Source organism: Bacteroidota bacterium (assembly GCA_016706255.1).
Taxonomy (GTDB): Bacteria; Bacteroidota; Bacteroidia; order Chitinophagales; family BACL12; genus UBA7236.
On the sequence record JADJJZ010000029.1, the window covers coordinates 346,030 to 1,082,966 of the forward strand.

Annotated in this window: 618 protein-coding genes, 3 tRNA genes, 9 pseudogenes and 1 riboswitch (1 of these 631 running past the window's edge); of the genes and pseudogenes, 292 read left to right on the forward strand and 338 right to left on the reverse strand. The window is 36.4% G+C overall.

Translation table 11 applies throughout. The annotated features are described in order from the left end of the window. Together IPI65_19440 and IPI65_19445 are read left to right on the forward strand one after the other, a co-directional pair. Window positions 1-253: the end of a hypothetical protein gene (locus tag IPI65_19440; protein ID MBK7443602.1), read on the forward strand. It extends 335 nt beyond the left edge of the window; the window shows 253 of its 588 coding nt (coding positions 336-588); its start codon lies beyond the left edge, outside the window; the stop codon is at window positions 251-253. Between the two features lie 120 nt (window positions 254-373). Continuing rightward, window positions 374-661, forward strand: a complete 288-nt coding sequence (locus IPI65_19445; protein MBK7443603.1) for a hypothetical protein — start codon at window positions 374-376, stop codon at window positions 659-661. 1 nt (window position 662) lies between these two features. On the opposite strand, the gene IPI65_19450 is transcribed toward IPI65_19445, so the two are convergent. From IPI65_19450 to vsr, 14 genes are all read right to left on the reverse strand, one after another. Next, complete coding sequence (locus IPI65_19450; GenBank protein ID MBK7443604.1) at window positions 663-1,163, reverse strand: hypothetical protein; 501 nt, start codon at window positions 1,161-1,163, stop codon at window positions 663-665. A 68-nt stretch (window positions 1,164-1,231) separates the two neighbouring features. Then, window positions 1,232-3,484, reverse strand: coding sequence for a right-handed parallel beta-helix repeat-containing protein (locus IPI65_19455; protein ID MBK7443605.1), 2,253 nt, complete (start codon window positions 3,482-3,484; stop codon window positions 1,232-1,234). Between the two features lie 101 nt (window positions 3,485-3,585). After that, complete coding sequence (locus IPI65_19460) at window positions 3,586-4,338, reverse strand: DUF4476 domain-containing protein (protein ID MBK7443606.1); 753 nt, start codon at window positions 4,336-4,338, stop codon at window positions 3,586-3,588. A 1,166-nt stretch (window positions 4,339-5,504) separates the two neighbouring features. Continuing rightward, on the reverse strand, window positions 5,505-5,834 hold the full coding sequence (locus tag IPI65_19465; GenBank protein MBK7443607.1) for a DUF86 domain-containing protein: 330 nt from the start codon (window positions 5,832-5,834) through the stop codon (window positions 5,505-5,507). Continuing rightward, window positions 5,827-6,117 (reverse strand): nucleotidyltransferase family protein, encoded by a 291-nt coding sequence (locus IPI65_19470; GenBank protein MBK7443608.1) that lies wholly within the window; start codon window positions 6,115-6,117, stop codon window positions 5,827-5,829. Before IPI65_19470 ends, IPI65_19465 begins: the two co-directional genes overlap by 8 nt. A gap of 282 nt (window positions 6,118-6,399) precedes the next feature. Beyond that, entirely contained in the window at window positions 6,400-6,693 is a 294-nt protein-coding gene (locus tag IPI65_19475; GenBank protein ID MBK7443609.1) for a hypothetical protein, read from the reverse strand. Window positions 6,694-6,759: 66 nt separating this feature from the next. Beyond that, window positions 6,760-7,293 (reverse strand): hypothetical protein, encoded by a 534-nt coding sequence (locus IPI65_19480; protein ID MBK7443610.1) that lies wholly within the window; start codon window positions 7,291-7,293, stop codon window positions 6,760-6,762. Window positions 7,294-7,557: 264 nt separating this feature from the next. After that, entirely contained in the window at window positions 7,558-8,427 is an 870-nt protein-coding gene (locus tag IPI65_19485; protein ID MBK7443611.1) for a hypothetical protein, read from the reverse strand. A gap of 73 nt (window positions 8,428-8,500) precedes the next feature. Then, window positions 8,501-9,376: a hypothetical protein gene (locus IPI65_19490; GenBank protein MBK7443612.1), complete on the reverse strand. Its 876-nt coding sequence runs from the start codon at window positions 9,374-9,376 to the stop codon at window positions 8,501-8,503. A gap of 55 nt (window positions 9,377-9,431) precedes the next feature. Beyond that, window positions 9,432-9,896: a hypothetical protein gene (locus IPI65_19495; protein ID MBK7443613.1), complete on the reverse strand. Its 465-nt coding sequence runs from the start codon at window positions 9,894-9,896 to the stop codon at window positions 9,432-9,434. Window positions 9,897-9,980: 84 nt separating this feature from the next. Then, window positions 9,981-11,057 carry an HpaII family restriction endonuclease gene (locus IPI65_19500; protein MBK7443614.1) on the reverse strand — a complete coding sequence of 359 codons (1,077 nt, stop codon included), beginning with the start codon at window positions 11,055-11,057 and terminating at the stop codon, window positions 9,981-9,983. Beyond that, complete coding sequence (locus IPI65_19505) at window positions 11,054-12,112, reverse strand: hypothetical protein (GenBank protein MBK7443615.1); 1,059 nt, start codon at window positions 12,110-12,112, stop codon at window positions 11,054-11,056. Before IPI65_19505 ends, IPI65_19500 begins: the two co-directional genes overlap by 4 nt. A gap of 7 nt (window positions 12,113-12,119) precedes the next feature. Next, window positions 12,120-13,385 (reverse strand): DNA cytosine methyltransferase, encoded by a 1,266-nt coding sequence (locus tag IPI65_19510; GenBank protein ID MBK7443616.1) that lies wholly within the window; start codon window positions 13,383-13,385, stop codon window positions 12,120-12,122. After that, window positions 13,357-13,788 carry a DNA mismatch endonuclease Vsr gene (vsr, locus tag IPI65_19515; protein ID MBK7443617.1) on the reverse strand — a complete coding sequence of 144 codons (432 nt, stop codon included), beginning with the start codon at window positions 13,786-13,788 and terminating at the stop codon, window positions 13,357-13,359. The genes IPI65_19510 and vsr overlap by 29 nt, the downstream gene beginning before the upstream one ends. Before the next feature lie 1,039 nt (window positions 13,789-14,827). On the opposite strand from vsr, the gene IPI65_19520 reads away from it, so the two are divergent. Then, on the forward strand, window positions 14,828-16,723 hold the full coding sequence (locus tag IPI65_19520; GenBank protein ID MBK7443618.1) for a DNA primase: 1,896 nt from the start codon (window positions 14,828-14,830) through the stop codon (window positions 16,721-16,723). Between the two features lie 221 nt (window positions 16,724-16,944). On the opposite strand, the gene IPI65_19525 is transcribed toward IPI65_19520, so the two are convergent. Further along, the gene (locus IPI65_19525) at window positions 16,945-17,724 is read right to left on the reverse strand and encodes a queuosine precursor transporter (protein ID MBK7443619.1); all 780 of its coding nucleotides are present in this window, start codon (window positions 17,722-17,724) and stop codon (window positions 16,945-16,947) included. A gap of 778 nt (window positions 17,725-18,502) precedes the next feature. On the opposite strand from IPI65_19525, the gene IPI65_19530 reads away from it, so the two are divergent. Both IPI65_19530 and IPI65_19535 read left to right on the forward strand, forming a co-directional pair. Further along, complete coding sequence (locus IPI65_19530; protein MBK7443620.1) at window positions 18,503-20,101, forward strand: peptide chain release factor 3; 1,599 nt, start codon at window positions 18,503-18,505, stop codon at window positions 20,099-20,101. Between the two features lie 44 nt (window positions 20,102-20,145). Continuing rightward, the gene (locus IPI65_19535) at window positions 20,146-20,871 is read left to right on the forward strand and encodes an alpha/beta hydrolase (protein ID MBK7443621.1); all 726 of its coding nucleotides are present in this window, start codon (window positions 20,146-20,148) and stop codon (window positions 20,869-20,871) included. On the opposite strand, the gene arfB is transcribed toward IPI65_19535, so the two are convergent. From arfB to IPI65_19570, 7 genes are all read right to left on the reverse strand, one after another. Next, entirely contained in the window at window positions 20,872-21,288 is a 417-nt protein-coding gene (gene arfB / locus IPI65_19540; protein ID MBK7443622.1) for an aminoacyl-tRNA hydrolase, read from the reverse strand. Next, window positions 21,288-21,737 (reverse strand): MarR family transcriptional regulator, encoded by a 450-nt coding sequence (locus IPI65_19545; protein MBK7443623.1) that lies wholly within the window; start codon window positions 21,735-21,737, stop codon window positions 21,288-21,290. The genes arfB and IPI65_19545 overlap by 1 nt, the downstream gene beginning before the upstream one ends. Window positions 21,738-21,828: 91 nt before the next feature. After that, the gene (locus IPI65_19550; protein MBK7443624.1) at window positions 21,829-23,757 is read right to left on the reverse strand and encodes an FG-GAP repeat protein; all 1,929 of its coding nucleotides are present in this window, start codon (window positions 23,755-23,757) and stop codon (window positions 21,829-21,831) included. 80 nt (window positions 23,758-23,837) lie between these two features. Then, a complete protein-coding gene (locus tag IPI65_19555; protein ID MBK7443625.1) occupies window positions 23,838-26,267 on the reverse strand; it encodes a TonB-dependent receptor in 2,430 nt (809 codons plus the stop codon). A gap of 46 nt (window positions 26,268-26,313) precedes the next feature. Continuing rightward, window positions 26,314-26,414: riboswitch (TPP riboswitch) on the reverse strand. Between the two features lie 19 nt (window positions 26,415-26,433). Further along, on the reverse strand, window positions 26,434-26,958 hold the full coding sequence (locus IPI65_19560; protein ID MBK7443626.1) for an ATP-binding protein: 525 nt from the start codon (window positions 26,956-26,958) through the stop codon (window positions 26,434-26,436). Next, the gene (locus tag IPI65_19565; protein MBK7443627.1) at window positions 26,955-27,644 is read right to left on the reverse strand and encodes a nicotinamide mononucleotide transporter; all 690 of its coding nucleotides are present in this window, start codon (window positions 27,642-27,644) and stop codon (window positions 26,955-26,957) included. The genes IPI65_19560 and IPI65_19565 overlap by 4 nt, the downstream gene beginning before the upstream one ends. A gap of 59 nt (window positions 27,645-27,703) precedes the next feature. Continuing rightward, window positions 27,704-28,396 (reverse strand): DUF4197 domain-containing protein, encoded by a 693-nt coding sequence (locus IPI65_19570; protein MBK7443628.1) that lies wholly within the window; start codon window positions 28,394-28,396, stop codon window positions 27,704-27,706. Between the two features lie 184 nt (window positions 28,397-28,580). On the opposite strand from IPI65_19570, the gene IPI65_19575 reads away from it, so the two are divergent. The 8 genes from IPI65_19575 to IPI65_19610 all read left to right on the forward strand — a co-directional run bounded on the left by IPI65_19575 (window position 28,581) and on the right by IPI65_19610 (window position 36,027). Beyond that, a complete protein-coding gene (locus IPI65_19575; GenBank protein MBK7443629.1) occupies window positions 28,581-29,333 on the forward strand; it encodes a hypothetical protein in 753 nt (250 codons plus the stop codon). Window positions 29,334-29,417: 84 nt separating this feature from the next. Next, window positions 29,418-30,116 (forward strand): hypothetical protein, encoded by a 699-nt coding sequence (locus IPI65_19580; protein ID MBK7443630.1) that lies wholly within the window; start codon window positions 29,418-29,420, stop codon window positions 30,114-30,116. Beyond that, window positions 30,109-30,513 (forward strand): hypothetical protein, encoded by a 405-nt coding sequence (locus IPI65_19585; protein ID MBK7443631.1) that lies wholly within the window; start codon window positions 30,109-30,111, stop codon window positions 30,511-30,513. Before IPI65_19580 ends, IPI65_19585 begins: the two co-directional genes overlap by 8 nt. A gap of 14 nt (window positions 30,514-30,527) precedes the next feature. Next, window positions 30,528-31,415: a hypothetical protein gene (locus IPI65_19590; protein ID MBK7443632.1), complete on the forward strand. Its 888-nt coding sequence runs from the start codon at window positions 30,528-30,530 to the stop codon at window positions 31,413-31,415. Between the two features lie 327 nt (window positions 31,416-31,742). Continuing rightward, complete coding sequence (locus IPI65_19595) at window positions 31,743-32,222, forward strand: hypothetical protein (GenBank protein ID MBK7443633.1); 480 nt, start codon at window positions 31,743-31,745, stop codon at window positions 32,220-32,222. 139 nt (window positions 32,223-32,361) lie between these two features. Next, window positions 32,362-34,713 carry a transglycosylase domain-containing protein gene (locus IPI65_19600; GenBank protein MBK7443634.1) on the forward strand — a complete coding sequence of 784 codons (2,352 nt, stop codon included), beginning with the start codon at window positions 32,362-32,364 and terminating at the stop codon, window positions 34,711-34,713. Window positions 34,714-34,717: 4 nt separating this feature from the next. Continuing rightward, window positions 34,718-35,143 (forward strand): hotdog fold thioesterase, encoded by a 426-nt coding sequence (locus tag IPI65_19605; GenBank protein ID MBK7443635.1) that lies wholly within the window; start codon window positions 34,718-34,720, stop codon window positions 35,141-35,143. An 8-nt stretch (window positions 35,144-35,151) separates the two neighbouring features. Next, window positions 35,152-36,027, forward strand: a complete 876-nt coding sequence (locus tag IPI65_19610) for a hypothetical protein (GenBank protein ID MBK7443636.1) — start codon at window positions 35,152-35,154, stop codon at window positions 36,025-36,027. Between the two features lie 4 nt (window positions 36,028-36,031). Here IPI65_19610 and IPI65_19615 read toward each other — a convergent pair whose 3' ends face one another. Further along, the gene (locus IPI65_19615; GenBank protein MBK7443637.1) at window positions 36,032-36,253 is read right to left on the reverse strand and encodes a hypothetical protein; all 222 of its coding nucleotides are present in this window, start codon (window positions 36,251-36,253) and stop codon (window positions 36,032-36,034) included. Between the two features lie 125 nt (window positions 36,254-36,378). Between IPI65_19615 and IPI65_19620 the strand changes: the two genes are divergently transcribed. Beyond that, window positions 36,379-36,693 (forward strand): YbjQ family protein, encoded by a 315-nt coding sequence (locus IPI65_19620; GenBank protein MBK7443638.1) that lies wholly within the window; start codon window positions 36,379-36,381, stop codon window positions 36,691-36,693. Between the two features lie 4 nt (window positions 36,694-36,697). On the opposite strand, the gene IPI65_19625 is transcribed toward IPI65_19620, so the two are convergent. Then, window positions 36,698-37,087 carry an acyl-CoA thioesterase gene (locus IPI65_19625; protein MBK7443639.1) on the reverse strand — a complete coding sequence of 130 codons (390 nt, stop codon included), beginning with the start codon at window positions 37,085-37,087 and terminating at the stop codon, window positions 36,698-36,700. An 84-nt stretch (window positions 37,088-37,171) separates the two neighbouring features. Here IPI65_19625 and IPI65_19630 point away from each other — a divergent pair, with 84 nt between their 5' ends. Then, window positions 37,172-37,933, forward strand: a complete 762-nt coding sequence (locus IPI65_19630; GenBank protein ID MBK7443640.1) for a DUF547 domain-containing protein — start codon at window positions 37,172-37,174, stop codon at window positions 37,931-37,933. 122 nt (window positions 37,934-38,055) lie between these two features. Here the strand turns inward: IPI65_19630 and IPI65_19635 are convergent, their stop codons facing one another. After that, the gene (locus IPI65_19635; GenBank protein ID MBK7443641.1) at window positions 38,056-38,202 is read right to left on the reverse strand and encodes a hypothetical protein; all 147 of its coding nucleotides are present in this window, start codon (window positions 38,200-38,202) and stop codon (window positions 38,056-38,058) included. A gap of 439 nt (window positions 38,203-38,641) precedes the next feature. Between IPI65_19635 and IPI65_19640 the strand changes: the two genes are divergently transcribed. Beyond that, window positions 38,642-39,259: a T9SS type A sorting domain-containing protein gene (locus IPI65_19640; protein MBK7443642.1), complete on the forward strand. Its 618-nt coding sequence runs from the start codon at window positions 38,642-38,644 to the stop codon at window positions 39,257-39,259. Window positions 39,260-39,310: 51 nt separating this feature from the next. Here IPI65_19640 and IPI65_19645 read toward each other — a convergent pair whose 3' ends face one another. The 4 genes from IPI65_19645 to IPI65_19660 form a co-directional block, all read right to left on the reverse strand. Beyond that, a complete protein-coding gene (locus IPI65_19645) occupies window positions 39,311-39,838 on the reverse strand; it encodes a hypothetical protein (GenBank protein MBK7443643.1) in 528 nt (175 codons plus the stop codon). Window positions 39,839-40,444: 606 nt separating this feature from the next. Beyond that, window positions 40,445-41,356 (reverse strand): VCBS repeat-containing protein, encoded by a 912-nt coding sequence (locus IPI65_19650; GenBank protein ID MBK7443644.1) that lies wholly within the window; start codon window positions 41,354-41,356, stop codon window positions 40,445-40,447. Next, window positions 41,329-41,538, reverse strand: coding sequence for a VCBS repeat-containing protein (locus tag IPI65_19655; protein MBK7443645.1), 210 nt, complete (start codon window positions 41,536-41,538; stop codon window positions 41,329-41,331). The genes IPI65_19650 and IPI65_19655 overlap by 28 nt, the downstream gene beginning before the upstream one ends. Before the next feature lie 62 nt (window positions 41,539-41,600). Continuing rightward, window positions 41,601-42,185 (reverse strand): VCBS repeat-containing protein, encoded by a 585-nt coding sequence (locus tag IPI65_19660; GenBank protein MBK7443646.1) that lies wholly within the window; start codon window positions 42,183-42,185, stop codon window positions 41,601-41,603. A gap of 134 nt (window positions 42,186-42,319) precedes the next feature. On the opposite strand from IPI65_19660, the gene IPI65_19665 reads away from it, so the two are divergent. After that, a complete protein-coding gene (locus IPI65_19665; protein MBK7443647.1) occupies window positions 42,320-43,861 on the forward strand; it encodes a hypothetical protein in 1,542 nt (513 codons plus the stop codon). Window positions 43,862-43,899: 38 nt separating this feature from the next. Continuing rightward, window positions 43,900-44,172 carry a hypothetical protein gene (locus tag IPI65_19670; GenBank protein ID MBK7443648.1) on the forward strand — a complete coding sequence of 91 codons (273 nt, stop codon included), beginning with the start codon at window positions 43,900-43,902 and terminating at the stop codon, window positions 44,170-44,172. Here the strand turns inward: IPI65_19670 and IPI65_19675 are convergent. Then, window positions 44,167-44,505 (reverse strand): hypothetical protein, encoded by a 339-nt coding sequence (locus IPI65_19675; GenBank protein ID MBK7443649.1) that lies wholly within the window; start codon window positions 44,503-44,505, stop codon window positions 44,167-44,169. The two genes, IPI65_19670 and IPI65_19675, sit on opposite strands and share 6 nt — an antisense overlap. A 20-nt stretch (window positions 44,506-44,525) precedes the next feature. Then, the gene (locus IPI65_19680) at window positions 44,526-45,335 is read right to left on the reverse strand and encodes an esterase family protein (protein MBK7443650.1); all 810 of its coding nucleotides are present in this window, start codon (window positions 45,333-45,335) and stop codon (window positions 44,526-44,528) included. 190 nt (window positions 45,336-45,525) lie between these two features. Here IPI65_19680 and IPI65_19685 point away from each other — a divergent pair, with 190 nt between their 5' ends. From IPI65_19685 to IPI65_19695, 3 genes are read left to right on the forward strand one after another with little or no spacing between them, the layout of a single operon-like run. Further along, a complete protein-coding gene (locus IPI65_19685) occupies window positions 45,526-46,203 on the forward strand; it encodes an esterase (GenBank protein MBK7443651.1) in 678 nt (225 codons plus the stop codon). Window positions 46,204-46,224: 21 nt separating this feature from the next. After that, on the forward strand, window positions 46,225-47,220 hold the full coding sequence (locus tag IPI65_19690; protein ID MBK7443652.1) for a hypothetical protein: 996 nt from the start codon (window positions 46,225-46,227) through the stop codon (window positions 47,218-47,220). A gap of 16 nt (window positions 47,221-47,236) precedes the next feature. Next, the gene (locus tag IPI65_19695) at window positions 47,237-48,343 is read left to right on the forward strand and encodes a carboxylate-amine ligase (protein ID MBK7443653.1); all 1,107 of its coding nucleotides are present in this window, start codon (window positions 47,237-47,239) and stop codon (window positions 48,341-48,343) included. A 68-nt stretch (window positions 48,344-48,411) separates the two neighbouring features. Here the strand turns inward: IPI65_19695 and IPI65_19700 are convergent, their stop codons facing one another. After that, complete coding sequence (locus IPI65_19700; protein MBK7443654.1) at window positions 48,412-51,504, reverse strand: sulfatase-like hydrolase/transferase; 3,093 nt, start codon at window positions 51,502-51,504, stop codon at window positions 48,412-48,414. Window positions 51,505-51,667: 163 nt separating this feature from the next. On the opposite strand from IPI65_19700, the gene IPI65_19705 reads away from it, so the two are divergent. From IPI65_19705 to IPI65_19730, 6 genes are all read left to right on the forward strand, one after another. Beyond that, window positions 51,668-52,486 carry a GMP synthase gene (locus tag IPI65_19705; GenBank protein MBK7443655.1) on the forward strand — a complete coding sequence of 273 codons (819 nt, stop codon included), beginning with the start codon at window positions 51,668-51,670 and terminating at the stop codon, window positions 52,484-52,486. A 64-nt stretch (window positions 52,487-52,550) separates the two neighbouring features. Further along, a complete protein-coding gene (locus tag IPI65_19710) occupies window positions 52,551-53,744 on the forward strand; it encodes a hypothetical protein (protein MBK7443656.1) in 1,194 nt (397 codons plus the stop codon). Between the two features lie 17 nt (window positions 53,745-53,761). Then, window positions 53,762-54,397, forward strand: a complete 636-nt coding sequence (locus tag IPI65_19715) for a hypothetical protein (GenBank protein MBK7443657.1) — start codon at window positions 53,762-53,764, stop codon at window positions 54,395-54,397. Between the two features lie 64 nt (window positions 54,398-54,461). After that, the gene (locus IPI65_19720) at window positions 54,462-55,001 is read left to right on the forward strand and encodes a hypothetical protein (protein MBK7443658.1); all 540 of its coding nucleotides are present in this window, start codon (window positions 54,462-54,464) and stop codon (window positions 54,999-55,001) included. Between the two features lie 18 nt (window positions 55,002-55,019). Then, entirely contained in the window at window positions 55,020-55,469 is a 450-nt protein-coding gene (locus tag IPI65_19725) for a DUF1569 domain-containing protein (protein MBK7443659.1), read from the forward strand. A 20-nt stretch (window positions 55,470-55,489) separates the two neighbouring features. Next, window positions 55,490-56,050 carry a hypothetical protein gene (locus IPI65_19730; GenBank protein ID MBK7443660.1) on the forward strand — a complete coding sequence of 187 codons (561 nt, stop codon included), beginning with the start codon at window positions 55,490-55,492 and terminating at the stop codon, window positions 56,048-56,050. On the opposite strand, the gene IPI65_19735 is transcribed toward IPI65_19730, so the two are convergent. The 4 genes from IPI65_19735 to IPI65_19750 all read right to left on the reverse strand — a co-directional run bounded on the left by IPI65_19735 (window position 56,038) and on the right by IPI65_19750 (window position 61,008). After that, on the reverse strand, window positions 56,038-57,021 hold the full coding sequence (locus IPI65_19735) for a hypothetical protein (protein ID MBK7443661.1): 984 nt from the start codon (window positions 57,019-57,021) through the stop codon (window positions 56,038-56,040). The two genes, IPI65_19730 and IPI65_19735, sit on opposite strands and share 13 nt — an antisense overlap. 124 nt (window positions 57,022-57,145) lie before the next feature. Then, complete coding sequence (locus IPI65_19740; protein ID MBK7443662.1) at window positions 57,146-58,240, reverse strand: acyl-CoA desaturase; 1,095 nt, start codon at window positions 58,238-58,240, stop codon at window positions 57,146-57,148. Window positions 58,241-58,378: 138 nt separating this feature from the next. Beyond that, a complete protein-coding gene (gene typA, locus IPI65_19745; GenBank protein ID MBK7443663.1) occupies window positions 58,379-60,184 on the reverse strand; it encodes a translational GTPase TypA in 1,806 nt (601 codons plus the stop codon). Between the two features lie 98 nt (window positions 60,185-60,282). Then, the gene (locus tag IPI65_19750; protein ID MBK7443664.1) at window positions 60,283-61,008 is read right to left on the reverse strand and encodes an RDD family protein; all 726 of its coding nucleotides are present in this window, start codon (window positions 61,006-61,008) and stop codon (window positions 60,283-60,285) included. 205 nt (window positions 61,009-61,213) lie between these two features. Between IPI65_19750 and IPI65_19755 the strand changes: the two genes are divergently transcribed. From IPI65_19755 to IPI65_19790, 8 genes are all read left to right on the forward strand, one after another. Continuing rightward, window positions 61,214-63,124, forward strand: coding sequence for a stage II sporulation protein M (locus tag IPI65_19755; GenBank protein MBK7443665.1), 1,911 nt, complete (start codon window positions 61,214-61,216; stop codon window positions 63,122-63,124). Further along, window positions 63,121-63,786, forward strand: a complete 666-nt coding sequence (locus IPI65_19760) for a hypothetical protein (GenBank protein MBK7443666.1) — start codon at window positions 63,121-63,123, stop codon at window positions 63,784-63,786. The genes IPI65_19755 and IPI65_19760 overlap by 4 nt, the downstream gene beginning before the upstream one ends. Beyond that, window positions 63,783-65,105 (forward strand): hypothetical protein, encoded by a 1,323-nt coding sequence (locus tag IPI65_19765; protein ID MBK7443667.1) that lies wholly within the window; start codon window positions 63,783-63,785, stop codon window positions 65,103-65,105. The genes IPI65_19760 and IPI65_19765 overlap by 4 nt, the downstream gene beginning before the upstream one ends. Before the next feature lie 6 nt (window positions 65,106-65,111). Next, window positions 65,112-66,095, forward strand: a complete 984-nt coding sequence (locus IPI65_19770) for a MoxR family ATPase (protein MBK7443668.1) — start codon at window positions 65,112-65,114, stop codon at window positions 66,093-66,095. Next, window positions 66,092-67,426, forward strand: a complete 1,335-nt coding sequence (locus tag IPI65_19775; GenBank protein MBK7443669.1) for a DUF58 domain-containing protein — start codon at window positions 66,092-66,094, stop codon at window positions 67,424-67,426. The genes IPI65_19770 and IPI65_19775 overlap by 4 nt, the downstream gene beginning before the upstream one ends. A gap of 266 nt (window positions 67,427-67,692) precedes the next feature. Next, window positions 67,693-68,412, forward strand: a complete 720-nt coding sequence (locus IPI65_19780; protein ID MBK7443670.1) for an FKBP-type peptidyl-prolyl cis-trans isomerase — start codon at window positions 67,693-67,695, stop codon at window positions 68,410-68,412. 168 nt (window positions 68,413-68,580) lie between these two features. Then, window positions 68,581-69,948, forward strand: a complete 1,368-nt coding sequence (locus IPI65_19785; GenBank protein MBK7443671.1) for a lamin tail domain-containing protein — start codon at window positions 68,581-68,583, stop codon at window positions 69,946-69,948. Between the two features lie 209 nt (window positions 69,949-70,157). Next, entirely contained in the window at window positions 70,158-72,665 is a 2,508-nt protein-coding gene (locus IPI65_19790; GenBank protein ID MBK7443672.1) for a sulfatase-like hydrolase/transferase, read from the forward strand. 9 nt (window positions 72,666-72,674) lie between these two features. Here IPI65_19790 and IPI65_19795 read toward each other — a convergent pair whose 3' ends face one another. The 4 genes from IPI65_19795 to IPI65_19810 all read right to left on the reverse strand — a co-directional run bounded on the left by IPI65_19795 (window position 72,675) and on the right by IPI65_19810 (window position 76,765). After that, window positions 72,675-73,958 (reverse strand): hypothetical protein, encoded by a 1,284-nt coding sequence (locus IPI65_19795; protein MBK7443673.1) that lies wholly within the window; start codon window positions 73,956-73,958, stop codon window positions 72,675-72,677. Between the two features lie 24 nt (window positions 73,959-73,982). Further along, window positions 73,983-74,462, reverse strand: coding sequence for an ABC transporter ATPase (locus IPI65_19800; protein ID MBK7443674.1), 480 nt, complete (start codon window positions 74,460-74,462; stop codon window positions 73,983-73,985). 63 nt (window positions 74,463-74,525) lie between these two features. Further along, window positions 74,526-75,326, reverse strand: coding sequence for a (Fe-S)-binding protein (locus IPI65_19805; protein ID MBK7443675.1), 801 nt, complete (start codon window positions 75,324-75,326; stop codon window positions 74,526-74,528). Window positions 75,327-75,451: 125 nt separating this feature from the next. Then, a complete protein-coding gene (locus IPI65_19810) occupies window positions 75,452-76,765 on the reverse strand; it encodes a (Fe-S)-binding protein (protein ID MBK7443676.1) in 1,314 nt (437 codons plus the stop codon). A gap of 67 nt (window positions 76,766-76,832) precedes the next feature. On the opposite strand from IPI65_19810, the gene IPI65_19815 reads away from it, so the two are divergent. Both IPI65_19815 and IPI65_19820 read left to right on the forward strand, forming a co-directional pair. Then, window positions 76,833-79,268, forward strand: a complete 2,436-nt coding sequence (locus IPI65_19815; GenBank protein ID MBK7443677.1) for a S8 family serine peptidase — start codon at window positions 76,833-76,835, stop codon at window positions 79,266-79,268. Between the two features lie 2 nt (window positions 79,269-79,270). Beyond that, entirely contained in the window at window positions 79,271-79,786 is a 516-nt protein-coding gene (locus IPI65_19820) for a phosphoribosyltransferase (GenBank protein ID MBK7443678.1), read from the forward strand. A 3-nt stretch (window positions 79,787-79,789) separates the two neighbouring features. Here the strand turns inward: IPI65_19820 and IPI65_19825 are convergent, their stop codons facing one another. Genes IPI65_19825 through IPI65_19840 form a run of 4 tightly spaced genes read right to left on the reverse strand, consistent with a single transcriptional unit; the run spans window position 79,790 to window position 83,598 of the window. Further along, the gene (locus IPI65_19825) at window positions 79,790-80,296 is read right to left on the reverse strand and encodes a shikimate kinase (GenBank protein MBK7443679.1); all 507 of its coding nucleotides are present in this window, start codon (window positions 80,294-80,296) and stop codon (window positions 79,790-79,792) included. A gap of 1 nt (window position 80,297) precedes the next feature. Next, window positions 80,298-81,374, reverse strand: coding sequence for an ABC transporter permease (locus tag IPI65_19830; protein MBK7443680.1), 1,077 nt, complete (start codon window positions 81,372-81,374; stop codon window positions 80,298-80,300). A 9-nt stretch (window positions 81,375-81,383) separates the two neighbouring features. Then, entirely contained in the window at window positions 81,384-83,063 is a 1,680-nt protein-coding gene (locus IPI65_19835) for a DoxX family membrane protein (GenBank protein ID MBK7443681.1), read from the reverse strand. Continuing rightward, a complete protein-coding gene (locus tag IPI65_19840; GenBank protein MBK7443682.1) occupies window positions 83,053-83,598 on the reverse strand; it encodes a DUF1599 domain-containing protein in 546 nt (181 codons plus the stop codon). Before IPI65_19840 ends, IPI65_19835 begins: the two co-directional genes overlap by 11 nt. Before the next feature lie 30 nt (window positions 83,599-83,628). Here IPI65_19840 and folP point away from each other — a divergent pair, with 30 nt between their 5' ends. Further along, window positions 83,629-84,489, forward strand: coding sequence for a dihydropteroate synthase (folP, locus tag IPI65_19845; protein MBK7443683.1), 861 nt, complete (start codon window positions 83,629-83,631; stop codon window positions 84,487-84,489). Window positions 84,490-84,723: 234 nt separating this feature from the next. Here the strand turns inward: folP and IPI65_19850 are convergent, their stop codons facing one another. Then, window positions 84,724-84,981: a hypothetical protein gene (locus tag IPI65_19850; GenBank protein MBK7443684.1), complete on the reverse strand. Its 258-nt coding sequence runs from the start codon at window positions 84,979-84,981 to the stop codon at window positions 84,724-84,726. On the opposite strand from IPI65_19850, the gene IPI65_19855 reads away from it, so the two are divergent. From IPI65_19855 to IPI65_19875, 5 genes are all read left to right on the forward strand, one after another. After that, complete coding sequence (locus tag IPI65_19855) at window positions 84,975-86,222, forward strand: Fic family protein (protein ID MBK7443685.1); 1,248 nt, start codon at window positions 84,975-84,977, stop codon at window positions 86,220-86,222. The genes IPI65_19850 and IPI65_19855 overlap by 7 nt on opposite strands. Before the next feature lie 55 nt (window positions 86,223-86,277). Continuing rightward, window positions 86,278-86,679, forward strand: coding sequence for a hypothetical protein (locus tag IPI65_19860; protein ID MBK7443686.1), 402 nt, complete (start codon window positions 86,278-86,280; stop codon window positions 86,677-86,679). A 54-nt stretch (window positions 86,680-86,733) separates the two neighbouring features. Beyond that, window positions 86,734-87,192 carry a DUF1569 domain-containing protein gene (locus IPI65_19865; protein ID MBK7443687.1) on the forward strand — a complete coding sequence of 153 codons (459 nt, stop codon included), beginning with the start codon at window positions 86,734-86,736 and terminating at the stop codon, window positions 87,190-87,192. Between the two features lie 50 nt (window positions 87,193-87,242). Then, window positions 87,243-88,106 (forward strand): hypothetical protein, encoded by an 864-nt coding sequence (locus tag IPI65_19870; protein ID MBK7443688.1) that lies wholly within the window; start codon window positions 87,243-87,245, stop codon window positions 88,104-88,106. 147 nt (window positions 88,107-88,253) lie between these two features. Next, window positions 88,254-89,057: a TIGR00159 family protein gene (locus tag IPI65_19875; GenBank protein ID MBK7443689.1), complete on the forward strand. Its 804-nt coding sequence runs from the start codon at window positions 88,254-88,256 to the stop codon at window positions 89,055-89,057. Here IPI65_19875 and IPI65_19880 read toward each other — a convergent pair. Further along, window positions 89,034-89,612 (reverse strand): tetratricopeptide repeat protein, encoded by a 579-nt coding sequence (locus tag IPI65_19880; GenBank protein ID MBK7443690.1) that lies wholly within the window; start codon window positions 89,610-89,612, stop codon window positions 89,034-89,036. The two genes, IPI65_19875 and IPI65_19880, sit on opposite strands and share 24 nt — an antisense overlap. Before the next feature lie 48 nt (window positions 89,613-89,660). Here IPI65_19880 and IPI65_19885 point away from each other — a divergent pair, with 48 nt between their 5' ends. From IPI65_19885 to IPI65_19895, 3 genes are read left to right on the forward strand one after another with little or no spacing between them, the layout of a single operon-like run. After that, window positions 89,661-90,956 carry a hypothetical protein gene (locus IPI65_19885; GenBank protein MBK7443691.1) on the forward strand — a complete coding sequence of 432 codons (1,296 nt, stop codon included), beginning with the start codon at window positions 89,661-89,663 and terminating at the stop codon, window positions 90,954-90,956. 27 nt (window positions 90,957-90,983) lie between these two features. Beyond that, a complete protein-coding gene (locus IPI65_19890; GenBank protein MBK7443692.1) occupies window positions 90,984-91,388 on the forward strand; it encodes a hypothetical protein in 405 nt (134 codons plus the stop codon). A 26-nt stretch (window positions 91,389-91,414) separates the two neighbouring features. After that, window positions 91,415-91,555, forward strand: coding sequence for a hypothetical protein (locus tag IPI65_19895; protein ID MBK7443693.1), 141 nt, complete (start codon window positions 91,415-91,417; stop codon window positions 91,553-91,555). A gap of 83 nt (window positions 91,556-91,638) precedes the next feature. Here IPI65_19895 and IPI65_19900 read toward each other — a convergent pair whose 3' ends face one another. Genes IPI65_19900 through IPI65_19910 form a run of 3 tightly spaced genes read right to left on the reverse strand, consistent with a single transcriptional unit; the run spans window position 91,639 to window position 94,173 of the window. Then, on the reverse strand, window positions 91,639-92,784 hold the full coding sequence (locus tag IPI65_19900; GenBank protein ID MBK7443694.1) for an outer membrane beta-barrel protein: 1,146 nt from the start codon (window positions 92,782-92,784) through the stop codon (window positions 91,639-91,641). Between the two features lie 19 nt (window positions 92,785-92,803). After that, on the reverse strand, window positions 92,804-93,688 hold the full coding sequence (locus tag IPI65_19905; GenBank protein ID MBK7443695.1) for a hypothetical protein: 885 nt from the start codon (window positions 93,686-93,688) through the stop codon (window positions 92,804-92,806). After that, entirely contained in the window at window positions 93,685-94,173 is a 489-nt protein-coding gene (locus IPI65_19910; protein ID MBK7443696.1) for an RNA polymerase sigma factor, read from the reverse strand. Before IPI65_19910 ends, IPI65_19905 begins: the two co-directional genes overlap by 4 nt. Before the next feature lie 122 nt (window positions 94,174-94,295). On the opposite strand from IPI65_19910, the gene IPI65_19915 reads away from it, so the two are divergent. Then, window positions 94,296-95,144, forward strand: coding sequence for a universal stress protein (locus tag IPI65_19915; protein ID MBK7443697.1), 849 nt, complete (start codon window positions 94,296-94,298; stop codon window positions 95,142-95,144). 43 nt (window positions 95,145-95,187) lie between these two features. Beyond that, a complete protein-coding gene (locus IPI65_19920; protein ID MBK7443698.1) occupies window positions 95,188-95,511 on the forward strand; it encodes a hypothetical protein in 324 nt (107 codons plus the stop codon). A gap of 66 nt (window positions 95,512-95,577) precedes the next feature. Here the strand turns inward: IPI65_19920 and IPI65_19925 are convergent, their stop codons facing one another. Genes IPI65_19925 through aroC form a run of 4 tightly spaced genes read right to left on the reverse strand, consistent with a single transcriptional unit; the run spans window position 95,578 to window position 99,580 of the window. Next, window positions 95,578-96,099, reverse strand: a complete 522-nt coding sequence (locus tag IPI65_19925) for a YcxB family protein (protein ID MBK7443699.1) — start codon at window positions 96,097-96,099, stop codon at window positions 95,578-95,580. Window positions 96,100-96,118: 19 nt separating this feature from the next. Further along, window positions 96,119-97,738, reverse strand: coding sequence for an amidohydrolase (locus IPI65_19930; GenBank protein MBK7443700.1), 1,620 nt, complete (start codon window positions 97,736-97,738; stop codon window positions 96,119-96,121). After that, window positions 97,735-98,478 (reverse strand): SDR family NAD(P)-dependent oxidoreductase, encoded by a 744-nt coding sequence (locus IPI65_19935; GenBank protein MBK7443701.1) that lies wholly within the window; start codon window positions 98,476-98,478, stop codon window positions 97,735-97,737. Before IPI65_19935 ends, IPI65_19930 begins: the two co-directional genes overlap by 4 nt. A gap of 19 nt (window positions 98,479-98,497) precedes the next feature. Further along, entirely contained in the window at window positions 98,498-99,580 is a 1,083-nt protein-coding gene (gene aroC, locus IPI65_19940) for a chorismate synthase (GenBank protein ID MBK7443702.1), read from the reverse strand. 68 nt (window positions 99,581-99,648) lie between these two features. On the opposite strand from aroC, the gene IPI65_19945 reads away from it, so the two are divergent. From IPI65_19945 to IPI65_19955, 3 genes are all read left to right on the forward strand, one after another. Continuing rightward, window positions 99,649-100,869: an imidazolonepropionase gene (locus tag IPI65_19945; protein MBK7443703.1), complete on the forward strand. Its 1,221-nt coding sequence runs from the start codon at window positions 99,649-99,651 to the stop codon at window positions 100,867-100,869. 1,261 nt (window positions 100,870-102,130) lie between these two features. Then, window positions 102,131-103,309: an acetyl-CoA C-acyltransferase gene (locus IPI65_19950; GenBank protein MBK7443704.1), complete on the forward strand. Its 1,179-nt coding sequence runs from the start codon at window positions 102,131-102,133 to the stop codon at window positions 103,307-103,309. A gap of 117 nt (window positions 103,310-103,426) precedes the next feature. After that, on the forward strand, window positions 103,427-104,350 hold the full coding sequence (locus IPI65_19955) for a hypothetical protein (GenBank protein MBK7443705.1): 924 nt from the start codon (window positions 103,427-103,429) through the stop codon (window positions 104,348-104,350). A gap of 1 nt (window position 104,351) precedes the next feature. Here the strand turns inward: IPI65_19955 and IPI65_19960 are convergent, their stop codons facing one another. Beyond that, entirely contained in the window at window positions 104,352-105,092 is a 741-nt protein-coding gene (locus IPI65_19960) for an RNA methyltransferase (protein ID MBK7443706.1), read from the reverse strand. A gap of 27 nt (window positions 105,093-105,119) precedes the next feature. Between IPI65_19960 and IPI65_19965 the strand changes: the two genes are divergently transcribed. From IPI65_19965 to IPI65_19995, 7 genes are all read left to right on the forward strand, one after another. Beyond that, entirely contained in the window at window positions 105,120-107,528 is a 2,409-nt protein-coding gene (locus IPI65_19965) for a BamA/TamA family outer membrane protein (GenBank protein MBK7443707.1), read from the forward strand. Next, window positions 107,510-107,716 (forward strand): hypothetical protein, encoded by a 207-nt coding sequence (locus IPI65_19970; GenBank protein ID MBK7443708.1) that lies wholly within the window; start codon window positions 107,510-107,512, stop codon window positions 107,714-107,716. The genes IPI65_19965 and IPI65_19970 overlap by 19 nt, the downstream gene beginning before the upstream one ends. A gap of 500 nt (window positions 107,717-108,216) precedes the next feature. Continuing rightward, window positions 108,217-110,394: a T9SS type A sorting domain-containing protein gene (locus tag IPI65_19975; GenBank protein ID MBK7443709.1), complete on the forward strand. Its 2,178-nt coding sequence runs from the start codon at window positions 108,217-108,219 to the stop codon at window positions 110,392-110,394. Window positions 110,395-110,397: 3 nt separating this feature from the next. Further along, a complete protein-coding gene (locus IPI65_19980; protein ID MBK7443710.1) occupies window positions 110,398-112,563 on the forward strand; it encodes a T9SS type A sorting domain-containing protein in 2,166 nt (721 codons plus the stop codon). Further along, on the forward strand, window positions 112,563-113,003 hold the full coding sequence (locus IPI65_19985; GenBank protein MBK7443711.1) for a PaaI family thioesterase: 441 nt from the start codon (window positions 112,563-112,565) through the stop codon (window positions 113,001-113,003). The genes IPI65_19980 and IPI65_19985 overlap by 1 nt, the downstream gene beginning before the upstream one ends. A 63-nt stretch (window positions 113,004-113,066) precedes the next feature. Further along, the gene (locus IPI65_19990; protein MBK7443712.1) at window positions 113,067-113,450 is read left to right on the forward strand and encodes a hypothetical protein; all 384 of its coding nucleotides are present in this window, start codon (window positions 113,067-113,069) and stop codon (window positions 113,448-113,450) included. 24 nt (window positions 113,451-113,474) lie between these two features. Further along, on the forward strand, window positions 113,475-115,997 hold the full coding sequence (locus IPI65_19995) for a PKD domain-containing protein (protein MBK7443713.1): 2,523 nt from the start codon (window positions 113,475-113,477) through the stop codon (window positions 115,995-115,997). On the opposite strand, the gene IPI65_20000 is transcribed toward IPI65_19995, so the two are convergent. The 5 genes from IPI65_20000 to IPI65_20020 all read right to left on the reverse strand — a co-directional run bounded on the left by IPI65_20000 (window position 115,994) and on the right by IPI65_20020 (window position 121,085). Next, on the reverse strand, window positions 115,994-117,451 hold the full coding sequence (locus IPI65_20000; GenBank protein ID MBK7443714.1) for a nicotinate phosphoribosyltransferase: 1,458 nt from the start codon (window positions 117,449-117,451) through the stop codon (window positions 115,994-115,996). The genes IPI65_19995 and IPI65_20000 overlap by 4 nt on opposite strands. A 50-nt stretch (window positions 117,452-117,501) precedes the next feature. After that, complete coding sequence (locus IPI65_20005; protein ID MBK7443715.1) at window positions 117,502-118,335, reverse strand: ribose-phosphate pyrophosphokinase; 834 nt, start codon at window positions 118,333-118,335, stop codon at window positions 117,502-117,504. A gap of 63 nt (window positions 118,336-118,398) precedes the next feature. After that, on the reverse strand, window positions 118,399-119,097 hold the full coding sequence (locus IPI65_20010) for an NUDIX hydrolase (GenBank protein MBK7443716.1): 699 nt from the start codon (window positions 119,095-119,097) through the stop codon (window positions 118,399-118,401). Window positions 119,098-119,943: 846 nt separating this feature from the next. Then, window positions 119,944-120,456, reverse strand: a complete 513-nt coding sequence (locus tag IPI65_20015) for a hypothetical protein (protein MBK7443717.1) — start codon at window positions 120,454-120,456, stop codon at window positions 119,944-119,946. Continuing rightward, window positions 120,444-121,085 (reverse strand): orotate phosphoribosyltransferase, encoded by a 642-nt coding sequence (locus tag IPI65_20020; GenBank protein ID MBK7443718.1) that lies wholly within the window; start codon window positions 121,083-121,085, stop codon window positions 120,444-120,446. Before IPI65_20020 ends, IPI65_20015 begins: the two co-directional genes overlap by 13 nt. Between IPI65_20020 and IPI65_20025 the strand changes: the two genes are divergently transcribed. After that, window positions 121,084-121,731 carry an NUDIX domain-containing protein gene (locus IPI65_20025; protein ID MBK7443719.1) on the forward strand — a complete coding sequence of 216 codons (648 nt, stop codon included), beginning with the start codon at window positions 121,084-121,086 and terminating at the stop codon, window positions 121,729-121,731. The two genes, IPI65_20020 and IPI65_20025, sit on opposite strands and share 2 nt — an antisense overlap. Here IPI65_20025 and coaD read toward each other — a convergent pair. The 3 genes from coaD to IPI65_20040 form a co-directional block, all read right to left on the reverse strand. Then, window positions 121,715-122,179 (reverse strand): pantetheine-phosphate adenylyltransferase, encoded by a 465-nt coding sequence (gene coaD, locus IPI65_20030; protein ID MBK7443720.1) that lies wholly within the window; start codon window positions 122,177-122,179, stop codon window positions 121,715-121,717. The two genes, IPI65_20025 and coaD, sit on opposite strands and share 17 nt — an antisense overlap. Before the next feature lie 65 nt (window positions 122,180-122,244). After that, window positions 122,245-122,790 (reverse strand): RsmD family RNA methyltransferase, encoded by a 546-nt coding sequence (locus tag IPI65_20035; protein ID MBK7443721.1) that lies wholly within the window; start codon window positions 122,788-122,790, stop codon window positions 122,245-122,247. Then, window positions 122,781-123,623 carry a DUF3822 family protein gene (locus tag IPI65_20040; GenBank protein ID MBK7443722.1) on the reverse strand — a complete coding sequence of 281 codons (843 nt, stop codon included), beginning with the start codon at window positions 123,621-123,623 and terminating at the stop codon, window positions 122,781-122,783. Before IPI65_20040 ends, IPI65_20035 begins: the two co-directional genes overlap by 10 nt. An 83-nt stretch (window positions 123,624-123,706) precedes the next feature. Here IPI65_20040 and hemB point away from each other — a divergent pair, with 83 nt between their 5' ends. From hemB to IPI65_20060, 4 genes are all read left to right on the forward strand, one after another. Next, complete coding sequence (hemB, locus tag IPI65_20045) at window positions 123,707-124,675, forward strand: porphobilinogen synthase (protein ID MBK7443723.1); 969 nt, start codon at window positions 123,707-123,709, stop codon at window positions 124,673-124,675. 110 nt (window positions 124,676-124,785) lie between these two features. Beyond that, window positions 124,786-126,114 (forward strand): MATE family efflux transporter, encoded by a 1,329-nt coding sequence (locus IPI65_20050; protein ID MBK7443724.1) that lies wholly within the window; start codon window positions 124,786-124,788, stop codon window positions 126,112-126,114. A 268-nt stretch (window positions 126,115-126,382) separates the two neighbouring features. Further along, window positions 126,383-126,796: a hypothetical protein gene (locus IPI65_20055; protein MBK7443725.1), complete on the forward strand. Its 414-nt coding sequence runs from the start codon at window positions 126,383-126,385 to the stop codon at window positions 126,794-126,796. Between the two features lie 44 nt (window positions 126,797-126,840). Then, window positions 126,841-128,403, forward strand: a complete 1,563-nt coding sequence (locus tag IPI65_20060) for a T9SS type A sorting domain-containing protein (protein ID MBK7443726.1) — start codon at window positions 126,841-126,843, stop codon at window positions 128,401-128,403. A 67-nt stretch (window positions 128,404-128,470) separates the two neighbouring features. Here IPI65_20060 and IPI65_20065 read toward each other — a convergent pair whose 3' ends face one another. Further along, window positions 128,471-128,932, reverse strand: a complete 462-nt coding sequence (locus IPI65_20065; GenBank protein ID MBK7443727.1) for a DUF3276 family protein — start codon at window positions 128,930-128,932, stop codon at window positions 128,471-128,473. 82 nt (window positions 128,933-129,014) lie between these two features. Further along, window positions 129,015-130,802: an ABC transporter ATP-binding protein gene (locus IPI65_20070; protein MBK7443728.1), complete on the reverse strand. Its 1,788-nt coding sequence runs from the start codon at window positions 130,800-130,802 to the stop codon at window positions 129,015-129,017. 89 nt (window positions 130,803-130,891) lie between these two features. On the opposite strand from IPI65_20070, the gene IPI65_20075 reads away from it, so the two are divergent. The 6 genes from IPI65_20075 to IPI65_20100 all read left to right on the forward strand — a co-directional run bounded on the left by IPI65_20075 (window position 130,892) and on the right by IPI65_20100 (window position 135,462). Next, window positions 130,892-131,989, forward strand: a complete 1,098-nt coding sequence (locus tag IPI65_20075) for a Glu/Leu/Phe/Val dehydrogenase (GenBank protein ID MBK7443729.1) — start codon at window positions 130,892-130,894, stop codon at window positions 131,987-131,989. Between the two features lie 124 nt (window positions 131,990-132,113). Then, complete coding sequence (gene nusB, locus IPI65_20080) at window positions 132,114-133,055, forward strand: transcription antitermination factor NusB (protein MBK7443730.1); 942 nt, start codon at window positions 132,114-132,116, stop codon at window positions 133,053-133,055. Window positions 133,056-133,074: 19 nt separating this feature from the next. Then, window positions 133,075-133,557 carry a DUF1573 domain-containing protein gene (locus IPI65_20085; protein ID MBK7443731.1) on the forward strand — a complete coding sequence of 161 codons (483 nt, stop codon included), beginning with the start codon at window positions 133,075-133,077 and terminating at the stop codon, window positions 133,555-133,557. Window positions 133,558-133,591: 34 nt separating this feature from the next. Further along, window positions 133,592-133,927, forward strand: coding sequence for a preprotein translocase subunit YajC (yajC, locus tag IPI65_20090; GenBank protein MBK7443732.1), 336 nt, complete (start codon window positions 133,592-133,594; stop codon window positions 133,925-133,927). A 111-nt stretch (window positions 133,928-134,038) separates the two neighbouring features. Beyond that, complete coding sequence (locus IPI65_20095) at window positions 134,039-134,869, forward strand: hypothetical protein (protein MBK7443733.1); 831 nt, start codon at window positions 134,039-134,041, stop codon at window positions 134,867-134,869. Beyond that, entirely contained in the window at window positions 134,866-135,462 is a 597-nt protein-coding gene (locus IPI65_20100; GenBank protein ID MBK7443734.1) for a dephospho-CoA kinase, read from the forward strand. Before IPI65_20095 ends, IPI65_20100 begins: the two co-directional genes overlap by 4 nt. Here the strand turns inward: IPI65_20100 and IPI65_20105 are convergent. Next, window positions 135,457-136,314 carry a hypothetical protein gene (locus IPI65_20105; protein ID MBK7443735.1) on the reverse strand — a complete coding sequence of 286 codons (858 nt, stop codon included), beginning with the start codon at window positions 136,312-136,314 and terminating at the stop codon, window positions 135,457-135,459. The genes IPI65_20100 and IPI65_20105 overlap by 6 nt on opposite strands. Window positions 136,315-136,365: 51 nt before the next feature. Between IPI65_20105 and IPI65_20110 the strand changes: the two genes are divergently transcribed. Further along, window positions 136,366-136,584, forward strand: a complete 219-nt coding sequence (locus IPI65_20110; GenBank protein ID MBK7443736.1) for a hypothetical protein — start codon at window positions 136,366-136,368, stop codon at window positions 136,582-136,584. On the opposite strand, the gene IPI65_20115 is transcribed toward IPI65_20110, so the two are convergent. Continuing rightward, window positions 136,577-137,683 carry an SPASM domain-containing protein gene (locus tag IPI65_20115; GenBank protein MBK7443737.1) on the reverse strand — a complete coding sequence of 369 codons (1,107 nt, stop codon included), beginning with the start codon at window positions 137,681-137,683 and terminating at the stop codon, window positions 136,577-136,579. The two genes, IPI65_20110 and IPI65_20115, sit on opposite strands and share 8 nt — an antisense overlap. Window positions 137,684-137,776: 93 nt before the next feature. On the opposite strand from IPI65_20115, the gene IPI65_20120 reads away from it, so the two are divergent. Next, window positions 137,777-138,748 (forward strand): DUF1028 domain-containing protein, encoded by a 972-nt coding sequence (locus IPI65_20120; protein MBK7443738.1) that lies wholly within the window; start codon window positions 137,777-137,779, stop codon window positions 138,746-138,748. Here IPI65_20120 and hemC read toward each other — a convergent pair. The 18 genes from hemC to IPI65_20210 form a co-directional block, all read right to left on the reverse strand. After that, window positions 138,745-140,301 (reverse strand): hydroxymethylbilane synthase, encoded by a 1,557-nt coding sequence (gene hemC, locus IPI65_20125; GenBank protein ID MBK7443739.1) that lies wholly within the window; start codon window positions 140,299-140,301, stop codon window positions 138,745-138,747. The two genes, IPI65_20120 and hemC, sit on opposite strands and share 4 nt — an antisense overlap. Window positions 140,302-140,309: 8 nt before the next feature. Further along, complete coding sequence (gene hemA, locus IPI65_20130) at window positions 140,310-141,536, reverse strand: glutamyl-tRNA reductase (protein ID MBK7443740.1); 1,227 nt, start codon at window positions 141,534-141,536, stop codon at window positions 140,310-140,312. Window positions 141,537-141,698: 162 nt separating this feature from the next. After that, the gene (locus IPI65_20135) at window positions 141,699-142,157 is read right to left on the reverse strand and encodes a hypothetical protein (GenBank protein ID MBK7443741.1); all 459 of its coding nucleotides are present in this window, start codon (window positions 142,155-142,157) and stop codon (window positions 141,699-141,701) included. Next, window positions 142,154-143,131: a hypothetical protein gene (locus tag IPI65_20140; protein MBK7443742.1), complete on the reverse strand. Its 978-nt coding sequence runs from the start codon at window positions 143,129-143,131 to the stop codon at window positions 142,154-142,156. The genes IPI65_20135 and IPI65_20140 overlap by 4 nt, the downstream gene beginning before the upstream one ends. Window position 143,132: 1 nt before the next feature. Further along, entirely contained in the window at window positions 143,133-144,461 is a 1,329-nt protein-coding gene (locus IPI65_20145; protein ID MBK7443743.1) for a hypothetical protein, read from the reverse strand. A 36-nt stretch (window positions 144,462-144,497) separates the two neighbouring features. Beyond that, the gene (locus IPI65_20150) at window positions 144,498-145,037 is read right to left on the reverse strand and encodes a hypothetical protein (protein ID MBK7443744.1); all 540 of its coding nucleotides are present in this window, start codon (window positions 145,035-145,037) and stop codon (window positions 144,498-144,500) included. Between the two features lie 151 nt (window positions 145,038-145,188). Then, window positions 145,189-145,890, reverse strand: coding sequence for a hypothetical protein (locus IPI65_20155; protein ID MBK7443745.1), 702 nt, complete (start codon window positions 145,888-145,890; stop codon window positions 145,189-145,191). Window positions 145,891-146,350: 460 nt separating this feature from the next. After that, a complete protein-coding gene (locus tag IPI65_20160) occupies window positions 146,351-146,773 on the reverse strand; it encodes a DoxX family protein (protein MBK7443746.1) in 423 nt (140 codons plus the stop codon). 23 nt (window positions 146,774-146,796) lie between these two features. Further along, a complete protein-coding gene (locus IPI65_20165; protein ID MBK7443747.1) occupies window positions 146,797-147,525 on the reverse strand; it encodes a PorT family protein in 729 nt (242 codons plus the stop codon). Window positions 147,526-147,671: 146 nt separating this feature from the next. Further along, the gene (locus tag IPI65_20170; protein ID MBK7443748.1) at window positions 147,672-148,628 is read right to left on the reverse strand and encodes a DUF4249 domain-containing protein; all 957 of its coding nucleotides are present in this window, start codon (window positions 148,626-148,628) and stop codon (window positions 147,672-147,674) included. A 15-nt stretch (window positions 148,629-148,643) separates the two neighbouring features. Next, the gene (locus IPI65_20175) at window positions 148,644-150,998 is read right to left on the reverse strand and encodes a TonB-dependent receptor (GenBank protein MBK7443749.1); all 2,355 of its coding nucleotides are present in this window, start codon (window positions 150,996-150,998) and stop codon (window positions 148,644-148,646) included. Between the two features lie 135 nt (window positions 150,999-151,133). Continuing rightward, the gene (locus IPI65_20180) at window positions 151,134-151,463 is read right to left on the reverse strand and encodes an MmcQ/YjbR family DNA-binding protein (protein MBK7443750.1); all 330 of its coding nucleotides are present in this window, start codon (window positions 151,461-151,463) and stop codon (window positions 151,134-151,136) included. After that, entirely contained in the window at window positions 151,463-152,026 is a 564-nt protein-coding gene (locus tag IPI65_20185; GenBank protein ID MBK7443751.1) for a GNAT family N-acetyltransferase, read from the reverse strand. The genes IPI65_20180 and IPI65_20185 overlap by 1 nt, the downstream gene beginning before the upstream one ends. Window positions 152,027-152,092: 66 nt before the next feature. Beyond that, window positions 152,093-153,739, reverse strand: a complete 1,647-nt coding sequence (locus IPI65_20190; protein ID MBK7443752.1) for a S8 family peptidase — start codon at window positions 153,737-153,739, stop codon at window positions 152,093-152,095. Between the two features lie 15 nt (window positions 153,740-153,754). Further along, window positions 153,755-155,497, reverse strand: a complete 1,743-nt coding sequence (locus IPI65_20195; GenBank protein MBK7443753.1) for a S8 family peptidase — start codon at window positions 155,495-155,497, stop codon at window positions 153,755-153,757. A gap of 18 nt (window positions 155,498-155,515) precedes the next feature. Then, on the reverse strand, window positions 155,516-156,262 hold the full coding sequence (locus IPI65_20200) for a hypothetical protein (protein MBK7443754.1): 747 nt from the start codon (window positions 156,260-156,262) through the stop codon (window positions 155,516-155,518). A gap of 36 nt (window positions 156,263-156,298) precedes the next feature. Then, entirely contained in the window at window positions 156,299-157,408 is a 1,110-nt protein-coding gene (gene mnmA / locus IPI65_20205) for a tRNA 2-thiouridine(34) synthase MnmA (GenBank protein MBK7443755.1), read from the reverse strand. Window positions 157,409-157,514: 106 nt separating this feature from the next. Next, on the reverse strand, window positions 157,515-158,558 hold the full coding sequence (locus tag IPI65_20210; GenBank protein MBK7443756.1) for a quinone-dependent dihydroorotate dehydrogenase: 1,044 nt from the start codon (window positions 158,556-158,558) through the stop codon (window positions 157,515-157,517). A 152-nt stretch (window positions 158,559-158,710) separates the two neighbouring features. Between IPI65_20210 and hscA the strand changes: the two genes are divergently transcribed. Beyond that, entirely contained in the window at window positions 158,711-160,567 is a 1,857-nt protein-coding gene (gene hscA, locus IPI65_20215; protein ID MBK7443757.1) for a Fe-S protein assembly chaperone HscA, read from the forward strand. On the opposite strand, the gene IPI65_20220 is transcribed toward hscA, so the two are convergent. From IPI65_20220 to IPI65_20230, 3 genes are all read right to left on the reverse strand, one after another. Next, window positions 160,568-161,149, reverse strand: a complete 582-nt coding sequence (locus IPI65_20220) for a riboflavin synthase (protein MBK7443758.1) — start codon at window positions 161,147-161,149, stop codon at window positions 160,568-160,570. Between the two features lie 23 nt (window positions 161,150-161,172). Then, entirely contained in the window at window positions 161,173-163,905 is a 2,733-nt protein-coding gene (locus IPI65_20225) for a gliding motility-associated C-terminal domain-containing protein (protein MBK7443759.1), read from the reverse strand. Between the two features lie 132 nt (window positions 163,906-164,037). After that, window positions 164,038-165,489, reverse strand: a complete 1,452-nt coding sequence (locus IPI65_20230) for a hypothetical protein (protein MBK7443760.1) — start codon at window positions 165,487-165,489, stop codon at window positions 164,038-164,040. Window positions 165,490-165,683: 194 nt separating this feature from the next. Here IPI65_20230 and IPI65_20235 point away from each other — a divergent pair, with 194 nt between their 5' ends. The 4 genes from IPI65_20235 (at window position 165,684) to IPI65_20250 (ending at window position 174,031) form a co-directional block, all read left to right on the forward strand. Further along, entirely contained in the window at window positions 165,684-167,798 is a 2,115-nt protein-coding gene (locus IPI65_20235; GenBank protein ID MBK7443761.1) for a T9SS type A sorting domain-containing protein, read from the forward strand. A gap of 19 nt (window positions 167,799-167,817) precedes the next feature. Further along, a complete protein-coding gene (locus tag IPI65_20240) occupies window positions 167,818-170,319 on the forward strand; it encodes a T9SS type A sorting domain-containing protein (GenBank protein MBK7443762.1) in 2,502 nt (833 codons plus the stop codon). Between the two features lie 256 nt (window positions 170,320-170,575). Next, window positions 170,576-173,080 carry a T9SS type A sorting domain-containing protein gene (locus IPI65_20245; GenBank protein MBK7443763.1) on the forward strand — a complete coding sequence of 835 codons (2,505 nt, stop codon included), beginning with the start codon at window positions 170,576-170,578 and terminating at the stop codon, window positions 173,078-173,080. A 21-nt stretch (window positions 173,081-173,101) separates the two neighbouring features. Next, window positions 173,102-174,031: a hypothetical protein gene (locus IPI65_20250; GenBank protein MBK7443764.1), complete on the forward strand. Its 930-nt coding sequence runs from the start codon at window positions 173,102-173,104 to the stop codon at window positions 174,029-174,031. An 89-nt stretch (window positions 174,032-174,120) separates the two neighbouring features. Here the strand turns inward: IPI65_20250 and IPI65_20255 are convergent, their stop codons facing one another. From IPI65_20255 to IPI65_20265, 3 genes are read right to left on the reverse strand one after another with little or no spacing between them, the layout of a single operon-like run. Next, a complete protein-coding gene (locus IPI65_20255) occupies window positions 174,121-174,879 on the reverse strand; it encodes a succinate dehydrogenase/fumarate reductase iron-sulfur subunit (GenBank protein ID MBK7443765.1) in 759 nt (252 codons plus the stop codon). A gap of 36 nt (window positions 174,880-174,915) precedes the next feature. Further along, window positions 174,916-176,850 carry a fumarate reductase/succinate dehydrogenase flavoprotein subunit gene (locus tag IPI65_20260; GenBank protein ID MBK7443766.1) on the reverse strand — a complete coding sequence of 645 codons (1,935 nt, stop codon included), beginning with the start codon at window positions 176,848-176,850 and terminating at the stop codon, window positions 174,916-174,918. 40 nt (window positions 176,851-176,890) lie between these two features. Continuing rightward, window positions 176,891-177,595 (reverse strand): succinate dehydrogenase cytochrome b subunit, encoded by a 705-nt coding sequence (locus IPI65_20265; GenBank protein ID MBK7443767.1) that lies wholly within the window; start codon window positions 177,593-177,595, stop codon window positions 176,891-176,893. A gap of 209 nt (window positions 177,596-177,804) precedes the next feature. Here IPI65_20265 and IPI65_20270 point away from each other — a divergent pair, with 209 nt between their 5' ends. Further along, a complete protein-coding gene (locus IPI65_20270; GenBank protein ID MBK7443768.1) occupies window positions 177,805-178,983 on the forward strand; it encodes a T9SS type A sorting domain-containing protein in 1,179 nt (392 codons plus the stop codon). Between the two features lie 33 nt (window positions 178,984-179,016). Here the strand turns inward: IPI65_20270 and IPI65_20275 are convergent, their stop codons facing one another. Then, on the reverse strand, window positions 179,017-179,574 hold the full coding sequence (locus tag IPI65_20275; protein MBK7443769.1) for a hypothetical protein: 558 nt from the start codon (window positions 179,572-179,574) through the stop codon (window positions 179,017-179,019). A gap of 52 nt (window positions 179,575-179,626) precedes the next feature. Here IPI65_20275 and IPI65_20280 point away from each other — a divergent pair, with 52 nt between their 5' ends. Both IPI65_20280 and IPI65_20285 read left to right on the forward strand, forming a co-directional pair. Then, window positions 179,627-180,631, forward strand: a complete 1,005-nt coding sequence (locus IPI65_20280) for a T9SS type A sorting domain-containing protein (protein ID MBK7443770.1) — start codon at window positions 179,627-179,629, stop codon at window positions 180,629-180,631. A 55-nt stretch (window positions 180,632-180,686) separates the two neighbouring features. Further along, window positions 180,687-181,952, forward strand: coding sequence for an asparagine synthetase B (locus tag IPI65_20285; protein MBK7443771.1), 1,266 nt, complete (start codon window positions 180,687-180,689; stop codon window positions 181,950-181,952). 326 nt (window positions 181,953-182,278) lie between these two features. Here the strand turns inward: IPI65_20285 and IPI65_20290 are convergent, their stop codons facing one another. From IPI65_20290 to lpxK, 3 genes are all read right to left on the reverse strand, one after another. Beyond that, window positions 182,279-184,153: a hypothetical protein gene (locus tag IPI65_20290; GenBank protein ID MBK7443772.1), complete on the reverse strand. Its 1,875-nt coding sequence runs from the start codon at window positions 184,151-184,153 to the stop codon at window positions 182,279-182,281. Between the two features lie 110 nt (window positions 184,154-184,263). Next, entirely contained in the window at window positions 184,264-185,088 is an 825-nt protein-coding gene (locus tag IPI65_20295; protein MBK7443773.1) for a purine-nucleoside phosphorylase, read from the reverse strand. Between the two features lie 45 nt (window positions 185,089-185,133). After that, the gene (gene lpxK, locus IPI65_20300) at window positions 185,134-186,192 is read right to left on the reverse strand and encodes a tetraacyldisaccharide 4'-kinase (GenBank protein ID MBK7443774.1); all 1,059 of its coding nucleotides are present in this window, start codon (window positions 186,190-186,192) and stop codon (window positions 185,134-185,136) included. Between the two features lie 225 nt (window positions 186,193-186,417). On the opposite strand from lpxK, the gene IPI65_20305 reads away from it, so the two are divergent. The 4 genes from IPI65_20305 (at window position 186,418) to IPI65_20320 (ending at window position 189,697) form a co-directional block, all read left to right on the forward strand. Continuing rightward, entirely contained in the window at window positions 186,418-186,753 is a 336-nt protein-coding gene (locus IPI65_20305) for a hypothetical protein (GenBank protein MBK7443775.1), read from the forward strand. Beyond that, the gene (locus tag IPI65_20310; protein ID MBK7443776.1) at window positions 186,701-187,039 is read left to right on the forward strand and encodes a hypothetical protein; all 339 of its coding nucleotides are present in this window, start codon (window positions 186,701-186,703) and stop codon (window positions 187,037-187,039) included. The genes IPI65_20305 and IPI65_20310 overlap by 53 nt, the downstream gene beginning before the upstream one ends. 3 nt (window positions 187,040-187,042) lie before the next feature. Then, complete coding sequence (locus tag IPI65_20315; protein ID MBK7443777.1) at window positions 187,043-187,459, forward strand: hypothetical protein; 417 nt, start codon at window positions 187,043-187,045, stop codon at window positions 187,457-187,459. 90 nt (window positions 187,460-187,549) lie between these two features. Further along, a complete protein-coding gene (locus tag IPI65_20320) occupies window positions 187,550-189,697 on the forward strand; it encodes a cation:proton antiporter (protein MBK7443778.1) in 2,148 nt (715 codons plus the stop codon). A 19-nt stretch (window positions 189,698-189,716) separates the two neighbouring features. On the opposite strand, the gene IPI65_20325 is transcribed toward IPI65_20320, so the two are convergent. Together IPI65_20325 and IPI65_20330 are read right to left on the reverse strand one after the other, a co-directional pair. Beyond that, window positions 189,717-189,794, reverse strand: a tRNA-His gene (locus tag IPI65_20325). A gap of 119 nt (window positions 189,795-189,913) precedes the next feature. Beyond that, window positions 189,914-190,684, reverse strand: a complete 771-nt coding sequence (locus IPI65_20330) for a superoxide dismutase (GenBank protein MBK7443779.1) — start codon at window positions 190,682-190,684, stop codon at window positions 189,914-189,916. Between the two features lie 205 nt (window positions 190,685-190,889). Between IPI65_20330 and cadA the strand changes: the two genes are divergently transcribed. The 9 genes from cadA (at window position 190,890) to IPI65_20375 (ending at window position 200,017) form a co-directional block, all read left to right on the forward strand. Continuing rightward, complete coding sequence (gene cadA, locus IPI65_20335; protein MBK7443780.1) at window positions 190,890-193,004, forward strand: cadmium-translocating P-type ATPase; 2,115 nt, start codon at window positions 190,890-190,892, stop codon at window positions 193,002-193,004. 3 nt (window positions 193,005-193,007) lie between these two features. Continuing rightward, entirely contained in the window at window positions 193,008-194,303 is a 1,296-nt protein-coding gene (locus IPI65_20340) for a polysaccharide biosynthesis C-terminal domain-containing protein (GenBank protein MBK7443781.1), read from the forward strand. A gap of 2 nt (window positions 194,304-194,305) precedes the next feature. Continuing rightward, window positions 194,306-195,844, forward strand: coding sequence for a hypothetical protein (locus IPI65_20345; GenBank protein ID MBK7443782.1), 1,539 nt, complete (start codon window positions 194,306-194,308; stop codon window positions 195,842-195,844). A 22-nt stretch (window positions 195,845-195,866) separates the two neighbouring features. Beyond that, window positions 195,867-196,643, forward strand: a complete 777-nt coding sequence (locus IPI65_20350) for a C40 family peptidase (protein ID MBK7443783.1) — start codon at window positions 195,867-195,869, stop codon at window positions 196,641-196,643. Further along, complete coding sequence (locus IPI65_20355) at window positions 196,640-197,794, forward strand: NAD(P)H-hydrate epimerase (protein MBK7443784.1); 1,155 nt, start codon at window positions 196,640-196,642, stop codon at window positions 197,792-197,794. The genes IPI65_20350 and IPI65_20355 overlap by 4 nt, the downstream gene beginning before the upstream one ends. Further along, window positions 197,794-198,111 carry an NAD(P)H-hydrate dehydratase gene (locus IPI65_20360; protein MBK7443785.1) on the forward strand — a complete coding sequence of 106 codons (318 nt, stop codon included), beginning with the start codon at window positions 197,794-197,796 and terminating at the stop codon, window positions 198,109-198,111. The genes IPI65_20355 and IPI65_20360 overlap by 1 nt, the downstream gene beginning before the upstream one ends. A gap of 87 nt (window positions 198,112-198,198) precedes the next feature. Next, window positions 198,199-198,879 (forward strand): NAD-dependent deacylase, encoded by a 681-nt coding sequence (locus IPI65_20365; GenBank protein ID MBK7443786.1) that lies wholly within the window; start codon window positions 198,199-198,201, stop codon window positions 198,877-198,879. Window positions 198,880-198,883: 4 nt separating this feature from the next. Beyond that, window positions 198,884-199,432, forward strand: coding sequence for an NUDIX hydrolase (locus IPI65_20370; GenBank protein ID MBK7443787.1), 549 nt, complete (start codon window positions 198,884-198,886; stop codon window positions 199,430-199,432). A 33-nt stretch (window positions 199,433-199,465) separates the two neighbouring features. Beyond that, a complete protein-coding gene (locus IPI65_20375; protein MBK7443788.1) occupies window positions 199,466-200,017 on the forward strand; it encodes an RDD family protein in 552 nt (183 codons plus the stop codon). Between the two features lie 106 nt (window positions 200,018-200,123). On the opposite strand, the gene IPI65_20380 is transcribed toward IPI65_20375, so the two are convergent. Continuing rightward, window positions 200,124-201,473: a saccharopine dehydrogenase NADP-binding domain-containing protein gene (locus tag IPI65_20380; protein MBK7443789.1), complete on the reverse strand. Its 1,350-nt coding sequence runs from the start codon at window positions 201,471-201,473 to the stop codon at window positions 200,124-200,126. Window positions 201,474-201,525: 52 nt separating this feature from the next. Here IPI65_20380 and cdd point away from each other — a divergent pair, with 52 nt between their 5' ends. Beyond that, entirely contained in the window at window positions 201,526-202,005 is a 480-nt protein-coding gene (gene cdd / locus IPI65_20385; GenBank protein MBK7443790.1) for a cytidine deaminase, read from the forward strand. A 317-nt stretch (window positions 202,006-202,322) separates the two neighbouring features. On the opposite strand, the gene IPI65_20390 is transcribed toward cdd, so the two are convergent. Beyond that, window positions 202,323-203,183, reverse strand: a complete 861-nt coding sequence (locus IPI65_20390; GenBank protein ID MBK7443791.1) for a hypothetical protein — start codon at window positions 203,181-203,183, stop codon at window positions 202,323-202,325. Then, complete coding sequence (locus IPI65_20395) at window positions 203,173-206,595, reverse strand: T9SS type A sorting domain-containing protein (GenBank protein ID MBK7443792.1); 3,423 nt, start codon at window positions 206,593-206,595, stop codon at window positions 203,173-203,175. Before IPI65_20395 ends, IPI65_20390 begins: the two co-directional genes overlap by 11 nt. A gap of 86 nt (window positions 206,596-206,681) precedes the next feature. On the opposite strand from IPI65_20395, the gene IPI65_20400 reads away from it, so the two are divergent. Next, window positions 206,682-207,338, forward strand: a complete 657-nt coding sequence (locus IPI65_20400) for an ABC transporter ATP-binding protein (protein ID MBK7443793.1) — start codon at window positions 206,682-206,684, stop codon at window positions 207,336-207,338. A 2-nt stretch (window positions 207,339-207,340) separates the two neighbouring features. Here IPI65_20400 and IPI65_20405 read toward each other — a convergent pair whose 3' ends face one another. Together IPI65_20405 and IPI65_20410 are read right to left on the reverse strand one after the other, a co-directional pair. Further along, the gene (locus IPI65_20405) at window positions 207,341-208,285 is read right to left on the reverse strand and encodes a site-specific DNA-methyltransferase (protein MBK7443794.1); all 945 of its coding nucleotides are present in this window, start codon (window positions 208,283-208,285) and stop codon (window positions 207,341-207,343) included. Between the two features lie 8 nt (window positions 208,286-208,293). Continuing rightward, window positions 208,294-208,518, reverse strand: a complete 225-nt coding sequence (locus tag IPI65_20410) for a hypothetical protein (GenBank protein ID MBK7443795.1) — start codon at window positions 208,516-208,518, stop codon at window positions 208,294-208,296. 124 nt (window positions 208,519-208,642) lie between these two features. Between IPI65_20410 and IPI65_20415 the strand changes: the two genes are divergently transcribed. Further along, window positions 208,643-209,200 carry a hypothetical protein gene (locus IPI65_20415; GenBank protein MBK7443796.1) on the forward strand — a complete coding sequence of 186 codons (558 nt, stop codon included), beginning with the start codon at window positions 208,643-208,645 and terminating at the stop codon, window positions 209,198-209,200. A 290-nt stretch (window positions 209,201-209,490) separates the two neighbouring features. Here the strand turns inward: IPI65_20415 and IPI65_20420 are convergent, their stop codons facing one another. Further along, window positions 209,491-211,011, reverse strand: coding sequence for a hypothetical protein (locus IPI65_20420; GenBank protein ID MBK7443797.1), 1,521 nt, complete (start codon window positions 211,009-211,011; stop codon window positions 209,491-209,493). A 238-nt stretch (window positions 211,012-211,249) separates the two neighbouring features. On the opposite strand from IPI65_20420, the gene IPI65_20425 reads away from it, so the two are divergent. From IPI65_20425 to IPI65_20440, 4 genes are all read left to right on the forward strand, one after another. Further along, a complete protein-coding gene (locus tag IPI65_20425) occupies window positions 211,250-211,510 on the forward strand; it encodes a helix-turn-helix transcriptional regulator (GenBank protein ID MBK7443798.1) in 261 nt (86 codons plus the stop codon). A gap of 124 nt (window positions 211,511-211,634) precedes the next feature. Then, entirely contained in the window at window positions 211,635-212,294 is a 660-nt protein-coding gene (locus tag IPI65_20430) for a hypothetical protein (GenBank protein MBK7443799.1), read from the forward strand. A 38-nt stretch (window positions 212,295-212,332) separates the two neighbouring features. Further along, window positions 212,333-214,540 carry an OmpA family protein gene (locus IPI65_20435; GenBank protein MBK7443800.1) on the forward strand — a complete coding sequence of 736 codons (2,208 nt, stop codon included), beginning with the start codon at window positions 212,333-212,335 and terminating at the stop codon, window positions 214,538-214,540. Between the two features lie 41 nt (window positions 214,541-214,581). Next, window positions 214,582-216,309 carry a M61 family metallopeptidase gene (locus IPI65_20440; protein ID MBK7443801.1) on the forward strand — a complete coding sequence of 576 codons (1,728 nt, stop codon included), beginning with the start codon at window positions 214,582-214,584 and terminating at the stop codon, window positions 216,307-216,309. Here the strand turns inward: IPI65_20440 and IPI65_20445 are convergent. After that, the gene (locus tag IPI65_20445; GenBank protein MBK7443802.1) at window positions 216,299-217,054 is read right to left on the reverse strand and encodes an SDR family NAD(P)-dependent oxidoreductase; all 756 of its coding nucleotides are present in this window, start codon (window positions 217,052-217,054) and stop codon (window positions 216,299-216,301) included. The genes IPI65_20440 and IPI65_20445 overlap by 11 nt on opposite strands. 257 nt (window positions 217,055-217,311) lie before the next feature. On the opposite strand from IPI65_20445, the gene IPI65_20450 reads away from it, so the two are divergent. Next, window positions 217,312-219,489 carry a TonB-dependent receptor gene (locus IPI65_20450; protein MBK7443803.1) on the forward strand — a complete coding sequence of 726 codons (2,178 nt, stop codon included), beginning with the start codon at window positions 217,312-217,314 and terminating at the stop codon, window positions 219,487-219,489. 79 nt (window positions 219,490-219,568) lie between these two features. Then, window positions 219,569-220,240: a hypothetical protein gene (locus tag IPI65_20455; protein MBK7443804.1), complete on the forward strand. Its 672-nt coding sequence runs from the start codon at window positions 219,569-219,571 to the stop codon at window positions 220,238-220,240. A 121-nt stretch (window positions 220,241-220,361) separates the two neighbouring features. Here IPI65_20455 and IPI65_20460 read toward each other — a convergent pair whose 3' ends face one another. Together IPI65_20460 and IPI65_20465 are read right to left on the reverse strand one after the other, a co-directional pair. Continuing rightward, window positions 220,362-221,450: a T9SS type A sorting domain-containing protein gene (locus IPI65_20460; GenBank protein ID MBK7443805.1), complete on the reverse strand. Its 1,089-nt coding sequence runs from the start codon at window positions 221,448-221,450 to the stop codon at window positions 220,362-220,364. 366 nt (window positions 221,451-221,816) lie between these two features. Then, on the reverse strand, window positions 221,817-223,706 hold the full coding sequence (locus IPI65_20465) for an Omp28-related outer membrane protein (GenBank protein ID MBK7443806.1): 1,890 nt from the start codon (window positions 223,704-223,706) through the stop codon (window positions 221,817-221,819). 320 nt (window positions 223,707-224,026) lie between these two features. Between IPI65_20465 and IPI65_20470 the strand changes: the two genes are divergently transcribed. Then, on the forward strand, window positions 224,027-225,490 hold the full coding sequence (locus tag IPI65_20470; GenBank protein ID MBK7443807.1) for a T9SS type A sorting domain-containing protein: 1,464 nt from the start codon (window positions 224,027-224,029) through the stop codon (window positions 225,488-225,490). Between the two features lie 105 nt (window positions 225,491-225,595). Here IPI65_20470 and IPI65_20475 read toward each other — a convergent pair whose 3' ends face one another. Further along, window positions 225,596-229,561: a lamin tail domain-containing protein gene (locus IPI65_20475; GenBank protein ID MBK7443808.1), complete on the reverse strand. Its 3,966-nt coding sequence runs from the start codon at window positions 229,559-229,561 to the stop codon at window positions 225,596-225,598. Window positions 229,562-229,698: 137 nt separating this feature from the next. Further along, window positions 229,699-231,180 (reverse strand): SLC13/DASS family transporter, encoded by a 1,482-nt coding sequence (locus tag IPI65_20480; protein MBK7443809.1) that lies wholly within the window; start codon window positions 231,178-231,180, stop codon window positions 229,699-229,701. Between the two features lie 47 nt (window positions 231,181-231,227). Here IPI65_20480 and IPI65_20485 point away from each other — a divergent pair, with 47 nt between their 5' ends. From IPI65_20485 to IPI65_20505, 5 genes are all read left to right on the forward strand, one after another. Further along, the gene (locus IPI65_20485; GenBank protein ID MBK7443810.1) at window positions 231,228-232,034 is read left to right on the forward strand and encodes a 2,3,4,5-tetrahydropyridine-2,6-dicarboxylate N-succinyltransferase; all 807 of its coding nucleotides are present in this window, start codon (window positions 231,228-231,230) and stop codon (window positions 232,032-232,034) included. A gap of 257 nt (window positions 232,035-232,291) precedes the next feature. Next, entirely contained in the window at window positions 232,292-233,734 is a 1,443-nt protein-coding gene (locus IPI65_20490; GenBank protein MBK7443811.1) for an HD domain-containing protein, read from the forward strand. A 1-nt stretch (window position 233,735) separates the two neighbouring features. Beyond that, window positions 233,736-234,629, forward strand: a complete 894-nt coding sequence (miaA, locus tag IPI65_20495) for a tRNA (adenosine(37)-N6)-dimethylallyltransferase MiaA (protein ID MBK7443812.1) — start codon at window positions 233,736-233,738, stop codon at window positions 234,627-234,629. 11 nt (window positions 234,630-234,640) lie between these two features. Next, window positions 234,641-235,141, forward strand: a complete 501-nt coding sequence (locus IPI65_20500; GenBank protein ID MBK7443813.1) for a metallophosphoesterase family protein — start codon at window positions 234,641-234,643, stop codon at window positions 235,139-235,141. A gap of 355 nt (window positions 235,142-235,496) precedes the next feature. Beyond that, window positions 235,497-235,934: an Hsp20/alpha crystallin family protein gene (locus IPI65_20505; GenBank protein MBK7443814.1), complete on the forward strand. Its 438-nt coding sequence runs from the start codon at window positions 235,497-235,499 to the stop codon at window positions 235,932-235,934. Between the two features lie 81 nt (window positions 235,935-236,015). Here IPI65_20505 and IPI65_20510 read toward each other — a convergent pair whose 3' ends face one another. Continuing rightward, a complete protein-coding gene (locus IPI65_20510; GenBank protein ID MBK7443815.1) occupies window positions 236,016-236,930 on the reverse strand; it encodes a T9SS type A sorting domain-containing protein in 915 nt (304 codons plus the stop codon). A 91-nt stretch (window positions 236,931-237,021) separates the two neighbouring features. After that, complete coding sequence (locus IPI65_20515; GenBank protein ID MBK7443816.1) at window positions 237,022-237,621, reverse strand: aquaporin; 600 nt, start codon at window positions 237,619-237,621, stop codon at window positions 237,022-237,024. Window positions 237,622-237,753: 132 nt separating this feature from the next. On the opposite strand from IPI65_20515, the gene IPI65_20520 reads away from it, so the two are divergent. Then, the gene (locus tag IPI65_20520; protein MBK7443817.1) at window positions 237,754-238,224 is read left to right on the forward strand and encodes a redoxin domain-containing protein; all 471 of its coding nucleotides are present in this window, start codon (window positions 237,754-237,756) and stop codon (window positions 238,222-238,224) included. A 3-nt stretch (window positions 238,225-238,227) separates the two neighbouring features. Next, window positions 238,228-238,638 carry an NUDIX domain-containing protein gene (locus IPI65_20525; protein ID MBK7443818.1) on the forward strand — a complete coding sequence of 137 codons (411 nt, stop codon included), beginning with the start codon at window positions 238,228-238,230 and terminating at the stop codon, window positions 238,636-238,638. A gap of 7 nt (window positions 238,639-238,645) precedes the next feature. Here IPI65_20525 and IPI65_20530 read toward each other — a convergent pair whose 3' ends face one another. Both IPI65_20530 and IPI65_20535 read right to left on the reverse strand, forming a co-directional pair. After that, window positions 238,646-240,277 (reverse strand): ABC transporter substrate-binding protein, encoded by a 1,632-nt coding sequence (locus IPI65_20530; GenBank protein ID MBK7443819.1) that lies wholly within the window; start codon window positions 240,275-240,277, stop codon window positions 238,646-238,648. A gap of 169 nt (window positions 240,278-240,446) precedes the next feature. Continuing rightward, the gene (locus IPI65_20535; GenBank protein MBK7443820.1) at window positions 240,447-241,574 is read right to left on the reverse strand and encodes an OmpA family protein; all 1,128 of its coding nucleotides are present in this window, start codon (window positions 241,572-241,574) and stop codon (window positions 240,447-240,449) included. Window positions 241,575-243,014: 1,440 nt separating this feature from the next. On the opposite strand from IPI65_20535, the gene IPI65_20540 reads away from it, so the two are divergent. The 14 genes and pseudogenes from IPI65_20540 to IPI65_20605 all read left to right on the forward strand — a co-directional run bounded on the left by IPI65_20540 (window position 243,015) and on the right by IPI65_20605 (window position 262,523). Then, window positions 243,015-244,712 (forward strand): putative metal-binding motif-containing protein, encoded by a 1,698-nt coding sequence (locus tag IPI65_20540; GenBank protein MBK7443821.1) that lies wholly within the window; start codon window positions 243,015-243,017, stop codon window positions 244,710-244,712. Further along, complete coding sequence (locus IPI65_20545) at window positions 244,640-244,948, forward strand: T9SS type A sorting domain-containing protein (protein MBK7443822.1); 309 nt, start codon at window positions 244,640-244,642, stop codon at window positions 244,946-244,948. The genes IPI65_20540 and IPI65_20545 overlap by 73 nt, the downstream gene beginning before the upstream one ends. A 498-nt stretch (window positions 244,949-245,446) precedes the next feature. Next, the gene (locus IPI65_20550) at window positions 245,447-247,381 is read left to right on the forward strand and encodes a putative metal-binding motif-containing protein (GenBank protein MBK7443823.1); all 1,935 of its coding nucleotides are present in this window, start codon (window positions 245,447-245,449) and stop codon (window positions 247,379-247,381) included. Next, the gene (locus IPI65_20555) at window positions 247,378-247,587 is read left to right on the forward strand and encodes a T9SS type A sorting domain-containing protein (protein MBK7443824.1); all 210 of its coding nucleotides are present in this window, start codon (window positions 247,378-247,380) and stop codon (window positions 247,585-247,587) included. Before IPI65_20550 ends, IPI65_20555 begins: the two co-directional genes overlap by 4 nt. A 26-nt stretch (window positions 247,588-247,613) precedes the next feature. Then, a complete protein-coding gene (locus IPI65_20560; GenBank protein ID MBK7443825.1) occupies window positions 247,614-249,233 on the forward strand; it encodes a putative metal-binding motif-containing protein in 1,620 nt (539 codons plus the stop codon). Next, window positions 249,209-249,403: pseudogene (locus IPI65_20565) on the forward strand (hypothetical protein). Before IPI65_20560 ends, IPI65_20565 begins: the two are co-directional and overlap by 25 nt. Before the next feature lie 135 nt (window positions 249,404-249,538). Next, window positions 249,539-249,847 carry a T9SS type A sorting domain-containing protein gene (locus IPI65_20570; protein MBK7443826.1) on the forward strand — a complete coding sequence of 103 codons (309 nt, stop codon included), beginning with the start codon at window positions 249,539-249,541 and terminating at the stop codon, window positions 249,845-249,847. Window positions 249,848-249,873: 26 nt separating this feature from the next. Next, window positions 249,874-252,108 carry a T9SS type A sorting domain-containing protein gene (locus IPI65_20575; protein MBK7443827.1) on the forward strand — a complete coding sequence of 745 codons (2,235 nt, stop codon included), beginning with the start codon at window positions 249,874-249,876 and terminating at the stop codon, window positions 252,106-252,108. A gap of 121 nt (window positions 252,109-252,229) precedes the next feature. Continuing rightward, a complete protein-coding gene (locus IPI65_20580) occupies window positions 252,230-253,609 on the forward strand; it encodes a hypothetical protein (GenBank protein ID MBK7443828.1) in 1,380 nt (459 codons plus the stop codon). Beyond that, window positions 253,582-254,553, forward strand: coding sequence for a T9SS type A sorting domain-containing protein (locus tag IPI65_20585; protein MBK7443829.1), 972 nt, complete (start codon window positions 253,582-253,584; stop codon window positions 254,551-254,553). Before IPI65_20580 ends, IPI65_20585 begins: the two co-directional genes overlap by 28 nt. A 659-nt stretch (window positions 254,554-255,212) precedes the next feature. Next, window positions 255,213-257,705, forward strand: a complete 2,493-nt coding sequence (locus IPI65_20590) for a T9SS type A sorting domain-containing protein (GenBank protein MBK7443830.1) — start codon at window positions 255,213-255,215, stop codon at window positions 257,703-257,705. A 625-nt stretch (window positions 257,706-258,330) separates the two neighbouring features. Continuing rightward, window positions 258,331-259,137 (forward strand): hypothetical protein, encoded by an 807-nt coding sequence (locus IPI65_20595; protein MBK7443831.1) that lies wholly within the window; start codon window positions 258,331-258,333, stop codon window positions 259,135-259,137. Then, on the forward strand, window positions 259,124-260,263 hold the full coding sequence (locus tag IPI65_20600) for a T9SS type A sorting domain-containing protein (GenBank protein ID MBK7443832.1): 1,140 nt from the start codon (window positions 259,124-259,126) through the stop codon (window positions 260,261-260,263). Before IPI65_20595 ends, IPI65_20600 begins: the two co-directional genes overlap by 14 nt. A gap of 85 nt (window positions 260,264-260,348) precedes the next feature. Further along, window positions 260,349-262,523 (forward strand): T9SS type A sorting domain-containing protein, encoded by a 2,175-nt coding sequence (locus IPI65_20605; protein MBK7443833.1) that lies wholly within the window; start codon window positions 260,349-260,351, stop codon window positions 262,521-262,523. A 262-nt stretch (window positions 262,524-262,785) separates the two neighbouring features. Here IPI65_20605 and IPI65_20610 read toward each other — a convergent pair whose 3' ends face one another. The 3 genes from IPI65_20610 to IPI65_20620 all read right to left on the reverse strand — a co-directional run bounded on the left by IPI65_20610 (window position 262,786) and on the right by IPI65_20620 (window position 266,878). After that, window positions 262,786-264,534 carry a T9SS type A sorting domain-containing protein gene (locus IPI65_20610; GenBank protein ID MBK7443834.1) on the reverse strand — a complete coding sequence of 583 codons (1,749 nt, stop codon included), beginning with the start codon at window positions 264,532-264,534 and terminating at the stop codon, window positions 262,786-262,788. 64 nt (window positions 264,535-264,598) lie between these two features. Next, on the reverse strand, window positions 264,599-265,486 hold the full coding sequence (locus IPI65_20615; protein ID MBK7443835.1) for a T9SS type A sorting domain-containing protein: 888 nt from the start codon (window positions 265,484-265,486) through the stop codon (window positions 264,599-264,601). A gap of 498 nt (window positions 265,487-265,984) precedes the next feature. Then, on the reverse strand, window positions 265,985-266,878 hold the full coding sequence (locus tag IPI65_20620; protein MBK7443836.1) for a T9SS type A sorting domain-containing protein: 894 nt from the start codon (window positions 266,876-266,878) through the stop codon (window positions 265,985-265,987). 241 nt (window positions 266,879-267,119) lie between these two features. On the opposite strand from IPI65_20620, the gene IPI65_20625 reads away from it, so the two are divergent. From IPI65_20625 to IPI65_20660, 8 genes are all read left to right on the forward strand, one after another. Beyond that, window positions 267,120-267,299 carry a hypothetical protein gene (locus tag IPI65_20625; protein MBK7443837.1) on the forward strand — a complete coding sequence of 60 codons (180 nt, stop codon included), beginning with the start codon at window positions 267,120-267,122 and terminating at the stop codon, window positions 267,297-267,299. A gap of 286 nt (window positions 267,300-267,585) precedes the next feature. After that, window positions 267,586-267,915: a hypothetical protein gene (locus tag IPI65_20630; GenBank protein MBK7443838.1), complete on the forward strand. Its 330-nt coding sequence runs from the start codon at window positions 267,586-267,588 to the stop codon at window positions 267,913-267,915. Between the two features lie 151 nt (window positions 267,916-268,066). Continuing rightward, window positions 268,067-268,348 carry a hypothetical protein gene (locus tag IPI65_20635; GenBank protein ID MBK7443839.1) on the forward strand — a complete coding sequence of 94 codons (282 nt, stop codon included), beginning with the start codon at window positions 268,067-268,069 and terminating at the stop codon, window positions 268,346-268,348. Then, the gene (locus tag IPI65_20640) at window positions 268,345-268,890 is read left to right on the forward strand and encodes a hypothetical protein (GenBank protein MBK7443840.1); all 546 of its coding nucleotides are present in this window, start codon (window positions 268,345-268,347) and stop codon (window positions 268,888-268,890) included. The genes IPI65_20635 and IPI65_20640 overlap by 4 nt, the downstream gene beginning before the upstream one ends. A gap of 5 nt (window positions 268,891-268,895) precedes the next feature. Next, window positions 268,896-268,979, forward strand: a complete 84-nt coding sequence (locus IPI65_20645) for a hypothetical protein (protein MBK7443841.1) — start codon at window positions 268,896-268,898, stop codon at window positions 268,977-268,979. Between the two features lie 69 nt (window positions 268,980-269,048). Beyond that, on the forward strand, window positions 269,049-269,963 hold the full coding sequence (locus IPI65_20650; protein ID MBK7443842.1) for a T9SS type A sorting domain-containing protein: 915 nt from the start codon (window positions 269,049-269,051) through the stop codon (window positions 269,961-269,963). Between the two features lie 53 nt (window positions 269,964-270,016). Further along, window positions 270,017-270,166: a hypothetical protein gene (locus tag IPI65_20655; protein ID MBK7443843.1), complete on the forward strand. Its 150-nt coding sequence runs from the start codon at window positions 270,017-270,019 to the stop codon at window positions 270,164-270,166. Window positions 270,167-270,208: 42 nt separating this feature from the next. Continuing rightward, the gene (locus tag IPI65_20660) at window positions 270,209-271,672 is read left to right on the forward strand and encodes a T9SS type A sorting domain-containing protein (GenBank protein MBK7443844.1); all 1,464 of its coding nucleotides are present in this window, start codon (window positions 270,209-270,211) and stop codon (window positions 271,670-271,672) included. Window positions 271,673-272,127: 455 nt separating this feature from the next. On the opposite strand, the gene IPI65_20665 is transcribed toward IPI65_20660, so the two are convergent. The 5 genes from IPI65_20665 to IPI65_20685 form a co-directional block, all read right to left on the reverse strand. Further along, the gene (locus IPI65_20665; protein ID MBK7443845.1) at window positions 272,128-276,489 is read right to left on the reverse strand and encodes an FG-GAP repeat protein; all 4,362 of its coding nucleotides are present in this window, start codon (window positions 276,487-276,489) and stop codon (window positions 272,128-272,130) included. A gap of 614 nt (window positions 276,490-277,103) precedes the next feature. Beyond that, a tRNA-Arg gene (locus IPI65_20670) sits at window positions 277,104-277,177 on the reverse strand. 195 nt (window positions 277,178-277,372) lie between these two features. Further along, window positions 277,373-278,362, reverse strand: a complete 990-nt coding sequence (gene floA / locus IPI65_20675; GenBank protein ID MBK7443846.1) for a flotillin-like protein FloA — start codon at window positions 278,360-278,362, stop codon at window positions 277,373-277,375. Between the two features lie 2 nt (window positions 278,363-278,364). Then, entirely contained in the window at window positions 278,365-278,838 is a 474-nt protein-coding gene (locus IPI65_20680) for an NfeD family protein (protein ID MBK7443847.1), read from the reverse strand. 56 nt (window positions 278,839-278,894) lie between these two features. Further along, entirely contained in the window at window positions 278,895-281,159 is a 2,265-nt protein-coding gene (locus tag IPI65_20685) for a tetratricopeptide repeat protein (GenBank protein MBK7443848.1), read from the reverse strand. A gap of 66 nt (window positions 281,160-281,225) precedes the next feature. Here IPI65_20685 and IPI65_20690 point away from each other — a divergent pair, with 66 nt between their 5' ends. Then, entirely contained in the window at window positions 281,226-281,600 is a 375-nt protein-coding gene (locus IPI65_20690; protein ID MBK7443849.1) for a DUF983 domain-containing protein, read from the forward strand. A gap of 1 nt (window position 281,601) precedes the next feature. On the opposite strand, the gene IPI65_20695 is transcribed toward IPI65_20690, so the two are convergent. The 9 genes from IPI65_20695 to IPI65_20735 all read right to left on the reverse strand — a co-directional run bounded on the left by IPI65_20695 (window position 281,602) and on the right by IPI65_20735 (window position 288,525). Then, entirely contained in the window at window positions 281,602-282,243 is a 642-nt protein-coding gene (locus tag IPI65_20695) for a hypothetical protein (GenBank protein ID MBK7443850.1), read from the reverse strand. 35 nt (window positions 282,244-282,278) lie between these two features. Next, the gene (dacB, locus tag IPI65_20700) at window positions 282,279-282,890 is read right to left on the reverse strand and encodes a D-alanyl-D-alanine carboxypeptidase/D-alanyl-D-alanine-endopeptidase (GenBank protein ID MBK7443851.1); all 612 of its coding nucleotides are present in this window, start codon (window positions 282,888-282,890) and stop codon (window positions 282,279-282,281) included. A 7-nt stretch (window positions 282,891-282,897) separates the two neighbouring features. Next, window positions 282,898-283,749, reverse strand: coding sequence for a D-alanyl-D-alanine carboxypeptidase (locus IPI65_20705; GenBank protein MBK7443852.1), 852 nt, complete (start codon window positions 283,747-283,749; stop codon window positions 282,898-282,900). 30 nt (window positions 283,750-283,779) lie between these two features. After that, window positions 283,780-284,511, reverse strand: a complete 732-nt coding sequence (gene dapB / locus IPI65_20710; GenBank protein MBK7443853.1) for a 4-hydroxy-tetrahydrodipicolinate reductase — start codon at window positions 284,509-284,511, stop codon at window positions 283,780-283,782. Beyond that, window positions 284,508-285,146: a hypothetical protein gene (locus IPI65_20715; GenBank protein MBK7443854.1), complete on the reverse strand. Its 639-nt coding sequence runs from the start codon at window positions 285,144-285,146 to the stop codon at window positions 284,508-284,510. The genes dapB and IPI65_20715 overlap by 4 nt, the downstream gene beginning before the upstream one ends. Window positions 285,147-285,150: 4 nt before the next feature. Further along, the gene (locus IPI65_20720) at window positions 285,151-286,062 is read right to left on the reverse strand and encodes a ParB/RepB/Spo0J family partition protein (protein MBK7443855.1); all 912 of its coding nucleotides are present in this window, start codon (window positions 286,060-286,062) and stop codon (window positions 285,151-285,153) included. Between the two features lie 88 nt (window positions 286,063-286,150). Further along, a complete protein-coding gene (locus IPI65_20725; GenBank protein MBK7443856.1) occupies window positions 286,151-286,963 on the reverse strand; it encodes a ParA family protein in 813 nt (270 codons plus the stop codon). 43 nt (window positions 286,964-287,006) lie between these two features. Next, window positions 287,007-287,693 (reverse strand): metal-dependent hydrolase, encoded by a 687-nt coding sequence (locus tag IPI65_20730; GenBank protein ID MBK7443857.1) that lies wholly within the window; start codon window positions 287,691-287,693, stop codon window positions 287,007-287,009. Between the two features lie 400 nt (window positions 287,694-288,093). Further along, a complete protein-coding gene (locus IPI65_20735; GenBank protein ID MBK7443858.1) occupies window positions 288,094-288,525 on the reverse strand; it encodes a hypothetical protein in 432 nt (143 codons plus the stop codon). A gap of 485 nt (window positions 288,526-289,010) precedes the next feature. Between IPI65_20735 and IPI65_20740 the strand changes: the two genes are divergently transcribed. From IPI65_20740 to IPI65_20755, 4 genes are all read left to right on the forward strand, one after another. Continuing rightward, entirely contained in the window at window positions 289,011-291,140 is a 2,130-nt protein-coding gene (locus IPI65_20740; GenBank protein MBK7443859.1) for an elongation factor G, read from the forward strand. A 266-nt stretch (window positions 291,141-291,406) separates the two neighbouring features. Further along, complete coding sequence (locus tag IPI65_20745) at window positions 291,407-291,619, forward strand: hypothetical protein (GenBank protein ID MBK7443860.1); 213 nt, start codon at window positions 291,407-291,409, stop codon at window positions 291,617-291,619. Window positions 291,620-291,788: 169 nt separating this feature from the next. Beyond that, a complete protein-coding gene (locus IPI65_20750) occupies window positions 291,789-292,256 on the forward strand; it encodes a hypothetical protein (GenBank protein ID MBK7443861.1) in 468 nt (155 codons plus the stop codon). 13 nt (window positions 292,257-292,269) lie between these two features. Further along, a complete protein-coding gene (locus IPI65_20755) occupies window positions 292,270-292,965 on the forward strand; it encodes a DUF4349 domain-containing protein (GenBank protein ID MBK7443862.1) in 696 nt (231 codons plus the stop codon). A 71-nt stretch (window positions 292,966-293,036) separates the two neighbouring features. Here IPI65_20755 and IPI65_20760 read toward each other — a convergent pair whose 3' ends face one another. Further along, the gene (locus IPI65_20760; protein MBK7443863.1) at window positions 293,037-294,071 is read right to left on the reverse strand and encodes a cytochrome c; all 1,035 of its coding nucleotides are present in this window, start codon (window positions 294,069-294,071) and stop codon (window positions 293,037-293,039) included. 2,372 nt (window positions 294,072-296,443) lie between these two features. On the opposite strand from IPI65_20760, the gene guaA reads away from it, so the two are divergent. The 3 genes from guaA to IPI65_20775 all read left to right on the forward strand — a co-directional run bounded on the left by guaA (window position 296,444) and on the right by IPI65_20775 (window position 300,222). Next, on the forward strand, window positions 296,444-297,985 hold the full coding sequence (gene guaA / locus IPI65_20765) for a glutamine-hydrolyzing GMP synthase (GenBank protein ID MBK7443864.1): 1,542 nt from the start codon (window positions 296,444-296,446) through the stop codon (window positions 297,983-297,985). A 7-nt stretch (window positions 297,986-297,992) separates the two neighbouring features. Next, on the forward strand, window positions 297,993-299,273 hold the full coding sequence (locus tag IPI65_20770; GenBank protein MBK7443865.1) for an ABC transporter substrate-binding protein: 1,281 nt from the start codon (window positions 297,993-297,995) through the stop codon (window positions 299,271-299,273). 451 nt (window positions 299,274-299,724) lie between these two features. Continuing rightward, window positions 299,725-300,222 carry a transposase gene (locus tag IPI65_20775; GenBank protein ID MBK7443866.1) on the forward strand — a complete coding sequence of 166 codons (498 nt, stop codon included), beginning with the start codon at window positions 299,725-299,727 and terminating at the stop codon, window positions 300,220-300,222. Window positions 300,223-300,271: 49 nt separating this feature from the next. Here the strand turns inward: IPI65_20775 and IPI65_20780 are convergent, their stop codons facing one another. After that, window positions 300,272-301,678, reverse strand: coding sequence for an arginine decarboxylase (locus tag IPI65_20780; protein ID MBK7443867.1), 1,407 nt, complete (start codon window positions 301,676-301,678; stop codon window positions 300,272-300,274). A gap of 71 nt (window positions 301,679-301,749) precedes the next feature. Between IPI65_20780 and IPI65_20785 the strand changes: the two genes are divergently transcribed. Both IPI65_20785 and IPI65_20790 read left to right on the forward strand, forming a co-directional pair. After that, entirely contained in the window at window positions 301,750-302,703 is a 954-nt protein-coding gene (locus IPI65_20785) for an arginase (protein ID MBK7443868.1), read from the forward strand. Beyond that, window positions 302,703-304,485 (forward strand): annotated as a pseudogene (locus IPI65_20790) (arginine--tRNA ligase). Before IPI65_20785 ends, IPI65_20790 begins: the two are co-directional and overlap by 1 nt. Window positions 304,486-304,556: 71 nt before the next feature. On the opposite strand, the gene IPI65_20795 reads toward IPI65_20790, so the two are convergent. The 3 genes from IPI65_20795 to IPI65_20805 are packed head-to-tail and all read right to left on the reverse strand — an operon-like array spanning window position 304,557 to window position 307,082. Next, complete coding sequence (locus IPI65_20795) at window positions 304,557-306,116, reverse strand: phosphatase PAP2 family protein (GenBank protein ID MBK7443869.1); 1,560 nt, start codon at window positions 306,114-306,116, stop codon at window positions 304,557-304,559. A gap of 1 nt (window position 306,117) precedes the next feature. After that, window positions 306,118-306,816, reverse strand: coding sequence for a hypothetical protein (locus IPI65_20800; GenBank protein MBK7443870.1), 699 nt, complete (start codon window positions 306,814-306,816; stop codon window positions 306,118-306,120). Window positions 306,817-306,818: 2 nt separating this feature from the next. After that, the gene (locus IPI65_20805) at window positions 306,819-307,082 is read right to left on the reverse strand and encodes a hypothetical protein (GenBank protein ID MBK7443871.1); all 264 of its coding nucleotides are present in this window, start codon (window positions 307,080-307,082) and stop codon (window positions 306,819-306,821) included. A gap of 243 nt (window positions 307,083-307,325) precedes the next feature. Between IPI65_20805 and IPI65_20810 the strand changes: the two genes are divergently transcribed. Next, the gene (locus IPI65_20810; GenBank protein ID MBK7443872.1) at window positions 307,326-310,136 is read left to right on the forward strand and encodes a pyruvate, phosphate dikinase; all 2,811 of its coding nucleotides are present in this window, start codon (window positions 307,326-307,328) and stop codon (window positions 310,134-310,136) included. A gap of 543 nt (window positions 310,137-310,679) precedes the next feature. Here IPI65_20810 and IPI65_20815 read toward each other — a convergent pair. The 3 genes from IPI65_20815 to IPI65_20825 all read right to left on the reverse strand — a co-directional run bounded on the left by IPI65_20815 (window position 310,680) and on the right by IPI65_20825 (window position 317,649). Beyond that, window positions 310,680-311,510: a hypothetical protein gene (locus IPI65_20815; protein ID MBK7443873.1), complete on the reverse strand. Its 831-nt coding sequence runs from the start codon at window positions 311,508-311,510 to the stop codon at window positions 310,680-310,682. A 96-nt stretch (window positions 311,511-311,606) separates the two neighbouring features. Further along, window positions 311,607-315,452: a T9SS type A sorting domain-containing protein gene (locus IPI65_20820; GenBank protein ID MBK7443874.1), complete on the reverse strand. Its 3,846-nt coding sequence runs from the start codon at window positions 315,450-315,452 to the stop codon at window positions 311,607-311,609. Between the two features lie 154 nt (window positions 315,453-315,606). Next, window positions 315,607-317,649: a M13 family metallopeptidase gene (locus IPI65_20825; GenBank protein ID MBK7443875.1), complete on the reverse strand. Its 2,043-nt coding sequence runs from the start codon at window positions 317,647-317,649 to the stop codon at window positions 315,607-315,609. Between the two features lie 169 nt (window positions 317,650-317,818). Here IPI65_20825 and IPI65_20830 point away from each other — a divergent pair, with 169 nt between their 5' ends. The 3 genes from IPI65_20830 (at window position 317,819) to IPI65_20840 (ending at window position 321,129) form a co-directional block, all read left to right on the forward strand. Further along, window positions 317,819-318,175, forward strand: coding sequence for a hypothetical protein (locus tag IPI65_20830; GenBank protein ID MBK7443876.1), 357 nt, complete (start codon window positions 317,819-317,821; stop codon window positions 318,173-318,175). 70 nt (window positions 318,176-318,245) lie between these two features. Next, window positions 318,246-320,561: a TonB-dependent receptor gene (locus tag IPI65_20835; GenBank protein ID MBK7443877.1), complete on the forward strand. Its 2,316-nt coding sequence runs from the start codon at window positions 318,246-318,248 to the stop codon at window positions 320,559-320,561. Between the two features lie 10 nt (window positions 320,562-320,571). Next, window positions 320,572-321,129 carry a hypothetical protein gene (locus tag IPI65_20840; GenBank protein MBK7443878.1) on the forward strand — a complete coding sequence of 186 codons (558 nt, stop codon included), beginning with the start codon at window positions 320,572-320,574 and terminating at the stop codon, window positions 321,127-321,129. Window positions 321,130-321,207: 78 nt separating this feature from the next. Here the strand turns inward: IPI65_20840 and IPI65_20845 are convergent, their stop codons facing one another. The 5 genes from IPI65_20845 to IPI65_20865 form a co-directional block, all read right to left on the reverse strand. Continuing rightward, the gene (locus IPI65_20845; protein ID MBK7443879.1) at window positions 321,208-321,603 is read right to left on the reverse strand and encodes a VOC family protein; all 396 of its coding nucleotides are present in this window, start codon (window positions 321,601-321,603) and stop codon (window positions 321,208-321,210) included. A gap of 15 nt (window positions 321,604-321,618) precedes the next feature. Then, window positions 321,619-323,013 carry an MBL fold metallo-hydrolase gene (locus tag IPI65_20850; protein ID MBK7443880.1) on the reverse strand — a complete coding sequence of 465 codons (1,395 nt, stop codon included), beginning with the start codon at window positions 323,011-323,013 and terminating at the stop codon, window positions 321,619-321,621. A 127-nt stretch (window positions 323,014-323,140) separates the two neighbouring features. After that, complete coding sequence (locus tag IPI65_20855) at window positions 323,141-324,946, reverse strand: VCBS repeat-containing protein (protein ID MBK7443881.1); 1,806 nt, start codon at window positions 324,944-324,946, stop codon at window positions 323,141-323,143. A gap of 73 nt (window positions 324,947-325,019) precedes the next feature. Continuing rightward, entirely contained in the window at window positions 325,020-326,246 is a 1,227-nt protein-coding gene (locus tag IPI65_20860; protein MBK7443882.1) for a helix-turn-helix transcriptional regulator, read from the reverse strand. A 111-nt stretch (window positions 326,247-326,357) separates the two neighbouring features. After that, window positions 326,358-327,110: a 1-acyl-sn-glycerol-3-phosphate acyltransferase gene (locus IPI65_20865; protein MBK7443883.1), complete on the reverse strand. Its 753-nt coding sequence runs from the start codon at window positions 327,108-327,110 to the stop codon at window positions 326,358-326,360. A gap of 144 nt (window positions 327,111-327,254) precedes the next feature. On the opposite strand from IPI65_20865, the gene IPI65_20870 reads away from it, so the two are divergent. Beyond that, on the forward strand, window positions 327,255-328,637 hold the full coding sequence (locus tag IPI65_20870) for a DNA polymerase III subunit epsilon (GenBank protein MBK7443884.1): 1,383 nt from the start codon (window positions 327,255-327,257) through the stop codon (window positions 328,635-328,637). 101 nt (window positions 328,638-328,738) lie between these two features. After that, the gene (locus tag IPI65_20875; protein MBK7443885.1) at window positions 328,739-330,187 is read left to right on the forward strand and encodes a peptidase M17; all 1,449 of its coding nucleotides are present in this window, start codon (window positions 328,739-328,741) and stop codon (window positions 330,185-330,187) included. Between the two features lie 7 nt (window positions 330,188-330,194). On the opposite strand, the gene IPI65_20880 is transcribed toward IPI65_20875, so the two are convergent. The 3 genes from IPI65_20880 to IPI65_20890 are packed head-to-tail and all read right to left on the reverse strand — an operon-like array spanning window position 330,195 to window position 332,490. Then, entirely contained in the window at window positions 330,195-330,788 is a 594-nt protein-coding gene (locus tag IPI65_20880) for an outer membrane beta-barrel protein (protein MBK7443886.1), read from the reverse strand. A 30-nt stretch (window positions 330,789-330,818) separates the two neighbouring features. Further along, the gene (gene udk, locus IPI65_20885) at window positions 330,819-331,436 is read right to left on the reverse strand and encodes a uridine kinase (GenBank protein ID MBK7443887.1); all 618 of its coding nucleotides are present in this window, start codon (window positions 331,434-331,436) and stop codon (window positions 330,819-330,821) included. A gap of 4 nt (window positions 331,437-331,440) precedes the next feature. Then, window positions 331,441-332,490, reverse strand: coding sequence for an alkane 1-monooxygenase (locus IPI65_20890; GenBank protein MBK7443888.1), 1,050 nt, complete (start codon window positions 332,488-332,490; stop codon window positions 331,441-331,443). Window positions 332,491-332,633: 143 nt separating this feature from the next. Here IPI65_20890 and IPI65_20895 point away from each other — a divergent pair, with 143 nt between their 5' ends. The 6 genes from IPI65_20895 (at window position 332,634) to IPI65_20920 (ending at window position 339,554) form a co-directional block, all read left to right on the forward strand. Then, the gene (locus IPI65_20895; protein MBK7443889.1) at window positions 332,634-333,254 is read left to right on the forward strand and encodes a thioredoxin family protein; all 621 of its coding nucleotides are present in this window, start codon (window positions 332,634-332,636) and stop codon (window positions 333,252-333,254) included. Beyond that, window positions 333,254-333,997, forward strand: a complete 744-nt coding sequence (locus tag IPI65_20900) for a rhomboid family intramembrane serine protease (protein MBK7443890.1) — start codon at window positions 333,254-333,256, stop codon at window positions 333,995-333,997. The genes IPI65_20895 and IPI65_20900 overlap by 1 nt, the downstream gene beginning before the upstream one ends. Further along, window positions 333,994-334,677: a tRNA (5-methylaminomethyl-2-thiouridine)(34)-methyltransferase MnmD gene (mnmD, locus tag IPI65_20905; GenBank protein ID MBK7443891.1), complete on the forward strand. Its 684-nt coding sequence runs from the start codon at window positions 333,994-333,996 to the stop codon at window positions 334,675-334,677. Before IPI65_20900 ends, mnmD begins: the two co-directional genes overlap by 4 nt. Next, on the forward strand, window positions 334,674-335,708 hold the full coding sequence (locus IPI65_20910; protein MBK7443892.1) for an FAD-binding oxidoreductase: 1,035 nt from the start codon (window positions 334,674-334,676) through the stop codon (window positions 335,706-335,708). Before mnmD ends, IPI65_20910 begins: the two co-directional genes overlap by 4 nt. Window positions 335,709-335,778: 70 nt before the next feature. Next, window positions 335,779-338,202 carry a hypothetical protein gene (locus IPI65_20915; protein ID MBK7443893.1) on the forward strand — a complete coding sequence of 808 codons (2,424 nt, stop codon included), beginning with the start codon at window positions 335,779-335,781 and terminating at the stop codon, window positions 338,200-338,202. A 365-nt stretch (window positions 338,203-338,567) separates the two neighbouring features. Continuing rightward, entirely contained in the window at window positions 338,568-339,554 is a 987-nt protein-coding gene (locus IPI65_20920) for a hypothetical protein (protein ID MBK7443894.1), read from the forward strand. Window positions 339,555-339,650: 96 nt separating this feature from the next. Here IPI65_20920 and IPI65_20925 read toward each other — a convergent pair whose 3' ends face one another. From IPI65_20925 to IPI65_20935, 3 genes are all read right to left on the reverse strand, one after another. Next, a complete protein-coding gene (locus IPI65_20925) occupies window positions 339,651-340,811 on the reverse strand; it encodes a hypothetical protein (protein ID MBK7443895.1) in 1,161 nt (386 codons plus the stop codon). Window positions 340,812-340,892: 81 nt separating this feature from the next. Then, on the reverse strand, window positions 340,893-341,429 hold the full coding sequence (locus IPI65_20930) for a hypothetical protein (GenBank protein ID MBK7443896.1): 537 nt from the start codon (window positions 341,427-341,429) through the stop codon (window positions 340,893-340,895). Window positions 341,430-341,452: 23 nt separating this feature from the next. Further along, a complete protein-coding gene (locus IPI65_20935; GenBank protein MBK7443897.1) occupies window positions 341,453-342,844 on the reverse strand; it encodes a vanadium-dependent haloperoxidase in 1,392 nt (463 codons plus the stop codon). Window positions 342,845-343,002: 158 nt separating this feature from the next. Here IPI65_20935 and IPI65_20940 point away from each other — a divergent pair, with 158 nt between their 5' ends. Together IPI65_20940 and IPI65_20945 are read left to right on the forward strand one after the other, a co-directional pair. Further along, window positions 343,003-346,611, forward strand: coding sequence for a VCBS repeat-containing protein (locus tag IPI65_20940; protein MBK7443898.1), 3,609 nt, complete (start codon window positions 343,003-343,005; stop codon window positions 346,609-346,611). Window positions 346,612-346,620: 9 nt separating this feature from the next. Beyond that, a complete protein-coding gene (locus IPI65_20945; GenBank protein ID MBK7443899.1) occupies window positions 346,621-350,253 on the forward strand; it encodes a VCBS repeat-containing protein in 3,633 nt (1,210 codons plus the stop codon). A gap of 126 nt (window positions 350,254-350,379) precedes the next feature. Here IPI65_20945 and IPI65_20950 read toward each other — a convergent pair whose 3' ends face one another. Both IPI65_20950 and IPI65_20955 read right to left on the reverse strand, forming a co-directional pair. Further along, a complete protein-coding gene (locus tag IPI65_20950) occupies window positions 350,380-351,024 on the reverse strand; it encodes an LON peptidase substrate-binding domain-containing protein (protein MBK7443900.1) in 645 nt (214 codons plus the stop codon). 44 nt (window positions 351,025-351,068) lie between these two features. After that, complete coding sequence (locus tag IPI65_20955; GenBank protein ID MBK7443901.1) at window positions 351,069-351,716, reverse strand: DUF1684 domain-containing protein; 648 nt, start codon at window positions 351,714-351,716, stop codon at window positions 351,069-351,071. Window positions 351,717-351,781: 65 nt separating this feature from the next. On the opposite strand from IPI65_20955, the gene IPI65_20960 reads away from it, so the two are divergent. Together IPI65_20960 and IPI65_20965 are read left to right on the forward strand one after the other, a co-directional pair. After that, window positions 351,782-352,141 (forward strand): MmcQ/YjbR family DNA-binding protein, encoded by a 360-nt coding sequence (locus tag IPI65_20960; protein MBK7443902.1) that lies wholly within the window; start codon window positions 351,782-351,784, stop codon window positions 352,139-352,141. 10 nt (window positions 352,142-352,151) lie between these two features. Next, a complete protein-coding gene (locus tag IPI65_20965) occupies window positions 352,152-352,850 on the forward strand; it encodes an RNA pseudouridine synthase (GenBank protein ID MBK7443903.1) in 699 nt (232 codons plus the stop codon). A gap of 47 nt (window positions 352,851-352,897) precedes the next feature. On the opposite strand, the gene IPI65_20970 is transcribed toward IPI65_20965, so the two are convergent. Next, a complete protein-coding gene (locus IPI65_20970; GenBank protein ID MBK7443904.1) occupies window positions 352,898-353,725 on the reverse strand; it encodes a PorT family protein in 828 nt (275 codons plus the stop codon). A 501-nt stretch (window positions 353,726-354,226) separates the two neighbouring features. Here IPI65_20970 and IPI65_20975 point away from each other — a divergent pair. The 3 genes from IPI65_20975 to IPI65_20985 all read left to right on the forward strand — a co-directional run bounded on the left by IPI65_20975 (window position 354,227) and on the right by IPI65_20985 (window position 357,740). Continuing rightward, window positions 354,227-354,925, forward strand: coding sequence for a class I SAM-dependent methyltransferase (locus IPI65_20975; protein MBK7443905.1), 699 nt, complete (start codon window positions 354,227-354,229; stop codon window positions 354,923-354,925). An 86-nt stretch (window positions 354,926-355,011) separates the two neighbouring features. After that, the gene (locus IPI65_20980; GenBank protein ID MBK7443906.1) at window positions 355,012-356,385 is read left to right on the forward strand and encodes an insulinase family protein; all 1,374 of its coding nucleotides are present in this window, start codon (window positions 355,012-355,014) and stop codon (window positions 356,383-356,385) included. A 26-nt stretch (window positions 356,386-356,411) separates the two neighbouring features. Continuing rightward, window positions 356,412-357,740, forward strand: coding sequence for an insulinase family protein (locus IPI65_20985; GenBank protein MBK7443907.1), 1,329 nt, complete (start codon window positions 356,412-356,414; stop codon window positions 357,738-357,740). A gap of 662 nt (window positions 357,741-358,402) precedes the next feature. On the opposite strand, the gene IPI65_20990 is transcribed toward IPI65_20985, so the two are convergent. Both IPI65_20990 and IPI65_20995 read right to left on the reverse strand, forming a co-directional pair. Next, the gene (locus IPI65_20990) at window positions 358,403-359,080 is read right to left on the reverse strand and encodes a hypothetical protein (protein MBK7443908.1); all 678 of its coding nucleotides are present in this window, start codon (window positions 359,078-359,080) and stop codon (window positions 358,403-358,405) included. A gap of 28 nt (window positions 359,081-359,108) precedes the next feature. Then, window positions 359,109-359,621, reverse strand: coding sequence for an acyl-CoA thioesterase (locus IPI65_20995; protein MBK7443909.1), 513 nt, complete (start codon window positions 359,619-359,621; stop codon window positions 359,109-359,111). 185 nt (window positions 359,622-359,806) lie between these two features. Between IPI65_20995 and ygiD the strand changes: the two genes are divergently transcribed. Both ygiD and IPI65_21005 read left to right on the forward strand, forming a co-directional pair. Next, window positions 359,807-360,682 (forward strand): 4,5-DOPA dioxygenase extradiol, encoded by an 876-nt coding sequence (ygiD, locus tag IPI65_21000; GenBank protein MBK7443910.1) that lies wholly within the window; start codon window positions 359,807-359,809, stop codon window positions 360,680-360,682. Between the two features lie 111 nt (window positions 360,683-360,793). Further along, window positions 360,794-361,594, forward strand: a complete 801-nt coding sequence (locus IPI65_21005; protein ID MBK7443911.1) for a 4-hydroxy-tetrahydrodipicolinate reductase — start codon at window positions 360,794-360,796, stop codon at window positions 361,592-361,594. A gap of 7 nt (window positions 361,595-361,601) precedes the next feature. Here IPI65_21005 and IPI65_21010 read toward each other — a convergent pair whose 3' ends face one another. Next, entirely contained in the window at window positions 361,602-361,970 is a 369-nt protein-coding gene (locus IPI65_21010) for a hypothetical protein (protein MBK7443912.1), read from the reverse strand. Between the two features lie 248 nt (window positions 361,971-362,218). Here IPI65_21010 and sucC point away from each other — a divergent pair, with 248 nt between their 5' ends. Next, entirely contained in the window at window positions 362,219-363,409 is a 1,191-nt protein-coding gene (sucC, locus tag IPI65_21015; protein ID MBK7443913.1) for an ADP-forming succinate--CoA ligase subunit beta, read from the forward strand. Between the two features lie 239 nt (window positions 363,410-363,648). Here sucC and IPI65_21020 read toward each other — a convergent pair whose 3' ends face one another. Continuing rightward, window positions 363,649-363,915, reverse strand: coding sequence for a DNA-binding protein (locus IPI65_21020; GenBank protein MBK7443914.1), 267 nt, complete (start codon window positions 363,913-363,915; stop codon window positions 363,649-363,651). 258 nt (window positions 363,916-364,173) lie between these two features. Here IPI65_21020 and IPI65_21025 point away from each other — a divergent pair, with 258 nt between their 5' ends. Next, window positions 364,174-369,567, forward strand: coding sequence for an alpha-2-macroglobulin family protein (locus IPI65_21025; protein MBK7443915.1), 5,394 nt, complete (start codon window positions 364,174-364,176; stop codon window positions 369,565-369,567). 18 nt (window positions 369,568-369,585) lie between these two features. Beyond that, window positions 369,586-371,379: a glycosyltransferase family 39 protein gene (locus tag IPI65_21030; GenBank protein ID MBK7443916.1), complete on the forward strand. Its 1,794-nt coding sequence runs from the start codon at window positions 369,586-369,588 to the stop codon at window positions 371,377-371,379. A 52-nt stretch (window positions 371,380-371,431) separates the two neighbouring features. On the opposite strand, the gene IPI65_21035 is transcribed toward IPI65_21030, so the two are convergent. Next, window positions 371,432-372,985, reverse strand: coding sequence for an SGNH/GDSL hydrolase family protein (locus IPI65_21035; protein MBK7443917.1), 1,554 nt, complete (start codon window positions 372,983-372,985; stop codon window positions 371,432-371,434). A gap of 84 nt (window positions 372,986-373,069) precedes the next feature. Here IPI65_21035 and IPI65_21040 point away from each other — a divergent pair, with 84 nt between their 5' ends. Both IPI65_21040 and pbpC read left to right on the forward strand, forming a co-directional pair. Next, on the forward strand, window positions 373,070-374,233 hold the full coding sequence (locus tag IPI65_21040) for a hypothetical protein (GenBank protein MBK7443918.1): 1,164 nt from the start codon (window positions 373,070-373,072) through the stop codon (window positions 374,231-374,233). A gap of 2 nt (window positions 374,234-374,235) precedes the next feature. Next, window positions 374,236-376,596: a penicillin-binding protein 1C gene (gene pbpC, locus IPI65_21045; protein ID MBK7443919.1), complete on the forward strand. Its 2,361-nt coding sequence runs from the start codon at window positions 374,236-374,238 to the stop codon at window positions 376,594-376,596. A gap of 190 nt (window positions 376,597-376,786) precedes the next feature. Here pbpC and IPI65_21050 read toward each other — a convergent pair whose 3' ends face one another. From IPI65_21050 to IPI65_21065, 4 genes are all read right to left on the reverse strand, one after another. Beyond that, entirely contained in the window at window positions 376,787-378,175 is a 1,389-nt protein-coding gene (locus tag IPI65_21050; GenBank protein MBK7443920.1) for a SusD/RagB family nutrient-binding outer membrane lipoprotein, read from the reverse strand. Between the two features lie 19 nt (window positions 378,176-378,194). Beyond that, on the reverse strand, window positions 378,195-379,781 hold the full coding sequence (locus tag IPI65_21055) for a TonB-dependent receptor (GenBank protein ID MBK7443921.1): 1,587 nt from the start codon (window positions 379,779-379,781) through the stop codon (window positions 378,195-378,197). Next, complete coding sequence (locus tag IPI65_21060; GenBank protein ID MBK7443922.1) at window positions 379,736-381,367, reverse strand: carboxypeptidase-like regulatory domain-containing protein; 1,632 nt, start codon at window positions 381,365-381,367, stop codon at window positions 379,736-379,738. Before IPI65_21060 ends, IPI65_21055 begins: the two co-directional genes overlap by 46 nt. Before the next feature lie 176 nt (window positions 381,368-381,543). After that, the gene (locus tag IPI65_21065; protein MBK7443923.1) at window positions 381,544-382,197 is read right to left on the reverse strand and encodes a DUF4197 domain-containing protein; all 654 of its coding nucleotides are present in this window, start codon (window positions 382,195-382,197) and stop codon (window positions 381,544-381,546) included. A 427-nt stretch (window positions 382,198-382,624) separates the two neighbouring features. On the opposite strand from IPI65_21065, the gene IPI65_21070 reads away from it, so the two are divergent. From IPI65_21070 to IPI65_21085, 4 genes are all read left to right on the forward strand, one after another. Beyond that, window positions 382,625-383,878 carry a CinA family nicotinamide mononucleotide deamidase-related protein gene (locus IPI65_21070; protein MBK7443924.1) on the forward strand — a complete coding sequence of 418 codons (1,254 nt, stop codon included), beginning with the start codon at window positions 382,625-382,627 and terminating at the stop codon, window positions 383,876-383,878. A 102-nt stretch (window positions 383,879-383,980) separates the two neighbouring features. After that, a complete protein-coding gene (locus IPI65_21075) occupies window positions 383,981-385,282 on the forward strand; it encodes a 2-oxo acid dehydrogenase subunit E2 (protein MBK7443925.1) in 1,302 nt (433 codons plus the stop codon). A 24-nt stretch (window positions 385,283-385,306) separates the two neighbouring features. Beyond that, window positions 385,307-386,698, forward strand: coding sequence for an MBL fold metallo-hydrolase (locus IPI65_21080; GenBank protein ID MBK7443926.1), 1,392 nt, complete (start codon window positions 385,307-385,309; stop codon window positions 386,696-386,698). 16 nt (window positions 386,699-386,714) lie between these two features. Continuing rightward, on the forward strand, window positions 386,715-387,113 hold the full coding sequence (locus IPI65_21085; protein ID MBK7443927.1) for a lipocalin family protein: 399 nt from the start codon (window positions 386,715-386,717) through the stop codon (window positions 387,111-387,113). Window positions 387,114-387,150: 37 nt separating this feature from the next. Here IPI65_21085 and IPI65_21090 read toward each other — a convergent pair whose 3' ends face one another. Both IPI65_21090 and IPI65_21095 read right to left on the reverse strand, forming a co-directional pair. Next, on the reverse strand, window positions 387,151-387,792 hold the full coding sequence (locus IPI65_21090; GenBank protein ID MBK7443928.1) for a peptidylprolyl isomerase: 642 nt from the start codon (window positions 387,790-387,792) through the stop codon (window positions 387,151-387,153). 20 nt (window positions 387,793-387,812) lie between these two features. Then, complete coding sequence (locus tag IPI65_21095; protein ID MBK7443929.1) at window positions 387,813-388,826, reverse strand: bifunctional oligoribonuclease/PAP phosphatase NrnA; 1,014 nt, start codon at window positions 388,824-388,826, stop codon at window positions 387,813-387,815. A 90-nt stretch (window positions 388,827-388,916) separates the two neighbouring features. On the opposite strand from IPI65_21095, the gene IPI65_21100 reads away from it, so the two are divergent. Further along, a complete protein-coding gene (locus tag IPI65_21100) occupies window positions 388,917-389,336 on the forward strand; it encodes a nucleoside-diphosphate kinase (GenBank protein ID MBK7443930.1) in 420 nt (139 codons plus the stop codon). A 189-nt stretch (window positions 389,337-389,525) separates the two neighbouring features. On the opposite strand, the gene IPI65_21105 is transcribed toward IPI65_21100, so the two are convergent. From IPI65_21105 to IPI65_21115, 3 genes are all read right to left on the reverse strand, one after another. Beyond that, window positions 389,526-391,922 carry a T9SS type A sorting domain-containing protein gene (locus IPI65_21105; GenBank protein ID MBK7443931.1) on the reverse strand — a complete coding sequence of 799 codons (2,397 nt, stop codon included), beginning with the start codon at window positions 391,920-391,922 and terminating at the stop codon, window positions 389,526-389,528. A gap of 69 nt (window positions 391,923-391,991) precedes the next feature. After that, a complete protein-coding gene (locus IPI65_21110; GenBank protein MBK7443932.1) occupies window positions 391,992-392,630 on the reverse strand; it encodes a hypothetical protein in 639 nt (212 codons plus the stop codon). Between the two features lie 270 nt (window positions 392,631-392,900). After that, window positions 392,901-394,562 (reverse strand): DUF4139 domain-containing protein, encoded by a 1,662-nt coding sequence (locus IPI65_21115; GenBank protein MBK7443933.1) that lies wholly within the window; start codon window positions 394,560-394,562, stop codon window positions 392,901-392,903. Between the two features lie 99 nt (window positions 394,563-394,661). On the opposite strand from IPI65_21115, the gene IPI65_21120 reads away from it, so the two are divergent. Beyond that, window positions 394,662-395,447, forward strand: coding sequence for a hypothetical protein (locus IPI65_21120; GenBank protein ID MBK7443934.1), 786 nt, complete (start codon window positions 394,662-394,664; stop codon window positions 395,445-395,447). 10 nt (window positions 395,448-395,457) lie between these two features. On the opposite strand, the gene IPI65_21125 is transcribed toward IPI65_21120, so the two are convergent. Together IPI65_21125 and IPI65_21130 are read right to left on the reverse strand one after the other, a co-directional pair. Next, window positions 395,458-396,690: a hypothetical protein gene (locus IPI65_21125; protein ID MBK7443935.1), complete on the reverse strand. Its 1,233-nt coding sequence runs from the start codon at window positions 396,688-396,690 to the stop codon at window positions 395,458-395,460. 434 nt (window positions 396,691-397,124) lie between these two features. Continuing rightward, complete coding sequence (locus IPI65_21130) at window positions 397,125-397,268, reverse strand: YqaE/Pmp3 family membrane protein (GenBank protein ID MBK7443936.1); 144 nt, start codon at window positions 397,266-397,268, stop codon at window positions 397,125-397,127. Between the two features lie 334 nt (window positions 397,269-397,602). Here IPI65_21130 and IPI65_21135 point away from each other — a divergent pair, with 334 nt between their 5' ends. Next, window positions 397,603-397,887 carry a hypothetical protein gene (locus IPI65_21135; protein ID MBK7443937.1) on the forward strand — a complete coding sequence of 95 codons (285 nt, stop codon included), beginning with the start codon at window positions 397,603-397,605 and terminating at the stop codon, window positions 397,885-397,887. Between the two features lie 133 nt (window positions 397,888-398,020). Then, window positions 398,021-398,377, forward strand: a complete 357-nt coding sequence (locus IPI65_21140) for a hypothetical protein (GenBank protein ID MBK7443938.1) — start codon at window positions 398,021-398,023, stop codon at window positions 398,375-398,377. A gap of 2 nt (window positions 398,378-398,379) precedes the next feature. Here the strand turns inward: IPI65_21140 and IPI65_21145 are convergent, their stop codons facing one another. The 5 genes from IPI65_21145 to IPI65_21165 are packed head-to-tail and all read right to left on the reverse strand — an operon-like array spanning window position 398,380 to window position 402,361. Further along, window positions 398,380-399,684, reverse strand: a complete 1,305-nt coding sequence (locus IPI65_21145) for a deoxyribodipyrimidine photo-lyase (protein MBK7443939.1) — start codon at window positions 399,682-399,684, stop codon at window positions 398,380-398,382. A 50-nt stretch (window positions 399,685-399,734) separates the two neighbouring features. Continuing rightward, entirely contained in the window at window positions 399,735-400,571 is an 837-nt protein-coding gene (locus IPI65_21150; protein MBK7443940.1) for an aminotransferase class IV, read from the reverse strand. A gap of 28 nt (window positions 400,572-400,599) precedes the next feature. After that, window positions 400,600-401,253 carry a CoA transferase subunit B gene (locus IPI65_21155; protein ID MBK7443941.1) on the reverse strand — a complete coding sequence of 218 codons (654 nt, stop codon included), beginning with the start codon at window positions 401,251-401,253 and terminating at the stop codon, window positions 400,600-400,602. Window positions 401,254-401,277: 24 nt separating this feature from the next. Next, a complete protein-coding gene (locus tag IPI65_21160) occupies window positions 401,278-401,970 on the reverse strand; it encodes a CoA transferase subunit A (protein ID MBK7443942.1) in 693 nt (230 codons plus the stop codon). Window position 401,971: 1 nt separating this feature from the next. Then, window positions 401,972-402,361: a DUF4296 domain-containing protein gene (locus tag IPI65_21165; protein ID MBK7443943.1), complete on the reverse strand. Its 390-nt coding sequence runs from the start codon at window positions 402,359-402,361 to the stop codon at window positions 401,972-401,974. A gap of 40 nt (window positions 402,362-402,401) precedes the next feature. Between IPI65_21165 and IPI65_21170 the strand changes: the two genes are divergently transcribed. Both IPI65_21170 and IPI65_21175 read left to right on the forward strand, forming a co-directional pair. Then, window positions 402,402-403,067, forward strand: coding sequence for a YggS family pyridoxal phosphate-dependent enzyme (locus IPI65_21170; protein MBK7443944.1), 666 nt, complete (start codon window positions 402,402-402,404; stop codon window positions 403,065-403,067). Window positions 403,068-403,112: 45 nt separating this feature from the next. After that, window positions 403,113-404,141 carry a DUF3089 domain-containing protein gene (locus IPI65_21175; protein MBK7443945.1) on the forward strand — a complete coding sequence of 343 codons (1,029 nt, stop codon included), beginning with the start codon at window positions 403,113-403,115 and terminating at the stop codon, window positions 404,139-404,141. Here the strand turns inward: IPI65_21175 and IPI65_21180 are convergent. Then, window positions 404,138-405,073, reverse strand: coding sequence for a diacylglycerol kinase family lipid kinase (locus IPI65_21180; protein ID MBK7443946.1), 936 nt, complete (start codon window positions 405,071-405,073; stop codon window positions 404,138-404,140). The genes IPI65_21175 and IPI65_21180 overlap by 4 nt on opposite strands. Between IPI65_21180 and IPI65_21185 the strand changes: the two genes are divergently transcribed. After that, a complete protein-coding gene (locus IPI65_21185; protein MBK7443947.1) occupies window positions 405,064-406,467 on the forward strand; it encodes an aspartate aminotransferase family protein in 1,404 nt (467 codons plus the stop codon). The two genes, IPI65_21180 and IPI65_21185, sit on opposite strands and share 10 nt — an antisense overlap. A gap of 9 nt (window positions 406,468-406,476) precedes the next feature. Here the strand turns inward: IPI65_21185 and IPI65_21190 are convergent, their stop codons facing one another. Then, window positions 406,477-407,868 carry a 1-acyl-sn-glycerol-3-phosphate acyltransferase gene (locus tag IPI65_21190; GenBank protein ID MBK7443948.1) on the reverse strand — a complete coding sequence of 464 codons (1,392 nt, stop codon included), beginning with the start codon at window positions 407,866-407,868 and terminating at the stop codon, window positions 406,477-406,479. Between the two features lie 24 nt (window positions 407,869-407,892). Next, entirely contained in the window at window positions 407,893-408,810 is a 918-nt protein-coding gene (locus IPI65_21195; GenBank protein MBK7443949.1) for a bile acid:sodium symporter family protein, read from the reverse strand. A gap of 13 nt (window positions 408,811-408,823) precedes the next feature. Between IPI65_21195 and IPI65_21200 the strand changes: the two genes are divergently transcribed. The 3 genes from IPI65_21200 to IPI65_21210 all read left to right on the forward strand — a co-directional run bounded on the left by IPI65_21200 (window position 408,824) and on the right by IPI65_21210 (window position 412,881). Then, the gene (locus tag IPI65_21200) at window positions 408,824-411,289 is read left to right on the forward strand and encodes a Smr/MutS family protein (GenBank protein ID MBK7443950.1); all 2,466 of its coding nucleotides are present in this window, start codon (window positions 408,824-408,826) and stop codon (window positions 411,287-411,289) included. A gap of 15 nt (window positions 411,290-411,304) precedes the next feature. Continuing rightward, window positions 411,305-412,255, forward strand: a complete 951-nt coding sequence (locus tag IPI65_21205; GenBank protein ID MBK7443951.1) for a DNA alkylation repair protein — start codon at window positions 411,305-411,307, stop codon at window positions 412,253-412,255. Window positions 412,256-412,665: 410 nt separating this feature from the next. Continuing rightward, complete coding sequence (locus IPI65_21210) at window positions 412,666-412,881, forward strand: hypothetical protein (protein MBK7443952.1); 216 nt, start codon at window positions 412,666-412,668, stop codon at window positions 412,879-412,881. A 73-nt stretch (window positions 412,882-412,954) separates the two neighbouring features. Here the strand turns inward: IPI65_21210 and IPI65_21215 are convergent, their stop codons facing one another. The 3 genes from IPI65_21215 to IPI65_21225 form a co-directional block, all read right to left on the reverse strand. Beyond that, window positions 412,955-414,442 (reverse strand): hypothetical protein, encoded by a 1,488-nt coding sequence (locus tag IPI65_21215; GenBank protein ID MBK7443953.1) that lies wholly within the window; start codon window positions 414,440-414,442, stop codon window positions 412,955-412,957. A 437-nt stretch (window positions 414,443-414,879) separates the two neighbouring features. Next, window positions 414,880-415,353, reverse strand: coding sequence for a DUF1905 domain-containing protein (locus IPI65_21220; protein MBK7443954.1), 474 nt, complete (start codon window positions 415,351-415,353; stop codon window positions 414,880-414,882). A 234-nt stretch (window positions 415,354-415,587) separates the two neighbouring features. Next, entirely contained in the window at window positions 415,588-416,658 is a 1,071-nt protein-coding gene (locus IPI65_21225) for a Rieske 2Fe-2S domain-containing protein (GenBank protein ID MBK7443955.1), read from the reverse strand. A 190-nt stretch (window positions 416,659-416,848) separates the two neighbouring features. Here IPI65_21225 and IPI65_21230 point away from each other — a divergent pair, with 190 nt between their 5' ends. The 3 genes from IPI65_21230 (at window position 416,849) to IPI65_21240 (ending at window position 420,631) form a co-directional block, all read left to right on the forward strand. After that, entirely contained in the window at window positions 416,849-418,630 is a 1,782-nt protein-coding gene (locus IPI65_21230; GenBank protein MBK7443956.1) for an SLC13 family permease, read from the forward strand. Between the two features lie 10 nt (window positions 418,631-418,640). Beyond that, the gene (locus IPI65_21235) at window positions 418,641-419,447 is read left to right on the forward strand and encodes a hypothetical protein (GenBank protein MBK7443957.1); all 807 of its coding nucleotides are present in this window, start codon (window positions 418,641-418,643) and stop codon (window positions 419,445-419,447) included. Window positions 419,448-419,518: 71 nt separating this feature from the next. Then, window positions 419,519-420,631: a bifunctional 3-deoxy-7-phosphoheptulonate synthase/chorismate mutase type II gene (locus IPI65_21240; protein ID MBK7443958.1), complete on the forward strand. Its 1,113-nt coding sequence runs from the start codon at window positions 419,519-419,521 to the stop codon at window positions 420,629-420,631. A gap of 80 nt (window positions 420,632-420,711) precedes the next feature. Here the strand turns inward: IPI65_21240 and IPI65_21245 are convergent, their stop codons facing one another. Together IPI65_21245 and IPI65_21250 are read right to left on the reverse strand one after the other, a co-directional pair. Then, window positions 420,712-422,388, reverse strand: a complete 1,677-nt coding sequence (locus IPI65_21245) for a hypothetical protein (protein MBK7443959.1) — start codon at window positions 422,386-422,388, stop codon at window positions 420,712-420,714. Window positions 422,389-422,416: 28 nt separating this feature from the next. Then, window positions 422,417-422,764 carry an SCP2 sterol-binding domain-containing protein gene (locus tag IPI65_21250; GenBank protein MBK7443960.1) on the reverse strand — a complete coding sequence of 116 codons (348 nt, stop codon included), beginning with the start codon at window positions 422,762-422,764 and terminating at the stop codon, window positions 422,417-422,419. A gap of 69 nt (window positions 422,765-422,833) precedes the next feature. Between IPI65_21250 and IPI65_21255 the strand changes: the two genes are divergently transcribed. Together IPI65_21255 and IPI65_21260 are read left to right on the forward strand one after the other, a co-directional pair. After that, a complete protein-coding gene (locus tag IPI65_21255) occupies window positions 422,834-423,223 on the forward strand; it encodes an RNA-binding S4 domain-containing protein (GenBank protein ID MBK7443961.1) in 390 nt (129 codons plus the stop codon). 29 nt (window positions 423,224-423,252) lie between these two features. Continuing rightward, the gene (locus IPI65_21260; protein MBK7443962.1) at window positions 423,253-423,906 is read left to right on the forward strand and encodes a hypothetical protein; all 654 of its coding nucleotides are present in this window, start codon (window positions 423,253-423,255) and stop codon (window positions 423,904-423,906) included. Window positions 423,907-423,996: 90 nt separating this feature from the next. On the opposite strand, the gene msrA is transcribed toward IPI65_21260, so the two are convergent. Further along, window positions 423,997-424,710, reverse strand: a complete 714-nt coding sequence (msrA, locus tag IPI65_21265) for a peptide-methionine (S)-S-oxide reductase MsrA (GenBank protein MBK7443963.1) — start codon at window positions 424,708-424,710, stop codon at window positions 423,997-423,999. A gap of 179 nt (window positions 424,711-424,889) precedes the next feature. Here msrA and IPI65_21270 point away from each other — a divergent pair, with 179 nt between their 5' ends. Next, window positions 424,890-425,810 (forward strand): isoaspartyl peptidase/L-asparaginase, encoded by a 921-nt coding sequence (locus IPI65_21270; protein ID MBK7443964.1) that lies wholly within the window; start codon window positions 424,890-424,892, stop codon window positions 425,808-425,810. Window positions 425,811-425,816: 6 nt separating this feature from the next. On the opposite strand, the gene IPI65_21275 is transcribed toward IPI65_21270, so the two are convergent. Beyond that, complete coding sequence (locus IPI65_21275) at window positions 425,817-426,641, reverse strand: cyanophycinase (protein ID MBK7443965.1); 825 nt, start codon at window positions 426,639-426,641, stop codon at window positions 425,817-425,819. 1,256 nt (window positions 426,642-427,897) lie between these two features. Here IPI65_21275 and cphA point away from each other — a divergent pair. The 4 genes and pseudogenes from cphA to xseB all read left to right on the forward strand — a co-directional run bounded on the left by cphA (window position 427,898) and on the right by xseB (window position 433,580). After that, window positions 427,898-430,544, forward strand: a pseudogene (cphA, locus tag IPI65_21280) (cyanophycin synthetase). 762 nt (window positions 430,545-431,306) lie between these two features. Then, entirely contained in the window at window positions 431,307-431,894 is a 588-nt protein-coding gene (locus IPI65_21285) for a hypothetical protein (protein MBK7443966.1), read from the forward strand. Between the two features lie 53 nt (window positions 431,895-431,947). Beyond that, window positions 431,948-433,390 carry an exodeoxyribonuclease VII large subunit gene (gene xseA, locus IPI65_21290; GenBank protein MBK7443967.1) on the forward strand — a complete coding sequence of 481 codons (1,443 nt, stop codon included), beginning with the start codon at window positions 431,948-431,950 and terminating at the stop codon, window positions 433,388-433,390. Then, complete coding sequence (xseB, locus tag IPI65_21295) at window positions 433,371-433,580, forward strand: exodeoxyribonuclease VII small subunit (protein MBK7443968.1); 210 nt, start codon at window positions 433,371-433,373, stop codon at window positions 433,578-433,580. The genes xseA and xseB overlap by 20 nt, the downstream gene beginning before the upstream one ends. A 113-nt stretch (window positions 433,581-433,693) precedes the next feature. On the opposite strand, the gene IPI65_21300 is transcribed toward xseB, so the two are convergent. Next, on the reverse strand, window positions 433,694-434,827 hold the full coding sequence (locus IPI65_21300) for a T9SS type A sorting domain-containing protein (GenBank protein ID MBK7443969.1): 1,134 nt from the start codon (window positions 434,825-434,827) through the stop codon (window positions 433,694-433,696). A gap of 480 nt (window positions 434,828-435,307) precedes the next feature. Here IPI65_21300 and IPI65_21305 point away from each other — a divergent pair, with 480 nt between their 5' ends. Then, window positions 435,308-436,660, forward strand: coding sequence for an OmpA family protein (locus IPI65_21305; protein ID MBK7443970.1), 1,353 nt, complete (start codon window positions 435,308-435,310; stop codon window positions 436,658-436,660). 7 nt (window positions 436,661-436,667) lie between these two features. Here the strand turns inward: IPI65_21305 and IPI65_21310 are convergent, their stop codons facing one another. Next, window positions 436,668-437,993 carry an alpha-amylase gene (locus IPI65_21310; GenBank protein MBK7443971.1) on the reverse strand — a complete coding sequence of 442 codons (1,326 nt, stop codon included), beginning with the start codon at window positions 437,991-437,993 and terminating at the stop codon, window positions 436,668-436,670. A gap of 328 nt (window positions 437,994-438,321) precedes the next feature. Here IPI65_21310 and IPI65_21315 point away from each other — a divergent pair, with 328 nt between their 5' ends. The 8 genes from IPI65_21315 to IPI65_21350 all read left to right on the forward strand — a co-directional run bounded on the left by IPI65_21315 (window position 438,322) and on the right by IPI65_21350 (window position 445,958). Then, entirely contained in the window at window positions 438,322-438,705 is a 384-nt protein-coding gene (locus IPI65_21315) for a hypothetical protein (GenBank protein MBK7443972.1), read from the forward strand. Next, window positions 438,669-439,199 (forward strand): hypothetical protein, encoded by a 531-nt coding sequence (locus IPI65_21320; protein ID MBK7443973.1) that lies wholly within the window; start codon window positions 438,669-438,671, stop codon window positions 439,197-439,199. Before IPI65_21315 ends, IPI65_21320 begins: the two co-directional genes overlap by 37 nt. Window positions 439,200-439,723: 524 nt before the next feature. Continuing rightward, window positions 439,724-440,359: a putative metal-binding motif-containing protein gene (locus tag IPI65_21325; GenBank protein MBK7443974.1), complete on the forward strand. Its 636-nt coding sequence runs from the start codon at window positions 439,724-439,726 to the stop codon at window positions 440,357-440,359. 26 nt (window positions 440,360-440,385) lie between these two features. Next, window positions 440,386-440,757, forward strand: coding sequence for a hypothetical protein (locus tag IPI65_21330; protein ID MBK7443975.1), 372 nt, complete (start codon window positions 440,386-440,388; stop codon window positions 440,755-440,757). A 208-nt stretch (window positions 440,758-440,965) separates the two neighbouring features. Beyond that, complete coding sequence (locus IPI65_21335) at window positions 440,966-443,377, forward strand: hypothetical protein (GenBank protein MBK7443976.1); 2,412 nt, start codon at window positions 440,966-440,968, stop codon at window positions 443,375-443,377. Between the two features lie 54 nt (window positions 443,378-443,431). Then, entirely contained in the window at window positions 443,432-444,229 is a 798-nt protein-coding gene (locus IPI65_21340) for an ABC transporter permease (GenBank protein ID MBK7443977.1), read from the forward strand. A gap of 12 nt (window positions 444,230-444,241) precedes the next feature. Beyond that, window positions 444,242-444,991: an ATP-binding cassette domain-containing protein gene (locus tag IPI65_21345; protein MBK7443978.1), complete on the forward strand. Its 750-nt coding sequence runs from the start codon at window positions 444,242-444,244 to the stop codon at window positions 444,989-444,991. Between the two features lies 1 nt (window position 444,992). Further along, window positions 444,993-445,958 carry an MCE family protein gene (locus IPI65_21350; protein ID MBK7443979.1) on the forward strand — a complete coding sequence of 322 codons (966 nt, stop codon included), beginning with the start codon at window positions 444,993-444,995 and terminating at the stop codon, window positions 445,956-445,958. An 80-nt stretch (window positions 445,959-446,038) separates the two neighbouring features. Here the strand turns inward: IPI65_21350 and IPI65_21355 are convergent, their stop codons facing one another. From IPI65_21355 to IPI65_21380, 6 genes are all read right to left on the reverse strand, one after another. After that, the gene (locus IPI65_21355; protein MBK7443980.1) at window positions 446,039-447,496 is read right to left on the reverse strand and encodes a hypothetical protein; all 1,458 of its coding nucleotides are present in this window, start codon (window positions 447,494-447,496) and stop codon (window positions 446,039-446,041) included. Window positions 447,497-447,500: 4 nt separating this feature from the next. Next, window positions 447,501-448,787, reverse strand: a complete 1,287-nt coding sequence (locus tag IPI65_21360) for a hypothetical protein (GenBank protein MBK7443981.1) — start codon at window positions 448,785-448,787, stop codon at window positions 447,501-447,503. 254 nt (window positions 448,788-449,041) lie between these two features. Then, window positions 449,042-450,136, reverse strand: coding sequence for a T9SS type A sorting domain-containing protein (locus IPI65_21365; protein ID MBK7443982.1), 1,095 nt, complete (start codon window positions 450,134-450,136; stop codon window positions 449,042-449,044). Between the two features lie 273 nt (window positions 450,137-450,409). Then, window positions 450,410-450,667 (reverse strand): zf-TFIIB domain-containing protein, encoded by a 258-nt coding sequence (locus tag IPI65_21370; protein ID MBK7443983.1) that lies wholly within the window; start codon window positions 450,665-450,667, stop codon window positions 450,410-450,412. Between the two features lie 128 nt (window positions 450,668-450,795). Then, window positions 450,796-451,890, reverse strand: coding sequence for a T9SS type A sorting domain-containing protein (locus tag IPI65_21375; protein MBK7443984.1), 1,095 nt, complete (start codon window positions 451,888-451,890; stop codon window positions 450,796-450,798). Window positions 451,891-452,087: 197 nt separating this feature from the next. Next, entirely contained in the window at window positions 452,088-453,110 is a 1,023-nt protein-coding gene (locus IPI65_21380) for a hypothetical protein (GenBank protein MBK7443985.1), read from the reverse strand. A gap of 220 nt (window positions 453,111-453,330) precedes the next feature. On the opposite strand from IPI65_21380, the gene IPI65_21385 reads away from it, so the two are divergent. Then, on the forward strand, window positions 453,331-454,065 hold the full coding sequence (locus IPI65_21385) for a hypothetical protein (protein MBK7443986.1): 735 nt from the start codon (window positions 453,331-453,333) through the stop codon (window positions 454,063-454,065). A 53-nt stretch (window positions 454,066-454,118) separates the two neighbouring features. On the opposite strand, the gene IPI65_21390 is transcribed toward IPI65_21385, so the two are convergent. The 6 genes from IPI65_21390 to IPI65_21415 form a co-directional block, all read right to left on the reverse strand. After that, window positions 454,119-455,147 (reverse strand): cyanophycinase, encoded by a 1,029-nt coding sequence (locus tag IPI65_21390; protein ID MBK7443987.1) that lies wholly within the window; start codon window positions 455,145-455,147, stop codon window positions 454,119-454,121. A 112-nt stretch (window positions 455,148-455,259) separates the two neighbouring features. Then, the gene (locus IPI65_21395) at window positions 455,260-456,459 is read right to left on the reverse strand and encodes a T9SS type A sorting domain-containing protein (protein MBK7443988.1); all 1,200 of its coding nucleotides are present in this window, start codon (window positions 456,457-456,459) and stop codon (window positions 455,260-455,262) included. 192 nt (window positions 456,460-456,651) lie between these two features. Then, window positions 456,652-456,984 carry a hypothetical protein gene (locus tag IPI65_21400; protein ID MBK7443989.1) on the reverse strand — a complete coding sequence of 111 codons (333 nt, stop codon included), beginning with the start codon at window positions 456,982-456,984 and terminating at the stop codon, window positions 456,652-456,654. Between the two features lie 174 nt (window positions 456,985-457,158). After that, complete coding sequence (locus IPI65_21405) at window positions 457,159-457,461, reverse strand: hypothetical protein (protein MBK7443990.1); 303 nt, start codon at window positions 457,459-457,461, stop codon at window positions 457,159-457,161. Window positions 457,462-457,849: 388 nt separating this feature from the next. Then, the gene (locus tag IPI65_21410; protein ID MBK7443991.1) at window positions 457,850-458,158 is read right to left on the reverse strand and encodes a T9SS type A sorting domain-containing protein; all 309 of its coding nucleotides are present in this window, start codon (window positions 458,156-458,158) and stop codon (window positions 457,850-457,852) included. 23 nt (window positions 458,159-458,181) lie between these two features. Then, window positions 458,182-459,837: a hypothetical protein gene (locus tag IPI65_21415; GenBank protein ID MBK7443992.1), complete on the reverse strand. Its 1,656-nt coding sequence runs from the start codon at window positions 459,835-459,837 to the stop codon at window positions 458,182-458,184. 163 nt (window positions 459,838-460,000) lie between these two features. Between IPI65_21415 and IPI65_21420 the strand changes: the two genes are divergently transcribed. The 3 genes from IPI65_21420 to IPI65_21430 all read left to right on the forward strand — a co-directional run bounded on the left by IPI65_21420 (window position 460,001) and on the right by IPI65_21430 (window position 465,429). Continuing rightward, on the forward strand, window positions 460,001-461,908 hold the full coding sequence (locus tag IPI65_21420) for a CotH kinase family protein (GenBank protein ID MBK7443993.1): 1,908 nt from the start codon (window positions 460,001-460,003) through the stop codon (window positions 461,906-461,908). A gap of 228 nt (window positions 461,909-462,136) precedes the next feature. Next, window positions 462,137-462,703, forward strand: a complete 567-nt coding sequence (locus tag IPI65_21425) for a transposase (protein MBK7443994.1) — start codon at window positions 462,137-462,139, stop codon at window positions 462,701-462,703. Window positions 462,704-463,167: 464 nt separating this feature from the next. Further along, a complete protein-coding gene (locus IPI65_21430; protein ID MBK7443995.1) occupies window positions 463,168-465,429 on the forward strand; it encodes a carbohydrate binding family 9 domain-containing protein in 2,262 nt (753 codons plus the stop codon). A gap of 16 nt (window positions 465,430-465,445) precedes the next feature. Here IPI65_21430 and IPI65_21435 read toward each other — a convergent pair. Further along, window positions 465,446-466,557: pseudogene (locus IPI65_21435) on the reverse strand (acyl-CoA desaturase). A gap of 191 nt (window positions 466,558-466,748) precedes the next feature. Here IPI65_21435 and IPI65_21440 point away from each other — a divergent pair. Further along, entirely contained in the window at window positions 466,749-467,417 is a 669-nt protein-coding gene (locus IPI65_21440) for a hypothetical protein (protein ID MBK7443996.1), read from the forward strand. A gap of 7 nt (window positions 467,418-467,424) precedes the next feature. Here the strand turns inward: IPI65_21440 and IPI65_21445 are convergent, their stop codons facing one another. Next, the gene (locus tag IPI65_21445; protein ID MBK7443997.1) at window positions 467,425-468,453 is read right to left on the reverse strand and encodes an MBL fold metallo-hydrolase; all 1,029 of its coding nucleotides are present in this window, start codon (window positions 468,451-468,453) and stop codon (window positions 467,425-467,427) included. Between the two features lie 229 nt (window positions 468,454-468,682). After that, entirely contained in the window at window positions 468,683-468,991 is a 309-nt protein-coding gene (locus IPI65_21450) for a hypothetical protein (GenBank protein ID MBK7443998.1), read from the reverse strand. An 85-nt stretch (window positions 468,992-469,076) separates the two neighbouring features. On the opposite strand from IPI65_21450, the gene IPI65_21455 reads away from it, so the two are divergent. Then, on the forward strand, window positions 469,077-469,415 hold the full coding sequence (locus IPI65_21455; protein ID MBK7443999.1) for a DUF4188 domain-containing protein: 339 nt from the start codon (window positions 469,077-469,079) through the stop codon (window positions 469,413-469,415). A gap of 8 nt (window positions 469,416-469,423) precedes the next feature. Here IPI65_21455 and IPI65_21460 read toward each other — a convergent pair whose 3' ends face one another. From IPI65_21460 to IPI65_21480, 5 genes are all read right to left on the reverse strand, one after another. After that, window positions 469,424-471,703, reverse strand: coding sequence for a TonB-dependent receptor (locus IPI65_21460; GenBank protein MBK7444000.1), 2,280 nt, complete (start codon window positions 471,701-471,703; stop codon window positions 469,424-469,426). Window positions 471,704-471,811: 108 nt separating this feature from the next. Beyond that, window positions 471,812-472,237, reverse strand: coding sequence for a hypothetical protein (locus IPI65_21465; GenBank protein ID MBK7444001.1), 426 nt, complete (start codon window positions 472,235-472,237; stop codon window positions 471,812-471,814). Window positions 472,238-472,269: 32 nt separating this feature from the next. Beyond that, window positions 472,270-472,926 (reverse strand): HupE/UreJ family protein, encoded by a 657-nt coding sequence (locus IPI65_21470; GenBank protein ID MBK7444002.1) that lies wholly within the window; start codon window positions 472,924-472,926, stop codon window positions 472,270-472,272. Between the two features lie 52 nt (window positions 472,927-472,978). Continuing rightward, the gene (locus IPI65_21475; protein MBK7444003.1) at window positions 472,979-474,328 is read right to left on the reverse strand and encodes a tetratricopeptide repeat protein; all 1,350 of its coding nucleotides are present in this window, start codon (window positions 474,326-474,328) and stop codon (window positions 472,979-472,981) included. Between the two features lie 245 nt (window positions 474,329-474,573). Beyond that, the gene (locus tag IPI65_21480) at window positions 474,574-474,969 is read right to left on the reverse strand and encodes an Hsp20/alpha crystallin family protein (protein ID MBK7444004.1); all 396 of its coding nucleotides are present in this window, start codon (window positions 474,967-474,969) and stop codon (window positions 474,574-474,576) included. 228 nt (window positions 474,970-475,197) lie between these two features. Here IPI65_21480 and IPI65_21485 point away from each other — a divergent pair, with 228 nt between their 5' ends. From IPI65_21485 to IPI65_21495, 3 genes are all read left to right on the forward strand, one after another. Next, a complete protein-coding gene (locus tag IPI65_21485) occupies window positions 475,198-475,437 on the forward strand; it encodes a hypothetical protein (protein ID MBK7444005.1) in 240 nt (79 codons plus the stop codon). 131 nt (window positions 475,438-475,568) lie between these two features. Then, a complete protein-coding gene (locus IPI65_21490) occupies window positions 475,569-475,796 on the forward strand; it encodes a hypothetical protein (protein MBK7444006.1) in 228 nt (75 codons plus the stop codon). A 27-nt stretch (window positions 475,797-475,823) separates the two neighbouring features. Then, the gene (locus IPI65_21495; GenBank protein MBK7444007.1) at window positions 475,824-476,591 is read left to right on the forward strand and encodes a T9SS type A sorting domain-containing protein; all 768 of its coding nucleotides are present in this window, start codon (window positions 475,824-475,826) and stop codon (window positions 476,589-476,591) included. A 1,197-nt stretch (window positions 476,592-477,788) separates the two neighbouring features. Here the strand turns inward: IPI65_21495 and IPI65_21500 are convergent. The 3 genes and pseudogenes from IPI65_21500 to IPI65_21510 all read right to left on the reverse strand — a co-directional run bounded on the left by IPI65_21500 (window position 477,789) and on the right by IPI65_21510 (window position 481,823). Further along, window positions 477,789-478,037 carry a T9SS type A sorting domain-containing protein gene (locus tag IPI65_21500; protein MBK7444008.1) on the reverse strand — a complete coding sequence of 83 codons (249 nt, stop codon included), beginning with the start codon at window positions 478,035-478,037 and terminating at the stop codon, window positions 477,789-477,791. Beyond that, window positions 478,030-480,056 (reverse strand): annotated as a pseudogene (locus IPI65_21505) (DUF4331 family protein). Before IPI65_21505 ends, IPI65_21500 begins: the two are co-directional and overlap by 8 nt. Window positions 480,057-480,119: 63 nt before the next feature. After that, entirely contained in the window at window positions 480,120-481,823 is a 1,704-nt protein-coding gene (locus IPI65_21510; protein MBK7444009.1) for a DUF4331 domain-containing protein, read from the reverse strand. 487 nt (window positions 481,824-482,310) lie between these two features. Between IPI65_21510 and IPI65_21515 the strand changes: the two genes are divergently transcribed. Further along, on the forward strand, window positions 482,311-482,610 hold the full coding sequence (locus IPI65_21515; protein ID MBK7444010.1) for a HigA family addiction module antidote protein: 300 nt from the start codon (window positions 482,311-482,313) through the stop codon (window positions 482,608-482,610). Between the two features lie 430 nt (window positions 482,611-483,040). Here IPI65_21515 and IPI65_21520 read toward each other — a convergent pair whose 3' ends face one another. The 4 genes from IPI65_21520 to IPI65_21535 form a co-directional block, all read right to left on the reverse strand. Beyond that, entirely contained in the window at window positions 483,041-483,892 is an 852-nt protein-coding gene (locus tag IPI65_21520; GenBank protein ID MBK7444011.1) for a T9SS type A sorting domain-containing protein, read from the reverse strand. 98 nt (window positions 483,893-483,990) lie between these two features. Next, window positions 483,991-484,152 (reverse strand): hypothetical protein, encoded by a 162-nt coding sequence (locus IPI65_21525; protein ID MBK7444012.1) that lies wholly within the window; start codon window positions 484,150-484,152, stop codon window positions 483,991-483,993. 32 nt (window positions 484,153-484,184) lie between these two features. Continuing rightward, window positions 484,185-484,568 carry a T9SS type A sorting domain-containing protein gene (locus IPI65_21530; protein MBK7444013.1) on the reverse strand — a complete coding sequence of 128 codons (384 nt, stop codon included), beginning with the start codon at window positions 484,566-484,568 and terminating at the stop codon, window positions 484,185-484,187. A gap of 197 nt (window positions 484,569-484,765) precedes the next feature. Beyond that, entirely contained in the window at window positions 484,766-485,062 is a 297-nt protein-coding gene (locus IPI65_21535) for a hypothetical protein (GenBank protein MBK7444014.1), read from the reverse strand. Window positions 485,063-485,633: 571 nt separating this feature from the next. Between IPI65_21535 and IPI65_21540 the strand changes: the two are divergent. The 3 genes and pseudogenes from IPI65_21540 to IPI65_21550 all read left to right on the forward strand — a co-directional run bounded on the left by IPI65_21540 (window position 485,634) and on the right by IPI65_21550 (window position 487,040). After that, window positions 485,634-486,030: pseudogene (locus IPI65_21540) on the forward strand (DUF3024 domain-containing protein). A 198-nt stretch (window positions 486,031-486,228) separates the two neighbouring features. Then, on the forward strand, window positions 486,229-486,849 hold the full coding sequence (locus tag IPI65_21545; GenBank protein ID MBK7444015.1) for a hypothetical protein: 621 nt from the start codon (window positions 486,229-486,231) through the stop codon (window positions 486,847-486,849). Then, window positions 486,846-487,040, forward strand: coding sequence for a T9SS type A sorting domain-containing protein (locus tag IPI65_21550; GenBank protein ID MBK7444016.1), 195 nt, complete (start codon window positions 486,846-486,848; stop codon window positions 487,038-487,040). The genes IPI65_21545 and IPI65_21550 overlap by 4 nt, the downstream gene beginning before the upstream one ends. A 219-nt stretch (window positions 487,041-487,259) precedes the next feature. Here IPI65_21550 and IPI65_21555 read toward each other — a convergent pair whose 3' ends face one another. From IPI65_21555 to IPI65_21605, 11 genes are all read right to left on the reverse strand, one after another. Continuing rightward, a complete protein-coding gene (locus IPI65_21555; GenBank protein MBK7444017.1) occupies window positions 487,260-488,390 on the reverse strand; it encodes a hypothetical protein in 1,131 nt (376 codons plus the stop codon). 280 nt (window positions 488,391-488,670) lie between these two features. Beyond that, on the reverse strand, window positions 488,671-489,633 hold the full coding sequence (locus IPI65_21560) for an IS3 family transposase (GenBank protein ID MBK7444018.1): 963 nt from the start codon (window positions 489,631-489,633) through the stop codon (window positions 488,671-488,673). A 5-nt stretch (window positions 489,634-489,638) separates the two neighbouring features. Further along, window positions 489,639-490,070, reverse strand: coding sequence for a hypothetical protein (locus IPI65_21565; GenBank protein MBK7444019.1), 432 nt, complete (start codon window positions 490,068-490,070; stop codon window positions 489,639-489,641). Window positions 490,071-490,159: 89 nt separating this feature from the next. After that, window positions 490,160-490,594 carry a hypothetical protein gene (locus IPI65_21570; GenBank protein ID MBK7444020.1) on the reverse strand — a complete coding sequence of 145 codons (435 nt, stop codon included), beginning with the start codon at window positions 490,592-490,594 and terminating at the stop codon, window positions 490,160-490,162. Continuing rightward, entirely contained in the window at window positions 490,576-491,346 is a 771-nt protein-coding gene (locus IPI65_21575; GenBank protein MBK7444021.1) for a metallophosphoesterase, read from the reverse strand. The genes IPI65_21570 and IPI65_21575 overlap by 19 nt, the downstream gene beginning before the upstream one ends. 114 nt (window positions 491,347-491,460) lie before the next feature. Continuing rightward, window positions 491,461-492,039: a hypothetical protein gene (locus IPI65_21580; protein MBK7444022.1), complete on the reverse strand. Its 579-nt coding sequence runs from the start codon at window positions 492,037-492,039 to the stop codon at window positions 491,461-491,463. A gap of 169 nt (window positions 492,040-492,208) precedes the next feature. Beyond that, window positions 492,209-492,484: a hypothetical protein gene (locus tag IPI65_21585; GenBank protein MBK7444023.1), complete on the reverse strand. Its 276-nt coding sequence runs from the start codon at window positions 492,482-492,484 to the stop codon at window positions 492,209-492,211. 6 nt (window positions 492,485-492,490) lie between these two features. After that, window positions 492,491-492,973, reverse strand: a complete 483-nt coding sequence (locus IPI65_21590; protein MBK7444024.1) for a hypothetical protein — start codon at window positions 492,971-492,973, stop codon at window positions 492,491-492,493. Between the two features lie 143 nt (window positions 492,974-493,116). Beyond that, window positions 493,117-493,611, reverse strand: a complete 495-nt coding sequence (locus IPI65_21595) for an HBL/NHE enterotoxin family protein (protein ID MBK7444025.1) — start codon at window positions 493,609-493,611, stop codon at window positions 493,117-493,119. Window positions 493,612-493,676: 65 nt separating this feature from the next. Further along, window positions 493,677-494,363 carry a hypothetical protein gene (locus tag IPI65_21600; GenBank protein ID MBK7444026.1) on the reverse strand — a complete coding sequence of 229 codons (687 nt, stop codon included), beginning with the start codon at window positions 494,361-494,363 and terminating at the stop codon, window positions 493,677-493,679. 80 nt (window positions 494,364-494,443) lie between these two features. Continuing rightward, window positions 494,444-494,821, reverse strand: a complete 378-nt coding sequence (locus IPI65_21605; GenBank protein ID MBK7444027.1) for a hypothetical protein — start codon at window positions 494,819-494,821, stop codon at window positions 494,444-494,446. Window positions 494,822-495,514: 693 nt separating this feature from the next. On the opposite strand from IPI65_21605, the gene IPI65_21610 reads away from it, so the two are divergent. The 20 genes from IPI65_21610 to IPI65_21705 all read left to right on the forward strand — a co-directional run bounded on the left by IPI65_21610 (window position 495,515) and on the right by IPI65_21705 (window position 515,421). Further along, the gene (locus IPI65_21610) at window positions 495,515-496,309 is read left to right on the forward strand and encodes an outer membrane beta-barrel protein (protein ID MBK7444028.1); all 795 of its coding nucleotides are present in this window, start codon (window positions 495,515-495,517) and stop codon (window positions 496,307-496,309) included. Between the two features lie 113 nt (window positions 496,310-496,422). Beyond that, entirely contained in the window at window positions 496,423-497,646 is a 1,224-nt protein-coding gene (locus IPI65_21615; protein ID MBK7444029.1) for an S-adenosylmethionine:tRNA ribosyltransferase-isomerase, read from the forward strand. Between the two features lie 905 nt (window positions 497,647-498,551). After that, window positions 498,552-499,379: an HAD family hydrolase gene (locus IPI65_21620; GenBank protein ID MBK7444030.1), complete on the forward strand. Its 828-nt coding sequence runs from the start codon at window positions 498,552-498,554 to the stop codon at window positions 499,377-499,379. A gap of 470 nt (window positions 499,380-499,849) precedes the next feature. Beyond that, on the forward strand, window positions 499,850-500,278 hold the full coding sequence (locus IPI65_21625; GenBank protein ID MBK7444031.1) for a response regulator: 429 nt from the start codon (window positions 499,850-499,852) through the stop codon (window positions 500,276-500,278). A 19-nt stretch (window positions 500,279-500,297) separates the two neighbouring features. Continuing rightward, window positions 500,298-502,661 carry a PAS domain S-box protein gene (locus IPI65_21630; protein ID MBK7444032.1) on the forward strand — a complete coding sequence of 788 codons (2,364 nt, stop codon included), beginning with the start codon at window positions 500,298-500,300 and terminating at the stop codon, window positions 502,659-502,661. After that, complete coding sequence (locus IPI65_21635; GenBank protein ID MBK7444033.1) at window positions 502,643-503,041, forward strand: hypothetical protein; 399 nt, start codon at window positions 502,643-502,645, stop codon at window positions 503,039-503,041. The genes IPI65_21630 and IPI65_21635 overlap by 19 nt, the downstream gene beginning before the upstream one ends. 12 nt (window positions 503,042-503,053) lie before the next feature. Beyond that, the gene (locus IPI65_21640) at window positions 503,054-503,608 is read left to right on the forward strand and encodes a helix-turn-helix transcriptional regulator (protein ID MBK7444034.1); all 555 of its coding nucleotides are present in this window, start codon (window positions 503,054-503,056) and stop codon (window positions 503,606-503,608) included. Window positions 503,609-503,662: 54 nt separating this feature from the next. After that, window positions 503,663-504,109, forward strand: coding sequence for a response regulator (locus IPI65_21645; GenBank protein MBK7444035.1), 447 nt, complete (start codon window positions 503,663-503,665; stop codon window positions 504,107-504,109). Window positions 504,110-504,504: 395 nt separating this feature from the next. Next, window positions 504,505-505,086 carry a Crp/Fnr family transcriptional regulator gene (locus IPI65_21650; GenBank protein MBK7444036.1) on the forward strand — a complete coding sequence of 194 codons (582 nt, stop codon included), beginning with the start codon at window positions 504,505-504,507 and terminating at the stop codon, window positions 505,084-505,086. A 508-nt stretch (window positions 505,087-505,594) separates the two neighbouring features. Beyond that, a complete protein-coding gene (locus IPI65_21655) occupies window positions 505,595-505,900 on the forward strand; it encodes a hypothetical protein (GenBank protein ID MBK7444037.1) in 306 nt (101 codons plus the stop codon). Between the two features lie 223 nt (window positions 505,901-506,123). Next, window positions 506,124-506,732, forward strand: coding sequence for a DUF1211 domain-containing protein (locus IPI65_21660; GenBank protein MBK7444038.1), 609 nt, complete (start codon window positions 506,124-506,126; stop codon window positions 506,730-506,732). 49 nt (window positions 506,733-506,781) lie between these two features. Continuing rightward, window positions 506,782-507,255 (forward strand): hypothetical protein, encoded by a 474-nt coding sequence (locus IPI65_21665; GenBank protein MBK7444039.1) that lies wholly within the window; start codon window positions 506,782-506,784, stop codon window positions 507,253-507,255. A gap of 73 nt (window positions 507,256-507,328) precedes the next feature. Beyond that, entirely contained in the window at window positions 507,329-509,164 is a 1,836-nt protein-coding gene (locus IPI65_21670) for a hypothetical protein (protein ID MBK7444040.1), read from the forward strand. Between the two features lie 791 nt (window positions 509,165-509,955). Then, entirely contained in the window at window positions 509,956-510,435 is a 480-nt protein-coding gene (locus IPI65_21675; protein MBK7444041.1) for a DinB family protein, read from the forward strand. 178 nt (window positions 510,436-510,613) lie between these two features. Next, a complete protein-coding gene (locus IPI65_21680; GenBank protein MBK7444042.1) occupies window positions 510,614-512,194 on the forward strand; it encodes a Na+/H+ antiporter in 1,581 nt (526 codons plus the stop codon). Between the two features lie 320 nt (window positions 512,195-512,514). After that, window positions 512,515-512,736: a hypothetical protein gene (locus tag IPI65_21685; GenBank protein ID MBK7444043.1), complete on the forward strand. Its 222-nt coding sequence runs from the start codon at window positions 512,515-512,517 to the stop codon at window positions 512,734-512,736. 20 nt (window positions 512,737-512,756) lie between these two features. Then, window positions 512,757-513,452, forward strand: a complete 696-nt coding sequence (locus IPI65_21690; protein ID MBK7444044.1) for a hypothetical protein — start codon at window positions 512,757-512,759, stop codon at window positions 513,450-513,452. Window positions 513,453-513,535: 83 nt separating this feature from the next. Further along, entirely contained in the window at window positions 513,536-513,907 is a 372-nt protein-coding gene (locus tag IPI65_21695; GenBank protein MBK7444045.1) for a hypothetical protein, read from the forward strand. 162 nt (window positions 513,908-514,069) lie between these two features. Next, entirely contained in the window at window positions 514,070-514,573 is a 504-nt protein-coding gene (locus IPI65_21700; protein ID MBK7444046.1) for a hypothetical protein, read from the forward strand. 140 nt (window positions 514,574-514,713) lie between these two features. Next, entirely contained in the window at window positions 514,714-515,421 is a 708-nt protein-coding gene (locus IPI65_21705) for a DNA alkylation repair protein (protein MBK7444047.1), read from the forward strand. A gap of 26 nt (window positions 515,422-515,447) precedes the next feature. On the opposite strand, the gene IPI65_21710 is transcribed toward IPI65_21705, so the two are convergent. Together IPI65_21710 and IPI65_21715 are read right to left on the reverse strand one after the other, a co-directional pair. Next, window positions 515,448-516,710 carry a T9SS type A sorting domain-containing protein gene (locus IPI65_21710; protein ID MBK7444048.1) on the reverse strand — a complete coding sequence of 421 codons (1,263 nt, stop codon included), beginning with the start codon at window positions 516,708-516,710 and terminating at the stop codon, window positions 515,448-515,450. 6 nt (window positions 516,711-516,716) lie between these two features. Further along, window positions 516,717-519,320: a tail fiber domain-containing protein gene (locus tag IPI65_21715; GenBank protein MBK7444049.1), complete on the reverse strand. Its 2,604-nt coding sequence runs from the start codon at window positions 519,318-519,320 to the stop codon at window positions 516,717-516,719. A gap of 379 nt (window positions 519,321-519,699) precedes the next feature. Between IPI65_21715 and IPI65_21720 the strand changes: the two genes are divergently transcribed. Continuing rightward, window positions 519,700-521,190 (forward strand): hypothetical protein, encoded by a 1,491-nt coding sequence (locus IPI65_21720; protein ID MBK7444050.1) that lies wholly within the window; start codon window positions 519,700-519,702, stop codon window positions 521,188-521,190. A gap of 187 nt (window positions 521,191-521,377) precedes the next feature. Here IPI65_21720 and IPI65_21725 read toward each other — a convergent pair whose 3' ends face one another. After that, window positions 521,378-523,549: a tail fiber domain-containing protein gene (locus IPI65_21725; GenBank protein ID MBK7444051.1), complete on the reverse strand. Its 2,172-nt coding sequence runs from the start codon at window positions 523,547-523,549 to the stop codon at window positions 521,378-521,380. 307 nt (window positions 523,550-523,856) lie between these two features. Between IPI65_21725 and IPI65_21730 the strand changes: the two genes are divergently transcribed. The 3 genes from IPI65_21730 to IPI65_21740 all read left to right on the forward strand — a co-directional run bounded on the left by IPI65_21730 (window position 523,857) and on the right by IPI65_21740 (window position 527,913). Further along, window positions 523,857-525,353, forward strand: a complete 1,497-nt coding sequence (locus tag IPI65_21730; GenBank protein MBK7444052.1) for a hypothetical protein — start codon at window positions 523,857-523,859, stop codon at window positions 525,351-525,353. A gap of 274 nt (window positions 525,354-525,627) precedes the next feature. Continuing rightward, window positions 525,628-527,331: a DUF4397 domain-containing protein gene (locus IPI65_21735; protein ID MBK7444053.1), complete on the forward strand. Its 1,704-nt coding sequence runs from the start codon at window positions 525,628-525,630 to the stop codon at window positions 527,329-527,331. Window positions 527,332-527,499: 168 nt separating this feature from the next. Beyond that, on the forward strand, window positions 527,500-527,913 hold the full coding sequence (locus IPI65_21740; protein MBK7444054.1) for a hypothetical protein: 414 nt from the start codon (window positions 527,500-527,502) through the stop codon (window positions 527,911-527,913). Window positions 527,914-527,986: 73 nt separating this feature from the next. Here the strand turns inward: IPI65_21740 and IPI65_21745 are convergent, their stop codons facing one another. Further along, window positions 527,987-528,841 carry a hypothetical protein gene (locus IPI65_21745; GenBank protein MBK7444055.1) on the reverse strand — a complete coding sequence of 285 codons (855 nt, stop codon included), beginning with the start codon at window positions 528,839-528,841 and terminating at the stop codon, window positions 527,987-527,989. A 185-nt stretch (window positions 528,842-529,026) separates the two neighbouring features. Between IPI65_21745 and IPI65_21750 the strand changes: the two genes are divergently transcribed. Then, complete coding sequence (locus IPI65_21750; GenBank protein ID MBK7444056.1) at window positions 529,027-529,389, forward strand: SET domain-containing protein; 363 nt, start codon at window positions 529,027-529,029, stop codon at window positions 529,387-529,389. A gap of 128 nt (window positions 529,390-529,517) precedes the next feature. Further along, entirely contained in the window at window positions 529,518-530,981 is a 1,464-nt protein-coding gene (locus IPI65_21755; protein ID MBK7444057.1) for a hypothetical protein, read from the forward strand. Between the two features lie 106 nt (window positions 530,982-531,087). On the opposite strand, the gene IPI65_21760 is transcribed toward IPI65_21755, so the two are convergent. Then, window positions 531,088-532,314, reverse strand: a complete 1,227-nt coding sequence (locus tag IPI65_21760) for a DEAD/DEAH box helicase (GenBank protein MBK7444058.1) — start codon at window positions 532,312-532,314, stop codon at window positions 531,088-531,090. Between the two features lie 102 nt (window positions 532,315-532,416). On the opposite strand from IPI65_21760, the gene IPI65_21765 reads away from it, so the two are divergent. Further along, entirely contained in the window at window positions 532,417-533,922 is a 1,506-nt protein-coding gene (locus tag IPI65_21765) for a hypothetical protein (protein ID MBK7444059.1), read from the forward strand. Window positions 533,923-533,976: 54 nt separating this feature from the next. Here the strand turns inward: IPI65_21765 and IPI65_21770 are convergent, their stop codons facing one another. Beyond that, entirely contained in the window at window positions 533,977-534,624 is a 648-nt protein-coding gene (locus IPI65_21770; GenBank protein ID MBK7444060.1) for a Crp/Fnr family transcriptional regulator, read from the reverse strand. A gap of 115 nt (window positions 534,625-534,739) precedes the next feature. After that, a complete protein-coding gene (locus tag IPI65_21775) occupies window positions 534,740-536,845 on the reverse strand; it encodes a T9SS type A sorting domain-containing protein (GenBank protein MBK7444061.1) in 2,106 nt (701 codons plus the stop codon). A gap of 147 nt (window positions 536,846-536,992) precedes the next feature. Here IPI65_21775 and IPI65_21780 point away from each other — a divergent pair, with 147 nt between their 5' ends. Next, window positions 536,993-538,489 carry a hypothetical protein gene (locus IPI65_21780; GenBank protein MBK7444062.1) on the forward strand — a complete coding sequence of 499 codons (1,497 nt, stop codon included), beginning with the start codon at window positions 536,993-536,995 and terminating at the stop codon, window positions 538,487-538,489. Between the two features lie 55 nt (window positions 538,490-538,544). Here IPI65_21780 and IPI65_21785 read toward each other — a convergent pair whose 3' ends face one another. Continuing rightward, window positions 538,545-538,940, reverse strand: a complete 396-nt coding sequence (locus tag IPI65_21785) for a lipocalin family protein (GenBank protein ID MBK7444063.1) — start codon at window positions 538,938-538,940, stop codon at window positions 538,545-538,547. 165 nt (window positions 538,941-539,105) lie between these two features. Here IPI65_21785 and IPI65_21790 point away from each other — a divergent pair, with 165 nt between their 5' ends. After that, the gene (locus IPI65_21790; protein ID MBK7444064.1) at window positions 539,106-542,849 is read left to right on the forward strand and encodes a T9SS type A sorting domain-containing protein; all 3,744 of its coding nucleotides are present in this window, start codon (window positions 539,106-539,108) and stop codon (window positions 542,847-542,849) included. Window positions 542,850-542,933: 84 nt separating this feature from the next. Here the strand turns inward: IPI65_21790 and IPI65_21795 are convergent, their stop codons facing one another. From IPI65_21795 to IPI65_21805, 3 genes are read right to left on the reverse strand one after another with little or no spacing between them, the layout of a single operon-like run. Next, window positions 542,934-544,901 (reverse strand): DUF3857 domain-containing protein, encoded by a 1,968-nt coding sequence (locus IPI65_21795; GenBank protein ID MBK7444065.1) that lies wholly within the window; start codon window positions 544,899-544,901, stop codon window positions 542,934-542,936. A gap of 1 nt (window position 544,902) precedes the next feature. After that, window positions 544,903-546,822 carry a DUF3857 domain-containing protein gene (locus IPI65_21800; GenBank protein ID MBK7444066.1) on the reverse strand — a complete coding sequence of 640 codons (1,920 nt, stop codon included), beginning with the start codon at window positions 546,820-546,822 and terminating at the stop codon, window positions 544,903-544,905. Between the two features lie 7 nt (window positions 546,823-546,829). Continuing rightward, a complete protein-coding gene (locus tag IPI65_21805) occupies window positions 546,830-550,132 on the reverse strand; it encodes a hypothetical protein (GenBank protein ID MBK7444067.1) in 3,303 nt (1,100 codons plus the stop codon). A gap of 195 nt (window positions 550,133-550,327) precedes the next feature. Here IPI65_21805 and IPI65_21810 point away from each other — a divergent pair, with 195 nt between their 5' ends. Then, window positions 550,328-550,834: a DUF1905 domain-containing protein gene (locus IPI65_21810; GenBank protein ID MBK7444068.1), complete on the forward strand. Its 507-nt coding sequence runs from the start codon at window positions 550,328-550,330 to the stop codon at window positions 550,832-550,834. A 125-nt stretch (window positions 550,835-550,959) separates the two neighbouring features. Beyond that, window positions 550,960-551,229, forward strand: a complete 270-nt coding sequence (locus IPI65_21815) for a hypothetical protein (protein MBK7444069.1) — start codon at window positions 550,960-550,962, stop codon at window positions 551,227-551,229. Window positions 551,230-551,243: 14 nt separating this feature from the next. On the opposite strand, the gene IPI65_21820 is transcribed toward IPI65_21815, so the two are convergent. Beyond that, window positions 551,244-552,062: a hypothetical protein gene (locus IPI65_21820; GenBank protein ID MBK7444070.1), complete on the reverse strand. Its 819-nt coding sequence runs from the start codon at window positions 552,060-552,062 to the stop codon at window positions 551,244-551,246. A 136-nt stretch (window positions 552,063-552,198) separates the two neighbouring features. Here IPI65_21820 and IPI65_21825 point away from each other — a divergent pair, with 136 nt between their 5' ends. Continuing rightward, a complete protein-coding gene (locus IPI65_21825; GenBank protein ID MBK7444071.1) occupies window positions 552,199-554,487 on the forward strand; it encodes a carboxypeptidase-like regulatory domain-containing protein in 2,289 nt (762 codons plus the stop codon). 529 nt (window positions 554,488-555,016) lie between these two features. Here the strand turns inward: IPI65_21825 and IPI65_21830 are convergent. From IPI65_21830 to IPI65_21875, 10 genes are all read right to left on the reverse strand, one after another. Next, window positions 555,017-555,098: transfer RNA gene (locus tag IPI65_21830), tRNA-Leu, on the reverse strand. Window positions 555,099-555,151: 53 nt separating this feature from the next. Next, the gene (locus IPI65_21835; GenBank protein MBK7444072.1) at window positions 555,152-558,724 is read right to left on the reverse strand and encodes a PAS domain S-box protein; all 3,573 of its coding nucleotides are present in this window, start codon (window positions 558,722-558,724) and stop codon (window positions 555,152-555,154) included. 80 nt (window positions 558,725-558,804) lie between these two features. Next, on the reverse strand, window positions 558,805-560,397 hold the full coding sequence (bshC, locus tag IPI65_21840; GenBank protein ID MBK7444073.1) for a bacillithiol biosynthesis cysteine-adding enzyme BshC: 1,593 nt from the start codon (window positions 560,395-560,397) through the stop codon (window positions 558,805-558,807). A gap of 23 nt (window positions 560,398-560,420) precedes the next feature. Continuing rightward, window positions 560,421-561,731: a 30S ribosomal protein S12 methylthiotransferase RimO gene (rimO, locus tag IPI65_21845; protein MBK7444074.1), complete on the reverse strand. Its 1,311-nt coding sequence runs from the start codon at window positions 561,729-561,731 to the stop codon at window positions 560,421-560,423. 23 nt (window positions 561,732-561,754) lie between these two features. Further along, window positions 561,755-562,705, reverse strand: coding sequence for a signal recognition particle-docking protein FtsY (ftsY, locus tag IPI65_21850; GenBank protein MBK7444075.1), 951 nt, complete (start codon window positions 562,703-562,705; stop codon window positions 561,755-561,757). A gap of 132 nt (window positions 562,706-562,837) precedes the next feature. Then, a complete protein-coding gene (locus tag IPI65_21855) occupies window positions 562,838-563,020 on the reverse strand; it encodes a DUF4295 domain-containing protein (protein ID MBK7444076.1) in 183 nt (60 codons plus the stop codon). Window positions 563,021-563,037: 17 nt separating this feature from the next. Next, window positions 563,038-563,226 carry a 50S ribosomal protein L33 gene (gene rpmG, locus IPI65_21860; protein ID MBK7444077.1) on the reverse strand — a complete coding sequence of 63 codons (189 nt, stop codon included), beginning with the start codon at window positions 563,224-563,226 and terminating at the stop codon, window positions 563,038-563,040. Window positions 563,227-563,237: 11 nt separating this feature from the next. Continuing rightward, window positions 563,238-563,480 carry a 50S ribosomal protein L28 gene (locus IPI65_21865; GenBank protein MBK7444078.1) on the reverse strand — a complete coding sequence of 81 codons (243 nt, stop codon included), beginning with the start codon at window positions 563,478-563,480 and terminating at the stop codon, window positions 563,238-563,240. 139 nt (window positions 563,481-563,619) lie between these two features. Beyond that, window positions 563,620-565,176, reverse strand: a complete 1,557-nt coding sequence (locus IPI65_21870) for a TonB family protein (protein MBK7444079.1) — start codon at window positions 565,174-565,176, stop codon at window positions 563,620-563,622. A 104-nt stretch (window positions 565,177-565,280) separates the two neighbouring features. After that, on the reverse strand, window positions 565,281-568,265 hold the full coding sequence (locus IPI65_21875) for a glycosyl hydrolase (GenBank protein MBK7444080.1): 2,985 nt from the start codon (window positions 568,263-568,265) through the stop codon (window positions 565,281-565,283). A gap of 197 nt (window positions 568,266-568,462) precedes the next feature. Here IPI65_21875 and IPI65_21880 point away from each other — a divergent pair, with 197 nt between their 5' ends. Beyond that, entirely contained in the window at window positions 568,463-572,047 is a 3,585-nt protein-coding gene (locus IPI65_21880; GenBank protein MBK7444081.1) for a VCBS repeat-containing protein, read from the forward strand. Here the strand turns inward: IPI65_21880 and cysQ are convergent. From cysQ to IPI65_21910, 6 genes are read right to left on the reverse strand one after another with little or no spacing between them, the layout of a single operon-like run. Next, a complete protein-coding gene (gene cysQ / locus IPI65_21885; protein ID MBK7444082.1) occupies window positions 572,025-573,668 on the reverse strand; it encodes a 3'(2'),5'-bisphosphate nucleotidase CysQ in 1,644 nt (547 codons plus the stop codon). The genes IPI65_21880 and cysQ overlap by 23 nt on opposite strands. 4 nt (window positions 573,669-573,672) lie before the next feature. Continuing rightward, complete coding sequence (gene rfbC / locus IPI65_21890) at window positions 573,673-574,236, reverse strand: dTDP-4-dehydrorhamnose 3,5-epimerase (protein ID MBK7444083.1); 564 nt, start codon at window positions 574,234-574,236, stop codon at window positions 573,673-573,675. A gap of 19 nt (window positions 574,237-574,255) precedes the next feature. Next, window positions 574,256-574,993, reverse strand: coding sequence for a hypothetical protein (locus IPI65_21895; GenBank protein MBK7444084.1), 738 nt, complete (start codon window positions 574,991-574,993; stop codon window positions 574,256-574,258). A 2-nt stretch (window positions 574,994-574,995) separates the two neighbouring features. Next, window positions 574,996-576,051, reverse strand: a complete 1,056-nt coding sequence (rfbB, locus tag IPI65_21900) for a dTDP-glucose 4,6-dehydratase (GenBank protein MBK7444085.1) — start codon at window positions 576,049-576,051, stop codon at window positions 574,996-574,998. 2 nt (window positions 576,052-576,053) lie between these two features. Continuing rightward, complete coding sequence (locus IPI65_21905) at window positions 576,054-577,343, reverse strand: nucleotide sugar dehydrogenase (GenBank protein MBK7444086.1); 1,290 nt, start codon at window positions 577,341-577,343, stop codon at window positions 576,054-576,056. 19 nt (window positions 577,344-577,362) lie between these two features. Then, complete coding sequence (locus IPI65_21910; GenBank protein MBK7444087.1) at window positions 577,363-578,496, reverse strand: DegT/DnrJ/EryC1/StrS family aminotransferase; 1,134 nt, start codon at window positions 578,494-578,496, stop codon at window positions 577,363-577,365. Window positions 578,497-578,587: 91 nt separating this feature from the next. Here IPI65_21910 and IPI65_21915 point away from each other — a divergent pair, with 91 nt between their 5' ends. Then, window positions 578,588-579,340 carry a hypothetical protein gene (locus tag IPI65_21915; protein ID MBK7444088.1) on the forward strand — a complete coding sequence of 251 codons (753 nt, stop codon included), beginning with the start codon at window positions 578,588-578,590 and terminating at the stop codon, window positions 579,338-579,340. Window positions 579,341-579,342: 2 nt separating this feature from the next. Then, window positions 579,343-580,659 (forward strand): 3-deoxy-D-manno-octulosonic acid transferase, encoded by a 1,317-nt coding sequence (locus IPI65_21920; protein MBK7444089.1) that lies wholly within the window; start codon window positions 579,343-579,345, stop codon window positions 580,657-580,659. Window positions 580,660-580,664: 5 nt separating this feature from the next. Here the strand turns inward: IPI65_21920 and IPI65_21925 are convergent, their stop codons facing one another. Then, the gene (locus IPI65_21925) at window positions 580,665-581,504 is read right to left on the reverse strand and encodes a hypothetical protein (protein ID MBK7444090.1); all 840 of its coding nucleotides are present in this window, start codon (window positions 581,502-581,504) and stop codon (window positions 580,665-580,667) included. Window positions 581,505-581,573: 69 nt separating this feature from the next. Here IPI65_21925 and IPI65_21930 point away from each other — a divergent pair, with 69 nt between their 5' ends. Next, window positions 581,574-582,143: a thymidine kinase gene (locus tag IPI65_21930; protein ID MBK7444091.1), complete on the forward strand. Its 570-nt coding sequence runs from the start codon at window positions 581,574-581,576 to the stop codon at window positions 582,141-582,143. 99 nt (window positions 582,144-582,242) lie between these two features. Next, on the forward strand, window positions 582,243-583,835 hold the full coding sequence (locus IPI65_21935; GenBank protein ID MBK7444092.1) for a T9SS type A sorting domain-containing protein: 1,593 nt from the start codon (window positions 582,243-582,245) through the stop codon (window positions 583,833-583,835). 1,441 nt (window positions 583,836-585,276) lie between these two features. On the opposite strand, the gene IPI65_21940 is transcribed toward IPI65_21935, so the two are convergent. The 3 genes from IPI65_21940 to IPI65_21950 all read right to left on the reverse strand — a co-directional run bounded on the left by IPI65_21940 (window position 585,277) and on the right by IPI65_21950 (window position 590,066). Then, window positions 585,277-588,267, reverse strand: coding sequence for a T9SS type A sorting domain-containing protein (locus IPI65_21940; protein MBK7444093.1), 2,991 nt, complete (start codon window positions 588,265-588,267; stop codon window positions 585,277-585,279). A gap of 98 nt (window positions 588,268-588,365) precedes the next feature. After that, window positions 588,366-589,238 (reverse strand): lipoyl synthase, encoded by an 873-nt coding sequence (gene lipA, locus IPI65_21945; GenBank protein ID MBK7444094.1) that lies wholly within the window; start codon window positions 589,236-589,238, stop codon window positions 588,366-588,368. Window positions 589,239-589,253: 15 nt separating this feature from the next. Further along, window positions 589,254-590,066 carry a hypothetical protein gene (locus tag IPI65_21950; GenBank protein ID MBK7444095.1) on the reverse strand — a complete coding sequence of 271 codons (813 nt, stop codon included), beginning with the start codon at window positions 590,064-590,066 and terminating at the stop codon, window positions 589,254-589,256. Between the two features lie 57 nt (window positions 590,067-590,123). Between IPI65_21950 and IPI65_21955 the strand changes: the two genes are divergently transcribed. Continuing rightward, window positions 590,124-590,531: an OsmC family protein gene (locus tag IPI65_21955; protein ID MBK7444096.1), complete on the forward strand. Its 408-nt coding sequence runs from the start codon at window positions 590,124-590,126 to the stop codon at window positions 590,529-590,531. Between the two features lie 72 nt (window positions 590,532-590,603). Here the strand turns inward: IPI65_21955 and IPI65_21960 are convergent, their stop codons facing one another. Beyond that, on the reverse strand, window positions 590,604-590,753 hold the full coding sequence (locus IPI65_21960; GenBank protein ID MBK7444097.1) for a hypothetical protein: 150 nt from the start codon (window positions 590,751-590,753) through the stop codon (window positions 590,604-590,606). A gap of 155 nt (window positions 590,754-590,908) precedes the next feature. On the opposite strand from IPI65_21960, the gene IPI65_21965 reads away from it, so the two are divergent. From IPI65_21965 to IPI65_21995, 7 genes and pseudogenes are all read left to right on the forward strand, one after another. Continuing rightward, complete coding sequence (locus tag IPI65_21965; GenBank protein ID MBK7444098.1) at window positions 590,909-592,249, forward strand: peptidoglycan synthetase; 1,341 nt, start codon at window positions 590,909-590,911, stop codon at window positions 592,247-592,249. Between the two features lie 14 nt (window positions 592,250-592,263). Next, window positions 592,264-593,030: pseudogene (locus IPI65_21970) on the forward strand (3'-5' exonuclease). A gap of 5 nt (window positions 593,031-593,035) precedes the next feature. Continuing rightward, window positions 593,036-593,770 carry a polyprenol monophosphomannose synthase gene (locus IPI65_21975; GenBank protein ID MBK7444099.1) on the forward strand — a complete coding sequence of 245 codons (735 nt, stop codon included), beginning with the start codon at window positions 593,036-593,038 and terminating at the stop codon, window positions 593,768-593,770. Next, window positions 593,754-594,221: a hypothetical protein gene (locus IPI65_21980; GenBank protein ID MBK7444100.1), complete on the forward strand. Its 468-nt coding sequence runs from the start codon at window positions 593,754-593,756 to the stop codon at window positions 594,219-594,221. The genes IPI65_21975 and IPI65_21980 overlap by 17 nt, the downstream gene beginning before the upstream one ends. Further along, window positions 594,208-594,864: a magnesium/cobalt transporter CorA gene (corA, locus tag IPI65_21985; GenBank protein MBK7444101.1), complete on the forward strand. Its 657-nt coding sequence runs from the start codon at window positions 594,208-594,210 to the stop codon at window positions 594,862-594,864. The genes IPI65_21980 and corA overlap by 14 nt, the downstream gene beginning before the upstream one ends. A 32-nt stretch (window positions 594,865-594,896) precedes the next feature. Next, the gene (locus tag IPI65_21990) at window positions 594,897-595,691 is read left to right on the forward strand and encodes a hypothetical protein (GenBank protein ID MBK7444102.1); all 795 of its coding nucleotides are present in this window, start codon (window positions 594,897-594,899) and stop codon (window positions 595,689-595,691) included. 110 nt (window positions 595,692-595,801) lie between these two features. Continuing rightward, the gene (locus tag IPI65_21995) at window positions 595,802-596,425 is read left to right on the forward strand and encodes a CHAP domain-containing protein (GenBank protein MBK7444103.1); all 624 of its coding nucleotides are present in this window, start codon (window positions 595,802-595,804) and stop codon (window positions 596,423-596,425) included. Window positions 596,426-596,491: 66 nt separating this feature from the next. On the opposite strand, the gene IPI65_22000 is transcribed toward IPI65_21995, so the two are convergent. The 6 genes from IPI65_22000 to IPI65_22025 form a co-directional block, all read right to left on the reverse strand. Further along, on the reverse strand, window positions 596,492-597,010 hold the full coding sequence (locus IPI65_22000; GenBank protein MBK7444104.1) for a DUF4252 domain-containing protein: 519 nt from the start codon (window positions 597,008-597,010) through the stop codon (window positions 596,492-596,494). Between the two features lie 36 nt (window positions 597,011-597,046). After that, window positions 597,047-597,568 (reverse strand): DUF4252 domain-containing protein, encoded by a 522-nt coding sequence (locus IPI65_22005; protein MBK7444105.1) that lies wholly within the window; start codon window positions 597,566-597,568, stop codon window positions 597,047-597,049. A gap of 132 nt (window positions 597,569-597,700) precedes the next feature. After that, a complete protein-coding gene (locus tag IPI65_22010) occupies window positions 597,701-598,174 on the reverse strand; it encodes a hypothetical protein (protein MBK7444106.1) in 474 nt (157 codons plus the stop codon). A gap of 37 nt (window positions 598,175-598,211) precedes the next feature. After that, a complete protein-coding gene (locus IPI65_22015) occupies window positions 598,212-598,748 on the reverse strand; it encodes a C40 family peptidase (GenBank protein ID MBK7444107.1) in 537 nt (178 codons plus the stop codon). Between the two features lies 1 nt (window position 598,749). Next, window positions 598,750-599,133 (reverse strand): SET domain-containing protein-lysine N-methyltransferase, encoded by a 384-nt coding sequence (locus IPI65_22020; protein ID MBK7444108.1) that lies wholly within the window; start codon window positions 599,131-599,133, stop codon window positions 598,750-598,752. Window positions 599,134-599,222: 89 nt separating this feature from the next. Beyond that, complete coding sequence (locus IPI65_22025) at window positions 599,223-599,477, reverse strand: hypothetical protein (protein MBK7444109.1); 255 nt, start codon at window positions 599,475-599,477, stop codon at window positions 599,223-599,225. 87 nt (window positions 599,478-599,564) lie between these two features. On the opposite strand from IPI65_22025, the gene IPI65_22030 reads away from it, so the two are divergent. Then, complete coding sequence (locus tag IPI65_22030) at window positions 599,565-599,849, forward strand: YbaB/EbfC family nucleoid-associated protein (protein MBK7444110.1); 285 nt, start codon at window positions 599,565-599,567, stop codon at window positions 599,847-599,849. Between the two features lie 9 nt (window positions 599,850-599,858). On the opposite strand, the gene IPI65_22035 is transcribed toward IPI65_22030, so the two are convergent. After that, window positions 599,859-600,926, reverse strand: coding sequence for a CoA transferase (locus IPI65_22035; GenBank protein ID MBK7444111.1), 1,068 nt, complete (start codon window positions 600,924-600,926; stop codon window positions 599,859-599,861). Between the two features lie 199 nt (window positions 600,927-601,125). On the opposite strand from IPI65_22035, the gene IPI65_22040 reads away from it, so the two are divergent. The 5 genes from IPI65_22040 to IPI65_22060 all read left to right on the forward strand — a co-directional run bounded on the left by IPI65_22040 (window position 601,126) and on the right by IPI65_22060 (window position 608,742). Next, window positions 601,126-602,364, forward strand: a complete 1,239-nt coding sequence (locus IPI65_22040) for a metallophosphoesterase (protein ID MBK7444112.1) — start codon at window positions 601,126-601,128, stop codon at window positions 602,362-602,364. After that, a complete protein-coding gene (locus IPI65_22045) occupies window positions 602,361-602,906 on the forward strand; it encodes a DinB family protein (protein MBK7444113.1) in 546 nt (181 codons plus the stop codon). The genes IPI65_22040 and IPI65_22045 overlap by 4 nt, the downstream gene beginning before the upstream one ends. A 63-nt stretch (window positions 602,907-602,969) precedes the next feature. After that, on the forward strand, window positions 602,970-603,707 hold the full coding sequence (locus tag IPI65_22050) for an acyl-CoA desaturase (protein ID MBK7444114.1): 738 nt from the start codon (window positions 602,970-602,972) through the stop codon (window positions 603,705-603,707). A gap of 1,130 nt (window positions 603,708-604,837) precedes the next feature. Further along, window positions 604,838-608,266, forward strand: a complete 3,429-nt coding sequence (locus IPI65_22055; GenBank protein ID MBK7444115.1) for a hypothetical protein — start codon at window positions 604,838-604,840, stop codon at window positions 608,264-608,266. Window positions 608,267-608,301: 35 nt separating this feature from the next. Beyond that, complete coding sequence (locus IPI65_22060) at window positions 608,302-608,742, forward strand: DUF2721 domain-containing protein (protein ID MBK7444116.1); 441 nt, start codon at window positions 608,302-608,304, stop codon at window positions 608,740-608,742. A 33-nt stretch (window positions 608,743-608,775) separates the two neighbouring features. Here IPI65_22060 and IPI65_22065 read toward each other — a convergent pair whose 3' ends face one another. The 3 genes from IPI65_22065 to IPI65_22075 all read right to left on the reverse strand — a co-directional run bounded on the left by IPI65_22065 (window position 608,776) and on the right by IPI65_22075 (window position 610,826). Next, complete coding sequence (locus IPI65_22065) at window positions 608,776-609,321, reverse strand: DUF2807 domain-containing protein (protein ID MBK7444117.1); 546 nt, start codon at window positions 609,319-609,321, stop codon at window positions 608,776-608,778. A 231-nt stretch (window positions 609,322-609,552) separates the two neighbouring features. Then, a complete protein-coding gene (locus tag IPI65_22070; protein MBK7444118.1) occupies window positions 609,553-609,948 on the reverse strand; it encodes a hypothetical protein in 396 nt (131 codons plus the stop codon). Window positions 609,949-610,025: 77 nt separating this feature from the next. Continuing rightward, a complete protein-coding gene (locus tag IPI65_22075) occupies window positions 610,026-610,826 on the reverse strand; it encodes a hypothetical protein (protein MBK7444119.1) in 801 nt (266 codons plus the stop codon). A gap of 183 nt (window positions 610,827-611,009) precedes the next feature. Here IPI65_22075 and IPI65_22080 point away from each other — a divergent pair, with 183 nt between their 5' ends. Next, a complete protein-coding gene (locus IPI65_22080; GenBank protein ID MBK7444120.1) occupies window positions 611,010-611,612 on the forward strand; it encodes a GNAT family N-acetyltransferase in 603 nt (200 codons plus the stop codon). 364 nt (window positions 611,613-611,976) lie between these two features. Then, window positions 611,977-613,089 (forward strand): hypothetical protein, encoded by a 1,113-nt coding sequence (locus tag IPI65_22085; GenBank protein ID MBK7444121.1) that lies wholly within the window; start codon window positions 611,977-611,979, stop codon window positions 613,087-613,089. A gap of 257 nt (window positions 613,090-613,346) precedes the next feature. Here IPI65_22085 and IPI65_22090 read toward each other — a convergent pair whose 3' ends face one another. Further along, window positions 613,347-615,056, reverse strand: a complete 1,710-nt coding sequence (locus IPI65_22090; GenBank protein MBK7444122.1) for a VCBS repeat-containing protein — start codon at window positions 615,054-615,056, stop codon at window positions 613,347-613,349. 323 nt (window positions 615,057-615,379) lie between these two features. Here IPI65_22090 and IPI65_22095 point away from each other — a divergent pair. The 3 genes and pseudogenes from IPI65_22095 to IPI65_22105 all read left to right on the forward strand — a co-directional run bounded on the left by IPI65_22095 (window position 615,380) and on the right by IPI65_22105 (window position 620,036). Then, window positions 615,380-617,894: pseudogene (locus IPI65_22095) on the forward strand (serine hydrolase). A gap of 14 nt (window positions 617,895-617,908) precedes the next feature. Continuing rightward, window positions 617,909-618,961, forward strand: coding sequence for a DUF1611 domain-containing protein (locus IPI65_22100; protein ID MBK7444123.1), 1,053 nt, complete (start codon window positions 617,909-617,911; stop codon window positions 618,959-618,961). Between the two features lies 1 nt (window position 618,962). Further along, window positions 618,963-620,036 carry a dipeptide epimerase gene (locus IPI65_22105; protein ID MBK7444124.1) on the forward strand — a complete coding sequence of 358 codons (1,074 nt, stop codon included), beginning with the start codon at window positions 618,963-618,965 and terminating at the stop codon, window positions 620,034-620,036. 123 nt (window positions 620,037-620,159) lie between these two features. Here the strand turns inward: IPI65_22105 and IPI65_22110 are convergent, their stop codons facing one another. Both IPI65_22110 and IPI65_22115 read right to left on the reverse strand, forming a co-directional pair. Next, a complete protein-coding gene (locus IPI65_22110) occupies window positions 620,160-621,590 on the reverse strand; it encodes a DUF4097 family beta strand repeat protein (GenBank protein ID MBK7444125.1) in 1,431 nt (476 codons plus the stop codon). Beyond that, window positions 621,587-622,144, reverse strand: coding sequence for a sigma-70 family RNA polymerase sigma factor (locus IPI65_22115; protein MBK7444126.1), 558 nt, complete (start codon window positions 622,142-622,144; stop codon window positions 621,587-621,589). The genes IPI65_22110 and IPI65_22115 overlap by 4 nt, the downstream gene beginning before the upstream one ends. Window positions 622,145-622,420: 276 nt before the next feature. On the opposite strand from IPI65_22115, the gene cynS reads away from it, so the two are divergent. Next, complete coding sequence (gene cynS / locus IPI65_22120) at window positions 622,421-623,029, forward strand: cyanase (protein MBK7444127.1); 609 nt, start codon at window positions 622,421-622,423, stop codon at window positions 623,027-623,029. Between the two features lie 544 nt (window positions 623,030-623,573). On the opposite strand, the gene IPI65_22125 is transcribed toward cynS, so the two are convergent. The 28 genes from IPI65_22125 to IPI65_22260 all read right to left on the reverse strand — a co-directional run bounded on the left by IPI65_22125 (window position 623,574) and on the right by IPI65_22260 (window position 648,159). Beyond that, the gene (locus IPI65_22125; GenBank protein MBK7444128.1) at window positions 623,574-623,999 is read right to left on the reverse strand and encodes a hypothetical protein; all 426 of its coding nucleotides are present in this window, start codon (window positions 623,997-623,999) and stop codon (window positions 623,574-623,576) included. A 15-nt stretch (window positions 624,000-624,014) separates the two neighbouring features. Next, on the reverse strand, window positions 624,015-625,016 hold the full coding sequence (locus IPI65_22130) for a hypothetical protein (GenBank protein MBK7444129.1): 1,002 nt from the start codon (window positions 625,014-625,016) through the stop codon (window positions 624,015-624,017). Between the two features lie 333 nt (window positions 625,017-625,349). After that, the gene (locus IPI65_22135) at window positions 625,350-626,009 is read right to left on the reverse strand and encodes a hypothetical protein (GenBank protein MBK7444130.1); all 660 of its coding nucleotides are present in this window, start codon (window positions 626,007-626,009) and stop codon (window positions 625,350-625,352) included. Between the two features lie 7 nt (window positions 626,010-626,016). Next, window positions 626,017-627,036 carry a hypothetical protein gene (locus tag IPI65_22140; protein MBK7444131.1) on the reverse strand — a complete coding sequence of 340 codons (1,020 nt, stop codon included), beginning with the start codon at window positions 627,034-627,036 and terminating at the stop codon, window positions 626,017-626,019. Between the two features lie 152 nt (window positions 627,037-627,188). After that, complete coding sequence (locus IPI65_22145) at window positions 627,189-627,614, reverse strand: hypothetical protein (protein ID MBK7444132.1); 426 nt, start codon at window positions 627,612-627,614, stop codon at window positions 627,189-627,191. A 27-nt stretch (window positions 627,615-627,641) separates the two neighbouring features. Further along, a complete protein-coding gene (locus tag IPI65_22150) occupies window positions 627,642-628,613 on the reverse strand; it encodes a hypothetical protein (protein ID MBK7444133.1) in 972 nt (323 codons plus the stop codon). Between the two features lie 389 nt (window positions 628,614-629,002). Beyond that, entirely contained in the window at window positions 629,003-629,449 is a 447-nt protein-coding gene (locus IPI65_22155) for a hypothetical protein (GenBank protein MBK7444134.1), read from the reverse strand. A 5-nt stretch (window positions 629,450-629,454) separates the two neighbouring features. Further along, window positions 629,455-630,438 (reverse strand): hypothetical protein, encoded by a 984-nt coding sequence (locus tag IPI65_22160; GenBank protein ID MBK7444135.1) that lies wholly within the window; start codon window positions 630,436-630,438, stop codon window positions 629,455-629,457. Between the two features lie 213 nt (window positions 630,439-630,651). Then, window positions 630,652-631,314 (reverse strand): hypothetical protein, encoded by a 663-nt coding sequence (locus IPI65_22165; GenBank protein MBK7444136.1) that lies wholly within the window; start codon window positions 631,312-631,314, stop codon window positions 630,652-630,654. 3 nt (window positions 631,315-631,317) lie between these two features. Further along, window positions 631,318-632,316, reverse strand: coding sequence for a hypothetical protein (locus IPI65_22170; protein MBK7444137.1), 999 nt, complete (start codon window positions 632,314-632,316; stop codon window positions 631,318-631,320). A 266-nt stretch (window positions 632,317-632,582) separates the two neighbouring features. Continuing rightward, the gene (locus IPI65_22175) at window positions 632,583-633,044 is read right to left on the reverse strand and encodes a hypothetical protein (GenBank protein MBK7444138.1); all 462 of its coding nucleotides are present in this window, start codon (window positions 633,042-633,044) and stop codon (window positions 632,583-632,585) included. Between the two features lie 4 nt (window positions 633,045-633,048). Continuing rightward, a complete protein-coding gene (locus IPI65_22180; protein ID MBK7444139.1) occupies window positions 633,049-633,501 on the reverse strand; it encodes a hypothetical protein in 453 nt (150 codons plus the stop codon). Beyond that, window positions 633,498-634,601 (reverse strand): hypothetical protein, encoded by a 1,104-nt coding sequence (locus IPI65_22185; GenBank protein MBK7444140.1) that lies wholly within the window; start codon window positions 634,599-634,601, stop codon window positions 633,498-633,500. The genes IPI65_22180 and IPI65_22185 overlap by 4 nt, the downstream gene beginning before the upstream one ends. Before the next feature lie 152 nt (window positions 634,602-634,753). Then, the gene (locus tag IPI65_22190; protein ID MBK7444141.1) at window positions 634,754-635,059 is read right to left on the reverse strand and encodes a hypothetical protein; all 306 of its coding nucleotides are present in this window, start codon (window positions 635,057-635,059) and stop codon (window positions 634,754-634,756) included. 402 nt (window positions 635,060-635,461) lie between these two features. After that, complete coding sequence (locus tag IPI65_22195) at window positions 635,462-636,394, reverse strand: hypothetical protein (GenBank protein ID MBK7444142.1); 933 nt, start codon at window positions 636,392-636,394, stop codon at window positions 635,462-635,464. Window positions 636,395-636,602: 208 nt separating this feature from the next. Beyond that, on the reverse strand, window positions 636,603-637,082 hold the full coding sequence (locus IPI65_22200) for a hypothetical protein (GenBank protein MBK7444143.1): 480 nt from the start codon (window positions 637,080-637,082) through the stop codon (window positions 636,603-636,605). Then, the gene (locus IPI65_22205) at window positions 637,063-638,022 is read right to left on the reverse strand and encodes a hypothetical protein (GenBank protein ID MBK7444144.1); all 960 of its coding nucleotides are present in this window, start codon (window positions 638,020-638,022) and stop codon (window positions 637,063-637,065) included. Before IPI65_22205 ends, IPI65_22200 begins: the two co-directional genes overlap by 20 nt. A 175-nt stretch (window positions 638,023-638,197) precedes the next feature. Continuing rightward, on the reverse strand, window positions 638,198-638,767 hold the full coding sequence (locus IPI65_22210; GenBank protein ID MBK7444145.1) for a hypothetical protein: 570 nt from the start codon (window positions 638,765-638,767) through the stop codon (window positions 638,198-638,200). A 1,379-nt stretch (window positions 638,768-640,146) separates the two neighbouring features. Beyond that, a complete protein-coding gene (locus IPI65_22215) occupies window positions 640,147-640,437 on the reverse strand; it encodes a hypothetical protein (protein MBK7444146.1) in 291 nt (96 codons plus the stop codon). A 68-nt stretch (window positions 640,438-640,505) separates the two neighbouring features. Then, entirely contained in the window at window positions 640,506-641,024 is a 519-nt protein-coding gene (locus IPI65_22220; GenBank protein ID MBK7444147.1) for a hypothetical protein, read from the reverse strand. A gap of 273 nt (window positions 641,025-641,297) precedes the next feature. After that, the gene (locus IPI65_22225) at window positions 641,298-641,840 is read right to left on the reverse strand and encodes a hypothetical protein (protein MBK7444148.1); all 543 of its coding nucleotides are present in this window, start codon (window positions 641,838-641,840) and stop codon (window positions 641,298-641,300) included. Window positions 641,841-641,994: 154 nt separating this feature from the next. After that, window positions 641,995-642,483 (reverse strand): hypothetical protein, encoded by a 489-nt coding sequence (locus IPI65_22230; GenBank protein MBK7444149.1) that lies wholly within the window; start codon window positions 642,481-642,483, stop codon window positions 641,995-641,997. A 139-nt stretch (window positions 642,484-642,622) separates the two neighbouring features. Next, window positions 642,623-643,144, reverse strand: coding sequence for a hypothetical protein (locus IPI65_22235; GenBank protein MBK7444150.1), 522 nt, complete (start codon window positions 643,142-643,144; stop codon window positions 642,623-642,625). A gap of 74 nt (window positions 643,145-643,218) precedes the next feature. Beyond that, entirely contained in the window at window positions 643,219-643,854 is a 636-nt protein-coding gene (locus IPI65_22240; protein ID MBK7444151.1) for a hypothetical protein, read from the reverse strand. A 14-nt stretch (window positions 643,855-643,868) separates the two neighbouring features. After that, the gene (locus IPI65_22245; protein MBK7444152.1) at window positions 643,869-644,219 is read right to left on the reverse strand and encodes a hypothetical protein; all 351 of its coding nucleotides are present in this window, start codon (window positions 644,217-644,219) and stop codon (window positions 643,869-643,871) included. A gap of 75 nt (window positions 644,220-644,294) precedes the next feature. Beyond that, window positions 644,295-644,864, reverse strand: coding sequence for a hypothetical protein (locus IPI65_22250; GenBank protein MBK7444153.1), 570 nt, complete (start codon window positions 644,862-644,864; stop codon window positions 644,295-644,297). Window positions 644,865-645,447: 583 nt separating this feature from the next. Then, window positions 645,448-646,425 carry a pyruvate dehydrogenase complex E1 component subunit beta gene (locus IPI65_22255; protein MBK7444154.1) on the reverse strand — a complete coding sequence of 326 codons (978 nt, stop codon included), beginning with the start codon at window positions 646,423-646,425 and terminating at the stop codon, window positions 645,448-645,450. A gap of 294 nt (window positions 646,426-646,719) precedes the next feature. Then, a complete protein-coding gene (locus IPI65_22260; protein MBK7444155.1) occupies window positions 646,720-648,159 on the reverse strand; it encodes a trypsin-like peptidase domain-containing protein in 1,440 nt (479 codons plus the stop codon). A gap of 118 nt (window positions 648,160-648,277) precedes the next feature. Here IPI65_22260 and IPI65_22265 point away from each other — a divergent pair, with 118 nt between their 5' ends. The 3 genes from IPI65_22265 (at window position 648,278) to IPI65_22275 (ending at window position 650,756) form a co-directional block, all read left to right on the forward strand. After that, the gene (locus tag IPI65_22265; protein MBK7444156.1) at window positions 648,278-649,054 is read left to right on the forward strand and encodes a diaminopimelate epimerase; all 777 of its coding nucleotides are present in this window, start codon (window positions 648,278-648,280) and stop codon (window positions 649,052-649,054) included. A gap of 45 nt (window positions 649,055-649,099) precedes the next feature. Further along, window positions 649,100-649,591: a hypothetical protein gene (locus IPI65_22270; protein ID MBK7444157.1), complete on the forward strand. Its 492-nt coding sequence runs from the start codon at window positions 649,100-649,102 to the stop codon at window positions 649,589-649,591. Window positions 649,592-649,799: 208 nt separating this feature from the next. Further along, a complete protein-coding gene (locus IPI65_22275; protein MBK7444158.1) occupies window positions 649,800-650,756 on the forward strand; it encodes a magnesium transporter CorA family protein in 957 nt (318 codons plus the stop codon). Window positions 650,757-650,829: 73 nt separating this feature from the next. On the opposite strand, the gene IPI65_22280 is transcribed toward IPI65_22275, so the two are convergent. The 5 genes from IPI65_22280 to IPI65_22300 all read right to left on the reverse strand — a co-directional run bounded on the left by IPI65_22280 (window position 650,830) and on the right by IPI65_22300 (window position 658,044). Beyond that, complete coding sequence (locus IPI65_22280; protein MBK7444159.1) at window positions 650,830-654,918, reverse strand: T9SS type A sorting domain-containing protein; 4,089 nt, start codon at window positions 654,916-654,918, stop codon at window positions 650,830-650,832. Window positions 654,919-655,198: 280 nt separating this feature from the next. Continuing rightward, window positions 655,199-655,372, reverse strand: a complete 174-nt coding sequence (locus IPI65_22285; protein MBK7444160.1) for a hypothetical protein — start codon at window positions 655,370-655,372, stop codon at window positions 655,199-655,201. Between the two features lie 6 nt (window positions 655,373-655,378). Next, the gene (locus tag IPI65_22290) at window positions 655,379-655,948 is read right to left on the reverse strand and encodes a T9SS type A sorting domain-containing protein (GenBank protein ID MBK7444161.1); all 570 of its coding nucleotides are present in this window, start codon (window positions 655,946-655,948) and stop codon (window positions 655,379-655,381) included. 6 nt (window positions 655,949-655,954) lie between these two features. Then, on the reverse strand, window positions 655,955-656,776 hold the full coding sequence (locus IPI65_22295; protein MBK7444162.1) for a hypothetical protein: 822 nt from the start codon (window positions 656,774-656,776) through the stop codon (window positions 655,955-655,957). Further along, window positions 656,770-658,044, reverse strand: a complete 1,275-nt coding sequence (locus tag IPI65_22300; GenBank protein MBK7444163.1) for a hypothetical protein — start codon at window positions 658,042-658,044, stop codon at window positions 656,770-656,772. Before IPI65_22300 ends, IPI65_22295 begins: the two co-directional genes overlap by 7 nt. Window positions 658,045-658,272: 228 nt before the next feature. On the opposite strand from IPI65_22300, the gene gatB reads away from it, so the two are divergent. Then, complete coding sequence (gatB, locus tag IPI65_22305) at window positions 658,273-659,721, forward strand: Asp-tRNA(Asn)/Glu-tRNA(Gln) amidotransferase subunit GatB (GenBank protein ID MBK7444164.1); 1,449 nt, start codon at window positions 658,273-658,275, stop codon at window positions 659,719-659,721. 28 nt (window positions 659,722-659,749) lie between these two features. Then, window positions 659,750-660,883, forward strand: a complete 1,134-nt coding sequence (locus tag IPI65_22310) for an AhpC/TSA family protein (GenBank protein ID MBK7444165.1) — start codon at window positions 659,750-659,752, stop codon at window positions 660,881-660,883. A gap of 1 nt (window position 660,884) precedes the next feature. Here IPI65_22310 and IPI65_22315 read toward each other — a convergent pair whose 3' ends face one another. The 3 genes from IPI65_22315 to IPI65_22325 are packed head-to-tail and all read right to left on the reverse strand — an operon-like array spanning window position 660,885 to window position 663,743. Next, window positions 660,885-661,070, reverse strand: a complete 186-nt coding sequence (locus tag IPI65_22315; protein MBK7444166.1) for a hypothetical protein — start codon at window positions 661,068-661,070, stop codon at window positions 660,885-660,887. Window position 661,071: 1 nt separating this feature from the next. Further along, a complete protein-coding gene (locus IPI65_22320; protein ID MBK7444167.1) occupies window positions 661,072-662,163 on the reverse strand; it encodes a M42 family metallopeptidase in 1,092 nt (363 codons plus the stop codon). Window positions 662,164-662,201: 38 nt separating this feature from the next. Further along, window positions 662,202-663,743, reverse strand: coding sequence for an acyl-CoA carboxylase subunit beta (locus IPI65_22325; protein ID MBK7444168.1), 1,542 nt, complete (start codon window positions 663,741-663,743; stop codon window positions 662,202-662,204). Window positions 663,744-663,992: 249 nt separating this feature from the next. Here IPI65_22325 and IPI65_22330 point away from each other — a divergent pair, with 249 nt between their 5' ends. Further along, window positions 663,993-666,428, forward strand: a complete 2,436-nt coding sequence (locus IPI65_22330) for a TonB-dependent receptor (GenBank protein MBK7444169.1) — start codon at window positions 663,993-663,995, stop codon at window positions 666,426-666,428. A 49-nt stretch (window positions 666,429-666,477) separates the two neighbouring features. Here IPI65_22330 and hemH read toward each other — a convergent pair whose 3' ends face one another. The 6 genes from hemH to IPI65_22360 all read right to left on the reverse strand — a co-directional run bounded on the left by hemH (window position 666,478) and on the right by IPI65_22360 (window position 678,482). Continuing rightward, window positions 666,478-667,488, reverse strand: coding sequence for a ferrochelatase (hemH, locus tag IPI65_22335; protein MBK7444170.1), 1,011 nt, complete (start codon window positions 667,486-667,488; stop codon window positions 666,478-666,480). Between the two features lie 76 nt (window positions 667,489-667,564). Further along, entirely contained in the window at window positions 667,565-671,593 is a 4,029-nt protein-coding gene (locus IPI65_22340; GenBank protein ID MBK7444171.1) for a lamin tail domain-containing protein, read from the reverse strand. Between the two features lie 101 nt (window positions 671,594-671,694). Beyond that, window positions 671,695-672,387, reverse strand: coding sequence for a response regulator transcription factor (locus IPI65_22345; protein ID MBK7444172.1), 693 nt, complete (start codon window positions 672,385-672,387; stop codon window positions 671,695-671,697). Between the two features lie 80 nt (window positions 672,388-672,467). Continuing rightward, the gene (locus IPI65_22350) at window positions 672,468-673,469 is read right to left on the reverse strand and encodes a GHKL domain-containing protein (GenBank protein ID MBK7444173.1); all 1,002 of its coding nucleotides are present in this window, start codon (window positions 673,467-673,469) and stop codon (window positions 672,468-672,470) included. Further along, on the reverse strand, window positions 673,462-674,775 hold the full coding sequence (hemL, locus tag IPI65_22355) for a glutamate-1-semialdehyde 2,1-aminomutase (GenBank protein ID MBK7444174.1): 1,314 nt from the start codon (window positions 674,773-674,775) through the stop codon (window positions 673,462-673,464). The genes IPI65_22350 and hemL overlap by 8 nt, the downstream gene beginning before the upstream one ends. A 2-nt stretch (window positions 674,776-674,777) precedes the next feature. Next, a complete protein-coding gene (locus IPI65_22360; GenBank protein MBK7444175.1) occupies window positions 674,778-678,482 on the reverse strand; it encodes a GHKL domain-containing protein in 3,705 nt (1,234 codons plus the stop codon). A gap of 205 nt (window positions 678,483-678,687) precedes the next feature. Between IPI65_22360 and IPI65_22365 the strand changes: the two genes are divergently transcribed. Both IPI65_22365 and IPI65_22370 read left to right on the forward strand, forming a co-directional pair. After that, complete coding sequence (locus tag IPI65_22365) at window positions 678,688-681,618, forward strand: TonB-dependent receptor (protein ID MBK7444176.1); 2,931 nt, start codon at window positions 678,688-678,690, stop codon at window positions 681,616-681,618. 87 nt (window positions 681,619-681,705) lie between these two features. Beyond that, window positions 681,706-682,416, forward strand: coding sequence for a sulfotransferase domain-containing protein (locus IPI65_22370; protein ID MBK7444177.1), 711 nt, complete (start codon window positions 681,706-681,708; stop codon window positions 682,414-682,416). Window positions 682,417-682,420: 4 nt separating this feature from the next. Here IPI65_22370 and mazG read toward each other — a convergent pair whose 3' ends face one another. Next, the gene (gene mazG / locus IPI65_22375) at window positions 682,421-683,206 is read right to left on the reverse strand and encodes a nucleoside triphosphate pyrophosphohydrolase (GenBank protein MBK7444178.1); all 786 of its coding nucleotides are present in this window, start codon (window positions 683,204-683,206) and stop codon (window positions 682,421-682,423) included. Between the two features lie 147 nt (window positions 683,207-683,353). Between mazG and IPI65_22380 the strand changes: the two genes are divergently transcribed. The 5 genes from IPI65_22380 to IPI65_22400 all read left to right on the forward strand — a co-directional run bounded on the left by IPI65_22380 (window position 683,354) and on the right by IPI65_22400 (window position 690,916). Continuing rightward, a complete protein-coding gene (locus tag IPI65_22380; protein MBK7444179.1) occupies window positions 683,354-684,604 on the forward strand; it encodes a DUF5103 domain-containing protein in 1,251 nt (416 codons plus the stop codon). 92 nt (window positions 684,605-684,696) lie between these two features. Then, on the forward strand, window positions 684,697-685,209 hold the full coding sequence (locus tag IPI65_22385; GenBank protein ID MBK7444180.1) for a DinB family protein: 513 nt from the start codon (window positions 684,697-684,699) through the stop codon (window positions 685,207-685,209). A 363-nt stretch (window positions 685,210-685,572) separates the two neighbouring features. Then, complete coding sequence (locus IPI65_22390) at window positions 685,573-685,929, forward strand: hypothetical protein (protein MBK7444181.1); 357 nt, start codon at window positions 685,573-685,575, stop codon at window positions 685,927-685,929. A 666-nt stretch (window positions 685,930-686,595) separates the two neighbouring features. After that, window positions 686,596-688,680 carry a T9SS type A sorting domain-containing protein gene (locus tag IPI65_22395; GenBank protein ID MBK7444182.1) on the forward strand — a complete coding sequence of 695 codons (2,085 nt, stop codon included), beginning with the start codon at window positions 686,596-686,598 and terminating at the stop codon, window positions 688,678-688,680. A gap of 148 nt (window positions 688,681-688,828) precedes the next feature. Further along, window positions 688,829-690,916 (forward strand): T9SS type A sorting domain-containing protein, encoded by a 2,088-nt coding sequence (locus IPI65_22400; protein MBK7444183.1) that lies wholly within the window; start codon window positions 688,829-688,831, stop codon window positions 690,914-690,916. 251 nt (window positions 690,917-691,167) lie between these two features. Here the strand turns inward: IPI65_22400 and IPI65_22405 are convergent, their stop codons facing one another. Further along, complete coding sequence (locus IPI65_22405; GenBank protein MBK7444184.1) at window positions 691,168-693,423, reverse strand: sodium-translocating pyrophosphatase; 2,256 nt, start codon at window positions 693,421-693,423, stop codon at window positions 691,168-691,170. Between the two features lie 124 nt (window positions 693,424-693,547). Between IPI65_22405 and IPI65_22410 the strand changes: the two genes are divergently transcribed. Then, window positions 693,548-694,366: a hypothetical protein gene (locus tag IPI65_22410; GenBank protein MBK7444185.1), complete on the forward strand. Its 819-nt coding sequence runs from the start codon at window positions 693,548-693,550 to the stop codon at window positions 694,364-694,366. Between the two features lie 45 nt (window positions 694,367-694,411). Continuing rightward, window positions 694,412-696,493, forward strand: a complete 2,082-nt coding sequence (locus tag IPI65_22415; GenBank protein MBK7444186.1) for a hypothetical protein — start codon at window positions 694,412-694,414, stop codon at window positions 696,491-696,493. Between the two features lie 20 nt (window positions 696,494-696,513). Here the strand turns inward: IPI65_22415 and IPI65_22420 are convergent, their stop codons facing one another. Next, window positions 696,514-697,053, reverse strand: coding sequence for an RDD family protein (locus IPI65_22420; protein MBK7444187.1), 540 nt, complete (start codon window positions 697,051-697,053; stop codon window positions 696,514-696,516). 204 nt (window positions 697,054-697,257) lie between these two features. On the opposite strand from IPI65_22420, the gene lepA reads away from it, so the two are divergent. Genes lepA through IPI65_22435 form a run of 3 tightly spaced genes read left to right on the forward strand, consistent with a single transcriptional unit; the run spans window position 697,258 to window position 700,566 of the window. After that, window positions 697,258-699,051, forward strand: a complete 1,794-nt coding sequence (lepA, locus tag IPI65_22425) for an elongation factor 4 (protein MBK7444188.1) — start codon at window positions 697,258-697,260, stop codon at window positions 699,049-699,051. 8 nt (window positions 699,052-699,059) lie between these two features. Continuing rightward, the gene (locus IPI65_22430; GenBank protein ID MBK7444189.1) at window positions 699,060-699,929 is read left to right on the forward strand and encodes a bifunctional 5,10-methylene-tetrahydrofolate dehydrogenase/5,10-methylene-tetrahydrofolate cyclohydrolase; all 870 of its coding nucleotides are present in this window, start codon (window positions 699,060-699,062) and stop codon (window positions 699,927-699,929) included. 37 nt (window positions 699,930-699,966) lie between these two features. Continuing rightward, complete coding sequence (locus IPI65_22435; GenBank protein MBK7444190.1) at window positions 699,967-700,566, forward strand: 7-carboxy-7-deazaguanine synthase QueE; 600 nt, start codon at window positions 699,967-699,969, stop codon at window positions 700,564-700,566. A gap of 55 nt (window positions 700,567-700,621) precedes the next feature. Here IPI65_22435 and IPI65_22440 read toward each other — a convergent pair whose 3' ends face one another. From IPI65_22440 to IPI65_22515, 16 genes are all read right to left on the reverse strand, one after another. Continuing rightward, on the reverse strand, window positions 700,622-702,682 hold the full coding sequence (locus IPI65_22440; protein ID MBK7444191.1) for a fibronectin type III domain-containing protein: 2,061 nt from the start codon (window positions 702,680-702,682) through the stop codon (window positions 700,622-700,624). Window positions 702,683-702,880: 198 nt separating this feature from the next. Beyond that, on the reverse strand, window positions 702,881-704,809 hold the full coding sequence (locus IPI65_22445; protein ID MBK7444192.1) for a T9SS type A sorting domain-containing protein: 1,929 nt from the start codon (window positions 704,807-704,809) through the stop codon (window positions 702,881-702,883). A 201-nt stretch (window positions 704,810-705,010) separates the two neighbouring features. Then, window positions 705,011-705,871 carry a T9SS type A sorting domain-containing protein gene (locus tag IPI65_22450; protein ID MBK7444193.1) on the reverse strand — a complete coding sequence of 287 codons (861 nt, stop codon included), beginning with the start codon at window positions 705,869-705,871 and terminating at the stop codon, window positions 705,011-705,013. After that, window positions 705,864-707,039, reverse strand: coding sequence for a hypothetical protein (locus IPI65_22455; GenBank protein ID MBK7444194.1), 1,176 nt, complete (start codon window positions 707,037-707,039; stop codon window positions 705,864-705,866). Before IPI65_22455 ends, IPI65_22450 begins: the two co-directional genes overlap by 8 nt. 459 nt (window positions 707,040-707,498) lie before the next feature. After that, window positions 707,499-709,055, reverse strand: a complete 1,557-nt coding sequence (locus tag IPI65_22460) for an amidohydrolase (GenBank protein ID MBK7444195.1) — start codon at window positions 709,053-709,055, stop codon at window positions 707,499-707,501. A gap of 6 nt (window positions 709,056-709,061) precedes the next feature. Then, the gene (locus IPI65_22465) at window positions 709,062-710,408 is read right to left on the reverse strand and encodes an aspartate aminotransferase family protein (protein ID MBK7444196.1); all 1,347 of its coding nucleotides are present in this window, start codon (window positions 710,406-710,408) and stop codon (window positions 709,062-709,064) included. A 34-nt stretch (window positions 710,409-710,442) separates the two neighbouring features. Continuing rightward, complete coding sequence (locus IPI65_22470; protein ID MBK7444197.1) at window positions 710,443-711,081, reverse strand: GNAT family N-acetyltransferase; 639 nt, start codon at window positions 711,079-711,081, stop codon at window positions 710,443-710,445. A gap of 14 nt (window positions 711,082-711,095) precedes the next feature. Then, entirely contained in the window at window positions 711,096-711,788 is a 693-nt protein-coding gene (locus tag IPI65_22475; GenBank protein MBK7444198.1) for a hypothetical protein, read from the reverse strand. Further along, window positions 711,757-712,494 carry a hypothetical protein gene (locus tag IPI65_22480; protein MBK7444199.1) on the reverse strand — a complete coding sequence of 246 codons (738 nt, stop codon included), beginning with the start codon at window positions 712,492-712,494 and terminating at the stop codon, window positions 711,757-711,759. The genes IPI65_22475 and IPI65_22480 overlap by 32 nt, the downstream gene beginning before the upstream one ends. 20 nt (window positions 712,495-712,514) lie before the next feature. Beyond that, window positions 712,515-713,936, reverse strand: a complete 1,422-nt coding sequence (locus tag IPI65_22485) for an NAD-dependent succinate-semialdehyde dehydrogenase (GenBank protein MBK7444200.1) — start codon at window positions 713,934-713,936, stop codon at window positions 712,515-712,517. Between the two features lie 11 nt (window positions 713,937-713,947). Next, window positions 713,948-715,267 carry an aminotransferase class III-fold pyridoxal phosphate-dependent enzyme gene (locus IPI65_22490; GenBank protein ID MBK7444201.1) on the reverse strand — a complete coding sequence of 440 codons (1,320 nt, stop codon included), beginning with the start codon at window positions 715,265-715,267 and terminating at the stop codon, window positions 713,948-713,950. A 25-nt stretch (window positions 715,268-715,292) separates the two neighbouring features. Next, a complete protein-coding gene (locus IPI65_22495; protein MBK7444202.1) occupies window positions 715,293-716,654 on the reverse strand; it encodes an NAD-dependent succinate-semialdehyde dehydrogenase in 1,362 nt (453 codons plus the stop codon). Window positions 716,655-716,686: 32 nt separating this feature from the next. Next, a complete protein-coding gene (locus tag IPI65_22500; protein MBK7444203.1) occupies window positions 716,687-718,126 on the reverse strand; it encodes a RagB/SusD family nutrient uptake outer membrane protein in 1,440 nt (479 codons plus the stop codon). Between the two features lie 27 nt (window positions 718,127-718,153). After that, entirely contained in the window at window positions 718,154-719,692 is a 1,539-nt protein-coding gene (locus IPI65_22505) for a SusC/RagA family TonB-linked outer membrane protein (protein ID MBK7444204.1), read from the reverse strand. Beyond that, window positions 719,693-721,258, reverse strand: a complete 1,566-nt coding sequence (locus IPI65_22510) for a SusC/RagA family TonB-linked outer membrane protein (protein MBK7444205.1) — start codon at window positions 721,256-721,258, stop codon at window positions 719,693-719,695. A gap of 42 nt (window positions 721,259-721,300) precedes the next feature. After that, a complete protein-coding gene (locus IPI65_22515) occupies window positions 721,301-721,768 on the reverse strand; it encodes an Lrp/AsnC family transcriptional regulator (GenBank protein ID MBK7444206.1) in 468 nt (155 codons plus the stop codon). A 230-nt stretch (window positions 721,769-721,998) separates the two neighbouring features. On the opposite strand from IPI65_22515, the gene IPI65_22520 reads away from it, so the two are divergent. Beyond that, on the forward strand, window positions 721,999-723,885 hold the full coding sequence (locus IPI65_22520) for a mucoidy inhibitor MuiA family protein (protein MBK7444207.1): 1,887 nt from the start codon (window positions 721,999-722,001) through the stop codon (window positions 723,883-723,885). Between the two features lie 103 nt (window positions 723,886-723,988). Here the strand turns inward: IPI65_22520 and IPI65_22525 are convergent, their stop codons facing one another. The 6 genes from IPI65_22525 to IPI65_22550 form a co-directional block, all read right to left on the reverse strand. Next, window positions 723,989-726,514 carry a CotH kinase family protein gene (locus tag IPI65_22525; protein MBK7444208.1) on the reverse strand — a complete coding sequence of 842 codons (2,526 nt, stop codon included), beginning with the start codon at window positions 726,512-726,514 and terminating at the stop codon, window positions 723,989-723,991. 162 nt (window positions 726,515-726,676) lie between these two features. Further along, window positions 726,677-727,381, reverse strand: coding sequence for a response regulator transcription factor (locus tag IPI65_22530; GenBank protein ID MBK7444209.1), 705 nt, complete (start codon window positions 727,379-727,381; stop codon window positions 726,677-726,679). 7 nt (window positions 727,382-727,388) lie between these two features. Continuing rightward, complete coding sequence (locus tag IPI65_22535) at window positions 727,389-728,654, reverse strand: HAMP domain-containing histidine kinase (protein MBK7444210.1); 1,266 nt, start codon at window positions 728,652-728,654, stop codon at window positions 727,389-727,391. 61 nt (window positions 728,655-728,715) lie between these two features. Next, window positions 728,716-729,381: a response regulator transcription factor gene (locus IPI65_22540; protein ID MBK7444211.1), complete on the reverse strand. Its 666-nt coding sequence runs from the start codon at window positions 729,379-729,381 to the stop codon at window positions 728,716-728,718. 274 nt (window positions 729,382-729,655) lie between these two features. Beyond that, window positions 729,656-731,026, reverse strand: coding sequence for a carboxylesterase family protein (locus IPI65_22545; GenBank protein MBK7444212.1), 1,371 nt, complete (start codon window positions 731,024-731,026; stop codon window positions 729,656-729,658). Between the two features lie 138 nt (window positions 731,027-731,164). Further along, a complete protein-coding gene (locus IPI65_22550; GenBank protein ID MBK7444213.1) occupies window positions 731,165-732,079 on the reverse strand; it encodes an alpha/beta hydrolase in 915 nt (304 codons plus the stop codon). A 175-nt stretch (window positions 732,080-732,254) separates the two neighbouring features. Between IPI65_22550 and IPI65_22555 the strand changes: the two genes are divergently transcribed. Further along, window positions 732,255-732,500 (forward strand): DUF1456 family protein, encoded by a 246-nt coding sequence (locus tag IPI65_22555; protein MBK7444214.1) that lies wholly within the window; start codon window positions 732,255-732,257, stop codon window positions 732,498-732,500. 348 nt (window positions 732,501-732,848) lie between these two features. Here the strand turns inward: IPI65_22555 and IPI65_22560 are convergent, their stop codons facing one another. Genes IPI65_22560 through IPI65_22570 form a run of 3 tightly spaced genes read right to left on the reverse strand, consistent with a single transcriptional unit; the run spans window position 732,849 to window position 734,320 of the window. Then, window positions 732,849-733,796 carry a HipA domain-containing protein gene (locus IPI65_22560; GenBank protein ID MBK7444215.1) on the reverse strand — a complete coding sequence of 316 codons (948 nt, stop codon included), beginning with the start codon at window positions 733,794-733,796 and terminating at the stop codon, window positions 732,849-732,851. Continuing rightward, entirely contained in the window at window positions 733,789-734,124 is a 336-nt protein-coding gene (locus IPI65_22565; GenBank protein MBK7444216.1) for a HipA N-terminal domain-containing protein, read from the reverse strand. The genes IPI65_22560 and IPI65_22565 overlap by 8 nt, the downstream gene beginning before the upstream one ends. Further along, window positions 734,105-734,320, reverse strand: a complete 216-nt coding sequence (locus IPI65_22570; GenBank protein ID MBK7444217.1) for a helix-turn-helix transcriptional regulator — start codon at window positions 734,318-734,320, stop codon at window positions 734,105-734,107. Before IPI65_22570 ends, IPI65_22565 begins: the two co-directional genes overlap by 20 nt. A gap of 172 nt (window positions 734,321-734,492) precedes the next feature. Here IPI65_22570 and IPI65_22575 point away from each other — a divergent pair. Continuing rightward, window positions 734,493-734,668 (forward strand): annotated as a pseudogene (locus IPI65_22575) (DUF1456 family protein). 250 nt (window positions 734,669-734,918) lie between these two features. Here IPI65_22575 and IPI65_22580 read toward each other — a convergent pair. After that, window positions 734,919-735,272 (reverse strand): nuclear transport factor 2 family protein, encoded by a 354-nt coding sequence (locus IPI65_22580; GenBank protein ID MBK7444218.1) that lies wholly within the window; start codon window positions 735,270-735,272, stop codon window positions 734,919-734,921. A gap of 1,523 nt (window positions 735,273-736,795) precedes the next feature. On the opposite strand from IPI65_22580, the gene IPI65_22585 reads away from it, so the two are divergent. Further along, the coding region (locus IPI65_22585; protein MBK7444219.1) for a virulence factor SrfB at window positions 736,796-736,937 on the forward strand (142 nt) is incomplete at its 3' end.

Here is a 736,937-nt window from a genome sequence, read left to right on the forward strand (position 1 = left end):
TTATGCAGCTATTGATGCTCCCTTGTTTCAGCATTTTGCATTCGAAAAACTCGCTGCTTTTAAAATGCATTTTTGGATGCATGTAATTGATGGTGTTGAAGGATTTAAACCGTATTATGACATCAACGATATTGACCGTGAATTTTTAGCACTCGCAAAAAAGATTCATGAAACTTATATGGTAATTCCGAGCGATGAAATATGGCCGGAAGATATTATGATGACCACCTTAAAACAAATTGAATATTATTGAGATTCAGAATATTTTAAGAAAAAAGATGATGCGCTTGAAATACTTGCAGCATTAGATGAATTGGTGGACCACGCTGAAGATATGGCCACATTGAGCTGCAAATTAAAACCGGGCGATAAAATGAAACAACAATATGCCGAATTTAATTTGTATCAAACCGATGTGTTATTAGGAAACAATACCGTATTAACAAAAGCCGACGATAAAATAACAACTTATGTAAGTCACATGACGTTCAGCATACTCGCAACAAACAGCGAACGTTATGCGCAACAAACGGAAGCATGGCTGAAAAGTATATTAAGTAAATCGAATTTAATTAGTGGTATATCCGAAAAAAACCGCGGTCGCTATTTTAAAAATTTAAGAAAATTTATTGCTGTTACACGCGAACAAATTGAGCGGTAAATTAAATCATAAACAACCAGTATAACAAATAAAACGAAGCCGCAATTCCTACCAAACCAATTATGAGATAATTGGCGATGGCAATTTTTTCTCCCTTAAATTTTTTCGGGTCAGTCTTTATTTTTTTCCAACCTTTAGCGGTTAAAAATGCACCTAATCCAAGCAACAAAGCGGCAACAACAAACAATATCGGCGCACCAAATATGGCAGCTACGCCTACCCCAACACCTGCAGCAACTGCACCCGAACCCGACAATACCAAAGGCTCCAGTTTAGGCTCCACTTCGGTGCTGTCTTTTTCATCTTTTATAGGTAATACGCTTAATTCCGGTAATTGCGTTTCTTCAACATTACTTTCTACATAAAAATCATTTCCTTGTTGCACAACAGTAGTATCAGCAAGCAGTCCCGATGGCTGATTACCATTTATATCAACATTTTCAGCAAATATTACTGCAGAAAAACAAAACAAACCAATAAGCAATAAGGGCAATTTTTTCACAAACACAATTTTATGGATAACGGTCAAAATTAGGAATTATTATGCATATCACCATTTAGGCATACCTGTCAGTTTTTAACAAACTGTTGAACAGCGTAACCATCAACGGCAATAAAATATAATCCGGCAGCTAAATTTTCTATCGGCAACTGCATTGTCACATCCGAAATTGATTGTGTAAACAACAGTTCACCAACCGCATTATAACAACGCAAATTATTACCGATAGCGGATTCAGATAAATATATAGTCACTTGATCATCTGCAGGATTTGGCAATAAAGTAAATTCTTCCAATTCCCCTGCTCTTCCGCCAACACCAACAACAGCAACAACTTCATCTATACAATCATGTGCATCTTTAACTAATATTGTATACGTTCCTGCACTCAGTCCGTTAAATTTTTTCGCTGTTTGCCACGTTATACCACCATTTTTCGAATACATTTTCGAACCGAATCCACCCGTAGCATTCACGGTAATTTTCCCATTTGCAGCTCCTGCAACCGTTTCGTTTGTGATGCTGGAAACGGAAATATTTAAAACCGGATCCTGCGATATTACCACATTACCCATTACGACCGAACCGCATGCATCGGTAATTCTTATTTTATAAGTGCCGGCACAAACGCCTGCAACAGGCATGGTATATGGAATCCATGAACCACCACCGGGATTTTTATAGTCAAACGTATATGGCACACAACCATTATTTCCGGTAAACGATAAAACACCGTTACAACTGCCATAGCAGGTAACATTTGTGCTGTTCACCAACCAACTCAATGGCAAGGTTAAAAATTCATCTGCTCCCATATCAATGCCTGAACCTGAAACACGTGTTGTGGCATCCATATCCACATCAGTTATGTCAATACCTAAATCATCATAAGTAGGGTTACCTGTATTTACACATGGTGAACCATTTAATAAGTGAAAATCATACACAGGAGCAACAATATCGGTCAACATAGGGTTTGATGTAATCGAATTAATATCTTGTCCCGTTGCAATTTTATAATTATCATAACCAACAATATAATCAAAATCAAAAAAGAATTTTGCATTATTTAATCCGGACGGGTAATAATAATCGTTGTAATTTAGAATATTATTGTATCCTGAATTAACAGTTTCAGCGTTCACCATCCAGGCATTGGTAGAAGTATAAAAAATATTATTTTCAACCACACAATTTAATGCATACTGAATCCACAATTGTCCGAAGCCGGTATTTAATATATCATTATCAAAAACAGTATTTCCTGTAAATGTACAGTTCTGCACCTGACCTGTTGCCGGAAAATCATATCCGCCAAAACCCAAACCTGCTTTTTCATTTTTGTAGATGATATTATTTCTAACAGTAATATTTTCAGCAATAAATCCCGCATTTTCGCAACCAATTTCAAGCCCTACATCGCTGCCGGTTATGGTATTATTTTCTACGATAATATCTTTACCACCATCCACATAAACACCACCCGCAAACCCGCCGCCGTATATCGATTTAGCAGCCGTTACACTATTATTTTTACATACACCGTTGCGTGCAAAATTCACAGCATCATTCGTGTTCACCCAATCTTCACCTCCAATCATAACGATGCCGATATTATTTATATCATTTAAAACATTGTTACTTATTTCAAAACCATCAACATTACCATTTACTGCAATCCCCTCACTTGGTGCCGGGTCTAAATTGGTTAAGGTATTTCCACTGATTAATATATTCGTAAATGCAGTGGTTGTGTTCGAGCCGACAAACAAAACACCAACAGCATTATCGCCAATAAGGTCATGCATATTGTTGTTTAAAATTTTAATATCATCTCCCCTGCCCTCACATAAAATTGCGTAACTCTCGTTGCAGTCAGTATTATAAAATTCGCAGTTTGAAATTTCGATATGATTATTATTGCCATATAAATTAATTATTGGTTGATAATTACCATTGTGATTTGTAAATTTTAATCCGTCTATTTTAATGTAATCTTTATTTTCGATATACATCAAAGCCTGACTGTTGCCAATTGTAGCACCGTCTAAAATCACGATATCATCATTATAATTTTGCAGCGTAATATAAATACCTGCCGCTCCCCCGTCGTTCCAGGTAATTTTACCGGTATAGGTTCCGGCCATCACATTAATTACATCGCCATCGTTAGCCATGTTTATGGCAAATTGGATAGTTTTCCATGCTGTTGCGGTTGAAGTGCCTGCTGCAGCGTTATTTCCGGTTGGGGACACATAATAGGTAGCAGCAAAATTTTGTAAAGCCACAAACATTAAGGCGATGGTAAAAAAACGTTTCATGCCCTAAAAATAATAAAAAGCAAGAGGCAATTCAGTTGAATCAAAAAAAAATCCACCCTTGTGAGGTGGACTCTTTTCATACTGGTTGTTATTCCTAACAGTTAATGAATATAATTTATCAGTTCATCAACGCTGCTGCTAAACCAAAACTCATCGTAAACAACAAAATAATTTGGTTTATCGACTACATGCGCGTAGGCATATTTCGCTAATTCCAATTTTGATGATTCGAAACTAAATTCCCGCATTAATCGCGCAACCTGCTCAGCAGTAAACCAATTATTCGCCATTGCCTGTTTCGCAACATTTAATCTGGTATCATCAAACCACTGATTTTTTAATGTTTGCAACAGCTGATCAAAAACCGGCTGCGGCATGGCAGTAGTAACTGCACACACAGGAGTCACCGGCTGATTATATTGCTGATAATCGGGATAATAAGGTTCATAATATTGGTTATCATATATTGCAATATCCTGAACCGATTTTATAAAAAATCTACCGAAATTATCAATAACACCATGCACTAACGAGGCGGGTTTAATATATACATAACCACTGTAAATACGCACCTTTTGAGTAGTTGTATAATAACCGCTGTGTTGCATGCGGTCAGTATAAATTTCAACAAAGTGATTTCCCGGAGACATATTACTTACAGCAAATTTTTTAACCGGTTCATTAAAAAAATCGCCATCAATCGACACCGTTATATAATTAGCGCCTTGCGATTTAATTTCAAAAGTTGAATTGCCGTAATTAGGATAAACATTTTGATAATGCGGTGGTGCTGCAAAAACATTTTGCATTTGCAATAACAGCACAAACATTGTTTTTAGTAAACCATTTTTCATATATCCTCCTTTTTATACCAGAGATTCCATTTTCGTGCCAAAGTCAAAATCTTATAAAAAGGAAATTCTAAAACAATGTTTTGGAGCAACACCTTTTATACACACCAGCACACTCCCAACCGGTCATCCACTGCAACTCCGCTCCCGCCATCGGTTTAATGTATTTGGGCGGGATGCGGGGTTTTCGTTTCTGCCCGGGCTAGATTTTACGTATTCGTTTCTATCAAATTTTATTTACGATTAAACAGCGAATTAAATGGTTATGTATTTAATGTGCATGTTGTCGCGCAAACAAATAAATGTTATTTATTAAAATAAATACTATTAATACTTTGAAAATGTTTGACTTAGACTGTCTACATTTGGGAGTAGCACTCAATTGCCCTTGGACTGTCTGCATTTGTTTGTTGCACCCAAATCCCCCCTCCAGGGACTGTCTACAATTGGTTGTAGCACCCAAATCCCTCCAGAGACTGTCTACATTTGGGTGTAGCACCCAAATGAAAAATTGTTATCGATAGCATAAATTCCAATAATTAGAAAAAGTATAAAGCAAGCTCAGTCCGCATTTGGGTGAGGCACCCAAATGAAAAAATGATATCGATAGAATAAATTCCAATCCTACAATTAAAATAACTCCTTGCATTGTCTACATTTGGTTATAGCACCAAAATCCCCCTCCAGGGACTGTCTACATTTGGTTGTAGCACCCAAATCCCCTCCAGAGACTGTCTACATTTGGGTGTAGCACCCAAATGAAAAAATGATATCGATAGCATAAATTCCAATAATTAGAAAAACTATAAAGCAAGCTCAGTCCGCATTTGGGTGAGGCACCCAAATGAAAAAATGTTATCGATGGAATAAATTCCAATGATCTATGAAACCTTATAGACCAGCACTTTCCAATTTAAAACAATCACCATTTTTTCACGCGGGTGCGAGCACCCGAAAGTCATTTGGGTGCCCCACCCAAATGGGACAGTCGTTGGGGCACAATTGCGGCGATGGTTTCAACAGAGGAGTTTACAAGCGATTTTTGGGAGTAACGTGGTTCATTGGAATAATATAATTAAAATATCACGCCAAGTATGCTATTATTAGGTCATTAACTATGAAGTATTAAATAAAATTTCGGTAAAAAAATTACCTTATGATTGTTTATCCTAAATAGTTTTAATCTTATCAATCACATTAGGTAAAAAATCTTGTATGATGTTCCATACAATTGATAAATCCACACCAGCATAATCATGGACTATTCTATTACGAAAACCCCGTATTTTGTGCCAATCTATTGAACTATTGGCATCCTTGAGATCATCAGATAGTCGATTTGCTGCTTCTCCAATAATTTCAAAGTTTCTTATTACCGCATCTACAGTTTTTTCGTCAATGTAGAATTCTTCGAATGTCATACCAAAAGTGTAGCGAAAAATTTTATCACCACTTTCGATAATGTCTTTAAGTAATACAGCATCTTCTCGTTTAGACATATTGTATTTCCTTCTCTATGCTCAAATAAAAATATTCCCTTAATGCTTTTTTAGATATTAAATCAACCCTTCTGTGCAGTTGGCTTTCAATAAAATCTGCTAAATCGATAAATTCAATCCCGATGGGTTTGTTGAAATCTACAATTATATCTACATCACTATTGGCGGTGAAATCATCTCGAGTAATTGATCCGAACAACCCAATTTCGCTTACGAAAAATCTTTCCAACAGTTCTGGTTTCATTTTTTCCAGTTCGTTTTTTATATGCGTAAGATGATTCATATACCAAAGATAAGCATTATTTGTTTTCAAAATTAAAGAGCGAATCCACCTAAGAAAATAATCAAACTTTAATAAAACTCTGCATTCACGCGGGTGCGAGCACCCGAAAGTCATTTGGGTGCCCCACCCAAATGGGACAGTCGTTGGGATGCAATTGCGGCGATGGTTTCAACGGAGGAGTTTACAAGCGATTTTTTGATGCTGTAATTTGATTCAATAGTAACTAAGGAACGTAGTGCATTCGAGCAAAGACCTTAAACAAAGACACAATTCACAAATAACCTATTCAAATGCTTCTTTATCATCCATATAATGGCCGATTTCACCGGATTCAATGGATTGGATTTCCAAATCGAATTTCCGTTTGTTAACCTGTTTTATTACTGCAGCAGGTATATCTTGTTTATAAATTGTATCACCCTTTATTGCATAAATTCCTGTCGAATCAAATCTGATATAATCACTAATTCTGTATCCTGAATCGTAAGTCCAACCGGTGGATTTAATATAGTTAACATCTATTGAACCAGGACAGCCAATCATGAAGAGCATTACTATGATAACAATTTTATGCATGATTTATCTAAATAATGTTTTGGAATTATTTTATGTTGCTAGTTAAGGTAATGTCTTTTTAATTTATCACCAATGATTTATTAAACCGATTTTACTACTATCAGCAATTGTCAATTTAGGGAACAAGTCATCATCTGTTTTGGGTACACAATCTACACCGGAAGAAAAAACCAGATATTTGTTACCAATTTTTTCATAGTTATAGTAGATATTTTTAGCATTAAAACCTTGCATTGGGTCATAAATAGGTGCCATTTTATCGTCGATTAGAAGTTGCATTAAACTATCCGGATATTGTCCATGTGATAAATTGTAATATTCTAAATTTTGGACAAGTCTGTTCAACTGCATTTGCGAACTTTCTTTAAAACTGTTTTGAAATCCTGAAGTACGAGTCCCCACAAGATAAATTGCCGTGTATGCAATTATTGTCCACAAGATACCTGCAGATCCAATTACAATAAGTCGTTTGTCTTTATATTTATAAATACCATAAAGTAAAAGTGCTAACCCAATTAATGCACCTATTAAGGGTATCACACAAAAAAGCCCTAATAAATATGGTGGTTTGTTTTTTGGTGGAATTGCGTTTTTTTCCATTTTTGGGGTGCTTGGTAATTTAAATTGTGTTCAATCTTTAGAATAGACAGTTTTCTATTATTTACCCTTCAAAAATATCATTTAATCCTAACAAAAATATCATTTTCAAAGCGGTGCGGAACACTGGCGATTGATTTGGGTGCCCCACCCAAATGGGACAGTCGTTGGGATGCAATTGCGGCGATGGATTCAAAAGAGGAGTAAACATCCACTTTTTTGAAACTGTTGCTGCATCTAATGGCAACCAAGAAACGTTGAATTCGATTATTCGCGCTTTTTGGGCTTGGGATATGCATCATAGGGGAAATTCCGATATTGCAATTTTTGTTGGATTGTTGAATCTTCTGTCAATTCAACACTTTTATACAATTCCATCAAAGTATGAAATAATATTCTTAACTCCACCGGCTCTTCATCGAAACCATATGCTCTACTTTTGTAAATGGCATCATTTGTCTGTATTAAAACACCACAAGTTTGGTCGTCGGTCCAATGGGCTTCATAAAATTCTTGCAAACTATCAAGTTCAATGCTATTGATTTCTGTGACAACACGATCAAAAATTTCAGGTGATAATTTACCGGAAAAATTGCCTTTTTTTTCTGTGTGGTTTGCACCTATAAAATACATATTTCCTATACTATCAATTTCCAAAAACATAGCAGGACATGTGCCGTAACACACAGTACTATAGAAAGCTATACGTTCCGGTTTGAAGTTAAATTGATTTTCAATCTTATGTAATTCGACAATTCCGGACTCAAGGCCTTCACGTCTGTCAAAAAGCAAATTGGTTTCCTTTGACGCTGGTTTAAGCAACATGTCCGTAGAGCTTATACTATCAATAAGAAATTTAAATATTTGATGCTCTTCCTTTATTTCATTTATTACGTAGTCAATTACTATGGTGTCGCCATTAATCAAATATTTTGAAAATGCACCATAGGGCCATAAGAAGCTGCAGGTGCTATCCTGAAAAGTAAAAATATACGCCGTTTTGCTCCATGTATCACCGTAATAATTAGTTTTCCAATTGCCTAAAAGTTGCTCGTGCGTTTTCATTTCAGCATTTGTTTGACTTTTAGTAAAACCAATAAAACCGAATAACAGGAATACGAGAATTGATGTTTTCATGTTATATTTTAATTAAATGTTCCAATATTTTTTGACATTTTAAAAATAAGCAAAACGAATTTGTCTCATTTTATTATTCCCGTTTCGGAGGTATCGGATACCCATCAATAGTAAAATCCCGGTAACGTAATTTATTTTCTACGGTTGTATCCTCTGTCAAGTCAACATTTTTATAAAGTTCCATTAGGGTATGAAACAAAATTCTTAACTCCACCGGTTCTTTAGAGAAACCATAGGCACTACTTTCATAAATTTTAGTATTTGTTTTTATTAAAACCCCACAGGTTTGGTCGTCGGTCCAATTGGCTGCATACCATGGTTTTAAGGTATCCAGGTTAATACTGTTGATTTCTGACAGTATTCGGTTATATAATTGTAATGGCACTTTACCTGAATAACTCCCTTTTTTTTCGGTATCCATTATTCCAATAAAATAAATATTTCGTGCACTGTCGATTTCTAAATACATAACCGGGCATGGTCCTCCACAATCTGTACTATAATAAGCAATGTATTCCGGTTTCCAATTATACTGAGTTTTCACTTTAGTCAATTGGATATTATCAGTATCAAATTTAATACTACTGTCAAATAGCTCTTTGGTTTCGGCAGTTATAGGTTTGAGTGTCATGTGAACAGCAGTCAAACTATCAATCAGAAATTTATATGTTAACTTCCCTTCAACCAACTGCCGTCTACCACGATGTGTTCTTTCCTTAATCAGCAATGTATCACCGCTAATCCAATATTTTGAGAATTCACCATATGGCAGCAGATAACTGCAAGTATTATCCCGAAATGAAAATATGAATGCCGTTTCTTTTGTATAGGTTTTAAAATAGTCGGTTTTCCAATTACCGATAAGTTGCTCGTGGAGTTCATTTTCATGATTGTTTTTGGAGCAACCGATAAACCCAAATATAATTAGAAGAAGGAATAAATTTTTCATAATATTATTTAACAACATGGAAAAACCATTAGGAATCTAAGTTAATCCTAAATTTTTAATGGGTTAATTCATAACTTTCAATAACGTCAAAACCCAATTCTCCTTTTTTTACGTACAATATCAAACTGTCTGCATTATCAACTTTTTCAGTATCGTTAAAACGAAAAAACATTTTTTTCTCAATATTAAAGTAGTTGATTACCACTACGGGTCGTCTTTCATGTCTGTGTCTTTTAGGACCACGTAAAGAATATTTATCTTTAATTTCGAATTGATATTCAGCTGCAGGTTTGCTTGCAGCATAATAATTTATAGCCATAAAAATATAACAAGAAATAAATCCCCAGGAAATAAAATTTTGCATTAATGGAAAAAAGTTACTTTTTACCGAATAGGTACGTTTATAATGACCTCTATTAAAATAAAAGGTTGCTAAACCGGTAATAACAACTACAGAGCCGGGTATATATATATGTATAATAGTATTATGGTAGATATTGATTTCAAAGATGAACAACACAATTCCAATGAAAAATGTGATTAAATAAAATAACTTCCAAAAATCGAAATTCATTACAAAATAGCGTTACTAAAAATGTTGGTTCTAGTTAAACCGCACTTGCAAGTTTAATTTAATAAATATCCTACCACCTTCACGATATAAGTTTCCAAAATTGTAACGGCTAGTGCTTGCTTGTTCTAGACGAGTGTTGTTTAGTAAGTATTTCTGAAACTCATTACGATTATAAATATGGTAACAAACTAGTTCACCAGTTTCTTTTACTATTATAATTCCACCAGTAGCATCATATTGACCAGTCCACATTGTCGAAGGTGTCATTCCTAATGCACTGTCAGTTAAGAAGTTTTTTATTTTGTACTCATAAAAAGGATGACCTTCGGATAAGTCAAAACATAAAGGGTTATTTATTGTCAAACGTTTAAGTGCAGGGGCAAGTAAAGTAAGACCTGGCGTTGAATATTTTAGCAATAAAAGTTCGGCTAATATTTGAGGTAAGTCACTATCAATAAGTTGTAAATTCAATTGTAAGGTTGCAGATTGAATTTTTTTAAATTCCAACATAAAACCATGTGCTCTTATTAGCGAAATTCTATTCGCAATTTTTGGGGAGCTTTCGACTGCATTGATTTCTTCTATATTTAATTCACCTTCACCGATAACTTCATAAATGAAATTAGTTGTATTACCAGGATTAAACAAAGTTGAGTTTCCTCCAAGCATTGATTTAATGCTGAAACCAAGTTGCGGCTGCATTCCTGTATTTAAATCATGAACTACAACTTTTATGTCAGCTTTGTCGGTTTTTAAGGCAGTTAATGAGTGAATATCAATGCTATGTAAAAAAGCTTCAATATCATTAAATGCAAAACTTCTTCCTTCAGCGTTTCGTAATTCATTAAACAATTGTTGTGAACGATTGAGGAAATCAATTATTGGTAAATTTAAAAGCTCAGTATTATTACCATCAAAAATTTTAACGTTCCCATTAATTCTGTACTCTCTATTGACTGTGTTTTCCTGCCTAAGGATTTTAATTATTGGATAATAAATATTTGGAATAGCATTAAGATTTGCATCCGCCGCATTTAATCTTCCATCTGCTAGTAATTTGAGGAAAACATATATTTCACTCCATTCGCCTTTATTTCCTGTAATCATATTTTTTTGTCTAAAGTTACATAACCTTTTTTGTCAACAGAATATATAAAAAGGCTGATAATGTTTTCTTTCTCAACTATTTTTCTTTTAGTTAAGTAATCAATTAATTCAGAGCTAAAATTTGTAGAAATATAAACCCCTTCATAGCTGTTTACGGGCAATGATTTACTTGCTGCAAAAGATTTTAAATAGCCTATAAGTTGAGAAATTTCTTCAATCCCAATTTTTGTATTTTTCTTTAATTCAAAAAATGAATAGTAGTACACCCTGCCTTCTTGCTTGAATGTCGCTAAAATGTCACTCCTAAATTGCATTGATTTGAAAACAGGAGCTTCTAAAATTAATTCATTGAAATTGACTAATCCAAGTTTATCTCGAACACTATTTGAGTTGTGTAATACATTATATACAATGTATGCATGTAAAACATCCTCTAAAATAGCACAACCATTTTCAGAAGGTATTTGATTAAAAATCAATTCAGTTGGAGTTGAATAATTTTCAATATCTTCAGCTTTAAAAAGTCTTGATTCAATTTTTTCTAGTTTCAATTTTGGACTTGGAATCTGAATAAAGTCTGTGGGGTTGGTTTTAGGATTATATTTATAAAATTGATGCAAAATCTCTTGAAATTCCGATTCAAATAGTTGACGAATACCTCTGTATGAAGAATTTACATCTCTTGACAAACTAATTAGTGAATCAATTTTATTTGACTCAATTAAACTATAAAATTCAAAAGCTGGTACCGTATTTGGAAAATAAAATTTGATTTTAAAATTAAACCTAAATGGATAACATTCTGTGTCATCTTTAAAAACAGTATCGTAACATATGTATGGAAGAGTTGTTACTTCATACACACCATAAAATTGAGATAATGGATGTTTTGCATAAAGTAAAATTAAATCACCTGGTTTTACAGCATATAAGTCTTTAATTTTACCCCATAAAGTACTCCTGTTTTCATTACCATTGCCAACATTGCCATAAATTCCTTTTTTAATGGAAATTGGCAATGCCTTTTCATTGGTAATGCAAATATGAAATCCCATACTAATGTTACAAGTTTAATAATTTTAAAAGTGCTTTCGCTGTTGCTTGAATAGCTGGCACGGCAACGGAATTACCGAATTGTTTGTAAGCTGATGCGTCAGCAACAGGAATTACATATTTGTCTGGGAAGCCTTGTAATCTTGCCCATTCTCTTGGTGTCATTTTACGAATGCCTTCTCTGTTTACAGTACCTTTGATATGAGTTGTAGGAGTAAAATCGGTGATTCTGTGGTCGTAAACTAAATTTCTTTCACGACCCATACCACCAACTACTATAGCATTTGCAATTCCTTCATCAGGAATTATTGCAAAGCCAAATCCATTACCCTTGCTTTCATGTCTTTCCTTATGATTAATTAACGTTTGAACATACTGAGTTGAAAGAAAGTATTTTGTTGCAGGAACTTTTTTCTCTTTTACATCTGCAAATTTTATTTTTTTCTTTAATGGCTTGGGATATTCAAAAGTTGATACACCTTGGTCCTTTCTGAAACCAACAATGTATATTCTTTCTCTTTGTTGTGGAACACCAAAATGTTTTGCATTTACAATTTGCGGTTCGGGAACAAAATAATCAAGGTCATTACGCAAAACATTAAGGATAGTATCAAGTGTTTTACCCCCATTGTGATTTTTTAAACCCTTTACATTTTCAAGAAAAATAGCTTTCGGTTTTTTACGTTTTATTATTTCAGCAACATCAAAAAACAAAGTTCCTCTTGTATCCTCAAATCCACCACGTTTGCCTGCAATTGAAAATGCTTGACAAGGAAACCCAGCGCATAAAACATCAAACTCGTCTGGAATAAATTTTTTGGTTTCCTCTTTGGTTATATCTCCAAATGGAACTTCGCCGAAATTTGCTCTGTATGTTTTTTGTGCATCTTTGTCCCATTCACTTGTGAAGACACATTTCCCACCCAAATTTTGCATTGCAATTCTGAAACCTCCAATGCCGGCAAATAAGTCAATAAATTTAAAAGTGTATTTTTCAGGAGTAGGGAATGGCACTTCAATCATTTCTTTTAATAGTAGTTGCATAGCATCATCCATGACCATAGAGACGTTGTTCTCCTCTTCTTGAAATTGAATATACTCCTTAATATAATTTATTGCATCCTTCTTAAAATGTTTTGCAATACCATTATCGATATTGTGCAAATAATGGGTAATAACAGCCTTCTTGTGGTTCGAAGTTACGCCTTCAACAAATTTGATTTGAAACTTTTTCCCGTCAAACTCCTCAATTGTCAATTTTTCTTTCAGTTTCATTTATAGTTTTTTTAATTTTAACAATGCATTGGTCTAGATTTTGAGTAATTTCCTTACCCCAAAATCTTAATACTTGCCATCCGTTTTCAGACAATGTTTCATTAACTTCTTTGTCTCTTTCGATGTTTCGTTCAATTTTAGTATGCCAAAATTTTTGATTGCTTTTGTGGTCAAACTTACGAATTTCCCAATTCTTTCCGTGCCAAAACTCGCCGTCAACAAATATAGCAAGTTTATATTTTTTAAAAGTTATATCAGGTTTTCCGTAAACTGTTTTATCATTTTTCCTGTATCTGAAACCTTGAGCAAACAATGCCTTTGCCAAAACCGTTTCAATTGCAGACCCTGTAGCCCTAACAGCTTGCATATTCCTTCTTCTCTGTTCTGAAGTTAATTTGTTCATCAATTAGTTTTCTGCATACTAATGAAAAATACATGCCTGTGAGATCGAACGCAACTTGCCCAAATCTCACTTTTCTTTTCCATGAATAATTTGTCACCATCAAATATAGAGCCCCTGAGTTTATTAGGGACATAATCTGGTCCAATAGAAGATTTTCCAGCGCCATTTGACCCTGTTATTATTATTAAAATGGGCATTAGAAAGAGAGGTTGAGCCGTTTCCTCAAGCTATTAGCCTCCGAAGGATTAAGCTCTTTTAGAACATTCATCTCTCTTGACGAAGAAACAACTGAAACAAGTTTAATTACCCCGTCCGGATACTCTAAATAGCATTGATTTGATGAAAGTTCTTTCAAATTAATCATAAAAGGTAGGCCATCATGAAGTTTTTGATCTCTTAATTTTCTCACCACGATACTATTTCCACTCGCAGAAATTCGTTTAACTTTCATATACCAAAGGTACAAAATAAATTCAAATATTTAAGGTCTTTTGGCATATGTTTATATGATTTCAACTACAGTTTATTTACAAAATCCAATTGAACAAATCCCCCTGACATCGTGGTATAGGCATGAAATAATTTGGTATTAAAAGTTGACCTCAAAAATGTGAATATTATGTAGTTTTTTCACACCAAAACAAATTCAACTTTGGGGTTTTCCATTAACCCTCACCTGTCACATTTTAACAAAATTCAAATATACAAGCACATATTTCACAGCACCCCCAAACCACAAACCCGCACTTCTACCCCAATTTACCCTGTCACAACAAAACCTCAACTATACGAAAAACTAATGTCAATGGTTTCACTAAAATGCCATTTTAGCCCGGATCGCAACGGAAACCCCGCAGCGAGGCACGAGCGAGGAGTTGGAGTGGAGAGCCGGCACGGATGCTCAATCGGAGCGGGATGTTTATGCTCCAAAAAATCATACTCGGCTACCACAAAAGTTCATTTTGGGCGATGAGGTGGTGCAATGGGGTAAATCTGTTAACTTTGGGGGGTGATTTCGAAGGAAACGATTGGGCGGATTATGGATGCTTCCAGGATTGAGGAGGTGGTGGGGGATTTTGTGAATTTGAAGCGTAGGGGGGTGAATTTGATTGGGAAATGTCCTTTCCATAATGAGAAGACGCCTTCGTTTACTGTCTCTGTGCCCAAGGGCATTTATAAGTGTTTTGGATGCGGGAAAAGTGGTAATTCTGTCGGGTTTGTGATGGAACATGAGCAGCTGAGTTATCGGGAGGCGCTGATTTACCTGGCGAACAAATATCATATTGAGGTTGAGGAAAAGCAACGCACAAATGAGGAGATTCAGGAGGAAAATCGCAGGGAAAGTTTATTTATAATTAACGGCTTCGCGCAAACGTATTTTAATGAATATCTGCACAACGATGAGGAAGGCAAAAGTATCGGCCTGAGCTATTTTACGGAACGGGGTTTGCGCAGCGATACCATCGAAAAATTTAAATTGGGTTTTTGTCCGGGCGATGGTGAAACGTTTACGCGCATAGCTACCAACACGGGCTATAAATTAGAATTGCTGCAACAACTTGGGCTGACTTCGCAATACGGAAAAGATTTTTTCCGCGGCAGGGTGATGTTTCCTATCCATAGCATCACGGGAAAGGTGCTGGGTTTTGGTGGGAGGACGTTGAGTGCGGACAAAAAAATTCCGAAATATATCAATTCGCCGGAGACGGATATTTATTTAAAAAGTAAAATTGTTTTCGGCATTTTTCAGGCGCGCAAAGCGATAACACAACGCGAGGAATGTTACCTCGTGGAGGGTTATATGGATGTGATTTCGTTATCGCAAAGCGGGATTGAAAATGTGGTTGCATCATCGGGAACTTCGTTGACGCAGGATCAGGTGCGGTTGATTAAACGATACACACCGAATTTAACGATTTTATATGATGGTGATAGCGCGGGTGTAAAAGCTGCACTACGGGGATTGGAAATTGCTCTTGAAGAGGGCATGAATGTAAAGGTGGTTTTATTGCCCGCTGAAGATGACCCGGATACTTACGTGCAAAAATTAGGCGCCGACGGTTTTAGAAAATATATTGAGGATAATAAAAAAGATCTTATCCATTTAAAAACGGATTTATATCTTGAAGATGCAAAAGGTGATCCGGTAAAAGTTGCGGGAATTATTAAAGATATTGTTCAGAGTATAGCAAAAATTCCTGACGGCATTACACGCAGTCTTTATTTAAAACAAACTGCACGCAATTTAAATGTTGAGGAACAATTATTAATTTCTGAAACAAATAAAATTTTACGCAAAGGGGCTTTTGATAAATTATCAAACAACGATAAAGCTTCTGTTGAACATACCGAAATTACACCTGTTGCGAAGGAACAACCTTCGTTTACCTTCCACCTCGACGAAGCGCAGGAACGTGATATCATAAGGCTTCTGCTGGAAAACAGCAATTTTGAAGTGGATGGTGAAAATGCAGTCGGCCGTATTTTGCGCAACCTTGCTGATGTGGAAATTGAAAATGAATTATACCGAAAAGTAATTGATGAATATCGTACGTATTACGAACACAATGAATTTTTACCGCAGGTATATTTTATTAATCACGATGATGATGCAATAAAAAATTTATGTATCGATTTATTACAATCGCCATACGAAATTAGCGACAACTGGATTAAAATGCACGATGTGCCAATTACGGAAAAACAATTTTTAGTAAAAAAAGATATTGTTAAATCTATTTCATTGTTGAAGTTGAAAAAAATTATCAAAATGAAACATGATGTAGATTTGCGTATTCAGGAATTATCTACAAGCACTGATGAATTGGCAACGGATGAAATTAGAATGTGTATGAAAGAGAGTATGCAGTTGCAGGTGATTATTCATAAACTTGCGAAGGATACGGGGACTACTGTGTTGCCGGTTGTAAATTAATGTGCGAATGTACCTATGTACCGATGTACCAATGGAACAGCCGGATTTGAGTAGGATTTTTATTTGGAGTTGGTTGGAGTGGATTTTGTGTATATATCACAAGTTGTTAATTAAACAGCCGAATTTTAGTGTAATTTGTTCTGTGCCATTTGCGTGTATTTTTTTGTGAACTTTGTGTTACCAAAAAAATAAAGCGAAGGATTTATTGCAAAAAAAATTAATTAATTATTCATTGCTTCGGAACGCATTTTTTCGCTGAGTTCTTTGCCTAGGAATTTGTCGATGATGTTGTGGACCCAATATAGTACGGGCGTGAGAACGATGGCTGCACCCATTTTGTAAACGTAATTAACTGTTGCCACTGCAAGCCATAAACTAATTGGCCAATGTGCAGGTCCGATAACAAATGCGACATATAATACCACCACGCTATCAATTATTTGTGATATTGCAGTTGAGCCTGTTGCACGTAACCAAATTTTTCCTTCGCCGGTTGCGCGTTTTATTCTATGAAAAACAAATACGTCAATTAATTGTCCGAGTAAAAATGCAATGATGCTTCCAGCTATAATCCACATGCCTTGTCCGAAAATTACTGCATACGCATTTTGCATATCGGGCACACCTTTGTCGGTATACGATGCAGGCCAAAATCCGGCGGGAGCTAAATTAATGGCGATGTAAATAATTCCGAAGGCGTATAAAATAAATACGACTGCGAGATAACTTAATCGTCGCACGCCACGCACGCCAAAATATTCGTTGATGATATCGGTCATGATAAAAACAAATGGCCATAAAATAACACCTACGGTGAAATTGAGGGAGCCTTGCTCGCCGAATAAATTCCAGTTGAATGGTTTCCAGCCAAAGCTGTCTTCGAGCGCGAATATTTTCACGCCGATGAGTTCGGCTAATAAGGCGTTGGTGACTAAAAACACGCCCAGGATAAGGAGGAGGCGTGCGGCTTTGCTCGCGAATGGATTGTGATGTTGTTCCATGTTGTAATATTAGGGAAAAAATAAGTGAGGTGCGTTGCTCGCGGGGTGGTTGTTGCTCGCGGGTGTTGTTTCTCGCGGGGTGTTGTTTCTCGCTAAGCGCGCTAAGGGCAAAGGGCGCGGAGGGATGGTGTGGGTGGTTGATGTGGAAGATTGGAACCTGCCACAGCAGGCAGGCGCGGAACCCGACGGGGCGGGTCGCTGTCCCGATAGCTATCGGGATGGGCGGATTTAAACTGATTTTTTTAGGATGGTGTGTGATGGATGCCCGCTAGCGGGACGCTGATTTTTTGGATGGTGTGATATATAACGATTTTGATGGAGAGGGTATAGTTCATATTTACTGATAAATTTGAGTAAATCCGTTATGTAGGGGCGAATTGCATCCGCCCTTACATAACGGATTTACGAATTGTTACGATTAATTAAATCCCCGGCAAGTGAGATGCTGATTTTTGGGATGATGTGTTTTGAAAGGAACACAGATTGAACGGGTTAAACGGATAAGGACGGATTGATATTGAGCTGAATTAAAATTTTAAGACCATTTAGGAAATGTGGTATGTAACGGCGTATTGCATGCGCCCTTACATAACGGGTTTGCGGGATTTGAAAGATTAATTTTCAATTTTATCATCAAAATAATAACCTTAGGTTACATCTTCAGCCTACTCGAAACCACTCATTGCTCATTACTCAGCACTCATCCACGACCACTCATTACTCATCGCTCATCCCTCATCGCTGAATTCAGTATCTTTGCGGCCGAATTGAGTTTGAAATGAGCGTACAATCAGAGATACAAATAAGAAGAACATTTGCGATTATTAGTCACCCGGATGCCGGAAAAACGACCCTTACGGAGAAGTTTTTGCTTTATGGTGGTGCAATTCAGGTTGCGGGAGCGGTGAAGAGTAATAAAATCAAAAAATCTGCTACCAGCGACTTTATGGAAATTGAACGTCAGCGTGGTATCTCTGTGGCTACCTCGGTGATGTCGTTTGAGTATGAAGGTGTTAAAGTGAATTTATTGGATACTCCCGGTCACAAGGATTTTGCGGAGGATACTTATCGCACATTAACTGCAGTGGATAGTGTTATTTTGGTTATCGATTGCGTGAAGGGTGTTGAGGAGCAAACCATGCGTTTGATGGAAGTTTGTCGCATGCGCAAAACACCGGTTATCATTTTCATCAATAAAATGGACCGCGATGGAAAAGATCCATTTGATTTGTTGGATGAATTGGAAGAAAAATTAAAAATTCGTGTTCGTCCGCTCAGTTGGCCGATTAATATGGGGACACATTTTAAAGGTGTGTATTCTTTATATCATAAAAAACTCAATTTATTTCGTCCGGGTTCGCAGCGTGTTGAAGATGATGTATTGATTATTGAAGATTTAAAAGATGGTTTATTAGATAAACAAGTTGGTGAACGTGATGCAAAACAGTTGCGTGAAGATGTTGAATTAATTGAAGGCGTTTATCACGAATTTGATCGCAAACCATATTTGGATGCAGATATTGCGCCGGTATTTTTTGGTTCTGCGATTAACAATTTTGGTGTGCAGGAATTATTGGAGACATTTATTCAAATTGCTCCAGTTCCTCAGGGACGCGAAACAGATGCACGTTTTGTAAGTGCAGATGAAAATAAATTCAGTGGTTTTATTTTTAAAATCCACGCGAATATCGACCCGCGTCATAGAGACCGGATTGCCTTCTTACGTGTATGTTCCGGGCATTTTGAGCGCAATAGTTTTTACCATCATGTGCGATTGGATAAAAACTTACGGTTTAATAATCCCTATGCATTTTTAGCATCGAGTAAAGATGTAATTGATGAGGCTTTTCCAGGTGATGTGATTGGTTTGTATGATACCGGCAATTTTAAAATTGGAGATACTTTAACGGAAGGTGAAGATTTAATGTTTAGAGGGATTCCGAGTTTTTCGCCTGAGATATTTAAGGAATTGGTGAATATGGATCCGATGAAAACCAAACAATTAGACAAGGGTATTCAGCAGTTAACGGATGAAGGTGTTGCACAGTTATTTATTCATAATAATGGTTATAAAAAAGTTGTTGGTGCAGTTGGCGAATTACAGTTTGAAGTAATACAATATCGCCTTGAAAATGAATACGGTGCAAAATGTCGTTTTGTCCCAATTCAAATGAATAAGGCCTGCTGGTTAACCACCACCGATAAAAAACAATTGGATGAATTTATTCGTTTAAAAATAGATTTTATTTATTACGATAAAGATCAAAATCCGGTTTACATGGCGGAGACTGGTTGGGCATTAAATGTGGCAATTGAAAATCATCCAAAAATTACTTTCCACACCACAAGCGAATTTAAAACTGCAACATTGGTTTAATAGCCTTGACAAAATTTTAAGCTTCGATTGATTAACTTTATCAGGTGAAACGAAACATCCTGTATACTATTTTAAGTTGTTTACTCAGCCTGAGTATACATGCACAGGATAAAATGAAGGTGTATTTAATTCCGGGTCAGGGCTCCGATTGCAGGATTTATAAAAACCTACAATTTGATGCACGTTTTGATACGGTGCATATTAATTACATCACTCCCCTGCCGCTGGAATCGATGACGGCCTATGCGCACAGGTTAAGTGTACAAATTGATACGACTGAAACATTTTGTATTATCGGAGTATCCTTAGGTGGCATGCTTGCGACAGAAATGACGGATTTTATGCACCCCAAAAAAGTAATTGTAATTTCCAGCGCAACGGATTCAACTGAAATTCCTGCGTTATATCAGTTTTTTAATAAACATCCTATTCATCGTTATATTCCTTCCAGCGTATTTAAATACTCCACGTTTATCATGCAGCCTTTGTATGAACCTGACCGCAAATTGGAACGTGCAACTTGTAATGCGATGATTGCAGAAAAGGAAGATGTATTTATTAAATATGCAACGGAAATGATTGTATCGTGGAAACGTACACCTGAACAAAATGAAAATAAAACCATCATTCACATTCATGGCAGTGCGGATAATACTTTACCAATTGAATCTATAAAAGCAGATTATATCATTCCGGGAGGCTCGCATATGATGGCACTTACACAGGCAGATACGATTTCTGTGATTATCAATAAAGAATTACTAAAATAATTAATCGAGGTCCGGTTTTTTGCGCAGTTGTTTTTTCTCGCCTGCTATTTTTTTATCATTAATTCTTTTCGCAACAACCGATTTTGGTGTTTTTGTTTTTACGCGTTTTTTTACCGGTATTAAAGCCTTGGCAAATAATTCGTATAATTTTTCGGTAACCAGTTGTTTGTTTTTTAATTGAGAACGGGCTTCTTCACAAACCAAACGTAATTCACCTTCACTGTTTAGCAGGTGACTACATTTTTGCAATAGAATTTGTTTTTGATCTTCAGATAAAAATGTTGAAGTAGAAATAGTAAAATACAATTCTACTTTAGTAGAAACTTTATTTACATTTTGTCCGCCCTTACCACTGCTGCGAACTGCTTTAAAAGTAAATTCTGATGATAAATCAGGGATATGTTGAATAGCAGACATTAAGTACGCATTTTATCCAGCAGGTCGCAGACTTTTTTTGCTTCTGCGGGGGTTAAATTACTCATGATGCTATCGAGGTTATCGATATCCTCATCAATTTGTTCGAGCAGATTTACACCTTTAGCAGAAAGCACAACATCAACCTGGCGTTTATCTTCTTTACATTTTTTTCTTTTCACCAAACCTTTGGCATCTAATTTATCTACTAAACGTGAAGCATTACTTTGTTTATCGAGCATACGTTCAATCAATAAATTTACGCTTGCGGGATTAGGGTATTGACCTCTTAAAATGCGCAATAGGTTATATTGTTGTGGAGAGATATCAAACTTTTTAAAAAAGTGAATTTGACGGATATTGAGCCAACTCGTGGTAAACATTAAGTTCACGAGAAGTTTATGATATTCATCTTTAAACTTAGATTGTTTTATTTCGTCCTCAAGTTTCATAATTGCGTGTTTAACGTGAATGTTGTTATAAAAGTATAAAAAAAAACGGCAAAGCACCAAAGCGCTTACCGTTTATATCTTGAACAATATTTTATTGTTTTATAAATTGACGTGTGATTTTACCGGAATTAGATTCAACCAGAACAAAATAATTTCCTGCAGCTAAATCTTTAACTTCATTTACTACTACAACGGTTTGCGGTTCATCAACCTGGTATTTTTTGCTAATGACCATTTCACCACTCAGCGAAAAAATGCGCACTTGAACCGGTCCTGTCGACTGGCCGAGGGCAATGTTGATTTTATCGGAAGTTGGTGAAGGGAATACCTGCATTTCGTTCATTTCACCTTCTTTATGTGTTGGGGTATAAAAGTCGAGAATTGCAGATTTGCCTGTCCAACCCCCATCACATTTTGCAGCAACAAATGCGGTATAATGTGCACCGGGTACCAAACCACCCATAATTAAAACAGAATCTTCTGTTAGAATTCTATACTCTGTTCCGGGGCCGTCTAAACGTTTCATGTAAAATTTATATTTCTGTGCACCATACAACCAATCCCAACCAATGGTAACAGAGTTTGGTGTAATAAAATAAATTGCAGGATGCTGAGGCGGGTCACATTGTTGCGGCTGACCGTAGAATGCATATACTGCACCTTCACGTGTTTGGTCATTGGAATATTCATCGCCGGAAACAATGATATCATCATATCCATCGCCATTAATATCTCCACCATTCGTGAGATTTGTGCCAACTACATCAGCGCTGTCCATTCCTTTGAAAGTCCATGTAGGATTACGTTGTGGCCCTTTTGGACCACCCAGATATAATTCAGCCTTACCGGCGTTCATTAAATCGCCATTATCGTAATATTTAGACCCAACCAATAAATCGTCGTAACCATCGTGATTCAAATCGCCGGCTTCGTTTACGTTAAATGCAAATCGTTCATCGTATTGAGTGCCGTTTGCCACCCATCCGATTTCTGGTTGCAATCCGCCTTCGCTGCCATAATGTACATGTAATTTACCTGCCTGATAAACACCTAAAGCATCAAATCTTGGAGCACCAACAACCACATCATCAAAACCATCTCCATTTAAATCGCCTGCGCTGGATAAGTTGATTGCAAAAAAGGAAGTATCCATAGCGCCGCCGGCAACCATAAAATCAGGAATACCATCCGGTCCGGTTGCACTGCCTTCGAAGGTGCACAACATGCCATCTCCAATTAAAAAGATATATCCGCCAATATGTAAGTCGTTATAACCATCGCCGTTCACATCCCCTGCTCTATCCATTGATACGCCAAGGTTTGCGTCTTCAACAATACCAACGCACGACATAAAAGGAGTAGTATTTATGCCATCTTCAGCACCATTAAAAATCCAGAATTTGCCGGCTTTATTACCGGAGTCACCCAGCACTTCATCATCATCCCACCCGTGCGCGCCAACACAAATTTCGTCATATCCATCGTCATTTAAATCGCCTGCAATTACAACAGCCTCACCCAACTTTGCACCTTTTCGGTTACCACGCATGGTCCAAAATGGCGTTGTTGATGGTCCGTCAGGTCCGCCTAAGTATAGATAAACCTTGCCTTCATTAACTTTAAATTCAGAATATTCATGTGAACCAATCAATACATCAGCATAACCATCATTATTAACATCCCCCTTAATTGAAACACAACGACCATAACCACTGCTGTCATGTTCACCGTAAAGCACCCAATCCGGTTCAATGGATAATCCTTCAGGAGAACCGTAATAAATAAATACTGCGCCTTCGCCAACAAATGCATGCTCATAACTTGGAGCGCCTACAATTACATCATCATATCCATCACCATTCACATCGCCACCGCCATCGATCCAGAAACCAAATTCACAGTCGGTGTCGTTCCCTTCTACCTTCCAGTCAAACTCAGGCGCCACAGGAGGTACCACCAATGCGGTAAACAGCACAGTGGTGCAGGTTAAAAGCAGCGAATTAATTAGTAGTTTATTCATTATTTTAAAGTCTCAATAAAGGTAAAACCTTTTACCTGCCTATCCAAAATGATTTTCGTCAATTAGAGCAGGATAACAAATTAAAAAGAAAGCGTTAAACCCGCATTCCAGTTGATTCCTGCCTGCGGATAAAAGCCCATTAATTGTGACGGTGTATCTTCATAGATGTAACGGTACACCCATGCGTTGCTCTCATATAATTGATTTGTAACGTTTTGTAAGTTAAAATTAAATGCGAGCGATGAACCCTGCTTGCGGGTAAAAACATATCGCAAACCGGCATCATGTAATAAATAGGCATCGAGTTTTCTTTCTTCACTGTTGCTGTTATCAGCATATTGTTTACCCACATATTTGGAAGTAAATGATAATGTGATACGATTGGAATATTTTACGCCGGTAATATCCAAAATATTGTATGCGAGTTTATTAAAAACGATTGTTGAAGGAGAAAATGCTATACTAGAATTATTATAGGTGATAGGTGTTTGTTCTCCTGTGTCCCAGTTATCTAAATATTCGGTGTATTCAACAATGGTATTTTTACTTAAGGTAAAATTTGCTTCCCAGGTTAATTTATCTGTAAAAAACATTTTTGCCCAAGCAGCTTCAATTCCGGTTCTGTAACTGGATGGAATATTTGTTCTGGTATATGCACCAACATCATTAATTTCTCCTGTTAATACCAATTGATTTTTGTAATACATCATGTAATAATTTAACGAGAATTGCCATCCTTTAAATTGAATGCGCTCTCCTATTTCTGTATTATATAAATGTTCAGGTGATGGTCTGCTTTGGGAAGATGATTCCACATAGTCGTCACGGTTGGGCTCTTTGCCTGAAACACCAGCAAATACGTAAGTTTCAAAGGAATTGCTGTGTAAAAATGTTATGCCGGCTTTAGGATTAAAAAATAATAAATTCACTGTTTGCTCCAGCGGAATTCCTTCATCATCATAACCCAAAAAACGATAGTTTACATCGCGCAACTGCAGGTCTGTTAATACATTTATTTTTCGTGTTTTATATATCCATTGTCCGAACACATTTGCATCGTGTTTTAATGCATCATTTTGATACCATTCATAATTATGTGGTAAAGATGAAGCGTATTCACTCCAAATAACATTTCCAAAATGATCGCCTGCATGTAAATACCAGGCACCACCAAAGTTCAAGGTATTATTATCATCAACTTGATTTTCATATTGCATAAAAACACCACCGAAATCACTGTCCAGCCATTTTTGTGTAATTAAATCTGTTGATGTAATGGTATCACTTCCAACAATTACATCCTCAACCCCATAATCACTAAATAACTGCTCGCTTTCATATTGTTCATAGTAGCCTTTCCCTTTTGTGTAATTAAACGTGATGCGCAATACATCAGATGTGTTTAAATTAAAAATATTATGCCACTGATAATGCGTTTGGATATAATTATCTGTTTGATTTTCATACGTATACGGATTGTAGGTACGGTTGGTATCCAGTATTTCAGCCGGTACACCAGCCCATGACTGGTAAGTTATTTCGTTACCGGAAAATACATTGATGATAGCTTTATATTTAATTGTTTGATAAGCAGCCGTAATAAAATAAGAATTTAAATCAGCGTAAGCACGGTCAACATATCCCTCAGAATAAACATCCGAATAACGGCCTTCCAGTTGCCAGTGATCATTAATTAATCCTGTTCCAAATTGAATCATTTTTTTTGAAAGGTTAAATGAGCCGGTATGATATCCTAATTTAACGAAAGGTTTGCGACTTAAAACATTGGTATTAATATTTACTGCAGCACCAAAAGAGCTGATACCATTTGTTGAAGTTCCAACACCGCGTTGAATCTGTATTTCATCAACACTCGACGCAAAATCGGGTAAATCGACCCAATAGGTTTGTTGTGATTCTGCATCATTATATGGAACACCATTTACTGTAATATTCACTCTTGTGGCATCACTTCCGCGTATACGCAAACCCGTATAACCCACGCCATTGCCCGCATCGGAGGTAACAACTGTTGAAGGTGTTGACTCCAGCAGAAAAGGCATATCCTCCCCAAAATTATTTTCATTTAATTGTTTACCCATTATAGTAGTATAAGTAACAGGTGCATTTGATACTATTGTATTTGCACTTATTCGAACCGGGAAAAAAATATGATTTGCAGGTGTTAAATAAATTAATATTTTTCGTTCATTACCATTTATTAGAATTTCATTTCCTTGTGCATCGTACTCTTTGGTTATCACAAATCTTATTAATCCTTCCGAAAAAGAAATATGCTTAACAGCCGGACTTTCAAATTCGGGAATTACAACTGAAAAATACCCTGCTGAATCAGTAAAAGTTGAAACATTTGCTTTTTTAAAATATACAAGCGCATCGGAAATGGGTTTATCAACTTCTTCAATTAAAACGTTACCACTTACTGTAATTTGGGTAAAAGAAAATGTGCTTGAGAGCAGTATAGATATACAAAAAATAAATTTTTTCATGACAAAGGTTTACAGTTTGAAACCTGCAAATGGAGCCTTTGCCGGAAGAAAAAAAATTCCTCAATCCCTACCCGGAATTACCCGGCCAGGTTCGATGGGTTTAATCTCAGTCTTTAGCTTACGCTATCAACACCCCATGAGATAATACAAAGGTATAACAAAAATATTAGTATAACTGTTGTGGCTCATTATCAAGGTATTGCATAACAGTTTGCATCCGCTGTTCTACAGTTCCTTTTAATTCGACAAAACGCACTTTATATTTTATCATATGCTCTTTGTAAACGTTATATAAATGTTCGCGACGATGTGGATCTTCCCGTTGTGGATCAGGTTGCCATGGGAAGTCGGGTGCACATAAAAAATATACTGCCGGAACACGATCAATTGTTGCATGACTTAACCAAGGTTCACAACGCTGGTATTTATCATCGCACCAAATTTTTATGGTAAGTAAATCGGTATCACAAATTAATAATGGCGGATTGAGCGATTTAATTCGTTCTTCCTCACTCATTTGCAACATGGCAATACTTAGTAAATCGTCGTATTCGTATTTTCTATTTAGGGAGCTGATAAACGGGCGTGCCATTTCGGGAACATACGGCAGGCTAAGCTTTTGGGATAAGTAATTTACCAAAGTAGTTTTTCCGCATGATTCGGGACCGGTAAAAACAATTTTATGTATCATTTTGCCGCTTTTAAGGTGTTATATTTTTTTATCCATGCAATTAATCCTGCAATGGCTATAACTGTAAAAATAAGGTACTGTATTGAACTTAGGCATAATCCTTTCGAAAAAAATAAAGGAATACAAACCATATCTCCTGCAATCCAATAAATCCAGTTTTCAATTTTTTTTCTGGCCATCAACAACATGGCAATAAAAAATACTGCTGTTGTAGCACCATCCCAATAAGCAACAACCGAATCGGTATGTTCATTCAGAATATATCCAAATAACAAAGCCAAAAAAGTAGTTCCGGCTAAATAATACACATTTTCTGCTTTGCGGTTCCAACTGATTTTTGATTCTTTAGAAATAGGGTCTGCTGTTTCAAAAACGTATGGTGCATCGAGTTCCTGAGCCACCGGTTTATTATCCTGTCTTGAAACTTTTCCGCCAAACTTCCAGTAATACCATCCATAAACACTTACAACAAAATAATAGGCATTTATTAAACCGTCGGCATATAGTTTTACTTCAAAACAAATATATACATATAACAAAACGGAGATGATGCCTACAGGATAAACCAGGATACTTTCTTTTCGGGCAAACCACACACTCAATATTCCGGTAACCACTGCAATTATTTCAGGAATGGTCATCAATAAAAAAGAATCATGCAGGCAGTCGCTCAGTTGAAAGTCCATAAAAAAACAAAGCTGCAACAATTGTTACAGCTTTGACAAAATTAGTTGATATGAACCGATTAGTTACCAAAAACCTGTTGTAATAAATCAGTTACCTGATGTTCAACATCGGTTCTGATATTTATTTCTTCCTGACCAAGCAGGATAAATAAGCCATCAAGACCTTTGTTTGTAGCATAATCAGCTAAATCGGTATTTACATCTTCCACTAAAGGAATGGTATTATATAAGTCAATAACATCTTCCCATGCTTGTTGTGCGCCAACACCTTCCAGTGAATTTTGAATATCGGGTTTAAAAGCGCTGTATAAATCGGTAAATGTTTGAATACGCAAATAATTTGTAGCAGCAGTATCAACGCCGTTAAGGATAGAAAGTGCATCATCGAAAGTAATATTGGTGATGGCATCTTTTAAAATTGGTTTTGCTTCATCAGCAGCATCTTCAGCGGCATGGTTGAGTGAGGTAACAAATCCATCAATCAATAAATCACCACCGGGAATAGCGCCAACAACGGTTTGTACGATACCTGCTTCTTCAGGGAAAAGTATTTTAATATCAGCATTATTTAAATAACCATCAAGTGCCGAACCATGTGTAATGGCAGTATCTGTTCCAACTGAAAGCGCTTCGCGTAATGCAGAAGCTACGTCGCCATCGGATAATAAATCGCCGAGGTTAATGTCTTCACACGACATAAAAACGGTTGAAGCGGCAAAAGGAACTAAAAATAAATAGTGGATTTTTTTCATAGCTGTCGATTTCAGGCACTAAAATAAAATATCGTGCCATCTTTATCAAGTTCTCAATCAACAATTGTAATAAACTACTGTAAGGATACGTTAAATGTCGTCGGTTTTTAGCGGAAATAAGCTAAAAATGTCTTGAATATCCTGAAACACACGCCGTAACTTTGTATTAAAGAAAATTAAATATATGCAGCGTAGTGTTTTTGTTTCCCTTGTTGTTCTTGTATTAATCGGAGCAGCATCTCTCCAAGCTTGTAAACACACACCATTAGACTTTATACCGGAAGATCCGATTTTAATTGTTGACACAACAGGTGGTGGACCGGATACGCTTTTAACTTCAAATTGTGACCCGGATACGGTTTATTTTGAAAATGACGTATTTCCGATATTATTATCGAATTGTGCTATGAGTGGTTGTCACGACAATGTTACGCATGAAGAAGGAATTAACCTTACTACGTATGCAAAAGTGATTTCAAGCCATATTATGGATGCCGGTGATCCTTTTGACAGTGAATTTTATGATGTAATAACCGAAAGTGGAGATGACAAAATGCCACCTTGGCCAAACCCACCTTTAACTGCTGAGGAAATCGACTTAGTAATGACTTGGATGGAACAGGGTGCATTAAATAATTCATGCACCGACTGCGATACAACAGCTGTAACTTTCAGCGGAACCATACTTCCTATAATGCAGGCTTATTGCACCGGTTGTCACAGCACCGGCTCGCCTGATGGCTCTATATCCTTAACTGCTTACAATGGTGCAGGTTCAAACGATGGCATTGCAGATGTTGCTGCAGATGGTCGTTTACTTGGTGCTATTCAACACGAAGTTGGCTTTGTTTCAATGCCTCCGGGCGGAAGTACATTACCTGACTGTTTAATTGACCAAATTCGTATATGGGTTGAGGCCGGTTATCCGGAAGATTAATAATAATCACCATTTATTCTCTAACGCTACAGCACTAATAATCAATTAGTTGTGTTGTATGTATTGAGAATCAAATTAAAAACAATGAAAACTTTCAGGATTATTGGTGTGGTGTTAGGTGCTATTGCATTTGCGGGTGTTGGATGTAAACATAATTCGCTGATTGACCTTACTGACCCAACAGTTACAATTGACTGTGACCCGGATACGGTGTATTTTCAAAATGATGTTTTACCATTATTGGTATCTAATTGTGCTAAAAGTGGATGTCACGAAAGTGGTGGCGGTCATGAAGAGGAAGCTAATCCGCTGAGCAGTTATAATGAGGTGATGGCAAGTGATTATGTTGACCCATTTAATGCCAATCATTCAAAATTAATTGAAGTTTTAACTGAAAGTGGTGAAGATAAAATGCCACCACCACCAAATGAACCATTAACCAGTGCACAACGTAGTTTATTGGAAAAATGGATAAATCAGGGTGCACGAAATAATGCATGCGAAGGCGGAGATTGTGATACCACCATTGTAAATTATTCAAATCAAATAGTTCGAACCGTAAATACCTATTGTAAAGGTTGCCATAGCGGAGCATCACCTTCAGGAGGAATTGACTTATCTTCGTACTCCGGTGTAGCGGCAATTGCAGCAAACGGCAGTTTTCTGGGATCTGTACAATTTGATGGTGGTTACGTATCAATGCCTTACAATGGCATGATGTTATCGGACTGTAAAATTGCTGAAATTAGAATCTGGATAGAAAATGGATACCCAAATGATTAAGAAAAATTTTAAATTACAGTTAATTGCTGTAGGTTTGATAGCAGGAAGTTTTTTACCTTCATGTTATTACGATAGTAAAGAAGAGCTTTTAGGAACAAATTCATGTGATACTGTGGATGTAACTTATGCTGTAACCATTGTTCCTATTTTAGAAAGTCAGTGTTATAGCTGCCATAATACTGCAAATGCAGATATTTTAGGTGGCGGAACTAATTTAGATGGATATGATAATCTGATGGGTTATGTAACTGCTTCAGATCCTGATAATAGTTCATTTTATAACACAGTAGCTTGGGTTTCCGGTTATTCGTTTATGCCAAAATCGGGAAGTCAGCTAGGGGAATGTAATATTTTAAAAATTCGCGCCTGGATTAATGCAGGAGCTGTAAATAATTAAACCAAAAACCACTAATGTTAAAATATTTTACCCTTTCGATGTTGTTGGCAGTTTCAGGCATGCTGACGGCACAAAATAATAATGTTTACGCAACCGAAACTTTTCGAGATACCCGTATCATAAGCGGCCAAAGTGTTGAAACCAGTGTTCAGGGACAAGCCAAGTTTATTATTTCGCACCGTTTCGGCGATATTTATCAGGAAAATCCATTTAGTTTATTGTATAACTTTTTCGGCTTCAGTGGTGGTACAAATATGCGTATTGGTTTAGATTACGGAATTACCAATTGGCTTACCGTTGGTGCCGGTCGGAGTAACCTCGACAAAACCTATGATGGTTTTTTGAAAGTGAAGTTATTAAAACAAAGCACCGGTGATTTTAATTGCCCGGTAACCTTATCGTTTTACAGCGATATTAGTGTAATTACAGACACTGTAAATGAAATACTTAAGCCATATTTTACAAGTGGCATCGGCTATGCCAACCAATTATTAATTGGCCGAAAGTTTACAGATGGGTTTTCTTTACAATTGATGCCCACACATGTTCACCGCAACTTAGTGGATTTAAACAGTGACCCGAATGATATTTTTGCCATCGGCATCGCAACAAAAATTCGTGTCGCAAAAAGTATTGATTTAACCGGAGAATATTATTATACCCTGCCCAATCAATTACCTGCAGGTTATGATAACTGCCTTGCAATTGGTGCCGACTTTATTACAAAAGGGCACGTTTTTCAACTACAACTTTCTAATTCACAATACCTGATTCCTGAACATTATATTGGCAGAACCGAGGGTAGTATTTTTGAGATGGTAAATGGCAAGCCCGATATTAATATACGTTTTGGATTTAATATTACCCGCACATTTAAAGTAAACGGCAGACCTTACGAATAAAAATTTGCTGAAATTTTTTTGAGAACAGAATAATTTTTATATTTGCACCACAATGATTAATTCATTAAACAAAATCGACAACAAGGAATCATAGTTCACAGGAACGATAAATCATATTTATTGAACCCGGGCTATGGTCCGGGTTTTATTAACTAAATTTTTTTATATGAGAAAAGTAGAATTTTTAAACATCGCTAACGTAAGCGAAACAGACGAATAGCCGCTCTTGCAACATAATTGTAACAAGCAGCCCGGCTCCTATTTGTCCGGGCATTTTTATGCCCTGTAGTAACCATTTTATAAATGCCACAGGCAAAATTTACAATTATGAAAAACATTAAAATTTACATTTTAATGATCATTACTATTATTAAACGAAGCAATTATTTGATTGCCTGGATTGTTGATTTAGTTGAAACCATAAATACAATTATTCAAACTACTAAAATCAGAACAACCAAACGTTTAATCAATACGTTATTAGTTTTAATTTTTTCAAAAATTATTGAAAACAAATTAAATAACTTAACGGTAACAGCAATTGATATTATTAAAATTTTATATAAATATGAAATATTAATTGCCTTAGTTAATACCCAAATTATCATTTCTATTATTTATTTAATCGAAATTTTAAATGGTGTAACTATTATAATTAACGTTGAGATTATTACATTGATTTTAACGATTTATGTATTGGTAATTGGTCAATTGACTGTAGCTGCGAAAATTAAAAAAGAAGTTCATACAAGTCATACATTTCCCGAAGCCGCTTCAGGGGTTTGTTGGGATAAAATACGACTATGACTGCATGTTGAACAGGGAATTTTAGCATTATGCACAAAAGTTCTCTGTTACAGCATGCCTAAAAAAACAAAATTGCATCATACATTTGTGTATGCATTCAGGCGAAAAAAGACCATTTTTTTCAAGGTTGTTACAACCTGTGCTCAAACCTTTTCAGCCGATTTACCATAAACTTATTGGCAAACATGTCCATACCCTGGAAACGGTTTACCCCTACCCTGTTAAACTCATTCGAATTGCCTTACGCTCAGCAGGTGCTGTGGCTTTGGGGTTGTTTGTATTATACATTTCAATATTATTGGGTGCCTTTGGTCTTGTTCCGGGTAAAAGTGAATTAAAGGCTATTAATAATTATACGGCTTCTGAGGTTTATAGTCAGGACAGTGTTTTATTAGGTAAATATTTTATTCAAAACCGCACCAATGCAGAGTTCGAAGATTTACCCGATCACTTGATTAATGCACTGGTTTCAACTGAAGACGCACGTTTTTATGAGCATAAGGGCGTAGATTTCGTGAGTTTTATCCGGGTATTGATATTGTCGATTATTTTGAATGATGATTCAGGTGGAGGAAGTACCATCACCCAGCAATTAGCCAAAAACCTTTACCAACGTAAAGATTATGGACCTTTAACCATGCCTGTAAACAAATTCCGCGAAATGATTTTAGCAGGTCGTTTGGAAGATGTTTATACCAAAAATGAAATTCTGACCTTATATTTTAATACAGTTCCCTTTGGGGAAGATTGTTACGGTATTGAAGCCGGAACACTTCGTTTTTTTAATTGCAAACCGGCTCAACTCACTATTGAACAAAGTGCGGTTTTAGTGGGATTATTAAAAGCAAATACCACTTATAATCCGCGTTTACATCCTGATGAATCGATGATTCGGAGAAATACGGTTTTGAATTTAATGGTTGCGCATGAAAATCAATACCTCACGCAAGCTTCAGCAGATAGCCTCAAAAAACTACCGCTAGAATTAAATTACCGTCGTGAAAGTGCAAGTGAAGGATTGGCGCCGTATTTCAGAGAGTTTTTAAAAGGCGAATTAGAAAAATGGGCGGAAGCTAATCCAAAAGAAGATGGCAGTAAATGGGATATTTATAAAGACGGATTAAAAATTTATACTTCCATTAACGGCAAGCTGCAGCAATATGCCGAAGAAGGTATGCAGGAGCATATGACTTACCTGCAAAAACAATTTGATAAAAGCTGGGGCAAAACCGAACCATGGAAAAACAGTAAAGCTGATGTAGTTGCGGCCGCGAGAAAAAGAAGTTCCCGCTATCAGGGCTTAAAAGATCAAGGCTACAGCGATAAGGGAATAACCAAAATTTTTGATGAGCCTGTTGAAACCAGTGTATTTACCTGGGCCGGCCAAACAGACACAACGATGACGCCAAATGATTCGTTGAAACATCATCTTATGTTTATGCAAACCGGATTTATGGCAATGGAACCAAAAACCGGATATGTTTTAGTTTGGGTTGGCGGAATTGATCATCATTTTTTTAAATATGACCATGTAACTTCAAAACGACAGGTAGGCAGCACATTTAAACCTATTGTTTATGCAACTGCAATTGAACAAGGAATTAGCCCTTGCGAATATTTCCCTAACAAAAAAATAACTTACGAGCAGTACAAATGGACACCGGGAAATTCGGATGGTGAATATGGCGGATATTATTCGATGATGGGTGGATTGACACATTCTGTAAACACCATTGCTGCAGGAATTATTATGAAAACAGGTGTTGGTCCTGTTGTAGATGAAGCCCGAAAAATGGGTATTACCAGCGATTTACCAAAAGTGCCTTCCATTGCTTTGGGAACACCGAGTATATCGCTGCAGGAAATGGTAACTGCTTATGGATGTTTTGCCAATAGAGGTTTACGTGCCGACCCACAATATTTAGTGCGCATTGAAACTGCACAAGGTGAAATATTATTTGAACATGAAGACATTAAAAAAACCAGAGCTTTGAGTCAGGAAACGGCTGATTTAATGATTCAGATCATGAAAAGTGTTGTAAATAACGGAACAGCTAGTCGTTTGAGAGGAACCTACGGTCTTGGTATGGATCTGGCCGGTAAAACCGGAACTACACAAAATAATACGGATGGCTGGTTTATCGGCTATAATTCGCGTATTGTTGCCGGTGCCTGGGTTGGTGCTGAAGATCCTGGTATAAGATGGCGTTCAACAGCTATGGGACAAGGTGCTGCAACTGCTTTACCTATTTTCGGTAAGTTCATGTATAAGAGCAGTCACGACCCTAAAACACGAAAATATGTAACAGGAGGATTTACGGCAGCACCGGATTCGGTAATGGCGAATTTAAATTGTGCCATGTGGATTCCGGATTCCATAAATACAGATTCACTGGGATTTTTCCCTAAAATAATCGGAAATATTAAAGAGTTTCTCAATAAAACCGGTCAGGATAGTTTGATTGAAAAATATCCCGGCGCAGAAGAGTAAAACGATGTCGATTTGGTTTAATAAAAATCTGCAATTAAACGATTTTGCCCATTGGAGCAAAAATACACTTGGTGATCATATTGGTATTGAATTTATAGAAATTGGCGATGATTATTTGATCGCAAAAATGCCTGTTGACCACAGAACACATCAGCCTTACGGATTATTACATGGTGGGGCTTCAGTTGCTCTTGCTGAAACAATTGGTAGTGTTGCCGCTGCATTGGTAGTTGATGATTCAAAATTTATTACCCTGGGTATAGAAATAAATGCCAATCATATTAAAAGTGTTCGCTCCGGTTTTGTTTATGGTAAAGCCAGCCCCTTACATCTTGGTGGAAGTATACATGTTTGGGAAATAAAAATTGAAGATGCCGAACATAATTTAATTTGTATCAGCCGACTAACGGTTGCTATCAGAAGAAAATAAGTTGCCTTATGCCAAATAAAAACTCCACTCCCGCTTTAATTGCTCCTCAGCTTGCAGATGGATTGGAAATAGCAGAATCCATCAGAAAAAAAATTGTATTAAATTATTCGGTAATTGGATTTGTGTTATTTGCCGGACTCATTATTGAAGCAGTTACCTGGATGTCGATTGCTGTAGTGATAATTATTTTATTCGTATTGGTTTATACCAAATGGTATGGCATTCCGGTTTCCTTGTTTGAAAAAAAGTTTATTGAAAGAATTACCAATAATACGATACAGTTAATTGATCCCGGATTAAAAGTTGATTTTCAAAGTCACCTCAAACTTAGTGAAATCAATACTTTCGGACTGATGCCGGACAATCCTGATTATTTTTCCGGTAAAAATTTAATTTACGGTACCATTGGTGAAGTGCCTTTACAAATTTCAGAAATTTATGCTGAATGGAAAGAAGACAATCGCAAAATACCGGCTAAAAGTGGAATATTTAATGCATTAGAAGTAATTGCATCTAATCATTTAACAGATGAGGGAATTATTTATCTTTCTACACATATTGAACATCTTGAAAATAAAAAATTAAACCTGTCAGATACTACAATTAAAAATAATGACAGCGGTATCTATTACCTATCTACAAATAAAAATATCGAAATAAGTAACCGTTTGAATACATTTTTCAATTATATACAGCAATATCATCTTGCAAGCGGTAAACAGGTAATTTGTACGCTCAAACCTAATTTTATCGAACTGGCCATTTTAAATGAAAAATCATTTAATTACTTCGAGCCGTCGGTATTTAAAACAGTATATAACAACAAGGCGGCAAACACCTATTACAGTGATTTATCCTTTTTGTGTAAAGCAGTAAGTCTGTAAAATATTAGTCGTTAGGGCCGCGCTGACAATAAGCACCCTGATCGAGTCCGCCAACGCTGTCGATGAAGAAGTCTTCAAAATCACGAACATCGAGTTCATTTCCGCAGTATTCTTCAACGTTGTCGCCATCCAGTGCAGTAGCTGTGCATACTGTACATTTTTCGCAAGAAGAAAAGCCTGCTGCGATACCTGTTAAAACGGTGATGAGGAGAAATAACCTTTTCATGCCTATGATTTAGAATACAAATATACGAATTCACTTTTAACGAAAATAAAACCGGGCTTATTTCGTCATAAGGTATTATCAACAGTTATATTTGTTATTCATACAAAAACCTACAAAACAAAAATATGATCGTTACAACCACAAACAACATTGAAGGACACAACATTTCAAGCTATTTGGGCATTATAACGGGTGAAACCATAATTGGCGCCAACCTGTTCAGGGACATTTTTGCCAGCGTACGCGATGTAGTTGGGGGCCGTTCAGGAGCATATGAGGAGGTGCTGCGCGAAGCAAAAGACACTGCATTGCGTGAAATGACTCAAAAAGCCACAGAAATGGGTGCTGATGCGGTTGTAGGCGTAGATTTAGACTACGAAACCATTCGCAATGGTATGTTGATGGTAACTGCCAGTGGAACTGCTGTAAAACTGGGGTAATTAATTAATATTTGATTTTTACCGGCTGTTTATTATCATCGATGGCAACGAAGGTGAAAGTGCCTTCCATGGCCTTTTCACGCTCATCGGCATACATTTGTTCGAGGTAGACTTCTACTTTTATGAGCAGACTTGTAGTGCCAACGTGGCTTACACGGGCTATAAGTTCAGCTATGGTGCCGGCGGGAACCGGTTTTTTAAAGTCAACCCTGTCGCTGGAAACGGTTACCATTTTCTGGCGGCTGAAGCGGGTTGCGGTAATAAATGCAACTTCATCCATCCACATTAATGCTGTTCCACCAAATAATGTATCATAATGATTGGTTGTGTTGGGGAAAATTGCTTTAACGGTATGCGTAATTGATTTATCAATTCTATTCTGTAAAGTATCCATGGCAAAGTTTTTGTAATGAAGTGCAAAAATAAGGTGAACTTTGTTCAAACCCTTACCGTTATTTAATTGAATAAGTATAAAACAATGAAAAAAGTATTTCTGATTATCCTTTGTACTGTTGGTACATTTATTTTTACTGCTTCCGGTGAAAATCCCGATTCAAATGAAAATGCTCAAATTACTGCTGTTGCTCCTGCGGGTTTAGATGATTTTTTTGCTGCAACGAACACGTTTTTAGGCAAATATGTTGCTGAAGGTAAAGTAGATTATGCCGCAATTAAAGCTGAAGGCACAACAATTTCAAAATTATATGAAACGATTGGTTCAGCAGATTTAAGTGCTGCGGATAAAAACACCAAAACCGCATTTTATTTGAATGCTTATAATATTATTGTAATTCAGTCTGTAATTAAAAATATGCCTGTTGCAAAACCAACGGATATTAAAGGATTTTTTGACGCAACGAAACATAATGTTGCCGGCAGTTATATGACTTTAAACGATATTGAAAACAATAAATTACGACCTGACGCGCGCGTGCATTTTTCATTAGTTTGTGCTGCCAAAGGTTGCCCTAAAATTGCTTCCGAAGCATTTATGCCAGAAACAGTGGATGCACAGTTAACTGCACTTACAAAAAAAGCAATGAATGATGCTTCATTTATTAAAGTAGATAACACAAACAAAGTAGTTAAAATTTCGCAGATATTTGAATGGTATAATCCGGATTTTGTAAAAGCTTCGGGCAGTCCGTTAGCATTTATAAATACCTACCGTGATTCAAAAATACCTGAAGGTTATAAAGTAGAATATTATACTTACGACTGGAGTTTGAATAGTAAATAAATTACAACGATACACCTGTAAATGTAATCCAGTCGGCTATTGCTGATTCATTTAATATTACGGGCATTTTATTTTGATTTCCTTCTTTACCTCTTTTAGTAAGCCATTGTTGCATGCTTCGTTTAGAAATAATATACAACAGGTTTAGATAAATTTGCAGACCTTGCAACTTCATAATCGGTATTGAGTTGCGCTAGTTTTTTATCTAATTTATTAGCTATGGCTAGTTGGGTCAGTGTTTTATTTCCGGCAATGAACCAGTGATGCACACCCTTTCCATTTTGATAGTTACTAGATGTTCGCGACTATTCGGGCTTTGCAGAGGCTTCAAGAATAAATAGTATTTTATTAGATACAATAGTTTTTCCAGACTCACTGGATTTAAAAAATGATGATAAATTAGGTCGCTTAAATATTACCAAAACATTAGGTGATACAGACAATGATGGTGATTATGATGCACTTTATTCATTTGGCGCAAGATCTTTTTCAATTAGAAACACTAATGGTGATTTAGTTTACGATAGTGGAAATTTATTAGAAACAATAACGAATAACCTTTTACCTGCTAATTTCAACTGTAGTAATACGAGCAATACCAAGAAAGGCAGAAGTGACGACAAAGGTCCTGAACCGGAAGGTTTAACAACTGCAAAAATATTAGACAGCACCTATTTATTTTTAGGGTTAGAAAGAATTGGCGGTGTTATGGTATTTAACATTACCAATCCAAACAGTCCTTATTTTGTGCAATATATTACCGACCGCGATTTTGCTTTTACACCTGCTGCAGGCGTTGGTGGCGGTCAGGGACCGGAAGGTATTTTATTTATTAATGCAAAGAACAGCCCTAATGGGAAAAATTTATTAGTTGTTTCAAATGAAGTTAGTGGATCAATCAGCATTTTTGAAACAGATAATACATGTGGGTCAAGCAAGGTGCTTATTTGTTATTCAGGAACTACTTATTGTGTTAAACCAGCAACTGCAAGCACACTTATCGCTTTAGGCGGAACTTATGGTTCATGTGAAGGCGGCAGATTTGCAGAAGAAGAAATTGCTTTAGATTTAACAGGTTCACCTATTCAAATTTATCCTAACCCTGCACAAGATGTAATTCATTTGGTGACCAACGATTCTGATGATAATATTAAACAAATTACCATAGTAGATATAACAGGTAAGGTTGTATTACAGGAAGAAATCACACTGCAATCAAACAACCCCATCGTTGATATTAATATTTCAAAATTACCATCCGGTATTTATTTGGTGAATATTCAGCACGATGGCGGAAATAGTACAAACAAAATTATAGTAGAGTAAGATTTCGGTTTTATCAGTTCCAAACAAATCCGCAGCAGTTGCGGATTTGTTTTAATCTTTACTCGAATCCCCTACAAAATAATCGGCTTTCAATTTAAATAACACATTAAAGGTGGTTAAGCTGCCATAAATGCGGGTGATATATTGTTGCATTTCCACTTTGTCGGCATCGGTCATTTTATTGTTTGCATTTATTTTTTGTTCCATTACACGCAAACGGTCGCGCAGCATTACAATTTTATGGAAAAATGTTTCAATTGGAATTTCTTTGCCTTGTAAACTTTTATCGGCAGGTTGCAACAACATAGTTCCTCCCTCCCATTTATCGGCAATGTGAATTATTTCTGTTACATCGCTCCATTCGCGCAGAATTTTGATCAAAGCATCTTCAGCTTCAGAAAAACTAACGCTGTATTCACTTTCCAGAGCTTCAATTATTTCCAGGTGTGCGTCTTTTAACACAGCTTTTATACCTTTTTCAATAAAACAAATATCGTAAGCCCGTTTATGAACGGCAACAACAACGCCCGCACCATGGTCGGGATGTTTTACTCTTGAACCTACACCTAGTATTGACATAAATAAAATTTATGCAAGTATACTAAAACCTTTGTAATGTGCTGATGTGCTAATGTGTTGATGTGCTGATTAACAGCCGGTTTTGATTGGGATTGTACTTTTTGAGTATTGATAGCACTGCAGTATATTCTAGTAACAATTGGAGCATTAATTAATGTGCGAATGTACCGATGTACCAATGTACCAATGGAACAGCCGGTTTTGAGTGGGATTGTACTTTTTGAGTATTGATAGCACTGCAGTATATTCTAGTAACAATTGGAGCATTAATTAATGTGAGCGAATGTACCGATGTACCAATGTACCAATGGAACAGCCGGTTTTGAGTGGGATTGTACTTTTTGAGTATTGATAGCACTGCAGTATAAACTAGCCCCGATAGGAACGGAAACACCTTTGTCCGCCTCGGAAAAGGGGTTGGAGTGGATAGCGGGTAACGATGTTGTTGGGGAGGAAAATGTACTTGCTCCAATTTATTTTAATTTTTTTTATAGCAATGGATTTTTTTGAATACGCCAATTTTTTATTTGGCGTTTTTGGCAATAAAAAAACCCGCTCACAAACGTGAACGGGTATAGGCGCTGAACACGACTTCAGCACCACACACTACAATTTTTCAAAGCGACAAACTTTAGGCGCAAGGTTGCCAAATCTGACAGCCAAAAGATAGGAACCTTTAGCAAGTTGGTCTATATCGAGTGTATAAGTTCTTGTGCCGGGTGTAATGGTTTCTGATTTTTCCATTACCGGTTGCATTTTGTCATCCATTATTTCAAAGTGTAAATCCATAGCCGCTTTAACGCTAAATTGAAAATTCATTAATTTTTCAACGGGGTTTGGAAATACACAAACAAAATCGGTAACTGCATTGTCGCACGGTTCAATTAAATATAATTCGGAATATTCAGTTACAGTATTGGAACTAACAAGTTTGATTCTGTATCCTGTTGCAGTTGGAATATTTTCATTTACGGTATAATTATATTGTTTGTTTGGGTTATTGGTATTCGATTGAATTGATGTAACCCGGACAAAATCTGTACCATTATCTGTTCTTTCAATAACATATTCTGCATTTGCAGGTTCTGCGTTCATTTTCCATTCCAGCGTTGTATAACCATCTTCACCACAAAAAACATCTGTCTGCTGAAAATATTTACTTGTTGCATTTGTATTATAAGCAATGGCAATTTTATTGTTACGCGGATTTACGGCTGCAATATCGTCGCTTCCATTATTATCAAAATCGCTTATTTCAAAATGGCTACCTGAAACGGCTACTGCCTGCGGAGCACTAAATACATAACGACCCTGAGCTGTAGTTTTATTTTTAAATATTTGTGCGATATTCCAACCCATTCCGTTTGCAAGGGTCATGATATCAAATAAGCCATCCTGATTATAATCACATAACGCAATGTCGCTAACACCTGCGCAAGTAATTGGATTTTCAATATTAAATCCGGTGTTGCCTGAATAAGAAATATTTCTCAGGATACTAAAACTATTTTCCGGCAATGACTGAGTACAATTTCAGGAAGATAATCGCCATCCAAATCACCGATATCCATTCCTCCAACAGCAACATATTTACTACCGGTATAGGATACAGTAAATTCGAAACCATTTCCTTTTCCTGAATACACAATAACTCCTGTTGCAGTGGCGGCGATAATATCAATATTGCCATCACCATCCATATCGGCACATTTAATGGAATTGATATAATCGTCCGATTTAAGTACCTGAATGCTCGATAATGCTATTGCTCCACCTTTGCAGTGGTATTATTTTTTAAAATTTCAAGCTGATTACCTGTGGCAGCGATAATATCCTGGTAACCATCCATATTCATATCACAGGCAAAAAACAATTGAGCCGGCAGTTTGAGGTTAAACGGATTGCCTTCAGCAAAAGCTGCTTTGCCGGAAGTTGATTTATTAAACTGCACCAACATAGAGGCCGATGAATTTTCTGAGCTGATTAATTCCGGTAAACGATCACGGTTTAAATCGGCAAAATACATGTTGGAATATGGTGTGGATAAGTTAACTGTGCTGGAGGTTCCCGGATCACTGCTTGCACCTGTTGCCGCGACTGTGGAATTGAGGAAAATTTGCACACTGTTGTTGCCATTAACACCCGAAACCAGGTCAAGCATTCCGTCGCCATCAATATCTGCACTTTGCAAAAATCCTGCGGTTTCAGTTGTTGCCACTATTGCGTCAGATGCAGCGCTAGTCTGCCCTTCAGCAGCTCCCGGCATAGCACTTACTAAAGTGGTGCAGGTAGCAAAAACCAGTGTGGCATGTAGGTTTTTCATTATTGGTGTCAGGGTTCTCTTCATACTTACGTCAAAATTCATACTAAGGCATTTAGGCTCCAAACAATATGGGTGTAACTTATTAAGTACCTATTTTAACATTTGACCAATAAAACCAACACTTTAATGGTTTTTATACTACTTTTGACTAAGTTTCTATGAAAATTTCGGAAAACCTGTATCAGTTGATAAATGTGCTTACCAAAGCAGAAAAACGATACTTCCGGTTACAAGCAGAATTCCATAGAACGGACAGTCATTTGTTACAACTTTTCGATGCCATCTCCCAAAAGGCTGTTCACTCAGATGCGGAACTAAAGGATTATTTCAAATCGGCAGGATTTATTGGTCAGTTGGACGTGCTAAAAGTGCATCTGTACCAGCTAATACTCAATAGCATGCGGCAGTTTCATGGTTCCCGCAACAAGCAGCGTATGGTAAGAGCTATGGTTGATGATTTACATTTTTTGTTTGACAAGGCGCTTTATAGCCAATGCAGCAAACTGCTGAAAAAGGCTAAAGCAGCTGCAGCTGAAATTGGTTACCAGTCGGCACTAATCGATTTGTTGGATATAGAACGCAATTTATTGGGGGTAGGTGTTCATATGGCGTATACAACGCAATCGATTGCTGCTATTGACCTTGCGGAAAACGGGGTCATTAAGAACCTGCAAACGGAGGCGCGGTTTAAACATTTTGGTGCCATGACCGGATATTTGAATAAACAGCAGGGATTAGCCCGAACAGCCGACGCACTTGAGCAGATTCAACAAATGGCTGCTGACCCGTTATTACAGCCTGAAGTTGCTACCACTTTACGATCGAAACGTTTGCTTTATTACAGTTTAATGGCTGCTGAATTGGCCTCAGGAAATTATGAACAGGCCGGAATTTACAATCAGGAAATTTTAGCTACTTATGGTGACAACCGGGTATTAATTCGAGAAAATCCAATCGGATTATTAAGTGCAATTGGCAATCAGATTGTAATTAATATCCGGTTAAAAAAATACGCAACGGCAATTGATCTCATAAATGCGTTAATTGAACTGCCAACATTATTAAATAAAGCGCAACGGCGATCAAAAACTTTAAATAAAAGAATTGAACTGCATGTATTAAATTATTCGATGGGTATTTATCTTGAATGTGGTAACATACCTGAGGCTATTCAGCTTGAACCTAAAATACTTGAATTTATCCGAATGAATAAAACAATAATTCCGGTGCACCGTTTGTTGGAATTACATTTTTCGTTATTGTATTTATATTTTATTCTTGGTGACTACGACAAGGCGTTAAAACAATTAAAACTTTTGGAGCAATTTAATTTGCGCCAGCTTAAACAAGATTTATTCGCGAGTGTGCAATTAATTAAACTGCTAATTCATTATGAATTAGACAACCGGAATTTACTGCCTTATTTAATTCGTTCGGTATACCGCAGTTTAAGCCAGTCGGCGCGTTTGTTTGAGTTTGAATATGTGTTAATTCAATTTATGCGTAACGAGTTACCAAAAGTTACGGGTGGAATTGCAACTGCACGGGCCTTCAATAAACTGTTACTTCAACTCACTAAAATTCAACACGACAAATATGAACAAGCTGCATTTATTATGTTTGATATTGTTGCCTGGCTTAGGAGCAAAATTGAACACAAACCCTTACTAGCAGTGCTTTCTGAAATAAAATCGGAATAAAAATATTGAAATGATTATCTTTACAGTCAAATTGAACAATGAGTACCACGCTTGATCAGATTTCCACTAACGACTTTGCCCAGCAATGTATTAATTCGCTGGCAGATATTAAGCGCTCATTACCTAAAACATGGAAATCGGCCTTGCAACCTTATAAAGATGAAATTTCGGCATTAGCAGCAGCAAATAAAACAAATACTACCCGTGCATTGCTTACCATAATTTCCAATATAAATGATGATGTTGACGGGCAACATGTTTTAAAAGTTAAACATGTTTATTATCTCGCAGCATATTGCGACATGTTATAAATATTTTAACCAGCTCCAGAATTTTCTGTTCACCAGATAATTAATATTACTTTCATTTCGATACGCTTCCCGTTCAAAACAGATATTGCGATAAGCCTTATCGTGATTTTTGTATTTAATGAGGTTGATACAGTAATGCATTAAATACAATAAATAAAATGGGATTACCAATAATTCGATTTGCTGTCGCAGGTGGATATGTTCGTGATTAACAAATGTTTTGTTGTTTAGCAAATTTGGATGTTGAATTACAATAAAAGGAAATAGGGTAATACCATAAACGTGTAGTTTATTGTAAGTAATAAATTGCCATTGTTTAATTTTAGAAGGCATTATGTTGAAGTAAAGGGACGCTAAACGCCAAAAGCCCAGGTTAAGAAAAACGGCATAATTTCGCTCCAGGTTTGCTGATTGTGTTCGCCATTTTTTACAATTACAAACTGAATATCATGTTGTTCGTTATATCCTTTTTGTTTCAATTCCTGAATAAAATCGATGGTATCGTCGATGGAATCAATTAAACCGTTTTTATTGCGGTCGGCGTTTTCATCATTCGTGCCGCATTCAAACCAGAAACGCAATCCTTCGCGCTTAGGTGTATTTCGAATTAATTGGTGGATGATTCGGTGTTTATCGTCTTTATATCCTCTGTTATAAGCCTTTAAACGCCACCATAAACTACCACTAAACACACCAACTTTGCCAAAACTGGTATTAAAATGCCATGCAATGTCGATGGCACTAAGTCCGCCCATACTCCACCCTGCTATCACATTTTTGCGTTTATCGCGGGAAACACTGTAGTTGTTTCTGATGTATGGCATGAGTTCGCTAACCAGAAACTCAGCGTATAATCCTGCTTTGGCGCCGCGGTTTTTAAAGTCGGGGGTAGCGCTGCTGCCGTATTCCTGCAGTCGGTCTTCATTGGCGTGAATACCAACTACCAGCATGTGTTTAATAACCTGTTGCTGATATAAATCGTCGAGAATATTGGTGAGTTGCATGGAAGCAATATCCTGCCCATCGTTAAGCCACAGAACCGGATAAGGTTTTTGTTCGTAAAACGGTGGCAGCAGTATAGAAAGTGTCACATCACGGTTCAGGAAGGATGACCTGATGCTTGTTGATACTGTTTTTACGTGTTCGGCAGACTGCAACTTCATTTCGCGTACAAATGTACATCAATCCACTAAAATAATTTTTTGTAAATATGTGTGTTCTGTCTATATTGCGTTGGCAGATGAACACATTTAAACTACCTTTGCAGCGAATTTTTAACCCATACAATATCATATAGTTTTGGAACTTAACGAACAAAAGCACAAGTGGCATTCCAAGATACTTGGAATAGATATGGAAATGTTAACCTTTGGTACGAAAGGATTTCCAATCATCATTTTCCCGACTTCAATGGGCATGCACAATGAAAACAACGATTTTAAATTGATTGAATCCATTGGTTGGTTTATAGAAACCGGAATGATTAAAGTGTATTGCCCTGACAGTATCGACAAACATAGTTGGTATAATAAGCAGGCTTCTGCACCGGATCGTGTGTTAAATCACATGTTGTACGACAGGATGCTTGTGGAGGAATTGGTTCCTGTAATGCAAAATGAAACCGGTTATACAAAAGTTGGTGCTGCGGGTTGCAGTTTTGGCGGTTATCATGCGCTGAATTTTGCATTTCGTCATCCTGATTTGGTGTCAGTTATGATTTCCTTACATGCAAAATTTGATATAACCGGCCAATTGGATAAACATTATGATGATAATGTTTACTTTAATAATCCGCCTGATTATTTACCGGGATTAACAGATGAAAACATGTGGAAGATGCAGATATTCTTAGGTTCTGCGGAATTCGACATGTGTTTGGATGCCAACTATCAGATGGCACATTTGCTGGGTGTAAAAAATATTCCGCATACTTTAGAAGTAGTGCCGGGTGAAAAACACGATTGGCCTTGCTGGCGTCAACAATTACCAAGATTTTTATCTTTGATAAATTACGATACCCTTAACCTTTAACCACTAAACAAAATTGTTTTTATGAAAAAAATTGGCATTATACACGGCATGGAAGATTCATTTCCAACTGCATTTATCGACAGAATTAACAGTAAAAATATTCCCGGTATTGTTGCAGAGCGTGTTACCATCGACAAAGTAATGCAGGGTGAAGCTTGTGGCTTTGATGTATTGTTGGATCGCATTTCGCATGATGCGCCATTTTATCGCAGTTATTTAAAGAATGCTGCAATTAGTGGAACAGCAGTTATGAATAATCCTTTTTGGTGGAGTGCTGATGAGAAATTTTTTAATAATGCTTTAGCAGTTAAAATTGGTGTTCCGGTTCCAAATACTGTTTTATTGCCATCGCATGATTTACCAAAAAATACCAAATCAACTTCGTTCCGCAATTTAAAATATCCTTTAGACTGGGAAAGTATTTTCAGTTATATCGGATTTCCGGCATATATGAAACCACATGATGGTGGTGGATGGAGAGGTGTTTTTAAAGTTGAAACCATGGAAGAATTTTTTGCGAAATATGCTGAAACTGCTGATGATGTAAATATTTTACAAAGTGAAGTAACTTTTGAATACTACTTTAGATGTTATTGTTTAGGTGGCAAGTACGTGCACATTATGTATTACGAGCCACGCAATCCGCATCACCTGCGTTACACATGGAATGGTCCTGAAGCGCCTGCTGAATTAATTGAAAAAGTACGCGTATTAACCTTAGCATTAAATCAGGCATTGGGTTATGATTTTAATACAGTTGAATGGGCTGTTAAAGATGGTATTCCTTATGCAATTGATTTTTGTAATCCTGCTCCGGATGCAGAATTAACTTCTGTTGGTGAAGCCAATTTTGAATGGGTTGTAGAACATGCTGCATTAATGGCTATAGAAAGAGCAATGGAACATAAAGATGGTCAGGACAATTTAACCTGGGGTTCATATGTGCGCAATTCGGTAAACGGTGTTGCACATAAGCCTGAAACACAAGCCATTTTTAACCCTGCCGTTGCAAAATAAATAATCAGTACGAGATATGAGTTTATACAAAGATTTTACGCTTGGCATAGAAGAAGAATTTCAGATAATAGATCCTGAAACCAGAGATTTATCACATCGCAAACATCATATAATTGAAAATGGTGCGAAATACGATGTTGATATAAAGGCAGAGATGCATCAAAGTGTTGTAGAAGTTGCAACCAGCATTTGCAAGGACATGAAGGATGCAAGAAATCAGGTTGTTAAGCTGCGCAAAATAATTGCTGATCTTGCAGATAAGGATAATTTAAAAATTGCTGCTGCAGGAACACATCCATTTGCATCGTGGGAAGAACAATTAATTACGAATCATCCGCGCTATCAGGAAATTGTAAATGAAATGCAAGAAGCTGCGCGTAGTAATTTAATTTTTGGATTACACGTGCACATTGGTATGCCTTCGCGTGATGTTGCAGTATTTATGATGAATTCGTTACGTTATTTTTTACCGCATATTTTCGCATTAAGCACCAACTCTCCTTTTTGGGAAGGCAGAGATACCGGATTTAAATCGTTCAGGACAAAAGTGTTTGATAAATTTCCAAGAACGGGTATTCCGGATGTGTTTAATGATGCCAGTCACTTCGATAATTTTGTAGCCTTATTGGTAAAAACAAATTGTATTGATAATGGCAAAAAAATATGGTGGGATTTACGCGTGCATCCATATTTTAACACGATTGAATTCAGAATGTGTGATATACCGCTGCGTGTAGATGAAACATTGGCGCTGGCAGCTTTAATGCAAGCAATTACTGCTAAATTATTTAAGCTGATGAAAAGTAATATCGGTTGGAGAAATTATGACCGTGCTTTAATTCAGGAAAATAAATGGCGCGCGGCGAGATATGGTATCAGTGGAAAATTAATCGATTTCGGTAAACAGGAAGAAGTTGACACTACTGCATTACTACTTGAATTCCTCGATTTTGTAGATGATGTTGTTGATGAATTAGGCAGCCGTCAGGAATTGGAGAATATTAAATGGATGCTTCAAAATGGCACCGGTGCTGACCGTCAGCTTGCACATTATTATGCAAACGACCGCAATTTTAATTCGTTGGTTGATTTTATGATTCAGGAAAGTTATGTTGGATTATAACATTTAATTAAACATTATACAAAAGGCTGTTCAGTTGAACAGCCTTTTTTTTATACGTTATTTTTTCTTTATTCAATTACGAGTTGTCTGAACCATTGTGTTTGATTAATATTAATTACGACAATATAAATGCCTGATGCTAAACCGGAAGTAATATTAATTTCTTTTTCGATGGCACCATCTGTTAATTGCGTTTCATCTTCATAAATTAGTTCACCAATTATATTTGTGATTCGAATTTGCGCAGTTGCTGCTTGCACAATATCGGTAGATACACTTAAAGTAAATACACCATTATTCGGATTTGGGTATAAATTAATTACTGTTTCAGCATGGGAAAAATCAAGCAAATCGCCTTCCCTGCATGTGTTAACTACAGCAAACACTTTTGAGGTTCCAATACAACCGCTAGCATCAATTTGCTGACATTTATAATTACCTGTTGTTGTTGCATTGTATTTATTTGTAATTGCACCTGCCAGCGGCGTTGCACCTTTATACCACTGGAATGTGCTGCCCACTTTGTTTTTTACACTTAGTTTAACCGGATTATTTACACACAAATCGTTTGAGGCACATGAATTTGAAACCACCGGTTTTGGATTTGCATTAACTGAAACAGTTTTAATTAATGATTCAGTGATACATCCTGCGGGAGCAGTATAGGTAATTTTATAATTTCCTGTAGCGGTGGCATTATAGGTAAGTCCATTTGCGCCGGGAATTACAACGCCATTTTTAAACCATTGTAAATTATAACCGGAAATAATTGGTGTTGCCGAAAGTATAACCATGCCACCCTGACAAAAAGTTGTTGGCCCTGAAGCTGTAACATCAGGTATAATGATATCTTCATCAATTAAAATATCACAGTCATTATCTAATCCATCACAAATGTCGGTTAACAGCGGATGAATAGCAGCATTAGCATCATTACAATCGCCAAAAAGTGTTGCATATCCGGCCGGTAAAAAACAACTTATAGTAGTTGAATCTAATATACCATACCCATCGGCATCGGCATCAGCATACCAAATTGAAGTACCTGTAACTGCAGGATCTGCATCATCGGTTAACCCATTACAGTTATCATCAAAAAGATTACAAATTTCGATTCCTGTTATATTGATAAGCAAATTTGCATCGTCACAATCGGTAGTATCAGTAGTATAACCCATCGGAACTTCGCATGCTGCAATGGTATTATTTACATCGCCAAACAAATCGCCATCTACATCAGCGTAATACAAGGTTAATCCTGTAATAGTTGGGTCTGCAGCATCAAATAAACCGTCGCAATTATCATCTAACCCATTACAAATTTCAATTCCGCCAACTGTAATAGTTGAATCTGCATCATTACAATCGCCAAATATATTAATATACCCGTCAGGACTATAACATGAAGTTGTTGCAGTGGCAATATCACCAAATCCATCTGCATCAATATCAGCATACCAGGTAGTTAATCCAAAAATATCAGGATCTAAATCATCAATTAAGCCATCACAATCATTATCAATACTATCACAAATTTCAATGGCAACAGGGTTTATCAAATTATTATTATCATCACAATCGAGGTGATTATTTACGAAGCCGGGAATTTCGCCAAAAACAATTGTAGTACTATCTAAAGTACCAAAACCATCGTTATCAAAATCATAATATCTGATAAATGCTTCCAGAGAATCATCTGTAATGCCATCACAATCATTATCAATGCCATCAGGAATTTCGTAAGCGCCCACCAGTTTGCAGTGATTTATCTGATAAGGCAATGTATCGTGTTTTTCCAGTTTCATTGCCGCCAGAATTGCCCGATATTGTTGCACTTCATCATAATAATCGGGATTCAGGATTAAATTTTGATTTTGTTCAGGGTCAAGATTAAAGTCGTAAAATTCTTCTGAAAAACAATTACAATTTGAATAAAAATATGCTTTATCAAAACCGCGAATACCACGTAAATCGGGCACATCAAAAACATCACCGGGATTACTGCCTTCGTATTCGTAGTATGCGAAATGGCGCATGGTATCGGGTTCAACCAATTGTTTGAGTGAATAGCCCTGGAAATTAAATGTATCGTTAACACCGGCAACATCCAATAATGTTTTTGGGATATCAATGAGTTCTATAATTTCATTATCCACTATTCCGGGATCGGGGAACCATGTTGGATAACGCACAAATAAAGGAACATGTATCGATTCGTCGATGGGTACGGCTTTAGCACGCATTTGATGTTCGCCACTGATATAACCGTTATCGCTTGTAAATAAAATGAACGTACTATCGGTAATGCCTGCAGAGTCAAGTCTGTTCATAATTTTACTCACATTATCATCTACCCCAATTAAACAAGCAAACCTGTCTTCAATAAAATTTTTAGTTGCTGCCGAATCTTTAACCCAAACGGTGCCGCCTTCTTTATAATATTCTGGATAAAGTGAAGGGTAAGCGTAAAAATTACCCGGAAAAGGCATTTCTTCTCCGATATATAAACCGGCATCGGTTGAACGCGGTGTATTAGGTGTATGTGGCGCAAGCGGGAAAAAGAATAGTGCAAATGGTTTATCGCTATGCAGAGCGGCAGAATCCATAAAATGATTAATGTAATCATTAAAATAATTCGTAATGTGACCACTTACGTAAACGTTTGAGCCATTTACTTTAATCCAGAAGTTTTTATAGATCTCATCATCACCAATATCTACCCAGTAATCAAACTCCATTGGAGGTGGAAATCCATTACCATATTTACCGATAAAGCCGGTATAATATCCCTGGTCTTTAAGTATCTGTTGAATAGTGGTAAATGAATCTACCAGAATATCACCATTGTTCGCCGTGTGGTGTTGATGACTATATAAACCGGTATAAATTGAAGCCCGACTTGGTCCGCAAATGGGTGTTGGAGCGTAAGTTCTTGAAAAATTTAGTCCTTCATTGGCTATACGTTCAATATTTGGAGCAACAAACCAGTCGGGAGCACCGGTAACCCGATATTCATCATATCGCCCGTCGTCGACCATTATAAATACGATATTAGGTTTGACAGAATCTGCAACTACCTGAGTGTCAGCAGATTTTGAGAAGGTTATAGCTATAAGTAAAAAGAAAAAAAGTTTGAAACCCTGAGTGTGTATATTGTTCATTGCCTGCCATTCTAAAGAATTTTACCCAAAAATATGATTGTCAAAAATAAAGTAAAAATTGTATATAAAAACTGAAATTATTCACCCTTAACAAGTGTTTACCTTACAAGGTGGAAAACCTTTGTTGGGCGGGATTTAAAAATAAATAACTTCGCATCGCTTTATGCCTGAAAGTAAAAAAATTAAACTAGCCATATTAGACATGTATGAAGGTGCAGCTAATGAGGGTATGCGTTGTATCAAGGCAATAGCGCAGGCACAGGCTGGTTTTGTCGATTACAAGGTTTTTGACGTTAGGGCAAAAGATGAAATTCCAGATAAAAGTTATGACATCTTCATTTCCTCAGGAGGTCCGGGGAGTCCGTTTGATGGTGAAGGAAAGCAGTGGGAGTCGAATTATTTTAAACTAATAGATCAGTTGTGGGCGCATAATAGCAATGGACATGATCGTAAAAAGTACTTTTTTGGTATTTGCCATTCATTTCAAATGTTGAGCAGGCATTTTGAGTTGGGTAATGTTTGTAAGCGGAAATCCACTGCTTTTGGCGTTTTCCCCATACATAAAACTGAGGCCTCAAAACACGATAAATTTTTTAGAAATTTACCTGATCCTTACTATGTAGTTGACAGTCGCGACTGGCAGATGATTGAGCCTGATTTAGCGCGGTTAGCACAGTTAAAGGCAAATATTCTGGCAGTAGAGAAAAAAAGAGAACATGTTCCGCTACCACGTGCGGTTATGGCTATGAGTTTAGGACAGTATTTTTATTTAACACAATTTCATCCTGAGGCTGACGCTGAAGGTATGTTGCGCTTATTTGCAAGGCCGGAAAAACGGGACCATATCATTAACAGCCACGGTGACTGGAAACTGGAAGATATGATTCGCAACCTTAGCGATGCTGATAAATTACCATTAACCCACAAAGAAGTTTTACCCTCATATTTACGCACTGCCATTAATGCGTTGCGCATGAATTAAATAAACCAATAATTAAGGTTCTTATTTTTTTGAGGGTGCTATTTATTCATTAAGTTTGCAATACATGATACCTTCAATCAGAGACCATTTTAACGCCACATTTACTGAGGCAGCCCACCAGGATTTTGTGCATGCATGTCAGGATCGTTTTAATAAAATTATTGAATTTAAAATTTGTGAAACGCCCATTTTTATACCTGCAGATTTTAGTGCAAAAGTATTAGCGGCCGGTGAAGCAATTTTGGATGTTGTTTGTGCCGATGATTTTAAATTAAAAAGTGATAAAGCCATTCCAAATGGTTGTTTTGTGCCGGGTGCTGAAGGCCGGCCAACCTTTATTGCATTGGATTTTGGTATTTGTATTGATGACAATGGCGAATTAATTCCTCAATTAATTGAAATGCAGGGATTCGCCTCTTTATATGCCTGGCAACATGAGTTGGGGAAACAATATCGCAACCACTTCCCTATTCCTGATTCGGTGAGTCATTTGTTTAATGGACTGGATGAAAAAAGTTACATCGCATTATTAAAACAAATAATTATCGGACACCACAATCCTGAAAATGTAATTATTCTGGAAATTGAACCAGATAAACAAAAAACCTGGATTGATTTTTATTTAACCAGAGAATTGTTGGGAATTGAACCTGTTTGTATTTCAAAATTAATTCTGGAAAACAATCAATTATTTTATTACAAAGGAGATAAAAAAATTCGTGTAGAACGTATTTATAACCGGTTAATTTTTGATGAATTACAATCACGTGCCGATTTATTGAGACAATGGAATTTAACGGAAGCCGTAGATGTAGATTGGGTTTGTCACCCGAACTGGTTTTTCCGCATTAGCAAATACACCCTGCCCTTTATTAAAAGTAAATATGTTCCTGAAACCTTATTTTTAAATGAAATTAAAAGTATCCCTGAAGATTTAGAAAACTGGGTATTAAAGCCACTATTTTCATTTGCAGGACATGGTGTAATTTTTAATGTTACAAAGGAAGATGTAGAAAAGGTATTGCCACATGCCGAGGCATTTATTTTACAGAAAAAAGTAAAATACAAACCGGTAATTAAAACGCTTGATGAACCAGCCAAAGCTGAGTTGCGCTTAATGTATTTATGGGAAGCTGAAAAGCCCCGACCAACACTGGTAATTAATTTAGCGCGTTTAAGTAAAGGTGTTATGATTGGTGTTGACTACAATAAAAATAAAACTTGGGTTGGCGGAACTGTTGCCTACTACGAGCAATAAATCGATTTGTTTTCAGTATGAACGAAAAAATATACCGATTACAAAAAAAAGAAGTAGACAGGCGGAATGCAGAAGCTGCAGCCTTGAAGAATGCGATAAACGATGTGTTTTATAAAAACAATTTCGTTAAGCACGAATATGATTCAGATGAAATTTTTGAACAGGCAGTTTTATTCGGAGAAAATCTGACCATTTTTGCAAGAGACTGCATGCGATTAAATTCGGATGAGATTTTAGTTGAACGTAATTTCGTTCAGAAACAAATTCTCATGAATTCAGTGCGCAGTGGAAGTTTTACCATTGAAGATTATTATATAGTAGGTTTTGCAAAAATACGCAGCGGTTATCCGCGCATACTTATAACACCAACAACGTTAGCCGATAAGTTTATTTATTTAATTGGTAACAAAGCAAATCCGGTTACCCGTAATAAAAAATGTTTGTTCCATTTTAATATACATCATGAACAAAACAAACCAGTTATTAAACCCTTACCCGATCAATTTTTTGAATCATTAATTCGATTTAAAGAACTTCACCTTGAAATTAGCGGCGAATATTGTTTTTATGTAGCCTCTACAAAAGGCGTTACAGTAGCTGAAGCTGAGCGTTTTATCGACCTTACGGGCGTTATTATGAAATGTTTGATATAGGTTAGGCACTATAACAACAGTTGCCACAAATTCGTTATATTTGCTATAACACAAAAAGTGGCTTATGAAGTTTTGGACAATTAATTTATGTTTTGCAGCCCTAATCGTGATTGCATCCGGGTGTAAGGATGAAGTTTTGCCACCGGAAGGAAACTTGATTACCAATTATTCATTTGAAGAAAACGGTGTTTACAGCACGTCAGGCTGGACGGTAAATAATACCGAATATACCACGCTAGTGCCGGAGAACGGCGGTGATTTCGCGATAAAAGTTTTTCAGGATACGTTACCGGATGAAGGTTATGTGGAATATGAGGTAACCGGATTAATTGGTGATAAATCGATTGTATTTGATTGTGAAGCAAATGCCTTTGGCGGTTGTGTTGGCACTGTAAGTATAATTGTTGAATCTACCGGAGAAACAAAAACGGTTATCGCTACTGCTAATGTGGACCAAAATACCTGGACACCAAAAAATTTATCTGCAAATGCAACTTTTGTTGATGGTGACAGGTTATTTGTTAGAATGAGTGCAGGAGGCGTATTAAGTCCTGTAGAAACACAGTTTGTTGTTTTTGACCTGGCCACTCTGGAAATCAATTAACCTATAAAACTTTAAACAGTGAGCAGCATTTTTAATTTAGATGATGCGAATGCATACATCGCACGCATAGAAAAATTAACGCCTATTACACAACATATTTGGGGCAGCATGACTGTTTCACAAATGCTTGCCCATATTCAGGAGCCTATAAAAGTTGCATTGGGACAAACACAGCCAAAGCGCAATATCATCGGGTTAATTTTTGGGCGGTTGGTTAAAAAATCGATTGTTAATGAAAAACCTTTTAAACAAGGTTTACCTACTGACCCCAGTTTTGTTGTTTCCTCTGAACGGAATTTTGAACAGGAAAAACAACAGGCGATTGTTTTAATACGCGCTTTACAAGCCGGTGGTCCTTCAGGCATTACGAATAATAAACATCCTTTATTTGGAAAAATGTCGCCTGAAGAATGGGATACCCTTACCAATAAACATCTTGACCACCATTTGCGACAATTTGGTGTATAGATTTTTCGTTATTCTTTTTTATGCAAACCCAAAAGGCTAAAAATTATTACCCGGCATCTACCGTTCGTCTGATTCTTATCATTATAGGTATTTCCGGAATATTGCTGCGTAATTCACTTGCATTAAATGATATGATCACCAACGTATTGTTTATCATTCAGCTCGTGGCATTGGATGTAATATTAAGAGAGAGTAATTTCTTCACAACAAATTATTACCGAATTGTAATGGTTTGTTTAAGCATTTATATTGTAGGAACATTATTTAAAATAATGCACTGGTTTGGTGCCGACCAAATGCTTATAATTGCAACAGCCGGTGTAGTAATTACCTACATTATCAGGACAATAAATAAATCGAAAATAAATATTTTAGACATTGTAAAATGCGGATGGGTGGTAAGTGTTTGTTTTACCAGTATTGCACGTTTAATGCATTTGCCATTTGCCATTTGGGGCAGTTACATTAATTTAAGTTTATTTGCTTTAATGTTATTATTATTTTTTCTTGCGCCTGTAAAAGAGCAGTTAGCTGCTGAAAAAGAAGTACCCGAGGAATTGCCGTTTGATCAGGTAGACTGAACTTCCTGTGTTGCAATCGCAATTGGTGCTGATTCGAATTCGTCAATTTTATCCAATTCAAAAACTGTTATGCCATCTTCTCTGAAATAATACGGAATTTTAAATTTAGTACCCCAGTTTAGTTCTTCATGCGTATAACTATATCTTGCATGAACATCTTGCCCTGAAGTTTCATTATAACCCTTTATCATTACAAGAATTTCTGCTTCGCTTGCAGTAAAATCATCTTTTGTAAAACCATTTAATGGACTTTTTTCATCTATTGGATGCACCATTGTCCAGTTGAGTGGAAAATAAATAATTTTATTATTATCGATATTGAGCGGATAATATTTACGTGATTGTTTTCCATTTTCATTAACAACTAAAGCTAGTGTAACACGTACCTCCAGTTCAGTTAAATTATGATTGCGTTCATTTGCAGCACGAAACATTAATCCCGACCCATTTTTATATGGGCTGATTAAAGCATGTTTACTGAACCGAATACTATGTGGTGTTTTAGAAAACCGACCATACATTAAACCGGTGAAAATAGCAAAACCCATTAAACCAACAAGTGCTTCACTTGCAGCAACACCGCTAACGGTTGGCGATAATGGATAAAGTGACCCATACCCTACCGTTGTTAATGTTTGTGCACTAAAAAATAAGGCAACCAAAAACATATTATGCACCTGAAAATCGCTGGTCATGCCGATTCCATCAAAATCGACCAATATGTAAATGGTAGCAAAAACGAGGTTAACCACACTATAGAATCCTACAATAAATAAAAAGAATTTGAACCAGCTCATGGTAAGTAACTCATGGTATAATAATTTGCGTTCTCCAATTCTGAGCACGTTAAAATTGCCATCTTGCGTAATTACACGTTTCGAACCTTTCTGATAACGGTTGGTATATCCCAGTTCATCACCTTTTTCAGGTGCATTTTTCAAGTTGTGTGATAAGCGGTCCTTGAGTGCCATAAAATTGATTTCCTACAAATTTGAACATCTTTGCTTTAATAGCAAAATCATTTAAGACCTGTGCTTTACAAATCTTACGAATTATGAAAACAAAAAATCCGGAAGTAAGTTCCGGATTTATAAATTAGTTGGTTGCGTAGTTATTTCCTATTTTTTTGAGCACCCTGATATGTGAGCCCAATGAATCCCAAAAAGTTGCTTTCTCGTAGTATGGAATTCCAAACTCCTGTGCTGTTTTTTTAACGATAGGCGCAATTTTCTTATAGTGGATATGACAAATATTATAAAATAAGTGATGTTCAACCTGATAATTTAATCCCCCAACAAACCAGCTTAAGATTCTGTTTTTCTTTGCAAAATTTGCTGTTGTTTCTAATTGGTGAATTGCCCATGCATTTTCTATTTCACCATTATCTGTAGGCACCGGATGATCAGTGTCTTCAACTACGTGTGCCAATTGAAAAATAGTAGTAACAAACAATCCTGTAGTTACCTGCAATATTAGAAAGCCTAATAAAATATAGCCGAAGTTATAATCAGTAAATAACAATGGTAAGCCGAAAATAAATGCGAAATAAAATATTTTACTGAAAATAAGTTTAATCATTTCAGTTGTTGGATTGCCACCTGTACCTTTTGTAAGTCCGTTTTTGTTATAACGAATTAATTGTTTGAAGTCTTTATTTAAAGTCCAACCTAATGTTGCAAGGCTATAAATAAAAGGCGCATAAATATGCTGATAACGATGTATGAAACTCAATTTACCGTGTGGTGATAATCTTAGAATCGGTTTATCATCAATATCTTCATCCATACCATAAATATTGGTATATGTATGATGTAATACATTGTGTTGAACAATCCAGGTAAACTTGCTGCCACCTACCAGATAGATGGATCGGCCCAGCATACGGTTCACAAATTTATTTTTAGAATAAGCACCATGGTTTGCATCGTGCATAACTGCCATACCCATTCCGGATGCACCAATACCCATAATCATCCACATGATAAAAAATACCCAAAGTGGTAATATATTGGTAAGAATCAGGACAAATGGACCTAAATACAGGGTAAGCATCACCAACGTTTTGATAAACATGCGCCAATCGCCTGTTTTTTCAATCTTGTTGTCTTCAAAATATTGGTTAACCCTACCACGCAGCGTGGCGAAAAACTCAGTTCTGGGTCTTTCGACAAATTTGATTTTTCCTTTCATTTATGAATTTCCCGTGGCAAAAGTAGTGCTTAACTAATAAATTAACCAAAAACTAACCGGTGATTAATATCACAAATACGTAAAACACCCTTAACACAGAAGTTACAGTGATACAAACCCCTGTTCATAAGTTTTAGTTCAATCCATTTCTACCATAGAGCCGGCTTTTTTGCGTTCATGCTCCAATAAATGGATTTTACGCAGCCTGATATTTAAAGGTGTAACCTCTACTAATTCATCTTCATCGATATATTCCATTGCTTCTTCAAGCGTCATGCGGTGTGGCGGTGCTAACGATACTTTATCGTCGCTACCACTGGCGCGCATATTGGTAAGTTTTTTAGTTTTTGTAATATTTACAACAAGGTCGTTATCACGGCTATGTTCACCAATTACCTGTCCCTGGTATACATCTTCACCGGTTCCAATAAAGAAGAACCCGCGGTCCTGCAGCTTATCCATGGCATAAGCAATAGAAGAACCTGTTTCATGAACAATTAATACACCATTAATACGAGATGGGATATCACCTTTCCAAGGTTCATATGCTTTAAAGCGGTGACTCATAATTGCTTCACCTTGTGTGATGTTTAATACGTTGGTTCTTAAACCGATGATACCACGTGACGGTATGTTAAACTCCAGGTGTGTGCGATCGCCTTTTGCATGCATGGTAATCATTTCACCTTTGCGTTTACTTACTGCTTCGATAACCTTTCCGGCAGTTTCTTCAGTAGTTTCAACAGCCAGGATCTCGATTGGCTCACATTTTTGACCATCGATCATTTTGATGATTACCTTTGGTTGACCAAGTTGGAGCTCATAACCTTCGCGGCGCATGGTTTCCACTAAAATACCCAAATGGAGAATACCACGACCAAACACCATAAATGAATCGGCACTATTGGTCGGTTCAATACGGAGAGCAAGATTTTTCTCAATTTCTTTATGTAAACGGTCGCGCAGGTGGCGGCTTGTAACAAATTTACCTTCTTTACCAAAAAACGGCGAGTCGTTGCTTTTAAACAACATGCTCATAGTAGGTTCATCGATTGGAATTCCAGGTAAGGCTTCCGGATTTTCAAAATCGCAGATGGTATCGGCAATTTCAAAACCTTCAATTCCGGTTACGGCACAAATATCACCACACGTTACTTCGTCAGTTTTGGCTTTACCTAAACCTTCGAATATAAAGAGGTCTTTAATACGTGATTTAACAATACTACCATCGCGTTTTACAAGTGAAACCGGCTGTCCGGCCTTAACCGAACCGCGTGCTACTCTTCCTACAGCAATTCTTCCGATATAGCTGGAGAAATCGATACTGGTAACCTGTAACTGTGTTGTTCCGTGTACAATTTTAGGTGTAGGCACGTGTTTGATAACCATTTCGAGTAATGCGCTAACATCAGTAGTTTGCACTTTGTAGTCATCACTCATCCAGCCAAACTTAGCAGAACCGTAAACGGTTGGGAAATCCAACTGGTCTTCGGTTGCGCCGAGGTTAAACATGAGGTCGAACATTGATTCATGCACCTCATCAGGCTTACAATTATCTTTATCTACCTTATTAATAACCACACAAGGTTTTAAACCAAGTGCAATTGCTTTACTTAATACGTAACGCGTTTGTGGCATAGGGCCTTCAAAGGCATCTACCAGCACCAAAGCGCCATCGGCCATGTTTAACACACGTTCAACCTCACCGCCAAAGTCGGCGTGGCCCGGTGTATCTATAATGTTGATTTTGAATCCTTTATAGTTAACAGAAACGTTTTTAGAAACGATAGTAATACCGCGTTCACGTTCCAGTTCATTATTATCCAAAATGAGTTCACTATGTTCTTTTGAGAACAGTTGACAATGGTGTAAAATTTTGTCGACCAATGTTGTTTTACCGTGGTCAACGTGCGCAATAATCGCAATATTTCTTATTTCCTGCATAAAATGGGTGCAAAGGTATGGCTTTTATTCCCGAAAATCAAGCCTTTTCAATGATTTGACGTTGATTTAAGAATAATTCAAACACCTAATACACAGGACTAACGGCTTAATGCCACATAATCTTTTATCAGCGTGCGGATAAAGGTAGCACGGTCGGCGGGTATTTTTTCGAGATGTAACCGTTGTTTTACCAACTGGCAAGCTTGTTCCAGGGCTTCTTCGTGGCTATCATTTCGGTATTTGAGGCTTTTGTCCATAACCTCTTTCAACAGTAACATTTCAGGTTCAGTAAAATTGCGCACCTGCGGATACGTTGGTTCGTGGTTGGTGGTGGTTCTGATTTTAAGCAGGTCATTCAACTGTAAACGTTGTGTGGGATTGAGTTTGATGACTGTTGTATTAGCTATAATATCGCCGAGCCGTTGTGCCTTATCGGAAGAGCTAACCATCAAAATGCCTATTGATCCGAGTGAAAACAAAACATCAACCGGACGAAGCGCCCAACGCATGAGGTAATCGTTAATAGAAGGCTGCTCCCCCGTGAGTTTCACAACTTTAATAGACAATATCTTTTTCCCGATGGTTTGTCCGTCCATTACCACTTCACTGACAAAAAAGTAAAAAAATATGATGGGTAAAGAAAAAACGTATTGAAAATAATCGTCGTGCATGCCAAACCCCTGTATAAAAATAAGTGAAAGGATAAAAATGGCTAACCATTCAATGATATAATCGATTATAGTAGCAAATATTCTATCCTTGGCATCAGCCAGTTCGTAGTTGATAGTAACGTTTTGGGTGGTTAGAATATCAATTGTGCGCATGCAAGAGCTCTCTATTTAGCAGTTCAAATGTATTAAAAATTATTTGTGCAACAACAATTCAACGCAAAGTGCCTCAAAAAATTGTAAGTGAGCAAGTATAGAAGTTTGTCAAAACGCACGAAGTAAACGGATTTAAACAGTCGGTTAATTGAAATTTTAAAATCTTTATAAGAAACCTATATATTTACTGCGTTAATGGGGAATCATGCGGGAAACACATTTCATTCAACAAAATAAGGGTAAGTGGGACGAGTTTGAGGAGAAGTTCGAAAACGAAACTGATCCTGAAAAAGCCAGTAATCTGTTTATTCAGATAACCGACGACCTGAGTTATGCCCGTACTTATTATCCAAACCGTTCGGTAAAAATATATCTGAACAATATTGCACAAAAGGTTTTCCAATCCATTTATAAAAATAAAGTAAGGCGCAGACAAAAGTTCAAGTTATTTTGGTCGGATGAACTTCCACAAAAAATGTATGAATCGCGCAAGCAATTATTATTTACTACAGTTTTGTTTACGGTTGCTTTTTTTATCGGTGTTTTCTCTAGTATGCACGACCCGAATTTTGCAAAATTTATTATGGGAGAAGATTATATTGAGATGACTGAAACAAACATAGAAAAAAATGACCCTATGGCTGTATATAAAGGAAGCAGTCAAACGGATATGGTTTTAGGAATCACATTTAACAACTTACGTGTTGCATTTTTCACTTTAGTTTTCGGAATATTTTTCGGTGTGGGTACAGCCTATTTTATTTTATACAATGGCATTATGGTAGGCACCTTTCAATACTTTTTTATTCAAAGAGGTTTATTCCAGGAATCTTTTTTAGCCATTTGGGTGCATGGTGCTTTAGAAATATCTGCTATTGTAATTGCAGGAACAGCCGGCATAACGTTAGGGCGCGGGTTATTATTTCCGGGCACCTTTACACGATTACAGTCGTTCAGGATTAACGGATTACGCGCCGTGCAAATATTTTTAGGCATCACACCGATTATTATTCTTGCCGGCATTAACGAAAGTTACCTGACACGTTATACGGAAACACCGGATATTGTGCGTGCTATTTTAATTTTTCTGGAGTTTGGTTTTATGTTATTTTATTTTGTTATTTATCCTGCGCGAAAAGCTAAAAAAGGATTTAATGTGAGCCGTAAATCAGATGAAATTCCGGTGAGTAAAATTCCGGAAGTTCAATTTTCAAAAATCAAAACCAATGGTGAAATTTTTGCAGATAGTTTTTCCGTCTTTAGAAAATTTTTTACCCCAATATTTACCATTATCTTTTTTATTGCGCTGGCCTATACCGGTATATTAATTTGGAAAGTAATTCCCATTTCAGAAATATACCATCAAACCGGTATGATTGATATAACCATGTTTACAGAAGCGTTTTCAGATATTCAGGGCTTGCTCAATTATACTAATGTTATGCGGTATAACGAAAGCATGGGAATATATACAACCGGTAATGGTTTTCCGTTATTTGCGCTCAATGTAATTGCATTAACATTAATATTGTCACTGGCTTTAAGCATAATACAGCAGACCAGAGCAAAAGCCACCGCATTCAGTTATAAGGAATATGGAAAATTTATTTTAAAGCGCGGGTTACCGGTACTTGTGCTAAGCGCATTGCTGCATGTGATATTATTTTTAGATTCTGATTTTTTCCTGCTCGTGTTTTTTGTTGCAGTGCCTGTTGTTATTATCATGCTTACTGATATGATTAAACAGGGTCGTGTTCAGGGCAGCATGTTGAATAAAACTAGATATTTTTTCAAACAGTTTCTGCCCGTTCAATTATTATATCTTCCTTTATTATTATTTAGTTTAATGATGGCATTAATCAGCCATACTGTTATTACCTATTTTAATGTGGAACTGATAAAATGGAATATACCATTTGACCCATTTATTTACGAATTAATACAAGACTTTACCATCACCTTTTTCCTGATACTAACAGTATTTTTCCAGATAGCCATGGTGGCTGTAAATATGTCGCTGATGTATTTTAGTTATAATGAAATTGAAACCGCTGATGATTTACAGGAGCGTTTACAACAATTGTCTACACCTAAAGCCAGTAACGTTTTACAATGAAGAAACTGATCGTATTATATAGTTTATTTTTTGTCTTGCAATCGTTATTTGGTCAGGAAACAGCACCGGTTTACCACCCTATTGATAAATCAAAATGGGAAAAAACAGTTGATGGATTAGATTACCGGGAAACAGAAAAAAAAGAAGAAACACCTACGCCTGTAGATTATAATTTTCGTACTCCCCGTGAACCATTTAGTTTATCTCTTCCCTTGCAAATTGTTGGATATGTTTTAATAGGTGCTTTATTAATAGGCATTCTCATTTATTTTTTCGGGAAAGGTATTTTCAAAAATCCAAAAGTGATTCCGGCCACCGACCATATCATTACAGATTTAGATGAGCGACCAATGGAAAGCGATTTGGAGCGTTATTTAAGAGAAGCACTGGAAAATAAAGATTTTCGTTTGGCAGTCAGAATTTATTATTTAATGTTGTTAAAATTATTGAACGACAAAGAATTAATTATCTGGAAGAAAAATAAAACCAACATGGATTATCTGATTGAAATGCGCAATCATCCGAATTACAATCAGCTTAGTCAGCAAACCCTTATTTATGAATATGTTTGGTATGGTGAACAATCCATAGCCGAACCGCAGTACAAAACGGTTAGCCAAACATTTATTCAATTACTCCAAAACATGAAAAACCAAGGGTGAATCGCACTACCATAATAGGCATTGTTTTAGGAGCAATAGGTTTAGGCTTATTGGTACTGTTGTTTGCTATGCGCGGGCGTGATACAGATAAAAAATATTATTGGGGAGAAGATTATAATCCGGTATCGGACCAACCATACGGAACCAGCGTAATGACCGAATTACTTGATGATTATTTTCCCAACCATGACCTTACCATTGTAAGTACCGATATCAATGCTGCCCTTCAGGACACCAAACCGGGGCATCGCACCTATTTATATATTGGTGATTACCCCTATTACACAGACAGCACATTTGCTTTAATTAAAGATTTTGTTTCAAGAGGAAACGATGCCTTTTTAGCTTTAAACAGTATACCTGAAAATTTATCAAATGATATTTTACTGAAAGGCCAATTATCGACATACTCGTACGACACTATTTATTACACAGATTCTTATGGCGATAGTACTTATACCTTACAGGAAAATTATGCTGATGATCCATCGGTGCTTTCAGAATTTCAATATTCTAAAGTTGCCATGAATTTTTTCAATAATGATTTCCGGGTCGGCGATGGATTTCAGTTTACGTTTTTAATTGAAAGTAAACCTGCCAATTACTCCTGGAACTATTTTTACCCTGAATATTTGAAAAGGATGCCTGCATACAAAAAAATAGGAAGTATTTACAGCAGAAATTTCACCAATTATATACAGGTGCCTTACGGAGACGGATTTTTTTATATTCATGTGAATCCCATCGTATTTACAAACCTTTTTCAGATTGAAGAAAACAAACTGGATTACACTTCTAAATTGTTTTCGTATTTAAAACCCGGCGACATATTATGGGATATTGCTACCCCACCGCAATACAAGCCTGAGGAGCAGGAAGGTCCACTTAAATATATTTTATCGCAACGGTCGTTACGTTGGGCTTGGTATGTATTATTAGTTGGCCTTGGCATATTTTTAATATTCAAATCAAAACGTGTACAGCAACCGATTACCGTGTTAGAGCCTAATGAAAATAAATCGCTCGACTTTATTCAAACCATTGGACGGATGTATTTCCTGAAAAGAAATAATCATCAATTGGTGCAGCAAAAAATGAAACTCTTTTTGAATTTCATTAATGAGCGTTATCGGATTCCGACACAAAATGTAGATGATGAATTCATTGAAAAAGTGCATTTAAAATCGGAAGTAACCGCGGATGCTATTCAAACAATATTTAAATATTATAATGAAATAATTACCCATCATACTGTTAGCGATAAAAATTTACTGAAGCTGCATCAATTGATGGATGAATTTTATAAACAATGTAAATAACCGATTATGGAAGAAAATTTATTTGAAACACAACAATCACCCGAATTTATGCAGGTTGCTGCTACGGTTCAGAGTATACGTGCTGAATTAAGCAAGGTGATTATCGGTCAGCATAAAATGATTGACCTGTTAATTGCAGGTTTGTTTGCAGGGGGCCATATCCTGATAGAGGGTGTTCCGGGCATTGCAAAAACGCTGACTGCCAAGCTGCTGGCAAAAACGATTGCGGCTGATTTTTCGCGTATACAATTTACGCCCGATTTGATGCCAACAGATGTTTTAGGAACACTGGTTTTTAATCAGAAAACATCTGAATTTAATTTCAAAAAAGGTCCGATTTTCAGCAATATTGTTTTGATAGATGAAATAAATCGTTCGCCCGCTAAAACTCAGGCTGCATTATTAGAAGTAATGGAAGAGCAAAAAGTTTCTATGGATGGTGAAACCCACGCCATGACCTTTCCATTTTTTGTAATTGCAACTCAAAACCCGATTGAACAGGAAGGAACTTACAAATTACCTGAAGCACAACTCGACAGGTTTATATTCCGGATAAAAATTAATTATCCTGATTTGGAGGAAGAAAAACAAATTCTTTATCGCTTTAAAGAAGATTTCAATAATAATCAGAAAGAAACAGTGCGCGCAGTTGTAACATCTCAACAACTAAAAATTTGCCGTGACCTGGTGGAAAAAGTGACTATTAAAAACGAATTATTGGATTATATCGCAACAATAGTAATCAGAACCAGAAATCATGGTGATTTATTTTTAGGTGCTTCACCACGGGCATCATTAAATATTATGAAGGCATCGAAAGCAATTGCTGCTATGCAAGGTCGAAATTTCGTGACACCTGATGATATCCATTTTGTTACTTATCCTGTATTAAATCACCGTATTATTTTAACACCGGATAAAGAACTGGAAGGTTATGATAGTGCATCGGTTATTAAATCTATTATAGAAAGTATTGATGTGCCAAGATGAGGAATCCGTTTCGCAATATTTTTATCACTAACAGGATATTCTGGCTAATCGGAATCATCTTTACACTATTTGCACTGAGCTTTAGTGTTAAGATATTATTTTATGTAGCTCAGGCAGTTATTGTGGTTACCATTTTATTAGTATTGGTAGATTATTTTATTTTGTTTAATCGCAGAATTAAATTGTCAGCTGAGCGAAAAATGAGTAATGCATTATCGTTAAGTGATGAAAATAACGTGCATATTATTATTTCCAGTAAGGCACCCATCAGTTTGAGTCTCAAAATAATAGACGAACTCCCCTATCAATTACAAAAACGGGATTTCGAATTAAACATGGAAATTAATCCCGGTAAAACATTACAAATCGATTATACGGTTCGTCCGGTAATGCGGGGTGCATATACGTTTAACAATATCAATGTGTATGCAACAAGTAAAATGGGCATCTTAAGCAGACGTTTTGTTTTCCCGCTCACTGCAGTGGTACCTGTGTATCCTTCACTCATTCAAATGAAAGAATTTGAATTAAAAACATTATCTCGCATCAGTTTTTTTGAAGGTGTAAAAAAAATGCGCCGTGTAGGTCATAGTTATGAATTTGAGCAAATAAAAAAATATGTACGTGGAGATGATATCAGAAGTATAAACTGGAAGGCAACGAGTCGTGTTGGTGATATCATGGTTAATCATTATGAAGATGAAAAATCGCAGCAAATTTTTTGTATCATCGACAAGAGTCGGACGATGAAAATGCCGTTCAAAAATTTGAGTTTATTGGATTATGCGATAAACACAACACTTACCATCTCGAATATTGCATTAAAGAAAGAGGATAAGGTAGGATTAATGACATTTTCTGACCGTATTGGATCTACCCTTGCACCTGATAAACACAATGCGCAATTGCGCAAATTATTGGATACCTTATACAATGAAAAGGAACGTTTTACTGAAGCGAATTATGAATTATTATATTTGAAAATCAGGAATTTTGTCCGTGTTAGAAGCCTGATATTTTTATTTACCAATTTTGAAAGTTTATATGCCATTGAGCGTGCAGTGAGTATTTTGCGTAAACTCAATAAATTACATTTACTGGTTGTTATCTTTTTTGAAAACTCAGAAATTACTTCCTATGCAAAAAGTGATGCAGGGAATCTGGAGGAAGTATATTTAACTACAGTTGCGCAAAAGTTTTCAGTTGAAAAAAATCTTATCCGTCAGGAATTAACAAAATATGGTATTCAAACCATTATTTCCAAACCGGAAGATTTATCAATTAATACCATCAACAAATATCTCGAAATCAAATCCAGGGGTTTGATATAAACACAACTGTATTGCTCCAATCTTATTCTTTTTGATCAGTTTTGCATTGCGTAGCCATTTGGCTACATATACAATATTTAATTACATTTTTAATAAACGAAGCACTTTAACAGGCGGGTTATAAAGCCTAAAATAGCCCTTTGAAGGCTGTATAAGTGTTAATTTCACTCAGTTTCAGCTAAAAAAGTGAACTTTTAGCTCAGCTTGTTGGGTTTCAGCTTTGCAATCAAACATTTCCATTATCTTTGCACGCTCAAATAAACAATATGAAAAAATCGGTTATGTTATTGGTTGTTGCAGGTGTTGCAATGATCTTCACCTCATGTAAAGAGACTAAAATACAAAATGTTAAAATGGAAAATGCATCTGACTCGTTGAGTTATGCAATTGGCGTTAACATTGGACAAAGCTTTAAAGAACAGGAAATTCTTGATGTTAATACTGAAGTAATGGCTGCGGTTATCAAAGCTATTTTAAATGGTGATACCACTGCTTTAAAAATGAATGATTCATCATCATTAGCATTTTTGAACAATTACATGCGTAAAAAACAAGAATTGAAAATTGAAACTGACAAACAAGCCGGTTTGAAATTTTTGGAAGAAAATGCTAAAAAACCGGGCGTAGTTGTTACACCTTCAGGTTTACAGTATAATGTAATTTCTTCAGGAACAGGTATTTCTCCTGTTGACGGCGACATGGTTTCAATTTATTACTCAGGTAAATTTATCAATGGCGAAGAATTTGATGGCAATATCGGAAGCGGTCAGCCGGCTACACTTGGTGTAAACGACTGGATTACCGGTTTATCTGAAGCCTTAAAAATGATGAAAGAAGGCGACAAATGGCATTTAGTAGTTCCATCTGAACTGGCATATGGCCCGGGTGGATATCAGGGATTTATTCCGCCATATTCAACCTTAGTGTTTGAAGTTGAGATGTTGAAAGTTACCAAAGGCGGCGACAAACCAGCCGGTGGCAAATAATACCATCCATTAAAATATTTACAAAACCACGTTAATAGCGTGGTTTTGTTGTTTACACCCAGATTGTAGCCCTGAAGTCAAATTTCGGAAGTCCACCAAAATTGTCGTAACAACTATTTTAATATACGCTTAACATTGCCTTAATTTACACTGAAAAGTAAAACATCTATGAATAAACAGCTCCTCACCATTTTTTTAACCGGCACAACCCTGTTTGCAAATGCACAAATCAATCCGGTAATTTCTGAGGTAAAAACCGATTTCATTCAAGTTGAGGCAGACATTGCAGGTGGTTCAACAGTGGCAATTACAGAGATAAATTATAATAGTGATCCTTATAACGAGTCCAACGACTGGGTTGAATTACATAATTACGGAAATACACCAATCGACATTTCGAACTGGAAGCTGAAAGATGAAACCCCGTTTAACGCATTTAATATTCCTGCAGGAACTATACTCGACGCTAATGAATATTTAGTGTTGGTAGAAGATATCGATACCTTTTTGATGATTCACAGCACGGTAACGAATTATATCGGAGCCTTCGGTTTTGGATTTGATAACACCTTTGGAACGGTAAAACTGGAAGACAATGGTGGCGCTATTATTCGTCAGGTAAATTATATCGATTCCATTCCATGGCCAAAAGGCGCTGATGGTTACGGTCCGCCACTGCAGATAATAGACGAAACAGGTGATGCAAATAATGCTGCAAACTGGCGCGCAGGTTGTGTTTTAGGCACTCCGGGCACCGGCTACTCCCCTTGCGATTATGATATTGTGGTTAGTGAAATAAATTACAACTCACTTTTGGGATATAATCCCGGCGACTGGGTTGAAATATTAAACCGTGGCAGCAGCGAGAAAGATATCAGCGGTTGGATTATGCGCGACGGTAAAACAAATAACATTTTTGTGCTACCAGCAGGTTCATCACTGAGTCCGGGCGAACGTTTGGTTGTTGCAGATAGTCTTGAATCGTTTACGGTAAAATTTCCTTCAGTAACCAATGTAGTTGGTGAACCACCATTTAGTTTTTCAAACGGTGGTGATGCAGTGCGTTTATATTTATCGACCGGAAAAATTCAATACAGTGTTCGATACAAAGATGCTCTACCCTGGCCTATTGACCCTGATGGAACCGGTTTTACATTAGAATTAGTAGATGAACCGGGTAATCCAAATGATGCAGCTTCATGGGTGGCAGGTTGTTTATATGGTTCACCGGGAAATCCGTTTGTGTTGCCTTGTCCGAATGCAATCGACAATGTTATTCCAACCACCTTAACAGTTGGCCCGAATCCGTTTAGTAATTACATTACAGTTGTTATTGATGAAACCGTACATGCTAAAAATGTTACAATTATGAATACGCTTGGCGAAACAATCATGCAATTACAACCGATAAATAATGCAGTTACCTGGAACAGTTTAGATGCAAGCGGAAACAAAGTTGCTGACGGCATTTATTTTATTGTGGTTACTGATGCACAAGGCCTGCAAACAACAGTCAAAGTATTGAAAGCGAATTAATTTTTTTTATACCATATTTCAAACAGGGCAATTCATTTTGAGTTGCCCTGTTTTTTTTGGTATATATGAAATTTGGTGCTGATTATCAGCTTGTTATTATCGGTTCACTAACTCATAACCACATTTCGCCCTGAAATAATACCATTTCAATAAGTACCGCTTGCAGCATGTTTGGTGACTTGTATTTTTACATCACACAACCCACACACATGCGTAAATTAATTACTTTAAGCAGCTTATTATTAACCCAGATTATTTGTTTTGCGCAGCAGCCGAATTTTATTTTTATTGTTGCTGATGATTTAAATGATTATATCGGTGTATTAGGCGGACACCCGCAAGTGGAAACGCCAAATATTGACAGCCTTGCTGCTAAAGGTGTTACCTTTTTGAATGCATATTGTAATTCTCCCGGTTGTGCTCCCTCTCGCACAAGCATGTTAAGCGGTCGCGATGCGGGATATACACAAGTTTACAATAATGAAGATTACGAAAATGTTTTCAGAAATAATTTTACTGCTGCTGAAAATAATGAAGAAGTTTATACCCTTCCACAAATATTAAAAGATTCAGCAGGATATTTTACTTATGCAATAGATAAAGTTTTTCATAGTCCTGCAGAAAATGATTTTGATAAATTTAGTCCCACATGTGAACGCGATAAATCGTGGAATAAAATGGTAAATATTAATCCGGAAGAAGCCGATGTTGCTGAAATGAATACTTATAAATTTGGCGGCACTTTTGATTTTGGCATGATACCGGATTCCATGGAACAATATATGGAAGATTATATGGCATCTGATTCCGCTGCTGCCTTTATTCACGATTATGCAAACGGCACAATAAATACATGCGATAAACCATTTTTCCTTGCGTTAGGATTACATAAACCTCATTCCGATAAATTAATTCCGGCACATTATTTTCCGGAATATTATTTACAAAACATTGAAGATGCAGGTGCTCAAACAATATACAACAATCCTGTTGGCGCATATCCATATAATGGTTTAGTAATGCCCCCGCAACCGGATCCGATGTTTAACGATTTTTATCAGTTACCTGAAGGTGGTCTGGCGCAAAGTTGTGCAAATATGGGCGAGGTTTACAATCAAATTATGGATTATGTAAATGGACTTGCTGAATTACCTATAATTGACCCTGCACTTACCGAAGCAGAACGCAAAGCAATAGTTGAAGAAACTGTTCGCGCAAATTATGTTGCATCTTATATTGCTGCAGTTCAATTTATGGATGCTATGGTTGGAAAAGTTATGACTGCATTAAATGAACATCCTGAAATAGCAGAAAATACCATTATCATTTTCACCAGCGACAATGGATTTTCATTAGGGGAAAAAAGACATTGGACAAAATGGACCTTATGGGAAACAGATGTTCGTGTTCCACTTATAGTAGTATATCCTGAACATGCAGAAAATCAAATTAGTAAACGTGTAGTTTCATTGCTGGATATTTATCCTACTGTTTGTGATATGGCTGCAATTAATTATCCTATAAAAGCTGATGGTAGTGCATATTTAGACGGAAATAGTTTTATCAATCTGCTCGATAATCCTGATGGCTTCAGTGCAAATGTTGCTGTGTCAACCTATCGAAAAAATGCAGGCTTTGGCTCATGTTATCCGCATTATTCGGTGCGTTCTGAAAGATTTCATTATATCCGATATCAATACAATAACAATACCGGAACCGGTGCTTGTGATGATATGTCGTTTAATATTGACGAAGAATTATACGATATTGGAATTGACAGACAAACCGACCCTTACGAATGGAAAAATCTCGCTTATGACCCTGATTATTTACCTATGAAAACTTATTTAAGTCAGTTTATTCCGGGCGGCACTTTATATAAAACTGAGCCTTATACCGTAAATATTTATTACAATGAATTGCCTTGTTTATTAGATGGCACATTACCGATACAAATGCGTACTGTTTTAATTAACACAGCATCAGAGCAGGTTGGAGCAGATGAAATCAGTAATTACACTTTTAAATGGACCAATAATTTAACAGATGAAATTCATTACGGTATAGATTATAGTTTTGATTTATCTGCAATTCCACATGAAATTTTTGAAAGTGCATCACAAGTATTTTTTTACCTGCAGGTAATTGAAAATGCCAGTGGAAATACCATAGCATTTAAATTGAAACAATTTTATTTACATCCTGAAGCTGAACCAACTGTTGCATTTCACACAATGGTTATTGACCATACAGTAACCATTACCGATGTTGAAACAACAGGCCTTTACAATACCGTTATCTGGAATTTTGGCGATGGATATACAACAAACGATGCCAATCCCGGGCCACATACTTACAATACCGCAGGCACATTTTACATTACAGCAGAATTAGAATATGGTAACAAATGTTCAACATTTTCTACTGCTCCGGCTATTATCGATTCCATTATTTTTAAATCAGGTATACAGGAAGCTGAATTACAATTATTTCCAAATCCAGCATCCACCCAAATAAATATTTATAGTAATGTTTTGGATGTAGCAACAAGTATTGCCATTTTAAATGCGCTTGGTGAAACTGTTTACAATAGCAATGTTTCAGCAAATAACAATAGTATGGTAATACCGGTAAATCAGTTCATTTCGGGCATGTATGTATTAAAAATACATTACCAGGGTTACACTAAAAATAAAGTGTTTGAAGTAATTCGGTAAAACTTATTCCTAAAAATAGAACGAATAATTACCACCTTCGAACCTTGGGTTTACAACATTATTGTAGATACTACCGAATGTGTAGCTTAATCCGAAAAAGGTGTAAAAATTATAATCGGTTTGGCGTTCGGTTAATTGTAATAAAATTTCTTCGTCGGTAAGTTCCCCTTTAGGTAAATTGATTTGATCGTTTACGAGGTCATAGGTGAAAAATCCATTTAATGTTAATCCTTCAATGATACTCCAGTTAATTGAAGCGAAACAGCCTGCACTGTTTTTAGATAAATCGTGAAAGTAATTGGAACCATTTATCCCCAATGCAATTGAGCCCCATTTTTGTTTTAAAGATAAACTTACATCCAGGCGGTTACGCAATAACAAATCAGTTGTTTTATCATAGATGGTTGAATCGGTATAATCACTATATTCAGGACCTATTTTGTAAAAAAATGTCAATAATTTAGTCGTTGAACTCGAATAAGGAAACACATTATACTCTACTGCCGGAGAAACATTAATAGATGCATCATAGTTACTATATGTACTGGCATCATAATTTATCTCTCCACCAATCGACCAGTGTTCATTAAGACTGTTAACTATTGAAAATGATGCATAAGAACCATCATTGTTGCTTTTATAGATATCTCCATCACCAAAATCAAAAGTTTCATCATTGCCATATGCGCCTAATGATGCACCTATTTTCCATTCTTCAGTTACTTTATTTGCACTGAGTGAACCTGATAAATTATAAAATTGGTAGTTAGAAGTTAGGTTAATATTTCCATAAGCACTTATTCCATAAACCCAACCATTCCATTTATCATCAGTTTGTTTTTCGGCACTGGTAGCCGCTACATTTGAGGTTATGGTAACGGGAATTTCTGTAGACTTTTTTGCAACATAAGGCATTAAACCCATTTTCATATACAACACCAACCCTGACCTGCGTTCGTCTTCAGTATTGTTGGTATTATCAAAAAAATGTAAGGTGTCATTTTTACCGGCAAATTCATTCTGCCCCAAAAAAAACAATGTAAAATCGTTACCACCGCTGCCGGTAGTCTGACTCGTCATCATTAAATGAACATCTGCAGCAAAACGATCGCGAACATAATTCACATATGGAATTTCTGTTTTGATATATTCACTGTAAAATCCCAAGCCATCTAAATAGAGGTTCAGGTAATTTTTGTTAATAGTGTCTGTTGGTGTTGAAAGTGTATCTGTTGTTTGTGCTTTAAGAGAAACAGAAAAAATAAGAAGGAGGCTAATCAGGTAATATTTCATATGTAAATTTTGGTCTTGCTGTTTTTATATAAAGTTTTGCATCCAGGTTTCAGCCAATTTTGTTTTGAAACCGGAATCAAATGTTTGTTTAGTTTGTACTAAAGGGTCGTAAACAATAGTATCGGGTGTAATTGTGCCATTCTGTAATTGTTCCTGTAATTCTGATAAGCTAATTGTGGAAATTCCTTGTGGCGACTGATAATTAATAATAGTGCGGTTAAATAATTCAATATTAAATTCTTTTTCCAGTGATTTAATAAAATGTACAGAGGTATCAATAGAACATCCGGAAGCAGAAGTATGGGTTTCATCTACCATCAACATAATAAAACGGTCCTCCACTACCCTGCCTGCTGCAAGTAATTGTTTGTTATGAGCAGTCCATTGAACGGCAAAGGCGTTTAATTTATTATTTAATATGTCAACTTCCTCATGAGTAAATGGGCGAGTTGACTGATAAATCCAAACTTTAGATATTGCCGAAAAAGATGCTAATTGTTGCATAAAAGATAAATTGATAGACACGTGAAAGTACTATAGGTTACAAAAAGGCTATAAAAAATATCATTATTCGAATAAATGATTTGCCATGGCAATTAGTTCCGCCACGTCAAACACTTTTACTTCGTCTTCTTTGTTCTTATTTTTTACACCATCGGTCATCATGGTATTACAAAACGGACATGCACTGGCAATAATGTCGGGTTTAACCTCAAGTGCTTGTTCAGTGCGCTCCACATTAATTTCTTTACTGCCATGTTCCGCTTCTTTCCACATTTGTGCACCACCGGCACCACAACATAAGCCGCGTGATTTGCAGGATTTCATTTCGGTGAGTTCACTATCCAGTTTTTCTAAAACGACACGTGGAGCTTCATAAATATTATTGGCGCGACCTAAATAACAGGAGTCGTGGTAAGTAATTCTTTTCCCTTTAAAAGCCCCGCCCTCAACTTTTAGTTTACCTTCATCGATAAGTTGCTGCAGAAATGAAGTATGATGCATTACTTCATAGGAACCGCCTAATTCAGGGTATTCATTTTTTAATATATTAAAACAATGGGGACAAGTAGTCACAATTTTTTTAATGCCATAACCATTCAAAACAGCGATATTATTTGCCGCAAGCATTTGAAATAAAAATTCGTTACCTGCTCTGCGTGCAGGGTCGCCGGTGCAGCCTTCTTCAGTTCCCAAAACGGCAAATTTTACACCTGTGCTGTTTAATATACGAACAAATGCACCTGTAATTTTTTTTGCCCTGTCGTCGAAACTACCTGCACATCCAACCCAAAACAACACTTCCGGTGATTCACCATTGGCAAACATTTCTGCAACTGTGGTTACTGATTTTATATTTTCTACCATATCACGAATTCCTTTTTACTAATTTGCAGGTAATTATATTTTTTTATCGTTTTATTATTTTACCCGCAGGTATAAATTGATTTTATTCAAGTGTTATTTTTTAGTTTAACACCATATCATGTTTTTTAAACTTCACTTTTCCAATTTAATCTGTCTGCCGGATTAAACTGCCAAGGTGCCTGATTATTTTCCATATTATTAAACATCATATTCCATTCCTGAGGCGCATTACTTTGTTCCATAATGGTATAACGTCGCAATTCGAGAATAATACTTAACGGGTTAATATTCACAGGACATTCTTCAACACATGCATTACAAGTTGTGCATGCACGAATTTCTTCAACGCTGATATAATCGCCCAATAAACTTTTATTGTCTTTAAAATCAGGTCCGTTTACTTTTAAATTATTTCCAACCTCTTCCAATCGGTCGCGTGTATCCATCATTATTTTACGCGGTGATAATAATTTACCGGTAATGTTGGCCGGACAAGCTGCAGTACATCTTCCACATTCTGTGCACGAATAAGCGTCCATTAAATGTTTCCAGGTTAAATCGGTTACATCTTTAGCACCAAAAGCAGCAGGAGGATTTTCAATAGCCGTTACCTGAGCAGCAGGGTCAAGCATTGTTTTAACCTCATTCATAATTACAGGCATATTTTCCATTTTACCTTTATCCATAAAACGTACATAATACGAATTTGGAAAAGCTAGAATAATATGCAGGTGTTTTGAATAAGGAATATAATTCAGGAAAAATAAAATGCCCACAATATGTATCCACCAAGCGGTACGTTCAATGGCAATTAAGGTATCAGTACCCATTCCTAAAAACAGGTTAGAAGTATATTGTGCAACTAATAAATTTCCGGTGCTGTGATAATGTGCTGCACCTAATTGTTGTAAACGAAAATCGGTGGCATTCATGGTTAAAATTGCTGTCACCAAAATAATTTCCATCAACAAAATAAAATTCGCATCCTTAAATGGCCAACCTTTTAATTCAGGTTGATTTAATCGTTTCAGTTTCATTACATTTCTTCTCCATAAAAATGCAAAAGTGGCAATCAAAGCAAGTAATGATAATAATTCGATTACACTAATCATGAACGTATAAAAACCACCGAGATAAGGCGCAAAAAAACGATGTGAACCGCTGATACCATCCACAATTATCTCTAAAACTTCAATATTTACAATTACAAAACTTACATAAATAAACAGGTGTAAAACGGCAGGTAAAGGCTTTTTGAACATTTTTTTCTGGCCCAAGGCAAATAAGGCCATATGTTTCCATCTGCGGCCGGGCTGGTCAGTTAAATCTTCTTTTCTACCCAAAAAAATATTTTTCCTGATAGCGAGAAATTTCCGGGTTGCCAGCCAGGCTGAAACTCCGAATATTAAAGCAAAAACAACCTGCAAAACGATCTCCATTACCTCTTTTTTAATGGTTGCTAAATTAAGTGTAATTTTATCACTGTAAAAATTAACAATCAACATCATGCGTTTCAGGCTGCTAATTTTATTGACGTTGTTTGGAAGCTTAACGCTCCATGCACAAAACCGCACACAAAACCGACTCACGTTATCTGCAAAACATGCTGTAGACCAGGCCCTGCCAAGCCAGTTACTACCTGTTTTAATTCAGGGAAATGTGGGAGAAATTCGCAATTTTCTCGGCTCCACCAACGGGCATTATAAATTTAGTGCAGGCAATATTGTTTCAGCAGAACTCAGTGTCGCTGATATTTTATTACTAAACAGAAGCGGAATTGCCCAATTAATCGATATTCCAACGGAAAATCTGCAATTGCTGAATGATGTGATGCTGATTCATAATAATGTCGATTCTGCCTATCAGGGCATCTGGCCATTGGCTCAAGGATACGATGGCACGGGCGTTGTAGTCGGTATTATTGATGCACCTTTCGACATAGCACATGGCGATTTTAATGATGCAGATGGCCATTCCCGCATCAAATACGTTTGGGACCAAAACCTGACCGGAACGCCACCTGCACCTTATACTTACGGTATTGAATGCGACAGTGCAATGATTGCCAACGGAACCTGCCCTAGCACAGATCCTGATGAGCAAAATTACAGTCATGGCTCAGGTGTAACCGGTGTTGCTGCCTCTAGTGGAATGGCAAGCGGTCACTACCGTGGTGTGGCACCAAATGCAGACCTGGTGCTGGTTTCCATGAATTTTGCGACTGATTTTAATACAACAATAACTGATGCAATTGCCTACATTTATGAAAAAGCTAACGACCTCGGAAAACCGTGTGTAATCAACACTTCACTGGGTTTATATGCCGGCTCACACGATGGCAGCGACTTAACGGCCCAGCTTATTGATGCCATGATAACCGAACAAAACGGCCGTGCACTAGTTGCTGCAGCCGGAAATGCCGGAAATTTTGCCTTCCATTTGGGTTATGATGTTACCGCTACCGAGCAATTTACCTGGTTTAAAAAACTGAGTTATGCCACCCTAGCTTATTTTCAATTATGGGCAGATGAGGCCGAGTTTAACACAGTTAATTTCCGCATAAGTGCTGATGATCCTGCAACTTGGGCCGATAAAGGCAGCACACCTATATACAACATGTTAAGCGATTTCAATTTTGATGATGATATTCTCGATTCTGTCTCCTACACCATTCCGGGTGCCGGCGATGTGAAAATTTATGCCCAAAAAATTGATGGATTATACCAATTGGAATTTGTAATTACACCAACAGTTACTTCCTACTACTGGCGATTCAGCACTTCCGGAAGCGGACATTTTGATATTTGGAGTGCAGAAGCAACTACAGGATATTCCAATTATGTTACAACCGGCTTACCTGATGCAGGTGTTTTACCGGAAATTGTAAATTATAAAAGTCCGAATACCGACCAATCCATTGTAAGTAGCTGGCAATGTTTAGATAATGTAATTACCGTTGGTAGTTATGTTAATCGTGATACCATGACAAATTATTATGGTGACAATCCGCCGCTGGTTGATGTGGTTGGTGCTTTATATGTTTCATCTAGTCACGGACCAACACGCGATAATCGCATTAAACCTGATATCTGTGCTCCGGGAGCAAGAGTATTATCAACGGCAGCTTCTATTTTAACCAATTGGTTAATTGAAGAAGGTGCAGCAAATTATATGGCGCAGGACGGTCAACATTATTTATATAATGGCACTTCATTTTCATCACCTGCCGTAGCAGGAATTGTTGCCTTGTATTTACAAAAAAATCCAAATGCAACTGCTGCAGAAATACGAGATGCCATGATTACGCAAGCAAGAAGTGATGCATTTACCGGAACAGAATTACCGGATAATTTATGGGGTTACGGAAAAGCAGATGCGTTCAGAATGTTAACCGGTAGTTGGGGTTGCGGACCTGATGATTATTTGAATGCACCTGAAAATGTTGTTGCAACAATGTTCACGGCAACTAAAATTAAACTGGACTGGGATTTAATTCCCAATGCTGCCGGTTATCAGATTTATTATAAACCAACAGGTGGCGCTGCTTTAAAAAGTAAAGCATTATCTAATACCAAAACATTAAGCGGATTAACACCAAACACAACTTATACCATTAAAGTAAGAGCATTTTGTGAAGGTATGGGATTCAGCAACTGGAGTGAAACGATTACAGTAACAACAGCACCGTTTAAATCGGCTGAAACGGAAGAAAAATTAATAACCGTTTACCCTAACCCTGCAGGAAATGTTTTACATATAGATGGATTAAAAGCCGGTTCACAAATTTCTTTAATTAACGCATTAGGCGAATTAATGAGTACAATAACAATTGCAGATGCTACTGTTTCAATAAACACCGGTAACTTTGCCAATGGCATTTACCAGTTAGTTATTTTGGAAGATGGCATTATTTCTACACAAAAAATTATGGTAGTACATTAAATATGGAACAAACACTCACCAGAATAGTAAGCGCAGAAAAAGTATATCAGAAAATAAAACGTATTGCTTTTGAAATTGCGGAGGATAATTATGATGAAACCGAAATTGTTTTGGCAGGCATCTGCAAAGCAACAGAAGGTTATGTATTTGCAGAATTATTATATCAGGAATTAAAAAAAATCACATCTGCACATATCCTCTTAACCCATATTGAATTAGATAAAAAAGATCCCGGAAACAGTATGGTTGAATTAAATTTAACCGAAGAGGAAATAGATAATAAAACAATTATTTTGGTAGATGACGTCGCGAATACCGGTCGCACCATTTTGTATGCCATGAAGCCTTTGCTCAGCTATTCACCAAAAAAAATACGGAATGCTGTGTTGGTAGAACGGAAACATAAATTATTCCCTATAAGTCCCGATTACGTTGGCTTATCATTATCTACAACCATGCATGAGCATATTAAAGTGGTGTTAAGCGATAAAGATAATGTGGGTATTTTTTTAATGTAGTTATCACTTTTTTACTTTCAGCAATTCAATAATATCCTTGGGTTTCCCTGATGCAGGATCTATTTTAATATCTGCCTGTAAATAAAAAGCTTCACGCTCAGAAAGTTTCTGAAAAATAAAATCACGTAATTGATTGTCATCAAAATTTGCTATCAATGGTCGTTTTTCTTTACGCGTGCGCAAACGCCCAAATAAATTTTCTGGAGAAAGATTTAAGTAAACCGTTTTACCACGATTGCGCATCCATTCCATATTGTCATAATAACAGGGTGTTCCTCCCCCACAACTGATTACTGCATTTTTTTCCAGCACAGTGGAATGTAAAACATCAGCTTCCAGCTTTCGGAAATAATCTTCACCCTTTATTTTAAATACTTCTGCAACAGTACCACCTTCAATCGATTCAATACGTTTATCCAAATCGATAAAATTGTAATCGAGTTTTTCTGCGAGTTTTTTTCCCCAGGTGGACTTCCCACATCCCATAAAACCAATTAAATAAATGCGCATATTATGAAATTCGGATTCGTGGATCAATTACAGAATATAAAATATCTACTAAGATACTGATTACAACAAAAATAACTGCCGTATACAAAATAGCACCCATTGCAACCGGATAATCAAACATTTTTAGTGCATTCACCGTTTCATAACCAATGCCGTTATAGTTGAAAATGGCTTCGATAAAAAATGCACCGGTAAGCAAACTGGCCAACCAACCCGATACCGATGTTACAACAGGATTTAATGCATTTTTTAACGCGTGTTTAAATAAAATAACTCTTTCGCTTAATCCTTTTGCCCTTGCTGTTCGGATATAATCGTTGTGCATTACTTCAATCATGGCACTGCGCGTTAGTTGTGTAATAACTGCAATTGGTCGAATACCTAATGCTATAGCCGGTAAAATTAAATTGCGCAACTCCAAGTATTTTTCACCGGTGTAACCATCAGTTACATACAAATCGCCGGTCATATTAAATCCGGTTACCGAAGCAAGCAAATATGCAAATACTAACTGCAAAATAATTCCGACAAAAAAGGAAGGAAACGATATACCTAAAACTGAACCTGCAGTGCAAGCACGGTCGAGCATTGAATTTGGTTTAATTGCTGCCGTAACACCTAATCCAATGCCAACAATTGTTGCAAAAAGCATGGCGGTTAATGCCAAAATTAATGTGTTGGGAATACGTTCTGATAATATGGCACTTACACTGCGTTTACTTACATAGGAGCGACTTAAATACGGTGTTTTTAAAACCAACGCATGGTTGCCTAGATTAACAAGTCGGAAATAATTATATTTTTCTGCACTCAAAAAATACCGTGAAGTAGAATCCATTCTGTTGTGCACACTAATCGGAGAAATATCATTTAAATACAGACCAAGCTGCTGACCAACACTTAAATCTAAACCTAATTCCCGTTTAATATTTTCAATGGTTTCTTTATCTGCTTTATCGCCGGCAATCTGTCGCTCCGGATTAATTCGCGTAAGCTGAAAAAGAAAAAACACTACGATTACAACGCCGAGTAAAACGAAGAAGCCGTAAACCAGACGTTGTAAAATGTATTTTAGCAAAGCAGCAGTTTAATTATTTAAAAATGATGCATCAGCAGGCAAGGCAGTATCCTGAAATTTATTTGCAACCACACCTTGTTTAATTTGAATTACACCGGTATTTGTCTCCATCATTTTATATAAAACATCTTTGTCGCTGATATAATAATTAAACGATAAACCCGAAGCTTTTTTCATTAATGCCAACACCTGGAATGAACCACTGCTCACCACAAAAAAGTCGCCACCTGCTGAGTCAATTGCTTTCATAACCGGTAATATCGCTTTCCATTTTTCAGCAGTCAGTTTATCTGATGATAATTCATTTAAAATAATCATAACGCTATTGGTGGTATCATTAATTACAACAGTTGTTACATCATTTGAAAGACTATCCTGTAAAAAGAACTCATTGTATGGTTCAGCACTTGCAGCTAATTTTTCAGCCACCGGAACGCCAACTGCAAACATTTCGTTGGTAATTGGTTTTAATATTGTTGGCTTGCGGTCTGCGAAATATGCTTTTTTTATTGTTTCATAATCAGGTAAATCGCGCCAGGCCCATTTTGCTAAAATGGTTCCTTCTTTTAATAATACCACATTCGGGTTCGTGCGCGCAATGGTCAGACAAACTTTGTAATCGCCGGTATAAAATGGAAACGCTGTCTGATTATTATGTCTGAATTTTTCAATTTCATCTCGCCCCTCACCTACTAAAGCAAATGTAAACACACCTTCTTTTTCGGCAGCCTGTTGCATGGCATTAATTTTTTCCCATCCTGTTTTATTCGAATGATCAAAATTTGCTGAAACAACCATCAAGGTATAATCTGTATTGCTGAGTAATTGATCCGTAATAAATTCTCCTGTTTCATTTGAAACTGCAAAATCCGAAATTTTAGCTCTGTCGCCTTTTACTTTTACCTTAGTAAATGAAGTATCTAAATTCCAGTTTTCTTTATCTGCAGAATATTTGGTGAGCTCCGCCAATTTATTTTTGTCCTCTAAATCAGTATTTAAAAAAGCAAGCTTCACTTTTTCGCCCGTTTTTTTGTTCGAATAAGTATAATTTAATTCCACAATATCCTTTTTCGGATTTGGTGGTAATTGCATATTTGTTGTGATATTATCACCAACAGCATAAGGACGCCAATCAAGAAACACATCGTGTTTGAGCACATGCATATTTACCCAAACTGCAAAACCGGTAACCAAAGTTGCTATAATTACACTTGCACCCTGCGGTAAAAACGGTTTTATATTTTTGCGTAAAACAAAAATGATGACAATAAGCACCAACAATACCAAATCTTTATAAAATGATTGAATCGGTGTAAGCGGAATAAAATCGCCAAAACAACCACAATCAGTAACAGAACCGGTAACTGCAGAATAACCGGTAAGCCAGGTGAAAAATAATATTAATAATAAAAGTAACCATGTAGTGAGGTTTTTCCAGATACCGAGAATTAATAAAATACCCAGCGCAACTTCCAGCGAAGTTAAAAACGCTGCCTGCTGATTTACCGATTCAATTAACCAATCTGCTTTAAATAAAAATGAAGTCCAGCCCCAGCGCTCAGCAAATACATCGTAATATTCTTCAAGTTTAATACCAAATCCAACCGGATCATTTGCTTTCACCAATCCTGAAAAAATAAATAATGCGCCGGTAAATAATCGGCAAAACCATAAAATGCTATTTTTCATTTTCTCTTAATTTAATTAAGGCAAAAACTGAATAATTTATCATGTCCATATAATGCGATGCAACACCTTCAGAAATCAGTGTTTTCCCATCGTTTTCTTCAATTTGTTTAACGCGCAATAATTTCATCAAAATTAAATCCGTAAATGAACTTACACGCATATCGCGCCAGGCTTCACCGTAATCGTGATTTTTATCAAGCATTAATTTCTTTACACCATCAATTTTAGTGTTGTACAATTTTAATGCCAGGTCCTCATCCAAGTTGAGCGGATCAGATTCCTGCATATCAATTTGTATCAGTGCAATTACAGCATAATTAATTATACCTCTAAACTCATCTTCCACACCTTCATTCACCTTGCTGGAACCATTTTGTTCAATGGTGCGAATGCGTTGCGCTTTGATAAAAATTTGGTCTGTAAGCGACTCCAGACGAAGAATTCGCCATGAAGTGCCGTAGTCCTTCACCTTTTTAATAAATATGTTCCGGCAGCCGGCAACTGCCTCATCGTATTGTATATTCGTTTTCGACACTTTTGTTTGTATTAATTTCGTGTTTTAATCATGGACAAAACTACTTATTTCTACCCGAACAAAACCCTGAGAACCGGTAATGGTTTACTTGATTTATCCACACCGGCAATTATGGGCATTTTAAATGTTACTCCGGATTCGTTTTTTGATGGTGGTAAGTTTTTGGGGGAAGAAAGTGCTTTACGTCAGGCAGAACATTTAATCCTCCAAGGGGCAGATATCGTAGACATTGGCGGTATGAGCACCAGGCCCGGCGCTGTAGGGATTGGTGCAGAGGAAGAAATGCAAAGAGTACTACCGGTTGTTACTGCTATTCATACACAATTTCCTGATGTCCACATCAGCATCGATACCGTTTACGCAACTACCGCCAAAGCTGCCATCGAAGCAGGTGCAGGCATTATCAACGATATTTCAGCAGGTAAAATGGATTCGGAAATAATTGACGTGGCAAAAGCATATAAAGTGCCTTATATCCTCATGCATATGCAAGGCCAACCCGACAATATGCAGGTTGATCCAGTTTACGCGGATGTTGTAAAACAAGTATTCGACTTTTTACTGCAGCAGACCATTGAATTAGATAAATCCGGTTTGCAAGATATCATTATCGACCCCGGATTCGGCTTCGGAAAAACCCTGGAACAAAATTATGCCCTGGCAGCAAAGCTCGAACAGTTTAAACTGATTGGGAAACCTGTTTTGGTGGGCATTTCCCGTAAAAGTATGATTTGCAAACTGCTGAAAGTGAACCCGGATATGGCTTTGAACGGAAGTACAGCGCTCCATTCCATCTTACTGTTAAAAGGAGCCGACATTCTACGTGTACACGACGTAAAAGAAGCCGTTGAGCTGAGAAAGATTGTACAAGCGCTTAAAAACGCGGTATAAATCTGCTTAATCCGGACTAAAATCCTTTATCTGTAAGCCTTTCAGCTCCTGAATTCTATGCTCACTATTGCAGCAAAATTTTGAGCTTTTGCACACCTTTTTGAGCCGGACAACAGAACCAAAACGCTCTTCATTTCCTCCCTAAAATGCGCTCCCAACAAGGCTTTTAGCTTCTTGGAAATATTCTTTCCAGTAGTCACCGGAAAACATGCCGGACAATTTTCTTAATCTACCTCATAACACATTGATATCCAATCCATTACAACCGGAATACCTATCGGAATAACCATCGGAATTACTACCGGAGTTATTATCGGAATTAGCTTCGGAATTACAATCGGATAAATAGCCGGAATATCTATCGGAAATAGCAGCGAATATACCATCGGAAAAAGAAATCCACATTTGCTCCAAAACGGTTGATAACATTGATTTTGCCGCTATTTTACTATTCGGAATTACCAGCGGAAACATATCTTTGCCGCATGTCAAAACAAATGGATTTGTATATCGCCCCCGAAGCAATGGAGCCTTTTTTTCCGGATGATGCTGCGGGAACAATTGAAACCCTGGCAACAGAATTACTCGAAAAAATTGCTGCCTTAAATGCCATTGGCAACCCGATTACACGTGATGCAATCAGACAATTTTTAGTGCCGGTGGAAGGATATTACAAAGGTGTTTTACACGATGAAAATTTGCTGCCGGAGGAAGTGCAGGATTTTTTTGATGGCAAATTATCGGCAGAAGCCCCTACCCGTTTAAGGCAATTAAAACTGGAAGCTGAACATCAGGTGCGCACAAATTTGCGGTTGATTTTAGACAATCCAGAAAATGACGACATACCTGCTTCAGCGGGATTTTTGAAAAAATTACATAAAGATTATCTCAATACATTCAAAACAATTGGGGAACAACACGAACTGAAAACCGAAATAATTACAGAAAAAATTGCAGGCCATTATCGCGAAACGGATGTTGCGTTTGGACAAGGCATGTCGCCTTATTTTGGGAGTTTGCCGTTTTTTATGAGTGAGTTTGAAAATGCTTATGATCCCGGCGCCAAAGCAAATAAATCTAAAATCCGCCGCATCGTAAACATTGCCGTGGCACATCAGCGGCTGCTTTGGATTCAACCTTTTGCTAGTGAGAACGATCGTATTGCGCGTTTGTATGCAGAAGCTTGTATTCACTTCGAAAATTTAAACAACGCAGGATTGTGGAGCTTAAGTCGCGGTTTGGCAAGGAACAAGTCTACCTTCATCGAAAAACTCCACAATGCCGGCTTAAAACGTATCAATGCAATGGATGGCAGAGGCAATTTATCCAACAAATACCTCATCGAATTTTGCATTTTTTATCTGAACACAGCCCTCGGTCAGGTTAAGTTTATGCTCCGAACCCTGGAAACAGAAAATATGGTGAAGCGCATCGGCAATTTTGTGGACCTGATGGTTTCAAGAGAAAAAATGCGGACTGAAGCAAAATATTTATTGACAGATGTTTTTCTGAAAGGCAAAATCAGTAAACCGGATGCCATGCGCATTACAGCAACCTCCGACAAAACATTGAAATTGATAACGGATGATTTGATTGGGAAAAAGTTATTAATCGCTAAAAAAGAAGGTATATTAATGCAATATTATGTCAACTACCCGATGGTGGTGGCGCCTTTGTTATTCCCTGGATTATTTCCTGCAGATATGGAAATTGAGATGATGGACAAAATTTAGTGCCCGGCATTTACACAATGAAACGAATTTGCAGTAGCTTTATAAAAAAAGAAAAATGGAACCTGTTAACCCTTTAAATACCAATCCCACCAAAGCGGAATTGACCACAGTCTACAATTCGCTCAACCAGCACATGCTTACCTTTTATTCGAAAAGGGTATTGCGTTTAACTATTGAATTTACATGCTATTTTCTGTTCGGACTTGCCATATTTGTTGCGTTATTTAGAATTAATCTGGCAGTAAGCGGCAGTAGCTTAATAGATGGAGAAATTATTTTTTATAAAATAACTTCCTCTACAGCACAAAAAGTAGCCAATGTTATGAAAGTAATAACCATACTGGCCGGATTACTCTTTTTAGTATTGGGTTTATATATTCGCAATGTGCGCCGTCATCACGAAAAGGTGCATCAGGCTGCCAACAAATTAAACGAATTGATAAAACGAATGAACTGATTTATTTCATGTCGGTTTTATTTGATTTGCTTACATTTGCGCAAAATCAAATTTATGGCTTTACCCAATATTTTTACAAAAGAAGTTGCTGATCAAATAGTTAATCGCATCAATCAATTAACCCCTGAAACCCAACCACAATGGGGAAAAATGCATGTTGCTCAAATGCTGGCACATTGCAATGTTACTTATGAAATGGTATATACGGATAAACATCCAAAACCAAATTTTTTTACAGGGTTAGTGCTAAAAGCCTTTGTAAAAAATATTGTAACAAATGAAAAACCTTACAAACAAAACTCGCCAACTGCACCAGCATTTTTAATTAAAGATGAGCGTGTTTTTAATATTGAAAAAGAACGCCTGATTAATCATATCCAACAAACCCAACAATTAGGTGCTGCAGAATTTGATGGAAAAATTTCCAATTCATTCGGAAAATTAAATGCTACTGAGTGGAATAATATGATGTATAAACATTTAAATCATCACCTTTCGCAATTTGGCGTATAATTGCTGAATTACTCATTCGCAAATTAATGAATATATCGAAACTCAATTTTGTGAAACAGTTATGCACGATGATTTGCATGACTGTTTTCTTTTTACCGCTTCAGGCACAAAATGACAGTAGCTCGCATAAAATTAATTCGCTGAAAGATGATGCCTATCTGCATCCTGTTGATTGTGTTACTCCTTATACTTTACAAAAAGGCGAATGGATTTATGGCCAATCGTGGCAAACACTGCCGTTTCCAAGTTGGGCATTTTATGGTTTAACAGACCATCTAACCATGCAAATTGATTTATTGCCATGGCTGTATGGCTCATTTACAGAGTTGAAAAAACCAATTCCAAGTTTAAATTTCAGGTATCGTTTTAATGAACAGGAAAATAAAATTCCAACCATTGGCGTTGAAGCAATGTTCATTTATTTCTGGGATACCTTGCAACGGTTTGAAACACCAAACATAACTGTAACTGAAAGTGGAGCCTATTTTCATTTGAAACCGGCTATCAGTTATCAAATAAACGACGACTGGTTTTTAAACTTGTCGGTAGGGTTCGACTACATGAAAGGTTTAACCATGCTAAACAACGATACTTCAAATTATATTTATCAGGATTTTACCAACGCCTTCAATATTAATTATGCAGGTGGTATTGATTATCGCCCTTCAGATTGGATAAGTTATCACATTGCCTATCAGTATGGTGCAACATTAACCTATCTCGAAAATGTTCCAAGAAAAACCATGTTTACTTACGGTGCCCGGTTTGCACCGTTTTATCAAAATCGATTTGGTATTTTACGCAATTTGCGCATCGAGCTCACTTCCATAAATGCCTACTTCGCAGATGTAGATGCCTGGCAAGCTACCGTATTTCCGATATATCCTTATATTTATTGGCAGTGGAAGAAATAATCATGTACATGAAAAACATAATCAGATCAGTAGTTATATTCATAACTTTTAGAACTAATTATTAAAATATTAATTTAAACTAACCAAAAATGTATCTGATATTCATTTTTGAATATCACCTGCTTAGTTTAAATTTACCCCATGCAAATGTTGTTGAGCCTTGGATTCCTGGACCTGACTTTGGTGGATATTATCGATATTCTGCTGGTTGCATTTATATTATTTCAGCTTTACCGTTTGGTAAGAGGTAGTTTAGCGTTCACCATTTTTATAGGGTTGCTGGTTATTTACGTATTGAGTTTGGTGGCAAAAGCCCTTGAATTAAAGCTGATGAGCGAAATCCTGGGTTCTTTTATCAGCGTAGGTGTAATTGCGGTGCTGATCGTATTTCAACCTGAAATAAGGCGCTTTCTTTTATACGTGGGACGAAGTAGCGATTTCAGAAAAGCGAACTTCTGGAGCGCACTCAGCCTCAAAAAAATACGTACCGGCGATTATAACCAAAAGGAAGTAAAAGAACTCACCGAAGGAATTATGTCGCTGAGCCAGTCCAAAACCGGAGCCCTTATTGTTATCCCCCAAACATCACAATTGCGATTTTATCAAAATACAGGGATTACCATTAATGCCGCTATTACCAAGGATATCATCGAAAGTATCTTCTTTAAAAACAGTCCTTTGCACGATGGTGCGCTTATAATTGCTGACCATAAAGTGGCTTCCGCTAAATGTGTATTGCCGCTCTCCGATAACCCCGATATTCCGGTAAAACTGGGTTTGCGTCATCGTAGTGGTGTTGGCATCACCGAACAAAGCGATGCTACCTGCATTATCGTTTCAGAAGAAAACGGTGAAATCAGTTACGCCCGTGAAGGACGATTATATCAGAATATTAGAAAAGAGGAATTGCAAAAATTAATTGGCCGGTCACTTTTTCACAGCATCAATTGAATCTTTTGGTGCAAAAACAGTATCCGCTTTAACACCGGTGCGCTCCATAATGGCTTCCAGCAAACCCTCAGCATCACCAACGTATTCAACTTGCAAATCAATATTCACCGAATAAGGACTCTCAGGATACTTCTCCTGAATTTGCTTCAGGTAAACTCTTGCCTGCTCATAATTACGCAAATTATCTTCACTAACACGTGCCCCAATTGCAAGAGCCTGTGGCGCTGCAGGTGACTCCGGATATTGTGCTACCAGACGTTCTAACACAGCCAGTTCTTTGCCATAATCGGGCATTACATGATATAACATGGCCGATTTCATCAAAAATTCAATACTTAAACTATCGTTAGGATATTGATTTACGAATTCTAAATACTCATCAATTAACTGCTCCGCTTCCACTTTTTGCTCCACACCCAATACCGGATTAGCCTTTAAAACGCTGTCCATTTGAGTTGCCATCTCATCAATTTCTTTAAGTTCCTTGCCTTTTTTATCACAGGCAGTTGTTAAAACCATTACCATCACTGTTAATACAGCAAAATATTTTTTCATAATTAATCTTGTATTTTAGAGGCACAAATTTACGTTAAAAACAAGGCAGTGAAGCACCTTTTTGTCATTTTAGTAGTATTTATTCTAAGTTCATGCAATAGAATTATCATTCGATATGCATCGGAAACTGATATCCAAACACAGGAAATTCCGCCCCACGACCCTTTGTGTAAGAAGTCCATTAGTTATGTTGCAGACCTTAATCATCTAAATGCAACACCCATTCGGTACGTTCGTGTTAATTTTCATATCATGCAAAGAAGTGATGGTACCGGCAGTTTTTCGGAATCACAAGGTCGCGATTTTATCAGAGAACTCGTACGTCAAAGTAATATTCGATGGGGAGGAAATCAGAAAATGAATTTGCCTGAACAAAATGAAACAGCGGTAATTCCGATTCCTGTGCGCATCGTTTTACAAAAAGATGCAACTACAGGTGAAGATGCCATTTATTTCCATAAAGATGATTCATTAGCATTTTGGAATCGCAGTGCGAAAAAAGGACCGAATTCATTAAGCGATAAAACAGTAATCGATAAATATAAAATTGGCGGTGATTCAATTATCAATATTTTTTTAATTGAACATGTTCCGGACAGTATCGATAGCCCTACATATGGTGGTGCAACGTTATCGGGAATTTCATTTATAGGTAGTATTAAATTGTTTAGTATGTATAATCAATTTACTACCGTAAAATATCGCAACGATGGTAGTCCTTTTACACATGATGTATTTTTCCTCTCTAAATTATTAAATCACGAATTAGGTCATAGTTTTGGATTAAATCATACCTGGAATTGGGATGATGGTTGTGAAGATACACCACGAAATCCGGGTTGCTGGAGTGAAACCGGTAAAGCACCCTGCGATGGTGTTATCAGCAACAACATGATGGATTATAATTGGAATCAATTGGCTGTAACCCCTTGCCAGATTGGCCGTATGGAATATACTTTTTTCAGAGAAAAAGATGGCGCAAGGCAATACACACTCCCATTGTGGTGCGAATATCACCCGTTTGAAAAAGTGGTGGTATATAAATACGAACAATTAATTTGGGATGGCGGAAAAGATTTATGGGGAGATATAGAAATTCGCGAAGGGGCAACTTTAACGATACGATGTGATGTATCGTTGCCGGAAAAAGCCAAAGTAATAATTAAACCCGGAGGGAAATTAATTTTAGATGGCGGGAAATTATACAATCGCTGCGGTGATAAATTTGACGGAATTGAAATTTGGGAAAATAAACGTACCAAAGAAATAGGTCAAATTGTGCTAACCAACAATGGAATTATTCAGGATGTTGAGCACTACGAAACAATAAAACAAGTAGAATAAATAACATATTTACGGAAAAATCATTTTATGCAATATAAAACTTTTAGCTTCCTCTCTCCTGTTACTTTTATTCTTGCATTTGCAGGATTTTTTCTCACGTTTACAGAAGTAAATTGTAATGGTCAGCAATTGGATACTATTAAGGGAATTGAGTTGGTGACAGGTTATGAGCAAGATTTAAATATTGTAAATAATGACTCTACTGAAAATAAAGAAGAAAAAAAAGCAGAACGTTACGACCCGAACATTTTTGCATTAAATGCATTTATTGCCGCTATTATCGGATTAATTTTAATGGCAGTAAAAAAATTGCGCACCAATTATAAATTAGTGAGCATAATTGCCACTATTGGGTTTATTTGTTTGATTGCCATGATGCTAGATTTAAAATCAAAATTGCAGAAGCTCAAAATGATTCAGGCAGTAAATTAAATATTGACCTGAATATTGATTTTAAGATGAAGTTTGGATATTGGCTGGTAACTGCCAGTTTTTTTGTTGCAGCATTGTGGAATGCCATGATGGGATTTGGAAATAGAAAAACGAAAGAGGATTTTGAATTTGAATCACATGATCATCTTCCGGCTGAGCCTTCCTAAATTTTTACGAATTGAGCACAAATTAAAAAGGCAGGATATTGCTACCCTGCCTTTAAGTTGACCAAACCTATATAGAAGAATTTTTAAAACCCGCGTCGTATAACCAGACCTACTGAAAACGGATGCAAATCAGGTCCTTCACCTTCTGCAAACATACTGGTTAAGTCGTATGAGGCATAGAGGTTGAAATCACCATATCCAATGATATAATTTACTTCGTGACGGAATTGAGCAAGATTAAAATCATCTTTTTCAATATCTTTTTCACCGTCGTATTTCAATTTTGTTTTACCGCGTAACATTAATGCCGGGCTATAACCAAATTGCATACGGAAGCTGTTTTCAGTATCCCATGGTTTTGTTTCGAAACCAATTAACAGCGGCACTGCTAAGTGTGTGGTATTAAATTTATTTTTTTCGTATTCTAAAGTTTCGGTATTGATAGTGAAGGTGTCCACATCCGGTAATATTGAAAAGTTATTATCGAAACGGAAGTGGTGCCATTCAAAGCTCAATCCATAATTAAAATTTAAATATCCTTTAGCCATATTTACTCTTGAACGGAACACGTGCAGGTTAACATCAAAACTTCCCCAGCCATGTAAGTCTTCCATTTCAGCATATGGTTCATCTACCTGAACTTTATAATCGCTGTTTAAGAAAGTATTGTAACCCATATCAAATAACCACCATTCGGTATCAAACACATCTACATAGTGATCATCAATTTCTTCCACTTCTGGCACTTTACCAAAACTAACGTCAACATCTTCATCATCTTCACCTTCTTCGTGTACAATTAATCGCCAGTTACCGATTGTGATTGAAGTTGAATCACCTGGTAAAGTATCTATCTGAGTCATACTTGAACCTAGAAATCCTAATTCACCTTCTAACTCTTGAAGATCTTCCAACAACTCAGCATACTCTTCGCTGTCCATTTTGAGTGTGATATTTTCTGCACGAATATTAGCTAATTCATCCTGAATATCTTCCATTTCTTCACGCAAATCAGTTGATTCCGGGTCGAGTACTACACCGTTTTTTGTGATACTTTCATCATAGATTATATATACATTCCCTTCAGGTGTAACAATCGTAACTTTATCCTCTTCAATTTTAATTGTTGGATTTGCCGGAGGCGGTGGAGGTGGTGGTGGAGGCGGAACCTGAGCCTTTGCAATAATTGCTCCCATCAAAATTGCTGCCATTAACATAAACTTTTTCATAACGTTGTATTTAATTGTGTTAATTATTTGATTTTTTTCTACTGTAATAATTGAATCCTAATATGTTGATATTTTTTGTTTTTACTTTTTCTGCAGCTTTATCATCTTTCAAAAATGGTTTAATTGGATTTAAATCATAATCTTTAACATCTTCAATAACTGCACCAACTTCATCACCAATAGCAACTGCATCAATCCACCAGTCAACCACTGTTTTATTATCGTTCAATGAAATATCAGTAACATTAGTAACCTTAACCGGTTGATTTATCTGAGCATTATTTGCATAAATAGGTTCAACAGTTTCCGGTATTAATTCCTGATTATTATTTTTATTTTGTTCTAACTTTAATTGAATTGCTTTAGCGTAATCAATTTTTTGTATCGGGTTGATTTCGCGTTTAATTTGTTTTTCGGGATTGTTGTTTTTTTCTATCGGGGTATTATCCTGTTCCTGATTAGCAAATTGTTTATCATTATTTTTTGGCTGTTCATTTACAGCAGGTAATTCATTTATGCTATCTACATTTCTATCAAATGCATATTGACCAGTTGTATTTTCGTAGTTATATTTTTTTATAGCCATTTGTTGTTCACTATTATTTCCGTTATACAAACGCACACCAACAAACACCATAATTGCGGCTGCAACGGCTGCTGAATATTTCACCCAGCTAAACATGGTAATTACGCGACCGGCCGTTTCTTTTTTCAGACTGTTTTTATCTGCAAAAACAACATGCATATCAGGCTGTAATTTTGTTGCACTGAATAATTCGAGTTCAGCCTTCAACTCAGGATGAAAAACTAAAAACTCGTTTAGTTCTTTTTCCTGTGCAGCAGAAAGATTACCTTCAATGTAATCGATCATCCATTCTTCGTAATTATTGATATTAATGTTCATATTAAATGATGTATACTTATTAAATATTCTTTGAGGCTTTGACGCGCTCTGAAAATGTAAACTTTAACCTGACTCTCGCTCAAATTGAGCATCTCTCCTATTTCTTCATAACTGTATCCCTCATAATCTCTCAGCAACACACAGTTTTTTTGCACATCGGGTAACTTTTGCAGTGCTTTTTCTATCGCTTCTTTAACATCTACCTGCACTTCTGCTGTTCCCCCTTTGGCTGCTTCATCAATTTCTTCAACGTAATCCATCCTTTTATGTTTGCGGATATGGTCGATCATATTGTGATAAGCCGTGCTGAATAAATAACTTTTCGCCTTGTCAAACTGAACATTTTCATGATTCTTCCACAAAATCTCGAAAGCATTCTGAACGATATCCCGGGCATCGTCATCGCTTTTTAAACTCTTGCGGATGAATCGGTAAACACCATCAGCCCACGTATCAACGGTCTCGTTATATTCTTTTGGTGTCATCCGACTATATGGCGAATTAGGTGGGTAAAAAGTTACAGGTTTATTAAAAATATTTTAAAATAGCAGTAAAAATCACTGTTTTAAAGGCTTTTAAGCAGTAAATTTACTTCAAAATACAGGTTATGAGCATACTCTTTCCAACAGATTTCAGTGAACATTCAGCCAAAACCTTTGGTTTTGCGCTCGATTTGGCCAAAAAACTCAACGAAACCATCACTTTGGTGCATATTTACCCGGTTCCACTAAACTATGCAACTGCCGATGAAACCCGCATGGGCGATTTGTCGGAAGAACTGATAAATATTACAGAATCCGCAGTTGAGGACAGGTTGCGACAGTTTAAAACCGACCTCCAGGATCAATACGGAAGCAATTACCCTGAATTAGTTCGGGTTAACGGCATATTACGCATGGGTTTTGTTGGGGATGAAATAGCCCGTGCTGCAGATGAAATTAATGCGAGTTACATTGTAATTGGTGCCAAAAAGCCTACCGGCATTAAACGTTTTTTAGGTGGAAGTGATGTAGGAGCAATTATTAAAAAAAGCAAGGTGCCCGTTTTTACTGTTCCTGAAGATTATAATTTCCGTTCAATCGATAAAATTGGTTTTGCTACCGACCTTACTTATAACGATAATGAAGTAATTGCGCGTTTACTTAGTTTATCAGAACAATTGAGTTCTGTTATAAAATGTTTCCATGTGCATAATAGTAATGTAGAGGTTGAAAATGCTATCATCAGCGATTTTATTGAACGCTACAAAACCGAAGCAAATAACCGTTCCATCACCTTTGAATTAGTAGATAATGTAAATGTAACAGATGGTATTGATTACTATGTTAAAAACCACGACATTGATTTATTAGTTGTAATAAAACAAAAAACTTATTGGCTGGATATTTTTGAAAGCAGCGTTACCAAAAAACTGGTATTTCATGAAAATGTACCGATGTTGATTTATCATGATTAATGAAGTAACAATCTAATTGCTGTAGTGACGATATTTAGTAAGTATGGCAACTAAACTATCTTCATTTCTGAAGGAGCTAAGTAATCAGGAATTGCATCTGTTTTATTTCTACAGATATAATGAATTTCTGCCTGGTTCTCAAGCTCAAATTGATGCAGAATTACGAAAAAGAAACCTTCAACTTAATATTACGGCAAAACCCGTTAAGCTTGAAATTGTTGAAGGAAACGCTACCGCACAATGTAAAAAATGCGGATCAACCAGGTTTATAGCTCAATTAAAAACAGAAATTAAAATTGGAAAATTCGCACGAGATGAAAGCGTTTATAAGGAGTATAAATGCAGTTTGTGTAATAAAATATATTAGTATTTATTTGTTAAACATTTGGTTTCAAATGCGGGATATAAATGTAATAATTTAAATACTTACTCATCATTTTACATGCGTAACTTCTAATGATGCTTTTATATAATTTTTTACTTCTAAACCACACTGCACAAATTCCGGTTCTGAATCGAAAGCGCGCTTTGGGATTAGGAATACTTTTATATCAGTATGATACAGTAAAATAAATTTCGGAGTTAATTCGATTCTGTTTATGGCATTCCAGTCTACAGAAACTTCATTATTGCCGCTAAGGAATTTAATTCCGGAAGGTGAAATGAACATTGTTTTTGTTTCGAAATAATCAGGATTTTGTCTGAGGGCACTATTAAGTTTACGCATTGCCAACCAAACAGGGAATAGATAATAAATGAGTAATAATAAAACAATAGGTAACCCGGCATAAACAAAATACAACCATGAGGTTGAATTTAGTTGGTAACCTAAACAGTAACCAAAAATCAGCGACAAAACAATCAAATACACAAGTCTGGACTTGATTCTGGCCCAAAAATGCGATTTGTAAAAATCATAATAATCTGCTTGCTGCAATGTAAATCTTAATTCCATCAAAGCCTTTTAGGAGTCATTATTTGCCACTATACACAAGAACCCCACCAATATAGGTATACAACACCTTCACACCAAACAATTCAGCTTCCGGCACGGTCATAATATCTTTATCTAAAACAACAAAATCGGCGAATTTACCTGCTTCCAGACTGCCTTTGTCATTTTCTTCGAATGCTCCGTATGCGGCCCAAATGGTCATTGCTTTTAATGCTTCTTGTCGCGTTAAAGCGTTTTCTTTTTGAAATCCTTCTTTGGGAAATAATTTTTGATCCTTTCTTGCCACTGCAGCGTAAAATCCAAATAAAGGGTTAATACCTTCAACCGGAAAATCACTTCCATCTAAAATAAATCCGTTTTGTTTTAATAAGTCTTTATACACATAAGCAGCGGTAATTCTCGCGCCTAAACGTTCATCTGCCCAATACATATCACTTGTTGCGTGTGTTGGCTGAACGGAAGGAATGATATTATACATGCCGAATTTTTTGATGTCATTTTTATTTACCACCTGACAGTGTTCTACGCGCCAGCGTAAATCATTTTTTCCCTGGAGCACTGTTCCGTATACATCTAACACCATTCTGTTGGCAGAATCACCAATTGCATGTGTACACATTTGAAAGCCCATATTATACACTTTTTGTGCTCCTGCAAGCAACGAATCATAACTGTAATAATAAATGCCATAATTACCCGGATCATCGCTGTACGGTTGCAATAAACCTGCTCCTCTGCTGCCTAATGCGCCGTCGGCATAAAATTTAAATGCATTAACGTGAAAATGTTCTGTATAAATACTTCCGGAAGCACTGAAATAGTCAAATGTTTTTTGATTCGGGTTTGCCATTACATATAAGCGCATTTGCAATTTGCCGTTTTCATCCATCATCTTCAGGTTTTGGATTTCCCATAAATCTAACCCTGCATCCTGCACAGAAGTTAAACCTACAGCCATACAATTATCCTGTGCCAGCATGGCAGCATTTTGCAAAAATGTTTTACTTTTTGTCGGCATTTTTTTCGTTACTAACTCCAAAGCATTATCTAACAAAATACCGGTGCAAACACCTTGTTTTACTTCAACAATACCACCTGTAATAACGGTTGTAGGCGTTACACCGGTTAATTCAAGTGCTTTTGAATTTACCAATGCTGCGTGCCCGTCTACACGCATTAAATACACCGGTGTATTTGGAAATAATTTATCGAGTGCTTCTTTTGTTGGAAATTCTTTTATTTCCCAATCATTTTGATCCCAACCTCTGCCAATTACCCAACCACCTGTTTTACTAATATCATGTTTTTTAATTTTTTCGGTTACTTCAAGAAACGAAGTTGTTCCTGTTAAATCAGTATACGATTGTTCGATACCATATTGTAAAAAGTGACAATGTGCATCAATAAATCCGGGATATACAACTTTACCTTCTAAATCGACAACGTTGAGCGACCAATATGTTTCCGCTATTGTTTCGTTTTTACCAATAGCTAATATTCTTCCATCATCAATAGCCATACTTTGCGCCATTGAAAAAGTAGAATCAACTGTATAAATTTTTGCGTTGGTAATAATTAAATCAGCCTCAATTTGTTCGGGCGGAAATAAAAATAAAAATGAGCATACAAAGGGTATCATAGTGTGACGCGTTGAATGGGTTCCTGCGTGCTATCGATGTTTAAGGCAAGGTGAACATACCTTATGGCTACATCGTGCACATTATAAAGTTGCTGATTTTTATGCAGTTCAACAAATTTATTTTTTGCAGTGAATCCCGATTCATCGGCATTGCGGATTTGCGCTTGCATTGCGGTATCGATAACACCCGGTGCAAGCGCAAAAATTCGGGTGGATTGTGATTTCGGTAATTGAGCCTGTTCCTGCACTAGACAAAGGGTCATCATGTCAATTGCAGCCTTGGTTGAGCAATAAATGCTCCATCCGGCATACGGTGTTTTGGCTGCCCCGGAACTTACATTAATTATACATTTATTTATATCAGTTATTTCACCGTATTGATTCAAAAATTGATTCGATAAAATATGTGGTGTTACAATATTGAGCGTATAAGTTGAATTAATAATATGATTTTCGAGCTTGCCTGCAAATAACATCTCCCCTAAACCACCTGCATTATTTATTAAAACAAGATGTTTAACTGTAGCAGGAATTTCAGGCAACTGAATAGAATTTACCAAATTAAAATCTGATAAATCAATTTGCTGATGAAAATAATTTTTGTGTGTAATTGTATTTTTTCGCGCAAATCCGTAAACTAAAGCACCTGTTCTTTGCAACACATTTAATGCAATGGCATTTCCTAAACCGGAAGAGGTTCCTGTTATTATCCAGATTTCGGAAATTGCTTGCTCAGGCATAAATAATTAATTAAGAAAATTATTTTTGATATGTGCGATGTAATAACATAAAATCAGCAATTACCAAAGCTGCCATTGCTTCAACAATAGGTACAGCGCGGGGTAATACACATGGGTCGTGACGGCCTTTACCTTCAACAATTACCGTTTCACCCAAATTATTTACACTTTGTTGTGGTTGCAAAATGGTTGCTACCGGTTTAAATGCAACTTTAAAATAAATATCCATTCCGTTGCTGATGCCGCCCTGAATACCACCACTGTGATTTGTTTTTGTAACTATTTTTCTTTCCGCATTTTTTTCAAAAATATCGTTGTGTTCGGAACCTAACATTTTTGTTCCTTCAAACCCACTTCCGTATTCAAATCCTTTTGCAGCATTTATCGACAACATGGCCTGACCTAAAGCTGCATGTAATTTATCAAAAACAGGTTCACCTAATCCTGCAGGAACGTTTTTAATCACACAATTAATTGTCCCGCCAATTGTATCACCTTGCTTTTTTACTTCAGCAATACGCTCAATCATTTTTTGTGCTGTTGCTTCATCGGGGCAGCGAACAATATTATCTTCTGTTTTTTCAAGATGTAAATCCTGATAATTTTTGTCCAGCACAATATCACCCACTGCACTTACATATGCCTGAGCAGTAATTCCATACTGTTGAAGCAATTGTTTAGCGATGCTGCCTGCCACCACGCGTGCGGCAGTTTCCCTTGCTGAACTTCTACCCCCACCCCTATGGTCGCGAAAACCATATTTTTGGTCATAGGTAAAATCGGCATGACTTGGACGATAATTCTCTGTTAAATGGGCGTAATCTTTTGATTTCTGGTCCTCATTACGAATTATAATTCCGATAGGCGTTCCGGTAGTTTTGCCATCGTAAACACCACTTAAAATCTCAAATGCATCAGCTTCCTGCCGTTGTGTAACAATTTTCGACTGCCCCGGCTTGCGTCTTGCCATTTCATTATACATGAAATCGAGGTCAAGCTGAATACCCGGAGGGCAGCCATCAATAACAACACCAAGGGCCACACCGTGCGATTCACCGAAAGTGCTGATTCGAAATAAAGTTCCAAAAGAGTTCCCCGCCATAAGTGCGAAATTACGCAGAACAGGTTATTTTTTTCTGTTTACAGCGATTTCACGGATATTTGCAACTGATGGCAGCTACCCTGATTAGTAATATTAAAACGCTTTGGCAGACAGACGACGGAACACGTGTGGTTTTGCGTGGTAAAGCAATGGCAACGATTCCGCATCTCAATAACGCGTGGCTATTGATTGAAAACGGTTTGATTGCTGATTTTGGCACAATGGATACCATACCTGAAATGAATTGCACACAAATTGATGCATCAGGAAAAATGGTGTTACCCGCATGGGTAGATAGTCACACACATCTTGTTTTTGCCGGCAACCGCGCTGAAGAATTTGCCATGCGGATTAAAGGCAAAACTTACGAAGACATTGCTGCTGCCGGTGGCGGCATTATAAAATCAGCGGCTAAAATGCGGGGAATGGATGAAAGCGAATTATTTGATAAAGCGCAGGAACGTTTAGAACATCTAATTCAGCTTGGCACGGGAACAATTGAAATAAAAAGTGGTTATGGATTATCTACTGCAGCAGAATTAAAAATGTTGCGTGTAATCAGGAAATTAAAAGAGAAAAATCAAATCGAGATAAAAGCTACCTTTTTAGGTGCACATGCAATACCAACAGAATATAAAAATAATCGCTCCGGGTATATTGATTTAATTATTGATGAAATGTTGCCAAAAATTGCTGATGAACAATTAGCAAATTATTGTGATGTATTTTGTGAAGAAGGCTATTTTACCAATGAAGAAACCGATCGAATTTTAGCTGCTGCATCGGAATTTGATATCAAACCAAAAATTCATGTAAATCAGTTTACCAATACCGGAGGCATACAAACCGGAATTAAAAATAATGCCATTAGTGTTGATCATTTGGAACATTTGGGAGAAGCCGAAATAAATGCCTTATTACAAAGCAATACATTACCTGTTGCTTTACCCGGATGTTCGTTTTTTATTCAGATACCATACACACCCGGAAGAAAATTAATTGATGCAGGATTACCTATCGTGTTAGCAAGTGATTTTAATCCCGGTTCATGCCCGTCAGGCAATATGGCATTTGTTGTAGCACTTGCTTGCATACAAATGAAATTAACACCTGAAGAGGCCATTAATGCAGCAACTTTAAACGGTGCTGCAGCGCTTGAACTCAGCAATAAAGTGGGCTCCATCGCAAAAGGAAAACAAGCGCGTTTAATCATAACAAAACCCATTGAAAGTTTAGCTGAAATACCTTATCGCTTTGGTGCAAATTTAATTGACCGGGTAATTATTTAATCCTCGCTTTACAATATTTTGCGCACGAAACTGTCTATAGTTATAGCTGACAGTTGTATTGTCATTTTACAGTCTTTTTACACTTATTAACAATTCATTAAGCAACAATTTTAGCATGGTTGCGTTAATACATGAAATTCAAGGCCATGCCTAACCGAAGAAATCAAAGTCCGGCAAACAAGGACGAACAATTTGTAATTTGGTTCAAACTCTTATGGGGAGGAATATTATCTGTTGCATTGATTCTACTGATGATATAATCGGGGATGATGCGGGAGATAATATTCCGAGAGTTATTTTGAATGCATAAAATGTTATGTAAACATTTTTACCACTGTCTTATTTAAATAAATTATATTAGTTTGCTTGTAGCGTATTAGGCAACGTAGCAGACATTTATTACGCCAAAAGGAATAATGTTATATTTGGCATTACAAATTATACATTTTATTCCTATACAATTGATTATTAATATCTTCCACGCTGTCTATTTTACAACCTTTGGGCATTATTTAATAAACCTGAATATAATTGCATGCCTGGTATTTTTATTGTTAAGTTTCAAACGACCTCAATTTATTGGTTCAGATGTCTTAAAAAAATCGGCTATATTTAACATCCGATTATTCATTTTAGCTGCAATATTAGCTTTACTTGGAGAATTATTTTCCACTTATCAAATGTATTATTTAAATAACTCAGCTAATGAATATGAAAATCAGGCTTTTCTAAAAAATGACAGACTGTTTGGGAAATATTGGTATGGCTATTGGGGGTATAGTTTGTTTTATTTACTCGCAATAATATTAATGTTTATTAAACCGATCAGGCAAAACTATTTTTTTTCGTTTATCGTAATGCTTTTGAGTCAGGCCGTTTTGATGTTCAACCGTTTTATAATTATTGTAACTTCCAGCCATCGGGATTATATTCCATCGTCATGGACAATGTATTTTAACTGGAAAGCATATTTATTATGCACAGTTTTACCCGGTTTAATGTTTTCTTGTCTACTTATTTTATTTTTTAAAAGGAAGAATCCAATTTCAAAGGATAAAACCTGAATTCGAACCAATATAATTGGTTTGTACAAAGGATTTTTAGGAAGGAATATCTACACTACTCAACAAAGTAAGCTGCGATAATTGAATAAAATAAGCAGTGGTTGCCCAATTTAATTAACATCGAACTAATTGAATATCACTACTGTTCTTAACCATATTACTATCTTTGCGGCGAAATTTAAATAACCTTACTAAATATGAAAGAAGTTTATATCGTATCAGTTGCCCGCACACCGATTGGAAGTTTTGGTGGTGGATTAGCAACTTTAACCGCACCACAACTTGGGGCTCATGTTATTAAAGCCGCAGTTGAACGTGCCGGAATCAAGAGTTCAGATGTTCAGGAAGTGTATATGGGTAATGTGTTACCGGCCAATATTGGTCAGGCACCGGTTACTCAGGCGATGCTAGCAGCGGGATTGCCAGATACGGTTAATTCTACAACTATAAACAAAGTTTGTGCTTCAGGTATGAAAGCCATTATGATTGGTGCTCAGCAAATTATGCTTGGCATGAGTGATATCGTGGTTGCCGGAGGAATGGAAAGTATGAGCAATACGCCATATTACCTCACCAAAGAGCGCTGGGGAGCCAAAATGGGCAATAGTGAAGTGGTGGATGGTATTATAAAAGATGGTCTCTGGGACCCTTATGGCAACAAACACATGGGTTCATGCGGCGAAACCTGTGCCCGCGAATACAATTTCAGTCGCGAAGACCAGGATAATTACGCTATCGAAAGCTACAAACGTGCTGCTGCAGCGTGGAAAAACGGCGATTTTAAAAATGAAGTTGTTCCTGTAGTTATACCTCAGAAAAAAGGTGACCCGATAGTGGTTAGTGAAGATGAAGATTTTACGAAAGTGAAATTCGACAAAGTACCTTCACTTGCACCTGCTTTTGAAAAAACCGGAACCATTACTGCTGCAAATGCTTCAAATATCAACGATGGTGCTTCGGCAGTGGTATTAATGAGCAAAGAACGTGCGGAAGCAATGGGTATTAAACCTTTAGCTAAAATTTTGGCTTTCGCTGATGCGCAGCAAGCACCTGAATGGTTTACCACAACACCGGCTAAAGCAATGCCAAAAGCTATTGCTGATGCAGGTTTGACCATTGGTGATATTGATTATTTTGAAATTAATGAGGCTTTTGCTGTTGTAGCATTAGCAAATATGAAAGAATTGGGTATTAGTCACGACAAAACCAATATTTACGGTGGTGGCGTATCCATTGGTCACCCGATTGGTAGCTCAGGAGCACGTATTACCATTACGCTGTTAAGTGCGTTACAAAATAACAATGCACGTTATGGTTGTGCCGGTATTTGTAACGGTGGCGGTGGTGCAAGTGCTATTGTGATTGAAAGAATGTAAACTGAAAAATTTACAGAAATGTAGATTATAAACAGTTCTGACACAATAAATTCGCTAAAAAAGTCATTTATATGCCTGAGTTTTACACTCGGGCATTTTTATTGCAACCAAATCAATATGCGTCAACTACGAATAATAATATTCAGCCTTTTTATTTTTATAAGCGGTTACGCTCAGGCTCAACAGCCCGAGATCAAGGGCATTACACCTGAAAATTTGCTCAAATTGCAGCAATATGAAGATACCCTGCAATTTCTGGGAGATTCAATGGTGCAAAGCTTAAGCTGGGAAATAAGAGAAGCCGCATGTATTCAGTTTCTCAAAAAAATGAAGCAGGCCTTACTCATTGAAAATTCGTACCTCTACCCTTTCGATTCCATTAAAACGGCTTCATTTGTAAAACCCAATGATAATTCCTTCAGGATAATAACCTGGCAATTAGCCATGAAAGACATGTCGCATCGCTATTTTGGCACGATTCAAATGAACAGTGCCCAAATTAAAATGTATCCCCTAATTGACATGAGTTTGTTTGTTAAAAACCCCGAGGATACCCTGCTTTCGAATAATAGCTGGTACGGATGTTTATATTATAACATTGTAAAAAAGACCTATAAAAACAATACTTACTACATGTTGTTTGGCTGGGATGCCAATGATATGTTTAGTAACAAAAAACTGGTAGACGTACTCACTTTTGATAAAATGGGTCAGCCGATGTTTGGCTATCCGATGTTTTTATATAAAGATGACCCCGACCCTAAAACCCGCGTCATTATTGAATATAAGGAGGATGCATCGCCAACTGTCAACTATGATGATAAGGAAGAAATGATTATCATTTCCTACCTGCGGCCGGAAAACCCAATGTCGGAAGGCATTTACTTTACATATATTCCTGATGGCACTTATGTGGGATTTTACTTCAAAAAAGGCATGTGGCATTTTAAGGAAAAAGTGTTCGACAGGGAAATGAAACAGGCTCCCGATAATACGCCGAAACAAAAAGGTGAAGACCCGAATATGTATATCAAGGAGTAATTTATCGGCCTTTTATCACACTTAGGGCAATTCCGGTGGCAACTGCTGCATTTAACGATTCTGCTTTACCTATTGCCGGTATTTTAACTTCCATTGAGCATAACTTCAATACATTATCGCCAATGCCGTGCGATTCGCTGCCAATTACCAGAAATCCGGATTTTTTAAAATTGCAGGAATAAATGTTTTGACCTTTGAGCGTGGTCGCTATTGCCAGATTCGGATATTGAGATAAAAATGCAGGTAAATCGGTATAATATACCTTTGTTCGAAACAGGCTGCCCATCGAACTTTGCACCACTTTGGGATTGTATAATTCAACTGTATCCACGCTGCATATAATCGTTTCAATACCAAACCATTCAGCAGTGCGGATAATTGTTCCGAAGTTCCCGGGATCGCTTATGCCGTCTAAAATTAAAGCCCAATTATTTTCCGGTGTAAATGATTGAATATCAAACTGCATTTTCTTCATAACGCCTAAAACATCAGGAGATGTTGATAGGGATGAAATTTGCTGCATTTCTTTTTCAGTAACTGTTTCAACCACCAAATGTTGTGGTAATTGGATTTTATTTGACGCTAACCATTGGTTTGTCGCAACTAAACGCCTCAATTCAACGTTTCCCAACAGTGCCTCTGTGATTAATTTATCGCCTTCTATGATAAATTCATCATAATTTTGGCGATACTTTTTAAGTTTCAGGCTTTTTAGATGGTTAATTTGAGCTTTCGTCAACATATTAAAACTATACTTCAGGTAATTACTGTGCTGGCAGTTCTCGTGCCGGTAATTTCAGGATGTAATGCTACTAAATATCTTAGAGATAACGAATATCTCTACAAAGAAAGCAAGGTTAACTTCCGCACAACATTACCTGCCGATGTTGATTCTGCTGCATTAACAGACGACCTGATCGACCTCAGTAAACTCGAGGCAAATGAAAAAACACTTGGGGTATTTCCGTTAAAAACCTGGTTATATGTTTTGGGTGATACAGCAATTGACCATTATATTAAATATCAGGAAGTATATGATACCCGTTTTTTATTTTTATTTGATTACGATACGCTATTGAAAAATATTAAACCGCTGGCATCAGACACCTCTCGATTCAGGCAATGGTTAATGTATAAAGCCGGTGAAAAACCGCAGCTTATAGATGACACAAAAATGGAAGAAACCGAGGTTCGTATGAGTAATTTCCTTTACAACCGTGGTTATTTTTATAATTCTGTAACATCAACGGTTCGATATGACAGTATAAAACAAAATGGTACCGTAGTTTATGAAGTTGCTCCAGGCACTTTATATCGGATGAAAAATGTTTATTATGAAATTTACGACAAGGGATTATTAAATAAAATTAATCAAATACCGGTTAAAAGCGAATTGGCAAAAGGTAAGCCTATTGATGTAGATTTATTGAAAGCAGAACGCAACCGTTTGAGCACCAATTTGCGTAACGTTGGTTATTACCGATTCCAGAAAGAATATATTTATTTTGATGTAGACACCGCATCAGGCGTGGATTCGCTTGATATTTATGTAAAAATAAGTAACCCTGTGCGTGATACTGTGCATCATATTTTTGCTATCAAAAATATTTATGTTTATCCCAATGCTTCACTGGATTATAATGAAGGTATTGTGCCTGATTACGCCATACATTTTGTAGATAGTGCGGTTATAAAACGAGTAAGTAAAAAAGACCAACTTACCAAGTATATTCGTACTGATACCAGTGCCGAGGCCAAAACTAAAGTTGCCGCCTATAAAAATAACGATTTATCCAAAAAGGAATTATTGATTTACTTTTTAGAAAAAGATACCGTTTATAGCCCTCAATTAATTGTAACTCAGGGTGGTGACATCAAACGCATAAAGCGAAAGAAATTACGCACCGATTATTATTTAATTAACTCGCCCGATAATTATAATCCTCAGGCCATTGCCAATAATATTTTTATCAATCCTGAAAATTATTATTCCGATTCACTCATTCAAAAAACGGTGGCTTCATTTTCCACGCTTGGTGCATTTAAATATGTTACTATTCAGGCTGATGAAATGTGGGATTCAACATCTTATCTCCAATTTCTTAATTTACAAATCCGCCTCGACCCTTTACCGGTAAGGACTGTAGCTTATGAAATAAACGCCAGCACCACATCCGATTATCTTTTGGGTAACTCATTAAATTTATCTTACTCCCAAAAAAATCTGTTCCACAGTCTCGACATCTTAAAATTTAATATCAAAGGTGGTATCGAAACACAATTAGGCGGAGAACAAACATTTATCAATACCTCCGAACTGGCAACAGGATTATCATTATCATTACCCCGATTTTTTTGGCCTGCTCCGGTTAATGTTCCAAAACGATATTTCCCTAAAACAGATTTTAAATTAAATTTTAATTATATCAATCAAATTACAGATTTTACGCTATATAATACATCTTTCGAATATGCAGTTTCTATTTTCGAAAATACCAGAAAAGACAAAGCACAAAAACAGCACATCATTAAATTCCCGATACCTACAATTAATATTGTTAAAGTACCACAAATTTCCGATGCATTTCAGGAAGAACTCAATCAAAATCCTTTATTAAAACAAAGTTTTGAAGAGCAGGTGATTATGGGTGGCGGTTATACTTTCATCCTAAATACGCAGCCAACAGGCTATCATAAGTTCGACCATTATTTGCGTTCTTCAATTGAGCTTAATTTGCCGTTTTCCGACTTTATGCGCCTGGATGCCGATTATCGCTCCTATATCAACTTCAATCCTAAAAATGTACTAGTATCAAGAGCTGCATTTGGTATTGCGTCACCATATACATTTGTAAAAGATACCGCCTCCCCATTTTACACAGAAGTAATTCCCTACGTAAAACAATTTTTTACCGGTGGTGCCTATAGTGTTCGTGCATTTACCGTTCGTAAAATTGGTCCGGGTGGTTACGTAAATTATGACACCACAACTTTCCTCCGTGTAGATCAGGTGGCCGATTTAAAACTCGAGTTTAATCTGGAATACCGTTTTGATATTATTTCCATTTTAGAAGGCGCCGTTTTTGTGATTTCGGAAATACCTTCACACTTAAAGTTGACCCGTTCCGACCTCATTCCAGGTTTCGATTCGACAATTTTATGCAGTTACTTGCTGTAGGTCCCGGTGCGGGTTTAAGGCTCAACTTCGGCTACTTTATTTTACGTGTAGACGCTGCTTACCCCTTATATGACCCGGCACTGGATGGACCATACAAACAAGAAATTCGCGATTATTACGATTCGATAGGATTTGATATTCCTGCCAAAAAAGTGGCTATCAACCTCGCAATCGGTTATCCTTTCTAAAACTCATCTCAAAAATACCTTTGCCGTCTTTTCTGCGTCAACGCTCTTTTTCCTTCGTTGCTTGAATTGCCCGTAATTCCTTAGGTATGGGCTGCTTCAAGCGCCTCGGCTAAATTTCGAATACTTGAAAACACTAACGCAAACCTATTTTTAAGATGCGTTCTAATTAAATTTCGTTTTGGAATTTCGGACTGCCGGAGCAGGTTTTTGAATAGTAATTAATTCCCTTTGTCTGCCTATTTGAGCAGGTACAGGATTACTTGCGATGCGTCCGGGCCCTAAGTTTTGCGAGCCCTCTGCGCATACAATCAGTTGCACATTTTTCGCTTTCATAGCTCGCTTGATTTATTGGTTTATTAATATGATGTATCATTAATATGCATTCCATAAATACAATACCGTGCCAATTTTAAATTCACCTGTTCATTTTTCCGTCAGTTTAACACTGTACACGCTTTTTAAACCGTTTTGATTCGTATCTTTAAGGGGAATTATATACTATGAAAAAAATTGTTTTTGGTGCCGTTTTTATTTTAATGATTTCGTGTTCTACTACGTTGCAGGCACAACAATATATTTACAATTACAATATTCCGTTTATTGAAGAAGGAAGAACTTTATTATATCCCTTAGCAGGTGGATTAAACAATCCGCAATTTTCTGCAATAGATGTAAATCAAGATGGAAAATCAGATATTTATATGTTTGACCGCGCCGGTAATAAATCGTTAGTATTATTAAACGAAGGTGAAACAGGTGAAATTAATTACCGCTACTGGCAACAATACCAAAATATATTTCCGGAAATGTTCGACTGGGCGATTTTATTAGATTACAACTGTGATGGTTTGGAAGATATTATTACCGGTTTCGATAACGGTATTCGCACTTACATCGCAAGTTATGATGGATATCAAATCAATTACACAATTGATATCGATAAATTACAATTTAAAGAAGCCGGTTTTTATTTCGATTTAGCAGTCGGCGTAATTGATGTTCCGGGATTTGCAGATTTAGATTTTGATGGTGATATAGATGTATTATCCTTTAATATAGCCGGCGGGATTGTTGACCATTACATTAATAAACAAGTTGAGGAAGGATTGGCATGTGGCGTAATGCAACTGGAACATATCAATTCCTGCTGGGGTAATTTTTATGAAAGCGGATTAACTTATTCTGTTCAACTGGATTACGAATGCAAAGGTGTAACTTCCGGTACCAATAATGCACATGCGGGTTCTTCATTTATGATTTTTGATGAAGATGGCGACAATGATATGGATGTAGTTTTAGGCGATCTGGCTTTTAATAAATTAAATAAATTGGTTAACGGCGGTGATAATTCGTTTGCAAATATTGTATCACAGGATACTACATTTCCTGAATATGATAATCCCTATGATGATCCTATTTTCCCTGCAGCTTTTTTGATTGATGTAAATAATGACGGAAAAAAAGATATGCTGGTTTCGCCAAATAATGTTAATCAGAACGAAAATTTTAAAAATGTATGGTATTATAAAAATATTTCTACTGATGACACCTATGTTTTTGACTATCAGCAGGACTCCCTTTTTGTAAGTGAAATGGTTGATTTAGGTGAAGGCGCTTATCCCATATATTTTGATTACAATTATGATGGTTTACTTGATATTGTAATTGGCAACAACGGTTATTTTCAAAGTGGCGATTATAAAGGGATGCTGGCATTATTCGAAAATACCGGAACACCCACACAAGCTGAATTTACTTTAATTACACGCGACTGGGGCGGTTTATCTGCATTTGATTTTAACCTGCTGGTGCCAACTTTTGGCGATTTAGACGGCGATGGCGATATGGATATGCTTGTTGGTGAAGAAGAAGGCTATTTGCATTACTTCAAAAATATCGGACCGCCTGATGGCCCTGCAAGTTTTGTTTTACAGGCTGCACAATATCAGGGTATTGATTTAGGTAAAAACGCAGCACCACAATTAATTGATTTAAATGGTGATGGTTTAGATGATTTAATTTTAGGAGAAAAAAATGGTAATCTCAATTACCTTGAAAATACCGGTACGGCTGCAGCTCCCCTTTTTACAGTTGTAAATGAATTTTGGGGGAATGTGGATGTGCGCGCTCCACTTGCCATAACAGGTTCTTCAATTCCATTTATGTATAAAAATGCAGCAGGAAATTATGAATTATATGTTGGTAGCGAAAATGGAACAATTTATTTTTACCAGCCTACTGCTGATTTTAGCGGTGCTTTTACCGAAGTAACTGATAAATTCAACAATATTGATGAAGGTAATTACAGTGCTGTAAGTGTAGCTGATATTGACAATGATAATTTGCCTGATTTTATCACCGGAAACCAACGCGGCGGTATTACCATTTACAGAGATGAAAGTGCAACCGGCATCGTTGACAATATTAATTCCGATAACCATATTTTAGTTTATCCAAATCCTACTAGTCAGCAAATTATGCTTGAATCATTAAGTGGAAAAGAAATTGCAAAAGCAGTTGTTTATGGTTTAGATGGCAGAACTTATTTGACTGTAAACTTATCTCCTCAAACAAAACAAATACTGAATGTTAATTCAATTCCACAGGGAATTTATTATATCTATTTAGTTGATTCACATAATAATTCCATAGCAACAGTCAATTTTATTAAAAACTGATACATGAAAAATAGTTTACTCCTCTTCTGTTTATTTGTCAGTTTACAAGTGTATGGTCAATACATGCCAAACACCAACATTGTTGCACGTCAATACGGCACCGATCTCAAATTACCATTTACAGGAGGATTAACAGCAGCTCAATTTTCTGATATAGATATTAACCTTGACGGCATTAACGATTTATTTATTTTCGACCGTGGTGGGAAATCAATTACCATTTTAATTAAAGATGTTGCCGGCAATTATAGCTATGCACCTGAATTTAATCACATATTTCCTGTGTTGGAAGATTGGGCATTAATACGCGATTATAATTGTGATGGATTGCCGGATATATTTACTTACTATATCGGAACTACTCAGGTGTATAAAGGTGTAGAAATAGATGGCAAATTACAATTTGAATTAGCAAAGGTGCAATTGGAATACACCGATGGTACCGGCAGCACACCGCTGTATACCAGCCGCACAGATATTTCAGCAATTGATGATATCGACAGCGATGGCGACATTGATATATTAGCATTTTCTGTTTCTAACGCAACCATTCGGTTCTATCAAAATAATGCGGTAGAAAAAGGTTATAGCTGTGACAGTTTAACTTATGAATTAAATGAATTGTGCTGGGGTAGTTTATATGAAGGATTTTCATGTTACGGCGGCGATTTACATGTTGCCTGTAAAGGAGGTGATGAAGTTACACCCGAAAACGAAGGTTCACGTGCACATATCGGTTCAACAATTGTAACATTTGATAAAGATGGCGACAATGATGTTGATGCAATTTTAGGAGATAATTCTTGTAATAATCTCGTGTATTACCATAATGGTGGCACAGTAGCTTCTGCCGAAATGGATTATAAAGATACCTTATGGCAATCGAATGGTGTTGAATATGATATGACAGTTTTTCCTGCAGGATATTTAATTGACTACGACAACGATAATGATCAAGATTTTATAGCAACAACCAATGATTATTTATTAGGGTTAAATACAGAACATATCTGGATGTACGAAAATTTAAATACGAACGATACTTTCGATTTAGTATTTCAAACTGATACTTTTTTAATCAGCGATATGATTGACATTGGTGCTTATTCTAAACCAATATTTTTTAATTACAATAATGATAATCTACTCGATATTGTAGCAGGCGTAAGTTCAACTTTTGGTAAATCAGAAACATTTCATTACGGATTATGGCTGTTTAAAAATATCGGAACTGCAGCTACACCAAAATTTGAATTAGTGACTAAAAATTTTGGTAATATTGATGGCATTGGATTAACACATCTTGCTCCCGCTGCGGCCGATGCTGATAATGATGGTGATGAGGATTTATTTCTTGGAGATATAAATGGCAACATCACTTATCTGGAAAATTTATCCGCTGGAGTTGGCGATGCGGTTATGGCTGCACCTGTGCCAATGTATCAGGGAATAGATGTTGGTCAGTATTCAACACCATGTTTTATCGATATTCAACAGGATGGTAAATTAGATATGGTAGTGGGAGAAGTAAATGGCAACTTAAATTATTATCATAATACCGGTACCACCAGCAGTCCTGTTTTTACACTCGAAAGTGAAATTTGGGGCGGTGTAGATGTGCGTGCAGATTTAGCCGTAACCGGTTATAGCACACCATTTATGTATCGCAATGAACATGATTCTTTATACCTGGTTTCGGGTTCGCAAAGTGGTAATATTTATTTATATAATGAAATTGAAGATGCGTTATTAGGCGAATTTTATGAAAGCAATACTAATTATTACCAATATCATCCCGGTACTTACAGTTCAATTAATGGAGCTGATATAAATAATGATGGTGAAATGGATTTTATTACCGGAAGTATTCGCGGTGGTTTCCAGATTTTTGAAAAGAGTTTTGGCACCGGTATTTCAGAACCTGAAATTCCAGAATTAAAAATTTATCCAAATCCAGCGCAGCAATTTTTAACTGTTTCACTTAATAACCCGGTTGGTGATAATACGATATTACAGATGTACAATTTAACCGGTGAATTAATTTACACACAACAGGTAATTGAAAATAAAACTACGATCACATTAAATGATGGCATGTTGCCGGGATTATATATTATTTCAGTTGCAGATAATGACACATTTATTACCGGAACATTTATAAAACTGTAATGCAGAAACATTTTCGTAAACTGGAAAATTTATATCAAACTGCACCGGTGCAAAAATTATATCAGGGAATTAGCATTGTTGTAAGTGAAGGAAAATCTAAAATCACTTATCCTGTTGATGCTCTACATTTTCACGGAGGAGGTTCGCTGCATGGCGCAGTTTTTTTCAAATTGTTGGATGATGCAGCCTACTTTGCTGCAGCTTCAATAATTACTGATGTTTTTATCGTAACAGCCAGTTTCCAAATAAAAATGAAAAAGCCGGTTACCGGAGGTTTACTGACTGCAATAGGAACATTGTTGCAACACTCGGGTGATAAACTCACCGCCGAGGCCGAGATTCGCGATGCAGACGGAGCGCTGGTTGCAACCGGAAACGGCCTGTTTATCAAAACCTCCAACCCGCTTGAATCCATTGCCGATTATCGCCTTAGCCTTTAAACAAAACCCACTTCAGGTGTTTTGATAATTTTTTTTACCTTTATAACAACAAAAGCAATACAAATGAAAAAACTAGCTACTTCCCTGCTCCTGCTCACAATTGGATTTTTTAGTTTGACCTCGGCAGTTCCCGGTAAACCCGTTGTTGCCTTAATTAGCAGTGATATGGTTATCACCCTCCCAACCGATCAGGCAGTAGCAGAAAAATATGTGGTAGATATCAGCGCACTTAACATAAAATCGGCTGAAACACTGGAAAATTTTTGCACCAATTTCAGCGAACAAAATGTGACCTTAAATGCTGATTTTAATTCAAAACAAATTGGCATTGTAATCGAACCATTTACCGATAGCGCCGGAGTAACTTGGGATGCTGCAAAATGGAATACTTATTTTGCATCCAGAGCTCCAAAAATGGCCATGTACATTTCCACTTTTAATAAATAATTATCCGTTAAAATTTTACCCTTTTTGCGCCCACTTTTATTAACCCTGCTTGTTGGGCTAAGTATACAATGTGTATCTGCTCAATTTTGTATTCCGGAATATACCGCCGGCACAACCGATTTTGATTATATTGATGGTGTTGCCATTAATACGATAAATAATCTCGATAATGGTGCAGGTGATGGAACAGGTTATAGCGATTATACCGATTTAAATACATCATTATTTCAAGGCAATACGTACGAATTAACGCTTGTTAATACGCCTGCTTATGCCGAAGGTTATCGCGGATGGATTGATTATAATCAGGACGGATTATTTACCGATGATGAAGAAATTTTTACACCAATTTTATTACCTGCTAGCGCGGAAACCATACAATCAATTTTAATTCCTGCAGATGCACCGGAAGGAACTACTATCATGCGCATCAGATGCGTTTACAATAGTATTGATTTCGACGCATGTGCTGTTGAAACTTATGGTGAGGCTGAAGATTATACCGTAAATATCATTGGAGTTGATGCAGATATTACTATTAATTCAATTGACCCGATTGCTGATGCCTGTGAATTACCGACAAATCAACTCATTACTATCGAATTAAACAATATTGGCATAACAGATGCTTCCGGTTTTAATGTTGCATACCAGGTTGATGGCGCAGCTACCGTAACCGAAATATTTCCGGGTGTTTTGGGGGTAGATGAAATTGCATCCTACACTTTTACTGCTACCGCTGATTTATCCCTTGATGGTGAACATGAAATTGTTGCCTGGATTGAATGGGTAGATGATACCTATCCTTTTAATGATACAACTCAGTTAAATGTGATGAATACGGAAACACTTATTACGGCAGGATTTCCGGATAATATTTGTTACGATGGCAGCACCATATTTCCAACCGACGCTCCTCCGGGCGGTGTTTGGTCAGGCGAAACAATTATTAATGCAACAACGGGTGAAATGGACCCTGCATTAGCGGGTGGTGTTGGATCAACTACAACTGTTACTTATGCTTATGAACCTGTTGCCGATTATGCCGTATTTGAAATTCCTTTTTATCCAAAACCACTGGGCATTTATGATGATATTGGATTGGGAGATGATGATTCTGAAGACGATATTAACATCGGGTTTGATTTTACTTTTTTTGATCATGTTTACAACAAAATATTTATTTCATCTAATGGATTAATTGGATTTGGTGCACCAAATGATTCGTATTTATTACAACATTTACCAAAACCCTCCGAGCCTAATAATTTAATCGCATTTTGCTGGACCGATTTAGACCCAAGTTCCGGTGGAGATATTTATTATGAATTACAAGGTGTTGCTCCGAATAGAAAATTTATTATTGAATATAAAAATGTACGTCATTATTTATCAGCAGCAACTGTTTCGGGTCAAATTGTATTGTATGAAACAACAAATGCGATTGATATTATCAATATCGATTTACAAAGTGATGGTGGAGAAATGACTCAGGGTATAGAAAACATTACAGGAACACAAGCTTATGTGGGTAGTGAAGATTTTAATAAATCGGTGTTTACCATTTTTAACAGGTCATGGCGTTATATTCCCACACCATGTGCCGTTACGGTAACAGATACGATATCCTTTATTTCAGCTCCTGATGTTGCCATTGATGATGCATCAGCATGTGAAGGCACATCAATAACTTTAGATGCCGGTGATGGTGCTGAATTATATGTATGGAATACAGGTGCTACAACCCAAGATATTACCGTTTATGAAAGCGGAATGTATACAGTTACCTATTACGCAAATGAAACTTGTTTTGTCAGCGACTCAGCTTTAATTACCATATACCCAAATCCTGTAATCGATTTAGGTGATGATGGTATTTATTGTGAAGGCACTTATTTAGATGCAGAAAATTTCGGCAGTAATTATATCTGGAATACAGGCGCAACCACACAAACTATTTATGTTGGCACTTCAGGAACATATTATGTGGATGTAACCATTCCTGCATCAGGATGTTTTGCATCCGATACGGTTAATCTTGAAATAACACCATTACCGGTTGCCGATTTTGATGTAGTAACAGATGTGGGATTAACTGCACAATTTACCAGCTTGGCTACAGGCGCTACTACATGGTTTTGGGATTTTGGTGATGGCACTACTTCAACCGAAGAAAATCCAACTCATATTTATCCGGAAGCAGGAAGCTACACCGTAACACTCGTAATTACCAATGATTGTGGTGCTGATATTTTTACGCAAACGATACAGGCAACTACCAGTGTAAATACAATTGCCAATGATGCTATGTTTTCGGTTTATCCGAATCCGGTTACTTCAAATCTATATGTTGATTTTAATGTTCCGGCTGATATCACAGAAATCAATATTCAACTAATTGATATTACAGGACGTATATTAATAAATCAAACAGTTAATAATATGAATATCGTTGAACTGAATTTGCAGGAATTACCTTCAGGTACCTACATGTTGAATATCCATGCCGGTTTACTAACAACAATAAAAAGTATAATTAAGAACTAATTATTTTTTATTCTATCCCGGATTGCCTGGAGTGTATCATCAATTAATAATTTTCCATCCCTGAACACTTCTTTCAGTGCTCCGGTTTTTTCTTCTTCCCAGGTACAATTATCATGTAACAAATAATCGTTGTTATTGTCCAAAGTAAGCTGTAATAAGCCTCTTGCTGATTTTTTTACCCCGTCATCTGTAACAGGATCTTTATATATTACGCGTTGTTCATTATTCACAATACCGTAAGTAGCTTTCATGGCAAATCCAAACGTATCGCGCGTATTATATTGATAGGTATAAGAGCCGATACCTAAAACCACATTAGTTGATGCGAACCCTTTTGCTTTTAATCTTTCACAAATATTTTTTGCACGCTCCATTGTAATACTGTCACCATAAATGGTCCCGATGTAAGGCGCTAATTCTTTATACCCTTTAGCGTTTATTTTACCGCCAAAAACATCCCATAAAAGTTCCACGACACCTTTGCGCTCATATTCCTTATCGCTTGTTACATCGCCACAAATAATATCAACAGGATCGCCTGAATCGGGGCGAATTACCACCTTGCCATTTCTATTTACAATTTCTTCTTTTAATTGTGGTAAATATTCCAATAATACTGTCCATAAATTCCAGGTATCTGATACAATTGAAACAATTCCGCCGGGATAAATTTCTGTAATCAATCTTCTGAATGTATCTAATTCCCTTTCATTGGTGCCCATGCTCATCACTGAATGTTCAGTAGCTGCAACTGAGCCGCCTATTAATTCCGTATCGGAATTTGCGTTATAGTATTTTTCTAAAAAATCAATAGCCGGAATCGTATCTGAGCCTGTAAAACTTAACAAATGGCCTGCACCTGATATCATTGCTGCTTCCAAACCTGCCATGCCACGCATTGAAAAATCATGTCCCTGCCATTGCACGAAAGCAGTATCATCGCTTGTTTCTGATGCATATGCAGATAATATTTTGTGGTACGCTTTTGCAATTGTTGCCGATGTACAAGGCATCCAGACAATTACAGAAAATAGTGTTTCGAAATAATTAGTTAGCCAGAAAAAATCAGGAAGTGTATTATACATCGTGCACATCGGTATGCGCGCATGCGTGCCCGTTCCTTCAGGAATAGCTTTAATTACCATTGGAATATAGCCAAGGTCATGTAATGCAGCAATATGTTCAATTCCAATATTGTTTGGTCCAAGATAATTATTTACACGACGGGTGTATTCGTTTAATACTTGTTGTTTCGGTTTTTTGAAAAAATTTATTTCAAAATCTTCCAGCAAATATTTTTTAATGAAATATTGTAACCCAAAAAAGGTGATTTTATCAATTTCTTCATATCTGCTTCTGCGTGGCGCCCAATTTGAATAAACAAGGGATGTTCCGCTAGGGTATTGACGTCTGTGGTCTAATTTATAACCATCAGTTAATAAGAGTGGTAACATATAGGTAGGTTTAGTGCGTTTAAAATGCAGGGTGTGAAAAGAAGTAATATTTAATTTGTCATCGCTAAGTTAAATGTAGATACAAACGAATTTTCTTTTTGCGGAAAAGAATTTGTTGTAAAGATGTTTTTGAAATGCGCTTGTAATTCATTTAACCCTTTGCTGAAAATGCCATGGCTGACAGCCAAATATAAATCACCGGCATTTTTTTCTTTTAGCGTTTTGGCAATTCCGATAAACGTAGCGCCGCCATCACAAATATCATCTACAATTAAACAAGGTTGCCGGTTTAAATCATCTGTAAAGGCAGTAAATCCGTCTATTTTGCCGGTTTCAGTGTTACGGTGTTTCCTGCATTCAACTACCGAATATTTGTTTAAAAATGCGCTTAATCCGTAAATCTTTTTTAGCGAACCACCGTCAGGTGCTACTAACAACGTTGAAGCCGGTATTTGCTCATAAACCCAATTAATAAATTCATAATTATTCATAACAACACAATTGTTCAACAATGCAGGAACAACTTCCGAATGGGGATCAAAAATTACAACTTGTTTAAAATGTAACTGATTGATTAAGTCAGCATAAACTTTTGCAGTTAATGGTTCACCTGAAACCATAACTCTGTCTTGGCGGGCACCGGGGAAGTAAGGTAAAAACAAATTAAGCGATTGTATTCCTGCTCTGCGCAATGCGTCGCAAGCAACAAAGAGTAAGCCCAAATCATTAAATGTTGTAATGCGGTGCGTCACCCAGGCTGTTTCACCTTCAATTGAATTGGTATTTAATTTCACATGTGGCTCTCCGCCAGAAAAGGTGAAAGTTTCAAATTCTATTTCCTGCAGCAAAAGCGGTTTAAAGGAGGAATCGAGATTTAATACCATTTGCGTATTTTTTACGCAAATATACACTGCCTTTTTAACTTACCAAATAATTAACCTAAAAAGTTATAAAAATTTCAAGTCCAACTGCCAACCTGATTTAGTTAATTCATAGTATCTGCTTTTATCAAACTGGTACAATTTACCCGGACGGCCAACAGCATTTGATGCAAATTCATTTGTTTCAATTAATATTTCACTGGCCAGCACTTTTTTGCGGAAATTACGTCTGTCAATCTGCTTTCCTAAAATGGTAATATATAAATTCTCCAGGTCTGAGAATGGGAATTTATCGGCTAATAATTCGAAACCTATGGGTTGATATTGAATTTTGTCAGACAATCGTGTCGAAGCATATTGAATCATTTTATTGTGGTCGTAGCCTGTTTTAGGCACTTTCAGCAGTGGAAACCACTTAGCATCCTTAGCATCGCTACCTGCAGTTATATTAAATTGTGAAGGATCAACCAAGGCATAATAGGCAACACTCACAACTCTGCCACGCGGGTCACGATGTACATTATCGCCGTAGGTATACAATTGTTCAAGGTAGTCAACCCTGATTCCAGCTTCCTCATTTAATTCGCTAATAACAGCATCTTTAAGTAGTTCATCGTTATTGATAAAGCCACCGGGTAAAACCCATTTATTTGCCATTTCGCCAAACTTTTGTTTTACCAGTAACACCTGTAATTCATTTTGGTTATACCCAAAAACAATTGCATCAACTGCGAGTTTAATGTCCTGATTTTTTGCGATTGCCATATGCGTATTTTTTACGCAAATATACCAAAAAGAATTAAACTCAATGTACCAATGTACCGATGTACCAATGTACCAATGGAACAGCCGATTTTGAGTTAGTATTTTATTCGGAGTTCTCGATAATGTTTACGCCGCGGCGGATGGTGATTAATGTGCTGATTAACAGCCGGTTCACAGTGCGATTTGAATTAGAACTTCGACGGGTAATTCTCGCCATGATTGATGTACCAATGTACCGATGTACCAATGTACCAATGGAACAGCCGATTTTGAGTGGGAATTTCATTCGGAGCTGTCGTTGGGGCTAATCAATATTAGCCGACTCATAATTAAATTATTAATCATTTTTTGAAAATTTGAATAGGAGTAAGATTGTCATTCCAACGACTAACCCATTAGCTAATTTGCTAATTGCTAATTAACAGCCGATTTTGAGTGGGAATTTCATTCGGAGCTGCCGTTGGGGCTAATCAATATTAGCCCGACTCATAATTAAATTATTAATCATTTAATGAATATTTGAATAGGAGTATGATTGTCATTCTAACGACTAACCCATTAGCTAATTTGCTAATCGGCAATTTGCTAATTATCGACTGTTTTTAGAACTTCGAAAGTGAATTCTAGCCCTGATTGAAGCGGAAACAAACTAATGTACCAATTTGGTGATGTACCGATGTACCAATGGTACAGCCGGTTTTGAGTATGATTGTAATTATATAGTTTGTTGCAGCGAAAAGCAGGTTGCGAATTTTATTAGAAGGGGGATGTTGCTGCTCCAAAAAAAATACTATTTTCTTTTACTCGAAAATGATTAGTTATAGCACTTATGTGTGCATTATTTGATTAAACGCAAGCGCTCCAAATAGCGCCAATTGTTGCGCCGGCTAATGTGCCGAAAAAAAGAAATAACAATGCAGGGCCTTGCATTTTTCGGCGCATTATTTTTGTGATGGAATTTTGTAATTGATTGCTTCCCTCCTGTTTACCGGTATTTGAGAATCCGGATTGTAATAATTGTGGTAATGAGGCCGACATTTCATCGTGAAAAATTACGCGTATTTCATCAATTAATTTATCATCAATAAACATACTTAATACGGGCATTTTTACGGTGAGTTTATTCGCCATAAAATCATCAAAAAGTCCGAGAATTTTTGTTTCAATTTCCTGAATTCCTGTGGTGCCGGATGCATTAGATTCGGTAACTGCCTGCTGAATAATATTATTTAAACCTTCATGTAAACGAATGCCAAATAAATGGGTATGATTAAACGCATAAAACCACAACAAGAGATTTACAATGCCGGCAATTAAACCGACAACGGCACCAAATAAAATAAATCCTATTGCATCCATCCGGAAGGATTTTGGCGCCAGTCGTTGAGCAATGATTCGGTGTCGCGTGCAATTATTTCTTTGGTTAAAGCATATTGAATTAAACTCGGATAATCGGATAAGGTGTATAAATTACAATCGGCCTGTTTAAATGCTTCATCGGCAATATCAAATGCATAAGTAAATAATGCAGTCATGCCCATAACATTTGCACCTGCATTACGCAACGCCTGCACAGCAGTTAAACTACTACCGCCGGTGGAAACCAAATCTTCAATCACCACAACTTTTGCACCTTCGGGTAGCTTCCCTTCGATTTGATTACTTAGTCCGTGTTTTTTAGCTTCGGAGCGCACGTAAATAAATGGGAGATTAAGGGCATCAGCAACCAATGCACCGTGCGGAATTCCGGCAGTAGCCACACCGGCGATGATTTCCACACCGGGAAACTTTTGACTAATACCATTGGCTAGCGTATTTTTGAGCCAGGTTCTGATTTCCGGGAATGACAGGGTGAGCCGATTATCGCAATAAATCGGGGACCGCCAGCCACTAGCCCAGGTAAATGGTTCATTCGGGCGCAGTTTAATGGCACCGATGGTTAATAATTTTTCAGCGAAAAGAGTTGCGTCACTAGAATTAAAGAGCATGGCCCAAAGCTATAAAATTTTCATCAACGAGACACCGGTTTACCTGTTTGAAGGTGGTTTACCGGCAACAGTTAATACAAATGATATTAATAATCCGGTTTTTACCTCTGACCAAAAAAAAGATATCGATAAAGCCTTTTATCTGATTGAAAACAACGCCGGTGTTAAGAGCCTGACTGTTTATGAACATGATATAAAAGCATTTAAAAAAACACTTTTTGCCGAATATAAAACCATTCGTGCAGCAGGCGGATTGGTATTTAATAATAAAGATGAGGTGTTATTAATTTTTCGCAGAGCGATGTGGGATTTACCAAAAGGTAAAATTGATTTAGGTGAAAAGAAAAAGGCTGCAGCCTTGCGCGAAGTGCGAGAAGAAACCGGATTGCTTAAACTTTCCATCGTAAAAAAGCTGCAAAAAACGTATCATACCTACCGACTTGAAAATGCCACTAAAGTGTTAAAGGTTACGTATTGGTATTTAATGATGTGCAGCGATGATGCTCAGCCTGTACCGCAGCAAGAAGAAGATATTGAGATTGCTACATGGATTGCCAGCACTCAGGTTGATGAAAAATTAAATCGCGCTTATGCTACTGTGCGCGAGGTAGTTACCAAAGGTATTTTGGTTATGCACCACGGCTAACCACCAATGGCACCATATTGCTGATATCACCACCGTGTCGCAATATTTCTTTTACGATTGTGGAGCTTACATGCCCGAATTCCGGTTTGCTGAGAAAAAATACGGTTTCTATTTCCTGATTTAATCCGCGATTTGCCAAGGCAATTACTTTTTCATATTCATAATCGGTTACGCTGCGCAAACCGCGTAAAATGTACTGCGCATTTTTTTGTTTGCAATATTCGGTAGTCAGGCCTTCGTAGCTGTCGATTTCAATTTTCGATTCGTTCAAAAAAATTTCCTGCAGCCAGTTAATGCGTTGTTCAAGCGTAAAATAGCCTTGCTTTTGCGAATTTTTTCCGATGGCAATAATTACCTTATCAAACAATGGCAGTGCACGTTCAATAATATCAATATGCCCAAGTGTTACAGGGTCGAAAGAGCCGGGAAAGATTGCAATACGCGTCATGATACAAATTTAGCAGATTTAATGATGCCTTTTTGGGAGATGGGCTTTCGGATCAACCTCTACACTCATTTTTTTGTTGGTTCAGCACCAAAAACATGAAAATGTGTGGTGCCGTAATTGCGCATTCTGATAAAATGCGGATGGTCATCGAATTTATATTTTTGATTGGTTTCGAGCACAAACCATCCCTCCGGCTTCAACAATTGCATTTCAAAAATTTCTTCCGGTAAAGCAGGAATATTTTCGAGCGGATATGGTGGCCCGGCGAAAATGATGTCGAATTTCTTTTTTGTAGTCCGAATATATTCGAACACATCCATCTTCATCACATTAATATTGCCCTGCAGTTCATCGCTCGTTTTACGGATAAAATCGATGCTGCGTTTGTCGAGCTCAACGCAAACAATATCTTCACAACCCCTTGAAACCATCTCGTAACAAAGGCTTCCGGTTCCTGAAAATAAGTCGAGGAAACTCACCATTTCGAAATCGAAGTTGTTGGTCAGGATATTAAAAAGCCCTTCTTTGGCGAAATCGGTTGTAGGACGCGCCGGTAAATTGGTAGGCGGATTAAATCTCCTCCCCTTAAATTTTCCTGCATTTATTCGCATAAATCTAAACTCAATAAGGTATTGTAAATGTAAAGTGGTGTTTCCTTTAATGCATCCGGCAGCACAATGTTTTCATTCATTTGCAGGAAGGATATTTCTTTGAAAAATTTCCATAACTCGCCGAATAACATCGAATCGGGAACAATTTCACCCGATAGTTTTAAATCACACACATTGCGGTCAACCATAAACTGTTCCGCAACGAGTAAAACGTAATACAAAAAGTCTTCTTTGTTTACATAGCGGTACTGATTCATAAATTTGAATTCCCGCTTTTCGAAATACAGAATATGAATTACACCGGGTTTGATGTCAAGAATTAATTGCTGGTCGGTAAACTGGTCCTTCATGCGTGATGCCAGTTCTAACAGTCCCGAACCGATATGATAAAACTTGGGGTGATCAAATACTTCTTTCAAATACCGTTCTTCGTTTGCCGGCAAAGCAAAAATGTTTCGGGCGTACACTGCTTTCACGTTGTTTGAAAGCACGGTGTCGGTTTTGGCAATTTCGGCGCTCAACGACAAATAACGTTCAGCTTTATCTTCTTCAAACAAAACCCGCGGAACCAGTGTAAACGGTGCGTAGCTGATGCCGATTTTAATTTCATGATAGGGCGATTGCAACATATCTTCACTGGTAACCGAAATGCGCAATTTGGTTAACATATCTCCTGGAGCAGCATTATTGAGTTGAACAGTTTTAAGCACTTGTAATTTGCCGGTGCGTTTTTCATAAACTGCATAACTGTATTGTTGTTCCTCCAATTGAAACAGCAATGAATAATGCCTTGTAAAATCTTTGTTGAAGTCTTTATCTAAATATTGCAACATATCCGGGGTAAAAATACTTGTTATTTTTTTACGGAATTAATTTTACCCGTTTGCGGTAGTAACTTTGTCACAAAATTACAGCAATGCAAATACGCCCGAGAAGATTGCGCAACAGTGGATTGATGCGTGAAATGGTTGCAGAAACCCGTTTAAGTAAAGAAATGTTTGTTTACCCCGTTTTCGTTATGAAAGGCGAAAACATTCGTCACGAAATTGGCGCTATGCCCGGGGTTTATCATTTTTCACCGGATACATTAAGTACTGAAGTGGCTGAATGCCTCGATTTAGGTATTAATAAGTTTTTGATTTTTGGGGTTGGGGAAGAAAAAAATCCCGCTGGTAGCGCATGTTACGACCATGCAAATGCAGTTGCTACTGCTGTTCGGCGTTTGAGGGCTGATTTTGGGAATAAGGTGATGCTGATAACGGATGTTTGTATGTGCGCATACACTGATCACGGGCATTGTGGCATTTTGCACGGACATGAGGTAGATAATGATGACAGCTTGGTTGCTTTAGCAAAAATGGCTTTAATGCATGCTGAAGCAGGTGCCGATATTGTTGCTCCAAGCGATATGATGGATGGCAGAGTTGATGCCATCAGGACTAAATTAGATGAAAATGGATTTTCGAACACGGCCATTATGAGTTATTCTGTAAAATTTGCTTCCGGGTATTATGGTCCATTTAGGGAGGCTGCCGATAGTGCACCAAGTTTTGGGGACAGGAAAACGTATCAGATGGACTTCAGAAACGGTCGTGAAGCGCTTAAAGAGGCTTTAACTGATGTTGATGAAGGAGCGGATATATTGATGGTGAAGCCTGCGCTGGCTTATTTAGATGTAATTAAAACTGTAAAGGAACATACTTTGCTTCCCTTAGCCTGTTACAATGTTTCCGGCGAATATTCCATGGTAAAAGCCGGTGCCAAAATGGGTTGGATAGATGAACAACGCATTGTGATGGAAAATATGTATGCCTTTACACGAGCAGGTGCCGACATTATTATAACCTATCATGCGAAGGATATTTTACAAAAAGGCTGGTTGTAAAATTAACCTGCTGTTTAGAATAAATTGACCATCAGTACTTTACAATCTATTTCCATAGTATCGAACTTTAGAGCATCTTTACGGTTCAATAATTCAGTACCCGCAAATTCGTGCAAACCAATATCACATATCGGGAAATAATACGCCTGAGCACACCGCTTATGATTAGCAGTTTGTTCAACAATCTGATTAGTCTGATTGGTGTTGCGTTTATGGGCCGTGTTGGCGAAGTGGAGTTGGCAGCTTGTGGTGTAGCTGCGCTTATTTATATCACCATGACCATGATTCCTTATGGTTTGTCGGTAGGTTTTCAGATTATTATTGCCCGTCGCGCCGGTGAAAACAACCCGGAATCGATAGGCAGGATATTTAATGCGAACCTGATTTTTTTGATGGGGGTAGCGGTTTTATTGTATGCATTTCTGGAATTTGTGGTCCCCATTATTCTGGTTGGGCGGTTTAGTCCCGAAGTATATGAAGCTGTTATGGAATACCTGAAATATCGGAATTTCGAGATCTTTTTTGCCGTTTTTGCTTTCACGATATTAGGGTTTTACACCAGTATTGGCAACAATGCCATTATTACCTGGAGCGCAGTATTGATGCTGGTTGTGAATGTGTTTTTCAACTATAATCTTGTTTTTGGGGAGATGGGATTTCCGAAAATGGGCATCGCCGGAGCAGGTTTGGCATCGCTCATTTCGTCGACTGCAGCTTGCGGACTCAACTTTTTTTACCTCTTATTTTCAAAATACCGGCATCAGTTCGGGTTGTTTAAGTTTGATAAGTTTGAATGGGATTTGGTTAAAAGCGGACTGGTAATTAGTGGTCCTGTTGTATTGCAGCATTTGCTTTCAACGGGAACCTGGGTGGTGTTTTTTCTGATGATCAGTAAAATGGGTGAAGCATCACTGGCGGCTTCGAATGTGGCCAAGGAGGTTTATATGGCTTTGGGCGTTACCACCTGGGGAATAGCCAATGCAACGAATAGTCTGGTGAGTAACCTTTTGGGTCAAGGGAGGCATTCAGAGATATTCGTATTACTAAAAAGGGTGATTATTGTAGCGCTTGGGTTTTCGCTTTCCTTTTTTGTGTTCATCATGATATGGCCTGAGGTTTTCATCCGCATATTTACGAATGATGAGTCCATTATTGCACTTTCGCTTAATCCGGTGCGTATTGTTGGTATTTGTTTGATGATGATGGCCGTTTCCAGCGTATTGTTCAGAGCGGTAACCGGAACCGGAGCAACACGTTATTCATTGCTGCTTGAACTTATTACACTTGTGGTATATATGGTTTATGTAGTTATCCTAATTGAGGTATTAAAAGTCAACCTAACCATTGCCTGGACCAGCGAATTTGTCTACTGGCTGGTATTAGCATGGCTTTGCTGGAAGTATTTGAAGAGCGGAAAATGGCGACAGTATAAGGTCTGAACATCTGCTTTGCTTCTCAATTTTAATATTATTTAATATATTAGATAATCAGTCGTAATTTATTGTAAATCAGTTACTTACAATCTATTTTTTTTGCATTAATGACTTTTTGTCAGTCTCACGAAAATGACTATTTTGGTTATTTAAAACTGCCTGAGAATCACTGCCAGGGATATACAAACGTCATTTCGTATTAACAGGAAAATTCCGTATTTTAGGCTTGGAAAAACTTGGGCCCTAAAGTTTTCCTACAAACACGACATAATTTATGCAACTCACACACTTCTTTAAACCGGGTGAAATACAGCCTGATGAAGGCGCTTGGGTGTTTCTTTTAAAAGCCCCCCTTTCGCCTGACCTGTCTCCGGCGGAGTTAATCAGCACCTTTTATGAAACGGCATATATGGCTGTCTGCAACCACGCACTTGCAAAAATGTATGGTTTCGAAAACACAGAGGAAATGTTGGGATTACCGGTTTCTGCATTTATGCCCCCTTCCAATTCAATACTGGAACTACTGGAAGCCACAATAAAAAATGGTTTTAAACTTGAAAATGCCGTCAGCAAGGAAAATGATCGCGTTGGTAAGCCGGTGTATTTTTTAAATAAGATGGAAGCATTATTTGAAAACGGGTTAATTATCGGTGGCAAAGGCACACAAATTCCTGTAGAAAAACCCTGAACCGAGTTAAACTTAACCGGTATTTTTACGTCTTATCGTTTAAGATGAAACCATACCTGCTTATCTCATTGCTATGTTTAGTGCACAGTTTATTTGCACAAATTACTGATATTTCAGATGGAGAAATATTTGATGGTGAGCCATTTATGGTTGTTAACTCAACCAATACACAACATATAGCTATTATGTGGATGGGGTTTAATGGGTTAGATTTAGTTACCATGAAACTGAAAATAAGTGAGGATGGCGGGACAAGCTGGAGTGATGAAATTGTGCTTCCGCATACCAATCCCGGTTACACAACTGCTGATCCATCGATGGGTTACGACAGTGATGGTAATCTGTTTATTTGTTACATCGATTACAATCCGCTTGGTACGGCAGGTAAAGTGATTACCCGTAAGTCTGCGGATGGTGGTTATACCTGGAGTGACCCGGTTCCGGTTATTGATGTTGCGGCAGATGGTAGCGAAACACCTGTTGATCGCCCGTGGATGGTGATAGACCGCTCAGCAACAGCCTCGGATGGAAACATTTACGTAACCACCAAACCGGCGCCATGGATTCCATTTCCGAACAGAAACTACTTCATCGCTTCCACCGATTATGGGGCAAGTTTTGGAGATTGGCGATACATCGATACGATTGGATGGCAGATTGGTGACTTTATTGCTGCACCGATGGCGAGTCCTGCAGTGGGAATTGATGGCACGGTTTATTGCATCTACCCTGCCTGGGAGCCTTCCGAAAACCTGCTACCGCGATTTATTTTGGCTCAAAGCACAAATGCCGGCAACCATTTTACCTATAGCGAAGTGTTTGAGTCGTATGGGGATGATACCAATGTGGACACTTCTGCAAAGGTGGCTTATCTGCTTAAAACCAATCCGACTGATGCTAATAAGCTGGTTTTTGCCTATGTCCTGAGTTCATTTGGTGATATGGATATTTTTATCAGAACAACTAACAACAAGGGTGTAAGCTGGTCGGCACCTATTCGGGTGAATGATGATGCCGTTGGTTCAGGTGCTATGCAGGAGCTCGTTTGGGCTGATTATGACAGTGATGGCGATTTGGTGGTGAGTTGGCGCGACAGGCGTAATAGTGTTGACACCGGATATGCAACGGAAACTGAGATTTATGGGGCTGTTTGGTGGAAAGACAGTATCGGTTTTGGGACAAATTTTAAAATATCGGAACTGCCGGCCGGGTTTGACAGCGTTTTGTATGGTAATGGCAACGATTTTATGTGTGTGGAGATGGAACAAGATACCATTTACGCAACCTGGGGTGATACTAAAAACGGTTATCTTAATATCTGGTTTAACAAACTTGCTGCAAACAATACCGGTAATACAAGCATACATTTAATCGATTCGGAATCAGTTGAACAAGTAACCTTATTTCCCAATCCGGCGACTAATTTTATCTCCCCAAAAGAAAACAAATTTAATACTTACACGATTTATGACGGGCAGGGCAAAGTAGTACAATCCGGGAAAATAACAGATGGTAAAATTGATATAAGTCATTTATTATCAGGTATTTATACCATTGAACTACAAAATTATAGTAGTAACGCCGTTGAACAGTTTACAAAGCTTTAATCCGGTAAACGGCAAAAAAAAGAGGCTGCCCTTTTCAGAACAACCTCTTAAGCTTAATTGTGTGTTATCATAACTTCAGATCATCGTCGTCCATCATATTGGTATTATGATTGGCAGCGCTGTCGTTATTATCTTCGTTAGTTTCTTCAATGTCGTGATTGCCTTCGTTATCGGACTCATGTGATTCTTCGCGATAGTTTTCTTGATGACCATCGTAACCACCTTCCGGATTGCCATTTTCGTCGTATTTATGTGCAAAGGCATCAAAATCGAAATCAGGCATCAAACCTTTAATGTGGTCAACCACTTCTGTTAATTCGCTTAAAAACTTGTTAAAATCTTCTTTGTAGATGAACAGTTTGTGACGTTCATAACCATTGCCATCAAAACGTTTTTTGCTTTCGGTGATGGTCAGGTAATAATCGTTTGCCCTGGTTGTTCTTACATCAAAAAAATAGGTTCTGCGTCTTCCTGCCCGTATTTTCCTTGAAAATACACTATCATTACGCTTGCTGTTTTCGTGCTCCACTGTGTTCGATTTTAGAATTTTAGCTTGTTGGGTGTATCAAATTTTCCGAAATATATAAATATTTTAAAATTCAAGCTAATTTTTAGATTTTTTTATTTCTGTCGATTGCCTCAGCCAGTCGCTGCGATTCATACATTTGATAGTATAAACCTTTAGCATCCATTAATTCATCATGCGTTCCCTGTTCGGCAACAACGTTTTTATCGAGCACAATAATTTTATCGAAAGCAAGTAGTGAAAAGATGCGGTGGGTAATGATTACAGCCGTTTTTTGTTCGAGGTAATTCCGCATGTTACCGAGTATCCGGTTTTCAGTATTTGCATCAACCGCGCTCAGGCAATCGTCGAGAATAATAACGGGCGCATCCTTTAAAAAAGCACGAGCTATTGAAATCCGCTGTTTTTGTCCGCCGCTCAGCGTAACCCCTCTTTCGCCCACCATGGTTTGATAACCTTCCTTAAAATCCATAATCTCCTCATGAATGGACGCAAAACCGGCATATTGCTGAACGGTTTCCAAAGAAGCATCAGGCTGACCGAATGCGATGTTATTTTTAATGGAATCTGAAAACAAAAAAACATCCTGTGGAACAGCGGCAATTCCTTTTCTCAAATCGCTGAGATTGAACTGTTTAATTGGAATCCAGTCTATTTCGATGCTACCTGAATCAACATCGTATAACCGATACATCAAATCGGCAATGGTACTTTTTCCGCTTCCGGTTTTGCCTACAATGGCTACTTTTTCGCCCGGTTGTATTGTAAAACTCACGCCCTGCAAGGCTTTCACACCAGTGTCGGGATAGGTAAAATGAACATCTTTAAACACAATACTGCCTTTGATATTTCTCGCCGGCATGTTGCTTTCCTGCACATCGGGAACGGTATTCAGGAATTCATCAATCCGTTTTTGTGAAACGCCTGCTCGCTGGATGATAGAAACCACCCATCCCAGGGAAGTAACCGGCCAGGTCATCATATTCACATAAAACAGAAATTCCGCTAAATCGCCTTTACTGAGCGCACCTTCCATTACCTGCCATCCCCCAACAAAAATGGTAAGCAGCACACTCATACCGATTAGTCCCACCATTAAAGGCTGAAACAAGGCATCAACTCTTGCCAGTCCCAGCGATTGTTGCTTATATTCTTCACATTCCGCTTCAAAATAATTCGAAATACTTTTTTCGCGGGCATAAGCCTGAATCACCCTGATGCCTGAAAATGATTCCTGCGCAATACTGGTAAGGTTGCTCAGCTGCGCCTGAATGCGCTCGCTTCTGCGACTAATAATATTATTGACAAAATAGATGGAAAACGAGAGGATAGGCAATGGCAGCAGCACATACAGGGTTAACGTTGGGTTAATGCTTACCATCATCCAAATACCAAAACCGAAGTTGAACAGGAGGTTCATAAAATACATGAGCGCCGGACCAACATACTGTCGCACACGGCCAACATCTTCTGCTACCCTGCTCATTAAATCGCCCGTGTTATTTTTTTTGAAAAAAGCCGGAGTCAGCGTTTCATAATGTTTAAAAAGGTCGTTTTTTTGGTCATACTCAACATTTCGGCTCATTACGATGATGGTTTGACGCATAAAAAACATAAAAACGCCGCGTAATAAAGTTAAAGCAAGGAAAAAAAGTCCGCAGATGAGGACGCTATGATATACATCATTAGCCAACTCAGCATCATTTCCACCAATAATTGCGTCACTGTTGCGGTCAACAATATCGATCATTTCACCAATATAACGCGGAGCAATAACCTGAAAAGCGTTGGCCAGTCCCACAAACAGGGTTCCTGACAAGAGCAGCCACTTATATTTCCACAAATATTTATTAATCGATCGTAGTGCGCGCATAAAATGCAAAGCTATAAATCAATTGAAAAGTTTCTTGTCTTTATAACTTCTTCTATCTTTGCGCTGTTTAAAAAAAACAACGTTCATTTATGTCAAATACTTCTCTGCAACTGACCAATGGTGAAATTTTTTCCACGATGATGGAAATGCAACACGAACAAATGGTTTTTTGCACCGACAAAACTACCGGCCTGAAGGCGATTATAGCTATTCATAACACCACACTGGGGCCAGCTTTGGGTGGAACCCGTTTCTGGAATTATACGAATGAAGATGATGCAATTATTGATGTATTGCGTTTATCGCGTGGTATGACCTATAAAGCTGCAATCAGCGGATTAAATCTCGGTGGTGGTAAAGCGGTGATTATTGGTGATTCCAAAGCGCTTACCAATCGTGAGCCCCTGTTTAGAAGGTATGGTAAATTTGTTAACTCGTTAAACGGAAAATATATCACTGCAGAAGATGTTGGAACATCAACAGGCGATATGGAATTCATTAATATGGAAACCGAATCGGTAGCCGGCAAACCTGAGCAATTAGGTGGCGGTGGCGACCCTTCGCCGGTAACTGCTTATGGTGTTTATTTGGGGATGAAAGCTGCTGCAAAATATGCAAATGGCACAGACAACCTGAGCGGAAAACGTGTATTAGTGCAGGGTGTGGGAAATGTGGGTTATCATTTGGTAGAGCGTTTGGTTAAAGAAGGCGCTGTGGTAATGATTTCAGATATTAGTGAAGACAGGATAAAAAAAGTAACCAACGAATTTTCAGTTGAAGTGGTAGATAAAGATGCTGTTTTTGATACAAAAATGGATATTTATGCTCCATGTGCCCTTGGCGCGACGATTAATGATGATACTGTGGGCAAACTTACCTGCAACATTGTTGCCGGAGCAGCCAATAACCAGTTGAAAGACGAGCAAAAACACGGTATGGCGTTGATTGACAGAGGTATTTTATATGCACCTGACTATTTGATTAATGCGGGTGGTTTGATCAACTGTTATTCAGAACTTGAAGGTTACAACCGCGAAAGAGCCATGCAAAAAACAGAAATTATTTATCCGCGTGCGATAGAAATTTTTGAAATTGCCGCTAAAGAAAAAATTACCACACAGGCAGCCGCAAACCGCATAGCGGAAGAGCGCATACGTTTGGTAGCACATATTAACAGTAGATTATAATTTTATTTTAAAATATAAAGCGACATCAGTCGTTCAAACCACTGATGTCGTTTTTGTTTAAACCTAACCAATTTCGAAAAAGCCTGATAGGGCGACAAAAAACATCATTTAACTGTTAATTGACATGCTGAGTAGAAGAGGATTACGTATTAAGGCAATGCAGACATTATACATCGTTGCCAGTACAGAGCAAATGGATAGCAAAGCGGCTGTCAGGCAATTGCATAAGAGTATTTACAACTCGCATCAGGCCTACCTTTATTGTTTACATTTTATTACGGAACTCGCGCACCAGGTGGATTTAGAGGCGCATATCAAAAAAAATAAATACCTGCCATCAGAAGCAGATTTAACGTTTCCGGTTACTTTTTTTAACAATACGCTCATCAGAACACTGATGGACAATCAGTATTTCCAAAACAGGTTAAAAAAGGAAAAGTTATTGGATTGGGCAGATGAAGAGTATGCCAAAATTATTTACACGCAATTAAAAGATTTCCCGCCTTATATTGCTTATGCGCAATCGCAGCCCGATGTTGCGAAGGATAAGCGCATTGTAAAGGACATTTTTGAGGGCTTTTTACTCAAGAATGAGTACTTTGATGAGCACATGGAAAATGTGATCGGCACCTGGGCTGATGATGAGTTTATCGTTAAAGGCTTAATGGATGATTTTTTTAATGCCAAACAAATAGGAACTGAAAATGAACGCAACCTGTTTGATTTTTATATCACAGCAGAAGAGGAAGATTTTTCGGAAACCCTGCTTACAAAAACAATTTCGGAGGATAGTCATTACGACGAAATGATAAAACCCAAGTTGCAGAACTGGGAATTAGACCGTGTGAGTTTGATAGATAAGATTTTGATGAAGATGGCACTAACGGAGTTTTTGCATATTCCGACGGTACCAACCAAGGTTACGATTAATGAATATCTGGATATCAGTAAATTATACAGCACTCCGCGCAGCAGAGAGTTTATTAATGGTATTCTGGATAAGCTGATGAATGAGATGAAAACCAGCGGAATGATTGTGAAATCGGGTCGCGGATTGATAGAATAATAACAATTAACTTTGCAATATGAAAGCTTTATTTTTAAAATCAACCTTCATTGCTTTTGCAGTAGCATCAATGAGTTTAGTATCCTGTAAGGAACAAACTACTGATAATACTGTTGAAACCACAGCAGAAAATGCACGTGGTCTAGACAAAATTTCAACGAAAATTGTAGAAAATCCTACAGAAATAACTTTTGATCGTGATTTAAATGATTTTGGTGAAATTATTCAGGGTGAAAAAGTGCATACTGAATTTAAATTTACCAACACCGGTAAAAACGCTTTAATTATTACTGATGCACACGGATCATGCGGATGTACTGTTCCAGAATGGCCAAAAGAACCGATAGCACCGGGTGAGAGTGGTGTAATTAAAGTTCAGTTTAACAGTGCAAACAGAAGCGGACAGTTTAATAAAACAGTTACAGTAACTGCCAATACATTACCAAGCAGCAATACCATATTAAAAATTAAAGGAACCATTATTGTTCCACAAGACAAATAAAAAAATATTTAAAAACCAATAAAATCAAGTTTACATGTTAAATCGAATATTATTATTATCACCACCGGCGGAAGGGCAGGAAGCAGCAGGCAATTCAAGTATGATGAGTATCATCTTTTTTGCAGCTTTTTTTCTGATTTTATATTTTTTCATGATTCGCCCGCAATCAAAAAAAGCGAAAGAACAAAAATTATTTTTAACTGAAATTAAAGCAGGCGATAAAGTTGTTACCATTGGCGGTGTACATGGTAAAATAATTTCTGTAGAAGAATTTACTTATTTAGTTGAAGTAGATTCAAACACAAAAATTCGTTTGGAAAAATCAGCTATTTCGCTTGATTCTACCAAGGCCCTAATGGCGCGTAAATAATAACTAAACAGTTATCAATAATTGACATTTGGCAATCAAAATGCGCATGCAAAAAGTAATAAACGGGGCAGGATTGTAATTAGATTCTTTTCCTGCCTCGTTATTGCCTCTATGCTCTGGCTATTTAATGCACTTTCAGATGAGCATGAGGATGAAATTTATGTAAATTTGACCTACGAGCTTGCGCCTAATAAAACGAATGTAAATCGTTTACCTTCAAGGGCTGTATTGCAGGTAGCTTCAACAGGCTGGCAGCTTTTACGCGAGCAATTTAATACCCGTTCACTTACTATCGATTTAGCTGATTATAAAGAGGACAAAACTTTATTAACCAATCAGCATACAAAATTATTTAGCGATGCACTGCCGGAAGATATTCGGGTAAATCATATTTTTCCGGATACGCTCGACATGCATATTGCTACCAAATTAAATAAAAAAATTCCGGTAAAAGTTAGCTTCAGAGGCATTGCAGAAAACAACTGGTTAATTGATTCAGTGTATTATTATCCTGATTCAATTATTATTAGTGGTGCAGATAATATTGTAAATAAAATTAAATACTGGCCGACAGAAACCATTACGATTTATGATATTGATTCTATATTAAAAGGAGTGGCAATATTAAAACCTGCGCCGGAATCGAATATCAATATATCGGCAATTGCAGTAGCTTATGGTATTCGCGTTTACAAAATAACCAGTCAGGTATATGCACTCAATATCACTAATCCCAAAAACAGCGAAAAACAAATTGCGGTGCAAATTGAATGCGAAATTCCTTCGTTACACGTAGAAGAAACATCTGTTACTGACTTCGAAGTAACCTTGCTACCGATAGCACCTAAAGGCACTTACGCGATAAAATGCACAAAATTTCCGGACTGGGCACAAAATATTAATGTTCAGCCCGCGTTTATTTCAGTAACTTCAGCACAATGATGAAAATTGGCATAACGGGCGGTATTGGCAGTGGAAAAACTACTGTTTGTAAAATATTTGAGGTATTAGGTATTCCAATATATTATGCTGATGACCGTGCGAAAGAATTAATTCAAACAGAACCCGGTTTAATAAAATCTATCAAAAAATTGTTTGGTGATGATGTTTATGATGCCGAGGGTTTATTAGACAAAAAACGTGTTGCGTCTGTTGTATTTAATTTTCCGGAGATACTTGAGCAATACAATAAGATTGTACATCCCGCTGTTTTTAAAGATGCCGAAAAATGGATGTCACGTCACACACAATATGAATATGTAATTAAAGAAGCGGCATTGTTATTTGAATCGGGCAGTTATAAAAATCTGGATAAAATAATTTGTGTTACTGCTCCAATAGATGTTCGTATAGAGCGCGTAAAACTACGTGACCATGTAACTGAAGAACAGGTAAGGGCGCGCATGCAAAATCAGTGGTCGGAGGAAGAAAAAATTGTTTTAAGCGATTTTGTAATACACAATGATGGCGCTACTCCCCTTATACGACAGGTGTTAGCGATACATGAAAAAATCATGTTGTTTTCTGAATTATAATTTCCCTTTGTATTGTAAGCTTATAGAAGGCACTAATTGTGCAGGTGCATTTTCGGCATATAAAGCAGTATTAATTCCGGCGTTGATACCGATATTTTTTATCATAAATCCACCTTTTAATGCCAATCCGAAATATTTTAAATTGCTGTTATACATAGCAGTATAATTTGTGGTGCAATCGCAATCTGTTTCACTTTGAATCGGGTTTCTTAAATATCCTTCTACTGCAACATATAATATATCTTCAAATTTAAATCCGTATTCTATATCAGAAACTACTGCTGTTGCGTAATTATTATTTCTGATATCAGCACCTAAATAATATTGCAGCCACGACTTTGGAAACGACCACCCCGCTCCTATTCCGGGGCGAATGGAAAAACTATTGAATCCTGTTTGTAATCCATAAATATAATTGCGATCGGTTGAATTTAAACTCGTAATTAATGAAAAAGATAGCATCGGCTTTTCATCGTATATTTTATAAATGCCACCTAATTCGATATTACCGAAATAATTTAATTTTCCCGGTTGAAAACTTAACTGAGGTTGCATGGTTTCAAACGAGGCTCCGGTATATGCACTTTTTCCAACCATTTTATATGGAACAGTTGCCTGTAACGTTAATTTGTCAGTAATACCATATTGAGCAAACAATTGCACAGTTCTATCTGTAATATCAAACATTATCGGTGAAATTTCACCTTCTGCATTAAATGTATTTCTATAAGTATATGCCGACCAACCTACATTTGCATAAATGCCTTTTGCAGGTTGAGTCCATACTTGTGCAGAACCGATTTGAAAGCAGAATAACACGAAACAAAGCGCAACTATCCGTTGTATTAGCATATTTTTGCAGTTGTATCGTCAAAAATACATAACTAATTTTAAACCAAAACTATGACTGCTGCTACATTTGATTTACTGAAAGACCTTTTCTTTCTGCTTTTTTTCTATTTTGGGGCAGCATGGATGTGGGGTAAAATCAAATTAAAAGCTGCCGATCAGGCAAATCTGGAACGTATATTTGCCAGAAGTCGTAACCGATTTAAATGGTTATTTCTTTTAGGTGCGCTGCTGCTAACCGGACTGTTTATTTACCAGTATGCTTTTAATTAACCGGTAATTCAAATGGTAAATCAATTGGTTTGAGATCAACCATGTGACATTTTTCACAAAACTGAGGTGTTTTGTTTTCATACCATAACTGACGGAACTGACGGTAGCCGGGGCTGTTTAAGCAAGACATGATGCCATCATCAAAAACGTTTCCGAAATTGAGTTCTTTAGGAAATGGTTTGGCACAACAAGGTGTAGCATAACCATCCCAACTAATATAAAAATGTCCCCAAGGTAAATGACATTTTTTAAATTCATTTTTTGATTTAATATCCCAGATGGTCAGCTCAACATTTTTCACTTCATCTGCTTTTTCTTTTGCGCGTTTTAATTCGTTTTTAAAAGCATCGGTATGAAAAAAATCATAATAGCTGATATCATGAGCGGTAACTGCTGCAACATTAAATGGTGTTACATTAATGTAAGCTACCCCTAATTCACTTGCAATTTCTACAACTTCGGCCATGGTGAAATAATTTTCCTTAATGGCAACAAAATTGAACATTACATCTGCCCTTTTACCTTTACAGTATTCTACAATTTTTTTAACGTTATCGTAAAATAAAGGATATTCGCCACGTAAACGGACATTTTCGTAAACCTCACCTACGCCATCCATTGAAATTTGCAATGTATCCAAATGATCGGCAATATCTTTTACCAGTTCAACACTATTTGGCAGATGTGCATTTATGGAAATGGTAGTAATTATGCCTTTATTTTTTGAACGGATATATTTTAATGCTTCCGGTAACTGTTTGTATAATAAAGTTTCACCCAAACCGGTTAATCCAACTGAATCGATGTAAGGATATGTTTTGTCAATTATTTTTTTCAACTGCGTAATATCCATAAATCCCTTTTCCATTTCCTCACCGTATTGATATTCGCGCGGGCAGGTGATACATTTCAGGTTACAGTGATTGGTAACCTCCAGCATAATGGATGAAGGATGTGCAATTTTAGTACTGTTTATTTTGCGTAAATACCAGGCATAAATTTTATTGGAACTGTATAAAAAGAAGTTCATCCCGCCGGGTAAACTTTTCAGTCTGCGTAGTGCTTTTTTAATTCTTCGTTTGTTGATACCAAATGCCATGCGTCACAAAATTACGAATTCGAAGGCAGGTTATCACCTTAAAGCATGAACATCGGCGTCAATTGTTTAACTTTACCCATTATTTTAACGACTATGAACAAACTATATACCGCAATTATTTTAACGCTGCTCAGCGGCTCCCTTAGTGCGCAGCATACGTTTTCTATATGTGCAGTTGATCCGCTTACGGGTGAGGTTGGCAGTGCAGGTGCTTCCTGTATCGAAAATTCAAGAATTATTTCAGATGTTCATCCCGGTGTTGGTGTAGTGCACACACAGGCATATTACGTTGCTGGAAACCAGAATTATGCTGAAGATTTAATGAATGAAGGTGTTGCACCGGCTGCAATGATAGATTCACTGGTTGCCAACGATATTTTGGGAGATGCCAGTTATCGTCAGTACGGCATTGTTGATCTTGTTGACGGTGGTCGTGCGGCAGGTTTTACGGGTGAAAACTGTTTAGATTGGAAAGGAAATATTACAGGAGCAACTTATGCCATTCAGGGTAATATTTTGTTAGGCCCCGAGATTCTGGATAATATGGAAGCCAATTTTTTAGCGACAGAAGGAAATTTAGCCTGTAAGTTAATGGCTGCTCTGCAGGGAGCAAAAGTTCCGGGTGCAGATACAAGATGTACGGAATACAATATTTCTGCGCTTTCTTCTTTTTTAAAGGTAGCAAGACCAACGGATGAAATCGGCAATTTTATGTTAGATATTCGTGTAACGGATGTTTTTGGAGATAGTATCGACCCGATTGATTCCTTACAAACAATTTATGATGCTTTAGGCGGATGTGCTTTTAACGGTATTCCGGAAGCAAGTATAATTGCTCCAACAATTTACCCGCAACCATCAACTGCTGCAATTATTTTTCAGTTGAATAATTATTATAATTCGATATCAGTTTACGACCTTAATGGGGCTCTTGTATATACTGAAAATATAAGTGGTAAAAATTCGATTACTATTAATTGTATCGACTGGGTGAGTGGTATGTATTTTTACCAATTAAGTTACGCGAATGGTAAAAGCAGTGGGAAAATATTAGTAGAAAATTAAACTAATCCGCAAATTAATTCTGCAACACTTAACAAATGATGTTGTGCAGGAATAATTACATTTTCAATACCCTTATTTTTTAGGTAAGCTGCTGTTGTTGCACCTATGGCAATAACCATTTGGTTTTGCGTGATGGTATTTTGCAGTAAATAACCGTCTACATTTAACGGGCTGGTAAATACCAATATATCTGCTGCTACCGGTGAAATTGCATACGGATGATTGTCGTAAACCGGTACAAATTGTGTATGTGCAAACAAATTAATTTTATCCTGTAATGCAGTCTGGCGATAGGCTGCAGCCGGAAATACCACCCTTGTATGTTTTGCAATATGTTCAAATTGCGTAGCCATATTTTCAATTGAACCCTCGCCAACAAAATCAACAACATAACCAAGGTCATTTAATGCTGCAGCAGTTGCTTCGCCAATGGCGGCAAATTTAACAGCAGGTGAAACAGATTTAACCTGATTGAAAAAATGAAATACGGCATTTTTACTGGTAAAAAATAACCAGTCCGGTTCAATTTTAAATTCAAATGGCATTGGCCTTAATTCAACACATGGCAATCCTAAAACACTTAATCCTTTTTGATGTAAAACTGAATATGTAGTACTTCCCTCAGGTATTTCCGTTGAAATAAAAACGGTTTTATTATTTTTTTGTGGTAATCGTTTAAATATTTGTTGCGCAATTTCTTCACCGTTGGTACCGCGCATAAACATACGGTTTACCGGTAAATTTTTGTCGGTGGTTTGAGATGCCCATACTTGGAAAACAGCACCCTCTTTTTTACAAAAAACACCTAATGGCATATGACAGCCGCCATTAAATAAATTCATAACGCGACGTTCAATATAAATACGTTCCGCAACATCAGGATGGTTAATTTTAGATAAAATCGGCAATATAATATCATCATTTTCACGACACTGAAAAGCAAGAACCCCTTGAGCCGGAGCCGGAATTAATTTTTCCGGATTCAGCTGAACAGCATATAAATCGGAAATATCTAAATTTAATCGGTGTACACCGGCATATGCCAGCAAAATGGCATCAAAATCGCCATTGCGCAGTTTATTGATGCGGGTTGGTACATTTCCTCTGATATCGGCACAGGTAATATCCGGTCTGAAAAACTTTAACTGTACATTTCTGCGTGAAGATGATGTTCCAACAACAGCATTTTCTTTGAGATGAAATTCTTTGAGTAAATCAACTTTTTCTTTTCTGATTAACAATAACTCAGCCGGTGATTCACGATAAGAAACGGCTCCAATGCATAATCCCGGAGTGGATTCAGTAGGTAAATCTTTGTGAGAATGTACGGCAACATCAATATCGCCGCTTAATAATGCATCTTCAATTTCTTTCGTAAAAAAACCTTTGCCTTCTAATTTTTCGAGACTAAGATGTTGAATTTTATCGCCTTGGGTTTTAATTATATTGATTTCAGATGCAAATCCCTGTTCCAATAATTGACGTTGCAAAAAATGGGCTTGCCATAATGCCAAATCACTTCCTCTGGAACCAATAATAATTTTTTGCTGCATAAATGAACTCAATGTTTATGGCGGGATGCTTCTTTGCTGGATGCCATTGTGAGTGCAAGGTATTTCTTTTCCATGTAATCGAGCAATTTATCCACTACTTCTTTCGCGTGATTATCGAGTGTTGCCATTTCCTTTGCATATACCTCATCCACTGCCTTACGTCTGATTTCATTGAGTTTTAACGGAATAATACTATGGGCTTTTTCAACCATACGTTCTACATAAGCAGCCTGAAACTCTTTAACAAATTCATGCACTAGATGTTTTGCTTTAATTACCTCTGCTTTTCTGGAAGAGAGATTTTTTTGAGCAATAGAACGCAGATTATCGATTTTTATATACTCAACATTAAAATTGGTAATTATTTCCTCTTCAGTATCTAAAGGGATAGCCAAATCAATAATTACTTTTTTACTATTATCGTTACCAATTAAATTTTTATAAATAGCAGTGGTAATTTCTTTTTTTGCTGAACCGGTTGAAGTAATAATTACATCAAAACCGCCTGTATAATTGGGTAATTCAGATAAACTATAAGGAGTACCTTTAATATTCGATGCCAATTTTTCTGCATTAGCCAGCGTGCGGTTAAACACAGTAAAATTATGGAAGCCCATATCAATAAGATAGGCTGACATATTGGTAATGGTTTCACCGGCGCCAATTAAAATAAATTTTGCATGAGCAGGTAAGGCAAACTTTTTTAGTTGTAAAGCGGCAAGAGAAACAACGGAAACCGGCTTTTCAGCAATTTTTGTTTCCGAATATATTTTTTTAGCTGCAGGTATCAACATTTTCATGGCGAGGCGAATGTCATCACCGGTTAAATGCATTTCATTCGACTCTTCATAAGCCACACGCAACTGACGAATAATTTCCCGCTCTCCTACTACCATTGAATCTAAAGAAGCACTTACCTCACATAAATGTTCAAGTGCTTGAGGACCCTCAAATAAATTGGTATTTACTGCATTACAGGCTTCAAATCCGGGATTTACATTTTTAAAAAAATTGGCTGTAAAACTGTTATTTATGGTCTGATTGGTAGTAAAAAAATAAGTAACACGATTGCACGTATTCAAATACATCAACTCATCGAGCTGCATATTTTGTTTTATAAACCGCAATTTTTCCGCTAAAACCGGAGAAGATTTATCCGAGTCTATGATATAATGCTTTAACTGTTCAACCGGAACATGTTTATGCGTTACTGTTAATACTTTATATTGATTCACCGTAGTTCTGAGTCTAAAAACGTAACCTAAAATGGCGCCACAAAATTCCCCAAGTATGTCTTCAAAATTGTCATAAAATTGTCATAAGGACATTTCTGTGACAGATATCTTTCCACTTTAGGGTGTGGACTATTGTATATACGAAATCATTGGGAATGCGGTTTATTCGTGGAGTACCGTTATTGCGGGTGCGATGGCAACATTACTATAATTGCCGCTTCTGTCGCGGAGTTGAATTTCGAATAAAACAGTTTCTGAATCGGCATCCGGGTTTACGAGGATGGTATTGTTTAAAGTAACCTCCAACTCACCCTGAATAGCAATATCAGCACCTTCCGGGGCTAAAAGCGGGACGAAAAACGATTCAGTAAGTGGAATTCGGGGGTCGGTTACATAAAGTGACACTGAATCGGGGTAATTAAACCCTAAATCGCCATTACCATCTTCATAATGCACAATAAATACAATAGAATCAGCAAGCGCTGTAACAGTGGCAGGTGTTGCAGAAATTATCTCAATATAAGGGATGTCGCTCATTGGCGGGTTGATAACATCATCATCCTTTTTGCATCCGAGAAAGGCAATTGCAACAAGAAAAAATATGCTTGTTTGTTTTATCATTGAATAACAAATGAAAAGTAACCTATGATATATAATTGCGAATTGTCCGGAATTTCAGTCATAAAATCATGTGCATTATCCTGAATATAAGCACGCATGAAATATAATTTACCCGGTTCAAAGTCATCAGCATTAATTGTAAAATGATGCCAGTAAGTAACCTCTACCGTTTCATCATAAAATACCGGTCCGTAAAACGGAGCAAAATTCGGTTCCAGTTCAAATTCAAGTTCTGTGTAGCCGGTATTCATAAACATATCCTGACTAATTCTTACTTTATTTTGCACTAAGGTAGAAGGCATTTGATAGACACCATTTTCATCTGTATCATAAATGCCATACCAAAATTCAACTGTAGCACCTAATGGAATTTCTACAGGCGAAGAAAAATCATTTCTGGTAGTATCTATTCGCATTCCGGTGGTGTCATTTAAATAGGCAATATAACCGAAGGTTGTTGGTTGAAAATCGGCGAGCGTTGGAGACTGGCCGAATACATCGGGTGCACCATTTAAAATCCATTGTGTGATAGCTGCACGTTCTTCAGGATAAAGCGTGTCATATAATGGCATACGACCCAGAATTTCGTCCTCAGTGGTAATACGTTCATGCAACCACGACATAGCAGTATCACCCGGAATAACACGGTAGGTAAAAGTACCTTCATCATTATTTTTAATCACCGGTGCATAGAGTAAAGTATTATATGCGCTTTGCACCGTTCTGAAATCCGGTTCAAAAGTACCGTCATGGCAACCGGGAACAGCGCAAGTTTTACTAAAAATGTAAGTATGTAAACCTAAAAAACTTGTTGAGTCAATTGGAATATCATCCAATACACCATCGCTATAATCAATTGTATCAAACGGATTAAACGGAATGTCCGGTTCAATGCGAATAATTTCTTTTTTACAGGATATAATTATCACTATAAAAAAAGCAAGCGTAGGAATTATGAAATTGAGTTTTTTCATATTATGCAAATGCGGCTTCTAAAACATTACCTGATAAATATCCACCCGGAATACTGTCTTTAAATCCTAAAATGTGTGCAATGGTTGGAACAATATCAATTGTTTCACCAACAGGAACCTCTTCAGTACCCACAACCAATCCCTGATTTACAACAGATGGCGGACCAACAATTAAACTGAAAATAGACCTAGAATTTTCATCGCCGGTATGATCGTAAGCAAATAATCCGTTTGCATCAGCAATTGCATTAGGTGATGCATTTCTGCCATGTTCAGGAATACAAATCATGATGGTATCATTAGCAAGTATCGGGTCGCTTTGAATTTTATCCCATAACCAACCCACACCATAATCTGCACGATGCAAATAAGATGCATATTCGCTAAAATTAGTATGACAGATATCGAGATTAGTTGTATTGATTACCATTAATTCAGGATGGAATTGTTGCATTACTTTCCAGGATACCGCAATATTGGATAAATCGCCTGTAATTTGATCTAATCCAACACCTGCAGGTAATGGCCACTCAATTGGAATTACACCCTTAATCACTTTTAAAATAAAATCCTGAATTGCCTGTTTATCATCTGCTGAATTATAAATACCCGGAATATCGGTTACACTGCGATTAAAATTGCTGTTTAAAAATGATTTAATCGAATTTAATCGCGCGAGTTCTTCAGGGTGCATGGTATTTAATGTAGAAAAATAATCCATACCTAAATAGCCGAACGTAGTTTGCGGACTTAAATAATTTGCTCCGTATTGGGCACCATAAAGTGGGTCGAGACTATAATTTAAATTTACATAAGGACCTAAATCCAGTGACATCCACCAGGCATTTAATGCAGTTTGTTGCGGGTCGTTATGTTTTCTGTAATATTCGAATAAAGTTGGCGTAGCAGGATTCGCATACAAGTTTAAACTATCCGGCGTATAATTACCGGTAATTACAGCAGTATGCCCGTTAAAGTGACCTGTTGGCCCACTGGCGTAGCGCATGTGTTTAAATAACGTTCCTTTAGTAACTAATGGAGCCGGAACCACCGGATCCCAAACATCATACACTAGGTTATAAGCGGGTGATGCACCATTCAGCATATTACGCATAATATTACCTGAAGGTCCTGCAGCCTGATTTACTAAATACTGTTGTTCCACAGATTCCTGGTTTCTTATGCCACCGCCAAATACAACTAACACAACATGATTTGCGAGTCGCATGCCGGAGCTGCGAAATAGTGTTCCTGCAGGCAGTATATAAGGTGATGCAATCATTCCTGCTGCTGCAAGTGACGTATTGCGTAAAAATTTTCTTCTGTTCATTTAATTTATTATTCAGGTTATGCTGAAAAAAATATTTTAATAAAACATATATTCATTACTTAATAAAAAGGAACGATACACATCAATCACAGTTATATCCGGGTCTGATTCAATTAAATTTGCCAGTCCGTATTTTTCATATTCTGTTGGATTACGTAAATAAAATCGTAAATAACAATCTAATATAAATTGATCAACATCATCGCGCATTTCTGCATTATTTGGAATATTGGCAACAACTACCGGATCTTTTAACATTGCGTTAAGAATCATCTCATTAACCAGTGTTTTATCACCAATCGATAACCTATAAATAACAAGATTATCTAGCATATTAGAAGGTATGCTGGAATAATAGAGATTGCTGTACAAACTGGAAATATATTGTAATGGTGTTTTTAATCGGTCTTTTTCAGAGTTCGACTGATACACCGGTACTGTATCAATTTGATAGATGATATTATCATATACCACCTCTTCCACTATTTCGCGTTTACATGCAACAAGTGTAGAGCTGATAATCAGCAGTGCAAGTATTAATTTGCTGAACTGATATGAATGTTTAAAATCCTGCATATTCTTCAGAAGTTAATAATTCAAGTTTAACATTTTCAAAATCGTCTTCCGCCTGAATTTGTAAGGCTGCGGTATTCATTTCTTCACTATTTGGCAAACGTGCTAAATATGTGCTGTAGGCCTCAATGGCCTGACCCTGATAAAATTCAAGTTAATGAATTAGGATATCTATAAAATCACCTTTACTACTACCCTCTTGTAAAAACAAAGTTCCGGTTCCGCCGTCAACAATATTAACGCCTTGCAATTTTTCATCATCTGTAGGATATCGATGCAGCAAATTAGTAAAACAGGAAATAACAAAGTTTTCACTGCCCATATTTACCTGGTCATAAAAGTAATTATCAATATATCTTCTGAAATATTCTGTTACACCAATCGTGCCACTGTAAAAATCGGTATGGGCAGTAGACAATAATATTAATCGGTTATTTTCAAATGTATAATATAAAACTTCTGTTTCGAGGCCTGTGTCGTTCAAAAGATCAATAATATAAACCCAGTAATCGATTTGTGATTGCAATGAAAATGTGTCAAGATTTACTAACAGTCGTTGAGATGTAAGCAGATTAAAATTTTTGTAATAATCCCATTGACTTAACATTTCTGAAACAATTACTTCTCTTGATTCAACCGAATAGGCATTAGATTTCAGGTATTCTACATTATCAGTTATTTCTGACTCTGTTGCAGCCCTGCCAAATAAGTCGATGTATAAGTTATTGATGTAATTATTAAGGGTAATCTCAGCAACACCATCAATGGGTGGCGCAACATTGCCGTCAACAATAAGGTCCTCATGAACAATGGCATCCTTAGAGCAGGATACAACCAAAGCAGATACTATAAGCAAAAACAGGTAATTCGTCCGGTGCATGTATAGTTGTTTATAATAATTCTAAACAAAATCTTGTGTGGGTTTCCGGAACGGTATCAAATATAGCGAAAAAACGTAAACTCCAAATAAGTTAGTATGCTGAGAATGAAATTTTTATAAAATAAAAAAACGGCTCACCGGGAGCCGTTCTCTTTTCATACTTGTGCTGGTTCTTGAACCGAAATTCAGCAAAAGCATCGTTGTATATCGTGTAGTTACTTTTACGTTTATTAATAATTGCTTAACGTAAAGTTGTTTTGTTTTATTTGATAGTTCAAAAGTATAATGAATCGGTACGTTGTACAAGTGTACTCATCCACAACTTTGTACACAGCGTACAATTTTGTACTCAGCGGCCTGAAACGTACGTCGCATAAGGTTTTTACAAATGTAATTTTAATGTGTACTAATAAGTTGTACACGCTTATAAATAAAATTATTTTTTAAACCCTGAAATCTGGGCATCGATACTAAATTTACCGGGTCCGATAATCATGATAGTAATAAATACAATCATCATTTCAAATGGATACGCATTAAAATCAGAAGCGCTGTGACCGGCTATAAATGCAACTAACATTGTAAAGGCTAGCATAAAGGCAGAAATTCTGGTAAACAAACCAAGCATTAAAAATACGGAGCCGAAAAATTCAGCAAAAGCGGCCATAAAGCCCCAGAATACCGGTGCAAAATGGATATGCATGATTTCCATTTGTGCCCCTAGCTTACTCCATCGTGAAGGATCCGCAATTTTATCAAATCCGTGATTATATATAAATGATGCCCCTAAAACTATTCTTAAAAATAAAATTCCAAAGTTAAAATAGGTGGCATTCGCATTAAATAAAAACTTCTTCATAAGTAAACAAAAATAAACATACATTAAAAATGATAAGCCAAACCAAACCCAAAGGAATTAGCAAACGTGACACCAAAGGTGTTGCCAACATAATCATAAGAACCATCTTCCCGTTTTAATTTAACGGTGGAATATCCTATTGAACCATAATAAATTTCTAGCGCAATTGCCGGTGTAAGCATAATAGATGCTCCGGGACCTATTCCAATATCCAGTGTTGTCAATTTATCGGTAATAACGTCTTCGTACCCATTATTATTTTCATCGTATGCATAATAATGATCCTCATAAGTGCCAAAACCCATTCTTATACCCAATCCGCTCCATAGTTTTATCAGTTCGCCATCCAGAAAATAATAACGCAATAATATTTCAGGATTAATTGTTGAATTAATATCTGTTAACTCAATGGGGGCATAATTATTAGTACTGGCAGCCCTGGAATAACCTAATCCTAAACCTACAACAAACCTGTCTGCAATAAAATATCCGCCAAATACACTAATGGAAAAATTCGTGGAAGCTGTTTGGTTGGTATCAGTTGATGATATGCCTTCAGCATTACTCATCGAAAAATAAAGGGCACCTCCCGCTAAAATATCACCTTTAGCTGTTTGTGCAGATAATGCACTGTGGTTCATACACAACCAAAGTGTAATGGTAAAGCTTACCAATTTTAAGGGATACTCCAACTTATGTGTTAATAATTTATTTTGAGAATAGTCGTTAAGATTTACACTGATTGCATGCATGATAACAAAAGTTAAATAGTAATAAATAGTTGTCGTTGTATTACAAATATAATGGACAAAAATTAAATACTACTACATTACTGTTTATCAATATATTAGAAAAGGCATAAATGGTGAATTGACCCTGAGCATTAATACCATCAGCGTTACTGCACTATCAGTGTATCATAAACAGAACCATAAGCGCACCATATTCCGAGACCACCATTAATGTTTGTTTGCACAATTGTAGCCGATGAAAACGGACCATCAGAACCACTGTCAAATTCAAGTGTACGGTAGAAATCATATGTTGGGAAATCGATACTGCACCATTTCAAAATAATGGTATCACCCACTTTAAAAACGCCATATGGATTTATTGAAAAATCTTCTGTTGGATTATAACCGCGGTCCACAGTAAAATTAAACGATTGCCCGTTAATTAAATTGTCATCAAAAACAGAAGAAAATCCCGGATAAAAAGCTTCTTCATTTTGTTTGGTGAAATAGCGATAAAAATTACCCTGAGGTTCCGGCTCAGTAAGTGCAATGTATAAACGAACAAGTGAATCAACATCAGGATTCATATCCGGAACATAATAAATAGAATCAGGTGGAACAGGCGGATAAAGTGTTGTGCTTGAAGTAAGCACCTTATCTTCATAACTGATATTTAAGGTATATGTTTTACCAACTTCACCTACAAAGGCAGGCGTTCCTGCAAATATATCGGGCACGGTATATAAACAAAAATTGACTGCAAACGAACCTGTAGAATCCAACTCAAACCCTAAAAAGGCCGCCACCAAAGGCATTAGTTCTTCAGGTATTTCATCGAGACAAAATTCAACCAGCTCAACACTATTAACACCGTCGCTTACCGTAACTGTTGCATCATGTACATAAAATGCATCCAACTCATTAAAATTAACTTCACCATAAAATGGTACAGTTGATGTTAATGAAATAATAGGTGGTAAACCCGGCTCAATTGTACCTTCTACAACAATTTTTGGTTCAGGAGCAGGTAGGTCTAAAGTAATATCAGTTGTGCAGGCACTGAATAAACTGATCACTACAGTAAGTCCGAAAATATATTGATATCTGTTAATTAATTGCATAAAATTTTTTGCTGATTAAAATTTAAAATTCCATGTTACACTCGGAATAATTGGAAAAATGGAAACTTGTTTTGCTTGAACATCAACTGAACCATAAGCAAAATCACCTTCCCATGTGGTATAAATAAAGTATGGATTTTTTCTCGAATACACATTATATACTGAAAAATTCCAACTGCTTTCAAATTTTTTACCCGGTTTATTATTCAGGGTTGCTGATATGTCCCAACGGTGATAAGCCGGCATTCGGTAACCGTTTCGCGGACCGTAATCTGTTTGTAATTCACCACCAATTACATAAAAACTTTCAACAATTGTGGTTGCCTGGCCGGTTGCATAAACAAAAGTGGAAGAAAAATCCCATCTGTCGCTGAAATTATAAATCGCCACAATTTCTAAATCATGTGTTCTGTCATATTTAGTCGGAAACCAGCTTTTACCGGTTTGCAAATCATCAAACTGACGTTCTGTTTTCGATAATGTATATCCGATCCAACCATTAAATTTACCTTTTGCCTTTTTAATAAAAAATTCAGCTCCGTAAGAACGTCCGCGTCCAAAAACAAAATTATCTTCAATATCGGTGCCTAATTCAGGCACATAACCATCGGCATATTCAATTTGATTTTGTAAATCTTTATAATAAACTTCAATGCTGGTTTCAAATTTATTATCAGCAAAATTCCTGAAATAACCCACAGAATATTGGATACCAATTTGTGGTTTAACCTTTTCGGAACTTGGAATCCATAAATCGGTGGGTAAAGTTGATGTGGCACTGCTAACTAAATGGATATATTGATTGGTATAGGTAATTCCCACTTTAACAGAGCTTTGCGGGTCAAGTATGAAACGTGCATTAAATCTGGGTTCCAGGCCATAATAGTCGGCAATTATATCACCCGGGCCATAATAAACCGTATCTAAAATTGTTTGATTATCAGCAGCGTAAATAATATCATTATAAGGACCAACTTGTGCAAAATAATTTCCACGCAAACCAATATTTACTTTTAACCGGTCGGTAATATCAAATTCATCCTGAATATAAATACCTGATTCGTGTGCATATTTATTGCTCAATGTATCGGTACTAAATTCCACATCATCAAAACTTCCTTGCGCAGAATAAGGTGTGAAATTGTGAAAAATATAATTTGCACCAAATTTAATTGCATGATTAGAGCCTGGATAATAATCAAAATCTACTTTACCATTCCAATCGCGCACACCTGAAAATAAATTAAAATTAAAATCCTGAAACTGGCTTTCAACTGAAAAATCAAAACTGTTATAAATGGCACTTACATTCATAAACAACTGGTCGCTGAATAAGTGATTCCATCTTGCAGTACCTGTTGCATTACCCCAGGGAACAGTTACATTCAGTGAATTATCCGGCGCTGAGTAATTAAAAATGTCCTGACCAAAATAACCACTTAAAAATATCCTGTTTTTATCGTTGAATTTATAATTCATTTTGGTATTCAAATCATAGAAATAATAACCATTACCCTCAAAATCTGTTCCTTTTAAAAATGGAGTAACCAATGCATCGATATATGTTCTTCTTGCTGAAATAATAAAACTGGATTTATCTTTTACAATTGGCCCCTGCAAGGTTAAACGCGAAGCAATTAAACCAATACCACCTTCAGCCTGATATTCTTTATTGTTACCTTCTTTCATCTGCACATCAACCACACTGCTCAATCTGCCACCATATTGTGCAGGCATCCCTCCTTTTATGAGCGTAACATTTTTAATAGCATCCGAATTAAATACACTAAAAAAACCGAACAAATGCCCGGTATTATAAACAACTGCTTCATCTAAAAGAATTAGGTTTTGATCGGGACCACCTCCGCGCACATAAAAACCGGTGTTCCCCTCGCCTGCCCCGCCTACGCCCGGTAACAATTGAATTGTTTTTAAAATATCTACCTCTCCGAATAATACAGGTATTGTTTTTATCTGCTCAATATTTAATTCAACAGTTCCCATATCTGTGCTTTGCACATTGGCATCTGAACGTTCATCCTCAATCACTACTTCCTGTAATACTTCCCCCTGTTTTAAAGAAATATTGATCCGCTGGTCCGAATTTAGAGCAACAGTTTGAACCTGATTTTCATACCCAATATAGGAAAACACCACTTCATAAGTGCCTTCAGGCAGGGTCATGGAGAAGAATCCATACACATTTGTGGCCGTTCCTACAATAACATCTGCTTTCACATAAACATTGGCTCCAATCAGGTCTTCACCCGTTGCTGCATCTTTAATGTAACCGCTTAATGTATATTTATTTTGAGCAAAAATCAGGATGGGGCCTATTAGCATCCACAGTAAAATAATTGTCTTTTTCATTTGTTAGTGTAATAACGTTGCAAAGTAAGAATGAGTTTACCGAATCACGAAATAATTTCGATGAAAGGAATATAAACACGTATGAACGGTAAATATTTTCAGCATTATTCATACAACGCCCGCAACGTCAAAAAGTTACATCTTGCCGGGCTTATAATTTTTCATGGTCGTATGGGCTACATTCAGCACATCACTAAGTGTAGAGGGCAATACCTTTTGTAAATTTACAGTAGTCCAACCCTGTAAACCCCATTTATTCGGGACAGGGAATATAACAGTATCATCAAAGGCACAAAAAACAGACTGGTCCACCTTGGTTAATTTAACATTAAGTGACAGGCCATCCGCAGCCATTGTGGCAAATATGCGTTTATTGGTTTTAAAAGCAGTACGGTCAAAATGTGGGGCGGAGGTCACATCCGCCAAGGCTAATATTATTTTTGAACATGCAGCAGCCGATACCATTATTTTTGTATGAAGTTTTTTTCAAGTAAAGAATAAACAGCTGAATCGAGGAACTTTCCTTCAAAATAATAATCTTCAACATAATAAGCTTCCCTAATAAATCCGTTTTTTTCAAGAATTTTTATAGAAGCATTATTTTCTGGATTCACTACCGCTTCAATAGAATGAATGTTTAATTGTTTAAATCCGAATTCCACCACTAATTGTATTGCTTCAAACATGATTCCTTTACCATGAAATTCAGGCAATAATAAATAACCGATTTCTGCGCGATAATGTTCTTTTTTGAATCTATAAAACCCTATGGTACCTATCATACGCATATCGTCGGCCAGACAAATTGCCCAGGTTATACCTTCGTTATAGGTTAAATTGTCCATTATTTTTTCAATCAACTCTACTGCATCGTGCACAGTTTTAGCAAGTGGTTTATCGATATAACGCATTACCACTTCACTTGAGCGTAATTCATATAACGCATTTGCATCTTTAATGGTGATTTGACGCAATATCAGCCGCTTACCGGTTAATATAGGGAATGGATTAAAATTAAGTTCTAGCATAAATTCAAATAGCCGTTAAAAATACGGATAATCGTTTCAAACGGGATTATTATTTTGTGAGATGAACTATTTGACTAAAAATTTTTGAGATTCGGTATAAACATCACCAACCAATTTAATTATATACATACCTGTAGCGAGAATATTTAAATTGTTAAAAAATACAGGAATCACTTTTCCATCGGTCATACTAATTTCCTGTGTATATAAAATTTGTCCGGCTATATCATAAATATATACATGCGCATCACCGGTTTCTTTTGCCGTTATAAAAATAGAAACAACATCAGCTGCCGGATTTGGCATTATCGAAATCATTTGATCTTCAGGTAAATCTATACCTTTAACAGTGAGATAAGCCTTCGCGAAATTCGGAATGCCATAACCCATATTATTATCTGGATTATCGGCTTGTGAGGCAGTACTTTGAATGATTTCCAATACCTGCATATTTGTTAATTCAGGAAATGCCGACATAAAACTGGCACATGCTCCGGCTATCAGGGGACTGGAATACGAGGTTCCATTTCCATAATACACCACACCGGTTTGATCCATCACGGCAGTTCCTGCACCCTGACCGGCAACGTTGGGTTTTATTCTTCCGTCGGCGGTTGGCCCCTGTGAACTAAAACTCACATAATTTCCATTTAAATCAACTGCACCAATAGTCATAATACTATCGGCATCTGCCGGAGCACCAATAAAATTCCAATCTTCGTCACCACTGTTTCCTGCGCTGTTGCAAACCAAAATACCGGCCGCTGCCGCTCTATCTGCAGCAATTGTAGCAACGGTAGTATTGCCATCCATATCAGCATAGGTATGGTCTTCTGTTATGGTATCAAATGTGGTATATCCTAATGATGAATTAATAATATCAGCGCCAATAAAATCAGCGTATTCTGCTGCCTGCATCCAATAATCTTCTTCCACTACCCTTTCGCTATCAACAACCTCAGTTCTGAATAAATAATATTCTGCATCCGGTGCACTGCCAATATATTTTCCGGGCTCATCAACAGCCATTATACTTAAAACATTGCTGCCATGTGTACTTGAAATATATACCTGATCATTATCATCCGGAAAATTAATTGTTTCAACTATTTGATTTTTATCACGTAAACTTTGAAATCCAATTCCAAAATCAACACCATAAAATCCACCATCTAAAACGGCAATTTTTATGCCCTGACCCCTGTATCCAAGATTATGCAAAAAATCAACATCAATCATGTGATTCTGATTAAAAGCGCCGCCATAAGAAACAGCATCATCTAAAGTTGTGCGGTAAAAAACGGTATTGTCGACAGGAATTCCCGTATCATCAATTAATTGATAGCGTTTAACTTTTTCGATTTTACTTACAAATGGCAATAAAGCAATTGTAGCAAGTAATGTTTCATCGTGCACTGATATACTCACTGCATTTAACCATCTGCTTTCAACGGTAACAGTAGCGCCAGCATCCTGCAATTGTTTCACGTAATCAACATTCACAGGTAAATCACTTGTGTTTATGGCGATATGCATTTTTGCTCTGCGCTGAATTGCAGCATCACTTAAATACACTTCAGGGTGTTCAACGGAATAAACAGAATTATTTTTATCAGTAAAATAAACCCAATATTTTTCTGCACTCGATTGAGCATGAACTAAAACTGAAAAAGTAATAATTGATATAAAGAGGAGACTGATTTTTTTTATCATAATACATCAATTAAGCTATTCAACAAAAACAATTCTACTTTGTTTAAAATTATTCCCCGTGAGCGAAAACAGATACACACCGGGCGCAAAGTTTTTGCGGGTATCGATGGTAAATGAATTATTCATTGCAGCGTTCAGATAAATTTTTTCTTCATACATCAAGGCGCCATCAATATTAAAAAATTGCATTAAAGCCGGCTGATTTATATTACTTTGAATCAACACATTAAAAAATGCACTTGCAGGATTTGGTAAAATATTAAAAATATCTACTGTTGTGGTATCAATAATTGTTGTATCACCGGTTGTATCAACTACTGTAGTATCAGTTTCTGACAATAAAATATCATAAGCCAAACCAAAATTCGGAATGCCGTAACCCATTGAATCATTAGGCGTTAGATATAAATGTGCACTACGCTGAACGGCATCTATAATTTCCATATTGTTTTTAGCAGGAAACGCTTGCCATAAACTCGCACATGCGCCGGCAATTAATGGCGAAGAAAAACTAGTGCCTCCTAAATAATTTACATATCCTGCCGGATCCAATACAGCAGAACCTGACGCCAACGCCACCACATTTGGTTTTAAACGTCCATCAAATGTTGGTCCGTATCCACTGAACGCAACGTGTATTCCCGCCGTGTCAACACCACCAATTGTAAATACACTATCACCATCTGCAGGCATCGAAACATAATGCCATGATGCAGCACCTTCATTACCTGCACTATTACAAACTAAAATACCTTTTGATGCAGCCAAATCACCCGCTTTGGTAACAATTGTAGTATTACCATCTAAATCTTCATAAGTATGATTTTGACCCGGATCATCGAAAGTTGTATATCCTAATGAGGAGTTAATGATATCTGCACCCACACTATCTGCTTTTTCTGATGCAGCTAACCAATAATCTTCTTCTACAACATATTCACTATCGGCAATTTCAGTCCGGAATAAATAAAAATTTGCATCAGGTGCTGAACCTGAAAATGTATCAGCAACATCTCCGCCAATTACACTCATTACCCAACTGCCATGTACGCCGGAATAAATATTAAACACTTCATTATTGTGGTCAGGGAAATTACGCACACCAAGAATTTGACCTTTATCCCAAAAACTTTGAAATAACGTTGCTGTATCAACACCAAAAAAACCGGCATCAATTACTGCAATTACCATATCGCCACCTGTAAATCCTAAATCGAGAACGGTATCCAGATTTATTTGCTCAATTTGTTTAGTTGCATAGCCGAAAATTCCGGTTACATCAGTAGTTGATGCCGTTCTGTAAAATACATTATTATTATATGGCAGATTATTTTCATCTTCCCTAATCATTTTTTTAACCGGTGTTATGCTTTGCACAAAATCCAATTGACTAACCACCGCAACCTGCTCCTGCGTTAAATTTGCGCTAATTGCATTTAACCATCTTGATACAACAATTGGTTGAATATTTTGCGTCTGCAAGGTCTGAATATAATTTTCATTTACAGGAAAATCGGTAAATGAAATAGCAATATCATAACGTGTTCTTCTTTCGATAGCGCGTTGTGATAAATATTGTTCGGGTGCATTTTTAAATGTTGAAGTATTGCCTTTATCGGTAAAATAAATCCAGTATTTTGATGTAATTACAGTTTGTTCCGGTAATAAAACTGCTTTCCCTTCAGCAACATTTATCTGCGCATAAAATAATTGAAATGAAAAAATACTAATAATAAAAAGGAGTAATTTTTGCTTCATCGTTGTATAAATAACTTATTAATTAAAATCTATTATTCTGAGTTTGACACTATACCCGCATTCCACCCGCTCTGTCCAGGGACAGCTTGGGCAGGTTAAATCCTGTGTATAATAATGATAAAAATCCTGTTGAATTAATCCGACATTTTCTGCATAAATTTCTTCAGCATAATCAAACCAAATTAAATTGGAATCACCTTCCTGAATTACTTTAATGGTATTATCAAAATTAAATCCGTTTAATGAATAGGGCAATCCTACATTTTTATAAGTGTATTCCCAATCTTCATAAAAATCCAACTGATTACAATCTTCCGCAACGGGAATATCTTCTAACCCACCTAAATATACATTACCTGCCCAGTTGGTTTGTTCTTTTACAGGGGTAATCAGTTTTATAAAACGCAAATTATTTTCTACTTTCTGAATTTGCCCGTCAATTGCCAAAACACTCCAAACATTCGTAATATTCCAGTTTACACTATCCGGCTCACGACGATACCGTTCAATGGTATAATTTAAATGTTGATTTAAATCGTAAAAAGTATCAACCAATATTTCTTTAATTTCCCATGCAACAGTATCGTTTGGAATTGTTTCATGGTAATTAATACTATCTACTGTGTACACAACAAATTTCCCAATCGATAACGGATAATATTCGAAGGGCGTATCCATTTCCGAATTATCCGTAGTTTCTTCACACGAATAAATGCCGGTTAACAGCAGTGCAAACAATAAAATTAAAATTGATTGATTACGCATAATGTCAATTTTGAAATACACCATGCGAGCGAGCATTTATTTCATAAACGAACTTAAAATATGTCCTCCGCCAATTACATCATTGCCTTCATAAAACACTGCACTTTGGCCCGGTGTAATGGCACTGACATTTTCGTCGAACTCTACCCGCAAAAGGTCATTCCCTTCCAAAGATAACATACTTTCCGTACCTGCGTTTTTATATCTGATTTTTGTTACAGAACGATGACCCGGCTCAACAGCGGCATACTTTTGCATGTTAAGATGGTGCACAAACATGCCATTGCGCAACAAAGCATCTTCTTTACCCAAAACAACCACATTTTCATCAGGTTTTATAGATGTAACAAAGTATGGTTCACCTAATGCAATGCCTAAACCTTTGCGTTGGCCGATGGTATAAAAAGGATATCCTTTATGTTTTCCTAAAATATTGCCTTCCTCATCCACAAACAAACCACCGTCTACTTTTTCTTCCAGGCCTGCTACTTTACGTTTCAAAAATCCACGGTAATCGTTATCAGGCACAAAACAAATTTCATAACTCTCCGCTTTATTGGCCAATTCAAAATAGCCCATTTGGCGCGCCATTTCACGAATTTCTGTTTTGCGGATATTCCCCACCGGAAATTTTGTTCTTGCCATACATGCCTGACTGAGCCCCCAAAGCACATAACTTTGGTCCTTATGCTCATCTAAACCTTTAGAAATATAAAAACGACCATTATCGGCATGTTGATTCATTTGCGCATAATGACCGGTTGCTATAAACTCACAGTCCATTTGGTCGGCACGTTTTAATAAAGCTTCCCATTTAATATGCGTATTGCACAACACACAAGGGTTTGGCGTGCGGCCGGATAAATATTCATCAACAAAATTGTCAATTACATAATCACCAAATTCTTCGCGAATGTCAATAATAAAATGGTGAAATTGTTTTTCAACGGCAATGGTTCTGGCGTCGTTTATGGAGTCGAGACTGCAACAACCTGTCTCCTTTTTGGAGCCTCCACTGGATGCATAATCCCATGTTTTCATGGTAATACCCACCACTTCGTAACCTTGTTCATGTAACAAAATTGCCGTAACGGTGCTGTCTATACCACCACTCATTGCCACCAGTATTTTTCCGTGCTTGCTCATCGTTTGCTTTGCAAAGTTACAAACTTAGGGTGCAGAAAGTTCAATTTAGTGCGGAGGATTGGCCTGTAAGCCTGTTTGATTTGCCAAAAAAGGATAACATTTGCCTTTATAATTGCTTCAAAATATTGCGCACCATTCCCTGGCCTTCGTAAACCATTCCGGAATAAATCTGCACCAAATTGGCGCCACGGTTGGTTTTTTCAATCACATCCATGTGGTTCATAATGCCGCCAACGCCAATCAAAGGCATGTCGTTGCCCAGCTCGCGACGTAAATACCAAAGCACCTCATTCGAAATTTTTGTCACCGGTTTTCCGCTTAATCCCCCTGCTCCAATTGTTTCGAGTGTTTTTTGTGATGTACTAAGCATAGTACGGTCTAAAGTGGTGTTCGTAGCAATAATTCCCGACAATCCTGTTTCCTTTGCAATTGCCACAATATCAAGCAGTTGTGTCGTATTTAGGTCCGGTGCAATTTTTAATAACAACGGTTTTGGCGCGGGTTTTGTGCGATTAATCGCCTGCAGCTTATTTATGATATTGGTGAGGGGCTCTTTTTCCTGTAATTCACGCAAACCCGGCGTGTTTGGAGAAGATACATTGATTACAAAATAATCCACCAAATCAAACAACTTTTCGAAGCAAATCACATAATCTTTCCAGGCATCTTCGTTTGGTGTAACCTTGTTTTTGCCAATATTTCCGCCAATTACTACACCGTATTTTTTCCGTGCAGCAACAACTGAACTGCGTTTCAGATTTTCCACCATCACATCTACTCCATCGTTATTAAATCCCATCCTGTTAATCAGGGCTTCATCTTTTGGCAAACGAAATAAACGTGGTTTATCATTTCCCGGCTGCGCCAATGGTGTAACGGTTCCAACTTCAATATGCCCAAACCCTAAACGCGCCATTAGCGGAATATAGGCTGCATTTTTATCAAACCCGGCTGCCAGTCCAACAGGATTTTTAAACGTGAGGCCGAATACTTTTTTTTCGAGATGCGGATATCGCTTGTTGTATTTTTTATCAAAAAAATAACCGAATCCGGGAATCAACAAAGCGGTTTTAAACAAGGAAAGCGCAAGGTGATGTGCAGTTTCCGGTTGAAATTTAAAAAAAAGAGGTTTGAGCAGGGTTTTGTACATCGGGCTGTAAAGTTAGGTTGAAGTTTTGACGTTTCGAAGCAGATATACACAGGCTTTTATCCTGAACTTATTCTTTCAAATGAAACTTAAATAGGTAGTTCAAACATTTTTTGCTCAATTTTGCAACCTGTTCAGATGATACTCGAAAAACTATGGCTCAAATTTCAATAAATATAAAAGAAGGCACTATCAGTAAACCCGATATTATTGTTGGTATCGATTTAGGTACTACAAATAGTCTGGTTGCCATTATAAATAAAAACGGCATGCCTGAAGCACTTCGTGATGAAGCAGCTACAGCCATTGTACCATCAATAATACATTTTGGTAAAGATGGTATTACAGTTGGTAACAGCGCACGTCAGCATGTAATTGATGACCCTGAAAATACCATTTATTCCGTTAAACGATTAATGGGGAAATCGTATAAAGATATTGCCGCTTTTCAACAACATTTAGGTTATAAAATTATTGATGATAATTCCGAAAGTTTGGTGAAAGTTAAAGTGGGAGATAAATTTTATTCGCCCATTGAATTATCATCTTTTATTTTAAAAGAATTAAAATTAAGGGCAGAAAAAGTTTTACATCAAAATATTACAAAAGCAGTTATTACTGTTCCTGCTTATTTTAATGATGCACAACGTCAGGCTACGCGTGATGCGGGAAAATTGGCCGGACTGGATGTATTGCGCATTATAAATGAACCAACCGCTGCAAGTTTGGCGTATGGTTTGGGTAGAATTACTGAAGAACAAACCATTGCCGTTTACGACCTTGGTGGAGGCACTTTCGATATTTCTATTTTAAAACTCACGCCGGCAGAAAATGAAGGTGGTTATTTTGAAGTTTTATCTACAAATGGTAATACTTTTTTGGGGGGAGATGATTTTGATCGTTTAATTGTAGAACATTGGTTACAAGCAAATCAGGTGCAGGCTGAACAGCTCGACAGGCAGACGACACAGGCGATTCGATTAAAGGCTGAAGCAGCAAAAAAACATTTATCCACTAACGATAATTTTGAAGGCAGTGTAAATGAATTAATTTGTAATTTAGATAAAGCAACTTTCGAAAAATTAATTACACGATTGGTTGATGAAACAATTCAGTGTTGTAAAAATGCTTTAAAAGATGCCAAATTATCTATTCGCGATATTAATACAGTAGTAATGGTTGGCGGAAGCACAAGAACACCATTTGTGAAAAATTCTATTTCCACTTTCTTTAATATAACCGTAAACGACAGTCTTGATCCAGATGAAGTAGTTGCCTTAGGCGCCGCAATTCAGGCAGATATTTTAGCGGGTAATCAAAAAGATATGTTACTGCTGGATATTACCCCATTAAGTTTAGGTATTGAAACCATGGGCGGATTAATGGATGTAATTATTCCGCGTAACACAAAAATTCCAACAGGTGCCGGAAGGCAATATACAACCAGTGTTGACGGACAAAGTAAATTATTAATTTCCGTTTATCAGGGTGAACGCGATTTGGTGAGTCATAATCGCAAGTTGGCAGAATTTACACTTTCCAATATTCCGGGAATGCCTGCAGGATTACCAAAAATTGAAATTGTTTTTCAGTTAAATGCAGATGGCATTTTGCAGGTAAAAGCAAAAGAATTACGCAGTGGTGTTGAACAATCAATTGAAGTAAAACCACAGTACGGATTAACTGAAGAAGAAATGGGTGGCATGTTGCTCGAGTCGATTAAAAATGCGAAAGCTGATATGGCAGAACGTGCTATTATTGAAGCGCGTGTTGAAGCCCGCAATATGATTGATACCTGTGATCGATTTATCGTAAAAAATGCAGCTCATTTAACCGAGGAAGAAATTTCAGGCACCAGAAAATTAATGGAGGAATTACAAAGAAAACTGGAATCAAGTGATAAAGATGAAATTCATCATCATATTGAAACCTTAAATGAATTTACCAAACCTTTTGCTGAGCGATTAATGGATATGGCAATTGGCATGGCGATGAAAGGCAAAGTGTTGTAATTAACCCTGCATGCGGTTTACGTATTTACCAATTATATCAAACTCAACATTTACTGTTTGATTTACAGTAAGCCATTTTAAATTGGTATGTTCCCAGGTATAAGGAATTATTGCAACAGAAAAAGTATTTTCTCCAACCTGCAACAGTGTTAAACTTATTCCGTTTAAACAAATACTCCCTTTTTCTACAATTAAATTTCTGAACTGAATATCGGTTTCAAACTGTAAAATAAAACTGCCATCCTGTTCAATAATATTTTTTAATGTGGCCTTTCCATCAACATGACCTTGCACCATGTGGCCGTCTAAACGGTCGCCTATTTTCAGACAACGTTCCAGATTTATTTTATCGCCGGTTTGTAAATTTCCTAAATTCGATTTTTGTAAAGTTTCATCAATTGCGGTAACGGTATGTCTGTTGCCTTCAACTTTTACAACCGTTAAACAAACACCATTATGCGCAACACTCTGGTCAATTTTCAATTCGCTGCCAATTGCAGATTCCACAACAACATGCAAATTACCGCCCTCCTGCTGCAATGCAACAACGGTTCCTAATGTTTCAATAATTCCGGTAAACATGATGCAAAATTACACAGATAATATCATTCCGATTTATCCTGTCTGATCAGGTGAATATATCCCTCCTGAGGTGCCGCAAATGGTGCAATTCCGGTCACGGTAATTTCAAATACGGTGCAGGTATAATAGTATACACCTTCACTTAAATCTACACCTGTATTACCTTCCTTACCATTCCAGTTAATATAAGGGTCAGATGTCGTGAACACCAAATTTCCCCAGCTATCGAATATTTTCATATCCACATGATCAATAAAACGTATTGGTAAACGCGGCGTATAAATATCATTAAAGCCATCACCGTTTGGTGTAAACGCATTTGGTAAATTGTAATCTGAACAATTATCTACACAAACAACATTACTTAATGCACTTTCATTGCCGAATGAATCAACGGCAATAATTGCATAACAACCGGCCAGTGATGTTAAACCTTCATGTGTATACATTGTATCATTGGCATCAGTAACCTGATTTAATACAACTAAATCCTGACCCTCCTGCGAGGCATAATAAATTATATATTTAATTACATCGTCTGCACAACTGTGATTCGGGTTGGTCCAGATTAAATCATTTTTTAAATCGGAATCATCTACTACCAAGTTTTCGCTGTTCTGACAAATATTATTAACGGCTAAAACCGGCGGACAAGGTGCTTCGTTATCTACAGGTACACCGCATTGGATTTGTGAAAAATTAATCAGCGTATCAGGCAGTGTTTCAACTGTGTAAACACCGTATGCTTTAACCCGGTAACAATATTCCTCGCCATTAACAAGATTTGAATCTACCAGATTAGTTTCTGTTGTAGTTGCTAATAATTCAAAATTATCAGAACCTGTTGGTGTTTCTTTAAACACATCATATTTCACATTCAACCACGGCACATCAAAATTCCATGATAAATTTAATTTATTATCGCCGGGACCAGCAGTTAAATAAACTGTCGAAGCAGGATCTGTTTTTCCTAATAATTCGAAAACACCGCCATCAGTAAAATAAAATTTCACTGCATAATTGTAGGCATTATCTGCAGTATTTAAAAAAGTATCAATGTATGATGTATCCGTTAACGATGAAAAATTAGGTGCTGTAAATGTTGCAATTAATGTAGGTGTTCCTGCAGGTGTAAATCCGTCGTAACGTTCTACTTCATATTTGTATGGCGGTAAAAAAATAGTAGTATCTAAATCGGTGCCGAGTGGTGGATACCAGCCTACATATACTGAACCATTTGTTGTAGAAGTAGTGCGCACACTTGCGTGATTTATAATAGGTAAATCGCGTTTTAATTCAGCACAAACAGCATCTGATGGTGCACTGGAAACTTCATTATAAATAAAATCGGGAGCGAGTTCGCTGCGTTCTCCGAATTCAGCTAAAACACGGTAAGCATATTCCTGACCATAATCAACTGCTAAATCAACAAATGAATAAGCATCTTCAACAAATCCGATTTTTACATAACCGGTGCCTTCTAAACCCTGCTGACAAATATCAAATTCAGTACTATCACATCCAATTTTTCTCCATATTGAAAATACTAAAAAATTATCTGCTGAAGCACATGTATATGTTTCCTGCCATGTAATGGTAATTTCGTTTGCGGTTGGTACTGCATCTAAAATAATTGGTGGTGGCGCAACAACAGTAATTAGCCATGTTTCAAGATCAACCAACGGAATTTCTTCAAAGCCAAGTTGAAAATCATCTTCTGCCTTAAACACAACAGAATAAACTTCAGAGCGAATATGATTACACACGGTTTCCCAGGTAAATGTTCCTGTTACCAATCCTTCATTCGGTGTGCTAAAAAATTCGGCAGGACTTTCATCTATATACAATGGACCACCTGTTGCACTTAACGTAATTGTTTGTGTAACATCAGGATCGGTTGCTGTAACTAAAATATTTAATTCTTCACCCGCAAAAATACAGGTATCATTAAGTTCAGCAATTTCAGGTGCATGATTATTCGTTTTTTCGACAAATATTTCCATATCGCGTAAAATACTGCTGAGCTGAATACCATCGCGATATTCTTTAATGAGAATGGCAATATTATAAATACCTTCTTGGCAAGATGGAACATCCCAAATAACATCGCCATTAAAAACATTAATTGTAAATGCATCGGTATCTGTACATCCGGTTCTGTCATCCGGATACTGATAACCGGGAACAACCAAACCGGGATATTGAAAAGGCACAACTAATTCATAAGAAAGTGAATCGCCATCAGGATCATAGGCACCCGGATTATGGATAAACCATTCCCCAAGATTTGCGTAATCGATTGGCGGATATAATAATATCGGAGAACTGTTAAATCCGAAAGTAAGCGGGTCAAAAATGGTGATGGTGTCAACAAGACAAAACGGAACATTCACTGAACCATCAATATTGAGAATATTCTCCACCCGGTTCGGGTCTACCATGCTCACTTCATAACTACCGGCGCCACCATAGGTATGTCTGCCGATGTATTGATTTTTTTGAATAACACCCGGCACCAGTGTTTCGATAGAATTTCTAGTCAACACCTCAGTAATTCCATCACCCCAAGCAATCGTCAATTCATCACGGTCAGCCAGCGATGTAGGGTCTGTATAAGTTGTAATGGTAAATTCATAGGTCAGGTCTTCAATATGCTGATAGGTAATTTCGCCTGCACGGTTATGTGTAGCAAAAGCGCTAACCGAGAGGAGTAAAAATGTAAAAAATAGAATACCTGATTTAAAAATTCCCTGCATTTCTTTATTTTCAGACCTAAATTTACGATAAAAATGGCCGTTATATTGTAATAGACGGGTAAAAGTTTTGTAACATTTAGGTTTTATTTGGTCATTTATCGCCCCAACCTTGTAATTACGCTATTTTAAATGTTAATTCACCAAAGCGGAAGCAATAGATTGCAACCAACCTTTATTTGCGACATCTGTTGTATCAATTTTTTGCATGAGTTTATGTAATTCAGGCTGGAGACTGCTCATAGGTTCTACCCTGCTACGTAGTTTAATTCTGGATAATTTATAGGTGTGTAAAAATAAAAATTTATATAAATCGGATTGTTTTTTGGGCATTTGTTTTAATCGTAACAAATAAACCCGTACTGAATCATACAGCGATGCTAATGCTTCAAAGTCGTTTTCGTGGTAATAAATTTTCAATAAAATACATCGCGAATCCAGGTAATAAACCGGGTCAGTAATTTGAATAGCGTTCAACATTTTCATGGCATCGGCATAATGATTTTCTTCAAAATAAACAGCAGCCAGATTATAATGATAAGCATTAAATTGTTGTGCCGGATGTAAGCGGTTCTGATAATTAACAACAAATTGTTCTGCCTCATCAAATGCTTTTAAACGGAGCGCTACAGTTACATAATTTTTAAACGTATATTGTGTCATATATGCACCTTCATACAAAATGTTATTTTCGAGCATCAAATTATACAAATCGAATAATTCCTTTAAATAAAATGCATTGTTTTTGTTGATATGCCGAATACATTGGTTTTGCCCGTAAAGGCACAATTCACGGGCAGTTTGTGGATGCGCCATTGAAATTCCTGATTGCAGTTTTTGTTTGTAAATACCATATGCTGCTTCATCGTTCGGGAATCGTAAAAATGTTAAAACACTGTAATATAACGCGAGCAGTAAATTTGTATTTTCGGTATTATTTTCATTAAAATAAAATTGTAAAAATTGCTCCATTTTTAAATGATCAAAATCCTGGTTTCTTAAATTTTTTCGATTCACCAGTTCACAATACATACGTACTTTTTCCAGAAGAAAATAAGTAGTGAAATCATCAATCACCGGCTCGAGCAAATCGTAACGACGTTTTTTAATTTGTGTCGCCTGATATTCATCCACTAATTGTTTGGTTTTAATTTGATAATAGAAAGTATCAGCACTTAATAATTCATTTCCGGATTGAGTTTTTTCTGATTCATTTTCAAATTGTTCCAATAAACCCATTTTCAAATAAGCCTCCGCCAAAACAAAATGTTGCACATCTGTTTTCTGATTTATCCAGTTTAGTTGAATATAAGATGTTAGCAATTGTTTTAAATCCGATAAATAATTATTCATCATTTGACGGTGATACGACTTTTTTTGAAAGGCCTGCTGGTAAACCGACAGTTTGGTTGCTTTTTCACCGGATTGTTTTAATTCGTAACACAAAACAGCGAGTTTTTTCACCTGTTTGTTTGTCCCCAAAATGCCTGAACCCGAAAAGCCAATGAAATCCAGAGCCTCCTTATCATCTAAGCGACTATAAATTTCCCAAAATGAGGTGCTATGAATAAAGTTATTTTCGTTCATAATATTAAATTATAATTTGTTGATTGTCAATATATTGTATATCTAATGTCACAATACTTGCACTTACTATCAAGCAAATATATTCTTGTTTGCACTAATATTGTGTATCATCTTTGGTAAAAGTTTAATACAAAATGTCTGCAAACGTTTTAAAATTGTTCGTCATCATTGGTCTGTTCGCTGTCTGCAACCCCATGCAGACAGCTGCGCAGACCTCCTGGGCAGTTACCGGAGGAACGGAGTTATTCGACAAAGCCACTGACCTGATTCAGACGTCAGATGGCAACTTTGTAATCACCGTTAATGGTAACGATACCGATGATTTTTCATTTACAACGGTTAAGTTTGATACCGACGGCAATAAATTATGGGTAAGTGCACCTTATTATCCCGGTGATTTTGAAGTGCCAACTAACATTACTAGCAGTTTAGACGGCTCTGTTTTATATATCACAGGTTATGTTGGTGTTGATCAGATTTTAAGGGTTATTGCTTTGGATAATTTAACCGGGAGCACATTAAACGTATCTGATAGTTGGTCAAATTCCACAGACTTAAACACAGGACTGAGTGCACAAAGTATGGTAGATGTTACTGACAGTTTACTTGTTTTTGCAGCTTCCGGAAATCAATTGATCAGGTATACAATGGAAAACGTGAATGCTCTTGCTGCAACGCAAATTTTAGATTTCCCTGATACACCATTAAATCCTCAAAAGGCAATTACAGCAAGTACAAACATGGTTTCCAATATTCATTGTATTGCCGGAACTACACAGTTGGGTTTACGGCCGTATGTTTGGGCATTTGTGGGAAGCACAACATATTATTACGAACAATTACCCACTGATTCCGTTTTAATAAATTGCGCCGCATCACAGTCTGATGGTTATTTTCAGCTTTGTGGTAATACATATGACTCCACCGGATTATATATTGCATTATATGATACAACTGGAGGATTTTTCCATTTTGTGATGGATACTGTTTTTCCGGCACCGGGATACAAAATAGTTGGCGGTACAATTACACGGCTTGCTTCCGGTGGATATATGGCTAATGTTGTAAAAAACGCCGGAACACTAATTGCCAGCACTTCAAGATTTTACTTCGAAGTTGATGGTAGTATAATGTTTGAAATACCATTGCTCGAGGATGAAGTGGGTGTTGAATTAAATTACTTTATTACGAACGATATAAGTTTGCCAGTAATTAATGCCGGTAATATTTACACCCCTGCTGATTATGGTTACGAATATATAATCACCTACTCTCCTGAAGGTGATTTTTTACCGGTTTGTGCCTTAGATTGTGTTTGGCCGGGTGATGCTGATAATAATGGATTTGTAGACATGACCGATTTGTTTCCGATTGGAATTACATATGGACAAAGTGGTTTTGGAAGAGATTCTACCAGTCCGTATTGGCTAGGATATAAAGTTGATAATTGGGCGACTGAAATAATTCCGGAGTTAAATACGCATTATGCTGATACCCGGGGCGATGGGCTTATAAACGATCAGGATACAATTGGAATTATGTATAATTACTCTGATACACATGTTTTAAATACTTATCGTCTTGGTGGTGCCGGTTTCCCGCTTTGGTTAAATACAGCAGGTATAACATTAACCCCCGGTTATAATGAAATACCAATTATGCTGGGAGATGAAATTACGAGTGTAGATGCTATTTATGCGTTAGCATTTAGCATCAGTTATGAAGGACCACCTGTAATTGATTCCACAACAGTTGCAATTTATTTTGATGATTCCTGGATGGGAACAATTGATGATATGTTACAATTGGATTATAATTTTCCGGAACAATATGCCATTGATGCAGGTACAACTAATTTAGATTTAAATAATCGTTCAGGGTTTGGACAAATAGGTCGCCTGGCTTTTATTGTAGAAGATAATATTGCCGGCATTTTAGTAGGCTCCGGTGACAGCACCATTATTTTTAATATTAACAGTGCTTCAGCAATTAAAAATGATTATTCACCGGTTGATTTATCAACTTCAACTTATGAAGTAGTTGTTGGTATTAATCAAAACAATTTATCACATTTTGAACAAACAATTTTCCCTAATCCTTATCACAACGGAAACATTTATATTAAATCATCTGATATTCGTTTTAATACTTATCAAATTATAGATATGCAGGGCAATATTATTGAGGGTGGGGATATAAATAATGCTAACCTGATTAAACCCGGCAAACCATTAAACAGCGGCACTTATCTGTTAAAACTTATTGCAACGGATGCCATTTATTACTCAAAATTAATTATCATTAAATAACAATTTAAACTCCTTAACTATGAAACATTTAAAATTGGTCATTTGCAGCATTGTAGTATTATACTGTTCCAATTTACTCGCCCAGGAGGGTGGTATATTATTGCTGGATAATACATATTATATGACCAACACAATAAAATTATCGGATGGCAACTTTGCCGGAATTGGTTATGTAAATGACGGTGGCACCGTTAAAGCAGCTGTCGTTAAATTTGAGCCGGATAATGATATCATTTGGCAAACAATATTAGGTGCTGGCCTTGCTTACAACTGTAAATACATTTACAGTATTACACCGGATGAAATTATTGCATTAAATGGCAAAACTTTTTATAAACTAAATAGTTCTGGTACAATTATTTCAGAAATTGCTTATGCATTTGATGACCTGGGTTATGCACCTATAGTTGGGGATCTCGGTGTAATTGAATTTATTGATGCCGATACAAATTCAACCGGTATGTGTATTGTGGGACAAGGCTCAACCGGTGCACCTACGTTTGATGATATTTTTTCTGTAACTCAAATTTCAAATGACGGTGAAGTTTTATGGAGTTATGGTTATTTAATGACCGGGTATACAGATGCAAGGGCAATTACAGCAACCGATTTAACTTCAACTATTATTTATGCAGCTTATTCTCCTACCCAAACAAATCAGATAATAATTGAAAATGCAACCGGCGACTTAGTAGATAATGAACTACCCACACCAACGTATTATCCGCAATTATGCGAAACCAATAACGGAACAATTCATTACGGTGTAAATTTTGAATTAATTGATATTTATGACGTAATTACAAGGTTAGATGACGATGGTGCTATTATTTACAATAAATCTTTTTTGCATCCTTTAAACGATTCTACAGCTGCCATAGTTGGCGTAACACAACTACCGGATAATACCATTGTGAGTTGTAATTTAGCTTTAAATATTCCATTAGAAAGTTATGATTATGTAATCAAGCATTATAATGAAGCGGGAGATATCACTTATGTAAGTCCGCAAATTTTATCTTATGGATCATTCAAGGTAATCTATTTTGCCAGCATTGACGACCAACTTGTATTTAGTGGTCTTTACTGGGATGGTGTAGATTTAAATATAGGATTTACATTATTAACTGACGCCCTTGGGAACTTTAATAAACTGATGATAGCCGGTGAAATTTACTATGATGAAAATGATAATGGTTTACTCGACATCGATGAAATTCCATTGCCGAATGTACTGTTGCAAACTGCACCTGCTACCTACAATCAATACAGTGATATAGCAGGTTTGTATCAGCATGATTATTATTTTTATGACACGTATATTCATGCTCCTGTATTACCTGAATATTGGGACGAAGTAAATCCGGAAAATTACACCGTTACACATGATGACATTACAACTGGAACAACAATTTCAGATTTAAATTTTGGATTACAATATTTCTCTTCGGTTACAGAATTAATTACCAGCATAGACCTCTTAAATGGTGTTCGCCCGGGAACTGTCAGCAGTTTTATGTTATCCGTAAACAATAAAGGCAACCAGACAATCCCTGCAGGTAATGTGGAATTTCATTTTAGTAATTTGCTCGAATATCTGGAGGGTTCACCGTATGAAACTTTGGTTGATACAACAATTACATTCGCTTATCCGGAGTTAAATCCAATGGCAAATCAAATCTATTTTGTATATTTAAATGGTCCCATAGACCTTGAATTAGGAACTCCGGTTTCATTTTCAGCAAATGCAGATATACTTCCTGAAGATATTATTCCGACAAACAATATAGATTCTATTAATACAATAGTTTCAAATTCATATGATCCTAACGATAAAAAAGTTGACCCACAAGGTTCAGGACCATTGGGTATAATTGATCCGGCTACGCAGTATCTTGAATACACAATTACTTTCCAAAATATAGGAACAGCACCTGCAATTAATGTATTAGTTTCCGATACGCTTGATGCTGTAATTGATCCTTACAGTATTCAAATGCTTGCAGCTACGCATCCTTATCGTATGGAATTAGTCGGTAACAATATCATCAACTGGCATTTCGATAATATTAATTTACCGGACAGCATCAGCAATCCTTTAGGAAGCATCGGCAGTGTAGTAATGCGTGTAAAATTAGTCCCTGATTTGCCGCTCGAAACACAAATCACCAATACCGCAAATATTTATTTTGATTATAATAGCCCTATTATTACCAACACAACAATCAATACACTTAGTGAAGATTTGCTTTCAGTAAATAATCAGCTTGTGGAATCCTTATTTAATGTGTTTCCTAATCCTGTCGGAGATGTTATAAATGTATCAACAACAGTTACCGATGCTATTATAAATTGCACACTGTATAACATTACCGGCGTAAATGTTGGAGATTTTAATGTTTCTGTAAATAATGGTATATTTACTATCCCGACTCAACATCTCCCGGCAGGAACGTACACAATTGGATTTAAAGACACATCATTCCAAAACATGGGAAATGTGTTATTTATTAAATTATAATTAAACCCAAATCTAAACAATATTAAAAAAGTTAATTATTAATGTTCGCCTTTGAACATTATTAAATATTCATAGTTGCAAAAAAGAAGTAAATAAAGAGCCATAGGCTGATGCTTATATTTGTATTTTATTATCAGAATTAAATATATTTAACTACCAATATGTCATTACCTTAAAGCAATCTATTAAGCTATCCTTTTTTATTAAAATTGATATCAATTAATTATGATTAAATAACAAATTAAACTCCTTCACTATGAAACATTTAAAGTGGCTCGTTTGTAGCATTGTTGTATTATACTGTTCAACTTTATATGCCCAGGATGGTGGTGTATTAAACCTCGATAATACCTATAGCATGTATACAACGATTCAGCTATCGGATGGGAATTATGCAGGGTTGGGTTCAATTTATGTCGATGGCACAGTTAAAACAGCTGTAATTGAGTTTGAGCCGGACGGTGATATCATTTGGCAAACGGTATTAGGTTCTGGTATAAACTATTATTGTAATTTTATTTATAGTATAACACCTGGAGAAATTATTGTATTAAATGGCAACAACTTCTACAAATTAAATTTTAGCGGAACAATTATTTCTGAAATCACATATGAATTTGAAGATCTTGGTTATGAACCAATTGATGGAGATGACGGCATAGTTAATTTTTTGGATGTTGATACAAATTCAACCGGTATGTGTTTTGTTGCAAGTGGCTCAACCGGATTACTTGGATTTAATGATATTATGTCCGTTACACAAATTTCTAATGATGGTGTTGTATTATGGAGTTATGGTTATGAATTAACTGAACCAACAGGTCATTGGTCAATTAGCTGCACTGATGAAACTTCAAATGTTATTTATAATAAATATGACCCAATGCAGGTAAAACAACTAAAAATTGAAAATGCAACCGGTGTTATAACTGCTGATATCGTTTTACCCGAAGTATCCACTTTAACGTATTTATATGAAACAAACAACGGAACAATTCATTATGGTCCAAACTATGATGTAATTGATATTTACGATGTATTAACAAGATTAGACAACGAGGGTGATATCATTTATAATAAAACATTTGTACATCCTGAATTTGATTCAATTGCCGGTATAGCAGGAATAACACAATTACCGGACAATACAATTATTAGTTGCAACCTTGTTTTCGATGTAATTATGGAAGATTATAATTATGTAATCAGACATTACGACGATGAAGGTAATATCACATTTGAGAGTGCTGAAATATTATCTTTAGGCACCTTTAATGTGAAATATTTTTCAAATTTTGGTGACCAGCTTGTTTTTAGTGGGATGTATTGGGAACCAGGAGCTGATATGCAAGGGCTTACCTTAATAACCGATGTGTTTGGTCATTTTAATAAATTGGTAGTTGCCGGCGAAATTTATAATGATGAAAACGGCAATGAGGTACTTGATCCGGACGAGTTGCCATTACCAAATGTATTGTTACACACTGAACCTTATACCTATTCCGAGTATAGTGATGTTGCAGGAATGTATAATCACGATTACTACTTTTTTGGAACCTATGATCAAAGTATTATATTACCTGAATATTGGGATGAAGTAAATCCTGAAAATTATACCATTACGCATGATGAAATTACAACAGGAACAACAATTTCAGATTTAAATTTTGGATTACAATATACCACATCTGTTACAGAATTAATAACTAGCATCGACCTTTTAAATGGAGTTCGGCCTGGTACTTTCTGTACCTTTTTATTATCTGTAAACAATAAAGGTAACCAGACAATTCCGGCAGGTAATTTGGAATTCCATTTTAGTAATTATTTAGAATATGCAGACGGGCCTACATATATAGATTTAACTGATACTGTAATCACGTATGCATATCCTGAATTAACTCCACTTGCGAGCCAATTATATTTTGTTTATTTGAATGTTCCGGTTGAAGCGGAATTAGGCACACCGGTTTCATTTTCAGCAAATGCAGATATACTTCCTGAAGATATTTTACCAACAAACAATATCGATTCTATAAATACATCTGTTTCAAATTCGTATGACCCTAACGATAAAAAAGTTGACCCTCAAGGTTCAGGTCCATTGGGTATAATTGATCCGGCTACGCAGTATCTGGAATACACCATTACCTTTCAAAATATTGGAACAGCGCCAGCAATTAATGTATTAGTTTCCGATACGCTTGATGCAGCAATTGACCCTTATAGTATTCAAATGCTTGCAGCTACGCATCCTTATCGTATGGAATTAGTCGGTAACAATATCATCAACTGGCATTTCGATAATATTAATTTACCGGACAGCATCAGCGATCCTTTAGGAAGCATCGGCAGTATAGTAATGCGCGTAAAATTAGTCTCTGATTTGCCGCTCGAAACACAAATTACCAATACCGCAAATATTTATTTCGATTATAATAGCCCTATTATTACCAACACTACAATCAATACACTTAGTGAAGATTTGCTTTCAGTAAATAATCAGCTTGCGGAATCCTTATTTAATGTGTTTCCTAACCCAGTCGGAGACGTTATCAATGTATCAACAACAATAAACAACGATATTTTACATTGCACACTGTATACCATTACCGGCGTTAATGTTGGCGATTTTAATGTTTCTGTAAATAATGGTATATTTACTATCCCGACTCAACATCTCCCTGCAGGAACATACACGATTGGTTTCAAAGACACAACATACCAAAACCTGGGAAATGTGTTATTTATTAAATTATAAGTTAACCCAAATCTAAACAATATGAAAAATCTTAATTATTTATTGTTCGCATTTGCAGCAGTTATATTTATAAGTTCCTGCAAAGAAGATGAAATTACCGAACCACCGGTAGGTGAATTCAGTAGTATTTTTAATTACCTGGATGAAAAACAATCTGACCCGCAGGCATTTACAATTGCAGCCGGAAGTGAATCCATAATTACAGGTGAAAAAGGCACGGAAATTACATTTAATGCGAATTCATTTGTTTATTTAGACGGTACACCTGTAACAGGATTTATTGATATTCAATTACTTGAAATTCAAACGAATGCCGATATGATTTTTAATAATGTATTTCCATTATCTGATGGCAATTTTTTGAATTCAGGTGGTATGTATCGATTAACAGCAAGTCAGTTGGGAAACCCGTTAAAATTAGCACCGGGTGCTTATTATGAAGCCGTATTACCCGCACAGGCTTATGATCCCGGAATGGGATTTTATTCGGGTGCAGATGATGGTACAGGTGTAAACTGGACATTTATAAGCCCTTATTCTGATTCCGTGCGCACTTACGATTTCTTTAATTACGATGCCATTGAATCATCTTATTCTATATTATGCGATAGCATCGGATGGTGTAATTGCGATTATTTTGGTGGCGACCCTGTAGTGAGTTGCACATTTAATTTATCAGGACCTGCCACACTTTCCGCATTAAATACTGTTGCTTACGCTGTGTTAGATGGAGAAAATGCCGTTTTCCCACTTAACTCACCATTGGCAAGTGTAATTTCACAAAGTGGAATCGGAATCGTTCCCATGCATGTATTAATTATTTCAGTAATTACAGGAACATTATATTATGGATTATTGCCTGTAACACCAGAAGAAGGTGGCATCTATAATATTACCATGACAGAAACAACAGATGCAGAATTAACTGCAATTATTTTAAGTCTGCCCTGATTTATAATACTTTCTACTCCTCAAAATAATAAAGCCTTGCAGCGTAACCTGCAAGGCTTTTATTTAAACTCAAATCAAAATCAAATTATTTATTTAGGCATCTCTTCACTTAAAAGTGATGCATTTAAAAACTCACGATTTAATCGTGCAATATTTGCTACAGAAATTCCTTTTGGACATTCTGCTTCGCAAGCATAAGTATTTGTGCATGAGCCAAATCCCTCCGCATCCATTTGAGCAACCATTGAGAGTGCACGTTTTTTGCGTTCCGGATGTCCCTGTGGTAATAATGCAAGATGCGAAACTTTTGCAGAAACAAACAACATGGCTGAAGCGTTTTTACATGCTGCAACACAGGCACCACAGCCAATACAGGCCGCTGCATCCATAGCCGAATCCGCTGCTGCTTTTTCTACCGGTAATGCATTTGCATCTTGCGCCTGACCTGTTGATGCAGAAATAAATCCGCCGGCAGCAATAATTCTGTCAAATGCAGAACGATCAACACATAAATCTTTTAATATCGGAAATCCTTTTGCACGAAATGGTTCAATGGTAATAGTTTCACCATCCGTGAAATTGCGCATATATAACTGACACGTTGTAGATAATTTTTGAGGGCCATGTGCGCGACCGTTAATATACATACTGCATGTTCCACAAATACCTTCACGGCAATCGTGGTCGAATGCAACCGGTGCTTCCCCTTTTGAAATGAGTTGCTCATTTAATACATCCATCATTTCTAAAAACGACATATTTGCACTAACATCATTTAACTGATATTCTACAAGTTTACCTTCTGCCTGTGCATTTGCCTGTCTCCAGATTCTGAGTTTAATATTCATAGTTTTTTTCTTTTACTATCAACAAATTAATGCTGCTTATTTATATGAACGTGTTGCCAGTTTTACTTCTTCAAATTGTAATTCTTCTTTGTGAACTACAGGATTATTATCAATGCCTTTAAATTCCCATGCCGCAACGTATGCATATTGATCATCATTACGTTTTGCTTCACCTTCTTCCTGATATTCAACGCGGAAATGTCCGCCACAAGATTCATTGCGTTCCAATGCATCAACAATCATCAATTCACCTAATTCCATGAAATCTGCAACACGTTGAGCTTTTTCCAAATCCTGGTTTAATTCGTCGGCTTTACCGGTTACACGAACATTTTGCCAGAATTCAGCACGCAATTTTTTAACCATATCTCTTGCTTTGGTAAGGCCTTCTGCTGTGCGCGCCATACCGCAATAATCCCACATAATTTTACCCAATTCTTTATGATACTGATCAACCGATTTTGTACCCTGAATAGATAATAAATTATTTAATGTAGTCTGCACATGTTTTTCAGCTTCTTCAAATGCAGGATGATCGGTAGGAATTGCCTTTGTAAATATTTCTCCTGATAAATAAGAACCTATCGTATATGGAATCACAAAATAACCATCAGCCAACCCTTGCATTAATGCACTGGCGCCTAATCTATTCGCACCATGGTCGCTGAAGTTTGCCTCACCTAATGCATATAAACCGGGAACGGTGGTCATCAATTCATAATCTACCCATAAGCCACCCATTGTATAGTGTACGGCAGGATAAATGCGCATTGGAACTTCATATGGATTTTCTGCAGTAATATGTGAATACATATCAAACAAATTACCATAACGTTCTTCGATAACGTGTTTGCCCAAACGTTTTATGGCATCAGCAAAATCGAGATAAACCGCTAATCCACTTTCACCAACACCTCTTCCGTCATCACATGCTTCTTTAGCAGCACGGCTCGAAATATCGCGTGGTGCAAGATTTCCATAGGAAGGATATTTTCTTTCCAGATAATAATCGCGCGCATCTTCAGCAATATCCGTTGGTTTTTTTCTGCCTTCGCGAATTGCTTTTGCATCCTCTTGCGATTTAGGCACCCAAACGCGACCATCATTGCGCAAACTTTCACTCATTAGGGTAAGTTTGCTCTGATATTCACCCGAAACCGGTATACAAGTAGGGTGAATTTGCGTATAACATGGATTTCCAAAATAAGCACCACGTTTATAAGCTTTCCACGCAGCAGTTACATTACATCCCATTGCGTTAGTGGATAAGAAAAATACGTTACCGTAACCACCGGTGCATAATAATACAGCGTGACCAAAATGGCGTTCCAGTTTTCCGGTAACGAGGTCGCGTGCTATAATTCCACGAGCTTTTCCTTCAATTGTAACAACATCCAACATTTCATGACGTGAAAACATTTGAACATTGCCCAAACCGATTTGACGTTCGAGCGCCTGATAAGCACCAATCAGTAATTGTTGTCCGGTTTGACCGCGTGCATAAAATGTTCTCGACACCTGAGCGCCACCAAATGAACGATTGTCTAATAATCCGCCGTATTCACGGGCAAAAGGCACACCTTGAGCAACACATTGGTCAATAATATTTACACTTACTTCCGCCAAACGATAAACATTGGCTTCGCGTGCACGGAAGTCGCCACCTTTAATGGTATCATAAAACAAACGGAACACAGAGTCACCGTCGTTTTTGTAATTTTTAGCTGCATTAATCCCTCCCTGAGCCGCAATTGAATGCGCGCGGCGAGGTGAATCCTGGTAACAAAAAGCTTTTACTTTATAGCCTAATTCAGCTAAAGTAGCAGCCGCAGAAGCGCCGGCTAAACCGGTTCCCACCACAATTATCTCCAGTTTTCGTTTATTGGAAGGGTTTACCAGTTTCACATGGTTTTTATAATCTTCCCATTTCTGGTGAAGATTACCTTCGGGTATTTTAGAATCTAGTGCCATTGAAAAAATTGCTGTTTTAGATTTTATTAAGGGTAACAATTTAAACGATCCAACCTGCGTAAATGGAGATTGGCATCAAAGCAAAAACAATACAAATCAGAATTGAAAAGCCAATACCGATATTTTTTATAACCGGTGAGTATTTTTTATGATTTACACCCAAGGTTTGAAATGCGCTCTGAAAACCATGAATCAAGTGCCAGCATAACGAAAACACACCTAAAATGTAGACAATTAATACTAACGGGCTTTGAAAGGTAACCAGCATATCCTGATATAAATTTAATACTTCCTTGTCGCCAATTTGCACTTCTTCCAGCGGAGCTATTCCCATCATACCACCTAAACGACTGTTTGACCAAAAGTGACTGATATGCAAAACAAGGAACAACAAAATGAGTGTTCCGAGTAAGGTCATACTGCGGCTATACCATTTGCTGTTTGCGCCCGGATTGCTCACGGCGTATCCCTGAGGACGGGCTTGCTTATTTTTGGCAGTTAGCATATAGGCCTGAATAATGTGCACGATAAGCCCGGCAAACAACACAATTTCCATAGTGCGGATAATGATATTTGTTCCCATAAAATGGGCGGCTTTATTGAATGCAGCACCTCCGTCGTTAAAAAATATCATCGCGTTTATGGTGCAATGAACGATTAGAAAGGTGATTAAAAACAAACCGGTTACCGACATCACCAGCTTTCGGCCAATGGAAGAGGTTAAAAACGTATTAATCCAACTCATGCATTAAAAATTTTCACAATTGCAAATGTAAAACACTACAATCGAATTATTGGTTTACGGATATACACATTTCCATAAATTATTTATTTCTGCTTATTTTGAATCATTCTAAATAACAATACAATCCATTAACAAATATTGTTTTTTATAACTTTATAAAGATTATTAACCTTTCAAATAAGTATTCCTTTAATCTAAACACCTGATTTATGTTTACTAAAACATTTAACGCAAAAAAGTACGCCGGACTTGCAACATTAATGATGGCCGGTTTCATTCAAAACGCTGAGGGGCAAATCATTTATACCGATGTTGACCCCGACATAATGCTTGATCCGGATGGAACAGGCACCTTACCAACTTTTATTTTTATGAATGATGGAATTGATTTGGATGAGGATTTTATAAGTGATTTTTCATTTAATGCGAATTATGCCTATTACATTCCCTCCTATTATTCCTATCTGGTAAAAAGAAATATTATCAATATTAAACCGATTGGTCAAAATGAGATTGCGATTTTAACCGGAACACCTGATGTATTCCGACCTGCAGAAAAATTTAATATGGGAGATGAAATTACTGCGGATAATATCTGGAATAAATCGGTACCGTTTGTTTTAAACGGCTGGCTTGCTGATGTTGATTTAATTGATAATAATGAATTGGTGGATGACTGGATTGGGGTTGATTTTACATTTGCGGCATTGCGGATTAAATCAGGTCCTAATTATAAATATGGCTGGGCACGTTTATCGGTTGGTGAAAATGCAGATTATGTTATTTTACATGACTTCGCATTAGAAAACACGGTAAACACTCCCATAATTGCAGGTAATACGGGTGATTGTACACCACCTTCAACCAGCCTGACAACCAACATTACCAGTGCCGCTGCAAAAATTCATTGGGCACCTGTTTTTGGTGCAACAAAATACCAAATTCGCTACCGCAAAATTGGGGACCCACTTTGGCTTACAGTTACAGCAGGCGCGGGAGCTACAGCAAAAAATATTTCCGGATTAGATTGTAATTCAACTTATGAATGGAAAATAAAATCGAAGTGTGGTGCTGAATTTTCTGATTTCAGTAATACACATACATTTACGACTGCTTCCTGCAGGGTTGATTTTAATACTATTGCAGATGATGCAGATGTGTTAATTTATCCAAACCCGGGCAACGGAATGGTAACAATTGATTTAGAAGGATTAAATAATGTAAGCACTCAAATCCAGTTAATTGATTTATCAGGAAAATTGATTCAAAGCACAACCGTGTTTGACAGTCAGGTTCAATTAGACTACAGTAATTTAGCTAAAGGATTTTATATCCTTCAAATTACAAATGGTGAAAAAGTAATCACGAAAAAATTAATAATTGAATAAAAAAAAGAGGCAAATAATTTTGCCTCTTTTTATTTAATTTACTTTTTGTTTTCGACTGAAATAATAGCCTAACCATAGACCCAATATTAGTGAAATAATTATTTGATCCAGAATATCACCTGTCATATTATGCATTGGTGTACTAAACCAATTCCATTCCATAATAGTTGTTGTAAAAATGGTAATAAAACCGATTAATAAGGTTGTCCGCAAGATATTATTTTTACCGGTTATATTTCCACTTTGAATGAGATATACAACCAACCATGCAATGATGATGTTGATAAGCAGTCCGAGTCCCACACTTTTCGCCATATTCATCTCCATAGTTTCATGGTAAGATAAAATAGCCCATGGTTTGCCAATGCTAGCCTCCCTTTTCGCCATAATTTCTTCTTTAGATGAACCAGGTTCCTCGCCCGGTAAAAAGTAAACACCCGTCTCTAATCCGCTCATACTTTGAATTAGCGAGTCTTCCATTGGGGTGTATTTGTGTGATGATGCATGAATAGGCAACATCATCCAGGATAGGGTCTGATAAGCCATTATTAAAATAGCTCCAATCAGAATGGCAATAATTGATTTTTTCATTTGAGTGGTAATTTGGTTTAATTTGTTATAAATTTATAAAAAAATTTCATCCATGAAAAATTTTAACAGTTTTATTCATGCCGGTTATTATCGCCTTTTACTTTTATTGATGGTATTTTTTTACATTAATCAAACAAATGGTCAAAGGCTTATTGGCGGAGAATTCACTTATTCAAATTCAGATGAAATAATTACTTTTTATGTCACCACCTATTCATTATATCTTCCAAACATCAATGCAAGTTTAAATTATGGTGATGGTGGCATTAGTTTTTTAGATTTTACATCGGAAATGATAAACGATACGGTGTATAAAAATACGGCCTCTGCAATGCATATCTTTTTATCTTTCGGAATATACCGTGTTACTTGTGACGCTGATTTATTAATTGATTCCGTAAGGAATATCGAAAATTCAGGAACAAGATCATTGTTCATGGAGGTGACTTTTTATAGTGAAGTTGTGTTTACAAATACTACTCCAATTTATACAAATTCAATTATTGATTTTACTGTCAGCGATTTGTGTGCTGTCTCCCATCAGGAATCAGCATATGATGCAGATGGTGATTCTTTGGTGTATATGCATAATTTATTTACAGTTGACAATGGAACAGAAATATATAGCAGCTTTCCTGAGACAACTGATACAATCGGCATAAACACAGAAACAGGTGATTTTAACTGGCATAATGCAGTATATCGCGCTTTATATGGAATTCAATTTGTAACCAGCGAATATCGAGATGGCGAATTAGTTGGTTCATCGATGCGCAAAATAATTACACCGGTTAATTGTGGTATTGTTTCAACACATGATTTTTTTCCGGAAGCAATTTCTGTGTTTCCAAATCCAGTAATTAATGAAATCAGTTTCGGCGGCGAACCTATCGGAATTACATATTATTCCATTTTGGACATTACAGGTACGGTGTTATTGCAAGATGTCATTTCAGGTAATAACATAGTTGGTTTAAATAATTTACCACCAAGTATTTATTTGCTGGTAATTGAGCAAAATGGCCAAAAACACTTCGCAAAATTTGTCAAGGCTTAAAACTTAACATTTTTTAATCAATTTAAGGTGCGGTTTTTGCGTTATATTTGTTACGATGAAAATGTTGCAAAGGCTGACAATCACATTAATGCTGCTGGTAACCGGTTTACAGGCACGTGCTTCCTATATTTTATTGCCTATGGATGATGGTCAGGCCGACCATTTGAAATGTTACGGAATCGCCTATTGGCTGCTGGAAAATGGGGGTAAACTGGATTGGATGTTAAATTATCGCGGTGGTAGTTTCTGTTTTCAGTATTTGGATGCCTATGAAAAGGAATGTTTGATTCGTGGTGTCAGTTATGAAGTAATACCGGATGCTTCTTACAATAAAATAGTGGCAGATATCTCCAATCCGGAAGCGAATATGGATGTTATGAAACTGGAAAAGGCACCAAAAGTGGCTGTTTATTCACCAAAATCAAAACAGCCCTGGGATGATGCCGTTACATTAGTTTTAACCTATTCGGAAATTCCGTATACGCTGGTTTATGATGAGGAAGTGATGAATGGCGAGTTACCTAAATACGACTGGCTGCATTTACACCATGAAGATTTTACGGGGCAATACGGTAAATTTTGGAGCGCCTATCATACACAGGCCTGGTATCAACAACAGGTTGAAGAAAATGAAACGATTGCACATGAGTTCGGATTTACAAAAGTGTCCCAACTCAAATTAGGAGTTGCACAAAAAATTCGTGATTTTGTTAGCGGGGGCGGATTTTTATTTGCGATGTGCAGCGCAGCAGACAGTTATGATATTGCCTTAAGTGCTGAAGGGGTAGACATTTGTGAAAGTATGTTTGATGGTGATCCTGCCGACCCGAATGCGCAGGCGAAATTAGATTATAGTAAAACGTTTGCGTTCGAAAATTATAAAATCAGTCGAAATCCATATGAATATGCGATTTCCAATATCGATGTTTCGCATTCACGCACAGTTCCAAAAGATTTAGATTTTTTCACCCTTTTTGATTTTTCTGCAAAATGGGATCCGGTTCCAACCATGTTGACCCAGTGTCATACCAAAACAATTCCCGGATTTTACGGACAAACTACAGCTTTTAATAAAAGTTTAATTAAAAGTAGTGTCCTAATTATGGGTGAAAATAAAGCAGCCAACGAAGCCCGTTATATTCACGGCGAATACGGTTACGGCACCTGGTCATTCTACGGTGGTCACGACCCCGAAGATTACAAACATTTTGTAGGTGATCCCCCAACAGAATTAGAATTACATCCCAATTCACCGGGTTATCGGTTAATCCTCAACAACGTACTCTTCCCTGCAGCCAAAAAACAAAAACAAAAAACCTAAATCAAATTAATTGATTATAGGAAAATAGGATTTTTGTTGGTGGGATATTGATTGCGCGTGATAAAACATGCTGCGATTTGAATAGAAAAATTTATTGCATAAATTATTCAGTTCCATAGGAGCGAAAGATTGGTATCTAAAAATCCCATTATAGAATCAATCAGCTCTGTAAGCGCGGCAGAATGGCAACAACACGATTCCCATGAATCAATCAGCTCTGTAAGAGCGACAGGTTTGTTATGATGATGTTTAATGTTGAGCTACCAATGTGATATAATTGATTTACTCATGAAATTTAGATTGAAACGCTCATCCCCCCCCAACAATCAATAAAACAAAAACCAATTTAAACCTAAACGAAACGCGCGGGGTTGCATGGGGTAATTGGGGGCTTGATAATAGCCGTTTGAAAACAAACCTTGCGCGATATTATCCATTTTTACAAAGAAGCGGAGCGTTTCTACGTCGAAATTGAGAAATACATCTATTACCGGATATTGTTTTGGGGTGGCTTTAATATTGCCGTTTACCCACATACCATTTGTGATATCGTAACCATATTCTTTATACTCCGAATTATACCAGGCGTCAAATCCTGCCTGAAAAAATAATGCACTTTTAAATAAATGGTTCTGGTAATACCAACTGATATTGCCTAAATACTGCGGATAATGCAAATTGCCATCCATTAATTGTAATCCGACAGCATTATTTAAATGAAAATTACCCAATAGGAAATTTTTTACCAGCAACACCTGAGTAATATTTTCATCTACCGGATAAATCATATTGTTTACACCAAATATTTTTCCGTATTCATAATAATTTTTTAATTGAATTCTGCTCGCTATTAATTCCAGCTTTAATTTTTCATTTTTTAATCGCAATCCGTAACGCAGGTAACTCGTGTTTTCTAATAACAAATCCCACCTGCTATCAAACCCGTAATAATGTTCTTGAATAACCGTTGCATTGACATCTCTGTATTCAATTAACAATTCCGGATTAAATGGAATTTTCGGAAAACGCAAGCGGCCTGAACCCTGCATTGCTGCATTATCCCAATCGTATGCAGCTGCAACTTTTATGGTAATTAATGAATCAAACAAAAAGCGTGCATTGGCATTTATACCGGTAATGAGATTGGTATAATCGTATTTCCCTTTTCCATCAGATAATTCATGCCATTCCTGTAATCCATATAATTCCCAGTTATAAGTATTCCTGACAGTACTATCTTTTGTTACAACCTTATTATTCAAATTACCTATCGCTACTTTATTATAAAATCCGAATACCTCTGCCCTGTCTCGCAGCGTATCCTGTCCATCATCATAAAAATCACCGTAATATGTTCTGTCGATTGCAGCATCTTCAAACTGATAATAATAATCGTGTATACCGATGGTATGTGCTATTTTAAATTTCGGGACAAAATAATATCCTGTTGTGGTATCATCAATTGCATAGGCTATTTTTTTTCCAAACGATAATTGCTGCTGTATCTGACCCTGCCAATTTTTCCAGTCTGTTTGAGCATCGTCGCGATACGCAAGCACACTTGCGGGATCCTGCAGGTCAAAAACAGAATCATTTTGAACGCCACCGTTTTCATCAGCAGTTACATTCCCGTGAATACCGGCAAAATAAATTTGATATTTTTCATTTTTAGTTCTATACCACGCACTTAAGTTTACATCACTATAATCGTTGTGCATATTCGGAAAATATCCATCAGATACGATTTTATTAAAATCGATGGCCACATTAAAATCTTTCCCCACATTTCTGGTATGTGTTACATGAAATAATTGTTCACCCTGAGAACCGGCAACATAATATAAATTGGTAAATGGAACATTACAACGGTAATATTTCACTTCATCAATATCGGTTAAATAAATATCGCGTTCATGTCTGCCATAATCAAAACCAACGGTCCTGTTAAATTCAAAAAAACGGTTATAAGCAGGTGCACCAAAATTGCCGAGGTATGCATATTCAAAAATACCATCACGTGCCGGGTTAAAGCGTTGGAATAAATTCAGAGTGGTATCCAACGGATTAAAATTATCAATATCATCGCCCACAAAATATTCCACTCTTGCTGTATGATAATCGAATAAGGTTTTCGTTTTTGCCGAATCGAGCGTTAAACTATCTGTTGTTTGACTAAATGTGCTTTGTAAACAAAATAACATCCCCCCACAAAAAAAAGGAAAAGTTTTAAAGCATGTAGATGGCCGGGTTTAAAATGCACAATTATGTTTTTTATGTAACGTAGTTCAGTCAGCAAAAATGTTGCCTGTTATTATAAACCTGCAATTAAATTTTGCAAAATCAGCGTCATTTTTGGTTCAGCTTCTTTGGCAACAGCAATTACATCTTCTACTGTTACAGCTTCAATTTCATGTGCTGGATAACCTTTATCTGTAATCACAGAAATGGCAAACACCGGTAAACTCATATGCACCGCTGCAAGTACTTCAGGCACAGTGCTCATACCAACTGCATCTCCACCAATAATGTGTAAATAATTATATTCTGCCGGTGTTTCCAGATTTGGGCCGGGAACTGAAATATAAACTCCTTTATGACAAGAAATATTATTTGCTTTCGCGATTTCCATGCCTTTTTGAATTAATGTTTCATCGTAACATTTAAATAAATCGGGGAAACGAGGACCTAATTCATATTCATTTGGACCAATAAGCGGATTGCTTGGTTGTAAATTGATATGATCGCGGATAATCATTAAATCACCTTTATTTATATTGGCATTTAAACTGCCTGCTGCATTGGAAATAAATAATTTTTGAATACCCAACACCTTCATGGTGCGCACCGGAAATACCACTTCTTCCATGGTATAACCCTCATAATAGTGAAAGCGACCTTGCATGGCCACAACTTTTTTATTACCAATTGTTCCGAAAATCAATTTTCCGCTGTGACTCTCAACTGTGGAAACCTGAAAATGCGGAATGAGCGAATAATTAATTTCATAGGCAATTTTGATATGCGAAACCAGATTACCTAAACCGGTACCCAATATAATTCCATACTCCGGTTGAAAATCAGTTCTTTGTCTGATGAAGTGCACTGCCTCATTTAATCTGTCCATTAATGGTTCCATTGTTTTACTTTTTATGCTGTAAAGATAGGGTTTGTATGAATTGTATTAGGTGTTTTCAATTGAAGTTCCCGTCGGGGTGTATTGATTGATATAATCGATAATTTTAGAATTAAAGGTATCAGCATCTCCAATAAAACGTACATCAACAGGCAACACAAATACCGATAATCCGGCGGCTAATAATTCCTCCTTCTGTTCCATTAAACGCATGGCATCTTTTTCGGTAGTGATTATCTGTTTCGTAGCCGGGAATGCCGTTGTAACCCGTTTAAAATCTTTTGGCGTAAAATAGTGATGGTCAGCAAATGCAGCGATATGCAATTTCTTAAATCTGTTACTCAGATAATTTTTAAGCTGCTGGTTTGCTGCTATGCCCGTCATTAAAACCACTTCCCTGTCTGCATTTAACTGCACTTCCGGTTGATCGATAAATAAGGGGTAAACATTGCCGTATTCCAGCGTTGTAAAAAAAACAGATTGGCCTTGTGATAACTTAAGCTTGGATTGATACACCAATTTTTGATCTTCGGTAATATCCGCAGGACATTTGGTAACAATAATAATTTGCGCACGCGATTTACCTTTTCGTGGTTCCCTGAGGTTACCTGCAGGCAACATATGATCGTTATAAAAAGGTTTTTGCCAGGTGGTGAGCACAATATTTAGTCCCGGTTTAATACGGCGGTGCTGAAACCCATCATCCATTACAATAACCCGAACATCCGGTTCATCATTCAGGACATAATAAACACCTGTTACGCGGTTTTCACTCACTGCTACTTCGGTTGCAGGGTATTTTTGTTTATAGAGTTTCGGTTCATCGCCAATATCCTCAACCAAACTCAAATCGGTTGCCAGTCCGTAACCTTTCATGATTCTACGGTAACCGCGACTAAGGGTAGCTACTTTAAATTGTGTTTGCAGTAACTTGATGAGATATTCAACATGCGGTGTTTTACCGGTTCCTCCTGCGGCGAGGTTGCCTACCAGAATAATCGGGAAGTCGAATTCAAAGCTGCGTAACCAGCCTTTATTGTATAAAAAATTCCTGATGCTAATCACAAAACCGTAAATCCAGGCCAATGGCAACAATAACAATCGCATGGGGCGAAATTACTAAAACTAGGCAAAGTAGCTTTAAACTCAATATTGGCAAGCCTTTTGCGGAGGCTCGCAACCAAATCTCGTGCCCATTTCGGCGGGTTTAGCCGGATTGTCCGCCCCTGCTGCTTTTCAATTCATAAAAAAAAGTTGAAAAAAAATTTGGTGGAATTGAAAAATCAAGTAACTTTGTATCTCAAAGTAATTTGATATTAAAACTTATTTGTCATGACATGGTTTAAGAAAAAGGGTTGGATTTACATTCCGGTTCATGCGGCAGGGTGGTTCATCACCATTTTGCATACAGTTGTTGCGGTGGTGTTTTTCAAAGCGATCGACAGGCATTCACACTCAGCGAGTGATACATTGACCAATTTCATCCCCTATTTTATCAGTGTGGCGGTCATTTATTTTTTTATAGCAGTTAATACATCTAATCAAAAAAACAAAAACAATGAAAGAAATAACAATAAAACCAACAACATTCGCAACCAAGGCGGGATTGATACTTATGGCGGTACCCTCTTTTTTCTGGCTGGGTATTGTATTAGCTGTATTTTTTGAAAAGCCGGTTATTGTGCACGAAATTATGTTGCCCATTGATCAGGTATCTTCATTATTTACTTTAATGATTATGGTGGGTTTACCGCTCATCACTTTTCTGGTAAATTTAAAGTCGTTGATGTTGATAGAATTGAATCCGTACGGAGAAAGTTTATTTATTGATTTTAGTTATAAAAACAATAAATCTACATGGTGGTTAATGGCTTATGCGATAATCAGCATCGTAATTACTATCACTTATGCTTTTTTCGAAAATTTTAATTTTTATTCTGCCCTCCTTTCGTAAAATATGACCCGTGAAATCGCATTTGTGTTAAGAGTGTGGACATGTGCAGTAGTTGCTGGCGGAGCAATTGCTGCACTCTTTTCTTCTTTTGGCAATAACGTGGAAGATGCATTAATAATATTGCTGGTAATCACTTTTTTTGCTGCAACACGCGGCATTTTTGCCTTAATTATTTTTTACATCATCACCCATTATATTAACCAGCATTTATTTACAAATAAATATAAAATATTACTACTAATTCTATTCGCTAATATTATTTGTTTTTTGAATTTTTATTTATTTCTTTATAGGAAAAAGTCCGAAACTTTTTTTGAATTTGGGCCACATTTATTTATTATTTCAAGTTATTTACTTGCCGTTACTTTTGCTGTTTATTTTTTTAGAAACCATTTATCAAAACAGGAAACAACTGACTGAATACTGCTCAAACCTGCTCTGTCTGCCGTGTATTAACGGTTTTTTTACATATTGCATAACGAACTTCCGTATCTTTGCGGCAAAATGGAAATGATGCTGCCGCTACTGCTTGATTTGAGCACTCCTTTTAAGGAGCCGGTAATTATTTTTTCCATAGTGTTGTTCATCATCCTCATCTCCCCTATTCTGTTGAACAAATTACGTATTCCGTCGATTGTTGTGATGATAATTGCCGGTGTTACCATTGGTCCGCACGGGTTTCACCTCTTGGAAAGGGATGGTGCCATTGTGTTATTTGGCACCGTAGGTTTGTTATACATCATGTTTCTTGCAGGTTTGGAGATAGAATTAAACGGATTCAAAAAAACAGCCAAATCGAGCATAACCTTTGGTTTACTCACTTTTGCCATTCCATTTGTAATTGGGTTTGCCGTTTGTAAATACATATTACATTTGGATTTTATCCCTTCCATGATTACCGCAAGTATGTTTTCTACCCAAACACTGGTAGCTTATCCGATAGTTAACCGATTGGGAATTACCCGTAAGCGTCCGGTTGCTATTACAGTTGGTGGCACAATTATTACCGATACCTTAGTATTATTATTGTTTTCGGTAATTACCAATTTTTCGATGGATAAAACCGATACCCTGTTTTGGGTACGATTGGGTATATCGATTGTTGTATTTGCTTTTATTGTATTGTATCTCTTCCCTATTGTGGCAAAATGGTTTTTCCGAAAATTGGAAAATGAAGGTGGTTCACAATTTATTTTCGTACTTACACTTGTGTTTTTAGCGGCGTTCTTATCGCAACTTGCAGGACTTGAACATATTATTGGTGCATTTTTAGCAGGTATTAGTCTCAACCGTTTAATTCCGTTACAGTCTACACTTAAAAACAGAATCGTATTTGTCGGCAATAATATTTTTATTCCTTTTTTCCTGATAAATGTCGGTATGATTATCGATTTGCAGGTATTATTTTCAGGTGCAAATGCCTTATATATTGCCGGTGTTTTGGTAGTGATAGCATTAACTACAAAATATTTAGCTGCGTGGTTAACGCAAAAAATATTTCGTTACTCTGTTAATGAACGCCATTTAATTTTCGGATTAAGTACGGCACATGCTGCTGCAACATTGGCCATTATTTTAGTGGGATTTGATTTAGGATTATTGGACGAAACAATTTTAAACGGAACTATTATTGTAATTCTGGTGAGTTGCTTGGTTAGTTCATTTGTTACCGAATCGGCGGGGCGAAAATATGTGGTTCGTGAAAGTGGTAAAATAGATACAGAACCTGAAGTGCTGGAACGTATACTTGTTCCGGTGGGTAATCCGGAATCCGCTACAGTATTACTGGATTTGGCTTTAATGATTAGAAATCCCAATTCAAAAGAACCGATTTATCCGCTTGCCGTAATTGAGGATAATGATAATGCCCGCATTAAATTAAATGAAAGTAAACGCAATTTAGCGTTGGCTGCTGAGCATATTTCTTCTGCAGATACAAGTGTGCAAATATTAACCCGCGTTGATATTAGTGTTGCAGCAGGTATTTCAAGTGCAATAAAAGAATTAGGGATAACAGAAGTAGTTATGGGCTGGCACGAAAAAATGAGTACCAGTGATAAAATATTTGGTTCGGTTTTACATAAAATTATCCAGACGACAGAGCAGATGTTATGGGTAAGTAAAATAAATCAGCCGATAAATAATTTCAACAGACTGGCAATATTAATGCCGCCAAATGCAGAATTTGAAAGTGGATTTTTCAGATGGCTGGAAGGTATTAAACAATTATCGCATCATATAGGTGCACGGTGTGTTTTTTGGGGAGAACGAAAAACATTGGAATTAATTGATGCCATTAATGAAAAAAATCTAAAACTGCATGCTGAATACAGTGAATTTACCGATTGGGATGATTTCAAAAGTATATCCGGCAATTTAAAGCAGAACGATTTGTTTATTGTGATCAGCGCACGTCAAAAAAGTGTATCCTATTTTTCTTCTTTAGAGCAGGTACCAGTTCGATTAAATAAATATTTTGATGCACATAGTTTTATTTTGCTTTATCCGTATCAGGCCGATTCAGGTTCAAATGATATGAATTTTCAATATAGTGTTTTATCACCATCGCCCTTCAAAGAAAATTTTGAACGGATTAACACCATTGGTAAAATTGTTTATAAAGCATTTTCTTCCGGCAGTTCAAAAAAGGAGAAATAAAAAAATCCGCCGAGGCGGATGGGGTGACTGATGGGGCTCGAACCCACGACCCTCGGAACCACAAACCGATGCTCTAACCAAACTGAGCTACAGTCACCATTTACTGTACAGTGGCGCAAAGTTAACGCAAATCTTTATTACTTAAAAATGAAAAGTTTGCCGTTCATGAAAAAAATCAAACTTTCATAAGCGGCAAACCAGTTATATCAATGGAAATTATAATTCAGAATACCATTTACTCACCTGATTCCAATCGATAACATTCCAAAAATCGGCAATATAATCTGCACGTTTATTTTGGTGTTTCAGATAATATGCATGTTCCCAAACATCAATACCCATAATTGGTTTACCGCGTTGAGCAGCAATGTCCATAACGGGGCTATCCTGGTTAGGAGTAGTAATTAACATCAGGTTGTTTTCTTTATCCTTAGCCAACCACGCCCATCCTGAGCCAAACACACCGGTAGCTGATTTCGCGAATTCCGCTTTAAAATTATCCATGCTGATCCATTTTGCCTCAATTGCCGTTTTTAATGCTGCAGAAGGCATAGTGTCTTTGGCAGTAGGCGACATCAATTTCCAGAAAAAGCTATGGTTAAAATGGCCACCACCGTGATTTCTGATAGCATTACGAACACCTTCAGGCATCGAATTAATATTGGAAACCAACTCCATTAGTGATTTTCCTTTTAATTCAGGTGCTTTTTCAATAGCCTCGTTTAATTTGGTAACGTAAGTTTGATGGTGTTTGCTATAATGAATTTCCATGGTTTGTGCATCAATAAAGGGTTCCAGCGCATTGTAGGCATAGTCAAGCTTAGGCAGTTCAAAAGCTCCGTCAACCGGAGGCATCTCAAAATTAAATGCCGAAGAACCTGTGTAAAGTTCATTTGCTTTCAGGTTGTTTAAAACGCCAACACCTATGGCTGCTAAAGCTCCCTGTTTCAGAAAGCTGCGACGAGATTGTGAATTTGAATTTTTCATATAAAACTATTGTTATTCTTGTTAATGATTTTATTAGGAATAAAGTTTAAAGCTAAGGATATTAGTTTGAACGCGAATTAAATTTTTTTCAAATATTTGGACGCAGTGTAGGTCAGGAAAGAAATTCGGTCGGGAAGTCCACATCAGGTCAATTTCTGCTAATTTTTATGCTGGGTTCTTATAATTACCTTTACAAACCGTTTCTATGCAAAAAGCGTACGAGAAAATAGCATTACAGGTTGAAGGCATGACATGTTCGAATTGTGCCCTTGGAATTTCCAGGTTCTTGGAGCAAAAAGGCCTCGAAGATGTATATGTAAATTTTGCCACCGGTGAAGTGCAGTTTGGCAAATCGGAGCAACAACAATTAGCTGAATTAGTAGCAGGCATTCAAAGTTTGGGTTATAAAGTAGTAAGTGAAACACATGCTGCTAATCAAATTAAACCAAAACGGACTCCAACTGAGCAAAAATTATTGCTTACCATTCCATTTACTGCAGTATTGCTGTTAAGTATGATCCCGGGGTTATCATTTTTACATGATGCAAGGGTTCAGTTTATACTTTGTTTACCGGTTTACCTCATCGGATTTTTTCACTTTGGAAAAAGTGCTTTAGGCTCCATCAGAACCGGAATTATGAATATGGATGTGCTCATATTTACCGGAAGCACTGCCGCATTTGGTTATAGTGTTTATGGTTTACTTGCTGATGCAGGCATGCAATTTTTGTTTTTTGAGACTGCCGCAACCATTATTACTTTGGTATTATTAGGCAATGTAATTGAACATCGCAGTGTTAAACAAACTACTACCGCAATTGCTGCATTAAAAAAATTACAACCTGAAACTGCTAAACGTGTGCATTTCGATTTAATAGCCGGTAGCGATCATGTTGATGAAATTCCTGCTAGTCAGTTATTAAAAAATGATGTTATTCTTGTTAACACCGGCGATAGAATTCCTGCAGATGGAATTGTGTTGCAGGGAACTGCATATATTGACGAATCTATGCTTACCGGCGAAAGTGTTGCCGTTTTTAAACAAAAAGGTGATGTTGTTTCAGGTGGTACTATTAATACGGATGGCATTATTAAATGTAAAGTGACAGCAATTCCAGGTCACACAACTTTAGATGCTATTATCGAATTAGTAAAACAGGCACAAACAGAAAAACCTCCGGTTCAACGTTTGGCAGATAAAATCAGTGCAATTTTTGTTCCGGTGGTATTAAGTTTAGCAGCGCTTACTTTTTTACTTTCTTATTTTGTTTTTGATATTGCTTTAGATAAATCATTTTTAAATAGTATTGCAGTTTTAGTTATTGCATGTCCTTGTGCTATGGGTCTTGCAACACCAACCGCAATTATGGTTGGGCTAGGTCGCTCTGCTGCAAATGGCATTTTAATTAAAGGCGCAACTACTGCTGAACAATTTGCCAAAACAAAAATTGTAGTGTTCGATAAAACAGGAACATTAACTACCGGTGAATTTACCGTGGATAATTTTACAGCAATTAATATGTTGGAAGAAGAAGCGAAAGCAATCATTTTTACTTTAGAATCACATTCATCGCATCCAATTGCTGTTTCACTGGTGAAAATATTTGCAGGGAATAAAAATGTTACACTCAACAATATTACTGAGGTTAAGGGTAAAGGTATGTTTGGAGAAGATAGTGCAGCTAATAAATATAGTTTAGTTAATGCAGCAAATTTGCAGAATGCAGAAGGTTTTGATTTGGTGCTGACAAAAAACGAAAAGATAGTTGCCGGATTTAACATTCAGGATGAAATTAAACCCGGTGCTCAGGCTGTTATTAATTATTTCAAAAGCAAAAACATTAAAACAATTGTTTTAAGTGGCGATAAAGTACAAAAAGTGCAATCGCTGGCAACTGCTTTAAACATGGATAATTATTATGCGAATTATAACCCTGAAAAAAAATTAAAATTAATTGATGAATTAAAATCTCAGGGCATTGTAACTATGGTTGGTGATGGTATTAATGATTCACCTGCTTTAGAGCATGCAGATGTTGGAATATCAATGAGTAATGCAACACAAATTGCTATTAATTCTGCTCAGATAATTTTATTGAATGGTCAGTTTGATAAATTAATTACTGCCCATCAACTCAGCATAAAAACATTGAAAACGATTAAACAAAATTTATTCTGGGCATTTTTTTATAACATAATCGCAATTCCAATTGCAGCAGTCGGTTTGCTTAGTCCAATGATTGCTGCACTTTCTATGGCCTTTTCTGATGTATTTGTAATTGGCAACTCCATTCTGCTTAAAACAAAAAAATTACAATAATCAGTGATCGGAAAACGCAACAACATATCTACTACCACAGCAATTCAGTTTTTTCAGATTGCTCGATATGGTGCATTGCTGTTGTGTTCAGTTTTATTAACCAAAAGCGGAATCGGAACAGATGGCATTGGTCATTACGAAACGTTTATTTTAGTTTCAGGCACATTGAGTTTTTTTTGGGTAAATGGTTTAACGCATACCTTCTTATCAGTCTACAACCACAACACCGACAAACGTAAAGTAATTGGTCAAACGGCATTTATCATTATTGGCTTATCTATATTACTTGCTTTAATAGTTTTGGTGTTACGTGCACCAATCACACAATTATTTGCATTTGATGATACAGGCAATATGTTTTATCTGCTTTTATTGTATTTCTTGTTTAACAACACAGCCTTTCTGGTAGATTATATTTTTTTAGCTCGGGATAATGCAAAGGGCTTAATTTGGCTAAGTGTTTATCATCTCGTATTTCAAACCGCAATGATTGCGCTCCCTGCTTTTTATTACGGGAATTTCGAGTCGGTTATTAATGGGTTGATGGTGTTTATCGGGTTAAAATTTTTGTTTACGCTATACCTGTTATTCCGGAATAATATTATTAAACCGGATTGGGATTTTATAAAAATGTATTTACAAAAATCGGCTCCACTCATCATTTCCTTTTTTTTGGGTGGGATGTCAATTTACGTGGATGGCATTATAGTTAACAATTATTACGACAAAGCTACATTTGCTATTTATCAATATGGTGCAAGAGAATTTCCACTATCCTTGCTGCTTGCAAATGCATTATCAGCAGCTATGATACTGAAAATCGGCAGCTCAATAGAAAATCTACAAGTGGTTAAAACATCTTCCTTAAAACTCATACAGCGATTATTTCCTGTATGTATTTTACTGCTAATTGGCAGTAGATGGTTATATCCCATAGTTTTCAACGATACGTTCAGCACCAGTTTTATTTATTTTAATATTTACATGCTGCTGTTGGTGCCACGATTATTATTTCCGCACTCCATTTTATTAGGCTTAAACCGGTCGAAAGAAATAATGGTCGCTTCTGTTGTGGAATTTGTTTTAAATATCGTATTAAGTTTAACTTTATTACAACTCATAGGATTACAGGGAATTGCATACGGCACTGTGATTGCTTTTTTGGTGAATAAAAGTATTTTGATTTACCGGCTTCATAAATCTGGCATAACACCTAAACAATATATCCCGGTTCAACAACTGGTAACCTATAGTCTCATTTTGGTAGTTACATTTATTACTTTTACCTATTGGATTTAAACATGAAAAATCAACAAACTTTCAGGCAGTTATTCTGGTTAAGTATTATTTCGGTTATGCTGATGGTAGTTTGGGGATATTCATTCGGCAGGGGCAATAGCATTCAGCTTATCCCCTATTTACAGCATACACACGACCACAGTTTGTTTTCCAATGATTTTTTTGTGCAGTATGCCACACAAAATTTACCAAATGAACGTTCTCTGTTTTTGCTTTTATTGCAACCCTTTGGAGTAAATTTAGAATGGCCGGCATTTATTTTTCATGTTTTATGTACCCTCGCAATGTTATATGCCATGTTGCAGATTGCATTTTATTTTTTGAAAAATTATGCATTAAGCTACGCCGCAATCATTATTACATTTTTCCCATTGCTGTATCATACCTTAGGATTAAATGAGATTTATGGAGGTGAATTTAATTCGAGTCTTATTTCGGATGTATTTTCCTTATGGGCCATTTTGTTTATGTTGCGCAACAGGATAGGATGGTGTTATGCTGCATTAATATTAGCAACTTGTATGCATCCATTATCAGGTATGCAAACATTTTTATTAATAAGTGGAGCCTTATTGTTCACGGCATTGGCTAATAAAAATTATGTTATTATTAAAAAACAATATTTATTACCCGTATTAATTTATGTATTTACAGCCGGTACTTTTATCGTTTTATTGCAGCTCCGTTTGCACGATGTTGAATGGAATGAGGCTGATTTTTTCAGAGCATTTTTTGTTTTCAGAAACGGACATCATTACCTCCCAACAGAATACAAACACCTCGACTGGCTGATATTAGGCCCGCTTTACCTCATAACCCCTTTAATTTATTTTAAAAGAAATAAGCAGGTTTTTGTTTTTAGTTTACTGATTCTAATTGGATGTATTTTATTCAGCATTGGGGTGTTAATTTTAGAATCAACTACTATTGCAACTGCACAGTGGTTTAAAACTACCATGTGGATTGAATGGTTTGCTGTAATCGGATTATTGTTATTAAGTCAAAAAGTTTTGCTACGCCTGAACAAACCTTTATTGCAGCGCTTAATTTTACCTGCTGTTATTATAGTTTCCGGTTTGTATGCATTTTTAGTGTTCCCGAAAATTCCGCTAAAAAATGATATCTCTTATGAGTTCCCTTTTTATAAAAAAATAACACCGGAAATAGATATCGCCAAACAGGCAAAACAAGTTACACCTAAAAATGCGTTATTTATCGAGCCATGCTCATTTGACCAGTTAAAATATTATGGTCAGCGGAGTAGTTTTGTTGATTATAAGGCATTAACGCATTCAAAAAGTTTTATTAAGGAATGGACTTCACGGTTTAAGGCAGTTTATCAGATTGACCCTTTAACATCTGAAACCATAAGTTTTACTGCCATGCGCGAAGCTGATGAACGCTACCGTAAATTAACTACGGAACAACTAACTGCATTAAAAACGCAATATGGCATAACGCATATTATAATGTACGCCGACAACCCACTCCCCTTCAAAAAGTTAGCATCTAATGACCGATTTGCCATTTACGAGCTATAAATTTGCCTAATTAACTGATTACATGCAGCACGGAATCGCTTTTCAAAGCCTTATACCCATTCGTTCTAAGCCCGATCATGCGGCGGAACAAACAACTCAACTTTTGTTTGGAGAGATGTATCATGTGTATGAGCAAAAGGGCAGCTGGATGCGTATAAAAAATATATACGACGGTTATGAAGGGTGGATGCATGAAAAACAACACTATCATTTAAGTGCAGTTGAAGCAGAAAAAATGTCGAAATCGCCAAAATCAGTAGCGGCAGAATTAGTTCAAACTGTAACCAATAATGATAAAAGTTTTCCAATTGTAATGGGAAGTACCTTATACGATTTTGATGGAATGAATTTCCGAATTGGAAAAGAAAAATTTGTTTACAGCGGTCAGGCTACAAATGAAAATACCGGATTACTCAATACTGAACATATTCGAAAATTTGCGCTCAAATATTTACATGCACCTTATCAGTGGGGCGGCAGAAGTCCCTTCGGAATTGATTGTTCAGGTTTAACACAAATTGTATTTAAATTATATGGAGTTGATTTGCCTCGCGACGCTTATCAGCAGGCAGAGTATGGCAAAACATTAAATTTTATTAATGAAGCAAGAGAAGGTGACCTTGCATTTTTTGATAATGAAGAAGAAAAAATTACGCATACCGGAATTATTTTAAGTAATGACCAGATTATTCATGCCTCAGGTGAAGTAAGGCTGGATATGCTTGACCATTATGGTATTTATAATAAGCCGCTTAAAAAATATACGCATAAATTACGCATTATTAAACGTGTAATATGATTATCCCTTCTGCTGCAGATATAAAGGTTTTAGATAGCACAACTATACAGAATCAACATATTGAAGCAGCAGATTTAATGGAACGTGCAGCAAAAACAGTCTCCAATTATCTTATTCAGTTTAATCCACATTTTAGGTCCTATGCAGTTTTTTGTGGGACAGGAAATAATGGCGGAGATGGCCTTTGTATTTCAAGACATTTATTACAACATGGATATCAGGTGCAGGTATTTATTTGTAATTTAATTGAAACTTCAGGTAAATCATTTCTAATAAACTACAACCGTTTAAAAAGTCAATTTCCTGAAAGTTTAAATCTGGTTACAGATAAACAATTATTACCGGAAACTGAGTGTGATTGTATTATTGATGCGCTGCTTGGAACAGGATTAAATAAACCTGTCAGCGGATTATATGCTGATATTATAAATTATATAAATGTTCAGGATGCCATAATTTTATCGGTGGATATCCCTTCGGGACTTGCTGCAGATAATTATGTTGAAGGACCTATTGTTAAAGCAGATATTACTATTTCATTTGAATTTCCCAAGCTGTCGTTTTTATTTCCTGAAAACAAACAATATGTTGGCGAATGGATGGTTTTTCCGATTGATTTAGTTGATTATTCAGAAATAGAATTGAACACGAAAAACCATTTTATCACAGAAAAAGAAATACATGCCATATTACATCCTCGCCCACAATTTGGACATAAAGGCACCTTTGGCCATGCATTAATAATCGGTGGAAGTGAAGGAATGGAGGGCGCTGCAGCATTAAGTGGCCTTGCGTGTTTGCGAGCAGGAGCCGGACTCACCACTATTACAGGAGCAGAAAAAATAATTGATTTTCCCGAGTTAATGCAAATTAGTTTTGAAGATGTTACAGCATTCCTGCAATCGAAAAAAATAAATGCAATTGGAATTGGGCCGGGATTAGGGAAAAGTGAAAAGGCTAAACAACTATTACAGGAAATTTTGAAAACTGCTAAAACACCTGTAGTTATTGATGCTGATGCATTAAATATTATAGCTGAAGATAATAATTTGTTAAAATTAATTCCTGCAAACAGCATCCTCACACCCCATCCAAAAGAATTTGAACGCTTGTTTGGAAAATTTATTCATTGGGATGAATTGCGGAATTAATGCGTAATAAATCGCAAGAACATAAAATTTTTATTATTTACAAGAGAGCCTATACAATAATTGCTACACCGGATGGCAAATTGTATTTTAATTCAACCGGTAATGCAGGAATGGCAACCGGAGGCAGCGGTGATGTGCTTACAGGGATAATTACAGCTTTATGTGCACAGGAATATGCGCCATTGGATGCCTGTTTAGCCGGTGTTTATTTACACGGACTGGCAGGAGATATTGCAATGGATGCATCCGGAGGAACAAATTTAATTGCAACAGATATCATACAGGCTATCCCTGAAGCGATATCAACAGTGCTTTAATATTCCTGATTTATATTGAGATGGTTTAATAACATCGTTTAAATTCCACATTATTATTTTATAAAAATATTTTAATACCTTCATCTTATGCGAATAGTTGTATTAACAGGTGCAGGCATTAGTGCGGAAAGTGGAATACCTACATTTCGGGGTGCCGGCGGATTATGGGAAGGTCATCGAATAGAAGATGTGGCTTCACCGGATGGCTGGAATAGAAATGCAGCCTTAGTGTTGGAATTTTATAATTTAAGGCGACGTGCAGTTTTATCTGCCCAACCTAATAAGGCACATATCGATTTAGCAGCATTAGATGCACAACATGATGTTTTTATTATCACACAAAACATTGACGACTTGCATGAGCGAGCCGGAAGTAAAAATATTTTGCACTTACATGGAGAAATATTAAAAGCGCGCAGCATCAGAAATCCCAATTTAATTTTACCAATTAATGGTGATATTCATTTAGGTGACACTGCACCCGACGGCGCCCAATTGCGACCACATATCGTTTGGTTTGGTGAAGAAGTTCCAGTGCTGGAAAAAGCGATTCCATTGGTTGAATCCGCAGATGTATTAGTGATAATCGGAACCAGTATGGTGGTTTATCCTGCTGCAGGATTATTATACTATGCCGGTCCACATATTCCGGTTTATGTAATCAACCCGGAAATTCCTGAAATAAGTGGAAATAAAAATATCAGCTATATTCAACAAAATGCAAGTGCCGGTGTTGAGGAGTTTATTCGGCAATTTAATTTAAATTAAAAGTATGAGTATTATAAAACAACCCTGGCAAACGTTAAATAAAAAAATAATTTATGATAACCCATGGATACATGTTGAAGAACACAATGTAATTAATCCGGGAGGTGTTCCTGCAATATATGGTGTGGTTCAATTTAAAAATTATGCCTTAGGTGTTGTGCCTATAGATACAGATGGAAATATTTATTTAATTGGTCAGCATCGTTATCCTTTTAATGAATACACATGGGAAATACCTGAAGGTGGCGGAAATAAGCAACAGGACCCTTTAATAAATATTCAGCGTGAATTGCGTGAAGAGGCCGGTTTACTTGCAAACAAATGGACTTTATTGCAGGAAATTCAGGTTTCTAACTCTGTTACAGATGAAATTGGTTATATCTATCTTGCACAGGAATTAACACCATGTGCTCCTGAACCCGATGTGGATGAAGATTTGAAAATTTTAAAAATCCCTTTTCAGGATGCGTATCAAATGTTACTGGATGGAAAAATTAAGGATTCTTTAACAGTAATTGGAATACTTAAAACAAAAATTTATTTGGGTTTATAAATAATTATTTAAATTTACTTAAAATTAAAACATATGGAAAACAATATTCTCGACCAGGAACAATCACAACCAACAACCATTCAATATGCGGGTTTTTGGGAACGCGTTGGCGCAAGTTTAATCGACTTTCTGATTTTTATTCCGCTATTTGTGCTGACTTATTACAATTTGATGAATCTAAAAAACCTTGTGCTTGCTTTGGTTTTAAGTTTTGTGTGGATTATTTACAAAATTTATATGGAAGGTACAAAAGGTGCAACTATAGGCAAACGTGTTATGAAAATTGTTGTGGTAAATGAAAATAATGAAATCATTAATATGAATCAATCCATTGCCCGTAATTCATTGTATATCATAAACACATTACTCGGTTTAATAACAACCGTTATGGTTTTTAATGCAATAGGGTTTGAAGATAATACTTCATTTATGGAAGTAAGTAAATTTCAACAAGAAAATGGTTTCACAGCAGGTGGCTATTTTGGGTTTTTAATCTTAATTTCCATTATCTGGGTTGCATTTGATAAACAAAAACAAGCTCTACACGATAAAATCGGTAAAACATATTGCGCGATTCGCTCGTAAATATTTTTTGAACCAAACTTTTGGGCAGGATTGTAGGGAATACAATCCTGCTTTTTTTTGCGCAGGATTAATCCATTTAATTCACCGAATTATTATGATACTTTAATTATTCATTTACCATTATAGTCTCGGTAAATCGAATTTGATGATGGTTGGCTAATTCATCTAGCACAGGATTGTAAATATCAGGTGTAACCGGAATTACAACACCGATTTTATTAATTTCACCACTGAGTATCATTTTGGTTGCAATAGCTGCAGGCAAACCTACCGTTTTTGCCATAGCGGTATAAATTTCATCCTGCCCAATGGCGACCATATTGGAGTGTAAGGTATAGGCTTTGCCGTTTTGTGTATAATCCATCACATGTTTCATCACACACATATCTTTGTCACCTGCATCGAGCGACCATTTTTGTTCCAGTATGTATTGTAAAATTTGAGCAGGTGTATATTGTTTAGCGGTATCTTTTTCAGAAAAAATAGGTGTTTCCTCAAAGAGTCCCAACCAAGCTAATTTATTTACGATATCAGGGTCAGTAATTTTCAGATAATTACTTAATCCGGATTGCACATCGTTACCAATTCCCGGAATAAATGCTTTGGTAAACATACTTTTTGTAAAATGTTGCGCATTTTCCATGATATAGGAATCATCAGTCATACCTAATTGGACAAATACATTCCATGCATCACAAAAACCGCGTTTGCGCAATGTTCCGCGAACAATGGTAGCTGTATTTTCAAGGCCGTAAATTTTTCTGTAAGCCAGTGAATCACGGTTTGGATAACCTTCAAATTGACCATAGCCGGGAATATCTAAAATATCGTATCGTTCGTACAATTTTTGGTAGGGAATATATTTATAATCATGATTTTGCAGAAATTTTGCAGTGCCTTGTCCCGCTAAAACCACATTGCGTGGGTTCCAGGTAAATTTATAATTCCAGGGATTATTATCACTTTCCGGCGCAATCAATCCTCCTGTATATGATTCAAATCCGGTAATTTCACCGCCAGCAGCAACAACTTCATCAATCATTTTTTTCGCACTCATATGATCGATACCCGGATCCAAACCAATTTCATTCAATAAAATGATACCGGCATCTACAGCAGCCTGATGCAGGCTTTGCATTGCATCTCCAACATAAGAAGCAGAAACAAAATGTTTTTTAAATTTTACGCAGTCGGTCGCAACAACAGGATGCAAAAAAGCCGGTAATAAAGAAACTACAATATCTGATTGCTGAATACAATTTTCCCGAATTACAGCATCTTCCGAATTAAAATAAACTACTTTACCTGCCGGGTGATTGTGTAATTTTTGTTGTGCCAGATTTACATCCAAATCGCCCAGCGTTACGGTTGCATTTAATGCTGCTGCATGATCTAATAAATAATCAATTAAAACCGTTGCCGATTTACCTGCGCCGAGTATTAGGATGTTTTTCATAACTGAGCTGCAAAATTAGTATTTTCGTATCATAAACAACTCAAATTCAGGTATGGAGAAAATAGTTATCAGTTGTATCCTCGAGGTGTATGAAGATAAATCTGCGCTCACGCAACAGCAACAGGATTTATTAACAGCCGCAATACAAGCATTGGAAACTGCCTATGCGCCATATTCCAATTTTAAGGTTGGCGCGGCTTTATTACTTGAAGATGATACAATAGTAACCGGCAGTAATCAGGAAAACGCAGCCTACCCGTCAGGTTTATGTGCAGAACGTGTCGCATTTTTTAATGCCGGCAGTCAGTTTCCCGGCAAACGCATCATAGCAGCAGCCGTTACTACCTCCTATCCGCTCCCACAACCGATAGCACCCTGCGGAGCATGCCGCCAGGTAATGGCCGAATATGAATTGAAACAAAATAGTCCAATTGAGCTCATTCTCCATGCAGCCCAAAAAACCGTTTACACCATCAACAATTGTCAAAATATGCTACCGCTCTATTTTTCGGGCGAATGGCTAAAAAAATAAATAATAATAACCCCGCTCTGCGCAGTCTCCGACTGCGCAGCAGATTCCGGGTCTTCGACCCATGGTTACGTTTTCAAATATTATAAATTGGAATTGGATTAATTCATCAAACAATTTTTCATTCCGTCCAAAATTGTTTCACCCCTAACGGGGTTTAACGTGGGGTGGGGGGACATTTTTTTTTCTAAAAATATGTTACCCCTAAAGGGGTAATTAAATGCTCTGCGCAGTCTCCGACTGCGCAGTTGATTCCGGGTCTCCGACCCATCGGAAAATTATTTTATAAAAATATGAATGAAAAAAATCAAACCAATTAATTATAACCCCACCTCCAACGCCTTTTCACAAAACAGCATCTCATTTTCAAAATGATATTGCTGATAAAAATTTAACGTCCGCTCAAAATAACCATTATTTGCATTCGGTAAAATAAATGCTAATTTTTCGAGACATGCAGGGCAAATAATCAGCGTTTTATTATCGGATTCGGGAAGTGAATTACTGCCATTTAATACACAGACATAACCAATACAATGTTGCATACCCAATGCATGTAAAATTTCATGCGTGGTGGTTTTTAGCAATCGGCTTAGAACCAATTTATCTATTGAATCATTTAATCCATAATCACCGTATCTGGCAAATGAGCTTACCCCTACCCTGTTTTGAATATCTGCTTCTCCAAAAACAAAATTCCAGTTTTCATCCGGATATAAATCTGATACGGTGATAGCCATTAATGAAATTGCATCCGCGGGAATAATTGGTTGCAATATATTTTGCAAAATATATGTTGTTTTAATTTGACCATTTCTTGTAACGCTATCCGGGATTTTTAAAATATCATATTCCTGTAATAAGATTACATCCAGATTAAAAACAGCATGTAAATAATCCTGCAAAGCGGTAATTAAATCGCTATTTACAGCACCTAACGGCAATAAATAAAATTTACCATTTGCAATAGCAGCAGAAATTGGAGTTTGTTGTTTAAACTCAGCTAAGGTTTGTCCTTGTTCATTGTGTTCATACAACCACGCGCCTGGTTGAGGCTGGCCAAGTTTGGGATATAAATCAGATAAATCGGAAGGTTGTTTATTTTCAGTAGTATACTGATTATTGCAACCTGTCACCAGTATGATGACAGGCAGCAATACATACATAATTTTATTTTTCAACCACAAATTGTTTGGTCATTATTTTACCGTTGGTATTTGCTACAACAGTATATATTCCGGTAGCATAATTTTCAAGATTTAAATGTAAAGTTGCATCCTGCACACGACTTAAATGTTCGGTGTAAACTATTTTGCCGGTTATATCTAAAACAGTAACATCAACATTATTCAGTTGCGCAAGATCGATATCAATAAATATATCTGTTGAAGCAGGATTTGGATACACATTTAAAACATCTGCAGGAGGCACAAAAGCCGCTACCGGTGTGTAGTTACCTACAGTAAACTGGAAATAAATTAGTCCACCAAAATCAGGCTCAAAATTTTTAATGTAAGCACCATCAATTTCTCTCGTTTTAAAACTTCCATTACCATCACTATTTGCCCACCAGCTTAATCCGTCTTCACCATAATCCCATAAATATAATTCATAACAACCATCAGGTAAATTCAATGTGTCTTTGTAAGTAGTGTTGTCAGCAAATGTTGTTCTTTCCAAAATGGTATTTCCATTTTCATCATAAACAAATAAATCGTTTTCGTGTGAAGCAGTATTTGTTCTTGTTTCAATAATAAATTCGTTCGGATAAGTTACCGGAATCGCTAACGGTGTAGTAATACTATTATTATAACTATATTCATCTGTTCCGCCATTTGGATTACTTACCGTTGCAATAAATGCAGTGCCGCCATTTGTCCAGCCGAAATTTGGTAAAGTAACTTCTTCACTTTCCATAAATGCAAGATTACCTGTCCAGGTATAAGTATCCTGATCATAATCTTTAATTCCGAAAGTAATATCCAAACTCGTTAAAGGTGTAGCACCGGTATTGGTAATTCTTACTATTGGGTTATTACATATCGGATTTTTACGTTGTTGCATATCATCATCACTTGGTGCAATGATGGCATCTAAACGCGCATCCAAATTAAAATTAGGGTCACCATAAGTAATTAATTGCACAGAGGTAACATAGGTAGGAACGGAACCTGCTCCATTCCAAGTATAATCTTCTGCAGTATAATCAAATGTATAGGTACTACCCGGCACAACATCAGGTGTTAATTCAAAATCGTAAGTGGTAACTTCTGCACCCGGACACCAGTTTGCACGATCGTAAACCCAGGTACCTCCCTGCGGATAAACCGGATTTAAATCACAATTATCTCTCCACACTTCTTTACTCCAAACAGTGCTGCCATTTAATTTCAAATAATGTTCGCGTGCACAAAATTCAGAACAATTTGATGTGCCTCCGAAACCATGTCCCGTTGCGCGAATTTTTACTCTAGAATTTTTCGCATCAGCAGGAATTGTAACTGTTTGTGGAGGAGTTAATTCATCAAATGAAGGTGTTAATCCATAACCATAAAAGCCATACCACAAATTGGTAACTGCAATTGGATCACGAGGTGGTGTACCTTCAATAAATAATAATTCCATATCCAGTAATTCCTGCCAGTTTCCTGCATTTAAATGTACTGAATCATGTAATAAAGGGCGGTAATCACTTAAATCGAATGTCCACGTAAATCCATCACCTAAATCTAATCCGATACCGTAAGGTGTAATATATCTTGCTAATTCATGCGTATTAACTACTTCAAACGGTTCTCCATAATATTCGAGGTCGTAATTAGATATTGTATTAGTTGCGGTAACCAGAGTTGAATCGGCAATAGTGCCATCTGCATTATAAGTATAAGTATAAAATTCAGCAGGATAAACTAATATAGAATCTGTTGCAGTTAATGGATCTGCAGGATCATAAATAATTAATGCAATTGGGTCGGTAATTACATCTTCAACAATTAAAACAGAATCAATATGACTAACAAACTCACCTTGTTCAAATTTAACTACCGGTCTCACAGCAGTGGAACTAATATTTCTAAAAATATCTTCCGATTTAATAAAACGTTCAACAGCACCAACTAATGCAAGGTCATTATCATTTACAATATCCGGTTCTGTTAATCCATTACCATCATTAAAATTATAATACAACAATAAATTAGCCGCGTACGGATGCGCTCCATCTAAATCTTTATACATATAACTTGCAATTGTTGCAGCATCTAATTCTACATTCCAAATTGCAAATTCATCCATATTGCCGGCATAACTTTCACTTCCACCCCAATTGCCTTTACCTAAACGCAATTTTTCAATGCCTTCCATTAATTTAGTTTTACCAGTTCCACTATGCCACAACACACCATTTTTATAAACCTTCATTGAACCCGTAGTCGTATTTTTTGTAAACGTCCAATAAGTCCAGTTGCCTTCATAATCTGCAGCCGGTGCAACCTGATTTATTCTGTCGTAACCACCAGCATTACCCGCATCCCAATAAACATTTGCATCGCTCCATGGTGTATGACTGTTTAATACACGTGCATCACTTCCGGTAACAGCTTCGAAAGTAGTTCCGTTTTGTGGCTGAAAATCAGGGTCACCCTGCGACCAAAATGCAACTGTTACCTGATCACTTAATCCTGCTAAAGGATTACCTAAAACATCTGCATAATCGGGATTGTAAAATTCAACGTATTTATCGTTGGTACATCCGGTAAGCAAAGAGTGGTAAGGTGTTGTTTCCATACCGGTCATGTACGATAAACCGGTTGGATTAGTATTATCATAAGTAATTTCAACAATAATATTCGAAACGCCATCCCAATAAAATGGTGTTGTAAAATCTATGCCATCCCAACCCGTATTAAAGGAGGTATTTTGGCGATATACTTCTGTAAATCCTGACTCAAATACGGTTGTTGTAAATTCAGTTAATAACGTCGACTTTAAACGAATACTGAAATTTTTCATTTCATCACCCGGTGTATAAATATCGAAATTCATTCCACTGATATTTCCTGCTGTTAAACCCGCTGCAGTTAATTCGGATGCACTCCAAAGGATTTGAGTACGTCCAACCGGATAAGCAGTATAAAGCGGATAAAATGCAAAGTCGGTGGTAGTGCCTGTTTGATATTCGTTATAAGAAATGGTATCGTCATAAACCACAGTATATTGCCAAGACGGCACTGTTGTGTAGGTTGGTGTTGTTGAATAATTTAATTCATCAGGACTGGCACCATTGGCCGTAAAATATGGGTGGGTTAATAATGTGGAGTCCAGATTTCCGGTATGTTCATACAGGTAAGTATAGGTCAAATAATCCCATTCACCGCATGCAGGGCTTTGGGCGGGATTACATTTCAAGGTATACTTCATGAGCACTTTTTCAACATTCACATCAAGTCCGGGGAGGTCAAACCAAGCGTCCTGCGGCGATCCAAAAGTGAATGTTTGCACTTTAATTGTATCACCGGGCCCTGCTAATAAGGCAGTTGTGGTGATAAAAAAAATGGTAATGGTGGTAAAAATTTTAGTAATGTATGACAACATGGTTGTAAGTTTGACACAAATATAACCATATGCTGTTTTTTCCGGTTACACCTGATGTGAACAGTGATAAATAAATGACAATTAACGTGATAAAAGCAACTCAGATACAAAAATCGTATGGTCCGCTGCATGTGTTAAAAGGTGTCGACCTGATTGTAGAAAAAGGTGAACTGGTGAGCATCGTTGGAGCATCGGGAGCAGGCAAAAGCACATTATTGCACATTGTTGGAACCCTCGATAAACCCGACAGTGGTGAAGTAATTATGAACGATACCCGTTTAAGCACTTTGAGTGAAAAAGAGCTGGCCCATTTCAGAAACAAACATATTGGTTTTGTATTTCAATTTCACCATTTATTGCCTGAATTTACGGCTTTAGAAAATGTATGTGTTCCCGGATATATTGCGCGAAAAAAAGAAAGTGACGTAATTCAGCGCGCCAAAGAATTACTCGATTTTTTAGGTCTTCATGAAAGGTTGGATCATAAACCCAGTCAGCTTTCGGGTGGTGAGCAACAGCGTGTGGCAGTTGCACGTGCTTTAATCAATAAACCGGATGTAATATTGGCTGATGAACCATCAGGAAATCTCGATACGCATAATGCAAAAGAACTGCATAATTTATTTTTCAGATTGCGTAACGAGTTTAAACAAACGTTTATAATTGTAACGCACAATGAGGAATTAGCGAATATGGCGGATAGAAAATTAGTGATGCAGGATGGCCTTATGGTGAACGGTTAACATCAGTGTTTTTTAAATACCACTATTCTGTTGCTGTTGGTGCCTTTCACATTATTTTTTACACCCCAGATATTTGCCGTTTTAGTAAATTGTTGTTCGTTTATAATTATATGCTCACATTTGAAACCTGCTCTGGTGCCCATTTCCAGGACATGATGTTCAAGTTGGGTTTTGCCAAGATGTACTTCTCCCGTTTCAAAAGCAACATAACCATTTTTTTTGGTAATGCGATATAATTCCTGAAAAACGGTATACATTTTAATCATCCATTCGTCAATAGTTTTCGACATGGTGATATTTTTTTCTATTTTTTTAATGTCAATTCCATTAAACCAGCAGCGCATCCAGTTATCTTTAGCGTATTGCACAACATCTAAAAACGGCGGAGAAGTTACCGTTAATTGAACGGTATTATTTTTAATCACTTTTGTATTGGCCGCATCACCCAAAATAAAAATTGCATTTTTAGAAGCCGATTCAACATGGACTCTATCAGTAGGATTTAAGTCTTTTATCAGACTTTTTGTCTTTTTTACAATAAGTGCCTTAACGTTGCGGTAAACGGGTTTCTGATTTCGTTTTGAGTTAATTAAAATTTGTCGTTCTCTGGATACAGCCTGATTTGGTGGCAAGGTATACACAGAAAAAAATCCTGGTGAATGTCCGGTTAAGCGATTGGTAGCCACCATGCGGATCCATTTGTCGAGTGCATCGAGTTTGTTATTTTTTTCTCTTTGAATGATCCATGCACGTAAAATGAGTAATTCACGATAAGTGTCTTTATGATAAAACATATGCAACCGGTGTTTTTCCGGAACATAGGGTTGTGCAAAAATGTTATCGAGTCGTGCTTCCAGGTCCAGAACAGAAGGAATAAACAAACGGCCTTCAGCTAATATTGCGCTTATGGGATTAACATCGTTGGCAATAATATTTCTGCCATGCAAAGCTGCTTCTATAACAGTGTACCCCTGCCACTAAAAGGGTCGTAAACATAATCGCCGGGTGCTGTATAACGTGATATAAAATACTGTGGCAAGGCCGGCTTAAAACATGCCCGGTAAGCAATTTCGTGGAGGTTATGCCCTTGTCGCTGACGGCTTGTCCAAAACTCACCGGTGAATACGGTAACCTTTGATTTATTAAATTTGAAAGATGTTTTTTTTAACCCTTTTTCCATAAATCGCGCTGAGAGCAATCAATTACGCGTCAAAAATGGTGATTTTTATCAGAACATTCACAATTAACGATGTGGATTTGGAAATTGTTGGGAATTAAATAAGATTTGCAATAAATTATCGACCATGCCATTCTCAAACACATTAACATTCAACAATTCATCAGATATTGTTTTTCAACCTGCAGGAAACGAATTAAGGGTTTATGTAAAAGGTGCTTTATTAGGTGCCATTAATGCTGCTTATCCGGTTACGATGTATACCACTGTGTCAAACGGGGTTAAATCGATAACCATGACACAAATTACCAATTCAGTGTATTGTTCGGGAAATACAAATAATCCGAATTTAGATACGGTATATTATAATTTTAATCAACCGGGACATTTGCCATCGGTAAGTTGTTGTGGTTCAAATAATTCCCTTTACAAAACTATTGGATGGGATAATGATGGTACAAGCCAAACTTGTGTAGGCACAACGGGTTATACCAATGTATTTGATATATCTGCCAATTTAAGTTTCAAATCAAAAGTTGAACAGGTTATGATTAATAATCAGCCGCAAATAAGAATGGTTGTTCGTTATAGCGGTGGTGTTTTTTTAAATGTAAATGCGTCAATAGCTATTTGTTATGCAACACCATATTGTTATTATTGCGACCCGACAAATAATGCGTCTTGATGTAAATATTTAAAAAAGCACTGCTCTGGGCAGTTTCCAACTGCGCAGCAAATTCCCGGTCTCTGACCGCGATAAATAATAAATTAAATCATTATTAAATACTTCGTGCGTCTTTACGTACTTGGTTGCATTTTGGTACCTTTTGTTTTTACCGCTAAGGCACTAAGGCCTCGAAGGGGCGCTAAGGATGTTGTGGTAAAATTGAATTACATTCATTTAATAAGTTCTCCATACATCTTCGCGGCCTTTTTTTCGTGGTTCCGGTTGTTAAGCAGTTTTGCTGAATCTGATTATTTGTATTTATAAAATACCGTTTCCGTGAGTGGCTTTTGATTTATTTTGCTACTGGTCCACGCAAGTACTTCTTCAATTAAAACTAAACGGCGGTGATTGTTTTGCAAATGCATATCTTTAAAATAGGTAAACATTATCTTAAATACATCTAATTGTTCGCGTGCAGGCGTTTTAATTAATTTTTTGAGATATGTAGTAAAAGCTTTTTCAAATTCATTAAATCGATTTTTATTCTGCATACTTCTTATGGCATTCCTTATTGCTGAATCCAGATATACTGTATCGCCCAATTCAAAATGCAGTAGCAAATGCATCATTAATGCACCGTGTTGTAAATCCTGCTTTGATTCCGATTTAAAATTTAATACCTCTTGACAATAATGCAATGCTTTATCATTATTTCCGGTAATGAATAAAAACAAACACAAGTTGTAAGTATCAGCGATATAGCTGGCATCATTATATTGTTTGTTATACTTATTTACAACAAATTCATATTCGGCCATTAACTCCTCACTCCTGTCGAATTTTGCCGTATTAATAAAATATAAAATTTTATACTGCAGAATATTTATGGCGATAGTGGCTTCATCTTTAAATTTATCTTTCTGCAGATTATTCAATTTATTCAATAAATCATCATATTCCTCATAACGGCCGATATTGTGGGCTGCAGCAAGCACCGATGACAGGGCATCCATATAATTTCCCATTACATTAAAATGGTGTTGCGGATACTGCTCCATGAGCGTAAGCATCTGGAGATTATTTTTATACAACCCGTCGTAATCGTTCGAAAAACGCAAAATATGACTATGACATTTAATGAATAAAAATTTACCCATATAAGTATCAATCGCATCAATATCCTTTAGTAAAGGATGATTTTTATACCCAATAAATCGATCGAGTTGTTCCGGGTCACTTAATTTAGAATCAATTAAAAACTGTGCCCATAAAATGAAATAAATTTTCCCCAGTTCTGATTCCGCATTTAAACTGTTGAATACTTTTATTTCTTCCTCATGTATCTGATTGATTTTCGAAACCGGATCTCCTCCTGAATATTTAATTGCAAAAACCCGTTCCCGCTGTAAAATGGCAACCAATAAATAAGTTAAATCAAATTTATAAGCCAGTTCTTTCGCACGTTTTAATGCCTTCACCCTTAAATCAGTCAGCCCCTTTTCTGTATAAAACAATTCATCCTGAATCAAATCAAACACCTCCGTTGCCGCATTTTTATCAGAACGATATAAGCGCATACTTTTAACAATCAGGTCGAAGAGGTAAACCTTGATCTGAGGCAACATTTTAATATCACCTTTCGATTTGAGCTTTTTCTTTAACAATTCCTCATCATACAAATCTTCCTGCTCATCTATTAAATCGAATACACGCATATACACCTTCTGCTTATCGTCGCCCTGCCGCTGGGCAAACAACTTGAAGTAGCGTTTTTCGCTGGGTGTAAGCGATTGAATCAATAAAAAGAGGTCATCTCCGGGTAGCGACATATTTAAACTTATAGTTAAGCAAATATAAACAGATAAGGCAAATTGCATTCACGGTATACCGTTAACAAGCATGCAGACCCGCTTGTAAGCCTTTAAATACAGCACTTTCCGACCTTTTACATATTATATTTTTTAAAATATGTTCGCCAGACGTTGAATAATGACCCTAAAATTGGTTTGCCGGGGGTATGGGGTAGAAATACCTTTGAAACATCAAACAAAGCAAAAATTTAAAACTATGACTAACGCACTTGAATCAGGACTTATCAGACCAATCGCTTTTACGGAGCGGGAAACCCAAATCCTCAATTTAATCGCAAAAGGCAAAACCACCCGTGCAATTGCCGATGAATTGTGGCTTTCGGTAAATACGGTGGAAAGTCACCGCAAGCGCATGATCAGAAGAGTTAACGCAAAAAATATATTCGGTGTATTCAATTACACCATTACGAATGGAATTATCAACCCTTTGGTATTTAGTGAACCTTGTTTCGTTTAAACACAATTAAAACTCTGCTATCCCAAGCATTTTTTATTTCTCACCATAGGCTGTTGAATCTGCCGCCCTGTCGTTGGGGCGGCTTTTTTTTTGTTCAGGTACGGTATATTTGCACCGTCAACACATGGAGATTTTTTCATATATCTTTTATTTAGGCGTTATTAATATCGTTTTTTCAACGGTCTGGAAAATTCTTGCAACCGTAACTTCTTCGTTATTAAATGATATGGGTATAAATAAAGATGCCTCCTTTTTATTTTTTAAGGCTTTGGGATATTATATCCTCGTGAGTTTGGCAGCCTTAGTTACTTTTTCACATATGGAAGCCACCTATTCACTTGCTGCAATTGCTTACGCCATAGTTGGAACATTTGTAATTTATGCAACCATAGCCAGCAATCTGGAACGCAACCGTTGGCGGGCAGTTATGAATTTTGAAAGGAAACGAGTGGGCGTTATGCGTTTTGATGGTTATTTGCTGATGGCAAGTATCGTATTATTTATCATCACCATTTTAAAACCCGAAATTGCCAATCTGCCGCCCCATCGCTGGCTGCTCACTACCATTGATAAAATTTATCAAACCCCTATAATTAAATATATCATTGGATTTTTTGCGTTTCTGTATATGCTCAACATTATTTTCAGAGGAATTAAAGCCTCCGATGAAGTATTTTCCATTTTATTTAACCGCAAACGTAAAACACAACAAACACCGGAATCAGATACTTATTTCACTGATTATGAGGAAGTTCAGGACGACAATTCCCAACTTCCAAAATAAAGCATAACCGATTTCCGTTTAACTTTAAACTTGTATCGTTGCGAACTTTTCTTATCTGTTTATTTTCATTTACGGCAATCACCTTATCCGCTCAACAGGTACAATGGGCATCAGAAGTTGTCCGTTTTTCAACTGAATATACGCGTAAACAATTTGCTGCCCGACAGGTTTTGGGCAAACCGGATAAACTGCCTGCATTTGGCGAAAGCGCCGTAGCATGGGCTCCTTCAACCCCCGATAACCCTGCAGGAGAATTTATCCATGTTCGTTTTGCGCAACCACAACAAATTCAACAAGTAGGCATTGGCGAAAGTAATTGCCCCGGCTCAGTAAAAGAAGTAATTCTGTATTCAACTACCGGAAAAAAATATACCGTTTATGAAAATCTGACCATCAAACCTGAATTTACTACCGGTGGTCGCATTTTCCGTGTTTTTTTTCCATTAACAGATTATGAAGTTAGTGAGGTACGCGTTGTATTAAATACAAAAGCAATTCCGGGTATGAATCAAATTGATTGCATCGGAATTTCAAATTCTGATGTGCCAATTAAAGCAACTGTAAATGAAGCGGTTTACGCAAACCCTATTGCCGACCCCGAAAATTTGGGGCCAAATGTAAATACAGATGCAGATGACATGTTTGCATTTATTTCTCCAGATGGTAAAACATTATATTTTGCAAGAAAAAATTATTACGAAAATACAGGCGGTGCACTGCGCGATGATATTTATGTTTCTAAAAATGCAAATGGTGCGTGGACTAAAGCTGTTAATATCGGCACACCTTTAAATAACGACCAGCATAATTATGTTTCATGGATTAGTTCTGATGGCAGTTCTTTATTGCTCGCTAATAATTATGAAAAAGTAAAACAGGATATTTCAATATCTAAACGCACTCCCGATGGATGGGCGTTTCCCAAAGCATTAAAAATTAATGATTTTTATAATGATAACGAATTTTCCTGTTATCATATGAATACAGAAGGCAATGTAATTCTGATGGCTATAGAGCGACCTGATTCGTATGGTGATATGGATATTTATGTCAGTTTTTTACAGGCTAATAAAGTATGGACGGAGCCTAAAAATTTGGGCATGACCATTAATTCTGCCGCAACGGAAGGCAGTATTTTTATTGCTGCAGATAACAGAACGATTTATTTCGCCACAAATGGCAAAAGCGGATATGGTGGTTATGATATGTTTATGAGCAAACGTCTGGATGATACCTGGCTCAATTGGAGTGAACCTGTAAATCTGGGTAACAAAATTAACAGTGAGGGTCACGATTATTATTATACCATTCCCGCAAGTGGCGATTACGCTTATTTTTCATCTACCAAAAATTCATATGGCAAAGCCGATTTATTTCGTATACCATTACCTGTTGAAATTCAACCTGAGGCTGTTACTTTATTAAAGGGAAAAGTTATAGATGCCAATACCAAAGAACCGATTAATGCGGATGTTCAATTTGGCGGTTTAGTAAGCGAAGAACCCAAAGGCATTACCACTACAACAAACGGTAATTATCAGGTTATTATTCCGGAAGAAAATTATAATGTTACCATAAAAAAGGAAGGTTATTATCCGGTAACAACAACAATTGACGAAGACCTTGAATTTGATGAAATTGATTATAATGTAGAAGATCCGGTGGCCATTATTAAACATGATATTAAGACTGATATTAAAACAGAATTAAAACAAAACAAGTGGACAAAAACGGAATTAATTGAAGAATTAAATAAACGAATAGAAACAGAATTTGCCGATACTGCGGAAGTTTCAAAAGAAGAAATTGTAAAGGAAATTGCAGATGAAATTACTACTGCAAAAGACAGTGTTTATGCTGAAGTAACGGCAGATGTGGAATTAATTCCAATTCGTGCAGGAACCGTTATTCAATTGGATAATATTTTCTTCGAAGCAAATAAATCGGACCTGAAACCGGAAAGTTCTGCTTCATTGGATGAACTGGCTGAATTTTTATTGAGCAATCCGAATATTTATGTAGAAATTGGCGGCCATACCAACGGTTTACCAAACGATGCCTTTTGTCAGAAATTATCGGACGAACGTGCTAAAAACGTAGTCGCATATCTTATGGCTAAAGGTGTACCTGCCACACACTTAACCTCCAGAGGTTACGGTAAAACCCAACCTATTGCCGACAATGCAACTGCAGCCGGCAGGAAAAAAAATCAGCGTGTAGAGCTTAAAATCATTAAAGTGGAATAATCACAATTTCTTTTCCTTATTTTGCCAAATAATTACATCAAATGGCAACTATAATTTATTCGGTGGAGATGCCTTTTCCGGCAAATCATGTGTTCACGGTAAAAATGGAAGTGAAGGGAATTGCAGATGAACAACTTGTTGTTGAATTACCCGTTTGGACACCCGGCTCCTATCTGGTGAGAGAATACGCAAAAAATATCAATGCATTTAAGGCAAGTGATATAGCAGGAAATAGTTTACCTTTTCAAAAATCATCAAAAAATACATGGTTAATTTATAGCGGTGGTGCAGATGTAATTATTCAGTATGAAATTTATGCCTACGAAGAAAGTGTGCGCACCAATTGGTTAGATGCCACACATGCTTCGATAATTCCTGCAGCATTTTTTATGTGGGTTAATGGATATAGTGGTGGTGCAGAAATTCATATTACGCCACATAGTTCTTTCAAAAAAATAGCTACTGCTTTGCCAAATGCAGACAATAATAACTGGCAATTATTTGCATCATCTAAAGATGAATTATACGATAGTCCAATTGAAATAGGCAATCACAGCAGCACCGATTTTTTAACTGAAGGGGTAATACATACCCTTGCCATTTATGGTGAAGGCAATCATGATGAAAAAATTATTATTGCAGATTTAATTAAAATTATTCAGACTGAAGTTGCCATATTCGGACAACATCCCTGTAAGAAATATTTATTCATATTATTAAATTCAAATACACAACGCGGAGGTCTTGAACATTTACATTCCACCAGTTTAATATTTAAAAGATTTGGTTACGCTGATCATAACAGCTACCTGGAATTTATCAGCTTATGTGCGCATGAATATTTTCATTTATGGAATGTGAAACGTTTGCGCCCTGCAGCTTTGGGGCCATTTAATTACGGAGAGGAAAATTACACTACCGGTCTTTGGGTAGCTGAAGGTTTTACCAGTTATTACGATGATTTAATTGTTTATCGCGCTGCTATTTATAAACAAGAAGAATATCTCGCCATCGTTGAAAAAAATATTAACGAAGCGGAAAACGCACCCGGAAAAAATATTCAAAGTGTTGCCGAAGCCAGTTTTGACGCCTGGATAAAATATTATCGTCAAAATGAAAACAGCAACAATTCGCAGGTAAATTATTATGTGCGTGGTGGTGTTTTAGCGTTATTATTGGATATCATTATTATTTCAAATACCAATGGTGAAAATTGCCTCGACGATGTTATGCGTGAAGCTTACAATACTTTTTATATGCAACAAAACAGAGGTTTTACGGAAGAAGAATTAAAAAGTATTATCGAAAAATACGCGAAAACCAATCTCGATGATTTTTACCGCGACCATATATTCGGAACTACTCAAATTAATTATCAGCCGTATTTCGAAAAGTTAGGACTACAATTAATTGATAAAAATGCTGGGAGTTTAGATAAAGAATTCGGCTTAACAATTAATGATAAAAATATCATTACTTCCGTTCGCAAAAACAGCTCCGGTGAGCTTGCCGGATTAAATGTTAATGATGAAATAATTGCGATAAACGAATTTCGCTACACACCGGGCTTTATAAATATTATTACCAACAACAGTGTTGAATATGATACTTTTTGGTTTTTAGTTAACCATAATGGTATCGTAAAAACATTCATACCATCATTAGCAATAACCGACAAGGTAAATTACAAACTGGAAGCGCTGCCAAATCCTACGCCGTCGCAACAATTGTGTTATAAAAAATGGTTACAGCAACATATTAACCCTTAAATACGGTTCGTGAATCGCTTTGTGCCGTTGGTAAAATGGTAATTTCTTCCAGATTTACATGAGCTGGTCGGGTTGCTGCAAAAAATATCACATCAGCAATATCTTCTGGTTTCAAGGCTTCAAAACCTTCGTAAACTTTTGCTGCTTTTTCAGTGTCGCCTTTAAATCTGACGATGCTGAATTCCGTTTCCGCTAAGCCCGGAGAAACATTCGTCACTTTGATACCATATGGCAGTAAATCCATGCGCATGCCTTTGCTCAATGCAGTAACCGCATGTTTGCTGGCACAATATAAATTCCCCTGAGGATAAACCTCCTGCCCTGCCACGCTTGAAACATTGATAATATGTCCGGCCTTGCGCGGTATCATCCCCTTCACTACTATCTTGCTTACATACATCAAACCTTTTAAATTCGTATCAATCATGGTTTCCCAATCCGCTAAATCACCATCCTGAAAGGCATCTCTTCCCGCCGCTAAACCTGCATTATTAATCAAAATATCAATTTGTTGCCATTTTTCAGGCAAAGCACTAAAAGCAGCTTCCACAGCCGCATTATCGCGCACATCAAAAGGAATGGTATACACTTTAATCGGATAATTAGATTCCAGCTCGGTTTTCAGCGCCTCGAGACGGTCCGCGCGACGGGCATTAATCAACAAGTCGTATCCTGCAGCAGCAAATTGTTTTGCACAGGCTTTTCCAAATCCGGAACTGGCTCCGGTTATCATTACTATCGACATATCTTCGTTTTACCGCAATTTTAACTAAAAAGCGGGATATCCTGCGTTATTGCCCCGGTTTAACGCGCCAATTTTTTAAATTTGTGTGCTTGTATTTCGAAATCGGAAGTGCAAAAGAATCTTGTCTTCAAAATTCACACTTTCATCGGCAAAATTGCTGAAATCGTCCAAAGCATTTTGACATAATACAATTATCTGCCTTACTTTGCGTCAGTAAATTGGAATAAACTGTTAATGGTCATCATCAATCAAAAAAAATGAAACAAATTTTTACCCTTTTCTTTACGCTTAGCTTGCTTTCCAATGTTTTTGCGCAAACAACCATCTCAGGGAGTATTCGCGACAATAAAAAAAATGCGCTGCCGGGAGCAAATATCTTTTTAAAAGATACTTATGATGGCACCACGAGCGATGTTGATGGAAATTATACATTCACTACAACGGAAACCGGTAAACAAATTTTTACGGTGAGTTTTGTTGGTTACGAAAATTATGCGGACACGATTACCATTACCTCCGGTACGATGACCATTAATGTTGAGTTGAAAGAATTATTTAACGAATTAAATGCAGTTGTAATTACAGCCGGTGCATTTGAGGCAAGTGATGAAAGAAAAAACACCATTTTAAAACCGCTGGATATTGTTACCACAGCCGGAGCTGAAGGTGATATTTATGGTGCATTGGAAACCCTTCCGGGAGCAAGTAAAGTTGGTAACGATGACGGTTTATATGTGCGCGGCGGTAGCGATTACGAAACAAAAACCATTATTGATGGGATGTCGGTTAATAACCCTTATTTTTCAACTGTTCCGGATGTGCCGTCACGCGGGCGTTTCCAGCCATTTATGTTTAAGGGAACCGTGTTTAGCACCGGTGGTTATTCTGCCGAATACGGTCAGGCTTTATCCAGTGCGGTTATTCTGAATACGGAAGATATGCCTGAATTTAGTGCCTCCGGATTAAGTGTTGCCCCAATTTTTATCGGCGGATTTCATACTCAAAAATTTAAAAATGAAAAAACAGCTTTGGGTGGTGGAATTAATTATACTAACCTTGCTTTATTCGATAATGTTTATGAGCCGACAACTTTCGACTGGATCGAAAGTGTGGAATCTTTTGACGGAAGTTTATTTTTCCGACAAAAAACATCTAAAACAGGTATCATCAAATTATATGCACAAAAAGAAAGCAGCAATTTTGCATTAAGAGCAAACGATATCGACAGTCTGCCATTAACCGATGATATTGAACTGGGTAATGATTATAATTATGTAAACGCATCTTATCGCGAATTATTGACAGACAAATGGGGCATGCAGCTTGGTGTTAGTTATAGCAGTAATTCAGATAAAATTCTTGCAGATGGTTTCGACATCAGTCGTTTTGATGAAAATGCACAAACAAAACTTACATTTAATAATCAGATAACAGAAAAAATTAATATTCATTACGGCGCTGAATATCAGCATTTAATTTATAATCAAAATGCAGGTGATTTAGAATTTGATCTAACCGAAAATTATGCAGCAGCTTATGTTGAATCGGATATTTTTATCACCAACGACCTTGCAGGAAGAATTGGTTTGCGCGCAGAAAATTCTGAAATTTTGGGAGAAGTAAATCTTGCCCCACGCGTTTCACTGGCATATAAAACCGGTAAAAACGGTCAGGTTTCATTTGCTTACGGCGATTTTTACCAAACGCCACAACCAACCTATTTATACAATATTTCAGCCTACCCCCTCACTTATGAAAAAGCAACACATTTTATTGGTAATTACCAATATGTTACCAACGACCGCACCTTCAGAATAGAAGGATATTATAAAAAATATGATGACCTTGTTACACAAGAAGCTACTGATATTCCATTTGTAAATAATTATGATAATGCAGGGTTTGGTTATGCAAGAGGAATAGATTTATTTTTCAGAGATAAAAAAAGTATTAAATATGCTGACTATTGGATTTCTTATTCGTTTTTAGATACGAAACGTAAATTTTTAGATTACCCTGAAGAAGTAACACCAACTTTTGCCGCACAACATATTTTAAGTTTGGTATATAAACATTATATCCCCGGTATCAATACACAAATCAGCGGAACCTATCGTTTTATTTCAGGTTGGCCGTATTACAATCCGAATAATCCACAGTTTTTGGGAGATGTTTCTCCACAGTTACACAATTTATCGCTGAGTGCAAGTTACCTGACCAGCCTATGGGGTAATTTTACGGTGATATTTTTATCGTGGGATAATGCGCCGCAATTTGACCAGATTTATGGTTATCAATATTCGGCAGATGGCACGGTTCGTGTTGAAAATCAGGCACCTATAAAAAGTACCGTTTTCTTTGGCATATTTATTTCATTCCTATATGGAGATGATCGCCGTGTAAATGATATCGATATTGATAAATCAGCCGAATAAATTACGACAGTATTTGGCCTGAAATTTGAAATATGTCGTGCGCAATATTTAACCTGTTACAAACAAAAAAATCACAATTATGAAAAATCTGTTTACAATTATTTGTTTCATGAGCATCACCGTTGCATCGCAGGCTCAGAGTGCGAAGTTTAACGATGCTATGACCAAAGCCTTAGCTGAAATGGACACGCTCAAAACGGGCGACCAGTTTATGGCGATGTCGAATAAATTTGAAAGAATAGCCTTAGCTGAAAAAAATCAATGGTTGCCATATTATTATGCAGCCTTATCAAGAGTTACTGCTACCTACATATATAACGAACCCGCTAAAAATGATGTAATATTAGATGTTGCTGAAAAATATATTAATGTTGCCGATTCATTAATGCCAAATAACTCAGAAATTTATGTTGTAAAAAGTATGATTTTAGGCGGAAGAATAATGGTTGACCCAATGACACGTGGTCAGATGTACGGTATGCAAAGTATGATGCATTTAAGCAAAGCAATGACACTTGATCCTGAAAATCCACGTTCTTATTATGTAATGGGTTTGAGTTTATTTTATACACCACCACAATTTGGAGGCGGACAAGATAAAGGTTGCGAGATGTTAAATACAGCAAAAGCTAAATATGCAACATTTAAACCTGCTTCTGACCTGCATCCTTCATGGGGAGAAAATCAGGTTGATGAAACACTGAAACAATGTACGCCACCTGCAACACCTGCCGGCAGTGGCAACAATTAATTAAGATATACATGAATTAAAAAAACCGGAATTATCCGGTTTTTTTTATGTACCTAATTGCTAAAATATAATAGTGAAAAAAAACAGGCTGCCTTTTACAACAACCCGTTACAACCCAGTCTTATTTTTTTATGAAAGAATAACTTGTGCCATCTAACGTTAAAAAATACATGCCACTTTCCAGTTGATGCACATCTACCTTCCCTCCTGCCGGTAAAGTACCCGAAGCAACAATTTGTTTCGACGCATTCATGATGGTATACTTCCTTTCAACAATTGGATTATTAATTACCAGATAAGTTGTTGCCGGATTTGGATATAATGCTATTGAATTATTTGAATTTTTTGCTTCAATACATATAATTTCCGATAAATAAGGTTCTTGTAAATCATCGGAACATTGAATGCGGTAATAATTAGTTATACTGGATGGATTTTTATGTTCATACACATACATGCCGCTGCCTGAATCATAACCCTGCACACTGCCAATCAGGTTAAAATGCACGCCATCTGTACTGTGTAATACATTAAAAATTTCAATAGGCGAATCACTAATTGCTTCCCATGATAACGTGTTTTGAGTTGGCTCGGCAATACCCGATAAAATAATATCGTCAATGGCTAAAACAGGTAAATCAAAAATCTGATAGCTATACCATTTATTATCTGTTGTGTTAAATAACCACAGTAAATTATTAGCATAACTAAATTGATGACTAACGGCAGTAACTGCAGCAGCCGGTAGTGCTGATTCACCTGCGTATGCACATGTAGCTCTGTTTAATAGAATTACTTTTTTTGCAGTATAATCCAAAATACCATATTCATAACCAGTAACCCCGGTATAAATTACTGCGGTAGTGTTTATTGATCCAAATGTAACGCCGGTTATTGCTGTAGTGCTTATCAGTGCACCTGTTGTGCGATTATATTTTGATATGCTGCTTGCATTATAAAAAACCACTTCATTATTAACAGGATCATAGGCACCTTCACATTGTGCGTTTGGACTTAGCGCCCCGGCAAATATTACATTGAATGCGCTAGTAGCATTATTAGCACCATCTAAAACAATTTGCGCCCAACCTATTGCAGAAAAACAATTGCGCTCCAACTGATTCGTGTTCGGATTCCACCAAATGCCTCTGGTATCCTGACCGGCAACATCCTGAAACAATAAAGTACCATCATGTTTAAAGGTTAACAAAGGGTAAGTCGAATTACCAACTCTGGAAGTATAATACAATCCCGTAACCGGATTAAATGCTACTGAGCCGCAGCTGGAAACATCAAGCGGGAATGCCAGTATTAACGGATTGGTAATAGCTGTAGGGTAAGGAGTTAATTGCGCAAAAATGCTTTTTGTAAAAAGACAATAAGTAGTAATAATGTTAACTTTTTCATGCTGACTGAGGTTTGTTGGTTTTTTAAAAAGTTGAAATCGGACATCATTTCCGACGCAACAAAACTCAGTATATCAGCGGGTGCGGACAATCACCAATTCTGGTGATGGGTACAAAAAAAAGAGGCCGCCCAAAAGGACGACCTCGATATTTACTTGTTGCTTGATTTTTTATTTATTTACAACGAGGCTTTCGAATGCAACGTTTTTACCGCCTGCACTGATAACCACATTATACATACCAGCTGCAAAATCAGCAGTTTCGATGATTACGGTGTTTTCACCTGAAATCATATTACCTGCATTAATTGTGCTGATTAATTTTCCTGTAATATCATAAACTGAAATTGTAACATCAGCAGCTTCAGTTAAATTAAATGAAGCAACTGCATTATCAGTTGTAGGATTAGGATATAATTCAAATTGATTTAATGTATGGATATCAAAAATACCATTGGTAGTAGCAAGACGAATATTATCTAAATATAAGTCGTTACCGAAACCACTGATTGCATTAAATTTAACCAATACATCGTTCATACCAACATAAGCTGACATATTAACTTCGTCAGTTTCCCACTCATCATCATCCGGTTTGAATAAAGATGTAGTATTTGGAGCAGTTGCTAAATCCGCAGCGTCTTTATTATAAACTTCATCCCATGTAGCACCGCAATCACCTGATACCTGAATTTTCAGGATATCGTTATAAGATGCATTGTAACGGGCATAAGCACGATCGAATACCAAATTTAAATCGCCTGTAAAATTGGTGAAATCCATTTTAGGCATATATAAATCGAAAGTACCTACAGCGATATTAAAGAAATCTGCTTTTGTAGAAGTTGTAGTTTCACCGTATCCACCTGCACCGGTAGCACGACTCCAACCTGTTCCATCATTAAGATTATCTACAGCCCAGTCTGTTGGAGGATATGTTGTAGCAACGAAACCTTCAGTAACAACTTCGTAAGGTACATCTAACACACTGATACCACCACCAACAACATCATTCACCATATTAATATCGATATCACCAACAGAAACAATTTCAACGTTGATGTCATGATCACCTGCACCACCTAAAGTTGCAGTAGGTAAAGTAATATTAGCAGAAGCACCGGCAGCAATTGAACCTGTCCAGTTATAAGTTGAAGCAGCACCACCATCGATGCTATAAACAACATCTAATGCAGTTAAAGTAGCAGCAGAATTATTTGTAACATTTACAACAGGTGTATAATCAGATGTACAAGAAATAGAGCTTACTGAATTTGCTGCATAGTCAACAGTTGGTAAACCACCTATTGGTGAAGAAACACCCGCTTGCATAACAGCTTTAGAAGCATCATCCTGCATAAATGCAATGATTTCAATATTGTTGAGGTTGTAGATATTTGTCATATCCCAAACAAAATCATACGATTTAGTTTCACCTGCATAAAAAGCACCGGTAGATGTTCCTGAAGCTGATGGTAACATTTTTTTCATTACACCAAAAAATTCAGTTTCACCGTTTGAACCCGGAGGGGTATCAAATAAAATTTCTTTTTCTGCAACGGCAATTTGTAATTTCAAAGAACCCGTAACATCAGGACCTGCAGTAACTTCAACGTGAACGTTTACTGTTGTATAATCAGGGCTGAATGAATGTGTAGCCGTAATTAAGAAAGGTGAAGTAATAGCATAAGCACCATCAATATCATCCTGACTAACACAAGCAGGAGCACCTGCATAGTAAGCACAGTCGTTAATGATATGTACACCATCCATAGTTGCATCAGGCACACCTGAAACAGAATAATAACCTACACGCGCATCAACATCCGGTTCGTTTTGTAAATACATTGGGTCGAAACCGGGCCACCAAACCTGATACTTGATAGCAATAGTTTTATCGGAATTGTCCTGCAACAATGCATTAAATCCCGGGTTTTGAGAAGCACACGGACCACAACTGGCCTGCGTGAATTCTTCGAACAGTACCAAACGCTGATACTGAGCAAAGCTTACCTGTAACAATCCAATTGTTACGAGACTGAAGAGTAAAACTTTTTTCATTTTAGTAAGAATTAAGAGGTTTTAATTACAAATTTAAGACTTTAACCCAATTGCTTATTGTAAGATTAATGTCATATATAAATATCAATTCAACTTCAAATATAATAAATTTTGAGATGCCGGTAGTATATATGTATAGACAGTTATTTTTTAACAAAAATTAAGCAAAACCGCATTTGTAAGGCACTTTTAGCCGGTTTTAACGGATGTGAATTAGTTGGGGATTGTATAAAAAAACCACCCTTTTTGTAAGTAATTGATTATCAGTAGTGCAATGCGGAACATTTAATTTGTTTACTTTTGAATACAATTTGTTTAAAATGAGAAAAATTTACTTCGGAATGTTGCTCTGCCTGGCTGTTGTCGGGATGGTGCAAACCCCTGCCAATGCACAATTAAAGGAAGGTGATATCGCGCCTGACTGGACTTTAACCGACATCAATGGTGTTGAATGGAACCTATATACTTTGCTGAATGAAGGCAAAAGTGTATTCCTCGACTTCTCTGCTGTTTGGTGTGGACCTTGCTGGAGCTACCATACCGGTGGTAACCTGGAAACGTTATACGAAACCTATGGCCCTGACGGAAGTGATGAAGTAATGGTATTTTATATTGAAGGTGATGGTGGATCCACTATTGACCAAATGAATGGTATTGGCGGCGGAACTCAGGGTAACTGGGTTGCAGGAACTCCATATCCAATGATTTTAACACATGTGGGTGACGAAAGCTACAATGTTGTAAGCGATTATGAAATTGGCTACTTCCCTACTATTTACCGAGTATGTCCAAACCGTATCATTAAAGAGGTTGGTCAGGCACCGGTTGCTACTTTATACAACAGTATTAATAGCTGTGAGGTTGCCTTTACAAACAATGACCCGGGCATTTTTGAATATACAGGCCCAACTTCAGGTTGCAGTACTGCAGAATTAACCGTTACCATCCAGAATTTGGGTTTTAACGATTTAACAGCATTTACCATTGCAGCTTATGATGGCGCAACTGAATTAGTATCTTACGACTGGTCAGGTGATTTAGCATTATACGAATTTGCTGATATTAATCTCGGCGATATTACACTTGCTGATGATGATAATGATATTGAAATAAAAATTATTTCTGCAGATGAAAATGATGATAACAATTCAGTAACTGCCAATATTTCTTATGAAAATAACGTAAGTATGATTGTTCATCTTGAAATAAAAACAGATAATTATCCAACACAAATGCGTTGGGATATTATTGATGAAGAAACAGGTGATGAATTATACGATGGCGGACCATACAGCACAGCCGACAAAAATGAAATTGTTTTTGATGAAGATATTACTTTACCTGGATTAGGCTGTTACGGCTTTAATTTTTACGATAATGCCGGTGATGGTATTACCGGAAGCGGATATTACGAACTGACTGACGCTGCAGGAAATATGCTTTCTGATGGTGATGAAAATGTAGGTTTTAAAAAATCTGCTTCATTAAAAGTTACCGGTTTAACTGCAGTTGATGATGTAACGGTTATCAATGCTGATAAGGCTTTCCCTAACCCTGCTGATGCTAATGTTACTTACACGTTGTCTTTAAATAATAATGCAGATGTAAATATTAATGTTGTTGACATTTTTGGTCGCACTATTGATGTTTTAACAAATAGTTCCATGCTTACAGGTGAACATAACTTTACTGTTGATGTAACAGATTATGCTAACGGCATTTATTTTATACAATCAACAATAAACGGAAAAACTGAAAGCACTAAAATTGTAGTGTTGCATTAATTCAAAAAAATAAAAGAATGGAACAGGATGAATTTATTCATCTGAAACCTGAACAAATAAAAAAATCCCGTTGTAGTTTACAACGGGATTTTTTTTATGCAGTAGTTATTCTTTTACAAAAGCACCACTATAAGTAATATTATTATTTGAAACTAACAAATAATACATCCCCTGCGATAATTGGGCAACAGACAACATGGTATTAAGTGATGCATCATATTGTTTGCTCATTATAATTTTTCCGGTTATGTCTATTATTTGCACTTCGGTAATTCCGGAAATTGTAGCGGGTAATATTAATGTAATTTGATTGGTAGCTGGGTTCGGATAAACTGCAATTGCTTCTACATTACTATCATGTATATCAATTCCGCATGGTGTCAGGTAAGCTGCTCCGGGTGAACCTTCCGGACAACTTTCGGTCCAGTTGGAAGCGAAGTTGATATTGGCTTCCACATCTACAATTTGCAATGCCGTTCCACCACCATCAGGTGTAAGCGGATATGGAGATGCATCGTCAAAGCCCACACTTTGGAAAATTTTTCCTGCAGCATCATAAATTAAAATTACGTCGCCATTGCCATCATAACTAAAATAAATTGGCCCAACTTTATTGCTCACATCAGGAAATGCGGTATTAAATTTTGTGGCATCAGAATAAAATACCAGATAGCTACTTCCATCTAATACAGTGCCTTCAGGAATTTTGAATGTATTGCCGGTTTTATCTTTTAAAGTCCATCCACTTAAATCAACTGCTGCATTATCATAATTATATAATTCAAACCAATCGCCGGCATCGGCAAAAGGTGCTGAATTATAATTAATTTCATCTACCAGCGGATTTTCCATACACAAACTATATGCAGCACCCGGTGAACCTCCGATACAACCTTCAAACCATGAGCCCGGTAATGCCGGATTTGCTGCAGCATCTTTTAATTCCATAGTTCTGCCATAACCATCTGCTGTAAATGGCCATGGGCGGTTATCCTGGTATGTGAATATGGAAACAGTATCATTCAAAAAATCGGTTAGTAAAATCATATCACTATCGTTCTTCAACGAAAAGTTATAATCGCCAACCACATTTGTTATAGAAGGATATTTTTCATTAAACTGTGCTTTATTTTCTGCCAACACTAAAAACCCATGTGCCGGAATTACGGTGTTATTCGGTAACTCAAAATCTGAATAAAAATATTTTTCAATTAAATGATAACTGCTCACATCAACTGCAACATCCGAATTATTCATAATTTCAATCCAGTCGCCACCATTAAATGTTGAATCAGGATTATAATTTACTTCTGAAATTACTATCGGGTTTGGAATTGCACTACCCGTAAAATTGGCGGTAAAAGTTGTTGCGGTTGTGATATTATTGTTAAAGGAAATATCTGTAGGTGAAACAATAAACGGATTCGTGCTCCAGTTGGCAAACGTATATCCCGGATTAGGGATTGCAGTTACCGTAACCGGATTACCATTAAAATAAACACCTGTCCAAGGTAAATTTTCAGGAACAATGGTAGAAATTTTTACATAACCTGCTTCAGGCGGATTTGCCGCGAGTGTAATATCAACCAGTCCCGCTAAACCGAAATACGATTTAATATGATTGCGTTGATTCGCATTGCGGTTATCGTAAAACGTGTACAAACTATTTACCTGACTATTCCAGAAACCAAGCGCACCGGTGCTCCAGCGAATATTTTGGGGTGTTACCTCAGCTTCCATTTCTGCTTTTAATTCGTCAATAATGGCATCATTACTTTCTTCCGTAAAATAATAATTAATTAAATCGGCAAAACGATTAATAAAATAATTTCGATATTCATCATTTTCAAGTAAGGCAGAAAACATATCACCATATACACTGTTATTCGGATTGTTCAGACTGCTTTGTAAAGTATTTGCATTGGATGAAAACTGACTATTTGTGCAATCCCACAAAATATATCGCCATTTGATATCCGGCGAATAACTGCGGAATAAACGAATATTATTTTCCAGAATATACAACCATTCTTCCTGGTCGGTAAATACTTCTGTTGCAATATAATCTACCCAGTTTTCTACATCAATTTCATTTTTCACCTGCTCATAAATTGCAGGATCTGTCATATCGTTATCGAGAATTAAATCTATTAATGCATAATAAGCAGTGTCACTACCCACTTCAGCAATTGTTTTTTCTTCACCACCCCAACCGGTTTTAATCATATCAACTGCATCTGGATTCACACCAAAATTGTCGCGCAAAAAATATTCATCCATTTCTTCTCTTGCGCCATACATGCCCCAGTATTCACCATTTATAAATACCACACAATTTTGATAACCTGTTGAAATACTATTTGTCGGCAAACCGATACGATTAATCGTAATATCTTTCATTCGCGTTCCGGAATAATCCTGGTCTGCATTTCTTACGCGAAAACCATGTACAAATTCCATTCCCGGTTTATCGTGTTCAAATACATTGTAGGCAATATCACTTTTAGTTCCATAATCTTCATCGCCAACAAAACGCATACTTTTTTGTGGCAGACTGATGGAATAATTACCTACACATTCAAATTTATAATTATCACCAAATTGTTTTACGTGGTCCTGATCATAATATTCAACTGCAACCGATACTTTAGGATTTCTGTTAAACCAGCCTTCAGCATTATCGTAAGCAGCAATACATCCCGGACCATCATTAAATAAATCGCAAGGATTTGCAATAACACTTACAACAGGTAAAGTAGTTGGTTCATCAATAAAATAGGTTCCTGTAACTACCGGGCTTGGTAATTTTCCTGCTTCTGTTTGCATGGCTTTTACTACACCGGTATTGGTATAAGTAATTGGTGCGGTATATACCGATGCACCAACATCCGGATTACTGCCATCGGTAGTATAATAAATTGTTGAACCCGTAATTGCCACATCCACACTACCGGCATAAAAGCCCGGAGCAGTAGTAATTACGGGTGCTTCAGCGTATCCGTTGTAACAAGTTACATCATTTGCAGCAAGTGGCGTTGGCTCATCGGAATAGCACCAGGCACCACCATCAGGAATACGTGCGCGCACATGATTTACCTGTAACATGTCGGTATAAATACTATCCGTTTGATTTCCCACAGGGTCAAATAAATAAATATTTTCACCATTGGCTATTTTAAAATCGGTGTGTAATTCGGTAGCAGTTCCCGGATTACTAAACCAATCGGGATTATCAAAAAAATACGTATCGGGTGTAGAAATACCAAAATGTAACCATGTTCTTCCCGTTGCATCATCAGCACCATACTGATGAATTTCAACAGCTAAAACATTGGTACCATCAACTAATAAAGAAGCAATTAATGCAGAATCTAATTCAATTGTTTTTGGATTTAATCCCATATACATTAATGCTTCGTGCCAATAATTTGCATAGGTGCTATGTGTAGGAACACCCTGAATATTGATTCTTGCAACTTCAACATCATTGATATACGCTACAAATCCATCATCATAATCCATACTTAGAATGGTTTTTATGATTTTCGATTTATCAACTATTTCAAATTCTTTTCTATAATATAAGCAGGAGCTAAATCCGGCGATTATAGTATTATCATCACCATCACCTGTGCCAAATCCACCCTGCCCTGTAGCCCAAACTGTTGCGAACGAAACATCATTCCAGTTAGCAGGTGGTTCGGTGGTGCCGTTTTTATATTCCCAAATATCATCATCAAAAATGGCTGTTTCCCAGTGGTCAACAGGCGATACCGGACAACTCGCACAGTTGCGGTTTTTTCCGGATGCATAAACTAACACACGACCGTTTGGCGGCACGATGGAATCAGAAAAATACCATTTACCATCAATGGCTTTACTATCAGCAAGCGCATATCCTGCCAGGTTTACAGATGTTGCTCCGGCATTATACAATTCTATCCAATCGGAATAGTCGCCGTCTTCATCGGTATAAATATTAAAATTGGTGCTCGACACTTCATTGATAACTAACTGTGCCGGTAATTGAAGGGTGAACAGAAAAAAAATAACAGTACAAACTTTATTCATTGTTTAATATTGAGGAGTGAATAAAATAATCAAGTTAGCAAATAATACAGATGCCCGTAAGGGAAGGCCCTATTTTCTGCTTACTCAAAGTTAACAAAAAATTAATATTTCCTAAAAACGAGCGCCTCAACCCGAGGTCAGATTCCGAATATCAGCTTGCCCAATGTCATGGTAAATGTTGTAATAACAATAGCTCCAATAATATCAAGCCATAAGCCTACGCGTAACATGGTTTTCACTTTCACCATTTCTGTTCCGAAGACTATAGTATTTGGCGGTGTGCCAACGGGCAGCATAAATGAATAACTGGCAGCAATTGTTACAGGCATCATAACCAGTAATGGCGGAATGCCCAATTCGGGAATAATCGGCAATAAAATCGCCATAAATAAACTCACGGTTGCGGTGTTGCTGGCGAATTCTGAAAAAATGGTGGTAATAACACAAAGTGCAAAAATCATCACCCATTGGTTCAGCGATTTAAGGCCGACACAATTATTGGCAATCCATTCACTTAATCCGGAAACCTCTACACCTTTTGCCAAAGCAAAGCCACCACCAAATAAAAATAATATACCCAGCGGCAATCGTTTTACATCTTCCCAATTAATTAAGGCTTCACCTTTTTTATTTTTTGATGGAAAGAAAAATAAACTCAGTCCCATTAAAATGGCAACAAAACTTTCATTCACAAATTTTTCATCCGGGATAATATGTGCATTTAACAACATGGTTCTCCAACCTGTAATATTTAATCCCCAAATTTCTTTATCATCTAATGTAAACCACAATAAAATAGCTGCTGAAAAAATCCATGCAATGGCTTTTTCCTCAAACGACATTTTTCCTAATTTGCGATATTCTTCTTTACAATAATTACTGTCCGGTAATACGTGATCACTTTTGGGCAGTAACAAATATTTAAATACTAAAAAACACACCAGTAAAAAAACCACACTCAGTGGAAATGCAAATAAAAACCAGTTCGAAAAATTTAATGGTGCTGCTGTGGCAAAATTTTCATCATAAAACTTCTTCATCACCATATTCGGCAAAGTGCCCACCAACGTTGCGGTTCCGCCGATTGTTGAAGCATAGGAAATGGCGAGTAAAATTGCCGTTGCCAGTCCGCTGCGTTTGGTAGCATCACCTCCATGTAATTGTTTTATTACAGCCAATGCAACGGGCAACATCATTAAAGTAGTAGAAGTATTATTCAGCCACATCGAAATAAAAAATGTTGCCAGCATAAAACCAAACAATAATTTTTCGGGTGAAGAACCAAATTTTATTAAAATGCGCAACGAAAAACGTTTATGTAAATCCCATCGTTCAATAGCAAATGTGAGCATAAAACCACCGATGTATAAAAAAATTACATCTTTCATATATTGTGGTGCAACAGCATCTATACCCATAATTCCCAAAATGGGAAATAATACAACCGGCATCAAACTGGTGACATAAATATTTACTGTTTCTGTCATCCACCAGTAAGCCATTAAAATTAAAACCGCGGCTGTTTTACTTACCTCAGGTGTGTTACCTGTTTCGTAAAAAATAAAACCAACCAATGTTCCTAAAATGGGTCCTAAGAGTACTTTAAAATGTTTATTCACAGCAGCGAAGATAAAAAAAATGCCCACGGGAACATTAACTTTGCGTTATGAAGGAAATTATTGAACAGGCATGGAATGACAGGTCGCTACTGACCGATTCGGGTGTGCAGGAGACCATACGTGAGGTTGTAGCACAATTGGATTCCGGCAAATTGCGCGTTGCCGAAAAGGTGGATGGCAATTGGATGGTGAATGAATGGATAAAAAAGGCTGTCATCTTATATTTCCCGATTCAACCGATGGAAACGATTGAGGTTGGACCATTTGAATTTCACGATAAAATCCCCTTAAAAAAGAACCTGAAAGCAGCAGGTATACGCGTAGTTCCGCACGGATTAATTCGTCATGGTGCATTTGTTGCCAAAAATGTGATTGTAATGCCCGGTTACGTAAATATTGGTGCTTATGTGGATGAGGGCACTATGGTGGATACCTGGGCTACCGTGGGCAGTTGTGCGCAAATCGGCAAAAACGTGCATCTGAGCGGTGGCGTGGGCATTGGAGGGGTTTTAGAGCCCGTTCAGGCGAGCCCGGTAATTATTGAGGACAATTGTTTTATTGGTTCCAGATGTATTGTGGTTGAAGGTGTGGTTGTGGAAGAAGAGGCTGTGCTCGGAGCAAATGTTGTGCTTACGCAATCAACAAAAATAATTGATGTTACCGGTGACACACCAATTGAATATAAAGGTCGCGTGCCAAAACGCAGCGTTGTAATTCCAGGCTCCTACACCAAAAAATTCCCGGCAGGTGAATATCAGGTTCCTTGTGCATTAATTATCGGGACGAGGAAGGAGAGCACGGATAAAAAGACGAGTTTGAATGATGCTTTGCGCGACAATAGCGTTGCCGTGTAGCAATTAGCTGATTAGCTGATTAGCAAATTAGCTAATGGGGGGTTGGAGTAAAATGAAATTGAATCCCAATAGATATCATTTAAACGAAAAAAGTTAAAATGGAATTAATGCACTCATTTGCTGAAAGCAAATGAGAACGATAAAGTAATTAAACAAAAAATATTTATTAAAAATCAAAATTTTCAATCACACTCAAAATCCAATTAGCTAATTTGCTAATCAGCTAATTTGCTAATAAAATCACCATTAAATCAAAAATGAATCCGCAAACTTCACCCCTCTCCTTTTCATCAGAAGAAAATTTTCTGTTTGAAAAAATTGCTGCCTGTGCTGAGCAGTTGGGGTTTCCGTGTTATGTGGTGGGGGGATTTGTTAGGGATAAATTGTTGGGCAGAAATTATAAAAAGGATATTGATTTTGTTTGTTTGGGCAGTGGAATTTTGTTGGCGCGATTGGTTGCGGAAAATTTGCCGGGACAACCTTTTGTTGCGGAATTTAAAAATTTTGGGACAGCACATTTTAAGTTTAATGATATTGATGTAGAATTTGTTGGGGCGAGAAAAGAATCCTATCATCGTGAATCGCGGAAGCCGGTTGTGGAAGATGGTACTTTGGAAGATGACCAGTTGCGTCGCGATTTTACGATTAATGCATTGGCTATTTCGCTGAATAAAAATGATTACGGCAAATTAATTGACCCGTTTAATGGTGTTGCTGATCTTGAAGACAGAATTATAAGAACACCTCGGGAGCCGCATATTACCTTTAGTGATGACCCGCTGCGTATGATGCGCGCGATTCGTTTTGCCGCACAATTAAATTTTGATATTGAATCGGAAACATACGCCGGAATAAAAGCTGCTAAAGAACGAATAAATATTATTTCGCAGGAAAGGATTAGCGATGAATTAAATAAAATATTATTGTCACCAAAACCTTCAATCGGATTGTATTATTTATCGGATTCTGGATTGCTGGAATACATTTTTCCTGAGCTGGAAAGCATGCATGGAACCGATATGATTGACGGCAACGGACATAAAGATAATTTTTATCATACACTGGAAGTTGTGGATAATATCAGTGCTACAACCGAAAATTTATGGTTACGATGGGCTGCTTTGTTACATGATATTGCCAAGCCGGTTACTAAAAAATATGTACCACCAACCGGATGGACATTTCATGGGCACGAAATTGTTGGTGCTAAAATGGCCAGACGAATTTTTACGCGATTAAAATTACCATTGCAACAGGAATTACGTCAGGTGCAAAATTTGGTGGCTTTACACATGCGACCAATTTCTTTAACGAAAGAAAATGTTACCGACTCCGCCATTCGCCGTTTATTGTTTGAAGCAGGTGAAGATTTAGAAGGGCTGATGTTGTTATGTCAGGCCGATATCACCACCAAAAATCGTTTGAAAGTAAAACGGTATAAAGAAAATTTTGAAATGGTACGTGAGAAATTACGCGATGTGGAAGAACGCGACCATATTCGTAATTTTCAACCACCCATTACCGGTGAATTAATTATGGAAATATTTAATATTAAACCGGGCAAAGAAGTTGGAATTATTAAAGATTATGTTCGGGAATCTATTTTAGACGGATTAATTCCGAATGATTACGATAAGGCTTATCAGCTCATGATAGAAAAAGGAAGAGAACTCGGTTTACAAATTGTTGCGAATAAATAAATTGACAAACAAGAAAAAATTAATCGTAATTGCCGGACCAACAGCTTCCGGAAAAACGGCTTTGGCAATTGAATTGGCTAAGGCGTTACAAACGGTTATTTTATCTGCAGACGCAAGACAATTTTACCGCGAAATGCAAATTGGCACCGCCAAACCAACCGAAGCAGAATTAAATGCCGTGCAACATTATTTTATCAATAATTTATCTATTCACGATGATTATGATGCGGGAAAATATGAGGCGGAAGTAATTCAGTTATTGGATAAATTATTTCTGCAACATGATTCTGTTATTTTATGCGGGGGCAGTGGTTTATTTATTAAAGCAGTGACGGATGGTTTTGATGAAATTCCGGAAACAACACCGGAAGTGCGCGAACAGGTGCAACAGTTGTATGCACAAAACGGATTAAGCTGGTTGCAGGAAACCATTTTGCAAAAAGATCCTGTTTATTATCAAAATTCAGACATTCAAAATCCAAAACGATTATTGCGTGCACTGGAAGTAATTACCCAAACGGGAAATCCATTTTCATCGTACCATAAACAACATCAGCAGCAACGAAATTTTGATGTGATTAAAATTTGCCTTTCTATTGACCGCGATTTGTTATATGAACGTATTAATCAGCGTGTAATAAATATGTTTGATGCGGGATTGGAGGATGAAGTGAAAGCATTAATTCCGTATAAAAATCTCAATGCATTACAAACTGTCGGTTATACAGAGTTATTTGAATTTTTTGAGGGCAAAATAAGCAAAAAACGTGCGCTGGAATTAATTCAGCAGCATACCAGAAATTATGCAAAACGACAATTAACCTGGTTCAGAAAAGACAGTGGTTTTATTTGGTGCAAACCTGATTTAAATGAAATTTTACCATTGTGTAAATAACGAAATGCAAGATGAAAATTTTATTATTATCTGATACACATGGTTATTTGGATGAAGGCATTTTAAAACATGCTGCAGCAGCTGATGAAATTTGGCATGCCGGCGATTTTGGTACTATTGAAGTAGTTGATCAGTTACAAAAAATTAAACCCTTGCGCGGGGTTTGGGGAAATATTGATGGCAAAGATGTTCGTATTGTTTATCCGCTCGATAATCGGTTTACGATTGATGGTTTAGATGTTTGGATGACACATATTGGTGGGTATCCCGGACATTATGAGCAACGCGTTAGAAATATACTTACTGCCTATCCGCCACAATTATTTATTTGCGGACATTCACATATTTTGAAGGTGATGCGTGATGCCAAATACAATATGTTGTGTATGAATCCCGGAGCTGCGGGTGTGCATGGTTTTCATAAAGTAAGAACTATGATTCGCTTTGAAATCAATAAAGGCAAAATTGAAAAGCCTGAAGTTATTGAGTTGGGGTTAAGAGGAAAACTGTAACAGTAGCACCACTGAAGGTTCTAATCAAATCATTATTCATTTTCATTCAAAGCTCCAAACTTGTTCTAGCCCGGGGTGTAGCGAAAAGCCCGCAGGAGCAGGAACGCAGTGGAGGCGACGAGGACTTGCAGCGGAACACCGGCAACGATTTTGATACGAAGTGCGATGTTTATGCTCCAATTAATCTACATAATGCCATTTTGTCCGTTTATTAGCTTTCAAACTGCCAATTTGTCCTATTAAACATGTAATTTTTGCAACCTTTGTCGTGGTTTTACGTAAAAATGCCGTCTGGTATTTAGTTTGAATAGGGTCTGTCGTCAAACAAATTTTCAAACTAAAAACAAAAAACGATATGTTAACTGTAAGACGCAGACCAAACGGAGTTCCAACATTTGTAAATGTATTTGAGGACTTCTTCAACCAGGCATTTCCTGAAAAATTTATTAATGTGAAGGGTGAATTTACACCTTCGGTAAACGTGATTGAGAACGACAAATTATTTCATTTAGAATTTGCTGTTCCCGGTTTCGACAAAGCTGATTTTGATGTGAACATTGAAAAAGAATTTATTACCGTGAGTGGTAAAAAAGAAGTGAAAACTGATGTAGCGGAAAAAAATTACACCCGTAAAGAATTTGTTTACAGCAGTTTCAAACGCACATTTAACTTACCTGAAAACGTGGCTACAGAAGCAATTACGGCAAGTTATGAAAACGGAATTTTACATCTTGAATTACCTAAAAAAGAAGTGAAACCCGTAACCGAAGTGAAAAAAATTGAAATAAAATAAGTGGGTAATAGTGGTTGATTAAAAGAAAACCCCGGCGATAACTCGTCGGGGTTCTTTTATTGTGCCGGTTAAGCAGCAAAATTATTTTCTAACAACAAATTTATTGCTATAAACAACAGTACCGTTGTCGATTAAACGGAAAGTATAAATACCGCTTGCATAAGCAGCAAGATTTACGCTGTTCATTTCAGGTGAAAGTGTTACCACATCAACCTTTTGACCGTTCATATTGTAAACTTCCAAAGTAACATCGTTGTTTGCAGGGTTGTTGATGTTAATGTATTCGCTTGCAGGATTTGGATAAATGTTACGAGCAATACCATAACCTTCAAAATCTTCAACGTTGATACCACCAGTTACTTCTAAATCATCAACATACAATACTGAACCGGGAACTAATGAAGTAAATCCACCGGAAGAAGTAATGATAATTTGCATTTGATCAGGAACTGCAGGAACAAAGTAAGTGATAGGGCAGTTAAATGACTGATAAGAACCGGAAGTTGCAGGGTCGCGATATTGGCCCATACCGATTGTATCTTCACCTAACAACATTAACACAACCACGTTCATTGTATCTGAACCTGATGGAGCATATTGATAGTAACCACCTAATGCATCGTAAGCAGCAGTAATAGGAGCGCCACCAACAACAGCAGGTGTAAAGGTTACGAAATCGAAGCTGATAACACCAGTAGTAATTGTTCCGGGAACATCTAAAGGTGTTCCTAATACGTTTAATGTTTTAGTTTCTAAACGTGCTGCAGCAGAACCACCATGCACATTTGATGTTTCTTTGGTACAGTTACGGTCAGCAATACCAAGATCGGCAGCAATTTTATCCGGAACATCCCAACCTGATGGAACATCAGCTGAAATGCCCGATGCAAGTGACGTGTAAACTGTCCAGGCCTCAAGGTTGCCATTAGGCACCTGTCCGTAGGCAGCTGATAAAAGGGTAATAAATGTTAAAGAAAGTAGTAGACGAATTTTCATACTCTTGTTTTTATTAGTTATTTAATGAATTTGACTATTTTGAAAGGTAAATATATAGTAATTCTGCGAATTATTAAATTATTGTGAAGTATTAACGGTTGGTATACTTATACACCAAAGCCCCCAAACCCGCTCCTGCTAAGGCTGTTAAGGCATGTATACAACTATCGAAACCATATGCCTGCAGATTAAAAATATTAAATCCCAATGACACAGCAGGGTTAAAAGCAGCACCACTTACCGGCCGCGCAGCCATTATTCCGGCAAACACGACACTGCTGATTGCCAGTCCGTAATACTGATTACCTTTGGCAGCAGGTGCAATGGCCACATTTAAAATAACCAGCATCAGCGCAAATGTGAAGGCTATTTCAAGCAATATGGCTTCGGGCAACAGGCCATCTGCAATTACAAGATTTACCTGATTTTCGTTTAATAATAAACATAAACCCGCAGCTAAAATTGCCCCTGCAAACTGGGCAATCCAATAACGAATAGCATCGTATAATCTAATAGCACCACACATCATAAAACCCACTGTTACGGCAGGATTATAATGTGCCCCGCTGATATGTCCACCCATATATATCAACGCCATTAAAACCCCTGCAATGGCAAATACATCGCCGGAAATGCCGATTGTAAATACTAAAAAGAAAGTGCCGATAAATTCGACTAAATATTTTTTCATTTCAATTATGCGCCCAAAGATTATTAAAAAAATGCAATTATTTGCTCAACTTATGAACGCAATTCAAATTGTGGTGTTCATATGCTACCAATCACAAACGGTATATTAATTTTACATCAAATTTATTTAAACATGAAACTTGACATTGGCCAGCAGGCACCTGATTTTTTAATGTATGATACTGATAAACAGGCAGTACGCCTGAGTGAACAAAACGGTAAAAATGTGTTATTGTTATTTTTTCCATTTGCTTTTACATCAACCTGCACTGCTGAATTATGTGCAACCAGAGATGATATTGCGTTTTATCAAAATGTAAATGCAGAAGTATATGGTATTAGTGTTGATGCACCATACTCGTTAAAAGTATTTAAAGAAGAACAAAAATTAAATTTCCCTTTATTAAGCGATTTTAATAAAACGGTTTCTGAAACCTATGGTTGTATTTATGACCGTTGGGGAATGGAATTAAAAGGTGTATCAAAACGCAGCGCTTTTGTAATTGATAAAGATGGTATTATTCGTTATGCAGAAATTTTAGAAAATGCAGGCGCAATTCCCGATTTTGATGCCATTAAAAAAGTTTTGGAAACTTTAAATTAATTTCTGCCGATGTTTAATGTACGTGTGTATGGCTTATTAATACATAATAATGCCATTTTAGTAGTGCAGGAGCCTGTAAAAAATAATCGTATTATTAAATTTCCGGGAGGCGGATTAGAATTTGGTGAAGGCACAGTAGACGGGCTGAAACGCGAGTTTAAGGAGGAATTACAGGCTACAATTTTTAATGTGCGGCATTTTTATACCACCGATTTTTTTGTGCAGAGTTTCATTAATCCTGAACATCAGGTAATCAGTATTTATTATCTGGTGGATGCTGCAATTGAAGAACTCAATTTTAATAATGATGAAGGATTAGTTTTTCAATGGATTCCGATGCACGATTTACATACTGAATTATTTCCTTTGCCCATTGATAAACATGTGGTGCAATTATTAAAAGGCAACGCTTAAAAAAATATTACGCTGCTTTTTTCACACGTTTTAAATCCAGCATATTTAATGGATTGGGATCCATACCGCTGACATCTTTTTGCACAAAACGATATACTTCATCATAAAATAACGGAATTACCGGTGCATCCTGCATCATTAAACTATCCATGGTGTAGTATAAATTTTTTCGGATGGTTTCATCACTTTCGGCAACGGCAACCATATATAAACTATCAAATACGGGATTATGGTAACGGGTATAATTTGGTGGTGCTTCACTCCCGCCGTAAAATACGGTTAGATAATTTTCTGCATCGGCATAATCGGCAATCCAACTGCTACGAAACATTACAGTTGTTGCATTTAATCGCATCTCCCGCAATAAACGTGAATCTACCGTTTCAATTTTTACGGCAATACCGATATCTTCTAATTTATCTTTAATATAAACTGCGATATCCTGATATTGTTCTACGGTATGAAAAGTAATTTCGGGTAAACCCACACCATTCTCAAAGCCGGCAGCAGCAAGCAATTGCAGGGCAGTATCCGGATTATATACATAACCATAAGGTTGCACCGAATCAGCGCGTTGTGGTAATAAACTGGGTGGAATAATACCTCCCGTTGCCGCAATACCACGATTATTTTTTAAAAATAATAACATTTCATTTTTATCGAAACCGTAATTAATTGCTTTGCGTACTTCAACAAATGAGAGCGGACTTTCTTTTACAATTTGTAGTGAAGTATCCATTAAAATAGCAATGTATTCAACATTTAAATAAGGGCCTTTCAGCAATTTTATTTTATCGCTATATTTTGGTTGCAGATTGCCATCTTTAGTTAGAATATTATCTTTTAGCGCTGCATCAATATCACTCACAAAATCTAATTCTCCACTTAAAAATTTTAAAAATTCTGTTGATTTATTCGTATTAAACTGAATATTTACAGCATCGAGATATGGTAGTTGAACACCTTGTGCATCTTTTTCAAAATAGTGTTCGAATTTATGTAAAATGAGCAGTTCACCTTCCTCCCATTGCACAAATTTAAACGGGCCTGTTCCAACAGGATGACTTCTGAAATCTTTACCGTATTTTTCAATGGCTTCTTTAGGAACGATGGAACAATATTGAATACTCAATCGCTGTAAAAATGGTGCAAATGGTTCTTGTAATTTAACTTCTACCGTACTATCGTTTAGTGCATAAAATGCATTTACACTATCCACAATATGCTGAAAAACCCAATTACCACGGGCAGCAGTTGCAGGGTCGATTAATCGGTAAAAAGAATACACAACATCATCAGCAATTAATTTTCGTCCTTTCCCGTTTGGAAAACACGCATCATCGTGAAAATACACATCGTTGCGCAAATGAAAAGTATATGTTTTTCTGTCGTCGGAAATTTCCCATTTTTCAGCAATGCAGGGCACCACATTGAGGCCGGAATCCAATTGCACCAAGCCATTGAACAATTGATTTACACTCCAGGTATTGGACTGGTCGCTTGCAAAAGCCGGGTCGAGCGAGGTTAAGGGGATAGATAAATTTAAACGGAAAATGGATTTATCATTATTTGGTTTTTCCTTATTACAGGAAACAAATAACAGGATAATAAGCAGTGCAGCTACAGAAAAATGTTTCAATTGCATCAGCACAAAACTAAGAAATTTGTTCGCGCTTTTAAGCAGGGATATGCACATGTTGTAGGATATCTTTTAATTTAAAATACAGCATAAAACCGGGCAATATTAAAAATGAAATGGCATTCTATCCTTTCGGATACAATGCCATTTATGAAAATCAATATGTATATTATCTGAGTATCAATTCCAGTTCCACTCTTCTGTTTTGTGAACGGCCAACTTCGGTATCGTTTGTTGAAATTGGTTTTGTTTCACCATAACCGGTTGCAGTAAGTCGTCCGGTTGAAACACCTTTGCTTAATAAATACGCTTTAACGGCATCAACTCTTTCTTGCGATAAAGTCATGTTCATATCATCGCCACCAACATTATCGGTATGACCTGATATAACAAGATTGTAATCAGTATATTCGTTTAATATGCTCACCACTTCATCCAATAAAGGATTAGATGTTGCTTTTAATGTTGCTTTTCCTGATTCAAACTGAATACCGCGAGCAGCAAAGTTTAATCGTTTTTTCACATCTTCTTTAATAACGGGACAACCATTTGGGCTACCTTCACCTTTTGTAGTTGGACATTTATCGTTAGTATCAATAATACCATCACCATCTGTATCGGCAGGGCAACCTTTCATATCAACTTTAACTCCTTTAGGTGTATCGGGACATTTATCATCAGAATCAATAATACCATCATTATCGGCATCAGAACTACAACCGGTTGCGTCAACTTTTATACCTTTTTCTGTATTTGGACATTTATCATTTGCATCATCAACACCATCATTATCGGTATCGGGACAACCCTTAAACATATCTAAACCTTTCATGTTCGGACATTTATCCATGGCATCCTGAATACCATCACCATCGCTGTCGGGGCAACCCTGAAACCTTGCTAAACCGGGCACTTCGGGGCATGCGTCATCTTTATCGGCAATATCATCTTTATCCTGATCGGGGCAACCATTTAATTTTGCCAAACCCGGAACCATTGCACATTTATCTAAGTAATCGGCAATTTTATCGTTGTCGGCATCAACCGGACAACCATGTTCATCAACAATAACACCTTCAGGTGTATCGGGACAATCATCGCGTTTATCTTTTACACCATCACCATCGGCGTCTTTGCTTAATTCATATATATCAGTTCCGGCATCTGCAATAAATAATTCATAATTGCCGCTCACAATTATATCATTTACCAGTGCACCATTTACCTGATTAAAAGCAGTTGCGGGCAACAATAAAGTCGCCACACCCATTATTATTTTGGATATTTCAAATTTCATAAAATAGAATTTAATAATTAAAACATTTTCACCTTCCAAAGATGACCATTATTCAATACGAGGTGTTACACAAATATTTTTTTGTTTTGTATAATTCACTGATGTGATAAAGTAATATGGTGTGTTGGTAGGGTTTGCAAGAGTCAAAGACCGGAGTGTTCGAGTGGGCTCTTGGCTCAATATTAAATTATTATTCCGGCATAACCTTGCGATAAATTGGAAGAAGAAATGAACATGTTTACATCAAATTTTCTTGCCTTAGCGGGTTGAAGGGTTTTATGTTTTTTTGGGGTGCATTAAACTCCTCGGACTAAATTATAATAAAATTTATCCTACCCAATCGCAATTTGCCTACGGTTGTAGGGACGCATGCAAATCGTCCCTACAGCCATAGGCCAATTGCTCAATTTATTTCCTGAACCACATTTTTCCTTTATAGTTTTACGGGTTGTGTATTTTTTTTCGGGTTTAAGCGTCATGCTCGGACATCAATGGGTCACCGGAAATTAATTTTGGATTAATTTGACCTATATAGGATTTATGTTACCCGATCGCAAATGGCATTGGTTTGTAGGGGCGGATTCAATTCGCCCCTACAAACCAATGCCATTTGCTCAATTTTGTGTTTAGAAGCATAATTACACTTCAAAACACAATGTTATAAATTTCAATTTTTCTCAAAACTGTCAGCATTTATATTTTGTAGGGGCGAATTGCATCCGCCCATATAAAATATAAATGATGACAAATACGGAGTGATAAATGAAAATGAATGAAATAACCCAAGCTAGGTCAAAGTTGGGTTCGTGCATCACTCATAAATTATTTTTCCAACATGAGCCTGCAATAATTTGAAAGTTGAAATAAAAATATTTGCTGCTAATTAATTAAATTTAAATCGTTGTATGGTCGCAGGGTTTTACTGATTGTTTATTTTTTTGGGGTGTATGAACCCGGCTCGGACAACAGTATAATAGGATTTATCTTACCCAATCGCAATTGGCCTGTGGATGTAGGACGCATGCAATTCGTCCCTACATCCACAGACCAATTGCTCAATTAGGTTGCAAAAGCACAATTTGAAAAAAGGGCATTTCGCAAATTGACTTTCCACTCAAAATTGTCCTGCATGTTATTTTGTAGGGACGTATTGCATGCGTCCTTACAAAATAATTTGCAGGACGCTTACGGAGCTGTTGATGACAATGATTGAAAAAATATAAATGTTTGTCCGGGATGGGGTTGCGTTTCTAAAAAAAGATTATTCTTAAAAAAGCCTGCAAAAAATTAGAACGATGATGCACCTATCTACTGCAAATAAATTCATCATATTTCCGTGTCCCAAAGGCTTGTTTTTTTATGAGAATTTATTACAAATGGTTAAAATGTTGCTTTCACAGTTACCTCAAAAAACATTATCTTAGCTTTAATATTATCTCCATGAAGATTATAGTATTCATACTGGTGTTCACAGTTGGCTTTAATACGCTAGCACAAATACCGGAAATCGATTGGCAAAACACTTATGGTGGGTCAAGTTGGGATATTCCCTGGGCTATTATGCAAACACCTTCAGACAGTGGATATATAGTTGCAGGAGTTACCGAATCTACAGACGGTGATATTTTAGAAAATGCAGGTATTTATGATTATTGGGTAGTTAAATTAGATAGTCTTGGTGAAATAATATGGCAAAAAACCTACGGTGGTTCTAGTATAGATGAATGTGAAGAAATTATTTCAACTGGGGATGGCGGCTATTTATTAGTTGGTTATACCTATTCAGACGATGGTGATATTTCATATTCGCACGGAAGTGTTGATTATTGGATTATTAAAATTAATAGTAGTGGTGAATTGGAATGGGAAAAAACTTACGGTGGGTCTAAAGGAGATTTTGGACAAAAAGCTATCATGCTGCCTTCAGGTAATTTTGTTATAATTGGCAACTCACAATCTAGCGATGGTGATATTTCAATGCACCACGAGGGTTTTGATACACCAGAAGACATTTGGATTATCGAAATTAATTCTTTTGGTGATTTGATTTGGGAGCATAGCTATGGTTCATCAAATGTTGAAAATGCACGTGATATTATTTTAGATATGGATGCTATGGTAGTAACTGGTTATACATATGGGGGTTCAGACGGAGATATTGAGTCCTCTGATGGTGCATCCGATTATTGGGTATTTAAAATAAATTTATTTGGGGACATTATTTGGGAGAGCACTTTTGGTGGTGATGATTATGACTATGGTGCATCAATTGGTCAATTGCAGAATGGCGAATATATTGTTTGCGGAACAACCTCATCTACAGATGGTGATATAATTGATTTTCATGGAGGATATTCGGATGCATTTATAGTAATTATTGACAGTCTTGGAAATTTAAAAAACTCTTTTTGCTATGGTGGAAGTAATTATGACTCAAGTTATGATTTAAAGATAGTTGACGATAATAGCATTTTAATTTCTGGAACTTCCTCTTCAATTGATGGGGACTTAACTGAAAATAATGGTGACGCTGACTTTTGGATAATTATGGTTGATAGCTCAGGTCTTATCAAATGGCAAAAATCTTTAGGTGGTACATTAGACGAATATGCTATTTGTTTATCACTCACCCAACAACTTAATTCTTATGCTGTGGCTGGTCGCACCCACTCTTCAGATGTAGATTTAGACTTTAATCATGGTAATTATGATTTCTGGGTAGTTAAATTAGATATCTGTGAAAATAAATATTTCCTTGATAACGACGGCGATGGTTTTGGTGATATTACTAATGATTCAAGTGCATGTGATATACCTTTGGGATATGTGATTGATTCAACCGATTGTAATGATTCATTAAATTTTATAAATCCTTCAGTTAAAGAAATTTGCAATTACATTGATGATAATTGTAACAGTGAAATTGATGAAGGTCTAACATTAATACTTTCATTTGAAGATTTAGACAGTGATAGTTATGGCAATGAATTAATTGATTCTATCGCATGTGAAATTCCTCCGGTTACGTTTTATCCAACACCGACTGCAACGACACCAATCCCGACATCAACCCCGGCGCACCGGAACTCCTCAACGGCCTCGACGACGATTGCGACCAAATTGCTGATGAAGGTTTAGCAATAACAGATATTGTAAAAAATACAATAAGTATTTTCCCGAATCCGGTAAATAATACATTATTTATTCAATCGGATGCAACACAACAAATAACAATTGTAAATCAATTAGGAGAAGAAATATTATACACAAATTTATTTATAGGTTTAAATACAATTTCGGTAGCAGATTTTGCGAGTGGTGTGTATTGGGTGAAAGTGGAAAATGGGGAGATGGTGGTTTGGGTGAAGGAGTGAGTGAGGGGCTAGATTGAAACAGCCATTGAACATCCATTGAATCAAAATTGAACAAAATTGAACGAGCCCGATAGCCGTCGGGAGAATCAAAATTGAGATTGGTTATTCGCATTAAAATTTTGATTCAATTTTAAAATTTATAAAATTTGAAATGATGTAAACAATATTTACTCAAAATTGTCCTGCATGTTATTTTGTAGGGACGTATTGCATGCGTCCTTACAAAATAAGAGGCAGGACGCTTACGGAGCGATAATTGAAAATGATTGAAAAAACCAACCTGTCCGAGCGGGGTTCTTGCCTCAATAAAAAATTATTAATCCGGCACAACCCTGCTATAAATTGGAAGTAGAAATGAACTTGTATGCTGCGAATTAGTTTATCAAAATACTATATTTAAAAAGTGGTAAGGCCTTCAGAGTTGTATATGCTTTCGAGTGAATAATTGTAAATTTCATTTACATAAAAAAACATTACCTTAGTAGTAATATAAATTCCATGAAAATTTATTTATTTATCCTCTTTGCTGTTTTAAACCTAACTGCACAGGCACAAGAACCTGAAATACAATGGCAAAAGGCATTTGGAGGGGCAGGGTACGATGATGCATATTCAATTTTCGAAACTTTAGACAATGGGTTTATTGTTAGCGGTGATACTTGGTCAAATGATGGGGATGTAACCGATTATAATGGATCAGGTGACTTTTGGATTTTAAAGTTAAGTAGCGATGGAGAAGCTGAATGGAAGGAAACATATGGTGGTAGTGGTTGGGAGGAATCCTACAAAATTATCCAAACTAGTGACTTAGGATTTTTAGCGGTAGGATTTTCCACTTCAAGCGATGGAGATTTAACACTAAACCAAGGAGATCAAGATTTTTGGATTCTAAAACTTGATGAATCAGGGGCTATTCAATGGCAAAAAACTTTAGGAGGCTCAGGTTCTGATAGGGCATACTCTGTTCAACAAACAACTGATGGAGGCTATGTGGTTGCGGGACTTTCTTCGTCATCTGATGGCGATGTTACAGGAAATCATGGCGCTGCTGATTTTTGGGTAATCAAGTTAAATATTTTTGGTGATTTGATTTGGCAAAAGTCTCTAGGAGGTACACAAAACGATTATGCTAAATCCATTATTGAAATTCCGGGCGAGGGGTTTGTCGTAACTGGATATGTTGAGTCTAATACAGGTGATGTAACTGGAAATAATGGTGAGAGTGATTATTGGGTTGTGAAGTTATCAGAAGCTGGAGATATTATATGGCAAAAATGTTTTGGGGGTACAAATTTCGAATTTGCAAATTCATTAGCTCGAACAAGCAACAACGGATTTCTTATTCTTGGTTATACATTATCTGACAATGGTGATGTATCAGGTTTCCATGGTGGTTATTCAGATTATTGGCTAATTAATATAGATAGTTCTGGAGCGTTACTTTGGCAAAAATGTTTTGGGGGAACCGCAACAGATCAAGGATTTTCTATTTGCTCAACCAATGATAGTTCATATATACTTACCGGGTATTCTGGTTCAAATAATGGTGATGTCACAGGGCATCACGGTGGAGCGTTATACCCTGATTATTGGGTAATAAAAATTGATACAATAGGAAATATTGTTTGGCAAAAATCATTAGGTGGCAATTCAAGTGATGAGTCTTTTTCTGTTGTCCAAACTTCAGATACAGGTATTGCTATAGCGGGATGGGCTTTTTCTACTGATGGTGATGTTACGGGACATCATGGTGTGGCACTAAATAGAGATTTGTGGATTGTAAAATTAGGCATGCCTTGTATTGAAAATATGTTTTATGCAGATTTAGATGGTGATGGTTTTGGCAATATTTCATTAGATACATTAGCATGCGAAGCGCCCATTGGTTTTGTAAATGATTCCACCGATTGCAACGATTTAAATCCCGAAATCCATCCCACATTAACAGATATTTGTAATGCCATCGATGATAATTGCAACGGATTAACCGATGAAGATGCAACATTTGTTACCTATTTCGCAGATATTGATGGAGATACTTTTGGTGATATATTAAATGATTCAACTGCATGTAATGAATTAATCGGTTATGTGTTAGATAATAGTGATTGTAATGATTCTAATAATGCAATCTACCCCGGCGCCACTGAAATCTGCAACTACCTCGATGATGATTGTGACGGTATTACAGATGATAATGTTACCTTCATTCAAAGTTTTATCGATGCTGATAACGACAATTTCGGCAACGCTGATTTTGATTCCATCGCATGCGAAATTCCTCCCGGTTACGTTTTATCCAACACCGACTGCAACGACACCAATCCCGACATCTACCCCGGCGCACCGGAACTCCTCAACGGCCTCGACGACGATTGCGACCAAATTGCTGATGAAGGTTTAGCAATAACAGTTATTGTAAAAATACAATAAGTATTTTCCCGAATCCGGTAAATAATATATTATTTATTCAATCAGATGCAACACAACAAATTACAATTGTAAATCAATTAGGAGAAGAAATATTACACACAAATTTATTTATTGGATTAAATACCATTTCGGTAGCAGATTTTGCGAGTGGTGTGTATTGGGTGAAAGCGGAGGATGGGGAGATGGTGGTTTGGGTGAAGGAGTGAGTGTGCGAAATTAAAATGAAAAAATTATGTTTAAAATTCGCTCTATAAAAATATTAATGGCATTGAAAATTAATGCTCGTTTTATTTGCATATTATTTTTTGGTTTTTCTTGTCTTTATAATAAAGCAAATGCACAAGCTACAAGTATAGAATGGTCAAATGCACTTGGCGGTCCGGGTTATGAAGATGCAACGGATGTTATTTATTCTAATGACGGAGGGTATCTGGTGGTTGCTAACTCAGGAGAAATAGGTGGTGATGTGACAGGTTTTTATGGTGGAGCAGTAGACATTTGGTTAACTAAATTAGATAGTGCGGGAAATCTTGTTTGGCAGAAAAATTATGGGGGGTCAAATATTGAAAAATCCCGTGCAGGTATTGCGACGATAGATGGTGGATATATTATCGTAGGCTATACTGGCTCTGAAGATCATGATGTAAGTTTTAACCATGGACTCACCGATGCATGGGTTTTTAAAGTAGATTCAATAGGAAATATAGTATGGGAAAGGTCATATGGTGGTACAAAAAGTGAGCAAGGATGGGCGATTTGTGGAACAGATGATGGGAATTTCGTATTCGTAGGATATAGCCATTCAAATAATGGTGATTTGACATCTCATTACGTTACCACGGCTACTTCAGACTTTTGGATTGTAAAAATCGACAATACAGGTAACATCATTTGGCAAAAATCATACGGCAGTACGGAAGATGACTATGCATATGGTGTTGTGGAGCTATTCAATGGTGATATTACAGTCGGTGGAGTAACACAATGGGGAGATGGTGATGTAATAGGATTTCATGGCGGTATTGGGGTTGAAGATGGATGGGTAATTGATTTAGATTCTAATGGCGCATTGAAATGGAGTAAAGCTTATGGTGGTACAGACTATGACGTTATATGGGATATCACTAAGGCGTCTGATTCCACAATTCACTGTGTTGGACAAGCAAAATCATTTGATGGAGATATAACAGACCATAAAGGAACTCCGGATGATTATTATTTAGATGATTGCATGTATCTAAGGCTTGATTCTTCTGGGAATTTACTTATAGAAAAGTGCTTTGGAGGGTCAGGCAGTGATGTTGGGTTCTCATTAAGTACAACAATGGATGGGACTGTTATATTAGGAGCTAATTCATCAAGTAATGATGGAGATGTATCAGGACATCACGGGGGTGAATATACTAGTGATTTTTGGATAGTGAAGCTGGACTCTTTTGCTAATATCGAATGGTCTGTATCGCTTGGTGGTGATACCGCAGATGCCAGTTATTCCATCATTCAAGCACCTGATTCTGGGTATGTTACTGTTGGAATTTGTGTATCAGAAAATGGTGATGTAGTTGACCACTATCCAGGCACATTACACTGGGATTCCTGGGTGGTTAAACTCAATAAAACCTGTCCTGGAATTTTATATTATGCTGATAAGGATGGTGATGGTTACGGTGATCCAACTGATATACAAATGTTTTGCTCAGATATGGTTGGATATGTATTAAATAATTTAGACTGTAATGATAATGATGCAGAAATTAATCCTACAATAGCTGAAATATGTAACACGTTAGACGATAATTGTAATGGTATTGTTGATGAAGGCCTAGCATTGTTTACCCTTTTCGAGATTTAGATGGTGATACTTTTGGGAATGATACTGATTTTATAACATCGTGTCTTGAATATATTTCAGGTTTTGTTTTAGACTCAACCGATTGTAATGATACTAACGAATTTATTTTTCCGGGTGCTGAAGAACTCTGCAACTACCTCGATGATGATTGTGATGGTATTACCGATGATAATGTCACCTTCATACAAAGTTTTATTGATGCTGATAACGACAATTTCGGAAACCCTGATTTTGATTCTATCGCATGCGAAATTCCTCCCGGTTACGTTTTATCCAACACCGACTGCAACGACACGAATCCCGACATCTACCCCGGCGCACCCGAACTCCTCAACGGTCTCGACGACGATTGTGATCAAATTGCTGATGAAGGTTTAGCAATAACAGATATTGTAAAACATACAATAAGTATTTTCCCGAATCCGGTAAATAATATATTATTTATTCAATCGGATGCAACACAACAAATTACAATTGTAAATCAATTAGGAGAAGAAATATTACAAACAAATTTATTTATTGGTTTAAATACCATTTCTGTAGCAGATTTTGCGAGTGGTGTGTATTGGGTGAAAGCGGAGGATGGGGAGATGGTGGTTTGGGTGAAGGAGTGAGTGTGCGAAATTAAAATGAAAAAATTATGTTTAAAATTCGCTCTATAAAAATATTAATGGCATTGAAAATTAATGCTCGTTTTATTTGCATATTATTTTTTGGTTTTTCTTGTCTTTATAATCAAGCAAATGCACAAGCTACAAGCATAGAATGGTCAAATGCACTAGGCGGCCCGGGTTATGAAGATGCAACGGATGTTATTCAATCTAATGACGGTGGCTATCTCGTTGTTGCTAACTCAAGAGAAGTAGGTGGTGATGTGACAGGTTTTTATGGTGGAGCAGTAGACATTTGGTTAACTAAATTAGATAGTTCCGGAAATCTTGTTTGGCAAAAAAATTATGGAGGTTCAAATTTTGAACAATCATGTTCCGGTATTGCGACTATAGATGGTGGATATATTATAACCGGTTATTCTTCTTCTATGGATTTTGATGTCAGTTTTAATCATGGGCTTTTTGATGCATGGCTTTTCAAAATTGATTCAATTGGTAATTTACAGTGGGAAAAGTCATATGGAGGTTCCAAGACTGAAATAGCATGGGCAATATGTCCAACTCAAGATGGAAATTTTGTATTCGCAGGATATAGCTATTCAAATGATGGTGATTTGACATCTCATTACGGTACCACGGCTACTTCAGACTTTTGGATTGTAAAAATCGACAATACAGGTAACATCATTTGGCAAAAATCATACGGCAGTACGGAAGATGACTATGCATATGGTGTTGTGGAGCTATTCAATGGTGATATTACAGTCGGTGGAGTAACACAATGGGGAGATGGTGATGTAATAGGATTTCATGGCGGTATTGGGGTTGAAGATGGATGGGTAATTGATTTAGATTCTAATGGCGCATTGAAATGGAGTAAAGCTTATGGTGGTACAGACTATGACGTTATATGGGATATCACTAAGGCGTCTGATTCCACAATTCACTGTGTTGGACAAGCAAAATCATTTGATGGAGATATAACAGACCATAAAGGAACTCCGGATGATTATTATTTAGATGATTGCATGTATCTAAGGCTTGATTCTTCTGGGAATTTACTTACAGAAAAGTGCTTTGGAGGGTCAGGCAGTGATGTTGGGTTCTCATTAAATGCAACAATGGATGGGACTGTTATATTAGGAGCTAATTCATCAAGTAATGATGGAGATGTATCAGGACATCACGGGGGTGAATATACTAGTGATTTTTGGATAGTGAAGCTGGACTCTTTTGCTAATATCGAATGGTCTGTATCGCTTGGTGGTGATACCGCAGATGCCAGTTATTCCATCATTCAAGCACCTGATTCTGGGTATGTTACTGTTGGAATTTGTGTATCAGAAAATGGTGATGTAGTTGACCACTATCCAGGCACATTACACTGGGATTCCTGGGTGGTTAAACTCAATAAAACCTGTCCTGGAATTTTATATTATGCTGATAAGGATGGTGATGGTTACGGTGATCCAACTGATATACAAATGTTTTGCTCAGATATGGTTGGATATGTATTAAATAATTTAGACTGTAATGATAATGATGCAGAAATTAATCCTACAATAGCTGAAATATGTAACACGTTAGACGATAATTGTAATGGTATTGTTGATGAAGGCCTAGCATTGTTTACCCTTTTTCGAGATTTAGATGGTGATACTTTTGGGAATGATACTGATTTTATAACATCGTGTCTTGAATATATTTCAGGTTTTGTTTTAGACTCAACCGATTGTAATGATACTAACGAATTTATTTTTCCGGGTGCTGAAGAACTTTGCAACTACCTCGATGATGATTGTGATGGTATTACCGATGATAATGTCACCTTCATACAAAGTTTTATTGATGCTGATAATGACAATTTCGGAAACCCTGATTTTGATTCCATCGCCTGCGAAATTCCATCCGGTTACGTTTTATCCAACACCGACTGCGACGACACCAATCCCGACATCTACCCCGGCGCACCCGAACTCCTCAACGGCCTCGATGATGATTGCGACCAAATTGCTGATGAAGGTTTAGCAATAACAGTTATTGTAAAAAATACAATAAGTATTTTCCCGAATCCGGTAAATAATATATTATTTATTCAATCGGATGCAACACAACAAATAACAATTGTAAATCAATTAGGAGAAGAAATATTACAGACAAATTTATTTATTGGATTAAATACGATTTCGGTAGCCGATTTTGCGAGTGGTGTGTATTGGGTGAAAGTGGAGGATGGGGAGATGGTGGTTTGGGTTAAGGAGTGAGTTGGGAAAATACCCCAATTGTGAATACCAAGCCCTGTGTGAACGGCGTCTCGCCTGTCATTAGTTTTTATTAAATTTTATCACAAGTATTTACTACCTTAGTAGTCCCGACGAAAAATACATGAAATCACTAATTTTTATCTACATGTTTATTTTTATAGTGCAAGCAAGATTTGCTCAAGCACCGGATATTATTTGGCAAAAATCTTTTGGTGGAAGTGATTACGACCAACCTGCTAAAATTATAACTGCTCCAGATTCTAGTTTTTTATTATTTGGTGACACGCGATCGGTGGATTTTGATATTGAGAATAATCATGGTTCACGAGATATTTGGTTATTAAACATTGATGTCAGTGGAAATTTACTTTGGGAAAATACTTATGGCGGTTCGAGCATTGATTATGGTAGATCGTTAACGATTGGTAATGATAATCAAGTATTAATGACAGGTTATACAAATTCGATAGACGGAGATGTCTCTGAATTTTATGGTATTTATGATTATTGGACTGTCGCCTCTGATTTATTGGGTACAATTGTGTGGGGAAAAAATTTTGGTGGTAGTGAATACGATGGATCCAGAGGGATAAGTGAACTTTTAGATGGATATTTGATAATAGGTGACTCTAAATCATCCGATGGTGATGTATTAGGGTTACATGGAATTACTAATTCAGATTTTTGGGTGATCAAAATATCTAATGAAGGCGACCTTATTTGGCAAAAATGCTATGGTTCCAATAACACAGAGCAACCAAACTCAATAGTTAAAACATTAGAAAATGAGTATATAATTGCTGGGACCACCTTAGGAGAAGGGGGCGACGTGACAGGTAATCATGGATCTACTGATATCTGGGTAATAAAAATTGATTCAGTAGGGAATTTAATTTGGCAAAAATGTTATGGTGGATCTGACGTTGATGGTATAAGTAAGATTTTAAATACACCTGATGGCGGATTTATACTCAGTGGTGAAACATATTCAAATAATGGTGATGTTTCAGGTTTTCATGGTGGAATAAATGATGGATGGATAATAAAAATTGACAGCATTGGAAATATAGAATGGCAAAAGTGTTATGGCGGCTCTGGTAGTGATGAAATTTATTCTATTATTTTACTTGATGACGGTAATTTTTTATTCGGAGGTCGGTCTACTTCTGCAGACGGAGACTTAACTGAAAATAAGGATGGAAATGATTGTTGGTTAGTTAAAATTAACCCAGAAGGCGATATAATTTGGCAAAAATCGTTTGGAGGATATGATGAAGATGTAATTTATGATATTGTTGAAGCTGAAAATGGGGATATTATTTTTTTAGCCGAAAGTCTTTCTTCTGATGGTGATTTAACTTTAAATATGGGAAATTGGGATTTTTGGGTTGTGCGATTAGGTTATTGTACAACCAAATATTTTGAGGACACCGATGGCGATGGTTACGGAGATATTTCTTCAGATACATTATCTTGCGAATTACCCACGGTTATGTTTTAGACTCCACCGATTGCAACGATTTAAATCCCGAAATCCATCCAACATTAACAGATATTTGTAATGTGATTGATGATAATTGTAACGGATTAACAGATGAAGATGCAACATTTGTTACCTATTTCGCAGATATTGATGGTGATACTTTTGGTGATGTATTAAATGATTCAACTGCTTGTAATGAATTAATTGGTTATGTGTTAGATAATACCGATTGCAACGATTTAAATCCCGAAATTCATCCAACATTAACAGATATTTGTAATGCCATTGATGATAATTGTAACGGATTAACAGATGAAGATGCAACATTTGTTACTTATTTTGCAGATATTGATGGAGATACTTTTGGTGATATATTAAATGATTCAACTGCATGTAATGAATTAATCGGTTATGTGTTGGATAATACTGATTGCAACGATACCAATAATGCAATCTTCCCCGGCGTCACCGAACTCTGCAACTACCTCGATGATGATTGTGACGGAATAACAGATGATAATGTCACCTTCATTCAAAGTTTTATTGATGCCGACAACGACAATTTCGGAAACCCTGATTTTGATTCCATCGCATGCGAAATTCCACCCGGCTACGTTTTATCCAACACCGACTGCAATGACACCAATCCCGACATCTACCCCGGCGCACCGGAACTCCTCAACGGCCTCGACGACGATTGCGACCAAATTGCTGATGAAGGTTTAGCAATAACAGATATTGTAAAACATACAATAAGTATTTTCCCGAATCCGGTAAATGCGATTTTATTTATTCAATCGGATGCGATACATAAAATTACTATTGTAAATCAATTAGGAGAAGAAATATTATACACCAATTTATTTATCGGTATAAATACCATTTCTGTAGCAGATTTTGCGAGTGGTGTGTATTGGGTGAAAGCGGAGGATCTGGAGATGGTGGTTTGGGTGAAGGAGTGAGTTGGGGGGTAAGATTGAAACAGCCATTGAGCATCCATTGAATCAAAATTGAACAAGATTGCACAAAATTGAACAAAATTGAACCATTCAGATTGCTATCAGGAGAATTAAAATTGAGGTTGGATTTTCGCATTAAAATTTTGATTCAATTTTAAAATTTGAAATGATGTAAACAATATTTTCCTCAAAAATGTCATGCATGTTATTTTGTAGGGACGTATTGCATGCGTCCTTACAAAATAATTTGAAGGACGTTTACGAAGTGATAAATTAAAGATTTAATCTTTTACAAATACAGTTGTAGTATACAAATTCCCTGTATACAAGTAAATTAAATATAAACCAGCGCTTAATTCAGAAGCATCAAAATTAAATGGTGATTGAATTTTATTGATTAATTCCAATTTAACGAATATTGACTTCTTTAAAAAAATTACTTTTCTGATTTATAACTCTTACTATATCAATTCAGCAGTTGACGTAACCATATTAATTACTGTGAAATTGGAAAGTTCTTACTTGAAAAACAAACTTTTTCACATTAAATTTGAGTGAATTTGCTAGATTCTTTTTAAATGAGTAACCAAAAACACCCCTTTTTGATACTATTGATGACTTTTGTTGTCTTTTGTAATTCTGGATATAGCCAAACACCAGACATGCGAATAGTCTATCTAAGTTCAGAGTCAGGAGAACCACTTGGCTATAATGGTAACATAGAACTTCTAAATAGTGTTTTTACCCCCAGTGGATGGGAGCATTTATACTATGAATCAATTGATACATCAGGGTTGTTTTCTAATGAAACTTGTCTTCTGTTTTTGGAGGGTAGCTATTCCACTTTTTCTGATTTGACGGATTTCTATATAGATTATTATTATGAAATCGAGCAGTATGTTTTTAACGGCGGTCACCTTTTTGTTAATATGTATTCTGCCGGTAATATATTTCTTGGATTTGATAGTATCAATAAAATTGATAATGGATTCGGTTCGATTTACGGCTATCATGATGATGATTCTTTGAATTCATTATTTTTTGGTCCACTTTATCCAATAACAAATCCCCTTGTTGGTATATACGGTGGATTTGGTCCACAAGCAGGTTATGGTACATTTTCCGGAGGTGACTATGATGTATATTTGTTTGATTTAACAGAACAATCTTTCGGAGGAGATACCTCTGCATATAGAGAAATTGCTATTGGGAAAATATTTGGTTCAGGAGAATTAATATTTGCAAATTTGACAATTGGTAATTGGGTGGACTATACTGCCACTTATAAAAATTTGCGTACAAATATTCTCTGGAAACTTTCACCATGTTTACATGCTGAAAATGACATAGGCGTTCAAGCATTAATAACTCCTGCGAATTCTTGCAATTTAACTGCTGAAGAATCTTTAAATATTTTGGTTCATAATTTTGGCTTCGCAGACCAAGATACATTTGATCTGAGTTTTCAGATTGATGGCGGTGCAATTATCACGGAATCCTTCTCAGAAAATTTATCAGCATATTTATCTGATACAATTTCCTTTGTTGCAACTGCCGATTTTTCTGAATGTGGAGCGCATGAAATAAAAGTATGGACTAATTTATTGAGCGATACGATATATCAAAACGATACTTTAATATATACAGTCGCGAATATATGCGCTTCTGAATCTACTATTGGTTTACCTAATGAAATTTGCTATTTAAGTGATCTTATCATTGCCAACCCTGAGGTTGGAGGAGGTTATTGGGAAGGGCTTGGAATTATTGATGGAGATTTGGGAGTTTTAGACCCTGAAATTATAGGTGCAGGAAATGATGCTGTTATTTCTTACACATACCAAACAGCAATAGATTATACTCGCCAAATAATTCCATTTGAACCACCCGCATTTACTGACTCAACTATTGTTTCATTAATATTAAATGATGATGTGGATACACTCTTATTACCTTTTGATTTTGTATTCTTTTCTAATTCCTACGATGTTTGTTATCCTGCAAGTAATGGATATATTGCATTTGGGGAACCACATGACACTTGGTATATAAGCATCCCAGATGTTGGTGGCATAAACAATTTATTAGCTCTTGCAGGATATGACCTGAACCCAACAACCGGAGGAAGTATTTACTATTCGATTACCGGGTCGTTCCCTTATCGTCAATTACAATTACGATATTATGATGTACCTCTTTCAATCTCACCAGATCATTTTATTGATGTAACAACGGTATTATATGAGACCACTAATATTATTGATATATTCGTTGATAAATTGCCAGATGTTGGTGTATTAGGTTTTGTACAAGGAATCTCAAATATTGACGGAACTCAATATTATTATACAAAAACAACGGGAACTCCAGTTTGGTTTATAGGGGCAAATGATACAGCCTTCCGATTTATTCCAACTTTATGCCCTCGTACCATTTTTGATACAATTCATATTGTTGGAAATGATACAGAAGACCTTTTAGGCCCGGATACTTTATTTTGTTTCGGAGATAGCGTTGAACTACTGTCAAATACCAGTAGTAGTTATTATTTATGGAATACAGGGGATACAACACAATCAATTTTCGTTGACGAGACAGGATTATATACCATTGAATTAGAATACATTTTGGGATGCAATATTATAGATACAATTAATGTTATAGAGCTAGACAGCATTATTTTAAATATTTCTTCGACACCTACAGATACAGACGTAAATACAGGTACCGCAACTGTAGAGGTGATTTCAGGTGGAGTAGCTCCATATACATATCTTTGGGACACAGGTGAAATAGCTTCAACAATTGAAAATCTTACCGCAGGTATCTATGTGGTCGAGGTTACAGACTCCTTCGGGTGCAAAACCACTGCATCTGTTGCAGTTGATAAAAATGTTTCGATTGGAGATTTTGAGACCTATAATTTATTAACTATTTTCCCTAACCCATCGACTAATTCATTTAGTGTTAAATTAAATTCAAACGTATATGAAGCAAATTGTGAATTGACTAATCTTGATGGAAAAGCAATTTTTAAAAGTAAAATTAATTCAGCTAACTTTGAAATAAACACCTCGCAATTTGTTAGAGGAGTTTATTTTTTAATAATTAGAACAAACTCAGGAAACTACTTTTCAAAAGTAGTGCTGCAATAAAAGTGGTTATTTATGAAAATATTTAATTACGACTCAAACATGTGTTTAACTTATCCAACAGATAGAGTTCCGTATGTGATATTTTTTTGCAATGGGGAGACCACATAAATACAAATTAGCGAAATTAATACCATTTGTAAGACGTAATTAACTTGTATGCTGCGAATTAATTTATCAAAATTCCATATCTAGCAAGACTGCTGGACGCATGCAATTCGTCCCTACAGCCATAGGCCAATTGCTCAATTAGGTTGCAAAAGCACAATTTGAAAAAAGGGCATTTCGCAATTTGACTTTTCACTCAAAATTGTCCTGCCTGTTATTTTGTAGGGACGTATTGCATGCGTCCTTACAAAATAAGAGGCAGGACAGTTTAAAGTTGAGGATGACAATGATTTTAAAAATGTAAATGCTTGTCCGAGATGCGTTGCGTTTCTAAAAAAAGATTATTCTTAAACAAGCCTGCAAAAAATTAGAACGATGATGCACCTATCTACTGCAAATAAATTCATCATACTTCCGTGTCCCAAATGCTTATTTTTTTATGAGAATTTATTACAAATGGTTAAAATGTGGCTTTCACAGTTACCTCAAAAAACATTATCTTAGCTTTAATATTATCTCCATGAAGATTATAGTATTCATCTTGGTGTTTACACTTAGCTTTAGTGCGGATGCTCAGGTGCCTGAAATCGAGTGGCAGCGGAACTATGGCGGTTCTGGTTGGGACATTCCTTTTAAAATTTTATTTACTCCATCAGATAGTGGTTATATAGTTGCAGGCGTTTCAGGGTCTGATGATGGTGATCTTACAGAAAGCAATGGCTATGATGATTATTGGGTGGTTAAACTGGATAGCGTAGGAAACATTTTGTGGCAAAACACTTATGGAGGCTCAAGTTTTGATCAATGCAATGATATAGTGTTAACATCGGACGGAGGTTATTTATTGGCCGGATATATTTATTCAAATGATGGCGATATTACATTAAATCATGGAGACGTAGATTATTGGGTGGTTAAAATCAGTGTAACAGGTGTAATCGAGTGGCAAAAATCATTTGGTGGTGTTGAAACCGATTTTGCGAACCATATACTTACATTACCATCTGGTAATTTTATGATTATTGGCGGGTCAAGTTCTAACGACGGGGATGTTTTAGAACACCACAATACTCCTACGCTGACAAACGATATTTGGGTAATTGAAATTGACCCTATTGGCAATTTACTTTCGAGTAAATGTTATGGTTCCTATTTTGATGAAAGAGCCGGGGATTTAATTTTATTAGATGATGGCATTGCGATAGTAGGAACCACATTTGGTTCAGGTGGTGATGTTACCTCTCATGATGGTGCCACAGATTTTTGGTTATTTAAAATTGACTTCGATGGCAATATAATCTGGGATCGTTCATTTGGGAGGAGATGATTATGATTGGGGATATTCAATAGGTAAAAAAACAAACGGAGATTTAGTTATTTGTGGTATTACTTCTTCAGTCGATGGTGATATTATTGATTATAATGGAGGGACAGCTGATGCTTTGGTAGTTATAGTAGATAGTATAGGTAATTTAGAAAGTTCGCATTGTTTCGGTGGTAGTTTGTATGATGAAAGCGATGATCTAATTGTAATTGATAATAATCAAATTCTAATATGTGGTTCAACAGCCTCAATTGATGGTGATATGACAGAAAATAATGGGAGTAATGATTTTTGGATAGCCATGATTGATACAATAGGAAATGTTCATTGGCAAAAATCACTCGGCGGTTCAATAGATGAAGCAGCTTATGCAATTGCTACAACTCCAGATGAAAATTCGTATATAACCGCAGGGCGTAGTCACTCATCTGATGTTGACGTCGAAGCAAACTTTGGGAGTTATGATTTTTGGGTAGTAAAATTAAATATTTGTGAAACGCTGTATTTTTTGGATGCAGACGGTGATGGATTTGGTGATATTACTAATGATTCAAGTGCATGTGATATACCTTTGGGATATGTTATTGATTCAACCGATTGTAATGATTCATTAAATTTTATAAATCCTTCAGTAAAAGAAATTTGCAATTACATTGATGATAATTGCAATGGTGAAATTGATGAAGGTCTAACATTAATACTTACATTTGAAGATTTAGACAGTGATAGTTATGGCAATGAATTAATTGATTCTATCGCATGCGAAATTCCACCCGGTTACGTTTTATCCAACACCGACTGCAACGACACCAATCCCGACATCTACCCCGGCGCCCCCGAACTCCTCAACGGCCTCGACGACGATTGCGACCAAATAGCTGATGAAGGTTTACCTACAACAGATATTGTAAAAAATACAATAAGTATTTTCCCGAATCCGGTAAATAATATATTATTTATTCAATCAGATGCAACACAACAAATAACAATTGTAAATCAATTAGGAGAAGAAATATTACACACAAATTTATTTATTGGATTAAATACCATTTCGGTAGCAGATTTTGCGAGTGGTGTGTATTGGGTGAAAGTGGAAAATGGGGAGATGGTGGTTTGGGTGAAGGAGTGATTGTGCGAAATTAAAATGAAAAAATTATGTTTAAAATTCGCTCTATAAAAATATTAATGGCATTGAAAATTAATGCTCGTTTTATTTGCATATTATTTTTGGTTTTTCTTGTCTTTATAATAAAGCAAATGCACAAGCTACAAGTATAGAATGGTCAAATGCACTAGGCGGTCCGGATTATGAAGATGCAACAGATGTTATTCAATCTAATGACGGAGGCTATCTTGTGGTTGCTAACTCAGGAGAAGTAGGTGGTGATGTGACTGATTTTTATGGTGGAGCAGTAGATATATGGTTGACTAAATTAGATAGTTCAGGAAACCTTATTTGGCAGAAAAATTATGGGGGGTCAAGTATTGAAAAATCCCGTGCAGGAATTGCGACGATAGATGGTGGATATATTATCGTAGGCTATACTGGCTCTGAAGATCATGATGTTAGTTTTAACCATGGACTCACCGATGCATGGGTTTTTAAAGTGGATTCAATAGGAAATATAGTATGGGAAAGGTCATATGGTGGTACAAAAAGTGAGCAAGGATCGGCGATTTGTGGAACAGATGATGGGAATTTCGTGTTCGTAGGATATAGCCATTCAAATAATGGTGATTTGACATCTCATTATGGTACTGCAGAGACTTCCGATTATTGGATTGTAAAAATCGACAATACGGGTAATATCATTTGGCAAAAATCATACGGCAAGTCGGAGGATGACTATGCATATGGTGTTGTGGAGCTATTCAATGGTGATATTACAGTCGGTGGCGTAACACAATGGGGAGATGGTGATGTAATAGGATTTCATGGCGGTATAGGGATTGAAGATGGATGGGTAATTGATTTAGATTCTAATGGAGCATTGAAATGGAGCAAAGCATTTGGTGGTACAGACTATGATGTTATATGGGATATCACTAAGGCGTCTGACTCTACAATTCACTGTGTTGGACAAGCAAAATCATTTGATGGAGATATTACCGACCATAAAGGAACTCCGGATGATTATTATTTAGATGATTGCATGTATTTGCAGCTTGATACAATGGGAAATTTACTAATGGAGAAATGTTTTGGTGGCACAAGCGGCGATGCTGGATTTTCAATTTGTAAGACATTTGATAGTGGAGAAGTGATAGCCTGTAATTCTGCGAGCGATGATGTGGATGTGGCAGGCCATCATGGTGGGACAGACCTTTACGATTATTGGATTATAAAATTAGATTCTTTAGCAAACATTGAGTGGAATATTAATATTGGAGGAATTTCATCTGATGAAAGTTATTCGATTATTCAACTTACAGATTCTGGATTCTTAGCAGTTGGTCTAAGTAATTCAATAGATGGAGATGTCTTAGACCACTACCCCGGACCTTCCAACTGGGATTCCTGGGTGGTTAAACTCAATAAAACCTGTCCGGGTATTTTATATTATGCAGATAAAGATGGTGATGGTTTTGGTGATCCAACTGATATACAAATGTTTTGCTCAGATATGGTTGGATATGTATTAAATAATTTAGACTGTAATGATAATGATGCTGAAATTAATCCTACAATAGCTGAAATATGCAACACGATAGATGATAATTGTAATGGTATTGTTGACGAAGGTCTTGCGTTGTTTACGCTCTATCGAGATTTAGATGGAGATACTTTTGGGAATGATACTGATTTTATAACATCGTGTCTTGAATATATTTCAGGTTTTGTTTTAGACTCAACAGATTGTAATGATACCAATGCGTTAATTTTTCCGGGTGCTGAAGAACTCTGCAACTACCTCGATGATGATTGTGATGGTATTACAGATGATAATATCACTTTCATACAAAGTTTTATTGATGCTGACAACGACAATTTCGGCAACGCTGATTTTGATTCCATCGCATGCGAAATTCCACCCGGTTACGTTTTATCCAACACCGACTGCAACGACACCAATCCCGACATCTACCCCGGCGCCCCCGAACTCCTCAACGGCCTCGACGACGATTGCGACCAAATTGCTGATGAAGGTTTAGCAATAAGAGATATTGTAAAAAATACAATAAGAATTTTCCCGAATCCGGTAAATGCGATTTTATTTATTCAATCGGATGCAACACATCAAATTACAATTGTAAATCAATTAGGAGAAGAAATATTGCACATAAATTTATTTATAGGATTAAATACAATTTCGGTAGCAGATTTTGCGAGTGGTGTGTATTGGGTGAAAGCGGAAAATGGGGAGATGGTGGTTTGGGTGAAGGAGTGAGTTGGGGGTAAGATTGAAACAGCCATTGAACAGAATTGAACAAAATTGAACAAAAATTGAACCATTCAGATTGCTATCAGGAGAATTAAAATTGAGGTTGGATTTTCGCATTAAAATTTTGATTCAAATTTAAAATTTGAAATGATGTAAACAATATTTCCTCAAAATTGTCCTGCATGTTATTTTGTAGGGACGTATTGCATGCGTCCTTACAAATAATAGGCAGGACGGTTACGAAGCGATAAATTAATGATTTAATCTTTTACAAATACAGTTGTAGTATACAAATTCCTGCATACAGGTAAATTAAATATAAACCTGCGCTTAATTCAGAAGCATCAAAATTAAATGGTGTTTGAATTTTATTTTGTTGAAAAATTAAATCCCCATTTATATTATAAATAGTAAGTAAAGGCGTATTTATATTTTCGAATTGAATAGTCAGCTCATTGGTGGCCGGGTTTGGAAAAACTGATAAACCTATCAATTCTGTTTCTATGATTTCCAGGCCATCATCTGCAATTTGATTGCAGTCATCATCAATGCCATTTAAAATTTCGGTTGCTCCTGGGTTAATAAACGGGTTGTTATCATCACAATCACCACCTACTAAAACAAATCCATCATTAAGTGTGCATGAATAACTATAATTATCGCTATCGCCATAAGTATCATCATCTTGGTCAGGATATACAAGCATTTGGTCACATTCTTTATCCAACTTAAATATCCAAACATCAGGATATTCAGAGTCGCCGTAATGGGATGCAATATCTCCATCAGTTGATCTACAAACACCTTGCACAACATAGCCATTACCCAATTGTTGAATGTTGTAAAAGTTTTCATTGTTATAGCCACCAAAACAATTTGACCACTTAATAATACCTGCTGTGTCCATTTCAACAATCCATATATCAACGGGCTTTGCAGAATAATGGTTACCAAAAACATCGCCATTATGTGGGGAAGCAGTAAAGCCAGATACGATAAACGAGGAATCATTGATAGGTAATAATTGTTGCCCTTCATCACCACTGGTTCCACCGTAACATTTTGACCATAATAAATTACCAATCGAATCAATTTTACCTACCCACATATCCTGCCATAATGGTGCAGAGTGATTTCCAGATATATCTCCATCATCTGAATAAGTATAACCGGAAAAGTAGTATTCATTTTCACCAATTTCAGCTATTGAATAAATTAAGTCGTAGTCAGAGCCCCCATAAAGTTTCACCCAAACCAGTTCACCTGCTTCTGATAGCTCAATAATATATCCGTCCCAAGATGGTAATTCAGGTGATTTTGTGTATCCTGTTAACAAATAATTACCATCAACATTTTGCATTACTGAAAAGCTTTCGTCATCATTTTCAGTCCCTAAAACTTTAATGAATAAGAGCTCTCCTTCTTGTGAAATTTTTCCAAAAACAATATCAACATAATCAGCTACTCCGAAATGTGTTCCTATCAATCCATCATCTGATGTACTTAAGCCAGCAAAATAAATTTCGTTTTCATTATTTATTCCAATATCTATTATGGCGTCATCATAAGAACCCCCAACTGATAATTCCCATTCGAGTAATCCATTTGAGTCAACTTTGATTACCCACATATCTGAAAATCCATAATTAATTGAAATATCGCCACCTTCTGAAACTGTGTACCCGGCAATAACAAAACCACCATCACTAGTTTGTACCATATCTTTAGGAATATCTGAGGATTCCCCTCCATAAGTATAATCCCATAGTAGTTCACCATTTTTGTCAATTTTATAAATCCAATAATCAGTTTGTTCTGGCTCACTACTCACATCATAATCGTTAGAATTAGTTTGTGCTGCAATTACCATCGAAGAATCTTCCAAAATTACAAACCCTGCGGGCCAGTCATAAAAACTACCACCATAATTTTTCTCAAATGAAAGATTATAAGGCTGGGCATTTGATATTAAAACCGCAATCAGAGTAAAAACTATAAGTAAAAGTAACGGCTTCAATTTAGTTTAGTTTAATGTATTAACGTTAAGCATTATAAATTATTAGAATTTCGGTATTTTAGGTTTAATGTATATTTATTTCTTTGGTGTAAATACTTGTTTGATTCATAAGAACGACAACGTAAATTCCGGGTGGGATTGTTTCCATATCAATCAAAGTAAATTTTTCTTTCAAATCCGTTTCCAAAAGTTTTTGTCCTTGTAGATTATTAATTGCAAGCGAACATCCAGCGTAATTCTCAGTTTTAACATATAGTCTGTTATTAAAAGTATATACTAACGCATCGAGGACTTTTTTTTCATTTATTGGAACTGTGGTATCACCAATCATATCACCGGCAATGATACCCATGTCACACTTATTTTCATAAGCGTAATCCTTAATTGTTAATTTCTCACCATTTTCATTTATTGTACATCTTATCCAGCCATAATGTGTACACTCTAAACTATCTTTAAATTTAATGCCTACAAATTTGTCAACTGCTTCAGGGTACCAGTCGCCTCCTTCAAATAAATAATATATTGACCATTCAGGTATCAATTTATAGGCCATTTTTGCATCATAATGATTAAAAAGCAATTCATCATTAATGATTGTTCCAACATCTAAAGCTGCAACAAGGTAAGTGTTTGTCGAGAATAAATATGTAGAAAAAACAGCCTTATTCTCAAATCCAGTTAAATCTATTTCGCTCCTGTAAACATCACAACCGCACCAATCAGTATAAATTGTATTCGCGAATTTTTGAAATGTAAAATCATTTACACCGTCATTATCAATATCTAGTAGGAAGGCTTCGCTAGGGGCTATTGAAAGTATTGTATCGGGATCAATATCTACATAAACTGCTTGAGCACCAGTTTCCCAAGGAATACCAAGAAAACTACCAGCTAAAGCCGCATAACCTGCGAGGTTAAATGCTTTTGAATTTATTTGTCTGTTTTTCAATTTGTTTTAATGTTTGGACTTACTTACCAAAAATTCAAGAAAGTCTAATTAGGATAGTTTAAAAATAGGGTTTTATTCGGGTTTACAATATGCTAATTTGTAGGGTATAAAAATTCTGCTTCGGCTGGAATTTATTTAATGTTTAATCACCGAATTTAATTGGATTTATCACCCAATCGCAATTTGCCTGTGGCTGCAGGGACGCATGCAATTCGTCCCTACATCCACTGGCCATTTGCTCAATTAGGTTTAAAAGCACAATTTGAAAAAGGTCATTTTACAAATTAATATTTCACTCAAAATTGTCATGCATGTTATTTTGTAGGCACGTATTGCATGCGTCCTTACAAAATAATGTGCAGGACGTTTACGAAGCTGAGCATGCCAATGTTTAAAAAAACCAACCAGGTCCGAGCAAGGTTCATCCAGCCAAAAAAAATTATTTTCCCGGCACAATTTTGTGATTATAACATTTTATCCTAATTATTTGAAGATTTATTATTTGTCCAATAACAATGTTTTAGCGAAATATTCTATTCCACATCGCACTTCAACTAAATAAATGCCGGTGGTTAAAGAAGTTAATATTGAGTTTCTAGATTCATGTAAATTTTTCTGATAAACACAACGTCCGCTCATATCATAAATGTTTAAAGTAAAATCTAATTCCGGTCTGCTTGATATGTTTACATAAATAACGTTTCCGTAAGCGTAAATATTTCCAGCTAGAATATTTGAATTAATATTTTGATAAGTTTCTTTGCTACCTGTTAAAATTGGTTGATTTGTCTCAGATTCATAAGCAAAATCTTTTATTATTAACGCATGACCATCATCCTTTACATCACATCTTATCCAACCATAATGAATATTATTATCGCTATCCACAAACTTTGCTCCTAAGTAATGGTCTAATAGCTCTGGTAAGCTTTCGGAATTCCAATAACATAGGTCACAATGGTCGTCATAACCACCAGCCCAAGTTTTCCATGCAATGAATTGAATTCCAAAATTTTGCCAGTTAAGTAAAGGTTCAATTAGATTACTTTCAGAGAATGCATATGGGAAATATCGATTCCCACCACTATAAAAATAATAATGGGAGATACCAGCAAGAGCATTTGATGATATGAATGGACCTGCTAGCAATGACTGAAAGGTAACATAACCTAATGTAAAGTCATAGGTTGTAGCAGAGTTATTTAAAAACCCAAAATCAAACGTACCATTATTATCAATGTCTATCGCAAAAAAATCTTCTGTTTCATTTAATATAGTATCTGGGTCAATATCTGTATAAATTACTTCTCCATTGGTAGTATTAAATATCATGAAATTTGCGCAAGCAAATACTGAATATGCTTTCAATTTAATTTTAGATTCTTTTTTCATTCTATATATCTTTCATTTGTGCCTAATGAAATTTTCTTCAAAAGATTTTACAAATTAAATCCTACAATGTCCTGCCGGAAGAGGTTTATAAGTGGTCATCCTGACATAGATTGTCTAAGTTAAACCAAACAAGATACAAATTAAACCAAAAAAAAATACAAACATCAGTCCAAGATTGGTGCTTACTTCGCCCAATTTCCCCCATTTTCACTAAATTTACCCTACCATTCATGAAATTACAATGCGTTTAAAAGCTTTACACAATAAACTCGCAGATTATTCTCTCCTATCCGGAGCATTTATTTTGATGTATCAAGGTGCTGCAGGACAGGTGGTTTATACGGATATTGATCCGACATTGAAATTGAATTTGATGGACAAAGAAGTGCATATTTTGATATTGATAATAATGGGCAATTGATTTTGCATTTTAAATTCCTCATGGTCTTATGATTTTAGAATGTATAGTTTTATTCAGCAAGATTACGCCGTAAAATCTGGGCAGGTCCACTTGAAACAATCAGATAGCCGGTAATTCTTTTCACGATGCGGGATTTGGCGGGTTGATATCATCCTTATGCTCTTAATAATGATGCATTAATTACAGAAGACTTAGAGTTTTCAAAATTGGAGACTTCAAACAATGGCAGGCGCTCACATAAAACTTAGAAACATTTGATGATTGGTTTTAATGGGGCATTGGATATTTGATGAGAATACAATTTTTAGGCTTAAATTTATTGGTCGGACGAGTATATACATTATGGCTGGATGCGATGTGGCGTAATAGATACAGCAGAATTTTAATTATATTTGATTATGCGTATGAATCTAAATGTGAAACTGGCATTCTTGCCGGTGATACAATCGGAGACACAAGTGGAGTTTCAATTTCAGAATTAAATATATTTAAAATTTACAGTTTCAACAATAATATTTATGTCAATATTCCCAATTATCAAAACACACAAATAACTGTTTACGATATTACCGGTAATAAAATTTATAATAAATCCTTGAAGGAAATTCTTCAGTAATCAACATGGAAAGTTTCGCTGCCGGAATTTATGTTGTGTCGGTTAAACTAGGGGAAAATGTGGTTACGAAAAAAGTGAATGTGGAGTGAACCTTATCAAAAAAATCTTATTAAATAATTATTAAACAATACAGTTCCAATTTTTAAATAAAATGAAAAAACCATTAGACCAAATATTAAGCAATTATAGTCGAATGGCAGGTATTTTTATTTTATTAAATAACAAGGCTAGTGCAACCGTTGTGGTAACAGATATTGACCCTGACACTACCATTAATTTGGATGGAGAATTCTATCTTCTTGATATGGATAATAACGCTGTCAGTGATTTTATAATTTTTAAAGATTCAGGATACTATTATTATGAGGGTTATTCCTCTACAACTCTTCGATTTAGGCAATTAGTTGCAATGGGGCCTCAATACACACTTTGAATAAAATTTTAGGAGCACATTATTATAATTCATGGACTGGTGCTGATTTTTATTTCCCCATACCACTTATTCAAGGTGAAGAAATTGGATTTAGTCAAACTTTTTACAATTTTCCTGTACAGATTATATGTGCCGGTCACCTTGAAAACATTGGTTCAGTTTCAGGGTTTCATTTAGGACCCGGTTATTGGTTGGCTCCTGGTAACCACGGTGTTGAAAATCGATACTTAGGAGTTTCCTTTGTTGATGAAGATGAAAACAGATATTACGGCTGGGTTCGATGTTCCACAGCAGACTCGATGAAGGCGATTACTATTCATGAATATGCTTTTGAAAATGAACCTAATAAACCTATTATAGCTGGCGATACAATTAGTTATGTAGATATTAATACCCTACCAAATACCGAAGCTATCAGCATTTATAGTTTTGAAAATCAAATTCATATTCAATTGATGAATAATCAAGATGCAACGGTAAATATTTACGATATTAAGGTAATAAAATATTTTTCGAACAAATTAACAGAAATTCTGAAATAATCAATATGGAAAATTTTGCTGCTGGAATTTATGTGGTGTCGGTTAAACTAGGGGAAAATGTGGTTACGAAAAAAGTGATTGTGGAATGAAATTGTGAAAATAAAATTATCATAATTGAAAATAAGATGTTAAATTAAAATTTAATAAAACGAAATCATTTGAAACATCATGTTAGTCAGATATTGAACAGATACAGTCGGATGGCCGGTATTTTCTTATTATTACATAAAGAAGCGTCTTCTACTGTTGTGGTTACTGATGTGGATCCGGATACAGTAATTAATTTGGATGGTGAATTCTACTTACTGGATATGGATAATAATTTGATTAATGATTTTATTATATTTAAGGACTCCGGTGTATATTACTATGAAGATTATTCTTCAACTAGCGTTAGATTTCGTGAATTTATTGGCGCAGGGCCTCAGGCGACCATTCAAAATAAGTTACTTGGTGGTCATTATTATAACTCTTGGAATGGTGCGGAATATTATCAACCATATGATTTATCTGCAGGTGAGTTAATTAGCCCTGAAGGGCAATTTTATAATGCAGAAGTTCAAGTAATTTGTGCAGGACATTTTATAAATTTTTACAGTGCACCCGCATTTGACTTTGGGCCCGGATATTGGAAGGATTTTGATTTTGAAGGCGTGGATGACAGATACTTAGGTGTATCATTTGTTGATGAAGATAACAATAGATATTACGGCTGGGTTCGATGTTCCACAGCGGACTCAATGAAGGCGATTACAATTCATGAATATGCTTTTGAAAATGAACCTAATAAACCTATTTTAGCTGGCGATACAATTAGTTATGTAGATATTAATACCCTACCAAATACCGAAGCTATCAGCATTTATAGTTTTGAAAATCAAATTCATATTCAATTGATGAATAATCAAGATGCAACGGTAAATATTTACGATATTAAAGGTAATAAAATATTTTTCGAACAAATTAACAGAAATTCTGAAATAATCAATATGGATAATTTTGCTGCAGGAATTTATGTGGTATCGGTTAAACAAGGGGAAAATGTGGTTACGAAAAAAGTGATTGTGGAGTGAAATTAAGTGAAATAATAATACCTTCAACAAAAGAACAAACAGACAACTAACCCTTGAATCACAAAAAAAACATATTATGGTATTCTGCAATGGCTGTATCGTATTTGTTGGTGCATAGTGACGTGAAAGCAGATGCAATATATGTTGATATTGAACCGGATATTACGTTGGATAATGGCGGAGAATCTACTGTAATATGTTAGATAATACTTCTTATGTTAATAAGTTTTAAATTCAACAATAGAATGATAAAAAAGTTTGTTTCAATATATATAGCAACGCTTTTGAGCTGCAGTGCTTTTACCCAATCTTACGATAACAACTGGGTATTTGGAGATAGCGCTGGTTTAAATTTTTCAGGCGGTGAGCCGAGTTTTTTTTATACAGGTATTAATTCACATGAATCATGTGCCTCAATCTCAGATAGTAATGGTAATTTATTATTCTATACAAATGGAGAGAAAATATGGAATAGAAATAATGCTGTTATGCCCAATGGTGATAGCATTCACATCGGATTATTAGTGCCAGGCTATTACCCTTCAAGCATAACTCAAGGGGTTCTTATTTTACCTATTCCTGAAAGCGATAGTGAATATTATCTTTTTCAAATTCAGGGAGATAGTGAAAATCAAGGAATTGAATATTCAATCGTGGATATGGAATTAGATGGAGGATTAGGGGATGTAACGCATAAGAATCTAGATCTAAACACAGATACTATTTGTGAAAAAATGCAAGCTGTGAAACATGCAAACGGTCGCGATTGGTGGTTACTCACTTGTAAAAGTGCTAATGATTCTACGATTAGTTTTATAAAATACCTTATAACACCAAATGCAATCATTGGACCTTATTTACAAAGTTTTACTGATCTCACAAATTTAGGCACTAATAGTTCTTTTTCAGCTGGACAAATGAAGTTCTCAAGAAATGGCGCTTTGTTGGCATTCACTCGATCTTACTATATTGAAATTTGGGATTTTGATAGGTGCACCGGCGAATTATCAAGTCAACAAACTATTCACAATAATGTGGGTTCTTACGGTTGTGAATTTTCATCTGATAGTCGACGATTATTTATTACCAAGACTTCTACAACATCCTATAATGGGTGGCTATATCAATACTGTCTCGATTGCGCTTTACCGATTGAAGAAACTGAAGTAATTATTTATGAATGCGAATATGACTACTATTCGCTTGGATCACTTCAAATTGGGCCCGATGACAAAATTTATGCATCCATCGCTCATTTAAATTATAAAGACCATGTCTACTCAGTTGTGAATAATAATTTATGTATAATAAATAATCCGAATGAAGGAGGTTTAGCCTGTGACTTTGATACGCTTGTAATTTCTTTAGAGGATACTAGAGTTACATTTGGTTTACCCAACATGCCCAATTACAAGCTCGGCGCATTAGAAGGCAGTCCTTGTGATACATTATTGTCAATCACCAACTCTAATTCGATTAATATTGGAATACAAATTTATCCAAATCCAACAAGTGAAACAATAAAAATTGTATTGTCGCAAGCTGTTAAAATAATTTCAATAAAAACTTTTAATTATCTTGGTGAAGAGATAGCAATTTCATTTGATGAAAATTTAAATGCCCTAGTAAAAAATATTGCTAATGGTTTTTACATCACTGAAATATTAACAGAGAAGGGCAAGTTGAGCTTAAGTTGGGAAAAATTGTAACTTAAAAAAAATCAACTTAAACAAAATGAAACAATTTTTAAGTTACTCAAAAATGATGTTTAACAATCAAATTATTTTGCCGCAAATAAATAGCGGAGTATATCAAATAGTAATTAAGAACGAGGATGCAATTATTAAATCGGAGAAATTTGTTATTGTGCATTCAGGTAGCCTATATTAAATTCTACTATAATTTCTTTATATAGCTAAACAAAAAAAACTGCCTAGGGGTTCAGTGATCTTTAAGTGATTCAAACCTATCTGCTACACGGTATGCAGTGCCATACCTTCCCGTCGATAGCGGGATGCGCTATTCAACTATTTCTCCTTACTATTTTAACATAAAAAAACAGATGTAACATTCACTCACCAATTTCTTTCAAATAAATTGTGTATTATTTTAGAAAACAGACTTCGTCTAATCTCCTCAAATAACTACAATTTTACAAGCCTTTTTATTGAACAACCAATTTTGATTTAGCTTCAAAATTATTTCCGTTCAAATGAATTATGTATACCCCTTGCATTAATTTATCCGTTTTCAATGTTGCATTTAATTCACCCGTTTCTGTAATCACAATATTTTCTATATAAATAGTTTCTCCAAAAAGATTAACAATACCTAATGCGTAGATACCGGGTTCTAATCCCGCAGCGGAAATGGTGACATTTCCATGTGTTGGATTTGGATATACGTAAAATTCAGACTCTGATATTCCGCTTTTCAAAGGTAGCGTTGTAAAAGTGTTTATGGGACTATAAGCACTGGAGTATATGCCGCAAACAGTTTGAACTGCATATTCATAGGTGGTATTCGGCAGCAGGCTCTTTAGTTTTAAAGAGGTAGTAAAACATAATTTGGTTTTCCAGGCGGCAGTTCCAAGTTTACGATATTTAACACGATAACTCGATGCACCGGCAACTGCATTCCAAATAATCTTAGCACCGCTATTTGTAATATTGGTTGCATTTACAGCGGTGGGTATGAAGAAACACGGAGGACAATTAACTACGATAGTACCAACTGAGGTAAAAGCAGAAGTGTCACCTGTGCACAAAACTGCAACTTCACAAGTGTAAGACTGGCATGTATCAAATGTAGTTAACGAAATGGAATTGATGCTACTGGATTGGTATGTCCATGTTGGTGATGCTAATAATTTATATCGAATAAGATAAGTAACATCCAAATAAATCGGATCCCAATTCAGCGTAAAGTCATAATTGTCGGCAGTATTAACAGTGACACCTGTTATACTCAAATCATCACAATCAAAAGTTGAGAGTGTGGAAAATAAAACGGATGTCCAGTTTGAAGCACCATCTGAACAAAAATATTGTAGTTGAAATTCATAATCAGTTGAAAGCGTAAGTGAATTAAATGCAACATGCAGTGAATCGGTATCACCATAACTCCAAACAGTATCCGTTACTTTTTTCATTCTGTAAATGTATTTCATTGCAGATGCTTCTGCCGGCCATGATAAAAATACTTCATAGGCATTTACACTGTCAACAGCAATTGAAATTGGTGCATCGCAGCCACCTGCAAATCCATAATATGCAAAAAGCCCTCCTTCTGCTGTATCGATGTTTGAAAAACTTGGACAAGAAATAACGAGGTCGTCTATTCCATCAATATTAATATCACCGCCTCGACTTATATCCCAACCAAAAGAATTGTTATCTATAAATGGATTAAAATAAAGTTCATTATATGTATTAATCAGCCCGATTCCATTTCCATAGAATAAATAAACATTTCCACTTTGAGAGATTGCAACATCATTGTAATTATCATCATTCACATCTCCCACAATTTCCACTGCAGTGCCAAAAAAACCACCGAATATTTCCCCTAAATAAGTCCAATCCGGGGTAGCTGCAATACCTGTTGGTTTTCCGTAATAAATATCAGCACGGCCATGGTTTGAATCGTAATATTTTGAGCCGACCAGCAGGTCGCTATATCCATCCATATTTATATCTCCACCGTTTGAAATTTGCGCTCCGAATTGAGCATAGGAAGTGTTTATTTCCAGCATTTTATCAGGAGTAGAATGGAGTCCGGTAGGTGACCCTAAATAAATAAATACAGCACCTTCATCAACGGACCCATTATCATAGTTTATGGCAGCAATCGCAATATCATCGTACCCATCCCCGTTCAGGTCGCCTGCACCCGAGGTGGCTGTACCAAATCCTGCATTGCTTTGATTTCCCTCAAGTATAATATTCGGTGATGCGGGTAGGCCTGTTGACGAACCATAAAAACAGTAAACAGCACCTTCACCGGCCTCTCCATTGCTATAACCGTAAGCAGAAACTAAGATGTCATCATATCCGTCGCCATTTACATCACCGGCGCATGATGCAGGTGTTCCAAGATAGAGCGAAGCTGCATTGCCATCGTACGTCCATTTATTCGCCAACGAAACGCCCGAAATACTTCCATAATAAACTATAATTTGGCCTCCACCGGCATATCCACCATCGCTATAATTATAAGCCGGAACCAATACTTCATCAAATCCATCTCCATTTACGTCACCTCCAATATTTGAATTAACACCAAGATTTTCATTTGAAACACCTGAGGTTTGGAAATTGGGCGCAGCCGGCAAACCAGCAGAAGTTCCATAGAAAATATTAGCACTGCCATTGGACCCTAATATTCCATCATTGAGACCGCCTGCAATCAAATCGCTTTTACCATCACCATTAATATCCCCGGTAGCGAGTCCATACCCAATATGGGAATCATTTAAGTTGCTTTCATAATGCCAATTTCCAGGAATAGATGTGAACGCACCGGATCTACCATATACAACGTTTACAAACCCTTGGTCTATATAGGTAAGATCGAATCTTGGGGACGAACAAATCACATCGGCAAAGCCATCATTATTAATATCACAATTACCGGAAACATATTGTCCCAGTTGCCCGGAAGTTTGTGTACCTATTTTACTATAAATAATTGTATTTGAAATACCTGTTGCCGAACCTGCATAAATAAAAAATGCCCCTTCCTCATTGGAATAAATATTATCGTACTCCGGAACACCATAAATAATATCATCAAATCCATCTCCATTTACATCACCCGCATCCGAAACCGATTTGCCAAGATAGGAAGATGAAGTACCGGTAAATGTTTTGTTTGCAGTTGTTGAGAGACCTGTGGGTGATCCCAAAAAAACATATGCTCTTCCTTTATAACCTGTTGGAACATCTGTGCGGTAATTTGGTGCGCCGCAAATAACATCATCAAATCCATCGTTATTTACATCACCTGCATTGCTGACAGAAGTTCCGAGGTGAGAATATTTCTGCGAATCATTATAACTCTTTGTCCAAGCCGCCGTGGTGGTTATTCCGGCTGCACTACCATGATATACCAATACGCGGCCAACGGCAGTATATGAACCACTATTATAGTCAGCTTGCCCTACAATTATATCGTCATATGAGTCATTATTTACATCACCGGCACCGGAAACTGATTCTCCATATTTTAAACCTGTACTGTAAAGATGTGTAAAATTACCATTGGAAACTCCGGTAGCTGAACCATAATAAACCCACGCTGCGCCACGGTTGGTTCCATTATTATAATTAATCGACCCGATCACTACGTCATCATAATTATCATTGTTAATATCACCGGCAGCACTAACAGAATGTGCAAAATTACCTGCAACTTGATTCCGCTCAAGAACATAATCGGGAGTTGCCGATAAGCCTGATGCTGAACCATAATAAATAAATGCCCCCCCTTCAACACTTTGTCCATAAGATAAATTTTCGCATCCAATAATAACATCATCAAAACCATCCCCATTTAAATCACCGGCATTTGAAACCGAGTTTCCAATTTGCTCAAAAACCGAATCTCCTTCCATGGTCCAAGCCGGCGTTCCACTTATACCATTTTCATTTCCGTAAAACAACTCAGCTTTACCTGCATTTTCAAATGCATTATCGAATTTTGGAGAGCCAATCAAAATATCATCAAAGCCATCACCATTTACATCACCTGCATTTGATACACAATCTCCATAATAATTGTAAATTTGAGAACCATTTAATACGGTGTCAATCTCCAATAACGTTGTAAAAACCGGATCTATTAAAACAGGATATTCTGCATTTGCATCATTGATTACAAGTACTATGTATTGTTCATCATTGTGATAAGCAATTTGCATTTCTGATGGCAATACTTCATTATTTGCATCAATAACATGTAGCCCACTGTAATTAAATCCGGGATTATTTATTTCCGCTGATTGAATGTTAATATTATCCTCTTTTTTCGACAAACAATACTCATCATCTACCTGCATATATACTGTTAAATTTCCATTCCCCTCAGGTCTTTTTTTGACCAAAAAATTTTGCCGAAATCCATTTTCTTCATCCAAATATTCAATATTAAAATTGTTATAATAAAATGTGATTTTATTATTTAGAGAATCCATATTTAAGAATTCACTGGAATTAAAAATTTTATTGTCGCCTCTGTAAATTCCTTCACAATAAAGTTTTAGTGCTTTAGTGTTTTGCTCAGATGCAAGTGTAAGGTTAGTAGGGCTTAGCGTTACTGTAAGGTCATTCCATTTTTTATTAATAATTTCTGATTTTGTTTCCGAAATAATGGCATTATTTCCGGATTTTACCAAAATGGATTCCTTATTAATTTGATTAGCACTTTTACTAACTATATCTGATTGATTAAGGCTTTGATTCAAAATGAAGGCAAAAGAGATCAAAACAATAGCTGTTAAGAGGAGGTAATTTCTTACAAGATTCATGGCTATATTGATTGTAGGTCAAATTTAAATAAGATTAACAAGAATTTTGATAGCAGCTTTATAATGCGCCCCTCCTTGGGAAAGGTTCTTAGGTAAAAATGTGACAAGCTATTTCAGGACGAGTCATAAACATAAAAAAACCACGCTTTGCGCGGGTTCAGTGACCCTGCGAAAAGCTGGCAGGCTCGAAGCGATTCAAACCCCTACCTACTTCGTGACGGTAGGCAAGCCTAACCTTCCCGCTTAGGCGGGATGCTCTATTCAGTTGTATCGTACATAAAAAAAGTCTTGCAAGAATTGCAAGACCCTAGTGACCTCGAAGGGATTCAAACCCCTACCTCCCGCCTGGGGGGGGGGCCCCCTTCCGGGGGGGTGTGGAAAAAAGAGTTTGGAGGGGGGGGAACCTAGTGACCTGGAAGGGTTCAAAGCCTAACCTTCCCGCTTAGGCGGGATGCTCTATTCAGTTGCATTGTACATAAAAAAAGTCTTGCAAGAATTGCAAGACCCTAGTGACCTCGAAGGGATTCAAACCCCTAACCTTCCCGCTTAGGCGGGATGCTCTATTCAGTTGCATTGTACATAAAAAAAGTCTTGCAAGAATTGCAAGACCCTAGTGACCTCGAAGGGATTCAAACCCCTAACCTTCTGATCCGTAGTCAGATGCTCTATTCAGTTGAGCTACGAGGCCGTTTTTGTGTTCAAAACGGAGTGCAAAGGTACAATTTATCTCAATAATTTCAAAATAATTATCTAATTCATTCATTATCAACTAATTACAAGTCAAACCTATTGAGCTTTAAAACTATGCTTTCGCTCCCGCCTCAAAACCGGCTGTTTAATTTGCACATCGGTACATAGGTACATTCGCACATTAAACAGCACATTACTTCGAATCATCCTTCTTCCCCTGCCCTTTACCCAATGCATCACGCATTTCGGTATCAGCCTGGAGGTTGCGGAGTTTGTAGTAGTCCATTACACCTAAATTGCCGGTGCGGAAGGCTTCTGCAATTGCCATTGGAATCAGGGCTTCTGCTTCTATTACTTTGGCACGTGCTTCCTGGGCTTTGGCTTTCATTTCCTGCTCGCTGGCTACGGCCATGGCGCGACGTTCTTCTGCTTTTGCCTGGGCAATATTTTTATCGGCATTCGCCTGGTCCATTTGTAATTCGGCACCAATGTTTTTTCCAATGTCGATATCAGCAATATCAATCGATAAAATTTCAAATGCTGTTCCGCTGTCCAATCCTTTTGCCAATACTGTTTTGGAAATGGTATCCGGATTTTCAAGAACCGCTCTGTGGTTTTCTGATGAACCAATGGTGGTTACAATACCCTCACCAACACGGGCAAGAATAGTTTCCTCTCCTGCTCCCCCAACTAATTTTTGAATATTTGCACGAACGGTAACACGAACTTTCGCAATTAACTGAATACCATTTTTTGCAACAGCAGTTACCGGAGGTGATTCAATTACTTTCGGATTTACACTTAACTGCACTGCTTCAAATACATCACGACCGGCTAAATCAATTGCTGTAGCAGCTTTAAAATCGAGCGGAATATTTGCTTTATCAGCAGATACTAATGCATTTACCACACGTTTAATATTACCACCTGCTAAAAAGTGCGCTTCCAACTGATCACGTGTTAATGGAATTCCCGCTTTGTGTGCAGTTACCATATTATCTACAATTGCACGCGGGTCAACACGACGCCAGCGCATTAAAATTAATTGTAATAAGCTGATGCGCACACCGGCAAGTTGGGCCGATAACCATAAACCGAATAAGCGCATAAAAATCAAAAAGAAGATTAAAATCGCAAACCCGACTACAATTACCAGAATTAAAACAATTTGATTGTTTTCCATAATTATTTATTTATTGTTGTTACAAAAATTTTATTGTGCTCTATTTTAATGATTTCAATATGTGCATTTTTATCGATAAACTCACCAATGGAATACACTGTTGTTCTTCCATCTTCTCCAAATAACGCCTTGCCTTCAGGACGCAGATTGGTTAAGGTAATACCTTTATCGCCAATTTTATAGCTGCTCAAATCATCAATATTTACTTTGCCGTCGCTATTGGTTTTAAGTGCCCATTTTTTGGACTGCATTCTTTTATATCCCCAATAAAAAATGGCTCCCGTTGCAATGAGCGAACAAATGAGCAACCAGTTACCGGCAGTTTGTCCGTACTGACTGTAACCCATATACACACCAATACCTGCCACAACAGCACCTAATATTGAAAATACAGAAAAACCGGGAACAAAAAAGAATTCCACGAAGATAAAAATGACGCCTACGGCAATAATGGTGATAATCAGGACTAAACTCATGTGCTTAAATTCACGGCTAAATTAAACAAAAATCAGTGGCAGCAGGACATTTTTTATCAAAATACCATTGTAGTATAATAAGTGAAGGTTTTATAGTCGTAAACATACTCCTGCGTTTCGAGGTCCCACCTGCCAATGCCCACATTTTTTACCACTATTTTATAGCTGTTATCCTGGTCGTATTTATAAAATGAACCTTGTGGCTCCCACACTACAGTGCTTAATCCGTAACCGGGAGAAAATTCCAGCACCTTTACTTCAATTTTATTATTGCCGGAATACATTTCAATTTCCGCTTTCGAAAAATCTGCCCCTCGCAACGAAAACGACCATCTTGCCGTATTCAAAACGGAAGGGAAATAAAATTCCGGCGGCCAGCATACATATTGCGTTTCAAATTCTTTTACGATTGCAGGATCATAATCCGAATTTTCACCACCCAATGCCCACAAAGCCATGGCATAACTCGTTGAGCCATGTCCGAACACTTTGCGTGCAGGATTTAATATCCAGCGTCTGTGGCCGACAAAATAATTATTATCACCACTGTCATCCAATTGCCCCATCAGTGCATCCACACAACTATACCCTAAAGATAAATTGGAATTATTTGCACCAATTGCGCCTTCTTTGGTATAACAATTCCAGGTAGTTGGCGGAAAATGGGATAAATCGCCATTTGCTGACATTAATAATGCTGTTGCCTGACAATATTGATTCCAACTGTCGCGCAACACACAATTATCCGGAACACCTGCAACACGGCGCACATAATTTAAGCGTTGCAAAAATTGTTTTTGTATTTCGGGCGATAACTTTCCGGGTGTGCAACTTTCTTCACTTCCACCCCATTCATCTCTGCCAATATAAAATGCAGAACCAACATAATTTTCCTGATAATCGCGAATTACCCATAAGCGATATAAATCATTTAATGTTTTGTCTTTGGGACTTACACGAATTTGTTTGCGCAATATTTTACCCGCAGCACTAAATTGTTTTGAATCAATTAAACGAATTATTTCAGCATACGCACCTTTATCCTGTAATGCCTTAAAATTTTTATTTTGCGGAAAAAACGTGGTTAATTCATACAAATCCATAAACGAAAATTGTGATGTATCAGCATCTTTTATCAGCGCATAATATTTGTTTTCATATTCCGTGATTTTTTTCGCATCTACTTTTTGTATTTTCATATTATACAACCACTCATAAGCCGGAATATATTTTTTTTCAGCAAGCAGTTTATCCATTTCACCATATAAAGCCGTTGTAATATCCCGATTATTTAAACAGGTTTGCAGATTCAGCCAACTTCGCATAAATCTTCTGCCATCTGAAGGTAGCAGGCCATCAATAGTAGTTTCAACCAATGTGGCATCAAATATTTTATCGTAAAAAAATAATAAGGTGGAGTCATTTTTTTCTCTGCAACTGTAATCTTCCAAAACACTTGCTGTGCCGTAATAATCGCCGGGGCTGTGACTTCCGTAATAGGCATACAACATTTTCCATTTTAAATTGGCAATTATTTTAGGCTCATCTAAAAAAGCAACAATCGTATCCAGATTTTTAATAAAACCCATTTGTTTTGCAGAATCGTTGTATCCAAACGTTCCGTCTGCGATATAACTTAAGAAATTTACATATGCTTCATCAATATCTTTGTCTTCAAATAATATTAACGCACGATTGTAAATAGTGTAAGCACTGTTATAATCACCTTTTCCTGCAATATTTTCTGCTAACACCTGAAATATTTCAAATAAATAGGGTTCAGGTTGTATACCTGCTTTGTTATCGAGATAAATTTTTGCAGCAGCATCATTAAACATTGCTATTGCCTTAAAATCATTTCCCTCATTTAGCCACATTTGTCCGACCAAAAAATAATAAGCAGGTTTTGGTTGGATGGCAATTAAATCGTTTATAATTTTTTCCGCCTTATCCAATTTATTATTATCAATACTGGCCTCAGCAATTTTGTAATTGGCATAAATAATACTATCCACCTCCGGCTGATGCATTTTTATAAATTCACCGGTTTTATCTTTTTTAATGATCAACTTGAGACTTGAAAATGCCGATTCCACACCAAAACTATGCTCCGATTTTGTGAGTGAATCAGTGCCAAGATGTAAATTACACATTGCCTTGGTTAGATAGGCTTCCAAATCTTTACTATTGGCATCAATTGCTTTTTCAGCATATTTTATTGCCTTTTCGTAATTACCTGCCTGGTAAGCCTGTTTGTATTTTTGGCTGAAAACAGGGGTACAGCAAATACTAAGAAATAATATCAGGAGTGTGGTTTTCAAATCAGCAAATGAACGTAAATGTAAATTTATTTAGTATATAATTCATTTTAAAGGGTAACTTTGTACATGGCTTTTTCAGATTCTGCATTTGGGGCCGCTGTTGCCTGTAAATGTCCGCGTTGCCGCAAAGGCAATTTATTCGTTAATAAAAATCCTTATGTGTTTAGTGAGATGGCAAAAATGCCTAAATATTGCCCAAGCTGCGGCTTACGTTTAGAGCCGGAAACGGGTTTTTATTACGGAGCCATGTATTTGAGTTATGCAATGGGCGTATTTTCCAGTTTGATATTTTTTTCCCTGCTGAATTTCGGATTCGGTATTCCTACTACGTACGCATTTTTAATTGTAGCCGGATTGTGGTTATTTGGTTCACCTTACCTGTTCCGCTTTTCCCGCTCGTTATGGCTGAGTTTATACGTAACCCGACACCGCGATATTTAATTTAATCAAATTGAATGGTAGCCAACGATTGTTGTATAATAACACGTTGTTTTTTATCCATCCAACTTCCCACTAAAGCCAATCCGAAGCCATTAATTACTGTAGCATAAAAATCCTGATGTATCGGTACACCCTGCACTAAATTTATTACCTCCATTGTGTAAAATTCTTTTCCGTCAATATTAAACTGATGGATATCACCAACAAATTCAAAATTCACACCGCTGCCCTGCATAAATTTTTTGGCTTCTTCCAAATAATCTTTACCATTTTTTATTTGAATATTTAGTGCTAGATTTTCAGCAATCATGGAAATATTCGGACTATACATTTGCACCTCAACGGTGTCGACATGTATGATAGATAATAAATTTGCAGTTTTAATATCAGCAGCAGTTATGGTTTTTTCCAGTTGTTCATTATCACCAACCATATCTTTTAAGCCTTCTGCGCGCAGACTGTCCACATAGCCTCTGTCAAGCGATTCCCAGCCGTCATTAATTGGCCAGTGCATCCCGAAAAATTCATTTTGGTAAACGTTTTTTTCTATTTTTCCGTAATCGAAATTATCAGGAATTCCAATTATTTTTTTGCAGGAAACAAATATGCATAAGAAAGACAAACACGTAATAAATAACTTCATTTTTTTTGGTGGTTAGATGATAAATATACAAAAAATCACAAACCAGCCATTAAAATCATCATTTTTTCCAATTTTGCTTTTATCTCCGCAGTGCCACAAGTGTAATTATTTACTACAATACAAAAGCTGAGTAATTCACCACTTTTTGTCTGCACATAACCTGAATAAGAGCGCACTTTATACATAGAACCACTTTTCGCAAACACCTTACCTGCAGCCGCTGTGCCGTCGCCAATTGTTTTTAAAGTGCCTGTTTTTCCTGCAATGGGTAACGATGTTTTAAAATCTGTAAATGTTGGTTGTTTCATTTCCATCATCAGAATACTACACATCTGATTGGTTGTAAAAACGTTCATTCTCGACAAACCACTGCCATCTTCAACATTCATTCCATCCAGATTAATTCCTTTATTGGCATAAAATGTATTTACCGCTTTTGTTCCGGATTCGCGGCTGCCATCATTAAGTTGTGTTCTTCCAATCGTTTTTAATATCGCTTCAGCATATAAATTGATACTTTTTTGGTTGGTGTGATATATAATATCACTTAATGCCGGCGAATAATGTGTATATAAAATTTTTCTTTCTTTATTAACTGCAATATTTTCTCTTCCCATTGCATAAACCGTGGTTACCGGTTGCTCCACTTTTATATTATTTTTTAGCAATGCCTTTTTTAAATTCAAGGGCAAGAAATAATGGTGGATCAGGCATGGAACCATCAACAGTAAATGCTTTTCTGTTTGCCGGAATCGTGCCGGTTACGTAACGATAATAATTATCAGGTGCTCCATAAATATAGGCTTCATCTCCCCCACCGCCAACAGTAACATCATTCCAAACCGTCATGCCATCAATAACAGGATAAATACTATCTATTCGACATTTTGAAGCTGTTGAAGAAAAATAAACGGTATATGTATTTTCGAAAACATTTAACCCATAAGGACCTGCACCATAATATTGACCAATATCATCCCAATTCCAGCTACCCGGAGTGGCATAATCTTCAAAATAAGATGCATCGCTGATTATTTTCCCTGTTATTTTATTGATGCCTTTCGATTTAATTATTCCCGCCCAAATCGTCATTAAAGAATCAAATCGTAAAGCACTGTCTAACCGCTCACTGCCAAGTGTTGGATCACCGGTTCCGCGAATATATAAATTGCCTGTTAACACAGAATCTTTACCAATAACCCCATCGTATTCCAAATACGTTTTATAACGATAATCAGCACCTAATAAATTAATACCTGCAATAGTTGTAATCACCTTCTGACTGGAAGCCGGCATTAAACTTTTTTCAGGTTCATGTGAGGCAAGAATTTTACCTGTTTTGGGATCCATAATACAAAAACCCCAGTTAGCATGAATTAAATCGGCATCCGCTTCAAGTGCTTTAATGCCACCATTTAATTTATTAATACCGATACTATCAATTTTTGTTTGGGCAACAACCGACAAACTTATAACAACCAATAATATCGCAAGTGTATTTTTCATGTATCGTAAAACGAAATAATTAAAATAAAATTATAATCCCAGCACATCCTGCATAGTAAAAAATCCCTTTTTACCGATTATCCATTTTGCAGCAGTAACTGCACCTTCGGCAAATCCATCGCGTGAGTGTGCAGTATGTATTAATTGTAATCCATCAACAGCACTTTCATAATTTACCACATGTGTTCCGGGAACATGTTCAATGCGATGTGCAATAATGGGAATAGCGTTGGAATCCTGCGTAGGCGCCAGCTTCCAGCCTGTTTTGTGTGACCAGTTCTGTAAAATTAATTGAGCCGTTTTTATCGCAGTTCCACTCGGTGCATCCAATTTTTGTGTGTGATGTGTTTCTTCAATACTTAAAGTATATTGCGGCTGATTTTGCATAATCTGCGCCAGCAACGTATTTATTTTGAAAAATATATTTACACCAATACTGAAATTCGCCGCATACAAAACACTGCCACTTTTTTCTTTGCAATATTGTTCAACTTCCTCCAATTGCTCATACCATCCTGTAGAACCAACAATTACGGGTACACCTGCGTCTAAACACAATTTAATATTATCAACTGCCGATAAAGGTGTTGTAAATTCAATAGCAACATCTACATCTTTTAATTGCTCAACTGTTAATCGAGTTCCGGAATTTGAAAATTTATGTACAACATGAATATGATTACTATGCGCCGCATTATGATTGCGAATTATGCCCTCAATGGCCTTACCCATTTTTCCGTATCCGATAAGTGCTACATTCATTTTAAATATAATTTTAATGTTACACCATAAGCAGGTTGCATCGAATTTAATCTCAAACTGCTAACAGGAAAATAAGGTTGCAGATTTAAACTGAGGTCATCACTCACATTAAAATCGTATAAATGTGCATCTACCACAGCATCAACAATATTTAATAAATATGCTGCAGCAGTTAATACCACCATTAAATCGGTATATTGTTTGGCCTGACTTACTTTTTGTAAAAGGTATTCGTCGGTTGCAATATAATCGTATAAATAATCAATGGTAAGCGGGTCTTCATCTGTACGATATATATACGCTGTTTTTAATTCATCGTAGAAATCGTACCAGTAATAAATAAAATAACCTGCCGTTCCGATTGCGCCGTATACAATAGGAATTTTCCAGTATTTGCCGTTATAGGCCTGACCTAAGCCGGGAATAATTGCACTATATAAAGCTGCGCGACCAACACTATGCGGGTCGTGACTCCATAAATTTTTGTAAAAAGGTGTTTTAAGTGAATCGGCAGTTAATGCTGTATCAATTACTGCGGTGGAAATGGTATCGGTTTCAAATGTAGTAATGGTATCGGTTTGCGCGAATAGTGCTGAAGCAAAAAACAAGCCGGTTACAACAAATAAAACCTTCATGACATTAATCTTCAATGATATCTTTTATACGGAATAAATCATCATCAGAAAAAAACGAAATTACAATTTCACCCTTGCCCTGTTTATCTTTTTTAATCTGAACCCTGGTTGCGAGATGCGATGCCATTTCATCCTGAATTTTTTTCAATTCAAATGATAATCCCGTGCCTTTTTTTGTTGTAGCAGAAGTTGATGATTGTTTTTTTCCGCGATAATCACGAGCAAGTAATTCCACATCACGAACAGATAAATTTCTGGTGATGGTTTCTTTATAAATATCAATTTGTGCAATTGGATCTTCCAAAGCTAAAATTGCGCGAGCATGACCCATCGATATTTTTTTCTCCTTTAATCCGCGTTGCACTTCAGGAGGTAATTTCAATAAACGTAAAAAATTGGTAACTGTTGAACGGTCTTTACCAACGCGCTCAGCAAGTGACTCGTGTGTTAAATTACATTCGTCAAGTAATCGTCTGAAATGAATAGCAACTTCTATCGCATTTAAATCTTCACGCTGAATATTTTCAATTAACGCAATTTCGAGCATTTCCTGATCATTCGCTGCACGCAGGTAAGCAGGAATTTCTTTTAAACCGGCCAATTTCGCAGCTCTCGTGCGACGTTCACCGGAAATCAACTGATATTTATTCGTGCCAACCTTACGAACCGTAATGGGTTGAACAACACCATGCATTTTAATTGAATCAGAAAGTTCTTTCAGTGCAGTTTCATCAAAATCTGCCCTTGGCTGAAACGGATTTACCTCAATAGAGTCAAGCGAAATATGACTAACCGCAGCATTATTAGAATCCTGCTGCGCCGTTTTTTTATCATTTATTTCAACCGAGGTTTCAGATTCCATGCTTTGCAGCAATGCTCTGATGCCTTTACCGAGGTCTGGTTTCTTCTGACTCATGTTTATAACGATTTATCACCTGTATTCAAAAAGTATACCCTTAGCATGTTAATGCCAGGGTAAATATGTTTTATTGATATAAATTTAATCAATTCTGATTAACCTTCAGCAATTCGCCGGTATGTTGCGGATTGATGCCACCGTTTTTCTGAAGAATTTCTCTTGCAAGGTTAAGGTAATTTACTGCGCCTGTGCTGTCTGCATCATACATAATTACCGGTTTTCCGAAACTTGGCGCTTCACCCAGTTTAGTATTGCGGTGTACAATTACATCAAATACCATTTCCGAAAAATGGCGTTTCACTTCCGTAACAATCTGATTGCTCAAACGCAAACGTGCATCATACATGGTGAGTAAAATTCCTTCAATTTGCAATGGATTATTTAAACGATTTTGTACAATTTTTATTGTATTTAATAATTTACCTAAACCTTCCAAAGCAAAATATTCGCATTGCACAGGAACCAATACTGAATCGGCTGCAGTTAATGCATTAACGGTAATTAAACCGAGCGATGGTGAACAGTCGATAAAAATGTAATCGTAATTATTTTTTACCTCTTCCAAAATCGTTTTCATAATGCGTTCACGATTCGGATGATTAATTAATTCTATTTCAGCACCAACTAAATCGAGGTGCGATGGTAATAAGTGTAAATTAGGTGTTTCTGTTTCAACAATAGCGTCTTTTGCCAGTTTGTCGTTCATTAAACAATCATAAATATTTACCCTGTTTTCTTTTGGGTCGAAACCAACACCACTGGTTGAATTAGCCTGCGGGTCTGCATCTACCAGCAACGTTTTAAATTCGAGCACAGCCAAAGAAGCTGCAAGGTTAATCGCCGTTGTTGTTTTTCCTACTCCACCTTTCTGGTTTGCAATCGCAATAATTTTTCCCATCGTTTTGGTTGTTATTAATTGTTGTTAAGCTGAATATTGTTTCTTAAAATGTAAATTCTTTGGTTGTTCCAATTTCCATCAGAATAAGTTCTTTATCCTGGTCGGTAAATTTCTTTTTGGCAAGCGCATGATCAATTTTAATATATCCAAACGTATCATAATGCATACCTATTATTTTATCGCACTTAATATATTTTGATGCTATCATCGCATCATCAATCCCCATCGTAAAATTGCTGCCAATAGGTAAAAAAGCGATATCAATATCAAAATGTTTGCCCAGCAATTTCATATCATAATGTAATGCCGTATCTCCTGCGTAATAAAAATTGCCCTCTTCCGACTCAATATAAAACCCTGCTGCCTGTCCACCATAACTGCCATCATCAAACGAACTCGAATGAACGGCATTCACCATTTTTACCATCCCGAATTCAAAATCGAATGTGCCACCTATATTCATAGGATGCGTTTTTTTGATACCGTTGCGTTGCGCCCAGGCATGTATTTCCCAAACACCAACTATTGCTGCATCGGTTTGTTTGGCCAGCATCAGGGCATCGGCTGTATGGTCGTTATGTGCATGCGATAAAAAGATGTAATCGGCTGAAATCTGCTCCGGCTTTACATTTGCTGCCAGGGGATTTGGCGTAATGAACGGATCGAAGAGGATTTTTTTCCCCTTCAACTCCACCAAAAAACACGAATGTCCGTAATATGTTACACGCATTGCTCCCCTTATTTTAACGAGCGTAAAATTATAACCTTAAAAACGGGCATCACTACAAATGGCAACAAACTTTTAAACAGCAAAAAAAGTCGATGTGGATAAGTTTGACCCCATTTTGAATAGTGGTTTTTATTGTTAAACAAACTCAAAAAACAGCTTGAGTCACTTGATTCAACATCCATCAAAACAGCCGTAACCACAGTGCAAATACAAAAGAAACCCACGCAGAGCGCACAGAGAATTTATACTAACTTGATAATTACAAGTCAACAACAAATAAAACCAAACAATCACATTCACCAAAAACAGCCGTAACCACAGAGAAAATACAAAAGAAACCCACACAGAGTGCACTGAGGATTTATACTAATCTAACAAATATCGGTAATCAAAAAATTATTCAAACCACACCACAAAAAACAAAAAAACCTTCGCGCCCTTTGCCCTTCGCGTTCTTAGCGAGAAACCACACAAACCCAAAACAATCCCCTTTGCGCAAAAAAAACAAACCATCCAAAAACACATCATACAAAAAAACATCCCCCTTCGCGTTCTTTGCGAGAAACACACACATCAAACGTCCCCTTTGCGAAAAAAACACACCATCCAAAAAACACACATCCTTTGCGCAAAAAAAAACAAACCATCCAAAAACACATCCTACAAAAAAACATCCCCCTTCGCGCCCTTTGCCCTTCGCGTTCTTAGCGAGAAACCACACAAACCCAAAACAATAGCGCAAAAAAAACACACCATCCAAAAACACATCATACAAAAAACATCCCCCTTCGCGCCCTTTGCCCTTCGCGTTCTTTGCGAGAAACACACACATCCAAAACAATCCCCTTTGCGCAAAAAAAACACACCATCCAAAAACACATCATACAAAAAACATCCCCCTTCGCGCCCTTTGCCCTTCGCGTTCTTTGCGAGAAACCACACAAACCCAAAACAATCCCCCTTTGCGCAAAAAAAACAAACCATCCAAAAACACATCCTACAAAAAAACATCCCCCTTCGCGCCCTTTGCCCTTCGCGTTCTTTGCGAGAAACACACACATCCAAAACAATCCCCTTTGCGCAAAAAAAACACACCATCCAAAAACACATCAAACAAAAAACATCCCCCCTTCGCGCCCTTTGCCCTTCGCGTTCTTAGCGAGAAACCACACAAACCCAAAACAATCCCCCGCGAGAAACCACACACAATTTCCCGGAATAATCCCCTTGCAAATATCCCCCCGCAAGGCAACAAATATCATTTTTCCTTGCAGAGAAATTTTTTTATATTGCACTTCTAAAACAAAGGAGGACATGATGAAAACTTTTAGTAGCGAAAACATTAAAAATGTTGTTCTGGTGGGCCATTCCGGCTCCGGCAAAACAACGCTTGCTGAATGCATGTTGTTTGAAGCCGGAGCTTTAAACCGCCGTGGTACCATTGCCGACAATAATACCACTTCCGATTACAATGAATTAGAACACGAACGAGGGAACAGCGTATTCAGCACACTCATGCACGCTGAATGGAAAGACACCAAAATAAATATCATCGACACACCCGGTATGGACGATTTTGTTGGTGAAGTAATAGCAGCTTTTAAAGTTGCCGACACCGGTTTATTAGTGCTTAATGCAGCACATGGCGTTGAAGTAGGCACCGAATTAATATGGGAATACGCCGATCATCTCAAAAAACCCATGATCCTGATTTGCAACCACGTTGATGAAGAAAAATCCGATTTCGATAGTACGATAGAACAAGCCAAAGAACGTTTTGGCCGCAAAGTAACCGTTGTGCAATATCCTTACAATCAGGGTGTTGATTTTAATGCCATTATCGATGTCCACGCAATGGTCATGTATCAATTTAAACCCGATGGCGGAAAACCCGAAAAAATGCCTATTCCCGAATCGGAAATGCCAAAGGCGCAACAATTACACAATGAATTAATCGAAGCCATTGCCGAAAACGACGAAGGATTAATGGAAAAATTCTTCGAAAAAGGAACACTCGAGGAAGAAGAAATGGTGAAAGGTATGATGCTGTCAATCCGCAACCACGAGCTATTTCCGGTGTTTGTAGTTTCTGCCAAACACAATATGGGCAGCGGTCGCATCATGGGTTTCATCGATAAATGTTGCCCTTCCGCAGCACATATGCATCCTGAAAAACTCACCAATGGTCAGGATTTGCCTTGTAATACTTCGAACCCAACAATCGCTTTCGTATTTAAAACTGTAAGCGAACCACATTTGGGCGACATGAGTTTTTTTAAAGTTTGTAGCGGAAAAGTAAGCGCGGGTATGGATTTAAATAATACCAACACCAACAGCGGTGAACGTATCACCCAACTTTTTGTATTGCAAGGCAAAAAACGCGAAAATGTAAATGAATTAAATGCCGGCGATATTGGTGCAACCGTAAAACTGAAAAAAACGCATACCAACGACACACTTGCTGCAAAAGGTCAGGATGTTGCCGTTGAGCCTATCCATTTTCCTGAGCCTAAAGTGCAGGCAGCAATTGAAGTGCATAATAAAGGTGATGAAGAAAAAATGGGTATCGCGCTCAATCATATTCATGAGGAAGACCCAACAGTGAGTATCGACCATAATATGGAGTTGAAACAAACACTGGTAAATGCCCAGGGTGAGCTGCATCTGCAGGTTTTGAAATGGAAAATTGAACATTTATACGGTATTAAATTCGACTTTATTAAACCGCGCATTCCGTATCGCGAAACCATTCAAAAATCAGTGCGCACCGACTACCGTCATAAAAAACAAAGTGGTGGTGCCGGACAATTTGCCGAAGTGCACATGATTGTTGAACCATGGTACGATGGCATGCCCGACCCTAAAGACGTTACCATTCGCGGTCGCGAGGAACATGATTTAAAATGGGGTGGCAAACTCGTATTTTATAATTGTATTGTTGGTGGCGCCATCGATGCACGTTTTTTACCTTCCATTTTAAAAGGTGTGATGGAAAAAATGCACAACGGCCCTTTAACCGGCAGCTACGTGCGCGATGTGCGCGTAAGCGTTTACGATGGCAAAATGCATGCAGTTGACAGCAATGATATGGCATTCAAATTGGCTGGTATGATGGCCTTTAGAAATGCCTTCCGCGAAGCCGACCCACGCATTCTTGAACCGATTTACGACTTGGAAGTGCTGGTTCCCGACGATTATATGGGCGATGTGATCGGCGATTTGCAAACCCGTCGCGGCATTGTAATGGGCATGGATTCCGAAGGTCACTATCAAAAAGTAATGGCCAGAGTGCCTTTAAGCGAATTATATGATTATTCCTCCGCCCTCCGCTCGCTAACTCAGGGCCGTGGCAAGTTTACCCGCTCGTTTGCCGAGTACGCCCCGGTTCCGTTTGAATTGCAGAATGAGTTGATGCATGCGCATAAGGACGAACATGCAGAGGCATAGTTTTTTTTGGGGAGAAAGGTACATGAAGGGCAACGGAGCACATTCGTTGCCTTTTTTTGTACAACCCGCTGTGTAGTTACCTTATCCCGCAAGCCTACCCATTGTATCGGCCTTAGAACTTAAGAGCTTAGTGCAACTGCATCTACCTATGCTGATGGTGGTGCGGCAGGCATACAACTGCTTAAATTTCAACCTTTTAACAATAAATTGAACTATCTTGGCTCACAGTTTGTTAAAGTTTTCGTATCTTACCAAAAATTGATTAAATGAATACCAAAGGAAAAGGGCGACCATCCACAAGAAGTGCAAAGCTGATAGACGGATTTTATATTGAAGTATTGAACAAGGGACAAAAGGACAAAGGCATCAAAATCAGAAGTAAAACAAAGGCTGAAATGGAAGATGCTGCAAGGCGTTACGCTGGAAGTAAAGATGTTGTAATTCTCGGCGAATACCGCAACGAAGAATGGGTAAAATAATGTAATTGTAATCCCTTAATTACCGGCATAGTTTCTGACTTTGCCCTACACTTGCCAAAAGATGATCTGAGGTCAGATTTACCGAATTTGACTTCTTCACGGACAATTTATGCACAGCAAATTTCTTATTCTTGAGTTCTGCTCTATATATTAGTGGAAATTTTCTTCCATGGATGCATATGAACAGGCCTATCTTGAAAATAAGGCCAACGAAGACCCCAGAGAAAAACTCCTCAAAAAGGCCGAAAAAAAAATCAGAGATGCCCGCATCATTCTCATAATCATTGGCGCCTTGATGATAATTACAAGTTTGGCTTTATACTTTCTCAATAAATTTCCCGTCGGTGATACCTTATTTAATGCAATTTATGGCAGCTTGTTTTTTGTGCTTGCACTACTCGTAAAAAAATATCCAAAACCCATCACCGCAATCGGCATTGCCATGTATGCCATTAAAATAGGTATGGCAATTTTAATGGACCCCGCTACTGCTTTTCAAGGCATATTTATTCGCATTATATTTTTTGCAGCATTAATCGCAGCCTATAAAGCAGCAGATGAAGTTGCCCGTTTGCGCAATGAATTAGGTTTATTAAATGAAAAAGAATTAATTGACCAACCAATTGACAGAATTTAAAAATTAAATTACTATGAAAAATATTTTTCCAATTTTTGTTATCTTAATTATTACACTAACCGGATGTGTAACTGCAAAAGAGCCACAAGAAAGTCCGATGTGGGAAGTAAATCCCCTCAATTACTTAAATGATAAACAAACTATAAATGGATCTAGAACTATAGCTGAAGCCGACCAACCAAAAACACGACTAATTACCTATGATGCCAATATAGATTTAACCATCAAAGAATCAACTGATTCAATTAAAACCGTATTAAATGAAATTGCAAAAAAATACGATGGTTATATGTCTAAAAGTAATAATTATTCAACTACAATAGAAGTAAAATCAACCATGTTAGATACAGCGATTGCAGAAATTTCTGCATTAGGTGAAATTACATCTAAAAATATTATCGGCAACGATGTTACAGACCAGTATACAGACCTAGAAATACGCTTAGAAAATGCACAATCTGCCCGTAAACGTTATCTCGAATTATTAGCACAGGCAGAAAATGTTTCTGCAGCGCTGATGGTAGAAAAAGAACTGGAACGTTTGAATACACAAATTGATTTGCTAGAAGGTCAAATGCGTTCAATTACACAAAATGTGCAATACAGTTCCATCACAGTTTATCTGAACGAAAAAGTAAAACCCGGAATATTGGGTTATATCGGCATAGGTATTTATGAAGGTGTTAAATGGTTATTTGTACGCGGTTAAAACTTTACAAAACAGCCAAAGCAATAGTATACTCCGTAGCTGGCGCTGACTTTTTTCTGTTCTTTCAAATATTAACTAGCCTGTTGCTGGAAATACGCTTTTAAATCCATTACCTGTTTATCGCTCATACGTTCAGCGGTGTAATGCGGCATATATGGTTCGTGACCGGGATAGCCATAAAACCCGTGACGCACAGCTTTAAATAACCACCAATAATCTTTATCGAAATCGCGATTAAATTTTTTGAAAGTAAATGATGAATTATCAAAAACATTATCGCTGCAACCGTATGCTTTATGACAGTTTTGACAACTTAATTCATAAATAGCTTTTCCGCGTGCTGGATCACCCACAGGTAAATTATTTCCCTGATCATAAGGTGGTTCAACAAAAGCTGCTGGTGATTTTAATGCATATTTACTTTTTATCCAGGTTACTAATGCAGGATGTTGAGCAGCATTTGATTTTTTACTGTTGAGTTCTTCAATTTCACTTGTAGAAAAAATATCACTTAAACGATAGCTGTTGGCCAGATAATAAGATAAAATCGCACTTTCTTCCCATTTTTCGAGGTAACGTCCTTTAGAACATTCTTTAGCACACAATTGAATTGATTCACGTAAATCTACTTTAGCAGCTTTTACCAAATCGCCATATTTTTTATAGTAATCATCATTATACCATGACTCACGATTGCTGATACCATAAAAAGTGGTGCCTTGTAAAAAAGGTAGTTTATGTTCAATCGCATAATCCAATCTTGCCTCCGGATCAGAGTTCACAGATAAAACAGATTCTTCAATTACGGTATTGTGGCAATTGGTGCACACGTAGTATAAACTGATATATTGCGATTTTCCGCCTTTAGGATCGGTTGTTCTACCCTGAAACACCAACTCTCTTCCCTTTTCAACCTCTTCCGGTGAAATCGTTTCCGGGTAATAAGAAGGTAAAACAGCACCAAGATCACGCAAAACATCGTGCACATATGCGTCAGGTTTGTAGTCGTTTTCGGGAGCAGCGTTTTTAAAATTAAGCAGGGTCAAACTAAGCAGAGATACCAGCAAAGCCGATACAATGGCTGATTTACGATTTAGGATATTCATTACACCCCAAAGTTACACAATCCGTACCAAGGATACTAAAGACAAATTTTTCATTTTTTCGAAAAAAATTTGGAAAATTTGTACGGGCTTTTATACATTTGTAACGCATTTACAGCAGTTCTTTTTTAGTATTGAAAATTTGGTATCGGCTTAGCCGTTCTCATATAAATTTTTGTGTTTTCATGGGGATAGCAGAGGAATCGGAGTCCTTCCGTGCACTCTGCTTTTTTTATTTATACACGCCTCAAATCCATTCCAAAATCCGCAAATCAATGTATAGACAGGCATCTACAATTGTTGCGAATTCTTTTTGTGCTAAAATGCATTCAATTTCATTTTAAGGGCTGCTTTTTTAACCTCAAAATTCCTCAAACCCTTTATCAGCAACACTTTTTGCACATTTTACATTAAGTACACATTGCCAAATTGCAATAATTTCAACCGTATTTGCAGTTTTAAAGCAAGAATACCTGAGTAATCTGCAAACTTTTCATTCTTCACCATGTATTTCTACATAATTTTGAATTGGCACACCATTTGCATATATCTCTATCGTGTGTGTTTTCATGGGGATAGCAGAGGTAACCTGAATGGTTGTCTCTGCTTTTTTTTTGTAATTAAATTAATAAAATCCACAAATCCCTTACATTCAGGCATTTCCAGCCAAAACTCCGAATAACATCCCAACCATAAAACCCCAAATCCCCAAATCTTCAATCTTCAATTAAAAAATCCTTTGTACGCAAAGCTTCCAGCCAAAACTCAAATTAACATCACCATCACAAAATCCAAATCCCCTAATCTTCAATCCAAAAATTTGCCCTAACACCTCGAAACTCCCATCAATCAACCCCTCACACCGATTGGCACGCCATTTGCATATACTCCCACGTGTGTGTTTTCATGGGGATAGCAGAGTTAACCTAATTGGTTGTCTCTGCTTTTTTTTTACATTTAAATTCTACAATCCCCCAAACCCCTTAAATTCAGTGCTTTCCAGCTTAATGTGAACGTAACTACTTTAACTCAAATCCCAAATTTCCATATTTCTCAATCTTCAATTTAAAAATTTGCGCTTACACCTCGAATCTCGCGTCTACCAAAGGTTCCGATAACCTGCACTTTATCTGCTTTTACTCCCTTCCGTCTCTGCTTTTTTTTGTACTTATTTTCTTCAATTCCCCAAATCCCTTGAATTCAGTGCTTTCTAGCATAATATGAGCGTAACTACTCACAACAAATCTCAATTTCCTCAATTTCCAAATCTTCAATCCAAAAATTTGCCCTTACCCCTCGAAACTCCCGTCAATCAACCCCTCCCACCGGTTGGCACGCCATTTGCATATACTCCAACGTGTGTGTTTTCATGGGGATAGCAGAGTTAACCTAATCGGTTGTCTCTGCTTTTTTTTTGCATTTAAATTCTACAATCCCCCAAACCCCTTAAATTCAGTGCTTTCCAGCTTAATGTGAGCGTAACTACTTTAACTCAAATCCCAAATTTCCAAATTTCTCAATCTTCAATTTAAAAATTTGCGCTTACACCTCGAAACTCGCGTCTACCAAAGGTTCCGATAACCTGCACTTTATCTGCTTTTACTCCCTTCCGTCTCTGCTTTTTTTTTGTACTTATTTTTTTAATTCCCCAAATCCCTTGAATTCATTGCTTTCCAGCCACAACTCCGAATAACATCCCAACCATAAAACCCAAATCCCCAAATCTTCAATCTTCAATTAAAAAATCCCACCACCACTAACTTTCCAGCCAAAACTCCAAATACCATCCCCACCCCAAAACCCAAATTCCTCAATCTTCAATCTACAATTATAAAATCCTCTCAACTCCCCGCTATCCAACCATTCCATCGACTGGCACACCATTTGCACCTACTCCTACGTGTGTGTTTTCATGGGGATAGCAGAGGGAACCTTAACGGTGATCTCTGCTTTTTTTATGTAATAAAGTTGCTGCTTGTTCCCTTTTCCCTTTTTTCTTCCCTAATTTCCTTAAAATCAATTAGTTATATTTTAGTTTGCATGCTGCCATTTACCTGGAATAGGCTAATAATCAGGCATTGTATTAAGCTCCTCCAATACAGAATTCAATTCAACCAATAACCCAACAGGTATTTTGTGATATCTAATATTTGGGGAATTTCCACAACTGGGGAATATGGTGGGGAAAGTTTGCTCAGCATGTGGGGAAAAATTCCACACTTTGTTGATTGACATTCCACAACCCAATAATTATTGATAATTGTCGCGGATATAATTTCAAAAAATGATTGCCGTTTCTTTTTCTTGCGACAAGATTTCCCACACAATCAACATAATAAGATTATCATGCTAACACCAAATTCGTAACTTTGCGCATGACTGAAAAAATTCTGATTCTTGACTTTGGATCGCAGTATACTCAATTAATTGCCCGCAGAATCAGGGAATTGAACGTTTACAGTGAAATCGTTCCCTGCACTAAAATTCCCGAAATAACCGACGATATAAAAGGTATTATTTTATCCGGAAGTCCGTTTTCCGTTTCTCAAGCCGATAAACCTGCTTTTGAAATTGAGAAAGTATTAAACAGACGTCCGCTTTTAGGGGTTTGTTACGGCGCTCAGTTCATAGCACAACATTTTGGAGGTAATGTGCAGCCATCTTCAAAAAGAGAATACGGCCGCGCATTTTTGCACCTGTTGGACCGTCAGAACGATTTATTTTATGGTGTAGATGATGAAAGTCAGGTGTGGATGAGCCATAGCGATACAGTTACCAGATTACCTGAAGGTTTTCATATCACAGCAAAAACAGCGAGCATCGACGTAGCTGCCTACGCTTCAGACAATGGAACATTTGAATACCCCGTTTATTGCATTCAGTTTCATCCTGAAGTAACCCACTCTGATCAAGGTAAAAAAATATTAGAAAATTTTGTGGTGAAAATTTGTGGTTGCAAACAATCATGGACACCGGAATCATTTGTTGAAGAAACAATCGCATCAATAAAAAATACCGTTCAGCAAGATAAAGTTGTTTTAGGTTTATCAGGCGGTGTTGATTCCAGCGTTGCCGCAATCTTATTAAATAAAGCAATTGGCAGCAACCTCATCAGCATATTTGTAAATAATGGTTTACTGCGTAAAGGTGAATTTGATTCCGTATTGCACAGCTATAAGGATATGGGGTTAAATGTTGTGGGTGTAGATGCTGCTGAAGAGTTTATCACAGCACTTGCAAATGTTAGCGACCCTGAAAAAAAGCGAAAAATTATCGGCAAGGTATTTATCGATGTATTTGAACGCGAATCAAAAAAACTGGAAGGTGTAAAATGGCTTGCTCAAGGCACAATTTATCCCGATGTAATTGAATCAGTTTCTGTTCACGGTCCGTCAGCAACCATTAAATCGCATCATAACGTGGGTGGCCTACCCGAAAAATTACATTTGAAAGTAATTGAACCATTGCGTTATTTATTTAAAGATGAAGTGCGCAGAGTTGGTGATACCTTACAGTTAAAACATGAAATTTTACACCGTCATCCATTTCCGGGTCCCGGTTTGGCTATTCGGATTATCAGTGATATTACTGCTGAAAAGGTGCGCATTACCCAGGAAGCAGATGCCATTTTTATCAACCACCTCAAAAATTCCGGTTGGTATGATAAGGTTTGGCAGGCAGGTGCAATTTTATTACCGGTGCAAACAGTTGGTGTAATGGGTGATGAAAGAACATATGAAAATGTTGTTGCTTTACGTTGTGTTAATTCATCAGACGGTATGACGGCCGATTGGAGTCATTTGCCACATACATTATTGGCACAAATTTCGTCAGATATCATCAATCATGTTAAAGGCATTAACCGCGTTGTTTACGACATCAGTTCAAAACCCCCTGCAACAATTGAGTGGGAATAAAATAAATATGACAATTTTTATTGCGCTGATTTTGTTTTCAGCATGTACGGTAATTAATCCACCGCACAAAACACCTATTCCTCCAACTGAAGTAAAAACAGAAACAACAACAACAACAGAAACAAAAACACCTGCAGAAAAAGAAAAAGCAAAAGACAGCATCGCAACTGCAGCCACAGGAAAATCATGGTCAAAAAAAGAACGTTATACTATTTCTTTTGTATTACCATTTTCCACCGACGAAGTGGAATTATTAAAATTAATGGGTGAAGATAAAATAACAGGCTATCAACCACTCGCTTCACTTGAATTTTACGAAGGTGCACTATTAGCATTAGATACTTTAGATCGATTAGGATATAAATTAAACATCAACGTTTATAACAGTTTAAAAGACAGCTTAAGTTCTGCTCTATTATTACAAAAAGAAGAATTTAAAAAAACAGATTTAATAATAGGTCCAATATTTAATGACGGATTAAAAGCCGCAGCACCCATAATTAAAAAAAATGAGGTGTATTTAGTTTCACCACTCTCTCCTACTAATACATTTGCCGACAGCAATAAATTTTTTATTATGGCAAATCCCCCAATTGATGCACAACTTGCTGCAACAATTAATTTCGCGTTAAAACAAAGTCCGACAGCAAATTTTATTGTAGTATATCGCAACGACAAACCCAATGAAGCAAAAATTGCCGCAGAATTTAAAGCAGCATTCGATGCACAAAAAGGAAAAAACATTGCCACATTAAAAGAAGTATCCAATTTTTCCGGCATTTCCGATAATATCGGTTATGGAAATAATTATGTGTTTATTGCAGGCAACGATGAATTATATATCAACGGATTAATTCGCGATTTATCAAAAATTTCGCGCAGCAATGATATCACATTAATCGGATTACAAAATATTTTAACCCTCGAATCCGTATCACTTGATTATTATGAAAATTTGCGTTTTCATTATGCAACAGGATATTGGGTAGATCAAAATTTACCACAGGTAAAAGAATTTAACGAAGCCTTTGAAAATCGTTATTCAACACGTCCCTCAGAATTTGCATACCGCGGTTACGACATCATGATGTATTTCGGCACCATGCTCGCCACCTACGGCCCCGACCTTTCCGGCTCATGCGGCAAAGTAAATCCAACCTTGCGCTATTTAATGTATCCAATCGAATTCACGCCAATAAAACAAACCGATGGAACAATTAATTTCATCGAAAACTCCAAAATCACCATTCTCAAATACGAAGGCTTCAAATTCCAAAAGGCGAATTAAAATCCAACAGTAAGTCCCCATTGGGTGGCGCACCCAATGCATCAGGTGCTCGCACCTGCGTGAAAAATGTAATTATTTATTGCATATGAAAAATCAACACTCAAAATTACCTGCCCACCGGTAAGTCCCCATTGGGGTCGCACCCAATGCATCAGGTGCTCGCACCTGCGTGAAAAAATATGCCTCTATATTCCAATTCAAAAAAAATAAAAAAAAATAAAAAAAAATCCAACTTCATTTAATTCCCCACCCCTCTAACCCCTACCCGCTTAACCCCCACCTACAGTTAAAAAAATGATTAACCCAATTCAAATTTTATTTTTCAAAAATAAAATTATTACAATACATTAGCACCAAGTTTAATCCTTAAAACTATCACATGCCCATTCATTATCGCAGGTCCCGGCTGGACTTTAAATGCACGTTTGTAACTACTTCATGTCACAAACACTTGCCACTACTTGCTTATCCAAATTGTTATCAGCACCTGGCTACATCTATAAACAGATATGCCGCAATTTATGACACAGATATTTTATCCTACGTTTTAATGCCAAATCATTTTCACTTTCTCGCTTATTTTAAAAAAGAAAATAAACTCAGCGATTTAATGCGTGATATTAAAAAACAATCATCCATTGTAATTCGAACAGAATTACAAAATTGCGATCATTTCAATGTCCGCAAAATAAAATACCGCAGTCGCGAGCAATTTTTTAAAATTTGGCAAGATGGTTTTTATGATTATCCGATTTACACTTCAGAGATATTATTACAAAAACTAAATTACATTCATAACAATCCCTTACAGGATAAATGGAAATTAGCAAACGATGCCGCGTCGTATAAATATTCAAGCGCAGCATTTTACGAATATCTCGAACCGGGATTAGTAAACACCGAGTTTTTTACAAAGTATTTTAGTGTCCCAATCGCCAAGAAAATTTGAATGAATGCAAGAACCAGTCGAATTATTCAGGTGTTAAACCTGGATGCAATTAATCCTCATCCAGTTTATCATAACCCAAAATAGACATCATACTATCAACCTGTTGTTCTTCAGCAAAAACTTCGTAGGTAAGATTGCCGGCAGCATCTTTCTGGACCAAAATATGTTTTGGAGATGGAATTAAACAGTGTTTAGTTCCGCCATAACCCGAAATACTTTCCTGATATGCTCCCGTGTGAAAGAAACCGATATAAAGCGGTTCACCGCCATTGATTAATGGTAAATATAATTCGTTGGTATGAGATTCGGAATTGTAATAATCCATTTGATCGCAAGTTAAACCGCCGATATTGATACGTTGCACTTCATTGCCCCATTTATTAATCGGCAGCAAAATAAATTTTGAATTTATTCCCCATGAATCAGGCATGGTAGTCATGAGTGAATTATCAATCATATACCAGCGTTCACTATCGTTCTGATGTTTTTCTGCAAGCACCGAAAAAATAAATGCGCCGCTTTCAGCTACGGTAAAGCTGCCGAATTCTGTGAATATATTCGGACAACTTACATTTTCTTCTTCACAGGTTTGTTTTATTTTATTCAGAATTTCTTCTGCCATATATGGATAATCGTATTCAAAACCCAATGAGTTACGGAACGGCCATCCACCACCAATATTCAGCGAATCCAATTCAGGACAAACACGTTTTAATTCAACGTAAACTTTCAATAATTTCGATAATTCATTCCAGTAATAAATATTATCCTTGATGCCGCTGTTGATGAAAAAGTGCAGCATCTTTAATTTAAATTTCGGATTGGGTTTTATTTTCGATAAATAAAAATCTTTTATCTCTTTATATCGAATACCTAATCGAGAAGTATACAACTGAAATTCCGGTTGTTCTTCCGAAGCAATACGAATACCCAAATCACAATCGTAAATGATGGTATTTTCATAAGCATCCAACTCTTCCATATTATCCAAAACCGGCATAATATTGAAATCGAGGTTGGCTAATTTGCTGATACGTTGTGTATAAATTTTCGTTTTAAACCCGTTACATACAATTAATGTGTCCTTATTGAGCATTTTATTGAGGTATAATCGCTCAATAATATCAATATCGAAGGCGGATGAGGTTTCGAGATATATGTCGTTTTTCAGTGCTTCCACCAGCACATGGGCAAAATGTGAGCTCTTAGTGCAGTAACAATAGTTATAAGTTCCGGGATAATTTAACTTGCGAATCGCATCATTAAAGTACTTCTTAGCCCGTTGTATATTTTCCGATATTTTTGGCAAATACGTAATCCGCATAGGGGTTTCGTACTCTTCAATTAATTGTTTTAAAGGGATTCCGTTGAAGTATAAATAGTTATTTTTCACTTCGAAACCATCCTGCGGAAAGTAGAATGTCTGCTGGATGAGGTCAAGGTAGGTATTTTTCAATTTTCAGTAGTTCGTTTATTTGGTACAACCATAAATTTTTCTTGCAGTGCAAAAATAATAACTTTGCATATATGAAACGTGTAAAAGTAATATCAGTTAACAGCGAACTGGGTGCAGGCACCCGCGGAGCAGGTTTGGGCTTTGATGCCATTCGTGTAGCCGCATGGACCAAAGGCAGCAGATACTTTAAAGAACACCCTCCGGTGATTCTGCAAAGTAACAACGACGAGGTGTTAGACGATATAGAAACTGCGTATTCCGTTAAAATTCAGTTCATTGTGGAGATGTACAACAAAATTGCCGAAATGGTAATGGATTGTATGAAAAAGAAAGAGTTCCCGGTTATTATCTCCGGCGACCACAGTAATGCCGGTGGAACCATTGCCGGATTAAAAATGGCTTTCCCTAAAGATACCTTGGGCGTTATCTGGATAGATGCCCATGCCGATCTACACTCTCCCTACACTACCCCATCCGGTAACCTCCACGGTATGCCATTAGCAGCTTCAACAGCTTTGGATAATAAGGTTTGTCAAATCAATCAGCCTGAGAAAAAAACCATTGAAGCTTGGGAGAAATTGAAAAAAATTGGTGGTATATCACCTAAAATCACGTTTAAAGACCTGATTTATATTGCTACACGTGATATGGAAAAACCGGAAAAATTTATTTTGAAGAAAAATAATGTCCGCATTTATTCTGTTCAAAAAATGCGTGAAACCGGAATTCAGTTTGTAATTGAAGACGCAATGAAACGTTTGAGTCACTGCGACCGCATATATGTTTCATTTGATGTGGACAGTATGGATGCCAACGTTTCAAGAGGAACAGGCACACCGGTTAAAAGCGGATTATATGAAAGTGAAGCTTTCCAATTAGTAAGCGGTTTAGCAAAAGAACCAAAGGTTTGCTGTATGGAAATTACAGAAGTAAATCCAACCCTCGATAATAAAAAGAATATGATGGCCGAAATTGCTTTGGAAATTTTAGAGCAATTTACAGGAGAAATAGAAAAAAGACTATGATGGAATTAATTGCGCAACTCAAAAGTGAAGTAGTTGCCGTTGTAAATAATTTATACAATCAACAAGTTGAATCATCAATTGTAAAAATTGATAAAACACCGCAGGAATTTACAGGAGAACTTACTGTTGTAATTTTTCCATTCGTGAAATTAAGCAAAAAAAATCCTGAAATAACCGCACAGGAAATTGGTGCTGCATTAAAAAATGGCAGTAAAAATATCGCCGATTTTAATGTTGTAAAAGGTTTTTTAAATATCAGTTTTACAGATACTTACTGGATTGGTGTATTACAAAATATTCAGCGGTCAGTTAATTATGGTTTACTGCCAAAAACAGGCAAAAAAGTAGCCTTAGAATATTGTGGCCCCAACACAAATAAACCATTACATCTTGGCCATATCAGAAATGTATTACTTGGTTATGCTACTGCCAATATTTTAGCTGCTGCGGGACATACTGTTCATAAGGTAAATATCCTTAACGACAGAGGTATTGCCATTTGTAAAAGTATGGTTGCTTATTTACGCAATGGCAACAATTCGACACCAACCTCCACGGGTATAAAAGGTGATCATTTTGTAGGGAAATATTATATCGAATTTGCAAAAATTCACGCTGCAGAAGTTGCAGATTTGATGTCAGCCGGTATGTCAAAAGACGAAGCTGAAAAACGCACATCCATTTATCTTGAAGCACAGGAAATGCTACGCCAGTGGGAAGCCGGGGATGATACAGTTATTGCATTATGGAATAAAATGAACGATTGGGTGTATGCCGGATTTGCCATTACTTATCAAAAAATAGGCATCGATTTTGAAAAAGAATATAAGGAAAGTGAATTTTATTTAGATGGTAAAAAAATGGTGCAGGAAGGTTTAGCTTCAGGTGCATTTTTTTCTAAAGAAGATGGTAGCATCTGGGTCGATTTAACGGATGATGGTTTAGACCAGAAAGTATTACTTCGTGCAGATGGAACCAGTGTATATATTACACAGGACATGGGTGTAGCAGAAGCACGCTACAACGATTTTAAAATGGATACTTCCGTATATGTTGTTGCTAACGAACAGGATTATCATTTTAAAGTATTAAAACTCGTTTTACAAAAACTGGGCAGACCATATGGTGATGGAATTTATCATTTAAGTTATGGTATGGTGGACTTACCGGAAGGTAAAATGAAAAGTCGCGAAAGGTACTGTTGTAGACGCCGATGATTTAATTACCGAAATGACCGATGAAGCAAAAGCATTTTTAGCTGCTTCCGAAAAATCGGTGACATTTACAGATGAAGAAAAAAATGAGCTCGCCGATCAGATTGGCCTTGCTGCATTAAAATATTTTATATTAAAAGTTGATCCCAAAAAACGTATTTTATTTAATCCGAAAGAATCAATTGATTTACAGGGCAACACCGGACCATTTATTCAGTATAGTTACGCCAGGATTCAATCTATTTTCAGAAAAATGGCTACCTTGGGTATTCCGTTTAATGAAATACAATCCACATCATTATTACCGGATGAAAAATCGCTGATTGTATTAATAAATCAATATCCCGGAGTTGTTCAGACTGCTGCAGATAATTATTCTCCTGCTGAAATTGCAAACTACATTTATAATCTTGCAAAAACATTTAATTCATTTTATGCTGACCACTCCATTCTCAAAGCAGATAATGAGGAGCAGCAGCAATTGAGAGCTGCAATAGCAAAATTAACTGCACATATTTTAAATTCCGGCTTACAATTACTCGGCATTCAAAGCCCGGAAAGAATGTAAATCTTCAAATAATTTCCATAAAAAAAGCCCGGATTTTACAATTCCGGGCTTTTGTTTATTTATCTAAAAAATCAATCAGCACCATCAGCGGAGGCTACTTCAATGGCAATTTCACCAATTGTGCGCCCTGTAGTTAAACCTGCATCACTGTCAAAACGCCAGTGAATACGGGAATAAACTCTCGAATCAGCCGCATCCTGAGCATAAGAACTGAACAATGAAGCTTCTGAAGGGAAAATATATCCTAAAACTGTTCCCGCAGTTGAAGAAAATGTTGCATGCCCCGATGTATAAGAAGGGAAATTTGGCAACCCGAATAAGGTTAAAATATCAGTATTACCTTGTGGAGGACGAGGATACATGTAAAAATATTTTGTATCCCAGCAACTGATACCCGCATCCATCATTGCCGTATTTAAATAGGCAAATGTTCTTGCTGTACGCAATGGATTTTGACGGTATTGGATAATATAGTCAGCAGCAATGCGGTCCCAATGTCCGGCAGGTGTATAAGTGCCAAAACCATCTGACCAGAAATACGCCATTTCCTGTTGTTCACGACTGCATTCATTAGTAAAATCTTCCATTTCTTTTTTAGCAGTTTCATATTCCGCTGAACCAACTGCAGGAGGCGGACCCGGGCGAACAGATTCAGGGTTGCCTATCCACCAAGTTTTTACTTTTCCATAAGCAGGTGTAATACCCACTTTACGTTGCGGTACTTCTAAATTTTCCCAATGCGGCCATTGACTTCCCCACATTGCATCAGCTGCAGATTCGTAACCAGCATAAGTTGCAGCATCTACCTGGGCAAATTTCATACTATCGTTGGCAGCACGTGCTTTATATTGACGGAAAACATATCCGCCAATATCATCTCCTGCAAGTAAATCACTTTCAACATTCATTCCTGCCCACTTGCGTGATTCACGACATTCAGCAGCTAATTCGTTGATATAATCCACTTCCAAAGGAAATAAAAACTTCAGCATTTCTGATGAAACTTCAGCAATAGCAGCATCTTCAGACGGATAAGAAGGTAAATTATTATCTGGATATTCAGGTGAAATACCTGCGTCAACTTTATAAGGAGCCTGACGGTTATAAGTGTATTTATAATTCCATGTTGTAATCATGGCATCGTATTGTGCTGCTGCCAAATACGCATAGGCACGAACCGCATAAGGTGGATGTGCGAATGGGAAATATGGATAAACACTTGGATTAGCAGAACTTGGTGCACTGTATGTGTCATCAGCATTTGGCGATGGCGCAAGGTTATATTTTGCCACTAATTCCTGAGCAATTTCCTGCCAGCGGATTACAGTATTATTACCCCAATAATCAACAGCTTCCTGTTCGTCGGCAGATAATGAACCGTTATATGATTTTACTTCATCTAATTCAGCAAGATATTCAGCGGAAGTAACATCAGCAGGTGCAGCAATTGCTGTATCAGCACCTGAAACTAATAAAATCGGATCCCATGTTCCACCATCTTCATCTAATGAAGCGTATTCATAAGATTCGAAACCATTATAACGCGGAACATCTGTTTCGCACGATTGTGTGAGCAACAACCCTGTAGCTGCTGCAACACTAAATATTATTTTATAAGATAATTTTTTCATTTTAGTTTGCTTGTGGGGTTGGGTTAGTAACATTTTCTTTTGTTTTCCATAAACCAAACTGGTAGGAAATACCACCGCCCAACATCATTGATTTACCAACGTTGCGGCCTGTAAGTGTATAATTTGAGTTAAAGTGTAACGCTAAACCTTCAATAAATAAATTATAATAATCAAGGTTTAACCCAACACGCATGGCTTCCATATCGTTTGATGGAAATCCACCATCCTGACGGCGAATATCAAAACCTCCGAAAGTGGTTAAAGAGCTTAATACACCTTCAAATTTGAAATTTTTACTTGGGAAGATATAACCTAATGTTACATTATAATCCATTGCATCCGGCATATCTATCTCATCTGAATAATAACCTTGTGTAGTATAGTAATAACTGCGATCGAGAAATGCATTTCCACGTAAATGGTAAGCACCGTCTACACGACCATAAATACCATTGTCGGCATCGTAATGAACAATACCCCTGAAAATTCCATCAGGACAGCCTAAACCGATAGCAAATGGATTTTCCGGAACATAATCTGAAGCCGGAAGTGCTATACCTGCGCTGGCCAATAATTTAATATTGCCAGGACCAACTTTGTGTTCTAAGATTAAACCTTTAACAAAAAAACCGGCATCCTGAAATCCCTTATCACCGGCAACTACACCACCAGAAGGATTAGTAGTCATATAAGGTAACATAGCTAAAAGTTAACTCTGTCTATTATGCCAAGCATAAAACCTGCGGTAACCGATTGTGTAGTGAGTGTTCCAATATTACCATTTTCACGAAGGGAATCCCCTTCCCAATATTCGCTCCATGCAGAATTGGTATAGTGCACGTCGAAGCAAATTTCACCGGGTTTCATCATCACAGCGTCAGAGGTCGTCTGCGCCTGAGTTTGAAGCACGGCTGCCGATAAAAATACCAGCGTTAGTGTTGTTTTGAGTTGTCTTTTAAAATACATAAATAGCGGATTTTAGGCAAAAGTAGGTTTGGCAGTTCAGAGCGCGAATTGCTTTACATAAGTTTTAAAAACCGATGCCGATATTTAAAAAACTTTAGCACTTACTGATAAACCTTTTTGTGAAATGGGTTTTTCGCTAAAACGGTGACATGGGTTTCATTATACTATAACCGTTGTCATTTCTTCCCAACCCATATCCGATTACCTTCGAAACCAACTAAATACTATTGTATGAACACTGATATGCCTATTACTGTAAACGGTGTTAAACCGGTTTTGCAGTCCGAAAAATATGTTTTCTCTTTTTATGAAGGAGATGGTAAAAACAAACAGTTATTAGGAGGAAAAGGGGCCAATTTATGCGAGATGACACAAATTGGTTTGAATGTACCACCCGGCTTTGTAATTAGCACTGCCGCTTGCCTGCAATACCTCGAAAACCCTGATACCGGTTTGCCTGCGGGAATTATGGAAGAAGTAAAACAGCAAATGGCTGAAGTTGAACAAAAAACCGGTAAAGGTTTTGGTGATGCCACACTTCCATTACTTGTTTCTGTCCGCTCGGGTTCTGCAATGTCGATGCCCGGAATGATGGATACGATTTTAAATCTTGGCTTAAACCATGCGACCCTGCAAGGATTAATCGCACAAACCAACAACGAGCGTTTTGGTTATGATGCCTACAGGCGATTTATTCAACTTTTTGGTAAAGTTGCCCTTGGTGTGCCGGATGAAAAGTTTGACCTGCATTTTGAAGAAATTAAACACAGAGCCGGCGTTAAAGCAGATATTGGCTTACAAACCGACGACCTTAAAGAGATTTGTAACCGCTTTCTCAGTGTTGTAAAGGAACATACCGGCAAACCGTTCCCTTCTGATGTATATGAACAACTGGAAATTGCCATTAAGGCTGTATTCCATTCCTGGATGGGTAAACGGGCTATTGATTATAGAAGAGAATTTAAAATTACGCCTCAAATGGCCAATGGAACTGCAGTTAATATTGTAACCATGGTATTTGGGAATATGGGTAACGACAGCGCTACCGGCGTTGGTTTTACCCGAGATCCCGGAACCGGTGAAAACAAAATGTACGGCGAGTATCTGATTAACGCACAAGGAGAAGATGTTGTTGCAGGTATTAGAACACCTAAAGCTGTCGCTCTGCTTGAAAAGGAAATGCCAGTTCAGTATAAACAACTTGAAGAATTGCGGCAAAAATTAGAAAACCACTACCATGAAGTTCAGGATTTCGAATACACCATAGAAAAAGGAATTCTCTATTGTCTGCAAACCCGCAATGGTAAAATGAATACCACTGCAATGGTTCGTACCTCAGTGGAAATGGCAAAAGAAGGACTAATAAATAGAGAAACTGCTTTGTTACGTATTAAACCGGAAATGCTTGAACAACTGCTGCACCCACGGTTAGACAGTCTGCACAAACAAGCCCCACTTGCTCAGGGTTTACCTGCAAGTCCGGGAGCAGCCTCAGGACATGTTGTTTTTGATGCCGACAGGGCTGAATTGTTAGGTCATGCCGGTGAAAAAGTGATTTTGGTTCGGGAAGAAACCAAACCGGAAGATATTCACGGATTTTTTGCTGCACAGGGCATTCTTACCAGTCGCGGCGGAAAAACCTCCCATGCGGCAGTTGTTGCTAGAGGAATGGGCAAACCATGTGTTGCCGGCGCTGAAGGAATACAGGTAGATGTAAAATTGCGTCAGGCGGTTATTGGTGAGAAGGTATTACACGAAGGTGATTACATTACAATTGATGGAGGAACCGGATTCGTATATCAAGGCATTATCCCAACGGTGGAACCAACCTTCAGCGATGAGTTAAAATTGCTGTTAAGTTGGGCTGATGAGGCTGCCGGAATGAAAGTATTTGCGAATGCCGATACGCCGGATGCTGCTAAAAAAGCATTGTCATACGGTGCAATGGGAATCGGTCTTTGCCGGACTGAGCGCATGTTTAACGGCGTTGACCGTTTGCCGATTGTTGTAGAAATGATTTTGGCCGAGAATACAGAAGAGCGCGAAAAGGCCCTTGATCGCCTCCTGGCCATTCAAAAACAGGATTTTAAGGAAATCTTAATCACTATGGCTCCCCGCCCGGTGACAATTCGACTGCTTGACCCGCCAATTCACGAATTTTTGCCTACTGAGGAAGTGCTGAAAGAAGAGATTGTTAATCTCCATCACTTGAAAGAAACCGCCGGTGGAGTGAGCAACTTATTTAACAGTCTGCGCTTATTGAACGCCGACCCTGATCTTGCAAAAGCATCAGCCTATCCATTCACCGATAAGGGACTGGAATTGATAGATCAGGCGATTGCCAAAAAAGAGCAGATGCTCAAAAAAGTGCATGAGTTATATGAAGTGAACCCAATGCTCGGACATAGGGGCGTTCGGTTAGGATTAACCTATCCTGAAATTTACAAGATGCAAATCAGAGCAATTTTGGAAGCCGCCGGCGAATGTCAAAAGGTTGGTATTGATGTACGACCAGAAATTATGGTGCCTCAGGTTTGTAATGAGAAGGAGTTGCAACATGTAAAAGTGTTTGTAGATAACATTAAACAAAGTATTGATAATGAATACAATATAAATTTATCATTCAAGTTTGGAACTATGATTGAAGTTGTTCGAGCCTGTATGGAAGCAGGTAATATTGCTAAGGAAGTTGAGTTCTTTTCGTTTGGAACAAATGACCTTACACAGGCAACTTTTTCATTTTCAAGGGAAGATGCGGAGAACAAGTTTCTCCCATTTTATACCCAAAATGGCATTTTAAAAGACAATCCTTTCGAGGTATTAGATATAGCAGGAGTGGGTAAATTGATGGAATTTGCAGTTACCTCTGGCCGGAAATCACATCCCGGATTGAAAATAGGTATCTGTGGTGAACATGGCGGTCAGCCCGATTCTATCGCCTTCTGTAATTATTTAGGATTGAATTATGTATCCTGCTCAGGCCCGAGAGTGCCGGTGGCCAGACTGGCAGCAGCGCAGGCAAAGCTGGGTGCTTCTTCCTATTCGGCTAACTAAAAAACTTGTCAGCCAACCAATTATGAAAGATGGAGCGGGTCGTTTGACCGCTCCATTTTTAGTTTTTTAAAACCAGCGTATAAGCGCGCTTTTGTCAACTTGTCAGCCCCGTGGAACATACCTTTTTTATTAAAAACAGCATGTCAGTTAATTTGACATGCTGATTTTGGGTTAAATTTTTAAATCAATATTAATGTATATAAATAACTGATTTTCAATTAATTACATAGATTATATAATCTATATTTTAAGATAAGTAATTTTTCAATTTAATTAAATTAAGCCGAGCATAACCATTGTATAGAAATGGGTATTACTTCCCTTTAATATTCACCTTGTGTTAGCCGTTTTTGTAAGTTAACCTGGTATAATTTCCATTTTACTTCAGGGGTTTTCCGATTAAAGCACCACCCTACTCCATCTTGATATTAAGATTTACGGTTGCCCTTTAATCGTATAATTACATCTCCAAAACAAAAAACCCTTCGTTTTCGGCGGACCGATACGAAGGGTTTTAGTTATGAGTTATGGTTAAGGTATGGTTTAAAACACCTTATACCCTGTCCAGGTTCTATTGTCAATATCGTAAAAAAATGCGCGGCCATTGGTGAAAGAAAAACAGAACATCTCATTTATGGGTGCGTCAGAAGGAATTGCAACTTTAGCTTTTTGGTTGCCCTTTCTGTCGAAAAAAATGAGGTTGGTATTCACCCAGTCGTAACAAACATATTCATACCCGCTTACACCTGTAAAGCCAAAAGCAAATGGATTGATATTACCTGTGGGTATTCCATCCCATTTAAGTGCAATGGTTTTGGTTTTAGACGGTTTTTTATGAGAATAGGTGATGATGCTATTCATATCTGCACTTAAAAAAACTACCTGCTTTTTAGAATAATCATAAGCACCTACGGATTGGAAATCGGGTTGATATTGGCCTGTCATAATTGATTCGGGTTTGCCAGCTGTTTGCCCAACCAACGGAATACTATACCAACCTGCTTCACCTGCGCCGTTACCTTCCAGGTTTTTTGTTGCCGGATTATACCACAATCCTCTCCCGTCGAATCCTAAAGTTGTGGCAAACAGGTTCGTTCCTGTGCTTGTAAATCCTTCAATAGGATAATCTGTATTACCGGCAATTGTGGTTACATACATCGATTTTTCCGGTACCCAGACAACTGCACTTGCATTAGTGCCTTCATAACTGAGAAAGGTATAGGATACATCCTTGATTGGCGTAGATAAGGGTTGGGAAAAAAGTGTTGTCGCAATAATTGCTACAACAACTGTTAATGTAGATTTAATAAAATTTGGCTGATAAGTCATTGGTGTGATTTTGAGTTTAAAAATACATACCAATAACGATTCCATGTACTTTTGTGGTATATAACTAACTCATACCCTTTTAATTATGCGATTTGTTGCCTATAAACGCACAATGACACCAAACAGTTAATACGACTTTTGTTATTGAACAACAAATTGGTGTTCAAGCGCCTCACCATCTCCAATAAATCTAATTTTATATATACCTGCAGGAAATGTGCTTACATCAACCTGTATATTTTCGCCTTTGAGGAACATATTTATAGAACTGTTGTAAACGATTTGCCCTATTGCATTCGTAATTTGCAAACTTACATTTGTACTCAAAACTCCATCAAACCTTATGTTAACTATATCTGTTGCCGGATTAGGGTATACACTTAAACTTCCATTCACCATCTCCCCTGCCTCGCTGGCAGGCAAGCCTTCTTTACAAGGTACCGTTACAGTAATTCCATTCGACATTTTGAAACAACCTGACGCGGTCTTAATGACTTTGCATTTATAAATTCCGGCAATAGTGGCAGTATAGGAAATACTTGTTGCGCCAGGTATTTCGACTGCATTTTTAAACCATTGATAACTTAATCCTGCGCCGGCATTGGCATTTAATACAACACTTCCACCAACACAAAAAGTAGTTGCACCGGCGGCTGTGATGTTGGCATTCGGATTTTTGGTAACATTAATAAAAATTGGCGTAGATTCGCTAGTTCCACAATCGCTGCCGGTAACACATGAATAATTGCCCTTTGTTGTCACTGTATAAGTTTCACCTGTTGCCCCGGGAATAGTTGCTCCATTTTTTTTCCATTGTAAAGAAGTACCGGTATGCGTTGCTGTTACAGAAGCGCTTCCGCCTTGACAAAAGGTAGTTGGGTCAACTGTGTTTATGGTAATGGTTTCTATAACACCATCATCAGTTAAGCCGTTACAGTTATCATCCAGATCATTACAAACTTCGGTTAAAACAGCACAATCTTCGGCATTTAATAAAACCACCCACATATCGATGTCAGCATATTCAACCGGTTCAAAAAACCAGTAATCAGGGAATGAAATAATTACCTCTCCTAGTGCCCCAATTTGGTTTTGTTGTTTATCGGCACTTATAAATGAAGATGATGTTCCAACTAAAGCTACTTTACCATCTGCTAATAAAACAACATCTGTCAGGTTATCATCCATATTACCACCAATTGTATTTTGCCAATTGATGTTACCATCCGGTGAAAGGTTTAGCACCCAAAAATCATTACCGGAACCTTGTGCGAAATCATCATACAACATTTCTACATTCGATTGGTTTTGAGTAGGTTCATTTTTATCATAACCAATGTCTGCATTAGACAAAGCGCCAATTATTATTTCGCCTACGGCATTTATTGCCAATCCGGTACTTAGTTCATCGGCGGAGGCTTGAATTGTATTCTCCCAAACTATAGCTCCCAACTCATTCATTTTAACCACCCATAAATCCTGGAGGTAAGAGGTTTCTGATTTTTGAATCGATGGTGTTGAAGTGGAATACCCTAAGGCAACAAATCCACTATCCGTTGTTTGAACAATGTTCGTCATTACATCTGCACCTGTCCCACCACGTGTCTTTTGCCAATCTATTTCTCCAACTGAATCTAATTTTACCATCCAATAATCCCCAAGACCATAATGCAATGCTGTTTTTTCTCCGGAAATCTCCGAATTAGAATACCCACCCAAAACAACTCCACCATCGTAAGTTGTTGCTAAACTGTGCAAGTAATCATTTGCGCCACCTCCGACAGTATTTTGCCATATAATATTTCCATCAGCATCAATTTTAATAATCCAAAAATCGTAGTAGCCAAATGTATTTTCAGTTTTATTTCCTGTAATACCGGAATTAGAATGGGCACCGATAATATAACAGCTATCATCAGTCGCTACAATTTGAACCCCAACATCAGCGAGGGATCCTCCATACTCTTTTTGCCACTCAATATCACCAATATCATTTGTTTTAACTACCCATAAATCCTGACTACCAAAAGATGGTGCAGTTTTATTTCCGGATATATTAGAATATGAATTAATCAAATGGATATAACCGCCATCAACACCTTGTATTGAGTTTACACCAAAATCATTCGAAGTTCCTCCAAAAATTTTTGTCCAGATTACTTCACCGGTTGCTGATAATTTTGTCACCGTAGCATCCGGCACTCCGTAATATCCAACCAAATCTTCATTAAAATCAACACTACCTGCTAACAACATATTTCCATCTGCAAGTGCAGTTCCCATGTTTACTTCATCGATTGCAGTTGTTCCAATAGTGTTGGAATTAAAAATTGAAGGACCACTATTACAATCTACCAATCCTTCATCAATTGACCCGTCACAGTTATTATCTATCCCATCGCAAATTTCAGTGGCAGCGAGATAAACATTGGAATTTAAATCATCACAATCGCCTGTATTTGTTACAAAATCATTACCTGTTAATTCACATCCAGAAACAAATATATCACCACCATTGCCATCTGAATCATAGTCCATATAATAAAGTGTTTCAGTGCAGGTATCAGGAGCTAATTTTACTACCCAATAATCATCATCATCTTCACCACCAATTGCATCTTCTGATTTATCTTCTCCAATTCCTGCATCTGAATATCCTCCAATTAAAAAACCTCCATCCAAAGTATTAACACCATTACTGATATTGCTAAAGCCATTTAACGGGTATGGATCGCCATACATATCGTACACAACATCACCGTTTAATAAATCAGACCAAATAATTAATCCATTAGAATCAATTGCATAGGTGGAGTAGGCAAATCCGGAAGTGTAAGAACCGCTTCCTGCTTCTCCAATTATCCAAAATCTATTGTCATTTGCCTGCACAATATTTCCAAGCTGTTCCTCTTTATATGAGCCATATGTTTTATCCCAAATTACATTCCCTACTGAATCCAATTTAATAACCCACATATCATTTGTTTCTTCCACTTCATATCCGTCATAAACTTCGGAATACCGAATATTATTAAAACTCAAAGCAGTTTTATCGCCGCCAATATTTGATGAAGATGTACCTCCTATTAAATATCCACCGTTTTCTATAACACAAATAGATTCAAAAACATCATACCCGGGGCCACCAATAGTATTTTGCCAGATTATATTGCCATCAATATCTATTTCTACCAGCCAATAATCTTCAGTTCCAATTTGTGCTTCTGTTTTATTTCCTGAAATTCCGGACACAGATTGTCCTGCCAAAACATAATTACCTGAATTTGATTTTACTGTTTGTAATAATTTATCATTATTATCTCCACCAATTGTGTGTTGCCATTGAATTGTTCCGAATGGATTTATTTTAACAATCCAATAATCATACAATCCGATATTTGCATCTGTTTTATCACCTGAAATTCCGGAAGATGAATATCCGGATAATAAAAATCCACCGGAAGGCACCGGTTCAATATCTGTTAGATTATCATTACCTGTTCCACCAATAGTATTTTGCCACATAATTACTCCTGATGCATTTAGTTTAATTATCCAAAAATCACTTAGACCGATAGCGGCTTCTGTTTTATCTCCGGAAATCCCTGCACTTGATGTACATCCCAATAAAAAACCACCGTCAACAGTTTGAACAATATCCACTAAATTATCATAAGCGGATGTACCTATTGAATTTTGCCATTGAATATTGCCCAGTGCATCGAGTTTAACTACCCACATATCTGTTCCACCCATGTTGGCTTCCGTTTTATCGCCTGAAATACCACCGGAAGTGTAACCTCCAAGAATAAATCCACCATCACTTGTCAAGTTTACTTGTACCAAGTTATCGTTACTTGTTGTTCCAATAGTTTGATCCCATTGCACTACCGGATCTTGTGCCGACACTTTTGCAGTAAAGGTGCTTATTACAATAGTTACCACAATTGCAATAGTGAAATGTATTTTTGGTGTGAAGTGATTCATAATTCAAACCTAAATAAAATGCCGCACCCAACACTCACTTAGTGAAGTATGGGATTTGGTATGCGAAATACCCATTTCATTTATTGAAGCAAACTGTAACCCAAAAAAAAGAGCCCCGAATTGGAGCTCTTTTTAAATATCTTAAATACAAATATTACCAGATTTTAGCTCTATCAGCTTCCGGTATATACATTTTATCACCTTCTTTGATACCAAATGCTTCGTACCACTGTGGGATATTAATAACTGTTCCGTTTACGCGGTATTTACCGGGTGAATGCGGGTTGGTTAATAACTGAGTGCGCATTGCATTATCGCGGTATGAACCTGCCCAGATACGACCGAATCCAATAAAGAAACGTTGTTGCGGTGTAAATCCTGCAATTGATTTTCCTGCTTTGTATTCTTCAGTCATGGTATATGCCTGATAAGCAATAGTAATTCCACCGAAATCGGCAATATTTTCACCTAAAGTAAGTTTACCGTTTACACATAAACTATCAAAAGGACAATAATTGTTAAATTGTTCAACAACACGGTTAGCGCGGTCAACAAATTTAGTATTGTCATCTTCTTTCCACCACATGCTTAAGTTTCCTTTCGCATCATACATGCGTCCCTGATCGTCGAAACCATGTGTGATTTCGTGTCCAATTACAGCACCGATTCCACCATAATTTACAGCATCATCTGCTTTAGGATCAAAAAATGGCGGTTGTAAAATTGCTGCAGGGAATACAATCTCATTGTTAGAAGGATTGTAATATGCATTTACTGTTTGTGGAGTCATACCCCATTCGGTTTTATCAACCGGCTGACCAATTTTAGCAAAATTGCGGTTTGCTTCAAATTCTGCAGCACGAATTACATTTAATACATAAGCTTCGCGGTCAATAGTTAAATTACTATAGTCTCTCCATTTATCAGGATAACCAATTTTAACTGTAAAAGATGCTAATTTATTTAAAGCTTGTTCTTTAGTACTGTCAGTCATCCATTCCAAAGTTTTTATACGTTCACCGAAGGCTGCTTTAATATTATCAACCATAGCTAACATTCTTTCTTTACTTTCAGGACTAAAAGCAGTTTTTACATATTCTTCACCTAAAGCTTCGCCTAAACAAAAATCACCGGTTTCAACTACACGTTTCCATCTTGGTTTAATTTGTTCAATACCGTTTAATTTTTTACTGTGGAAGTCAAAATTTTCGTTTACAAATGCACTGCTTAAATAAGGTGAAACACCATCAACCCAGTGATAAGTTAAATAAGTTTTCCAGTCGTCCATTTTCACTGATTTTATCATACCGTTAAGGGCTTTATAAAAATCAGGTTGTGCAACGTTAACACCTGTTTTAAATTCAGGCGTTTTTAATTCAGTGTAATATAAATTCCAATTAATGTTTGGTGTCATTTTAGCTAAATCGGCAACACTCATTTTATGATAGATTGCATTTGGATCGCGCATAGTAACCTGATCCATACTTGCTTTTGCCAATGCTGTTTCAATTGTCATAATGGCATTTGCATTTGCAGTAGCTTTTGCTTCATCAGCACCAATTAACATGAATACATTTTTCACGTGAGTAAGATAATCTGCTCTTACCTGTTTGCTTTGATTGTCTTGTGAAATGTAATATTCACGTTCAGGTAAGCCTAAACCACCCTGCCACATATTCATAATTACATCAGCAGAATTTTTATCATCCTGTCCAACCCAGTTGGTAAACATCGCAAATGTGTAAGTACGATGCATTTGTGCAATCGTTTTAACCAAATCGTCGGTTGTGCTAATTGCATTAATTTTATCTAACCAAGGTTTAACCGGCTCGATACCAGCTTTTTCAATTGCAACAGTATCCATACCGCTGAACCAAAAATCACCAACTTTTTGAGTGTTAGTTCCTTTTGCTGCGTTTGCAGTGGCTGCTTTTTCCATTGAAACACGCAATGTTTTCAAACTATTGTCGTCCAAAATGTGAAAACTACCATAGCTGGCTTTGTCGGCAGGAATCGGATTCGACTCGAGCCATTTGTTGTTCACCCAGGCAAAAAAGTCATCCCCAGGACGAACCGTACTGTCGAGCGAAGTGCTGTCGAAAGGGCTGTATGCCTCATCGTCAGACGTTTTAGTGCTTTTACACGCTGCAATCACCACAGCGGCAGTCACAAATAATAAAATCAGATTTTTTTTCATTGTAAGGTTTGGTTTACGGCGCAAAGATAGGCATTTGGGCTCCGTAATGCCATTTTGAGGGGTTAAAACAGGTTAAAGGATGTTAAGAACGGGCGTTGAAATAAGGATTTATAGGAAAACGGGGCGATTTTTGCGCTGAATTTAACAAATCTTGTAATTTTACATCTGCATGTTAAGTTTTTTCAGAAAAGCAAAATTATTGCCTGTAATCATGTTGCTGCTGGTAGTTGGTACCATGAGCAGCAAAGATTTGATGCATAGTTTTGTGCAACATCATTCTGTAAGTTGCTTGGAACATGCTGATGATAATGCAACTTCGTTAAAATTACCCCACGAAAAAATTGAAAAAAGTCGATTCTGTGCATTTTGCCACCTCGATAATTTCACTTACACCACTTCTGAACAAATTCAACCTGAAGAAAATACCTTTTCTTACTACGCTCCTGCCAGTATTCAATATGAGGAGCCGGTACTCAGCAATTCGAATACTGTTCAACTACTTCGCGGGCCTCCTGTAACAGCTTGATATTGATTGTTACATGATTAATTTATTCCATTGTTTACAAATGGGATAATTCACTTTTACTTATGGTCTGATGAAATTTAATTTATTTATAATTATAATAGTTTGTTTTGCCGTTAACCTTTCCGCACAACAATCTACCTGCAGTTTAACACTTGCGGGACGAATAACAGATATTCAACACGAAGAGCCGCTCGGTTTTGCTACCATTTTTATTGCTGAGTCGCATACCGCAACACAAAGTGATGAAAATGGTAAGTTTGAAATCAACAACTTATGCCAGGGAAATTACACGTTAATCATTTCTCATATTGGTTGTGCGCAGGATACGTTTACCGTAAATCTTTTTCAAAATCAGTTTAATGAATACAGATTGGATCACAAAGATGAAAATCTGGAAACAATTACGATAAAAGAGCAGGTAAACAATTATAAAAGTACACTCACCACTGAATATATTGATGGTAAAGCACTTGAAACATTATCCGGAAAAACTTTAGGCGCTGCATTAAAAGAAATTACCGGTGTAAATAGTATTCAAACAGGAAACAGTATTTCTAAACCGGTAATTCATGGTTTACATAGTAACAGAGTTTTAATTGTAAATAATGGTGTGCGTCAGGAAGGTCAACAATGGGGAAATGAACACGGGCCGGAAATTGACCCCTTTATTGCAAATAAATTTACGGTAATTAAGGGTGCAGCAGGTGTAAAATATGGCAGCGACGCAATGGGTGGTGTTATATTAGTTGATGCTGCCGATATGCCTGATTCAGTGGGTGCTACAGGAAGTATTCAATTGGTTGGGTTATCGAATACTTTAGGTGGTGCAGCTTCTGCTATGCTGCAAAGTAATTTAAAAAAACATCCTGCTTTAAGCTGGCGTTTACAGGGAACTGTAAAACGTGAAGGATCAGTAAAAACACCGAATTATTATCTCGTAAATACTGCATATGCTGAAAGTAATTATTCTGCTACAGCGTCATATAAGAAACAAGATTTCACCACTGAAATATATTACAGTTATTTTCATACCAAAACAGGCATTTTTGCAGCATCACATATTGGTAATTTAACCGACCTCGAAAATGCATTTGTTTCAGAGACACCTTTAATTACGGGAGATTTTTCTTACGCTATTGCAAGACCTTATCAATTAATTAGTCATCACCTGATTAAATCAAAAACGTTTTATCACAGCGATAAACTTGGTCATTTTACTTTTACTGCAGCTTACCAAAATAATATCAGAAGTGAATATGATAGTCATGTTTCATTAGACGACAGCATTGCAGCATTAAATTTACCATCCTTATATTTTGAAATTGGCACCATTACATCCAACCTCGACTGGGAGCATCATAAATGGCATAATTTCACAGGCACTTTTGGAGTTAGCGGAATGAATCAGCAAAATATAACTCAATATAGTACTTTTATTCCAAATTTTAAAAATTACGCCGGTGGTGTTTATGGCATGGAAAAATATCAGTACGCAAATTGGATTTTCGAAGCCGGTTTACGTTATGATTATAAGTGGATGAAAATATTTATGTATGATGATGGTAATTTTGTTACGCCTGAACATCAATATCAAAATGTAAGCTGGAATTTAGGCACAACCTGGTTCGATAAAAAACCTACTTCTGTTAATTTCAATTTCAGTTCCGCATGGCGGGCACCTGCAGTTAGTGAATTATACAGTGATGGTTTGCACCATGGCGCAGCTGCATTAGAATACGGCGACCCAAATTTAAAAACTGAACGTTCACTACAAACAATATTAGGCGTTGAACGACAAACAGATAAATTATTTTTAGAAGCCGGTATCTATTATAATTACATGCGCAATTTCATTTATTTGCAACCTTCCCTCCCACCTGAACTTACCATTCGTGGTGCATTTCCTGTTTTTTATTATCAGCAAACCGATGCCGCTATTTATGGTTTAGATGCCAGTGTTCATTATCAATTAAATATCCCGTTATTATTGACAGGCAAACTATCATTACTACGTGCCCGCGATTTAATAAATGATAAATGGGTGGTGATGATGCCTGCAGATAAAGTTTCAGGAAAAGTTGCTTATCAATTTGGCGACAATGGTAAATGGCAAAACATGTATGCTGATGTAGCGGTTGAGCATGTATTTAAACAAACGCGTACCTACGCAGATGAAGATTATGTTGATGCACCAGATGCTTACACATTAACAAATATCAGTATTGGCAGCGATTTGCTATTTAATTCCACAAAATTAACCTGGAGTATTGAAGCAGATAATTTATTTAATGTTGCATATCGCGATTACCTTAACCGCTTCCGTTATTTTGCTGATGACATGGGACGGAATATTACCTTAAGAATTAAAATTCCTTTCACGATTTAAATTTATGTTTATGAAAAATTCAAAAATTAACATTACAACAATTATTATACTTTTTTCAATGCTGTTTATTTTTAATGCATGCAAAGATGAAGAAACTCCGTTGCCACCAAATGAAGAAGAATTAATTACCACAGTAAGCTTAGCATTTGAAAATCTGACATCAGGTGCAATCGATACTTTTATTTTTCGAGATGCAGATGGTCCCGGAGGTAATGCACCAACACAGTTTGATACCATTCAACTGGACGCTGCAACAACCTATCATCTAACAACAACCTTATTAAATGAAAGTGTTTCACCTTCGGAAGATATTACCGTTGAAGTGCAGGATGAAGGGGTTGATCATCAGTTTTTTTACACCGTTGATGGCGGACTGGATTTAATTATTGAATATGATGACACAGATGCTAATGGTAATCCAATTGGCATTCATAACATTGTTACTACAGGTGTTGGCGGAGCAGGCGCTTTTACTGTTATTTTAAAACATCAACCGGGTATAAAAGATGGAAATATAACAACAGGTGATACAGACGTAGAGGTGGATTTTGAGACAAAGGTTAATTAAAATAAATTACTTATTGTATTTTTTACAATAAGTTAAACACATGATAAAAGCCGCAACGTTTTTACGCTTCGGCTTTTATCATTTATAACTTCCTTTATGCAAAACAATATGCCATCCATCCGGGTCACAAAAGGTGAAACTATTATTTTCCCAATACGGATTTGCCGGTTTAACTGGTACATGTCCCAATTCGATAAGTTGGTTATAAATTGCTATGCGATTAATTTCATCTGAAAAATAAAAAACCATTAAATGTTCAGGGTTAGAAGCAGTTCCTGCTGTACCGTGCACATCTTGCGTAAACTCCAAGTGATAATCTGCATCAGGCAGTCCTAGCATAACACCATCATAACCAGCATGATTTTTAAATGAACCAATTACCTGTAAACCTAAACCTTTGGTATAAAAGTTTACTATATTATCCAACTGCTGTGTTGGCCGGGCAAATCGGAATTGTGATGCCTGTAATTGAATCGCCACAATATTAAATTATAAATCTATGGTATCACCCAATTTAGGAATATCAACATTGTTATATCCGGCTTCCTGTAAATGTGATTGGAAACCTGATAATGCATTTTTATCGCCATGCACCAACATCAATCGGCGCAATTTATTTTTTTCCTGTGTATGCAGATAATCAATCATTTCACGGTAATCGCCATGTGCAGAAAATGAGCTCATAATTTCTACTTTGGCATTTACCTGTTTGTATTCACCAAATAAGCGGATGGTTTCAGCACCGTTACGCAGTTGCCCGCCCGGTGTATTATCAGCACAATAACCAACAATTAAAATGGTATTCGCAGGATTTTCAATTGCATTATATACATGGTGCTTGACACGTCCTGCATTAATCATACCCGAAGCGCTGATTACAATACAACCTTTTTTCGCATTAATACTTTTTGATTCATCAACAGAACGGGTGTAACGTAAATTATCAAACCCAAATGGGTTGGAATCATGTTGCATATAATTCAGAATATCCTGGTCAAAACATTCAGGATGCATTTCAAATACCCGTGTTGCATTAACTGCAAGTGGTGAGTCCACATAAACAGGTACATTTGGTAATACATTTTGTTTTACTAATTGATCGAGCATATAAACTATTTCCTGTGTACGCCCCACACTAAAAGCAGGTATTATTAATTTACCTTTTTGTTCAACACAAGTGCGTTTAATAATATTCAGAAAATGGTTTTTTTCTTCCGGCGCATCTTCGTGTAATCGATCACCATACGTAGCTTCACTAATTAAAAAATCACATGCAGGCATCGGGTCAGGATCGCGTAATATCGGGCGGTTTGGCCTTCCGATATCTGCTGTAAATCCAAACATAAATTCCTTTTGTCCTTGTCTGCGAATTTTCATGGTTACACTCGCACTACCTAATATATGTCCTGAATCTTTAAATACTAAATCTACATCCGGATGAATGCCAAACCAGTGGTTATATCCAACGGTGCGAAATAAATCCATTGTAACTGCAACATCTTGCGGTGTATATAATGGCTCCTCTTCCTTATCATCTTTTCTTCTCCTGTTTGTAAAACTGCTTTCCCTTTCCTGAATATGTGCACTGTCAAGTAATAATATTGCAGTTAAATCGCGGGTGGCATGTGTTGCATAAATTCTTCCACGGAAACCATCTTTCACTAATTTTGGCAACCGACCGCAATGGTCGATATGTGCATGCGATAAAATAACAATATCTATTTCTGCAGGATTAAATAAAAACCGTTCATTAAAATTTTCATATTGTGGTTCAGCACCCTGATACAAACCGCAATCCAATAATATTTTTGTATTATCGTCAAGTATCAATAAATGAGAACTTCCTGTTACCGTGCCGGCTGCGCCGCAAAATTTTACCTTCATGCCATTTCATTTTTGGATGAACAGCTAAGGTAATATTATTTTGGTAACAGCAAAATGTTTGTCCACAATACAAAAAATGAAGGCCCGCCTTCTCAAGAACGGGCCCTCTGCTTACAATCCTTCCGGATCAGTATTTTGTGAATGTTGCTGAAATCGTTTGACCATCCAATATAATTGAGCAGGTATAAATACCTTGTGGTAATAAATTTATTTTTACGAATACGGATTGTTGTCCCGAAGCTAAATTCCCTGTGTTTTGTTCTAAAACAGTTTTGCCTGCAGTATCTGTAACACGTATAACTCCGTTTCCGGCATGAATAACATTTAAGTCAACTTGAATTACATCTTGAGCCGGATTTGGAATAATCATCAAATTTTGAACTATCATTTCCGGCTGATTTATTTTAACAGCCTCCGGACAATTTCCTTCAGTAATCGTATAAAACTGATTTACCGGTAATGCAGTACAGGAATCAACAATTCCTGATGGCCATGTAATTATGATGGAATCAATTATTGAAGCATCACCCAAACCAAATTCAGCATCCAATGAATTCATACTGTTAAATGAATTTTGTGCACTAATTTCACGCATTTGCCAAACTACATTTCCATCAATAATTGCCTTTACCCGAACTATTGCACCAATTGCAGAACGATTTGAACCATTTAAAATTAAACTTCCTGTTCCGGTTAATTTTATTTGCATCCAGTTATTGCCATTAGTTGCAGAATTATTATTGTATAATGCCTTACCTCCTGCTGTTCCAACAACAAATAAATCTACATCACCATCCCTATCGTAATCGCCTGCTGCTGCACCATAAAATGCAGCAGTAATATCTGTAACCGGCTCCGAATTAATATCCGTAAATACGCCATTATTATTTTCGTAATATTTGCATTCAGTAATTCCGTCGTTGGTTACAAAACAATCTAAATCGCCGTCGTTATCAAAATCTTCCCAAACAGAAGCCAGTGAAGCATCATTATCGGACACAATTGGACCAACTTCCGCGGATGTCATCTTTACAAATAAACCATCATCATTTCTATATAAGTTATTAGGCATGCCAGTACCGGATGTTCCAATATAATTCGTTACATAAGCATCAAGATCACCATCATTATCATAATCTATCCAATTCCATATTTGCCCATCGAGTAAATCAGTACCAATTGGTGCTGTTGTTATTTTGGTAAAATAATTCGGAATACCTGTTTCTTTTAATTGATTTTTAAATAAATAATCTTTTGCAACTGTTCCATTCGCAGGACCACTCCCAATAAAACAATCTATATCACCATCATTATCATAATCGCTCCAAGTTGGTATTGTATATGGTGCAGTGCCCTGACAAATAATACTGGTATCTAAACGATAAAAAGTACCATCTGCATTATTTACCAGTAATTTATTCCCATCTGTAACACCTGCAAATCCAAATGGTGCTGCAATAATAAAATCAACAAATGCATTATTGTCGAAATCGCCAAATGCTGCACCCCAACCGCGTAATGCCAGCGAATCGTTTAACACGGTTGTTGTAACTTTAGTAAAAGTTCCATCTCCGTTATTCATGTGCAGTGATGAGCCTCGTGAATTTCCGCCGGTAACTAAACCATCTATAAATCCATCATTATTAAAATCGGCCCAAGTGGTTCCGAATCCGGCATCCGTGCGCATGTGGCTGTTCGTAATTAATTCAAATTTACCTGCGCCGTTATTGTGGTATAATCCACTACGCACCCAAAACAAATCAAGATTACCATCATTATCATAATCTATCCAGGCACAACCCGAATATGCATTTTCCGGTGCATTTCCTGCCGCAACCAGGTCGTCGGTTGCATCTTCATTTTTTGTAAATATCTGACCGTTAGCAACCATGAGTTGCACAGTAAAAAAGCTGAGTAAAAGAATTGATTTCATAACATTTTTTTTGCAAAAATGCCGTGCAAAAAATCAAAAAGGGTGCTGTCCGATAGGATTGAACCCGATTTATTTAACCCGTTTTCCGTGTGAGCTGTTGCTGACGGAATGTAGATGGTGTTTGGCCTGTAGCCTTTTTAAAGGCTGTATTAAAAGTAGATTTGTTAGAAAAACCACAATCAAAACCCACGGCAATGATTTTTCCATTGAAGTTAGGATCGCTGAGCAGCGTTTTTGCAAATTCAATCCTGTAGGTTGTAATAAAATCGGCCCATGTTTGCCCACAAAGTTCATTTAATATTTGCGACAAATGATGCGTAGATATTCCAATTGTTTCCGCTACTTGTTGAATTTTTAATCCATCATCTTTCCATACTTGTTTTGTTTCCATTAATTCAAGTAGGCTGTTTTTATACAGTATCGCATCTTCAATTTTAAGTGCCGAGTTACGATACTTTTTAGGTGAGGGCTGAACCTCGTTAACAACCACATTTAGTGGTATGGTTGGCACACTTATTTGGGGTTCAGATATGGGTGGCTGCTGAATTACAATTATTTCGTTGACAATCACAGGTTGTTTAAATCCTTTATATCCCACCCAATAAATAAAAATGGTCATTATAACCGATATACCATAATCGTAACTAATATTGAGTAATCCGGTAAAAACTAAAATCCAATACGTGATATTGGCTACGGAAAATATGCAGTAAAAAATTCCCATCCGGTTAAGCCAGCGTTGTTTGGCAATTTCTTCTTTCAAAACAAACCGATTTTGTTTAGCCCGTTCTTTTATCAGATAAATAATAATAAAGATGCCATATAAACATAAACTTAAACATTGTAAAACAATAAATGTGTAAATTATTGGCTCAAAGTAATCTTTAAGCGGCATGAAAAAATAATTTCTTAACCATAACGGTTTATCAAAAATATCTCTTATTAGAAAAGGGATATTGAATAAGCTAAAAACATAAAAAGGAATTAAGTGTTTATGTAAATTAAATTTAGGTTTTTCCTCATTAAAATGCAATAAATACTTATACATCAATGGCCCATATAAAAACGTAACTGCATCTGTCCAATGATTTAACCACGGATATTTTTGTGCATAACCCGTCCAGTACGTAACATAATATATCATACTAACGGCAAACAGCAGAATAATCCACCCGAGGGTTTTATTTGCAGAAAGTACACCATTTTTATTAATAAACAATAAACCCGCTATTGCAATTCCGTGCAGTGCTGCTAATAAAAATATTATCGTCCAGGTATCAAACGAAGGTTGTACAGGCATAGTAGAAAATGAGTCAAATTATATCTGACCGGGAAATGTAAGCATTACAAATATACTAAAAGCAATTTGTAAGTGGCCTGAAACAAGAATTTTTACACAGTAATTACAAACCTATTTTTTACGCAATTGCTCATATTGTGTGTACATAAAATCTCTAATCTTCGTTTTGAGCATTGGTACATCAGCTTCGGTTAAGCCGGTAACTTCGAAAGGGGCAAACTGGTATATATCAATAATTCCCGGACGCATCAATGGTAATTTGTTTGGCATGAGCACATCGGTATTGATGTAAATCATAGGGAGAATTGGTGTTTGTGTTTGAATAGCAATATTAAATGCGCCATCTTTAAAATCGATGAGCGCCTGATCATCAGTTTTGTTACGTGTGCCTTCAGGAAAAATGAAAATATTATCGCCTTCATTTAAATACCTTTTTAAGCGGTCGACACTTTTGCGACGATCTTCGCGGCTGCTGCGGTCAACATTAACTGTAGTTACAGAAAATATTGCGGATAACAACGGAATTTTAAGTAACTCTTTTTTTGCAAGATAACGCACTTTTCCCGGCCAGCAATAAGCCGCAACCGGCGCATCCAGGTTAGAGCGATGGTTGGCAATTAATACATATGTGCGCTTACGATCTATTGACTTATCGCGGTGAAAACGATAAATAATTCCACAAAATGCCATCAACCCAAAAGAAATAATTCGACACAAGGTCATTACGTAAATCAATGACTTATCTTTAAACAATGAAGAAAAAATGAAAAAAAATGGCAGCGTAATGAGCACTAATGCAACAAAAACTATTGCCGTATAAATAGTATACAGGAGTTTAAAAAAATTGATAACCGGCTTAAACATGCTGCAAGTTAATGATACCTGCCAAAAGTTCAAAACAGTGCATATCTTTTAGGTTCAGCCTTTTATCAGGCAAACAAATTAATGTGAATAAATTTCATTTGCAAAAAAAGGAAATGTCTAAAACATTATGAATAATTTTGAAACATGTATGCCATTGTAGATATAGAAACAACCGGAACCAACGCCGGATACAATTGTATTACAGAAGTCGCCATTTATGTCCATAATGGCGAAAAGGTTGTGGATGAATGGCATTCACTTATTAACCCAAATACCGAAATCCCGCCTTTTATTACGCAAATGACCGGTATTACCAACGAAATGGTAGCTGATGCACCGGAATTTAAAGATGTAGCCGATGAAATTTTCAGTATGCTGCATGATAAAATTTTTGTAGCTCATAACGCAGGATTTGATTATGGTTTTTTAAAATCACATTTAATGGATTCGGGGTATGATTTAAAAAGTAAAAAAATATGCACCGTTCGTTTAAGCAGGAAAATTTTTCCGGGCTTTAAAAGTTATAGTTTGGGGAGATTAAGTGAGTCGCTGGGGGTGTCAATAAAAAATAGGCATCGTGCGCAGGGTGATGCACTGGCAACTGCCGAAATATTTACGATGCTGCTTAAAAACGATAACGGCAACCATATCAATACTGCATTAAAACGCAATTCAAAAGAGCAACATTTACCGCCGAATATGGACAAGGCTGTGTTGGAGCAATTGCCTGAAGCCTGCGGTGTATATTATTTCCACGATAAAGCCGGAAAAATAATTTATGTAGGAAAAGCAATAAATATCCGCAGTCGCATTTTTGGCCATTTTACGTATGCTGACTATCATGGTAAAGAAAATGATTTGCGTAATTCTGTATTTGATATTACTTATGAACTTACCGGAAATGAATTAATTGCCTTATTGCTGGAAAGTGAAGAAATTAAACGAAAGTTTCCTAAATTTAATAATGCACAAAAGCAATGGGACCGCAATTATTGTATTTTTAAATACACTGACCAAAAGGGTTATATTCACCTTGCGATAGAGCGATATAATGTAAAAAAAGAAGTGCTTAAAGTTTTTTCTGATTTTTTATCGGCCAGAAATTATCTGAACGAAAAAATGCATGCTTATCAGTTATGCGCAAAATATTGCCATCTGCAAAAAGTAACTAAAGCATGTTATAATTATGAACTCGGAATTTGTTTAGGTGCCTGTGTTCATCAGGAGGCTGTTGAAAGTTATAATTCCCGAATAGCGGATGCCATACAATCATTTAGTGATGATGGACATTCCTATTTTTTAATTGGAAAGGGACGCATGGAAAACGAACAGAGCGTGATTTATGTAAACAAAGGGCATTATCTTGGTTTCGGCTTTTTTGAAGCTTCCTGGTATAATGGCGAACCGGATTCATTGATAGATACCATAAAATGGAGGCCGGATACACCTGATGTGCAACGAATTCTCTCAGGGTTTATTACACGACATGCTGTAAATCAAGGTTTTACAATGATTCAAAAGCCATAAAACCTACTTTTACCTTGTCACATTATCCCAAATAAATTACAGATTTCAGGGCCAAATGGCGTAAATTTGCCTTTTTTACACAACTATACTCCAGGTAAGAGATGACAATAACATTAGCGGTGACAGAGGTAAGCAAGGCTTCATTTATCACAATTTTGGTGAAAAATCAAAATGACCTTGGGCACGAATTACTTGTTCCTTATCAAAAAATTCTATCTCAAAAAATTGGCGATAAAGACAATGGCGTAACGGTATTTTATGAATCCGGACGTGTTATTACTGTTGTTGTTTTGCGTGAAAATACAACCGGAGACTTAGGTGTTATGATGGAAGAAGCCCGCATTAAGGGTGGACATATCTGCAAACGTATTAACTACGAAAAAAGTAGTCAGGTTGTTATTTTACGTTCAGGTGATTCGGTAAGTAAAGAAGAGATGTTGTCGTTCACAGAAGGCGTTGCTTTAGCAAATTATCAGTTCATTAAATATAAGAGCGATAAAAAGTTTAACGCGCTTACCAATATTACGGTTTTAGATAAAGAAATTACTGCAAATGAAATTGCAGAATTAGAAATTGTAGTTGAAGCAAATAAAATAGCACGTGATTTAGGTAATGAACCGGTTGTATCGCTTAATTCTGTTCAATTAGGTGAGGCCGTATTGGAAATGAGTCACAATATTGGGTTTAAAGCCGAAATTTTAAACAAAACACAAATTGAAGCATTGCGCATGGGCGGATTACTTGGTGTAAATGCCGGTAGTTCTGTACCTCCTACTTTTTCAATTTTGGAATATAAACCTGAAGGTGCTAAAAATTTAAAACCGCTCGTTTTCATTGGAAAAGGTGTTACTTACGATACAGGTGGTTATAGTATTAAAACAGGACCGGGCATGCCGGGCATGAAAATGGATATGTGCGGAGCGGCTGCTGTTATCGGTGCTTTTTATGCTATCGTAAAAAATAAATTACCTATTTATTGTGTCGGATTAATTCCATCAACTGACAATCGGATTAATTCTGATGCACTGGTACCTGATGATATCATTACCATGCATAGTGGAGCAACTGTTGAAGTATTAAATACCGATGCTGAAGGTCGTTTAATTTTGGGTGATGCATTAAGTTATGCTAAAAAATATCAGCCCGAATTAGTAATTGATTTAGCCACATTAACAGGGGCTGCTGCAGCAATTACGGGCGCATTAGGCTCAGCAATGATGGGCACAGATACAAAATATCGCAGCGAATTAATTAATTGCGGTGCAATTACATTCGAACGGTTATGGGAAATTCCATATTGGAAAGAATATGCTGATATGCTGAAAAGTGATATTGCCGATTTAAAAAATATAGGTGGTGCCATTGGCGGAAGTGCAACAGCAGGTAAATTTCTTGAACATTTTACGGATTACCCGTGGTTACATCTCGACATAGCAGGGCCTGCCATCTTAAAAGATGATGAACCTTATAAATTAAAAGGAGCCAGTGGTGTTGGTGTACGATTATTGTATGCTTTTGCAAAACAATTCGGCGGTATGCATGCCAATTAATAGTTAATTAATCGTCATCGTTTTCATCATATTTAACACCTTTAGATTTACGCAATAATTTATCGCGTTCAGCTTTATTTAATAAATTAAATACAACCCCGCCTTCTGCTAAAAACCGGTTGGTATAACTATCATCAGGGTTGATATAAGCCTGATACATAAAGTTTACCTCAAAGCCGATTCTTCTTGTAAAAAAATAAGATACACCCGGGCCAAACGATACACTTGAATGATCGGTAATTGTTTTTGGGTCTGCAAAAACTGTTGTGCGATCAACTCCAAATTCCACATTACCAATTAAAAACCAATGCGGATTTAAGGTATAAAAATATTTAAACTGTGGTGTGAATTTCATTGCAGAAGTAAAATTGGTATCCAGTGTCATGATGTAGTTCATTTGGAACCCCAACATTATTTCATCCGTTAAAAAATAACCCAAACGCGGTGTAACTTGTAATTTGTAAACCGTGTATTCGCCTTTGTCAGATTGACTGTAATTACCACCTCCCCCTGTTCGGAAAGTGCCCTTACCTGTCGGATACCTTTGTGCAAATAAACTCAGCGGGAAGATGAGTGCAAAAATGAGACTTGTTTTTTTCATGGTATTATGTGTTATATTAAAATATAAAAATTAGTCGGAATAAATTAATTGTTTTGCAATGTACTGACTCAGTAAATCTATGGCAACATGATTATCACCTCCCACCGGAACAATGATATCAGCAAATTTTTTTGAAGGTTCAATAAATTGTTCATGCATGGGGCGAACCGTATTTAAATATCGCGTCATTACCTGCTCCACATCCCGGCCACGTTCTTCCATGTCGCGTTTTACCACGCGCATTAAACGGTGATCGGCATCAGCATCAATAAATATTTTAATAGACATTAAATCACGTATCTCAGGTTGCGTCAAAATAAGAATTCCTTCTACAATCAACACCTTATTTGGTGCAATTTTTTTTGTTTCTGATGACCTTAAACAATTCAGCATACTGTAAACAGGTTGCTGAACAGGCGTTCCACTTTGAAGTGTTATAATATGATTACATAATAATTCCCATTCAATAGCATCAGGATGATCGTAATTCATCAATTTGCGCTCAGCTTCAGGTATGTTTGGATTATGTTTGTAGTAGGCATCCTGAGATATCAGCGCAACCGAGTCGGGTGACAAGCTATTTACCAACCGGTTGACAAATGTTGTTTTTCCGGAACCTGAACCACCACCTATGCCTATTACAATCATTGGATTATTGTTGTTGAATTTTAGAAATCATTGGATTCATAATTTTGAAATATACCGGCGGAATTAATGCTAATAAAATCATTGCAGGATAACCGGCCGGCAACTGAGGTGCTTCATCACTGTGTCGCAAAATTTGATATTTACGAGATGCCGAATAATGATGGTCAGAGTGCCGCGTTAATTCATATAATACCACCCTTCCAATTACATGATCAGAGTTCCAACTATGCCAGGGTTGCACACGCTCATACATATTGTTGGCGGTTTTATTTCTTCGCAATCCGTAGTGTTCAATGTAATTTACAGCTTCCAATAATAAAATACCAACAAACGCTGCAGGAATAAAACAAATTAACGCCTTTAAATTAAAAATGAAAAATATAAGTATTAAAAATAAAATTTGTACAAATTGAAAAATCAGCATTTCATTTTGCAAACTAAAAAAAGATTTTTTATCCTGATGTAATTCCTTTAGCTGTATTTCCCATGCAGAACGCATTGTACCGAATATGGTGCGGAAATAAAATAAATAAAGAGGTTCGTTTAACCTAGCTGAAGAAGGATCCGCTTCGGTAGAAACATTTTTATGATGACCTTTATTATGCTCAATAATAAAATGCATATATAGCGAGGTAAGTAATAACATTTTAGCTAAAAATTGCGCAGATTTCGCCTTGCGGTGTCCAAGTTCGTGTGCAACATTAATACCTATAACACCACAGCAAGTGCCCATACTTAAAATTAATCCTGCAATTTCATATCCTGCAAGCTGAACATTAGTAATTGTATATAGAAAGTAACTTAAAATACCATATTGCACAGGCACGTGTAAGTATAAAATCCAGTCATATATTTTATCATTTTTTGCCAACTCCTCTTCAACAACACTTAAGTTCTTTTTATTTACCGGAATTATTAATTCAATAAAAGGTAAAAATCCAAATGCAAATACCGGTGTCAAAAATGAATATGGTCCATGTAGATAAATCGACAAAAAAGCCGTTAAGGGAATACTATAACCCGCAAGGTATTTAAAGACTTTAGACGGCTGCATCTCCCAAAAATAAGGAGTTTTTTGATTTAGTTAAGTACTTAATCCCCTGCCCGGTAATTTTTATCAGATTGGGTGATAATTATCACTGTGTAATAACAGAACTATTGCAACCTTTGACATGTTAATTCACTAATACTATTGATATGACCATTAATCATTTGCTTACAGATGCTGTTTTACAGCACGCGGAGGAACATGCATTGAGTTTTACAGCTTTTTACAATCTTACAGCCGAAATGGTTGCAGATAACAATACTACTGGTCCGGTAAAAAGTGAGGAAAGGATTCAGGCAACTAAACTCAATTTACAACGCCTAAACCGATTAAACAAAACGGTTCAGTTACTGCCAATATGGAATGATGTAGATACTAGCCTGATTGCTAATTTTGAGTGGATGCTGATTACAGAAACCTGGTGTGGCGACGGCGCCCAAATAGCACCTGTAATTCATAAAATTGCCGAAAAACTGCAAATACCCCTAAAACTGGTATTACGCGATGAAAATATCGAATTAATTGACAGATACTTGTTCAGAGGTACACGGTCAATTCCCAAATTAATATGTCTGGACGCCAATACAGGCGAAGAATTAGGCAGTTGGGGTCCTCGTCCGGCTGAAGCACAAAAAATTGTAGACGATGCCAAATTGAATAATATACCACACGACGACTATGTACTTGCCCTTCAAAATTGGTATAACCAGAATAAAACAGTTAGTTTGCAAAACGAACTATTTTCGTTTGTAAACGATTGTTTGAGGTAATGGCACTTTTTTCGTACGTAAACATCAATTCGAGAAACAATCAGCCCCGACTGGAGCCTGATGAGGAAAAACGATTACTTTTTGTAAGCATTTTTGTTCCTGCTGTTTTAGTAGCCCTAATGTGGATAGTAAAATTGTTTGAAGTTGTTACTGAAATCGACTTGGCGACCTACGGTGTTTTGCCTAAACATATTTCCGGATTAAAAGGTATTTTATTTTCACCTTTTATTCACGGCGACTGGCAACATTTATTATCCAATACTTTTCCGTTTATGATTTTAGGATTTTTAATGTTGTTTAATTATCGTAAAGTCGCTTACAAAGCATTTTTATTTATTTATTTAGGTGGCGGATTATTATTATGGGCTACAGGTCGTGAAAATTATCATATCGGTGCAAGCGGAATAGTTTACGGTATGGCATTTTTTTTATTTTTTAGTGGTGTATTTCGAAAAAATATTCAGGCAATTGCCCTTTCGTTATTTATTGTTTTTTTATATGGCAGTATTGTTTGGGGTGTTTTACCGATGGACCTCACCATCTCCTGGGAAGGCCACCTAATGGGGGCTTTATGCGGAAGTATCAGCGCATTTTATTTTAGAAAAGTAGATTTGCCCGAACCGATTATTTTGGAAGATGATGAAGATGATGACGACAATGAAGATGCTGAAACTGCGTTTAATGCATTAGCCGGACCGGAATTTAAATATGATTATATTACCAATCGCGATCAATTAAAATGAAACGCGAAATAATAATAACCGGTGATGGTTCACCCACCATTTTTGTTCCCGAACTGGATGAACATTATCATTCCATACATGGCGCTTTTAATGAATCAATGCATGTATTTATTCATGCGGGATTAGCTTATCGCCTGGAACAAAAAAAATCAATACATGTGTTGGAAATTGGTTTGGGAACCGGAAGTAATTTCTTACTGACGCTGGATTTTATTCAGTCACTTCCTGTTCAGGTAACCTACGATGCGCTTGAACCATTTCCCATCACCAATGAAATAATAACCACATTAGGTGGCAGTATAACAGCGTTTAAATGTTCGAAGGAAACCTTTGAACAAATACACAAGGCGGAAGCCGGTAAACCGGTAACCTTAAGCACCAAATTAAGTTTTACCAGATTACAGGAAACCCTGCAAAACGTTCAACTCAATAAACATTACGACCTTATCTATTTCGACGCTTTTGGACCACGTGCACAGCCGGAAATGTGGGAGGCAGCTAATTTTGACAAGCTCTTTCAATATATGGAACCCGGTGGCGTTTTAGTAACTTATTGTGCTAAAGGCTCAGTGCGAAGAACCTTACAGGAAATTGGCTTTATGGTCGAAAAATTGCCCGGCCCGCCCGGAAAACGTGAAATGTTACGCGCTACGAAACTTCCTGTTAATTTTGTGTTGTGATTGATTTTCTAATTGTTGGCGGCGGAATTGCCGGAATAAATTTTGCCTGGCAGGCAGAAAAGCAGCAACATTCCTATCATTTAATAGACCCGTTTTTATTTAACAGTTCAACTGCTGTCGCAGCCGGTTTAATTAATCCGGTAACAGGTAGAAAATTTGCCACGCAATGGAATATGGAAACATTAATTCCCCTCGCTGAACAAACATATGCTGAATTGGAAAATTTTACCGGTACGAAATTCTTTTACCGACATCCAATTATTAAAATTCATAAAAATGAATCCATAGTTGAAGAATGGATTAAAATTCAATCATCAACCAGCATTTCACCTTATATTAATGTTTCACCTAACCTGTCAAAATACGCACGGTATCTGGATTTCCGCTATGGTGCCATTGGCGTTTCACCGGGATTTCGTTTGAATACCGCCGAATTAATTACGGCATTTAAAAACCGCGTTGCAGAAAAAATAATTAATGGAAATTTTGATTATAATGCATTAAAAATAAGTGCAAACAATTTTATTTATAATAACCAGTTATATAAAAATATCGTTTTTTGTGAAGGTGTTGCTACACAACAAAATCCATGGTTTAATTTTATTGCATTTAAACCTGCAAAAGGTGAATGTTTAATAATTGAAATTCCCAATTTTGAAACAAATGAAATCATAATTAAAGGAATAATTTTAATCCCTTTAGGTAACAATAAATTTTGGGTCGGTGCTACTAATACCTGGAACGATTTATCGAATACACCAACTGAAGCAGGAAGAACTGAATTAGAAACCGGCCTTCAACAATTACTTAAATTGCCCTATACCCTTTTAGCACACAAAGCTGCAGTCCGCCCCTCAATTCGCGACAGAACGCCTGTTGTTGGGCAACATCCTGAAATAGCGAATATGTATGTCCTGAACGGCCTGGGAACCAAGGGCACTTCGCTTGCGCCATATTATGCCAAACAGTTGTTTGAGCACATTATTAATGGTTCTGCCATAAACAAAGAAGTAGCCGTTAACAGATTTTAGTAAGACTTTAATCAATTACATTTTGAGTATAGGCAGCAGAGGTCTATTTTTACTGCTTAAAATTTTAAGGATGACAAAATTTGCGCTTAGTTTTCTACTCTTAGTATGTGTTACTTTTTCCTACAGTCAAACAAACGAACTAAATTGTTATCAGGCAGATAAAGATGCTGCCATACGTGAGCATAATGTTGATTTTATACGACTCGATTTAAATGTGCAGTTTACGCCCGAAGAGGGCAAACTTTCCGGTACTGCAAAATACCTTTTTCAGCCTATACAACCAAAAGTTGATTCTATTTTTTTAGATGGCCCCGGAATTGTTATTCAACAAATTCAGCTAGATAATAACAACACGCGTTTTAAAACCGATAGCGCAGGTACAACAGTATTTTTCAATCCTCCTTTATTACGCAATACACAACATCAATTAACTGTTGTTTATGATGCACAACCCAAAAAAGGAATTTATTTTGTGGGATGGAATTCATCGGTAACAGATAGTGAAACGGATCCTACCATCATCAGAAAACAAATTTGGACACAGGGCCAAGGCGTTGATAATCGTTTTTGGATTCCTTCGTATGATGGATTAAATGATAAACTGATAACCGCATTACATATTACATTTAACAATGCTTATACCGTAATTTCAAATGGTGAATTAAAAAATGTTACTGCAAATAATGATGGCACCAAAACATGGAATTATGAAATGCAACATCCGCATGCATTATACTTAACAATGATTGCCATCGGGAAATATGACTACCTGGATTACACATCTAAAAACGGAATTATTTCACGACAGTATTATTATCCGGGAACAAAAAAGATAGCTGAAGAAACATATCGTTATTCTGCTGAAATGATGGATTTTTTAGTTGAAGAAACCGGAACACCTTATCCATGGACGACCTATTCAAATGTACCTGTTCAGGAATTTTTATATGGTGCAATGGAAAATACAACCGCAACAATTTATTCCGATTTCTTTTATCAGGATGCCAGAACATTTCCTGATAAAAATTATGTAGATATTAATACGCACGAATTAACGCATCAGTGGTTTGGCGATTACGTTACTGCTTGGAGCGGTGCAAGCCACTGGTTGCAGGAAAGTTTTGCTACTTACTACAGTAAAAAATTCAGACAACGAATTAGCGGAGATGACTATTACAACTGGAAGCGCCGCGAAGAAATGAACACAGCATTTGATGCCGACTCAAAAAACGAATTGCCTGTAGGCCACAGCGGCTCAGGCTCTCCGCGGGTTTACCAAAAAGGAAGTATTGTATTGGATATGTTGCGTTATGTTGTAGGTGATGAAGCGTTTAAAATTGCAATACACGATTATCTTGCCCGCTACCCTTATCAAAATGTAGAGTCCAACGATTTCGAAATGCAATTTATGCGTTCACTGGGAATTAATGTGGAATGGTTTTTTGATGAATGGATTTACCGTGCAGGTTTTCCCATATTTGATGTGCGTTATAATAAATCAACAACCGCTACGATTATCACCATAAAACAAATTCAAAAAACTTCACAAACTGTTCATTTATTTAAAATGCCCGTACATATTCAGGTGCATTATTTAGATGGCAGTTTTGAAGATAAATTAGTTTGGATTAGCGAAGCAAATACCACTATTACATTTGAAAATCCGGATAAAAAGGAAGTAACATTTGTATTATTTGACCCTAATTCAATGGTGTATGCTAAAGTTGATTTTATTAAAGAATATACTGAATTAAAATACCAGGCATTTAATGCGCCGAATATGCTTGACCGTTATGATGCAATAGTTTTAATGCGCGACATTCCGATTGATAAAAAACGGGACGATTTAATTGCCTTATATAACAAAGAAAAATTTTATGGTATTAAAACAGAAATTATCACGCAATTATCAAATGACGATAACAAAGCAAGTATAGCAGTTTTAAAAACTGCACTTCACGATAACGATGCATTAGTGCGTAGATCAGTAATCTCTAATTTGCAAACACTTCCTAAAGCAATCGAAAAAGATGTTCCCGCAATGTTTGCAGATAGTAACTACACCAATGTTGAAATAGCATTAGTTAAACTCAGTAAAATAAATCCTGAAAAAACTAAAAAATATCTTGAATTAACTGCAAATCAAATTGGCAGCACAAATAATATTCTTATTGCATGGTTAGAGTTAGCAAACCGGGAAAATAAAAATCAGGAAATAAGCCCTCTAGTTGCCTTTGCCGGAAATGGATATGAATTCCGCACCAGAAATGCTGCATTTAATGCGCTGGTGAGTTTAAATTATTGCGATGAAACGGTAGTAGCTAACTTATTTAATGCATTAATTTCAGGTAATCACCGTTTATCAAATCCGGCGAGAAATGCACTAACTAAACTAAAAGAAACACCTGCTTATGCCGATATGATTCGGAAGTATTATAAGGCGCATTCCTGGACCGAATGGGAACAAAAACGGATTGGCACGATAAAGGACTAAATCCGTCCCCTCATCCAAATTTTATTGCCACCACCCTTTTACGGTGGGCTTTTTGCGATTTATTCACACTATGTCCACACGTTATCAACAGCTGCCAATAAAAATGTACACAACAAGTGGAAAACCAATGTACCCATTGCTTACTATTGGCTGAAACCCAATAAAATCAAGGGTTGACTTTTCTTGCCCCGCCTTGTACATGTATGTGGATACAAGAGTTGTACAACATAATTCATTAAGAATCAGTGAGTAGTGTGCATTAGATGATTTTTGTACGCTATAGATAAAAACGAAGTTTGTATAGGTCAGGTTTTAGTGTGAGGTAGTATGACACACTGAAAGTCAAAAACTGACCCGGTTCACGTATGAATGAAGAAAAGAAGTCTGAAAACAGAGGGAGAGGTCTGTACCTAATCCTCATCTTTCTGCTGCTTGGCTTAAATGGGTGGTTGTTTTTTAATGCCTTTAAAAACAAGGAAGCTCAGGAGCTGAGTGCTACGCAGATTGAAGAAGCAAAAATTCTTTACAGCAAGCTGGAAGTGCAGTATGCACAGGCAAAGCAACAATTAGATGACCAAATGGGTGATTTCACTCAAAAGGATAGTCTCATTGCAGTTTACCAGGCAGAGCTTGATTCGAAACGTAATGAAATTGCTACTTTACTTAAAACCTGTAATTTCTTTAACGGTGGCGTTACCACTAATCAGAAAAAACTGGATGAGGTAAAGGAAGAAGTTGTTTCGATGGAAGTGGATTGCTCCAGTTACAAAGCGCAGCTGGATGAATTAAATGCCAAATATCTTGCATTGCAGGAAGATTATGAAGAACTGCAAATCATGTATGAAAAAGAAGTTGCAAGATCAGAAGATTTAACCTTTTCAAAAGATTCTATTTTAGAAATCGGCGGATTTATTTCGAGTAAAGATATTTCCATAACCGGTGTGCGCAAAAAAGGCAATGGAAATGATTCTGAAGGACAAAATGCAAAACATACCGACCGATTAAAAATATGTTTCGACTTATTACCAAATAAATTATCGGCAGGAAAAAGCCAGACATTTTTTGTAAAAATTATTGGCCCAACCGGAAAAACATTATTTAATGATGATGAAGGTTCCGGCGAATTTGTAAATAAAGAAAAACCGGAAGATAATCTGTTTTCAAAAGCTGTTACCGTTAACTATGATGGTGGTGATGTTGAAAGCCATTGTTTATACTGGGAACAGGAAGAAGAATTTAAAGCCGGCACTTATACCGTAAAAGTATATCATAACGGGTATATGTCGTCACGCAGTACATTCACATTGAAAAAACCGGTAATGGAAGATTTAATGTCGCGCATTAAAGATTAATACTGCTAAACCCATACTACATTCATACACCACACAATTAATTTCTTTAGCCGTTAGATAATAATTAAACCGCGTTAACAAACGCGGTTTTTTTATTTATTGGTTTTCCTGGAAAGGATTTTTCACAAACTTCCCATCCCGTATTTCGAATTTTAGAAACAAACAATCGAGCGGACCGTTTTTCAATTTTATTTTAGCAGAAGGTTTTAATCCGATAAATTTTGCCGCTTCAGCATTGCTGCTAAATACCCAAGCTGTAAAGCCGGCGTATTTGCGCTTTAATACGTTGCCGATGGTTTGATAAAATTCAATGATATGCTCAGGCTGCAATCGTTCACCATAAGGTGGATTAATTATTAATGTGCCTTTTTCACGTGGTGGCTCCGCATCTTCAAACGCTCTGGTAAAAAATTTAATTGTATTTTCATCCATCGCATTATTAGCGTGTTTAATCGCCATTACAATATTGCGGGAAATAATATCTGAACCAATAATAGCTAATTTGTTATTTTGCACCTCCCCTGCTGCAGCAACCATTAACTGACGAAAAATGGATGCATCATAATCTTTCCATTTTTGAAATCCGTATGTTTTTCTTATTAATCCGGGAGCAATATGATTAGCAATTAATGCAGCTTCTATCGGAATAGTTCCGCTTCCACACATTGGATCATACAAAGTAGTTTTGGGATCCCAGCCACTTAATAAAATTAATCCCGCAGCTTGTACTTCACTCATTGGTGCAGCATGCGTTTCTGTTCTATAGCCCCGTTTATGCAACGATTCGCCGGAGCTGTCTAAAGCAATGCTTACTTCGTTTTCTTTAATCCGGATATTAAAACGATATGTTGGATTTAATTTATCTACGCTTGGTCGTTTGTCAAATTTATTTCTGAAATGATCCACCAATGCATCTTTCATTTTTAATGCGGCATAATTGCTATGCGTAAAGGTGGTTGAAAATACGGTGTTATCAATTGTAAATGTATCATCAACATCCATTACTTCACTCCAGTTAAATGCAAGTATTTTATCATACAGTTCCTGCACATCATCTGCCCTGAATTCAGTTAATGGCTTCAAAATTTTAATCGCAGTACGCAAATAAATATTAGCTGCATACAACATTGCAGTGTCGCCCGTAAATGAAACTGCACGTTTTAAAACTTCTACATCACCTGCCCCTAAATTTCGTAATTCGTCGGCCAGTACATCTTCTAAACCCTGTAGTGTTTTGGCAATATAAGTTTGACGCATAAAAATAAATTGAATACAAAGTAAAATAAAAGAGGCGTTGTTTTTATGACAACGCCTCTGTAAATATTGAAACGGGTTTAATTATTTTGCCGGAGCATAACAATTAAAGTCAACGTTTTTATCGAGCTGAGCAATAAAATTATTTAATAAACCTGCAAACAATACTTCAGCAGATTCAGTTTCAGCACCAATAGTATAACGTTCATACACAGGCGGGTCCATTCTTAAACAGCCCGGATGCGGTGAATATTTTACACGGCTCCAACGTAAATCTTTTTTGAAAATCATGGCTGCAACTTTGTCTGCACCGTCTTTCGACATTGTGATATCTACATAATAAGTCCAGTTCAGATTACGCATCAATACATCAAAACTCATCCAAGGTGTTTTCATTGCCTTGTCTTTGTATAAATGTAATTTATAGTTGATACGAGCACCTTCTGTGCTTACATATTCGAATTTATAGTATAAACCATTTCCGAGGTTGTTCACTGATTTTTCTACAACACCCTCATGGTTTGCCACTAAGTAGTCCTTCATAACTACCTGGCTGTTACCGTTAACATTTAATAATGTTACAAAGGCAACAAAAAATGCTATTTGATATATTTTTTTCATAGTATTCTTGTTAGGATATTAGGTTATTCAGGTTTTTTAGCTTCGCCTTTCGACTTTTTATCGCCGGCAGTTGTTTTAATATTTTCCAGGTAGTAGTTACCTACACATTTACCTTGCTCTAAACCATCGTTAATATCGCAATCGAAGTGGATACCACCATACATACGGCTATATGCAGCTTCTTGTGCAGCATCGTTGAATGATTTAAAACTTCTTGGTAAAAGACCAATCTCAACGTTTGAACTATCGATAAACGCAAGGTTATCGCCAATTCTTGATGTTAAAATGGTAGCAGCAGCGCCGCTGAATCCTGAGTGACCTGATGTATAACCTGCAAATGGAGGTGTTTCAACATAAGGCTCCCATTGAGGGTCGAAGTTTTCCTGAATAATTGTTTTAGGGCGAACCAGGTTAACACGATATTTAGTGTGCCAAACGGTAATACAAGCATCATTCATAGAAGTTGTAACCAATGCATATAATTCACATGCACGGTCAAGTTTCATGTTTTCAGACTGTACGAAGTTGCCTAAAATTTCCATCCAGTGGCCCGGAGGAGTTGAAGTTTCACTTGGATCATCAGCCCAATATTGAGCAATTGTTCTTTGTTCTTCAGTTAAAGTTTTATCTACATTCCAAACTTTTTTAGCTTGAATATATAATTCACTGGTACTATCACCTATGCCATTGTAAGCCGGAGCTTTATCAATATCACATTGTGCACCGTCTTTTACGAAAAATGTTTTGTGTGTTCCCCAAAATGGTTCAAGCGGAGTCTGGTTAAAATCAGTTGGTGTCCAGTAACCAGGATGACCTTCACGTGCAGGTGATTTATACTGCATGTATCGGGTATTTACATAATTGTCAGTTTCGCTCCATTCAAGAATAGCATCAGCTAATTCTTCACCGAAAGCTTTTGAGCGTTCCAACACTTCATCAGGAATACCGGCAGCTTTACGAGATTCAATTTGTTTGTCGTACAATTTGTTTAATGTACTTACCCCTGCAGGGAAATAACGCGCCAACATACCATCCTGAACCAAATACATGGTTTCAGTTACGCATGTTTGCCAGTCGTATACCTGACCCTTTTCAGGACGAGGTAAACCTTTTAAGTCAGCTAACTGACCTTCAAGCGTTAAATAATCAGGTGTTCCGGCAATTTGCGCTTCGTACATCCCTACGGCTATGTAAGAATACATACGTGCTGCATCAGGCGGTGATAAACGTTCGCTGCTAACAAAAGCAAAAAGGGCATCCCACCATTCAAGTAGGAATTTGGCATCAATTTCGCTTGATGGGGTTGAAGCATCACTGTATAAAGGGTTTGCTCCGCCTTTGGATGAGCCTCCGCATCCTGACGCAAAGAGAATAACGCCTGTAAGTAATACAACAGATAAGTGTTTGAATCTCATGACTCTAGTGATTTAAGTTAAGATTTTTTGGTTTAAAATAAACTTCGCAAAATTAATCAAATTCCCACAGGTTTAATTCGTTAACAAAACATTTACAGATGATGTGCTTTCATGCCTTTATAAGTCGGTTAACTTTGCCGCTTAAACCGTAATAAGGCATGAAATCTATCAAAACACCAATTGTAATTATTGGTATGCTTGTTCTTGTTTACAGCTGTAGCTCAAACAAACAAGGAAAAGAATACCTAAATGACTGGAAATTTACTGAGAACATTGACAAGGCGAAAATCGTTAAAACCGATGTGGAAACCGGCAAAATGTTCGATATCCTCACCAGTAAAACTACAGGCATTACTTTTAATAACGAGTTAATCGAAACCTTCGACCTCAACTACTACCGCTACGGATACTCCTATAATGGAGCCGGTGTTGGTGTTGGCGACTTCAATAATGATGGTTTACAGGACTTATATTTCTCCGGTAACGTTGTTCCGGACCGTATTTACATTAATAAAGGAAATATGCAGTTTGAAGATATCACCGCTAAAAGTGGTATCAATCAAAAACCGGGTTGGAGCACAGGCGTAACTGTGGTTGACGTTAACGAAGATGGCTTTAAAGACATCTATGTTTGCCGTGCCCGTTTCGAAGATCCTGTAAAACGCCGTAACCTGTTATATATTAACAACGGCGATTTAACATTTACAGAAAAAGGTGAAGAATTTGGTCTGGCTGATGACAGCTACTCTACACAAGCAAACTTTTTTGACGCAGATAACGATGGTGACCTCGATGTATACATTGTAACCCACCCTACCGACTTCAAAGACAAAAACAAACAAAAGAACTTCCAAAAAATTGAGGATGGTTCAAATATGAGTAACCGTTTCTATCGCAACGAAGGAAATGGAAAATTCACTGAATGTCACAAAGAAGTTGGTATTAATAACCACGGTTTCGGTTTATCCGTAACTACAGGTGATATTAATAACGATGGCTGGATGGATGTATTTGTTGGTAACGACTATATCATGCACGATTACACCTATATCAATCAGGGTGACGGAACATTTAAAGAAATGAGCCGCGAAGTTTTGAATAAAACTGCCTACTATGGTATGGGAACTGATATTGCCGATTATAATAATGATGGTTTATTAGACATGTTTACCGTTGATATGGATATTGAAGGTAACTATGGTACTAAAACCTTCATGCAATCAAATAAACAAACGTTTTTACGCACACTTGTAAACGGTGGTTATTTACAACAATATGGCCGCAACGCATTGCAGTTAAATAATGGTGTCGGTAAATTCAGTGAGGTTGCAAACTTTGCAGGTGTAAGTACCACCGGCTGGAGCTGGAGCCCTTTATTTGCTGATTATGATAATGACGGTAATAAAGATTTATACGTATCAAACGGATTTTTGAAAGACAGCCACATGGATATCATGGAGGTGTATATCAAATTAACACGCGCAAACCGTTTGAGTGATTCATCAGAATATTACGAATTAAGAAAACAAATACCTGAAAATTCAGTACTCGAATGGCCAAATGCTATGTTCCATAACAATGGTGACTTAACATTTGAAGATGTTCGTGAGGACTGGGGTTTATATTTCCCTTCAACTTCTTACGGTGCTGCATATGCCGATCTTGATAATGATGGCGACGTTGATATCGTGGTAAATAATGCCAACCTCGAATCATATATTGCAAGAAATAATTCTTCTAAATTAACAACCAATAAATATTTACGCGTTGACTTACAGGGTGAAAAATCGAACCCTGATGGTTTAGGTACTAAAATTTATGTTACCACCGGAAATAAAACACAATTGGTGCAAATGGAAACTGTAAAAGGTTATCAAAGCTGCAGTGAACCAGTTGCTCATTTCGGTTTAGGTACTGCAGAAAAAGTAGATAAAGTTGTGGTTGTTTGGTTAGATGGTAAAGAAAATGTTGCAACAGAGGTTACAACAAATCAAACTTTAGTGTTTGCACATAAAGACGCAATTAAACCCGCTAAAACAAATGTGCCAATGCAGGATAAATTATTTGTAGATGCAACAAAAGATTTACAAATTGATTTCGTACATAAAGAAAATGAATTTGATGATTTTGATCGCGAATTTTTAATTCCACACGAATTAAGCAATTTAGGACCCGGCCTGGCTGTTGGTGATATCAACGGTGATGGTATGGAAGATTTTTTTGTAGGTGGTGCTAAAAATCAAAGTGGTGCTGTTTATTTACAAGCAGCTAACGGCACATTTACAAAAGGCACATTTGCTGCAGGTGTTGAGGACATTCAAAGTGAAGATCAGGGAGCTATTTTCTTTGACGCAGATGGTGATAGCGATCTTGATTTATATGTTGTAAGTGGTGGTAGCGATTTCCCCAAAGATGATGGTCATTTAATGGATCGTTTATATATCAATGATGGCAAAGGTAATTTCAATATTGCTTCTGGCGCTTTACCACAAATGATTTCAAGTGGTTCAATTGCTGCTGCTCAGGATTATGATAAAGATGGCGATATGGATTTATTTATCGGTGGCAGAATGATACCGGGTAATTATCCTTATCCAACAGGAAGTTATATTCTTCAAAATAACAAAGGAAAATTCACCGATGTTACAAAAGCTGTTGCACCTGACTTAATGGAAATTGGTATGGTATCAGCAGGTTTGTGGACCGATTATAATAATGATGGTGATTACGATTTAATTATTACAGGCGAATGGATGCCAATAACCGTGTTTGAAAACAATGGTGGTAAATTTAAAAACATAACCAGTTCAACAGGATTAAGTGAATCAACAGGTTGGTGGAATAGTTTAACTGCCGGCGATTTTGATAACGATGGTGATATGGATTATGTTGCAGGTAACTTTGGTATCAATTTAAAATATCGTCCGAAAGAAAAACCAATCGAATTATTTTACGATGATTATGATGATAACGGAACACATGATATCATTATGGGTTACTGGCAGCACGATAAACTTTATCCTCAAAAAACCAGGGAACGTATGATTGAACAAATGAAAGGTGTGGAAGAAATTTTCCCGGATTGGGATAGTTACGGCCGCGCTGAAGTTTGGGATTTTTATGGTAAAAAACGTATGGAAAATTCCAAATTACATTATAAAGCAAATTCATTCTATACTTCGTATATCGAAAACCTTGGCAATAATAAATTCCAGGTGAAAAAATTACCTAACGAAGCTCAAATTTCTACCACATTTGGTATTGTAGCAATGGATGTAAATAATGATGGTTTCCTCGATATCGTATCACATGGTAACTTCTATGAAACTGAAATTGAAACAAATACACAGGATGCCGGTATTGGTAATGTGTTATTAGGAAATGGCGATGGTTCATTTACACCACTTCCTGCACGTAATTCAGGATTTTATTCTTGTATGAACGCAAAAGCACTTGCATTAATTTGTGTAGGTACAAATAAAACGCCGGTTTTAATTACTTCTAATAACAACAATAAAATGGAAGCATTTAAATTAGTAAGTAACGAAAAATCAATTGCATTAAACAATAACGACGCGTATGTAATTATCACTTATACTGATGGAAAAAAACGCCGTCAGGAATTATATACAGGTTCCGGTTATTTAAGCCAGAACTCAAAATCAGTGATTATTAACAGCCAGGTTGCAGAAGTAACTGTTTACGATAACAAAGGAACTGCTCGTTCAGTATATGGCGGCGTAACTGCATTATCAGCAAAACATTAATTCCTCAACATGAAATATTTAGGCATTATGAACTTAAAAAACATTATTTTATCTGCAGGAGCGGCAACATTATTGTTCGCTTCTTCATGCAAACTTTTTTCCAATGGTGATGGTGACCCGCGTGGCACGGCAATTATTGACCCGAAACGTGAAGTAACTTTAGATGGTAACTCCGGAAAATTGTTCGACATACTTACAGGAAAATCAACAGGTATTACTTTTGTTAACGACTTACGTGAAACTTATGAAGTAAACTGGTGGAGATATTCTTATATCTACAACGGTGGTGCAGTTTCGATCGGTGACGTAAATAATGATAACCTGCCGGATTTATTTTTTACAGGTAACCTTGTAGAAAGTAAATTGTTTCTGAATAAAGGCAATTTGAAATTTGAAGATATTACCGCAAAATCAGGTATCACTACCTCAAAAGAAAAATGGCCTTATGGCTCTTCTATGGTAGATGTTGACGGTGATGGCGATCTTGATATTTATGTTGCTATGAGCCGTTGGGATAAACCTGAACGCAGAACCGATGAGTTTTGGGTAAACAATGGTGATGGCACTTTTACCGAACAAGCGAAAGCTTTTGGTATTGCCGACCAGTCGTACAGCACACATGCTAACTTCTTCGACTATGATAACGATGGCGACTTAGACATGTATCTTGCTACACACCCGGTTGATTTTATTGATAAAAACAAAACCAAATATTTTCAAAAAATTGAACAGGGCAAAAACTTAAGTAACATGTTTTATATCAACAATGGCGATAATACTTTTACAGAGTCGCATTTAAAAGTTGGTATCAATAATCATGGTTACGGATTAAGTGCAACAGTTGGAGATATTAATGATGACGGATTCCAGGATGTATTCGTTTCAAACGACTATGCCATGTATGATTACGTTTATATAAATAATGGTGATGGTACGTTCAGAGATGAATCATTAAAAGCAATTAAAAAAACATCCATCAACTCGATGGGAACCGATATTTCGGATTTCAATAATGATGGTTTCCTCGACATGTTTGTAGTGGATATGGATATGGAAGACAACTATACTTATAAAACATTTATGTTGTCGAGCCAGGTAGAAGTAATGCGCATTTTAATTAATGCAGGTTACGGATATCAAAATCGTTCTAACTCATTACAATTAAATAATGGTGATGGTACTTTCTCTGAAATTTCAAGAACAGCAAATGTATCAACAACCGATTGGAGCTGGACAACCTTCTTTACCGATTTCGATAACGATGGCTGGAAAGATTTATACATTGCAAATGGCTTCTTACGCGATTTCCACGTGGATGAATCTGAAACATATCACAAACTGAGAAGAGCAGTTCGTATTGAAGACTCTACCGTTTATTATGAAGTGAAAAAAGAATTACCTACTTATGTGCTCGATCACCCGAATTTTATTTTCAAAAATAATGGTGACCTTACATTCAAAGATATGCGCGATGAATGGGGAATTTATTATCCTTCCATTACTTACGGTGGTGGTTATGTAGATTTAGATAATGATGGTGATATGGATATCGTTACTTCAAACGTAAATGAAACACCTTGGGTTTATCGCAATAACAGCGAAAAAATGAATACCGGTAACAACTGGATTCAGTTTAAGTTTAAAGGTTATGCTAAAAACTCCGGTGGTTTAGGAACTAAAGTAAAAATTTATTGTGGTGACCAGATGCAATATATTCAACACACTGCTTCTCGTGGTTATATTACTACTATACAGGATGATTGTCATTTCGGTTTAGGTAAATCACAAAAAGTAGATTTAGTTGAAATTGAATGGTTAGATGGCTCAAAACAAATTATGACCGACGTACCTGTAAATCAGGTAGTATTATTAGATCATGCAAATGCATCTAAAAGCGTAAAATTTGCTGAACATCCAAAAGGTGCAAAAATATTTGTTCGCAAAACTGAAGAATTAAAAACTGACTTCGCACACGAAGAAGCAGAATATGATGATTACCTGCGCGAATATATGTTACCTCATAAAATGAGCACATTAGGTTCAGGTATTGCTGTGGGTGATGTAAATGGTGATGGCACTGAAGATTTTTATATCGGTGGTGGAGCAGGACAGTCAGGTGCATTGTATACGCAAAATGCAAACGGCACATTTACAAAAACTGCTTGGCAACAAGCCGCAAACGAAGCAGCTTCTGAAGATGCCGGTGCATTATTTTTTGATGCCGATGGCGATGGCGACAACGATTTATATGTTGCAACAGGTAGTAATGAATTTGCTGCAAATGATGCAAAATATGCTGACCATTTATATATAAATGATGGCAAAGGTGGTTTCACAATTGCAAATGGTGCATTGCCCGGAATTAATTCCAGCAGCTCATCTGTAGTTGGTGCCGATTATGATAAAGATGGTGATATCGATTTATTTATTGGTGGTCGTCAAATCCCTGGTCGTTACCTTGCACCTGCGTCAAGTTATATTTTACAAAACAACGGTGGTAAATTCAGCGATGTTACTGAACAGGCTGCTCCAATGCTGAAAGATATCGGTATGATAACTTCAGGATTATGGACCGATTTTGATAATGATAATTCACTCGATCTGATTTTAACCGGCGACTGGATGGCTGTTACCTTCCTTAAAAATAAAGGCGGAAAATTTGTTGATGTTACCCAAAATACAGGATTAACAAATGCAACAGGCTGGTGGCAAAGTATTACCGGTGCCGATTTTGATAATGATGGTGATATGGATTACGTAGTTGGTAACTTCGGAACAAACAGAAGGTATAAAAATACCACAGCTGTTTCTGACGGACATCCACTTCCGCTTGAAGCATATTTATACGATTTCGATAAAGCAAATAACGAAGACTTTATTTTATGTTATTATCAGCACGATAAATTGTTCCCGGTAAAAACACGTGAACGTATGTTGGAACAAATACCAACTATGGCTGAAAAATACCCTACGTGGGGTTCTTATGGCGATGCAACCGTTCAGGATATGTTTGGTGATGATTTGAAAAAAGCAATTCACCGCACTGCATATATTTTCCATACTTCGGTATTAATGAATGAAGGCAACGGTAAATTCACCATGAAGTTTCTACCTAACGAAGCTCAGATATCTTCTACATTCGGTATTGTAACCGACGACTTTAATGAAGATGGTATCATGGATATTTTATTACATGGTAACTTCTACAATACAGAAATCGAAATTACACGTCACGATGCCGGTACAGGATTGTTATTGTATGGTAAAGGTGATGGCACATTTGCACCACAACGTGGATTTATCAGCGGCTTTAAAAGTGATGGCGATGCAAAAGCGCTAGCAACCATTTTAGACAGCAAAACAAAACAACCTGTTTACCTTATTGGTAATTCAAATGGTAAAATGGAAAGTTATGGTTTGATAAAAACTGCACAAATAATCGAATTAAATGCAAATGATGCTTATGCGATTGTAACCATGAAAGATGGTAAAAAAGCTAAAGTAGAATTTTATGCCGGTTCAGGTTATTTAAGTCAGAGTGTAAAAATGATACGCATTACTGCATTAACTGCACAAGTTGATGTATATGATTATAAAGGTTCAATGCGCACGGTATTTCCTGCTGCATTAAGTGCCAAGTAAAATACTTTTTTACGGTTTAAAGAAGGACCCGTCGGAAACGATGGGTTCTTTTTTTTATGTAGTATTGGTCGGATTAATATTTATAAATACAGTACTATATCGGGCAAGCATCCTCCTGCCCTGCCCTTAGTCCTTTAACCCATCAGGTGGATTCAACATTCTGAAATGTCCGTTTAGTTTTGCCTTTTCTTTTATTTCTGCAATTTGCTGAACCGAAGGCAATATTTTTTTTATGTGTTCCACAATTAATTTCTGCCGACTGGTTTCTCTGGGATGACGCAATAGTTCATATTCTTCCAAAAAATCAAACCCTACATAATGCCCCAACTTAAATGAGTTGAGTACAAAATCGGGTTTATATATATCATCTTTAATATCCAGCAAACTAAATAATAGCTGTGTGAGTTCTTCCAGCTCCGCGAATAATCTGCTATGGCGGTCTTCGATATTTTGTTGAACCGAAACAATAGCACCGGAATATAATTTTTCGGGCACCTCTTTTACAATTTCCAGAATATGAATCACATGCATCCCTTTCACCTTAATATCCATTTCACCATTCGGATATTTTTTGTGAATTTTGATTAATTCCATTTCAGTTCCGTAATCCAACATACGGTTATCGTTTACCACCGGAATAGCAAAAGGTTTACCCTCTGTATTACATTCATTTATTAATTGCTGATAACGTGGTTCGAAAATATGCAGGTTTATCTGCTCACCCGGAAAGGCGACAATGTTTAACGGAAATATTGGAATAAATTTCTGCATAATAGATTCTGAAAATTCATAAACGCTAAAACAAATAAAAAAGTTTATAAGCGTTCACCTGCCATTACCGCTACCTCAATTTTATTTTTTAAAGGCGGAATCGGGCACGAAAAATCGTGATTATAAACACAAAACGGCTGATAGGCCATATTAAAATCGATAATGGTTTGATTACCGGTAATTACCGGAATATCAAGAAACCGACCCCCACCATAAGTTGTTACGCTGTTGGTAAGGTCATAAAAAGGAATAAAATAAGTCGGCTTAGAATCTACCGGCGCATCTTCATTTAAATACACTTCTAAAACACAATTTTTATTTTTTAGCGTAAAATGTATTTTACCCATCAAACGATATTTATCGGCGATATCACCGGTTGTAGGAAATGAAAATGTGGTTGCACTGGTTATTTTTTCAAAATTGGCAATCACCTTATAATTTGTATCTACCGGAAAATAATTTATACCCTCAAAATGTGGTTTTAATGAATCAGCCAATGGTGAATTTGCACTGTAAAACAATACGTTCGTGCTTACACGGAATTGTTTCACACTTTCAAAATATGCCGCATCATTTACAATTGAAATTGTTGTTTCATCTTTTTTGGAAGTATTACATCCCACCCCCAAAAAAAATGCAGCTGATACAACCAACATTCCAAAAGCTTTAGCACGCATTAAATTTATTCCCATAATCCCAAAATTATAAAAATCCCGCGCAAATAAATTAAGTTTACGGTAATAGAAGAGCTACCAATATGTTTGACGTAGAAAAATTTCGTGCCTATTGCCTCAAAATGAAAGGGGTAACTGAAGAATTTCCATTTGGTGAAGACACCCTGGTTTACAAAGTAATGGGTAAAATGTTTGCCCTGACCGGACTTGAAAGTGAGCAGTTTACGATTAACCTGAAATGTGAACGTGAGTTAATGGAAACCTTACGCGCCAAATATCCCGCTGTTCAGCCCGGATACCATATGAATAAACAACATTGGAATACGGTTGTGGTAGATGGCAGTATTGCGCAAAAGGAAATTTTGGCCATGATTGATCATAGTTACAATGAGGTTGTGAAGGGACTTACCAAAAAAATGCAGCAAGCGTTAGAAAACCTGTAATTTTGCGCGTATGCAACTAGCACCACAAGTAATTTTTGAAGACAATCATTTAATCGCCATCAACAAGCGGCCGGGTGAAATTTCACAGGGTGATAAAACAAATGATATTCCGTTAGTTGAAAGTATTAAAGATTATCTCAAACAAAAATATAATAAACCCGGTAATGTATATGCCGGTTTAATTCACCGTATCGACAGGCCGGTGAGTGGTGTATTAATTTTTGCAAAAACAAGTAAGGCAGGTGAACGTATGTCGCAAATTATTCGCGACAGGCAATTTAAAAAAACATATTGGGCAATAGTAAAAAATAAACCGCAGCAGGAAACTGCTATTCTGAAACATCATTTATTAAAAAATGAAAAGATGAATAAAAGTTTTGCTTATGCGGAAAAAAAGGGTGACAGTAAAGAAGCTATTTTACAATACAATTTAATTGCTGCAAGTGAACGATATTTTTTACTGGAAGTAGACCCTCAAACAGGGCGCCACCACCAGATCAGAGCGCAGCTTGCTGCAATAGGCTGCCCTATTAAAGGCGATTTAAAATATGGATTTGATCGTTCCAATAAAGATGGCAGTGTTAGTTTACATGCACGCAAACTGGAATTTATTCATCCGATAAAAAATGAGCCGGTAATAATAACAGCCGATCCACCGGAAGACCCGGTATGGAATGCTTTTATGGAACTAACAGGGGCAAAAAAATAACCCGAAATTACTTCCGGGTTATTAATCTATATTTTTAATTCAATTATTTATTCATCATCGCTGCCACCTAATTTTGCATCTGCAAACATAAAGTTAATGCCTAATGAAAAACCAACAAATGCATTGTGTGATGCCAGATAAATGTTTTCACCCTGAGCAGGTTGTAATTCACGCGTTTCTTTTGCATTAATATCGAAGAAACCATAATAACCTCTGAAAGCAGGTGAAAAATATAATTTGTCATTTACATAAATATCAGCGCCTACATCTAACATTAATCCGATATCCAGCATTTGGAAATAATCGTTTCCTGAAACGCCATTATTACCTGCAAAATCGGGAACACCAATTTGTGGTGCATTTTTCACCGGAACCTGAACATCAGGGTCAGTATTGGTTACGTCGGCAGTATATAATTGTTCTGCACTGATTAAATATCCAAACTGTAAACCACCAAGTAACTGGTATTTAATCGCATCTTTATTATCACCTTCCATGTATTTAAATAATACCGGAACCTGTAAATAATTTAAATCAACATAACGGTAAGTAAGTACTTTGGTTTGTAAATCCGGTTTGTTTGGATCTTCAGTTGGTCCAAAATCTTTCATGATATCAGAATAATCCTGACCCATTTGTGCGTAGTTAAATTCTACCTGAATACCGAAATTATCTTCCCAGTTATATCCAAGCGTAAGTCCAAGTGTCGGACCAAATTTGTATTCATAATCCATTTCCGAAAACTCATAATTATTCTGGTTCAATATCCAGATACTGTTCATTTGTCCGTGAAATCCGAAATGGATACCCTGTTGCGCCTGTGCTGCTGCACCAACCAACACGATAAACATAAGTGTGAGTAGCGATTTTTTCATACCTTTCATTTAATTGAATCACGAATATACAACCTTTTCACAATTACACAACTTACTATCAACATTTCTGATGGTAAATACGGAAAATTAATCAAAAATTAAGCTTGCTTCTGCTAACACAAAATGGGCTTTATTTAACAAAGCCATGCCCTAAACTGCCCTGTTTTCAATACATAGCGGCAAAAAGTAAGGTTTACCTTTTTTACCTAACCTTACTTTTTAGCAGAAGTGCTATCTGTTTGTAAAACAAGGCATTTGGTACCGGAACAGGTTATTTTCTTGGCGATTTGCATGTAACAAAACCGGCAAAAATCTGTCACATTTACCCAAAATGTCACAAAATACCCGCTTATCTGTCCGGTCACAAATTGGCGAATTCCGAAATGTATTACATATACTATCTTCGCAGCCGTGAGTAAGATAAAAACCGCACTCCGATATGGGAAGTACCTGCTTACAGCCAAAAGCAGGTATGAAATACACTCGCCATTTGTATTCAATTTGATACAGGATGTACTGCGCGACAAGCGGCATTATTATGCTTTTGACGAGATAGAATCGAGGCGCGACGGGCTTTTGGCGGACGAATCGGTAATTGTGGTTGAGGATTTTGGGGCAGGTAGTAAAATTAACAAAACCCCGGAGCGCAAAATCAACGCCATTGCCAAAAACACCCTCATTTCACCAAAATTTGGTCAAATGTTGTTCAGGCTTACGAATTATTTGCAGCCGGCTCAGGTGCTTGAAATTGGCACTTCGCTGGGAATCAGCACATTATATCTGGCAAAAGCCTGTCCAAAGGCAAAAATAACCACCTTAGAAGGAAGTGGAAATGTGGCAAAAAAGGCCACAGAACAATTTAATGCCCTGGAAGCAGGCAATATTAGAATTGTTACCGGTGAATTCAGCGCAACGCTGCCGGCGGTTTTGGCTGGTATTAAGCAACTGGATATGGCTTTTATAGATGGTAACCACCGTTTTGCCCCTACCCTGGCTTACTTTGAATTAATGTTACCTTACCTGAACGAAAACAGTGTGCTGATATTTGACGATATACACTGGAGCGATGAGATGGAAAAAGCCTGGGAAGCAGTAAAATCAAACCCTCAGGTAACACTAAGCCTCGATTTGTTTTTTAAGGGGATTGTATTTTTTCGCAAAGATTTTAAGCAGAAAAGTCACCTCGTTTTGCAGTTTTAAAGTCATTTAACATAGTTTAACCGCAACCATTTAGGCGCCTATAAATCAAACAATTACCTTTACAACTATAATATTAACAAGTGTTTATGAAAAAACTAATCATTGGATTTACCCTTGCGCTGTTTGTTACTGTGTCAGTAACTGCGCAAAACAGCTTGCCATCCAATTTCTTTATGAAGAAGTTGCCGAATGGTATGGAAGTGCTCGTTATTGAAGATAAAACCGTTCCGCTGGCTACAATCGAAATTGTTGTGCGCAATGGTTCTTATACTGAGGACAGTGTGTTTAACGGATTGTCGCATATGTACGAACATATGTTTTTTAAAGCCAACAAAGATTTACCAAGTCAGGAAGCATTTTTAAAACGTATCAACGAATTAGGTATTGTATTTAACGGTACAACCGGCGATGAACGTGTAAATTATTTTATCACATTAACCAACAACAAAATTGATGAAGGTATTGCATTTATGAATTCTGCAATTCGTTATCCATTGTTTTTGGAAGATGAAATGAAACGTGAAAATCCTGTTGTAGATGGTGAATTTCAACGTGCGGAATCTAATCCAACCTTCTTCCTGTTTGACCAGTACAACCGCTACATGTGGAAAGAAAATTATTACCGCAAAAATGCAATTGGCGTACATGATGTTATTTTAACTTGTACACCTGAAAAAATGCGTATTATTCAAAACAAATATTATTATCCGAACAACAGTATGATTGTGGTTGCAGGTGATGTAAAACACGATGAAATTTTCGGAAAAGTAGAAGGCGTTTTCGGCGATTGGAAACCTGCTGATTTTGATCCGTTTCAAAAATGGCCGATACCGGAATTTGAACCATTAAAAGGCGTTACGAATTTTGTTACCATAAATGAAAATGCTCAGGTGCCGATTTTTTTAACCGGTTACCATGGTCCTGATACACGCAACGATTTAAAAGCAACTTATGCTGCCGATGTATTTTCGTACATCTTGTCACAGGCATCAAGTAAATTACAAAAAGACTTAGTGGAAAGTGGTTTAGCTTATCAGGTAAATGTTGGTTATCAAACTTGCAAATACACCGGACCAATCAACATTATTCTTGTTCCGAATCCGGAGAAAGTAAATGAAGCCTGGAAAGTGTTATGGGAAAATGTTGCTATGTGGGCAGACCCAAATTATTATACCGATGAACAATTGGAAACCGCTAAAAATTTACTGGCTATTCAGGATGCTTATGGCAAAGAAAGCACAAGTGAATTTACACACCTGGTAACCTACTGGTGGTGTTCTGCTTCAATTGATTATTACACCAATTACGTAGCTAATTTGCAAAAAGTTACCAAAGAAGATATTGCAAATTATGTAAAAAAATACATCATTGATCAGCCGCATGTTAACGGATTATTATTAAGTCCTGCCATGAAAGAAATGATCGATGTTAAATCAATTGGTTTCGAAATAAAAGAATAATTACCCATTACGTAAAATAAAATATTATGAAAAAAATTAAAATAGTATCGCTGCTTTTCGTTACACTGCTCACGGCAGGTTCAACGTTTGCACAGGCTACAAAAGAATTCACCGTTGATGGTATTAAAGTAATTCACAAATATGTGCCTAAAGATGTTATCAGCGTGCGTTTATTTGTTGAAGGCGGAACTGCCAACTACAGTAAAGAAAAACAAGGTATCGAAAGTTTTGCCTTAAACCTGATGGTAGATGGCGGAACAACTAACATGTCTAAAATTGAATTTAAAACAGCTACTGAAAAAATCGGAACTTCACTGGGTGCCAGCACAGGTTTAGATTATGGTTCAATCAGTATGACTTGTATTAAAACATTTTGGGACCAGAGCTGGAATTTATATACAGATGCAATTTTAAATCCTGCCTTTTCTGAAAATGAATATAATTTAATGAAAGAGCAATTAATTGCCAATGCACAACAAACCATGGCCGATCCTGATGCATATTTGGATTTAATGGCGCGTCAAATTGCATTTGAAAAAAAGGATTATGCTAAATCATACGATGGCACACCTGAAAGTTTAGAAGGTATTACTTTAGAGGATATTAAAAATTACTACAAAAAAACAATTGGTAAAAAACGTACATTCCTTGTTGTTGTAGGTAATATTACTGAAGAGGATTTAACTGCGAAAATTAAAGCTACCTTGTCTAAAATGGCAAATGGCACGCCGGTTTCATCAGAATCGCGTACATTAATTACACAATCAAAAATTCACGTTGAAGACCGCGACATAGCTACCAATTACATTATGGGTATTATGAGTGCACCATTTGCAAATACTGCAGAAGGAATTAACTACCGCATTGGTATGTCGATTTTAGGTGATCGTTATTTTACTGAATTACGTACTAAACGCAGTTTAAGTTATGCACCTGCAGCATTTTACAATCGCGCCGCAATTTCAAATCCTTACGGTGCTATTTATATTACCACCATCGATCCAAAACAAAGTATGCAGGTAATGGTTGAAGAATTAGATAAAGTAAAAAAAGATGGTTTTTCGGAAGAAGAATTTACTGATAAAAAACAGGAATTTTTAACCGGTTACTATTTAACATTAGAAACCACCGCAAACCAGGCTGATGCCTTAGGCCGTGCCGAAATTAACGGCGGCTGGGAATCATTAGACCAATTAACCGAAAACGTAAATAAAGCAAAACTGGCTGATATAAATGCCACCTTCGACAAATACAGCAACGTGATTGTTTGGATTTACTTAGGTAAAAAAGATGCCGTTAAAGACGAAGACTTTAAACAAACAACTCCAAAAGAGAAAAAAGGCAAACCTTATTGATTTTGTTTTTTAAATGATTATAGCCGCATCGAAAGATGCGGTTTTTTTTTGCAAAAAAAAATTAAATCACAATCAACATTTATTTCGACACACCAACTCCGTAGGAGTGTAACGTTTGTAGCAACCATTCCATTTTTAGATCCATAAACTCAGTAGGAGTGAAACCTTTGTAGCAACAATGCAATTTTCAATTCACCATACTCCGTAGGAGTTACATATTTTTAGCAAAAACAAATGCCCAGCAAAAACAAATGCCCATTTAGATCCACCAACTCCGTAGGAGTGAAATATTGGTTTAGTTGATAGATTCGACTAATTAACTCTTGCACCGGATTGTAGTGGAAACAAACAACCCAATGTGCTAATGTGTTAATGTGCTGATGTGCTGATTAACAGCCGGATTCGGAGTAAGCATTACATTTTTACCTTTTAATTTATAATCAACGCTCAATTACAACTTGGAAAAATGTAGCTTAAGAGGTTTGTTGCAACGAAAAGCCGGTTGGGCATTTCTTCGTGTGAAAAATTGCGCTGCCCAAAATTGGCTGTTAAATTATATATACATTAATTGGGTTAATCTGTGCATCAACAAATTGGTAATTGGGTTAATTGGTACATCCGCACATTGGTACATTCGCACATTAGCACCTTCGCACATCAACTCACTCTTCGCCGAGACAAATTGCACCAACATTAACCTGTGTAAATTTGAGTTGCTTTAACTGGCTTGCATCTAAAAATGAAATCTCCTGCAATACATCCAACACATAAAAATTATTCCACCCTTTTAAACTTGTTGGAAAACATTTACTTTTTGGATAATTCGGATCATTTGCAACGCGACCTAATTGTTCAACAAAAAATATTCCATCGGTGTAACGAATTACTTTGGCGGTAATATTAAACGCAACAAAAACACTTCCTGCTGTTGCACCTTCGCGCGTGTAAACAGCCTTTGAATTATAACAACTTGTTTTTTGAATGGTGAATGATTCCCATATTGCATTATTATCGAACGGAATGCCCGTCGGGTCAGGGTTTAAATAAGATTCTGCTGCAAGCACATTTGTTTTAATTATGGTGGTATCATACGCCAGACAATCGTAATTAACGCGTGCAACCGGAATAAATACAAACGATTTATCGCCCATTTTTCTTGAGCTGTCGTAATTCGGAATTATTTGTGGTGTTAAACTGCAATAATCGTTTCCAATTTTTACAAATTCTATAATTACCGTTGCTTTTACCAGTTCCCCTTTTGCGTATGATTGTGGTTTAACCTGTGCATGTGTGAGCGTAATTTGCAAACAACAAAACAATAACAAAACACGTGATTTCATGTTATCAGAAATTTATTTTTTACTACAATTATTGTAAAAATATTTGTTTAAGTTCCTTAGCTTCTTCGGGTTTCATTCTTCCTGCTAAAACAAGGCGCAACTCTCTTCTGCGCAATGCAGAAACAAAACGGCGGTGTTCATCTTCTGTTTCCGGTAATACTTCAGGAATGGCAACCGGGCGACCATCATCATCTAATGCAACAAAGGTTAAAAATGCTTCATTACATTTTACTTTTTCTGATGAGCGATAATTTTCTTTAAACACTTCCACAAAAATTTCCATGCTGGTATTAAACGCACGTGTAACTTGTGCAGTAATGGTAACAATATCGCCGATTTTAATTGGGCGACTAAACGACACATTATCTACCGCAGCGGTAACCACAATTTTATTCGCGTGTTTTCCGCCACAAATTCCACAGGCAATATCCATCCATTTTAATAAATTGCCTCCCATTAAATTATGCATCGGATTGGTATCGTTGGGCATAACGATTTCTGTAAATGTGGTAAACGATTGCGCTACTGCTTTCCCGCTCATTGTTTTATTTTGTTTGCAAAGGTAGGGTTTTATCGCTGTAAAATGAGCAGTTTTATGTCACGTTCAGGTTGAAACGGTGTGCGCATAAGGTTTGTGCGCTTTGGAACTTTTATTTTTCGCCTATGGTTTAAATTATATGTATATACATACATATTGAATAATAATTTATTAATTTTATCCATTCAATGAACCGAAGGAAATTTATACAAGCCGGAGCCCTTGGTTTTGGGGGATTAGGACTACTTACATCTATGCAACTCAATCAGTTTAAAAATCAGTTTTCAGAAGAAACCGACGTAAAAATGCCGGTTTTATTTATTGGTCATGGCAACCCGATGAACGCCATTGAAGATAATGAGTTTAGTCGCGGCTGGGCTGATGCCGGTAAACTACTTACCGTGCCAAAAGCCATCCTCTGTGTGTCTGCCCACTGGCTTACCCGTGGCACCAGAGTTTGTGCTGTAGCTCAACCTGAAACGATTCACGATTTTGGTGGTTTTCCGCAGGCATTGTTTGATGTGCAATACAACGCACCCGGTTCGCCTGAATTTGCGCTCGAAACACAACAATTAATTACCAAAACAAAAGTTGAACTCGATAACGAATGGGGGCTCGACCATGGTTGCTGGAGTGTGCTGAATAAAATGTTTCCTGCAGCAAATATTCCGGTGTTTCAATTAAGTATCGATTATTACCAAACACCGCAATACCACTATGAATTAGCGCAGCAGTTAAAAGATTTGCGTAAAAAAGGTGTGCTCATTATTGGCAGCGGAAATATTGTGCACAATCTGCGTTTATTTACCATGCAGGATATCGCCTTCGATTGGGCGATTGAGTTTGATACAAAAATTAAGGAATTACTCGAAAAAGGTGATCACGACCCGATAATTAATTACAAAACCCTGGGCAAAGCCGCAGAACTTTCGGTGCCTACTAACGACCACTACCTGCCACTGTTGTATTCCATAGCCCTGCAGGAAAAAAATGAAAGTCTGCAGTTTTTTAACGATAAAACCACAGCAGGTTCCATTTCCATGCGTTCGCTTAAAATCGGATAATCATTTTTTTGTTCCTGTTATTTGTGTTTGCGATTTTTATAAGTGCATGGTTTAACATAAATCATACTTTTATTAAAAATGTATGCTTACTTTTAACCTAAATCATAAGCAATGAAAACGCGTATTTGTGTAGCAGGAGCAACCGGAAAAATGGGTGCCCATTTATCAAAAGCAATTGCCGAATCATCCGATTTACAAATTGTAAGTGCATTGGCAAAAAATTATAATGATCAAAATTTAGGTGAGGTATTAAATAATAAAAATATTGATGCCTGCATTTATGATGATATTATTTTCGCGTTACAAAAAAATCCGGATATCGTTATTGATTTTTCACATGCATCGGTTGTAAAACGTAATGTAATTTGTGCCATTCAGGAAAAAGTAAATGTGGTTGTTGGCACAAGCGGATTAACGGATAAAGATTTTGAAGAAATAAATGCATTAGCGATTGCCAATCAGGTTGGTGTAATTGCTGCGGGTAATTTTTCATTATCTGCTGTTTTAATGATGCAGTTTGCCGAACTTGCAGCAAAACATTTTCCGAGTCGTGAAATTATTGAATACAGCTACGACGGAAAGCCCGATGCACCAAGCGGTACAGCCAATGAACTGGCATCGCGTTTAGCGAAAATAAAATCGGCCGACCAAAAAATCCCGGTTGAAAATGTTGTTGGTAAAAAAGAAAGTCGCGGAGCAAATGTTGAAGGCACACAAATTCATTCTATTCGTTTACCCGGCTTTAATAATTCATGCGAAATAATTTTCGGCACAGGTGCTGAGCGATTAAAAATAAGGCACGATGCCATTGATCCGACCAAACCATATATTGACGGCGCATTATATGCCATCAGAAAAGTGATAGGATTAAAAGGATTATACCGCGGTTTAGATGCGGTAATGAAATTGTAATCCGAATTTATTTTTTATCGAAGAAATGGGAAATCCATTCTTTTATTTTATTGAATGAAGTATCGAATTTATCATTCAATAAACCTTCACCCGAAGCAATTCGTCCTGCAACAAGTTCTTCTTGCACAACTACATTGCTGGTGCTTTCCACAACACCTGTTGTTGCCGGAGTTCCGGTATAACCATCTGTAGTTGAACCTACTGTTGAGCCGGTAGCCGGTAATGTTGTTGTAATAAAACTGCCAGAAGTGCTGGTATTTTGCTCTGTTACCAGAGTTTGTGTAAATGCTGCAAATGTTTGAGCACTCATTCTTGCCTGTTGTCCGTAAACCTGTGCGGAAACTACTAAAGCGATAATTATTATTCCGTATTTCATACTCTATAAACGCTGATACAATTACAAAATTATAGCGGAATGTTATACAAGATTCGCGCCAGTACCATTTTTACAGAATTATGATATTTCAACACGGCGGCAAAAGTGTTAAATTCGCTCAAAACCCCTGCAGATAAAGCCTTTGAGTTAATTTATCATTAAAATGTTTTTTATTTCCCCAACTTCAAGCCTGTAAATACAATAACTCCGCCTGCTTTATAATATATTTGCGCAAAATATATACGAAAATGAATCTGCACGAATATCAGGGTAAAGAACTCGTAAAACGTTATGGTGTTAAAATTCAGGAGGGAATTCCTGTTGACACACCCGAACAAGCCGTTGAAGCTGCGCGTCAATTGCAGGGAATGACCGGAACAACCATTTGGGTGGTAAAAGCGCAAATACATGCGGGTGGCCGTGGTAAGGCAGGTGGTGTAAAAGTGGCAAAAAGCCTTGATGAAGTGTATGAAAAAGCCCAGGCTATTCTTGGTGCAACCCTGATTACCCCGCAAACAGGACCAAAAGGTAAAAGAGTAAATAAAGTGCTTATTGCAACCGATGTTTACTATCCCGGACCAAGCGATACCAAAGAGTTTTACATGAGTGTATTACTTGATCGTGAAAAAGGAAAAAACGTAATTGTATATTCTACCGAAGGTGGTATGGACATTGAAGAAGTGGCCGAACATACCCCTGAAAAATTACATAAAGAGTGGATCGACAGTTCTGTGGGCATTATGCCGTTTCAGGCGCGCCGTGTTGCTTTCAATCTGGGTTTAACAGGCGATTCGTTTAAAGATATGGTGAAATTTACCACCAGCCTTTACAATGCCTATGTTGGCAACGATTGCTCACTGCTCGAAATCAACCCTGTTTTAAAAACATCCGATAACAAAATTATTGCCGTTGATACCAAATGTGTGATTGACGGAAACGCGTTATATCGCCATCCGGATATTTTGGTGATGCGCGATAAAACGGAAGAAGATCCAACCGAAGTTGAAGCCGGCGAAGCAGGTCTTAATTTCGTGAAATTGGACGGTAACGTGGGTTGTATGGTAAATGGTGCCGGTTTAGCAATGGCAACCATGGATATTATTAAATCAAGCGGTGGTAGTCCGGCAAACTTCCTCGATGTAGGCGGTACTGCTGATGCTAAACGTGTAGAAACCGCTTTTAATATCATTTTAAAAGACCCGAACGTAAAAGCCATTTTAGTGAATATATTTGGTGGTATTGTGCGTTGCGACCGTGTTGCTCAGGGTATTATCGATGCATATAAATCGATTGGTAATATTAATGTGCCAATTATTGTGCGTTTACAAGGCACCAATGCAACAGAAGCTAAAAAAATGATCGACGACAGCGGATTACAAGTGCGATCTGCAATTTTATTGCGTGAAGCAGCCGATTTGGTTAAAGAAGCCGTGGGTTAAGCAAATAATCCGTTTTTATAATAACATTTTAAGCATCCTTAGGGGTGCTTTTTTTTTGGGGGGAGATGTAATTTGCCGGTTACTTCATATTTAAGCTTTCATAGCCACTTATTTCGTAGCCTGTTCAGTCGGGTCAGGGGCAGACATCGACTCAACGCCGGTCACAGCAGGTTACTTTCCACAAAAAAGCCCATTTAGTCCGAAAACCAAATGGGCGAATTATTCAAGTATGAAAAGAATCAGTTTAATGTTTGCACATGTTTGCTTTCCTCCAATATGCGCATGGCACATTGAAGTATGGCCGTGTCTTCCAGCCTGACCACTCCCCCGCCTAAACCTTTTTCAAAATGCACATCCGCAATTTTCCCCGGCGCCTCAAAATGTTCTGCTCCGAAGTAATTTCTAACTGCATCTACTTCAATGTGAAGCTCTTGTGCGATACGCTCCATGCTGCCGTGCGGGAGCGTGTCTTTAATGTGTCGTAGCTCGTCGAATGTAATGACCATAGTCGATATATTTTAGTTAAACAATATAGTGGTAAGACGCTACGATTTTAGGTATGTTTTATTACATTTCCAAATAATTAAACAAATATTTTTTTTCTATAAGCTTAAATCCTTTGTGCACTTATCAATAAGGAGCATGCAGTTATTAAACCAATTGCAGGGTTTGAAAAATAATTACTATAATTACATACAATTCTGTGTTATAATTAACGTTTTAATACTAATTCAATTCACCAACACTCAAAACCTCCCAACGCTATGCGGGCCCCTGCTATTTGGCTGAGTATACTTATACTCGGTTTAACCTCTTGTAATTCAGACAGAAACCTTATTGCTATTGATTCTACAAATTTTGAGGACGAAATCAGCGTTACTCAAAATCTGGAATTTACCCTCAACCAGCATCTGTTTAACGATACCTTATTCGACAAATGGGTTGATGCCGAATTACTTACCATAGAACCTAAAGTAGCGGGAAAATTTAAAATTGTTTCCAGCGATAAAATTACCTTCTCTCCCACTTCCGGTTTTGCGGAAAGTGAAAAATATAGTGTTTCGGTGAGCGAATCGGTTTATGATTATACCGATATCCGATTGGCGGTGAAAAAATCGCCCATGTATTTTAATACAGCATTATTAGATTTAAAAACAGCAAATTTATACTGGACTAAAGATGATGCCAGCGGCGAAATATTATTAAATGCCGATTTATTATTTAATGCCACCGTTGACGCAGCAAAACTTTCAAAATTACTAACTGTAAAAAGTAATGGCGAAACAAAATCAGTCCGCGTTAATACGACGCAAACTGCAAAAACAATATCGGTTGCTATTCATAATATCGACCCAAAAACAGACGACCGCAAATTAGTATTTGGTGTTGCAAAAGGAATTGGTTCACCGGGAAGTGTTTATGTAACCGATAATGTTATACGTTTAGAAGTAGAAATTCCTGAAATTGAAAATTTAGAAATAAAAGATGTTACTGCCGAACACAATGGTATTTTAGGAACGATACATGTAATTACCAATCAGCAAATTGGAAATGCCAATGTTGAAAATCTGGTAACTACACAGCCACCTGTTAGCCTCAACATCGAAAAATCGATGAACGGATTAATTATCAGCAGCGAATCATTTCTTGCTGATCAAACATATACCATTATATTATCTGAACAATTATTTGGAGTCGCCGGTGGTAAAATGGTTGACAAATATGAGCAATCTATTACGTTCGGTGAACTGGAACCTTCCATCAGCTTTACCAACACCAAAGGCCGCTATATGGGCTCAAAAGGCAGCCGCAATTTAGGTGTGCGTATCGTAAACATTCCGAAAGTAAAAGTTGAAGTCATAAAAATTTATGAAAATAATATCCTCGCATTTATGCGCAACGGATTTAGTTATGAATGGTACGAAGAATACGATGAGGAATCTGATTACTGGGATTATTTCGATTACCAGGATGTAAATACCGAATTATACGGCAATGTTGTTTATGAAAAAGAATATGAAACGGCAAAACTGGAAAAATATAATGCAGCCAGCGTGTTGCATCTCGATTTTGTAGATAAATTAGAAAAGTTTAATGGTATATATGTTGTTAAAGTATCATCACTTGAAAAACAGTGGCTTACCGATGCACAGGTTGTTTCTTTATCTGATATCGGATTAATTGCTAAAGCAACTGAAGATGAGTTGGTAGTTTTTGCCAATGCCATTCAAACTGCAGAACCAATGAGCGGTGTTAAAGTGAATTTTATCAGTAGTAATAATCAAAAATTATATACCGCAACTACCGATAAAAATGGTGTAGCAAGATTCACCGGATTAAAAACAAATATGCCTGATTTTAGTGTTAATTTAATTACTGCTGAAAACGGGTCAGATTATAACTTTCTGCCATTTAATCAAACTATCGTTTCCACCTCGCGATTCGATGTTGGCGGTAAACGATTGAATGATAGTAATATGGATGGATTTTTGTATCCGGAACGCGATTTATATCGTCCCGGCGAAACCATGCATATTGCGGGTATTATCAGAACCTACGACTGGCAGATTTTACCGCGTATTCCGGTGAAAATAAAAATATTGTCTCCTTCGGGAAAAGAATTTAAATCGGTTAAAAAAACTTTGACAGAGCAAGGTGGTTTTGAAACAGCAATTGAATTGCCAAGAACTGCAATTACCGGTACTTATACTGTTGAATTATATACTTCAAACGATGTATTACTTACTACCGATTACATTAGTGTTGAAGAATTTATGCCTGACCGCATCAAAGTAAAATCTGCACTTAAGAAAAAAGAATATTATCCCGGTGATGAATTAAAAGCAGACATACGCGCAGATAATTTATATGGCACTCCGGCTTCTGAACGAAACTGGGAAGCTGAATTAAGTTTGAACAGATATTATTTTTCATCAAAAAAATTCCCTTCATATAACTTTGCTATTTATGGGGGTGAAAGTTATTTACCTGCAAAAACAACTGAAGGCACTACCGACGATAATGGTGAAGCGACCGCAGTATTTGATGTTCCATCTGAATATGTAAATCTTGGTATATTAAATGGCCGCATTTTGACAACGGTATTTGATGAATCAGGCAGACCGGTTTATGATGTACAGGATTTTAAAGTAATTACACAAAATGTATTACTTGGTATTGGGGATTTTGATTATTACATAAAAACAAAACAGGCAATTAAAATTCCGTTAGCTGCAGTTGATAAAGATGACAAATCAGTAAACACGGAAGCTGTTGTTGAAATAATTAAACATGAATACGAAACCATTATCGAAAAGAGTGGTCCGTATTATACTTACCGCTCCAATCAGGTAGAAAAATTGCAGAGCACACAAAATCTCACTATTAAAGGAGATGCAACTGCTGTGTGGTTTACACCGCAATTATCCGGTCAGTACGAAGTACGTGTAAAATTCCCAAATGCAACTACTTATGTAAGTCAGCACTTTTATGCTTACGGCTGGGGCAACACGCAAAGTAATTCATTTGAAGTTGACAATGAAGGCAATATTAATATCGTAGCAGATAAAGAAACTTACAAAACAGGTGAAGAAGCAAACATTTTATTTACTGCACCATTTAATGGTAAGTTATTGGTAACGGTTGAAAGAAATAAAGTGTATGAATATTATTATCTGGATACCGATAAAAAATCGGCGAGTTTAAAATTAAAAATGGATAATTTATATGTGCCGAATGTGTACATCACAGCAACTTTATTCCGACCTGCTGATGATAGTCAGATGCCACTTACCGTTGCACATGGTATTACCAATTTAAAAGTGGATAATCCGGTTAAAAAACTGGATGTAGTGGTTACACACGAACAAAATACACGCAGTAATAAAAAACAATCCATACAAATAAAAACGGCTCCAAATGCAGAGGTTACGGTAGCTGTGGTTGATGAGGGTATTTTGCAGATTAAAAACTTCAAAACCCCTGATCCATACGATTATTTTTATATGCAACATGCATTGGGTGTAATGAGTTACGATTTATATGCATATTTATATCCTGAAATTTATTTAAAGAAATTATTAAGTGGTGGTGATGGTGGAGACGCCGCAGCAAGGTTAAATCCGATGACAGCCAATCGTGTTAAATTAGTTTCATATTGGAGCGGCACCTTAAAAACAGATGCCTCCGGCAAAGCAAAATTTGATATTGATATTCCACAATTCAGTGGCGATTTACGTGTAATGGTTGTAGCCTATAAAAACGACATGTTTGGCAGCAGCGAAACCCACATGAAAGTTGCCGACCCAATTGTGGTAACAACCAGTCTCCCACGCTTTTTAAGTCCCGGCGACACAATTACAGTTCCGGTTACCTTAGCTAATACAACAGGTAAAAATGCATCCGGAAAAGTAACTATCAGCGCAGAGGGTCCGCTAAAAGTTGCGGGCAGTAACAACATATCATTCAGTGCATCCGCAAATAAAGAAGCGCGTGTTGAATTTAAAATGGTTGCTACCAATCAAACAGGAAATGCGAAAGTAAAAGTTAGTGTAAATGCGCTGAATGAAACATTTAGCGATAATATTGAAATTGGTGTGCGTCCACCGGCATCATTACAAAAATATACCGGCTCCGGTGCAATTGATGGAAATAAATCGCAAACACTTTCACTTACCAATAATTTTGTGAACGATGGTGCCAAAGCAAAATTAATTGTCAGTCGCTCCCCTATTGTTCAATTCGCAGATGATTTGGATTATTTAGTAACCTATCCGCATGGTTGTGTTGAACAAATTACTTCATCTGTATTCCCGCAAATTTATTACGGCGATTTAGTGAAGGATATTTATGGCAAAGAAAACAAGGACATTAATCCGTCATATAATGTTCAGGAAGGTATCAGAATACTGGAAAGTATGCAGATGTATAATGGCGCATTAATGTATTGGCCGGGACAAGGTTATGAAAGCTGGTGGGGAACCATTTATGCGACACATTTTATGTTGGAAGCTAAAAAAGCAGGATTTGATGTGGATGATAAAGTGGTGAATAAATCGCTCGGTTATTTGAAAAACATGTTGAAGCAAAAGAAAACTTTTGTGTATTACTACAATGGCAATTTGAGTAAAGAAATGGCTTCGAAAGAAGTATTTTATTCCATGTATGTATTGGCACTGGCAGGCAAAGCGGAAGTTTCAACCATGAACTATTATAAAGCGAATTTAAGTGTGGTACCGCTTGATGGTAAATATTTATTGGCCATGAGTTATTTATTGGCAGGTGATAAAAAAAGTTTTGAAAAATTATTGCCATCTGAATTTACCGGCGAAGAGTCGAAGCAGGTGTTTGGTGGTAGTTTCTACTCGCCTATCCGCGACCGTGCAATTGCATTAAACTGTTTGCTGGAAACTGATCCGGATAATCAGCAGGTTGGCAGACTTGCACAACAATTATCCGAAATGATGAAAAATCAGTATTATTTAAATACACAGGAACGTTCATTTGCGTTTCTGGCATTTGGAAAACTGGCAAGGCAAACAAAAGATGCCACTGTAACTGCATCTATTACTGCAAACGGAAAAGAAATTGGAAAATTCTCAGGTAAAAATTTAGTGTTGGATGATAAATCAATGATTAATGCTAAAGTTGATATCACCACAAGCGGAACAGGAAAATTATACTATTTCTGGGTTACAAAAGGCGTTACAGCTGATGGTTCGTTTAAGCAGGAAGATAATTATTTACGTGTCCGCAAAACATTTTACGACCGTTGGGGCCGACAAATTGATTTGAAAAATGTAAAACAAAACGATTTGATTGTTGTAAAAATTTCGCTTGTAAGTGCTACCGGAACCTATGTGGAAAATGTGGTAATCACCGATATTTTACCTGCCGGTTTTGAAATTGAAAACGACCGTTTGCGAGCAACTTCCAGTTTAAATTGGATAACCGATCAATCATCGGCTCAATACGAGGATATTCGCGACGACCGCATTAATTTATACACCTATGCGAGTGCAAACAGTGCGAATTATTATTATACGGTAAGGGCTGTGTCACCGGGCGTTTACAAAATGGGACCTGTAATGGCAGATGCAATGTATAATGAGGAATACCACAGTTATAATGGCGCAGGTATTGTGAAAATTTCACGATAAGTTTTTAACTTAGCAGTAATGAAACGATTTTCCCTAATCGCATTACTGCTAAGTTATATCCTCATTCTTGCTTTTTTAACCTATTACCCAAAATTTACCAAGCAAGGGTCAGAAGCTACTATTTCTTACGATGTGGCAGGTTATTATTTATATCTGCCAGCAATATTTATATATCACGATGTGCATCATCTTGCTTTTCAGGAAGCGATGAATGAAAAATATAAATATACACCCGGTGCCTATCAAGGTGTTTTATTGCCTAATGGAAACTATACCATGAAATATCCTATAGGTGCATCCATTTTGTACGCACCCTGGTTTTTTATAGCACATACCTGGGCCAATGTTGCCGGTTTAAATGCGGATGGATTTTCCAAACCCTATCAAATCATGTTAAGCCTTGGTTGCTTGTTTTATGCATTTTTAGGCTTATGGGTATTGCGAAAAATATTACTGCGCTATTTTTCTGAAACTGCAACAGGCCTTACAATATTAGCATTGGTTTTCGCAACGAATTATCTTAATTACAGCGCCATCGATAATGCGATGACGCATAATTTAGTTTTTACCGTATTTACCTGTGTCATCTGGTTTACGATTAAATATTATGAAAATCCCAAAATAAAATTTGCAATCATTCTTGGCATATTATGTGGTTTGGCAGCACTTATTCGCCCAACGGATATTCTCATAATACTTATTCCGCTTTTATGGGGTGTTAAACAAACCGGAGATATAAAATCGAGAATTTTATTTTTGCTCCGTCAACGTAAACAAACCATTATGTTTATTTTAATGGTAGCACTTGTCGGTTCTATTCAATTACTCTATTGGAAAATAACCACCGGGCATTTTTTATTTTATAGTTATGAAGAGCAGGGTTTCGACTGGTCAACACCGCATTTTAAAGATGGACTTTTTTCTTATAAAAAGGGATGGTGGTTATATACACCGTTTATGGCTTTTATAGTTCCGGGTTTTGTTTTTTTATATAAACAACATAAACAGTTTTTTTGGGGCATTTTATTGTTCACCCTAATGAATATCTATATTGTATTCAGTTGGTCTATCTGGTGGTATGGTGGTAGCCTTGGACAACGCAGTATGGTTGAATCGTATGCGTTATTGTGTTTCCCGATTGCTGCGTTTTTCAGCGCATTAATTAAATCTAAAAAAATAATTGTTATTCCCGTTAGCTTAATTTTGTTATTTACCGCCTACTATAATATTGTACTCACCATTCAGGCACATAATAAACAAAGTATTCTGGACGCAGAAAATACCAATAGAACTTATTTCTGGTTAACGTTTTGCAGATTATCGATAGATAAAGACATCAAACGTTTTTTAGACACTAATGAAAAATATCGGGGTAATGCAACAAATCCAAAACCACTTTATTTTAATGATATAGAAAATGATACGTTACATATTGATACAACAGCAAAATTAGGTGGTAAAAAAAGTTTATTTGTAAACAAAACAAATCAAGATACTCAACCATACGCAGTACCATTACCACCTGAAGGAACAAAATGGCTCAGGGTGTCGGGTGACTTTATTACACCCGGTATTACATGGGATTTTTGGAAAATGCCACAATACATGATTACATTTAAACAAGATGATATTATAATAAAATCAAAATTCGTCCGCATTCACCGCATCATGGAATCAAATATTAAAAAACACATCATATATGATGTAAAAATACCTTCAAAGGCATTTAATCATATTGAAGTATCGATGTGGAATGCAGGTGGCACTTCAACCACGTATATGGATAATCTGCAAGTGGATATATTAGAATAAAAAAAGAGATGTCCGGTTAGAACATCTCTTTAAATATTGTTTATTACTAAGTTTAATATTTTATACGCACGGAAGAATTAAATTCTTCAGGTAATGGAATTTCTGTTCCATCAGCATCATAAAATTTCATTGCGTATTCTCCGCGTTCCAGTAATTCATTTAAATCGGTATGTTTGTTCAACACATCCTCAATTTCAAGTAATACTTTACCTGAACCATCTAAAACAACCGCTTTCACGGTATCATGACCGCGCATAATACGTTCCAGTTTTGGTAATTTATTTGTTCCGTTTACCACCCAAGCAGGTGCATTCGGGTCAATTACTTTTCCGGGTTTAACTTCTGTTGATGCTGATTCGGTTGTTTCTGCAGGAACTTTAACATCCATATCTTCATCAATAATAAATTTGCCCGCTATTGCATGGTCTGCTTCATCATTTATTACAAATTTGTATTCGCCGGGTTCTTTTATTTCGACATTAAAATTTTCAGAACGTTTCGCTTTATCATCTTTAAATACCACGACTGAATCTTTTACCACTGCAATGCGGAATCTTTCGCCAATGTTGGAATACATTATATTTTCAACCACGGTTTTATTAATCATTACATGCATATAATCTTCTTCTGCAACCGGTTTCGCGCCGGCAGGATTTTCTAAAAACCATAATTGAGAAACCGGGTCAGTACTCCAGAAATCCACTAAGTCTTTTGAAACACGCTGAATACCTGCATCTGTTGGATGAACCCCATCGTTGCTCACTAATTGTTTATTCCAAGTATAACCATCAGCACGCGGTTTATCTCCTTGCGTCCAAAAATAAGGTCCCCATAATAATAATGGCGCAACTGCATTTTCTCCTTTATAGGCTAAATCTTTATCACCGTTTATTTGTTTTTCAATGAGCCACTTACATGCCCATCCATTGATATAAGCTTTTGGTTCACGGTGTTTATCTTTTCCTTCCGGTGGCATAAATTCAGTGGTATGTCGGCCGGTTACATAAAACAATTTCAGGTTCGGATAATGTTTTTTGCAAAAACGCACCATATAAGCGAAGTCATCAACTAATTGCTTTCCTCTGGCTTCAACACCATTTTCACGGTTACGTAAATTATCTTCCTGAAACCAGATCACCTGTACCTGATCAAAACTTAACCCTGATTCTTTTAAGCGGGCATCTATTACCTTCCAGTAATTAGCCGTAGGTTCCATAATATCACTCAAATCTTGTCCGCCGATACCACAGTTCACAAAAGTCAGCTCCCTGTTCACACCTTTGTATTGCGGAACCATATCTTCTAACCCTTTGCTGAACATAGCAACTGTGGATGCACCAATTGTGACCAAACCAATTTTACCATTTGGATCCGGTTTGCCTTCCGCATTTAAAGGTTGTATCGAATTCGCCATTGCCACGGCATCATCATAAAAGGCTTTTGGCATGCTATTGCTGCCATTCGGGTATAAACCACCCTGCTTTCCCTCGAAAGTACCGGTGCCCAGCTCATCCAGAGGAGGTAAAGTTTTTACATCAACCCCTTGCCCACGTAGGAAGAAGCCGCTTATAACCGAAAAAATGGATAACATAAAAATTCGTTTCATCGTTTGGGATTTTATTTAATTCAATTTTTTACAAATATCATACCTTTATTGGGAATACGAACGTTTTTTATGCGCATAAATCAAATGAAATTCTTACCGGTAACAATAATTTGTCTCCTCAGCCTATTATTTAGCAGCTTTTCGCTGCATGCACAGGCCATGTTGGGGTATACAGATGCTCAGGGCGACTATTATGTGAACGATGGGGGAAAGCTGATACATCTTGAAGCACAACGTATAATTTCGGCTCAGCCTGCAGCAAATAGCATTGCTTACATTTCCAATACCGGCATCCTGACTTATTACGCCAATCACGAACAAAAAAGATTGGAGATTTCAAATCCAAATTTTTATAAAAACACCGACTATTATCTCTACTATGCAACCGGTGGCAGCTTTTCCGTTTTTAATGGCAGCACACGTAAATATCTGGGTAATATTCAGCAAAATCCATTTGCATTTGGTGATAGTATTGCTGCTATGCATGATTATTCAGAATATTTTTATGTGTACGAAAACGAAAAATTTGTAGAACTCGAGCAACATCCCGCAAAAAAAATTCTGGCCGGTGATAATATTATTGCTTATGTAAATCACCTCGATCAATTTAAAGTGTATTTCCATGGTGATAAAACTGATTTAGATGATTACATGCCATTAAAAGTGGATGCCGGTGCAAATATTGTTGCATATATCGATAGTTATAATTATTTGAAAATATTTTACGACGGACAGATACATGAAATTTACAATGTGACTCAAAGTACTTGTCTCGAAATTCCCGGCAGCATTGAAGATGATGGTTTACCAAATTATTGTAATGCGCAACTGGTATACGACATGCAGAATGCATTACCACTATTTGCTGCAGGCGATGACATGGTGGCTTATATTGATGATATGGGTAAATTTTTAGTGTTTGATAAAGGCATTATTGTAGAATTGGAATCACAAATGCCTTTGTTTTATAAGGTAGTTGATAATGTATTGTATTATGTAGATAACAATAATTATTTTAAAGTTTATACGAATGCGGAATTAACTACTGTAGAAACCTTTTACCCGGAAAAAATAAAAGCTGATAAGAATGTGGTTGTTTACACCGATTTAGATAAACGTTTACATGCATTTTACGCAGGCAAACAAATTAAAATATCCGATAATATTATTCTGGATTTTGAGTTAAATAATACTACAATTATGTATTCGGAAATTCCCAATAAATACAAATTTTATTTCCTGCAATAAGTATGTGGACTGAGGAAAAAATCCGGTCGAAAATTTTGGTTGTGCATAAGGCAATTAAAACCCATCGTGTGCTTAGATGGGCGCGTGTTGTTTTATTGACATTTGCATGTATACTGGGTTTATTTTTTTTGCTCAATATCATTTTTCCGATGCGGGTGCAAATTGAATATTCGCAAATCGTAACAGCACGTGACGGCACCGTATTAAATGCATTTTTAACCTCCGATGAAAAATGGCGCATGATGACCGAGCTGGAGGAGATTACACCTGAAATGCAAACTGCAATTATTTACAAAGAGGATAAATATTTCTACCGACATCCCGGTGTAAATCCTGCTGCAATTTTGCGTGCGTTATATAATAATATTACCAGCGGAAACCGCACTTCAGGGGCTTCAACCATCACCATGCAGGTTGCACGATTATTGTCGCCTAAAGACCGAACCTATGGCAATAAACTCATAGAAATGTTCCGCGCCTTACAGATTGATATGCTGTATAGTAAGCCGGAAATTTTACAAATGTATTTAAATCTGGTTCCTTATGGTGGCAATATCGAAGGAGTAAAAGCGGCTTCTGTTTTATATCTTGAAAAAACACCTGAGGTATTAAGTTTGGCGGAATTAACAGCGCTTTCCATTATTCCCAATAGACCAACATCATTACGTCCCGGAATAAATAATGATATTATTGTTCGGGAAAGAAATAAATGGTTGGAACGATTTAAATCTGCGCATTTATTTGAGGAAGATATAATTAATGATGCCATACAGGAACCTTTTACTGCATTTAGAACAGAAGGTCCAAAACTGGCACGCCATTTTTCAACAAGACTAAAATATCGTTATCCGGAGCAGCCAATTATTAAATCAAATTTAGTTGCAGAAACTCAAATGCAATCTGAAAAATTGGTTGGAGATTATGTAAAACAATTATGGGGTTTAGATATTCATAATGGCGCCGCAATTGTAATTGATAATCACACACATCAAATAGTTGCCTATGTAGGTTCAGGCGATTTTTTTAATACTGCTGATGGCGGACAGGTGGATGGTGTGCAGGCAATTCGTTCGCCGGGAAGTACATTAAAACCATTGTTATATGCGCTATCCTTTGATGAAGGATTACAAACACCTCAAAGTATAATTGCTGATGTTCCTGTAAATTATTCAGGCTATAGCCCGGAAAACTATGATGAAGATTATAATGGTAATGTAACAATAGAATATGCCTTATCGCATTCATTAAATGTTCCGGCTGTAAAAACATTAAGTGAAATGGGCATGGATAATTTTTTAAATACATTAATCAATTGTGATTTTACCACAATAGATGAAAAACGAAACGACCTTGGCCTTTCTGTGGCTTTAGGTGGTTGTGGTGTTACCCTAGAACAATTAACGCGTTTATACAGTGCTTTTGCTAATCAGGGCCGCTACAGTCATATCAGATGGTTGCAGTCGGATGAGGATACTGCTTTTATTCAGGCATTTAGTCCGGGCGCCGCGTTTATGATTACCGAAATTCTGACCCAATTAACCAGACCTGATTTACCGAATTTTTATCAGAGCGCTAAAAATGTGCCGCTCATAGCATGGAAAACAGGTACGAGTTATGGTCGCAAAGATGCGTGGAGCATTGGTTATAATAATAATTATACCATTGGTGTGTGGGTAGGTAATTTCTCGGGAAAAGGTGTTCCTGAATTATCAGGGGCAAATGTTGCCACTCCCCTGTTGTTTAATTTATTTAATGCAATAGAAAACGAAAATAATAAGGAATGGAACACGATGCCTGAATCAGTCAATTTCAGATATGTATGTGCTGTTACCGGAAAAAACCCTGCAGATTTTTGTCAGAATGTGGTGCTGGATTATTATTTACCCGGCATCTCAAAAAATATTACTTGCGATCATCTAATTGAAGTGAAGGTTGATGAAAAGGAAAAAATAAGTTACTGCACAACTTGTTTACCTGAAAATGGATACAAAGTAAAAATGTATGAACATTACAGTCCGGAAATTATCAGTTGGATGCAGTCGAAAAACATTCCGGTAAATTTAATTCCCGTTCATAATCCTGATTGTGAAAGAGTTTTCTCAGATGGCGCACCTGTAATTACCTCTCCTGTAAATCAGCTGGATTATTATATCGACAAACTGGATAAACAAAAAATGATGCTGAATGCTAATGTAGGTTCAGATGTGAAAAAAGTTTTTTGGTATATTAATGATAAATTATTGACTGAGTCTGATGCAAAAACACCTGTTTTTTTTGAACCAGAAGAAGGCAAAACCAAAATCAGCTGCAGCGATGATAAAGGCAGAAATACCGATATTGAAATTACAGTAGATTATTTTTAATTGCTTTTGTTTTAATATATAGTTAAAGAATAGCATATAACTATTACTGCTCAGTAATTCGCACGTTATTTTCTTTTCATTGTTACACAGATAGTTGTTAAGTATCAATCGTTTTAATTGTTATTGAAATAGTATTATAAATAAAAAAGGCGACCCGAGAGCCGCCTTTTTCTATTTAAAAAGTCAATTATTAATTATCCCACCAAACCGGTGCTAAGATGTCGCCGATAACAACTGCATTGCTGTTGTATAAACGTTCATCGATACAAGTTGGGAAACGAACCGGAATGCCGTCAACAATTCCATCAGGATTAGGAGTTAAAGCCGGTAAACCGGTTCTTCTCCAATCAGCCCAAGTTTCGCACTGTGTAAACATTGCGATATACTTCTGGGTCATGATTTTTTCCATAGTAATTGTGCCTGCAGTTTCGCTTGCGTTAGCTGCTTCATAAGTTGGATCAGGAGCGCCTACTGTAGCTAAAATGTTTGCTTTAACAGCATCATTGTAAGCAGTTGCAGCTGCGCCGGTATTACCTAAACGCATTTGAGCTTCAGCTTCAATAAATTTCATTTCATAATAAGTAAGCAGTGGTAATGGATTAGCATCTGAAGAATATAATGGGCCTGTATTTGAAGCCGTAGGATCTTCTGAATTTGTTGCTACTCCTGAAAAACCACCATCATCATCTAAAGTTGCATATAATGGTAAACGTGGGTCATTAGTACTAGACAATAAATTGATGAAAAATTCACCCATTTTAATGTAGTTCGCACGAGTTGTATTAAATGAAGCCCAAGGGTTTAATTCATTACCATTAATACCAAATATTGCATTAGTATTATCAGCATTTGAACTTAAACCTGCAGAAGCTAAAAATGCAAGTGCATCGTTAGCAGAACCTGTAGCATCACGTTCACTTAAACGATTTGCATAACGGGCTTTCAACATGAAAGCAGCTTTAATCCACATAGAAACATCGCCATTATGAATAAAATCATCAGCTCCGGGTAATAATGCATTTGAAGTTGCAGGTGCTGATAAATCAGTGATAGCACCGTTTAATTCATTTTGAATAGCAGCAATTATACTTTCCTGAGAATCATAAGCAGGGTTTAATGCTTCTGTTGTTGCATCTAAACCATTTAATGCTTGTGAATAAGGAATATCACCATAAAAGTCTGTTGCCAAACCAATGGTCATACATTTTAATACCGTTGCAATTCCTCTGTAATAAGGATTTTCTGCGCCGGCAACATTAATTAATTCCTGTTGGTTAATTAATGCATCTGCATAAAATGTTTTCCATTCGTTGGTATTACTTTGTTCAGTGATTTTATAATCACGAATATCAATCATCTGGAAATCGTTTCCTGCAGAATGTTGCATTAATATAGATGAGGTTCTTGCTAATTGTCCGGTATATAAAGATTGCATAGCAACTTCTGATACCGTAAGTAACAATGCCGGAGTAACCTCTGTTGGTGAGTTAGGTGATGTAGATACATCATCAACCCAGCCACTACATCCTGAACCAAAGAGGATGATAGGTGCGGCAATTATTAAAAATATCTTTTTCATATTAATAATTTTTTATGTTTTAGAATGATGCACTTACTGTGAACAAATATGATTTTGTTCCAGGGTTGTTAAACCAGTCGAAACCGGAAATATTAGAACCTGCACCGGTTAAGCTGTTTTCAGGGTCAACACCTGTGTAATCTGTTTTTAACCAAAGGTTACGTCCTGTTGCTGAAATATTTAATGCTTTCACAACATTTTTTGGATCGAGGTTAAACTGGTAAGCCAATTTAACTTCACGTAAACGTACCCAGCCACCATCTTGAATTGCTTGTGATGATGCACCAAAGTCACCAAGGTAATCACCCCAATAATCTTCAGGAGCAATTTCGATATTGTTTGGTGTATAAGAACCATCAGGTTGTTCAATAACACCTTCAATTACAAAAGTGTGATCGCGTTCGCCTGATGCTTCAGAAATACCGATACGGTTCATACGTGCATTAGTACCATTCCAGATGTCACCACCTTTTCTGATATCTAATAATCCGCTTAATGTTAAACCTTTCCAGGTTAAAGCAGTATTGATGTTCATTAACCAATCCGGATATGGATCACCAATTACACCTGAAATAGTATCAAAAATTGGTAAGCCTGTTGAACCGTCGATTAATAAATCACCATTATCATTATAAGCCCATTGTGAACCGTATAATAAACCGTAAGGCTGACCAACGATTACATAAGCACCAGGGTCACCGAAACCGGCTTCAATTTCAATTTCATCAACACCATCAGCTAATTGTGTTACTTCATTTTCGTTTTTGCTGAAGTTACCACCGATGTTCCATGTTAAATCTTTTTTCTTAACGATGTCAGCATTTAATGTTAACTCAATTCCTTTGTTAACCATTGCACCTGCGTTATCGTAAACATAACTAAATCCTGAAGTTGAGGCAATTGGTTTAACTAATAAGATATCAGATGATTCTTGTTTGTAAACAGTCATATCGAAATCGATACGGCCTTTCCAGAATTTTAATTCTAAACCTGCTTCAGTACCTGTTAAACGTTCAGGTTTTAAATCAGGGTTACCAAGTGTATTTAACTGGCTGTAACCAAAACCTGATTGTCCGAGGTAAGGGAAGCTATAACCATCTGTAAAACCATCAGTATACAGTGGTGGTATAAAATATGTATTAGCACTATAAGGTTGTGGTTCAATACCTGCCTGCGCATAAGCAGCACGAATTTTACCAAATGAGAAAATATTATTTGTGTTCATTAATTCGCTGAATACAAATGCACCGCTCACTGAAGGGAAGAATGCAGAACCCTGGTTAGGACCATAAGTTGATGACCATTCATTTCTTCCTGAAACTGATAAGAAAATTAAGCTTTTGAAATCTAATCCAAGTTCACCAAAAAACGCAGCGCTGCGCTGTTTAGTTGTTGATTGACTAGCATATAAATCAGAAGCATTTGATAAATTGTAATAATCAGGAATAGTTAAATCACGACCACGAGCATATAAATAATTAATGTCGATATCAGTGAGGTTATTACCTAAAGTTACATTTAAAGAAAAGTTTTCATTTAAATCTTTTGAACCAGAAATAATTAAATCGCTATATACCTGATTGTAACGAATTGAATTTTCTTCAATTTGTCCGCCGGTGCATTTGCAGGGTCGTTTGAACCAATTGCGAAAATTTGTTTGCGTTCGTCAGTATATGAATCTGTTCCAATGCGATAAGTTACTGTTGCCCAATCCCAAGGTGTATAAATAGCTGAGAAATTACCTAATAAACGATTTACATTATCAGTAAACGGGTTATTGTTAATTGTCCAGTAAGGATTATCATAAGCAGAAAAATAATTTCTGTTTGCACCTGTAGGATATTCATAACCTGAAGATAAATCGTAGCTTACCGGTGTGCGCAATAATGATAACATAACACCTGAAAGGTTGCTACCATTTTGTGATCTTGTTCCACCTGAATTTATGTAGTTACCGTCAGCAGCAATTCTGAATTTATCCCAGATGCGCATATCTGAATTTACACGAACTGAAGTTCTGTCGTAATTCGAATTTGGAATAACACCATTGTCTTGAGTATTACCAATAGACAAACGCAATGAACCTCTGTCGGTACCACCGCTAATTGCCAGGTTATTATTATAAGTTAAACCGGTTTCAAAAAAGTCGCCCGGATTATCTGTTGCAGTTAAACCAATATTTGAAAGCAGTGGTCCCCAGCTACTTGCAGTACCTGCAGATCCATCATCATCAGTATCCCATAATTGGTCAGGACCCGGGTCAGCTTCAATAAAGTTACCTTCAGGTTCAACAACACCATCGTTATTGATTTTACCACCGCCGGTTCCTTGTGCGTATAACTGTTGTTGTGCAGGAATATTGCTTACTTGATTTACTTCTAACGTAGAAGAAAAATTAATATGCACCGCTTTATCACCAGCTTTGTTACCGCGTTTTGTTGTAATAATGATTGCACCTGAACCCGCACGTGAGCCATAAAGAGCTGCAGCAGCAGGGCCTTTCAGGATGTTGATACTTTCAATATCATCAGGGTTAACGTCGATTGCACGGTTTGAGTTATTTACACCATTTAAGTTTGCGTTAAACGGATAGTCACCCGCAACAGTGCTATTGGTAGAGTTATCAATTGGCACACCGTCAATAACTACTAAAGGTTGATTTTCGTTAGTAAATGTTGATGGTCCACGAATAATAATTTTACTGGATGCACCAGGGCTACCTGAAGATCCAACTACCTGAACACCCGCTGCTTTCGCAGAAAGACCTTCAATCAAGTTAGTTTCTCCGGAACTGGCAACACGGTCACCACCTACTTCCTGAGTGGAAACACCCAAGGAAAGTTTTTCTTTAGGAATACCTAAAGCGGTAACAACCACAGTTTCCAAGCCTAAAACGTCTTCTTCCAAAGAAACATTGATAACATTTCTGGCACCAATGGTTTCTTCATGCATTTTAAAGCCTAAGAATGTGAATACTAAAACATCTTTGTCCTGAGGCACAACCAACACATACTTACCATCCAGGTCAGTAATAGTTCCCGTTGTAGTCCCCTTCACCAGTACTGTTGCCCCCGGTAAGGGCTCATTGTCTGTGGCTGACGTGATTGTTCCTGTTATGGTTCTGCTTTGCGCAAAGGCAACAGATACCAAACAAAAAGGAATCAGCAGCATCAAAGCGGCTAATTTTTTCATAGATTTGGTTTTGAATGAATAGAATTGACTTTTTATTATTTAACTCAACTTTGTAAAAGTTATGTTAAACCTTCTAAAGAACAAACTTAATGTTCTTTTTAAATATTTATTAAGGTTATTGTATATTTTTTGTCACTTTTAACACAAACACCAACTTTGTCAACACTTTTTGCAGATTACTTGTGTGTATCGTAGTAGCCGAACACCTTTTGAACGATTTCAGCAGCGCGTGCACCGGGGTCCTGACGAATCTTTAATTCTTCCTGTTCAATCATGTAAAATAAACCGTCCAATGCTTTGCCGGTTACATAACTCTTAAGGTCAGGATTTAAATCTTCGGTCAAAGGAATTTTGTTGTAATAATTTACCGCATCTGTCCAATATTTTGTAGCGCCAACTTTGTTAAGTGAACTTTCAATTATAGGTGTAAATTTTGCAGTTAATGCAGCAGTAGTTGTTTTTTTGAGATATTCAGTTGCAGCATCATTGGCACCAAATAATATATCCATTGCATCGGTTATAGTCATGGTACGTATGCTGTTGATCAAAATAGGTTTTGCTTCGATAGCAGCAGTTTCGGCAGCATGATTAATTGAATTAATTACATCATCACACATTTTATTTAAGCCTACCTCCCTTAAGGCATTTTCTATTTTTTGAGCTTCAGGCGGAAATGGAATTTTAATGGTTGGATTCCCTAAATAACCATTTACCTGCGATAAAATATCGGTACCATTTGTAGCTCCTTGCACTAACGCTTCCATTAATCCGTTGGCTGCTTCCTGCTCGGTAATTGTAGTTTCTAATACGGTATTTAATACATCCTGCATTACCTGTGGGTCGCAAGTTGAGCCCGTAAACAAACCAACAGCGATAACTGCCAAAATGAAATTTCTTAACATAAAATCGAATTTTGCCGAAAGTTAAATAATTCCACAATTCTATTGGTAGGCAAAAAAATTAAATATTACTTCAAGATATTAAAAGAACGATACAACTCACATTCCTAACGGGATAAGGTTCAATGTTTACGGGCATTACCGGCTATAGCAGCAATGAACCTTTACGAAAAAATGTACCTTCTCCCCCAAAAAAATAACCCTTTACTGTAAGCAAAATGGACAACAGGATGCAACAAATGAATGGGCCGGCAACAAATCAAAAAAAATTGTGTTCGGTGATTTTAATGGAAATGCAACCCAAAAATGCGGTCGGTTTACCATTGTAAGATTGTATTTTTACAAAAAAAATTTAGTGATGCAGGCAGTTATTATTTCTATTGGAGATGAAATTTTGAATGGCACTACAATTAATACCAATGCCAGTTGGATGTCGACCCAGATTCAGCCGTATGGAATTGATATTTATGAAGTATTGAGTATTTCAGATAACAGTGAACACATTATTAATACTTTAAATAAATATTGCGGAGTTATTGATATCGTTTTAATTACGGGAGGTTTAGGGCCGACTAAAGATGATATTACTAAAAAAACCTTATGCACTTTTTTCGGGTCATCACTCGTGTTTCATGAATCAATTTATTTACGATTAAAAGCAGCTTTTGAAAAAAGGGGTATTCCTTTTACGGAAAATAACCGCGACCAGGCGATGTATCCGGATAATTGTACCATTTTAGATAATCCGCTGGGAACTGCTCAGGGAATGTGGTTTCAATCGGGTAAAACCGCCGTAATCAGCATGCCGGGTGTGCCTTTTGAAATGAAGGGTTTAATGACTGAGCAGGTGATTCCGAAAATTTTAAAAACATTCAGCTTTCCTGCAATTGTGAACCGCTATTTTATGACCAGTGGCATCAGTGAAAGTTTTTTGGCCAAACAACTTGAGCCACTGGAGGCAAACCTGCCCGATCATATTGCGCTAGCATATTTGCCAACGCCTGGGGTTGTAAAATTACGTTTGACAGCCCGTGGGGAGGATGAAGCAGGCATAATTGACGATTTAGCACCCCTTGAGGGGCAAATGCGACAAATTTTAGGGGAAGGAATTTATGCTGAGGAGCCCTTAATGTTAGAAGCTTTTATAGGAAAGCAGTTGATGTCTTTAAATGCTACCCTTTCTACCGCTGAAAGTATAACCGGAGGCAAAATTGCGCACAAACTCACCCTCATTCCGGGCAGTTCGGCATACTTTAAGGGCGGGATTGTTGCCTATTCAAAAGAAATTAAACAATCGGTACTAAAAGTGCCTGCCGAAATAATTGAACAGTTTACTACTGTTAGTGAACAAACAGCGCTGGCAATGCTGGAAGGGCTACTTGAGGTAACAGGCACCGATTTTGGTATTGCAGTTACAGGGAATGCAGGCCCCACTAAGGATACAGCAGGTGAACCGGTTGGAACGGTGTTTATTGCCGTTGGTTCAAAATCGAAAAAAACAGTTAAAAAATATTTTTTCAACAAGAACCGTGACATCAATATCGAATACGCCACTATGTTTTCGCTACATGAAATGCGTATACTGTTGACCGAATACCTTGTTAAAGCATAATAAAGACAGTATTTTTGCGAAAATCAAAATTGGAGGGATTTTTAGCTTTTGCTGAAGAAGTACCACCCAATTAGTTAGCTAACAACAGCAAGAAGATTTAATATGTCGCAAAAAGAACTGATTATGCCCAAATTGGGCGAAAGTATTATGGAGGCCACTATCCTGAAATGGCTGAAGAAGGAAGGAGATAAAGTTGAACTGGACGAAGCTGTGCTTGAAATTGCTACTGATAAGGTAGACAGTGAAGTGCCAACTCCTTTTGCCGGTACTATTACAAAAATATTATTTAAAGAAGGTGATGTTGTGCAAATCGGCAAAGCCATAGCAATTATTGATGGTGAAGGTGGTGGCACAGTGCAGCCGGTAGTTGAAAAAGTTGTGCCGCAAGAGGTAAAAACTGAGGCTCCAAAACAGGTAGTTGTAGAGAAAGCCCCGGAAACCACATTTGTAGCAGGTGGCGATCGTTTTTATTCACCGTTGGTATTAAATATTGCTCGTGAAGAAGGTATTTCGATGTCGGAACTTGAGCGTATACCGGGAACCGGAAAAGATGACCGTGTTACAAAATCTGACATCTTAAATTATTTACAAAATCGCGGTGCTGTTACTACACAGGCAAAAGTTGAAACACCTCAGGTTCAAGCACCTGTTGCTGAAAAAGTAACGCCTGTTGTAAAAACTGCATCGGTGAGTGGTGGAAATGAAATAGTTGAGATGGACCGTATGCGCAGACTCATTGCTGACCACATGGTAATGAGTAAAAAAACATCGCCACACGTAACATCTTATGTTGAAGTGGATATGACGCCAATTGTTGAATGGCGCAATCGGATTAAACCTAAATTCGAAAAACGTGAAGGTCAGAAAATTACATTCACACCAATTTTTATTGAAGCAATTGCAAAAGCAATAAAAGATTTTCCGGGAATAAATATTTCAGTTGACGGATATAATATCATCAATAAAAAAGATATTAATATTGGTATGGCTGCTGCATTACCTACAGGTAATTTAATTGTGCCTGTAATTAAAAATGCGGACAGAATGAATTTAGTTGGTTTAACTGCAGCGGTGAATGATTTTGCCAATCGCGCAAGAAATAATAAATTGAAACCGGATGAAATTCAGGATGGTACGTTTACGTTAACCAATGTTGGTTCATTTGGCAGCTTAATGGGCACACCAATTATTAATCAACCGCAAGTGGCTATATTAGCAGTTGGTGCAATTAAGAAAAAACCGGTTGTATTGGAAACTGAATTTGGTGATGTAATTGCTATTCGTCACATGATGTTTATGAGCATGAGTTATGATCACCGTGTGGTTGATGGTATGCTGGGTGGTAGTTTCCTAAAACGTGTTGCCGATTATCTTGAAGGATTTGATACTGAAAGAGAAATTTAATTTTTTATAAAATTAATTACACAGATGTACATAGAACAACTATATACAAATTGTCTTGCAGAAGCAGCTTACTATATTGAAAGTGAGGGTGAGGTTGCAATAATTGACCCATTACGAGAATCGTTACCTTATATTGAAATGGCTGCATCACGTAATGCCAAAATTAAATATGTATTTGAAACACATTTTCATGCTGATTTTGTTTCAGGACATATTGATCTTGCAAAAAAAACCGGCGCACAAATAATTTACGGCCCGGAAGCAAATACAAATTACAGTGTAATTAATGCAAAAGATGGTGAAGAATTCAGCATCGGAAAAATTAAAATTCGTGCATTACATACACCCGGTCACACATTGGAATCTACTTGTTATTTGTTGATAGATGAAACCGGTAAAAACCATTGCATTTTTACCGGTGATACATTATTTGTTGGTGATGTTGGTCGCCCCGATTTATTGGATGGTGTTATGACAAAAGAGGAACTTGCATCAAAAATGTATGATTCACTGAATACGAAAATAAAAACGCTTGCTGATGATGTAATTGTTTATCCTGCGCATGGCCCGGGCAGTGCCTGCGGAAAAAGTATGGGTAAAGAAACATTTTCAACAATAGGCATTCAGAAACAAACTAATTATGCATTACAGGAAATGTCGAGAGCAGCTTTTATTGAAGCAGTAACTGATGGTTTATCTGTTCCACCGCAATACTTTTTTGAAGATGCCAGAATAAATAAAACTGGATATACTGAAATTGATGAAGTAATTACCAATAATACAAAAGCACTAACCGTTCAGGAAGTTACAGATGCAATGGAAAGTGGCGTATTGGTTTTAGATACGCGTGTTGCCGATGTTTTTGAAAAAGGATTTATTCCGGGTTCTTTGAATATCGGTTTGAATGGCATGTTTGCTGTTTGGGTTGGCACTTTGATAGATATCAATCAACCGCTTGTTTTAGTTACTGATATTGGTAAAGAAGCAGAAACAGTTTTGCGTTTGGCAAGAGTTGGTTACGAAAATGTTATTGGTTATTTAGACGGTGGAATGCAATCATGGATAAGTGCAGGTAAAAAAACAGATGCTGTTACTACGATTCAGGCTGAAGATATAAAACAGTATTATGATAATGCTGATTATGTAATTCTGGATGTGCGCAAACCAAGTGAGTTTGAAAATGAGCATATAAAAAATGCAATAAATATTCAGTTAAGTGAAATAGATTTGCGTGCAGGAGAATTGGATGCAGATAAAAAATATATCATTCATTGTGCGGCAGGTTATCGCAGCATGATGGCAGCATCTATTTTAAAAGAAAAAGGATTTAATAATTTTGTGAATGTAGCAGGTGGCTGGGGAAGTATTAAAAAAACTTCGTTACCCTTAGAAGCGAATCTGCCTGAATTAATTTGATACGAGGACAAGAATAATGCGGAAACTAGTATTGATATTTTGTTTAATTGCCTTTTCAACTTCCTGTGAAGATATCAGGATTGATCAGGCTGTTGAACATATATCCAGAACCTGGTCCGTATATAAATTTGAAATTGACGGTTATGATCAAACACCGTTGTTTACTTCTACCTATTCAAGTTATAATATCACCTTTACCGATACATTGGATTACACTGAAAATTACACCTTTCTAGGTTCGCCATTATCTATAACCGGTATTTATATCTTTAGTGATAAAGCGGGTATCCTTACTTTATCTGATGAGTTTCAGTCACGCGTGTTTAATGTGTTAACGTTAACCAATAATGAAATGACTTTAGAAGACAGAAATTCTGATACCAATCAGGTTTATTATTTCGAAGTGGTTTTATAAAGCAATAAAAAAAGGGCCGAAGCCCTTTAGTAATTTTTTATTTAGAAGAACGTTTAACATCTCCCTTTGCTTCAAATTCTTTAAATATTGCAGCCGGGTCATATTTTTTAACTGCCTTTCCTTTTCTGATAATTTTAATATGTAATATGCGGTCGCCTTGCTGAATAGCATTTACAACATCCATACCTTCAACCACATGTCCGAAAATTGCATGCTTATTATCAAGCCATGGTGTTTCTTTATGGGTAATAAAAAACTGACTGCCGTTGGTGAATTTTCCTGAGTTGGCCATAGATAAAATTCCTGGGGTATTATGTCTTAAATCGCTGTGAAATTCATCTTTAAAAGCATAACCCGGACCACCCATTCCATTTCCGAGCGGATCACCACCTTGAATTACGAAATCAGGCACCACGCGATGGAAGGTTAAACTGTCGAAAAAAGGTTTTCCGATTGGTTTCGCTGTGTTTTCAATTTTACCTTCAGCCAATCCAACAAAGTTAGCAACGGTTAAAGGTGCTTTTTGAAATTCGAGGAATACCAGAATATTACCTTTTGTAGTTTGAATTTCTGCATACAAACCATCAGGTAAATGTTTGTACTTCTTCTTGTCGCTTTGTCCAAATGCAAAAGCATGCACCATAAGGGCAAGCACTAATAATAAACTCGTTTTTTTCATTTTGAATATCTGTTGTTTAATTAATTATGTTGTTTTTCCTGGAATTCGGGTAATACTGCAATGAATCGTTGTATGGTTTCCTCTAATGGTAAACGTGATGAACCACCCGAAGCATTGCGATGCCCTCCACCATTAAAGAAATTTCGTGCCAAAAATTCCACATTCACATCAGCTTTTGAGCGGAATGAGATTTTTATTTTGTCTTTATCCTCTGTAAATAATACGGCCATATCAACATCGCGCATTGCGAGGGGTAAATTTACAATACCTTCTTTATCACCATTATTTAATTTATATTTTTCTGCTTCCTGCATGGTAATGCTCATATAGGCTGCTTTATATTCGGGAACGATGACCATTTTTTCAGATAATAAAAACCCTACAAAGCGCATTCTGTTTTCACCATATTGATTGTATACAGCATTGTGAATTTGCTCAACATTAATTCCGGTTAACATCAGTTGAGCAGCAATTTCATGTACCCTTGCTGTTGTATTGCTAAATTGAAAAATTCCGGTATCTAATGCCATACCTGCATAAATACAAGCGGCCATGTCTTTATTTATCAAATTACTATCACCTGCCTGATGAATAAAATCGTAAACTAATTCCGCAGTTGAACTTGCTTTATCATTCCACAATTCATAATCGGTAAAATGGTCAGGCTCGCGATGATGGTCAATCATAACACTCACAAACGGGCGGTTTAGTTTTTTAACGTCCTCACCCAATGCTTCTATTCTTTTTAATGCATTGAAGTCGAGAAAGAAAATGATATCCGCGCGTGTAAGCACAGCAAAACAAGTTTTGGGATTTTTCTGATGATTAAACGCTTTTTCGCTTTGGGGCATCCAGTTTAAAAAATCAGGGAAATCATCCGGTACGATAACATCTGCAATATGTCCTTTTTGTTCAAAGTATAATTTTAAGGCTAAAGCCGAACCAACCGCGTCGCCATCAGGGCGCACATGAGTCAACAATACGATTCGTCGCGGTTGTTGAAGATAAGTAAAGAGGAGCCCTAAGTCTTTCATGTTAAATTTGCTGCTAAGGTCACCATTTTTTTAAATTTTTAAAAATGGCGGCAGTTAATTCCTATCTTTGCGCCCGAAAAAAACATTATTATGGCAAGTAATAGAACATTAACAATGATTAAACCCGATGCAGTTAGAAAAAATTCAATCGGGGGTATCTTAAAAATGATTAATGAAGCAGGCTTCAGAATCGTTGCAATGAAATATACCAAACTGAGCAAAGAAAAAGCCGGTGAATTTTATGAAGTGCACAAAGAACGTCCGTTTTATGGTGAATTGGTAGACTTCATGAGTTCAGGTCCGATAGTTGCTGCAATTTTAGAAAAGGAAAATGCAGTTGAAGATTTCAGAAAATTAATTGGCGCTACTGATCCTTCAAAAGCAGAAGAAGGAACTATTCGCAAGATGTATGCAAGCAGCATTGGTGAAAATGCAGTTCATGGAAGCGATAGCGATGAGAATGCAGATATTGAAAGTAATTTTCACTTCAGCAAATTGGAGCGATTCTAATATTTAAATAATTTTTTTACATCCGGTTCAATTGAGCCGGATTTTTTTTTGCCTGCATCTAAAAAATTGATTTAATAGAAATAATTGTTGCATAATTAATCGGAATTATGCATTCAAAAAAATAAAAAAACCCGTTTGGGATTTTATTCCGAAACGGGTTAACCAAAACAGGTTTCCAATGGCAAAATGTTATTTGGAAACCTCTATCTTAAGTATCCTTGTTTTTTCCTTATCACTTATCTGAAGCAAATATAATCCGTTTGGAACTGCCCTCAAATCAAATGCAAAAATATTTTTTCCCACATGACATAACTCGTTGATAATCATTATGTTACGTCCTTCAAGGTCTTTTATTTCGATAGAAACCTGCATCTCTGTAGGCACCCCGATTTCAACAGTCAAATCGTCAGATGTTGGGTTAGGATAAACCTGTATTTCTGACAGGTTGAGTGTATTAATTGCCACGGCTTCGGTAACGGTTACGAGGTAGGTTTTTGCCTCAAAAGTAACCGGTGCATAGGCGGTATATGTGACAGGAGCACTAAAGTTTTGTGCAATGCCGGAAGCTGGGTCAACGTACTGTCCGGTGATGTCGATTGAAGGCACTAAAGCGGTCAAATCGGTACCCATTGGAACAGAAATGTTAATGGTTCCTGCAACCTGATCGATAGTACCTGCAGCTGCCGGAGTGGTAAAGTTAAAAGCCACGATGCTGTTCGGGTAGGTTGTAGTATACCCTTCTATATCGTTTTTATCTCTTGGTAATAACTTCCAGTTGCTGAAGCTATAATACATCAAACCTTGGATGTACGTAAGGTTTTCGCCCATAGTAAGCGTATCAACACCAAACTCAAAATTAATTTCGTAGCTATAATCGTCGCAACGCATACCTATTTCCGGGGTATTGCTGCTGTTTACACGCCATTCGCCAAAAGCCCCGCCGGTTGCGGCATCTGCATTATTTGAGGTAACAAATGCATTGTCAAATTTAACCATCATTCCTTCCCAAGGCTCAGTTGCAGCGTAAACTTTAGCATCAACATCTAACGGATTGATACCGTTAACATAGGTTGGAAGGTCATTCATTTGTGAAATCAGTGTATAGGTAATGTTGCTGAGTTTTGTAACCCCGAACTCTTCTATCACTTTAGCAGCAGTAATATGAATTTTATCGCCACGGAATAAGGCATCGGTGCCATCTCCGGGAACAGATTTGATGAAAATGCCTTCATAAGCACCACTTCCCTCCTGCACAGCAACCAATCCAAGGTCGTAAGTGCGGGTTGTTGCGGTAACTATTGCTTCAATGTCCATTTCAGCAATACTATCGTTAGCCCAAATTGAAGAACCAGAAGGGAAAGGTGTATTTTGAATCTGAACTATTGAATTTATTCCGCCATCATATACCACATACGTATTAGGTGAGGCTGCAGTTGGGTTTGAGATGTTATTACCATCATCATCAAAAGCTTCTATATAATAATTAACATAAGTGCTGTCAATGCCCGGGCCGGGAATATCTGCAGACCAAATTGCACCACCAACATTACTCATTACTGATAAATTCCAGTCTGTAGAACCTATTCCATAACTATAATATAAGTCAGCAGAGGCAACGGTTCCGTCGATATCTGTAATATTAGCAGAAACGGTAACTGTTTCAGACGAAGTTGCTGAAACCGGAGTTCTTGTAATATCAGTAATTACCGGTGGCGATGCCAATGATGGTCCGATATCGGTTAATAATAATGGAGCAATAGCATACTGAGTTTCAGCAGTAAATTCGAGAATTACCCCGCGCACATATGCGAGGTTGGTTCCTATTGCCGGTGGTGTGTAAGCCAATGGTGTATTGGTTTCACCTGCCGCGCCGCCAGCCCAAATATTACATTCATCATCATAAGTATCATTACGGAAATGACCACTCATATCGCGAATTTGGATTTTGTTTCCGGCATCATCCTGCAAGTACCAAAACCAACGCAATCCTGAAGGTACCACATCGGTAACGTACACATTGGTAAATTCTACATATTTACCTTCGTATTTTTCCCCGTCGAGGGTATTAATCACTTGTCCACCTGCGCCATCGCTCACCATAAACTCAGCAATTTCATGTTCATCGGGCAACGGCATAGAAGAAAACCCGATAATTTCAGTTTCAATCGGGAGCAACAGGAACTGGGTGTTGCCTTCGAATGAGTTAACAATACCGGTACATTCCACAATGTTTCCCACCTGGAAATTATCTACGAAAAGGGTTGCATCATTTAAACTCTCTAAGTCTGTCCAACCAATTGCAGGCCAGTCGATCAAAACGTGAATACCGGCAAACTGGTCGGCATCCGGATCCTGCAGGAAGGTTCCCATACGGCTACCGGTGCTGGAAAGTGCGTAGTCGCAAGGGTTGAAGGTAACCACACCCTGAATACGAACGGTGTCACCGTCATAAGCAGAAAGGTCATCTTCAGCGCCAAGAGCGGCGTCATCTTTAAATTGAATATCGGTAATACCTACGAGCGGATATTGCGCAGAGGCTGTAAATGCAGCCATAATAGCCACAAGCAGAAAAGTATACTTTTTCATTAAAATAAATTTGGGGATAAAGGTAGCAAAACCTGTATCCCCAATGAAAAATTTATACTTAATTAATCTTTAAAAAGAATAGGTAATTCCGGTTTGAAATGAAGGAAATATTGACAAATCCTTAACATTAGTTGATGTTGCAAGCGAACGGAATGCAATTTCCAGTGGAAAATCTTTACCATTTAATTTTTGGAAGTCGTAACCAATACCGGCACCTGCCCATGGCATAAACCCGCTATGCGCGTCGGTGCTTAAAACGCGGTTAGTGGAATTATCGGTACCTGTATTAACAGATTCTTCACCCGATAACATTTGAGCATAACCCGGCGCTCCGAAAAACTGTAATGTTAAACCTTTACTGAACGTTAAATTATAATTGAATTCTAATGCACCAAACACGCTTAGTGTGCTGGCTTCATTCATAAACATACCAATTGTAGGAATCATCGCAAACTGACGGTCGCTGATTTTAGAACCGCGGCAGCCGGCTTTTTCCATTTTGGTCCATGACAAGTTAATTTGAGTGCCTAAGGCAAAACCCGGCTGTATTACATTGTAACCAAAATAGTAAAAACTAAGCGGATTGTGATCTTTATGATAAGGTGAACCTGCAATACTATTTCCCGCAAAGGCCTGAGTGCCTGCGCTTAACAGTAAAGCTACCGTTACAAAAGATACAATACGATTTAACCCCCCGAATAATTTCATTGTGCTGATTTTCAAATTATGGTGCAAAATTAATGCTATTTACTCATTTTGGTCCTGTTTTGTCAGTCGTAAACAAAAATTTAATACATTCTGACAATCAAACTACAATTATTACACAAAGTTACCCCGATTTGTTCTCTAAAGCCTTGTTTTTTATCCACAGTAATAACCCCATAATGCCCTAATTATCAACAACAACTGTGGCGGGAATAAACAAAAAACGTCCGCCGAAGCGAACGTTTTCTTTTTTGCAGAAACAACTATTTATGCTTAATTTAAACTCAGTGGTTCATTTTTAGGATAAGTAATTTCAAACTCGAGGCTGAAGTCCTTTTTCTCTTTGGTTTTCACTTTTTGTCGCCAGGTTACAATACCGGTAAGGTCGTCGAGTTCGCCGCCTGATTTTTCGATAAGCTCCACTTTGATGTTTTCTTTCTGTGAAACCGGAATATGATCTTTAATAACCACTTCAATGGTAATGGCTTTTCCGTTACGGACTTCGATTTCATAAGCTAGTGTTTTAGTGTTGTTAGCACCCAGGAAACGTTCAGTCGATTTATCTGACAACTGTGTGCGTTTTACTTCAATAGAGCGGTCACGGCCAAGTGATAAGGCAAGGGTATCGCTTAATGATAATGGATTGATATTGGTTTTGCCAACATAAGTATTATTAAAATAGATATTCGCCATACCCGGAAGCAGATTTAATGATTCCCAATCGGTAACACTTGCAATTAAAAATGCAGTTTGTTCAATTTTAGGAACAATCAAATAATTGTATGTTGTAGGTAATTGTTTGGTTTGTAATGCAACAATATGTCCTTTTCCGTCAGATGGAATGGTATAGTTAAGCGCTATATCAAATTCCACATTGGCAATAGTTTGCACTTGTGTAGTATAATTTACTGAAGAGCCGGCATTTGAATCAAGCGTTATTGATTTTGACATGTAACTACTCAAGTCTTCACTATCATCTTTAGCTTCAGCTGCAGGTTGTAGTGTTTCCATATCACGTTCATAGTAATAATTATAATTTCCAAGGTACCAGGTAGTGATTGCAGGTAAATTATTTCCAATTGCAGGATTTCCGGTTGAACAGGTCAATTTAACATCTTTCCAATCAACACCACAGGTTTGCCAGATATTTGCTTTATAGGCAATATCTACCGGTTTTGCAATATCAGTTGCACGAATATCATAAGTGGCATACCAACCGGCATTATAAGTGATGTAATCCACTTCCACTTTTGCAGTAAGTGCATATTCTGTTTGTACACTCATTATAATTTGCGGAACCGGATTATTTGGTTGTTGCATTGAAGCCTGTTGATTGCGATAATTTTGTAATTCATAAATACGACTTTGCATCAAACTTTTTTTAAGATTGAGCTGATATTCTTTTTTCTCAACCTGCAGTAAATCGACATAAATTTCATTTAATTTTTTATCGTAATATTCTACGGTTTGCTGAATTAATGCCAGGGAATCGCTGCTGTTACCTTTATACAAAGTATTATTCAGCATCATTTGTTTTTGCACATTTAATACTTCTCGACGATTGTAAAAAGTACGCAAATCAAAATCCAGTTCAACAATAGAATCAGAAATTGCTTTTATTTTTTTATCTGTTTCGGTGAGTATCACCGGATTAGCAATTGGTTCGGGATAAAATAAGCGGTATTGAATATCCAAAATTGTAAAATCACCCTTACCGCCACCTTGCACAGAGTTGGGGTCGAGACTGGATGATAAGCCTTCAATTATAATTTCAGATTGCCCTTTCGGCAATGACACGTTGGTTGAATGATATAGCTGGGCTCCGGTTAAAAATACCGTTGCTTTTTCAATGGGTGCAGTTACAGTTATTTGTTTTTGTGCGAATATCGCAGTTGCAATCAGCATCAGTTGCAAGGTGGTAAGCAGTCGTTTCATTTTGTAAGTTTTGATTGGAGATGCCCATAAAACCAGAATTCCACAAACGGGACTAAAATTCTTTAATAATAAATTTCAGGTCATGAACGTTTTTGTTGCATGAAAGCACTGATACTTATCATGCTTACTTGCTCTGCGATATTTTATGGTTGTAAAAAAGAGGACAGTTCGCTTGAACTAACGTTGCAAAATACAAACAATACACTTACTGCATTAATTGATGAACAAAATTGGCAGGTTAATCGCGATTTTGAGCGGAATGGTAAAGGAGCACGTAGTTTCAATGCCGGTATGAAAGCAAAATATTTAATTCTTGAAGGCCAATTAGCATATATTGATTCAAAAATTAATTTATTGAAACAAGATTCCGTTTCAGATATTTATGCATTTATATACGACCTCAAATTGGAATTGATCATGAAAGATCTTGATGTAAATCCATTATCCATAAATCGATATTCGAATTTTTATAAATACAATTACGTAGATAAAAGTTATACTAAAGACGAAGCAATAAGTCAGTTGTTAATTTTAAAAAATGAACTTTTAGGCGCTTGTAAAAACAGTTTTAATCACACGCATATGCATGAGCCGTGTTTTACCTTTTCACCTTCTGCATTCATAAAAATAAATGACAACGAATTAGTGTATGTGATACCCACTTCAAAAAGATATAATGTTTATACAATGGATTCTATAGTTTTTAATGGCATGTATTATAAGCAGTTCAACATACCAACAACCAATTACGAACGATCCGCAAACAAAAATTTTGAAACTTACCATATCAAATATCCTGACATCGGAAATGCAGGAAAAGAGGATATTCGGTTGAAATTTACAGCTTACATTTTAGATGAAGCACATACTTTTGAGGAATATTAAAACAACTCAATTAATTTGCCATCGCAAACTCCCTTTTAGGTAAAACAAAATAGAAGGTTGAGCCAACATTTTCTTCACTTTTAGCATAAATAACACCATTATGTGCTTCTACAATTTTTTTACAAATTGAGAGCCCCATGCCGGTTCCATTGGTTGAGTCTGTATTATTCAGGCGGACTAAAGGATTAAAAATTGCAGTTAATTTATCATTTGGTATTCCTATGCTGTTATCATTTATTGCGTAAATGGTTTGTGTTTCAGTTAATTCACCGTAGATATGAATAACTACTTGTCGCTCTTCCGATTTATACCTGATTGCATTAACAATTAAATTTTGAATGAGTTGGAAAATAAGCAAACCTTCTCCATAAGCATTGGGGAGATTTGTAGTTACAATTTTTGCATTTGTTTCCTGAATAAGGTTATCAATTTGTTTCAACACCAACTGCACCAGCGCATTCATATCAATTTCAGCCATCATTTTTTGGGTCTGCTGCACCGATGAAAATATCAGCATTTCATCAACCAAAGCAGCCATATGTGTTGTTCCTGTTTGGATGAACTTGGTATATTCTTCAATGTTATTATCCTGAACGTTTAATGTTTTAAGCCGTTTTTGCAACAAATTGGAAAACCCTGAAAGTGTGCGCAATGGTTCTTTTAATTCATGGGAAACAATATGGGCAAATTGCTGCAAATTTTCATTACTGCTTTGTAGTTGTTGTGTTCTTTTTCGTACTTCTGATTCCAGATGAATATTTTGTTCGTAGATTTTTTGATTATCGGCATTAATTTTATTTACCAAATCGTTGTTGAATCTAATCATGAGTGATGCAATAAAGCAAGATATATTTATTGCCAGAACTGCAATTATACCATAAGAAATCATTTCCGGTGTAAGTGTTTCCCAACCGTTTTTGTTTAAGATAATTCCAAAGTGCAATGCGAGTAATAATGAAAATAAAATAGCGAGAAAAGCAAAATTTAAAATCGCTATATAAAAAGATACCATTAACAGTAAAGCTGCCTCAAGTGCGAATAAAGTAACATATAAACGCAAAAACATAATGTCCCCCGTGTTATCCGTATAATCAACCAAAGGGCCATAAATAAATACTGCAGCCAACAGGGTAATAACGATGGTTTTCAGCGCTTTTTCAAGACGATTAGATTTAACCCAATAAAGGGATAAACAAGTACCGCAAACGCCGATAAAATCTGCAATAAAATGGACAGGGCTCATATTGCAGGCTGAGTGTATAATGGATACTAAAATAAAAAACAGTAATAGCCCGAGTATTACCCAGAGTGCGTATGTAATTCTCCGTTTCTCCAGGTTGTCGATGGACTTTTTGGGGAAAAAAATTAATATCCAATTAAACATTGCTGTTCAAAGCTTTTAATAGTGTGGTTTTCTTATGATGTGGCTGGCATCAATGTAGCAAATTTAGTAAAATTATTGACTGAAATTTGAAATATTGGTAACAATCCTATCCGAATTAGGCGTTATTTTGAATAAAATGTAAGGATTTGTGATTTTCATTTTAAGTGATTTACGTCGTTGATGTCAACTTTTATGCTAATGATAACCTTTTAGAGGTAAGTTGAATTTACCGGGAAGGGTGGATATAAAAAAGGGCTGCCTTTTTGAGACAGCCCTTTTTCTGTGACTATAAATTACTGTTGCAAAATATAAAAGGCATGTATAACGCCCGGAAGCCAAGCTAATAATGTCCATAAAATATTCCACACTGTTGGCATACCCAAGTCAGTATGAATAGCTACCGCTACAGGTGGTAATAATACAGCTAAAATGTACATCCCTATTGAAGCATCCGGTTTGCCAAGCGCGTGTGCTGCCTTTGCATCATCGATGGCAAGACTGATCAATTTACTCTTTTCACGCGGCGTTAAGGCATCATATGCGCGCTTTAATGCATCCTGGTCATCAATGGTCATAGTTTCAGCCATTTTAAATACATCATCTGCAGTTAGTTTTTGAGCTTCACCGGTACCGGCAAAGGCCGACATTGCCAGACAACTCATTAGCAATGTACACAATATCAATTTTAATTTTTTCATAAAATAAGGGTTTAGATGAAGTGAAGATACTAACCATTTGTATTACATCAGAATGTTTTATCGTTTTATCTGCATGAAAACTATATTTTCCTTTTTAAGTATATGCTTTTTGGTATATGGTTGTGGTTCAAGCAACAACCCGGACGTAGTTAATCAATCATTTCACAACACCAATAATTTCTTAACAGGAAGAAATGAGCAATATCTGCGCTATCTCACCAATTTTGAATCGCGATTTGCGGAAAAACATTATCAAAATATAATTGATAGTTTCCAATTTATTGATGTGGTTGTAAAAAATAATATCACACATATTTTAGCTGAAGAAAAAGGTTTACCGGCAATCCTACCTAAATAAAATTAAGCAGGAAATTTTAGCACTTAGTCCTTGTGTTGTATATGCTAAAGAAATAGAAGAAAATTATATTAAACCTTTTGATACGCTTAATGCTTCGGGTTTACCCGAAGAACAGGCAAATCAATTATTATTATTGGAATGGCATATCATTATGAGTGGCATGCGCAATATGTTTTTTTGCAGCAGTGAAGGAGTAAGTGATGTTATTCCTGTCGCAAACAACAACTATCTGGCGCTGATTTTCAGGGAATCTGATTTATTTGAAAACATCGTCGATTCCATTCATATAAAAAACGTAATGGCAGGCGGTCAATTTTTACAACCGGAAGAATATTCAATTGTAACAACTAAGGATAATAGTGGAATACTTTTTAACAACGATTGTGTTGCTTTATTCAAAAGTGATTTTATTACAATTCAGTTTGAAATAATAGGTTTTGATGCCATCAAAAATCCAAAAAAATATTTCAAACAATTTAAGTTTAAATAAAATCAGGGATTTAAGGCTTCCTTAAAAACTTTTAATACCCTGTCACGCGCAAACGAGTGATCAACTATCGGGTTGCGATATGTTAATTCATCCATATCAGGTACCCATTTATGAATATATTTAAATTCCGGGTCGAATTTTAACGTCTGACTTTGCGGATTAAATACTCTGAAATACGGAGCTGCATCAACCCCGCATCCTGCCGCCCATTGCCATCCGCCATTATTGCTTGCTAAATCATAATCCAATAATTTTTTTGCGAAATAAGCTTCTCCCCAACGCCAGTCGATTAATAAATCTTTTGTTAAAAAACTGGAGACAATCATACGCACACGATTATGCATAAATCCGGTTGCATTTAATTCGCGCATTCCTGCATCAACAATCGGATATCCGGTTTTTCCTGCACACCATGCAGCAAATTCTTTTTCATTATTACGCCAAACGATACGATCGTATGCCGGTTTAAATGAATTGGTAACCACATGTGGAAAATGCGCCAATATCATTTGATAAAATTCGCGCCATATTAATTCATTAAAATATTTTTCGTTTACCTGTTGGGTAGCGGTGGCGAGTTTTCGAATACTCAAAGTACCGAAACGCAAATGCACGCTTAACCGCGATGTTCCTTGTACGGCAGGTAAATCGCGGGTGTTGTGATAATTTTTAATAATATTTAAATTGATTTTAAGCGGTGGCACTTCAATTCCACTTGGTAAAAATCCAATATCCTTTAATGTTATTTCTTTTAGCGGAAGGGTTTTATATAAATTGCCTAATTTTTTTTCAGAGTAACGTGGTTGTAAATCTTCAGGTGTTAAACGAAGTTTCCATCGTTTGCTGTAAGGTGTATAAACAGTATATGGTTTACCATCATCTTTTAAAACATCATTTTTTTCAAAAATCACCTGGTCCTTAAACGTTTTAAATTGGATGCCATTTGATTTTAACAAGTCGCCAATTTCAGCATCCCGTTGTAATGCATAAGGCTCAAAATCATGGTTGGTATATACTGCTTTTATGGAGTAATTACGGATAATTTTTTTCCAAATTTCCAGTGGTTCGCCATACTCAACAAGCATATCACTTCCTGCTTTTTGTAATTGATGGCGCAATTCCTGAATGGTATTTACTATAAATTGCACCCGGGCATCTGATTTCTCATCCAGGGCATCCAGAATATTTTTGTCGAAGATAAATAAGGGTAACACATTATCATTTTCATTTAATGCATGATACAAGCCGGTATTATCTTCCAAACGAAGGTCGCGGCGGAACCAGTGTATGGCAATTGATGGTTTCACGATAGTTGCAATTTTAAGGAATGTAGAAATGTAATTAACTTAAACAGCAATTACATTCCGGTAATTAATGCTTTTAATTTTTGTAACAATTCAATTGCAGAATTGTTCTCAAACGTAGCATCCTGAAAGCGGGTTACCGGCACAATACCCTGAATGGCATTGGTAAGCAACACGGCATCTGCACTTAAAACCTCCCCTACGGTCATAGGCATCCTGCTTATTGCGATATCCAGATCGTCGGCATGATCGCAAATAAATTGTTGCATGGTACCTTCCACCCCACCATTCATTGTTGTTGTTGTGTAGAAGGAATTATTTTTAACGATAACAATATTAGAACTGATGGCATCCGCTATTAAATCATCAGTGTTAAGTAATAAAACATCATCAAACTGATTTTCTGCAGCAAATTTTGCCGCTAACACATAAGGTAAAGCATTTGCTGTTTTACATGCTGAAAGCGGATGAATCATTTTTGGATAATCATCATATACCCCTAATCGTAAATCTTTTTGAACAAAACTTAAAACTGGTGAAGTTATCGGTGTTATTTCAATTAAGAGCGCGGCATCATTTATTTCCGGTTTATACAATCCTCCCCCATCGCGCCATACTGTAATTTTGCAGCGACCATTTTCCAGATTTAATTCATTGGTTAGCGATGCAATGATATCTTCAAAAAAAACAATATTCCATGCATCAGGAAAATTTATTCCCAACAATAACATTCCTTTTTTTAAACGTTGCAGATTATAATTGAGTAAAGGTGTTTTTTTGTTGATAATGAGTAGTGTTTCAAACAGGGCGTCACCGTATTTAAAAGCGCGGTTGCCGGAATTTACGGCAAACGTTGTAGCAGGGATATAACGATTATTAAAATAAACCATGTTCACATTTTTATGAATGAACGTTCATTCATATATCCATTTCAGGCACATCGCCTTCAACAATCAAACGGCCTTCTGTTTTTTCGCGAATGGTTTCAACACTTACACCGGGAGCGCGTTCCAGCAGTTTAAAACCATCGGGCGTAACGTCGAAAACACCTAATTCCGTCACCACTTTTTTCACCACACCAAGACCGGTAATCGGCAAAGAGCATTTTTTAAGCAATTTACTTTCGCCGGCTTTATTTACATGCTGCATGGCAACGATGATATTTTTTGCACTCGCTACTAAATCCATTGCGCCGCCCATGCCTTTCACCATTTTACCCGGAATTTTCCAATTGGCAATATCACCGTTATCGGCAACTTCCATGGCGCCTAATACGGTTAAATCAACTTTCCCGGCGCGAATCATACCAAAGCTTAAAGCGCTGTCGAAAAAGGCTGAACCCGGCAATGTAGTTATAGTTTGTTTACCCGCATTTATTAAATCCGGATCCACCTGTTCTTCAGTAGGAAACGGACCCATGCCGAGTAATCCGTTTTCACTTTGTAAGGTTACTGAAATACCTTCAGGAATATAATTTGCAACAAGTGTAGGAATTCCGATACCAAGGTTTACGTAATATCCATCCTTTAATTCTCTTGCAATACGTTTTGCGATTTGATTTTTATCTAACATAATCGTTTCCTTCTGAATAATAACTTATTTACTGATTGTTTTTTGTTCAATACGTTTTTCATAATTGTTTCCCTGAAAAATGCGATGTACATAAATACCGGGTGTATGAATTTCGTTTGGATTTAATTCGCCTGCCGGCACTAATTCTTCCACCTCAGCAATCGTAATTTTTCCACCCATTGCCATCAAGGGATTAAAGTTTCTTGCAGTTGATTTATAAATTAAATTTCCGTGGGTATCTCCTTTCCAGGCTTTTACAATTGCAAAGTCGGCCTCAAATGCATATTCCAATAAATACGTTTTGCCGTTAAATACTCTTGTCTCTTTTCCTTCAGCTACTTCGGTTCCAACACCTGCAGGTGTAAAAATGGCAGGCATTCCGTAACCTGCAGCCATACATCGTGTAGCCAACGTACCCTGCGGAATTAATTCCACTTCCAGTTCACCGCTTAATAACTGACGTTCAAATTCTGCATTTTCGCCAACATAACTGCTGATCATTTTTTTCACCTGGTGTTGTTGTAACATTAATCCGATACCAAAATCATCAACACCGGCATTATTTGAAATACAGGTTAAATTTTTTGTTCCTTTTTTCACGAGTGCCGCAATACAATTTTCGGGAATCCCACACAATCCGAAACCACCCAACATTATTACTGCACCATCAAAAATATCCTGAATCGCTTCTTCAGCATTCAACACAACTTTTTTCATGTTATATCTTTTTTTTCACTTTTAAGTTTTGGCTTTCCATTACGTTTAATTGTTCAACCACTTTGGTATAAATATAATTCATCAATACAGGATTGGCTGAGTAATATTTATAACTTTTTTTATATGCTTCGTCAGTAATATCATGTAACTGATAAATTTCAGCATAATGTTGCTTGAGGCGTATATCGGGCGAAATGGAATCTGTTTTATTTTCCTGCACCCATGCTTCTGCAATATGAATATCGGTCATAATGGCAATCATGGGTTCTACAGCAATTACCGTGTCGGGCACATTTTTTATCATGGCATCCGAAATTTCGAACTCACTTTTCGGCTTACAGGCAGCAGTTAAGCTTATCAGAACAACAATAAAAATCAGGTTTCGCCTCATTACCGTAAAAGAATTTAATTTTGCGCTAAGTTAGCCAATGATGAGCAATTTTGATGAACTAAGCAGCATTCTCCGGGAAAAAAATGTAACGCTCGTAGCCGTATCCAAAACACGGTCAATCGAGGAGATTTTAGCACTTTATAACTGCGGTCAGCGCGACTTCGGGGAAAACAGGGTGCAGGAAATGCGCGATAAATATGAGGCACTCCCAAAAGACATCCGTTGGCACCTTATCGGACACCTCCAAACCAATAAAGTAAAATACATTGCGGAATGGGTGCATCTGATACACTCGGTGGACAGTTTGGCACTACTTGAAGAAATTAACAAACAGGCGCAAAAACATAATCGTATTATTCCTTGTTTATTACAGGTTTACATTGCCAGCGAAGAAACTAAGTTTGGGTTAGATGAAGATGAGCTCATTACTCTGCTAAAAAGTGATGTTTATAAACAAATGCATAATATCGCTGTTGTTGGGTTGATGGGCATGGCTACAAATACTGAAAATGTGTCGCTCATAAGAAACGAATTCAGTCACCTTGTACAGTTGTTTGATAAAATCAAGGCAAATTATTTTGGGCAAGATGATGCTTTCAGGCAAAAATCGATGGGCATGAGTAGCGACTATACCATTGCAGTTGAAATAGGCAGTACGATGGTACGAATCGGTAGTTTACTTTTTGGCGAACGAATGGTAAAGTAATTAAAACAGTTCGAATAACATTTTAAATAAATTGAATCATAATTAATGAAGCTTAGCTATTTTATTTTCTCAGGAGTAATTATATTATTTTTTACAGCCTGCGCCACAATGCCCGTAAAAAGTGATTTTACTACAGAAAAAAATCCCCCTGCACCTGATTATTCCAATACGCAATATTGGTCAGCATTACCTGATAAAAAAGATTCTGCTGATCATATTCCAAATAACTCGCCGGTACTGCTCGCCGATGGTCAGGCTAATGCAGATGTAGATGTATTTTTTATTTACCCAACACATTTTTTTTCGAGAAAAGAATGGAATGCAGATGTTAATGATGCGAAATTAAACGACAGAGTTGATACACGTTCCATTTATCATCAGGCAAGTGTATTTAATGGTAGTTGCAAAGTGTATGCGCCGCGTTACAGGCAGGCAACATTTAATGCTTATTTTTCATTAGATAATCCGGATGCAATGAAAGCATTTGAATTGGCTTATGAAGATATTAAAACTGCATTTCAATTTTATCTCGACCACTATAATCACGGCCGGCCAATAATTATTGCCGGTCATAGCCAGGGCACCACACATGCAAAATGGTTGCTGCGCGATTTTTTTGATGGCAAACCTTTACAAAATCAATTGGTATGTGCTTATTTAATTGGAATGCCGGTGTACACCTATGATTTCACACAAATTCAGCCCTGCGACAGTGCCGGCCAAACCGGATGTTATGTGAGTTGGAGAAGTTATCTTGAAAATAATGAACCAAGTGATAAAATGGTTATTCCTGATCCGGACAAGGTTGTTGTGCACAATCCGATTTCGTTTACGAGAACGATGGATGTGGTGCCGGTTGATAAAAATGTTGGTGGATTAGGCCGTGATGGTCAAACAATATATCCGAGAGTATGCAGCGCTACAGTGCATAATGATATTGTATGGGTTTGTCGACCTGAAATTCCCGGAAAATATTTTATTCCGAAAAATTTACATCCTGCTGATTATAATTTATATTGGATGAATATCAGAGAAAATGTTGCACTGCGAATGCAGACATGGAATAGTCATTAAAAACGTAACACTTGTATCGCTTTTGGTAATAATGAAATGGTGATTGGTGTTGTTCCTATAAATTCACCATCTGCATCCACATAAATTGGCGGGTCGCTGTCTATTTTAATGGTTTTTCCGCGATAAGTATTTACAGAATTAAGTTTCACATGAGAACCACTTTGTAATTTCGGTAAATTAAATACCATTTGTAATTTTGTCATACTGCCAATTACCGTCATGTCGAGCAACCCATCATCATAAATTGCTGAAGGTAATTGTTTTAATCCGCCTCCGTTAAATTTACATATCCCTGCTGCTATAGATAAACCTGTTTGAGTTGTTGTAACATCATCAACAGTTAGTGTGAGCGAAGTATGTTTATAAACAAATAATGCTTTTAAAATGGCAATTTGATATTGCAATTTTGTACCTTTCAAAAATCCGTTATTTTCAAATAATTTTTTTGCAACGTGTCCTTCAAAACCTAATCCGGTAATATTTACAAAATACCGTTTTGCCGTCTGGTTACTTTTTTGATACCACACTTCACCTACATCTTGTAAAAATGTGTTTTTCTGTTTCAGTGCTTCGGGAATTGCATTTAAATTTTTGTAAGTACCAATCGTTCGCACCCAGTCATTTCCTGTTCCGGCGGCAATCATTGCAACTGTAACAGTGCTTGTATCAAAACCTGAATTAAAGATGCCATTTACAACATCGTTTGCTGTACCATCTCCCCCAATAATAATAAATTGCTGAAACCCGTCATGTAAAGCATTTTTCGCTAGCTGACCGGCATGGTCCACATATTCGGTAAATACAGCCTCATACAAAATATCTGCTGCATCCAACAGCGATTTCATTTTGTTCCATAACTTAGGCGCATATTTTCCTCCTGAAACAGGATTAATTATTACAAACCATTTTTTATCCATAGTGTATGCTTTCAAAATCAGAATTTCGTCAACAAGCGCATCAGGTAGTAGACTGGATTGCCGATTATCTCGACAATATTGAAAAATTTCCTGTTAAATCGCAAATAACACCCGGTGCTATCAAACATCAAATCGCTGAAAACCCGCCGTTAACGGGAGAAAACATGCAGGATATTTTTGAAGATTTTAAAAATATTATCCCGCCGGGTATCACCCACTGGCAGCATCCGGGATTTATGGCCTTGTTTCCAAGCAATTCAAGTTATGAGAGTGTTTTAGCTGAATTTTTAACAGCAGGTTTGGGTGTTAACGCTATGGTTTGGGAAACTTCGCCCGCAGCTACTGAACTCGAAGAAAAAATGATGGAATGGGTTGCACAAAATTTTGGTATTCCCGCAGGTTGGAAAGGGGTGATCCATGATACGGCCTCCATTTCTACATTAACTGCAATTATCACAGCAAGAGAAAAATACAGTGCTTTTCAAATTAATAATCATGGGTTCAGCGATTTTAATCAGCTTACCATGTATTGTTCAGACCAAACACATTACTCAATTGAAAAAGGTGCTAAAGCTGCGGGGATTGGATTTAATCATGTAATAAAAATTGCATCTGATGAAAATTATGCCATGCAACCTGCACTTTTGGAAAATAAAATAGTGGAAGATATCGCAGCGGGAAAACAACCTTTTATGGTAGTTGCGGCATTAGGCACAACCAGTTCGCTCGCATTTGATCCTTTATTGGAAATAAGTGCTATTTGTAAAAAATATAATTTGTGGCTGCACATTGATGCTGCTTATGCAGGTTCAGCTTTTATTTTACCGGAATATCAGCACTATTTGAATGGTATTGTTGATGCAGACAGTTATGTATTTAATGCACATAAATGGTTATTTACCAATTTTGATTGTTCGTTGTATTTTGTGAAAGATGCACCGCTATTAATTAACACGTTTTCATCGAACCCCGATTATTTAAAATGCACTTTAGATGAAGTTACCAATTTTAAGGATTGGGGTTTGCCTTTAGGTAGACGTTTTCGTGCGCTTAAATTATGGTTCATGTTGCGCAGTTTTGGTATTGAAGGTATTCAGTCGAAACTCAGAAAACATATTGCACTGGCAAATTATTTTTATAAACAAATCAGCTATAACACTAGCTGGGAAATAATGGCACCTTTTGTTATGAATGTGATTTGTTTACGGTATCATCCAAAATCAATTAACGACGAGCAATATCTGAATCAAATGAATGAAAACCTTGTGACAGAAATAAATAGTACCGGTAAATTTTTTATCTCCGGAACAAAATTAAAAGGTAATTATGTAATTCGTGTGGTTATTGGGCAAACCAATGTGGAACAAAAACATGTTGATGAATTATTGAATTATTTTAACCCGATTTAACTTTTAAAATCAGAGTTCCGCCAGTGTATTCAGGAGTTTCTCTCTGGCATAATTTAATTTACCTCTAACCTCGGCACCAAGCTGTTTGTAGCGGATAACAGACCACCATTTTTTGAAGTCGAACCAATAATAAAATGCAAGGTTCCCCGCAATTGGGAATGATACCAAAAATATTAAGGCGGATAATAAACTACCTAATACAGACCATACAATTAACGTCAAAATCATGTAATAAACCGGAAACAGAATGCAGCTGATTGCGTATTTTGCAGAGCTCCAGAATATTTTTTGTTTCAGTTTATTTTCAGCATACCACTGAGGTATCCGGTAAGGCAAATAATTAATTACTAATCCGTAAATAAATAAAGGAAATAATAAAATAAAATACAGCGCCATAAACGTAATAGCCAGCACTGACTGTCTTGCTTTATCAAAAGTATTTTCTCTGAAATTATATTGATTCCGTTCTGTTTTATAGGTATTATAGTCGTGAACAATATTTTTTAATGCTTCAGGATTTTCCTGTTGTAATGTTTCCAGTTTGGGCGTAATTTCCTTTTTTGCTTTAAACCAGGTTATTGGTTCATATTTATTTCCTGATGAAAGCACATCGTGACGCGCATAAAATTCGGATAATTCGACAATTTCTTCATGCATCGGGCCGTGGCTGACATGCGTGGTGACCACCTGCATACCTTGTTCAATTTCATCTTTAAGATGATTAATTGCTAATGCCGGATTGGTTTTATATTCGGAACTGTATTTTTTTAAGAGAATTGGTTCACCGAAATTAATGAGTTGCCATTTCTTGAATTTTTCAGCACCTGTATAATTAATTCCAACCGGAATAATATGCACATCCAAATCAAAATCATAACGTTCTTCAGCCATAAAGGCAATGCGGCAAATACCTTTTTTTAATGGCCGAATATGTTCTTCGTTAATACAATTACCTTCAGGATAAATACCAATCATCGCATTATTGGCGAGTAAATCTGCGCATGCATTAAATGTTGGCTGATTCATTGCCCTTGTATCTACCCCATCTCTTTCGCGCCATAAAGGCAGCATGTGAAAGAAATAAAATAAGTTACCTAACATTTTATTATTGAAGGCATCTCCCCTTGCCAATTGCCAAACCTGAGTGCTTTTTGTATTCACAAATGCAAGGCTGTCCATAAACGCGTTGCGGTGACTAATTGCAAAAATTACCGGTTTATCTATAGGCACATTTTCCCAGCCTTGCACTTGAAATTTGCTATAATAATAACGGTATGGGATACTGATAAGCAAAGGCTGCACGAACCAATACCCTTTGGTATAAGGATATAATTTCCTGCCTCTGAATTCGATGGCCGGTTGTTTAGAGAATACCTTTCTGGTAATATTGCCGTTCAACATAAAAACCGTGCGAAATTATCACTTTTAAATTTTAGCTGCCTGTTTTGCAGCCATCCTCGACCATATCGTTGCCACCGTAAAACCGGTTACCAGGTCCCAAATGCCCCACCAGCCCGCAACTACAGCCATTCCACCCATGCCGTTAAAGAAAGTAAAAATAATAATCAGCCCCAATGCAGCATTGTGAATACCGGTTTCAATGGCCAGGCATTTTTTGTCCTGAAAATTCAATTTGAACAAAGCCCCCAACCCATAACCCGATAACATGGCGAGTCCGTTGTGCAACAAAACGAGTAAAAATATCATTCCAATAATGTCGATAAAAATGTCGGCATTTTTTAAAAAAGCAAAAACAATAAAACACATGAAAATGATTACCGATATAATCTGAATCGGACGCATGATTTTTTTTGTGAAATTTGGGAACTTATAATTTACAAACATCCCAATGGCTAGGGGTATTCCCAGAATTACAATTATGGTTACAAATAATTCAACCGGATCGACACTTATTTCTTTCATTAATTCTGCAGTCGGCCCATACATACTGCCATAAAATGCAAAATTTAACGGTGTCATTAGTGGAGCTAATAATGTAGATGTGGCTGTAAGTGTAACAGATAATGCCACATTTCCTTTGGCAAGAGAGGATAAAAAATTACTCATATTTCCACCCGGACAGGCGCCTAAAAGGAAAATGCCTAATGCAATACTTGGGCATGGGCGCATTACCAATACAATCAAATAAGTAATAAAAGGTAAAACAATGTATTGACTTGCAATTCCGACTAACGATTTTTTTGGATATTTAAAAAGCTCCTTAAAATGTGTTGTTTTAAGGTCGAGCGCTATACCAAACATCAGAAAAGCGAGTAATAAATTCAGTAACAACATGTTATCGCTACTGAAATTGAGTTGTATGCCATCTATTTCGTCGCACATAATGTGTGTATTTGTGCGCAAGATAACCCATTCATTTATTCTTTTAAAATGGCCGGATTGGGCTACCTTTGCAAAAACATTAAAAGTGAAACTATTTCCGGCAGATATAACTCAGGTGCTCGAATTCGAAAAGGTGCTTTCGGAGGTTGCGAAGTATTGCGATAGCAAACCGGGAGCCGACCGGGTGGAAAAGGTGCGCCCGCTGGATAAGTTTGAAGAGGTTAAAAAAATGTTGTTACAAACTCGGGAAATGCGTTTCTTGTTACAATTTGAAGAAAATTTTCCGCATGACCGTATTTATGATATCAGAGAAACTTTACACGTAATCAGTATTGAAAATTATGTGTTGAATGAAACGCAGTTACAGGAAGTAAAAAAAGTGGCGATGCTTACCGGTAATATGTTACGTTTTTTCACCAATCAGAAAGAAAAGTATCCTATTTTATTTAGCCTGTTTGCAAATTTGGAATATGAAAGTGCAATTGCCAATGAAATAAAAAAAATAATTAATGATGATGGCAATATTCGCGAAGATGCATCACCTGAATTAATTAGCATACGCCGAGAAAAAGATCAGAATGTTCGGGCATTAGGTAAGGTATTTAATGCTGCATTGAGCCGGTACCGACAATCCGGTTTTTTAAGTGAGGTGGAAGAAAGTATGCGGAATGGCCGCCGGGTATTAGGTATTTTAAGTGAATATAAGCGCAAATTAAGTGGTATTATTCACGATGAAAGTGATACCGGAAAAACCGTATTTATTGAACCTGAAGAAGTAGTAAATATTCAGAATGAAATTTTTGAATTGGAGCGCGAAGAAAAACGGGAAATTTTCAGGATATTAAAAACATTAACAGCGGTAATTGCTCCGTATGCACCATTATTAGAGCGTTATCAGCATATTTTAGGCATTATTGATTTCACCAGAGCAAAGGGTAAATATGCACTGGAAATAAATGCCAATATGCCACATTTAGAAAAAACACCGGTAATTTGTTTATATCATGCATTTCATCCGGTATTATTTCTACTCAATAAAAAACACAAAAAGCCGATTATTCCTTTAGATGTTGAATTAGATCAAAATAATCGTATCCTAATTATTTCCGGTCCAAACGCAGGAGGAAAATCAGTTGCAATGAAAACCATTGGATTATTGCAATATATGACTCAATGCGGATTATTAATTCCTGCAGCTGAAAATTCAAGAATTGGTATCATGCAAAATATATTTTGTGATATAGGTGATACACAGTCTTTGGAGGATGAACTGTCTACTTATTCATCGAGGCTGATAAAAATTAAATATTTTTTACAACACAGTAATAAAGACACCCTTATTCTGATTGATGAATTTGGAACAGGTACAGATCCTGTAATGGGTGGTGCTATTGCTGAAGCCTCGCTCAAAGCCTTGAATGATAAAAAAATATTTGGTGTAGTAACAACACATTATGCCAATTTAAAAGCTTTTGCTGCAAATAATATTGGTGTGTTTAACGGCAGCATGTTGTATGACGAGGCTGAATTAAAACCAAAATACAAACTGGAAACCGGCAAACCCGGCAGTTCTTATGCTTTTGAGCTGGCTAAAAAATCGGAATTGCCGCAACAATTAATTGAGGAAGCACGAAAATTAATCAGCAAAGAACATATTCGTTTTGAGGAATTATTAAAAAATGTCCGGGTAGAAAAGGAGCATATACGTTTGCGCGATAAGGAGGTAAGTAAAAAAGAAGATGACTTACGTAAAAAAGAAAAGGATTTGGAATTAGCCTTTGAAAAAGCAAGAGAAAAACAGGAGCGGTATAATTTAAAAAAATTAGAACTGGAAGATGCGGCCATTCGAAAAATGGAGGAGCAATTCCGGGGTTTGTTGCAGGAACTTAAATCCGTTGTGCAGCAGGAGACAGCTAGCGGGAATGAAAAAGAACAGGTTAAAGAAAAATTACGCCAGTTTATTCAAACCCAAAAAAAATCCACTTTTGGTGAGCGAAAAAAAGTGCAACAGCGCCAGCAGGTAAATTATGAGCGCGGAGAAATAAAAATTGGCGGATTGGTCAAAATGGTTTCAGGTAGTGAAATTGGGGTTTTGCAATCTGTTCAAAAAAATAAAGCTGTTGTTATTTTTAATAATATGAAATCCACAGTTCCATATGAAGAATTAATTGGCATTGCCTCTGCTGATGCACCGGTTAAACCACAACAGGTGATTAAAGTTTCGATGGAAGAAGGTGTGTTTCCGCTTGAACTCGATTTGCGTGGTAAGTCTAAAGAGGAGGCTATGATTGAGCTGGAACAATATTTAGACCGGGCAGTAATGCGCAAAATTTTCCAGGCTAGAATTTTGCATGGCAAAGGCACCGGTGTTATTCGTGAGATGGTTCAGCAGGTATTAAAAACCTATCCGGGACTTAAACAATACCAATATGCTACAAGAGAAACAGGCGGAGATGGTATTACGGAAGTTACATTTTAATTCAATTTTATATTCATGTCAACAGCACTCAAAGATTTATACGATAAACAATTTATAAGTGAGCTGAATAGTATTATCGCTGAAAATTTACCGGGATTTAAACCTGCGCCATTTACAAAAAGTATTTTTAATGCTGAATGGCAACAACTTGAATTAAAACAAAGGATGCATCATATCAAGGCCATGTTGCATGAAATACTGCCATCTGATTTTGCTAAGGCTGCACCTATATTAAAAGGAATTACAACATCCATTAAAAAATTACATGGAGATGGGATGTCGTTTTTATATATGTTTTTACCTGAATATGTTGCCACTTATGGTTTAAAGCATTATAAACAATCGGTGCAATTACTGGAACAAATTACGCAGGTAACCAGCGCAGAATTTGCGGTGCGTCCTTTTATTATTCAATATCCTGTTGCCATGATGCAACAAATGGAAGTGTGGAGCAAACATAAAAGTTTATACGTGCGTCGTTTAAGCTCAGAGGGTTGCAGGCCGCGATTACCATGGGGAATAGGCTTACCGGCTTTCAAAAAAGATCCGGCATCGGTTTTACCAATTTTAGAAAATTTGAAGAATGACTCTGCAGAAACAGTGCGCAGAAGTGTAGCAAATAATTTGAATGATATCGCAAAAGATCACCCTGAATTAGTTTTATCATTAATTAAAAAGTGGCAAGGCAAATCAAAAAATACAGATTGGATAATAAAACACGGCTCACGCACTTTGTTGCGACAAGGAAATTTAGCAGCCATGTCACATTTTGGAAATCATAAAATTAAATCAGCACGCGTCCAAAATTTGACTTCCGGAAAATCAGTAAAAATTGGGAATACATTACAATTCCAATTTGACATTTTACATAATGAAAAGCAACCTGTAATAATGCGGGTAGACTATGCCATCTATTACGTAAAAAGTGCCGGTAAATTATCTAAAAAAGTATTCCGGTTACGCTGAACCCGGAAAAAAGTATACGATTACAAAAAATCAACATTTTAAAGATTTAACTACCCGAAAACATTTTACAGGAGCACATTCCTTGTCTATTATTGTGAATGGCATTGAATTAGAAAAGATTCAATTTAATGTGTTGAGGTAAGCTAAAAACCCAATTTTGTGCATACAATGTGAAATAACCATTCACTTCGATTATATTTACCTCATTATCAATCAGTTACGGAATATCATTTTTCCACCAATTGTGCAAAACCCTGTGCCTTAATTGTGCGTAAAAATGAAGGGCAAAAGTTGTTTTTTAAATTAATGTAATATAGTTTTGGATTACCTGACGGAAATATCCGAGTCACCGGAAACGGCTGACGGAAGCAATTCTAAAGGGATTAATCGCGAGGTTAAATCCCGAGGTAATGTTGCAAAACAAAACCCGGATTCGAAAGACAGGTGCAGATAAATTAACTACGGTTGATTTAATTGCGAAAGCGGAATTTCTTCGTCAAGATGAGTTCCGCTTTCTTCGTATTAAAAAACTTGACGAAATTAATGTAGCGCTAATTTCGTTGATGAAAAAAAACCCTTGCCGGTCAGCGAGGGTTTTGCTTTTTATTTCAGGATATGAATTTTAATTGGATGGAAATTATCGGCATAAAAAAAACCCACACGAATGGTTACATTACATGTGGGTTTGACTGTGTATTACTATTGAAATGAAGACGCTGTTGGTGGATTTGCTTCTGCCAGAGGCGTATTGGTTCCTGAGGATTGAAGACTATTAAATGTGTTGGTCATTTCTTCAAATGACATTTTTTTATAATCGAGATTTCTGATTTTAACTTTATTAGTAGAACATTCCTGCACAGCAACTTCAAAATTGTCACCCTTTTGTTTGATTGCAACTACGGTTACAACACTGTTTAACGGAACATTAGCAAAACGAAAACCCTGTGTATAACGCACACCACTCATCATTGAACGAATATCCTGAAATACCAGTCGCACCATTGCCGTTTCATTACTATCCATTTCCACAAATACATCTGTTAATGGCTGTTGGGTGGAGGTAAACCGGTCGCAGTTAATCCATCCCAAATTTGCAGATGCCATTAAATAATAATCGTCGATAAAAGAGGCAAAGTATTTCGATTGGGGATTACGGGCATTTACCTGCATTTTAATGGGAATTATTGTTGGATCATGCACAAATCGCATTTTTATGGGAATCATTTGTTTTGCATATTCATTTTGTTTTACCGAAGAACTCCAACAAGGCATATATTTAAATGCCTCAACCATTTGTGAATCGGCATAGGTTTTAATTTGTGGCGAAGTATATACTTTGTAGATACCACCATCAGCACCCAATAAAAAATTTACATAACAGGTGGCATTAAGCTGTGCTTTTTCGAAACCTTTTGGGAAGGTGTAATTATCATGCAAATAATCATACATTGCGCGGATACCACCATTAAATTCATTACTCCGTTTCTGCTTCGGAATTCGCGTTGCACCATTAAAATAATCAACTGAGCACATAACTGAAGTTTCCGGCATTAATTGTCCGTAATTAGCACTTATCCAATTTAATCGTTCATTGCCATCGTTATCAATTTGTGTTTTTCCGTAAAATGTTTGCATATCGGGCTTTTCAGCATCTGCAGGTATTTCGATTTGAAAATTTTCTCCTCGTTTAATCACTACATTTTTTCCGCCTGCAGATGCCGAAACATATAACATACCACCTGATTCAAGTATATGATTATCGCACATTGTAGTTAATCCTGCAAAAATAAAATCAGCATCGGTTAAATATTCTGTTGCTGCAATTTTAACTGAATCGGTAACTAATTGTGATGTTCCTGCATAAACAAAAATGCCGGGATCGAAGGTGAGCTTGGTGCCTTTGGGACAAACTACCTGTTCTCGTTTTTTGGGGTTGATGTACTGAGTAATTGGTTTAGGTGCAAATTTTTTAAGCAGTTCCTTTTCATGTGCAATAGTTACATCATTGCTTGATGAAATAGCAGTTGAAATTTCATTTACAGGAAGGTTTTCTGATGGAATTGGATTGGGAATAGCAGCAGGAATAGTAGTTGTTGCCGATGTTTCGGTTTTTTGGGTTGTGAAATAATAAATTAAGCTCAGGCCGCAGAAACAGACAAGTAACAATACGTAAAAGTTACGATGCATTGTTACGGTTTAGGTTTAGCAGAGAATAACGTGATCAGGGCAAGGTTTAGTATGTTGGCATTTATCATTTTGAGCTAGTTCAGTGTTAATGTGTGGATGTTCCTATGTACCCATGTATCAATTAATCAGCCGAATTTGAGTAAACATAACATTCGAAGCTCTCGTTGGGGTTATTAAAAATTAATGTATCCGCCGCGGCGGATGATGATTTGTTTGTATACTGATTAAACAGCCGTAGCACTATACCCAATAAAACAGCCGAAACCACGGAGGCCGCTGAGAAACAGCCCACGGAGAAAACACAGAGGGAATTTGTGTTGAAATTGTAAGTATAAATACAAATTAAACTTTAGAATAAAACATGTAGCGAATAATAAAAATTGCTTAGCGTTGCTTTGTGTGTATTTTCCTTGCGCACTTTGCGTTAAAAAACAAATTTATTTTTTAATTTTCGATAATTGATTTATGGCTGCGGCAATTCTTTGTATTTTGGTTGCGTCGGTTTTGGCGCTGTAAATATTGTCGATTATTTCTTTTTGTTTGCCTTCAGTTAGTTTAAAAAAATTAGCATGTGCGATATCATCATCTGCTAAACATTCGAGCAATTCGTTTGGGATTTCCAGCGGTGAATCATCCAAAAACAAAATTACATGAACCCAGTCACCGGCTTCTTTGCCAATTTTTTTTCGTATTTCTTTTTTTACCGGTAAAAACAATTTACCATTACCTAATGGCATTAACTTATAATTACTGATTACAAAATCATCAATTTGTCCCTTAACCTTTACCCACCCAAAATGTGCTCGTTTAACTTGAGGCAGTTCCGGAATAATAGCATAAGTCCACCCGCCTTTTCCGGGGTATTTTTCTAATTGGATTTTTTTATTGATTATAGGGTTTGTATCAGACATAAATAACAATATCTAAGAATCAGTTAAATTGTTTTGGTTTTAATAGAATCGACAAATTTTCACCTAGCCCGGATAGAAACGGAAACGACAGGTTGTTAAATCAAAAATAAAAATATTTGACTTAAATTAAAATTAATTTAAATTTTATCATGATGCTACAAAACCCTGGCGTTGCAGTGGATAGCCGGTTGGGATTGTGTTGGCGTGACAAATGTTCATGCTCCAAAAAAAAAATCACAAACCCAAAAACTGTTGCATCAACAAATGAAACTGATGCACACCGGTTTCCATTTTTGGTGAATAACGGCCACGGAAATACAAGCGGGAATGCAAGCCTTTGTGTACACTTTCAACAACTTCTTCGTCTTCCATTTCCACACGGTGTAAATCGCTACCGGCGCCCTGATTAAATAAGGCTTCGTTATGCACAAAAACTAAAAACGACACCTTGGTTTTATTTTTTGCAAGTGGTTGCACAATATTTAGCGACAAGCCCCATGGATAAAAATTAAACATCATATTCGGGAAAATCCAAAAATAATAGGCACCCACTTTTTTACCATAATCTTTTGAATCGGAAGGTAAATCGAAAATTAATTCGCCCTCTTTTGCAATTCCCAATTGTAAATTGCCATACTCAAATAATTCGGTTTCATAATTATTATAATCAATTACTTTATTGAGCGATTTATGGACGAATGGAATATGAAATCCTTCAAGATAATTATCGCAATACAATGCCCAATTGGCGTCAATTACATAATCTTTTGATAAATCGGGGCGCAATTGCAAATCTTTAAACGGAAACCAAGGAATACGATTGCTGATGCCTTGCAATAATTGATTCAGCTCCATTGAAGGAAATAGTGAACCAAATAATAATCCGTTCCAATTAACCACACTTACCTGTTTGAGGTTATCCATTTGCGTTGGAAAATTTTCTGCAGCTTCGAATTCGGGCATACTTAAAAATTTCCCATCCGGATGAAAACAACGGCCGTGATATTTACATCGGATAATTTGCGATTTTGTTTTTTCTGTTATTAATACATAACCACGATGTGTGCATACATTCGACATTAATTGCAACCCATTATCCTGAACACTCAATAATAATGGTTCATTTAAACAACCCGGCATAAAATCAATTGGATATAAATAACCGGTCTCGCCATATTCTTGTGCGGTTCCAATATATTGCCAAGTGGTAGTAAATATTTTTTCTTTTGCAGCCGCATACGTTTCATCACTTAAATAAAAAGCACCTGTCGGTGTTGCTGCAATTTTTATATTTGGGTCAATCATAAACAATAAATTATGCTGCAAATTTACTGCACATTTAGTAAATGGTTTGCGCATATTTCTATCACGGCTTGTTGTAAAATTAAAAAATATCCCCGAAAGTCCCGCAAACAAAGGGTTTTGAATTATTTAACATTATGCATATATTTACTTCGTAAGCACACCATAATTTGTTCATTTTAAATACAATTTTATGTGGCCACTTGATGATGTTACAATCGTGTTGTTAATTGTTGGTTTTACCCTTTTTATGTTTATATGGGAAAAAATTGCTATTGACATTACTTCATTAATAGCAATGGCATTGCTGATGGTTACCGGTGTTTTAACCACTAAAGAAGGTATTGCCGGTTTTAGTAATGATGCCACAGTTACCATTTTGTTTTTATTTTTACTCAGTGCAGGTTTAGAAAAAACAGGAGCCATAAATATTGTTGGCCGGGTAATGATAAAATACATCGGCAAAAATCAGCACCTCGCATTTGTAGCCGTATTATTAGTATGTGGTTTAGTATCGGCATTTTTAAATAATACTGCTGTAGTAGTAATTTTTATGCCTATTGTTTTTAAAATTGCAAAATTCACCAATCAGAGTCCAAGTAAATTATTAATGCCCCTCTCCTTTGCTGCAATTATGGGAGGAACAATCACATTAATTGGATCCTCTACAAACCTTGTGGTGAATGGCGTTGCGGTGGAACATGGTTATGATGCATTCGGCATGTTTGAAGTAACACCAACAGGGCTCATTTTATTCGCTGTATTTTTTTTATACATGTATTTTATTGGGATAAAATTAATTCCTGCACGGCGGGCTGCTGATTCATTATCAGAAGATTATGAATTAAAAGATTTTTTAACTGAAATAATTATCGAAAAAGGTTCCGCATTTGCCGGTAAACGCATTTTTGATACTCCACTGGTAACTGAATTAGCGCTTGAAGTAATTGAAATTTCTGATAGTAAAGGAACATTATGGTTGCCCGATGATTATGAATTGTTGGAAGAAAATGATACGGTTTTAGTTCGAGGTAGTGCAAATGACATCATGCGCTTAAAACAATTATCCGGTGTAAATTTTATTAAATCGTTTGATGTTGATGATATTGATTTAAAATCGAATGAAACTACTTTGGTTGAAGTGGTTATCGGCCCAAACAGTTCACTTGCCAGGAGCACGTTTCAGGAAGTTGATTTCCGTGAATTATACGATGCAATTCCGCTTGCTGTGCGCAGAAGAGGTGATATTATTGAAGGCCGGCTCGATGATGTGGAATTACGTTTTGGTGATGACCTGTTGCTTGAAGTAAATAAAGATTCGTTTGATCAATTGAAACGCAGTGGTGATTTTGTATTTACACAGGAAATTGAAAAAGAGGTTTACGATAAAAAGAAAATGCTCATTACCAGTGGCATTTTATTGATGGTAATTTTAACATCAGCCTTCGAATGGTTACCAATTATTCAGGGAGCAATTATTGGCACCATTCTTATGTTTTTATTTAAATGTATAACCATTCGTGAAGCATATCGCGAAGTGGACTGGCGTATTATTTTTGTGTTGGCTGCATTATTACCACTTGGAACTGCACTCGAAAAATCGGGCGCCGCCGAATTACTTGCCGGATATATGCAAACATATATTTCAGGGTATGGACCATTTATTACCTTGTTTACCTTATTTGCCGTAACATCTGTAATTACCAGTTTAATGTCGAACCAGGCTACAGCAGCGTTGTTGAGCCCTATTGCCATTTCATTAGGCATACAAATGGGCATTGATCCGAAACCACTTTTAATGACCGTTATGTTTGCAGCTTCTACGTGTTATTTAACACCATTAGGTTACCAGACCAATATTATGATTTATGGCCCGGGCAATTATAAATTTATTGATTTTATAAAAGTTGGCGGATTATTATCACTCCTTAGCGGCATTGTTGTTTCTTTGTGCTTATATTATTTTTACTTCTGATAAAATTATTTTGAATCAACAGCGCATATATTTTTTAGGTGAACCATTTTCGTTTCATTATTTAGCTGCTCAGGCTTTTTTTGGGGGAGATAATCAATTTGTTTCAGCAGCATCATTTGATGCGATTATTGAACAAACCCGATTGAATGAAAATAGTTTTGGTGTGATGGCAGTTGAAAATACTTTAGCCGGTGATGTGCCCGGGAATTTTATTCGGATAGCAAATAGTGGTTTAACAATATGTGGGTCTATTACCTTACCTGTCGAACTGTTTCTGGCAGCAAAAGAAAATATCTCGCTTGACCAACTATCAACAGTATACAGCCACGAAATGGCGATTAAGGAGACGAGCACGTTTTTTTCACAATATCCGCATATTCAATTTACCGCAACGCCTTCTACCTCGGGTGCTGTTAAACTGGTTGCTGAACACAATAATAAAAACATCGCAGCAATTGGCAATAAAGCGGCAATCCTGTTTTATCATTTGCAAATAATTGCCTCAAAAATTGACAATCATGCATCAAATTTCACTCGTTTTTTAATTTTATCGAAAAAAAGCCTTGCTCCACTTACAACCTTTCCCGCCAAAATAGCGTCTTTAATCCTGCAACCGTATGAAATGGAGGATTTCACGGCTCAATTCGGGGCTGATGCCATTCAACTGATCAGGCATACGGATGCACAAAATGTGTATATTGAAACTAAGGAATTATTACCCGAACAAATAATTAATATCGCCTTAAAATATGGCTATAACACAGCCGATTCAAGGGTTCTGGGCATTTACAACCATAGGTTGACTGAGGAGTTATAACCTGCGTTTGTTAAAATTGTATTTTCTTTGTGCACAGTTTGTCAACATTATTTAAGAAAGACGACCAAAATATGAGTAAAGATTTAAAGATTACACCAATTGCCGAATGGGGATTTAACTTCCAGTCCCCGCTCATAATGACCGGGCCATGCAGCGTTGAAAGCGAAGAGCAGGTGCGTGAAACTGCCCGTTTATTAAGCAATTACCAGTTTGATATCTTAAGAGGAGGTATCTGGAAACCCCGTACCCGCCCGAACTCATTTGAAGGAATCGGCAGCATAGGGTTAAAGTGGCTGAAGGATGCAGGAAATGAAATCGGTAAACCTGTTGCGACTGAGGTTGCCAACGTAAAACACGTTTACGAAGCATTACGTATGGGTATTGATGTGTTGTGGATTGGTGCCAGAACTACAGTGAACCCTTTTGCCGTGCAGGAAATTTGTGATGCTTTGCAAGGCGTAGATATTCCGGTTTTAGTGAAAAACCCGATTAATCCTGATTTAGAGTTATGGATTGGCGCTTTTGAACGTTTAAACCGCTCAGGAATAACAAAACTGGCTGCTATTCACAGAGGTTTCAGTACACACGAAAAATCAAAATACCGCAATATTCCACGTTGGAACATTCCAATTGAATTAAAACGCCGTTATCCGCAATTACCTATTATTTGCGATCCAAGCCATATTTGCGGAACACGTGATTTACTAAAAGAAGTTGCGCAAACAGCTTTAGATATCGGGTTCGATGGTTTACATCTGGAATCACATATTAATCCTGATAAAGCTTTGAGTGATGCTAAACAGCAAATTACACCCGATGCTTATGGTGAATTGATTGCATCGTTACATACACGCCAATCGATTGAACATAATTCGTTTGCAGAAAATCAACTGGAAATTTTACGTGGTAAAATCGACAGTCTCGATAACTATTTAATGGAGATGTTAAGCGAGCGTATGGATGTTGTTCGCGAAATTGCGGAATACAAACGTGAAAATAACTTAGCGATCGTTCAGCCAAGTCGTTGGACAGAAATTTTAGAAAATCGTTTAGCAACAGGAAGCCGCAAACAGCTTACCGATAAATTTGTAAAAGAATTATTCCACGCAATACATAAAGAATCTATTCATCATCAAACTGAGGTTATGTTGAATGGAGAAAATACCGAAGTGGAAAAAAAATAATTATTTCGAACAAACCACAAATAAAAAAAATCCGGAGCAGTTGTTCCGGATTTTTTATTTAGTATAACTAAATTAGTTTTTTACTTCTTTTGGAAAAAGGCTCTTAACATGCCTTGCGATTTTTGATACCATTCATCGCGCACTTCAAAGTCGAATGTAATAGATGAAAAACAAGTAACCGGTGTTGTTCCTTTGTCGGTTGCATCTATGGTAATACGATATTTTCCCGGAGGCATTTTTAATTCGTACACATTTAAAATGGTAAGGTCAATAATTGAACTTTTCATTACAGCAGGATTATCTGCATGCGGGTTAATTTTATGACCATCTAAACTGGTAATCGTAATAATATCGGCTTTTGATGATTCATCAAATACTTTTTTGCTACTCTGATTACCATTATAAATACGCAGTTCATTTGAAGGTTGTGTAATTTCAAATTCGATATATTCATTATTTCCCGGACCGGCAATACCTTCGCACCAGCATGTTTGACGCGCAAGATTTTCGCGTCCGTCGTAAGTACTGTCCTCATAAATATGGTCAGAAATATCAAATGCATAAATCGGATTGCCTGATTCTTTTAAGGTAATTCCCGGCACATTGTTTTTACAATTCGCTTTTATAAAATCGTAATAAGAAAGTGTATTGTAATCGGTATACTTAGTTGCATTATTTAATGCATCAATACCGGTAACTGTACCTGTTTGATAAGGATGTAATGAATCGGAATAGGCGATCATTGGCGTATTATAAAATAAGCGTTTAGGCATTTCCGCATCGGTTTTAAGCCATGATGACGCAGTAACACTTTTAATTGCTACCGGAATTATCGCCTGCTCGTTTACCAATGAACCTGAATTACATGCTGTCTGATTTGCAAAATGGAAAAATCCGATTTTATCTTTATCAGCAAACATAATATCATCAAATACTAATACCTGAGCTCTGTCGCCACTAACATAGGTTTTAAATTCGCTCATTTTTGATGGCAACACAGGCGTTTCATTAAATAAATCGTGTTGAATATAAAAACTATTTAAACGACCTGACCAGTTTTTTTCATACCCTAATTCATAGGTTGTATATGTTTCAGTTCTGTCGATACCGGCATTAGCTGTTGGAATGGTAAGGAAAGTCAGAATATTCGTTTCTTCATCCGGTGTAAAATTCATTTCGATGATGAAACTAATTTCCATTGAAAGCACTTCAGTATTTTTTGGTAAATACAAAGGTGTTGCGTCTGTAAATTTCAATTCGCATAAAACCTTTTTAATATTGATGCGGGTGTTATTGCGAAACATATCTACATAAATACCCATTTGTTTGAGGTTATCCATGCTGATATATTTACGAACAAATAAACGTTGCTGGAAATTTTTACGAATTTGCTCACGTGTATCAACTGCACGATCCTGAACAGTAAAAATGTCGCTAAAGGTTGAAACCGTTGCCAAATCATCTAATAATTTTGGACGTTTGCCATAACCAAATTCATTAAAATAAATTTTTAATGGCATAACTGCTGTAACGGTAGCAAAATTGGAAGTGGCATTTTTAAATTCATACACCACATCATATTTTACATCGTTGTCAAATTCCGAAACTTGTATCAATTCGTTTTGCAATACCACACCGTAGTTTGAAGTTTCAGGGTGGAGGTTACCTGTTGCTACCGACAAACCATTAAATCCGGTTTGGGCAAAAACGGAAACGCTTACGAGGCATAACAGAATTGCATAAATCTTTTTATTCATAGCTGTTGTTGTTTTTGATGCTGCTTAATTATTTATAAAAATCTTCACATCGGTGGAACAAAGGAATAAAATCCAAAATTTCACCTAAGTCACTAACTTTAATTTTTCCGAACATAACGGCCATCTGGGGATTGGTTCTTCCCCATTCTGTGTCCTCATATATCTCGTCTTTGGTTGTCACAGTACACTTCGGAGTGTCATGAAAACCTTCCTCAATGTTAAGGGTTCCGTTAGCAATTTTTACGGTGAATTGTCCACCCCGCTCCCCGGATATGTCTAAATGGAAAACAGTTTCGTAACCCTGTTCAGCCTTTTCGGGCCTGAAACGCTCTTTTAGTGACAGCACAATTTCGCGTGCTGAGATTGGTTTTTGCATGTCTTGGTTAATATTGCCGCTAAGATAAAATAATGTAGTTTATTTTTACGCTGCACTATAACAATCATCATGCCCGAACAGGTAACAAAATGCAGAATCGACAAGTGGTTATGGGCTGTAAGGCTTTATAAAACCAGAAATATTGCTGCTGAAGCGGTTAAATCCGGTAAGGTTAAAATAAATGGCGACAGCGTGAAACCCGCGTTTGAAGTGTATCCGGGCCTTATTATTACTATTCCTAAGGGTGTGGTGCGGTATCAGTTTAAGGTACTTGGCGTTATCGAAAAACGCGTTAGCGCTCCAATTTCAAAAACTTATTGTGAGGATGTCACACCTGAAGAAGAAAAAATGAAACTCACGCATCTGGAATTTATGCCGACAGCCTTTCGCGATAAAGGAACCGGTCGCCCGACAAAAAAAGAGCGTCGCGACCTGGATGAGTGGATGATGGATGAATAATTTGCTAATAATCAGCTAAATAAATCACTATGAAAACATTTTTGATTTCCCTTTTAATTTGTTGTTTTGCCACCACCGTTTCGGCTCAGGCCGGCTATTATGTTGGCGGAAGGTATGTGATGCCGCACGGTGTTGCACTTATCGACCCTGTTCCGGGTTTTGGCGCTGCTATAGGATTTGCCAACCATTTAGAAGTTTCTGATGCATTCCAGTTATTGTATCGGGGTGAGGCAAATACCCTGGCTGCCTCCTATAATTTTTTCGACTATATGAACCCGCAGAAAGCCCCAATTCTGCAACTATTCCGATGGTATTCGTTTTCTGCAGGATTTAGTCCGGCCGTGGTTGTTGGTGAGGATATCAAGGTGTTCGGTGGCATTGAAGCCGCATATGTGGCTTTGGCTACAGGTCCGATTTCAGATGGTATTTTTTATCCTGACACCTACACATTGGAAGGTAATTCATCAAGTGTAAATATGTTCGATTACGAAGATCATCTTAACGGCTCGTTCAATTACGGGCTAAACCTGGGTGTTAGCACCGGTTTAGGCGCTTTTAGCATTGTAGCGAAATATTACCTGCAGGTTGGAAATACCTCATCAAAATATACCGCCAGCGAAAAAAGAGGCGTTCTCACAAATATCGTATCCCTGGATATTGCTTTTTATCCTTTTTATGATTGATGGGTTTATTTATAGTTTTAAAATAAAAAAACCACTTCAATTGCATAATTCGCAACTAAAGTGGTCGGCTATAAAATATTTAGCAATTATTTAATGCGCATCCTTATATTCCGGTTTTACTAATTCCGGGAACAACTTTTCAAATTTTTCCACTTTTTTAGCCACTACGTAAACGCAATAGGGCTGATCAGGGTTTTTAGCGAAGTAATCCTGATGATAGGTCTCAGCCGGCCAAAACACGCTTAACGGAGCTAACTCTGTCACAATTTTATCGCTGTAATACCCACTGGCATCAAGTTTTGTGATATAAGCCTCTGTTGCAGCCTTTTGTTCATCTGAAGCATAGAACACTACTGAACGGTATTGAATGCCTGCATCCGCGCCTTGACGGTTCAGGGTGGTTGGATCATGGGTTTTCATGTGAATGTCGAGCAGGGTTTCATAACTGCACAATTTTGGGTCGTACACAATCTGAACACATTCGGCATGTCCGGTAGTATCGGTGCAAACTGCAGTGTAGGTTGGATTTTCCATCTTGCCCCCACTATAACCGCTTTGAACGGACATCACGCCGATGCTTTCTTCAAAAACGGCTTCCGTGCACCAGAAACAGCCGCCGCCAAAAGTGGCTTTTTCCCATCCATTTTGCTGGATTTCAGCATCTGTATATGTTTTTCTCATAGCTAATATTTCTTTTTGATCTTTTTTGTCAACCTTCAGTTCAGGCTCCACATTTTTAGCAGAACATCCTGCCACAGTAATTATGGTAACCAATAATGCTGCTGTAATAATATTTGTCTTCATTATGTTCTTATTTAATAACCACATACGCAAACATAACACAAACAGTTGTGTTCAAAGTTTCAAACTTAACAATGTTTAACACCGCTTGCAAAATCGGTTTGAAAAGGAAGTTTGCCAATAGCCAAAGTTGTGCATTTTATTGTGTGTTGCACCGTTCCAATATTTTCTATATTTGCGTTATGCATCCAATCAAAATTGCTGTTCATGGTGGTGCGGGCACTATGCCTAAGCGCTTAATGACACCCGAAATAGAAAGCGCCTGTCATCTCGCATTAAAAAATGCATTGGATGCCGGATATCAGTTAATGCAACAAGGTGGAAATGCAGTTGATGCTGTTGAATCTGCAATTAAAGTGCTTGAAGATTTCGAATTATTTAATGCAGGTAAAGGCGCCGTATTTACACATGAAGGCAAACACGAAATGGATGCCAGCATCATGGATGGTAAAACAAAACGCAGCGGTGCTGTTGCAGCGGTAAATAATATTAAAAATCCGATATCGCTGGCAAAAGCAGTTTTATTACGTTCAGAACATGTTTTATTATTGGGTGCAGGCGCAGAAGTGTTTGCTAAAGAACAACAAATTCCTTTTGAAAACGATGCATATTTTTTCACTCAATTTCGTTTTGATCAATTACAAAAAGCAAAACAACGTGATATTATTGTTTTAGATCATGTTGATGATAAAAAATTCGGAACTGTAGGTTGTGTTGCTATGGATGCAAATGGAAATCTTGCTGCGGGAACATCAACCGGTGGTATGACAAATAAATCGTTTGGCCGTGTGGGGGACTCTCCTATTATTGGTTCGGGCACTTATGCAAATAATGCAACCTGCGCAGTAAGCTGCACCGGACATGGTGAATTTTTTATTGAAAATGTTGTTGCTTACGATATTTCTTGTCTGCTGGAATACAAAGGACTTTCTTTAAATGAAGCATGTGAATTAGTAATTAATCACAAATTAAAATCAATTGACGCAGAAGGCGGTTTAATTGCAATTGATCATAATGGTAATATCTGTTTACCATTTAATACCAAAGGGATGTATCGCGGATACCGAAAAGGTGATGATGATATTTTTACGGGAATTTATTGAAGCAATTTAATGCTGCGCCTGCAAGGCCATTTTTCTCATTTTTAAATCGTATTGCATACCGGCGCTCAGCAAATGAAATATCATGTGTTCGATATTTAATCCGGAGTATTCTTTATTGTCGAGTGAATTATAACGCAATTCTTGTCCATCAATAATAACTACTTCTCCACTGCCGATAATTTCAAGATAACGTTCTTCTTTAATAATTACGCCTGTATCTTCACTAATGCCGATGCCGGTTAATTTTGGATATTCTGCAACGGCAACCATTAATCTTCCGAAGCGACCGCGATTTACAAAATGTGAATCGATAATTGCATTATTTATAAAACCCAATCCCGACATCATCATTGCCTTACCACGTTTTACTGCTTCTGACGGTGTGCCACCATTTATCATTTTTCCACTTTGTGCCATTGCACCTGCACTGGTTCCGGCAATTACAAAATCTTTTTCATGCTGATAACGATCATGTAAAATATCTAATGCCTGTGTGTCTAAAAATACCTCACTTAATTTTTCCTGATTACCACCGCTGAACATTAATCCGTCGCATTTTTTTAATCGCGCAAGAATATCTTTTTTGTTTGCATCATTTTTAGTTTTGAGATGCATGATACCTAACGAATGAATTCCGATATGTTCAAAAGCAGCTTTGTATTCTTTTGCAATTTGTCTTGGAATTCCGCTTGCAGTTGTCACCAATTCCAATCGCGTATCGCGACCCTTCATTTCTTTAACGATACGTTTTAAAACATCCAATTTATCCTGAGATTCGGTATTCCGTTCCTCAGACCCCCCCACCGCAATAAGCGTTCCTTTAGGTGTCATAATAATAATTGAGTGGGGCAAATATAAATACACGGGAACGCGGATGACGCGGATAGAACTGATTTTGTCGGATTATTTATTAAAAAAACCTAGTTACACTAGCATTTTGCGGTGTGGATAAAAAACAAATATCCTGTTTGAGCCTTACAGAGGTCAATTCGTTTAAATTACGCCTTTGTACTACGATAAATTCCCTTTCATTTGTCCTATCGATTCGTAAATCCTGCATGTAAGGACGCATTCAATTCGTCCCTACATACAGGATTTACTCACATTTTCTATTAAAATAAAAATCAATTCTCCCCAATAAAATCAACAAACAAAACAACCACATCCCACCAAAAATAAGCGGTCTGCCGCAGCGAATTCATCGTTCCTTTCAACATCAAGAAAAAAATGTTATTTATCGAAGTTTTACCACAAAGAACCGAAGGCCGCTAAGTAACGCTAAGAAAAAAATGTTTAGATTTTTGTGTTTAAAGAATTCCACAGCGACCCACCCCGCCGGCCTGCGCCTGCCGGTTGGCAGGTTTCAAAAAAATCCGTCCCCATCCCTTTCCGCTTTAGCGGCCCATCCCACCATCCACCCCAAAACAATCCGTCCCATATCCGTTCAATCCGTTTAATCCGTGCCTGCCTGCCGTGGCAGGTTCCTTTTTAAAACATATCCCTAAAAATCATAATTTGTCCACCCCATCCGTAAATCCGCTATGTAAGGGCGGATGCAATTCGCCCCTACATACCGGATTTACTATCTTTTTCGAAAAAATTAAAAACTCCTCCCCATCAAAAAAATCACACCAAATCAAACCCACCCTCCAAAAATCCGTTCCCATCCCTTTCCGCTTTAGCGGCCCATCCATCCATTCCCCCAAAAAAAATCCGTCCCATATCCGTTTAATCCGTTCAACCTGTGTTGCCTTTAACCACACCATCCAAAAAAATCAGCGAGTATCATCAAACATCAAATAAAAAATCAGCCTAATCCGCATAAATCAGCGACCCGCCCCGCCGGGTTCAGCGTTCCCTTTTTCACATCACCCAACCACACCATCAAAAAAAAATCAGCGAGTATCACCATCCATCAAATAAAAAAATCAGCTCAAATCACTTCAAATCAGCGACCCGCCCCGCCGGGTTCCGCGTTCCTTTTACCACACCTACCAAAAAAATCCGTCCCCTATCCGTCCAACCCGTCCAATCCGTGTTCCTTTTAACCCAAATTTCCTTATTTTTAGCGCAAAGAACATCGAAAAATGAAAATCCTATCTACCGCAGTGATGAAGGGCCCGAACTACTGGAGTATTCGCAGGCATAAGTTAATCGTAATGAAACTTGATTTAGAGGAAATGGAAGCCATGCCCACGAACAAGATTCCGAATTTTCGTGAGAATTTAGAAAAAATGATTCCTTCCCTATATGAACATCGCTGCAGTGAAGATCATGCAGGAGGATTTTTCAAACGCGTGGAAGAAGGCACCTGGATGGGTCATGTTATTGAACACGTAGCACTCGAATTACAAACCCTCGCCGGACTTGATACCGGATTTGGAAGAACACGCAGCACAAAAACACCGGGTGTTTATAATGTTGTTTATTCCTATCTCGAAGAAAAAACCGGTTTATATGCAGGTCAGGTAGCCGTGGAATTTTGTCAAGCCCTGGCAAGCGGAGCCGATTATGATATCACCCCGCACATTCAGCGCATGAAAGAAATTCGTGAGCAGGAACGTTTAGGGCCATCAACAGGAAGTATAGTTGAAGAAGCTATTAAGCGTGATATTCCTTACATCCGATTAAATCGCCGTTCACTGGTGCAATTAGGTTGGGGAATTAATCAGCGCAGAATTCAGGCAACCATTGCAAGCACCACTTCAAATATTGCAGTAGAAATTGCCTGCGATAAAGAAGAAACAAAAAATTTATTAGGTCAGTTAAATATTCCGACACCGCGTGGTGGTTCTGCTTATGATAATGATGATCTTGAAACAATTGTTCGCAGAATTGGATATCCAATTGTAATAAAACCAATTGATGGCAATCACGGTCGTGGTTCAACAATGAATATTAAAAATTGGGATGAAGCAGTTGCCGCATTAAAAAAAGCAAAAGAAATTTCACGCTGGAGTATCGTTGAACGTTATGTGGAAGGATATGATTTCAGATTATTGGTTGTAAATTATAAATTCGTTTCAGCAGCATTAAGAAAACCGGCTGCGGTAATGGGTGATGGACAACATACCATTAAAGAATTAATTGATCATGTAAATAGTGATCCACGTCGTGGGTACGGACATGAAAATGTGTTGACATCAATTAAATTAGATGACCATACATTACGTTTATTAGAAAAATTAGGTATGGATGAAAATTCCGTTCCTCGAGATGGTGAAGAAATATTTTTAAAATCAACCGCAAATTTATCTACCGGTGGCACTGCAACAGATGTGACTGATTATATTCATCCATATAATATTTTCACTGCAGAAAGAATTGCGCGTGTAATCGGATTAGATATTTGTGGTATTGATATTATGAGTAAAGACCTTTCAGTTCCTATGACCGAAAATGGTGGCGTGGTGCTGGAAGTAAATGCTGCTCCGGGTTTCCGCATGCATCTTGCACCAAGCGAAGGCATTGGCCGCAACGTTGCTGAACCGGTTGTAGACATGTTATTTCCTGCAGGTTCTAAAGGCAGAATTCCTATTGTTGCTGTTACCGGAACAAATGGTAAAACAACTACAACGCGATTAAATGCACATATTGCAAAAACAATGGGATATAAAGTTGGATTTACTACAAGTGATGGTATTTATATCCAAAACAGAATGATGGAAAAAGGCGATTGCACCGGACCTGTTTCTGCGAAATTTGTGTTGATGGATCCAACTATTGATTATGCAGTTTTAGAATGTGCACGAGGTGGATTATTAAAAGCAGGTTTGGCTTTTGATAAATGTGATATTTCTATTGTTACTAATGTAACTGCCGATCATATCGGATTAAAAGATATTGATACCGTAGATGAAATGGCGAAAGTAAAATCGGTAGTTCCTGAAACAACACGTAAAGAAGGATATGCAATTTTAAATGCCGATGATGATTTAGTATTTGATATGCGCAAAAATCTGGAATGTAATTTAGTGTTGTTTAGTATGGATGAAAATAATCCGCGCATTAAAGCACATTGCGAACGCGGTGGTGTAGCTGCGGTATTGGAAGATGGTTGGGTAAGTATTATTAAAGGCACATGGAAAATACGCGTAGAAAAAGTGGTAAATATTCCGCTCACGTTAGGTGGTAAAGCAGCGTTTATGATTCAGAATATTTTACCATGTGTTGCAGCAGCATTTGTTCAGAATTTTAAAATTGAAGATTTAAAACTCGCATTAAATACATTTATCCCATCGCCTACCATGACACCGGGACGCATGAATGTATTTAAATTTAAACACTTTGAAATGCTGGTAGATTTTGCACATAATCCTGACGGCTTCCAGGCAATCAGTAATTATTTGGCAAAAGTAGAAATGCATCCAAAGGTAGGTGTAATAGCCGCAGCCGGCGATCGTCGCGATGAAGACATTCGCGAATTAGGACGTATTGCAGGTCGCATTTGATGAAATAATTATTCGTCAGGACAAAAATCTGCGTGGTCGCACCGATGAAGAAATAATGAATTTATTAAAAGAAGGAATTTTCGAAATGAATCCCAACATGCCGGTAATATGTATCAACCCTGAAGCCGATTCGATTAAATATTGTATCGAAAACGCAAAAAAAGGTTCACATATCACAGTATGTTCCGACGTAATTGCTGAAGCCCTCGATTTAATCATGCAATACAAAGAAAAAGATGACCAATTTGAATTTCATAGAGAGGAAATTCCGAATGTGCATTGATGAAAATTAAATTGTCATAATTAATAAAACATTTTAATTAAAATGTTTTGGGCGTGCCCCTAAAGCGAACGACCATTTGTTTCTTACAAATGAAATTGAAAATTAATTAATAAAAAAGATTTGGGGCGTACCCCTAAAGCGAACGACCATTTGTTACCAAACAAATGGTCGTTCTGCTTTAGGGTCGGGCTATCCGCTACAACTCCTCGCCTCGTTCCTCGGCTGTGGGGTTTCCGCTACTATCCCTCACGCGTTGCAATTTAATTTTTACTATCCATGTTCATGCTGGATTAAATTGATGCGAACATCTTTCATGTCAGAGCAAGGTTGTAAAGTTGTGAACCAATGATGTCCGAGCATGGTTCTTACATCCCAAAAAATAAACCAACTGTAAAACCCTGCGACATTGCAACACGGAATTAGATTACATTAATTCATAATAAAATTGTAGGCTAAGTTTTACAATTAAAACTTTGTCTTTTCCGTTATTATCAAAACCACAATTGAAAACATTTTTTATCCTCCTTGCATTTGCGTCGTTGGTGACAACTGTTTTCTTAAAAAGGACAACCCAACGATTATCGCGCAGAACTCTAAACGGTTTCCGGTAATTATAAATAGATTTTTGCGCAATCCTGATACGATAACATTTTATGCATGCAATGATTTAACAAATGCCTTGCCGAAATATATGGGCAAACATCAACTTGCAGATACTATTTTAATGGAGCATAATGGCACCTATATGACGAAGGGATTCTATTGCAGGAGATCTATAATAATGCTAAATGTTATGGCAACGCCGATTTTACAGGTCTGGATATTGTGGTTGATTATGAAACAACTGTTCCTATGGTTTACTATAACAATGGTAATCCGGAAAATAAAATAATTTATGCCTATTTCCCTGTATATATCATTAACAATAATTCTTCGGAGCGATATTTTAACTTCGATACAGGATGTGCCTTGGGAATCCAAATGAAAGATTCTCCATTTTACGAGCCTATCGAATATTTTGAAATGCCAATGAATTGTTTTGATATGAATTATTGTGTAAAATTATTAACGGGTGAATTTGTTTTGTTACTATTTAAAAAATATCAGGGAGATACAACAGGTCCCTTGCGTATTAGGATAAAAAACTCAGGTAATACATTATATAGCGCGCCTTTTAATGCAAGTTATAATAAATCACAAATAAATTTTGGTGCAAATTATGAGAAAGTGATAAAACCAAATCCTAATACCTTGAGTAATATATATCGTTATTTCTTAGGCCGCATACCACAAAAGTTTTTAATACCGAATTCACAATATCAGGTATCTCCTGAAATATTACACCACTAGTTTTAGCATTTCTCTTTTTTCCTGCACATTTTCCTTACCTTAGCAGGTCAACTTTGCAGCAACTTGTCCGAATTGCAACATATCAAACTATCCGAACTCATCCAAAAGGTGGAAGACACTTTGCGCAATACTTTGGCAACGAGCAATACTGGATTATCGCAGAAATATCCGGACATAAATTTTACGCCAACAACGACCGTCACTATTTTGAGTTTATTGAAAAATCGGAAACATCGAATGACCCGATTACTAAAATAAGGGGTGTTTCTTGGGTGTCGGGTTCGCAGCGGATTAAATTGTTTGAACAGGAAACGGGACAATTATTTACAAACGGTATTCAGGTTTTGGTGAAGGTGAAAATTGAGTTTCACAAAGTATATGGCATGCAATTGGTAATGCAGGATATTGACCCTTCATTTACCTTAGGCAATCTTGAATTACAACGAAGAGAAACATTACACAAATTAGCTACCGGTTTTCCGGATATTATTCAAAAAATAGGTGCCCATTATATCACCCGAAATAAAAAAATAAACATCCCTCCTGTTATTCAAAAAATTGCTATTATCGGTTCGCCAAATTCGGAGGGTTATATCGATTTTACACATACCGTTTCATCCAATCTATTTGGTTATAAATTTAGTATTGATATCTATCAGTCTACCGTGCAGGGTGGTGACGCAGAATTTGAACTGATCAATAAATTAATTGCCATTCACGAATCCGGTAAAGCCTACGATTGTGTGGTAATTATTCGTGGTGGTGGTGCAAAATCAGATTTTTTGGTATTTGATAAATTTAAATTATCATTGGCAATTGCAAAATTTCCGATTCCGGTAATTACAGGTATTGGTCATCACAACGATGTGAGTATTGTCGATATGATGGCACATACCAGCACTAAAACGCCAACAAAAGCTGCGGAGTTTATTATTTCGCACAACAGACAATTTGAAGAGGAACTGCTCATCTTGCAAAAAGCAGTGGTGATAAAATCACAGCAGATGTTGAGTATTCAAATGCAGCGTATTCATATGGCGAATACCACAATTGTGAATCAGGCGAGGACATATATTAACTTTCACAAAGATAGTTTAACAGGTTTACATCAAATTATTACGAATAATACCAAGTCAATTTTATATGCGCTGCAAACCAACTTAGTACACCTGCTCAACCAAATGTTATCTCAACCCAAAATAACCACTGCTAACAGGCAAAACGAGCTGAACAATCAAATCTCTAACTTAAAAGTTTTTTCACAAAAATTTCTCGTAAATCAAAAGGGTTATGTAAATCATTATATATCTTTAATTAACCTGATGAAACCGGATAATATTTTGAAAAAAGGATTTGCAATTATTGCACAAAACGGGAAAATTATCAGCGATAGTGAAAATATTAAAAAGGGAGATGAATTAACCATCACCATGGAAAAACATATTATTTCAACAACTGTAAATACAAAAACTGACAATGAAGGAACTCACTTATGAAGCGGCTTATGCCGAATTAAAACAAATAGCTGCTGAAATTGAAAATGAATCAGTATCGGTGGATGTGCTTGCTGAAAAAGTAAAACGTGCTTCGGAATTGATTGCTTTTTGTCAAACCAAATTGCGCTCTACCGAGCAGGAGGTGAATAATATTATCAAACAAATGGAGACTAAAACTACGCCGGGTTAAAATTTTTTATATCATTTACTACTTATTGTATCTTTTACAATAAGTAAATTATTAATAAAATGAAAAAGGTGATTGCCGAAACAATCACCTTTTATTTTAGTTATAAACTAAGCTTATTGCTTAACAAAATTCGCAGCAGTAACTACTCCACCCTGATTAATACTTACAATATATAAGCCCGGAGCAAGTGATTCTGTATCGAGAATCAACATGTCTTCATCGTTTGTGTAAGAAATATCTTCAATTACACGTCCCGACATATCGGTTACAGTAAGTAAAATTTCATCAGTTGATTCAGAATTGAAGTCAACATAAATGAAATCAGATGCAGGGTTTGGATACAGTGCAATTTCTGTTGTTTCAGTCATATCATCCATTCTGCAAGCTGCGGTAGTAAACGTTGCCAGCGGAGAAAACGCGCTGAATGTTCCGGCGCAATTACTGCGTACTTTCCATTCATAAGCGGTAGCACAAGTTAAACCGGAAATGGTTTTCTGGTTTGTATTTGCTTTTTTCTTCGACCACGTTACGGTTCCAACCTGGCGATAATAAATCTGGTAATAATCGATACCGGATTCAACAGTCCATTTTAATTTTTCAGCAGTTGGACCTGAAGGAATTGCGGCTACGGTAGCAGGAGGTGTTGCGCAAGGAATTCCATCACCGGCAATAATTGCAGTGTTGGCAGTTGCCTCATACGCAAAATCTTTAATGGTGTAAGTTACCGGACCGACAGTACAGTTTAAACGCATCCATCCATAGTGTAAAGTTCCACCTGAAATAAATTTAACGCCAAGATACTTGTCGCCTGCATTGGCAAATGGTGCATAGGTAACGCTGCTGTACATTGAAGCTAACCAACCAACATTGGTTCCATTGGAAATAAACCCTAAAGCGGGGCCAATTAAGTCGCCTGCATCTAAGGCACTACCATACGGTAAAATAGCTCCGGTATAACCGGCAATCATGTTTGATGGACCACCATAACCATAAGAGCTTAGGTTACCAATTGCATAAACCCAACTCCAGTTACCTGCAGTGTTTGAGTTTGCAAACAGGAGGAAATCACCGGTAGAATCGGCATCCATATCGATGGAAACCAGATCTCCCGAAACTCCTGTAAAGTCCGTTATGTCTGTGTAAACAATTTGGGCATCAGCATTTGCAGCTGTGGCCATGAACGCGCCCGCCATGGCAGAATAAGCAGCTAATTTGCCACCTTTTCTTGGGTAAATGTTTTTTTTCATAAAACACACAATTTTATTAATTAAAGAACAGATAGAACGAATTTAAAAGTAATATCGGAGAATGGCAAATGGATGGGCTAATTTTAACACAATCAATACATAATATATTGATTATCTGATAGTTATAAATGTAAAAAAATTAACTTTTTTGAAAAAACGCAGGTTTCCCGTGCCAAATTTGTTATGCTAAGGGTTAATCAAGGCTTTCAAACAGGTTATTTTCTGCGAAAACAGTATTCAAAACAGAATTTTAGCTGTCAGTTTGAATAATTAATTTTTATTTAAATACACCAATTAATTCATATGAATAGGAAAGTATATTATTAGATAACTAGTTTAAAGTATGCAATTAATTCAACCCGATAATAATAAATATTGCCAAAAAACGTTGTTTGTTATTACCCGGCAATTTAGTTTTTCCCTTATTGCATGAAAACACCCATTTGAATAACCTTTTTATTTAATGGAAAACCCAATGTTATGCCCAAATTTTATTTATGTTTAATATTGATAACAAGTTTATCAGTATCTGCCATTGCACAAAACCCTTACCTAAAAACAAGTATTTATTTTGAAACAGATAAATATTTGCTCACGCCGGAACACCTTCCGATATTAGATAACTTAATTGCAGATTTAAGTGGGAAACAAATTATTAAAGTAGTGATTCGTGGGAATACCGATGCAGATGCAGATAGTTTGTATAATTTAAAATTATCGGAAAAACGCGCTACCAGTGTTTCAGATTATTTATCTGAAAAGGGTTTAGATAAAACCAAATTTGTGAAAGATTATTATGGGGAGAATAAACCTAAATCAACAAATTCGAATGAAGTTGGCAAACAACAAAATCGCAGGGTAGATATTATTATTACATATAAAAATCCAATACCGGATGGTGCACAACCTATTGTTGAAGTAGCAGAAGAAATTCAACAAACACCTAATGAAAATTGTGATAAGGACACTATTGTTTATTTACCGGGTGGCTCACAAATAAAAATGAATGCCTGTGAGTACCGATTAAAAAAAGATTGTATTAGTTTTAAGGAATATATAACTCCGGAATCCATACGGGAAGCGGGTTTAACAACTATTGATGACAATGGTAACGAACTACTTTCAGGTGGGATGATAACATTTGAAACTTGTGATACCAATTGTTTAAACGAACCTGCTTATGTGCGTTTACCGGTTCCGTGTAACCTTAGCATGAATATGTTATTGTATACACTGAATGGTGATAGTACGTGGAGCGATCCACAAAATCAAATTCGTGTAGTTTCACAAGGTGGAAATTTATTTTATGAATTTCCAATTCAATGTGCTTACAATAAAAATGTAAATACCGATAATAATATAAATAATAATAATCGAACAAGTAAAAATGTTGATGTACCGGTGTCAAATGGAAATAACAAATCGAATAATTCGGGCAGGTCAATAACATTCAATTGCGATGTAGTGACAAGTGGAGTGGGAACCGGTAAAATATCCAGGGTGCTTACACCCAAAACCAAGTTTAAAGCTGAAAAAGGGATGACACTTAATTCAGTAACAATTTCGAGTACTTGTCCTTTAGGACAGTACGTTGCCAAAATAAATAGGCGTGGAACAAAGGCGGAATTTGTTAACCTGGGATGTTTACCCCAAACAGCAGAAGTGCGCATCATTGCTACAAAAGATTCAGCTCAAATAGTAACAGGTTATAAAAGTTTACGCTTGCTCACCGATGTAAAATTTCGTAAGCGTTGTGATACAAATCCTAAATTAATAAAAGTAAATAGTTTAGATTTTATTGGTCCAAAACTGGAAGAAAATTTCAGGATGTAATAATTGTTTATTTTTTTAGGATGAGATATTGATAAGGTAATAAATCCATTGTTGCAGATAAAGTAATTTGTTCATTAGTAATTGCATTTATCCAATCACCCTGCAAGGTTGCATCAATTGAAATTGTCTGATTTAAATTTCTGGCATTTACAATTGTTAAAACTGTTTCATCTGTTGTATATTTTTTAAATATGGCAACATTAGCATTCGTATAAGTTTGCAGCGTGCCATATCGTAATGCATTTGAATTTTTATAAAATTGTAAAATTGATTTATACTGTGCGTAAATATTTGGATTAATTGTCCAGTTAATAGACCCTGAGTAAGCTCCTGCGCTGCTCACACCAACTTCCTGACCGCAATATAACATTGGAACACCCTGTAAATAGTAAGTTATTACCGAAGCAGCAACAGCACCTTCCTGACCACCATAAACATTTGGTGCAGGATTTATGTTAGTTTCATCATGATTCGTAATAAAACGTAATTTTTGTGCACCGGCAGGAACTACACCATATTCTGATGTATTTGTAGAATACAGAACACTGACATACGAACTGGCAGAAAATACATTTTTAATACTGGTTAAAAAGTTCCATGAAAAATTTAATTGAAATCCTGCAGTAAAATGATCAGCGCGAGCACCTTCAGCTAATAAAATTAAATTTTTATCCTTATTATTTTTTAATGAATCCAATGCCTGTTTCCAAAAATCAAATGGCACATAATCAGCCGCATCACATCTGAACCCGTCAATATCTGCTTCTGCCACCCAATATTCCATTGCATCAATCATAGCAAGGCGCATATCAGCATTGGTAAAATTCAAATCAGCAACATCGTTCCAGCCGGTTCCGGGCGGACTAATGATATTACCCGAACCATCAACAGAATACCAACCTTCGTTATCAATCCAATTGTTATCCCATGCTGTGTGATTCGCAACCCAATCTAATATTACGGCTATATTTCTGCTATGTGCCTCTTTAACAAGGGTTTGCAAATCGGTTAAAGTTCCTAAATCCGGGTTTACAGCAGTATAATCCTTAACACAATAAGGCGAGCCAAAAGAATTCAAGTCTCCAACAGGAAATATCGGCATCAACCAAATAGTATTAATACCCATTCCTTCTATTGAATCGAGTCGTGCGGTTACCCCCTGTAAGTTATGCGTAGTGCTCAGTGCAGGCACATTTACTTCGTACATCACGATATCTGCTATTGCCGGTGTTTCAAAGGGCAATTCTTCAGGCGTTGGGGTTGTTTTACAGGCAAAAAATAATAAACTGCTAAAACAGTAACCCAATATTATATATAAGTAGCGTTTATTCATTGCATAAAATTACAAAATAATAAAACTAAATGTTTTATCAAGTATTTATGTCTAAACAACTGCGAATCAAACGAATGTAATAATTATAACAATACAATTGTTAACACCCATGAGCGAAAATTTTCAATTTATCATTTTAACATAGGTGGGAATATTGTAACAAATTAATACTGTAATGTAACTAATTTCAGATATACCGATACATCTTTGCATCATACATACATCTCCGATTTATTGAGCGGAAAAAAAATATAGCTGACGGAAAATTATACATCTAAACCATTCCGTAGCCGGTTAATTAAGCGTTCAATATTTTAAAATGTTAATTATGAAACTAACACACACAATTGCTATTATTATAGCCATGCATATCTATGTCCACAAACCAAACCGGCGGGGTATCATTTTTGTAAATGATGAGGTTGGCCATCGAGGGGGGCCACCTGCAGCCAATTGGACTTCGTTAAATGGTAATCCTGCAGGTTGTTATAAATCAACCGATCAATCATCAGGAACATGGTATTATAACAGTTCAGCAATTTATAATACTGACTTATCTGCTTATTATGGTTATAATCTGCATTTTGATTTAAAACAAAATGCCAATACTTTTCAAACTAACGAACCTGATGTGATGATTTGTAAGGCTGATGGCACAAGAATAGTTTATAACACATCAATAAATCCGGTACAACGTGGACATCCTATATAGTTCCATTAAGTGAATTTGGATGGAAATACAATACACTTGGCGGAGCTGCAGTTTCTTACAATGATATGATTTCTTTTTTAACCAATATCCAGGTAATAAAAATACGTGGTGATTATTCTAGCATCACTACTGAAACTGACTGGCTTGATAATGTATTAATTGCGCCGCCAATGTTATTGCCAATTGGATTAATAAACTTTTCATGCACTACAACTGCATGGAATACAATATCCGAGAGCACCTGCAGCTATTTTCAGGTTGAAAAAAGTTTTAATAATGGCTATAGTTTCGATTCTATAGGAACTGTATTTGCAGATGCATTTTCGAATGAAATTGCAACCTATATATTTTTGGATAATGATTTTACAAATAGCAGTTATTATCAACTTAAATCAGTAGATATTGATGGAACAGTTACTTATTCTGATATTATATTTAATGAATATCATGCCCAACAACAGTTTACTTTATATCCAAACCCTACTTCGGAATAATTCATATTGATGCACATGCATCAGATTTATATAAAAACACCATTGTTGTATATGACATTGCACAACATATTGTGTATGCTGAAACTCAGGTTTCGAAACAAACAATAAAACCTTGAATTTAAAACATCTTATAGATGGAATTTATTTGATGGAAATAACTACTATAAATCAAAAACACAATTATCTGATACAAATTTTACATTAAATTAAACTATGTATATATTATATATAGTAACGCAAACAATAAATAAAAGCATGAATCGATTTTTACAAATCTTAATACCCATTTTAAGTGTTGGTGAAAATGCAGTCCAGGGATTTTCAGCATATTGTAATCCAAATATTGAAGCGGAACGTTTACTCAGAACTACTGATGCAAAAGGCGCCGGAGATGCCTGTGATATCGGTTTCAATACAAAAAATTTCAGCGCAGATGGCACTTTTGATACCAATTTAGCAGGTGTGGTTTTAAAATTATTACCTAATCCGTTTGTTACAGCTACACTATCATCGGTTGAAGCAAAATTCAGAATAACAGAAAAAGGCCCTGTGTTTGCCCGTTTTTCTTACAGCATCGATTCAGGGCAACCGCCGGCCGGAAAACGGGGATTGGTGGCGGCGATAGGAAGCGTAGGTGGGCTACAGGTCGATTAAATATTACCTACCTGAATATTTATGGTAGCGTTGATTTAATCGATGAAGATGGTGATGGTTACGGCATTTATATCGATTGTGATGATACAAATCCCGGCATACATCCTGATGCGATAGAACTATGTAATGATATTGACGAAGATTGTGATGGTGTAGCAGATGAATTAACAGCTTCAATAACACCCACAGGTATTCTTAATATCTGTAAACATGATTTTATAACATTAAATACAGCTCCGGGCTACGCGAGTTATCAGTGGTTAAAAAATGGTTACATTGTACCGGGTGCAACCAATGATTCAATTGTTACAGAAAAACCCGGTTATTATCAGGTAATAGTAACTGATGGTGTGTGTTTAGATACTTCAGCAGTGCAGGCTGCAGTAAAAGAAAATCCTTTTGCTAATATTTACTGGCCTGAAGGTTTAGATTTGTGTTTTGATGATTCATTAAAAATAAAAGCAGTTTTGAAAGCTATACCTGGCAATGGTATAAAGACGGAATAGCAATTCCATTTGAAAATTATTACAAAATGCTAGCTACGGAAGCAGGTGCCTATTATTGTGAAATCATCACATTTTATGGTTGCGCACGAACTACAGATACGATCAACATTATACAATCTTGTAAACTGGGTAATGGAAATTCCAATAATATGATTCTAAGCCCAAATCCGGCAACAGAAGAATTGAATATCAGTTTCAATAGCGGAAATAACTACTCAGGATCTGCAATTATCAATTTTATGCATATAAACGGTCAGATAGTTTCAACTGAAACAGTGTCTATATATAATGGAAATTTAAATTATACTATTAACGTAAACAGTTGGCCATCAGGCATCTATACAATCTGCTATCAACGGAAAAACATACACAAACAAAATAGTTGTAAACTAAAATAAAATTTAGAATAATGATTTATTTTTTGTATATTTGGAAAGGTGGAAAACTGTAATTATTCAACCTCCCGAAAATAAAATCAATCAATATAAACTTACATCCACAGTTTGAATTTTATTTAAAGAAAATTACAGCAGCAAAGTATTCCTTACGGTTTATTTTGCTGCTTTATAAATTATAATGACGTTATATCAAAAATACCGAAAATCATTGCGTAAGCTGCTCATCGTATTGGCCGGATTGTTTTTATTTTATATACTGGCTGAAGTCGCATTGGCAAAGGTTTTTCTTAAAAAAATAGAATCTGGTATTACTGCGGGATTAAATGAAAAAATAAACGGTGAAGTTGGTTTTGAACATTTAGGAATCAGTATTTTCGACAACTTTCCTAATGTTTCAGTTACTGTAAAGAATCTGGATATGCAGGGTCCAAACTATCCGGTTACTAAAGTATCTGTGTTTAAGGCCGGTGAAATAAATCTGCACATCAAAATTTCACAATTAATTCAGGGCAAAATTGCCTTTAGCAAAGTTTCCATAAAAAATAGTGAAATAAATATATCCCGACTACAAAACGGTTTGATGTCGACCAATAATTTGTTTGTAAAAAAAGAAGAAAGTGCTGATACCTCAACAACAACATCTTTACCAATAAGCAATATCGAGTTGAATAAAGTACGTATTATGATTGAAGATACTGTTATAGCTGACAGCAGATTTGATTTTACCTTCACGAGATCAGAAATGCATATAGCAGCGGTTGACAGTGGATATCAATTTGAAACAGAAGATAACATATTTGTAAAAACACTCACCTTTAGAATAGAACGTGGTGGTTGTTTTGAAAATACAGGGATTAAAAGCAAACTAAAAATTCAGTGGAATCCTGATGCAAAGCTAATTACATTTTTACCATCCACATTAACGGTTAAAGAATCCAGTATTTTTTTAAAAGGAACAGTTTTAAATGATTCGCTACCGCAGGTGAATTTGCTTTTTAATGCACCAAAAACCAGTATGCCCGAAGCGGTCAAACTGGTAAGTAATTATACAAGAGAAAAATTGGAGGGCTACAATTTCACGGAACCGATAAATGCAACTCTTACTCTAACCGGTGAAATGATTCCAAATATTCCTTTAGATATTGATTTGTTTTTTCGAGCCGTAAAGAATCAATTTACAACACCCAAACAAACATTTGAAGAGGTTACCCTAAAAGGACACTACACCAATCACCTGAGCCCCTGGTTAGTTAAAAACGAAGCAAACAGCGGTTTGACCCTTGTCGGATTTAAAGGAAAATTTGAAACCATTCCCTTCGATATTAATTTGCATGTTTTAAATTTGGTTGACCCATATTTATATATGCATTTACGATCAGATGTAGATTTAAAGGGCGTAAATAATGCTGTGGATACCGCTTTAATTCAATTTGATGATGGCTCTATTAATGTTGATGTTACATTTAAAGGGCATACTTCCCCTGACCATGTAGCTGCTGAAGCAGATTCCGGTGCTACACTTACCGGTATTGCAGAAATTAAAGATGCCGGGTATACAATTACAAAAAGAAACTATGTGTTTTCAGATATTACCGGTAAAATAATTTTTGACAGGTATAATATTTATTTTGCAGGCATTCCTGTTAACATAAATAAGAATCAAACAAATGTATCTGCTTCTTTTGGGAATTTTGTAAATAGTTTAATGCAGGCAGAAGAAGCATTTACAGCAAATATTACCATTACATGCCCTAAATTTGATTTAGCGAATTTCTCAACTCCGGCTGATGCAGATGCGACCAAGAAACCCGATGAAAAAAAGCGCTTAAATAAATTGATTGAAAACCTTATCACAAATCTGGATGCCAATATTACCATGAATGCCGATCAGGTGGTAAGAAATAAACTCGTATTAAGTAATGTATCCGCCAATGTAAATATGCATAACGATGATATTTACATTCAGCAAGCTAATTTTAATTCAGCAGGTGGCAAAGTTAATCTTTCGGGGCGATTAACAGATATCGGCACAAATCATACTGCTTTTCAACTTTCAACAAATATTTCAAATGCAGATATCACACAATTATTTGCAGAACTCAATAATTTTAACCAGACAGTTGTCACCTCAAAAAACCTAAGCGGATTATTAGATGCAAAAATGACCGTTTCAAGTGGCCTGACGAAAAAATTCACTATTCGGCAAGAATCTATGGCCGGAACCTTTGAGGTGAAAATAAAAAAAGGGGAATTACACAATTTAAAAGCATTGGATGAAATAACCGGCAACATACTAAAAAATAAAGAATTTTCTAATATGCAGTTTGCAACCCTTAATCATAATTCAACCTTAAAAGGTCAAGACTTTACGATAGAACAGATGGAAATCCAAAGCAATGTTATAACCCTTTTTGTAAATGGCGTCTATAGTTTTGGCGATAATACAGAACTTTTTGTAAAAGTGCCCATCAGCAGTCTCAAAAATCAAGACCCGGATTACGTTGCTAAAAATAAAAGCCCAGATGAAAAAATAGGCCTTTCGCTCAATTTCAAAATAAAAAAAGAGAATGGCGAAATGAAAGTGATGCCTGTTTTATTTTCCAGAAAAAAATCTAATTAAAAAATAAATATTTAGCAGAATTGGGTTTCATTAAAAATGCGACGAAATAGTATTATGGAGAAAAAAAATCGTAAATATGTTTTTACAAAAAAATTAGATGCCTTTTTTATAGGCTTGCTGGATGCTTCGCGTTTTGTAGGCCTTTATTTTAAAGAAGTATTCAGAGGTCCGTTTGAATTTACCGAGTTCAAGAAACAATGTTATATGATGGGTATTAAATCGTTGCCCCTCATAACGCTTACAGGCCTGGTTACCGGCATTGTATTTACTAAACAATCGCGACCATCACTTCAGGAACTAGGTGCTGTTTCATGGCTGCCATCACTAATTGCTATCGCTTTGATCAGAGCATTGGCACCATTAATTACTTCACTTATTTCAGCAGGTAAAATTGGTTCCAATATTGGTGCTCAATTGGGCTCTATGCGAGTTACAGAGCAAATTGATGCGATGAATGTTTCCGGTGTGAATGCATTTAAATACCTGGTAGTAACACGGGTGAGCGCATCTACTGTTATGATTCCTATCTTAATGATGTACTTTGCTTTTATCGGTTTAATTGGTTCGTTTATAAATGTTTATTTGGGTGAAAATACCAGCTTCGTATCCTATTTTCAAGAAGCATTTTCGCCTATTTCATTTTTGGATGTTTTAACCGGATTGTTTAAATCCATCGCCTACGGATTAACCATTGGTTTAGTGGGCAGTTATAAAGGTTATAATGCATCAAGGGGCACAGAAGGTGTTGGTATTGCTGCGAATCAGGCTGTAGTTATTTCCATGTTCCTGATTTTTGTGGAAGAAATAATTATTGTTCAGATAAGCGGTTGGATCAGACTTGCACAATTTTAAAAAGTGAAACAAATGGAAACAAATTTAGCAATAGATATCAGCGACCTCCATATTTCATTTGGAGAACAACATATTTTGAATGGTGTAAATCTTAGTGTAAAAAAAGGTGAAAATCTTGTTGTACTTGGACGGTCAGGAAGTGGCAAATCGGTATTAATAAAAATTATAGCCGGATTATTAAAACCTGACTCCGGTAAAGTAATTACATTGGGTAAAGATATGAATACGATAAATGAAAAAGATTTGCGTTTATTAAGACAAAAAATCGGGTTTTCATTTCAGAACAGTGCCTTGTATGATAGTATGACGATTTATGACAATATTGCCTTTCCCCTATTGCGCAATGCAAAAAAATATACAAAGGCTGAATTAGACAAGGCTATTATCGGAGCATTAGATGCTGTGGGTTTAGCACAAACAGCACAACAAATGCCTGCTGAACTTTCAGGCGGGCAACGGAAAAGAATTGGTATAGCAAGAACACTTATTTTAAATCCTGAGTTAATGTTATACGATGAACCAACTGCGGGATTAGACCCAATCACATGTATTGAAATAAACAACCTGATTGTTGAATTACAGCAACGTTTTAATTCAAGTGCAATTATAATTACCCACGATTTAACTTGTGCAAAAACAACAGGACACAGAATAGCCGTTTTATTAGATGGCAAATTTATCAGAGAAGGTTCATTTGAAAGTGTATTTGCGACGGATGAACCATTAGTAAAACAATTTTACGAATACAATTTTATAAATTAATATGGAAGAGAAAAACAAACACGGAGTAAAATTAGGACTGTTTATATTTATAGGTCTGCTATTTTTTCTAGCCGGTGTACTGGCAATTGGCAATATCAATAATTCATTTACAAAATCAATTAATGTTGTAGCCATTTTCCCACAGGTAAGCGGATTACAACCGGGTGATAATGTATGGTTGAGCGGCGTAAAAGTTGGCACCGTAAAAGAATTACAATTTATGCCGAATTCCGCTGTAATGGTAAATATCAATCTGGAGAAAAAATTACAACAATACATTCCAAAAAACGCCTTGGCCAAAATTGGGTCTGACGGGCTAATTGGAAATAAACTCATTGTAATTTATTCCGGAGATATTGCAAAGGGGGCTATCAATATTGATGATACCCTAAAGGTTGAACCTACTATTACCAATGAAGACATGATGGCAACACTGCAGGCAAATAATCAGAATTTGCTTGCCATAACTTCTGATTTTAAAACATTGAGTAAAAACTTAGTCAGCGGAGAAGGAAGTGTTGGTCAGTTATTAACAAACGACGACCTGTATAATAACCTCTCCACATCTGTTGCAGCTATAAATTCAGCCGCAAATAAGTTAAATACCATGAGTGCTTCTCTTGTTTTATTTACCGATAAAATGAATACAGATGGTAATCTGCCAAATAGTTTTGTAGAAGATACGATATTATTTAGTCAAATTGCCGATGCTATTGCCACGTTAAATGAAGCATCCGAAACAGCTAAAAAGATAACTGAAAATCTGGAAACCACAACAGCAGGTTTAAATCAAAACACCAATTCCGTTGCCGGTGTAATTCTTAACGACCCAGCCGCTTCAGAAAACCTCAAACAGTCGTTGATTAACCTGGAGAGCAGCACCAAAAAATTAAATGAAAATATGGAAGCCCTTAAACATAATTTTTTGTTTAGAAGGTATTTCAAAAAACAGGAGAAAACAGAATAAATGGTGTAAAAAAACTGTGGTTTAAGCTATCGATGTGAAAGCCTAAACCACAGTTAAACTAATTCAGTTATGAACAATATTTAATCTGTAATGGTAAAAATGAAGGGTTTCATATTGGTTTGATCACCTCCGAGTACACTTATTTTATCCACTCCTGTTGTGGTGGAGAATGAGGGATTCAAATAGAAATAATTATTTTTCAAATCACCATCTTTTATAACAAAAGGCGCGTTCATTAAGCCATCATTTGAAATCCGGATCACTACCGGAATTACCCTGATACTAGGTGTACCCTCGAAATATTTTCTAGGGTCATCATTATAAATGATAGTTAATTTTCCATTAATGATTGCATATGCAGTATAGTATAAAACATTGATATTATTTGCTGCATACTCTTTCTGCAATTCAATTTGGAATTTTTTAGAACCATCGGCAGATAAGGCTATAACGTAATTATTTCCGTGTTTAAAGTTATAATTTACATCAACGGTAGTACTACCGGGATTAGCAATAATTTGTTCCTCCTTAAGTTGTTCAGTAGCTAAAAAAATCGTATTACCATTTAATAAAATATGTAATAGTTTAAGATTGTCGATTTGTTTATCTAAAGTAGACAATTTAGTTGCACCGGATTCAAGTCCTTTATTGGAGAAACAGAATACACCGTTTACCACATCTTCACCCACAGTTAATGTTTTGTTTTCATACCAGGTTCCGCATAGTATTAATTCATTTTCCGGATTCACAACAGCTTTATATTCTCTTATCCGATTAGAAATTGTAACATCAACAAAATACTCTTTCGCTTTAGTGTCACCTGCATTCCATTGGTATACTGCTAAAACCATATTACCGTTTTTTTCGGTAGTTTGTTTAGTCAGGTAAAAAATACCATTATCACTAACCGATAAACGTAATTGTTTGTTTTTTGTGTCTTCTCCGGGTAAAGTGATTGTGCCTTCCTTTGTTTTTTTCAAGGCACTGTCGAAGTATGCATATTTAATTTTACCGGACTGCTCTTTTTCATAAGGCAATAATGCAGCAACACCTAAACTATTACCACCCGGCGAAACTGAATAATAATTAAAGCCGGAGTTCATTAATTTTTCAAACGGGAAATCATTCAATACGGTTTCTGATTTTGAAATAACGCCGCTCTCATCAATTACTCTCGCACTTAAGGTGTTTTTACCGGCATCTTTATTTAAATTCTCAACTAGGCCGATTACTTTATTATTAAATGGAATAATATCCATTATCTCATAATTGTTGTTAAATACACCCGGATTAAATTCTAATTCTTTATGGTATTTTAATCCCCCCGCATTGTCGTAACAATAAATTGAATAAACAGATAAGGTGCTCACATCTACCTGTGAGATATGATACGTTAATCCGTTACATTCAAAATTGATATAATCCGCTCCCTTGTAAACATCGTATTTAGCTGAGCCGCCTGAGGTGTAAGTCACATTTTGAGCATACATACTTCCCGCAGCAGCCAAAATAAGTAAATAGATAATAAATTTTTTCATATGTTTAATTTGTATTCGCCAATTTTCGTTTTTTCAAATCATTGTAAGCACTTTCGAAAGCATCTTTAATTTGTCGCTCTCCATATGAAAGGGACAAGCCATTTAATATGGTAAATATGCCATCTGCCTTTTCTGTATTACCGGTTGCAAAATAACATTCCAATAAATTAAAGCATACAGCAATGGTAATATCTTTATCAATTCTTGCCTTTTTGTTTTGCGGGTCAGATTCAGCAAGTGCGGCATTCCAGGAAGTAATTGCAGACTCGATTTTTGTTAACGCGGTTTGTTTGTCATCCACCAGCAATTTTAAACCCGAACTCGCTTCATTAAAAGCAATTAATAAATCTTTATAAGTATCATCCTTCGATTTGATAAAATATAATTTCGCTTCGCGGTTTGTTGGTGCATATCCATACACATCGTTAACTAAATTATTAATAAAAATCAGATTATTTTGAAACAACGCTTCCTCCTTGGTTTTCACCAGCAATTCGGTATTAATATCTAATGGTTTTTCACTATCATCTGATTTATAAACCTGATAAACATTTAATTCCTGTGGTGTAATGTTAAGGAGTTCTTTGCCATCAGGACTTAAAACTAAAACTGACATTGGGTGACGATAAGAAAATTCTACATGATAATAAGTTACACTTCGTGTTGTAGACTGTCCATTTACAATTGAAGTAACATTTTTTTGAGCGGTCATTTGTCGGGGCTGCGTATAGTCATAACCATAAATCGTAACCTGAATGAGAACAGCATCTTGTGGCTTTTTATCATAACCACCTAATTGCAGATAGGTATCAGCAACAACAGGATAATCATAACTGGTTTGTAATTTAGGTTGCGGCACGCTGCGTTTATAGGGTGGAGATGGTATATATTCAACAGGTTTATTATTCTCATTAAGTACCTGTTTTTCAACAACTTTTTCTGCTAACGATTTTTCGTTCCATTCGGCAAGTGCCTTTTCGTAAGCAAGTTTAGCATCCTGAACCTGACCTGGGTATGCAGCCATTGCAGTTTGATACTCTGCTTCTGCAACAGCCAAATCGGCTTCATAAGCTGCCTGTAATTTTGCATTTTCAGCCTCAAATGTTGCAAAAATGGAGGCCTGATAATTTTTAGGGGTAAAGGAAAGCGGTGTTAATGGTAATTTGATATACTGATATTCAATTTGTTCATCTTTTACGTTTTGAGCAATAGCAGGAAAGGCATTAACAAATAGGAATAATATTAATATTATCGCTGTTTGCAAGCGATGCAATTGAGGAGCTGTTTTCATAAGTAATTTCTTACCCGCAAAGATAATTCCACAAAAGCAATGTCTTTAAAATACACGTATAAAAATGATAATTGCAGCCTTTTTAAGGAAAATTGCAAAAATCTATTCCAATTTAATTTCCTAAACCATGAACAGTGCTGATAAAAAATCTAGTTTATTTTAAAGATAAAACAGAGTTGCGTTTTGACAATTTTACAGAAAAAAACCGCTACACAAAAAGTGTAGCGGTTTTTAATGTTGTTATAATAATTAAATTATTGTTTTATAAACTCTTGTCGTTGCACAACATTATCGGCAGTAATTGAAACAAAATACATGCCTGCCGGTAAGGTAGATAAATCAATTGTTGTTGCATATCCATTAACTGTTTCTGAATATAACAGTGTGCCGGTGAAATTAAATATTTCTACAATACCATTGTTGACAGGCTCTTCAAAATTTACATTAAGCGAACCATTTGCAGGATTAGGATAAATAGAAAAATCTACTGATTCAGTTTCTCCTAAACGGCAGGATAAGGTTGTGAATGTATTTAAAGGCGTATACTCCGACAAGCCACCTGCACAATCTGCCTGCACCTGCCATTCGTATTCGGTATCACAATTTAAGGTTTTTAATTTAATAAATGTTTTAGGTGCTTCAACTGTTTTTTCATGCCAATCGGTAGCACCAACTTCACGAAAACGAACATTGTAACCAGTGGCTCCGGTCACATCTGACCACGTAATTTTTGCTTTTTCTGCTTCAATACCTGTTACATCTGTAGATGGAGGTACTTCACAAACATCAACAGGTAAGCCTTCGCCGGCAAATATACCCTCAGGTGCATATGCGTAATCTTTTATAAAATAGCCGCATTCATCCACCTGCAAACGCACCCAGGCGAAATATTGATCTCCGGAAGGTGTGAAAAAATTGATACCAAGGTAGGCATCATCTTCCGAAATCCAAGGTCCTAAACCATAGGTAGAACCGCCGCCTACATGTTGAAGATTTAAAGCTTCCGGTGGGTTATTAAAAGCTTCCAGAATTGGGTCACCCGCATCAAATTTTAAGGCAAACGTCCAACTGGCACCATAGTCAACAGCATAATTCATGAAACAGTAGGAATAGTTTGGAACAACAGCCCCATAGCAGCCAAATCCTGCTAAAAACATATCTTCTGTATGTGCGAAATACACCTCATATTCACCGTCCATATTTACATCCAGAAAATAATCAGCGGGATCACCTGTTATGTAAACATCAGGGTCGATGTCACCATAAACAACTTGTGCTTTCAATTGGTCGGAGCCTGCAAACAGAAATGCTGTAGCTGCTCCAGAGTAGGATAGTAATTTTGTTCTCATTAGATATAAATTTTATTACTTTAAAATTAAAAATATTTATTATTCAAACAAAACAAATGAGTAATATAAATTTTCTCTAAATTGTGCGACACACCAAAGTGGCGGCATTTGGCCAAAAAAAAGCCCCCACCCTTTATAGAATGGAGGTTTTGGACAATATTTTTTAAGATTTATTCCTGGAAATCAATTTTGGGCCTGTAACCGCTGCATTTATCTTTTTAAATTGCAAATTAAATTGCGAAGTAAAACCATTTGTTATTTGACAATTAGCAATTAAAAGTCGAAAATTTCACCCCAAATACTTTTCTTTTTATAATGTTGCGGGTGTTTATTTTGTTTGTAGTTATCGCTTTCATCCAATTGATGTTTTGACTTTTTAAAACTATCAGCCCCTTCCCCACTGCGGTCAATTAATTTATCTAGTTCACCACGATCGAGCCATACACCACGGCAAGTTGGGCAATAATCAATTTCAACGCCTTGACGATCAGTCATCAATAGGTCTTTATCAATACAAACCGGACATTTCATAAAATAATTTTTAGTATAAACTTTATACTAATAAAAATGTTCATCCATTTAAATAAAATTAACATTTTACAGAAAAAAACCGCTACACAAAAAGTATAGCGGTTTTTAATGTTGTTATAATAATTAAATTATTGTTTTATAAACTCTTGTCGTTGCACAACATTATCGGCAGTAATTGAAACAAAATACATGCCTGCCGGTAAGGCAGATAAATCAATTGTTGTTGCATATCCGTTAACCGTTTCTGAATATAACAGTGTGCCGGTGAAATTAAATATTTCTACAATACCATTGTTGACAGGCTCTTCAAAATTTACATTAAGCGAACCATTTGCAGGATTAGGATAAATAGAAAAATCTACTGATTCAGTTTCTCCTAAACGGCAGGATAAGGTTGTGAATGTATTTAAAGCCGTATACTCCGACAAGCCACCTGCACAATCTGCCTGCACCTGCCATTCGTATTCGGTATCACAATTTAAAGTTTTTAATTTAATAAATGTTTTAGGTGCTTCAACTGTTTTTTCATGCCAATCGGTAGCACCAACTTCACGAAAACGCACATTGTAACTAGTTGCACCTGCTACATCAGACCAGGTAATTTTTGCTTTTTCAGCTTCAATACCGGTAACATCAACAGAAGCAGGCATTTCACAAACATCAACAGGCATACCTTCTCCCGCAATAATTGGATCGGGTGAATAGGCATAATCTTTAATTACATATCCACATTCATCAACCTGCAGCCTTACCCATGCAAAAAACGATTCCGCTCCGTCTGGAGTTTCAAATACAAAACCTATATATTTATCATCAGGAGAAATCCAGGGACCTATGCCAAAAGTAGAACTGCCATCAGCGTGTTGAAGGTTTATATAACCGGGTGCATTATTAAATCCACCTAACACGGTTTCACCTTCTTCAAAAACTTTTGCAAAACTATAAAGGCCAAGTGAATCATATTGATAGCTAATAAAGCAATAAGAATAATTAGGCACCACAAATCCCGCACAGCCAATATCACCATACCCATTTGCAAAGTGATCAAAATGCACTTCATATTCACCATCTAAATTCAAATCCATATAATAATCTACAGGATCCCCTGTTACATAAACATCAGGGTCGATGTCACCGTAAACAACCTGCGATTTCAACTGATTGGAGCCTGCAATCATGAATGCAGCGGCGGCTCCGGAGTAGGAAAGTAATTTTGTTTTCATAGATATAATTTTTTTATAAAATAAATATACGGATAATTTTCTCAAAATCTACAAAAAAATCGTTCAATTTATACAAATTCTAGATTGTGCATATTTTACAGCAAGTGCCAAAAAAGAAAAATCCCCCGTTCAATTGCTGCACGGAGGATTTATTAGAAATATTTTTAGGCTCAACTATTTCCAATAAGAAGGCGTAATTATTCCTTAAAGTCAATTTTAGTACCGGTAATTGCTTCATTTATTTTATTAAAGTCGCGTAAACTAAACTGAGGCGTTGTTTTTTTAACCGGTATATCGATTGGAGCCGACATATATGCAATTTCTTTAGTATCAGAATATATAATTCCAAACCAGTTACCAACCTTAAATGCATAAGCATATCCTGCTGCACCTTCGGTAATTAATTTATTAAATTTCTCTTGCTCCATTACTTCAATAGGATAAGGATAGTATACTTGCGCATCTTTAACTGCGATATAATCATCCCAATCTTTTTTAGAAATGGCAAGCGTATAATCTTTTAATTTTGGTGCAGTTTGTTTGATGGTATTATCTGTAAATTTATTATCAGCAGCTTTGCGTTTAACAATATCATTCATGGCATCAATACCATAATAAATATCTTCTTTTGTTGGCACCTGGTGTATCATACTTATTCCCACATACATTTTTGTAAAAGTTGATTCCAACTCATTTAATTGTTCGATAGGAAATAATACCAGCGATTTAAAATCCTGAACGTTAAATCCACCGGCATCCATAGTTGCCTCATTGCCGGAATAGGCATAATCTAAGGTAAACTGATTTTTATTTTCTGAATCTTTAGTTACTGTAATATGTGTTAATGCAAGCACCACATAATCAGTTGCACCGGTTTCATATAACTCTTTTACCTGTTTAAACGATTTCACTTCGAAGGTATCGTGTAAACTCCATTTTTCTTTTATGAATTGAATATAAGCTTCACTGTAAGCAGCACAATTGTCTTTGTATTCCTCCAATTCAGAAAATTCCTTTTTCCGTTTAAATTCATCCACTTTATCCAAATCCCAACGCTGCATCATGATAATGAGCTTACGAGATGTGATTTCGGTACATTCCTTTTGGGTCGGAACATCGTTTTTATAGGTTAATAAAGGGCTGCCAAATTGAGCTGATAGTTTACCGGCAGTAAATAATAGCAAAAAGCTGCAAAGGATAAATAATCGTATCGTTTTCATTACTGGTCTATTGTGTTGCAAATATATCAAACAGATTTTCAAGTATTCAAATGTATTATTTTCGCTCCACCTGCAAATCAGATGCCAATATTTGCATATTTTAACAGGACTTAGATGGCAGTAGCCTTTTCAAGCTTACTTTCGTCAGTTCCTTTAGACAAACTTTTACTCTTTTTCAAAATGAAAAAAAACTGCATATTTGCGCTTAAACATCACATACATGCACAAACTTTTCAAATACAGCCTGCATTTTATCCTGCTGCTCACAACTATTAATATTACCGAAACCGGTAAAACACAAGGGTATTCCTATGGGGGATTAGGTTACAATGCCTCTTACCTGAAATCGGAAGGTTTGGATTTTGTTATCGATCGTTACAATGAAACGAGGCCTTATCTGACCACAATAATGCCTTACAACCGTTATTATGATGGCATTACTGCCCATTTTGGAGGAGCTGCCAATTATTTTGCTTATGATATTGGCTTTACTTACCGCAGTAGTGTGGTTAGTGCAAGCGGAATTGATGGCAGTGGTATAGAAGTTCAACGCGATTTAAAAAACAAATGGAATACCTGGGATTTCAGCATGGGAATCAACTTAGGAAATAGCGACACCAAGGCTTTAACTATTGGAATAAATACTGCGTTAGATAGCGAAAAATCTTTAACCCGAAGTGATACTCCGGATAAAATTGGCGTGGCTAATTTTGCAAAAGTAAACAGTGCATTCAAAATAGGATTTGAACCGTATATTCAACTTATTTTGGCTACCGAAGAAGGATTCGGAATTTTATTGAAACCATATTATAGCTGGACACCGGTTAAAACAGATTATTCTGAATTAAATCAATACATTAATCCTTATACTTACATAAATGACCCAATTCCAATTGAAGGAAATTTAAGTGGGTTTGGAATTAATATTATCCTGATAGGATATGGTGAAAATTAAAAATAATTAATCAAAAAAAACCGATATTTTTCAATATCGGTTTTTTTTATTTTTTAAAACGAGGAATAAAATGTTCCTTTAAAAGCCCAGAAATAACCCCAGGTTCCACCACTTCCGGTAGACCAGTCACTGAGTTCAAAAGTATTATCTCCTGTTAATGTGCCAGGCACTTTATACACCGTCATGGCCTGATCGCCGCGATCCCATGTTAACGGATGTCCGCTTGCACAAGCTTCAGGTCCTAGGTTTGTTTTTTTGCAGAAATATGCATTGTTAATTCCAAAAACTTGAACATGACCATCTTCATCAATACAGGCTGCAGTTTCTTCATCAACACCAATTCCTTTTACATCAATGCCATAATCTTTATTTAATCGCGCCATAAATGTTAAGTGACGGCCTTCTCTTCCGATATAATGTTGATCGCAAATGGTATTTACTAACCAAGGATTTTCAATAAAATTATCATATTGTAATGATACACGATCTTTATATGGATTGTTTAATGCACCTTCAGATGTAACAGTACCATTCATTGCATCAAAATAAGCATCACCTAATATCGATTCACCGGCGCTTGTGCCGCCAATTGGTGCATGTTTTACATTGATTAAATAATTAATTGCATCTTCTACTAAAGTACCTTTCCAGATGTTTACATAATTCCATTGATCGCCACCTGCTATAAATAATGCCTCAGCATTTATGATGCGATTATATACTCCCATGTTATTAGCGCTGCTGGTTGTATTAATTACAATTGTTTCAACTGAATTAACACCACCCATATCATAAATATATTGGTTGTATCCATCCTCACCTGTGACACGAATTACTACAAAGTCACCTCCACCTGCTCTGTCAATCATCCATTCAAATGCAGCGTCTACATCAGTGCTGCCGCCCATTAATACGGTTCCATCCTCGGTTTCACCTTCTACATCTTCACCATCACCGGTTAAATAATATACAATTTTTAAGTCAATATCATCCTGCACCTCGGTTGTGACCGGATTAATATCGTTTTTCGAACAAGATGCAAGCATAGCACCTGCAATTACATAAATGAGTGTTTTTTTCATAAAATTGATGTGGGTTAAATAGTTTTTAAATGTTCTCAAAAATAAAAATTGAAATGCGGTTTTACCAGCGAGAACAGCTACAACTTAAATCGTTTTGTGACAGGCAGATTAATCACAATTTAATAAAGGTTGTTTGGGCGAATGTTTTATTCCCGGTTACCCGAATATAGAAAACCTGGTAGCCTTGCTGATATTGAATCGGGAAATCTGAAACCGGTAAATTAAGAATATTATTTCCGGAAGTAAGGGTTGCTGAAATGGAAATAACTTTTTTACCACTTATATCGGTAATATCAATTGTTACAGCATCCGGGTCTCCCGCAAATATTATGATTTGCCCGCAACAATTAACAGGGTTAGGTGAAATTAACATCGAAGATTTTTCGATATATTTTACATCATCGCCGCTTACTACCCAACGCACCCGATCTATCAATTCCCAATTTGTGCTGTCAGTGGAAATATAACGGTACTCAAATAATAAATTACCCAGAAAATCATAATCATAATAAAAATAATTTCCATTGGTATATATTCCTTCAGTATAAGTATTTGTTATTTTCCATAACAATTTACCTTCAGGTTCATAATAAAAATAATCTGCAGCAACAGTATCCTGAAAACCATTATCATTAATATCCAAAACAATTCTGTTTAGAGGTTTTTGTTGCTCATTTAAATTTGTAATTATAATGCTGTCTGCAACAAATAATTCCGAATCACTGTATTTAGTCAAAACCCGCTCAGTTAAGGTGGCATGGCCGTTTGAGTAAGCAAAAAGCCGTACTACATCAACACCTGTAAATGTGATAGTATCCAGAAAATAATTATGTACCGAATCAAGTTTTCCATTTGTGTTATAATAATACCGGTTGTTGCTTAAGATGGTGATCGTGTCGTAATTTTTTAAATCGGTGTATGTTTCCTCAATTAATTGATTACTAGCATTATATACATATCGAAATTGATAAATTGCTTTGGTTGGGTCACTATTCCCATTGGAAACATTTTTTTCGTAAAGCAGGCCCTGATCATTATAAAAATAAAAAGTATCCATAGCCAGGGAGGTAACGCGCGTAGGGCGATTTAGGGCATCATATTCCAGCACAGATTCAGCAACTACAATATTATTTATAAACCGTTTACAATAATCCAATCTCGCCCACTCATCATAACGATATGCTATAGAATCAAATGTTTCATAAACAGGATGATTAGAAAGGTTATACAGGAAAGTTTCGTTGATTCTGAAGTCGACATTAAACACCGGGTGTAACGCAACAGGCTGAATAATAGCGTGTTGGCCAAACAAATTGCTACAACTAAAAAAAGAGAGGATAAGTATATGGAAAAACCGTCTGCTGAATGCCACGGTTAAAAGTAATCAGTTTAATTTAAACCTGATTAAAATTTCTGTATTAATTTACAAGCTTTTGTGACAGGCAAAAAAAAGAGGCTGTCGCACACCAACAGCCTCCGATTACCAAAATCCACATGATTAAAATTATCTTACTGATTTGATTTCAGACAACAGGAGTGGCATTCCTGCTAATCTTTCAGTATCAGAAATATTTTTTACAGTTCCTGAAAATTTAACTACCATTCCAACTTTTTGGAAGTTTTGAGGTAAATTCATTGGGCAATAATCCATAATTCCATCCTCATTTGTTACACGAATAACCCAAATATCACCTTTTAACATAATGGTTCCCATTCCGGCAACTTGCGCTCCGTTTTCAATTCCAGCTATTTGCAGAGGTTCTGCATTATTGTCAGCTGCAGATACAAATAAATTACCTGCTATTACAAGGGCGATGATTAACATTAGCTTTTTCATATATTGAGATTTAATTGTGATTGTTAATTTTTACAACACAAAATTCGTATAGCGCAAAGCCGTAAGTTATGACTTATGTTACCTCCTGTTATGAGTATAGTCAGAGTTTGTCAGAACCCCCTGTAAATAAGATTTTCAGAGAAAATAAGGGAAGAAATTACCTGGAAAATGCAGTTATAAATAAGAACTCAGCACCGTAATAATTTCATCGAGCGCTGTTTCTTCATCTTTACTTGGCACGTTATTTTGCAGTTTAATCAAAGTACCATTATCCCAATGATAAGTAAGTTGGAAAGGCACACCGTGATAAGAATAGTTCCAGCAAAGGGTATTGAAGTTGTCGCTCTTTTTTGAATAGGATATATCGAGAATTTGCTCAAATTTTCGCGCTATCTGATAAAAACCCTGAGTACTTCTGCCTGCACCAAAATCTATTTGCTTGTAGGCCCCTTTGTTTTGAACAATCTTAAATTCCAAAATATATAATTTATAGTGAAAAATCAGTCGAATAGATGATAGTCAGTGAGCTGCAGCACAGTTAGCACCAGCATTACAGAAGAACAAATAATTCGAGAAAGCATAAATATACGAAAAAAATGGCACAATTTGCAGGCTTAAGTGATTAATAGAAGCATTTAGATTTTATCTATATAATAAAAGGTTAAAGACTTCTGCCGCAACTACCCTCTGAAATGGACATTTTTCAGCTAAAATTCAGGAATAAATGATTATCATCCATTTAACATTATACTTATAAGTGTGTTGCTACATAAGTGTTATTACTCAAACATGGATTAATACATCATCCCGAAAAAAAACAGGCTGCCCTTATGAGACAGCCTGTTGGATAGTAGCTCTATTTTAACTATTCCAAAATAATTTTTCCTGTATCTACGATATTTCCACAACGTATTTGTAAGATATACATTCCTTTTGGAAGGTGTCCGATATCGATTGTTGTTTCCAAATTATTTGCAGTTGTAGCATAAACCTGATTAAAAACCTGTTCGCCTAAAGCATTAACAATTATAACTTCCGCTTGTTCCAGCATTAAACCACTGGCAGAAATCTGATAAATTCCTGTGCTTGGATTAGGGTAGATAATTGTGTAAACCTCTGCACTTCCTTCACGTAATAAAGTAGTGAAAAATGCTGAAGGAGAAAATGCAGACATACTACCACCCGGACAAATTGTTTTTACTTTACAATTTTATGTTGCACCCGGGTGAGACCAGTAAGGTTAACTGAATTTGTAAACGATTTTTTCTTCAATTTTGTAGCGGGAGTTGCAGTATTAAAATATTGCACCTGATACTGGTAAGCTAATGGAACTGCATTCCAGTTTAACTTGGCATTTGTTGTACCGATTGGTGCCGCAAATAAACCTGTTGGCGGACTTGTTACATCACAAACCGGAGCACCAAAATCTTCAGCAGTAAATGCCTGGTAATAAATATTATTAATTGTTATCGGGTCAGGATTAGTTGTCTCAAATGCTGAACCGGGATTATTATCCTGTTGCCAGATAACATGAACTTTTCCATTCATAACGGTAGGGAAAGCCGCAGGAAAAACATTTTCTTTTTGAGTGATTGCACTATTTGTTAAATTGACCGGTGCTGACCAGGTTAATCCGTTATCATCTGAGTAGGTTCCAAATAAATCTCTGAATGACTCTGCTAACCCATTAAATGGATCTGCATAAATATCTGTATTTTCCATTGGCATTGCGTAAACCAGATAAATACGATCAATTGCTTCATCATAAGCTGCCGTTGTCATAGATGTAAATGATGCCTGATAATTTTTTGTTGCAGCGCCAATTCCTGCGTAAGGGTCATTTAATAAATCGGCATTGTTGGTATCAAAAAAGAAATCTATATAACCTAAAGTTGCTGTGTTAGTATTCCAATAATACATCCCTGAAGTTATAGGGAAATATGACCATCCGGCTAATCCGGCATTGTCATCCAATAATCTGTAGGCGCCAAACCATACATGTGCAGTTCCATCACTGGTAACTATCATACTGTAATAACCATCATTTGTATTAATGGTATCAGCAACAAAATCACCATTGGCATCAGATGTTTGCCCAAGAGCACCTGTATAATTTGCAATTGGAAAATTATAAACAACCTGACTGGTCCAGGTTCCTGCATTTCCTTTTGCTGTACTTTTCAACAATACAACATCAGAATATTCAGAGCCATATAATACATAAACAGTATTTCCTAATACCGAAATTTGTGTGCTATTTCCTATGAGTGAACCAAATCCTTCAGCTGTACTTAAAAATGGTAAAGGTGAATTTAATACAGCCCAGGTATCACCACCATCCATTGAACGTGAAAAATTAATTGCAGTTGGATTAGTAGCCGCATTTGCACAAACAACATATATATCATCCGTTCCTTCAGGACAATATACAGATGGCCATAAACCAATTATTTGATTTGACCCTGTTGTTTCAGTAAATGTTGAACTACCAATTGCTGTATTTCGAAATACTTCTAATGTAGTTCCGTTATGCGAAATAATTACTTCTTTAGTTCCGGCGGTTACAATTTCGCCAAAGCCGGTTCTAACAGTTTCTTCACGGGTTGTCGGAGATGGATCCCATGACACACCATCAAAATTGTTATAATATGTTCCACGATCAGTATAAGCACCATCAAGCGTTGAAGAACCGGTCCAGGCAGCTGATACTTTTCCATCAGCGTAAACCCGTATCAGATTTCGTGCGGGGCCATTCGATTGAATGCCATACGTTGTGGTGCCGAGGTTCACGGGCTGTGCATGTAAACCGGTTGCCAAAATACCTGTTAAGAGGAGTAAATAAAGTTTTTTCATGTTTATGCGTGTTATTTTGTTTTACCAAACATAGACAAATTTTACTAAAAATTCAATTTCAGGGTATATTTGTATATAATTTTTATATATCTGTTGTAATTTTAACAACAAGTGTTAAACGATAACTTATTTTCCCCGTCAAAGCTGCCAAATTACTATAACTATGATGCAGCTAAGTAAAATAATTTTATTATCGGTTTTAGCTGGTTATACAAACTCCATCTTTGCCCAAACCTTACCTGACCAAATGCAAATATCTGCTGATGGAACTCGGTTAACTACAGGTGGCTTTGCGCCGAATGAATTTTATGACCTAAATACCATTTCAAGCCTTAATCTGTTATTTGATAATGCTGATTACTGGTCGCAGTTATTAGATAATTATGAAGATAAAACAGATATCCCTGCAACATTAATATATAACGGTGACACACTCAATGAAAAAGTTGGCGTTCGGTTCAAAGGTCAAACAAGTTATTTTCTGAATAACACAGAGAAAAAGTCATTTAATATAACTTTAGATTATATCGACTCCACGCAGGACATTCATGGTTATAATACTTTAAATCTTAATTGCGGTTATGATGATCCATCATTTATGCGCGAAGCTGTTTATGAAAACGCTATTCAAAAATTTATTCCCGGACTTGCAGTAAATTATATTCATTTATATTTAAATAATGAAGATTGGGGTATTTATCTGAATGTGGAACAATTAAATAAAGATTTTATTAAAGAATGGTTTATGACCAAGAACGGCAGCCTTTGGCGTGCTGAAAAAGAAGGGCCCGGCGGCGGAGATCCTTTTGGTGCAGGATTTTGCTCACTCAATTATTTGGGAGATGAAACGGATGATTATAGCGATTATTATCAACTTAAATTTTCTGATAAATTAGACCCGTTAACAGATATTCTTGAAGCAGCTGATGCATTAAATAATACAGATGATGAATTATTGGTTGAAGAATTAAATAAATATTTAGATATTGACCGTACACTATGGTATTTAGCTTGCGAAATTATTTTTGCTGATGATGATAGTTATGTAAATAAAGGTGGGATGGATTATTATGTTTATTGGGAAATTGAAACGGATAGAATAACGCCCTTAGAATATGATGGCAACAGTTGTATGGATGCGTTGCACGCAAATTGGTCCCCATTTTATAAAATTACAGATTCGGATTTCCCTTTAATGCATATACTATTAAATAATGATGTATTACGTCAACGTTACCTTGCTCATATACGCACAATAATAGAATACACCTTTAATCCGGATAGTATGTCTGCAAGAATTGACTTGATAGACAACCTGATAAATGAATTAATAAATGATGATCCTAAAAAAATATATACCTATACCGAATATTTGGCTGAGGTTACCGATTTGAAAGAATTTGTTGATGCGCGCTATGATTTTTATTTAGCGAACACGGAAGTGAATGTAATTCCACCAATAATAACAAACCCAAAACTTATTTCTGAAAACGGCGAGTGGTCAGTGGTTAATAATTGGGAATCACCAACAGTCACCGCCGGTGTTACTGCTTCAAAAGGATTAAATATTATTTACCTGTATTATTCTGATAAATTATTCGGCACCTTTAATAAAACCACCATGTATGATGACGGTATGCATGAAGATGGTGCTGCAGCAGATGGCGTTTTTGGCGCTGCTATTCCGGGTTATATGAGTGGAAGCAAAATTCGTTTTTATATTGAAGCTATAGATAACAGCACAACCCAAACAAGAGCCTACCTGCCACCTGGTGCCGAGCACGATGTTTTTTATTACGAAGTTGGCGGACAGGTATCCGTTACAAACATTAATAAAATTAACACGTTAAATATTTTCCCCAATCCGGCTTTAAACACCATTCAGGTTTTAACTTCAAATACAATTAGTAACCATCTCATAATTTATACTACCGATGGAAGGATGATGGTAAATATCCCTACTTATTCTTCAGGAAATGCTATCGATGTAAACAACCTCCCGGCAGGATGTTATTTGATAATTATTCAAAACAAGCTTGGACAACAAACTGCTACTTTTGTGAAGGAATAGTTAAACATTAAAACTTCACATGGTTAATTCAAACCTTTGATAAATATTTATTTAAATTACGAAGCTCAAAACAAAAAAGTGCGTTAAGCGCTTACCCTTTAGCAAGAGTAAATACCTGCATTTCACCATCGCTTCCTCCCAAAATTTATAAAAAATATTTATTGCTTTTCACTTGCAGCCTCCTGCCAAATAAAATATTTTTACTTTGTTTAAACCCCTAAAAAACAAATGGAACGAGAAGGCTATGTGATTCGGGATGAGTATTTACCGCATTTTTTGACGTTTAGAGTGACCGATTGGGTTGACATTTTTACGCGAGTAAATTATCGGGATATTGTAGTAAATAGTTTGGAATTCTGCAGACAGAATTTTGGCTTGCGAATTTATGGTTATGTTGTGATGAGTAATCATGTTCATACAATTTTACATCAACCCGATGGTAAATTATCTCCTACAATTACATCCTTTAAAAAATTTACAGGTGGTGAAATTATCAGAACAATAAGTACAATTCCTGAAAGTCGTGAAACATGGATGTTAAAACGATTTGAATTAGCCAAAATGCGGTCTGGAGGTAAAGGAGATCATTTATTTTGGAAACGTGACAACCATCCAAAGCAAATTACAACGCGCGATTTTTTCCTTCAAAAATTAAATTACATTCATGACAACCCTGTTAGGGCAAAACTTGTACTAAAACAAGAAGATTACATTTATTCAAGTGCCGCATATTATAGTGGCCTCCCATCCTTAATAGATATAGATATTTGGGATGGTGTGATTCAATATAAATAAACGCTCTGCGCTGTCTCCGACTGCGCTGAGGCTTCCATGGTCTGTGACCATCTTGAATAAATTTGATTAAAAAAAATCCATCCAATCGTAACAACTAAATAACCGCTCTGCGCTGTCTCCGACTGCGCTGAGGCTTCCATGGTCTGTGACCATCTTGAATAAATTTGATTAAAAAAAATCCATCCAATCGTAACAACTAAATAAACGCTCTACGCTATCTCCGACTGCGCTGAGGCTTCCATGGTCTGTGACCATCTTGTATAAATTTTATTTTTAATAAAATATTTTATTTATCAAATGTTTTAAAACCTAAATTGTATCTCGCACGGTCGGAGACCGGTAAGGCCTCAGCGCAGTCGGAGACAGCGCAGAGCATTACACTGCGTGTAATGTATTTTTATTTAAATTATTTTTAATTTTAACCCTTATTCAGGTTAGGCATACATTCGAAAAAAAATTTAATCATGCGATTACTTATTGTTGGTTTTACAATATGTTTAAATATTGTATTTGTTCATGCACAGGGCGTTGCACCTTATCATCCCTTGCGGATTAGTGATGAGATTAGTTTGGATGGCAAGCTGGATGAAGCGGTTTGGGCACAGACCGGCATGGAGGATGCATTCATGCAGGAATCGCCACAGGCGGGTGCGGTAGCTACTGAAAAAACTGAATATCGGATTGTTTACAATGATGATTATTTATATATCGGAATTACATGCTACGATTCGGAACCTGATAATTTGACACGACTGGCAATGGAACGCGATTTTTCGTTGGGCGATGATGATGGCACCGGCGTTATTATTGATACTTATCATGATAAAACCACGGGTTTGGGATTTTTAGCCAATACCCTGGATGCGCGATGGGATGCGACATTTACTCAAGATGGAACCTCATCAAACGATTCTTACAATACTTATTGGGACGCTGTGACTGCAATTACTGATTTCGGGTATACTACCGAATACCGCATTCCATTCTCATCATTACGATTTGAAACAAAGGATGAAGTGGTAATGGGTATTCGCATAGCCAGATTAATCAAACGGAAAAATGAATTAATCACCTCCCCTCCCTGCGACCCGAAAACTAATAGTGTTTGGTCGAATTTATCTTACGCAAGAGAAGTTGTGTTTACAAATTTAGTCAGCCGTAAACCATTTTACATCAGCCCATATATTATTGCAAATTACAATAGTTTTAGTTATTTAAATGCTGATACAACAGGTTATCTCACCCAAACAGAATTTATGCAGCGCAAAAATTTTGTTGAAAATGAAACACTCGATAAAATTATCAGCAATATAGGCATAGATGCAAAATATGGTTTATCTAAAAACCTCACCCTCGACTTAACTTTAAATACAGATTTCGCACAGGCTGAAGTAGACGACCGTATTATTAATTTATCAAAATACGAAGTTAACCTCCCTGAAAAAAGAAGTTTTTTTCTTGAATCAGCAAATAATTTAAGTTTCGGATTTCCTTCCGGTAATACATTATTTATTACCCGTAAAATTGGTCGGGAAAATGGAATTATTGTTCCTATAATTGGTGGTGCACGATTGACAGGTAAAGTTAACGACTGGCAGTTAGGTGCTTTAAATATGCAAACTACAGGTATTGCTGAAGAAGGCATCTCTCCCCATAATTTTACTGTATTAAGAACCCGGAAATTTATTGACCCGCTGGGCAGTTTCGTTGGCGGAATTATTACCAATCGATTAAATACTGATACTTCCAATTTATCTAATCAAACAATTGGTTTTGATTTTGTTAAAAGAATTACACAACAACTTGCAGTTGAAGGCGGAATATCAGGTACATTAGTAAATTTTAAGGCAGATGATATCATTAAAGCTTCTTATTTGCATGCAGGTGTGTTTCAATCTGCAGTAACCGGATTTTTATACAGCGGCACACTCGATTTATTAGGCGAAGATATTAATCCGGTGATGGGTTTTATCGATGATAATAATTATGGTAATGGAATGGTGGAATTAGGTTATAGAGATGGTTTTTCAGAAAAAAGTATTTTACAATATTGGAGTTTGTTCGTAGAAAATAATTATCGCTGGAAATTTGATACCCATCAGCGTGAAACTTATAGCCTTGAAATATGGCCGGGATTACAATTTAAAAATGGTGCAGAAATTGTAATTTCTGCCGCGGAATTCAAAATAGATTCGCTCCCGTTCGATTGGATATTAGATGAAAAAAATGCCATTTCTGCCGGCACTTATACCACATGGAATAATTCCCTTATTTTAATCTCACCCTCACAATCTGCATTTTATGGCTCCCTGGAAATGACTTACGGTGGATTTTACAGCGGGAAAAGAATCTACATCGCGCCTGAAGCAACATTGTATGCATCTAAACATTTATACTTTTCACTTACCTATGAATATAATAATATTCAATTCGATAAATACCTGACCGATACCATTTCAACTGTATTTACCAGCAATTTAATTCGCTGGAATATTACCTATAATTTTACTACGAAAGTCGCATTGAAATTTTATGTGCAATACGATGATTTAACCGATCAGTTAAGTTCTAACCTAAGGTTCAGGTATAACCCATCAGAAGGAACTGATTTATTTATCGTATTTAATCAGGGAACAAATACTAACCTCACACGACTTGACCCTCATTTACCGGTAATCGATAATCAGGCTGTTACTTTGAAGTTTATTAAAACGTTTGCGCTTTAGCAGATAGCAGTTAATATTAACCCATAATCTCATCTAAAACAGGCATTTTGCCTAAACGTTTTAGTGTTTTAATATGCGATTGTAATGCTGTGCCAAAGGTTTTATTTTCCAGATATGGAATATTAAACGATTCAGCTGTAGATTTTACTATTGGCGCAATTTCAGGATAATGCACGTGGCAAATTTTGGGAAAAGATGATGTTCAACCTGAAAATTTAATCCCCCCACATACCACGACAACCATTTGTTTTTACGAGAAAAATTCATGGTGGTATTTAATTGATGAATAGCCCAACAATTTTCTATAGTGCCATCTTCAGTAGGCATAGGATGCGATGTTTCTTCAACGGTATGCGCTAATTGGAATACAACAGATAAAATCATTCCACCCACAAAATGCATAATCAGAAAACCGGTAACCACCTGAATAAATGGAATGCCAAAAAACATGGTTGGCATTACTAAAAACAAAAAGAAATAGCCTGCCTTTAATATGATTAACTTGATAAACATAATCACATTCTGAGATTTGCTATTGGCATTAACACCATTATTCGTGTATTTAGAAAACTGAACGAAATCTTTTGCGATGCACCAATACAATGTTATCAATCCATAAAGAAAAAATGCATAGATATATTGATAATTATGTTTGTTTTTCCATGTATTATGTGGTGAAAAACGCATTCCTGCTTTATCATCAATATCATCATCCAAACCGGTGATATTCGTGTAAGTGTGATGGAGGATATTGTGCTGTAATTTCCAGTTATGGACAGTACCTCCTAACAGATTAAGGGTATATCCCATTGCCATATTCACGTATTTATTATCCGCATAAGCACCATGATTGGCATCATGCATTACACTCATGCCAACACCGGCAACGGTAATACCCATGCTAAACCATAATAACATACTAACTATAAACGGCGGATTAAAAATTAATATCAGTGCAAACGCGCCAAGATAAGCGGTTAGTAATACAAATGATTTAAAAAACATGGTACCATTTCCAAATTTGGAAATATGATTATCGGTGAAATATTTATTAACGTTCTCTTTAACTGTCTGGTAGAATAAACTCTTATCTCGGTTAATAAATTTAACGGACTGTTTTTGCTGCATACTTTGATTGAGCACCATTAACATCAATGGCATATCAAAGATACAAAAAAAGGGGGCAAATGCGTAATTTATTTTTCCTAACTCTTTGAAAGCCAATGGCGTTGGGCATTCCAGCGAAAGTTTAGAAATGGTCTAATCTTAGGCAAACAAAATTATGCCTGAATTGACAGCTTTTCAGTAGTTTTGGCAGCATGAAATTAATATCACTGCTTTTACTAATTTCCTTACTTACTGCGTGCACTAAAAAGGCCGAGCAACTACATATATACGATTTCATTAAATCAGGCGTTCCCGTAAGCGGCTATCGTGAATTTACTGTCACAAGCGACACCTCTGTTACCAGAGTTTGGCTTCAACAAACTAACACGAAATTAAACGATACCACATGGCAATTCACGACATATTGGTTAAATGCTGATTCTTTGCCAATTAACTCAGGTATTGAACGTTATTTCGCCGGTAATAATGTCCAACTGATAAAACAAAGTTATTTCGAACAAATCGGTAAAGACCGTGTGATCGAAATAATTGGAAAAATGGATACTACACAGCAACAAAATATTTTTTACAAAATTGGAAAATTTTTAATCGATTTTAATTCAATTTCTGATTCCGCAATTACAATGCAAATTGAAGCATCTATTCGCGCTCAATTAATTGAAAATGGACCTGAATTAGCAGCAGATGATAAAACACTGGAAATCATTTCCAACGAAATTTCACATATTAATTTTTTGGATGGCAGACCGGATACTTCCATCAATACCACAACACGAAGAGTATATTCGTTAAATAAAGGACTTATTTATTTTACGGTTGGCACAGGCGCAAATGAAATGACTTTTAAACTAGTAGAATAATATTTGATTAAATATTTCGCCACCATTTTTCTGCAGGCATATAACGGTTTAGTTGCAACACCTCTCCTATTTTTGGTGAAGTGATTTTAACCTGTAACTTTTCTGCATGCGCATGTGCTCTTTCTATCGGTTCATCCCACGGGTGTAATGCAAGTGAAAATTTCCCCCAATGCACCGGCATCAGCACTTTTGCCTGTAAATCAATTGAAGCCTGAACGGTTTCTTCAGGTGTCATGTGAATATATTTCCACGCATTGTTATACTGACCACATTCTAAAATAGCTAAATCAAAACCACCAAATTGTTCACCAATTGTTTTAAAGTGTGCATCGTATCCCGAATCACCACCAATGTAAATTTGATGCTGAGCAGATTGAACAATAAATGAACTCCATAAACTTCTGTTTCTTACTATACTTCTACCCGAAAAATGTCGTGCACTGGCAGCAGTAAATTTTAATCCACTCACCGATGCAGATTCTCCCCAATATAATTCCGTAATTTTTTCTTTCGGATAACCCCAATAAATTAAATGCGGTGCAACACCAATTGAACAAACAACTGATTTTACTTTATTGCGCAATAATTTTATTGTTTTATAATCGAGATGATCATAATGATCATGGGTAATTACTAAAATGTCAATTTCTGGCATATCATCGACACTATATACATTACTTCCATCAAATGCATTTACCATAAATGAAAATGGCGACGCATTGCCACTAAAAACCGGATCAATTAAAATATTTACCTGATTAAAACGCAATAAATACGACGAATGTCCAAACCACACCAAAACAGGCTCACTATCCGGCAATTGCGATAAATTTGTTTTTACAGAAGGTATAACCCGCGGCGGTGCAGAAGTCTTCGGTCTGTTCAACATATCCCTAAACACCTTAAAATACGAAGTATCTTCCGCCATCATCGGTGTATGCGATAAATTCACAAATCCTTTTGCAGTATAATTTGCCTTACCCTTTATCCGCTCCAACCCGGAACCGCTCGGTAATTTCCCTAAAGCCTCAATCATAGCAGCATTGACGAACAAGCATTCAAAATATTGTAGCTCAAATCAAAATACGCCATCAAATCAAAAACACACCACCCAAAAACACATCCTCTAAAAAACACACCATCCAACACATTTCCCTTCGCGCCCTTTGCCCTTAGCGTTCTTCGCGCGAAAAAAACACACCATCCAAAAACACATCATCTAAAAAACACACCATCCAAAACAATTCCCTTCCCGCCCTTTGCCCTTAGCGTTCTTCGCGCGAAAAAAACATACCATCCAAAAACACATCCTCTAAAAAACACACCATCCAACACCTTTCCCTTCGCGCCCTTTGCCCTTTGCGTTCTTCGCGCGAAAAAAACACACCATCCAAAAACACATCATCTAAAAAACACACCATCCAAAACAATTCCCTTCCCGCCCTTTGCCCTTTGCGTTCTTCGCGCGAAAAAAACACCGTCCAAAAAAACACATCACCCAAAAAACACACCATCCAAAACAATACCCTTAGCGCCCTTTGCCCTTCGCGTTCTTCGCGCGAAAAAAACACCATCTATAAAAAACCGTTGCGCGAAAAAAACCTCCGCTTCCAATTATTTCGCATTTTGTATATATTTTTAGCACACAAAACATTCACCATGCTCATTACAGTTACACATATTCGCCTTCGCAACCCTGCACTTTTTTTCCGCCTATCCATGTTCGGCTACCAAGTCCAGAAACAGGCCCAGTCTACCCCTGGATTCCTCAAAATGAAAAACACCGGCTTCTGGAACAATCATTACACCCTCAGCGCATGGAAAAATCATGAAAGTATGCACCAGTTTGCACGTTCCGGTGCACACCTCAATGCAATGAAAAGTTCTAAATCACTTGCCAAAACCCTTTCCACATATACCTATGAATTTGAAACTTTTCCGGATTGGGCGACAGCTAAAAAATTAATCCACGAACACGGAAAAGTGTTACAATTCTAATTACATAATTAAAATTTCATCCCGAAACCCACCTTCAAAAAGAAAGGCACACCCGGTGTAAAATGTAATTCACTTACCGGCTCAATTTCTCCCTGCAACCTCGATTCCGTATCAAACTGCGCTTCATTCCATTCAACATTAAATAAATTTTGAATTTCTATTCCGAATTCGAAATTAGATATTGTATAATTTACAATAAGATCGTTAACCATATAACCTTCGGCAATTACAGAACCTGTTTCATTTGCGGGACGGTCACCCATGTAGCGATACCTGAAACTGCCGCTCCAGCCGGTTTGTGTGCGGATATTTAAACCACCAATTGACGTAAAATTTGCTGCCAACGGAATGTAATTCGCATCCTCAGGTTCTCCTAATGCTTCAGCAAAAGTGTAATTAATATCGGCATCTAAAAACAACCATTTTGTTAATTCCCAGCGGGCAGATAAATCTAATCCTTTGCGCAAGGTTTTACCACTTGCTTCAACAACCGCAGCATCACCAACATATACAAATTCTTGTTCAAGGTATAACACCCAAACAGCAGGATTTAAAATAAGATTATTAAAAGGTTTAAAACGTAAACCTAAATCAGAGCCATAAGCAGCAGGTAAAGTTTGTAATGCATTCTGTGCAACAACAACTCTGGAATCATTGCTGTGAAAACCTTTGCCTGCATATAAATAAATAAGTGTATTTTGATTTAATGCGTAGTCGAAATTTAATTTATAGGTTAAAATTCCATCGCGTACCTGTTGATACAGATAACTGCTATCCAACGCATTATCATAGGCAAAATTAAATAGGTCATATCTAACAATGGCATTCATTTGAAATTGCGGATTGAGTTCAATGGTTGAACTTACATAAGCATGTCCATTTGTTTGAAACACATTGCCAAGTGCAAGATAATTTAATAATATATCACGTTCCGCAACATGCGACAATTCATCGTCTTTAATTGCATCATACCGCAAACCCAAGCCGGCAGTGGATGTAAAAGGTTTACCTAATAAATAATTTTGGTTGGTGAAAGTACTCTTGTAACCATATAATTTACGATGTTCTTTTTGTTTAATCATATCACCGTTAATACTATCTTCAAGAAAAAAAGTAAAATTGGAATATAATTCAAACCGATAATCCGTGAAATAAATTTGATTGGTAAATGTATTTCTGCTATTTAGCATTTTTGTTATTTCTAAATTCAAATTGGAACGACCGGTTGATCCACCTTCTTTATCATCTATTGCACCAAATCTGTCAATTAAACCTGAATCAATTGCACGCTGCGGTATTTGTCCTGAAGCATTCCAGCGGCTGCTAAATGTTGATGCTGAGAAACTTAAAATGGTATTATCATTTATTAATGACCGGTATTTAGCAAAAATATTGGCACGGTTAAAATTCTGCGGACTTTCAAACGGGCCATCTGAAACATGGTATTCTCCAGCAATGTAGGCAGATTGTGTTTTACCAACTGTATTCAAAAAAGGTATCTGCAGCATCAATAATGTGCGCAGCGTATTAAATTGACCGGCACTGAGTTTAATTAAATTATGATCAATATAATCGGCAGTATTAAAATTAATAGAACCTGCAGTGGCAAAATCTGCATATTGAGCGCTGTAGGGACCTTTTAAAAAATCAAACGACTGAATGGTTTCGGGAATTACAAAATGTAAATCCGCGTAACCTTGTCCGTGCGCATGACTTACCATATTCACAGGCATACCGTCAACATTCACACTAATATCTGTACCATGGTCAATATCAAATCCGCGTAAAAATATTTGCTCCGCTTTACCACCGCCTGCATGTTGCGCAATAAACAAACCCGGCACCAAACGCAATAAATCCTGTGCACTTTCAATTGGCCGCAGTTTGATATCAATGGCTGAAATGGTGTTCTGTTCATGCGTACGATTACTTTGAATCGTAACACTTTCCAATGATATGGGAGCCTGTTTTAATAACACGGTTAATTGTGTAGTTGCAACATCATCAACATTTGCATTTAAATATGCATTTTCGTACCCAAGATTATTTATTTCAATATGATAAACACCTTTTGGTAAATTGGAAAATGTAAAAACGCCGAAATTATTGGTTTCAGTAATGGTATTGGTTTCAATCAATTGAACTACCACACCACTCAGCGGTTGATTATTTATACTATCTGCAACACTGCCGTGAATGGTGCCATTATGACCATAAATGTGTTGTGAAGTAAATAGTAATATGAATACAAATAAGTAATTGTATTTTTTACAATAAGTAGGTAACATGTTTTCAAAATTTAAAAAGTAAAGGCAATAAAAAAGCTGCAACGCAGCCACGCTGCAGCTCCACATTATAAATAACCAGAAGAATGTCTGCCTTTAATTTTCTAACCATTAAACGATTGAAATAGCTTGTATATCAAGGTTCGGGCAGACATCCAAGTCTGCATCCGGCGGTTCAATGGTCGAAATTTTGAAATTATTTTTTATAAAATCGAATGCTTCAAGCTGAAGCGAATATAAATTACTTTCCGGTTCTGCTAATTGTAAAACAGCGGTAAAACCGATTAATACCTGTTCTGTTAATGATTTTTTTTCAGCGCCGCTATTTTTATCATCTTCATTCGCAGCTTTTAAATCTTTATCAAGGTGATTCATGCCCAGTTGGTGTAATTGCTGATGTTGCTCCGAATAAAAATGATGGGCAATACCATCGGTAATAAATGGCATAATCGGCCGTATAAGCGAAAAAAATACGATCAGCAACAACAATATCGATGTTGATTCCAGTTTTTGCTGATATGTATTTGCTTTAGGCATATTCAATTTACGAATTCAATTTGTTTTTAGATTTATACGGTCATGATGCGCTCAATAGTCCAGTATCCGGCAATAACGGCTATGACCAGACAAACAGGAATTACCAGTTTGCTGCGATACCAGTTCATACTGCTGAATCGTCGGCTAACCAAAAAATACATGGTAAGAATGATGGCCATTTGTCCAAGTTCAACACCAACATTAAAGCTGATTAGGGCTGTGGCAAATGCATAATCGGGCATACCCAAATCACTTAATGCACCTGCAAAGCCCATTCCATGCACCAAACCAAAAATAAATACCATCACCAGTCGCCATGGTTTTACTTTATCGGAATATACATTTTCTATGGCAAGAAATACGATGCTCAATGCAATAATTGGTTCAATGATAGCACCCGGCGGATTAATTATACCATACATGCTTAAACCCAGTGTTATAGTATGTGCAAGCGTAAACATACTTGCCTGCAGAATTATTTTTTTCAGATTTGTATTTAAAAAAAACACACAAAGTATAAAAAGAATATGATCTAAACCGAGCGGAATAATATGTTGAAATCCGGCAATTAAATATTTGCCAAACACTTCACCATCATCCATTTTATCTAAAGTATAATTTATGGTATGCGCCGCAGCAGGAAAAGTTGCCAGTAATAAAATAGCAAGTGGGAAAATTATTTTTTTCATCAGTAAATAATTTAAAAAGACCGGCCATTGCAGACCGGTCCGGTTGGATATATTACTTAGAAATAAGAGTATTTATCTGCGCAGCAACATTTGGATTCAATGCAACAGCCTCCTGCATCAGTGTTTCAGCCATTGCGCCGTTACCTGATTGTTTGTAAATCATGCCTGCTTTATATAACGTTGCAGGATTTTTTACTTTTGTTTTCAGCATATTATCAGCGTATGTTTTTGCTGCTGAATAATCGCCTGATAAATAGGCAATCCAGGCAGCTAATTCATTTGCATCAATATTTTCGGGGCGAGTGCTGATATCTTTTTTAGCAAAAGTATAAGCATCTTCTAATTTATCATTTTGCATATAAGCATATGCTAATTCACGAGCACCATTATGTTTAATGGCTACATCCGATTTATTTTGTTCTTTTTCACCATCTTTTAAAATATCCAAAACATCATCACGAATTTCAGCAGCTTTTTCAGTATTACCTTTTAATGCATAGATGTCTGCAAGCTGATTTACAAAACTTACATCGCTCATAATGGTAATTGCAGCTTCAGTATATTGAATAGCAGCATCGTAATTTTTTTTCGCTTTTTCTAATCTGCCCATACCGGCTTTTGCATACGCATAATTTTCGCGTAAACCATCAGCAGTTGAGTAACATATTTCGGCATTTTTTAAATCGCCGTTCATCAATAATAAATCACCTAGAATTACTCTCGCCCATTCGGTAGATTCAGCTCCCGGTAATCCGCTTTCCACGGCCATTTTCATGGCATCAATAGCACCGGCATTATCGCCGTAAATCTGACGTAAATAAGATACGCGGGAGTATGAACGAATATCAGGACGCAATTGCATCATCATATCACAATATTCAACTGCTTTAGCATAATTGCCGAGTTCAACATTGGCATCAACCAAAGCACCTAATAATTGTGCATTATGATTACTAATGGCATACGCAGCATTGGCAGCAGTTAATGCATCTTCAAACTGATGCATTGAAAGTAAAACGCCTGATTTTAATGTTAATGCCTGAAATTCTAGGTCTTTATCTTTTTTCTCGCTGCTTAAAATATTATCTAACATTTTTACTGCAGCCTGATTGTAGTAGCTGTTATTACCGGTTAAACGAGCTTCCGTTATAAATACCTGAGCCAAAACAATATACTGATCCAGCGCATCCGGATTTTTTTGGAGGCCGGCAACAGCTTTATCATAATTGGTGAGTAATTCTTCCCATTCTTCCACTTTTCCTGATGTAAGCGGATTATCGAGAAGTGCCGGAATAGCCGAATTCATTGAAGTTTCGGTATTTTTTCCACTCATATTGGAGCAACTCTGGCTTGTAAACAGTGTGGCTGCAACGAATAGTAAGGTAAAGATTTGCTTTTGCATGTTGTTTGTTTTGGGAGATATACGAGGATAGGCAGGGTTTGGATTTTTAAGGATGGATTTATTTTTTGCTCGGAAATTGTTCCTAAAACAGCGCTTTTTCTGTTTGTAGAGGTGGATGCAATTCACCCCTACAAACAGAAAAAATTTCATGAATCGAAAGGTGTAGCCTATTACATTGAAATTTCAATACAACACAAAAAAAACGGCAACCTTTTCAGATTGCCGTTTGCGTTAATTAATGTCGATTACACCACATTAATTTTTTGTTTTGGCATCGCCTCACCTTTTAACAAAGGCAGGTGGATGTGCAAAACACCATCTTCATACTTCGCTGAAATTGCAGAAGCATCAATGGTTGCACCTAAGGTAAAAGTCCGCGAAAATCCGCCGCGACTATATTCCCTGCGCACCCATTCCGGACGAGGAAATCCTTCAGGGGGACGGTAACCTACGGTTAATTGTCCACCCTCCAGCTCCACGCTGAAATGTTCGCGAATTCTACCCGGAGCAAATACCAGCATCTCATAGCTGTTCTCCGTGGTGTAAATGTTTACTGCGGCTCTTTCCATTGACCGGTAAAGCAACTGCCGTTCGTTGCCTCCTCTGTTGCCTTTTGCGGCACATGTTTGCGTTTGATACATAATTAAACCTTTTTTGGTTATATAATATTAGTATAGTCGTTTGAAGTGTTTAGATATTGTTTTTTAAAAAGAAGCAAGTACTAGACGGATCTAACAATTTTGCACAGATTTAATCCGTTTTTATCCGTTAAATCCGTCCGATTTGTGCCTGCCTGCCCTGGCAGGTTCCTTTCCCTCACCCTATTGCGGTATTTCAACGCCCATGTATTTTCCGGTACTTTGTAGTTCGTGATTTTAAAAACAACTTATTATGAAACTGAAATTATTTACACTCATTATTTTAATTCCATTTTTGCGCAAGCGCAATATTCTAAACTCATGGATTTTGGAACGATTGAAACAGGCGCATATCCTTATTTTGCTGAATTTATTTTGCAGATGGATATTTATATGGCACTACCACAAATTGGGGATTATATAATGATGGCACCATATTTAAAATTAAAACAGATGGCTCCGATTTTGTAAAACTGCTTGATTTTCAGGATACCATAACGGGTGCAGTCGGACAAAGCGGACTAGTTTCTGATGGTACTTATTTATACGGCATAACAAAATATCAAGCCGCTTATGGCTTTGGAGGCATTTATAAAATTAAAATGGATGGCTCCGATTTTGTTAAAATTTACGATTTCCCCGGTGAAGAAGGTGGCAGCTTTCCCGAAGGAAAATTATTTTACGATGGTGAATATTTATTCGGTATGTCACCCTCCGGTGGTGCTTTTTCGAAAGGATTTATTTACAGGTTAAAAACCGATGGCTCTGATTTTACAAATATTTTTAGCTTCGACGGACCTACATCCGGAACAGGACCTTATGGTGCTTAAATTTCTGATGGTACATTTTTATTTGGCATGACAACCTATGGCGGATTATTAAATCAAGGCACTGCATTTAAAGTGAAAAAAGATGGAACATCTTACCAAAAATTAATGGACATGCAAGATGACCCAAATGGTTCCCTCCCTTATGGAAGCCTGGTTTATGACGGAACTTATTTATACGGAATGACAAATATCGGCGGCGAATATAATTATGGAACTATTTTTAAAATATTAACCGATGGAACCGGTTATGAAAAATTATACGATTTTGACCTTACTACCGGAGCCCAACCGCTTGGCTCGTTAATTATCGATGGAACAACAATTTATGGTATGACAGAACTTGGTGGCCCTGATAATAATGGATTTGCTTTTCAGATAGATAATGATGGTAGTAATTTTACACATTTAATTGATTTTGATGGCGATAACGGTTCACTTCCATTTGGTAGTTTAATTAAAGTAAACGGTGCTTTATTTGGGATGACTAACTACGGCGGAGCAAATAATACCGGTGTCATCTTCCGTTACGGAGAAGAAATAATTGAAGCCGTTAATGATATCACTAAAAACAATATTACCATCTCCCCCAACCCAAATTCCGGTAATTTTAATATTACTGTTGATGCCGCTGATTTACAAAATGATTTAAAACTCGAAGTAATTAATCCCCTCGGACAAACAATATTATCTCAAACCATCACCTCCACCCAAACCCAAATTCATATCTCCCAAAAAATACCCGGTTTATATTTAATTAAGTGCGGATCTGAGATATCTACAGTACTAGTTTTTTAAAAGCAACCTACCACGGCAGGCAGGCACAAATTAAACAGATTTAACGGATAAAGACAGATTAAATCCGTTCAAACCCGTTAAATCTGTTTCTATATTCATCATTATTTGTATTCCAAAAAAACATACTTATTATGTTTAACCGAAACCCCGATAGCTATTGGAGGCACAAAGGAAATTCACGCAGGGAAACACAGAGAAATTTTTTCTACACTCAACATTAAGACAAGAAATGTGCAACATTAATTATAAAATAAATCCCAACTTCTAACCCTCCGCGCCCTCTGTGTGCTGTTGCTCCGAGGCCTCCGTGGTTAAAAAAATAATTTGCAAATCTTCAATTTAATTGTTTCCATTTTTACAATATTCAACAATCAAAATAATAATTAATTTATATTATTCCCTACCGAAGCACCAAATAAAATATATACTCAAAATCGGCTGTTCCATTGGTACATTTGCAAATTGGTACATCTTCCGGCTGTTTATCAGCACATCAACATATCAGCACATTATTCGGCTGTTCCATTGGGTATCGGTAAATTAACAAATTGGTACATCATCCGGCTGTTAATCAGCATCCGCCGCGGCGGACACATCAACTCATCAGCACATTAGCACATTAATTCTGTCGCCCCTACAGGGCTGATGGGAGGTGTGGGAGGATTTTTTCTACCATTCTTTCGCTCTTACAGAGCTGGGTTTATGATTTATTTTTCATGTTATTGAAAATAAGATCATTAAAAAATTCAGCGCATTTTTGGTTATTTAATTATTACATAAATTTCGGTTACAGGATACAAATTATCTTATCAGCACATTATCCGGCTGTTCAATTAGCATCATCATCATCCCATTAGCACATCAGCACATTAAATGGCTGTTCCATTGGCACATCGGTACATTAACAAATTGGTACATCTTCCGGCTGTTAATTAGCAGCATTAGCACATCAACATATTAGCACATTATTCGGCTGTTCCATTGGTATCGGTACATTAACAAATTGGTACATCTTCCGGCTGTTAATTAGCACATTAGTCATATGTTCCATTGGTACATCTTCCGGCTATTAATCAGCACATCAACATATCAGCACATTATTCGGCTGTTCCATTGGTACATCGGTACATTCGCACATTGGTAAAAAGGGGGCTCTTTCGAACCCCCTCTTAATATAAACAAACATACAAGCACCTTTTATTTGGTTACGATAAATTTATCGATAACCTGTTTTTCACCATTTTTAATCTGAACAAAGTATACACCACTTTCGAGTGCATCAAGTCCGATAGTGAACGTATTATTTCCATTAACTGCTGTTGCTGTTTTGGTAATATAAACTTTACCTGTAACATCAACCACATTAATTGAAACAGCACCTGCTTCACTAGTGAAATAATTTAATTGTATTTTATCACTTGCAGGATTAGGATATACTTCAAGCATATTTGCTGTTGAAATGCCCCATTCTGCATGGTGTGCTAAATGGAACCCATTCAGTTGTATAATTTTCACCAGCATTCACACATTTTACAGTAACTCTAAATTCGTAATTTGTGCATGGTGTTAAACCATATATTGTTGTGAAATTAGCAACAGAAGGCATTTTCATTACAGGACCAACACCTACAACACGATAATCAACGCGATAAGTAGTTGCTTCCTCAGCACTCCAGCTTAAATAAACTGTAGTTGCATCAACAGTAGCCGCAGCTAAATCTGTTGGAACACTACAATCTGTTTCTGCTAAATAATCTACCGGTAAGCCTGAACATTTACCTGCACCACTCCATGGTTTTTGCACGTAAGGGAACTTAGTTTTAAATGTAGTATCATTTGCTTCAACACCTGTTGTGTAAGTTAATACATCTAATAAATCTGTTGTAACCGGACTAGGATCAACTAATGGATCATAATCATCATACCACAAACCAATAGCTGCTAAAACAATACCACTCACAGCTTGTAATTCGATACGTGTAACATCATCTTCCAAACGGCGACCGTTAGGGAAACCATCCATGTTCGGAATCCATTGTAAATCTGCAGTTGCTGCATAAGTAGGATCAGTTAATCCTAGCACTGCTGCCTGCACTAAACCTAATGAACTGAAACTAGGATCATTTCTTGGTGTTGTAGGAACAGCCATATTTAAGCGTAACATATCACCACCATTCGGTAAAAAGTTATTAATAAATGGTTTACCGGCAGCAAGTGGATTTCCACCTTTACCTGTAGCTAATTGATATGGTGCTAAATTTGGTGCACCTGTAAAAAATATCGGCCATAAATCCACTGAACGCGGTTTGCCTGCAGCAGGTAATAATAATGTTCCGAAAATTGCATCATCTAATGCAGTTCCCGCAACGGCAGGTGAACCTTTTAATCCGTATAAACCATCAGCACCATTTGTAAAATCATAAGCACCTAAACTTGCTTTTTGAATACGCAAAGGAGCTAACGCAGGTACTGCACCACCAAATAAATCATCATCCATATATAAACCTAATTCAGGATTGTAGAAATATTCAAAATGTGCTGCATCTTCTGCATAAGGAGATAATGAATTCCAATAATCTTTTCTCCAATTGGAATAACTGCTTCGTTAGTTAAAGGCATACCTAAACGGCTTACTTGAATCCAGTCACCACTTGATGATTCTGTTCCATCGCCATTTAATGTGCGCACAGCCTGACGACTTGCACTTGCCCATACACCAATTACAAAATCACCGTCTAAAATATCATCAGCCATAGCTGCTGTTAAACCATCTTTTTGTAATTGTGCAATTGGAATTTGTAATGCAATAACGTGCACGTTCATACATGCAACGCCATCGTGACTTTCACCACCCATGCGTGGCATATCACCTAAATCAAATACACCACCTAAATCCACAAAAAACGGATCATCAGCAGGACCGGCGTAAACATTTCCACCGCCTGGCATTGGTGTAATTGCATTATTAATTAATGTTTGATAAGAAGTTCCTAAACCAACACCACTGTTAATTGAACGTGGGCCGATAAATGGAGGCGGAACTGAACCACCACTAATTATGGTAGAAAATGATGCACCACCATCAGTACTTCTTTCGCAGGTGTAAGTCATTTTAATATTTTGAGCACCTAAACGAATATTAAAAAATGTAGTTGGATCTTCATCCGTTCTGCTGAAAGTAAATCGGTAAATAATATCATCACCTAATGTAGCAATATTATTATCAATGTGAATTTCATAACGAATGTTTTCTCCGAACGTATAATAATTTGGTCCGCCGTGAGGTAATTGCAGTGGAATATAATTTGCAATTATCGTAACCATTTCCGGATTGTCCGGACTGCGGAACGCATATAAATCCGTGTTATCAGCCAATGGATCATCGGCTATAAGCGGTGCTTCACGGTGACTGGAAGCCGACGCTTGAAAAGCAGGTACCAGCATCATCGCAGCGATGAGTAGCATATCAACTTTTCTTTAAATATATTAAATTTATTTTCATTGTATTTGTTTTGATGATGATTGGAATTAATATTCAAAGTCAACTTCAGTTCCTCTCCATGGAGCAGCAACATAAGGGAAAGTTGTTTGGAATGGTGCATCGTTATGTTCAACACGTGTTGTGTAATTAATTACATCACGCATATCGCGGGTAACCGGTGATTCGCCTGTTGCAGCATCATAATCATCGTACCATAAACCGATTGCAGCTAAAACAATTCCGCTCACTGCCTGTAATTCGATGCGTGTAACATCATCTTCCAAACGGCGACCGTTAGGGAAACCATCCATGTTTGGAATAAATTCTAATGCAGTAGTTGTATTAAACGGATCAACAGTTAAACCAATAACAGCAGCCGCTAATAAACCTTCAGAACTGAAGAAAGGACTCATACGATCAGTAACAGGAACAGCCATATTTAATCGTAACATATCACCACCATTTGGTAAGAAATTATTTACGAAAGGTTTTCCGGCAGCAAGTGGATTACCTGCTTTGCCTGTTGCTAATTGATAAGGCGCTAAATTCGGTGCACCGGTAAAAAATAATGGCCATAAATCTACCGAACGTGGTTTGCCTGCAGCAGGTAATAATAATGTTCCGAAAATTGCATCATCCAATGCAGTTCCCGCAACCGCAGGTGAACCTTTTAATCCGTATAAACCATCAGCACCATTGCTGAAATTGTAAGCAACTAAACTTGCTTTTTGAATACGTAATTTTTGAAATTGCGGAACTGCTGTTCCAAACAATGCATCATCCATATACAATGCCAATTCAGGATTGTAGAAAAATTCAAAATGTGCAGCATCTTCAGCGTAAGGAGATAATGAATTCCAATAATCTTTTTCGCCCAGTGGTATCACAGCTTCATTGGTTAAAGGCATACCTAAACGGGAAACCTGAATCCAATCGCCTGAAGCACTTTCAGTACCATCGCCATTTAATGTGCGAATTGCACGGCGACTAGCACTTGCCCAAACACCAATCACAAAATCACCATCTAAAATGTCATCAGCCATATCAACCGATAAACCATCTTTTTGTAACATGCTGATTGGAATTTGTAAGGCAATTGTGTGACAATTAAAATGTCCTAAACCATCACGTGGAGTTTCTGTAGCACGAGGTGCATTTCCTAAATCGAAAATACCACCAAGGTCAACAAAAAACGGATCGTCAACCGGACCACAAAATACTTTTTCTCCTGTTACAGCAGTTGCAACAGCGTTCATCATAAGTTCATCATAAGAAGCTGCGCCTAAACCTACAACAGCATCTTCAATTGAGCGTGCGCCAATGTTGATAGCAGGAACTACACCATCAGTAACAATGGTATTAAATGTTAAACCACCGTCCACACTTTTTTCGAGCATGTACGTAGTTTTCAAATTTTCAGCACCTAAACGAATACTAAAAAATGTAGTAGGATCTTCGTTTGTGCGCGTAAAAGTTGCGCGATAAATAATATCATCACCGGGCGTGGCAATATTATTATCAATGTGAATTTCATAGCGGATATTTTCGCCGAAATGGTTGTAATTCGGACCGCCAAAAGGAATTTCAGCCGGAATGTAGTTGGCAATAATCGTAACCATATTCGGATCATCCGGGCTCCGGAATACGTAAAGGTCAGTATTGTCGGCAAGCGGGTCATTGGCAATCAGCGGAGCCTCTCTGTGGCTCGATGCCATAACCTGCGTAGCCATCAACCCTGAGGCAATGAACATGCAGTTTATCGCTACATGCTGCAACCTTCTAATTGGTTGGGTGAGCAATTTTTTCATAGAATACATTTAAGGTTAGAAAATTTATTTCGCTGATATACGAGGGGAATGGGTGGTTGGATTGGAAAACCTTAAAAGTATTTTTGATTTGGGCGTTGGCGCGCATTGGCAATCACCCTCCGATGTCAATTACCGTGCGCGCCCCGGGTTTTCCGCTGCAACTCCTCGCCCTCGTTCCTCGGTCTGCGGGGTTTCCGCTACAACCCCTAACGCGGCTGAAGCAGAACACTGTTACTAAGTCGCTTCAAAAGGCACCACTCGGACCATTAATAACTTTCCAAAATGCTGGTATATAAGATGCATTCTCGTCGGAATTATGAAATAAAGCCATAAATAAAGTTTGAGGCTGAAAAAAAATTATACTTACCTTTAGCATTAGTAACGTTAAACGTTAGTATGCAAATTTCATTATATGACAAACTCACAGAAAATGAAACGCTTAAAAAATATTCACCCTGGAAAAATCTTATCAGAGAAATTTTTAATTCCTCTAGAAATATCTGCTTACCGACTTTCGAAAGAAATTGCCATACCGCAAACACGCATTTCTGAAATTATAAAAGGCAATCGTAGAATTACAGCCGACACTGCATTGCGCCTCTCCAAATTTTTCGGCAACTCGGCAAAATTTTGGTTGGGGCTACAAAATGATTTTGACATTGAAAATGAGTTGAGGGAGAAGGAGAAGATGATTAAAAGGATTAAGCGGTTTGATGGGAAGGCTGCGTGAAAATATATAGTGAAACTCTTAAATTACAGTAATTCAATTTAGTCAACTGACATTTCGTGGTACGAAGTAAACGAAATTGATACTGCTATCGAAGACCCAAAGTGCTTGCGCTGAAGTGAAGTAGCCGACTTGGTTGGGAATATCAAATCTAACTTAAAGCTTTCAGAAAAAAGAGCCAAAAATGTAGCTAAATATTGTAAAGACATTTTTCCAAAACATACACATATTCCATTTTTTCAATGGGAGAAGTGCTCGGTTCTAAAATAAAAAACAACAGGCATGCAGATATTATACGCTTTGTAAAATCTCAAAATACTGTTAGTGAAAATACTGATTTTTTTTGTAAATATTACCCGAAACTATCTGTTACAACGGAAATTACTAAATATCATATAGTAGCAGTATTCAGCCTAATATTCAAATATAAAATTTAATGTGTTACAACAAGTTTGTTATAGTATTTTTTTTGGCCTTCTGTAATTACAATAAAATAAATTCCGGGATAAACGCCGCTGCAATTCATATTAAATTCATCTTCAATAAATTTACCTTCAAAAACAAGCTGATTTCGTACATTGAAAACTGCCAATTGTTTAATCACGTTACTTTCATTTGGCAAAATGATTTGCGTAAGCTTGTCGGCTGGGTTTGGTTGAATAACAAATGTTGGTTCAATAATATTTTCAAAAATATTTATACTCGTGTCTTCAAAAATACCATCGCAATCATAATAAAACTGTAGGTCAGAAAACAATACACTATCATTTTCTTTATAACAAATTAATCTCCTAATATCCGGCCAATACCATGAACCATAAGGGGTAAATATGCCGTTATCACTTCCAATGCCTTCAATCCAGTAAGTAACAGAGTCCCCCTCCTCAACTAATGGGGTATATTTTATTTCCCATCGTTTTCTGTATTTACCGATGAAAATAGAATCAATGTTTGTTACTGTCGCATCGGGAAATAAATTAGCTACAGAGAACTCTGCACAATGTGCGGCAGATTCGCCAATATTTAAATTAAAATCATAAAGCAGTGTATCAGGCCATCCAAAAGCTAATTCCTGAGCATAAACCTTTTTATTAATTGTGTCCTCACGCATCAAAAATGAGCCCATTTTATAATATAATTTTCCATCAATTATTGTGTCTCCAAATATGCCTTCATGTTGAATATAAGTAATGCTGTCATATTCAAAAGAGTAAGAAATAACTAGTTCACTCCATTCTGCACCTTCGGTAAGGAATTTATGGTATACATTTGTTTGCGATTGCAACCCGCAAAAGGAGCAAATTAATACTAAAAACCGGATAGTTTTTTCATCCGAAAAGGTTATTTTGTTCTATTGTAATTAAAAATAATAAACAATTGGTCTTATTTGGGAAATATGATTTTACAGCTAATATTATAGCCGGGCATACCGGTAGGACCTATAATACGCCAATCTCCGCTAGCGCATTGTCCTAAAGTAGTTTCACTTTTGCCAGCAATTAAAATAGAAAATAAAAAAGTAAGCAGTGGAACAGCGGTTTTCATAAATGTAGTTTTAATGCGTTACAATAAACTTATTAATACGTTTTGTCTCCGTCAAATAAGAGAAGAAAATACAATCCTTCTTGAAAATTAGAGCAATCTAAAGTGAAATTAGGACCGCTAATGGAATCTTTTAAAACTAGCTGCTTCGCAATGTTAAAGACAGCGAATTCATAGTGGTTTAGTGCGCGGGTTGATTCTAATGATATTTGAAGGTACTTGTTAGCCGGGTTCGGTTTTACAATAATCGAATTTTCAAATGCATTATCAAATATTTGATCCGATGTGTCTTTAAAAAACTTCTGAACAGTCATACCAAAATTCAAGATCAGAATATAAGACATTTTCATTTTCTGAGTAACAAACCAGCCTTCTAATATCCGGCCAATACCATGAGCTAAAAGGGTTGTATATACCATTGTCGCTTCCTATCCCTTCTATCCAGTAAGTAATTGAATCACCATTCTCAATAAGGGGAGAGTACTTTATCTCCCATCTTTTTCTATAGGTTCCAATTAAAACCGAGTCGATATTTGTAACCACCGCATCGGGGAATAAATTTCCAACTGAAAACTCTGCGCAATGTGCGGCAGATTCGCCAATATTTAAATTAAAATCATAAAGCAGTGTGTCGGGCCATCCTAAACCTAATTCCTGCGCATAAACTTTTTATTAATTGTATCCTCCTCATCAAAAATGAACCCATTCTATAATATAACTTTCCATCAATTACACTATCTCCGAATATGCCTTCATGTTGAATATAAGTTATGCTGTCATATTCAAAAGTGTAGGTAATAAACAGTTCACTCCATTCTGCACCTTCGGTAAGGAATTTATGGTATATATTTGTTTGTGATTGCAGCCCGAAAAAGGAGCAAATTAATACTAAAAAGCCGGATAGTTTTTTCATTCGAAAGGGTTATTTTGTTATTTTGTAATTAAAACCAAAAACAAATGGGTTATTAGAAAAACATTATAACTTACCCAATTTAAAGTCACTGATACTAAGTAAAGATAGTTGAATTTTATTAACTGGTAATGCATTTTCCGGTTTTTTTAAGCGACTTTCACATAAAATGTTGATGGGGTTTTGCATCCGAGTTGCTGATAATTTCTTTCGTGATTTTAATAATTAAATTACCCTTCCGGTGGATGATAAAGTTGAATACCATACGTTCAGGCAACCTAATTGTTCTTTAGCTGATAATATGTAAGTTTCTATCTGTGGTATTTTAGATTAGAAACCCAAATCCCCTATCTTTACTCCCCAAAACCCATATCCATCCATGCTCCCGACCCAGCTCAAACCAAAACAGGCGCTCAACAAAGCTCTTTTAAAGGTTAAACCAAATAGGACCGAAATTGAAGGGTTTAAAAGTAACCTGATAATACTGCTGGACAGAACGAATGATACGGAGAGTGAGGAATTTCATAAGAACCTGGTAAGGATTTATTGAAACCCAAACAAAGCTTTTTTAAAAATGCCAATCACCCCTATACAAACCCTGGAAATCATAGAAGTAATGGAAAATTTTTATCGAGAATAAGGCCGCCTGAAGATATTAGAGACAAATTAGATATCGGTTATACAATTGATAACCAAAGCATTATTATTTTGAAATAAGGCCACAGTGGAATAAACCTGAAGTAATACAAGAACACCCTTTTGCCAAAACCACATTTATAAAAGCAAAAAATTGCTGGAAAGTATTTTGGATGAGAGCAAACTCAAATTGGCATCCTTATTCGCCCCAGTCAAAAGTGGAAAGTCTGCCGGAATTTATTCAATTGGTTGAAGATGATAAGCATCATTGCTTTAGGGCTGAAATTCGAACGAGTAGATTACTAAGGTTACAAAATAATAAACCATTTGTATAAGGAATTACTTAGCTACTCTAAAATAGTGAGAATAATTGTGACAAGGTAAACCAGCTACTTGAATTATGTTAATTATATATACTATTGATTTTCAACAATTTACAAAGTTATAATGTCTATTTTTGTGACAATAATTAATACATGATATCCTTACTAAAAATTTTATTAAATTTAAGTTGCATTATTCTAACCTAAACCATGAAAACACATTTGCTTTTATGCTTGTTTGCACTTTTGCTGATTGAACAGCTTTCTGGACAGGCAATAACCAACAATTTTGAAGAAGTCACAGGTGATAATATTTATTATGAACTAAATAGCGAAAACTGGAATGACGGTGAGACATTTGGATTATTTCCAAATGCGGGCTCAGAAATGCTGATGTCAGCAAACGGAAATGAAAACATAACTTTTGAAGCAATCGGAATAGAAAAAACACTGGGCGGTGTTATAGGATTAACAAATTATCGCGTATCCTTTTATGTATCTTCGTATTTAAATATGAACCCAATTACAATTGAAGATTTCACAACACTAATAATAGGAGGGCATAATGGAACTATTTCTTGGGATTCTACACCATCACCCGAATTAAATTGCGAATGGGTTAAATGGAGCGGAAATTATGTTGCATCAATTTTGGATGTGGGTGAACCATTTATTTTCAAGGCCATTTTTAATCTTGACTCGCTTCACTCAATAGCCATTGACGGACCAATTGATATATTAACTAAACCAAATATTTCAGTCGATATTAATGAAAAACTCAGGATTCACTACTGCAAATTTATCCGAACCCAGTCACTGAAACAGCAATGATAGCCATCAGTAATTTAATTTATAATCCAAAGGTTATACTTTTCAATGCTTATGGAGCACAAGCAAAAGTAATAAATCCAACTACTAACACATTTTTATTGGACACCAAAAATTTACCATCAGGAATTTATTTTTTAACAATATTTAGCGCACAAAAGCTTATTGTAACTAAACAGATTTGTATAAATTAATTTTGGATGAATTTGATTCAATCAGCGTTTATTAATGTTCTCCTAGCCCAGATTGCAACGGAAACAAACTAATGTAGCAATTTGAAGATGTACCGATGTACCAATGGAACAGCCGGATTTGATTACGCTAGGAATTTTGTGGTTTGTTGCAGTGGAAAGCCGGAAGGGATTTTGTAGGCGAGGGTGATGTTCATGCTTCAAAAATTTTTAATCCCTTAGCTATCGATTTAAAATTAACATATCACAATTATCTGAATTGGTTATACGCAATTTAAAAATACCGGTAAAATTAAAATCATATGGCATATCGGGGTGATAAATATTTTGGAGTCTGGTAGCAAATGTTTGCGGCATTAAATGGATGCTATAAGTTGTCAAACCAAGTTTACTTTCCAAATTACTTTTCACATCATTTTGAGCATCATTAGTTCGGCTGTGAATATCGCCTAATTGTAAACAGTAAGTATCACCTTTAGTGTGCTTAATTATCTCATTAATTGTGCTCGTAAGCAGTGAATCTCTGTCGGTAAGCATTTTTGAATTGATTGTTTTATATTCAAAACCTGCAAGATAGCCATCCATTATCAGTTTGACTTCAGGCCATCCGGTTGCGTAAAACTTTTGTAGCGCTTTAATTAATCCGGCATTTGAATAAGTACCGGTAATTAAGTTATGAACCATGGTGGCATTTGCACTTTGTTGGGTAAGAATTATTATTAATTCTGTAAAAAATTGCCGTAATTCAGGTGTAATATTTAGGGTATCCGTTTGCATTATGGATATCGCAATATTCAAGTCTGCCGAAACTGGTTTTGCTACTACAGTATTATAAGGCGGGTAATATACAACACTATAATGATCATAAAATGCCAGTGTAAGTAATGCAAATAAAGTTCGTTCAGCATCTTGAGGATAGTTGATATCTACACAGGTAATTGATACTGCATTGTTAATTAATTTTTGTGCCCGTAAATTTTTAATGCGGGCATACATATAAGTATTAGTTTTAAAAAATGCTATCCAAGTTTCATCTCCTGTATTTATATATTCCCGCACAAAATATCCATTGCAGGTAGGTAATTCCAACATAAAATGATTAACACCTCTTTCTGTGACTAAAAACTTTCGTAAACTGTCCTCAGCAATAGCAGTTTGTGCTATCATATTTATAGATTCCTGAACAGGAAGTTCCTGATCTAAATGCACTTCACCTATTATATAACATTGTTTGCCTGCCGGAATTGCGCCGGCAAATACAGAATCAATAACGTCGGTTTGAGCACATTTGCCCTGTATTAAAGCAGACGCCACAGTAAGTAAAATAATTGTTTTAAATACACGAATTTTCATACGGTAAAAATGAGTATGGGGTAAAAATAATTAATAAAATATTATGGCAATTTACAAATTTAAATTAAAAAATGCCATGTACAATAATTTCATTGAAAATACAGCTTAAATTTGACAATAAACTATTACATATCAAAGTATGCATTTTTTTTGTTGAAGTTCGATGATAATGCGCAGAATTTGTAAATGCGCTTAATTTCATAATTTGAAAAATCTAAACAAAAACCAGCTCTGTAAGAGCGAAAGAATGGTATGACTCGTCCTAAAATAAGTTTACAGTTTAACTAATTAATCCTGTTATAGGTTTACATTTCATTGTTAGTCCTGCTCCTGATTTACAATTATAGTTTTTTTTTCGGTAATAATTCTTCCATAATCTATCTGTTTTAATATTATTTAATGAATGATGAATACAGTTTGGTGTGAAGTTACTGATGCTCATGTGCGGTCTTTCATTGTTGTAAAGGTCTACAACATTAATAAGCAAAGCCTTTGCATCCTTTATGTTATCTATGTTGTAGGTTTCTAAGTATTCCCCCTTGATGATTCCATTTATTCGTTCAGCAACGGCATTTTCTAATGGATCACCATTTTCAGTCATGCTTATTTTTATACCGTTGTCCTGCAATAGCTTTACATAAGCGTAGCTGCAATACTGTATCCCTCTATCACTGTGATGGATGAGATTTAAGTGGGTATCAGTCGTCAATGTAGAGAGTGCCATTTTTAAGGCTTGTATACTTTCAATGGCATCCATTGTTTCAGCTACCTGATAACCTACAATTTTATGTGAGTAAGCATCTGTAATAAAACTAATGTAAAGATGTTCCCCTGAACTTATTTTCCAGTAGGTAAGGTCGCTTACCCAAAGCTGATTTGGTGCTTTGGGAACAAAGGCACGAATGAGGTTGGGATACTTTCTCAACCAGTGAGATGAGTTGGTAGTTTGTATTCGTCGCTTCCGTTTTCTTACCAATAAATAATTTGCCGCAAGCATATCGAATAATGCATCTCTACCCATTTTTATTTGATGTTCTATTAGAAATGGTTGTAGCATTTCATACAGTTTTCGAGTACCCATTACACGATGCTTTTTACGTATTTCAATTACGCGTTGTATTACCAATTCTTCTTCCAGGTTGGTTGAAATTTCATCCCAGTTGTGTTGATAATAAGCCTGTCTGGTAATACCAAACCACTCACATAACTTGGCTAATCCTATGTGTGAAAATTTACTTTTCATGGCTTCTATGGTTTGGTATTGAGCTTTTTTCTTATTGGAATTTTAAACTCCTTTTCTGCAATATCTACCATTGTAGAGAAGGCTGTCGCTTTTAGCTCAGCTTCTTTTAATTGCCTTTCCAACTCTGCGATTCGCTGCTTTAATTGTAAGGTCTCTATAGATTCTTCACTAACATTTTCCGGATTATCAGCCTTTCGTTTCCGTTGTTTCATTGGATATAAATCTGTTACAATGTTAGGCTTTCTGACTATATTTCCAGCATCGTAGCCTAAGTTTTTCATCCAACGAGTAATATGCCCATGCTCCTGTTGTTGCCCTGTGTACTTTTTCCAAATCGCTGTCTTTGTAATATTCGTTGAAAGTAACTCATGAATTATCATGTGTTTTTCGGCATGCGTAAAATGCTTACGTTCTTTTGGAATGATTTTTTCGTCCATTTTTTACACTTTTTGGTGTAAACCTATTTTAGGACAAGTCACAAATTAAATACCGGAATTGATTTACATGGCAATGGTATGTTACGGCGTTATTTAACTTCTATACCTTTTCTTATTTTATCGCTCCCTTGATTATTAAAAACTGTGTAAATTTTTTCGGCAGGTGGTAGCAAATTGTTTAAATTACTATTTTGTAATATCGTTTGTAGTGTTTGTGTCGCAGAAATATTAAATTCCGATTTCCAGCTATAGGTAGAGTCCAACCACATATTTGTATCAGGAATTGTATAATGGGTAATCATATCTTCCACTACATAATTTGTTGCGTCATAATATACTACCTTATAACCCGGATTGTTACAATGAACGGGACTAATTCCGGGAGATGAATATGCTATTTCAGTAACTTTAGTGCCGAGTGTATCATATAGTCTTCTAAATTCATCCATATGTGTATGGCTATAAAAAAGATTAGTAATTTCCTGCTGATATTCCTGAACGATGCCTAAAAAACGGTTTCCCAATTCTGAGTAGAACTATCCCACATTGCTGAACTACTATGAGCATCTATTCCTGGTGGTATATGCATTCCAATTATTACTTTTTTATTATCGGTTCGTGCATTTTTTAATTGGGCGCTCAACCAGTCCATTTGTTCTTTGCGATTCAATTCTTTGGTTAAATTATCAGCCAATTGATAATCCGGGCAAAACATAATTGAATTAAGCGCAATTATTCTTAGTCCACCTCCTATTTCAACACTATAGTAACCCTGATCAATGTTGTCAATATTCACAATAAAGCTGCTTTTTGTTGTGTCCATATCTAAGTTCAAAGTTGGATAACTTACCGAATTGTTAGGCAATAAACCAAGTGGATTTTTTTTACCCGGGCCGGTAAATGGATAGTAATCACCATTGAGTCCATCGTTATTACCCGGCAAGTAAAGAAATGGGATGCCGGTTGATTTAAATTTTGAATAAAAAGTATTTAATACGATACTATCGTTGCGTTCATGTTGCACAAGTCCTCCCGCATTTATTGGTTTAGTATGCGCACAAATATTACTTGTAATTGATAAATGAGCAGGGAGATCGCCGGTAAACAATACAAATTGTGGTGGGTTTGAAGAAACCATTAAATCGTAAATGCTTTGCATTGCAGCGTCAAACAATTTGGTTCCGGTATCAAATCCATAGTCAGAATCGGTGCGCAGACTATTTAAATGCACATCAGAAAATAAGATGAAATAGGGCTTGTTTGCTACTACTCCCATTGACTGAATTTGCCTTGTATTTTTTTGGTTGGTTTTACCACAGGATACAAAAAAAGATATAGTAAATAATAATAAAATAAATTTAGCGTGTTGCATAATAAATTAATTAATAGTTTATGAAATTGTAACTGCGTTTGAATCGTATTGAATTCGCAAACCGAGTATGTATTGTGAATAACTTAATAATGTTTGCCAGGTTTTATCCGTTAACATTTCGGCAATATTCAGGTCATTTATGAAATCAAAACTAATTTGTTTGTCGCGATAATTGACCAGTGCAATATGAATATTGGAAATATTTTTTGATGTATTTTCAATAGCATCCATAATTAGTGCTAATGGTGTTCGAATACTTAAAATTAAATCGCCCAGAGGTTCACCCAATGGCGTACTTAAACCGTGAAGATAAAAGCAACGAACCCAATCATACACATCAGTTGGATCTGTCAAAAGCGCCTGGCTACAAAGGTTATTTAGGGTTTTCAGTTTGGCAGCAATATTTGTATCATTTGCAACAGCTGAAGCAATATTAGCAGGTGAACCCACTACTCCGCAATTGAGTGGCAATAAACCTGCTGAAGTTTGAACGTTTATTGTTACTAACCCTAAAATAAGTGGAGTTTTGTTTGTAATTAATGAAGCATTAAATTGATCTGTACATTGATCAACTGCATCTTTTACATCCCCAAACATTTGATAAATGCTTCCTGGTGGTATTAAACCGGGGTCGGGCAGGTTTCCACTTATTTCGTCGAATTTAACAATGAAATCCGTTGCAGTTTGACTAAATGAACCAAAATTTTATCTAATACAGATACGGCTCCAATTAGCGAATCAAGGTTTGGTTTAGATGTGGTATCTTTTAGGAATGCATTTTCGTAGATACATAGTTAGGAAGAAACCCATTCACGATGCTGTTGTTCCAATTATCAACGATTGATTTAAAAAAATTAACAAATTCAGATCTATAATCATCTCGCCAAATGTTGACTGTTGTATTCACATCAACCCAAGCTGTGCTGGATTGTGGGGAAATAGATACAGGTATACCGGTTGACCACATACCATAATAAAATTTTGATACCTGAGCATACATCGATACAAATGCTTGTAAATCGACAGAATAAATATTAGACATGAAGTGTTAATTTGGATTTAACAATTGAACCTTTTGTTCATAATTAATATTTAAATTAATTATTAAATTGAGTTGTTGAACTAGCGTATTCCATTCTGTATTAGCAGCAACAATATTCGATTGTATAGTTGCATAATCAGGATCAGCGCTTCCAACTTTTGTCATTGAAGCATTAATTGTATCAATAATTTCAATTAATTCGTTATTAATATCATTCCACATGGATTGTGTTTCTGTAAGTGCTTTTAGTGCTGTTTGGTATTTGCTTTCGACAGTTGATACAACTGCGCTAATTGTATTGAGATTTATTATATCCTTATTAATCTGCGTGGCCTGATCATGAAGGATTTTGAGTTTGCCGGTATCGGCAAGTAATTGTGCTTTATCTTTAGCCAGCATAACAGCAAAAGCTGCAACTCCCGCAAGACCACCAAGAACAAATAAGGCCGATTCAGGAAGAAAAGCTACAGCAATAACTGTAACAAACACAGAACCACCAATTCCAATAGCATTAGCAGTAATCTGACTGTTGAGGTTATCTATCTCTTTATCTACAGTTGAAATGCTTTCATTAATGTAGTTAGCATTGTTTTGTCTGCACGGTCATATTATTTATTGCAACTACTCGGCATTCAATAGGTTAATGTCGTTGCTGAAAGTATTATAAAATTAGTCAAAACTTCGATGATTCCGGGGTTATTTTCATCCTTGTTTGTAAATACTTTTTCTTTTTGATCCAGACTTTTTTGAAGCGCCGATAATACGTTTACCAATTGTTGTTTTTCTAACTTATCAGTTGGGTCTGCTATAAGTGCCTCAAGGCTTGAATTTATAGAATCAATTTCCGATTCAAAAATGTTATTAAAATAACTAATTACGGTAGGTGATGACATAAGTAATGGTAACACTGAATTAATCCATTCTTGCGCATGGGTTCGAAGATCGACAGCCTGATTCGAAATATAATCGTTATATTTAGTTCTGGCATTTTTGTAACTATCAGTCCCATCCGCTGATTGAAATTGCAGAGTTGGCCAAATTAAGTTTTCTATAGCATGATGATAAGCGGTGATAGCTAAAAGATTATTTACATAATCGTTAAATTGAGTTGTAAAAATTTGTAACACTGCTTTTTTATGGTAAGTAACATGTTTTAATAAAATTTGAGTTAATAAATCTAATTTATCCGAAATTATGCAGTTGCAGTTTTGGGAATAATATATAATTCCTCGTCGTATGTAATATTAATCATATCGATATCTTGGGCAACTGTGTTTAAATCATCCCAATATTGCATAGCGAGTTCAAAATCATTTAAAACCTGCGTGAAATTTTGAGATGTGGGGGTTGAAGCGAGGTTAATAATATCATCTAGTTCAATTTGTAGTTGATCTAGTTCCTGATCAACCAGGGTCCAAAGGCTCTTGATGTTGTCCATTACACCTGAAGCAATTTTATTGTCATCAATTGCAGTTTGCAGTGAAGAAGTAATCATGTTAATACTTGTAATATCAGCATCAAGAGGACCTAGATTTTTTTGATCATCAAAAATATTATCTTGAATTTGTCTGATATTCGAATTAGCCACAATAGTCGTAATAACAGAGCCGGCAGTTAAAAGCAAACCTAGTGCAAGGGCAATACCACCAAGCACCTTACTTGCCGGATCAGCATTTAATAGTGAAACACCAATTTTAGCAATAACGCCACCTGTGACACCAACACCCACCATTGCGGCAACCGTAATTTCCCATTTTTTGAGTTCGGACTTTAATTTTGCAATCTCAGCATTTAAAGAATTAACCAGGTCCTGATCAGTACTCGCCAATTTGGTCATTTCAGAAACCGCGTTTGTTAAAGTTGTGAGGTCTGTAGCCATATCGGTTGCAAATTTGTCTAAAACAGTTTCTATAAAGTCAACCGTTTTTGCATTAGAAATAATGGATCCTCGAATACTTCCTATTTGCTTTTAAATTTAGCTAAATTATTGGCATCAGTTGGATTACTTATCAATGAATTGATAATAGATTTCAATGGCGCTTCCATAATTTGCATATTATTATAAAAGGTTTGAATTGAAATCGGAATCGAACTATACATAGGTAATATACTGGTTAACCAAATTTGCGCATGTGCTTTTATATATGGAAAATAGTCTTCACTAAATTTAGTATATGCATCGGTAGGTTCTGCAAGATAAGGCAGGTTCACGCTATCCAGGGCCTTGTGGTAAGCCGTGATTTTATACATAGCTAATGCATATTCTTTAATTTGGTCCGGGGTATAAGGAGTTACAGCCCCTGGTACAGCGGCTAATCCACCTAATGTTAATCTCATACGTAAATGGTTTTGATTTGGGTTAAAAAATAAGATTGTGTGTTTTAATAATTTAAATCAAAAACAAGTTAGTAAACCTTTTTAAAAATTACCAAATTAATTCCAGCATAATTAAATTCATTTAATGCATTTTCTGAATGAAAACCCTTCTATCCGTAGTGGAAAACCCTTGTTAAATCAAATTCCAAAACATTGTGACAAGATTAATCAGAATAGTTTAAAGTCAAATACTATAATAATTGGGTTTATAACATGTATAAGGCCATAAATCAATTACTAAATTGAAATAATATTATAACTTTTGTGACAATTTTGAGAAACTTTTAAAGTGTTTGTATGTTCGTTATAGTAGTGTACTTACTATACAGTCATCTGTTAATACATATTATAATAAATAATATGCAATAATGTTCTTAACCGGTAATTTATATGCAGGCAAAACACCATGCAGTTCAAGCTATTCAAGGTATATTTTCATCGGGTATGATTTTCTTTAATAACCATCACTAATTGGGATTATAAACTAACCCGAATCACTAATCTACTGGCCGTATACGACCACGCTGGTGCTCCGGAAAGTGATGGAGAAAGTCGGTGCCAATTGTGTTGGCGAGAGGATGCTGAGTTCCGAAAATAATATTCATTAGTGACTAGATTGTATAATAACAATTAGATAAAATCGTTACATTATACATGCCATTATTGGATAAAAAGAAATTTATATACTTTTCGTTTAAATCAATCAGATATGTGGTTGTAGTTACTACCTTATTAATGTTTACCCATTCAATAATCAAAGCGCAAAATCCGGAAAATGCTTTGGTTTTTTCTTTTAGTCCGGGCGTTTCAACTACTTTGCCAGGTGCTTCATCTGATTTTGATAAAAAATATTTTTATGCTTTTTCACCACATTTAGGAGTTTCAACTGAGTTGTTGTATCAACAGGTATTAAATAAAAAAACATGGTTATCAACTGGATTAGGATTTAATTTTAATAAATACGCATTTTATCATACAAATTTTACCGGTAATACAGAAAATGAAGTAGAAGGTATTTCTGTGGGGTGTTTTGCAATAAAAATTCCTTTATTGGTAAAATATCAACTAAACGTAAATCATTTTAAGGGTGATATTTATACAACATTTGGTGCAGACTTATTATTTATTCATGGTTATAGTGAATCAATATATTTTAGTGGTGGTAATTATGCAAGCGGTAGCAGTTTTGATTCAACATTATATGCCACATATCCTCCCTTTGCGCCCAATGCAAATCTGCGAATAGGTGTTGAAGTAGATAATTTATTTGATTCAAAAAATATAAATTTTAATGCTACGCTAGTATATCAACTAATTCCTTATAGTACTCTTAATATTATAAATACAGTTAAAACAACTTCAGGTGAAATCGTTTATCAGGGTAGTGTGTCGCCAACCTTACTTACATTATTTATAGGTATACATATCCCTATAATAACTGATATTTAGTTCATAGTTGTCAGATTAGTATTAGTCGGTTTAATCCTCCTCCCCTTCGTGATATTTCCAAAAACGCATATTATTACCGTTATTTGCAGAATCAATTTTTAGGACACCAACAAATGCGCCCACCACATGTTGATATGAAGGATTTCACCTACGATTTGCCCGAAAGCAAAATCGCACAATACCCTTTGCAGGAAAGAGATGCGAGTAAATTGTTGGTGTATCGCAACGGGGAAATTACGGATGAAACATATCGCAATTTATATCAATATATTCCGGAACAATCGTTGCTGATTTTTAATAATTCGAAAGTAATTCCGGCGCGATTAATTTTTACGACTTCCTCCGGCGCTAAAGTGGAACTATTTTGTCTGGAACCCGCCAACGACAATACCGAAATTGCTAACGCCATGATGCAACAAGGGTCGGTATTGTACAAATGTTTAGTCGGCAGGTTAGCAAAATGGAAAGAAACAACCATCAGCTTACAGACCGATAATTTTACATTATTTGCAACATTAGTGGAAAAAACAAATAATGGTTTTATTATTAAATTTAACTGGCAACCTGAAAATTTATCGTTCGCGGGAATTTTGGAACAATTTGGTGCAATGCCAATTCCGAATTATTTGAAACGTAAGGATGAAATAATTGACACGACAAGATATCAAACCGTATATGCAGATCAAAAAGGTTCGGTGGCAGCACCTACAGCAGGATTACATTTTACGGAAGATGTTTTTGCACAACTAAAATCGAAAAATATTCATACAGAATATATCACACTGCATGTTGGCGCAGGCACATTTAAACCGGTTAAGGGAGAAACAATCGAAGATCATGAAATGCATGCGGAATGGATAGAGGTAGATAAGGTTTTGATAGAAAAAATTATTCAGCAAATTGCTAAACCAACAAATAATACGGTTATTGCTGTCGGCACCACTTCATTACGAACTATTGAATCGCTTTATTGGATGGGTGTAAAAGCACTTGCTCATCCAAATATTTCCATCGATGAAATACCAATAAAACAATGGGAAGTATATGCGTTACCCCAAGATGTTGATGCAATTGCGGGACTAAATGCGTTATTACAATGGTTGCAACAAAATAATACGAATAAAATAATCTGCAAAACACAAATTCTGATTGTGGACAGCTACAAATTAAAAATTATCAGTGCATTGATTACAAATTTTCATCAGCCTGCATCTACCTTATTGTTGTTAATTGCAGCCGTGGTTGGTAATAAATGGCAGGATATTTATCGTTATGCATTGGAAAATGATTATCGCTTTTTGAGTTATGGGGATGGTAGTTTGTTGTTTAGGGTGTAGTGGTTGTGGCCGGAGGCTAAATGCAAGAAGAAATTCGTTTATCATTTTGACAGAATTAATTATTTTTTTTTTGGGAATATTTTTTTGTTGGGGGGGGTTTTTTTGGGGGGGGGGGAGGGGGGGAGGATAATAAAGAGGATATTTTTTTTTTTTTTTTTTAAATATATTTTAGTATTTATATAAAAATAAATAAAAATATATAATTATTATTAAAAATAAAATAGGAAAAAAAATAATAAAAAGAAGGGGAGGGGAGAAAAAGAAAAAAAAAAAAAATAAATAGGTATTAATTAGAAAAAAAAAAAAAAAAAAAAAAAAAAAAAAAAAAAAAAAAAAAAAAAAAAAAAAAAAAAAAAACAACACCTTTCACAAATTTGTTAAATAAAAATAATATTACAATCGCCCTCAAAATTCTCCGTGTTTCTCTGTGGGCTGTTTCTCTGTGGGCTCCGTGGTTTCGGCTGTTTAATTGGTGAAATTAAATTGAACAGCGAATTTGTCAATTCTATTTTCTTCATCAGAACCATTCTGTCGCTCCTACAGAGCTGAAGTGAAGATGTGGTTGATTTTTTTTACCATTCTTTCGCTCTTACAGAGCTGGTTAATATAAATATACCAAGTGTTTGTTTGTTACCATTCTTTCGCCTTTACAAGGCTTGTGATGGATCTGGATAAAGTATATGGATAGTTCCCATTTTGCCGCATTTAATGAGGGAAATTTTGAACTAGTTATAAAGTGAATATTCTTACGTGTTGAAGTTTAACTTGTGAAGTGAAGTATTGTTTATCGATTTATATAATTTTAATTATTATTTACAAAATTATTTGGTTTTTGGGCAACTTGTATGGAATTGAGTTGGGTTTTAGTACTTTTCGGGCAAACAACTGTAGAAATAGTATTTGAAATGAAGTATTTAGCAATTTGTACCGACCTTGATGAAACACTTTTAGATGATGATCGAAAAATATCAACTGTAACAAAAAATACATTTAAAAAATTAGATCCCGAATTGAAAATCATTTTAGCCTCCGCGCGCATGCCACGTGCAATTCGTAGTTTCCAGCAGGAGTTAAATATTGAAACTGCACCTATAATTTGTTATAATGGCAGCTATGTTATCCGCACAAGTGAAGATGGGACTGTTCATGAGCTATTTTCTAAATATATTGATACATGGTTGTGCGAAATATTTGTCAACTACATAAAAAATACCGACTTACATTTGGGTTTATTTTCCAATGATAATTGGTATGTACCTGAAATGGATAAGTGGACAAAAACAGAAATAAAAAATACCGATGTTATACCGGAAATTATGAGCCACGATGACGTAATTAACCTTTGGAAAAAGACCGGACATCCGGGAGCACATAAAATTATGTGTAAGGGTGAAAAGAAAGGCGTAAAAGGTTTATATGACTTTTTTGCCAAAAATTATTCCGCTGAACTGGTATTATACCTTTCTGAACCTGAGCACCTGGAAATTGCACCCTCAGAAACTTCAAAAGCTAATGCCTTACAGCTGATTTTGCAAAAGGAATATAATTTCGGAATCAACAGGGTTATAGCCTTTGGTGACAATGAAAACGACCTTGATTTGTTAAAAACTGCCGGGCTGGGCATTGCCGTCGCAAATGCAAAATCGACATTAAAAGCTGTAGCAGATGAAATAACACTACAAAACACGGAAGATGGCGTGGTAGTAGCCCTCAAGAACCATGTCTTTTTGTAATAACTCCGGTTTCTTATTTGGGAGCACAACAACAAGTGTTAAGTATTCCGGAATTTTACATGGCTATTTGCAAAATCAAAAAACATGATTTATCTTTATTTATCATTTGAAATTTTCAATAAAAAGGTGGCATATCCAACTATGAATAGTTGCAGAACTCAAAGAAATTGTATTCAGAATTGCAGCTTGAATCCGGCAATTCATACTTATTTAAAACCTACGTAGTAGTAAATTTACATTGGTTTTTCCTTCGAGTTTTAAGCGACTGTTGTATTAAACATCCGAAATAATTCCCGGCAAATTCATTCATACTGAATATCTGCCAATTCATTAGTAGCAAAACCCCCAAATGTAAACACGCGTTGTTGCATTAAAGTATTTGCTCAAATTTATCAATAGTGTATTAGTTTATTATTTTTCATTCAGTGTAAAGTAGTAAAACCATTTTTTTTAAATTAAAATTTAAAAACATGAAAAAAATTATCCTCGCTGATGATGATTCCGACGACTGCGAATTATTTGAGGACGCTTTGCAGGAATTGAACATTAAAACACATCTTATCATCTCGAAAGATGGAGTCGAATTGATGTCGACACTGGATGAAACTGTCCCCCCTCCACCTGATGCGGTGTTTATTGATTTAAATATGCCGCGCAAAAACGGCTACGAATGTTTAAATGAAATTCGCAATAATGAAAAATTAAAAGATATCATGGTAGTAATTTTTTCAACTACCAACAATAAAATGGCGATTGAAAAAACATTTTCATTAGGTGCAAACTATTTTGTATGTAAACCACGTTCATTTGAATTATTGAAAAAAGCACTGGAAAAGGTATTACATTTTACACAATTAGGCCCTGATGAACACCAACAACAAATAATTGAGGTATTCTGAAATTACATCTGATTAAAATATGATGACTAAAGTAAAACCGACACTCATACAGGTAAGGAGCTTCTATATCCTGACCACTTTATTTTTAGTCGCTCTTTCTTTTTATACCTTTTTCCAGATTAAAAGCCTGATTGCCAGTTCCGAGTGGATTAATCATACCAATAAGGTAAATACCACGCTCGAAAAAGTTTCCAACGCTTTTATAAATGCCCTCAGTAATCAGAAAAGTTATCTGGTAACCGGTGATTCTGCAATGATACTTGCACGTGATGCTGATTTTTCAAACATTGAGCAACAGCTAAATATACTCGATAGTTTAACTGTAGATAATCCGGAACAATCAGCCAACCTGATTAATTTACGCAAGGTGATTGCTGAAAAAAAGGAGAATCTCAATATGTTACTTGAAACATATAAACCCTTAAATATTTCACCGGATTTATCGAACAGCCTGACTAATGCATTACAAAAAACCGAAATTGTAAAGCAGGAGATTGATAAAATGTCAACCACGGAAACTAAATTGCTTGAACAACGCAATAAAAGTTATACGGAGCTTTCTGCAGTTACACCACTTTTTATTATTTCTTTATCACTGGGAGCGTTATTAATTTTATTGGGATTTTATGTTCGCCTTAATAACGTAATTCACGAATTAGAGGATGTACATGAAAAATTAGATGCATCAAATAAAGAATTAGCACTTAAAAATATTGAGCTGCAAAAAACCGGAGAACAATTTTTACAAATGTTTGATAATAACCCGGTCGCATTAACATTTGGTGAAATTAGTTCCGATAAAATTGTGTATGCCAACAATTATTTCTATACCATATTTGGTTACTCACCGAAAGAAGTGATTGGCCACACGGCAGAGGAATTAAACCTGGTATCACCTGAGGAAACAGCAAGGTTATTGCCTATAATAATGGGGCATCTAGAGGAAGACCGCACACTTGAAGAGCTGCAGGGTTTGCCGGCAGAAGAAAGAGCCGACCTGCTATTGAAGCTGCGGGAAAAAATGTTTCAAAATGGTTTTGAAGTTACCTACACCAGAAAAAACGGTTCGAATTTTTTTGCCATAGTTTTCTACGAAGTAATTGATATTGGTAATGTTAAATATGCACTCACATCATACGTGGATATAACTGAGCGTAAAGAAGCATTACAACAAATAGAAGATCAACGTGCATTTGCAGATTTAATTATTGCCAGTGACCCCGCAATGGTTTTTGCCACCGATGAAAATTTAAATATCACCGTCTGGAATAAAAAAATAGAAGCACATTCAGGATTAAAAAAAGAAGAAACGATAGGTAAAAACATTTTAACAATATATCCGGAATATGATAATGACCAGTGGAATAGAATTCTGAGTTCGGTGCTGCATGATGGGAAATCTTTGCACTTTTCAAAAGTTGAATTTCAGCGTGCACGAGGATTTGGAGAAAGCTGGATAATACCACTGCGCAATAGCTTGCAACAAATTATCGGAATTTTAGGGATTACGAGAGATATAACCGAAACAACTGAAATGAACCTGCGTTTAGAAAAAATAAATGCGGACCTTGAAAAAATTAATGAAGAATTAAATAAAACAGCGGCTACCTTACAAAAAAGTGAAGAACGTTTTAACAGGATGGTTACTGAGGTGGAGGATTACGCTATTTTGTTTTTAAGTAAAGATGGCAAAGTTGAAAACTGGAATGAAGGTGCTGAAAAAATAAAAGGTTATAAAGCTGATGAAATTATCGGAATACACTTTTCACAATTTTATACGGAAGCGGACAAAAAAGATAATCTACCACAACAATTGTTGAATGAGGCCACCCAAGCTGGGAAAGCCATTCACGAAGGCTGGCGTGTTCGCAAAGACGGAAGTAAGTTTTGGGGCAATACAGTGATTACTGCGTTACATGATAATCAGGATAATATTATCGGATTTTCTAAAGTTACCCGCGATTTGTCTGATAAAAAAAATGCTGAAGATATTATTCTGGCTGCGTTTAGAGAACTTGAAGTAAAAAACAAAGAGCTGGAAAAAAGTAATAAAGAACTGGAATCGTTTAACTACATTTCCAGTCACGATTTACAAGAACCTTTGCGCCAAATTCAAATTTTTGCATCCCGATTCAGTGATACGGAATTACAAAATCTTTCTGAAACAGGTCGCACTTATTTTAATAAAATATACAATGCCGCTAAACGCATGCAAAACTTGATTTCTGATTTGCTCGCCTATTCGCGAACCAGAACAGAAGAAAGGCAATATAAATTGGTAAAACTGAATCCTCTTATAAATGAAATAGAAGAAGAATTTGCTGAAACCATTGCTGAAAAACAAGCTACCATCGAAACCGTGATTTGGGAGAAGTTTATGTAATTCCTTTTCAGTTCCGACAACTGTTATATAATTTAATTGGCAATGCATTAAAATTTGCAAAACAGGATTTGCCCGTTCGCATAAATATTTCCAATGAAATTGTAAATGCTCAACAGGTGCCGGATGTGAATCCCGACAGCACTGCACAATATTATCACATCCGTTTAAGTGACAATGGGATTGGTTTTGAACCACAATACAACCAGCGCATTTTTGAAGTTTTCCAGCGTTTACACGATCATCAAAAAATTGCCGGAACCGGTATGGGCCTGGCTATTGCCAAAACAATTGTTGACAATCACCAAGGCATCATTAAAGCAAGTGGCGAATTGGATAAAGGCGCAATTTTTGATATCTATATACCAATAAAACAAAAATAAAAACAAATTTTTATGATACTCTATATCAATTACGACATCAATAAAATTTGCAAGAACCTGCTACAGGAACAATTGGATAAATTGGAACTAAAGTATGCATTATTAAGCTTAGGTGAGGTGGAATTTAAAGAACCTTTATCAGACGAGATGATGCAGACGCTCAATAAAAATTTAAGCAGTTGTAATATCGAAATTGTTGAAAGTCAGAAAAGTATTCTCGTTCAACGTATAAAAGATAGCATTATTGAGATGGTATTTACGGATGAAAAAAATCCGGTAAAGTTTTCTGCATACCTTGCAGATAAATTAAACTACAATTACAATTATCTGGCAAATTTGTTTTCCAACGAAACTTATACTTCAATTGAGAAGTATATTCTATTGCAAAAAACTGAAAGAGCAAAACAACTGCTGGCAATGAACGAATTAAATATTACGGAAATCGCGTGGAAGCTAAACTACAGCAGCACTGCCCATTTCAGCAATCAATTTAAAAGTATTACAGGAATTACCCCTACTGTTTTTCAAAGGATAATTTTGAAAAAGCGGGAATCAAATAATGAATAAATACATATAACTGGTCATTAATCATTTAAATAATCAGAAAAAAACAGGCATATTATGACAAATGAACCGTTAAATATCGTTTTTGCAGATGATGAGGAAAATGATCGTCTGCTGTTTCTTGACGCATTAAAAGAGTTAAAAATAAAAACAAATGTCCATACCGTTAATGATGGGATTGAATTAATGGATTACCTAAAAGGGGCCGCTAAAGATTTGCCGCATTTGTTGTTCCTGGACTTAAATATGCCGAAAAAAAATGGCATGGAATGTCTTAAGGAAATAAGGATGGACGAAAAATTAAATGATATCGCGATTGCCATCTTCTCAACATCCTTATCGGAAAAGGATATCGAAGAAACCTTAATAAATGGCGCCAATGTCTACATCAATAAGCCAAATAGTTTTGAAGCGTTGATTCAGGTTCTAAATAAAGTGGTCATGACTGCCTATACCTATCAAAATACGTTTTTTAATAAATCGCATTTTTTATTACGGTTGTAAGTAATAATAACTCAAGCTACCGTTTGGTAATGTTAGGGTTACCATTTTGTTGCCCCTACAGCGCTGATTCTTTTTTTGGGGATAGCGTTGTTACCATTCTTTCGCCTTTACAAGGCTGGATTTAGATATGTGTCAAGGAGACCGTTTTTACCGTTCTTTCGCTCTTACAGAGCTGGTTAATATAAATATACCGGGTGTTTGTTTTTTAACATTCTTTCGCCTTTACAAGGCTGGACTTTGGTGTTGCCATATGTAATTTAATTCGATTGCCCTTGAAATATGTGGTTGTATTAAATTCTTGCAGTAATTATTTGTTTATCATCAAAGCAATTATGATTTATAAAATCAATATTTTTGTAGCATCCAAAGGATGATACATTACTTTAATCTAAAAAATGAGTGTAGATAATTTATCTGATTATATTCAACAATTGGTGGCTATGTCTCCGGATAAATCGCATTTACTTGCTGAGGCATTTGAAAAAATACAGGTTCCCAAAAACACGTTGTTGATTTCGGAAAATAAAGTAAGTAAAGCAACCTATTTTTTAGAATCCGGTATTGTGCGCTCATTTACATTCGATAATAATGGTGAAGAGGTAACCACTAACATTTATGAAGCCCCATGTTTTGTCAACGATTTTTTATCTTTTTTTAAACAACAACCAACGGCAGAAGCATTTCAGACATTAACAGATTGTAGTATTCGACAAATGAGTTTTGAACAGGTGCAATATTATTTTCATACTTATCCTGAATTTCGAGAATTTGGACGAATGATGCTGGTTACCAACTATTCGAATTTACACGAGCGCATGTTGGGTATGATAAAAGATACAGCAGAAGTCAGGTATTTAAACCTCCTCCAAAAACATCCCGATATTTTTAAACATGTTCCATTAAAAATAATTGCCTCCTACCTTGGCATAACAGATTCTTCCTTAAGCCGCATTCGTAAAGAGATTACTGCTAAGTAAAAACTTGTCAAATGACAAGATTACTTTCCGGTGAACAACAGAATTTTGCATCATCAATTCACCAAATGAACAATTTTTATGGAAATTTTCACCAATGCAGTCCCGGTTTGGCTTTCAGGCTTATTTTTTATTAGTTTTCTGTCCCCAGTTATTATGATTGTGCAAACAATTAAAAACGTTACAAACGTTGGCAAAATCGGTAATAAAATACCCAAAAATCTACCCCGTAATGTTAGCATTTTTTTCTTGCTGTATTATTTATACGTTGCATTAATGAGTTATACCGGCATATTTCAAGTAAATACCCTGCCGCCAAAAATATTATGGTTTACAGCAATTCCTTTGGCAATATTTTATTTCATGTTTGTATTCAGAACTAAAATATTTTGGAGGGTTTTGGAAAATGTGCAATTATCAGCACTCGTGCGATTACATACTTTTAGATTTGTAGGTATATTTTTTATTCTTGGCTGGCAATTTGGCATTTTACCGAAATCATTTGCACTGATTGGTGGCCTTAGGTGATATTTTTGTAGCCTTAACCGCAATTATTGTTGCAAGGATGATTGATAAAAAAGCGCCTAACTTTAAAAAAATCACCCTCGTTTGGAACATAATCGGATTTTGGGATATTATAAGTGTGCTTGCCAGTGCAGTGATAGTCACCAAACAAGCAATTGAAACCAACACCACAGGCATATTAGAGATGACAAAATTCCCGTTTGCGCTTATACCTTCCTTTGCTCCTGCAACAATCATTTTCCTGCATATTTGCATCTTCAAGAAGCTCAAAATGAAGGATGTCAGTGCCTGAAGTTAACAGCTTGCACCAATCGGTATCCAAACATAAGCTTGAGCTTTAGGCCTTATTAAAAAACAACTAATACCTGCATACAGCCTTCCTTTTCTTTCAAAAATCCCCCAACCGGTATGTTCAATTAAATTGAATTATTTAAATTTACTACCGGTTTGGTGATTTGGGAATTACAAAACTGTTTTAACCGCGTCGCCATACATTTAACCCTAAATTATGCACTATGTTAAAACAATTCTCCACAGAAAATGAAAAGAACAGGTTTGAAACATTTGTTGATGCCATTCTCGCCATCATCATGACCATTCTGGTTTTAGAATTTAGAGTCCCTGAAGAATCCTTTGAATCCGATGCCAGTCTCAAATCCTACTTAATTCATCTTACACCATCATTTGTCAGCTATTTTATTTCTTTTTCAACCATTATGATTTTGTGGCTTGATCACCACAATTTGTTTCGTTTACTTAAAAAAGTAAATATTCAGTTGGCATTCCTCAATTTTTTATTTATTCTTTTTTTATCTGCTACGCCGTTTACTACGTCGCTGGCGGGTAGAAATTTTGAAAGTGCTCAGGCTGTAACCATTGTAGCCGTAAATTATATTTTGATGAACCTTGCTTTTTCTGCTATATGGGTTTATGCTCAAATGCAAAACATGATTCATGAAGATGCTCAAAAAACCTTATCTACAAAAAGAGAAAATATTATTATTTTAATCGGCATCCTACTACAAATTGCCAGTATTCCTTTTGCATTTGTCAGTACATATATTTCGTTTATTTTATTTATTGTTGTACTGCTTTTACATCTGTTCAGGTTATGGCGACATTGATAATTATTTTAAGAAATATTCATTTATAAAATCAACTTCAATTATGTTAATGCTTAGAAAGTTAATTCCTGCTAATATTATAACCACAATAGTGATATATCTATTTTCGTATAATTCCGTGTTTGCACAATGTGAAGTTATCCTGTGTGACAAAGCACCTGAAGGGGACACATGGCCTTGCGAGACAGATATTTTAAGTACACAGTTATTAGAAACAAATATTGAATTCGACCTGATATTCGGAGATTCAATTGGTTTCGAGATTTATAAAAACTTATATTTTTATACCTTGTGTGAGGAGGCTTTTGGTGTTGATAGTATCACCTTTGTTTTGCGGGAAACAGTAAGCGCTGAACAAAATACCTATAAAGATTTAGATTCAATAATTTTACCGGTTGATCCGGCTTGGAATATAGGATGGATAAAATGGAAATTTACAAAGCCCGGTGTTTTTTGGATGGATGCGCGTTACAATGGAACTACTTTTGCAACAACTTTTATTGAAATTATAGAGCATTGGTGAGTGTAATTAATTGAGTATTCACCTGTAACTAATCATTCACTCCATTCGTCATACCCTCATAAAACACTCCACTATGTCCATCATAACCCACAAATTGAAGGCCGCTTCCCTATTTTTCACAATTTTTTCCATTTTAGTTTTATTTGCTGCATTTGGCTGCAATAGTCGTTCCGCTTCAGTTACAAGCAAATTTGCAAACTCCGACCCGTTTAAAAACAGTATGGTTGCCAGTCAGCAGTATAACATTAACTGCGATTCAAATAATGTTATAGAGGGCAATAAAGGGACAGTGATCGTTTGCCCTAAAGGGTGTTTTCTTGATGCAAAAGGTAATATTTTTGAAGGCACCGCTGAGATAGAACTGGCCGAAGCCTTTGCTTTAGAAGATATCTTATTATCTAACCTGGAAACAACCAGTAATGGTTTACAATTGGAATCAGGTGGCATGTTATATTTCAATGTTACAGCAAATGGCGAACAACTTACTATTAATAAAAATTTACCGGTGCAAATAGAAATTCCCACCGACAATAAACAGGATGGAATGATGGCATATAAAGGTGTTCGCGATGATGACGGCAATATGAATTGGATTGATCCCGTGCCAATCAATAATTATCTTACTACCACAAATTTATCTGAGCTCGATTTTTTACCGTATAATTTTTATGCAACCGTACAAAAGAATTTACCCTACAAAAATTACAAAATTGCTACTCCCGAACTGGTAGATAGTTTTTACTATAGCTTAAGTTATAAATATGATGGAAAATTATTAAACAATTTGTTGCCTACAGTTTACAACGAGCCCTTTTTAAACGAACAGGCCAGAGTTACAAATGGTGTTTATTCCGGCGTTTCCTATTGGATTGATAGTGTATCAATTAATGATACGCTCACTTATTATGGCCAATCGAAAGGTATCAACCCTGCAATAATCAAAGTAATTAAAACAGAACCCTTCCAAAATACCTTTATTGCCACAAAAGCATTTGAAACACGTCTTCAGGAAATCTTCAAAACCTGCAATAATGTAGTGCTTGAGATGTATATCAATAATTTAGATAAAAATTTATATGAAGTAGATAGTATGGTTGCAGATTTTTTAAAAAATGAAGTTACAGGAGTAGATAGTGTGTTTGAAAGTTTTTACAAACAAAAATTAACCAATGTTGAAGATGCTGATAAAAATACAGCGTCATTAAAAGATTATTATTCTGCGCAATTAAAAAAGGTTGAGGCGGACTTAAAACGTACTGCCGATAAAATGTTAGCCCTTAACGAAAAGGAAACCGAAAAATTTAGTAAAGTTGTTGAAGAATATAAGGATGTTTTATTCCGGCGAGAAAAGTATCGAATGGAAAAATATAGTTTTACATGGACTAATACAGGATGGGTAAATGTTGATAAACCGGCACCCGTAGCGGAACCTTATGAATTATCCGCTCAGGTTACCAACGGTGCGGATTACGACCGAGTTTATACCTACCTTGTTATGCCAACAATTAAAAGTATAACACGCTTAAATACAAAAGATAAGGTAAACTTTTTAATTGGGAATAGTCCACAGGCAAGACTTTTTATTCCCAATGCATCGCTTGAAATTATTTCGATTGGATACAAAGGTGAAGCAATGTTTACTGCTAGTGTACACGTGCCATTAAATAAAATTATGGAGGTTACATTAACCTTACAACCCTCAACTAAACAACAGTTTAACAGCCTGCTTGAACCTTTTGATAATTACCGAAGTGAAAACAGTATCAAAAAGGATTTGAAATATATGGATAAAATGTTCATGGAGGAACAGCGCCAAAAATTAATACGCTCAGACCTGGAAATCAGAAGAAATTTAATGTATGTTGCGTTTCCATGTGGATTTGAGTATATGAGAGATTTTGAAAACTAGATTGAACACGTAGAAAAAAGCAATTACATAATTGTTTTATAGATTTCCTAAATTTTAATAAATATGTTTTTATATTTGTTATAGTTTCCGAAGAAAATAAAGCCTTTTGAATAAACACTTTCCCATTTATAAAATATTAGAAGTATTACATCTATGTATATTATTATTCATGCTAATTTTATGGCAAACAAATAATAAATATGATGGTTTCATTTTTCTTATTTGCTTTAGTTCAATTGCGTTATTCCTTACTTTTGCCATCCTGGGAAAAAGTTTTTGGTCCTTGCTAATCATATTGTTAAGTTTAACATATATAGGCGTTTTATTAGACATTTGGCAATACCCCGGCAGTTCACTTTTTTATATAGCAGGTAGATGTAGCCCCGTTTTATTGGCAATTGGTTTACTCATAAATTTCATTAATGCGAAAAGCAAAAATAGTTGGCCAATTTTCGCGATAGGTATAATACTCACATTTTATATCGCATTATTAATTTTGACCTCAAATAAATTAGATATCTATATTGGGCCTTCCCGAATCGTAATTGGTATTATTTTAATTTTCCTGTTTCGGTTTTTTAAAAAAAATGCATTTAATACATTCCTGAGTTTTGGCACACGGGCATTGATACTTTTTACTGTAAATGATATTGTTGCGTCTCATTTAGTCTCTTTGTAAGGTATAATACCTTTCACAACTTGTCCAAATTGCCCCGTTAGGTTGTCTATTTTACACACCCTGAAGGTGTAAATTAGACAGTATTTTTGTGCAATCATTAAAACTAAACAATATGACAACGTTAGAAATTTTTTACAAAATTGTATTTGACCGATGGAATACTTCATTAAAAAACTGTGATAATTTGCTCAATGAATTAAGCGATGAAACACTGATGAGGGAAATTGCACCGGGCAAAAACAGAGGCCTTTATGTGTTAGGTCACCTCATAGCAGTGCATGATGATATGTTGGTATTACTCGACATGGGAAACAAAATTTATCCTGAATTACATGAACCCTTTTTGAAAGCCGCCGATAAAACGGTAGAAAATTTGCCCTCCGTTGGCGAATTACGTGCATTCTGGAAAAATCAATGTGCCATTTTAGCACAAAAATTCGAATCCTTACAACCTGAACAATGGATGGAAAAACATACCAGCGTTTCTGCTGAAGATTTTGCAAAAGAACCACATCGCAATAAGTTTAATATCATAGTTACCAGAACTACCCATTTACAATATCATATTGGGCAGTTAAGGTTACTTAAGTGATTATTTAGCTGTAAGCATCTCTGCAATTATTGAATTATTATCAATTGATGATAAACATTCAGCTTATAAAAATGTAACCTTTTATGCTTAGTTTTGGATTAACCTGAGGTGTTAGTTTATAAAAACACATTGAATTTCAGGTTAAAGCATTAATTCAGGCATAAAAGTTTATTTAGGCATGCATACAATTTTACCTTTTTTATTGGCAATGGTAGCGGTTATTGTACTGTTACACATGTGGGCAAACAAACTCAAAATAGCATACCCCATTTTACTGGTATTGGGCGGTTTAGTTATAAGTTTTATCCCGGGATTACCGCATGTAAAAGTGAATCCCGATTTAATATTTTTCTTGTTTCTACCCGCATTATTATTTGAGGCTGCCTGGTCCATCTCATTTAAGGAAATGAAAAAATGGTGGCGCATTATTGGCAGTTTCGCGTTCTTAGTGGTGTTTTTTACGGCATTATCAGTTGCTTTGTTTACCAATTATTTAATTCCCGGATTTACAATAGCATTAGGATTTTTATTAGGCGGAATTGTTTCCCCACCGGATGCAGTGAGTACGGGAGCCATCACAAAATTTGTAAAAATTCCCAAAGCAACAGCAACCATTCTTGAAGGGGAAAGTTTATTAAATGATGCATCCTCTTTAATTATTTTCCGCTTTGCATTAATTGCAGTTGGCACCGGACAATTTATTTTGAAAGATACGTCTTTAAGTTTTTTATGGATGGTAATCGGAGGTGTGGCCATTGGATTAATTTTAGGATGGATATTTGTTCAGGCACATAAACGACTACCCACCGACGCAACTTCAGATATTGCATTAACTCTGATTGAGCCTTATTTAATTTATTGGGTAGCTGAACAAATTCACAGTTCAGGTGTACTGGCGGTTGTAGCTGCCGGACTTTACATGTCATCAAAAAGTCTTACCTTTTTAAATAGCAGCAGTCGCGTAAAAGGGTATAGTGTTTGGGAAAGTTTTGTATTTATTTTAAATGGAATTGTATTTCTCATTATTGGCTTACAATTACCTCAAATTGTTGACGGTTTAAAAGAAACAGGCATTCCGGTGTCCACTGCAATTGGATACGGCGTTATGGTTACCATCGTTTTAATTCTGGTTCGCATTGTAAGTTCCTATATCGCTCTATTAGCCACATTTATTTTCCGCCCGAGTGTTGCACCTCGTGCCTCAACAAGAAGGCGTACGTGGTTATTGCCTTTAATGTTAGGGTGGACCGGCATGCGTGGAGTAGTATCATTAGCTGCTGCACTTGCCATTCCGGTTCAAATAAATGGTGCTGATTTTCCTTATCGTGATTTAATATTATTTATTACGTTCGTCGTAATTCTACTTACTCTAGTGGTTCAAGGATTAACATTACCTTATTTTATCCGCAGATTTAAAGTATTCGATACTATAAAAGAAGAACCCGAAGAGGAAATTCGTAAAAAAATGAAACATGATTTACGCGAACACACATTTACGTTTTTAAAAAACAAATACGACGGCGAATCACAACAACAAACCGGAATTCAAAAACTATTGCTCTATTGGGAGGACAAAACTAAAGAAGCAAATAATGATGAATGGATAACCGATGAAGCTAAAATATTATTAATAGAAGTATTAGAAGTGCAAAGGGCCTTTTTAACTGAACTCAACAAAGACCCCTCAATTAATGAAGATATCATTCAAACCCAACTTTATCAATTGGATTTGGAAGAAGAGCGATTGAAAATTATATAACATAATCGAGTGTAATGGTTGAAGCTTCAAATATTTTTCAAGTGAAACTTTTGGTGAAAATCAAATTTCTATATTTGATTTCCAACCTGTTATTTGCTTTTTCAGTATGTGGGTTTATACTTTTTTTTATAATTGATTTCCCGGCCAGAAACAGCGGTGAAATGTATCATTCCTATTACGAGATACTTCCGGCCTGGATATTCAATTTCTTAGGTATTTCACTTATTTGTTTCCTTATAGGAATTATACTTCGTCGGAAAAGAAGTGTGCAAACAAGTTTGACAATTTTGCCGGATAGCATACAAATTCATTCTAAAAAAATGAATTCGATAATCCTTTATGCAAAAGTAAAACATATATATATGGTTGAATCCGGGTATGTTTTCAAAACCAAAAAGATTCAAATTAATACGACATCAACCTCTCCAATCGTTATAATACCGAAAAGTGAAATAGATTATGAGGAAATTATAAATTTATATATTACAATTATTCCCGATAAAGTACATCAAGAAGTAGTGGAAATCGGGCATATGGATTAATTTACCGGCAGCAAAATATTATGATCAAAACCTACTTTGCGATTTTTACAATTTTGATACTTTTGTTTGCCTGTAAAAAGCAAAATAAAGTTTTAGTTGAAGACATATCCACAAAAACTGATACTATAGCAATAAATAACCAAACGAATAGTCAACCGGAAACGGCTCCCACACCGCTTTACAGCTTTGCTGCTTACATGGATAGTATGGGATTTGGTTATGATTCATCGCGCATGGTTAAAACCTACGCTTATCGCGATTTAAGTTCACCATCAACAATTAATAAATATCACTTTTTCAATTACACATTGGAGCAGTCTTCACTAATATTATATTTAATCGAAAATAATCCATCTGATACAACATTCGAAAACGCTATTGATTTGAGGTTATTTAAAAAAGCAAAATCTATTACATCTTATTTTTTTACTCAACGAGAAGCAGCAAAAAACTATTACGGAAAATATTTTATTGATGGATTTATAGAAGAATGGGTTTTTGATGATAGCACCTCAGCAGAAAAAGCAGCAATTAATCTAACCACGCATAAATGTTATGTTTATTTTAATACTTGCGCTTTTATTTGCTGCATCGGTAATTCAATGTATGTCATTTCAAGTCGGTCGTCAGGGTTTATGTATGCACTCAGGCCATATGTTAAATGGTTTTTTGAACATAATGAAACAACCGTATATGCCGATTTTCATATATATTAATATTTAATATAACAGCTTTTTACTTCAGTTTTTAATAAAGTGGTTTGTAACGCATTTCGCAAATAAATCACTAATTTTGCACTGTGAAACAAGGATTTCGGATAATTTCAGGTGTTTTTTTAATTGCGCTGTACGGAGCTATCCTGTTCGGTTACGGACTAAATTCAACTCCATTTGAAATTGCATCTGCACCAAATGTTGAACACGCTCAGCAGTTTACTAAAGTTGGTTTCCCCGATTTATTAAGCCTCACTGCACAAACCGAAAGAATTGTAGCACCGGTGAAATCATCGGTAGCAGGCGGATTAAAACATCCGGATTCAGGTTTAAGTGTTGCTAAACCAATCAATCGCTTTTACAACAGTTTTTATACCCAATATAATTTCTACGCGCAAAAGCTTGTGGTTCGAATGTTACGAACCGATATCATTTACCCTTTCCATTATTTCTGGTAAATATTAATGTAGCCCTATTATTTATTGGCACACACTGCCAACTTTCAACAGACTCAATAAATTCTGCTGAAATACGATTTCCATTTTTTTGTGGATATAATTCCTCAAAGCAAGTGGGGTTCATTCTATTTCCTTTATTCATAAAATTCAAAATTTACTACAATGGACAGCGGAGCTGCTATATTCGGAATTATTATTTCATCATTCATCATAGTCCCTATCGTAATGTTAGGCATATATAAAAGAAAACGAGAAAAACGATTGGTTAAAGCCATTTTTGATCTTGCTGCCAGTCAGCAGGGAACAATAAGTCAACATGACTACTGGGCTAATTCAAGTATTGGTATCGATCAATCCAATAATAAATTATATTTTGTTCAGGATGCCAGATTACACAATGCCGTTTTAATGATAAACCTTGCTGATGTTCAAAAATCGAGAATTATTAACGCTAGCAGAACCATCCGTAGCAACGAAAGTAACATTATCGTTACCGATAAACTGGAACTCGGCTTAAGTATGCTAGATAAAAACAGCGAAGAAATAATATTATCGTTTTATGACGCAACTAAAGACAGTCTAACCCTGGCCGGTGAACTACAACTCATCACCAAGTGGAACGATTTAATTAATACAAGCATCAGCGTCATTTCAAAGCGTAAATAATAAGTACGGGAGGCGCTGTTTTGTTTAAAGGTGCCTCCCTTTTATATTTTCTATTTCTAGTTTTAACATTACTTTAAGCAGAATTTAGGCTTTTTGATTCCCATTTTTTTCCTAATTTAGCCAACATAAATCATCAGATTATGACGGCTTCTGAAATCATGAAACAACTCGAAAAAATGGGTGATGCTCAAACTAAAAAAACATTTTTACGCCACGGCGCAACCGAACCATTATTTGGTGTCAAAATCGCTGAGTTGAAAACGATATTGAAAAAGACAAAAAAGAATCACGCACTTTCACTGGAGTTATATAAAACCGGAAACTCAGATGCTATGTATCTTGCAGTGCTGATGGCTGATGAAACGAAAATCACTGAAGCCGATTTAAATGAATGGGTGAAAAAAGCCAACTGGTCGTACTTAAACGAGTTTGCAGTGCCCTGGGTTGCTGCTGAAACAAATTTTGGTTTTGACCTTGGTATGAAATGGATTAAATCCGATGATCCATTAATTGCTACCGCAGGCTGGTCTACTTTGTCAAATTTTGCTTCCGTAAAAGCCGATGAACAATTAAATATTGAACAATACAGCCATCTGCTGGATCAAGTAGAAAAAACCATTCACAAATCACCTAACCGTGTTCGGTATGCGATGAATTCGTTTGTGATTGCAGTTGGCAGTTATATCAAAGACCTCAACAAAAAAGCGCTTTCAATTGCAGCAAAAATAAGTGATGTAACGGTAGATATGCAGGGAACAGCCTGCAAATTACCTGCAGCAACTGATTATATCAAAAAAGTGATTGACAAAGGCAATTTAGGAAAAAAGAAAAAAATGGCTCGGTGTTAAACTGATTATAATTCTTATTTAACATCTTAAAAATCCCGCAAATAAACTTTTTGCTGAAATTGAACTGAGGAATTATTAGTTAATCGAACAATATATATTCCAGAAGCCAGTTTATTATCCTGCATCGTTGCAATAAAATTACCCTGCTCAATATTTACTTCTTGCTGATTACACAATGCCCCTGTCAAATTAAAAAGTTGAAGCTGATATGCGCCATCCGGCAAATTTGTAGCAACAACTTGTAATGTGTAAGCCGCTGAGGCATAAGCATAAAATGCAGGCTGCGAAGGTGTTTCACAGTTAGCATACACTAATCCGAAGTCATTTGCACTTGCATCTGCATTTATTAATTGCAAACGATAATACTTTTCTCCCCCCGAAGGAATTAATAATGAATAATCAATTTGTTCGGTGCTATTTCCTGCAGCATCAACCTGAGCTACGAGTGAAAAATTTACGCCATTAACACTTTCATATATAATAAATGATTTACTATTTTGTTCATTACTGGTTGACCAGTGTAATATAGTACCCTTGTCGGAACATGTCGCTGAAAAATCAGTTAAAACAATTGGTAACGGATGTGCAGCCTGATCAATTAATGTCCATACCGGATAAAAATTTGCTGCAGTAAAAGTTGCACCATTTACTTTATTATTTACCGCATCATCAACACCAACAGGAGCATAAAAATCCCAACTATTTGTTGGTGCTGCATAACGTTCTGCTTTTAATTGTGCTTCTGTTATTGAATTTCCAACTGCCGTATGTTCTGCATCGCGATAGGTGAAATTAAATGACCCCGCAGGTCGTGTAGTGTATCCGTTTGTTGACATTATCCAAAACCGGTCAATCACTTCAGCAGAATTATTAGTTACACCACCATTTGTCATATTGGTTACTGTTGACGGCATATACGTTTCATTATCCCATGTTGCTCCTGCATAAGTTGAAAATTCAACAAACCCCGCTCCTGTTCCCGCTGTTGTTACTACCATATCAAGTGGTATTTTTACACCAATTAAGGAAGTAAAAGGCACCGTATAAGTTCCTGTGTTAGTTCCGATATGCCATTTAATTTTGTTATTTTCTTCTTCCGAAATAATATTTCCTCCTGTGCCTGCGGTAGTTATTGCATTTGTGTTACCATTATCCACTACAAGATAAACGCCATTATCCATGGTCATAATTGCATTATTATTAATTATAATCCGGGCCTGGGCAAGCAGATGATTTTGCGATATCATCAATAAAAAAGAGATAAAATAAAATCGAAAATTAATAGGCATAAATTATTATTTTAAATTTAGCATTTCCATTTTTTCTGAAAGTGCATTAATAAGTTCTTGTTGTTGAATTAATAATGTTTTTAGGGATTCAATTTCCTGTTGTTGTTCCTGCATTGCCTGAATCATCGGCACTACAAACTGCGCATACCGTAAACCATAAACATCTGTTTCATTATCCGGTGCATCAACACCACTAAATTCATAGTTCAATTTTTGTGCAACAGCTTCTACTTCCTGGGCAATAAATCCGGATTGTAATGCACCCGATTTTTGCGCCACAGCATTTTTATCAATTACTGAATCAGGAATATTTAAATATGCATTAATTGCCTTGATATCAAGGTGATAAACAACCGGCCGCAATGCCATAATAAATTCCAATCCCGGTACATTTTCAGTAATATCCGTTTTAAATCTACCATCCGAAATATTTGTCCAGTCGGCATAACCACCAATACTGGTAACACTTGCATCACCAATTCGTGCGGAATTTGAAGCTGTTAATCTTGCTCCATTTCCTATTGCAGTACCATTTGTAAAATCGGTTGCTACACTTTGATCGGCATCGTAACCAATAAATGTACAAGATGCATTTAAATCATTAAAACTACCAGCTCCAAAACCAACAGCAACATTATTTGCACCGGAGGTATTTAATTCTAATGCCGTTGAACCAACTGCCACATTGTTTGCACCTGTAGTATTGGCATTTAACGCAGTAAACCCTACGGCTACACCATTTGATGCCGTTGTATTCGCGGTCAACGCCATATGTCCGATACCCACATTACTACTTGAAGTATTTGCATCCAAAACATAACTTCCCACTGCGATATTGTTTCCACCTGTAGTTACTACATTTAATGCAAAAGAACCAATTGCGACATTTCCTGTACCGGTTGTATTATCTTCCAACGAATAAGCACCGACAGCTACATTATAATTTATTGTTGTTGCAGCAGCCATACTATTATAACCTATTGCCACATTTTGAAATCCGGTGGTTAATGCACCTAATGCATTATTTCCAACACCAATATTATGCGTACCGGCTGTTAGTGCATCCAAGGTATTATACCCAACAGCAACATTATCGGTACCTGTTGTTCCGGTTTTTAATGCACCCGAACCAAGCGCAGTATTTCTTATTCCGGTTGTAAGTGCTTCTAAAGCATAATAACCTAAAGCGGTATTATCTCCTCCGGTAGTATTTAAGCGCAGTGCATAATATCCAATGGCAGTATTATTAGTGGCAGTAGTTGTAAAAAACATGGCGTTAAATCCAACAGCAGTTAAATTACTTGAGGTGGTAGTATATAAAGCTGCACTACCTATTGCCACATTATTTGTTGCTGTAGTTGCCGAGTATAATGCATTTCTGCCAATTGCAGTATTTGCACCTGCAGTTGTTGCAGAATACATGGACTGATACCCTACCGCCGTATTATAACTTGCAGTAGTTCCTGTTTTTAAAACATCGCGACCTAAGCCTGTATTTTCAAAACCGGTTGTAATATTTTCCATAGTTAAACTTCCAATAGCAGTATTACTATATCCGGTTGTTGCATCTTTTAATGCATTACTACCAAAAGCAGCATTATAAAATCCTGTTGTATTGGCATTTAATGCATAATAACCAACTGCAGTATTATCCGGTCCGGTTGTATTTGCCCTCAAGGTGTAATAACCAATTGCAGTATTATTTGCACCGGTTGTATTGTTGAACATACTATTAAATCCAATTGCAACGGTATTACTTGCAGTAGAATTATATAATGCAGAACCACCTACAGCAACATTAAATCCTCCTATAATATTTTGATGTAATGTATTTACTCCAATTGCCACGTTTGAAATACCTGTTGTGTTGCCATACAAAGATTCTTTCCCAACAGCGACATTATATAACCCGGTTGTATTTGCGGGTAAACTATTATATCCAAATGCCTGATTTTCATATCCTGTGGTATTTGATGAAAGTGCATTGGTTCCCATTGCCGTATTACTATATCCTGTTGTATTTAATTGTAAAACAAATGCGCCAAAAGCATTATTATCTGAACCTGTTGTGTTGCTGAATAATCCGCCATAACCTACTGCGCTATTATAACCACCTGATGTGTTTGAATTTAAGGTATAAGTTCCAAAACCGCTATTGGTTGTATTCCCATTTACTTCGCCAGCACCTGTACCAATAAATACAGCACCTCCATAACTAATCATTCCAGCATGCGTATTATTTGTTCGCAACATAATCGGTTGATTATCGACTGTGCCTAAAAAATGTATAGCCGGACTAGTACCATTATTTCCAAATAAGGTCCATCCGGTTATACTATTTAATATTGCTCTCCAGGCAGTGCCGTCGTACATATAAAATAAATTTAAAGTAGTGTCATACACCAATAATCCGGTTGCGGGTGAAGCGATGGCATTGCGTTGAACTGTTGTCATACGCGGTACCAAAATTCCTTTGGTTGTAGATGTAATATCCAGCATTGCTGAAGCATCTGCAACCGCACCGGTTGTATTGATGGAAATGTTTTGTGCCCGAACAAATACAGTTGAACAAAGAAATACCGGGAGTAAAAAAATGAAACGGATTTTCATAACTATCAGTTTACGTGTTTATTAATAACAACAGCGAACTGTTGCGCAATTGAAATAAAATCAACCCCTGCCGAAACAGAGGTTGATAATTCAATCTAATTCACTTCGCATTGGATAGAATGAATGAGTTGGTGCACATAGCATGAGGATGCAGAGCTTCTTCCTAAGTAATGGTATTGGGGTTACCTGGTTTACTGTTTCTTCTAAGTTCATTGTTCTATTCAATTTGCGAAAGTGAATGTGAAACCAAAGAAACAGCGTAAATAGGGTTCCCACAATGCCATAATTTGTTTAAATTTACCCTTTCGGAAGGGTATGAATAAATCATATTATATTGTTTTTCAATCCTTTAGATAACAAATATTTTACATTTCGGCTTATGAATGGAAAATGGCAGGAACTGCACGAACTCATACATACTATGAGCCCCTCCGAGAAGGGGTACTTCAAAAAATTTGTCGGTGGTTACAGCGATGGGGAGGATAAAGTATATGAATACTTGTTCGACCTGCTCGATAAACAAACCGTATTAGATGAAGCTATTATCGTGGCGCGCTTGCGGACTAAATGTAAAAACCTGCATACGGTTCGCAATCATTTGTATAATCAAATGCTAAAAAGTTTGAGTAGTTATGACAGTAAAAAACATCTCACTTTCGAATTGCGGGAGGCTTTAAATAATGTTGAAGTTTTACAAAACAGAGGTTTACATGCACAGGCTGATAAATTTATTCATTATGGTATCGATAAATGTGACAATACCGATTCCTATGCTTATCAATTATTATTTATTCACCAACTCAAACAAAATATTCAGCATCAAAAGGAAACAAATAAACCTGCCTTGCGGAAAATGATCAGTGAAAAAATTATTCAATCAGCTTCTTTCATTTTACACCGCCAACAAATTTTAGATGGTTACAATAAATCTGTCGACTGGCTTAACACGAATTATCCTTTGTATGATGATACAGTGCGGGAAGAAGCTGAAACGTTATTACTTAATTTATCCAACATAGTTATTAACGATGACTACGGGTACAGTGAACTTAATTTATTATACGCAGCCATGGCCAATATTTGCCGACTCACTAATAAACTGACAAATGCCATTTATTATCAGCAAAAAACCATAACCTTAATCGAAACCCTCGACCTCGTGAAAATGAACAGGGAAAGCAGTTATAGTGCCGCCTTGTTCAACCTGGGTTCTATGTATTTCGAACACAATCATTTCAAAGAACTGGAGCAGCTGATTCATAAAATGGAACAATTACAATTCCAGAATAAATCGGCTGCACTAATTAATCATACTGTTGTTTATGTTTTACGCATCCACTTACATACCGGATTAAATCAATATGCAGAAATAACCCAATATGTGCAAGATGCAATTTCTTTTTTTGAGCAAAATAATACAGTGCCCAATCTCAATTTCGATTTCCAAATTCGTTTGTTAGGATATTATATAAATACCAATCAACTCAATAACGCTGTTGATCAGGTGAATTTTATGTTGAATCATTCCTACACACATAGTCAACCCAGTTTCCATATTCACGTTCGACTTATGCAATTAATTATTCATTATGAATTAAAAAATAATGTATTGCTGCCTTCTTTATATCGAAGCACTTATCGGTTTATGAATCGCTATCGTCATACCTATAAAACCGAATCCACGATATTAAATTTTTTACGCCGCACGTTGAATAGTCGCGATAAACAGGATACACAAAAAGTGCTGAACAACTTGCTGGGTTTATTAGAAACCAATGCCGAACAATTGGAGGAACGCGGGTTTTTCAGGTCGTATTTCGATTATATTGGGTGGTTGAGATTAAAAAGGAACGCTGATGCCACGGATTAAGCGGATTTTTGCGGATTTTTTTATGGGAACGCTGAACCCGACAAACGGTCCGCGGATTTAGCTTGATTTCAACTGATTTTTTTGGTAGGTTGTGTGCAGGTTGCCCGCCGGCGGGGAGCTGATTTATTTACAACAGTATCAAAGAACTATAATGGGATAAACCATTTATTTGGGGAATGCAGCATTATTATTCCTGCATGATTTTTTTAATCAATTCGTTTTGTTCCGCAACCAATTTTTGTAACATTTCAATTTGTGCTTGTTGTTCTTGTACTGCTTTTACAAGCGGCACAACAAATTCGGCGTATCGAAGGCCATAAGTGCTTTCATCGTTTTGAGGTACATCTACCCCACTAAAATCATAATTTAATTTTTGAGCTGCAATTTCTACTTCTTGAGCAATAAATCCGGTTTGAATTTGATTTGTTTTTTGTGCAACACCATTTTTATCAGTTAACGAATCAGGAATATGATGAAAAACATTTATTGCTGCTACATCTAAATTGTAAGTAACCGGTCTCAATGCCATAATAAAATCTAACCCGGGTACATTTTCCTGCACATTTGTTTTAAATCTACCATCAGAAATATTTGTCCAGTTTACATAACCACCAATACTGGTTGTGGATGCAGTACCAACACGCACCTGGTTCGATGCATCTACAACTGCAGAATAGCCAATTGCAGTGCTATAAGTATATGGCCCAACACCGGAGATTCCCGAACTTGCTCCTAAAAATGTGCTATAACTATTGCTGATACCTACACTACCCGCTGAAGAACCAACAGCTACAATCAGACTTCCAGTTGTATTCGCTGATAATGAAGCACTACCGATTGCTGTATTAGAATAACCGGTTGTAAGTTTCGCCGCATCGGCACCAACAGCTGTATTGTGCCACGAAGTAGTAATAGCTGCTAAAGTATTTGAACCAATTGCAATGTTTGAATAACCGGTTGTACCATTTTCATAAGCCGCATATCCAAGTGCGATATTCTGATAGCCGGTAGTGTTATCTGTGAGCGAATTATAACCTATTCCTACATTTTTGTCGCCTGTTGTATTTGATTCCAATGCATAATAACCAATTGCAACATTAAAATCGGCATTATTTGAATATAAAGCTCGTGTGCCTATTCCAATATTTGAATCTCCATTAAAAGAATAAAACATGGCATCCTTGCCAATAGCAATATTATAGTTACTGCCATCTGCTGAATACAAAGCCTGATCTCCCAATGCGATATTAAAACTCGAAGCAGACAAATCAGTTGCTGCATTGTTACCAATGGCAGTATTACTTGAACAATTCGTACCATTTAATAACACATTAAATCCAATACCCACATTTGACGACCCCGTAATATTATTATTCAACACACTATATCCGATAGCAACATTATTAATCCCGGTTGTAGTTGCCTCCAATGTACCTGTTCCAATAGCCGTATTATAACCCGCAGTAGCCAATGTCAATGCACCAGTTCCTATTGCCACCGAACCAACTGATGTTGTTGCAGTTTGTAATGCGGTATTACCTATTGCCACATTACTGCTTCCGGTTGTCAGCGATTTCCCTGCCTGAAATCCAATGGCAACATTACCGGATGCTGTTGTTAAAGCATTTAATGTTTTATATCCGATTCCAGTATTCATAAAACCCGTTGTAGTATTCTCTAATGATGCTGCTCCAATTGCTGTATTAAAATCCCCTGTTGTATTGTCGAATAAACTGTTATACCCTATTGCGGTATTTGAACTGCCTGTATTAAAATACAAGCATTTATATCCTATACCTGTATTTTCATTGCCTGCAACATTCGAAAGTAATGCCTGAAAACCAAGGGCAGTATTGTAATTTCCGGTTGTGTTTAAATACAAGGCATTACTACCGATGCCAACATTATTTATACTCAAATCATTTCTTCCGGCATTATAACCCAAAAAAAGGTTCTCCCCTGTTGAAATCAAACCCGACTGCGTATTATTTGTTTTAAAAATTAAAGCCTTATCATCTGTAGTGCCTAAAAAATGCGTGCCCGGTGTTGTCCCTGCATTGCCTGTTGTACTCCATCCTGTGCTATTATTGATTAATGGTTTCCAAGCACTGCCATCGTAATAAAAAAACGAACTCTGGGTATTATCATACACTAATAAACCTGTTGCCGGCGATACAATTGCTGTCCGCTGCGCAGTTGTCATACGCGGAATTAATACGCCTTTTGTAGTTGATGTAACATCCAACATCGCACTCGCATCTGCTACCGTGCCCGTCGTGTTGATAGCAATGTTTTGTGCAAACAATAAATTACTCATTAATAAACAAAAAATTACAAGTGTGTAGTGCTGTAATCGCATATTCAAAGCTTTTGATAATTTTTAAAAATGAACCTCCACCGGAGCAGAGGTTCGTATTCAATCTGATCACTTCGCTTTGAAAGAATGAATTTCTTTTTTGGGGCAGATGTAATTTGTCGCTATAACAAACAACCGCTCCCTATGTATGCTGACTTTGTAACCTGATTCCTTTTGCGAAGTGATCGATTTACAAGGGCAAAGATGTAGTGATAAAATAGCCTATACAATACAAAAAAAGGCATTTTTATCTATTTTGAATAGATATATCTTTTGTTTAAACCCTTTATTTATAGACTTTTTACTAAATTTGAGTCTATATTTCGAGTTTATGGCTGATAGCTGGAAAACCCTTCATCAACTTATTCATTCCATGAGCCCCACCGAAAAGGGCTATTTCCGGAAATTCCAGTCCGGTTACCGCGTGAAAGAGACTAAAGTGTACGATTATTTATTCGATCTGCTTGAAGAAATGGAATCACCTCACGATGAAATTATTTTAAAAGCCATGAAAAACAAGTGCAAAAATTTACAAAGCACAAGGGCCTATTTATATCAGCAAATTTTGAAAAGTTTACGCAATTACAACAGTAAAAAAAATATGCATTTCGATTTTCGTGAACAACTCGATACCATCGAAATTTTACAAACCAAGGGGCTTTATAAAGAAGCATACCATTTAATCGAAAAGGGGCTGGCAAGATGTAAGGAAACGTTTACACCAACTTATGAGTTATTATTTTTACATTATCAGAAAAATGCCATTCAGTTTCTTGAAGAAAATAAAAAGCCTTTAGTAAGAAACCAAAATAATGCATCTATTATTTCTGCTGCAGAATTTATAACCGGAAGACAACATATTATTGAAGGATATGCAAAATCTATCCAATGGCTGAATAATCATTTTCCCTTATACGATGAACAGGTAAAAACTGAAGCAAACATTTTGCTGCAACAGCTCATCACTATTGCACAGCAACATGAATTTGATTTTGGGGAGAAGAATTTATTATATGCCGGCATGGCAAATATCTGCAGGCTCACACTCCGTTTAGAAGAAGCTGTCCGCTATCAGTTGGTTACAATTCAGTTAATGGAATCTATCAATCTTATTGCTCTAAACCGCGAAACCAGTTATGTTGGGGCAATGCTCAATTTGGGTTCCATGTTATTTGAAAATAAACAATACCGGGAGCTCGGGCAATTAATAGATAAAATGGAAAATTTAAAATTCCAATCGCCATCTGCCAATATCGTAAATGAATCAGTAACCTATGTTTTGAAAATTCACCTGCATAGTGATACCAGACAATTCGACGAAATAAATAAATATATTAATACGGGTGAAACGTTTTTTGAAACAAATAATACCATTCCCAATATTACCTTCGACTTTCATATCCGTCTCCTCGCCTATTATATTAATACCAAACAATTTGATAATGCATTAAATAAAGTAAACTTTATGCTGAATTCAAATTACACGCATAGTCAGCCCTCGTTTCATATTCACGTTCGCTTAATGAATATCATAATTCACTACAAACTTAAACATACGCTGTTACTGCCATCGCTGTTTCGCAATACCTACCGGTTTATGTCCAACTACCGGCATACCTATAAAACCGAAGCCACCATCCTTAATTTTTTGCGACGCACGTTAAATAGCCGCGATGCTGGTGAAACTAAAACCATTATGCTCAATTTGTTAAACAAACTGCAACTAGCTACAACCGAGCAGGCTGAAGAAGCATTTTTCAGAAGTTATTTCGACTATATTACCTGGCTGAAATTTGAAATAGAATAATATGCGGATTTTAATCTGTATATCGTTTTTAAAAGCCACCTGAAATTCATGCATACACAAGAGAAAATGCTAAATATGCATTTAATAGATGTATCACTTTTGAGATAAATATGTTAAATTTTTAACAAATTACATCTTGCTGCAAAACGCCAGAACCCCTTTGCCTGCTTTAGTTTCAAAATTGTTCACGAGATAGAAAAATTTAACAGGAGTATTTTTTCGAACAATGCTAAATGCATTTGGTTTTACATCCATTAAACAAACTAAATAAGTTATGAAAAATTTACTCCTTACTTCGTGTTTAGCTATCACTTCATTAGTGGGCTTTTCACAAACTGCACGTGTGCAGGTAATTCACAATTCAGCCGATCCTGCTGCAAAATTTGTGGATGTTTATTTGGATGGTGCTTTATTATTAAATGATTTTAAATTCCGCACCGCAACACCTTATATTGATGCTCCTGCCGGAACACCAATCACCATTAGTATTGCACCTTCAACAAGTGTAACAGTAGATGATGCAATTGCAAATTTTACTTATACCTTAACTGAAGGCGACAAATATGTAGTTGTTGCAAATGGTGTTTTAGATCCCGGTGCATTTGCTGCTAACCCTGATGGTGTAAGCACTGCATTTAATTTATTTGTACGCAACGAAATGCGTGAATCATCATTAGACCCAAACAATCTTGATTTTGTATTTTTCCATGGTGCAACCGATGCTCCAACAGTTGATGCTATTGCGCGTGATGTTGCAACGGTAGTTGATAATGCAGCATACACAACATTTACTGATTATGTAAGTGTGCCTGCCGATAAATACATTATTGATGTTACTCCGGGTGATGTACCTTCATTAATCGTAGCAAGTGCTCGTGCATTTTTAGATGCAGCAGGTGGAGCTTCTGCAGTAATTTTTGCAAGTGGATTTTTTGATGTTGCTTTAAATCCGGGCGGAAAAGATTTCAAATTATTTTATGCATTACCTGACGGTACCGTAAAACAATTACCTTTTATTACAACTGCTAAATTACAGGTAATTCACAATGCTGCCGATCCTGCTGCCGCATTTGTAGATATTTATGTAGATGGTGCTTTAGCAATTGACAATTTCGCTTTCCGCACTGCTACACCTTATATTGATGTTCCTGGTAATGTTCCGGTTAGTATTGCTGTTGCACCTCCAACAAGTGAATCGGTTGATGATGCAATTGCAACAATTTCTGCAACTTTTAAAGCAGGTTACGGTTATATTGCAATGGCAACAGGTGTATTAAATCCTGATTTATTTAATCCAAATCCTGATGGTGCTTCTATTGCATTTAATTTATTAGTAAAAGAAAATACAGAATTTATTTCTGACAGAGCTAATGGTTTAGAATTTTTCGGAGTACATGGTTGCACCGATGCACCTACAGTAGATATTATTGCTCGTGATGTTGCTACATTATTAGATAATGTTTCTTACGGCGATGTAAGTGCTTATCAGGTTGTTCCTGCTAACACCGTATATATTTTAGATGTGGCTTTGGGTGATGCACCTGAAACAATTGTTGCATCTTATGAAGCTGCCTTAGAAGCAGTTGCAGGTCAAAGTGCAGTTGTATTTGCAAGTGGATTTTTAGCTCCTGAATTAAATCCTGAAGGCAGCCTTCCATTTGGTTTATATTACACATTAGCTGATGGAACAACCGGTGCATTCCCTATTTATGTGATGCGTGAAGGTGTAGAAAATACCATTGGTAGTGCTGTATATCCTAATCCTGCAAAATCTACTATAAATGTAAATATTCCGGTTGAGTTTAATGGTTCAGTTCAAATTGCCGATATCAACGGTAAAATTTTGAAATCATTAAATGTAACCAGCACTTATGGTGAAACAATTTCAGTTGATATCGCAGGTTTAGCTGCCGGTATGTATACTGTTACCCTGACCTCTGCAAATGCAGTGCAGGCAATTAAAATGATTAAAGAATAAATGATTGGTTATTTTTTGTGAGACCGGCAATTGCCGGTCTTTTTTTTTGTACGTAATCAGTGTTTTAAAATTCAGCCTTATGCTTGAACTGATGTCACAAAATCAGGCAAAATGTTAGGAAATATGTATGATTATAGCTTACTTTAGTTCGATAAACAACCATACAAGATGAAAAACCACATAACCATTATTCCGGTTATACTACCTGCCCTAATGCTGTTAAGCGCCTGTGATAAAGGTTCAGACAACAAAGGCACGCCTGATGTAACCGGACCGGAAATCGCTTACTACGAGCCTGATCCGAACGATGTATTTAATTTAAACGACACCATTTTTCTGCTCGCGGATGTCACGGATGACTCCGAATTGCAGGACTTTTGGGTGAAACTGGTTAAGGGCCCTGATACCGTTTTAATATGGCCTTCTGAAGTAGTTATTTTCGGAAATATTAAAAGTTATCATTTAGATGATTATGTAATTGACACCTATAATATCACCTCGCCGGCTACAATTTTATATTATGCAATCGATAAAAAAGACAATAGCACTTTAATTGAAGTGCCAATCGAATTACAAAATTAATTTAGGAAATTAATCAAATAAAAAAGCTGCGCAGTTAAAGTACAATGCGCAGCTTTTTCATTTATATAGGTTATCAATAAAATTCTATACTAACATAAGAATCACCCAATACATCTAATTCAAGTAATATCGCAAACGATTGCATAAATGTTTCACGTCCGGTACCGCCTTTCACATTAAAGTAAGTGGTAATATATTCAACACCGTCGTAATCGGAAATAAAATAATCATCCTCTGTTTCCCAATAGGTCATATCCAGACATTTTTTTATTTCTTCAATTTTAGTTAAATAATATGTTTCAGCTTCTGTGCTAACTTCCGACCAAAATAAATCCTCTGAAGCTACAAAATAGGCATCCAGCCATGCATCACCACCCAAGGAGATCGAATTATCAAACGATTTACCGCCAAAACTTTCTGTGCCCGGCATTAAATACCACATACATTGCCAATTGTTAATGGTATAAATTAATCGCCCACAAAAATCTTCAGGATCAGGAACAACCATCTGTTGTTCCGATAATTTGCGCATGCCATACACAAAGTCTCCCGTTGCACCGGATACGGTTGACGAATAAATAACATTGAAAGTAGTATCCTTATCTGCAATAATCGTTAACACACTGGTATAGGCACTGTCTTCACCCAAAATGTTTGTGCCGTTTGCCCAGTTAACCTGACTGTTATCCAAAGTATAAATCATTGGTTCAAAGGCGATGGCACGCATGTAAAACATTGCACCTTCACCTTTGGCCATCGATATTGAAAGATTTTTATAATACCTGCCATCTGTAAATGTATTGTCGGTGCTTTCCAGTATTGACTGCTGCTCTGCCGTATAAGCGCCAACGGTTGCCTGAGCGAAAACAGAACCAACCGATGTAAGTGTAACGACAAAAATTAAAGTGAATAATTGTGTTGCTCTCATTGTTGAATGTATAATTTTAAAGCAAATATAATAATATGACAAAGTTTCCCTATTGATTATTGTAATTTTGAAGGGTAAAACATATGTCACCGTTACCAAATTCCATACCAGCAACTCCAGAATCCGAACATGCCATTTCGGCACCTGAAGCCGATTATCTGTTTATACAGCCTTCACGGATACCCATGGCGGGCAGTGGGTTATTTACCGCGATAACTATTTATAAAGAGGAGATTATTGCAAAATTTGTTGGTGAAGTTATCGATTTAAAAGAGGCTCAAAAACGAAAAGCTGAGGGAAAAGATGATTATTTTATGAACCTGCACGATGGCAACACATTGGATTGTATGCATACCGATTGTTTTGCCAAATACGCAAATGACGTTGCCGGCACCCGATTAAAAATAAATGCTTTTATTGGAATGGATGAACATAATCAAGTATGTTTAATTGCAAATAAAACAATTATAGCAGGTTCAGAAATATATTGCAGTTATGGAAAAAAATACTGGAAGCAGCGGAAACATTATCTTGATGTACATAAATAAGCTAGGTTTAGAAATGCTGAAAACACTATTCGTTATTTCATGCCTTGCTGCGCATGCATCTAACTCTTAAAATTTAAGCATTTAAAACTTTTCAATTACATTTGTGTAAGAGGTAAATTAATGTTTTTATGAAAAAATACAACCTGACTTACTTTATAATTGCGCTTTTTAGTTTGTTGCTGATTACTTCAGATAACTTAATAGCACAAGTAATTACTGAAAAACGAATTGAATTTGAAGTTACTGATGATAGTAAATATTTATATTCCAAGATATATCCATTTGGTGCAGCTGGACTTATTATTTATAAAAAGGAAAATAAAAACAATATTTACAAATTAGAACATTATAACACGGATTTCAATCCTTCATTCCAAAAAGAATTTGAGCTACCAAAGGGTTTTGCTTTAACAAAAATCTTCACAAATACAGAATATTTATATCAGCTATATGAAGATTTAAATGAAAATTTCGTGCTATATCGATTTAATGCAAGCGATTTATCCTTCAATAAAGCAATCGGTAGTTTACCTCAAAAGAGCACATTGGTTGCGATGGCTGCATCAGGTGATTTTGCCTATATTACACTAAATAGTAAAGAGGGACCACTTATTTTAAAAGTAAATAACGAAAGTGGCAATTCAGAAATTATACCCATTTCAGCACCTGCCTTTACAACTGAAGATCTGAGTGTTAGTTCAATAGAAGTTATAGAGTCAACCGGGGATCTTTTAATTTATTACACTGCAATAAATAAAAATGAAAATAATTTTTATGTGATGCATGTTGGTTTGAATGGAAAAATAAATTCCACGATTAATTTAACAGCCATTGTAGGTTTCAGAATAACTGGTATTTCTGCGAATCAGCTTAGTGAAGATAAATTTATTTTTACAGGAACTTATATGACTAACGTTGCAACATCAGATGGAATTTATATTTGCAAAACAAATGGTTATGATATTGACTTTATTGAACGATACAAACTCTCAGAACTAGAAAATTTCTTTTCCTATCTGCCAACTCCGGAAGAACAAAAAGTAGCTAAAAAAAATGGGGTTTCAGGTGTTAATAACGCAGCTGACTGGTATTTTATGGCTGACCATAGTATTATAAAAGTTGGCGACAATTATTTAAAGATTGCAGAAGCCTATTATCCAACTTATTCTGTTGACCCCACCTTATCTTTTAGTGGTTTCAAATATACCCATGTGCTACTTTCTATGTTCGATAATTTGGGTAAAAAATTATGGGACCGTACATTTAAAATGGAAACCAGCTATAATCCATTAGAGGTTATAAAATTTATTTCTGTAAAAATAGTCAACGATGAAATTAACTTATTATTCAGCGGAAAAGATGATATTTTTTCAATAGCATACAATCTTGAAGGCGATCAATTAAGAACCGATAAAGCTCCACTAAAGGTGGATAAAGAAAACTCCTATATTGAAGACCCTTTTAACAAAATAACATTTTGGTATGATTTTAACTTTATTGCCTATGGCTATCAAACATTTAGAGACGACAACCAGTATCCCGGCAGTAAAAAACGCACCGTGTTTTTTATTAATAAAATTACCTACGATTGATTGATTGATTGATTAACCAATTACAAAACAGCCTTGCTCCTGGCCTGATATTAAAGAATAAACTATCTAGAAGCAGGCAAATATTATCTCTAAAGGCATAAACAACTTACCTGCGTGAATTATTTCTGCGATTATTATTCCTGTTACCACCGTGTCTAAAATTGGTATTTCCTCTGCGCACTTTTGGTTCATATGCAGGTGTAGGTCCTAAATCTTCAGGTACTGCTAATCGATTTATTTCCCCTTCAATTAACTCTTCAATACTCATCAGTTTACGCTGATCATTTAAACCAACAAATGTGATGGCTTCACCTTTTGTATCAGCACGTGCTGTGCGACCTACACGGTGTATATAATCTTCCGCATCACCGGGAACATCATAATTAATTACCATCCCGATATTATCGATATCAATACCACGCGATAAAATATCGGTTGCAACTAGAATTTGTAATTCACGATTGCTGAAACTTCTTAATACCGCCTTACGCTGTATTTGCTCTAAATCGGAATGAATGGCAGCTACGTTATATTTCAAACGTTTGAGTTCCATTTCCAATTGTTTTACTTTTTCTTTGGTAGATGAAAATATGAGTATACTTTTTATTTCGCTTCTGCCATTTAAAATTGTACGCAACAATGGCATTTTCTGATTATCGTGTAAAATATAAACACCTTGTGTAACACCCTCTGCCGGTTTTGATAAAGCAATATTAATTTGGTCAGGGTCCTTTAATATTTTTTTCGCAATAGACCGAATTTTATGTGGCATGGTTGCAGAAAATAATAGTGATTGACGCTGCTCCGGTAAATTCGAAATAATACGGGTAATATCATCACTAAAACCCATATCTAACATTCTGTCTGCCTCATCTAAAATAAGATGTTGCAACGTATCAAATTTTAAATATCCCTGTGAAATATGTGACAATAAACGTCCGGGTGTACCCACAATAATATCTACACCTTCTCTGAACGAACGTTTTTCCTGCTCGTACATCGCACCATCATTTCCACCGTAAACTGCAATTGAACTTAAATTGGTAAAATAAGTAAATGCCCTTATTGCCTCATCAATTTGAACGGCTAATTCGCGGGTAGGAACAATAATTAATGTATTTATAGACCCATGTCCGCGCAATATAATTTTATTGATAACCGGCAACAAATAGGCCGCAGTTTTACCTGTTCCTGTTTGTGCACAGGCAATGATATCTTTATTTTTTAAAATGATTGGAATGGCTTGTTCCTGAATAGGTGTAGGGGCTTTGAATCCCATCGACATCATTCCATCCATTAACTCCGGCTCAAACCCAAAAGCTGAAAACTCCATTTGTTATATACTATTATACTGTAAAAATACGTGAAATCCTTTACATTTGACCAATTGTGCCTTTTCCTGTAGCTTTGTGGAACATCTAAACAACAGCTATTAATGAAAAAACACATCCACACTTACTATGTAAGTGCTCTCTTCAGTTTGTTATTACTTACAACTGAAAACCTAAAATCCCAGGTCATTACCGAAAAACGAATCGAATTTGAACAGGGTGAAGAATATGAAAGTTATAATATGTTTCCCTTTGGTGCAGACGGTCTTTTATTGTATGCAAAAGAAGAAAAAGGTAATGTTCGTAAACTGGAACATTACAGTACCGATCTGGTTGCAGATACAAAAAAAGAATATGAAGTACCAAAAGGATTTGTGTTAACAGAAACTTATACCGATAAAGAATATTTATATCAGTTTTTTAAAGATAAAAAAGGAAATTTCCAATTTTATCGTTTTAATGCCAATGATTTAGCGTTTAAAAAAGCAATTGGCATTTTACCTAAAAAAACTTATCCTGGTGTAATGGTTGCCTCAGGCGATTTTGCTTATCTGTCAGTTCGCAGTAAAAAAGGTCCTTCCATTTTAAAAATAAATATTGAAAGCGGTAAAACAACCATTATTCCTATCGCAATTTCTCCATATGCAGCTAAATACCTGAGTATAGAAAATATTCAGATTATGGAAGCAACCGGCGAAGTGATGATTTACATTAATGCCATGAATAAAAAAGACCATAATTTATATGTCATGCATTATGGTGTTGACGGTAAAGAAAAAAATACATTTAATTTATCTTCCAAAACAGAAAAAAAATTATCCAGCGTTTCTGCTAGTCAGTTAAGTGAAGAAGAATTTGTTTTTACCGGCACCTATTCCAGTCGCTCAGCAGCCACATCAGAAGGCATGTATATGTGTAAAACCAGCGGTAAGGATATCGACTTTATGGAATTTTACAATTTCACCGATTTCGAAGATTTCTTTTCTTACCTACCTGAACGTAAACAGGAAAAAATAGAAAAGAAAAAACAACAGGCCGATAGTAAAAACAAAGAGTTAACGTACAATTATTACATGGCTGAACATCCCATCACAAAAATTGGCGACAACTATCTGATGATTGCCGAGGCCTACTACCCTACTTATCGCCAGGAAGCCCGGACAACAACGTCAAACGGAAAAACAACAACTACTTATGTTACCGTTTTTGATGGTTACCAGTATACACATGCTTCGGTAGCAATGTTCGACAATGAGGGCAAAAAAATGTGGGATCGTGCTATTAAAATGTATCCGAGTTACAAACCATTTGTGGTAAAACGATTTATTTCAGAATCAGTAGTAAATGACGAAATCAACTTATTATTCAGCAGCAGTAACAGCATTTTTTCTGTTGCCTACAATATGAAAGGTGATAAAATAAAAGATAAAAAAGCAGAATTAATTGTAGATGAAGAAAACACCAAGGTGAAACAATCTTATTCTAATATCGAATTCTGGTATGATATCAACTTTATTGCTCATGGTTATCAAACCATTAAAGACAAAGAGGAATCGTTTGGTAATAAAAAACGCAGAGTATATTTTATAAATAAAATTACTTATGAATAATTAATTTATTTTTTTTGATAAAATGCCATCCTTAATAAACCGGATGGCATTTTTTTATGGCCCAACGAATAAAATATTTCTTTTATAAGGTGTATTTTCCTGAAGTTTCCGTTTGTTCTTCTCAATTATCGTCCTTCTAATCCGGCTCAAACTTTCTTTCTCCATACCCAAATAAGACGCGATATGATACAGCGGCACCCGGTTAAATATTTCCGGGTTTTCATTAAAGAAACGGGTGTATCGCTCTTCACAACTCATAAATAAATTCGCCCCGATATGTTCGGTGGAGATTCTAACAATGTATTCGGTAATTAATTTGTTAATTCCGGACTGGATGAAACTCTGATCTTTTCCTGCAAACAATTTTGTTAGGTTTATAAATAATATCTCCGTTTTTTCAAGTGCCTCAAAATGAAAATTGTGGTTGCCGGCAGATAAAAATTGGTTGTAATCTAACAGGGCATCTCCTTCCAATAAAAAGCGAATATTCATCTCTTTTTTCCCTACAAAATAATACAACCGAAACGCGCCCGTGTGAATAATACCAAGCTGTAAGATATCCTGTTGTTGTCGGATATAACCCGAACCTGCTTCAAATTGTATGGTTGAAACACAAGCAGCAATTTCTGCATCACTTAAATTTATATCACCCCAACCCAGTCGCAACTGTGCACGCAGCGATAAACATGTTTGACCTGTCATACCGAAAAAATTAAAAATAAATGGAAAGAAAAAGTCAGCACGCAACAGTATTGTGGTGATAGAATACCTTATAGAACTGTTGTGTGCTGACTACTAAATAATGTATAAACAGAATTTACTTGATAACTGTAAATCTGCTTAATGAAACCATATTGTTTGCATCAATTGCTTTTGCAAGATAAATACCTGCAGCAAGATTTTCGATGTTAATGGTTGCAATATTTGAATTGATTAATACACGACCATTCAAATCCAAAATCTGGAATGCTGTTGCATTTGCCGCTTCAAATGTAATTACAGTTTTTGCAGGGTTTGGATAAGCAACCATGTTATTCACAGTTAAATCTTCAACACCATCCGGTTCAACAACTGTGCGTAAAACACTTACACCAACATCAGTATGCGCAATCCAGATATCACCTGTTGCAGTTACCAAAAAGTTGGATAAATAATTTGAAGGCATTAACGGATCAGCCAATGTATTTATATTAGTTTCAGAAGCATCATCTAAATCATAAATCCATAATCCACCGATGGTACCATTCATACCACAATACACTTTATTGTCATGGAAATTAATATTCACAACAAAATCATCCACTGCGCTTGCAGTAAAATCAGACCAGTCTGTTCCATCAAAACGATATAATTTGCCTGAGTTTGCGCCGAACCAAATATTGCCTGCTGCATCCTGTTTTATTTCCTGAATACTTGATCCTTCAGCAAGTGCAGGAAAATCGGTTGCATTAATTACATCTTGTGTAACAAAATCATATTTTACAATACCGTTAGTTCTACCCAGCCAAATGAGGTTACGCATATCATCATAAACAACACTAATAAACCATGAAGCTACACCACCGGTTTCAATCAAATTGGTAGTTACACCTGCTTCATATTTAAATAAACCTTCCTCGTTAATAAAATATACAATGCCATCTGCTGTTACATCATAATCAAAAACATACACTGAACTATAACCCGCAGCCATTGGAATATGTGTCCAGGTTGTACCGTCATAATATTCAAGTAAATTTCCATTATCTACTACATAAAACATATCGTTGTAATAACGTAAGTCATACATAGAATTGTAAATGGTTGGCACACTAACTTCTAAATCCCAATTATCGGTAACTGCATTAAATTGATAAATTGAAGTACCTGAAGCAATAAAAATATTATCATCAGCACCTTTTACAATACCTGATATACCATTTGAAGTAAAGTTATATTGTTGAGTTGCGTAGGTTGTTTTAGTTGCATTTAATTTAATAACAGTTGGAGGAGCCATATAATCACCGCTGTTTACATAAAACGATGTTCCATCAGTGAATTGTAATTTATCACTATAATCTAAGCCAAGGCTATTCACAAATTCCCAGGTTAAACCATTGAGTTTATAAATTTCTGTTGAGTTGATGAGCAGATATAAATTATCATCTGTGCCTCTTGTAATATTATTAATAAAGCCGAATTCCGGTAAACCTTCCATTGCAGGTGCATAGGTTCCATCTTTAAATTGGAATTCGAGACTACCACTATTATTGATTAAATAGGTATCGGCATTTACACCATAAATACGAACGGTTGCAGGCGAACAACCTAATACAACAGGCGATTCAGTATTTGGAAATGAATCAATTGCCATATTTGTGGCGGCATCAATTACCAAACAATCTTCACCTGTAAAAATTAAAACCTTATTATCTGAAGTGATATCAAAATCCCATGCGTCAAAATCCCATCCTGCACCGCCAACTGAATTAATAAATGTATAGGAATGATCGTCACTGTCAAATTTGTATAAACCTGCATCGGTTTGCAGCCATAAATCGCCAAAACCATCAAATTTCATTCGATACATTAAAAAGTAAGTCGGGTAATCGTAGGATAACCAGTTTTCACCATCCCATTCAACCACACCTGCATCGTAAGTGCCAACCCAGATTGTTCCTGAAGTAGCATCAACGGCCACCTGCTCCACCAATGAAGATGGTAAGCCGGCATCACCTTTTTTGTAATAAGTTTTTTCAAGTGTTGTGGTATTCATATCTACCACACCCCCTTTTGCGGTAATCCAAAGGTGGTCACCAACAGGTTCCACATCTGTAACAGCAGTAAAATTGCTGTAATTTACCCATTCCTGCTCCTGACCGAAGGCCTGAAAAGCAGCAGCAGAGAGGAGAACTGCTGTGAACATGCTGAATAATTTCTTCATATCGTTATAATTTTCAAGGACAAATTTCTCTCAACCAACATCAAAAAAGAAATCAAATATCGGTTATAAATTAGTTGTCTGAATGATATTTTAACATAAATTAGTTTCTGAATATATAGTTTTCATATACTTTTACATTAGAAGTCTATGAAAAACCCATCAGCGGATATTTTTCAGTTAATACAGTCGCTCACCAAAAGCGAAAAACGGTATTTCAAACTGTTTGCAACCCGACATTACGATAAAGATAACCAATATTTGAAGCTGTTTGAAGCCATTGAAGCACAATTAACATATCAGGAAAGGGATCTGGTGCCACTTTTCTCCGCAAAAAAATCACCAGCACATTTTGCAGTGCTTAAGAAACAATTGTATGAAACACTGCTGGAGGCTTTGCATCACTACGATGAATTTAATAACCCGGAACAACAATTAGCCAAGGGTGTACATTACAGCAATTTATTATTGCGGAGAGGTTTATTAGAACAGTGTAAAAAACAATTATCGAAATATAAACAACTAGCTTATAAATTGGAAAAATTTGAGTTGCTGATAGAATTAATTGAAATAGAAAAACGGCTTGCTTCCAAATTACAATATTCCGGTTTACGGGCGGATGTTATTAGTGCTATTCACGAGGAAGAAATGTTTTGCCTTGCACAGTTACATAACACCGGATTATTCTGGCTAAAAAGTGCGGCAATTTATCAATTACATTATGCTAAAAAAATAATTCCCGGCAAAGAAAATACTGTATTAAGTGAAACAGTAAATAGTAAATTATTCAGTGATGCCCATGCAGCCACAACTTTTAAATCGAAGCTGGATCAAATGCAGATTAATGCGTTAAATGCTTTCGTGAAGCGGGATGCAGCAACTGCTTTTAAATGGAACTCGGCATTTCTACAACTCATGGATGAACATAACCATCTAAAACAAATTTATGCCGACCGATATTTTTCAGCATTAAATAATTATTTGATTGACTGCCTTATTTTAAACAAACAAGAAGATTTACTCAACGGCATTTCGACAATGCGTGGCTTACCAACAATGGAGGAGTTCAAACATATTCCACACCTGGATGCAAATGTTTTCAGATTGAGTTATTTACTGGAAATGAATTATTTTATCGGTAAAAATGATTTTACAAATGCACTAACATGTGCCGTTCAAATAAAATCCGGCATAAAAAAATATGCTGAATTTATACCGAAGCCAAATATTATCACTTTAAATTATTTATGTGCTTATACGTTATTTTTTAATAAAGATTTTAACGGAAGTTTAGATGTACTGCTCGACTTATTTAATATTAAAGAAACGGAATCGGTAACAGATATTTATTGTGATGCCAAAATGATGCAATTGCTTTGTCATTTCGAATTAGGAAATCATTTATTAATCGATTCCTTAATTACAGCATTTAATCGGATCACCACTGCCAAAAAAGTAAAAACGCAAACCTACAATGTGGTGATTAAATACATTCGTCAGCAGCTTAGAAGTGCCGACAGGGTTAATTTTGAGGGCCTGCGCACCCAATTGGAAAAACTATCAGAAGCAGATACAGAGCGAAATACGTTTAACAATTTCAATTATTTCTATTGGTTGGAAAATGTGCGCAAAAAGGCTCGTATTTAAGCAATAAAAAAGCCGGCAACTGCAGTTGCCGGCTTCAAAAAAAAGGTTTATATCATCAAAGGTGATTAAATACAAGTATGGTATGGATATTATCCTGCCCAACATGATCAACTGTTAATTTGGTATCAGTTAATTCAACTATTTTCAAACGTGTTGCAGTTGACTCACTTAATACGATGGTCATCCACATGCCGTTATCGCTAACTGACCAAGTGCCTGCATAACCAACACCGTTTAATATCATATTCACATTTTTATCGGCAGTGATGGTAATTTTATCAGTAGCGTTTAAAGCCGGAGGAGCAACTTCTGCACCATCAATTACAATTGCACTAACGGTCCAGTTAAAACATAATTGTGTAGTGATATCAGCTGCACCCTGACCAAAACTTTTAGAAATTCCCAGGCTTGTGATAAATAAAACACATAAAATGTAGGAGTATCTTTTCATAAAACGTTAATTTATTTACATTAATTTTTTTACAATATGTCGCCATTACAAGCTTATAGCGTAACGGTTCAACTGCATTTATTAGGTAAAAGTAATCAAATTTCCTGAAATTAATGGCACAATGTTTGGCACTCCCGCCTTGTTAAAACCCAAAAATATGCGCCTATGCGAATAGCCCTACTCAACTTCGTATTGTTTACTTCCCTATTATCAACCCAGGCTCAAAGCCTTGTTACTGCTGAGATTTTTCATGGAAATGATGCTCAGGGAACACAATCAATAACCTCCGATGCCAATAATAATATTATATGTGCTACCGGCTTTTGGGATGATTTAGATGGCGATCCCGGTCCCGGAACTGCCAATTTAAACGCTTTTGGCTCACAAGATGTAGCAATTACAAAGCTGGATCCGTCGGGTAATTTAATCTGGACCAAACAAATAGGCGGAACAGGATTTGAAACACCTCAGGTAATTGAAGCAGATGCTTCAGGTAATATTTATGTGTTCGGCTATTTTAATGGCACTATCGATATGAATCCCGGGCCCGGAACTACAAATTTGGTTTCAGCCGGCAGCGACGATTTATATTGTGGTAAATACGATGTAAACGGGAGTTTATTATGGGCTGTAAGAACAGGTGGAAGCGGAACCGAACAGAGTTATGGTTTTGATTTAGATGCTTCAGGCGATCCTGTAATTTATGGTTATTTCCAAAATACCGTAGATTTTGATCCGGGACCGGCTACGGCTAATTTAACTGCCGGATTTGCAGGCTCCGATTTTATTTTAAAATTAAATGCAGATGGAACATATAATAATGCTCTATTAATGGCATCTGCTTATGGAAATAAAATGACGATAGATGCATCGGATAATATTTATTTAACAGGATTATTTTGGGAAACGGTAGATTTTGATCCGGGTCCTGCGGTGCATAATTTGGTTGCTTCCGGTTTTTCTGCTGATGCTTTTGTATTAAAATTAAATAGTGCTAATGTTTATCAGTGGGCGATAAAAATTTCAGGATCGTTAAGCGAACAAGGCGTTGGAATTTCCTATGATGAAAATAGTGATGCAGTTTATGTAAGTGGATTTTTTGAAGGGACAGTAGATATCAATCCCGGACCTGCTGTTCAAAATTTAGTTTCGCTGGGAGGTGTTGATGCTTATATTGCAAAATTTAATGGCAGTGATGGCGCTTTAATATGGGGTAAATTAGTTGGTGGAGTAGATTACCAGAATTTAACGAGTATTGTTGTAAGCAGCACGGGTAGTGTATGGGCGACAGGCAGTTTTGCGAACACTGTAGATTTTGATCCGGGCCCTGCAGTACATAATATTACATCAAATGGATTTCAGGATATTATTAAATTAAATTGGGATGCTGACGGTAATTATATTGATGCACAAAAAATAGGCGGAACAAATTCCGATTATGGTGCATGGATAGATATTGATGCTGAAGGTGCCATTTTAATTTCAGGCATATTTGAAGGATTAGTAGATTTTGATCCGGGTGATGTTACATTTAATTTAAATTCAGCATTCACCGGTTGGGATGGTTATGTTGCGAAATATTGTACTGTTTATACCATAAATAATTATGTAAGTATTTGTGAAGGTGATAGTTATTTTGCAGGAGGTGCAAATCAAACGGAGCCTGGTGATTATTTTGATTATTATACACCTATTGAAGGATGCGATAGTATTATAATTACGCATTTAAGTATAAATAACCCTGTTGTGAACCTGGGTGCAAATTATACGATTTGCAGTGGAACTACCACCACATTAAACGCCGGAAACCCCGGTGCCACTTACCTTTGGAACACAGGTGCAACCACACAAACAATTACAATTGGAACAGCAGGAACATACTCCGTTACCATAACTGACCCTGCAGGATGTGTTGCGTCAGATGCGATAACAATAAGTGTAAATCCTTCACCAACTGTTAATTTAGGTGCAGATATTTCTGCGTGTGCAGATGAAACTGTTGTATTAAATGCAGGAAATACGGGAGCAAATTATTTATGGAATACAGGTGCTACTACACAAACAATTAATGCCAATACAACAGGTACTTATTCAGTAACCGTTACCAATGGTTTTGGTTGTTTTGCTTCAGATGTTATTAATGTAAATATTCATGCTTTACCAACGGTTGAATTAGGTGCATCAATTGATTTTTGTACAGGAGAAAATGTTACACTTGATGCCGGTAATCCGGGTGCTACATATTTATGGAGTACGGGTGCAACTACACAAACAATTACAACTTCTACCCCGGGCACTTATTCAGTTACCGTAACAAATGCATTTGGTTGTGATAAATCAGATAATATTACTTTAACCGAACATGCTGCACCAATAGTAGATTTAGGTGCTGATATAATTGTTTGCGCTGATGAATTAATTATTTTAGATGCTGAAAATCCAGGTGCTAATTACGCATGGAATACAGGTGCTTTTACACAAACCATTACTGTAACCGAAAGTGGAAATTATGGTGTTGTAGTAACAAATGCTTTTGGTTGCAGCGATAATGATTTGGTAAATATTGTAATACATGATTTACCTGTTTTAGACTTAGGAACCACTTTACAATTTTGCGAAAATACCGATATCACTTTAGATGCAGAAAATATCGGTTCAACATATTTATGGAACACGGGTGCCACCACACAAACCATCACCACTGCTATTCCCGGCACATTTAGTGTTACCGTTACCAATGCAAATGGATGTATTGCTTTTGATGAAGTAGACGTAACTGTTTTACCTGCTCCTGTTATTGATTTAGGAATTGATACCGGCTTTTGCGCAGGCTCAACATTTACGATTAACGCTACAACTCCGGATGTTTCCTATTTGTGGAACACCGGAGCCACTACTTCAACAATTAATGTAAATACTCCGGGTTTGTTTTCTGTAATTATTACAAACGGTTTTGGCTGCAGCGATACAGATGCAATTAATTTAATTGAATATGATTTACCGGTTGTAAATTTAGGTGATGATGATTCGTATTGTTCAGGTGAAGCGATTTTGTTGGATGCAACAAATCCCGATTGCACCTATTTATGGAATACTGGCGCCACAACGCCAACATTATATATAACTGAAAGTGGTACTTTTAGTGTAACAGTTACTAACGCTCAAGGTTGTTCAGCCTTTGATGAAATTAATATTATTGTAAATCCATTACCGGTTGCAGATTTAGGACCCGATGTTACCACTTGTGCAGAGGTTCCTGTTTTACTGGATGCCACTACGCCATTCTGTTCATATTTATGGAGCACAGGTGAAACTACTGCTACCATATTAGTTTCTGAACCGGGTTTGTATACTGTAGCAATCACAAATTCATTTGGGTGTTTTATTATTGATTCCATTCATATTTTTAATTATGCTCCTACAGCAGTTGCATTAATACTACCTTTTGAAACAATATGTAATAATATTGCGCCATTTACGCTTACAGGCGGAACTCCGGATGGTGGAATTTATTCGGGTGATGGTGTTACGGATAACATTTTTAATGCCAATGAAGCCGGTGCAGGAACACATGTAATCACTTATTCGTATACCGATATAAACGGTTGTACAACTACTGCAGAACAAAGCATAACAGTTACTATTTGTCAGGAAGTTGAAACCGGTGCGGAGGGCAGCATTACACTTTATCCAAATCCTGCGATGAATCAATTTATCATTGAAAATACTACACATCAACACTTAGAAAATATTGCTATTTATAATGCAAACGGAGATTTAGTTTTCAGTGAAATCAATATTGCTGTCGGATCTCCTGTCCAATCAGTTGATATACAACATTTACCTTCCGGTTACTATCAGGTTAAATTGAATGGAACAATTGTATTACCGTTGATTATCAGCAAATAAATTCCGGACTCACCCTTAAAAAATATTGCAATAAAAAAGAGGCTGTCCTGTTGGGGCAGCCTCTTTTTTTAAATTAAATATGATTTATTGTGGTTCCAGAATCAATGAAACTTTATTAAAGTTTGCTGCTGCATTAATTACTTTTCTGTAATCTTCATATTCTGAAACAGGAAGTACAATTACTTTGTAATATTCATCAATTACTACTTTAACGGTATTTCCGGTTACTGTGTAATTAGAAGTAAATGTCATTGTACGTTCGCCATTTTTTTCCTGGAAAACATCTATTTTAAGATCATCAAGATTTGTGCATTTATAGCCTTCAGGCATTACAAAAGTAAGTTCGCGGTGATACCATCTGTTAAAACCGTTTTCTACTTCTAAAACCCTTTCCTTTTCCTGATAAATTTCAGCTTGTGGGCCAATGAGTAAACCGATATTAAACAAATATTGGTTACCTGCTTTTTCTACAAATTGTGATGAATGAAAAGTTGCTTTGGTAACTAACGGTTTCAAACCAAAATAAATACCACCGGCATTTTCAAGTGTAACCTGAATGTCTTCAGCTTTTTCTGCAATTTGTTTAACCTGTGCTTCTGAAACTTCTTTTTTATTATCTTCATCCAGGTAATCATAAACAACCTGGGTAGATTGTGCATAATATCCGGTTTCTTTTAAGGTTAAGGTATACAGCGGGTTGTCGATGTCTTTATTTAAATCAACTTCCATACTGATATTATTTTGTGTTTTATCGTATGGCAATGCATCAATAAAGTTCACTTTAGCAACAGCAGTTTTAAAATCACCTACTTCCACCGGTTTAATATATACTGCATAATTATATTGTAATCCTGATGTAATAAATCCTAAGCGTGAAAACACACTGCTTGGTTCCATGTGCATATTCAGATCGGGGAAATAAATCAGGTATTCATCAAGGTAGCTATAACTTTCAAAATCTTTGTCGAAACGTTCATCAAAGCGGTTTGTTGTAATGGCAATCTGGTGTTCAATACCCAGTGACTGGAATATGGCAACATATAATCTTAACATACCAAACTGGGTACCGATTTTTCCATCAATTACCCCTTCAAGATCGCTATATTGCGGGATGTAAAATTCAATTACATTAAAATTTGTTTTAAGGTATTGTTCAATTGCCCTGATTTTGTCCTCCTCTGTGAGGGCAAGTTTCAGATCCATAGATTTAATTAGCTTTTGCAGCTTTTTATTGGTGCCGCCGGAAATTTCGCCATACATCGCAGCATAAACATCTTCTGCATATTTGCTATAACGGTAGAAATCGCTTTTGTTGTTCGACTTATTTGCTTGTAGTTTGTAAACAAGAAACATTTCATTGGCATCCACATTGGCAAAATCTTCCTCGGCTAAACCTGCAATTTCAGGCATCGTTACTGAATAAATATTTACATCATTATTAGCAGAGTCCAAGGCAACATCGGGTAAACCATTATAAGATTTAAATGCAAAAACCAGATTTGCAGGAGAAATTAATTTAAACTCAACATTTTTTTTCAATACAGCACCCTGTAAAGTTGAACGTGAACCGGAAAGTTCAGGTGATTCTTTTAACAAGAAAAAATATTCAATTTCACTACCTAAATCAACCCCTTCCAATGCAAAATATTTCAACTTACGCTGCGACTCTTCATCAACAGATTCTTTCACATCTCGTTCACCAAGTGTTTTTACTTCGCCTTTGCTGTTGATTACGCGCACCTTCTGACGAATCATATCACTTTCATCATAATACGGTAAGTATAATTTATTATTATCAGATATTGCATCATCTGAATTTACGCGTATAATAACGTGATGAACATAAGTACATTCGAGTTCACCCTTATCATTATACGTGAAATCATAAACCAGTTTATCTTTTAAAATTACTTCCGGCAAAGCAGCTTCTTCGGTAGTAAGATCGTGCAGTTTAGGGCTCTTTTCCCAATCATATTTATCAATAGTTTCAACCTGCGCATAGGTTGATACCAAAGTGAATCCAAAAATGAGGGCGGTTAGTGTTTTTTTCATGTTATTTCTTTTTAAATATTACTACTTCGTTATAAGCGCTGTTAATTTGTTTAATCATAGCATTCCACTCAGCAAAATGCGTTTGGTCGAGCAGCAGGAAATCAATAATGATATTGGAAGTCATTATCAGTTGATTGCCAACTTGTTCATATTTGATAGTATAATTGAATAAACTATTGGCGTAAACCGAATTTTCAGGCAAATGGTCTACAACATAACCTTCCGGTATATCAAAAACAACTGTTCGTTTAATATTTTTCTTAAATTCTTCTTCAAACGGAATTGTTCGGCCGTTATCAAATTTGAATGTAGATAAATCTTTATCTAAGGTTAGATTAACATATATCTTATCATCCTTTATACGTGCATAGTTTTTAATTTTAAATTCATAATGCACAAACATATCTTTGTCACGATCCAGCAGGTTTTCTGCATAAATGGTGTCGAGTGAAAAAGTATTATTTCCAATTTCGTAAATGGAAGTTAATGTTTTTTCGCGGTATTCAGGGCGAACGTTTTTAAATATATTAGTAAAATCACCTCTAACATAACCCGTGTATCTGCTGGTTGAATTTCCAATTATTTCGCTGCCTTCGAGTTTTAAATTCATTTTTTCTTCCAAAATATTTTTTTCCGGTTCCATAACAGGAACTTGCACTACCTCATATGCACCTTTCCCTAAATGGATAAGTGCTTCTTTTCCCTGAATAAATCCGGAAGGCATACCAAATGGCAGATAAGAATCAGTTCCATCCAGGAAAATATATTTACCATCCGATTTATAAGCAGCGATCATGTGGTTATCGTTTGCCGGTGTTGGCACTGTAGAATAAGTATAAGGAATATCTCTGGTGCCAATCCAAACCAGATGTGCATCAACGCCTGCAATTTGCATCATTCCGGTAATAATACTTGCCATCCCTTTACAGTCGCCGTAACGTTTTGTGCAAACTGCCGCTGCCTGACTTGGAACAAAACCATCCATACCGGCTTCAAATGCTACATATTTAATATTATCCTGCACCCACTGATATATTTTTTTTGCTTTTTCATCAGGTGAAGTAATTCCGGTAACGAGCGAGTCAACAACTTTTTTCACTTCATCATTTGGTACAATATTTACACCATCAACAAAATCGTAATAAAAATTATGTAAGTCAGCAACATCATTAATTACATCTACCTTTTTTCCATCCAGCATATAACTTTTTATATAAACGATTACATGCGGTGCATAATACCTGATTGATGGTGCATTTGATTCCACTTCAATTTTTGGCATATTCGTCATTTTCCAAGAATACACCTGTTTTCCTTTTTCATCTGTTTTTTTAAAATTGAGTGCCTCGGCAGTGGTATTCATATACACAATTTCGAGCTCTGTTCCTGCTGGGCAGCTAATGGTAAATGCGCTACTTTCAGTAGGACAGAAATCGCCAAAAATGTGCATCGGTAAAAACCTTGGCTCAACAATTTCATTTGTGTAGTCCATTACCCTTCTGCAACCTTTTGCCAGCATCGGGAAATTAAATGTTTTTTCTTTTGAATCATCAAAAAAGATATCACCACGAACAACATCATTGGTATAGAAATAATCTACATCAACCGATTTATACTTTTTACCATCCGGAATTAATGTTTTAGCCGAAAGGTCAATCAATGGCATCCATCCGGAATACTCCACAGATTCATCATTGTAAATATTTGCCTTTTCGGTAAGCAACAGCATATCTTCAAAATAATGTGCTGTAATATTTAATTTACCTTTTTTAACCTCCATATTAATATCGGCATCTTGCTGTAAATAAATTACAGGTTCACCCGGATATTTTGTGGTATAGGTATTAACATCTAGCGGCTCCTGCCCGAATACGGAGCCAATCAGCAAAAATATTGCTGCGGAAGTGAGGATTTTATTCATCTATTTTTTATTTCTCTGATACTATTTTATCGTTGTAATAAATTATTGTTTTCAATAATTTTCCTGTTTTATCATATATCTTTTTTTCACCATATAAATCACCGGCAATGTAATGTGCAACTTCAGAAACCTGGCCATTTTCAAAATATTTGGTAAATACACCTTCCAGTTGATCATTTACATAAGTTCCTTCACTTTCTAATTTCCCGTTGGCATAATACATTTTTCTTACACCTTCCAGTTTATCGTTTTTGTAATTTGCTTCTTCCATTAATTTACCGGATGAGAAATATTCTTTGTAAGTACCTTGATACCAGCCTTTTACTAAAGTATATTCAACTGATTTTTTTCCGTTTGTATAATAGGCAACGATATTAGCATTTCCACCTTCAATGGTAATTACCGGCACCAACTTTCCATTTGTGCCATTGTAAGTATAACTTACCACTTTATCATTAATATAGTTTTTAATTAACTGTAACTCACCGGTATTATCATAATATTTAAACTCGCCATATCGGATGCCGTTAATATATTCACCTTCTAATTCGAGTTTACCATTATCGTAATACAATATATAAGCGCCATTTTCTTCATCGGCAGCGTATTCACGTTTACTCTCAATTTTTCCATCTTCAGTATAAATAAATTTCACCCCTTCGTTAGAACCTAATACATAAGGTTCTTCAATATGTACTTTTCCATTTGGGTAATACCATTTCCACATGCCATGGCGCTCGCCGTTTACCAAATCACCTTCTGTTTCAACAACTCCACCAGGGCCATACCAGGTATGTTTGCCATTGCGTTCACCATTCATGTAACCACCATTCATATACACGGTGCCATTATAGTTGAGCACTTTTAAATCCACTTTTTCTTTGTCGATTAATGTTGAATCTACAACTGCACCGGTTGAATCATAATCATAAGATCTTAAGATAATTCCTTCAAGCATGTAATATTCAGATTCTTTGTTGCCTTTAACATCATAATATTCCTGCCATCCGTGTTGCAAATTATCCATATAATACAATTTGAATTTGATTTCACCATTGTCATGATATCCAAGCCATTCACCCTGACGTTCGCCTTTTACATATACGCCGGTTTCAGTTAATAAACCGTTCTCGTTAAATATTTTCAACTCACCATCTCTATCATCATCTTTCCATGTTACGGTTGAAGAAATACTTCCATCTTCAAAAAATTCAGTTTGTTTTCCGTCCAGCAAACCATCCTTGAACGTTTGTTCAGTACTGATATTACCATATTCATTATAATATTTCCAAACACCATTTTGAGATGAACCTACGTAATCACCTTCAAAATCTTTAATACCATCTTCATCCATTCCAACAAATGGGAATTTGGTTAATTTTCTTTTGCCTTCAGATATCACTTTTCCGCTTTTATCGTAATAGGTATAGGCAGTAATTTCACCTTTGGTATATTCCCATGTGTAATGTAAAACGCCATCAGGTGCATAATTTTTTGAAATACCATTCTTTTTGCCGGTTTCATCATAACTTTCTTCTGATTCCAGTTTACCGTTTCGATAATAGGTTTTATGTGTGCCAACAAAACTTGTTTTTTTAGCAACTCCTTCTGCCTGAATATTTCCGTTAGAATGATATGCAACAAACGGTCCTTCCGATTCGTCGTTCACGAGCGTTTCAGTAAATGATAATTTACCATCCGCATAAAATTCCTCGTGTTTCCCTTCTGCTTTTCCGGCTTTAAATTCAGTTACTTCAGAAATTTGTCCGTTCGCATAATATCTGGTCACTTTACCATCCAGTTCATTTTTCTTATATTCAGCTACCACACTTTTTAATCCGTTTGGATAATACATTGTGAAGGTTCCTTCCAGCATATCATCTTCATAATTCTTTTCAACATAAATACCACCGTAATAGTAATATTCCTTAAATAAACCGTAGGCTTTGCCTTCCGTGTAATTGCCTTCAAGGCTCACCTGACCATTTGAGTAATATTTAGTGTATTTTCCATTGTATAAATCATTTGTAAATTCAATTGCTTCAGTCAGATTACCAAATTCGTCATAAAATTTACTCAGTCCGTTTTTTTCACCTGAGCGATTAAATGTTCCGGTTGTATATATATTTCCTGCTATATTATAAACCTCAAAATCGCCAACCAATTTATCTTCTTTACCAACTTTTTCAATATTACCAACAATACTTAACGTATTATATTCACTATACAGGAAAGTAACTTTAGTTTTTTTACCATTTAATACATAATTATGCATTTTATGCTGATTGTAATAAGTATCAGGCCACCATGTATCAAAACTTTTTAAATCGGAAACATGTTTACCTAAAATCTTTTGGACATTTTGATTATCTGCACTTATTAAAATATAATAGCTGAAGTCTTCGAATTTGTTTGCTTCCATCAACATTTTAAAATAGGGCACATAAAATTCCATCCAGAATCCCTTATCACTTGCATCATATTCAACCTTATTTAACATCAGGTGAATTTGTTTCATAAAGTCATAGTTGCCAAAATCACCGGGAACTTTATATTTTTTGTTTGCAGAAACTTTGTTGCTCAATAAAAGTTCCACTTCAGAAAAATCATCACCATCACCAAATTTAATATCGTGTTTATCTAATTGAGAAGACGGGTCGGTAGCAACCGAAACTAAAAGATCTAAAGCTGATTTCGAACGATTGGTATTAGGCTCAAGAATTAAAAATGTACATAAACTCAGGAGCGATTGAACTGTTTTTCCTTCCATTGCAGTCAAACTTGCCAGCATTAAATGTGTTCCCGGATGGCTAGGATTAATTTCTAATACATCCTTAAAACGTTGTACAGCTTCAGGATATTTTTTCATATTATAATAAGTAACTCCCTGATTAAAAATGAGCTGCACATTTTTAGGAAATAACTTAATACCCTGATCATACGCAGCGACACTTTCTTCACGTAATTCTAATTCATCGAGGGCATTTCCGAGGTTGACAAATAATTCTGGATATAACTTATCGGTTGAGGCAATAGCCAAACGTGCAACCGCAGCTGCTTCTTCATAATTTTCATTAGCCAGCAATGAAAGCGATTTTTCACTCAGGGCTGTTATGTATAATGAATCGTTCCGGTTAATCAGGTCATAAAGGGCAATGGCCTTTTCATATTTTTCATCATCATGGTATTCAATGGCTTTGTCAATAATTGCCTTTGAATTCTTAAAGTCGGATGCTTTTTGGGCAAATGCAGAGGTAGCAACTAGCATACCCATCACTACAAACGTAAATAAACGCAGGTTTGTCTTCATGTGTGTTTTAAATGTTGTTAAGTCAAATGATTTCACCGCTAATATATCATTTTTTCCTATTCGGAGGTAAGTCAATCACGAAAAGACGATTAAAAGGATTGTAAAATTTCATGTAAAGTGCATTTTTAGATTGATTATCAGCACTTTATGTGAAATATAAAGTTGGATGAATACTTATTATTTTTGACTCAATAAATGGTAACTTTTAATGCGGTAATCAAAAAATTTGGTTCCATGGGTGAAAAGACCGGATGGACATATGTTGAAATTCCGGCAAAGTATGCCGAATTGCTTAACCCGGGGGTAAAGACATCTTTCAGGGTGAAGGGCAAACTTGATAACCTGGCAGTTAAGCAGCTGGCGCTTATTCCAATGGGTGAGGGAGATTTCATCATACCGCTTAATGCCGGCATGCGTAAAAATTTAGGCAAAAGAAGTGGAAATTCATTACAAATAGTATTAACTTTAGATAATAGTCCCTTTTCATTTTCTTCAGATTTTATAGCTTGTCTGGAAGATGAACCCGGGGCGAAAAAATTTTTTGATACATTACCCGGCTCACACCAACGTTATTTTTCAAAATGGATTGATTCAGCAAAAACTGATGAAACTAAAGCAAAACGAATTGCAATGGCTGTTACCGCTTTAGCTCAACATTTAGGATATGCTGAAATGATCCGAGCAAACAAAAAAATAAAATAAGATGCGCAGTCCGGTATTCTTTGCTACAATTTTTTATCTGTTAATTGGATGTACTGTCGACAATCCGATTCATGAAACAAAATCACTTTGCGAAGCAGTAGCCACCAAAGATGATATGAGTAAGAATGATCATTGATGATTTATGTTTGGGATATTTACCTGACGCTACCACCGAAGATGAGTTAGGTCATGAAAAAAATTTAGAAGATTTAATTCAATCAATTAATGCAAGCTATCCGTGTGCAGTTGCAAGCCTGGTTTGTTATGCCTGCATTGAAACAAATCCGGCAATTTCAGAAATACGAATTGATGTGCAGCTTGACAGCAATAATTATTTTGTAGTAATAGATTTATTTACTCCTGACGACGTTATTTCATTTTCAAACATACATTAAACAGCCTGAAATGCTTACGCTTTGCGGTATTGGAGGCATTGATTCCAATCGTTTTCAAAATATTTTTTTACTTTTTCCAACTCTTCCTGTGGTATTAATGGTGCAGATGAAATAAATCGTTTTGGAATTAATAAGGCCGTATATAAAATACTATAACACAATAACATTCGTGAGCGGCGACGTATCCAGGTTTTGTATCTGGGGCCTTTATATATTGGAATTTTTTTGAACAGATAAGGCCCTATTTTCAACATTATTTTTAATTGTTTTTCGTTGTACGACGTATGATGTGGTTCTAACGAAATTGCAGATTTATCGTAAGTGGTACCCGTATAGTTTGCTATTTGGTCAATAAACTTAAACGTATCTTTTTTTATATCATCATAAAATAATACCAGTGGTTTTGATGTAAAATGTTTTTCCAGTAATTGAATTTTAGGATGAAATAAAGCATCCTGAATTTTCCAAAAACCCTTATCATTTTCCACATCGAAAAACTCGGTAAATGTAAACGGATAACCATTTTTTAAAAAACGGCGATATTGTGAAGCTATCCACTGATCATTTCTTCTTAAAACAATTATGGCATGTGTATCAGGGTAAACAGCAGCAAATTTTACTACTTCCCGCTCCAATTGCTGGTCCATTTCACGCGATAAAAAAACCTTGTCGGCATTTGATTCTTGTAAAATTTTTTTCCAGCTGTTATAGCGCGTAGGATGCACATAATAAATGCCTTTAAACGCACCAAACACCTTATTTTGCAGATAAGTGCTGGCAGTTTTACCCAAGCCCACATGAAAAAATACGGTTAACGGTTTACCTACATCCATAATTTCGCGGGTGAAATTCAGTAAAATACTGCAGTGTAGCAAATTCCATATTGTGTTAAAGTATAGTCAGAAGTCTGTAAAATTGGCGGTTGTGACATCCATTTTACATTATTCTGGTTATCTTCGCGGCAATATTATGAATCGAATTTTAACCTTAATTTTCCTTTTAGCAGGCTTATACAGCGCAGCTCTTGGCCAAACCGGAACCATTCGCGGATTTGTTTATGACGAAGAAAACGGTGAACCTGTTCCCTTTGTGAATGTAATTGTCGCAAAAACAGACAATATCGGTGCACCGTCTGATATCAATGGATTTTTCTCGATTCCTGATGTACCGGTAGGTCAGCAAACCCTCGTATTAACCTATATCGGTTACGATTCACTCGTTTATCCTGTAACTGTTGAAGCGGGTAAAATATTAAATGTGAAGTTGAATATGAAGCAATCGGGTGTTGATTTAGATGTAGTAACCATCTCATCAAAAACTACTTCTAAACTGGAAGAAATTCAGATTTCCACAACTACAATTACACCTTTACAAATAAAACGTTTGCCATCAGTAGGTGGTGAACCGGATCTTGCGCAATATTTACAAGTTTTACCGGGCGTGATTTTTACGGGCGACCAGGGCGGACAACTCTACATTCGTGGTGGTAGTCCGATACAAAATAAGGTGTTGTTAGATGGAATGGTAATTTACAACCCCTTCCACTCTATCGGTTTATTTTCGGTTTTCGAAACTGATATTATCCGAAATGTTGATGTATATACAGGAGGTTTTAGTTCTGAGTATGGTGACCGTATTTCTGCTGTTGTAGATATCACCACAAAAGATGGTAATAAAAACGAAACCCAGGGTGAAGTTTCGGTAAGTCCCTTTTTAGCACGTTTTTTATTGGAAGGACCTATTAAAAAATCAACAAATAAATCATCGAGTTTAACTTACATTTTAACAGCAAAACATTCATATTTAGATAAATCGTCTAAAATTATTTATCCTTATGTAAATAGTCAGGAAGGTATTTTAGGTAATAATGGCATTCCATATACATTTACAGATGTATACGGTAAAATATCATTGAATTCGGAATCGGGAAATAAATTAAATGTATTTGGTTTTAATTACAGAGATAGTGTTAATTATTCTGATATCACCACATTTAAATGGAATTCAATTGGTGGTGGAACAAACTTTGTGATTGTTCCTTCTGAATCGAATATGCTGATTGAAGGGGTGTTTGCCTACTCGAATTATACCATGGTTCAAAACGAAGCTGATGGTAAGCCGCGCAATAGTTTTGTGGGTGGATTTAATGGCGGGGTTGACTTCACGTATTACCAGCCCCATGGTGATGTGCAGTATGGTGTAGAGGTAATTGGTTTTGAAACAAATTATGAATTTTTTAACCGACTAGGTGTTAAATATGAGCAACAGCAATTTACAACCGAGTTAGGAACTTATGTAAAATTCAGAAGATCATTCAATAAAAAATTCGTGATTGAACCAAGTTTACGCATTCAGTATTATGCATCACTCAGTGAGTTTTCACCTGAGCCACGAATTGGTATGAAATATAATATTACTGATCGTGTGCGGATAAAATTTGCCGGTGGTTTATACAGTCAGAATTTAATTTCTACAAAAAGCGACCGCGACGTGGTGAATTTATTCACAGGATTTTTATCAGGACCGGATGATGATTTATATACAATTGATGGTGAAGAAGCTAAATCAAAATTACAACGTTCAACACATGCCATTGCCGGTATTGAATTTGATCCGTCTGATTATATAGAAGTAAATATTGAACCATATATCAAATATTTTAACCAGCTTATTGAAATTAACCGCAAAAAAACAACTTTACGTGACCCGGATTTTGCAACAGAAACAGGTCAGGCTTATGGAATTGATTTTTCATTAAAATATGAACGCAAAGCAGTTTATTTATGGATGGCCTACTCATTGGGCTTTATTGAACGTAACGACGGCGAGCAGGTATATCCGCCGCATTACGACAGACGACACAATTTAAACCTGGTAGCAACGTATACGGTAAAACGTTTATGGGAGTTTAGTGCAAGATGGAATTTAGGATCAGGATTTCCTTTTACACAAACTGCAGGTTTTTATGAAAGTGTTGACTTTTTGGATGGTATTAGCACAGATTATACCACCACAAACGGCTCTTTAGGTATTATTTATGATGAAGATTTAAACGGTGGACGTTTACCTTATTACCACCGCCTTGATTTAGCAGTAAAACGTAATATTTACTTTGTAAATAAAAATAAGATTGAAATTAATGCGGGTGTTACCAATGTTTACAATCGCGAAAATATATTTTATTTCGATAGAGTAAGATATGAGCGTATTAATCAGTTGCCGATATTACCATCGTTGTCTATATCTTATGCTTTTTAACTCCGAACGAAGATGAATATATTAAAGCTGCAATTCCAATTGCAGCTTTTTTTTGCACTATTGTTACTTCTTGTAAAAAAAAAATAGCCTGGCTTTACGACAGACTATCAGTACCGGAAGCGGGACAGGCCCGCATAAATTATGTACATAAAAAAAAGGTTGAATTAAATTAATAATTCAACCTCTTCAGTACCGGAAGCGGGACTCGAACCTGCCTTAATTCAGTTTCCCTAAGACATTGCTGGTTTAATTTTCATTTAAAAAATTTAGCACATTTGTAATTTCTTTTCGGCAGGCAGGCCCGCATAAATTATGTACATAAAAAAAGGTTGAATTAAATTAATAATTCAACCTCTTCAGTACCGGAAGCGGGACTCGAACCTGCCTTAATTCAGTTTCCCTAAGACATTGCTGGTTTAATTTTCATTTGTTTTTTTAAAAATTCTTGTATTTCTTTTCGGCAGGCAGGCCCGCATAAATTATGTGCATAAAAAAAGGTTGAATTAAATTAATAATTCAACCTCTTCAGTACCGGAAGCGGGACTCGAACCCGCATACCTTTCGGCACACGCCCCTGAAACGTGCGTGTCTACCAGTTCCACCATTCCGGTTTATGTGGTGCAAAATTAAAAAAATTATTGATTGAATTGAATGAAAATCGTAATTAAAACTGAGAAACCGGCTTTACCGGTAATGTAAAGGTGAAGGTACTGCCAACATCTTCTTTACTTTCTGCAGTAATACTTCCACCGTGACGTTTTATAATACGTTCAACGATAGCTAAACCTACTCCGGTTCCTTCAAAATGTTCTTCGCTATGTAAACGTTTAAAGGCCGTGAATAACTTATCTTTTAAATCCATGCTAAAACCTACGCCATTATCTTTAATTGAAATGGTGGTTAGATTATCTTTTGTAAAGCCATACAGTTGAACAGAAGGTTTTTTTCGGAATCGGCTGTATTTAACGGCATTCCCTAATAAATTTACGATTGCTCTTTTTATCATTTCATAATCACCGTATAAATTAGGTAAATCATCAAAATGTATTTTAAAATTTGTAATCGACTCCCCTTCTTTAATGCCGTTTATTATTTCCTCCACAAGTTCATGTGTATTGATTTCTACATTTTTTAATTCACTACGCCCGATTTTGGAAAAAATCAAAAGGTTGTCAATAAGCGAACTCATTTTTATAATACTTCTTCTGATTTGGCGGATATTTTCAAGGCCATCTTTATCTAAAACAGTATTGTAATTTTTATCCAGGAAATAGGCGAAAATATCAATAGACCTGAGCGGAGTGCGTAAATCGTGTGATACAGAATAATTAAATGTTTCCAATTCTTTGTTTGCAGCTTCAAGCATAGCAGTTCTGTCGCGCACTTTGTTTTCAAGCTGATCGTTCAGGTGGCTTAATTGCTGCTCCTTAATTTTGATTTCAGTAATATCCATTGAAACCGACAACACTTCCGAAAACTCACCGGCTTCATTTAACAATGGTAATTTGATTGTTTGAAACCAAACAGGAATGCCATTTTTTGGATGATTAATCATATGTTCATCAATCACCACCATTTTTCTGGCAAAAAACACTTCACTGTCACGTTCGGTAAGTTTGGCTAATGCTTCAGAGTAATGTTTTGGATTTTCGCTGTTGTAATTTATTATGGTAAGATTATCTACCTCAAGAAAATCAGTAAATGTGTTATTCACTGTTACAAACTCATTATTTACATTTCTAACATAAATCAAATTTGGAGTTGCATTTATTATTTCCTGCAAAAATTTACGCTGATGTATTAATTGCTGCTGATAATCTTTAATAGTTGTAATATCCTGGTGAATACCTGAAGCACGTATAGGATTACCCTGCTTATCCCATTCCATAATTTTACCTTTATCCATAATCCACCGCCAGTCGCCGTTGCTGGCTAACATACGCACTGTAGATTCATAAAAAGGTGTTTCACCACGTAAATGGCTTTGGAAACTATTTAATGCTGCATCCTTGTCATCGGGGTGAATAAATTTTTCCCAGAATTGTTGATTGACAATTGTATTTTCAAAATAATATCCAAGCATTTCGGCCCAGCGTTTATTATGCACCATTTTGTTTTCCTGGATATAAAAATCCCAGATACCTAAATCGGCTCCTTTTAATGCAAGTTCTAATCTAGCTTCACTATCGCGTAATGCCTGCTCTTGTTTTTTTCTTTCAGTAATATCGCGTCCGATTCCCTGCACTCTGCCATCCGGAAAAATACGGGCACTAATTTCTGCAATACGTTCTTCGCCATGTTTATTTATGAATATCCTTTCACCGAAGTAGTTATCTTTATATTTCGGATTTATTCTAACACCCGGCTTTTTACCAATAAATCTTTTTGGAACCAAATCAGCGGCTGTCATATTTAATAATTCCTGTCGTGAATAACCTGATAATTTACACATAGCATCATTCACCTCTACAAATCGATCTTCTGCATCAATAATAATAACCGCATCTGTTGCCTGTTCAATAAGCGAACGGTATAAATTTTCGCGTTTAATTAATTCATTTTGTGTAAAATTGAGCATGCTGCTTTTATGCGCAAGTGCAATAAAATCGCCGATGGAACGCGCAAACGACTGGTCCTCTAAAGTCCATTTATGAAAATGTGTACGATTTTCCACACAAATAACGCCCCAAATTGTTTCTCCTTTACTGATGGCAATATCCATCATCGAATAAATGTTTTGGGGTACATTATAAATCTCGTTGAATTCACTGGTACGAGGATCATTAACGGCATCGTCTGCAACAATTATGCGATCGCGCAATAATGTTTTAAAATAAACTGGAAATTTATCTACTGTAAGCGGCACCCCATCAATAAATTGTTTGGAAGTATTATCGTAATTCATCAAACAATGCAACTCAGTATGATATTCATTAAATGCCCATACATTCACACAGGTAATATCTAATGTATTGGCCGTAACCTGCACAATTGTTTTTAGTGCCTCTTCAAAATTTCCTTTAATAATCGATTCCTCTTGCGTTAACGATACCAAAACGGACTGATGTTTTTTCAGTGTTTTTTGGATACGGCTAACTTCAATGTCAGTTATTTTTTTATCGTGTATATCACGAATAATTCCATTAATCCCTACAATTTCTTTGTGTTCATTTAAAATGGGTTTCAAACTGACTTCAACAAAACGCGAATTCCCATTTATCGATCGTAACATTAAATCATATTGAACATCCTGAGCACCGTAAGTTAATAATTTCCGCACTTTTAAGTAAAATCCATCGGTGTCATGCGGATGATGTAAATAATCAAACGAAAATTTACCTAGTGTTTCGCTTATGGCATACCCGGTTGTTTTTTCCCATGAGCCATTTAAGTAAATAAATTTCGCTTCAGTGTCTGTTTGAAATACAATATCCGTTAAATTTTCAACCAGATTATAATATTGTTGCCTGCTGTTAATTAATTGTTTTTCAGCGTGTTTCCTGTCGCTGATATCAGTGATAATTGTTTTAATACCAAATTCACCTTCAAATGAAACCGGGAAAGCGAATACCTCAACTTCAATAATAGAACCATCCAGTTTAATCAGATGCTCTTCAATTGGAGGTGCCGGATTATTTTGTTCAATTATCCCTTTTATACGTTCGGCAACTTTACTTTTAAAACCTTCCGTTACAAATGGCCAAATTGTTTTGCCAACCAATGTATCATCAGTATGCAGGCCAATTAATTGCCCGGCCCGATTATTTGCATATACAATCAAACCATTTTTATGAATTATAACACCGGTGTTGGTTTGATTAAGCATTTGAATATGCTGTTCACTTAATTCACGGTTAGTGCGGTTACGAATAATTTTGTCTGTAACATCGATACATGTAACAGTGAAGCCATCAAGGTGGTCCAAATTTTTATCAATTTGTGACAGATGCAAATCAAATATTTTACCTGTAGGAAGATGGCGTACTTCCTCAATTAGCGCAGGTTTTTCGGATTCAGGTTTATTATCAATGTAATTGGCAGTTTCCGGCAGTCCTTCAAAAAGCTCCTTTAGGTGTTGGGGTGGGAAAACTGTATTAGCGTCCCTTAATAAATCGGTAAAAGCTTTGTTAAAATGGAGGATGTTAAAATGGCTATCAACCAATACCACAGGCATTTTTATGAACTCAAGGCCCTGATACTTGTGCTGGTGGTTAACTGTTTGTATTGGCAGTGCCATATGTAATTCAAATTTCAATCATTCAAGCTGAAAAACAGTTTAAAAATAATGAAATTTGTGACAACACAAAAATTAGTAAATTATTCCTCGAAAACCAGTAGTGTAACTGTTTGCGCCGGTTGTTCCGTGAACGAAAGCAGGGTATCGATAAAAGCCGGCCCCATTTTGAGATACCAGGAGATGAAGTTTTCCGAACGCTCCTGCATACCACCCTCAGGTAATAATTTGGCTCGAATTGCTGTTATCTGGCCAATTTGGACTTCCATTTTAACCTTTTCTGCCTTTAATAATTTGGATTCGAGCTTAGCAATGGCATTTAAAACAGCTTGCTTTTCAGCCAAAACAGCCTTATCGAGCGTGGAATCTATACTTACAGCTTTTTTCAAAAGGCCCTCAAAAATTGCATCCATTTCCTTTTTTTCGGCTTCAATGGATAATTCTTGTCCCGAGTTATTTTTTACATAACCTGCAATTAAGGCTTGTTCATCTGCAAAAAAATCGATGGCGTCGAGTTGCAATTTTTGCAACTTTTTATTTGTTGCAGCATCAACCAAAACAAATGAATCGCGTTGCAATAACATCGGAAATTGGATATTAAAATGTGCGAATAGATTTTTTAACTGCAGCCAGTAGGCAATTTCTCCTGCGCCGCCAATAAATGCGATAGCAGGTAATATTTTTTGTTGAAATAAGGGGCGTAAAATTACGTTCGGACTAAAACGTTCAGGATACAGTTTCACTTCTTCACGCAATGCCGCTTCCGTAAAAACAATATCACTATTTACCACTTCATAAACCTGATTTGAGGCATTGTAAACAATACGCTCTCTGACATTATCACTTAAATAAAATAAATTGATATTTCTTGGTTTCGCCTGTGGCGGATAAGGTAAATTTTGTAAGGTTTCATTTACAATTTTTTCAGCAGTTTGGTGGATTAATTCTTCCAAAATAATTTCTGAACAAGCAGCTTTAAATGCAGTAGCAGCGCCATCTATAACCACTAATCCAAACCGTGCGAAAAGATTATGCAAAATTATACGCGTAGCATCTGCAAGCGTTTTATTGTTGAGATAAGCTTCTGTGAATATTTTTTTCAGTTCATCAACAAAAGGTCCGTTGCCAAAAGCAGCAAATAATTCATTAGTAACAGTTGATATGCCTGCTGTATTAAATTGCCCTGTAGCGCCTTTCTGACCATCGTTCCAGGTATAATTTTTTCCAAAAACTTTAACATGATTTATTTCCTCGAAATCATGATCCTCACTGCCCAACCAAAACATGGGAACAAATTTTTTATCAGGATATTTTTCTGATAAAGTAGAACACAATTTAATTACCGAAAGCGTTTTATATACAATATATAATGGTCCGCCAAAAATATTTAACTGATGAGCAGTAACAACACAAAATGTATTTTCATCTTGCAGTGCCAGAATATTGGCATTCACTAAATCGTTGTCTGTTAAACCTTGATACTGTTGATGTAATTCTGCAGTTAATAATTTTCTATCAATATTTTCAGCAGCTTTACCTGGAATAATAGCATCAAATTCGCTGATATCCTGCTTCCAGGTATAAAAAGGGGTTAATACATTTTCATTGTTGAGATAATCAGTAATTATTCTACTGAACTGTCCTGTTTGCGAAAACGAGATGGATTTCTTTTGCATGTTGATTGTGAACGCAATTATTATTACACCGGTTCACCAAAAAGGTCGAAATCTTCGGCGCGGGTAATTTTTACATTGGCAAAGTCGCCAATACGAAGATAATGTTTTGAAGCATCAATCAGCACTTCATTATCCACTTCAGGTGAGTCAAATTCGGTTCTACCGATAAAATTACCACCTTCCTTTGCATCAATCAGCACTTTAAAAATCTTGCCTATTTTCTCCTGATTTTTGTCGAAGGAAATTTGTTGCTGCACTTCCATTACGCGACTTGCACGTTGAGCCTTTTCTTCTGCACTTAAGGTATCTTCCAATAAATATCCACTGGTGCCTTCTTCATGCGAATAAGTAAACACACCTAAGCGTTCAAAGCGCATTTCTTCCACGAAGGCTATTAACTCTTCAATATCTTCCTCTGTTTCTCCCGGGAACCCAACTAACATTGTAGTGCGTAAACCAATTTCGGGAATTGATTTTCGAATATCTTGAATTAACGCTGTTGTTTCTTCTCTGGTAATTTGCCTGTTCATTGCCTTCAGCATATTATTGCTGGCATGTTGCAATGGCATATCCAGATATTTACAAACATGTTTACAATTTTTTATCGCCTCAATTATTTCCATAGGGAATTTTGAAGGATAAGCATAATGTAAACGTATCCATTCTATTCCTTCTACTTCATCTAAAGCAAATAATAAATCTGCTAAAGCACGTTTTTTATAAATATCTAAACCATAATATGTTAATTCCTGTGCAATCAGCATGATTTCTTTAACACCAATGGAAGCGAGAAATTTTGCTTCTTTAATAATATCTTCCATCGATTTTGAAATATGATTACCACGCATTAACGGAATGGCACAAAAAGAACAGGTGCGGTTGCAACCTTCCGATATTTTCAGGTAAGCATAATGTGAAGGCGTGCTGATGCTGCGTTCGCCAATTAATTCATGTTTATAATCAGCATTAAATTTTTGCAGCATTTTTGGTAAATCCAAAGTACCAAACCAGGCATCCACTTCCGGAATTTCGAGTTGCAGTTCATCCATATATCGATGACTCAAACAGCCGGTAACATATAATTTTTCTATTTCACCATTTGCCTTTGCATCAGCATAATTTAAAATGGTATTTATAGATTCTTCTTTTGCATTATCAATAAATCCGCAGGTATTTACAATAATAATATTACAATCATCCTTTTCACGCTGATGATGAGCTTCAACATCATTTGCACGCAATTGAGAAAGTAATACCTCGCTGTCTACGGTATTTTTACTGCAACCCAGTGTTACAATATTTACTTTATCTTTTTTTAAGGTTCTTGCTTTCAATTTTTAGAAATAGTAGCGCTAAATTAATTAAACAGTGCATTAACAAATTCCGATTTATTAAATACCTGGAGCTGGTGCATTTTTTCACCAACACCTATATATTTAACCGGAATTTTAAACTGGTCTGCAATTCCCAATACAACACCACCTTTAGCGGTGCCATCTAATTTGGTAAGTGCAATTGAAGTAACATCGGTTGCCGCAGTAAATTGTTTGGCCTGTTCAAATGCATTTTGGCCTGTTGACGCATCTAACACCAACAAAACATCATGCGGTGCATCAGGATATACTTTTTGAATTACCCGTTTAATTTTAGATAATTCGTTCATCAGATTTACTTTATTATGTAATCTACCGGCAGTGTCAATTAACACAACATCAGCATCATACGATTTGGCCGCATTAACAGTATCAAAAGCAACTGCTGCAGGGTCAGCACCCATTTGCTGTTTAATGATAGGCACATCTACCCTTTCCGACCAAATAGTAAGCTGGTCGACCGCGGCGGCACGAAACGTATCTGCTGCACCCAATAATACTTTTTTGCCTGCCTGTTTAAACTGATAAGCAAGTTTACCGATGGTTGTTGTTTTACCAACGCCATTCACGCCTACTATTAATACGATATAAGGTTTGGTGTTATTCGGCACTGAAAATTCGGTGTAATCGGGGGTATTGTTTTCAGATAATAATGCTACAATTTCTTCTTTCAGAATTGTATTTAATTCATCGGAACCAAAGTATTTATCTCTGGAAACACGTTTATTCAGGCGGTCGATTATTTTCACCGTTGTATCCACGCCAACATCCGATGAAATGAGGATATTTTCCAATTCATCGAGAAAATCATCGTCCACTCGGCTTTTTCCTGCAATTGCTTTCGTTATGCGGGAGAAAATACTTTGTTTAGTTTTTTCCAGACCTTTATTCAGGTCTTCTTTTTGTTCTTTCTTAAAGATGTCGAATAATCCCATATTGGGTTGCTTGCGTTAAAAAGTGTTCAAAGTTAAAGGTTTGCGTTGACACAGCGGTTATTTTGCCTTTGGTATCAGACACAAAAAAAGCCTCTACGTTGATAGAAGCTTTTCAAAGATTTTTTGGTTCAATTAGGCGTTACCTTTAAGTACGTCTTGCACTTTGTCTTTGTGTACAATACGTTCTTTGAAGATATAAGCACCGGTTTTAGGTGATTTTTCGGTAACAATTACTTTTACCATTTCTTTTCCACCACCGGCAACTTTTGCTTTATTACCACCCGATACACGGGCGTTTTTTGATATTTTTCCCATTGTTTATTGCTTAAGGGTTATTTAATTTCTTTGTGAACCGTTACTTTTTTCAAGTTCGGGTTGTATTTTTTCATTTCGATTCTATCCGGTGTATTACGACGGCTTTTGGTCGTGATATAGCGGCTAATGCCCGGAACATCCGTATTTTTTTGTTCGGTGCACTCCAGAATTACCTGGATCCGGTTGCCTTTACTCTTCTTTGCCATTGTTCAGCTATTTAAATTTTAATGGTTTTACCTGCTTGACGCAATTCTTTAAGGTATGCACTGATACCTTTTTTGTTGATAGTCTTCATGGTAGTAGTGGCTACCTTCAAAGTTACCCAACGGTCTTCCTCAGGAATATAAAAACGTTTTACCTGCAAATTCGGGTAAAACTTGCGGCGTGTCTTACGATTAGAGTGAGAAACGTTGTTTCCGCTAATCGTTTTTTTGCCGGTTAAATCACAAACTCTTGCCATGTTCTTTAAAATGAGAGTGCAAATATCGGATGTTTTACTGAAAAACCCAAAAAAATCGCCGATTTTACTGAATATTCGGTGTTTATAACCCCTGATAGCCATGCCGGAGGCCAAAATCCAGCCTCCAAAGCCTTGATAACTAACGTACTGTGAGGTTTTGCCCGGCGTTAATTTTTTCCACCAATTCGTCAAATTGCCCCGGTGCAATGTCGGTTAACACCACTTCAATCGGTTTTAAAGAACCCGTAATTACCGGCTGGAGGCAATACGATAACTGTCCTGCATCCATGCGAATTACAAAAAGGGTGCATTCCAGGTTTTTATCAACGCCGTATATCTTTCCGCTACCCTGTTGTAGAACTAACCCCGGAATAACAATCCGGGCATCATTAACAATTAGTGATAATTGAGTTTCACCACCTTTAGGTAAATTAACCAAAACATTTGTATTTGGAACGCCGTTATTGATATATCTGTCGCAATTTACATAGCCCAGTCCCGCAGTTGTCATAACCTTATTTTCATATACCTGTAAACCGGTGGCAGTGGTTGTTAATTCTACAATTGTATTTCTGATTTGAACAATTGAATCACCGGGTGTATAAACACCCTGATACATTTCATCGGTGATATCCACCTTGTTTTTTCTTTTAAATTTTTTATCGCTTTTTGTATCCCCAACCAATGCCATATCCGTGGCATCAAAAGCAATAGGTAATACAACTTCAGAAGGTGATGCTTTACCATTCCTAATCGCAGGATTCCAATTTGGCATTTCAGCAACTGCTTTCAAAGCAATTGAATCATATGCAGGATGCAGACTTTTCTGAATTGCGGCATTGGTAACTTTTCCATTTGTATCAATCAAACAAGATATCATAACCGTACCAGTCAACGTCGGGTTTTTGGTTAAATCAGGATATTGCATTTTCGAATTTAGATAATTATAATACGCAATATTTCCGCCCTCAAACATTGAAGTTTGTTCATCCACTTGTACATCGGAAATGGTGGTATTATTATCTGCATACCACACCGAATTACTATCTGTTTCTTTCAAATAAAAAATGCCCATTCCTTCTTTAGCCTCAACAAATTTTATTCCGACAGTTTTACCCGGCATTAATTCCAGTTCTTTATCACCTGCGTATGCCTCCAAATATACCATACCACCTGATTCCAAAATACCTGAATCGGCAAGGGTATGTAATTTCGCCATTAGGATATCTGCCATTGAATAATACTCCGTAACTGCAAAAGTTAATTCACCATTATATACATCAGTCCCATTTGTGGTAAAAGCATTTTCAGGAATATTAATTTCAGTTCCCTGCAGGCATTTTATTTTTTTCGTTGAATTACTGTTCACCGAATACTTTTGTGGTTTCGGTGCATTTTCGTTTAGTATTTCCCACAATGTTAATGGTGGTTGAATATCTGCTGGTGGGTTACAAGGGGGTGGGCACTCGGGAACTGGCATTATACTTACATATTCCTCATCATCAAATTGTTCTACAGGAATGATTTCCAATGTAGAATTTCTTTGTAATTTGGTTGTATCTGTTGCAGATGAAACCGTTGTGCTTATTGGGATAGCAGCGGTAACGGATGGTGATTCATCGGGTTCATTGTTGCTGCAGGCGGCCATACAAAGCGTAAGCGCTGCAAAAAAATACGTTGGTAGTAACTTTTGCATAAGGAGTAATTTAGGATATAGATGCAGCGCCTGGGGTTATTCCATAAAAAAAACGCTACATCCCTAAAACGAAATGTAGCGTCTGAATAGTATAATGTGATTTTTTACTTTATTATTTCAAAGTTTTCCTGCACTGTGGTTAAACTTTCTGCTGTAAATTTAATGATGTATTTTCCGGGTAAGAGATAATACATTTTATTGTCGGCAGCTTTAATATTCGCAACTTCACGATAACCATCTACCGGTAAGCCGTTTAAATATTCTTCATAAGCTGCTTTATATTTCGGATCAAAGGTTAAGGCATATGATAAATAATTTAATCCGGCTTCACTGTTATCCGTAAACTCATTAATAACAGTTCCGTCTATTGTTGCAATCGTAATTGTTGTGGTACCTGCATTTTTTACATAATACGGAAACTGAAAAACCGGCTCATAAGGTTTATCGAATACATTAAATTGTTTGCCGGCATTTTCATCATACATAAATTGTTCAGGTTTAAATACATGAATTTCTTTATTGCTGATAAAATCCAATGCCTGAACTTCATCTAATTTTACTTTGTATAAACTTCTGCCATGTGTGGCAATTACCATTTCATTATCGCGTTCCTGAATAGCAATATCATGTACTGCTACACGAGGTAAATTTCCTGAAAACGTCATAAAATTTTTACCCCCATTAATTGAAACATATAATCCGTTATCTGTTCCAACATAAATTACATTCGGATTTTTAGGATCTTCTTTCACAACATTAATTGGTTCAGATGGAAGGTCCTTTCCTATTTCAGCCCATGTTGCACCGTAATCGGTACTCACATATAAATATGGTAAAAAATTATCATAACGATACCCGTTTAATGATACATAAACAGTTCCTTCATTGTGGTAACTGGCGGTAACTCTGCTCACCCACAAACCATCAGGCACTGCATTAAATACCGGTGGCGGTGTTTTACTTTTTACAGGTGGTAATTCTTTTTTAATAAATACATTTATTTTGGTCCATGAGTATCCACCATCTTTACTTACCCAAACGTTACCATCATCTGTACCGCAATATAATAATCCAAAACGTTTTGGTGATTCCGCAATTGTAGTTATTGTACCGTATGGTACATCACCTGTTTTTTTACCATTGGTTAAATCGCCACTTAACGTTTCCATATTTTCACCATTCATCATTGAACGATGAAATTTATTACTTCCGTAATATAAAATATCCTGATTGTGGCGACTTAATAATATTGGTGTTTGCCAATTATAACGCAACGGTAATTCACCAAATTTATGTGTCGGGCGAATACCAAGTTCTTCTTGCCCGGTATTTTTATTTACTCTTGCATAATAACCAAACTGATATCCGGTATACACGGTTGTATTATCACGCTTATCTACCTGCACCTGCATTCCATCACCACCATAAATAGCCTGGTAAGGATATTTACCGCTTGCTAACCAATAATTACTGCTCTCATAATCGGAAGGCCCGAACCATACACCATTATCCTGTAAACCACCGTATACATTATATGGTGTTGCATTATCAACGGTAACTGAATAAAACTGACCAACAGCAGGGTTATTAGCTAAAAACCAGTTCGTACCATTATCGTAAGTGATATTTACGCCGCCATCATTTCCAACAATAAGATGTTTATCGTTTGCAGGATCAAAATATGCTGCATGATGGTCAGGATGTACATTTGCACCATCAATATTTTTAAACGTTTTACCGCCATCTTCACTCAACAAAGCATTAAATGCTGATACGAGTATTTTATTATCGTTTTTGGGACTTACTTTAATTGTTGCGAAATAATATCCATAAGTAAAAAAGGCGCCGTCCAGGTAACCTTCATGTGTTTTATACCAACTTGTTCCACCATCATCACTGCGGTAAACTTCACAACCTTTTATTGGCAAATTAAATATATAACCACCATCATTTAAATAATCGGTTAATACAGTTGGCGCATATTCAAACGAAGCTACTTTAGCTTTAATAGAAGCGGAAGTATATTCTTCAGGGAATTTATTATCTTTTAAAAATTGAGTAAGTCTGGCATCATCTAAAGTGGCAAATTTTGCAACTGTAATAATTTTCAAACTATCGAGATTAAAATCAGAAGTATCCAGTTCACGTTCACGCAAAGCAGGGTCCTGTTCTTTCGGATTTTGATTATCTACAACAGCATATACAATATTATTGTGTGCAGGTGCAACTGTAATACCAATTCTACCTAAATTACCTGAAGGGAATCCTGAATTTCCGGTAGATAATAATTGCCAGGTTTCTCCGGCATCTACCGATTTATAAATATCAGATGTACTACCGCCTTCTACAAAATTCCATGCACGGCGTTCGCGATGCCATGTTGTTGCATATAAAAAATCAGGCACATTCGGATCCATAATTAAATCTGCAGCGCCGGTATTATCATCAATAAATAATGTTTGTTTCCATGTTTTTCCGCCATCAATGGTTTTATAAATACCACGTTCTGCATTTGGTGAATATAAATGACCGAGCACCGCAACAAAAACGTTTTCCGGATTTCTTGGATTTATAACAATTCGTCCGATATGTTGTGATTCAGGTAAACCACAATATATCCATGTTTTACCACCGTCTTCCGATTTATATACGCCAATGCCGGCATAACTCGAACGGGAACTGTTTACCTCACCTGTTCCAACCCAAATAATATTATTCGTCCAGTCAACTGCAATGTCACCAATCGTAATTACATCTTCATTATCAAAAATGGGTCTAAACGACTGTCCGTTGTTATCTGTATACCAAAGTCCGCCACTGGCATATGCTACATAAAATTTTGTTGCATCCTTGGGATTCACTTCTAAGTCTGTCACACGACCGCTCATAATGGTAGGTCCTATATTGGTGAAACTCAGGTTTTTAACCAAAGAAGCCGATTCTAAAGCTTTGCGTTTTTGTATGCCCTGAACGCGTTCATTTATAGGTTCGGGTTTGGCCAATGCCGTATCCACAGGAACCGTTTCCGTCTGGCTAAAGGCTGTAAACGCCCATAAAACGGCACTTAATAACAAGAAATTCTTTTTCATATGATCTGGTTTGCACTAAATAAAACATAAAAATAGGGATGAACGGACTGAAATGAAATGCGAAGTCACAAAATTTTAATGAATAATACAAAATTTACGTGAATTTAACATGTCACAAATTGCGGTTTTTTTTGCAATTTATTTGGATGATAAAAATAAATCTCCGTAACTTAAACCACGCTTTAACCCCGAATACTATGCATAAAATATCTTTCATACTAACTGTAATCACCTTAAGCAGTTGTCATTTTTTTAAAGTGGAAGACCAGGATATGCGCAGCAGTGTGGTGCTGGATGAAAACAGAATTGTTCAAACTGATGGCAATTCGGGGAAGTTATTTGATGTATTAACAGCAAAATCGACGGGGTTGGAATTTATGAATACCATACCTGATAATTACGAAGATAATTACTGGCGTTATGTTTTTGTTTACAATGGTGGCAGTGTAAATATTGCCGATTTTAACAATGATGGATTGCCCGATATTTTTTTTACCGGCGTTCATGTGCCGCATCGTTTATTTTTAAATAAAGGAAATTTAAAATTTGAAGATGTTACAGAAAAAAGCGGCATTACCAAAGCGGAATTTGAATGGACTTCCGGTTCTACCGTTGCTGACGTGAATGGTGACGGTTTTATTGATATTTATATTTGTAATACCAGAAGAGAAGACCCGGAACAACGCAGAAATAAACTATATATTAATAATGGAAATCTCACCTTTACGGAAGCCGGAAAACAATATGGTTTAGATGATGCCACTACCTGCTCCACAGCAAACTTTTTTGATTATGACAATGATGGCGATCTGGATATGTATCTGGTTACCCATCCCATGGATTTTATTAATAAGTTTAAAACAATTTATTTCCAGAAAATTGAAACGCATCAAAATCTCAGCAATAAATTATTTAGGAATAATGGTGATAATACGTTTACAGATGTACATATTGAAGCAGGAATAAACAATCATGGATTTGGTTTGGGATGTTCGGTTGGTGATATTAATAATGATGGGTTTCAGGATATTTATGTAGCGAACGATTTCGGGATGTACGATTTTTTATATCTCAACAACGGTGATGGCACATTTAAAGATGTTTCACTTACAGCAATTAAACGTCATGATGTAAGTTCTATGGGTGTAGATATTGCTGATATGAATAACGACGGCTATCTCGATATATATAATGCAGATATTGAAATGGAAGAAAATTATACCTATAAAACATTTCAGGTATCAAGTCAAATTGAGGTTGTTCGTGCGCTGGTAAATGCCGGTTATGGTTATCAGAAACACGGTAATTCACTGAAATTAAATAATGGTAATGGTACTTTCTCCGAACTGGCACGCACGGCAGGTGTAGGTGTTACCGATTGGGCATGGAGTCCATTCTTTACCGATTTTGATAACGACGGATTAAAAGATTTATTTGTTTCGACAGGTTATTTGCAGGATTTTGCGATTGACGAAACTGAAACATATAGCAAATTAAGAAGAGCATGCAGAATAGACGATAGCACAGTTTATTATGAATTAATTAATGCTCTTCCACGAAATGTGCTCAATCATCCGAATTTTATTTATAAAAATAATGGTGATTTAACCTTTACCGACGAAAGGGATAATTGGGGTATTTACGTACCTTCAGTATCTTACGGTGCAGCATCTGCCGATTTTGATTTGGATGGCGATATGGATGTGGTTTGCTCCAATGCAAATGACAATCCATTTTTATATCGCAACAACAGTGAAAAAGTATCAAATAACAATTACCTCCGCATTAATTTAATTGGGTATGCGAAAAATTTAAATGGTATTGGTGCCAAGGTGAAAATATATTGTGGTGACAGCATGCAATATGTACAGCAAACAAATACCCGCGGTTATATTTCAACCGGCGAACATATTATACATTTTGGTATTGGTAAAAATGCGCAGGTAGACAGAATTGAAGTGGAATGGCCGGATAGGAAACAACATGTGTTACAAAATATTACAGCAAATCAGGTAATTACTATTGATCACAAAAATGCTTTACCTAATCAAATACCTGTTGGTAAACCATTACCAGTATTATTTACCGATATTACAAATTCCTCCGGTTTAAATTACACCCATATTGAAAACGATTACGATGATTTTTTGAGAGAATTTTTATTGCCGCATAAAATGAGTATTTCAGGCCCCTGTATTGCAGTTGGAGATATAGATGGCAATAAACTGGATGATGTTTTTTATGGCGGTAGTGTTGGAAATCCGGGTAAACTATTTTTACAGGATAAGCCACAACATTTTGTTTTATCCGGAAATCAATTGCCCATCCAAAAACAAATTCAGGATGATGGCGGGGCATTATTTTTTGATGCAGACAATGATGGTGACAATGATTTGTATTTAAGTTCAGGTGGTAATGAATCTCAGGCAAACAGTTCCGCTTATCAGGATAAATTATTTATAAATAATGGCAGTGGTATATTTGCAGAAACGCAAAATCGTTTACCTAAAATAAACATCCCTAAATCATGTATTCAGGCCTGCGATTATGATCAGGATGGTGATTTAGATTTATTTGTTGGCGGAAGGCAATTTCCCGGCGCGTATTTACATCCGGTTTCAAGTTTTATTTTACAAAATAACAAAGGCATTTTTACTGATGTATCCAACTCGATTGCTCCTGATTTAAAAGATATCGGAATGGTAACTGCTGCCTTATGGACCGATTTTGATAATGATCATTTAATGGATTTAATTATTTGTGGGGACTGGATGCCGGTGACCATTTTAAAAAATACCGGTACTAATTTCGAAAATATTAAAAATGAACAATCGCTTAAACAAACAGATGGCTGGTGGCAAAGTATAAATGGTGGCGATTTTGATAATGATGGTGATACCGATTATCTGCTTGGCAATTTCGGAACTAACCGAAGATATATCAATACTCAATCAGAAAAAAACGGCCAAAACTTACCAATGGAAGCCTTTTTATACGATTTTGATCAAAGTGGAAATCAGGATTTAGTGTTGGCTTATTATCAGCACGATAATTTATATCCTGTGCAATTGCGGGAAAGGTTGTTGGAACAAATTCCGGGATACCGAAAAAAAATGCCTTCGTGGGACTGGTATGGAAAAGCAACAATTACTGATATTTTTGGTGAGGCATTGGAGCAGGCAATTCACAAATACGCCTACGAATTCAGAAGTTGTATTTTACAGAATAATGGCAAAGGAAAATTTGAATTATTACCATTGCCAACAGAAGCGCAAATGTCGGTTTTAATGGGAAGTGTTATTGCTGACTTTAATAGCGATGGTAATCTTGATATTTTATGTCATGGCAATTATTATCAAACTGATATTATCATGATGCGACATGATGCAGGAACCGGTTTATTGCTAACCGGAAATGGAGATAACACATTTAAGGCAGTTAGAAGTATCAATAGCGGGTATTGGAGCGATGGTGATGCCAGAAGTATGGCACTGATTAATTGTGGTTCAGTGCCTTCGATTATTGCAGGTGGTATTAACAGCGGTAAATCGCATGTGTACACATGGAATAATGCAAAATGTATTGTGCCTGGAAATGATGTTGTGTATTACGAGGTAAATTATAAAAATGGAAAACAGTACAAAAAAGAATCGTATACCGGAAGTGGTTATTACTCGGAATCATCCCGCGTTGTAATCATCACTCCTGATATACGATCCATTACTTTTTACACCAATAAAGGTGAAAAGCAGGAAATACTTAATTCGCTCTTTCCACTATAAAAAACGGATTCAGCAAACTTTCCTTATTGTATTTAAGGTCGCCATCCTGACCATAAACTTTAACTCTTGCACCTGCTTCTAAAACCAAAGCATGTCCGGCAGCAGTATCCCATTCCATGGTTGGGCCTAAACGCGGGTAAACATCAGCTTTTCCTTCTGCAACCAAACAAAACTTAAGTGAACTACCTGCAGGGACAAAATTAACTGTGGCATATTTACCTTCCATATCTTTTAAATATGCATCAAATTCCGGTGATGGATGTGAACGTGAACCAATAAGCGCAATTTCATCTTGCTTTGCTTCATTCACATATAATTTTGTTTCTACGCCATGTTCATCAATTTTATAGGCACCTTTATTTTCAACTGCATAATACATTTGATTTTTTGCCGGAATGCCAACAACACCTAATACCGGTTTGCCATTGCGAATTAAAGCGATGTTAACTGTAAATTCTCCGTTTTTTTTGATGAATTCTTTAGTGCCATCCAGCGGATCCACTAACCAGAAATAATTCCAGTCTTTGCGGTCTGCATATTCTATCATTTTATTTTCTTCACTGATAATCGGAATTTCAGGGTAGGTATTTTTTAAAGCAGCAACAATTACTGCATTACCTGCTTTATCTGCTTTTGTTAATGGTGAATTATCACTTTTATCTGTTACTGCAAAATCATCAGTATCATAAATTTTCATAATTTCTTTTCCTGCCTCTTCAGCAATGGCAATAATTTTTTTAACGTCAATCTGTTCTAACATTTCCTGTTGTTTTAATAGTTGAATGCATTGTGATAATGCAGTTTCCCAATGTGGGATTGAAATATTTAATGTTTGTATGGTTTTATTACAATTTAAAACTGAGTATTTTGGTCGCTGCGCGGGCGTAGGATACTGGCTGGTAGCGATAGGATTAACCTTACAAGGCAAACCATATAATTCCATTATTTTAGTAGCAAAACCGCACCAAGAAGTTACACCTGCGTTCGAAAAATGATAAATACCATATTCAACCTGCTCCAGTCTGCCAATAAATTCAAAAATTACCATAGCCAGATCAGCTGCATAAGTAGGACAACCCACCTGATCATCTACAACACCCAACTCCGGTTTTTCTTTGCCGAGGCGAATCATGGTTTTAACAAAATTGTTTCCAAAAAAACTATATACCCAACTGGTTCTGATTAAAATAGTTTTTTTGTTCAGCGACAAAGCCCTGTATTCACCTTCTGCTTTTGTTTGTCCGTAAACAGATATCGGTGCCACCGGAGCATCAATTTCAATTGGTGCTGTTGCACTGCCATCAAAAACAAAATCGGTGGAGATATGGAATAATACCGCATCATTTTTCTGACAAGCATTAGCGAGATATTCCACACCGGTTACATTTATTTTCTGTGCCATGGTGGCGTCGCTTTCTGCCTTGTCAACAGCTGTATAAGCAGCACAATTAATGCAGATATCAAATTTATATTTTGCAAAAAACTGTTGAACCGCATTATTATCAGTAATATCCAATTCATCAACATCTACAAAAACATATTCCGGTCCCGGAAATTGTTTACTTAAAACCCTGATTTCATTTCCTAACTGCCCTTTCGATCCTGTAACAAGTATTCTCATCGTATTATTTTTCTAACGCTATAAAATTATTTTTCGCCTCAGCAAAATTTGGCAAATGATTGTCTTTTTCACTCACCAAAATAGCATCTGCCCCCAACATCCAATCAATATTTAAAGCAGGATCATCGAAACGAATGCCTGCATCATGTTCTTTGCTGTAATAATTGTCGCATTTATAAAAAAACTCTGCTGTTTCACTTAATACCACAAACCCATGCGCAAAACCTCTCGGAATATATAATTGTTTTTTATTTTCAGCAGATAAAACAACACTGAAATGTTGACCGTAGGTTGGTGAATATTGGCGAATATCAACAGCCACATCTAACACTTCGCCGCTGATTACACGAACCAGTTTCGCTTGCGCAAAAGGAGCTAGTTGATAATGCAAACCTCTCAAAACACCATAAGTTGATTTACTTTGGTTATCCTGAACAAAGTTGGTATTTATATTTTTTTCTGCGAAGGTATTTGCATTAAATGATTCGAAAAAATACCCACGCGCATCTTCAAATATTTTAGGTTCAAATACAAATAATCCTGCTATGGGTGTATCAATAAATGGCATATTGTTGTTTAGTTTGGGTTTATAACAAATTGTTTTTAAGTGTATTACCTTTTAATAAATTTTGAATGTAAGCATCATTTAAAGCATCTTTTATCATGGGCAGTTGTGCTTCATTATGCAAATCTGTTCCCAGATAATCAATCATATTATTAACTGCCAGTTTACGGGCAATTTTTTTTGGCATTTCGCCATATTGACCTAAAAATGAACGAATATTCACCTGCAACAACACATCTGCATCTTTTAATTGCTGATAATAATCAAGTTTCCCTTGATCAAACATATAAACGTAACGTTCAACATGGGCTAAAATGGGTTTGTATTTACGTGTGGTTAGTTCAAAAATAACAGCATCCAGTAAAGTCTCTTTCATACCCATACTCACTTCTATAAGAATATGATTTTCGCCGAAGGTTAATAAATGTTCATCGTTTTTTATTTTGTTCAAAAAAGATGCGTCGATATAATATTCACCTGCAGCAATAATATTAGTGTTTAACGTTGCATTTAATTGTGCGGTTAGTTGTTCAATTGTTGCTTCTTTATTTTCATAAACATCAGGCATGATATGCGGTGTGGTGATAAATTTACTAAAGCCTAATGCCTTTAAACCGGCCAACATATTTTTAGTGCTTTCAGTATCTTTTGCGCCATCGTCGATACCGGGAACAAAATGCGAATGCATATCGGTTTGTAATACCGAAAAATCCAGCAGTTCCGGTTTTGAAAATAATTTACTGAACAACGACAACCACATGATTACCGTGCTGCGTATTGATTATCGTAATATTTTTTATAATCGCCGCTGGTTACATTATTTAACCATGCCTCATTGGCGAGATACCAATCCACTGTTTTAGAAATGCCTTCTTCAAATTGTAAAGATGGCTCCCAGCCTAATTCTTTATTTAATTTACCTGCATCAATAGCATATCTTAAATCGTGTCCAGCGCGGTCTGTTACGTAAGTAATTAATTTAGCAGAAGTTCCCGGCTCACGACCGAGTTTTTCATCCATTACTTTACATAACACGTGAATTAAATCAATATTTTTCCACTCATTAAATCCGCCAATATTATAAGTAGCACCAATTGCGCCTTTGTGTAAAATGGTATCAATTGCACGAGCATGATCCTCTACCCAAAGCCAGTCACGCACATTTTCTCCTTTACCGTAAACAGGAATGGGTTTGTTGTTTTTAATATTATTTATTGCAAGCGGAATTAATTTTTCCGGAAACTGATAAGAACCGTAATTATTACTGCAATTGGATATTACCACAGGTAATTTATAGGTATCGTGATAAGCGCGAACAAAATGGTCGCTGCTGGCTTTACTTGCGGAGTAAGGACTGTGCGGGTCATACGAAGTAGATTCGGTAAAAAATCCGGTTTCGCCAAGGCTGCCATAAACCTCATCGGTAGACACGTGATAAAATAATTTACCTTCCATGTTATCTTTCCAGATATGGCGTGCAGCATTTAATAAATTGCAAGTACCCACCACATTAGTCATAACAAACGCAATCGGATTGGCAATACTTCTGTCAACATGACTTTCAGCAGCAAGGTGAATTACTTTTTCAAACTGATATTGTTCAAAAATGGATATCATAGCATTACCATCTACAATATCAGCTTTCACAAATTCATAATTGGAAGCATTTTCCACATCCGTCAAATTATTTAAATTTCCGGCATAGGTTAAATTATCCATGTTTACGATATGGTAATCAGGATATTTATTTACAAATAACCGCACAACATGCGAGCCAATAAATCCGGCGCCTCCGGTAATCAGAATATTTTTTTTCATAGTTATAAACTCCAGTAATTTAATCGGGAAATTCTTTTTCTGAACACCCCTTTTATATCAATAAATAAACAATGTTCGTTGGCAATGGAACAAAAATAATCTTCATCCAGATGCATGTATTCCTTGTGAGGAACAGCTAAAATAATGGCATCATAATGTGTTCCGTTAACTGTTGTTAATTCAAAACCGTATTCTTTAAAAGTTTCTTTATTATCAGCTTTGGGGTCGGTTACATCTACATGTAAACCAAACGATTTTAATTCATGCACCAAATCTGCAACTTTCGAATTTCTGATATCGTTTACATTTTCCTTAAATGTTAATCCCATTACCAGGATTTTAGAAGTAGATAAATTTTTTCCAGCGGCAATTAACTTTTGCATACATCTGCGTGCAATATAAAATGCCATATTATCATTTACCTTCCTCCCACTTAAAATCACATAAGGTTCATAACCCAGCTCCATCGATTTATACGTGAGATAATACGGGTCTACACCTATACAATGCCCACCAACCAATCCGGGATAATATTTATGAAAATTCCATTTTGTTCCTGCTGCTTCTATCACTTCATAGGTATTTACCTGCATTTTATCCAGAATCAGCGACAACTCGTTCATCAACGCAATATTGAGATCACGTTGGGTGTTTTCTAAAATTTTCGCTGCCTCTGCCACTTTAATGGATGATGCACGGTATACACCCGGTTGCACAATAGAGGCATAAATTGCCGAAATTTGATTTAACGATTCATCATCTGAGCCGGAAACAATTTTAACGACATTGCGCAAGGTATATTGTGTATCGCCCGGATTTATGCGTTCGGGCGAATAACCCAATTTAAAATCAATATTTAATTTTAATCCTGAAACCGATTCTAAAATTGGCAAACAAATTTCTTCTGTACATCCCGGAAAAACAGTTGATTCATACACAACATAATCGCCAGGTTTTAAAATTTTGGCAACTAGTGCTGTAGCAGATTCCAAATGACTTAAATCCGGAACTTTATGTTCATCAACAGGTGTTGGCACAGCAATTATATGAAAACTGCAATTGGTTAAATCAGCAGGATTCGATGTAAATAAAACATTCGTATTTTGAAATGCACTGCGGTCTACTTCACCATCGGGGTCAGTAAAATTTTGCAAACTTTTAACACGTTCCGCTTTAATATCAAAACCAACAACCGAAAAATTTCTGCCGAATTCAAGTGCAATAGGTAAACCCACATAACCTAAACCGATTACGGAAATTTTAGTGGTTTTCTGACTCAGCAATTGGAACATCTGTAAATTATTTTATGTTTTAAGCCGGAATGGCAACATAAGATTTAATTGCTTCACAAATAAATTGAATTTGTTCAGCATCCAGTTCAGTATGCATTGGCAACGATAATACTTCGTGCGAAATTTGTTCGCTCACCGGAAAATCACCTGTCTGATATCCATAACTGCGATAAGCATCACTCATGTGTAATGGAACAGGATAATAAATCATTGCCGGAATGCCTAAAGTTTGCAAATGGTCTTTTAATCCGTCGCGATTTGATTTTACACGAATTGTATACTGATGAAAAACATGTGTTGAATTTGCTGCACGTTCCGGAATCTGAATGCCGGGAATATCTTTTAATAAATCATCATATTGCGCCGCAGCGGCTTGACGTTTCTGATTATAAGTATCGAGATGCGGCAACTTTGCATTTAAAATTGCAGCCTGCATACTGTCTAAACGAGAATTTACACCAATAGAATCATAATAATATTTTTTTGCAGAACCATGGTCGCAAATAATTTTAATTTTATTAGCGATATCATCATCATTGGTAAATAATGCGCCACCATCACCATAAGCACCTAAATTTTTTGTCGGATAAAATGATGTAGTGCCGATATGTCCTATTGAGCCTGTTTTTTGTGTCTTGCCATTACTAAATGTATAATCACAACCTATAGCCTGCGCATTATCTTCAATTACAATTAAATTATGTTTTGCTGCAATGGCCATTATTTTTTCCATATCCGCACTTTGACCGAATAAATGCACGGGAATAATCACTTTAGTTTTAGATGTAATTTTCGATTCAATTGCATTTACATCAATATTAAATGTATTCGGGTCAACGTCAACAAAAACAGGTTTTAATTTTAATAAGGCTACAACTTCAACGGTTGCTACAAAGGTGAACGGAATGGTAATTACCTCATCCCCTTCATTTAAATTTAATGCCATCAGGGCAATTTGTAATGCATCGGTGCCATTTGCACAAGGCATCATATGTTTTACCTGAAGGTAATTGCCGAGCGCCGCAGCAAAATTTTTGGTTGCGGTGCCATTGATAAATTGAGTGGTATCGATTACCTGCTGGATTCCGTTATCTACATCCTGTTTAATTTGTTGATACTGTGTGCTCAGGTCAACCATCTGTATTTTTCTCATTCCTTTGTCAAATTTCAGGTTGCAAAGATATTTAAACCACAGTGAAGGTGTTTACAAATTCGTCATTCTTTGTAAATTTGCCCGTTTTCTTATGAGAAACTTCCTGTTTGTTATTCTTTTTTGCGCCTCCTTCGGGAGTTTAAACGCCCAGCTTAACCTGAACGACAGCTCTGTTGCAGCCAGTATTATTCAGGTAGACCTCGGTGTTGGTATGCCTGTAGGCGACCTTTCCGACCGTTTTGGCCTGCATGCTATTGTTGGTGGCGGATATCAGTATAAAACCGCCGGAAACTGGCTGTACGGCATCAACGGCGCCTTTATGTATGGCAGCGATGTTAAGGAAGACACGATTTTAAACAATTTGCGCAACGAAGCCGGTTATATCATTGGCATCGATGGATTACAATATGACCCTATTTTATGGGAAAGTGGCGTGAATTTTAAGTTTGAGGTGGGTAAAATCACCAATATCTGGTCTATTAACCCCAATTCAGGCCTCGCTTTTATGGGTGGTGTCGGATTTATGCAACATCGCATCTGGATTTATATCGACGAAGCCGCCGTTCCCCAGCTTACACCGGAATATCGCAAAGGTTATGACCGTATGTCGAACGGACTCATGTTAAGCCAATATGTAGGTTATTATATGTTCAGCAACAAATATTTTGTGAATTTCAGAGGTGGAATTGAAGTTTTAGAAGCTTTTACCCAAAACCGCCGCACCATTAATTACGATACCGGACTAACAGATGATGCAGCCCGGTTCGATATGATGCTCAACCTGAAACTCACCTGGAACCTCCCAGTATTTAAACAACCCCGAAGTAAATTTTATACGTATTAATTATGAAGATTGTAGCTATTGTTTTTGTTGTGGGCTTGGCCGGACTTGTTTCGCTATTACTCTTTCAGGTATTGTATTATAATATTATAACCACACTTTACCATTTAGGAATCAAACTCGCAGCTCCGTTTAATCCGAAAGCAAAGTTGTGGGTGAATGGCCGAAAAAACTTATTTACCAATCTTTCAAACCAACTTCCTGCAAAAACAGGAAAAACAGTTTGGTTTCATTGCGCTTCATTAGGCGAATTTGAACAAGGAAGACCTGTTATAGAACAACTCAAAAAAGAACATCCCGAACATACCATCGTATTAAGTTTTTATTCTCCATCCGGGTATGAAGTCCGCAAAAATTATCCATTTGCTGATGTGGTTACCTATTTGCCCGCCGACAATGCCGCAAACGCCGCAAAATTTATCGAAACCATAAAACCCGATTTAGCTGTTTTTGTAAAATATGAATTTTGGTATCATTATCTCAATACTTTAAATAAAAAACAGATTCCGGTAATTTTAATATCTGCCATTTTTAGAAAAAAACAATTGTTTTTCCGTTGGTTCGGACGTTTACACAAATCGATGCTGAAAAAATTTACTTACCTATTTGTGCAAAATGAAAGTTCGCTGCAGTTGTTGAATAAAATTAAAATCACCAATGCACAAATCGGATTTGATACCCGTTATGACCGCGTTTTTGCTGTTGCTAAAGAAGCAAAACAATATCCCGAAATTGCCACCTTTACTGCAAATCATAATGTAATTATAGCAGGCAGTACCTGGCCGCGCGATGAAAAAATATTAGCACGCGCTTTTTATCATTCGCTGGTGTATAACAATTTCAAAATTGTTGTTGTTCCGCATAATATTGATAAAAGGAGCATGCGTAAAACAATAAAACGTTTTAAAAAATATGCGCTTATTTATTCCGAATTAAATAAAGCAACCGAAGCCGATTTAATTGGTAAACGAGTGCTTATCATCGACAGCATCGGTATGTTAAATGCATTATATCAATATGCAGATGTAAATTATATTGGTGGTGGATTTAATAAAGGAATTCACAACACATTAGAAGCTGCCGTTTATGGCAAACCACTGATTATAGGCCCTAACTACAAAAAATTTGATGAAGCAGTTGGCTTGGTTAACACCAATGCTGCATTGGTAATCAGGAGCGACGACGATTTATTAAACAGAATAAATCTGATGAATCAATTTAAGTTTATTTATACCGGAGCAGGAAGTGATGCAGAAAAATTTATCCAATCACATCTTGGCGGAACCGAAACAGTTGTGCGCTATATCAATACAATTGTATAAATACCTTATACAAATTTTTGGTGTATCACTTCTGTAAATCGTTCAATTGCTTCTTCATCTGTCCACTGATATTTTGGAATAAGTGTTGATTGTAAGTAACGATTAAATTCTGCAACATCCTGCATATTATTTATCGACTTAATTGCATGCTCGTACCCTTCTTTATCACCTTTAAACATTTTACTTACAAAATAAAGTTTTTCGTTTAAATCAATTATCGATTTCAGGTCTTTACCTTTCGATGAAGTGAGTTTATCGGCAAGTGTTTTTTTATCTCTGTTTAATTTATTGCTTAAACCTGAACCCGCTTCTTCATCCTCATCATCACTCACCCGAACAAATGGTTTTTTCTCGTTACCGGAAGCAGGTGGCTGAACAGTTTGTTTTTGTTCAACAACAGGTTCCTCTTTTTTAATTATTGGCTTTTCTTCCACTTTAACTATCGGTGGCACTACTATTTCTTCAACAGGCGGAATTTCTTTTTTTACAACCGGAGGTTCAATAACCTCAGGTGTAATTTTTATTTGTTCTATTATTTCCGGAATATGTTTTTCAATCGGTTTAATTTCCGGCATCGGCTTTTCAACAGGTGGAATTATATGTTCAACCGGTTTTTCGGTTTTTTCTATAATTGGCTCCGGCATTTCAGTTTTTACCACAGGTATTTTCACCGGCTCGGGCATTTTTTGATTACTTACACCATGCACTTTATCATATAACTGTTGTGTATACTTTTTCAGTAATTCCATCTCAACCTTATCAATTTCACCATCATTTTTTACCGATGTGAATAATAAATTCAGCTTATCCAGCAGAATTTCAATCTCAGTTATTTTAGTATCCATTTCAAATATGTAGTTTTGACCAATTAGTAAAACGTAATTTCGTGCCGAAAATATTTTAAGTACAAATGTATGTTTATTGAACCGCATCTAAAAGGAGAACGCCGTGGATGGATTGAAGTAATCTGCGGTTCCATGTTTTCAGGAAAAACCGAGGAGTTAATCCGGCGGCTCAAACGCGCACGTATTGCCAATTTAAAAGTCGAAATCTTTAAACCCGCTGTTGACACCCGTTACGACGCACAAAACATCGTTTCCCACGACGAAACCCTCATCCAAAGTACACCCGTTGTAAGCTCCCTCAATATTTTGTTAATGTCGGAAGATGTAGATGTGGTGGGCATCGACGAGGCACAGTTTTTTGACGCCAATATTGTTGAAGTATGTGAAAAACTTGCGCAAAAAGGTATTCGCGTAATTGTTGCCGGCCTCGATATGGATTTTCGCGGTAAACCTTTTGGCCCCATGCCCGAACTGCTGGCCATTGCCGATTATATCACAAAAGTACACGCCATCTGCATGCAATGCGGAAATATAGCATCCTATTCTTATCGCAAAGTTCAAAACGATGCACAGGTTTTACTCGGCGAAAAAAATGAATACGAACCCCGCTGTCGCAATTGTTATCTTAAAGAAAGTTAAACTCTGTTCAAACTGCGTTAACTTACAGTTTAATGACCAAATCCCGCTACAAATAACTATATTTGTAATGAAATTAAACAATTCAACAAAAGAACAGCTATGAAAAAAAATTTTTTACTTATTGTCTGTTTGATAATCGTTACAGCTTTGCATGCACAAGCTCCTCTAAATTATCAAGGTGCAGCTATACAGGGCAACGACCTTATTCGCGATGCTAAAACCATTGTGAAAAGTGATGTTGCTAAACCTGCAGTAGATGCCGGCGACCGCGCTCTGACTTATTATTGGTTAAATTACTCTGATGCCGTGGATTATGCTTTTAACGGCTGGGCACTCGAAAATCTTGCTGCGCTGCCTTTATGGCCCGATTCATCAGGATATGTTGTAACCGGAACAGGTGAAGACTTCTATTGGTACGGACATGGTTACGTGCATATGTTTGACCCTATTTCAGACTTCGTTTCTGATTTTGTGGATGATAACTTTACAGTAATTGGTGATGCTTCTGACTGGTTTAACGAAGATCATGCATTTGATATCGACTCAGTTCGTTTCTATTATTTCTACGATCGCCCAACTACCGGTTATACCGATACATTAAAAGTGTATTTATTAGCTCCAAACTCAACTTGTTATGCTGAAGGTTTTTACTTCGATAACGATGCGAGCGGCGATTTCGAAGAAGGTGTTGACATCAGTATCGTATTATCAAAATACCTTTCTGCTACAAACAAACCAAACGGAACATTAACCGAATACACCATCCTTTTAAACGATGCCGATACCGCTAGCACCAGTGTTGCTTCTAAAGCACTTGCTATCGACTATACCATCGCTAAAAACTCACCTGACCACTATTTAGGTATCGCTTTCCAGTTCATTCCTGGACAGCCTTATAGCTTAGGTGATACATTACTCGACTTTTCTGACCCTCCGCTGGCAGTTAGCAATCCGTTAAACCGTTTCTGGTTATTATGTAACGAAGAAATCCTGGAAAGCTCTCCTGCTTCATGGTCTGAATATACCGAAAATCACGATGGTTTTGCAAGCACAGAAGTGCGTTACGACCTCTCTCCGGGCAACTGGAATGGTTACTACATCAGCACTTACGCTTATGTTGATGCCTTTGCTTTCGAACACGGTTATATCGACTGGTATGTTGCTCCTAAAGGCGTAAACTTCCTTGCAACAACACCTTCACCTTGTACTAGCTTAACTAAAAACTTCCAGGACCTTAGCAATTTTGCTGCCGTTCCTGATGATGCTACCTACTACTGGGAATTCGGTGATGGTAACGTAAGTTTTGATCGCAACCCTGTTCACACTTACCTCATTCCGGGTACTTACAATGTGTGTTTAGCGGTTGACTACGGTGGATCTGCTTTCGATTATTGTAAAAACGTTGCCGTTGACTATTGCGTTGATATCAACGAAATTGAAAACTTAACGTCAATGAGCATCTTCCCTAACCCTGCTGATGATGTGTTAAACATGAACTTAACGTTCGGAACACCTCAGGAAGCTACTATCACTATCGTGAATATGGCGGGACAAGTGCTGAATACAATTAATACAGGTGTTACAACTAATTATAACAATGCTATCGACATCAGCGCTTTACCTGCAGGTGTTTATATGGCTCGCGTTGCTAGTGGAAACCAATCTACTATCCGCAACTTTATTGTAGAATAATTAGTCTGCAACCTAAATTATATAAACCTTCCGGAGTTTCCGGGAGGTTTTTTTTATGTGCGGCCTAGCTATAATTTTAGTGTTTTTGGAAATGTAAATAGTTCATTTTCAAACAGATATACATTTTTGAGCGCCTTTTGTGAGCTATAATTTCCTCCCTAAATTCGTATAAATCACATTAGGGAAACCACATTCCCATTTATAGTAAACTCGCAGTTGGGGTATTTTTTGGGGGGGAGGTTCAGCCTTAGGTATCGGTTAATTTCTGCTCCTACCGCATCTGCATCCAAGTATTTCATCCGCCATTAGGAATGTGAAGCCTTAGGCAGGTATTGAAATTTTTGAGTTTTGGCACATTGTTGATCACCCGAAATGTAGCAGCGCATTTTTCCCCAACAATGTACCTTTTCAGAACCATTCTTTCGCACCTACGGAGCTTTGTTTATCGTCGCTGGAATGCCCTTCTACCATTCTTTCGCTCCTACAGAGCTTTGTGTTTCGTCTCTGGTTGTGCCTGTTACCATTCTTTCGCTCCGCTGGAGCTGGTTTTTGTCAAGTAAGGACAATTGTTGCGCTTATTCAAATTGTTTGTTGGTGTTGGAGTTGGTGCTGATGTTGTCGTGGAGTCTCCCGACCGATTTGATTAAGTTGAATAGTAAACAAGCCTACGTTTCAGCTCTCATTATAAAATTATAAGCATAATTCGCGTGATAATAATACACTTACAATGCTCGATAAATCTTCATTCGAATTTGGCTGTTCAATTGGGTATCACCATTGGTATTGACTTAACTGTTTGTCATGGAGTCTCCCGACTCCAGACGCCACCCCGGTCTCCCGACCGAAATGAAAATGTTGAATGTTAAACATAAATAATATACCAGCCCGGTAGCGTTTCGGCTGTTTAATTATAACATTGGTTTGTATAGTATTTACCTTACGATAGCTCCGAATAAAATCTTCATTCGAATTCGGCTGTTCAATTGGTACATCAACACATTGGTACATCGGCACATTAACCTCGTTTGTCGTGGAGTCTCCCGACTCCAGACGCCACCCCGGTCTCCCGACCGAACTCATAGCTGTTTCAGCTCTCTAATTATAAAATTATAAGACAAATAATTCGCGTGATAATAATAAACAACTTACAATAGCTCCGAATAAAATCTTCATTCCAATTCGGCTGTTCAATTATAACATTGGTTTGTATAGTAATCACCTTCCGATAGCTCCGAATAAAATCAATACTCAAATCCAGCTGTTCAATTATAATATTATAAAATAAAAAAAGGCGATACTTAATAGTAATCACCTTCCGATAGCTCCGAATAAAATCAATCCTCAAATCCGGCTGTTCAATTGGTACATCGGTACATTAACCCATTGGTACATTAAAAAACCCCCGCTTTACAGCGAGGGTTTCATTTTATCTTATTAATTATCAGATCACTACTAAACGTTTGCTGATAACATATCCATTTATTTCAAATACCACCAGGTAAGTTCCAGGTGTAAGGTCACGCACATCAAGATTGATATTGTGCATGCCGGAAGCATAGTTTGCAGCGCCGTAGTTTTTAACGGTTACACCGGTTAAGTTTACTACAGTAATCGACATCACTGCAGTTTCATTCAGTGTAACATTGGCGTTGGTATAAGTATCTGCAGGGTTAGGTGCTAATACAATACCGGCAATTATTTCTTCCTGAATTGGGCCTGAGCTCACTGTAGTGAAATCGCAGGTTCCGGCTGCAAGGTTGGTAGCTCGGTAATAACCGTTACCATGAGTTCCAATATATATTGCATAACAATCGGTATCACGAATCCAGTCTTCACGAACTTCAAACACAGGTACATTACCCGGGCCAACGCCGCCGGCAACAGCACCGTTTTCCTGAGTCCAGTCACCACCTGAAGTTATTGAATAACTCCAAACGCCAAATTCAGTTCCAATAATCAATTTATCATTATCTGTTACATGCATTAAGATGTCATAAACAGGAATGTTAGGTAAAGCGCCACCATCAGATAAACACTGGAAAACAGCAGCATCATCAGATAAACAGTTGTCAGTAAACCAAACGTTTTGGTCAACACCATAACCACCTATTGAAATAGCTACACGGTCAGGGTCATTTCTGTCCATGCTGATACCGGTAATTTTGCCGGGGAATACATTTGCATATGTAAATGAAACAATACCTGCAGTTGCCGGGCTAAATACACCAGCAGTTTCAGGATCACCATCAACATCAACATATTCAAAGTTAGCAGTCAATAAACCGCTAATGCGATATAATCTTCCGTTTTCTGTTCCAACATATACAATATCACCGGTTTTGTCGTACTCAATTGCACTAACAGTTCCGGAAGTTGCAGGTAATATTTTGAACCATTGTGGTGCCTCAGTTGAGTTAAATAAAGCACCTGTTGTAACCCAAAGGTTATTTTTCACCGCATGGTATAATCTTGATTCATATAATGCTGTAATTGATAATGTAATGTCGCGACCTAAGTAGTTCACAACATCACCATTAGTATAAAAATTACCACTTCCTGCAGGATATTCAACAGTACCACCTGTAATTACATCTTTAAAAGTGGCATACAAATCATAATTTTCCCATAATACAAAAGGTGTCACGAAGTCGGTACCGCCATCTGCTAATCCATCTTGTGTACAGTTAGTAACACCACCATCGATATTACAATCATAAATAGATGCCATTGATGAACCTTCGTTTACTGAACGACGTAATACAGCTCCGTTTCCGTTTGCTGTTACTGAAAAGAATGTTCCGAATAAATATTCAGGTCGCATTCTTGAAATTTCAGTTTTACCACCATCACCACCTAATACTTCAACAGCCTGTAATTCAGAGTTCAAATCGAAGTTTACGTATTGAGAACCATTATCCTGAGAACCACCCATTGCTTCACCTTCAATACCGATAGCGATACCGTGGCTCTGATAAAAGTTTAACCCTTTATTTAATGTAGCGAAATCAGGATATTGAGCAGAAGAATTCGTAGTTCTTGAAACACCACCATCTGAACCAAAATACATGATTTCAGGATTTTCAGGATGGAAAGTGATAAAGTGCTGATCGGCATGGATATATTTAGGATACCAAGCAGGGTAACCTGAACTGGTCATTGGTGTCCAGCTTCCTGATGCACCATCCCAAGTCCATGATTGAATTTGTCCGCCGATATATATTCTTTCAGGATTGTCAGGTTTAACTGCAATACATACGTTCCAGGTAATGTTTGCGCTGGTTCCGTTTGGATTGAAGAAATCACTTGCTTCTTCAGAAATTTGCACAAAGTTTGCGCCTTTATCTGTAGACTGAAATATACCCTGTAAACCGTAAGTTCCGGTTTTAGCTGAATAGATATACACGTAATTGTTATCAGATGGAGCAACTGCAAGTGCACGACGTGTGCTGCCTACAGGAAGACCTTCACCTAATTCGTCCATAGTTGCCGGATCGGCAGTATTGTTTGAACGGTAATATTTTCTCTGACTAGAAGATATTGCATGCAGATAACCTTCTTTATCAAATTTTGCATCATCAGTAATGCCGCTCAACGGGGTTCCACCGCCTTCGCAGTTTGACCAGGAAGTTCCGCCATCGGTAGAAATTTTTAAACCGGTGTTTGTAGCTGCAGCAACCATATTTGCATTGGTTGGGTTACAGGTAACGCGGTTTACATAAGCCCATGTTACACCCGATGTGCTGCCGATTTCACCCGGCGTTGGAATAGTTGCAGTTAACTGTGTAAAGGTTGGTAAATCTGCACCTGTTACGGCAGCAGCTTTATACATACCATCACCCACGAAACCATGCGTATAACTTCCGAATGAACCATCGTAATAATCGGCCCAGTATTCACCGGTTCCGAAATAAATATCGCCGTTGGCAGCCTGGTCCATACCACAAATCAATAATGAACTGAATTCATCATTTTGTGGATGTGGGAACCATTCTAAACCACCGTTATCTGAATAATATAATCCACCACTGGCGCCGCCGGCATACATGCGGTCAGGGTTGTTTTTGTCAATTAAAATAATGCGGGTACGTCCACCAACATTTGATGGGCCCATTGTTTGCCATTCTAAGTTCAGTAATGAACCACCACGGCCACTTTCTTCTACTTTTTGGTAGTATTCTCTCATTTGCTCGCGTGCGGCAAATACATCTTCCATTTCCACCTTTCCTGTTTTAGGATTGGCTTTCATGCTGTTTAACCACGTGCGATAACCCTCAACGCGGGCTTCTTTTCTTTCTGCACGTTCGTGCAATCCCGTAATTGTGTCACTTGTAAAACCGGAGGCATCCTGTTTAGCAAAGCTGTTCACCACAAGCACTGACAGGAAAACCAAACTGATAAATGATAGACTGAAAATCGTAAAATTCCTTTTCATGAATCGCTATTTTGGGTAAAACTATAAAAAATAATTAAGACTAATTAACAGATAATTTAATATGACCAACTAATTACATTTTTTACATCATTATTGCATCAGAAAACATGACGTTCTGCATGATAAGATGATCTAACGAGCGGACCACTCTCAACATACAAAAACCCTTTATTCATGCCTACTTCGCGGTAATGATCAAACATTTCGGGGGTGACAAATTCTTTTACATCGAGGTGCATTTTTGTCGGCTGAAGATATTGACCCAGTGTTAATATTTCACAACCGTGCGCAACCAAATCATCCATGATTGCATAAACCTCTTCTTTTGTTTCACCTAAACCGAGCATTACGCCCGACTTAGTTCTTTTACCATAACGTTTGGTGCGTTGTATTTGTTCCAGGCTGCGTTCGTATTTTGCCTGAGGGCGAACGAGGCGGTATAATCGTTTAACCGTTTCCATATTATGAGAAACTACTTCCTGACCCGGTGAAATCATCGTGATTAGTGCATCCCAATTGGATTTCACATCCGGAATTAATGTTTCAATTGTTGTTTCGGGCGAAAGTTTTTTTATCTCTGCAACAGTTTTATGCCAGATGGAAGCACCTCTGTCGGCAAGTTCATCGCGGTTTACGCTGGTAATTACTGCGTGTTTCACCTTCATCAATTTTATGGCTTCTGCCACACGAAAAGGCTCATCTAAATCCAGTTCAGTAGGCCTACCGGTAGCTACTGCACAAAATGAGCAGGAGCGGGTGCATACATTCCCTAAAATCATAAACGTTGCGGTGCCTGCGCCCCAGCATTCGCCCATGTTCGGACAATTTCCGCTTTCACAAATTGTATGTAACTTGTAATCATCAACTATTTGCCGAACGTTCCGGTAGTTTTCTCCGGTTGGCAATTTTACTTTTAACCATTTCGGTTTGCGTAATCTATCGTGCGGTTCTGCAACCGGTAGTTCAATCATGTTTTTCCTTAGTTTTTACCACTTCTTTCCGAACTGCAAACTTAGATATAAATAAACAAAATAAGGCTTGTTGTTTTCCTGAATCATGATGGGAATATCTTTAAGATATAACTCAGCACCCAGGCCTGCTTCAGCCGATTTCACAAAATCATCATACGTTGCCCAGTCGAAGTTTAAACCTGCTTTTCCAAACAATCCCGGAACAACTGAAATTTCATTTAATCCGGTGCTGAAACCCGAAGCGCCATAAATTTTGATGGCATTGAGAAATAATTCTTCCGTTTCATCCGAATAACGAATAGGAACGGTGAGACTGCCCTCCTCAGGATTTTCGGTATAAACTTCGAGATAATAAGGTTTTATAAATCCCGCTGAAAATCCGCCGCCATAATTGGCACTTATCTGAAACCCGCTCTTCTCGGCCTTTTCACCGATTAATCGTTTTTCTCCAATAGCTGCTTTCAGGTTAAAAAATGAATTTTGTTTGCCGTAAACAAATGGTTTAGGTGGCGTAAATCCGATGGTAAATTCGTTAACCCTTTTGGTTTCTTTCGGGTTTTTCAAAAATTCGAGTTCAAAATATAAAACGCGTTTTTTATCGTAATTCACATCTTGGGTATAATCACCAAAAATTGCCCAGCCTGAAGTAGAAATTTTGGCACCCATACTAAATTCATTTTCGTAACTCAAGCCTGAAGGCTTAGTACCACCTGAATTTCCTTTATTTAATACAATGGGATTCGACTTGTTTTGCGGCGTCACTACAGTATCCTGAGCGAACATTTGCAAGCCAAACAGCAAACCCAATAGCAGTGCACCAAATTTCATCGGATAATATTACGATTTTTGTGGCAGATTAGTTGCTAAAAAGAAAAAAAAATTGTCATGTTAATATCAAAAGTTATATATCAGGGAGATTTGCGGACGCAGGCTACACATTTACAATCGGGAACCACCATCATTACCGATGCACCAACCGATAATCAGGGCAAGGGTGAAGCCTTCTCTCCCACCGACCTGGTTGCCACGGCTACTGCAAGCTGTATGCTTACCATCATGGGCATTGCGGCGCGTAATCACGGCTTGGATATTACCGGAACTGAAGTAGATATTACTAAGGTTATGGCATCTAACCCACGCCGTATTGCTGAAATTCACTGCGCTTTAAAAATTCCTGCCGGCACACTTACCAATAAGGATAAACATTTACTCGAAGTAGCCGGTAAAACCTGTCCGGTAATTCAGAGTTTATCCAGCGAAATCATCAAAAAAATCACCTTCGAATACGTGTGAGGCTTATATAAAAAGAAATGCCCGACTATCGGTTAAATAGTCAGGCAAATTATGTTTGCGGTTAACCCGAAATCAGGTAGTTGTAGTGATATTTACACCGGCAACTTCAGTGATTTTATTAGGGCAACCTTCTTTATGTCCGCAAGAAGAAATAGAAACGGTTAACATCACAGCTAATCCGGCTGCAATAAATACTCTGGTGATTGAACGTGCTTTAAACATAAGTTACTTTATTACTATGAAACGAATATACGTGTGTATCGTTCATTTTGTTACGGGAATTCCCTTTAATAACGTAAAGATGCAAAAAATATTTTAACAACACAATCCACATAAACACTTTCTTTTGAACAAGGGTATTGTTATATCTTCGGCGCATGCAAATTCACTTAATTGCCATTGGTGGTGCTGTAATGCACAATCTGGCACTGGCCCTGCACACAAAAGGATATCAGGTTACGGGTTCCGATGATGAGATATTTGAGCCCTCCTACTCCCGTTTAAAACAAAAGGGATTATTACCTGCCGAAAAAGGTTGGTTCCCGGAAAAAATCCACAAAAATCTGGATGCCGTTATTCTTGGTATGCATGCACGTGCCGATAATCCTGAATTATTGCAGGCACACGCTTTAAATATTCCGGTATTTAGTTTTCCCGAATATGTGTATGAGCAGTCGAAAAATAAAATTCGCGTAGCGATTTGCGGCAGTCACGGAAAAACCACCATCACCTCAATGATTATGCATGTTTTGCAACATCAAAAAATGCAATTCGATTACTTGGTTGGTGCACAATTAGCAGGATTTGAAACCATGGTTCAATTTAGTGATGCACCAATTATGATTATTGAAGGCGATGAATATTTTGCTTCTCCCCTCGACAAACGTCCGAAATTTTTGCACTACCACGCACAAATTACATTAATCAGCGGAATTGCCTGGGATCATTTTAATGTATTTCCAACATTTTCATCTTACACCAATCAGTTTAAATTATTAATGGAAGGCACACAGCAAAATGATGCATTAATTGTTTTTGGTGAAGATGAAAATATCAATTTACTGTTAACGGAAAGTGAAATTGCAGCGCAGTTAATAAAATATACTACACCGGATTATTATCTTGAAAATCATACTGTACATCTAAAATCAAACAACAATAATTATCATTTTTCCATTTTCGGAAAACATAATATGCAAAATATGGAAGGTGCAAAAAAAGTTTGTAATGCGCTTGGCATAAGCGATGCAGACTTTTATACTGCTATGCAAACCTTTCAGGGTGCAGCAAAACGATTAGAAATTTTAAAACAATCAGACGACCATATTATTTTCCGTGATTTTGCCCATGCACCATCAAAAGTGGAAGCAACCGTTAATGCAGTAAAAGAACAATTTCCCGAAAAAAAATTAGTAGCTTGTCTCGAGTTACATACCTTCAGCAGCTTAAATAAAGAATTTATTGTTTTTTACCGCAATACCATGCAAAAAGCGGATATCCGGATTGTTTATTTTAATCCGCATACACTGGAATTAAAAAAATTACCGCCCTTGAGTAAAACGGAAGTGCAAAATTATTTTAATGATGAAGCCATGCTGGTAATTAACAATTCGGATGAACTGCTTGAAGTATTAAAAAAGCTAAATATTGTTAATTCTAATCTGTTATTGATGAGTTCAGGCAATTTCGATAACCTCGATCTTACAATTTTAACATAATTTTGACCGTATCTATGTTAAAACTCGATAAACCGCTCGCTTTTCTTGATCTTGAAACAACAGGCATCAATCTCAGTACCGACCGTATTGTTGAAATCAGTATTTTAAAAATAATGCCTGATGGTCAGGAGCAAGTGCTCACCAAACGCATAAACCGGGTATGAAAATTCCGGCTGAATCGTCTGCTATTCATGGTATTACCGATGCGGATGTTAAAGATGCACCTTTATTTAAAGAAGCTGCCGAGGAGGTAAGAGCTTTTTTAACCAATTGTGACCTGGCAGGTTATAATTCCAACAAATTTGATATCCCGATGCTTGCCGAAGAGTTTTTGCGTGCGGAAACCGGTTTTGATGAAAACAGAAGGTATATCGATGTGATGCGCATTTTCACTTTAATGGAAAAACGTACACTGGAGGCAGCATATAAATTCTTTTGTAACAAAGAGTTAATCAACGCGCATAGCGCCGAGGCCGACGTAAGAGCAACCTACGAAGTGCTGCTTGGTCAGTTAGAAAAATATAAAGAAACGTTAAAATCGGATGTTCAGGCCTTACATGATTTCAGCAAAGACGGCGATTTCGTTGATTTTGGCCGAAGGATGATTATGAAAGATGGCAAAGAATATTTTAATTTCGGGAAATATACAGGACAAGCTTGTGCCGACGTTTATAAGCGTGAACCACAATATTTTGACTGGATATATAAAAGTGATTTTCCTTTGCATACCAAGTTGAAGTTAAAGATGATCGAGTTTAAAATAAAAAATCAAAACAATTAATCCCTTTGCCCGGAACTTTAGTAGTTATACCAACTTACAATGAACAGGCAAATATTGTCGATATGATTGCTGCTGTACTTAATCAGCCGCATGCATTTCATTTATTAATAATTGACGATAATTCACCTGACGGAACTGCATTAGATGTAGAGCGATTAATGCCGACGTATAACGGCCGATTATTTCTACAAAAACGCAGCGGCAAACTCGGGTTGGGTACTGCTTATATTACAGGATTTAAATGGGCTTTGGAACATCACTATGATTATATCATAGAAATGGATGCCGATTTTTCACATAAACCAACCGATTTACCACGTTTACTGGAAACCTGCATGGATGGTGCTGATGTGGCTATTGGTTCGCGTTATATTAAATCGGGAAAAGTTGAAGACTGGCCATTAAACAGAATATTATTATCGAAAGGTGCATCTTTATATGTACGTTTAATTACCGGAATTCCGGTTAAGGATACCACAGCCGGTTTTGTTTGTTATAAAAAAGAAGTATTGGAAAAAATTGACCTTGATAAAATTAAATTTATCGGTTATGCTTTTCAAATTGAATTAAAATTTGCCGCCTGGAAATGTGGATTTAAATTAAAAGAAATTCCGATAATTTTTAAAGACCGCGAAAAGGGTATTTCCAAAATGAGTAAAGGCATTTTTAAAGAAGCTGTTTACGGTGTTATTAAAATGAAATGGAAAAGTTTTTCGAATAGTTATGCCAAACAAACGTGATATAGCACATGCCGGTAATTCCTCCAAATCGCGGAGGAAACACCATACGCACCAGCGTAAATCGGGATTATTGCCCGGCACTGCAATATATACCGGCGATAAACATCCCGAGGAAATTTCAATCAGCCGTATTGATTATAATGAGCAGCAGTTTACCGAAAAAACCTTTACACAACACGATAATATTCCGCTGCAAACCAATAAGGAATTCATTACGTGGATTAATGTAAACGGATTAAACATTGAATCGCTGATTGAAAAAATTGGTGGCGCATTTAAATTACATAATTTAATTATTGAAGATATTCTCAATGTTTTTCAAATTCCAAAAGCAGATGAATATCCTGAAAATGATTTAATTTATATTACCCTAAATGAATTTTACTTCGACGAAAATAAAAAATTACAGCGCGACCAGATTAGTTTGGTGTTAGGCAATAATTATACTTAGTTTTCAGGAAGAAGAGGGTGATTATTTTGGTGTTATTCGCGACAGGCTGAGAACGGCAAAAGGTAAAATCAGAAAAAAAGATGCGGATTATCTGGTATATGTTTTAATTGATGCTATTGTGGACAGTTATTATGTTATTCTGGACCATTATGCTAATGAACTCGACACCATTGAAAATGATATATTTGTCACTAAAAATAAAAATCACCTTTCCAGAATTCACCATGTAAATAAAGATTTAATTTATTTGCGCCGCTCTATAGCACCGTTAAAAGAAGTCATATTCCGGTTGATGAAAGAAGAAATTATTTTAATTCAGCCCGAATCAAAAATATTTATGCGTGATGTTCTTGACCACGTGAATCAAATTGTAAATCAAATTGATGTTGACCGCGAATATCTCAGCGATTTAGTACAAACCAATATGGCGAATATGAACAGCCATTTAAATGAAATTATCAAAGTTTTAACCCTCATTTCTACCATATTTATTCCGCTCACCTTTATAGTGGGTGTGTATGGCATGAACTTTGTAAATTTCCCTGAAATCCACACCCAAAACGGCTATTACGTTGTTTGGGGGGTAATGATTTTTATCACCTTGATGCAATTCATTATCTTTAAGAAAAAGAAGTGGTTATAAATTAACTTTGTACACATTTAAAACATGTCAACATGCAAAAATTTACACTTGCGCTTATTTTATCATTGTTTGTAATTGGCAGCAGTCAGGCACAAACTTCAACTGCCAATAAAAAGTCTGCCGTGTATTTCGGGATGGGCTTTGGATTGGGGTTTCCCTTCGGCGAATTTAAAACGTTTAACGATGAAGTTGCTCCCGGTGGTGCCTTCAGTTTGTATTTTCAGCCTGACAAAAAAATTCCGGTTTTAATCGGTTTCGACATGGCGATTTTGGGCAATGGTCATCGCTCACAAACAGAAACACTCACTGCTGAAATTACCGCAGGCGGAACTGTAATCGATGTTTTATATTTCCCGTTGCGCGCAGAAACCAACAATCTTATTACCAAAGGGAATGTTAACCTCCGCATTCAGGCGCCGACAAATATTTTTAAACCGTATATCGACGGATTAGTTGGTTTTAATCATTTTGGAACTACTACTTCCATTTATGATGAATCGGAAGAGTATTATTTTAGTGAAGAAGATAATCCGTTAATTACCAGCAGCTCTCAAAACTCAAGCTGGGCTTTTAGTTATGGCGGAGCAGTTGGTTTAATGGTAGGTATTAATGAAAACTTATTTATTGATTTACGTTTTGCATATACCTTAGGTTCAACAGCAGAATATTTTGTTGAAGATGATATCGACCAATGGGATATTGAGTTCAGCAATACATTTGTAAGCGAAGGTGACATTGATGAAAGCGATATTTCGATAGCCGCAGTGCCTAAAGAATCAAAAACGGATATGATGGTTGGGACTATCGGTGTTAGCTTTAAATTTTAAATACTTACTGAAATATATTTTGAGGACTGCCGCTGTGCAGTCTTTTTTTTGCTTTAATTTGACAAACCAAACATACACACCGTATCTTTAACTACGTTAACTACGAGGCTATGCTCACCCATAAACATCCAATTACAAAACGGTTGCAGGTAATTTACATGCTGCTGGTATGTGGTATTTTGGGTATTACCGCAGTTTTATTGCAATCGCTGCATGTGGCACAAAATAGTAATACCACTGCTCCCGGTGTTCAGGTGGATACGTTTAACGGTGTGCCTGTTTATTATAATGGCGCAATTGATCATGTAATTGCCAAACATGTTACAAAAAGCGGTTATAACTTAGGATTAAAATGGCAATGTGTTGAATTTGTAAAACGCTACTACTACATTCACTTTAATCACGAAATGCCGGATGCTTCAGGAAATGCAAAAGATTTTTTTGATAAATCGCTGCCGGATGCATCGTATAATTATAATCGTGCGCTGGTGCAATATGCTAATCCGAGTTTAAAAGCGCCGGCTGTTGATGATATTTTGGTTTTTGATGGACATCTTGGAAATAAATACGGACATATTGCGATTATCACTGCAGTAAGTGAAACCGATATTGAAATCATACAACAAAATCCGGGACCAAATGAGTCATCGCGCAAACGTATTGAATTAAAAAAGAATGGTGCACGCTATGTTGTGGAAGATAAACATGTATTGGGTTGGATGCGGATAGAATAAAAAAAGTCGCAGACACTCCTGACTGCGACTTGAGAAGCATTTTGCTTCGGTCTATGAATAAAATTGTTATTCCGCTATATAATTATTGCACACTTCAGCAATATCCTGCATTTCGAGGCGACAATTTAATTTGATAAAAACAAACGATTCATCTTGTTCATCTACTAATACTACCATTCTTCTAATTTTACCACGCTTGTTTTCTTTTATGCTGATGTTCACTTTTTCGCCTTCGCTGTTTATGCTCACTAATGCCTCATAATTTTTACGCTCCATACGATTCATTTTACGGGTAACTTTTTTATCTGTTTTTTCTTTATAATATTCACCTTCGCGAATACAGATTGTAGTGTTACCAAATTTGCGCAATAAATCTACTGCTGCTGCATCCTGACCATCCACATGTTCTTCAGCTATACCGGCAGCCATTTTCATAAATATTCCCGGAATCCAGAGATTTAATTTAGTTGAGCTTGCATCGTCGGCAGTATTGGTAGAATCGTTGTTATTACCATTGCCTGCGAAACTGGTACTACTTATCAAAATGAAAGCAGCGGATGCGATTATTGCGGTAAATTTTTTCATAACGTAAATTGTTTGAGGGTAATTGATGAATACTAATTATTTATTTTCTTCTACTTTTTTTAATTCTTCCATACCATCAATTTTAATATCAGATAGTTTGGAAATTTCGTCCATGTTAATGTCGCCAACAATACTGATCATCACAAATTCGCCATCTGCATCGCAAACCAATAACATTTCGCTGAGGATATTGTCACCTTTCATTTTGCCATAAAATTTTACTTTATCACCTTCTGAATTTACGGTCATTAATTCTTCGAATTGTGCTGTTGAAACAGTTGACATAAATTCTTTATAATACTCTGCAGATTTTACATTGGTTTCAGAATTTTCGAATACTAATATTCTGATACCCTTAATGCCGTCAACAACATTTTGTAATTCAGGATCATCGCCAACTGCTGAAGCTGCAAGTGCAAATAATTTTTCTGTAACTAATACGGAAGTAAATCCCGGTTGGCCTTCATATTTTTGGAAGAACTGGTCAATTTGAACATTTTGTGCAAATCCAACTGAAATGGAAGCAACTAAAACGATAGCGAGCAATAACTTTTTCATAATGTTTAATTTTTGTGGTTAATTAATTGCGTTAATTAAACATGAGTCGAACCACACTAAGAAAAAGTTACAGGAAGGTCAAAAAAAGATTACAGTTCACTGCAATTTTAACATTTGAAGCGTTGCAGGAAATTATTTCTTCCCACTAATAAAAATGGCAAGTAGCAGCAGTTGATAATATAAATTATCGAGGCGAACGGTAATGTTGAGTGGACTTTTCGTGATATCGGCATATAATACCGGAATGTTTTTAAGGTCTTTAATTTTACCTTCTATGCTATAAATAAATCTGGCTACATCCCAGCCGATGTATTTTTCCTGACGTTTATTTAAAATGAATTGTTTGTCGAGCAGCTTTTTGCCCTCACTCATTTCGTCAAATTTGTAGTTCTTAACATAAGCATCAGCAATTGCGTTGGCGCTGAGGCCTTCAATCAGGGCTTTGATATTGACACCTTCCTTATCGCGGTGTTCCAGCATTTTCAGGTTATCACGAATTTCGCGGAGCAGGGCATTTTTGGTGATATCTTTTGATTTCGACCGATCGCTTAACCAGGTAAACAGGTCTTTGAAAGTACTTAATCCGGTTTGCAGGTAATCAGCCATAGTTGGAGTAAAGATGCCAAAATAAATGTAATTACGCTTATTCGGTGCCGATTACGCGTCTTATTTCAAGAAATTTCTTGTAGTAGTATTGTTCACTTTTTTCGTTGCTGATGCGCACCCCACCTGATTCAGGTGAAGAGGTATGGATGAAGGAAAAACCCGTTTCCGGTGCATACGATAGCACGATACCAACATGTCCGGGGTTTCCGGGACCATTATCGGGGCCTGCGAACAAAATCAGGTCGCCGGGTTTGGCTTCAACGTAGGGAATTGGTTCTCCGGCATCAAATTGCTGACCTGAGGTGCGTGGTAAACTGATATCGAACTGCTTGTAAACGTAGCAGATAAATCCCGAGCAGTCGAAACCGGTTTGCGGGTCGTTTCCACCCCAAACGTAGGGTGTTCCCATAAAGGTTATGGCATAGGTAATGATGCTATCTGCGATAACTTCACGCTGAACTTCAACACTGTCGAGGGTATCGGACTGTGCCCACCAGGGGGAAAGCTGCCCAAAAAGATCATGAGCGCCGGCTACGAAGGCCAAAACAAGCATGTACTTTTTGAGCAGATTCATTTTATGGATGTTGTTTTTTCTTTTTTATTTTATCTCTTTCCCACCAAACCGGAGTTTGATCATCAGGATCGAGGTTGTAATTCACACAAATTTCCTCACCCGGATGAATGTCGCGAACGGCAACAAATTCAAGCACATTGAGGTCGAAATCGGGTAAATAACGTGCATTTGGATTATAACTGTGATTGTATAATGATCCAAAACCAAGTGCTAAAGCACCTTTTCTGCCACTTTTACCCCATTCGAAGTAATATTCATACAAAAAGGTGTCGTTTAACAGCAACCTGTCTTTTTCACTAAAAACAATCATCGGTGCTATTTCAATAACTGTGCCCTGTGGAATAACCTTGCTGGTAAAAACTGCGCGGCCGCGATCGGGGGTCATGGCTACGAACAGGTAATCCGGTAAAAAAGGCGTAAGTGTTCTGAGGTCGGCGTTGGGTATTTTTTTGGTTGTTTTTGACATCAGAATACTTATTTTTTCCCGGTTATTGCCTGAATAGCATTTGTTACATCTGCATACAACTTGCTATAGTGTTGCTTTACAGCCGAACGGTCCTTTATTTTCCAGGTAGAATTGATACTAGACATAGCATCATCATATATTTTAAATAATTGCTCGGTTTTCTCATCGAAAGTACGATCATCCATACCGGCTGTCATTAATAATTCGTCGATTGCGGAAGCGATTCCGGTAACGATACGTTTTTTTGCACTGCGCTTGCTCATTGATAAAATTTGCGGCAAAATTAAGCATATATCTATCTTTGCCCAAAAAATACCCAAACTATGTTCGACTTGAAAAAAGCAATGGAAATGAAAAAGCAGATGGATGAGGTGCAAGCGCGCCTCGATAACATCTCGGTTGATGGCGAATCCGGTGACGGAAAATATCAGGTAAAAGTTACGGTTACAGCCACCAAAAAGGTGAAATCTATCAATATCAGCGATACCTTATTTGAAAGTGGCGATAAGGAACATCTTGAAGACCTTATTTTAATTGCCATTGAACGTGCCATGACAAAAGCACAAAATGTTGCCGAGGCAGAAGCGCGTTCGGCTGCTATGGGTGGTGGCTTAAGCGGATTATTTGGGATGTAATTCGGGCAATCAGTTTACGAGTGCATGTTCTTCGATTTTGAAGACTACACTTTTAACACGCTTGCCACTTTCATCTTCCAATATTAATTGTTGTGCACGATCCAGCTCAAATAGTTGTTGCATATTGCGGATTATACCAACCGGTATATTATCCTGACGACAAGCATAAATAAAATCTTCGCTGGTCATACGTTGCATTTTACTTTGTAATAAACCGTGTAAGGTGTTGCGGTTAATTACACGATCAGCGTTGGTGGCATATTTATCTACCCCACATAAATCGGTGCAACCCGCAATTTTGCACAATGCCCGAAACTGCCTGTCAGAGCCTATTGCAAGCACTACCTGTTCACCATCTTTAAAGGTGATAATTTCTCCGTAAGGCGCAATATTGGGATGTAAAGAACCAATGCGTTCAGGAATTTTACCGGTATGTAAAAAATTTGCTGCCTGATTGGCCAATGAAGAAACAGCAACATCAAAAAGGCTTACCGTAACTTTTGAACCTTTTCCGGTTTTTAATTTTTTTATGAGTGCAGTTAATACACCTTCTTTTAACTGATGCGCTGCAAATAAATCGATAATGGCAACGGGTAATTTTGTTGGTGGTGAAGAAGGAGAACCATTCATATACATCCATCCTGTTTCAGCCTGCAAAACAACATCAAAAGCTACACGATCTTCTTCTTCTCCAAAACTATTGATATTGGCATAAATAATATCGGGCTTGATGGCATAAACGGTATCATAATCTAATTTAAATCTTTCCCCATCACCTTTTTTCCAATTGCAAATCACTACATCAGCACGTCGAATTAAACCATATATGCGCTGCAGGTCGTCAGCATCATTATAGTCGAGAAAAATATGATTCTTTTTATAATTAACTGTTGCAAAATAAGCAGAGGTATTTGAGTTAGGATCTTCACTTGGCAGCTTCCAGTGACGTGTAACATCACCATTCGTTCCCGGATTTTCAACTTTAATAACGGTTGCACCCAGCTCAGCAAAAAATGCACCCACAGCAGGTCCGGCCAGTACACCTGCTAATTCTACTACCTGAAGGTCTTTAAACATGTGGTAAAATTACTTGGTTTTTAACATTTTTTAAATGGAAATACGCGGCTAGAGCTAATTTAGAAAGTTGTATAAACTACTGTCATACCAAAGTCAGGAAGCAATACACAAAAAGAAACTCAAATGCTTTCATACACTTTACAATATAACCCCTTCCCCACTCGTCAGAACCAAATGAACCAGAATTTGTTTTACCATTATGCATTCAAGGACTTTATTTTTATTTGCCTTTGTATTCGGAATTGAATTTTATGCTTTTCAGGCATTTGCAACTGCTTTTCCAACATTTGCAGCACTACCTTATATCTATTTTTCCTTAACAGCGATATTATTTTTCTGCGTTGTATTATTTTTAAATGCAGCGGCAAAAAAACGGGTTAATTTACCAAGAGGTGTATTAACAGGCACATTTTTTATGTTGTTCGTTCCGAAAATATTTATCAGTATTTTATTGTTGGGAGAAGACATTGTACGTTTAGGTAAAACACTTATTACATTTATTGTACATCTGGCAGGTAATGAAACCTTTTATTTGGGTGTAGAACGATCAAGCACTTGGAGTGTGACAACATTAATTGTAGCAGGTGTTTTAAGTTTATCGTTTATTTATGGCGCATTATTTAATGTGTATAATTATAAAATACGCAAGGTAAAAGTAAAATTAATGAAATTACCGGCAGCATTTAACGGATTAAAAGTGGTGCAGATTTCAGATATTCATTCCGGCAGTTTAACCGATAAAAATGCTGTTCAAAAAGCAGTAGATAAAATAAATAATTTACAACCGGATTTAATATTTTTTACCGGTGATTTGGTAAATAATATTGCAACAGAAGCAGTGGGATTTGTTCCGGTGTTTCAGCAGCTTACGGCCAAACACGGTGTTTACAGTATTCTTGGAAACCACGACTATGGCGACTATGCAGCCTGGCCGGATGCGGAATCAAAAATTGCGAATCTGGAAATGTTGAAACAAATTCATCATGAAATGGGTTGGCGCTTATTGATGAATGAACATATTCAATTAGAAAAAGACGGAGAAAAAATTGTTGTTGCCGGTGTAGAAAACTGGAGTGCACGCGGACGATTTCATAGTTATGGAAAATTGGATAAAGCATTAAATGGCATTCAGGATGCAATGACGGTTTTATTATTATCGCATGACCCTTCACATTGGGAAGCAGAAGTTTTAAATCATCCGTCAAAAGTGGATATTACTTTTTCGGGACATACTCACGGTATGCAATTCGGATTTGAATTATTTAATATTAAATGGAGTCCTGTAAAATATATGTATAAACAATGGGCAGGATTATATTCAAAAAATAATCAGCATTTATATGTCAATCGCGGATTTGGTGTAATTGGATATCCGGGACGCGTAGGTATACTTCCGGAAATTACTTTATTTACTTTGCACAATGAAAACGAAGCATGAAAGGTGCAGCTGCGAAAAATACCATCCGCCAAAAATATCTGCTTTTAGAAACACATTGTTTACAATTAATGGAAACAGTTGCCGGTTTAACGGAAGTGGAATTTAATAAACCACATAACCCGGGGAAATGGAGTACGGGGCAAATTTTGGTGCATATTAATCATGTTTTTGAACGCAGCATGGGTTATATCAACAAAAAAATGCAGGAACCGGATAAAATTCCTGATGCAGGATTAATTACCGGTGCGAAGTCAACACTTTTAAATCTTGTCTTAAAAAGTAAACTAAAGTTTAAAGCCCCAAAAGGTGTGGATGTAGTTCCGGAACATGTTGATTTTGAAACAGTTAGGTTGAGAATAGTACAAAATTTGAATGCAGTAAAAGACTTAACCGAACAATTTCCGGAAAAGTATTACCAAAAAGCGATTTTTAAACACCCTGCAGTGGGGAGGATTACGTTATTACAGACTATAACCTTCCTGGATGCTCATTTTTTACATCATGAGCAACAAATCAGGAATTTTTTACATAATCGTCAATAACAACTGCATTAAAAGCGGTAATTTTGCCGGCAGTTTAACAATTTACTAAATAGTAAAACTAAAATGACCATATTTTTTATTGTTTTTGCTCTGCACTGGTATCTTTCCTTGTTTAGTCAGACGTTTTTCTTACACCGTTATGCGGCGCATGCCATGTTCAGGATGAATCCTTTTTGGGAAAAATTCTTTTATGTATTTACATGGCTTACACAGGGTTCTTCATATCTGAGTCCTTATGCATACGGCATTTTACACCGTTTACATCATGCATATACCGATACGGAAAACGATCCGCATTCACCAAGTTATACCAAAGGTTTGTTTCCATTGATGTGGAAGACAAAACAGATTTATGGTGATATAAATAAGGATGTGTTGAAGGTGGACGACAAGTTCATGAAAAATTTGCCCATGTGGCGCAGTTTCGACCGTTTTGCCAGCACTTTAGTCAGCAGATTAGGGTGGGGAGTTATTTATTTTCTGTTTTACCTGGCATTTGCCACACAGTGGTGGATGTGGTTATTATTTCCGATTAGTTGTTTAATGGGCCCTGTTCACGGCGCAATTATCAACTACTTTGCGCATAAATATGGCTATCGCAATTTTGAAATAGAAGATACTTCTAAAAACTTTTTACCTGTTGACATTTTAATGATGGGAGAAAGTTATCATAATAACCACCATAAATTATTGGCACGTCCGAATTTTGGGTATCGCTGGTTTGAAGTTGACCCGACTTATCCGGTTATACGGGCTTTGAATTTTTTACATGTTATAAGGTTGAATAAAGAGCCGGTTTAGGGATAAAATGGGAACTTGATAGGTTTTTTTGGGTTCGATTTAATTTGGAGCGTTGATTGGTGTTTTTAGTTTGATGTACATTTTTTGTTTCACCCCTGCCTTGTAGGCAGGTAAAGCTACGCGGTTCTGCTGATTCCTAGGGGGTGCGCTTTTGTTAAAAATATGCAACCGCTCTGCGGTAGGTTTTTACTTAGGAGTTAATGTGGAGCGTTGATTGGTGTTATTAGTTTGAAGTACATTTTTTGTTTCACCGCTACGCGGTTCTGGAGATTCTAAGGGGGTTGCGTCTGTTACAATTCTTTCACTGCTACGCAGTTGGTTGTTACTTTACAGTTCATGTGGAGTGTTGATTCGTGTTTTTAGTTTGATGTGCATTTTTTGTTTCACCCCTGCCTTGTAGGTAGGTAAAGCTACGCGGTTCTGCTGATTCCTAGGGGTGGGCTTTTGTTAAAAATATGCAACCGCTCTGCGGTAGGTTTTTGCTTTGGAGGTAATGTGGAGTGTTGATTGGGGGGTTTTTGGTTTGTTCGACTTTTTTGTTTCACCGCTACGCGGTTCTGCAGATTCTAAGGGGGTTGCGTCTGTTACCATTCTTTCACTGCTACGCAGTTGGGGTTAAAAATATGCAACCGCTCTGCGGTAGGTTTTTGCTTTATAGTTTATCTGGAGTATTGAACGGTGGTTTTTAGTTTCAAGTACATTTTTTGTTTCACCGCGATGCGGTTCTGCTGATTCTTAGGGGGCGGCTTTTGTTAAAAATATGCAACCGCGATGCGGTAGGTTTTTTGGTTGGAGTTAATTTGGAGTGATGATTGGCATTTTTAGTTTGATGTGCATTTTTTGTTTCACCCCTGCCTTGTAGGTAGGTAAAGCTACGCGGTTCTGCTGATTCTTTGGGGCGCGTTTTGTTAAAAATATGTAACCCTGCCTCGGCTTGCAGGTAAACGCGATGCGGTAGGTTTTTTGGTTGGAGTTATGGTGGAGGGTTGAGTGGTGGTGTTAGTCGGATTAATTGTTGATTTTAGTGAGGGGAGGTTTATACCATGAGGCGCAAAGCAAACGTTTCGGTGGGAGGGATTAACTTTACCTGTAAAAGCAAGGCTATCCGTTTAAGGTTTTACATATTAGGCATGTTGATGTTTGTTGCGGGCACTACGCTGTTGGGCCAGCAAAACAACCTGCGTGTAAAACAGGTTTTTGTTACCAGAGATACATTACAGTTAGACTCATTGAGTATAATTCCAGGAACACTGAGTATACATCAGGTGAATGGCGATTCTGTTACCGGGTTTCAAAAACGTTTGCTGGATACCGGGTTTTATAAAGTCGATTATTTTAATGCACTGGTCGTATTCAATAAAAAAATAAATGGTTTATTGGAAATTCAATATCAGGTATTTCCGTATTTATTTACACAAACGTATTTTAATAAAGACCCGGTTTTATTTGATAGTGCGAATATTAATTTTAAACCTTATGTAATCGACATTAACAACAGTGAACCTTATTTAAATATTAAGGGGTTAGATTACAATGGGAGTTTTGCGCGCGGTATATCCTTTGGAAATAATCAGGATGTTGTAGTTAATTCTGATTTTAATTTGCAGATGAATGGTAAATTACAAAACGATGTAAACATTTCTGCTTCCATTACCGATAATAATATACCCATTCAACCGGAAGGTAATACACAACAGTTACAGGAATTCGATAAAGTATTTATTCAGCTTTCAAAAAATAAACAACAGCTGATTATGGGTGATTTTGAAATTTACAGACCACCCGGATATTTTATGAATTATTATAAAAAATTACAAGGCGCAAGTTATACAGGCGGATTTGATACCGGCAATGGCACACTCACATCGGGATTGAGTTTAGCAGTGGCAAAAGGGAATTATGCAAGGCAGGATATCGCAGTAATTGAAGGTAATCAGGGTCCCTACAAATTAAAAGGAAATAATGGTGAAACGTTTATTATCATTTTAGCCGGAACCGAACGTGTTTACATGGATGGCAAACTTTTAACACGTGGTGCTGAAAATGATTATATCATCGATTACAATGCCGGAGAAATTGCATTTACACCAAAAATATTATTGACAAAAGATAAACGTGTTCAGATTGAATTTGAATATTCAGATAAAAATTATTTCAGGAGCTTGGTTTTTTCGGGAAATCAATTTGTTTCGGGGGATGAAAAATTAAGATTATACCTGAATGTTTATTCGGAGCAGGACAGTAAAAATCAGCCCTTAGATCAAACGATAAATAGTTATGAACGCAGCATATTAGCAGCAGCAGGAGATTCCATAAATGAGGCATTTGCTAGTGGTATTGATAGTATTAGTTTTGATGCAACACGCATTATGTATAAAATGGTGGATAGTTTAGGTTTCGATTCCGTATTTGTTTATTCCACCAATGCAGATTCGGCCATGTATGTTTTATCGTTTACCGATTTGGGCGCTAATCGCGGGAATTATATTCAAACTGTTTCAGGTGCTAACGGACGTATTTATCAGTGGGTGGCGCCGGTGGGTGGTATACCGCAGGGAAATTATGAGCCGGTTATTTTATTAATTGCGCCAAAGCGGACTCAAATGATAACTGCGGGCGGGAGTTATAAAATAAATGATAAACATGAAATCGGTTCTGAAATTGCATTTACGAATAACGATGTAAATACATTTGCCGAATTAGGCAACGATGATAACGAGGGGTTTGCTTACAAAGGCAATTATATTTATACCAAACAATTAAATACGCAGGTAAAAATTACAGCACAAACCAATTATGAATTTGCGGGGGCCGATTTTGCACCTCCGGAACGTTACCGCCCCGTTGAATTTAATCGCGACTGGAATATTTTTTCTACGGAAAAAACAAATGAACATTATGCCAATGCGGGTATCAATTTAACCGGAAAAGATAAATGGAATTTCGGCGTGCAATCATCTACATTTATTCGCGAAAATGTATATACCGGATTTTTACAATCGGCAACGGGCAATTACCGCAATGCAAAGTGGGAAATTACGGGCAACAGTAGCTTTTTAAATGCAACGGATGATAGTTTAAATTCCTTATTTTTCAGGCCATCGCTTGCTGTGATCAGAAAATTTCCGGAATTAAATTTATGGCAGACAAAAATTGCTTATGAAGGCGAACATAATCGTATGAGTGCATTAAATGATTCATTAATTGCGAATTCATTTTATTACGACCAGTTTACTTATCGCATCGGAAATGCGGATACTTCAAAAAATTTGTTTGCGGCAGAAGTAATTACACGATTAGATAAATTACCATTAGCCGGAAAATTTTCGGATGTAACGAAAGGAAATACGTATTCGGTTTCAGGCGCTTTAAATAAAAAAATCAATAATCGGTATTCATGGCAAATTGCTTATCGCACATTAGATATTGTTGATACATCACTTACGCTTTTAGCACCGGAAAAATCGTTGCTGGGCAGAATTCAAAATGCGTTTACCATTAAAAAAGGTTTGATCAACGGCGACATTTATTATGAACTCGGCACCGGACAGGAACCTAAGCGGGAATACACTTTTGTTGAAGTAGAACCCGGAATCGGTGTGTACACATGGAATGACTATAATGCAAATGGTATACAGGAATTGGATGAATTTGAAATTGCCGTTTTTGCTGACGAAGCGAATTTTATTCAGGTATTTGTGCCTACGGATGAATATATTCAAAGTAACATGACCAATTTTAATTATTCGTTGGGATTAAATCCGAAAGTATTATGGCATGATGAAAAAGGATTACCGGGATTCGTCGGGAAATTTGCTGCACAGTCGTCGCTGCAAATGACGCGCAAGGTGTTGGATGATCAATCGTTTGCGGCTTATAATCCATTTGCTTTAATTGATGATAGTTTGCTGGTAAGTTCAAATGTATATTGGCTGAATACCTTATATTTTAATCGGTCGGGAAATAAGTTTGGTATTGACTATAGTTATTTGCGCAATTTCAGCAAACAGGTAATTACGGTTGGTCCTGAAAGCAGAGGTAAAGATGAACACAAGATTACCATGCGATACAAAATTGCCAAACCCATAATTATTAACGGAACATATAGCATTGGAAACAAATCGTTGATTTCTGAAGGATTTACATCTAAAAATTACAATATACCATATCAGGTAATTGAGCCGAAAATTACATTTATAAAAGGCAGTGTTTTCAGAACATCGGTGTATTATCAGTATACTACCAGCAGCAATAATGAAGGTGGCGAATTGTTAAGCAGCAATGAGCTGACTTTCGATTTACGTTATAATGTTGTTGCCAAAAGTACCATCACCACAAAATTCAGTTATATCGCCATAGTATTCGATGGCATTGAGGATTCGCCTGTTGGATATGCTATGCTGGAAGGATTAAATAATGGTAATAATATTTTATGGAATGTTAGCATCGACAGGAAATTATCACAACTATTACAATTAACGGTGAGTTATGAAGGCCGCAAAACGGGTGATAATGCAATTACCCATGTTGGCCGTTTACAAATGCGCGCCATTTTTTAAGCAGTTGTTACCACATAATTTTGTTATTTTGCAGTATGGATATCACCATTAATACCCCGGCATTATTATTTCCTGCAATCAGTTTAGTAATGCTTGCCTATACCAACCGGTTTATGGCTTTGAGCTCAGTGGTTCGAAAATTACATGATGAATACCAGCTGAGCAATGCCAACAAAAATTTACATCTCCAAATAAAAAATTTAAAATACCGCATTAAGTTGGTTCGGCGCATGCAATTTTTCGGGGTGATGTCATTTATTTTCGCCATTATTTCGATGTACATGATATACCAGGATGCTATGTATTATGCGCATGTAATGTTTGCTACTTCCATTATTTTATTTGCACTGAGTTTATTGTTATCGCTGTTAGAAATACTTAAAAGCACCAGAGCTTTAGAGCTTGAACTTTCGGATATGGAAGGTTTGGATGATGATAATTTAGTGGATTATCTCCGTAAAAAATTCGACAAATAAATGTTCAATAAGAGCGATAAATGAACCACTCTTTTATTCTGATTGCGTAGTAAGTTCGGTGATTTTTGCTGTATAAATAATGGTATATCGTCCATTATAATCCAGTATACCAGGTTGTTGAATATAGTTGCCGGAAATATTTACAATACTGTTTCTGGTTGTCGATTTAATGACGTTGTAATTTCCTGAAAAATACAAGGTTGCATTTTCATCTGCCAGCAATTCTAATTCTGTTCCATTAATATTATTACCAATTAATTTACCACCATAACAAACGCGTATTTTATCTAACTGTGTACAGGTAACATATACGGTAATATTTTTAGCAGCAAATTTTTTACTGATGCGTAATTGTGCGCCTCTGCAATGATAAACCAATGCTTTTTCTGCATCAGCATCACGCACTGAAATGCCCGGTGCGAGCCCTTGTTGGAGGATAACAGTAACACCTTTTTCAACTTTAATTGCCGTAAAATCAGGAATGGAAAAATCAAGTGCCGCAATTGGGGAGTTATTGCGCGCACTTGAAATTGTATTCATGGTAAATAGCAGGAGGATAATTAAAACCGCTTGTTTCATAAAGGGTAATACGTTGTGTTTATCACATCAATTATTAATAAACCAAAAGTATTTATTGGTGCAACAACAAAAAAGTCACTTTGCGTGAAGTAGGTCAGATTTTGTGTGAAACGGGGTTATGAATTAGTAAAGGAATTTGTTGAAGGTATAAAATTCCAATAATGCAGCTACAGGTACATAAAAAAACCCGCTGTAATTTCAGACAGCGGGTTGGAAATTATATGAATACGTTTATTGTTTAAGCAAATTAAATGTTCTTCCGCTGCCACCTTTTTGGAGCATAACACCTGCACCTGCGCCTGCAGCAACAAAATGCATTTCTACGCCGCCGGTGCAATCTTTTGAACCTTCAACAGTAGATTTATAAATGTAGTGGTTATCCGGTTCTGTGCGCACATATACCAGATTGGCCGTGCAAATTTCGAGACCATCGATGGTTTCGCGGTAGGCTACCGTGCTAACACCTGCAGTAGTGGTAACTACCATGGTGATAATATGTGGTTTACCGGTTGATGCGCGTTGCTCGCAGCTATAAGTGCCATCGGGAACGCCTGCAACCTGACCATAGGAAAAGCCTGTAACCATGAGGAGCATTACAACGGCAAAAATTTGAAGAGTAGATTTCATATCAATATGTTTTGTTGTTTCTGATGTTAAAGTTATGTATAAGCTTGCTTATTTCCAAAAAAATGGCAAAAACCTTGTCAGAACTGGTACACAAAGGCTATACCATTTTCGAAGGTACGGTATTTTGGCGTGTATAATTGGTAGTATTGCATTTGGTAAACAAACTTGACAGCCGTGGTTGCGGAGAGGGTTTTAACGTATGCTGCAGCGAATTTTACTGCTTCATAATCGATAAAAGGTAATCCAAAGAACCAGTCGCTATGCATTTCGTTTAAAACGGAACCGGGTTCATTTGGAGTAATGAGCGACAAAGATGCATCAGAGGCGGAAATGAGTTCGAATAAAGGTAAACCCGCTTGCACTAGAATTGCATTTTTAGAGGGCAGTAGTTTTGTCCAGTAAACTTCCGTAGGCACATAAATTTGGGTTAGCCAGTAATTATCCTCATTAATATCCTCCATATTATAAATGGCTGCTTTATAACCAATACCTGAAATGAGCCCAACCGGCCAAAGTAAAACTGAAGCTCTGTAACCTAAATCGACCTGAGGCCTGGAAGTTTTTTCGTCTTTTATATTTCGTGCAAAAGCATAATCGCCGGTGACATAAACCGATTGGGTTACCAGTTTATTTAAATTGAAATGATATGCAAAAGATAACATCGGATCGAAACCGATATTATTTAATGCGGAAGCACCTCTTACCAGATAGTTGGAAACATTGGCATGTATACCAATATTCATACTGGATGATGGTAAAATAAATTCTTCGGCAGGTTGAGGTGGTGTATCAACCTGTGCCGTGAGTTTATCGGGGATAAAACAAATGAGCAGTGCTATGATTGTGAAAAAATAATTATTTTTTTTAAACGGATTCATGGATTGAAAATGTTTGATTTCAAAAATACTAATAATTAGCTAATTAGCCGATTAGCAAATTAGCTAATGGGGTTCGTAGTTTGAATGACAATAGTACTCAAATTCGATTTTTTAATTAAAATTTTATTAATGATTAAGCTTATTTATTAAGGGAAATAATACCTTTGAATAGAATTTAACAATATGAGCAATCAGTCCGATTTATTTTCAAACCCTCCTGTATTGGAATCAGAAATGGTAATTATGCGACCGTTGACTGAAGCCGATTATATACATTTATTACCTTTTGCAATAAATGAACCTGAACTATGGACTTATTCATTATTATCCGCAGCAGGTGAAGACGGTTTAAAAAAATATCTTGCCGTAGCCATGGAGGCGAAAGCGCAGGAAAAAGAATTTCCCTTTATTGTTTACAATAAAAAACTGCAACAATACGCCGGTAGCACAAGGTATTATGATATTCAGTTGAATATGCACAATTTACAATTAGGTTATACCTGGTATGGAAAAACACATCAGGGAACCGGTATTAATACACATTGTAAATATTTGTTGTTACAATATGCTTTCGAACATTTAGGTATTGAACGAGTTGAATTTCGTGCAGACTCAAATAATGCAAAAAGTATACATGCCATGAAAAAAATTGGTTGTGTGGAAGAAGGTATTTTACGCAGTAATTCCATTAAAACCGATGGCGGCCGCAGAGATAGTATTGTGTTGAGTATTTTAAAAAATGAGTGGTATGGGAAGGTTAAAGCGGGATTGGAGGGGAGGTTGTAGGGGTTTCTGAGATTAAAAAATATTTATCATATCAATTCGTAAATCCACCATGTGGGCGGATGCAATTAGTTTATTAAAAGATTCAAGCCGTTACAATTTGTAAATCAAACAGATTTCTGAGTAATCAATTCGTAAATCCACCATGTAGGGGCGGATGCAATTAGTTTATTAAAAAGGTTCAAGCCGTTACAATTTGTAAAACAAAAAGATTTCTGAGTTTACAATTCGTAAAACACCCATGTAGGGGCGGATTCAATTCGCCCCTACATGGGTGTTTTACTCGCATGTATCTCATAAAAATGTAAGAACGTGTAAAAGTTGAAATTTTCAGTTGTGTTTCATCGTTTTATAAAAAACACATTTGATGCGCTCCTTCATAATTTTCCTGCTGATTGGTATATATCCGGCTTGCCTCAATGCTCAAAGTAAAAGTGAAGCTCCAATAACCAGATTACAGGCAAAAACCATTGGTGTCAATAAAATCTATACCTATAGAAACAAAATAAGTCCTGACACAAATTATGTTTTTGAGTTATTTGAATATGATACACTTGGTAATTTAATATTATGGAAGCCTCTATATGAAAATGGTCCGGAAACCTCATCATTTACAACATTCAAATACAGGGATACCACAATTCAAAAAATAAGTAAATGTTATATCCAACGAGGGTTTCAGCATTGGGAAATATCCTATTTTGATAATTCAGGCAGAATTACTCGTTTTGCCGACAGCACTGAAATTGTAAATTTAATAACCAACGTAAAGTCAACTGATTATATTTATCACGGCGATACAACCATTATTATCAGCGCCAACGAAGAGGGAGAAATAATTCAATCAACTCTAAAAGTATTAAAGGATGCTTTAGGCACAGAAGTCACTACTAACCTGCTCACCGGTATAACAACTACAAAAGAATGGGGATTACATAATTCGTACAAGATAACTACTAAGAAAGGTGATAGTATTATTTATTTAGGTGAAGTAAAATTTGATAGTGTCAACCGTATGGTAAAAAGCCTGGAATTTAATCACAACATCGTGGAAATTTTTGAATATACCTATAACCCTTATTCCCAGCAGTATACAAGGGCAAATAAAATGAGTGGCACCAATTACAATGAATACGTAACTTATGATAACAACCATTATCGTATAGTTGAAACAACGAACAATAAAAAAGAAATAAAAACGGGAAGGTTAGACGATGAAGTTGAAATGATTGAAGCGGATTGTGGTTGTTTCTGCCCAAACGAATTAATGCAGGCTATGCCTGATATTTTTGAAGGTGAAACGGTTTCCACTTATGATACATTAACTAATAAACTTTTGATGAAAAAAGTATTTGAAGTAAATCCGGCTAATAAAGAAAAAAGTCTTGCCAAAACATTTTTTTATGATTCAAATGGATTGCTAATAAAATTAGAGGAAGGTCAATACTACTTTATTACCTTTCGTTATGAATTTTATTGAATAAACTATTGTCTATTACATTTTCATTACAACCACTCCACTCCTTTTGCCATTTTGTTGAAGAACAATGAATTATACAATTCGTAAAACAAACTGATTTCTGAGTAATCAAATCGTAAAACACCCATGTAGGGGCGGATGCAATTCGCCCCTACATTGTTGATTTACTCGCATTTGCGTTATTAAAATGTAATCATCTGCAATAATTAAATTATGACAGTTTTTGTTATTGATTTTATTAAAGAAATATTTATAATTTACATTTTCACCACTACTACCCCACTCCTTTTGCCATTTTGTTGAAGAACAAAAAAGTAGTTGCCGTTTGGTTGTTGTTTGAGGTCGATTGTATTTGTGCCGGATTGTAATTGTTTTGTTTGAATTAATAAACCGGAGGAATCGTAAATAAATAAATTTGCGGGTGTTGTTGTGGTTACCTGAAAGAGGCCGTTTCCGGGGTTTGGTGAAATGGTGAATACATTAGGTGTATTTGTTGCAATGGATGTGCTATATGTTCCTTCTATAATTGTGTGATAATTATTTAACGGCAAGCTGCTAAGGGCGTCGGTTATACCACTTGGCCATAATACCACAATACTATCTATTTGTGTTGCATTGCCTAAACCAAAATGCACGGGCAGCATGTTTTGTCCGCAATAACCGGATTGTGCAGAAACTTCGCGCATTTGCCAAATTGTTTCGCCGTTGATGTTTGCTTTTATTTTGACAATTGCACCGATTGCTGATTTATTTGAAATTACACCGGTTAAATTAATTACCAGCCAATTATTATCGTTGCCACTATTATTAAATAAACTGTTTTCCTGACCTGCGTTGTAACAATTAGCAACCATTAAATCCATATCACCATCTTTATCATAATCGCCAAAGGCATTGCCATAACTCCAGCCTAAAACGGAAACGGTTTCATCGGTCGTGTTTTTTATAAAAGTGCCATCACCATTATTTAGGTATAAATAATTATTCCATTGTGTGCCCCAAAATGAATTGGTGACAAATAAATCGAGGTCGCCATCGTTGTCGATATCGGAAAAATTGCAGCCGAATGAATGTCCGCCGTCGTTGCTGACAATATCGGTTGCGGATTTTGTAAAATTGCCTACTCCGTCGTTTAAAAATAGGGCATTATTGGTTCCATCGTTGGCGAGAAAAACATCAAAATCGCCGTCGTTATCTACATCACCCCAACTGCTGCTCATGGTTTTGCCACCATTCATTACCAGCGGGTCGCTGCTTAATTTTGTGAACGTGGCATCGCCGTTATTGATATAAAAATTTTCATGCTGATTGGCTTCGTTGGTTACAAATAAATCGGCATCGCCATCAAGGTCGTAATCGATCCAGTTTGCGCTGCGGGAAATATAGGCATCGGTTACTAAATCGCCACTTAACACTTTTGTGAAAGTAGCATCACCATTATTGTGATATAAATAATTTTGTTTTAAACTATCGCTGTTTGTTACGTAGAGGTCCACAAATCCATCATTATCATAATCGCCCCAGGCGGCAGTTTCAGAATAACCAAAATCGTTTACCGCAATTCCTTCCGTTACCTGTGTAAATGAATTATCATTATTATTCAGATAAAACATATTATTTTTTCCAAACCAATTCACTACAAATGCATCAATATCACCATCATTATCTGCATCTGCCCAGGTGGCGCCGTCAGAAGGCATACCATCTTTTACGATAGTATCTGAAACTACAGTGGTAAATGTGCCATCGGTATTATTGATGTATAACATATTATTTTCACCACCTTCTTTTCCATTTGTAATCATGATATCCTGATAACCATCATTATTAATATCTACCCAATTGCAGCTTCTTGAATCGGAAATGGTATTTACAATATCACCAATAATTACGGGTGTAAATATTTGTGCCTGTGTAACAGATTTAAGTGTAAATAAAATGGCGCTTAATAGTATTATTTTTTTCATTTCGGTTTGGGTTTTAGCGAAAATAGGAATAAGTAGAGGGCATTTTTTACATGTTAATGTCATTTAACCTTTTTTAATAAAACATTTAACGTGTTTCCTTGCGGAAATCACTGTTTAACCTTCTCCGATATTTGCTTTACCGATAAATTCCAATATTTACACTACATAACTTATATATGTCTGCACCAGCCACAAACTGAACAGGCAACAATAGCAGAGGCTACGGCGCTAATAATTACAAGCCCTGAAAATAGTACTTTCTCCCCCCAAAAAAACCTTACAAGAATAGAAAAAAGTTACCTTTATTGCCGCTAATGGGAACTATGAGAAAACTTTTATGGATTTTATTGATGGGGTTATACAGCACAAGCTGCTGGTCGCAAACCACATTGAATATCAACACTTTGGACAGTAACCTTACCGTGCTGGCCAATACCAACCGCTTTAACGGGACCGTTTTATACGCTGAAAAAGGGAAAATTATTTACGAAAAAGCATTTGGCACAAGCGACTTCAGAACCGGAGCTCAATTAACTACAGCTTCATCATTTAATCTTGCATCGGTAAGCAAACAATTTATTACTGCTTGCATCATGGTTTTATTTGATGAAGGAAAATTAAATTTTGATGATGCGGTAAATAAATATATTCCGGAATGGCCTTATAACGGAATTACCATTCGAAATTTAATGACACATACCAGCGGCATTCCGGATTATTGGGATGTGTACATGGATCACAGAACACCACTGGATACCTTAACCAATGCAGGTATGATTAGCCTGTATATTAAATACAAACCGGAATTATTATTTACCACCGGAACAAATTGGGAATACAGCAATACCAATTATGTTTTATTGTCGACAATAATTGAACGTGTATCGGGACAAAACATTGCTGATTTTTTTAAAACAAAAATTGCGATGCCTGCGGGATTAAAAAAATACTTATGTTTATCAGATATTAATGCCTGTTGTTCCTGAAAATCATGTGTATGGATTTAGTATAATAAATGGAGAAAATAAATTAAATGATTTATTTCATATTGACGGTGTTACAGGTGATGGAAATATTTATTCGTCAGTAGAAGATTTATATAAATGGGAGCAACTGTTATATAACGGAAAAATTATTAAAAAAACCACCTTTGCAGAAGCATTAAAACCTGTGCAGTTAAGCTCCGGAAAAGCCTATCCGTATGGATTTGGCTGGTTTATAGAAAAGGAAAACAGTTTATACTGGCATACAGGAAGCTGGGTTGGATTTTACAATATTATTTGTCGCGATATTGAAAACAATCGGACATTAATTGTACTTTCCAGTGGTGATAATGACAGTGGGAGAAATATGGCAAAAAGTTTATTTTTTGGTTCAGATTATACAGTGCCCGAAACAACATTAATTAATAATGTAATGGTAATTGATGGCACGGGGACACCTGCAAAAAAAGCTGCGGTTCGAATTGCAGGAGATCAGATAATTGCCGTTGGCGATTTAACCCCATTTACAGGTGAAAAAATAATTGACGGGAAAGGTAAAATATTAGCGCCGGGATTTATTGATACACATAGTCATGTTGACCGCGGATTAAATGAAAATCCCGATGCACTTGCAGCAATTAGTCAGGGAATTACTACTATTGTTGTTGGGCAGGATGGGGAAAGTGATGCCGTGGACAGTATTAAATTGTGGTGTAAAACAATTCCTAAATCGGTAAATATTGCAACGTATACGGGACATGCAACCATACGCGAACAGGTAATGGGTGCGGAAAATTTAAAACGACCTGCAACACAAAATGAAATTGATGCCATTAATAAAATATTAGCCGATGAATTAGCAAAAGGTTCATTGGGTTTGGCGACAGGTTTGGAATATGAAGGTGGATTTTATTCCAGTCGCGATGAAGTAATTCAATTAGCAAAAACTACTGCTGCGGGCGGAGGAAAATATATCAGCCATTTGCGCAGTGAGGATATTAATTTACAAACTGCTCTTGAGGAAATAATTACGATAGGTTATGTTGCGCAAGTTCCTGTTCAGATTTCGCATATAAAAATTGCTTTAAAAGATGATTGGGGAACGGCGGATGATATTATTGCCATGCTGGAAGCTGCACGTATGCAAGGCGTTGATATTACTGCCGATTGTTATCCGTATACTTATTGGAATGCAACCATTCGCGTATTATTTCCGAATAAAGATTTTACGAGTATGGAAGCAGCAACTTATGCAACTACACATTTATTTGACCCGGCAGGTTCGGTGATGGTGCGCTTTGCACCGAATCCGGAATACAAAGGCAAAACAATTTCACAAATTGCAACAATGCGCAATGAAACACCTGAAGCAACTTTATTATATTTAGTTGCAGCAGCAGCAGCATATGAAAAAATGCATCCTGAAGATGATGATGTGGAAGCCATAATGGGAAAAAGTATGAGCGATGAAGATATTATTCCGTTTTTAAGCTGGGCACATACTAATATTTGTTCGGATGGTGCAAATGGCGGACATCCGCGCGGTTATGGTGCATTTACAAGAGTGTTGAGTAATTATATCAGAGATGAAAAAATTATGTCGCTGGAAACAGGCATCAATAAAATGACAGCATTAAGTGCCGAACATGTTGGTATTAGCAACAGAGGTGTTATTGCGCCCGGCTATTTTGCCGATTTGGTTTTATTTGATGCGGAAACTGTTCGCGATAATGCCAATATCGATAATTCAAAAGCTGTTTCAGATGGTATTTTAATGGTTTGGGTAAATGGTGTGTTGGTTTATGCAGATAAAACAGCAACAGCAGAATTTCCCGGTGTATTTATCAGTAAATAAAAAAAATAATTCAAGTGCAAAATAAACCAAAAGCTATTGTATTAACCAATGGCATTTTAAATGAATCGGATGCGAAAACCGCGCACGGATTAATAAGAGGAACTGAACGATTTGAAATAGCCGCAGTAATTGACCATCATTTTGCCGGTAAAGATGCCGGTGTGGTTTTAGATGGTAAACATCGTAATATTCCGGTATTAAAAGATATTGATGCAGCCGTGGAAACAATTGCGGATATTCAGTATTGTATAATTGGTATTGCAACGGTTGGAGGTGTATTACCCGAAACATTTATTCCGGTAATTAAAAAGTGTATTCAACATGGTATGTCTGTGGTAAATGGATTACATGAATATTTAAATGATCATGCCGATATCGTAACATTAGCCAAACAATATCAGGTAGAATTAATTGATGTGCGAAAACCAAAATTGAAAAAAGATTTACATTTTTGGAACGGAAGTATTCACAATGTTGAATCGAAAATTATTGCGGTAATTGGTACCGATTGTGCTTTAGGAAAACGAACTACCTGCCGATTAATTAAACAGGCATGTGCTAATAATAATATTTCCGCTGAAATGATTTATACCGGACAAACCGGCTGGATGCAAGGCGGGAAATATGGTTTTATATTCGATTCTACGTTAAATGATTTTATTTCCGGCGAGCTGGAACATGCAATAGTGCAGTGCTGGGAGGAAACAAAACCCGATATTATTTTACTTGAAGGACAGAGTGCCCTGCGCAACCCAAGCGGACCATGCGGAGCTGAGTTTTTAGTTTCGGGAAATGCAAAACATGTTGTGCTGGTGCATGCACCTAAACGTAAATACTACGAACATACGGCACTGTGGGGCGCCATACATGATGTGGAATCGGAAATAAAATTAATTGGTATGTATGGTTCAAAAGTAATTGCACTGGCATTAAATACGGAAGATTGTACAACTGAAGAAGCATTACAATTTCAACAACATTATGCTTCCACCTTAAAAATTCCGGTATTGTTGCCATTACAACAAGGTGTTGAAAAAATAATTCCGGTAATTCAAGCCCTCGTTTAATATGCAGATTATAGCGATAAACACCTATTTAGAAAAAATACCACTGGTACAACCTTACCGTATTGCGTATCAAAATATTGAGGATACAGAAATTATTTATCTCGAAATAATTTTAGCAAACGGTATAATTGGTTATGGTGCTGCGAATCCATTTGCAGAAGTAACCGGCGAAACACCTACCACTACCCTATCGTTGTTAAAAAGCGCAGTTGTAGAAAATTTAATTGGAAAAGATATTTCAGATTTTAATACATTAATTGATTTCTGCGCACACCATTTTGCAGCATTTCCGGGTGCATTAGCTGCGGTGGATATTGCTTTGCACGATGCTTATTGTAAATATTACAATATGTCTGTTTATGCCTTGTATGGCCAAGCCCGGCCAACATTACCCACTAGCATAACGATTGGTATTAAACCGGTTAACGAAATGCTTGTGGATGCACTTGCTTATTATGAAAAAGGTTTTCGGGTTTTGAAATTAAAAACCGGAACTTCGGTTGACGATGATATAAGCATTGTGCAAAAATTAAATGAACAATTTGGAGCATCCGTAAAAATACGCGTAGATGCAAATTTAGGTTATACGCTTTCAGATTTAAATAAATTTATAGATGCGACAGCACATTGTGCGCTCGAATTAATTGAACAACCCTTACCGGTTGGGGATGAACATGTATTGTTGACTTTACCCGATACTATCCGACAAAAATTGGTTGCTGATGAATCGTTAACAGGTTATTCCAGTGCAGAACAATTAGTAAAAATGCCCCAGCCATTTGGTGTATTTAATATTAAGCTGATGAAAGCAGGCGGAATAAAAGCCGCAAAAAAAATTGCCGACCTGGCCAAAGAAAATAATATTCAACTATTTTGGGGTTGCAACGATGAAAGTTTAATCAGTATAGCAGCGGCTTTGCATATTGCTTATGCTTGTAGTAATACAAAATACTTAGACTTAGATGGCAGTATCGAAATATTGGAAAATAATTTTACCGGTGGTTTTACTATAAAAAACGGGCTCATGTATTTAGCTGATGGTAATGGATTAGGGGTATCAAAAAGAGAAAAATAAAAGTCGTGCCCTTTTTTTAAAGTGCACGACTAAGCATAAAAATTGACCAAACCTATTATGCATTACTTTCCTTACTACATAAACAAGAATGTTTCTAACTGTAGTAATTACATATGTTTCTTTTTATTTAAAAACCTGGTTGCCCGATTCAACTTTTGAATTTACCTGAATACCGCCGCGCTCTATAATTACTGCGCCTTCCGCTTGTTTTCTTCCTGTGCCGTCTTCCACTAAAATATTGCCGTATTCCGATTTTAAGTTAAAACTCATTTTGTTTAAATCGTTTACAAAATCAATGTCAATATTACCATATTCGCTTTTAAACGTAGCTGCATTTAAAATTTCAACTTTGGTGCCCTGAATATTACCGGAATTACATTTAATTGATAAATCACCTTTTGTATTATTTAAAATAAAGCCGGTGTAGTCCGAATCAAAATTGAGGTTGCCGGTAATGTCTGTTATTTCAATTTTACCTGACTCACTTTCGCCGGTGATGTTGCCGGTAACGCCGGTCATTTTAACATTGCCGTAATCCACTTTTAAATTGATATCACCGGTTTGATTTTCGGTAATCAAATTACCTGACCCGAGATCAATGTTGAGCGTTCCCTTGGTTTGCTTGAGCCAAACATTACCATAAGTTACGTGTAAATTGATTGGAGATGATACATTATTTACTTTTATGTTACCCGATTCGGAGTGTAATTCACATACATTTCCGTGGGTATCAGACAAATCGATATTACCATAACTGTTTTTTAGATTTACAGCACTATTGGCAGGAATTTCAATGTAAATTTTGCCCTCCATATTAAAAGTTCCGATGCCGGAGCTGTTGCCTGAAAAGTCTGCTGCTATTTTTAAAATTCCGCCAATTTGTTCACAGGTAATTTCGATATCACTTGAACTTAATACCAAACCTTTTGATTCGCTTTTAGCATCAACTTTAAACAACACCTTATCAGAATTTTGTTTGCCAACAACTATGATATCAAAAGAAGAAGCATTTACGCGAATATCATTTATCCCTGAGAAAATGGTATCTACATTTAATTTTGAATTTTTACCGGATGCCGACCATTCCCATGTTTGTCCGTTTTTATTATATACCGTATCCTTATTTGATTGCCGGTTGATATTTGTTTGTGCATAAACAAACGGTTCATCATCTGGATCAAAATTGTCAGGCAGCATTGTATTTCCTTCAAATGCATTAGCCTGCAAATTCGTATTGTTGTTGGGGATTATCGGGTTTTCGGCAGGTGCTATATTTTCGTTAAAGGTTGTTGTTGATGATTCAGGTGTTGAAATTGCGTTTGTTGGTTTTTCAACCACTGCCACATCATTGCGCGAAACATTTACATAAGTAACTACAGCAACGGTTGTGGCTACTATACCAATAATTATTTTTGTAATAAGTGGTTGAATAATACTGTGGCCGCCAACCAGTGCTTTAGTATGAATTGTGTTTAACATATTAGTTGGTAATTCAAGTTGATCGAATCCTGCTCTGTTTTGACTAATAAAATCTTCCAAAATTATTTTGCTCATATCGTTGAATTTTTATTGGTAATAATTTGAATTAATTTTTTTCTTGCCCTATTGTATTGCGATTTAGAAGTGCCTTCACTGATATTTAAAGTGGTTGCAATTTCTTTATGTGCAAAACCCTCAAATAAATACAGATTCAATACAATGCGATACCCATCCGGTAATAGTTTAATTGCGTCCAATACATTTTGAATGGTATAAGTTGGTTCCTCCTCATCCTCTACCTGTTGACCGACATTGAGTGTGTCTTCATCAATTTCAAACATCCTATTGTTTCTTTTCCGCAAAACATCAATTGATTTATTTACAACCACTCTTTTAAGCCAGTTACCAAAATCAACGGCATTATTAAATTTATTCAGGTTTTGATGTCCGGCAATAAATGCATCCTGAATAACATCTTCGGCAGCCGATACATCATTTAATATTCTGGCGCTCAAATTGAGCATTTGTTTGGCGAATTGATGGTACATGTCATCCAATATGATACCTGCAGACTGTGTATTATTGGATGTTGATTTGCTCATTTTCGATTTTGTTACTGCTATTTCCATAAGTGCATATACCTAAATAACGGAGGCCGGTGAAAAGGTTGCATCTTGTGCGTGGAAATTTACAGCTCTTTTGCTGATAATCACTCTTAGTTTACATGATAAGTTTTCGGCTGATATACCTTTAAATAAACATTTCAGGGTTGCTGCGAGTTGATTTCACGTGAATTTTACACTTCTTTTAATCATTGGGTTTCGGCTGTAAATTAAGTATTTATAAATTTGCTGCGAACTAAATCATACCAAATGAAAAAACGATTTTTCCAATTTTTTGCTGTTATGGTAGTAGCTGTATCAGCAACAGCATTACTTACCTCTTCTGAATTAATAAAAAAAGGTAAATATTACAGCGATGCAGATATTGCCAATTTGAAAAAAGAATGGCTGGCAGAAATTACTGAAACACCGGTATATCCAACAGTTGTCACTCCAACGGCAGCAGTTTTATCGAGAGATGAATGTACACCTATAATTTTAGACGCAAAAAAAGCAAAAGGTGTTACCTATCAGCAAATTGCCGAAGCAGTTGGAAGAAGTGAAACCTGGACAACATCGGTTATATACGGTGAAAATACCATGGATGCAACAGAAGCCAAAAAATTATGCGATTATTTAGGCCTGGGAGCAGATGTAATGAGCGCTGTTCAAAATTATGCCTACAGAGGCAACAGCCAGGAAATGCCGCCAACAGACCCGTTAATTTACCGTTTTTACGAAATCAATTTAATTTACGGCAACACAATGCGCGCCATAATTCACGAAAAATTTGGTGAAGGCATTATGAGTGCTATTGATTACAATATGAACATCGAAAAAATCCCAAATCCGAATGGTGATCGGGTGAGAGTGACTTTGGAGGGGAAATTTTTGCAGTATAAAAAGTGGTAAACTTTATTACATTTATTTGGAAGGACAACCGGGTGGTTGTCCTTTTTTTATGCTAATTTTTTAATTGAAGCCCAGTATTTCTTTTACTACTGATAAACTTATGAAATACGAGCATGTATTTTACGTCGCTACATTAAAAATTATAAAACGTAGTTGGAGCAGCAACATCGCGCTTCGATTCAACATCCGCACCCGTTTTCCGTTGCAATCTTTGCTGAAAAGCGCAAAGGATTTCCACTACAACCGGGGCTAGATTGGGCTAAGGTGCGCTGAATGGTTATGATAATTTATATAATTATTTGCACCATTATATAGAATAATTTAATTTTTCTTTTCAATGTGCTTTCTATTTTCATAATAATCGAAATAGTCTTGGATGGTTACTCCATCTTTGCTATTCGCCATAATTGATTTTTCATATCCAATATGTGGTTTAGCTACTTGAGTTTTTAAACCATCTTCTTCGAGGTTAATAAATTTCTTTTCATAATACCAATAAATTAAGTCTAAATTATGAAGTGTTTAATTTCCAAACCCACATTTCCTAATACCCAGTAACAGAACCCAATTTATATTGTTGGCAGTTTTCTTCCTCGCCATTCACTTTATAATTACACCATATTCCATTTTTAATAGGCTGGTAATAATGGGCAACAGTTAAAGTTTCAGTTATGGTAGTTTCGTTCAAAATATACAGGTAATATGAAAAATAAGTTAACGCATTACAATATTCCCCCTTAGTTAAAAGTTTATTTTCCAAATTATAAATTTCAAGAGTTCCACGCCCTGCTGTATCAAGTATGGTATAAACTGCAATCTGGCTATCTGGCAATTGAATTTCTATTGGCTCTCCTAAAACTTCCCAATGGATGCGTTGTTTAATTTCTTCCAAGTAAATTTCTTTAATTGGTGCTTCATCATTTACCGAAGTGTTCGTAAACAAAAACATAAGTATTAAAGTATGTAACATAACATTTTTTTTATTTTATTTACTAATATCAATTGGTGACGGAGAACCTGGAATAGAGATTTGTGCACTTACTGTTCTATCAGTGGGATGACCTCCTAAATATCCAGTTTGAGTGATTATTTGTTCAGCCCTATAAAAATATTTTGTAACCAAAGTATTCTTAACTCTTTCAGCACGGGCTATTAATACACCTCCTGTAGTTGAACTTTTTCCATTTAATGTTGTGGGCTGATTCATAACATCTGGACCAGTGCCTAATATTACTTCTCTAGCCCTCCCTTCATCTGTCCCACCATTTCCACTTAATGTAACTGTCGCATCTTGAGCAATCAATAAAATTTGGCCTAAGGGATCAACTTTACTCTCCTCCCCTGGCTTGTAATTATCGGAACTACGTTCAAACTGAGGTGCTATTGTAATTGTTGTCTGCATCACAGAATAAGTAAACTCCCCTGAAACAAAATTTTTAGTCTTCCAACCATTCCACCCATCGCCTTCACTTTGAGAGTTACTTGATTCACTAAGTGTACGATTAATTACTTGACGTGATTTTAAAATATTTGATTGAGTTGTAGTTAACTCATCTTGATAAGTTGGCTCGCCTATACCTGTTCCGTCTTCAAAGGTTTTAACAACAGCAACTTTGTGCCCACTTTGGAAGTGTGGGTTTGATTCATAAATTTTCATGTCCTGAGCTTTACCATTAACATCAGAGTATGAAAAAACTCGTATTTCAATCAAAATACCATCACCATTATAGATATTATGCACAACATATTCCTCTAAACCGTCCAAATCGATTGCAACAATAGGCTTATTCCCTGCAAATTGATAAGGTGTATACCATGGGTAATTGCGAGAAAGCGGATCAGTGCTTAAAAATTTACCTATTCGCGGGTTATAAACTCTAAATCCGTAATCATAAATATTTCCTTCGCCATAAGTATCCGTATCAAATTCTTTCCCGTTAAATCCATATCTATAATTTACATCCCAAGTTCTCCCAACCAACAACATCCCGAACGGGTCAAGGTCATTTTGCCTGTAACGCTAATTACATTAACACCGTGTAAAAGAACAATATGTTAAAAATGGTGAAAAAAGTTGAAGTTTTCGTTTTTTTTTGAGTTGAAATTTATGCTAAATTTATTAAATTATATACCACCAGTTTTCAAAATTAAGATTTTTTGGGATAACTTTCCTGAAATGCATACAACTGATCTAGTTATTAACCGTTTTTATGTGCTTAATAAGATAAATGATAAGAGGATGCGCACCATAAAATAGTAATGTAATAAATTGGAATTACTAAATTACATTTTTTTCATGTTATATAAGTAATAATTAATTTTAGTTATCAAAGTATGGCTCAAAAATGTTAGGATATTCAACTTTTTCAATAATTCCATTCTCAAGATATTCTATTTTTTTTAATGTGTCGTTTAAATATGTATACATTCTCAACAAGCCCCCGTCTTGCGCGTAATAATAGCCAGTGCCATTCTTTTTCCCTTGAACAAAGGGTAATTTACTTTGAATCACTCCGTTTCTAAAATATACAATCAAATCACCGTGTAGCACCCCGAGTGTATCATACTGTCTTGACCAATCAATGCTCCCATCTTCATAAAAAAATTGCTCCGTTCCAACTATTACACCATTTTTCCATTGTATTTGATGAATAATTACGCCATTAGGAGCAAAGGTTTGCTCTAGCCCATCTAATTTATTATTGGTATACTGTATTATATCAGAAACATAACCATAGTATGAGTCCAAAAATTCAATTATATATGTTGAATCAGATGTTTGTATTTTTCTTTGAATAACTGCACCACTTTTGCTAAATTTAAGATTAGTAGTATCACATAAATAATTATTTTTGCTAGTTAAGTTTAAAATATTTATTTCGGTTTTCTCATATTGAGATAAATCTTGCGCAACAATTACCAATGCAATTAAGATGAGCGTAATTAGCAAAATCAAAGAATTATTATAATTGTTTTTCATATGATTATTATTCTGGATTGAAAGTAACAATAGTTGATTGACCATCAGCACATTTGCCATTTGGTAGTGATACCTCTCCTTTGATAACTACACCATCTTTTTTTACTACAGTGTCACTACTTGTGATACCATAGTAGCATGCACTACCTTCAAAGCCATTCACAGTGATATTTAACTCGTTTGAAGCGTTTGAGGCAAGGCTGGATGAACTGTCTAGGATTGGAGTCGCACTATTGCATGTAGTTAGATTTAATTCTGCTTCAGAGGAAAAAGATTTCGGAGACCAAGTTTCGAATGTTCCAGATGTGATTCGTGTATGATCGTCAATTGAATATATCTCACCTGTTTCTTCATTAGTTGCATTTCTATTTCCATGAGCCAACCCAATATTATTTGACCAACCGTGTGCGAATATTGACATATCGCTTATTGGATCATTAGCTCGTTGATCGGTTCCGTTTCCTTGATCAAGAGTTTTACCATTCACATAATTTGTCAATTCTTCTGTACTTGAAATTGCAATTAAATTTACTTTATTTGCTGTTGCAACTTCCTGAATGGTTTTCCACTCTGCTTCTGTATAATCTGCTAAAGTTACTAACCATGTGATTTGCTCTTGGCTACCACGACCTTCTTGTGGCATTTCATCCCGATAAGCTTGAATAGCAGCGATACCTGCATTAATAAATTTCATTTTGTCCCCACCTAGATCAGCGCGTAGGTCTTTCCCTCCAGAAACAATAATTTTTTCATTTCCAGTTGGATCAATAAACAGCATAGGAGAATTACTTACAAACACATATGGCGCTTCGAAAGAATTTCTTTGAGTAAGTTTATCTACACTTAACCACCTGCCCAATCTCCCATCATAAACGCGTGCACCAAAATCAACAGCAACATCATTCCCATAAACATCATCAACATTTTCTTTGCCATTAAACCCATATTTATAAGTAGTTGTAGACTGCCAAGTTCTATCCACCAACAACATCCCGAACGGGTCATGGTCATTTCCCCTGTAACGCATACTACATTAACGCTTTGTAAAAGAACAATATGTCAAAAATGGTGAAAAAAGTTGAGAATTGGGAGGTTTTTGTCGTTTTTTTCGTTTCTGATTTTAATTACATCAATAGTATAAAATAACCATTTAAATTATAACGTACTCCAATATTCCCATTATTGATCTTGGTAAATGTTCACAATAGACCCAGATTCATTTAATTTAATAAATATTGTTGGAGAAGAATATAGAATACCAGGCGATGTATTTACTTGCGGTGAAAAACTTAGTTCAGAATCAAAAATAATTGGTATCGCAAAATCATTCCTCAGCTTGAAATAACGATTTGTTGATGCAATCATTAATCTATTTTTACATTCAATGCAATAAGATACAGTGATAAATGGCAATTTTTCCACGCCTGTTACGCCTAAAATAACATAAGCATTCTCAGCTTTAAACCCATAATTCACGCGATTAAATTCAATGAACTGAATAATTGAATCTCCAACATCAGCATTTAGTTGATAATATACTACATTACAACTATCAACGGGTTTTAAACCTGCAGACATTAAATATATAAATAATAAAGGATTCATAAAACCAAATTTAAATTTTATTAAGATTTATTCCACGGCACCAACTTTAAGGGCATCTCGGCTAATATCAAAACAGTCACCAACAGCTTCATCAAATGTACAAATATTATCTTTTGTTCCCTGATAAGGATACCCGGTTTGGCGGTCAATATTTGATTCATCAATTTGATAAACAGGGATATTAAACTCAGATGCTAAATTAAGATCTGCACTTTCACCTGAGCGCATTTGAGTTCCATCATATGGGGCACGGTAAAAAGTCATTCCATTATCCCCATCTTTATTTGGATGAGTATGCACTTGGCCTATTACGATATTGTTCTTATCACCATTTGATATTGGTATTTTTCTGCCATCTTTGATAAAGGAGGTTATTGCATTACTTGAGCTTTTATAAGTATTTGGAGCCTGGGGATAATTTTTTTGACGTTCAAGCCTTATTTCAGCCTTTTCAGTATCAAACACTATCAACGCAGCTTCTTCATGCCTATAATTACCTGATGGTTCATACTCTCCGATTGGCAATTCAGGATGGCTATCCTGCCAAAGCCTTAATAGATCTTCGCCAGTGAAATTTATAGTGACTAACCGGCTATTATTTTCCAATTCAATAATTAAATCCAGATAAGATGTACTAGCATCTTTTATTTGACTAGAATAATTTGCGTTTATTAAATCCCATTGTTCCTGTGTAATCAACCTTATATCATTAGATGTTTTGGTATCTGTGTAAAGATATTGTCCATATTCATTATAATAATCATCATCACCATACGGATCAATCATAATAATCGGATTGTTTGAAAAAACAACATAACCTGAAAGGTCATAATTATTCTTATAGTCGACATTCCACCTTTTGGCTAAGCGTGTATCATACTCCCAAAATTCAGCAGTATTTAAATTACCATTTCCATAAATTTCATCATCTTGTTCTTGTCCATTAAACCCATATTTATAAGTTGTTGTCGACTGCCAAGTTCTATCCACCAACAACATCCCGAACGGGTATTAGTCAATTTCTATGTAACGCTAACTACATTAACGCTGTGTAAAAGAACAATATGTCAAAAATGTGAAAAAAGTTAAGAATTTTAAGGGTTTTACTTTGTTTTAAATAAAATTACATTAATTTTCTAACTTAGCTCACACATTAAATTAAACTAATTTAATGTGATAAGAATTTACATTTTAATATCGCAAACTAATGCAGTCAGACAATAAATTTTTAAATTTTATTTCATTGAAGCTATTCAAGTCAAATTTTATATCTTACCCAAAAAAAATTATAATTTATCAGAATCTAAATTAAAACCATTGTTCAACCTAATTGCACGGAATATGCTAATAACATGTAAACATTAAACTAATCAATTTTTTATTTCAAATTAATATTTTTGGCAATCTAAAAAATTATCCCAATCATCGATGAAATTATTTTTGGACGGAATGAGTTTAAATTTTAATCCACTTTTTGGACTTTGATATACTATACTATCATTGGAGATGTGAATAATGGTATATTCTTGGCTTTGTAAAAATAATTTATTTCCAACGCAGTCGACCTGATATGAAAACAATATTTCACTACAAGAAATAGGTTCTCCATCAATTACTAGATCATTAATAACTCTAGTTGAATTGTCATAATTGTTAATAAAATTGAACGCTTTTGAATTCTCTTTGTAGCATACTCCATACAACAAATTTGATGGGTCTGAATTTACAGTTGCAAAATCCCAGTAACCCAAAATAGATTGCTTTTCCGGACAGCTTATTTTTTTACAGCCTGATATTAGAATTGTTATAGCTGCAATGCAAATCAATTTAATCATAATTTTCAATTTGGATTTGTTTTTTTAGGTACAACCCTTGTGGTACTAGCACCTGTTTCGTTATCTATTATCATGTAAGAAGTAGACCGAAATGTGTTTCCTGCATTTATAATTACTGACATATTTACACCACTTGATTTTAACGCATCATTAATCTTATTTTGCCAAGTTTCAATAGCATATGATCCAGTTTCTTGAAAAAATGAGTTTACTGCAAAATTAACTGTAGAGGCAATGCCGCCAAGCTGCGATTCTTTGTCATTTGACAATCCAAAATTAGATTGACTTATTTCATAAATATAAATTTCAGCATGACGTTTATAAGTTATTTTTACGTTATCATTTTGATCATCACGATGTAATTTTTCATGATCTGATATAGTAGATTTAATATTGTAATAATTGTTTAAACTTTTATGAATTTTGCCATCTATTAAATGTATTGAGATATCGCCATCTAGAGTGCTTGCTGGTGATAATTCATTTTCATATTCCTTGGTTGATACATTTAACCCGGTATAATGTTTTGTTATCTTAACAAGCCTATAAATATTAAACCGGCCAGCAACAGTACTTTTTGAATATTCAAAATCAGCAAGAAAAGTGAAATTTTTAATAGATGCCGGATCAATTGTTTTGTTCAAAGTATTGGTATAAATAATTTTTTTCAATTCTTCTTTGCTGATAACTTTAATTAGGTGCGAGCCATTTCTATCAGTCCCTAAATAATTCCCATCTGTGTCAAAATAATCATCATCACCCAAGGGGTCGATTTTAAAAATTGGATTACATGAAAATACAGCAAATGAGGATATAAACGGCTTAACTACTGGATCTAAATTCCACCTTCTGCCTAACCTTGAGTCATATTCCCAAAACAATGCAGTATTCAAATTGCCATTTCCATAAACCTCATCATCCTGTTCTTGTCCATTAAACCCATATTTATAAGTGGTTGTAAATTGCCATGTTCTATCCACCAACAACATCCCGAACGGGTCATGGTCATTTCCGGTGTAACGCATACTGCATAAACGCTGTGTAAAAGAACAATATGTCAAAAATGATGAAAAATCGTGAAATTTTAAAGGATTTTGTCCAATTTTTTAACTTAAATTCTTAGCCTATGCTGCATGTAATTTCTATAGCCAAAATTTAGTAGGTATTAAAATAATTTAATAACAATAAATATTTTGAGGTTCTTAATATTCAATAATTTGGGATATTTCTTTTAGATCATACTTTATAACGCCTAGTTTCATTGCTTCCGCTTCAGTCAATGGTAAAACCTTACCAATTTTGGCCAATACCAAAAATTCATCATTTACAGAGTAATTATGTGAACCACAATTCCAATCTGCTGGCTTACTATAATGAAGATACTCTGAAAAAAAATTGCAATTGGTATAATAGTTTAAAATGCCTTCAAAGTAATAAATTACAAATATTGTTTCATTTGAAAAATTAGATTTGTAAAATTGATTACTGGCATAATAAATTTTTGCCTGCTTTACATATGTATACAAAAGAGTTGTTTTTGCAAGATCGTTAGTGCTGTCCCGGCTTGCCAGGGGTATATACAATTCTTCAGCTTTACCCAAAGACATTTCAAGTGTAGTGTCATATTCCACAATCATGTAATTTCTTCCCGAATAATCAAAAAATAAAAATGTGTCTATGACGGAATTTGTATCTACACTTAAAAACTTTACAGTTGTTAGACATGTGTCAAACTTTCCCGGTGTAAACTCATAATATACATATCCTTTCATTTCTTTAATTTCAACGTTGCATTTACTTTGGCCATTTAAAGGCATGAAACAATAAATAAATACTGATGCAAATAATAATTTAATGCTATTCATATATCAATAGGTTTGTAAAATTATTTGTGTAGTATCAAAAGCATTATTACTTTTGATATGAATTATGACAACATCGGCCTCAACAGTTTGAGCTAATTCAATTGCATTTGTCACAATCAATTTAACTTCATATGGGTAGATATTTGTATTAAATGCCCAACTCATTATTGGTCCTCCATTTTGTCCATACCCATTATTTTCATCACCATAATAAGGATTCATAGGTTCTGAATAAAAATAAGCCGCATTCAAAAAGTGATTGGGACCATATCTTGAATGATTTAATCCAAAGCCATGCCCTTCTTCATGCGTTAACGTTTCATTATTGTATTCACCATAAATCCAAAGTTCTCTTAAGTCTTTACCGTCCCTATACCCTTGATACTCTCCTCCAAAACGGTGTGATAAATCAGCTCTTAAAATATTACATGTGGGGTCAGATTGTCTTTTTTCTTCTATTTCCGCTTCACTACTAAGTGGGACAAAATTAATATCAAAGGTTATATCCCAGCATTCGCCATTTATTTCCATATTATATGACTGAGCTTCCCAACCATTTTCAGTATTCTCAATCATAGCTTGAACCGTGTAAGCTTTAGATCCATCAGCATTATAGACATCAAAACCTGTAATTATATGTGCGTTTTTAAGCTGTTCATTATTCTCATTGTAGTAATAGATTGCCGAAACTTTTACTGTATGGTTACTTTTGTCTACTTGAACAGTACCATCAGCCCCGTTTACATCGGCAACAACAATTGAGTTATTAAAAAAACATGCATACGGACTTTCCCAATTTTTAATTATAGGATCAACGTTCCATCTTCGCCCCAACCTGGTATCATATTCCCAAAAATCAGCAGTATTTAAATTTCCATTTCCATAAATCTCATCATCAAGTTCTTGTCCATTAAATCCATATTTATAAGTAGTTGTAGATTGCCATATTCTATCAACCAACAACATCCCGAACGGGTCATGGTCATTTCCGGTGTAACGCATACTGCATTAACGCTGTGTAAAAGAACAATATGTCAAAAATGGTGAAAAAAGTTGAGAATTGGAATTTATTTCATCTTTTTATTTGCTTATTGCATTTAAAATTGAGTCTGTAATCACTGAATCTTGCACGTGACATACCTTAATTTATTTAAGTTGTTTATAAGCAATAATTTGTGATGCCGTTCTTAATTTAAACTTGTAGGCTAATAAATGAGAGGCCTCATTACCCATTCAAAAAATATTCACTTTGATTAACGATGAGTTGACTATCGGTTTTCAAGTTTATAGAATATAGTACTTAAGCCTTTATAGTAATTTATAATAAATTCCTTGCCATCATAAACGAAAGGTGACTCACTTTTTCGTGTATCACTTTTTAATGGGCCAAAAGTGTACAGAGTGCATGCGTATATTTCTAATAATAAATCTTCTTTTGTCTCGTTGGGCAATCCAACATAAAGCGTTGTGTATGAATCAGATTCAAATTTATTTGGAATGTAGATAGGACGGAGTCCGATACTATATAATTGATGATTATTTATTATTTTTATAATTTCCGCATTATTACTAAATTCGTCAGCATATGGCAGAAACCACCTATAGTCTCCCTGTTGTAAAATATAACCGAAAGTAATATCAATATAATTTTCATTTTTAACCACTAATTTTCTGTTACAGGAAGTGGTAATAAATAATAAAACTAATAAGATTATTGCTTTGTTCGCCATATACTCATTTTTGGAAATCCTTGTTTATCAATTGTGTAAAACTTAGTATTTCTCCAGTCATGGAAAGCACTTCTAAATTGGATTGAAATCCAAAAGAATTAAGATTAGGTAAATCGAATTTGTTTTCGTTATAATATCTTATTTTTAAGTAGGAAGTTATTAAATATGGGCTGTTTTGTATTTGAATAACTTCGTTTAAATATAATGTGTCATTCATATTATCAATAATGTTGCTGTTTATTTTAGAAAAATCAAAATCCAAGTGCAAAATTTCAAAGCTCCCTTCAGAGTCTAATTTAAAAGTTGTATCATTACTCGTTATTATGAAAATTTCATTGTTTAATTTAAAGACATAACCATTTATTTCCTTTATCAATTGATTTTTCGGAATAAAAAATGAATAATTACATGAAGTTATCAAAATTGAAAAAAATAATATCTTTATTGCATTATTCATTTTTCGATTTCTGGTTTTGGGTTTTGATAATTAATAACAGGGTTTTTAGGATCCCAATAATTTTGAGGAACTGAACTATCAATTTTGTCAACATTTGTAGCATCCTCACTAAAAACTATTGTTTGAATATTATTTTCATTATATTTTTCATTAGATAATTTAGCCAACACCGCCGTTCCTAAATTTGTAAATTGAATTGAATTTATAGAAAACCCGCTGCCAGCTCCCATAATATTATCTTCATATCCTACATGAGAAGTGCTTCCAAATTCTTCAAAGGTATTTACTGGCCCTTGATTAATGCATCCAAAAAGCCATGCTTCATAATTAACATTTGAATATCTGTCTTCCAGCCCATAAAGGTGAAGTACTTCATGAATTATTGCTCTGTTTGTGCTGGGAAAATCTAATGGAAATTGCATTATACTACTTCCAGCTGCAAATGTGCCCGTTTTAGTTATATTAGAATATTTGTAATCAGATAAATTATCAGAATATGGTAATCCACCTAAAGAAAGATTTATCGCATTATCTCCATTTCTTTCCATTACAGTTTGGGCTTGCTCATAAATTCGTTTGTAGTTTAAACCATCATTATCTATTATAAATGTCATATTAATTTCTACTGTCCAAATTTCGCCATTCTCATCAGTGAATGTCCCTGTATTATACCCAGCTTCTTTCCATTCAGTAAATGCTTTATTAAAATTATCTACCGAAGTTGTTGCATCCACTCCAGCAATGGTTCCGCTTACATAAATGTTAGAATTAAAAGTAATTTTACCTCCTCCGCTAGGGTTCCTTTCTATAGTTACAACAGCATCCCTACCATCTATGTCTTGATGCAATATAGGATTCAATTTGCAGAAATTGTAGGGAGAAAGATTGGGGTATTTCTTTTGTAACGGATCTTTACTAAACCACCTTCCCAACCTACCATCATAAATCCTTGCTCCAAAATCAACCGCAATATCATTCCCATAAACATCATCAACATTTTCTTTGCCATTAAATCCATATTTATAAGTAGTTGTAGATTGCCATGTTCTATCCACCAACAACATCCCGAACGGGTGATGGTCATTTTCTGTGTAACGCATACTACATTAACGCTGTGTAAAAGAACAATATGTCAAAAATGGGGAAAAAAGTTGAGAATTGGCTTTAAATTTAAGATTTTTTATTCAAACACCATAGGTTAACAAAATATTCCTTAAATATAAAATTAACTGGCTTTTAACGTAAAAGTATGTCAGAAGGGAAACCAACTTTTATAATTTATTAAGTAGCATAACAACCAAATAGACAATACCACCCAAATAATTAGAGCAGTAAGGGTAATCTTATCATTAGTAGCCCAAACTATTACTGTATTTAAAATAAGCAAAATCCCAAAGGCTACTGCTAAAATTAAATCTATTGTTATATGATTGCTAAAGTCAATACCTCGACCTGCATTATCTAATGGTTGATTTAGTTTCTTTATCCAAAATAAAAATGTGGTTACAAAACAAAAGCTAATTAACGGAATTTTCCAAAATTTACTTACAATTCTCATAATATTGAATTAAACATTTTTTCAAAAGTGGAAGATATTCAAGTTCGTCCATATAAAACGTATAATAAGTTGGATCTTTAATCTTTAAACTTTCTAATTGCCTGTCATAAGAAAGTAATTTTCTGTTATAATTATCGGGGAGGATACATAAATTATTCTCAATTAGCCAGTTTAAAATTAGATAATCATTTACTACACTTTTACCATAGTTTAATTCATAGATGAATTTGGCCTTTAAATAGGTCTGTTCATGATTGTCAGTATATATATTAAAATATGAGGCTTTTATTTCTTCATCATCACTTTTTATTGGATATTTATGAGTAAAATAACGCAATATTAATATAGTAATAAATAAGCTTACAATTAAGGACATAAATTTTATTAACCTCATAGTTTTAATTAATTCGAATCTGAAAATATTATTGACGCACCTCCAGCAGAACTAGAATCGATAGTTAATTGCCCACCCTTTTCGTTTACTCTTATAACTTCATCATTTTTTGGAGTTGGCGGTATTGTCATTTTACCAAAAATTCCGTTCCAAAATACTTCACTACTAAACTTTACTTCAACACGATCTACCTCATTGGGGTCTTTCTTACCATTCTCGTTTGTATCAATAAAAATACCAGGAAATAATTTTTCCTTTCTAAATTTGTTTGTTGTTGAATTTGTTGCATTATCCTCAGTTAAAATCTTCCCCTCATCTGTAATTACCTCTTGTTGATTAATTAGGTTTAACCCATCAACATCAAAAACATTCACATCCTTGACTTTTACCCATTTACCATCAACCTTTTTTTGTATTTCACCATAATAAACAGTTTCATAAATTGCAATCCCATTTGAATTCGATTTTGAAATTTCTTTAGTTTTTGCAATAAATCTCTCACCGGCTTCTAATGTGATAATAGATTTTGAATTTTCTTCAACTGTAAAACCAGTTACAGTACCTTGAGCAGTGTTTATGATAGTAGTAGTTACAATTGCACCTGTTCCAAGCAATTGTATTGGTTGTTTTGAATTATTTTCAACACTAAAACCACCATTGAAACCAAAGCCTTTTATTTCATGATATAAAATTGGATTTTCATAACAAAATGAATATGGGCTTAATTCAGGGTAAATATTTGAAAATTTATCAAGACTAAAAAACACTCCCAAACTCGGATTATAAAATCTTGCTCCAAAATCTAAATAATTAGGAGACCCGTTGAATTCAATATTTGTTTCACTTCCATTAAAACCAAATCTATATTCACTTCCAATTTCCCATGTTCTCCCCACCAACAACATCCCGAACGGATCATGGTCAATTCCGATGTAACGCATACTACATTAACGCTGTGTAAAAGAACAATATGTCAAAAATGGGGAAAAAAGTTGAGAATTGGGAGGTTTTTATTGTTTTTTTTGAGTTGAAATATTTGTCAAATTGCTTTATTTACCTATAAATAGAGTTCAAAATTAGGTCTTTGAAGCAACAGACTGGAAATGCCTCCAACTGACCCATTAATAATTCGTTTTAAGGAGAAAGATATCACTCATGGTAGTTCATTGTTATATAATACCAATTGGTGTCGATATTAGTTATAGTAAAATCTTTATCTTCCAAGTATCTTGTAATGTCTTTTTTGTTTGAACTAAATAATAATGAATAAGAAGTTGTTGCAGATATAGATTTGCTTGATTCAAATATGAAATGAACCTTACTAGGTGATAAAGAAATACTTTGTAAATTTGTTAAATAAAATATTTCCGTCAATGCATTTGGGTTTTGAGAATTAAAATTTCCAATGCAACTATCACTGGCATTCTTGATTATTATAGTTTCAGAGTCAAAATTTCTATAACATTCATAAGTTTCAAGTATCGTTAAATAATTTTCAAGTAGTAACGAAGAAACTTCATTAAATAAACTTTTATTTGAGCGATAAATTTCAACTTTTGTAGTTGAGCAGTTAAATTGTGATATCGCAAATAAAATCACAATGAAAAACTTAAAATGGATCTTCTGCATGTTTCCAAGCTTTAATTTTTTCCCCATCTTTACTATCACGAGCTGGGTCAAAGTTTGTTAAATTATAGGGTTCATCTGTAAAATTTTGAGGCACATATTTACCAGTGCGTAATAGTTTTTTTCGTTCGTCGTCTGATAAAAAGTCATGCAATGGCTCTCTTGATTTAACCCTTGGAATCTGATTATAATTTGGTGCACATGATGCTTCTGTTGCACCCGCTGCTTTAAAATCATTTATAACAGCCTGAAAAAGTTCTACGCCTTCCAATTCCACTTCACTGTAAGTTTTAACAACTAAACCCATTGGATAGGTTATTGTAACCTCCTTGAATTTTGTTAATGGTGCATCTCCACCCATTTTATTACTTGGCAAATCTTCATAGGAATATCCACTTCCTTTTTCAAACAATTCTTGGACCCACTCTGCAATGTCCATATAATTTTCACCTTTTTGAGCTGCAGAAAAATAATGGTATAAATCTACCCAACCATTGTCTTCAGTATAAATATACCTTACCATTCCATTTGGATTTTCACCATCATGAAAAACTTCAATTGTAGTCTTATCAAGTTCATTTAAGATGTCCTCTATAGTAGTTAATCCTTTTGAATTAAAGTATTTCATCGCATCCCCAATTGTGCCTGCAAGCAACAATGAAGGCTCCTTACCCTTTCTATCAATGTAACTAATTGGATTATTAATTACATCTGCATAAGGACTTATCCAAGGATAATTTTTGTAAAGTGGATCAACTGACATCCACCTTCCAATTCTACAATCTAGATACCGTTCTCCAAAATCAACTGCAACATCATTTCCATAAACATCATCAACATTTTCCTTGCCATTAAATCCATATTTATAAGTGGTTGTAGACTGCCATGTTCTATCCACCAACAACATCCCGAACGGGTCGTGGTCATTTTCACTGTAACGCATAATACATTAACGCTGTGTAAAAGAACAATATGTCAAAAATGGTGAAAAATTTTGAAATTTTAAGGATTTTCAACCATTTTTACTTAAAATCTCAGCATATGAAACAAGGCCTCTCAAATGGTATTATTTGGGAGGTATTAAAATAATTTAATTCTAAATAATTATTTTGCGGTTTTTAATATTCAATAATTTGGGATATCGTTTTTAGATCATACTTTATAACGCCAAGTTTCATTGCTTCCGCTTCAGTCAATGGTAAAATCTTACCAATTTTAGCCAATACCAAAAATTCGGTATTTACAGCATAATTAGGTAAACCACAATTCCAATCTGTTGGCTTGCTATGATGAAGATACTCTGAAAAAAAATTGCAATTGGTATAATAGTTTAAAATGCCTTCAAAGTAATAAATTACAAATATTGTTTCATTTGAAAAATTAGATTTGTAAAATTGATTACTGGCATAATAAATTTTTGCCTGCTTTGTATATGTATACAATAGGGTTGTTCTTGAAAGATCGTTAGTACTGTCGCGGCTTGCCAGGGGTATATACAATTCTTCAGCTTTACCCAAAGTCGTTTCAAGCGAAGTGTCATACTCCACAATCTTGTAATTCTCCCCGATCCAATCAAAAAATAAACATGTGTCTATAATGGTATTCGTATCAATACTTATAAACTTCACGGAGGTTAAACAGGTGTCATACCTTCCCGGTGTAAACTCATAAAAAACATACCCTTTCATTTCTTTAATTTCAACGTTGCATTTACTTTGGGCATTAATGCTATTAAAGGAATAAATTAATAAGAATGTAATAAAAATATTTGTTTTATTCATAAATAAATAAGGTTATACAATAAATTAGCGATGTTAAAAGTATCGATATTTTTTAAATTTAAACTAAAAATGGTAATCTTTTTATTTTTGCTATTCAAAATGCCATAGATTTTGTGTAAAAATAATTTTTAGAACTTTTTATTAAATCTAGTTTAATCAATTCTGTATCGCTCAAATAATTGAATTTGTTTGAAAAGTTAAACACAGCATATTCTATTAATGTATTTAGATTATAAATAATACAAAGATCAACAGAATTGAATTTATTTGAATCACCAAGTTTCAAATCGGATATTAAAGAATTTATCCGATTAATCTGAAAACTATTATTATAAATATTAATTAATCCTGTCATTGAATAACAAATATAAATAATACTGTCATGAGATGTTTTAGAGCTATAAAGCAAATTGGTTTTTACTTTTGAATATATACTATTATTAATATGTATCGTATCCGTATTTATAAAGCAATTTATGTTGTTAGTTAAATTTGAAATTTGTTATCACCTTGTTTGTATAATTGAGATACCAAACTCCATCCACCAATGTGGTATCCTTAGAAATAATTATTGAATTTTAAATCGATCCGGATAAAAGTAATACGTTTTATTCGATAACTTATTAATAATTAAAGATTCATAAGGGCAATAAATAGTATCATTAATTTTTATATATTTATATTGAACAATAAACTCCCCGTATTCTAAATGTGAAGGAGTTTGGCTATATGATTTGAATGAAAAGCAAAATAGCATGCTAATAATATTAAAATTTCATATTTTAATTGGTTATTGTTATGACTCAGTATGGGTTTTTATCATCATCTCCTTTAATGTGAATAATGAATAAAACTAAGGAATTATTACTAAAAATACAAGTAAGGTGAATCCCGAAAGACCTTCCTTTTACATAGTGAAAAAATTATCCATTGATTTTTTGGCCAACGTACTATGGCTTTGCAAATAAAAATATAAAACTAAAGCATGTAACAATATTTTACCCTTCACAATTTAAATATAAATGATTTAAAAATTGTCTTCCGAAATCCTTATTGAATAAACAATGCTTTGAATTTGGTCGATTGACTTAAAGTTATAAAACAACATTAAATATCGACACCCTCGATGATAGAGCATTAAACTAGCATCAAAATTATGATAAATATAGTAGTTAAAATATGTATCACCAAATTGTCCGGATCCTTGTTTGTGTATTTCCCCTCCATTTAACCTTAAATTAAAAACATAATTTAAGTTCCAATTATTTAAATTAGTGAGAATGTTTTCATTTGTAAATGAAGTTGAATCCCCAATAGGAGAACTCTATGTAATTTTTTTCAGATGTATCAGTTAAATTTATTCGTATATACTCATAATAACTATCATTAACAATAGCTTCCAAATTGTTATTTATATAAGTGAAAGATATACAATAATCTCCTTGTAAATCATAATTCACATTAAATTTCGAATTTTGTTCTGTTGAACAGTTTAATTGAAAGGCAATAAATACCGAAAATATTAATTTAAGTATAGTGCTTTTGCCATTTACCATAATTAATTTTTGCTTACTCATCTCACTATATAGATTTTATATAATTGTCACAGTGACCATTTAGTGACATTTAGTGGCCAAAATATAATTTAATAATTAACATTAATTGTTGCAGGGTTTTCAATATTTATATCTGAGTCAAATCGCATTAATATCAAGGTCAAATCTTCAATATAGCTCATGGTTTCCGGCTTATTTAATGAACATAAATAATATTTAAATTCAGTAAGGACGACTCCCAAACTTAATTTATTGTTAATCATAACTGTATCTACATTATCTTTTGAATTTATAAATAAACAAAGGTATTTAGGGCAATCTTCGAGGCTGGCCGATACGTCATTGTTTTTATTTAAAATTTCTTTAAACTGAATAATTATTTCTTCAAACAAGATACTATCTATAATAGTTAAATTTACATCGCCCGGGTTAAAGCTATCTATCATAGCATATGCTCTGCTGAAATTGGAGCTAAGCGTATCATCTGATAACGTAACAGGCATAATAGTTTTGTGGCAATATCCAACATGCTTAAGTAATAAAACATCCACCTGTGCATAAACTGCACTATTCACGAAAAACAAAAATAAAATTGATAGTTTCATCATTGTACTAATTTTTTGGCTTGCCCACTTGGATTCTCATTTAAAACTGTTTGATGATATTCAGAAGGCGTATCCGTAAGTAATAATTATAGTGTTTTAATATCACCATTACTATTTATAACATAGCCCCAAGGTATTTTCTTATTATTTACAATAATTTAGGCTAGGTTAGTCAAAGGCAGAACAAAACAGCCAATGTAAATATAAAAAATGAATTCCGAAGTTGCAAAAGTAGATATTCCACCAAACGAAGGACACGAAAGAATTAGATGTTATCTAAGGATTTATACAATGAAATGTTGTCGGAAAATATAGATGGCTATATTCATTTATCAGATATTTTGAATTTATGAAATCTATCCACTTTTTATGATAATATTTTATAGTGAAAGTGCTATCGTTTATTAGTGAGACATCAAAAAGTAATGAACCGGTTGATGGTGCATCAGTACCAATAAACATTTCATTTTCTTTATAATACACTGAAATTATATCATTTTTCAATCTATAACTGAATTCTGCTCCATCGGGTACATTAAATATCATACTTACATACCCACCAGTATCAAAAGTAATATTAGGATAATACGCTTCACTTATAAGCATAACTTCATTATTTTCAAAATTTAAAATTTCGTTAATTGTGTTAAAATGTAAATATTCAATAACACCATTGTTACTATCTATGGGAACCGTTCTTTCTGGTTTATTTTTATTTGAACTATTTCCTTGAACGCCATTTTGATTCTTTTCCCTATTATTGCAGGAAAGTATACCTATAACCAATATGATGAGGAATGTTTTATTTCTATTCTTCATGTTCAGTAGCCATTTTGCGTTATTAAATATAAAAATATTTAAGGAACTCATAGTATTAACTTTAAATATCAATAGAAATTTTTCAACTCAATTTAGTACCCTTTCGGTAACTTCAATTTCGAAAATTATTCAACTTATTAAAAATATTTAAAATTTAAAAATATCCCCTAACCTTTTTTCTGTTATATCTCTCCATTTTTATTAAATGACCATTTTCGTAATATTTCCATACACCATATTTCAAATTCAAATAATATTTGCCTTTAGTTTCTATTTGTTGGCGTGGAGAATAGGCTTTATATATGCCATGCTTAATATAAGATGGATAAGAAATAACTGTCATAATTTGGACTGAGTCTCTAATTCTATATAAAGTATCTACATTTACCACTAATTTAATTTGTATTACCTCCTTTAATTCATTATTTTCAAATTTCTGAAGTAATTGTTTGCGATTTCGTTCTGTATAAATAAATGCTGTATCCTTATTGAAGATGTGAATGGTATCCTTTTTAGTGACGGCAGATTGTTTGTTTGTACTTGCTATTGTGGATATAGGTTTAGCAAGTGGCGCATTTTGCCCAATAGTTAAGGAAATATTTATAATAAGGAGAAGAAGTAATTGGTATTTCGTAGGAGGCATAATAAAGAGGGGTTTAAGGTTATTTTATTATTCGCAATTTCCTTACTGTGAATTTTAGGTTATTTCAATTATTTCATTCAGCAAATATCAAATAAGAATTACTTTATTTTTTATTAAAACTAATATAAATCTCATATCCTCACAAATTATTTGAATAATAAATTGTATCGCTATAAACATATTTATTTGGTAAATATCTGTTATTTTCAAATGTAACCTTATTAAAAACTACCTTTAGTGATTGGCATGTTGCTGATTGGTAATAATATTGAATTTCCCCATCGATAGGAATTAAAATAGCAGGCGCTTCAGCATTTACAACAATTATGTCTGAACAAAAATATGGAATCGGGCCATGTTCATAAACCAAATATTTTAAAATACTGTCATTTTTACTTAATGCTATTTCACCTGTGTTACTATTTTGCACATATTCCATTGGCAAATGGAAACTAAGATATATTTTTGGAAAAAAGCTTGTTTCCGCTAAATCAGGTTGTATTTCTTTAATGAAACTAAAAAATCCACAAAATTGAAGTGTAGAGTCGGATGAAAATGATTCGCAGTCAATTATACTGAAGTTATGTGTTCGCTGCTTATTACTTCGACTGCAAGAAACCGAAAGCAGCAAACTTAGTATTATTAAAATAAATTTTGACATAGACCAAATTTATATTTAAAAATTGCTAACAGAAAAAAAGCATCTAAAATTGAGTTAATTCACAATAAATTTACTTAATAAATTACTAACTTTTTAGTCAAATTAAGTTTTCTTCCTGAATCGAAAATAACGTCAATTTGAAGGAGGTAATCTCCTCTGGGAATATTGTTATTGTTAAAAAGTAATCTTATACCTGCATTAATGTTAAAAATATATTTTGAGCGTTCCTCACAACTGTTGAAGCTTTGTGTAAAATCATCCAAGCTGAGAAAATAACGCGTAGAATCAGCAAATTTAACCATGGAAATGCCTGGTTGACTATTCGAAATTACATAATTCGTTTGAAAATTGATTGGACCTAGTAGTGTATCTATTTCTAAAAGTAATTTTTCTCCTATTAGGGTTATTTGCATTGAGCTTATTTTCTCCTCCGAGCATTTTTCACCACGTTGCGAAGGTAAATAATGTTTATTTTTTTCTTTGTAGTAAAAACTGACTTTAGGGTCGATAAGGACGTATGCGTCAGTATTTTGACTTATTGAATCGCAACAAGCTATTTCTGTGTACCAATCATTTTGCGATTCAATATTAAAAAAATGGACATCAATACTATCAATTTTATAGTAATAGTAAGCTTTTCTTGCACAACCTAAGTTCAAGGCAAAAACAAGACAGATTAAAATTATATTTTTCACATATCCTACGGTCATACTTTAGATGCTTATCATTTTGCCGCCTGCAACAATCTTTTTTGTAATACTAAATCGTTTTCAAGCGCTGAAATTTCATTAGATTCAATCAAATTACAAATAAACTCCAAATCTGCAATTGCCTGCATATAGGTGTAATCCTTATTAACAAGTTTAAAATTATGTTCTTTGGCATCACACAAAATATCTAAATACGAATATAACAAATTTGGGAAGTTATTTTTGTCGGCCAGGTTATTTTTTTGTGTAATGTTGAGCCACTCGGTATCCAAATCAAAACCAGGTTCGCTTTTATTTGTCCGGAGCCAATTCACAATTTTACTCAGTAGTGTATGTAAGTCAGAATAAAAATGCATTTTATTCATAAATAAGATTTCGCATTTTGAAAATTTATTTGTTTCAGAAATACCCTTATTTGATAAACCAGATTATCATACCACTCATAATTTCACCCCTTTAGTAAATGGAAAAACAATAATATCCAAACCAACCAACATACCACTTTTTGCATAGTGAACTGCGTTATTATAACCCTGGTTCGGTCCTGCTATATGCACTATTTTATAACCTGCGATATTATCTGAATAACCGATATTAATTTGAATAGCCGCTGTTTTATCTAACCAAAACCTTGCGCTAATATTATTTTGCAGGAATTGAAGGGCTGAAATGTTGTAATAATCTATATTAAGTTCATCTAGTTCATATCGAATTTGACCCTTCGCCCAATATGAATAATTTACAGAAAGATAAGTTTCAAACCATTTTGCATTATCAAAAATTCGAAAGTTAATGCCTGCCCCTGCTGCATAGGAACTGGCGAGCCCGATGCCCGCATTTAGCTCTAAACGTTGATGAAACGGCTTTAAATTATATGCATAAAACACGCCCCAAGCTCCATAATGCATTTTTGCCCCTCCACCGGTTCCAATACCCGAATTAGCATATCGTTCTACCTGAGCATTTAAAGTTGAGCAACAAATTAGAAATAAAACGAATAGTGCTTTCATTTGTAAAATTTGTTGTTTGCAGGGGACCCTAAAATTTTTAATTAATTAAAAATGCAAAAATTTCAAAAATTAATTGACTTTTTAAACCGTTTAATCTTCCCATGATTCGCAGATAAAGATAGAACTTCAATTATTTTTTTGGTATAAATAAATAGAAAAATATGGCATAACTACTTATAAAATAAAGCCAAATACTAATTGTTCTTTTGAATCGTAAACTTTCTGATTCCGTCATATAGTTGATTCGCTTCAAAACATCAGTTCGATGAAATAATTTGACATTTAATACAATAAGGAGGATAAAAATAATTGAAGCTGAAATTATAATAATTGTTTCACTAAATAAATTCGGAATTTTTAACAAAATTGCAATGCTACTCAAATTTGCAAGCTGTGCCAAAGCAATGTTCTGACTTGCGTAAAGCCATGGCATCGTTGTTTTACCCCTTAAAGTGTAATAATTTAACAATCGAATAAAAATATACGAATAGCATGCTTTCAACATAATACAATAAAATATGTTGTTGAATACCAATCAACAAACCCCACTAAAACTAAAAATAACAATAAAAACCAAATGCTATTAGCGGTACAACACTTCCTTCACCACCTTAACCACCTTGGTTGCATCGGGTAAATAGGCGTTAACCAGGTTGCCTGCATAATGCATGCTGGTGTCGGCTCCGTTTACGCGGCGAACGGGTGCATCTAAATAGTCGAAGGCATCTTTTTGTAACTGGAAGCCGATTTCGGAAGCAATACTGCCAAATGGCCAACTTTCATCAACTACAACCACGCGGTTGGTTTTTTTAACGGAGGCTACTATGGTTGCCATATCGAGCGGACGAATGGTGCGCAAATCAATTACTTCGGCGCTGATATTTTCTTTTTCTAATTCTTCTGCAGCTTTTAAAGCTACTTTCATCATTTTATTGAATGATACAATGGTAACATCTGTTCCTTCACGTTTCACTTCTGCCTTACCAATCGGAATGTAATATTCTTCTTCAGGAACAAATCCCATATCGCTATACATCATCTCACTTTCCATAAAAATAACCGGGTCGTTATCGATAATGGCCGATTTTAATAAACCTTTTGCATCATAAGGGTTAGAAGGAGAAATAACTTTCAATCCCGGAACATTGGCATACCAGTTTTCAAACATTTGTGAATGTTGCGCTCCAAGCTGACCTGCAGAACCGGATGGGCCACGAAATACAATAGGGCAATTAAACTGTCCCGCGCTCATAGCCAGTGTTTTAGCGGCAGAGTTCACAATTTGGTCGATAGGTAACAAGGCAAAATTGAAGGTCATAAACTCGATAATAGGTCGTAACCCGTTCATTGCAGCGCCTACACCGATGCCGGCAAATCCAAGTTCGGCAATGGGTGTGTCGATTATACGTTTTTCGCCAAACTCCTCCAGCATACCCTGGCTTACCTTGTAGGCACCATTGTATTCTGCTACTTCTTCACCCATCAAAAAGATGTTGCTGTCTTTGCGCATTTCTTCGCTCATGGCCTCACGTAAAGCCTCACGCATTCGTATTTCTCGCATTGTATTACCTGAATTTTCCGCAAAAATAGGAAATGTTACGCGCAAAGCCGAATCTAAACGCTTGTCACTAACATAATTAAGCCCGTTTTGAGCCTTGTTTTAGCCGTTATATTCAAAAACCTTATCCATACACCCTTTAGCCTAAAATGAGCCATTTAAACTGAGGCCCAATAAACTGTCATAATTACAGTTTTAACCGGAAAAAATAGCTCAAAAAAAAGCCCCGCCGTTTCCGAGCGGAAACTAAGCGGAGCTCACATTTGAAAACCCAATTACCCTAAAACTTTAATATCTTTATAAACTTAACCCGTAATTATACAATTTGTTCGGATACGACGGGTAAAATCCTTCAATTATTACATTCTGTCCACCTTTATCACTCAAAATCTTTGCCAAATCATTATAATTTACAATTTTTTTATCATCAACTGCTGTAATTATAAATCCTTCTTTAATTCTTGTCTGCTGATATATTTTTCCATTTTTAATTGCGGTTACTTTTACGCCGCCATCAACATTATAATATTCAGCTTCTCTTCCTGTAACATCCTCAGTTTCAACACCTAAACTTTTTACAATATCATTAACTTCTTTTTTTACAATTTCGGTGTTACCTTTTTGGTTCTTTAATAACACAACAATATTTTTTCGCTCTTTGTTCCGTAAAACACTAACATTAACTTTTTCACCCGGTCCGTATTTACTTAATTGTTCCTGTAATTCGGGAAATGAATTAATTGGAGCGTTATTAATATGTGTAACAATATCCCCAATTTCTATTCCTGCATCTTTTGCACCTGAGCCTGCAACAACATTACTTACATAAACACCACCAACATCTTCTTTAGTAACGTCAACTTCTACGCCTAAGTATGCGCGTTGTACAATTCCGTATTTTTTTAAGTCGGCAACTACTTTTTTAACAATATTAACAGGCACGGCAAATGAATATCCTGCAAATGTTCCGGTAGGTGTTGCAATAGCGGTATTAATTCCAATTAATTCACCTTTTAAATTTACCAATGCACCACCGCTGTTACCGGGATTTACGGCAGCATCTGTCTGAATAAATGATTCAACCGGAGTAGAAGCATTTTCGCCAAGAATATCAATTTTTCTGCCTTTTGCACTCACAATACCTGCTGTAACAGTTGATGCAAGATCAAAAGGATTTCCAACCGCCATTACCCAATCGCCAACACGAACTGAATCGGAATCACCATATTTTACATTCGGTAAATTTTTCATGTCCACTTTTAAAACTGCAATATCTGTTGACGGATCTGTTGCTACTAATTCTGCTTCTGCAGTATGTTTATCATAAAATACCACCTGAATGGCATCTGCATTTTTAATTACGTGATAATTCGTGACAATATATCCATCGGCATCAACAATTACACCTGAACCTGAGGCCTGACCATTTGGATCGCCGTAGGAAAAATCGTCGCCAAAAAATTGACGAAATACATCATCTGTACTACTATACGATGTATTTTTGAAAACAGTTTTTACGTGCACAACAGATGGTGTGGTAAGTGCTGCAGCATAAGTAAAATCTACCGGCGCCATACCACTTGGTGCTACCGGAAAATTTGCGCTGGTAAACTGATACGGGTTTGCCAATCCGAAACGCGAATCATCATCACTTAAAAACTTTTCATACATAACCAGGGTTGCCATTGTGCTTATTATGGCAATCACCGATGTTAAAAGAATCATTTTTACTTTCATATAGAATGGTTTTTTAATTTACTTTGTTATCAAATTTCATGCACTAAACGACAACTGTAAGATTGTCGTATTTTCGCTTAACAATATTTAACGGATTTAAACTCTTTTAACGCTAAACATGCCACAAAAGTTTTCAAAATACCAGGGAACCGGAAACGACTTTATTTTATTTGATAATCGCGACGGTAAAATTGACCATAAAAATACGCAGTGGATTAGACAAATTTGCGACCGCCGTTTTGGTATTGGGGCAGATGGAGTGATGTTGCTTGAAAATGAAGCGGGCTGCGACTTTCGGATGGTTTATTTTAATTCAGATGGCAATGAAAGTTCGATGTGTGGTAATGGTGGCCGATGTATTGTAAATTATGCCAGACAATTAGGTATTATTCGCGATATATATACTTTTTTAGCAATTGATGGTTTGCATGAAGCGTATGTAAAAAATGAAATTGTGTATTTAAAAATGCAGGATGTTTTAGCTGTTTCCAAAACGGATGATCATTACGATTTAAATACCGGTTCACCACATTATGTTACTGAAGTGGATGATGTGCAGGCAGTGGATGTAAAAAATACCGGTGCTTCAATCAGATACAGTGAGGCATACGCGGCAAAAGGGACCAATGTCAATTTTCTGGACCGAAAAAATAATATTTTTCATATTCGCACTTATGAGCGTGGTGTTGAAGATGAAACCCTGAGTTGCGGCACGGGTGTTACTGCAGCGGGTATTGTAGCCGGGTTGTTATCCGAATTTGCCGACGGGCAGCATGCAGTATCGCTGGAAACCATGGGTGGAAAACTGCAGGTGCAATATGAAAAAAACGGCAACCAATTTACCAATATCTGGCTAATAGGTCCGGGCACATTGGTTTTTAATGGGGAGATATAATTTTTGGTTTACCGGTAATTATGTATTTTTAATTAAAATCCAATTATGTTGTTATACCCACTCGCAAACGGAAATGCCTGGACTTACAAGATGAAAGATGGCAATACCTATTCCAATACCGTTACAGGTGTTGATGGAGACGTTTTTACCATGTTGAACTCCGCAGCCAATTTGGCATCGCAGGTAAAATTTGATGGTAGTAATTATTCAACAAATGCCTATACGGCCGGACAATTTGATGTGTTTTTGAAAGAAAATCCCGTAGTTGGTGATACCTGGGAGATTCATTTTACGGCGAATACCATTCAGAGTATATTAGTGATGACAGTTCGTGAAACTGCGCTTACGCAAGAGGTAGAAGGCAAAACCTATCAAAATGTTGTGATGCTTGAAGCCGACAGCAAAATGAATATGAACGGCAATATCATGAGTCTGAATTTTATCACTAAATACTATTACGCACCCGGCACCGGACTGATATTAACAACATCATCGTATGGCGATTATCATGGTTTGGTTGCCTGTGATTTGAAATAGTGCCATTTTAGCAGTATTCGTTGCTTATTTGACCGGGCATTTGGCCTTAAAACCGGATAACCCGCTCCACCAATAAACTTACTTCCCCTCACCTACCCGCTTAAGGCCTTGCGGCAGTAGGGATTTGCAGATTCCGCTCAAGTTTGTTTTGCAAAGCGGAAAGCGGTATCTTTGCACGTTCAAATTTTTCACCTGCAGATGGAAAGCGATGATCAAATATTACAAAAAATCGAATAACACCATTGTAGAAATTGACAGGCCTGAACCAGACTGCTGGATAAACGTATACCCTCCCTTCGACCATAAACGACTTGCTACTTTAAGTGATGCCATTGATATTCCGATAGATTATTTATTGGATAGTATCGACATTAACGAACGTTCACGATTTGAGCAGGACGATAATGTGAAACTCATCGTAATCAATACACCTATTGAAAACGATATGGAAAATTCCATTGATAATGATGCATTTTATATCACCATTCCAATTGGCATTATTTTAACACAGGATTATAATATTATTATTTCATCGGCTCAAAATAAAGTAATCGACTGGTTTTTTTCCATTGCCATCAAACACCTTTCACCAAGTGAAAAGGAAATGATTGTGATGAAAATTTTCGAAAAAAATGTGTTTTATTTTATTCAATATTTGGCGGAGATGAATAAACGTCGCTACTTAATTGAAAAAGAACTCATGCATTCGAGCAGAAATACAGAGTTAGCGAAATTATTAAATATTCAGAAGTCGTTGGTTTACTTTGTAACCGACTTACGTGCAAACGAATTGCTGATGATGAAAATTCAGCGGACCAATTTCCTGGGTATTAAAACCGATGAAGAAAAAAATGATTATTTAAGCGATATTATTATTGACAGCAGCCAGGCCCTTGAAATGGCAACGGTTTACACCAATATCTTAAATGGTACTATGGATGCATTCGGTTCAATTATTTCCAATAATCTGAACGCGGTAATGAAACGTTTAACTTCTATTACCATCATTTTAATGGTTCCAACTTTAATTGCGAGTTTTTATGGTATGAACTTCAAAAATCTGCCATTAGAAAATTCCAATAACGGATTTTTTATTATTATGTTTCTTTCCATTTTTGTTTCGCTGGTATTGTATTTATTGTTTAGAAAAATTCGCTGGTTCTAAACATTTACAAAACCATTTTTTCTTCAACTTATTTGTTGCAATAAAATTATTTTAAAAAAGGTTTGGGGAGATATTAATACTTTACAAACTGCACACCTGATACTTCGCCCGTTACTGTATTGGTAAATTGAATGAGGTAAGTTGCTTTTGGAAGATGCTGAATATTATATTGTAAAATAGTTACGCCGGCTTGCAGTGAAGCAGTATTGCTCATTACTTTTCTTCCGGTAACATCTAAAATTTCCATCAACATATCATCAGCAGTTGCCGTATTTATTTCGATGGTAATAAAATCAGTAGCAGGGTTTGGATAAACATAAATTTCTTCAGAGCTGTCATCATTTATTCTGATGGCGATAATATTACTATAATCATAGGTATCATCAATATCCACCATTTTCAAACGGTAATATTGCAGACCGTTCAACGGTGCATCATCATAAAATACATAATCGAGTGGCAACAGCGAATTACCTGCAGCAGGTGAAGTGCCTATGGTAACAAAATCGATTCCATTTGCAGAACGTTGTATTTCGAAATAATCGGAATTAATTTCTGTTTCGGTAGTCCAGTGTAATTCGTTGGCAACACCGTTGTTCCATCCTGTAAAAGCAGTAAGTTCGATAGGTAACAATAAACAATCGGGTGTAACTACTACAAATTCACCTTCATCTGCCCCAATATCAGGTGCCGTTCCTGTGCCGGCATATCCTACCACACCCTGACGAATATCGCCTTCATAATCGGTAGTAACCAATGCAAGAGCAACGGCATTACTTTCAGCATAATCGGAAGCGCCAACAGTAATTTTTAAATTATCGGGATATACAGGACCGCCGGCAAAATGAGGAATATCGTAGTAACTATTTACCTCACGCGAACCACCGCCGCCCAGCGACATAAAATATTTATAAGAAGTAATATCGCTTGCAGTTAAAATATTAAAACAAGGGTCATTATTTAAATTATTGGGAACCGAAGTTGTAGCGCCGCCATAAGCATATCCATTTTTAATTGTCGCTGTAGAACCACCTTCCACATACACATAATTATAAGCGCCGATATTGATATAATAAAAATTATTTCCTGTTGTAGCCGAAATACTGGTTGTTACCGGAGGTGTTCCTGCAGTGCCCGGCGTTGCTTTGCGCACACATGCACTTACACCAACACCTGATGAAGTTGCATTTACATAAATAATATTATTTCGCAGATTTAATAAACCGGCGCCGTGATAAAATCCGCTAACACCAAAATCGGCGCCACCTGAAATAACACCCTCCTGCCCTATTGCGATGGTATTATTATATACATTATATGTATTTCCACCGGCAGCAACATAAATTCCATTTACGGCAAGTGTAAGTGAACTATTTGGTGCAGATAATTGCTGAATAAAATTATTATAAATGTTATGTGTTCCGGTACCTGATGTACCATACATGGCAATAATCATATCGCTTGTGGTTCCTGAAAGTTTATAGATATGATTTCCGTAAATATTAGTTGTAACGGTATTTGGAAATAAGTACAATCCAACCACAGTTGATGAACCTGAAAGATTATTATGTGTAATATTAGAAATACTATTGCCATTAAAATTCATATTATTTCCAACAGTACCACCACCAAAATTAATTCCCTTTAATTGTGTTGGTGAACCACCGGTTGCCGTAACATTATCTACAATATTATTTGAGCAGGTAACGGCATTTAATCCGTAAATAGCAATGCCGGCCATTTGTGCCGAGGTTCCTGTTGAAGAAACATTATACACCTGATTGCCGGAAACAGTAAACACCTGATTTAATGAAGTATTAATTGAATTATCATCTGCACAATTAATTCCAATAACATTAGAAGTTGAAGAGATGGTATTTACCGTATTATTACTCACCGTTGAACCGGTAGGCATTTTATCGATATACATACCGGCAGTCCACACAGTAGTTCCGGAACCGGCTCTGATATTTGAAATTGAATTTCCTGAAATTGTTTTTATCTGACTGGTAGAATTACTTACCCGAATACCCATAACATAAGCAGAACTTGCTGAAGGCACCATTAAAGTGTCGATTACGTTATTACTTACCGTAATGGTTCCTGATGCACTGGTATTGATATAATAATACCCATTTAAATTTCCTGCAGATGCTGCGGTAATGGTATTATTTGTTAAATGATTACCACTCACGCTCATGGTTGGCGTTGTGCTATTATCGTAAATTAAATATGTATTTGAACCTGTAGTATTAAGTGCATTATTTTTTATGATATTATTGTCGATATTACTTGAGGTGCAATTAAATTCCTGATAAATACCATAAAACAAACCACTTGCACCGGCATCAAAAGTACAATCATGAATAATATTATCGGATATATTTACTGTGCCTGCAAGTTGTCCGGATGAGCCTGTTCTGATTGCGAAAATGGTGCTTGTATTTGCACCCTGACCTAATGAGATATCGTTATGCGTTATTGTAATTGAAGAAGAAGTATTTCCCGAGTTTGCTGAATGAAATATGCCGTATAAGGTATTGGTATGTGATACACCACCAAGTCGGTTATTAATTGTATTGTAACTAATATCAACGCCACTCTGATAAATGCAATAAACGCCATATCCCTGATTAGTACTTGAACCACCGTAATTGGTAATGGTATTTCCTGCACCTAATTCACCAACAATATTTCCCTGATCAAAATATGTTGATGGTGAAGGGTCATTATATCCGCGCAAAATAATTCCTGCAAATACGTTACTGATGTTATTGCCTAAAAATTTATTGTTATCATTTCTTCCACCTGCAGTTGAAATAGTTAATGTTGTACCCAAAGCTGTTCGAGTACAGTTTGCTGTAAATATGCCTCTACTTCCTGTTTGAAAAGCGGTTGGGCCAACAGCAATATTTGTTTTAGATAAGGTGATAGTACAATTTTGAATTACATTATTAGAACAACCATCAGAAGCCGAAGCTTTGTATAAAGCAATACCATATTCCATTGTTCCGGGAGCGCTTGCATTATTGTCAATTAAATCGAAGCCATCAATCGTAATATAATCGCTGCCATTTAAAGAAAAAATACCATCCACAACAGTGGAACCGGCACCTAATGATATTGTTCCAACCGGAGCATAAATTATGGGATTAGCACCTGCGCCATCTTTAATAAAAGTAATTGTATTTGCAGCAGTTCCTGTTTGTGTTAAATTAATTCCGCCAACAGGAGCAGTTTCGGTATGACCGGAAGCCACATGACAAATTACATCGCAACTCACTGTTCCACCATTTAATGCAGTAACAAAAGATGCAATTGTTGGATAACAAGCTGATGGCACATAATAATCGCCGCAGTATCCAATACTTGGTGCAACGGTATAAGTATAGTTTGGTCCACCGTTATTATTGATATTGAGGGTGCTCATATCATGTGCTCGCTGACCGGTAGCAAGAACATCTGCCAAAATTGCAGCACTTGAACGATTACTCGAATAGGCGTAATAATAAATGATTGTTCCAACGGACTGACAAGGAATTTCAACCGTTCCGGTAGTGCCTGTCATGGTTACAGAAAGCAAGGTTGAGGTCAGGAAATTTACCGAAGTAGAATATCTGACATAAATATATTCCCCTGCCGAAGGTGGCGCTGCTGTAGTAACAGTTACATACACACTATTTTCAGGGTAAACAACGCCGGCAGCGGGTGACTGAATAACAGAACTTATGGCAACAGGATTATAACTTGTTTCCACCACGCCCATGTATTCGTTTTGGGGAACACCCGGTGTGCTGTATTCTGTGATATTGAAGGTGTAGTAATAGCCGTTTGCAATAGTTGGCATCAGTCCTGAACTTCCACCAAATCCGGTGTTGAACAAGGCTGCTGCTGTTCCGGCAGTCGGGAAAATGTTCATGTTATACCCTGCAAGTGTTAATCCGGCAGAATAAGGACGCCAGGCAGGATCGTAGTCGAACGGGGCTTCGTAAAACTCCCAGTTCCTTGTACCACTAAGGGCCGAGCTGGTTGCCTGCACACGCGCCTGACGGAAAATACCGAGGTCGCTGAGGGGGTACGACACATAACCGCCATTCACAGTTTGTGTTCCCAATTGGGTGGCTTGCGCAGCAGCATCAAATGTCATGATGATTAAAACCATGAAACTCAATACCGGTGCGGATTTTACGAATTTTAATATTTGCCTGAAATTAACCATACCAATCCAGCCTAAAATTACGAGAAGTTTTTGAGTTTTTAAGGCGAAAAACCCGATGAAAAACAAGTGTGATAAGGTTTTCAACTATTTGTCAACCAATTGCAGGTTTCAAAAAGTAAGGTTGGGGTAAAAAGGTAAACCTTACTTCCAGTAAAAGTAAGGTTGAAGAAAATTGCTAAACCTTACTTTTGGTGTTTAGCAGGAAGAAACATCTAAAAAAAAATTATTCGCTTTTTTTCAAATCTAGTTGTTCCAGTTTTGCAACTTTTTGTTGTAAGGTTTCCATTTCCTGCATCAATTTTTTAACGCGCATAAAAAGCAAAACGATTACTATACACATTAAAACCACAAGCAGTGGAACTAATGAAACAAAAATAAATTCAATTCCTGTTGGCATAAAATATTACATTTTTGAGACAGTTATTGCACCTACAATTTGTGTAGCATTTGTTATAACTAGATTGTATTGTCCGGCTGCTAAATGATTTAATTCATCAATAGTAATTTTATTTGCTCCCGAAATTAAGTTTGCGGATTTTTGAATTACTATTTTCCCATCGATATCTGTAATGCTGATTTCTGCATTAAATCCTGCTTCAACATTTACCTCTACCAACAAATATTCCGTAAACGGATTTGGTGCAATTTGTATGTCGACAGGTTGTAAAGTTGTAATTGCATTGGGCCGATATTCTTCCACGGTAACACAAACGGTTGTGGTTCCGCAATAATTATCGGTTACATCTACACAATATTCGCCCGGTGCTAAACCGGTAATGTTTTGTTCGGTTGAACTAAAGCCGCCGGGGCCCGTCCAGCTAAAGGTGTAGGGCGAAACACCACCTGCAATTGCCAGTGCTATTGTTCCATTATTTAAACCGATTGTAGCAGGTGTTGTTGTGGCCGTTACATCATCGGCATGCACAAATTGTATGGTAAAAAATAAAATTAAGAGTAGTGTTAATTTTTTCATTTCGAATTAATTTATGGTAAATTGATTGACTAATTCCTGCACAGATAAATTTGTATTATTGCAGGCATCAGCTTTAATGAAATGTAAAGTTTTTGTATCGCGATTTTCCAGCATTATTGTTTGTGTCATATCAAACCGATTTGAACCGATTGGAATAAATGTATGTCGCATTATATAACGTTCGCCGTTTCCTGCTATTACATGAATATCGTTTTGAAAATAGGCTAAAGAAAAAAATGATTTTGTTTCAAATGGAAATGTTGCTGATTTAGTCCAAACTTTTCCATCCCATAACCACATCACAATTTGATTATTAATGGCAATAAATTCATATATACTATCCCCTTTTACAGCAATATCAAAAAACAAATCATCCATATATAAATTGTTTTTATACGTTTCAATAAATGGATAATTTTCAATCACACTATTTTCAAAAGCTGCTTTAAATAAATATTTATTTATTGGTGTGGCAGATGTAAATTTTTTTAGTGAATCGAGTGGAATCGATTTTAATGAAGTGAGGCGGTCGTTTTGAGAAAATTCGGTAAAGTTTATGGCAAAAAGTGTGTCGTTGCTAATATCCCAGGCAAAGGGCTGCAGGTAAATGCTACGTCTTTTTGTCCCTGCCGGAATTACAAACCGTTCAGCGCTATCCAGTGGCTGGTTAATGCTACCCTTCCATAATATGCCTATCTGTTCCTGAATTTCCACCGCATAAAATGTGCTGTCGCTAATGATAATTTTGCGGTCAAAACGCCCTTGAGCGGATAATGTAATCTCTGCCCCCAAAAAAATACACAGTACTATAAGGGTATGTTTTACCATGTTTCAATCGATTGGTCAAAGTTGGCAGCTTCAATATCGCTTGTTGCGCGTAAAATGGTAAAATCGGGAGAAGCATCTAAATCGCCATCGCCATTTACATCTATACCAATACCTACTTCATCGCTGGTTTCGGCCCGGCTCCAACCGCTGAGGGCACCGTATTTTATTTCATCAAATGTTTCAAATAATACCCCGTAACTGGCATCGTAATATTTACCGTTTACAATGGCTATTTGGTGATTACTAAAGCTGGAAGCAGGATTTGGCGCGGTTTGACCCATTACGCCGACTTCGTCATTCACCTCTGCATAATCATATATATAAGCTGTATCAGCATCATAATATTCAGGTGCATAAACGTTCACATAAGGCATATCTGCACAGTCGTTTGAGGGTGTTCCGAAAGTCCAGTCCTTAACCAGAAATCGCGAAATGCTACCACAACCCGAAGGCGAATAATCGGCAGTGATATTCATATAATTATTGGGCTGTGAAAATCCGTGCATTTTAAGGGTAGCAAGAAATAGTTGCGCCCAGGTATAACATTCGCCGTCGGCATATTTAATAAGTGTGCCCAGTGTTACATTTGGTGAAAACAGTTCTTTGTAATAACCCATTGGCACGCCGTCGGCACGTAACACGTTATGGTCGGTGAATTCTGCCCACACGAGGTTGATCATTTCATCGTCGGTAGTTGCGCCATCGGCACTTTTGCAGGCGATATCGATTACGGTGAGGTAGTATTTAAATCCTGAAAATCCGCTTTCGGGATTTGCGGGTTGTAGGGTGACGTAAACGGTGCTCATGCTGGTTCCGGCGGGGTACCATGTGACATTATCGAATGAAAATTCCCAAAAAATGGTAAAATCTTCAAAATAGCGCACTTTATTATCTTCAAATGCCTGATCGGCAGGGGTTTCAGGGTAGTTGAAGGTGGTTCCGACTGCGGTTACGGTTTGAGCAGGAAAATCGATGCCTTCCGGGCCTGTGCCGCGCATGTAAAGGGTTGCGGGCATTATATCGCAGGTAAACGACATGGTTGCGGCGGCTGAAAGTGTACTTCCCGCGGGAAAACCGGCAGGGTTGGTGGTGCCATCTGCGCTCCAATGCAGGTCGGTATCAATAAAACCGGTATTGTCATCCTGGCGCAGGTCGTACATCTCGCCCCCTGAAAAAACTACAGTTTGAAGTGCAGCCTGATAGGTAAAATTTTGAGCCTGTAAGGAAACTATACAACTAAGCAGCAGCGCGGTAAGGGTTATTTTCATATTCTACAATTCTATAAAATAAAAAAACCGGTGTCCAGCTCCTCTTCTGTCCACCGGGTAATATACATATGAAAAGAAATAAATCTTTTGCGATTCGAAGTTAAAACAAAATCCTGAAATGCTGTTAACGCCAAACGTTTTTTTCACATTTTGCTGACATTGCTAAATTTTAGTAAAGGTGGCACCGGAAGCCTGCCCTTGGCTGCAAGTTCTTATCTTTGCGGCCGTATGAACGTTTATGATAAATACGAGGTCGTTATCGGACTTGAAGTGCATGCGCAATTGCTCACAAAATCGAAGGCATACAGCAGCGATATTGCAGCTTATGGCGGTGAGCCGAATACTTATGTGAGTCCGGTTACACTTGGGCATCCGGGCACTTTGCCTGTTTTTAACAAAGAAAGTTTGAAGCTGGCCATTAAACTCGGATTAGCGACAAATTGTGCAATTACACGCTATAATCAGTTTGCACGCAAAAATTACTTTTATTCAGATTTACCGAAAGGATATCAGATTACGCAGGACAATACTCCTATTTGCACCAACGGTTATGTATTAATTGGCGAATACGGCAATGAAAAAAAGATTCGTGTGCACAGAATACATCTTGAAGAAGATGCAGGAAAAAGTATTCATGATTTAGATCCTTTTTATACGCTGGTAGATTTAAACCGAGCAGGAACACCATTAGTGGAAATTGTTACGGAACCGGATTTGCGCAGTGGTGATGAAGCATATGCTTATTTAACCGAAGTGCGCCGATTAGTTCGTCATTTAGAAATATGTGATGGCAATATGGAGGAAGGCAGTTTACGTTGTGATGCAAACGTGAGTGTGATGTTAAAAGGTGCTACTGAATTTGGTGTGAAGGTGGAAGTAAAAAATATGAACTCCATCAGAAATGTAAAACGTGCTATTGATTTTGAAATAATACGACAGGTTGATGCGATTGAACGTGGTGAAACTATAATTCAGGAGACAAGAAGTTTTGATGCAGCAAAAGGTGGAACAGTGAGCATGCGGAGTAAAGAAGCAGCACATGATTATCGTTATTTTCCTGAACCGGATTTACAACCATTTATTGTTAGCGATGAAATGATTGACGGTATACAACACGACATGCCTGCATTACCAAAAGCATTAATGCATAAATATGTGGAGCAGTTAAAATTAAGTGTTTATGATGCTGAAATTTTAACGAGTGAAAAAGCCATCAGCAATTATTTTGAAGCGATAATTGAAAAAACAGGCAACTATAAAGCAGCAGCAAACTTGATGAGTGGTCCGATTAAAAGCTGGCTGAATGAAAATGCAAAAGACGTTGAAGAATTACCTATTACACCACATCATATTGCTGATATAATTGCGTTGATTGATGAAAATAAATTAAGTTTCACCATGGCATCGCAACAATTATTTCCGGCACTGATGCAACATCCTGAAAAAAGTGCTGCGGATATGGCCAGGGAATTAAATTTATTGCAGGAAAGTGATACCAACTTTTTAGCAGAACTGGTGGATGAAGTATTGGCAAAATATCCTGAAAAAGTTACTGAATTTAAAAATGGTAAAACAGGTTTAATGGGTTTATTTATGGGAGAAGTAATGAAACTCAGTAAAGGAAAAGCCGACCCAAAAATTACCAGTAAAGTATTAAGTGAAAAATTAAATAACTAAAACCTAATTCTAAATAGAAATAAATACAATGCGTAAACAATTTTTAATTATTTTAAGTATGTTGTTTGTTGTGATTACAGCCTGCAACAAGTCGGTTGGTGATGCTTTTACCATTAACGGCAGTATAGTTGGTGCTGAAAACAAACAAGTAGTTTTAGAAACCATGTCGTTTCCTGAAATCGGGCAACCGAAATACACGGCTATTGATACAGTAACTGCTGATGAAAAAGGAAATTTCACGATGGAAAATTATTTACCGGAAAGAATGACCTGCAGAATATCGGTTGTTGGTAATGCACAAAATTATTACATCGTTTCATTACACAATGAAGAGATGGGATTAACAGCAAATTTGAACGAACCCGGCGACCCGCAAATTACAGGTTCACCTGCAACAACATCGTTATTTGGTTTGATGACCACCTTGCGTAATTTCGACAATGCAGCAATGGCGATGAATGATTCGATAATGCAATTAAAATCGTCAGGTAATGATTCTGCATTTACTGCAATTGTTGATCAGTTACAAAGTGATTATTTATCGATATTCAAAAATTTTGTGGATACATCTAAATTCACAAGTAATTCTGCTATTGCGATTGAATCGATATTCAACAGTGAATTTGATTATGTGAAGGATAAATATAATGTATGGAAAAATTCGGCTGACTCATCCTCTATTTATATTAAAGAAATGGGTGTGAAAATTGCGGCACAGGAAGCGGTGCGTGCACAAAGTTTTGTTGGCAAACCGATTATTGATATTATTCAACCGGATAAAAATGGAAAAGATAAAAAGTTATCTGATTTAAAAGGTCAGATTGTGTTGATTGATTTTTGGGCAAGCTGGTGTGGACCATGCCGTAAAGAAAATCCGAATGTGGTGAAGGTATATAATGCTTATCATGCAAAAGGATTTAATATATTTAGTGTATCGCTGGATACCGATAAAGATAAATGGTTGGCAGCAGTTAAGGATGATGGTTTAGTTTGGGATAATCATGTTTGTGCTTTGGAATCAGCAGAAAATAAAGCAGCAATGGATTATCGAATCACCGGCATTCCGATGTCGTTTTTAGTTGACCGCAATGGTATTATTGTTGCTGAAAATTTAAGAGGACAAGCCTTAGAAAAAAAGGTAATGGAATTGGTCAATCAATAATTTACTGTTTACGAATTGTAAAAAATCTTCGAAGCCTTCCCGGACGGGAGGGCTTTTTATTTGGGTCAAGATTTTTTTTATCCAGTTTCTTTTTTTTGTTATAGGCTACAATAAATATGATAATAGCCGCAATTACCGGAAAGATGGCAAAAATTAAATATACTGCTGCAATACCTCTTATTGTCATGTCACAAATATTTATAATTAAATCCGGGTTTTAATTTAATTACGGTTTGATAAATTAAATTAATTACCGCTTCCACATCTTCTTTGTGCACACATTCTACTGTTGTATGCATGTAACGCAAAGGCAATGCTACTAAACATGTAGGCACACCACCGTTTGAATAAGCAAATGCATCGGTATCGGTTCCTGTTGCACGTGATGCTACGTCGCGCTGAAAATTTATTTTATTTGCTTTCGCTACGTCTTCTACAATTTTTAATAATTTATTGTGCACGGCAGGACCTTTGGTGAGTGCGGGTCCGCGACCTAATTTTAAATCACCTTCCAGATTTTTTGAAATCATTGGTGTGTTAGAATCGTGTGTTACATCAGTTACGATAGCCACATTTGGTTTAATAGTATGTGCCATCATTTCTGCACCACGCAATCCAACTTCTTCCTGAACGGAATTCACTACATATAATGCAAAAGGTAATTTAACTTTATTTTCTTTTAACATTCTTGCCACCTGAGCAATCATAAATCCGCCGATGCGGTTATCGATTGCACGGCCGACAAAATATTTATCATTCATCACAAAAAAATCGTCATCAAAAGTAATTGGGTCACCAACGCGAATGCCCATACCTTCTACTTCTTTTTTTGACATTGCACCACAATCGAGAAAAATACTTTTTAATTCGGGTGCATCATCTTTAGTGCGACGAGTATGAATTGCAGGCCATCCGAAAACAGCTTTTACAATACCTTTTTCGGTGTGAATATTTACGCGTTTACTTGGCGCAATAATAGTATCGGAACCACCGATGCGTTCCACATAAATAAATCCATCTTCCGTAATAAAATGCACCGACCATGCAATTTCATCGGCGTGAGCTTCAATAACCACGCGGTATTCAGCCTTTGGGTTAATTATAGCTGCCACACTACCGTAATTATCTACAATATAATCATCACTATATTGTTTCATATAATTTAACCATATTTTCTGACCTTCCGCTTCATAACCGGTTGGTGCAGGGTTATCGAGATATGTTTTTAAGAAATCAATTTCTTTATTACCGATGAGTGATGATTTTTTTTTCGTTGCCATGTTAATGCATTACATTTTTTTCAGCCCTTCAATTTATTTTATAACGGAATATTACCATGTTTTTTACGTGGAATTTTCGCTACTTTATTTTTGAACATTTCGAGTGAACGTATAATTTTTATTCTGGTTTCTTCCGGTTTAATTACTTCATCCACAAAACCGCGATTTGCTGCGCGATATGGATTTGCGAATGTAGTGGTATAGTCGTCGATTTTTTCCTGCAATTTCGCTTCCGGGTTTTCCGCTTCGTCAATTTCTTTTTTGAAAATAATTTCTGCTGCACCTTTAGCGCCCATAACGGCAATTTCTGCTGAAGGCCAGGCAAAATTCATATCAGCGCCAATATGTTTACTGTTCATTACATCGTATGCACCACCGTAAGCTTTTCGGGTAATAATAGTTATGCTTGGTACGGTTGCTTCGCTAAATGCATACAACAATTTTGCGCCGTTGGTAATAATGCCCTTCCATTCCTGATCGGTACCGGGTAAAAATCCGGGAACATCTTCAAAAACAACTAAAGGAATATTAAAACAATCGCAAAAACGAACAAATCGTGCTGCTTTTCTGCTGGATTCGATATCTAAAACACCCGCTAAAACGGCAGGTTGATTTGCGATGATACCAATACTTCTACCTGCTACTCTTCCGAAACCAACTACAATATTTTCAGCATAGTTCTGATGTACTTCAAAAAACGAATTTTCATCAACCGTTTCAGTAATTACTTCTCGAATATCATACGGCTGATTCGGATTTTCAGGAATGAGGTTATTCAGTTTCGGGCGGAGTTCATTTGTGCCGGAATATGCAACCACGTGTGGTTCATCCTCGCAATTTTGAGGCATATAACTCAGCAGTTGCTTAATTTTCATGATACAATCCAGTCCGTTGGCAGCCGCAAAATGTGCAACGCCACTTTTAGTGCTATGCGTAATTGCGCCACCGAGGTCTTCGCTGCTCACATCCTCATGTGTAACCGTTTTTACCACGTTTGGGCCGGTAACGAACATATAAGATGTTTTTTCCACCATTAGAATAAAGTCGGTAATAGCAGGTGAGTACACGGCTCCACCCGCGCATGGGCCCATGATTGCCGAAATTTGAGGGATTACGCCACTGGCCATGGTATTTTTAAAAAACAGGTCGGCATAACCACCGAGTGAGTTCACCCCTTCTTGTATCCTAGCCCCTCCGGAATCGTTCAAACCCACGATTGGAGCGCCGTTTTGCATGGCGAGGTCCATTATTCTGCAAATTTTTTCGGCATGTGTTTCACTTAAACTTCCACCAAAAACGGTGAAGTCTTGCGCATATACGTAAGTGAGTCTGCCATTTATTTTGCCGTAACCCGTTACAACGCCATCGCCATAAAACGTTTGGTTTTCCATGCCGAAGTCGTGGCTGCGGTGGGTAACCAGCTGGCCGATTTCTTCGAAAGTGCCCTCATCCATCAACAATTGCACCCGTTCGCGGGCAGTTAATTTGCCTTTTTTGTGCTGTTGCTCAATCCTTTTTTCGCCACCACCAATAAGGGCTTCTGCCTTTTTTTGCTCCAGTATCTTGATTTTTTGCTCCACAGTTGCTGAGGTTTAAAATGAGTCGGAAAAATACTAAAGGTTAACAAGAAATTCACTGATAAATGATAACAAACCGGTGCTAAGTTGCATTTTTTGCAAGTTTCAGGCGTTTTTGTGGACATTTTGTTGCAAAAAGGGGAAACTTAAATTCACAATATTTGTTAAGAAACCTTTAACGCAGTAAACCTTACTTATTTCGGTAGGTCAAAAACGTTAATTTTGTAACAATTAGAAAAGTAAATATTACTGATGAAAAGATTTGTTGGGCTCCTCCTGTTTTACACAATTTATACTGCTCAGGCACAAATGAATACAATTACCATTGCCGGTAGTGTTATTGATTCAACTTCACAAAAGCCGATTGAATTTGCGGCTGTTACTATTACCCTTGAAAATGATTCTACCATTATTACCGGTGCAATTACCGATTTGGATGGCAAATTTACTTTCACGGTTAATAATAGTGGTACTTATACTTTACATTATAGTTTTATCGGCTATTTCGAAAGGTTAAAAACGTTTACTCTGCAACCGGGTGCGCCATTTTATAATGCCGGTGTAATGATGATGGGGCAAGATGTTAATATGCTGGAAGGTGTGAACATTACGGGTGAAAAATCCTATTTGTCGGGTAGCATCGATAAAAAAGTATATAGTATTGAAAAAGATATTGTTGCTTCAGCAGGTTCTGCATCTGATGCATTACAAACCATTCCAAGTGTTGTTATTGATATTGATGGCAATATCAGTTTGCGTGGAAATGAAGGTGTGCGCATTTTTATTGATGGCAAACCTTCGGGTATTGTTGGCAGTAATATGAATGCCATTTTGGAACAAATTCCGGCTAGTTCTATTGAAAGTATTGAAGTAATTACCAATCCTTCAGCAAGATATGAGGCGGAAGGAAATAGCGGTATTATTAATATTGTTTTGAAAAAAAATAAAAAGGTTGGATTAAATGGGAATGTGACAGCAGGAATTTCCACCACCCCAAAATATGAAGGTGGGGCTTCACTCAATTTCAGAAACAATAAAATTAATTTTTATTCGAATTACAGTTATGTAAACGATAATCGTGATGGTAGTGGAAGTGTTTATCGCAAAACGTTTGAGGAAGACACTACATTTTATCTGAACTCTGTAAGCAATTCAAATAGTTTGTCGCAAATGCATATGGCGAGAACAGGTTTAGATTATTATATCAACTCAAAAAACACGATTGGTATCAGCGGAACATTTCATACCAATACCGGAGAACGCAATGAAAATGTAGATTATACATTTTTAAATTTCGACAGCGTTTCAACTTCTACCAGCGAACGAGTAACCAACTCAATGAATGATGGTTTATCCTATAATGTGGGTATGAATTACCGCAAAACATTTGCCAACGCAAAAAGAGTATTAACTGCAGATGCATTTTACTCTTATGGTGATGGCAATGACGAGAGTGCTTATGATGAACGTTTTTATGATTTGGATCAAATAATTATTGGTTCACCACTTTTACAAAATGTTGCTCGTCCCTCTATAAATAAAGATATGAGTGCGCAAACCGATTATGTACATCCGTTTAAAAATGGTAATCAGTTAGAGGGTGGAATAAAATATACGAAAGAAATAAAAGACAATACTTTGTTTTCAACGTCCTATAATGCTGAAACAGGAATTTGGAGTGTGGATGATTCGATAAATAATCAATTTATTTATAATGAGGATGTTGCTGCCGGATATTTAATTTGGAACAGCAGCATTAAAAAATTCGGTTATCAGCTTGGTTTACGTGCGGAGCAAACATTTACGAATTCAGAATTAGTAACTACCAGTGAAACATTCAACAACGATTATTTCGGATTATTTCCAAGTGTGCATTTAAATTATAAAATCACTGAAACAGCAGAGTTATCAGCCAGTTACAGTCGTCGCGTAGACAGACCGAATGCCTGGTTTTTAAATCCTTTCCCTGATTATTCTGACCCATATTCCTTCCGCGTTGGAAATCCTGCGCTTGAACCGGAATATGAAAATGCTTATGAAATAGCTTTTGTAAAAGAGTTTAAAAAACATTCCATTTCGGCTTCGGTTTATTATAATAAAACGTTAAATGAAATTTCTCCATATACAGTTGTAACGCCGGAAGGTATTTCTTACATGACTTTCCAGAATTATGATAACGAACAGAAATATGGTGTAGAATTAGTTGGGAAAAATGAATTTTACAAATGGTGGAATGTTACATCAAGTGTAAATTTTAATCAGACGTTGGTGGATGCGAATAATCTGGAAGCAGGTTTATCTAATTCACAATTTACGTATAATATTCGCGTGATGTCGTTTTTTCAGGTATTGAAACAAACAGCATTGCAGGTTACATTTAGTTATAATACACCATGGACATTTGCGCAAGGTGAATCGAAACCGGTTTATTTTATGGATGCCGGACTTAAATCTGATTTCTTACAAAATAAACTCAGTGTTAACTTAAGTATGAGTGATGTATTTAATACCAGAATTTGGGAAGGATATAGTGAAGGTATTAATTTTTACAGCGAATACAATCGTAAACGCCAGTCGCAAATTGGCACATTGAAATTGACGTATAAATTTGGTCAGCAGGATAATAACCGCCGCAAATCAAATCGTGGAATGGAAGAAAACTACGATGGCGGAATGGATATGTTCTAAAATAAACGAATTATAAAAAAGGCGGTCATTTAATAATGACCGCCTTTTTTTATTTTGTAATGATATCAACGAGACATTCGATAAATAATGGATGGTCGTTCAAACTTTCCACTAATTGAATTTTTTCGCCACCTTTTTCGCGGAATTCTTCATGGTATTCAACGCTGATTTCAAAAACGGTTTCCAGACAATCGGCTACGAAAGCCGGACTAAATACGAGGACATTCTTTTTACCTTCTTTCGCTAATTTTTCAATTATTTCGTTGGTATAAGGTTTTACCCAAGGTGTTTTACCTAATCGCGACTGGAAGCAAACTGTATAAGCTGATTCCGGCATATTTAACTGTGCCGCAATTAAACGTGCAGTATTAAAACATTGTGCGCGATAACACAGGCAATTGCGATTGTGTAAGGTATTACAACACGATTCCGTTAGGCAATTATTTCCTTCAGCAGCTTTTAATATCTGACGCTCCGGTAAACCATGGAAACTAAATAGCACATGGTCATAATTTTGGGGTTGATGTTTTATTGCAATTTCACTAAATGCTTTAATATAAAGTGGATGATCATGGAAATTTGAGGCGAATGTAATTTTTGGAATTGCCTGTCTTTTACTCACGATTTCCATTACTTTTTGAATTACGGAGCCGTTGCTTGCGGAGGCATATTGCGGAAACAAAGGCAATACAATTATTTCGGTGCAATTTTTTTTGAATAACGCATTTAATCCGTCTTCAATGGATGGTTGTTGGTAACGCATGGCAAGTTCAACAACATATCCGCTGCCAAGAGCGATAGCTAATTTTTCAGCCTGCAGTTTACTGTTAACCAACAAAGGTGAACCCTCATTGGTCCAGATGGCCTTATACGATTTAGCACTTTTGGGAGCCCTGAATGGTGCTATTATTCCGCGCACTAAGAGGTTACGTGAAAGTGCCGGGATATCAATAACACGTTCATCCAATAAAAATTCTTTCAAATATTTTCTCACATCCGGCACCTGAGGTGAATCGGGAGTGCCGAGATTTACTAATAATACGCCTACGAGTTTTTGCATGCCAAAAAAATAAACGACAAAGGTATGCAGATAAGAATAACCTTTTGATGAAATTGTTCAGAAATGTAAAAAAACTTTACAGTTTTATCAATTTATATACCTGCGTTTCATTACCTATTAGAACTTTAACAAAATATACGCCTGCAGGCACATCAGTAATATTTACCTGTTGAGTAGTAAAACCTGAGTTGATATTTCCCTGATATATTTCTTTACTATAACTACCTTCCAAATCGCATAAACTGATGTTTACAACACTGTTTTCCAGGAAATTAAACTGCATATTAAAATAATTTGCGGCAGGGTTAGGATAAATATCGATTTCGGGTAAAATTTCAGTGTTGTTAATGGCAATTTCAATATCACAAGGCAATAATGATGCAGTTCCCGGAGAACCACCTTCACAAATTGTTTCCCAGTTTAATCCACTATTCATCAGTCCAAATGAATCAATAACATTTAAAGTATAATTACCACCATCTGCAGCCAAAGGCCAAGGTGAAAAATCATCGAAATTGATACTATTCATTAAAATTCCTGCACTGTCGTAAATGCGAATCCATTCACCATTATCACTTAAATCAAAATTAAATGAACCAATATAATTTGAGATATCAGGATAAGTAGTATTAAATGCAGTTTCGTTTTGAATGAATACTAATCGGTCGTTTGCATTTAATATATAACCATCCGGAATTATTATTTCATGTTCAATGCCCAGGGAATCGTCCATAAATTTCCAACCACTAATGTCAACTGCAGTTGATGAAATATTATATACTTCCACCCAATCCATACCATTATAAGCAGGGCCGGAGTTATAATTTATTTCACTGATAATAATATTATCATCGCAAGGAGTGTAAGGTAATCCCGGTGAACCGCCAATACAGCCATCAAACCAATTAGAAGGAATATTAATATCGATAGCAGGATTATTTAACTCCATTGTGCGGCCATATCCATCTGCACCAATGGGCCAGGGCAATCCGTCGGTATAATTAATTTCCTGAACGATTGTATTTTGTAAATTAATTAACAGAATGGTTTCATCCTCATTATTTAATCCGAAACCAAGTGGACCTGTATAATTTAAAACATCGGGATGTTGTGTTTGAAATAATGCAGTATCAACTGCAATTACCAATCTTGCATTAGCATTCAGCCAGGTATTTTCAGGAAAAGTAAATACATGTAAAAAGTCTGCATCACGTAATTTCCAGCCGGAAATATTTACATCAGCCATACCATAATTCCATAATTCGAGCCAGTTTCCTGCATTAACAGATGCTTCAGGATGGTAATTAATTTCACTGATAGTAATTTCTGATGGTGCAGCAGCGCCGGTAAAATGGGCTGTAAAAGTTACATCGTCAGTTATATTAGAAATAAATCCGTTTAACAATGGGTCTGTAATAAATTCGCTGGCATCCCAGTTTGAAAATGTGTAACCGGTGTTTGGCATTGCAGTAATTTGCACCGGAACGCCATCAAAATAAATTCCTGACCACGGTAAATCGAAAATAGTTAATGTACTTATTTTGATATAACCTGAACCGGGAGGATCGCATGCTAAAGTAATTTCTACTTTATCTTCTAAATCGAACCCGTTTTTAATATGGGTACGTTCTTTATCTGAGCGAACTGTAAAATCATCGCGCAAGGCTTCCCGATATGCATCAAAGGTTGCCATTTGTTCATCAATAGTACCATAGCCCCATCGTTCGAATTGTCGCGGCATTTCGGCTATCATGGCATTATAAATACTGTCTTCCATGGCAAGCGTGCGCTCCGGTAAAAAAGTGGAATTTAATAAATCCGCATATCGGTTAACGAAGTAGTCGTGGTAAATTGGATTCTGCAATAATTTTGCGAGTGGTTCAATATTTTCCTGAGGGCTAAATAATCCCGGAATTAAATCAGAATTTGCATTTGACCAACCGCCAATTCCTAATCCTAATTCCACATCGATAATGGCATACTTCCATTTATTGTCTCCACCGCGATCGCGCCATGCTTTAATATTATTATATGGCCAATCGTAATTTGCAAAAAACATTTGTGATGCGATATAATCGGTGAAATTTTGCAAATCCAATAATGAATCTGCCAATGCATAATATTCGGGGTCTTCAGGTGTTGGATAAGTAGCTAAAACGGTACGCATTTCAATAAAATCGGTATCAGAACCACTTAATGTTCTTAATACTAAACCATACCAATAACTCAGTGACATTAAATCCAGGCTATCTTTATCTACACCTTTTGCATGATCAAAATGCCCTTCATCGAGTTTATTTCTTAATTCATAAAATCCCCAATATTCTCCGTTAATAAAAACCACAACGGGATCATAATCCATGTGCTCATTATATGTGCCATCGGTAGTTCTGGTCATAAATGCATCCTTATACGGCAACACATTACTCATATTACTGCCATTGCGCAAATAAAATGTTTCGTAATCATCTACCCAATGCCTTCTGGTTAATAATGGATATGATAAAGTGCCATCACCATAAGCAGGATTATCTAATTCCACACGCATACTTTTTTGTGGTAACGAGCGACTACCACCTGCACCACCATCTACTTTTATTCCAATATTTTGTTCAAATGCATTTATGTGAATGGTATCAAAATATTCGATGTAGGCTTGCTTTTTCCAGTCCGTATCCCAATGATCAAATATTCCGGATCCACCATATAAATTATCATTATTAGTAGAAATGGAAATTACAGGAATGGAAATATCTTCATCAATAAAATACGTATTCGTACTAATTTTTCCGGGTAATAAAATGCCGGCTGCATCAAATACTCTTGCTCTTAAAACAGTAGTTGCATCAATATGTAATGGCAACATATATAATGCATCGGCAGTAGTTGGAATTTCTCCGTTTGTAGTATAATAAACCACGCACCCAACCGGAACTGTTATTGAAACAGTCTGCTCACCGGTATAAAAACCTGCATCCAATGAAAACGTTGCCTCACCTTCTGTATAACCGGTGTAAGTAATTCCGCTGTTAGAATAAGCAGGTGTTGGTGTAATAAAAATTCCGTTTTCAGCTGCACCATCTGTTATACATCCAACTGATTGATCAGCAAATTCAACATTCACTAATAATGAGTCGATAAATAATCCACTCACATCTGAAAGATAAATAGTTTCACCTTCAGCATCGATATTAAAATTGGTATGCAGATTTGTTGTAATTACATTATATGGAAACCATATCGGTAGCATATCAGTCCAGATTATCGCTTCATCTTTTATTCCAAAAGAAAAAAATGGCCTTGCTGTTAAATCGCTGGAGCCGGGTGATACATTATGTACTTCAACACATAAAACATTTTCGCCGTCATGAATCCATGTTTTTAATAAAGCTTCATCAAAATAAAAATGTTCGGGTACACCACCACCGTACATACTGGCTTCGTGGTCGGCTGCAGATAATTCGTCATATTCAGGAGAGCCTGCTGCAAATCCGTTTAATGCAATTACATTACCATTTAAATAAGCAACAAATCCATCATCATAATCCAAACTTAAAAATGCATCTCCAATTTTAGATGTATCATCTATAGTAAAAGTATATCGTAAATAAACAGAACGCGTAGCATCGGGAAGAATTACATTATCATCAGCATCACCATAACCGATACTGCTGTTTCCTTCATCCCATGCACTTGCATCAAAACCTTCCGTAATCCAATCTACAGGAGTATCATCATCCGGTACTAGATATTTCCAGGTTACGGTATCACTTATTGGTTGTTCCCAATGATGAATATCGGATTCAGGTTTTCTATCTTTTCCGGAAGCGAAAATCAATAAAAACTGGCCCGGGTTCAGAATGGTATTTGGCAATGTCCATTTTGAAGGTAATGTAACATTATCTGTTAGGCCGTAATTAAAAAGATTTTGCGGCGATGCACCTGCGTTGTAGAGTTCAATCCATGATTCATAATCATTATCTTCATCAACAATATTACTTCCATTTTTATTGGAAGCTTCATTAATAACTATTTGAGCAAATATCTGGTTTCCGGCAAAGCTGAGGAGCATTGCGAATACCCAAAAATGGTATTTGTGGTGCATAAATGTGTGTTAGCCTATACAAATATACAGTACCTTAAACAAACAAACCCACAGAAAAAAGGCTCCGTGGGTTTGTTGAATTTATTGTTTAACAGAAAATATTATTTATCGGCAAACTTATATCCTACCCCACGAATGGCGTGGAAATAAACCGGACTTTTAGGGTCTTTTTCAAAATATTTACGGAAAGCGAGAATGAAGTTATCAATAGTTCGGGTTGAAGGGTAAACATCGTAACCCCAAACAGTTTGCAAAATGAGTGTACGGGAAACCACTTCATTTTTTCTGTCGATTAATAATTTCAGCAGTTTTAATTCCTTATTGGTAAGTTTTACATCACCATTAATTCCTTTTGCTTCGTAGGTAACAAAGTTGATTACGTTACCACCAAACTCATAGGCATGAAATTTATCTTCAGCAGGTGTTTTTGATGTACGTTTCAATAAATTAATGATGCGTAATAATAATTCTTCAAGGTTAAACGGTTTGGTCATATAATCATCACCGCCGGTTTTTAACCCTTTTATTTTATCAATAGAAGCATCTTTCGCAGTTAAAAATAAAATAGGTGTTTCACGATCGTCGAGGCGAATTTGTTCGCAAACATCAAATCCATCCATTTCAGGAAGCATAACATCTAAAATAACCAGGTCGAAACGTTGTTCTTTAAATGCTTTTATTGCTTTAGCTCCATCAGCAACTGCTATTACTTCATAACCTTCCATTTCGAGGTTTAATTTGAGGTTTTCGCGAATGTGGTCCTCGTCCTCAACGATTAAAATTCTGTAGTTCATAGTTAGAGTTTTGGGTTATGTGGGGTTATACGATACGAATTTAACAGGGTTTAACTTTTACTGTCATCATTTTGTCTTTTTTATGCGCCTACCGGAATTGATACTTCAAATATAGAACCCCTTGGTGAATTATTTTTTACATGGATACTGCCTTTATGCATTTCCACTACATGTTTAACAATAAATAAACCCAATCCGGTTCCCTTAGTTTTGCGTGTTTCTTCGGTGCCTATTCGGTAAAAACGTTCAAAAATGCGTGTTTTTTCAGAACCCGGAATACCGATGCCGGTATCTTTTACGGTAAGCATCACATTTTTTTCATCACCACCTAATTTTACAGTTATTTCTGCATCAGCAGGTGAATATTTGATAGCATTTTCTATGAGATTATAAATTACCGATGAAAACGAAAAGCGGTCGCCATAAATATATACATCCTTTTCAATTTCATTTAAAAATTTGCGCTGATTTTTATGTTTGATTTTTATTTTTTCATAAATGTTTTCTGTTATGGATGATAAGTCCATTAACTCCCTGTTTAAACTGAAATTGGTACTTTCAATTTTAGAAGCCAATAAAATATTTTCAACTAATAATTCCAGGCGTTCAATATCATCCATCGACATATCAGCCATTGATTTAATGTGTTCTGCATCGAGTTGGCGTTTTTGTATGGTTTGCATACTTAATTTTAAAGATGCCAATGGTGATTTTAATTCGTGGGTAATACTTAACAAAAAATTATTTTGTTGTCTGGTCATGGCAATTTCTTCTCTGAATGTTTTGCGAATGCGCCAGAAACCTAATGAAATGAGGCCGATAAAAACAATACCTTCACCATATAACATCAGTTCAGTTCTTCTGAAATCGGCATATAATTTAGTGTATACCGATGATTGTTCAAACCGCGACAATAAACCACCATTTATTGCATAATTATTTCTTTCCCGGTCTACAATATCATTAAAATTTTCGACATTGTTTTTATGTAACAAATACGACCACCAAATAAATGATGTCGCAATGTATATAAATACAATGTGAAAAAACAACCAATATCTAGATTTTTGTGAATTAGGCATGGTAAACGTAGTTTTCATTGAAAATCAACGACAAAACCGCACATATTATTCTTCCGGTTTGGTTAATTTCTTCATCTGTATGAGAAGCTGACACAAAACAAACTTCATACCCTGATGGCCCGATGTAAATACCGCGGTTCAACAATTCGGCATGAAAATATTTAAATTTAGCGAGTGCATTGCTATCGATTTCTGATGCTTTTCGAATCACACAATTTTCAGAAAATGCTATCCAGAAAATGGAGCCGATGTATAATATATTAACCGGAATTTTATTTTCGAAGGTATGTTTATTAATTAAATCAGCAAGCATTTTGGTTTTGCGATTTAATGATTCGTAAAATTCGGGTTGCAAACATGCATTTAATTGCGCAATACCTGCAGAAATAGATAATGGATTTCCTGACAAGGTTCCGGCCTGATAAACATTGCCGTCCGGAGAAACATGTTGCATTATTTCACGACTTGCACCATAAGCGCCAACGGGTAATCCGCCACCAATTATTTTTCCGAATGTGATAATATCCGGTTGGATACCATAAATTCCTGCTGCTCCTTCAAAACCTAATCGGAAACCACTGATTACTTCATCAAAAATCAATAAAATATTATGTTGCGTGCATATATCCCGTAAAAATTGCAAAAACTCTTTTCGTTGTAATAACAGTCCGTTATTTGCAGGAACTGGTTCTATTATAATGCAGGCAATATCGTTTTTATATAATTGAATGGCGTTTTCAATAGCACTTTCATTATCCAATTCAACAACAATAGTTTCGGCTGCAAAGGCTTCAGGAACGCCTGCTGAGGATGTTTCTCCCAATGTTACCAATCCGGAACCTGCTTTTACCAGCATGGCATCACTGTGCCCGTGGTAACAACCTTCAAATTTGATTACTTTATTTTTTTTGGTGTATCCTCTTGCTAAACGAATAGCACTCATTACAGCTTCTGTTCCCGAAGAAACAAATCGTAATTTTTCTATAAAACGATGATTTTCAAGTATCAGTTTACCTAAAATATTTTCATATTTAGTTGGTGTGCCAAATGAAGTTCCACTTTGTAAAGCTGTATTTACCGATTGTATAACGCTATCGTCGGCATGACCTAAAATGAGTGGTCCCCAAGAGCAACAAAAGTCAATAAATTCATTATCATCTTCATCCCAAACGCGGCTGCCTTTTCCTTTTTTCATAAATAAAGGCGCACCTAAAACCGATTTAAATGCACGTACCGGTGAACTAACGCCACCCGGGAACATTTCCTTAGCTGCTTCAAATAATTTCTCTGAGTTTGTTCTTTTCATAATTAATCTGCTATAACCGGTAATTCAATAAAAAATGTGGTTCCTTGTCCTTCTACAGATTCAAACCAAATATAACCACCGGCACTTTCTACAATATTTTTACACATGGCCAATCCAATACCCATTCCTGAACTCTTGGTAGTAAAATTGGGAACAAAAACTTTATCTTTTTCGTTCTCTGCAATTCCGCGTCCATTGTCGGTAACCTTAACCATGGCGCGGTGTTCAGCCATATATAATATTACATTTATTTTCCCTTCTCTATCATCGGGAATTGCCTGAATGGCATTTTTTATCACATTATTAAATACCCGCAACAATTGATTTTTATCTGCAAAAACCTCAATTCTGTTATCCGGTAGTTGCAAAGTTAATTCAACATGATCGTGTTCATTAAACAGTGATGTAACATTGGTTAATAAATCATTTAAACACAATTGTTCATTCACTGCTTTTGGCATTACCGCAAAGTTCGAAAATTCGGATGCGATATGCGTGAGATTATCTATTTGTTCTAAAATAGTATCCGTTACTTTCGAAGTGAGTTCTTTCACATTTGGCGCATTACTTTGAATAGCACGTTGCAAATGCTGAATACTTAAACGCATTGGCGTAAGCGGGTTTTTTATTTCATGCGCAACCTGTTTTGCCATATCACGCCAAGCACTTTCCCGCTCCGATTTTGCCAGTAATTCGGCAGAATTTTCGAGCTCCTTTAACATCTTATTATATTCCGCAACCAATAATCCGATTTCATCTTCATGGGTCCAGTGAATTGGATCGTTACCTTTTCCGAGTTTAATTCCTTTGAATTTACCCGCTATGGTTGCCAGCGGACTGGTGATACTGCGCGAAACGAAAAATGCGATAATACCGGCTAAAATGAGCAATAACACATATACGTTCACCAGGGTTACCATAAATGAAGATATCTCTGCTCTTAAATTTTGCTCTGTGGCAAAATAAGGCAGGTTGAGGTAAAACATCGTTTCTCCTTCATTATCCAATACGGGAACATAAGCCGAAAGGAAGGGTAAATCACCAATTTTTTCAGTTTGAATGAACCAGGTTTCTTTATCACAACTCATTTTAAAATAAGCCAGCGAATTCATTTTTTTAGAAACCAATCCTTTATCAAAAATATCCGGCTGCGAAGAAGCTAATAAATCTCCACCCGGTTTATAAATATTGATATCCATTTCATGAATTTCGGATAATTCACCTACCTTATTACCTATTTTTTTAAGTTGTAATGCATTTAATCCTTCGCCCTTATTTTTTTTGCGACTATCACTAAAAAGGTAATCGATATTTGTTTGAACACCTTCAATTTTATTGAGCAATCGTTGTTTATGTGAGAAATTATATTGGTTTGAGATATAATAAATCGTTGCCACACCCATCATAATAAATGCGAAAATGATGAGGCTGATTACAGATGTTTGTATTTTATTTTGCAGCGATGCATTCAGCCATTCTTTAAACACCAAATTACCCTGAACCACACGCGAAAGCCATTCCAATAAAATAATAATTACCAAAAATATCAGGTAAAAGAAAAACAGATAAGAAAAGATAGAAACCGGCTGAAACCAATTATCCTGAGGTACCGAAACAATTACCTTTTTATTTTCATTTACCTTATAAAGGTAATGGTTGTAGTCGTTTTGTTGAATGGTTGTAGACTCAAGATCCTTATCCATATAAAAAATATCCATTAGCGGATAGGAATAATCCCCTTCCCGTTCGGATAAGGTATGGTCGTTATAAACAGCATAATCAAAGGCCACAAAACTTTCGGATGTTCTCAGGTCATCATCAATAAGTAATTCAGGGTAAATACTTTCACCTGTAAACTTACGGGGAACCATGCGCAAATAGGCAATGTAATTTTTATCGCTGTCGTTATGCACATTCAATTCAGCGAGGTAATAATAATTGCCGGTATAATCGTTAATAAAATATAAATTTTTTGCCGAGGTAAATTCACCATTGTTTTCAATTGCATCGATAAATGAATATCGCGATGGTGTAGCTTCAGCATTTGTACTGATAATTGCCGTGTCGTTTTTAAACACAAAAATATCAGTAGCATATTTTTTGAAATAGTTTGATTGTAAATCCTGTCTTATCTGATTAATTACACCCGGACGAATGCGTTCTTCATTGTCGCGCGTAACACCTTGCATAGCCAGTTGTTTAATTACATCGGCTTCAATATCACTAAATAAATATTCCGTAATCGGGTCTTTTTCAATTGATTTTTTTAATGCAAATAGCCGTTTGGTTTCAATTTCTTTATGTGCAATGGAAGTGCTAAAAATGTAAGCGCTGAACGATGAAAAATAAATGAGCCAAATCATCATTCCACCCAAACTTCTGGTGCCAATTTTATTGTTTAATAAAAAGATGCGTATCAATACAAATCCGGTAACCAGCGCAATCATGTCGGTCTGTAATGCCCTTCCGGTAAGCCTTTGAAAGGTCAGTGCCAAAATACCCACTAAAAAAACAATTATTACAAAACGATATTTTTTTTCTGCACCGCGCACCATAATTTCCACACACCGAATACCAATAAAAAAGTAACTGAGCAGCAATACCGAAATGCATAAAAATCCGACAAAACTGAAGTAATTTAAGGAGAAAAAATTATTGATATTAAATGAAATAGATGAGTCAATAATTAAACTTCTGAATATCTGCCCGGTAAGTAACGAAGTGAGTACCAAAAACACAGCAATTAACAGCGATGCAATTTTTGATATTGAACCTTTTGTTGAAAGTTTAATATAAAAATGATTCGAAAAAAACAGTGAAAAAGTGAATAATAAAATCGTTTTTATCAGCAAATCTCCGGTTGAATTTGCAATACCCGGCGAACCATAATGCAGCGGATCAAACAATGGTAAATAGATAAATATTTGTTTAAATAACAACATATTTACCACCAGATACAAACCAATCAGCATAACTATTATTGCCGTTATACCCAAAAACCGGTTGAATTTGGCCGCTATCCATTTTGCTGTGTGATAAATTATGATCAGCAAAATGATAAAAGCAGCAGCTAATAAAATATAAACAAGCGGCGTGTAAACCGGCACAGGGCTAATTTCAGGATTGGGCGAAATATAAAAAATTTCGTTCCCGTTTAATGAATGCACAGCAGCTGTGCTCGGGCTTGGTCTAGCTTGCAATTTTAAGTGTGCAGGGATTTGAATACCCGGTGTTTTTACGTCGTTGAGGTATTTGTTTTTTATGCCGAAATCAAATTGCAGCGGGAGGAAACCAATAACATGGATTTCACCGGGAAAATCATGTTGGAAAATGATGTATTCGCCATTGGTTTCTGAAATAAATAAAGGTGCATCATTATAAACCAGTTGTGCCTTAACGGGTGTAATAAAATTATTGGTCCATATAATTGCACTATCCTGCTGATAAACAATAATACCATATGGTTTAGCTGCTAATCCGGAAAATTCCTCAAACGTATAACTATCGGTAATGAGGTTACTGACAATCTGGTCGTTGGAAATTGTTTCAATAATTTCCTCTTCCAAATCCTGATATTCATTTTCGATACGGTTAACTGCAACGTTTGTGCTCAGGTTGCGTTGTGTTTGCTGCACCATAATAAATGCGGCAACCACTGCAATAACAAGCAGGGTTCCAGTAATTAAGCCGGGCGATTTTCTTTTCAACAATTCAGGATTTAATAAATATTTGCCAATAATATAATTTTCTTCCTATATTGGCATTGCCTTTTATACAAAAATCGGGCTATAAACGCGGGTTATGATAAAATGAGCAGCGTTTGCATTCCTGAAATTTGTATCGGCATTTTGGCAAATATGATGTAAAAATAACATCCAAACCATTAAATCAACTCAACCAAACCTATCGCTTATGAGAAAAGTTTTTACGCTCATTACCTTTCTTACAATTACAGCCGCTATGCAACTTTCAGCCCAAAACCGCACCATAACGGGTGTAGTGCTTGATGGCTCGTCGAATGAACCCATTCCCGGTGCTTCAATAATTGCAAGAGAAGACCCTACCGTTGGGGCAGTTTCGGATGTTGACGGCAAATTCACATTGAGTGCGCCGGCGGGTGTAAACACCCTTACTATCAGTTCCGTTGGATTTACCACACAAGAATTTGTAATCGGCAACCAAACAAACCTTACTATTAATCTACAGCCTGCAGATTATAATCTGGATGCAATTGTAGTGAGTGCTTCGCGTCGCCAGGAAAAAATTCTGGATGCACCTGCTTCCATTACACTTATTACACCCGAACAATTAAAAAATACAGCCGCCGTTACACCAATGGCAAACTTAAAAGGTGTTCCCGGCGTAGATATTATAAATACCGGCCTCGTGCAAAGCAACGTGGTAGTGCGTGGATTCAACAATATTTTTTCCGGCTCATTATTAATGATGGTCGACAATAGATATGCTGCCGTTCCAAGCTTAAGAGCAAATGTTGCCACATTTATTCCAACCGATAATATTGACCTCGAACGTATTGAGGTATTGCGCGGACCTGCTTCTGCTTTATACGGACCAAACTGTTCGAATGGTGTTTGTCATATGATTACCAAATCACCCCTTACTCAGGAAAAACAATTTATGACAACCGCTTCAATAGGACTTGGTTTCAGAAGTAAAATAAGTGATACCATTTTAATTTCTAATCCCGTTGACCCAACAACGGGTTTGGTTTATGATGACTATACACCATTATTTGATTATGATAATATTGGTGAACGTATGTTTTATACAGCATCGTTCCGCCATTCAGGAAAAATTAATGACAGATTCGGATATAAAATATTATTTACCTACCTCGATGGTATGGATTGGTTATACGACGATCCGTTTGAACCTGCACAAATTCAATTAGGTTATCAAACTTCTGAAGGTCGCGTGAATGTTGGTGATACCATTCAAAATGTGCGTGACAATCATATTAATAAAATTGGATTGGATTTGCGTTTTGATTACCGCATGAAAAATTCAGGCGAACTTATTTTTAGTGGTGGACTTACCGAAAACGATGGTATTGAATTAACCGGTATCGGAGCAGGTCAGGCAATAAACTGGAAATATTATTATGCACAGGCAAGATATTTATATAAAGGCTGGTTTGCACAGGCATTTATTAATGGTAGTGATGCCGGTGATACTTATTTATTCAGAACAGGCGACTTGATTATTGACCATTCAAAACAATATGTTGGTCAATTGCAACACGGCGATGAACTGATGAATAAAAAGTTGAATCTGGTATACGGAACCGACGGTATATATACAGCTCCGGATACTGAAAATACGATTAATGGTGAAAATGAGGAAGATGATAATATTTTAGAAATTGGCGCCTATTTACAAGGTGATTATAAAGCAACTTCTAAATTTAATTTGATTGCAGCCATGCGTTATGATTATCACAACTTTGTGGATGATGCATTCTTTTCTCCACGCGCCGCTGTTGTGTATAAAGCTAATTCAAAAAATACATTCCGTTTAACGTATAACCGTTCGTTTTCTGCACCAAGTTCTAATAACTTAAATCTTGATATTTTGCAGTTAGGCGATTTAACCGGATATGCACAATTGTTCCAAGGTTACCTTGGTTCCGATTATGTTCCGAATATGCCATTATATGCAATTGGTAACCGCGATGGATTCCACTATTCATATGATGAAAACGGATTAGCACAATATACTTCTCCGTATTCGCAGTATCTCGGATATGATGCAGACCAATATTTTTCACTGGATAATAGTTTAGAAATCAACAACGTAATTTGGGATGCTACACGCGGATTATTACAATCTGCATTTGATGCTACCATTCCCGGTTTAGGTATTGCTTTGGTGGGATGGTTACCTGATGATATTACAGTTGCTGCAAACTCTGTAGCTGCATTAAATCTTACCACTGAAGAATTTGACCCAATCGATGAAAAAAATATTACCGATTATACTTCTATCAAAAATTCAGCAACCAATACTATTGAATTAGGATGGAAAGGTTCATTGGCCAACGATAAAATTTTCGCCATGGTTGATGTATATTATAATATGATACAGGATTATGTGAGTCCACTTACCGATATTACACCAAACGTATTTATAGATGGTGCTGAGTTAGCTGCTTATGTTACACCTATTATTATGGGGAATTTTTATGACACAACAGGTTCTAACGAAATTCTTGCCGGTTTAGTAACTTCAACATTAGATGATGACCCTGCTTACGGTGGAAATAATGACGGTACAGGTGTTGATGAATTTATTAATCTGGTTTTAGCAGCAGGTGCAGGTTTACCGGTTGGTACAGTTTCACCTATGGAATATCCTGACGGAGCAAAATATGTTACCTATGTTAACTTAGGTGATATTTCTGTTTTTGGTGCAGATTTCGGTATGAGCTGGTATGTAAATGATGATTTAACCATGCAATTTTCTTATTCATGGGTAGATAAAGATTCAGTGGAATTACCGGGCGCTCAGTTAGGTTATGTAGGTTTGAATGCTCCTAAAAATAAATTGTCGGTGCGCGGATTTTATGATATCACTAAAATAGATTTGAACGTTGGATTAAACTTCCGCTGGCAGTCATCATACCCTGCAAACTCAGGTGCTTATGTTGGAACAGTTGAATCAATAAATGATTTAGACCTTACTTTAAATTATACACCTGATTATATTAAGGATACTCAATTTACCTTGTTAGTAACCAATTTATATAATCACGAACAACAGTATTTTGTGGGTGCACCAAAAATTGGTAGTACCTACTTCTTTAAAATTACCAAATCGTTTTAAGATACATTTGAAAACCTGTATACGAAGAGAAGTCCGCCCCGGCGGACTTTTTTTTATGTACCATTAAAACAAGCTATCTTCGCAATCATGTTCAATACGCTGCGCAATATATTTCAACCAAAACTTCCGCATAAAAAAATATTATTATACGGCTTACAACGCAGTGGTACCAACTATCTTGAAACATTAATACATTTGAATTATCCGAATTGCCAATTTATAAACGGAGAAATTCGCAATGAAATTATACATAAACATTTCAGGTTATACGATAATAAAAATTGTATCCCTGAACCACAGTTTGAAAACACTGCACACTTTAACAGCTTAGCTGATTTTGAACAAGCGCTGCCTGAAAATAATATTCCTGATATTTATTTGGTCATGTCTAAAGACCCTTATAGCTGGTATACCAGTTACGTTGGATGGAGCAAAAAAAATAACTGGCCAAAACGCGATTATCATTATATTGAAGAATACAATCTGTTTTATGGTAAGTGGAAGTTTCTGGCTTCGGGCGAAAAACGAATACTATTTATTCGCTACCAGGATTTATTAACAGCACCGCAAACAGAATTAAATAAGCTAGCAACAGCTTTATCTCTCCCCATAAAACAACCCATTCGCACTACCAAAAAAGTATATGCATCGCGAAGATTTACCGATGATAAAAAGGATGCTTTTCTCAACAAAAGTTATTTAGGTAAAATTGATGCGGGCGACTTTACCACCATTAATACATTGCTTGATGTTGATTTACTCAATCAACTCGGTTATAGCATTGAGCAACGGTCTTAAAAGATTAAACTACTTTTTTCGCTTCATTCCACAAGGCATCCATTTCGGCAAGTGTCATAGTATTGAGGTCTTTATTTTGAGCGCGGGCCTGCTCTTCGATATATCGGAAACGGGTTATAAATTTTTTATTCGTGCGTTCAAGCGCATTTTCAGGATCCACCTTTATAAATCGGGAAAGGTTGATCATCGAAAACATCAAATCACCAAATTCTTCTTCCAGTTTTAATTTATCGTAATCGGGGGTTGCTATCACTTCTTTTAATTCCTGCATTTCTTCCTCAACCTTATCCCAAACCTGTTGAGTATTTTCCCATTCAAATTTTACCTGTGCTGCTTTTTCCTGAATGCGGTAAGCCTTTATCATTGATGGCAAACCATTTGGCACACCTTGTAAAACCGATTTTTTTCCTTCCTTTAATTTAAGCTGCTCCCAGTTTTTTTTCACTTCCTCTTCATCAGCCACTTTTACATCACCATAAATATGCGGATGGCGGTGAATCAATTTTTCACATTGCGCATTTAATACATCAGCAATACTAAACTGTTCCTGCTCCTCTCCTATCTTGCTGTAAAATATCATATGCAGCAACACATCACCTAATTCTTCTTTTATTCCCTGCCAGTCGTTTCCGGTAATTGCATCAGCCAGTTCATATGTTTCTTCAATGGTGAGGTTACGCAAAGAATGAATGGTTTGTTTTTTATCCCAGGGACATTGACTGCGCAGTTCATCCATGATAGTAAGTAATCGGTTAAAGGCAGTTAATTTAGCTTCAGTGGAAATATTCATGTCCAATTAGTTTTAAATACAAAGGTCAGTAATTAAATTGGCATCTTAATTGAGGAAAGTAACACATTGAAATTGAACAAAAAGATACAGTTCTTGATAATTGCACACCTATATATATATAGGTGTACCCTTTTGGGTCAGATAAATGTGCAAGACAGTCTTATTCAAAAGACAGATTCTCTGCCAACCAAAATCGTTGAACAAGGAATTCAGGAGGAGGTTAATAACGCCAAAATAAAAACCGTTCAATTAAACCGCAGCGATTTACAATTGGCTTATCCGATTATAACACTCGGTTCAGCAGATATACTTGATTTAGGGTTTGATGATTTACGCGGTGGTGTGCGCAACTACTATTATACATTTGAACATTGTAATCAGCAATGGGAAAGCAGTGCATTAAGCAGTTATGATTTTATAGAAGGATTTGAAGAAAACAGGATTGACAATTATCGTTTCTCTTTTGCCACATTACAACGATATACCCATTATGCATTAAGCTTTCCCAATAATGATGTACAGTTTCGTATCAGTGGCAATTATGTAGTAAAGGTTTGGGAAGAAGACAACCGCGATACACCGGTACTGATCAAACGATTTTTTGTAAAGGAAGATTTGGTTGACATTAATGGGGATGTATATCGGCCTAACCTGATACCATATCGCAACGAATTTCAGGAAATCAATTTTACGATAGATATTCAAAACCTGGAAATAGGTGCTGCTTTTGATGAGATGAAAGTGAGTTTGATGCAAAACGGAAGGTATGATAATGTGCTATACAATATTAAGCCCCGACTGGTGACTAATGATAAGCTGTTTTATGATATTGATGATATTGTATTTCCGGCTGCCAAAGAATACCGCCGTTTTGACACTAAAACCCTGAAATTTCAAAGCGACCGCATCGTAAAAATTGAAAAAGCGAACGAAACTTATCAGGTATTTGTGAATGTAGATGATAGTCGTGTATACCAGAAGTATTTTTATGAAAAAGATGCAAATGGTCAATATGTGATACAAGCCGATTTAGCAAATGATGTTACTGTAGAAGGTGATTATGCAAATGTGCATTTTGTTTTGCAGTATCCCTACATGATAACATCAGGTGATGTTTATGTTTTTGGAGAGTTATCCGGAAACAAAATGACCGCAGCGAATAAGATGACTTATGATTTCGACAAGCAGCAGTATACTGCCGAATTATATCTGAAGCAGGGATATTATAATTATGCCTATGCGGTAAAATCATTTGACAGTAACAAGGCAGACTTCACTTATACAGAAGGTAATAGTTTTGAAACCGAAAACGATTATCAACTGCTGGTGTATCAACATGACTTTAGTGTTGGTTACGACAGGTTGATAGGATGTGCCTATTTCAACTCGGTGAAGTAATTCCCTTTGCAGTTCATTTAGATAGTTTCCACACAAGTGAATTTGAATTCCATTTCCGAATAGTTACATTAGATGCTAAATTCGAAACAGCGATGAAACAATTATTACTTTCTTTTTGCCGATATAACCTGTGGGCTAACCAGCAAATAATAAATACCTTACAATTATTGCCACCTGATATTGTTGATGCAACAGTACCAAATAGTTTTCCGAGCATACGCAAAACCATTTATCATATGTGGGATGCACAAGTGATATGGCTTGGGCGCATGCAGGGTATATCGCTTACCACGTGGCCCAGCGCTGAGTATGGCAGCGACTTTGCGGGTTTCGATTTATATTTCATTCGACAGTGTGAAGACTTTATCAACTTTGTTGAAACGCGACATGAAAGTTTTTTCGAATCCATTTGTTTCTATCGTGCAATAAATGGTAAAGAACATCAAACAAGAAATGGCGATATCATTTTACATTGTATGAATCATTCTACTTACCATCGTGGTCAGCTCATTACCATGTTGCGTAATTTAGAGGTTGTTGAATTGCCAACAACAGATTATATCGCATATAACAGATTGGTTCAGGAAAGTAATAATGTTGTTTAATAGATTTATTACCGGCAACATTTTACGGAATATCGCAAATAACAGTTTGTAAATGCTAATGCTAAAATGTTATAACAGGATAAAATTACGCTTGTTAGATTCTAGAAATAATTCAAAACAGGTTAATGCATATCATCTAAAATTGGCAAAATAGAATAAATAAGAAACGAAATGAAGATAAATACAAGTGTAATTGAAATGTTTAAAGAAGGTTTATCAACGAAAAATGGTAAAAAAGTACTTAATCATAACATAGTTGTATACAATAATGTGCAAAACATGTGAAAATCAACAATTTTTTTTTTAATTTTTTTTGATAATATAAATTTATGTATAATTTTGCAATAACCAAATATTTTTCCAATGGCAAAATCAACAAAAAAATCAGCTGGCAAACGTGGACGTCCTGCCGGCAAGAAAGCAGCCGCTAAAAAAGCTGCTCCAAAAAAAGCAGCAAAAAAAGCAACTAAAAAAGCCGCTCCTAAAAAAGCTGCTAAAAAAGCTGCTCCTAAAAAAGCCGCTAAAAAAGCTGCTCCTAAAAAAGCTGCTGCTAAAAAAGCAGGTAAACGTGGCCGTCCGGCTGCAAAAAAAGCCGCTAAAAAAACAGCAAAAAAAGCTACAGCAAAAAAAGCAGCTCCTAAGAAAAAAGCTGCTCCTAAGAAAAAAGCAGCTAAAAAAGCTGCCCCTGCTGCTCCAGCTGCCGGAAACGGTGCTGCTTAATACAAGTAGTTTAAAATTTAAGAAAGGGGATCATTATGATGGTCTCCTTTTTTTTATGCCTGATATTTCCGTTTGTGATTTTTCGTAACAGGATTTTAAAAATGAATTCTTTCCAAAATCAATAAGTTTATTACAATTCTCATTTCCATTTTGCACTTTTCTAATTAGGCAAAATAGACAGCCCTCAAAAAATTCCGGATATAATTTACGATGTGCTTCTGTATGCAAACTAAATTCTCACACTTTAATTTCGACTACCAACCATAACCTAAATTGGAGTCCGTTGCTCGTATTTTACCTTAATCATTTTTAAAACTTTGCCTTCAGCAGTAAAAATGACGTAAAAATGAAAATGTCCAAATTCCGGTTTTTCATCGCCCTACAGTTAACCTGTCGGTAATATTCCCAACATTAAAACAATACCGGATAACTGTTTGATATACAAGATTTAACAGGGTTTTGCGCCGGAGCAATTTTTGAGATTTTAACGTTAATATGGCCTTCTAACCACAGCTAAAAATATCATACTGCATGCCTACGGGGGTTTGCGGAGGAGGATATTTTTTCCCACTTGTTAATTTTTAACCGGATTTTAAAACATTTTGCAGAAATTAACAGTAACTTTATATCTTTACAAAAATTGTTTTCTAACGAAAATTTTTAGCTATGAGAAAATTAATACTAACCTTAGCAACGGGTTTCATGACCCTGAGCATGTTTGCACAGGCGCCTATTCAGTCGTCTGCTCACACAAAGGCGGAAATGATGGCAAAATTCAAAAATGCCACTGCCGTTCCTTTTAACCCATCGGTTAAAAACGATGGTACCGGTGTTCCTTACAACACTGAATCTTTTTATTTAAAATCAGGTGCTCGTACCGGTGAAACCATTGGTACTACAGGCTATCCACTGCAAACCAACTCTGCAGCGTTTGACCGTATTATTGCTTATCCTGATGGTTCTATCTCTGCAATCTGGACAGGTTCAACTGTAGCAGATGGTACTTGGTCTGACCGTGGAACGTTCTACAACCACAATGACGGAACTTCTTGGGGCGCTGCTCCAACTGCTCGTGTTGAAACTGCACGTTCAGGATTTGGTTCTTTAATTATGGTTGAAGATCATGAAGTGGTTTTCTCTCACGATGGAACTAACGTTAACATTTTTGCTAACTCTGCTATCGGTGCAACAGACTGGACTGCGTTACCAACTTCAGGCGGACACGTAGGTTTATGGCCACGTGCTTATTGCCCTGCTGGAACTGATGACATTTATTTAATCAGCCCTAACTCAGGTACTCCAACTTATGTTAACTTCTCTCGTTCTGACGATGGTGGTGCATCTTGGACTATTCAAAATCAAGTGCTTCCTATCGATGCCGTTATGGGTGTAGGTGCAGTTTCTGCCGATTGTTATCAAATAGCTGTAAGCGGTAGCACTGTTTACATTTTATACGGTAGCTCTTGGACAGATTTATACCTTTTAACATCTACTGAAAATGGTGCTGCAGGTACTTGGACAATTCAATCAATTATTGAAACCGGATTTAACAGCTACCAAGGCGACTTAGATCAAACTTCAGATGTTACCGGTGACGGTATCGCTGATACAGTTGAAACAACTGATGGTTTCCATGAAATGATTCTTGACGACGCTGGTATCTTACACGTATGGTCAGGTTACTACTGGTTATTAGATGATGATGGTGCTACTGAAGGTTGGAGCTATTTCCCTAGCCTTTACGGTTTGTGGTACTGGAATTCAACTATGCCTGTTACAGGTGCTCCTATGTGGATCGACTTATTAGTTGACTGGGATGAATCTGGTGATTATACAGATGGTATTGGCCAGGATTTAGGTATGTATGATGGTGTTACCTTCACATCTATGCCTGCTGCTGCTGTTGATTATGATTTAGGTCGTATTTATGTAGCATACTGTATGCCTATTGAATACACTGACTATTTTGATGATCCAACAGTTGCTGAAGCTCAATCATTCCGTGATATCTTCGGTATTTATTCTGATGATGCAGGTGCAACTTGGTCATCTCCTGTTAACATGACTTATACAGCTCATGAAAATCAGGAATCAGTTTATCCTAATGCTTACGACAGAGTAGTTGATGGTTGTATGCACGCTATCTGGATGCAAGATGAAGAGCCTGGTACTTCTTTAGATACTAACGCTCCTGATGCAAACGGTATGAACAACATGCAATACAAATGTTTTGATGCAGCGCGTTTCAATCCTTATCCACCAACAGCAGAATATGATTATACGCCTGATGGTTTAACAGGTTTAGTTAACTTCAGTAACCTTTCTGTTGATGCTGACACTTATTCTTGGGAATTTGGCGACGGTGGTACTTCAACTACTGAAAACCCTGCTCACGTTTATGCTGCAAGCGGAACTTACTACGTATGTTTAGTTGCTACTAACAAATATGATGATGATAGCAATTGTAAAACAATCGCAATCAACGTTGCTGTTATTAACTACGCTTTAGATAAAGCATTAACTGTTTACCCAACTCCTGCTAACGCAAATGTTACAGTTGAAGTTGAAGGTAACTTCGGTACTTTATATGCAGAAATGTATAATGCATTAGGTGAAAAAGTAATTGCTACTACTTCATTTAATGGTACTGTTTCTTTTGATCTTACAGCTATCGCTGCAGGTAATTATATAGTTAAAGTTGCTAATCAGGATGGTGCTTTCACAAGCCGTCAAATTACTGTTAGCAAATAATTTAACTTAAAAATTTTAAGTTAAAACCCCGGCAATGCCGGGGTTTTTTGTTAATTAACATTAATGAAATCTTAAATGACAAATCCATCGCTGTTAATGTTAAAAGAAGAAATACTTTGCGCACAATTGATAACTAAAAACAATTGTTATGCGAAAAATTTTATTCTTCTTATCCTCAATCAGCATTACATTAAGTGTTAATGCACAAAATGCCACAGCAGCAAAAAATGCTACTTTATCTGAACAGGTTCAGGTAATAAATAATCAATCATATCCCGTTACAAAAAATAATGTAACAGGTGCTCCGGTTGATCAAACTTCTTTTTATAAACAAAATGCGGGAAGCCGCGCAGGAGGCGATTTAGTTGGTAAAACTTCTTACGATTTACCTACCAATGGTTCTGCACCTGAACGTTTAATTGTTTATCCCGATGGTACTGTAAGTGTTGTTTACACCGGTTCAACAAATACAACTGATGCTAGACCCGATCGCGGTACTTTTTTTAATAGTTATGATGGTACTTCATGGGGCGAATATCCAACTTCTCGTATTGAAGAAATAAGAACAGGATTTCCTTCCATTGTAAATGTGGATGATCATGAAATGTTTTTTGCGCATGATGGCTCTAATAATATTGTAATTTTTGAAAATGATGCACCGGGCTCATCTAACTGGACAGAAAATGCAAATTCATTAGACTTACACGGAACATGGCCACGTGCAGTTGTTGCAGATGGTTCTGATTATATTCATTTATTAGTTGCCAATAATGATCCTGCAAATACAAATAATTATATGTTGTATTATCGTTCGCCTGATGGTGGTGATAGTTGGGATATTCAGGGATTGCGTTTACCGGGTATTGATACTGCTTCCGGAATTTCTGTAATGGGTGGCGAAAGTTATATCATCAGAGCAATTGGCAGTAATGTTTATGTTGCTGCAGGTGAAAGTATTAATGATTTACAAGTTTGGAAATCAACAAGTAATGGTGATATCGGTTCATGGACAAAAACAAGATTAATTGAATTTCCACAACCGAATTTTGATGGTAATACAATTTCTGATATTACCGGTGATGGTGTCGCTGATACTTTAGTTAGTCACGACGGAAGTATTGCCATGGCAATCGATAATGATGGATTAATGCATGTATGGGTTGGCACTACAAGAATTTTAGATGTGGAAGCAGGTGATGATGCATGGACGTATTTTCCGGGAACTACAGGTATGTGGTACTGGAATGAAACATTTGGCGCTGATAGTGTTCAATATCTTGATTTTACATTGGTAGATTGGGATGGTGATGGTGATCCGTTTTTAGGCATTGGTGCCGATTTACCAAATTATGGTTGTGGATTTACTTCAATGCCATCTGCAACTATTGATCCTGCCACAGGGTATTTATATGTTGTATATACACATCCCGTTGAATTCACCGATTATTTTGAAGACCCAACCGTTACAGAAGCACAATCGTTTCGCGATTTATTTGGATTTTATACAACCGATCAAGGACAAACATGGTCGAATCCGATTAATTTAACTTATGTTGCAGAACAGAATTATGAAAATGTAAATCCAACTGCATTTTGGAATACCATCGATAATAAAGTACATGTACTTTGGATGCAAGATCAGGAACCCGGTAATTCACTCGAAACAGAAACGCCTGATGCCATTACCAACGATAATGAAATTTTATACAGAGCATTTGACTACAGTCGTTTCGAGCCTTATGATCCAACAGCACAATATGATTATACCGGCGCGGCGAATTTATTGACATTTAATAATATGAGTGTTGATGCCGATGAATATAACTGGAATTTTGGTGATGGCGGAACTTCATCTGCTTCAGAACCATCGCATGTATTCGCAACAGTTGGAACTTATCTGGTGTGTTTATCTGCAACAAATAAATATGGTGATGACCAGGAATGTAAAACAATTGAAATTACACAGGTAACTGCAATTAATGATTTAGATTTTGCAAATGCAATACAAGTTACACCTACATTAACTTCAGGTGATGTGCAAGTTCACCTTACCGGAATTAATGAACCGGTTCAACTGGAAGTAATTAATGTGAATGGACAAGTTGTGTTGCAACAAAATATTACAGGCAGCGAACAACAGGTTAATTTAAATGATTTATCCAGTGGTAATTATTTCTTTAGATTTATTTCTCTTAGCTCAGTAGCAGTAAAGCAAATCAGTTTGATTAAAAACTAATGCTTTATTCATTTTTGATGTGGAATCCCGCAGCGATGCGGGATTTTTTTATGTTGTTAATGTTACAAAAAAAGTTTTGCCGCTAATTAATGTGCTGCAATTTATTTCAGATACATTTATGTAGTCAGCTTATTAAAATAAAACAAAAAGTTGATGCATTAAACATTCTAATTTATATTTACTCTGTCACAATACTCCATAAAAAAAGCCCCGTTTTAAATAAAACGGAGCTTAAATAAAATAGTATTAAATTAAATCATTAATGAAGCTAAAACCAAACTCACCACGCTCATTAATTTAATCAGAATATTAATTGAAGGGCCGGAAGTATCTTTAAAAGGATCACCTACAGTATCACCAACAACTGCAGCTTTATGTGGCTCGCTGCCTTTGTAATATGTTTTACCGTTTATATCTACACCTTCTTCAAACATCTTTTTAGCATTATCCCATGCACCACCTGCGTTAGCCTGGAAAATGGCCATTAATACACCACTAACAGTAACACCGGCTAATAAACCACCAAGCATTTCAGGTCCCATTAAAATATTATCTCCGGTATTTAATCCTAAAACTTTAGGCGCAAAACCAACAATTACCGGAACCAACACTGCCATTAAACCGGGTAATACCATTTCTTTAACAGCAGCTTTAGTACTAATTTCAACACATTTAGCATACTCTGCTTTTCCTTCTGCAGCATTAAATGTATCCTGATCTGCTTGCGACCATTCGTTCATTTCTTTTTCGCCATTTCTTTTCATTACTTCCAATGCGGCTTTTAATGCAGGAATAGTTGAAAATTGTCTGCGCACTTCTTCAATCATACTCATTGCAGCTTTACCAACACTTTGCATTGCCATAGCAGAAAATAAAAATGGCAACATAGCGCCGACAAATAAACCGGAAATAACATGTGCCTGCGAAATATCAATTTTTGTTAATCCTGTAACCTGCATAAATGCACCAAATAAAGCGAGTGCTGTTAATGCAGCAGAACCAATTGCAAAACCTTTTCCGATAGCTGCAGTAGTATTACCAACTGCATCTAATTTATCGGTACGGTGACGAACTTCTTTTGGTAAATCAGCCATTTGTGCAATACCACCGGCATTATCAGAAATAGGACCATATGCATCAACAGCAAGTTGAATTCCTGTGTTCGCAAGCATACCAACGGCGGCAATTGCAATACCATATAAACCACCACATGCAAATGAAATCATAATGGATGCACCTAAAATTAATACCGGCCATGCAGTAGACATCATACCTACACTTAAACCTGCAATAATATTTGTTGCTGCACCTGTTGATGACTGACGTACAATTTTCATTACCGGTTTTTTTCCTGTTCCTGTATAATATTCAGTAATAAATCCGATTGCAGTACCTGCAACCAAACCAACTATTGTAGCAATAAAAATTCCTAACGAAGTAATTGTTCTTTCTTTACCACCATATAATACATCTGTATAACTAAACGATTTTGGCATCATCCATTCAATAATGAAATAGGATAAAATTACCATAACCACAGATGAACCAATAGCACCACCATTTAATGCTTTTTGCGGATTACCACCTTCTTTTACACGAACAAAAAATGTTCCGATAATAGAAGTTAAAATACCTACACCACCTAATACCAATGGTAATAAAACTGCACTTAATCCGTTAAAACCATCTTCCATAAAAGAAGTACCTTCAGCAATTTGTCCGGCCATAAATGCTGTTCCCAACACCATGGTACCCACAATTGCACCAACATAACTTTCAAATAAATCGGCACCCATACCGGCAACATCTCCAACGTTATCACCAACGTTATCTGCAATAGTTGCAGGATTTAACGGGTGATCTTCAGGAATCCCTGCTTCTACTTTTCCCACTAAATCGGCACCAACATCGGCAGCTTTTGTATAAATACCACCACCAACACGCGCAAATAATGCGATTGATGAAGCACCAAATGAAAATCCGGTAACCACATTAATAACTTTCACTGCAGCAGCCTGACCTTCAAAACCATACATATTTGAATAAATAAGTAACAGGGTTCCTAAACCCAAAATACCAAGACCAACAACGCCCATTCCCATTACTGAACCACCGGTAAAAGCAATTTCAAGCGCTTTACCTAGTCCGTGACGGGCAGCATTTGTAGTTCTCACATTGGCTTTGGTAGCTACGCGCATACCAATAAAACCGGCCAGTGCTGAACAAAAAGCACCAACAATAAATGATAAACCCACTAAAGCTGAAGAGTTTTCTTCGCTGGCACCTGAAATTGCCAGCAAAATGGCAACAATAACCACGAAAATGGCCAAAATCTTGTATTCAGCCCGCAAAAACGCCATGGCTCCGTCAGAAATTGCCTTAGCAATGCCGGCCATACGCTCGTTGCCTACTTCCTGTTTAGCTACCCATGCGCTTTTCACATAGGTAAATATTAATGCCAACACCCCGAGAAGTGGTATTGCATATAAAAGCATGTTTACATCCATAATTTAACGATTTATTTAAGTTAGTCTTTGAGGTCGCTAAAATAGGGCTTTGACCGCATATTATTCAACAATTCGATGTGTATAGGGTTAATTTTGAATTGTAATTTCTTTTATCTTTACTCTAATGAAACATACACTATCAGTAATTGCCATGGCTATTGTTTTCCCTATTGCAGCCATTGCACAAACAGGTTACAGCGATGCAGGCGGAAGGGCAAACGGGATGGGAAACGCATCTGTTACATTACAGGATGTTTTTAGTGTTCAGAATAATCAGGCGGCAATGGCCTTTATTGAAGCCCCTGCAATTGGTTTAAGTACTCAGAATTTTTTCCTGATTGATGGCGGCATCAATGCACATTATGGTGTTTTTGTCTTACCGGTTCAAAAGGCAGGCGTATTCGGATTGAGTGCAAATTATACCGGTGATATTACTTTTAATCAGACAAAAATCGGCTTAGGTTACGGACGCAAACTGGCAGAAAATGTTGCTGTTGGATTACAACTCGATTATGTTGGTACTTCTACTTCGGAAGTAGGTTCAGGCGCTGCATTTACTTTTGATATCGGTGTATTATATAAACCAACAAAAGCATTATCTATTGGCGCAAAAACGTTTAATCCGATACGTGCAAAAACAGGTTTGGCTTATGAAGAAGAATTACCTGCAATAATAAATGTTGGTGTTGCTTATCAGCCATCTGAAAAAGTGATTTTATGTTTAGAAGGTGAACAAAATTTAAGCGACGACCTTCGCATTAAATCAGGTGTTGAATATCAAATTATTGAACAACTTTATTTACGCGGCGGATTTATATCAAATCCATCGATGTTTACAGCCGGAATAGGATTAAAAATCAAGCATATCCAAATTGACCTCAACAGTCAGTTTCATCAACAGCTAGGAACCACACCCGGATTGGGTTTACGTTATGATTTCTAATTTGAAAAACCCATGAAATTATTAAAAGTCAAGAGCAATTTTAAGATGAATACAGTTAAACTGTTTGTGTTGCCGGTATTGTTGTGCTGCTCAATAAATTTATTAGCTCAGGAAAATAAGGCCGAAGGAAAATTATTGGAAGATGATATTATTGAAAATGCAGCAGAAAAAGTAGATAACGCTGATATTTCAATTGATACTTATCAGGAAAACATTACCTACTTATTACAAAATCCGATTAACATAAATAAATCGGGTTATTTCGAATTAAGAAATTGTGGTTTATTTACCGAAATTCAAATTCGCGATTTATTAAAACATATCGAAGTATTTGGTCCCCTGTTAAATATTTATGAATTACAAACAATTGCTTCTTTTAGTATAGAAGATATTAATCGTATAAAACCATTTATTAAATTAGATGGCTCTGCGTTAAATAGTGTTCCGTTTCAAAAAAAATTATATCTCGGCGATTACCAGTATTTTTTTCGCATCAGCCGTTATGTTGAAATGCAGGATGGATTTATTGAAGATAGTACCGGTGTAGCAAATTATGCAGGAGATAATTATCGTATTTATTCCAGGTTCAGATATAATTATCAGAATAATTTAAGTTATGGCATCACCATGGAAAAGGATGCCGGTGAAGCCATTTTTGGTCCGACGCAACCTTATGGTTTTGATTATTATTCCATGCATTTTTTCAAAAAAGGAACCGGACTTTTCCGCAGTATTGCATTGGGTGATTATGAAGTAAGAATCGGGCAGGGTTTAGTAATGTGGAGCGGATTTGGTATTGGGAAAAGTGTGTATCCGGTTGCTATTCGTCGTGCAGGAGCTGTATTAGACAGTTATACTTCTACCAACGAAAACAGATTTATGCGTGGTGCGGGCGTTACCATGGGTTTACAAAATTGGCAGGTTACGGTATTCGGTTCGCATAAAGCAGTTGATGCAAATGTATCATTAATTGATACAGTTTCTGATGAAATAATTCAGGTAAGCAGTATTGATGAAAGTGGATTACATCGCACAGAAAATGAACTGGAAAATAAAAATGCCATTCAGGAAACTGTGGGCGGATTTGATGCAACATATTATAAAGGACAATTTAATGCAGGCATAGCAGGAATTTATTATCAGTTATCTTCCCCATTATCTCCCCCAACAGAACCTTATGAAATGTATGATTTTGCCGGCAATAAATTATTTAATGCCAGTTTACATTATAATTACCTCTGGCGAAATTTATTATTATTTGGAGAAACAGCAGTGAGTGATAATATGAAAGCAGCTACTATAAATGGATTAATAATTCCTGTAGATCCAAAGGTTGACCTTGCTGTTTTATATCGTTACTTTTCTCCCGAATATCAAAGTTTATATGCGCAAACTTTTTCCGAAGGTTCACTTCCACAAAATGAACAAGGTATGTATATGGGGGTAGAAGTAAAACCTACCCGCGGCTGGAAATTAAGTGGTTATATTGATTTATATAAAAATCCCTGGCTGGAATACAGAACCGATGGACCTGCTTATGGCACCGATTTTCTGGGACAAGTTTCCTGGCAGCCATCACGTGCATTTGAAACATACATCCGTTATAAACATGAAATTAGCGACCGCAATTTATCGAGCGATTATTTAGAAGATGATCCCATCATGCATGTATTAACCAATGTAGAAAAAACAAATATTCGCTGGCATGCCGATTATGATGTAAATAAATCGCTTACCTTAAAATCACGCATTGAATTTACTTTATATGATGAAAATGCAGGATTTCCTGAAAAAGGTTATTTAGCATTTCAGGATTTTAATTACCATCCGCTTAGCAGTCCGTTTAGTTTCTCAACACGTTTTGCCATTTTTAATACCGATAGTTATAATGCAAGAATTTATGCTTACGAAACAGAAGTATTGTATGCATATTCTATTATCGGTTTAAGTGGAAAAGGAACAAGAGCGTATTTATTAGTAACCTATTCACCATTTAAGTGGTTAGATATTTGGGCACGTGTAAGTAATACCTGGTACACCGGCGAAGAGCCGTTGGGTTCGGGCGACAATACTTTTCCCGGTAACACACGCAGCGACGTGAAGTTACAGTGTCGTGTAAAATGGTAATTAATAATTAATTATTCGGATTAAATACCAGTGCCTTTTTTAAGCACCATGGTATTCGCAATTTTATCGTGCAGCGTTTGACGTTTGCTGTCGATAAATGCCAATAAATAACCCAACATAAAAATCAGGGTAGAAACAATTCTTCCCATATGTCGCACAAAAGCAGTTATAAAAGAAATTTTGCCACCATCTTTGCGACGAACACGAATACCGGTTACGAATTTTCCGATAGTTGCGCCGCTCATGCCTTCCAATAAAACGAAATATAATAATGGAATAATAAAGAGACCTACCAGGGATTCCATTTTATATTTTTTGATAAAATTTTCAAAATAAATGCCGCGATTCGGATCCAGTGCAATTGGTTCGAAGTAAGCAAAAAACTGATATTTATCCATTAAACTCGGCTTGCCCTCATCGCCGGAAGCTTGCAATTTTTCGGGTGTTTTACCCATCGAAACGAATAAAAAAGCTGAAACTACCATTCCAACTATAAAGTAGTCAATAATAAATGCAATTATTCGTTTGGTTAGCGATGCTGTTTGATAATTGTGCGTCATATATCAGGTTTTATTGATAAAAACAGGTTGTTTGTCGGCTTCAAAGATAGTAACTATTTCATAAGCTATAATCTTTCAAATGTTGAAACCTGCTTAACAATTCACAGAAATCCACCAACAATGTGTATTGCATCAAAGCAATATTTACGAAGCACGCGGGTTTTAGTTACCTTTGCACTCTGAAGAAAAAGATAGTAACGTAAGATGGAACATATCAGGAATTTTTGCATTATAGCACATATTGACCATGGAAAAAGTACGCTGGCGGACAGGCTGTTGCAGATAACCAAGACGGTTTCTGAGCGCGACGAACGGGCTCAGGTGCTCGACGACATGGATATTGAGCGGGAAAGAGGCATTACCATTAAGAGCCATGCCATTCAGATGGATTTTACATTTGAAGGCAAAAACTATGTGCTCAACCTGATTGATACCCCCGGCCATGTGGACTTTAGTTATGAGGTTTCACGCAGTATTGCTGCCTGCGAAGGCGCTTTGTTGCTGGTTGATGCCACACAGGGTATTCAGGCACAAACCATTTCAAATTTATACCTCGCTATTGAACACAATCTGGAAATCATCCCGATTATCAACAAAATTGATATGGATGGGGCAATGATTGAGGAAGTGAAAGACCAGATTGTTGATTTGATCGGCTGTGAACGCGATACCATTTTAGAGGCCAGCGGTAAAACAGGTTTGGGTATAGATGCCATTTTTGATGCCATTATCAAAAGAATTCCTGCACCTAAGGGTGACCCGGAAGCTCCATTGCAGGCACTTATTTTTGACTCTGTATTTAACTCCTACCGCGGTGTTGTAGCTTATTACCGTATTTTTCAGGGAACCATGCGCAAAGGGCAACGGGTTATGTTCGTAAATACAAAAAACACCTACGAAGCCAATGAAGTGGGTATTATGCGTTTGTTATACGAGCCGCGCCAGGAAGTAAAAGCAGGCGATGTTGGATATGTAATTACCGGTATTAAAGAAGCCAAGGAAATTAAAGTGGGTGATACCATTACGTATAAGGAAAACCCCTGCCAAAATATTGTTGAAGGATTTAAAGATGTGAAACCAATGGTATTTGCAGGTATTTATCCTATCGACAACGATGATTATGAAGATTTAAGAGATTCATTGGAAAAGCTGCAATTAAACGATGCATCCCTGGTTTTTGAGCCGGAAAGTTCAGTGGCGTTGGGATTTGGTTTCCGTTGCGGATTTTTAGGATTATTACACCTTGAAATTGTGCAAGAGCGTTTAGAACGTGAGTTCGATCAAAATGTAATTATCACTGTTCCTAACGTATCATTTGATTGTTTTACCACATCAAAGAAAAAAATTGTAGTACATAACCCGACCGATTTACCTGATCCGGGCTCTATTGAACGGGTTGAAGAACCTTACATTCGTGCACAAATAATTTCGCAGCCCGATTATATCGGTGCCATTATGAAATTGTGTATGGATAAACGTGGCATTTTAAAAAATCAAATTTACCTTACTACAACACGAGTAGAATTAGTTTGGGAAATGCCATTGGCCGAAATTGTATTTGACTTTTACGATAAACTAAAATCGATTTCAAGAGGTTATGCCAGTTTCGATTATGAATTAATTGATTACCGCGATGGTGATTTAATTAAACTGGATATAAAATTAAATGGTGAAAATGTGGATGCGTTTTCTGCAATTATTCACCGCGAAAAAGCTTATGAGTTTGGCAGTAAGTTGTGTGGTAAATTAAAAGATTTATTACCGAAACAACAATTTGTTATCGCCATTCAGGCGGCCATCGGTGCAAAAATTATTGCAAGAGAAACGATTTCAGCCATGCGCAAAGATGTAACTGCCAAATGTTATGGTGGTGATATTTCACGTAAACGAAAATTACTCGAAAAGCAGAAAAAAGGTAAAAAACGTATGCGTCAGATTGGAACTGTAGAGGTACCGCAGGAAGCATTTTTAGCTGTATTAAAATTAAACGACGATTAAATATTTGCATGCCGATATTATTAGATGGTAAAAAACTTTCTCAGGAAATTCAGTTGGAAATTAAAAGTGCGATTGAGTTACGAAGAACAAACGGGCAAAAAATTCCGCACCTCGCTGCTGTTTTAGTTGGAAATGACGGAGCCAGCACAACTTATGTAAACAGTAAAATTCGTTTGTGCAAAGCTGTTGGTATGCAATCTACTTTTATACATTTAGATGCTTCAACATCTGAAGCTGAATTATTGAAGGTGGTTGATGATATTAATAATAATGATGACATCGACGGCTTTATTGTTCAGTTACCCTTACCTAAACATATCAACGAAAATAAAATAATAGAAGCTATAAATCCGGGAAAAGATGTGGATGGATTTCATCCTATTAATTTGGGCAGAATGCAATTAGGTTTACCTGCTTTTATTTCAGCTACACCGGCCGGCATAATCACCATGCTCGAGCGATACCATATCGAAACCAGTGGCAAACATTGTGTCGTAATTGGCAGAAGTAATATTGTGGGCACGCCGATGAGTATTTTATTATCGCGTAATACCGAACCCGGCAATTGCACAGTTACGATTTGTCACAGTCGTACAAAAAACTTAAAAGAAATTTGTTTGCAGGCAGATATTATTATTGCTGCATTAGGCAAACCTGAGTTTGTAACTGCAGATATGGTAAAAGAAGGAGCTGTAGTTGTTGATGTTGGTATATCAAGATTAGATGCCGATAATGAAAAAGGTTATGTGATTAAAGGCGATGTTAAATTTGATGAAGTTGCACCAAAATGTGCTGCCATTTCACCGGTTCCGGGCGGCGTTGGATTAATGACTGTAGTATCATTGTTGATGAATACGATGAAGGCAGTTAAAAATTAATTACCACGATTATTTAAATCTAAATTATATTTTTTTAATGCAACAATATCCAATAATGGAGCAGTTTTATACCATTCAGGGTGAAGGTTTTCATCAGGGAAGGGCTGCCTATTTTATACGGCTTGGTGGCTGTGATGTTGGATGTGTGTGGTGTGATGTAAAGGACAGTTGGGACGCATCTAAACATCCCCAAAAATCAATTGCGGAAATTGTTGCTGACGTAAAAAATTATCCCGCCAAATTAATTGTAATTACGGGTGGCGAACCGTTGATGTATGATTTATCTCCGCTTATTGATGTTTTAAAAAATGAGGGTTATGAAATAAATATCGAAACATCCGGTGCTTATGCTATGCAGGGAACTGCGGACTGGATATGTTTCTCCCCAAAAAAATTTAAAGCCCCTTTAGCTTCAGTTGCAGCTCTAGCAAACGAATTAAAAGTGGTCATATTTAATAAAAGTGATTTTGAATGGGCTGAATCACATCGCAAAACTGTTTCAGGTAATTGTAAATTATATCTGCAACCCGAATGGAGTAAACGCGACGAAATGACTCCGCTTATAATAGATTATGTAAAACAACATCCCGAATGGGAAATATCATTACAGGTACATAAATATCTGCAAGTACCATAAAAAAAAACAGCTGCCTAAAATTAAGCAACTGTTTTTTTCACATTTAAAATAATACTTAATCAATTATAGAAATAGAATAATTAATTGTAGTGCCATTATTTACCAAAGCAATTTGATAAACACCTGCTACTACTTCAGATAAATCAATTGACTGAACAAATGATTCAGCATTAACATTAAGTGATGTAGTGTATACAATTTGACCAATTGCATTTACAACAGTTAATTCAAATGTCTGATCAGCATATCCATTTAAAGCAATATTAAATAATCCGGAAGTAGGATTTGGATATACAGCAATGTTTTCCGCTACTGATTCAACACGTAAAGGAGTTGAGAAATAGTAATGATCAGTTAATGTTGATTTTAATCCTTCATCAACACAAACTGAACGCACGTGATAGGCATAATCGGTACCTGGAGTTAATCCGGTTACGGTCCAATCTGTTAAACCACCGAGTACTTTTTTCTTAAGCACTAAAATTTCATCAATAGTATAAACTGAAAGATGATAACCATCAGCACCATCAGCAGGTTCCCAATCTAAATGTGCAGAGGTAGACGTAATTCCATCAGCAGTTAAACCTGTTGGTTCAGGGCATAATGCGATATCACAAGCCAGATATGCAATAATATTTGCACGTAAATTCGCAGCATTTGGATCAGGATCATGCCAGTTGTCGGTAGTCATACCACCAAACATAACCATACCTGAACCCCATGCTTTTTCAGCAAGCACAACATTTGAAGTTGCGAATGCATCAACCATTAAATTTGTTAATCCGGTACCTGTAACTGTGGCATGACCAAAGCTTGTTCCGGTATAACTAGTTCCGGCAGGTAAATTCGGACCATTAAAAATTGCGTGTCCGGCAGCACCTGCAGCAGCATCAGCATTAGATGTATAGTATGCATAAAATAATGATGTGCCCCCAAATCCGAAACTCATACCATCACCTTCATTAGGTGCTGCATTTAATAATAATTTTCCACCGGCATTAACCCATGATTCAATTGTAGAAATATTAGCAGTGAGGAAATTTTCTAATTCTATAGCATGACCATCTGACCCTTCAAGAAATACAAAACAATTGTCAGGCCCGAATACTGAAGGAACGTCTATGGTTTCAAAAAATCCTCTGTTCCAACCCACACCTTCTGCACCGAAAGTGGTAGTCATTGCGGTTGAATTATTTACAGTAAACCATGGCTCACCACCGGTAGTGTTAGAATAAATATACCATGCACCTGTACCGCTAACGGCACCAGTGTGACATACTTCTTCAGAGTAACTATCGTTGCCCGGATCTTCATCACCGGCAAGTGTAGTCCAAGCTGTAATATTATAACAACCTTCTGCACTGAAGTCCCAACCTTCGGGAGCAGTCCATGAAGCTGTTGAAAAAGCAGGTAATGTTCCAGGGAAAAATCCTGCAGTTACTAAACCACCATCAACCTGATAACTAACGGTAAATCCTGTGGCATCAGCAGAACCATAATTTTTCACGGTAACAATTACATCTTCTAAACCTAATCCGGGTCCTGTAGTTGGATTTGTAATATCGATTACACCAACATCATTAACTGCACCGCCCATCAGATTTAGGGTATAATCTTCTGCTTCGCCATAACTGGAACTTGCACAAGGATCAAGCGGCACTGCTAATCCCGAAGGATAAATACAACGCACACGCATTCTTGTTGCTCCGCCAACCAATCCTGGTGGTACAGTAAAACTAAATGAGCCTGAACCGCCACCGGCTAAACTTAATGTACCAATTACTTCATCGGTTTCAAATGAACCGTTCATATCGTAATCAATCCATGCAGTGTACGTTTGCGACCAGGTAGGATTATTGGTGCAGGTCATGGTGTAAGTATCGCCCATCAAAACATTCGCAGACAATGCAGTGTAGTCTGAATAGCCTACACCTGAAATGGCTCCTCCTGAAAATGTGTTTGATAAGTCGGCAACTGTTACACCATCAATGTAATCACCTTCAGCAGTTCCGGTTGTGTAAGCCGGCGTACAATACTGCGCAAAGGTGATGGTTGCACTTAAAGTAGCAATGACAAATGTCATCAACATTCGTCGAAAAATTAAAGTGTGATTCATAAGCTTGTTGTTTAAGTTAATTAATAATCCAAGCTAAAATTAATTATCCTAAAAAACAAATTTTTTACCATTTTTTTTGGTCGAACCATTTGAAAATCAGCAATTTATATAACTATAATATTAGTTTTATTTATATATATAGGCATAAAAAAAGGGTGATAAAATTAATTATCACCCTTTAAATAAATATTTAAAATATTATTCTGTAACTACAATTGAATAATTAATTGTTTGTGTTGCATTACTTAAATTAACCTGATACATACCAGGTGTAACATTTTGTAATGAAATAGTTTCAGTATAATCTGCACTATTAATATTAATTGGTTGTGAGTACACAATTTGTCCAATTGAATTAAATACATTTAATGTAAAATAATTATTTTCATAACCACTAACATTAATTGTAAATGTTCCCTGATTTGGATTAGGGAATAAAGTAACACCACCTTCAACATCGCCCATGCGTGCTAAAGTAGTCCAGTAATACCATTCAGTTGGAGAAGAAATTGCATCTTCATCATAACATACTGATTTAATTCTGAATGCATAAGTAGTTAATGGAGTTAAATTATCAACCATTGAATAAGAAGTTGAGTTAACACCTTTTTTAGCAATTAAACCTGTTGCTGTATTCCATAAAACTAATCTGTATTGTTCAGCAGCATCAATACCTGTCCAATGCATAACGGCATCATTTTCTGTAATACCATCAACATATAAACCGGTAACTAATGGACAAACAGAAGGAATAATTTCAACATTATAATCTTCAGTTTCACCATAAGTATATTCAGTGCAGGCAGTCATACCAATTGTGTTATATACTTCGCGAACGCGCATGCGGGTAGTTCCGATTGCTGCACCTGCAGGAACAGTAAAGTCGATAGCAGCAGGAGTAAATGCACCTAAGCCTGTTACTTCACCTAATTTTTCGGTTACTTCATCAAAAACACCATCGTGGTTAAAATCAATCCATGCACCAACACCATTAAATGAGGTGTAAGAACCGGTAGTGATGGTAATAGTATAATCACCATCAGCTTCTAATGTTGTTGTTAAATCAGAATAATAAGTATAAAAAGGAGCAGCGCTTGCACCTGTTGTATTATTGATAACACCGATAGATACATTATCTACATAATCGCCATCGGAAGTACCAGTAATATAAGTAGGTGTGCAATAACAATCTACAGCAGCATTTTGAGCAACATAAACAGCATCAGAAGTTGCAGAAGAACCTGTAAATGTACAAGTAATTGTGCAGTGGTAATATGTTGCATCAGGTTGTGAAGTTGTTAAATTAAATGCAGTAGCACCTGCTATGTCTGTCCATGAAATTCCATCTGGAGAAGAAGCCCACTGGTAAGAAATACCGGCAGCATAAATTGGGTCAACAGAAACGGTAAAGTTGTCATCAGAACAAACAGATTCCATAGTAGAAACTGCAGCACCTGCTGTTGGTACATCAGCACAATCGTCGCCGGTTGTTAATGTGAAAATAATTTGCGGACGAGTAGTTGATGTTCCGGAATATTCGATACCGGCATAATCACACACATTCACTTCAACATCTGAGCGATAAGAGCGTGAGCCATTAAAACCTAAACCTGTAGTCCAGATTACCTGACCATTTTCTTCCCATTCACCTTCAGGTACGCCGCCACATATTTCAACAAGTACGTTTGAAGTGCCATCCCAGGTAATAGGTGATGCAAATGTGAATGTATTAACGCCTGTAACAGGAATATAATTTGTTGGTCCCCAAACTACAGAAGCACCTGCTTCCCAACCTTCTAGGGTTAAAGAAGTTGTAGGTGTGGTCATAATTTTAACAGTATAGTTTTCCATTACACCACCATCAGCATCGATAATTACATAAGGGAAAGCCATGGTAAAAGATAACGCAGTTAATTCGCCGGCAGTCATACCCGCTGCTGCCATTTCTGAAGCAAGGTATAAATATTGGGCACGTTGCGTTTTGTAATAATCACCAAAAGGTGTCGGATGGGTTGTAGTTCCGTTGCTGCCGTTATTGGCGCCAACAGTAAACGTTTGTGCAAAGGACGCTCCTGTCCACAACATCAAACCTACCGTCAAACTACAAAGGAGTAATTTTTTTCTCATGATTAAAGTTTTATTTGATTGATTGTTAATAATAAAGTGAAGATAGGCAATTTTACCCTAATGGTTTAAACTTTGTAAGTATTAATTAAATATCAGTGCAGCACTAAATGTGACAGGAAAACCAGCACATTAAAGTGTATGGTAAGCAATAAAAAAGGGCAGCCCAAACGAGCTGCCCTATATCTTTAAAAAACGAAATTATTATTCAGTTACTACAATTGAGTAATTGAGGTTTTGATTTTCGTTGCTTAAATTAATCTGATACATTCCTGCAGTTACATTATCTAAAGAAATATATTCAGTATAATTATTAGAATTGATATCAATGTTTTTAGTATAAACAACCTGACCAACAGAATTCATCACAGTTAATGTCATTGCATTATTTTCTAAACCTGCAATATTAACTGTAAATGCACCATTGTTCGGGTTTGGATATAAACTAATACCACCTTCTACTTCACCGATACGGCCTAAAGTAGTCCAGTAGTACCAAGGTGAAGGTGTAGAAATATCAGCTAAATCATCATAACAAACTGTTTTAACACGGAAAGCATATGTAGTTAACGGTGTTAATTTATCAGTTAAGTCATAAGAGTTAGTTGTTGCTTTTCTTTTAGCAATAACACCAGTTGCTGTGTTTTGTAATACAAAACGATATTGATCAGCACCGGCAACTTCATTCCAATGACAAACTGCGTCGTTATCAGTAATTCCATCAACAAATAAACCTGTTGGAGTTTCACAAATTACAACTGCAGATTCACCGCAAGATGCATAAGAAAGAATATTTGCACGTAAGTTAGCAGCTTCTGCTAAAGGTGAATGGTAATTAGTAGTAGTCATACCACCAAAAACAACTAAACCTGCACCGTAAGGTAATTCAGATAATACGTTTGTTCCAGGCGCAAAAGCATCTTCCATAATACCAACTGCACCACCACCGCTAATTGAAGCGTGACCGAATGAAGTTCCGGTATAAGAAGTTACTATCGGTGTATAAGGACCGTTAAATACAGGATGTGTTACATCAATTGCATTTGCAGTTCCGGTACTATGCATAGTTGCAGTTAACACCACCAAATCCAAAGCTCATACCATCACCTTCATTAGGTGCAGCATTGATAAATAAACGACCACCTGCATAAACCCATGCTTCAATAGCAGCCATATTTGCAACTAAGAAGTTTTCTAATTCAATTGCATGTCCATCGCTACCTTCCATATAAATGAAAGCAGTAGATGGTGAGAATGCAGCAGCTGCATCAACAGTTTCATAATATTCAGTTGTATAACCACCTGCAGTAAATACTGTAGTCATAGCAGCAGAACATGTGGTATTAAACCATGGTTCGCCACCTGTTGTATTAGACAACATGAAATAAACGTTACCAGCAGCAACACAAAGGTTACAAACTGAAGCGTCTTCACCATCATTAGCTGCAAATCCGTCAGATACCCAAGAAGTATTAGATGAAATCATATAGCAACCATCAGCGGTAAAATCGTAAGTAGCAGCAAATGTGTATGAAGCACTTGTTCCGGCAGCAAGTGTGCCTGGATAAGATTCAGTAACAACAGCACCACCGTCTACACTGTATTGAACAGAAAAATCAGATGCATCACTAGTACCATAATTGGTAACAGTAACAGTAATTGATTCAGCTCCAAGTCCGCCGCCTGTAACAGGAGAAGTAATTGCAGATACACCTAAATCGAATTCAGACGCAGGTCCGAAATCAACAGTGTAATCTTCAGCTTCACCATAAGTTGCAGAAGCACAAGGATCCATTGTTGCTAAACCGGTAGGATAAATACAACGAACGCGCATTGTAGTTGCTCCCGGCATTGCATCAGCTGCAGTTGTGAAAGAGATATCTCCACTAGCACCTGCAAGTAAACTAATAATACCTAATTGCTCATCTGCATCAAATGAACCGTTTTGATCGTAATCAATCCATGCAGAATAAGTTTCACCCCAGTTTGGTGTATTATACAATGTCATTGTATAAGTAGTTGCTTCATCAAGCGACGTTGATAAAAAGGTATAATCAGAATACCCTGTACCTGTTATAGCACCACCGGTTTCTGTATTTGAAATTGCACCAAGAACTACACCGTTCACGTAGTCGTTATCCCCGGTACCCGTAACGTACTCAGGCGTGCAATATTGCCCAAAACTTGCAGCAGATATAAACAGCATGCAAGCCATAGTTAAAATTGAGCGCATTTTTAAGTTAAATTTGATCATAAGTGTTTGATTTTAATGGTTATTTATTGTTAGAAAATTATTGTCACTTTTTTGATTGCGTAAATATCATTAATTATTTACAATGAAATTATTATATTATATGTTTATACACATAAATTAAACAGGTCTTCGCAACATCGCTTTAAATTGGGTGTTTCGTATTTGTTTTCTCATTGCAGGGTCTCGCTTGTTAATTTAGATGAAACATTTACCGATTCGGTTGGACGCTCCTATCTATTATTAAAAAATTGTTGTTTGAATTATACAATTCAAACGCTCAATGACATACGGTTTTATACAAACTGTTATATTGGTATTAGGTCGCATTTTTCAGTTTGAGATTACAAGGTAGTGATTATTGGCTTTTTATCAAAAAAAAATGCAAAAAAAAGCCTCTTTTAATGCAAAATTGTCAGTAATACGCTGAAAATCAAGTTCCTATAACTGCGGATTGCCGGCAATATAGGTTTGTTCAACCTGGTCCGGATTGGGGTCAAAGCTGTTTAATACCGTAAAATCAGCCCATTTCCCTGCTGTAATGGAACCCATTTTTTGGTGTGCGCCTGTTACTGTAGCACTTCCCATAGTATATGCGTATAAAGCCTCAGTAAGTGTTATTTTTTGTTGGGGAGATATCACTGTTCCATTATTGGTAGTTCTGTTTAAAGCAGCATGTATGTTGTATAAAGGATGATAGGATTTAACTACCGGCGCATCTGTAGATAATGCGAGTTGAACACCGAAATCCAAAACACTTCTTACAGGATATAAATAATTTAAATAATGCTCAGGAACATAATTCAGGAAATTATTTCCCAGCTCGCTAATAAAAATGGGTTGCATTATTGCTGAAATATGATATTTAAACATGGCTTCCAGATGTTCATGAGAAGGCAGCCCCAAATGTTCGATTCTGTGACATAAATTTTTTAGGTTAAAAGGAGCAATCGATGTATATACATCAATTACCAGGTCGATGGCTGAATCTCCAATTGCATGTGTTGCTAACATAAATCCTGCTTCTTGCGATTCCATTGCTAATTGACGAAATATGTTTTTTTCTAAACGCAACACACCATGTTCATTTGAATTTTTATATGGTTCAATAAGTGCTGCTGTTTTTCCGCTTATTCCGCCATCTGCAAAAAACTTTACCGTATTTACAATTAGGTGTTCACTATAATACGGTTCAGGATTTGGATATACTTTATTTGCACCATCAGGAACGCGTATCGGAATTGCATTTATGCGAATAATTAATTCACCATCTGCATCCATTTGTTTATATACCTGTAATAAATCTCTATCTACTGCAGGATCGGTTGCTGCTGTAATTCCGTATTGTAAAAATTGTTGTTGCGCAGCTAAAATCATTTCCCGCAATTCAGCGGCTGTATATTTTGGTATTTTAGATAAAATTAATCCGATTGCAGTTTCAGTAAAATGCCCTGCTACAGCGCCATCAGCCATTAATTTCATTTCACCACCTTTCGGCACAGGCGTATGGATATCAATTTCTGCTAATTCAAGTGCTTTTGTATTTACAATTATTTGATGTGCACAGGTGCGGGTTACACAAATTGGTTTATCTGTTGCAATTGCATCTAAATCAGCTTTCGTGGGCATACGTTGTTCAATAAAATCGGCTTCATTAAAACCTCTTGCCTGTATCCAATTTAATTGCGGATTTTTTGCTGCGTATGCAGATAGTAATTCCTGCATTTCGGTAATACTTTTTACGCCACGTAAATCCAGCATACCATGTATTAAATTCCCAACCTTCCAGATATGAATATGTGCATCATTAAAACCCGGAACTACAAATTTTTTATTTAAATCGATTAGAATAGCAATATTATTTTTTTCAGCTAATATTGTTTCATCTGAACCCACTTTGGTGAAATTTCCATCTTCAACAATAAATGCAGTAGCCTCAGGAAGTTGTTCATCCTGAGTCAGCACTTTACCATTAAAAAATATCTTTCTCACCGACATCCAAATTTATTTAGCTCTTTTCTCCTGTGCGCGTTGAATCGCATTTTCCAAAACCTGTAAACCTTCTGCTAACTGTTCATCGGTCATTACAATTGGTGGCAACAACCGGATACAATTTGAATATAACCCTGCACGAATTAATATAATTCCATGACTAACGGCATCTTTAATTATTTCCATGGCAATTTCAACATCGGGTTCTTTGCTATCACGGTCTTTCACAAATTCTACCAGCAACATGGCACCTAACCCACGAACATCTCCAATACAAGCATATTTATTTTTCCAGTTATTTAATGTTGTTGAAATTAAATCACCAACATGATTTACACGAGCTAAAAATGATTCAGATGAAAGAATTTTCAGTGCTTCAATCGCAGCAACACAAGCTAAAGGGTTACCACCATATGTACCGCCCACCCCACCTAAATGTGGAGCATCAATAATTTCAGCTTTACCGGTTATTGCACTAATTGGCATACCTGCACCAATCGATTTTGCCATACAAATAATATCAGGCACAACATTAAAATGTGCGCAGGCAAATAATTTTCCTGTTCTTCCTGCACCACACTGAATTTCATCAAAAATTAAAACAATACCATGTGCATCAGCTACAGCACGGAGCTTTTGTAAAAATTGTTCCGGCATTGGAATAAATCCGCCCTCACCCTGCACCGGTTCAATAATTATTGCAGCAACACTGTCCGGATCAATTTGCGCAATCATTGCCGTTTCAAATTGCTGAATACAAAAATTTATATATTCTGCATCAGTAAATTGTTTTGGTTTACGATACATATTCGGAGCAGGTAAACGCACAATATCACTCACATAAGGTCCGAAACCTTTTTTAAATAATGCATATTTACTGGTAAGCGATAAGGTTAATAATGTTCGGCCATGATAACCACCTTCAAAACAAATTACGGCACTGCGTTTAGTATAATATCTGGCAATATTTACTGCATTTTCTACAGCCTCACTCCCACTGTTAGCGAGCAATGTTTTTTTGGGGAAGTTACCCGGTGTTAAACTGTTTAATAATTCTGCTAATTCAACATAAGGCTCGGGTGTTGCAACTAAGGAACAGATATGAATATATTTATCAAGTTGTTCCTTCATTGCATCAATAACCTGTTTGTTGCTATGACCAATATTCATCATGCCGATACCACCTGCAAAATCAAGTAGGGTATTTCCATCGGCATCAATTACTACACCACCATCGGCAGACACTACAGCTACTTCCGTTGATTTAGCTAAACCTGCAGGCATAGCATTTTTACGACGCTGCATCATTTCAATCGATTTAGGTCCGGGGATGGCTGTTTTTAAATTAATAGTCATAATATTTTTTTTCAGATGAATAATTTAATGCGCAAATTTATAATTCCATTACAATAATTGCTCCAGCATTTCCGCAGGTTGGGTCGTTCAGATAATCTTTCATTAAACCAACAATTTGAAACCCGATTTTTTCCTGCACAGAAACTGTCGGATCAAATAGTTCATGATTTTTTACTTTTTCATAATAGGTTTCTATATCCATTTTATCTGCATAATTTACATAACCATTGAGCATTCCAACAGTGAGCTGCCCTTTACATCCTAATTGTTCTGCAATTTGATTGCGCAACTGATAAAATGTTTTTGCAATGCCCATTCCGCGATAATCGGGATGTACACTTACATCTAATTTACCATACAACCATTCACCATCAGGTTCATGATTGGTCAGCCAGCCTCCTGCCACGGTTTCACTAAAAGTGTGGTGTTCCGGATTTTCCACATTGAAATGATAACGCATCGTTGTAGTTCCACCAATAATACGGTTTCCATCTACAGCAACTAACTGACCTTCAGGAAATATTTCCAGGTGTTTTAAATAATGCGCTTCGTGCAAAATTTCATCTTCCGCCAAATTCGGAAAAACGATATATTGCAATAACTCCAATGCCCTCGCATCCTGAGGTAATGTATGACGAATTACAATTTTATCTGATAAATGATAGGATTTTAACATAATTTTTTCTGCTTTTACATAACCATTCCCAAAATAATATATACCACACAGCTAATTCCCCACGCAGTAAGTGCATATGGTAATTGCGATAAACCATGTTGCATATTATTTGTTTCACAACTTTGTGATGTTAATACTGTTGCATCTGAATATAAACAGGCATTTGCACCAAACACACCGGCGCTGATTATGGCACCGATATTTAATAAAACATTAGAGCCAATATGTTGTGATAATGGAATTACAATTGGAATGGCAACAACATACAAACCCCAGCTGGAGCCTGTTGTAAAGGATATTAAGGATAATGCAATAAAGATAGCCAATGGTAAAAATGCTTTACTCACATAAGGTGTAACACTATTAATTACATATTCGGTTAATCCCATTTTATCGCCAACTTCTTTTAACATTAATGAAACAACCACCAATGCCAATGCAAATAACATGGAATTAAATCCGGTGAATATTGTTTCAGTAAGTTGTTGAACAGAAGCGAGTTTGCTGAATAAAAAATAAAAAAACGTAAATGCCACTCCAATTAATACCCCTTTTAAAGCATCAATTTCAATACCAGGTGTATCTATATCCTGAAATAATACCGTACTAATTAACACCACCAATAATGGCACTAAAAAATATCTTGCTTTTGGATTTACTAATTTCGGAAACGGGTCAAACTTGTACCATCGATAATTTTGTGCCATCCGGAATTGTTTTTCCGGTTAATTCGGCGCGGTTAATCGCTGCTTTCATTTTTTTGAAATGCGGCAATACGCCAAAAATAAATAGTGGAATCATTAATATCGAAACCCAGCCATAGGCTACAAATGGAATAACAGAAAAATAACTGCTTAAACCCTGACCTTCAGCAGCAAATCCCGATGTTTCTAACTGTTTACCTATAAACAATGTCCAGGTAGAAATGGGCACTATAACACATAATGGAGGCGATAAGGTATTAACGATATAAGCCAGATACTCTCTTGGTATTTTAAATTTATCGGTAACATTACGCATGGTAATTCCAGCAGTTAATGCACTTAAATAATCATCAATAAAAACAAGAATCCCCAATAACCATGTTCCGAATAAAGCAGATTTTTTTGATTTCATATACACCATCATGCGTTCACCGAATTTGAGTGCACCACCGCTGCGAACCATTAATCCCATAACCGATCCATATAATCCGCACACAACAATAACCCAAATGGTATCTTCAGATGTCATTACAGCATACATCGAACTGATAAATCCATCGAAAAACCCCCAACCATCAATTAAAATAAATCCTACAATACAACCAATCAGTAATCCTTCAAAAGAAGACCGTAATAATATGGATACCAAAATAACCACCAATGGCGGAACAATTGCTAACCATCCGTATGTCATACTTATTTCTTCCATATTAATATTTTATGGTTGTATTATAATCCACCTGTAGCGATTAATTTTTTCTCCATGTATTCATAAATACCTTCACTACCACTTTCATGGCCTAAACCACTTTGTTTCCATCCGCCAAAAGGCGCTTCCGTTGCGTGCGGTGCCCATTCATTAATACCAATTATTCCGAATTCCAGTGCTTCACTTAAATAGGTGGCGTGATTGATATTGTTGGTCCACACATAAGCTGATAATCCGTAAGGTGTAGCATTCGCGGCTTTAATTACTGCCTCCATCGAAACAAAAGGAATTAAAGGCATTACAGGGCCAAAAATTTCTTTATTGATAAATTCAGACTTTTCATTTTTAACTTCAACTACAGCAGGAACAACAAAATTACCAACCGGAAATGTTTGTCCGCCGGTTAATAAAATATTTTGTTCAGCTTTTGCCGTTTCAATAATTTGAAGAATATGCTCCTGTTGTTTTTTATTAATGAGCGGACCAATACGTGTTGTAATATCCAAACCATTTCCAACAATCAATTCTTCCACATGTTTTACTACAGACTTGCTAAATTGCTCAAAAATATTTTCATGCACATAAAATCGTTGTGGCGAAACACATACCTGACCACAATTTCGAAATTTTGTTGCGACAGCCGTTTTAGCTACATGTTCAACATCAACATCATCCATTATAATTACAGGTGCATTACCACCTAATTCGAGTGCTAATTTGGTATTCGTTTTACTTGCGCCATCCATTAATATTTTTCCAACACGAGTACTGCCGGTAAAACTTATTTTTTTAACAGCGGGATGTTCAAGCATTATTTTACCGATTGCTCCTGCATCACCGTGAACAAGATTAATTACACCTTTAGGAATTCCGGCTTCAACCAAAGCATCAATTAAATTCATTCCTGTTAGGGGAGTAAATTCGCTCACTTTAGCTACAACAGTTGAACCGGCGGCTAAAGCTGCAGCCCATGCTCGTGCCGGATTATAAGCAGGAAAATTCCAGGCAGTAATAATACCAATAACACCCATTGGCTGATATATTACCTGCATCCGTTTATCAGTTCTTGATGAAGGAATTGTTCTGCCATAAGTACGTTTTGCTTCTTCAGCATACCACTCAAATAAATTTGCAGCAACATGTAATTCACCTTTTGCTTCAGCAAGCGGTTTACCACTTTCCATTACCATTTCCTGTGCATAGGAAATAATATTTGTGCGGATAATTTCAGCAGTGCGTTTTAAAATATCTGCGCGACTCCATGGTGACATTTTTGACCAGGTAATAAATGCATGTTCAGCAGCAACAATTGCGTCGGAACAATCAAACCCATCGCCAAAAGGAACAGTAGTAATTTTTTCGTCCGTAGCGGGATTCATTACATCCCAAACACCGTTATTTTTGGCATCACAAAATTCACCATTGATATATTGCTTTTTCATACTGCGCTCCCCTATTTACCTGCTGTTAATTCGCTTAAACTATTTTCAATAATATCTAATCCTGTATTTAATTGTTCATCTGTAATAACAAGTGGTGCGAGATTTCTGATAATATTACCATTTACTCCCGCTGTTAATACGATTAATCCTTTTTCATAACAACGTTGCGCTAATTTTTTTGTAAGCTCAGCATCCGGTTTAGTAATATCGCCACCAACAGACAATTCAAAAGCCATCATCGCACCAAGTCCGCGCACACAACAGATATGGTTTGGAAATTTTTCTTTTAATGCCAAAAATCGTTTCCGAATAATATTTCCGACATGTTTGCCTCTTGCATTGATATTAATATCCTGCATATAATCAATTGTTGCACTTACAGCTACACAACATAAAGCATTTCCAAGATAAGTTCCACCGATGGTGCCTGCATTAATATTATCCATTATTGCCGCCTTACCCATTACTGCACCTACAGGCATTCCGCTACCCATACTTTTTGCCCAGGTTGATAAATCCGGAACAACATCATAATGATGAAAAGCAGCCCATTCGCCGGTTCTGCCGAAACCTGTTTGCACTTCATCCAGAATTAATAAAATGCCGTTTTCATCACAAACCTTTCTTAATTCCTGTAAATATTTTTTCGGAATAACATGAAATCCACCCTCACCCTGAACCGGTTCAACAATTATAGCTGCCACATTTTGTGCAGGAACATATTGCTGAAAAAATGTTTTTAATTTATATATATGTTCTAGAGAAAATTCATCTTCATTTAATTCACCCGAATATAAATCATAAGCAGGAAAATCGATGCGATATATTTCAGGAGCAAATGGTCCGCAACCTGTTTTATATCCAACTTTACTGGTTAAGGTAGCAGCTAATAACGTGCGTCCGTGAAAAGCCTGACCATAACATATCACTGCTGAACGTTTAGTGGCCTGACGGGCAATTTTAATAGCATTTTCAACTGCCTCTGCCCCACTGTTGGTAAACATTAATTTAGTATGTTCACCATGTGGTAAAATGGAAATCATTTTTTCTGCAGCATCCAAATATTGCGGATATATAGAAACATTAAAACAGGCGTGTAAAAATTGTGCTGCCTGCTCTTGTATTGCCTGCACAACAGGTTCAGGACAATGCCCTGCATTAATTACACCAATACCACCGGCAAAGTCGATAAATTCCCTTCCATCTGCATCAGTTATAATTGCACCTTTTGCGGAGCTGATACTGGATGGATTAAAAATACCCAATGCATTAGGAACTAATTGTTTTCTTCGTTCATATAATGCGGCTGTTTGGGAGGCTGTTGATACCATAAATTCGTTTTTAAGCGATGTTAATTTATTCGTTGATATATATCGTTTTTACATTCGTAAATTCCTTTAATCCGTAATCAGATAATTCGCGGCCGTATCCTGATTTTTTTGTGCCACCAAAAGGCAATCGTACATCTGATTTTACCATTGCATTAACAAACACAGCACCACTGCTAATTTGTCGTGCATAATGATAAGCCTTTTCTGTATCCTTTGAGAAAATTGTTGCGCCCAAACCATAACGATGACTATTTGCAATTGCTATTGCATGTTCGGCATCATTCGCAGTAATTACTGATGCAACCGGGCCAAACAATTCTTCTGCATATGCGGGCATACCAACACCAACATCAGCCAAAATAGTAGGCTCATAATTTGCGCCGTTGCGTTTTGAGCCAAATATTACGCGAGCACCTTTTTTTACGGAATTATCCTGTTGTATTTCCAATTCTGTAGCAGCAGCTAATGAGGAAACCGGTCCCATCGTAGTATTTGCATCTAACTGATTTCCCTGTTTTATTTGCGCGATATTTTGCTGAAATGCATTTAAAAAATCATCTTTCACCTGACTGCATACAATAAATCGTTTTGCTGCTATACAACTTTGTCCGGCATTTTGCATACGACTTTTTGTTGCAATACTTGCTGCAAGATTTACATCAGCATCATTCAAAACAATAAACGGATCGCTGCCACCTAATTCCAATACTGATTTTTTAATATAATTTCCTGCTAAAGCTGCAACTGCTGAACCTGCATTTTCACTTCCGGTTAATGTTACACCCTGCACAATATCATGCGCAATTATTTTTTCAGATTTTGATGCAGGAATAATCAACGTCTGGAAAACACCTTTTGGAAAACCTGCAGCTAAAAATGCGGATTCAATATCCAAAGCACATTGAGAAACATTTTTTGCATGTTTCAACAACCCGACATTTCCGGCCATAATTGTGGGAGCTGCAAATCGTATTACCTGCCAAAAAGGAAAATTCCATGGCATTACCGCAAATACCGCCCCTATTGGGTCGTAAGCAACCAGCGACTTTTTTGCATCGCTTGGGATTATTCTATCTTGTAACAGTAAAGCGCCATTTTCGGCATAATAATCACATGCTGTAGCACACTTTTCTACTTCCGCTTTTGACTCTGCCAAAACTTTTCCCATTTCCAGTGAAATATGCATCGCATAAGTATCCAGATTGGTTCTTAATTGTTGCGCAAGATTTTTAAGCAGTGTAGCCCTATGGGTATACGATGTTTTTTTCCAGTCCTGAAAAGCTGAAGCTGCAAGTTGTAAAGCAGATTCAATTTGTGCATCGGTAAATTCCGGATACTCACCCACAACTTCCTGATTAAACGGATTTATCGATTTAAATACAGACATCTTTATTTTATTAATTGAAAAAATTATAAAATTTAATAACCCGGATACTGTTCAATTACACCACCGCTTGCATTAATTTCTCTGCCCGGAACAGGGAAACATGGCAATACACCTTCACCTAAAATATCGGTAACTAATCCAAAATGTGCTAAATCAAAATAGCGATGCCCTTCAAAATTTAATTCACTTCTGCGTTCATCAATTAAATCCTGAGCAAATTCTTCAGGTGACGCTGGTGATGCATCTGTCATGCCACGTGCATTACGCAAATCATTGAGATTGGCAACTCCTGCCGGATATCCACCGGCTTCCGCTAAAATGAGTAACATTTCGCTGTAACGTAAAACATAAGCGCTGTTATCCTGAAAAACCTCACCACGATATTTTTGTGTTCTGCCATCAGGTTCAATACTTAAATCATTATTTATAAAATCAATTAAACCAAAACGTAAATCATCAGTTCTGTCGTCATAAAATGTATTTAACTCTGCAGATGCCAAAAATGATACTTCACTTCTCAGTGCATCGGGACGAGCATAGGTTAATGCATTGAACTGACTTTTATCTTGCCCATTAAATACCAATTCAAATATTGCTTCTGATGATAATTTAGTTGTATATATTGCGCCGAATTCACTACTGCTTAATAAATTTGCGAATCCTTCAGTAATAACTTTCTGCACATAAATTGCAGCATTGGTATAATCAAACTGATATTGATAAACTCTTGCCAATAATGCCTGACAAGCAGTTTTTGTAATAAATTGTGCTCCTTTAAATGTTGGCGGATCTAAACGTAAATCATCATTGCTTAACATGGTTTCGGCAGTGAGTAAATCGTTTAAAATTGCGGCATACGTTTCACTAACAGTACTTCTACCAACAACATCTTCCGGTGATAAAATTGTAGTTACTACAGGAATTCCATAAATCGAAGCATTGTCCCAGTGTTCACCAAACAAACGCAATAAATCAAAATGTGCCATGGCACGAATGGTAAGTGCTTCACCAATAATATCATTTCTTACTTCATCAGTTAATGTTGCATCAATGACACCGTCCGCATTGGTAATAATCTGATTAGCCGTATAAATGGTATTGTAAATAGCAATCCAGCAATTTTCGATATAAATATTATTTGGTGTTGCTGCCTTATATCCTAATTCATCGAGGTCGAGATTATCGTAACCACCCGTTGCACCATTATCGCTGTAAGCTTCAACCATTAACGGATAAAAGCCACCGTAATAATATTGATTTTGCAAAGTATTATACATACCGATGCGCGCACTTTCTAAACTTGCTGCATCTGTAAACATATCACTATTGGCAACATCGTTAGTAGAGGTTTGTGATAAAAAACTTTCGCAGGAAGAAAATAAAATGGTAGCCAAAAAAATGGTGCTCACCAATAAACCTGTTCTGTTTACACTTAAACCTTTTTGTATATTTTGATTTGAATAATTTTTCATAAGTTAATTTTTTAGATTAAAATGTTATCAGAATTTAAAATTAAATCCAAGCATATAGGTGCGCGCCTGCGGATATGCTGCATAATCTACGCCTGCAGTTTCAGGATGGTCACCACCTGTTGAACTTACTTCAGGGTCAAATCCGGTGTATTTAGAAAACACATAAACATTTTGCACCTGCGCATAAATACGCAAGGATTCATATAATGTCAATTTAGCCGGTTTAATGGTATAACCAACACTTATTTCACGAATACGTAAATGTGAACCATCTTCAATTGCCTGACCTGAGTTCTGATAAAAATTATAATTAAAAATCGATGCTCTTGGAATATCAGTTACATCACCCGGTTCTTGCCATCTGTCGTCAATTACATGCGAATTATTTGCATACACCTGATACAAATAATATTCATCATCCCAGCCATAATCGCTCCATCCGCCTGTTTGATAGGTAGAACGAATTAAATTATATACATCGTTGCCCATTGTAAAGGTTGCTGCCAATCCGGCATCCCATTTTTTATATTTTATTGCCGTATTAAATCCGCCGTACCAGTCAGGTGTAGCTTTACCTAAAATAACCGCATCACCATCATCAATAATACCATCACCATTGGTATCGGTATAAACAGGATCCCCTGTTGCAGGGTCAACACCTTCGTAAGGCACACCCCAGAATGAACCGTAAGATTCGCCTTCCACTAAAATATGTGTTGCTGTTAAATCAGTGTAAGCGCTCACTAAAATACTATCAGTACTTAAATCAATAATTTCGTTGTGGAGATAGCTGATATTAAATCCAAAACTCCAGTCGAAATCTTTTTTATCAACGATATAAGTATTTGCAGAAAATTCAAATCCGCTATTTAATACATCACCATAATTTCTTGTTACCGAACCAAAACCTGTTGTTCCGGGAACCACATCTTCACTTAATAAATCAGTTTTATTGCCGACATAATATTCGAATGAACCATTAATTCTGCCACGCCATAATTCATAGTCAAATCCGATATTAAACATTTTGTTCGATTGCCATTTTAAGTTTTCATCGGCAATATTTCTTGGACCTAAACCTGACTGACCGTTATAGCCAACCGGACTCCAAAAACTTACATATTGAAAATCGCCAATTTCCTGATCGCCGGTAATACCATAGCTGGAGCGCAATTTAAAATCGGTAATAAATAATGCAGCGGGCCAGAATTCCTCATCACTCATATGCCAACCAACGGAACCGGCAGGGAAAAATCCATATCTGTTGTTTGGTGAAAATCTGGATGAACCATCTACACGTGCACTTAATGAAAACAAATATTTGCTTTGAATATTATAATTAATTCTGCTCAAAAAAGAAACTAATGCCCAATTACTAGCATACGAGTCACCTCCTGTTATAATTGCTGCACTGGATACATCTTGCAATCCGCTTCCAATTGGAAATCCTTGTCCGGCAATGGATAAATAATCGGAATGTGATTCTTGTAAAGTAAATCCGCCAATAATATTCAGTGCATTTTTATTGCTAAAATATTTATCATACGATAAAATATTTTCGCCCAATCAAACCCGCTGACTATATGTGCTGTTAATGGCTTTTCCACCAACTGCTTCAGCATCTGTTGTTATTGGAGAAAAATATAAATCATCTGTCAAATAAGTAAAATCTACCGACCATGTTGAACGGAATTTAAGTGTTGGTGCAATTTGATATTCACCAAACACTGAAGCAAGAACGCGGTTATTTTTTGTATAAGGAATAATTTCTTTGGTAGACAACACAGGATTATCACTTAACCAGCTTGCCTGATAATCTTCAAAATTTGCATAATTGCCATCGTCTTCATAAACCGGCATCAACGGTGATGAGCCGATTGCATTTGTAACGGTTCCGGTATAAACATTATCGTTTAAACTCCTTCTGTTATCGGAATAAGTGAGTGAAATATTTTCACCGAGTTTAAATTTATCATTTATTTTATGGTCGAGATTTAATCTGGTATTTAAACGTTTATAATAAGATTCAATTACAATTCCCTGCTGATCGAAATAGGAATTGGAAATATAAAATGTTGTTTTTTCATTTCCGCCCGATGCTGAAAATTCAATATTATTAATTGGCGCTAAACGAAATATTTCATCCATCCAATTTGTATTTACGCCTGTGTACCATGATTCAGGCAGCGGATTTATAGACAGTGCCGGATCGTAATCTTCCCCAAAAATAGTCGGGTCAGCATTGTAAGCATTTAAATCGTTTAAACGAGCTTCTTCAATTAAGGCAACCAGTTCATCTGAACTTAAAAAATCAATTGGTCGGCTTACTTGTTGTAAACCGGAATAATAATTTAAATTAAAACGTGTTTTTCCAGCAGCGCCGCGTTTTGTCGTAATTAATATTACACCATTTGCAGCACGCGCTCCATAAATTGATGCAGCGGATGCATCTTTTAAAATTTCGATTGATTCAATATCATCCGGATTTAAATCAGAAATAGATGAAATATTTTGACCATTTCCAACCGAAGCCCCCTGTAAATCGAATGATGTTGAAATACCGGAATTACTTTCACTAATCATTGGAATGCCATCTACCACATACAATGGGTTGCTTTGACCCCGCACACTTACCAGCAAACCTGCGCCCGGTGTTCCGGATGCATTTCGAATATCTATCCCCGAAACTTTTCCCTGAATACTGCCTGCAATATTGGCAATAGGCTGGTCGCGGAATTCTTCATTTTTTGTGGAAGAAATGGAACCGGTAATATCACTTTTTTTCTGTGAACCATATCCAACAACAATAATTTCATCGAGTACTTTTTCGGAACTCACCAAAATATTTAATGTCAATGTTCCATTAAAAGAAACGGTTTTTGTGTTATAACCGATAAATGAAATTACAAGCGCACCTGCAGGTTGTGGCGATACAATTGTAAATGCGCCATCTAAATCGGTACTCATGCCAATTGTTGGGTCCGATTGTAAACGAACGTTGGCGCCGACAAGTGTTTCGTTGGTAACTGAATCGCGAACAACACCCTGAATGGTTGTTTGTGAAAATCCGGTTGAGCACCAAAACATCATAACCATTAAGGGCAACAATTGTGTGGTAATTTTTTTAACCATAAGATTGGGTTTTGATTGGTGTGAAAATGGTAATATGGTGGTTTATTTCAATAAGTATAAATCGGGCTGTGCGTATTTATATACTTTAAAATAAATATTGGTAGCACTTTCAAAAATGCCATCCATTTTAGTAATATGATTCGTCATTAATTGCACCAGATGTTCATTGTCGCGGCACATCACATTTACTTCAAGATCGTACGCACCGGTTGTCATGGCCAGGAAACTTACTTCCGGTAAATTGGCGATATTATCTGCAACCTGTGTAACCTTATCAACCGGCCTTACTTTAATCAAAATTTGCGCATAAGTATGGAAGCCGATTTTGTCGGGATTTACCCTTCCAATAATGGTAAGCAATTCATTTTCCACAAAAACATTAAAGCGATTGCGGATTGTTCCAACCGATACACCCAGTTCATCAGCGATATCAGTAAAACTTTTTCGGCCGTCTTTTATCAGTTTTTCCAGGATTTTATAATCCAGGTCGTCTAGCTGCATAATACTCATTTGGTCAAGATTTATACAAATAATGGAATAAATTTCAATATTTCATAATATTTTTCAATAAAATTGAGGGTTTAGAGCCCATTTTTGCATTTTTTTTATGCCAAATTCAAGGTAATTGGCTTTGGGCAATAAAATTTGAAGGTTTGCTGTTTAAAAATTACCCCGGGCTGACAAGGATTAAAAACATTTCAAAATATTCGTCGTTTATTTACACAAAAAAAATGAAAACCATGCGACACCTCTTCACAGGTATGATGATGCTGTTTGTAGTACAGCTTTATGCACAAAACACACAAACCGTAAATTCTGAAATTAAAAAAGTAACTGTTTTTACCAAAGGTGCTCAGGTAGTGCGGAACGGAACACATGCAATTCCGGCAGGAAAAACAGAATTGGTATTTGCAGGAATATCACCCAGAATTGACAAACAAAGTATTCAGGTAAAAGGTGATGGCGATTTTACCATTATGTCGGTATCACATCGTATGAATTATCTGAAACAACAGGCTGTTTCGGATGAGATAGACCAATTGGTAAAAAAACAAGCCGATTTAAATGAGCAGGTTACTTATACCAATTCTATTATTAATGTATATCGCTCAGAACAAACACTGATTGAACGCAACCAAAGTATTGGAGGTGCAAATAACGGTGTAACGGCAGAAAATTTAAAAGCGATGGCCGACTTTCAACGTGCACGATTAACGGAAATATTTACGAAGTTGCTGGAGCTGAATAAAAAAATTACTGATTTAAATATTGAGATACAAAAAATATCCAAACAGCTCGCACAATTAAATAATAATAAAGAAAAACCTACTGCCGAAATACATGTGATGGTTTCTTCCAAAGCAGCAGTTACAGGTAAATTTGAAGTGAGTTATTATGTAAATGATGCCGGCTGGTTTGCCAACTACGATTTACGTGTGGAAAGTATTAATAAACCAATAGAAATTGCTTACAAGGCAAATGTGTTTCAAAGTAGTGGTGAGGATTGGAAAAATGTGAAACTTACAATCAGTAATGGCAATCCGAACGATAATGTTATTGCACCAAAATTATATCCATGGCGATTACATTATTATGCAGGCAGTGCAAATATTTATCAGCAGGGTAATTATAATTACACGAACAGCGGTATTACAAGTATTAGCGGTCGCGTAACGGATGCTAATGGTGAAGCATTGCCGGGAGCAAGTATCATGGTGAAAGGCCAAACACTTGGTACTATAACAGATATGGATGGTTATTACAATTTGCAACTCATACCGGGTTCCAATTATATTGTAGTGAATTATATCGGTTACCAGCAACAGGAATTACCGGTAAACGCCGCAGTGCTCAATGTATACTTAAAAGAATCTACTATGATGCTGGAGGAAGTAGCAATTAGTTCCGGGTATGCATCCAGCCTTAGAATTCAAAAAATCCTAAACACACCGGGAGTTACCAACTCAGAAAAAAAAGAATTTAAAACCAAAGCCCTGGAAACGAATTTTGAATATAAGGCTACCACTTTTAATTATGAAATTGTAGAACCTTACAGTGTATTAAACGACGGTAAAATAATAACCATCGATATTAAAACCGCAGAAGTGCCGGCTGAATTTGTTTATTACACGGCACCTAAAATTGACCCGGCTGCTTATTTAACTGCAAATGTTACCGGTTGGAAAGATTTGAATTTAGTGTTAGGTGAAGCGAATTTATTTTTTGAAGGTGCCTATTTAGGTAAATCCATTTTAGATCCAACTTTTGCATCTGATACTTTACAAATTTCGTTGGGTAAAGATAAGAGTGTGCAGGTGCTAAGAACCAAAATGGTTGAATTTACACAACGACAATTCCTAGGTGGCAATAAAATTGAAAGTGTAGCCTATGAAATAAAAGTGCGGAATAATAAACCGGAACCGATACATATCATTATTAAAGACCAGTTACCGATTTCTGCAGAGAGCGATATTATTGTTGAAGGAGATGTAAAACCTGCAGGCAAAATAGAAGATGAAACACAAATTGTGACTTGGGATTATACCATTGAATCAGGTAAAGAACAAAAAATGGAATTAAAATATACAGTTAAATATCCGAAGGACAGAGTTGTGATTTTGGAATAATTACTTCAGTAAAACAAACGGAATATATTTAATATATTTTGCAACAAATAAAAACGCCTGTCAAATTAATTTTTGACAGGCGTTTTATTTGTTGTTTGACTATTTATTGTTTGATTATTTTGACTGATTGATAATAATTATCAGCATTAAAACGAATGATATAAATGCCTGATGCTAAGTTGTAATCAGTTAAATCCCAGTTAATAAACTGACTGCCGGGACTAACATTTTCACCAAGGTTTTTGGTGGCAATTTTTTCACCGGTTGCAGTGTATAATTCCAATTCAACAGAAGCATTATCATTTAATTCAAATTGCACCATTATTTGATTATCAAATACTGATGGATATACACTCAGCGGAATTACATTTTCTTCCTCAATTGCTGTTGGTAAACGGAATACAGCAGTAATCGTATCATTGTCTGTAAGTATTGTGCCGGTTGAATCCCAGCCCGGAGTAAATGTTGCATGATTTGCTTCCCAATGATCAAATACATACAACTCAGGATCATTACTGTAAGCAATTAATTTATTATCCATTCCACCAAAATAAGTGCCTGTCCATGGCAAAGCATAATGGTTCAGTGTATTTACTTTTATGTAACCTGCCTCAGGCGGAGAAACATCAAAAACTACTTCGTAAGGACCGGTTAATTCGTAACAATCACTCATGCCTGTATATAATAATTCGCAACGGTCTTCAACCCATGTTCTGAGTTGAGAAAAGTTATCGTACCATTCTTCATATGAGCCATACCAACGGTCAGCATGTTGTGCCATTTCCGGTTCAATAATTGCCATCATACTATCCAATGAATTCAGCATGTTTTCACAACTGAAAGTGGTATTATATAAATCGGTATAACGCGATAAATAAAATTGTTCGAATTCGGCATTTTGACGTAAATCATTCATCAAACGCACATGACCTTCCCCATCAAAAAATCCGGGACCAAAAAACGGTGGATCATATTCATCAACATCGCAAGGTAAGGCAGTAGGTCCAATTTCAGGAACGCCGGAATAATTAATATAAAATCCGAATGTTGCATCTAAATCCCATAAAGTATAACCCCATTTGTGATGTGTGCCTTCAGGATTAAATCCGCGCCAAACAGCAGTATTATATACCAGCCAGTCTTTACAAACGGCCGAAGTATTTACACACATATAATCTACGAGACTGTAAATATCGAGCAGGTCGGTAACTTTATAATAATTGCTGTCTACAGTCATATCATGGTCCTGAGCTAAATCCAATAAATCGTCCCAAGCCGGTTTTGTTTCTGTGCCACCATATTCACTCCAGGTATTTCCCCAAGTCATTTGGTATTGTAAATCATACTTACCCTGATTGTAATAAAAATTGGTGAAATCATGATCATCAGTTTTTTCTCTGAAAGAATAAACGCCCCAATATTCACCATTTAAATAAACGATACAACGTTCAGATGTACGCACATCTAAATCAAGTCCGTCATTTTTCGCCAGCATCTGAATATAATCATCACGCAAATGTGCGCAGCCTTCATTTTCGCTATGATGTGCAGCGGGATAATTATCATCACCTGCAGCTCTGAAAATCATTCGTTGAAATTCATCACGCTCAGATGATGCAAAGAATTTTTCTTTTAATGCATTGCTGTAACCAAATTCATCACGGCTCACCCAGTCGATACTGCGCTGATCATTTGCCCAACTATCTTGTCCGTGCGAATTTAATTCACCGTATGAACGGGTTTTGCTATCTAAATCTTTACCAAAAACTTCTATTGAACCGATAGGCTCCAAATCCTGATTTCCGTTGGCTAATTCCAATAAAGTATCACCGGCAATTGATACAACAGGTAAAGTATGACTCACATTAATAAAATAGGTATAAAATTGAATTTTACCGGGCAGTATATCCGGATTTGCTGAAAATACTCTTGCTTTTAAAACTGTAGTTGCACTAATTGTAATTGCCTCAGTATAAATTGGGTCATCTGTTTTAGGTTCAGTGCCATCTAAGGTATAATGAATGGTTCCGTCGGCGGTGGTTGAAGTAATTTCAACTGTTACATCTCCACCAAAAAATCCACCGGCAACACTCATATCTGGTCTGTCGGTGTAAGCTGTAAACATGGTAGCACCATTATTTGATAAACCCGGAGTTGGTGCAGTACAAACTTTCCATTCTGCATCACCATCTTCTACCCTTGCGCGACTATGCTGATTTAACGTAAATACCATGGTCAACGAATCAACTATATCTAAACCGGGATTCGTAATAATTATCTGGTCAGGATTGGTTTTAGTTTGGGTCAATTTAAAATTCGTGTGGTAATTGCCACCGTCAACAGTATCGCGACCGGAGCACCATACTTTCAAAAATCCATTGGCAGGAATTACCGAACCCGCCGGAAAAGTCCATTTGCCTAAAGCGTCATCATCATCACTTAAATGATATCCCACCAAATCAACATCCGCATTGTAGCCGTTATAAATTTCAAACCAGTCTTCATAATCACTGTGATTATCAACAAATTGTTTCCAGTTTGAAGCCGAATATTCATTAATGACCAACTGAGCCGGCATCTGCAAAATACCCATTACTAAAGCCGGAAAGAGGAGTAATACTTTACGCATCAGATTAATTTTTTGTAAATATAAAGTTAAGTTGGGGTAAAGTAAAATGTATTGCGCCTGCAACAAATGTTAAAATTATTACATTATACGGGCATGTAATTTCAGCCTGAGCAGCTGACGAATAAAAAGGGAGAAAAATAAGTGCAGATTAATTTCGCGAAATTACTCCTTCACAATAAACTTAAATCCAACACCGCGCACATTTTCAATTTCAACATTGCTGTCGTCAGAAAACATTTTGCGTAAACGCGACACAAAAACGTCGAGACTGCGGCCGATGTAATAATTATCTTCACCCCAAACCTGGTGCAAAATAGATTCTCTGCGCACTACCTGATTTCGGTTAATAGATAACATGCGTAGTAATTCTGCTTCACGAATGGTTAACGTATATTCGTTTGCTGCATTTTTTAATTTCAACTCTTTGAAATCAAAAATATAACTGGCAATATGATAAATATTTTTTTCTTCTGCTGTACTTTCTGAAAACACCTTACTGCGTTTTAAAAACACTTCTATTTTTAAAACAAGTTCATCAATGCTGAATGGTTTGGTAATATAATCATCACCACCCAATTTAAAACCCTGCAATTTATCTTCCAGCATTGCTTTGGCTGTAAGAAACAAAATAGGTACATTTTTATCTTTATCTCTGAATTTTTGAGCAAGTGCAAAACCATCAATTTTTGGTAGCATCACATCCAGAATACATAAATCAAATTTTTGTTTCTGAAATGTTTGCGCCGCTGTTAATCCATCTTCGCATAAAGTAATATCATATCCTTTTTTAGCGAGATTATCCTTTGTCACGAACCCGAGATTTACGTCGTCTTCTACGTAGAGTATTTTAGGTTTTTTACTATCCATGTGCAATTTATTGTGGAATTATAATTGTAAATATACTGCCTTTATTGAGTTGACTGTCTAACCGCAAACGCCAGTGATGTGCCTTTGCAATCATTTTAACATAGTTGAGCCCTAGTCCGTAGCCCTTTACATTGTGTATATTGCCTGTCGGCACCCGGAAAAATTTTTCAAAAATTTTACGATGGAACTCCTTCGGAATACCAATACCGTTATCGGCTATACTTATAAATAACCCAATATGGTCGCGACCGGTGGTAATGGTAATTTCAGGAATTTTATCATTGTATTTCAATGCATTATCGAGCAAGGTATTTAATACATTTTGCAGATGCACTTTGTCGGCATCAATTAAATCATTTTCAATTGCACCATCTAATACTAACAAACCACCTGCATCTTCCATTCTTACACCAAAAGAGGTAACTATTTCCTGCATCAATTCATTTAAATGAAACTTTTCTTTATTTAATACCAGGTCATCATTTTCCAACTTGGCCAGTTCTAATATTTTGCTCACCTGTCCGGTAAGTCGGGTGTTTTCATTTTTAATAATGCCGGCATAACTTTTTAACCGGTCGGGCTCATTTACTATTTCAGGTTCAATTAATACATCTGCTGCAATTCCGATTGTTGAAATTGGTGTTTTAAATTCATGTGCCAGATTATTAATAAAATTTTTCTGAAATTCACTCAGTCGTTTCTGACGAATAATTACATCCAGCGAATAGCCAAAAAACACCAATACAATCGTCAGTGCAATAATGGATGTTGCCCAAACAAATATCATCACCGAATTTACAATAGGTCGCTGCGGGAAATTAATTTTAAAATAATAAGTAGACTCCGTAAGTTTTGGTAAAGTTGTTGGATATACAATTGTTGTATTATCTACATTACTCGAAACACGTTCTTCAAAAACCATATCATCACGTGTCGATTCATAAACCTGATAAATAAAATCGACCTTGTGAAAAGGATTTGAAAATTCACTTTTAATATAATAATCGAGCTGATTTAAATCAATTTTTTCTTCAATATCCACTAAATAAGCATGCGGAGAAATACGCACTACAGGATGATTGGTAAGTTTCTGACCGTGATTACTTGTCTCAATTTTTGCAGCAATTTGTTCGAGGGTAACGGTAACTGCATTTTCAAAATTAGACTGGTTAATTAACAACCCTTTTCGAATCCAGAAAACCTGCGATAAAATGATGGTAACAATCGCAATTATGCCCAATGCAATAACCCACCTGATTGTTTTTACATTCATTGTTTACCCTGCCTGTTTTTGTAAAGATAAGCTACTGCCAATAAATTGTAGATGCTGACTTTCAGCGATTGGATGCAAGTTGCTCGCATGGTTGGATTAATCCGGTATTCATGGCATACACCAACAACTCCGATGTAGAATTGATATTGAGCTTTTTCATGATGTTTTTCCGATGTGTGGTAATAGTATGGAAGCTGCGGAAAAGTGTATCTGCTATCTGTCGCGTAGTGTAGCCGTTAGCAATTAAGCGAATAATTTCAATTTCCCGCTCCGATAAAACCGTTGGTTCACAATTCTCCGATTCCGGCATATTACCTTCCAGCAGGATGTTCACCACCTTATGACAATACATTTTTTCGCCGCGCATCAGAGCGTGAATGGCATCAATAATCTCTTTCTGGTCGCAGGTTTTGGTCAAATAGGCTTTGGCACCAATTTCCACAATTTTGCGAACGGTATCGGTATTACTGATATCGGTAATAATTAAAATTCGGGTGCCCGGACAAACAGTTTCAAGGGTGCTGATATCATCAACCCTGAAATCTTCGAGATTTAATGGGTCGATAATAACGATATCCGGATTCAGGAGGTTCAGATTGCTGAAAAGGTCCTCCTTATTCACCATAACCCCAACAATCTGCAGGTCGTTGTAGCGCTTAATAATAGACTGTAACCCCTCTATTATAAGGTATTGCGTCTCGGCTATAACAATCTTTATTGGCTGCACCTGTCGTTGTTTAGATTAATTCTAAACATAAAGATACAACTTTTGTTCAAAATAATTCCATTTGTAATTCATCATCGGTTAACCCGTACGTCTGCTCCGAATTAAATTCTTGCTCAAAAATTTGGCGGTTCCAATTGTGCATCGTCACGGGTCAATATTGATTGACCCAAACGTGAGCGCTGAATTAAATTTTTGTCCAAAATTCCAAGGCTCGAATGAAATTCTAACTCAAAATTGGCTGTTGCCTCATTCCGGCTGTTCCAATTTTACATCCTCACGGGTCAATATTGATTGACCCCAACGTGAGCTCCGATTGAGATTTTTGCTCAAAATCGGCTGTTCCAAACATTGGCATTCCCAAGCACATTAGCACATCAGCCTTCACAAACTTCCCATCCACCTTCACTCCACCATTAACCGCAGAAACCATATAAACACCAATAGGTAATTTACTGATATCAGCATTTAACTGGTTGCCGGTTAGGGTTGTTGGAACGTTGATGATTTTTCCGGTAACATCGTAAAATGTTATAACCAAATTATTTGTCCCGATAGCTGAAAGGTCCATGGTTATTGCATTTGAAGCCGGGTTCGGATAAATGGAAATGTTGCCTTTATTTAAATCGTAAACAGAAGTAACCGTCATTGCGCTGCAATCAGCAATTGCGTCATTTACCTCATAGGTATTACATTGATCGCACAAAATACTTTTTAAGAAGCAGGCAATATTATCAGAAGTATATTCAGCAGGGTAAGCTTCATGTCCGGCAAATAAATTTTTATGCATCACATTACAAATACCCTCATTATTTAATTTTTCCTGCATGGCAACGGCACCGTAAACCATTTCATAACCTTCGCAAAATTTTATCGGACCCGAAGTTGGTGGAATTACATCATCAGAAACACCATAAAAAGTAATCATCGGAACTATTTCATCTTTACCCATATAAAGGGTGTCATAAATGCCGCCCCACATACTAATCATACCTTTCACCGTAAAATCAGTTGTATAATTATTGGTTGAAGTATTCAGCGTTCCAAATAAATCCAAATGTGTTGGATGGTCGGCAACCCATTCATCTTCCGACATAAATATGCCGTTCATCATAGCATAAACGCCTGCACTTTCACCACCGGCAAATATCATGGAAGTATCAATTCCGTATTCAGCTGCATTTACAACAAGATATCTGAAACAAGCCTGCACATCCTGCATGGCGCGATATACGGCTTCTGCAAGCGACGCAGGGTCACCGGCACAATCTTCAGGCGAACCGGCCCAGCCCTTTCGGTAGTTCATAGCAACCACCACATAGCCACTTTTAGCTAAATCGAGCATGTGATAAGCAAACGCTTCCTTTTCGCCACCCCAAAATCCACCGCCATGTGCAAACACAATAACAGGGCGCTTTTCGAGCGGGTCAACGGACATATCCGGGTAAGAAATATCGAACGAATTCAGTATTGGCTGCGGATAATCATTATACCAGTTATCGGCAAATCCGTACGGTTTGTCGACAATTGTGACAATATCACTCTCATCAAAATAATCATTTTGAGTGAATCTTCCGTCAATACAATACTGCGCGTTCAGGGTAATAAGGTGTGTGAAGGCGATGAGGAGGATCGAAACCTTCTTCATAATGCTGTTGGGTTGAATGGTTAATAATGCTGTGTGTGCATATTAATCATAAAGAACGAAATGCTAAGATAAGCACTGAAAGTGAATATTTTATGGCAGAAAATCAGGAAAAATGACACGACAAAAACATCGTTCAGGTCATTTTAGCCCCTTGTAAAACTTATTAACACGCTTTACAAATAATTTGTTCTCTTCAATAAAAGAAAAGTGCCCCGAATGCTCAAAAACAAACAATTGTGCGTTGGTGAAACATTGTTTCAGTCGGTTGTCGGCCGTTTCGGGACTAATATCGCAAACTCCACGAATAATCAGCACCGGTGTGGGGTTATCTTTTATTTGAGCATACAAATCATACTTTTTCATATCAGCCGCAAAGCCGTATAGCGAGAGGCTTGCAACCAAATAATCGTTAGGCAGTTTCGGGTCCAATAAGGCCAGTTTATTGGTATCGCAAAACAATTGTTTAAACGACAGCATCATAAGCTGATTAATTACTGCCATATCACCCTTCTTAAATCCCTCCGAAAGCATGAGGTCAGCACGTTTTGCGCTGTCGGCGGGTGAAATTTTATTTTGAACAATAATGGTCGATTCTCCCGCGAGCTCATTATTCAGGGGCGTAGGGTTCGCATAAACAATCGACCGCACATGGTCAGGGTATTGTTGCAGGTAGGTAGTTACCGGCAATGCACCCCAGGAGTGACAAATAATATCGAGTTTTTCGATGTTGAAAAGTACACGAATTGCTTCAATATCGGCAGCAAACGTATTAAAATTCATGTTCGCCCGAACGCTTAATTGTGACTTGCCCGAAGAACGCTGGTCATAAAAAATTAATTTGTGGTTTTTTGCGAGGGGTAATAAATGTGGCAAAAAATATTCGTGGTTGAGTCCGGGCCCGCCATGAACAATCAAAATCGGGTCGCCCTCCCCTATTATTTTAATGTAAAGTTGTGTGCCGTTAACAGTATATAAACCCGTTGTATCCTGCGCGTTGGCAACAGTTAAAGACATTCCGAAAACAATGAGGAGGAAAGCGTAAAATCTTTTCATAAATATAATTCATTGTAAAGTTAAACGTTTTGTGGTATTGTTATTTTGGGGGGAAAGGTTCCATCCTGCTATAGGCGCAGCTATTCAATTTCAATGAACCGTTTCACAGCGTTTTACTTTTCTCCCTCTCTATTATGTTTATCGTTTAATTTTACCGCACAAACGCCAACCCATGTTGAGTAATAACGATATATTAAAAAAATTACGAGTAGCGCTTTCACTGCGCAACGATGATATCATTCACATTTTGTCATTAGTAGATTTCGAAATAACCAAAGGCGCCCTAGGCGATTTATTTCGCAACGAAGACCACCCCAACTACAAAGTTGCCGGCGATCAGATTTTGCGTAATTTTTTAAATGGGTTGATTATTTATAAGCGGGGCAAAAAGAAGACTCGCCTGAAGTCACCGAATAATTAAGCAGCAAAATAAGTGAAATAAAAAAACCGATAAGCAACAAATAAATGTTGCCTATTGATTTTGAAATTTCGGGAATTAACATTAGAAAAAAATAGTGTTTTATAAGTATGAGGAAAAGCAGCACTGGAACTCATCTCAAAAATAGGTTTGTGTTAGTATTTTCAAGTATTCGCTCTTTAGCCGAGGCGCTTGAAGCAGCCCATACTGGAGGAAGTACGGGCAATTCAAGCAACGAAGGATAAAGAGCGAAGACGCAGAAAAGACGCCAAAGGTATTTTTGAGATGAGTTCTAAATAAGCAAGAAATATGTTGGCAGCACCAAGAAATATTTTTTTGGTTTTTAATGGTTTAGGCAGTAAATTCTATAACACGTTGAGTTATCAAATCTTTGTATTCAATTTGACGTTCTTCTGTTAAAAATGATATGTCGATAAGCTGGATAGCTTCCGGCAACCATTTCACCACCCTTTTATACACAGCATTTATTTGTATTTCATTTAGTTTTAAAACCTTTGCGAAACGATCGAAATATTCTTTTTTAAAATTCATTTTTTTTCCACCAAGCATCAAGGCAATATCTTCTTTATCTTGCGGCAGTATTAATTTCACATTCAATAAATCATATGCAGGTGATAAAGTCCATTGCTTATCAGAAAGCCACATCGAAAAGTTTTTAAGATGCATATCGGTATTGCCAATGATGTAGTTAAAGATAGTCAATTCAAAAAATCTCAATTTATCTAACAAGGTATTGGCGGACAATTCACCTATGGTTTTTCCAAGAGTTTCCATGGTGCCCTTGTATTTGTCTTCCAACTCAAGAATTTGCAGGAAGTCAATCATATGATTTTTTGTACCGTCAGGGTTCCGGTCAATTCGTTTGGTGATATAGCACAATTCACCGGAGGCTAATCGAATCATATTAACCGGAACAATATCTATTTTAAATAATGCAGCTAACTTCATAGAAATATGTTCGTTCTCAGGCATCTGTGGGTAAAGTGAATTTTGAGGTTTCAAAATATAATTACCTTCCAATGCATCCATAATGGTTAAGCGACTCTTATGTCCATTTTCCAATTCCTTGTTAAGCCATCCTAATGATATTTTAGGCTGAACACCTGGAACTGTTATGGATAACTCAACGGCATGTTTTGCCAATTTTTCCATTTCAGATAATTGATATGGTAAAACCGGAGCATATTCGGTTCCATAAAATGCCTTATTACACTTCGTGTGATAATCACCTTTATGCATCGCATCCAACTCCTGATAACAGTATAAACATTTACGCATTTGCCGGCTCATTAATAGGGTGAATACTTACTGCTCCTATTGTATTTTGACAGCAAGCAAGCAGAAGCCCCATGCGATCGTTTTTATTAATTTTCCAGCCTTCTACTGCAATATTTAGCAGCCAGCCCTCAGGAATAAGTCCATCAAAAAATGGGAATAATCTTTTACTGCTATAGGGCTGTGTAGAAACCGGCATTTGAAAAGAGATGAATTGATTCGGGTATTTTATAATATAATTTTCATTATACACAAATAGGTATTCTCCATTATCATTCTCGGTTAAAACACCGGCTGGTTCATTATTGTATTTAACTAATCCTTGGCGCATCTTTCTCATTTGTTGGAACTAATACATGACCAAACAAGCTCAAAACACGATTAACTTTTGCTAAACTCAGGTTTTCTTTGCCTTGTTCAATTTTTCTAATTACCGTAAGTGCAACTCCGGCTTTCGCAGCAAATTCTTCCTGAGTTATTCCCAATTGCTTTCGTTTGGTTCTTACAAATTCAGATATTCGAGTCATTTTATATGCATTTACATACAAAAATAATAATAATATATTGAATTATATGCTTTTAGATATAAAAAAGACAATTTTCTAATTTTATATGCTTTTACATATAAATTTTGAAACCCAATTAGTGTTTAAAACCGTTAATGCAACTTGAATTGCTGGTAAATTGCATTTGGGCTAGATTTTTTTGCAACAGGGGTTCAAAATAACCAAAGGCGCCTTAGGCGATTTATTTCGCAACGAAGACCACCCCAACTACAAAGTTGCCGGCGATCAGATTTTGCGTAATTTTTAAATGGGTTGATTATTTATAACCGGGGGAAGAAAGAGGATGGGAATAAGATTGAAGAGGATTGAAGAGGATTGAACAAGATTGAACAAGATTGAACAAAATTGAACAAAATTAAATCTAGATAATTAGAAGGAATTGCAAATTTTTCTTGAAAAAATTATCTATTAAGCAAGCAAATAAAAAGGATATAGAAATAACCAAAGCACTTTGTAATAACATTCTTGAAATCAACAATAACTAATCAGCGGATTGTAAAAAACCGATAAGTAATAGGTATTTACTACTTATCGATTTTAAAATTTCGGAAAATTGGCTTTAGAAAAAGAATTGTTCGCTGATAATTTTACCATCGCGCACTTCGTACAAACAAACTTCATCCATCACCATTCTGCCTGCACCTTTAAAAGTGGCATCCAGTTGCATTGAAATAGAGAAGTATTTACCACCCACCACAGGGTCAGAAATAGCCCCGCCATGTCGCGCTTCAATAGAAGCAGCAAAAGCCTTCCCTTTTTCCAGCACAGCAATTTTACCATGTGCCGATTTAGCCGGCGAATGTTCCGGTTCAATACTTTTTACATCATCTGCGAACAATTCCTGTTCCGCTTCTAACATTTGACCATTGCGGCAAAGCGCCACCAACCGATCAGCAATTTGTTGAGTTGTCATATTTTTATGTTTGGTGATATGACGATTGAGGGGGTGGGGATTGGACAGATCGAAAAAAATTGTTTCGGTAGTAGTTAAAAGTAGAGATAATGTAATTTTGGTGAATGGAGCAGCAGGAGCAACAATTTGAGACAAAAGGCATTAGTTATTTCGACAGAATAAAAATGGGTTTATTATTTACAATTGTGATATGCTTAATCATATTATTTTTGGTAATGAGGTCTAGCCACTATTACTTCCCAGATCATTTTTATTTTATATGGATATGAAACTGCACCTGAAAAGATAGAGGAGATTTTAAATCACAGTTTGACTGATGAAAATCTTAAAGACAATGAACATCATTATGTTAGAGATTACATTTTAAGTGCCTGAAGAACTCGTCTAGTTTTTTAGTAGGCTGCAAGTCCATTTCAGGGAGTCAAAAAAGTGTGAAAAATAGTTTGTCAGATATCCTAAAATGACAATTTGTTTTTAGAATGAAATTTATGTTAATTAATTCCGTTTTTACCTTATGGTATTTTTTGAAATATAATTCATCCCAAACTTTAATTCAAAATGAAACAAATTTAATATTAACTTTTGTCAAATTTATTTATTAGAGTGTTAGCCAAGAAATTATTTGCTTTAATGACAACAAAGCCTTGTCATTTTGATTCAATATACGAAAATGATGGGTATATTAAAAAACCTGTTTTAATGGCATATTTTAAGACACAATAGATAAAGAAACAAGTATCAATGCAAGCTCGCTTTTAAAAATAACCAAAGCAATCCTAAAGAATTCAGTAGGTCTACCAAATTCATTATTGATGGCTCAAAAGCAACTTAAGGAGGTTGAAAGGTATGCCTTAGAACTACCTCAATAACAATATAATGGAATTTTACTAAATACATTTATAGATGGAATGGATACGCCTCTGTTTTTGAGTATTTTAATAGTTGTAGTTATTTCAAAAATCGTAATTCGGACCAATTTCTATGCAAAGTAATAATAAATTTTAATGGAAGTTATCATTATAGTTTTGGGTTAGTAGAACAAAATGAACTTGTTGTTTTTCACTAAGGAGTTATCATGAACGAAAAAGATTTATAATAAAAACAAAATCAATTGCAACTCTTATATAACATAAAATTCTATGAATTTAATAGCAAACACAAAGGCATTCAGTTTTTACTATTCCATTGGAAATCAATTTTAACCACAACTTTAAAATGTATTTTCACGATGGCGTGATTTGGTAGATCAACAGAAAAGCTGGAAATAGCCCATTTCTTTTCGGAGGAAGAAATTTGGATAAAAAGCCATTTGCTTTATGGTAGTAAACTCGGTTATGCTACTTTGAACAACAACTATAAAGTTACTGATTCTTGGGACACAATCTCCAAACGACGAAAGTTTAATAAAAGTTTATCATTCCTATAGATACTGAAGAAGCAAGGGACTCAGGGTTGCTTCGATTTGTCTATCAGTAAAATAAAAAGAAGCGGATTGGAAAAAGTTTGAAAATACTTGGTTTCCGCTGCCGTTCTTTCAACTCAATGGTAAGCGGTCTGATTTTGGACCAATCAATTGGTGCCGATTCAAACTTATACCAAATGTAAAAGAGGGAAATATCAAGAAATACAATCTTCTATTAGCTTTTGATACAAGAACTGTGTTTA

Excerpts from the sequence above, each read along its gene's own strand:
- IPI65_21020 (MBK7443914.1), bottom strand. The coding sequence starts at position 363,915 with ATGGTCATTACATTCGACGAGCTACGACACATTAAAGACACGCTCCCG.
- IPI65_21460 (MBK7444000.1), bottom strand. The coding sequence starts at position 471,703 with ATGTTACCTACTTATTGTAAAAAATACAATTACTTATTTGTATTCATA.
- IPI65_20895 (MBK7443889.1), top strand. The coding sequence starts at position 332,634 with ATGACCATTAATCATTTGCTTACAGATGCTGTTTTACAGCACGCGGAG.
- IPI65_20535 (MBK7443820.1), bottom strand. The coding sequence starts at position 241,574 with ATGAAATTTGAAATATCCAAAATAATAATGGGTGTGGCGACTTTATTG.
- IPI65_20330 (MBK7443779.1), bottom strand. The coding sequence starts at position 190,684 with ATGAAAAATTCAAATTCACAATCTCGTCGCAGCTTTCTGAAACAGGGA.
- IPI65_20810 (MBK7443872.1), top strand. The coding sequence starts at position 307,326 with ATGCCTATTACTGTAAACGGTGTTAAACCGGTTTTGCAGTCCGAAAAA.
- IPI65_21375 (MBK7443984.1), bottom strand. The coding sequence starts at position 451,890 with ATGAAAACAAAATTACTTTCCTACTCCGGAGCCGCCGCTGCATTCATG.
- IPI65_22080 (MBK7444120.1), top strand. The coding sequence starts at position 611,010 with ATGAGCAATCAGTCCGATTTATTTTCAAACCCTCCTGTATTGGAATCA.
- msrA (MBK7443963.1), bottom strand. The coding sequence starts at position 424,710 with ATGAAGACAAATATTATTACAGCAGCATTATTGGTTACCATAATTACT.
- IPI65_22460 (MBK7444195.1), bottom strand. The coding sequence starts at position 709,055 with ATGTCGGTGAGAAAGATATTTTTTAATGGTAAAGTGCTGACTCAGGAT.
- IPI65_19955 (MBK7443705.1), top strand. The coding sequence starts at position 103,427 with ATGCGTCAACTACGAATAATAATATTCAGCCTTTTTATTTTTATAAGC.
- IPI65_20980 (MBK7443906.1), top strand. The coding sequence starts at position 355,012 with ATGAAAAAACTAATCATTGGATTTACCCTTGCGCTGTTTGTTACTGTG.
- IPI65_20925 (MBK7443895.1), bottom strand. The coding sequence starts at position 340,811 with ATGCGTCAAACTTATATTGCCAAAACACTACAGGGTTTAGAAGATGTA.
- IPI65_21715 (MBK7444049.1), bottom strand. The coding sequence starts at position 519,320 with ATGAAAATCCGTTTCATTTTTTTACTCCCGGTATTTCTTTGTTCAACT.
- IPI65_21625 (MBK7444031.1), top strand. The coding sequence starts at position 499,850 with ATGAAAAAAATTATCCTCGCTGATGATGATTCCGACGACTGCGAATTA.
- IPI65_19905 (MBK7443695.1), bottom strand. The coding sequence starts at position 93,688 with ATGAACATTAATATCAATAATTACGAAGAATGGATGATCGATTACATT.
- IPI65_21495 (MBK7444007.1), top strand. The coding sequence starts at position 475,824 with ATGACAACCTATGGCGGATTATTAAATCAAGGCACTGCATTTAAAGTG.
- IPI65_22530 (MBK7444209.1), bottom strand. The coding sequence starts at position 727,381 with ATGGATAGTAAAAAACCTAAAATACTCTACGTAGAAGACGACGTAAAT.
- IPI65_21785 (MBK7444063.1), bottom strand. The coding sequence starts at position 538,940 with ATGAAAAGATACTCCTACATTTTATGTGTTTTATTTATCACAAGCCTG.
- IPI65_21685 (MBK7444043.1), top strand. The coding sequence starts at position 512,515 with ATGAATTCGATAATCCTTTATGCAAAAGTAAAACATATATATATGGTT.
- IPI65_22450 (MBK7444193.1), bottom strand. The coding sequence starts at position 705,871 with ATGCATAGTACCGGAACTGCAAATGCAATTGATGTAACACATCCTGTA.
- IPI65_21390 (MBK7443987.1), bottom strand. The coding sequence starts at position 455,147 with ATGAAAAAAACACTCATTTATGTAATTGCAGGTGCTATGCTTGCATCT.
- IPI65_22405 (MBK7444184.1), bottom strand. The coding sequence starts at position 693,423 with ATGGATGTAAACATGCTTTTATATGCAATACCACTTCTCGGGGTGTTG.
- IPI65_20730 (MBK7443857.1), bottom strand. The coding sequence starts at position 287,693 with ATGCGTGTAACATATTACGGACATTCGTGTTTTTTGGTGGAGTTGAAG.
- IPI65_20680 (MBK7443847.1), bottom strand. The coding sequence starts at position 278,838 with ATGAGTTTAGTCCTGATTATCACCATTATTGCCGTAGGCGTCATTTTT.
- IPI65_19575 (MBK7443629.1), top strand. The coding sequence starts at position 28,581 with ATGCAGCGTAGTGTTTTTGTTTCCCTTGTTGTTCTTGTATTAATCGGA.
- IPI65_20100 (MBK7443734.1), top strand. The coding sequence starts at position 134,866 with ATGATGAAAATTGGCATAACGGGCGGTATTGGCAGTGGAAAAACTACT.
- IPI65_19945 (MBK7443703.1), top strand. The coding sequence starts at position 99,649 with ATGGCAGCTACCCTGATTAGTAATATTAAAACGCTTTGGCAGACAGAC.
- IPI65_21315 (MBK7443972.1), top strand. The coding sequence starts at position 438,322 with ATGAAACTAACACACACAATTGCTATTATTATAGCCATGCATATCTAT.
- IPI65_20150 (MBK7443744.1), bottom strand. The coding sequence starts at position 145,037 with ATGCAGGATTTTAAACATTCATATCAGTTCAGCAAATTAATACTTGCA.
- IPI65_20820 (MBK7443874.1), bottom strand. The coding sequence starts at position 315,452 with ATGAATCACTTCACACCAAAAATACATTTCACTATTGCAATTGTGGTA.
- IPI65_21345 (MBK7443978.1), top strand. The coding sequence starts at position 444,242 with ATGGAAACAAATTTAGCAATAGATATCAGCGACCTCCATATTTCATTT.
- IPI65_21080 (MBK7443926.1), top strand. The coding sequence starts at position 385,307 with ATGTACATAGAACAACTATATACAAATTGTCTTGCAGAAGCAGCTTAC.
- lepA (MBK7444188.1), top strand. The coding sequence starts at position 697,258 with ATGGAACATATCAGGAATTTTTGCATTATAGCACATATTGACCATGGA.
- IPI65_22390 (MBK7444181.1), top strand. The coding sequence starts at position 685,573 with ATGGCAAAATCAACAAAAAAATCAGCTGGCAAACGTGGACGTCCTGCC.
- IPI65_20625 (MBK7443837.1), top strand. The coding sequence starts at position 267,120 with ATGCGTTTAAAAGCTTTACACAATAAACTCGCAGATTATTCTCTCCTA.
- IPI65_20830 (MBK7443876.1), top strand. The coding sequence starts at position 317,819 with ATGTTAAGTTTTTTCAGAAAAGCAAAATTATTGCCTGTAATCATGTTG.
- IPI65_21185 (MBK7443947.1), top strand. The coding sequence starts at position 405,064 with ATGCTTTCAAAATCAGAATTTCGTCAACAAGCGCATCAGGTAGTAGAC.
- IPI65_20165 (MBK7443747.1), bottom strand. The coding sequence starts at position 147,525 with ATGCATGCAATCAGTGTAAATCTTAACGACTATTCTCAAAATAAATTA.
- IPI65_22005 (MBK7444105.1), bottom strand. The coding sequence starts at position 597,568 with ATGAAAAAGTTATTGCTCGCTATCGTTTTAGTTGCTTCCATTTCAGTT.
- IPI65_21580 (MBK7444022.1), bottom strand. The coding sequence starts at position 492,039 with ATGTTTGGGGATGTAAAAGATGCAGTTGATCAATGTACAGATCAATTT.
- IPI65_21865 (MBK7444078.1), bottom strand. The coding sequence starts at position 563,480 with ATGGCAAGAGTTTGTGATTTAACCGGCAAAAAAACGATTAGCGGAAAC.
- IPI65_22400 (MBK7444183.1), top strand. The coding sequence starts at position 688,829 with ATGCGAAAAATTTTATTCTTCTTATCCTCAATCAGCATTACATTAAGT.
- IPI65_20860 (MBK7443882.1), bottom strand. The coding sequence starts at position 326,246 with ATGCCTGTACAACCTTCGTTTGATACCTGGACGATAATATTTTTATTA.
- IPI65_22340 (MBK7444171.1), bottom strand. The coding sequence starts at position 671,593 with ATGCACCACAAATACCATTTTTGGGTATTCGCAATGCTCCTCAGCTTT.
- IPI65_20985 (MBK7443907.1), top strand. The coding sequence starts at position 356,412 with ATGAAAAAAATTAAAATAGTATCGCTGCTTTTCGTTACACTGCTCACG.
- nusB (MBK7443730.1), top strand. The coding sequence starts at position 132,114 with ATGCTGAGTAGAAGAGGATTACGTATTAAGGCAATGCAGACATTATAC.
- IPI65_20485 (MBK7443810.1), top strand. The coding sequence starts at position 231,228 with ATGAAGGAAATTATTGAACAGGCATGGAATGACAGGTCGCTACTGACC.
- IPI65_20055 (MBK7443725.1), top strand. The coding sequence starts at position 126,383 with ATGCAACTCACACACTTCTTTAAACCGGGTGAAATACAGCCTGATGAA.
- IPI65_22200 (MBK7444143.1), bottom strand. The coding sequence starts at position 637,082 with ATGCAGAAGATCCATTTTAAGTTTTTCATTGTGATTTTATTTGCGATA.
- IPI65_19675 (MBK7443649.1), bottom strand. The coding sequence starts at position 44,505 with ATGCCTTCTAAAATTAAACAATGGCAATTTATTACTTACAATAAACTA.
- guaA (MBK7443864.1), top strand. The coding sequence starts at position 296,444 with ATGACTGAAAAAATTCTGATTCTTGACTTTGGATCGCAGTATACTCAA.
- IPI65_22300 (MBK7444163.1), bottom strand. The coding sequence starts at position 658,044 with ATGAAAATAACCCTTACCGCGCTGCTGCTTAGTTGTATAGTTTCCTTA.
- lipA (MBK7444094.1), bottom strand. The coding sequence starts at position 589,238 with ATGATTGAACTACCGGTTGCAGAACCGCACGATAGATTACGCAAACCG.
- IPI65_21680 (MBK7444042.1), top strand. The coding sequence starts at position 510,614 with ATGCATACAATTTTACCTTTTTTATTGGCAATGGTAGCGGTTATTGTA.
- IPI65_20745 (MBK7443860.1), top strand. The coding sequence starts at position 291,407 with ATGAATACCAAAGGAAAAGGGCGACCATCCACAAGAAGTGCAAAGCTG.
- IPI65_22055 (MBK7444115.1), top strand. The coding sequence starts at position 604,838 with ATGTTGATGTTTGTTGCGGGCACTACGCTGTTGGGCCAGCAAAACAAC.
- IPI65_22115 (MBK7444126.1), bottom strand. The coding sequence starts at position 622,144 with ATGGAAATAGCAGTAACAAAATCGAAAATGAGCAAATCAACATCCAAT.
- IPI65_20920 (MBK7443894.1), top strand. The coding sequence starts at position 338,568 with ATGAATGAAGAAAAGAAGTCTGAAAACAGAGGGAGAGGTCTGTACCTA.
- cynS (MBK7444127.1), top strand. The coding sequence starts at position 622,421 with ATGGTAGTAGCTGTATCAGCAACAGCATTACTTACCTCTTCTGAATTA.
- IPI65_22270 (MBK7444157.1), top strand. The coding sequence starts at position 649,100 with ATGTTGTTATACCCACTCGCAAACGGAAATGCCTGGACTTACAAGATG.
- IPI65_20145 (MBK7443743.1), bottom strand. The coding sequence starts at position 144,461 with ATGAACAGAAGAAAATTTTTACGCAATACGTCACTTGCAGCAGCAGGA.
- IPI65_21740 (MBK7444054.1), top strand. The coding sequence starts at position 527,500 with ATGAAAAACCACATAACCATTATTCCGGTTATACTACCTGCCCTAATG.
- IPI65_22085 (MBK7444121.1), top strand. The coding sequence starts at position 611,977 with ATGCGCTCCTTCATAATTTTCCTGCTGATTGGTATATATCCGGCTTGC.
- IPI65_21765 (MBK7444059.1), top strand. The coding sequence starts at position 532,417 with ATGAAAAAACACATCCACACTTACTATGTAAGTGCTCTCTTCAGTTTG.
- IPI65_19710 (MBK7443656.1), top strand. The coding sequence starts at position 52,551 with ATGATACCTTCAATCAGAGACCATTTTAACGCCACATTTACTGAGGCA.
- IPI65_20470 (MBK7443807.1), top strand. The coding sequence starts at position 224,027 with ATGAGAAAAATTTACTTCGGAATGTTGCTCTGCCTGGCTGTTGTCGGG.
- IPI65_20230 (MBK7443760.1), bottom strand. The coding sequence starts at position 165,489 with ATGAACGAAAATAACTTTATTCATAGCACCTCATTTTGGGAAATTTAT.
- IPI65_22385 (MBK7444180.1), top strand. The coding sequence starts at position 684,697 with ATGAAACAATTATTACTTTCTTTTTGCCGATATAACCTGTGGGCTAAC.
- IPI65_20855 (MBK7443881.1), bottom strand. The coding sequence starts at position 324,946 with ATGAAATCAATTCTTTTACTCAGCTTTTTTACTGTGCAACTCATGGTT.
- IPI65_19915 (MBK7443697.1), top strand. The coding sequence starts at position 94,296 with ATGAGCATACTCTTTCCAACAGATTTCAGTGAACATTCAGCCAAAACC.
- IPI65_22430 (MBK7444189.1), top strand. The coding sequence starts at position 699,060 with ATGCCGATATTATTAGATGGTAAAAAACTTTCTCAGGAAATTCAGTTG.
- IPI65_22145 (MBK7444132.1), bottom strand. The coding sequence starts at position 627,614 with ATGAATCCTTTATTATTTATATATTTAATGTCTGCAGGTTTAAAACCC.
- IPI65_19585 (MBK7443631.1), top strand. The coding sequence starts at position 30,109 with ATGATTAAGAAAAATTTTAAATTACAGTTAATTGCTGTAGGTTTGATA.
- IPI65_20995 (MBK7443909.1), bottom strand. The coding sequence starts at position 359,621 with ATGAGCGGGAAAGCAGTAGCGCAATCGTTTACCACATTTACAGAAATC.
- IPI65_22365 (MBK7444176.1), top strand. The coding sequence starts at position 678,688 with ATGAGAAAAGTTTTTACGCTCATTACCTTTCTTACAATTACAGCCGCT.
- IPI65_22395 (MBK7444182.1), top strand. The coding sequence starts at position 686,596 with ATGAGAAAATTAATACTAACCTTAGCAACGGGTTTCATGACCCTGAGC.
- IPI65_21810 (MBK7444068.1), top strand. The coding sequence starts at position 550,328 with ATGGTAACTTTTAATGCGGTAATCAAAAAATTTGGTTCCATGGGTGAA.
- IPI65_20940 (MBK7443898.1), top strand. The coding sequence starts at position 343,003 with ATGAAATCTATCAAAACACCAATTGTAATTATTGGTATGCTTGTTCTT.
- IPI65_21470 (MBK7444002.1), bottom strand. The coding sequence starts at position 472,926 with ATGAAAAAAATAATTTTCCCACTTGCTATTTTATTACTGGCAACTTTT.
- IPI65_19790 (MBK7443672.1), top strand. The coding sequence starts at position 70,158 with ATGCGTAAATTAATTACTTTAAGCAGCTTATTATTAACCCAGATTATT.
- IPI65_20360 (MBK7443785.1), top strand. The coding sequence starts at position 197,794 with ATGCGTAATAAATCGCAAGAACATAAAATTTTTATTATTTACAAGAGA.
- IPI65_21150 (MBK7443940.1), bottom strand. The coding sequence starts at position 400,571 with ATGGTTTATTTTAATAATCGTTATATCCCTGCTACAACGTTTGCCGTA.
- IPI65_22105 (MBK7444124.1), top strand. The coding sequence starts at position 618,963 with ATGCAGATTATAGCGATAAACACCTATTTAGAAAAAATACCACTGGTA.
- IPI65_21660 (MBK7444038.1), top strand. The coding sequence starts at position 506,124 with ATGTTAAAACAATTCTCCACAGAAAATGAAAAGAACAGGTTTGAAACA.
- IPI65_20580 (MBK7443828.1), top strand. The coding sequence starts at position 252,230 with ATGAAATCACTAATTTTTATCTACATGTTTATTTTTATAGTGCAAGCA.
- IPI65_20410 (MBK7443795.1), bottom strand. The coding sequence starts at position 208,518 with ATGGAAAAAGGGTTAAAAAAAACATCTTTCAAATTTAATAAATCAAAG.
- IPI65_22150 (MBK7444133.1), bottom strand. The coding sequence starts at position 628,613 with ATGTTGTTGGTGGATAGAACTTGGCAGTCGACAACAACTTATAAATAT.
- IPI65_20320 (MBK7443778.1), top strand. The coding sequence starts at position 187,550 with ATGATGCTGCCGCTACTGCTTGATTTGAGCACTCCTTTTAAGGAGCCG.
- IPI65_20375 (MBK7443788.1), top strand. The coding sequence starts at position 199,466 with ATGGAAAACAATATTCTCGACCAGGAACAATCACAACCAACAACCATT.
- IPI65_19760 (MBK7443666.1), top strand. The coding sequence starts at position 63,121 with ATGAAGAAACTGATCGTATTATATAGTTTATTTTTTGTCTTGCAATCG.
- IPI65_21350 (MBK7443979.1), top strand. The coding sequence starts at position 444,993 with ATGGAAGAGAAAAACAAACACGGAGTAAAATTAGGACTGTTTATATTT.
- IPI65_22040 (MBK7444112.1), top strand. The coding sequence starts at position 601,126 with ATGCATTCAAGGACTTTATTTTTATTTGCCTTTGTATTCGGAATTGAA.
- IPI65_19505 (MBK7443615.1), bottom strand. The coding sequence starts at position 12,112 with ATGGGATTTCATATTTGCATTACCAATGAAAAGGCATTGCCAATTTCC.
- IPI65_19950 (MBK7443704.1), top strand. The coding sequence starts at position 102,131 with ATGAAAGAAGTTTATATCGTATCAGTTGCCCGCACACCGATTGGAAGT.
- IPI65_19700 (MBK7443654.1), bottom strand. The coding sequence starts at position 51,504 with ATGAACAATATACACACTCAGGGTTTCAAACTTTTTTTCTTTTTACTT.
- IPI65_21510 (MBK7444009.1), bottom strand. The coding sequence starts at position 481,823 with ATGTTCATTGCCTCAGGGTTGATGGCTACGCAGGTTATGGCATCGAGC.
- IPI65_20890 (MBK7443888.1), bottom strand. The coding sequence starts at position 332,490 with ATGCAGCCGTCTAAAGTCTTTAAATACCTTGCGGGTTATAGTATTCCC.
- IPI65_19690 (MBK7443652.1), top strand. The coding sequence starts at position 46,225 with ATGAAAAAAATTGGCATTATACACGGCATGGAAGATTCATTTCCAACT.
- IPI65_22210 (MBK7444145.1), bottom strand. The coding sequence starts at position 638,767 with ATGAAAGGGTATGTTTTTTATGAGTTTACACCGGGAAGGTATGACACC.
- IPI65_20865 (MBK7443883.1), bottom strand. The coding sequence starts at position 327,110 with ATGTTTAAGCCGGTTATCAATTTTTTTAAACTCCTGTATACTATTTAT.
- IPI65_19590 (MBK7443632.1), top strand. The coding sequence starts at position 30,528 with ATGTTAAAATATTTTACCCTTTCGATGTTGTTGGCAGTTTCAGGCATG.
- IPI65_21305 (MBK7443970.1), top strand. The coding sequence starts at position 435,308 with ATGCCCAAATTTTATTTATGTTTAATATTGATAACAAGTTTATCAGTA.
- IPI65_22260 (MBK7444155.1), bottom strand. The coding sequence starts at position 648,159 with ATGAAAGTAAAAATGATTCTTTTAACATCGGTGATTGCCATAATAAGC.
- IPI65_22480 (MBK7444199.1), bottom strand. The coding sequence starts at position 712,494 with ATGGAAGAAATAAGTATGACATACGGATGGTTAGCAATTGTTCCGCCA.
- IPI65_20135 (MBK7443741.1), bottom strand. The coding sequence starts at position 142,157 with ATGATAAAACAAACAAGCATATTTTTTCTTGTTGCAATTGCCTTTCTC.
- IPI65_19545 (MBK7443623.1), bottom strand. The coding sequence starts at position 21,737 with ATGAAACTTGAGGACGAAATAAAACAATCTAAGTTTAAAGATGAATAT.
- IPI65_21995 (MBK7444103.1), top strand. The coding sequence starts at position 595,802 with ATGCTCACCCATAAACATCCAATTACAAAACGGTTGCAGGTAATTTAC.
- IPI65_22490 (MBK7444201.1), bottom strand. The coding sequence starts at position 715,267 with ATGGTATCAACAGCCTCCCAAACAGCCGCATTATATGAACGAAGAAAA.
- IPI65_19720 (MBK7443658.1), top strand. The coding sequence starts at position 54,462 with ATGAAGTTTTGGACAATTAATTTATGTTTTGCAGCCCTAATCGTGATT.
- IPI65_19520 (MBK7443618.1), top strand. The coding sequence starts at position 14,828 with ATGGATGCTTCCAGGATTGAGGAGGTGGTGGGGGATTTTGTGAATTTG.
- IPI65_19730 (MBK7443660.1), top strand. The coding sequence starts at position 55,490 with ATGCAAACCCAAAAGGCTAAAAATTATTACCCGGCATCTACCGTTCGT.
- IPI65_21170 (MBK7443944.1), top strand. The coding sequence starts at position 402,402 with ATGAGCAATTTTGATGAACTAAGCAGCATTCTCCGGGAAAAAAATGTA.
- IPI65_20075 (MBK7443729.1), top strand. The coding sequence starts at position 130,892 with ATGTCAAATACTTCTCTGCAACTGACCAATGGTGAAATTTTTTCCACG.
- IPI65_22175 (MBK7444138.1), bottom strand. The coding sequence starts at position 633,044 with ATGGCGAACAAAGCAATAATCTTATTAGTTTTATTATTTATTACCACT.
- IPI65_20285 (MBK7443771.1), top strand. The coding sequence starts at position 180,687 with ATGAAAATGTTGCAAAGGCTGACAATCACATTAATGCTGCTGGTAACC.
- IPI65_21600 (MBK7444026.1), bottom strand. The coding sequence starts at position 494,363 with ATGGCTACAGACCTCACAACTTTAACAAACGCGGTTTCTGAAATGACC.
- IPI65_21650 (MBK7444036.1), top strand. The coding sequence starts at position 504,505 with ATGAGTGTAGATAATTTATCTGATTATATTCAACAATTGGTGGCTATG.
- hemL (MBK7444174.1), bottom strand. The coding sequence starts at position 674,775 with ATGAAAAGAACAAACTCAGAGAAATTATTTGAAGCAGCTAAGGAAATG.
- IPI65_19695 (MBK7443653.1), top strand. The coding sequence starts at position 47,237 with ATGAGTTTATACAAAGATTTTACGCTTGGCATAGAAGAAGAATTTCAG.
- IPI65_21060 (MBK7443922.1), bottom strand. The coding sequence starts at position 381,367 with ATGAAAAAATTAGCCGCTTTGATGCTGCTGATTCCTTTTTGTTTGGTA.
- rfbC (MBK7444083.1), bottom strand. The coding sequence starts at position 574,236 with ATGCCATTTATTGATACACCCATAGCAGGATTATTTGTATTTGAACCT.
- IPI65_21050 (MBK7443920.1), bottom strand. The coding sequence starts at position 378,175 with ATGAAAAAGATATTTTTAATAATTGCCGCACCTATCATCCTCTTTGGT.
- IPI65_20025 (MBK7443719.1), top strand. The coding sequence starts at position 121,084 with ATGGCCCAAAGCTATAAAATTTTCATCAACGAGACACCGGTTTACCTG.
- ygiD (MBK7443910.1), top strand. The coding sequence starts at position 359,807 with ATGAACCGAAGGAAATTTATACAAGCCGGAGCCCTTGGTTTTGGGGGA.
- bshC (MBK7444073.1), bottom strand. The coding sequence starts at position 560,397 with ATGCAAAAGAAATCCATCTCGTTTTCGCAAACAGGACAGTTCAGTAGA.
- IPI65_19785 (MBK7443671.1), top strand. The coding sequence starts at position 68,581 with ATGAATAAACAGCTCCTCACCATTTTTTTAACCGGCACAACCCTGTTT.
- IPI65_20875 (MBK7443885.1), top strand. The coding sequence starts at position 328,739 with ATGACAATAACATTAGCGGTGACAGAGGTAAGCAAGGCTTCATTTATC.
- IPI65_21025 (MBK7443915.1), top strand. The coding sequence starts at position 364,174 with ATGCGGGCCCCTGCTATTTGGCTGAGTATACTTATACTCGGTTTAACC.
- IPI65_20415 (MBK7443796.1), top strand. The coding sequence starts at position 208,643 with ATGCCATTCTCAAACACATTAACATTCAACAATTCATCAGATATTGTT.
- IPI65_20190 (MBK7443752.1), bottom strand. The coding sequence starts at position 153,739 with ATGATAAAAAAAATCAGTCTCCTCTTTATATCAATTATTACTTTTTCA.
- IPI65_19750 (MBK7443664.1), bottom strand. The coding sequence starts at position 61,008 with ATGCGCACAATTGATATTCTAACCACCCAAAACGTTACTATCAACTAC.
- IPI65_22215 (MBK7444146.1), bottom strand. The coding sequence starts at position 640,437 with ATGAGTAAGCAAAAATTAATTATGGTAAATGGCAAAAGCACTATACTT.
- IPI65_19970 (MBK7443708.1), top strand. The coding sequence starts at position 107,510 with ATGCAGTTACTTGCTGTAGGTCCCGGTGCGGGTTTAAGGCTCAACTTC.
- IPI65_22345 (MBK7444172.1), bottom strand. The coding sequence starts at position 672,387 with ATGAACTACAGAATTTTAATCGTTGAGGACGAGGACCACATTCGCGAA.
- IPI65_21370 (MBK7443983.1), bottom strand. The coding sequence starts at position 450,667 with ATGAAATGTCCGGTTTGTATTGATAAAGACCTATTGATGACTGATCGT.
- IPI65_21555 (MBK7444017.1), bottom strand. The coding sequence starts at position 488,390 with ATGAAAATTCGTGTATTTAAAACAATTATTTTACTTACTGTGGCGTCT.
- IPI65_19930 (MBK7443700.1), bottom strand. The coding sequence starts at position 97,738 with ATGATACCCTTTGTATGCTCATTTTTATTTTTATTTCCGCCCGAACAA.
- IPI65_20105 (MBK7443735.1), bottom strand. The coding sequence starts at position 136,314 with ATGCTAATACAACGGATAGTTGCGCTTTGTTTCGTGTTATTCTGCTTT.
- IPI65_20265 (MBK7443767.1), bottom strand. The coding sequence starts at position 177,595 with ATGAGTTGGATTAATACGTTTTTAACCTCTTCCATTGGCCGAAAGCTG.
- IPI65_19820 (MBK7443678.1), top strand. The coding sequence starts at position 79,271 with ATGGAACAAACACTCACCAGAATAGTAAGCGCAGAAAAAGTATATCAG.
- IPI65_20355 (MBK7443784.1), top strand. The coding sequence starts at position 196,640 with ATGATTATCCCTTCTGCTGCAGATATAAAGGTTTTAGATAGCACAACT.
- IPI65_19630 (MBK7443640.1), top strand. The coding sequence starts at position 37,172 with ATGAAAAAAGTATTTCTGATTATCCTTTGTACTGTTGGTACATTTATT.
- IPI65_21725 (MBK7444051.1), bottom strand. The coding sequence starts at position 523,549 with ATGCGATTACAGCACTACACACTTGTAATTTTTTGTTTATTAATGAGT.
- IPI65_22130 (MBK7444129.1), bottom strand. The coding sequence starts at position 625,016 with ATGTTGTTGGTTGGGAGAACTTGGGATGTAAATTATAGATATGGATTT.
- IPI65_20115 (MBK7443737.1), bottom strand. The coding sequence starts at position 137,683 with ATGGCATTTGGTATCAACAAACGAAGAATTAAAAAAGCACTACGCAGA.
- IPI65_22180 (MBK7444139.1), bottom strand. The coding sequence starts at position 633,501 with ATGAATAATGCAATAAAGATATTATTTTTTTCAATTTTGATAACTTCA.
- IPI65_19880 (MBK7443690.1), bottom strand. The coding sequence starts at position 89,612 with ATGAAAAAATATTTTGCTGTATTAACAGTGATGGTAATGGTTTTAACA.
- IPI65_20445 (MBK7443802.1), bottom strand. The coding sequence starts at position 217,054 with ATGTCGATAGTAATGATAACCGGAGCCAGTTCCGGATTTGGAAAAGCC.
- IPI65_21090 (MBK7443928.1), bottom strand. The coding sequence starts at position 387,792 with ATGAAAAAAACGAGTTTATTATTAGTGCTTGCCCTTATGGTGCATGCT.
- IPI65_21070 (MBK7443924.1), top strand. The coding sequence starts at position 382,625 with ATGCAGGCAGTTATTATTTCTATTGGAGATGAAATTTTGAATGGCACT.
- IPI65_22015 (MBK7444107.1), bottom strand. The coding sequence starts at position 598,748 with ATGAATCTGCTCAAAAAGTACATGCTTGTTTTGGCCTTCGTAGCCGGC.
- IPI65_19835 (MBK7443681.1), bottom strand. The coding sequence starts at position 83,063 with ATGAAAAATAGCATTTTATGGTTTTGCCGATTATTTACCGGCGCATTA.
- IPI65_21665 (MBK7444039.1), top strand. The coding sequence starts at position 506,782 with ATGCTTAGAAAGTTAATTCCTGCTAATATTATAACCACAATAGTGATA.
- IPI65_22025 (MBK7444109.1), bottom strand. The coding sequence starts at position 599,477 with ATGAGCAAGCGCAGTGCAAAAAAACGTATCGTTACCGGAATCGCTTCC.
- IPI65_20960 (MBK7443902.1), top strand. The coding sequence starts at position 351,782 with ATGTTTGACGTAGAAAAATTTCGTGCCTATTGCCTCAAAATGAAAGGG.
- IPI65_21490 (MBK7444006.1), top strand. The coding sequence starts at position 475,569 with ATGGATGGCTCCGATTTTGTTAAAATTTACGATTTCCCCGGTGAAGAA.
- IPI65_19580 (MBK7443630.1), top strand. The coding sequence starts at position 29,418 with ATGAAAACTTTCAGGATTATTGGTGTGGTGTTAGGTGCTATTGCATTT.
- pbpC (MBK7443919.1), top strand. The coding sequence starts at position 374,236 with ATGTGGACTGAGGAAAAAATCCGGTCGAAAATTTTGGTTGTGCATAAG.
- IPI65_20180 (MBK7443750.1), bottom strand. The coding sequence starts at position 151,463 with ATGGTATCGGCTGCTGCATGTTCAAAAATAATATTAGCCTTGGCGGAT.
- IPI65_21550 (MBK7444016.1), top strand. The coding sequence starts at position 486,846 with ATGATAGCCATCAGTAATTTAATTTATAATCCAAAGGTTATACTTTTC.
- arfB (MBK7443622.1), bottom strand. The coding sequence starts at position 21,288 with ATGTCTGCTATTCAACATATCCCTGATTTATCATCAGAATTTACTTTT.
- IPI65_19565 (MBK7443627.1), bottom strand. The coding sequence starts at position 27,644 with ATGGACTTTCAACTGAGCGACTGCCTGCATGATTCTTTTTTATTGATG.
- aroC (MBK7443702.1), bottom strand. The coding sequence starts at position 99,580 with ATGGCGGGGAACTCTTTTGGAACTTTATTTCGAATCAGCACTTTCGGT.
- IPI65_20735 (MBK7443858.1), bottom strand. The coding sequence starts at position 288,525 with ATGTGTGTGTTTCTCGCAAAGAACGCGAAGGGCAAAGGGCGCGAAGGG.
- IPI65_20560 (MBK7443825.1), top strand. The coding sequence starts at position 247,614 with ATGTTTAAAATTCGCTCTATAAAAATATTAATGGCATTGAAAATTAAT.
- IPI65_20915 (MBK7443893.1), top strand. The coding sequence starts at position 335,779 with ATGACAAAATTTGCGCTTAGTTTTCTACTCTTAGTATGTGTTACTTTT.
- IPI65_21220 (MBK7443954.1), bottom strand. The coding sequence starts at position 415,353 with ATGTCTGATACAAACCCTATAATCAATAAAAAAATCCAATTAGAAAAA.
- IPI65_21425 (MBK7443994.1), top strand. The coding sequence starts at position 462,137 with ATGGAACGAGAAGGCTATGTGATTCGGGATGAGTATTTACCGCATTTT.
- IPI65_19980 (MBK7443710.1), top strand. The coding sequence starts at position 110,398 with ATGAAAAATAGTTTACTCCTCTTCTGTTTATTTGTCAGTTTACAAGTG.
- IPI65_22075 (MBK7444119.1), bottom strand. The coding sequence starts at position 610,826 with ATGAATCCGTTTAAAAAAAATAATTATTTTTTCACAATCATAGCACTG.
- IPI65_22445 (MBK7444192.1), bottom strand. The coding sequence starts at position 704,809 with ATGAGAAAAAAATTACTCCTTTGTAGTTTGACGGTAGGTTTGATGTTG.
- IPI65_21755 (MBK7444057.1), top strand. The coding sequence starts at position 529,518 with ATGAAAAAATACAACCTGACTTACTTTATAATTGCGCTTTTTAGTTTG.
- hemC (MBK7443739.1), bottom strand. The coding sequence starts at position 140,301 with ATGCAGCAAAAAATTATTATTGGTTCCAGAGGAAGTGATTTGGCATTA.
- IPI65_21195 (MBK7443949.1), bottom strand. The coding sequence starts at position 408,810 with ATGTGCGACGAAATAGATGGCATACAACTCAATTTCAGTAGCGATAAC.
- IPI65_22435 (MBK7444190.1), top strand. The coding sequence starts at position 699,967 with ATGCAACAATATCCAATAATGGAGCAGTTTTATACCATTCAGGGTGAA.
- IPI65_19990 (MBK7443712.1), top strand. The coding sequence starts at position 113,067 with ATGAAAAAACTAGCTACTTCCCTGCTCCTGCTCACAATTGGATTTTTT.
- IPI65_22410 (MBK7444185.1), top strand. The coding sequence starts at position 693,548 with ATGAAACATACACTATCAGTAATTGCCATGGCTATTGTTTTCCCTATT.
- IPI65_21155 (MBK7443941.1), bottom strand. The coding sequence starts at position 401,253 with ATGTTAGATAAAAATCAAATCGCAAAACGTATTGCAAGAGAATTAAAG.
- IPI65_20225 (MBK7443759.1), bottom strand. The coding sequence starts at position 163,905 with ATGCAGGGAATTTTTAAATCAGGTATTCTATTTTTTACATTTTTACTC.
- IPI65_21645 (MBK7444035.1), top strand. The coding sequence starts at position 503,663 with ATGACAAATGAACCGTTAAATATCGTTTTTGCAGATGATGAGGAAAAT.
- IPI65_22565 (MBK7444216.1), bottom strand. The coding sequence starts at position 734,124 with ATGCGCCAAGGATTAGTTAAATACAATAATGAACCAGCCGGTGTTTTA.
- yajC (MBK7443732.1), top strand. The coding sequence starts at position 133,592 with ATGTTAAATCGAATATTATTATTATCACCACCGGCGGAAGGGCAGGAA.
- IPI65_20210 (MBK7443756.1), bottom strand. The coding sequence starts at position 158,558 with ATGTACAAAACCCTGCTCAAACCTCTTTTTTTTAAATTTCAACCGGAA.
- IPI65_22560 (MBK7444215.1), bottom strand. The coding sequence starts at position 733,796 with ATGCGTAAATGTTTATACTGTTATCAGGAGTTGGATGCGATGCATAAA.
- IPI65_21250 (MBK7443960.1), bottom strand. The coding sequence starts at position 422,764 with ATGCAAAAACCAATCTCAGCACGCGAAATTGTGCTGTCACTAAAAGAG.
- IPI65_21980 (MBK7444100.1), top strand. The coding sequence starts at position 593,754 with ATGCCAAACAAACGTGATATAGCACATGCCGGTAATTCCTCCAAATCG.
- IPI65_20500 (MBK7443813.1), top strand. The coding sequence starts at position 234,641 with ATGAAAATTTTATTATTATCTGATACACATGGTTATTTGGATGAAGGC.
- IPI65_20120 (MBK7443738.1), top strand. The coding sequence starts at position 137,777 with ATGAACAAACTATATACCGCAATTATTTTAACGCTGCTCAGCGGCTCC.
- IPI65_20705 (MBK7443852.1), bottom strand. The coding sequence starts at position 283,749 with ATGAAAAATACACTTGCGATATTATTGGTTGTTATAAGTTTGTCGGTT.
- IPI65_21690 (MBK7444044.1), top strand. The coding sequence starts at position 512,757 with ATGATCAAAACCTACTTTGCGATTTTTACAATTTTGATACTTTTGTTT.
- IPI65_20475 (MBK7443808.1), bottom strand. The coding sequence starts at position 229,561 with ATGAATAAAGTTTGTACTGTTATTTTTTTTCTGTTCACCCTTCAATTA.
- IPI65_20715 (MBK7443854.1), bottom strand. The coding sequence starts at position 285,146 with ATGAAGGTTTTATTTGTTGTAACCGGCTTGTTTTTTGCTTCAGCACTA.
- IPI65_19470 (MBK7443608.1), bottom strand. The coding sequence starts at position 6,117 with ATGAATCATCTTACGCATATAAAAAACGAACTGGAAAAAATGAAACCA.
- IPI65_22140 (MBK7444131.1), bottom strand. The coding sequence starts at position 627,036 with ATGCGTTACAGGGGAAATGACCATGACCCGTTCGGGATGTTGTTGGTG.
- IPI65_22525 (MBK7444208.1), bottom strand. The coding sequence starts at position 726,514 with ATGCGTAAAGTATTACTCCTCTTTCCGGCTTTAGTAATGGGTATTTTG.
- IPI65_20395 (MBK7443792.1), bottom strand. The coding sequence starts at position 206,595 with ATGTTGTCATACATTACTAAAATTTTTACCACCATTACCATTTTTTTT.
- IPI65_22485 (MBK7444200.1), bottom strand. The coding sequence starts at position 713,936 with ATGAAAAAGCAATATATCAATGGTGAATTTTGTGATGCCAAAAATAAC.
- IPI65_20770 (MBK7443865.1), top strand. The coding sequence starts at position 297,993 with ATGACAATTTTTATTGCGCTGATTTTGTTTTCAGCATGTACGGTAATT.
- IPI65_21085 (MBK7443927.1), top strand. The coding sequence starts at position 386,715 with ATGCGGAAACTAGTATTGATATTTTGTTTAATTGCCTTTTCAACTTCC.
- IPI65_20015 (MBK7443717.1), bottom strand. The coding sequence starts at position 120,456 with ATGGATGCAATAGGATTTATTTTATTTGGTGCCGTTGTCGGTTTAATT.
- IPI65_21300 (MBK7443969.1), bottom strand. The coding sequence starts at position 434,827 with ATGAAAAAAAACATTTACCCAAGAAAAGGTGGCAAATTAGCTGCTTAT.
- mnmA (MBK7443755.1), bottom strand. The coding sequence starts at position 157,408 with ATGAGCAAGCACGGAAAAATACTGGTGGCAATGAGTGGTGGTATAGAC.
- IPI65_22135 (MBK7444130.1), bottom strand. The coding sequence starts at position 626,009 with ATGAAAAACAATTATAATAATTCTTTGATTTTGCTAATTACGCTCATC.
- IPI65_20520 (MBK7443817.1), top strand. The coding sequence starts at position 237,754 with ATGAAACTTGACATTGGCCAGCAGGCACCTGATTTTTTAATGTATGAT.
- IPI65_20590 (MBK7443830.1), top strand. The coding sequence starts at position 255,213 with ATGCGAATAGTCTATCTAAGTTCAGAGTCAGGAGAACCACTTGGCTAT.
- IPI65_20195 (MBK7443753.1), bottom strand. The coding sequence starts at position 155,497 with ATGAAGCAAAAATTACTCCTTTTTATTATTAGTATTTTTTCATTTCAA.
- cadA (MBK7443780.1), top strand. The coding sequence starts at position 190,890 with ATGCAAAAAGCGTACGAGAAAATAGCATTACAGGTTGAAGGCATGACA.
- IPI65_19645 (MBK7443643.1), bottom strand. The coding sequence starts at position 39,838 with ATGTCAATACTAGGTGTAGGTTCAAGAGTAAAACATCCCGACCATGGT.
- IPI65_21190 (MBK7443948.1), bottom strand. The coding sequence starts at position 407,868 with ATGTTGAACGGCAATATTACCAGAAAGGTATTCTCTAAACAACCGGCC.
- IPI65_20295 (MBK7443773.1), bottom strand. The coding sequence starts at position 185,088 with ATGGAACCATTAATGGACAGATTAAATGAGGCAGTGCACTTCATCAGA.
- IPI65_21795 (MBK7444065.1), bottom strand. The coding sequence starts at position 544,901 with ATGAAAAAAACACTAACCGCCCTCATTTTTGGATTCACTTTGGTATCA.
- IPI65_22045 (MBK7444113.1), top strand. The coding sequence starts at position 602,361 with ATGAAAGGTGCAGCTGCGAAAAATACCATCCGCCAAAAATATCTGCTT.
- IPI65_20990 (MBK7443908.1), bottom strand. The coding sequence starts at position 359,080 with ATGAAATCACGTGTTTTGTTATTGTTTTGTTGTTTGCAAATTACGCTC.
- IPI65_21270 (MBK7443964.1), top strand. The coding sequence starts at position 424,890 with ATGCATCCAATCAAAATTGCTGTTCATGGTGGTGCGGGCACTATGCCT.
- xseB (MBK7443968.1), top strand. The coding sequence starts at position 433,371 with ATGAAGGAACTCACTTATGAAGCGGCTTATGCCGAATTAAAACAAATA.
- IPI65_21255 (MBK7443961.1), top strand. The coding sequence starts at position 422,834 with ATGCCCGAACAGGTAACAAAATGCAGAATCGACAAGTGGTTATGGGCT.
- IPI65_20310 (MBK7443776.1), top strand. The coding sequence starts at position 186,701 with ATGGCGGTACCCTCTTTTTTCTGGCTGGGTATTGTATTAGCTGTATTT.
- IPI65_21670 (MBK7444040.1), top strand. The coding sequence starts at position 507,329 with ATGTCCATCATAACCCACAAATTGAAGGCCGCTTCCCTATTTTTCACA.
- cdd (MBK7443790.1), top strand. The coding sequence starts at position 201,526 with ATGGAGAAAATAGTTATCAGTTGTATCCTCGAGGTGTATGAAGATAAA.
- IPI65_21815 (MBK7444069.1), top strand. The coding sequence starts at position 550,960 with ATGATCATTGATGATTTATGTTTGGGATATTTACCTGACGCTACCACC.
- IPI65_20930 (MBK7443896.1), bottom strand. The coding sequence starts at position 341,429 with ATGAAAAAAATATATCAAATAGCATTTTTTGTTGCCTTTGTAACATTA.
- IPI65_21480 (MBK7444004.1), bottom strand. The coding sequence starts at position 474,969 with ATGTATCAAACGCAAACATGTGCCGCAAAAGGCAACAGAGGAGGCAAC.
- IPI65_19715 (MBK7443657.1), top strand. The coding sequence starts at position 53,762 with ATGAACGAAAAAATATACCGATTACAAAAAAAAGAAGTAGACAGGCGG.
- IPI65_19810 (MBK7443676.1), bottom strand. The coding sequence starts at position 76,765 with ATGGAGATCGTTTTGCAGGTTGTTTTTGCTTTAATATTCGGAGTTTCA.
- IPI65_21990 (MBK7444102.1), top strand. The coding sequence starts at position 594,897 with ATGCAAAAATTTACACTTGCGCTTATTTTATCATTGTTTGTAATTGGC.
- mazG (MBK7444178.1), bottom strand. The coding sequence starts at position 683,206 with ATGAATATTTCCACTGAAGCTAAATTAACTGCCTTTAACCGATTACTT.
- IPI65_20760 (MBK7443863.1), bottom strand. The coding sequence starts at position 294,071 with ATGAATATCCTAAATCGTAAATCAGCCATTGTATCGGCTTTGCTGGTA.
- IPI65_20305 (MBK7443775.1), top strand. The coding sequence starts at position 186,418 with ATGACATGGTTTAAGAAAAAGGGTTGGATTTACATTCCGGTTCATGCG.
- IPI65_19735 (MBK7443661.1), bottom strand. The coding sequence starts at position 57,021 with ATGGCACTCAAGGACCGCTTATCACACAACTTGAAAAATGCACCTGAA.
- IPI65_19500 (MBK7443614.1), bottom strand. The coding sequence starts at position 11,057 with ATGATTACAGGAAATAAAGGCGAATGGAGTGAAATATATGTTTTCCTC.
- IPI65_19605 (MBK7443635.1), top strand. The coding sequence starts at position 34,718 with ATGTCGATTTGGTTTAATAAAAATCTGCAATTAAACGATTTTGCCCAT.
- IPI65_22070 (MBK7444118.1), bottom strand. The coding sequence starts at position 609,948 with ATGAAATCTACTCTTCAAATTTTTGCCGTTGTAATGCTCCTCATGGTT.
- IPI65_21965 (MBK7444098.1), top strand. The coding sequence starts at position 590,909 with ATGCAAATTCACTTAATTGCCATTGGTGGTGCTGTAATGCACAATCTG.
- IPI65_21340 (MBK7443977.1), top strand. The coding sequence starts at position 443,432 with ATGGAGAAAAAAAATCGTAAATATGTTTTTACAAAAAAATTAGATGCC.
- IPI65_22550 (MBK7444213.1), bottom strand. The coding sequence starts at position 732,079 with ATGAAAAGATTTTACGCTTTCCTCCTCATTGTTTTCGGAATGTCTTTA.
- IPI65_21895 (MBK7444084.1), bottom strand. The coding sequence starts at position 574,993 with ATGTGGTTGTCGTTGTTCAGTAAATTATTTTCAAAACCGGAACTGCTG.
- IPI65_19935 (MBK7443701.1), bottom strand. The coding sequence starts at position 98,478 with ATGCCTGAGCAAGCAATTTCCGAAATCTGGATAATAACAGGAACCTCT.
- IPI65_20800 (MBK7443870.1), bottom strand. The coding sequence starts at position 306,816 with ATGTTACCTTATATGACTACTAATCCTTCTGGTGGTGTAGTTGCCGGT.
- lpxK (MBK7443774.1), bottom strand. The coding sequence starts at position 186,192 with ATGCGATTGTTATTGTTGCCATTGGCCTGGATTTACGGTTTTGTGATT.
- IPI65_19800 (MBK7443674.1), bottom strand. The coding sequence starts at position 74,462 with ATGCAACAATTAGCATCTTTTTCGGCAATATCTAAAGTTTGGATTTAT.
- IPI65_20965 (MBK7443903.1), top strand. The coding sequence starts at position 352,152 with ATGCAACTAGCACCACAAGTAATTTTTGAAGACAATCATTTAATCGCC.
- IPI65_21875 (MBK7444080.1), bottom strand. The coding sequence starts at position 568,265 with ATGAAAAAGAATTTCTTGTTATTAAGTGCCGTTTTATGGGCGTTTACA.
- IPI65_22035 (MBK7444111.1), bottom strand. The coding sequence starts at position 600,926 with ATGTTTAAAGACCTTCAGGTAGTAGAATTAGCAGGTGTACTGGCCGGA.
- IPI65_22420 (MBK7444187.1), bottom strand. The coding sequence starts at position 697,053 with ATGACGCACAATTATCAAACAGCATCGCTAACCAAACGAATAATTGCA.
- IPI65_21245 (MBK7443959.1), bottom strand. The coding sequence starts at position 422,388 with ATGAATAAAAAGATTTATGCAATTCTGTTATGCCTCGTAAGCGTTTCC.
- IPI65_19855 (MBK7443685.1), top strand. The coding sequence starts at position 84,975 with ATGTCAAAACAAATGGATTTGTATATCGCCCCCGAAGCAATGGAGCCT.
- IPI65_21960 (MBK7444097.1), bottom strand. The coding sequence starts at position 590,753 with ATGTTTAAAGCACGTTCAATCACCAGAGTATTTATTGCAGCCGGATTA.
- IPI65_22225 (MBK7444148.1), bottom strand. The coding sequence starts at position 641,840 with ATGAAGAATAGAAATAAAACATTCCTCATCATATTGGTTATAGGTATA.
- IPI65_21210 (MBK7443952.1), top strand. The coding sequence starts at position 412,666 with ATGTTGCAAAACAAAACCCGGATTCGAAAGACAGGTGCAGATAAATTA.
- IPI65_21675 (MBK7444041.1), top strand. The coding sequence starts at position 509,956 with ATGACAACGTTAGAAATTTTTTACAAAATTGTATTTGACCGATGGAAT.
- IPI65_20140 (MBK7443742.1), bottom strand. The coding sequence starts at position 143,131 with ATGAAAAAACTCAATTTCATAATTCCTACGCTTGCTTTTTTTATAGTG.
- IPI65_19560 (MBK7443626.1), bottom strand. The coding sequence starts at position 26,958 with ATGATACATAAAATTGTTTTTACCGGTCCCGAATCATGCGGAAAAACT.
- IPI65_21125 (MBK7443935.1), bottom strand. The coding sequence starts at position 396,690 with ATGAGCCCTGTCCATTTTATTGCAGATTTTATCGGCGTTTGCGGTACT.
- IPI65_20805 (MBK7443871.1), bottom strand. The coding sequence starts at position 307,082 with ATGTATTTTAAAAGACAACTCAAAACAACACTAACGCTGGTATTTTTA.
- IPI65_22020 (MBK7444108.1), bottom strand. The coding sequence starts at position 599,133 with ATGACCCCCGATCGCGGCCGCGCAGTTTTTACCAGCAAGGTTATTCCA.
- IPI65_20945 (MBK7443899.1), top strand. The coding sequence starts at position 346,621 with ATGAAATATTTAGGCATTATGAACTTAAAAAACATTATTTTATCTGCA.
- IPI65_22440 (MBK7444191.1), bottom strand. The coding sequence starts at position 702,682 with ATGAATCACACTTTAATTTTTCGACGAATGTTGATGACATTTGTCATT.
- IPI65_20280 (MBK7443770.1), top strand. The coding sequence starts at position 179,627 with ATGAAAAATTTTAACAGTTTTATTCATGCCGGTTATTATCGCCTTTTA.
- IPI65_21565 (MBK7444019.1), bottom strand. The coding sequence starts at position 490,070 with ATGGACGAAAAAATCATTCCAAAAGAACGTAAGCATTTTACGCATGCC.
- IPI65_22580 (MBK7444218.1), bottom strand. The coding sequence starts at position 735,272 with ATGACAACTCAACAAATTGCTGATCGGTTGGTGGCGCTTTGCCGCAAT.
- IPI65_20900 (MBK7443890.1), top strand. The coding sequence starts at position 333,254 with ATGGCACTTTTTTCGTACGTAAACATCAATTCGAGAAACAATCAGCCC.
- IPI65_21240 (MBK7443958.1), top strand. The coding sequence starts at position 419,519 with ATGAGTAAAGATTTAAAGATTACACCAATTGCCGAATGGGGATTTAAC.
- IPI65_22570 (MBK7444217.1), bottom strand. The coding sequence starts at position 734,320 with ATGACTCGAATATCTGAATTTGTAAGAACCAAACGAAAGCAATTGGGA.
- IPI65_19485 (MBK7443611.1), bottom strand. The coding sequence starts at position 8,427 with ATGAAAACATCAATTCTCGTATTCCTGTTATTCGGTTTTATTGGTTTT.
- IPI65_20035 (MBK7443721.1), bottom strand. The coding sequence starts at position 122,790 with ATGCGAATAAATGCAGGAAAATTTAAGGGGAGGAGATTTAATCCGCCT.
- IPI65_21475 (MBK7444003.1), bottom strand. The coding sequence starts at position 474,328 with ATGCAAAAGCAAATCTTTACCTTACTATTCGTTGCAGCCACACTGTTT.
- IPI65_21440 (MBK7443996.1), top strand. The coding sequence starts at position 466,749 with ATGAAATTAATATCACTGCTTTTACTAATTTCCTTACTTACTGCGTGC.
- IPI65_22250 (MBK7444153.1), bottom strand. The coding sequence starts at position 644,864 with ATGAAAGCACTATTCGTTTTATTTCTAATTTGTTGCTCAACTTTAAAT.
- IPI65_21610 (MBK7444028.1), top strand. The coding sequence starts at position 495,515 with ATGCCATTATTGGATAAAAAGAAATTTATATACTTTTCGTTTAAATCA.
- typA (MBK7443663.1), bottom strand. The coding sequence starts at position 60,184 with ATGCAGGAAATAAGAAATATTGCGATTATTGCGCACGTTGACCACGGT.
- IPI65_21780 (MBK7444062.1), top strand. The coding sequence starts at position 536,993 with ATGAAAAACCCATCAGCGGATATTTTTCAGTTAATACAGTCGCTCACC.
- floA (MBK7443846.1), bottom strand. The coding sequence starts at position 278,362 with ATGGAAAACAATCAAATTGTTTTAATTCTGGTAATTGTAGTCGGGTTT.
- IPI65_21920 (MBK7444089.1), top strand. The coding sequence starts at position 579,343 with ATGAAGATTGTAGCTATTGTTTTTGTTGTGGGCTTGGCCGGACTTGTT.
- IPI65_20490 (MBK7443811.1), top strand. The coding sequence starts at position 232,292 with ATGAATCCGCAAACTTCACCCCTCTCCTTTTCATCAGAAGAAAATTTT.
- IPI65_21205 (MBK7443951.1), top strand. The coding sequence starts at position 411,305 with ATGTCAACAGCACTCAAAGATTTATACGATAAACAATTTATAAGTGAG.
- IPI65_21165 (MBK7443943.1), bottom strand. The coding sequence starts at position 402,361 with ATGAGGCGAAACCTGATTTTTATTGTTGTTCTGATAAGCTTAACTGCT.
- IPI65_20255 (MBK7443765.1), bottom strand. The coding sequence starts at position 174,879 with ATGAATATTAAACTCAGAATCTGGAGACAGGCAAATGCACAGGCAGAA.
- IPI65_20935 (MBK7443897.1), bottom strand. The coding sequence starts at position 342,844 with ATGAGATTCAAACACTTATCTGTTGTATTACTTACAGGCGTTATTCTC.
- IPI65_20850 (MBK7443880.1), bottom strand. The coding sequence starts at position 323,013 with ATGAAGGTAAAATTTTGCGGCGCAGCCGGCACGGTAACAGGAAGTTCT.
- IPI65_20095 (MBK7443733.1), top strand. The coding sequence starts at position 134,039 with ATGCTCTGGCTATTTAATGCACTTTCAGATGAGCATGAGGATGAAATT.
- IPI65_20380 (MBK7443789.1), bottom strand. The coding sequence starts at position 201,473 with ATGAAAAACATCCTAATACTCGGCGCAGGTAAATCGGCAACGGTTTTA.
- IPI65_19615 (MBK7443637.1), bottom strand. The coding sequence starts at position 36,253 with ATGAAAAGGTTATTTCTCCTCATCACCGTTTTAACAGGTATCGCAGCA.
- IPI65_22265 (MBK7444156.1), top strand. The coding sequence starts at position 648,278 with ATGCCACAAAAGTTTTCAAAATACCAGGGAACCGGAAACGACTTTATT.
- IPI65_20695 (MBK7443850.1), bottom strand. The coding sequence starts at position 282,243 with ATGAAGTTATTTATTACGTGTTTGTCTTTCTTATGCATATTTGTTTCC.
- IPI65_22495 (MBK7444202.1), bottom strand. The coding sequence starts at position 716,654 with ATGTCTGTATTTAAATCGATAAATCCGTTTAATCAGGAAGTTGTGGGT.
- hemB (MBK7443723.1), top strand. The coding sequence starts at position 123,707 with ATGCAAATACGCCCGAGAAGATTGCGCAACAGTGGATTGATGCGTGAA.
- IPI65_20040 (MBK7443722.1), bottom strand. The coding sequence starts at position 123,623 with ATGTTGCAATATTTAGATAAAGACTTCAACAAAGATTTTACAAGGCAT.
- IPI65_20795 (MBK7443869.1), bottom strand. The coding sequence starts at position 306,116 with ATGAAAAAATTATCTTATAAAATAATATTTAGTGTTGCAGCAGCTACA.
- IPI65_20465 (MBK7443806.1), bottom strand. The coding sequence starts at position 223,706 with ATGAAAAAAGTTTTACTCTTCAGTCTCGTAACAATTGGATTGTTACAG.
- IPI65_22330 (MBK7444169.1), top strand. The coding sequence starts at position 663,993 with ATGAAAAGATTTGTTGGGCTCCTCCTGTTTTACACAATTTATACTGCT.
- IPI65_21115 (MBK7443933.1), bottom strand. The coding sequence starts at position 394,562 with ATGAAACGACTGCTTACCACCTTGCAACTGATGCTGATTGCAACTGCG.
- IPI65_21430 (MBK7443995.1), top strand. The coding sequence starts at position 463,168 with ATGCGATTACTTATTGTTGGTTTTACAATATGTTTAAATATTGTATTT.
- IPI65_22475 (MBK7444198.1), bottom strand. The coding sequence starts at position 711,788 with ATGGCACAAAATTATCGATGGTACAAGTTTGACCCGTTTCCGAAATTA.
- IPI65_19875 (MBK7443689.1), top strand. The coding sequence starts at position 88,254 with ATGTTGTTGAGCCTTGGATTCCTGGACCTGACTTTGGTGGATATTATC.
- IPI65_20250 (MBK7443764.1), top strand. The coding sequence starts at position 173,102 with ATGAAAAATCTTAATTATTTATTGTTCGCATTTGCAGCAGTTATATTT.
- IPI65_20455 (MBK7443804.1), top strand. The coding sequence starts at position 219,569 with ATGAAAAATCTGTTTACAATTATTTGTTTCATGAGCATCACCGTTGCA.
- IPI65_21465 (MBK7444001.1), bottom strand. The coding sequence starts at position 472,237 with ATGCCTAAAGCAAATACATATCAGCAAAAACTGGAATCAACATCGATA.
- IPI65_20185 (MBK7443751.1), bottom strand. The coding sequence starts at position 152,026 with ATGCTAGAACTTAATTTTAATCCATTCCCTATATTAACCGGTAAGCGG.
- IPI65_19510 (MBK7443616.1), bottom strand. The coding sequence starts at position 13,385 with ATGAAACTGAAAGAAAAATTGACAATTGAGGAGTTTGACGGGAAAAAG.
- IPI65_19865 (MBK7443687.1), top strand. The coding sequence starts at position 86,734 with ATGGCTTTACCCAATATTTTTACAAAAGAAGTTGCTGATCAAATAGTT.
- IPI65_19620 (MBK7443638.1), top strand. The coding sequence starts at position 36,379 with ATGATCGTTACAACCACAAACAACATTGAAGGACACAACATTTCAAGC.
- IPI65_22470 (MBK7444197.1), bottom strand. The coding sequence starts at position 711,081 with ATGTTAAAATCCTATCATTTATCAGATAAAATTGTAATTCGTCATACA.
- coaD (MBK7443720.1), bottom strand. The coding sequence starts at position 122,179 with ATGACGCGTATTGCAATCTTTCCCGGCTCTTTCGACCCTGTAACACTT.
- hscA (MBK7443757.1), top strand. The coding sequence starts at position 158,711 with ATGGCTCAAATTTCAATAAATATAAAAGAAGGCACTATCAGTAAACCC.
- IPI65_20785 (MBK7443868.1), top strand. The coding sequence starts at position 301,750 with ATGAAACGTGTAAAAGTAATATCAGTTAACAGCGAACTGGGTGCAGGC.
- IPI65_20825 (MBK7443875.1), bottom strand. The coding sequence starts at position 317,649 with ATGAAAAAAAATCTGATTTTATTATTTGTGACTGCCGCTGTGGTGATT.
- IPI65_19770 (MBK7443668.1), top strand. The coding sequence starts at position 65,112 with ATGGAAGAAAATTTATTTGAAACACAACAATCACCCGAATTTATGCAG.
- IPI65_20970 (MBK7443904.1), bottom strand. The coding sequence starts at position 353,725 with ATGAAAAAATCGCTACTCACACTTATGTTTATCGTGTTGGTTGGTGCA.
- IPI65_21705 (MBK7444047.1), top strand. The coding sequence starts at position 514,714 with ATGACGGCTTCTGAAATCATGAAACAACTCGAAAAAATGGGTGATGCT.
- IPI65_20370 (MBK7443787.1), top strand. The coding sequence starts at position 198,884 with ATGAGTATTATAAAACAACCCTGGCAAACGTTAAATAAAAAAATAATT.
- IPI65_21450 (MBK7443998.1), bottom strand. The coding sequence starts at position 468,991 with ATGGTGTTTTTTTCGCGCGAAGAACGCGAAGGGCAAAGGGCGCTAAGG.
- IPI65_22520 (MBK7444207.1), top strand. The coding sequence starts at position 721,999 with ATGCGACACCTCTTCACAGGTATGATGATGCTGTTTGTAGTACAGCTT.
- IPI65_20540 (MBK7443821.1), top strand. The coding sequence starts at position 243,015 with ATGAAGATTATAGTATTCATACTGGTGTTCACAGTTGGCTTTAATACG.
- IPI65_22295 (MBK7444162.1), bottom strand. The coding sequence starts at position 656,776 with ATGGTAAAACATACCCTTATAGTACTGTGTATTTTTTTGGGGGCAGAG.
- IPI65_20755 (MBK7443862.1), top strand. The coding sequence starts at position 292,270 with ATGAAAAATATTTTTCCAATTTTTGTTATCTTAATTATTACACTAACC.
- IPI65_20450 (MBK7443803.1), top strand. The coding sequence starts at position 217,312 with ATGAAACAAATTTTTACCCTTTTCTTTACGCTTAGCTTGCTTTCCAAT.
- IPI65_20515 (MBK7443816.1), bottom strand. The coding sequence starts at position 237,621 with ATGAAAAAATATTTAGTCGAATTTATCGGCACTTTCTTTTTAGTATTT.
- IPI65_21800 (MBK7444066.1), bottom strand. The coding sequence starts at position 546,822 with ATGAATAAAATCCTCACTTCCGCAGCAATATTTTTGCTGATTGGCTCC.
- IPI65_20070 (MBK7443728.1), bottom strand. The coding sequence starts at position 130,802 with ATGCGCGCACTACGATCGATTAATAAATATTTGTGGAAATATAAGTGG.
- IPI65_20175 (MBK7443749.1), bottom strand. The coding sequence starts at position 150,998 with ATGAAAAAGACAATTATTTTACTGTGGATGCTAATAGGCCCCATCCTG.
- IPI65_19705 (MBK7443655.1), top strand. The coding sequence starts at position 51,668 with ATGCCTGAAAGTAAAAAAATTAAACTAGCCATATTAGACATGTATGAA.
- IPI65_20870 (MBK7443884.1), top strand. The coding sequence starts at position 327,255 with ATGTATGCCATTGTAGATATAGAAACAACCGGAACCAACGCCGGATAC.
- IPI65_21750 (MBK7444056.1), top strand. The coding sequence starts at position 529,027 with ATGGCGGGCAGTGGGTTATTTACCGCGATAACTATTTATAAAGAGGAG.
- IPI65_22285 (MBK7444160.1), bottom strand. The coding sequence starts at position 655,372 with ATGCCAACAGGAATTGAATTTATTTTTGTTTCATTAGTTCCACTGCTT.
- IPI65_20365 (MBK7443786.1), top strand. The coding sequence starts at position 198,199 with ATGCGAATAGTTGTATTAACAGGTGCAGGCATTAGTGCGGAAAGTGGA.
- IPI65_21360 (MBK7443981.1), bottom strand. The coding sequence starts at position 448,787 with ATGAAAACAGCTCCTCAATTGCATCGCTTGCAAACAGCGATAATATTA.
- IPI65_19795 (MBK7443673.1), bottom strand. The coding sequence starts at position 73,958 with ATGAAATATTACCTGATTAGCCTCCTTCTTATTTTTTCTGTTTCTCTT.
- IPI65_21955 (MBK7444096.1), top strand. The coding sequence starts at position 590,124 with ATGTTAATATCAAAAGTTATATATCAGGGAGATTTGCGGACGCAGGCT.
- dapB (MBK7443853.1), bottom strand. The coding sequence starts at position 284,511 with ATGAATGTAGCACTTATCGGATACGGAAAAATGGGTAAGGCCATTGAG.
- IPI65_19775 (MBK7443669.1), top strand. The coding sequence starts at position 66,092 with ATGAGGAATCCGTTTCGCAATATTTTTATCACTAACAGGATATTCTGG.
- IPI65_21835 (MBK7444072.1), bottom strand. The coding sequence starts at position 558,724 with ATGGCACTGCCAATACAAACAGTTAACCACCAGCACAAGTATCAGGGC.
- IPI65_21735 (MBK7444053.1), top strand. The coding sequence starts at position 525,628 with ATGAAAAATTTACTCCTTACTTCGTGTTTAGCTATCACTTCATTAGTG.
- IPI65_21950 (MBK7444095.1), bottom strand. The coding sequence starts at position 590,066 with ATGAAATTTGGTGCACTGCTATTGGGTTTGCTGTTTGGCTTGCAAATG.
- IPI65_20955 (MBK7443901.1), bottom strand. The coding sequence starts at position 351,716 with ATGGGAATAAATTTAATGCGTGCTAAAGCTTTTGGAATGTTGGTTGTA.
- IPI65_19925 (MBK7443699.1), bottom strand. The coding sequence starts at position 96,099 with ATGGAATTAAGATTTACATTGCAGCAAGCAGATTATTATGATTTTTAC.
- IPI65_20720 (MBK7443855.1), bottom strand. The coding sequence starts at position 286,062 with ATGAGTCAGAAGAAACCAGACCTCGGTAAAGGCATCAGAGCATTGCTG.
- IPI65_22455 (MBK7444194.1), bottom strand. The coding sequence starts at position 707,039 with ATGCGCTCAATTTTAACTATGGCTTGCATGCTGTTTATATCTGCTGCA.
- IPI65_19890 (MBK7443692.1), top strand. The coding sequence starts at position 90,984 with ATGCAATATAAAACTTTTAGCTTCCTCTCTCCTGTTACTTTTATTCTT.
- IPI65_22235 (MBK7444150.1), bottom strand. The coding sequence starts at position 643,144 with ATGTCAAAATTTATTTTAATAATACTAAGTTTGCTGCTTTCGGTTTCT.
- IPI65_20595 (MBK7443831.1), top strand. The coding sequence starts at position 258,331 with ATGAAGATTATAGTATTCATCTTGGTGTTTACACTTAGCTTTAGTGCG.
- IPI65_21030 (MBK7443916.1), top strand. The coding sequence starts at position 369,586 with ATGAAACGATTTTCCCTAATCGCATTACTGCTAAGTTATATCCTCATT.
- IPI65_21620 (MBK7444030.1), top strand. The coding sequence starts at position 498,552 with ATGAAGTATTTAGCAATTTGTACCGACCTTGATGAAACACTTTTAGAT.
- IPI65_20505 (MBK7443814.1), top strand. The coding sequence starts at position 235,497 with ATGTTAACTGTAAGACGCAGACCAAACGGAGTTCCAACATTTGTAAAT.
- ftsY (MBK7444075.1), bottom strand. The coding sequence starts at position 562,705 with ATGGGATTATTCGACATCTTTAAGAAAGAACAAAAAGAAGACCTGAAT.
- IPI65_19960 (MBK7443706.1), bottom strand. The coding sequence starts at position 105,092 with ATGTTGACGAAAGCTCAAATTAACCATCTAAAAAGCCTGAAACTTAAA.
- IPI65_21310 (MBK7443971.1), bottom strand. The coding sequence starts at position 437,993 with ATGAATAAACGCTACTTATATATAATATTGGGTTACTGTTTTAGCAGT.
- IPI65_21710 (MBK7444048.1), bottom strand. The coding sequence starts at position 516,710 with ATGCCTATTAATTTTCGATTTTATTTTATCTCTTTTTTATTGATGATA.
- IPI65_22065 (MBK7444117.1), bottom strand. The coding sequence starts at position 609,321 with ATGAAACAAGCGGTTTTAATTATCCTCCTGCTATTTACCATGAATACA.
- IPI65_20160 (MBK7443746.1), bottom strand. The coding sequence starts at position 146,773 with ATGAAGAAGTTTTTATTTAATGCGAATGCCACCTATTTTAACTTTGGA.
- IPI65_20645 (MBK7443841.1), top strand. The coding sequence starts at position 268,896 with ATGGAAAATTTTGCTGCTGGAATTTATGTGGTGTCGGTTAAACTAGGG.
- IPI65_20235 (MBK7443761.1), top strand. The coding sequence starts at position 165,684 with ATGCAGACAGCTGCGCAGACCTCCTGGGCAGTTACCGGAGGAACGGAG.
- IPI65_19610 (MBK7443636.1), top strand. The coding sequence starts at position 35,152 with ATGCCAAATAAAAACTCCACTCCCGCTTTAATTGCTCCTCAGCTTGCA.
- IPI65_20840 (MBK7443878.1), top strand. The coding sequence starts at position 320,572 with ATGAAAAATTCAAAAATTAACATTACAACAATTATTATACTTTTTTCA.
- IPI65_22195 (MBK7444142.1), bottom strand. The coding sequence starts at position 636,394 with ATGCGTTACATCGGAATTGACCATGATCCGTTCGGGATGTTGTTGGTG.
- vsr (MBK7443617.1), bottom strand. The coding sequence starts at position 13,788 with ATGAACAAATTAACTTCAGAACAGAGAAGAAGGAATATGCAAGCTGTT.
- gatB (MBK7444164.1), top strand. The coding sequence starts at position 658,273 with ATGAACGTTTATGATAAATACGAGGTCGTTATCGGACTTGAAGTGCAT.
- IPI65_22205 (MBK7444144.1), bottom strand. The coding sequence starts at position 638,022 with ATGCGTTACAGTGAAAATGACCACGACCCGTTCGGGATGTTGTTGGTG.
- IPI65_21905 (MBK7444086.1), bottom strand. The coding sequence starts at position 577,343 with ATGTTCCAATTGCTGAGTCAGAAAACCACTAAAATTTCCGTAATCGGT.
- IPI65_19550 (MBK7443624.1), bottom strand. The coding sequence starts at position 23,757 with ATGAATAAACTACTAATTAATTCGCTGCTTTTAACCTGCACCACTGTG.
- IPI65_21760 (MBK7444058.1), bottom strand. The coding sequence starts at position 532,314 with ATGGAGTTTTCAGCTTTTGGGTTTGAGCCGGAGTTAATGGATGGAATG.
- IPI65_21135 (MBK7443937.1), top strand. The coding sequence starts at position 397,603 with ATGAAAACTATATTTTCCTTTTTAAGTATATGCTTTTTGGTATATGGT.
- IPI65_21110 (MBK7443932.1), bottom strand. The coding sequence starts at position 392,630 with ATGAAATTATTCGGGGGGTTAAATCGTATTGTATCTTTTGTAACGGTA.
- IPI65_22500 (MBK7444203.1), bottom strand. The coding sequence starts at position 718,126 with ATGAAAAATTATTCAAATCAAAATATACAAAAAGGTTTAAGTGTAAAC.
- IPI65_21545 (MBK7444015.1), top strand. The coding sequence starts at position 486,229 with ATGAAAACACATTTGCTTTTATGCTTGTTTGCACTTTTGCTGATTGAA.
- IPI65_21455 (MBK7443999.1), top strand. The coding sequence starts at position 469,077 with ATGCTCATTACAGTTACACATATTCGCCTTCGCAACCCTGCACTTTTT.
- IPI65_20110 (MBK7443736.1), top strand. The coding sequence starts at position 136,366 with ATGACTGCTGCTACATTTGATTTACTGAAAGACCTTTTCTTTCTGCTT.
- IPI65_20740 (MBK7443859.1), top strand. The coding sequence starts at position 289,011 with ATGAAAACTTTTAGTAGCGAAAACATTAAAAATGTTGTTCTGGTGGGC.
- IPI65_20750 (MBK7443861.1), top strand. The coding sequence starts at position 291,789 with ATGGATGCATATGAACAGGCCTATCTTGAAAATAAGGCCAACGAAGAC.
- IPI65_22190 (MBK7444141.1), bottom strand. The coding sequence starts at position 635,059 with ATGAGAATTGTAAGTAAATTTTGGAAAATTCCGTTAATTAGCTTTTGT.
- IPI65_20060 (MBK7443726.1), top strand. The coding sequence starts at position 126,841 with ATGAAACCATACCTGCTTATCTCATTGCTATGTTTAGTGCACAGTTTA.
- IPI65_19780 (MBK7443670.1), top strand. The coding sequence starts at position 67,693 with ATGAAAAAATCGGTTATGTTATTGGTTGTTGCAGGTGTTGCAATGATC.
- IPI65_19910 (MBK7443696.1), bottom strand. The coding sequence starts at position 94,173 with ATGACACCAAAAGAATATAACGAGACCGTTGATACGTGGGCTGATGGT.
- IPI65_20245 (MBK7443763.1), top strand. The coding sequence starts at position 170,576 with ATGAAACATTTAAAGTGGCTCGTTTGTAGCATTGTTGTATTATACTGT.
- cysQ (MBK7444082.1), bottom strand. The coding sequence starts at position 573,668 with ATGAGAATACTTGTTACAGGATCGAAAGGGCAGTTAGGAAATGAAATC.
- IPI65_22010 (MBK7444106.1), bottom strand. The coding sequence starts at position 598,174 with ATGGCTGATTACCTGCAAACCGGATTAAGTACTTTCAAAGACCTGTTT.
- IPI65_21445 (MBK7443997.1), bottom strand. The coding sequence starts at position 468,453 with ATGATTGAGGCTTTAGGGAAATTACCGAGCGGTTCCGGGTTGGAGCGG.
- IPI65_21120 (MBK7443934.1), top strand. The coding sequence starts at position 394,662 with ATGAAAGCACTGATACTTATCATGCTTACTTGCTCTGCGATATTTTAT.
- IPI65_20550 (MBK7443823.1), top strand. The coding sequence starts at position 245,447 with ATGAAAATTTATTTATTTATCCTCTTTGCTGTTTTAAACCTAACTGCA.
- rpmG (MBK7444077.1), bottom strand. The coding sequence starts at position 563,226 with ATGGCAAAGAAGAGTAAAGGCAACCGGATCCAGGTAATTCTGGAGTGC.
- IPI65_21260 (MBK7443962.1), top strand. The coding sequence starts at position 423,253 with ATGAAAACATTTTTGATTTCCCTTTTAATTTGTTGTTTTGCCACCACC.
- IPI65_19815 (MBK7443677.1), top strand. The coding sequence starts at position 76,833 with ATGCGTTTCAGGCTGCTAATTTTATTGACGTTGTTTGGAAGCTTAACG.
- IPI65_21515 (MBK7444010.1), top strand. The coding sequence starts at position 482,311 with ATGAAACGCTTAAAAAATATTCACCCTGGAAAAATCTTATCAGAGAAA.
- IPI65_19445 (MBK7443603.1), top strand. The coding sequence starts at position 374 with ATGAAACAACAATATGCCGAATTTAATTTGTATCAAACCGATGTGTTA.
- IPI65_19475 (MBK7443609.1), bottom strand. The coding sequence starts at position 6,693 with ATGCATAAAATTGTTATCATAGTAATGCTCTTCATGATTGGCTGTCCT.
- IPI65_21925 (MBK7444090.1), bottom strand. The coding sequence starts at position 581,504 with ATGGATACTAAAATAACTGAGATTGAAATTCTGCTGGATAAGCTGAAT.
- IPI65_20240 (MBK7443762.1), top strand. The coding sequence starts at position 167,818 with ATGAAACATTTAAAATTGGTCATTTGCAGCATTGTAGTATTATACTGT.
- IPI65_22290 (MBK7444161.1), bottom strand. The coding sequence starts at position 655,948 with ATGAAAAAATTAACACTACTCTTAATTTTATTTTTTACCATACAATTT.
- IPI65_21525 (MBK7444012.1), bottom strand. The coding sequence starts at position 484,152 with ATGAAAACCGCTGTTCCACTGCTTACTTTTTTATTTTCTATTTTAATT.
- IPI65_20665 (MBK7443845.1), bottom strand. The coding sequence starts at position 276,489 with ATGAATCTTGTAAGAAATTACCTCCTCTTAACAGCTATTGTTTTGATC.
- IPI65_22090 (MBK7444122.1), bottom strand. The coding sequence starts at position 615,056 with ATGAAAAAAATAATACTATTAAGCGCCATTTTATTTACACTTAAATCT.
- IPI65_22535 (MBK7444210.1), bottom strand. The coding sequence starts at position 728,654 with ATGAATGTAAAAACAATCAGGTGGGTTATTGCATTGGGCATAATTGCG.
- IPI65_21940 (MBK7444093.1), bottom strand. The coding sequence starts at position 588,267 with ATGAAAAGGAATTTTACGATTTTCAGTCTATCATTTATCAGTTTGGTT.
- IPI65_19670 (MBK7443648.1), top strand. The coding sequence starts at position 43,900 with ATGAGTACCACGCTTGATCAGATTTCCACTAACGACTTTGCCCAGCAA.
- IPI65_22280 (MBK7444159.1), bottom strand. The coding sequence starts at position 654,918 with ATGGTTTTAATCATCATGACATTTGATGCTGCTGCGCAAGCCACCCAA.
- IPI65_21805 (MBK7444067.1), bottom strand. The coding sequence starts at position 550,132 with ATGAAGACAAACCTGCGTTTATTTACGTTTGTAGTGATGGGTATGCTA.
- IPI65_20815 (MBK7443873.1), bottom strand. The coding sequence starts at position 311,510 with ATGGAATCGTTATTGGTATGTATTTTTAAACTCAAAATCACACCAATG.
- IPI65_20575 (MBK7443827.1), top strand. The coding sequence starts at position 249,874 with ATGTTTAAAATTCGCTCTATAAAAATATTAATGGCATTGAAAATTAAT.
- IPI65_20440 (MBK7443801.1), top strand. The coding sequence starts at position 214,582 with ATGGCAACTATAATTTATTCGGTGGAGATGCCTTTTCCGGCAAATCAT.
- IPI65_19465 (MBK7443607.1), bottom strand. The coding sequence starts at position 5,834 with ATGTCTAAACGAGAAGATGCTGTATTACTTAAAGACATTATCGAAAGT.
- IPI65_22350 (MBK7444173.1), bottom strand. The coding sequence starts at position 673,469 with ATGCCTAATTCACAAAAATCTAGATATTGGTTGTTTTTTCACATTGTA.
- IPI65_20345 (MBK7443782.1), top strand. The coding sequence starts at position 194,306 with ATGAAAAATCAACAAACTTTCAGGCAGTTATTCTGGTTAAGTATTATT.
- IPI65_19825 (MBK7443679.1), bottom strand. The coding sequence starts at position 80,296 with ATGCGCATTTATTTAATTGGTTTTATGGGATGTGGGAAGTCCACCTGG.
- IPI65_21355 (MBK7443980.1), bottom strand. The coding sequence starts at position 447,496 with ATGAAAAAATTTATTATCTATTTACTTATTTTGGCTGCTGCGGGAAGT.
- IPI65_21575 (MBK7444021.1), bottom strand. The coding sequence starts at position 491,346 with ATGGGAGTAGTAGCAAACAAGCCCTATTTCATCTTATTTTCTGATGTG.
- IPI65_20660 (MBK7443844.1), top strand. The coding sequence starts at position 270,209 with ATGATAAAAAAGTTTGTTTCAATATATATAGCAACGCTTTTGAGCTGC.
- IPI65_22230 (MBK7444149.1), bottom strand. The coding sequence starts at position 642,483 with ATGCCTCCTACGAAATACCAATTACTTCTTCTCCTTATTATAAATATT.
- IPI65_20950 (MBK7443900.1), bottom strand. The coding sequence starts at position 351,024 with ATGCAGAAATTTATTCCAATATTTCCGTTAAACATTGTCGCCTTTCCG.
- IPI65_22255 (MBK7444154.1), bottom strand. The coding sequence starts at position 646,425 with ATGCGAGAAATACGAATGCGTGAGGCTTTACGTGAGGCCATGAGCGAA.
- IPI65_20510 (MBK7443815.1), bottom strand. The coding sequence starts at position 236,930 with ATGAAAATTCGTCTACTACTTTCTTTAACATTTATTACCCTTTTATCA.
- IPI65_19860 (MBK7443686.1), top strand. The coding sequence starts at position 86,278 with ATGGAACCTGTTAACCCTTTAAATACCAATCCCACCAAAGCGGAATTG.
- IPI65_21630 (MBK7444032.1), top strand. The coding sequence starts at position 500,298 with ATGATGACTAAAGTAAAACCGACACTCATACAGGTAAGGAGCTTCTAT.
- IPI65_21415 (MBK7443992.1), bottom strand. The coding sequence starts at position 459,837 with ATGAAAAAACTTTATTTACTCCTCTTAACAGGTATTTTGGCAACCGGT.
- IPI65_22245 (MBK7444152.1), bottom strand. The coding sequence starts at position 644,219 with ATGAATAAAATGCATTTTTATTCTGACTTACATACACTACTGAGTAAA.
- IPI65_21095 (MBK7443929.1), bottom strand. The coding sequence starts at position 388,826 with ATGAAAGACTTAGGGCTCCTCTTTACTTATCTTCAACAACCGCGACGA.
- IPI65_19655 (MBK7443645.1), bottom strand. The coding sequence starts at position 41,538 with ATGGATGGTGATGGCAATATTGATATTATCGCCGCCACTGCAACAGGA.
- IPI65_21365 (MBK7443982.1), bottom strand. The coding sequence starts at position 450,136 with ATGAGAACAAAATTACTATCCTACTCTGGAGCAGCTACAGCATTTCTG.
- IPI65_20690 (MBK7443849.1), top strand. The coding sequence starts at position 281,226 with ATGGCTTTTTCAGATTCTGCATTTGGGGCCGCTGTTGCCTGTAAATGT.
- IPI65_21500 (MBK7444008.1), bottom strand. The coding sequence starts at position 478,037 with ATGCTTGAAGTATATCCTAATCCTGCAAGTGATAAAATACAATTAAAT.
- IPI65_19975 (MBK7443709.1), top strand. The coding sequence starts at position 108,217 with ATGAAAAAAATTGTTTTTGGTGCCGTTTTTATTTTAATGATTTCGTGT.
- IPI65_21855 (MBK7444076.1), bottom strand. The coding sequence starts at position 563,020 with ATGGGAAAAATATCAAAAAACGCCCGTGTATCGGGTGGTAATAAAGCA.
- IPI65_21530 (MBK7444013.1), bottom strand. The coding sequence starts at position 484,568 with ATGGTATATACAACCCTTTTAGCTCATGGTATTGGCCGGATATTAGAA.
- IPI65_20350 (MBK7443783.1), top strand. The coding sequence starts at position 195,867 with ATGCAGCACGGAATCGCTTTTCAAAGCCTTATACCCATTCGTTCTAAG.
- IPI65_21880 (MBK7444081.1), top strand. The coding sequence starts at position 568,463 with ATGCATAAAATATCTTTCATACTAACTGTAATCACCTTAAGCAGTTGT.
- IPI65_19680 (MBK7443650.1), bottom strand. The coding sequence starts at position 45,335 with ATGAAGTTGCAGTCTGCCGAACACGTAAAAACAGTATCAACAAGCATC.
- IPI65_22510 (MBK7444205.1), bottom strand. The coding sequence starts at position 721,258 with ATGGTTAAAAAAATTACCACACAATTGTTGCCCTTAATGGTTATGATG.
- IPI65_22515 (MBK7444206.1), bottom strand. The coding sequence starts at position 721,768 with ATGAGTATTATGCAGCTAGACGACCTGGATTATAAAATCCTGGAAAAA.
- IPI65_21215 (MBK7443953.1), bottom strand. The coding sequence starts at position 414,442 with ATGCATCGTAACTTTTACGTATTGTTACTTGTCTGTTTCTGCGGCCTG.
- IPI65_22185 (MBK7444140.1), bottom strand. The coding sequence starts at position 634,601 with ATGCGTTACACAGAAAATGACCATCACCCGTTCGGGATGTTGTTGGTG.
- IPI65_20725 (MBK7443856.1), bottom strand. The coding sequence starts at position 286,963 with ATGGGAAAAATTATTGCGATTGCAAACCAGAAAGGTGGAGTAGGAAAA.
- IPI65_19740 (MBK7443662.1), bottom strand. The coding sequence starts at position 58,240 with ATGAAAGGAAAAATCAAATTTGTCGAAAGACCCAGAACTGAGTTTTTC.
- IPI65_21160 (MBK7443942.1), bottom strand. The coding sequence starts at position 401,970 with ATGAAAAAAGTTGTGTTGAATGCTGAAGAAGCGATTCAGGATATTTTT.
- IPI65_19460 (MBK7443606.1), bottom strand. The coding sequence starts at position 4,338 with ATGAAAAATGGTTTACTAAAAACAATGTTTGTGCTGTTATTGCAAATG.
- IPI65_22415 (MBK7444186.1), top strand. The coding sequence starts at position 694,412 with ATGAATACAGTTAAACTGTTTGTGTTGCCGGTATTGTTGTGCTGCTCA.
- IPI65_19640 (MBK7443642.1), top strand. The coding sequence starts at position 38,642 with ATGGTATTTAACATTACCAATCCAAACAGTCCTTATTTTGTGCAATAT.
- IPI65_20200 (MBK7443754.1), bottom strand. The coding sequence starts at position 156,262 with ATGCGTAATCAATCAATTTTAATTTTATTGTTTGCACTGCTGTTAACC.
- IPI65_22060 (MBK7444116.1), top strand. The coding sequence starts at position 608,302 with ATGGATATCACCATTAATACCCCGGCATTATTATTTCCTGCAATCAGT.
- IPI65_19490 (MBK7443612.1), bottom strand. The coding sequence starts at position 9,376 with ATGAAAAATTTATTCCTTCTTCTAATTATATTTGGGTTTATCGGTTGC.
- IPI65_20170 (MBK7443748.1), bottom strand. The coding sequence starts at position 148,628 with ATGCAATTAATTAACAGATATCAATATATTTTCGGACTTACTGTAGTG.
- IPI65_21930 (MBK7444091.1), top strand. The coding sequence starts at position 581,574 with ATGTTTATTGAACCGCATCTAAAAGGAGAACGCCGTGGATGGATTGAA.
- IPI65_21065 (MBK7443923.1), bottom strand. The coding sequence starts at position 382,197 with ATGCAGGATGTATTAAATACCGTATTAGAAACTACAATTACCGAGCAG.
- IPI65_19625 (MBK7443639.1), bottom strand. The coding sequence starts at position 37,087 with ATGGATACTTTACAGAATAGAATTGATAAATCAATTACGCATACCGTT.
- IPI65_21130 (MBK7443936.1), bottom strand. The coding sequence starts at position 397,268 with ATGTACATTTTAGCTGTATTATTACCACCTGTAGCGGTAGCTATTCAT.
- IPI65_22220 (MBK7444147.1), bottom strand. The coding sequence starts at position 641,024 with ATGATGAAACTATCAATTTTATTTTTGTTTTTCGTGAATAGTGCAGTT.
- sucC (MBK7443913.1), top strand. The coding sequence starts at position 362,219 with ATGAATCTGCACGAATATCAGGGTAAAGAACTCGTAAAACGTTATGGT.
- IPI65_22545 (MBK7444212.1), bottom strand. The coding sequence starts at position 731,026 with ATGAAGAAGGTTTCGATCCTCCTCATCGCCTTCACACACCTTATTACC.
- IPI65_21420 (MBK7443993.1), top strand. The coding sequence starts at position 460,001 with ATGATGCAGCTAAGTAAAATAATTTTATTATCGGTTTTAGCTGGTTAT.
- IPI65_19455 (MBK7443605.1), bottom strand. The coding sequence starts at position 3,484 with ATGAAACGTTTTTTTACCATCGCCTTAATGTTTGTGGCTTTACAAAAT.
- IPI65_21640 (MBK7444034.1), top strand. The coding sequence starts at position 503,054 with ATGATACTCTATATCAATTACGACATCAATAAAATTTGCAAGAACCTG.
- IPI65_22160 (MBK7444135.1), bottom strand. The coding sequence starts at position 630,438 with ATGTTGTTGGTGGATAGAACATGGCAATTTACAACCACTTATAAATAT.
- IPI65_20270 (MBK7443768.1), top strand. The coding sequence starts at position 177,805 with ATGTTTACTAAAACATTTAACGCAAAAAAGTACGCCGGACTTGCAACA.
- IPI65_20290 (MBK7443772.1), bottom strand. The coding sequence starts at position 184,153 with ATGTTATTTTGTTTACAAAGCACATTTAGTCAAACAACAGATAGTTTA.
- IPI65_22170 (MBK7444137.1), bottom strand. The coding sequence starts at position 632,316 with ATGCGTTACACCGGAAATGACCATGACCCGTTCGGGATGTTGTTGGTT.
- IPI65_21825 (MBK7444071.1), top strand. The coding sequence starts at position 552,199 with ATGAATCGAATTTTAACCTTAATTTTCCTTTTAGCAGGCTTATACAGC.
- IPI65_22125 (MBK7444128.1), bottom strand. The coding sequence starts at position 623,999 with ATGTTACATACTTTAATACTTATGTTTTTGTTTACGAACACTTCGGTA.
- IPI65_21910 (MBK7444087.1), bottom strand. The coding sequence starts at position 578,496 with ATGAGAAAAATACAGATGGTTGACCTGAGCACACAGTATCAACAAATT.
- IPI65_21775 (MBK7444061.1), bottom strand. The coding sequence starts at position 536,845 with ATGAAGAAATTATTCAGCATGTTCACAGCAGTTCTCCTCTCTGCTGCT.
- IPI65_20020 (MBK7443718.1), bottom strand. The coding sequence starts at position 121,085 with ATGCTCTTTAATTCTAGTGACGCAACTCTTTTCGCTGAAAAATTATTA.
- IPI65_19985 (MBK7443711.1), top strand. The coding sequence starts at position 112,563 with ATGCAGAAACATTTTCGTAAACTGGAAAATTTATATCAAACTGCACCG.
- IPI65_21275 (MBK7443965.1), bottom strand. The coding sequence starts at position 426,641 with ATGACACCTAAAGGAACGCTTATTGCGGTGGGGGGGTCTGAGGAACGG.
- IPI65_20085 (MBK7443731.1), top strand. The coding sequence starts at position 133,075 with ATGAAAGCTTTATTTTTAAAATCAACCTTCATTGCTTTTGCAGTAGCA.
- IPI65_21400 (MBK7443989.1), bottom strand. The coding sequence starts at position 456,984 with ATGAAAAAGCTAATGTTAATCATCGCCCTTGTAATAGCAGGTAATTTA.
- IPI65_21915 (MBK7444088.1), top strand. The coding sequence starts at position 578,588 with ATGAGAAACTTCCTGTTTGTTATTCTTTTTTGCGCCTCCTTCGGGAGT.
- IPI65_20620 (MBK7443836.1), bottom strand. The coding sequence starts at position 266,878 with ATGAAAAAAGAATCTAAAATTAAATTGAAAGCATATTCAGTATTTGCT.
- hemH (MBK7444170.1), bottom strand. The coding sequence starts at position 667,488 with ATGCAAAAACTCGTAGGCGTATTATTAGTAAATCTCGGCACTCCCGAT.
- IPI65_21230 (MBK7443956.1), top strand. The coding sequence starts at position 416,849 with ATGTGGCCACTTGATGATGTTACAATCGTGTTGTTAATTGTTGGTTTT.
- IPI65_21700 (MBK7444046.1), top strand. The coding sequence starts at position 514,070 with ATGGACAGCGGAGCTGCTATATTCGGAATTATTATTTCATCATTCATC.
- rfbB (MBK7444085.1), bottom strand. The coding sequence starts at position 576,051 with ATGAAAAAAAATATTCTGATTACCGGAGGCGCCGGATTTATTGGCTCG.
- IPI65_20260 (MBK7443766.1), bottom strand. The coding sequence starts at position 176,850 with ATGGCACTAGATTCTAAAATACCCGAAGGTAATCTTCACCAGAAATGG.
- IPI65_21105 (MBK7443931.1), bottom strand. The coding sequence starts at position 391,922 with ATGAAAAAGTATACTTTTCTGCTTGTGGCTATTATGGCTGCATTTACA.
- IPI65_21330 (MBK7443975.1), top strand. The coding sequence starts at position 440,386 with ATGCTAGCTACGGAAGCAGGTGCCTATTATTGTGAAATCATCACATTT.
- IPI65_19480 (MBK7443610.1), bottom strand. The coding sequence starts at position 7,293 with ATGGAAAAAAACGCAATTCCACCAAAAAACAAACCACCATATTTATTA.
- IPI65_21720 (MBK7444050.1), top strand. The coding sequence starts at position 519,700 with ATGAATGGAAAATGGCAGGAACTGCACGAACTCATACATACTATGAGC.
- IPI65_20220 (MBK7443758.1), bottom strand. The coding sequence starts at position 161,149 with ATGTTTACCGGAATTATTGAAACATTAGGAACCGTTGTTGCATTGCAG.
- IPI65_21040 (MBK7443918.1), top strand. The coding sequence starts at position 373,070 with ATGAAATTCTTACCGGTAACAATAATTTGTCTCCTCAGCCTATTATTT.
- IPI65_21870 (MBK7444079.1), bottom strand. The coding sequence starts at position 565,176 with ATGCAAAAGTTACTACCAACGTATTTTTTTGCAGCGCTTACGCTTTGT.
- IPI65_20425 (MBK7443798.1), top strand. The coding sequence starts at position 211,250 with ATGACTAACGCACTTGAATCAGGACTTATCAGACCAATCGCTTTTACG.
- IPI65_19805 (MBK7443675.1), bottom strand. The coding sequence starts at position 75,326 with ATGGTAGAAAATATAAAATCAGTAACCACAGTTGCAGAAATGTTTGCC.
- IPI65_21560 (MBK7444018.1), bottom strand. The coding sequence starts at position 489,633 with ATGAAAAGTAAATTTTCACACATAGGATTAGCCAAGTTATGTGAGTGG.
- IPI65_20880 (MBK7443886.1), bottom strand. The coding sequence starts at position 330,788 with ATGAAAAAAACAAGTCTCATTTTTGCACTCATCTTCCCGCTGAGTTTA.
- IPI65_21225 (MBK7443955.1), bottom strand. The coding sequence starts at position 416,658 with ATGATTGACCCAAATATAAAAATTGCAGCAACACCGACAGGTGCTTTT.
- IPI65_20315 (MBK7443777.1), top strand. The coding sequence starts at position 187,043 with ATGACCCGTGAAATCGCATTTGTGTTAAGAGTGTGGACATGTGCAGTA.
- IPI65_21075 (MBK7443925.1), top strand. The coding sequence starts at position 383,981 with ATGTCGCAAAAAGAACTGATTATGCCCAAATTGGGCGAAAGTATTATG.
- IPI65_21585 (MBK7444023.1), bottom strand. The coding sequence starts at position 492,484 with ATGTCTAATATTTATTCTGTCGATTTACAAGCATTTGTATCGATGTAT.
- IPI65_21100 (MBK7443930.1), top strand. The coding sequence starts at position 388,917 with ATGGCAAGTAATAGAACATTAACAATGATTAAACCCGATGCAGTTAGA.
- IPI65_22000 (MBK7444104.1), bottom strand. The coding sequence starts at position 597,010 with ATGAAAAAATTTACCGCAATAATCGCATCCGCTGCTTTCATTTTGATA.
- IPI65_20635 (MBK7443839.1), top strand. The coding sequence starts at position 268,067 with ATGAAAAAACCATTAGACCAAATATTAAGCAATTATAGTCGAATGGCA.
- IPI65_19895 (MBK7443693.1), top strand. The coding sequence starts at position 91,415 with ATGAAGTTTGGATATTGGCTGGTAACTGCCAGTTTTTTTGTTGCAGCA.
- IPI65_22275 (MBK7444158.1), top strand. The coding sequence starts at position 649,800 with ATGATCAAATATTACAAAAAATCGAATAACACCATTGTAGAAATTGAC.
- IPI65_22110 (MBK7444125.1), bottom strand. The coding sequence starts at position 621,590 with ATGAGCAAAATAATTTTGGAAGATTTTATTAGTCAAAACAGAGCAGGA.
- IPI65_21770 (MBK7444060.1), bottom strand. The coding sequence starts at position 534,624 with ATGACAGGTCAAACATGTTTATCGCTGCGTGCACAGTTGCGACTGGGT.
- IPI65_22030 (MBK7444110.1), top strand. The coding sequence starts at position 599,565 with ATGAAAAAGCAGATGGATGAGGTGCAAGCGCGCCTCGATAACATCTCG.
- IPI65_20000 (MBK7443714.1), bottom strand. The coding sequence starts at position 117,451 with ATGTTACCACTCTTATTAACTGATGGTTATAAATTAGACCACAGACGT.
- IPI65_21005 (MBK7443911.1), top strand. The coding sequence starts at position 360,794 with ATGAAAACGCGTATTTGTGTAGCAGGAGCAACCGGAAAAATGGGTGCC.
- IPI65_21535 (MBK7444014.1), bottom strand. The coding sequence starts at position 485,062 with ATGAAAAAACTATCCGGCTTTTTAGTATTAATTTGCTCCTTTTTCGGG.
- IPI65_19755 (MBK7443665.1), top strand. The coding sequence starts at position 61,214 with ATGCGGGAAACACATTTCATTCAACAAAATAAGGGTAAGTGGGACGAG.
- IPI65_22155 (MBK7444134.1), bottom strand. The coding sequence starts at position 629,449 with ATGATTAAATTGATTTGCATTGCAGCTATAACAATTCTAATATCAGGC.
- IPI65_21385 (MBK7443986.1), top strand. The coding sequence starts at position 453,331 with ATGCACAAACTTTTCAAATACAGCCTGCATTTTATCCTGCTGCTCACA.
- IPI65_19595 (MBK7443633.1), top strand. The coding sequence starts at position 31,743 with ATGAAAAACATTAAAATTTACATTTTAATGATCATTACTATTATTAAA.
- IPI65_21615 (MBK7444029.1), top strand. The coding sequence starts at position 496,423 with ATGCGCCCACCACATGTTGATATGAAGGATTTCACCTACGATTTGCCC.
- IPI65_22240 (MBK7444151.1), bottom strand. The coding sequence starts at position 643,854 with ATGACCGTAGGATATGTGAAAAATATAATTTTAATCTGTCTTGTTTTT.
- IPI65_21380 (MBK7443985.1), bottom strand. The coding sequence starts at position 453,110 with ATGAAAACGATACGATTATTTATCCTTTGCAGCTTTTTGCTATTATTT.
- IPI65_21605 (MBK7444027.1), bottom strand. The coding sequence starts at position 494,821 with ATGAGATTAACATTAGGTGGATTAGCCGCTGTACCAGGGGCTGTAACT.
- IPI65_22370 (MBK7444177.1), top strand. The coding sequence starts at position 681,706 with ATGTTCAATACGCTGCGCAATATATTTCAACCAAAACTTCCGCATAAA.
- IPI65_21035 (MBK7443917.1), bottom strand. The coding sequence starts at position 372,985 with ATGAAACGAATTTTTATGTTATCCATTTTTTCGGTTATAAGCGGCTTC.
- IPI65_19685 (MBK7443651.1), top strand. The coding sequence starts at position 45,526 with ATGGAAATGTTAACCTTTGGTACGAAAGGATTTCCAATCATCATTTTC.
- IPI65_21175 (MBK7443945.1), top strand. The coding sequence starts at position 403,113 with ATGAAGCTTAGCTATTTTATTTTCTCAGGAGTAATTATATTATTTTTT.
- IPI65_20430 (MBK7443799.1), top strand. The coding sequence starts at position 211,635 with ATGGAGATTTTTTCATATATCTTTTATTTAGGCGTTATTAATATCGTT.
- IPI65_22310 (MBK7444165.1), top strand. The coding sequence starts at position 659,750 with ATGCGTAAACAATTTTTAATTATTTTAAGTATGTTGTTTGTTGTGATT.
- IPI65_19570 (MBK7443628.1), bottom strand. The coding sequence starts at position 28,396 with ATGAAAAAAATCCACTATTTATTTTTAGTTCCTTTTGCCGCTTCAACC.
- IPI65_20010 (MBK7443716.1), bottom strand. The coding sequence starts at position 119,097 with ATGGCAATCGCAAAAAATCAGGACATTAAACTCGCAGTTGATGCAATT.
- IPI65_22320 (MBK7444167.1), bottom strand. The coding sequence starts at position 662,163 with ATGGCAACGAAAAAAAAATCATCACTCATCGGTAATAAAGAAATTGAT.
- IPI65_21820 (MBK7444070.1), bottom strand. The coding sequence starts at position 552,062 with ATGGATGTAGGTAAACCGTTAACCGTATTTTTTCATGTGGGCTTGGGT.
- IPI65_21745 (MBK7444055.1), bottom strand. The coding sequence starts at position 528,841 with ATGAGAGCAACACAATTATTCACTTTAATTTTTGTCGTTACACTTACA.
- IPI65_19555 (MBK7443625.1), bottom strand. The coding sequence starts at position 26,267 with ATGAAAAAATTTATTTTTTGTATATCTATACTGCTCTCAAGCACATTT.
- IPI65_22315 (MBK7444166.1), bottom strand. The coding sequence starts at position 661,070 with ATGACAATAAGAGGTATTGCAGCAGTATATTTAATTTTTGCCATCTTT.
- IPI65_19660 (MBK7443646.1), bottom strand. The coding sequence starts at position 42,185 with ATGAAGAGAACCCTGACACCAATAATGAAAAACCTACATGCCACACTG.
- IPI65_20420 (MBK7443797.1), bottom strand. The coding sequence starts at position 211,011 with ATGTCGCTACCCGGAGATGACCTCTTTTTATTGATTCAATCGCTTACA.
- IPI65_19530 (MBK7443620.1), top strand. The coding sequence starts at position 18,503 with ATGAGCGTACAATCAGAGATACAAATAAGAAGAACATTTGCGATTATT.
- udk (MBK7443887.1), bottom strand. The coding sequence starts at position 331,436 with ATGATTGTAATAGGCATAGGTGGTGGTTCAGGTTCCGGAAAAACAACA.
- IPI65_19920 (MBK7443698.1), top strand. The coding sequence starts at position 95,188 with ATGGCAACTAAACTATCTTCATTTCTGAAGGAGCTAAGTAATCAGGAA.
- IPI65_21410 (MBK7443991.1), bottom strand. The coding sequence starts at position 458,158 with ATGTCTGCATTTTCTCCTTCAGCATTTTTCACTACTTTATTACGTGAA.
- IPI65_21790 (MBK7444064.1), top strand. The coding sequence starts at position 539,106 with ATGCGAATAGCCCTACTCAACTTCGTATTGTTTACTTCCCTATTATCA.
- IPI65_19665 (MBK7443647.1), top strand. The coding sequence starts at position 42,320 with ATGAAAATTTCGGAAAACCTGTATCAGTTGATAAATGTGCTTACCAAA.
- IPI65_21010 (MBK7443912.1), bottom strand. The coding sequence starts at position 361,970 with ATGAAATACGGAATAATAATTATCGCTTTAGTAGTTTCCGCACAGGTT.
- IPI65_20835 (MBK7443877.1), top strand. The coding sequence starts at position 318,246 with ATGAAATTTAATTTATTTATAATTATAATAGTTTGTTTTGCCGTTAAC.
- IPI65_21935 (MBK7444092.1), top strand. The coding sequence starts at position 582,243 with ATGAAAAAAAATTTTTTACTTATTGTCTGTTTGATAATCGTTACAGCT.
- IPI65_19900 (MBK7443694.1), bottom strand. The coding sequence starts at position 92,784 with ATGAAAAAGTTTATGTTAATGGCAGCAATTTTGATGGGAGCAATTATT.
- IPI65_20275 (MBK7443769.1), bottom strand. The coding sequence starts at position 179,574 with ATGAAAAAATCAATTATTGCCATTCTGATTGGAGCTATTTTAATAATG.
- IPI65_22165 (MBK7444136.1), bottom strand. The coding sequence starts at position 631,314 with ATGAATAGCATTAAATTATTATTTGCATCAGTATTTATTTATTGTTTC.
- folP (MBK7443683.1), top strand. The coding sequence starts at position 83,629 with ATGGACAAAACTACTTATTTCTACCCGAACAAAACCCTGAGAACCGGT.
- mnmD (MBK7443891.1), top strand. The coding sequence starts at position 333,994 with ATGAAACGCGAAATAATAATAACCGGTGATGGTTCACCCACCATTTTT.
- IPI65_19525 (MBK7443619.1), bottom strand. The coding sequence starts at position 17,724 with ATGGAACAACATCACAATCCATTCGCGAGCAAAGCCGCACGCCTCCTC.
- IPI65_22050 (MBK7444114.1), top strand. The coding sequence starts at position 602,970 with ATGACCATATTTTTTATTGTTTTTGCTCTGCACTGGTATCTTTCCTTG.
- IPI65_20005 (MBK7443715.1), bottom strand. The coding sequence starts at position 118,335 with ATGGTATTAAATCTCGATTCCTCCTTTAAACCGCTTTTGCTGCAGGAA.